General features: G+C 40.7%; 818 protein-coding genes, 16 tRNA genes, 8 pseudogenes, 1 riboswitch and 1 other annotated feature (2 of these 844 only partly in view). Of the genes and pseudogenes, 442 read left to right on the forward strand and 400 right to left on the reverse strand.

The features are described from left to right. Positions 1-708: the 5' portion of an FCD domain-containing protein gene (locus AB6N04_RS04170; protein ID WP_369310665.1), read on the reverse strand. 198 nt of this gene lie to the left of the window's left edge; the window shows 708 of its 906 coding nt (coding positions 1-708); it begins with the start codon at positions 706-708; the stop codon falls past the left edge of the window. Positions 709-851: 143 nt separating this feature from the next. On the opposite strand from AB6N04_RS04170, the gene AB6N04_RS04175 reads away from it, so the two are divergent. Then, positions 852-1,880, forward strand: a complete 1,029-nt coding sequence (locus AB6N04_RS04175; protein WP_369310666.1) for a zinc-binding alcohol dehydrogenase family protein — start codon at positions 852-854, stop codon at positions 1,878-1,880. A gap of 94 nt (positions 1,881-1,974) precedes the next feature. On the opposite strand, the gene suhB is transcribed toward AB6N04_RS04175, so the two are convergent. Beyond that, positions 1,975-2,778, reverse strand: a complete 804-nt coding sequence (gene suhB / locus AB6N04_RS04180) for an inositol-1-monophosphatase (RefSeq protein ID WP_369310667.1) — start codon at positions 2,776-2,778, stop codon at positions 1,975-1,977. Between the two features lie 123 nt (positions 2,779-2,901). On the opposite strand from suhB, the gene trmJ reads away from it, so the two are divergent. From trmJ to rluF, 22 genes are all read left to right on the forward strand, one after another. After that, complete coding sequence (gene trmJ / locus AB6N04_RS04185) at positions 2,902-3,633, forward strand: tRNA (cytosine(32)/uridine(32)-2'-O)-methyltransferase TrmJ (RefSeq protein ID WP_369310668.1); 732 nt, start codon at positions 2,902-2,904, stop codon at positions 3,631-3,633. A 119-nt stretch (positions 3,634-3,752) separates the two neighbouring features. Continuing rightward, a complete protein-coding gene (gene iscR / locus AB6N04_RS04190) occupies positions 3,753-4,250 on the forward strand; it encodes a Fe-S cluster assembly transcriptional regulator IscR (protein WP_369310669.1) in 498 nt (165 codons plus the stop codon). A gap of 124 nt (positions 4,251-4,374) precedes the next feature. Then, positions 4,375-5,589 carry an IscS subfamily cysteine desulfurase gene (locus AB6N04_RS04195; RefSeq protein ID WP_369310670.1) on the forward strand — a complete coding sequence of 405 codons (1,215 nt, stop codon included), beginning with the start codon at positions 4,375-4,377 and terminating at the stop codon, positions 5,587-5,589. 24 nt (positions 5,590-5,613) lie between these two features. Then, positions 5,614-6,000 carry a Fe-S cluster assembly scaffold IscU gene (iscU, locus tag AB6N04_RS04200; protein WP_369310671.1) on the forward strand — a complete coding sequence of 129 codons (387 nt, stop codon included), beginning with the start codon at positions 5,614-5,616 and terminating at the stop codon, positions 5,998-6,000. 210 nt (positions 6,001-6,210) lie between these two features. Continuing rightward, on the forward strand, positions 6,211-6,534 hold the full coding sequence (iscA, locus tag AB6N04_RS04205; protein ID WP_369310672.1) for an iron-sulfur cluster assembly protein IscA: 324 nt from the start codon (positions 6,211-6,213) through the stop codon (positions 6,532-6,534). Between the two features lie 94 nt (positions 6,535-6,628). Further along, positions 6,629-7,150, forward strand: coding sequence for a co-chaperone HscB (hscB, locus tag AB6N04_RS04210; RefSeq protein ID WP_369310673.1), 522 nt, complete (start codon positions 6,629-6,631; stop codon positions 7,148-7,150). Positions 7,151-7,162: 12 nt separating this feature from the next. Next, entirely contained in the window at positions 7,163-9,013 is a 1,851-nt protein-coding gene (gene hscA, locus AB6N04_RS04215; protein ID WP_369310674.1) for a Fe-S protein assembly chaperone HscA, read from the forward strand. 2 nt (positions 9,014-9,015) lie between these two features. Then, positions 9,016-9,351 carry an ISC system 2Fe-2S type ferredoxin gene (gene fdx, locus AB6N04_RS04220; RefSeq protein ID WP_369310675.1) on the forward strand — a complete coding sequence of 112 codons (336 nt, stop codon included), beginning with the start codon at positions 9,016-9,018 and terminating at the stop codon, positions 9,349-9,351. 661 nt (positions 9,352-10,012) lie between these two features. Continuing rightward, positions 10,013-10,213, forward strand: a complete 201-nt coding sequence (gene iscX / locus AB6N04_RS04225; protein WP_004912658.1) for a Fe-S cluster assembly protein IscX — start codon at positions 10,013-10,015, stop codon at positions 10,211-10,213. A 166-nt stretch (positions 10,214-10,379) separates the two neighbouring features. Beyond that, entirely contained in the window at positions 10,380-11,675 is a 1,296-nt protein-coding gene (pepB, locus tag AB6N04_RS04230) for an aminopeptidase PepB (RefSeq protein ID WP_369310676.1), read from the forward strand. Between the two features lie 140 nt (positions 11,676-11,815). After that, positions 11,816-12,268 carry an enhanced serine sensitivity protein SseB C-terminal domain-containing protein gene (locus tag AB6N04_RS04235; RefSeq protein ID WP_369310677.1) on the forward strand — a complete coding sequence of 151 codons (453 nt, stop codon included), beginning with the start codon at positions 11,816-11,818 and terminating at the stop codon, positions 12,266-12,268. Positions 12,269-12,582: 314 nt separating this feature from the next. After that, on the forward strand, positions 12,583-17,622 hold the full coding sequence (locus AB6N04_RS04240; protein WP_369310678.1) for an alpha-2-macroglobulin: 5,040 nt from the start codon (positions 12,583-12,585) through the stop codon (positions 17,620-17,622). Positions 17,623-17,694: 72 nt separating this feature from the next. Beyond that, the gene (gene pbpC / locus AB6N04_RS04245; protein ID WP_369310679.1) at positions 17,695-20,016 is read left to right on the forward strand and encodes a peptidoglycan glycosyltransferase PbpC; all 2,322 of its coding nucleotides are present in this window, start codon (positions 17,695-17,697) and stop codon (positions 20,014-20,016) included. A gap of 277 nt (positions 20,017-20,293) precedes the next feature. Beyond that, the gene (gene ndk / locus AB6N04_RS04250; RefSeq protein ID WP_206082453.1) at positions 20,294-20,719 is read left to right on the forward strand and encodes a nucleoside-diphosphate kinase; all 426 of its coding nucleotides are present in this window, start codon (positions 20,294-20,296) and stop codon (positions 20,717-20,719) included. A 158-nt stretch (positions 20,720-20,877) separates the two neighbouring features. Beyond that, entirely contained in the window at positions 20,878-22,059 is a 1,182-nt protein-coding gene (locus AB6N04_RS04255; protein ID WP_369310680.1) for a bifunctional tRNA (adenosine(37)-C2)-methyltransferase TrmG/ribosomal RNA large subunit methyltransferase RlmN, read from the forward strand. 202 nt (positions 22,060-22,261) lie between these two features. Beyond that, positions 22,262-23,212 (forward strand): cytoskeleton protein RodZ, encoded by a 951-nt coding sequence (gene rodZ / locus AB6N04_RS04260; protein ID WP_369310681.1) that lies wholly within the window; start codon positions 22,262-22,264, stop codon positions 23,210-23,212. Positions 23,213-23,368: 156 nt separating this feature from the next. After that, a complete protein-coding gene (gene ispG / locus AB6N04_RS04265) occupies positions 23,369-24,487 on the forward strand; it encodes a flavodoxin-dependent (E)-4-hydroxy-3-methylbut-2-enyl-diphosphate synthase (RefSeq protein ID WP_369310682.1) in 1,119 nt (372 codons plus the stop codon). 222 nt (positions 24,488-24,709) lie between these two features. Continuing rightward, complete coding sequence (gene hisS, locus AB6N04_RS04270; RefSeq protein WP_369310683.1) at positions 24,710-25,987, forward strand: histidine--tRNA ligase; 1,278 nt, start codon at positions 24,710-24,712, stop codon at positions 25,985-25,987. Between the two features lie 10 nt (positions 25,988-25,997). Further along, entirely contained in the window at positions 25,998-26,621 is a 624-nt protein-coding gene (locus tag AB6N04_RS04275) for a YfgM family protein (RefSeq protein ID WP_369310684.1), read from the forward strand. A gap of 20 nt (positions 26,622-26,641) precedes the next feature. Further along, positions 26,642-27,814 (forward strand): outer membrane protein assembly factor BamB, encoded by a 1,173-nt coding sequence (gene bamB, locus AB6N04_RS04280; RefSeq protein WP_369310685.1) that lies wholly within the window; start codon positions 26,642-26,644, stop codon positions 27,812-27,814. 129 nt (positions 27,815-27,943) lie between these two features. Then, positions 27,944-29,419, forward strand: coding sequence for a ribosome biogenesis GTPase Der (der, locus tag AB6N04_RS04285; RefSeq protein WP_369310686.1), 1,476 nt, complete (start codon positions 27,944-27,946; stop codon positions 29,417-29,419). Between the two features lie 172 nt (positions 29,420-29,591). Further along, entirely contained in the window at positions 29,592-30,467 is an 876-nt protein-coding gene (gene rluF / locus AB6N04_RS04290; protein ID WP_369310687.1) for a 23S rRNA pseudouridine(2604) synthase RluF, read from the forward strand. A 139-nt stretch (positions 30,468-30,606) separates the two neighbouring features. Here the strand turns inward: rluF and AB6N04_RS04295 are convergent, their stop codons facing one another. Continuing rightward, a complete protein-coding gene (locus AB6N04_RS04295) occupies positions 30,607-31,749 on the reverse strand; it encodes a M4 family metallopeptidase (protein ID WP_369310688.1) in 1,143 nt (380 codons plus the stop codon). A gap of 158 nt (positions 31,750-31,907) precedes the next feature. Beyond that, positions 31,908-32,825, reverse strand: coding sequence for an oxygen-dependent coproporphyrinogen oxidase (gene hemF, locus AB6N04_RS04300; RefSeq protein WP_369310689.1), 918 nt, complete (start codon positions 32,823-32,825; stop codon positions 31,908-31,910). A gap of 136 nt (positions 32,826-32,961) precedes the next feature. Here hemF and AB6N04_RS04305 point away from each other — a divergent pair, with 136 nt between their 5' ends. The 8 genes from AB6N04_RS04305 to cysM all read left to right on the forward strand — a co-directional run bounded on the left by AB6N04_RS04305 (position 32,962) and on the right by cysM (position 40,570). Continuing rightward, positions 32,962-33,393 carry a GNAT family acetyltransferase gene (locus AB6N04_RS04305; RefSeq protein WP_369310690.1) on the forward strand — a complete coding sequence of 144 codons (432 nt, stop codon included), beginning with the start codon at positions 32,962-32,964 and terminating at the stop codon, positions 33,391-33,393. Positions 33,394-33,483: 90 nt separating this feature from the next. Then, positions 33,484-34,089, forward strand: coding sequence for an RpoE-regulated lipoprotein (locus AB6N04_RS04310; RefSeq protein WP_369310691.1), 606 nt, complete (start codon positions 33,484-33,486; stop codon positions 34,087-34,089). A 247-nt stretch (positions 34,090-34,336) separates the two neighbouring features. Beyond that, entirely contained in the window at positions 34,337-35,236 is a 900-nt protein-coding gene (locus AB6N04_RS04315; RefSeq protein WP_369310692.1) for a Dyp-type peroxidase, read from the forward strand. A gap of 271 nt (positions 35,237-35,507) precedes the next feature. Then, complete coding sequence (locus AB6N04_RS04320; protein ID WP_369310693.1) at positions 35,508-36,530, forward strand: sulfate ABC transporter substrate-binding protein; 1,023 nt, start codon at positions 35,508-35,510, stop codon at positions 36,528-36,530. Further along, complete coding sequence (cysT, locus tag AB6N04_RS04325) at positions 36,530-37,360, forward strand: sulfate/thiosulfate ABC transporter permease CysT (protein ID WP_369310694.1); 831 nt, start codon at positions 36,530-36,532, stop codon at positions 37,358-37,360. Before AB6N04_RS04320 ends, cysT begins: the two co-directional genes overlap by 1 nt. Further along, the gene (gene cysW / locus AB6N04_RS04330) at positions 37,360-38,220 is read left to right on the forward strand and encodes a sulfate/thiosulfate ABC transporter permease CysW (RefSeq protein WP_369310695.1); all 861 of its coding nucleotides are present in this window, start codon (positions 37,360-37,362) and stop codon (positions 38,218-38,220) included. The genes cysT and cysW overlap by 1 nt, the downstream gene beginning before the upstream one ends. A 2-nt stretch (positions 38,221-38,222) precedes the next feature. Continuing rightward, complete coding sequence (cysA, locus tag AB6N04_RS04335; RefSeq protein ID WP_369310696.1) at positions 38,223-39,311, forward strand: sulfate/thiosulfate ABC transporter ATP-binding protein CysA; 1,089 nt, start codon at positions 38,223-38,225, stop codon at positions 39,309-39,311. Between the two features lie 374 nt (positions 39,312-39,685). Beyond that, positions 39,686-40,570 carry a cysteine synthase CysM gene (gene cysM, locus AB6N04_RS04340; RefSeq protein WP_369310697.1) on the forward strand — a complete coding sequence of 295 codons (885 nt, stop codon included), beginning with the start codon at positions 39,686-39,688 and terminating at the stop codon, positions 40,568-40,570. 103 nt (positions 40,571-40,673) lie between these two features. On the opposite strand, the gene crr is transcribed toward cysM, so the two are convergent. From crr to cysZ, 5 genes are all read right to left on the reverse strand, one after another. Further along, positions 40,674-41,183, reverse strand: coding sequence for a PTS glucose transporter subunit IIA (crr, locus tag AB6N04_RS04345; RefSeq protein WP_206082435.1), 510 nt, complete (start codon positions 41,181-41,183; stop codon positions 40,674-40,676). A gap of 48 nt (positions 41,184-41,231) precedes the next feature. Further along, positions 41,232-42,959, reverse strand: coding sequence for a phosphoenolpyruvate-protein phosphotransferase PtsI (gene ptsI / locus AB6N04_RS04350; RefSeq protein WP_369310698.1), 1,728 nt, complete (start codon positions 42,957-42,959; stop codon positions 41,232-41,234). Between the two features lie 150 nt (positions 42,960-43,109). Further along, positions 43,110-43,367: a phosphocarrier protein Hpr gene (gene ptsH / locus AB6N04_RS04355; protein WP_369310699.1), complete on the reverse strand. Its 258-nt coding sequence runs from the start codon at positions 43,365-43,367 to the stop codon at positions 43,110-43,112. Between the two features lie 354 nt (positions 43,368-43,721). Further along, positions 43,722-44,675, reverse strand: coding sequence for a cysteine synthase A (gene cysK / locus AB6N04_RS04360; RefSeq protein ID WP_369310700.1), 954 nt, complete (start codon positions 44,673-44,675; stop codon positions 43,722-43,724). 241 nt (positions 44,676-44,916) lie between these two features. Then, on the reverse strand, positions 44,917-45,681 hold the full coding sequence (gene cysZ, locus AB6N04_RS04365) for a sulfate transporter CysZ (RefSeq protein ID WP_369310701.1): 765 nt from the start codon (positions 45,679-45,681) through the stop codon (positions 44,917-44,919). Positions 45,682-45,899: 218 nt separating this feature from the next. On the opposite strand from cysZ, the gene zipA reads away from it, so the two are divergent. The 4 genes from zipA (at position 45,900) to AB6N04_RS04385 (ending at position 50,707) form a co-directional block, all read left to right on the forward strand. Continuing rightward, a complete protein-coding gene (zipA, locus tag AB6N04_RS04370) occupies positions 45,900-46,889 on the forward strand; it encodes a cell division protein ZipA (RefSeq protein WP_369310702.1) in 990 nt (329 codons plus the stop codon). A 57-nt stretch (positions 46,890-46,946) separates the two neighbouring features. Further along, positions 46,947-48,965: an NAD-dependent DNA ligase LigA gene (gene ligA / locus AB6N04_RS04375; protein WP_369310703.1), complete on the forward strand. Its 2,019-nt coding sequence runs from the start codon at positions 46,947-46,949 to the stop codon at positions 48,963-48,965. A 273-nt stretch (positions 48,966-49,238) separates the two neighbouring features. After that, the gene (locus AB6N04_RS04380; protein WP_369310704.1) at positions 49,239-50,423 is read left to right on the forward strand and encodes a NupC/NupG family nucleoside CNT transporter; all 1,185 of its coding nucleotides are present in this window, start codon (positions 49,239-49,241) and stop codon (positions 50,421-50,423) included. Between the two features lie 65 nt (positions 50,424-50,488). Then, positions 50,489-50,707, forward strand: coding sequence for a DUF3820 family protein (locus tag AB6N04_RS04385; RefSeq protein ID WP_369310705.1), 219 nt, complete (start codon positions 50,489-50,491; stop codon positions 50,705-50,707). Positions 50,708-50,711: 4 nt separating this feature from the next. Here AB6N04_RS04385 and AB6N04_RS04390 read toward each other — a convergent pair whose 3' ends face one another. Then, a complete protein-coding gene (locus AB6N04_RS04390) occupies positions 50,712-51,128 on the reverse strand; it encodes a MarR family winged helix-turn-helix transcriptional regulator (RefSeq protein WP_369310706.1) in 417 nt (138 codons plus the stop codon). Positions 51,129-51,250: 122 nt separating this feature from the next. Between AB6N04_RS04390 and AB6N04_RS04395 the strand changes: the two genes are divergently transcribed. Beyond that, positions 51,251-52,003, forward strand: a complete 753-nt coding sequence (locus tag AB6N04_RS04395) for an SDR family NAD(P)-dependent oxidoreductase (protein WP_369310707.1) — start codon at positions 51,251-51,253, stop codon at positions 52,001-52,003. Positions 52,004-52,183: 180 nt separating this feature from the next. Here AB6N04_RS04395 and AB6N04_RS04400 read toward each other — a convergent pair. The 3 genes from AB6N04_RS04400 to gltX form a co-directional block, all read right to left on the reverse strand. Next, positions 52,184-52,259 (reverse strand) — tRNA-Ala (locus AB6N04_RS04400). A gap of 49 nt (positions 52,260-52,308) precedes the next feature. Further along, positions 52,309-52,384: transfer RNA gene (locus tag AB6N04_RS04405), tRNA-Ala, on the reverse strand. A gap of 172 nt (positions 52,385-52,556) precedes the next feature. Further along, entirely contained in the window at positions 52,557-53,978 is a 1,422-nt protein-coding gene (gltX, locus tag AB6N04_RS04410; RefSeq protein WP_369310708.1) for a glutamate--tRNA ligase, read from the reverse strand. Between the two features lie 438 nt (positions 53,979-54,416). Between gltX and AB6N04_RS04415 the strand changes: the two genes are divergently transcribed. From AB6N04_RS04415 to AB6N04_RS04440, 6 genes are all read left to right on the forward strand, one after another. After that, a tRNA-Val gene (locus AB6N04_RS04415) sits at positions 54,417-54,492 on the forward strand. 26 nt (positions 54,493-54,518) lie between these two features. Continuing rightward, positions 54,519-54,594 (forward strand) — tRNA-Val (locus tag AB6N04_RS04420). A gap of 31 nt (positions 54,595-54,625) precedes the next feature. Beyond that, positions 54,626-54,701: transfer RNA gene (locus AB6N04_RS04425), tRNA-Val, on the forward strand. 134 nt (positions 54,702-54,835) lie between these two features. Beyond that, positions 54,836-54,911: transfer RNA gene (locus tag AB6N04_RS04430), tRNA-Lys, on the forward strand. A 39-nt stretch (positions 54,912-54,950) separates the two neighbouring features. Continuing rightward, a tRNA-Lys gene (locus AB6N04_RS04435) sits at positions 54,951-55,026 on the forward strand. Positions 55,027-56,981: 1,955 nt separating this feature from the next. After that, positions 56,982-57,275, forward strand: coding sequence for a helix-turn-helix domain-containing protein (locus AB6N04_RS04440; RefSeq protein WP_369310709.1), 294 nt, complete (start codon positions 56,982-56,984; stop codon positions 57,273-57,275). Between the two features lie 349 nt (positions 57,276-57,624). On the opposite strand, the gene AB6N04_RS04445 is transcribed toward AB6N04_RS04440, so the two are convergent. Genes AB6N04_RS04445 through AB6N04_RS04460 form a run of 4 tightly spaced genes read right to left on the reverse strand, consistent with a single transcriptional unit; the run spans position 57,625 to position 61,896 of the window. Continuing rightward, complete coding sequence (locus AB6N04_RS04445) at positions 57,625-58,293, reverse strand: methionine ABC transporter permease (protein WP_369310710.1); 669 nt, start codon at positions 58,291-58,293, stop codon at positions 57,625-57,627. Beyond that, positions 58,290-59,303 (reverse strand): methionine ABC transporter ATP-binding protein, encoded by a 1,014-nt coding sequence (locus AB6N04_RS04450; protein ID WP_369310711.1) that lies wholly within the window; start codon positions 59,301-59,303, stop codon positions 58,290-58,292. The genes AB6N04_RS04445 and AB6N04_RS04450 overlap by 4 nt, the downstream gene beginning before the upstream one ends. 3 nt (positions 59,304-59,306) lie before the next feature. Continuing rightward, complete coding sequence (locus tag AB6N04_RS04455; RefSeq protein WP_369310712.1) at positions 59,307-60,767, reverse strand: NAD(P)-binding domain-containing protein; 1,461 nt, start codon at positions 60,765-60,767, stop codon at positions 59,307-59,309. A 4-nt stretch (positions 60,768-60,771) separates the two neighbouring features. Next, positions 60,772-61,896, reverse strand: coding sequence for a CMD domain-containing protein (locus AB6N04_RS04460; RefSeq protein ID WP_369310713.1), 1,125 nt, complete (start codon positions 61,894-61,896; stop codon positions 60,772-60,774). 214 nt (positions 61,897-62,110) lie between these two features. On the opposite strand from AB6N04_RS04460, the gene AB6N04_RS04465 reads away from it, so the two are divergent. After that, entirely contained in the window at positions 62,111-62,953 is an 843-nt protein-coding gene (locus AB6N04_RS04465) for a MetQ/NlpA family ABC transporter substrate-binding protein (protein WP_369310714.1), read from the forward strand. A 209-nt stretch (positions 62,954-63,162) separates the two neighbouring features. Continuing rightward, positions 63,163-63,900: a cyclase family protein gene (locus tag AB6N04_RS04470; RefSeq protein ID WP_369310715.1), complete on the forward strand. Its 738-nt coding sequence runs from the start codon at positions 63,163-63,165 to the stop codon at positions 63,898-63,900. Positions 63,901-63,963: 63 nt separating this feature from the next. On the opposite strand, the gene AB6N04_RS04475 is transcribed toward AB6N04_RS04470, so the two are convergent. Then, a complete protein-coding gene (locus tag AB6N04_RS04475; RefSeq protein ID WP_369310716.1) occupies positions 63,964-65,196 on the reverse strand; it encodes an SLC13 family permease in 1,233 nt (410 codons plus the stop codon). A 588-nt stretch (positions 65,197-65,784) separates the two neighbouring features. Here AB6N04_RS04475 and AB6N04_RS04480 point away from each other — a divergent pair. The 4 genes from AB6N04_RS04480 (at position 65,785) to AB6N04_RS04495 (ending at position 70,080) form a co-directional block, all read left to right on the forward strand. Then, positions 65,785-67,734, forward strand: coding sequence for a PTS mannitol transporter subunit IICBA (locus tag AB6N04_RS04480; RefSeq protein ID WP_369310717.1), 1,950 nt, complete (start codon positions 65,785-65,787; stop codon positions 67,732-67,734). Positions 67,735-67,745: 11 nt separating this feature from the next. Continuing rightward, positions 67,746-68,906: a mannitol-1-phosphate 5-dehydrogenase gene (locus AB6N04_RS04485; RefSeq protein ID WP_369310718.1), complete on the forward strand. Its 1,161-nt coding sequence runs from the start codon at positions 67,746-67,748 to the stop codon at positions 68,904-68,906. Between the two features lie 96 nt (positions 68,907-69,002). After that, a complete protein-coding gene (locus AB6N04_RS04490) occupies positions 69,003-69,536 on the forward strand; it encodes an MltR family transcriptional regulator (protein WP_369311967.1) in 534 nt (177 codons plus the stop codon). 112 nt (positions 69,537-69,648) lie between these two features. Continuing rightward, positions 69,649-70,080 carry a GNAT family N-acetyltransferase gene (locus AB6N04_RS04495; RefSeq protein WP_369310719.1) on the forward strand — a complete coding sequence of 144 codons (432 nt, stop codon included), beginning with the start codon at positions 69,649-69,651 and terminating at the stop codon, positions 70,078-70,080. A 79-nt stretch (positions 70,081-70,159) separates the two neighbouring features. On the opposite strand, the gene AB6N04_RS04500 is transcribed toward AB6N04_RS04495, so the two are convergent. Beyond that, the gene (locus AB6N04_RS04500) at positions 70,160-70,588 is read right to left on the reverse strand and encodes a hypothetical protein (RefSeq protein ID WP_369310720.1); all 429 of its coding nucleotides are present in this window, start codon (positions 70,586-70,588) and stop codon (positions 70,160-70,162) included. Between the two features lie 212 nt (positions 70,589-70,800). Beyond that, positions 70,801-70,875: transfer RNA gene (locus AB6N04_RS04505), tRNA-Arg, on the reverse strand. Between the two features lie 193 nt (positions 70,876-71,068). On the opposite strand from AB6N04_RS04505, the gene AB6N04_RS04510 reads away from it, so the two are divergent. Both AB6N04_RS04510 and mlaA read left to right on the forward strand, forming a co-directional pair. Then, positions 71,069-72,244, forward strand: coding sequence for a tyrosine-type recombinase/integrase (locus AB6N04_RS04510; protein ID WP_369310721.1), 1,176 nt, complete (start codon positions 71,069-71,071; stop codon positions 72,242-72,244). Between the two features lie 1,032 nt (positions 72,245-73,276). Further along, positions 73,277-74,029 (forward strand): phospholipid-binding lipoprotein MlaA, encoded by a 753-nt coding sequence (mlaA, locus tag AB6N04_RS04515; RefSeq protein WP_369310722.1) that lies wholly within the window; start codon positions 73,277-73,279, stop codon positions 74,027-74,029. A 545-nt stretch (positions 74,030-74,574) separates the two neighbouring features. On the opposite strand, the gene fadL is transcribed toward mlaA, so the two are convergent. Beyond that, entirely contained in the window at positions 74,575-75,903 is a 1,329-nt protein-coding gene (gene fadL / locus AB6N04_RS04520) for a long-chain fatty acid transporter FadL (RefSeq protein WP_369310723.1), read from the reverse strand. A gap of 352 nt (positions 75,904-76,255) precedes the next feature. On the opposite strand from fadL, the gene AB6N04_RS04525 reads away from it, so the two are divergent. The 4 genes from AB6N04_RS04525 to sixA all read left to right on the forward strand — a co-directional run bounded on the left by AB6N04_RS04525 (position 76,256) and on the right by sixA (position 81,144). After that, positions 76,256-76,552, forward strand: a complete 297-nt coding sequence (locus AB6N04_RS04525; protein WP_369310724.1) for a YfcZ/YiiS family protein — start codon at positions 76,256-76,258, stop codon at positions 76,550-76,552. Between the two features lie 271 nt (positions 76,553-76,823). Next, on the forward strand, positions 76,824-78,143 hold the full coding sequence (gene fadI, locus AB6N04_RS04530) for an acetyl-CoA C-acyltransferase FadI (RefSeq protein ID WP_369310725.1): 1,320 nt from the start codon (positions 76,824-76,826) through the stop codon (positions 78,141-78,143). Continuing rightward, complete coding sequence (gene fadJ, locus AB6N04_RS04535; RefSeq protein WP_369310726.1) at positions 78,143-80,335, forward strand: fatty acid oxidation complex subunit alpha FadJ; 2,193 nt, start codon at positions 78,143-78,145, stop codon at positions 80,333-80,335. Before fadI ends, fadJ begins: the two co-directional genes overlap by 1 nt. A gap of 329 nt (positions 80,336-80,664) precedes the next feature. Further along, positions 80,665-81,144: a phosphohistidine phosphatase SixA gene (gene sixA, locus AB6N04_RS04540; protein ID WP_369310727.1), complete on the forward strand. Its 480-nt coding sequence runs from the start codon at positions 80,665-80,667 to the stop codon at positions 81,142-81,144. Between the two features lie 37 nt (positions 81,145-81,181). Here the strand turns inward: sixA and smrB are convergent, their stop codons facing one another. Beyond that, complete coding sequence (gene smrB, locus AB6N04_RS04545) at positions 81,182-81,724, reverse strand: endonuclease SmrB (RefSeq protein ID WP_369310728.1); 543 nt, start codon at positions 81,722-81,724, stop codon at positions 81,182-81,184. 223 nt (positions 81,725-81,947) lie between these two features. Here smrB and hutI point away from each other — a divergent pair, with 223 nt between their 5' ends. From hutI to AB6N04_RS04600, 11 genes are all read left to right on the forward strand, one after another. After that, positions 81,948-83,186 carry an imidazolonepropionase gene (gene hutI, locus AB6N04_RS04550; protein WP_369310729.1) on the forward strand — a complete coding sequence of 413 codons (1,239 nt, stop codon included), beginning with the start codon at positions 81,948-81,950 and terminating at the stop codon, positions 83,184-83,186. Positions 83,187-83,486: 300 nt separating this feature from the next. Continuing rightward, a complete protein-coding gene (hutC, locus tag AB6N04_RS04555; RefSeq protein ID WP_369310730.1) occupies positions 83,487-84,218 on the forward strand; it encodes a histidine utilization repressor in 732 nt (243 codons plus the stop codon). A gap of 326 nt (positions 84,219-84,544) precedes the next feature. Next, complete coding sequence (gene hutU, locus AB6N04_RS04560; protein WP_369310731.1) at positions 84,545-86,224, forward strand: urocanate hydratase; 1,680 nt, start codon at positions 84,545-84,547, stop codon at positions 86,222-86,224. 12 nt (positions 86,225-86,236) lie between these two features. Then, positions 86,237-87,769 carry a histidine ammonia-lyase gene (gene hutH, locus AB6N04_RS04565; RefSeq protein WP_369310732.1) on the forward strand — a complete coding sequence of 511 codons (1,533 nt, stop codon included), beginning with the start codon at positions 86,237-86,239 and terminating at the stop codon, positions 87,767-87,769. 89 nt (positions 87,770-87,858) lie between these two features. Continuing rightward, entirely contained in the window at positions 87,859-89,250 is a 1,392-nt protein-coding gene (locus AB6N04_RS04570) for an amino acid permease (RefSeq protein ID WP_369310733.1), read from the forward strand. A 211-nt stretch (positions 89,251-89,461) separates the two neighbouring features. After that, entirely contained in the window at positions 89,462-90,394 is a 933-nt protein-coding gene (prmB, locus tag AB6N04_RS04575; RefSeq protein WP_369310734.1) for a 50S ribosomal protein L3 N(5)-glutamine methyltransferase, read from the forward strand. A gap of 112 nt (positions 90,395-90,506) precedes the next feature. Further along, positions 90,507-91,595: a chorismate synthase gene (aroC, locus tag AB6N04_RS04580; protein WP_369310735.1), complete on the forward strand. Its 1,089-nt coding sequence runs from the start codon at positions 90,507-90,509 to the stop codon at positions 91,593-91,595. A gap of 170 nt (positions 91,596-91,765) precedes the next feature. Further along, the gene (locus tag AB6N04_RS04585; RefSeq protein WP_369310736.1) at positions 91,766-92,569 is read left to right on the forward strand and encodes a TSUP family transporter; all 804 of its coding nucleotides are present in this window, start codon (positions 91,766-91,768) and stop codon (positions 92,567-92,569) included. A gap of 17 nt (positions 92,570-92,586) precedes the next feature. Then, positions 92,587-93,138 carry an elongation factor P hydroxylase gene (locus AB6N04_RS04590; protein WP_369310737.1) on the forward strand — a complete coding sequence of 184 codons (552 nt, stop codon included), beginning with the start codon at positions 92,587-92,589 and terminating at the stop codon, positions 93,136-93,138. A gap of 27 nt (positions 93,139-93,165) precedes the next feature. Beyond that, positions 93,166-93,438, forward strand: a complete 273-nt coding sequence (locus tag AB6N04_RS04595) for a YfcL family protein (RefSeq protein ID WP_369310738.1) — start codon at positions 93,166-93,168, stop codon at positions 93,436-93,438. 73 nt (positions 93,439-93,511) lie between these two features. After that, a complete protein-coding gene (locus AB6N04_RS04600; RefSeq protein WP_369310739.1) occupies positions 93,512-94,027 on the forward strand; it encodes a GNAT family N-acetyltransferase in 516 nt (171 codons plus the stop codon). A 35-nt stretch (positions 94,028-94,062) separates the two neighbouring features. On the opposite strand, the gene mnmC is transcribed toward AB6N04_RS04600, so the two are convergent. Next, on the reverse strand, positions 94,063-96,102 hold the full coding sequence (gene mnmC, locus AB6N04_RS04605) for a bifunctional tRNA (5-methylaminomethyl-2-thiouridine)(34)-methyltransferase MnmD/FAD-dependent 5-carboxymethylaminomethyl-2-thiouridine(34) oxidoreductase MnmC (RefSeq protein WP_369310740.1): 2,040 nt from the start codon (positions 96,100-96,102) through the stop codon (positions 94,063-94,065). Between the two features lie 202 nt (positions 96,103-96,304). Here mnmC and fabB point away from each other — a divergent pair, with 202 nt between their 5' ends. Then, a complete protein-coding gene (gene fabB / locus AB6N04_RS04610) occupies positions 96,305-97,519 on the forward strand; it encodes a beta-ketoacyl-ACP synthase I (RefSeq protein WP_369310741.1) in 1,215 nt (404 codons plus the stop codon). 57 nt (positions 97,520-97,576) lie between these two features. Here fabB and AB6N04_RS04615 read toward each other — a convergent pair whose 3' ends face one another. Beyond that, the gene (locus AB6N04_RS04615) at positions 97,577-98,050 is read right to left on the reverse strand and encodes a hypothetical protein (RefSeq protein ID WP_369310742.1); all 474 of its coding nucleotides are present in this window, start codon (positions 98,048-98,050) and stop codon (positions 97,577-97,579) included. 179 nt (positions 98,051-98,229) lie between these two features. Between AB6N04_RS04615 and AB6N04_RS04620 the strand changes: the two genes are divergently transcribed. Further along, positions 98,230-98,466: a hypothetical protein gene (locus tag AB6N04_RS04620; RefSeq protein ID WP_369310743.1), complete on the forward strand. Its 237-nt coding sequence runs from the start codon at positions 98,230-98,232 to the stop codon at positions 98,464-98,466. Between the two features lie 78 nt (positions 98,467-98,544). Here AB6N04_RS04620 and AB6N04_RS04625 read toward each other — a convergent pair whose 3' ends face one another. The 3 genes from AB6N04_RS04625 to AB6N04_RS04635 are packed head-to-tail and all read right to left on the reverse strand — an operon-like array spanning position 98,545 to position 101,479. Next, positions 98,545-100,050, reverse strand: a complete 1,506-nt coding sequence (locus tag AB6N04_RS04625) for a tripartite tricarboxylate transporter permease (RefSeq protein WP_369310744.1) — start codon at positions 100,048-100,050, stop codon at positions 98,545-98,547. Positions 100,051-100,061: 11 nt separating this feature from the next. Next, entirely contained in the window at positions 100,062-100,493 is a 432-nt protein-coding gene (locus AB6N04_RS04630) for a tripartite tricarboxylate transporter TctB family protein (RefSeq protein ID WP_369310745.1), read from the reverse strand. Between the two features lie 11 nt (positions 100,494-100,504). Beyond that, positions 100,505-101,479: a Bug family tripartite tricarboxylate transporter substrate binding protein gene (locus AB6N04_RS04635; protein WP_369310746.1), complete on the reverse strand. Its 975-nt coding sequence runs from the start codon at positions 101,477-101,479 to the stop codon at positions 100,505-100,507. 312 nt (positions 101,480-101,791) lie between these two features. Between AB6N04_RS04635 and tctD the strand changes: the two genes are divergently transcribed. Together tctD and AB6N04_RS04645 are read left to right on the forward strand one after the other, a co-directional pair. Beyond that, entirely contained in the window at positions 101,792-102,460 is a 669-nt protein-coding gene (tctD, locus tag AB6N04_RS04640; RefSeq protein ID WP_369310747.1) for a transcriptional regulator TctD, read from the forward strand. Then, positions 102,457-103,887 (forward strand): sensor histidine kinase, encoded by a 1,431-nt coding sequence (locus AB6N04_RS04645; protein WP_369310748.1) that lies wholly within the window; start codon positions 102,457-102,459, stop codon positions 103,885-103,887. Before tctD ends, AB6N04_RS04645 begins: the two co-directional genes overlap by 4 nt. 40 nt (positions 103,888-103,927) lie before the next feature. On the opposite strand, the gene AB6N04_RS04650 is transcribed toward AB6N04_RS04645, so the two are convergent. Together AB6N04_RS04650 and AB6N04_RS04655 are read right to left on the reverse strand one after the other, a co-directional pair. After that, the gene (locus AB6N04_RS04650) at positions 103,928-108,595 is read right to left on the reverse strand and encodes a sel1 repeat family protein (RefSeq protein ID WP_369310749.1); all 4,668 of its coding nucleotides are present in this window, start codon (positions 108,593-108,595) and stop codon (positions 103,928-103,930) included. A gap of 365 nt (positions 108,596-108,960) precedes the next feature. After that, on the reverse strand, positions 108,961-109,881 hold the full coding sequence (locus tag AB6N04_RS04655; RefSeq protein ID WP_369310750.1) for a DMT family transporter: 921 nt from the start codon (positions 109,879-109,881) through the stop codon (positions 108,961-108,963). Positions 109,882-109,982: 101 nt separating this feature from the next. On the opposite strand from AB6N04_RS04655, the gene AB6N04_RS04660 reads away from it, so the two are divergent. The 12 genes from AB6N04_RS04660 to AB6N04_RS04715 all read left to right on the forward strand — a co-directional run bounded on the left by AB6N04_RS04660 (position 109,983) and on the right by AB6N04_RS04715 (position 122,556). After that, a complete protein-coding gene (locus tag AB6N04_RS04660) occupies positions 109,983-110,804 on the forward strand; it encodes a helix-turn-helix transcriptional regulator (RefSeq protein WP_369311969.1) in 822 nt (273 codons plus the stop codon). Between the two features lie 78 nt (positions 110,805-110,882). Next, positions 110,883-112,019: a 4-phosphoerythronate dehydrogenase PdxB gene (gene pdxB / locus AB6N04_RS04665; protein WP_369310751.1), complete on the forward strand. Its 1,137-nt coding sequence runs from the start codon at positions 110,883-110,885 to the stop codon at positions 112,017-112,019. 79 nt (positions 112,020-112,098) lie between these two features. Then, the gene (locus AB6N04_RS04670) at positions 112,099-113,109 is read left to right on the forward strand and encodes an aspartate-semialdehyde dehydrogenase (protein ID WP_369310752.1); all 1,011 of its coding nucleotides are present in this window, start codon (positions 112,099-112,101) and stop codon (positions 113,107-113,109) included. Continuing rightward, positions 113,109-113,924 (forward strand): tRNA pseudouridine(38-40) synthase TruA, encoded by an 816-nt coding sequence (truA, locus tag AB6N04_RS04675; RefSeq protein WP_369310753.1) that lies wholly within the window; start codon positions 113,109-113,111, stop codon positions 113,922-113,924. The genes AB6N04_RS04670 and truA overlap by 1 nt, the downstream gene beginning before the upstream one ends. Positions 113,925-113,989: 65 nt before the next feature. Next, positions 113,990-114,676, forward strand: a complete 687-nt coding sequence (locus AB6N04_RS04680; RefSeq protein WP_369310754.1) for a DedA family protein — start codon at positions 113,990-113,992, stop codon at positions 114,674-114,676. 104 nt (positions 114,677-114,780) lie between these two features. Then, on the forward strand, positions 114,781-115,752 hold the full coding sequence (gene accD, locus AB6N04_RS04685; protein WP_369310755.1) for an acetyl-CoA carboxylase, carboxyltransferase subunit beta: 972 nt from the start codon (positions 114,781-114,783) through the stop codon (positions 115,750-115,752). Next, a complete protein-coding gene (gene folC / locus AB6N04_RS04690) occupies positions 115,745-117,031 on the forward strand; it encodes a bifunctional tetrahydrofolate synthase/dihydrofolate synthase (protein ID WP_369311971.1) in 1,287 nt (428 codons plus the stop codon). Before accD ends, folC begins: the two co-directional genes overlap by 8 nt. A gap of 5 nt (positions 117,032-117,036) precedes the next feature. Continuing rightward, positions 117,037-117,690, forward strand: coding sequence for a cell division protein DedD (gene dedD / locus AB6N04_RS04695; protein ID WP_369310756.1), 654 nt, complete (start codon positions 117,037-117,039; stop codon positions 117,688-117,690). Positions 117,691-117,868: 178 nt separating this feature from the next. Then, positions 117,869-118,372 carry a colicin V production protein gene (cvpA, locus tag AB6N04_RS04700; RefSeq protein WP_206082374.1) on the forward strand — a complete coding sequence of 168 codons (504 nt, stop codon included), beginning with the start codon at positions 117,869-117,871 and terminating at the stop codon, positions 118,370-118,372. 14 nt (positions 118,373-118,386) lie between these two features. After that, positions 118,387-119,904, forward strand: coding sequence for an amidophosphoribosyltransferase (gene purF / locus AB6N04_RS04705; protein ID WP_369310757.1), 1,518 nt, complete (start codon positions 118,387-118,389; stop codon positions 119,902-119,904). A gap of 243 nt (positions 119,905-120,147) precedes the next feature. Beyond that, positions 120,148-120,972 carry a YwqG family protein gene (locus AB6N04_RS04710; RefSeq protein ID WP_369310758.1) on the forward strand — a complete coding sequence of 275 codons (825 nt, stop codon included), beginning with the start codon at positions 120,148-120,150 and terminating at the stop codon, positions 120,970-120,972. 1,011 nt (positions 120,973-121,983) lie between these two features. Next, entirely contained in the window at positions 121,984-122,556 is a 573-nt protein-coding gene (locus tag AB6N04_RS04715; RefSeq protein WP_369310759.1) for a UbiX family flavin prenyltransferase, read from the forward strand. Positions 122,557-122,643: 87 nt separating this feature from the next. Here the strand turns inward: AB6N04_RS04715 and AB6N04_RS04720 are convergent, their stop codons facing one another. After that, positions 122,644-123,558: a TIGR01777 family oxidoreductase gene (locus AB6N04_RS04720; protein ID WP_369310760.1), complete on the reverse strand. Its 915-nt coding sequence runs from the start codon at positions 123,556-123,558 to the stop codon at positions 122,644-122,646. Between the two features lie 349 nt (positions 123,559-123,907). On the opposite strand from AB6N04_RS04720, the gene yfcD reads away from it, so the two are divergent. The 4 genes from yfcD to AB6N04_RS04740 all read left to right on the forward strand — a co-directional run bounded on the left by yfcD (position 123,908) and on the right by AB6N04_RS04740 (position 127,579). After that, positions 123,908-124,450, forward strand: coding sequence for an NUDIX hydrolase YfcD (gene yfcD, locus AB6N04_RS04725; protein WP_369310761.1), 543 nt, complete (start codon positions 123,908-123,910; stop codon positions 124,448-124,450). A 237-nt stretch (positions 124,451-124,687) separates the two neighbouring features. Further along, positions 124,688-125,920: a M24 family metallopeptidase gene (locus tag AB6N04_RS04730; protein ID WP_369310762.1), complete on the forward strand. Its 1,233-nt coding sequence runs from the start codon at positions 124,688-124,690 to the stop codon at positions 125,918-125,920. 22 nt (positions 125,921-125,942) lie between these two features. Then, positions 125,943-126,140, forward strand: a complete 198-nt coding sequence (locus tag AB6N04_RS04735; RefSeq protein WP_369310763.1) for a DUF3311 domain-containing protein — start codon at positions 125,943-125,945, stop codon at positions 126,138-126,140. Then, positions 126,137-127,579, forward strand: a complete 1,443-nt coding sequence (locus AB6N04_RS04740) for a sodium:solute symporter (protein WP_369310764.1) — start codon at positions 126,137-126,139, stop codon at positions 127,577-127,579. Before AB6N04_RS04735 ends, AB6N04_RS04740 begins: the two co-directional genes overlap by 4 nt. A 55-nt stretch (positions 127,580-127,634) precedes the next feature. On the opposite strand, the gene AB6N04_RS04745 is transcribed toward AB6N04_RS04740, so the two are convergent. Then, positions 127,635-128,105, reverse strand: a complete 471-nt coding sequence (locus tag AB6N04_RS04745; RefSeq protein WP_369310765.1) for a DMT family transporter — start codon at positions 128,103-128,105, stop codon at positions 127,635-127,637. A gap of 103 nt (positions 128,106-128,208) precedes the next feature. Between AB6N04_RS04745 and AB6N04_RS04750 the strand changes: the two genes are divergently transcribed. After that, on the forward strand, positions 128,209-129,102 hold the full coding sequence (locus tag AB6N04_RS04750) for a LysR family transcriptional regulator (RefSeq protein WP_369310766.1): 894 nt from the start codon (positions 128,209-128,211) through the stop codon (positions 129,100-129,102). A 52-nt stretch (positions 129,103-129,154) separates the two neighbouring features. On the opposite strand, the gene pta is transcribed toward AB6N04_RS04750, so the two are convergent. Both pta and ackA read right to left on the reverse strand, forming a co-directional pair. Beyond that, positions 129,155-131,284, reverse strand: a complete 2,130-nt coding sequence (gene pta, locus AB6N04_RS04755) for a phosphate acetyltransferase (RefSeq protein ID WP_369311973.1) — start codon at positions 131,282-131,284, stop codon at positions 129,155-129,157. An 87-nt stretch (positions 131,285-131,371) separates the two neighbouring features. Continuing rightward, positions 131,372-132,574, reverse strand: coding sequence for an acetate kinase (ackA, locus tag AB6N04_RS04760; RefSeq protein WP_369310767.1), 1,203 nt, complete (start codon positions 132,572-132,574; stop codon positions 131,372-131,374). A 597-nt stretch (positions 132,575-133,171) separates the two neighbouring features. Here ackA and yfbV point away from each other — a divergent pair. The 5 genes from yfbV (at position 133,172) to AB6N04_RS04785 (ending at position 138,469) form a co-directional block, all read left to right on the forward strand. Further along, a complete protein-coding gene (gene yfbV / locus AB6N04_RS04765) occupies positions 133,172-133,627 on the forward strand; it encodes a terminus macrodomain insulation protein YfbV (RefSeq protein ID WP_369310768.1) in 456 nt (151 codons plus the stop codon). Between the two features lie 150 nt (positions 133,628-133,777). Continuing rightward, positions 133,778-134,272: a YfbU family protein gene (locus AB6N04_RS04770; protein ID WP_369311975.1), complete on the forward strand. Its 495-nt coding sequence runs from the start codon at positions 133,778-133,780 to the stop codon at positions 134,270-134,272. A gap of 935 nt (positions 134,273-135,207) precedes the next feature. Beyond that, positions 135,208-135,882 carry a sugar phosphatase gene (locus AB6N04_RS04775; protein ID WP_369310769.1) on the forward strand — a complete coding sequence of 225 codons (675 nt, stop codon included), beginning with the start codon at positions 135,208-135,210 and terminating at the stop codon, positions 135,880-135,882. A gap of 88 nt (positions 135,883-135,970) precedes the next feature. Beyond that, entirely contained in the window at positions 135,971-137,800 is a 1,830-nt protein-coding gene (locus AB6N04_RS04780; protein ID WP_369310770.1) for an SLC13 family permease, read from the forward strand. A 129-nt stretch (positions 137,801-137,929) separates the two neighbouring features. Next, entirely contained in the window at positions 137,930-138,469 is a 540-nt protein-coding gene (locus tag AB6N04_RS04785; protein WP_369310771.1) for a phenylacetic acid degradation protein, read from the forward strand. Positions 138,470-138,536: 67 nt separating this feature from the next. On the opposite strand, the gene yfbR is transcribed toward AB6N04_RS04785, so the two are convergent. Further along, entirely contained in the window at positions 138,537-139,118 is a 582-nt protein-coding gene (gene yfbR / locus AB6N04_RS04790; RefSeq protein ID WP_369310772.1) for a 5'-deoxynucleotidase, read from the reverse strand. A gap of 412 nt (positions 139,119-139,530) precedes the next feature. Beyond that, the gene (locus tag AB6N04_RS04795; protein ID WP_369310773.1) at positions 139,531-140,745 is read right to left on the reverse strand and encodes a pyridoxal phosphate-dependent aminotransferase; all 1,215 of its coding nucleotides are present in this window, start codon (positions 140,743-140,745) and stop codon (positions 139,531-139,533) included. An 800-nt stretch (positions 140,746-141,545) separates the two neighbouring features. On the opposite strand from AB6N04_RS04795, the gene AB6N04_RS04800 reads away from it, so the two are divergent. From AB6N04_RS04800 to nuoN, 14 genes are all read left to right on the forward strand, one after another. After that, a complete protein-coding gene (locus AB6N04_RS04800) occupies positions 141,546-142,466 on the forward strand; it encodes a LysR family transcriptional regulator (protein WP_369310774.1) in 921 nt (306 codons plus the stop codon). 1,117 nt (positions 142,467-143,583) lie between these two features. Further along, positions 143,584-144,027: an NADH-quinone oxidoreductase subunit A gene (locus tag AB6N04_RS04805; protein ID WP_369310775.1), complete on the forward strand. Its 444-nt coding sequence runs from the start codon at positions 143,584-143,586 to the stop codon at positions 144,025-144,027. 18 nt (positions 144,028-144,045) lie between these two features. Continuing rightward, the gene (locus AB6N04_RS04810) at positions 144,046-144,720 is read left to right on the forward strand and encodes an NADH-quinone oxidoreductase subunit B family protein (protein WP_004912254.1); all 675 of its coding nucleotides are present in this window, start codon (positions 144,046-144,048) and stop codon (positions 144,718-144,720) included. 77 nt (positions 144,721-144,797) lie between these two features. Then, positions 144,798-146,597, forward strand: a complete 1,800-nt coding sequence (gene nuoC / locus AB6N04_RS04815; RefSeq protein WP_369311977.1) for an NADH-quinone oxidoreductase subunit C/D — start codon at positions 144,798-144,800, stop codon at positions 146,595-146,597. A gap of 2 nt (positions 146,598-146,599) precedes the next feature. Next, positions 146,600-147,148 carry an NADH-quinone oxidoreductase subunit NuoE gene (nuoE, locus tag AB6N04_RS04820; protein ID WP_369310776.1) on the forward strand — a complete coding sequence of 183 codons (549 nt, stop codon included), beginning with the start codon at positions 146,600-146,602 and terminating at the stop codon, positions 147,146-147,148. Then, positions 147,145-148,503, forward strand: a complete 1,359-nt coding sequence (nuoF, locus tag AB6N04_RS04825) for an NADH-quinone oxidoreductase subunit NuoF (protein ID WP_369310777.1) — start codon at positions 147,145-147,147, stop codon at positions 148,501-148,503. The genes nuoE and nuoF overlap by 4 nt, the downstream gene beginning before the upstream one ends. Before the next feature lie 89 nt (positions 148,504-148,592). Next, positions 148,593-151,325, forward strand: coding sequence for an NADH-quinone oxidoreductase subunit NuoG (gene nuoG / locus AB6N04_RS04830; RefSeq protein WP_369310778.1), 2,733 nt, complete (start codon positions 148,593-148,595; stop codon positions 151,323-151,325). Further along, positions 151,325-152,302 carry an NADH-quinone oxidoreductase subunit NuoH gene (nuoH, locus tag AB6N04_RS04835; RefSeq protein ID WP_369311979.1) on the forward strand — a complete coding sequence of 326 codons (978 nt, stop codon included), beginning with the start codon at positions 151,325-151,327 and terminating at the stop codon, positions 152,300-152,302. The genes nuoG and nuoH overlap by 1 nt, the downstream gene beginning before the upstream one ends. Before the next feature lie 14 nt (positions 152,303-152,316). Further along, positions 152,317-152,859 (forward strand): NADH-quinone oxidoreductase subunit NuoI, encoded by a 543-nt coding sequence (nuoI, locus tag AB6N04_RS04840; RefSeq protein ID WP_369310779.1) that lies wholly within the window; start codon positions 152,317-152,319, stop codon positions 152,857-152,859. A 12-nt stretch (positions 152,860-152,871) separates the two neighbouring features. Further along, positions 152,872-153,414 carry an NADH-quinone oxidoreductase subunit J gene (gene nuoJ, locus AB6N04_RS04845; RefSeq protein WP_369310780.1) on the forward strand — a complete coding sequence of 181 codons (543 nt, stop codon included), beginning with the start codon at positions 152,872-152,874 and terminating at the stop codon, positions 153,412-153,414. Then, the gene (gene nuoK / locus AB6N04_RS04850) at positions 153,411-153,713 is read left to right on the forward strand and encodes an NADH-quinone oxidoreductase subunit NuoK (RefSeq protein WP_004259841.1); all 303 of its coding nucleotides are present in this window, start codon (positions 153,411-153,413) and stop codon (positions 153,711-153,713) included. The genes nuoJ and nuoK overlap by 4 nt, the downstream gene beginning before the upstream one ends. Continuing rightward, positions 153,710-155,551: an NADH-quinone oxidoreductase subunit L gene (gene nuoL, locus AB6N04_RS04855; protein ID WP_369310781.1), complete on the forward strand. Its 1,842-nt coding sequence runs from the start codon at positions 153,710-153,712 to the stop codon at positions 155,549-155,551. The genes nuoK and nuoL overlap by 4 nt, the downstream gene beginning before the upstream one ends. A gap of 18 nt (positions 155,552-155,569) precedes the next feature. Next, a complete protein-coding gene (gene nuoM / locus AB6N04_RS04860) occupies positions 155,570-157,090 on the forward strand; it encodes an NADH-quinone oxidoreductase subunit M (RefSeq protein WP_369310782.1) in 1,521 nt (506 codons plus the stop codon). A 6-nt stretch (positions 157,091-157,096) separates the two neighbouring features. Continuing rightward, positions 157,097-158,557 (forward strand): NADH-quinone oxidoreductase subunit NuoN, encoded by a 1,461-nt coding sequence (gene nuoN, locus AB6N04_RS04865; protein WP_369310783.1) that lies wholly within the window; start codon positions 157,097-157,099, stop codon positions 158,555-158,557. Between the two features lie 215 nt (positions 158,558-158,772). Here nuoN and AB6N04_RS04870 read toward each other — a convergent pair whose 3' ends face one another. Beyond that, complete coding sequence (locus AB6N04_RS04870; RefSeq protein ID WP_369310784.1) at positions 158,773-159,783, reverse strand: alpha-xenorhabdolysin family binary toxin subunit B; 1,011 nt, start codon at positions 159,781-159,783, stop codon at positions 158,773-158,775. Between the two features lie 11 nt (positions 159,784-159,794). Continuing rightward, the gene (locus AB6N04_RS04875) at positions 159,795-161,003 is read right to left on the reverse strand and encodes an alpha-xenorhabdolysin family binary toxin subunit A (RefSeq protein ID WP_369310785.1); all 1,209 of its coding nucleotides are present in this window, start codon (positions 161,001-161,003) and stop codon (positions 159,795-159,797) included. Positions 161,004-161,747: 744 nt separating this feature from the next. On the opposite strand from AB6N04_RS04875, the gene AB6N04_RS04880 reads away from it, so the two are divergent. The 6 genes from AB6N04_RS04880 to menE all read left to right on the forward strand — a co-directional run bounded on the left by AB6N04_RS04880 (position 161,748) and on the right by menE (position 168,882). Further along, positions 161,748-163,073, forward strand: coding sequence for an isochorismate synthase (locus tag AB6N04_RS04880; RefSeq protein ID WP_369310786.1), 1,326 nt, complete (start codon positions 161,748-161,750; stop codon positions 163,071-163,073). A gap of 127 nt (positions 163,074-163,200) precedes the next feature. Beyond that, positions 163,201-164,874 carry a 2-succinyl-5-enolpyruvyl-6-hydroxy-3-cyclohexene-1-carboxylic-acid synthase gene (gene menD, locus AB6N04_RS04885; RefSeq protein WP_369310787.1) on the forward strand — a complete coding sequence of 558 codons (1,674 nt, stop codon included), beginning with the start codon at positions 163,201-163,203 and terminating at the stop codon, positions 164,872-164,874. Continuing rightward, on the forward strand, positions 164,874-165,638 hold the full coding sequence (gene menH / locus AB6N04_RS04890) for a 2-succinyl-6-hydroxy-2,4-cyclohexadiene-1-carboxylate synthase (protein ID WP_369310788.1): 765 nt from the start codon (positions 164,874-164,876) through the stop codon (positions 165,636-165,638). Before menD ends, menH begins: the two co-directional genes overlap by 1 nt. Positions 165,639-165,650: 12 nt before the next feature. Further along, the gene (gene menB / locus AB6N04_RS04895; protein WP_369310789.1) at positions 165,651-166,508 is read left to right on the forward strand and encodes a 1,4-dihydroxy-2-naphthoyl-CoA synthase; all 858 of its coding nucleotides are present in this window, start codon (positions 165,651-165,653) and stop codon (positions 166,506-166,508) included. Beyond that, the gene (gene menC / locus AB6N04_RS04900) at positions 166,508-167,479 is read left to right on the forward strand and encodes an o-succinylbenzoate synthase (protein WP_369310790.1); all 972 of its coding nucleotides are present in this window, start codon (positions 166,508-166,510) and stop codon (positions 167,477-167,479) included. Before menB ends, menC begins: the two co-directional genes overlap by 1 nt. Further along, on the forward strand, positions 167,467-168,882 hold the full coding sequence (gene menE / locus AB6N04_RS04905) for an o-succinylbenzoate--CoA ligase (protein ID WP_369310791.1): 1,416 nt from the start codon (positions 167,467-167,469) through the stop codon (positions 168,880-168,882). The genes menC and menE overlap by 13 nt, the downstream gene beginning before the upstream one ends. Positions 168,883-169,107: 225 nt before the next feature. Here the strand turns inward: menE and AB6N04_RS04910 are convergent, their stop codons facing one another. Then, positions 169,108-170,550: a catalase gene (locus tag AB6N04_RS04910; RefSeq protein WP_369311981.1), complete on the reverse strand. Its 1,443-nt coding sequence runs from the start codon at positions 170,548-170,550 to the stop codon at positions 169,108-169,110. Between the two features lie 326 nt (positions 170,551-170,876). Here AB6N04_RS04910 and AB6N04_RS04915 point away from each other — a divergent pair, with 326 nt between their 5' ends. Next, positions 170,877-171,419, forward strand: coding sequence for a YfaZ family outer membrane protein (locus tag AB6N04_RS04915; RefSeq protein ID WP_353243150.1), 543 nt, complete (start codon positions 170,877-170,879; stop codon positions 171,417-171,419). Positions 171,420-171,546: 127 nt separating this feature from the next. Here the strand turns inward: AB6N04_RS04915 and AB6N04_RS04920 are convergent, their stop codons facing one another. Both AB6N04_RS04920 and tyrP (AB6N04_RS04925) read right to left on the reverse strand, forming a co-directional pair. Continuing rightward, positions 171,547-172,497: an Rpn family recombination-promoting nuclease/putative transposase gene (locus AB6N04_RS04920; RefSeq protein ID WP_369310792.1), complete on the reverse strand. Its 951-nt coding sequence runs from the start codon at positions 172,495-172,497 to the stop codon at positions 171,547-171,549. A gap of 275 nt (positions 172,498-172,772) precedes the next feature. Then, positions 172,773-173,921 carry a tyrosine transporter TyrP gene (tyrP, locus tag AB6N04_RS04925; RefSeq protein WP_369310793.1) on the reverse strand — a complete coding sequence of 383 codons (1,149 nt, stop codon included), beginning with the start codon at positions 173,919-173,921 and terminating at the stop codon, positions 172,773-172,775. Between the two features lie 479 nt (positions 173,922-174,400). Here tyrP (AB6N04_RS04925) and AB6N04_RS04930 point away from each other — a divergent pair, with 479 nt between their 5' ends. Further along, a complete protein-coding gene (locus AB6N04_RS04930; RefSeq protein WP_369310794.1) occupies positions 174,401-175,741 on the forward strand; it encodes an anaerobic C4-dicarboxylate transporter in 1,341 nt (446 codons plus the stop codon). A gap of 79 nt (positions 175,742-175,820) precedes the next feature. Here AB6N04_RS04930 and yfaE read toward each other — a convergent pair whose 3' ends face one another. The 4 genes from yfaE to ubiG form a co-directional block, all read right to left on the reverse strand. Continuing rightward, complete coding sequence (yfaE, locus tag AB6N04_RS04935) at positions 175,821-176,084, reverse strand: class I ribonucleotide reductase maintenance protein YfaE (protein ID WP_369310795.1); 264 nt, start codon at positions 176,082-176,084, stop codon at positions 175,821-175,823. 2 nt (positions 176,085-176,086) lie between these two features. Beyond that, positions 176,087-177,223, reverse strand: coding sequence for a class Ia ribonucleoside-diphosphate reductase subunit beta (gene nrdB / locus AB6N04_RS04940; RefSeq protein ID WP_369310796.1), 1,137 nt, complete (start codon positions 177,221-177,223; stop codon positions 176,087-176,089). Between the two features lie 11 nt (positions 177,224-177,234). Then, on the reverse strand, positions 177,235-179,526 hold the full coding sequence (gene nrdA / locus AB6N04_RS04945) for a class 1a ribonucleoside-diphosphate reductase subunit alpha (RefSeq protein ID WP_369310797.1): 2,292 nt from the start codon (positions 179,524-179,526) through the stop codon (positions 177,235-177,237). A 358-nt stretch (positions 179,527-179,884) separates the two neighbouring features. Next, a complete protein-coding gene (gene ubiG / locus AB6N04_RS04950) occupies positions 179,885-180,607 on the reverse strand; it encodes a bifunctional 2-polyprenyl-6-hydroxyphenol methylase/3-demethylubiquinol 3-O-methyltransferase UbiG (RefSeq protein ID WP_369310798.1) in 723 nt (240 codons plus the stop codon). Between the two features lie 287 nt (positions 180,608-180,894). Between ubiG and gyrA the strand changes: the two genes are divergently transcribed. Next, positions 180,895-183,495, forward strand: a complete 2,601-nt coding sequence (gene gyrA, locus AB6N04_RS04955) for a DNA topoisomerase (ATP-hydrolyzing) subunit A (protein WP_369310799.1) — start codon at positions 180,895-180,897, stop codon at positions 183,493-183,495. A 225-nt stretch (positions 183,496-183,720) separates the two neighbouring features. Next, positions 183,721-186,498 (forward strand): two-component system sensor histidine kinase RcsC, encoded by a 2,778-nt coding sequence (gene rcsC / locus AB6N04_RS04960; protein ID WP_369310800.1) that lies wholly within the window; start codon positions 183,721-183,723, stop codon positions 186,496-186,498. Between the two features lie 63 nt (positions 186,499-186,561). On the opposite strand, the gene rcsB is transcribed toward rcsC, so the two are convergent. Together rcsB and rcsD are read right to left on the reverse strand one after the other, a co-directional pair. Then, positions 186,562-187,212 (reverse strand): response regulator transcription factor RcsB, encoded by a 651-nt coding sequence (rcsB, locus tag AB6N04_RS04965; protein ID WP_004259923.1) that lies wholly within the window; start codon positions 187,210-187,212, stop codon positions 186,562-186,564. 1 nt (position 187,213) lies between these two features. Next, positions 187,214-189,889 (reverse strand): phosphotransferase RcsD, encoded by a 2,676-nt coding sequence (gene rcsD / locus AB6N04_RS04970; protein ID WP_369310801.1) that lies wholly within the window; start codon positions 189,887-189,889, stop codon positions 187,214-187,216. Positions 189,890-190,102: 213 nt separating this feature from the next. On the opposite strand from rcsD, the gene AB6N04_RS04975 reads away from it, so the two are divergent. Further along, positions 190,103-190,190 (forward strand) — tRNA-Ser (locus tag AB6N04_RS04975). Positions 190,191-190,195: 5 nt separating this feature from the next. Further along, positions 190,196-190,271: transfer RNA gene (locus AB6N04_RS04980), tRNA-Thr, on the forward strand. A gap of 61 nt (positions 190,272-190,332) precedes the next feature. Here the strand turns inward: AB6N04_RS04980 and AB6N04_RS04985 are convergent. Then, positions 190,333-190,527 (reverse strand): annotated as a pseudogene (locus AB6N04_RS04985) (hypothetical protein); the annotation flags it as partial. A gap of 158 nt (positions 190,528-190,685) precedes the next feature. Between AB6N04_RS04985 and umuD the strand changes: the two are divergent. Both umuD and umuC read left to right on the forward strand, forming a co-directional pair. Continuing rightward, on the forward strand, positions 190,686-191,099 hold the full coding sequence (umuD, locus tag AB6N04_RS04990) for a translesion error-prone DNA polymerase V autoproteolytic subunit (RefSeq protein WP_369310802.1): 414 nt from the start codon (positions 190,686-190,688) through the stop codon (positions 191,097-191,099). Beyond that, entirely contained in the window at positions 191,099-192,361 is a 1,263-nt protein-coding gene (umuC, locus tag AB6N04_RS04995; protein ID WP_369310803.1) for a translesion error-prone DNA polymerase V subunit UmuC, read from the forward strand. The genes umuD and umuC overlap by 1 nt, the downstream gene beginning before the upstream one ends. Positions 192,362-193,296: 935 nt before the next feature. On the opposite strand, the gene gltP is transcribed toward umuC, so the two are convergent. Both gltP and AB6N04_RS05005 read right to left on the reverse strand, forming a co-directional pair. Further along, positions 193,297-194,604, reverse strand: a complete 1,308-nt coding sequence (gene gltP, locus AB6N04_RS05000) for a glutamate/aspartate:proton symporter GltP (RefSeq protein WP_369310804.1) — start codon at positions 194,602-194,604, stop codon at positions 193,297-193,299. Between the two features lie 590 nt (positions 194,605-195,194). After that, entirely contained in the window at positions 195,195-195,857 is a 663-nt protein-coding gene (locus AB6N04_RS05005; protein WP_369310805.1) for a GntR family transcriptional regulator, read from the reverse strand. 416 nt (positions 195,858-196,273) lie between these two features. Here AB6N04_RS05005 and AB6N04_RS05010 point away from each other — a divergent pair, with 416 nt between their 5' ends. From AB6N04_RS05010 to AB6N04_RS05030, 5 genes are read left to right on the forward strand one after another with little or no spacing between them, the layout of a single operon-like run. Continuing rightward, positions 196,274-197,515, forward strand: coding sequence for an NRAMP family divalent metal transporter (locus AB6N04_RS05010; protein ID WP_369310806.1), 1,242 nt, complete (start codon positions 196,274-196,276; stop codon positions 197,513-197,515). A gap of 14 nt (positions 197,516-197,529) precedes the next feature. Continuing rightward, complete coding sequence (locus AB6N04_RS05015; RefSeq protein ID WP_369310807.1) at positions 197,530-198,309, forward strand: LamB/YcsF family protein; 780 nt, start codon at positions 197,530-197,532, stop codon at positions 198,307-198,309. Next, the gene (locus AB6N04_RS05020; protein WP_369310808.1) at positions 198,306-199,112 is read left to right on the forward strand and encodes a putative hydro-lyase; all 807 of its coding nucleotides are present in this window, start codon (positions 198,306-198,308) and stop codon (positions 199,110-199,112) included. The genes AB6N04_RS05015 and AB6N04_RS05020 overlap by 4 nt, the downstream gene beginning before the upstream one ends. Positions 199,113-199,121: 9 nt before the next feature. Continuing rightward, positions 199,122-200,726 carry a 5-oxoprolinase/urea amidolyase family protein gene (locus AB6N04_RS05025; RefSeq protein WP_369310809.1) on the forward strand — a complete coding sequence of 535 codons (1,605 nt, stop codon included), beginning with the start codon at positions 199,122-199,124 and terminating at the stop codon, positions 200,724-200,726. Next, positions 200,713-202,455, forward strand: coding sequence for a biotin carboxylase N-terminal domain-containing protein (locus tag AB6N04_RS05030; protein ID WP_369310810.1), 1,743 nt, complete (start codon positions 200,713-200,715; stop codon positions 202,453-202,455). The genes AB6N04_RS05025 and AB6N04_RS05030 overlap by 14 nt, the downstream gene beginning before the upstream one ends. Before the next feature lie 43 nt (positions 202,456-202,498). On the opposite strand, the gene AB6N04_RS05035 is transcribed toward AB6N04_RS05030, so the two are convergent. Further along, positions 202,499-202,768, reverse strand: coding sequence for a hypothetical protein (locus AB6N04_RS05035; protein WP_369310811.1), 270 nt, complete (start codon positions 202,766-202,768; stop codon positions 202,499-202,501). A gap of 418 nt (positions 202,769-203,186) precedes the next feature. On the opposite strand from AB6N04_RS05035, the gene AB6N04_RS05040 reads away from it, so the two are divergent. After that, positions 203,187-203,729: a DUF924 family protein gene (locus AB6N04_RS05040; protein ID WP_369311983.1), complete on the forward strand. Its 543-nt coding sequence runs from the start codon at positions 203,187-203,189 to the stop codon at positions 203,727-203,729. Positions 203,730-203,786: 57 nt separating this feature from the next. Here the strand turns inward: AB6N04_RS05040 and dmsD are convergent, their stop codons facing one another. The 5 genes from dmsD to AB6N04_RS05065 all read right to left on the reverse strand — a co-directional run bounded on the left by dmsD (position 203,787) and on the right by AB6N04_RS05065 (position 209,890). Then, positions 203,787-204,380 (reverse strand): Tat proofreading chaperone DmsD, encoded by a 594-nt coding sequence (dmsD, locus tag AB6N04_RS05045; protein WP_369310812.1) that lies wholly within the window; start codon positions 204,378-204,380, stop codon positions 203,787-203,789. A 122-nt stretch (positions 204,381-204,502) separates the two neighbouring features. Beyond that, on the reverse strand, positions 204,503-205,279 hold the full coding sequence (locus AB6N04_RS05050) for a dimethyl sulfoxide reductase anchor subunit family protein (protein ID WP_369310813.1): 777 nt from the start codon (positions 205,277-205,279) through the stop codon (positions 204,503-204,505). A 1-nt stretch (position 205,280) separates the two neighbouring features. Then, complete coding sequence (locus tag AB6N04_RS05055; RefSeq protein WP_206082307.1) at positions 205,281-205,898, reverse strand: DMSO/selenate family reductase complex B subunit; 618 nt, start codon at positions 205,896-205,898, stop codon at positions 205,281-205,283. A gap of 11 nt (positions 205,899-205,909) precedes the next feature. Next, positions 205,910-208,339, reverse strand: a complete 2,430-nt coding sequence (locus tag AB6N04_RS05060; protein WP_369310814.1) for a DMSO/selenate family reductase complex A subunit — start codon at positions 208,337-208,339, stop codon at positions 205,910-205,912. 282 nt (positions 208,340-208,621) lie between these two features. Beyond that, entirely contained in the window at positions 208,622-209,890 is a 1,269-nt protein-coding gene (locus tag AB6N04_RS05065) for a mechanosensitive ion channel family protein (protein WP_369310815.1), read from the reverse strand. A gap of 698 nt (positions 209,891-210,588) precedes the next feature. Here AB6N04_RS05065 and dat point away from each other — a divergent pair. Next, positions 210,589-211,440, forward strand: coding sequence for a D-amino-acid transaminase (gene dat / locus AB6N04_RS05070; RefSeq protein WP_369311985.1), 852 nt, complete (start codon positions 210,589-210,591; stop codon positions 211,438-211,440). Between the two features lie 12 nt (positions 211,441-211,452). On the opposite strand, the gene AB6N04_RS05075 is transcribed toward dat, so the two are convergent. The 3 genes from AB6N04_RS05075 to AB6N04_RS05085 form a co-directional block, all read right to left on the reverse strand. Next, positions 211,453-212,028 carry a cysteine hydrolase family protein gene (locus AB6N04_RS05075; protein WP_369310816.1) on the reverse strand — a complete coding sequence of 192 codons (576 nt, stop codon included), beginning with the start codon at positions 212,026-212,028 and terminating at the stop codon, positions 211,453-211,455. Between the two features lie 94 nt (positions 212,029-212,122). After that, positions 212,123-213,484 carry a sensor histidine kinase gene (locus tag AB6N04_RS05080; RefSeq protein WP_369310817.1) on the reverse strand — a complete coding sequence of 454 codons (1,362 nt, stop codon included), beginning with the start codon at positions 213,482-213,484 and terminating at the stop codon, positions 212,123-212,125. Between the two features lie 4 nt (positions 213,485-213,488). Further along, a complete protein-coding gene (locus tag AB6N04_RS05085) occupies positions 213,489-214,148 on the reverse strand; it encodes a response regulator (protein WP_369310818.1) in 660 nt (219 codons plus the stop codon). 171 nt (positions 214,149-214,319) lie between these two features. On the opposite strand from AB6N04_RS05085, the gene AB6N04_RS05090 reads away from it, so the two are divergent. Together AB6N04_RS05090 and AB6N04_RS05095 are read left to right on the forward strand one after the other, a co-directional pair. Further along, the gene (locus AB6N04_RS05090) at positions 214,320-214,565 is read left to right on the forward strand and encodes a hypothetical protein (RefSeq protein WP_369310819.1); all 246 of its coding nucleotides are present in this window, start codon (positions 214,320-214,322) and stop codon (positions 214,563-214,565) included. A 22-nt stretch (positions 214,566-214,587) separates the two neighbouring features. Further along, positions 214,588-215,379 (forward strand): MipA/OmpV family protein, encoded by a 792-nt coding sequence (locus AB6N04_RS05095; RefSeq protein WP_369310820.1) that lies wholly within the window; start codon positions 214,588-214,590, stop codon positions 215,377-215,379. Between the two features lie 58 nt (positions 215,380-215,437). Here the strand turns inward: AB6N04_RS05095 and AB6N04_RS05100 are convergent, their stop codons facing one another. Next, positions 215,438-215,698: a DinI-like family protein gene (locus tag AB6N04_RS05100; protein WP_369310821.1), complete on the reverse strand. Its 261-nt coding sequence runs from the start codon at positions 215,696-215,698 to the stop codon at positions 215,438-215,440. A gap of 261 nt (positions 215,699-215,959) precedes the next feature. On the opposite strand from AB6N04_RS05100, the gene AB6N04_RS05105 reads away from it, so the two are divergent. Further along, positions 215,960-216,493: a GNAT family N-acetyltransferase gene (locus AB6N04_RS05105; RefSeq protein WP_369310822.1), complete on the forward strand. Its 534-nt coding sequence runs from the start codon at positions 215,960-215,962 to the stop codon at positions 216,491-216,493. Positions 216,494-216,666: 173 nt separating this feature from the next. Here the strand turns inward: AB6N04_RS05105 and AB6N04_RS05110 are convergent, their stop codons facing one another. Next, positions 216,667-216,795: a hypothetical protein gene (locus tag AB6N04_RS05110; RefSeq protein WP_369310823.1), complete on the reverse strand. Its 129-nt coding sequence runs from the start codon at positions 216,793-216,795 to the stop codon at positions 216,667-216,669. 139 nt (positions 216,796-216,934) lie between these two features. On the opposite strand from AB6N04_RS05110, the gene AB6N04_RS05115 reads away from it, so the two are divergent. Next, positions 216,935-217,438 (forward strand): hypothetical protein, encoded by a 504-nt coding sequence (locus AB6N04_RS05115; protein WP_369310824.1) that lies wholly within the window; start codon positions 216,935-216,937, stop codon positions 217,436-217,438. A 103-nt stretch (positions 217,439-217,541) separates the two neighbouring features. On the opposite strand, the gene AB6N04_RS05120 is transcribed toward AB6N04_RS05115, so the two are convergent. The 3 genes from AB6N04_RS05120 to AB6N04_RS05130 all read right to left on the reverse strand — a co-directional run bounded on the left by AB6N04_RS05120 (position 217,542) and on the right by AB6N04_RS05130 (position 219,656). After that, positions 217,542-217,618, reverse strand: a tRNA-Pro gene (locus tag AB6N04_RS05120). Between the two features lie 73 nt (positions 217,619-217,691). Next, positions 217,692-219,407 carry an LPS biosynthesis-modulating metalloenzyme YejM gene (gene yejM / locus AB6N04_RS05125; RefSeq protein WP_369310825.1) on the reverse strand — a complete coding sequence of 572 codons (1,716 nt, stop codon included), beginning with the start codon at positions 219,405-219,407 and terminating at the stop codon, positions 217,692-217,694. A gap of 21 nt (positions 219,408-219,428) precedes the next feature. Beyond that, the gene (locus AB6N04_RS05130; RefSeq protein WP_369310826.1) at positions 219,429-219,656 is read right to left on the reverse strand and encodes a YejL family protein; all 228 of its coding nucleotides are present in this window, start codon (positions 219,654-219,656) and stop codon (positions 219,429-219,431) included. A gap of 241 nt (positions 219,657-219,897) precedes the next feature. On the opposite strand from AB6N04_RS05130, the gene yejK reads away from it, so the two are divergent. After that, the gene (yejK, locus tag AB6N04_RS05135; RefSeq protein ID WP_369310827.1) at positions 219,898-220,899 is read left to right on the forward strand and encodes a nucleoid-associated protein YejK; all 1,002 of its coding nucleotides are present in this window, start codon (positions 219,898-219,900) and stop codon (positions 220,897-220,899) included. A gap of 127 nt (positions 220,900-221,026) precedes the next feature. Here yejK and rplY read toward each other — a convergent pair whose 3' ends face one another. After that, positions 221,027-221,308: a 50S ribosomal protein L25 gene (rplY, locus tag AB6N04_RS05140; protein WP_369310828.1), complete on the reverse strand. Its 282-nt coding sequence runs from the start codon at positions 221,306-221,308 to the stop codon at positions 221,027-221,029. Positions 221,309-221,473: 165 nt separating this feature from the next. Beyond that, the gene (locus AB6N04_RS05145) at positions 221,474-223,231 is read right to left on the reverse strand and encodes a DEAD/DEAH box helicase (protein WP_369310829.1); all 1,758 of its coding nucleotides are present in this window, start codon (positions 223,229-223,231) and stop codon (positions 221,474-221,476) included. Between the two features lie 222 nt (positions 223,232-223,453). Here AB6N04_RS05145 and rsuA point away from each other — a divergent pair, with 222 nt between their 5' ends. The 3 genes from rsuA to AB6N04_RS05160 all read left to right on the forward strand — a co-directional run bounded on the left by rsuA (position 223,454) and on the right by AB6N04_RS05160 (position 226,369). Continuing rightward, positions 223,454-224,161, forward strand: coding sequence for a 16S rRNA pseudouridine(516) synthase RsuA (rsuA, locus tag AB6N04_RS05150; protein WP_369310830.1), 708 nt, complete (start codon positions 223,454-223,456; stop codon positions 224,159-224,161). 17 nt (positions 224,162-224,178) lie between these two features. Continuing rightward, a complete protein-coding gene (locus tag AB6N04_RS05155; RefSeq protein ID WP_369310831.1) occupies positions 224,179-225,363 on the forward strand; it encodes a Bcr/CflA family multidrug efflux MFS transporter in 1,185 nt (394 codons plus the stop codon). A 661-nt stretch (positions 225,364-226,024) separates the two neighbouring features. Next, a complete protein-coding gene (locus AB6N04_RS05160) occupies positions 226,025-226,369 on the forward strand; it encodes a hypothetical protein (RefSeq protein WP_369310832.1) in 345 nt (114 codons plus the stop codon). Positions 226,370-226,587: 218 nt separating this feature from the next. Here the strand turns inward: AB6N04_RS05160 and mepS are convergent, their stop codons facing one another. Both mepS and AB6N04_RS05170 read right to left on the reverse strand, forming a co-directional pair. Continuing rightward, positions 226,588-227,172, reverse strand: coding sequence for a bifunctional murein DD-endopeptidase/murein LD-carboxypeptidase (gene mepS, locus AB6N04_RS05165; RefSeq protein ID WP_369310833.1), 585 nt, complete (start codon positions 227,170-227,172; stop codon positions 226,588-226,590). A gap of 722 nt (positions 227,173-227,894) precedes the next feature. Further along, positions 227,895-228,494 (reverse strand): YrbL family protein, encoded by a 600-nt coding sequence (locus AB6N04_RS05170; protein ID WP_369310834.1) that lies wholly within the window; start codon positions 228,492-228,494, stop codon positions 227,895-227,897. A gap of 330 nt (positions 228,495-228,824) precedes the next feature. On the opposite strand from AB6N04_RS05170, the gene AB6N04_RS05175 reads away from it, so the two are divergent. Beyond that, positions 228,825-229,169: a hypothetical protein gene (locus AB6N04_RS05175; RefSeq protein WP_369310835.1), complete on the forward strand. Its 345-nt coding sequence runs from the start codon at positions 228,825-228,827 to the stop codon at positions 229,167-229,169. A gap of 122 nt (positions 229,170-229,291) precedes the next feature. On the opposite strand, the gene yeiP is transcribed toward AB6N04_RS05175, so the two are convergent. The 3 genes from yeiP to AB6N04_RS05190 form a co-directional block, all read right to left on the reverse strand. Continuing rightward, positions 229,292-229,864: an elongation factor P-like protein YeiP gene (gene yeiP / locus AB6N04_RS05180; RefSeq protein ID WP_369310836.1), complete on the reverse strand. Its 573-nt coding sequence runs from the start codon at positions 229,862-229,864 to the stop codon at positions 229,292-229,294. Between the two features lie 428 nt (positions 229,865-230,292). Next, the gene (gene mtr, locus AB6N04_RS05185) at positions 230,293-231,537 is read right to left on the reverse strand and encodes a tryptophan permease (protein ID WP_369310837.1); all 1,245 of its coding nucleotides are present in this window, start codon (positions 231,535-231,537) and stop codon (positions 230,293-230,295) included. 153 nt (positions 231,538-231,690) lie between these two features. Continuing rightward, entirely contained in the window at positions 231,691-232,128 is a 438-nt protein-coding gene (locus AB6N04_RS05190) for an NUDIX hydrolase (RefSeq protein ID WP_369310838.1), read from the reverse strand. A gap of 166 nt (positions 232,129-232,294) precedes the next feature. On the opposite strand from AB6N04_RS05190, the gene fruK reads away from it, so the two are divergent. Beyond that, a complete protein-coding gene (gene fruK, locus AB6N04_RS05195; protein WP_369310839.1) occupies positions 232,295-233,230 on the forward strand; it encodes a 1-phosphofructokinase in 936 nt (311 codons plus the stop codon). Positions 233,231-233,291: 61 nt separating this feature from the next. On the opposite strand, the gene nfo is transcribed toward fruK, so the two are convergent. Together nfo and AB6N04_RS05205 are read right to left on the reverse strand one after the other, a co-directional pair. Then, positions 233,292-234,137, reverse strand: a complete 846-nt coding sequence (gene nfo / locus AB6N04_RS05200; protein ID WP_369310840.1) for a deoxyribonuclease IV — start codon at positions 234,135-234,137, stop codon at positions 233,292-233,294. Positions 234,138-234,237: 100 nt separating this feature from the next. Further along, the gene (locus AB6N04_RS05205) at positions 234,238-235,317 is read right to left on the reverse strand and encodes a YeiH family protein (RefSeq protein ID WP_369310841.1); all 1,080 of its coding nucleotides are present in this window, start codon (positions 235,315-235,317) and stop codon (positions 234,238-234,240) included. A 190-nt stretch (positions 235,318-235,507) separates the two neighbouring features. On the opposite strand from AB6N04_RS05205, the gene yieE reads away from it, so the two are divergent. The 9 genes from yieE (at position 235,508) to dld (ending at position 247,966) form a co-directional block, all read left to right on the forward strand. After that, the gene (yieE, locus tag AB6N04_RS05210; RefSeq protein ID WP_369310842.1) at positions 235,508-236,371 is read left to right on the forward strand and encodes a DNA-binding transcriptional regulator YeiE; all 864 of its coding nucleotides are present in this window, start codon (positions 235,508-235,510) and stop codon (positions 236,369-236,371) included. 254 nt (positions 236,372-236,625) lie between these two features. Continuing rightward, entirely contained in the window at positions 236,626-238,116 is a 1,491-nt protein-coding gene (locus tag AB6N04_RS05215; protein WP_369310843.1) for an amino acid permease, read from the forward strand. Between the two features lie 250 nt (positions 238,117-238,366). After that, positions 238,367-239,503, forward strand: coding sequence for an ABC transporter substrate-binding protein (locus tag AB6N04_RS05220; protein WP_369310844.1), 1,137 nt, complete (start codon positions 238,367-238,369; stop codon positions 239,501-239,503). A 19-nt stretch (positions 239,504-239,522) separates the two neighbouring features. Continuing rightward, the gene (locus AB6N04_RS05225; protein WP_369310845.1) at positions 239,523-240,617 is read left to right on the forward strand and encodes a FecCD family ABC transporter permease; all 1,095 of its coding nucleotides are present in this window, start codon (positions 239,523-239,525) and stop codon (positions 240,615-240,617) included. Beyond that, on the forward strand, positions 240,611-241,399 hold the full coding sequence (locus AB6N04_RS05230) for an ABC transporter ATP-binding protein (RefSeq protein WP_369311987.1): 789 nt from the start codon (positions 240,611-240,613) through the stop codon (positions 241,397-241,399). The genes AB6N04_RS05225 and AB6N04_RS05230 overlap by 7 nt, the downstream gene beginning before the upstream one ends. A gap of 286 nt (positions 241,400-241,685) precedes the next feature. After that, positions 241,686-243,716 (forward strand): ligand-gated channel protein, encoded by a 2,031-nt coding sequence (locus AB6N04_RS05235; RefSeq protein WP_369310846.1) that lies wholly within the window; start codon positions 241,686-241,688, stop codon positions 243,714-243,716. A 397-nt stretch (positions 243,717-244,113) separates the two neighbouring features. Next, entirely contained in the window at positions 244,114-244,326 is a 213-nt protein-coding gene (locus AB6N04_RS05240) for a hypothetical protein (RefSeq protein WP_369311989.1), read from the forward strand. Beyond that, positions 244,316-245,698, forward strand: coding sequence for an APC family permease (locus tag AB6N04_RS05245; protein ID WP_369310847.1), 1,383 nt, complete (start codon positions 244,316-244,318; stop codon positions 245,696-245,698). The genes AB6N04_RS05240 and AB6N04_RS05245 overlap by 11 nt, the downstream gene beginning before the upstream one ends. Before the next feature lie 528 nt (positions 245,699-246,226). After that, positions 246,227-247,966 (forward strand): D-lactate dehydrogenase, encoded by a 1,740-nt coding sequence (gene dld, locus AB6N04_RS05250; RefSeq protein ID WP_369310848.1) that lies wholly within the window; start codon positions 246,227-246,229, stop codon positions 247,964-247,966. A 54-nt stretch (positions 247,967-248,020) separates the two neighbouring features. Here the strand turns inward: dld and sbcB are convergent, their stop codons facing one another. Further along, positions 248,021-249,448 (reverse strand): exodeoxyribonuclease I, encoded by a 1,428-nt coding sequence (gene sbcB, locus AB6N04_RS05255; protein ID WP_369310849.1) that lies wholly within the window; start codon positions 249,446-249,448, stop codon positions 248,021-248,023. 215 nt (positions 249,449-249,663) lie between these two features. On the opposite strand from sbcB, the gene AB6N04_RS05260 reads away from it, so the two are divergent. The 4 genes from AB6N04_RS05260 (at position 249,664) to tmaR (ending at position 252,129) form a co-directional block, all read left to right on the forward strand. Further along, complete coding sequence (locus AB6N04_RS05260) at positions 249,664-249,999, forward strand: hypothetical protein (RefSeq protein WP_369310850.1); 336 nt, start codon at positions 249,664-249,666, stop codon at positions 249,997-249,999. A gap of 55 nt (positions 250,000-250,054) precedes the next feature. Then, positions 250,055-250,231: a transposase gene (locus tag AB6N04_RS05265; protein WP_369311991.1), complete on the forward strand. Its 177-nt coding sequence runs from the start codon at positions 250,055-250,057 to the stop codon at positions 250,229-250,231. A 157-nt stretch (positions 250,232-250,388) separates the two neighbouring features. After that, on the forward strand, positions 250,389-251,672 hold the full coding sequence (locus AB6N04_RS05270; RefSeq protein WP_369310851.1) for an MFS transporter: 1,284 nt from the start codon (positions 250,389-250,391) through the stop codon (positions 251,670-251,672). Positions 251,673-251,796: 124 nt separating this feature from the next. Then, positions 251,797-252,129 carry a PTS system regulator TmaR gene (gene tmaR, locus AB6N04_RS05275; protein WP_369310852.1) on the forward strand — a complete coding sequence of 111 codons (333 nt, stop codon included), beginning with the start codon at positions 251,797-251,799 and terminating at the stop codon, positions 252,127-252,129. 217 nt (positions 252,130-252,346) lie between these two features. Here tmaR and AB6N04_RS05280 read toward each other — a convergent pair whose 3' ends face one another. Continuing rightward, complete coding sequence (locus AB6N04_RS05280) at positions 252,347-253,207, reverse strand: hypothetical protein (protein ID WP_369310853.1); 861 nt, start codon at positions 253,205-253,207, stop codon at positions 252,347-252,349. A gap of 1,809 nt (positions 253,208-255,016) precedes the next feature. Further along, positions 255,017-255,706 (reverse strand): helix-turn-helix domain-containing protein, encoded by a 690-nt coding sequence (locus AB6N04_RS05285; protein WP_369310854.1) that lies wholly within the window; start codon positions 255,704-255,706, stop codon positions 255,017-255,019. Between the two features lie 205 nt (positions 255,707-255,911). On the opposite strand from AB6N04_RS05285, the pseudogene AB6N04_RS05290 reads away from it, so the two are divergent. The 3 genes and pseudogenes from AB6N04_RS05290 (at position 255,912) to AB6N04_RS05300 (ending at position 259,610) form a co-directional block, all read left to right on the forward strand. After that, positions 255,912-258,238, forward strand: a pseudogene (locus tag AB6N04_RS05290) (molybdopterin-dependent oxidoreductase). 2 nt (positions 258,239-258,240) lie between these two features. After that, positions 258,241-258,789, forward strand: a complete 549-nt coding sequence (locus AB6N04_RS05295; RefSeq protein ID WP_369310855.1) for a 4Fe-4S dicluster domain-containing protein — start codon at positions 258,241-258,243, stop codon at positions 258,787-258,789. A gap of 2 nt (positions 258,790-258,791) precedes the next feature. Further along, positions 258,792-259,610, forward strand: a complete 819-nt coding sequence (locus AB6N04_RS05300; RefSeq protein WP_369310856.1) for a dimethyl sulfoxide reductase anchor subunit family protein — start codon at positions 258,792-258,794, stop codon at positions 259,608-259,610. 161 nt (positions 259,611-259,771) lie between these two features. Here AB6N04_RS05300 and AB6N04_RS05305 read toward each other — a convergent pair whose 3' ends face one another. Continuing rightward, positions 259,772-260,071: a putative quinol monooxygenase gene (locus AB6N04_RS05305; RefSeq protein WP_369310857.1), complete on the reverse strand. Its 300-nt coding sequence runs from the start codon at positions 260,069-260,071 to the stop codon at positions 259,772-259,774. A gap of 197 nt (positions 260,072-260,268) precedes the next feature. Continuing rightward, complete coding sequence (gene rne / locus AB6N04_RS05310; protein WP_369310858.1) at positions 260,269-263,538, reverse strand: ribonuclease E; 3,270 nt, start codon at positions 263,536-263,538, stop codon at positions 260,269-260,271. A gap of 541 nt (positions 263,539-264,079) precedes the next feature. On the opposite strand from rne, the gene rluC reads away from it, so the two are divergent. Further along, positions 264,080-265,039: a 23S rRNA pseudouridine(955/2504/2580) synthase RluC gene (gene rluC / locus AB6N04_RS05315; RefSeq protein WP_369310859.1), complete on the forward strand. Its 960-nt coding sequence runs from the start codon at positions 264,080-264,082 to the stop codon at positions 265,037-265,039. Between the two features lie 46 nt (positions 265,040-265,085). Here rluC and AB6N04_RS05320 read toward each other — a convergent pair whose 3' ends face one another. Continuing rightward, entirely contained in the window at positions 265,086-265,670 is a 585-nt protein-coding gene (locus tag AB6N04_RS05320; RefSeq protein WP_369310860.1) for a nucleoside triphosphate pyrophosphatase, read from the reverse strand. 143 nt (positions 265,671-265,813) lie between these two features. On the opposite strand from AB6N04_RS05320, the gene yceD reads away from it, so the two are divergent. The 22 genes from yceD (at position 265,814) to umoD (ending at position 287,412) form a co-directional block, all read left to right on the forward strand. Next, complete coding sequence (gene yceD, locus AB6N04_RS05325) at positions 265,814-266,338, forward strand: 23S rRNA accumulation protein YceD (protein ID WP_369310861.1); 525 nt, start codon at positions 265,814-265,816, stop codon at positions 266,336-266,338. Positions 266,339-266,350: 12 nt separating this feature from the next. After that, positions 266,351-266,521, forward strand: coding sequence for a 50S ribosomal protein L32 (gene rpmF, locus AB6N04_RS05330; protein WP_047755811.1), 171 nt, complete (start codon positions 266,351-266,353; stop codon positions 266,519-266,521). 11 nt (positions 266,522-266,532) lie between these two features. Further along, the gene (gene plsX, locus AB6N04_RS05335; protein ID WP_369310862.1) at positions 266,533-267,573 is read left to right on the forward strand and encodes a phosphate acyltransferase PlsX; all 1,041 of its coding nucleotides are present in this window, start codon (positions 266,533-266,535) and stop codon (positions 267,571-267,573) included. A 9-nt stretch (positions 267,574-267,582) separates the two neighbouring features. Then, positions 267,583-268,533, forward strand: coding sequence for a beta-ketoacyl-ACP synthase III (locus AB6N04_RS05340; RefSeq protein WP_369311993.1), 951 nt, complete (start codon positions 267,583-267,585; stop codon positions 268,531-268,533). A gap of 18 nt (positions 268,534-268,551) precedes the next feature. Then, entirely contained in the window at positions 268,552-269,484 is a 933-nt protein-coding gene (fabD, locus tag AB6N04_RS05345; RefSeq protein ID WP_369310863.1) for an ACP S-malonyltransferase, read from the forward strand. A gap of 7 nt (positions 269,485-269,491) precedes the next feature. Beyond that, a complete protein-coding gene (gene fabG, locus AB6N04_RS05350; protein WP_225818844.1) occupies positions 269,492-270,226 on the forward strand; it encodes a 3-oxoacyl-ACP reductase FabG in 735 nt (244 codons plus the stop codon). A 155-nt stretch (positions 270,227-270,381) separates the two neighbouring features. Next, positions 270,382-270,618, forward strand: a complete 237-nt coding sequence (gene acpP, locus AB6N04_RS05355) for an acyl carrier protein (RefSeq protein WP_004253236.1) — start codon at positions 270,382-270,384, stop codon at positions 270,616-270,618. Positions 270,619-270,695: 77 nt separating this feature from the next. Then, entirely contained in the window at positions 270,696-271,946 is a 1,251-nt protein-coding gene (gene fabF / locus AB6N04_RS05360; protein WP_369310864.1) for a beta-ketoacyl-ACP synthase II, read from the forward strand. Positions 271,947-272,095: 149 nt separating this feature from the next. Beyond that, positions 272,096-272,926, forward strand: a complete 831-nt coding sequence (gene pabC / locus AB6N04_RS05365; protein ID WP_369310865.1) for an aminodeoxychorismate lyase — start codon at positions 272,096-272,098, stop codon at positions 272,924-272,926. Positions 272,927-272,970: 44 nt separating this feature from the next. Beyond that, a complete protein-coding gene (mltG, locus tag AB6N04_RS05370; protein WP_369310866.1) occupies positions 272,971-273,993 on the forward strand; it encodes an endolytic transglycosylase MltG in 1,023 nt (340 codons plus the stop codon). A gap of 5 nt (positions 273,994-273,998) precedes the next feature. After that, positions 273,999-274,625: a dTMP kinase gene (gene tmk, locus AB6N04_RS05375; RefSeq protein ID WP_369310867.1), complete on the forward strand. Its 627-nt coding sequence runs from the start codon at positions 273,999-274,001 to the stop codon at positions 274,623-274,625. Between the two features lie 12 nt (positions 274,626-274,637). Further along, on the forward strand, positions 274,638-275,630 hold the full coding sequence (gene holB, locus AB6N04_RS05380; RefSeq protein WP_369310868.1) for a DNA polymerase III subunit delta': 993 nt from the start codon (positions 274,638-274,640) through the stop codon (positions 275,628-275,630). A 12-nt stretch (positions 275,631-275,642) separates the two neighbouring features. Further along, a complete protein-coding gene (locus tag AB6N04_RS05385; protein WP_369310869.1) occupies positions 275,643-276,434 on the forward strand; it encodes a metal-dependent hydrolase in 792 nt (263 codons plus the stop codon). A gap of 47 nt (positions 276,435-276,481) precedes the next feature. After that, positions 276,482-276,832: a purine nucleoside phosphoramidase gene (gene hinT, locus AB6N04_RS05390; protein ID WP_369310870.1), complete on the forward strand. Its 351-nt coding sequence runs from the start codon at positions 276,482-276,484 to the stop codon at positions 276,830-276,832. After that, positions 276,832-277,245: a YcfL family protein gene (locus AB6N04_RS05395; RefSeq protein WP_369310871.1), complete on the forward strand. Its 414-nt coding sequence runs from the start codon at positions 276,832-276,834 to the stop codon at positions 277,243-277,245. The genes hinT and AB6N04_RS05395 overlap by 1 nt, the downstream gene beginning before the upstream one ends. A 2-nt stretch (positions 277,246-277,247) precedes the next feature. Then, entirely contained in the window at positions 277,248-277,826 is a 579-nt protein-coding gene (gene lpoB, locus AB6N04_RS05400) for a penicillin-binding protein activator LpoB (protein ID WP_369310872.1), read from the forward strand. Position 277,827: 1 nt separating this feature from the next. Further along, positions 277,828-278,703 (forward strand): phosphotransferase, encoded by an 876-nt coding sequence (locus tag AB6N04_RS05405; protein ID WP_369311995.1) that lies wholly within the window; start codon positions 277,828-277,830, stop codon positions 278,701-278,703. A gap of 213 nt (positions 278,704-278,916) precedes the next feature. Further along, complete coding sequence (nagZ, locus tag AB6N04_RS05410) at positions 278,917-279,939, forward strand: beta-N-acetylhexosaminidase (RefSeq protein WP_369310873.1); 1,023 nt, start codon at positions 278,917-278,919, stop codon at positions 279,937-279,939. A 1,334-nt stretch (positions 279,940-281,273) separates the two neighbouring features. Continuing rightward, a complete protein-coding gene (locus tag AB6N04_RS05415; protein WP_369310874.1) occupies positions 281,274-282,626 on the forward strand; it encodes an OprD family outer membrane porin in 1,353 nt (450 codons plus the stop codon). Between the two features lie 39 nt (positions 282,627-282,665). Further along, positions 282,666-284,285, forward strand: coding sequence for a bifunctional UDP-sugar hydrolase/5'-nucleotidase (locus AB6N04_RS05420; RefSeq protein WP_369310875.1), 1,620 nt, complete (start codon positions 282,666-282,668; stop codon positions 284,283-284,285). Between the two features lie 662 nt (positions 284,286-284,947). Then, positions 284,948-286,252: an NAD(P)/FAD-dependent oxidoreductase gene (locus tag AB6N04_RS05425; RefSeq protein ID WP_369310876.1), complete on the forward strand. Its 1,305-nt coding sequence runs from the start codon at positions 284,948-284,950 to the stop codon at positions 286,250-286,252. A gap of 566 nt (positions 286,253-286,818) precedes the next feature. After that, complete coding sequence (gene umoD / locus AB6N04_RS05430) at positions 286,819-287,412, forward strand: UmoD family flagellar biogenesis regulator (RefSeq protein ID WP_369310877.1); 594 nt, start codon at positions 286,819-286,821, stop codon at positions 287,410-287,412. Positions 287,413-287,463: 51 nt separating this feature from the next. Here the strand turns inward: umoD and mfd are convergent, their stop codons facing one another. Continuing rightward, positions 287,464-290,907 (reverse strand): transcription-repair coupling factor, encoded by a 3,444-nt coding sequence (mfd, locus tag AB6N04_RS05435; RefSeq protein WP_369310878.1) that lies wholly within the window; start codon positions 290,905-290,907, stop codon positions 287,464-287,466. Between the two features lie 276 nt (positions 290,908-291,183). Between mfd and lolC the strand changes: the two genes are divergently transcribed. From lolC to lolE, 3 genes are read left to right on the forward strand one after another with little or no spacing between them, the layout of a single operon-like run. After that, positions 291,184-292,386, forward strand: a complete 1,203-nt coding sequence (lolC, locus tag AB6N04_RS05440) for a lipoprotein-releasing ABC transporter permease subunit LolC (RefSeq protein WP_369310879.1) — start codon at positions 291,184-291,186, stop codon at positions 292,384-292,386. Further along, entirely contained in the window at positions 292,379-293,080 is a 702-nt protein-coding gene (lolD, locus tag AB6N04_RS05445) for a lipoprotein-releasing ABC transporter ATP-binding protein LolD (RefSeq protein ID WP_369310881.1), read from the forward strand. Before lolC ends, lolD begins: the two co-directional genes overlap by 8 nt. After that, positions 293,080-294,327 carry a lipoprotein-releasing ABC transporter permease subunit LolE gene (gene lolE / locus AB6N04_RS05450; RefSeq protein WP_369310882.1) on the forward strand — a complete coding sequence of 416 codons (1,248 nt, stop codon included), beginning with the start codon at positions 293,080-293,082 and terminating at the stop codon, positions 294,325-294,327. The genes lolD and lolE overlap by 1 nt, the downstream gene beginning before the upstream one ends. A 58-nt stretch (positions 294,328-294,385) precedes the next feature. Here the strand turns inward: lolE and AB6N04_RS05455 are convergent, their stop codons facing one another. Both AB6N04_RS05455 and AB6N04_RS05460 read right to left on the reverse strand, forming a co-directional pair. After that, the gene (locus AB6N04_RS05455) at positions 294,386-294,931 is read right to left on the reverse strand and encodes a class IV adenylate cyclase (RefSeq protein ID WP_369310883.1); all 546 of its coding nucleotides are present in this window, start codon (positions 294,929-294,931) and stop codon (positions 294,386-294,388) included. A gap of 139 nt (positions 294,932-295,070) precedes the next feature. After that, complete coding sequence (locus AB6N04_RS05460; RefSeq protein ID WP_369310884.1) at positions 295,071-295,559, reverse strand: TIGR00645 family protein; 489 nt, start codon at positions 295,557-295,559, stop codon at positions 295,071-295,073. Between the two features lie 329 nt (positions 295,560-295,888). Here AB6N04_RS05460 and cobB point away from each other — a divergent pair, with 329 nt between their 5' ends. Next, complete coding sequence (cobB, locus tag AB6N04_RS05465) at positions 295,889-296,722, forward strand: Sir2 family NAD+-dependent deacetylase (protein WP_369311997.1); 834 nt, start codon at positions 295,889-295,891, stop codon at positions 296,720-296,722. A gap of 53 nt (positions 296,723-296,775) precedes the next feature. Here cobB and AB6N04_RS05470 read toward each other — a convergent pair whose 3' ends face one another. Continuing rightward, positions 296,776-297,486: an SDR family oxidoreductase gene (locus tag AB6N04_RS05470; RefSeq protein WP_369310885.1), complete on the reverse strand. Its 711-nt coding sequence runs from the start codon at positions 297,484-297,486 to the stop codon at positions 296,776-296,778. A 375-nt stretch (positions 297,487-297,861) separates the two neighbouring features. Here AB6N04_RS05470 and pepT point away from each other — a divergent pair, with 375 nt between their 5' ends. Next, entirely contained in the window at positions 297,862-299,097 is a 1,236-nt protein-coding gene (gene pepT / locus AB6N04_RS05475) for a peptidase T (protein ID WP_369310886.1), read from the forward strand. Between the two features lie 58 nt (positions 299,098-299,155). On the opposite strand, the gene AB6N04_RS05480 is transcribed toward pepT, so the two are convergent. The 9 genes and pseudogenes from AB6N04_RS05480 to rluE all read right to left on the reverse strand — a co-directional run bounded on the left by AB6N04_RS05480 (position 299,156) and on the right by rluE (position 307,943). Further along, complete coding sequence (locus tag AB6N04_RS05480; protein WP_369310887.1) at positions 299,156-299,755, reverse strand: LysE family translocator; 600 nt, start codon at positions 299,753-299,755, stop codon at positions 299,156-299,158. Between the two features lie 332 nt (positions 299,756-300,087). Continuing rightward, positions 300,088-301,212 (reverse strand): cupin domain-containing protein, encoded by a 1,125-nt coding sequence (locus AB6N04_RS05485; RefSeq protein ID WP_369310888.1) that lies wholly within the window; start codon positions 301,210-301,212, stop codon positions 300,088-300,090. Between the two features lie 86 nt (positions 301,213-301,298). Continuing rightward, positions 301,299-302,756, reverse strand: a complete 1,458-nt coding sequence (phoQ, locus tag AB6N04_RS05490) for a two-component system sensor histidine kinase PhoQ (protein WP_369310889.1) — start codon at positions 302,754-302,756, stop codon at positions 301,299-301,301. A 1-nt stretch (position 302,757) separates the two neighbouring features. Continuing rightward, positions 302,758-303,432, reverse strand: a pseudogene (phoP, locus tag AB6N04_RS05495) (two-component system response regulator PhoP). Positions 303,433-303,670: 238 nt separating this feature from the next. Then, a complete protein-coding gene (gene purB / locus AB6N04_RS05500) occupies positions 303,671-305,041 on the reverse strand; it encodes an adenylosuccinate lyase (protein WP_369310890.1) in 1,371 nt (456 codons plus the stop codon). 17 nt (positions 305,042-305,058) lie between these two features. Then, complete coding sequence (hflD, locus tag AB6N04_RS05505; protein WP_369310891.1) at positions 305,059-305,685, reverse strand: high frequency lysogenization protein HflD; 627 nt, start codon at positions 305,683-305,685, stop codon at positions 305,059-305,061. A 2-nt stretch (positions 305,686-305,687) separates the two neighbouring features. Continuing rightward, complete coding sequence (mnmA, locus tag AB6N04_RS05510) at positions 305,688-306,809, reverse strand: tRNA 2-thiouridine(34) synthase MnmA (protein WP_369310892.1); 1,122 nt, start codon at positions 306,807-306,809, stop codon at positions 305,688-305,690. A gap of 116 nt (positions 306,810-306,925) precedes the next feature. After that, positions 306,926-307,375, reverse strand: a complete 450-nt coding sequence (locus tag AB6N04_RS05515; RefSeq protein ID WP_369310893.1) for an NUDIX domain-containing protein — start codon at positions 307,373-307,375, stop codon at positions 306,926-306,928. Further along, positions 307,368-307,943: a 23S rRNA pseudouridine(2457) synthase RluE gene (gene rluE / locus AB6N04_RS05520; RefSeq protein ID WP_369311999.1), complete on the reverse strand. Its 576-nt coding sequence runs from the start codon at positions 307,941-307,943 to the stop codon at positions 307,368-307,370. Before rluE ends, AB6N04_RS05515 begins: the two co-directional genes overlap by 8 nt. A 615-nt stretch (positions 307,944-308,558) precedes the next feature. Here rluE and icd point away from each other — a divergent pair. Beyond that, positions 308,559-309,812 carry an NADP-dependent isocitrate dehydrogenase gene (icd, locus tag AB6N04_RS05525; RefSeq protein WP_369310894.1) on the forward strand — a complete coding sequence of 418 codons (1,254 nt, stop codon included), beginning with the start codon at positions 308,559-308,561 and terminating at the stop codon, positions 309,810-309,812. Between the two features lie 229 nt (positions 309,813-310,041). Here the strand turns inward: icd and aes are convergent, their stop codons facing one another. Next, on the reverse strand, positions 310,042-311,010 hold the full coding sequence (aes, locus tag AB6N04_RS05530) for an acetyl esterase (protein ID WP_369310895.1): 969 nt from the start codon (positions 311,008-311,010) through the stop codon (positions 310,042-310,044). Positions 311,011-311,548: 538 nt separating this feature from the next. Here aes and AB6N04_RS05535 point away from each other — a divergent pair. Next, on the forward strand, positions 311,549-312,007 hold the full coding sequence (locus AB6N04_RS05535; RefSeq protein ID WP_369310896.1) for an Hsp20 family protein: 459 nt from the start codon (positions 311,549-311,551) through the stop codon (positions 312,005-312,007). A gap of 283 nt (positions 312,008-312,290) precedes the next feature. Here AB6N04_RS05535 and AB6N04_RS05540 read toward each other — a convergent pair whose 3' ends face one another. Beyond that, positions 312,291-312,500: a hypothetical protein gene (locus AB6N04_RS05540; protein WP_369310897.1), complete on the reverse strand. Its 210-nt coding sequence runs from the start codon at positions 312,498-312,500 to the stop codon at positions 312,291-312,293. 979 nt (positions 312,501-313,479) lie between these two features. Here AB6N04_RS05540 and AB6N04_RS05545 point away from each other — a divergent pair. Then, positions 313,480-313,704: a YdcH family protein gene (locus tag AB6N04_RS05545; protein WP_369310898.1), complete on the forward strand. Its 225-nt coding sequence runs from the start codon at positions 313,480-313,482 to the stop codon at positions 313,702-313,704. 105 nt (positions 313,705-313,809) lie between these two features. Here the strand turns inward: AB6N04_RS05545 and AB6N04_RS05550 are convergent, their stop codons facing one another. Next, the gene (locus AB6N04_RS05550; protein WP_369310899.1) at positions 313,810-315,852 is read right to left on the reverse strand and encodes a filamentous hemagglutinin N-terminal domain-containing protein; all 2,043 of its coding nucleotides are present in this window, start codon (positions 315,850-315,852) and stop codon (positions 313,810-313,812) included. Positions 315,853-316,789: 937 nt separating this feature from the next. Here AB6N04_RS05550 and AB6N04_RS05555 point away from each other — a divergent pair. The 10 genes from AB6N04_RS05555 (at position 316,790) to AB6N04_RS05600 (ending at position 326,622) form a co-directional block, all read left to right on the forward strand. Then, a complete protein-coding gene (locus AB6N04_RS05555; RefSeq protein WP_369310900.1) occupies positions 316,790-317,353 on the forward strand; it encodes a fimbrial protein in 564 nt (187 codons plus the stop codon). 898 nt (positions 317,354-318,251) lie between these two features. Continuing rightward, positions 318,252-318,815, forward strand: coding sequence for a fimbrial protein (locus AB6N04_RS05560; protein WP_369310901.1), 564 nt, complete (start codon positions 318,252-318,254; stop codon positions 318,813-318,815). Between the two features lie 223 nt (positions 318,816-319,038). After that, on the forward strand, positions 319,039-319,752 hold the full coding sequence (locus tag AB6N04_RS05565) for a molecular chaperone (RefSeq protein ID WP_369310902.1): 714 nt from the start codon (positions 319,039-319,041) through the stop codon (positions 319,750-319,752). Continuing rightward, complete coding sequence (locus AB6N04_RS05570; protein WP_369310903.1) at positions 319,727-320,302, forward strand: fimbrial protein; 576 nt, start codon at positions 319,727-319,729, stop codon at positions 320,300-320,302. Before AB6N04_RS05565 ends, AB6N04_RS05570 begins: the two co-directional genes overlap by 26 nt. Before the next feature lie 12 nt (positions 320,303-320,314). Next, the gene (locus tag AB6N04_RS05575; protein ID WP_369310904.1) at positions 320,315-320,851 is read left to right on the forward strand and encodes a fimbrial protein; all 537 of its coding nucleotides are present in this window, start codon (positions 320,315-320,317) and stop codon (positions 320,849-320,851) included. 10 nt (positions 320,852-320,861) lie between these two features. Then, positions 320,862-321,575, forward strand: a complete 714-nt coding sequence (locus tag AB6N04_RS05580; protein WP_369310905.1) for a molecular chaperone — start codon at positions 320,862-320,864, stop codon at positions 321,573-321,575. Between the two features lie 9 nt (positions 321,576-321,584). Next, a complete protein-coding gene (locus AB6N04_RS05585; protein WP_369310906.1) occupies positions 321,585-322,328 on the forward strand; it encodes a molecular chaperone in 744 nt (247 codons plus the stop codon). Positions 322,329-322,375: 47 nt separating this feature from the next. After that, on the forward strand, positions 322,376-324,964 hold the full coding sequence (locus AB6N04_RS05590) for a fimbria/pilus outer membrane usher protein (RefSeq protein WP_369310907.1): 2,589 nt from the start codon (positions 322,376-322,378) through the stop codon (positions 324,962-324,964). Further along, positions 324,961-326,145: a hypothetical protein gene (locus AB6N04_RS05595; protein ID WP_369310908.1), complete on the forward strand. Its 1,185-nt coding sequence runs from the start codon at positions 324,961-324,963 to the stop codon at positions 326,143-326,145. Before AB6N04_RS05590 ends, AB6N04_RS05595 begins: the two co-directional genes overlap by 4 nt. 60 nt (positions 326,146-326,205) lie before the next feature. Continuing rightward, the gene (locus AB6N04_RS05600; protein ID WP_369310909.1) at positions 326,206-326,622 is read left to right on the forward strand and encodes a hypothetical protein; all 417 of its coding nucleotides are present in this window, start codon (positions 326,206-326,208) and stop codon (positions 326,620-326,622) included. A 313-nt stretch (positions 326,623-326,935) separates the two neighbouring features. Here the strand turns inward: AB6N04_RS05600 and nqrE are convergent, their stop codons facing one another. Then, positions 326,936-327,484 carry an NADH:ubiquinone reductase (Na(+)-transporting) subunit E gene (nqrE, locus tag AB6N04_RS05605; RefSeq protein WP_369312001.1) on the reverse strand — a complete coding sequence of 183 codons (549 nt, stop codon included), beginning with the start codon at positions 327,482-327,484 and terminating at the stop codon, positions 326,936-326,938. A 727-nt stretch (positions 327,485-328,211) separates the two neighbouring features. Here nqrE and AB6N04_RS05610 point away from each other — a divergent pair. Then, positions 328,212-328,604, forward strand: coding sequence for a nuclear transport factor 2 family protein (locus tag AB6N04_RS05610; RefSeq protein ID WP_369310910.1), 393 nt, complete (start codon positions 328,212-328,214; stop codon positions 328,602-328,604). A 96-nt stretch (positions 328,605-328,700) separates the two neighbouring features. Here the strand turns inward: AB6N04_RS05610 and AB6N04_RS05615 are convergent, their stop codons facing one another. Next, positions 328,701-329,543 carry an MBL fold metallo-hydrolase gene (locus AB6N04_RS05615; RefSeq protein WP_369310911.1) on the reverse strand — a complete coding sequence of 281 codons (843 nt, stop codon included), beginning with the start codon at positions 329,541-329,543 and terminating at the stop codon, positions 328,701-328,703. 177 nt (positions 329,544-329,720) lie between these two features. Further along, positions 329,721-331,367, reverse strand: a complete 1,647-nt coding sequence (locus AB6N04_RS05620) for a methyl-accepting chemotaxis protein (RefSeq protein ID WP_369310912.1) — start codon at positions 331,365-331,367, stop codon at positions 329,721-329,723. A 366-nt stretch (positions 331,368-331,733) separates the two neighbouring features. Here AB6N04_RS05620 and AB6N04_RS05625 point away from each other — a divergent pair, with 366 nt between their 5' ends. Together AB6N04_RS05625 and AB6N04_RS05630 are read left to right on the forward strand one after the other, a co-directional pair. Then, positions 331,734-332,072: a GlpM family protein gene (locus tag AB6N04_RS05625; protein ID WP_369310913.1), complete on the forward strand. Its 339-nt coding sequence runs from the start codon at positions 331,734-331,736 to the stop codon at positions 332,070-332,072. 152 nt (positions 332,073-332,224) lie between these two features. Further along, positions 332,225-332,626 carry a hypothetical protein gene (locus AB6N04_RS05630; RefSeq protein ID WP_369310914.1) on the forward strand — a complete coding sequence of 134 codons (402 nt, stop codon included), beginning with the start codon at positions 332,225-332,227 and terminating at the stop codon, positions 332,624-332,626. Between the two features lie 236 nt (positions 332,627-332,862). On the opposite strand, the gene AB6N04_RS05635 is transcribed toward AB6N04_RS05630, so the two are convergent. Further along, on the reverse strand, positions 332,863-333,354 hold the full coding sequence (locus AB6N04_RS05635; protein WP_369310915.1) for an N-acetyltransferase: 492 nt from the start codon (positions 333,352-333,354) through the stop codon (positions 332,863-332,865). 126 nt (positions 333,355-333,480) lie between these two features. Here AB6N04_RS05635 and AB6N04_RS05640 point away from each other — a divergent pair, with 126 nt between their 5' ends. Then, positions 333,481-333,825 carry a DMT family protein gene (locus tag AB6N04_RS05640; RefSeq protein ID WP_369310916.1) on the forward strand — a complete coding sequence of 115 codons (345 nt, stop codon included), beginning with the start codon at positions 333,481-333,483 and terminating at the stop codon, positions 333,823-333,825. A 107-nt stretch (positions 333,826-333,932) separates the two neighbouring features. On the opposite strand, the gene AB6N04_RS05645 is transcribed toward AB6N04_RS05640, so the two are convergent. Continuing rightward, entirely contained in the window at positions 333,933-335,084 is a 1,152-nt protein-coding gene (locus AB6N04_RS05645) for a histidinol-phosphate transaminase (RefSeq protein WP_369310917.1), read from the reverse strand. A gap of 257 nt (positions 335,085-335,341) precedes the next feature. On the opposite strand from AB6N04_RS05645, the gene AB6N04_RS05650 reads away from it, so the two are divergent. Next, complete coding sequence (locus AB6N04_RS05650; protein WP_369310918.1) at positions 335,342-335,854, forward strand: DUF1543 domain-containing protein; 513 nt, start codon at positions 335,342-335,344, stop codon at positions 335,852-335,854. 41 nt (positions 335,855-335,895) lie between these two features. Here the strand turns inward: AB6N04_RS05650 and AB6N04_RS05655 are convergent, their stop codons facing one another. Beyond that, the gene (locus tag AB6N04_RS05655; protein WP_369310919.1) at positions 335,896-336,240 is read right to left on the reverse strand and encodes a hypothetical protein; all 345 of its coding nucleotides are present in this window, start codon (positions 336,238-336,240) and stop codon (positions 335,896-335,898) included. A gap of 165 nt (positions 336,241-336,405) precedes the next feature. Next, a complete protein-coding gene (locus tag AB6N04_RS05660; RefSeq protein ID WP_219247452.1) occupies positions 336,406-336,630 on the reverse strand; it encodes a HEAT repeat domain-containing protein in 225 nt (74 codons plus the stop codon). 289 nt (positions 336,631-336,919) lie between these two features. On the opposite strand from AB6N04_RS05660, the gene AB6N04_RS05665 reads away from it, so the two are divergent. Beyond that, complete coding sequence (locus tag AB6N04_RS05665; protein WP_369310920.1) at positions 336,920-337,291, forward strand: hypothetical protein; 372 nt, start codon at positions 336,920-336,922, stop codon at positions 337,289-337,291. 223 nt (positions 337,292-337,514) lie between these two features. Here AB6N04_RS05665 and AB6N04_RS05670 read toward each other — a convergent pair whose 3' ends face one another. Further along, positions 337,515-337,886 carry a hypothetical protein gene (locus tag AB6N04_RS05670; RefSeq protein ID WP_369310921.1) on the reverse strand — a complete coding sequence of 124 codons (372 nt, stop codon included), beginning with the start codon at positions 337,884-337,886 and terminating at the stop codon, positions 337,515-337,517. Positions 337,887-338,258: 372 nt separating this feature from the next. Continuing rightward, positions 338,259-338,510, reverse strand: a complete 252-nt coding sequence (locus AB6N04_RS05675) for a penicillin-binding protein (protein ID WP_369310922.1) — start codon at positions 338,508-338,510, stop codon at positions 338,259-338,261. Between the two features lie 599 nt (positions 338,511-339,109). Here AB6N04_RS05675 and AB6N04_RS05680 point away from each other — a divergent pair. Both AB6N04_RS05680 and yddG read left to right on the forward strand, forming a co-directional pair. Further along, a complete protein-coding gene (locus tag AB6N04_RS05680) occupies positions 339,110-340,570 on the forward strand; it encodes an alanine/glycine:cation symporter family protein (RefSeq protein WP_369310923.1) in 1,461 nt (486 codons plus the stop codon). A 319-nt stretch (positions 340,571-340,889) separates the two neighbouring features. Further along, positions 340,890-341,786, forward strand: a complete 897-nt coding sequence (gene yddG / locus AB6N04_RS05685; protein ID WP_369310924.1) for an aromatic amino acid DMT transporter YddG — start codon at positions 340,890-340,892, stop codon at positions 341,784-341,786. Between the two features lie 53 nt (positions 341,787-341,839). Here yddG and yidA read toward each other — a convergent pair whose 3' ends face one another. Continuing rightward, entirely contained in the window at positions 341,840-342,652 is an 813-nt protein-coding gene (yidA, locus tag AB6N04_RS05690; protein ID WP_369310925.1) for a sugar-phosphatase, read from the reverse strand. A gap of 226 nt (positions 342,653-342,878) precedes the next feature. After that, positions 342,879-343,262 carry a helix-turn-helix domain-containing protein gene (locus AB6N04_RS05695; protein ID WP_369310926.1) on the reverse strand — a complete coding sequence of 128 codons (384 nt, stop codon included), beginning with the start codon at positions 343,260-343,262 and terminating at the stop codon, positions 342,879-342,881. 334 nt (positions 343,263-343,596) lie between these two features. Here AB6N04_RS05695 and mgrB point away from each other — a divergent pair, with 334 nt between their 5' ends. Next, complete coding sequence (mgrB, locus tag AB6N04_RS05700; protein WP_369310927.1) at positions 343,597-343,743, forward strand: PhoP/PhoQ regulator MgrB; 147 nt, start codon at positions 343,597-343,599, stop codon at positions 343,741-343,743. A gap of 230 nt (positions 343,744-343,973) precedes the next feature. Then, positions 343,974-345,347, forward strand: a complete 1,374-nt coding sequence (locus AB6N04_RS05705) for an amino acid permease (RefSeq protein ID WP_369310928.1) — start codon at positions 343,974-343,976, stop codon at positions 345,345-345,347. Between the two features lie 63 nt (positions 345,348-345,410). Here AB6N04_RS05705 and pagP read toward each other — a convergent pair whose 3' ends face one another. Further along, the gene (gene pagP / locus AB6N04_RS05710; RefSeq protein ID WP_369310929.1) at positions 345,411-345,986 is read right to left on the reverse strand and encodes a lipid IV(A) palmitoyltransferase PagP; all 576 of its coding nucleotides are present in this window, start codon (positions 345,984-345,986) and stop codon (positions 345,411-345,413) included. A 599-nt stretch (positions 345,987-346,585) separates the two neighbouring features. Between pagP and thiD the strand changes: the two genes are divergently transcribed. Then, complete coding sequence (gene thiD / locus AB6N04_RS05715) at positions 346,586-347,383, forward strand: bifunctional hydroxymethylpyrimidine kinase/phosphomethylpyrimidine kinase (protein ID WP_369310930.1); 798 nt, start codon at positions 346,586-346,588, stop codon at positions 347,381-347,383. A 50-nt stretch (positions 347,384-347,433) separates the two neighbouring features. On the opposite strand, the gene yegS is transcribed toward thiD, so the two are convergent. The 14 genes from yegS to purM form a co-directional block, all read right to left on the reverse strand. Continuing rightward, on the reverse strand, positions 347,434-348,333 hold the full coding sequence (gene yegS / locus AB6N04_RS05720) for a lipid kinase YegS (protein WP_369310931.1): 900 nt from the start codon (positions 348,331-348,333) through the stop codon (positions 347,434-347,436). A gap of 436 nt (positions 348,334-348,769) precedes the next feature. Next, positions 348,770-350,155 (reverse strand): tRNA 5-hydroxyuridine modification protein YegQ, encoded by a 1,386-nt coding sequence (gene yegQ, locus AB6N04_RS05725; protein ID WP_369310932.1) that lies wholly within the window; start codon positions 350,153-350,155, stop codon positions 348,770-348,772. A gap of 126 nt (positions 350,156-350,281) precedes the next feature. Then, positions 350,282-350,977, reverse strand: coding sequence for a two-component system response regulator BaeR (baeR, locus tag AB6N04_RS05730; protein WP_369310933.1), 696 nt, complete (start codon positions 350,975-350,977; stop codon positions 350,282-350,284). Between the two features lie 2 nt (positions 350,978-350,979). Beyond that, complete coding sequence (gene baeS, locus AB6N04_RS05735; protein ID WP_369310934.1) at positions 350,980-352,368, reverse strand: two-component system sensor histidine kinase BaeS; 1,389 nt, start codon at positions 352,366-352,368, stop codon at positions 350,980-350,982. Next, positions 352,358-355,459 (reverse strand): multidrug efflux RND transporter permease subunit MdtC, encoded by a 3,102-nt coding sequence (gene mdtC / locus AB6N04_RS05740; protein ID WP_369310935.1) that lies wholly within the window; start codon positions 355,457-355,459, stop codon positions 352,358-352,360. Before mdtC ends, baeS begins: the two co-directional genes overlap by 11 nt. Continuing rightward, complete coding sequence (locus AB6N04_RS05745; RefSeq protein WP_369310936.1) at positions 355,459-358,581, reverse strand: MdtB/MuxB family multidrug efflux RND transporter permease subunit; 3,123 nt, start codon at positions 358,579-358,581, stop codon at positions 355,459-355,461. Before AB6N04_RS05745 ends, mdtC begins: the two co-directional genes overlap by 1 nt. Further along, entirely contained in the window at positions 358,581-359,831 is a 1,251-nt protein-coding gene (locus AB6N04_RS05750; protein ID WP_369310937.1) for an MdtA/MuxA family multidrug efflux RND transporter periplasmic adaptor subunit, read from the reverse strand. Before AB6N04_RS05750 ends, AB6N04_RS05745 begins: the two co-directional genes overlap by 1 nt. Before the next feature lie 465 nt (positions 359,832-360,296). After that, complete coding sequence (locus AB6N04_RS05755; protein ID WP_369310938.1) at positions 360,297-361,652, reverse strand: MFS transporter; 1,356 nt, start codon at positions 361,650-361,652, stop codon at positions 360,297-360,299. 589 nt (positions 361,653-362,241) lie between these two features. Further along, positions 362,242-363,702 (reverse strand): magnesium transporter, encoded by a 1,461-nt coding sequence (gene mgtE, locus AB6N04_RS05760; protein WP_369310939.1) that lies wholly within the window; start codon positions 363,700-363,702, stop codon positions 362,242-362,244. Between the two features lie 185 nt (positions 363,703-363,887). Continuing rightward, on the reverse strand, positions 363,888-365,417 hold the full coding sequence (gene ppx / locus AB6N04_RS05765; protein WP_369310940.1) for an exopolyphosphatase: 1,530 nt from the start codon (positions 365,415-365,417) through the stop codon (positions 363,888-363,890). Positions 365,418-365,421: 4 nt separating this feature from the next. Beyond that, positions 365,422-367,491, reverse strand: coding sequence for a polyphosphate kinase 1 (ppk1, locus tag AB6N04_RS05770; RefSeq protein ID WP_369310941.1), 2,070 nt, complete (start codon positions 367,489-367,491; stop codon positions 365,422-365,424). Positions 367,492-367,546: 55 nt separating this feature from the next. Then, entirely contained in the window at positions 367,547-368,134 is a 588-nt protein-coding gene (gene speG / locus AB6N04_RS05775) for a spermidine N1-acetyltransferase (RefSeq protein WP_369310942.1), read from the reverse strand. Between the two features lie 402 nt (positions 368,135-368,536). Next, on the reverse strand, positions 368,537-369,178 hold the full coding sequence (gene purN, locus AB6N04_RS05780; protein ID WP_369310943.1) for a phosphoribosylglycinamide formyltransferase: 642 nt from the start codon (positions 369,176-369,178) through the stop codon (positions 368,537-368,539). Continuing rightward, positions 369,178-370,218 carry a phosphoribosylformylglycinamidine cyclo-ligase gene (purM, locus tag AB6N04_RS05785; protein WP_369310944.1) on the reverse strand — a complete coding sequence of 347 codons (1,041 nt, stop codon included), beginning with the start codon at positions 370,216-370,218 and terminating at the stop codon, positions 369,178-369,180. Before purM ends, purN begins: the two co-directional genes overlap by 1 nt. A gap of 358 nt (positions 370,219-370,576) precedes the next feature. Between purM and upp the strand changes: the two genes are divergently transcribed. From upp to hda, 3 genes are all read left to right on the forward strand, one after another. Beyond that, positions 370,577-371,203, forward strand: a complete 627-nt coding sequence (gene upp / locus AB6N04_RS05790; protein ID WP_369310945.1) for a uracil phosphoribosyltransferase — start codon at positions 370,577-370,579, stop codon at positions 371,201-371,203. A 108-nt stretch (positions 371,204-371,311) separates the two neighbouring features. After that, the gene (uraA, locus tag AB6N04_RS05795) at positions 371,312-372,607 is read left to right on the forward strand and encodes a uracil permease (protein WP_369310946.1); all 1,296 of its coding nucleotides are present in this window, start codon (positions 371,312-371,314) and stop codon (positions 372,605-372,607) included. 126 nt (positions 372,608-372,733) lie between these two features. Beyond that, positions 372,734-373,438 (forward strand): DnaA inactivator Hda, encoded by a 705-nt coding sequence (gene hda, locus AB6N04_RS05800; protein ID WP_369312003.1) that lies wholly within the window; start codon positions 372,734-372,736, stop codon positions 373,436-373,438. A gap of 46 nt (positions 373,439-373,484) precedes the next feature. Here hda and arsC read toward each other — a convergent pair whose 3' ends face one another. Both arsC and AB6N04_RS05810 read right to left on the reverse strand, forming a co-directional pair. Then, complete coding sequence (gene arsC, locus AB6N04_RS05805) at positions 373,485-373,841, reverse strand: arsenate reductase (glutaredoxin) (protein WP_369310947.1); 357 nt, start codon at positions 373,839-373,841, stop codon at positions 373,485-373,487. Between the two features lie 10 nt (positions 373,842-373,851). Next, on the reverse strand, positions 373,852-375,315 hold the full coding sequence (locus AB6N04_RS05810; RefSeq protein WP_369310948.1) for a M48 family metalloprotease: 1,464 nt from the start codon (positions 375,313-375,315) through the stop codon (positions 373,852-373,854). A 196-nt stretch (positions 375,316-375,511) separates the two neighbouring features. On the opposite strand from AB6N04_RS05810, the gene AB6N04_RS05815 reads away from it, so the two are divergent. Further along, positions 375,512-376,576, forward strand: coding sequence for an AI-2E family transporter (locus AB6N04_RS05815; protein WP_369310949.1), 1,065 nt, complete (start codon positions 375,512-375,514; stop codon positions 376,574-376,576). Between the two features lie 52 nt (positions 376,577-376,628). Here the strand turns inward: AB6N04_RS05815 and bcp are convergent, their stop codons facing one another. After that, complete coding sequence (gene bcp, locus AB6N04_RS05820; protein ID WP_369310950.1) at positions 376,629-377,099, reverse strand: thioredoxin-dependent thiol peroxidase; 471 nt, start codon at positions 377,097-377,099, stop codon at positions 376,629-376,631. Between the two features lie 14 nt (positions 377,100-377,113). Further along, the gene (locus AB6N04_RS05825) at positions 377,114-377,671 is read right to left on the reverse strand and encodes a glycine cleavage system transcriptional repressor (protein ID WP_369310951.1); all 558 of its coding nucleotides are present in this window, start codon (positions 377,669-377,671) and stop codon (positions 377,114-377,116) included. Positions 377,672-377,956: 285 nt separating this feature from the next. On the opposite strand from AB6N04_RS05825, the gene dapA (AB6N04_RS05830) reads away from it, so the two are divergent. Both dapA (AB6N04_RS05830) and bamC read left to right on the forward strand, forming a co-directional pair. Continuing rightward, positions 377,957-378,865, forward strand: coding sequence for a 4-hydroxy-tetrahydrodipicolinate synthase (gene dapA / locus AB6N04_RS05830; RefSeq protein ID WP_369310952.1), 909 nt, complete (start codon positions 377,957-377,959; stop codon positions 378,863-378,865). Between the two features lie 16 nt (positions 378,866-378,881). Beyond that, positions 378,882-379,934 carry an outer membrane protein assembly factor BamC gene (gene bamC, locus AB6N04_RS05835; RefSeq protein WP_369310953.1) on the forward strand — a complete coding sequence of 351 codons (1,053 nt, stop codon included), beginning with the start codon at positions 378,882-378,884 and terminating at the stop codon, positions 379,932-379,934. A gap of 58 nt (positions 379,935-379,992) precedes the next feature. Here bamC and AB6N04_RS05840 read toward each other — a convergent pair whose 3' ends face one another. Beyond that, positions 379,993-380,283 (reverse strand): hypothetical protein, encoded by a 291-nt coding sequence (locus AB6N04_RS05840; RefSeq protein ID WP_369310954.1) that lies wholly within the window; start codon positions 380,281-380,283, stop codon positions 379,993-379,995. Positions 380,284-380,736: 453 nt separating this feature from the next. Between AB6N04_RS05840 and purC the strand changes: the two genes are divergently transcribed. Further along, positions 380,737-381,450, forward strand: coding sequence for a phosphoribosylaminoimidazolesuccinocarboxamide synthase (gene purC / locus AB6N04_RS05845; RefSeq protein WP_369310955.1), 714 nt, complete (start codon positions 380,737-380,739; stop codon positions 381,448-381,450). 206 nt (positions 381,451-381,656) lie between these two features. On the opposite strand, the pseudogene AB6N04_RS05850 reads toward purC, so the two are convergent. From AB6N04_RS05850 to AB6N04_RS05870, 5 genes and pseudogenes are all read right to left on the reverse strand, one after another. Beyond that, positions 381,657-382,307: pseudogene (locus AB6N04_RS05850) on the reverse strand (energy-coupling factor ABC transporter ATP-binding protein); the annotation flags it as partial. Beyond that, positions 382,291-383,157 (reverse strand): energy-coupling factor ABC transporter ATP-binding protein, encoded by an 867-nt coding sequence (locus tag AB6N04_RS05855; RefSeq protein WP_369310956.1) that lies wholly within the window; start codon positions 383,155-383,157, stop codon positions 382,291-382,293. The gene AB6N04_RS05855 and the pseudogene AB6N04_RS05850, both read right to left, overlap by 17 nt. Next, a complete protein-coding gene (locus AB6N04_RS05860) occupies positions 383,148-383,852 on the reverse strand; it encodes an energy-coupling factor transporter transmembrane component T (protein ID WP_369310957.1) in 705 nt (234 codons plus the stop codon). Before AB6N04_RS05860 ends, AB6N04_RS05855 begins: the two co-directional genes overlap by 10 nt. Continuing rightward, complete coding sequence (locus AB6N04_RS05865; protein ID WP_369310958.1) at positions 383,853-384,434, reverse strand: ECF transporter S component; 582 nt, start codon at positions 384,432-384,434, stop codon at positions 383,853-383,855. Between the two features lie 31 nt (positions 384,435-384,465). After that, positions 384,466-384,891 carry a PPC domain-containing DNA-binding protein gene (locus tag AB6N04_RS05870; protein ID WP_369310959.1) on the reverse strand — a complete coding sequence of 142 codons (426 nt, stop codon included), beginning with the start codon at positions 384,889-384,891 and terminating at the stop codon, positions 384,466-384,468. A gap of 820 nt (positions 384,892-385,711) precedes the next feature. Between AB6N04_RS05870 and AB6N04_RS05875 the strand changes: the two genes are divergently transcribed. After that, complete coding sequence (locus tag AB6N04_RS05875; RefSeq protein ID WP_369310960.1) at positions 385,712-386,164, forward strand: DUF441 domain-containing protein; 453 nt, start codon at positions 385,712-385,714, stop codon at positions 386,162-386,164. A gap of 7 nt (positions 386,165-386,171) precedes the next feature. Further along, positions 386,172-388,193 carry a tRNA(Met) cytidine acetyltransferase TmcA gene (locus tag AB6N04_RS05880; RefSeq protein WP_369310961.1) on the forward strand — a complete coding sequence of 674 codons (2,022 nt, stop codon included), beginning with the start codon at positions 386,172-386,174 and terminating at the stop codon, positions 388,191-388,193. On the opposite strand, the gene AB6N04_RS05885 is transcribed toward AB6N04_RS05880, so the two are convergent. Further along, complete coding sequence (locus tag AB6N04_RS05885; protein WP_369310962.1) at positions 388,174-388,365, reverse strand: hypothetical protein; 192 nt, start codon at positions 388,363-388,365, stop codon at positions 388,174-388,176. The genes AB6N04_RS05880 and AB6N04_RS05885 overlap by 20 nt on opposite strands. A gap of 224 nt (positions 388,366-388,589) precedes the next feature. Between AB6N04_RS05885 and AB6N04_RS05890 the strand changes: the two genes are divergently transcribed. Further along, positions 388,590-388,982, forward strand: coding sequence for a DUF454 family protein (locus AB6N04_RS05890; protein ID WP_369310963.1), 393 nt, complete (start codon positions 388,590-388,592; stop codon positions 388,980-388,982). A gap of 52 nt (positions 388,983-389,034) precedes the next feature. Here the strand turns inward: AB6N04_RS05890 and AB6N04_RS05895 are convergent, their stop codons facing one another. The 4 genes from AB6N04_RS05895 to AB6N04_RS05910 form a co-directional block, all read right to left on the reverse strand. Next, on the reverse strand, positions 389,035-389,703 hold the full coding sequence (locus AB6N04_RS05895) for a M15 family metallopeptidase (RefSeq protein ID WP_369310964.1): 669 nt from the start codon (positions 389,701-389,703) through the stop codon (positions 389,035-389,037). Continuing rightward, positions 389,700-390,827: a succinyl-diaminopimelate desuccinylase gene (dapE, locus tag AB6N04_RS05900; RefSeq protein ID WP_369310965.1), complete on the reverse strand. Its 1,128-nt coding sequence runs from the start codon at positions 390,825-390,827 to the stop codon at positions 389,700-389,702. Before dapE ends, AB6N04_RS05895 begins: the two co-directional genes overlap by 4 nt. 12 nt (positions 390,828-390,839) lie before the next feature. Continuing rightward, the gene (locus AB6N04_RS05905) at positions 390,840-391,211 is read right to left on the reverse strand and encodes an ArsC family reductase (RefSeq protein ID WP_369310966.1); all 372 of its coding nucleotides are present in this window, start codon (positions 391,209-391,211) and stop codon (positions 390,840-390,842) included. A gap of 177 nt (positions 391,212-391,388) precedes the next feature. Further along, on the reverse strand, positions 391,389-392,009 hold the full coding sequence (locus tag AB6N04_RS05910) for a LuxR C-terminal-related transcriptional regulator (protein WP_369310967.1): 621 nt from the start codon (positions 392,007-392,009) through the stop codon (positions 391,389-391,391). Between the two features lie 615 nt (positions 392,010-392,624). On the opposite strand from AB6N04_RS05910, the gene maeB reads away from it, so the two are divergent. From maeB to AB6N04_RS05935, 5 genes are all read left to right on the forward strand, one after another. After that, positions 392,625-394,904, forward strand: coding sequence for an NADP-dependent oxaloacetate-decarboxylating malate dehydrogenase (maeB, locus tag AB6N04_RS05915; RefSeq protein WP_369310968.1), 2,280 nt, complete (start codon positions 392,625-392,627; stop codon positions 394,902-394,904). A gap of 286 nt (positions 394,905-395,190) precedes the next feature. Next, positions 395,191-396,063, forward strand: coding sequence for a ChaN family lipoprotein (locus tag AB6N04_RS05920; RefSeq protein WP_369310969.1), 873 nt, complete (start codon positions 395,191-395,193; stop codon positions 396,061-396,063). Between the two features lie 402 nt (positions 396,064-396,465). Continuing rightward, complete coding sequence (locus AB6N04_RS05925) at positions 396,466-397,260, forward strand: energy transducer TonB (RefSeq protein WP_369310970.1); 795 nt, start codon at positions 396,466-396,468, stop codon at positions 397,258-397,260. A 117-nt stretch (positions 397,261-397,377) separates the two neighbouring features. Continuing rightward, the gene (locus AB6N04_RS05930) at positions 397,378-399,447 is read left to right on the forward strand and encodes a S9 family peptidase (protein WP_369310971.1); all 2,070 of its coding nucleotides are present in this window, start codon (positions 397,378-397,380) and stop codon (positions 399,445-399,447) included. 160 nt (positions 399,448-399,607) lie between these two features. Then, positions 399,608-401,869 carry a TonB-dependent receptor gene (locus AB6N04_RS05935; RefSeq protein ID WP_369310972.1) on the forward strand — a complete coding sequence of 754 codons (2,262 nt, stop codon included), beginning with the start codon at positions 399,608-399,610 and terminating at the stop codon, positions 401,867-401,869. A 54-nt stretch (positions 401,870-401,923) separates the two neighbouring features. Here the strand turns inward: AB6N04_RS05935 and xseA are convergent, their stop codons facing one another. Continuing rightward, complete coding sequence (gene xseA / locus AB6N04_RS05940; protein ID WP_369310973.1) at positions 401,924-403,300, reverse strand: exodeoxyribonuclease VII large subunit; 1,377 nt, start codon at positions 403,298-403,300, stop codon at positions 401,924-401,926. Between the two features lie 171 nt (positions 403,301-403,471). Between xseA and guaB the strand changes: the two genes are divergently transcribed. The 6 genes and pseudogenes from guaB to AB6N04_RS05970 form a co-directional block, all read left to right on the forward strand. Then, positions 403,472-404,938, forward strand: a complete 1,467-nt coding sequence (gene guaB, locus AB6N04_RS05945; protein ID WP_369310974.1) for an IMP dehydrogenase — start codon at positions 403,472-403,474, stop codon at positions 404,936-404,938. An 84-nt stretch (positions 404,939-405,022) separates the two neighbouring features. Further along, complete coding sequence (guaA, locus tag AB6N04_RS05950) at positions 405,023-406,600, forward strand: glutamine-hydrolyzing GMP synthase (protein ID WP_369310975.1); 1,578 nt, start codon at positions 405,023-405,025, stop codon at positions 406,598-406,600. 301 nt (positions 406,601-406,901) lie between these two features. Further along, a complete protein-coding gene (locus AB6N04_RS05955) occupies positions 406,902-407,330 on the forward strand; it encodes a helix-turn-helix domain-containing protein (protein ID WP_369310976.1) in 429 nt (142 codons plus the stop codon). Continuing rightward, complete coding sequence (locus AB6N04_RS05960) at positions 407,327-408,199, forward strand: alpha/beta fold hydrolase (protein WP_369310977.1); 873 nt, start codon at positions 407,327-407,329, stop codon at positions 408,197-408,199. The genes AB6N04_RS05955 and AB6N04_RS05960 overlap by 4 nt, the downstream gene beginning before the upstream one ends. Continuing rightward, positions 408,196-408,573 (forward strand): DUF4180 domain-containing protein, encoded by a 378-nt coding sequence (locus AB6N04_RS05965; RefSeq protein WP_369310978.1) that lies wholly within the window; start codon positions 408,196-408,198, stop codon positions 408,571-408,573. Before AB6N04_RS05960 ends, AB6N04_RS05965 begins: the two co-directional genes overlap by 4 nt. A 313-nt stretch (positions 408,574-408,886) precedes the next feature. Next, positions 408,887-409,261, forward strand: a pseudogene (locus tag AB6N04_RS05970) (Arm DNA-binding domain-containing protein); the annotation flags it as partial. Between the two features lie 596 nt (positions 409,262-409,857). Here AB6N04_RS05970 and AB6N04_RS05975 read toward each other — a convergent pair. Then, positions 409,858-410,208, reverse strand: coding sequence for a winged helix-turn-helix transcriptional regulator (locus AB6N04_RS05975; RefSeq protein WP_369310979.1), 351 nt, complete (start codon positions 410,206-410,208; stop codon positions 409,858-409,860). Between the two features lie 103 nt (positions 410,209-410,311). Between AB6N04_RS05975 and AB6N04_RS05980 the strand changes: the two genes are divergently transcribed. From AB6N04_RS05980 to rlmA, 6 genes are all read left to right on the forward strand, one after another. Then, entirely contained in the window at positions 410,312-410,863 is a 552-nt protein-coding gene (locus AB6N04_RS05980; RefSeq protein ID WP_369310980.1) for an NAD(P)H-dependent oxidoreductase, read from the forward strand. 501 nt (positions 410,864-411,364) lie between these two features. Further along, positions 411,365-412,597 (forward strand): alanine racemase, encoded by a 1,233-nt coding sequence (gene alr, locus AB6N04_RS05985; protein WP_369310981.1) that lies wholly within the window; start codon positions 411,365-411,367, stop codon positions 412,595-412,597. 212 nt (positions 412,598-412,809) lie between these two features. Next, positions 412,810-413,547 (forward strand): phosphatase, encoded by a 738-nt coding sequence (locus AB6N04_RS05990; protein ID WP_369310982.1) that lies wholly within the window; start codon positions 412,810-412,812, stop codon positions 413,545-413,547. A gap of 648 nt (positions 413,548-414,195) precedes the next feature. Beyond that, positions 414,196-414,396 carry an acid-shock protein gene (locus AB6N04_RS05995; protein WP_369310983.1) on the forward strand — a complete coding sequence of 67 codons (201 nt, stop codon included), beginning with the start codon at positions 414,196-414,198 and terminating at the stop codon, positions 414,394-414,396. A gap of 67 nt (positions 414,397-414,463) precedes the next feature. Beyond that, on the forward strand, positions 414,464-414,664 hold the full coding sequence (locus tag AB6N04_RS06000) for an acid-shock protein (RefSeq protein ID WP_369310984.1): 201 nt from the start codon (positions 414,464-414,466) through the stop codon (positions 414,662-414,664). Between the two features lie 105 nt (positions 414,665-414,769). Further along, a complete protein-coding gene (gene rlmA / locus AB6N04_RS06005; RefSeq protein WP_369312005.1) occupies positions 414,770-415,594 on the forward strand; it encodes a 23S rRNA (guanine(745)-N(1))-methyltransferase in 825 nt (274 codons plus the stop codon). Positions 415,595-415,635: 41 nt separating this feature from the next. Here the strand turns inward: rlmA and mntP are convergent, their stop codons facing one another. The 8 genes from mntP to pabB form a co-directional block, all read right to left on the reverse strand. Then, positions 415,636-416,217, reverse strand: a complete 582-nt coding sequence (gene mntP / locus AB6N04_RS06010; RefSeq protein ID WP_369310985.1) for a manganese efflux pump MntP — start codon at positions 416,215-416,217, stop codon at positions 415,636-415,638. A gap of 3 nt (positions 416,218-416,220) precedes the next feature. Further along, a riboswitch (yybP-ykoY riboswitch) is annotated at positions 416,221-416,406 on the reverse strand. A 151-nt stretch (positions 416,407-416,557) separates the two neighbouring features. Beyond that, complete coding sequence (locus tag AB6N04_RS06015; RefSeq protein WP_369310986.1) at positions 416,558-417,016, reverse strand: DUF986 family protein; 459 nt, start codon at positions 417,014-417,016, stop codon at positions 416,558-416,560. A 90-nt stretch (positions 417,017-417,106) separates the two neighbouring features. Beyond that, on the reverse strand, positions 417,107-417,958 hold the full coding sequence (locus tag AB6N04_RS06020) for a PTS mannose transporter subunit IID (protein ID WP_369310987.1): 852 nt from the start codon (positions 417,956-417,958) through the stop codon (positions 417,107-417,109). A 13-nt stretch (positions 417,959-417,971) separates the two neighbouring features. Further along, a complete protein-coding gene (locus AB6N04_RS06025) occupies positions 417,972-418,772 on the reverse strand; it encodes a PTS mannose/fructose/sorbose transporter subunit IIC (RefSeq protein ID WP_369310988.1) in 801 nt (266 codons plus the stop codon). A gap of 83 nt (positions 418,773-418,855) precedes the next feature. Beyond that, positions 418,856-419,818, reverse strand: a complete 963-nt coding sequence (gene manX, locus AB6N04_RS06030) for a PTS mannose transporter subunit IIAB (RefSeq protein WP_369310989.1) — start codon at positions 419,816-419,818, stop codon at positions 418,856-418,858. Positions 419,819-420,467: 649 nt separating this feature from the next. Continuing rightward, complete coding sequence (locus AB6N04_RS06035) at positions 420,468-421,832, reverse strand: L-serine ammonia-lyase (RefSeq protein ID WP_369310990.1); 1,365 nt, start codon at positions 421,830-421,832, stop codon at positions 420,468-420,470. A 273-nt stretch (positions 421,833-422,105) separates the two neighbouring features. Beyond that, positions 422,106-422,672, reverse strand: a complete 567-nt coding sequence (locus AB6N04_RS06040; RefSeq protein ID WP_369310991.1) for a CoA pyrophosphatase — start codon at positions 422,670-422,672, stop codon at positions 422,106-422,108. Further along, positions 422,656-424,035 carry an aminodeoxychorismate synthase component 1 gene (pabB, locus tag AB6N04_RS06045; RefSeq protein WP_369310992.1) on the reverse strand — a complete coding sequence of 460 codons (1,380 nt, stop codon included), beginning with the start codon at positions 424,033-424,035 and terminating at the stop codon, positions 422,656-422,658. The genes AB6N04_RS06040 and pabB overlap by 17 nt, the downstream gene beginning before the upstream one ends. A 256-nt stretch (positions 424,036-424,291) precedes the next feature. Here pabB and AB6N04_RS06050 point away from each other — a divergent pair, with 256 nt between their 5' ends. Both AB6N04_RS06050 and yebF read left to right on the forward strand, forming a co-directional pair. Beyond that, a complete protein-coding gene (locus tag AB6N04_RS06050) occupies positions 424,292-424,471 on the forward strand; it encodes a YoaH family protein (RefSeq protein ID WP_369310993.1) in 180 nt (59 codons plus the stop codon). A gap of 190 nt (positions 424,472-424,661) precedes the next feature. Beyond that, positions 424,662-425,027 (forward strand): protein YebF, encoded by a 366-nt coding sequence (yebF, locus tag AB6N04_RS06055; protein WP_369310994.1) that lies wholly within the window; start codon positions 424,662-424,664, stop codon positions 425,025-425,027. A 201-nt stretch (positions 425,028-425,228) separates the two neighbouring features. On the opposite strand, the gene AB6N04_RS06060 is transcribed toward yebF, so the two are convergent. Next, positions 425,229-425,459, reverse strand: coding sequence for a DNA polymerase III subunit theta (locus AB6N04_RS06060; RefSeq protein ID WP_369310995.1), 231 nt, complete (start codon positions 425,457-425,459; stop codon positions 425,229-425,231). Between the two features lie 303 nt (positions 425,460-425,762). Between AB6N04_RS06060 and ftnA the strand changes: the two genes are divergently transcribed. From ftnA to AB6N04_RS06080, 4 genes are all read left to right on the forward strand, one after another. Then, positions 425,763-426,266: a non-heme ferritin gene (gene ftnA / locus AB6N04_RS06065; protein ID WP_369310996.1), complete on the forward strand. Its 504-nt coding sequence runs from the start codon at positions 425,763-425,765 to the stop codon at positions 426,264-426,266. A 233-nt stretch (positions 426,267-426,499) separates the two neighbouring features. Continuing rightward, the gene (copC, locus tag AB6N04_RS06070) at positions 426,500-426,886 is read left to right on the forward strand and encodes a copper homeostasis periplasmic binding protein CopC (RefSeq protein WP_369310997.1); all 387 of its coding nucleotides are present in this window, start codon (positions 426,500-426,502) and stop codon (positions 426,884-426,886) included. Between the two features lies 1 nt (position 426,887). Further along, entirely contained in the window at positions 426,888-427,784 is an 897-nt protein-coding gene (copD, locus tag AB6N04_RS06075) for a copper homeostasis membrane protein CopD (protein WP_369310998.1), read from the forward strand. A 65-nt stretch (positions 427,785-427,849) separates the two neighbouring features. Further along, positions 427,850-428,197, forward strand: a complete 348-nt coding sequence (locus AB6N04_RS06080) for a DUF2511 domain-containing protein (RefSeq protein WP_369310999.1) — start codon at positions 427,850-427,852, stop codon at positions 428,195-428,197. 426 nt (positions 428,198-428,623) lie between these two features. On the opposite strand, the gene AB6N04_RS06085 is transcribed toward AB6N04_RS06080, so the two are convergent. The 3 genes from AB6N04_RS06085 to yebS all read right to left on the reverse strand — a co-directional run bounded on the left by AB6N04_RS06085 (position 428,624) and on the right by yebS (position 432,544). Next, the gene (locus tag AB6N04_RS06085; RefSeq protein WP_369311000.1) at positions 428,624-428,857 is read right to left on the reverse strand and encodes a DUF1480 family protein; all 234 of its coding nucleotides are present in this window, start codon (positions 428,855-428,857) and stop codon (positions 428,624-428,626) included. A gap of 146 nt (positions 428,858-429,003) precedes the next feature. After that, entirely contained in the window at positions 429,004-431,343 is a 2,340-nt protein-coding gene (locus tag AB6N04_RS06090; RefSeq protein WP_369311001.1) for an MlaD family protein, read from the reverse strand. Beyond that, on the reverse strand, positions 431,318-432,544 hold the full coding sequence (yebS, locus tag AB6N04_RS06095) for a membrane integrity lipid transport subunit YebS (protein WP_369311002.1): 1,227 nt from the start codon (positions 432,542-432,544) through the stop codon (positions 431,318-431,320). Before yebS ends, AB6N04_RS06090 begins: the two co-directional genes overlap by 26 nt. Before the next feature lie 134 nt (positions 432,545-432,678). Between yebS and AB6N04_RS06100 the strand changes: the two genes are divergently transcribed. The 3 genes from AB6N04_RS06100 (at position 432,679) to prc (ending at position 436,020) form a co-directional block, all read left to right on the forward strand. Beyond that, complete coding sequence (locus tag AB6N04_RS06100; protein WP_369311003.1) at positions 432,679-433,161, forward strand: GAF domain-containing protein; 483 nt, start codon at positions 432,679-432,681, stop codon at positions 433,159-433,161. Positions 433,162-433,271: 110 nt separating this feature from the next. Further along, the gene (gene proQ / locus AB6N04_RS06105) at positions 433,272-433,961 is read left to right on the forward strand and encodes an RNA chaperone ProQ (protein ID WP_369311004.1); all 690 of its coding nucleotides are present in this window, start codon (positions 433,272-433,274) and stop codon (positions 433,959-433,961) included. A gap of 19 nt (positions 433,962-433,980) precedes the next feature. Beyond that, on the forward strand, positions 433,981-436,020 hold the full coding sequence (gene prc, locus AB6N04_RS06110) for a carboxy terminal-processing peptidase (RefSeq protein ID WP_369311005.1): 2,040 nt from the start codon (positions 433,981-433,983) through the stop codon (positions 436,018-436,020). A 223-nt stretch (positions 436,021-436,243) separates the two neighbouring features. Here the strand turns inward: prc and AB6N04_RS06115 are convergent, their stop codons facing one another. Beyond that, entirely contained in the window at positions 436,244-436,513 is a 270-nt protein-coding gene (locus tag AB6N04_RS06115) for a hypothetical protein (RefSeq protein WP_369311006.1), read from the reverse strand. A gap of 268 nt (positions 436,514-436,781) precedes the next feature. On the opposite strand from AB6N04_RS06115, the gene AB6N04_RS06120 reads away from it, so the two are divergent. The 4 genes from AB6N04_RS06120 to AB6N04_RS06135 all read left to right on the forward strand — a co-directional run bounded on the left by AB6N04_RS06120 (position 436,782) and on the right by AB6N04_RS06135 (position 439,882). Further along, the gene (locus AB6N04_RS06120) at positions 436,782-437,495 is read left to right on the forward strand and encodes a cell envelope biogenesis protein TolA (RefSeq protein WP_369311007.1); all 714 of its coding nucleotides are present in this window, start codon (positions 436,782-436,784) and stop codon (positions 437,493-437,495) included. A 422-nt stretch (positions 437,496-437,917) separates the two neighbouring features. Then, on the forward strand, positions 437,918-438,799 hold the full coding sequence (gene htpX, locus AB6N04_RS06125) for a protease HtpX (RefSeq protein WP_369311008.1): 882 nt from the start codon (positions 437,918-437,920) through the stop codon (positions 438,797-438,799). A 60-nt stretch (positions 438,800-438,859) separates the two neighbouring features. Continuing rightward, positions 438,860-439,168: a hypothetical protein gene (locus AB6N04_RS06130; RefSeq protein WP_369311009.1), complete on the forward strand. Its 309-nt coding sequence runs from the start codon at positions 438,860-438,862 to the stop codon at positions 439,166-439,168. A gap of 435 nt (positions 439,169-439,603) precedes the next feature. Continuing rightward, positions 439,604-439,882: a hypothetical protein gene (locus tag AB6N04_RS06135; RefSeq protein WP_369311010.1), complete on the forward strand. Its 279-nt coding sequence runs from the start codon at positions 439,604-439,606 to the stop codon at positions 439,880-439,882. Between the two features lie 173 nt (positions 439,883-440,055). Here AB6N04_RS06135 and AB6N04_RS06140 read toward each other — a convergent pair whose 3' ends face one another. Then, positions 440,056-440,277 carry a DUF2594 family protein gene (locus AB6N04_RS06140; protein ID WP_369311011.1) on the reverse strand — a complete coding sequence of 74 codons (222 nt, stop codon included), beginning with the start codon at positions 440,275-440,277 and terminating at the stop codon, positions 440,056-440,058. A 421-nt stretch (positions 440,278-440,698) separates the two neighbouring features. Between AB6N04_RS06140 and AB6N04_RS06145 the strand changes: the two genes are divergently transcribed. From AB6N04_RS06145 to AB6N04_RS06155, 3 genes are all read left to right on the forward strand, one after another. After that, positions 440,699-441,898 (forward strand): sugar transporter, encoded by a 1,200-nt coding sequence (locus AB6N04_RS06145; protein WP_369311012.1) that lies wholly within the window; start codon positions 440,699-440,701, stop codon positions 441,896-441,898. Between the two features lie 113 nt (positions 441,899-442,011). Beyond that, complete coding sequence (locus AB6N04_RS06150; RefSeq protein ID WP_369311013.1) at positions 442,012-442,344, forward strand: multidrug efflux SMR transporter; 333 nt, start codon at positions 442,012-442,014, stop codon at positions 442,342-442,344. A gap of 38 nt (positions 442,345-442,382) precedes the next feature. Next, positions 442,383-442,682, forward strand: a complete 300-nt coding sequence (locus AB6N04_RS06155; protein ID WP_369311014.1) for a DUF333 domain-containing protein — start codon at positions 442,383-442,385, stop codon at positions 442,680-442,682. Positions 442,683-442,918: 236 nt separating this feature from the next. Here AB6N04_RS06155 and dsbB read toward each other — a convergent pair whose 3' ends face one another. Both dsbB and nhaB read right to left on the reverse strand, forming a co-directional pair. Continuing rightward, positions 442,919-443,440: a disulfide bond formation protein DsbB gene (gene dsbB, locus AB6N04_RS06160; protein ID WP_369311015.1), complete on the reverse strand. Its 522-nt coding sequence runs from the start codon at positions 443,438-443,440 to the stop codon at positions 442,919-442,921. 157 nt (positions 443,441-443,597) lie between these two features. Then, positions 443,598-445,145, reverse strand: a complete 1,548-nt coding sequence (gene nhaB, locus AB6N04_RS06165) for a sodium/proton antiporter NhaB (protein WP_369311016.1) — start codon at positions 445,143-445,145, stop codon at positions 443,598-443,600. Between the two features lie 195 nt (positions 445,146-445,340). Between nhaB and fadR the strand changes: the two genes are divergently transcribed. From fadR to AB6N04_RS06185, 4 genes are all read left to right on the forward strand, one after another. Beyond that, a complete protein-coding gene (gene fadR, locus AB6N04_RS06170; protein WP_369311017.1) occupies positions 445,341-446,057 on the forward strand; it encodes a fatty acid metabolism transcriptional regulator FadR in 717 nt (238 codons plus the stop codon). A gap of 506 nt (positions 446,058-446,563) precedes the next feature. After that, the gene (locus tag AB6N04_RS06175) at positions 446,564-447,865 is read left to right on the forward strand and encodes a D-amino acid dehydrogenase (protein WP_369311018.1); all 1,302 of its coding nucleotides are present in this window, start codon (positions 446,564-446,566) and stop codon (positions 447,863-447,865) included. A gap of 61 nt (positions 447,866-447,926) precedes the next feature. After that, positions 447,927-449,006, forward strand: coding sequence for an alanine racemase (alr, locus tag AB6N04_RS06180; RefSeq protein WP_369311019.1), 1,080 nt, complete (start codon positions 447,927-447,929; stop codon positions 449,004-449,006). Positions 449,007-449,138: 132 nt separating this feature from the next. Then, positions 449,139-449,891 carry a MipA/OmpV family protein gene (locus AB6N04_RS06185; RefSeq protein WP_369311020.1) on the forward strand — a complete coding sequence of 251 codons (753 nt, stop codon included), beginning with the start codon at positions 449,139-449,141 and terminating at the stop codon, positions 449,889-449,891. A gap of 65 nt (positions 449,892-449,956) precedes the next feature. On the opposite strand, the gene AB6N04_RS06190 is transcribed toward AB6N04_RS06185, so the two are convergent. Together AB6N04_RS06190 and gapA are read right to left on the reverse strand one after the other, a co-directional pair. Further along, positions 449,957-450,838, reverse strand: coding sequence for a D-hexose-6-phosphate mutarotase (locus tag AB6N04_RS06190; RefSeq protein WP_369311021.1), 882 nt, complete (start codon positions 450,836-450,838; stop codon positions 449,957-449,959). A 231-nt stretch (positions 450,839-451,069) separates the two neighbouring features. Beyond that, the gene (gapA, locus tag AB6N04_RS06195) at positions 451,070-452,065 is read right to left on the reverse strand and encodes a glyceraldehyde-3-phosphate dehydrogenase (protein WP_369311022.1); all 996 of its coding nucleotides are present in this window, start codon (positions 452,063-452,065) and stop codon (positions 451,070-451,072) included. 355 nt (positions 452,066-452,420) lie between these two features. Here gapA and msrB point away from each other — a divergent pair, with 355 nt between their 5' ends. Both msrB and AB6N04_RS06205 read left to right on the forward strand, forming a co-directional pair. Beyond that, entirely contained in the window at positions 452,421-452,834 is a 414-nt protein-coding gene (gene msrB, locus AB6N04_RS06200; RefSeq protein ID WP_369311023.1) for a peptide-methionine (R)-S-oxide reductase MsrB, read from the forward strand. A gap of 178 nt (positions 452,835-453,012) precedes the next feature. Then, the gene (locus AB6N04_RS06205; RefSeq protein ID WP_369312007.1) at positions 453,013-453,267 is read left to right on the forward strand and encodes a YeaC family protein; all 255 of its coding nucleotides are present in this window, start codon (positions 453,013-453,015) and stop codon (positions 453,265-453,267) included. Between the two features lie 72 nt (positions 453,268-453,339). On the opposite strand, the gene AB6N04_RS06210 is transcribed toward AB6N04_RS06205, so the two are convergent. The 4 genes from AB6N04_RS06210 to sppA all read right to left on the reverse strand — a co-directional run bounded on the left by AB6N04_RS06210 (position 453,340) and on the right by sppA (position 457,853). After that, positions 453,340-454,086, reverse strand: coding sequence for a hypothetical protein (locus AB6N04_RS06210; protein ID WP_369311024.1), 747 nt, complete (start codon positions 454,084-454,086; stop codon positions 453,340-453,342). A 73-nt stretch (positions 454,087-454,159) separates the two neighbouring features. Further along, a complete protein-coding gene (gene pncA, locus AB6N04_RS06215) occupies positions 454,160-454,795 on the reverse strand; it encodes a bifunctional nicotinamidase/pyrazinamidase (RefSeq protein WP_369312009.1) in 636 nt (211 codons plus the stop codon). A 15-nt stretch (positions 454,796-454,810) separates the two neighbouring features. Beyond that, positions 454,811-455,830 carry an asparaginase gene (ansA, locus tag AB6N04_RS06220; protein WP_369311025.1) on the reverse strand — a complete coding sequence of 340 codons (1,020 nt, stop codon included), beginning with the start codon at positions 455,828-455,830 and terminating at the stop codon, positions 454,811-454,813. A 166-nt stretch (positions 455,831-455,996) separates the two neighbouring features. Further along, positions 455,997-457,853, reverse strand: coding sequence for a signal peptide peptidase SppA (gene sppA / locus AB6N04_RS06225; RefSeq protein WP_369311026.1), 1,857 nt, complete (start codon positions 457,851-457,853; stop codon positions 455,997-455,999). A 407-nt stretch (positions 457,854-458,260) separates the two neighbouring features. Here sppA and AB6N04_RS06230 point away from each other — a divergent pair, with 407 nt between their 5' ends. From AB6N04_RS06230 to AB6N04_RS06240, 3 genes are read left to right on the forward strand one after another with little or no spacing between them, the layout of a single operon-like run. Further along, positions 458,261-458,812, forward strand: coding sequence for an NAD(P)H nitroreductase (locus AB6N04_RS06230; protein WP_369311027.1), 552 nt, complete (start codon positions 458,261-458,263; stop codon positions 458,810-458,812). A 10-nt stretch (positions 458,813-458,822) separates the two neighbouring features. Then, complete coding sequence (selD, locus tag AB6N04_RS06235) at positions 458,823-459,866, forward strand: selenide, water dikinase SelD (RefSeq protein WP_369311028.1); 1,044 nt, start codon at positions 458,823-458,825, stop codon at positions 459,864-459,866. 3 nt (positions 459,867-459,869) lie between these two features. Then, a complete protein-coding gene (locus AB6N04_RS06240) occupies positions 459,870-461,795 on the forward strand; it encodes a DNA topoisomerase III (RefSeq protein ID WP_369311029.1) in 1,926 nt (641 codons plus the stop codon). A gap of 200 nt (positions 461,796-461,995) precedes the next feature. Here AB6N04_RS06240 and xthA read toward each other — a convergent pair whose 3' ends face one another. Further along, entirely contained in the window at positions 461,996-462,808 is an 813-nt protein-coding gene (xthA, locus tag AB6N04_RS06245) for an exodeoxyribonuclease III (RefSeq protein ID WP_369311030.1), read from the reverse strand. A 487-nt stretch (positions 462,809-463,295) separates the two neighbouring features. Here xthA and AB6N04_RS06250 point away from each other — a divergent pair, with 487 nt between their 5' ends. Further along, positions 463,296-464,171, forward strand: a complete 876-nt coding sequence (locus AB6N04_RS06250) for a LysR family transcriptional regulator (protein ID WP_369311031.1) — start codon at positions 463,296-463,298, stop codon at positions 464,169-464,171. A gap of 1 nt (position 464,172) precedes the next feature. On the opposite strand, the gene AB6N04_RS06255 is transcribed toward AB6N04_RS06250, so the two are convergent. From AB6N04_RS06255 to AB6N04_RS06265, 3 genes are all read right to left on the reverse strand, one after another. Next, positions 464,173-464,257, reverse strand: a tRNA-Tyr gene (locus tag AB6N04_RS06255). A gap of 161 nt (positions 464,258-464,418) precedes the next feature. After that, the gene (purU, locus tag AB6N04_RS06260; RefSeq protein WP_369311032.1) at positions 464,419-465,267 is read right to left on the reverse strand and encodes a formyltetrahydrofolate deformylase; all 849 of its coding nucleotides are present in this window, start codon (positions 465,265-465,267) and stop codon (positions 464,419-464,421) included. Positions 465,268-465,368: 101 nt separating this feature from the next. Beyond that, positions 465,369-465,848 carry a YchJ family protein gene (locus AB6N04_RS06265; protein ID WP_369311033.1) on the reverse strand — a complete coding sequence of 160 codons (480 nt, stop codon included), beginning with the start codon at positions 465,846-465,848 and terminating at the stop codon, positions 465,369-465,371. 125 nt (positions 465,849-465,973) lie between these two features. Between AB6N04_RS06265 and rssB the strand changes: the two genes are divergently transcribed. Together rssB and galU are read left to right on the forward strand one after the other, a co-directional pair. Beyond that, positions 465,974-466,984 (forward strand): two-component system response regulator RssB, encoded by a 1,011-nt coding sequence (rssB, locus tag AB6N04_RS06270; protein ID WP_369311034.1) that lies wholly within the window; start codon positions 465,974-465,976, stop codon positions 466,982-466,984. Between the two features lie 164 nt (positions 466,985-467,148). After that, positions 467,149-468,069 carry a UTP--glucose-1-phosphate uridylyltransferase GalU gene (gene galU, locus AB6N04_RS06275; protein WP_369311035.1) on the forward strand — a complete coding sequence of 307 codons (921 nt, stop codon included), beginning with the start codon at positions 467,149-467,151 and terminating at the stop codon, positions 468,067-468,069. 416 nt (positions 468,070-468,485) lie between these two features. On the opposite strand, the gene AB6N04_RS06280 is transcribed toward galU, so the two are convergent. Further along, entirely contained in the window at positions 468,486-468,893 is a 408-nt protein-coding gene (locus AB6N04_RS06280) for an H-NS family nucleoid-associated regulatory protein (protein WP_369311036.1), read from the reverse strand. Positions 468,894-469,421: 528 nt separating this feature from the next. Here AB6N04_RS06280 and AB6N04_RS06285 point away from each other — a divergent pair. Then, positions 469,422-470,051, forward strand: a complete 630-nt coding sequence (locus tag AB6N04_RS06285) for a thymidine kinase (RefSeq protein ID WP_369311037.1) — start codon at positions 469,422-469,424, stop codon at positions 470,049-470,051. 185 nt (positions 470,052-470,236) lie between these two features. On the opposite strand, the gene adhE is transcribed toward AB6N04_RS06285, so the two are convergent. Next, complete coding sequence (gene adhE, locus AB6N04_RS06290; RefSeq protein ID WP_369311038.1) at positions 470,237-472,945, reverse strand: bifunctional acetaldehyde-CoA/alcohol dehydrogenase; 2,709 nt, start codon at positions 472,943-472,945, stop codon at positions 470,237-470,239. A gap of 606 nt (positions 472,946-473,551) precedes the next feature. Here adhE and AB6N04_RS06295 point away from each other — a divergent pair. The 7 genes from AB6N04_RS06295 (at position 473,552) to oppF (ending at position 482,008) form a co-directional block, all read left to right on the forward strand. Continuing rightward, on the forward strand, positions 473,552-474,196 hold the full coding sequence (locus AB6N04_RS06295) for a YchE family NAAT transporter (RefSeq protein ID WP_369311039.1): 645 nt from the start codon (positions 473,552-473,554) through the stop codon (positions 474,194-474,196). Positions 474,197-474,806: 610 nt separating this feature from the next. Beyond that, a complete protein-coding gene (locus tag AB6N04_RS06300; protein WP_369312011.1) occupies positions 474,807-476,369 on the forward strand; it encodes an ABC transporter substrate-binding protein in 1,563 nt (520 codons plus the stop codon). A gap of 90 nt (positions 476,370-476,459) precedes the next feature. Next, entirely contained in the window at positions 476,460-478,100 is a 1,641-nt protein-coding gene (gene oppA / locus AB6N04_RS06305; protein WP_369311040.1) for an oligopeptide ABC transporter substrate-binding protein OppA, read from the forward strand. A gap of 67 nt (positions 478,101-478,167) precedes the next feature. Then, on the forward strand, positions 478,168-479,088 hold the full coding sequence (oppB, locus tag AB6N04_RS06310; RefSeq protein WP_369311041.1) for an oligopeptide ABC transporter permease OppB: 921 nt from the start codon (positions 478,168-478,170) through the stop codon (positions 479,086-479,088). A 12-nt stretch (positions 479,089-479,100) separates the two neighbouring features. Continuing rightward, entirely contained in the window at positions 479,101-480,009 is a 909-nt protein-coding gene (gene oppC / locus AB6N04_RS06315; RefSeq protein WP_369311042.1) for an oligopeptide ABC transporter permease OppC, read from the forward strand. Positions 480,010-480,020: 11 nt separating this feature from the next. Next, positions 480,021-481,010: an ABC transporter ATP-binding protein gene (locus AB6N04_RS06320; RefSeq protein ID WP_369311043.1), complete on the forward strand. Its 990-nt coding sequence runs from the start codon at positions 480,021-480,023 to the stop codon at positions 481,008-481,010. After that, entirely contained in the window at positions 481,007-482,008 is a 1,002-nt protein-coding gene (gene oppF, locus AB6N04_RS06325) for a murein tripeptide/oligopeptide ABC transporter ATP binding protein OppF (protein WP_369311044.1), read from the forward strand. Before AB6N04_RS06320 ends, oppF begins: the two co-directional genes overlap by 4 nt. 149 nt (positions 482,009-482,157) lie before the next feature. Here the strand turns inward: oppF and AB6N04_RS06330 are convergent, their stop codons facing one another. After that, complete coding sequence (locus tag AB6N04_RS06330) at positions 482,158-482,490, reverse strand: HI1450 family dsDNA-mimic protein (protein ID WP_369311045.1); 333 nt, start codon at positions 482,488-482,490, stop codon at positions 482,158-482,160. Positions 482,491-482,512: 22 nt separating this feature from the next. After that, on the reverse strand, positions 482,513-483,973 hold the full coding sequence (gene cls, locus AB6N04_RS06335) for a cardiolipin synthase (RefSeq protein WP_369311046.1): 1,461 nt from the start codon (positions 483,971-483,973) through the stop codon (positions 482,513-482,515). Between the two features lie 286 nt (positions 483,974-484,259). Between cls and AB6N04_RS06340 the strand changes: the two genes are divergently transcribed. Together AB6N04_RS06340 and AB6N04_RS06345 are read left to right on the forward strand one after the other, a co-directional pair. Continuing rightward, the gene (locus AB6N04_RS06340) at positions 484,260-484,433 is read left to right on the forward strand and encodes a YciY family protein (protein ID WP_369311047.1); all 174 of its coding nucleotides are present in this window, start codon (positions 484,260-484,262) and stop codon (positions 484,431-484,433) included. Positions 484,434-484,559: 126 nt separating this feature from the next. Beyond that, the gene (locus AB6N04_RS06345) at positions 484,560-485,279 is read left to right on the forward strand and encodes a TonB family protein (RefSeq protein ID WP_369311048.1); all 720 of its coding nucleotides are present in this window, start codon (positions 484,560-484,562) and stop codon (positions 485,277-485,279) included. A gap of 68 nt (positions 485,280-485,347) precedes the next feature. Here the strand turns inward: AB6N04_RS06345 and yciA are convergent, their stop codons facing one another. After that, positions 485,348-485,776 carry an acyl-CoA thioester hydrolase YciA gene (gene yciA, locus AB6N04_RS06350; RefSeq protein ID WP_369311049.1) on the reverse strand — a complete coding sequence of 143 codons (429 nt, stop codon included), beginning with the start codon at positions 485,774-485,776 and terminating at the stop codon, positions 485,348-485,350. Positions 485,777-486,067: 291 nt separating this feature from the next. On the opposite strand from yciA, the gene AB6N04_RS06355 reads away from it, so the two are divergent. Then, on the forward strand, positions 486,068-486,265 hold the full coding sequence (locus AB6N04_RS06355) for a YqaE/Pmp3 family membrane protein (protein WP_369311050.1): 198 nt from the start codon (positions 486,068-486,070) through the stop codon (positions 486,263-486,265). A gap of 55 nt (positions 486,266-486,320) precedes the next feature. Here the strand turns inward: AB6N04_RS06355 and AB6N04_RS06360 are convergent, their stop codons facing one another. Further along, positions 486,321-486,878 (reverse strand): septation protein A, encoded by a 558-nt coding sequence (locus tag AB6N04_RS06360; RefSeq protein ID WP_369311051.1) that lies wholly within the window; start codon positions 486,876-486,878, stop codon positions 486,321-486,323. Between the two features lie 225 nt (positions 486,879-487,103). Between AB6N04_RS06360 and AB6N04_RS06365 the strand changes: the two genes are divergently transcribed. After that, positions 487,104-488,894 carry a SulP family inorganic anion transporter gene (locus tag AB6N04_RS06365; protein WP_369311052.1) on the forward strand — a complete coding sequence of 597 codons (1,791 nt, stop codon included), beginning with the start codon at positions 487,104-487,106 and terminating at the stop codon, positions 488,892-488,894. 86 nt (positions 488,895-488,980) lie between these two features. Here the strand turns inward: AB6N04_RS06365 and AB6N04_RS06370 are convergent, their stop codons facing one another. Then, positions 488,981-489,736 (reverse strand): YciC family protein, encoded by a 756-nt coding sequence (locus tag AB6N04_RS06370; protein WP_369311053.1) that lies wholly within the window; start codon positions 489,734-489,736, stop codon positions 488,981-488,983. A gap of 417 nt (positions 489,737-490,153) precedes the next feature. Here AB6N04_RS06370 and ompW point away from each other — a divergent pair, with 417 nt between their 5' ends. Beyond that, complete coding sequence (ompW, locus tag AB6N04_RS06375) at positions 490,154-490,789, forward strand: outer membrane protein OmpW (RefSeq protein WP_369311054.1); 636 nt, start codon at positions 490,154-490,156, stop codon at positions 490,787-490,789. 325 nt (positions 490,790-491,114) lie between these two features. Here the strand turns inward: ompW and AB6N04_RS06380 are convergent, their stop codons facing one another. The 8 genes from AB6N04_RS06380 to AB6N04_RS06415 form a co-directional block, all read right to left on the reverse strand. Continuing rightward, positions 491,115-492,794, reverse strand: coding sequence for a ShlB/FhaC/HecB family hemolysin secretion/activation protein (locus AB6N04_RS06380; protein WP_369311055.1), 1,680 nt, complete (start codon positions 492,792-492,794; stop codon positions 491,115-491,117). Between the two features lie 548 nt (positions 492,795-493,342). Next, on the reverse strand, positions 493,343-495,496 hold the full coding sequence (locus AB6N04_RS06385) for a filamentous hemagglutinin N-terminal domain-containing protein (protein ID WP_369311056.1): 2,154 nt from the start codon (positions 495,494-495,496) through the stop codon (positions 493,343-493,345). 502 nt (positions 495,497-495,998) lie between these two features. Further along, a complete protein-coding gene (trpA, locus tag AB6N04_RS06390; protein ID WP_369311057.1) occupies positions 495,999-496,805 on the reverse strand; it encodes a tryptophan synthase subunit alpha in 807 nt (268 codons plus the stop codon). Next, on the reverse strand, positions 496,805-497,995 hold the full coding sequence (gene trpB, locus AB6N04_RS06395) for a tryptophan synthase subunit beta (RefSeq protein ID WP_369311058.1): 1,191 nt from the start codon (positions 497,993-497,995) through the stop codon (positions 496,805-496,807). Before trpB ends, trpA begins: the two co-directional genes overlap by 1 nt. Before the next feature lie 62 nt (positions 497,996-498,057). Next, complete coding sequence (gene trpCF / locus AB6N04_RS06400) at positions 498,058-499,434, reverse strand: bifunctional indole-3-glycerol-phosphate synthase TrpC/phosphoribosylanthranilate isomerase TrpF (RefSeq protein WP_369311059.1); 1,377 nt, start codon at positions 499,432-499,434, stop codon at positions 498,058-498,060. 1 nt (position 499,435) lies between these two features. After that, entirely contained in the window at positions 499,436-500,437 is a 1,002-nt protein-coding gene (trpD, locus tag AB6N04_RS06405) for an anthranilate phosphoribosyltransferase (protein ID WP_369311060.1), read from the reverse strand. A gap of 20 nt (positions 500,438-500,457) precedes the next feature. Further along, complete coding sequence (locus AB6N04_RS06410) at positions 500,458-501,069, reverse strand: gamma-glutamyl-gamma-aminobutyrate hydrolase family protein (RefSeq protein WP_369311061.1); 612 nt, start codon at positions 501,067-501,069, stop codon at positions 500,458-500,460. Continuing rightward, positions 501,069-502,643: an anthranilate synthase component 1 gene (locus tag AB6N04_RS06415; RefSeq protein WP_369311062.1), complete on the reverse strand. Its 1,575-nt coding sequence runs from the start codon at positions 502,641-502,643 to the stop codon at positions 501,069-501,071. Before AB6N04_RS06415 ends, AB6N04_RS06410 begins: the two co-directional genes overlap by 1 nt. A 26-nt stretch (positions 502,644-502,669) precedes the next feature. Beyond that, positions 502,670-502,771, reverse strand: a sequence feature (Trp leader region). A gap of 141 nt (positions 502,772-502,912) precedes the next feature. Here AB6N04_RS06415 and AB6N04_RS06420 point away from each other — a divergent pair. From AB6N04_RS06420 to aphA, 4 genes are all read left to right on the forward strand, one after another. Beyond that, entirely contained in the window at positions 502,913-503,809 is an 897-nt protein-coding gene (locus tag AB6N04_RS06420; RefSeq protein WP_369311063.1) for a PHP domain-containing protein, read from the forward strand. Between the two features lie 149 nt (positions 503,810-503,958). After that, positions 503,959-504,579 carry an L-threonylcarbamoyladenylate synthase gene (locus tag AB6N04_RS06425; protein WP_369311064.1) on the forward strand — a complete coding sequence of 207 codons (621 nt, stop codon included), beginning with the start codon at positions 503,959-503,961 and terminating at the stop codon, positions 504,577-504,579. A gap of 153 nt (positions 504,580-504,732) precedes the next feature. Continuing rightward, positions 504,733-505,650 (forward strand): 23S rRNA pseudouridine(2605) synthase RluB, encoded by a 918-nt coding sequence (gene rluB / locus AB6N04_RS06430; RefSeq protein WP_369311065.1) that lies wholly within the window; start codon positions 504,733-504,735, stop codon positions 505,648-505,650. A gap of 390 nt (positions 505,651-506,040) precedes the next feature. Then, a complete protein-coding gene (gene aphA, locus AB6N04_RS06435) occupies positions 506,041-506,754 on the forward strand; it encodes an acid phosphatase AphA (protein WP_369311066.1) in 714 nt (237 codons plus the stop codon). Positions 506,755-507,060: 306 nt separating this feature from the next. Here the strand turns inward: aphA and AB6N04_RS06440 are convergent, their stop codons facing one another. After that, positions 507,061-507,927, reverse strand: coding sequence for a hypothetical protein (locus AB6N04_RS06440; protein ID WP_369311067.1), 867 nt, complete (start codon positions 507,925-507,927; stop codon positions 507,061-507,063). Between the two features lie 327 nt (positions 507,928-508,254). Here AB6N04_RS06440 and AB6N04_RS06445 point away from each other — a divergent pair. After that, positions 508,255-508,485, forward strand: a pseudogene (locus tag AB6N04_RS06445) (transposase); the annotation flags it as partial. Between the two features lie 38 nt (positions 508,486-508,523). Here AB6N04_RS06445 and AB6N04_RS06450 read toward each other — a convergent pair. The 3 genes from AB6N04_RS06450 to AB6N04_RS06460 all read right to left on the reverse strand — a co-directional run bounded on the left by AB6N04_RS06450 (position 508,524) and on the right by AB6N04_RS06460 (position 512,491). Continuing rightward, a complete protein-coding gene (locus tag AB6N04_RS06450; protein ID WP_369311068.1) occupies positions 508,524-510,671 on the reverse strand; it encodes a filamentous hemagglutinin N-terminal domain-containing protein in 2,148 nt (715 codons plus the stop codon). Positions 510,672-511,129: 458 nt separating this feature from the next. Further along, the gene (gene cobO / locus AB6N04_RS06455; protein ID WP_369312013.1) at positions 511,130-511,720 is read right to left on the reverse strand and encodes a cob(I)yrinic acid a,c-diamide adenosyltransferase; all 591 of its coding nucleotides are present in this window, start codon (positions 511,718-511,720) and stop codon (positions 511,130-511,132) included. Positions 511,721-511,726: 6 nt separating this feature from the next. Further along, a complete protein-coding gene (locus AB6N04_RS06460; protein ID WP_369311069.1) occupies positions 511,727-512,491 on the reverse strand; it encodes a YciK family oxidoreductase in 765 nt (254 codons plus the stop codon). Positions 512,492-512,669: 178 nt separating this feature from the next. Here AB6N04_RS06460 and sohB point away from each other — a divergent pair, with 178 nt between their 5' ends. After that, positions 512,670-513,716: a protease SohB gene (gene sohB, locus AB6N04_RS06465; RefSeq protein ID WP_369311070.1), complete on the forward strand. Its 1,047-nt coding sequence runs from the start codon at positions 512,670-512,672 to the stop codon at positions 513,714-513,716. Positions 513,717-513,808: 92 nt separating this feature from the next. Here sohB and AB6N04_RS06470 read toward each other — a convergent pair whose 3' ends face one another. Further along, positions 513,809-514,066, reverse strand: a complete 258-nt coding sequence (locus AB6N04_RS06470; protein ID WP_369311071.1) for a DUF2498 family protein — start codon at positions 514,064-514,066, stop codon at positions 513,809-513,811. A 288-nt stretch (positions 514,067-514,354) separates the two neighbouring features. On the opposite strand from AB6N04_RS06470, the gene topA reads away from it, so the two are divergent. Next, positions 514,355-516,961, forward strand: a complete 2,607-nt coding sequence (gene topA, locus AB6N04_RS06475; protein ID WP_369311072.1) for a type I DNA topoisomerase — start codon at positions 514,355-514,357, stop codon at positions 516,959-516,961. Between the two features lie 116 nt (positions 516,962-517,077). On the opposite strand, the gene AB6N04_RS06480 is transcribed toward topA, so the two are convergent. Together AB6N04_RS06480 and AB6N04_RS06485 are read right to left on the reverse strand one after the other, a co-directional pair. Next, positions 517,078-517,953, reverse strand: coding sequence for a phosphatidylinositol-specific phospholipase C domain-containing protein (locus AB6N04_RS06480; protein ID WP_369311073.1), 876 nt, complete (start codon positions 517,951-517,953; stop codon positions 517,078-517,080). Between the two features lie 77 nt (positions 517,954-518,030). Continuing rightward, positions 518,031-519,383, reverse strand: coding sequence for an MFS transporter (locus AB6N04_RS06485; protein WP_369311074.1), 1,353 nt, complete (start codon positions 519,381-519,383; stop codon positions 518,031-518,033). 518 nt (positions 519,384-519,901) lie between these two features. Between AB6N04_RS06485 and sodC the strand changes: the two genes are divergently transcribed. After that, on the forward strand, positions 519,902-520,426 hold the full coding sequence (gene sodC / locus AB6N04_RS06490) for a superoxide dismutase [Cu-Zn] SodC (RefSeq protein ID WP_369311075.1): 525 nt from the start codon (positions 519,902-519,904) through the stop codon (positions 520,424-520,426). Positions 520,427-520,683: 257 nt separating this feature from the next. Here the strand turns inward: sodC and AB6N04_RS06495 are convergent, their stop codons facing one another. Beyond that, positions 520,684-522,717, reverse strand: coding sequence for a M13 family metallopeptidase (locus tag AB6N04_RS06495; RefSeq protein ID WP_369311076.1), 2,034 nt, complete (start codon positions 522,715-522,717; stop codon positions 520,684-520,686). Positions 522,718-523,026: 309 nt separating this feature from the next. Here AB6N04_RS06495 and cysB point away from each other — a divergent pair, with 309 nt between their 5' ends. From cysB to AB6N04_RS06510, 3 genes are all read left to right on the forward strand, one after another. Continuing rightward, positions 523,027-524,001 (forward strand): HTH-type transcriptional regulator CysB, encoded by a 975-nt coding sequence (gene cysB / locus AB6N04_RS06500; protein WP_369311077.1) that lies wholly within the window; start codon positions 523,027-523,029, stop codon positions 523,999-524,001. Between the two features lie 297 nt (positions 524,002-524,298). Continuing rightward, positions 524,299-526,971, forward strand: a complete 2,673-nt coding sequence (gene acnA, locus AB6N04_RS06505; RefSeq protein ID WP_369311078.1) for an aconitate hydratase AcnA — start codon at positions 524,299-524,301, stop codon at positions 526,969-526,971. 287 nt (positions 526,972-527,258) lie between these two features. Further along, positions 527,259-527,702, forward strand: coding sequence for a hypothetical protein (locus tag AB6N04_RS06510; RefSeq protein WP_369311079.1), 444 nt, complete (start codon positions 527,259-527,261; stop codon positions 527,700-527,702). Positions 527,703-527,811: 109 nt separating this feature from the next. Here the strand turns inward: AB6N04_RS06510 and hemB are convergent, their stop codons facing one another. Then, positions 527,812-528,789 carry a porphobilinogen synthase gene (hemB, locus tag AB6N04_RS06515; protein ID WP_369311080.1) on the reverse strand — a complete coding sequence of 326 codons (978 nt, stop codon included), beginning with the start codon at positions 528,787-528,789 and terminating at the stop codon, positions 527,812-527,814. A gap of 182 nt (positions 528,790-528,971) precedes the next feature. Beyond that, complete coding sequence (gene ribA, locus AB6N04_RS06520; RefSeq protein ID WP_369312015.1) at positions 528,972-529,568, reverse strand: GTP cyclohydrolase II; 597 nt, start codon at positions 529,566-529,568, stop codon at positions 528,972-528,974. A 229-nt stretch (positions 529,569-529,797) separates the two neighbouring features. Here ribA and AB6N04_RS06525 point away from each other — a divergent pair, with 229 nt between their 5' ends. The 5 genes from AB6N04_RS06525 to yciH all read left to right on the forward strand — a co-directional run bounded on the left by AB6N04_RS06525 (position 529,798) and on the right by yciH (position 533,258). Beyond that, positions 529,798-530,532 (forward strand): phosphatase PAP2 family protein, encoded by a 735-nt coding sequence (locus tag AB6N04_RS06525; RefSeq protein WP_369311081.1) that lies wholly within the window; start codon positions 529,798-529,800, stop codon positions 530,530-530,532. A 132-nt stretch (positions 530,533-530,664) separates the two neighbouring features. Beyond that, positions 530,665-530,982 carry a LapA family protein gene (locus AB6N04_RS06530; RefSeq protein ID WP_369311082.1) on the forward strand — a complete coding sequence of 106 codons (318 nt, stop codon included), beginning with the start codon at positions 530,665-530,667 and terminating at the stop codon, positions 530,980-530,982. 6 nt (positions 530,983-530,988) lie between these two features. Further along, positions 530,989-532,161 (forward strand): lipopolysaccharide assembly protein LapB, encoded by a 1,173-nt coding sequence (gene lapB, locus AB6N04_RS06535; protein ID WP_369311083.1) that lies wholly within the window; start codon positions 530,989-530,991, stop codon positions 532,159-532,161. Positions 532,162-532,206: 45 nt separating this feature from the next. After that, the gene (pyrF, locus tag AB6N04_RS06540) at positions 532,207-532,935 is read left to right on the forward strand and encodes an orotidine-5'-phosphate decarboxylase (RefSeq protein ID WP_369311084.1); all 729 of its coding nucleotides are present in this window, start codon (positions 532,207-532,209) and stop codon (positions 532,933-532,935) included. Continuing rightward, positions 532,932-533,258: a stress response translation initiation inhibitor YciH gene (gene yciH / locus AB6N04_RS06545; protein WP_369311085.1), complete on the forward strand. Its 327-nt coding sequence runs from the start codon at positions 532,932-532,934 to the stop codon at positions 533,256-533,258. Before pyrF ends, yciH begins: the two co-directional genes overlap by 4 nt. A 55-nt stretch (positions 533,259-533,313) precedes the next feature. On the opposite strand, the gene nadS is transcribed toward yciH, so the two are convergent. The 12 genes from nadS to AB6N04_RS06605 all read right to left on the reverse strand — a co-directional run bounded on the left by nadS (position 533,314) and on the right by AB6N04_RS06605 (position 543,996). Next, a complete protein-coding gene (gene nadS / locus AB6N04_RS06550) occupies positions 533,314-533,598 on the reverse strand; it encodes a NadS family protein (RefSeq protein WP_369311086.1) in 285 nt (94 codons plus the stop codon). 1 nt (position 533,599) lies between these two features. Then, complete coding sequence (locus AB6N04_RS06555; RefSeq protein ID WP_369311087.1) at positions 533,600-533,932, reverse strand: type II toxin-antitoxin system RelE/ParE family toxin; 333 nt, start codon at positions 533,930-533,932, stop codon at positions 533,600-533,602. A 155-nt stretch (positions 533,933-534,087) separates the two neighbouring features. Continuing rightward, a complete protein-coding gene (gene osmB / locus AB6N04_RS06560) occupies positions 534,088-534,306 on the reverse strand; it encodes an osmotically-inducible lipoprotein OsmB (RefSeq protein WP_369311088.1) in 219 nt (72 codons plus the stop codon). Between the two features lie 365 nt (positions 534,307-534,671). Further along, complete coding sequence (locus AB6N04_RS06565) at positions 534,672-536,615, reverse strand: exoribonuclease II (RefSeq protein ID WP_369311089.1); 1,944 nt, start codon at positions 536,613-536,615, stop codon at positions 534,672-534,674. 132 nt (positions 536,616-536,747) lie between these two features. Then, entirely contained in the window at positions 536,748-537,389 is a 642-nt protein-coding gene (nth, locus tag AB6N04_RS06570) for an endonuclease III (protein WP_369311090.1), read from the reverse strand. A gap of 20 nt (positions 537,390-537,409) precedes the next feature. Beyond that, positions 537,410-538,123, reverse strand: a complete 714-nt coding sequence (locus AB6N04_RS06575; RefSeq protein ID WP_369311091.1) for an electron transport complex subunit E — start codon at positions 538,121-538,123, stop codon at positions 537,410-537,412. Next, complete coding sequence (gene rsxG, locus AB6N04_RS06580) at positions 538,123-538,752, reverse strand: electron transport complex subunit RsxG (protein WP_369311092.1); 630 nt, start codon at positions 538,750-538,752, stop codon at positions 538,123-538,125. The genes AB6N04_RS06575 and rsxG overlap by 1 nt, the downstream gene beginning before the upstream one ends. A 9-nt stretch (positions 538,753-538,761) precedes the next feature. Then, entirely contained in the window at positions 538,762-539,841 is a 1,080-nt protein-coding gene (rsxD, locus tag AB6N04_RS06585) for an electron transport complex subunit RsxD (RefSeq protein ID WP_369311093.1), read from the reverse strand. Between the two features lie 11 nt (positions 539,842-539,852). Continuing rightward, on the reverse strand, positions 539,853-542,279 hold the full coding sequence (gene rsxC / locus AB6N04_RS06590) for an electron transport complex subunit RsxC (RefSeq protein ID WP_369311094.1): 2,427 nt from the start codon (positions 542,277-542,279) through the stop codon (positions 539,853-539,855). Then, entirely contained in the window at positions 542,272-542,886 is a 615-nt protein-coding gene (gene rsxB, locus AB6N04_RS06595) for an electron transport complex subunit RsxB (protein ID WP_369311095.1), read from the reverse strand. Before rsxB ends, rsxC begins: the two co-directional genes overlap by 8 nt. Then, positions 542,886-543,467 carry an electron transport complex subunit RsxA gene (rsxA, locus tag AB6N04_RS06600; protein ID WP_369311096.1) on the reverse strand — a complete coding sequence of 194 codons (582 nt, stop codon included), beginning with the start codon at positions 543,465-543,467 and terminating at the stop codon, positions 542,886-542,888. Before rsxA ends, rsxB begins: the two co-directional genes overlap by 1 nt. A gap of 88 nt (positions 543,468-543,555) precedes the next feature. Next, positions 543,556-543,996, reverse strand: a complete 441-nt coding sequence (locus AB6N04_RS06605) for a DUF2569 domain-containing protein (RefSeq protein WP_369311097.1) — start codon at positions 543,994-543,996, stop codon at positions 543,556-543,558. 686 nt (positions 543,997-544,682) lie between these two features. Between AB6N04_RS06605 and AB6N04_RS06610 the strand changes: the two genes are divergently transcribed. Continuing rightward, positions 544,683-545,657 (forward strand): bile acid:sodium symporter family protein, encoded by a 975-nt coding sequence (locus tag AB6N04_RS06610; protein WP_369311098.1) that lies wholly within the window; start codon positions 544,683-544,685, stop codon positions 545,655-545,657. A gap of 359 nt (positions 545,658-546,016) precedes the next feature. Here the strand turns inward: AB6N04_RS06610 and add are convergent, their stop codons facing one another. The 3 genes from add to manA all read right to left on the reverse strand — a co-directional run bounded on the left by add (position 546,017) and on the right by manA (position 550,147). Further along, complete coding sequence (gene add / locus AB6N04_RS06615) at positions 546,017-547,018, reverse strand: adenosine deaminase (RefSeq protein WP_369311099.1); 1,002 nt, start codon at positions 547,016-547,018, stop codon at positions 546,017-546,019. A gap of 196 nt (positions 547,019-547,214) precedes the next feature. Then, positions 547,215-548,861: a YdgA family protein gene (locus tag AB6N04_RS06620; RefSeq protein ID WP_369311100.1), complete on the reverse strand. Its 1,647-nt coding sequence runs from the start codon at positions 548,859-548,861 to the stop codon at positions 547,215-547,217. 110 nt (positions 548,862-548,971) lie between these two features. Beyond that, positions 548,972-550,147 carry a mannose-6-phosphate isomerase gene (gene manA, locus AB6N04_RS06625; protein ID WP_369311101.1) on the reverse strand — a complete coding sequence of 392 codons (1,176 nt, stop codon included), beginning with the start codon at positions 550,145-550,147 and terminating at the stop codon, positions 548,972-548,974. A 180-nt stretch (positions 550,148-550,327) separates the two neighbouring features. On the opposite strand from manA, the gene fumC reads away from it, so the two are divergent. Continuing rightward, on the forward strand, positions 550,328-551,725 hold the full coding sequence (gene fumC / locus AB6N04_RS06630) for a class II fumarate hydratase (protein WP_369311102.1): 1,398 nt from the start codon (positions 550,328-550,330) through the stop codon (positions 551,723-551,725). Positions 551,726-551,784: 59 nt separating this feature from the next. Here the strand turns inward: fumC and tus are convergent, their stop codons facing one another. Beyond that, positions 551,785-552,702 (reverse strand): DNA replication terminus site-binding protein, encoded by a 918-nt coding sequence (gene tus / locus AB6N04_RS06635; RefSeq protein ID WP_369311103.1) that lies wholly within the window; start codon positions 552,700-552,702, stop codon positions 551,785-551,787. Between the two features lie 256 nt (positions 552,703-552,958). On the opposite strand from tus, the gene AB6N04_RS06640 reads away from it, so the two are divergent. Further along, a complete protein-coding gene (locus tag AB6N04_RS06640) occupies positions 552,959-553,744 on the forward strand; it encodes a hypothetical protein (protein ID WP_369311104.1) in 786 nt (261 codons plus the stop codon). Positions 553,745-553,980: 236 nt separating this feature from the next. Here AB6N04_RS06640 and AB6N04_RS06645 read toward each other — a convergent pair whose 3' ends face one another. Together AB6N04_RS06645 and AB6N04_RS06650 are read right to left on the reverse strand one after the other, a co-directional pair. Beyond that, on the reverse strand, positions 553,981-554,544 hold the full coding sequence (locus AB6N04_RS06645) for a lytic polysaccharide monooxygenase (protein ID WP_369311105.1): 564 nt from the start codon (positions 554,542-554,544) through the stop codon (positions 553,981-553,983). Positions 554,545-554,626: 82 nt separating this feature from the next. Continuing rightward, complete coding sequence (locus AB6N04_RS06650; RefSeq protein ID WP_369311106.1) at positions 554,627-555,898, reverse strand: MFS transporter; 1,272 nt, start codon at positions 555,896-555,898, stop codon at positions 554,627-554,629. Between the two features lie 114 nt (positions 555,899-556,012). On the opposite strand from AB6N04_RS06650, the gene AB6N04_RS06655 reads away from it, so the two are divergent. From AB6N04_RS06655 to bioD, 3 genes are all read left to right on the forward strand, one after another. After that, positions 556,013-556,918, forward strand: coding sequence for a LysR family transcriptional regulator (locus AB6N04_RS06655; RefSeq protein WP_369312017.1), 906 nt, complete (start codon positions 556,013-556,015; stop codon positions 556,916-556,918). A 96-nt stretch (positions 556,919-557,014) separates the two neighbouring features. Further along, positions 557,015-558,229, forward strand: a complete 1,215-nt coding sequence (locus tag AB6N04_RS06660; RefSeq protein ID WP_369311107.1) for an ROK family protein — start codon at positions 557,015-557,017, stop codon at positions 558,227-558,229. Between the two features lie 142 nt (positions 558,230-558,371). Further along, positions 558,372-559,046 (forward strand): dethiobiotin synthase, encoded by a 675-nt coding sequence (bioD, locus tag AB6N04_RS06665; protein ID WP_369311108.1) that lies wholly within the window; start codon positions 558,372-558,374, stop codon positions 559,044-559,046. Between the two features lie 57 nt (positions 559,047-559,103). Here bioD and AB6N04_RS06670 read toward each other — a convergent pair whose 3' ends face one another. From AB6N04_RS06670 to AB6N04_RS06685, 4 genes are all read right to left on the reverse strand, one after another. Beyond that, on the reverse strand, positions 559,104-559,337 hold the full coding sequence (locus AB6N04_RS06670; RefSeq protein WP_369311109.1) for a DUF1161 domain-containing protein: 234 nt from the start codon (positions 559,335-559,337) through the stop codon (positions 559,104-559,106). A 43-nt stretch (positions 559,338-559,380) separates the two neighbouring features. After that, positions 559,381-559,755 (reverse strand): DUF1283 family protein, encoded by a 375-nt coding sequence (locus AB6N04_RS06675; RefSeq protein ID WP_369311110.1) that lies wholly within the window; start codon positions 559,753-559,755, stop codon positions 559,381-559,383. A gap of 81 nt (positions 559,756-559,836) precedes the next feature. Next, positions 559,837-560,586, reverse strand: coding sequence for a bifunctional NADP-dependent 3-hydroxy acid dehydrogenase/3-hydroxypropionate dehydrogenase YdfG (gene ydfG, locus AB6N04_RS06680; RefSeq protein WP_369311111.1), 750 nt, complete (start codon positions 560,584-560,586; stop codon positions 559,837-559,839). Positions 560,587-560,660: 74 nt separating this feature from the next. Continuing rightward, complete coding sequence (locus AB6N04_RS06685) at positions 560,661-562,289, reverse strand: DUF4139 domain-containing protein (protein ID WP_369311112.1); 1,629 nt, start codon at positions 562,287-562,289, stop codon at positions 560,661-560,663. Positions 562,290-562,658: 369 nt separating this feature from the next. On the opposite strand from AB6N04_RS06685, the gene AB6N04_RS06690 reads away from it, so the two are divergent. The 3 genes from AB6N04_RS06690 (at position 562,659) to AB6N04_RS06700 (ending at position 564,935) form a co-directional block, all read left to right on the forward strand. Further along, positions 562,659-563,162 (forward strand): fimbrial protein, encoded by a 504-nt coding sequence (locus tag AB6N04_RS06690; RefSeq protein ID WP_369311113.1) that lies wholly within the window; start codon positions 562,659-562,661, stop codon positions 563,160-563,162. 755 nt (positions 563,163-563,917) lie between these two features. Beyond that, positions 563,918-564,103: a hypothetical protein gene (locus tag AB6N04_RS06695; protein WP_369311114.1), complete on the forward strand. Its 186-nt coding sequence runs from the start codon at positions 563,918-563,920 to the stop codon at positions 564,101-564,103. 370 nt (positions 564,104-564,473) lie between these two features. Continuing rightward, positions 564,474-564,935, forward strand: a complete 462-nt coding sequence (locus tag AB6N04_RS06700) for a GNAT family N-acetyltransferase (protein WP_369311115.1) — start codon at positions 564,474-564,476, stop codon at positions 564,933-564,935. Between the two features lie 180 nt (positions 564,936-565,115). Here the strand turns inward: AB6N04_RS06700 and AB6N04_RS06705 are convergent, their stop codons facing one another. The 8 genes and pseudogenes from AB6N04_RS06705 to AB6N04_RS06740 form a co-directional block, all read right to left on the reverse strand. Beyond that, on the reverse strand, positions 565,116-565,985 hold the full coding sequence (locus AB6N04_RS06705) for a class I SAM-dependent methyltransferase (RefSeq protein ID WP_369311116.1): 870 nt from the start codon (positions 565,983-565,985) through the stop codon (positions 565,116-565,118). Between the two features lie 236 nt (positions 565,986-566,221). Continuing rightward, complete coding sequence (locus tag AB6N04_RS06710; RefSeq protein WP_369311117.1) at positions 566,222-566,788, reverse strand: hypothetical protein; 567 nt, start codon at positions 566,786-566,788, stop codon at positions 566,222-566,224. 255 nt (positions 566,789-567,043) lie between these two features. Continuing rightward, positions 567,044-567,163 (reverse strand): annotated as a pseudogene (locus AB6N04_RS06715) (IS5/IS1182 family transposase); the annotation flags it as partial. A 138-nt stretch (positions 567,164-567,301) separates the two neighbouring features. Continuing rightward, positions 567,302-568,111: a hypothetical protein gene (locus tag AB6N04_RS06720; protein ID WP_369311118.1), complete on the reverse strand. Its 810-nt coding sequence runs from the start codon at positions 568,109-568,111 to the stop codon at positions 567,302-567,304. Positions 568,112-568,127: 16 nt separating this feature from the next. After that, a complete protein-coding gene (locus tag AB6N04_RS06725; RefSeq protein ID WP_369311119.1) occupies positions 568,128-568,739 on the reverse strand; it encodes a fimbrial protein in 612 nt (203 codons plus the stop codon). 102 nt (positions 568,740-568,841) lie between these two features. Then, the gene (locus AB6N04_RS06730) at positions 568,842-569,585 is read right to left on the reverse strand and encodes a fimbria/pilus periplasmic chaperone (protein WP_369308949.1); all 744 of its coding nucleotides are present in this window, start codon (positions 569,583-569,585) and stop codon (positions 568,842-568,844) included. Positions 569,586-569,749: 164 nt separating this feature from the next. Beyond that, positions 569,750-570,040, reverse strand: coding sequence for a helix-turn-helix domain-containing protein (locus tag AB6N04_RS06735; protein ID WP_369311120.1), 291 nt, complete (start codon positions 570,038-570,040; stop codon positions 569,750-569,752). 1,009 nt (positions 570,041-571,049) lie between these two features. Beyond that, positions 571,050-571,580: a hypothetical protein gene (locus AB6N04_RS06740; RefSeq protein ID WP_369311121.1), complete on the reverse strand. Its 531-nt coding sequence runs from the start codon at positions 571,578-571,580 to the stop codon at positions 571,050-571,052. Between the two features lie 182 nt (positions 571,581-571,762). Between AB6N04_RS06740 and AB6N04_RS06745 the strand changes: the two genes are divergently transcribed. Then, positions 571,763-572,110 (forward strand): helix-turn-helix domain-containing protein, encoded by a 348-nt coding sequence (locus AB6N04_RS06745; RefSeq protein WP_369311122.1) that lies wholly within the window; start codon positions 571,763-571,765, stop codon positions 572,108-572,110. Then, positions 572,107-573,414, forward strand: coding sequence for a type II toxin-antitoxin system HipA family toxin (locus AB6N04_RS06750; protein WP_369311123.1), 1,308 nt, complete (start codon positions 572,107-572,109; stop codon positions 573,412-573,414). Before AB6N04_RS06745 ends, AB6N04_RS06750 begins: the two co-directional genes overlap by 4 nt. Positions 573,415-573,526: 112 nt before the next feature. Here AB6N04_RS06750 and AB6N04_RS06755 read toward each other — a convergent pair whose 3' ends face one another. Then, positions 573,527-574,627 carry an alkene reductase gene (locus AB6N04_RS06755; protein ID WP_369311124.1) on the reverse strand — a complete coding sequence of 367 codons (1,101 nt, stop codon included), beginning with the start codon at positions 574,625-574,627 and terminating at the stop codon, positions 573,527-573,529. Between the two features lie 59 nt (positions 574,628-574,686). Continuing rightward, positions 574,687-575,280, reverse strand: coding sequence for a TetR/AcrR family transcriptional regulator (locus tag AB6N04_RS06760; RefSeq protein WP_369311125.1), 594 nt, complete (start codon positions 575,278-575,280; stop codon positions 574,687-574,689). 126 nt (positions 575,281-575,406) lie between these two features. On the opposite strand from AB6N04_RS06760, the gene AB6N04_RS06765 reads away from it, so the two are divergent. Beyond that, entirely contained in the window at positions 575,407-575,826 is a 420-nt protein-coding gene (locus AB6N04_RS06765; RefSeq protein ID WP_369311126.1) for a hypothetical protein, read from the forward strand. A 55-nt stretch (positions 575,827-575,881) separates the two neighbouring features. Here the strand turns inward: AB6N04_RS06765 and AB6N04_RS06770 are convergent, their stop codons facing one another. Then, positions 575,882-576,343 carry an Lrp/AsnC family transcriptional regulator gene (locus AB6N04_RS06770; RefSeq protein ID WP_369312019.1) on the reverse strand — a complete coding sequence of 154 codons (462 nt, stop codon included), beginning with the start codon at positions 576,341-576,343 and terminating at the stop codon, positions 575,882-575,884. A gap of 199 nt (positions 576,344-576,542) precedes the next feature. On the opposite strand from AB6N04_RS06770, the gene dpaL reads away from it, so the two are divergent. The 4 genes from dpaL (at position 576,543) to AB6N04_RS06790 (ending at position 581,678) form a co-directional block, all read left to right on the forward strand. Beyond that, positions 576,543-577,745 carry a diaminopropionate ammonia-lyase gene (gene dpaL, locus AB6N04_RS06775; protein ID WP_369311127.1) on the forward strand — a complete coding sequence of 401 codons (1,203 nt, stop codon included), beginning with the start codon at positions 576,543-576,545 and terminating at the stop codon, positions 577,743-577,745. A gap of 102 nt (positions 577,746-577,847) precedes the next feature. Further along, entirely contained in the window at positions 577,848-579,236 is a 1,389-nt protein-coding gene (locus tag AB6N04_RS06780) for an alanine/glycine:cation symporter family protein (protein WP_369311128.1), read from the forward strand. Between the two features lie 26 nt (positions 579,237-579,262). Beyond that, positions 579,263-580,513: a Zn-dependent hydrolase gene (locus tag AB6N04_RS06785; RefSeq protein WP_369311129.1), complete on the forward strand. Its 1,251-nt coding sequence runs from the start codon at positions 579,263-579,265 to the stop codon at positions 580,511-580,513. Between the two features lies 1 nt (position 580,514). Then, positions 580,515-581,678 (forward strand): M20 aminoacylase family protein, encoded by a 1,164-nt coding sequence (locus tag AB6N04_RS06790; RefSeq protein WP_369311130.1) that lies wholly within the window; start codon positions 580,515-580,517, stop codon positions 581,676-581,678. A gap of 67 nt (positions 581,679-581,745) precedes the next feature. Here the strand turns inward: AB6N04_RS06790 and AB6N04_RS06795 are convergent, their stop codons facing one another. From AB6N04_RS06795 to AB6N04_RS06850, 12 genes are all read right to left on the reverse strand, one after another. Beyond that, positions 581,746-582,381, reverse strand: coding sequence for a hypothetical protein (locus AB6N04_RS06795; RefSeq protein WP_369311131.1), 636 nt, complete (start codon positions 582,379-582,381; stop codon positions 581,746-581,748). 433 nt (positions 582,382-582,814) lie between these two features. Next, on the reverse strand, positions 582,815-583,648 hold the full coding sequence (locus tag AB6N04_RS06800; RefSeq protein WP_369311132.1) for an A24 family peptidase: 834 nt from the start codon (positions 583,646-583,648) through the stop codon (positions 582,815-582,817). A gap of 1 nt (position 583,649) precedes the next feature. Next, positions 583,650-584,864, reverse strand: a complete 1,215-nt coding sequence (locus AB6N04_RS06805; RefSeq protein WP_369311133.1) for a hypothetical protein — start codon at positions 584,862-584,864, stop codon at positions 583,650-583,652. A 13-nt stretch (positions 584,865-584,877) separates the two neighbouring features. After that, the gene (locus tag AB6N04_RS06810; protein ID WP_369311134.1) at positions 584,878-585,906 is read right to left on the reverse strand and encodes a type II secretion system F family protein; all 1,029 of its coding nucleotides are present in this window, start codon (positions 585,904-585,906) and stop codon (positions 584,878-584,880) included. Further along, positions 585,890-587,263 carry an ATPase, T2SS/T4P/T4SS family gene (locus tag AB6N04_RS06815; RefSeq protein WP_369312021.1) on the reverse strand — a complete coding sequence of 458 codons (1,374 nt, stop codon included), beginning with the start codon at positions 587,261-587,263 and terminating at the stop codon, positions 585,890-585,892. The genes AB6N04_RS06810 and AB6N04_RS06815 overlap by 17 nt, the downstream gene beginning before the upstream one ends. A gap of 172 nt (positions 587,264-587,435) precedes the next feature. After that, complete coding sequence (locus AB6N04_RS06820) at positions 587,436-587,954, reverse strand: hypothetical protein (protein ID WP_369311135.1); 519 nt, start codon at positions 587,952-587,954, stop codon at positions 587,436-587,438. Then, positions 587,942-588,763: a hypothetical protein gene (locus tag AB6N04_RS06825; protein ID WP_369311136.1), complete on the reverse strand. Its 822-nt coding sequence runs from the start codon at positions 588,761-588,763 to the stop codon at positions 587,942-587,944. The genes AB6N04_RS06820 and AB6N04_RS06825 overlap by 13 nt, the downstream gene beginning before the upstream one ends. A 10-nt stretch (positions 588,764-588,773) precedes the next feature. After that, positions 588,774-589,316, reverse strand: a complete 543-nt coding sequence (locus AB6N04_RS06830; protein ID WP_369311137.1) for a hypothetical protein — start codon at positions 589,314-589,316, stop codon at positions 588,774-588,776. A gap of 3 nt (positions 589,317-589,319) precedes the next feature. Beyond that, the gene (locus tag AB6N04_RS06835) at positions 589,320-590,798 is read right to left on the reverse strand and encodes a type II and III secretion system protein (RefSeq protein ID WP_369311138.1); all 1,479 of its coding nucleotides are present in this window, start codon (positions 590,796-590,798) and stop codon (positions 589,320-589,322) included. Positions 590,799-590,809: 11 nt separating this feature from the next. Next, a complete protein-coding gene (locus AB6N04_RS06840; RefSeq protein ID WP_369311139.1) occupies positions 590,810-591,253 on the reverse strand; it encodes a TcpQ domain-containing protein in 444 nt (147 codons plus the stop codon). A gap of 28 nt (positions 591,254-591,281) precedes the next feature. After that, entirely contained in the window at positions 591,282-592,928 is a 1,647-nt protein-coding gene (locus AB6N04_RS06845) for a type II secretion system protein (protein ID WP_369311140.1), read from the reverse strand. 64 nt (positions 592,929-592,992) lie between these two features. After that, positions 592,993-593,739 carry a type IV pilus major pilin gene (locus tag AB6N04_RS06850; protein ID WP_369311141.1) on the reverse strand — a complete coding sequence of 249 codons (747 nt, stop codon included), beginning with the start codon at positions 593,737-593,739 and terminating at the stop codon, positions 592,993-592,995. Between the two features lie 599 nt (positions 593,740-594,338). On the opposite strand from AB6N04_RS06850, the gene AB6N04_RS06855 reads away from it, so the two are divergent. Then, positions 594,339-594,590: a hypothetical protein gene (locus AB6N04_RS06855; protein ID WP_369311142.1), complete on the forward strand. Its 252-nt coding sequence runs from the start codon at positions 594,339-594,341 to the stop codon at positions 594,588-594,590. A 124-nt stretch (positions 594,591-594,714) separates the two neighbouring features. Here AB6N04_RS06855 and AB6N04_RS06860 read toward each other — a convergent pair whose 3' ends face one another. Continuing rightward, a complete protein-coding gene (locus tag AB6N04_RS06860) occupies positions 594,715-594,978 on the reverse strand; it encodes a DUF3811 domain-containing protein (protein WP_369311143.1) in 264 nt (87 codons plus the stop codon). A 186-nt stretch (positions 594,979-595,164) separates the two neighbouring features. On the opposite strand from AB6N04_RS06860, the gene mnmH reads away from it, so the two are divergent. Further along, the gene (gene mnmH / locus AB6N04_RS06865; protein WP_369312023.1) at positions 595,165-596,262 is read left to right on the forward strand and encodes a tRNA 2-selenouridine(34) synthase MnmH; all 1,098 of its coding nucleotides are present in this window, start codon (positions 595,165-595,167) and stop codon (positions 596,260-596,262) included. 64 nt (positions 596,263-596,326) lie between these two features. On the opposite strand, the gene AB6N04_RS06870 is transcribed toward mnmH, so the two are convergent. From AB6N04_RS06870 to AB6N04_RS06910, 9 genes are all read right to left on the reverse strand, one after another. Continuing rightward, a complete protein-coding gene (locus AB6N04_RS06870) occupies positions 596,327-596,971 on the reverse strand; it encodes a LysE family transporter (protein WP_369311144.1) in 645 nt (214 codons plus the stop codon). A gap of 114 nt (positions 596,972-597,085) precedes the next feature. Next, complete coding sequence (locus tag AB6N04_RS06875) at positions 597,086-597,547, reverse strand: YaiI/YqxD family protein (RefSeq protein ID WP_369311145.1); 462 nt, start codon at positions 597,545-597,547, stop codon at positions 597,086-597,088. Positions 597,548-597,798: 251 nt separating this feature from the next. Beyond that, positions 597,799-598,824, reverse strand: coding sequence for a low specificity L-threonine aldolase (locus AB6N04_RS06880; RefSeq protein ID WP_369311146.1), 1,026 nt, complete (start codon positions 598,822-598,824; stop codon positions 597,799-597,801). Between the two features lie 295 nt (positions 598,825-599,119). Beyond that, the gene (gene alkB / locus AB6N04_RS06885) at positions 599,120-599,761 is read right to left on the reverse strand and encodes a DNA oxidative demethylase AlkB (RefSeq protein ID WP_369312025.1); all 642 of its coding nucleotides are present in this window, start codon (positions 599,759-599,761) and stop codon (positions 599,120-599,122) included. Positions 599,762-599,873: 112 nt separating this feature from the next. Then, positions 599,874-601,931: an SWIM zinc finger family protein gene (locus AB6N04_RS06890; RefSeq protein WP_369311147.1), complete on the reverse strand. Its 2,058-nt coding sequence runs from the start codon at positions 601,929-601,931 to the stop codon at positions 599,874-599,876. Next, positions 601,928-603,082, reverse strand: a complete 1,155-nt coding sequence (locus tag AB6N04_RS06895; RefSeq protein ID WP_369311148.1) for a VWA domain-containing protein — start codon at positions 603,080-603,082, stop codon at positions 601,928-601,930. Before AB6N04_RS06895 ends, AB6N04_RS06890 begins: the two co-directional genes overlap by 4 nt. A gap of 2 nt (positions 603,083-603,084) precedes the next feature. Further along, positions 603,085-605,631: a DUF5682 family protein gene (locus AB6N04_RS06900; RefSeq protein WP_369311149.1), complete on the reverse strand. Its 2,547-nt coding sequence runs from the start codon at positions 605,629-605,631 to the stop codon at positions 603,085-603,087. Positions 605,632-605,700: 69 nt separating this feature from the next. Then, positions 605,701-606,810: an AAA family ATPase gene (locus AB6N04_RS06905; RefSeq protein WP_369311150.1), complete on the reverse strand. Its 1,110-nt coding sequence runs from the start codon at positions 606,808-606,810 to the stop codon at positions 605,701-605,703. Positions 606,811-606,833: 23 nt separating this feature from the next. Further along, a complete protein-coding gene (locus tag AB6N04_RS06910; RefSeq protein ID WP_369311151.1) occupies positions 606,834-610,568 on the reverse strand; it encodes a DUF4132 domain-containing protein in 3,735 nt (1,244 codons plus the stop codon). A gap of 378 nt (positions 610,569-610,946) precedes the next feature. Here AB6N04_RS06910 and AB6N04_RS06915 point away from each other — a divergent pair, with 378 nt between their 5' ends. From AB6N04_RS06915 to AB6N04_RS06925, 3 genes are all read left to right on the forward strand, one after another. Then, the gene (locus tag AB6N04_RS06915) at positions 610,947-611,336 is read left to right on the forward strand and encodes a RidA family protein (RefSeq protein ID WP_369311152.1); all 390 of its coding nucleotides are present in this window, start codon (positions 610,947-610,949) and stop codon (positions 611,334-611,336) included. Positions 611,337-611,363: 27 nt separating this feature from the next. After that, positions 611,364-612,332 carry a threo-3-hydroxy-L-aspartate ammonia-lyase gene (locus AB6N04_RS06920; RefSeq protein WP_369311153.1) on the forward strand — a complete coding sequence of 323 codons (969 nt, stop codon included), beginning with the start codon at positions 611,364-611,366 and terminating at the stop codon, positions 612,330-612,332. 78 nt (positions 612,333-612,410) lie between these two features. Beyond that, on the forward strand, positions 612,411-613,034 hold the full coding sequence (locus AB6N04_RS06925; RefSeq protein WP_369311154.1) for a transcriptional regulator: 624 nt from the start codon (positions 612,411-612,413) through the stop codon (positions 613,032-613,034). A gap of 9 nt (positions 613,035-613,043) precedes the next feature. Here the strand turns inward: AB6N04_RS06925 and AB6N04_RS06930 are convergent, their stop codons facing one another. Next, entirely contained in the window at positions 613,044-613,508 is a 465-nt protein-coding gene (locus AB6N04_RS06930; RefSeq protein WP_369311155.1) for a hydrolase, read from the reverse strand. 540 nt (positions 613,509-614,048) lie between these two features. Here AB6N04_RS06930 and AB6N04_RS06935 point away from each other — a divergent pair. Then, positions 614,049-614,939, forward strand: coding sequence for an alpha/beta fold hydrolase (locus tag AB6N04_RS06935; protein ID WP_369311156.1), 891 nt, complete (start codon positions 614,049-614,051; stop codon positions 614,937-614,939). 90 nt (positions 614,940-615,029) lie between these two features. Further along, positions 615,030-615,377, forward strand: coding sequence for a hypothetical protein (locus AB6N04_RS06940; RefSeq protein WP_369311157.1), 348 nt, complete (start codon positions 615,030-615,032; stop codon positions 615,375-615,377). A gap of 120 nt (positions 615,378-615,497) precedes the next feature. On the opposite strand, the gene AB6N04_RS06945 is transcribed toward AB6N04_RS06940, so the two are convergent. Next, entirely contained in the window at positions 615,498-616,382 is an 885-nt protein-coding gene (locus tag AB6N04_RS06945) for a 4Fe-4S binding protein (RefSeq protein ID WP_369311158.1), read from the reverse strand. A gap of 489 nt (positions 616,383-616,871) precedes the next feature. On the opposite strand from AB6N04_RS06945, the gene AB6N04_RS06950 reads away from it, so the two are divergent. Then, entirely contained in the window at positions 616,872-618,029 is a 1,158-nt protein-coding gene (locus tag AB6N04_RS06950) for an iron-containing alcohol dehydrogenase (RefSeq protein WP_369311159.1), read from the forward strand. A 500-nt stretch (positions 618,030-618,529) separates the two neighbouring features. After that, entirely contained in the window at positions 618,530-619,720 is a 1,191-nt protein-coding gene (gene ydeE, locus AB6N04_RS06955) for an efflux MFS transporter YdeE (protein ID WP_369311160.1), read from the forward strand. A gap of 39 nt (positions 619,721-619,759) precedes the next feature. Here the strand turns inward: ydeE and AB6N04_RS06960 are convergent, their stop codons facing one another. The 3 genes from AB6N04_RS06960 to AB6N04_RS06970 all read right to left on the reverse strand — a co-directional run bounded on the left by AB6N04_RS06960 (position 619,760) and on the right by AB6N04_RS06970 (position 623,874). Beyond that, positions 619,760-620,905: an MFS transporter gene (locus AB6N04_RS06960; RefSeq protein ID WP_369311161.1), complete on the reverse strand. Its 1,146-nt coding sequence runs from the start codon at positions 620,903-620,905 to the stop codon at positions 619,760-619,762. A gap of 436 nt (positions 620,906-621,341) precedes the next feature. Beyond that, entirely contained in the window at positions 621,342-622,454 is a 1,113-nt protein-coding gene (gene ada / locus AB6N04_RS06965; protein ID WP_369311162.1) for a bifunctional DNA-binding transcriptional regulator/O6-methylguanine-DNA methyltransferase Ada, read from the reverse strand. Between the two features lie 241 nt (positions 622,455-622,695). Next, positions 622,696-623,874 (reverse strand): MFS transporter, encoded by a 1,179-nt coding sequence (locus tag AB6N04_RS06970; RefSeq protein WP_369311163.1) that lies wholly within the window; start codon positions 623,872-623,874, stop codon positions 622,696-622,698. Positions 623,875-623,990: 116 nt separating this feature from the next. Between AB6N04_RS06970 and AB6N04_RS06975 the strand changes: the two genes are divergently transcribed. Further along, positions 623,991-624,890: a LysR substrate-binding domain-containing protein gene (locus AB6N04_RS06975; protein WP_369311164.1), complete on the forward strand. Its 900-nt coding sequence runs from the start codon at positions 623,991-623,993 to the stop codon at positions 624,888-624,890. Here the strand turns inward: AB6N04_RS06975 and AB6N04_RS06980 are convergent. After that, positions 624,887-625,738 carry a helix-turn-helix domain-containing protein gene (locus tag AB6N04_RS06980; protein ID WP_369311165.1) on the reverse strand — a complete coding sequence of 284 codons (852 nt, stop codon included), beginning with the start codon at positions 625,736-625,738 and terminating at the stop codon, positions 624,887-624,889. The genes AB6N04_RS06975 and AB6N04_RS06980 overlap by 4 nt on opposite strands. A 144-nt stretch (positions 625,739-625,882) precedes the next feature. On the opposite strand from AB6N04_RS06980, the gene AB6N04_RS06985 reads away from it, so the two are divergent. The 3 genes from AB6N04_RS06985 to AB6N04_RS06995 all read left to right on the forward strand — a co-directional run bounded on the left by AB6N04_RS06985 (position 625,883) and on the right by AB6N04_RS06995 (position 629,026). Next, on the forward strand, positions 625,883-626,425 hold the full coding sequence (locus tag AB6N04_RS06985; RefSeq protein WP_369311166.1) for a GNAT family N-acetyltransferase: 543 nt from the start codon (positions 625,883-625,885) through the stop codon (positions 626,423-626,425). Positions 626,426-626,592: 167 nt separating this feature from the next. Then, positions 626,593-628,020 (forward strand): Na+/H+ antiporter NhaC family protein, encoded by a 1,428-nt coding sequence (locus tag AB6N04_RS06990; protein ID WP_369311167.1) that lies wholly within the window; start codon positions 626,593-626,595, stop codon positions 628,018-628,020. A 16-nt stretch (positions 628,021-628,036) separates the two neighbouring features. Beyond that, entirely contained in the window at positions 628,037-629,026 is a 990-nt protein-coding gene (locus tag AB6N04_RS06995; protein WP_369311168.1) for a D-cysteine desulfhydrase, read from the forward strand. An 83-nt stretch (positions 629,027-629,109) separates the two neighbouring features. On the opposite strand, the gene yqfB is transcribed toward AB6N04_RS06995, so the two are convergent. Further along, positions 629,110-629,433 (reverse strand): N(4)-acetylcytidine aminohydrolase, encoded by a 324-nt coding sequence (gene yqfB, locus AB6N04_RS07000; RefSeq protein ID WP_369311169.1) that lies wholly within the window; start codon positions 629,431-629,433, stop codon positions 629,110-629,112. Positions 629,434-629,605: 172 nt separating this feature from the next. Between yqfB and AB6N04_RS07005 the strand changes: the two genes are divergently transcribed. Continuing rightward, positions 629,606-630,382 (forward strand): GNAT family N-acetyltransferase, encoded by a 777-nt coding sequence (locus AB6N04_RS07005; RefSeq protein WP_369311170.1) that lies wholly within the window; start codon positions 629,606-629,608, stop codon positions 630,380-630,382. A gap of 34 nt (positions 630,383-630,416) precedes the next feature. Here AB6N04_RS07005 and AB6N04_RS07010 read toward each other — a convergent pair whose 3' ends face one another. Next, the gene (locus AB6N04_RS07010; protein ID WP_369311171.1) at positions 630,417-631,016 is read right to left on the reverse strand and encodes a LysE family translocator; all 600 of its coding nucleotides are present in this window, start codon (positions 631,014-631,016) and stop codon (positions 630,417-630,419) included. Positions 631,017-631,136: 120 nt separating this feature from the next. Beyond that, the gene (locus tag AB6N04_RS07015; protein ID WP_369311172.1) at positions 631,137-631,910 is read right to left on the reverse strand and encodes a DeoR/GlpR family DNA-binding transcription regulator; all 774 of its coding nucleotides are present in this window, start codon (positions 631,908-631,910) and stop codon (positions 631,137-631,139) included. An 88-nt stretch (positions 631,911-631,998) separates the two neighbouring features. Between AB6N04_RS07015 and AB6N04_RS07020 the strand changes: the two genes are divergently transcribed. Continuing rightward, positions 631,999-632,799, forward strand: a complete 801-nt coding sequence (locus AB6N04_RS07020) for an inositol monophosphatase family protein (RefSeq protein ID WP_369311173.1) — start codon at positions 631,999-632,001, stop codon at positions 632,797-632,799. Between the two features lie 27 nt (positions 632,800-632,826). Beyond that, positions 632,827-633,987 (forward strand): MFS transporter, encoded by a 1,161-nt coding sequence (locus tag AB6N04_RS07025; protein ID WP_369311174.1) that lies wholly within the window; start codon positions 632,827-632,829, stop codon positions 633,985-633,987. A gap of 55 nt (positions 633,988-634,042) precedes the next feature. Here the strand turns inward: AB6N04_RS07025 and AB6N04_RS07030 are convergent, their stop codons facing one another. Next, complete coding sequence (locus tag AB6N04_RS07030; protein WP_369311175.1) at positions 634,043-634,870, reverse strand: PhzF family phenazine biosynthesis protein; 828 nt, start codon at positions 634,868-634,870, stop codon at positions 634,043-634,045. A 418-nt stretch (positions 634,871-635,288) separates the two neighbouring features. Here AB6N04_RS07030 and AB6N04_RS07035 point away from each other — a divergent pair, with 418 nt between their 5' ends. The 3 genes from AB6N04_RS07035 (at position 635,289) to AB6N04_RS07045 (ending at position 636,966) form a co-directional block, all read left to right on the forward strand. Next, positions 635,289-635,477, forward strand: coding sequence for an FAD-binding oxidoreductase (locus AB6N04_RS07035; protein ID WP_369311176.1), 189 nt, complete (start codon positions 635,289-635,291; stop codon positions 635,475-635,477). A 3-nt stretch (positions 635,478-635,480) separates the two neighbouring features. After that, positions 635,481-636,254, forward strand: coding sequence for a GNAT family N-acetyltransferase (locus tag AB6N04_RS07040; protein WP_369311177.1), 774 nt, complete (start codon positions 635,481-635,483; stop codon positions 636,252-636,254). 160 nt (positions 636,255-636,414) lie between these two features. Beyond that, entirely contained in the window at positions 636,415-636,966 is a 552-nt protein-coding gene (locus AB6N04_RS07045; protein ID WP_369311178.1) for an adenylate kinase, read from the forward strand. Positions 636,967-637,039: 73 nt separating this feature from the next. On the opposite strand, the gene ddlA is transcribed toward AB6N04_RS07045, so the two are convergent. The 3 genes from ddlA to AB6N04_RS07060 form a co-directional block, all read right to left on the reverse strand. Further along, complete coding sequence (gene ddlA, locus AB6N04_RS07050; protein WP_369311179.1) at positions 637,040-638,143, reverse strand: D-alanine--D-alanine ligase; 1,104 nt, start codon at positions 638,141-638,143, stop codon at positions 637,040-637,042. A gap of 178 nt (positions 638,144-638,321) precedes the next feature. Further along, positions 638,322-638,804, reverse strand: a complete 483-nt coding sequence (locus tag AB6N04_RS07055) for an NUDIX hydrolase (protein WP_369311180.1) — start codon at positions 638,802-638,804, stop codon at positions 638,322-638,324. A 22-nt stretch (positions 638,805-638,826) separates the two neighbouring features. Next, a complete protein-coding gene (locus AB6N04_RS07060) occupies positions 638,827-639,216 on the reverse strand; it encodes a cytidine deaminase (protein WP_369311181.1) in 390 nt (129 codons plus the stop codon). A 254-nt stretch (positions 639,217-639,470) separates the two neighbouring features. On the opposite strand from AB6N04_RS07060, the gene AB6N04_RS07065 reads away from it, so the two are divergent. After that, positions 639,471-640,100: a GrpB family protein gene (locus AB6N04_RS07065; RefSeq protein WP_369311182.1), complete on the forward strand. Its 630-nt coding sequence runs from the start codon at positions 639,471-639,473 to the stop codon at positions 640,098-640,100. A gap of 4 nt (positions 640,101-640,104) precedes the next feature. After that, positions 640,105-640,563, forward strand: a complete 459-nt coding sequence (locus tag AB6N04_RS07070; RefSeq protein WP_369311183.1) for a GNAT family N-acetyltransferase — start codon at positions 640,105-640,107, stop codon at positions 640,561-640,563. Between the two features lie 71 nt (positions 640,564-640,634). Here the strand turns inward: AB6N04_RS07070 and leuE are convergent, their stop codons facing one another. Next, on the reverse strand, positions 640,635-641,276 hold the full coding sequence (gene leuE, locus AB6N04_RS07075; protein WP_369311184.1) for a leucine efflux protein LeuE: 642 nt from the start codon (positions 641,274-641,276) through the stop codon (positions 640,635-640,637). Positions 641,277-642,041: 765 nt separating this feature from the next. On the opposite strand from leuE, the gene AB6N04_RS07080 reads away from it, so the two are divergent. The 4 genes from AB6N04_RS07080 (at position 642,042) to AB6N04_RS07095 (ending at position 644,616) form a co-directional block, all read left to right on the forward strand. Further along, on the forward strand, positions 642,042-642,863 hold the full coding sequence (locus tag AB6N04_RS07080) for an AraC family ligand binding domain-containing protein (RefSeq protein WP_369311185.1): 822 nt from the start codon (positions 642,042-642,044) through the stop codon (positions 642,861-642,863). Positions 642,864-642,953: 90 nt separating this feature from the next. Then, complete coding sequence (locus AB6N04_RS07085) at positions 642,954-643,655, forward strand: AzlC family ABC transporter permease (protein ID WP_369311186.1); 702 nt, start codon at positions 642,954-642,956, stop codon at positions 643,653-643,655. Further along, positions 643,652-643,966, forward strand: a complete 315-nt coding sequence (locus AB6N04_RS07090; protein WP_369311187.1) for an AzlD domain-containing protein — start codon at positions 643,652-643,654, stop codon at positions 643,964-643,966. The genes AB6N04_RS07085 and AB6N04_RS07090 overlap by 4 nt, the downstream gene beginning before the upstream one ends. A 182-nt stretch (positions 643,967-644,148) precedes the next feature. After that, positions 644,149-644,616 carry a DUF1456 family protein gene (locus tag AB6N04_RS07095; protein WP_369311188.1) on the forward strand — a complete coding sequence of 156 codons (468 nt, stop codon included), beginning with the start codon at positions 644,149-644,151 and terminating at the stop codon, positions 644,614-644,616. 108 nt (positions 644,617-644,724) lie between these two features. Here AB6N04_RS07095 and AB6N04_RS07100 read toward each other — a convergent pair whose 3' ends face one another. From AB6N04_RS07100 to AB6N04_RS07125, 6 genes are all read right to left on the reverse strand, one after another. Then, complete coding sequence (locus tag AB6N04_RS07100; protein WP_369311189.1) at positions 644,725-645,612, reverse strand: LysR family transcriptional regulator; 888 nt, start codon at positions 645,610-645,612, stop codon at positions 644,725-644,727. Positions 645,613-645,660: 48 nt separating this feature from the next. Further along, positions 645,661-646,620: an acetyl-CoA carboxylase carboxyl transferase subunit alpha gene (gene accA / locus AB6N04_RS07105; RefSeq protein ID WP_369311190.1), complete on the reverse strand. Its 960-nt coding sequence runs from the start codon at positions 646,618-646,620 to the stop codon at positions 645,661-645,663. Between the two features lie 104 nt (positions 646,621-646,724). Continuing rightward, positions 646,725-647,120, reverse strand: coding sequence for a MerR family DNA-binding protein (locus AB6N04_RS07110; RefSeq protein WP_369311191.1), 396 nt, complete (start codon positions 647,118-647,120; stop codon positions 646,725-646,727). Positions 647,121-647,167: 47 nt separating this feature from the next. Further along, the gene (locus AB6N04_RS07115) at positions 647,168-647,707 is read right to left on the reverse strand and encodes a GNAT family N-acetyltransferase (RefSeq protein WP_369311192.1); all 540 of its coding nucleotides are present in this window, start codon (positions 647,705-647,707) and stop codon (positions 647,168-647,170) included. 16 nt (positions 647,708-647,723) lie between these two features. Further along, positions 647,724-649,190, reverse strand: a complete 1,467-nt coding sequence (locus tag AB6N04_RS07120; RefSeq protein ID WP_369311193.1) for an AMP nucleosidase — start codon at positions 649,188-649,190, stop codon at positions 647,724-647,726. A 77-nt stretch (positions 649,191-649,267) separates the two neighbouring features. Next, positions 649,268-650,176, reverse strand: a complete 909-nt coding sequence (locus tag AB6N04_RS07125) for an AEC family transporter (protein ID WP_369311194.1) — start codon at positions 650,174-650,176, stop codon at positions 649,268-649,270. 336 nt (positions 650,177-650,512) lie between these two features. Between AB6N04_RS07125 and AB6N04_RS07130 the strand changes: the two genes are divergently transcribed. From AB6N04_RS07130 to AB6N04_RS07145, 4 genes are all read left to right on the forward strand, one after another. Beyond that, a complete protein-coding gene (locus tag AB6N04_RS07130) occupies positions 650,513-651,280 on the forward strand; it encodes a basic amino acid ABC transporter substrate-binding protein (protein WP_369311195.1) in 768 nt (255 codons plus the stop codon). Positions 651,281-651,344: 64 nt separating this feature from the next. Further along, positions 651,345-652,109 (forward strand): amino acid ABC transporter permease, encoded by a 765-nt coding sequence (locus tag AB6N04_RS07135; RefSeq protein ID WP_369311196.1) that lies wholly within the window; start codon positions 651,345-651,347, stop codon positions 652,107-652,109. Next, positions 652,096-652,818 carry an amino acid ABC transporter ATP-binding protein gene (locus tag AB6N04_RS07140; protein ID WP_369311197.1) on the forward strand — a complete coding sequence of 241 codons (723 nt, stop codon included), beginning with the start codon at positions 652,096-652,098 and terminating at the stop codon, positions 652,816-652,818. Before AB6N04_RS07135 ends, AB6N04_RS07140 begins: the two co-directional genes overlap by 14 nt. A 102-nt stretch (positions 652,819-652,920) precedes the next feature. After that, positions 652,921-653,460, forward strand: a complete 540-nt coding sequence (locus tag AB6N04_RS07145) for an NADAR family protein (RefSeq protein WP_369311198.1) — start codon at positions 652,921-652,923, stop codon at positions 653,458-653,460. A 104-nt stretch (positions 653,461-653,564) separates the two neighbouring features. Here AB6N04_RS07145 and AB6N04_RS07150 read toward each other — a convergent pair whose 3' ends face one another. Continuing rightward, on the reverse strand, positions 653,565-654,023 hold the full coding sequence (locus AB6N04_RS07150) for an N-acetyltransferase family protein (protein ID WP_369311199.1): 459 nt from the start codon (positions 654,021-654,023) through the stop codon (positions 653,565-653,567). A gap of 102 nt (positions 654,024-654,125) precedes the next feature. Here AB6N04_RS07150 and AB6N04_RS07155 point away from each other — a divergent pair, with 102 nt between their 5' ends. After that, complete coding sequence (locus AB6N04_RS07155; protein ID WP_369311200.1) at positions 654,126-655,613, forward strand: PLP-dependent aminotransferase family protein; 1,488 nt, start codon at positions 654,126-654,128, stop codon at positions 655,611-655,613. 98 nt (positions 655,614-655,711) lie between these two features. Beyond that, entirely contained in the window at positions 655,712-656,290 is a 579-nt protein-coding gene (locus tag AB6N04_RS07160) for a YebB family permuted papain-like enzyme (RefSeq protein ID WP_369312027.1), read from the forward strand. A gap of 67 nt (positions 656,291-656,357) precedes the next feature. Here AB6N04_RS07160 and AB6N04_RS07165 read toward each other — a convergent pair whose 3' ends face one another. From AB6N04_RS07165 to AB6N04_RS07185, 5 genes are all read right to left on the reverse strand, one after another. Then, on the reverse strand, positions 656,358-657,023 hold the full coding sequence (locus AB6N04_RS07165; protein ID WP_369311201.1) for a CerR family C-terminal domain-containing protein: 666 nt from the start codon (positions 657,021-657,023) through the stop codon (positions 656,358-656,360). Positions 657,024-657,044: 21 nt separating this feature from the next. Further along, positions 657,045-658,310, reverse strand: coding sequence for a M24 family metallopeptidase (locus AB6N04_RS07170; RefSeq protein ID WP_369311202.1), 1,266 nt, complete (start codon positions 658,308-658,310; stop codon positions 657,045-657,047). 257 nt (positions 658,311-658,567) lie between these two features. Continuing rightward, entirely contained in the window at positions 658,568-658,915 is a 348-nt protein-coding gene (gene yajD / locus AB6N04_RS07175; protein WP_369311203.1) for an HNH nuclease YajD, read from the reverse strand. A gap of 140 nt (positions 658,916-659,055) precedes the next feature. After that, positions 659,056-660,087, reverse strand: a complete 1,032-nt coding sequence (locus AB6N04_RS07180) for a methionine synthase (protein ID WP_369311204.1) — start codon at positions 660,085-660,087, stop codon at positions 659,056-659,058. 27 nt (positions 660,088-660,114) lie between these two features. After that, positions 660,115-661,092 (reverse strand): DUF1852 domain-containing protein, encoded by a 978-nt coding sequence (locus AB6N04_RS07185; RefSeq protein WP_369311205.1) that lies wholly within the window; start codon positions 661,090-661,092, stop codon positions 660,115-660,117. A 574-nt stretch (positions 661,093-661,666) separates the two neighbouring features. On the opposite strand from AB6N04_RS07185, the gene AB6N04_RS07190 reads away from it, so the two are divergent. After that, positions 661,667-662,146, forward strand: coding sequence for an Hcp family type VI secretion system effector (locus AB6N04_RS07190; protein ID WP_369311206.1), 480 nt, complete (start codon positions 661,667-661,669; stop codon positions 662,144-662,146). Positions 662,147-662,180: 34 nt separating this feature from the next. Here AB6N04_RS07190 and AB6N04_RS07195 read toward each other — a convergent pair whose 3' ends face one another. After that, a complete protein-coding gene (locus AB6N04_RS07195; protein ID WP_369311207.1) occupies positions 662,181-662,630 on the reverse strand; it encodes a hypothetical protein in 450 nt (149 codons plus the stop codon). Positions 662,631-662,641: 11 nt separating this feature from the next. Beyond that, the gene (locus AB6N04_RS07200) at positions 662,642-663,370 is read right to left on the reverse strand and encodes a hypothetical protein (RefSeq protein WP_369311208.1); all 729 of its coding nucleotides are present in this window, start codon (positions 663,368-663,370) and stop codon (positions 662,642-662,644) included. A gap of 208 nt (positions 663,371-663,578) precedes the next feature. Here AB6N04_RS07200 and AB6N04_RS07205 point away from each other — a divergent pair. Continuing rightward, a pseudogene (locus AB6N04_RS07205) lies at positions 663,579-663,680 on the forward strand (integrase); the annotation flags it as partial. A gap of 261 nt (positions 663,681-663,941) precedes the next feature. On the opposite strand, the gene ahpF reads toward AB6N04_RS07205, so the two are convergent. From ahpF to AB6N04_RS07235, 6 genes are all read right to left on the reverse strand, one after another. After that, positions 663,942-665,516: an alkyl hydroperoxide reductase subunit F gene (ahpF, locus tag AB6N04_RS07210; protein ID WP_369311209.1), complete on the reverse strand. Its 1,575-nt coding sequence runs from the start codon at positions 665,514-665,516 to the stop codon at positions 663,942-663,944. A 127-nt stretch (positions 665,517-665,643) separates the two neighbouring features. Next, positions 665,644-666,207 (reverse strand): alkyl hydroperoxide reductase subunit C, encoded by a 564-nt coding sequence (gene ahpC / locus AB6N04_RS07215; RefSeq protein ID WP_369311210.1) that lies wholly within the window; start codon positions 666,205-666,207, stop codon positions 665,644-665,646. Positions 666,208-666,393: 186 nt separating this feature from the next. After that, positions 666,394-667,518, reverse strand: coding sequence for an ABC transporter permease (locus tag AB6N04_RS07220; RefSeq protein ID WP_369312029.1), 1,125 nt, complete (start codon positions 667,516-667,518; stop codon positions 666,394-666,396). 5 nt (positions 667,519-667,523) lie between these two features. Beyond that, a complete protein-coding gene (rbbA, locus tag AB6N04_RS07225; protein ID WP_369311211.1) occupies positions 667,524-670,280 on the reverse strand; it encodes a ribosome-associated ATPase/putative transporter RbbA in 2,757 nt (918 codons plus the stop codon). Beyond that, positions 670,277-671,347 (reverse strand): HlyD family secretion protein, encoded by a 1,071-nt coding sequence (locus tag AB6N04_RS07230; protein WP_369311212.1) that lies wholly within the window; start codon positions 671,345-671,347, stop codon positions 670,277-670,279. The genes rbbA and AB6N04_RS07230 overlap by 4 nt, the downstream gene beginning before the upstream one ends. 546 nt (positions 671,348-671,893) lie before the next feature. Beyond that, positions 671,894-672,370 carry an N-acetyltransferase family protein gene (locus AB6N04_RS07235; protein WP_369311213.1) on the reverse strand — a complete coding sequence of 159 codons (477 nt, stop codon included), beginning with the start codon at positions 672,368-672,370 and terminating at the stop codon, positions 671,894-671,896. A gap of 412 nt (positions 672,371-672,782) precedes the next feature. Here AB6N04_RS07235 and AB6N04_RS07240 point away from each other — a divergent pair, with 412 nt between their 5' ends. Further along, positions 672,783-674,519 (forward strand): ABC-F family ATP-binding cassette domain-containing protein, encoded by a 1,737-nt coding sequence (locus AB6N04_RS07240; protein ID WP_369311214.1) that lies wholly within the window; start codon positions 672,783-672,785, stop codon positions 674,517-674,519. 357 nt (positions 674,520-674,876) lie between these two features. Here AB6N04_RS07240 and AB6N04_RS07245 read toward each other — a convergent pair whose 3' ends face one another. From AB6N04_RS07245 to AB6N04_RS07265, 5 genes are all read right to left on the reverse strand, one after another. Next, entirely contained in the window at positions 674,877-675,077 is a 201-nt protein-coding gene (locus tag AB6N04_RS07245) for a DEAD/DEAH box helicase (protein WP_369311215.1), read from the reverse strand. Further along, the gene (locus tag AB6N04_RS07250; protein WP_369311216.1) at positions 675,064-675,621 is read right to left on the reverse strand and encodes a PadR family transcriptional regulator; all 558 of its coding nucleotides are present in this window, start codon (positions 675,619-675,621) and stop codon (positions 675,064-675,066) included. The genes AB6N04_RS07245 and AB6N04_RS07250 overlap by 14 nt, the downstream gene beginning before the upstream one ends. 249 nt (positions 675,622-675,870) lie before the next feature. Next, on the reverse strand, positions 675,871-677,019 hold the full coding sequence (gene tyrP, locus AB6N04_RS07255) for a tyrosine transporter TyrP (RefSeq protein ID WP_369312031.1): 1,149 nt from the start codon (positions 677,017-677,019) through the stop codon (positions 675,871-675,873). 77 nt (positions 677,020-677,096) lie between these two features. After that, positions 677,097-679,040 (reverse strand): aspartate aminotransferase family protein, encoded by a 1,944-nt coding sequence (locus AB6N04_RS07260; protein WP_369311217.1) that lies wholly within the window; start codon positions 679,038-679,040, stop codon positions 677,097-677,099. A gap of 404 nt (positions 679,041-679,444) precedes the next feature. Further along, the gene (locus AB6N04_RS07265) at positions 679,445-680,458 is read right to left on the reverse strand and encodes an NAD(P)H-quinone oxidoreductase (RefSeq protein ID WP_369311218.1); all 1,014 of its coding nucleotides are present in this window, start codon (positions 680,456-680,458) and stop codon (positions 679,445-679,447) included. 361 nt (positions 680,459-680,819) lie between these two features. Here AB6N04_RS07265 and AB6N04_RS07270 point away from each other — a divergent pair, with 361 nt between their 5' ends. Beyond that, positions 680,820-681,575, forward strand: a complete 756-nt coding sequence (locus AB6N04_RS07270) for an FNR family transcription factor (RefSeq protein ID WP_004254821.1) — start codon at positions 680,820-680,822, stop codon at positions 681,573-681,575. A gap of 125 nt (positions 681,576-681,700) precedes the next feature. Next, complete coding sequence (gene uspE / locus AB6N04_RS07275) at positions 681,701-682,648, forward strand: universal stress protein UspE (protein ID WP_369311219.1); 948 nt, start codon at positions 681,701-681,703, stop codon at positions 682,646-682,648. Between the two features lie 84 nt (positions 682,649-682,732). On the opposite strand, the gene pntB is transcribed toward uspE, so the two are convergent. Continuing rightward, complete coding sequence (gene pntB / locus AB6N04_RS07280) at positions 682,733-684,121, reverse strand: Re/Si-specific NAD(P)(+) transhydrogenase subunit beta (RefSeq protein ID WP_369312033.1); 1,389 nt, start codon at positions 684,119-684,121, stop codon at positions 682,733-682,735. Between the two features lie 13 nt (positions 684,122-684,134). Next, a complete protein-coding gene (pntA, locus tag AB6N04_RS07285) occupies positions 684,135-685,664 on the reverse strand; it encodes a Re/Si-specific NAD(P)(+) transhydrogenase subunit alpha (protein WP_369311220.1) in 1,530 nt (509 codons plus the stop codon). A 386-nt stretch (positions 685,665-686,050) separates the two neighbouring features. On the opposite strand from pntA, the gene ydgH reads away from it, so the two are divergent. Continuing rightward, positions 686,051-687,001, forward strand: coding sequence for a DUF1471 family protein YdgH (ydgH, locus tag AB6N04_RS07290; protein WP_369311221.1), 951 nt, complete (start codon positions 686,051-686,053; stop codon positions 686,999-687,001). Positions 687,002-687,309: 308 nt separating this feature from the next. After that, positions 687,310-688,701, forward strand: coding sequence for an amino acid permease (locus AB6N04_RS07295; RefSeq protein ID WP_369311222.1), 1,392 nt, complete (start codon positions 687,310-687,312; stop codon positions 688,699-688,701). A 792-nt stretch (positions 688,702-689,493) separates the two neighbouring features. Here AB6N04_RS07295 and hrpA read toward each other — a convergent pair. Continuing rightward, positions 689,494-693,393, reverse strand: coding sequence for an ATP-dependent RNA helicase HrpA (hrpA, locus tag AB6N04_RS07300; protein WP_369311223.1), 3,900 nt, complete (start codon positions 693,391-693,393; stop codon positions 689,494-689,496). Between the two features lie 214 nt (positions 693,394-693,607). Here hrpA and AB6N04_RS07305 point away from each other — a divergent pair, with 214 nt between their 5' ends. Continuing rightward, positions 693,608-694,207 (forward strand): FMN-dependent NADH-azoreductase, encoded by a 600-nt coding sequence (locus AB6N04_RS07305; protein WP_369311224.1) that lies wholly within the window; start codon positions 693,608-693,610, stop codon positions 694,205-694,207. A gap of 63 nt (positions 694,208-694,270) precedes the next feature. On the opposite strand, the gene AB6N04_RS07310 is transcribed toward AB6N04_RS07305, so the two are convergent. The 3 genes from AB6N04_RS07310 to AB6N04_RS07320 are packed head-to-tail and all read right to left on the reverse strand — an operon-like array spanning position 694,271 to position 697,421. Beyond that, the gene (locus tag AB6N04_RS07310; protein ID WP_369311225.1) at positions 694,271-694,600 is read right to left on the reverse strand and encodes a YdbL family protein; all 330 of its coding nucleotides are present in this window, start codon (positions 694,598-694,600) and stop codon (positions 694,271-694,273) included. Beyond that, complete coding sequence (locus AB6N04_RS07315; RefSeq protein ID WP_369311226.1) at positions 694,597-694,797, reverse strand: YnbE family lipoprotein; 201 nt, start codon at positions 694,795-694,797, stop codon at positions 694,597-694,599. The genes AB6N04_RS07310 and AB6N04_RS07315 overlap by 4 nt, the downstream gene beginning before the upstream one ends. Positions 694,798-694,820: 23 nt before the next feature. Beyond that, positions 694,821-697,421, reverse strand: coding sequence for a YdbH family protein (locus AB6N04_RS07320; RefSeq protein WP_369311227.1), 2,601 nt, complete (start codon positions 697,419-697,421; stop codon positions 694,821-694,823). A 232-nt stretch (positions 697,422-697,653) separates the two neighbouring features. Here AB6N04_RS07320 and AB6N04_RS07325 point away from each other — a divergent pair, with 232 nt between their 5' ends. Next, complete coding sequence (locus AB6N04_RS07325) at positions 697,654-698,652, forward strand: 2-hydroxyacid dehydrogenase (RefSeq protein ID WP_369311228.1); 999 nt, start codon at positions 697,654-697,656, stop codon at positions 698,650-698,652. Positions 698,653-698,667: 15 nt separating this feature from the next. Further along, positions 698,668-699,105: an META domain-containing protein gene (locus tag AB6N04_RS07330; RefSeq protein ID WP_369311229.1), complete on the forward strand. Its 438-nt coding sequence runs from the start codon at positions 698,668-698,670 to the stop codon at positions 699,103-699,105. A gap of 80 nt (positions 699,106-699,185) precedes the next feature. Here AB6N04_RS07330 and grxB read toward each other — a convergent pair whose 3' ends face one another. Next, positions 699,186-699,824, reverse strand: a complete 639-nt coding sequence (gene grxB, locus AB6N04_RS07335) for a glutaredoxin 2 (protein ID WP_369311230.1) — start codon at positions 699,822-699,824, stop codon at positions 699,186-699,188. Positions 699,825-700,284: 460 nt separating this feature from the next. Here grxB and AB6N04_RS07340 point away from each other — a divergent pair, with 460 nt between their 5' ends. Next, entirely contained in the window at positions 700,285-700,884 is a 600-nt protein-coding gene (locus AB6N04_RS07340; RefSeq protein ID WP_369311231.1) for a DJ-1/PfpI family protein, read from the forward strand. Positions 700,885-701,387: 503 nt separating this feature from the next. Then, entirely contained in the window at positions 701,388-701,690 is a 303-nt protein-coding gene (locus AB6N04_RS07345) for a helix-turn-helix domain-containing protein (RefSeq protein ID WP_369311232.1), read from the forward strand. Positions 701,691-701,880: 190 nt separating this feature from the next. Here the strand turns inward: AB6N04_RS07345 and AB6N04_RS07350 are convergent, their stop codons facing one another. The 7 genes from AB6N04_RS07350 to AB6N04_RS07380 form a co-directional block, all read right to left on the reverse strand. Then, positions 701,881-702,900 carry a fimbrial protein gene (locus tag AB6N04_RS07350; protein ID WP_369311233.1) on the reverse strand — a complete coding sequence of 340 codons (1,020 nt, stop codon included), beginning with the start codon at positions 702,898-702,900 and terminating at the stop codon, positions 701,881-701,883. Continuing rightward, positions 702,891-705,371: a fimbria/pilus outer membrane usher protein gene (locus AB6N04_RS07355; protein WP_369311234.1), complete on the reverse strand. Its 2,481-nt coding sequence runs from the start codon at positions 705,369-705,371 to the stop codon at positions 702,891-702,893. The genes AB6N04_RS07350 and AB6N04_RS07355 overlap by 10 nt, the downstream gene beginning before the upstream one ends. A gap of 9 nt (positions 705,372-705,380) precedes the next feature. Next, on the reverse strand, positions 705,381-706,082 hold the full coding sequence (locus tag AB6N04_RS07360) for a molecular chaperone (RefSeq protein ID WP_369311235.1): 702 nt from the start codon (positions 706,080-706,082) through the stop codon (positions 705,381-705,383). Positions 706,083-706,204: 122 nt separating this feature from the next. Then, a complete protein-coding gene (locus tag AB6N04_RS07365; RefSeq protein ID WP_369311236.1) occupies positions 706,205-706,804 on the reverse strand; it encodes a fimbrial protein in 600 nt (199 codons plus the stop codon). Positions 706,805-708,342: 1,538 nt separating this feature from the next. Continuing rightward, on the reverse strand, positions 708,343-708,573 hold the full coding sequence (locus tag AB6N04_RS07370) for a DUF333 domain-containing protein (protein ID WP_369311237.1): 231 nt from the start codon (positions 708,571-708,573) through the stop codon (positions 708,343-708,345). Positions 708,574-709,287: 714 nt separating this feature from the next. Then, entirely contained in the window at positions 709,288-709,497 is a 210-nt protein-coding gene (locus AB6N04_RS07375; protein WP_369311238.1) for a hypothetical protein, read from the reverse strand. Positions 709,498-710,099: 602 nt separating this feature from the next. Then, entirely contained in the window at positions 710,100-710,312 is a 213-nt protein-coding gene (locus tag AB6N04_RS07380) for an AAA family ATPase (RefSeq protein ID WP_369311239.1), read from the reverse strand. A 708-nt stretch (positions 710,313-711,020) separates the two neighbouring features. Between AB6N04_RS07380 and AB6N04_RS07385 the strand changes: the two genes are divergently transcribed. Then, positions 711,021-711,770, forward strand: a complete 750-nt coding sequence (locus AB6N04_RS07385) for an SDR family oxidoreductase (RefSeq protein ID WP_369311240.1) — start codon at positions 711,021-711,023, stop codon at positions 711,768-711,770. A 69-nt stretch (positions 711,771-711,839) separates the two neighbouring features. Here the strand turns inward: AB6N04_RS07385 and AB6N04_RS07390 are convergent, their stop codons facing one another. Genes AB6N04_RS07390 through AB6N04_RS07405 form a run of 4 tightly spaced genes read right to left on the reverse strand, consistent with a single transcriptional unit; the run spans position 711,840 to position 714,385 of the window. After that, a complete protein-coding gene (locus tag AB6N04_RS07390) occupies positions 711,840-712,280 on the reverse strand; it encodes a YcgN family cysteine cluster protein (RefSeq protein ID WP_369311241.1) in 441 nt (146 codons plus the stop codon). Between the two features lie 20 nt (positions 712,281-712,300). Then, complete coding sequence (locus tag AB6N04_RS07395; RefSeq protein ID WP_369311242.1) at positions 712,301-712,957, reverse strand: fumarylacetoacetate hydrolase family protein; 657 nt, start codon at positions 712,955-712,957, stop codon at positions 712,301-712,303. Positions 712,958-712,977: 20 nt separating this feature from the next. Further along, complete coding sequence (locus tag AB6N04_RS07400) at positions 712,978-714,066, reverse strand: lytic transglycosylase domain-containing protein (RefSeq protein WP_369311243.1); 1,089 nt, start codon at positions 714,064-714,066, stop codon at positions 712,978-712,980. 49 nt (positions 714,067-714,115) lie between these two features. Continuing rightward, positions 714,116-714,385 (reverse strand): YcgL domain-containing protein, encoded by a 270-nt coding sequence (locus AB6N04_RS07405; RefSeq protein ID WP_369311244.1) that lies wholly within the window; start codon positions 714,383-714,385, stop codon positions 714,116-714,118. Positions 714,386-714,514: 129 nt separating this feature from the next. On the opposite strand from AB6N04_RS07405, the gene minC reads away from it, so the two are divergent. The 3 genes from minC to minE are packed head-to-tail and all read left to right on the forward strand — an operon-like array spanning position 714,515 to position 716,343. Beyond that, on the forward strand, positions 714,515-715,216 hold the full coding sequence (gene minC / locus AB6N04_RS07410) for a septum site-determining protein MinC (protein WP_369311245.1): 702 nt from the start codon (positions 714,515-714,517) through the stop codon (positions 715,214-715,216). 23 nt (positions 715,217-715,239) lie between these two features. After that, entirely contained in the window at positions 715,240-716,055 is an 816-nt protein-coding gene (gene minD / locus AB6N04_RS07415; RefSeq protein ID WP_369311246.1) for a septum site-determining protein MinD, read from the forward strand. 3 nt (positions 716,056-716,058) lie between these two features. Beyond that, positions 716,059-716,343 carry a cell division topological specificity factor MinE gene (gene minE / locus AB6N04_RS07420; protein WP_369311247.1) on the forward strand — a complete coding sequence of 95 codons (285 nt, stop codon included), beginning with the start codon at positions 716,059-716,061 and terminating at the stop codon, positions 716,341-716,343. Between the two features lie 102 nt (positions 716,344-716,445). On the opposite strand, the gene AB6N04_RS07425 is transcribed toward minE, so the two are convergent. The 9 genes from AB6N04_RS07425 to AB6N04_RS07465 all read right to left on the reverse strand — a co-directional run bounded on the left by AB6N04_RS07425 (position 716,446) and on the right by AB6N04_RS07465 (position 730,033). Beyond that, complete coding sequence (locus AB6N04_RS07425; protein ID WP_369311248.1) at positions 716,446-717,222, reverse strand: energy transducer TonB; 777 nt, start codon at positions 717,220-717,222, stop codon at positions 716,446-716,448. Positions 717,223-717,275: 53 nt separating this feature from the next. Further along, positions 717,276-720,263: a TonB-dependent receptor gene (locus AB6N04_RS07430; protein ID WP_369311249.1), complete on the reverse strand. Its 2,988-nt coding sequence runs from the start codon at positions 720,261-720,263 to the stop codon at positions 717,276-717,278. Positions 720,264-720,281: 18 nt separating this feature from the next. Further along, on the reverse strand, positions 720,282-721,667 hold the full coding sequence (locus tag AB6N04_RS07435; RefSeq protein WP_369311250.1) for a surface lipoprotein assembly modifier: 1,386 nt from the start codon (positions 721,665-721,667) through the stop codon (positions 720,282-720,284). Between the two features lie 83 nt (positions 721,668-721,750). Beyond that, on the reverse strand, positions 721,751-722,494 hold the full coding sequence (locus AB6N04_RS07440; protein WP_369311251.1) for a Slam-dependent surface lipoprotein: 744 nt from the start codon (positions 722,492-722,494) through the stop codon (positions 721,751-721,753). Positions 722,495-722,894: 400 nt separating this feature from the next. Beyond that, positions 722,895-724,016: a ribonuclease D gene (gene rnd / locus AB6N04_RS07445; protein ID WP_369312035.1), complete on the reverse strand. Its 1,122-nt coding sequence runs from the start codon at positions 724,014-724,016 to the stop codon at positions 722,895-722,897. Positions 724,017-724,106: 90 nt separating this feature from the next. Next, complete coding sequence (gene fadD / locus AB6N04_RS07450; protein ID WP_369311252.1) at positions 724,107-725,795, reverse strand: long-chain-fatty-acid--CoA ligase FadD; 1,689 nt, start codon at positions 725,793-725,795, stop codon at positions 724,107-724,109. 710 nt (positions 725,796-726,505) lie between these two features. Further along, positions 726,506-727,102: a Slp family lipoprotein gene (locus tag AB6N04_RS07455; RefSeq protein WP_369311253.1), complete on the reverse strand. Its 597-nt coding sequence runs from the start codon at positions 727,100-727,102 to the stop codon at positions 726,506-726,508. Positions 727,103-727,321: 219 nt separating this feature from the next. Beyond that, positions 727,322-728,020 (reverse strand): tRNA (adenosine(37)-N6)-threonylcarbamoyltransferase complex dimerization subunit type 1 TsaB, encoded by a 699-nt coding sequence (gene tsaB / locus AB6N04_RS07460; protein ID WP_369311254.1) that lies wholly within the window; start codon positions 728,018-728,020, stop codon positions 727,322-727,324. Positions 728,021-728,110: 90 nt separating this feature from the next. Next, a complete protein-coding gene (locus AB6N04_RS07465) occupies positions 728,111-730,033 on the reverse strand; it encodes an ATP-dependent DNA helicase (RefSeq protein WP_369311255.1) in 1,923 nt (640 codons plus the stop codon). 151 nt (positions 730,034-730,184) lie between these two features. Here AB6N04_RS07465 and AB6N04_RS07470 point away from each other — a divergent pair, with 151 nt between their 5' ends. Further along, on the forward strand, positions 730,185-730,535 hold the full coding sequence (locus AB6N04_RS07470; protein WP_369311256.1) for a RidA family protein: 351 nt from the start codon (positions 730,185-730,187) through the stop codon (positions 730,533-730,535). 209 nt (positions 730,536-730,744) lie between these two features. Here AB6N04_RS07470 and AB6N04_RS07475 read toward each other — a convergent pair whose 3' ends face one another. After that, positions 730,745-731,056 carry an MFS transporter gene (locus AB6N04_RS07475; protein WP_369311257.1) on the reverse strand — a complete coding sequence of 104 codons (312 nt, stop codon included), beginning with the start codon at positions 731,054-731,056 and terminating at the stop codon, positions 730,745-730,747. A 66-nt stretch (positions 731,057-731,122) separates the two neighbouring features. Here AB6N04_RS07475 and AB6N04_RS07480 point away from each other — a divergent pair, with 66 nt between their 5' ends. After that, positions 731,123-731,329, forward strand: coding sequence for a hypothetical protein (locus AB6N04_RS07480; protein ID WP_369311258.1), 207 nt, complete (start codon positions 731,123-731,125; stop codon positions 731,327-731,329). Positions 731,330-731,492: 163 nt separating this feature from the next. Here AB6N04_RS07480 and AB6N04_RS07485 read toward each other — a convergent pair whose 3' ends face one another. From AB6N04_RS07485 to AB6N04_RS07505, 5 genes are all read right to left on the reverse strand, one after another. Further along, positions 731,493-731,993, reverse strand: a complete 501-nt coding sequence (locus AB6N04_RS07485; RefSeq protein WP_369311259.1) for a fimbrial protein — start codon at positions 731,991-731,993, stop codon at positions 731,493-731,495. A gap of 52 nt (positions 731,994-732,045) precedes the next feature. Next, positions 732,046-733,233 (reverse strand): fimbrial protein, encoded by a 1,188-nt coding sequence (locus AB6N04_RS07490; RefSeq protein ID WP_369311260.1) that lies wholly within the window; start codon positions 733,231-733,233, stop codon positions 732,046-732,048. Next, the gene (locus tag AB6N04_RS07495; protein ID WP_369311261.1) at positions 733,230-733,964 is read right to left on the reverse strand and encodes a molecular chaperone; all 735 of its coding nucleotides are present in this window, start codon (positions 733,962-733,964) and stop codon (positions 733,230-733,232) included. Before AB6N04_RS07495 ends, AB6N04_RS07490 begins: the two co-directional genes overlap by 4 nt. Before the next feature lie 19 nt (positions 733,965-733,983). Further along, positions 733,984-736,506 carry a fimbria/pilus outer membrane usher protein gene (locus AB6N04_RS07500; protein ID WP_369311262.1) on the reverse strand — a complete coding sequence of 841 codons (2,523 nt, stop codon included), beginning with the start codon at positions 736,504-736,506 and terminating at the stop codon, positions 733,984-733,986. A 112-nt stretch (positions 736,507-736,618) separates the two neighbouring features. Next, the gene (locus tag AB6N04_RS07505; RefSeq protein WP_369311263.1) at positions 736,619-737,179 is read right to left on the reverse strand and encodes a fimbrial protein; all 561 of its coding nucleotides are present in this window, start codon (positions 737,177-737,179) and stop codon (positions 736,619-736,621) included. 910 nt (positions 737,180-738,089) lie between these two features. Here AB6N04_RS07505 and AB6N04_RS07510 point away from each other — a divergent pair. Next, complete coding sequence (locus tag AB6N04_RS07510; RefSeq protein ID WP_369312037.1) at positions 738,090-738,287, forward strand: FGGY-family carbohydrate kinase; 198 nt, start codon at positions 738,090-738,092, stop codon at positions 738,285-738,287. A gap of 1,266 nt (positions 738,288-739,553) precedes the next feature. On the opposite strand, the gene mdtI is transcribed toward AB6N04_RS07510, so the two are convergent. Continuing rightward, complete coding sequence (gene mdtI, locus AB6N04_RS07515; RefSeq protein WP_369311264.1) at positions 739,554-739,886, reverse strand: multidrug/spermidine efflux SMR transporter subunit MdtI; 333 nt, start codon at positions 739,884-739,886, stop codon at positions 739,554-739,556. Position 739,887: 1 nt separating this feature from the next. After that, entirely contained in the window at positions 739,888-740,316 is a 429-nt protein-coding gene (gene mdtJ / locus AB6N04_RS07520) for a multidrug/spermidine efflux SMR transporter subunit MdtJ (RefSeq protein ID WP_369311265.1), read from the reverse strand. Positions 740,317-740,950: 634 nt separating this feature from the next. Between mdtJ and pdxK the strand changes: the two genes are divergently transcribed. Further along, positions 740,951-741,799 carry a pyridoxine/pyridoxal/pyridoxamine kinase gene (gene pdxK / locus AB6N04_RS07525; RefSeq protein WP_369311266.1) on the forward strand — a complete coding sequence of 283 codons (849 nt, stop codon included), beginning with the start codon at positions 740,951-740,953 and terminating at the stop codon, positions 741,797-741,799. Between the two features lie 77 nt (positions 741,800-741,876). Here pdxK and zwf read toward each other — a convergent pair whose 3' ends face one another. Further along, positions 741,877-743,352 carry a glucose-6-phosphate dehydrogenase gene (zwf, locus tag AB6N04_RS07530; RefSeq protein ID WP_369311267.1) on the reverse strand — a complete coding sequence of 492 codons (1,476 nt, stop codon included), beginning with the start codon at positions 743,350-743,352 and terminating at the stop codon, positions 741,877-741,879. A 471-nt stretch (positions 743,353-743,823) separates the two neighbouring features. On the opposite strand from zwf, the gene AB6N04_RS07535 reads away from it, so the two are divergent. From AB6N04_RS07535 to AB6N04_RS07550, 4 genes are all read left to right on the forward strand, one after another. Continuing rightward, positions 743,824-744,669: a MurR/RpiR family transcriptional regulator gene (locus AB6N04_RS07535; RefSeq protein ID WP_369311268.1), complete on the forward strand. Its 846-nt coding sequence runs from the start codon at positions 743,824-743,826 to the stop codon at positions 744,667-744,669. Positions 744,670-744,868: 199 nt separating this feature from the next. Then, entirely contained in the window at positions 744,869-746,311 is a 1,443-nt protein-coding gene (gene pyk / locus AB6N04_RS07540) for a pyruvate kinase (RefSeq protein WP_369311269.1), read from the forward strand. Between the two features lie 215 nt (positions 746,312-746,526). After that, positions 746,527-748,626, forward strand: a complete 2,100-nt coding sequence (locus AB6N04_RS07545) for a TonB-dependent receptor (RefSeq protein ID WP_369311270.1) — start codon at positions 746,527-746,529, stop codon at positions 748,624-748,626. Positions 748,627-748,637: 11 nt separating this feature from the next. Next, positions 748,638-749,498 carry a substrate-binding domain-containing protein gene (locus AB6N04_RS07550; protein WP_369311271.1) on the forward strand — a complete coding sequence of 287 codons (861 nt, stop codon included), beginning with the start codon at positions 748,638-748,640 and terminating at the stop codon, positions 749,496-749,498. A gap of 143 nt (positions 749,499-749,641) precedes the next feature. Here AB6N04_RS07550 and lpxM read toward each other — a convergent pair whose 3' ends face one another. The 3 genes from lpxM to znuA all read right to left on the reverse strand — a co-directional run bounded on the left by lpxM (position 749,642) and on the right by znuA (position 753,052). Further along, positions 749,642-750,616: a lauroyl-Kdo(2)-lipid IV(A) myristoyltransferase gene (lpxM, locus tag AB6N04_RS07555; protein WP_369311272.1), complete on the reverse strand. Its 975-nt coding sequence runs from the start codon at positions 750,614-750,616 to the stop codon at positions 749,642-749,644. A gap of 115 nt (positions 750,617-750,731) precedes the next feature. Continuing rightward, positions 750,732-752,072, reverse strand: coding sequence for a murein DD-endopeptidase MepM (gene mepM, locus AB6N04_RS07560; RefSeq protein ID WP_369311273.1), 1,341 nt, complete (start codon positions 752,070-752,072; stop codon positions 750,732-750,734). Between the two features lie 20 nt (positions 752,073-752,092). Beyond that, entirely contained in the window at positions 752,093-753,052 is a 960-nt protein-coding gene (gene znuA / locus AB6N04_RS07565; RefSeq protein WP_369311274.1) for a zinc ABC transporter substrate-binding protein ZnuA, read from the reverse strand. 76 nt (positions 753,053-753,128) lie between these two features. On the opposite strand from znuA, the gene znuC reads away from it, so the two are divergent. Together znuC and znuB are read left to right on the forward strand one after the other, a co-directional pair. Continuing rightward, positions 753,129-753,896 carry a zinc ABC transporter ATP-binding protein ZnuC gene (gene znuC, locus AB6N04_RS07570; protein WP_369311275.1) on the forward strand — a complete coding sequence of 256 codons (768 nt, stop codon included), beginning with the start codon at positions 753,129-753,131 and terminating at the stop codon, positions 753,894-753,896. Next, entirely contained in the window at positions 753,889-754,674 is a 786-nt protein-coding gene (gene znuB / locus AB6N04_RS07575) for a zinc ABC transporter permease subunit ZnuB (protein WP_369311276.1), read from the forward strand. The genes znuC and znuB overlap by 8 nt, the downstream gene beginning before the upstream one ends. A 525-nt stretch (positions 754,675-755,199) precedes the next feature. Here znuB and ruvB read toward each other — a convergent pair. The 6 genes from ruvB to aspS all read right to left on the reverse strand — a co-directional run bounded on the left by ruvB (position 755,200) and on the right by aspS (position 760,724). Further along, entirely contained in the window at positions 755,200-756,210 is a 1,011-nt protein-coding gene (gene ruvB, locus AB6N04_RS07580; RefSeq protein ID WP_369311277.1) for a Holliday junction branch migration DNA helicase RuvB, read from the reverse strand. Between the two features lie 16 nt (positions 756,211-756,226). Next, entirely contained in the window at positions 756,227-756,844 is a 618-nt protein-coding gene (ruvA, locus tag AB6N04_RS07585) for a Holliday junction branch migration protein RuvA (RefSeq protein ID WP_369311278.1), read from the reverse strand. 141 nt (positions 756,845-756,985) lie between these two features. Further along, positions 756,986-757,507: a crossover junction endodeoxyribonuclease RuvC gene (ruvC, locus tag AB6N04_RS07590; protein ID WP_369311279.1), complete on the reverse strand. Its 522-nt coding sequence runs from the start codon at positions 757,505-757,507 to the stop codon at positions 756,986-756,988. 233 nt (positions 757,508-757,740) lie between these two features. Next, complete coding sequence (locus tag AB6N04_RS07595; RefSeq protein ID WP_369311280.1) at positions 757,741-758,484, reverse strand: YebC/PmpR family DNA-binding transcriptional regulator; 744 nt, start codon at positions 758,482-758,484, stop codon at positions 757,741-757,743. A gap of 30 nt (positions 758,485-758,514) precedes the next feature. Continuing rightward, positions 758,515-758,946 carry a dihydroneopterin triphosphate diphosphatase gene (gene nudB, locus AB6N04_RS07600; protein WP_369311281.1) on the reverse strand — a complete coding sequence of 144 codons (432 nt, stop codon included), beginning with the start codon at positions 758,944-758,946 and terminating at the stop codon, positions 758,515-758,517. Positions 758,947-758,954: 8 nt separating this feature from the next. Beyond that, entirely contained in the window at positions 758,955-760,724 is a 1,770-nt protein-coding gene (gene aspS / locus AB6N04_RS07605; RefSeq protein WP_369311282.1) for an aspartate--tRNA ligase, read from the reverse strand. Positions 760,725-761,262: 538 nt separating this feature from the next. Between aspS and AB6N04_RS07610 the strand changes: the two genes are divergently transcribed. The 5 genes from AB6N04_RS07610 to cmoB all read left to right on the forward strand — a co-directional run bounded on the left by AB6N04_RS07610 (position 761,263) and on the right by cmoB (position 764,503). Then, positions 761,263-761,586, forward strand: coding sequence for a DUF4377 domain-containing protein (locus AB6N04_RS07610; protein ID WP_369311283.1), 324 nt, complete (start codon positions 761,263-761,265; stop codon positions 761,584-761,586). Between the two features lie 111 nt (positions 761,587-761,697). Beyond that, positions 761,698-762,102, forward strand: a complete 405-nt coding sequence (locus AB6N04_RS07615) for an NUDIX domain-containing protein (protein ID WP_369311284.1) — start codon at positions 761,698-761,700, stop codon at positions 762,100-762,102. A 149-nt stretch (positions 762,103-762,251) separates the two neighbouring features. Next, complete coding sequence (locus AB6N04_RS07620) at positions 762,252-762,650, forward strand: MAPEG family protein (protein ID WP_369311285.1); 399 nt, start codon at positions 762,252-762,254, stop codon at positions 762,648-762,650. A gap of 129 nt (positions 762,651-762,779) precedes the next feature. Continuing rightward, positions 762,780-763,529: a carboxy-S-adenosyl-L-methionine synthase CmoA gene (gene cmoA / locus AB6N04_RS07625; RefSeq protein ID WP_369311286.1), complete on the forward strand. Its 750-nt coding sequence runs from the start codon at positions 762,780-762,782 to the stop codon at positions 763,527-763,529. A 2-nt stretch (positions 763,530-763,531) separates the two neighbouring features. Continuing rightward, entirely contained in the window at positions 763,532-764,503 is a 972-nt protein-coding gene (gene cmoB / locus AB6N04_RS07630; RefSeq protein ID WP_369311287.1) for a tRNA 5-methoxyuridine(34)/uridine 5-oxyacetic acid(34) synthase CmoB, read from the forward strand. Between the two features lie 53 nt (positions 764,504-764,556). Here the strand turns inward: cmoB and AB6N04_RS07635 are convergent, their stop codons facing one another. The 5 genes from AB6N04_RS07635 to AB6N04_RS07655 form a co-directional block, all read right to left on the reverse strand. Beyond that, positions 764,557-765,333 (reverse strand): dimethyl sulfoxide reductase anchor subunit family protein, encoded by a 777-nt coding sequence (locus AB6N04_RS07635; protein WP_369311288.1) that lies wholly within the window; start codon positions 765,331-765,333, stop codon positions 764,557-764,559. A 1-nt stretch (position 765,334) separates the two neighbouring features. Then, positions 765,335-765,952: a DMSO/selenate family reductase complex B subunit gene (locus AB6N04_RS07640; protein WP_369311289.1), complete on the reverse strand. Its 618-nt coding sequence runs from the start codon at positions 765,950-765,952 to the stop codon at positions 765,335-765,337. A 10-nt stretch (positions 765,953-765,962) separates the two neighbouring features. After that, entirely contained in the window at positions 765,963-768,386 is a 2,424-nt protein-coding gene (locus tag AB6N04_RS07645) for a DMSO/selenate family reductase complex A subunit (RefSeq protein ID WP_369311290.1), read from the reverse strand. A gap of 334 nt (positions 768,387-768,720) precedes the next feature. Beyond that, positions 768,721-769,482 (reverse strand): copper homeostasis protein CutC, encoded by a 762-nt coding sequence (gene cutC / locus AB6N04_RS07650; RefSeq protein WP_369311291.1) that lies wholly within the window; start codon positions 769,480-769,482, stop codon positions 768,721-768,723. A 184-nt stretch (positions 769,483-769,666) separates the two neighbouring features. Beyond that, entirely contained in the window at positions 769,667-770,221 is a 555-nt protein-coding gene (locus AB6N04_RS07655; RefSeq protein ID WP_369311292.1) for a VOC family protein, read from the reverse strand. A 164-nt stretch (positions 770,222-770,385) separates the two neighbouring features. Between AB6N04_RS07655 and argS the strand changes: the two genes are divergently transcribed. Next, entirely contained in the window at positions 770,386-772,116 is a 1,731-nt protein-coding gene (argS, locus tag AB6N04_RS07660) for an arginine--tRNA ligase (RefSeq protein WP_369311293.1), read from the forward strand. Positions 772,117-772,140: 24 nt separating this feature from the next. On the opposite strand, the gene AB6N04_RS07665 is transcribed toward argS, so the two are convergent. The 4 genes from AB6N04_RS07665 to rimJ form a co-directional block, all read right to left on the reverse strand. After that, positions 772,141-772,713, reverse strand: coding sequence for a helix-turn-helix transcriptional regulator (locus tag AB6N04_RS07665; RefSeq protein ID WP_369311294.1), 573 nt, complete (start codon positions 772,711-772,713; stop codon positions 772,141-772,143). A gap of 213 nt (positions 772,714-772,926) precedes the next feature. Then, positions 772,927-773,163, reverse strand: a complete 237-nt coding sequence (locus tag AB6N04_RS07670; protein WP_369311295.1) for a hypothetical protein — start codon at positions 773,161-773,163, stop codon at positions 772,927-772,929. 322 nt (positions 773,164-773,485) lie between these two features. Further along, positions 773,486-775,024, reverse strand: coding sequence for a murein biosynthesis integral membrane protein MurJ (murJ, locus tag AB6N04_RS07675; protein WP_369311296.1), 1,539 nt, complete (start codon positions 775,022-775,024; stop codon positions 773,486-773,488). Positions 775,025-775,107: 83 nt separating this feature from the next. Then, positions 775,108-775,695, reverse strand: coding sequence for a ribosomal protein S5-alanine N-acetyltransferase (gene rimJ / locus AB6N04_RS07680; protein WP_369311297.1), 588 nt, complete (start codon positions 775,693-775,695; stop codon positions 775,108-775,110). A 394-nt stretch (positions 775,696-776,089) separates the two neighbouring features. On the opposite strand from rimJ, the gene mdtH reads away from it, so the two are divergent. Together mdtH and AB6N04_RS07690 are read left to right on the forward strand one after the other, a co-directional pair. Further along, the gene (gene mdtH / locus AB6N04_RS07685) at positions 776,090-777,295 is read left to right on the forward strand and encodes a multidrug efflux MFS transporter MdtH (protein WP_369311298.1); all 1,206 of its coding nucleotides are present in this window, start codon (positions 776,090-776,092) and stop codon (positions 777,293-777,295) included. A gap of 38 nt (positions 777,296-777,333) precedes the next feature. Continuing rightward, positions 777,334-777,894, forward strand: coding sequence for a lipoprotein (locus tag AB6N04_RS07690; protein ID WP_369311299.1), 561 nt, complete (start codon positions 777,334-777,336; stop codon positions 777,892-777,894). 131 nt (positions 777,895-778,025) lie between these two features. Here the strand turns inward: AB6N04_RS07690 and AB6N04_RS07695 are convergent, their stop codons facing one another. Next, positions 778,026-778,577, reverse strand: a complete 552-nt coding sequence (locus AB6N04_RS07695) for a molecular chaperone (RefSeq protein ID WP_369311300.1) — start codon at positions 778,575-778,577, stop codon at positions 778,026-778,028. Between the two features lie 157 nt (positions 778,578-778,734). Next, positions 778,735-779,676: a glyoxylate/hydroxypyruvate reductase GhrA gene (ghrA, locus tag AB6N04_RS07700; RefSeq protein ID WP_369311301.1), complete on the reverse strand. Its 942-nt coding sequence runs from the start codon at positions 779,674-779,676 to the stop codon at positions 778,735-778,737. A gap of 335 nt (positions 779,677-780,011) precedes the next feature. Between ghrA and AB6N04_RS07705 the strand changes: the two genes are divergently transcribed. Next, positions 780,012-780,099 (forward strand) — tRNA-Ser (locus AB6N04_RS07705). Positions 780,100-780,107: 8 nt separating this feature from the next. Here AB6N04_RS07705 and AB6N04_RS07710 read toward each other — a convergent pair. The 5 genes from AB6N04_RS07710 to AB6N04_RS07730 all read right to left on the reverse strand — a co-directional run bounded on the left by AB6N04_RS07710 (position 780,108) and on the right by AB6N04_RS07730 (position 786,301). Next, on the reverse strand, positions 780,108-781,625 hold the full coding sequence (locus AB6N04_RS07710; protein WP_369311302.1) for an alanine/glycine:cation symporter family protein: 1,518 nt from the start codon (positions 781,623-781,625) through the stop codon (positions 780,108-780,110). 87 nt (positions 781,626-781,712) lie between these two features. Beyond that, complete coding sequence (locus AB6N04_RS07715) at positions 781,713-783,197, reverse strand: aldehyde dehydrogenase (protein ID WP_369311303.1); 1,485 nt, start codon at positions 783,195-783,197, stop codon at positions 781,713-781,715. Between the two features lie 10 nt (positions 783,198-783,207). Then, a complete protein-coding gene (gene dapA, locus AB6N04_RS07720) occupies positions 783,208-784,074 on the reverse strand; it encodes a 4-hydroxy-tetrahydrodipicolinate synthase (protein ID WP_369311304.1) in 867 nt (288 codons plus the stop codon). Positions 784,075-784,091: 17 nt separating this feature from the next. Then, complete coding sequence (locus AB6N04_RS07725; protein ID WP_369311305.1) at positions 784,092-785,339, reverse strand: NAD(P)/FAD-dependent oxidoreductase; 1,248 nt, start codon at positions 785,337-785,339, stop codon at positions 784,092-784,094. An 11-nt stretch (positions 785,340-785,350) separates the two neighbouring features. Then, positions 785,351-786,301: a 4-hydroxyproline epimerase gene (locus AB6N04_RS07730; RefSeq protein ID WP_369311306.1), complete on the reverse strand. Its 951-nt coding sequence runs from the start codon at positions 786,299-786,301 to the stop codon at positions 785,351-785,353. A gap of 154 nt (positions 786,302-786,455) precedes the next feature. Between AB6N04_RS07730 and AB6N04_RS07735 the strand changes: the two genes are divergently transcribed. The 6 genes from AB6N04_RS07735 to dauA all read left to right on the forward strand — a co-directional run bounded on the left by AB6N04_RS07735 (position 786,456) and on the right by dauA (position 793,846). Further along, complete coding sequence (locus tag AB6N04_RS07735) at positions 786,456-787,259, forward strand: helix-turn-helix domain-containing protein (protein ID WP_369311307.1); 804 nt, start codon at positions 786,456-786,458, stop codon at positions 787,257-787,259. A 233-nt stretch (positions 787,260-787,492) separates the two neighbouring features. Next, complete coding sequence (locus AB6N04_RS07740) at positions 787,493-788,116, forward strand: CDP-alcohol phosphatidyltransferase family protein (RefSeq protein ID WP_369311308.1); 624 nt, start codon at positions 787,493-787,495, stop codon at positions 788,114-788,116. Positions 788,117-788,125: 9 nt separating this feature from the next. Beyond that, on the forward strand, positions 788,126-789,892 hold the full coding sequence (locus AB6N04_RS07745) for a bifunctional alpha/beta hydrolase/class I SAM-dependent methyltransferase (RefSeq protein WP_369311309.1): 1,767 nt from the start codon (positions 788,126-788,128) through the stop codon (positions 789,890-789,892). Between the two features lie 195 nt (positions 789,893-790,087). Further along, on the forward strand, positions 790,088-791,425 hold the full coding sequence (locus AB6N04_RS07750; protein ID WP_369311310.1) for a phosphatase PAP2/dual specificity phosphatase family protein: 1,338 nt from the start codon (positions 790,088-790,090) through the stop codon (positions 791,423-791,425). Further along, entirely contained in the window at positions 791,425-791,826 is a 402-nt protein-coding gene (locus tag AB6N04_RS07755; RefSeq protein ID WP_369311311.1) for a hypothetical protein, read from the forward strand. Before AB6N04_RS07750 ends, AB6N04_RS07755 begins: the two co-directional genes overlap by 1 nt. A 286-nt stretch (positions 791,827-792,112) precedes the next feature. Beyond that, on the forward strand, positions 792,113-793,846 hold the full coding sequence (gene dauA, locus AB6N04_RS07760; RefSeq protein WP_369311312.1) for a C4-dicarboxylic acid transporter DauA: 1,734 nt from the start codon (positions 792,113-792,115) through the stop codon (positions 793,844-793,846). A 173-nt stretch (positions 793,847-794,019) separates the two neighbouring features. On the opposite strand, the gene AB6N04_RS07765 is transcribed toward dauA, so the two are convergent. Genes AB6N04_RS07765 through hemA form a run of 6 tightly spaced genes read right to left on the reverse strand, consistent with a single transcriptional unit; the run spans position 794,020 to position 799,876 of the window. Then, positions 794,020-794,922 (reverse strand): TIGR01212 family radical SAM protein, encoded by a 903-nt coding sequence (locus AB6N04_RS07765; RefSeq protein WP_369311313.1) that lies wholly within the window; start codon positions 794,920-794,922, stop codon positions 794,020-794,022. Between the two features lie 11 nt (positions 794,923-794,933). Beyond that, positions 794,934-795,788, reverse strand: coding sequence for a 3-deoxy-8-phosphooctulonate synthase (gene kdsA, locus AB6N04_RS07770; protein WP_369311314.1), 855 nt, complete (start codon positions 795,786-795,788; stop codon positions 794,934-794,936). 45 nt (positions 795,789-795,833) lie between these two features. Then, complete coding sequence (gene sirB1, locus AB6N04_RS07775; RefSeq protein WP_369311315.1) at positions 795,834-796,643, reverse strand: invasion regulator SirB1; 810 nt, start codon at positions 796,641-796,643, stop codon at positions 795,834-795,836. A 23-nt stretch (positions 796,644-796,666) separates the two neighbouring features. Continuing rightward, positions 796,667-797,500 carry a peptide chain release factor N(5)-glutamine methyltransferase gene (gene prmC, locus AB6N04_RS07780; protein ID WP_369311316.1) on the reverse strand — a complete coding sequence of 278 codons (834 nt, stop codon included), beginning with the start codon at positions 797,498-797,500 and terminating at the stop codon, positions 796,667-796,669. Continuing rightward, positions 797,500-798,582 (reverse strand): peptide chain release factor 1, encoded by a 1,083-nt coding sequence (prfA, locus tag AB6N04_RS07785; RefSeq protein WP_369311317.1) that lies wholly within the window; start codon positions 798,580-798,582, stop codon positions 797,500-797,502. The genes prmC and prfA overlap by 1 nt, the downstream gene beginning before the upstream one ends. A 31-nt stretch (positions 798,583-798,613) precedes the next feature. After that, complete coding sequence (hemA, locus tag AB6N04_RS07790) at positions 798,614-799,876, reverse strand: glutamyl-tRNA reductase (RefSeq protein WP_369311318.1); 1,263 nt, start codon at positions 799,874-799,876, stop codon at positions 798,614-798,616. Positions 799,877-800,379: 503 nt separating this feature from the next. Between hemA and lolB the strand changes: the two genes are divergently transcribed. The 3 genes from lolB to prs all read left to right on the forward strand — a co-directional run bounded on the left by lolB (position 800,380) and on the right by prs (position 802,924). Next, positions 800,380-801,036, forward strand: a complete 657-nt coding sequence (gene lolB / locus AB6N04_RS07795; protein ID WP_369311319.1) for a lipoprotein insertase outer membrane protein LolB — start codon at positions 800,380-800,382, stop codon at positions 801,034-801,036. Then, on the forward strand, positions 801,033-801,908 hold the full coding sequence (gene ispE / locus AB6N04_RS07800) for a 4-(cytidine 5'-diphospho)-2-C-methyl-D-erythritol kinase (RefSeq protein ID WP_369311320.1): 876 nt from the start codon (positions 801,033-801,035) through the stop codon (positions 801,906-801,908). The genes lolB and ispE overlap by 4 nt, the downstream gene beginning before the upstream one ends. A gap of 68 nt (positions 801,909-801,976) precedes the next feature. After that, positions 801,977-802,924 (forward strand): ribose-phosphate diphosphokinase, encoded by a 948-nt coding sequence (gene prs, locus AB6N04_RS07805; RefSeq protein ID WP_004910604.1) that lies wholly within the window; start codon positions 801,977-801,979, stop codon positions 802,922-802,924. Positions 802,925-803,254: 330 nt separating this feature from the next. Here prs and ychH read toward each other — a convergent pair whose 3' ends face one another. Then, on the reverse strand, positions 803,255-803,521 hold the full coding sequence (gene ychH / locus AB6N04_RS07810) for a stress-induced protein YchH (protein WP_369311321.1): 267 nt from the start codon (positions 803,519-803,521) through the stop codon (positions 803,255-803,257). A 292-nt stretch (positions 803,522-803,813) separates the two neighbouring features. Between ychH and pth the strand changes: the two genes are divergently transcribed. From pth to AB6N04_RS07930, 24 genes are all read left to right on the forward strand, one after another. Beyond that, positions 803,814-804,404 carry an aminoacyl-tRNA hydrolase gene (pth, locus tag AB6N04_RS07815; protein WP_369311322.1) on the forward strand — a complete coding sequence of 197 codons (591 nt, stop codon included), beginning with the start codon at positions 803,814-803,816 and terminating at the stop codon, positions 804,402-804,404. A 103-nt stretch (positions 804,405-804,507) separates the two neighbouring features. Then, positions 804,508-805,599, forward strand: a complete 1,092-nt coding sequence (gene ychF, locus AB6N04_RS07820; protein WP_369311323.1) for a redox-regulated ATPase YchF — start codon at positions 804,508-804,510, stop codon at positions 805,597-805,599. A 1,090-nt stretch (positions 805,600-806,689) separates the two neighbouring features. Continuing rightward, the gene (tssB, locus tag AB6N04_RS07825) at positions 806,690-807,187 is read left to right on the forward strand and encodes a type VI secretion system contractile sheath small subunit (protein WP_369311324.1); all 498 of its coding nucleotides are present in this window, start codon (positions 806,690-806,692) and stop codon (positions 807,185-807,187) included. 20 nt (positions 807,188-807,207) lie between these two features. Then, the gene (gene tssC, locus AB6N04_RS07830; protein WP_369311325.1) at positions 807,208-808,755 is read left to right on the forward strand and encodes a type VI secretion system contractile sheath large subunit; all 1,548 of its coding nucleotides are present in this window, start codon (positions 807,208-807,210) and stop codon (positions 808,753-808,755) included. 12 nt (positions 808,756-808,767) lie between these two features. Beyond that, positions 808,768-810,105, forward strand: a complete 1,338-nt coding sequence (gene tssK / locus AB6N04_RS07835) for a type VI secretion system baseplate subunit TssK (protein WP_369311326.1) — start codon at positions 808,768-808,770, stop codon at positions 810,103-810,105. Continuing rightward, positions 810,102-810,761, forward strand: coding sequence for a type VI secretion system protein TssL, short form (gene tssL, locus AB6N04_RS07840; protein WP_369311327.1), 660 nt, complete (start codon positions 810,102-810,104; stop codon positions 810,759-810,761). The genes tssK and tssL overlap by 4 nt, the downstream gene beginning before the upstream one ends. After that, the gene (locus tag AB6N04_RS07845) at positions 810,761-812,446 is read left to right on the forward strand and encodes an OmpA family protein (protein ID WP_369311328.1); all 1,686 of its coding nucleotides are present in this window, start codon (positions 810,761-810,763) and stop codon (positions 812,444-812,446) included. The genes tssL and AB6N04_RS07845 overlap by 1 nt, the downstream gene beginning before the upstream one ends. A 54-nt stretch (positions 812,447-812,500) precedes the next feature. Next, the gene (locus AB6N04_RS07850; protein WP_369311329.1) at positions 812,501-812,992 is read left to right on the forward strand and encodes an Hcp family type VI secretion system effector; all 492 of its coding nucleotides are present in this window, start codon (positions 812,501-812,503) and stop codon (positions 812,990-812,992) included. Between the two features lie 165 nt (positions 812,993-813,157). Next, positions 813,158-815,815, forward strand: a complete 2,658-nt coding sequence (gene tssH / locus AB6N04_RS07855; protein WP_369311330.1) for a type VI secretion system ATPase TssH — start codon at positions 813,158-813,160, stop codon at positions 815,813-815,815. Further along, positions 815,812-818,205 carry a type VI secretion system Vgr family protein gene (locus AB6N04_RS07860; protein ID WP_369311331.1) on the forward strand — a complete coding sequence of 798 codons (2,394 nt, stop codon included), beginning with the start codon at positions 815,812-815,814 and terminating at the stop codon, positions 818,203-818,205. Before tssH ends, AB6N04_RS07860 begins: the two co-directional genes overlap by 4 nt. A 2-nt stretch (positions 818,206-818,207) precedes the next feature. After that, the gene (locus tag AB6N04_RS07865; RefSeq protein ID WP_369311332.1) at positions 818,208-819,050 is read left to right on the forward strand and encodes a hypothetical protein; all 843 of its coding nucleotides are present in this window, start codon (positions 818,208-818,210) and stop codon (positions 819,048-819,050) included. A gap of 8 nt (positions 819,051-819,058) precedes the next feature. Continuing rightward, positions 819,059-821,629 (forward strand): T6SS effector BTH_I2691 family protein, encoded by a 2,571-nt coding sequence (locus tag AB6N04_RS07870; protein WP_369311333.1) that lies wholly within the window; start codon positions 819,059-819,061, stop codon positions 821,627-821,629. Between the two features lie 22 nt (positions 821,630-821,651). Continuing rightward, positions 821,652-822,629 carry a DUF6708 domain-containing protein gene (locus AB6N04_RS07875; RefSeq protein ID WP_369311334.1) on the forward strand — a complete coding sequence of 326 codons (978 nt, stop codon included), beginning with the start codon at positions 821,652-821,654 and terminating at the stop codon, positions 822,627-822,629. 335 nt (positions 822,630-822,964) lie between these two features. Beyond that, complete coding sequence (locus AB6N04_RS07880; RefSeq protein WP_369311335.1) at positions 822,965-823,942, forward strand: DUF6708 domain-containing protein; 978 nt, start codon at positions 822,965-822,967, stop codon at positions 823,940-823,942. Between the two features lie 335 nt (positions 823,943-824,277). Continuing rightward, on the forward strand, positions 824,278-825,255 hold the full coding sequence (locus tag AB6N04_RS07885; protein ID WP_369311336.1) for a DUF6708 domain-containing protein: 978 nt from the start codon (positions 824,278-824,280) through the stop codon (positions 825,253-825,255). A 38-nt stretch (positions 825,256-825,293) separates the two neighbouring features. Beyond that, positions 825,294-825,551, forward strand: a complete 258-nt coding sequence (locus tag AB6N04_RS07890) for a PAAR domain-containing protein (protein WP_369311337.1) — start codon at positions 825,294-825,296, stop codon at positions 825,549-825,551. A 3-nt stretch (positions 825,552-825,554) separates the two neighbouring features. Beyond that, positions 825,555-826,694, forward strand: coding sequence for a hypothetical protein (locus tag AB6N04_RS07895; protein ID WP_369311338.1), 1,140 nt, complete (start codon positions 825,555-825,557; stop codon positions 826,692-826,694). Between the two features lie 244 nt (positions 826,695-826,938). Continuing rightward, entirely contained in the window at positions 826,939-830,061 is a 3,123-nt protein-coding gene (locus AB6N04_RS07900; RefSeq protein ID WP_369311339.1) for an ImcF-related family protein, read from the forward strand. 13 nt (positions 830,062-830,074) lie between these two features. Continuing rightward, positions 830,075-831,694, forward strand: coding sequence for a type VI secretion system protein TssA (gene tssA / locus AB6N04_RS07905; RefSeq protein ID WP_369311340.1), 1,620 nt, complete (start codon positions 830,075-830,077; stop codon positions 831,692-831,694). An 18-nt stretch (positions 831,695-831,712) separates the two neighbouring features. Then, positions 831,713-833,476 carry a type VI secretion system baseplate subunit TssF gene (tssF, locus tag AB6N04_RS07910; RefSeq protein WP_369311341.1) on the forward strand — a complete coding sequence of 588 codons (1,764 nt, stop codon included), beginning with the start codon at positions 831,713-831,715 and terminating at the stop codon, positions 833,474-833,476. After that, positions 833,440-834,522, forward strand: coding sequence for a type VI secretion system baseplate subunit TssG (gene tssG, locus AB6N04_RS07915; RefSeq protein ID WP_369311342.1), 1,083 nt, complete (start codon positions 833,440-833,442; stop codon positions 834,520-834,522). Before tssF ends, tssG begins: the two co-directional genes overlap by 37 nt. Positions 834,523-834,532: 10 nt before the next feature. After that, on the forward strand, positions 834,533-835,078 hold the full coding sequence (gene tssJ / locus AB6N04_RS07920; RefSeq protein ID WP_369311343.1) for a type VI secretion system lipoprotein TssJ: 546 nt from the start codon (positions 834,533-834,535) through the stop codon (positions 835,076-835,078). Then, positions 835,075-835,503, forward strand: coding sequence for a type VI secretion system baseplate subunit TssE (gene tssE / locus AB6N04_RS07925; RefSeq protein ID WP_369311344.1), 429 nt, complete (start codon positions 835,075-835,077; stop codon positions 835,501-835,503). The genes tssJ and tssE overlap by 4 nt, the downstream gene beginning before the upstream one ends. A gap of 30 nt (positions 835,504-835,533) precedes the next feature. Beyond that, the gene (locus AB6N04_RS07930; protein WP_369311345.1) at positions 835,534-836,907 is read left to right on the forward strand and encodes a VasL domain-containing protein; all 1,374 of its coding nucleotides are present in this window, start codon (positions 835,534-835,536) and stop codon (positions 836,905-836,907) included. A 499-nt stretch (positions 836,908-837,406) separates the two neighbouring features. Here the strand turns inward: AB6N04_RS07930 and AB6N04_RS07935 are convergent, their stop codons facing one another. Beyond that, on the reverse strand, positions 837,407-838,300 hold the full coding sequence (locus AB6N04_RS07935; protein ID WP_369311346.1) for a LysR family transcriptional regulator: 894 nt from the start codon (positions 838,298-838,300) through the stop codon (positions 837,407-837,409). 124 nt (positions 838,301-838,424) lie between these two features. Here AB6N04_RS07935 and AB6N04_RS07940 point away from each other — a divergent pair, with 124 nt between their 5' ends. Beyond that, a complete protein-coding gene (locus AB6N04_RS07940) occupies positions 838,425-840,074 on the forward strand; it encodes an alpha-keto acid decarboxylase family protein (RefSeq protein ID WP_369311347.1) in 1,650 nt (549 codons plus the stop codon). A gap of 60 nt (positions 840,075-840,134) precedes the next feature. Here the strand turns inward: AB6N04_RS07940 and AB6N04_RS07945 are convergent, their stop codons facing one another. Further along, the gene (locus AB6N04_RS07945) at positions 840,135-841,112 is read right to left on the reverse strand and encodes a Gfo/Idh/MocA family protein (protein WP_369311348.1); all 978 of its coding nucleotides are present in this window, start codon (positions 841,110-841,112) and stop codon (positions 840,135-840,137) included. Positions 841,113-841,354: 242 nt separating this feature from the next. Here AB6N04_RS07945 and AB6N04_RS07950 point away from each other — a divergent pair, with 242 nt between their 5' ends. Beyond that, positions 841,355-841,648: a DMT family transporter gene (locus tag AB6N04_RS07950; RefSeq protein WP_369311349.1), complete on the forward strand. Its 294-nt coding sequence runs from the start codon at positions 841,355-841,357 to the stop codon at positions 841,646-841,648. A gap of 150 nt (positions 841,649-841,798) precedes the next feature. On the opposite strand, the gene AB6N04_RS07955 is transcribed toward AB6N04_RS07950, so the two are convergent. The 7 genes from AB6N04_RS07955 to AB6N04_RS07985 form a co-directional block, all read right to left on the reverse strand. Next, positions 841,799-842,938 carry an ABC transporter substrate-binding protein gene (locus tag AB6N04_RS07955; protein ID WP_369311350.1) on the reverse strand — a complete coding sequence of 380 codons (1,140 nt, stop codon included), beginning with the start codon at positions 842,936-842,938 and terminating at the stop codon, positions 841,799-841,801. An 18-nt stretch (positions 842,939-842,956) separates the two neighbouring features. Beyond that, positions 842,957-845,080, reverse strand: coding sequence for a TonB-dependent receptor family protein (locus AB6N04_RS07960; protein WP_369311351.1), 2,124 nt, complete (start codon positions 845,078-845,080; stop codon positions 842,957-842,959). A 204-nt stretch (positions 845,081-845,284) separates the two neighbouring features. Continuing rightward, a complete protein-coding gene (locus tag AB6N04_RS07965) occupies positions 845,285-846,130 on the reverse strand; it encodes a dimethyl sulfoxide reductase anchor subunit family protein (RefSeq protein ID WP_369311352.1) in 846 nt (281 codons plus the stop codon). Positions 846,131-846,141: 11 nt separating this feature from the next. Then, positions 846,142-846,684, reverse strand: a complete 543-nt coding sequence (locus AB6N04_RS07970) for a DMSO/selenate family reductase complex B subunit (protein ID WP_369311353.1) — start codon at positions 846,682-846,684, stop codon at positions 846,142-846,144. Positions 846,685-846,696: 12 nt separating this feature from the next. Continuing rightward, positions 846,697-849,276: a molybdopterin-dependent oxidoreductase gene (locus tag AB6N04_RS07975; RefSeq protein ID WP_369311354.1), complete on the reverse strand. Its 2,580-nt coding sequence runs from the start codon at positions 849,274-849,276 to the stop codon at positions 846,697-846,699. 29 nt (positions 849,277-849,305) lie between these two features. Next, positions 849,306-849,989, reverse strand: coding sequence for a molecular chaperone (locus tag AB6N04_RS07980; RefSeq protein WP_369311355.1), 684 nt, complete (start codon positions 849,987-849,989; stop codon positions 849,306-849,308). Then, positions 849,982-851,343, reverse strand: coding sequence for a radical SAM protein (locus tag AB6N04_RS07985; RefSeq protein ID WP_369311356.1), 1,362 nt, complete (start codon positions 851,341-851,343; stop codon positions 849,982-849,984). Before AB6N04_RS07985 ends, AB6N04_RS07980 begins: the two co-directional genes overlap by 8 nt. Positions 851,344-852,086: 743 nt before the next feature. Here AB6N04_RS07985 and AB6N04_RS07990 point away from each other — a divergent pair. Further along, positions 852,087-852,632 carry an RNA 2'-phosphotransferase gene (locus tag AB6N04_RS07990; RefSeq protein ID WP_369311357.1) on the forward strand — a complete coding sequence of 182 codons (546 nt, stop codon included), beginning with the start codon at positions 852,087-852,089 and terminating at the stop codon, positions 852,630-852,632. On the opposite strand, the gene AB6N04_RS07995 is transcribed toward AB6N04_RS07990, so the two are convergent. After that, complete coding sequence (locus AB6N04_RS07995; RefSeq protein WP_369311358.1) at positions 852,633-853,094, reverse strand: Lrp/AsnC family transcriptional regulator; 462 nt, start codon at positions 853,092-853,094, stop codon at positions 852,633-852,635. 171 nt (positions 853,095-853,265) lie between these two features. Between AB6N04_RS07995 and AB6N04_RS08000 the strand changes: the two genes are divergently transcribed. Beyond that, positions 853,266-853,877, forward strand: coding sequence for a LysE family translocator (locus AB6N04_RS08000; protein WP_369311359.1), 612 nt, complete (start codon positions 853,266-853,268; stop codon positions 853,875-853,877). Here the strand turns inward: AB6N04_RS08000 and AB6N04_RS08005 are convergent. Both AB6N04_RS08005 and AB6N04_RS08010 read right to left on the reverse strand, forming a co-directional pair. Beyond that, positions 853,874-854,440, reverse strand: a complete 567-nt coding sequence (locus AB6N04_RS08005) for a HutD family protein (RefSeq protein ID WP_369311360.1) — start codon at positions 854,438-854,440, stop codon at positions 853,874-853,876. The genes AB6N04_RS08000 and AB6N04_RS08005 overlap by 4 nt on opposite strands. 366 nt (positions 854,441-854,806) lie before the next feature. Beyond that, entirely contained in the window at positions 854,807-856,231 is a 1,425-nt protein-coding gene (locus AB6N04_RS08010) for a PLP-dependent aminotransferase family protein (RefSeq protein WP_369311361.1), read from the reverse strand. A gap of 244 nt (positions 856,232-856,475) precedes the next feature. Between AB6N04_RS08010 and AB6N04_RS08015 the strand changes: the two genes are divergently transcribed. The 5 genes from AB6N04_RS08015 to zinT all read left to right on the forward strand — a co-directional run bounded on the left by AB6N04_RS08015 (position 856,476) and on the right by zinT (position 860,782). Continuing rightward, positions 856,476-857,813, forward strand: a complete 1,338-nt coding sequence (locus tag AB6N04_RS08015; RefSeq protein WP_369311362.1) for a cytochrome ubiquinol oxidase subunit I — start codon at positions 856,476-856,478, stop codon at positions 857,811-857,813. Next, positions 857,803-858,813: a cytochrome d ubiquinol oxidase subunit II gene (cydB, locus tag AB6N04_RS08020; protein ID WP_369311363.1), complete on the forward strand. Its 1,011-nt coding sequence runs from the start codon at positions 857,803-857,805 to the stop codon at positions 858,811-858,813. Before AB6N04_RS08015 ends, cydB begins: the two co-directional genes overlap by 11 nt. Beyond that, positions 858,770-858,949: a DUF2474 domain-containing protein gene (locus tag AB6N04_RS08025; RefSeq protein WP_369311364.1), complete on the forward strand. Its 180-nt coding sequence runs from the start codon at positions 858,770-858,772 to the stop codon at positions 858,947-858,949. The genes cydB and AB6N04_RS08025 overlap by 44 nt, the downstream gene beginning before the upstream one ends. A gap of 158 nt (positions 858,950-859,107) precedes the next feature. After that, on the forward strand, positions 859,108-859,947 hold the full coding sequence (locus AB6N04_RS08030; RefSeq protein ID WP_369311365.1) for a siderophore-interacting protein: 840 nt from the start codon (positions 859,108-859,110) through the stop codon (positions 859,945-859,947). 175 nt (positions 859,948-860,122) lie between these two features. Continuing rightward, the gene (zinT, locus tag AB6N04_RS08035) at positions 860,123-860,782 is read left to right on the forward strand and encodes a metal-binding protein ZinT (RefSeq protein WP_369311366.1); all 660 of its coding nucleotides are present in this window, start codon (positions 860,123-860,125) and stop codon (positions 860,780-860,782) included. A 189-nt stretch (positions 860,783-860,971) separates the two neighbouring features. Here the strand turns inward: zinT and phoH are convergent, their stop codons facing one another. From phoH to AB6N04_RS08055, 4 genes are all read right to left on the reverse strand, one after another. After that, the gene (gene phoH, locus AB6N04_RS08040; RefSeq protein ID WP_206084094.1) at positions 860,972-861,757 is read right to left on the reverse strand and encodes a phosphate starvation-inducible protein PhoH; all 786 of its coding nucleotides are present in this window, start codon (positions 861,755-861,757) and stop codon (positions 860,972-860,974) included. Between the two features lie 599 nt (positions 861,758-862,356). Further along, positions 862,357-863,346, reverse strand: coding sequence for an endonuclease (locus tag AB6N04_RS08045; RefSeq protein WP_369311367.1), 990 nt, complete (start codon positions 863,344-863,346; stop codon positions 862,357-862,359). Positions 863,347-863,610: 264 nt separating this feature from the next. Next, positions 863,611-864,081, reverse strand: coding sequence for a threonine/serine exporter (locus AB6N04_RS08050; RefSeq protein ID WP_369311368.1), 471 nt, complete (start codon positions 864,079-864,081; stop codon positions 863,611-863,613). Next, positions 864,072-864,884, reverse strand: coding sequence for a threonine/serine exporter ThrE family protein (locus AB6N04_RS08055; protein ID WP_369311369.1), 813 nt, complete (start codon positions 864,882-864,884; stop codon positions 864,072-864,074). Before AB6N04_RS08055 ends, AB6N04_RS08050 begins: the two co-directional genes overlap by 10 nt. A gap of 198 nt (positions 864,885-865,082) precedes the next feature. Here AB6N04_RS08055 and AB6N04_RS08060 point away from each other — a divergent pair, with 198 nt between their 5' ends. Beyond that, on the forward strand, positions 865,083-865,724 hold the full coding sequence (locus AB6N04_RS08060) for a TetR/AcrR family transcriptional regulator (protein ID WP_369311370.1): 642 nt from the start codon (positions 865,083-865,085) through the stop codon (positions 865,722-865,724). On the opposite strand, the gene AB6N04_RS08065 is transcribed toward AB6N04_RS08060, so the two are convergent. Then, complete coding sequence (locus tag AB6N04_RS08065) at positions 865,721-866,122, reverse strand: hypothetical protein (RefSeq protein WP_369311371.1); 402 nt, start codon at positions 866,120-866,122, stop codon at positions 865,721-865,723. The two genes, AB6N04_RS08060 and AB6N04_RS08065, sit on opposite strands and share 4 nt — an antisense overlap. A 235-nt stretch (positions 866,123-866,357) precedes the next feature. On the opposite strand from AB6N04_RS08065, the gene AB6N04_RS08070 reads away from it, so the two are divergent. Then, a complete protein-coding gene (locus tag AB6N04_RS08070; protein WP_369311372.1) occupies positions 866,358-866,654 on the forward strand; it encodes a DUF5339 family protein in 297 nt (98 codons plus the stop codon). A gap of 55 nt (positions 866,655-866,709) precedes the next feature. Here the strand turns inward: AB6N04_RS08070 and AB6N04_RS08075 are convergent, their stop codons facing one another. The 7 genes from AB6N04_RS08075 to sra form a co-directional block, all read right to left on the reverse strand. Next, the gene (locus AB6N04_RS08075) at positions 866,710-867,147 is read right to left on the reverse strand and encodes a universal stress protein (protein ID WP_369311373.1); all 438 of its coding nucleotides are present in this window, start codon (positions 867,145-867,147) and stop codon (positions 866,710-866,712) included. Between the two features lie 170 nt (positions 867,148-867,317). Further along, positions 867,318-867,653 carry a hypothetical protein gene (locus AB6N04_RS08080; RefSeq protein ID WP_369311374.1) on the reverse strand — a complete coding sequence of 112 codons (336 nt, stop codon included), beginning with the start codon at positions 867,651-867,653 and terminating at the stop codon, positions 867,318-867,320. Positions 867,654-868,023: 370 nt separating this feature from the next. Further along, complete coding sequence (locus tag AB6N04_RS08085; RefSeq protein WP_369311375.1) at positions 868,024-868,452, reverse strand: universal stress protein; 429 nt, start codon at positions 868,450-868,452, stop codon at positions 868,024-868,026. Between the two features lie 113 nt (positions 868,453-868,565). Beyond that, positions 868,566-869,003 (reverse strand): VOC family protein, encoded by a 438-nt coding sequence (locus AB6N04_RS08090; RefSeq protein WP_369311376.1) that lies wholly within the window; start codon positions 869,001-869,003, stop codon positions 868,566-868,568. A gap of 72 nt (positions 869,004-869,075) precedes the next feature. Next, positions 869,076-870,011 (reverse strand): Gfo/Idh/MocA family protein, encoded by a 936-nt coding sequence (locus AB6N04_RS08095; RefSeq protein ID WP_369311377.1) that lies wholly within the window; start codon positions 870,009-870,011, stop codon positions 869,076-869,078. A gap of 332 nt (positions 870,012-870,343) precedes the next feature. After that, a complete protein-coding gene (locus AB6N04_RS08100; protein ID WP_369311378.1) occupies positions 870,344-871,123 on the reverse strand; it encodes a YaeF family permuted papain-like enzyme in 780 nt (259 codons plus the stop codon). A 228-nt stretch (positions 871,124-871,351) separates the two neighbouring features. Continuing rightward, positions 871,352-871,543: a stationary-phase-induced ribosome-associated protein gene (gene sra, locus AB6N04_RS08105; protein WP_369311379.1), complete on the reverse strand. Its 192-nt coding sequence runs from the start codon at positions 871,541-871,543 to the stop codon at positions 871,352-871,354. 300 nt (positions 871,544-871,843) lie between these two features. Between sra and AB6N04_RS08110 the strand changes: the two genes are divergently transcribed. Then, on the forward strand, positions 871,844-872,488 hold the full coding sequence (locus AB6N04_RS08110) for a glutathione S-transferase family protein (RefSeq protein ID WP_369311380.1): 645 nt from the start codon (positions 871,844-871,846) through the stop codon (positions 872,486-872,488). Between the two features lie 110 nt (positions 872,489-872,598). Here AB6N04_RS08110 and AB6N04_RS08115 read toward each other — a convergent pair whose 3' ends face one another. Beyond that, positions 872,599-873,012 carry a hypothetical protein gene (locus AB6N04_RS08115; protein WP_369311381.1) on the reverse strand — a complete coding sequence of 138 codons (414 nt, stop codon included), beginning with the start codon at positions 873,010-873,012 and terminating at the stop codon, positions 872,599-872,601. A gap of 318 nt (positions 873,013-873,330) precedes the next feature. Here AB6N04_RS08115 and AB6N04_RS08120 point away from each other — a divergent pair, with 318 nt between their 5' ends. The 3 genes from AB6N04_RS08120 (at position 873,331) to catA (ending at position 875,448) form a co-directional block, all read left to right on the forward strand. After that, a complete protein-coding gene (locus AB6N04_RS08120) occupies positions 873,331-874,026 on the forward strand; it encodes an aspartate/glutamate racemase family protein (protein ID WP_369311382.1) in 696 nt (231 codons plus the stop codon). A 316-nt stretch (positions 874,027-874,342) separates the two neighbouring features. Then, positions 874,343-874,585, forward strand: coding sequence for a helix-turn-helix domain-containing protein (locus AB6N04_RS08125; protein WP_369311383.1), 243 nt, complete (start codon positions 874,343-874,345; stop codon positions 874,583-874,585). 206 nt (positions 874,586-874,791) lie between these two features. Further along, positions 874,792-875,448, forward strand: coding sequence for a type A chloramphenicol O-acetyltransferase (catA, locus tag AB6N04_RS08130; RefSeq protein WP_369311384.1), 657 nt, complete (start codon positions 874,792-874,794; stop codon positions 875,446-875,448). A 136-nt stretch (positions 875,449-875,584) separates the two neighbouring features. On the opposite strand, the gene AB6N04_RS08135 is transcribed toward catA, so the two are convergent. Continuing rightward, a complete protein-coding gene (locus AB6N04_RS08135) occupies positions 875,585-875,725 on the reverse strand; it encodes a hypothetical protein (RefSeq protein WP_369311385.1) in 141 nt (46 codons plus the stop codon). 266 nt (positions 875,726-875,991) lie between these two features. Here AB6N04_RS08135 and ttcA point away from each other — a divergent pair, with 266 nt between their 5' ends. Further along, complete coding sequence (gene ttcA, locus AB6N04_RS08140) at positions 875,992-876,906, forward strand: tRNA 2-thiocytidine(32) synthetase TtcA (protein WP_369311386.1); 915 nt, start codon at positions 875,992-875,994, stop codon at positions 876,904-876,906. Positions 876,907-877,164: 258 nt separating this feature from the next. Here the strand turns inward: ttcA and zntB are convergent, their stop codons facing one another. Both zntB and AB6N04_RS08150 read right to left on the reverse strand, forming a co-directional pair. After that, positions 877,165-878,148 (reverse strand): zinc transporter ZntB, encoded by a 984-nt coding sequence (gene zntB / locus AB6N04_RS08145; protein ID WP_369311387.1) that lies wholly within the window; start codon positions 878,146-878,148, stop codon positions 877,165-877,167. 366 nt (positions 878,149-878,514) lie between these two features. Further along, the gene (locus AB6N04_RS08150) at positions 878,515-880,137 is read right to left on the reverse strand and encodes an ABC transporter substrate-binding protein (protein WP_369311388.1); all 1,623 of its coding nucleotides are present in this window, start codon (positions 880,135-880,137) and stop codon (positions 878,515-878,517) included. Positions 880,138-880,783: 646 nt separating this feature from the next. Between AB6N04_RS08150 and tpx the strand changes: the two genes are divergently transcribed. Continuing rightward, entirely contained in the window at positions 880,784-881,287 is a 504-nt protein-coding gene (gene tpx / locus AB6N04_RS08155) for a thiol peroxidase (RefSeq protein WP_369311389.1), read from the forward strand. A 239-nt stretch (positions 881,288-881,526) separates the two neighbouring features. Here the strand turns inward: tpx and AB6N04_RS08160 are convergent, their stop codons facing one another. The 9 genes from AB6N04_RS08160 to pspA all read right to left on the reverse strand — a co-directional run bounded on the left by AB6N04_RS08160 (position 881,527) and on the right by pspA (position 888,483). Continuing rightward, a complete protein-coding gene (locus AB6N04_RS08160; RefSeq protein WP_369311390.1) occupies positions 881,527-881,901 on the reverse strand; it encodes an ATP-binding protein in 375 nt (124 codons plus the stop codon). Between the two features lie 225 nt (positions 881,902-882,126). Then, the gene (locus AB6N04_RS08165) at positions 882,127-882,558 is read right to left on the reverse strand and encodes a hypothetical protein (RefSeq protein ID WP_369311391.1); all 432 of its coding nucleotides are present in this window, start codon (positions 882,556-882,558) and stop codon (positions 882,127-882,129) included. A 5-nt stretch (positions 882,559-882,563) separates the two neighbouring features. After that, on the reverse strand, positions 882,564-884,123 hold the full coding sequence (gene tyrR / locus AB6N04_RS08170; protein WP_369311392.1) for a transcriptional regulator TyrR: 1,560 nt from the start codon (positions 884,121-884,123) through the stop codon (positions 882,564-882,566). A gap of 234 nt (positions 884,124-884,357) precedes the next feature. Further along, a complete protein-coding gene (locus AB6N04_RS08175) occupies positions 884,358-885,413 on the reverse strand; it encodes a YcjF family protein (protein ID WP_369311393.1) in 1,056 nt (351 codons plus the stop codon). Next, on the reverse strand, positions 885,410-886,807 hold the full coding sequence (locus AB6N04_RS08180; protein ID WP_369311394.1) for a YcjX family protein: 1,398 nt from the start codon (positions 886,805-886,807) through the stop codon (positions 885,410-885,412). The genes AB6N04_RS08175 and AB6N04_RS08180 overlap by 4 nt, the downstream gene beginning before the upstream one ends. A gap of 82 nt (positions 886,808-886,889) precedes the next feature. After that, positions 886,890-887,069, reverse strand: a complete 180-nt coding sequence (locus AB6N04_RS08185) for a hypothetical protein (RefSeq protein ID WP_369311395.1) — start codon at positions 887,067-887,069, stop codon at positions 886,890-886,892. A 91-nt stretch (positions 887,070-887,160) separates the two neighbouring features. Further along, the gene (locus AB6N04_RS08190) at positions 887,161-887,517 is read right to left on the reverse strand and encodes a PspC domain-containing protein (RefSeq protein ID WP_369311396.1); all 357 of its coding nucleotides are present in this window, start codon (positions 887,515-887,517) and stop codon (positions 887,161-887,163) included. After that, positions 887,517-887,747, reverse strand: coding sequence for an envelope stress response membrane protein PspB (gene pspB / locus AB6N04_RS08195; protein WP_206084065.1), 231 nt, complete (start codon positions 887,745-887,747; stop codon positions 887,517-887,519). The genes AB6N04_RS08190 and pspB overlap by 1 nt, the downstream gene beginning before the upstream one ends. A gap of 70 nt (positions 887,748-887,817) precedes the next feature. After that, a complete protein-coding gene (gene pspA, locus AB6N04_RS08200) occupies positions 887,818-888,483 on the reverse strand; it encodes a phage shock protein PspA (protein ID WP_206084064.1) in 666 nt (221 codons plus the stop codon). A 284-nt stretch (positions 888,484-888,767) separates the two neighbouring features. Here pspA and pspF point away from each other — a divergent pair, with 284 nt between their 5' ends. From pspF to sapF, 7 genes are all read left to right on the forward strand, one after another. After that, complete coding sequence (pspF, locus tag AB6N04_RS08205) at positions 888,768-889,778, forward strand: phage shock protein operon transcriptional activator (protein WP_369311397.1); 1,011 nt, start codon at positions 888,768-888,770, stop codon at positions 889,776-889,778. A 519-nt stretch (positions 889,779-890,297) separates the two neighbouring features. Next, positions 890,298-890,903 carry a hypothetical protein gene (locus AB6N04_RS08210; RefSeq protein ID WP_369311398.1) on the forward strand — a complete coding sequence of 202 codons (606 nt, stop codon included), beginning with the start codon at positions 890,298-890,300 and terminating at the stop codon, positions 890,901-890,903. 371 nt (positions 890,904-891,274) lie between these two features. Beyond that, a complete protein-coding gene (gene sapA / locus AB6N04_RS08215) occupies positions 891,275-892,960 on the forward strand; it encodes an ABC transporter substrate-binding protein SapA (protein ID WP_369311399.1) in 1,686 nt (561 codons plus the stop codon). Continuing rightward, the gene (gene sapB / locus AB6N04_RS08220) at positions 892,957-893,922 is read left to right on the forward strand and encodes a putrescine export ABC transporter permease SapB (RefSeq protein ID WP_369311400.1); all 966 of its coding nucleotides are present in this window, start codon (positions 892,957-892,959) and stop codon (positions 893,920-893,922) included. Before sapA ends, sapB begins: the two co-directional genes overlap by 4 nt. Next, a complete protein-coding gene (gene sapC, locus AB6N04_RS08225; protein WP_369311401.1) occupies positions 893,909-894,799 on the forward strand; it encodes a putrescine export ABC transporter permease SapC in 891 nt (296 codons plus the stop codon). The genes sapB and sapC overlap by 14 nt, the downstream gene beginning before the upstream one ends. Beyond that, positions 894,799-895,794, forward strand: a complete 996-nt coding sequence (gene sapD, locus AB6N04_RS08230) for a putrescine export ABC transporter ATP-binding protein SapD (protein ID WP_369311402.1) — start codon at positions 894,799-894,801, stop codon at positions 895,792-895,794. Before sapC ends, sapD begins: the two co-directional genes overlap by 1 nt. Beyond that, on the forward strand, positions 895,794-896,597 hold the full coding sequence (gene sapF / locus AB6N04_RS08235; RefSeq protein WP_369311403.1) for a putrescine export ABC transporter ATP-binding protein SapF: 804 nt from the start codon (positions 895,794-895,796) through the stop codon (positions 896,595-896,597). The genes sapD and sapF overlap by 1 nt, the downstream gene beginning before the upstream one ends. Positions 896,598-896,896: 299 nt before the next feature. Here the strand turns inward: sapF and AB6N04_RS08240 are convergent, their stop codons facing one another. The 3 genes from AB6N04_RS08240 to AB6N04_RS08250 are packed head-to-tail and all read right to left on the reverse strand — an operon-like array spanning position 896,897 to position 899,124. After that, entirely contained in the window at positions 896,897-898,054 is a 1,158-nt protein-coding gene (locus AB6N04_RS08240) for a hypothetical protein (protein ID WP_369311404.1), read from the reverse strand. A 45-nt stretch (positions 898,055-898,099) separates the two neighbouring features. Continuing rightward, a complete protein-coding gene (locus AB6N04_RS08245) occupies positions 898,100-898,234 on the reverse strand; it encodes a hypothetical protein (protein WP_369311405.1) in 135 nt (44 codons plus the stop codon). 23 nt (positions 898,235-898,257) lie between these two features. Continuing rightward, positions 898,258-899,124 carry a DUF817 domain-containing protein gene (locus AB6N04_RS08250; RefSeq protein ID WP_369311406.1) on the reverse strand — a complete coding sequence of 289 codons (867 nt, stop codon included), beginning with the start codon at positions 899,122-899,124 and terminating at the stop codon, positions 898,258-898,260. A 303-nt stretch (positions 899,125-899,427) separates the two neighbouring features. Between AB6N04_RS08250 and gstA the strand changes: the two genes are divergently transcribed. Beyond that, a complete protein-coding gene (gene gstA, locus AB6N04_RS08255) occupies positions 899,428-900,033 on the forward strand; it encodes a glutathione transferase GstA (protein ID WP_369312039.1) in 606 nt (201 codons plus the stop codon). A gap of 220 nt (positions 900,034-900,253) precedes the next feature. On the opposite strand, the gene pdxY is transcribed toward gstA, so the two are convergent. From pdxY to anmK, 4 genes are all read right to left on the reverse strand, one after another. Then, positions 900,254-901,117, reverse strand: coding sequence for a pyridoxal kinase PdxY (gene pdxY / locus AB6N04_RS08260; RefSeq protein ID WP_369311407.1), 864 nt, complete (start codon positions 901,115-901,117; stop codon positions 900,254-900,256). A 223-nt stretch (positions 901,118-901,340) separates the two neighbouring features. Further along, the gene (gene tyrS / locus AB6N04_RS08265; RefSeq protein WP_369311408.1) at positions 901,341-902,615 is read right to left on the reverse strand and encodes a tyrosine--tRNA ligase; all 1,275 of its coding nucleotides are present in this window, start codon (positions 902,613-902,615) and stop codon (positions 901,341-901,343) included. 161 nt (positions 902,616-902,776) lie between these two features. Further along, positions 902,777-903,430 (reverse strand): pyridoxamine 5'-phosphate oxidase, encoded by a 654-nt coding sequence (pdxH, locus tag AB6N04_RS08270; protein ID WP_369311409.1) that lies wholly within the window; start codon positions 903,428-903,430, stop codon positions 902,777-902,779. Between the two features lie 19 nt (positions 903,431-903,449). Then, on the reverse strand, positions 903,450-904,571 hold the full coding sequence (gene anmK, locus AB6N04_RS08275; protein WP_369312041.1) for an anhydro-N-acetylmuramic acid kinase: 1,122 nt from the start codon (positions 904,569-904,571) through the stop codon (positions 903,450-903,452). A 527-nt stretch (positions 904,572-905,098) separates the two neighbouring features. Between anmK and AB6N04_RS08280 the strand changes: the two genes are divergently transcribed. Then, positions 905,099-905,566 (forward strand): glycine zipper 2TM domain-containing protein, encoded by a 468-nt coding sequence (locus tag AB6N04_RS08280; RefSeq protein WP_369311410.1) that lies wholly within the window; start codon positions 905,099-905,101, stop codon positions 905,564-905,566. Positions 905,567-906,085: 519 nt separating this feature from the next. Here the strand turns inward: AB6N04_RS08280 and slyA are convergent. Both slyA and AB6N04_RS08290 read right to left on the reverse strand, forming a co-directional pair. Continuing rightward, a complete protein-coding gene (gene slyA, locus AB6N04_RS08285; protein WP_369312043.1) occupies positions 906,086-906,478 on the reverse strand; it encodes a transcriptional regulator SlyA in 393 nt (130 codons plus the stop codon). Positions 906,479-907,056: 578 nt separating this feature from the next. After that, positions 907,057-907,296, reverse strand: a complete 240-nt coding sequence (locus AB6N04_RS08290) for a DUF1289 domain-containing protein (protein WP_369311411.1) — start codon at positions 907,294-907,296, stop codon at positions 907,057-907,059. A 174-nt stretch (positions 907,297-907,470) separates the two neighbouring features. Between AB6N04_RS08290 and gloA the strand changes: the two genes are divergently transcribed. Both gloA and rnt read left to right on the forward strand, forming a co-directional pair. After that, positions 907,471-907,878, forward strand: coding sequence for a lactoylglutathione lyase (gene gloA / locus AB6N04_RS08295; RefSeq protein WP_369311412.1), 408 nt, complete (start codon positions 907,471-907,473; stop codon positions 907,876-907,878). Between the two features lie 128 nt (positions 907,879-908,006). Next, complete coding sequence (gene rnt / locus AB6N04_RS08300) at positions 908,007-908,651, forward strand: ribonuclease T (RefSeq protein ID WP_369311413.1); 645 nt, start codon at positions 908,007-908,009, stop codon at positions 908,649-908,651. A 76-nt stretch (positions 908,652-908,727) separates the two neighbouring features. Here the strand turns inward: rnt and AB6N04_RS08305 are convergent, their stop codons facing one another. Next, on the reverse strand, positions 908,728-909,072 hold the full coding sequence (locus AB6N04_RS08305; protein ID WP_369311414.1) for a Grx4 family monothiol glutaredoxin: 345 nt from the start codon (positions 909,070-909,072) through the stop codon (positions 908,728-908,730). A gap of 1,305 nt (positions 909,073-910,377) precedes the next feature. Here AB6N04_RS08305 and sodB point away from each other — a divergent pair. Together sodB and purR are read left to right on the forward strand one after the other, a co-directional pair. Continuing rightward, positions 910,378-910,956, forward strand: coding sequence for a superoxide dismutase [Fe] (gene sodB / locus AB6N04_RS08310; protein WP_369311415.1), 579 nt, complete (start codon positions 910,378-910,380; stop codon positions 910,954-910,956). 595 nt (positions 910,957-911,551) lie between these two features. Beyond that, entirely contained in the window at positions 911,552-912,577 is a 1,026-nt protein-coding gene (gene purR, locus AB6N04_RS08315) for an HTH-type transcriptional repressor PurR (protein ID WP_369311416.1), read from the forward strand. 157 nt (positions 912,578-912,734) lie between these two features. On the opposite strand, the gene punR is transcribed toward purR, so the two are convergent. Then, a complete protein-coding gene (punR, locus tag AB6N04_RS08320) occupies positions 912,735-913,640 on the reverse strand; it encodes a DNA-binding transcriptional activator PunR (RefSeq protein WP_369311417.1) in 906 nt (301 codons plus the stop codon). 122 nt (positions 913,641-913,762) lie between these two features. Here punR and punC point away from each other — a divergent pair, with 122 nt between their 5' ends. From punC to AB6N04_RS08335, 3 genes are all read left to right on the forward strand, one after another. Beyond that, positions 913,763-914,983 (forward strand): purine nucleoside transporter PunC, encoded by a 1,221-nt coding sequence (gene punC / locus AB6N04_RS08325; RefSeq protein ID WP_369311418.1) that lies wholly within the window; start codon positions 913,763-913,765, stop codon positions 914,981-914,983. 352 nt (positions 914,984-915,335) lie between these two features. After that, positions 915,336-916,094: a helix-turn-helix transcriptional regulator gene (locus tag AB6N04_RS08330; protein ID WP_369311419.1), complete on the forward strand. Its 759-nt coding sequence runs from the start codon at positions 915,336-915,338 to the stop codon at positions 916,092-916,094. Between the two features lie 24 nt (positions 916,095-916,118). Further along, positions 916,119-916,391: a putative quinol monooxygenase gene (locus AB6N04_RS08335; RefSeq protein ID WP_369311420.1), complete on the forward strand. Its 273-nt coding sequence runs from the start codon at positions 916,119-916,121 to the stop codon at positions 916,389-916,391. A gap of 194 nt (positions 916,392-916,585) precedes the next feature. Here AB6N04_RS08335 and AB6N04_RS08340 read toward each other — a convergent pair whose 3' ends face one another. Beyond that, a complete protein-coding gene (locus AB6N04_RS08340; protein ID WP_369311421.1) occupies positions 916,586-917,251 on the reverse strand; it encodes a riboflavin synthase subunit alpha in 666 nt (221 codons plus the stop codon). A gap of 276 nt (positions 917,252-917,527) precedes the next feature. Here AB6N04_RS08340 and AB6N04_RS08345 point away from each other — a divergent pair, with 276 nt between their 5' ends. From AB6N04_RS08345 to AB6N04_RS08370, 6 genes are all read left to right on the forward strand, one after another. After that, a complete protein-coding gene (locus AB6N04_RS08345) occupies positions 917,528-918,901 on the forward strand; it encodes an MATE family efflux transporter (protein ID WP_369311422.1) in 1,374 nt (457 codons plus the stop codon). A 156-nt stretch (positions 918,902-919,057) separates the two neighbouring features. Beyond that, positions 919,058-919,134, forward strand: a tRNA-Val gene (locus AB6N04_RS08350). Positions 919,135-919,165: 31 nt separating this feature from the next. Next, a tRNA-Val gene (locus AB6N04_RS08355) sits at positions 919,166-919,242 on the forward strand. 32 nt (positions 919,243-919,274) lie between these two features. After that, positions 919,275-919,351 (forward strand) — tRNA-Val (locus tag AB6N04_RS08360). A 403-nt stretch (positions 919,352-919,754) separates the two neighbouring features. Beyond that, positions 919,755-921,167: a pyruvate kinase PykF gene (pykF, locus tag AB6N04_RS08365; RefSeq protein ID WP_369311423.1), complete on the forward strand. Its 1,413-nt coding sequence runs from the start codon at positions 919,755-919,757 to the stop codon at positions 921,165-921,167. 415 nt (positions 921,168-921,582) lie between these two features. Then, positions 921,583-921,819 (forward strand): major outer membrane lipoprotein, encoded by a 237-nt coding sequence (locus tag AB6N04_RS08370; RefSeq protein ID WP_047756290.1) that lies wholly within the window; start codon positions 921,583-921,585, stop codon positions 921,817-921,819. Positions 921,820-921,916: 97 nt separating this feature from the next. Here the strand turns inward: AB6N04_RS08370 and AB6N04_RS08375 are convergent, their stop codons facing one another. Then, positions 921,917-922,746, reverse strand: the 3' portion of a protein-coding gene (locus AB6N04_RS08375) for a L,D-transpeptidase family protein (protein WP_369311424.1). Its footprint extends 235 nt past the window's final position; only the last 830 of its 1,065 coding nucleotides appear in the window; its start codon lies off the right edge, out of view; it ends in the stop codon at positions 921,917-921,919.

Below are 922,746 nucleotides of genomic sequence, written 5' to 3' on the forward strand. Positions count from 1 at the left end.
AATAATTTCGAGTGATTGATTAAAAAAGGGATTATTAGCTGCCGAGAGAATTAAACTGTGTAATTCATAATCAAGCTGTGAAAAATCCCGATAGTTAATAGTTACCGTTTCTCGGAGCGCGCGGTGTTTTAAAAGCAGTTCTTTCGCTAAAATCCAACGATGATCATCTGCGGGTAAATTTAGAAAATGTGTTAAGGCATTTGTTTCTAGTAACTCTCTAAACTCAAAGAGTTTTTCGGCATATTCACGTGAGAATTTCATCATGTGCCAGTTGCCACGGTGGGTATTTTTAATCAGTCCATAACGAGAAAATTCAACTAAAAACTCACGAACTACACTGGAATTAACATGGCTTTTTTTAGCTAATTGAAGCTCTGTAAAGGTGTCACCAGGCATCAGTTCTTTGGTTTTTATCATTTGATAAAAAGCTTTTTCGAATAAAACGATTTGTTGGTCGGGAAGATTAGATTCTACAGGAAAGAAATCATTTTTATTTGGGTAGCGAATAACATGGAATTCATTTCCTTGTTTTTCAATGATTTTCTTTTCTAAAAGGTAGTCAATCGTATGCCTAACAGTGGTTCGGCTGATATTAAACATCTCCGCTAAAGAGGATTGAGAAGGAAAGGGAGAAGTCAGTAGATTTTTGTGAATTGCGTCTAAAAACTCATTAATGGAGCTGTAGCGTAAGTTTTTACTTCTCACCATTACTCTGTTCCTTTTAGTGTTTTTTAAGTTTAAAAAACCGATTTAAAACCGATTTAAAATCATTTAATCACAAAAAATGGTTATTTAATATCTAGACTGTGTTTTTTAAATTAAAAAAGACAAATTAATAAATGGAGGGTGAAATGAAACAATTGATTTGTCAGGAACCAAAAAAATTAGTTTATCAGCAAGTGGAAGAGCCTACCCTTAAACAAGGACATGTAAAAATCAAAATACACGCAGTGGGGATCTGTGGGACAGATATTCATGCATGGGGAGGGAATCAACCTTTTTTTCAGTATCCGCGAGTATTAGGACATGAAATTTCGGGAACGATTTGTGCTATCGCTGATGATGTAAATCAATGGATGGTGGGACAGCGTGTTGCGGTAATGCCTTATGTATCATGTTATGAATGTGGTGCATGTAAAAGCGGGAAAACAAATTGCTGTGAAAAAATCTCAGTGATTGGTGTGCATGAAGATGGTGGATTTTGTGAATATCTTAGTGTACCTGAAAAGAATGTATTGGCTATTGAGTCAAGTGTTTCTGATATTGAGGGAGCATTGATTGAGCCTTTTGCAATCAGTGCCCACGCAGTAAGGCGTGCACAGGTAAAATCCAATGATGCCATTCTTGTGGTGGGAGCAGGACCTATAGGTCTTGGTGTTGCAGCCATTGCGAAAGAAGATGGTGCAAATGTGTTGGTGGCAGATACTAGCTTAGCAAGACGTCAACATGTTGAAAAAGCGTTAGGTGTAAAAACATGTGATCCTGCAGCAGAAAATTTTCTACCGTTTGTTGAAATGTATTTTGGCGGCATGCTAGCAGAAAAAGTCATTGATGCGACTGGTAACCCTCATGCAATGAACAATACTATCAATCTGATCCGTCATGGCGGGTTGGTTGTATTTGTGGGGCTATTTAAAGGTAACCTCTCGTTTTTTGATCCTGATTTTCATAAAAAAGAAACCACAATGATGGGAAGCCGCAATGCGACTCTTGAGGACTTTAATAAAGTCGCAAGAATGATGGCTCAAGGTAAGATCACAAGTGAGATGATGCTTACCCATCAATTTGATTTTGATACTATCGGTGAACGTTATAAACAAGATGTCATTAATAATAGTGAATTAATAAAAGGTGTAATTTTATTTAACGTTGGGCAGTAACCATAAAAAACACCCTGCCAGCATACCGCTTACAGGGTGGGGATAACCGTCTTATTAGCCCACATCTGTCGTGGGCTTTTAACAGAAATAGTGATTAACGCTTTAGCGCTTCAGATAATTCATCTTTCATCACTGACAGCATATCGCGAAGGACGCGAGGGCTACCTGCCACTAAGTTGCCTGAGGCTAAATAGTTATGGCCACCGATAAAATCAGTCATGATGCCACCTGCTTCACGCAGGATAAGCTCACCACCTAAGAAATCCCATGGTTTTAAACCGATTTCAAAGAACGCATCGACACGACCAGAAGCAACATAACATAAATCTAATGCAGCAGAGCCTGTGCGACGGAAATCGGCACATTTATCAAACATCGCAGTCATGATATTCATATACACTGCGGCGTGCTGTTTTTGCTTGAATGGAAAACCCGTTGCAACGATTGCGCCATCAAGGTCACGTTTCTCATCAATACGGATACGGTAACCGTTAAGTTGAGCCCCTTGCCCACGAACTGCGCTGAATATTTCATTACGCATTGGATCGTAAACCACGGCAACTTCTGTACGGCCTTTAACGCGAACCGCGATAGAAACAGCGAAATGAGGGAGACGTTTAGTGAAGTTGGTAGTGCCATCCAGTGGATCGATTACCCATTGAATATCATCATCTTTACCTAATAGCTCACCACTCTCTTCAGTGATGATTGTGTGGTCTGGGTAAGATTTGCGGATGATTTCAATAATTAATTGCTCAGATTCTTGGTCAACGTTAGTGACGAAATCGTTCGTCCCTTTTTGAGTGACTTTAATATTACTAGGCATTTCATAGTTTTTAGCTATGTGATTACCGGCCTTACGTGCGGCACGTATGGCGATGTTAAGCATCGGATGCATGGGCTTTTTCCACTGGAATGTTAAAGAACAAAAAACTTGAGAGCCGAAGTATATAGATGTTCGTCACAATAAGCAATTTTGTGTTAAGCTATGCCGATAATTTTTTCATTAAACGTATAAACCATGTTAGAAAACATTCGTATCGTTCTTGTTGAGACTTCACACACGGGTAATATGGGTTCTACTGCCCGCGCAATGAAAACCATGGGGCTTTCAAACCTGTATCTTGTTAATCCACTTGTCGAACCCGACTCTCATTCAATCGCGCTATCTGCTGGGGCGAGTGACGTCATTGGTAACGCCACCATTGTAAAAACCTTAGATGAAGCCCTTGAGGGGTGTAAATTGGTGATCGGCACCAGCGCACGTTCGCGGACATTGTCTTGGCCTATGGTTGAGCCTCGTGAATGTGGTGTAAAATCTGTCGAGCAATCAAAAAGCGCCCCTGTTGCGATTGTTTTTGGTCGTGAACGAGTTGGGTTAACCAATGAAGAGCTGCAAAAATGCCAATACCATTTATATATCCCAACGAACCCCGAATATGGTTCTTTGAATCTGGCGATGGCGGTACAATTGGTCAGTTATGAGATCCGTATGGCGTATTTAGCCATGGATGAAAAAAATGCCGTGACCTCAAATGATGATGAGGTAGAATATCCCCCCTCTGAAGATGTTGAACGTTTTTATGTGCACCTTGAAAGCGTATTAAACGAATCGGGCTTTATTCGCAAAGCGCATCCTGGCTTAATCATGAATAAGCTTCGTCGTTTATTTACCCGCGCACATATTGAAACTCAAGAGCTACACATTCTGCGCGGTATCTTAACGTCGATGGAAAAATGGGCGAAAAAGTGAGGCCAAATCCGTGGTGAACGTCGGTGAATAATACTTGAGTAAAATGGTCAGGTAAATAGTTGACTAAATTACTCAGGAATGTCACAATTCAGCCATATTTTATCACGGAGTAATATGTTATGAGACTCACTTCCAAAGGGCGTTACGCAGTAACTGCGATGTTAGATGTCGCATTACACTCTCAGTCAGGTCCAGTACCGTTAGCTGATATTTCTGAACGTCAGGGAATTTCCCTCTCTTATCTTGAGCAACTTTTCTCTCGTTTACGCAAAAACGAGCTAGTTTCTAGCGTTCGTGGTCCGGGCGGTGGTTATTTGCTTGGTAGAGACGCAGATCAAATTTTTGTTGCAGAGGTAATCGCTGCGGTTGATGAATCTGTTGATGCAACTCGTTGCCAAGGTAATAAAGAGGGTTGCCAAAATGGCGACCGCTGCTTAACCCATGCATTATGGCGTGACTTAAGTGATAGGATCACCAGTTTCCTTAGCAGCATCAGTCTTGATGAACTTGTAAAAAATCAAGAAGTTATGGATGTGGCAGATAGACAAGATAATGAACAGCGTAAAACTATGCCAAATGGCATCAAGCCTGAATCCATTATCAATGTACGTGCTTAAAATATTATATTAAAAGTTGCAGTCGATACCCAATGGTGAGTCCCTAGACGAAGAACTCGGTTCTGCTATCGGTATCTTTAAAAAATTAAAGGCAAGTTAATTTGCCTTTTGGAGTATGTGAGCAATGAAATTACCAATCTATCTTGATTACTCAGCAACAACACCAGTAGACCCACGTGTCGCTGAAAAAATGATGCAATGCTTAACAATGGATGGGATCTTCGGTAACCCCGCATCCCGTTCTCACCGCTTTGGCTGGCAAGCTGAAGAAGCAGTGGATATTGCACGTAATCAAATCGCCGAATTAGTGGGGGCTGACCCACGTGAAATCGTGTTTACTTCGGGCGCAACGGAGTCTGATAACTTAGCGATTAAAGGCGCAGCCAATTTCTATAAAAAGAAAGGCAATCACATTATTACTTGTAAAACGGAGCACAAAGCCGTTTTAGACACCTGTCGCCAATTAGAGCGTGAAGGCTTTGAGGTAACCTATATATCGCCACAAAGCAATGGCTTAATTGCGATGCAAGATCTGGTTGACGCTATTCGCGATGAAACCATCCTCATTTCTATTATGCACGTCAACAACGAAATTGGTGTAGTGCAAGATATCGAAGCTATCGGTGAATTATGTCGCAGTAAGGGCATTGTTTTCCATGTGGACGCAACACAAAGCGTCGGTAAATTACCTATCGACCTAAGTGCATTAAAAGTCGATTTAATGTCATTCTCCGCACACAAATTATATGGTCCGATGGGCATCGGTGCGTTATATGTTCGCCGTAAACCCCGTATTCGTCTTGAAGCACAACAACACGGTGGTGGTCATGAACGCGGTATGCGTTCAGGGACTTTACCTGTGCACCAAATCGTTGGGATGGGTGAAGCTTACCGTATTGCTAAAGAAGAGATGGCGGCGGAATCTGAGCGCCTACGCGGTCTGCGTTTACGTTTATGGAATGGCATTAAAGATATCGAAGAAGTTTACCTCAATGGTGATTTGGAACACGGTGCGCCGCACATTCTGAACGTCAGCTTCAACTATGTTGAAGGTGAATCACTGATGATGTCATTAAAAGATTTGGCGGTATCTTCAGGCTCTGCATGTACCTCAGCAAGCTTAGAACCTTCTTATGTACTGCGTGCTTTAGGGATGAATGATGAGCTAGCTCACAGCTCAATTCGTTTCTCTTTAGGTCGTTTTACGACAGAAGAAGAAATCGACTACGCAATCAAAATGATCCATGGCGCAATTGGCCACTTACGCGAGCTGTCTCCTTTATGGGAAATGTTTAAAGACGGCGTAGATCTTAACAGCATCGAATGGTCTCACCATTAATCAGACGGTTTCAGGAGTTTAAAAATGGCTTACAGTGAAAAAGTTATCGATCATTATGAAAATCCACGCAACGTTGGTTCGTTTGACAACAGCGATCCAAGTGTAGGTAGTGGTATGGTAGGCGCACCGGCTTGTGGTGACGTCATGAAGTTACAAATCAAAGTTAGCGATGACGGCATTATTGAAGATGCGCGCTTTAAAACTTACGGTTGCGGCTCAGCAATTGCATCAAGTTCACTGGTGACTGAGTGGATGAAAGGCAAAAGCTTAGACGAAGCGGAGGCAATCAAAAATACAGCGATCGCAGAAGAGTTAGAGTTGCCACCAGTGAAAATTCACTGCTCAATCTTGGCTGAAGATGCGATTAAAGCTGCTATTGCGGATTACAAAAGCAAACGCCAAAGCAAATAAGGTTTAAAATCAGTTTATAGGGCAACCCATATTAATAAATAATAAAGTGTTATCGCCCTATATCTGGTCAAAATATCGCACATCCGAAACGTTGAATATCGCTAAGTAAGTGATTACTTATCAACAGGATGAACGATATAAAAATAATTTGAAGGCGGATGCGGCAATTATGTAGCATCTGCCTTGTTTGTTTCTAAAGTGAGGTTTGCAATGTCTATTTCTCTTACAGAAAGTGCAGCGCAGCGTATCCAATCTTTCCTGAAAAATCGTGGTAAAGGTGAAGGTTTGCGCTTAGGTGTAAGAACTTCAGGTTGTTCAGGGATGGCTTATGTTCTTGAGTTCGCTGATATAATCAATGAAGAAGACACAGTTTTCGAAGATAAAGGTGTAAAAGTTATTGTCGATGGCAAAAGCATCGTTTATCTGGATGGTACCGAGCTGGATTTCGTCAAAGAAGGCTTAAACGAAGGGTTTAAATTCAACAACCCTAACGTCAATAGCGAATGCGGATGCGGTGAAAGTTTTCACGTATAATGCCTTCATAAACGCATGATTTTTGGCTAATGCCACAAATATTTTAAATAGATTATTTGTGGCATTGGTAATCGGTTCGAGACACTAAGCACTTATGGATTATTTTACTCTTTTTGGGTTAACCCAACATTACGCAATTGACAGCGAGCAGTTAACACTGCGCTTTCAAGATTTACAGCGCCAATACCATCCTGATCGTTTTGCTGCTGCTTCTGAGCAGGAAAAAATGCAAGCCCTTCAAAAAGCAGCCACGATCAACGCGGCTTATCAGTCTCTTCGTCATCCGCTAAAACGTGCGGAATATCTGCTTTCACTGCATGGTTTTGATATTAATAATGAACAACACACGATGCATGATACGGCGTTTTTGATGGAACAACTTGAGCTGCGCGAAGAGCTCGACAATATCGAAAACAGCACAAATGCACTTGATTTATTAGCTGTATTTATGAAAAACGTCAAAAAAATGCAGCAAGATAGAAGCCTGTTAATGGTGAATGAATTGGATGCGATGCAGTGGGATAAAGCCGCTGATACCGTGCGCAAACTGCGTTTTCTCGATAAGTTACAGCAACAAGCTGAGCAGCTCGAAGAACGGTTACTGGACGAATTTTAAGAGAAAACGATTATGGCCTTATTACAGATCAGTGAACCGGGTATGACCGCAGCGCCACATCAACGTAAATTGGCGGCAGGTATCGACTTAGGCACGACACACTCGTTGATAGCGACAGTACGCAGTGGTGAAGCCGCAGCGCTTGCGGATGAACAAGGGCGTTTTTTGCTGCCCTCTATTGTCAATTACCAAGCTTCCAATAAACATGTCGGCTGGGAAGCCAAGCAACGTGCAGAACAAGATCCCGTGAATACCATTATTTCCGTCAAAAGAATGATGGGGCGTTCACTCGCCGATATCCAAAAACGTTATCCGGATTTACCCTATCAACTGACTGCTAGTGAAAATGGTTTGCCATTTATCCATACCGCAGCTGGGCAAGTTGACCCTATTCAAGTGTCGTCGGATATCCTAAAAACACTGGCAAAACGAGCTGAAGATACCCTCGGCGGTGAAATGGATGGAGTGGTGATCACGGTACCAGCCTATTTTGATGATGCACAGCGTCAAGGCACAAAAGATGCAGCTCGTCTTGCTGGCTTACATGTGTTGCGTCTACTCAATGAGCCGACTGCGGCAGCAATCGCATATGGCTTGGATTCAGGTCAAGAAGGGGTCATTGCGGTTTATGATCTCGGTGGTGGCACATTTGACGTGTCTATCTTACGCTTAAGCCGTGGTGTGTTTGAAGTGTTAGCCACTGGGGGCGATACCGCACTCGGCGGTGATGATTTTGACCAAGTGCTTGCTCAGTGGATTGCCGATCAGGCGGGTATTTCTCTGCAAGGGGATCATCATTTAAATCGTCAATTATTGAATATTGCCACTGACGTAAAAATTGCGTTAAGTGATGCAGAAACTGCAACTATTGAGGTCGCCAATTGGCAGGGGAGTATTCGTCGCGAACAATTTGAAGACCTGATTGAAGTGCATATAAAACGCACATTAATGGCGTGCCGCCGCGCACTAAAAGACGCTGGCGTGGATGCAGATGATGTGTTGAATGTAGTGATGGTGGGCGGGTCAACTCGTGTGCCTTTTGTACGCCGAAAAGTCGGGGAGTTTTTTGGTAAAACGCCTCTGACCTCCATCGACCCTGATAAAGTTGTGGCTATTGGTGCTGCTATCCAAGCTGATGTCTTAGTGGGGAATAAACCTGATAGTGATATGCTGCTACTGGATGTGATCCCACTTTCTCTAGGCTTAGAAACCATGGGCGGCTTGGTGGAAAAAGTTATTCCTCGTAATACCACTATCCCCGTTGCACGAGCACAAGAATTTACCACATTTAAAGATGGTCAAACAGCCATGAGCGTTCATGTAGTGCAAGGTGAGCGTGAAATGGTGGCAGATTGCCGTTCCTTAGCGCGTTTTACACTGCGTGATATCCCTGCAATGGCAGCGGGTGGAGCACATATCCGTGTCACATTCCAAGTCGACGCCGATGGTTTGCTTAGTGTCAGCGCCATGGAAAAATCAACAGGTGTTGAAGCGTCAATCCAAGTTAAGCCATCGTATGGTTTAACGGACAATGAAATTTCAAACATGATTAAAGATTCAATGACTAACGCGCAAGATGATTTAATGGCGCGCCGCCTAGCGGAACAAAAAGTTGAAGCGGCAAGAGTGCTTGAAAGTTTAACGAGTGCATTAGAGCAAGATGCTAATTTACTGACACCAAACGAAGAGTCAGAAATTGATAATGCGGTCAATGAGTTAATTAAAGCGGTAGAGGGCACAGACCCCATCGCAATTGAAAATGCCATTAAACAATTGGATAAGCAATCGCAGGATTTTGCTGCGCGCCGAATGGATGCATCTATTCGCCAAGCGTTGTCAGGCCATTCTGTGGATGAGATATAATTATGCCTAAAATAGTTTTTTTACCTCATAGTGAACTGTGTCCAGATGGTGCGGTTGTCGACGCACAACAGGGCGAGTCAATTTTAAATGTGGCACTGCGTAGCGGTATTGAGCTTGAGCACGCCTGTGAAAAATCCTGTGCTTGTACAACCTGTCATTGCATCGTGCGCGAAGGTTTTGATTCACTGGAAGAAAGCAGTGAACTTGAAGATGACATGCTAGACAAAGCATGGGGCTTAGAGCCAGAAAGCCGTTTAAGTTGTCAGGCGTTGGTAGCGGATGAGGACTTGGTGGTAGAGATCCCGCGATATACTATTAATCACGCTCGCGAACACTAATGCTCGTCATATTTCGCGTTGTAGGGGGGTTGGCTTCTTTCAAGTCCTCGGGTCACATACTTTTGTATGCTCCCCGAGATACTTTCAATCGCCGCCTACCTACAACACGAACTATTTAGAGCATTATATGAAGTTAGTACGCTATACGAAGTTAGTACGTTACACGAAGTTAGTACATTATACGAAGTTAGTACGCTATACGAAGTTAGTACGTTATACGTAGTTAGTACGTTATACGAAGTTAGCGTATTGAATGGTTTGTGTTATTCCTTGTTGTAGGGGTGTTGGCTTCTTTCAAGTCCTCGGGTCAGATACTTTTGTATGCTCCCCGAGATACTTTCAATCGCCGTCTACCGACAACACGAACTATTTAGCGCATTATATGAGGTTAGTACGCTATACGAAGTTAGTACGTTACACGAAGTTAGTACGTTATACGAAATTAGCGTACTGAATGGTTTGTGATATTCCTTGTTGTAGGGGGGGTGGCTTCTTTCAAGTCCTCGGGTCACATACTTTTGTATGCTCCCCGAGATACTTTCAATCGCCGCCTGCCTACAACACGAACTATTTAGCGCATTACACGAAGTTAGCATAGTGAATGGTTTGAACGAGCATCAATGTTACAAAATTGATCAGATAATCAAATTGGTGAGTAAATATGAGTTTAAAATGGTCGAATAGCCGCGAAATTGGCGAAGCATTGTATGACGCATTTCCAGATGTTGATCCAAAAACCGTGCGTTTTACCGATATGCACCAATGGATTTGTGATTTAGAAGAGTTCGATGATGATCCGCAAAAATCGAACGAAAAGATCCTAGAGGCTATCTTATTAGTTTGGCTGGATGAGTTCGAATAATCAGCAATAACCCCGAATAACCGAGTGTCTATTAGAAATAGTACTCGGTTTTTTATTCAGCACTATAATGATATCCCTAACGCTATTAATCAGTTAAGGTAATAATATCTGCCGACAGATGATTGGGCTTTTGCTGTCTGCAAAAATAGACAAAGTGAGAGAAACGATGACAAAACAAATTATGCCAGTAATGATTTCGTGTGAGCCTGCCGCACCCTGTTGGGGGGAAGGTGCATTGCTGAGCTCTAGCGACAAAGGGATGACAATCCACCTGAAACACGCGGGTAAACTCTGTGCAGTGCAAAGTGCAGGCCGCAAACTCGACGGTCAAGGTATCCGTAATGTAGCGCTGACTGGCGAAGGCTGGGATTTAGAAAAAAGCTGGGCATTTTGGCAAGGGTTTCGTGCACCAAAAGGGGCGAGAACTATCGAATGGCCAGTATTGCCTGAAGAGGATCGTAAAGAATTAGAAAACCGCATACGTACCGTTGATTGGGTGCGTGACGTGATTAACGCACCAGCAGAAGAGCTCGGTCCTGAGCAATTGGCTCAACGAGCTATTGATTTACTTTGCACCGTTGGCGCACATGACATTAGTTATCGCATTGTAAAAGGTGATGATTTATTAGCACAAGGGTACGCAGGTATTCATACCGTAGGCCGTGGCTCTAGCCGCCCACCCGTATTCTTAGCCTTGGACTATAACCCTGGAGCAAACCCAGATGCGCCTGTATTCGCGGCATTAGTCGGTAAAGGGATCACATTCGACTCAGGTGGTTATAGCATCAAACCTTCTTCTTCCATGAACTCCATGAAAGCGGATATGGGGGGAGCTGCGACACTGGCAGGTTCATTAGCACTCGCCATTTCTCGTGGCTTGAAAAAACGCGTAAAAATGTTCTTATGCCTTGCTGACAACATGGTCAGCGGTAACGCCTTTAAATTAGGCGATATCATTCGCTACCGCAACGGTAAATCCGTTGAAATCATGAATACGGATGCTGAAGGTCGTCTAGTGTTAGCTGATGGCTTGATTGATGCAAGCAAAGAAAAAGCAACGCTGATCATCGATGCGGCAACCTTGACGGGTGCGGCTAAAACCGCAGTAGGCAATGACTACCACTCTGTATTGAGCTTTGATGACAATTTAGTCGCTGATTTGATGAGTGCGTCGGATGAAGAGTTTGAATTGTTCTGGCGTTTACCATTGGCTGAGTTCCATCGTCAACAATTACCGTCAGGTTTTGCTGATTTGAACAACATCGCAGCTCCATCTCATACCGCGGGGGCAAGTACAGCGGCGGCATTCTTATCTCATTTTGTTGAAAATTATCGTCAAAATTGGCTGCATATTGACTGTTCTGCCACTTACCGTAAATCGCCAGTCAGCTTATGGGCTGAAGGTGCAACGGGGATTGGTGTGAGAACGTTAGCGAATTTATTAATCAGTAAAGCAAAATAAATCGCATGTATTCATATCAGGCACGAAAGAGGGCTTTTCGTGCCTATTTTTTTATCTCGGTGATGTTCACCGCAACAATTTTTACCTCAACAAAAGTACGCGTATAATAAGCGATTATCTTTTATGGTAGGGGATGGGCGATGTCGCAACAATCGAACAATAACAGTGTTAAGCAAGAGACTGAGATCCAATTTACAGAGTTAACGGTGCCAAAAGGGGCCTCGCTGAAATTGAGTGTATTAGACGAAGAGCCTCAAGGGATCGTCGATGCGCTGAGCGAATTTTTTAAGCAACATAAAGTGGTTAGACGTGCATTTATGGTATCGGCACTGGAAGCCGATGAAGGCGAAGAAACCCCTATCTTGATGGTTGCATTAGAGTTTACCTCGGGCGCAGAAAATATTGATACGATTATTCATGAAGCAGGCACACTGGCTTGTGAGTATTTAAATGATGATGAATCAATAGATTTTTGTGTGGTTGATGAACATGAAAAAGGGATCAGTCATTTTATTACTCAACATGTTCAACCTTTTTATCAGCGTCGCTTAGGCAGTTTTTTACGTGACACCATTCCAGTAAAAAATACTTAATAAATCACCTGTTGAGTGGGGATCTCATTTTCTCACTCATAAAACGGTAATTGGTAATTAATTACACTTATATTCGACTTTCTATTTATAAAATATCCCGTAATACCTCTGTTTTCGCCGTTGATAGCTTTTTCCGTTTTGTCTGATAGGTCTTTATATAACATTCTGTTAAATTATGATAATAAATGAAACAAATCTTTTTCGTTTTCATTTATGCATAACTTAAAGCCATTCTAAATGCATAATGGGTTTTAACCTCCTGTTAAAACCTTAAAAAAACAGCAAATTTATAACTAATTAAAGGGCGGGCGGTAATGAAACAACAATCTAGTTGGGCTTCATTGGCGGGTCTAAAAACGAAAAAACGCTATATTGCAATCGCATTAGCATCTGTCGTGGCATTATCCGGTTGTGATGACACGGCGAAAGAGCCAACCACAAAAGAAAACAACGTTGCATCGACGGCAGAAAATCAAACCAAAACAGCACCAGTCGCCGAACAGAAAAAAGTGGTAGCAAAGCTTTCCACAGAAGAGTTAGTGAAAAAATATGCTGGGAAAGAGTTAACGGTATTAGATGCCTCTGAATTGCAACTTGATGGCGCAAGTGCAATGGTGATTACTTTCTCGGTGCCCTTACAAGCCAACCAAGATTTTGGGCAATATATTAACCTGATTGATGTGAAATCTGGCAAGTTAGATGGTGCTTGGGAACTGTCTGATAACCAAATGGAACTGCGCTTTCGCCATTTACCCCCATCAAAAGAGTTAAATCTTACCATTAATCCAGGTATTAAAGCGGTTAATGAACGCACCATTTCTGAAACCTTCGATAAAAAACTCACAACGGCGCAAATCGTCCCAACGGTAGGCTTTGCAAGTAAAGGTTCTTTATTACCCAGCAAAGTGGCACAAGGCTTACCAGTGATTGCTTTAAATGTTGATAAAGTTGATGTGAATTTTTTCCGTGTGGATGAAAAGCAGTTACCGCAGTTTTTAGCCCAGTGGCAATACCGTAGTAATTACGAGTATTGGTACTCTGAGGAGTTTCTTGATAAGGTCGAACTGGCCTACACTGGGCGTTTTGATTTAAACCCCGATAAAAATACGCGCCAGACTATTTTACTGCCCCTGAAAGATATTAAAGAACTGCAACAAGATGGCGTATACCTTGCCATCATGCAAAAAGCGGGATCGTACAGTTACCAATTTCCGGCGACGGTATTCACCTTAAGTGATATTGGCGTGTCGCTGCACAGCTACCAAGATCGTGTAGATATTTTCACTCAATCACTTGCCAACGGTTCCGCACTCAAAGGAGTGGAACTGCGCATTTTGGATGAAAAAGGCCAATTAGTTACCAAAGGCACGACGGATGGCGATGGTCATGCTCAACTGGATAAACTCGCTGGCGGCAAATTATTACTGGCAACGCAGAATGGGCAAACCAGCATGATTGATTTAACGCAACCTGCGTTAGATCTTTCTGAGTTTGATATTTCAGGTCCAGAAGGCTTTGCAAAACAATTCTTTACCTTTGGTCCCCGTGACTTATATCGTCCAGGTGAATTGTTGCTAGTCAATGGATTACTGCGTGATGGGGATGGTCATCCAGTCAAATCCCAACCTGTTAAAGTGGATATTTTGAAAACCGATGGACAAGTGGTGCGCAGCTTTGTTTGGCAGCCAGAGGAAAACCAAAACGGGTTATATCAATACCAATTTGAAATTCCCAAAAATGCGGAAACAGGTGGGTGGTCTTTACGCTTTGATTTAGGAGACGGCTCCCCACTGCGTTACTACAAATTCAACGTTGAAGATTTTATGCCTGAACGCATGGCACTAGAAATCGTCGGCAGTGATGTTCCACGTTTAACCGACCAATCTGTTGATTTTGATATCCAAGGCCGTTATTTGTACGGCGCGCCAGCCGCTAGCAATGAGTTGCAAGGCCAAATATTACTGAAAGCAAATCGCGAAGCTGTAGCGAAATTACCGGGCTTTGAATTCGGTTCAGCTAATGAAGAGGGATTACCCCGTAAGTTAGATGAATTTGACCTAACGCTTGATAGCAATGGTGAAACGGTGATTTCAATTCCAAATAGCAATTGGAGTGGGGTGCGCTCGCCAATTTCTGCGGTTTTGCAAGCCAGCTTATTAGAAGCCGGCGGTCGCCCTGTTACCCGTCGTGCGGAGCAAGCGATTTGGCCAGCGGAAAATTTAGTGGGGATCCGCCCATTATTTGCCAAAAAAGAAATCTATGACTATCGCACTGACCGTTATGTGAAACGCCATAATGTGGACGAAAATTCTCTGGCTGAATTTGAGCTGGTGATGGCAGATGCGGCAGGGAACAAACTGGCTGCTGACAATTTAACGGTTCGTTTAGTGTATGAGCGTCGCGATTATTACTGGAGCTGGTCTGAAAGTGGTGGCTGGACATCCAATTACGATCAAAAAGATTTAGTGATGGCGAATGAAAACATCGCTATCGCCAAAGATGGCACCACAAAAGTGTCTTTCCCTGTGGATTGGGGCGCATACCGCATTGAAGTGCTAAATCCTGAAAACCAATTAGTCTCCAGCCTGCAATTTTGGGCGGGCTATTCATGGCAAGATAATACTGGTGGAAGTGGCTCTGTACGCCCTGATCAAGTCAAATTAAGCTTGAACAAACCCGCTTACTTACCGGGGGATAAAGCAAAAGTTCGCATTGAGTCACCGAAAGCAGGTAAAGGGTATGTGTTACTAGAATCAAGCAATGGCCCATTGTGGTGGCAAGAGATTGATGTGCCTCAAAAAGGTCTAGATGTTGAAGTGCCTATCAATAAAGAGTGGGCTCGTCACGACTTATATGTCTCAGCCGTTGTAGTTCGCCCGGGTGATGACTCAAAACAAGCGACGGTAAAACGTGCTGTAGGTGTGCTACATCTGCCGATCGCAGATGAAAATCGCAAAATCGCATTAGCACTAAGCGCACCCGATAAAATGCGTCCAAACCAAGACTTAACGGTAAAAATTAAAGCAACAGCACAAGATGGCAAACCATTACCGGAAAAAGTCAATGTGTTGTTATCTGCGGTCGATACGGGCGTGTTGAATATCACGGATTTTAAAACGCCAGATCCATACGATGCCTTTTTTGGCCGTAAACGCTATGGTGTTGACCAATATGACGTTTATGGTCATCTGATTGAGGGGCAAGGTAAAGTTGCCAACCTGCGTTTTGGGGGGGACAGTGAAGAGGCGGCACTTGAACACGGTGGTATGAAGCCACTGACGGAAGTGCAAATTATCGCTGAACAAGCTAAGCCTGTTACATTGGATAAAAACGGGGAAGGGGAAATCTCCCTTGCTATTCCGGATTTCAATGGTGAATTGCGTGTGATGGCGCAAGCATGGAATGAAAAAGACTTCGGCCATGCGGATAGCAAAGTGACTGTCGCTGCGCCGTTAGTGACGCAGATGTCAATGCCACGCTTTATGGCGGGTGGTGATAAGTCCTATTTTGCCCTCGACCTGACCAACATGACCGATAATACACAAAACCTGACGGTGAATTTCACTGCATCGGGTATGGTGAAGCTGGATGGCGTGACGAGTCGCGAATTAGCGTTACCAAAAGGTAAACGTACAACAATTAACTTACCTGTCCGTGCCGATTATGGTTTTGGTCAAGGTGAAGTGTCGATGACGATTAACGGCATGAAGATCGACGGGGAGGCAAACAAAGATTATCGCAATAGTTGGAAAGTGGGCGTTCGTCCTGCACAACCAGCGGAAACTATTGCCTTTGCAACGTCGATTGAACCGGGAAGCGTCTGGTCACTGCCAACCAATCAAATTGCGGCCTTGAACCCAGAAACCCTTGAAGGGCAAGTCCTCTTAACCAGTCGTCCACCGTTAGATATTTCCCGTTATATTCGCGAGTTATTTGCTTATCCGTACGGTTGCCTTGAGCAAACTATCAGTGGTTTGTATCCGTCATTGTTCTCCACACAAGCGGAACTGAACAAGTTAGGTATTAAAACTCAAACGGATGCGGATCGCCACAAAGCGATAGAAATTGGTATTCCACACTTGCTAAGTATGCAGCGTGGTGACGGTGGTTTCTCCTTGTGGGATAGAAACGGTCGTGAAGAATACTGGTTAACGGCTTATGCTGCGGATTTCTTAAACAAAGCAAATCAGCGAGGCTTTACCGTTCCACAAGAGGCATTAAGCAACGCCAATACGCGTTTATTAAGCTACTTGCAAGATGGTAATCAAATCAATTATCCCTATACTGAGAACCTGTCGGCAGCGCGTTTTGCGACACAGGCATATGCCGGTTTAGTGTTAGCATCCCAGCAAAAAGCACCATTAGGGGCATTGCGCCAATTGTATAGCCAAAGTAACAATGCAATCAGTGGGTTACCTCTGGTTCAGTTAGGGGTGGCGCTAAATCTTATGGGCGATAAAGCTCGTGGTGAAAGTGCTATTATTGATGGATTGAAAAAGCAGCGTAATCGTTATACCTATATCGGTGATTACGGTTCAGTTATTCGCGATGATGCGATGATTATTGCGTTATTGAATGAATATAATTTGATGCCGAAATCCCGTGACCAAAAACTGCAAACCCTGTCAAATAACCTGATCTCACAGCGTTACTTCTCGACACAAGAGAGTAATGCACTGTTCTTAGCTGGGCGTTTCTACTTGAATGAGTCTGAAACACCGTGGAAAGCGACAATTAACGGGCAAGAGCCACCGATGATCTCGGACAAACCTGTCAGCGAGTTTTTAACCAAAGGTCAAATTCAAAACGGCTACAGCATTGAAAATAGTGGAACAAGTACATTGTATACACGCCTCAATGTGGTGGGTTATCCACAACGCTCACCGAAACCAATGTCGAATGTTCTCGGTATTCAGCGTAGCTACTTTGATATGAAAGGTAACCGTATTTCATTGGATAGATTAAGAAGTGGTGAGATGGTGGTGGTAAAACTGGAAGTGCAAGCGTCACAAAGCGTGCCCGATGCGCTGGTGGTCGATTTACTGCCTGCTGGCTTAGAGTTGGAAAACCAAAACTTAGCCAATAGCAGTGCGAACTTGAGCGAGTCAGCACCAAACTTGCAAGAGCTGATTGATGATATGCAGCAATCACAAATTCGTCATATGGAATACCGTGACGACCGCTTTGTGGCTGCCGTTGAAGTTCAGAAGTATCGCCCAACGACATTAGTGTACTTGGCACGTGCGGTGACACCGGGTGTGTATAGCATCCCTGTCCCACAAGTTGAGTCCATGTATGTCCCAGATTGGCGTGCAACTGGCTACTCAGAAGGCCAAGTCGAAATCGTTCGCTAATTATCACTTTAAGCCCTTATATTATGGCAGTATAAGGGCTTCTCTTTATTTATCATTTCGGTACACCCAGCAATGAAAAAATGGTTACGTCGCACAGGCTTTACGCTCGCGTTTCTAGGCATTTTGCTGCCGTTATTATTTTTAATAGCAGATAAAATTTGGCCTTTGCCAATCAAACAAATAGAAATGGCACGAACTGTGGTAGCCGCCGATGGCACGCCATTGTGGCGTTTTGCAGATAGAGACGGAATTTGGCGCTTTCCCGTCAAAATTAATGAGGTCTCCCCTGATTTTATTGATGCGCTATTAACCTATGAAGACCGCCATTTTTATCAACACCCCGGCGTGAATCCTTTTTCTTTAGTCCGTGCAGCAGGGCAGTTTGTTAGCTCAGGTCGAATTGTTTCTGGCGGTAGTACCATTTCCATGCAAGTGGCGAGGCTTATCGATCCCCATGAACGCACACTGGGGGGCAAATTAAAACAGCTGTGGCGAACCGCTCAGTTGGAATATCACTATTCAAAAGATGATATTTTAGAAATGTATTTAAACCGTGCGCCCTATGGCGGCACAATAGAAGGCATTGGCGCAGCAAGTTGGGTTTATTTGAACAAATCGCCGTCAAAGCTGACGCCCAGTGAAGCCGCGTTATTTGCCGTACTTCCCCAAGCCCCTAGCCGCTTACGACCAGATCGTTATCCTGAGCGGGCTCAAGCTGCACGAGATAAAGTCCTCGATAGGCTTGAAGCCTACCAAGTGTGGAGCCATGAAAAAGTGGCAGATATTAAGCAAGAACAAATCTGGCTTGCGCCCCGTAAAAACCCACACTCTGCCCCGTTGCTTGCGCGTCGAGTCGCCAGAGACTCTCAAGAATCGATTGTTGAAACCACCATTGATGCCAGTTTACAAAGCCAACTCGAAGATATGGCAATGAACTGGAAAAACCAACTTCCTAAGCAAACGTCTTTGGGGATTTTAGTGGTTGACCACTCAGATATGGCAGTGAAAGCTTATATCGGTTCGATTGATTTTCAAGATGATAGCCGTTTTGGTCATGTAGATATGATCAGTGCATGGCGTTCTCCCGGTTCGACCTTAAAACCCTTTTTATATGCATTAGCAATGGATGATGGTTTAATCCATGCAGAATCCTTGTTACAAGATGTGCCTCGACGCTTTAATGATTATCGACCAGGTAATTTTGATAGTGGTTTTAATGGGCCGGTGAGTGTTAGTGATGCGTTAGTTCGTTCATTAAACCTCCCGGTGGTACAGCTATTAGACGTGTATGGCAGTAAACGTTTCACTGCGCAATTACGTAATGTAGGGACGGAATTACGCTTCCCTGTTGGCAGCGAGCCTAATTTGTCGCTGATCTTAGGGGGAACCGCCACGCGGATGGAAGATTTAGTGTCAGCTTACAGTGCTTTTGCTCGGCAGGGTAATGTATCACCGCTGCGTTTTAAACCGACCGATGAAATTCGCGATAGGGCGCTGATGTCTCCGGGAGCCGCTTGGATTGTTCGCCGTATCATGGGGGGAGAAGCACGCCCAGTTCCAGAGGCAAATTTATCAGGGCAACTCAACTTGGCGTGGAAAACGGGCACCAGTTATGGTTACCGAGATGCATGGGCGATAGGTGTCAATCCGCGTTATACCATCGGAGTATGGGTAGGGCGACCTGATGCTACCCCGGTTGCAGGGCAATTAGGTGTCGCAACAGCAATTCCGATTATGAACCAAATAAATGGTATGTTGCTCAGTAGAATTTACCTCTCCCACGAAACGTTACCCAAAGACAGTAAACCCGCAAGTGTTAGCCAAGCGGTGATCTGTTGGCCGGGAGGTACTTCGCTATTGAAAGGTGATAATAATTGTCGGCAGCGGCGTTTAAGTTGGATATTAGATAACACCATTCCTCCGACATTAATGGCGCGAGATCAAGAGTCGTTATTAGGGTTAAGGCAAAAAATTTGGGTTAACGATCAAGGTTTACAAGTGGCCGCAGACTGCCCGAATGCACAAGAAAAAGAGGTGCATCTTTGGCCAATTACCCTTGAGTCTTGGTTGCCATCAAGTGAAAAGCGGGAAAACCGCCTACCAAAAGCGGATTTGAGTTGTCCCCCCTTAAAATTAGAAATGCCACCTTTGCTCATTTCTGGTGTGCGTGATGGTGAAGTTTTACAGCGTTTGCCAGGAAAAACCAGCTTGGATTTACGTTTAGTAACGCAAGGTGGACAAGGGCAGAAATGGTGGTTTTTAAATGGTGAACAAGTCAATACGACGGAACAAAATGGCGCTATTTTGCTAACTCTCGAAAAAAGCGGAAATTACCAAATATCTGTTTTAGATTTAAGCGGTCAAGTTACCGCACTAAACTTTAGCGTGAAGTAATAGAGGAAAAACGTGACGTAGCCGAAAAAATAGTATTTTTTGCTATAAAAACTTTAACAAAATGTTGTTGTGACTGTAGGAAATTGTAATAAGAGCCCCTATAATCATCGCCTTATTTTCTTTTTCCTAGGTGTGCTGATTTTAAAAGGCAAAAAACCTAATGTCTGAATTAGAAATAATATAAAAAACTAAAACATGCCCTATTTTACGTTCTTGCATCCTAATTTACAGGGAAGAGCAAAGAATAAAGGCCTAATAAATCGCTAAGAGGTTATTTATGACTGTTCAACGTACATTTTCTATTATTAAACCAAACGCTGTGAAGAAAAACGTAATTGGTGCTATTTACAACCGTTTCGAAAGCGCAGGTTTCAAAATCATCGCGGCTAAAATGATGCACTTAACCCGTGAACAAGCTGAAGGTTTCTACGCTGAACACAAAGGCCGTCCTTTCTTTGATGGTTTGGTTGAGTTTATGACGTCAGGCCCAATCATGCTGCAAGTATTAGAAGGTGAAAACGCAATTCAACGTCACCGCGACCTGATGGGGGCTACTAACCCTGACAACGCATTAGCAGGGACTTTACGTGCTGATTACGCGGACAGCTTCACTGAAAATGCAACTCACGGCTCAGACTCTGAAGAGTCAGCGGCACGTGAAATCGCGTATTTCTTCACTGCGGATGAAATCTGCCCACGTTAATTAACGTATCAACAAAGTGCATTAGCATTATTGTTATAAAGTTTGTACAATGCGACGCCCTGCTATAATTAGCGGGGCGCTTATATTTTTAAGACTACCCAAAATCTACGTCGTGCTGAACCAGCACTGCCGAAAAGTGTAACAACGAGGCAATACACATGTCCGAGATGACGACTGATGCACAATGTGCAACATCTTCCGCTATTTCTGTCGCACCAGAAAAAACGAAGCAAAAAGTTAATTTACTTGATTTAAATCGCAAGCAAATGCGTGAATTTTTCGTGCAAATGGGGGAGAAACCATTTCGCGCCGATCAGGTAATGAAATGGATTTATCATTATTGCTACGATGACTTCGAGCAAATGACAGATATTAATAAAGTGCTACGCGCCAAGTTGCAAGAAGTGGCTGAAATTCGAGCACCTGAAGTGGCTGATGAACAACGTTCATCAGATGGTACGATTAAATGGGCTATCAAAGTTGGTGACCAACTGGTTGAAACGGTGTACATCCCAGAGGCTGACCGTGCAACACTGTGTGTTTCATCCCAAGTAGGGTGTGCATTAGAGTGTAAATTCTGTTCCACAGCACAACAAGGTTTCAACCGTAATCTGCGTGTTTCTGAAATAATCGGTCAAGTTTGGCGCGCCGCAAAAATTATTGGTTCATTAAAATCCAGTGGGCGTCGCCCGATTACTAACGTTGTTATGATGGGGATGGGTGAACCACTACTCAACTTAAACAATGTCGTTCCTGCAATGGAAATCATGTTAGATGACTTTGGCTTTGGTTTATCGAAACGCCGTGTCACGATTTCAACTTCAGGTGTGGTACCTGCATTAGATAAACTGGGTGATATGATTGATGTGGCATTAGCCATTTCACTGCATGCACCAACGGATGATATTCGTGATGACATTGTCCCAATTAATAAAAAATACAATATCGAAACCTTCCTCAAGAGTGTAAATCGTTATCTGACAAAATCCAATGCGAATGCAGGGCGAGTCACCGTTGAGTATGTGATGCTCGATCATGTAAACGATAGTGTAGAGCAAGCACATCAACTGGCTGAATGCTTGAAAAATACGCCAAGTAAAATCAACTTGATCCCATGGAACCCGTTCCCCGGAGCGCCATATGGTCGAAGTTCGAACAGTCGTATCGATCGTTTTGCTAAAGTATTGATGGAATATGGGTTTACGACTATAGTTCGTAAGACTCGTGGTGATGATATCGACGCAGCTTGCGGTCAATTAGCTGGCGATGTTATCGATAGAACCAAGCGAACGTTGAAAAAACGCTTAGCTGGGGAACCTATCCAGGTAAAATCAGTCTGATTTATAGATATTATCCAATCAGTGAGTTAGGTAATGTTTCGGAGGCGTTTTTGCGTTAGGCAAAATGCCTTTGTTCACCTACAATAGTTAAAGCAATAAGATAAATTTAATTGTTGTTTGAAAACGATGATAAATTCTGACGAATAAAGCTGATCAATGTTCGCTTTATAATTTTTTAACTTGGAAATAGTGTTGCCAGCAAATGACTATCGAAAATAATACCGAACAAACTACAGTGACTGTAGGCCAATTATTAGCGCAGGCACGTGAGCGCATGGGGCTAACGCAAGATGTTGTTGCGGAACGATTATGCCTTAAAATCAGTACGGTAAAAGAGATAGAACAAGACATTGCTCCAGCCGGTGTTGAGCCGACTTTCTTACGCGGCTATATTCGTTTATATGCGCGTATGGTGGGTGTATCAGAAAGTGACATTAAAACATTCATGAAGGTGGAAGAACCTGTTCCGCTGGCTAAAGTTTCGCCAATGCAAAGCTACTCTCTTGGAAAGAGACGCAAAAAACGCGAAGGTTGGTTGATGAAATTGACGTGGCTCATTGTGATTATATTAATTGCCATGGTAGGTATTTGGTGGTGGCAAGATCATAATGCGCAAAAAGATGAATTAGTTTCGATGGCAAATCAAAGTGACTTGATTTTGTCTCAACAAGATAGCAGTTCAACGCCCGTTGAATTACCGAACTCAATCGATGAATCTTCAATAACAGCGGGAACTGTCACGCCGGAGAATAATACGCCAGAAACATTGGTGCCAGAAACACTGACACCGAATACCGCCTCTGCTGAAGCGCCTGTGAGAACTATTCCATTACCGAATGCACCACAGTCAAACGTTTCATTAGATAGAACGCAAAATGCACCAACGGAAGAAACTATCCCTGTGAGTAGCAGTGCGTTAGTCCTCAATTTTACAGGGCAGTGCTGGTTAGAAATCCGTGATGCGAACAATAAAATTTTATTTAGTGGCACGAAAAATAATGGCGATAAGCTGGAGTTAGATGGGACCGCGCCTTACCGTTTAAATATCGGTGCGCCTGCTAACGTCACCGTTCAATTTCAAGGCAATCCAGTTGATTTAAGCCGTTTTATCAAAGCGAAACGTCCTGCGAAATTAAAGCTACCTGAAGCTTAAAAACAATTTGTAAAAAAGAAGCAAACTATATCCGAAAACATCTTTTTTGATAGGTTATAGTTTGCTTTCTTGTGTATAGTGGAATGCATAGAAGCAATAGTTAACACTGTACTATGGTAACAAAGAGCACATGGACGTTCGGAGAATTAAAGAAAAATGCATAACGAATCACCGATTAAAAGACGCAAATCCACCCGTATCAATGTAGGTAGCGTGCCAATAGGCGACGGTGCTCCTATCGCCGTTCAGTCAATGACTAACACCCGCACGACCGATGTCGAAGCCACGGTTCGCCAAATCAAATCCCTTGAGCGTGTCGGGGCTGATATTGTACGTGTTTCTGTTCCAACGATGGACGCGGCGGAAGCCTTCAAACTGATTAAACAGCAAGTGAATGTGCCATTAGTGGCAGATATTCACTTCGATTATCGTATCGCACTGAAAGTGGCTGAATATGGCGTCGATTGCTTACGTATTAACCCAGGTAATATTGGTAGCGAAGAACGTATTCGCCAAGTTGTTGATTGCGCACGCCATTATGGCATTCCTATTCGTATAGGTGTGAATGGCGGTTCATTGGAAAAAGATATTCAAGAAAAATATCGCGAACCCACACCGGAAGCGCTAGTAGAATCAGCTATGCGCCATGTTGATATTTTAGATAGGTTGAACTTCGACCAATTCAAAGTCAGCGTTAAAGCTTCTGATGTATTTCTCGCCGTGGGCTCGTACCGTTTACTGGCGAATAAAATTGACCAACCGTTGCATTTAGGGATCACCGAAGCAGGGGGCGCGCGTGCAGGTTCAGTCAAGTCGGCTATTGGTCTTGGTATGTTATTGTCAGAAGGCATTGGCGATACCTTGCGTATCTCTTTAGCTGCGGATCCGGTTGAAGAAATTAAAGTTGGCTTTGATATTCTCAAATCACTGCGTATTCGTTCTCGCGGTATTAACTTTATTGCCTGTCCAACGTGTTCTCGTCAAGAATTTGATGTTATTGGCACGGTAAATGAACTTGAGCAACGTTTAGAAGATCTGATTACACCTATGGATGTCTCCATTATTGGCTGTGTGGTCAATGGCCCGGGTGAGGCTGAAGTGTCAACCCTAGGTGTTGCAGGGGCGAAAACCAAAAGTGGTTTCTACGAAGACGGTAAACGCCAAAAGGAACGTATTGATAACGATAAAATTATCGACCAGTTGGAAGCAAAAATTCGCGCTAAAGCGGCTATGATGGATGCGAACAACCGAATTGAGATTAATTTAAAGAACTAAATTGTTCAGGCAACTTCAAGCTACACGGTTATCTGCTGTAGCTTGAAATTTTTAGAGCACAATTCAAATTATTATCTGTAGTTGTTTTTAAAATCGCTCAAGTACTGTGCAAATCAACGGATAAATCTCGATTCATATCAGGATTTGGTGTTTGTTGATTGAACCTGATGATATTTCGCTCTTATAATCAAACTAATGTCATTCTGAAAATAGAGAAAGAAAGTGGGAAAAAATATCCAAGCCATTCGCGGCATGAATGATTATTTGCCAGCCGATACACGTGTATGGCAGAAAATCGAAGCAACATTAAAAAATATTTTACAGGGTTATGGTTTTAGTGAAATTCGTACCCCGATTGTAGAGCAGACCCCGCTATTTCGCAGAGCGATTGGTGAAGTGACGGATGTTGTTGAAAAAGAAATGTACACTTTCAATGACCGTAACGAAGAAAGTCTGACATTACGCCCTGAGAATACCGCTGGCTGTGTCCGTGCGGGTATTGAGCATGGCCTGCTGTACAATCAGGAACAGCGTTTATGGTACTTGGGCCCGATGTTCCGCTATGAACGCCCTCAAAAAGGCCGTTACCGCCAATTTCACCAATTAGGTGCGGAAGTATTTGGTTTAGCCGGTCCAGATATTGATGCTGAAGTCATTTTAATGACAGCCCGTTGGTGGAAAGCACTAGGCATTAGTGAACATGTGACGCTAGAACTGAACTCAATTGGTTCTTTAGAGGCGCGTGCCAATTATCGCGAAGCGCTGGTGGCATTCTTAGAGCAACATAAAGATAAGCTGGATGAAGACTGTAAACGCCGTATGTACACCAATCCACTACGGGTTTTAGATTCCAAAAATCAAGATATTCAAGCTTTATTGAATGATGCGCCGGAACTGTTTGACTACCTTGATGTCGAATCACGTGAACACTTTGATGGTTTATGCAAACTATTGGATAATACCGGGGTTAAGTACCGTATTAATCAACGTTTAGTTCGTGGTCTTGACTATTATAACCGTACCGTTTTCGAGTGGGTAACAACAGCATTAGGTTCACAAGGTACTGTGTGCGCAGGGGGACGTTATGATGGTCTCGTTGAACAGCTCGGCGGTCGTGGAACCCCTGCGGTTGGTTTTGCGATGGGCATGGAACGAATGGTGTTGTTAGTTCAGGCAGTTAATCCTGAATTTACAGCAGATACGTCAGTCGCGGATGTTTATTTGGCATCATTTGGCGATAATAGCCAACAAGCTGCATTGCAGGTTGCAGAAAAAGTGCGTGACGAATTGCCAACATTGCGGGTAATGACTAACCACGGTGGCGGAAACTTCAAGAAACAGTTAGCAAGAGCCGACAAACAAGGCGCTAAAATTGCACTGATCTTGGGGGAAGATGAAATTAATAATGGCCAAGTTACCTTAAAAGATTTACGAACTGGCGCGCAAGAAACTATTTCACAGCAACTAATGGCATCACGCATTACTGAGCTATTAGGTTAAGGAGAGACAAGTGGAAGTCTATACGAACGAAAATGATCAAATTGACGCGATTAAACGCTTTTTCGCAAATTATGGTGCGCCATTAGTCATTGGTCTGGTCATTGGTGTGGGTGGGGTGTTTGGTTGGAATTATTGGCAGTCCCATAAGGCCAATGTTCTGCAAGAAAGCGCGCAAAAATATGAAACAATCAACACTGAACTACGCTCAGGTTCAGAACAGGGCATTGCTGCTGCGCAAAAATTTGCGGCTGAAACGGATGATGTTTACAGTGCCATGATGGGGCTGGAACTTGCACAAATCGCGGTCGACAAAGGTGATTTAGCCAGTGCGCAAACGGCATTAAGCAATGCGTTGGCGAAAGCAAAAACAGTTGATATGCAAGATCTGATCAACTTACGTTTAGCGCGAGTACAACTTGCTCAAGGCAATGCTGATGGCGCAATCGCCTCTGTTGCCAATATCAAAGGTAAGTCATGGCAAGCGACGGCACAGGATGTCCGTGGTGATGCTTTACTCCATAAAGGCGACAAAGCCGGCGCAAAAGCCGCTTACGCACAGGGGTTAGAAAGTGAAGGTTCTCAATCGATTAGAGGTATTTTGACTCTGAAATTGAACAACGTATCTAATTCATAAGAAGAAAGGAAACGACAAACATGCAGTTGCGCAAAACTCTTTTGATAGGCCTAGTCGCTTCAGCTTTACTTGCCGGTTGTTCCAGCGAAACTGATTCTATCGTTATGGCGCCACTACCACAGGTTGAGAATCAATTTACTCCCTCAATTGTTTGGGATAAATCTGTTGGTAACGGTGTTGGGCAATTTTACTCTGAATTAGCGCCTGTTTGGGATGGTTCAGCAGTTTACGCGGCGGATCGTAAAGGTTTAGTGAAAGCATTTGAGCTCGATAGCGGTAAAGAGATTTGGTCGGTTGATCTTTCCAAGCGCACAGGTTTCCTTTCTGCTAACTTGTCTGCGCTGTTGTCGGGTGGTTTAACCATTGATGGTGACAAAATCTTTATTGGTACCGAACGCGGTACAGTCATCGCGTTGAATAAAGAAGATGGTCAAGTTGTTTGGGATGTTGAAGTCGCCGGTGAAGCACTATCTAAACCAACCGTTAGCAATGATTTAGTGTTAATCCATACGAGTAATGGTCAATTGCAAGCCCTTGATGTTAACAGTGGTGAAATCAAATGGACCGTGAACATGGATACACCATCACTGTCATTGCGTGGTGAGTCAGCCCCTGCGGTCGCTTTTGGTGCAGCGATTGTGGGCGGTGACAACGGTCGCGTCAGTGCAGTGTTATTGTCCCAAGGCCAGTTGATTTGGCAACAGCGCATTTCACAAGTGACCAGCTCTACCGAAATTGGTCGTTTGAATGATGTCGATATGTCACCGATTATTGATGATGGTAAAGTGTATGCAATTGCATACAATGGCACATTGGCGGCATTAGATATGCGTTCAGGGCAAATTCTATGGAAACGCGAATTAGGTTCGGTGAACAATATGGTGTTATCAGGGGAAAATTTATACTTGGTAGACCAAAATGACCGAGTTCTGTCCGTGCGTAAAAGTGACGGCGTGACCTTATGGACACAAGAAGAGCTGCTTAACCGTGGGTTATCGGCACCAGAGATGTATAATGGCTACCTTGTTGTCGGTGATAAAGAAGGCTATTTGCATTGGTTAGATATGAATACAGGTGGGTTTGTTGCGCAAAACAAACTGAATAGCTCCGGTATTCATGCACGTCCAGTTGTGGCAAGTGATAAGCTGATGGTTCAGGCAAAAAACGGAACAGTTTATCTGTTAACGCGTTAATTTTCTGACAAACTGGCATTTTACCGATAAAATAAACGGTTCCTGATAACAGGAGCCGTTTCGTTTTTTTGTTTTCTGAGTTTAAGCCTCAGAATTCCTTAGTTAATTAAAGTTGTGAGGCATCTAAGAATGATACCCGTCGTAGCGCTGGTAGGGCGTCCAAACGTAGGAAAATCCACGTTATTTAACCGTTTAACCCGTACCCGTGACGCATTAGTAGCGGACTTTCCTGGTCTGACTCGTGATCGTAAATATGGACGCGCTGAAGTGGAAGGGCATGAGTTCATTATTATTGACACGGGTGGTATCGATGGGACTGAAGAAGGTGTGGAAACACACATGGCCGCGCAATCCTTACAGGCTATTGAAGAAGCAGACATCGTACTTTTTATGGTTGATGCCCGCGCGGGTCTAATGCCTGCGGATGAAGGTATTGCTAAGCACTTACGTAGTCGCAAGAAAAAAACCTATTTAGTGGCAAATAAAACTGATGGTATTGATGTTACCACAGCAATTGGTGATTTCTATTCTCTTGGCTTAGGTGAAATCCACCCGATTGCTGCTTCCCACGGTCGTGGTGTTACACAATTGATTGAGCAATCATTAAAGCCGTTTATTGTTGAAGATGAAGAAGTTGAGTTAACGGAAGAAGAAGAAAATGCCGCCTATTGGGCTGAGTTAGAAGCGAAAGGCGAACTCGCAGAAGACGACGAAGACGATTTTGACCCAACAACGTTGCCGATTAAGCTCGCAATTGTTGGCCGCCCTAATGTGGGTAAATCAACGCTAACAAACCGTATTTTAGGCGAAGAGCGTGTGGTGGTATTCGATATGCCGGGCACGACTCGCGATAGTATCTATATCCCAATGGAACGGGATGATCGCGAGTACATTCTTATTGATACGGCAGGGGTGCGTAAACGTGGGAAAGTCACCGAAACCGTTGAAAAATTCTCTGTTATTAAAACGCTACAAGCCATTGAAGATGCTAACGTTGTTTTATTAGTTATCGATGCGCGAGAAGGCATTTCAGACCAAGATCTATCTTTACTTGGCTTTATTTTGAATGCTGGTCGTTCATTGGTGATTGCGGTGAATAAATGGGATGGTATGAAGCCTGAAGATCGTGAACACGTGAAAGATATGCTTGAATTGCGTCTTGGTTTTGTTGATTTCGCGCGTATTCACTTTATCTCTGCATTACACGGCAGCGGTGTGGGTAACTTATTTGAATCTGTTCAAGAAGCCTATGAATCCGCAACGCGCCGCGTTGGTACAGCATTACTGACCCGTATCATGAAAATGGCGGAAGATGAGCATCAACCGCCGATGATCCGCGGTCGCCGTGTGAAAATGAAATACGCGCATGCTGGCGGGCATAACCCACCGATTGTGGTGATCCACGGGAATCAAGTCTCTGATTTACCAGATAGCTATAAACGTTATCTGATGAACTATTTCCGTCGTTCATTGCAAGTCATGGGGACGCCAATTCGTATCCTATTTAAAGAGGGTGAAAACCCGTATGCGGATAAGAAAAATAAACTGACAGCAACGCAATTACGTAAACGTAAGCGTTTGATGCAGCATTTGAAAAAACGTTAATATGTCATTAAGGTACATTTAACCTTAATCGACATCAAAGCCGTAACATATCAACCTGTTACGGCTTTTTGTTATATTACCTATTGACAGTTTTAGCGACTAAAGCGCAAACCCGTTCGGCCAATAATGAATAACAATGGTGTCGACGGATCATCAATGATTGAGGGAATTTATGGATACTCGTTCTTCTACACGTTTAAATAAATATATTAGTGAAAGCGGAATTTGCTCAAGGCGTGAAGCTGACCGTTATATTGAGCAGGGAAATGTATTTATTAATGGTAAACGTGCAGGCATTGGTGATCAAGTTTTCTCCGGTGATGTGGTGAAAGTTAATGGACAATTGATTGAGCCTCGTAATGAAGAAGATTTAGTCCTTATTGCTCTCAATAAGCCTGTGGGGATAGTCAGTACGACAGAAAGCGGTGAAAAAGATAATATTGTTGATTATGTGAATCACAGTACCCGCATTTTTCCGATTGGTCGCTTAGATAAAGACTCTCAAGGCCTGATTTTTTTGACCAATCATGGGGATTTAGTCAATAAAATTTTGCGTGCGGGTAATTCTCACGAGAAAGAGTACCTTGTGACGGTGAATAAACCTATCACTGATGAGTTTATTCGTGGCATGGGGGCTGGTGTCCCTATTTTGGGCACAATGACTAAAAAGTGTAAGGTGAAAAAAGAAGCCCCGTTTGTTTTTCGCATTACCCTTGTTCAAGGACTCAATCGGCAAATTCGTCGCATGTGTGAGTACTTTGGCTTTGAAGTGACAAAGCTCGAACGCATTCGTATTATGAATGTAAAATTAACTGGAATACCGGTAGGTGAATGGCGTGATTTAACGGATGATGAGCTTATTGAATTATTTAATTTGATGGAAAAATCAGAATCCAATATTAAACCGAAAAAGTCTCAAAAGACGCAAACAACCAGTAAAAGTGGTAGCGGAGCGAAAACTAATACAGGGAATAAACCCAAGGCGAAACCTGAAAACCCTACACGTAAAAAATTTACACAACCGGGTCGTAAAAAGAAAAAGCGTTAACGTGTGGGTTTAGTTAAAAATACACTGGAATACAAGGCTGAATGATTGGGCATTAGATTTGCTTAAACATCGGCCTTTTATATCAATAACATTAAAAAAAGTGAGTGATCAACGTGTTCTTACGGCATTAGCTTGTGATTTACGATGAATGTTTATCGAATACCAATCCAACATTTTCCCAACTTTTTTGTGTCTGAAAGGCAATTTTTTCGCCAAATAGTTTGCGCGCATTATTTATGGTTGCAGTTGCAAACTGTTTGAAGTTAGAGGTGGATGTGACCTTAGGATCTGAAACCGCAGCTATCCAGATTTTCCCCGCAATATCCCACGTGTTTCCACCTAATTCTGTGGCTAATAAATAGAATGCCCGGTTGGGAATACCTGAATTGATATGAACACCACCGTTATCTACGGTATAAGGTAAATTCTGGTAGTCATCCATATGGGCAACTTGCGGATCTTTATTGTATCTTGAGAAATAATATGCGCTGCCAGGTTTAGACATTGAACGCAGGGCGGGCGCTTTTACTTTATTAATAAAAAGATTTTCCCCGAGTAACCAATTTGATGTTAAGGCACTTTCGTTGTTTACGAATTGTTTGACCATAATACCGATAACGTCAGCAACAGATTCATTAAGCGCCCCTGACTGGAAAATATAGTTAAAATTAGCTTTTGAGCTGATGTAACCGTGAGCGAGTTCGTGGGCGATTATGTCAATGTCATTGTAGAATGGACCAAAAGTTTTTCCATCTCCATCCCCAAAGAAAATAGCTTGAGAATCCCAGAAAGCATTGGCATAGTTTGTTCCATAATGAATAATCGCATTGATATTAGCAGCACAGCCAAACATTTGATCAATATTTAATTTCTCCTTAAAAAATGTACGAACAGTCCCTACAGAGTCAAAAACATGACCGGCAGGCTTTGATGGGGCTCTGGCATCTCCTTCACTCATCACAACTTTGTAGTCATCATAGAGCATGTGTTCATCGCTAGACAGTTTGTCCTGCTGGCAAATAGGAAGATCTGAGTGATTGTGGCTAGTATGGGCAACAGGTTGTTGGGCATCACGTATAACACGGTTATAGTTATTATCGGTACTCACACTACACTGGGATAACAAGTTACGCTGACGTTGGACTTCTTCATCGGTATAGACACGGCTCATCATATCATTGATATGTATTAGTGTGGATTTAAGTCCAACTGAGTCATTTTCAGTAATGAGGTTAGACACTAAACATGGGGATAGTAATGAACGGGCAAGGATGTGACTCATGATATAACTCCATTTCAATTGGGTGAAATGGAATCATAATCGGTTATGTTATTATTGTAACTATATGATATCTAAGCTATTAAATTAGTAACTGTTGTTTTTTATCAGAAAGGTAAAATATCATTTTTCTACCTTTCTATATAAGTTAATACTATTAATTATGGTGATAGCCACTCTTTACCCGATATTAAAAAGTCAGTATAGAGTTTTGCTTCGGCGCTCTGCGGTTCAGGGTGATAGTCATACTGCCAGCGAACAAGTGGGGGCATAGACATTAAGATTGATTCAGTCCGACCACCACTTTGTAAGCCAAATAATGTCCCTCTATCCCAAACAAGATTAAATTCCACATAACGACCACGACGATATAATTGAAACTGCCGTTCACGTTCACCCCATGAATAGTCCCGTCGTTTTTCAACAATGGGCACATAAGCGTGTAAAAAACCATTGCCGACCGCTTGGGTGAAGTTAAAACAGTGTTCAAACCCGCCTTGATTAAGGTCATCATAAAACAGACCGCCGACACCTCGTGGCTCATTTCTGTGTTTTAAGAAGAAATATTCATCACACCAATGCTTATATTTTGGATAGATATCCTCCCCAAAGGGAAGGCACAAATCGCGTGCGACCGTATGCCAATGGATAACATCTTCAGTAAAACCATAATAGGGCGTTAAATCAAAGCCACCACCAAACCACCAAACAGGATCTTCTCCCTCTTTTTCGGCAATAAAAAAGCGAACATTGGCGTGCGTAGTTGGGATATAAGGGTTTAGTGGGTGGATAACAAGAGAAACCCCCATCGCTTGGTAGCTACGACCTGCAAGCTCAGGACGGTGCGCAGATGCAGAAGCAGGAAGTTGTGCACCTTTAATATGCGAAAAATTGACACCCGTCTGTTCAAAAAGTGAGCCATTAGTTAAAACGCGACTACGTCCGCCGCCACCTTCAGCGCGTTCCCATGTTTGCTCTAGAAAAGTTTCCTTACCATCTAGCTCAGTGATTTTTTTGCAAATAGTTTCTTGTAAGCTTAGCAAATAAGCTTTTACACGATTAATATCTGGGTAATTCATTGTTTTCTAATAAAACCAAAGGGAAAAAATAATGAATAAAGTATACCTGTTTAAGGTAAAAAAGGCATATTGAATATTGATTGTGTTGTAAAACAAGTGATAATGACAGGAAGATTAGTTTAAACAGGCAAATGTTATGGAAATACGGATCTTCCGCCAAAGTGATTATGAGGATGTACTGACATTATGGGAGCGTTGTTCCCTAATTGAATTTTCAGGGGATCCTGAACTTGACATCGAACGTAAATTACAATGTGGTGCAGACTTGTTTTTAGTTGCAGAAGTAACTGGGGAAGTTGTTGGCACTATTATGGGCGGTTATGATGGTATTCGTGGCACCGCCGTTTATCTTGCTGTACACCCTGATTTCCGTGGGCGGGGGATCGCGAATGCGTTAGTCAGCCGACTGGAGAAAAAATTAATTGCCCGAGGGTGTGGCAGAATAGAATTATTAGTGAATGAAGAATTCGATGCTGCTATCACCATGTTTGAAAAAATGCAGTACGAAGAAGAACAACCAGAACGTTTGATTTATTCGAAAAAATTAACTCACGAAACGGATTTCTAGGTTAATTGCTATTTGTTGTTTCATTGATTTGAATGTTTCGGCAAATAGATTGTCACAATATGCATTATGCGACGAATTAAAGAGGATGATATGTCCCAACATGCAAAATTAAATAACGCTCAGTGCCTTAGCAAGACATTAAAAGTTTCCCTTTTGGGCTCAATATTCCTGTTATCGGGATGTGCTGGGTTTAAATTTTTCTCACCATCGACTTGGTTTAGTAGCCCATTGATGGTGTCGAGTTCAGGGCTTGGTGAAGTGACCCACTTTACCCCTATGCAGGTGGATACCGTTAAAAAACAATTGGATGACCGTTACTCTATTCGCAGTGGAATGCAAATGGAAAACGGTGAAGTGGTCACGATTTTTCAAGGCATTGATGACGATAAAGTGAAAGTTGAGATTATTGGTCCTGAGCATGGTTATGTTTCTCGAATTGTGGTGAGTGATCCCGATATTGTGACAGAGTGGGGCCCCAAAATTGGTACGCCATTTAGTGATATTTACGATAAAGCCTTTGGCGTATGTGGGTTGGGCGAACGCATAGATAATCTCCCAACCATTGAATGTAACTCACCACAATCTAGCCACGTGGTTTATCGCTTTACAGGTAAATGGCAAGGACCGGAAGATTTGATGCCATCAGATAACGACCTAAAAGAGTGGGAGATTTCTCAAATCCTTTGGCATAAATAAGTCGTTTTCTAAAAATACCGTAATTAATTTAATTAGTTACGGTATTTTTTATCACACCATTATTTTTCTACCGAATTTAAGAAAGAAATTTTCCCCTTTGTTAAATTTTCTTTCTTATAATAGACAGCGAAACCTATAAAGCCTTGCGTTAAAACAAGGTGAAGAACACAGCGATAAGGTACGATAACCCTATCGTTTTAGATAACAGATAGGTTAGATAACATATTTATTTTACGAGGTTTACCGCATGTCTCATTCTCAAAGTGGTATTTTGAAAGAACATAGTCGTTTCGGTATTTTTATTGAAGCATTGGTGCAAGAAGGTTCGTTGGATGAAGTCAAAGACGGTTGTAAACGTTTTGTCGATGCTTTAACAAAATTACAAGCGCAATATCCAGATGATCGTCTTGGCGCGGTGATTGCGTTTGGTTCCGATACGTGGAAGCAATTGGGACGAGCTGGCAGTGCTCCGGAATTAAAACCCTTTCGAGCATTAGGTAAAGGACTAGCCCCTGCAACGCAACGGGATATGTTTATTCATATTCAATCATTGCGCCATGATATTAACTTTTCTTTAGCACAAGCCGCGTTAAAAGCATTCGGTAAATCTATCAATGTGGTTGAAGAAATACATGGATTCCGTTGGGTTGAAGATCGCGATTTAAGTGGCTTTATTGATGGTACAGAAAACCCACAAGGGGAAGAAATTGCCGAAGTGACTTTAATTGATGAAGGAAACGATAAAGGCGGAAGCTATGTTTTAGTTCAACGCTATGAGCACGACTTAACCAAGTGGGACCGTTTCTCTGAACACGAACAAGAAAAAATGATTGGTCGCACGAAGAAAGACAGTGTTGAATTGGATGAAAATGCTCGTAATGTGACTTCTCACGTTTCACGTGTAGTGATTGAAGAAGAGGGTGAAGAGCTCGAAGTGATGCGCCACAGCTTGCCGTATGGTACAGCGAGCGGTAAGCACGGGCTATTTTTTATTGCCTACTGTGCAAGATTGCACAATATTGAACAGCAACTGTTAAGTATGTTCGGTGAAAAAGATGGTAAATATGATGATCTGTTACGCATGACTAAAGCCGTTTCAGGTAGCTATTATTACGCACCTTCCATTGAAATACTACTTGCGTTATAAATGACTCCTTGCCGCACGGATGCGGCGATTTCCTTATTTTTTAACTTCTTCCCTGTTTTTATCACCGTATCGATAAATTCACCGCTATCCTTGAACCAACTTCATAAGTTTAACTATCTGATAATAAAAAAGATTTAATTGCTTATTTCCTTCCTTTCTTTGTTATTCCAATTTGATATATTAAAATGTGATTGATAGCTACACAGTTATAACCAAAACCGCTACAGTGAACTCATTCAGATATTTTGCTTTAGTGATAAATGGGGATGACATGAAAACACATTTTTTGAAGAAAACTGCTTTAGCTAGTTTAGCTACCCTGTCTTTTTTAGGTAGCCCGCATTTATTCGCTGCTGAACTCCTTAATAGTTCATATGATATTGCCCGTGAATTATTTGTGGCCCTTAATCCCACCTTTGAAAAGCAGTGGAATGAGGCTCACCCTAATGACAAATTAACTATCAAACAGTCTCATGCGGGTTCATCAAAGCAAGCCTTGGCTATTTTGCAAGGGTTGAAAGCCGATGTCGTGACCTATAACCAAGTCACTGATGTACAAATTTTACATGATAAAGGCAATTTAATTCCTGCTGATTGGCAAGCGCGTTTACCCAATAATAGTTCCCCATATTATTCCACGATGGCTTTTTTAGTGCGTAAAGGTAACCCGAAAGGGATTAAAACGTGGGACGACCTTGTTCGTAGCGATGTAAAGTTGATTTTCCCAAACCCCAAAACATCCGGTAATGGTCGTTATACCTACCTTGCCGCGTGGGGCGCATTTGACCAAGAAAATAAAGGGGATACTACAAAAACACGTGAACAAATGAAGCAGTTCCTCAAAAATGTGGAAGTATTTGATACTGGCGGTCGTGGTGCAACAACCTCATTTATTGAACGGGGTCTTGGGGATGTATTGATCAGTTTTGAGTCTGAGGTGAACAATATCCGCTCACAATACGGGGAAACTGATTATGAAGTGATCGTGCCTCCTGTCGATATTTTAGCGGAATTCCCTGTGGCTTGGGTGGACAAAAATGTACAAAAAAACGGGACAGAAGAGGTTGCGAAAGCCTATTTAAATTATTTATACAGCCCGCAAGCGCAGGAAATTATTACGAACTTTAATTATCGAGTGAATGATAAAGCGGTGATGGAAGCAAACAAAAGCAAATTCCCAGAAACGAAATTATTTACTGTTGAATCTCAATTTGAGAGTTGGCCAAAAGTGATGGATGTCCATTTCTCAACAGGAGGGGAGTTTGATGAATTAATGGCACAAGGGCGCCGTTAATGAATCGGTCTGGAAAGCGTTTTTTGCCGGGCTTTGGCCTAACGCTGGGGAGTAGCTTGTTTTATACCTGTTTAATTTTGCTACTACCAATGAGTGCGTTAGTGATCCAGCTCTCGGAAATGACATGGCAACAGTACTGGGCGGTGATCAGTTACCCGCAGGTGGTTGCCGCTTATAAAGTGACATTATTGTCTGCGTTAGTCGCAAGCTTATTTAATGCCGTGTTTGGGTTGTTATTGGCATGGATTTTAACGCGCTATCGTTTTCCAGGTAGAACATTATTAGACGGTTTAGTGGATTTACCCTTTGCCTTGCCAACAGCAGTAGCTGGGTTAACACTGGCGACCTTGTTTGCCACGTCTGGGTGGTATGGCCAATATCTTCATCAGTTTGATATCAAAGTGGTGAATACTTGGTTAGGGATTGCGGTTGCAATGGCCTTTACCAGTATTCCTTTTGTCGTGCGGACGGTACAGCCTGTATTGGAAGAGCTAGGACCTGAATATGAAGAGGCTGCACAGACATTAGGTGCGAGCCGTTGGCAAACGTTTCGCCGAGTGATTATGCCTGAACTTTCCCCGGCATTGCTTGCGGGAACCGTTTTGTCATTCACACGTAGTCTGGGGGAATTTGGTGCAATTATCTTTATTGCAGGGAATATTGCTTGGCAAACAGAAGTGGTTTCTTTAATGATTTTTAGCCAGTTACAGCAATTTGATTACCCTGCGGCAAGTGCGGTTGCATCCGTTATATTAGCCGTCTCGTTACTGCTGTTATTCAGTGTTAATTTAGTACAAAGTCGTTTCGGCAAACGTCTAGGGGGGAAATAATGGCGCAAATTACACCGTTACAAACCGCCCAACGCACATCGGTTAACTGGGGAAAATGGCTGCTAATTGCTGCTGGTATTTTATTTTCCATCCTATTGTTGGTGATCCCTATTATTTGGATTTTTATTACGGCGTTGCAAAAAGGATTAGGTGAAGTTCTGCTTAATTTATCTAATCCGGATATGCTTCATGCTATTGGATTAACGGTATTAATTGCGTTGATCACGGTTCCCGTTAATTTGATTTTTGGCACGATGATGGCGTGGCTAGTGACGCGTTTCCAGTTTCCCGGACGGCAGCTCTTGCTTACATTAGTGGATATTCCTTTTGCCGTTTCCCCCGTTGTTGCAGGGCTGTTATATCTCCTATTTTATGGTTCAAACAGTTGGCTTGGTGGTTGGCTTGAAGGCTTTGATATCCAAGTCATGTTTTCATGGCCGGGAATGGCATTGGTCACGATTTTTGTCACTTGTCCATTTGTGGTAAGAGAGTTGGTGCCCTTGATGTTAAGCCAAGGTAGCCAAGAAGATGAGGCCGCAGTATTACTTGGCGCATCAGGTTGGAAAATGTTTTGGCGTGTCACGTTACCCAATATTCGCTGGGCGCTGTTATATGGTGTTGTGTTAACCAATGCACGGGCTATTGGCGAATTTGGTGCGGTGTCGGTAGTTTCAGGGGCGATTCGCGGTGAAACGTACACGTTACCTTTGCAAGTTGAATTATTGCATCAGGATTACAATACTGTTGGTGCTTTTACTGCGGCGGCTATTCTTGCGCTAATGGCGATTATTACGTTAATCCTTAAAAGCGCGCTGCAATGGCATTTAAGTCGTCAGCAATCTGAATCAGGAGTCCATTGAACATGAGTATTGAAATTGAAAAAATCGGTAAGTTGTTTGGGAAAACTCAAGTACTCAACGATATTTCACTGGATATTGCATCGGGTGAGATGGTGGCCTTATTAGGCCCTTCAGGTTCAGGAAAAACTACTTTACTGCGAATTATCGCAGGTCTTGAGCAGCAAAGTGGTGGGATATTGCGTTTTCATGGGCAAGACGTGAGTCGAATTCATGCGAAAGATAGGCTCGTTGGTTTTGTTTTTCAACATTATGCACTGTTTCGCCATATGACAGTGTTCGATAATGTAGCATTTGGCTTAACGGTACTACCGCGTAAACAGCGTCCTTCGTCTCAAGAAATTAAGCAAAAAGTTATGCAGTTATTGGAGATGGTGCAATTAGCGCATTTAGCCGCGCGTTTTCCTGCTCAACTTTCTGGCGGGCAAAAACAGCGTGTTGCACTGGCGCGTGCATTAGCGGTAGATCCACAAATTTTATTGTTAGATGAGCCGTTTGGCGCTTTAGATGCACAAGTGCGTATCGAACTGCGCCGCTGGTTGCGCCAGTTACATGATGAGCTTAAATTTACCAGCGTATTTGTGACACACGATCAAGAAGAAGCGATGGAAGTTGCGGATAGAATTGTAGTGATGAGCCAAGGGCATATTGAGCAGGTTGGCACACCAAAGGATATCTGGCAACGACCTGAAACCCGATTTGTGCTGGAGTTTATGGGAGAAGTTAATCAAATTTCTGCACAGATCAAAGGGTCGGTTTTAGCGATTGATGGTTATGAGTTTCCATTAAATCATACGAGTGCACACCAAGGCGAGGTGGATGTCTTTTTGCGCCCTTGGGATATTTCATTAAAATCCGAAGTCGATGAACAGCACCGCTTGCCAGTAAAAGTGACTGAATCAGGTCCAAGAGGGCACTTTTGGCAGTTGACTGTGCAGCCAATAGGCTGGGGGAATGGTCCATTATCTGTAGTTTGGCAATCGAACGCGGTCATACCTAATCGCGGTGAACACTATTTTCTTGGTAGCCAACAAGCCAAAATATATCAAGGTGATACAGAGTTAATTTTTCCGCAATTAGCCAAGAGCGCTTGAATAGCGTTCTTCTTTCTTGTTAACACCGATAAGTTAAACATTATTGGTGTTATCTTTTATTATTCCTGCTATTTTACCTCTCTTTTCTTTATCCCTATCGATGACTTGCGATGGTGAGTGTCTTATTAATTATCAATTGTAATCGCTTGATAGATAAGTACTTTATTTATTATGAATAGAAGAAATATAGCTGGTAATTCTATTAGCTTATTGTAATATAATATATCAATTAGCTATATCATTATAGGTAATAAAGATAATCTATTTTTCTAATAATATTATGAAGAGAATTCATGTCCACTCATAGGCTTATTGGAGTAATATCTTATTTCTATTAATTCTAAGTGATAAATAAAAATGATAAGGATGCGAAAGTGTCAACTCTGGAACAATTTATTGGTCACACCCCATTAGTAAAACTTCAGCGTTTGACGCAAGGGATTGATGCTGAAATTTGGGTAAAACTTGAAGGCAATAACCCTGCTGGCTCTGTAAAGGATAGGGCGGCTTTTTCTATGATCAGCGAAGCTGAAAAACGTGGCGAAATTAAGCCGGGTGACACGTTAATTGAAGCAACAAGCGGCAATACTGGCATTGCACTGGCAATGATTGCTGCACTAAAAGGCTATAAATTAAAATTATTGATGCCTGATAATATGAGCAAAGAGCGTCAGGCATCAATGCAAGCCTACGGCGCAGAGTTAATTTTAGTCAGTACAACAGTTGGTATGGAAGGGGCTCGTGATCTGGCGCAAGAGATGGAAAAAAACGGCGAAGGGAAGGTGTTAGATCAGTTTAATAACCCTGATAACCCACTTGCACACTTTAAGACAACAGGCCCGGAAATATGGCAACAAACGCACGGTAAAATTACGCATTTTGTGTCAAGTATGGGGACGACTGGTACGATCACGGGCGTGAGCCGCTATTTAAAGTCACAATCAAAAGATGTGCATATTGTCGGCTTGCAGCCTGCTGAAAAAAGCCAAATACCAGGCATTCGCCGTTGGTCTCCTGGTTACTTACCGGGGATTTTTGATGGCACATTAGTGGATAGCGTACTGGATGTTAATCAGCAAGAAGCGGAAGAGACTATGAGGGCGTTAGCGAGGCTTGAAGGTATTTTCTGTGGCGTAAGTTCAGGTGGTGCGGTATCAGGGGCTTTACGCGTTGCGAAAGAAAATCCGGGGGCTGTGATTGTGGCAATTATTTGCGACAGAGGTGATCGCTACCTATCAACGGGTGTTTTTAACGGTTAAATAATGTTTTTTTAGTAAACGTAGTATTTACACAACAGAATGACAAAACGCATAAAACCATCAGGCTATTCACCTGATGGTTTTATAATTATTATGGGCGTTATTATTTCTTAATACGCATAATGACAGTTTCGCCCACTGTCACTGAACCTGTCAGTTTATTCAATTCTTTGATTTCATCCATGTTGGAAATCACGACCGGTGTTAAAACGGATTTCGCTTTTTCTTCTAACAGGGCTAAATCAAATTCAATCACTAAATCGCCTTTTTTAACCGCTTGACCTTCTTCAGCGATACGTTTGAAACCTTCACCTTTGAGCTCAACGGTATCAATACCGAAGTGAACAAAAAGTTCAATACCATCATCTGATTCAATAGAAAACGCATGGTTGGTTTCAAAGATTTTACCGATTGTACCGTCTACTGGGGCAACAATTTTGTTACCAGCAGGTTTGATGGCGATACCATCACCCACAATTTTCTCTGCAAAAACAACGTCTGGAACATCTTCAATATTGACGATTTCGCCAGATAATGGGGCGATAATTTCAATACTGCCACTGCTACTTTTGTCTTCCGAAACGAGTGATTTCAGTTTGTCAAACAGACCCATGGACCTTCTCCTAATCGTTTTATATGGGACCGAACTAATGTGCTGTTCTTAGCATAACGTTTTTTCTTGGATAAAGGTATCTACAAGTTTCATTAATTCATCTGCTGTTGGTTGAGCAAGTGCTTGTTCAGCCAAAGCTTGGGTATCAGCAAAGTTCGCATTGCGAATGAGCTTTTTGATACGCGGAATTGAAATTGCGCTCATACTAAATTCATCCAGCCCCATGCCAAGTAGCAATAAGGTTGCACGTTCATCACCTGCTAACTCGCCACACATACCTGTCCATTTACCTTCAGCATGTGATGCATCGATCACCTGTTTGATTAGGTTAAGAACAGCTGGTGACATCGGGTTATAAAGGTGAGAAATCAGTTCATTACCACGGTCAACCGCTAAAGTGTATTGGGTGAGATCGTTCGTCCCAATACTAAAGAAATCAACTTCTTTAGCCAAATGACGGGCAATTATAGCGGCTGCTGGGGTTTCCACCATCACACCAACTTCAATTGTTTCGTCAAAGGCTTTCCCTTCTTCACGTAACTGAGCTTTTAACATTTCTAGCTCTGCTTTTAGTTCACGAACTTCTTCAACGGAAATAACCATCGGGAACATAATACGCAGTTTACCAAAATTTGATGCCCTTAAAATAGCTCTTAATTGTGAGTGTAAGATTTCTTTGCGATCAAGACAAATACGAATTGCACGCCAGCCGAGGAATGGGTTCTCTTCTTTCGGTAAATTCATATAAGGCAGGTCTTTATCGCCACCGATATCCATGGTACGAACGATAACGGCTTGGCTACCCATCGCTTCAGCAACCGCTTTGTATGCTTGGAATTGCTCTTCTTCGCTAGGGAATGCGTCTCTATCCATAAATAAGAATTCGGTACGATAGAGGCCCACGCCTTCTGCACCATTACGTTCAGCACCGGCAACATCGCGCACAGTACCAATATTGGCACAGACTTCAACTTGGTGACCATCAAGGGTAATTGCGGGTAAATCTTTTAATTTAGCCAGTTCTTCTTTTTCTTGCAGATAGTCATCACGGAATGCTTTGAGTTTATCAATTTCAGCATCTGATGGGTTTAGGTAAATAGTATTATTTACGCCATCTAAGACAATGAAATCGCCATTTTTAATTTTGCTGGTGGCATCGCTAGTCCCAACAATTGCAGGTAACTCTAAGGAGCGAGCCATGATGGACGTATGGGAAGTACGGCCACCTAAATCAGTAATAAAACCTAATACTTTATCAAGATTTAATTGCGCCGTTTCTGACGGAGTTAAGTCCGCGGCGACTAAAATAACTTCTTGGTCGATGGCACTTAAATCAACGATAGGGATATTTAAAATATTCTTCAATAAACGTTTACCGATGTCTCGTACGTCAGCCGCACGCTCTTTGAGGTACTCGTCATCAAGAGATTCAAGGGCTTGAGCTTGGTCTTCAATCACTGAATAAGCAGCGGCATCAGCCGTTTTTTTATCACTTTTGATTAAAGAAATAATTTCTTGCTCAAGTTCCTCATCTTCCAGCAGCATGATATGACCTTCAAAGATCTCAGCTTTTTCAGCGCCTAGATTTTTTTCGGCTTTTTCTTTAATCAGACTGAGTTGTTCGGCGGATTTATTTCGCCCCTCAATGAAGCGTTGAATTTCTTTTTCGACCTGATCGTCTGCGATTTTTTTGGTGCTCACAACGATAGGGTCTTCTTTAAGGATCAAAGCCTGACCAAAAGCAAAACCTGGGGATACTAAAATTCCTGAAATCATAATATTACCTTACTGCTGCTAGGGCTTAGTGCTGGGAGTTCTGATGTTGCAGAGACGATGGTGCGTTTTATTGATTATGCAAATATCCCCGAATGAAATCATTCAGGGACAAGAATGAGATCGATTAAACGCGTTCTCTAACGTGGGAAATTATTCTAATTCGCCCATCAGTTTAACTAAATGTTCAACGGCTTCTTTTTCATCTTCGCCTTCAGCGGAGATGGTCACAACAGTACCTTGCGTCAAACCTAATGTTTGTAATTTGAACAGGCTTTTTGCGCTCGCTGATTTGCCACCAGAAATCAAAGAAATATCAGAAGTGAATGCTTTTGCTTCTTTCACAAACTGTGCTGCAGGACGAGTATGTAGACCGTTTGGTGCTGTAATAGTGACTTCTTGCTGGAACATAGTATTTCCTCAATAACTTTAGTTTTTTTAATTACCCAGACAATTGTAGATGAAATAGGCTAGGTTTGCGTATAAGTTAGATTATTAACTTGCAAAAAGGTTTCCTACTTTGAGCCGTATCAACCCTTTTTCGTTTTTTCCCTCAAAATCGTGATGACATAGGTTAGTCGAAAAACATGGTAATGGGTATGTTCATTTGACTAAATTTTGATTAATTTCGAGGTGCAAAATAATTACTATGTTTAATACTAAACCCCAGATCAGAAATCATCCCCATCCGTGCTAAATTTTGATCTATGCCACAAAAAAAGCACCTTTAAGGTGCTTTTTTAACGATTATGTAACGAAAGTATGCTACTCAGCAGAGATATCCGCGAACAGTACGGTAGAGAGATAACGCTCACCGGAAGAGGGTAAAATCACCACAATGTTTTTGCCTTTATAGGCAGGATCTGCCGCAATTCTAGTTGCAGCCGCAATCGCTGCCCCTGAAGAAATGCCTGCTAAAATACCTTCTTTTTCCATTAGCTCGCGTGCGGTTTTAACCGCTTCGTCATCACTGATTTGAATCACTTTATCAAGTAGGGTTAGGTCTAAATTACCTGGAATAAAGCCTGCACCGATACCTTGGATTTTATGCGGACCAGGTTTGATTTCTTCTCCCGCTAATGCTTGGGTAATAACAGGAGAGGTTTCAGGTTCAACAGCAACGATGGTGACATCTTTGCCTTTAGTTTTCTTCAGGTATCTCGCAATCCCTGTGATGGTACCGCCTGTGCCCACACCAGCAACGATAACATCCACATTGCCGTCAGTATCTTCCCAAATTTCTGGACCCGTCGTTTTTTCATGGATTTCGGGGTTTGCAGGGTTATTAAACTGTTGCAGTAAGAGGTATTTTTTAGGATTGCTATTGACGATTTCTTCCGCTTTTGCAATTGCACCTTTCATCCCTTTAGCGCCTTCGGTTAGAACAAGGTTCGCCCCTAATGCTTTCAAAAGTTTCCGGCGCTCAATACTCATGGTTTCAGGCATAGTCAGTGTGAGCTTATAACCTCTTGCTGCTGCGACATAAGCGAGAGCAATCCCTGTATTACCACTGGTTGGCTCGACCAATTCTTTGTCTTTGTTCAGGATACCTTTTTTCTCAGCGTCCCAAATCATGTTTGCACCGATACGGCATTTAACGCTGAAGCTTGGGTTACGCGATTCCACTTTTGCTAAAATATTGCCATTACCAAAGTGCTTTAAACGAACAAGTGGGGTATGGCCAATGGTCAACGAATTATCATCATAAATTTTACTCATGGGATATCCTTAAAAAATCGGTTAGCCAGTAAAAGAGTATTCGGCGTTCATTATAAAATAGGGTGTGAGTCCAACATACGTGAAGAGCAGATTAATGCAAATATGATTTAGGACTAAGCTTATAACAAAAGGCTATTTTAGATCCAATTGTTCTAAAGCATAAATAATTAGCAAAGGATAGAGGAAATCAGAGGGAAAAAACCATAAAGTGCGCAGGTGGTCAAACCCGCGCAAAGAGAGATTAATAACGCGCGTAGCGGCTGCGGTAGCGATCTACCCACATCAAGGTTGCCCCACAGACAGCAACAGGCATGATGACTAAGTTGATAATTGGTATCATCATCAGCAAGCTGACAACGCAGCCAAATTGAACGTTTCGCACGCGCTCTTTGGCTAGGGCTTGCTTCATTTCGCTAAAACCGACACGGTGATTATCGAAAGGGTAGTCGCAATATTGGATTGACATCATCCACGCACCAAACAAAAACCATAAGATAGGTGCAATAGTTTGACCAATACCGGGTATTAAAAATAAAACTAATAGGCCAATCGCCCGCGGTAAATAGTAACCGATACGAACAAACTCGCGTTTGATCATCCGCGGAATGTCTTTTAATAATTCAGCCACCCCCGTATCCGGTGCGGGCTTACCGGTGAGTTCCGCTTCGAGTTTTTCCGATAACCAACCATTAAATGGTGCGGCAATAATATTGGCAACGGTACTGAAAAAATAGGTAAACACTAATAAAATAGAAATCAAAGCCACTGGCCAAATTAGATAATTAAGCCATTGTAGCCAGTCAGGAACATAGCTCATCACTTGGTCAATCCAACCACCAAGCTTACTGTATAACCACCAAAATGCGCCCCCTAAAAAAAGAATATTCGCGAATAGGGGCAAAATCACAAAACGTTTGATGCCAGGGCGTGTAATTAATCGCCATCCTTGTGTAAAATAATAAAAACCGGAGTGGTCTTTTTGTGGCGAAAATGTTGATTGGGTCATACTTCTCGTTTTCTCCTTTTCGGTTGACCTTGTATGATATAGATATGAATTTAGGCTGACTAGCCATTATTTGCTTAAAAAAGCAGCAAATGAAAGCGGAATATTCTCTTTCTTGTAAGAAAATCGTTCTGAGGGTTGCACTTAGAGCAATTGAGAAATAATCTTAAGGTAGTTTCCGCCGTGATGGCATTTTCATTCATCAACTAGAGATAGCAGCGATGCAGGATTTGCGTCTAATATTAGTGGTCGTAGGTGCGATAGCGATTGTCGCTTTATTACTGCATGGTTTATGGACCAGCCGTAAAGAGCGCTCAAAGTTATTTCGCGACAGACCTGTAAAACGTAGAAAAAATGACACGCAGGAGAATTCATCGGACTATGATGATTCTGCATTATTTACTGAAAATCAATCCACTCAGCAGGCACCTATTCAACCCGCTGCGACTGAGCCTGTATATCCGGTAAAAAATGAGTCTCAAGTTGAACCTAATATACAGCCATTATCGTCGGTTGAACCTGAAATTAAAATGAGTATGGCACCAGAGCCGCCAGTTCACGCTGAGCCTGTCGCTCAGCATGTTCAAGCTCCCCATGTGCCAGAACAACTGACCATCAATATGAATGATGATGTTGCTGAACCTGAAATAGGTACTCAACCAGTGCAGCATCATGCAACAGAACCGCATATTGATGGGCACAAACGACAAGAAGAGCCACAGCTTAAACACCATGAACAGACGCCGTCGCACCCTGAAACGAAAGCTGAACCACAGGAAGAGCCTGCTACAACAAATCGCAAGGAGACAGTCCTGGTACTTCATGTAGCCGCACATCAGGGGCAAGAATTACAAGGTGAAATATTACTACAAAGTATTCTTCAAGCGGGCTTCCAATTTGGTGAAATGAAAATTTTTCACCGCCACGTAAATCCGTCAGGCACTGGCCCCGTTTTGTTTAGTTTAGCGAATATGGTGAAACCAGGCTCCTTTGATCCTGAAACTATGGCTGATTTCTCTACGCCGGGTGTCTCCATATTTATGATGGTGCCATCCTATGGTGAAGCAAGCCAGAACTTTAAACTCATGTTACAAGCGGCACAGCGCATCGCATCCGATGCTGGTGGCGTGGTGCTAGATGATGAACGCAAGATGCTAACCCCACAAAAAATTGAGGTGTATCATGCGCGGATCAGAAATACACTAAATTAAACCAAGTGTTTTACAAAGCCCCCTTAACTGGGGGTTTTTTATCTTTACGAGTGGATCATGACTACCAAAAATGAAATCGATGAATTAAAAAAACAACTACGTCATCACGAATACCAGTATCATGTACTTGATGCGCCCGAAATTCCCGATGTGGAATATGACAAACTGATGCAGCGCTTGAAAGCCCTTGAAGAAGCACATCCAGAGCTTGTTACGAGTGATTCACCCACTCAGCGTGTGGGAGCTGCACCTTTATCAGCATTTGAAACGGTTCGTCATGAAATTCCGATGCTGTCTTTAGATAACGTTTTTGATGAAGAGAGTTATTTGGCTTTTGATAAACGCGTTAGAGATCGTTTAAAAAACCATGATGCGCTCACATTTTGTTGTGAATTGAAACTTGATGGTTTAGCTGTCAGCTTGTTGTATGAAAATGGCGAATTAGTGCAAGCGGCCACTCGCGGTGATGGAACAGTCGGCGAAAATATTACCGCAAATGTGCGCACTATCCGTGCAATCCCATTGCGCTTAACAGGGGACAACATTCCGGCTCGTGTGGAAATTCGTGGTGAAGTTTTTATGCCACAAAAAGGTTTTGAGGCGTTGAATGAAGAAGCGCGGCGAACGGATGGCAAAGTTTTTGCTAATCCACGTAATGCGGCGGCAGGTTCATTACGTCAGCTAGATCCTCGTATCACGGCAAAAAGGCCTCTCACATTTTATTGTTATGGGGTAGGGTTGATTGAAGGTGGCACATTACCGGACACGCATTATGACCGTTTACAACAGTTTAAAGCATGGGGGCTACCTGTTAGTCACTATGTACAACTGCGCCAAGGCCATCAAGCGGTATTGGATTTTTATCACCAAATCGAACAAGTTCGCCCAGAATTAGGGTTTGATATTGATGGTGTCGTGATTAAGGTCAACTCGATTGCCATCCAAGAAGAACTTGGTTTTGTTTCTCGCGCGCCGCGTTGGGCTATCGCATTTAAATTCCCGGCCCAAGAGCAAATCACTGTATTAAAAGATGTGGAGTTCCAAGTTGGGCGTACGGGGGCGATCACACCTGTTGCCCGTCTTGAACCAGTACAAGTGGCGGGTGTGACTGTGAGTAATGCGACATTGCATAATGCAGACGAAATTGAGCGTCTTGGCGTGCATATTGGCGATACGGTGGTCATTCGTCGTGCTGGTGATGTGATCCCCCAGATTGTTAGCGTTGTTGCAGATAAACGCCCGGCCGATAGCCGTGAAATTGTGTTCCCAATTCATTGCCCTGTTTGTGGTTCAGATATTGAACGTATTGAAGGTGAGGCAGTTGCCCGTTGTACTGGTGGGTTAATCTGTGGTGCGCAGCGCAAAGAGGCACTTAAACACTTCGTTTCTCGCCGTGCTATGGATGTTGATGGCATGGGGGATAAAATCATCGATCAGCTCGTTGAAAAAGAGTATGTAAAAACGCCCGCTGACCTTTACCAATTAAGTGCAGGCAAATTAACTGGGTTGGATAGAATGGGGCCAAAATCAGCTCAAAAGCTGATTGATGCACTTGAAAAATCTAAACAAACCACATTAGCGCGGTTTATCTACGCATTAGGTATTCGTGAGGTTGGTGAAGCGACAGCTGCTAACTTAGCGGCGCACTATGCAACGCTGGATGCGGTAATGGCAGCGGATGAAGAGTCCTTAAAAACAGTGCCAGATATCGGACATGTTGTTGCTAAACATGTGGTGAACTTCTTCCACGAAGCACATAATCAAGCGGTTATTAATGATTTAATCACCAGAGCAAATATCCATTGGCCAGAAGTAAAAGTGGTTAATAGCGCTGAAATTGATAGTCCATTTGCAGGTAAAACAGTGGTATTAACAGGTTCTATGAGCGTTCTGACCCGTGATGAGGCGAAAGATAAGCTGGTTGCTCTTGGGGCGAAGGTCGCGGGGAGTGTTTCTAAAAAAACCGATATGGTGATCGCGGGCGAAGCGGCGGGGTCGAAATTAGCAAAAGCAAATGAGCTCGGTATCCCTGTTATTGATGAGGATGAATTGATCCGTTTGCTGAATATCGAGTAGTAAACTATATTTTGAATGGCTTAGTTATCTCATATAGGTGAGGTAATTAAGCCTTGATAGGTCATTATCAGACTTAAAGTAAATTTCCAACAACATTTCTGTGCAAAAAAGGTCATTTGTCCTGTTATCGTTAATTAAAACGTGATCACCTTCTTCTTTTTGCAAAATACACCCACTTAGTTTTCAGGTTAATGTGACCGTGGTCTCATTTAAATGTTACCCATTACATAGAATATACACATAGACTGATCCTTAAATTTGTTGGAGTCGCATATGACCTCGATCCTGCATTTCATTTTATCTTTAGTAGTAATTGCTGCTCTTGCCATCTTAGCAAGTAGTAACCGTAAGGGGATCCGTCCTCGTTATGTCGTTCAACTACTGGTTATTCAAATTGCATTAGCATATCTGTTCTTGAAATCGAATATCGGTGAATCTTTTGTTCTCGCTGTAGCTGGGGTGTTTACTCACCTGTTAGGTTATGCAGCGGAAGGTACAAAATTTATCTTCGGCGGCATGATTGAAGGAAATTTAGCGTTCTTCTTCTTACAAGTTTTATGTCCAATCATCTTTATTTCTGCGTTAATCGGGATTTTACAGCACGTTAAAATTCTACCGATCGTTATTCGTGTTATCGGTACTGTATTATCTAAAGTTAATGGAATGGGGAAACTGGAATCATTCAACGCAGTAAGCTCACTGTTACTGGGTCAATCTGAAAACTTTATTGCTTATAAAGATCAGCTTAACCGTATGTCAGATCGCAGAATGTACACCATGGCAGCAACAGCAATGTCGACAGTATCGATGTCAATTGTTGGTGCATACATGACGATGCTGGAGCCACGCTTCGTCGTTGCAGCATTAGTCCTGAACATGTTTGGTACTTTCGTGGTGCTGTCTTTAATCAACCCATATCCACCCGAAGGTGAAGAAGACATTCAAATGAGCAACCTACATGAAGGTCAAAGCTTCTTTGAAATGTTAGGTGAATACATTCTTGCTGGATTTAAAGTTGCGATTATCGTTTCAGCGATGTTGATTGGTTTTATTGCCCTGATTGCTATGATTAACGGTATTTTCTCAGCAATTTTCGGTATTGATTTCCAAACTATGCTGGGGTACGTGTTCTATCCATTTGCTTGGATTTTAGGTATCCCTGCCGATGAAGCCCTACAAGTTGGCGGGATCATGGCAGTGAAGATGGTAACGAACGAATTCGTGGCAATGGATGGCTTACAAGCTATCGCTGGTGGCTTATCTGAGCGTTCAGTTGGTATTTTATCTGTGTTCTTAGTGTCATTCGCTAACTTCTCTTCAATTGGTATCATCGCAGGTGCTATCAAAGGGTTGGATGAAAAACAAGGTAATACAGTGGCACGTTTCGGCTTGAAATTACTGTACGGCTCAACCTTAGTGAGCTTCTTATCCGCAGCGGTTGTTGGATTAGTACTGTAGTTTGCAAAAAAGTGTTAAATTAATAACGGCGTTCATTAGGACGCCGTTTTTTTATGGGAGGAACAATGGAAAAGCAAGATCTTATCGATATGGCAAATACCTATATGCCATTTGGTAAATATAAAGGCTGCATTTTAATTGATTTACCAGAGGAATACCTTCTGTGGTTTTATAAAAAAGGCGAGTTCCCTTCAGGGCGTCTCGGTCAGTTAATGGAAATGGCCCTTGGTTTAAAAATTGAAGGGTTAGAAGGCTTGGTAAAGCCATTAAAACGCACCAAATGAAAAATCACTCATGATCTAAAGCATCGGTGATTTTCTTACTCAATTGAATGAAGATATCTTGTTCTTGCGGTGTTAAAGCCGCTTTGACTTTTAATGCATTTTCCGCACGACCAGCCGCTGCCCGTAGTAAAAAATGCCGTCCTTTATCCGTTAACTGAGTGATCAGCTCTCGCTTGTCATCATCTGATTTGGTTTGCTCGACAAATTGATAAGATTTTAATACTCGTAGAAATTTCGATAAATTTTGGCGAGAAATTCCAAGTGATTGGCTTAATTGGCTAGGTGTTAATCCCCCTTTTAGCCTCAATATTTCCAGTACATCGTACTGCCCCCATGTAATTTGTTCCGGCGTAAAACTGACACGACGCGCAACAAGAGTACATTGTAACAATGATAATGCATCCTCAAGGGAACTGGGCATAGTAATTCTTCCTTCTGATTTAACCGAATAAGTATACCTTGGCGTAAAGAATAAAACGATAAGTTGATTAACTTTAGTTAACTAATTATAGTTAACTAAAGTTAATTATAATTGAGGTAAATATGCGACAATTTACAAATCATATAGCATTGGTTACAGGGGCTTCTACGGGAGTTGGGTTTGCCATTGCTAAAAAATTACACTCACAGGGTGCGACGGTTATTATCACTGGACGTCATGAAGAGGCGTTGACGCAAGCTGCTGCTGAAATTACGCCAATAGGTGAGCGCATCAGTGTGATAAAAATGGATGTTGCAAGCGCAAAGGAATTTCAATCTACGATTGAGCAGATAGAACGCAAATATGGCGCACTGCACTACTTGGTCAACAATGCAGGTATTACTGGCCCACATGGGATCAACATTGAAGATTATCCGTTAGAGGCTTGGCATGATGTGATTGAAACGGATATTACAGGAACATTCCATGGCTTAAAATATGCAATACCAGCGATTCACCGCAGTGGTGGTGGGGCAATTGTCAATTTATCAGCATGTAATGGCGTGACTGGGATTGCCGGTATAGCGCCTTATACGGCGGCAAAACATGCAGTTTTAGGTCTCACAAGATCTGCCGCGTTAGAGAATGCGAAAAAAGGGGTACGGATTAATGCAGTAGGGCCTGGTTATGTTGAAACGCCCAATATTGCGATGTTACCGCAGAGTACTCAGGATTGGATGGCCTCGACGCACCCTATGGGGAGGATGGCGCAAACAGAGGAAATCGCTAATGTGGTCGCTTTTTTGCTATCAAAAGAAAGTAGTTTTATCACAGGCGCTTTTATTCCTATTGATGGTGGCTATACAGCTCAGTAATTGATTTGGTCGCTTTATATAATCAACCAGCGGATTATTTTACCCATTTTGCGACTCATGATGAGCTATCGATTCGCCGAGTATTTATATTAGCAATGTGATTGAACGGCTAGAAATGATTACATTGATGAGCTGGATAAAATTGGCAATAAAGAGTAATAATTAAAAGAAGGAAGAGAATGGTGGAGCTAAGCGGGATCGAACCGCTGACCTCTTGCATGCCATGCAAGCGCTCTCCCAGCTGAGCTATAGCCCCAATTTATAGATTTTGGTTTTTAAAACATACCATCTAACAGGGTATTAGATGGTGGAGCTAAGCGGGATCGAACCGCTGACCTCTTGCATGCCATGCAAGCGCTCTCCCAGCTGAGCTATAGCCCCAAACAAAATCTTTTGGACGGGAGGCATCATATTCAAGCTCGATAGGAGTGTCAATAAAATAATCGGTTTTTCCGTTTAATTGCTGAAATATAGAGCGTTTTACAATCAACGCAAGGAAATAACTAAAAAGGGAAAGGCTGCCCCCAAGAAATGAGGGCAGAGAAAGCAATTATTATTGTGCGGATGCTTCGCGTTCAGCAATAAATGCTAATGCTTTATCAATGCGCGCAATAGAACGAGCCTGTCCAATAGCGTGAACAGTGACATCAAGACCCGGTGATTGACCAGCACCAGTAACAGCAACACGCAAAGGCATACCCACTTTACCCATACCCACATCTAATTCAGTGGCAGTCGCTTCAATCGCATGGTGAACATTTTCAGCGGTCCAATCTGTGATCGCAGCTAATTTATCTTTAACCACTTCTAATGGTTGACGAGCAACAGGGCGCAGGTGTTTTTTCGCCGCATCTGCATCGAATGCGTCAAAGTCTTGATAGAAATAATGGCATGACTCAGCCATTTCTTTCAGCGTCTTGCAACGTTCCCCAAGTAATTTAATTAGGTCGACTAATTGCGGTCCATTGCTAGTATCAATATTTTGCTGCTCAATATGCCAAGCAAGGTATACCGCAACTTCTTCAGCAGGTAATGCATTAATGTAATGGTGGTTTAACCATTGGAGCTTTTCAGTGTTAAACGCACTTGCTGATTTACTGATCGCATCAAGGCTAAAATACGCTGTCATTTCCTCAACAGAGAATATTTCTTGGTCACCGTGAGACCAACCCAGACGGACTAAATAATTCAGTAAGGCTTGTGGCAAGTAGCCATCATCGCGGTACTGCATCACGCTTACTGCACCGTGGCGTTTAGATAGTTTTTTACCATCGTCACCTAAAATCATCGAAACGTGTGCATACACTGGCACTGGCGCACCTAATGCTTTTAGGATGTTGATTTGACGAGGTGTATTATTAATATGGTCTTCACCACGAATAACGTGAGTAATTTCCATATCCCAGTCATCAATAACAACACAGAAGTTATATGTTGGTGAACCATCAGTACGACGAATGATTAAATCGTCCAGTTCTTGGTTACTAAATTCAATTGGGCCACGAATTTTGTCATCAAAAATGACGGAACCTTCTTGTGGATTACGGAAGCGAACAACATGCGGCTCGTCAGGAGTATGGTTATGTGCGTGATCACGGCAGCAACCGTCATAGCGAGGCTTTTCATTATTCGCCATTTGCTCTTCACGTAGTGCTTCTAAGCGTTCTTTTGAACAGTAACAGCGATAAGCCGTACCCGCTTCGAGCATTTGATCAATGACTGCATTATAACGGTCAAAACGTTTAGTTTGATAATAAGGACCTTCATCCCAATTTAAATTCAACCAGTTCATACCGTCCATAATGGCATCGATAGCTTCCTGAGTTGAACGTTCTAAGTCAGTGTCCTCAATACGCAGGACAAATTCGCCCTGATTGTGGCGACTAAATAACCAGGAATACAGAGCGGTACGCGCACCACCAACGTGCAAATAGCCAGTTGGGCTTGGTGCAAAACGGGTTTTGATTTTACTCATCGAGATTGCCTTAATTGCAAAACATTGTTTTTGAAGCGCTGAAGAGTTCACAGCCGAATAGATAAATGGCTACTGTATGCAACAGATTATGATAAATCGTGATGCGGTATAAAGCGTTATACCTGTGAAGTCAGTCAGCATTGCTAAAATGTGCCTCTATTCTATCATCCTGTGGTGATTCCTCAATCAAGTTATGAAGATACAGGGAAAGAAAATAAAAAAAGTGAAGCTAAAAATAAAAATAAGTGAGAAGGGGGCGTTTATTTTCATTTTACAAAAGAATAAAAAGGAGAAATTATATAGGTAATTGATTAAAAAGGCAGCTTTTCAGGCGAATATTGAAACATCTTGATTAATTTTGCAACGAACGAAAAAAATCTATCGAAAAAGCGTTGACTCTGAACTCTGTATCCCTATAATGCACCTCCATCGACGACGGGGCGATTAGCTCAGTTGGTAGAGCACCTCCCTTACAAGGAGGGGGTCAGTGGTTCGAGCCCGCTATCGCCCACCACCGTTGACGATAAAAACTAAATGATTGGGCGATTAGCTCAGTTGGTAGAGCACCTCCCTTACAAGGAGGGGGTCAGTGGTTCGAGCCCGCTATCGCCCACCAATCATTTATAATGTGGTACAAGTCATGAAGTGGGCGATTAGCTCAGTTGGTAGAGCACCTCCCTTACAAGGAGGGGGTCAGTGGTTCGAGCCCGCTATCGCCCACCACTTCATTCATTACTCACATAAAATGCTAGTTTAGATGGGCGTTAGCTCAGTCGGTAGAATTATTGGCTTTTACAAGCTGGTTGCAGGTTCAACCCGAAGGGTAAGAAACTGTAATTAGTTAACAATATTTAGATGGGTCGTTAGCTCAGTCGGTAGAGCAGTTGACTTTTAATCAATTGGTCGCAGGTTCGAATCCTGCACGACCCACCATCTAAGACAGTTAAGACAGTAAACACAAAGATCCCAGATGGGTCGTTAGCTCAGTCGGTAGAGCAGTTGACTTTTAATCAATTGGTCGCAGGTTCGAATCCTGCACGACCCACCATCTCAAGTCTCCTTAAGTAAGCACGCAGTTGGTTAGCGATACCTCGACAAGCTGGTTGCAGGTTCGAGCCGAAGGCGAAATCCGTAGGATTGACATCCTGCACGACCCACCATCTCAAGTCTCCTTAAGTAAACACGCAGTTGGTTAGCGATACCTCGACAAGCTGGTTGCGCCTTCGAGCCGAAGGCGAAATCCGTAGGATTGACATCCTGCACGACCCACCATCTCAAGTCTCCTTAAGTAAGCACGCAGTTGGTTAGCGATACCTCGACAAGCTGGTTGCAGGTTCGAGCCGAAGGCGAAATCCGTAGGATTGACATCCTGCACGACCCACCATCTCAAGTCTCCTTAAGTAAGCACGCAGTTGGTTAGCGATACCTCGACAAGCTGGTTGCGCCTTCGAGCCGAAGGCGAAATCCGTAGGATTGACATCCTGCACGACCCACCATCTCAAGTCTCCTTAAGTAAACAAGCAGTTGGTTAGCGATACCTCGACAAGCTGGTCGCAGGTTTGAGCCGAAGGCGAAATCCGTAGGATTGACATCCTGCACGACCCTGTGTCGATAAATTGGCTTAATTAGCTAGACTGCACGTAGCGTGTGAGAAGAAAACTGTACACTGATCTGGACTGAGAAAGGAATAACGATAATTCTCATAAAAGCTTCCCAATAAAAACCAACAACAATTTATTTTTTAGTACTGACAGAAACATATGATCAAAGCTTGGGTAGTGCTTTATAGGATAGAAAGTATTTAGCTTTTGAACAAACCACAGTGGGTTAATCGATAAAATCACTACAAGTAATATTAGTGAATTTTTATTCTATAGATTGAGCTTTAATTAGTCTGTTAGCTGATGTATTTATGTAAATAACGACTAGCTAATACCAAAAATAACGTAAATATTCGATTTTTTCTTTGGTTATCGCTCCAATAGTGATTTTTTTATTACCATATTTGAGATATTAGGTGATTTATTTTAAATGCGATCAGTGTACCAATCTATATTGGAGTATCCAATAAAGATTGCTCTGTGGATTGCTGCTTAAATATACCTTGCTAGATTAATAACAGTACTAAAGTATAACAATAAGTCAGAATATCATTATAATAAACATGGGTAATTTAAAGTTTGGATTAGGGGGGAGGGTATTTCTTGAAGTAAAAGCCTGTTAATTTAAAAATTATCAATGTTAAATATTAATCATCTTCATCTGAAGATAAAATTAACAATATTAAAATTAGATAATCCAATAGGATTACTTTGTCATATTTTTGTGATGTCCATCAAGTAAAGTGAATAATAAACTTCCTTAACGTTATGTTTTTGTTATGTTGAACATTGTGAATGGGTAAATTTTTACCGTGCTACTTTAAAAATTTAGCATTTCCTCTAAAGGTAACACACTATGAGTTGTTGTATGTTATTGATATTTAATGACGCTAAAAAATAATAGAGGTAAAATTTATTTTTTTTACTATTATTTACAGATATAAATGATATTGAATCATTTTTTATTCATTAAATGATTATTTACTATTAAAATCATTAAAAATGTTACAGTGTTAAATTATTCTGTTTATTTACTTTATTTTTAGGTTATGCATCTAGAAAACACTATTTTTTTAGTGTAATATTTTATTGATTTCTTGTGACACAATTAATATGTGTAAGTGATGGGTGAGCCTTTATATCATAACACTATGATATTTATGGTATAATTTTATTATTTCTGCGAGGTAAGTGCCTCGTAATGTTCTGTTACATAGTTGTAACATCACTTTAAGACTAGTTGAAACTCATTAGATTGCTAGTATATCATTCCTATCGATATATGCGGGATCGTCAGCGCTATTATCAAAGCAATACTTATTATATAAAAGATAAAAATAAAAAATGCAGTTACGTATCTGCTAATTTTATTTCATTAATATAAATTGAAGCGAGAATGTTTATGAATACAAAATATCCTGTCGCTTGTGCAGTCGGACAAAAAATTAAAACGCTAAGAAAAGCTCAAGGTTATACTGTGTTTCAGTTAGCCAAAGAGATAGATATTAGTGAGCAACAATTATTTCGTTATGAGCGAGGTGTTAACCGTATTGACATTGATTGTTTGGTTCGCGTATTAAAAGTCTTAGGTGTTAATATGGGTGAATTTTTTAGTGAAATACTACAAGATGATGCTCAGCAAGATGAAAGAAGAGATTCAAAAGGATTTGATGACGCGATCTATTCCTTAGTATAAGGTAAATGATTATTTTGTCTCATAATGAAACGGAACTTAATTATAACTTCTAGTTGTTTCAATTAAGAACGTAAATTAAGTGTGCATGCTATATGCATTTCACCAAAGAGAATAAAAATATTGATTTTCCCTTATTCTGTGTAAAACAAAAAAATAAAAGCCTGTAATGGGCTTTTATTTTTTATTATATAAATACTTATGAAATTAACTTTAAATTAATAAGTGTAATTACTGAACAAACAATTCAATTTTAGATGTGACCATTTTAACTTAATCAAGCAGATTAAATTTTAACAGTCCAGAATATTACTATAAAGCTGATAACCTGATGTTATCAGCTTTTAAATTATCAATGAAAGCGAGCTTTTTTAGCAAGGTAATCGCCAATAAATTGCATTCCTTGGACAATAATGATTAAAGTCACCACCGTAATCGCCATTGCCACATTATCAAAGCGTTGGTAGCCATAGTTCAAGGCAAGATCGCCAACGCCCCCTCCACCGACAGCACCTGCCATTGCAGTAGCGCCAACTAACGTAATGCTTGCTGCGGTTAAACTCAAAATAAGGGAAGACTTAGCCTCAGGTAAAATGAAATGCCAAACTATTTGCCAATTTGTTGCGCCCATTGAGTCCGCAGCTTCAATAATCCCTGAATGTACACTTAACAGTGAATTTTCAACTAACCTGGCAGTATAGGGGGCAATAAAAATCACTAAAGGTACTATTGCTGCGGTTGTTCCTATGGATGTACCAACCATAAAGCGCGTTAGTGGGATCATCGCGACTAATAAAATAATAAATGGCAAGGAACGTATGATATTAATAATGGGGTTAACAATGCGGTATATACATTTATTTTCCCAAATACCTTCAGGTCGAGTGATAACAAGTAGTATGCCTAATAAAATACCAAATAGAGAACCAAGAACTAAGGCAACACTGACCATCGTAAAGGTTTCCGACATGGCGAGTAAAAATTGTTTACTGGTTAATGCTGTTTCAAATAATGCTGTCATATTGCCCCCTGACTTACTGCTACGCCACGCAAACGTAAAAACTGTATAGCTTCCTCAATTTGTCCTTTATCTCCCATGATTTGTACAAACATGCTGCCAAGAACCACTCCGCTGATTTCTTTCATATTGGCAAAGAGAATATTAATTTTGACGATCTGTTTTAAGATTAGCTCATTAACCACAGGCTCTTGGGCTGATGAACCGAGAAACTCAAGGCGATAAACATTTTGCTGGTGATCTAAATTGTGCAGAACTCGCTCAGGGATTTCCTCATTTAAAACAGTTCCAACAAATTTTTGGGTTGTTGGGTGTTTTGGCGCAGCAAAAATATCTAATACTGTTCCTTCTTCTACAATTTTGCCTGCTTCCATCACTGCAACACGGTTACATATCTGCTCTATGACTTCCATTTCATGAGTAACCAGCAGGATAGTTATATTTTGTTCTCGATTGATCTTTTTTAATAACAGTAAGATAGAGCGAGTTGTTTGTGGATCGAGTGCGGATGTCGCTTCATCACATAATAATATTTGTGGGTTATTGATAAGGGCACGAGCAATACCTACACGCTGTTTTTGGCCGCCAGATAACTGGCCTGGATATTGGTTCTTTTTATCGCTCAGCTCAACATATTCCAGAATGTTATCAACGCGGCGATTGATCTCACGTTTATCTAGCCCAAGCAAAACTAAAGGCATGGCAATGTTTTGCGCGACTGTTTTGGTCTCAAGCAAATTAAAATGCTGAAAAATCATCCCGATACTTTTTTTATGGGCACGAGTTTCAGCGGGGGTATGTTGAGCAATATTTTGCCCATCAATAATAACGGCACCACTAGATGGTTTTTCTAATTGATTGACCAAGCGAATAAGAGAGCTCTTTCCTGCTCCACTGTAGCCAATAAACCCAAAGATATCACCTTTATTGATATGCAAGTTAATGTCTTGCAACGCAACTAAAGATTGCCCATCTTTTTCATATACTTTTTGGACATTTTGAAATGTAATCATAGTCTACTCTACATGATCAGTGAGTTGCATACGTTCTGAAGGTGGAGTTGCAGGCTGCCACTCATCACCGAATAATTCAAACTCTTGGCTGGTTTTGATTAATTCAAGATGCAGCTCCCTATTGGCGAGGTATAACTGCGCTGCAATGTGGTCAGCTAAACGTTCCGCACCTGTATTCGTTCCTGGGATCAAGCCGATTACAGGTCCCATACTGAGAGACGCACTTAAATTAAAGCAATAAAGTTGTTTGAGTTTTTCACTGTCAGCATCATTTTTCCCTTGTAATTCAAAATGCGCCCCTAAATAAGGGTGTGCGGCCAGTTCACTATTTTCCTCATTGACTGGTGCTGTATAAGCATTAGCCCAAGTTTTAATTAATGGAGTGATTTGGTTAAATGCAGGATCTTTGAACCAATTAATCCGATACCCTGTCGCGAGGATCAAATAATCTAAAACGAATTGACCGGTTGTTGTCGAGATATGTAATTTTTTGTTTTTTAATTCAATATGCTTAACTTGGGTATTAAAATTAAAAAATGCATTTGAGTGGCGAGACACCCGTAAAGTACTGCCATGAGGGGCCGGGGTCTTAGCCTTAACCACATAATCCGCATAATGCCATTTTTGTGCATCTGTAAAGTAGGCATAAGCGTTTGTAAAACCCGGACTTCCTGCCACTTTCCCTCTGTTTACACGAGGCATATCGGTAGCACGGATTAAAATTTCAACCGAATTGGCCCCATTTTCTAATGCGGTGGCGGAACTATCCATTGCGCCGGCGCTGTAGCCGACAACACCAATATCTAATCCTTTGAAACGACTGTAATCAGTGCCTGCATATGAATGTTCCCAATATTGTTGTGGTATGCCATCCATAAAATTTGGGATGTTAGGTTCACTAAATGACCCCATTCCAGTTGCTAAAATCACATGTTGTGCAATGTAGTCGATAGTCCCTTCGGCAGTTTTAAAAAATAGCTGATTACCGTTATCTGTTAAATGTATGTCAATTAGTTCATATTGATTAAATACTTTGGGGGCCGTTACCGTTTTAAACCACTGCAAGTATTCTCCCCATTGCAGGCGAGGAATTTTGTCTAATGCTTCCCATTTCTCATCGCCAAACTGTGCCTTGAACCACGCTTGAAATGTCAGTGAAGGGGAGGCTAAAGCAGGGCCAACAACCTGTTTCGGGGAACGCAAGGTCTCCATTAAGGCAGGGGAACGCCAAGGGCCTTCTTCTCCTACAGGCGCTTTTTCAAAAATAATTGCATTGATCCCCCTTAATTTGAGCGCAAATGCAGCTGTTACGCCGGACATGCCCGCCCCAATGATGGCAACATCAATATGTCGCTTAGCGGCATCATTATTTGATAATGACCATGATGGGATGGGGATGTTCAGATATTGTAAATCTTGTGCAATTTGCGCTTCTAAAGCCGCTAAACCAGTGAGTCCATTCATAACATTATTCCTTATTCTCCAAGAGCTCAAACGGTTCCCCGAGAGATAGCATTAAACGGTTTGCCCATGCGAAAAATGCGCTGGACTGAATTAAATCAAGTAACTCAAGTTCTGATAATCCCAATTGACGCAATATTGCAATTTGGGATGCGGTGGCTTGAATGGGGGTTGCTGACAATGAAGCCACTAAATCAGTTATCGCTAATAAACGCTCGTCAAAGCCATCTGCAAGTATTTCACCCGCGGGTGTCGCTAATAGCTTATCGACATCACTACGGCGTTCTTTGGCATACTGGCTAGCTTTACGTGCATGAACAGATGCACAATAAATACAGCCATTTACTTTGCTAACAACTGCGGCGGCAAATTCACGCTCCCAACGTGGCAATCCACCCGTGGTATAAAAGACACCTCTGTCAATTAATGTTCGAATTTCTAAAATTTTGCTTTGATAAGCCAGTAGGAGAAAATATTCAGAGTTTAATTGGCCAAATTTTTTTAACACTTGAGCCTCTTCATCACTCAATGTTGTCGCTTTACGGGCTGTTATCCAAGCTTCCCATCCTAAATTATTTTGTGTAAAGGCTGTTGGCGATGGCTTTCCTTGGCGAGTTAAAGGCTGTTGATCCCATGTGCCAGCGACGATTTTTGCCGTGTCGAATGTGTCACTCTCTACTGTGTTTAACAGATTAATTCCTTCAACTAAACGTGCTTGGTAGGTCACAAATGTAATTAACTGAGCAAGTAAAATAATGTCGCTATTTTCCCAACCTTGAGTGACCAATTTCTCGATTAATGAGAAATCGGTATTTTTGGGGGATAACGTTAATATTTGCAAATATTCCGCAGCGGCTTGTAGGGCAGGCGAAAGATCTTCAGGTTTTAGTAATGACGATTTCTGCCAATAAAAATCGGCTAATTTTGGACTACCAGTTAATTTTGCAACCTGATGAGCAAAGTTGTAGCGAATATCAACAGGAAATTGCTGTGATGGCACAGAAAAAATTTCATTGTATGCAGCTTGGGTATTTTCAGTTGCGACTAAGCGTTCTTGACGGCTCAGTGCTAAATCGGAATCTGGTGATAAGCGTGTCAGCACATTAATTAAATCATCATTGAGAATAGTCATAGAGTAACTCACTTTTTTTAAACGTTTTTTTATCTCCTTTATTACATATCAATCACATCATTTCTCGAACGATCTATTTGTTATATCTATATATCTAAATGGAATTAAAATTGTTTTTTATATTACAAATGGATTAAGTTATAACTATCTGATCTAATAACAACGAAATTAATATGATTATACTGGCTCAAATATTTTCACAGGGTTGTTAGGTATGTTAAAACAAAAATTAATTCATCTATCGTTAGTCGCAGTAGCAGTTATTACACTCTCAGCATGTGGTGATAACAATGAAAAGGATAATCCAGATAAAAAACAGATAACGATAGGTTTTGGAGTTGGGAATTATATCGACCAAGTTGATAAAGGGATCGTCCCTATTCTAGAAAAAAAAGGCTATAAGGTGACTTTGCGTCAATTTTCACAAAATAGGCAAATTAACCCTGCATTTGAAGAAGGTTCTATTGATGCATCGGTCAACCAAAGCCGTGCATATATGGAGGCTTATAATAAAAAGAATAACATTAATATGGTTGCACTGACTGATTCACCCAGTGCACCACAAAGCTTACGTTCTAAAAAGCACAAATCAATTGATGATGTTAAAGATGGCATGATAGTTGCGCTATCCAATGACCCCGTTAATGCCGAACGTGGTGCGAGGATCCTTGAGCAATTAGGCTGGATTAAAATCAAACCGAATGTGAATACACTGAGTTTTAGTGTTAATGACATTTCACCAGGCAAATACAATTTGGATGTGCGTGAAACGGACGCAGCACAAGGATTAAGATTACTTGATGATGTTGATTTTGTTGTTGTCAATGGTAATTATGTTGCGAGTGCTGGACAACGCATTGCAGATGGACTGGTTGTGGAAAATTCGCCGTTAGAACATCGTGTTATTGTCACTGTAATGCAAAAAGATCTTGATTCTCAATGGGCGAAAGACTTAAAGGAGGCTTTTGAGTCCAAAGAATATGCAGATTATATTCGTTCACAGCCTATTTATGATGGTTTTATTGAGCCTGAAAGTTGGAGTAAATACGCTAAATAAAATCCTAGTCTAATATTTTATTTAAGTTCTGATTTAGCCACTTATTATTAACTTAATAAGTGGCTTTTTAAACTAATTTACATGAAATTTATTCTTATTAAACTTCTAGACAACATCATGTTTTTACTGCTATTTAATAGAGAAGCAACACATCAAAAAATAAAATCAAACAAACACGTTTACTAAAATCAGCCTGACAGGGGATAAGTATGAGCCATGAACTAATTGATGCATTTAATGTCATAAAAAATAAAAAATGGGTTGATTTAACACATCGCTTTGACAGTAATTCACCGCACTTTTTTATGTTTGACGCCGCAGAGTTTAAAACTTTATTTGGTTACCCAGAGGGGTTCTTTGCTCAACAATTTACCTTCCCAGGACAGTATGGTACGCACATTGATGCGCCATGCCATTTTGTGGAAGGGAGACGCTTTTTACATGAATTAGAATTAAAAGAACTTGTCCTGCCATTAATCGTGATTGATCAATCGGAACGGGCAAAACAAGATCCAAACTTTGCATTTTCGCAAAGTGATGTTCTCGCTTTTGAAGAGCAGCATGGCAAAATTGAAGCTGGAAGTTTTGTCGCCTTAAGGACGGATTGGAGTAAGCGTTGGCCATCACAAGAACTGATGGATAATAAAGATGAAGAAGGCAACAACCAAATACCAGGTTGGGGAATCGATGCTTTACAATTTTTATTTGAACAACGCGGTATTAAAGCCGTTGGGCATGAAACATTTGATACTGATGCAGCAAAAGATTTTCGCAAGAATAATGCGTTACTTGGTGAATACTATGTTTTAGACCAAGATACTTACCAAGTGGAGTTACTCGCAAACTTAGATCAGGTACCAGCTCGTGGAGCGATTATCTTTAATATTGTTGCCAAACCGAATAATGCGAGTGGGTTTCCCGTGCGCTCTTTTGCCATTTTGCCCTAACACATTGAAATAAGTCTTACCAGCCACTCACTCGATGTGGCTGGTAATAAGCAACTATTATTCTTATAGCACTAGGGCTATCCATATCGCCGCTAATATCATGCATAGTGTGGCGACGACACCACCTGATTTTGCAAACTCACTGAACGATATTTTTACGCCATAAGCAGCGGCTTGTTCAACGACAATGATGCCTGCAAGGCTACCAAACACTAATAAATTACTCGAAAATCCTGAACCAAGCACTAATGCTGCCCCAAGGGGATCCGCATTTCCGTCTGGAGTTAAAAAAGGAACAAGGAGCATCACGGAAGGGTTATTTCCTACAATGGTACTGAGTACCCCTGTTACTAAAAATAATGCTAATGGATTATTTAAATCGACGCCATAAGTACGTAAGTCATTGAGTAGTTGCTGAGGAATACCTGTTGAAGCAAACGCCGCATTGACGACAAATAATCCCATAATTAAGAGCAATAAATTACCGTCAACTAATTTTAGCATGTCACTTGATGCAATTGAGCGGTTTAATAATAAGAACCCAGCAGCAGTAAGGGCAATTAATTCCCTTGGAATATCACTCGCAATAAATGCAACAATAACGGCAAAAGTAATAACACCTGCCTTGGTCGTTTCCCATACATTAAGTGTTTCTTGCGGTGTTGGTGTTGTTGTTTGCATTTCTTCCTTAGCAATATACCAACGGTGGCGGTACAGCCAAACTAAAACTAACCACGTTATGGGTAATGAAAGTAAAGCCGGGATCGCTGAAGCCTCGAGTAAACCCACAAAGGAGATATCGAGTCCTTGAGCGGCGATCATATTTTGTGGGCTACCAATTAATGAGCCAGCAGCGCCGTTATTTGCTGCAAAGCAAAAACCTAATAAGAATGGGATAGGGTTTAAACCGCGAGATAAGCTAATAGAAACCAATAACGGTGTCATCGCAACCACAACGACATCGTTTGTTAACAAGGCAGAAAGAATGCCGCCAACACCGATTAATACAGCTAAAAGAGTTGGAGGGGAAACCTTTAACATGGCAACTCGGTTGGCCGTCCAGCTATAAAAGCCAGACACAACAAATGATGCAGACACCACCATTAAACCAAATAGCATCCCAATAGTTCGGTAATCGATGGCATCCCAAGCATGTGGTGGCGTAATACTATCTATTGCCATCATGGCTAACGCGCCAATAACTGCTGCACCTGTTCTATCGACTTTAAACCCGGGGAGTTTGCCAAAGCCCATGGCAACGTAAACCAAAAGAAAAACAATAATGGTTAATGTCATTGTATTCACATTTTAACTAAGAAATTTAATGATAATTTATCGGTGAATTTCTTCTGGATCAAGGTTAGATATCCTTTTAATAATAATAAGTTGCATTAAATCCTATTCATGATTATCGAAAAAAGATAGAAAATGGAAAAGAGGATTACCAGCCTTTTGAGCTTTCAATCTAAGGTCCATTTTATCGATAAGTGATAAGTGAAAGTTAATTACAAAATAAAACAAAATGGTAATAGAAAGGTTAATTTCGTTTTTGGAAATGTTGAAAGACCCAAAGCAATGAAAATAATTCGTGATCATTATCTCTATTTTGGAAATTAGTTCACTAAATTATAAGTGATTTATGTCACGTTTTTTTGCTTTATTGCTCAACAATTGAACGTTGTAATAAAGTTACAACTTATATTTGTGATCATGCTCAATATTTATATGGGGTGGTATAGGGGGTTTAAGTGATGTTTGTCACATAAAACCCGCGTGGTACGCATCCGCCAAAGGTCATGCTAGAGTGAAAGCGTCGAAAGATCCACTAACGTTATTTGGCGATAACGTTACAACCTTATTGTTCTCGTACCACGGGGTTCTATCATGGTAACATCAAATATCAAATTAAAGGTACAGAATTTTGGGCGTTTCCTCAGTAATATGGTTATGCCTAATATCGGTGCTTTCATTGCGTGGGGGTTAATTACCGCGCTCTTTATTCCTACAGGCTGGTGGCCAAATGCAACATTGGCCCAACTTGTTGGCCCAATGATCACGTATTTATTACCACTACTAATCGGTTATACCGGTGGACGCCTTGTTGGTGGTGAGCGTGGGGGAATTGTTGGGGCAATCACAACCATGGGCGTGATTGTCGGTGCTGATATGCCAATGTTCATGGGGGCTATGATTGCTGGCCCATTAGGCGGTTTCGCGATTAAACGCTTTGACCGTTGGATTGATGGGAAAGTGAAAACGGGCTTTGAAATGCTCGTCAATAACTTTTCATCGGGTATTATTGGCATGCTATTGGCGATACTGGCTTATCTTGCTATTGGCCCACTTGTTGCTGGCTTGTCTAAAGTGTTAGCGGCTGGCGTAAATGTGATGGTGGAAAATAATTTACTGCCGCTGACCTCAATCTTTGTTGAGCCTGCAAAAATACTTTTTCTCAATAACGCGATCAACCATGGGATTTTTTCCCCATTAGGTATTCAGCAAGCCACTGAAACAGGTGCATCTATTTTCTTCTTGATTGAAGCGAACCCGGGACCGGGACTTGGTGTGTTACTTGCGTACATGTTTTTTGGTAAAGGTAATGCAAAACAATCCGCACCAGGCGCTGCAATTATTCACTTTTTCGGTGGGATCCACGAAATTTACTTCCCATATGTCTTAATGAATCCACGTTTGATCCTTGCTGTTATTCTTGGTGGGATGACAGGGGTATTTGTGATGAACCTATTTCATGCAGGTTTAGTTTCACCTGCCTCACCGGGCTCTATTTTTGCCGTGTTACTGATGACGCCAAAATCTTCACTAGTTGGTGTTATTTTATCAGTGACGAGCGCAACGCTTGTTTCATTCTTTGTTTCTGCGATTTTAATAAAAAGAACTCGCGTAGGTGATGATGATGAATTAGATAATGCGACGAAAAAAATGCGTGAAATGAAAACGCAATCTAAATCATCAGATAAAGCAACGGTTAATAACCATTCAACCGTTAACCTTGCAAGTGTGCGTAATATTATTGTTGCCTGTGATGCTGGTATGGGTTCAAGCGCCATGGGAGCAGGGGTATTAGCAAAAAAAGTGCGTGATGCAGGGTTGCTTGATGTTAATGTCACTAATATGGCAATCAATGATCTTCCTGCTGATGTCGATATTGTGATAACCCATAGAGATCTTACTGAAAGAGCAAAAACATTTGCGCCGAATGCAATGCATATTTCTTTAGCAAATTTCTTAGATGCTCAAACGTATAATGATCTTGTGACAAATCTAATTGCAAAAAAACATCCTATTGCCGCAAATGATGGACGCTTAATTAAACAAACTATCGTTGCTGCAAATGATGAAACTTTTGATGTTGAAGATAAAGATGAAGCATTATTTACACTCAGTGCAAAACACATTTATTTAAACTTATCGGCCGAGAATAAAATACAAGCGATTCAATTTGCGGGACAAAAATTAGTCGAAGGTGGCTATGTTGAGCCTGATTATATTGACGCGATGTTAGCAAGAGAAAGCTTAACTTCAACTTATCTTGGCGAATCTATTGCAGTTCCTCATGGAACTATTGAAGCAAAAGATCGTGTTTTAAAAACAGGCATTGTTATTTGCCAATATCCTGATGGCGTTCAATTTGGCGATGAACCGGATGAAATTGCGCGTCTCGTTATTGGTATTGCAGCACAAAATAATGAGCATATTGAAGTTATTACGCGGATAACCTCAGCACTAGATGAAGATGGGGTGATCGAAAGACTGTGTAATACCCAAAATATTCAAGAAGTGCTCGAAATTTTAGCATCACAAAGTGCAGCGTGAGGATAATAACAATGAAAGTCATTCATTTTGGTGCAGGTAATATTGGTCGGGGCTTTATTGGTAAATTACTCGCCGATGCGAATTCGCAACTGACATTTACAGATGTTAATCAGCCACTAATTGATCAACTAGAGCACCAGCAGTCTTACCAAGTTCATATAGTGGGTCAAGAAAATCGTATTGAAAAAGTGCAGCATGTGCATGCAATTAATACGAATGATCCAAAAACGATTGAATATATCGCGACAGCAGATATGGTCACTACTGCGGTAGGTCCACAAGTTCTTGAAAAGATAGCGGCTACGTTAGCGCAGGGTATTGTTCTGAGGAATAAATTAAATAACCAAAGAGCACTGAACATTATTGCATGTGAAAATATGGTGAGGGGAACAAGCCAATTAAAACGTCATATTTTCAGTCTATTACCCCAAGAAATACATCAATGGGTTGAGCAGCATATTGGTTTTGTTGACTCTGCGGTTGATCGTATTGTGCCTCCAATGGATGCAGCTAATGACGATCCTCTTGCTGTAACCGTTGAATCATTTAGTGAGTGGATTGTCGACCAAACACAATTTATTGGCAATATTCCGACAATTGATGGGATGGAGTTGACGGATAATTTAATGGCATTTGTTGAGCGTAAACTATTTACGTTAAACACAGGTCATGCCATTACGGCTTATTTAGGTCAACGATATGGTCACCAAACAATCAGTGATGCCATTAATGACCCAAAAATTCACGCTATTGTCAAATGTGCGATGGAAGAAAGTGGACAAGTTTTAGTTCAACGGTATGGATTTAATGCAGATCAGCATCAGCAATATATTGAAAAAATATTAAACCGTTTTGCTAACCCTTATTTAAAGGATGATGTCAGCAGAGTAGGACGTCAACCTATCCGCAAACTCAGCCCAGAAGATAGACTTATTAAACCGTTATTAGGGACATTTGAGTATCAATTGCCTAATGATAATCTGATTATTGGTATTGCTGCGGCTCTTCACTTTAGATGTTCTAGTGACCCTCAAGCAATTGAGATGGCTGAACTGATTAAAGAAAATGGTATCTATCAAACCATAATTGAGTTGTGTGGTTTACAACAATACCCTCATATTGTCGATAAAATTTGTGCGCAATATGAGTTATTGAAGTTAAGTAACAAGTAATATTACGAGTCATAGGTTAATTACTGGGGTTCAATCACTTTATGGTTATTAGCAAACAAATAGTATGCGGATGGCCATAAAGTGGCAAAAGAAATTATTATGGAATATAAACAAGACATTGAAAATCAAATTCTTGAACGGTTAAATCAACGCCCAGAGGTACATTTATTTGTTCAAGAGGTTATTGCGTTAATTTCGCAAGCTATTGATAAGTTAATGTTAAAGGTCTTTAGAAAGGATGACTATGCTGTAAAATATGCAGTTGAACCTCTTTTAACTGGGAATGGTCCATTAGGCGAGTTATCCGTTCGGTTAAAATTGTTATTTGCGTTAGGAGCAATTACGCGTGAAACCTATGAGGATATTGAATTATTCCTCGCCTTAAATGAATCCTTATCTCAGCAAGCGTTAAAGTTAAATTATATCGATGATGAAATTATCGGCAGTATTAAAATGTTGCACTGTATGGGGCCATTACCCGAAATGATGCGTTTTGATCAACCTGAAGATATGGTTGACAAACAATTGATAGAGCTACAAAAGCAGCGTTATCAACAAATGGTAAAATCGTCATTAGTGTTATCTGTTACAGATTTAATTGCTCAAATATTAGAAACGGACGTTTTTTAATTGACCATAGCATTTATTTCTTATCGCTTAATAAATTTAACTTGCCTATTTACTTTACCTAAAAATATGCTTTAAATACAATTCATTATAATCAAAATTAATATGGTTGAATATGAATATTGTTATCACACATGAAGTAACCCAAGAAGATAGGGATGAATTATTGGCTGGGCTTCGTCGTTTTAATCTCCAGTTCTTAGATGCCTCTCGCTTTGGTCAATTAGGGGTGTATTTTAAAGATGGTGATGGTGTCATGCAGGGGGGCTTAATTGCGACAATCAAAGCCAATTGGTTGTGTATTGATTATTTATGGGTCAATGACGCTGTAAGAAAAGCCGGAGTGGGAAGCAAATTAATGCAAACTGCTGAGCTTGAGGCGGTGAAAATCGGCTGTCTTCATTCTTTGGTCGATACATTTAGTTTTCAAGCATTGCCGTTTTATCAAAAACTAGGTTATGTCCAGCAAATGTCACTACCCGATTTTCCTGAAACGGGAATGCAAGTCTACTATTTAACTAAAATGAATTTAAAAAAATACCTTTAGCAGATTGAATTTTGCCAGATAACCCAAAGTGGGAAAAACAGGTTTCATCCCACTTAAGTCTTCAACCTCAAGTGGCATCTTAGTTATTTTGATTACTTATCGCTGAAAAACAATCTCTTCCACTAGTTATCGTGCTTTTATTAGCGCTAGCGGATGGATCAACAGGTAAATTTAATTGATTTGCCCAGCATGCTAGGGTTAGTTTTGCATTTAATCTAACTGGCGTATTTATATCTTTAGCTGATCGAATATTAAATGTTGAATACTCCATTAGCTTATCTTCCATAAAGATAAACGCTTGGTCCGCTTTCTGATTAGGGGCATCCTCTAATAACTGATCTGCATAATAAAGCAGGGTATACGGGCTTTGCGTCGCCGTATTGGTTGGCTCTCCTTTAACTTGAAGCACGTCGGCTTTATCCATTCCTGCGATAATCACTGAAGTTTGCTCGTTTTTAGCACAAGCCAATAACAGTAAAGGTAAAAGTAAAAACAGGGAGTATTTCATCAATCAATTATCTCGGTAAATAACGGGGTTAAACTGATAATAGAAGGTTATAGGAATAAGCAAAATGGTTAGAGTGAAAATAGGACTTTTCTATTTAGGGATGGATGAAAATCCGCAATAAGGTGAACTTTAGGTAATATATAACGCTTTAACGTATATTAAAGGCGAATAGATAGCAGTTAAGTGGTATTAGCGAAATTGATATACATGACTGGTGTCCCCTGCAGGAATCGAACCTGCAATTAGCCCTTAGGAGGGGCTCGTTATATCCATTTAACTAAGGGGACTATGACACTATTGTTTTCAACTGTTGCTGTTGGTTTGTATAGTACCGTTTTTATTGGGTTTGAATCAAGTTATTAGTTTATCTTTGTTGGTGAATGGCTTCCTCTGCTTTATGTTTTATCGTTTACCTCACTTGCTATTGTGTACATATTGAGTACATTATCGAAATGTTCATTGTGTACATGAGATAAAGCTATGGCGTTAAGTGACACTAAACTCAGCAGCCTTTTAAACAAACCATATTCTGGAAAGCCTGAGCTTACCGATGGTGATGGACTTAGCGCTCGTATCTCTCCCAACGGAACAATTGCATTTCAATATAGATACAGATGGAATGGTAAGGCGGTAAGATTAACAATTGGCCATTTTCCAGCTATGACATTGAAAGACGCCAGAATCGTCATTGGCGATATGCGAGAATTGTACACGAAAGGCCTTGATCCTAAAATTTATTTGTCAAAAAGCGAAACAGAAGCGACATTAAAAGATTGTTTAGACTACTGGTGGGATAAGTATGCGGCACAGTTAAAGCCGAACACACAGGCACTGTATAAGTCAGTCGTGTATAACACGATGTATACGCAGTTTGGTAATACGCCCATTGCAGATATCCCTATTTCCTCTTGGATAGAATTCTTCGAAAAGCAAGAGATGTTAAATCCTAAAAAAGCTAGGGTACTACTCATGCAATTAAGGTCTGTGATTAATTGGTGTGTTAGCAGACAATTTATATCATCTTGCGAAGTATTAAAATTAAGCCCTAAAACCATAGGTCAGCGACCCGATATTGGAGATCGCGTTCTTACCTATACTGAACTCGCTAAAATATGGTTAGCTCTGGAAAATTGTAAAATTGTCACTTCAAATAAGCGACTTCATCAAATGCTGCTACTTTATGGTGCACGTCTGTCTGAGATGCGTCTAGCCAATGCTTCTGAATTTAATATGGAAGAGATGATTTGGACGACACCAAAAGCGCATTCAAAAATGGGAAATGTGATTAGACGGCCTATATTTAAGCATGTAGAGCCCTACATAGAGCGATTATTAAATAATGGTAATGCCGTATTATTTGCGGGGCAGAAAATAGATAAAGCGATAGATAGGTCGTCAGCAAACCTATTTATGCGCAAATTGAGGGAGTCTATCGATATCCCTGAATGGCGTACCCATGACTTTAGGCGTTCAATGGTAACGAACCTATCTAACGAAGGAGTCATGCCCCATATCACAGAAAAAATGCTGGGACACGAGCTTAGTGGGGCAATGGCAGCTTATAACAAGCATGATTGGATAACCGAACAAAAAACGGCTTATGAGCTGTATGCCGACAACCTGTTCTGGCATGTTAAAAAGTTGACTTCCGGTTAGTGAGCTTACTTAATCACTAGCTTACCAGTCATAAATTAAACGCTGTTTTATGCTCTATTTAATCCTCATATTTTCTTCTTGTGTACGACTTTGTAAAAATCATAATCAATAATAAATTCATTGGTTGTTAATGAGTGACGCATTCTAGCCTTATAGTTACAAGCGGTGCACTGAATAATATAAAACAAGCCCTGTGTAGAATGATACTCAGGGAACAAGTTCGAGTTCATTCTACATTTATGACACTGATATTCTTTGGTTCTTGGGTCGTCATTTTTGTCCCACTTCAGCCCACACATATCACACGACCAGTCGTCTTTATTTTTTCGAATACCATAAAAATGACAGAAAGGGCATGTTTTCGGGTTGTATGGGGTATGTTTTCCTTTATTTATATTTTTCATTTGCTTATCTATTATTTTATGGTCGAATTGCGTTATTTTAATAGCTAGGAGCTGTTTATCTTTGCTACTGATTTTTACCACTAAAGTGGAAAATGTACCCGTTGTGGCTGACTGACGACGATTTGAATCAAATATCGTCCCTAAACGCTGCCATATGAGGTGGTAATCTTAGCAAAGATAGTGATTGAGGATGTTTCAATGTATAGGCGCATTTATTCCTATTATATTAGTTATGTTTATTCATAGGGTGATGGTTAATGCGTTTTTTATCTGTCACTAAAACACGTTTTCTAAGTAGCAAACATATATTTATTCTGACAATAAGTGAAAGTTGAGCAAAAGAGAGATGTATTGAATAGCTTGGCTTTCTTTTGAGGGTGATATACTTTTATTTTTCAATAAAATACAGAGTAAAGGGTGAGTGTAAATCGCAGCGCTCAGATTTTTTGCGCCGATTAGTGATTATTCTTATAATAAGAAAATGAATAATTAAGGTATAATAGGAAGTTAATTTGTAAAATCACTCAAAACGGTTAACAAAATTAATTTTTTCATTTTAATATTATCAAATTCGTGAGCATGGTGGAAAGTACCGCAGCAGGACGGTGCAGGGAATGGAGAGGGTGTTATGAAGTTTCGCATGACTAGCGTTTTTCTAGCGGGCGTTTTAATTGCAGGTTGTGCAAGTAATATCGACCCAGATACGCAAGAACGTTCTGACCCGTTAGAGGGTTTTAACCGAGCAATGTTTAATTTCAACTATAATGTTTTAGACCCTTATGTGTTAAGACCTGTTGCTGTTGCGTGGAATGATTATGTTCCCATGCCTGCGCGTAATGGATTATCGAATTTTTTCGTTAACCTTGAAGAACCTGCAAGTATGTTAAATAGCTTCTTGCGTGGGGAAGTGACTCAAGGCTTTAAACACTTTAACCGCTTTTTCCTCAATACTGTGTTTGGTATGGGCGGCTTGATTGATGTCGCGACAATGGCAAACCCGCAATTAGCCAAAGAAGATCCTAAACGTTTTGGTAATACCTTGGGTTACTATGATGTCGGCTATGGCCCCTATGTCGTTTTACCTGGTTATGGCAGTGCGACGCCAAGGGAAGAAGGGGGAGATTTAGTGGATGGTCTTTACCCAATGTTGAGTTACCTGACATTTTGGATGTCGGCAGGAAAATGGGCGCTTGAAGGAATAGAAACTCGGGCGCGACTACTGGATTCCGATGGGTTGCTGAAAAATTCTTCAGATCCATACTTAATGATGCGTGAAGCTTATTTCCAACGTAATGATTTCTTATCAAGTGGCGGTGTATTAAAAGCTACAGAAAACCCGAATGCGGCTGTGATTGAAGGGGATCTTGATTCTATTGATTAATTTAGTGAATTGACTCAGGAAGGTTTATCACTCTCTTGTCTATCATAAAACGTGAGAGTGATAAATTAACAGCTAGTCATTGTCTCGCTTTCCTCGTTGAGTAACGGTGTCAATTAAGGCTATCACCCCTAACACCCCGATAAACCCTACCGTAAACAGTGTTCCCATAAAACCTCCTACGTTTTTGTCATTGTGGCCTCTTTTGTACTTTTACTGCAAATTTATCGCATTAATAATATAGGTTAATAAATGGATACGTTTATTTTGAATATCTGTATTTTAAAATAAGTGTAAAGCGCTTACTTGCAAATAAGAACATTCAGAGAATAAAAGGTAATATAATGAAAAATAAAGAAATTATCTTAAAAACGGTTGTAACAATAATTTTTAAGGCAAAAAACGTTGCGTTGTAAGGATAAAATCAATCAATTAACAATTAATTTACATACAAGGATGGTGTGGGTCAAGATAAATTTGTGATAGGGATGTTTTTATTTATAGGACTATCAGGGAGTCGCCTCCCTGATAGTTAAGCATTCGATTAATTAGAATGCGTAGTTAAAGTTTACGCCGTATAACCAAGCGGAGCCTTCAGATTTGAATTTATAGGCAGGAAGTATACTTTCAGGGATATCTTCACTTAACCTTTCACTGATATTTACTTTTTTACCATGCATATAAGAAATACCCACGTCAACAGAGGCGTTTTCATTGAATGCATAGGTTGTACCTGCACTTAACCAGTAGCGGTCTTGATCAGGAATAGAAATAGAACGGTATTCTGAACGTACTGGGGTTTGGTCATAGGCGATACCTGTACGGAATGTCCAGTTATCATCATAGAAATAGGTGGTTCCAAGTGCTAAACGCCATGCGTCTTTAAAGTGTTCTGGTTTATGGAATAGCTCTTTACCATCACTTTTTCTGTAGGCAGTTAACTCTTTAAATTCACTCCATCCTGTATAAGCGACACTGTAGTGTAAAGCCCATTTAGGGGCAACTTTATGGTAACCTGAGAATTCCCAGATATCAGGTAAGTTAAGGTCTAATTTACCTTTAATTTTTTCGCCACCAGTTCCATTTAATGCTGTTATTGATTTTGGAATATCGTTAGAATATTTACCATCCTCAAATTTAACTTTAACTTTTGAGCGATAGCTTAGGCTTAAACGGTTATCATCATTAATTTCATATAAGATACCCGCATTCCAACCATAGCCCCAATCATCTCCAGTTAATTTAGCCATAGTTGTACTTGCAGGAAATGCAGGAAGCTTCATTCCTGGAACCATAGGTGCCAAAGCTCCAAGGTCTCCCGCATGGCGGGTGATTTCGGCATCAGCGTAAACTGCATTTGCACCAAGACCAAAACTAAAGTTGTTATTTAAACGGTAAGCACCACTTAAATTTAAATTTACGGTTTTTAAATCGGTTTTTCCGCCAATGGGGCCTGCGGCATAACTTTTATTAAAATCAGTCGCTAAACCGAAGTTAGTGGTCATGGATGTACCAACGGCCCATTTATCATTAACGGGGAAAATAAAGTGAGCATTAGGCACAACTGCATTAGGTGCAATATCATTTGCTGTTGTATTACTTCCAAGGAGTGAGCCTCCTTTACCTTTAATATCAACACTTGGGTCAATATACACAGCACCAATAGAAAGGGATGGTCGATCAAATAGCATCATAGCAGCGGGGTTACGGCTTCCCTCACTTGCGTTGTCGCCCATCGCACCCGCACCCGAAAACGCACGTCCTAGAGCGGATGTCGAATATTCATTTAGCAAAAAACCCGCCGCGCCGGCGTTGGAAGAAACAAGTGCCACTGCTATTGCTAAAGCTGACTTAGAAAATAGGTTTTTCTGGCTCATGACCAAAACCCTCTTATGTTTATTTTAAATAAAGCGACTTCTATCGCAAGAAGCGCAGAATTGTAGGGTCCATTGTCTTCATGACAAATCAGACCAGTTACTAGAGTATAGGTCTGACCACCGGATATGTTGCAAGTTTGTTTTGTGTTTATTGTGACTTCGTTTCCAAAAATGCGATATATTTAACAAAATAGCAACATTCAATGGCTGAATAGGTGCAATAAATAACCAGATACGGGGTAAGATCAAACTTATGTTTAATTATTAGCAATAAGTTTTGATACATACTGGTTTTTACCACTTTTTCAGCGTTATGATAGGTTCTTAACAGTTTGTTTATTTGGAGAGTAAAATGACTGATGCGATTAACCGTTGTAGCGCGGATGAAACAGCAGCTTGCTGTTGTGTGGATGTAGGCACAGTGCTGGATAATAAAGACTGTACTGCGTCGTATCAGCATGTTTTTGCTACACAAGACGAAGCGGAATCCATGTTGAAGACGCTCACAGAAAAAGCAAAATCTGTTGAGTCAGAACCCTGTGTAATTAACCATACCTTTAAACAAGTTGATGGTGGTGTTGAACTGACCGCTGAATTTAGTTTTAGCTGTGAAGCAGAAAGTCTGATTTTTCAGTTAGGCCTTCGTTAATCAAACGTTTAAATTCATTAACTGAACCCTTTTATTGAAATAGTACCTTTGTGATACTCATCGATAATAAAAGGGTTTTTTTATACAGGCTCGATTCCATCCTCTTTTTTTCGCTATTTTTATGCCAACTTGCGTGCGCGCTCCCATTTTTAAGTTAATGCAATTGATCATTGTAAAAGTTATGTTAACAATCATTACAGGTCAGACCTCTTTCGGCCCATTGTGAAAAAATTAACGATAATTTTTTATTTATGCTTTTGCAGGAGCGACCATGAATCAACATTCCCACCATGGTGACAGTACATTTTCAACAAAAGAACGCATTGCCATCGTCAGTGGTTTACGCTTACCGTTTGCAAAGCAATCAACCGCATATCAAGGTATTGCTGCTGTTGATTTAGGTAAAGCTGTTGTCTCTGAATTGTTAGTGCGTAGTGATTTAGATAATCAGTTGATTGAACAGCTTGTTTTTGGCCAAGTTGTTCAAATGCCTGAGGCACCTAATATTGCACGGGAAATTGTACTTGGCACTGGCATGAGTGTTTCAACAGATGCTTACAGTGTGTCAAGGGCGTGTGCGACAAGTTTTCAAGCCATTGTGAATGTGGCTCAAAGTATGATGGTTGGGGATATTTCTATTGGGGTTGCAGGGGGGGCAGACTCCTCTTCTGTGTTACCGATCGGTGTTTCAAAAAAATTAGCCGCAACGTTACTTGCACTGAGTAAAGCAAAGTCGATTGGGCAAAAGTTATCTTTGATGACCAAATTACGTTTAAAAGACTTAATGCCAGTGGCGCCTGGTGTTGCCGAATATTCCACAGGGCTTCGCATGGGGGATACGGCGGAGCAAATGGCAAAAAGCTACCATATCACGAGAGCGCAACAAGATGAGCTAGCACATCGTTCACACCTTCTTGCAGCGAAAGCGTGGGACAGTGGTCTATTAAACGATGAAGTAATGACTGCATATATGCCGCCTTTTAAGCAAGCTTTCTCGCAAGATAACAATGTGCGAGGGAACTCGGTACTCGCTTCTTACGCTAAGTTAAAGCCAGCATTTGACCGCAAGCATGGCAGTGTCACCGCGGCAAATAGTACACCTTTAACTGATGGTGCGGCGGCTGTATTGATGATGACAGAGTCAAGGGCGAAAGCATTGGGTTATACCCCGCTAGGCTATATTCGCAGTTATGCTTTTAGCGCGATTGATGTGTGGGAAGATATGTTACTTGGGCCATCTTATGCGACCCCCATTGCCTTGAAACGGGCAGGGCTATCTTTACAGGATCTCACATTAATTGATATGCATGAAGCCTTTGCCGCCCAAACATTAGCTAACATCAAAATGTTTGGAAGTCATCAATTTGCACAAGAAAAATTAGGTTTAAAACAAGCCATTGGTGAGATAGACATGGATAAATTTAATGTCCTCGGTGGTTCTATCGCTTATGGGCACCCATTTGCGGCCACAGGGGCAAGGATGGTGACACAAACATTGAATGAGCTCCGTCGTCGTGGTGGTGGTTTTGGTTTAACAACAGCTTGTGCTGCAGGTGGTTTAGGTGCAGCAATGATTTTAGAGGTGGAATAATGACACAAAATTCTACTACGCAATTGGAAATGGATAAGGCTCCACAAGCTTTCTCATTAGAAATTTATGACGAGAACGTGGGGGTGATTTTCATTGATGTGCCAAATGAAAAGGTCAATACACTTAAAGCAGAATTTGCCGAGCAGTTTCTTGCTATTTTGCAAAAAGCACAATCCACTTCAGGTTTAAAGGGGTTAGTGATTACCTCGGGTAAAAAAGATAACTTTATTGCTGGTGCAGATATCACCATGATTGCGCATTGTGAATCGAAAGCCCAAGCCAGTGAGTTATCAAAAGCAGGGCACGTATTATTCGATAAAATCGATAATTACCCATTGCCGATTATTGCAGCTATCCATGGTGCATGCCTTGGTGGCGGTTTAGAGTTAGCATTAGCTTGCCATTCAAGGGTTTGCTCAAATGACGATAAAACGCGGTTAGGTTTACCTGAAGTTCAATTAGGGCTATTACCTGGTTCCGGTGGCACCCAACGCTTACCCCGCTTAATTGGTATCCCCCATGCGCTGGATTTAATGTTGACAGGTCGTCAGTTAAAGGCCAAACAAGCACTTAAATTAGGGCTTGTTGATGATGTTGTTCCAGAGTCAATTTTGTTGGATGTCGCCGTTAAGATGGTAAAAAAAGGGGGGGTGCAACGACCGGCTATCCATTGGCAACAGCGTTTATTGAGCAGTAAATTATTTCGTAACCAAGTGTTTAATAGCGCAAAACAAAAAGTATTGAGTAAGACCAAAGGCCATTACCCCGCCCCAGAAAAAATTATTCATACCGTAAAAACGGGGATGAACAAGGGGATGCAGGCCGGATATGCTGAAGAAGCCAAAGCTTTTGGTGAGTTAGTTATGACGCCTGAGTCAGCGGCTTTACGCAATTTATTTTTTGCTGTCACGGCACTAAAAAATGAAACAGGGGCTCAAGCTAAACCGTTAAAAGTCCACCAAGTTGGTGTGTTAGGTGGTGGGTTAATGGGGGGAGGGATCGCCTATGTGAGTGCAACGCAAGGTAAGGTCCCTGTGCGTATTAAGGATATTTCAGAAAAAGGCATTGCTCAGGCATTAAAATACAGTTGGGATCTATTAACCCAGCGTGTTATCAAACGGCGGTTATTGGCGCGTGAACGTGCTGCGACAATGGCTAAAATTTCAGGCACACTGAGTTACCAAGGGTTAGAAACGGCGGATTTGATTATTGAAGCTGTCTTTGAAGATCTTGCACTGAAAAGAAAGATGGTTTCTGATGTTGAAAAAATGACGAAAAAAGACGTTATTTTTGCGTCTAATACATCATCATTACCGATTCACCAGATAGCCGCTAATGCGAAACATCCTGAGCGTGTTATTGGTTTACATTATTTTAGCCCTGTCGATAAAATGCCATTAGTTGAAGTGATCCCGCATAAGCAGACGGATGAGGTCACGATTGCCACTGTGGTGGCATTTGCTAAGCGCCAAGGCAAAACTGCCATTGTGGTTGGAGATGATGCAGGTTTTTATGTTAACCGAATTCTGGCCCCCTTTTTATGTGAAGCTGCACAATGCCTTATTGAAGGTGAATCTATTGATCATATTGACAGTGCGTTAGTTGAATTTGGTTTCCCTGTTGGACCGTTTAATTTGCTTGATGAAGTTGGTATTGATGTAGGCACTAAAATTTTGCCCATTTTAGTCGAACGGTTTGGAGAAAGGTTTAACGCTCCGGATATATTAGACAAAGTGGTTAAAGATGACCGCAAAGGCAAGAAAAATGGTAAAGGTTTTTATGAGTATGGTCACTCTGCACCTAAGTTACTATTTTGGAGAAAATCCAGTAAGCGACAAGTGGATAAAACGATTTACTCCCTGATTGGCATTACGCCTGAAAACAAGTTAAGTAAAACGGATATTGCCCAGCGTTGCGTCATGATGATGTTAAATGAAGCAGCCCGTTGCCTCGATGAAAAAATTATTCGCAGTGCAAGGGATGGTGATGTTGGTGCGGTGTTTGGTATTGGTTTCCCGCCGTTTTTTGGTGGACCATTTAGGTATATGGATAATTTTGGCATTACGAAAACGGTTGAGACATTGAAAAGCTTAGCCGTGCGTTATGGCGATAAATTCCAACCCTGTGAGTTATTGTGTCAGATGGCTCAAAATAACCAAACGTTCTATTCCGTTGAACACCAAGGGGAATAATAAACAGTTAGGCACTATTTGGATCAGACCGTGTTTTGGCTAGATATCGATAAGCTAAGAACACCATTGAGTGTAATACAGGAGAGAGCCTGAGCTGAATATTTATTTATTCAGTTTTCAGGCTTTTTTTAATCGATCGATTTAACAAATGAGCATTGTGTTTTGGTAAAAGTACGTTAAAAATCAGCAAAAAGTCATTTAAATCATTTTAATTGTGGGTGATTTAATGCAGAATCACTTTTCGCCCCAACTGATGGTTACTTTTACAACAATTATCTAAACAAAAAGAATAGCCACTTCAAGCGAGTCGGCTACTCAGATGGTGGATTATGCAAGTTTATATTATGCGTCACGGCGATGCAGCGTTACATGCGGCAAGCGATGCCGAGAGACCATTAACACAAAAGGGAATCGATGAGTCGATATTCATGGCCGAGTGGTTGAAAAACCAAGGTATTGAGATAGACACTGTATTAGTTAGCCCCTATTTAAGAGCATTACAAACACAACAAACAGTCAGTGAACACGTTAAGTTGCCGTCACAAAGTGAAGTTTTAGCACAATTAACGCCAGGTGGTAATGCAAGCTTTGTCGCTGATCATATACGCGATTTAGCGGTGGCTGGTGCAAATGCCATACTGATTATCTCCCATTTGCCTTTAGTTGGCTATTTAGTCTCAGAACTCTGCCCACATAAAGAACCGCCGATGTTTACAACATCAACGATTGCATGTGTTGAATTGGATTTGGCTCATCAAAAAAGTGATGTTGTGTGGATGCTGAGCCCGTCTCAACTATCGGCTAAATAGATAGCACGATAAAAAGACAGCACGACAAACAGAGCACTTAACGGCGAGTGCTCTCTTCGGTTTCAATCAAAAGTAATAAAGCGGCATTTCCCCCCCATTCTTTGGGTGCTTGGTGAAATGCAATAATATCAGGGTGTTGTGCAAGCCATAGAGGTGTTTGTTGCTTTAAAATATGTTTGCCATGCCCATGCATGATGCACGCACAATACACATTTTCACGTTTACACGCTGCTATCAGTGCCCCAATTTCTTGTTTGGCTTCCAACTGAGTTAAGCCATGTAAATCAAGAAATAGCTCAGGTGTATAGTCACCCCTACGCAACTTTTTTAATTCGTAAGGATTAGAGTCAGGTTTTAAATAACGAGTTGGACCTTCATTTTCCAACTGTGGCTGAAATTCATCAGAAAAGTAAAAAGAAGCATCCACTTGTTCCTGTTTTAGCTTTTTATCAGAAGGTTGTGTCACTTTTGCTCGCACCGGAGCATGCAGGACTTGATCCTGATTAATTTCTTTCGCACCGCGGATGGCTTCTTTAAAAAGATGAATTTCATCATCTTTTAGCCCAAATTTGTTTTTCATCATTTTGCCAAGATTGTGTTTCGTCGTTTTTGCTGACCTCTAGTGTAACCTATTTTAAAGGGGGATGGAGACAAAAGCATTTTTTAGCGTGACATAACAAAATCGCCACCTTTTAAGTCACAGAGATTGACAAACGATATATAATTAGTCTAATTGTATATACATATCTATACTACTATTTTTCAAACAAATAAATCAACCTGCCACGATAATAGGAAAACCGATGTTATTTAAAACGCTACCACAAGATGTGATCTGGCGTCATGGTCGTGTTGCGACCATGGATTCAGATCGAAATGAGCCTTACGGACTCATAGAAAATCATGACCTTGTCGTTCGTAACAATCAAATTATCGCGATTTTACCCCCCGAGGATATTGAACCAAATCAGTGTCAGGTAGTTGATGTAAAAGGAAAGCTAATTACTCCCGGCTTGATTGATTGCCATACTCACTTAGTTTTTGGCGGTGATCGTGCTGCTGAATGGGAGCAGCGGATGAATGGTGTTTCCTATGAAACTATCAGTGCGCAAGGGGGAGGAATCAATTCAACTGTTCGTGCGACAAGGCAGATGAGCGAAACAGCGTTATTTGAAAAGGCACAACCAAGGTTAGATGCATTAATAAGAGAAGGCGTGACAACCATTGAAATAAAATCAGGTTATGGTCTTGACTATCAAAATGAAGAAAAACAATTACGGGTTGCAAAAAGATTGCTTGCAGAATATCCCATTTCGATTTCTTCCACACTATTATCTGCTCATACCGTTCCCCCTGAATTTAAAGACAAACCTGACGACTATATTGATCTTATCTGCCAAAAAATCATGCCTGAATTATGGAAAAAGGGGTTATTTGATGCAGTTGATGTGTTCTGTGAAAGTGTTGGTTTTTCTCTTAAGCAGAGTGAGAAACTGTTTGTTGCAGCCCAACAATTAGGGATCCCTGTTAAAGGCCATGTTGAGCAATTATCCAACCTTGGTGGAAGTGAATTGGTTGCTCGTTATCATGGTTTATCTGTTGACCATATTGAATACCTCGATCTCGCAGGAATTAAAGCGTTGAAACAGAGTGGAACAGTGGCTGTGTTGCTACCCGGTGCATTTTATTTCTTACGGGAAACTAAGTTGCCACCGATTGATTTATTACGAGAGCATCAGATCCCAATGGCGATATCTACGGATTTTAATCCGGGAACGAGTCCGTTTGCTTCATTACGATTGATTATGAATATGGCGGCAGTGTTATTTAAATTAACGCCTGAGGAAATTTGGGCGGGTGTGACTCGTCATGCAGCCAAAGCCTTAGGTAAAGAACATTCTCATGGTCAGCTAAAAGCCGGCTTTGTGGCTGATTTTGTTGTCTGGAATGCCAAAGATCCTGTCGAGATGATTTATGAGCAAGGGAGTAACCCGATGCACATGCGTGTCTATCAAGGAGAAATTACCCACCATAACTCATAATATAGATAACTGTTAGTATAAAAAAAGATATTTAAATTGGTGTGATAATCGCCATAATTAATTAATAAAGTTCTGATTGCCGTATATAGCGTAGCAGTTCACTATATACGGCAGCATTTTGTTTTCTGTTTTTATTAAGCATTATTATTTAATTACACTATTAACGTGTTTTAAATATGGTGAATTTTATTCGCGACTGTCAGGATGACAATATCCGATAGCACTAAGGCCGCGTTATGTCATGATGATTAAAATAGCATACGCACATTCAAGATATTAATAACTAATTTGGAATGAACAGTGACAGCCGAACAAAAAAATAAACAAGGAACGCCAGTTCCGCTCTATTTACAAGTTAAGCAATCGATTATTGAAAAAATACATACTGCCGAGTGGCGTGCTAATGATCGTATTCCCTCTGAGTCTGAACTTGTTACTCAATTTCAATGTAGCAGAATGACCGCTAACCGTGCTTTAAGAGAATTAACAGCAGAAGGGTTACTTGTTCGTGTACAAGGTGTCGGTACGTTTGTTGCTGAACCGAAAGGGCAATCAGCATTATTTGAAATTCACAGCATAGAAGCAGAAATTTTAGCAAGACATCACAAGTACAGTTGCCGAATTATTAAGCTTGAGGAAATTCAAGCCTCTGTGGCATTAGCGAGTGAACTCAATATTCCGCCAGAAACGCCCGTATTTCATTCGATTATTATCCATATGGAAAATGATGTTCCTGTTCAAATCGAAGATCGTTATGTGAATGCGTTGGCGGCACCGGACTACCTTAAGCAGAATTTTTTGTCAATTACACCTCATGATTATTTGTCCCAAGTTGCACCACTGACTCAAGGTGAACACATTGTTGAAGCGGTTGAAGCTGACGAACGTTCAGCAAGATTGCTGCAAATCAATACTGGCGCTTCTTGTTTATTGATCACACGCCGGACATGGTCACAAGCCTTTATTGTTACCAGTACAAAATTACTGTTCCCTGGTCATCGTTATAAACTCAAAGGCAGTTTCTCATCTTAATAATTTTACGGGTAAGCGGGATCACACCAAGAGTGTGATTTTCCGTTTTATGACCGATAAATTTTTAACCTTTCTTAGATACCTACCTTCTTTATGTAAAATTGTTGTGAAATAAATGTGATCGTGCGGGCAAATTTGGAAGAAAAAAACTGGGGCTATAAAAAGTATAAAATACCTATCTTAATGTTTTATCAAACTAAAAAACCATTTTATATCAAATTTTTTTAATTTTTATGTTAAAAAATGAATTGATCGTACATGTATATACAACTATATGTATATAACATGAATGGTATTCAATAGTTCGATAAAAAGAGGGTATACAAGTGACAGCACTGAATAATAAATACAGAAATATCGAAATTAGAGCGCCGCGTGGAAATTCGTTAACGGCAAAAAGTTGGCTGACGGAAGCACCACTACGTATGTTAATGAATAACCTTGATCCTGATGTTGCTGAAAATCCCCATGAGCTGGTGGTGTACGGCGGAATTGGTCGTGCTGCACGTAATTGGCAATGTTATGACCAAATCATTGAATCACTAAAACAGCTTGAAAATGATGAAACGTTACTTGTGCAATCAGGTAAACCTGTTGGTGTTTTTAAAACTCATACTAATGCACCGCGAGTGTTAATTGCTAACTCAAATTTAGTGCCACACTGGGCAAATTGGGAGCATTTCAATGAGCTCGACGCTAAAGGTTTAGCGATGTACGGTCAAATGACCGCGGGAAGCTGGATTTACATTGGAAGTCAAGGCATTGTGCAAGGGACATATGAGACGTTTGTAGAAGCAGCACGTCAGCATTTTGGTGGTGATTTAACGGGGCGTTGGGTATTAACCGCTGGGTTAGGTGGTATGGGTGGTGCTCAACCATTAGCTGCGACATTAGCAGGTGCATGTTCACTCAATATTGAATGCCAACAAAGCCGCATCGATTTTCGTTTAAGAACGCATTACGTTGACGAGCAAGCCACCGATCTGGATGACGCTCTTGCTCGTATCAAAAAATATACAGCAGAAGGTAAAGCCATTTCTATTGCACTGTGCGCTAATGCCGCCGAAGTATTGCCTGAATTGGTTAAACGCGGTGTGAAACCCGATATGGTGACCGATCAGACCAGTGCACATGATCCATTAAATGGGTATTTACCCATTGGAATGACGTGGAATGAATACCGTGAGCGCAGTGTAAAAGATCCGCAAGGCACAGCCCTAGCGGCAAAGAGATCCATGGTGGAACATGTGAAGGCGATGCTGGCATTTAAAAAACAAGGTATCCCAACGTTTGATTATGGCAATAATATTCGCCAAATGGCGTTGGAAATGGGCGTCGAAAATGCATTTGATTTCCCAGGTTTTGTGCCTGCTTATATTCGCCCATTATTTTGTCGGGGTATTGGCCCGTTCCGTTGGGTCGCTTTATCGGGTGATCCTGACGATATTTATAAAACCGACGCCAAAGTTAAACAATTACTGCCAGATGATAAGCATTTACACCGTTGGTTAGATATGGCGCGTGAGCGGATTAGCTTTCAAGGGTTACCTGCCCGTATTTGCTGGGTAGGGTTAGGCGATAGAGCAAAATTAGGATTAGCATTCAATGAGATGGTTAGAAGTGGAGAAGTTTCCGCACCCATCGTGATTGGTCGTGATCATCTAGATTCAGGCTCAGTTGCTAGCCCAAATCGTGAAACCGAATCCATGAAAGATGGCTCTGATGCAGTATCAGATTGGCCATTACTCAATGCATTATTGAACACTGCGAGTGGCGCAACATGGGTTTCACTGCACCATGGTGGTGGTGTTGGTATGGGCTTTTCACAGCATTCAGGCGTAGTGATTGTGTGTGATGGCACGGATGAAGCTGCTGAGCGAATTGCGCGAGTGCTTCACAATGACCCTGCAACGGGGGTGATGCGCCACGCAGATGCAGGCTATGACATTGCGATTGATTGTGCGAAAGAAAAACATCTTAATTTACCAATGATTAAAACTCGTTAAGGAGTGCCATTAATGACTAAATTAACCATCCATCCGGGAAAAATGACACTTGATGAGTTACGTACTGTCTTTCAACAACCAGTGACCGTTTCCCTTGATAAACATGCTCAAGCGGCAATTGAGAAAAGCGTTGCAACGGTCAATAAAATTATTGAAGAAGATAAAACGGCATACGGCATTAATACGGGCTTTGGTTTACTTGCTAACACCCGTATTGCAACGAAAGATTTGCAATCATTGCAACGTTCTATTGTGATGTCCCATGCCGCGGGTGTTGGCGAACCACTTGATGATGAACTTGTTCGTTTAATTATGGTGTTAAAGATTAATAGCTTAGCAAGAGGGTTCTCAGGTATTCGTCTTGAAGTTATTAATGCGCTAATCGCATTAGTTAATGCGCAGATTTATCCCTTTATTCCTGCTAAAGGTTCCGTTGGTGCATCAGGGGACTTGGCTCCTTTAGCGCATATGAGTTTAATTTTGTTAGGGGAAGGTAAAGCACGTTTTGAAGGAAAATGGATCTCTGCGAAAAAAGCACTGGAAAAAGCCGGTCTTGCGCCATTGAAATTGGAAGCCAAAGAGGGGTTAGCGTTATTAAATGGAACGCAGACCTCAACGGCATTCGCACTTAAAGGGTTATTTGAAGCCGAAAAATTACTGCTTTCAGGTATTGTCTGCGGTGCATTAAGTGTCGAAGCGACGCTCGGTTCACGCAGGCCATTTGATCCACGTGTGCAAGAAGTTCGTGGACAAAAAGGGCAAATCGATGTGGCAGCATTATTCCGTGAAGTGTTATCGCCAAGCAGTGAATTAGCGAAATCTCACGAAAACTGTATAAAAGTACAAGACCCTTATTCCCTACGTTGCCAACCTCAAGTGATGGGGGCCTGTTTGACCCAAATTCGTCAAGCAGCAGAGGTTATTTTAATTGAGTCAAATGCAGTCTCAGATAATCCCTTAGTTTTTACCGATAATGGCGACATTATTTCTGGCGGGAATTTCCATGCAGAGCCTGTGGCAATGGCGTCAGATAACATTGCGCTTGCACTGGCTGAAATTGGTGCGTTGTCAGAGCGCCGGATTGCGTTATTGATGGATACCCATATGTCTCAATTACCGCCATTTCTGGTTAATAACGGCGGGGTGAATTCAGGCTTTATGATTGCACAGGTAACTGCTGCGGCATTAGCCAGTGAAAATAAAGCACTCGCACATCCTGCTAGCGTCGATAGCTTACCCACTTCTGCGAATCAGGAAGACCATGTTTCAATGGCACCAGCGGCAGGGCGTCGTTTATGGGAAATGGCAAAAAACGTCACAGGTATTTTAGCGATTGAGTGGTTATCCGCTTGTCAGGGAATGGATTTTCGTGAAGGGTTAAAATCCAGTGAAGCGCTTGAAAAGGCACGAAAAATATTGCGCGATCACGTACCTTACTATGATAAAGATCGCTACTTTGCGCCTGATATTGAGGCAGCAATTAACCTTATTAATCAACACAAACTCTCAACACTGTTTACGGTAGGGACCGTCTTCCCTAAATAGCATATCAAGCAAATAAAAGGTGGCCGGCAATGTATCGGCTACCTGAAGTATTTATCTGCACGACAAATAAAAAATTCAAAGGATAAATCATGCAAAGCACATCACAACTTGCGCGTGGGCTTTCTGCGCGCCACATCCGCTTTATGGCTCTTGGTTCAGCGATTGGTACGGGGCTATTTTATGGTTCAGCTAAAGCAATAGAAACGGCAGGCCCGGCGGTCCTGCTAGCTTATATTATCGGCGGCGCTGCGGTATTTATGGTAATGCGAGCGCTGGGCGAAATGGCGGTACATCGGCCGCTCGCAGGGTCTTTTTCCCAATATGCGAGCCATTATTTGGGCGCGAGAGCTGGTTTTTTTGCAGGCTGGACCTATGTGTTTGAAATGCTTATTGTCTGCCTAGCAGATGTCACCGCATTCGGTGTGTATATGAAATTATGGTTCCCAGATGTTGAACAGTGGATATGGGTGCTAAGTATTATCTTTTTTATTGGGGCAATTAATTTATGCCACGTTAGAACCTTTGGTGAAATGGAGTTTTGGCTTTCTATCATCAAAGTGGTTGCTATTATAGCGATGATAGCTGGCGGTGCCGCAATTATGTTATTTGGCTTTGGCCAAGCGGCAGATCATGCTGTGGGGGTATCTAATTTATTTATTCATGATGGGTTTATGCCAAATGGGATTGGCGGGGTGATTGCGTCATTTGCGGTGGTGATGTTTGCTTTTGGTGGCATTGAGGTTATCGGTATTACAGCCAGCGAAGCGAAAAACCCAGAAACAACCATCCCAAGAGCAATTAATGCCGTTCCTGTGCGTATCTTGCTGTTTTATGTGCTGACTTTATTTGTGTTGATGTCTATTTATCCGTGGAACCAAATTGGGCAGCAAGGTAGCCCATTTGTCCAAATTTTCGATAGTTTAGGGATCCAGTCTGCCGCAAACATTTTGAATGTAGTCGTGATCACCGCTGCGGTATCGGCAATTAACAGTGATATTTTTGGTGCAGGGCGCATGATGTATGGGATGGCGCACGAAGGGCAAGCGCCGAAAGCGTTTACCAAACTGACAAAAAATGGTGTGCCATGGATGACTGTTCTTGTCATGGTGGTTGTACTGCTAGTGGGCGTTGTTTTGAACTATGTGATCCCTGATGAGGTATTTGTGGTGATAGCATCAATTGCGACATTTGCCACAATTTGGGTATGGCTGATGATTTTGTTGTCACAATGTGCAATGCGTAAAAAAATGTCACTTGAAGAAATTCGCCAATTAACATTCCCAGTGCCAATGTGGCCTGTGGCACCGATCCTCGCGATTGCATTTATGCTGTTTATTTTCGGCGTGCTGGGTTATTTCGAAAGTACGCGAATTGCGCTATATGTTGGGATTGTTTGGCTGGCACTATTGACTATCGCGTATGCGTTATGGGTTAAAAAGCCAGCAAAAGAAACGCAAGCGCTTGTCCAGAGTGAAAGTTAATCTCTCTATTTTTCACTGATGGTGTTGTTTTCTTCTGCATGCCCTTTAGTCCGATAAAGGGCATTTTTGTATTAAGTGGGTATTCAATGGCACGGTTTGATAACTTTGTTAATTATTTTATTGCATTAATCTGCTGATTTGTCTTTCACTTCGTGGCAAACTTTAGCTATTGCCATTTTCCCTTTCAAAAATCATGCTGGAGAACCCCTTCTTGGAAAAGATCTTCGTTGATGAAGCTGTCGCAGAACTTCATACCATTCAAGATATTTTACGTTGGACGATGAGCCGTTTTAATGCCGCCAATGTATATTATGGCCACGGTACTGATAATCCGTGGGATGAGGCGCTACAATTAGTGTTGCCAACGCTTTATTTGCCTTTAGATCTGCCGGATGAACTGCTTACATCGCGCTTAACCCCAACAGAGCGCCACCGCATTATTGAGCGTGTTTTACGGCGCATCAATGATCGGATCCCAGTAGCATACTTGACCAACCGTTCATGGTTCTGTGGTCATGAATTTTATGTTGATGAACGTGTGTTGATCCCGCGCTCTCCAATTGGCGAGCTGATTAATAACCACTTTGTTGGCTTATTAACAGATGAACCACGCACTATTTTAGACTTGTGTACGGGGAGTGGTTGTATTGCCATTGCCTGTGCTTACGAATTCCCTGATGCAGAAGTTGATGCGGTTGATATCTCAACAGATGTGCTTGCGGTAGCAGAGGAAAATATCGCGAATCACGGTTTAGAGCATCGTGTGGTCCCTATTCGCTCAGATTTGTTCCGTGATATGCCAGAAGTGAAATATGATCTTATCGTTACGAATCCACCGTACGTAGATGCAGAGGATATGGATGATTTACCTGAAGAGTTCCGGGTTGAGCCAGAACTGGCGCTCGCCGCAGGAAGCGACGGGTTAAAACTGGTTCGTCGTATTCTGGCAAACGCGCCACGTTTCCTCTCAGAAGAAGGCATTTTAGTTTGTGAAGTCGGTAACAGCATGGTTCACCTCATCGAACAATATCCTGAAATTCCATTTATTTGGTTGGATTTCGAATACGGCGGTGATGGTGTATTTATGCTAACGCGTGAGCAGCTTGTTGAACATCATGCACACTTTGACTTATACATCGATTAATCAAGGGTTGCACGATAGGTTAGGATCGGGTAATCAATAAGAATAACCAACGACATCATCATTATTAACTACATTCTTGGTACTCAAGAACGGCTTAAAATAGGAAACTCCGATGGCTGGAAATTCAATTGGGCAACTGTTCCGTGTGACAACATTTGGTGAGTCACACGGTGTGGCATTAGGTTGCATCGTCGATGGCGTACCCCCGGGGTTAGCACTGACAGAAGCGGATTTACAAATCGACTTAGATCGTCGTCGTCCAGGTACTTCTCGTTATACTACTGCCCGTCGTGAGCCAGATCAGGTCAAAATTCTTTCTGGTGTATTTAATGGCATTACCACAGGGACAAGCATTGGCTTATTGATTGAAAATACAGATCAACGTTCCCAAGATTATGGTGCAATCAAGGATGTGTTTAGACCGGGTCATGCGGATTACACTTATGAGCAAAAATACGGGCAGCGCGATTACCGAGGTGGTGGACGTTCATCAGCACGTGAAACTGCAATGCGTGTTGCGGCTGGTGCCATCGCGAAAAAATACCTGCAAGAAAAATTAGGTATTCAAATTCGCGGGTGTTTAACCCAAATGGGCCCAGTTACATGTGAAATCAAAGATTGGTCTATCGTTGAAGAAAACCCTTTCTTTTGCCCTGATCCAAGCAAATTAGAGGCACTTGATGAACTACTGCGTGGGTTGAAAAAACAAGGTGACTCGATTGGGGCAAAAATTACTGTTGTTGCAGAGCATGTTCCAGCAGGATTAGGTGAACCTGTCTTTGATCGTTTAGATGCCGATATCGCCCATGCATTAATGAGCATCAATGCCGTAAAAGGCGTGGAAATTGGTGATGGTTTTGGCGTTATTGGCCTTAAAGGCAGCGAAAACCGCGATGAAATCACTCGTGCAGGTTTTACCTCGAACCATGCAGGCGGGATTTTAGGGGGGATCAGTAGCAGCCAACCGATTATTGCGCATATTGCCTTAAAACCCACATCGAGCATTACGGTTTCAGGCAAAACATTAAATCGTGATGGGGAAGAAGTGGAGATGATCACCAAAGGTCGTCATGACCCTTGTGTGGGGATCCGTGCTGTGCCTATCGCAGAAGCGATGCTGGCAATTGTACTTATGGATCATTACTTGCGCCATCGTGGGCAGTGCGCTGATGTTACCCCTGCAATGCCACCGTTTGAATGATCATAAAATGAATAAAGTGATAAAGGGAGCGAAGCGATTAGTCGCTCTTTTAATATGAAGGTTTGGATGACACCTCCTTAAAAACAGCTCATCTGGGCAGTGATATTGCAGTGCAAGGTTGCGATATATTACGTATCAATATGATGATATTTCTCTTTTTGGATTAAAAAATGGATTGGCTGACCGCCGTTGCACCTGAAGTTTATGCTTTACTTTTCTTTGTTGCACTTTTCGCCGGTTTTATTGATTCCATTGCAGGTGGAGGGGGATTGCTAACTATCCCTGCCTTGTTATCTGTGGGGATCACGCCTGTCGAGGCGCTGGCAACCAATAAGCTCCAAGCGGTTGGAGGATCATTTTCTTCCAGCTTATATTTTGTTAGGCGTAAAGCAATTGACCTGCGTGAGCAAATTTTTCCATTCATTATGACAATGATTGGAGCGATGCTCGGGGCGATTGTTATTCAAATGATTGACACTGCTTTTCTAAAACAATTACTACCTATCCTTGTAATTTGCGTTGGTTTGTATTTCTTATTAACGCCATCAATAGGTGTGCAAGATAGGCAGCAACGGGTGAGTATGCCTTTTTTTGGCGTTGCTATCGGCATGACGCTGGGCTTCTATGATGGCGCATTTGGTCCAGGCACGGGTTCATTTTTGGCACTAGGGTATGTGTTGCTGCTCGGCTATAATCTGGCAAAAGCGACGGCGCATGCTAAGTTACTTAATTTCGCCTCTAATTTCGGCTCTTTAGTGTTCTTTATTATCGGAGGTCATGTTCTTTGGGTGCTCGGTTTTGTTATGCTGGCGGGCCAAATGGTTGGTGCGCGTTTAGGTGCCCGTTTGGTGTTAACTAAAGGACAAAAACTGATCAGGCCAATGATTGTGGTGATTTCGTTATTAATGAGCATTAAGTTGCTCCACGATAGCCATGGTGATGTGATTAAAGCTTGGTTCCTCTCATTATTTTAAGATGATTTAAATTATTCATGAGTAATACACATAATTATCAGGACTTGATTGATATTTTTGACAGGTGCTTTGGTGAAACGTATAACACCAAACTGGTCAAAGGGGACGACGAACCGATTTATTTACCTGCTGATGAGAGTGTTCCTTATCATCGCATTGTGTTTGCCCATGGTTTTTTTACCAGTGGGCTACATGAGATCTCTCATTGGTGTATCGCGGGGGAAGCGAGACGCCAACAGGTGGATTACGGCTATTGGTACTGTCCTGATGGTCGTGATGAAAAGACACAAAGTGAATTTGAAGTGGTTGAAATCAAACCACAGGCGCTTGATTGGTTATTTTGTGTTGCTGTGGGGATCCCTTTTAATGTCAGTTGCGATAACTTGGAAGGGGATTTTGAGCCTGATCGTATTGCATTTATGCGCAAGGTGCATGCACAAGTGATGACTTATTTGCAAAATGGCATTCCTGAGCGACCATTACGCTTTATTAATGCGTTACAATCGTTTTACAATACGCCTCCACTTTGTGCAGAAGATTTTCCGTATCCGGAAGATATTTTTGCCTAATTGACACACTAAAAGTAAGGATTAAGCATGCTTGCGGATATAGAAACACGCATACTGACAAAAATAGATGATATGGTTGAACACGCTAGCGATGATGAATTATTTGCGGGCGGTTATCTGCGTGGTCACTTAACCCTTGCTGTCGCTGAGTTGGAAGAAGAAAATGAAACCAGTTCAGACGCGTTATATCAGCGTGTTGAAGCGAGTATTCAACACGCCATTAAGGCCGGAGAGTTAACACCACCAGACCAAATTTTAGTATTAGGTATGTGGAAAAGTTTATTGGATAACGCAATCTAATTTGTGGTGTTATGTATTGAAGAGCGGGGAACCCCGCTTTTTTATTGGCTAAATTTTGTTGTGAGTAAAGGTTATGGTGCATATTCGCTTAGCGACTCCCCTTGATGCAAAATACCTTCCTGCCGTTGAGGTCTCCGCAGGGCAGGCATTTGCCAGTATTGAAAAATATAAATGGCTTGCTGATGGTGATGGACAAACAGAGCAAGCGCATCTTGATTTTATTGCTGAGCAATTAGAATGGGTGGCAGTAAATGATAACGGTGAGCCCATTGGTTTTATCAATGCGGAAAATCATCACGATAGCTTGCATATCTGTGAGGTTTCTGTCTGCCAGCAATGGCAAGGGCAGGGATTGGGTAAAAAGCTGATTAAACAGGTTTTAGATGCGGCCTTAGCGCGCAATATGAAGACAGTGACATTGACAACTTGCCGCGATGTGCCTTGGAATGCGCCTTATTACCAACGATTAGGTTTTGAAATCTTAGATGATAGTCAACTCACTGAATTACTCCGTGATATTCTACAAGATGAAGTGGATGCAGGCTTCCAAAAGCGTGATCGCTGTGCAATGGCGATTGAACTTGCGTGAAGCAGCCTTAGGGAGCTAAACCTGCGTATTAATCGTTAGTACGGTATTTTAATTGGTCGACCTGATCGTAATTTTTTTACCCAAAAACGATTAGGGTTCAATTCCGCTAAGGTTTCGTCGTCTAGTGGTAAAGGTTGCCCAAAGATCTGTGAAGCCAGAATTTCGGCGCATAGGGGGGCGGTTGATAGCCCTCTTGAGCCTAGTGCGCCAAAGATAAACAAGTTTGGGTAAACAGGGGCATCCTCAATGGGCTGTTTTTTGCCAATTTTTGTCTGTAAATCATGATAAGCCGCCAAATGTTGCTCATAATTCGGCACATTCCCTAGTAACGGAAAATGGTCACGTATCACACAGCGAATACCTTGGCGCGATTGCTGTTGTGAAATATCAATCTCTTGGGGCCATGAAACATCAGGCAAATTGTCAATTAGCTTTTGGCGGTTAGCTTGCTGCTCTTCTTCGCTATAATCCAAATCGAGACGGCTGCGTTGATAACTGGCACCTAAACAATGTTGTTTGCCAGTATGATCCGCAGGGGTGAGATACCCCTCAAAGCACAGGACATTTTTTAGCTGTTGTAGCGTGGGGGTGGTTGGAATATGACTCACTTGCCCGCGGACAGGGTTAATGGGTAAATTAATGGTTTGTGGGTATTGCCGTAGTTTATGTCCATTGGCGATGACCACTGTTGAGTGTACAGGTGTTAGCTCTTTTTGTTCAGAAGTGATTATTTGCAACTGCCAAGCGTTATCATTCTGCACTAATGCAGTAACATCATGATTGAAATAAAACTGAACGCCTTGATTTTTCAAGTAGCAATATAGGCTTTCGCACAGCTCTGCTGGGCATAACCAACCACCTGATGGGTAATGAATACCATCGTAATTGACATCAATGCCGCAAATGTCTTTAAGTTGCTGGCGAGTTTTACCTACAGCAAAATCTTCAGGCCAGTCTGTCTCTAGCATCCCTGCAATTTTGCGTGCGATTTTGTCGTTATAAGCTAATTGGGTCACACCGCACCATTGCCCATCAAATGCAATGCCAGATGCAGCTAATTGATGATAAAAACGTTTGGCGAAAGGAAATGCACTGACAAAAAAACGCTCAAGAGGGTCATTTGCTCCCGTTAATAGCGGATAGATGGCACCTTGGCGGTTCCCAGAAGCGTTTTGGGCAATACGAGGATCTTGACAATAAAGTGTGACGTTGGCACCGCGCTGGCGGAGAAAATAGGCGGCGGTTAAACTGGCGAGGCCGCCGCCAATAATGGCAATATCATTAGGATTATCAGCCGGTTGTCTTTTGTTCCATGGCGTTGCATATTGGTAGTGATTTTCGCTTAATACCCCTGTCAGCATTTCACGCTTTTGGCCAAACCCTTTGATTTTTTGCAAGCTAAACCCAGCTTGTTGTAAACCACGTTTCACAAAACCCGCAACAGTAAATGTGGCAAAAGTTGCCCCTTCACGAGCCAGTTTTGCCATCGTAGTGAACAGGTGTTCACTCCACATTTGTGGATTTTTTGATGGTGCAAAACCATCAAGAAACCAAGCATCTATCTTATTGTTTAAATTGTCTTTTAGGAGAGATATTTGCTCATTAACATCACCAAACCATAAATCTAAAATCACATTGCCATTTTCTAGAATAATGCGCTGGTTACCCGCCAATGCTGGTGGCCAGTTTTCACATAAGGCGTCTGATAATTCGCAAAGCTCGGGCCAGCAACGATGTGAGGCGATTAAGTCCGCTTTCGTCAGTGGAAATTGCTCAAAGCTAATAAAATGTAATCGTTTAAGGGGGGCTTGTGGATTTTGTGCTTTAAATTGCGCAAAAGATTGCCATAAAACGAGGAAATTCAAGCCAGTGCCAAACCCAGTTTCAGCAATGACACAGGTTTCATTTGAATGTGTCTTAAAACGCTCAGGAAAGTGATTTCCTTGTAAAAATACATGGCGAGATTCTTCTAAACCACTTTGGTTAGAAAAATAGATATCTGCAAATTGCTCAGACATGGGAGTGCCTTCATCATTCCAGCTAAGACGTGCGGTTTGTACTGCGCTCTTTTTCACAATAAAGCCTATAATCACCAAACAATCGCTAAATTTTAGCGCTGATAAGCGTGTAAGGCTACTGTCATAAAAAAGTGTTATTACTGCTGTAGAGAAAAAAATACAAAAATTTACCCTGATCGGACTTGTTCAGCTTACAAGTGTAAGCTAAAGTGACACCCTGTAATCCCGCAATCATATAATTATAGCCATGAGGTAACGAATGAAGCGTGCAGTCATTACTGGTCTAGGTATTGTTTCCAGCCTTGGTAATAACCAGGAAGAAGTACTGGCTTCTCTGAAGGAAGGTCGTTCCGGGATCACTTTCTCAGAAGAATTCAAAGAGGCAGGGCTACGTAGCCATGTCTGGGGTAATGTTAAAAATTTAGATCCCAAAGACTTGATCGACCGTAAAATTTTCCGTTTTATGAGTGATTGCTCCGCGTATGCTTACTTGTCTATGGAACAGGCGATTGCGGATTCAGGTTTAACTGACGAACAAGTTTCAAATTTACGTACAGGTATTGTTGTCGGCTCAGGTGGGGGTTCTCCACGTAACCAAGTTGCGGGCTCTGATGGCATGCGTGCTAAAGGTCTGCGCGGTGTGGGGCCATACATGGTCACCCGTGCAATGGCTTCAGGTATTTCTGCATGTTTAGCAACACCGTTTAAAATCAAAGGGGTAAACTATTCAATCAGCTCAGCGTGTTCAACATCAGCACACTGTATCGGCCATGCAGTTGAATTAATTCAACTGGGTAAACAAGATGTTGTTTTTGCAGGTGGTGGTGAAGAACTAAGCTGGGAAATGACCTGTGAGTTCGACGCGATGGGGGCATTGTCAACCAAGTACAATGAAACGCCAGCCAAAGCATCAAGAACCTACGATAAAGATCGTGATGGTTTCGTTATTGCCGGTGGTGGTGGTATTGTGGTTGTTGAAGAACTCGAGCACGCATTAGCGCGTGGCGCACATATCTATGCAGAAATCGTCGGTTACGGTGCAACGTCTGACGGTGCTGATATGGTGGCACCATCCGGTGAAGGTGCAGTGCGTTGTATGCAAATGGCAATGCAAGGCGTTGAAAAAATTGATTATATCAACACTCATGGTACCTCTACGCCAGTGGGTGACACCAAAGAGTTAGAAGCTATCCAAGAAGTATTTGGCGCTAATTCTCCTGCAATTTCTGCAACGAAAGCAATGAGCGGACATTCATTGGGTGCTGCGGGTGTGCATGAAGCCATCTATAGCTTACTGATGTTAGAGCACGGCTTTATTGCGCCAAGCATTAATGTTGAAAACTTAGATGAAAAAGCGGTTGGTTTGAATATTGTCACAAAGCCAACAGAACAAGCGTTGAACACCGTGATGTCGAACAGTTTTGGTTTTGGTGGAACTAACGCGACACTAGTGATGAGCAAATATAAAGCGTAATTTATCTTATTCACCCTGTCATAGATAAGCGGGAACTGAGGTTCTCGCTTTTTTGTTTTAATCACCACCTCCGCCATCACCACCTCCACCATCACTGCCACCTGAATCAGAGGAAGCGCAGTCTGAACTTGAATTTTCAGATGAGCAAAAATAGCGATTCGTGTGGTGATTGTCATTACTGGCTGTGTTGTCATAAGGAGGAACATAGCTTGAACCGCTGCTATTGGTATTCGTTTGTCTGTTTATCTCTTTGACATTTTTTCGGACTTCAAAAATTTGGCTTTTTCCTTTTGCCCAGCCAATTGTGACTAAACTGGTGTTTTTCCTCACACTAACATGCAGCATTTCCCCGCAGTAAATCGCCATTTTGCCAAATGATTTTATTTGGATATACCCGCTCTCTTTTTCAGTGATAATAATCGGGTTTTGGCTGTGAATGGTGTAGAGATCGCCATGGACTTCAACAGAACGAGTATGCGCTAAAGGTTTGGGGTGGATGTTAAAAAGAACAAATAGCAATCTATCAAACATAACATATCATTTTGTTATAAATGGGGTTAATAAGCTAATTTATCGATGTTATTAAACCAATCATCTTTGTCTGATTCAGTATTTAAATTAATAATGAGCAAAAAAATCACATTTTGTAATTTTAGCGCTGAAATATATGTAACTATAGATTTTAAAGGCAACTATGAGGATTAATTATTATGAGTATATCAAAGTGCAATCCCATTCTATGGAAAACAGATATTAAGCTCTTGACCAAAGCGATGGGGAAGGCGATTTATCAGTCAGTTAGTGCGGCTTTTCGAAAAGTTAAAAATACGTTTTGTCGCTTTCCTCTGAATGAGGATAGGCATTACCAAGCAAAAAGAGATAATTTACAGAAGTTTTTAGCGAAAATTGAACAGGTGGATAATTCATTCCTGCACACAAAAAATTGATGGCAAATACAAAGCAAAAAAAAGCCCCGAAAGTCAGATGGGGCAAAGTTTTACAGAGAAGGTACTCGCAGGGGCGAGTTAAGAGAGAGCCTGCTGTTTACGTTTTTGAATACGTTTAACAATTGGAGGCAGTATCAGTACTAACACTGCAAGGACTAAAAGACTTTGCGAAATTGTACTGCTCCACAGGATATCGAAATTGCCATTACTAATGGATAGTGAGCGACGTAGGTTTTGCTCTAACATTTCACCCAATACAAAGCCTAAAATTAGTGGGGACAGGGGAAAGTTCATTTTTCGCAAAATAAAGCCAAATACGCCAAGCCCCATCATTAATAGAAGGTCGAAGGTCGTGCTGTGAACGGCATACACGCCAACCGCGGAAATACAAGCGATAGCTGGGACTAAAAACCACAGTGGTACAGTTAGCATGCGGGTGAACAAACCAATTAATGGAATGTTCATGATAAGTAACACCACGTTGGCAATCAGTAGGGCTGCAATTAATCCCCACACAATATCGGGTTGTTCCGTAAACATACCGGGACCGGGTGCAATGTTATACAGGGTTAATGCCCCCATCATCACCGCCGTGGTGCCTGAACCCGGTACACCAAGGGTTAGCATCGGGATAAATGATCCACAGGCAGAGGCATTGTTGGCTGCTTCTGGTGCCGCAACGCCGCGTACATCACCTTGACCAAATTCGCCTTTTTCACCACTGATTTTTTTCTCAGTCATATAGGTGATGGCGCTAGCAATAGTCGCCCCAGCGCCTGGTAATACCCCGACAAAAAAGCCAATAAATGATGAACGTAGTGCTGGTCCCGCACAGGCTTTGGCCTCTTTACGGTTAAACAGCATACGACCTGTTTTGCGAATTAAACCTTGACCCGTTGTGGTGCTTTCTAACATTAATAGAATTTCACTGACGGAAAATAACCCGATAACGACAACAATAAATTGCACGCCATCTGATAAGTGCACACTATCAAACGTAAAACGGTATTCCCCAGAGTTAGCATCTACCCCGACAGTTGCAAGTGATAAGCCAATTAACGCGGCAAGTAGTGATTTAATCGGATTCTGGCTCATCATGCTACCAAGGCAGGCGATGGCAAATACCATCAGTGCAAAGTATTCTGCGGGGCCAAACGCCAGAGACCACTGTGCAAGTAGCGGTGCAAACAAAATGATCCCGACGATAGCAATGGTTGAACCAATAAAGGAACTGACTGCTGAAATGGACAGTGCCACACCGCCTCTGCCTTGCTTTGCCATCGGGTAACCATCGAGTGTGGTCATTATTGCGGCGGCATCACCAGGCACATTGAGTAGAATAGAGGAAATGCGCCCACCGTATTCACAACCTAAATACACGGTAGCGAGCAATATTAGCGCTGACTCCGCAGGGAGTTTCAATGCAAAGGCGAGGGGCAGTAAAATGGCTACGCCATTGATTGGTCCAAGGCCAGGTAACATGCCAACTACGGTGCCAATAAAGCAGCCAATCAAGGCAATCAAGATATTTTGAGGAACTAGGGCAACCTCAAAACCTTGCGATAGATACATCCAAGTTTCCATGCTGTTGCTCCTTAGCTCAATAGGCTGCCGATGGGCAGAGTCACATCCAATAGCTTATCAAAGGCATAAAAGAGAAAAATGCCAAGGATAGGCCCCGAAATCACTGCGGCGATAGGCGTTGCGCCAAATAGCAGGGCAACACTAATGGTTAATAAACTGGTGGCAATTGGAAAGCCAAGCCACTCAAACGCCCATGCATAAATCACTAATGATAAAATCAATAATGCGAGACGGCGCAGTACATAAGGTTTTGGCCACTCAACGGCTTCTTGCTTACCAAACAATAGGGCAAGGGCACAAATCGCCATTAAGGTGAGTATGGCAATCGGAAAAGGGCGGGGGCCCAGTGGTTCATAAGAAAACTCACTTTGGATCCCCCAGCCGATATAAATTCCGATGGCACACAATATCAGCCAGACTAGGGCAAATATGCGTTGACTCATCGTGTGCTCCGTTATTTGGCTAAGCCAAATGCGCGGGCTTGCTCACGATATTGCTCGATTTCTTTTTTCACATAGCTATCGAGTTCTTGCCCCGTTAAGTTGTATTCAAATAACCCGCGCAACTCGCGTTGTTTTTTGAACTCCTCGGTTTGTTGCAGTTTTTGGAAGGCTTCAACCCATTGGTTGTAATCTGCATCAGAGACTTTGGGGCCCATATAAAATCCGCGAATAATCGGCCAGACGATGTCATAACCTTGCTCTTTAGCCGTTGGAATATCCGATAGGCCATCACCAAGGCGTTTATCCGCATACACCGCAAGAATGCGAATTTTTCCTTCATTGATATAGGGGGTCATTTCGCTGATATCCCCTGACAAGACTTGGATATGGTTGCCGAGTAATGCCGTTAAGGTTTCCCCGCCACCTTCAAAAGCGACATAGCGCATTTTACGTGGATCCATATCAATGGCTTTAGCTAAAAGGGCCGTCTTCATCCAGTCTTGGCTACCGATTGAACCACCTGCCCCGAAAACAATACTGTTGGGATCTTTTTTAAAGGTTTCCATTAAATCTTTGAGGGATTTGTATGGGGAGTCGGCGCGTACTGCTATCATGCCGTAATCACTACCAACGCTGGCAAGCCAGCGAACATCATTTTCGTTATATCGACCAAATTTGCCTTGGGCTAGGTTGAGAAGTGAGCCGCCGGAGAACGCCACAATGGTACCTGGTTCTGCGGGGCGCTGAGCCACAATAGCGTTGTAGGCAACCGCACCAATTCCACCAGGCATATAAGTGACGCGCATGGGTTTTTCAATTTCTTTGGTTTCTAGCATGGACACTTGGACCAGCTTACAAGTTAAATCAAATCCACCACCCGGTTTAGCAGGGGCGATGCATTCAGTGCGCTCTGGGAGCGCAACTGCTGTGTTTAGACCAACTAAAAATATTGCTGTTGCTAAGGTGTTTAACGTGAACTTTTTCATTGTTGATTTCCTTACTAAGCCAATAATTAGAGGAACAATTGCAAGATTTCTTATTGTGTTTGCGAGTTTATGATTGGCTGAGGAAGCTTTCATTTACCTTTCATTAACAAATAATATTATTTTTATGTGATATATATCAGATTGCTTTATATTTTTATTTCTTTGTTATGTTAATTTAATGTTAAATTAACGCTATTAACCTAATTGCAACGTAATAGTTGTGATGCATACAGTAAAAATGATGACAACTGCTTTTCATTCATGATTGGGAATGCCAACGTATACAGATAAGTAATTATAATGAGTGTGCGTATGAGAATTTTATTGGTTGAAGATCATGATGATTTATCTTTGTGGTTGCAAAAAGCTTTAACTTCATCGGGTTTTGCCGTGGATATTGCCCGTGATGGTGCGATTGCGGATCAGCTTTTACAAACGGAAAATTACACGTTAGTCGTTCTAGATGTCTCGCTTCCACGAATGAGCGGGCTTGAAGTATTGGCCCATATGCGAAAACGCCATCAAGAAACGCCTGTTTTATTATTAACAGCGAACTCTGATGTGGCAGATCGCGTACAGGGGTTGAACGCAGGGGCGGATGACTATCTGACTAAACCGTTTGATATCGCAGAGTTAGAAGCGCGCATTCGTGCGCTTCTAAGACGTAGCCAAGGGCAGGTGAATGAGCCCCAGCGCTTTGGCTCATTGTGTTATCACGAAGAAGGTTATTTTTTATTGTGCCAAGAACCTTTAGGGCTAACACCAAGAGAATATGCAGTATTGAGTACCTTATTCCATCGGCGAGGTCGTCCTGTGTCAAAAACGCAATTATTTGAACAGGTTTTTTCGTTGTCAGATGAGGCCAATTTACAGAGTATTGAATTATATGTGCACCGCGTGAGGAAAAAATTAGCGGGCTCAGATGTTAATATCAATACGTTGCGCGGATTGGGATACCGATTAGAGCAGTGTAGTGTATGAAATTAGTCTCTCATCCACGCTCTCTCTTTCATCAGTTGCTGCTCTTTTTCGGTATCCCGCTCATATTATTGGGCAGTTTTTCAGTTTATACCCATTACTACAGTGCAAAATATGCCTCGAACTTGGCCTATGATCGCACGTTGCTTGCTTCTGCCCGAACAGTCGCAGAAAGGTTACAAGTCATCGATGGGCATTTATCTGTCAATGTGCCTTATGTGGTACTTGATAGTTTTGAATTGAATAATAATGATAGAGTTTTTTACCAAGTGATTTCTCCTGAAGGGGAAACCATTTCAGGTTATGACGACTTACCACCAATTCCCCCTTATTGGATGCGCTCCCAACATTATACCGCATTAGTTTATTTCTATGATGCGGAATATAAAGGTTTGCCTATTCGTATTGCGACATTTTTTCAGCCGATTAACGAAGGTGGGATCACGGGGATGGTGGAAATTCGCGTAGCGGAAACAGTCTACTCACGTCAAGACTTAGCTAATCAATTATTAATATCGGCATTAATGAGTCAAGGAACAGTGGTGTTTTTAACTTTGTTACTTGCCTATATATTATTAAGTAAGCTTTTGACACCGCTGAAAAAATTATCAAATTTAATGCTAGGGCGTTCAGCCAATGATTTGACACCATTACCTGACTTGTTGCCATGGTCAGATTTATCACCGTTAATTGAGGCGCTTAATCGCTATATTTCCAGATTAAAACGTATGGTCAGGCGGCAGGAACGTTTTAGCGCGGATGCTTCTCATCAATTAAAAACGCCACTAACCGTTTTAAAAACTCAAGTCTCTGTGGCTATCAACAGCACGGATGAAAGCCAGCGACAGCAAAGTTTACAAGCTATTAATCAAACACTGGATAACACAATTGTGTTGACGGATAGGCTTTTGCAATTATCGCGCTTAAAAGCCCATGAAAAATCCGCTGTTAGCCAATACAAAGCGGTTAACTTAGTGGAAATTGTTCATCAGGCCTGTTTTACTCGCCTTGGGCAAGCTGAGAGCCAACGAATTGATTTGGGCTATGAAGGCCTTGATGTGGCTTGGATTAAAGGTGAACCTATTCTATTAGCGGAGATGTGCGCTAACTTAATTGATAATGCCATTAAATACACCCCTGAAGGTGGCGTGGTGACCGTTCGTGTGGTGAATAATGAAAATACACAGCAACTTGTTTTAGAAGTAGAGGATTCAGGTCCCGGCATTCCAGATGCTAAAATTAGCCGCTCCATGGAGGCATTTACGCGGTTAAATAATGCATTAGGTAAAGAGGGCGCGGGGCTCGGTTTGGCGTTGGTCAAAGATATTGCGAGTTACCATGATTCTGAGCCGCAACTACTAAAAAGTGAATTATTGGGAGGGTTACTTGTACGGATTGCATTTACGGCTAGCCATGCGCCGAGTCGTTAAGGAAAGGGCGCTGCTGATTGAGCGCCCTTGTTGCAACAATTTATTTTTGCAGTGAACTAAAATCCCATTTTTTTAAGGCATTGATAGCGTCTTTGTCTTGGTACTTCGCCCCTAACTGAAGGTAATCATAGGCTTTTTGTAAATCTTCTTTGCTCTTGGTACCGATCCAACCGTGATAGTACATATAGGCAAGTTTGTATTTCGCCATGGCATGGTGGCTACCTTGTTCTAAATCGGTCATATCGTAATATTTTGCAGCCCGAACATAATCTTTCGGCATGCCTTGACCAAAATAGAGCATATCTCCCGCTAAGTGTGCGGTATTGCTATCATTTTGCTGAGCACCTAAATCGAAATAATACAAGGCCTTAGCAAAATCTTTTTCAATTCCACGCTCATTGTCTTTACGGTACAGGTTACCCAAAATGTTGTAGGCTCTTGAATAACCATTTTTCCCTGCCAGTTCATAGTAGTAGATCATTTTTTGTGTATCTTCAGGCACCATTTCGCCTCGTGCATAATTGATCCCTAATGAAAATGCAGCCATTTTGTCGCCCGCTTCGGCTTTCACGCGTTTGGCTTCAATTTCCGCAGCAAAACGACCGTATTTCTGGAAATCTTGCTCTTCTTTAAAGCGTTGTTCGACCGCGTGTTTATCTTCTGCTGACAACTTATTGATTAATGCAATATTGTCGGTGTCTTTTTCCAACCTTAGGGCGATATAGTACGCTTGTTTAGCATCTCCTTTTAGAACGTAGGCATCGTAAAGGCTATTGAGTGCGTAGTTGTCATTGTATTTCAAGGATATTTCAAACCACTCAATGGCTTTATCGAGATCTTGTTCAACACCACATTCCTCTTTTAGATAGAGATCACCCATGGTTCGAGTTAAGTCCTCAGGCTCTTGAATAAAGGTTCTATCGGTATTTTTGCCAAATTTACCTTTTTCCAGCCACTCTTTCAGATAAGAGCCCGCTTTATCCATATCTGTATTACGGCTATTAGCGCAGTAGCGTCCTGGAGAGTTAATTTCATATAACATTTTAATGGCCTCCATATCACCTTGTTTATGGGCTTGTTCCAGATAGCCCAAGGCTTTTTGTGGATCACTACTGGCGTAGTAACGATATAAGCGTTTGAGGGCATCAGGGCGACTTGGCGCTTCACTTTCTAGCAAAGCAAAGTACTTTTTATCATCTTTACTGCGGTTAAGGTCGTTGTTTTCGCTGCGAATGCCTTTTTGGTATAAGTTCGCGAGGGAATTAAACGCGTGTTTTGAAAGCTCGCTATCAGTGGATTTCATCCCCTCTTGCAGGTACTGGATCGCGGCGTTATATTCTGCGGACTCAAAGGTGACACCGCTATCATATAGGTATGCATCCGCGAGTTGGACTTTGGAAAATAGGTCGTTTTTCGCTACACCATCAAGGTAATTTTGCCGTTTGTCTTGCTTATCTTCTGTTACGCTATTCAACGATGGATAAACGGCGAGGTTACCCCCAGCAATCGCCTTTTTATACCACAACTGCGCAGCACTGGCATGACCTTGAGATTTATACCAATCGCCTAATTTTTCAGCGGCAGCGGCATCGCCATTTTGTGCAGCTATAACGGTGGTGTCATACAGCTTTGTGTATTCTTCAACGCGCTTCGGGTTAGAATGTTTTCTCAGGTAAACAATTGCTTCATCCCAATTTGGCTCAACGACAAGTGTTTTCTTGTCAGCAGAAAGCTCGCCCATATACAGCATTTTACTGTAAAGAATAATGGCATTATCGTTCCCTTCATCACTCGCCATTTTTAGGTATTTCATCGCTTCTTGGCGGTCTTCTTTTACACCATTACCGTATAAATAGGCACTACCCACGTTGTATTTTGCGGATGTGCTTGCATTTAGTGTTTTCATACCAATATCAAAGTCATCCATGTACTTGATGTACTGATCCCCCCAACTACCTGACTTTAGGTAGTATTCACGGGCTTTTTGGCGATTAACATCGACTAATTGGCTGCCACTTAAATATTGATGAGCCAGTTCGCGGGTATAACTTTTGTTGCCAAGAGCTGCAAGTTGGTCGTAATAACCGATTATTTTATTTTTGTTTGCACTCTGGAGTTCTGCGTTTTCATTGTAATAATCGATAAGCTCTTCAAGTGCTGTTTCGTTATTCAGTTTGGCACTTTTCTCTAAGTAGTCTAGCCATTTTTGCTTATCGACTTTTTGTCCGTAATTACCGAATTTATAGGCGTTGGCAAGACTGCGTAATGCATCGGGATCATTATTTTTTGCATTTGCTTGAAGAGTAATAAATGCAGCTCTTGCTTTTTCGATTTCGCTTTTGCGTGATTTTAAAAAACTGAAATCGGGGTCGGAAATTTTGTTGTAATATTCCATAGCGAGATCGTAGTTAGCATCTTCACCATAATCCCCTTTTTGATAGATTTCACCCAGTTCATATAAACAGCGGTTGTTGCCTAATGCCGCACAACGTTTATATTGCGGGATCAGGTCGTCAGGAGTTAACCCCGTAATGGCTTGAAAACGGTCTTTATAATAAGCTTTATCCGTGAGGTAATTTACTCTATCAAGGTTTTGTGCGATGTATAAAATTGCAGCTGTGCTGCCTAAATCCGCGGCTTTTAAAATATTGTCATAATAAGGCTTGAGCTCGTCATTGCTTAGGGCACTGACATTCTTTAAGTTTGTCAGTTGCTTAATACCATATTGATAAGTGATATCTGCATCAGTACCAATCAACGGCTCAATCAATTTTTGTGCTTCAGCATTTTTCTCAGTGACCGCTAAATCGACCAGTAATATCTTGGTATCTTCATGCTTTAATCCTACTCTAAATAAAATATCGTATGCTGTGTTGAGTTCTTCATCAGTGAGTGAGGATTTAGCTTGAGATGACCTTAATAAGTCTACGAGTATATTAGCGATGGTGTTGATTTCAGTGGGTTGATATTTAAGCAGTGCGGCAGCGTAGTAAACACGTCCGTTATAATCATACTCACTCGATTTTTCATACAATTCAAAAGCGAATTTTTTATTTTTCTCTGCGTCTTGGCGCAGTAAATAATCGGCATAAAAATGCGCTAAAGCGTCATTATTGCGTTCAACAACATCTTTTTTTAGGATGTCGACAACGGTTTTTTCATCAACAAATTCTTTAATATCATAACGATAATACAACTGTACTAACATGCGGTCTGCGGTAGACGGATAGCCACGAGTATCCAAGTTCGCTTTAAGTAGTTGCGTGGCTTTTTCGAGGTTTTTTTCCGTTCCGAAGCCATTAATATAATCGCGAGCAAGTTGCATTTGGGTATCATAGGTTGGCTGAATGCGATTTGCTTTTTCTATCGCTTCAAATGATTTTTCGGGTGAATAATAAGCACTGCCTTTGGTGCCATAGACTTGGCTAGCAAGGCGCTGGGCTTTTGCTGAATTAGGGTACTTTCGCATTAATTCAGGTAAGTATTTTTCCACTGTCGCATTAAGCTTTTTTGTAGGGAAATCATAATCAGAGATGGCGAGTTGGGTGATGGTGATCAGTGCTTCTTGATGACCCAGATCGGCGGCGGAGGTTAAGTATTTGTTGGCTAAAACGTTATTGCGCTCAACATTGTGAAAAGTGGTGCCTGAATAAACGCGATAAGCAGCATACATGGCATCAGGGTATTGTTGATTAGCGGCCTCGGTTAACGCTTGAATTTTACTTTCATCAGCAAGGTAGCTGAGGTATAAAGCTTTAGGTTTCTTTTGTTCAATCAGAGGGCGTAAATAGGCCATGGCACGGAATTGACTGCGTTTGACATCTTCACCCACGGTGTATTTGTGATACAGCGTGTAAATGGCATGCTCTTCACCTTTACTGGCTCGCTCTTCAAGGTTGGCAATAATTTGTTGTTTTTCTTCCGCTGTTAGCGAACCGTATAGGGATAATGGCGCAGGCTCCATGTCATCGCTTTCAGAAAGAAAACCTAAAGTTGATGAATATGACATGCGTTCGTATTTTTTCGCTAACGTTGGGTTTGCAGTGATCCCATTGCCACCTTCTTCATAAATAGTGGCCAATAACATAGCGGGGAGCGGAAAATCGTTGCTAACCAGTGGGGTTAAAATTTCAACGGCTTTCTTATTGTCTTTATCAAATTGATGGGCGATATAACCCAGTGCAAACTTTGCAAAGTGAGAACCTTGGTCAGCGGCTAAGGTAAAATATTGACGCGCGAGTTTGATATCTTGGGGTATTTCATCGTATCTATCTTTTATATAGACGCTTCCTACCAATTCTTGAGCTTCTTTTACACCTAAATCAGCGGCTTTGATTAAGGAAGTGAGGCCATTTCTATCTTCTTCGGTATCATCCATCTCACGGTTATAGCGGTAATAACCTAGGTTATAGAGAGCATTCTTATTATTCGCTTCAGCGGCTTTCACGAGATAACGTTGCGCGACCTCATCATCAGGCTCTACACCAATTCCGTCTTTATACATCATGGCTAAGGCATATGCAGACTGAGAGTCTTGGTCGGCATTTTTTTTAAACTGCTCAACAGCGGCATTGGCATCACCTTGTTGATATAAGTCGTACCCAGCTTGGGCTGAGTTGGATTGGTTGGATGCGTTGATAAAGTAAATGCCAATAGCGATAGCAATTATTATCAATGCAAACAAACCCACTTTAAGCTGTTTAGTCATGGTTATTCCTTGTCATGGCTTATTGCATCATTTGCCACGATCCTTTATGTCGTGCGTATTGAGAGTTAGTACGATTAAAGCGTTATTTTTATTTGGCTTAAGTCTAATTGCTGATAAAGAAAATCCAATCAGAATGTGCCTACAATGGGCAATAAGACTGCGTTGAGCTTATCAATGACAGAAAAATAATGAATGACCTAGTCATGTTAAAGTGTCACAAACTATGAACATTGACAAAAAAGAGTCAAAAAAAGTGAAGTCAGGAGAAAAAGAGATGGATTATTTTGTGAAAGGCTTTCAAACATAGCCCCACAATGTGGGGCGTATGAGTGACGACATTGCTTTATTGCTTTTGTAATTCTATTTTACTGGCAAGTATCCTCTTGAACCACCTTTTTTTCACGGCGGAACATTTGGGTGAGTGGGGTGCGTAATTGCTGCGCTAACATTACCCCTAGTAATACAACGCCTCCGCCAATTAAATGATAGCTTCTTAGTTCTTCACCCAAGGCAAAAATAGCAATAATTGCGGTAAATACGGGGGCAAGATTCATAAATATGGAGGTGGTATTAGCGCCTAAGCGTATCACCCCTTGGATCCATAAAGCCGGGGCTATAATCGAAGCGGCAATGCCTGCAAACAGTACTAGGCCAATATTATGGCTATTAAGAGCAACATCATCGGCCATCAAGAAGTTAGGTAATAATAAAATCACGCCAAAGAAAATTTGCACGTACAGTGAATCCCAACTAGAGAGTTGAATTGACCAACGTTTTGTCAGCACACCATAAAGTGCATAGGCAGCAGAAGCGACAATCATCATTAACTCCCCTTGACCTAACCCGTGCGACAGCAGGGTGCTTGGGTTACCTTGACTCACCAACCACAGTAAACCAAATAGCGATAAAGCCGAACCCAGTACAATTCCAACAGTTGGAATAACACGTAGGACAAAAATACTGATAACGACTGTTAATAATGGGATTAATGAATTCATAATTCCCATAAATGTGGCACTCACACTATGGGCGGCGTAGTAAGCCAAACTTTGGTAAAGCATCATACCAAGGGCACCTAAAATGGCTAATTGCCACCAATGTTTCATCACCACTTTGTGGTGACGTAGTACCGAGCGCAGAACAAAGGGGGTCATGACAAGTAACGCTAACGCCCAGCGGTAAAAGGATATAGCCGCAGGATCAATTGCGGTGGACGCCGCTTTGTTTACGATGGCATTGATTGACCACAATAAAACCGCAATGAGCGGAAAAAACAAATTCTTCATTAAAACATTCTCCCATATCGAATGTGATCCAGTATACATCTGACCGATTTTTTATATATACTGATAATCAGACAATCGATAACGTTTTTCAGACAGGTATGATGGGAAATTCAAAACGAGATATTTGGCAAATCAGTGAATGCAATATTATTGAGCCCGAACTTATTGCATTTCGCCACGAACAAACCGCAGCACTGACCGAGTATAAATCGCACTCACATCCATTTGGGCAGATGTTGTACGTAGTTTGCGGCATTATGGAAATGGAAGTGTCTGGCAAACATTACTTAGCACCGCCTGAATTTTGTATTTGGATCCCCGCCAATACTTCCCATGCTAGCTTTAATAAAGAAAGTGTCAAATTTCGCATCATTGATTTCTCTCATAAATATAATCAAGTGTTAGCTCAGCGTCCTTGTGTTGTTCGGTTAAGCGGGATATTTCAATCCATTATGACGGATATGTACCAGCGGGCTATTGTTCAGCCAGAAACTGAACAAGATTTGCGCCTTGCCCATGTATTGATTGATCAATTTTCCTTATCCCCTTGCCAAGATACTTACCTGCCTACGACGAAAGACAAATTTTTAGCCCCTATTTTACAAGAGCTGCAAAATGCCCCCGCAGATAACACCACACTGGCAGAATGGGCAAAGCGTTATTATACCTCGGAACGCACATTATCAAGACGTTGTCAGCAAGAGCTTGGCATGTCATTTAGTGAGTGGCGACAGCGCCTGCGTTATTTACATGCCGTCGCAGGGTTAGAGCGCGGAAAAAGCGTGCATGAAGTCGCGTTGGATGTGGGGTACAGTTCCGCTTCAGCATTTATTGCTATGTTTCAGCAAATTTCTGGGGTAACGCCTGATCGGTTTCGCCTGAAAGAGTTTACGATTAACGATAACTTTGGTCCAGCACGTTAACTCTCGTAGGCATCTAAGGGAAACCGTGGCAAAATATTGTGATACAGAGCAAAATTGCCAATAATTGGGACACACAGCGTGAAAATTTTAGTTGATGAAAATATGCCTTACGCTCAAGCACTATTTAGCGAGCTAGGTAATGTTAAGGCCGTACCGGGACGTCCGATCCCTGAACAAGAATTGATTGATGCGGATGCATTAATGGTTCGATCTATCACCAAAGTCAATGAATCGCTTTTAAACAATACGCCCGTTAAATTTGTTGGCACTGCAACTGCTGGGTTTGATCATGTGGATACAGCGTGGTTATCCACAGCCAATATTGGTTTTTCGTCTGCGCCGGGGTGTAATGCCATTGCTGTTGTGGAATATGTGATTTCATCTCTATTGCTACTTGCTGAGCGAGATCATTTTGACTTACGTGAAAAAACAGTAGGGATCATCGGTGTTGGTAATGTCGGAGGACGTTTAGCCGCACGTCTAAAAGCGTGGGGCGTGAAAACGGTTTTATGTGATCCGCCACGTGCAGCAAAAGGCGAAGAAGGGCCATTCGTCACATTTGATGAACTTCTCACACAGGCTGATGTGTTGACTTTTCATACCCCACTGAATATGGCGGGGGAAGCGCAGACTTTCCATTTGATGGATAAGACGCGTTTAGAAAACTTGCGTGAAGGCACTATTTTAATTAATGCCAGTCGTGGTGAAGTGGTTGATAACCAAGCTTTATTGTCCGTTCTTCAGCAAGGGAAAACGATAAGTGTTGTACTGGATGTGTGGGAGCCTGAGCCTGATCTAAATACAGAATTACTCGATTTAGTCGATATTGGCACGCCGCACATTGCAGGTTATACCCTTGAGGGGAAAGCGCGTGGAACAACGCAAGTGTATGAAGCCTATTGCCAATTTCTTGGCAAAACCGCGCAGGTTTCGCTCTCATCTCTGTTGCCCAAACCGGATATCAGCGAATTAACCTTCAATGGTAAATTAACGCAAAACCAGCTCAAAAGGTTAGTGCATCTAGTGTATGATGTGCGCCGTGATGATGCGGCATTAAGATCTGTTGCGGGCATTAAAGGTGAATTTGATAAACTGCGAAAAAATTATCAAGAGCGCCGTGAGTGGTCATCCCTTAATGTGATTTGCAATGACCCGCAAACCGCTGCCTTACTTACGGAGCTAGGTTTTAAGGCTCGCTTAGTTTACGCATCATAGATTCAGTAAGATGAACACCGGATTAAATGACCTCAATGATTGAGGTCGTTTAATTTTTTTATTTTTTAGAGGAAAAGCCATGACTGAAGGTTGGAATATTGCAGTATTGGGTGCAACCGGTGCTGTGGGTGAAGCGATAATTTCACTGTTACAAGAAAGAGAATTCCCAGTCGGCGAGTTGTATTTACTGGCCAGCGAACGTAGTGCGGGAGAGAGCGTACGTGTTAATGGCAAAGGTATCCAAGTCATCGATGCCAAAGACTTTGATTGGTCTCAAGCACAAATGGCTTTTTTCGCAGCGGGAGAAGCGGCGAGCCTGCAATACGCGGAATCAGCAGCTCAAGATGGCTGTATTGTGATTGATACCAGCGGCGTTTTTGCGCAAGAACCGGATGTGCCATTAATTGTTCCAGGTGTGAACCCACAGGTTTTAGCCGATTACCGTAATCGCAATATTATTTCGCTAGCCGATAGTGCGGTCAGCCAATTATTGACAGCAATTAAACCTTTAATGGATGCAGCGGGATTAAGTCGCATCACATTAACCAATATGCTATCGGTTTCAAATTATGGCAAAGCTGCCGTAGATGAGCTGGCGGGTCAAAGTGCTCGTTTATTGAACGGTATTCCTGCGGAAGAAGGGCGTTTTAGTAAGCAACTCGCATTTAATATGTTGCCATTGTTGGCGGATATAGAAGGCAGTGTTGTGCAAGAACGTCGCTTGGTTGAGCAGGTGCGTAAAGTGTTGCAAGATGATGGCTTGCCTGTTGCGGTCAGTTTTATCCAATCCCCTGTTTTCTATGGCAATGCGCAAGTTGTCCATTTAGAAACGTTGCGTCCGATCAGTGCCGAAGAAGCGAACGATGAATTTGAACGTTTTGACGATATTCAGGTCTCAGAAGAGGGGGATTACCCAACGCAAGTGACTGAAGCATCGGGGAACGACCAACTGAGTATTGGTTGTGTGCGTAATGATTACGGTATTCCTGAAATTTTACAGTTTTGGTCAGTCGCCGATAACGTGCGTTTTGGTGGGGCATTAATGGCCGTTGAAACGGCGGAGAAACTCGCTCAGGAGTTGTTCTACTGATGTCCGAGTCAACAAAGTTGCATCGTATCGCATTAGGTATTGAATACAACGGTAGTCGCTATTTTGGTTGGCAGCGTCAACAAGAAGTAAAAAGTGTGCAAGGTTGCCTTGAAGACGCCTTGTCGAAAATCGCTGCTGAGCCTATTGGCGTGTTTTGTGCGGGGCGTACAGACGCTGGCGTTCATGCGACAGGGCAAGTGGTGCACTTTGATACGTCCGTTGAGCGTAAAGAAGCGGCGTGGACGATGGGGGTGAATACCCATTTACCGCCCGATATTGCTGTGCGCTGGTGTCAAATGGTGGATGATGAGTTTCACGCCCGTTTTAGTGCAACGGCACGCCGTTATCGCTATGTGATTTTTAATCACCGCTATCGGCCCGCGATTTTATCCAGTGGTGTGACACACTTTCATTATCCACTGGATGAAAAACGGATGCACGAAGCGGCGCAGGCACTGATTGGAGAGCGTGATTTTACCTCATTCAGAGCAGTCCAGTGTCAGTCAAAAACACCTTGGCGTAATGTTATGCACGTCAATGTAAGCCGCCATGGTCACTATGTGGTGGTCGATATCAAAGCTAACGCATTTGTGCACCATATGGTGAGAAACATTGTGGGGAGTTTGCTGGAGATTGGTTGTGGCAATCAAGAGATTGATTGGATGGCCCATCTTCTGGCGTTAAAAGACCGAACTAAAGCCGCCGCGACAGCAAAAGCGGAAGGGCTCTATTTGGTCAGTGTGGATTATCCAGAGAAATTTGCGCTTCCACGTAATGTCATGGGGCCACTTTTTCTTGACGATACACTGATGTAAACCGACGTTAACTTTATCTCATAATCACTGTAAATGGCACGGATGCTATTATTAATGAGGGTTATATGGAATTTATCAGTTTTATTATCGACTTTATTTTACATATCGATGTGCACCTTGCCGAACTGGTCAGAGATTATGGCACGTGGGTATATGGTATTCTGTTCCTGATCTTATTTTGTGAAACAGGGTTAGTGGTCACACCATTCTTACCGGGAGATTCGTTATTATTTGTCGCTGGGGCTATTTCGTCATTAGACAGTAACGACCTCAATGTGCATTTAATGGTTGCCTTAATGATTACTGCGGCAATTATTGGTGATGCGGTAAACTATACGATTGGGCGTATTTTTGGTGAAAAATTATTTAAAAATCCAGACTCCAAGATTTTTCGTCGGGTATATTTAGAAAAAACCCATGCATTTTATGAGAAACACGGTGGCAAAGCGATTATACTGGCGCGTTTCGTGCCGATAGTCAGAACTTTTGCCCCTTTCGTTGCAGGAATGGGCAAAATGTCTTATCGTCATTTTGCTTTTTATAATGTGACGGGCGCATTTATTTGGGTATTATTGTTCACTTATGCAGGGTATTTCTTCGGTGAATTACCGTTCGTACAAAAGAATTTGAAATTACTGATAGTCGCGATTATCTTTGTTTCAATTTTACCGGGTGTGGTTGAAATTATTCGCCATCGCCGGATCGCCGCAAAAGAAAAGCGTGCGGCAGTGCAAAAAATTGATAACCACTAAGTGGTTTAACAAGTTTTTATCTACAGTGAGATATCATTGTGGTTTAATGGCAAAAAATTACATACTGGTGATAACCAGAGTGAATCAGACAAAAAGGTCCATTAATGAGCTGGATTGAAAAAATTTTAAAGAAAGGTAACTTGACCCAATCTCACAAAGCTAACATTCCTGAAGGGGTTTGGACGAAATGCGATAGCTGTGGTCAGGTTTTATATGGTGCTGAATTAGAACGCAATTTATCAGTGTGTCCAAAATGTGACCACCATATGCGTATCCATGCCCGTCAGCGCTTAGAAACTTTCCTTGATGAAAATTCGACAACGGAACTCGGTAGCGAGCTTGAGCCAAAAGATATTCTTAAGTTCAAGGATTCAAAAAAATACAAAGACCGTATTACCGCCGCCCAGAAAGAAACAGGCGAAAAAGATGCAATTATTGTGATGAAAGGAACCTTAAAAGGGATGCCTGTCGTCGCAGCTGCATTTGAATTCGCGTTTATGGGGGGGTCAATGGCATCAGTTGTGGGGGCGCGTTTTGTCCGTGCCGTCGAACAAGCTCTGGAAGATAACTGCCCGCTGGTGTGTTTCTCATCAAGTGGTGGTGCGCGTATGCAAGAAGCGTTGTTATCCCTGATGCAAATGGCAAAAACCAGCGCAGCTTTAGCGAAAATGCAAGAGCGCGGTTTACCGTACATCTCTGTATTGACAGACCCAACCATGGGCGGTGTTTCAGCAAGTTTAGCCATGTTAGGTGATATCAACGTTGCAGAACCTAAAGCGTTGATTGGTTTTGCAGGGCCGCGTGTTATCGAACAAACGGTTCGCGAAAAACTGCCACAAGGCTTCCAACGCAGTGAGTTCTTACTGGAAAAAGGCGCTATCGATATGATCGTTCGTCGCCCAGAAATGCGTGATCGTCTGGCTGAAATCTTGGCGATGTTAACGCATCAACCGAGTTTCAGTGATGCCCCCATCATTGCGGCCGAAACGGTAGAAATCGATTTGAATGCCATTGATGAGATCAATGCCGAAGAAGCAGAAAAGGATCCAGCAAAGCATAAAAAAGATGATGAGTAAGCTAATCATTCCTACTGCCAAGTCTCCGCTGGAGGCTTGGCTTTCTTATCTCACCGACCTGCATAGCCAAAATATCGATATGGGGTTGGAACGAGTCGGTCAAGTCGCTCGGAATATGAACTTGACGCAACCTGCTCCTAGAGTCATCACTGTCACAGGCACCAACGGAAAAGGCACCACCTGCCATACGCTAGAGTCAATTTTGATGGCGGCGGGACTAAAGGTGGGGGTTTACAGTTCTCCCCATTTAGTGCGCTACACGGAACGTGTACGTATTCAAGGTCAAGAACTTACTGATTCTGATTTTTGTGAAGCCTTTGCCACCATTGAAGCGCAGCGTGAAAATATTTCCCTTACTTACTTTGAATATGGCACGTTGGCTGCACTACAATTATTTAAGCAAGCTCAACTGGATGTTGTTATTTTAGAAGTGGGCTTGGGTGGACGTTTAGATGCGACTAACGTGGTGGACGCGGATATTGCTGCCATTACCAGTATTGCCCTTGATCATACCGATTGGTTAGGTTCTGATCGTGAACAGATTGGCTATGAAAAAGCTGGCATCTTCCGCCAAGGCCATTATGGGGTGGTGGGGGAGCCTGATATGCCGGACTCTATCGGGCAATATGCCGATAAAATCGGTGCCATTTTGTTCCGTCGTGGCGTAGATTGGCAATATAGTGAGCATTCTAATTGCTGGTCTTGGCAGAGTTCACAAGGTGAATGGCACAACCTACCTGTACCGAATGTACCATTGGCGAATGCGGCAACCGCGTTAGGTGTTATCCGTTGTTTATTACAAATTGATGGAGAGATCGCCAAAAAAGTCACCGATGCAGCTATTCATCAAGGTTTGAAATCTGCCCAATTACCGGGGCGTTTCCAAGTCATTGGTGAGAAGCCATTAATGATTTTAGATGTTGCACACAACCCCCATGCGGCAGGCTATTTAGTGAGTAAATTAGCGGCATTACCTGCGGTTGAAGGTCGTCGTATTCGTGCCGTTGTTGGGATGCTCGGCGATAAAGATATTAAAGGTACCCTAGAGTGTTTATCACAACAGGTGACGGATTGGTATCTTGCACCTTTGACTGAATTTAGAGGGGCTGATGTTACTCAGTTAAGTCAGCATATACAGCAAGCTAATGTATTTGATAGCGTAGAAAAAGCATGGCAACAAGCCTGTGTTGATGCGCAAGAACAGGATGTGATCGTGGTGTGTGGGTCATTCCATACTGTCGCTCATGTCATGATGTTATTAGAAAACCAAAAAGGATAGTGCTGGTGGCTAGTAAATTTCAAAATCGTCTTGCCGGCGTCATTGTACTGGTTGCCGCAGGGGTCATTGTGCTTCCTGCGCTTCTTGATGGCGATAAGAAATATAATGAAAACGAATTTGCAGCCATTCCTATTATCCCTAAACCGGGCGATGAAGAAGATATCGAAGCTATTGCTCCGTTAGCGCATAATTCGGCGAGTGTTCCTTCGGAAGGTGCGTCTGAGGCTATGTTATCAGAGGCAATAACCCAGCAGCAAAATGAACAAGCAGCGACAAATTCATCGGCTTCGACAAATGTGCCTGTGACGGTTGAGCCAATTAAACCTGAGCCGAAACCGGAACCAAAACCGGAACCGAAGCCCGAGCCAAAACCACAGCCGAAACCAGAACCGAAGCCAGAGGTTAAATCTGAGCCTCAAGGCAAAGCGTTTGTTGTCCAGGTCATCGCCTTAAACAATGCAAATAAGGTTGAAGAGATTGTGGCGAAGCTGCGGTTATCAGGTTACCAGGTGTATACGGTCCCAGCGAAGCCAGTGAACAATAAATTGACACGTATTTATGTCGGGCCTGAAGCGTCAAGGCAGAAGCTAGAATCCGCGCTTCCCGAACTGAATGCGATTACAGGAACTAAAGGGATAATTCAAACATTTAAACCTTAATAAATCGATCCAATAATCCCTAAAAGGTAAGGGGATTTAGTAACTTACTGCGGCGATTATGATTTTTTGTTTTCGCCGCTATTTTTTTTAATTTGATAGAAAAATGGTTACGCAAACGTTTTCGTTTTCTGTTAGAATGCACCTCGCTGATGTCGTGAGTGCAAATTTTGGATGAAATATGGTCTGGATAGATTACGCAATTATCGCCATTATTGGCTTCTCGGCACTGGTTAGCTTGATCCGTGGTTTTGTGCGTGAGGCACTATCACTAGTGACATGGGGCTGTGCTTTTTTTGTCGCAAGTACATTTTACCCTTATTTAGCGGATTACTTTACCCGCTTTGAGGATGTACTGGTACGAAATGGCATCGCCATCGCGGCATTGTTTATTGCCACATTAATTGTGGGGGCAGTCGTGAATTACGTGATTAGTTCTTTAGTGCAAAAAACGGGGTTATCAGGCACAGATCGTGTTCTGGGGATTTGCTTCGGTGCACTGCGTGGTGTGTTGATTGTATCGGCCTTGCTGTTTTTTCTCGATACCTTTACACCGCTTCCTCAAAGTGAGGATTGGCAGCGTTCCGAATTTATTCCACAGTTTAGTCATATTATCAGGTGGTTTTTTGACTACCTACAAAATGCGTCAAGTTTCCTACCGGAGAATATCTCTCCGTCTGGCTGATGAGGAAAGACCAAATGTGCGGTATTGTCGGGATCGCTGGTGTTACACCAGTTAACCAATCAATTTATGATGCTTTAACAGTGCTTCAGCACCGTGGGCAAGATGCAGCAGGTATTGCCACCATTGATGGCAAAAATAATATTCGTTTACGCAAAGCAAATGGTCTTGTGAAAGATGTATTTGAAACACGTCATATGCTTCGGTTACAAGGCTGCATGGGGTTAGGGCATGTCCGTTATCCAACCGCAGGCAGCTCCAGCGCTTCGGAAGCGCAGCCTTTTTATGTAAACTCACCGTTCGGTATCACACTTGCTCATAATGGTAATCTGACAAACGCACACGAACTTACTCGGAGTTTGTTTGAAACAGCACGTCGCCATGTCAATACGACTTCGGACTCTGAAATTTTACTCAATGTGCTGGCGTATGAACTGGACAGATTCGACCATTTTCCCCTAGAGCCAGATAACATATTCAGCGCTGTCGCTGCGATGCATAAAAAGCTGCGAGGTGCCTACGCATGTGTTGCATTGATTATCGGTCATGGCATGCTCGCGTTTCGCGATCCGCATGGTATTCGCCCGTTAGTGCTGGGGCGTCGTATCGCAGAAAATGGCAAACATGAGTATATGGTCGCCTCCGAAAGTGTCGCTCTTGATACCTTAGGTTTTGAGTTTTTACGTGATGTAGCACCGGGTGAAGCAGTGTATGTCACCGAAAAAGGTCAATTGTTTACGCGCCAATGTTCTGAACATCCGCAGTTGACACCCTGTATCTTTGAATATGTCTATTTTGCGCGTCAAGATTCCTTTATCGACAAAGTGTCGGTGTATAACGCAAGGCTGCGAATGGGGCAAAAGTTAGGTGCCAAAATTGCACGTGAGTGGGAAGATCTCAATATTGATGTGGTGATCCCTATCCCTGAAACCTCTTGTGATATTGCGTTAGAAATCGCCCATATCTTGAATAAACCGTACCGCCAAGGTTTTGTTAAAAACCGTTATGTCGGTCGTACTTTTATCATGCCTGGTCAGCAAGAACGTCGTAAATCCGTACGCCGTAAACTGAATGCAAACCGCGCTGAATTCCGTGACAAGAATGTGTTATTAATTGATGATTCTATTGTTCGTGGTACAACTTCAGAGCAAATTGTTGAGCTTGCTCGCGAAGCAGGGGCGAAGAATGTCTATTTCGCTTCAGCAGCACCCGAAGTACGCTTCCCGAACGTCTATGGTATTGATATGCCAAATGCAAACGAATTAATTGCTCACGGTCGTGAAGTGGATGAAATTCGTAAGCTCATCGGTGCGGATGGGCTGATTTTCCAAGATTTAACGGACTTAGTTGATGCTGTTCGTGAAGAAAATCCAGAAATTAGCGAGTTCGAATGCTCCGTCTTTGATGGTATTTATGTCACCAAAGATATTGACCAAAGTTATTTAGATTATCTGGAAAACTTGCGAAAAGATGATGAGTTGAAGTTAAAAGATAAGAGTGACGTTGAAGATCTCGAAATCTATAACGAAGGCTAAATTTTCGGCATAGTTTGGACCAACACTGTTGTTGGCTTCATTTCGCTACCCAAGTCTCATACGTTTGTATGCGTCTTGGGATAGCTTGATTGACCGCCCCGCGGTAACTCAATGGATTTAAAAACTCGTGGTATTTGGTTAACTATCATTTGAAATAAAAGCATAAGTTACAGTTATATCTGATTTAAAATTCCCGTAATTCGAGTAGGCTAGAGGAAACTGATTGCCTATTTGGAGCGAGATATGGTGGACTTCGATTCCCTTCCTGATGTAATAAAACCCTTTATTGATAAAATCAAAGCAACGAAAAAATCCCGTGTTGAAATGACTTTAACCCCTGTTGAAGAGTACGTTTGGTGGGAAAGTCGCATCGGGGGAATGCCATATTTGCCTTTGAATGCCTCTTACCCAACCAATAGCGAAGGAATACCGTTAAAGCTGCTCGCACAAATCAATTTTGCACAAATGCCTAAACTGGAAAACTACCCAGAAAAAGGGATATTACAATTTTTCATCGGTGGTGATGATCTGTACGGTGCTGATTTCGAAGATAGACAAAAGCAAGAGGATTTTCGTGTCATTTATCACGAAAATGTTATTGAAGACGCATCTCAATTAACGCAAGACTTTTCCGCTGTGATTGCTGCCCATTCTGATGACTATTACACCCCTATTGACCAAGTATGTGCTATCGAATTTACGCCCTCAGAGCAATATATCAGTATTGATGACTACCAATTTGGACAAAAAATATTAGGTGTTGATAACCTGTATGACTACGAAGACCAGTTTGCAGGGGAAGATTTTTACGATGAATGGGTTGAACCGTACAGTGAGGCTTTCGAGTCAGGGGCACACTGTATCGGTGGTTATCCATTCTTCACCCAATCCGATCCCAGAGAGTATGAAGAAGATATTCAGCAATATGAGTTACTCCTACAAATAAATAGTGATTACGAGGTGGGAATACTCTGGGGAGACATAGGCGTAGGGAATTTCTTTATCCATCCAGAAGATTTGAAGAAAAGGGATTTTAGTCGGGTGGTGTATAATTGGGATTGTGGCTAAATCCTCGTCATCTTTTAGGCTGTCGCGGTGTTGGCTGCGCTCAGCCACCCAAGTCACATACTTTTGTATGCTCCTTGGGCTGGCTTTGCTTGCCGCCTAGCGACAACCTAAAATCTTTAGAGGATTAGATTGGCGTCTTTTTAGGCTGTCGCGGTGTTGGCTGCGCTCAGTTCCCTAAGTCACATATTCTTGTCTGCTCCTTGGGCTGGCTTTGCTTGCCACCTAGCGACAACCTAAAATCTTTAGAGGATTAGGTTGGGCGTCTTTTAGGCTGTTGTGGTGTTGGTTTCACAAATTCGCCCTAGTCACGAAGGTTTTTACGCCCCAAGAGTGACTTTGCTTGCCGTCTAGTGACAACCTAAAATCTTTAGAGGATTAGATTGGCGTCTTTTAGGCTGTCGCGGTGTTGGCTGCGCTCAGTTCCCTAAGTCATATATTCTTGTCTGCTCCTTGGGCTGGCTTTGCTTGCCGTCTAGCGACAACCTAAAATCTTTAGAGGATTGGGTTGGGCGTCTTTTAGGCTGTCGTGGTGTTGGCTGCTCTCAGTTCCCTAAGTCACATATTCTTGTCTGCTCCTTGGGCTGGCTTTGCTTGCCGCCTAGCGACAACCTAAAATCTTTAGAGGATTAGATTGGCGTCTTTTTAGGCTGTTGTGGTGTTGGCTTCACAAATTCGCCCTAGTCACGAAGTTTTTTACGCCTCAAGAGTGACTTTGCTTGCCGCCTAGCGACAACCTAAAATCTATAGAGGATTAGGTTGGGCGTCTTTTAGGCTGTTGTGGTGTTGGCTGCACAAATTAGCCCTAGTCACGAAGTTTTTTACGCCCCAAGAGTGACTTTGCTTGCCGTCTAGCTATAGCCCAAATTATTTAGAGATTGTTCCTGCGATAGTATTTCCATACGTGTTTGTGGCGAGCTAACATCCCCAGAATGTTGATTATTCGGGTAGGGGCGAACAACTGCGTGTAATTTAGTATATAATCTGAAAAATTATTGTGGATTGGGCAGAAAAATGAAAAAACTGATCATTGGGTTAACTGGGGCAAGTGGGGCAATTTATGGCGTCAGGTTGCTTGAGGTACTCAAACCTATCAAACAGGTTGAAACCCATTTAGTGATGAGTGCAGCCGCCCGCCAAACACTCGCGTTAGAAACACAATATAGCGTGAAAGATGTGCAGCAGCTTGCTGATCATAACTACGATAGCCGTGATATTGCAGCCGCCATTTCATCCGGTTCATTTCGCACCGCAGGCATGGTGATTATGCCTTGTACAATGAAAACCCTGTCGGGTATTGTCCACAGTTATACGGATACATTAGTCACCAGAGCCGCCGACGTTGTACTCAAAGAAGGGAAAAAGCTAGTCCTTGGTGTGCGCGAAACCCCATTGCATATAGGGCATTTGAAGTTAATGGTGCAAGCCGCTGAAATGGGGGCAGTGATTATGCCACCTATGCCAGCGTTTTATCATCAACCTCATACTATTCAAGATATTGTCAATCAAACGGTGAACCGTGTTCTCGACCAATTTGATATTGAACTTGAGCAAGATCTCTTTAACCGCTGGCAAGGGGCTAAATGATCTTATCAGTTAGTTGGCGGGCATGTACGCATATCTATAACGTAAGGCGATTTACAGAAGCGCTATTTTAGTACCAATCTCAGAGCCCTAAATGACCTCTTTTGGCGTAATAAGCAAATCCTCTAAGGCGATTTTTAACTCAATAAATTCGAACTCAAAGCCAGCTTCCTCTAAACGCTTAGGTATGGCTTGTTGCCCGCCTAACACTAAGGTCGCGGACTCGCCTAAAATGGCTTTAATAACAAAGGCTGGCGTGCGGACAAAAGACGGGCGGTTGAGTACATCCCCTAAGATAGCCGCAAACTGGTCATTATGCACAGGATAAGGCGCCGTCATGTTGAAAGGGCCGGAAAGTGTTGGTTTAGTCAGTAAAAAGTAAATAGCATTGACCATATCGTTGATATGTATCCAAGGCATATATTGTTTGCCATGACCGATTGGACCACCAGCTCCCATGTTGAAAATGGGCAAAATTTTACCCAATACCCCACCATTGGGGGATAGCACCAACCCTGTGCGTAATAAACATACGCGAGTTTTTTCTGAAGCTGCATTTTCAGCAAGCGCTTCCCAATGTTGGGCTAATTGATGGGTAAATTCGTCGTGTGGCTGTTCATCTTCGGTGACAACAATTTGCCCTTGATCACCATAGTAGCCTACGGCAGAGCCCGATAAAAAGACGGAAGGCGGTGTTTCACTGGCAGCAATGAGTTCACTAAGTTGTTGAGTGATTTGCCAACGGCTATCACAAAGACGTTTTTTCTGTTCGTCAGTCCAACGTTTTTCAGCTATAGGTTCCCCCGCTAGGTTAATAACCCCATCGAAGCCATTAAGGTTGCTGACATCGTTTAAAGATGTCCAACATTCAACAGCTTTACAAAAACGGCTATACACTTTTTGCGGCGAACGGCTTAATACGGTGACCTGATGACCGAGTGAGACTAACTTTTGGACCAAAGGGGTGCCGATTAGGCCTGTGCCGCCTGTTATGAGTATTTTCATTGTCATCCCCGTCATATTTCAAACCGCAGCGTTGTCGTCTGTACCCGTTATTTAGCTGCTATCCTATTAAGTAATTCATAGCGCTAATACAATGTTACGATAGGTATTATGATCTAACTATAGCACCTGCGAGCACAAATTGTGTGATTTGCTCACGTTATCGCAAAAAAGGCGAAAGTGCTATTCGCATTGTGGCAAGAAGTCTTTATTTATGATGGCAACCGAATGCAAATTGGGCTAGGATCGACGACTAAGTGCGAGTTAAAAGCATCGTTGTATTGTCTAACATGTCGTGGCAATCAATCTATGATATAAGCTATTTTTAGCTTAATTATAAAAGGTTTACAGGATGGAACAACAAACCGAAGTCGTTGAATGGGTCGATATTGTCGATGAGGACAATACCGTTATTGCTCAGGCAACCCGCAGCCAAATGCGTGCTGAAAATTTACGGCATCGTGCGACGTATATTGTTGTGCATGATGGGATGGGGAAAATTTTAGTCCAACGGCGTACCGATACTAAAGATTTCCACCCTGGGTTTTTAGATGCCACGGCAGGTGGTGTCGTTACCCAAGGTGAAAATATTCTGGATTCTGCGAAACGCGAAGCAGAAGAAGAGCTGGGGATCGCCGGTGTACCATTTGCGGAGCATGGTCATTTTTATTTCGAAGATAAATTCTGTCGCGTGTGGGGGGGCTTATTTAGCTGTGTCAGCCATGGGCCTTTTGCTTTACAAGAGTCAGAAGTCGCCGAAGTGTGCTGGCTGACCCCCAAAGAAATCAGCGCACGTTGCGATGAGTTCACCCCTGATTCGCTAAAAGCGCTTTCCTTATGGCTTACTCGCAATAATGAGTCTGAAAAAGTCATCACTTGTGCTGAAAACTCGTAATTACTTAGGTTTTAATTGTAAAAGGGCTATTTTTTGTAGTCCTTTTAATTTTTTCGCCAAAATTCAAGTCTCTAGCAAGGTTAATTTTTGACTAATATATAACTATTGGTTATATGCAACTTGCACCTTAAACGATATATTCATTTCAACTCGCAATAGCGTGGGTGAATCGATTATTTTGCTCATCATATTGTGAAATGACTAAGCGATACAGAACGACGGACTGAGAACATAACAATGATAATGGATAAGACAGAATCACTTTTAAAACAACAACACCTCGAAAACGTAACCAATAAAGCGCGTGAAATTATGGAGCGAGAGGGGATTGAGGCCCTTATTGCCACGGTTGGGGATAATTTTTATCACTTGACGGGGTTTGCGAGCTTTTTTATGTACACCTTTAGGCAAACCGGCTCAGCTATTGCCGTTATTTTCCGTGATCCCACAGTGAAATCTCTGGTGATCATGAATGAGTTTGAAGCCGCAAACTTAACCTTACAGATGCCAAATGCGCAGATCAAAACCTTCCCAATATGGGTGGATGTTGATGATCCATATAATCCTGAGAATGGCAAAGTAGTGAAAGCAAGACCAATCAATAGCCCCATTGAAACCATTTTTAACTTATTAAAAGCGGCACTATCTGAGGCTGGCGTATATGGTAAGCCCGTTGCGATTGAACTTAATCAAATCACGTTTACAGGAAAAAACTGGTTAGACAAAGTCATTCCTGAGTTGAACTTGGTTGATTCTTCACCGCTATTTAATGAATTACGCATGATAAAAAGCGAATGGGAAATTGCTCACCTTAGAAAATCCGCGCAAATAACGGAAGCGGGCATTGAGGCGGCAAGTAAACTTATACGTGTTGGTTGTACATCTGCGGAATTAACCGCGGCTTTTAAAGCTAAAGTGATGTCATTCCCGGAAACGAATTACAGCCGTTTTCACTTAATTTCAGTGGGGAGTGATTTTTCACCCAAATTGTTGGCTGACAATGTACCAGCAAAAGAAGGGGACTTAATTAAGTTTGACTGTGGTGTTGATGTGGCTGGATACGGTGCAGATATTGCGCGAACTTTTGTGGTAGGTAAACCTAATGACAAGGTAAATGCAATTTATCAAACGATATTGAAAGGCCATCAATATATGTTAAGCCGTATTGCTCCTGGCGTTGCACTGAGCGATGTATTCAATGAAACCATGGCATTAATTCGTTCATCAGGTTTACCGTATTATAACCGTGGTCATCTAGGGCATGGTGACGGTGTGTTTGTGGGGTTAGAAGAAGCACCTTTTGTCAGCGCAGCAACCACTGAAGTTTTCCGCGCGGGGATGGTGATGAGTTTAGAAACACCTTATTACGGTATTGGTGTGGGCGGTATTATGATTGAAGACATGCTATTGATTACAGATGATGGTGTTGAAATGTTGAGCCATTTGCCTCGTGAATTGGTTTCTTTCTGATAATAAAAATAAGGTTCATTTTATGAGATGGTATCACTACCTTGTTATTTTCCCGCTCCTTGCATTAACGGTTGGGATTTATTATGCCAATGAGGTTGAACCCTTTGTAATGGGACTGCCTTTTTTGATGTTTTGGATTGTGGCATGGGTGATTGTTACTGCACTCATCATGTTATTAATTAATGTATTAGATAATAAAAATAGTAAGGAAACGTCATGAGTTCCGCATTAATTATTATTACCGCTTTTTTCCTTTTCAGTATTTATTTAGCGATTAGAGCGAAAAAAGGGAAAACCATGGATCACGAAGGGTGGTCAGTGGGCGGGCGGAGTTACGGTGCGCTGCTTGTTTTCCTTTTGAGTGCTGGGGAGATCTATACCACCTTTACGTTTCTAGGTGGAAGCGGTTGGGCATATGGCAAAGGTCCTGCGATCCTCTATACCTTGGCTGTTAATGCGTTTATGGGCATCTTTTTATATTGGGTGCATCCACGGGTTTGGCGATTTGCAAAAGACAATGACGTAAGAACTATCTCTGAATTCTTTACTCACAAATACAATAGCCCGGGGCTCGGGTTATTAGTTAGTTTAATTTCTATTGCCGCGATGGTGCCGTTATTTGTTCTACAGCTTAAAGGCCTTGGTATTATTGTTTCGCAAGCTTCCTATGGGGCGATCCCTGCGGATATGGCTATCTGGATTGGTATAATTGCGGTTACGTTATTTGTGATTATTTCAGGTATTCATGGATCAGCTTGGACATCCGCACTAAAAGATTTGATGATTTTAATTGTTGTGGTGTTTATTGGGCTCTACATCCCACTCCACTACTACGGTAGTTTTGGCGATATGTTTAAAGCGATTGATACCGCCATGCCAAGCTTCTTAACTTTTCCAAAAACAGGGTTGAATATTCCGTGGTATATTTCCACAATATTCCTATCTGTTGTGGCGTATTTTTGCTGGCCGCATTATATGGCCGCAGTATTTACCGCCAAAGATGAAAAATCGCTTAAACGAAATAGTATTTTAATCCCAGCATACAGTTTGATTATGCTGTTTGCCTTTTTTGTCGGCTATGCTGCCATATTGCAAATCCCGCATTTGGAAGGCTCTGCGGTAGATTTATCATTGTTTGAAATATCGAAAGAAACATTCTCACCTGTTGTAGTTGGCTTTATTGGTGCGGCGGGGATGTTAACTGCATTAGTACCGGGCTCGATGTTACTGTTAACCACTTCAAATATGTTAGCGGGCGTGGTGCAAAAAGCCATCGGAGCTAGCGAACAAAAACGCCAGTCCGGTGTGTATGCACGCTTTATGGTACCGCTAGTTGCGCTGGTAAGTTTATATTTTATTTTTCACAGTAATGACACATTAGTGGCAATTATGCTGCTTGGTGTAAATATTGTGGCACAATTTTTCCCGGCGTTATTAATGAGTTTTAAACAACATAATCCAATAACATCAACGGGCGCAATAAGCGGTATTATTGCGGGGGTATTATTCCTGGCAATTACCTATATTGAAAAAATATCATTGTCACAGCTTTTCCCTTGGTTAGGGGAAGGCTTAAGTTACATGAATATCGGTATTGCTGCATTTATTCTGAATATTATTGTCGCTGTGGTTGTTTCGTTATTCATTCGAAAAAAATAATATTGAGATATTGCGTTAAAAATACCCACAATTAACGTGGGTATTTTTTTATGGACTATTTACGTGCCAGTTGAACACAAAGTACACCAGCAACCACTAAACTAATACCCAGTATTTTCCCAAGAGGTATTGGGTTTTGCGGCATATTAAACCAACCAAAGTGTTCTATTAGCGCTGAAATAATTAATTGCCCTGCAATCACCATGACAAAGAACGTCGTACTGCCAATTTTCGGTACTAAAATCAAGGCGGAAGTTAGGTAGAGCATACCCGCAATTCCCCCAAACCAGATCCAAATAGGTTGGTGAAATAATTCAACACTAAAATTAGGTTTTGGTACCTTAAAGACAAATAATAATGGGATCAGGACGATGATACTGATAATTAACGAAACTGCACTTGCCCAAAGGGGATGACCTAAGTGGCGAGCTAATACCGCATTACTTGCAGCTTGAATAGGGACAACCACCCCAGCAAATAACGCGGCGAATGCTAAAAGTATCCCAGAGAATGATAAAGTGGACATATAAACCTCAGAGTTAACAGGGGATCATGATTGATTTAAGATAAGCTTAATGAGCAGGGGACTGATTGGGAAATGAACAATTTTATAAGGTACTATTCGTCAGATGAATAACTTAAGAAGATTAGATTTAAATCAATTGGTTACCTTGCTGGTTTTACTGCAAGAGCGCCATGTAAGCCGCGCTGCTGATGCATTACATAAAAGCCAACCTGCGGTTAGCCATACATTGAATCAGTTGCGCGAGCTATTTCAAGACCCACTTTTGGTACGTCAGCAGGGGCAATACCAACTAACCAGCAAAGCAGAATCACTGTATGTACCGTTATTGAAAGCGATGGAGCAATTGGATTACTTGATTGCTCAACAAAATTTTCAACCTGCGTTATGCCATCAACGGTTTAATATTGCACTGTCTGATTATGGAGCAGCCATTATTGCCGAACCACTTACACATTATGTACGCCAACATGCCCCTGATGTGGATTTGAAAATTTGGCATTGTAGTCGAGAAGAAATGCAAAATAAGTTATTAGAAGGAAGTTTAGATCTCGCTTTTGGGGTATTTAATGCACTAGATAGTACATTATGCGCTCAAGCTATTTTTCAAGACAAAATGGTCAGTGTGGCAGATAAATCAATTTGCCCCACAGGAAAAATGACATTGGATGAATGGCTGTCATATCCTCATGTCGCTGTCAGTATGAAACCCTTTGATATGAATGAAGTTGATACACAGTTAAAACGATTAAATCAAAAAAGGCGTGTGGCGGTAACAATTCCATACTGGCAAGTTGCTCCACGACTCGTTGAAGGGACAGATCTTATTTTAACAGCAGCTCAAAGGAGTTTTTCACAAGGGATAAATAAGCGTTGTGTGATGTTTGAACCCCCAGTTGAAATTCCACCACTGGATTTTCAAATGATTTGGCATGAAAGAAGTCACACAGATAATGCATTGAATTGGTTAAGAGAAACTATTGTTAACTTATTAGCATAATAAAAATGCCAGTCAGTGATACTGGCTGGCATTGGTCGCAATAATAGAGTCATTATGCGTTTTCGTTTTGCACCGCTTGGATTGCCGTTAATGCAACGGTGTAAACGATATCGTCAACTAATGCCCCACGAGACAAGTCATTGACAGGCTTGCGCATACCTTGCAGCATTGGGCCGATAGACACGAGGTCAGCCGAACGTTGTACTGCTTTATAGGTGGTGTTACCCGTGTTCAGATCTGGGAAGATAAACACGGTTGCTTTACCTGCAACTGGGGAGTTTGGCGCTTTTGATTTTGCCACGTCAGCCATCACCGCCGCATCATACTGCAATGGACCATCAATCATTAGGTCAGGGCGTTTTTCTTGTGCTAAACGGGTTGCTTCGCGTACTTTTTCAACATCACTACCTGCACCGGAATCACCTGTTGAGTAGGAGATCATGGCAACGCGAGGGTCGATACCAAAGGCTTTTGCTGAATCTGCCGATTGGATGGCGATTTCAGATAATTGCTCTGCGGTTGGATCGGGATTGATTGCACAGTCACCGTAAACAAAAACTTGCTCAGGTAACAGCATAAAGAAGACAGAAGAAACCAGAGAGCTACCCGGTGCAGTTTTGATCAACTGAAGCGGTGGGCGAATGGTATTGGCCGTGGTGTGTACTGCACCTGAAACAAGGCCATCCACTTCACCTTTTTCCAGCATCAATGTACCAAGAACCACATTATCTTCCAGTTGTTCACGTGCAACAACTTCAGTCATGCCTTTGTTCTTACGTAATTCAACAAGGCGTGCAACGTATTCTTCGCGGACTTTAACTGGGTCAACGATTTCAATACCTGTACCTAATTCAATGCCTTGAGCAGCTGCAACACGGCGAATATCTTCTGGGTTACCTAATAGAACACATGTCGCAATACCGCGCTCAGCACAGATAGAGGCTGCTTTAACGGTGCGCGGCTCATCACCTTCAGGTAGAACGATACGTTTGCCTGCTTTACGTGCTAATTCTGTTAACTGATAACGGAACGCTGGTGGAGATAAGCGGTTTGGACGCTCAGAGTCAGCCACTAAAGACTCAATCCAGTCGCTGCTAATATGGCGAGCAACATAGTTTTGAATTTTCTCTATGCGTTCATGGTCATCGGCGGGCACTTCTAAGCTGAAGCTTTGTAAGTTCAGTGAAGTTTGCCATGTGTTGCTTTTTACCATAAAGACTGGCAGACCTGTTTCAAATGCTTGTTCGCACAGTTGGCGAATAGGCGCATCGATATCGTAGCCACCCGTTAACAGGATCGCACCAATTTCAACGCCGTTCATTGCGGCTAAAGATGCGGAAACTAACACGTCAGGGCGGTCAGCTGATGTGACTAACAGTGAACCTGGGCGGAAATGCTCAAGCATGTGTGGGATGCTACGTGCGCAGAAAGTGACAGATTTAACGCGGCGAGTTTTGATTTCACCTTCATTAACAATTTCTGCACCTAAGTGTTTTGCCATATCGATTGCACGAGTGGCGATTAAATCGAAGTTCCATGGAATGGACGCCAGTACAGGGAGGTTCAACGCAGAGAGTTGATGTGTATCAAGGTTAGCGACAGTTGCTTTGGTTGAGTCATCAAAGATTTCAGATAGGTCAGGGCGAGTACGACCTTGCTCATCAACAGGGGCATTTACCTTGTTAATGATAACGCCGATAATATTCTTATTACGTTGACCGCCAAATTCATTACGAACCAGTTCTAACCGCTCTTGCATTTGTGTGATTGAGCTATTGCCCGGTGCCGTCACAAAAACAATTTCTGCGCCGAGTGTTTTGGCAATTTCATAGTTTAGTGACTGAGCAAAAGAGTGTTTGCGCGTTGGTACTAAACCTTCAATTAAAACCACTTCCGCATTTTTAGTGTGATCATGGTAGCGTGCTACGATTTCTTCCATTAAGACATCTTTTTTGGAAGAGGTCAGCAGCGATTCAACGTATTCCATCGTTAGTGGTTCAACAATAGTGGTAATACTTGAATGAGAGCGCAGGACTTCTGTAGTTTGGTCTTTACTACCAGAGACGCGGGGTTGTGCGATAGGCTTGAAAACGCTTAATTGAACGCCTTTTTGTTCCATTGAACGAACGACACCTAGACTAACACTAGTTAAGCCAACGCTGGTGCCAGTAGGTATTAACATAATTGTACGGGACACGGGAACCTCTTTATTTCGGTTACTCTAATGACAAAACGATACCGCCAGCATGTTGCTGGCGGTAGAAGTTTCTTATGCGGTTAAACGCGCAGTATCTTGGGCGATAACCAGCTCTTCATTGGTTGCGATAACCAACGCTGGGCGGCTATTATCGGTAGTAATTAAACCTTCTTTACCGAAACGTGCGGCCAAGTTACGTTCGTGATCATATTCGAAACCAAGAATAGCCAGTTTCTTCAGTGTAATTTCGCGAACTTGTGCTGAGTTTTCACCGATACCACCCGTGAAGATGATCGCATCAAGACGGCCTTCCATCAGTGCACTGTATGCCCCAACGTATTTGGCTAAACGGTGGCAGAAGACATCCATTGCACGCGTTGCATCTTCTTTGGTGCCGTAATTATCTTCAACATAGCGGCAATCGCTTGTCACGCCAGTTAAGCCTAATAAGCCGGATTCTTTGGTCAGCATTTTGTTGATTTGCTCAACGCTCATGCCTAAAGCGTCATGTAAGTGGAAAATAATTGCAGGGTCGATATCGCCACTACGTGTTCCCATGACTAAACCTTCTAATGGCGTTAATCCCATTGAAGTATCAACACATTTACCATTAACAATCGCAGTAACAGAGCCGCCGTTGCCTAAATGACAAGTGATCACGTTTAATTCTTCAACAGGTTTGTTGAGTCTTTTTGCCGCTTCACGTGAAACATAAAAATGGCTTGTGCCGTGTGCACCATAACGGCGAATGCTATGTTCAGAATACAATTCGTATGGCAGGGCATACAGATAGGCTTCTTGTGGCATTGTCTGATGGAACGCAGTGTCAAACACAGCAACGTTTTTGTTGATCAGATGAGGGAAAGATTTTCTTGCCTCTTCAATACCAATCAGGTGAGCAGGATTATGCAGCGGAGCAAATGGGATTGCCGCTTCGATGCCTTTAATCACTTCGTCAGTGATTAAAACAGAAGAGGTGAATTTCTCACCACCGTGAACAATACGGTGACCAATCGATGTGATCTGCGCTGACAACTCAGGTTTTTCAGCAAGAATGGTGTTGACAATGAAATTCAGTGCTTCGCTATGCGCCGCACCAGCACCTAAAGGAGCTTCCTTTTTAGCACCATCCATTTTCCATTTAATACGGGCTTCAGGGAGGTTGAAACACTCCGCTAAACCGGATAAAAATTCGTCGCCATTAGAAGGATCGATGATGGCGAATTTCAGTGAGGAGCTACCGCAGTTTAGAACCAGTACCAGCTTACTTGACATGGAAATACCTATCGTTAATTGTTGTTGTGAAGCCTTTAAAAAACATGAAAAAGACTCAGATATAAAAGTATGCACGCTAGAGACTAGCGTATTTATGACCTGAAACATCATGATTGATATCATGTTAAAGGCGAAAAAGTTAAAGATTTTGGTAATCTTCAAGGGATCTATAAAGCCATCGTTACCCTTTTGTGCAAAGTACGTTAAAAAAGAAAACCTTGCATCTGGTGTTGAAATAACGACCAGAACCCCAACATATAACTGTTGCCTACCTTTTTATTAAAAAGATAGAAAAAGCGCTAAAATAACAAATTCAGCAGCAATTCTAAATGTGGTAGATTCTACTAAAATTATTTTATATTTTATATGTTTTTTTTAAAAATAGGTCATTTGATTGATTAAAATCATAAGTGTCGTATAAAGTGTAGTTATAGCACGAAGTTAGATATTTATCAGAATAGCTGATTTTAAGTAAATCGGCTCAACTTAAGGTAAATTGTATAAAATAATTTGCATATCTTGAGTGTGCGTTCTGGCTCACAATGGCGTAAGCTTATCGGTAGCTAGTTAGGTTTCGAAGTGCATAGGAAATGATCCATGAGTACATTACCAAATACCCCCCCAGGGTTTTTTAAACGTTTCAGATTAGGCAATCGCTATCTGAAAATTTTTCCTATGGAGAAACAACTGTCACCGATTTTCCCTGAAATCCGGATTAACAAGGCGGTGCGTTTTGGCATTCGCTTTATGCCGCCAATTGCCATCTTCACATTGACATGGCAAATTGCCTTAGGTGGGGAGCTTGGTCCTGCCATCGCAACCGCATTATTTGCCTGTAGTTTACCCATGCAGGGGTTATGGTGGTTAGGGAAACGAGCCTCTACACCTCTACCATCTAGCTTACTGAACTGGTTTTATGAGATCCGCGACAAATTTACCGAAGCCGGGATAGCAATGGCCCCCGTTGAACAGCAACCCGATTATATGGCGTTGGCTGACCTTCTTAAGCGTGCATTTAATCAACTCGATCGCTCTTTTATGGACGATGTTTAGCAAATAACCGCCGCATAAATTTTGTTAAAAGCTAGATTTAACAATAAGTAATGCAAAAAGCGTGTTTAGATCAATAAAAGCGAAGTTTTCACTGTCTTAGAAGTGGGTTGAGTGCGAAGATAAGCCATACTTTTTAGTAGGAGAGCCATGATGGAAATGACTAACGCACAACGCCTAATTTTATCTAATCAATATAAAATGATGACAATGTTAGACCCAGATAACGCGGAACGTTATCGCCGTTTGCAAACCATAATTGAACGTGGTTTTGGGTTACAAATGCGTGAATTGGATAGGGATTTTGGTCACTTAAGTGAAGAAACCTGCCGCACTGTGATTGAAATTATGGAGATGTACCACGCACTCCAAGTCTCCTACGGTAATATGCAGGATAAACAAGATATTGATGGCCGTCGTGTACAGTTTTTAGGTTTCGATGCTGCAACAGAAGCTCGCTATTTAAGCTATGTGCGCTTTATGGTAAATACGGAAGGACGTTATACCCATTTTGATAGCGGAACCCACGGGTTTAATTCACAAACGCCAATGTGGGAGAAATATAATCGTATGTTAGCGATTTGGCACGCCTGTCCTCGTCAGTATCATCTATCAGCTGTAGAGATATCCCAAATCTTAAACGCCTAATACTCTTCACACTTTGCGGCGCAGCGTTGTTGGCTGCGCTCGGCTACTCGGGTTACATACTTATGTATACTCCCCGAGCTAAATACTCTTCACACTTTGCGCCGCAGCGTTGTTGGCTGCGCTCGGCTACTCGAGTCACATACTTATGTATGCTCCTCGAGATATCCTCTCTGGCCGCCTAGCTGCGACACAAATTGTTTTGAGTATTACGGGTATTTAGAGTGAAAAGTGGTCTCCCCTTACTCTTCACACATTGCGGCGCAGCGTTGTTGGTTGCATTCGGCTACTCGTTATGTATTTCCCTCTGAGATATCCTCTCTGGCCGCTTAGCGCCTAGCTGCGACACAAATTGTTTTGAGTATTACGGGTATTTAGAGTGAAAAGTGGTCTCCCCTTACTTTTCACACATTGCGGCGCAGCGTTGTTGGTTGCATTCGGCTGCTCGTTATGTATTTCCCTCCGAGATATCCTCTCTGGCCGCCTAGCTGCGACACAAATTGTTTTGAGTATTATGGGTATTTAGAGTGAAAAGAGGTCTCCCCTTACTCTTCACACATTGCGCCGCAGCGGTGTTGGCTGCATTCGGCTGCTCGTTATGTATTTCCCTCCGAGATATCCTCTCTGGTCGCCTAGCTGCGACACAAATTGTTTTGAGTATTACGGGTATTTAGAGTGAAAAGTGGTCTCCTCTTACTCTTCACACATTGCGCCGCAGCGTTGTTGGCTGCGCTCGGCTACTCGTTATGTATGCTCCTTGAGATATCCTTTTCGGTCGCCTCGCGACATGATTTTCGTTTTCTAGTGCATTTAAATTTACACCTAGGCTCATTTCGTCACTATTTTTAATATTGTGGTTGCGTATTGATATCTATTTAGCGTTAACTAATCATTAAATTGATTCAACTTTATAGAAATACAAAAATTAAGGGGTAGCTGTGAAATTGAAGGCAAAAGGTTTTCTGTTTGATCTGGATGGTACATTGGCGGATTCGCTGGCCGTTGTTGAGCGTTGTTGGTGTAAATTTGGTGAGCGTATTGGCAAAAGTGCTGAGGAAATCATTAGTTATATCCATGGAAAACCAGCGTTAACCAGTTTGCGTCATTTTTTGCCTGAGGCCAGTGATGAGGAGATCATGGATTATTTTCGCTGGTTAGAAAAAATGGAAAGTGAAGATATGGAGGGGGTTGTCGCTTTACCTGGAGCACTGGCGTTGTTAACTCGTTTAAATGAAATTGGCGCACCTTGGGCGATTGTCACATCAGGTACTGTACCGATTGCACATGGTCGCCAACAAGCGGCGGGTTTGCCTGAGCCGAAACACTGGGTGACATTTGAAAAAGTTTCTAAAGGTAAGCCTGATCCTGAACCTTTTATGTTAGGTGCAAAAGCACTTTCTCTTCCTGAAAAATCCTGTATTGCTTTCGAAGATGCCCAAGCAGGGATTCATTCTGCACTTAATGCTGGTTGCCAGGTGGTCGCAGTCCATGCACCAGAAAGCTTACCTCGTCGTGAAGAAATAGACGTAATAGTGAGTTCTCTGGAACAAATTTCCGTTATGGGGCCTGACAATAATGGTGATTATGAACTTTTAGTGTCAAAATTGCCTTAATCGTGATCTAATCAAAGAAATTCTCCGTAAAACATGGTTAACTAAAGAAAATCTTTAGCAATGTTTTTTTTCGTCGAAAGGGGATATTTTGAACGGAGAATTGCTGTGGGTATTAACCCTCCTGCTGATCGCAATCGTTCTTTTTACTACCAATAAAATCCGCATGGATGTCGTCGCGTTATTGGTCATTGTCGCGTTTGTGTTAAGTGATACTTTAACGTTAGAGCAAGCGACTGCAGGCTTTGCGGATCCAAACGTGTTATTAATCGCTGCATTGTTTGTGATTGGTGATGGCTTAGTCCGCACAGGGATCGCTTATCAAATGGGGGACTGGCTTGTTCGCGTTGCAGGAAGCAGTGAGAGCAAGATGCTGGTTTGTTTGATGATAACGGTTGCAGGGCTCGGTGCATTTATGAGCTCGACTGGCGTTGTCGCTATCTTTATTCCCGTTGTGCTCAGCGTTGCAGCTCGAATGAAAACCTCACCGGGTAGATTAATGATGCCGTTGGGATTTGCAGGGCTGATTAGCGGCATGATGACACTGGTTGCTACACCGCCTAATATGGTGGTAAACAGCGAGCTTGTGCGTGAAGGCATTAAAGGTTTCCAATTTTTCTCAATTACGCCTATCGGCATTCTTATTTTACTGGCTGGAATTGCCTATATGTGGCTGACGCGCCGTTGGTTGGGGAGTAATGAGCCCGATAAACTTCCTGAGCGTTATCGCCGTACCTTTCGTGATTTAATTCGTGATTATAAGCTAGCAGGACGTGCGCGTCGTTTAGCTATTCGTAAAGGTTCCCCCTTGATTGGTCATACCCTTGATGAACTTCATCTGCGTTCTCGTTATGAGGCAAACGTAGTGGGGATTGAGCGTTGGCGTAAATTCCGCCGAGTGATGGTCAGTGCAACAGGGGGAACGGAACTGCGTGAGCGCGATGTCCTACTGGTGGATATTTCGGTGACTGATGACGAATTACGGCTATTTTGCAGTGAACAATTACTTGAACCCATGATTTTACGTGGCGATTATTTCTCTGATCAGTCTCGAGATGTGGGGATGGCAGAAGTCTCTATGAACCCTGATTCTGAGCTATTGGGAAAAAGTTTACGGGATATCAAGTTCCGTACTCGCTATGGTCTTAACGTAGTCGGGATCCGCCGCGATGGTAAGGCATTGGATGGCAAATTAGTGGATGAACCGCTGCGCCTTGGCGATATTTTGCTGGTAATTGGTGATTGGAAGCTGATCCGTATTTTATCCACAAAACCGCGTAATTTTATTGTGTTGAATTTAGCCGCAGAAGTGGAAGCCGTGGCACCTGCGGCCTCACAAGCTCCTCATGCTTTGTTCTGTTTAGCATTAATGGTTGCCATGATGGTGACCAATGAAATTCCCAATTTTATCGCTGCATTAATTGCGTGTTTACTGATGGGGAAATTTCGTTGTATTGATATGGAAAGTGCCTATAAATCTATTCACTGGCCAAGCATTATATTGATTGTCGGGATGATGCCCTTTGCCCTTGCATTGCAAGAGACGGGCGGTATAGCTCTCGCTGTTGATGCACTAATGAAAATTGCGGGAGGCTTAGGCCCTCACGTCATGTTGCTGTGTTTATTTATTTTGTGTGCCACCATTGGTTTATTCATTTCCAATACAGCAACCGCAGTATTGATGGCACCTATTGCCATTGCGGCTGCACGGCAAATGGAGGTTTCCCCATTGCCGTTTGCTATGGTGGTGGGTATCGCCGCCTCTGCGGCCTTTATGACCCCCGTTTCTTCGCCAGTAAATACCTTAGTACTTGGCCCTGGTGGTTATAAGTTTTCTGATTTTTTAAAAATTGGCGTGCCGTTTACTATCATTGTTATGTTGATTAGTATTGCCGTTATTCCTATTTTATTCCCATTCTAAATCACTCGACTCGATTATTTTAAGGTCGAGTGATTTTAATTTTTCATCATAATCTGATGGGTGCTCAATATGAGTTCAATATAATAAGTTAATTATTGTAAAAATGATTTAATTTATCGAGAACTCAGTATGCATATCATTATTGCGGCAATTTCAGCCCTAGCAGCACTTGTGTGGGCGTTACATTCATTGCAAAACTCAGGTGTTGACCTTAACTCATTTAACCCATTTACTTGGGCTCGTCGAAGAAAGTGGCAGAAACAGTACGGGACAAAGCCTGTCTATAATTTATCGACCCCGATGGAAGCCGCCGCAGCTATTATTGTTGGCACATTAAAGCAAGAGGGTGAAATATCCCGTGAACAAAAGCAAACGGTCATTAATTTATTTACAACAAATTTTAACTTAGAAAATCAAGATGCATTAGATCTTTTTGCGTCATCATCGCACCTAGTTCAGGGGGAGGTCAACTTTGAACACAGTGTTCCACATATTCTGAAATTAAGTGTCAAACAATTCACTCCATCAATGATAACAACATTTCTTTCCCTATTAGAGCAAGTTGTTAACCTCGAAGGGGAACCGACAAAAGGGCAAAGCAATATTATTACTAATGTACGAAATGAATTTAAAAAAGTAAATAAAAACAACCCAAGTTGGAATAGTTAAAATTAATTTAAATAGAGCTAATAAATACCCGCTATAGCGGGTATTTATTACAATGTTTTGGCGAAAATTAATGGCTAATTTCATCGAGTGAAAGGGTAAACCCAGGAACAAACTTCTCCATAAAATAATCCATTTCAGGACTTTTTCTTTCAGCTAACATTTTTTCAAGGCGTTTTTTCGCTAATTTAAATTCACTGTTACCCGCCGATAATTCTTCCAAACATTTTAAATAAGCACATAAGGAATCAGCTTGTTTAACGATGAAATGTTCTTCTTCAGATTGTAAGTCTTCGATAATCAGGTCCCTAAAATCATCTTGCAGTTCTTCAGGCAACATATCCAATAGTTTTTGCTGAGCAAATTTTTCTATTTTTTTATATTCATGGGCAATTTGCTGGTTATGGTACTTAATGGGGGTTGGCAAATCCCCCGTAATCACTTCACTGGCATCATGATACATGGCGAGAAGGGCAATACGTGAAGCATCGACATGTCCACCAAATTTCTTGTTTTTAATGATGGCAAGCGAATGAGCGACCATAGCGACTTGCAAGCTATGTTCGGAGACGTTTTCTGTACGAACATTGCGCATGAGTGGCCAGCGGTGGATCAGTTTCATTCTAGCGAGGTGTGCGAAAAAGTAGCTCATAAGTCCCCTTACACAGAGCAGAAAATAATGAAAATTATAGCGAAAAGCGTGATGCAGTGGTATCAATTTATTGTTTTTTAATAAGTTAGTGTGTATATCTTAAAATAGAATATAAATTTTTATATTATTAATCATATTTATATAGTCAAATTAAGATTTATTTTAATTAGTATTTTAATTATATTGAATTATAAGATTTTAAAAATATAATGAGTTTTCTATTCTAAGCTTAAGAGGCAATATGAAATATTTTCCATTTATTTTATTAGGCTTTTTCCTTGTGGCAATTTATTTTATTTCTATTATTTGATTATCAGAATAATACAATCTAAATATGAGCAATTGATGCTAAATAAAAAAGCCTCCATAATTATTGGAGGCTTTAATATGAATAAATAATCTAAATAAGAGATTACTGACGATACCCTTCAAGGAAACGCGCAAATTTGTTAATCGCCATTTCAAGGTCATCAGCATAAGGGAGGGTGACGATCCTAAAATGATCAGGTTCAGGCCAGTTAAATGCGGTGCCTTGCACTAATAACACTTTTTCTTGCAGTAGCAAGTCAAGGATCATTTTTTGGTCATCATGAATATTAAAACGCTTAATATCAATTTTCGGGAACATATACAGTGCACCTTGTGGTTTAACACAAGAAACACCAGGAATTTGGTTGATTAATTCCCATGCCCGGTTGCGTTGCTCGTATAAACGTCCACCCGGTTGGATAAATTCGCTAATACTTTGGTAACCTCCCAGTGCTGTTTGTATCGCATGCTGCATGGGCACATTGGCACATAAACGCATGGAAGCCAACATTTCTAAACCTTCAATGTAGCTTTTGGCATGTTTTTTGGGACCATTTAATACCATCCAACCTTGGCGGAAACCGGCAACACGGTAAGTTTTTGATAAGCCATTAAAGGTGATGGTTAACAAATCTGGCGCTAAGGCTGCGATCGAGTGGTGAACTGCATCGTCGTAAAGAATTTTGTCGTAAATTTCATCTGCATAAATAATAAGGTTGTGTTGGCGAGCCAGCTCAACGATCTCTAATAGCAAATCTTTGCTGTAGACGGCACCCGTTGGGTTGTTTGGGTTAATGACGACAATCCCACGCGTTCTTGGGGTGATTTTGCTGCGGATATCTTCGATATCTGGCATCCAGCCTTGTTGTTCATCACACATATAGTGAACAGCTTTTCCGCCTGATAAAGAAACCGCAGCGGTCCAAAGTGGGTAGTCTGGTGCAGGGACTAGCATTTCATCGCCATTATTAAGCAGCGCTTGCATTGCTTGGACGATAAGCTCAGAGACACCGTTACCAATGTAAACATCTTCCACTGTCATTTCGTGAATACCACGAGCTTGGTAATGCTGAACGATGGCTTTACGTGCAGAATAGAGCCCTTTAGAGTCACAATAGCCTTGAGAGCTCGGTAAGTTACGTAAAACGTCTACGAGAATTTCATCAGGTGCTTCAAAGCCAAATGGTGCCGGATTACCAATATTCAGTTTGAGGACTTTATTGCCTTCCTCTTCTAGGCGCTTAGCTTCTTTTAAAACGGGCCCACGAATGTCATAGCAGACATTATCGAGCTTGCTGGATTTAGTTAAGTTATTCATTGTTCTCTCATTACCCTAACGGGGTTGCATTGGTAGGGGACCGGCTTTGTCTCCTTACTGTACTCCTCCCTCAGAAGCTTTTGAAGATGCAAGGTTATTTTTGGTGTAAAAGGTTGGTTAAAGTGTAAATGTGATGTTTGATATCTTATTATATGTGCTAGGTTGAATTTAGATTCCAATTAATTGATTTAATACAGACTAATATGCCAATAATATCGTGTGTTTTGGTGTGTAACTATGAAAAAAAGTCGGAAACGGCAGGTGAACGAAAAAATTGTATCAAAATGTAATATTGAGCCTAAATTCGTTAATTTAGACATAAATTTTGTCGCATATCGTGCGTTTTTTATATTTTTTCAGCCATTTTTGTTAGTAATATTGATAGTTTCACTCACTATTCTTTAACTTAATGTACATGTTATGCGGATAACTTATTGATATTAAAATACATTAAAAAATAGTGAAATGAATTTTATAATGTGCTTACATTAAAATAATTGTGATTACATTAAATATGTTACTATTTAATCGTATTTTATAAAGCGTTTCTCTAATTAAGTTATGTAAGAGAATGCGCTTTTTGTTAACAGTATTTTTGATTTATTGGCAGTATTCTGTTTATGCCAGCTTTGATGTTATTGATTAATAACGGGTTGGCTGTTTCAGATAGAATAATGAGAAGTCATTGCAAATCTAAGGATTAGAGATGCACTAGATGAGTAGTTGTAAATTATATCGCTGATTCTCATGGAGGAGAGCAGAACACCAGGTAACATAAATATTATATAAGAGAATGAACGATGATAAATTCCAATCGTCCCATCATGAACTTAGATCTGGACTTGCTACGTACCTTTGTTGCGGTCGCTGATCTAAATACATTTGCAGCTGCGGCTGCAGCAGTGTGTAGAACGCAATCTGCGGTAAGTCAGCAGATGCAACGTTTAGAGCAACTTGTCGGTCGTGAGCTTTTTGCTCGTCATGGGCGCAATAAACTCCTTACCGCCCATGGTTTACAATTATTGGGGTACGCACGCCAAATTTTGCGTGCTAATGATGATGCAACCGCATCATTAACCTACAATGATGCCGAAGGCGAACTGCGTATTGGTGCTTCCGATGACACCGTTGATATTCTACTGCCATTTTTGCTAAATCGTATCGCTTCAGTGTATCCACGTATTGCGGTTGAAGTTCGTATTAAGCGTGCTCAATTTATTGAATCAATGCTTGATAACCATGAAATCGATTTAGCGTTAACAACAGCACGTATTAGCCACCATCCAAAAACAGCACTTAGAACAGTGCCAGTGCTGTGGCATAGTGCGCCAGATTTTCAATTACGCCATAACGAGCCGATCCCATTGGTTGTTATGGATGAAACCAACCCCTATCGTAAGCTGTGTACGCAGGCGTTGGATGATGCAGGGTTGCAATGGCATGTTGCTTATGAAGCGGCTTCTTTACCTGCGGTACGAGCTGCGGTTACGGCTGAAGTGGGGGTTACTGCGCGTCCAATGGAAATGCAAAATGCGGATCTGCGTATTTTAAATGAAACGGATGGCCTGCCTCGTTTACCGGATATTCAGTATTGGTTATATAAGAATGCCGATGAGCAAAAAGATTTTGTATTAACAGTGTTTAGTGCTATCGAGAACAAGAAAATTCCTTATGTTGCGACATCAGCCAGTGAACTTGCTGACGGCAATGAAGGTCACTAACTAGTTAGTCGTTTTATATGATCTAACGCTGTCCAAAATAACGATATCAATATTAATAATAAACGGTAGTGCCTAAAACAGGGACTGCCGTTTTTTTTGGGGAAAATAGCTTTATTAACGTAAGGTGAAGGTTTTATATTGTAACTATCTTCCCACGAAGTAATACACAACTTAAATCGGTTTAATATGCTATCTATTATATCTTATGGCAGAATAAAGAATTGACGCACTAGGGGTAAGGAAAAGGGATTCTTTTTTGGATGGTAATATCCTTAGGGGAAGATGCTTAGTAACTGAAACGATTATTTCATATTGATGTGTTAAATTTTCAATATTGGGAAAAGGCTATAAGAAATGGTTTGAAAACCACGTAAAAATAGTGAGTAGCTATTTGTGGAAATCGTTATTCAGTTCAAATTTATTATTTTATTATCGATTTGTGTACATAAAACCCACAATTAACCACTTAATAAGTATGGTTAAATGTCGAAGAGCATGAAATAATTGTGATGTGGTCGGCAGAACCTGAATTTCATTTTTTTGGTTAACAATTTGTTACTTTATTAACAATCTTTTTTTGCTGAATTGATAAAATAGCGCTGGTTTCTCAGCGGGTTAGTGTGACTGTTGAATATAAAAGCGTTACATGTTCTTAAAGTAAAATTGAATGCCATGTAAACAAATTGAGTACTTTTTCAATAAATCTGTGCGTTAGATCAAATAAAAAGCGCAATTTTTCATCTGTTAAGACAGGTTTTTCCTGCGATAATGGTGTAGTAAAAACGAATAATCAGTTAAACTAGTTTGAGTGTTTACTTGTGTTTCATTACACTGACACGTTTTAGCAGTTTATGAGTACTTTTTGTTGTTCTAATGTTTTTTGGGTGTGAAGTTTTTGTAACAAATACGGGTTATTTTACCTCATTTGGGTAAAGTAAATTGTAATGAGAGAGGACAAACCAAACGCAGTCATCAAACTGATTTATGTTTGGTGATCTTTTAGTTGGTGATCAATGTTTGGTCTTTCTTCTCGATTAACTGGGCAATTGTGGTGCAATACTGCCGTGTTGTAAAAAAGAGCAGTTTACGCACCATAAGTAATGAGTAAGCAACGAGTATGTCTACATCAATCCTAGCGTTAGCCCATAACTGGGCGTTTGCGATATTCCTCATCGGCACTATCGGTCTTTGTGCTTTCATGTTGGCCGCAGGTCACTTCTTAGGTAGCCGCGCCAAAGCCAGAACAAAACATGTTCCTTACGAATCAGGTATTGATTCGGTCGGTAGTGCTCGTCTTCGTATGTCAGCTAAGTTCTACTTAGTCGCCATGTTCTTCGTTATCTTCGATGTTGAAGCCATGTTTTTATTTGCATGGTCAGTTGCCATCCGCGAAGCAGGTTGGGTTGGTTTCATCGAAGCCGCGATCTTTATTTTGGTATTGTTGGCGGGATTGTTTTATCTGGTTCGCGTAGGAGCATTGGATTGGACTCCAGTCCGTTCCCGCGGAAAAGTGAATCATCCTAGTGAAGTTATTAACATCAGCAATCGTCATCCGCAGTAAAAAGCGAGGCATTATACAATGGATTATACGCTCACCCGCATAGATCCGAACGGTGAGAACGACCGTTACCCACTGCAAACTCAGGAAATTGTTACTGATCCTCTGGAGCAGCAAGTTGAAAACAGTGTATACATGGGGAAACTTTCTCATGCACTTCACGATGTGGTTAACTGGGGGCGCAAAAACTCTCTATGGCCATATAACTTTGGTCTTTCATGTTGCTATGTAGAAATGGTGACTTCGTTCACGGCTGTTCATGACGTAGCCCGCTTTGGTGCAGAAGTACTTCGTGCTTCACCTCGTCAAGCCGACTTTATGGTTGTCGCAGGAACCTGTTTTACAAAAATGGCGCCTGTTATTCAACGTCTGTATGACCAAATGTTAGAACCTAAATGGGTTATCTCCATGGGGTCATGTGCCAACTCTGGTGGTATGTATGACATTTATTCTGTTGTACAAGGCGTCGATAAATTTATCCCTGTAGATGTGTATATCCCAGGTTGCCCACCACGACCAGAAGCCTATATGCAGGCTCTGCTTCTGTTGCAAGAATCTATCGGTAAAGAGCGTCGTCCGCTCTCTTGGGTCGTTGGAGACCAAGGGGTTTACCGTGCCAATATGCAATCAGAAAGAGAAAGAAAGCACGGTGAACGTATCGCAGTGACTAACCTGCGTACACCAGACGAAATTTAAGGCTTAAAGCCATACAGCGTAACAGAGCAATGTTGTTGCGAAATAATAAACCTGATCAAGCGTTATGGTGAAGAATGATGACAGATCAGATAGCGCAAGCGAGTAGTACCCAGCCAGGATGGCAGACACAGGATCATCTAAATGACCCTGTGCTTCTGGAACTGCGCAATCAATTTGGGCCGGATGCCTTTTCTGTTCAAGCGACTCGTACTGGCATGCCAGTGATTTGGGTTCGCCGTGAACAGTTACTGGAAGTTGTAGATTTCCTAAAGAAATTACCAAAACCGTATGTCATGTTATTTGACTTACATGGGGTCGATGAGCGTCAAAGAATTCACCGGCAAGGTCTGCCAGAAGCAGACTTTAGTGTTTTCTACCACATTATTTCCATCGACCGTAACCGCGATATCATGTTGAAAGTCGCTCTTAACGAGAAAGACCTCAACGTGCCTTCTCTGGTTTCGCTATTTCCAAATGCCAGTTGGTATGAGCGTGAAGTATGGGACATGTTTGGGATCACCTTCCAAGGTCACCCAAATCTACGTCGCTTACTGATGTCGCCAAGCTGGGAAGGTCACCCGCTGCGTAAGGATTACCCTGCGCGTGCGACTGAGTTCGATCCCTTTGTCCTCACTAAGCAGAAACAAGATCTGGAAATGGAAGCACTAACTTTCAAACCAGAAGAGTGGGGCATGGCGCGTGGAAATGAAAACGAAGATTTCATGTTCCTGAACTTGGGGCCAAACCACCCATCATCACACGGTGCGTTTCGTATCATACTGCAACTTGATGGTGAAGAAATTGTCGACTGTGTGCCTGATATCGGCTACCACCACCGTGGTGCTGAGAAAATGGGCGAACGTCAGTCATGGCACAGCTACATTCCTTATACTGACCGTATTGAGTACCTTGGCGGTTGTGTAAATGAAATGCCATATGTGCTAGCCGTTGAAAAACTGGCTGGCATCGAAGTGCCTGATCGCGTGAAGACCATTCGTGTCATGCTGTCTGAGTTATTCCGTATTAATAGCCACTTGCTGTATATCAGTACCTATATCCAAGACGTTGGTGCAATGACCCCCGTCTTCTTTGCGTTTACGGATCGCCAAAAAGTGTACAACGTGATTGAGGCTATCACTGGGTTCCGTATGCACCCAGCTTGGTTCCGTATCGGCGGTGTGGCACACGACTTACCACGTGGTTGGGAAAAACTGCTACGTGAACTGCTTGACTGGTTGCCAAAACGCTTAGAATCGTATGTAACGTCTGCGCTGAAAAACTCCATTTTAAAAGGCCGTTCTATTGGTACAGCAATGTACAGTAAAGAAGAAGCATTAGCATGGGGTGTGACAGGGGCTGGTTTACGTGCGACAGGCGTTGATTTTGACGTACGTAAATGGCGTCCATATTCAGGCTACGAAAACTTTGAGTTCGATATTCCTATCGCACACAACGGTGACTGTTATGACCGTGTGATGATCAAAGTGGAAGAGATGCGCCAGAGTATCCGTATTCTCGAGCAATGCTACAAGAATATGCCAGAAGGTCCATTCAAAGCCGACCATCCATTAACGACGCCACCACCAAAAGAGCGTACGTTGCAGCACATTGAAACCTTGATCAATCACTTCTTACAAGTGTCTTGGGGACCTGTGATGCCTGCGAATGAGTCATTCCAGATGGTTGAAGCCACGAAGGGGATCAACAGCTACTACCTGACCAGTGATGGTAGCACCATGAGTTACCGCACGCGTATTCGTACGCCAAGCTATGCGCACTTGCAGCAAATTCCGTCGGTGATTCGAGGTAGTTTAGTTTCAGACTTAATCGTCTATCTGGGAAGTATCGATTTTGTAATGTCGGATGTGGATCGCTAACCATGCATAATGAACATAACGAAAATGAGAAGCACAACGAGCTCAATGTCGTAAATGTGTTTGAACCGCAAGTTAATCATGGCTTTGTCTTAACAGAGAAAGAGCGTGAGGAGATTGAAGGTGAGAAACACCATTACGAAGACGCCCGTGCTGCCTCAATTGAAGCACTGAAAATTGTGCAAAAAAACCGCGGTTGGGTTGAAGATGGTGCGATCCATGCGATTGCTGAAGTCTTAGGGATCCCAGCCAGTGATGTTGAAGGTGTGGCGACATTCTATAGCCAAATTTTCCGTCAGCCAGTGGGCCGCCACATTATTCGCTATTGCGACAGTGTTGTTTGCCATATTACAGGTTATCAGGGCTTAGAAGCTGAAATTATTAAACAGCTAAATATTCGCCCAGGTCAAACAACAGCCGATGGCCGCTTTACGTTGCTGCCGACCTGTTGCTTAGGTAACTGTGACAAAGGTCCAACGATGATGATCGATGAAGACACTCACAGCTACGTACAGCCTGAAAATATTCAAAAATTACTGGAGCAGTATCCATGACAAATTCTGTTAATCCAGTGATCCGTACTGCCCAAACGCATCCACTAACATGGCGTTTGCGTGATGACAATCAGCCTGTTTGGTTAGATGAGTATCGCAGTAAAAACGGATACAAAGGTCTTGAGCGTGCTCTTAAAGGCATGGCCCCCGATGAAGTTGTGAACCTCGTAAAAGACGCTGGTCTGAAAGGACGTGGTGGTGCGGGCTTCTCAACAGGTCTGAAATGGAGCCTGATGCCGAAAGACGAAAACATGAAACTGCGTTATTTCTTATGTAATGCGGATGAAATGGAGCCGGGTACTTATAAAGACCGTCTTTTAATGGAACAACTTCCTCACCTATTAGTTGAAGGCATGATCGCGGGGGCTTATGCACTGAAAGCCTATCGTGGTTATATCTTCCTACGTGGTGAATACGTTGAAGCGGCCCATAATTTACGCCGCGCCATTGAAGAAGCAAAAGCGGCGGGTCTATTAGGGAAAAATATCCTCGGTTCTGGATTCGATTTTGAACTGTTTGTGCACACGGGAGCAGGGCGTTATATCTGCGGTGAAGAAACCGCATTAATTAACTCCTTAGAAGGTCGCCGCGCAAATCCACGTTCTAAGCCACCATTCCCTGCAACTTCTGGTGCTTGGGGTAAGCCGACTTGCGTTAATAACGTCGAAACCATCTGTAATGTGCCTGCGATATTAGAGCATGGTGACAAATGGTACATCGATTTAAGCGCAGGCAAGAGTAAAGATGCGGGCACTAAACTGATGGGCTTCTCAGGCCGCGTGAAAAACCCAGGTCTGTGGGAATTACCCTTTGGTACGACAGCGCGTGAAGTTCTTGAAGACTACGCGGGTGGCATGCGTGACGGTCTGAAACTAAAAGCATGGCAGCCGGGTGGGGCAGGGACTGACTTCCTGACCAGCGACCACCTCGACTTACCGATGGATTTCGAAAATATTGCTAAAGCAGGGAGCCGTTTAGGAACTGCATTGGCGATGGCAGTTGATCATGAAATCAACATGGTTTCATTGGTGCGTAACTTAGAAACCTTCTTTGCACGTGAATCTTGCGGTTGGTGTACACCATGTCGTGATGGGTTGCCGTGGAGCGTGAAAATTTTACAAGCACTGGAAAAAGGCGAAGGTCAACCCGGTGACATTGAAACATTAGAGCAACTTTGCCGTTTCTTAGGTCCGGGTAAAACATTCTGTGCTCACGCACCAGGTGCAGTCGAACCGCTGCAAAGTGCCATCAAATATTTCCGTGAAGAATTTGAAGCGGGTATCTCGCAAAAAGATCTGCGTAACATTGTGCAGATTGCAGGGATCCAGCCAAACCTGCTGAAACAGCGTTGGTAATAATTTAGCGATTGAGCAACCGCTAAATAGATTTTTCACGAAGAACGTATTTTTGATTAACGCCTGCTTTATGCGGGCCTTTGGGAAGCATGCTGACTATGGCTACAATATATGTAGACGGCAAAGAATATGACGTTAACGGGTCTGAAAACCTGTTACAAGCCTGTCTTTCTCTTGGGCTAGATATTCCTTATTTTTGCTGGCATCCGGCGCTGGGAAGCGTTGGCGCTTGCCGCCAGTGTGCGGTTAAGCAGTATCAGAACGCGGATGACACCCGCGGTCGCCTAGTAATGTCTTGTATGACACCGGCAACGGAAGGTACCTACATCTCTATCGATGATGAAGAAGCCAAACAATTCCGTGAAAGTGTTATAGAGTGGCTGATGACCAACCACCCTCATGACTGTCCAGTCTGTGAAGAAGGCGGTAACTGCCATCTGCAAGATATGACGGTGATGACGGGTCACAACATGCGTAAATATCGTTTTACGAAACGCACACACATTAACCAAGATCTCGGTCCTTTTATCAGTCATGAAATGAACCGCTGTATCGCGTGTTACCGTTGTGTTCGTTACTATAAAGATTACGCAGATGGTACGGACTTAGGGGTGTATGGTGCACATAATTATGTGTACTTTGGTCGTACAGAAGACGGCACGCTAGAGAGTGAATTTTCGGGTAACTTAGTGGAAGTCTGCCCGACAGGGGTATTTACCGATAAAACCCATTCCGAGCGTTATAACCGTAAATGGGATATGCAATTTGCACCGGGTATCTGCCAACAGTGCAGCATCGGTTGTAATACCAGCCCGGGTGAACGTTATGGTGAAATTCGTCGTATCGAAAACCGTTATAACGGCTCCGTAAACCACTATTTCCTGTGTGACCGTGGTCGCTTTGGCTACGGTTACGTTAACCGTAAAGATCGTCCACGTCAGGCTATTTTAAACAAAGATGGCGTGAAACAAGTTATCTCTGTCATTGAAGCAATGCAAAGTGGTGCGCAAATTATCAACCAAGCGAAGAAAGTGATTGGTATCGGCTCTCCACGTGCAAGCGTTGAAAGCAACTACGCACTGCGTGCCTTGGTGGGCGCTGAAAACTTCTATTCAGGGATCAGTGCGGGTGAACAACGTCGCTTAGCATTGATGCAAAATATCCTGCAAAATGGTGGTGTCTATACGCCAACACTGCGTGAAATTGAAAGCTATGATGCGGTACTGGTTCTGGGTGAAGATTTAACTCAGACAGGTGCGCGTATGGCACTGTCAGTTCGTCAAGCGGTGAAAGGAAAAGCACGTGAAATGGCGGCAGCGCAAAAAGTGGCTGACTGGCAAATCGCCGCGATCATGAATATTGGTCAACATGCGAAATATCCGCTGTTTATTACCAATGTTGATGATACTCGCTTAGATGACGTAGCTGCCTTCAATTACCGTGCTCCCGTTGCTGACCAAGCACGTTTCGGTTTCGCTATTGCCAATATGATCAACGGGGATGCCCCTGCGGTGAATGATTTACCCGCTGATTTGAAAGCCAAAGTTGAAACTATCGCACAAGCTCTCTCAAGTGCGAAGAAACCATTGATCATCAGTGGTAGCCACAGTGCAAGCGATGCGATGATCCAAGCGGCAGCTAACGTGGCATTTGCACTGAAAGCGAAAGGCGCACAGGTCGGGCTGTCATACTTAGCTTCTCACGCAAATAGCTTTGGTTTAGCGATGATGGATGCACAACCATTAGACAGTGCATTAGCTCGCATTGAAGCGAACGAAGCGGATGTTGCTATCGTGATTGAAAATGACCTTTATCGTCACAGCAGTGTGGATGCCGTCAATAGCGCATTAGCGAAACTGAACCACCTGATTGTTGCCGATCATCAACTGACTGATATCATGGATAAAGCAACACTTGTTCTGCCAGCAGCAAGTTTCGCAGAAGCAGACGGTACGTTGATTAACCAAGAAGGTCGCGCACAACGCTTCTTCCAAGTTTTCGACCCAACTTATTACGATAAAACTATTGTGATGAACGAAAGCTGGCGTTGGATGCATTCGCTACAAACGCAAGCGCAAGAGCGTGATGTAGATTGGTCACAACTTGATCATGTGATTGCTGATTGTGTTGCTGCACTGCCGCAATTTGCCGGTATTGTCGATTCTGCCCCGAAAGCGTCATTCCGTATCCGTGGGCAAAAATTGGCACGTGAACCTCATCGTTACAGTGGTCGTACCGCTATGCTGGCAAACCAAACTGTGCATGAGCCACGTCAACCACAAGATATTGACTCCCCATTTGCTTTCTCAATGGAAGGGAACAACAGCCCAACCGCACCACGCCAGCAAATTCCATTTGCATGGGCACCGGGTTGGAACTCACCACAAGCTTGGAATAAATTCCAAGCGGAAGTCGGTGGTCACTTATTATTTGGTGATCCAGGTGTGCGTTTGTTCAATTCAACAGAAAGTAAACTGGCATACTTCACTGATATTCCAACGGCTTACCAAGCAGCGGACGCTCAGTGGGTGGTTGCGCCGTATTACCATCTGTTCGGCAGTGATGAAATGTCACAGCGTTCAGAGGTTATTCAACAGCGTATGCCTGAGCCATATATCATGCTGAACACGCAAGACGCTGCGACACTTGGCTTGGCAGCAGGGGAAAAAGCTGAATTTAGCTATGCAGGTCAAGGGTTTAACCTAACTGTACGCCTCAGCAACCACCTGTCAACAGGTCAAATTGGCTTACCATTAGGGATGCCGGGTATCGCACCTTCAATGGCTGGCGTGTCAGTCAATAATCTGCGGAGGGGAGCATGATGGATTGGATTTCGCCTGAAGTGATGGAAGTGATTATCTCCATCCTTAAATCTGTCGTCATTTTATTGGTTGTCGTGACTTGTGGGGCCTATATGAGTCTGGGGGAGCGCCGTATTCTTGGTCTGTTCCAGAACCGTTATGGTCCAAACCGTGTTGGTCCGTTTGGGATGGGCCAACTTATTGCTGACATGTTCAAAATGCTGTTTAAAGAAGACTGGATCCCACAGTTTGCGGACAAGAAAATCTTTACGCTCGCGCCAGTTATCGCGTTTTGTTCACTGTTCCTAGCATTTGCAATCGTGCCTGTCAGCCCGACTTGGCATGTTGCTGACCTAAATATCGGGATTTTGTTCTTCCTGATGATGGCAGGTCTGGCGGTGTATGCGGTGCTATTTGCAGGTTGGTCAAGTAACAATAAATACTCATTATTAGGGGCAATGCGTGCGTCGGCACAAACCGTCAGTTACGAAGTGTTCTTAGGCTTATCTTTAATGGGCGTAGTGGCACAAGCAGGTTCATTCAACCTGATTGATATTGTGAACTCCCAAGAAGGCATGTGGAACATTATTCCTCAATTCTTTGGCTTTCTGACCTTTGCGATTGCGGGCGTTGCGGTATGTCACCGTCACCCGTTTGACCAACCAGAAGCAGAACAAGAAATTGCGGATGGTTACCATGTTGAATATTCAGGGATGAAGTTCGGTCTGTTCTTCGTCGGTGAGTATATCGGTATCGTAACAGTTTCTGCCCTGATTGTGACGCTGTTCTTTGGTGGCTGGCATGGTCCATTCTTGCCGTCATTCTTGTGGTTTGCTATCAAAACTGGCTTCTTCATGATGATGTTCATTCTGATCCGTGCCTCTTTACCGCGTCCACGTTATGACCAAGTGATGTCTTTTGGCTGGAAAATTTGTTTGCCATTGACGCTGCTTAATCTGCTGGGTACTGCAGCAGTGATTTTATACAACGCTCAGTAAGGGGTGATTGAACCATGACATTGAAAGAGTTATTGGTCGGTTTCGCCACCCAAGTACGTAGTATTTGGTTGGTCGGCCTACATGCGTTCGATAAACGCGAAACGCAAATGTATCCAGAAGAGCCGGTTTATCTGCCACCCCGCTACCGTGGTCGTATCGTATTAACCCGCGATCCCGATGGTGAAGAGCGTTGTGTTGCGTGTAACTTATGTGCGGTTGCTTGTCCAGTGGGTTGTATCTCACTGCAAAAAGCGGAGCACGAAGATGGACGCTGGTATCCGGAATTTTTCCGCGTTAACTTCTCGCGCTGCATTTTCTGTGGTCTGTGTGAAGAGGCTTGCCCAACGACGGCAATCCAATTAACACCAGACTTTGAAATGGCCGATTGGCGACGTCAGGATCTGGTTTACGAGAAAAATGACCTGTTGATTTCAGGTCCGGGTAAATATCCTGATTATAACTTTTACCGTAAATCGGGTATGGCGATTGCAGGTAAAGACAAAGGTGAAGCGGATAACGAAGCGAAACCGATTAACGTCAAAGACCTGTTGCCATAAGGAGCGATATTCATGGAATTTTCATTTTATATCGCCGGTCTGGTTGCAATACTTGCAACTTTGAGGGTGATAACTAATACCAACCCGGTACATGCTCTATTGTATTTGGTTGTTTCTCTGCTGGCGCTGTCAATGGTGTTTTTCTCCCTCGGTGCGTATTTTGCCGGTGCGTTGGAAATCATCGTTTACGCAGGCGCCATCATGGTCTTGTTCGTGTTTGTTGTCATGATGCTTAACTTGGGTCGCTCCGTGCAAGAGCAAGAGCGTGCTTGGTTAACACCGAAAAACTGGATCGGTCCTGCGGGGTTATCCGCGGTGTTACTGGCTATCCTCGTTTATGGCATCACATCTTTGTCCTATGACAAAGGGATTGACGGCACGGTGATTGGGGCGAAAGAAGTGGGTATCAGCTTATTTGGGCCATATGTCTTGGCTGTTGAGCTAGCCTCACTGCTGTTACTGGCAGGTCTAGTCGTCGCATTCCATGTTGGACGTGACCGTAAAGAAAACGGTGCTGATCTTGTTAGCATCGCGAAGGCGGAGGAGCAAAAATGATACCTCTAGAACATGGTCTGATTTTAGCGGCAATTCTATTTGTAATGGGGCTTAGCTGCCTTGTGATCCGCCGCAATCTGCTTTTCATGCTGATCGGACTGGAAATCATGATTAACTCTACTGCACTGGCGTTTGTCGTCGCAGGGAGTTTTTGGGGGCAACCAGACGGCCAAATTATGTATATTTTGGCAATCACGCTGGCTGCTGCGGAGGCGAGTATTGGATTGGCGTTGTTACTGCAACTCCATCGTCATCGTCAGAACCTGAATATTGATAAAGTCAGTGAGATGCGCGGATGAACCTACTCTATTTAACTATTCTGTTGCCTTTGCTGGGGTCGGTGCTGTTAGCCTTCTCTCGTGGACGCTGGTCAGAAAACGTTTCTGCCATTATTGGAGCGGGGTCGGTTGGTTTAGCTGCGATCGTCGCTTTCTATGCTGGCAATGAATTTTTAGCTCAAGATGCAGGTAGCGTATTCATCCAACCTCTGTGGACTTGGATGTCTGTCGGTACCTTTAATATCCCATTCACCTTGATGTTAGATGGTCTGTCACTGACCATGTTAGGTGTGGTAACGGGTGTGGGCTTCCTTATTCACGTATACGCTTCTTGGTATATGCGTGGCGAGGAAGGTTACTCACGTTTCTTCGCTTACACCAACTTGTTTATCGCGAGCATGGTGGTTTTAGTGCTTGCCGATAACATGATGCTGATGTATCTCGGTTGGGAAGGGGTAGGGCTGTGCAGTTACTTACTGATTGGCTTCTACTACACCAATCCAGACAACGGCAAGGCTGCGATGAAAGCGTTCTTTGTTACGCGCATCGGTGACGTGTTCCTTGCTATTGGTATGTTTATCCTGTGGAATGAGCTGGGCACGTTGAATTTCAGCGAAATGGCGGTGTTAGCACCGCAGAAATTTGCTGAAGGTTCTAGTGCAATTAACTGGGCAACCTTGATGTTATTAGGTGGCGCAGTGGGTAAATCAGCTCAGTTGCCACTGCAAACATGGTTGGCCGATGCGATGGCGGGTCCAACGCCAGTTTCTGCACTGATCCACGCAGCAACCATGGTTACCGCGGGTGTCTACTTAATTGCGCGTACCCATGTTCTGTTCCTGTTAGCCCCTGAAGTTTTACATTTAGTTGGTGTGGTTGGTGCAGTCACATTAGTACTGGCAGGTTTTGCAGCACTGGTACAAACAGACATCAAACGTGTACTCGCTTACTCAACCATGAGCCAAATCGGTTATATGTTCTTGGCGTTGGGCGTTCAAGCTTGGGACGCGGCGATTTTCCACCTGATGACGCACGCCTTCTTTAAAGCGTTATTATTCTTGTCAGCAGGTTCGGTGATCCTCGCTTGTCACCATGAACAAAACATCTTCAAAATGGGTGGGTTGCGTAAGCAAATTCCATTCATCTATGCTGTGATGTTAATCGGCGGAAGTGCACTGGCAGCATTGCCACTGTTTACCGCAGGTTTCTACAGTAAAGATGCCATTTTGTGGGGAGCGAAGCTTGACGGGCAAACCGTGTTGTTGTGGGCGGGGATCCTCGGTGCATTAATGACCGCAATTTATACCTTCCGTATGATTTTCATCGTGTTCCACGGTGAAGCGAAAATCAAAGCGCACAAGGTTAAAGGCATCACTCACACATTGCCACTGGGCATTCTGGCTATCCTTGCAACGTTTGTTGGTGCATTAATCCACCAACCTTTAGAAGGGGTATTCCCTGCGGAAGCTGCTGGAAGTGAAGACGGTAAAGTTTTACTTGAAGCAATTTCGGGTGGGTTTGCAATCGCAGGTCTATTGGTTGCGATATTCCTTTACCTGTTCAGACGTTCCATTGTTGATGCTATCGCGAAAACGGCGATTGGTCGCTTCTTTAGTGCTTGGTGGTACCAAGCTTGGGGATTCGACTGGCTGTATGATGTAGTCTTTGTGAAACCGTTTAAAGGTGTTGCATGGCTACTGGAGAGCGATCCGATTAACTCACTGATGAATATTCCTGCGCGCTTATCAAGTTTAGCGAACAAAGGTCTTTCTGTGAGTCAAAACGGCCAGATCCGTTGGTATATTGCCTCATTGGGGCTGGGTGCAGTGCTGATCCTTGCTCTGCTGCTTTTGGTTTAATTAAGGGACATTTGCGCCATGCTATTACCCTGGCTAATACTTATTCCCTTCATCGGTGGCCTGCTAAGTTGGCAGGCTGACCGGTTTAGTCACCGCGCACCGCGTTGGATTGCGCTGGCGACTATGGGGATCACTTTAATACTCTCCGTGCAACTGTGGTTACAAGGGAGCTACTCTCTGGTTAACCCACAAGGCATTCCACAATGGCAAGATGTCTATTTAATGCCATGGATACCAGCATTGGGGATTAATATCCATTTGGCGATTGATGGTTTATCACTGTTAATGGTCGTTCTGACGGCTATTATGGGTGCATTCTCGATTTTGAGCTCATGGAGTGAAAACCAAAAGAACCAAGGTGCCTATCACTTTAACCTTCTGTGGATTATCACAGGGGTGATGGGAATTTTCACTGCTGTTGACTTGTTTTTATTCTTTTTCTTCTGGGAGATGATGCTGATCCCAATGTACTTCCTAATTGCCAATTGGGGACACAAAGGCTCAGAAAACAGACAACACGTTAACGCAGCGACCAAGTTCTTTATCTATACGCAGGCAAGTGGTTTGATCATGCTAGTGTCTATCATTGGATTAGCACTGGCTCACTGGAATGATACCAAAATCCTGACATTCAACTATAACGCACTGCTTGGCACGCAAATGTCTAGCACAGTTTCTTTTATGTTAATGTTAGGCTTCTTCATTGCCTTTGCGGTTAAAATGCCTTTGGTGCCGTTTCATGGTTGGATGGCAGATACTCAAGAGCAATCACCTACAGCAGGTTCGGTGGATATCTCGGGTATTATGCTAAAAACCGCCGCGTATGGTCTGTTACGTTTCACGTTACCGCTGTTCCCTGAAGCTTCTATCCAGTTCACGCCAGTGGCGATGACACTGGGCGTGATCAGTATCTTCTACGGTGCATGGTTAGCGTTCAAACAAACCGACATTAAACGTTTAGCGGCGTACAGTAGCTTATCCCATATGGGGTTTGTAACTGTGGCGATTTATGCAAGCTCAGTGTTAGCGTACCAAGGTGCAGTGATCCAAATGATCACCAATGGCTTATCAGGTGCAGCACTGATTATTATCAGTGGTCAACTGTACGAACGTACACAGACTCGTGATATGCGCATGATGGGTGGATTATGGAAACGCATTAAATGGTTACCAGGAATGTCCTTGTTCTTTGCTGCGGCAACGTTAGGTATGCCAGGGACAGGTAACTTCATTGGTGAATTCATGATCCTGTTCGGTAGTTTCAGCCAATTCACATTAGTGACCTGCATTATGGTATTTGGTGTGGTGTTTGCTTCTATCTACTCTTTGTGGATGATGCAACAGACTTATTACGGCACACCAAAATCAGAAAAAGAAATGAAAGGGTTAACGGCGCGTGAATTCGGTGTGCTACTGGCTCTGGCTGCTTTACTGGTTATCATCGGTTTCTATCCACAACCAATCTTAGATACATCAATTGGTTCAATGGAAACATTGCATAACTTGTATTCTGCTTCACTAACAACATTAGGGCTGTAATTCGCCATGACAATAACTCCTCAAGAACTGATCGCAATACTACCACTGATGATCGTCGGATTGACGGCGGTGGTTGTGATGCTGTCCATTGCGTGGCGACGCGATCACCTGACCAGTGCCGCGCTGACAGTATCTGGTTTTATCATTGCGTTGCTTTCACTGATTTGGGTAGCCGATGGCTACCTGATGGATGTGACTTCGCTTATCCGCGTTGATGGTTTTGCACTGCTATACAGTGCGCTTGTCCTGATCGCAGGTATCGGTACCAGCATCTTTGCTTACCATTGGCTGGAAGGCTTTGGTGACAACAGAGACGAATTCCATCTGTTAGTGGCGATAGCCGTTGCAGGTGGTGTACTGTTATCTATGTCAAACCATATGGCATCGATGTTTATCGGTATTGAACTGATTTCATTGCCATTATTTGGCTTAGTGGCATATACCTTCGAACGCAGCCGTACCTTAGAAGCAGGGATCAAATACATGCTGCTATCCGCAGCAGCATCGTCGTTCCTACTATTTGGTATCGCATTACTGTATGCGGAATCAGGTAGTTTAAGCTTCGCCTCTGTGGGGCAAAGCCTGTCAGACAATCAAATCCATGCACCATTGGTGATGATTGGCTTTGGTATGTTAATTGTCGGCTTCGGCTTCAAACTGTCTCTGTTCCCATTCCAACTGTGGACACCAGACGTATACCAAGGCGCACCTGCACCGGTTTCGGCGTTCTTAGCAACAGGCAGTAAAATCGCTATCTTCGCCGTATTAGTGCGTATCTTTATGGAAGCGCCGATTACCAACAGCGATACGTTAGCTATTGTGATCTCAGTGATTGCTATTGCTTCTATTCTGTTTGGTAACTTACTGGCAATTACCCAAAAAAGTGCAAAACGTTTATTGGGTTACTCCTCTATCGCCCATATGGGGTATTTGCTAGTAGCTTTGGTTGCCCTGCGTATTGATCCTGTGGCCTCACAAGTGACTATCGCGATTTACTTAATCGGCTATTTATTTGCAAGCCTAGGTGCTTTTGGTGTCATCAGTATCGTCTCTAGCCCTTACCGTGGCGATGATCAGGATGATTTCAGCGCGTTCCGTGGTTTGTTCTGGCATAAACCTGTACTAGCAACCGTAATGACCGTCATGTTGTTATCATTAGCGGGGATCCCAATTACATTAGGTTTTATTGGTAAATTTTATGTGATTGTTTCCGCAGTGAATGCCCAATTGTGGTGGTTAACAGGTGCTGTAGTCGTGGGTAGTGCTATTGGTTTGTACTACTACTTACGCTTTATGGCAAGCCTATACAGTCGTGATGCAGAGCATGCAGATCGTTATACTGGTCCAGATAATGCAACACTGGGTACTGTCTTTGCTGCTATCTGTGCGATTGCTGTGATTGCCTTTGGTGTTTGGCCGCAACCGCTTATTGATATTTCAACCTTAGCGCTAGCGCTGAGCAACTAATCATTAGCGCAAAATAAAATTTCACCGGTTACTGTAAACGTAGCCGGTGAAGTTGATAACAAAGTGGAATAAAAGCGTATTTTTTCGACTTTGTGCTATCAGATAAAAATTAACATATTGATTATCTAGCTTAATTTTCAAAGCCTATCCAACCAGCCTGCAAACATTTTCTGTTTTGCAACCGTCTGACCGATTTTTGTAAAATAACCGGTTTTTTAATCGGGTAATTGCCGTTGGTATTGGTATTCAACATCATTTAAATAGGTCATTAGCATTTGGCTTGCTGTGTTTATCTGCGATAAATTAAGTTGTTGTTCTGACATTTTTTCACTAATAAATTGGCACCATGAGGCCCAGTAACTTTTAAGTAATCCAACTTTTTGTATAACTGTCTGTTTATGATCATCAATGACGGTAATTTCACTCGATAATGACATCAGTTGTGTTAGTCTAAAAATATGGGTGTCGATGGTGTTAAGTTCTTCTTTATGCTCAATAATTTGGTCACTTAAATACAATCGAACGTCAACTAATTTTGTGAATTCCAAACCATCATCTACTATAGTGAGTAAATTTCTAATATAGTTAATGGCAGATTTTAAAATGTCTTTCTTATTAGGGGGAATACTTAATGCGTCAATAAGTTCTTTTCCATTAAGGTATTTATCAAAAAAATCCGTTAACTTAGCGCGTAAGACGATATCCTCTGCGGCAGTAATAATAGAGTAACTGTTGTGTAGTTCATTGATCTTTGATTGCAAATTGTGTTTTGACGAAAAAAGTAATTCTTTTTGACTGGTATATTGAGCCAGCTTTAATTTATTCGGTTCGTTAAGGTGATAAACAAGTAAGGATTCCATTGTATAGCGAATTTTTGAAATTAATTTCTCAAGCTCTAATTTTGCCTCCATTAGATCATCTATAAACCCGGTAGTGAGAATTTGTTTTTTTAAGTCTGTATAATTGTCATCGTTGGTATTTGTATTATTAGCGTCATTAAGTTCGTTATTAAGGATATAATTCACTTTTATTCTTAGTATTGGAATGGAATTTCGAATAAGATCATTCAGTCTTTCTGTTTTTATGGCGATTTTTTGTATTCTGCCATAAATAATGTAATCATAACTCATAATATTTTTATTAAACGAGGCTATATTATTTGAAATGCATCTTAACTGATAAAGATCAATAGAGGGCAACATTGGGAGGTCAAGGTTATCATGCATATTAATACCTTTTATTGAAATGAAGTGTCATGGTTTTGTAGCTCATCAAATAGTTTAATTAAATGAACTGAATAATCTTGAATTGAACTCCAAGACATAATAATTCGTTTAAATTGGGTAATAAAACGAATAAGTTTATCTGCATTATTTATACGTTGAAATATATCAATAGATTGTGTTATTTCAGTTAAAATAACAAGCCACATATAATCTAGGTGGTCTACAGCCAGTCGTGCATCTTTGAAAAAACCTTCAATTTTATGTAAATTGACCTGAATATCAAAAATGGTTTTTTGAATGAATTTTTCATGGTTAATTTTTATGTTGAGTTCACTAATCTCTTTTAATAGCTGATTCTTTCTGGCACGAATGGCTTCGGCTTTTGGTCCGAATATGCTGCTGGTGATTGCTAATCCAATAATACCGCCAGCTAAACCTGTAAAACACAATTTGACATAGTGCGAGTATTCTTGTTCAAGTTGTACAATATCTTGCTTTTTTAGTTCAATCATCTCTTTTAGGAAGGTCCCTGAACTATCCTGATTAGCGGGTTCAAGTTGCTGATAAATCCCTTTTATATTAAATAATAATGATTCAACATGTTCATAGTTTGAAAGGTATCCACCCGTAATATACACCCTAAAGTCCGATACCGTATTTTTGATTTTTATTGTTTTAATCGATTGCTGTTTTATGTCATTTTTAATTAAATTCAGAATGCTGACAAGCTCTGTAGCGATTTGCTGGTCATCATTTTGGTAAACGATTTTACCTAAATCATATTCTGTTAATTCATCTAGGCTATCTGATATTTTTTGCAAAATAGGCATGTGGTTAATATATTCAATGATCTGATTGCCAGTTTGCATGATATTGCGACTGGTCAGAGATAAACTAACAGATTGCTCCTTAACGTGTTGTTCAACGTTATCCCAACTGTTCGCGTGAGTACGAATATCAATAATTGCACTTGCTAATGTATCAGCATTAATAGGAAGATTAGATGACTCATTAATGCCAAACCATTTTAAAATATCTGTTTTCTGTAAAGGAAGAGAAAGGGCAAAGTGAACATGTTTGTGAATATTAATTAAATCATCTAAGGTGAATATCCCTGCGGAACGTGCAGATAGTGTGTCTTGATTAGTTAACAATGCTAATGTTGCATTTCCTATATTTTCTTTTTCAATAATCCGATCGTAACTTTCTTGTATGTGCATTGTAAATTCCAACGTTATTAAGTTAATGAGTAATGAAGCGTTAACGTGATTCATTATTTGGATGCGTATATATAGTAGGTATCGTGAATAGTGCTATTTTATGGAAATTAGTCATCAGTAAAGTATAAAGTGAATGCTTTATATTGGATAACCTACTAGAAACGGATGGAAAGGGTTGATACTAAAAAATGGAAATAAGCGCTAAAAAATAACTCAATGTACGTAGTTAATCATTAAAATTAACTTTTACATAAACAAGTTAAGTAATAGAAAGTGAATTCTTATCCCATTTCATTTTCTTAGAATAGAGGTAAATACCCTAAATAGATAAAAACAATCAGCGAGATCGCATCTGGCAGTATGCAATTGATGCTAAAATTGCGGTTCATAATGAAATATACAATATCAACAGAAAGTGAGTGTAAATCATACGAATTAAAGATAATCAAGCCGTTAACAGTTGTTACTGAAGATATAAAGTGATAATAAAAGTGTCAGAACAGTGATAAAACCACAAATATCAATTAATTAAATCAATGTGTCATTATATAATTGATATAATAAACTATACTAAACGCAAGAAGATCGTCACATACCAACCTCCATTGGTATTTGTGAATAAGCAAAACAGCGCGTTACAAGGGCGTTGTCGTAGAGATAATGGCTTATCAATGTATTAATGCATAGCATTGCGTTATATAATATTTGATGTAAATCTGTGCGCTGTGGCAGTAGGAATCTAAAGTGATAAATAAAAAAATTGATAATGTAATAACTGAAATTCTGGAACATTTGTCTACACTGGCACTAGGAAATGAAGAGTACACACGACTTGTTTGGCAATTTGATGAGCAAACGGCTTTCCCTGGCTTAGCTTGGTTATCCTGCCAAACTTGTTATCCGCAATTCTACTGGTATCAACGTACAGGCGCAGAAGAGTGTAGCGCATTAGGCCGTGTAAAATCCTTTCATTCGATCGAAGATGCTGAACATTTTTTATCCCAATACCCACATACACCTGACGTTCGTTTATGGGGACTAAATGGTTGGAATGCGGTAGGGGATGGGCTGACTAATGACGAAAAACAACACGCGACATTCTGTTTTTTACCGCGTTTGGAAATTCATCGATTGCGTTCAACTATCAGTATTAGTGTGAATATTGACGGGAAAGATGACATTCAAGCAGCAATTTCATTTCTGTTGAATTTGACACCAATATCAGATGAGCCCTCACCCCTCTCAGCCTCGATTGTTGAGCAAAAGCATATTCCTTGCCATGATGAGTGGTGCCGTTTATTAAATTGTGCCATTAGCGACATGAAAGCGGGTAAAATGGAAAAAGTGGTTATGGCACGGGAGACTCAGTTAACGCTGTCCAATGCCATTTCAGTTACTGAGCTTTTATCAGCAAGCCAACAGGTTAATCATCATTGTTATCATTTTATGATGGCGTTTGATAAGCACTCTGGCTTTATCTCCTCAACGCCTGAACGCTTATATTTGAGGCAAGGGGCGCAACTCAATTCTGAAGCACTTGCAGGTACTGTAGCGAATGATCCGGATGATAATATTGCGGCAGAATATGCTAAGTGGTTGATGGAAGATAAAAAAAATCAGCATGAAAATTTAGTGGTGGTTGATGATATTTGCCAACAATTACAGGGCGCGGTGACGGGAGTTGATGTTTCTTCAGCCAAAGTGATCCGTTTAAGAAAAATTCAACATTTATATCGCTCTATTGTAGCAACGCTGATCACACCATCTGATAGTGATTGCTTGCAGCGCCTTCAACCTACCGCCGCGGTGTGTGGTCTACCCAGAAAAATAGCACGACAATTCCTCGCTAAAAATGAACCCTTTTCCCGTGGTTGGTATGCAGGGACGGGGGGATTTATCAGTTTGAATAAAAGTGAATTTGCGGTTTCTTTACGCTGTGCACAAATTAATGGTGCGCAAGTTTCACTGTATTCAGGGGCTGGTATTGTGAGTGATTCTGATCCTGAGCAGGAATGGATAGAGATCGAAAATAAAGCGGCAGGATTAAAATCACTGTTTGGAAATAACTAAAAGCCTTAGTATAAATATGGTTATTTCTTTTTATTTTCAATTAGTTCATCAAAAACTGTTCTGAGATCAAGAAATATTTTTTTATCAGTCTAAACTGATTGATAATTAATAGTTTGCTGAGCATATTATGTCGAATTCTGCATTTAATATCCGTTGGGCTGAAGTGATCATTGAAGCACTTAGCCGCCATGGTATGAAACATATCTGTATTGCGCCGGGTTCTCGTTCAACGCCATTAACGCTTGCGGCAATTAACAATGCAAACTTGCACTGTCATACCCATTTTGATGAGCGTGGATTAGGCCATCTTGCTCTTGGTCTCGCTAAGGCAAGCTGTGAGCCTGTTGGCGTGATAGTGACTTCAGGAACTGCGGTGGCGAATTTGTACCCTTCTTTGATAGAAGCCGGTCTTACTGGGGAAAAAATCATTTTTCTGACGGCGGATCGCCCACCAGAATTAATTGACTGCGGCGCAAATCAAGCTATCCGGCAAAGCCACATTTTTGCTTCGCATCCCACTCAGTCATTAATGTTACCGCGCCCAACCAGTGATATTTCAGCCAAATGGCTGGTGACAGCGGTGGATAACGGCATGAACCAACTTCATCATGGTGCTTTTCATATCAATTGCCCATTTGCTGAGCCGCTATATGGTGAAAGTGAAGGGGAATACGAATGGCAACAAACATTAGGTGATTGGTGGAATTCAAATCACCCATGGTTAAGTGAACCACTAACACATGCGGTTGCACTCGTTGCTGACTGGTATTTTTGGCGGCAAAAAAAGGGTGTTGTGATTGCGGGGAGAATGAGTGCAACGGAAGGGGGATTAGTTGCCAAATGGGCTAATGAGTTGGGGTGGCCTGTATTAGGTGATGTGTTATCTCAAACCGGGCAACCATACCCTTGTTGTGATTTATGGCTGCAAAACCCCAAAGCACAAACCTTGCTACAAGAGGCAGAATTAGTTGTGCAGTTTGGTTCAAGTCTCACCGGTAAGCGTCTATTGCAATGGCAAGCCAATTGCCAACCGAATGAATATTGGATTGTAGACCCAATCCCACAGCGCTTAGACCCTGCTAACCATAGGGGACGCAAGTTAACTTGTTCGATTAAAGGCTGGCTTGATAATCATCCTGCACAGCCACGTAGCTTATGGTGTGATGAGGTATTAGAACTGGCAAAGAAAACACAGCATTGTGTTGAAAAGCATCTTTCAGGTCAATTTTCAGAAGCCGCAGTTGCACATCAACTTCCTGAGCTACTGCCTGCACGTGGACAATTATTTGTTGGTAATAGTTTAATCGTGCGCTTGATTGATTCATTTGCACAACTCCCTGTTAGTTATCCTGTCTATAGCAATCGTGGTGCAAGTGGTATTGATGGGCTAATTTCCACTTTAGCTGGTGTACAGCGTGCAACGGCTAGGCCAACTTTGGGGATCGTGGGTGATCTTTCGGCCTTATATGATTTAAATAGCCTTGCTTTACTGCGCAAACCATCGGCACCGACCATTTTGATTATTGTCAATAACAATGGTGGGCAGATTTTCTCCATGTTACCGACACCAGATGATGCAAGGCAAAACTATTACTGTATGCCGCAAAATGTCAGCTTTGAGCCGGCTGCCAAGCTGTTTGGCTTGCAATATTGCGCGCCGACTAATTGGGAAAGCTTAAAAGATACTGTCCAGCAGTTTTGGCATAATCAGCATGGCACATTACTTGTTGAGTTAGTTGTGGATGGTGATGAAGGCGCACGAACCTTAAAACAACTGCTTAGCTTAGCTGCGGAGCTCTAATGTTAACGGCTATAGCGCATAATACAGAAAAATCAGGTCCTTGGCTCGTTTGGCTTCATGGGTTGCTAGGTAGTGCAACAGATTGGCAGCCAGTGATTGAACAGTTTAATCGTTGCCGATCATTAGCCGTTAATTTACCTGGACATGGTGATTCACAGGAAGAAACATGCCAAGGTTTTGACCATTTTAATGCGCAAATGAATACACTCCTGCAATATCATCAAATTGATGAATATTACTTGATCGGTTATTCATTAGGGGCTCGCCTTGCGATGCATTTTGCTTGCTTTTATCAACCTAACGGGTTGCTAGGCTTAGTGATAGAGGGGGGGAATGTCGGGTTAGTTGACCCGCAGGCAAGGAGTGAGCGTGAAAAGAATGATAGAGCATGGGCGCAGCGCTTTCGGACTGAACCTATGGAGAACGTGTTGAATGATTGGTACCAGCAAGCTGTTTTTGCTGATTTATCACCAACTCAGCGACAAAAACTGATCGCGGTACGCCAAGATAATAATCCACAAAGTATTGCGGACATGTTAGAGAGCACATCATTATCTTTACAACCTTTTTTAGTACCAAATTTGCACCAACTGACTTGCCCATACCGCTATTTTTGCGGAGAGCGAGATCAAAAGTTTCGAAGCGTTTCGCAACAATACACATTGCCATTAACGCTGATTGCAAATGCAGGGCATAATGCCCATCGGGAAAATCCAACGGGCTATGCAACTGCACTTCACCATTTTTTATCACACTGTGGTTAAAGGAATTTGAGAATGATTTATCCAAGCGAAGAAAAACTATACGCCCCCATTGAATGGCAAGATTGCTCTGAAGGGTTTGACGATATTCGGTATCACAAATCCCCTGAAGGGATCGCGAAAATTACCATTAATCGCCCTCAAGTGCGTAATGCATTTCGCCCGCAAACGGTCAAAGAGATGATCCAAGCATTATCAGACGCACGTTATGATGACCGTATTGGTACTATCATTTTAACGGGGGAAGGTGAAAAAGCCTTCTGCGCCGGGGGAGACCAAAAAATTCGTGGAGACTACGGTGGGTATCGTGATGAAAGCGGCACACACCATTTAAACGTTTTAGATTTTCAACGTCAAATTCGGACTTGCCCAAAACCTGTTGTTGCAATGGTTGCAGGTTTTGCTATTGGTGGCGGCCATGTTTTACACATGATGTGTGACTTAACGATTGCGGCGGACAACGCTATTTTTGGCCAAACTGGTCCTAAAGTGGGCTCCTTTGATGGTGGTTGGGGGGCGTCCTATATGGCGCGGATTGTAGGGCAGAAAAAGGCACGTGAAATCTGGTTCTTATGTCGCCAATATGATGCTAAAGAAGCGTTAGATATGGGCTTGGTTAACACTGTGGTTCCTTACGCAGAATTGGAAAAAGAAACTGTTCGCTGGTGCCGTGAAATGTTAGAGAATAGCCCAATGGCACTGCGTTGCTTGAAAGCGGCACTGAATGCGGACTGTGATGGTCAAGCGGGGCTGCAAGAGTTAGCGGGTAATGCCACCATGTTGTTCTACATGACCGATGAAGGTCAAGAAGGTCGTAACGCTTTCAACGAAAAACGTGCACCTGACTTCTCTAAATATAAGCGTAATCCGTAATGCGTAAAGCCAAAATTTATTCGTTCAGCCTGCCCATGGAGGCAGGCGTTATCCTTCGCTATCAACGTTTAAAGACGCGTGATGGGCTTTTAGTGTGCTTGCAAGAGGGGGATAACGAAGGTTGGGGGGAAATTTCGCCTCTACCTGAATTTAGTCAAGAAACACTGGAAGAAGCAACGGCTGAAACCATAATTCGACTGAATGAATGGGTCAAATACGGCAAAATTTCTGATAGTCAACTCCCGTCAGTGGCGTTTGGTTGTAGCTGTGCAGTGGCTGAATTAGCTGGCGAGTTACCTAAAGAGGCTGATTATCGTAAAGCGCCCTTGTGTAGTGGCGACCCGGATGACTTAATCTTAAGTCTCGATGCGATGGAAGGTGAAAAAGTAGCGAAAGTTAAAGTGGGTTTGTATGAAGCTGTGCGTGATGGGATGGTGGTGGATCTACTTTTAGAAGCCGTGCCTGAACTCAAACTTCGCCTTGATGCTAATCGCAGTTGGACACGCGTAAAAGCGGACGGTTTTGCTAAATACGTTAACCCAGACTATCGTGACCGCATCGCCTTCTTAGAAGAGCCCTGTAAAACCCGCGAAGACTCTTTGCAATTTGCCGCAGATACGGGGATCAATATCGCTTGGGATGAAAGTGTTAGAGAACCTGATTTTAAAGTGGAAGCACAACCAGGGGTTGTCGCGATAGTGATTAAACCGACACTTACCGGTAGCTTGGACTATTGTCGCACTTTGGTAGAAGATGCTCATCGCCTTGGTTTGCAAGCGGTGATTAGCTCGTCGATTGAAACAAGTTTTGGTTTAACGCAACTTGCGCGTGTTGCACATTGGCTAACCCCAGATACAATCCCTGGTTTAGATACGGTTTCACTTATTCAGTCACAGTTGGTACGTCCTTGGCCAAAGTGTAGTATTCCACTGCAACAGTTAGATGACTTAACCGTTATATGGCACAGTTAACACCGTTTAAAGATTGGCCTTGGCAGCACTGGGCCAACCTGCAACCTAATGCTGTCGCGTTGCATTCTGACGATGGAAGTATAACGTGGGGGGCGCTTAATCAACAGGTTAAGGATCTTGCTGCCTACTTTTCAATCCAAGGCGTGATGAAGGGGCAGTGTGTCCTTCTCCGAGGGAAAAACTCGGTTGAGTTATTATTCTGTCAACTGGCTCTTATTGTGTGTGGTGCTAGGGTTTTGCCTCTTAATCCACGAATACCAGCACGAACACTTAGCGAATTATTACCCCATCTAAATATCAGCTCAGTGATTGATTTTAATGATGAAATTGAGTTTCTTGCTGATTACCGACACCTTGATTATCAACGATATTATCATTTTATTGATGATGCTGATTTTCAACCTGCTAACTTTCAACTGCAAGTGACTCAGCCTGCTACATTAATATTAACATCGGGTTCGACGGGCTTACCTAAAGCGGCGGTTCATAGTGTTGAAGCTCATTTAAATAGTGCTGAAGGCGTCGTGAGTGCGATGAATTACCAACAGGGTGATTGTTGGTTACTTTCCTTACCGCTTTTTCATGTTTCAGGGCAAGGGATTGTTTGGCGCTGGCTACTTAGTGGTGGGGCGCTTGCATTAAAAAATAAGCCATTGGCAGATGCTTTACAGGGGGTGACTCACGCTTCGTTGGTACCAACACAATTATGGCGTTTACTTAACAATGACGTTGATATCCAACTTTCCCTTAAAGAAGTGTTATTAGGGGGAGCTTCAATCCCTGCTTCATTAACGGATCTAGCTGAAAGCAGAGGCATAGCATGCTGGAGTGGTTATGGCATGACCGAAATGGCGTCGACAGTTTGCGCTAAACGATCGGACGGGAAGCGAGGAGTGGGGCTGCCGTTAAAAGGAAAACAAGTCCGTATTGTGTCTGATGAAATTCAAATACAGTCGACGAGTCAGGCATTGGGGTATTGGTTTGATGGAAGTATTAAACCCCTAAATTGTATTGACGGCTGGTTTAAAACCAGTGATAAAGGTGCCTTTATTGATGGTGAGTATCAAATATTGGGCCGTCTTGATAATCTGTTTATCAGTGGCGGAGAGTGTGTCCAGCCTGAGGATATTGAAGCCGTAATGAATTCCCATCCGGGTGTGTCACAAAGTTTTATCATCCCTATTGATGATCTTGAATTTGGTCAACGCCCTGTGGCAGTTGTGGAATGTGATCCAGATTTGTCACTCGGTGAATTATCTGTTTGGCTAAAAGATAAACTCGCACCGTATCAATACCCAACACGTTTTTATCCGTTAGATGGGGCATTGAAAAGTGGGGGAATTAAAGTTTCTCGCCAACAAGTGAAAGAGTGGGTATTCGCAAATACGCAGAAAGCCGAATGATTTATTCGCGTAGAAGGCAGTTGTTTGAACCTATCGTATTAAGCCGCACCCTATTAGATATTGAAAAAGTGGGAAAAACGTGGTTTTCCCACTTTGGGTTATCAGACAAAAATCAATACATTGATTTTACATGTTTGTTTTCAACTGGTTATCTAACCTACTGCCAAACATGTTATGTTTGGCAACAGTCTGACGACGGGTTGATGGCCCGCCGTGGTCTCTTCCTTATTTCTTCAATGCATTTAACGCCTTTTCAACACCTGCACCGTATTCAGGGTGTACTTGTTTGAATAACTCAATTTGCCGTACTTGTGTGGTTTCCGTTGCATCAATGAGCTCGCCCGCAATTCGTTTAAACATACGTTGATGTTCGGCATCATCTAATAGTTCATATAATGCACGTGGCTGGCTGAAATAGTCTTGATCTTCGCGGTGATCCCAATGGTCAGCAGCACCTTCAATTGATAATGGTGGCTCACTAAAATCAGGTTGCTCTTGGAACAAGCCTGCTTCATTGGGTTCATAAGTCACGTGATTACCACTATTACCGTCCACACGCATTGCCCCATCACGATGATAATTATGGAATGGGCATCGAGGTGCATTGACAGGAATTTGGTGGTGATTGACTCCCAGACGATAACGATGAGCATCACCGTAAGAGAATAGACGCCCTTGCAACATTCTATCCGGTGAAAAACCAATTCCAGGCACTACGTTAGCAGGACTAAATGCGGCTTGTTCAACATCAGCAAAGTAATTATCCGGATTACGGTTTAGTTCGAAATAGCCCACATCGATTAATGGATAATCTTTATGCGGCCAAACCTTAGTCAGATCAAACGGATTGTAAGGCACCGTTGAGGCTTCTTTTTCAGGCATGATCTGTACTTGTAAATTCCAGCGTGGAAAATCCCCTTTTTCAATCGCTTCAAATAAATCGCGCTGTGAACTCTCTCTATCTTTACCCACTAATTGCTCAGCTTGTTCATCAGAAAGATTTTCGATGCCTTGCTGGCAGCGGAAGTGAAATTTCACCCAGAAACGTTCATTGTTGCTATTGATAAAACTATAGGTGTGGCTACCAAAACCGTGCATATGGCGATAGCTTCGAGGGAGACCACGATCACTTGCATCAATCGTGAGTTGATGTAACGATTCTGGCAATTGGGAAAAAAATGCCCACTTGTGTTCCATCGTACGCAAGTTTGATCGAGGGTCGCGTTTCACTACGTGGTTTAAATCTGGAAATTTTAATGGATCACGAAAATAGAACACGGGGGTATTATTACCAACCATGTCCCAGTTACCTTCTTCGGTATAAAATTTGAGTGCGAAACCACGAATATCGCGCTCAGCATCTGCGGCACCTCGTTCACCGGCAACCGTTGAAAAACGAGCAAACATTTCTGTTTTTTTACCCACTTCAGAGAAAATTTTTGCACGGGTATAAGGTGTAATATCGTGAGTGACGGTAAATGTCCCAAATGCACCAGAACCTTTTGCATGCATACGTCTTTCAGGGATCACTTCGCGGTCAAAATGAGCCAATTTTTCTAAGAACCAGACATCTTGTAACAACATTGGACCACGTTTACCTGCGGTCATGACATTATTATTATTGGCAACGGGGGCGCCAGAGGCGGTAGTAAGGCCTTTTTTCTTCATCACAATGCTCCTGATTTTGAATTTAATGACTACATAAACCTAACTAAAAAGTGATAATTTTGTAATAAAACAAAAATAGCACTACAATAAACCTGTAATTCAGTATAGTAATTATGGATATGATTATCTAATTAATATAACCAATCACTGTGATTGAATGTGATATAAGCGAGATTTCGGGTGTTCAGAAGTGAATAAGTTCTGTGTTATTGGTGGCAACTATGTGTATAGTCGCGAGTTAGACGCGTAAATCTGAGTAATAAAGGCTGAGAAACCTGTAATAATCGCGTAAAATCCATAGGTAACAACTTAAAGAGGATAAAATAATGCGCAAAGTGGTTTTATTAGTGGCGGCGATGTCTCCATTTTTTATGAATTCAGCTCAAGCTGTCTCTGTGAGCGCGCAAGCAGGTAAGCACTACACTGAATTATCTGCAGGTCTGGGAAATCAAAATGCGGGTTTGGCATTTAATGGTTCTTGGGCGCGTAGTGATCATGACGGTCAAATGGGCAGTTTAGGTGCCACGTTTGGTCTCCCTGTTGGACCTTTTGCTGCTTATGTTGGCGGTAAAGGTTTATATTTATCACCCGATAACAATAGTAGTGGTGCAGCATTAGCTGTGGGTGGTGGCTTGAATTGGCAAGCTCTGCCATCATTGAATATCTATGGTGAGGCATATGGTGCACCAGAGTCACTGACTTCAGGTAGCAAGTCTTATGTTGAAGCTAAAGCAGGCGCACGTTACACGGTGTTTAAACCATTATCTATTGATGCGGGTTATCGTGTAATTGAAATGAAAGGCTCACACAATAAGTCGAATGAGAAAATCGCAGATGGCCTTTATCTAGGCGCAGGGCTTTCATTTTAATACTATTATCTTATTCACGTCCTTAGTTGCGTACACAAGTGCGCGCCTAAGGGCGTAGTCCATAAACTGGGCCTAATTGAATCTGCTTTAAATTGATTGACTTTCTCACTTAACTATTTTACCTAACTCATTCACTTTTATTTTCATTACAATGGGATAGTGACGTCAACACCTCAGGGCTTAGTCCAGAGCTTTTCATGATAATCTCAGGGCTAACGCCATGCTTAAGCAGTTCAGTTGCCATGGCGAGTTTTGCCTCAGTGAAACCTTTTTCTCTACCTTCTTGAATACCTTGCTGGATCCCCTCTTGGCGACCTTTATTCTGTAATCGCTGCGCAATGTTCATGATAGTCTCCTTATGTTGTTCGGTTTGTTCCTCTAAGGTTTGAACAATTTGCTCAAAGTTAGTGGCGTTCAAGGTAATAAACAGGTAATTGATAATGGTCACTACATCGTTGTCATTATTATAGTGTTTGTTGAGTGCTTGCGCCAAGAGTGGAAGAACCTGTTGAAACTCATCGCGTAAATATTTATGTTTCATCGCTAACTCCATAACGGCAATTTTACGGTGGTTCACTAATTCATTGTCATCGATGACGGTCACATCCACTAAAGGGAAAGGCTGTGTGTATAACTGATTTGCGATATCAGCAAGGGGAAAACAGTCAGTCCACAATAAAGTATGTGGGTAGGGGGAGCGACCACCGTGGTAAAAAAGGATTGGTACAACAAGCGGTAACGCTGTATTCCCTTGTTGCATATGTTGATTCATAGCTAAAAATGCGTAATGCATTAAGCGCCACGCCATCAGTTTATCCGGTGTGGATTGGTGTTCAACTAATAAGTACAAATAACCTTGTCCATGGGTAGTTTGAACGGAATACAACACATCAGATAGGCGAGAACGCAGTTGTTTATCAATGAAAGATGAATTAGTCAGTTCTAATGTGTTGAAATTACATAATGATTTTATGGGTTCAGGCAAGTGGATTTCAAAAAAATCACGCGCACTATCAATGTTTGTCATAAAACCTTTAAATGCAGCATCATGGGCAGCAGTAATACTTTTTCCTTTCATTCAACCTGACCCCTTATTTTCCTTTCAACCACAATAAAGCAAAAAGCCAGGGGTGTCTTTTCGGTATTATTTTCTGAAATAAAGCGTAATTAAAGAAGTATATATTAAATAATAAGGAAATAATGAGCATTAATAGATTAAAAATAAATTTATGAATATTACGGATTTACTATCTATTAAATTGAGGGGAAATTATTGGGAATAAGGTGTATTTAATTGCAAAGATACAAAAGCCGCAATTGAAGTTATCAATTACGGCCTTATCCATCAATGGATTAACCGACGTTCGGTAGAACACCCGCGACAATTAAGAACTGGATAGCGATAACTGCAACACCGCAGAGTAATACGAGCATTAAAACAGGCATGCCGCCTTTGACTTGATACCCACCTTTAGCCTCTAATTGGCGGACTCTAAGCGTCAGCAGGGCGGGGACAATCAAAGCAAGGATAGATAATGCCACCGCAGCGTAAGTTAAAGCTTGCACGAAACTACTGAAGAACAGTGCTGCAAGTAATGGTGGGGCGAAGGTTAATACGCCAGTTTGTGTACGACCGAATAAGCTGTTACTGCGTTTAAATAAATCAGCAAGGTAATCAAACAAGCCTAAAGCAACGCCTAAAAAAGACGTCGCAAGTGCTAAGTCCATAAATAGGCTAACCGCAATATTGACTCGTGGCGTTGCTACGACATCACGAATGGCGGTCAATAAGCCATTCAAACCAGACTCTTGCGCTAAAATACCTAAAAATGTTGTTGAAGGGATTGAGCCAAGTGTCGCTACTTGCCAGAGGATATATGCAACCAATGGAATTGCGCTACCGGTAATGAAAATCATACGCAGTTTACGTACATCACCATTCATGTAGTTAACTAAGCTAGGCACGCTACCATGAAAGCCAAATGAGGTGAATATAACGGGCACAGCGGCGAGAATTAAACCTTTTTCGATCGGCATGGCATTTAAGTTTACAGCTTCTGCATGCGGCATCATGACAACTAACATAATGACTAAGAAAATGGTTTTTGCGGTAAATAAAATTCGGTTAATAAAATCCACCGAATGCGTACCAATGCAGACAACCGCTCCACCAATAACGGTGAAAGCAATAATGGCAGCCTTAGTACTTATAGTAATTCCCCACCAAGATGAAAGGCTGTCTGAAATCAACACGCCAGCGCCACCAATATAAGCGGTTGTTAGCGCATACATCAGTAGTAGCATACTTAAACCTGTGACAACTTGACCAGCTGGGCCTAGGTACTTTTTCGCTATTGTACCTAACCCCATATTGGCTGGGTTATGTTGATAAACTTCGACTAACAATAATGAGGTATAACTCATTAACATCCATAGCCCAACAAGCAAACAAACGATGCCTGTAAAACCGACACCAGCAGCGGCAAGTGGCATTGCCAACATCCCTGCACCTATTGTTGTTCCTGCAACGATTAACACGCTGCCAAGGGTACGATTCTTCACAAGTTCCTCTAATTGAATCTGAGTTATTAATCAGTGATGCAGATTATGCGATTGCGCGTATTGTGTCAAATGTAAATTACAGTGTATGTAAATATTTGTTTACAGTAATTTGAGGAAAATAATGGGGTGATAATCAATAAAAACAAGGTTAATAAATGAAAGAAAAATGCCGAATAACGCTAACCAAAGGTAAATTTAACTTTGGTTATTTGTTAAAAAAATGGAGGTAATTAATTGATTATAATGGATTATCTGATGGACTAAACAGTATGGCAGTTACTTAAAGTAAATAGTGTGATGAGGGCTCAATAAACACAACAAAAATAAAACTATATTTTTTTTAAAATTATCATAAATCAAATTAATGCTTGAAAATCATTTCGATAATAGGAGGCAAATACATATAAAAGGATGGAACTATGGACTTTATGATTCAACTTGCCATTATCCTTGTTTGCTTGTTTTATGGCGCAAAAAAAGGGGGTATGGCATTAGGGCTTCTCGGTGGGGTTGGTCTTGTTATCTTAGTATTTGGATTTGGACTACCGCCGGGAAAACCACCTGTTGATGTTATGCTTGTGATTATTGCTGTTGTTGCCGCATCAGCAACGTTACAAGCATCAGGTGGTTTGGATGTCATGTTACAAATTGCAGAACGATTACTTCGGAAAAATCCAAAATACATTTCTATTGTGGCACCTTTTGTTACCTGTATATTAACCATTTTGTGTGGTACAGGGCACGTGGTATATACCATTTTACCTATCATCTACGATGCAGCGATTAAAAATAATATACGTCCTGAAAGACCGATGGCAGCGAGTAGTATTGGCGCACAAATGGGGATCATTGCCAGCCCAGTGTCTGTCGCTGTTGTTTCGTTAGTGGCCATGCTTAACGGTGTGACGATTAATGGTAAGTCACTTGAATTTCTTGATTTATTAGCTATTACTATCCCTTCAACCTTAATTGGTATCTTAGCTATCGGTATCTTTAGCTGGTTTAGAGGGAAAGATCTGGATAAAGACCCAGTATTCCAAGAGTTTATTTCTGTCCCTGAAAACCATGACTACGTGTATGGTGACAGTGTGACACTGCTTGATAAAAAGCTACCGAAAATTAACTGGGTAGCAATGTGGATTTTCTTAGCATCTATCGTGGTTGTAGCATTGCTTGGCGCATTCTCAGAGTTAAGGCCTTCAGTGAATGGCAAGCCGCTATCAATGGTGTTAGTTATTCAGATGTTTATGTTGCTGGCGGGTGCGCTCATCATCATTATCTGTAAAACCAATCCAGGGCAAATTTCAAAAAATGAGGTATTCCGTTCAGGGATGATAGCGATCGTGGCGGTGTATGGTATCGCGTGGATGGCTGAAACCATGTTTGGCGCTCATATGGATGAGATTAAAGGTACACTTGGCTCTTTAGTGAAAGACTTCCCATGGGCATATGCGGTTATCTTATTACTGGTATCTAAGTTTGTTAACTCCCAAGCAGCAGCATTAGCCGCAGTGGTACCTATCGCCTTAGGTATTGGTGTTGATCCTGCTTATATTATCGCATCGGCACCAGCGTGTTATGGTTATTATATTTTACCCACTTACCCGAGTGATCTGGCGGCTATTCAATTTGACCGTTCCGGAACTACGCGTATTGGCAAATTTGTAATCAACCATAGCTTTATCTTACCAGGCTTAATTGGTGTCGGTGTCTCCTGTGTGTTTGGTTGGGTATTTGCGGGGCTTTATGGTTATCTATAACAGATAGATTGAACCAATGAAGCTGAAATAAGGTAGAAAAGCGATTGCATCGAAAAAACGGTGCAATCGCTCGTTATAATTAGCTAATTTCAATATCAGTCAGTGGATGACAGCAACAAGGTAAAATTTCCCCGTCCTGTACAAATGCAAGAGGTTTGCGCTTGTAACCGACTTTCCCTCGCAATAATGTCACACGGCATGAGCCGCAATAGCCTTCACGACACTGGTACTCAACAGGAACCCGACTGTCTTCAAGTGCTTCGAGTAAACACGAATGAACTTCAGTGTGGTAGGGGATTTGCACACCCTGCGTTAACCGCAGGGTGATTTTATGACTGGCCATACTTACAGTTCAAAGTCACTCAAATCATCGGTGTTGACTTCAGAGTCAATTTGACCGACTAAATAAGAACTTACTTCAACCTCTTGTGGTGCAACTTGAACGTTATCCGATACTAACCATGCATTAATCCATGGGATTGGGTTTGAACGTGCTTCAAACGGTAGTTTTAGACCAACAGCTTGCATGCGGATATTCGTGATATATTCAACATATTGGCACAGAATATCTTTATTCAGTCCAATCATAGAGCCTTCACTGAACAGGTAATCTGCCCACTCTTTTTCTTGCTCTGCGGCCTGAAGAAACAAGTCATAACATTCTTGCTCGCATTCTGCTGCAATTTCTGCCATTTCAGGATCGTCCTGCCCCGAACGTAACAGGTTCAACATATGTTGAGTACCGGTTAAATGCAGTGCTTCATCACGCGCAATCAACTTGATAATTTTTGCGTTACCTTCCATCAGCTCACGTTCAGCGAAAGCGAATGAACAGGCAAAACTGACATAAAAGCGGATCGCTTCTAGTGCGTTAACACTCATTAAGCACAGATATAACTGCTTTTTCAATGCACGCAGGGAAACGGTAATTTGCTTCCCGTTACAGTTGTGAGTGCCTTCACCAAACATATGATAGTAATTGGTCATTTCGATGAGGTCATCGTAAAAGCCTGAAATATCTTTTGCACGTTTTAAAATTTCTTGATTTTCAACGATATCATCAAAAATAATCGCCGGATCATTCACGATATTACGGATGATATGCGTATATGAACGTGAGTGAATGGTTTCAGAGAACGCCCATGTTTCGACCCATGTTTCCAGCTCAGGAATCGAAATCAGTGGCAGTAGTGCCACGTTAGGGCTGCGACCCTGAATAGAATCAAGCAGCGTTTGATATTTCAGATTACTGATAAAAATATGTTTTTCATGATCAGGCAGCCCATTGTAGTCAATACGGTCGCGAGACACGTCAACTTCTTCAGGACGCCAAAAAAACGACAACTGTTTTTCAATCAGCTTTTCGAAAATAGGGTATTTTTGCTGATCATAGCGTGCCACGTTAACAGGTTGGCCGAAAAACATCGGCTCCTGCATTTGGTCATTTTTCTTCTGTGAAAACGTTGTATATGTATGTGACATAACAATTCCTATTAAATTTTACACGCGCCGCCTTCGCAATCGGAATCTGCTGACTCAACAACTTCTTCCAGATCGCCCTGAACATCTTCCGCACCATCGCGGGTGTTGTGGTAGTAAAGTGTTTTCACACCGAACTTATAGGCGAGCAATAAATCTTTTAGCAATTGGTTCATTGGTACTTTGCCGCTTTCGAAACGAGTTGGGTCATAGTTTGTGTTAGCAGAAATCGATTGGTCGATAAATTTCTGCATAATACCAACGAGTTGCAGGTAGCCGCTATTAGATGGCATTTGCCATAATAGCTCATAAGCACCTTTCAGGTTTTCATAATCAGGTACCACTTGACGCAAGATACCATCTTTCGATGCTTTGATACTGATATAACCGCGTGGTGGTTCAATACCATTCGTTGCGTTAGAAATCTGCGAAGAGGTTTCAGAAGGCATCAAAGCAGACAGTGTTGAGTTACGCAGACCATAAGTCTGAATATCTTTACGCAGTGTTTCCCAATCGTAATGCAGCGGTTCGTTCGTTAACTTATCGAGCTCTTTTTTATAGGTATCGATAGGTAACACACCTTGAGAATAGGTGGTTTCATTGAACCATGGGCAAGCACCTTGCTCTTTCGCTAAATCATTTGACGCTTTTAACAGATAATATTGGATTGCTTCAAAGGTTTTGTGCGTTAGGTTGTTTGCGCTACCGTCAGAATAACGAACACCGTGTTTTGCTAAATAATAGGCGTAGTTAATCACACCAATACCTAATGTACGGCGACCCATAGAGCCTTGTTTTGCCGCAATGATTGGGTAATCTTGGTAGTCAAGTAAGGCATCTAATGCACGGACAGCTAAGATGGCTAACTCTTCCAATTCATCAAGGTTATCAATTGCACCTAAGTTAAATGCAGACAGTGTACATAATGCAATTTCACCTTCTTCGTCATTGATGTTATTCAATGGCTTCGTTGGTAGTGCAATTTCTAAACACAAGTTAGATTGACGGACAGGGGCAACCTGTGGGTCAAATGGGCTATGTGTATTACAGTGGTCAACGTTTTGAATATAGATACGACCAGTTGAAGCACGTTCTTGCATCATTAATGAGAATAATTCAACCGCTTTTACGCTGGATTTACGGATAGCCTCATCTTGTTCATATTGCACATACAGACGTTCAAATTCGTCTTGGTCAGCAAAGAAAGCATCATACAGACCGGGTACATCTGAAGGGCTAAATAAGGTGATGTCTTGGTTTTTAATCAAACGCTCATACATCAATCTATTTAATTGTACACCGTAGTCCATATGGCGAACCCGGTTACCTTCAACGCCGCGATTGTTTTTCAGTACTAACAGACTTTCAACTTCGAGGTGCCAAATTGGGTAGAACAATGTTGCAGCGCCACCACGAACACCACCTTGAGAGCAGGACTTAACCGCTGTTTGGAAGTGTTTGTAGAACGGGATACAACCCGTGTGGAAAGCTTCACCACCACGAATAGGGCTACCTAACGCACGAATGCGGCCCGCATTTACCCCAATTCCAGCACGCTGAGAAACGTATTTAACAATTGCACTTGATGTCGCATTGATAGAATCAAGGCTGTCACCACATTCAATCAGTACACAAGAACTGAATTGGCGAGTTGGTGTACGTACCCCCGCCATAATAGGCGTAGGTAAAGAAATTTTGAATGTTGAAACTGCATCATAGAAACGGCGAATGTAGTCTAGACGGGTTTCTTTTGGGTAATGGGAGAACAGACAAGCCGCCACTAAAATATAGAGGAACTGTGCGCTTTCGTAGATCTCACCCGTAACACGGTTTTGAACTAAATATTTCCCTTCGAGTTGTTTAACGGCTGCGTAAGAGAAATTCATATCACGCCAATGGTCAATAAAACTGTCCATTTGCTCGAACTCTGCTTGGGTGTAGTCTTCCAGCAAATGCTTATCATACTTGCCCATTTCAACAAGGCGCTTTACGTGAGTATACAGTGCTGGCGGCTCGAATTGACCGTATGCTTTTTTACGCAAGTTAAAGATAGCCAGACGCGCAGCTAGGTATTGATAGTCTGGTGTTTCACCAGTAATCAAATCCGCTGCTGCTTTGATCATCGTTTCGTGAATATCAGACGTTCTGATCCCATCATAAAACTGAATCTGAGAACGTAGCTCCACTTGTGAAACAGATACGTTACTTAGGCCTTCCGCGGCCCAGGTTATTACCTTGTGGATTTTATCGAGATCAATGCGTTCTTTATGTCCGTCACGTTTTGTGACTAACAGACTCTGGTTCATGAGTAAGTACACCTTGGTTGAACTACAAATAGTGGGCTGTAAACATAAAAAAGCACATGGTTAAATGCCATGAGACTAGTATTGTTTAGTGTAGCTTCACTACTAGATGTAGTAGTTTATTGAGTAGACAATAACAAGATAATGTTAATATGCGATTTTATCAAGTGAACAAATTCGAAGGTTCTTGTGGATAACTGGTTGGATAAGAAAAGTGATCATGTCGGTAAGCTGCATGGGAAAAGGGACTAATAAAAAAAATGCCCCCGACATGATGACTAAAATAAATTTTGTAAACTTAGATCGTTTGCTGATTTCTTAAACGTACTGCTTGCGATTTATTCTTTTCGTGATTAGTGAACTACTCACTGATTGTATGGAGCATATAGTTCACATCGACATTGGGTCCAAGCCAGAACTTGTCAGTGAGCGGGTTGTAATGTAACCCCGTGATATGCTTATCTTTTAACTGTGTTCCGTCAATCCAACCGATTAATTCAGAAGGGCGAATAAACTTATTGGCATCATGTGTGCCTTTTGGAACCATCTTCATGATGTACTCAGCAGCAACAACGGCCATTAACCACGCTTTTTTGTTACGGTTGATGGTTGAGAAAATGACATGACCTCCTGGCTTAACCAGTTTTGCGCAGGCTTTCACGACAGATTGCGGGTCAGGAACATGTTCCAACATTTCCATACAAGTGACTACATCATAAACTTGAGGATGTTTATCGGCATGTTGTTCAACGGTTTCTTGAACATATTCAACAGGAATACCGGATTCGAGAGAATGTAAACGAGCGACCATTAGTGGGTCAGCCCCCATATCAAGTCCGGTGACTTCTGCACCTTCACGGGCCATGCTTTCAGACAAAATACCGCCACCACAGCCGACATCAAGAATTTTTTTACCAAAAATACCATCGACACGTTGCATGATATAACCAAGGCGCAATGGGTTGATGCGGTGCAATGGGGCAAACTCCCCTTCGAGATCCCACCAACGTGATGCAATGGATTCAAATTTTTGAATTTCTTGTTTATCGACATTCAGGTATGTCGGTGTCTGGGTATCACTCATTGATAAAACTCCTCTTTTAACCCTATGGTCGTTAAATTGCCGTTGACGGTGATACGGATCGGGCGCGACCATAGGTGTCCGTTAACTATTGATGGTCATAATCTAAGCAATAATGCACTTAAGGCAGTTATTAATGAATAATCCCACAAGTTTCGGACACATAAACTTAATTTTCCGCTATTATACATAGCTTGAAAGACAAATACCCGTCTCTTATTTTTATTAAATTGGCGAATTGTGGTATAGTTCTACTCTTTGAATCCGAAGTTATGAGGGACAGTGGTTCCATGAGCGAGATTGCCAGAGAAATCACCCCAGTCAATATCGAAGAAGAGCTGAAAAGTTCGTATTTGGATTATGCAATGTCCGTTATCGTCGGTCGTGCACTTCCAGATGTTCGAGATGGGCTGAAGCCAGTACACCGTAGAGTACTCTTTGCGATGAATGTATTGGGAAATGATTGGAATAAACCCTATAAAAAATCTGCCCGTATAGTCGGGGACGTTATCGGTAAATACCATCCACATGGTGATAGCGCTGTTTACGAGACAATTGTTCGTCTTGCTCAGCCTTTCTCTATGCGTTATATGCTGGTAGACGGTCAGGGGAACTTTGGTTCGGTTGACGGGGACTCCGCAGCCGCAATGCGTTATACGGAAATCCGTATGGCGAAAATTGCCCATGAGTTACTGGCGGATCTTGAAAAAGAGACCGTAGATTTCGTTCCGAACTATGATGGTACAGAGCAAATTCCTGAAGTCATGCCAACGAAAATCCCTAACCTACTGGTTAACGGGTCGTCAGGTATTGCTGTCGGGATGGCAACCAATATTCCGCCTCACAACTTAGGCGAAGTCATTAATGGTTGTCTTGCCTATATAGAAGACGAAGATATTAGTATTGAAGGCTTAATGGAACACATTCCAGGGCCCGACTTTCCAACAGCGGCTATTATAAATGGTCGCCGTGGTATCATTGACGCTTATAGAACAGGCCGTGGTAAGGTGTATATCCGCGCCAGAGCTGAAGTTGAAGTCGATGAAAAAAGTGGTCGTGAAACCATTATTGTCAGCGAAATTCCTTATCAGGTAAACAAAGCACGCTTGATTGAAAAAATCGCTGAATTGGTCAAAGAGAAACGCGTTGAAGGTATCAGTGCACTGCGTGACGAGTCTGATAAAGACGGTATGCGCATTGTGATTGAAGTAAAACGTGATGCGGTGGGTGAAGTTGTATTGAACAACTTATATTCATTGACTCAACTGCAAGTGTCTTTCGGTATCAATATGGTCGCTTTACATCAAGGGCAACCAAAAATATTAAACCTGAAAGATATTATTGCGGCCTTCGTCCGTCATCGCCGTGAAGTGGTCACACGCCGTACGATTTTCGAACTGCGTAAAGCACGAGAGCGCGCACATATCCTTGAAGCGTTGGCGATTGCATTAGCGAACATTGACCCAATTATTGAATTAATCCGTAAAGCGCCAACGCCAGCTGAAGCAAAAGCTGGGCTGATAGCGCGCTCTTGGGATTTGGGTAACGTGGCTGCAATGCTTGAACGTGCAGGTGATGATGCTGCGCGTCCTGAGTGGCTTGAAGCGCAATTTGGTGTTCATGATGGGCAATACTTCCTGACGGAACAACAAGCACAAGCCATCCTTGATCTACGTCTGCAAAAATTAACGGGTCTTGAGCACGAGAAATTATTAGAAGAGTATCGTGAGCTGTTAGTGCAAATTGAAGCACTACTATTTATCTTAAGAAGCCCTGAACGCTTAATGGAAGTGATCCGCGAAGAATTAGAAATTATTCGTGACACATACAATGATAAGCGCCGCACTGAAATTACTGAAAACACGGCTGACATCAACATTGAAGATCTTATCAATCAAGAAGATGTTGTGGTTACCTTGTCCCATCAAGGCTATGTGAAATATCAGCCTCTGACGGATTACGAAGCACAACGCCGTGGCGGTAAAGGTAAATCAGCAGCACGTACGAAAGATGAAGACTTTATTGAGCGCTTATTAGTCGCCAATACCCACGACACCATTTTGTGCTTCTCAAGCCGTGGTCGTTTATATTGGATGAAAGTGTATCAATTGCCTGAAGCAAGCCGTGGTGCACGTGGTCGCCCTATTGTTAACTTACTGCCACTGGAGCAAGACGAGCGTATTACAGCTATCTTACCTGTGCGTGAGTACGAAGAGGGTTACACCGTCTTTATGGCAACCGCAAGTGGTACTGTCAAGAAAACGCCTCTGCAAGATTTCAGCCGTCCAAGAAGTGCCGGTATTATTGCTGTAAACCTCAACGATGGTGATGAACTGATTGGTGTTGATTTAACTAACGGTTCTAATGAAGTTATGCTGTTCTCAGCACAAGGTAAAGTCGTTCGTTTCTCCGAAGATGCTGTGCGTCCAATGGGGCGTACTGCAACCGGTGTGCGTGGTATTAAATTAATGGATGACGATAAAGTTGTTTCTTTAATTATTCCACGTGGTGAAGGGCACATCTTAACCGTGACTGAAAATGGTTATGGTAAGCGTACTGAAGAAGCGGAATATCCGACGAAATCTCGTGCAACTCAAGGGGTTATCTCCATTAAAGTGAGTGAGCGTAACGGGAATGTTGTTGGTGCAATTCAAGTTGATGCTACAGACCAAATCATGATGATCACGGATGCGGGGACCTTAGTGCGTACACGTGTTTCTGAGGTTAGTGTGGTTGGTCGTAATACTCAAGGTGTTACCTTGATTAGAACAGCGGAAAACGAAAAAGTGGTTGGTTTGCAGCGTGTTGCTGAAACTGAAGATGATGAAAGTGCAGATGAAAGCCAAGAAGTCAATGGTGCAGATGATGCAAACATCAATGAACAAGAATAACCAACACATTTAGTCGGCATAACGGGCAGCACATAAATGGCTGCCCGTTTTATTTCTCTTTGGTCATTCCGTTTTATTCCTTTTCATGTTTATCGTTTTTTAATATTGTAATTGAGTATAATTAGTCATTGTGATAGCGCATAATTAGGAAGGCACTTGAGATATTTACCCTCATTTAAAACATCACTAAGATGATCTCGGGATCTGTTTCGTATCCTCGGCTTGATGTTGTGGGGAATGGGTGCCTTTATTACGTTATTTTTCCTCTATACCCAATTTAACGAATACAAATCTGATATTCGTCAGCAATTCCATTCTGGTTTTGAAAGCTTACAGTCTTATATTCAACAAACGGGTGAAACGCTACAAGCGATCCAAATAATGACTGAGCAACATCGAATTAAATTGGATGCCTATAAAAAGGTACGTGGCAGTGAACCTGAATTGCTGTCATCACTAGGAGGAGCAACGTATTCTTTTTATAAGCTAACGTTGAATTCTGACTGTGATTATTTTCAATATCGTTCTGAGCGATATTTACATGCTTTTGAACAATTGAATTATTTTTGGCGGGATAGTATTGCTGCGCCTCAAGGATTAAACCATGTTTTTTTAATTGGATCTCAAAGTTATTGTTTAGTGGATTATCCTATTCGTTCAACAGTTTCTGATATTGAAGTCCTCAAAAAAGTTGGTTATGAAAGTGCGCGCTCTTACCAAAGTCTGCGGTTACAAGGTAAAGAACGTAATATCTATACGATTGTCCATGGTGCTCAGCCTGATAATGGCCAGATTTATTTGGTTCAACCGATAGAAAACTCGGGCGTTCTAACCGGGTTTATTGGTATTGAACGTGCAATAAACTTAAATCAATTTAATATCAGCAAAGAAAAATCCATCGAAATTATGGTGGTGAATTCCCATAACCAACCTGTTTTATACTCGCTAGCAGAGGCGAATCCCAAAAGTTCAGCATTGTTGACGATCACGGAACCTTCATTTTTTGGTTTTAATTCAGATTATTCAAAACTGATTTTTAAAAAACGTATATTACCTGCTCAAGTAACGGTTTTCTTTTCAATTTCGACGTCTGAGATTTTATCTAACCTTGAAAGCACGATATTTTACGGTGCAATGCTAAATATTTTTACAGCAGTCTTACTGTTTTTCTTGATTTGGTTACTTGAAAGAAAAATGTTAGAACCTGCGGCAAATACGGCTATCCGTTTGGAAGAGCATGAACAGTTTAATCATAAAATTGTGGCATCAGCACCTGTTGGGATCATTATTTTAAGGTTAACAGACGGTGGAAATATACTCAGTAATGAACTTGCACATGATTATTTTAGATTGCTAAATGATGATGATAAACAGCGAGTTTTGACGATTATTCGTCAAAAAACAGGTAATTACATTGATGTCGTCACGACGAATGGAACGCATCTACAAATTAGTTTCGTGAATTCACGTTATCAAAATGAAGATGTTGCGATTTGCGTACTGATAGATATCAGTATTCGCGTACAAATGGAAAAATCCTTACAAGATGTCGCTGATGCTGCGGAGCAAGCTAACCATGCTAAGTCCATGTTCCTCGCGACAGTAAGTCATGAATTACGAACACCATTGTATGGCATTATTGGGAATATTGAATTACTTCAGCGTTACGAGTTATCAGAAAAAGCGATGCGTTTAGTCTCCACGATGGATAATTCATCAGCCTTACTGTTACAAATTATTAGCGATATTTTAGACTTTTCAAAAATTGAGTCTAAGCAACTGAAAATTGAAAATAAGCTTTTCAACTGCCGCGAAGTTTTTGCATATGTTTTGGCAAATTACTTACCGCTGGTGGCGAAAAAAAGAATTTCATTGTACTCCTATATTGAACCCGACATACCTGACTTAATTTTGAATGATGCTGTTCGTTTACAGCAAGTCGTTTCGAATATTGTTAATAATAGTATAAAATTCACTCATTCTGGCTTCGTCTTGCTCTACGTTTGGAAAGATCATAATTATTTAAAAATTGAGATCCGTGATTCAGGAATTGGGATGACTCAAGCAGTTGTTATGCAGTTGTTTGATCCATTTTTCCAAGTTTATGACCAAAACAATATGGGGCATAAAGGGACTGGGTTAGGTTTGGCAATTTGCGAAAAGCTGATAAACCTGATGGATGGCGATATCGAAGTGAATTCTCAGCATGGTCTTGGAAGCTCTTTTGTCATACGCATTCCATTATATGGCCAAGAATATATACAAAAAAATGTACCTGAATATCGAGCGAATTACCAAATAGCGATATTGTGTAAAAACGAATTTTTGATGAATTTCTTATCACGTTTACTGAAGCATGCTGAATTTTCAGTCGTAGCGGGGAATGATGTCGACACGAACAGCGCGTATGACTTACTTATCACGGATTATACTGATAAAGATGGAGCACCGCGTAGTCGCTTTAACATCAAACTTTCTAGTTTTTACGCAGGGGAATTTTACGAGGCTCAACCAAACGAGTGGGTTTATAATACATATCAACTAGATAAATTGCCTATTTTGATCGATAAATGGCTTGTTAAAGTTGCTGAGGAAAATACAAAAGATCAAAACAATCATGAGCTTATTGAAGCCGATTGTCGGTTAAGTGAATATCATGTTTTGATTGTTGATGATCATCCTATTAATCGCATGTTACTTAGTGAGCAACTTGCTAACATTGGGTTTAGCACTGCGACAGCAGTAGATGGGATTGACGCACTTAAATATCTGAAAAACAACCATGCGGATATAGTGTTATCGGATGTTAATATGCCAAACATGGATGGTTATCAATTGGCTCGAGAGCTACGGCGCCTTGGTGAAACATTGCCTATTATTGCACTGACTGCTAATGCAATGGCGGAGGAAAAACAACGTTGTATTGATGCAGGAATGAATGATTGTCTATCCAAGCCAACAACAATCACTATTTTACGCGAAACACTTATTCGATTTTGCTAATGCAAAGAATTAAAAATAAAAACCCGTAACCGGGTTTTTATCGTTTAGGTAGGGTGATAAGCCTTACTCAGAAGGCGAATTATCAATACTCACGGATGAGAGATAATTGAGCAGTGCAATATCATTTTCTACACCTAGCTTTAGCATTGCAGATTTTTTCTGGCTACTGATTGTTTTGATGCTGCGATTCAATTTTTTAGCAATTTCAGTGACCAAAAAACCTTCTGCAAACAGGCGTAAAACCTCACTTTCTTTTGGTGATAAACGTTTATCGCCATAACCGCTAGCATTCACTTTTTCGAGTAGTTTACTGACGCTTTCAGGTGTGAATTTTTTGCCTTTTTGTAATGCTGCAAGGGCTTTTGGTAAATCTGCTGGTGCGCCTTGTTTTAAAACAATGCCCTCAATATCCAGCTCAAGAATAGCACTCAAGATAGCTGGATTATTGTTCATGGTTAGAACAATAATTGAAAGATCTGGATAGTGGCGTTTAATGTATTTGATTAGTGTAATACCATCACCATACTTATCACCAGGCATAGATAAATCAGTAACTAGAACGTCAGCATTTAAACGCGCTAAGTTATTAATCAAAGAGGTCGAATCCTCAAACTCGCCTACGATATTCACCCATTCGATCTGCTCGAGTGACTTCCGGATACCGAAAAGAACAATAGGGTGATCATCGGCAACAATGACATTTAGGTTATTCATATTATTGGTTACCTTCTGGCATTAGTTTTTTGACGGAATTATCCAGGTCTCTAATGCAATTTCTTATTTCAAGTCCGTTTTCATCTGCTATGTAACGCTCTAAGTCCTCACAAAGTTTATGAAGAACTGTAAATTCGAGCATAGCAAAAACTCCTTTTAAACGATGTGCAGTGTTTTTCAATTCGGCTAAATCCTCAACACTTTCACTATTATACAGTTTATTAATATCTATCGGTACTGTTGTGACAAACAAATCTCGATAGCCACTTTGCGCTAACGCTGATTGATATGCAGTAATCGCGTTTTCCGTGTCAGTTAAAAACTCCTCAGAGGGGGTAATAGCATCAATATTACTGTCATGAGTATTGGCATTTTCAATGAGCAATGAAATGGCAGCAATAAGTTCATCAGCGAAATTGTAGTTTGCCTCAACATAATTCTGATTAACGACATTGACTGAAGTGACGCTTCCATCAACTTTAACCGTATATTCAAACACCTCATCATCGTTATCTGTAATTAACAAATCCCAATCAGGTTGGGCTGAACTCTCACTTAAATCAAGATACTCAGCACCATAATTTGACAACGTATTTCTTACTATCCGAGAGATATCTGCGTTATGAATATTTAAGCGCACGTAGACATCTTCCAGTAACGCAGGGTATTCATGCACAATAGTTGCATTAATGGCGGGTAGTGACACTTCATAATGTGTTCCAATCGCATCACTTGAGTGAATTGAAAGTGTGCCGTTCATCTTTTTTGCCAATAATTTGCATAAATACAACGTCATTCCTGAGCGAGTGAACTGAGAGGGTTTAACCGTTTGTGCCGTAAATGGATTCTGCAAATTACTCAGTTCTTGGTTATTCAGACCTGTGCCACTGTCTCTAACATGAAGCGAGATAATATGTTTATCAGCATCATAAGATAGCGTGAAAGCGATTTTTCCAAAAGAGGTCGTGACAAGAGAATATTCCCAAATTAGTTGTAAAAGATTTTGTAAATAAATTGGGTTTGCTTCAATCAGTGACTCTGGGTTTATATTGTTATGGAAATAGAGTGACAGACCTTTGTTATTGATTTTATTTAGGTTATTTTTAAGAAAATGATTAACTAACTGACCAATAGGGATCGCTTCTGGCTTGAGTGAGACTTTTTGTGACTCTAATTGGCTAATTAGCTCAAGATTATTAAACCAAGAATGAATAGCAACTAATTGGTTTTCAATCTCTTGAAGTATAGGGCGCTCAATCGTATTAGCAGATTGTATTAACTGTGAAAATTGCTTATCAATAGCGGATAGGGCTGGCAAAATTTCTCGGCACATGTTCTCAAATACAACTTTGCGCATTTGAATATTTTTTTGGTACTCTCGTGTTGCAAGCTCTTGGCGCTTTTGTGTCAGGATCTCCTTGTCTCTATCCATAATAATAAAGAGTGCGGTATTTGGCATTGTATTGCTTTCCACTAGCACGACTTCGTAGATATTATTTTCAATAGAAACTTGAATAAAATCATGGCTATCCATGGCCATTTCTTTTATATGGACTAAATCCATTGAGGGTAACAGTTGGTTGGCAAGTTGATTACTGAGGATTTCAGTATTGGTATTAAAGTCGTAAACTAAGATCCCATAGGATATATGGCTGATGATATCGTTATTCAGCGATTCTTTAAACTGAAGTTCTTCCAGCATAGATGTGTTCGGCGAAATCAAACGTTTACGCAGGAAAATTAACGTCAATATTGCTAAGGCAATCATCACTATCATGCAACTAATTAGCCAAAAATTATAGCTGATGATATTAAAAATGATTGTTTTTAATGAAATATGGTAATAAAGCTGATAGGCGCTACCATCTATTGGTTGGGAAAATATAAGCTTTGTTCCCATCAGCTTTGTATGCCCTTCAGCGCTTATTGTGCCGGCAGGTCGTGAATTAATAGTGAAAAAATCGCCATTTAATGAAGCCGGAATTAATGAATTCATTGATATGTCAAATGAGATAACACTAGTTAACTGCCCTGGGGAATTAAACATGAGCCGATATGTATAGTAATACACATTTTCAGGGGATAATTTTTGCACATTAGAGATAATTTCGCGCCGGTCAAGTAAGGTGGATTGCGCTAACATATCTGCGCGTTTTTCTTCAGCCGTGAGTGTTAAATAGCTTTCTTTAAAACGAAGTTCAGGTTTCAAAATTGAGTGGGTAGTCACCAGCACCAAAGTATTATCTAACCCATTGAGATAATACATGGAGTTATATTCATTTCTGGCCCCCCAAACAATTTCCATATAATTTGCCAATTTAATCGCCAGCTCGTTACTGGTGCCTTTGCTTGGGCCGAATACAATAGCATCTAGCGTCTGGTTTGCGCTGGTTAACCAATAGATGTCATGCCGCATTTCCATTGCAGAGAGAGTGTTATTTGTAGGAGGAGGGGATTTATCATTAGCAAGCTTATATATATGGTTTGCTTGATAACGGTAATCTTCTATTTGATAAGCTAATCGTGAGGCCATACTGTGAAGTGCAGTTTGGCGGCTTTTTACCCATTCCTGATAGTAGTTAAAAAGTGATAATGAAAGTATCACAATCAACAATACAATAAACGTCGCAAAAATGCGTGAAAGGACATTTGGTTTTAATAATGTTTGTCTGTACATACTCGAGCACGCGATCCCATCGGCAAATTTATTATTAGATTAAAAATCATACGCCTAGAGTAATAGTAGACTCCGATTTTGCACAGATATTATCATTTTTCTTGGTAAAAAGAGAACAATTGAGTGAAGATTAGCCAAACGAATTAAAAAAAGCAATTTTTTTACTTTCAGGGGTAGACAAGGGGACGGGATTCCTCCATAATCGCGCCCCATGGAGAGATGGCCGAGCGGTCGAAGGCAGCGGTCTTGAAAACCGCCGATGGGTAACCATCCTAGAGTTCGAATCTCTATCTCTCCGCCAAATTCGCCGGCTTAGCTCAGTTGGTAGAGCAACTGACTTGTAATCAGTAGGTCACCAGTTCGACTCCGGTAGCCGGCACCAAATAAGAACCCGTTACATTTCATCGATGTAGCGGGTTTTTTCTTTTTATTTGTGCGCATAATTACAATGCTCTAAGTCGTGGTTGTGCCATGTTTGTGTCATCGTGTGACACTAGCTCGTCGATCTTCATAGCGTGTTCAGTTAGATGATTCGGTGCTAAATGAGCATACCTTCTCACCATTTCTATGGATTCCCATCCTCCCATTTCTTGACGTGTAGATAATCGAATACTGGACTGAACAAGCTTTGTACTTGAAGATTGACTCCGTAAGCAATGGATGAAAGTACGGGAAAGAAAAGGCAAAAATTAGTCATCATTGTCTATACATACCGTGTTTTGATTTTAAAAAATCATCTTTACAACTAAAACGCTTGGAATATACTGTATATAAATACAGTTATTTTTGGTGTGCTATGAAGCTAGAGTTTATCGATTCTGAGTCAATTCTTAATATTCCGTTATTTCTTGATAGGGTTCCTGCAGGTTTTCCATCGCCAGCGGCTGACTATATGGAGGAGAGGATAAACCTCAATAGTACGTTGATTAAGCACCCTGACAGCACCTATATGTTACGGGTCGAAGGCAATTCGATGGTTGATGCGAATATCAATGATGGTGATGTTGTTATTGTTGATAGCGCACTGGCAGCAAAAGATGGGGATATTGTGATCGCTAGCGTTGATGGTGAGTTTACTGTTAAGAGGCTGAAGTCTCATCCACCGATGTTGATGCCGATGAATCCTGATTTTCAGCCTATACCGATAGGTGATGCACAGGATTTGCAGATATTTGGCGTGGTCACATACATAATTCACAAGGCGCAGTAATGTTTGCCTTGGTTGATGTTAATTCGTTTTATGCAAGCTGCGAGAAAGTCTTCAGACCAGATTTGGCTGGAAAGCCAGTAATCGTCCTGAGCAACAATGATGGCTGTGTAATTGCCCGCTCAGCGGAAGCAAAAAAACTCGGTATAAAAATGGGGGAGCTCTACTATGAGCGACAAAATTATTACCGACAAAATAACATTAACATTTTTAGCTCTAACTATGCGTTATATGCTGATATGAGCAATAGAGTGATGTCCCTGCTATCGATGTATGCTCCGCGCTTAGAGATATATTCGATTGATGAAGCATTTCTTGATTTCACTGGCATGACTCATACATTTAATCTAGAAGATTACGGGCGAGAAATTCAATCAACAATATTGCAGCGAACTCATTTGCCCGCTGGGGTGGGAATAGGCTCAACAAAAACGCTAGCTAAGATTGCTAATTATGCGGCTAAGACATGGAAGAAAACTGGAGGGGTCGTTGAGCTATCCGATAGCAATAGGCAAAAAAAACTACTGTCACTTATTCCAATAGAAGAGGTTTGGGGTATAGGACAAAGAATATCTGCTAAATTAAAAATTATGGGCATTTATACCGCGCTAGATTTGGCTAATGCATCAGTACCCACAATACGTAAAATGTTTGGCGTAACGTTAGAAAGAACGCTCAGGGAATTAAACGGTGAACCTTGTATTGAGCTTGAAGAAGTTCGAAAGGTTAAGCAGCAAATATTATGCTCTCGTTCTTTCGGTAAGAAGGTTTTAGATATTGAAACCATGCGCAAGGCTGTTTGTGACTATGCAGAGCGTGCAACTGAGAAGTTACGTGAAGAAAAGCAAAGATGTCGGGTCATTGGTCTATTTATCCAAACCAGTAGGCATGCATCTGGAGAAGATTATGCTAATAGTGTCAGTATCAAGCTTGAATACCCAAGCAGCGACACGCGAGACATCATTAATGCTGCCATGCGTGGGCTAGATACTATCTGGAGGGACGGGTATCGTTACTATAAAGCAGGAATAATATTGTCCGACTTCACAAATTCAGATATTACTCAGTTCGATATGTTTTCGACTCAGAAGCCATTTAAAAACAGTGATGAACTGATGAAAACACTAGACACTATAAATAATAGTGGTCTAGGTAAAGTTTGGTTTGCTGCGAAAGGCGGCGACAGTGGATATCAAATGAAACGTGAGATGTTGTCGCCAGTGTACACGACAAATTTTGATGAGTTGCCTGTGGTGAGGCTGTAAACTGTGATCAAATTGCTAATTAAATAGCCGACCAAAGGACGGGCTTATAACCTATTAAGTAGATATCATTATATATGCATACAGTAGTTTGATGATGTTTTGTTTTTTCAATTGGCGCATTTATAACTCATTAACTTACTTTCTAGAGCAAAAGCAAACCTGTAAAGGATATCTATTTATTTAAAAAAATAGCCCCTGGTGTTGGGGCTTAAAAGGGATGGTACTACTAGGATTAACTCATGGAGTTAGTTATACGCGATTGAGCGTCATTTTTTGCAAGTAATAGTTAAAATTAAATTAAGTTTTGTAAAGTAGTGAAAGATAAAAGAAAATCTTGCTATTGTTAGCATTATTATTGACCATTACTTAGTGTTATGATTGGTAGGGCGGGAATATTGCGATATACGTATAGTGAAAATATTGTTTTATTAGGCACTAAAATAGATATTAATAATCAGATGAAACAGTTTTATTTTATGTGAATTTACTTACCTCGTATTAAATAAATAAAAGCCCCGTGGTTAACGAGGCTTTTTTGTTAGAACCAGCTGTGTAGCATAAAGTATGATAATGAAAATACAAAAATGACCATTAGGTGTTGAAGCACCTTTAAAAACAAAAGAAATCTTCTTATTTGATTCATTGTTTCCTGCTTAGACTAACAAAATAAACATAAAGCTTTATATATCTATTACAGCGTAGTTAAGATATCAAGAAACGTCCAATGGCTAAAAGTAAATTTTTATAAAATGTGAAATAGAATAAAAAATAAGTGTTTTTAACTAGTCTTTGAGAGGTGAAAATATATCAGATAAAAATGATTAAAAATAATGGCAGAAAGATAAAAATTCTGGCTGCATATTTTATTGCTATAATAAAATACCCCCTTTAAACGAATAAAGAGGGTATTAATGAGAGGGCTAATTTAATAACAATTAAAAGGTTTTTTCGTATTCACGTGCTTTTTTAATATCGTAATTATGCTCCCATTTAGCGATAATCAGCGCTGCTAATGCATTGCCAACAACATTAAGAGCTGTACGTGCCATATCTAAAATACGGTCTACACCGGCGATGAATGCGAGACCTTCTAATGGGATACCAACGCTTCCCAATGTTGCAAGTAACACCACGAACGATACGCCAGGAACACCTGCAATTCCCTTTGATGTGATCATTAGGGTAAATACTAATATCAGTTCTTGGCCAATTGAAAGTTCAATACCGTACAGTTGCGCAATAAAAATTGCGGCAATACTTTGGTATAAGGTCGAACCATCTAAGTTAAATGAATAACCGATCGGAATAACAAAACTGGTAACGGACTTGGGTGCCCCATATTTTTCCATTTTGTCCATAATACGAGGAAGTACCGTTTCAGAACTTGCTGTGGAATAAGCTAACAATAACTCATCTTTTAATATTTTCATTAAGGTAAAGATATTAATTTTACAATAGCGCGCAACAAGCCCTAATATCACTACGGCAAAGAAAATAATTGCACAGTGCACAAGAATAACAAGTTTCAGTAAAGGAACTAATGATGAGAATCCAAAATTTGCAACGGTAACTGAGATCAATGCGAATACCCCGATAGGCGCATACATCATGATCATATTAGTGACACGAAACATGGTTTCAGAGAATGTTTGCAATACGTCTAATAAGGGCTGTTTTTTCTCAGTGGGTAAGGATGACAATCCTAAACCAAAAATAACAGCAAAGAAGATCACTGGAAGCATGTCACCACTTGCCATTGCAGCAAAAATATTACTTGGCACTAAAGTGAGAATGGTATTAATGATCCCCGAGGGATGACTTTCCACTTCTTGCGTCGTTTTTTCGTATTGAGAAATATCGACTTGGGTGAGCTGAGACATATCAATACCCACACCCGGCTGAAATATATTGGCAAAAGAGATACCAACAATAATCGCAATAGTCGTAATGATTTCAAAATAGAGAATGGTTTTAAATCCGAGAGAGCCTAGCTGTTTTGTGTTCCCGACCCCCGCAATACCCACAATTAACGTCGAAATTACAATAGGAACAACGATCATCTTGATCAATTGAATAAATATTTTACCCGCTGGAGAAAGGATATTAAGAATCAGCCAATCTTTGTACTCTGTATTGTCATGCAAAAGTGCACCAGCAACAACACCTAAAATAAGAGCAACCAAAATTTGCCATCCTAAGCCAAATTTAAAGGGCTTCTTATTAGTCACTTGGTTTAATGTCATAATGTGATCTCATTTTATATTAATAATTTTTATGTATGCTTTTTTATTATCACAAATTTTATAGCGAATATTCGAGAAAACTACAACTATTAACTCGATTTATTTGAGTAATTTCAGTGGGTAATTTATATCAAATCGTTACATTTGTGAGTTTTTGTGTCAGTATGTTGCTAATTTGTAATGGCTTATGGTTTGATGTGAATTCTTATGTCGTGGGAAAGTCAATTTTTTTATTACATTAAAAAAATGATAGTGTTTTATTCTGGTGAAAATATTGTTTCAAAGGTGTTATTTTGATGGGGATAAAACTAAATTAGATAAAAAAGCAAACAAAAGTACTTTTTTTATTACTTAGCGATATAAATGAAATATTAAAATTAAAAAAAAACAATGGGTGTATTTAACAATGGTGGAGTTTCCCGCGATATAAATTTAAGTCTGCACTATGGTGAAATCAGTAAAAAATTTGATTATGGGGATAACATGATTCACTCAAATTTTTGTGATGTGAAGCTAGCTGCTACTAGCTGAGAAATTGAATATGAGTGAATAGGAGAAAAAAGAAATAGAGGGGTAAATAAAGGAGGAGGTTAAGATGGTATTTGGCTACGTTTATAAGCCGCTAATAACGTTCGTTCAGATAAATCAAGGTAACTGCGCAAAGCATTTGCAGCTTCAAGATTATGACCTTTATCCAGCAGTTCCAGTATAAATTGGTTTTTATCGATATAAGGTGCATATAAAATTTTGGGGTCATTGAGGTGCCCAAAAGCGAGCCGTAACTCAGCAGACACATTACGATATAGCCTAATTAGCCGATCGCTGTCAGATAATTCAACAATTGCCGTATGGAATTTCATATTGGCCGTACCAACACCTATCCAATTTTCGACTCTCTCATGCTTGCGCGCATCACAAACAGCATCTTTCATTTTTTGCACTGCGGGGTGTAATGGGTAGGCGTGCTCCAACGCATGACATTCAATGAGCCGCCGAACTTGATAGATGTCAATAATTGCAGCCATATCCGGGATAGAAACAAAAACGCCCTTATTTGGTGCATAAGTGAGCAAGCCTTCTTGGGTTAATACACGAAAAACCTCACGCAGTGTATTACGTGATATATCCAGTTCGTCACTTAGCGCTGCTTCAGATAAACGCTGTCCGGGAGTGATTTCTCCGACGGTAATTTTAGAACGGATAACCTCCGCAATCGTGACTGACAATGTTTGGGCCACAGGCGTTTTTTTCATAAAAAAGCGAACTTTGAATTAAGTAAAAGATAAAACCGCTATATTCACATATTCAAGTTTAAGCAGCAAGTTTCCTTTCAAAAACATCAAGGTGCACATATAAATTTGCACCTATATAGTGAAAATAGCTTGAATTGCACAGAATTAGTGCAGGCTAGTTAACGTTATTGCTTATTTTTGACTTTAATTGTTAAAAAAGTGATCACGTCTTGATTTTTAAATCACCGATAACGATTTTTATTGATTGTTTATTCGCCATCCCCTACTAATTGTTCAACAATGTGTTAAAAATGAATTAACAATCTATCTAACAAGTAGAACAATGGCACGATAATTGCCTGATGATAATTGCAATAACAACAGCGACAACGACACACATAAATAATTAAAACGATAACACATAGAGGAGTATGTATATGGCAGCTCAAGAAAGCGCACCAAGCACTGCTGAGTATGTGAAAAGCCGTCGTTCATCATTAATAGGTGCCATTTTTCTGATGGCGACTTCTGCGATTGGGCCTGGGTTTATCACCCAAACTGCAACATTTACTGTCACATTAGGCGCAGCTTTTGCTTTTGGTATTTTAGCGTCAATCGTGATTGATTTTATTGTGCAGCAAAATATTTGGCGGGTCGTGACATTAACAAAAATGCATTCATCTCAAATAGCGAATGCAACTATCCCAGGAAGTGGCTACGTGTTAGCGGTATTAGTCATTTTTGGGGGGCTAGTTTTCAATATTGGAAACATTGCTGGGGCGGGACTCGGGTTAAATGCGCTTGTCGGTCTTGATCCAAAATGGGGCGGTTTGATAAGTGCCTTACTCGCCATTTATATTTTTTCATCACGTAAAGCCAGTACCTTTATTGATAGGCTCATTATTGGACTCGGTATCGTGATGATTGGTTTAACATTGTTTGTTGCCATTGTGTCGGATCCCCCTGTTGGTGAAGCGTTACGTCAAAGTGTTTTACCCGATACTGTTGATTTTGCGATGATCACGACAATTGTTGGTGGTACGGTCGGGGGCTATATCTGTTATGCGGGCGCACACCGATTACTCGATAGAGGTACGGTAGGTATTGAGAATATTCATGTGGTATCCAGTGCGGCAACAAAAGGAATATTGGTCGTTGGTTTAATGCGTTATGTTTTATTCCTGGCGATTTTAGGCGTTGTTGCAAGTGGAGTCACAATTGATATTTCCGGGCAAGCGGCTAATCCTGCTTCACAAGCCTTCCAAGCCGCTGCGGGTAATTTTGGTTTACGTATTTTTGGATTGATCTTATGGGCTGCTGCATTAACGAGTGTTATTGGTGCGGCTTATACGTCGATGAGCTTTTTAACTGCGTTCAAAGCCACAATTTCTGAAAGGCAACGGAACATTGCAACTATCATATTTATTGCAGTTTCTCTGGTTGTGTATTTATTGATGGGAACCGCCCCTGCGGCATTACTGGTTTTTGCTGGTGGATTTAATGGCTTAATCTTACCGATTGGTTTAACACTGTTTGTTTATATTGGCTGGAAACGTGCCGATTTGATGTCAGGGTATCATTATCCACGTTGGTTATTATGGTCTGGCGTGGCGACTTGCGCATTAACTTGGTATATGGGGGCGATGTCCGTTACTGCCATCTTTAATTATCTTAAATAACCCTTGGAGTGATGATGAAAAAACAAATCGATTTAAACAGCGACCTCGGGGAAAGTTTTGGTCAATGGCAGATGGGAAATGATGAGGCTATTTTACCCGTTGTCAGTAGTGCCAATGTGGCTTGCGGTTTTCATGCAGGTTCACCGGAAGGGATATTAAAAACCTTAAAAGCCGCTAAAGAAAATGGCGTGGCGGTGGGGGCTCATGTTGGGTATCCCGATTTAGTTGGTTTTGGGCGTCGAAATATGGATATTGCCGCTAACGAATTGACTGCTGATGTCATTTACCAAATCGGTGCACTCAAAGGGTTAGCCGCTGCTGCGGGTACGCAAGTACTGTATGTGAAGCCCCATGGTGCACTTTATAACACTATTGCCCATGATAAACGCCAAGCTATGGCAGTGATTGATGCAATCAAATCTATTGATAATCAATTGATCCTTGTTGCATTAGCGGGCGCACCATTGATTGATTGGGCTCAAGAAAGTGGTCTTAAGGTTGTGGCAGAAGCTTTTGCAGATAGGGCGTACAACAGTGATGGCACATTGGTTTCCCGTAAACTGGCAGGCTCGGTATTACATGATCCGAAAATAGTGGCTGAGCGTATGCTGCAATTAGTGCAAGAAGGTGGTGTCATGTCCATTGATGGCAAATTTACCCCGATTAATGCTGGGTCAATTTGTGTTCACGGAGATAGCCCCGGTGCACTTGAAATGGCGCAACAGGTTCGCTTGACCCTTGAACAGCAAGGTATCGAAATTTATGGCTTTGCCCACAAAGGAGAGCATGAATGACACAATTAATAAAAGCGTCGATGAAAGCAATTGAAACTGCACGTATTGCTCGTGAAGCTATTCGTAATGGTTATGATAAACCAACAGCAGGTCTTGCAGCAGGGATGACGCAAGCCAATATGATTGCACTTCCTCGTGATTGGGCATTTGATTTTTTATTGTATGCGCAACGTAATCCCAAAAGTTGCCCAGTTTTAGATGTATGTGAAGCCGGGAGTTGGCAAACTATTTTAGCTGAAGGTGCGGACTTACGGACAGATATTCCACGTTATCGTGTTTGGGAAAATGGTCAGCTAACTGATGAGGTTACTGATGCGACAGCGATTTATCAACAACACCCTGATTTAGTAACATTTTTGATTGGTTGTAGTTTCACATTTGAAACACCCATGATGGAAGCAGGTATTGATGTACGGCATATCACTGATAAATCGAATGTCCCGATGTATAAGACTAATCGTTTGTGCCGCCCAGCAGGACGCCTACAAGGAGAGCTAGTGGTATCCATGCGACCTATCCCAGCAAATCGTGTTGCAGACGCTGTCAGTATCACGGGAAGGTTTCCGGCGGTTCATGGTACGCCAGTGCATATTGGTGCGCCAGAGCAATTGGGGATTGTAGATATTATGAAGCCGGATTTTGGCGATGCAGTGCGTATCGAAGAAGGGGAAATCCCAGTGTTTTGGGCCTGTGGCGTGACGCCACAAGCGGCAGTGATGAAATCAGGTGTGCCATTTGCGTTAAGTCATGCTCCCGGATATATGTTTATCACAGATGTGCCTGATATGGCTTATCACATATAGAGGTGCCCATTGAGATTTTTACCTGTCAATCTAAGTTCTTTGATGGTCGAACTCCAGAGCCTTGAACAGACGATGGCGCTGACTGATTCGTTGAATGAAATGCCCATTAAAGGGGTGGTAGAAATTACACCCGCGGCAAGAACCATTTTAGTGCGATTTAACCCAGTTATTGTTACGGCGAATGATTTGGTGCGTCAGATTTCTATCCGAGACGTTAATAAAGTCACTTCAAAAACGAGTCAATTAGTCACGATCCCGGTGCATTATAATGGGGAAGACTTAGTCGAGGTTGCTGAAATACTAGGTATTTCTGTTGATGAGGTGATCCGCCGTCATACAGAAAATGAATACCAAGTCGCGTTTAGTGGTTTTGCGCCTGGTTTTGGGTATATGGTGTCGAAAGGGGCACAACTATATGTGCCTAGGCGGCAATCTCCACGAGTACGCATTCCCGCTGGCTCTGTGGCCCTTGCGGGGGAATTTAGCAGTGTATATCCGCAAGCGAGTCCAGGAGGTTGGCAACTTATTGGTATGACAGATCTTGTCATGTGGGATATTAATCGCCCAGAGCCTGCATTAGTGAAAGCAGGATCACGGGTGAATTTTACGGATGCGGCAAAAAGTCACGTAAGCTATAGCCTGCCACAAAAGACCAAAGAAACAGTAAGATCCCAGACGTTGGCGAATGATCTCACCGTATTAGCGACAGGTTTGCAGACATTATTCCAAGATTTAGGGCGTATCGGCCAATCTGCACTTGGTATCTCTGAATCAGGGGCTATGGATAAAACAGCATTGTATAGTGCAAACCGCCTTGTAGGGAATCGTTCCGATGAAACTGCGTTAGAAATTACGCTAGGTGGTTTTAAAGCTCGCGCAAATAAAGACCTAATTATCGCTATTACAGGTGCGCCTTGTGAGATAGAAATAACGACAGAAAACAAAGAACAGTATAAGGGGCAAGTTTATCAAACTATCCACCTTGCTAAAGGGGATGTACTAACGTTGGGGCGACCAACTAAAGGCGTGCGTAGTTATTTAGCAATACGAGGGGGATTTAATATTGCCCCAGTTTTATCGAGTTGTTCATTTGATACCTTAGCACAGGTGGGGCCACAGCCATTAACGGCAGGGCAAGGGTTAGCGATAAAGAATACATCAACTTTGCACGCTATTTCTATCAATGAAACCCCTGCGTTTGATTATCCATCCGCAGATGATGTTGTGGTTTTAGATGTTGTTTTGGGACCTAGAACAGATTGGTTTACGCAGCAGGCTATTGAACTACTCACTAACCAATTATGGAAAGTGACTGCGGCATCGAACCGCATTGGTTTGCGACTACTGGGTGAACAACCGTTTGAGCGAAAAATTACACAAGAATTACCGAGCGAAGGAACCTGTATTGGTGCGATCCAAGTTCCCGCCAACGGGCAGCCTGTTTTGTTTTTAAATGATCATCCATTGACAGGTGGCTACCCCGTTATCGGTACTGTATGTGAATACCATCTGGATCTTGCCGGGCAAATTCCAGTGAATGCCCAAATACGTTTTAATCCATTAGGTGAATTTAAACAGTTACAAGGGAGTGATTGTGCTTATGAAAACGAATAACAATAATAAAAGCCATAAAGTATTGATTGCCAACCGTGGTGAAATTGCTGTACGCATCATTCGTGCCTGCCGTGATTATGGTTTCCAATCTGTTGCCGTATATGCAGACAGTGATATCGAGGCATTGCACGTTAAAATGGCCGATGAAGCTTATGGATTAGGGGGAGATTCGCCAACTGAGAGCTATTTGAATATCGAAAAGCTAATAGGTATTGCGAAAAAATCTGGGGCAACAATGGTTCATCCAGGTTATGGCTTTTTATCTGAACGTGCCGAATTTGCTCGTGCAGTGAGTGGGGCTGGTTTAATTTGGATTGGTCCGAGTGCAGACAGTATTGATATTTTAGGTGACAAAGTCCAAGCCCGACAAATTGCAATGCAGGTAGGAGCGCCTTTGGTTATTGGAACAAAAGAGCCTGTTAAGGAAGCGCAAGAAGTGGTGGAGTTTGCTCATCAATATGGCTTGCCTATTGCGATTAAAGCGGCCTTTGGTGGCGGTGGACGCGGCTTAAAAGTCGCATGGCAAATGCATGAAGTGGAAGCGCTTTATCATTCGGCGGTGCGTGAAGCGACGGCGGCATTTGGTCGCGGAGAGTGCTTTATCGAACAGTTTTTACATAACCCACGTCATATTGAAGCTCAGGTTATCGCAGATACCCATGGCAATGTACTGGTGGTGGGCACCCGAGATTGTTCATTACAACGTCGAAATCAAAAACTGGTAGAAGAGTCCCCTGCGCCGTATTTATCCCAAGAGCAATTACAGCAAATTATCACATCATCGACAGATATTTGCCGAAAGGCGGGGTATGTGGGGGCAGGCACCGTTGAGTATTTGTTAAGCCAAGATGGCACATTATCTTTCCTTGAAGTGAATACGCGATTACAAGTTGAACACCCTGTTACAGAAGAAACCGCAGGCATTGATCTGGTTATTGAGCAACTGCGTATTGCTCAAGGCTTACCGCTGAGTATCAATGAGACGCCTAAACCACGCGGTCATGCTTTTGAATTTCGAATTAATGCAGAAGATGCGGGAAATGGTTTCTTACCGACACCGGGGACAATTACCGCTTTTGATGCGCCATCTGGCCCTGGTGTGCGCGTGGACAGTGGGGTGCAGGCTGGAACGACAATCCCACGAACATTTGATTCATTAATGGCAAAACTCATTGTTATTGGAAACACGCGTGAGCAAGCTATTTCTCGGGCTCGCCGTGCGTTGGCGGAGTTTAATATTGAAGGCGTAGCCTCTGTGTTACCTTTTCATCGCGCGGTGATGGAGCATGCTGATTTTTGTGATGATTTCAATGTGCATACGCGCTGGATTGAAACGGAATTTAATGTTGATATTCCACCAGCCAAGCGACAAATTCCACAAGAAAACGAAGCAGTAACGCGTACTTTTATCGAAATCGACGGTAAGCGTTGCGAACTAGGCTTGCCTGCTCAACTTCTTTCTGGTCTGAGTGTGAATAGCACACCTACGACAACAATAATGGCTCAAAAAGTGAGTCACCCAGATGCCGTCAATGCGCCTATTTCAGGGGTATTATTTAACTGGTTGATCCCGCCAGGTGAAAAAGTCCTTGAAGGGGATGTGATTGGTGTAATGGAAGCGATGAAAATGGAAGTTCAGATAGTTGCGCACCGAGCAGGAACGTTAAAACACCGCGCTAATAAAGGGGATTTTGTTGAAGCAGATAGCCAGATAGCGGAAATAAATTAGTTTCTTATTTAATTAATATCGGCTTTTTGAATACGGTTTCAAGTTAGCGAGAGTGGCGTTGGGGGAGTGATCGTAGGGGAGGCCGCGGTGCGGGCACAGCGTGTTTTTCTTCTGCGGTCATTTCTTCGCTATCACGGTAGACTTCCCCACACAGGAAATACAGATTTGGGCGTTTGGACTCAAGATAGCTTTTTCGAGTCACACATTGTTCTTGGGTGAAAATGGTGTCAGTGACAGGAAGCGCATCACATGAATCTGTACCGCAGGGGCTAACCCATAATGCCCAACCAATAAGTACCATATGTCCTGCCATTTACATTGCCATCCTTAATAAGAGCCAATATGAAACGCTGAAGAATTATTAATGCGACGTAGTACAACCAAACGCGTTAATTATACAATTATATTATCAGTGAAATTCTAACATTAGCTTAACCAAATGTATCTATTTTCCCTTGATAAACAGATGACTTCACATTAAATAACAAAACATCAAAACTAAAAAAGTTTAAACCTATTATAGTGATAGAAACAATAATTTACCTTAGATATAAACAAGCTAATTTGTTAGATCCTAGTAAAGGATGTTGTGCAATTTTTTAGCGCTAGCTCGCAAAAAAACAAAATAAATCGCTAGTAATTCCCGTTTTTAGAGCTTAACCCTGTCAATTAATGGGATTATTAACTAGGATTACGATAACGTCTAATAAGAAAAGCGATAGGAATATATGATGAATGCCATGGAAGAAGTGCTTTCATTTTGGTTTGAAGAGTCAACGCCAAAACAGTGGTTTGAAAAAAATACAAAATTTGATTCGACAATAGCTCGTCGTTTTTCAGCCACTTGTGAGCGTGCAGCTAAGGGGGAACTCGCCTATTGGCGAGCTTCAATTCGTGGACGTTTAGCGGAAATTATTGTACTCGATCAATTTTCACGTAATTTGTGGCGTAATACGCCGCGAGCTTTTGCACAGGATCCGATGGCGTTAGCTCTCGCGCAAGAAGCAATAAAACAGCATGATTATAATTTGCTCACGTTATCGCAACGTAAATTTATTTTGATGCCTTACATGCATTCGGAGTCCAGCTTTATTCATTTACAAGCGGTGGAGTTATTTCGCATGTTAGGGGATGACAGCACGTTAGATTATGAAATGCGCCATAAAGCAATTATTGATAAGTTTGGTCGTTATCCACATCGCAACGCGATTTTAGGCCGTCCATCGACTCAAGAAGAACTGGCGTTCTTGCAAGAGCCAAACTCCTCATTTTAGTGGCGAAAACAACCAAAGAGCAGATTGCTTGCGCTTGCTCTTTGGCATTTGAATGAATTAGCGAAATAACTCTACTTGATTAGGGACTAATTCAAGCTGCTGTTGCAAATTTTTTAAGTAAATTTCAGTTACTCTGGCGAGGTTTGGGTAGAAGGTGTGTTCTGTTTGTGCTTGTTGAACCAGAGTCAAGTAGCGGTAAGCCCAAGGTAATAAGTGTTGTTCCAGTAATTCAACAATGGCCTCATCTTCCCCTTGTTCCGCCAATGCAGAAATAGCCATTAGCATCAAGCCAAACTGGTCTTCAGGCTCGCGGATGCCAGTATCAGTCACTAATCCTTTCGATTGAAGCAAGTTTCGATAAGCCATAGTTGATTCACCCATTACAGTATTATCATGTTCAAGGTACACCGATCCCCAAGGAGGGGCAGGCATGGTGCCTTGTCCTTCAAATAATACAGAGTAATCATAAGCAATAGCATCAGGGGATATTTGTGCTAACGACGCGAAAATAGTCTGTACTTGTTCTGGGTCTTCCCATGAGTACATTTGTGAAATTTCACTTAAAATAGGGTAGACGTTCTGTAAAGTTTCTGATTGTGGAGGGTAGTAAAAAAACGCACCGAGAATGCGGAGTAAGGTGGTGTCAAACATGTTTTTATCCATTATATTTTGTGCTACAGCGAGATATTCATTACAGGGGATTTTACCCCTTAAACAAAGAACTCCTTTAGGAGTTCTTTGATAAATCATTTTAACACAGCAACAACAAAGGGTTACATGGTGATCTGCCATAAGTTATAGAAAGCAATACGACCAGCAAGTTCAGCAAGTAAAACAGCCGCAGCACAGGTGGCTAATGTCGCTTTCGGTGCACGTTGTTTTAGAGCCATTCCAACAAATGCAGCTAAAGCTATTGCTAATACAACCACTTGGAATCCCCAAAAGCCCGTTTGTTCACCACTAAGAACAGGACCTGTTTCCGTTAAGAATGCTTGGTATCCTGCACGGCTGGCAAAAATGGCAAAGGTACCAATAAGGAAAGCAGCAATACCTAATCCGCGAGCACCAACCGCAATAGCAAGTGCGCCACCGCCGACTAGCATCGTCATCCACATTTGTAACGTCGTGTAGCCGGTATTCCAATTGGCAATCGTTGCGATGTTATACACTTGCGGAATTGACCATACAAAGGCTAACCCAGAAACCACTGCTGCAATATTGGCTAATTCACGTAACATGTTATTTTTGAAGAACAACGTGAAAAATAAAGTTGCCGCAGCACAGCCAACAAATACGCCACTTAAGAAGGCCTCGTTACTCATTGGTGAGCGACCAACCCCTAATAGCATATTAAAGAAGCGCAGTGGTTGACCCACGTGTAACCCACCGATGGCCAAGCCAACGATCATAATAATGAAAGCAATAATATTGGCTGTTTTTAATTGCTTATCATCAATAGCGCCCATTTTGCGACTCAAATATGCCAGCAAGAACAGTCCAGCGGCAGATTGCCCTAAGACGGTGAAAAAAACTAATGGTAACTCATGCATTTTACACCTCCGCTGGGTTTTTCAGTTCGCCGCTTTTATCGCCAAATGGCTTCGCGTCTTTATGGGGTTTGATAACAATGTTCGGATTGGTGAAACTTGGATCTGGCATCGGTGCAATCCCACATTCCGTACCATGTAATTCACGCAGAACATTAATATCATCGAAGTCTAAAGCGCGTTGCGGGCAGGACTCAACACACACTGGCTTCATGCCTTTTGCGACACGTTCATAGCAACCGTCGCATTTACTCATCAATTTTTTCTTCTCATCGAATTGCGGAGCGCCGTATGGACAACGCAATTCACAATAACGGCAACCGACGCAGATAGATTGGTCAACAACCACTAAACCGTCTTCTTCACGTTTATGCATAGCACCTGTCGGACAACCTGCAACACATGTTGGGTTTGAACAGTGGTTACAGGAAATTGACAGATAATAATTAAAAACATTTTGCTGCCAAATGCCATCTTGTTTTTGCCAGCTACCACCACCAAACTCGTATACACGGCGGAATTTAGGGCCTAAATCTAAATCTTTTTCGTCCTTACAACTGACTTGACAGGTTTTACAGCCAGTGCATTTTGTGGAGTCAAAATAAAAGCCATACTGTTTCATCATTTAACTCCTTAAGCGCGTTTGACTTCAACAAGGTTGGTATGCTGTGGTGTTCCTTTTGCCAGTGGGGAAGGAACATGTGAAGTTAAGGTATTGATACAACCACCAACATCTAAACCTTCACTATTTAGGGTACGCCATGCGCCCTGAGGAACAGCGATAACACCGGGTAGTACACGCTCAGTCACTTTTACTTTAATTTGAATACGGCCACGATCATTGAAGATTTCAGCCAAATCACCATTATTTAAGCCACGTTGTTGTGCATCAATTGGATTTAACCAGAATTGATGAGGAATAGCCTCACGCAGCATCGCAACATTATAATAAGTTGAATGCACATGGCCTTTATCGTGGAAACCAGTCATCAATAAAGTGTGTTTTTGGTCTTTAGCTTGCGCCTCAACACCTTCTTTGTTCACACAATATTCAGGAATAGCAGGGATCCTTTGACCTTCAGGTAATTCCCAGTTCTTAACACGTTCAGCAAGTTGTTCTGAATAAATTTCAATTTTTCCTGAAGGTGTTTTTAGCGGATTGTTAATTGGGTCATCACGGAATTTTTTCAGTGCAATATTTTCGCTGCTATTTAAGAAGTTACGGTCGATGATACCTGCACCGTCTGTTTCACTAAATTCAGGAAGATGAGGCATTTTTTCACGTGTTTGGTTGTAACAAAACTCAATCCACTCTGCGTAAGTGCGACCTTCAGTGAATTGATCTTTAACGCCCATTTTTTCAGCAATTTCGGCTAATACGTCATAATTAGGACGGTTTTCCCATAGTGGCTCAATCGCATTTTGCAAGCGCACAAGGTAATGATAGGCACCACTTGCATAGGAGTTATTAATTAGGTCGTTAGTTTCAACAGGGGTAACGTCCGGTAACAGCAAATCAGCATATTTGGCGGACGGTGTATCGTGGTTATCCCATACTAAAATAAACTCACACTTAGACTCATCAGCGAGGATTTCATGGGTTTTATTCAAATCGCCATGTTGGTTACCAATGACGTTACTGGAGTAACACCACATAAATTTGATGTCATTTTCCAGTTTGTCGACACCTTTAACACCGCCATTTTCCGCCGTCAATTCTTTACCGCGAACAATAGCTTCAGACCACATATAAGTTGGGATCATCGCTTTTACAGGATTTGGTAATGCAAAGCCTGCGACTGGGTAAGTGTAACTATTACCCCATAGGCCGGTATTGGTGCCAGCACGACCAATATTGCCTGACATTAATGGCAGCATCATGATAGAACGGCATGCTTGTTCACCATTTTCAGTGCGTTGTAACCCCCAGCCTTGTGAAATCCAAGCACGGTTTGCATTACCAATTTCACGGGCTAATTGGGTAATGCGAGCAACAGAAATCCCCGTCAGCTTACTTGCCCATTCAGGGGTTTTAACGATACCGTCAGGGCCATTACCTAAAATATAATCTTTGTATGAACCATTACGTGGTGCTGACGCTGGAAGTGTAGATTCATCCCAGCCCACACAATAATTTTTTAGGAATTCTTCGTCAGTTAACCCTTCTTGGATCATCACATAACCGAGCGCTGCGACTAATGCAGCATCAGTGCCAGGATAAATAGGGATCCACTCTGCGCCCAATGTGGTGACGCTGTCAGTGCGGCGTGGGTCAATAATAATGACTTTTGCTTTACTTTTATCTAAGGCATTGAGTGTTTCATAGAATTGACCACCACCGGACATCCGAGTTTCAGCGAGGTTGTGACCAAACATGACGACTAAATCAGAGTTTTGGATTTCGGATAAATAAGATTCTTCAACGCTACCATACACGTATGGTGTAATTTCCATTAATTGAGCGTATGAATAGGTACCGTAATCACCTAAAAAACCGCCCGTTAAACTGAGTAAGCGTTTGCACGCAGCACGACCATGCAGGTTTGCACCTGTTGAGCCAGTACCGTATTGGTAATAAATGGCATCACTACCATATTTATCAATAGTATACTTCAGTTTTTCAGCGATGATGGTGGTTGCTTCATCCCAAGTGATCTTTTTGAATTTACCTTCACCACGTTTACCCACTCGCACCATTGGGTATTTTAAACGATCTGGGTTGTAGGTTTTCCAACGTACAGAGCGGCCACGTAGACATGGACGAATTTGGTGTTCGCCTAAAGTCGAATCATCATACATGGTTTCGTTAGAAATGCGTGTGATAACACCGTCTTTAACATGGACCTTAAGAGGGCAGCGACTTCCACAGTTAACTAAGCATGCGCTATAACTGATTTTTTCGCTAACTTCGTCAGGCATGATTGCTGGTGCTTTTGCTTGAGCAGAAAAGGGGAGAGTGATTGAGCCAGCCACTGCGGCGACACCCGCAACGGTTGCAGAAGTCTGTATAAACTCCCTCCTGCTCAGTTCTCCAAATTGAGTATTTTTTTTAATTTTATGCATCGACATTGCCTATATGTAAATAACAACATTACTTTCTTGTTTTATATGTTAAAAAAAGTCTCTGTTGAGTTACATGACATACATCAATGTTGTTTCGGATAAATTAGATGTATTTGTATAATTTATAAGGAGTTTTTTTAAGCTATGGAGGAATTTAGTTCTGTTTTTATTAACTATCGTTATGTTTTTTATTATATAGAGATAAGTGGGGAAGTAAGGAAAAAGAGGGGGAAACCCTCTTTTAAAATACTACTTTAGTTGTAAACAAATAAGTAAACTTAACTAATCACTTGGGTTTAACGGTTTTACTGCCGATTGATTAATTAACCTAACGTCATTTCCGGTAGGCGATTGATGTGGCATCAAATTAAACTGTGGCAAGATGGAAAAAATATGGTCAAAGATATCTGATTGGATCCTTTCATATTCAACCCAAACCGTGGTATTCGTAAAGGCATAAATTTCGATTGGGATGCCGTTGGAGTCAGACTCTAACTGCCTCACCATAATCGTCATTTTTTTATGAATATCAGGATGTGCTTTTAAATAAGCGTCAATATATGCACGGAATGTCCCAATATTGGTTAAGCGGCGTTGATTTAACGGTACTGCTTTATCATTGGGTATTGCTGAGTTAAAGACATTAATTTCAGACACTTTTTTGCCCATATAAGGCTCAAGTAAATTAGCTTTTTCATAGTGTGCTATCTCTTCAGGTGTTAAAAAGTGCACACTGGTGGCATCAATACGAAAGCTACGTTTTATTCGACGTCCACCTGATTCTGTCATGCCTTTCCAGTTTTTAAAAGAATCCGAAATTAAGGCATATGTTGGAATAGTTGTGACGGTGTTATCCCAATTACGGACTTTAACTGTGGTTAAGCCAATATCAATGACGGCACCATCTGCACCATATTTGGGCATTTCTAACCAATCGCCAATATTCACCATATTATTAGCGGACAATTGTATACCAGCAACTAAGCCCATTATAGGGTCTTTAAATACCAACATCATCACTGCGGTCATAGCGCCGAGTCCACTTAAAATAATCAGTGGAGACTTACCAATAAGCAGTGCAATGATCATGATGGCGATCAGTATGGACGCAATTAACTTAATACTTTGGAAGATCCCGCGTAGGGGAAGGTGAGCGGTTTTAGCGGCACGTTGTAAAATACCTAATACAATATCAAGTATGGAATAAATGGTTAATAAGCCAAATAGCAGACACCATGCTTGTGACCCAACCTTAAGCACTGTTTGTGCTGTTGAGCCCGTAGATAGCCACAAGCTTGCTTGAATATTGACCACAACCCCTTGGATCACAAATGCGATTCGATTGAAAAGATTATGTTGGGTGAGTAGATGTGGCCAACTACCTGCGGATTTTTGCCCACGTTTTTCTAACGTAGGAAGTAATATTTTGTGTAAAAAAAAGTGTAAGACAAGGGCAACAATTAGAATGAGCCCAAGGACCATAAGTAAAGAAGCAAAGTTGGCATAGTCTTGATTAAACTGGTGTACCCAGTCGAGCAGTTGCTGCTGCATGTGTTCTCCTTCTATTACGATGTTTTAATTGCAGTTTATCTGTATCAAAAGGTTTAGTTACTAAGAAAGACTATCACGGACAGATTTTAATTTCACCATGAGAAAAATAAAACTCTGTCTTAATAATTTATGGCAGCGGTAAATATTGGAGTAATAATTAAATCACTTTGATGATAATAGTGTGATCCAATAGTTGATTTTTAGCGGAATGTGCGTGAAGTTAATGACTTAAATTTAACGAATTTACAGGGCAGTATGCATAAAAAAGCGGCTTATAATCAAAGCCGCTGTGCAAACTATTTGCAAATTAACGCTAATGATAAGGTAAATGAAAGGTTAGATTGACTAGAAAACAACACTCTTACATAAAACGTTTTGAAAGTAATTCAACAACTTCTTGCAGATTGCTGATAAATTCTTTAATGCTGCTCATGGTTAACTCCGATTGTTAAGTGTGATCTTGATCACGTATGAGCATTTTAGTCACTGGCTTGTTAATGTCAAGTTAATCCTAAAAATTATTTTAAAAATTAAACATAATTTTAATATGGCTATTCAATGTGTTTATTGCTTCCTATACTGCGTTATTCAATGTGTTGCTTTAATTCTGTAAGATAACAGCAAAGGAATCAGTGCAGATCATTGAATATGATGTATGGTTAATTGTACAAAATAAAATTAATAGACTAATTAAAAGGATGCAGCTAATGATAGTTTATGTAAATGGTCGATATGTGCATGAAGAACAAGCGAAAGTGTCTGTTTTTGACCGAGGTTTTCTGTTTGCAGATGCCGTGTATGAAGTCACGGCGATTATCAATGGTAAATTGGTGGATTTTGAGCGTCACATAGTACGTTTACAACGCTCATGCCATGAACTGCAACTTGCTTTACCCTATAGCATAGATGAAATTAAACAAATCCATAGGCAATTAATTGAACGTAATAATATCAATGAAGGTCTTATTTATCTTCAAGTCACCCGTGGGAATGCGAAACAGCGTGATTTTTTATTTCCCGATAAAGATGTACAGCCAACACTCGTAATGTTTGCACAAAAGACTAACATTATCGATAACCCTAAAGTGCAAAATGGAATTAAGGCTGTGACGGTTGAAGACATCCGTTGGGCGCGGTGTGATATTAAATCAGTTGCTTTATTAGCGGCGTCTTTAGCGAAAGAGTATGCCAAGCAGCAAGGGGCGGATGATGCAATTTTCGTTAAGGGGGATATTGTCACTGAAGGGAGCTCCAGTAATTGCTTTATTATCAACCGACACAATCAATTACAAACTCGTGAATTAGATCATGAGATCTTGCCGGGGATTACACGAAAAGCGGTTCTCTCACTGGCTAAAGAGCAAGGGATATCGATTATTGAGAAAGCATTTAGTCTTGAAGAAATGCTAATGGCGAAAGAGGTCTTTATAACCTCTGCAACAACATTAGTTTGCCCGGTCATCAATATTAATAATAAGGTCATTGGTGAAGGAAAGCCGGGAAAAAATGCTATCCGGCTACGTGAGATTTACCTAGAAAATATAAAATAAGCAAAAAGCCAGCTATTTTAATTGCAAAAATTCCTTAACGGAAGAAACTGCCACCATGCCATCTAGTGCTTGAATACTTTGCTGATGAAGCTCAAGCGTTGGTGCGGCACATAAATCCTCTAAAATAGTGACGTAATAACCTAAGTCATGGGCTTCACGAGCTGTGCTTTGAATGGTTTTTACGGTACTCACGCCACCAATAAATAATTGTGTAATGCCATTATTTGTTAGCCATTTATGGAAATGATTACCCGCAAATGCAGAGACTCCTTTTTTGATCATGACTGGGTCGCGAAATCCCACATCAAGGTCGTGTACCCAATTACAGCCACTATCACTTAATTTTAATGCCCCGATCTCTTTTGCGTGCTGAAACATGGGGGAGCCAGCGGGAATATCATGATAATTATCTGAAAAACCGACTTTTACCCAAATAACAGGGATCCGGAGCTTTCTTGCATGCTCTGCAGCTTGATTGGCTTTTTGGACAATATTGCGCTCATAGGTTTGTTGATAGCTAGAATTTGATAAGCCATTTTTACCAATTATCTCTTCAATGAGATCAATAATTACTAATGCTTTGGACATTATTGCCTCTTTTGGTATAAGTATATTAACTTAGAAAGAGTCATTCTAACTACAAACTAGCGACAATGCTGTTAACTCAATTACAGAATTCGATTTAGGGTAAATCAATAATGAAACCAATCCCTTGATTATCTAACCCATCAGTAACTCTAATTACAGCACCAATTTTCGTGGCTAAATTATGGGCGATAGATAAGCCTAATCCGCTGCCTGTTTCCATTGTGCCCGGGACTCGGTAAAAGCGAGAGAAAATGAGCTGACGGCTTTGTTCTGGAATACCTCGTCCATTGTCTTGCAATGAGATGGTCGCGCCAAAGGGGGTTAAGTCTTTAATTGAAACTTTAATTCTTCCCTTTTCAGGACAATATTTAATCGCATTTTCAATTAAATTAGTAAAAATATTGGTCAGGGCTAGCTTATCTGTCACTATATAGAAAGAATCTGGACTTTGAAGTTCAACATCAATATTTTTGTTAATGGCATAAGGAATATGGGAAGAAATAATCGTACTGATTAAGGCCGGTAAATCGATTTGTTCTTTATTTAATGAGAAATCTTCGGCTTCTAAACGCGCTAAATCAATCAGTTGGTGGGATAAAGAGGCAGCACGGTTTAGTGTTTCTTGCATATCATTGATAATTTCTTCTTTTTCTTTTGGGTTATCGATTTGCATTAATAAATGCAATTGGGCGATAACAGCAGCAATAGGCGTACGTAGTTCATGAGCAGCATCTGCCATAAAGCGTTTTTCTCGCTGATTAGCGGCATCGACACGAGCCATCAAACTATTGATCGCGTTAATAATGGGGCGAATTTCTTTATATTGTTCTTTAACTTCAATAGGTGTTAAATTGCCGGGTTGGCGACTGGAGATAAGCTTTGCAGCTTGCCTTAATGGCCTTAAACTAAAATAGGCAGTAATTAAGATAGCCAGTAGCATTATCCCTAAAATAAAAGCCAGTGGGATAGCAGTACCTTCTGCAGGGGTTCCTAATAGTGATTTTCTGTCACTATAGGATTCTGCGATGACAAGTTCGAATGTATTTGTGTTATCCCAAGCGGATGTAAAATGCCAGTCTTGATATAATCTAGTTAATTCTGAAACGGATTTTAATGAAGGAACATTTAACTTTTCACTATTACGATAAAATACGTTGCCTTCTCGGTCTCTGACTACCATAAAAGGGCGGTAGGTTATTTCATCACCATTCTCCATTGCATCTGCATAGAGTTTTTGCAGGTTATCTGCAATTTCGTTGACATATTCAGGGTGTTCGGAAACAACGCTTAATGTCTTGGCAAACCCTTGGGTAATGATCTCTTGCTGTTTATTCAATTCCTCATGAATTGACGGCCAATAGAAAAATTGAAGCCACCCTACTAATATTAGCCATAGAAAAATGACAGAGCTAATTTGTAAGCCGAAGGTATAAATAAAAAATGATTTAACTTTCACTTGGCTAAGCTTCTTTTTTTAATAAATAACCGATACCACGGATAGTAATAATACGATCTTTACCTATCTTGCGGCGCAAATTATGGATATGGACTTCTAAAGAGTTGCTTTCCACATCATCAATACCAAAGAGTCGCTGCTCTAAATCTGTTTTTCGGACAACATTATCCGCGTTCTTAATTAACTCATACAACAATAAATACTCTTTTCCAGAAAGCAGAAGGAGTTGATCATTGAGTGTGACTTGATGATTTAACGGATTTAATTGTAAATTACCTAACTGCCAAATCTCCGATGAAAATCCAGCCATTCTCCGGCTTACAGCTTTAACGCGAGAAATAAGTTCTGGCATTGCAAAGGGCTTAGTTAAAAAATCATCCGCGCCTGAGTCTAAGCTAGAAACCAAATTATCCATTTGATTTCGTGCAGTTAATATAATAATCGGAATTGATTCTCCAGATTGTCGCCATGCAATTAACTCATCATGACCATCACCATCAGGTAACCCTAAATCTAATAGCATTAAATCAAAATTGCGAGAAGCGAGCTGCGATTTAGCATCTGCGAGTAATCGCACCCAACATGGATTAAAACCTGCCAATTCAAGGCCACGGCAAAGTGCTTTCCCCAGTTGGAGATCATCTTCTACTAATAGGATATTCATATTATCACCTCTGGCAGCCAGTATAAGCAGCCAATGGGGAGCAGACAATATCTAGTCATCTCAAGTTCAGTTTAGATTTAAGTTTATCTTAAGGTTGGTTTAACCCAGTTTTAAGGTACAAAAATATAGACTGATTATTATTCTTGCATCTTACTAAGAATAAGAGCACTGATGATGAAACAAGCTTTTTATGAAGTACCAATATTTATTGTCGTTATTCTCATCGCTTTGATAATGATGGGAAAAGATTTCAATAAAACATCAAGTATTCATTTCTCAGGTATTTCTATTAATGAAATATCAACTTGTACTGATGTTAACAAGTGTATTTCACAAGCACGGCTTTCAGATGAAAGAAAAAACAAATTAAGCCCACTAAAAGAAATTAAAACCTTTTTAAGGCAAAAAATTTATTAATCAAGACGAGTGTAAATAGAAAATGAAAAAAATTGTAGCATTAATGATTAGTATTTTGCCATATAGCAGTGTTCTTGCAGGGGAAAGTACATTTGTTGTCGGCGCTGGGGGAAATATAGCACCCGTTTATGAAGGTTCAAAAAAATACCAGTTTGGACCAAACTTAGAGGCAGCCTATACTTATCTTTCTGATGATTACGGTGTATTTAGTCTCGGGATTGAAGGAGCTGCATGGGGAATAGGTTTAACCGATAATCTCAGTTTTGTCAGTTCATTGGGTTACGATTATGGTCGTGATGAAAAAATTGGTCTGCTTGGCCATAAAAATAGCGATCTAAAGGGGATGGGAGACTTAGATGGTTCCTTGCTAGTGGGTGCTGGGCTATATTATACATTAAGTGATTACGAGTTTTACCTGATGAGTGATATCGCCACAAAAAATCGGCATTATGGTGGTCGCCACATAGGTCGAGCTGTCACTGTCGAATTAGGTCTGAACACAAACTACAAAATCAATGACTCATGGGAAATGGAATATAATTTAGCAACCGTTTGGGGAAACAAAGCCTATAATCAAGCCTATTTTGGCGTTTCCAGACAGCAAGCTAGCAAATCTAAGTTTGCAGAATATGATGCGGGTAGTGGTTTTAAAGATGTTCATGGTTCAGCGATTCTAAATTATAAAGTCGATAGTAATCTCACATTATATACAGGTATTGCCGCGTATTATTTAATTGGCGATGCCGGTAAGAGCTCGTTAACAGAACAAAAATTAGGTTTTGTAGGACTAACCGGTTTTCGTTACGAGTTTTAATTTTAATAACATAAAGGAATGTTTCATTTACCTCTAACATTCCTTTTGCCCATAAAATTTACTCAGCGGTATTTTCTTCAGGGATCCACCCGTCATCTAACCAAATTTCTTCTAATATTTCTTCTATGCGAATTTTATCTTCAGACATCTTTGTGCCTGAAATATTCACACGTTGCTGAGAGCTAAAGCCTACACGAGTTACCATGTCAGGATACTGATTTTTTAGCTTACGTATAATTTCAGATTCAAGAGCATGTAAAACGTTTGTGCTTGGTTTTTGTGGGGCGTTTTTATCAAACAAAACTTCAATCCGTAACATAATAGCCTCGACTAAACACTGTGTTAATATACAGTATTTTTAGATATATATAGCAAAAAAGTCAAGATGAATATAACAATTTTTTTTAGATAAGTTGAATTCGCGCCCATATCTTGAGGGATTTGAAATAATGAACAATCAAAACAATAAATTATGGTATTTGAGTGATAAAGCCACAATGGATAAAATGATTGTCAGATTTTTTAAAATCCGTATTCTAAAAATGCAATTGTCTACACATAACGATGAGTATAAGGCTAAATGTTACAATCAATCAGAATTTCTAGGGAAAATATAAACGAGAACAATGTTGTTAATCATCTTTATGATAAGGCATTTCCACTTTATGAACAGAGAAGTTACCAAGGTCGTGAGTCAATTTTAAGCCATGAGGATTATTATCTATATTATTTTACAGATAATAACGCGTTTGTTGGTTTTATTGGCAGTTGGAAAATAAATGACTATTTTTACATTGAACATCTCGCCATTTCTGATCTTCTTAGAGGACAAGGTTATGGACAAAAAATATTAAAGCAATTTTGTCATGATGTAGGCCAAGTTATCCTAGAAATTGACCCTGTTATTGATGAAGTGAGCAGGAAGCGACTCTCTTTTTACCAGCACTGCGGTTTCCAACAAAATGAATATGCACATGCACACCCAAGCTACTACCCTGAAAATAAGCCCCATGAACTAAAGGTGTTAAGCTATCCGCGGGCAATAGATAAACAGACTTATCAGCGATTTAATCAAATGTTGCAAACAGTCGTGATGGATAAAACATTATTATAAATTTGACGATTAGGTAATTTAAATCAGCGATATAGCAGTAGATAAGCTTTGGAACTGTATCATCTAAATTTTCAAATTAGCGTAGTTATATGTATTAGATATCTAACTGGTTGATTAATTAAGATATAAAAATGCCCTTTGCAGGGATAACCTGAAAGGGCAGTTATTTAATATTACATAGCATACATAAGTCCTATCTGCTTGTCTTCAACCTCGATACTGATTTTATCACTATCAGGCATGTCGATAGTCGCCAAAGAGATGAAAAAAGCAATGACAATGATGGTATATACGAGAAACATACAAACCTCCCGTAATGCTTGGCGTTAACTATACTGCATGTAAGCGAGTCTACTCTCTGCTCTCTTTAAGAGTAAATGAGTTTTTAAAATTTGGAAATAGTGAGGATAGGTTTTTTTGAAAATTTTTTAGTTAGAAATATTGCTAGGAATAAATCTAATATATAAAAAAAACCAACCTGTTACGGTTGGTTTTTCTAAGGAATTAGAAAAAGGCAAACCTCACCCATTTGATGGACGTATTGTTGAACCAGATGAAGATGGGGACATTGTTCTATACACAATTTATCGTAAGCATGATTTACCTCAAAACATTCAATATGAGCGATTCAAGCTTTATCCTGAGTTTTTACGTGAAGCAACAGAAGATGAAGAGTCAATACCCGGATTTGATGGAAAAGTTGAATTAACACCAGGGGAGCCTTGTGATATCCCTCGTGGACACTGGGTCGACGTTCGTGTAAACATGCCGTCCAACTCTATCTACAATCTCAAGCAAGCTGAAGCTGAGAGACTCGCTAAGATAGAAGCAGAGCGATTAGCGCAAGAAGAAGCTAAACGTGCAGCAGAGGAAGCGGAAAGGGCAGAGCAGGAAGCTGCGGAACGTAAACAATATGGTCTTGGTGATAACGCAATATTACTGTAATTAGTGATTATAGTTTTACCCGAGTTTTACCTGAGTTTTACCCGCATAAAATTTAAGGCATAAAAAAAACCAACCGTAATTGGTTGGTTTTTCTAAGGAATTTTGGTCGGCATGAGAGGATTTGAACCTCCGACCCCTGACACCCCATGACAGTGCGCTACCAAGCTGCGCTACATGCCGAACTGCTGTTTATACTACCTAATTTGGCCTTAAAATCAAGAGGCGTATGTCGAGACTGGTTGATATTTAAGCACTAATTTTCATTAAAGCGTTTTAATTCGGTGAAAATCTTTAGAAGCTCAGCTAAATTAGGTTTGGCATCTTTCTCGATAATCCCTTGCTTATCATAGATATTAAACTGACCGTTATGATCCATATATAGGGTGGCATTGTCAGTAGTAATGACGACATCGTTGTTATCCCCAGTGATCACCCATGGCAATACACGTTGGCTACTAAATAAGTCTTCACCTTGGCTATAATCATCCGTTTGATTACTAACATGCAATAACCTTTGCATCAAGGTTGCCATAATGTCTTGATGGCTAGTTAGTTTACTAATTTGTTGAGCAGGGGTATTTGGCCAGTAAATCAACATCGGTACTTGCATTTTGTCCCGATTAAATTGTTTATTACTTATCCAATCATCCATTGGTTTGCCATTGTTATTATAGTTAGCAGTAATAATAACAATGGTATTTTGAAGGCGGTTATCACGTTTTAATGTTGTGATAACACGCTCAATTTGTTCATCGGTTTTAGTGCTGCCTGGGGAGCCTTTAATATTTAAGAATGAGAACCAAGGCGAGCCATGTTTGAGGTTATCTAACCAATTAGTCCATTGAGTAATCGTTAACGTATCGTTATCTGCCTTTTTAGTGGGCAGTGAGTAATCGGACAAAATGGCTTGGCGGAACAATGGTGAATTAAAGCCATCTGTCGAAAATAAGCCAAATTGATAACCTTGGTGTTGCAGCGCTTCCACTAAGGCAGAGGGATGACGACCATTAAGAATGTTATCAAAATAAGTCGCTGAAATACCATAGAAAAGGCCAAACAAAGCCGTATCATTACGTAAGCCAGACGTATAATGATTAGTAAACTGCGAACTTATCTCTTTAAAGTTATTGAGTGAACTCATGGAGGATTGTTGCGTTTTATCACCCAGATCGTCCACCACCAATAAAAGTAAATTATACCCTGAGCCTTGGTCATAATAACTTAGCGGTTTAAGAGGGTAGCTAAGCTTCAGAGCGGTTGGGCTACCTTGCTGGAACACGCGATTTTGGTGCTCAGTGAGGTCAAGCAAGCCATATCTATCCAACAATTTTCGTGCAGTCATCGGTTGTGATAGCGGGTAATTATAGCGTTGCATCGTGATTGGACGATAAAAATTCGCATCGGCCCAAGCGTACATTAAATGCGACATAATAAATGTCACAATAAAAATTCCCGCTAAAGGCTTGCCAAATGTTTGGCGATTTAAACTACGCAGTTTTTGCCAACTCCAAGTCGCAAAGAGCATTTCAACTAAGAAAATAATGGGGATGCTGATAAACATCAGTTGCCATTCGCGAGCCATTTCCCCCTTGGTTGGGTTGATGACGAGATCCCATACTTGCGGTGTTAGATGAAGACCAAATTGACTAAAAACACGAATATCAAAGATTAAGAGTGTGGTACCCGCCGTGGCGAGAGCGACACAAATTAGCCTCAGCAGTCGCTGAGACATGACAATAAAGGTCAGTGGAAAAATAATGAGTAGATAAACGGCAAAGACCGCGAAACTAAAATGACCTAACCAACTGACGAAAGCATAAATACGGCCAGCTAAGGTATCTGGCCAATCAAAAATAAACAGGTAGCTGCTACTTAACACAAGGCTAAGCAGTATATTGAATAGTGCAAACCAGTGCCCCCAACCAATCATGTTAGAGACTTTGTCACGGTAGCGCTGATGGGTGACCATACTGTTTATTTCATTAATCTGTTAGTGTGATTTATCTTCTTTTATAGAAGAAAGTAACGCATTGGCAAAGGATTCTGCAATCATTTTACGTTGTGCGGGTGCAACAGACGTATTTAGCAGATTCGTTACCATATTACCTAACACCATTAGGGAAAGGTCAACAGGGGTATGGTTTTTTTCTAACACACTTACGAGGTCAGAGAGTAAACCTTCAACTTTTTCATCACTATAACGAGATGATTGTGGCATAAATTGAGACATCCTAAATTAATGAAAGCTCCATATCATAGCGTATAGCCGCGTGTTTTTCTTCTTTCTTCGTAACAAATTTTCGTTTAAGTGATAATAATGCTTATTCAGATTAAAAAAATGCGTATTAGTTCAGCATTTGATGATGAAAAATGAGGCAAATGATAGTTTCTATTGCAGCGCTGAGATATCAGTGTTTGAATACGAGCGATAATATTTCTGCTAGGAGAAGGAGCCAACAATGAGTCTGGAAATTACCCAGATAGCTTTACATCAGTTGATTAAGCGAGATGAACAAACCTTAGAGGTGATGTTACGGGATTCATTATTGACGGCGGATGATGTCGTGCAAGACATGATGGCAGAATTGCATCGCGTTTATAGCGCAAAAAGTAAAGCTTTTGGTGAGTTCAATGAAGAAAGCGAATTAGCGGATGCATTAAAACTTTTACGTCAGGGTGAGGAGGAGTTTTTAGGCTTTAGCCGCGCCATGACGGTACGTTTAAGAGATGAGTTAGCGAAATACCCATTTGCGGAAGGTGGTGTGGTCCTTTTTTGCCAATATCGCTACCTTGCAGTTGAGTACTTATTGATTTCAGTACTTAATAGTTGTGACAGCATGTTTGTCACAGATACGTTAGATTTAGGCACAACACATTATTTAGATATTCCTCATGCGGATATTGTTGCGCGTATTGATTTAACTGAATGGGAAACTAATCCACAGTCTAAACGCTACTTAACGTTCTTAAAAGGACGGGTAGGGCGAAAAGTTTCTGATTTCTTTATGGACTTTTTAGCTGCATCGGAAGGTTTGAATGCCAAAGCGCAGAACAAAGGTTTAGTCCAAGCATTGGACGATTTTTGTGATAATGCGCAGATGGATAAAAATACCCGCCAAGCGTATCGGCAGCAAGTACATAGCTATTGTACGGAGCAACTGCAATCGGGTGAAGAAATTGAATTGCAAGCATTGGCCAAAGAATTGCCTATGGTCGAAGAACAAAGTTTTGATGATTTTGCGCGTCAAAATGACTATCAATTGGAAGAGAGTTTCCCCGCGGACAGAGGGACACTTAAACAATTGACTAAATTCTCAGGCAGTGGGGGAGGAATTACCATCAGTTTTGATGCGATGTTGATGGGAGAACGTATTTTTTGGGATCCGGTGACGGACACATTAACCATTCGTGGTACGCCACCAAACTTACGCGATCAATTACAGCGCCGCGGTAGCAAATAAGGTTAAAAGTGGTTAGTTGACTAAATTGATTGGTTGCAAAATAATCTAATAGAAATAAATAACGCCGCAATTGCGGCGTTATTTACTCGGCGTCCCGAAATTTCTAAAGCTCGGCTGTGGGCTTTAATTAAGCGCGCAGGAAGTCAATGTGCGTCACTTTTGGCTTAAATGGGTGACGTTGAACAGCCTGAACTTTTACTTTTGTTTCTTTACCATCGATAACCAGATTCAGAACTTCGTAAAATTCTGCTTTGCTTTCTTGGTTGATCACTTCATCGTGGCTCAGAGTGATAGAGATAGCCTCTTGGTTGCCACCATAAACGATAGCTGGCAGCTGGTTATCTCTGCGCAGGCGGCGGCTCGCACCCTTACCCTGCTCTTTACGTTCAATTGCATTGATAGTTAACATTACTATTTCTCTATAAAAGAAAATATAAATTCCTGCTACAGGCGACCCAGCAGCAGGTTCGAGATTTGGCCTAGGAATCACTCATATTAAGAAAGAGAAATTTAAAGGCGGGCGCATTTTATCGAAAAAACCTTCATCCAGCAATCTTTAAGATCGTTTATTGCTTCAGGAAAGGGGAGCAGCAATGCGAAACCGACCTTGATAATCAAAAATTTTCTCTCTAATTTCCCAATACCGCTCTTTTTTCCGGGCGACGATAAATTGTGGATAACGTAATAATGATTGTTGCAAAATAATGTCGTTAGCCTTATTCCACTTAAATGGTATACCGGGCGCTCGCTGGTGTTTACGCAAAAAATGGTATTCGAACGCGCGGCGTTGAGCCGGTGTTGTTAAGCGATAACGCTCTGAGACACAGGTGCCATCTTCATCGTAGTAATTGATTTTTATCCATTCGCCTTTTGAATCATTCCCGCTAATAAATTGCATCCCCCCACAGCGAATGATCAGTGCATCCTTTAACTTTAACGCTGCTTTTAACATCTCATCAGGATCCGTGAGAACTTCATGGCATTTTTGGCAGCGGCGAGCCGCAATATCGTTTTCAGCTCCACAGTGAGGGCATTGCTTAAAGCGAAAACGGAACTCACATTGCTGCTTTTGCCCCGTATCATCTTCTTCCCAGCCTTGGCAGCGACGCCCATAGTGCTCAATGATGTGCCCATCAGCGGTGCATTTACCCCAAAAAATATTGGCAAATTGACAAAGGGGACAAAAAACCTGAACAGGCACACTGGATGAATTTGGTTTACTGCTGCCAACCTCTGGGCGGTATAAGTCATGAGGATTACCTGCATAATCTAAAATTAGGCATTCGGTTTTTCCTTCGCAAAGACGCAAGCCTCGACCTACTATTTGCTGATATAAGCTGACAGATTCAGTTGGTCGCAAAATGGCAATCACATTAACATGAGGGGCATCAAAGCCAGTTGTAAGTACTGAAACATTGACAAGGTAATGCAGTTCTCTTTTTTTAAACTGATGAATAAGTGTTTGCCGATCCGCAGCTGGGGTCTCAGCAGTGACTAAGGCTGCGGATTTTTCAGGCAAATAGCTTAAAATTTCTTTTGCGTGTTCGACAGTCGCCGCAAAAATCATACAGCCTTGTAATGACGACGCATATTCAACAATTTGTGCAACAATTTTGGGTGTAATACGTTGTTGTTTTTTCAGCGAAAGGTTCAGCTCTTGCTCATTAAAAATACCTGATGAAGTCAATGATACTTGGCTAAAGTCATACTGTAGCACTGGCATATCTAACCGGTTAGGGGGAACGAGAAACTTATTTTTGATCATATAGTGCAACGGTAATTCATAAATACAATCACGGAAAAAACAATTTTCATCACCGCGAACCATACCATGGTAGTGATATTGATAGATCCAGCCACTGCCTAAACGGTAGGGCGTGGCAGTTAGGCCTAAGATGCGTAAGGCGGTGTTATTTTTTTGCAGATGCTGAATGATTTGCTGGTATTGACTTTTATCATTCAAACTAATGCGATGGCATTCATCGATAATGACTAACGAAAACTGTCCATCGAAAGCGCTAAGGTTACGTGCAACGGATTGTACACTGCCAAAAACGACCTTACTGCGGGACTCTTTTCGGTTAAGCCCAGCGGCAAAGATATCTGCCTCAAGGCCATATGCAAGGTATTTGCTATGATTTTGTTCAACCAACTCTTTAACATGGGCTAAGACCAGTACGCGTCCTCGGGCAAGACGGGCTAACTCAGCAATGACTAAACTTTTCCCCGCACCCGTTGGCAACACAATAACGGCTGGTTGTGTGTGTTTACGGAAGTAGTGGATCGTCGCATCGACGGCTTCTTGTTGGTATGGGCGTAAGGAAAAAGACATATTGCTCAATATTGGTTAAAAAAACAGGTGAATGAGATTAAATTTAATTTAAAACAATGGCTCTGTCTAAAGATACACGTTGTTCCATGGAAACTATCCCTTCACTAGGGTTATTGTTATAATGAAATATGTGATAGCAATCACAGCAACCTTTCATTCTTTATTCTGACAGTCAAGCGCTATTGTACGCTTCACTGGCATTCCATCAAGTTAAGAGAATCTATGCGACTGGATAAATTTTTGTCCCAGCAATTAGGGATAAGCCGGAGTTTGGTAGCACGTGAGCTACGTGCTGGTCTTGTAACGGTTGACGATGAAGTTGTCAAATCGGGTTCATTTCAAGTCACCCTTGACCATAAGGTCGCTTATGATGGCAATGTATTAGTCCAAGTGACAGGGCCGCGTTATTTTATGTTACATAAGCCCCAAGGCTACATCTGCTCTACAGATGACCCAACCCACCCAACAATTCTCTATTTTATTGATGAGCCTCTCGCACAAAAGCTGCATTCTGCGGGACGCTTAGATATTGATACAACCGGGCTAGTGTTACTTACAGATGACGGGCAATGGTCACATCGTATTACATCACCCAAACACCATTGTGAAAAAACATACCGCGTTCAATTAAGTGAAGATATCGCTTCTGATGTTACGAAAAAATTTGAGCAGGGCGTCATGCTCAATGGTGAAAAATACCCAACAAAACCTGCACAATTGGAAATTATCACGCCTCGCGATGTTCGCTTAACGATCAGTGAAGGTCGTTATCACCAAGTCAAACGAATGTTTGCTGCGGTAGGCAACCATGTTTGTGGTTTACACCGTGAGCGTGTCGGAGCGATCCGTTTGGATGAGACGCTGGCACCGGGGGAATATCGCCCACTAACAGATGACGAAATTAATAGTGTTAATGTACCGCGTAAATAAAAGCAGGAGTTTATAGAGTGCAACAGCAGCGTTCATCCTATTTGGGGCTGATTTTAATTTTAGGTTTACTGTCGATGCTGATGCCATTAGCCATCGACATGTATCTACCTAGCTTTCCGACGATGATGCATTATTTTAATGTAGATGAAGGGCGTATTCAGATGACGCTCAACAGCTACATTTTTGGTTTTGCCATTGGACAACTTTTTTATGGACCAATGGCTGACAGCATTGGTCGTAAACCTGTGATCTTAGGTGGGGTGGTTGTTTTTGCATTAGCCTCGGCGGCTTGTGCAATCACCGAATCAATTGATTCGCTGATTTGGTTACGGTTTTTGCATGGTTTTGCCGCAGCGGCTGCCAGTGTGGTGATCAACGCATTGATGCGTGATATGTTCACTCGTGACGAATTCTCTAGAAGTATGTCATTTGTGGTGTTGGTGATGACTATTGCGCCTTTATTAGCCCCTATTTTAGGTGGCGAACTGATGCGCTGGTTCTCTTGGCATGCGATATTCTGGAGCATTGCGATTGCGGCGGTTATTGCGGTGATCTTAGTCAGCTTTTTTGTCCGTGAAACATTGCCTGCTGCAAAGCGGCAAAAATTCCACATTGGTACGACATTGCGTCAATTCGCAACATTATTTAGGGCAAAACAGGTTTTGTTTTACATTCTTGCTAGCTCGTTTTCGTTTGCGGGTATGTTCTCATTTTTAAATGCGGGCGCATTTGTTTACATCGACCTAAACGGGGTGTCTCCTCAACATTTTGGCTACTATTTTGGTATTAATATTGTCTTTCTATTTATTATGACAACGATTAATAGTCGCTATGTTAGGCATTTTGGTGCGGAAAAAATGTTGTACTTTGGCATTATAATTCAGTTTATTATGGGAATTTGGTTATTAGCGACAACGGCATTTAGCCTTGATTTTTGGACGCTAGTTATTGGTGTTGCCATATATGTCAGTGGGATTGCGATGATCACCTCCAATGCAATGGCGGTGATCCTCGATAACTACCCGCACATTGCCGGAACCGTTTCTTCGTTAGCTGGAACTATTCGTTTCTCAATTGGTGCATTAGTGGGGACGTTACTGTCATTAGTACCAGCAAAAAATGCTTGGCCAATGGTGGGGTCGATGGTAGCTTGCGTCACATTATCAATGCTTTTCATCCTTTTGGCGAAAAAAACGAAATAGTCTATAAGTATCAGATTCATGGACGGATCTGATAGTGTATATCTTAGCGATCCCCTTCACTGGTTATTCTTATTTTTCCTTAAGTTATTTTTTAACATTCACATTAAGTAGGGTTTTACCGTTACTAATGCTCGGTAATTCCGAGTAATTTATTGGTGGTATTAAAATCCATAATGAAAATGATCTAAATCAATTAACATTATCGTACTTTTTGTTAAATTTATGTTTTAGATACTTTTCGAAATAAAGCAGCACTTGCTGATTTAAAAATAACCAACTATCAAAAAACGAAATGAACATTACTGTTTTCATTTCAAAAATGTAAAATCAGTTGAATGTTTTGTGGTGAATGTTGAAAATTGTTATAAAAAATAAAATAATGTTTGCTGATTTTGGCGTAAAAATGCATGTGCAATGATTTATGTCACAAAAATTTAACGACACATTATGTTTTTAATGTTATATTTAAGCTCTAATATTTAACATTATCGTTACTTCTGTATTGCACTAACGCTTCGGTTTGAACGAGTAATGTTTGGCAGTCAGATATTGTCTTTTAAAGGTGCATAGACGTTAGGGTAACTTACCCAGTGTTAAGTTAGTTTGCAGGGAACTTTCCTGTAATTTGGCAAAATACCAAATGTTTTAATAGGATATTTTTGTGAAAAAATTAGGTCTTTCGGTGGTGCACAGGCTACCGCAAAGCTACCGCTGGTTATCAGGAAAAATAGGGACAGATGTAGAAGTTGTACCTATGAATGATGATGCTAATAGCGATAATCTTGTGGGGCTAAAATTACTTAGTCATGACTGTGCAACAGATTGTATTGCGATGCAACAGCTGTCTGAATCGCTATCCGATATGCAGATTTCAAGCGCTATCTTAGAGTGGCAGAAAGAGATTTGTTTATTTATTCATGCCAATGATGAATTGGCGGCAATGTGTCGTTTAAAAGCAACTGGCGTGGCAATTGCTGAGTTATCCTCAGGTTATTATTGCGCTTAGTACGTCAGCTTGCGTTCGAATGAGTGCGATTGTGTAGGTTTATGTTTAGGGCATGTGGAGAAAATAGTTTCTTATATCGTGTTTTAATTACTTGATTATGAAAAATAATTATTGTGATTTTTTGTAGTACTACACTTTCAGCTAATAACCAATTACCAATAAAAAAGCTTCCGAAATTGGAAGCTTTTTTATTGGTAAAGGGAAATGTTTACTGCGGATTATGAACCATTGATAATACGGCGGCTCGCATAATACCGTTTGCTCCAATAACTGTTAGACAGTTCAGAAACAATCACGCCGCTACTGGTTGATGCATGAACAAATTTTTCATCACCAATGTAAATTCCAACATGCTTCATTGTACGACCAGTTTTAAACAGAACGATATCGCCAACTTTTAAATTATTACGTTTAACGCTCTTACCAGAGGATTCTTGTTCTGAAGTTGTTCGTGGTAATTCAACACCAAATTGTTCAAAGAAGGTACGTTGAACAAAACCAGAACAGTCGATACCACTTTTGGTTGTTCCACCAAGGCGATAAGCAACACCTTTCCAACTTGCATATTGATTCATAATTTTAGATTTAGTGTCAACACTTTGCACTAACTCTTCGAATTCATCTTGTGATGCCATTGCTAATGAGTCACCTGTGGCACCATTTAACATACGAACATCTGACTTAGCAGTATATTGTGTATTTTTTGTCGACTTCGGGTTGGTACATGCTGTGAGTGTCACGGCAATAGCCACTGCCGGAACAAGGCGCCAAGCATAGCGCTTAAATTTTTCAGAGGTTAACATTCTTATATATATCCCTTACCATTTCTTTATCGCATTATTGTGTAAAGAGACACAACAAAACTTTTCCCTGTGAAAAGCGCATTGATTAATAAGAGTGTGCTTTTCGCAGAAAGTGTTTATAACGCCGTCTAAATCTTTACTAAATTAGAGGTTTCTTATGACCTTATTGAGTATAGATGAAAACTCAACATTTGCTAATTCAGTTATTGCTTGAATTTAGTACCGTAACAGCCCGAATACCAAACCTTTAAGAGCATACATAAACAAAGGCGAAATGGCGAGTTAATAGAGTGATAATTTACAAAACATTAGATAAAAGTGCATATTCGCCATTGGCTTATGTGATTATTGTCATATATAGCGTAGTTTTGCGTATAAGAGTACGGGTTATTAATAATAAAGTATGATCTATCTCACGTTTATAAAGGCTTATTTTTAGATTATTTACTGGATAGCATGTTTTCGAACCCCGAATGTAAAGAAGTTTAAATTTATACCAAAGAGACGAGTGCTTTGGGGTAGTTAAAAATTAAAATGATGATTATTTGTCCGCTGGGAACTAAATAAAATGATATTACAGTGATAAAATCACTGTATATATATCAGTATATGGAACGTCTTCATATATTCAATTGTTCAGCTAAAAAGAAAATAGCAATAATAAGTCTATTACAAAGAACTTATTCAAATTGTTGAGTCAATATTAAAGATAAAGAAAGTACTTACAATCGGATGTGAAATTCTTTGTATAGGCGTTTTTCAAAATCTGCAAAACGACGGTCTAAAGTTGAACGTGCAATGGTCGATGAAAAATAATCGAGGGGGATTAAATTAGACGAACCAAGATTATCGATAATCAAAAATTGACCATGCGGTTTGTAGCCTAATTGATAAACAATGTTATAGGTTTTTAGTGCCATGGTTACAATTGCTTCTTTGTAAACCGATTTTTTAAACTGAGCATAAGCAATCCTCATATTTTTTTGATGTTTTAAGTACGCATTTTTATTTTTAAGATAATAATCTAAAGTATGCGATACATTCCCTGTTTTATCTTTAATTAATTGAAAAACGTAACCTAGTCCTAGATTGGTTTCTTGCGTACCAAAATAATGGGAAATGCAGGTTGCCATGGACTCTTTTTGGTAGAGGCGCTTGTAATAACGCACTTCTCTCAGTGTTTCTTTATCATCTCGGCCTTTTAGATGAATTTTGATACAAAGATCATCATAGTCTGGGTGTTGGTAGCAGGCTCGTTGCCGCCCAGATGCAATCAAGTCTGACGCTGTTAAGTTAATTTTATAGTTAAGTTTTTTTTTCATGATTAATAACACTATTTATGCCACGTTGAATACAAATAGGGAGTGTAAATGCTAATTTCGACTAATTTTTTTAAATTTTTGCCTTATTTTAATAGACTTAATTTTATATGTGTTGCAATACGTGTGGTAATTAAAAGTGTGATCAAGTCGAATAATTATATGTCGATAATTATTCGGTATGTAAAATAAAAAACTACGACTATAAGTTAAATATCTCGCTATTCATTAGGAATAAGATGTCGCCATCATTCAGTTGAACTGAATTATTCATTTTAAAAGTAAATAAATTACTAAAAATGACGATAACTTAATTTTAAGAGGAAACTTCCTATGAATAGCTTAGTGAAAAAAACGATAGTGGCATTTTTAGCGGCAACAGCATTAATCACGAGTGTTTCTGCATTCGCCTCGCAAAACAGTGATCAAAAGCGTTCTAACTCTGCGGTTATTCGCTTCACTGGTGCAATTGTTGCTGCTCCATGCATCATTGGTGCTAAGCAAAATTTTATCGAAACAACATGTTGGAGTGACTCAGGAAAGGAAAAGAGAGAATCAGTTAATATTTCTAAATTAAAAACCAGTGAACAGTTATTACCAAACTCAAAAGGCACACAACAATTTAAGTGGATTAATAAAGAAAAAACGATGGGTATTTACACCATTAAATATGATTAATATAAAATAAATAGGATAAGGAAGTGGTAGGCTAGGAGGGTAGGATGTTAAATCAAAATGTATGCCTATGAATATACTATTCGTAGGCATAAGAATATCAACGTTATTCCACCGAGATGTTATTAATCACAACGACCCATATAGCGGCGTTCAGGAATATGAATACGAATTTTTTCACCTGTGGTTAAATACTCAGGAACCTGAACCGTTAGGCCCGTCGCCATAGTTGCAGGTTTAGTGCGAGCACTGGCTGATGCGCCTTTAATACCTGGCGTTGTTTCGACAATCACCATATCAACAGTTTGTGGCAATTCTAACGCCAAAACTTGCCCATCCATCGTCAGAACTTGCATGCCGGGTAACCCTTCTTCAGGGATAAACAGGAGTTCTTCTTCAATATCCGCTTTTTTGAAAATATAGGGTGTATAATCTTCATTATCCATGAAGACATATTCATCACCATCGATATAAGAAAAACTCACACCACGACGTGTTAACGAAATCGTTTCTAAAATGTCATCGCCTTTAAAACGTTCTTCGACTTTCTGACCGGTTTTAATATCTGTAAAGCGCATTTTATATAAAGTACTCGCTCCACGAGCACTAGGTGCTTGAATATCAATATCTTTAACAAGCAGTAATTTGCCATTGTAGTTAATTGCTAAACCACGTTTGATTTCGTTGGCCTTGGCCATAAATAACCTTCTTCGGTGTTGTCAAAAAGAGTGCGACAAAATTACTCGCACAAGCGAGATTAGGCAAGATGTTGAGGTCAATTTTTGGTGAAAAATTTTAAAAAAGTCATGATGGGAGAGAATATGGCCCCGTAGGGCTATATTAAGAATAGGGGCTAGGGGCTGTTTATCTTTTCTGCTGATTTTTACCGCTAAAAAAGGTCAAAAAATAATGCCCAAAATGGCGAAATGTATCCGCCGTGCTGACTGATGACGATTTGAATCAACTATTTATCCCCAAATGCTGCCCTACGGTTCGATTAAAGCACATTTCACTCATTAGATACTGCGTTGAGAGGCTCTTGCCGAGTTCACTCGATGGCGAACCTCTCCCTTGCCTAAAATGGCTTTAATTCGAATAAAAATTGACCATCAAAGGACAACCGCCACTAGTAAACGGGCAGTAGTCCAGCCAAAGACATAATGTGTGCTACGGCGTTAATCAACCCAAATAAAATCACAAAACCGATAATAAACAGACCACCTGGTGCGCGATAACTATTGTTGGGATAGCGTTTACGGCTTGCTTTTGCCATCAATGCAGGAATGATCACTGCCCAAAGGGTTGCCGCTAACCCTGCAAAGCCGATGGCATAAATAAAACCATTAGGGAAAACCAACGCTAAAACAGTAGGTGGAACAAAAGTGACTAAAATAGATTTCAGTCGACCTTGTTTATCATCGGTAAATTTAAAGAAGTCTGCAATAAAGTCGAATAAACCTAATGACACACCTAAGAATGAACTTGCCAGTGCCATATAAGAAAACAGGTTCAAAAATTGAGAAATAAAACTACTTTGTGTGGAAATATTCATTTGAGTGAGCAACGCATCGATATTGTTGCCATTTTCTCTTATCTCAATGAATGACGAGCGTGGAATATTTCCTTGAATAGCATACTGCCATAAAATGTAGATAACCACAGTAATAATCGCACCGTAAGTTAAGCTTTTAACTACTTTACGGCTATCTTTATTATAATATTTTACAAGACCTGGTACGTTTCCATGGTAGCCAAACGAAGTTAATAAATAAGGTAATGCTGCTAATGCATAAGGCAGATATTGTGTTTCATTTTGTTCAACTTGGTTAAACAAAATGGCAGGTGAGGCCGTTGAAATCATTCCACCAATTGACATGATAAAGGTAATTACCATCCCACCAATTAAAATGGTGCTTAACCTGTCCACTGCACGGGTCGATAACCAGACAAAAAAAGCAACAATAAATGCAAAGATCAACCCAGCGAAGGCTTGTGGAATTTGGATATGATCCGCTAAGTTTGCAGTGATAATAGAACTACCCGCAGAAATATACGCGTAAGTTAAAATATATAGGACAAACGTGACAGACAAGCTGTTAATAGTGTTCCAGCCGGTACCTAATAAATCCTTTACCATGGTATGAAAACTGGCACCTGCTGGGTAATTCATATTAGCTTCTAAAATCATTAGTCCAGAAAGTAACATACAAATAAAGGTGTAAATTAGCAGGATCACTGAGCCTGAAAACCATACTCCAGAAGTCACCATAGGAATTGAAAACATGCCTGCACCAACAGCGGTACCTGCAATGATCATCGCTCCCCCTAATATAGAAGGATTTTTTTGTTGGGTTGTTCCATTAACGGCCATGGTGGCTCCTAATTGATTGCTCTAATGTACTAGCTAAATGATACGGTAATGGCAATATATTGTAAATAAGGAAAATAAAAATAAAATGAATAATTTGAAAGAGATGGCGATTAAACGTACAAATTAAACAAACTTGTACGTTATTGTGGTTGATTAAGCGCAGCGATGATAAAAGCGTTGGTTTAGCCAAAGTTCAATGGCATTACGGCTGGCCTCAAAGTGTGGTTCAGGTAACGCGTTAGGGGAGACCCACATTAAGCTTTCGCATTTATCGGGTTCCATGATCTGTGGTGGTTTATCACCGTTATATTCCACATGCAGACAAATGGAAACCGTGTGTTTACCTTCTTGCTGATAGGTTTGCAAATTATTGCTGATGCCAAATACGGTTGGGTTGGTAATATCGATACCAATTTCTTCTTTTATTTCTCGAATAGCGCAGGTTTCAAATGTTTCGCCGGGATCGACATGACCACCAAAAATAGACCAATAGGGGGCATGTTTGCTACTACGTTTACCCAGTAAAATTTGCCCATATTGATTGGTGATAATGACGCCGACACCAACGATGACGTGGGTTGGCTGAGACATATTTTCTCCTTGTTATTTTCGTTCTTAGCGCGAAGATTCTGCCACGTGATAACAGAAAAACAAGCAGCAAAAAATATAAATAGCACTGAAAACAACACGCTTTAATGTTATAACTATGCCTATACATCTAATGATATGATAATCATGATAAGGGAGATTAGTGGTTATGACTCGCCGGGTTGCTACAATTACATTAAATCCTGCTTACGACCTTGTAGGGTTGTGCTCTGCTATTGAAGTAGGTGAAGTGAATTTAGTCAAAACCGCTAGCTTAAATGCCGGAGGAAAAGGCGTCAACGTAGCTAAAGTGCTACGTGATTTGGGTATTGACATCACGGTTAGTGGTTTTATGGGGAAGGACAATCAAGAAGAATTCCAACATTTCTTTAGTGAGAACGGCATGGCTAATCGCTTTAGTATGGTGCCTGGTCGTACACGTATTAATGTGAAACTTACTGAAAATAATGGGGAATCAACTGATTTTAACTTTTCTGGTTTCGAGGTAAGCAAAGAAGATTGGAACCGCTTTTCAACAGAGTCACTAAATTGGTTAGGTCATTTCGATATGGTCGTGGTCAGTGGAAGTTTACCTAATGGTATTGACCCCGAGGACTTTACCCGTTGGATGACGCGTTTACGCCAGTTATGCCCATGTATTATTTTCGACAGTAGCCGCGAAGCATTAAAAGCGGGCTTAAAGGCATCTCCTTGGTTGGTTAAACCGAATCGTTATGAATTAGAAAGCTGGGTTGGACGTAAACTGCCTGAACTTAAAGATGTGATCGCAGCAGCCCACGAACTGCGTGATAAAGGCATCTCTCACGTAGTGATTTCATTAGGTGAAGAAGGGGCATTGTGGGTGAATGCGTCGGGTTCTTGGTTAGCTAAGCCACCCCATTGTGACGTTATTAGCACGGTCGGGGCGGGAGATTCAATGGTCGCTGGCCTTGCTTATGGCTTGCTTAATGGTGAGTCGAGCGAACATACATTGCGGATGGCAACAGCCATTTCGGCATTGTCGGTTTCACAGGCAGATGTGGGATTAAAAAACCGTAATAAGCTGGCAGATATGATGGCCAAAATTGAAATGAAGTCACTGTAAATTTTCGATTAAAGAAATAAAACCCCACATGAATAACGTGGGGTTTTTGGTCAGTAAAAATTTAGCCATGCTGTTGGGATTTTAACCAAGCTATCTCTTGCGGCCAAATATCAGGATTAATGGTTTCTAAAATCAGCGGAATACCATCAAAACGACTATCTTGCATAATATAGGTAAACGGTACGAAACCGATATTGCCTTCACCTAAACTGTGGTGGCGATCTACGCGGCTGGCAAATTCACTTTTGGCGTCATTGAGATGCATACCTTTTAAGAATTCAAATCCCACTATCTGTGCAAATTGTGTAAATGTTTTATCGCAATCTTCAATCGTCCGTAAATCATAGCCCGCAGCGAATGCGTGGCAGGTATCAATACAGACACCGACACGGCTTTTATCCTTAACGCCCTCAATGATTTTGGCGAGATGAGTAAAGTCAAAACCCAAGTTAGTGCCTTGTCCCGCAGTGTTTTCAATGACTGCGGTGACGCCTTCTGTTTCCGCTAAGGCAATATTAATCGACTCTGCGATGCGAGCTAAACAGTCATCCACCTCAATTTGTTTTAAATGGCTACCAGGGTGGAAATTCAACAAACCAATGCCGAGTTGTTCACAACGTTGCATTTCATCAATAAAAGCGACGCGTGATTTTTCTAAGGCTTCAAATTCTGGATGACCTAAATTGATCAAATAGCTGTCGTGGGGCAGGATTTGATGCTTGCCATAACCAAATTTCACACAGTTATCTTTAAATTTTTGAATGACTTCTTCACTTAATGGCGCGGCTTTCCATTGGCGTTGGTTCTTAGTGAATAAGGCGAATGCCGTCGCATTAATCTCATGGGCGCGAATAACCGCTTGATCAACCCCACCTGATGCGCTGACGTGTGCTCCAATAAATTTCATTTTTGACTCCTTTTTTATTGAAGTATGCCATTAAAAAGCGCATAAATGAAATCGACAAAAAAGCCGCTTAACAAAGCGGCTAAAGTTATCGATATGTATATTAAAAAATGTTTTGTATCAGTAGGTTAATTAATAAACCACCCACAATTAACCATACAAATAGAATTAATGCCATTAATAAAGGTTTAATACCTGCTTGTCGAATGGCACTCACATGGGTAGTTAAACCTAATGCAACCATTGCCATTGCAAGTAGAACAGTATCTAACACAATGATTTGCTGGACTAAAGCTTGTGGTAGTAAATGTAATGAATTAAAGCCAGCAACTAAAATAAAGAACACAGCAAACCAAGGAATGGTAATTTTACTTTTCTCAGTGGAATTACCCTGTTTTGCCGCCGCTTTACGGCTTAAAAAGGCAGATAAAATAATTAAGAATGGCGCAAGCATCATAACTCGGATCATTTTAGTAATTACCGACGCGTTTTCTGCATCAGAACCAATAGTGTGACCTGCTGCAACCACTTGCGCCACTTCGTGTACTGTTGAGCCAATATAAATACCAAATGTTTCTTGGTTGGCAGAGAACCAGCCAAAATGCGCATTTAATTGATAAACCCAAGGGTATATAAAGATACAAATTGTCCCAAAGATCACCACAGTAGACACGGCAACCGCCACTTTACTCGCCGATGCTTTAACGACAGGCTCTGTCGCCATTACTGCGGCTGCGCCACAGATACTACTCCCTGCGCCAATTAAAAACGTGGTTTCATCATCAAGCCTAAACACTTTTTTGCCTAACCAGTAAGCGAGTAAGAACGTAGAGGTTAGGGTTAATGCATCAATAATAACGCCCGTGGCACCTACATTGGTAATTTGTTGGAATGTGAGTCGAAAGCCATAAAGGATGATCCCCGCCCGCAAGAAATAGTGTTTGGCAAATTTGACGCCAGCATCACAGGATTTACTTGCTGTTGGATAAAAGGTATTACCCACAACAATGCCTAATAAGATAGCGAGAGTCAGTGCACCTAGACCAATAGTCATAAACCATGATTGGTCACCAAGATAGATGGCAATAGTTGTTAAAAAACCGGCCAATAGGAGCCCCGGTAATAATTTCAACACAGGGTAGATGCTATTTTGGTTCAGGGTGTGAATGTCACTTTTATCCATGTTAATGCTCTTTATTGCTGCTTATATGATTTGGTAATAAGCATATAATAAATAGAGTAATAATTTAAATCGATTGTTTGTATATAATCTATCAATAAAACAGATTATAAGTTTCTTCTGGAATATTGCTAATAAATCATTAATATTAACAATATTATTACAAATACTAAAACACGTTGGGGCGACCTTTATGCGAATAACACTTAGGCAACTTGAGGTTTTTACAGAAGTATTGAAAAGTGGCTCCACGACGCAGGCATCTCAATCATTAGCACTATCCCAATCTGCGGTCAGTGCATCGTTAACGGATTTAGAAGGTCAGCTTGGCGTTCAACTATTTGATCGTGTGGGTAAACGTCTTGTTACTAATGAGCATGGAAGGCTACTGTACCCCAAAGCATTAGCATTATTAGAGCAAGGGGCAGAAGTCGAGCAACTGTTTAAAAAAGAGATGGGCGCAGTGCGTCTGGCAGCGAGTACCACCATTGGTAATTATATGTTACCCGAGATTTTAGCCGGGTATCGCCATGATCACCCTGATATTCCCTTAGAGCTTTTTATTAGCAATACCGAAGAAGTGATTAAAGCGGTGATGGAATTTAGGGTAGACGTTGGGTTAATCGAAGGGGTTTGCCATAGCCCAGAATTAATTTCAAAAGCGTGGTTGAAAGATGAACTGGTGGTTTTTGCCTCACCACAAAACCCGTTAGCGAACAGAAAGGTGTCACTAAAAGAACTCAGAGACGCCCCTTGGATTTTACGTGAACGAGGTTCAGGAACACGTGATGTGCTTGACCAACTGCTATTTGCTCATCTACCCGGTTTTCATATTTTAATGGAATTAGGTAACTCAGAGGCAATTAAACATGCCGTTCGTTTTGGCATGGGGATTAGCTGCTTATCAAGAAGAGTCATTGCTGAGCAACTCGAAAATGGAACGTTAGTTGAGTTAGAAGTGGATGAACTTCAATTAGAAAGAACGCTATATTTGATTTATCATCGGCAAAAGCATCTTTCAAATGCGATTACTCATCTTTTAGCTTACTGTCATTAAAAATCCTCGTCATCTTTTAGCCTGTCGCGGAGTTGGCTGCAACGCCCCTAGCGACAAGCTAAAATCTTTAGGGGATTAGCTTTCGTGTTTCTTTATTAATAGCCGATACTTAGTTTTTTGCGATAACGCGTTTTACTTATAATTCTACGTGAATTATGAAGGTATCTTATAACAGTGAAGAGTTGCTTAGTTCTCACAGTCTATTTTGCTAGAATCCCCGCGATATTAGCTGAATAATAAAAAACAGGGAACAAATGTCAGAACAACATACCAATACTATCACGCAAGACCGCACACAAAAGTTGCGCCGTGAATTAAAAGCGCGCCACCTTGCGATGATTGCTATCGGTGGCTCTATCGGAACTGGTTTATTTGTGGCATCGGGTGCAACCGTTGCACAAGCAGGACCCGGAGGGGCACTACTCTCTTATGCTGTCATCGGCTTAATGGTCTATTTCTTAATGACCAGTCTGGGCGAGTTAGCTGCTTATATGCCTGTTTCGGGCTCTTTCGCCACTTATGGTGCAAAATATGTCGATGAAGGTTTTGGTTTCGCATTAGGTTGGAACTACTGGTACAACTGGGCGGTAACTATCGCTGTTGACCTCGTAGCCGCTCAATTAGTGATGACTTATTGGTTCCCAGATACCCCCGGCTGGATTTGGAGCGCCATTTTCCTTGCGGTAATCTTCTTATTAAATTTCATTTCTGTAAAAGGCTTTGGTGAAGCAGAATATTGGTTCTCACTGATTAAAGTGACGACGGTCATTATTTTTATTGTTGTTGGCGTTCTGATGATTTTTGGCATCATGAATGGTGCGGAAAATGCAGGTTGGCACAACTGGGAAATCGGTGATGCGCCATTTGCAGGGGGATTCTCTGCGATGATTGGTGTAGCAATGATCGTCGGGTTCTCTTTCCAAGGTACTGAGTTAATTGGTATTGCGGCAGGTGAGTCAAAAGATCCTGCAAAAAATATCCCTAAAGCCGTGCGTAAAGTATTTTGGCGTATCTTGTTATTCTATATCTTTGCAATTTTAATCATTAGCCTGATCATTCCTTATACTGATCCAAATTTACTCCGTAATGATGTGAAGGATATTAGTGTCAGTCCATTTACGTTAGTTTTTGAAAATGCAGGGTTACTATCTGCTGCTGCGGTGATGAATGCGGTTATCCTAACAGCGGTATTGTCCGCAGGTAACTCAGGTATGTATGCATCAACGCGTATGCTCTATACTCTAGCACGTGAAGGCAAAGCGCCGCGTATTTTTGCTCGGCTATCGAAAGGTGGCGTACCGCGTTATGCATTATTAGCCACGACGGTTATTGCAGGTTTGTGCTTCTTAAGCTCAATGTTTGGTAACCAAACAGTCTACTTATGGTTGCTGAATACTTCTGGGATGACTGGGTTTATTGCATGGTTAGGGATTGCAATTAGCCATTATCGTTTCCGCAAGGGGTATATTGCACAAGGTAAAGACCTTAATGACTTGCCATATCGTTCAGGCTTCTTCCCATTAGGCCCAATCTTTGCCTTTATTTTATGTCTGACGATAACCCTAGGACAGAACTACCAAGCTTTCTTAGAAGATAAAATTGATTGGGTTGGTGTTACCGCAACGTATATTGGCCTACCACTATTTTTAGCCATTTGGTTTGGTTATAAAATTGCTAAGAAGACAACTTTTATTCGCTATAACGAGATGAGTTTTCCAAGCTACCGTGAAAATTTAAATAAATAACCTAGCGTTATTTATGAGTTGAATAACAGCATCCTTGATAGGGTGCTGTTTTTTTTTATCTATAACGTAACAATCCCCAAACAATCGCTGTATTAATACCTCTAAATATTTTTCTTTTCGAGACAGTTCGCACAATTCCATTCGTCTAATTGATATTAAATCAATAATCGTATTGATAAGTATTCTTATTTGCTTTATTGTTACCGCATCTAAAAGCAAGTTAAAGAGAACAATTGTGGAGCTTAATACTATGTCGTCGGTAGCCAAGAAGTCTGTAGCTAGGTCGGTAGTAAAGGGAATAGGTTTAGCGTTATTAGCCAGTGCTAGTTTAAACGCATGGTCGGCAACAGTCACGGATATTGCAGGTCGAACTGTTGAAGTGCCTGATAATGTTAACCGTATTTTACTTGGTGAAGGCCGTCTATTTAGTGCGGTAGCTCTACTCGAAGGTGACAAACCGATTGAGCGCATTGTGGGGTGGCAAGGGGATCTACGTAAACTAGATCCACAAACCTATGCTGTATATAAGGCAAAATTCCCTGCGATTGATAATATTCCATTGATTGGCAATACCAGCGCGGACAGCGTTAGCGCTGAAAAAGTATTAACCTTAAATCCTGATATTGCTATTTTTGGTTTATCAGGTCATGGGCCGGGTAAAAACAGCGAATTGGTTAAGCAATTAGAAAAAGCAGGGGTGCCCGTGGTATTTGTCGATTTTAGAGACAACCCATTAAAAAATACCCTGCCGAGTATGCGTTTATTAGGTAAGGCGCTAAATCGTGAGGAAGTGGCGAAGAAATATGTAGATTTCTATGAAAGAAATCAAAAGCTTGTTACTGATATCACGTCAAATATTCCTGAAGATAAAAAGCCAAGTGTATTTATTGAGTTACGCGCAGGTGCTTTTGAGGATTGTTGTGGCACCGCAGGTGACGGCAATATGGGGAATTTTATTGATGTGGCTGGTGGTAAAAATATCGCTAAAGGGGTGTTACCCGGCGCATTAGGTACCATGAATTTAGAAAAAATCATTGCTGCTGACCCGAATATTTATATTGCAAGTGGCGCGAAAGCGCCAGGCAGTAAGGATATTGGCGTACAACTAGGTGCACAAAGTACCTTGCAAGATGCCAAAGAAAGCCTGAAAACAATTACTCACCGTAAAGGTATTAATTCATTATCGGCTATTAAAGATAAGCAAGATTACGCTATCTGGCATAATTACTATAACTCGCCTTACAACGTCATTGCGACACAAGTTTTCGCCAAGTGGTTCTATCCTGAACAATTTTCAGGTCTTGACCCACAAAAAACACTGGAAGAACTGCACAGAGAGTTTCTTGCTGTCGAACCAACTGGTGTATATTGGGTCAGCGAAAAGTAATGAGAGTGGGTAAGAATTAATGAGTATTACAAGTGAGCCAATAGGCGCAGTGGAACAAGCGGCTAAACAGGCTGACGATGGCGTTAAACAACATTATCAAAATATGTTGCGTCGTCGTTTTACATGGATTGTGGTAATTATTGCGGCAATTCTATTGTCGTTGGTCATAGATTTTACATTAGGCCCGTCAGGTTTATCGTTAGAACGCTTGTGGCAAACGCTGATGACCCCTGACGCTGTTGATGCAGGAACCCGTGTGATTGTTTGGGATATCCGTTTACCTTACGCCTTGATGGCGGTCGTTATTGGTATGTCCTTAGGTCTTGCGGGTGCAGAAATGCAGACAATTTTGAATAATCCATTAGCGAGCCCGTTTACACTTGGGGTCTCAAATGCCGCAGCATTTGGTGCAGCGTTAGCGATTGTTTCAGGGATTGCGATTCCGGGTGTGCCTGACCAGTGGGTGATTTCAGCAAACGCGTTCATTTTTGCGTTATTAGCCGCATTAATGTTGGATGCTGTGACACGTTGGACACGTGTTGCGACTTCAGGGGTGGTTCTTTTTGGTATTGCTTTAGTGTTTACCTTTAATGCACTGGTGTCGATGATGCAATTCATCGCCACAGAAGATACGTTACAAGGCCTAGTTTTCTGGACGATGGGGAGTTTATCCAAAGCAACATGGGTGAAACTAGGTGTTATGGCACTGGTATTTGCGTTGATTTTCCCAATTGCCATGATGAGCTCGTGGAAACTAACCGCATTAAGATTAGGTGAAGATAGGGCGATTAGTTTTGGTATTGATGTTCGTCGCTTAAGGCTGACAACATTATTGCGGATCAGTATTTTATCTGCATTAGCTGTGGCATTTGTTGGGCCGATAGCGTTTATTGGTCTTGTTGCCCCACATATTGCACGATTAATTTTTGGTGAAGACCACCGTTTTTATTTACCTGCAAGTGCTTTAATTGGTGCATTGATATTATCGATGGCTTCTATTGCCTCGAAGAACATTATCCCGGGTGTAATTATCCCCGTTGGGATCGTCACTTCATTAGTCGGTGTGCCGTTCTTCTTAAGTATTATTTTGCGTCATCGAGGTAACGTATCATGAGTGGCTTGATTATTAACCGATTTAATGCGGGTTATCCAAAACGGGCCGTGATTGAAAATTTAACAACCGATATGTTGCCAAGGGGGAAGATTACCGTACTACTTGGCCCAAATGGTAGCGGTAAATCGACGTTATTACGTTCGTTGGCAGGGTTAAATAAAGCGACAGGGCAGTTATTGTTAGATGGTTTGGATCTTACTCAGCAAAATTTTGCCCAGCGTGCACAAAATGTGGTGTATTTACCACAAACGCTGCCCGCAGGTGTGCATCTGTATGTTTTAGAGTCAGTGATTGTTGCCCAGCGTGCGTCTGGTGGTATGAGCAATGAACATAGCAAAGATGAAGTGATGCACTTATTACGTCAACTTGGTATTGAGCATTTGGCGTTAAGTTATTTAGACCAGCTTTCAGGTGGACAAAAACAATTAGTCGGTTTGGCTCAATCGTTAATTCGCCAACCTAACTTATTATTATTGGATGAGCCACTGAGCGCGTTGGATTTAAATTATCAATACCATGTAATGGACTTAGTGGCGAAAGAAACCAAGCGCCGAAATATTATTACGGTAGTCGTTGTTCATGATATTAATATTGCATTAAAACACGCAGAACATGTATTAATGCTAAAACAAGGTAAATTAATTGCACAAGGTGAACCTGCTGAGGTGATCACACCAGAAAGTCTTGCCGAAGTTTATGGTGTGAGAGGGCGCATAGAGCGCTGTTCGCAAGGAGTACCACAAGTGTTGATTGACGGTTTGGTGGACAAACTAGCCAGTTAATCGGCGATTAATAATATATGTGCTTGTTATCCGGCAAGCACATTTAATCAGCCTTATGGAGAATGAATATAAGATATTATAAAATTTAACTCTCAGAGTTTAATTATTAAATATTAATTACCCACAGAAAATTTAATTACACAGGAAGATGGTTTTTTTTGCCATAAATTTCCTATGGGTATTTATTACCTAAATAAAAAAATAATCATAATTAATCGGTTCAGTGAAACCAATGTTGAGCATATCAATTCATATATAAAACAGAATATCTCTTGGAGAGTTGGGAATGGTTGTTTTTAATAAAAGAAAAGTGGCAATAAGTATTATTGCCGCCCTCGCTGCGTCACCTGCATTTGCTGATGATAGTAAAGACAAAATTTACGTCACAACGGCGTCAGGTTATCAACAGCAAATTGAAGATGCGCCAGCATCCATTTCTGTTGTGACGCGAGAACAACTTGAAAATAAAGCTTACCGTGATGTGACTGATGCGCTAAAAGACCTTCCTGGGGTCCAAGTGACAGGTGGAGGAAGCAAATCAGATATTAGTATTCGTGGTATGGATGCAAAATACACTATGATTATGGTCGATGGTAAGCGTATAGATTCACGCAGTACCCGCCCAAACAGTGATGGTTCAGGGATTGAACAAGGCTGGTTACCACCACTGCCTGCCATAGAGCGTATTGAAGTAGTACGTGGACCTATGTCATCGCTGTATGGTTCGGACGCGATGGGGGGGGTAATCAATATTATCACTCGTAAAGTTGGCAAAGAATGGAATGGGACGTTACGTGCCGATACAACGATTAATGCTCACCGAGATTCAGGCAACGAAGGACAAGGCAGTTTTTATGCATCTGGTCCTTTAGTGGATGGTTTGCTGGGAATGAAGGTAAATGGAATTTATTCTAAACGTTGGGAAGATAAATTTGTTGGTGGATACAATGAGCAGAAAATTGGTGCTATTGGTACAACGCTGACACTAACACCTGATGAATTTAATACCTTTGACTTTGATTTCAAACATGATGAGCAAGAGAGAAATACAACGGCTGGAAAATCAGGCAACGTAATTTGTACTAAAAAAGTCAATGGAGTACCAACCACGTATCGTTGTGAAGACTCAAACGTAACATACCGTAAAAATAATTATGCTGTAACACATAATGGTATTTATGATTGGGGGGCAATGGAAACATTTGTGCAACGTGATGAAACAAAAAACCCTAGTCGTAAAATGGAATATAACGATACTTTAGTTAAAAACCAAACGACATTTAATCTTGGTGACCATACTTTGAGTATTGGTGGTCAATATCGTTATGAAGACCTTCGAGATAAAGGGAATCAATTAGCTTCAGCTGTGAATGTTGATAAACTAACTCGTTATAGTTGGGCATTATTTGCAGAAGACGAATGGATGATGACCAATGACTTTGCTTTAACCGGTGGTGTCCGTATGGATAAGGATGAAAACTTCGGTTCTCATTGGACTCCTCGTTTATATGGTGTTTGGCATACTTCTGATGAATGGATTATTAAGGGGGGGATCTCAACAGGATATCGTTCCCCAGAGTTAAGACAAGTTGCACCAAATTGGGGACAAGCAACAGGTGGTGGTGGCGATCCAGCGGTTATTATCGGTAATCCAGATTTAAAACCTGAAAAAAGTGTTACACAAGAGCTTGGGTTTATCTGGAATAATCAAGATAACCTGAATGTCGGTGTAACTTTCTTTAACACTGAGTTTAAAGATAAAATAATGGAAGTGCGTAGTTGTACTGACTCTACAAAAGATAAAAATGGGAATACAGGTACAATTGCTAGTGGTGAGTGTATGTATGATGGTAAACCATACAAATTTATTAGTGAAAGAGAGAACGTTGATAAAGCGAATCTTCGTGGTGCTGAGCTGACTTTTAACTGGGATATTACAACGGATCTCGCATTTACTGCTAATTATACCTATTCTGATTCTGAGCAAAAAAGTGGTAAGTTTAAAGGTAAGCCTTTAAGCCGTACTCCAAAACATATGGCGAATGGTTCTTTAACTTGGCAAACAACAGAAGATCTTCAGTTGTGGAATCGCGTTAACTTTAATGGAAAAAGTAGCTCATATCTTTCAAGAACCAGTATGAGCAAAGAAAGACCTTCGTACACATTTGTTGATATTGGCGCTAGCTATCAAGTTGACAAAAATATTAATTTAGTTGCAGGTATGTATAACATATTTGATAAACGTTTAACGGAAGAATCAAACGACAAAGTTTTAGATGGCCGCCGTTACAATATTGGCATCAACTATAATTTCTAAGATAACTATTTATCGTGATTAATCAAAACCCTTTGGTGTTTGCCAAAGGGTTTTTTGTGTCATGTAAAAAAACAGCGAATAAAATAAATAAAAACACCTTTTTTAAGTGAAAAATGGCGGGAAACACGCAGTTATTAGTTGCCCAGCCAAAATAGTGCAACTCATCAAAATTTCTCATCGAAAATAGGGTGATTTGTTAACAATTTAACTTGCTATTTGAGGTTATGGCGTGCAAAATGCGCGAACTAAAAAATAACTGATGCTCAATCAACTTAAGCATCGGTTTTTTTGTTTTTAGGAACGTTCATTTTAGCGGGGCCGGACATAGAGCCGGAGAGATAATTTTAATATTTACGTGTAGCAAATATTTTACGCTACCGATTTGAGGAATGCTTTTATGGCTTACTTTTTCGCTATCGCAGCAGGGCCAAGCGGCCGTCGTTGCCGCATCGATGATTACGGGGCTCTGCGCAGCTTCGCACATACTCTTCTGTCCTCCTCCACGTTTTTTTCTGCCTATAGGCAGATGCAAAGTCTTCCCAGTAACTGTCGATTAAGCCGAAGTAGCTTGCAATCGAAAGTTATGGGGGGGCTTAGCCATGCAAAATAATTCAATACCTTTATCCATCGGTCCAAACCAAACTGGCGCCAATAACCGCGTTCAACTTGCTAAAACCTTAACCTTGGTGCAAGTCGTGATGATCGGTCTGGCATACATCCAGCCAATGACTATCTTTGATACATTTGGCATGGTATCGGACAAAACAGGTGGACACGTCCCGACTTCATACATTATTGCCTTAGTTGCGATACTGTTTACTGCTCTGAGCTACGGTAAGCTGGTGAAACGTTTCCCATCTGCTGGCTCGGCGTATACTTATGCTCAAAAATCAATGAGCCCACACATTGGTTTCCTTGTGGGTTGGACATCGTTGTTGTCCTATATTTTTATGCCAATGATCAATATATTATTGGCTAAAATTTATTTACAAGATATTTTCCCTAATGTGGAACCGGCGATATTCGTTGTCGGCCTAGTCATACTGATGACAGCAGCTAACTTACGCGGTATCAATGTTATTGCAAACTTAAGTACTATTATCGCCATTATCCAAATTGGCGTGATGGCCGTGTTTACAGGGTTGGTGATCCACGGTGTCTCTAACGGTGAAGGTACAGGCGAAATTTGGACATTTAATCCGTTTGCCAATGAAAAAACAGAAATGATCCCGCTGATTGCAGGGGCGACCATACTCTGTTTCTCGTTCTTAGGTTTTGATGGTTTAAGCTCATTATCTGAAGAAACACCAAACGCAGGTAAAGTGATCCCCCGTGCAATATTCTTAACGGCATTAATTGGCGGAATTATCTTTATCACAGTTTCCTTCTTCTTACAGCAATACTTCCCTGATGTATCGCGCTTTAAGAACATCAATGAGACACAACCAGACATTATGCGCTTTGTTGCTGGAGCATTCTTCCAGTCAATCATTTTGGTGTTCTCATGCGTAACAGTATTGGCATCAGGAATGGCTGCTCATGCAGGTAGTGCTCGTTTAATGTACGTAATGGGGCGTGATGGCGTATTCCCAGAGAAAGTGTTTGGTTATGTCAGCCCGAAATGGCGTACTCCGGCATATAACGTATTAATGGTCGGTTTTTTAGCATTAGGTGCAATCTGGTTTGAAATGGATTTTGCAACTGCATTAATTAACTTTGGTGCACTAATCGCTTTTACCTTTGTGAATATCTCGGTGATTAGCCAGTTCTTCATTCGTGAGCGTCGAATGACAGGCTTAAAAAACATTGTTAACTATTTGATTTTACCTATTATCGGAACACTAACTGTGTGCGTTTTATGGTTGAATATCGAAGAAGACTCAATGGTTTATGGCCTGATCTGGACGGCGGTTGGTTTGATTTACATGGCTGTGCTGACGCGGATGTTTAAGCGGCCGATGCCGCAGATGAGCGACATCTAAATATATTCTTCATATTTCACGCTGTCGCTGCGTTGCGTTCTCAAAACTTCATGGGGCACATACTTATGTATGCTCCTCATGAAGTTTTGCTCCGCGCCTTGCTACAGCGCGAACTATTTTGAATATACAGGTTGTAAGAAAGATAACTGAATATACGACCTGCAAGAAAGCTAAAATCGACTCTTCCCATTCCACACTATCGGTGCGTTGCGTTCTTAAAACGACAGGGGGCACCGACTTTTATATACTCCCCATGAAGTTTTGTTCTGCACCTTGTTACAGCACGAACTATTTTGAATATACGACTTGCAAGAAAGATAAAGGATATTCTCTGTATTCCATGTAGATAAGTCGTTCTAATCAGTATGAAATTAAAAATAGTGCTCTGGGCGCTATTTTTTTGCTTGTTAAGAATTCTTTAAGATAAACCCTGTAGCCTATTAACATCTTAATATTATGTGATATTGTTGCTAGGGTTAATATTACACAACTCATAATCAACATGAATTAGAGTAAGAAGGCGCTCACATGAAAGATGCACAAAAACCTGAGAATCAACGATTATTACTCACACTCAGGAATATTGTCGGTAAGAAAAACATTCTTACTGAACCACACAAAACAGAGCGTTACCGTAAAGGATTCCGTTCAGGAACCGGTGATGCGCTTGCCGTGGTATTTCCATCCACATTGCTTGAGCAATGGCATGTGTTTAAAGCCTGCGTTGAAGCAGATAAAATTGTCTTGATGCAAGCCGCAAATACGGGATTGACCGAAGGCTCAACCCCCAGTGGTTATGATTATGACCGCGAGATCGTGATCATCAGTACGTTGCGATTAAACCAAATTCAAGTCCTTCCTGAGTTTAACCAAGTGGTTGCAATGCCGGGTAGTACTTTGTATGACTTAGAAAAAATTCTAAAGCCTCTCGGTCGTGAACCGCATTCACTGATTGGTTCATCTTGCATTGGGGCATCCGTGGTAGGAGGGATTTGTAATAGCTCCGGTGGTTCTTTAGTGCGTCGAGGTCCCGCGTATACGGAGCTTGCGTTGTATGGTCGCGTTAATGCTGACGGAAAAGTTGAACTCGTTAACCACCTAGGGATTGATTTAGGGGAGACGCCAGAAGAGATTTTAACCAACCTACAAAACCGTGGTTATAGCAGTGAGGATGTGCAAGTCACAGATAAATTGGCTTCTGACCATGAATACGCTGAACGTGTTAGAGATGTTGACGCAGACACTCCATCGCGTTTTAACGCCGATGAACGTCGTTTATTTGAAGCGTCAGGTTGTGCGGGGAAACTGGCCGTATTTGCGGTTCGCTTAGACACCTTCCCAGCCGATAAAAAAACACAGGTTTTTTATATTGGTTCAAACAATCCGGATGTGCTGGAAGATATTCGTCGCTATATTCTGAGTGAATTTAAAAATCTACCCGTTGCAGGGGAATATATGCACCGCGGTTGTTTTGATATCGCGGAAATATACGGTAAAGACACATTCTTAATGATTGATAAATTTGGCACCGATAAAATGCCAATGTTCTTTACCATAAAAGGTCGTATTGATGCTGTACTCAATAAAGTGCCATTCTTACCGTCCAATTTAATTGATCGCACATTGCAGTTACTGAGTAAATTATGGCCATCCCACCTACCACATAGAATGAAAGAATTTCGTGACCGATATGAACATCATTTAATGTTAAAAATGGCAGGGGATGGTATTGATGAAGCGAAAGTTTGGCTAAAATCTTATTTTTCCCATGCTGATGGTGGTTATTTTGAATGTACACCGGAAGAGGGGGCAAAAGCTTTCTTGCACCGCTTTGCGGCGGCAGGTTCTGCGGTACGTTATCATGCGGTTCATAATAAAGATGTAGAAGATGTATTGCCTCTTGATATCGCACTGCGCCGTAATGACAGAGATTGGTTTGAAAAACTACCGCCTGAAATTGAAGATTTATTAGTCCATAAATTATATTGTGGGCACTTTATGTGCCACGTTATGCACCAAGACTATGTATTGAAAAAAGGGGTTAACCCGAAAGACCTAAAAGAAAAAATGCTCGCTTTATTGGATGAGCGCGGTGCACAATATCCCGCAGAGCATAACGTAGGGCATCTATATAAGGCGCCGCCACAATTAAAGTCGTTTTATAAAAATGCAGATCCAACCAATACAATGAATCCCGGTTTAGGGAAAACAACGAAACGGAAGCATTGGGAAGGGGATTGTGGATGTGGGCAATCAGGCCAACACTAACCTAAATTAATTTTAATATAAAAATGGGCAGATAAGATATCCTGCCCATTTTTACTAACTAGCTAATTCCATTGCATAATTGACTAATGCTTTTAGTTGCTGACAGCGTTTTTCATCTTGCTGGTGTAGTTCTAATAAAAATTGTATTTGTTGCATATATTCCGTTAACCGAGATTCACTGAAATAATCACGGCGATGCTGTAACCAACGTTGTTGCTCCTCGAAAGATAATGTCGCTGGGTAATTACGTGCTTTATAACGGAAAAATAACTCTTTCATCCGCTTATCTTCAAAAGTTAAATCTAATGCGGGTAAATGTTGAGGTGGGGTTTCGCGAATAATATCCATAGTAGCGCGGTCTGACGGGCTAAAGAAACCATTATATATTTGTGCATCCACATCATCCGAAACTTCAAACTGTTGCGGTTCGCTAAATAATTCGATCAGCTTGTTGCGTATATCAGGTGCCTTTCGCAAAATTTCTAAGTTGCGATGACAGTGATCCCTATCTAATCCTGTACGTAAGGCGTCTTTATCACGTAATGTTTTTTCCGGTGCTAAAATAGGGCATTTATTGATATGCACTAATTTCACCGGAACAGGGGCTTCACCGTTTAACTCAGCCTTAGGTGTATATAAACGTTCACGTAATTCTTGCGTATTTAAGGTTAATAACGGCGAAATATCGGCGGATAAATCACACATGATCACCGCATTGCGGTTCTCAGGATGCCAAGCGAGAGGCGCAACCAAGCTGACATATGAACGCAGTGCACCAAACATGCCTGAAACATGCACTAAAGGTGTTATTTCTACAATATCAATAAGCTGACTAACTTTGTTCTTATTCCGCAGTTGATAAAAATAATCAAACATACGAGGCTGAGCATGCTTGAGTAACTTAGCCATGCTTATTGTCGCGAAGACGTCTGACATCGCATCATGGGCATTTTCGTGTGCAACGCCATTGGCTTTTGTTAGGTGCTCTAAGCGCATACTTGGCAGACCGTCTTCGTTTTCAGGCCATTCAATACCTTCTGGGCGTAGGGCAAAACAGGCGCGTAGTGGGTCAAGTAAATCCCAACGCGAATTATTTTGCTGCCAACTGTATGCATAGGGGTCGTAAAAATTACGGTAGAGAATATTGCGGGTAACTTCATCATCAAAACGAATATTGTTATAACCCATAATACAGGTATTTGGCACGCTGAATGCTTGGTGGATACGTTTAGTAAACTCGGCTTCATTGACCCCTTGCGCTAAAGCGAGTTGCGGGGTAATGCCGGTGATCATCACCGCTTCAGGCTGAGGAAGGTAGTCATCTGCGGGCGCACAGTAAAAAACTTCGGGTTCTTCGATAATGTTAAAATCTAAATCCGTGCGTACTCCCGCGAATTGTGCCGGTCTATCAAGTGCAGGATGTTTGCCAAAAGTTTCGTAATCATGGAAAAAGAATGAGGGTTGGTTTTTATTGTTTTGCAACGTTATCACCGTTTAAATTGTGCGCGTTTAAATCTGATAGTGGCGTATTTTCAGTTTCACTATTCCATATAGCTCAATGATACCTTATCTATGTTCAAAGCTAAACCAAGGTCATCTGGAATAGCAGGAAAATCAAAGTCAGTATCAATAAAGTATTTTAGTGTGTAACAAACAGGCTTAATGACGGAGCTAACCCCTAGGGGCTGTTGAACTTTGTGGATTTTTTGAACGGCATGGTGATGTTGTATAATTGTTTCGCCAAAAATAACCATACAGATGACCACCATGCCGCGAACAATGTTAATAGAAAAACAGTGGCCTATGCTATGCCAACAAGTGAAGAGATAGGGAAAAGCTGTGGAGGTAATTCAACTAAGATCCGTTTAGCGGTTGATAGCCATGGTTATCCCGTTAACTTTGAGCTATTCGGTGGTCATCGAAACAATATTGTTTATGCGGAAAATTGGTCGCAAACAGCCCAGCCAGTGACTTTACAATCGCAGATAAAGGATACGATAGCGAGAAATTTAGGGCTTATTTATCGGATGTAAAAGGTTCTTTCTCAATGATCCCAAGGCGAAAGTGAATCTTTTAAACAATGATCATATGGATTGGGAGCTTTATAAAATTCGACATTATGTTGAAAATGCCTTTGCAAGGATTAAACATTTTAGAGCGATATCAAGTCGATATAAAAAATTAGCAAGAAATGACTCATCGATGGTAGCCCTTTCATTAATCATGATGTGGATACCAAATTACCAATGGGTAATTTTTATATAAAGATAAACAGCCCCTAGAAAATGATATGTTTGTCACAAAAATATATTGTTAACGTTAACATTAGTGATTAACATCACAAAAAGAGGGTTTTTTTATAGGAAGCAAATAATGTTAACCTTAACATTTACCAAAGGTAAATTAATAATGGGTGACTAACATGAATAGTAGTGCAAGGAAATACTATGTCTTATTAAGCGCATTGTTGTTTTTTTTCTTTTTTACTTGGTCATCTACATTTTCCGTTGTCGCCATCTGGTTGCGTCAGTATGTTGGCCTAGAAGGGGCTGATACTGGGTTTATTTTTGCGTGTATTTCAATCGTCGCCTTATGTGCACAGCCATTGTATGGTTTTTTGCAAGATAAATTGGGATTACGCAAAAACTTATTGCTATTTATTGCCTGTTTGCTGATCGCTTCTGGACCATTTTTTATGGTGTTCGCAACTTTATTGAAATGGAATGTGGTGATAGGTAGCATCATTGGCGGGCTATTTATTGGCATGACATTCCATGCCGGGATTGGTGTTCTTGAGTCTTACACTGAACGGGTAAGTCGATTACGTAGTTTTGAATATGGTAAGGCAAGAATGTGGGGATCACTAGGGTGGGCCGCAGCAACGTTTTTTGCAGGGCGCAATATTAATATCGATCCTAACTATAATTTTATTATGGCAACGGTGTCTGGGGTGCTTTTCTTATTGATTTTATTAAATCTTAAAACTGCCAATGCAGATGCCTATAATAATTTAGAACATGGTAACCCATCTTCAATTACATTGCGTGACGCATTACAGCTTTTTGCACTTCCTCGCTTTTGGGCGTTGATATTATTTGTATTGGGTACTTGTATTTACAACGTGTATGACCAGCAATTTATGGTTTATTTTTCGCATCAATTCCCTGATGAAAAATTAGGTAATGAGATGTACGGCTATCTAAATTCATTGCAGGTATTCCTTGAAGCGGGTGGTATGTTTTTAGCGCCATTTATCGTTAATCGAATTGGCGCTAAAAACGGTTTACTGTTTGCCAGTTCAGTGATGGCTTTACGGATTATTGGCTCAGGTTTGGTGGATGGGCCGATCCTTATATCAATAATGAAGTTGCTGCACGCGGTGGAGCTGCCTATCTTGCTGGTAGCGATATTTAAGTATAATAGCCGCCATTTTGATAAGCGTTTGTCCTCAACACTTTATTTGGTTGGGTTTAGTTGTGTGAGTTCTGTCGTTGCCAGTATTTTGTCGCCATTAGCTGGGTGGGGGTATGACCAATTTGGTTTTGCGCAGACGTATTTAATTATGGGACTGTTTGTTGTGATAACAACGATATTATCTGCAATTTGCCTTAGGAATGATAAAACGGATAATGCAAAGCCTAATGTTGATGAGAACTTAGCAGAATTAAATAAAAATAACCCAAAGGCGCAGGCTGTAAAAGCATAACGAAATAATCTTTTTCAATAGAATAAATCAATAAATATGTGAAACTGACTTGTAACACAGGGCGATTAAATTGTATTGTGTAAAGAGATTATGCGTTTTGAATATTGACTAGAGGGTTTTAAACATGGACAACGCTAACAAGCCGTCTTTCCAAAATGTTCTGGAATTTGTGCGTATGTTTCGTCGCAAAAATAAAATTCGTCGTGAAATTACCGACAATGAGAAAAAAATTCGTGATAACCAGAAGCGTGTTTTATTGCTAGATAACTTGAGCGAATATATTAAACCGGGGATGTCAATTGAAGAGATCCAAGCGATTATAGCCAATATGCGCAGCGACTATGATGACCGTGTTGATGATTATATTATCAAAAATGCAGAATTGTCGAAAGAACGCCGTGAAATCTCTAAAAAGTTAAAAGAGATGGGTGACGTACCACGTATAGATGTAAAATAGCCGAGCCAACCTTGGCTTGAGGTTGCAGGTAACGTGGGAAAAAACACGCTTTTATCCTAATTTATATCAATTAGCTCTTCAGAGGGTCGCAACGTATACCGCTGCGACCTTTTTTTTGCTCTTGAGTAATACCGTTGACACCGAGTAGAAAGGATAAGATTGGGGGGAACTCCAGTATTTCATTCATTATTTGGTGTTTGATATGATGACTAACATCCTAATTAATATTGATAATTAACACTGTACTTCCCGAATAAATATTGGGGGCTATTTTTCCGGTTGCCTGGAGTGTCGAGGTAATATCTACTTTATGGTTACTACTATTGATACTCTGAGAGTCTCCTAACGATATAGATTGGCCATCTAGTTTTAGCGTTAGATTGGCCTTGAGCCCAGTGGTCAGGGAAATTTCTGGTTGCGTAATATTAAATGTTACTGAAGCATTTCTATTACAACTCAAATTGAAAAATGCAGTTGTGGATTTCGGTGTATTGGCTGAATTTAATTCGGTAGTGTTGACTATCCCATGTTCTAGGTTTAGCGCGTCACTACTGATATCACAACTAACAGGGACAATAGTAATAGGTTGACAAGAGCCGGGATAAGCCGTCATGACAGGATGACTACCAGCGACGTTATTTGCAGTAGAACTGCCAAAACAAATTTCCCATTCAATGGGACGCCAGTACCAACTCATTCGGATTGAACCGCTAGCGCCAAATGCATCTATAAATTTCTTATTTGCCTCAGCATAGGTTGTCTGACTGGTACCGTTGTTATTGATAGGAACAGTATAACAAAATGAGTCACTTTTAAGGCGAACACAAGCAACAAAAGGAATATCACCTAGGTTTCTTTTATAACGGTAAAATAAACCGTAGTTACAGTTTGGCGATGTACAAGGAATCACTGTATTAGCATGATCGGATGAATCCGGATATGATTGATATTGAGTTGTTAATATAGGTAAGGCAGCGGTTCCTGTGTCTGTTACGTTTGTCATATAAACTTGCATATCTTGGGCGCTAGCTATGTTCACCACACTCAATGCGGTGAATAATAAAATTATTTTAAACATAATTATCCTTAAGAAACATCAATGATGCATTCCTTTTGGGGTTTAATCGAACATAAGCACGCCATAGGCGTGAGGATCGCGACAGATTTCTAGGTAATTCCCTCCTCATTTTTGATACGCTGCTTCTGTATATTCCTAGGGGCTGTTTATCTTTGCTGGTCAATTTTTATTCGAATTAAAGCCATTTTAGGCAAGGCAAGAGCCTATCAACGCAGCATCAAATGAGTGAAACGAGCTTTAATCGAACCCGTAGGCTGCGTTTAGGGACAACAATTGATTCAAATCGTTGTCAGTCTGTACTATGGATACATTTAGCCATTTTTTTGGGTTGTTTTTGACCTTTTTTAGCGGTAAAAATTAGCATCAAAGATAAACAGCCCCTAGGCCCGCTAAATGATTATTTTAAGATGAACCGCTATTATGGTTGTTGAGCCAATCGCAAGCGCAGTTGTTTATTATCAAAAATGTATGACGCCTTAGATATAATATTTTTTAATAACCTAGAAAATCAAAATCGGCTTTGCCGCACTGATTAAAGGATTTTTAAACACCTAACCAGATTAATGTATTTTATACAAAACCGATTGCGTTTTATTAGTACGAAAAAAGGTATTCAGCGACTAGGTTACGCTTATAAAGACCAGATAAAATAGCCAAAAACGATGGCTATAAATCGTAACTTAGGAACAGTATACCTATTATTTTGGTTTCGCCTAAAAAAAGCTAGGTTACTCGTTTTCATAGTTAAGTTTAAATATAATAGAGACTATTTAGCCTATATAAGATAAATACAACATCATCAGTTCGTTAAACAGCCTACCTGACTTTCTAATTATTATCCTTATAACCTATTGATACTATGTGTTTTTAGCTGGCTTTCTTCGACCAGTTATATAAACCGCGTGAATTGTCCAGATAACATAATAAAAACAGGTTTATTCCGATTGAAAATAGTCACTGAATTATTTTTACCTTTTTTAATTGTGCCGATTTGATTTTTTCAAATCGGTGATATTAGAAGCGGTAACACTCAAAAATTGTTAAGTCATTATTTGTTTCTAAACTAGAATTATGAGTTTTTCATGGCATCTTTAAAATCGGTTATTAAAAGCAATTATATTAAGCAAAAACTTCAACTTGTAATCCATATTATTTGTATAATGGGTGATGTTTTAATTATGATAGCAAATAAGAGCGTAAAATTATAACTCATTTTAAAAGAATAACTCTATTTAAATATGTATTTTGTGAGCAATAATGTTGATTATCCATCAAGCATCATACAGATAATATTGGTATTCATGATAATTGTAATTGCACGCTATTTTAATCAATCGTTATTTCTTCTTTTCTGTAACTTACATAATTGCTTATCGTGTTGCATTCAATTCACAAGCAATTGAACTGATACTGGTTCCAGTCTGAATACATTCTATATAATTGGCTACAACAGAAATCATTTATAGCAACAGAACCACTAATATGCTCTCACTAATTCGCGGCGGCTTAACGTTATAACTGCCGTTTCAATTGGGTTTCGTGGGTTTTCTGCCTTTTAATCAAATGCTGATATGTCCACTCCCTATGAATTGAGACATAACAAAGTCTAGTTTTCTAGCTGGTTACGATCAGCCTTTAGAAGATGAATTCACCGTTTACGTATGTAGCTTAGGTTACAATCTTGCTGGCAATACCTCGCTAATTCTGGCAGTGGGTTTTATTAGCAAAATATCGCCAAACATTTTATGTTTGCGAGTTGCTGAGTGTGCTTAGACTTTTTTACCACGCTTATTTTACTTATGGTCAAGACTATAATGAGAGTGTTTTTACTTGCTTAATGAGTGCACTGGCTAACGACTCCATCTGCGATTTCTCAATAAAGCCCATGGTCACGGCAGCGGCGAGTAATTCACCTTCTTGGTTAAAAACAGGGCAAGCAATAGATTGTGCACCGGGGATGCCTTTTGTCGGTTCATAGCGAATAGCATAACCTTGTTGTGCCACTTTATTGATCTCATCGGGTGAGTAAGCATCGCTGGCAAATTGTTTATCAAAAGCCGTATAAATTAACCCTGCTGCACTTTTAGCAATAGGTAATGGGGTGTTCGGTAAGAAATCAATCTCAATATTTTTAAAGCTGCGGTTATATTTAACCAGCGATAATGATTTACCTGAACGCAATGCAACGCCAGTTGAAACGTTGTGCTCATCGCGAAATTGAACCAGACTATTATTAATAACCTCGACAAATGACCCTTCAGGCTCGACGAAATTAGCTAAAAAAGTGATATTTCGACCTAATCCATAACGACTGGTTTGTGTATCTTGATAGAGCATTTGTGTACGGCAAAGTGATACCAAATATTTATGCAGGCGGCTTTTGGAGATGCCACAACCTTTAGAAATATCCGCTGCACGCGCTATCCCACCATTTTGAGCAATAAAATTTAAAATGTTTACAGCGATATCAACAGAATTAACACCTTGCAGGGTAGACATACACAAGCCTCTCTTTAATCAAGTTCCTCTATTTTATCATGAGTCACTGATCCCTGCTAACAACCTGATAATGGCTACTGATTATTAGGGCGTAAAAACTTCATATCGATAAATAATCGCAAACCTTGATTCGCCTCAAGTTCACTATTTGTGACTGGAGTATATATATAGTGTACTTATAAAGGCAATGTCGAGGTTTACCATAATGAGAACAATAAATGAATTACGTCTAAAACGCCGAACGCTCTTAAAGGGGCTAGGCGTTGTTGGATTGGCGACGATAACCCCCTGTTCTTTTGCGCAGGGGAATAATAATCAGCCGCTTCCAAAGGTGCGGTTAAAATTATCTGATTACAAAACTTTCCGTTCAACGTGTGCGATGGAGTGTTTGCACTGTAACTTAACTGCATATACCTACCAAGGTAAGCTAATGAAAATACAGGCAACAGAGGGTTTTAATGTCAAATGTTGTTTGCGAGGAATGAGCAGAACGAAATGGGTGTATCACGACCAGCGTATCACAACACCATTATTACGTGTGGGGGAGAAGGGGAAAGCAGAATTTAAAGGGATTAGCTGGGAAGAGGCACTTGACCTAATAGAAAAAAATATTCGTGAAACTATCACAAAGTATGGTAACGAAGGATTATTTATTTCTACGCATGCGGGGAATATGGACTCCATCAAAAATGATATGGGTAAGGCATTTTTTGATTATTTAGGTGGCGCCACAAAACAAGCGGGGTCTTTATGCTGTTCAGCCGTTACCGCTGCGATGATCCCCATGTTGGGCTTACGCTATGCGGATACGCGAGATACTATCGCGGATAGCCGTTATATTTTATGTTGGGGAAATAACCCCGCAGTGACCATGCAGGCGTACTTTAAAAATTATAACCAAGCAAGGAAAAATGGTGCTCGGTTAGTGGTGATTGACCCGCGATTTAGTGAAACAGCGGCAAAGGCAGATGAGTGGATCCCTATTATTCCTGGGACAGATACCGCCTTAGCCCTTGGGATGATTAAAATTATCATTGAAGAAAACCGCATTGATGAGGATTTCCTGCGAGCACATACTGGGGCTGTCTACCTAGTGGATGAGGATCAGCAGCAAGTGAGGCAAGATGCAACTGATCCGGATAGTTATTTAGTGTTTGATACAATGAGCCAGCAATTAGTTCGCCATGATTGCGCAAACATTAAACCCGCATTATTCCAGCATGAATTGCCTAATCAACTGGGTTTGACCACCGTATTTGAACAAATTTATCAACAAGCAAAAGCGTGGGATACGGCGCGGGTAAGTGCAGAAACAGATGTGCCTGTCGAAACGATTGTACGTCTTGCTCGTGATTATTCGTCCATTACACCGTCGATGATTGTACAAAATATGTCAGGAGCCCAACGCACAGAACATGGCGCATATGTAGCCGCAAGCCAATTTTATCTTGCTTTGCTAACAGGAAATATCGGGAAACGCGGTGCGGGTGTCTGTGATGCCGGTGGTGTAAGGCAAATGGCTAAATTTAGTCCAATTGTGCCGCCTGCTCCTAATGCAAAAAATATCCCGTCGATCCCGGTTGCAAAAGTGGGCGACTATATCGTGAATGAAAAACCCCATCCAATTAATTTCTGGTGGATCATGACGATGGGGGTAATGACACAATTGCCGAATACCAACAAAGTACGAGAAGCCCTGAAAAAAGTCCCTTTTGTTGTTGTTGCAGATAATTTGATGAGCTCAACGGCATTGTATGCGGACTTAGTCTTGCCAGTGACGACAATTTTTGAGGATACCAGCTTGATGGCAGGGGTACGTAGCCAATATGTACAATTGATGGAGAAAGCGGTTGAGCCAGTGGGTGAGGCGAAGCCTGATTATTGGATCTTTGCTCGTTTAGCAGAGCGTTTTGGCTTTGGTGAAGTATTTAATAAGCCCATTGAACACTATATTGATGCTTGCCTTGTAGGCTCTGGGATCACACGTGAAATGCTCAAAAAAGGGCCAGTGAGACCGGTCGAAGGGGATTGGATCCCATTTAAAGATGGGGTGTTTAGAACGTCTACCAAAAAGGCCCATTTTTTTATTGAAGAGTGGCAAAAGAAAAATTTCTCACCGGTAGTGGCTTACTACCAAGTGAAGGAATCAGTCAAAGGTTCACCGGAACTTGCCAAAAAATACCCGTTAATGGCAGTGCAACGTAAGTTAGCGCGTAGTGTTCACTCAAGCCATGGAATGAATGGATCCTCGAAGTACAGCGTAATCAGCCAAATGTGTTAATTCATCCTGAAGATGCTCAAGCTCGTGGAATTGAAAATGGTGAATGGGTCGTCACGTTTAATGATAGAGGGGAACATAGAGCGATTGCAGTGGTCACGACACACATTAAGAAAGGGGTAATTTCTCTTGATAATGGCTGGTGGGAGCAACAAGGAGGAAGCAGTAGCCATGTGACAAATGACCAAGTGGAACATTTAGGTACAGGTCATTGCTGTAATAGTACGCTTGTAGATGTTAGAAGGGAGGCATGATCATGGTTAAGCAATATGGTTTTTTAATTAATACAAAAGATTGCTATGGCTGCCGCACTTGTTCAATGGCGTGTAAATCGGAGAATGTCACCCCACCAGGTGTTTTATGGCGCCGTGTTCGTGAGTTTAATGATGATTCACCGAATACACAGGCGTTTATCACAATGTCGTGTAACCACTGTGATGATCCCCAATGTTTAAAAGTTTGCCCGGCAGATACTTATACCAAACGAGCTGATGGTATCGTGGTGCAAGACCATGAGAAATGTATCGGCTGCCAAATGTGTATTATGGCATGCCCTTATCATGCTCCTGTTTTTGATCCAGCAGAAGGAAAAACCAGTAAGTGCAATATGTGTGCTGAGCGTTTAGATGAAGGGTTATTACCACGCTGTGTTGAGTCTTGCCCTACAGGTGCAATTGAGTTTGGTGACATTTCTGCACTACGTAAAAAGCATACTACGAACTGGGCGGTACTCGAGAAACGCTACAATATGCCTGATCATACAATCAGTCAGCCAAATATTGTGATTATTGGAATGGAGGACTGAGCATGAATATTCATCATATGGAACTTCCGTTGGTATTTTTCACGGTGATGAGCCAGTGGGGGATAGGTGCTGTTTTCGCATTGACGCTGTACCAAATGAAAGCCAACAAAGCGAATCTATTGTCGGGGTCTATACTACGTCGTGCAGTGTTATTGATCTGGTTGATTGAAGTTATTGGTTCATCAATGTCAATGGGGCATTTAGGGGTACCTTTTGCAGCCTATCGTTCTGTACTTGGGTTAAGTCATTCGTGGTTAAGCCGTGAAGCGGTGACATTTGTACTATTAAACGGGATGATAACGCTCTGGGCACTGTCATGTTGGATCTCCCCTCAAGTAAATAGGCGCAATCAGTTACTCGGCTGGTTGAGTGCTCTTGGTGGTATTGCGGCTATTTTTGTGACTGCACAAGTATATTATCAAATGGTTGCACATCCATTATGGCATACGCCAGCGACGCAGATTGCATTTATCGGTAGTGCGGTTGTTCTTGGTTTTAGCCTAGTAGCCTTATTCGTTATTGGACAAGGAAAACAATTACCGCCAATGAGCAAAATAGGGGTGCTGATAGGCGTCGCACTGGTATTCGTGGCACAAGTCATTCGCTTGCAGCTACCTGCTAGTCAAGGAGGGAGTTATTTACTCTGGTGGCAGGTGGTGATGAGTATGTTACTGCCTTGTATAGTGGCGATGAAAGGATATAAAGCGCAACAGCCATCAACGAGTTTAACCGTCTTGGTGATGTTAGCTATATTTAGCGGTGAGTTAGCGGGGCGTGCACTATTTTATGGTTCGGTGATGATCCAAGCGCCGTGGTTCTAAAAGTCCGCGTCATATTTAGTGCTGCGGCGGTATTGGTTAGGTTCATTTATAACGCGAACTATTTAAAGGAATACGATTAAATAGCCAATAAAATTATACCTTATTGTTTATTGGCTAAAATAGCTTTGGTGGCACATCGTTAAGCGCAAGGTACTTTAGTGCTATTTATCTGGTGCAAATGCGCTGTTCATCAGCTTAATGATGGGGTCGGATTTTTTATAACCATTGATAAGGGGAACGAGGCGCTTGAAATGCTCACTAGCACAGTGGGTATCAAGCGCTTCTTGGTTAGGCCATTCTTCGATAAAAATAAAATGTCCCGGATCTTTTTGGTCAACGTACAAATCATAACTGATGCAAAGGGGCTCTTGTTTAGTTGCTTCAACAAGTTCACGGTATAACGGTATGACTGTTTCAATTGCTTCCTTTTTAATAAAATCTTCTGCAATGACTTTTAACATAATAGATCCCTTTTCTTTTTGATTGCGCACTGTATGAAATTACAGTTATATAATCACAGGGATAACCTGAACGCAATAGTCGAATATCAGTAATCGATGAAAGTTTTCATTGAAAAATGGTTCATTTTGATACAGTCAATAATAAAAAAGCCTTGATGGTTTCCCATCAAGGCTTAGAGACTTAACGCTGTGCTGCTTTAGAAATTCTCGGGTTTTGCCATCTCTGAAGTTGCCACATTTGAAGCGACATGGCCACCCGCACCGCCTTTACCTTCAAAAGTAGAAGCTTCACGTTGGTACTCGGTAATTTCAAATGGCACACCCGCAGTTTCTGGGGCTGGTGCTTTTGTCATTGGTGAATACGCATGGCATTTATGCAAGCTTGTTACTGCTGCGGGCTCGCTCACTTTAACAGCGCCATTCACTTCAACTTCAGTGGTATCTGATACTGTTTCAACGATAACCTCAGCAGCGGACGCTTCTTCGGTGATTTCAGTGTGAACTGATACGTCTTCGATTTCGACAGGCGCTGTGGTGTCTGATTTAACGGTTTCAGTTGACGCGGCCACAACATTGGCAGTGACTTGTTCAACCACGTCATCAACCACTTCTTCAGTCAGCGTCTCAGGTTGAATTGCTTCAACGGATTCGACTTCAACTTCAATTTCAGCAGGTGCTCCCTCAACAGCTTGCTCAGCAACTGGTTGTTCAACGACAGGGGCTTGAACGTGACTCTCTACAACTTGTGCGACAACGGCTGCTGATTGAGCGACTTCAACGGGCGCAACGGTAACAACTGACGGTAAGCTATTTTGTGACGCTGTCACTTGTTCAGTTTCAGTTACTGGTACATCAGTAATACTTTGTTGTTCGAGCATTTCTTCATTCGTAATAATTGGCATGCTCTCTTGTTGAGGCTGCACAATAGGGTAATGAATAAAGACTTTACCTGAAGCAAGTTCTGGTGACGCGACTGCTGCGGTTAACGGCATTGGTGAGCTATTAAGATGACGCTCATCACGGTAACGACGGCGACGTTGACCACTTACACGTAAGTGACGAGGAGAACGGCGCGAACGACGAGGAATGATAGTGTCTTGTTTCTCTTCGCCATCTGCTTGGCTGGTTACATCACGCTGATCGCCAGTTTGCACTTGGTCTTCAACTTGATTAGCTGTAGCAACTGGGGCAGGTAATGCTGCGATTGGAGCGGATACAACAGGCTTTACAATATCATTATTCACTACTTGTTCGTTATCCGTCACGCGAATTTTTTGCGTTAATTGACGGCGTTGGCGACGAGGAGTGACAGGACGTTTCTCTTCTTCTTCCCTTGCATTTGTTGCTTCAACATTATCTTGCTGAGCATCTTGTTGAGCTTTTGCCGTTTGCTGTTGACGTTTTTCATCTTGACGACGACGGCGATCAGCACGTTGCTCACGGCGCTGTTGCTGGCTGTCACGATTGGTGTTTTCAGCGGTTTGCTCATCTTGCGGTGCCGCATTTTTATTGTGACGACCTTTGTTACGATTATTCGTTTCTTCCGATGAAGCATTACGATCATTGCGGTTGTTACGATTATCGCGATTGTCTCTGCTTTCATTTTCATCACGATCGCGGCGATTATTATTGCGACGCTCGTTATTACGACGACGATCGTTATTGCGGCGACGGTCATTATTGCGTGTTTTAGGCGCAGGCGCTTCAGCCACTTTCTCTTCTTCACCGCCAAAGAGACCTTTAAAGAATGCCGCAATTTTGCTAAATAAACCGGGTTGAGCTGGCTCATTTGCGACTGATTTTACTGGTGCCTTAGTCGGGACGGCTTCTTTCGGTTTAGCAGCAGGAAGCTCTACAGGTTCTTGCAGGGCAAATGCAGAAATTGCAGGTTGCTCTGGCGCTTTACGTTCAGCGTTTGTTTCATCACTCTGAGCAAGGGTTTCAGTTTCGTGATATTGAGCTAAGTTATAGCTCAGGGTATTGACTTCTTCGCCTTTACGGATACGGATCACATGGAAGTGAGGCGTCTGCATTTGGTCGTTTGGCACGATAACAACGCGAACGTGAGCTTGGCGTTGCTCAATATCGCTGACGGCTTTGCGTTTTTCATTCAGCAAGTAAGAGGCGATTTGTACAGGAACAATAGCATGTACTTCATGGGTATTTTCTTTCAGTGCTTCTTCTTCAATTAAACGAAGCACAGACAATGACAGTGATTCGTTATCCCGGATCGTCCCTGTGCCCATACAACGTGGACACACATGGTGGCTTGACTCACCTAATGATGGGCTCAAACGTTGACGGGACATTTCTAATAAACCGAAACGTGATATGCGGGCAATCTGAATGCGAGCACGGTCTTGGCGAACCGCTTCACGTAAGCGGTTTTCCACTTCACGTTGATGTCTAACAGGGGTCATATCGATAAAATCGATAACGATAAGGCCACCAAGATCTCGCAGGCGTAATTGGCGAGCAATTTCATCAGCAGCTTCAAGGTTAGTATTGAAGGCGGTTTCTTCGATGTCACCACCACGTGTTGAACGTGATGAGTTGATATCAATTGCGGTCAATGCTTCAGTGGTATCAATGACTAACGCGCCACCGGAAGGTAAACGCACTTCACGCTGGAATGCAGATTCAATTTGAGATTCGATTTGGTAATGACTGAATAAGGGAACATCACCACTGTAGTATTTGATTTTGCTGGCAAAATCACCACGACCGATCGCTTCGATATGGTTACGCGCCATTTCGACGACTTTCGGGTTGTCGATCAGAATTTCGCCGATATCAGGGCGTAAATAATCGCGGAATGCTCGAACGATAACGTTACTTTCCTGATGGATGAGGAAAGGCGCAGGGCGGTTTTCAGCTGCTTTTTGGATAGCTTCCCAGTGACGTAAGCGGTACAGTAAATCTTGTTGCAGAGATTCTGCGGATTTACCCACACCTGCGGTACGAACAATCAGACCCATGCCATCTGGAATTTCTAAAGAAGACAGCGCTTCTTTGAGTTCTGTACGGTCTTCCCCTTCAATACGACGAGAAATCCCCCCAGCACGTGGGTTATTTGGCATTAACACTAAATAACTACCGGCCAGACTAATAAAAGTGGTTAATGCGGCACCTTTATTACCACGCTCTTCTTTATCAACTTGTACAATAACTTCTTGGCCTTCTTTTAACACATCTTTGATGTTTGGGCGGCCTTGAGAGTGGTAGTTGCTTGGGAAGTATTCGCGAGCGATTTCTTTGATAGGAAGGAAACCGTGTCTTTCTGCACCATAATCAACAAAAGCGGCTTCAAGACTAGGTTCGATACGAGTGATTTTACCTTTGTAAATATTCGCTTTTTTTTGCTCATGACCTGGGCTTTCAATATCCAAATCATAGAGACGTTGCCCGTCAACAAGGGCAACACGCAACTCTTCCTGTTGAGTTGCGTTTATTAGCATTCTTTTCATGTTATTACTTACTCATTATTTTCTTTTAAATAAAGAGCAGCGAAAGAAAGAGCTACTGTAAACCGATGGCCTCGTGATTTTTACAGAACCGTCTGCCTCGCGGCAGTCGTTCGTATAGAGACGCGCAGTATTCGGTGAACCTGATTTTTAGATTAAAAATTCAGCGTTCTTAATCAGGATGCCGTAAATTATCATGAAAACGGAAGGTCCCAACCCAATAAGCCAAAATTCGTTGCTCGCTAATTTATTTGATATCGCTAAATGTCTTACGCCATTGCTGCATTATTACGCTATCAAATAAGAAATCCTATAAACGCCAATTTTCGTTTTTTAAACATCTCGGCAATTACATATTATTCCATTGCCATGTGCATTATAGCAAGTCGATAAGGAAGTTATATGGAAATTTTATTTAGAAATAGGATAAATCATGCAGAAAATAACCAAAATAAAAAAAAACATAAAAAAATTCGTGGAGTCGGTATGATAGAGGGAGTCAATAAGCGCATATTTTAATCAATTAGAGTTAACGCATTTTCGAATGAATACACAAAACCAAGTTCAATTTATAGACATCAGCGATGACGAGGCAGGGCAACGCATCGATAACTTTTTGCTCACTAAGCTCAAAGGTGTACCCAAGAGCATGATTTATCGCATTATCCGCAAAGGAGAAGTGCGGGTGAATAAAGGGCGGATTAAGCCTGAGTACAAACTGATTGAAGGGGATCAAGTTCGCGTGCCTCCCGTCAGAGTCGCGGAGCGCGAGACGGCGACGGTTTCGGCTAAATTAGATAAAGTGGCAGCATTAGCCGATTGTATTTTATTTGAAGACGATTCTATTCTTGTGTTGAATAAACCATCAGGCACGGCGGTACATGGTGGGAGTGGGTTGAGCTTTGGTGTTATTGAAGGGTTGAGAGCTTTGCGACCTGAAGCCCGTTTTCTCGAACTTGTTCATCGCCTTGACCGGGATACTTCCGGCATTCTATTGGTTGCCAAAAAACGTTCTGCTTTAAGAGCGTTACACGAACAACTGCGCTTAAAAACGATGCAAAAAGATTATTTAGCATTAGTGCGTGGCAATTGGCAATCTCATGTTAAAGTGGTTCAAGCTCCGCTGCTGAAAAATATTTTGCAAAGTGGTGAGCGTGTCGTCAAAGTTAGCAGTGAAGGAAAACCATCGGAAACACGGTTTAAAGTAGAAGAGCGTTTTGAGAATGCAACATTAGTGAAGGCGAGCCCTGTCACAGGGAGAACACATCAAATTCGTGTGCACACTTTGTATGCAGGTCACCCAATTGCTTTTGATAACCGTTATGGTGACGAACAATTTGATAGCCAATTAGCAGGCACTGGTCTTAATCGACTGTTCTTGCATGCCAGTGCGTTAAAATTTACTCATCCCAAAACAGGTGAGGAGATGCGCCTACAAGCCCCAATGGGGCAAGAGTTAACCCATTGTTTAAAGGTATTACGCCAACGTAAAGTGACATCTTAAGCGCCTGCTGCTGGCGGGTAAAAGCCTATTACCCGCCAATCATTCGTTAATCCAGCAACGGGTTAACACCGTGTTGCCGTAGCATGTCGAGGAGCAAAATAAGTGGCAGGCCAATCAATGTATTTGGGTCTCGTCCGTCAAGTCTATCGAATAAGGTAATGCCAAGTCCTTCAGATTTAAAACTGCCAGCACATTGGAACGGTTCTTCTTTATACAAGTAGTTGGTGATCTCTTGGTCCGTTAATTTGCGAAAATGCACATCAAACAATTCACATTGCAGATTAAATTTACCTGTCGCGGAATCTAATAGGCACAGCCCAGTATAAAATGTGATGGTATTCCCGGACGCCGCTTTCAACTGGTTGAATGCATTTTCAAAGGTATGAGGTTTCCCCACTATTTTTCCATCAATAACACAGACTTGGTCAGAACCGATAATTAAATGTTGTGGGTAGTGTTCTACGAGTGCAGCTGCCTTGGAATGGGATAAACGCATGACTAAAGCTTGAGCAGATTCGTTTAAAACAGGTGACTCATCAATATTTGGAGAAGAGGCTAAAAAAGGTAAACCTAATTTTTTTAGTAAGGCCTGTCGATAGGGTGAAGTTGACGCCAAAATAATCGATTTCATGATTTTTCTCGAAACTCGTAGCCAAAAGGGTTAACTCATTTTAAACTATAAACCGCAAAACCTGCGATTTTTTGGTGAAAAGGCGAGTTTACCCCGCCTTTTTCTTTGACTATAGCTCATTACAAAGTTAATATGCGCGCCTTATGCAAAAGGTAAAATTACCCCTGACTATCGATGCGCAGCGTGCAGCTCAGAAAAACCTCGACTATGTCGGGAGTTATACACCTGAGCAAGTTGCTCGTCTTGCAGAATCAGTAGTCAGTGTAGATAGTGATGTAGAAACCGAATTATCATTTAGCATTGATAAACAGCGTCTCACGGTTATCGAAGGGAAATCCCAAGTGGAACTCACCCTCCAATGCCAACGCTGCGGAAATAATTTCAAACATCATGTCTACGTATCGTATTGTTTTAGTCCTGTCGTCAATGACGAAAAGGCCGAAGCATTACCGGAGCACTACGAACCAATTCAAATTGATGAATTTGGTGAAATAGATTTGCTGGGAATGATAGAAGATGAAATAATTCTTTCCTTACCAGTTGTTCCGGTCCATGATTCTGAACACTGTGAAGTGTCCGAAGCGGATATGGTGTATGGTGAACTACCTCCTGAGGCAGAAAAACCAAACCCATTTGCCGTATTAGCCAGTTTAAAGAAAAGTACTTAAGGAGTAAGGTCAATGGCCGTACAACAGAATAAACCAACTCGTTCAAAACGCGGTATGCGTCGTTCACATGATGCACTGACTGCTACCCTAGTTTCTGTAGATAAAACTTCAGGTGAAACTCACCTGCGTCACCATGTGACTGCAGACGGTTTCTACCGTGGCCGTAAGGTTATCAGCAAGTAATTGTTGGTACTTTGGCTAATCTAACCATTGCGTTAGATGCTATGGGCGGGGATGTTGGTCCTCGCGTCACAGTGCCTGCTGCATTGCAGGCACTGGCATCTAATTCAGCACTCAAATTACTGCTTGTCGGTCAACCCGAAGCCATTCAACCTTTGCTTGCACACTTAAGCGCCGAGCAAATTTCGCGTGTCGAAATTATTCCTGCGGATGGCGTTATTGCTAACGATGCCAAACCATCAAATGCAATAAGACAAAGCAAAGGAACCTCGATGCGAGTGGCCTTGGAGTTAGTGAAGACAGGGCAGGCACAAGCCTGTGTGAGTGCCGGAAATACAGGCGCATTGATGGGATTAGCAAAATTGATGTTGAAGTCCATAGACGGTATTGAGCGCCCAGCGTTAATGACCATCTTACCGAATCAGCAAAAAAGCCAAACGGTGGTGCTGGATTTAGGGGCAAATGTCAATTGTAGCAGTGAAATGTTAGTGCAATTTGCCGTAATGGGTTCAGTGATGGCCGAAGAAGTGGTCAATATCACAAAGCCGAAAGTTGCGTTGCTTAATATCGGTGAAGAAGAGAGCAAAGGACTGGATAATATCCGCGAAGCCGCCGCAGTGTTAAAAGAAACGGCATCCATTAACTATATTGGTTATGTTGAAGGTAATGAATTACTAACGGGCAAAACTGATGTACTGGTGTGTGACGGCTTCGCAGGTAACGTCTCATTAAAAACAATGGAAGGGGTGATCCGCGTTATTCTTTCTTTATTAAAATCGGCAGGCGACGAAAAGAAAAAACGCAGTTGGTTAATGCAACTGGCGAAAAAGTGGCTAAAAAAACGATTGATGAAGCGTTTTGGCGATATGAACCCCGACCAGTATAACGGTGCGACTCTGTTAGGATTAAAAGGTATTGTGATCAAGAGTCATGGTGCGGCTAACGAAAATGCCTTTAAAGCTGCGATTGACCGTGCAGTGCAAGCTGTTGAAAAACAAGTGCCAGAAAGAATAACAGCGCGATTAAATATTGTTTTACCCAGGAGTGATCAATAACCTATGGCTATGTATAGTAAAATCTTAGGAACAGGCAGCTACTTGCCAGCGCAAGTTCGTACGAATGCTGATCTGGAAAAAATGGTTGATACTTCTGATGAATGGATTGTGACCCGCACTGGGATACATGAAAGAAGAATTGCTAATGAAGACGAAAATGTCTCTATGATGAGCTTTCATGCGGCACAAAAAGCCCTTGAAATGGCACAAGTTGACGCCAGCGAAATTGGTTTGATCATTGTTGCGACAACCTCTGCAACCCATGCATTTCCTAGTGCTGCCTGTCAAGTACAGCAAATGTTAGGCATTAATGATTGCGCGGCTTTTGATGTTGCCGCAGCCTGTGCAGGCTTTACCTATGCGATCAGCATTGCGGATCAATTTGTTAAAACAGGCATGACGAAAAAAGCGCTGGTCATCGGTTCGGATGCATTATCAAAAACATTAGACCCAGAAGACCGTGGTACCATTATTTTATTTGGTGATGCCGCAGGTGCTATTGTTATTGGCGAATCTAATGAGCCGGGTATTATTTCTACCCATTTACACGCTGATGGGCGTTATGGGGATTTACTTACGCTACCTAATCGCAGCCGTTGTTCAGATGACCCTGCGTATTTAACCATGACAGGTAATGAAGTATTCAAAGTTGCAGTCCGTGAGTTAGCGCACATTGTTGATGAAACGCTGGCAGAAAGTGGGATTGCAAAAGAACAACTTGATTGGTTAGTGCCACATCAAGCAAATTTAAGAATTATTTCTGCGACGGCAAAAAAACTCGATATGACGATGGATAAAGTGGTTATCACCTTAGACCGTCACGGGAATACTTCTGCGGCATCTGTCCCAACTGCTCTTGATGAGGCAGTCCGTGATGGACGTATCCAACGTGGCCAACTAGTGCTGTTAGAAGCCTTTGGCGGCGGTTTCACGTGGGGCTCTGCCTTGGTTCGTTTTTAATTTACTGAGAAAACAGACATGACACAATTTGCGATGGTATTTCCCGGACAGGGTTCTCAGTCTTTAGGAATGTTAGCCGCATTAGCTGAAGAAAATCAGTTGGTCGAGCAAACATTTGCTGAAGCATCAGAAGCATTGGGTTACGATCTTTGGGCATTAGTCCAAAATGGACCAGAAGAAGAACTAAACAAAACATGGCAGACACAGCCAGCACTGTTAGCGGCTTCTGTGGCGATTTTCCGTGTTTGGCAAGATAAAAAAGGTGCAATGCCTTCAATCATGGCAGGGCATAGCCTCGGTGAGTACTCTGCACTAGTTTGTGCAGGGGTTATCGATTTTAAAGACGCGATTAAACTTGTTGAATTGCGTGGCAAATTAATGCAAGAAGCGGTTCCTGAGGGAACGGGTGCTATGTATGCGATTATCGGCTTAGATAACGAATCTATTGAAAAAGCATGCCAAGAGGCCGCGCAAGGTCAAGTTGTTTCGCCAGTTAACTTTAACTCTCCTGGCCAAGTGGTTATTGCAGGTGAAAAAGCGGCGGTTGAACGTGCGGGGGCCGCGTGCAAAGAAGCGGGGGCTAAACGTGCTTTGCCATTATCCGTTAGCGTACCTTCTCATTGCGCATTAATGAAGCCCGCTGCTGATAAATTAGCCGAAGCGTTAGAAAAAATTGAATTTTGTGAGCCAGCCTACCCAGTTATCAACAATGTTGATGTTAAAATCGAACAATCGGCGCAAAATATTCGTGATGCTTTAGTCCGTCAACTGTATAATCCGGTACGCTGGACAGAAACGGTAGAATTAATGGCAGATCAAGGTGTTGAGCATCTTATCGAAATGGGACCGGGTAAAGTGTTGACTGGTCTTACCAAGCGAATTGTCTCTAATTTAACTGCCGTAGCAGCCAATGATCCTGTATCATTGAGCACTGCTTTAGAAAATAGCTGAGGATGACATGAGCTTTGAAGGAAAAATTGCACTAGTAACAGGGGCGAGCCGTGGGATTGGTAAAGCAATTGCTTTAACCTTAATTGCACGCGGCGCGACAGTTATTGGGACCGCAACTAGCGAAAAAGGCGCAGAAGCTATCACTGCTTACCTTGATGGTAAGGGGAAAGGTTTAGCGTTAAACGTGACTGATGCAGCATCAATCGAAGAAACTTTGACCAAGATCCGTGAAGAGTTTGGTGAAATTGATATTTTGGTTAATAATGCTGGTATCACACGTGATAACTTATTGATGCGTATGAAAGAAGAAGAGTGGCAAGATATTATTGACACCAATCTTTCATCCGTTTACCGTTTGTCTAAAGCCGTTTTGCGTGCCATGATGAAAAAACGTTGTGGGCGCATTATTTCCATCGCATCTGTCGTAGGTGTGATGGGAAATGCGGGACAAGCAAACTACGCAGCAGCGAAAGCTGGGCTGATTGGTTTTAGTAAATCACTAGCTCGTGAAGTCGCTTCTCGTGGTATCACTGTTAACGTCGTTGCTCCAGGTTTTATCGAAACGGATATGACGAAAGCATTGACAGATGAACAGCGTGCAGGCATTTTATCTCAGGTTCCTGCGGATAGACTGGGTGATGCACAAGAAATTGCCAGTGCTGTAGCGTTTTTAGCTTCTGACGAAGCTGCTTACATCACAGGTGAAACATTACATGTCAATGGTGGCATGTACATGATCTAAAGAAATGATGGAACTATTTGCATTATTAGTGTTATCCAACGCTAAATAATGCAAAATAATGGTTCCAACAGCCGGGATTGGGTTGTATCTTTTCCTGTATTTCATAAACTACGAAAACCATCGCGAAAGCGAGTTTTGATAGGAATTTTAATAGTATGAGCACTATCGAAGAACGCGTTAAGAAAATCATCGTTGAACAACTGGGTGTTAAAGAGGAAGAAGTTGTAAATACAGCTTCATTTGTTGATGACTTGGGCGCTGATTCTCTTGACACAGTTGAGCTGGTTATGGCTCTGGAAGAAGAGTTCGATTGCGAAATCCCTGACGAAGAAGCTGAAAAGATCACAACAGTACAGGCTGCGATTGACTACGTCGAGAACGCATCTAAATAATTGTACGAAAAACATGTCTAGGCGATCACTCGATCGCCTATGTTCCCTTTGTAACTTTCCCTCCTTGGAGGAAATACGTGTCTAAGCGTCGTGTAGTCGTAACCGGACTGGGCATGTTATCTCCTGTCGGCAACACAGTTGAGTCATCATGGAAAGCTGTTTGTGACGGACAGAGTGGTATCAGCCTTATTGAACATTTTGATACTACTAACCACGCAACTAAATTTGCTGGCTTAGTAAAAGATTTTAATTACGAAGATTATGACATCTCTCGCAAAGATGCGAAGAAGATGGACCCATTTATTCAATATGGTATTGCAGCAGGTTTCCAAGCCTTTAAAGATGCTGGATTGGAAGTAACAGAAGCCAATGCTACTCGTATCGGTTTAGCGATTGGTTCTGGTATTGGCGGGTTAGGTTTAATTCAAGATAACTGTGAAGCTTTGATGGTCGGTGGCCCTCGTAAAGTTAGCCCATTCTTCGTACCATCAACAATCATTAACTTAGCCGCGGGCCATTTAAGCATTATGTACGGTTTACGTGGGCCAAGTATTTCGATTGCTACAGCATGTACATCGGGTGTTCACAATATCGGCCATGCAGCACGCATGATTGCTTATGGTGATGCAGACGTCATGTTGGCGGGAGGAGCTGAAAAAGCAACAACACCATTAGGTGTGGCAGGTTTTGGTGCAGCCCGTGCTTTGTCAACCCGCAATGATAACCCGCAGGCGGCAAGTCGCCCTTGGGATAAAGACCGTGATGGTTTTGTTCTCGGTGATGGCGCAGGTATCATTATTCTTGAAGAATATGAACATGCCAAAGCGCGTGGGGCAAAAATTTATGCAGAAGTCGCTGGCTTTGGTATGAGCAGTGATGCCTATCATATGACGTCACCACCTGAGAATGGTGAAGGTGCAGCCTTATCGATGGAAAATGCGCTGAAAGATGCAGGCATTAAAGCGAGTGACGTGGGCTACATTAATGCGCACGGCACATCAACACATGCTGGCGACTTAGCGGAAGCACAAGCGGTTATGTCTGTCTTTGGTGAAGATTCAAACGTGTTAGTCAGTTCAACGAAATCCATGACGGGTCACCTATTAGGTGCAGCGGGTGCGGTTGAATCTATTTTCACAATTATGTCTCTGTGTGACCAAATCGTCCCACCAACAATCAATCTAGATAACCCTGGTGAGGGTTGTACGCTAGATTTCGTACCACATAAAGCACGTAAAGTTGAGAACATGGAGTACGCTCTGTGCAACTCGTTCGGCTTTGGTGGCACAAACGGTTCATTGATTTTCCGCCGTTATCACGCAGAATAATCCATTCGTTCCGCCATTACTTTAGCCTCAGTCGCATATGCCACTGAGGCTTTATTTTGTCTGCTGCTTTGCACAGTCACATGCTTTAGTTTATGATAGTTCTATCTGTTTACTGTCTGATTTATCAGCCTTTATTATAAGTATTATCAATGTCATATTGGGTTAATGGTCAACTTTGCCAGCAAATTAGTGTCGCTGATCGCGCCGTTGCGTTCGGGGATGGTTGTTTTACGACCGTTTATGGTATGAATCAACAAGGGCAGATGCTAAAAGCGCATATTGCTCGCTTAATGCATGACTGCCAACGGTTAAAAATTACTGCACCTGATTGGGATTGGTTAGAACAACATTTGGTGGAAATTTGTGCCGAGCAAAGGGATGACGAATTTGTAGTAAAAGTGATTGTTAGCCGAGGTGTCGGCGGGCGAGGTTACAGTTCTTTGGGATTTTCGCAGCCGACCATCATTGTTAGTGTCTCACCCTTTCCATTGCATTATGCGCAATTACAATGTCAAGGGGCTAAGCTGATAGTAAGCCAAACACCGGTTTCTCGAAATCCACTGTTAGCAGGGATGAAACATCTGAATCGTCTTGAGCAGGTATTGATCCGTCAAGAAATTGATGAGGCCCATGCGGATGAAGCAATTGTGCTCGATACCGGTGGCACAATTGTCGAATGTTGCAGTGCGAATGTGTTTTGGCGTATTGGGCAAACTGTTTATACCCCTGTGCTATCACACAGTGGGGTAAACGGATTAATGAGACAAAAGATCATAGCGTTATTAGCAGGTAGCCAGTACCATCTAGAGGAAGTCGAGCGGTTCGCTTCGGTTTTAGCTCACTGTGATGAAGTGATTATGTGCAATGCATTGATGCCTGTCCTGCCTGTTCAGAGCATTCAGCTAAGGGGACAAGAAAGCCCATTGCATTATGCTTCACGGGAGTTATTCGAATACTTATTTTTGCGCTGCAAAATCTAATTAGCATAAATTAAAGCCCTAATACGCGTTGATATGGTCAATAAATGAAATTAGCTAAAAAAATCATTCTAATTGCTGTGGTTCTTGTTACTGTTGTCGCAATTGCATTGTATTGGCAGTATCGACAAGTACTGAATTATGCTCAAACACCGATTAATCTTACACAGGAAAAGATTTTTACTGTGCCTGCGGGGACAGGGCGTGTGGCATTTGAGACATTGCTAATCAATGAAAAGTTGATTGAACAGGGAAAGGAGTTTCAGTGGTTATTGAAATTACGTCCTGAATTGGCGCAACTGAAAGCTGGCACGTATCGTTTACAGCCCAATATGGATGTAGAACAACTGCTTAAATTGATAGTTAGCGGAAAGGAAGCGCAATTTTCTATCCGGTTTATTGAAGGAAATCGCTTAGTTGATTGGAGTCATACTCTGCGTGACGCCCCTTATTTAGCACACCAATCCACAGAAATGACACCCACTGAGCTGTACAATGCAATTGGTTTTAAAGGGGAAGGGACGTTAGAGGGCTGGCTTTATCCTGATACCTATTTATATACCGCAGGCACACCAGACACCGAAATTTTGAAACGGGCTCATAAGCGTATGCAAGCTAGCCTTGAAGATGAATGGAAAGGCCGTGACAGAGATTTACCGTATAAAAATGCCTATGAAATGCTAATCATGGCGTCAATTATTGAAAAAGAAACGGGGGTGGATAGTGAGCGATCACAGGTGGCCTCCGTATTTGTAAATCGCTTGAAGCAAAAAATGCGTCTACAAACCGACCCAACTGTAATTTACGGATTGGGGGATAAATATCGTGGTAAAATTTACCGTAGTGATTTAGATAATTATACAGAATATAACACCTATAAAATTGACGGGTTACCACCAACACCCATAGCAATGCCAAGCCTTGCATCTATCAAAGCGGCTGCTCATCCAGCCAAAACAGATTATTTATATTTTGTTGCGGACGGTAAAGGGGGACACACCTTTAGCCGTAATTTGAATGATCACAACCGTGCCGTCAAAATTTACCGCCAAATTGAACAGCAAAACTGAAAAACATGAAAAATCAATTTATTGTTATTGAAGGGTTAGAAGGGGCAGGGAAAACCACCGCCATTAACACTGTGGTCGATACCCTAAATCATGTCGGTATTTACGATATCGTTTTTTCCCGGGAGCCAGGGGGCACACCGCTAGCAGAAAAGCTACGAGAACTTATCAAACAAGGCATTGAAGGGGATAAAGTGACAGATAAAGCTGAACTTTTAATGCTGTATGCTGCGCGTGTGCAATTAGTTGATACGGTGATTAAACCTGCGCTTGCTGCGGGTAAATGGGTTGTTGGCGATCGCCATGATATGTCATCACAAGCGTATCAAGGTGGTGGACGCCAAATTGATCGCCATTTAATGCAATCTTTGCGCGATTTAGTGTTAGGCGATTTTAAACCAAGCTTAACGTTATATCTTGATTTATCTCCAGAACTTGGCCTACAACGAGCGCGTTCACGGGGGGAGCTAGACAGAATTGAAAAAGAGTCGCTGGCTTTCTTTGAAAGAACGCGTGAAAGATATCTGGAACTTGCAGCGAATGATAAATCCATTGTGACAATTGATGCAAGCCAGCACATTGAACAAGTTCAACAAGATATCCGCGCTGCGTTACTTTCATGGCTAGCAAAATAAGGTATTGATGGTATGAATTGGTATCCTTGGTTAAATGAGCTTTATCGGCAAATGATCGCGGCGTACCAAAGCGGTCGTGGTCATCATGCCTTGTTGATCCATTCCATACCGGGCAATGGGGCTGATGCATTGTGTTACGGGATTAGCCGTTGGTTGATTTGTCAAAATCGCGATGGGATGAAAAGTTGTGGAGAGTGCCACAGTTGCCAGTTGATGTTAGCGGGAACACACCCTGATTACCATGTCATTAACGTGGAAAAAGGCAAAACGACAGTGAGTGTTGATGCGGTTAGAAAGCTAATTGAAACCTTGAGCAGCCATGCACAACAAGGTGGTAGTAAGGTGGTGTATATTCAGAGTACCGATGCACTGACAGATGCTGCCGCAAATGCATTACTCAAAACTCTTGAGGAACCAGCGAAAGAGACCTATTTTTTATTAGGCAGTGAAAAACAGGAAAAGGTGTTAGCGACCATTCGCAGCCGTTGCTTAAGCCACTTTTTGCCAGCGCCCGATCAAAAAATTGCGTTATATTGGTTACAAAAGCAAAAGCCAAATTTGGTTATGGACGATGCGGTTACCGCGTTAAAACTTTGCCAAGGCGCGCCAGTGGCTGCATTAGCACTACTCGACGACAGTTTGTGGCAAAAACGTGGCGCATTGTGTCAGAACATGGCGACAGCATTACAGAACCGCGATATGTTAGGCTTATTGCCGTCATTAAATATCGATGACGCGGCAATGGCTATGAATTGGTTATTAACCCTAATTGCTGATGCAATTAAAGTGCAACAAGGGGCAGCACAGTTTTGCATTAACCAAGACTATTTTGTGCACGTCATGCAATTAGCGTCAATGATGGATCGCACACGACTTGGTAACCTGTATGAACAATGGTTGCAATGCCGTCATCAATTACTAACTGTCCCTGCATTAAACCAGGAATTGCTGTTAGCCAATCAGTTATTACAATGGGAAGCCTTATTGGCGGATCCCTCATTTTAAAAAGAGTTAAATATGTTTGTTGTTGATTCACACTGCCATCTCGACTGTTTAGATTATGAAAAATTACATACTGATGTCGACGATGTTATCGCAAAAGCTGCTGCCCGTGATGTGGGGTTCATGTTAGCGGTGGCAACGACCTTACCCGGGTTTGAAAGCATGAAAGCGCTGATAGGCCAGCGTGACAATATTGCGTTTTCTTGTGGTATTCACCCCCTCAATTTGGATGAAGGGTACGATTTTGAACATTTAGCACAATTAGCGACGGGGCAAGAAGTTGTTGCCTTAGGCGAAACAGGGCTAGATTATTATTATCAGCAGGAAAATGCGGCGTTACAACAAGAATCGTTCCGCCAACATATCCGCATTGGCCGTGAGGTGAATAAGCCTGTTATTGTGCATACTCGTTCAGCGCGGGAAGATACATTAGCCATCTTGCGTGAAGAAAAAGTGATGGATTGCGGCGGTGTATTGCATTGTTTTACAGAAGATAAAGACACGGCTATCGAGTTACTCGATTTAGGCATGTACATTTCATTTTCGGGGATTGTGACATTCCGCAACGCAGAGCAGATCCGTGAAGCCGCTAGAGTTGTACCGCTAGATAGGATCCTCGTAGAAACGGATTCCCCTTACTTAGCGCCAGTCCCTCACCGTGGAAAAGAAAATCAACCCGCTTATGTGCGTGATGTTGCGGAATATATGGCAGTGCTTAAAGGCGTTAGTGTGGAAGAGATGGCTGAGATCACCACGCAGAATTTCAATCGGCTATTTCATTTAAATGTCGGTGCGAATAACGCATAATCAGCACTCGATGATTAAATCACTTTTTAATTATTAAGGAAATTGACATGGCAGAAGAAACCATTTTCAGCAAGATCATCCGTCGTGAAATCCCTGCGGATGTGATTTACCAAGATGAGCTGGTTACTGCTTTTCGGGATATTTCACCACAAGCACCCACGCATATTTTAATCATTCCTAATAAGCTGATCCCAACAGTGAATGATGTGACAGCGGATGATGAACTGGCGTTAGGTCGTTTGTTTACTGTTGCTGCAAAAATTGCGAAAGAAGAAGGTATTGCCGAAAGCGGATACCGCTTAATCATGAATTGCAATGAACACTCAGGCCAAGAAGTTTTCCATATTCATATGCACTTAGTGGGTGGTCGCCCATTGGGTCCATTATTGGCGAAATAATGACAATATGGGGAACAACAATCAACCGTATAGTGTTGCTTGCTACAGCAGCAATACTTCTGAGTGGCTGTCTCTATAAGAAGCCTCAAGAGTTGGCGCTTAATAATCAACAACGGGTGATTATGGAACCGTCCGTGTTGGCTCAGGGTATTATTGTTGAAAACCCAATTATTAATGTGGAAAATCATCAACATGTTGCTACCATCAATATTAGCAATGTGCAATCGAAAGCGGTAAATATTGCTTACCGCTTATATTGGTATGATAAGCAAGGGTTGAAAGTAGACACGTCAGTGGTAGCGCAGCGATCACTATTGCCGAATTCGATTGAGCAAATTCGTGCGACAACCTCTTCACTTCGAGCAGATAATCTGCGTATTCATGTTTTTTTATCATCTAAGGCTGGAGAATAATAATGAAACGGATCTTAATGGTTGCAGCGGCAACGCTTATCTTGGCAGGGTGCCCGTCATACCCTCCCCAAGAGCCCGTTAAGCAGCCACCGATAGTGCCTATTGAACCGCAACAACCCGAGGTGATACCACCACCTCCACCAGATAAGGTGCCAACGCCGCCTAAGCAGCAAACAACGGATTGGTCAGCAGCGATATCGCCACTTGTCTCACAAATGGCAGCCGCAGAGGGGGTGGAGCCGGGTAAAGTTTTGCTGGTAGATTCAGTGAAAAATAATACCAATGGAGCGCTCCCGGTTCAGCTTATCACATCAAATATGGTGTCGGCGGTGGAGAACACACATCGTTTTAATGTTGTTCCACAAGATGTCGTCAACGCAGCACGTAAGACACTGGGTTTATCCCAAGAAGATAGCTTGGTAACGCGCAGTAAAGCGATTGGTTTAGGTCGGTATGTGCAAGCGGATTATGTGATTTACAGTGTGATGTCAGGCTCAAACAAAGAGCGTCGTCTTGAAATGCAATTAATGGAAGTGCAAACAGGGGAAATTATTTGGACTGGAAAAAACAATATTGAGTAACATGCCGTCTTTGCTTGTTTTACTTTCAAAAAATTTCCCAGCAATATCTGCACAATGCTGGGAAATAACCCCATTGATAGGGTTATCAGGCGGCAGTTTTTTAATCGAAAGCCTGCACCCTGATCACCCATTAAAACTGCTTGCTCGAGCGGATACACATCGGCAAAATGCGTTGTATGTTTCTAGGCGTAAAGAAGCACGCATCTTAAGGCAAATCCAACACTTACCCTTTGCGCAAAGGGTTGTTGCACGTAATGCTGAGTGGTTAGTTTTAGCTTGGTGTGAAGGTCATCACCCCAGCCATAACCTGTTTTACTCAATGGATTTTCAACGGAAACTGGCTAATACCATTGCAAGGTTACATTGTTCACCGTTATTGACCTACACATTACCATTAAAGGCGGAAATTGCGCATTATGGAGAACGTATAGATCCACAGCGTTTTTCCCCGCGTTGGAAGCGACTTCATCATGATTTCCTACAAAAAAAGATGCCAAAGGCACTGAAAATCGCACCAGCGCATATGGATATTCACCCTAACAACATGATTATCAAAGACGATGGGCAGTTGGTGCTATTGGATTGGGAATATGCAGCAAATACGGACATTGCGTTTTCCCTAGAAACCTATTTTCAATTCAATAGCTTTACCAAAAATCAACGCCAGCAATTCCTTGGGCAATATTGTGATATTCAAGGGGCCTACCATGATAAATTCCAGTTAATGTATCACTGTAATTTATGGTCTCCTTGGGTAAAATACATGACATTAATGTGGTATGAAGTGCAGTGGAATGAAAGTCGACAAACCGAATTTTTGCTACACTCTCAGCCATTAAGGCAATATTTCAATTTGCACGGGGCTGTCTATCTTTGATGGTCGGTTTTTAATCTAAACCGTAGGGTCGCGTTAGGGGCAACATTGGATTCAAACCGTCGCCAGTCAACACGATGGATAATTAATCCATTTTTTGGATTGTGTTTTTGCCTTTTTTAGCGGTAAAAATCAGCAGCAAAGATAAACATCCCCTAGGCTAAATGTTTGGCACAACCTATATACAGATAATGAGTGAAATAAGTGAGGCAGGTTATGGGCCCGATAATGTTGGATGTCCAAGGATATGAATTGGACAATGAAGAACGTGAAATATTAGCTCATCCGCTGGTGGGCGGGTTAATTTTATTTACCCGTAACTTTCATGATGCAGAACAACTGCGCGAACTGGTTCGTCAAATCCGCGATGCATCAAGAAACCGTTTATTGATTGCCGTTGACCAAGAAGGCGGGCGCGTTCAACGCTTTCGCGATGGTTTTACCGCACTACCTTCGGCACAAGCATTTGCAGCACTGAACAATGAACATGACGGTGCCAAACTTGCACAAGAGGCAGGATGGCTGATGGCAGCAGAAATGATAGCGATGGATATTGATATTAGTTTTGCGCCTGTGCTCGATTTGGGGCACCAAAGTATCGCGATTGGTGAGCGCTCATTCCATGAAAACCCGGAAATGGCGATGATGATGGCTGAACGCTTTATTAAAGGCATGCATAGCGCAGGAATGAAGACGACGGGTAAGCATTTTCCTGGTCACGGTGCAGTGAAAGCGGACTCCCATAAAGAAACGCCAAGGGATGAACGTGCTTTGGATGTGATCCGCAATAAAGATATGTCGATATTTAAAGATTTTATCCAGCGTGAATTATTGGATGCTATCATGCCAGCCCATGTGATTTATACGCAGGCGGATGACCGCCCTGCAAGTGGTTCACCTTTCTGGTTAAAATCAGTTTTGCGTGAGCAGCTTGGTTTTAATGGCGTTATATTTTCGGACGATTTATCGATGGAAGGTGCTGCGATTATGGGAAGCTATCCAGAAAGGGCAAAAGCATCGTTAAGTGCAGGCTGTGATATGGTTTTGGTTTGTAATAACCGTCAAGGCGCAGTGAGTGTGCTAGATAATTTACCAAAACAGCCGGATAGCCAAGGGGCACAGTTATATCACAGTGGCCGCCAATACAGCTTGAAGGAATTACAAAATACAGCACGTTGGCAAGAAAGCAATCGTAAACTGGTGGATTTACATAATAGATGGCAAGAATTTAAACAATAATTAACAGAACGCCGATTAAGCCAGTGAGACACAGATCTGACTGGCTTTTTTTGTGTCATGATTAGCTAAAGTGTGAAGTGTTCAAATTAGCGCATTGATCGAATGTATTATTTATAATAACGTTACCCGTAACGTTGTTAAATAATATTTAATCTTCTCATATTTATTTCCATAAAATAATCATACTTATTTTTTGATGGAAATTATTTCTCTGTAAGACAAATATAATCCGCACAAACCTAACCCAATAACGGGGTAGGGGACAAATATACTCTAATATCGTAACTTTCCTAATTAATACGACTAATAAGCGTACAAAAAGTTAAGGCTAATAATTTAAGATTAAAATAATTGACGGTGGCTTTCAATTATTTTCACACAAGGTTGTATTATAGTTTGTGAATTTGGCTTATAACTAAATTTATTAAGGTGGCAATCACTTGTTATTTTGTTCTTTATTTAACGCAAATGATTTGCCTCGCCTTTATGCATATGAGTTGATTTATCTCGCAGGATGAAAAGAGCATATTGATTTGATATTCCAAAATCTAATGGGGTATTGACAGAAAGAATGGCGATATAGCCATTTTGATAAGAAAGATAGAAATGGAATACTATTGTTACTCTCGGATTTTAAAGGATTTTTTTTGACCTTTAAAGGAAATGCGGTTCGTTGGCTTTAATTCACTTAATTTAAATAAAAAGATCGTCCCTTTAAGTGTGTGATATAAATCACACTAACAAAGGTATTAAATGCAACTTATGTAACATGTTGTGACAGTGATCGTTTTAATTGACGTAAAATTACGATAGCATTCATATTATGATAGTTTTATGACAGTACGATGAAAAATACAGCGTACTGAAAAAGAACGCCATTTACCAACAAGATATTAAACCAAATAGAGCGATAAATTCAGAGATGCTTATTTCTCATAGGTTAACTTTGCCTGAAAAAAAGAGAATGAGTCACAATGAGTTTGAATACAAATTAGACTTACTATGTTGTTTAAATATTGGTTAGCTTGATTGCCACTTAACCAAAATAAAAGATGAAAATTAAGTGAGGGGATCTCGAAAATAATTAAAATTTATTAAGTTTTACCAATAAGGATAACACCTTATTAACTCAAAAAGTAAACACGTATGCGGCTAAATAGCTGTATTGAATTTTTTTATTTAAAAAATGACTTTAGTGTTTGAAAGGGATGTTTTGTTTATCGTTAAGTTAAATTGTTTTATTAAGCTAAAAATAAAAAATGGTGATTTGTTGTTCAGAGAAACATGGAACAACATAAAACTAATTCAAATAATCATGAACTAGGTTAATTCCAATGAAAGTTAAAAATCTTGCGCTATTAATGCTTTCTCCTTGCTGTTTAGCAGTTACTATGGCAAATGCGAGCAATTGGGAAAATTCAATCAAAGAAAATGCATTTATTGCAGATTCAGAGTTAGAGTTGTCTACACGTAATATGTGGAAATACTTGAAGACAGAAAACCGTTTTGATAAAGAAGAAGGGCGTTATAGAAAACAAGTCGCTAATGCTTGGGGTCAAAACTTTCAAGCTGATTTTACTTCAGGGTATTTTGCGGATGTGATTGGATTTGATGCATCTTATTACGGTGGTATTAAATTAGGCGCAAGTAAAGACTTTGCCTCCCGTGCAATTTTATATAACGATGATGGCCATGCAAAAGGATATAACAAAATAGGTCAGCGTTACGCCAAAGTTAAATTAGATTTAGATCCCGTTAAATTTAATGCAAAAGCGGGGTGGTTTACACTGAAAAATACAGGTATTTTCACTAACTCACAACGTTTATCTTTAAACAGCTACAGTGGTTATTACACCAATACGGCAATTGATGATTGGAGCTTGGATTTATTATATCTCGACAAAAAAGTGATGCGTCGCGATAGCCCAAATATTGATGCAATGTATTTTACTGATGGTAATGGTAAACGTCATAACGTAAATCACGTGATCACAGGTGGTATTAACTACAAAACTAAACCACTGCAAGTGCATTATTTCTATGGTCAAGCAGATGATTTATTCCGCCAACAAGGCCTTGAAGCTAAATATAAGCTGACGTCTGACTTAACACTCGGCACACAAATTTATAACCATGAATACGGTAGTGACGGCAAACGTACTGAAACCAACGATGCCAAAGGTAAACGTAACTTTGACAAGCGTGCGTGGCACTATGCAGGAACGGCGGAATGGCGTGTTCCTGAAACACCATGGAAGCTCAGTGGTGGCTTAACGTATACTCAAGCGAAAAAAGCGAACGGCGTTGGGCAGTTTGCTCGTAACCCAATCGGTAATACTCGCGGTCGCTTTAACTCACCAGCTTACTCAGATATCGACTATGTTCGTGATGGTGAAACCATGGTCGCTTTTGCGGCTGAGTACCGTGTCAATAAAGAGCTGTCTGTTGGTGCACGTACTAACTATTCAGAATTTAAATATGAAGGCGAAAGATTAAAACAAGGTCAATTTGGTCTGTTTAGCTATTGGAAACCAACAGAAAACTTATCGGTTTCATTAAGCGGCGGTCTGGGTTGGCACCATCGTCAAGAAAATGATTATACAACACCAAAACTGTATGACGGTCACTCACGTCGTGCGCACTCGTTGTCTGGTTCTATGACCACAACTTATCGCTTCAAAATGTAGTCGGCAGTTGAGTGCTGCTTACAATAAAAGGGTTGAAAAATGAAACATAAAATTGGATTACTCACGGTTTTGATTTCCGGTGCGCTATTGGCGGGTTGTGCAACCAAAACGACCGATACAGTTAAAGTGCAAGTTATTGGAATCAATGACTTCCACGGTGCATTACAAGCCCCTGGTGATGGTAAATTAGGGGGGATTGAATCTATCGCAACATTAGTTAATCAACTGCGTGCGCAAAACGATAAAACGATTGTTGTTGGTGCTGGTGACTTAGTTGGTGCGAGCCCATTATTGTCTTCTATGTTCTATGATGAGCCGACAATCGAAGCATTAAGTGCAATTGGTATGGAAGCCAGTGCTGTCGGTAACCATGAATTCGATAAAGGTAAAGAAGAGCTGCTGAGAAAACAAAATGGTGGCTGCCACCCAACCGCGGGTTGTATCGGTAAAGATTCGTTTGCAGGGGCTGATTTTAACTACTTAGCGGCTAACGTGATAGTGAAAGAAACAGGTGAAACCCTGTTCCCATCCTATTTTATTAAAGAGTTTGATGGTATCCCAATGGCGTTTATTGGTTTAACGTTAGAGGGGACGCCTGCTATCGTAACGCCAAGTGGCACCGCAGGTTTAGAGTTCAAAAATGAAGTAGAAACCATCAACAATCAAGTTAAACTGTTAAAAGCTCAGGGTATCAATAGCATCGGTGTGTTGATCCATGAAGGGGCAACGCAACAGGTTGATACTAAAGTTAAAGATATTAACCGTTGTGATAATATCAAAGGCCCAATTGTTGATATCGTTAATCAATTAGATGGTGCAGTTGACTTTGTGGTGAGTGGGCATACTCATCAGGCATATAATTGTGAAATCAACGGTAAAACGGTTATTTCTGCACAGTCTAACGGAACGCTACTGTCTCAGTTAAATATTGAGATTGATAGAAACACAAAAGATATTGTTAGCATCAAAGCGAAAAATATCCCCGTTGAAACTAAGCGTTATGAGAAAAATCCTGAGTTAACCACGTTCGTACAAAAATACGAAAAAATAGCACTGCCAATTTCCCAAGAAGTGATGGGATCACTGAATGCGGATTCAGACAAAAAATTGTTGTCTGGTGGAGACTCAACGCTAGGTAAAATCATTGCTGATGGTCAACTGTATGTGGCCTCTGCAAAAGATGCAGGTGGTGCTCAAATCGCCTTTATGAACAGCGGTGGTATTCGTGCTGATATGAAAGCAGGTGAACAGACTTACGGTGATATCTTTACTGTTCAGCCATTCTCTAACGTGGTGGTAACGCAGTCCTTGACGGGGGCTCAAATTAAAAAAGCGCTAGAGCAGCAATGGGATCGTGCACGTCCGCAAGTCATGCCTGTGTCTAAAGGCTTCTACTATGAGTGGGACGACAGCCGCCCAGTGGGAGACAAAGTTATCCAAAGCTCAATGAAGTTAAATGGTAAACCATTAGATATGAATAAAACATATCGTGTTGCAGCAAATGAGTTCTTAGCAACTGGTGGTAGTCGTTTCTCTGCGTTTAATGAAGGGAAAGACCGTGTTTATAGCGTGCCAGATAACGAAGCATTGATGAAATACTTCAAAGATAACTCGCCGATTTCTGTTCCAACAGACGTGCGGATTAAAAAAATCAAATAATCAGAGCTGATTTTTGAATAATTGAACCCGAGGTGATTGCCACTTCGGGTTTTTTATTATCTATCATTTAGTTTATGACTTAAACCGTTAACGGTAATCAATAATATGGTTTAAAATAAAATTATGATAATAATACTCATTATCATTATAGGCTTATTTATCTTTGCTGATGATTTTTACCGTTAAAAAAGGTCAAAAAACAATCCAAAAAGTGAAAAATGTATCCATCAGTGGCTGACTGATGACAATTTAAATCGACTATTGTCCCTAAACGCTGCCCTACGGGTTCGATTAAAGCACGTTTCACTCATTTAATGCTGCGTTGAGAGGCTCTTGCCTTGCCTAAGATGGCTTTAATTCGAATAAAAATTGACCATCAAAGATAAACAGCCCCTAGTGATAAAAGGGGAATTGGATCATTTGATTGACATTTTACGGCATCAAGCTGACTCGATTCATATCTGAGTGAAAAATGATTTGACGCAAGTTGTCTATGTCATAATAATCAACTAAATTGATGTGAATCAATATTTGGTATTACCAATAGACCAAGCGTGATATTCTTACTCTTCGTTAAGAAAGATAGCTTGTTAATTATTGTTATCTAAGATTTTTATCACTAGAAATCTTAAATAACTTTAATATATTTGTTCGAGGAATTTATGACCTTATCTCAACCCAAAATTATTGTCGTTGGTGGTGGTGCAGGGGGCTTAGAGCTCGCAACACGATTAGGCCGCAAACTTGGCCGCAAGAAACGAGCCCATATTACGCTTGTTGATCGCAACCCTAGCCATCTTTGGAAACCCTTACTTCATGAAGTGGCGACCGGTTCATTGGATGATGGGGTCGATGCTATCAGTTATCTCGCTCATGCAAGGCATAATGCATTCAATTTTCAATTGGGCTCACTAACAAATATTGATCGTGAGAATAAAAAAATTGTATTAGGTGAGCTGCGCGATAAACACGGCGAATTATTGGTGCCTTTACGTGAGTTGGAATACGATATTTTAGTGATGGCACTGGGTAGTACATCGAACGACTTTGGGACCCCCGGTGTTAAAGAACACTGTATTTTCTTGGATAACCCTCATCAAGCACATCGTTTTCACGATGAAATGCTAAATCTATTTTTGCGTTATTCCGTGCGTGATAATGCCGAAGAAAAAGTGAATATTGCAATTGTCGGTGGGGGGGCGACAGGGGTTGAGTTATCCGCTGAACTGTATAATGCGGTGGAACAATTAACCAGCTATGGGTTCAAAGGGTTAGACACGGATGCACTAAATGTGACGCTGGTTGAAGCGGGTGAGCGCATTTTACCTGCGTTACCCCCCCGAATTTCAGGGGCTGCACACCAAGAGCTGAACAAGCTTGGGGTAAAGGTATTGACGAAAACCATGGTCACTAGTGCTGATGCTGATGGGCTAAATACTAAGGACGACGGTAAAATTTATGCGGACCTTATGGTTTGGGCGGCGGGCATTAAAGCACCTGACTTTATGAAAGATATCGCGGGCTTAGAAACAAACCGTATTAATCAATTAGTCGTCAAACCAACGTTACAAACTACATTGGATGAGATGATTTTTGCTATTGGGGATTGTGCATCATGTGCAAAACCGGAAGGAGGCTTCGTTCCGCCAAGGGCGCAATCTGCACATCAAATGGCTAGCTTATGTTATGACAATATTCTAGCACTGATGAAAGCGAAACCACTCAAAGACTATATCTACAAAGATCATGGTTCTTTAGTCTCGCTTTCCCGTTTTAGTACAGTGGGTAGCCTGATGGGCAATTTGATGCGTGGTGATATGATGGTAGAAGGGCGTATTGCTCGTTTTGTTTATATTTCGCTATACCGTATGCACCAAATTGCACTGCATGGTTACATTAAAACGGGCTTAATGATGTTAGTAGGCAGCATTAACCGAATTATTAGACCAAAACTTAAATTACATTAATTTAAATTGGTAGATAAATAACGTTAAGTGTTAATGTGGTGCACTTGGTTGTGAAAATAACCAAGTGCACCAATTTTTCGTCTCACAATGAGAAGCATCTAGGCAAATATAACATATTAATTGAGTGTTTTTTCATTAGGTTAGAACTGTATTTGCATTTATTCCTATTTAGATCAAACTTCGGTATCGCTAAATCGTTTAACATTGAACAAGCATCATGAGTGATGTTTAAATAAGTGATAGAATTAGCGAAATAATTATTTTCAGAAATAAATTTTAAACAAAACATTTAATTAAAATAGAGGTGAATTTTTATATAAAGCATAAATTTATAAATAAATTCAAAGTGATAAGTGTTATTTTGGAGAGTGTTTTTATCTGTCAAGTATAGAATTGTTAATTTATTTTGTTAAACATCACATTAATAATAAATATCAAAGCAAAAAATTTAAAACTGTTATTTAACTTAGGATAATTCTAAAAAAATGTGAATTATTAGGGTAAAGATCGAATTATCCAACGTAATAGTTACAATAGATATATGGGCATTTAATAAGGGCAAGTTGATGAAGCTAAAATTTAAGTTGTTATTAGCCGCAGTAGCGATTTGCCTTGTTACATTTGCTGTTTCATTGTCCATTAGACAACCTGAGGTTAAGCTTGCTACTGTTTTATCGGTAGAACCTATAAAGGCTAATCGCCTGGTTGAGTATGAAAACTGTACATTAACCGGGGTGCTTGGCACATTTAATCAGCAATCCTTGTCGCGTTTTCATCCTGCGCAAAACGAATGCAAAATGATTTTTATGATTGAGGCCTTGCAAGGTAAAGGTGGTCCATCGCTGTTTGATAACCAAAATAAAACCTGTGTACAGACGCAGAGAATGGAGCTGGTGGTTGTCGGCTATGATGTGGTTTATCAGATAGGGAAAACGATCGGTAAGGTCAGAACCTCTTATGCTCCCTCGATTTTTATTCCGTTAAATGAAGAAGGACGCTTAGATTTATCTTCTTCTAGCGTCATTTGTGAAACGGTGCGTAGTGACGTTAAAGAGCTTTTACCCTTTTATTGCTTGCAGCAAGATGAAACGCCACTTTCAAACGCTTCTAGCGTACTGAGATTACAACCTAATAAAAATACATTAGGTTTTTTTGAATAAACTCGCTTCAAGATCAAATCGGGGCTATTCATATCATAGCCCCGAGTAGAATTAAACGATCGGATGCTCTTCAAAATGACTTAGCAACTGTTTAATAAAGTCAAGGCGGGTGATCCTGTCTGTTAAATCATGGAAAAATTTTAAACGCGCAGGACCATCTAAGCGGTAAATTTTGGGTTGGTTTTGCAATAAGCTGATCAAGAAACTCGGGTCAACTTTGTTGTTCTCGCTAAACTCAATAAAACCGCCTTTTTCATGAGCTTCAATACGTTTTATACCCAATGATTGTGCTTGTAGACGAATAGCGGCCGACGATAATAGAAATTTACCTGCATCAGGTAGGCTACCAAAACGGTCAATCAGTTCTGTACGTAACTCATCTAGCTCTTGGCTATCTTTCGCGCTTGCAATTCTCTTATAAAATGAGAGCCGCATGTTCACATCGTGGATATAGTCATCAGGCAATAAGACTGGCATGCGTAATTCAACTTCCGTTTGCTGACTGGTTAAGTCTTCTAATGAGGGTTCTCGACCTTCTTTTAATGCATCGACAGCGCTTTCCAGTAATTCCATATATAGCGTAAAGCCTATTGTGGTCATTTGCCCACTTTGATCTTCACCAAGTAATTCACCTGCGCCACGAATTTCGAGGTCATGGGTCGCGAGTGCAAAGCCTGCACCTAAATCCTCAAGGGAAGAAATTGCCTCAAGGCGTTTTTGTGCATCGGTTGTCATGGCTTTCGGGTGCGGAGTCAACAAATAAGCGTAGGCTTGGTGATGGGAACGCCCAACGCGGCCGCGTAATTGGTGCAATTGTGCTAAACCAAAGTGATCGGCCCGTTCAATAATAATGGTATTGGCTGTTGGGATATCAATACCTGTCTCAATAATAGTGGTGCAAATTAAAACATTAAAACGTTGGTGGTGGAAGTCAGTCATTACACGCTCTAACTCACGCTCACGCATTTGGCCATGACCGACTACAAAGCGAGCTTCAGGGACTAAGTTTTCAAGTCTCGCTTTGGCTTTTTCGATGTTTTCTACATCGTTATATAAATAATAAACTTGCCCTCCTCGTAGGGTTTCGCGCAATATCGCTTCGCGAACCACTAATTCATCATATTGACGAACGAACGTTTTTACTGCCAATCGGCGTGCGGGAGGCGTTGCAATAATGGATAAATCACGCATACCGCTCATGGCCATATTCAGCGTACGAGGAATTGGCGTTGCAGTTAAGGTTAAAATATCCACATCTGCACGCATGGCTTTAATGCGCTCTTTATGGCGAACGCCAAATCGGTGTTCTTCATCGACAACTAATAAGCCTAAGTTTTTCCACACAATATCACTTTGCAGTAATTTATGTGTGCCAATCAAGATATCCACTTTACCTTCAGCGGCTTCAGCGATAATTTGCTGTTGCTCCTTGGTGGTTTTAAAGCGAGACAGCATTTCGATGCGAACTGGCCAGTTTGCAAACCTATCTCTAAAGTTATCATAGTGTTGCTGAGCAAGTAGGGTGGTTGGCACTAACACTGCGACTTGCTTATTATTGTTGATAGCCAAAAATGCAGCTCGCATCGCGACTTCTGTTTTCCCAAAACCGACATCACCACAAACTAGCCTATCCATTGCTAATGGCTGGCACATATCGCTTAATACTGCGTTGATAGCCATTTCTTGGTCTGGTGTGGTTTCAAAGGGGAAACCTTGGCAAAATTCTTGGTATTGCTGTTTGTCATGTTTGAAAGCAAAGCCCGCTTTTGCTGCGCGTTGCGCATAAATATCAAGTAGCTCGGCGGCAACATCACGGACTTTTTCGGCTGCTTTTTGACGAGCACGCCCCCAGCTATCACTGCCTAGTTTATGCAGAGGAGCGTTTTCATCGGCACCACCTGCATAGCGACTAATTAAATGCAAAGAAGACACCGGAACATACAGTTTATCTTCCCCTGCATAGGTGAGAATAAGATATTCAGCTTTAATCCCGCCAGCTTCGAGGGTGATCAACCCTTGGTAGCGACCAACACCATGTTCAATATGCACGACAGGTTGACCCGGACGCAGTTCTGCTAAGTTGCGGATCAACGTGTCAGTATTAATGGTACGTCGGTTATCGGTGCGGCGACGAACAACGCGTTCGCCTAATAAGTCACTTTCACAAATTAGCGCTTTATTAACGCCTGATTGGATAAAACCGCGCTCTGCCGCACCAATAGTAATCGCAAAGCGTGAGGTGGTTGGGCTGGTATAACTTTCTATAATTTCAGGGCGAATTTTTAACCGAGCTAGTAATTCAGTCACTGTTTCGCGGCGACCTTCACTTTCCACAGAGAAAATAAGGGTTCCATCAAATTGCTCACTAAATTGGCGAAGCTTTTCTAATGGCGTTTTGCTTTGCCCTTGCGTGCTGATATCTGGAAGCGGCAGATAATCTAAATTGGTATTTGCTGCTTTTTTAGGGAGAGCTTCCGGTGAAATCTGAATACGCGGCCACTGTTTTAAATGTTGATTAAGTTGCTCCACGGTTAACCATAAATCAGCGGGAGGAAGTAATGGTCGCATTGGGTCAACACCACGGCTTTCATAACGTTGTAAAGTATCGGTTTGAAAACGTTCGGCAGCTTCTTGTAGGTTTTGCGAAACTATTAAGCTAGAAGGCGGTAAATAGTCGAACAATGATGGCAGCGGTTGCGCAAAAAACAGTGGTTGCCAATACTCGATGCCCGTGGGGAGCATATTCTTGCTGACCTGTTGGTAAATATGCTCAGGATCGCGGCGTACTTCAAAGCGTTCGCGCCACTGGCTACGAAAACGCTCGATAGCGTCTTTGTCGGTTGGAAACTCATGTGCTGGCAGTAAATTGATACTGGTGACTTCTTCTAGCGTTCTTTGTGTATCGACATCAAAGGTACGCAAGCTATCGATTTCATCATCAAAGAAATCAATACGAAATGGCAGGGAACTTCCCATTGGGAACAAATCGAGCAAAGCGCCGCGTGTCGCATATTCGCCGTGCTCTAATACTTGCTCCACATGGCGATAACCTGCTTTATCTAACTCGTCACGTAAATTGTCACGGGACAGCTTGTCACCTTTTGCCATGAGGAGGGCATGGCTGGTTAAAAAATCAGGGGGACACACTTTTTGCATCAAGGTATTAACAGGTAAAATTAATGCCCCTTTTTGCAAGGTAGGTAGACGGTAAAGTGTTGATAAACGATGAGAAATGATTTCTTGATGTGGGGAGAAATTATCATAAGGTAATGTTTCCCAATCAGAAAGTGTCTCAATAGGGTGATGTGTAAACTGTTGAATTTCATCTCGTAAGCGCAATGCATTTTGCATATCACGCGTCACAATGACAACAGGCCCTTGATGACGTTGTATCATTTCTCCACATTCAAGTGCACCAGCCGCCCCAATAAGGCAACCTAAATGGCGAACATCGCCACTACGACTAGGGAGTTCATAACGAAATTTTGAGGACATAGAAATCTTTGGTATCTCACAGCGATTAGTTAGCAGTTAAACGAACGTCAGAACAATAATAGACGGTCTTTAGATGATTGACACTTAAATAAATTAACCGATAGTTAAACTATAAAATTAACGGCAAAACAAGCCGTCTTAGCCTGTAATTTGTCTGAATTTCAGACAAAAAAGCGGTGAAAGAAGAAAAAAAACCGTTGAGTGGTTCCATTCATCAATCGTAGCCTTTATTATCGCTGAACACTTCGCTTTGGCAACAGGGGCATTCAAGATTTTATGCACCAATCTGTCTCATTATTTATAGGCCTACGCTATCTGCGTGGGCGCGCAGCGGATAAATTTGGGCGCTTTGTTTCCAGTTTATCGGCTATTGGCATCACTCTTGGTGTTACTGCCTTAATTACAGTAACATCCGTGATGAACGGTTTCGAGCGTTCGTTACAAGATAGCATACTTGCCTATATGCCGCAGGCGATTTTAACGTCGTCATCTGGCAATATTGACCCGACAAAATACCCGATGACTGACTTGCAACATTTGCAAGGTGTGAGTCGTATTGCGCCCATAGTTCAATCAGATGTGGTATTGCAAAGTCGCACTAACGTTGGCGTGGGGGTGATGGCGGGTATTGAACCGGGGGCGGATTCACTGTTATTAGATAAGCTTACTAGCGGCAATCGCAGTGATCTTACACCTGGGAGCTACCATGTTTTTCTCGGCAATAAATTAGCCGAAACATTAGGTGTAAAACGTGGTGATGATGTTCGTTTAATTATCCCCGGTGTTAGCCAATTAACCCCGATGGGGCGTATCCCAAGTCAGCGTTTATTTACCGTTGCCGGTATTTTCCAAACAAATGGTGAAGCCGATACCACTGAATTAGTTGTTTCTGCGCAAGATGCGGCAAGAATGCTGCGTTATCCCGTGGGGAATATAACCGGGTGGCGCTTGTATTTAAATGAACCATTGCAAGTTGACACACTCAGCAAGCAATCGCTGCCTGAAGGGCTTGTTTGGACAGATTGGCGTGAGCGCAAAGGGGAGTTTTTTCAAGCTGTTCGTATGGAAAAAAACATGATGGGCTTGTTACTAAGCTTAATTATTGCTGTTGCTGCATTTAATATTATCACCTCGCTGTCTTTATTGGTGATGGAAAAACAAGGGGAAGTGGCGATCTTAAAGACACTGGGCTTAAAGCGCTGGCGTATTTTGGCCATCTTTATGATCCAAGGGGCAGGAGCCGGTATTATTGGTACATTGATAGGCACGGTTTTAGGGACACTTTTGTCGAGTCAGCTCAATGTGATTATGCCGTTAATCGGGTTATTGCCAAAAGGTGTTTCTTTACCCATTGTACTTAATTATTCGGGTATTTTGATTATTGCAATTTCTGCGATGCTTATTTCACTGCTTGCGACGCTTTATCCTTCTTGGCGTGCAGCAGCAGTTCAACCTGCTGAGGCTTTACGTTATGAATAAACAACCACTTCTTGTCTGTGAACATTTAAGCAAAACCTATCAAGAAGGTTCATTGTCGACGCAAGTGTTGAAAAATGTCAGTTTCTCTATGGGAGCAGGGGAAATGATGGCGATAGTGGGCAGCTCAGGTTCAGGGAAAAGTACGTTATTGCATTTGCTGGGGGGGTTAGATACACCCACCGAAGGCAATGTCATTTTTCGTGGGCAGCATATTAACCAATTATCCTCTGACGAACGTGCTGCGATCCGTAATAAAGAGTTAGGTTTTATTTACCAGTTTCACCATCTTTTACCTGATTTTACCGCACTTGAAAATGTGGCAATGCCGCTATTAATCGGAGCTATTGCCAAAGAAACTGCGTTTACGAAAGCGAAAGCGATGTTAGAAGCGGTGGGGTTAGGGCACCGCGCAGATCACCGCCCTTCTGAATTATCAGGGGGAGAGCGACAACGTGTTGCGATAGCAAGGGCGTTGGTGAATGAGCCTGCACTTGTGTTGGCGGATGAGCCGACAGGTAACCTCGATTTACGTAATGCAGATGCTATTTTTGAGCTGCTAGGTGAGCTTAATCGTAAGCAGCGTACGGCATTTTTAGTGGTGACTCATGACATGACATTGGCGCGTCGCTTATCTCGTCAATTGGAAATGCGTGATGGTCACTTACAGCAGGAAATCACCTTGGGGGCACGGTAATGTCTAAATTACCTCTTACGCTCTTAGCGGCGCTACGCTTTAGTCGAGGGCGTCGGCGCACTGGCATGGTCTCTTTGGTGTCGATTGTTTCGACGCTGGGAATTGTGCTTGGTGTTGCGGTGCTGATCATCGGTTTGAGTGCGATGAATGGTTTTGAACGTGAACTGAATAACCGCGTATTATCTGTTGTCCCTCATGGGCAAATCTATGCCGTTAAACCGCCATATAAAGATTGGGATTTTGCAGAGCAAGTGATCCGTAAAACGCCAGGCGTTGAAGGTGTTAGTCCGTATGTGAATTTTACAGGTCTGCTTGAGCGCGGTGCAAACTTAAAAGCTATACAAGTCATGGGGGTTTCCCCGGAAACACAGTCACAAGTGAGTGCATTGCCCCAATTTGTATTGAATGATGCTTGGAAACATTTTGCGGCGGGTAACCAATCGATCATTTTAGGGCAAGGTGTCGCTGATACCTTGGATGTCAAGCAAGGGGATTGGGTGACCATCATGATCCCAAATACCGATGAAAGCTTGAAAATTCAACAGCCTAAGCGTATTCGTGTACAAGTTGCAGGTATCTTTAAACTCAGTGGCCTACTTGATCACCAATTAGCATTAGTGCCATTGGCTGATGCGCAGCAATATTTGGATTATGGTGATGGCATCAGTGGGTTTGAAATTAAAGCATCAGATCCTTTTGAAGCGGATAAAATTGTTTACGATGCAGGTCTAAAAACTATGCATCATGTTATTGTGAAAAGTTGGATTGGTGATTACGGCTACATGTACAATGATATTCAAATGGTACGGAGTATCATGTATTTAGCTATGATTTTGGTGATTGGTGTCGCCTGTTTTAATATTGTGTCAACGCTAGTTATGGCGGTTAAAGATAAAAGCAGCGACATTGCTGTGCTACGGACTCTCGGGGCAAAAGATGGGCAAATTCGTGCCATTTTCTTATGGTATGGCTTACTCGGCGGTTTAGTTGGTTCCCTGATTGGCGTAATATTAGGTGTATTAGTCTCAGTTAATTTGACAACTATCATTAAAGGCCTAGAGGTCATCTTAGGTCATCCAATCCTTTCAGGGGATGTCTATTTTATCGACTTCTTGCCGTCAGAATTACACATTATGGATGTAGTATATGTATTAATCACCACTATTATTTTGAGTCTAGTTGCTAGTTGGTATCCTGCTCGCCGTGCCAGTAAATTAGACCCAGCACGTATTTTAAGTGGTCAATAAAGCTAGAATAGACGCCAATGTATTATCTTCTTTAGGGGAATATACTTGGCGTTTTGCTTTAATTTCTTTCTAAAAACATTTGCTTATAGCTTTGTTTTTCAATCATATCTTCGGTAAAACCATAGCCGTTTGCCATCGCCATCAGCTTTTGATAATAGCCATCAAGCAGGCTTTGGTTATCGGTCATAATGGCAAATTCAGCAAACCAACCTATGCCTTCGAGGTGGTCTACGGTAATGTGGACATCGTTAAGGAAATAAATGCTACGGACTTTAGTGGTCTTCAAATGGCAATGATAACCCAAACTGACTAACATATTTTGTACGTGTTGGCTGTCATCAATATTAATAGCTTTGCATTCTGAAGAAGAAGGGCCTTTAACAATCCATAATTTTATCCCTGATGGCACCATCTCACGCACACACATACTGACATTATTGTTAGCGAGCGGTAAATTGGCATTTTCATAGAAATAATCTGTTTCCACATCATTCTCAGTGAACGGCTCAGCGAAATCAGCTTTGATTTTCAGAAGAAATGCGTCTGGATCAGCTAAACGAAATTTAATTTCTGCCTCATATTCACCCACAAAATGTTTACTCATTTTAATGTCCCTATAGTGCTGCCAAATTGTTTGGCTCGATCGTAGCACAGTAAGAAGGGGAGCGTAGGGTTAAAGATGTGATAAAAGGCAAAGGGTGCCTATTATTCATATGAAAATAGGCAGATACCCAAATGTGGCGTTACTTTTTCGTCATTTTATCTAAGTAACCCATAACAAACGCTGAGAGTACGAAGGTCAAGTGGATGATGACATACCACATCAATTTGTCATTTTCGACACTTCTTAAGTCCATAAAGATTTTCAGTAAATGGATGGATGAAATCGCCACAATTGACGCCGCTACTTTGTTTTTTAAGGAAGAGGCATCCATCTTGCCGAGCCAACCAAGTTTTTCACTGCTATCTGGAATATCCATTTGAGAAACAAAGTTTTCGTAGCCTGAAAACATCACCATCACTAATAGCCCACCGACGAGTGCCATATCAATCAATGATAGCAACGTTAAGATCAAGTCTGCTTCAGGGATGGACAAGATATTCGGTAAAATATGGTAGAGTTCTTGGAAGAACTTAATCGTTAAAGCTAATAGTGTCAGTGAAAGTCCAAAATAAATAGGCGCTAAGATCCAACGTGAAGCATACATTGCTCTTTCGAAAAACTTTTCCATGAAACCCCTTTAAGTCGTGAATGATCGTTACAGGAAATCTGCGGTGCGTATTCTAACTGTAGCGGCTGTTATCAAGAAAGGTTTTTTTATTGTTTTACAGTTGTGGGATTTTTGTGGCGTACTCATGAAGAAATAATGAAATATTTATGATAAAAAGGTGACAAAATCCATACCCTCAATATTTTTATTTGCATTCATCTGTGTGATGCGCTCTAGTATGTTAATGTTTAAATAATATAGAAAAGTCGTGCATTAACAGTGATAGATGACCAATTGAGTTGTCTAGGTTGTTAGACATGAGTTGCATGGATAAAGGGACGTTTTCGATGTTGCGATATCGTCATAGATTAAAAAAAGCCCGTAAAAATAAAGGTGTACGCCGCCAGCGACTTCGCAATCGGTCTTTTTATATAGATAACAGACTAAACCATATGAAAAAAGTGAACATTGTCGTATTAACGGGAGCCGGTATTTCGGCTGAGTCAGGTATTCAAACATTTCGTTCCGCAGATGGTTTGTGGGAAGAGCACCGTGTTGAGGATGTTGCTACACCTGAAGGTTTTGAGCGAAACCCTCAGTTAGTTCAACGTTTTTACAATGAAAGGCGCAGACAGCTTCAGCAGGATAATATTAAACCCAATGCGGCACATTTTGCGTTAGCACAACTTGAAGAGTTGCTCGGCGATCGTTTTTTATTGGTCACACAAAATATTGATAACTTGCATGAAAGGGCTGGGAGTAAACGCATTATCCATATGCATGGTGAATTATTAAAAGTGCGGTGTAATTGGTCCAATCAAGTTTTGGAATGGAAAGGGGATTTGACCCCAGAAGATCGTTGCCATTGTTGTCAGTTCCCTCAACCATTACGGCCGCATGTAGTCTGGTTTGGAGAAATGCCAATAGGTATGGATATTATTTATCAAGCCCTTGAAAGTGCGACTATTTTTATTTCTATTGGCACCTCAGGACATGTGTATCCAGCTGCGGGTTTTGTCCATGAAGCAAAATTGCATGGTGCACATACTGTTGAGCTTAACTTAGAGCCAAGCCAAGTCGAAAGTGAATTCGATGAAAAACATTACGGATTGGCTAGCCATGTCGTCGTCGAATATATCAATCAATTGATAATGGAATTACAAGTTAAAGATACTGCACCGTAAATTTTAAGGGAAACGTCTGTTTCCCTTAACCGATCACGATTAATAAAAATAAGTTAAACATTTTCATCTAACATGGCCGGCATTGTGATTTCTTTCACGCAAGTTGCCTGGCTCGTACTAAGTATGAAACGGATAGCATTCACCACATCTTGTAACGGAATTAGCTTCCCTTCACTTTGTTCAATAACATTGTCTACAGTGACTGACAAAGGGTATTCAGTGGCTAAATATCCTAAATTCAGTATTGAAATACCAATTTTATCTTTTCTTAAAGTTTCCCTTAACGACTGGACAATACCCCTTAAAGCATATTTAGTCGCAGAAAAAGTGACTTCTTTTCCTTTATGATTATCAAGCCCCCACGTCGAACCGATGAGAATAATTTTGCTATTCCGGCCTAAACGTAAGTTGGGCAATAATGACTTGAGATTGAGCAGGCAAGCGCTGATATTAGTTTGGATCAAATTCAATATCTCACTGTCATCGCTTGTTTCGAAATGGTATTTATCGGTAAATGCAAATGATTCCCAGATACCTACATTATAAATTAAGGTATTAATAGGTTTATATTGAAGGGTACTTTTAATGATGTTAGCAGACTGACTGTCACTTAAATCCGCCTGGATCCAATGAAAGTTTGATTGTTCGAATGGCGGTTTAGAACGAGAAACACCATAGATAACGTCATCAGACTGAGGAACACCCTCAACGAGTGCTTTACCGACACCTTTACTAACACCATAAATTAAATAGGTATTTGACATATTTTTATTCACCTGAAATGAGCAGAAAGAAATTATTAGCCAAAGACGAGTCAACGAATATGAATCTTGTATAGCATGGCTATTGAAAAAATGATTGGTCAATAGTGCATTTATTGGTGAATAGTTAACTTAATTTGGCGCTTTAGATAACCACTAAATAATAAGGATAATGCTATAAACGTATTGCCCTTATTAATTGTAGGTATTTTGATAGGTGAAAAGTAATCATCGAAAAAAATAACATGTGAAAATTAAATATAATTTAAGCATTATCATGAAAAAAGCGTCAGCAATAACAGCAAAGCTGATTTGAAACAATAATTGATTCTGTGATCTTTCCCATAATATAGCTATTGATATTTTAAGGGGATGGGTATGGACAAACTCTTGGAGCGGTTTTTTGAGTATACGGCTTTTGATACACAATCGAAGCTGAACGCAAAAACAATACCTAGTAGCACCGGGCAGCTAAAATTTGCCCGAGCACTAGTTAAGGAATTGAATGAATTAGGATTTGAACAGGTTACGTTAACAGACCAAGGTTGTTTGATGGCCTCTTTACCATCAAATGTTGATTGGGATGTTCCTGTTATTGGCTTTATTTCTCATTTAGATACCTCGCCAGATTTTTCGGGTAAAAATGTTTGTCCTCAAGTTTTAGAAAACTACCGTGGTGGTGATATCGCTCTAGGTATCGGTGACGAAGTGTTATCGCCAGTGATGTTCCCTGTGTTACATGAAATGATCGGTAAGACATTGATCATGACCGATGGTAAAACTTTATTAGGTGCCGATGATAAGGCAGGGATCGCTGAAATTATCACGGCTTTGGTCCGTTTAAAGGGCAATAATGTGCCACATGGGAAAATTTGCCTAGCATTTACTCCTGATGAAGAAATTGGTCGAGGGGCCCGCCATATTGATTTTAAGCAATTTGATGCGCTATGGGCTTACACGGTTGATGGCGGTGGCGTTGGTGAATTAGAGTATGAAAACTTCAACGCAGCAAATGTCGGGATTAAAATTGTGGGTAACAACACACATCCTGGTAATGCAAAAGGGGTGATGGTGAATGCGCTCAATTTAGCCAACCGTATTCATTCAATGCTCCCCGCGGATGAAGTGCCTGAACATACTGAAGGCTATGAAGGCTTTTATCATCTTACCTCTATAAAGGGGACGGTAGAGAAAGCCGAACTCAACTACATTATTCGTGATTTTGATTTCGCCAGTTTTGAAGCAAGAAAGAAAAACATTATTCGAATTGCCGAAAAGGTAGGGGAAAACCTGCATCCAAGTTGTTATATCGAACTGACATTAGACGATACCTATTACAATATGTATAGGGAGGTGATGAAGTACCCCCATGTTGTTGAATTAGCAAAACAAGCCATGATTGACTGTGGTATTGAGCCTATTGTTCAGCCGATTCGAGGGGGAACAGATGGTGCTCAACTCTCTCACCGTGGTTTACCTTGCCCAAATATTTTTACTGGCGGTTATAATTTCCATAGTAAACATGAGTTTATTACCCATGAAGGTATGGAGCAAGCAGTTAGTGTAATAATGAGAATTGCGGAGCTTACTGCTATTCACGCTAGGCAATCATAAGTTCTCAAATATTGATTAAGCTCAGTGTGCTAACACATCTGAGCTTAATTTTTTGTATTTATTGAAAAAGTACAGAAATGCCACTTAATGCAAGTAAAACCCCCATAAGTAAATTGAAATACTTTAATATGTTCGGTTGTTTCAGCTTTTCGCGTAACTGACTACCAAACATCGCCCAAATAGCGACACAAGGCCAGTTAATTAGCGCAAATATGATAGCAACCAACATCATTGAGACATAAGGGGCACTCGTCGTTGTGTACATTGCCATTCCTGATATCGCCATCATCCAAGCTTTGGGATTAATCCATTGAAAAAGTGCGGCTTCAAGTAAGGTCAATGGTTTTGTTTCTTGTGGATTAACCTGCTCAATAGAATGGCTAATGGTTGTTTTCCATGCCAGCCAAAATAGATAAATCATGCCAAGGTACTTTAATATGGAGTAAACAAGCTGTGACGATTGAATAACTGTGCCTACACCGAGGCCCACTGCGATCAACATGATGAAAAAACCAACCGAAACGCCAACAGAATGCGGCAATGTTCTTTTAAAACCAAAATTGGTTCCTGAAGCAAGCAACATAATATTATTGGGGCCTGGGGTAATAGACGTCACAAATGAAAACAGTGATAAAGCTAAAAACGTTTCTATGTTCATAAAGTCATAATTAATAAGATGGTTATTAGTTGTGTGCTTAATCGCTATCTGATTAAGTCAAAATATTTTAGAAGCGAATTTTAAAAATACTTTATCTTTGAGTGCCTATAAAGGAAGGAATAGTACGTAATTTTTGAAACGGTAGGAATGTATTATAAGTAATAAACTAAATTAGACAGTCGTTAATTGTGTTATTTTAATAAACAGATAGTTAATAGCATTAATAATATTTTTATAATGATAACGTTATACTAATTATAATAAAATGAAAAATTAAAGGCTCATGATGCTGAGCCTTTAAAAGAATACGAGTTAGATACTTATGAAATGAATTAGTCGTCAAAATACCAATAGCCGTTATTGACTAATGCAGTGATAAGTGCGATGAAATTGACATCATCAATCGCTTCCCCAAGAGTCTGGCTATTCACTGAATCATTGCGGCATAGACTGTTAACGGCTTCATAGCAGGTCGTTTCTAAACATTCTCCATTGACGAAAAACTGATCGCCAACGCGTAATGCTCTAAGACCATTAAGTTTGTATAAGGTCTCATGTTGTGTTTTTAGCAAATCATAGATTTCATCGTGCTCGTAAGGTGGTTCAGGGGGGGCAATATCTAACTCATGACGAGACTGAGAAATAAACTCCCCTAACCATTTACGGAATAAATCAGGATCGTTAAGAAGTGATCCCATCATTTCACGCAACTTGATTTGCTCACCCTGTAAAATTTCCGCAGGATTATCACGGAACGATAAATCGGGGTCGCTGTAACGATAGCTGCCTAAATCATTTGAGATTAAATAGTCGGCAAAGCTACTCATTAGCTCACGGGTATTCGGTGCTCGAAAACCAACAGAATAGTTTAATGATGGCTCTATTGCGTACCCTTCGTGTGGGAACCCAGGGGGAATATACAGGATATCACCAGGTTCCATTTCCTCATCAATAATCGCATCAAAAGGCTGTACTTGTAGGAGGTCAGGATGTGGGCAATGTTGTTTCATCGGAATTTTTTCCCCAACACGCCAACGGCGACGACCTTCTCCTTGAATAATAAACACATCGTATTGATCAAGATGAGGACCGACTCCGCCACCTGGCACTGAGTAAGAAATCATCAAGTCATCCATACGCCAATCGGAGAGCACACGAAACGGTTTCATTAAGGCTGCACTTGGATGATGCCAGTGATCCACGGCTTGCACTAAAATAGACCAATTTTCTTCACCGAGGTGGTCATAGCTTTCAAATGGGCCGTGACCTACTTGCCAAATACCCTCTTTGTGGCTGACTAAACGGCTATCAACCTCATCTTCCATTGCCAAACCTGCAAGCTCGTCTGGTGAGATAGGATCAATAAAACGCGTAAACCCTTTTTTGATAAGCAGTGGGCGCTTCTGCCAGTGACTGTCAAGGAAACTTTGCCAGTCAAGATTGAGTGTATAATCCATCTTATTGTCCCTAGTAAAAAAAACTTCTTAGATAGTATACCTGAAATGGTTAGCAAAGTAGGGGGGAAACGGACTCACATCACAGATTAGCTATCTTCAATCATGGATTGCTGCCGAAATGTGACGGCTAAACGAGCGCCACCGAGTGGGCTATCACTAATGGTGATCTCTCCCTCGTATTGATCGATGATATCCACCGCAATAGATAATCCTAAACCTTGACCGGGGCGTAGTGTATCTGCCCGTTGGCCTCGCACAAAAATTAAGCTACGTTTGCTTTCAGGCACGCCGGGTCCATCATCATCAACAAACAATGTCAGGCTATCAGTCCCAACGGCGGCGGTGACTTCAACAAATTCCAAACAATATTTGCAGGCGTTTTCCATAATATTACCCATGACTTCCATAAAGTCATTCGGTTGACCTAACCAAGTGATCTCTGGGGAAATATCGACTGTAATAGAAACGCCTTTGTGTTGATACACTTTGTGTAGCGCACTTGCTAAGCTATCGAGTATCGATGGAACTGATGAGATCTCTCGAAGCATCAGGTTTTCATCCCCTTGTGTTGACGCGCGATGCAGATAATATCCGACTTGCTGGGAGATGCGGCCAATTTGTTCCAACATGATGGGTTCTGCTTGGTCGATATTCATTTGCTTGCCAGAACGCAGCAAACGCAGGGTTGATTGTAAAACGGCAAGTGGTGTTTTGAGGCTGTGAGTTAAATCAGATAACGTGGTTCGATATTTACTATAACGTTTTCGCTCGTTAGTTAACAAAATATTCAGATTACGCACTAACCCCCTCAGCTCAGAAGGTGGATTTTCATCAAGGCTATCGCGCTCACCTTTTTCAAGGCTACTGAGTTGGGAAACCAAAGACTTAATAGGACGTAAGCTCCAATAAGCGGCAAGCCAAAGTAAAGGAATGACTAAAATCAGGTTAGCGAGCAATACATAGCCAAACCATTCCCACACTAACCCTGTATTTTGTAAATCTTGAGGCAGGGTATCGACGACGACAATAGTCAAGGGAGGAAGTTTCTCACTCGCCGCATATTGATTAACAGAAACGGAGTGGGTAAGTGGTTCATCATCACTCTCCATTTTATCCAGCTTATTGTTATATTCGGGATTGTCATCAAGGAGTTGGCGAGTTTCTCGGATATTGGTGTCAATCTCGTACAACCCCTCTTTTTTTAGCCAACTATTGCGGATTAAGCGTTCAACACTAGGCACATCCCGTTGCCGCCATAGTACTTGCCCTTGTTCATCATAAATAATGATCAGGGTAGGGTTATTTAGCGTGAAATTGGGGGGGACGCGAATGTCAATTTTGTTATTTTGCCATTGGGCGAGACTGTAAATCAGGTTACTTTGGCTGCGCAGTAGTGTGTAAGTGGTTTTATCGAAACTAATTAAATAGCCCAGTATTGCTACGATGCCATAGGACAAGGTTAATGCGAGGATCACAGCAGACGTCGCGCACAAAAAGCGTGCGCGTAACGAAAGAGGCTTAACTTTAAATTTGCTTAGCCACATATTAACCATTCACATCAAAACGGTAGCCTTGGCCACGTACAGTTACGATAACTTCATCACTATGAAATTGTTGAATTTTCTTTCTTAATCGACCCATTAGGACATCAATAGTGTGGCTTTCTCTGAGTTCTGCATCTGGATACAGTTGGCGCATTAATGAGTCTTTGCTGACGACTTTACCGTTATTGCGTAATAAGGTCTCGATAATGGTATATTCAAATGCCGTCAGTTTGACGGCTTCACCATTTACCGTAAATTCTTTGCGCGATAAGTCGATAACAAAGTTACCTAACTCTAATACTTGCGATGCTAGCCCGCTATTTCTGCGCATCAATGCTTGCATACGTGCGACTAGTTCTTCGAGTTGGAAAGGTTTTGTAACATAGTCATCAGCACCGCTATTAAGCGCTTGCACCTTTTCTTGCCAGCTTTCACGGGCAGTCAATACGAGCAGTGGAATATTGACATGATTACTACGCCAGCGTTTGATCATGGACAGGCCATCTTCATCGGGCAAGCCTAAATCGACAACCGCGATATCTGGGCAGCTTTCATGCAAAAAGTAATCTGCTTATTTTGCGTCTTCAGCTGAATCAACCTGATGACCCAGTTCTTTAAGTTGAACAGTTAAGTGGTGACGAAGTAACGCATTGTCTTCGACGATAAGAATACGCATCTGAAACCCTCATAGTAATAAAGAGATAGTGTCCGCTATGATGATAGTAGCACTAGAAGTAACATGGTAAAAAGAGTTCTCAGCTGCGACAAGGGATTAAATAAATATAAGTCAAACAAAAGAGAAAAAAAGCGTTCTTTTCGAGTCATAAAGTTGTATTAGAGCGCTTTTCGCTAATAAGGACATAGAGTAGATAAAAAAAGGCGGCGCATTGGCCGCCAAATTAAATAGGCTAAAATTATTTCAGCTCATCAATAAATGCGACTGCGTACCCAATATAGTTCGCTGGCGTCATCTCTTTTAAGCGGGCTTTTTCATGCTCAGGCAGTTCTAAACCATCAATAAACTGTTTCATTCCTTCCGCGGTAACACGTTTACCACGAGTTAATTCTTTCAGTTTTTCATACGGTTTTTCAATGCCATAGCGACGCATAACCGTTTGAATTGGCTCAGCTAACACTTCCCAGTTTTGGTCTAACTCGTCCAGTAAATGCTGCTCGTTCACTTCGAGTTTATTTAAGCCTTTCAGAGTGGATTGATAGGCAATTAATGCATAACCTAAACCAACCCCCAAGTTACGTAGCACCGTTGAGTCGGTTAAGTCACGCTGCCAGCGTGAAACAGGTAGTTTGCTCGCTAAATGGCCTAAAACAGCATTTGCTAAGCCCAAGTTGCCTTCGGAGTTTTCAAAGTCGATAGGGTTCACTTTGTGTGGCATGGTAGAAGAGCCGATTTCCCCTGCAATCGTTTTTTGCTTGAAGTGATTTAAAGCAATATATCCCCAAATATCACGGTCAAAATCTAACACAATGGTATTAAAACGTGCGACACAGTCGAAGAGTTCAGCAATATAATCATGAGGTTCAATTTGCGTAGTGAATGGATTCCATTGAATACCTAATGAAGTTACAAAAGTCTCACTGAATTCATGCCAGTTAACTTCTGGGTAAGCCACCATATGGGCATTGTAGTTACCCACTGCACCATTAATTTTGCCTAAAATTTCAACTTGTTGTAGCTGGCGGAATTGACGTTCTAAGCGGTACGCAACGTTGGCAAATTCCTTACCAATGGTTGAAGGGGTTGCTGGCTGTCCATGGGTACGGGATAACAATGGTAAATTGCGGTATTCATATGCCATTGCCTTAACTTTATCGATAATTTGACGCCATTGAGGCAAAAGAACCTCTTCCCGTGCCGTTTTGAGCATCAAGGCGTGAGATAAGTTATTGATATCTTCCGAGGTACACGCAAAATGGATAAATTCTGAAACCGCATGCAGTGCCGGAATATGTTCAACTTTTTCTTTGAGGAAGTACTCTACGGCTTTAACATCATGGTTAGTTGTGCGCTCAATCTCTTTGATCCGCATCGCGTCTTTTTCGCAGAAGTTCTCCACAATTTCATCTAAGTAAGCGATTGCGTCGGCATCAAATGAAGGAACTTCTTTAATTTGAGCGGTTGCCGCCAGTTTTTGTAGCCAGCGAACTTCAACTTGCACGCGAAATTTCAGTAAGCCAAACTCACTAAAAATAGTGCGTAAAGCGCTGACTTTATCACCGTAACGGCCGTCAATCGGGGATACAGCGGTCAGTGAGGATAATTCCATTGGTAGCAACTCCAGATTTAAAGGTGAGACAAAATTTCTTTCGCCTGATTAGCCAGACGATTGCGAGAAAACATCAGTTGGATGCGACTTCCACCCACTTGTTGCCAAAGTACGGTTGAGCGAATACCGGCAAGCAAAATTGCGCGAACTTTAGCCTGAACTAAGGTGTTTTTCAGAATGTCAGGAGAGCCCGTCACTTGGATCCGTGGGCCCGCAGGGCTAACGACATCAACGTAAATCCCAGCAAGTGCATTAAATACGCCTTCAGAAAGTGGTTCGAAATAACTTGCTTGGCGTTCAAATTGCTCAATACGTTGACCAAGCTTATTCATAGCGTCTTCATCTTTATTAAGACGACGCTCAAGTGCCATCAAGCTTAGCATGTAGCGAGTCATTTCGGCAGATAACCCACTATTACCGCCCGTTAGCATACCTAACATAGCACCTAAACCAGTTTTGAGGTTTGCGGTGTTATTTCCATAGACATCCAAGGTTGAGCTTGGATTCATATTGGTTAGGCTATTGACCATTGTTTCGGCATCGCTGTCGAGGCAGGTGCCTTCATGTGCAAGCTTTTGAACCATGGCGCTTGCTTGGCAAATACCGGCTAAGGCAAGCGTGATGTCGTAATAGTTTTTAGCCACAGCTACTCCTGAATACGGGCTTCAATAATGCCGCCACCGAGGCAGACTTCGTCAAGATAAAATACTGCGGATTGCCCAGGGGTAACCGCAGCAACAGGGTAATCAAATATGACTTCAATTCGGTCGCTATCAATAGGGGTGACCATGCAAGGGATATCCCCTTGACGGTAACGGGTTTTGACCACACAACGTAATGGTTGAGTTAGGGGTTCTCTATCAACCCAATGCAGTTGTTGTGCAATCAAACCTACTGACATCAAACGTGGATGCTCGTGACCTTGTGCAACGATAAGAATATTATTTTCAACGTCTTTATCGACAACATACCAAGGTTCTTCCGACCCATCTTTCGTACCGCCAATGCCTAACCCTTTACGTTGCCCTAATGTGTGATACATCAACCCTTCGTGCTGACCAATTGTATCCCCCTCCACTGTGACGATAGGACCCGGTTGAGCAGGGAGGTAACGGCCTAAGAAGTCACGGAATTTACGCTCACCAATAAAGCAAATGCCGGTTGAGTCCTTTTTCTTCGCCGTAATTAAGCCTATTTCTTCTGCAATACGGCGGACTTCAGGCTTTTCAAGTTCACCAACAGGGAACAGGCTTTTTGATACTTGTTCATGGCTTAAGGTGTACAGAAAATAACTTTGGTCTTTGTTGCCATCTAGCCCCCGGAGTAACTGGCTTTTCCCGTTAACATCACGGCGGCGGACATAGTGACCTGTCGCTATGTAATCTGCCCCTAAATCTTCAGCGGCAAATTCTAAAAAGGCTTTAAATTTGATTTCTTTATTACACAGAATATCAGGGTTCGGTGTACGACCCGCTTTGTATTCGGTTAAGAAATGTTCGAATACATTATCCCAATATTCCGCAGCAAAGTTGATGGTATGTAACTCGATGCCGAGTTTATCACACACAGCCTGCGCATCAGCAAGGTCAGCTGCTGCGGAGCAATATTCCGTATCATCATCCTCTTCCCAGTTCTTCATAAACAGACCAACCACCTGATACCCTTGCTGCTGGAGCAAATAGGCGGATACGGATGAGTCAACACCACCGGACATACCGACGATGACTTTTTTCAGGCTGTTATCTGATTTGGTACTGTTATTTGACATGGAAATAGTCTCACTGCGGAAAAATCAAGCCCCATACTTTAGCATGTTGACCCCTTATTGCACCAGAGTTAGAGAGAATATTATTGCTTGGCGGCGATTTCACCAAGCAAAGCGAGTTATTGATAATGAGACCCATAAGCTGAAAGAATATCCAGCGGGTAACTTACCCCGGTTTGAAAGCAACGCAAACTTTCTGCGACTAATGGAGAACGCAGGCAGTCGCTTTCTAAAATATCATTTGCCGTTACCCAATGGCAGCAGGCGATATCATTGTCTTGTGGGTGGGGTTCACAAATTGATTCAAGTTCAACAGCAAATAAAAATCGAATAAATTGTGTGTTATCGGGGGCAACCCATTGATGAATATGAATTAATTTCGTAAGTGATGCCTGTATGCCCGTTTCTTCGAGTAATTCGCGCTCAGCGGCTTGTATCAGGGTCTCGTTGGCTTCCAAATGGCCAGCGGGTTGGTTCCATGTGGGTTTACCATTGATCCATTCCTCAACAACCAGAAACTTGTCTTTTGCATGGACAATCGTTGCGACAGTAACATTAGGTTTAAACAATATTGACCTCCATCCATTCACCTACGGATAAATTTCCTAAATTAAACTCCCCCATTTGATAACGAATTAAGCGCAGTGTTGGGGCTCCAATATTTGCCGTCATCCGGCGAACTTGGCGATTACGGCCTTCGTATAAGGTAATTTTAAGCCAGCTTGTTGGAATATTTTTGCGTTCCCTAATAGGGGGATTGCGAGGCCATAACCATGCGGGTTCGTCAACTAACTCAACCTCTGCCGGTAGCGTAGGACCATCATTTAACATAAGCCCACGACGAAATTGCGCAAGGGCTTGTTCATCAGGGATCCCTTCTACTTGAGCATAGTATATTTTCCCTGTTTTTTTCTGAGGTTGAGTTAAACGAGCCTGTAACTTTCCATCATTCGTCAAGACTAATAAGCCCTCGCTATCTCTATCAAGGCGTCCCGCAGCATAAACATCGGTGATTGGAATATAGTTTTTTAAGGTATCGCGACCTTGCTCATCAGTAAATTGCGGCAGTACATCGAAGGGCTTGTTGAACAGAATGACTTTGCGAGGTGCCTGTATTACTGTTGGTTTAGCCGACATTCGTTTGTTCCGATATTTTAAATCAGTTGAGCGTTGATGTACTTTGTGTTTTTTTTGCGCTGATTTAGCGGTCGGCTTATTCATAATGATCCAATAATGAATTGTTAATACTAATTAATTTAATCGATGACGACTAGGCATAGTGTAGAAGATTTACCGATAAAATCCTAGGAACCCCGTTGCTGCGTAGCTGCAATATTTAATTAACAACTTTAAAATCATTGAAATCAATAAATTCAATTTTTCATTTAAAAATAAGCACATATGGCATAATTGTAATGACGATAGTGTGAGCAAAACGTATTTTTAATTTGCGTTATCTTGTTAATATAAATTTTACTAAAGAGGTGATTAAGTGGGACGATGACCTCAAGAAAACGCTTTTTATCAAAATAAATTTATTTATTAAAAATGAAGTAGTCAAACTAATGCATTGATTTGCAAGTGGTTATCAATGCGTTCCTTTTTAACTGATAAATTAGGTCAGTACGTTAAATGCGATCGCCATTGAAGCTTAGATGAGTAATCATTGGCGTTCGACGCAGATTGAAGTAGTATTGACACGTCTCTTACAAAAAATTAACAAGCAAAATACGCAAGTGAAAGGAGAGGTTAATGGAAAGCAAAGTAGTAGTTCCGGCAGAAGGCGCTAAAATTACCATTGATGCAAAAGGCAAACTAAACGTTCCGAACAACCCAATTATCCCTTATATTGAAGGTGACGGTATTGGTGTTGATGTCACTCCAGCAATGTTAAAAGTCGTTGATGCGGCAGTTAAAAAGGCCTACAACGGTGAGCGCAAAATTTCTTGGATGGAAATTTACACTGGCGAAAAATCTACACAAATTTATGGTAAAGACGTTTGGTTACCAGAAGAAACTCTCGATTTAATCCGTGATTACCGCGTTTCAATTAAAGGTCCTTTAACAACTCCAGTTGGTGGTGGTATTCGTTCATTGAACGTTGCACTGCGTCAACAGCTTGATTTGTACATCTGCTTACGTCCTGTACGTTACTACAAAGGTACGCCAAGTCCAGTCAAACAACCTGAACTGACAGATATGGTTATCTTCCGCGAAAACTCCGAAGATATCTACGCAGGTATTGAGTGGAAAGCAGGCTCAGCAGAAGCTGACAAAGTGATCAAATTCCTGAAAGATGAAATGGGCGTAACAAAAATCCGTTTCCCACAACAGTGTGGTATCGGTATTAAACCTTGCTCAGAAGAAGGAACAAAACGTTTAGTTCGCGCTGCAATTGAATATGCAATTGATAATGGCCGTGATTCAGTGACCCTGGTTCATAAAGGAAATATTATGAAATTCACTGAAGGTGCATTCAAAGATTGGGGCTACCAATTAGCGCAAGAAGAATTTGGCGGTGAATTATTAGATGGCGGTCCATGGGTTAAAATTAAAAATCCTAAAACGGGCAAAGATATCATTATTAAAGATGTGATTGCAGATGCATTCTTACAGCAAATTCTACTGCGTCCAGCGGAATATGATGTCATCGCGTGTATGAATCTCAATGGTGACTACATTTCTGATGCATTAGCCGCGCAAGTGGGGGGTATCGGTATTGCTCCAGGTGCTAACATTGGTTCTGAGTGCGCGTTGTTTGAAGCAACTCACGGTACTGCTCCTAAATATGCAGGTCAGGATAAAGTCAACCCAGGTTCTATCATTCTGTCCGCTGAAATGATGCTGCGTCATATGGGCTGGACTGAAGCCGCTGACCTAATCGTTAAAGGTATGGAAGGCGCAATCGAAGCGAAGACCGTAACGTATGACTTTGAACGTCTGATGGATGGCGCTAAGCTGCTGAAATGTAGCGAGTTCGGCGACGCAATTATCAAACATATGTAATTGATTATCTGATGTGATTAATAACGGGAGCTTAATAGTTCCCGTTTTTTATTACCACTTCTGAAACGGTTATCAAAAAGTTATCAAAACGAATTATCAAAACCCACCTATATTTCGACCTTTAAATAACAACTTTTACCCAATCTTTACCCCGATCATCATTATATTTATCAGTCATTTTTTGCGATTTATGACCTAGCAAATCTTTAGACGCTCTTTTTTTAAGGATCTAGCGTATAAGTTGTTCCTTAAAATACTGAGCGCCGTCTCTAATTGCTTCATCGGCAATATTCATCATGCGGCTATAATGCAAAAAAGCATGCAATGTGCCTGAGTACATTTTATATGTGCAAAGCAACTGATTGGTTTTTAATGTTTCAAATAATGCAATGCTATCATCTAAAAGGGGGTCAAACTCAGCACTAGCAATAAAACAAGGTGGAATATTATAAGTTAAATCATTATTGAATAAACAGTAGTATGGTGCTTCACGACTTCCGGAATGACCAAGATAGGCATTATCATAATATTCAAGATCTTCTCGCTCCAATCCATCCCATTTACAGCCATAAAGTCGACGACTTACGGAGTCTCGTAAACCATAAAGGCCATACCAAAGTAAAATTGCCTTAATTTCTTTATTTGCAATACAATTATCGCGAAGCCAGAGGGCGACAGCTAATGACAACATTGCCCCTGCTGAGTCACCAGCAAAACCAGTTTGCGTCATATCAATTTGATATTTTTTAGAGTTTAGTGAATAAAATTGATAAACCGCAGAGATTTCTTCAATTGCTTGAGGGTAGCGAGCTTCTGGCGATAAGGAGTAATCGACGCCAATTACAGTGCAACCAGTATATAGTGCGAGTAATCGCATTATCCTATCATGAGTATCAAGGTTACCTAAAATAAACCCGCCACCATGAAGATAAAATAGTGTCGCAGGTGTGTTGATTGTAGGTTGAAATATCCGTGTAAGAACTTCTCCATAGGCGGTGAGAACGCTAACATCAAGAGTTGAGTGCATGGTGGGCGCATCTTCGTTCCAATATTTCCTATCTTTAATATAGGCATCACGCACCGAGAATAAGTCAGTATTTTGTGGCGTATCTGACGTGTTTTCTGCATAAAAATTTATTACTTTTTTCATCTCGGGCGAAATGAGATCCAGTACGTTTATTTTATTGTTAGGGTTCATTTTTTCTCCTACTATTTTGCCTATATTGTAGAAGACATGAATTATTAATTTGTGATCATGTTATCCAATATTAAAAGCTGGGTCTTCTGTTATACATTCCTTTTTTAACCGGCGTTTTTAAGTTTGAGAGGGCTCTGTTAGTTAAAGTCAATGACCCTAAATAATGATTATTAATTGGATAATTTTTAAATTTTAGAAATATAAATTAAGTGGTGAGGTTAAATAAATATTCTAAATTTGTACTGACTTGATAGGCACTTTTTAATTAAGCACATAATGATAGAAAAGGGGGGGATCGATGACAAACAATATGCCGAAGGATTTAAACGTAAAATTTAAAGCAAGTTACTGAAAAATGTTATCATATAGACAGTGCGGGTAGTTCTTTATTTAACAGAATAAAGTTTTTCGTAAAGAAATGTAAAGCATCGCTTGAATTTCTACTTAGCGCCCTTATATAGTTAATGCACCAAAGCAAACTTAATTGTGGTGCAAGCTAATATGTTTTTAATTTGGTTTAAATATTGAAGGAGAAATTATGTCTAACATTAGATCTTTTTCATTATTCCCGACATTATCGGATAGTTTGCTTTCAAACCGCTTTGATCAGATGGATCGTTTGTTTAGTCAACTAACAGGTAATAGACCTATCACCTCAGACCACCCTTATAACTTAAAACAAATTAATGATGCGCATTATCAGCTTACGGTAAGTGTGCCAGGTTATAAGGAAAACGAGTTAACCGTCTCCTTGAAAGGTGGCAAACTTTGTATTCAAGGGGAACAAGCTGCTGAATTAGTTGATGAGTCAGAAAAGTGGATCCACCAAGGGATAACGCAAAATAAATTTTCTCTTGAGTTTAATCTAGGTAAAAATGTAAAAATCGAAAAAGCGGGATTATCCAGTGGGTTATTAACATTAGATATTGAATATGAAATTCCTGAAGAGGAAAAGCCGCAACTCATAGCTATTGAGAATAAAGAAACAAAAGCATAACGCGATTGTTTTATAGCCCGCCCCCAGTTATGGCGGGCTTTTTATTACAAAATTTTAGTGCACGAGAAATAAACGGAATAAAAAAACACAATGAGAATAATACTTTCATACTCTTTTAGATCTATTTTAGGAAAAATATGAGCTAACAAGTGGTTCACTACCTAACATTAAAAATGTTGAACAGTGTATGACTAATTACGCTAAAGGAGAGTAATATCTTTATTTAATTATAAAGCTATACAGGCATAAAATAAGTACAGTAATTTTACCAGAACTAACGTAATTAACCATTAGAGCAGTGTTCAAAATTGAGTTTGGCTTGCTTAATAGCTTGTTTTTCAATGTCTCGCAAGGTGAGGTTCATCATATCTAATCCTTTTATATCCATCTTGAAGCGATGGACAGATTTATCATCACCTGTCAGTATTATATCTAAGCCAATAGGTTTTGAGTTATCTTCTAAGATAATGATTTGAGTCAGATTAAATCGCATTGGGCACCTCAAATATCAATTGTAAAGTATTAATCTACACTAAATATCGATGTATTACTTTAATAAAAGGTTACATAATGTAACAAATAACACGTTGATACGAATGGAATTAATTAGAAGCCCTTATGTTTTTTTTTGTTAATAATACTTATTAACCGTTTAAATACCGGGGGGGAATTTTTAATTTATTTATTTCGATGGTATTAATCATGCTAATCAATTAATAGGTTAGAACAGTAATATACTTAGGCTAGACTATATAAAAAAACCCCTTACTAACAAGGGGCATCTAATGGAAATATAGCTATATTATAATTGTTATCTAGGGGCTGTTTATCTTTGATGGTCAATTTTTATTCGAGTTAAAGCCATTTTAGGCAAGGAGAGAGGTGCAACACCTAAACTAGCTAAGAACCTCTCAACACAGCATCAAATGAGTGAAACGTGCTTTAATCGAACCCATAGGTCAGCCTTTAGGAACAATAGTTGATTCAAATCGTCGTTAGTCAGCACGACGTCTCCATTGATCCTTTTTTTAGGTTGTTGGTTAACTTTTTAGCGGTAAAAATCATCAGCAAAGATAAACAGCCCCTAGGTATCTGTCATCCTGACAGATATTGAAATCATAACAGCAAAATGGCTTTAATCCAAATTAGAGTATTCATTTTTGCAGTTAGCGGAAGATTAAGAATAAAAGTTATTTTATAACATGTCGTTACTGCCGCTAGTCTCCTTGAGGGTAAAGGGTAACTGATAGAAGTGGGGAAGGCATGCTTCAGCGACCAGTGTCGACCAATATACGTAAACATGACTATAAAATACATACTCAAGTTAACATTTTAATCAGGATTGGTTCAGCGTTACATCAAATTTAATTGATGCCTTCTAGATATTTGACATAAGTTAAATGATATTTTTTTGATATTAGTGAAAATAGAAGGGATTGATATAAATTAATAAACCATTGGAGCTGTTGCATATGTTTCCTGAATACCGTGACTTAATTTCTCATCTTCGTCAGTCAGACCCGCATTTTCGCTCACTTTTTGATAAACATAACCAACTAGACCATGAAATTTCTAGATTAGAGCATCCCGATAGAAGTGGCTATAACGATGAAGTTGTTGAGCTAAAAAAACAGAAATTACGATTAAAGGAAGAAATACATCAAATTCTAAAAACATCATCAAGGGTGGAGAAATAAATCAGCATGTCCGTAGCGGATATTACAACTAATGATAGCATACACGCTATCATTAGTTCATAAAAACCACCTACAAGAGGTGGTTAAATTCTAATAATCAAATAGTTAATCAATATACTCGTCAGTATTAAGCACAATCATGTTACCCGAAATGCGGCCATTACGGTTATTAATGGTGGGGGCGGTTATTTTCGTAATTGCCTTTGAGTGAATTTTCCCTTGTTGGTTATTGATATATTCTGTCGCGTTAATTTCCACATTGCGACCAGAATTTATGCTTCCATGTTGATTATTGATATGGCCCGCATTGATAACAACATCACTAACGGTATCGATGTTACCGAGTTCATTATCAAATAGATTAGTGACATTGACCTCCAGCCCAGCGTTATTCGCTGCTTTTTCTTGCAGATTGGTTTTTATTGAAGCAAGGTAGTTAGCAGCAGATGTTCCTTTGATAGCGATCCCGCCATCGGTGGTCTCTAGTCCACCTACTTTGTTATTGAGCCCATAATTTGCGGCTACATCAGCAAAACCACTTGAATAGGAATTTATAACAAAGCCTGAATCGAGTAGCATGCTGTCTTTAGCGCGAATATAACCTTGACCATTAAAGAGTTCTTCTGTCGCTTTGATGTTTATGCTTTTTGCATCAATAAAACCTAAGAAATTAGACAAATAATTTGAATCAATCACCAATTTATCAGCTGAAATTAAACCGGATTCATTAAGAAGGCGGTCACCTTTAATGGTGGTTTCATTTTCCCCTGAAATTATTTTTCCGTAATTATTCATATAAGTAGTGTCTATTTTTACTGCCTTGCCACTATTAACTGTAGAATAGCCGTTTTTAAACTCTCTACCAAGCTTGAGGTCAATTCTTCCGTTTTTAGTCTCCATTGCAGAGTAATCATTGAGTAGATTATAAGAGTCAATTTCTATTCTACGCTTAGCGCTGAGCGTAGAATTTTGGTTAGTAATATCTTGAGCAGCGTTAATGACAAGGTCTCTTCCCGCCGTTATCGTAGAGTTTGTATTGTGGAGATTATTAACAGTAATATTGATATCGCCACCAGCAATAATTCTATCCTTAGATTGTTTGTTCGATGCAACCTGAATCAAATCACCTTTTGATTGGATGTAAACATTAGCGTCTGCTGATTTTATTAACCCTTGAGTATTATCAATATTGCTGGTGCTCTTGATATCTAAATTTTGTTTAGCCAAAATTTGCCCGTTATTACGGATTTCATTGGCGTAAATATCAATATTCCCCGTTGATTCAATACTATTTTGATTGTTCAACAACTGTCCAGCTGAATTAATAGCTAATCCATTATCACCAGCAGAAATCACACCTAAATTACGAACGCCAGCACCCTTTTCAGATGTAATTAAGGTAATTTTATTCGCATACATTCCGCCAAGAGACGAAACATCAATGCCGCTTTGTGGTGAGCTTCCTTGACCTAAAATGTTGATATAGTCATTACCGGTAGAATCGATCAAATTGCTTCCAGAAATAATTTTTAGTTCTTTAGTTTTGATTTTTCCATTAATAGCCGCGTGACGAGAAAAAATTTCTGTGGGAGAGTCGTTTGTTAAGTCAGAATTGATCTGAACATAACCTTTTTCGACGTTATAAGCGATGATATCACCGTTAGAGACAATAGGTTTACCTGTTGTGAGTGTTGTACTTTGAGTGTTAATAAATCCACAATCATTACATGTGATACCGGATGGGTTAGCAATAATAACTTTGGCGTTAGTGCCTGCAACTTCGACGATACCATTTAGTACAGAAGCGTTGTTAGAATTTACTTCATTCAAAATAACTTTCGCAGTGCCTGCTGATAAATTAGCGTTTCCATTAATTAATCCGCCTGTTTTGCTAACAATGTTATCTTTACTGTTATTTAATATGACACCTTTCTTGTCAACATTAAATTGCTGATATGTATTGTGTGAAATACCTTTATCACTAGCTTTGTTTATATGAACAATCGTTGGTCCATTAGACTGGTTCATAACGCCAGCACCATTGTTGCTAATAATCCCAGATTGTGCCGCTGCACTAAAACTAAGAATTGTAGAAATGTATAGAACAATAGGTTTAACTTTCACTTTTGGCGAATTAAATTGGTTCATAAAATGTCCCTAAATATGACTTTGATTAAATTTAAATATTTTTATGCCCTACAAAGTATGATGAAATAAAAAAATAAATAAATTTAATTTTTTTAAAAAAATATTTCTTTTCATCTGTAAGTTAAAATAATGGAAATGTAAAAATACCAGAGCAAAATCCCATGTGATTGTTTTTATTCAATTAAATCAATGGATAGTATTTACTCTGTTATAGTGTTGATGAGGAAAATTGCGTAAATAAATATACTTACTTGACTTTTCTTTTAAATTTAGATCAATAAACATATTTTATGTAAACTGTTTTTAAAAGATAATTGACACTAGACTCTCATTTACTAATAGAGATATTTCGTTCAGCCTGTTTTCAATTGATATAAGTATAGAAATAATTTTATTAGCAGAAAAAATATTCCTTTTACTGTAATAGGCTAAGTATTGCGCAAATAGCGAATAGATGCTTCAAGGGTAATAGATGTTGTCGGTAGGTAGGGTGGTATTGCAGTGTGTATTGTGATTTCACCTCAAATAAATAGTACATTCGTGAAAACAATTAGCTTGTTTTCTATATCTATATAATAAATAAAGATTATTTCACCATTAATCAACGAAAAGTACGCCAGGGATGAGTAAAAAACCTGGCTATTTCTCTCTCAAATATTACAAAACATTTCCACTCCTAAAAGGTTATCTGTTTGTATTATAAAACAAATATGACTTATGTTTAATTATTTTTGTGTAATTATTTAACATTTCACTGTTATTTTGATACACACTTAACGTGTTTTTATCGAAAGACATATTGTATCTTTATTTCATCGAAAGGCGGTGGTTAAAACGCCAAACAAGGAAAGAGGTGAAATATAAATTCAGCTTTTTCCTATTCAATCGAATTTAAAACTTTTAACTTTATCGAATTCAATTTTAAGAGGCTACACTTATGTCAATGTTCAAAAAATTAACGTCAGCTTTTATTGTTTCTAGCACTTTATTAAGCCCACTGGCAATGGCTGAAAAACAAGGGGCGACGGTAACGTTTGAAGCAACAGTACGCAACGCAAGTTGCGTTGTATCATCAACGACAGAAGGCGCAATGGTGAACTGGGGCGTTTTCACAACACAAGAGCTTGAAGGCGTTAACGCGGGCACAGCGATTGGTGATGAAAAAGAGTTCTATTTGACACTGACAGAGTGTTCCGCAGATACACAAGCAGAAGACGCGGTGGTTTCGGTGTATGCATCAGGTGCAACCTCTGCTTTTGACCCAACGTTATTTGCTAACTCAGCGTCAAAATCGATGGCGGTCAAGTTACAAGCTATTGATGCAGATAATAACGGGGTGTTATTGACACCAAACAAGTATCAAGATGTGAAGTTATCGCATAAGCTAGCTGAAAATGGTTTTGCCAATATTCCGATGAAAGCTTCATTAATTATGGTTAATAAAGCATTAACAGGTGATAGTTTAAAAGTGCCAGTCACTTTCACTGTTGCATATAATTAATCAAAATAAACAGACCTAATGCCAGCATTGAGAAAAATCTCTTTGCTGGCATTAACTTATTTTGGCTTCAGCCCGTTTAAGTCGCGCTAGCGTCTTAAACATAAAATCCCCGCTTTGCGGGGGCATTTCCCATCGTCCACGACAGAACAACCTGCCAATACTATCTGTAGATTTTCTCTATGGGATATTTTATATAAAAAGATAAACCCTATCATGCTTGGGGCTGTTGACCTTTGTTGCTGATTTGTACCGCTAAAAAAGGTCAATTCTTATTTTTGTTGAAATAGTCGTAATACGGCATGTCTATCGTGATCAAGCGCATATTGGCTTCAACGCTTTCCTTATTTATTTCCTGGTTCAACCACTCTGGATATAACTTGATTGGCTTTCTTGTTATTACTGAAGCATGTGATAAATAAGATGAGTATCTGATTTAGGTAATTATACTTATTTTTAATAGAGATATGTAACGAATGATATAGATAACATTTTATGGCAGAACACCAAAAAAATAACGATGATGGCTGAATAGCGCAACTTATCTATATGAAGCGCTATTTTTTTACCTTTAAATGATTATGGCGTTAAAGAAAAAATCATCTTTCCCCCTCTCAAATATGACAAAATATTTCTACTCCTAAAAGGTTATCTGTTTGTATTATAAAACAAATATGACTTATGTTTAATTATTTTTGTGTAATTATTTAACATTTCACTGTTATTTTGATACACACTTAACGTGTTTTTATCGAAAGACATATTGTATCTTTATTTCATCGAAACGCGGTGGTTAAAACGCTAAAAAGGGAAAGAGGTGAAATATAAATTCAGTTTTTTCCTATTCAATCGAATTTAAAACTTTTAACTTTATCGAATTCAATTTTAAGAGGCTACACTTATGTCAATGTTCAAAAAATTAACGTCAGCTTTTATTGTTTCTAGCACTTTATTAAGCCCACTGGCAATGGCTGAAAAACAAGGGGCGACGGTAACGTTTGAAGCAACAGTACGCAACGCAAGTTGCGTTGTATCATCAACGACAGAAGGCGCAATGGTGAACTGGGGCGTTTTCACAACACAAGAGCTTGAAGGCGTTAACGCGGGCACAGCGATTGGTGATGAAAAAGAGTTCTATTTGACACTAACAGAGTGTTCCGCAGATACACAAGCAGAAGACGCGGTGGTTTCGGTGTATGCATCAGGTGCAACCTCTGCTTTTGATCCAACGTTATTTGCTAACTCAGCGTCAAAATCGATGGCGGTCAAGTTACAAGCTGTTGATGCAGATAATAACGGGGTGTTATTGACACCAAACAAGTATCAAGATGTGAAGTTATCGCATAAGCTAGCTGAAAATGGTTTTGCCAATATTCCGATGAAAGCTTCACTAATTATGGTTAATAAAGCATTAACAGGTGATAGTTTAAAAGTGCCAGTCACTTTCACTGTTGCTTATAATTAATAGAACCCATAACGCAGTGCTAAACGCTCCATGCACTGCGTTAAATAATATCTAACGCCAATATCAATAACGATGAAAATATGTTGTAATACTCTTATTAGGTTATTTTTGTGTTTACAACGCAATCAGCTTTTAGCAAAAAAGACGAATATATAACTAATCGAATATACAACTAATATAATGATGAATAATCTGGAAATTTAAGTTTTTTATGAGGGCTGCTATGAAATTACACACAGTTACCGTGAAAATGCTAGTTGTATCAAGCATGTTGTTTTCTATGATGCCAGGACTTTCTGCTGCAAAAGGTGTAAGCCTTGATGCAACGCGGATTATTTACCCTCAAAATGAAAAAAGTGTTTCAGTGACAGTCAAAAATAGCGATCCTCAAGTAACCTATTTAACGCGCGCTTTTATTACAGATGAACAGAATAAAGTGAATAAACTGTTTGATGTAACGCCTCCCGTATTTAAGGTTACGCCAGGAGCTAAGCAAGAAATCAGAATTTTTGGTAAAAATAATCAATTACCAACGGATCGTGAAACGATGTTTTATTTTCATGCAACGATGATCTCAGGACAAAACGGCCAAGTAGAGGGAGACGCCTTAAACATTGGCTATGATCATGTTCTAAAATTATTCTACCGCCCTAAAAATTTGCCGATGACATCTGAACAAGCGCAAGAAAAGTTAAGATTTAAAGTAGAGGGTAACACCCTCACTGCTTATAACGACTCACCATATTATATTAATTTAGCTCAAATTAGTGTTAATAATCAGTTGGTAAATATGAGTATGGAGAAAAAAAATACAACTATTTCACCTTTTTCTTCGCTAAATTATCCCATTTCGCAAAATATGAAAAAAGGTAATCTAACATGGCGAGTGATCACTGATTTAGGTGGTACAAATGAGTTTAAAACACAACTTCAGTAAAAGCTTGGGGCGCGCGTTAATCACCTTAGTTTTTTTTCATAGCGCTGCGTTTGCCATTAGCGAACAAGAGCAGTTTGCTGATTTAATTGTGAAGGGCAAAGTTTCGAAAGGGACTTGCTCTTTTGCTTTTTCAAATAAAGTGGTTGAATTTTCAAAGCCGCTTGTTTCCGCAGATATTGGGGACATTACCGATAAAAATACGCCTTTTGAGCCATTTTCAATTCAATATATTTGTCAAGATTATAGTGATGATATTTTGCCTGAATTAGAAGTATCCATTAGAGCGGATGGAAACTCAAGTACGCTAAATTCGAAACTGTTCCCTAAAAATAATGTGACAAATGCAGCTTTCGCACTGAGTGAGTGCCATATTAATAATTCCAACTGTTCTCTAATTGATTTTCAACATAACGATGGCAATATCAGCTTTCCTGTAAAAAATGGCGAGAATGAGAAGTTTTTTGAGGCGAGAGTGGTGCGACTCAATGAAGCGCCAATACAATCAGGTAAACTCAGTGCTAGTGTTATCTTTTCCTTTGTTCAACCATAAGAAGAACATATTATGCGGTACATATTGAAATTAACACTTTTATTGTTTTTAACATCCCAATCGATCATTGCCATTGCAGATAATACAGCTGTTTTCGATTTTAATGTTAAAGTCTCAGCTCAGATGTGCAAAATTTCGATTGTAGGAACCTCATTAAATGAAGTTGATTTTGGCAATGTGTCCGCAGCAGATATTAAAGCGAATAAAGTGCAACCTATTCAAACAAATATTACACTCACCGACTGTACATCCAATAATTTCTCTGGTGCTTACGTCAAAATATCACCAAAAAATTATCTAGACGCTATCACTTTTATTGATGAGCCAATTAAAGGTTTTGGTATCAGTTTTTCAGAGCTAAATAATATTAGAAGCTCGTCTTCAACGTCTGATTTTTTTGAAAAAGAGAGTAAGGTTTGGAGTAGTATTACAGAAAATCAGCTTAATAAAACGCTGTATACCTATATTAGATGCCCATCGGGAAAAGAGTGTGATCCGCAAGTTGGGGATTTCCAATCAACCGTGACATTTTCATTTGTGGTTGATTAGTGAGGAGTCGATGAAAAAAATATTCTTGTTTATCGTTATTCAATTTTTTGCCATGCAAAATAGTGCGATGGCAGAAGGTATTCGGTTAGAACAGACGCGAGTTGTGTTTAATAGTTATGACCATAGCCAAACAGTGACGGTATCTAATGATGATAACGCCCCTTATTTGCTTCAGTCGGGGGTGACAACGAGCGTTGAAGGTGGCAAGTCTCGATTATTTGTTGTAACGCCGCCACTAGTTAGAATAAATGCAAATAGTAAATTCAGCTTGCGTATTTTTTTGAAAGATAAAAGCACACTTCCAAAAGATAGAGAGTCTATTTTTTATATAAATACTCGCGCACTCCCCGCGACTAACCCTGAAGGACGTGTAGAAAATAATGCTAAACTTGTTTTTGTAACGAATATCATTATTAAACTATTTTACCGTCCTGATGGCGTTGGCCAACCAAATGAAAGTGTCTATCAGCAAGTCTATTTAGATAGAAAACAAGGGAATTGGTCCATTTTTAACCCCACACCTTATTATATGACATTGGTAAATTTATCTTTTAATGATAAAGCCTATAAAAAAAATATACTTATTGCACCTTATAGCCATACGCGTCTTGAAGATCTTTCGGGTGACGTCAGAAATAGTCGTTGGCAAATGATAAATGATTATGGCGGAACCACTCAGCCATATCAAAATATCATTATGGGCTTTAAACATGATTCTAAATAGGATTGTATTATGCTTCGTCAGTTGAATATGCTCGTAGTCATACTTAGTGTGTTAATGTTAAACACGATTAGTGTATTTAGCATGGCTTCAACAGATGGATTAAAGTTTTCATTACAACGGCTTACCTATGTTGCTGGAGAGAAGGGCATTTCTGTTAGTTTAAGAAATACAGATAAAATGCCTTTTTTAATACAAGCAAATATGAAGTGGTTAGATGAGTCAACAGGGTTAAATATTATTGATAAAGAAGAAAAGATCCCATTTGTTGTCACTCCACCACTGTATAAAATCTCACCAAATGAATATTATAGTTGGCGCATCTTCTTTTCAGGTCAACCAGAGCAATTACCGAAAGATAGGGAGAGTGTTTTTTTAGTCCAACTGAAAGCCATTCCATCAACAACTTATTCAGAACAAGCATTACAATTTACGGTGATGCGTTCATTACTGTTTAGGGTGTACTATCGCCCCGTAAATTTAAAAAATATTATGCTAGAAGATGTTGCTAAGCAATTAGTTTTTAGCCGTGAACGGGATGACCTGATTGTTAAAAATAATACCCCAATATACGTGACGTTCAATTCATTATCTGTTGGGAATCACGCATTAAATGATGAACAATTATATGTTTCTGTTGCTCCTTACAGCGAGCAAAGATATAAACTTCCAATAACAGCTAAAGGGCAAGTCACTTGGGATATACTTGATGAAAATTTATTCCCAACCCAAAAGCATTCAGTAATATTGAAATAAAATTTCATAATAATAATTGATGTATTATTAGACCTGTTGGTAACGAAATGAGAAATAGATTTTATCATCCCTACTTATTACTCTCACTTGTGCTGCTACCGTTATCAGGTCGTGGTTATGAATATTTTGATCCCAGCTTATTAGATGAACAATTAGGTATTGACCCAAATGAGGTCGATTTAACTCACTTTTCGCAAGAGAGTAGTGTTCCAACCGGAACATATACTATGCTGGTGTATGTTAATCAGGTACTAAAAGGCGAATATTCACTAAAATTTGTGGCTGATGAAGATAATCAAGTTGTTCCTGAATTAACCCCTGAGTTTTTGTCGACGATTGGTGTCAATGTGGAAGGGCAACCTGAGCTTCGTGCGCTTGCATCTGATAGTATCATTACACACTTAAATCGCTATATTCCTGATTCATTTATTGAAACAGACCTATCAAATGTGAGTGTGAATATAAGCATTCCACAAATAGCAATGAAACAAACAGCAAATGATTATATTGATCCAACACTGCTTGATGATGGCGTCCCGGCAATCATTACAAATTATATGATTAATGCCAATCACTCCGTTAATGACAGTTCATTTTCCGCTAAGCACAAAAGTGATAATTTATTTTTAAACTTGCACATGGGGGCAAATGCGGGGGCGTGGCGACTACGATCAAATATGTCACATGCATACAGTCGCAGTAGTAGTCATGAGCAAACATACACAAGAAATGAAAATAATTTTTCAAATACTTTTGTGTCGAGAAATTTATATTCAATTCGTTCGGATCTGCAAATTGGTGAAATAACGACTAATGGTGATATTTTTAACGCCATCCCCTTTAAAGGGCTAAAGTTAAGTTCAAATGAACAGATGTTACCCGATAGTCTACGGGGGTTCGCGCCTGATGTTAATGGGATAGCTCAATCAAATGCGCAAATTACGATCCGTCAAAATGGTTATATTATTTACCAAACGTATGTTCCTCCAGGGCCGTTTAGTATTAAAGATTTGGTAACAGGCGGAAACTCAGGTGCGTTAGATGTCACGATTAAAGAAGAAAATGGGGCAGAGAGAACCTTTACCGTTGCTTTTGCTTCTTTGCCAGTGATGCAACGCCCGGGTGGATGGAAATACGAGTTGACAATGGGACGCTATGATGGAGGAATTACTGTCGGCTCGAAAAAGGCAGATTTCTTGTTAGCCAGTGGGAGCTATGGCTTACCAAAAGATATAACCCTCTATGGTGGAACATTATTGGCTGAAGATTATTGGTCTGGTGTCACGGGAATAGGCGTTTCTTTAGGTAATATTGGGGCAATATCCGCAGATGTTACTTTTGCACAAGCGAAATTAAATGAAAAAGAGGTAAATAGAGGCCAAAATTATCGAGTTCGCTATTCTAAAAATATCGATACAACCAAAACATCCATCGATCTGACAGCAATACATTACCCTACAAATAATTACTACTCTTTCAGTGAATTTAATAACTTTAATTATCGGCTGAAGGAAGATGTCGCACCCTGGTTAAATTCACGGGAAAAAAATCGATATACGCTCTCACTGTCGCAGCCTTTGAATGAATACGGCAGCATATATCTTTCAGGCAGCCAATATCAGTACTGGGATGAAAACCAGAATATGACGCAGTTATCGGCTGGGTATAATAGTAGCTATAAAGGTGTTTCTTACAGCGTAAACTACAGTATTGACCGTGTAAAAAATAAGAGCCAATGGCCAGAAAACCGACAAATTAGTTTTAATATTAGCGTCCCATTAAATGTATTTGCGAATAAACCAATTTTGAATGATATGAGCAGTACTTACTCCATGAGTCATGATAATAATGGCAAAACGAACCATCAAGCGGGTATTAATGGAAGCTTTTTATCAAATAAACTCACTTACGGTATTTCTCAAGGGTGGGGTAATCAAGGGCAAGGTAATAATGGTTCAGTGTATACCAATTACTCAGGGAATAAAGGTACGTTATCCGCAGGGTATAACTATTCAAAAGACTATTACTCGATGAATGCAGGTTATAACGGTGGCTTGGTTTTATACTCAGGCGGTGTCATTTTAGGGCGTACAATGAGCAATAGCATTGCTATAGTGGAAGCTGAAGGGGCTGAAGGGGCATCTTTAAATATCAGTAATGCCAAAATTAATAGCAATGGAAATGCCATTTACCCTTATTTAGCTGACTACTCTAAAAACACAGTTGGGTTAAACGTCAATACGTTACCAGATGATGTGACTGCCGAGCAAACTTCCGCAAATATTTACCCTACAGCGGGAGCCGTCGTTAAAGTGAAATTTAATACTCGCATTGGATATCAAGCTTTAATTGGTCTTGTGTCGAATAACAATACTGTACCGTTTGGTGCAGTCGCATCATTAATGAATAGTCACTCTTCATTAGCTGAAAATACTGGGCTGGTTGGGGATGATGGCATGCTATATATGAGTGGATTACCCGATACAGGTACAATAAAAGTCCAGTGGGGCACAAGTAATAAACAAACATGTTATGTTCATTTTTCGGGATTGAAAGAAATTACTTTAACCGAAAATAACCCAATTAGAATGTTAACCGCAAATTGTGAAACACAAGTTGAGGGTAATAACTTATGATTAAAAAATATAAGCAGCCATTGTTATCTCTTGCCTTGATTAGTGTATTAGGAGGATATGCCTCTTCATCATTGTCGGCGGTCTTCAATACAATAAATTTGAATTTAAGTGGCACTGTTGATATGACAATGTCGGAAAGAGAAACGCATCAAGTCAGTGCAGTACTGACGGGGAATAATTCATTTACAGTCAAGCCCGTTCTTGCAAATAAAGTCACGCCAAATGGATGGAATACCACGATCCCTTTAATTGGAATAAGCAGTGAACAAAATAGGTGTAATGTGGATGCCTATGTAAGTCGACCATCAAGTATTATTGGATATGGTTTACCTTTAACAAATCACACCACGCAGAAAACGGAAGTGTATATTACGCCTGAATTAAATTACGAGCTTGTAATAACAGGAGTCGGTAAACCGTTTGTTCCACTTTATAAAGGTACTTTTTATTCTGAACCGTCGTCTGATTTAGAGGGAATGCCGACTAGATTTGTGCGAAATGCGTGCTTTATCCCAAGTAATACATTTGCCAGCGTCCCCGCAGGTGGTGAGAAGCAACTTACAGTAACGTCACCTAGTCAACACACGATATACGTAAGTAAGGATTTATCGCCCGGAAGTTTTGCATACAGCGGGACTCAACCGTTATATGTTATTTCTGGAGGATGGGATCTCTCTGCTCGTGGTGCATTAGAATTAAAAATTACGGCAAACCTCGTTGTTTTACGTTATTGCGAAGTGAGTGGCGTGACCAATACAAAAATAGAACATCAGTTTAATAGCGAAATGCAAAACCTGCAAAGTTCGTCGTTATCGGTGACATGTAATGGTAGTCGACAAGATAGTTTGCGGATGGTGGCTCTCGCCAAAGAAACTACTTACGATGGGGCAGAGCCGACTAAACTTTTATTACAACCTACGGATGACTCCGTTAAATCTGAGGTATTACCATGGGTACTTGGTCTTATTCACAAAGTCGGAGACACTGAGTCATTAAGTTGCAATGATATCGGTAAAAGTAATTTGATCCATTTCGACGGCAGAGAAATGGATTTAGGGTTCAAAATAGAGCCAAATAAACCAATGGCATTAAATATAAAATGGGCATTATGTCGTACACCAGAAGTTAAGCCAGGTAGCTATCATGGAAAAACAGAGTTAAGTTTTTTTGTGAAGAGTTGACTAATAAGATAAGAAAGAATTCATGTTTTACTCGTAGAGTAAAACACATAAGGGTTGAATATGAATATAAGGTTTGGTCGTTCTTTAATCGGTAGAGCATTAATTATTCTTTCTTTGATGGTCATTTCATTTGTACTTGGTATTTCCGTTACTAAAACATTAGATTTCGACCCAATTGAGCAGTCAAAAGTGAATGTCGCAAATCTGTTAGGGCATCCAAAAGCCGCCGAGTTTAAAAACATGGCTTATTATTTTAACCGTACTACGCATGATGGTGGAGAATTAGGTTATATCTGCGGGGAAGTTTTTACGTTTAATAAGGATGACCTTCCTGATGGTTTTAAACGTTTTGTTGTTAAGGTCTACACACCTCCTAAAGGTTTAACGTTATTGTCTTTTCCGATTATAGAAGATGGCGAGGATGCGTTACTGGCGGAGCGTATTGATGATATTTGGGCGTTATTTTGTCATAGCTAATCTTAAATACACTTTCTACAAGGATGTGGTAGTTTGCTCGATTTATACTTTATTGGGTTCTACTCGCTTTTTTAGCTTTCATAAAAAGGCAGCAAAAAGATCAGGCAGCATTAAAGTATAACATTATAGGGTAGGTCGAAGGGGCATTTAGTCAAAACATCGATAATATGTGTGTTGATCATTTAACCCCTATTTTATGATAATGAAGCATTAGGAAAAATAAAAAACAAGCCTGTTATAGCATTATGTTGTTGTTAAAAATTCCATTTCCTATGACGTTTTCACATATAAAAATGTGTCTTTTTAAGATGAATTAGAGTGAAATACCTGAAAAAGACATAAACCCTAATGACATCAAGCCTACGGTAATAAAGGTTATTCCTAGGCCTCTTAGCCCTTTAGGAATATCAGAATATTTCATTTTTTCTCGCAGACCTGCTAGAGCGATAATGGCTAGCATCCAACCAATACCACAGCCAGCACCGTAAACAATCGACTCACTAAAAGTATAGTTTCTTTCGACCATAAATATCGTTGCACCAAAAATAGCACAGTGGATCGTTAATAGCGGTAGGAACACACCCAGTGAGTGATAAAGGGAAGGGATAAATTTATCTAGAAACATTTCCAAAATCTGAACTAAAGCGGCTAATACAGCAATAAATGTGACAAACGATAAAAATGATAAGTCAATATTCTCAGCTATAGCGCCATCTTTAAGAACATAGTTATAGATCAAATTGTTGATGGGGGTGGCAATGGTGAGTAATACAACTACCGTTAAGCCTAATTTAAATGAGGTTTTAACTTCTTTCGATACAGCCAGAAAAGTACACATCCCGAGGAAAAAGCTCAGTGCCATATTTTCAATGAATGCAGCCTTGATAAATATGTTTAAATGATTTTCTAGCACAACCCCTCCTTTATATGTGTTTTTTAAATTTATATTAATAAATACAATCTGTTATAGTTTAATGACATCTATATAAGTGGGTGGTTTTATATCAGTAAACTCGCTTCTCAAGAAATTATAGCTATCATTGTCATCACTTATCCCAGATTACTTAGGAAAATAGAGCACCAATCGGTGATCTAAAATAATAATCACATAGCTTAAGATTATGAATAAAAGTAGAATAATTAGCAAGATACATTATTTTAGAAATGCATGAAATTCATGAAAAATGTTACATTATCTATCAATTTTGTGATCTTAAGTTAAAAATAGTATTAATGGTGCAAAAATATAGCGTTTTCATCGTAAAAGGCTATTGTTATTGATGCAAGTTTATGAAGGGTTAATCATATATCACTATGAATTGCATGGGTATTTATTGTATTTTGTTTGTTTTTAATGGGTTTAATGTTTATAAAGAAAAAGAACTTTACATAAAACAGTAATGTGAGTTAGCCAGCTTAATTGAGGCGTTTATCAATTTTTGAGGTTGTCTTTTTAAGACCTGTTTGGGTTATCAAACTCAGCAGAAAAGATAACCAACCCCTAAGCGCTAAATAAAGATAACTCCCCCTTGAAATAGTTGATTTGCAACATATAACAAAATAACTAAGTTTAGAAAAACAGGAGATAAATGGTGGATAATATACAGTTGGTTAAACAGGCTTTAGATTCTGTGTTAGGAAAGCAAATTGGTGATATAGCGGTTATTGAGCAGTTTTTTTCTCGAGACTACATTCAGGTCGTTGATGGTAAAAAGATAGATTTTGATGAATTTGTGACGCATATGCAGGTATTAAAGGAAGCAACTGAATCAATCTCTATAACGATAAAGTCAATCGCCCAAGGCGAAAATTGTGTACATACTCAACATATAGCAAAAGCAATAAAAAAAGGCGGGGCTTGCAGTGAGTATGAGGTGTTTGCTTGCTTTACTATCCTAAACAATAAAATTGTGCGTTGTGAAGAGCTTACCAGGATGCTTCAAGGTGATAAATCTGACCATGATTTGGGGTCTAGAACTTAATTGATTAAAATGCAGCTTCTTAATTGCGTTAAAGGATAATTTATTCATTAAACCGATTAATTGCAAAAAATGCCCAGTTTAGCACTGGGCAAGCCGTTAACTTGAAAATGTAAGTTGTAAGCCAGTGCCAACCTCTTTTACAGGCGCATGCTTAGCTAAGTGTATTTTGGCGGCAAGATCAGTACAGTGGCAAGGGTGAATGTGTAATAGCTCTTGTTGAGCAAAATAGTTGCCTGTCTGTTCTAAAATGTTATCTGCTGCTTGTTGCAAGTGAAAACCGCCAATAACCGTAACAATTCGAGTTATACCTGTAACCTGCTTTGCATACTCAACAATATTGCAAATACCAGAATGAGAACAACCCGTTACAACAATGAGTCCTTCCGTAGTTGTGATTGCTAATGCGGTGTCATCAAGAACATAGTCATCAACATTATGTCGATTTTCATCAAGAGTGGTACCAATAGGTTCTTTACCTTCAAAACTATTGTTGCGTGGAATTTGGCCTAAAAATACTACATTCTCTGATAGATAGTAAGGCTTGATGGATTCAACGCAACTGAAATACGCATCAAGTACATCCTTAGAGGTATTTGCCCCAATGACTTTTGATTGAAACTTTTTAGGTTTTAACGCATCAGGATGATAAATAAGCTGTTTAGGCTGCCGAGTTTCAAGGTTACGACGGTCAAAATATTGAATTAAATGGCTTAGCCCCCAAGTGTGATCATTGTGCCCATGGGAAAGGACAAGGTCAGTAATCTTCGCAAGATCAATATTGAGCATGTGGGCGTTATTAATAAAAATATCTGAGTAGCCAGTATCAAATAAGATTTTTTTGTTACCAGCCTCAATGTAATAGCAAACACCAGGTTCGCCGCAAAAGTAACTATCGATTAGGGTATTGTTATCAACAAGAACGGTAATTTTAATTGTCATAGTAAGCTCGTCGTTATGCATAATAATCGTAACACGTTATATCAGATAATCTGTTGGGAATATTCAATGATAGGCAAATGTAAGCAAAGAAAGGTGGATATAAAGGAAATAAGATGCGGGCACAGTAAAAATGTGCCCGTTCGTCTAACAATTTAATTTAGTAACATTTTTTAGTTGTTAGATTTTTGCTTGGTTCAGTGTTGTTGGTTCTTGTGTCTCTTTAGGCTCAATATGAAAAATAGCAATAATATCTTCCAATAAATCGGATTGTGATTCGAGCGCTTTTAAAGACGATTGTAATTCACGAGTCATTGAAGCATTAGCTTGTGTTGTATTATCTAATTCATTGATAGCCAGATGGATCTGGCTGACGCCGTGCGTCTGTTCATTAGAGGCTAGGGCAATGCTTTGGATCATTTCATTAATATTCGAAGTGTCCTGTGCGATAGAGACTATATTGTCATTCGCATCCGCTGCTAGCTGGAAACAATGATTAATTTTATCATTTGAATTATTGATCAGTAATTTAATTTCTTTCGACGCTTGAGTACAACTAATTGATAATTCGCGAACTTCATTAGCAACAACGGCAAAACCTTTACCATGTTCACCGACTCGTGCTGCTTCAACGGCTGCATTGAGTGCTAACAAATTAGTTTGGAAGGCGATATTATCAATTGTCGATGTAATTTTGCTTATTTCTTTCGAAAAATCGACGATATCATCCATATTTTCCACCACATCAGAAATTAGTTCATTACTCTTATCAATAGTTACACTGGTCGCCGACATCAGTTGGCATGATTGATTCGTATGTGCGGTATTGAGTTTAAATGAAGAGTCTAATTCTTCAACACTGGCGGCTGTTTCAACAATCGCAGCTGCCTGCTGATCTGCGCGGATGGATAAATCATGATTCATTTGAGTGATATCATTTAATTCAACTTTTATATGATGCGTGTTGTCGTAAATATTTTTGACAATTTCTACAAGCTTGCTTTGCATATTAGAAACATGTTGTTTAAGCAGCTTTATTTCAAAAAGACCTTTATCATCAAAGCGATGGTAAAGAATACCCTGACTGACTTTTTCGATACCATCTATAACTTGATTAAGAGGACGGATAAAGAAAAACTGCAAAATAAAACGAATAAAGAGTGTGACGATGGTGACTATTATAATGATTGCAATAAGACCAATGATGCTTTGGTTGTAAAGTTTTTCACTGGAAGCTGCAATATCATGGTAATTAGTATTAAGCTGTTGATGATAACTCATATAATGCTTTTCAAATGCATCTTGAAATGATTGTGTTGGTTGATTTAAGAAGTCATAGGTTTTTCCTTCTACCAAGAACATCGAAAGCTCATTTAGAGCAGCATATAATGTATTGTAGGAATTCTCTAACTCGGTGAAGGGGACACTGTTTTTATACATGGAGCTTTCAGCAAAACGTTGCCAATAGGCTGTTGTTTGTGTCATTTTCTGATGATAAAACTGAATAAGGCTGTCGATATCCGTATTCGATGTTTTCATTTTATTGATAATTAATAAATGACGAGAGCTTGCACGATTTAAGGTATTGCGCGCTTGAAGTAGGGACTGCCAGGTATTATTCAGTTCAGTTTGTTCGTTATAAATCGCATCAAGGTTGTAGAGAGTTGCCTGATACTGTTTTAACGAGCTAAAGAAAAACCAGCAAGTTGACAGTAACAAAACGATTAGCAATCCAGAAATAAACCAGACCAGCGTCGTCGTTTTTAGGCCAGAGAAGGTGAATTTAGCTGAGTTAAATTTCATTTTTTTTGAAGTATCAGACATCATTGATTATTTCCTTTCATACCATCGAGCAGTATGTTTTGAATACATACAAATAACCACTTTCAAACATAACATTGTTAGCAATAAGTGAATCAACAGGATCCAATAGGCTAATGTGTTATATAGTTACGCAAAGCATCAGGTGTAGGGACTAACTCAATGTATCGGCATTCGCGCTGGATACTTTATATCCAATAATATGACTTAGTTCATAAAAATGAATGAAATCTAGGTAAAATTACTTATTTATTGGAATGGTTAGCAGCATGAAAAGAAATTTTATGAACTGTTATTTGAAGTGATAATACTGTTAACTATTTAATAGTAAGAGATCATAATCAGCTAATTTTAAAAAGGAATTCAATTCGTATGTTTTCATTATTATTAAAATGCTTAATTGGTGCTGTTGCTGTACTTATTATTGCATTGTTTTCTCGGAGTAAAGTTTACTATATTGCTGGTTTAGTACCGTTATTTCCTACCTTTGCGCTTATTGCACACGTGATTGTTGTACAAGAGCAGGGAAGGGAGGCATTAAGAAAAACGGCATTATTTGGCTTATGGTCGTTAATTCCTTATGGGATGTATTTGCTCACAGTATATTTATTTGCAACGAAAATGACAGCTTGGGGAAGTTTAAGTTTAGCAACAATCGTTTGGATAATTACAGCCGCAATTTTAGTTTATGTTTGGCAGCTTGTTCAGTAGGTAATAACAGGCAATTTTAAATTTTTAGCGAAAAAATACTTTATTTAAAGGGTTGTTATCGAAATAAAGGGTCTTATCGTCTTTTAGGTCGCAAAATAATAGGTATAAACTATAATAATATTTAATGTTTTTTCTCAGGTTATATATACAAAATGTTATTAAGAACGCTAGTTTTATTACTTGTTGCTGGGTGTGCATATATTGCTGGGCTCATGACGGAAATGACGCTTGACACAGAGTTAGACACGGAAAGTAAAGTGAGAAGTTCAGTTGAGGACTTTTTGGCGTACCCCTCTGCGGCAACGTATAAAAATGTTAAGTATTACGTATTAACAAAAAGTGATGAAGGCGAAGAAACCGGATATTACTGTGGTGAAGTTTTCGGTTTTGAAAATGAATTACCTCATGGCTATAAGCGATTCATTGTTAGGTTACATAAAAATAGAACTGGCAAAGTGATGATTTCAATTCCATTTGTTGAAAAGACGGATGATATTATCCCCTCTGAACAATTTGAATCTGTTTGGGAGCGCTATTGTCATCGTGGAGAGTAGCCTGTTTTGAGGAATTAACACTCGTTAACCAATGTATAACGAGTGTATGCTCTTTAGCGAATTTTAATAGCCAAAGTTGATAGAAATGTTGGCAAAAACTCTGCTTGTTTGCCCTATGCCATTTGATTTACAGAAAGAAAATCAGTCATAGAGTGTACTCTTTAATGCAATAATTTATTAAGTTTACTAAAAAATAAACAAATAATAATTAAAAATGTATTACTAAGTACTAAAAACTACTTACCAATCACTAAATGATAATCTATTTCATCGAAGGTAAAATTAGCGGCAACTCGCATGCCCAATTTTTGGTGAGCCGCTAGTGAACGTGGATTTTGAGTATTAATAAAGGCAATAGGCTTACCTGTGTTTAAGGCACAAATTTTGTCATATAAGGTGTTAAGTATGCCTTGTCCTCTGTAGTGATGATCAATACAAACAGGGCCATAGAGCCAATTATTTTTGGTGAGGTCAGGAAACTGTTTGAGAATAAAATGAGCAATAGGTGGTAATGCGGTAGATGCCGTGGAAAAACTAAAGACCACGCCAATAATGTCTTGGGAAGTTAATGCAATCATGGTGCCTGAGCTTCCCATAAACATACTCTTGACTTTCGGGAGAGGGAACTCACCGAGTAGTTCGCCATGGTTAGAGGGTGCGTTAGCTTGTAATAAATCGGCGACTTTGTCAGTATCGGTAAGGTTCATTAAGCGATATTGAATACACATTTAATTCTCCTTTTTCCTAAGCTTAAATAAGGCGTTGAATTCAGTGATAGGCTGATTATAGCTTATTGAGTTTATAAATTTTTCATTTCATAATAACGGTAATTATCTTTTTACTATGAAACCAACATGCTAGCAAAATTGTATCCGGTATTTTTACTTATTATTTCAAATGTTTTTATGATGTTTGCTTGGTATGGTCATTTGAAATTTACTACAAAACCCTTATATGTCGTGATATTTTTTAGTTGGCTAATTGCCTTTGTTGAATATTGCTTTGCTGTCCCCGCAAATCGATTAGGTCACCCGTTTTACAGTGCGGCAGAATTGAAAACAATGCAGGAGGTTATCACACTCTGTGTTTTTGTGCTTTTTTCGGTTTTATATTTGGGGGAAAGTATAACTATTAATCATATTATTGGCTTTTCCCTGATATTTGCAGGCGCATTTTTTATCTTTAAAGGGCCGTTTTAAAATAAAAGGAGTCGGTTTGTCCCTATTCCTTTAGACTGCTGACAAACCGATTAAGTTTGCCAGCAGGTTAGATTGATTTTGAAAATCAACAGTTTGATAGTGTAAGCCTACACCCAACCTTTTTGGTGAAATTGTTTTAGAACAATAACAAATTGCGCCATTTCTTCTGGGGTGCCTAATGTTAAGCGGTTCCAGCCAACAGCGGGTGGAAACTCTCTTCCTACCATTACGTTAGCATCTGCCATACGCTGCTTATAGGTTTTTACATCACCGTTCACTTTATGGAAGATAAAATTTGCCTGTGAAGGCGCATATTCCAATCCAATTTCATTTAATGCGGTTTCGACAATTTTGCGTGATAAATTATTGGACTTTAGACTATGTGTAATAAATGGCTTATCGTTTAATGAAGCAAGTGCGGCAACCGCCCCAGCGGTATTCGTGTTATCAATGGATAAAAATTCATCTACAGCAGCAATAACCTCTGGTATTGCAATACCGTAGCCAACCCGCAATCCTGCAAGTGCAAATATTTTTGAGAAAGTGCGAGTCACAATGAGATTTTTTTGACCTTTTTTAACTAACTCGATTGCACTGATGAAGTTTGGATCTTCAACGAATTCAGCATAAGCCTCATCAACAATAAAAAATTGGTCATCTGTAACTTTACTCATCCAGCTATCCAACTGACTATGTGGGGTGATCATCGCTGTTGGGTTATTTGGATTACAGAGGTAAATCATTGATAACCCATCAAAATCGTTTGCGATTTGTTCCATTTTGACGAGGTCGAATGACAAGTCCGCTTTTAGAGGGACTTTAGTTATTTGTACACCTAATGGAAGGGAGTACAGCTCAGCATAATTAAAGGTGGGATCAGGTGTAACAAGTTGGATTTTTACGCCTCTTTTTCTCGCTTTATTTACCAACATGGCAACTGTGGCTTGGATAGTTTCTGAGGAACCATTACCGACACTGACATGTTTGTCAGATAGGGAATAAAGCGAACCAATATTAGTCACTAACTGGGCTCGGGCATCATCAGGGTAACGAAACGAATTAGGTAAAGCTGCAATAATTGCCTGTTTAGCTTTCTCAGACATCCCTAATGAATTTTCATTAAAATTAAGTAATAACGGGTGTTTAGCATCCGGTAGTTGTACGGTTGACGTATTGGCAACAGATTGCTTTATGAAAGAATTTAGTGCTAATCCACTGGCAACTAATGATGTTGATTTTAGAAATGAACGACGATCCATAGTTATTCCCTGAAATTATTATTTTTGAATCTATTAGATTACTCAAAATAATTGCAAAGTAAATAATTATATACTAAAAGTGACTTTTTATTCATTTTTGGGGTGGGGCTATAAAGTGATAAGTGAAATTAATTTAATTTAATTAAGTAGATAGATTAAATTCTAAGCGATTTTTGTACAAAAGAATGCATTGCCAGTTGAATTTTAATCGTAATATAATAATGGGTATAACGAGAAAGATTTAACATGGAGCAAAAATGAAATTATTTATGTTTTACATTGGTGGCAATGCAGGCAGATCTAACATTGAAGTTCATGATGTTCAGTTTGTTGCCGCAGAAAAGCCAACGGATGCTTGGCCGGTATTAAGAGACGCTTGGTTTGGGGATAAAGATAAAATACATATTGATGGTTATAGCGTTATTACGTGGGCGGATGGCTTTGATGTCACATTAAGGCGAGAACCGTCGAAAAGCAGTGATAAACTTTATTTTGTCAATGTGGGCGGTTATAGCCCAAACAACTTAGCTGAGTTACATGAATTTGATCTGTTTGTTGGTAAAACAGCGAATGAAGCGAAACAAAAAGCAATTAAAACACTGCTAATTGATAGCCAGCAGCAACATAAAGATAATTTGAAAGATGTCGATGATTGTGTCTTACTACAACAAGTAGGTGAGTTTTATATTCACCTAACAGAAAATCCACAGGGTGAACATTTTATGCCACAATGGCAAGGTTATCAGCCCATTGGTTTACTGAAGGAGTAAATCAATAATCAAGGGTAGCATTTGCTACCCTGAGCGTTGAATTATTGGCCTTGAATAGGCGTATTTGGTGTAATTTCGACTACAGCAACTCTTACCATATATTGTTTGCCATTTTCACCCTTAGGAACATCTGCAATTATTTTTTTGAGTGCTTCTTCAGGCTGCGTTGTTTGTACTGATGTTGAATATTGCATCATTCCTTGATAACGACCACTGTAATTATTATTGCGGTAGTTATCACAAGGTCGGTTATTATACTGCTGGTGATTTTGGTAGCCACCACGATGCCAAGAGCCATTTCCATAACCATCACCATAATACGCAAATGTTGAGAAACTTGCTGCCATCAAACTTGCCGAAATAATTAATGGTTTTAGAATATTCATATTTCATCTCCTTTGGAATATTTATTAATTATTATATTGGCAGCTAAATTAATTAAATCAATTTAATTTACTTATATAAATGAATAAATCATATTTGATACAATATTTATTCATTATTTCTTCACAATGAAGATAAATTGTTAAAATAATAGATAAAACGTTAATCTATTGGTTTTCAGTAAAAAATTTAGCGAGCTTACTGAGCGAAGTGATTGAAGCAACAGCAATATCTTTATTGTAATCATCGCATAAATTTAATAACCGATCGATAGCGTGCTGTTGTTCAATAGAACACTTATAGTCACCTAGCGCATTGATAGCGGCGATTTTGACATCATTATTTGTACCATAGGTTAATTCAACTAAATTTTTAACGATTTTTTCTTTCATAGGTTAATTGATAATAAATAAAACGTTGGATGATGCGAGTATAAAACTTGAATAGAAAATATAAAATGTTTTTTTTATCAATGTTTAATAAAATGATATCAAAATAAATAATATTAATTGAAAATAAATAATAGCAAATGACTAACTAGCTTGGCCGTTTAATGATAGAAAATAGGTTCGAAATGGCGATAAGCACGATTTTGGACTTTAAAGGCTCATTTTGTTCACTCTTATAGCAAATATGCCTTTATACTAAACTGAGTAAATACATTGTATGAAGGATAGTCAGTTGAAACGTATCAAAACAAAACTCTTAATCGTTTTATTGTTAGCGCTGGGCGTTTTTGCCTATCATTTTTATACCACAATTGGTGATTCAGATGTTGAAAACATGGCTAAGCAATTGGTAGAAAAGAAGTTAGAACGATCTGGTGCTATTACATTTAGCAACGTCAGAATTGTTTTAAAAAATGAATACAAAGAGGGAAGTAGCTTTCGGGTTTGTGGGCAATATCAGCTTGCTCAGCAAAGTGAAATGCTGCCATTTGTTGCGAGCGTAAACGTACAGGAAGGGAAGTTTTCAGAACATAATCAATTGATTATTAGTGAAACACCGGAGTTGGAAATTTCGATAGACAATTTATGTACTCAAAAGTCTTAATACAAGCAATCAGCGCAATGTAAAATTGCGCTGAGGTTGTTGACAAAGTGGGATAAAAGCGTGGTTTTTCCCACTTTGTGTTATCAGGCGAAAATCAATATATTGATTTTCCTTGTTTATTTTCAAAACCTATCCAACTTGCCGCCAAACATGTTATGTTTGTCAGCAGTCAGCGCAATGTAAAATTGCGCTGTTTTTAGCATACTAAAAGAGTCCGTTTTAATTACGATTTATTCAAAAGCAATTCAGTTTGGATTTTACATGCTGAGATTGAATCATTTAATGATTTAATGAATTCTGCTTCATTTTTAAACTGAGATTTATTGCTGCGAATTGTCTCGATAGCGGAGGTGAGATTTTCACGAAGCTCTGCCTCAACGGTCTCAAGTTTTTTCAAATCGACATTTTCACTTTTCAATTTTGCAATAGTTTCACGGGTTAGGTCGCTACTACTCTTGTTGGTGCTGTATGCTTCACTTAGCGCTTGACCTGTTATCTCGCAATAATCCTTGGCTGTTTCACTAATATTTAATGGGGCATTGGCCGCCATGGCTAAAGCAGGTGACAGGCAAAGAGCCAATAATAAACGCTTCATAGTCATACCTCTGTTTGCACTCAATGAATAGTTATTCTAAATAGTATTCAGAAAATACTATAGCAGATTAGGACTAAAACGGGGAGGGTTGAGGGACTTTTCGCATCATTTCATAAAAAAGAGCCAGTATAAATACTGGCCGCTATAATTAGCAAAAGCAATGTAAATGAAAATTACGTTATATACTTTATCATATAACGGTAAAAGATAAAGGGGTTTTGTGGGAAAGCGTAAAAAGATGATGCTAAGTATGATCTTGATCAGAAATGGGCTTATTGAAAGTTTCAATAACGTAAGAGCGATGAGAAAAGAACGCTGAAAAAACTGGCTATTAGCTTAAAAGAATAACCAGTTAAGTCATCGCAATAGAGATCAGTTATTTTTTAACCAGTGACCATGTTTTAAAACATCTTCAACAAGTTCATGTAAAACGATGTGCGCTTCATTGTCATCATGAAAACCTTGAGTCGCGAACGTGGTTGGTCCGCTATCGTGTGTAATCAACAAGTTGCTACTTGGGTATACTTCTAATACACGTGCTTTTAGCTCAGCACAAAAAGCATCATAGGTTTTTGCTGGGAGTTGCTCAATTGAATCATCTGATAGCTTAATTTTAATATCCATGTGTTAACCTCTTGTCAATAAAGCGAATTTACGCCCAGTGTATTGTTATCGGGTTATATAATCAATCATCATTTTTCGATGATCCAGTTGCACTATTAAATGCTGTGATTGCTGCTATATAGTAAAAGGGTATTACTCAGAATTTAAATTAAACATAATTAACGAATAGGGGGAGTTTATTTAAAATAAATTTTTGTATTAAATATGATATTTTCATTTTAATTTTTTGTAATGAGTTAAGTTTAACTATTAACTCAAATGTTTAATGGATTAAAAAAAACACTAAAAATCAAACGATTGATTTTTAGTGTGGATAGATGTTTGGGTTGTTATCTAACTCATTGATTATAAGAGTTGTTTGATTATTATTGCATTTAGTGCTATTGATTTTTTTTGTATTTTTTGAATGCTAGTATTAATGGTGGCAAAAATAAATTTACATTAAAGATAAAAAAATATAATTTCAGGGAACAGCAGAATTGTATTTTAAGTATACATTTATTTGTTTTTTAGTTGTTATATTTAAATGTTTAGGTGATATGAGGCAAGTTTAATTATCAACTAGTGGTATTGTTGATTTAATAAAAAAGGAGAGTAATTTGATAGAATTTATAAATTCATTGACGAATATTATTTGGGGATCACTGCTTATATATTTATTACTTGGTGCGGGGCTGTATTTCACCCTTCGTTCAGGTTTTATTCAGATTAGGCATTTTGGGCATATGTTTTCTATTCTCAAAAATAGCAAACAGTCAGATAGCGCGGGGATTTCTTCATTTCAAGCTCTATGTACTAGCTTAGCGGCACGGGTTGGGACTGGAAACTTAACGGGGGTGGCGATTGCATTAACGGCGGGAGGGCCTGGGGCAATATTTTGGATGTGGATAGTCGCGCTGCTTGGCATGGCAACCTCATTTGTTGAGTGTACATTAGCACAACTCTATAAAACAAAAGATGACCAAGGGAATTATCGAGGAGGGCCTGCTTATTATATGCAAAAAGGTCTAAATCAGCGTTGGATGGGGGTGCTCTTTTCTATTTTTCTTATTATTGCATTTGGGTTGGTGTTTAATGCGGTTCAGGCGAACTCAATTGCTCAAGCGACCGCAGTTGCTTTTGACTTCAATCCACTTTACGTCGGTGTTGGCTTAGTTATCCTAAGTGGCGTGATTATTTTTGGCGGATTAAAATCAATAGCAAAAGTGGCCGAATTGGTTGTACCTATTATGGCGATTGCTTACTTGCTTCTCGCGTTTTGGGTTGTAGGTCACCATATCGAACGCTTACCTGATGTTTTTATGATGATTATTCGTAATGCATTTGGGTTACAAGAAGCTGCTGGAGGTGCTGTGGGCTATGGTGTTGCTCAAGCGATGACTCAAGGGATCCAGCGAGGTTTGTTCTCTAATGAAGCTGGAATGGGCTCTGCACCGAATGCAGCGGCATCAGCAGCACCGTATCCACCTCATCCGGCATCCCAAGGGTATGTGCAAATGCTGGGGGTTTTTATGGATACGATTGTTATCTGCAGTGCAACAGCAATTATTATTTTATCGTCGGGAGTATTAGATAGCGGGGCTGATAAGATTAATGGTATCGAATTAACGCAATTAGCCTTGTCATCAGCAGTCGGTAGTTGGGGAAGTACATTTATTGCTGTTGCTATCTTCTTCTTCGCTTTTACATCAATTATTGCAAACTATGCTTACGCTGAAAGCAATATGATCTTTTTAGAAAACAATCATACTGCGGGGTTATTTATCTTTCGCTTAGCTGCCCTTGGGATGGTGATGTTTGGTGCTTTAGCTGAAATGCCATTTATTTGGAAACTCGCCGATTTATCGATGGGATTGATGGCAGTGACGAACCTTATTGCGATTCTTTTATTATCGGGAATTGCATTTAAATTAGCGAAAGATTATAACCAACAATGGATTGCAGGAAAAACTCCCACATTCGATATCAATCAGCATCCGGAGTTGAAAAAACAATTCGAAGAAGGAATTTGGGAAAAAGAACCTGTTGAAAAATGGGTGGAAAAAGAAAGTTCTCGTTAATCAAAAAGGTATCTTGCTATATTTCTATAAAATTCTTAGGTGAAAACCTAACAATTGAGGTTGTTGACAAAGTGAGATAAAAGCGTGTTTTTTCCCACTTTATGTTATCAGGGAAAAATCACGATAGTGATTTAAAACCTATCTAACCTGCTGGCAAACCTAATCGGTTTGTCAGCAGTCTGAAACTCTTAGGTGAAAACCCAAGAGTTTTTTTTCAGTAAAAAAATATTTGTATTCTAATATATTGAGCTATAGGTTTTTTTAAATGAATGATACATTTTAATCGAGCATATTAGGAGATTAACTAGCAGAGAACATAATGAAACTAGGTCAATACGCGGCGACACTGTATGGTGTTATTTCTATCCTACTGTGGAGCACTATGGTTGGGCTGATCCGTAGTGTTAGCGAAAACTTCGGTCCCCTTGGTGGGGTGGCATTAGTGTATACTATTGGTTCAATAGTGTTAATTTTGGCGATGGGTTTTCCAAAGATAAATCAATACCCTAAGCGTTATTTGTTTTGGGGAACACTCTTGTTTGTCAGTTATGAAATATGTTTCGTACTCGCGTTGGGCTTAGCAAATAACCGTCAGCAAGCAATTGAGCTGGGGATGGTAAATTATTTATGGCCAAGTTTCACCATTGCCCTTGCTGTGTTTTTTAATCGCCAGCGTTTTACTATACTGCTTGCTATAGGGTTAATTCTGGCATTTATGGGGCTAGTATGGGTTATTTCGGGTGACCAACCTCTGTCTACTGAATCTATTTTATTAAATATTCAAAGTAATCCACTTTGTTATTTTCTTGCCTTTATTGGTGCCATTCTTTGGTCATTTTATAGTAATGTGACAAAGCGTATTTCAGGTGGGCACAACGGAATGGTGCTTTTTTTTATGATGACGGCAATAGGGTTGTGGGTGCTTTATTTCTTGGGCCCTCATCGTGAATTTACTATTACGCTAAATAGCCTGACTTTATTACTTATCGCCGCTATTGCGACAGGTGGTGCTAATGCTTTGTGGACTTTTGCAGTCATAAAAGGCAATGTGGCTTTTTTGGGCACGCTTTCCTATTTTACCCCTGTTATTTCAACGGCATTTGCATCGCTTTTATTAAGTACCGCATTAACGCTCGGTTTTTGGCAGGGGGTACTGATGGTGACGATTGGTTCGATTATTTGCTTTTTAGCAACCCGCCAAAAACAGAGAAAATAATGCATAAAAACAGCTTAAATCCATGGGCTGTTCTCAATTTTTTTATGTATGGACTACACATTAATAAATTTATTTATTGCGATTGCCACACCATCGGCTTCATTGCTAGTAGTCACAAATTTCGCTATTTTGCGTAGGGGTTCGACCGCATTTTCCATTGCGACGGAAACGCTCGCATATTGCAACATCTGAATATCATTATTTTGATCGCCTATGCTCATCACTTTGTCAGGTGTAAGTCCTAATTTCTCGCAGATAGTCTGAAGAGCAGCACCTTTATTTGCGGCCTTATTAGATATTTCTAGGAAATAAGGGCTAGTTCTAATTAAAGCATAATTGTCGAAGACATTTTCAGGGATATAACTGATACCCGTTTCTAATGTTTCAGGATGGTCAATCATCATAAATTTGGTGAAGGTGAGGGAATTGTCCATCTCATTCACTGGACAGTAGACTAATGGTGTATTGGTAAGATAAGCATCCATCACGGTGTAATGACTGATATGGCGATTGGCGGTAAACATTGTGTTATCCGCAAGGGCATGCATGTGGATCCCTACGTTTCTGGCTAACTCTTCAAAATATTGAAAATCGTCAAAATCTAACGGTATTTCCACTAAATGGCTACCATCACTCGCTTGATGGATCACGCTACCATTATTACTAATGCAGTAGTTATTCGCAGTATCTAAACCTAATTCTTTAAGGTAGGGAGCAATCCCTGAAAAGGGACGTCCTGATGCGAGTACCACATAAACCCCTTTTTGATTAGCTTGTATGACAGCATCTTTAACTGCTGGGGATATTTGGTGTTGGGGATTAAGTAATGTGCCATCTAAATCAATAGCAACCAGTTTGATAGACATCCACTGCCTCCTAAAATTAATGCATTACCACAGTACCTTACTCTAATTATTCGGAATGTAAATTATCTAAGCGGGTAAAAAAATGATCATTGAGCGTAAAAAGTGGGCTTGAACAGCGCATAAAGCCGCAGCTGTCCAAAAACGGTAAACTTGATGATTGATTGAAATGATAATGTGTTAGAGCATTAACACACAAATTTATGGCGTTAATGTAATTAACACATATTCACTGATAATCTCGGGTTAAGTGCAGAGGTTCTTTGACCTCAAGTTGGATCTGGTCATTTTGTCTAAAATCGAATGGCGTAATGCCATACTCTTTACGGAACATATAGGTAAAGTGAGATTGGGAACCAAAACCAAAATCAAGGGCAATATCAAAGATAGATTGGTTACTGTTACGTAACAAATTAACGGCGCCCGCTAAACGGCGCTGACGGATGTATTTCCCTAAGGAAATCCCTGTGACTTCTTTGAATATTTTTTGCATATGCCAAAGTGAGTAGCCAGAGTAAGCTGCGAGCTCTTCTAGATGTATGACTCGACCCAAATGTTCTTCTATCCATTTACTCAACGCATAGACAAGTGCTAAGTGGTTATCTTGTGGCATCTCAAATTATTTCTTGTTTTACGGTAGCAGAAGTATACACAACTTCATTTCACCATGACAAAGGCTGGTTGTGCGATATTCACTAATTTCTGAATAAAAAAAGCACAAACAGAATAAGTTAACGTGCGATAGTACTTAAAATAAGCAAAATTATTGTAAAGGTTGAGCAATTGCTTATTTTCCTCAAATTTGATGAAAACAGTTGGCGTACTATTCGCTATGGGAAAATTTACCAATAATGCAATTAAATTGCACAATCATAAAATGATAGTGCATAAGCATTGTAATCATTTGAAAAATAAAAATCATCTTTGTTATGTTGAAGGAATGCCAAGTGTTATGTCGTATTATTGTTATCACAGTGAGTGTTTTGTTGCTTTGCTTGTTTCTCTACTTACTTGCGATGGATAGCGTGTGCGATCAAGGTGGCGATAACTTTATTTTTGGGATCTGCCGTGTAACTGACTTGTTACCATTTTGAATTTGCTTTTTAATGCACAATACTTGATATTGAGCATTAAAATAATTATTCATTATCGATGCGTAATGTGCGAATAAATAAAGGTCATAAATTAAAAATACCTTTAGGCATTTAAAATAGAAAAACAGCATCATAAGAATGTGGTTTTAATAAGAAAATTCAAATAAACTTGTCCGATTATTCTAATTTTGGACGATAAAAAGCAAGTTATAGGACTAAAGGGTAAAGTTATGGCGCAAGAGCAGCAAATGCTGAAACGAGGATTGAAAAATAGGCATATCCAGTTGATTGCATTGGGGGGCGCTGTTGGTACAGGTTTGTTCCTCGGGATAGCAACAACCATACAAATGGCGGGGCCATCTGTTCTTTTAGGTTATGCATTGTGTGGCGTTATCGCTTTTCTCATTATGCGCCAGTTGGGTGAGATGATAGTTCAAGAGCCTGTTGCAGGTTCTTTTAGTCATTTCGCTTTTAAATATTGGGGTGGTTTTGCGGGGTTTTTATCCGGCTGGAACTACTGGTTTATGTTTATCCTCGTAGGAATGACGGAGTTGACCGCTGCGGGGAAATATATGCAACATTGGTGGCCTGAGCTACCAATTTGGGTATCCGCAGCGATATTTTTTATTGCCGTTAATGCCGTAAACTTAGTTAATGTCCGTTCTTACGGTGAGACAGAGTTCTGGTTTGCATTAATTAAAGTAATTGCTGTTGTCGGCATGATTATTTTTGGTTGTTATCTCTTACTGAGTGGTCATGGTGGACCACAGGCTAAAATCAGTAACTTATGGGAATATGGCGGCTTTTTTGCGAAAGACTTCCATGGTCTGCTGATGGCATTGGCGATTATCATGTTCTCGTTTGGGGGCTTAGAACTGGTGGGGATCACTGCGGCTGAAGCTGAAGATCCTGAAAGAAGTATTCCAAAAGCCATCAACCAAGTTGTTTATCGTATCCTGATTTTCTATATTGGTTCACTTGCTGTGTTATTGGCACTTTATCCATGGGTTGACCTTGATGGAAAAACCAGTCCATTTGTTTTGATTTTCCATGAGTTAGGCGATTTACTGGTTGCTAATACCTTAAACTTTGTGATCTTAGTGGCTGCACTTTCTGTTTATAACAGTGGTGCTTATGCAACAAGCCGTATGCTATTTGGTTTATCTCAACAAAACAATGCCCCTAAATTCCTCTCAAAGGTGAACAAAGGTGGGGTTCCTATCATGGCACTGCTCGTTTCTGGGTTAGCGACTTCCGGCGGAATATTGATTAGCTTCGTGATGGAAGGAAAGGCGTTTGAATTATTAATGTCATTAGTGGTGACCACATTGGTGCTGAACTGGATCATGATTTGTGTTTCAAACTTGAAATTCAGAGCTGCGATGAATAAACAAGGTGTAACAACCAAGTTTAAAAGCATTTACTACCCGTTCGGTAACTACCTTTGCTTAGCATTCTTGCTATTGATCTTAGGTATTATTTTAACCATGGATGGATTACGTGTTTCTGTTCTGATGATCCCTGTGTGGATTGGCGTACTTTGGATTGGCTATCAATTCTCCGGTGCTAAGAAACGAGATTTAGCAAAACGCCAGCAAAACTAGTCTAGAAAGCGTAAAAAAGGCCAGAGATTTCCATCTACTGGCCTTTTTTGTCTCAGTTTGCTGTTACCACTGCCAACGCAGCCATGCAAACAATACGTTTCCGTTATTATAGGTTCCGGGAATATAGGTTGCTTGGAGTGAAAGTCTATCGTATTCGACCGAAACTAAAGGTAGTGGTGCTGGGATGGGGATGTAATACATATCTTTACGTGCAGTGACACTCAATGTGAAACCCGCGCCCATACGAAAACCATCGAGGTCTCCTGGGATCCACATTTTTTGGAAAGCGTAGCCACCGATTGGCTCCCAGTCGTTATGTGAGTCTTTAAAGGCCATTGCATAAATAGCGTGCCAATCATTATCTTCATCATAACGGTATTTACCAAAACCGGCACCCCATGGGCGCTCGTTGTATTCATCGGTTTTCTTTTTGTCATACATTGCGCGGTTATGCCATGTGACCGCAGGGACATACAGTTCATACTTATCCGAGTCCCAAGTGGAACTGACATTGTTTTTGAATGTATCCCAAAGATTAGTTGATTGGTCTTGTGCTAGCGCAGGTGTTGATAGGCAGACGGTAGTGCCCATTAGTAGTGTGGCACCAATGACCCATGGTCTCTTGTTATAAACTCTCATTGAAAATCCAGTTTTTATCTCTGACATAATTGATAACTAGCTCGCTAATGATGATCAGATTAGCATCTTTATAATAATTATGAGCTTAATTATTTTAATTAAGATACGCAAAAGATGACAGTATTTATTCAATTGTAAGAAAAATAATTAAATAAAATTGCCAAAACAGGGCTAATAAAGAAAAATTGGTCAAAATACGACCATCTAAAACGTTATTTTAGTCTATTTTCACCTTATTTTAGCGTATAACTTTCCTAAAAAACGTAATGAGATGATTACACGCTGTTTTTGTTAGGATTTATGGGGAGGTTATTTTTTGTTAAAATTAATAATTGATAAAAAATAAGTAATGGTACGTAATCTGTGTTTTTGCTAAATGATAATTTCAAAGCATTTTGGGGGACACTATTGTGAATAAGCGGGCGACTCTTTTTGATGTGAAAAATCCAGTTTTATGTCACTAAGTCATTAAAATTCATTTAGTAACCACTGGCATTTGTTAAGTGTTATGAGACAATCGAAGGGGTTGATTGTTTGATTTAATACTTATCTTAAATCAATGATATTGACGTATTTTTAATCAAGAAGAGGAACCACTTATGAGGATCAACGCGTTAACCATTGCCGGAACAGACCCAACTGGTGGGGCGGGTGTCCAAGCGGATTTAAAAACTTTTTCGGCACTCGGGGCTTATGGCACAAGCGTAATGACCGCATTAGTGGCACAAAATACACGTGGAGTACAATCCGTTCAGGAATTACCCGCCCAGTTTGTTGCAGCGCAGCTGGATTCAGTGCTTAGCGATGTGCGCATTGATACGGCCAAAATTGGTATGTTGTTTAACCAAGCTAATGTGGTTGTTGTTGCCAACGCATTGAAGCAATACCCGATTCCGTTTGTGGTATTAGATACCGTGATGGTTGCAAAAAGTGGCGATCCATTATTGCTTCCTGATGCCGTAGAGGCACTGCGCCAGCAACTATTACCACTAGTTTCTTTAATTACCCCCAATTTACCTGAAGCTGCGGCATTGTTAGGTGAAGAAATGGCGCAAACAGAAGGTGAAATGTTAACCCAAGGCTATCAATTACTGGAAAAAGGTTGCCAAGCAGTCTTGATGAAAGGTGGGCATTTAACAGATGCACAAAGCCCTGATTGGCTAATTACCCCACAAGGGGAGTGGCGTTTTACTTCTGTTCGAGTCAATACAAAAAACACGCATGGTACCGGCTGTACATTGTCAGCGGCATTAGCCGCATTACGTCCCCGTCATCTTGATTGGCAATCAACGGTGAGCGAAGCGAAAGCCTATTTGCAGGCGGCATTAGAACAAGCGGATAGCTTGGAAGTGGGACAAGGTATTGGGCCTGTCCATCATTTCCACGGGTGGTGGTAGTGCAAAACACGATCAGGAAATCCGCATAAGATTTCCTGATCTTATCTCCCTTAAGCTAATAAATGACATTGTGGGGGAAGCCTGCATTGAATGACATTGGCTTGAACTTTAAAGGTAAATGAATCCCCTGATAAAGGTTCTCCATCGAGGTTTAATACCATTTGATGGGGAGATGAGATTTCTACCCAAGTTAGGCTTTTTTCAATTAAATGTTCATTTTTGTCAGTTGAAAATAGATTGCTCAATAACGCAGGTATCACGTCTCTTGAAGGCACAATCAACAAGTTAAGCTTACCATCATTGATAAGCGCGTGTGGTGTGAGTTGTTGGCCTCCACCTGCTTGTTTTCCATTGCCAATAGCAATAACCAGCGTTTCGCCTTCCCAAGTAAAATTTTCTGATCTAATACGGCAAATATCCGTTTTCAATGTGTCGGGCCGTAAAAGACCATTTATCACATAAGCGGCACCCCCGAGTGCTGACTTCAGCGCTTCTGGGGTTTCTGTGGTGATCCGTGTACCAAAACCGCCTGTCGCCATATTAATAAAATAGTATTTTTCATTAACCTGAGTGATATCAATGGGGACTGCTTTTCCTTTTACTGCAAGGGATAACGCAGACTCAATATCTAAAGGAATATTTGCACTCGTCGCAAAGTCATTGGCAGTGCCCATTGGGAGAATACCTAAAGCAGGGCGTTGTTGGGGGGAAAACTGCATCAGTGTACTGGCAATGGCATTGATTGTGCCATCACCGCCAGCAGCGATAACCGTTGCAATATTATTTTCTATTGCATCGGCAATAAAATCATGGGTGTCTTGCATTTCCCATGGAATTCGCACTGTGATTGCATAACCTTCTTGACGCAAGTGTTCTATGGCTTTTCGCAGTTCAGCGTTATTCGATTGCTTGCCGTTGAGGATAATCATAGCTGACTGATAGTTAATCATAAATACGCATCCATTTGGTTAATTACCTAAAATGAGTATAAGAGGATTAAGCTTGGGAAAGGAAATATTTTATCTTTTTTACAGAAAAGCTAATCAGGAAGTGAAAGGCTAGATAAAAGAAATGGCTAGCTCAAGGGAGATTGAGCCAGCCAAGGAGGTGGTTCCTAGTCTTATTTTATGACTTTCTAGTTCTTCATTTTCGAGTGTGACTATACGATATTGAATAACCAATTGATGTGATCTGTTGCATAAAATTGGATATTGAGTGCACTTTTTAGAGAAAATGTCAATAACGAGAATGATTCTCAAATGGGAAATGGCATTTAAAGTGAAATTTATTGAACAGTTGCCAATAAAAAAGCCAAAAATTCAAAAAATGAATGATGAATTTTTGGCTAGATGATCATGTGCTTTCTAATAAAATGCGTATTAGAAATTAACTTGCAATGTGGTTTTCTGACTGAATTTGATGAGGCGCGCGGGTTGTTGTGCCTGCAAGGTTGCGGATCAACAGGCCAAAGTTGACATCAACATCTTCAGGGATAGGTAAATACACCACATGACCATTACCTGGTGCAACATCGATGGCTTCACCTTTACGGTTAGTGAGTGTATCAAGGGTAAATACAATATTGCCCGCAGGTGTCATCATTTCTAAACTATCACCTACACTAAACTTATTTTTCACATCCACTTCAGCAAGTCCATTGACACGTTTACCGGTAAATTCACCAACAAACTGTTGGGTATCTGACACGGAATAGCCGTATTCGTACGTTTGATAGGCATCATGAGTATGGCGGCGTAAGAAACCTTCGGTATAACCACGGTGAGCTAACCCTTCTAAGGTGGTTAATAATGTTGGGTCGAACGGTTTACCTGCAACGGCATCATCAATGGCGCGACGATACACTTGCGCAGTACGAGCGCAATAATAGAATGATTTGGTACGCCCTTCAATTTTCAACGAGTGAACACCCATTTTGGTCAGGTTTTCAACATGTTCAATCGCACGAAGATCTTTAGAGTTCATGATATAAGTGCCATGTTCATCCTCGAAAGCGGTCATATATTCGCCGGGACGTTTAGCTTCCTCAATCATAAACACTTTATCAGTCGGTGCACCAGCCCCGAGTGTTGGTGCGATGTTTTGTACAGGGATTGGTTCATGAAGATGGACAATATTACCCACATCATCTTCTTTACCTTCTTCCACTTTGTATTCCCAACGGCATGCATTGGTGCAGGTGCCTTGATTCGGATCTCGCTTATTAATATAGCCAGATAGTAAGCAGCGGCCTGAGTAAGCCATACATAATGCACCGTGAACGAACACTTCCAACTCGATATCAGGTACTTGCTGGCGAATTTCTGCAATTTCTTCCAAAGACAACTCGCGGGATAAAATCACGCGAGTTAAGCCCATCTGTTTCCAGAATTTTACCGATGCCCAGTTAACAGCATTAGCTTGAACGGATAAGTGAATATCCATTTCAGGGAAAGCTTCACGCACCATCATAATCAGACCAGGATCAGACATAATCAATGCATCCGGGCCCATTTCAATAACAGGGGTTAAGTCACGAATAAAGGTTTTTAATTTGGCATTGTGTGGTGCGATATTGACTACTACATAAAATTTCTTACCCAATTCATGGGCTTCTTGAATACCTTTTGCGAGATTTTCGTGGTTAAACTCGTTATTACGGACGCGTAGGCTATAACGGGGTTGCCCTGCATAGACAGCATCTGCACCGTAAGCAAATGCGTAGCGCATATTCTTTAATGAACCGGCAGGGGATAAAAGCTCTGGTGTAAACATGGTTTGTCTCTATCTGATATCAAGTCAGCACCATCTCAGGTGAAATGGCGTATTAAGGGCGGTGATTTTAACGCTAAATCTACAAAAAACCAAATATCCCTCAATAAATGTACGTCTATTTAATGGTTAAACATCATCCCAGCGGTAACCCAAGCCATAAATTGAACGAATAAAGGTTTTTTCGTTATCTAATGATTCTAGTTTACGACGTAAATTTTTCACATGGCTGTCAATGGTACGATCAGTTACCACTCGGTGATCATCATAGAGAATGTCGAGAAGTTGATCGCGGGAGAATACAGTACCTGCATTATCAGAGAGAAATTTAAGTAAACGGAATTCCGCCGGGGTGAGTTCAAGTAATTTTGTTCCGTAGCGCACTTGGAATGCATTTTCGTCAATAATCAGTTGGGTTGAATTATTGGATTGTGTTGGTTCAATAGCAACTTGGCAACGGCGTAAAATGGTTTTGACACGAGCCACCACTTCACGAGGGCTGAAAGGTTTACAAATATAGTCATCAGCCCCAATTTCTAACCCTAATAAACGGTCGATTTCTTCAGTTTTGGCGGTCACCATTACAATCGGTACATCACTGAATTTGCGTAATTCACGGCAAACGGCTAATCCATCTAAACCGGGTAACATTAAATCTAATAAGATCAAGTCAGTGTGGTTATTTTTTACAAAGGGGATCACTTCATCGCCACGACTCAGTAAGGTTGGAAGGTAGTTCGCGGCTTGTAAGTAATCAAACAAAAGTTGGCCTAGTTTAGGCTCATCTTCCACAATCAAAACATGGGCATTATGACTTTCTGCCATGGTTAACTCCCTTTTTCCTGAGATTGCATGGGTAATATGATCGTGATTTTGATACCACCCAGTGCAGAAGGTGTTGCACTGATCGTACCATTATGCGCTTCAACGATATTATAGCAAATGGCTAACCCTAAACCCGAACCGCCACTGGCACGGTTACGGGAGCCTTCTGCGCGGTAAAAACGTTCGAAAATATGCTGACATTGCTGTGCAGACAAGCCTGGAGCGCTATCTTGCCAAACAACAGAGAATTGTTTGTGTTGCTGCGAAACGTCAATCACAATCTGCCCACCCGCATCGGTGTAACGTAGGCTATTTTCCATTAGGTTATAGAACAATTGATTAATACGGTCAGGATCAGCAAATACAAAGGCTTGTTCGATAAAGTGGCGAGAAACCGTCAATTGTTGGCTTTCAATGCGCCAGCGAGATTGACCAATCACCATATCCAGTAATGGAATCATATCAATGGGTTGTTTGCGGTAGATGAGTGAACCACGATCAGATAGTGAGAGTTGATGTAAATCATTCACTAGTTTAATAAGGGTATGTGTTTCATTGAGTAGGGAGTTGATCGTTTCTGGTGTTGCTTGGCGGACACCATCTTGCACGGCTTCTAATTCGCCCTGCAAAACGGATAACGGTGTGCGTAATTCGTGAGAAATATCTGCCATATAATCACGACGCATTTGCTCGTTTTTTTCGAGAGTGGAAGCGAGGTGATTGAAATCTTTTGCAAGTTGGCCTAATTCATCACGACCTTCTTCTGGCACACGAGTGGTAAAATCCCCACGTGCTAACTGATTAGTGCCCTCCAATAAGCGTTTGATGGGTTTTAAAAAACTCCGAGCCAGAAAAATAGTGGCAATAAGTGCGACAAACAGAGAAAGTGCGGCAATTACCCAACTGGTATAGAGTTGTTTGCTGTCAAATCGGCGGTCTAAAGCACTGCTGATACCGTCTTCATAGCTGGCAACTAGCCAACCGACAGTATGACCGTCATCGGTGACAATCGGTTCGCGGATCACTTTATTTGGTAGTGGAGTTTCTTTACCAAAAATGAGTCTGTCTTGAGTGTCATATACCCAAAAAATAGTTCGCCAGCGTTGGCGCATGGGGCCGCGGTGCTGTTGGTGTTCAACTGAGCGCAAAATGCGGAAAAAATTGCGCTCATCACCCAGCAAAAAACGCCAGTTTCCCGATTCTTGATATTGCTCCGCAAGGGCGGTAGAAATCTGCTCAACGCGTTGTTGGTCATTTTCTTTAATATAGTCAACGAAACCATGTTGAAAGCTCAAACGTACGCCTTGGTGCATGATCACCACAAGTAGCAAGCAAGTTGCAAAAATAGCCAAAAAGAGTCGGGTACTCACACTGTTAAACCTAAATTTCATGGTGTTTCTCCGTTTCAAGGCGTGACACTGATTTTCTGCGAGCCCAACGTTGTCTTAAGCTATCAAAGCTTAAATACACCACGGGTGTCGTGAATAGTGTGAGCAATTGGCTCATAATCAAGCCACCCACGATGGTGATCCCCAAAGGTTGGCGTAATTCTGCACCATCGCCACTTCCTAATGCTAAGGGAAGGGCACCGAAAATCGCGGCTAATGTAGTCATCAAGATTGGACGAAAACGCAATAAACTGGCGCGGAAAATCGCTTCTCGGGCGGTTAAACCTGCGGTTCTTTGGGCTTGAATAGCAAAGTCTACCATGATGATGGCATTTTTCTTCACGATCCCTATGAGTAACATAATGCCAATTAAGGCGATGAGACTAAATGGGGTATCAAATAGTTCTAGGGCCAAGAGCGCCCCTACACCCGCAGACGGCAATGTAGACAAAATGGTCAGCGGATGAATGTAGCTTTCATACAAAATACCGAGCACAAGGTAGACGGTGACAATGGCCGCTAAAATTAAAAACAGTTGCGATTTCAAGGTGTCTTGGAAAACCTGCGCGGTACCGGCAAAGGTGCCTCGAATGGTCGATGGCACACCAAGAGCGGTCATGGTTTTTTCGATTTCTACCATCGCATCATTCAATGTATAGCCATCAGCCACGTTAAAGCCTATTGTAGATGCCGCAGATAACCCTTGGTGATTCACACTCAATGGGGCATTGGCGGGTTGCCAACGGGCAAAGTAAGAAAGGGGGATGGCTTCCCCGGCTTTATTAATCACAAACATGTTATCAAGTGCACTGACATCTTGGGTATATTCCGGCGCGACTTCCATCACGACTTTATACTGGTTCATTGCCTCATAGATGGTGGAAATTTGCCGTTGACCAAAGGCGTTATTCAGCAAACTGTTGGCCTCACGTACGTCGATGCCTAATTGTGCCATCAGATCTCGGTCATAAGTAATAGCCATTTCTGCGCCTTTGTCTTCCTTATCCGAGTTCACATCGGTTAATTGCACAAGTTCACCTAGGGCTTTGCGGATCGCTGGTTCCCAATCTCTTAGGGCATTAAGTTCATCGGCAAGTAACGTAAATTGGTAGCTAGCATTCGCTTGGCGACCGCCGACACGGATATCTTGTACGGGCATCATAAATAAGTTTGCCCCCGGCTCATTGGCAAGTTTCATCCGCAAGCGGTTGATGACGGTGGCCGAGTTTTCAGTACGTTCCCCAAGTGGTTTAAGGGAGATATACATAAAGCCGCTATTAACACGGCTGCCGCCCGTAAAGCCAGTGACGTTATCAATAGCGGGATCTTCTTTGACTTGCTCCATAAAGCGGGTCATTTTTTCTTTCATTGATTGAAAGGAAATGCTTTGGTCGGCACGGACAAAGCCCAGTACGCGACCTGTATCTTGTTCCGGAAAAAACGTTTTAGGGATAGTGACGTATAAGTAGACATTGAGCCCAATAGTGGCAAATAAAATCGCTAATACACTACGGCGATGATTTAATATCCAATTTAACGCAACACCATAATATTCTTGGCCCCATAGAAGGACACGCCCAAAACTACGTTGCTTGACCTGATTATTTTTCCCGCGTTTTTTGAGCAAATAAGCACACATCATGGGGGTTAAGGTGAGGGAAATGACGAGTGAGATCCCAATAGATGTGGCAAGAGTGATAGCAAACTCACGGAACAGCCGACCAACTAATCCATCCATGAGCAGTAATGGGATAAACACCGCAACCAAAGAAATACTCATGGAAACTACAGTAAACCCAACCTCGTGTACCCCTTTAACGGCAGCAATAAACGGTTTTATTCCATTTTCAATATGGCGAGAAATGTTCTCCAAAACCACAATGGCGTCATCGACGACAAAACCGGTGGCAATCGTCAACGCCATCAATGATAAGTTGTTAAGGCTAAAGCCACATAAATACATAGCAGTAAAGGTACCAATTAATGAAACAGGTACGGCAATAGCCGGAATTAAAGTTGCACGACCAGAACGCAGGAACAACAGGACCACCAAAATCACCAAAGCGACGGAGATTAATAAGGCGCGTTCCACTTCCGCAAGGGAAGCTCGGATGGTTGGCGTTCTATCTTGAGCTACTTTTAAATCAATCGCAGCAGGGATCATATCCCTAAATTCAGGGATTTCAGCGCGTATACGATTGACGGTTTCAATAATATTGGCACCAGCTTCACGGCGGATCACAATCAAAATGGCGGGTTTTCCGTCCGCCATACCTGCTGCACGGACATTTTCTATGGAGTCTTTGACATTAGCGACATCGCTGAGTTTAACGGCATTGCCGTCTTTATAATGCACAATAATCGGACGATAATCGGCAGCTTTTTTTAGCTCATCGTTGGTTTGTACCTGATAACGTTTTTCATCATTGTTAATATAACCTTGTGGTTGGCGCACATTGGCACTACTGATAGCCGAACGCACGGCATCAAGGGAAACACCTTGGTTAAATAACGCGGTTGGGTTTAACTCGACACGTACCGCAGGAAGGGAACCGCCCCCGACAGATACCTCACTCACCCCTTCAATTTGTGCAATACGCTGGGCAAGACGGGTTGATGCAATATCATAAATTTCCCCCGTTCCCATAGTTTGCGATGTCATGGTTAAAATCATAATAGGCGCATCGGATGGGTTCGATTTGTAATAACGCGGTCGACTCGGCATACCACTGGGTAGCAGGTTTTGCGCGGCATTAATCGCCGCTTGGACTTCACGGGCAGCGTTATTGATGTCTTTATCGAGGTTAAATTCTAGGGTGATCGTCGTGCGACCAAGGGCACTGCTTGATGTCATCTCGCTGATCCCTGCAATGCTACCTAATGAGCGCTCAAGGGGGGTTGCGACGGAAGATGCCATCGTTTCAGGGGATGCACCAGGAAGTGACGCTGTCACATTAATCACGGGGTAGTCTACTTGGGGAAGTGGCGCAACTGGCAAAAATAAGAAACTTAATGCACCGCACAAGGTGATCGCTACACTGATAAGTGTCGTGGCAACAGGGCGACTAATAAACAAGGCGAAAAAACGTTTCATTATGACACCTGTACCTTGTTCACTTGGCGGCGTGCTTTTAGATAATGAGACAGACGGTCAAATAACAGATAAATCACAGGGGTTGTGAACAAGGTTAAGATCTGGCTCATAATTAAACCACCTACCATACAAATTCCGAGTGGTTGGCGTAATTCCGCGCCAACTCCCGTACTAAGCATTAACGGTAATGCCCCCAACAGTGCAGCCATTGTTGTCATTAATATTGGGCGAAAACGTAATAAACAAGCTTGGTAGATAGCATCATAAGGGGACATCCCTTGTTCTCGCTCGGCGGCAAGGGCAAAGTCGATCATCATGATGGCATTTTTTTTCACAATCCCAATCAATAAGATAATCCCAATTACGGCGATAACATCAAGATCCTTACCCGCCATCATTAAGGCAAGGAGCGCGCCGACACCTGCGGTGGGTAAGGTTGAGAGAATAGTAATTGGGTGGATAAAGCTTTCGTATAAAATACCCAATACGATATACATCGCGACAATGGCAGCAGCGATTAACCAAACGGTACTACTTAATGCGGCCTCAAAGGCTAACGTTGCTCCTTGGAATTGTGTGGTGATAGATTTGGGCATCGAAATTTGTGATTCTGCGTGCTTCACTGCATTGACCGCAGACTCCAAAGACGCGCCATCCGCCACATTGAACGAAAATGTCACAGCCGGGAATTGGCCAAGATGATTAATCGCCAGTGGTCCGTATCCTTCTTGAATATTGACTAAGGTATTTAACGGCACAATCGCGCCATCTGTACCTTTTAGACGGATATCATTTAGGGCCTCTAGGCCATCACGAGTCTGTGTATCATGCTCTAAAATGACGCGATATTGATTCGACTGGGTATAAATCGTCGAGATCATGCGTTGACCAAAGGCATTGTACAGCGCATTATCAATGGATGACATGGTAATACCAAAGCGGCTTGCGGTATCACGGTTAACATTGACGTAAGCAACTAACCCTTTATTTTGCCAATCGCTACTCACATCAGTTAATTCAGGCTGCTGCTCTAATTCGCTCATTAACTTTGGCACCCAGATTGATAATTCATCAAGGGTATTGGCTTGCAAGGTAAATTGGTATTGGGTACGAGCGACTTGCGTATCAATAGTTAGGTCTTGCATGGGTTGCAGATATAAATTCACACCTGCAATGTTATCGGCGGATTGTTGTAGACGGTCAATAATAGCGACCACGCGATCTTCCCGCTCATCGAGAGGCTTTAAGGTGATCTGAATACGAGCGTTGTTCAATGTTGCATTCGTACCATCAACGCCAACATAGGTTGTCACGTTATCAACGGCTGGATCAGCGAGCAGCTTGTCAGCCACTTCTTGCTGTTTTTGAGCCATGGCAGAAAAGGAAATAGACTGTCGGCTCTCAATCGAGCCTTGAATAATGCCGCTGTCTTGTAATGGGAAGAAGCCTTTTGGGATCCACATATACAGCAATACGGTAAGTACCATAGTACTTAATGCGACTGTTAGCGTAAGCCATTGGTGGTTTAAAATGCGCTTAAGCCAGATGGCATAGCCTGCGACCATACGGTCGAAAAAGCGCTCACAGGCTAGCTCAAAGCGGTTATGTTTATGCTGTGATTCTGGCTTTAATAACCGAGCGCACATCATCGGGGTTAAGGTGAGGGACACGACCGCTGAAATCAAAATGGCAACCGCTAGGGTGATCGCAAATTCACGAAATAGGCGACCAACAATATCCCCCATAAACAGCAACGGAATTAACACGGCAACAAGGGAGAAGGTCAACGAGATAATTGTAAAACCGATTTCGCCTGCACCTTTTAACGCGGCAACCAGTGGTTTATCGCCTTTTTCTAAATAACGGGAGATATTCTCGATCACCACAATGGCATCGTCGACAACGAAGCCAGTAGCGATGGTGAGTGCCATTAAAGTGAGGTTATTAATAGAAAAGCCACAAAAGTACATGACCGCAAAGGTACCGACTAATGAAAGGGGAACTGCGATCCCTGGAATTAATGTCGCAATGCCATTGCGTAAAAACAGGTAGATCACCATTACGACTAGCGCGATAGCAAGCATGAGTTCAAACTGCACATCGTTTACTGAAGCACGAATGGTACTGGTTCGGTCAGTTAAAATATCGACATTGACAGATTTAGGTAAACTTTCAATCAGTTCAGGTAATAATGTGCGGATAGTATCGGTAGTTTCAATAACATTCGCACCCGGTTGGCGTTGCACATTAATCACAATCGCTTGTTCGTTATTTGCCCATGCCCCAAGATAGGCATTTTCAGCACCTTCTTTAATCGTCGCAATATCGCCAAGGCGAACTGGCGCACCATTTTGGTATGCCACAATTAACTTACGGTAATCATCAAGGGACTTCATTTGGTCATTGGCAGAAAGGGTAACCGCCCGTGTTGGACCATCAAAACTCCCTTTAGCAGAGTTAACGTTGGCATTATTAATGGCTACGCGAATGGTTTCACTGTCTAATCCTTTAGCAGCCATCGCTTGAGGGTTAATATTGACACGTACAGCGGGGCGTTGACCGCCGGCTAAAGTGACGAGTCCGACGCCATTGACTTGGGATATTTTCTGCGCAATACGCGTTTCAATAATATCCTGCACTTGTGTTAATGGCATGGCATTGGAGGTCACCGCTAACGTCAAAACAGGCGGATCAGCAGGGTTTACTTTGTTATAAATCGGCGGATAGGGCAAATCGGATGGAAGCAAGCTGCTGGCGGAATTAATTGCCGCTTGTACTTCTTGTTCTGCAACTTCTAATGGCAGTGATAGTTGGAACATCAAGGTGATCACCGACGCGCCACCTGAACTTTGGGATGACATCTGTTTTAAGCCAGACATTTGACCAAATTGCGTTTCAAGCGGCGCAGTAACTGCGGAAGTCATCACATCAGGGCTAGCGCCAGGGTACAATGTGACCACTTGAATTGTCGGGTAATCCACTTCAGGCAAGGCGGAAACGGGTAGGAAGCGATAGCCAATGATCCCCGCCAGTAAAATCGCCACCATAAATAATGTCGTGGCAACAGGGCGCAAAATAAATAGGCGAGAAGGGCCGCCACCTTTCAACATGTCAGACCGCATTATGCTTTCTCCGCACTAGACGGTTTGCCTTTGCGGGCGTCTTTGTCTTTTTTTGCCAGACTTTCAGGGGTCACGACTTCAACGGTTGTGCCATCAGTCAGCTTATCAACACCATCTGTGATCACTTTTGTATTGGCCGCTAAACCACTTTCAATCACCACTTGTTGGCTATCTTGCATACCTACAGTAACGGCATGTTTACTGACTTTATTGTCACCACTCAAGATCCACACATAATGGCCTTCATTGCCCATTTGTAGTGCTGCCGTTGGGATAACAACCGCATCTTGCAGGGTTTCGACCTGCATCTTTACATTAACAAATTGATTGGGGAACAATTTTTGTTCTTCATTGGTGAAGCGTGCTTTAATTTTTAATGTGCCAGTCGCGGGATCAATTTGGTTATCAGTACTTAACAATTCGCCACGAGCAATCAGTGCAATATTATTGCGATCCCACGCTTCAATGAGGACGTTTTTACTGGAAGCCTGAGCTTGTTGGATCGCTGGGATATCACCTTCAGGTAGCGAAAACAGGACATCAGCAGGCTGTGTTTGGGTGATCACCACAATTGGCGTCGATGTTCCGGACGAAACAAAATTTCCTACATCCACTTGTTTTAACCCTACACGTCCAGAAATAGGGGCGGTGATCTTGCTGTAGGTTAATTGTAATTTAGCGCTATCAATAGCGGCTTGGTCAACTTTAATACTGCCTTGAGCTTGCAATACTAAAGCTCGCTGGTTATCCAGTTCTTGTTGTGAAATGACTTTTGTACCCGCTAATTTTTGGTAACGCGCCAAATCCAGTTGAGCGTTGGCGAGTGTTGCTTTATCTTTTGCTAATTGGCCTTCTGCTTGGGCTAATTGCACTTCAAATGGACGAGGATCTATCTGTGCAAGCAAATCACCAGCATTGACATACTGACCTTCAGTAAAATAAAGCTTCATTAACTCCCCTTCAACGCGGCTGGTCACAGTGACGACATTAGCCGCTTGAACCGTTCCTAAGCCTGATAAAAACCGTGGAACCACTTTTTGTTCAGCAACCGCAAATTGCACGGGGGCTAAAACACGAGGGGGGCGGCCCATCGCACTGCCCTGTGAATTGGGCTTGGCAGCGGCAGTTGAGTTAGGTGTATCTGCGGTTTGTTCTTGCGGGTAAAAATACCAAGCAGCTCCGGCTGCCACAATGATGGCAACAAAAATAGCGGAACGAGTAAAGGTTTTGCGGCGATTTTGTTTATTCATTTTTGGTCATTCGCTTAACTCAAAAGAGTGGATAAAATTAGTCAGGCTTTAAGGCAAAAAACTAACGGAAAAGAGTCAGTTAGACATACTAATAGTTTAACTTGATAGGCACAAAGAAAAATGGAGGAATTATGAATAAGTGTCAGTTTGTGTACGTCTGACGTATTAGTGTATTGACGTATTGAATTTTACTTGTCTGATGGGATTCAACGCTAAAGAATGTGAAGGCACACCAGAAGCGAAAAAAGCCTGTCTGTCACGGGAAAATTCAATGCATTAATTGGGTTTAATTTCACTGGGGCTTCGAGTTAAAAATAAGAAAAGGGGGAAAGCAAATTTACACTAACGTGATTGAGGTCTGGTTACGACAAGATTTCCTCCTCTTTTTAGCAATATAGTACAGCCTATCACAAAGACAAAAGCCACCATTATGCAGGTGGCTTTTTGACTTAAATAGGGCATAAATTACTGTGTGGCGCTGGTATTTAAAACAGGTGCCCGATCGTCAGTTTTGTTCACTTTAGCTGACCAACCTTTCCAAGACAGTGGTAAAAAGGCAACAGCAACGGCTAACAGTGACACGCCTGCGACATAATACGCCGGAGCCATATGAGATTGCTGTAACCAAGCACCCGTTAAGACTGGGGTTAAGCCACCAAAGATGGCATAAGCAACATTATAAGCGAACGACAGGCCTGAATAACGGATCTCAGGTGGAAACGCACGAGTGCTGATAATTGGGGTTGTGGCAATCGCACCAACAAAGAAGCCCATTAAACCATAGTTGAAAATTAAGGTATTTGCGGCAATATCCGTTGATAATGAGGAATAGAAGTAAATGGCGCTAACCGCTAATCCCCCCCATGACAAAGTCATGGATGCACGTGTGCCCGTTTTGTCTCCCAACCAACCCCAGAAAATGCAGCCTAAAGTCAGGGTTAATGTTGCAGCACAGTTAGCTTGCAATGCGATATTACGGTCAATGTTATAGATACCTTTTAACACCACATCCGGGGTCATCAAAATCGTTACAACAATAGCCGTTGATAATGACCAAGTCAGCGCTGCGGTGATCATGCAGGCTTGTTTGTGGGATTTAATCACTGTTTTAACAGGTAATTCTTGTGATAACGCTTTTTTTGCTGCCAACTCTTTAAAGATAGGGGTTTCTTGCAAGAAACGGCGTAAGTAAACAGAGATAAAGCCAAAAACCCCCCCTAAGATAAACGGAATACGCCATGCAAAATCATGCACTTCAGTAGTGGTATAGCTGCGCTCGATAATAATAGCGACAATCGATCCTAATAAAATCCCTCCAGTGATCCCAGAGGTAAGTGTACCGACACCTAAACCATAGCGTTGTTTTGGTGTATGTTCTGCGATAAATACCCATGCCCCTGGCATTTCACCGCCGATAGCCGCACCTTGCATGATGCGCATTAATAATAATAACAGTGGAGCCGCTGCGCCAATGGTTTCATAGGTAGGTAAGAAACCAATCACGAATGTTGGAAATGCCATCAAGAAAATGCTTAAGGTGAACATTTTTTTACGGCCAATTTTATCGCCAAAGTGAGCCATAATAATGCCGCCAAGGGGGCGAGCAAGGTAACCTGCAGCAAACAAGCCAAGTGTCGCCATTAGCGCTAGAAATTCATTATCCCCAGGGAAAAATAGCTGTGAAATGATTTTTGCGTAAAAGACGAAAATAACGAAATCATAAAATTCGAGCGTGCCACCTAAAGAGGACAAGCCTAAGGTTTTATAATCTTCTTTACCCAATGGTCGTGCCGAGGGCTGGCTAGTTGTTTGCGATGTCATAATACTATCCTTCTAAAATACCTGAAAACATCACAGTGATATAAATTCAGGGTAACAAGCATTTACTCAACATAATGAGTTAAACATATTTACTGGGTGCAGATAAGAGGTCGAAAACGTTGGATGGGGATAACGTAATTCAATACACAGTATCTTTTTGCATAGCCTATTTATAGCAGGAAATTCTATATTCTGTAAACGGCGACAGTGAAAACAAGAACAACATTCTTGTTAGTTTTCTTTGTTAGGATTTAACATCTAATGTGTTTATAAATAACCTTATATGATGTTAATAATATGCATTTTGCAGAATATCCTATAGTTACAATGACAGTTTATTTAGCTAATTAGGAGTAGTTTAATAATTTCTTACTATTTAATATCATGAAAATAAGCATTAAATATAATTAGTTGAATATTAAATTTAATAAATCTAAAAGATGAACTCGCTAATAAATTAATAAATACTTTGCAGAGTCATCAGTTTGGTAAGATTGATTTGAAAGGTTTATAAGGTTTTAACTAGGAAACTTAGCATTTTATACATCGTGCATGCTCGAAACGGCTATTGAGCATGCACGCACAAAGATTACACTAAGAATAGGGTAGCCAGACCGAGGAAAATAAAGAACCCCCCTGTATCGGTGATAGCGGTGATCATGACACTAGAACCAATGGCGGGATCTTTGCCGAGTTTGATCATAATCAGTGGAATAAGCACGCCCATTATCGCCGCCATTAGTAAGTTTAGTACCATTGCAAGGGTCATGACTAAGCCCATCGCCAGGTCGCCATAGAGGAAGTAGGTGACGACCCCCATGATCCCCCCCCAAACAATCCCGTTAATAAAGGCAACCCCAAGCTCTCTGAGCATTAAGAAAGAGAAACTGCCGCTTTGGATTTGGTGAAGTGCGATTGCGCGGACAATCATGGTAATAGTTTGGTTACCAGTATTCCCACCGATACCCGCCACAATGGGCATTAATGTGGCGAGGGCGACCAGTTGTGAGATCGTGTCTTCAAATACCCCAATTACACGGGATGCGACGAAAGCGGTACACAGGTTAATGGCCAGCCATGTCCAACGGGTTTTAACCGCTTGACCGACAGGGGCAAAGACGTCTTCTTCAGGGCTTAACCCCCCCATACGACGAATACTGTTATCGTTTTCTTCACTAATGTTGTCAACGATGTCTTCAACTGTCAGACGGCCCATCAGCAAGCCATTGCTGTCCACAACGGCAGCGGAAATTAAGTCATAACGTTCGAACGCACTCGCTGCATCTTCCCCTTTTTCATCAGGCAGGAAGGTGACGGTGTCAGTTTTCATCACATCTGCAACGATTTTATCGGGTGATTGCGTCAAAATTGTGGTTAGGGGCAATTCACCTTGCAGATAGTTGTTGCTATCAACGACGAAGATTTTATCGGTAGCTTCAGGAATTTTGCCACGTTGACGCAAGTAGCGCTGTACTGTTTTTAATGCGACATTTGGGCGAACTGTGACAAATTCAAAATCCATCATTTGGCCGACACTGTCTTTTGCGTATTGTAAAACTTCACGAATACGGCTGCGTAGGCTAGGTTCTAAATAGGTAAGCAGGCGACGCATGGTGTCGCGTGGAAGGTGTTCGGCAATATAGGCCTGTTCATCCACATGTAAGCTAGCGACTGCACGTAGCAATTCTCTATCTGACATGTCTTTGATAAGGCTATCCCATACAGACACTGATGCCTCAACAAGGACTTCACCGCGTTCATTATTGTCGACTAAACGCCATAAAGCCAGACGCTCATCGTAAGGGAGCATCTCTAAAATATCGGCGATATCGGCGGTGTGTAAATCAAGAAGTAACTCTTTAACAGTACTGATTTTTTCACTAATTGCTTTATCATCAATACTGACGTGTTGATCATGTTCAACAAGCGCATGGACGAACTCTTCGTCATCTAAAAAAAGCGTCAGGATCTGCTGGCGGATGTGTGCCAGCTTTTGTGAGTGCGGGTTAACCATTGGCCCCACATCGGTTGAGAAAGCAGATTGTGACATTTTAATCCTTAAAACAATAGCCGCGCCGAAGCGCGTTTTATTAATTCGTCTGTGGACGGACGAAATTTATTATCATTATTGTCGCCCATTTGAATAATATAGCAAATAGTGGTGTTAAATAGGCAGTGATTTCAGCGCTTAGCGTGAAAAAAATAAGAAGAAATCACCACAATAATGGCTGAAAGTTATTCATTCTCTGCACATATACTTAATGACCAACCAGGTACATCTTCCCAATAAGCACTCTCTTTTTCTAAATCCAATAGCATCAAGGCATTTTGCTCTAGATATTCCGCTGGTAAATAAAGAGTCCAGTAACCATCATCAGTTTCAATGCGTAACGACGAGGGTGTTGTAGTAGATTGTCGTTGATTATTTAATAAAATAGCGAGTCGTAAAATCTGAATCAACGGCATAAACTGTTTGCGTTTAAATAAGTTAAATTTGGGAATGTCATCGTATTTGATTGCGCGCCGATGATTTCGCACCAAAGTGGCTAATAAAAGCTGCTGCTCTTGGTTAAAGCCAGGCAAATTGGTGTTTTGTAATATATAAGCCGAGTGCCTGTGCATGCCACTATGGTTAATACTTAACCCAACCTCATGAAGCATCACCGCCCAAATGAGTATAGATTCTAACTGTGGGTTGATTTGCTTAGGGTTTTGTTGACTCCATTGATAATAGAGCTCTTCCATCGTTTTCAACACTCTTTTGGCTTGCTCTCTGTCAATATTGTAGTGTTCGGCAAGGCTTAAGGCGGTGCGCTGACGAATATCTTGATGGCGAAAACGGCCTTCCATTTCATATAAAACCCCTTCACGTAGGGCGCCATCAGATAAACGTAATTCTTTAATGTCCAATGAATCAAAAACCGCAAGCAAAATGGCTAATCCAGGCACAAAAACATGCTTACGTTCATTGGAAAGGCCCGGAATTGCTAACGAAGAAAAGGTTTTATATTTCAATGCCATATTTTTAATTTCTGCTAGACGTTCACGGGTGATAATCCCGTCTTTATAGCCTAGCTCAATTAACACGCCGTGTGTTGCTTTAATCGTACCGGATGCGCCCATTGCCACATCCCAAGTGTATTTTTTAAACAAAATGGCAGTGCTTTCGAGTTTTAAGCAAGCAGCAAGGTAGGCGCGATTAAAAAACTCAGGTGTGATGGTTTCATTGGGGAAATAGGTTTTTGCAAAACTCACGCAGCCCATGCGGCGGCTTTCAATCAATAATGGCTCAAATTTTTCACCAATAACAATTTCCGTTGAACCACCACCAATATCTAAAACCAGTTTGCGACCTTTTTCTGGTTGGGTATGTTCAACCCCCATAAAAATCAAGCGCGCTTCTTCTTGCCCTGAAATAATTTCAATGGGATAGGGCATGATTTCTTTGGCCCGTTGCAAAAAATCTTTTACATTGGTCGCGACACGCAAAGAGTGGGTGCCAACTATACAGACGTTTTCCGGCGAAAACCCTTGCAAACGTTCTGCAAAGAGGGATAAGCAAGATAACCCACGTTCTATTGCTTCTTCGCTTAATTCGTTGGTATCACTTAGCCCATCAGCAAGGTGAACACGTTTCTTTAACCGAGTAAGCACTTGCAGTGCGCCATTGACTACACGGGCAATCACCATATGAAAGCTATTTGAGCCTAGGTCAATCGCTGCGATCTCTTGGGGTCTTGGTGCTGATGTCGATGTTATTGGCATAGTATCAAGCTCGGGTATCTGGCGTTTCAAGTGATTTTAAATGTTCATAAATGGCAAGCTGGGAGCGGATCTTTCGCTTGTTGCCGCGGGGAACATAATGATTGCTTAAATCTTTGTCAACATAACGCGCTTTTACCGTATCGCTAAATTGCAATTCCAGAATATCTAAAACCCGCTGTTTTAAAAGTGGATCCACTAATCGAACGGCGACTTCAATTCGGTAGTCTATATTTCGAGTCATCCAATCCGCTGAAGAAATAAAGACTTTTTCATCACCTGCGTTAGCGAAAACGTAAACACGATCATGTTCTAAAAAGCGGTCGACAATACTTGTCACTTGAATGTTTTCACTGTACCCCGTTTGCCCCGCAACTAACGAGCACATGCCGCGGACTAATAACCGAATTTTTACGCCTGCGTTAGAAGCATCATACAGCTTATCGGTCAGCTCTTTATCAACCAAATTGTTGATTTTTAGAGTAATACCACTTGGTAAGCCTTCGAGGGCATTGGCAATTTCTTGGTCGATTAACTCAGTCAATTTTGTGCGTGTATTTTGCGGTGACACCATTAAGTTATCGAAGGTGACAGGGCGATACGGGTTTTCAATAAAGCTAAACACACGGCGCACTTCATTAGTAATTTGCTCGTTAGCGGTTAACAAAGAGTAGTCAGTGTATAGCCGTGCGGTTTTTTCGTTAAAATTCCCTGTCCCAATATGTGCGTAGCGAACAATTTGGCCTTCTTCCATACGGGAGATGATAAATAATTTGGCGTGAATTTTCAGACCGGGGGCGGAGAATATCACGTGCACACCGGCTTCCGTTAACCGCTTCGCCCAGTGGATATTCGCTGCTTCGTCAAAACGCGCTTGTAATTCAACCACTACGGTAACTTTTTTGCCGTTGTGCGCCGCGTGGATCACGGAATCAATAATGCGTGAATCTTTGGCGACACGGTAGATATTGATCTTGATGGATAATACGTTCGGATCGAATGAGGCTTGGCGCAGTAACTCCAAGGTGTGTTCAAAGGTATAATAGGGGTAATACAGCAGTACATCCCGTTCACGAATCGCATCAAAACCATTGCGGAAATTATCAAACCAGCGGTGACGTAAACGTGGTAGTGGCTTGTTTAATAAATTTTTATTCCCTTCATTGGGGAAATTAATAAAATCTTTGAAATTATGATAGCGACCGCCCGCGATCACCGAGTCATCATTGGATAACCCGAGCTTTTCTCGTAGTAATGCCACCATTTCATCTGGCATATCCCGTTGATATACAAAACGTACAGGTTCGGCAGTGAGACGCTGCTTTAATGTAGACGACATAATCTCGAGTAAGCTGGATTCCATTTCGGTGGCGATATCGTACTCTGCGTCTCGGGTCATTTTCATGGAGTAGGCGTTAAGTTCGTCGTAATCGAAAAAGCCTTTAAAAATTTCATCAAGGGTATATCGCAGAATATTATCGATTAAAATCATTGACTTACGCCGTTTTGGCATCTCGGGTGGGAGGTTGACAAAACGCGGAACTTTATCCGATGGGATTTCTAGCAGGGCATATTGTGTATCGCTGCCATTAATAATCTCAACCGCCAGATAGGTATAGTCATCTTTGAGGAACTCAACTAAGTCCGTGTCGGGATTAATTAAGATCGGTGTGATGTGTTGGCGCAGATTTTGGCGGAAATATTGCCGCAGCCAAATTTGTTGGCGTGGGGAAATTTGACGCTCATTAATCAGAAAAATTTGGTTACGGGCCATTTCAAGCAGTAAATCATTGTATAAGACGTCAAACTCTTGTTCTTGTTTGGCGACTTTTGCTTGAATGCGCTTGAGTAAATGACGAGAGCCACTGGCGGAGCCTCGCTCTTCATTAATTAAAATACGGCGCTTTACATCCGCAAAGCGCACTTTATAAAACTCATCTAAGTTATTGGAATAAATGCCCAAAAAACGCATTCGCTCAATTAGCGGGTTACGCTTATCGGCGGCTTCTTGCAAAACGCGCTCGTTAAAAGACAGCCAGCTTAGCTCTTTTTCATGATAGAGACGTTCTTGGGACATTCTGACTCCGTATTAGACGCTTGTTACTTTAATAGCTATTATATCAGCCAGTTAACTAAATGTGATGCTTAATTGCTTTATCCTGCACAATGACACTTTCAGGGTTCTCTGACTGCTGTTTCATCGCAAAATATTGATGTTGGAAAACGCACATTCGAATTGCCGTATGGTAGCGCCCATTGACGAAAAATTCGTCGATCAATTCACCTTCAGTGTGAAAACCGAGTTTATTATAAATGTGAATAGCTTTGACATTTTCTTTATCAACAATGAGATAAAGTTTATATAAATTTAGTACAGAGAAAGCATAGTCCATTGCCAGCCTTGCTGCGCGGCTCGCATAGCCATGACCTTGGTGGTGTGGGGCAATAATAATTTGGAACTCTGAGCGGCGATGAACATAATCGATTTCAACCAGCTCAACTAATCCCACTTTTTCGCTATCATTTTCAACAATAAAACGGCGCTCGGATTGGTCATGAATATGTTTGTCGTAAAGATCACTTAGCTCAACAAAGGCCTCATAAGGCTCTTCAAACCAGTAGCGCATTACACTGGCATTATTATCAAGTTGGTGAATAAACGCTAAATCTTCACGTTCAAGTGGGCGCAACCTAAACGGATGAACTTGCCCGGTAGTCATAAAACACCTCTATTGGTTATAGAAAAACATTTTTTGCTTAAATAAGGATACCACTTATTTAAGATAAAATAATGACATAACAGCGAGAGATCGTCGCCTTGTTGAAGAATAGTTCACTTTATACAGCATTAAGTGGTTAATTGCAGGAAAAATAGTCAAGCAACGGGATGCTTATTAAGCTATTTTACGTAAAAGAAAAGGGTGGAATTCCACCCTTCAGACTGCTGACAAACATAACATGTTTGGCGGCAGGTTGGATAGGTTTTGAAAATAAACAAGGAAAATCAATATATTGATTTTCGCCTAATAACACAAAGTGGGAAAAACCACGTTTTTATCCCACTTTGTCAACAACCTCAAGGGGGGAATTCCACCCTTGAGTGAACTATGTTACGTTGCAGATCACAATGTCTCAGTAACACCTTGTTGAGGAAGCACTTTACCGTCTAACACGGCTTTCCCGTCAACCATGGTTAAGCGGTCATCACTAAACCATTGTAAGACTAGAGGGTAAATTATATGTTCCTGTGTTTTTACACGTTCAACAAGTAATTCCTCGTTATCTTCAGGGAAAACTGGCACTTTAGCCTGTAATATTACAGGACCACCGTCTAACTCTTCAGTGACAAAGTGAACCGATGTCCCGTGTTCTTTATCGCCATTTTCCAACGCCTTACGGTGAGTGTGTAGGCCGGGATATTTAGGTAATAAAGATGGATGAATATTGAGTACTTTCCCCGTGAAATGCTTTACAAAGTCAGGGGAGAGAATACGCATAAATCCAGCTAATACGACTATATCCGGTTGGTATTGTTCTATAATGGCTAATAAAGCAGCATCATAAGCTTGGCGATTTGCATAGGTTTTTGCGTCAAGGTAAGCCGTTGGGATCCCTGCCTGTTGCGCTCGCACAAGCCCATAAGCCTCATTTTGGTTGCTCACGACGGCAACAATACGGCCATGGACAGCGCCAGATTGGCAACTATCAATGATCGATTGTAAGTTACTGCCACTGCCAGAAATGAGGACAACGATGTTTTTCATTAGCGGATCACAACCTGTTCTTCACCCGCAGGTAATTGACCGATTGAACCAATTTGCCATGCCTGTTCACCCAGTGAAGTTAATAGCGTTAAGGCTGCGTCGACTTCACTTTGGGGTAGGGCAATGATGATCCCTACACCACAGTTAAAGGTGCGGTACATTTCGTGGGTAGTCACATCCCCAGCTTGTTGTAACCAACTGAAAACAGAAGGCCACTGCCAACTGCTGCCATCGATAATCGCTTGGGTATTAGCAGGCAGAACACGTGGAATATTTTCCCAGAAACCGCCGCCAGTAATGTGCGCAATCGCGTGGATGTCGTTTTTTGCGATCAGTTCTAACACATTTTTTACGTAAATGCGTGTTGGTTCTAATAGATGATCAGCCAATGATTTACCCGCTAACTCGGTGGTTTCTGGGTTAGTTTTGCTGACCTCTAAAATTTTTCGCACCAATGAATAACCATTGGAATGAGGACCACTTGAGGCGAGAGCAATTAACGCATCCCCGGCACTGACTTTGCTGCCATCGATAATTTCGGAACGTTCGACCACACCAACACAAAAGCCCGCCACGTCATAGTCTTCACCGTGGTACATCCCCGGCATTTCTGCGGTTTCACCACCGACTAATGCACAGCCAGATTGTTTACAGCCTTCGGCTATACCAGTGATGACGCTTGCTGCGGTATCGACATCCAATTTCCCAGTTGCGTAGTAATCAAGGAAAAAGAGTGGCTCAGCGCCTTGAACGATAAGGTCATTTACGCACATGGCAACGAGATCAATCCCGATAGAATCGTGACGTTTTAAATCCATTGCGAGACGTAATTTAGTACCAACGCCGTCTGTGCCTGAGACTAATACAGGCTCGCGATATTTTTGTGGCAGGGAACATAATGCACCGAACCCGCCAAGCCCCCCCATCACTTCGGGACGACGAGTTTCTTTTACAACACCTTTAATACGTTCAACCAATGCGTTACCTGCATCAATATCGACACCGGCATCTTTATAGCTGAGAGAGGTTTTATCAGTCACTACGGCCCCCAAGGCAATTACATTTTTGAGAAAAATAATATCATTGGGGGCTATTCTAACAGGCTAGGCAAACGTTTGCGATAGCTTTGTGAATGAAAATTTTAATCGCGCTAAATGACAGAATGTGAGTTAGTTCGCAAGGCGAAATAAACGTCGCGTTTAATGATTGCAAAAAAATAAAATCAGTTAATCATCAACATGCAACTTAACCGATATGGGATAGACTATTTAAAAAAAATTTGCCTAATCGCTGCTGTTTTGACCAAAATCAAAGGTAATCTAGTGGCATTCACGGTTAAAAGAGTTATAATCCCGCGATTTTTTTGTCCGCCAGCGTCTAAAATAGTAGGAGAAACCCATGAAGATCGTTGAGGTAAAACACCCTCTCGTTAAACATAAACTTGGCCTGATGCGAGATCATGACATAAGCACAAAACGCTTTCGTGAACTGGCCTCAGAGGTTGGTAGCCTACTGACTTATGAAGCAACCGCTGATCTAGAAACTGAAAAAGTAACTATTGATGGTTGGTGTGGTCCTGTCGAAATAGAACAAATTAAAGGTAAGAAAATCACCGTAGTGCCAATTCTTCGTGCAGGTATTGGTATGATGAATGGTGTATTAGAAAGCATTCCTAGCGCACGTATCAGCGTTGTCGGTGTTTATCGTGATGAAGAAACGCTGCAACCTGTTCCTTATTTCCAAAAACTGACTTCAGATATCGATGAACGCATGGCGTTAGTTGTTGACCCAATGTTGGCAACTGGCGGTTCAATGATCGCCACTATCGATTTACTGAAAAAAGAAGGTTGTAAGTCGATTAAAGTTTTAGTGTTAGTGGCAGCACCGGAAGGGATCAAAGCATTAGAAAAAGTCCACCCAGATGTGGAGCTGTATACGGCATCTATTGACCAGCACCTTAATGAAGAAGGTTATATTGTTCCTGGTCTTGGTGATGCGGGCGATAAGATATTTGGTACTAAATAACAATGAGCCGACTGAGAAGTCGGCTTTTTTTTGATGTATTTAATTAGATGAATGAGTGTAAGTGTTCGGCCACTTGCCAAGACTATTGCTAAAAGGGGGTAAGCTAAAATGATACGTCGCACCATTGGTGTTGAAGAAAGACCACCATTACTACAAACCATTCCACTGAGCTTTCAGCATCTTTTTGCGATGTTTGGCGCAACCGTTGTCGTACCGATTTTATTTGGTGTAAACCCCGCAACTATCTTGTTGTTTAACGGAATTGGCACGCTATTGTACCTCTTTATCTGTAAAGGGCAGATCCCTGCTTATTTAGGATCGAGCTTTGCCTTTATTTCTCCAGTGCTAATTTTACTGCCATTAGGGTATGAACTGGCTCTTGGTGGCTTTATTATTTGTGGCGTGTTGTTCTGCCTTGTGGCATTGATTGTTAAAGTGGCGGGAAGGGGCTGGATCAACGTGATGTTCCCGCCTGCGGCGATGGGGGCGATTGTTGCGGTTATCGGACTTGAGCTTGCTCAAACGGCGGCTGGTATGGCGGGTCTATTGCCAAAAGAGGGCGCTGCGGTTGATGCAAATACGTTAATTATTTCATTAACCACATTAGCGGTAACCATCTTATGTGCGGTCATTTTCCGTGGGTTTTTATCAATTATCCCCATTTTAATTGGGTTCTTAACGGGGTATGGGTTGTCATACTTTATGGGGGTTGTGGATTTTACACCGGTGATTGAAGCGCCTTGGTTTGCTATCCCAACTTTCTATACTCCACGTTTTGAATGGTTCGCCATTCTCACCATTTTACCGGCTGCATTAGTGGTGATTGCTGAACACGTTGGGCACTTAGTGGTGACTGCAAATATTGTTGAGCGTGACTTAATGAAGTCTCCAGGCTTACATCGTTCTATGTTTGCCAACGGTTTCTCAACCGTGTTATCCGGATTCTTTGGTTCAACACCAAACACGACTTATGGTGAAAATATCGGGGTAATGGCTATCACTAAGGTTTACAGTACTTGGGTAATAGGTGGCGCGGCGGTTATCGCTATTTTGTTATCTTGCATTGGTAAATTAGCCGCAGCAATCCAATTAGTGCCTGTTCCGGTGATGGGCGGCGTTTCTTTATTGCTCTATGGCGTTATCGGTGCATCAGGTATTCGTGTTCTGATTGACTCGAAGGTTGATTATAACAAACCACAAAACCTGATTTTAACCTCAGTAATTTTAATTATTGGCGTCAGTGGTGCAGTTATTCACATTGGTCAAGCGGAACTAAAAGGAATGGCATTAGCGACGATTGTCGGTATTTTTATGGCTTTGCTGTTTCGCTTTATTACCTTTGTTCGCCCAGAAAAACAGTTTGTAAACAGCGAAGTCAAAGAGCTGGATACAAATAAGAAATAAGCGTTTTCCATATAAAATCATTGCCGCCGTGGTTAAAGCGGCGGCAATTGAACGGGATCCTGTTCATCTAATCGGGTTTTTTGTGGTAAACTGCGCAATGAAAATTGATTTGTACAGCCAGAGGCGATTCTGAATACACCATCACAGCTTTCACTACCACTTTATCTACCGGATGATGAAACCTTTGCCAGCTTTTATGCAGGGGAAAATGATGCGTTGCTGTCTGCTATTAAATCAGCAATTAACCAAGCACATGGCAGCTATATCTATTATTGGTCCCGTGAAGGTGGTGGGAAAAGCCACTTACTTCATGCCGCTTGTGCTGAGCTTTCAGAGCAAGGTATTGCTGTCGGGTATGTTCCTTTGGATAAACGCGCGTATTTTGTGCCTGATGTGCTTGAAGGGATGGAACACCTATCATTGGTGTGTCTTGATAATATTCAATGCATAGCTGGGGATGAAGAGTGGGAAATGGCAATTTTCAACTTATACAACCGCATTCTTGAAATCGGTCGTACCTGTTTGTTGATCACCGGTGATCGCCCACCACGCCAAATCGACCTTAAACTACCTGATTTAGCTTCTCGCCTTGATTGGGGGCAGATTTACAAACTGCATCCTTTAAGTGATGAAGATAAAATCTTTGCCTTACAATTGCGTGCCCGCATGCGCGGTTTTGAATTGCCAGAAGATGTGTGCCGTTTTGTACTTAAACGCCTCGACAGAAAAATGGGCACCTTGTTTGATATTCTAAACAAACTGGATCATGCATCCATTGTTGCTCAGCGTAAACTCACCATTCCGTTTGTAAAAGATATTCTGAAATTATAGTGAAGCAAAAATTGGCAGCCTATTAAGGCCGCCAATCGGTATCGAATTACAAAATTTCTAACACTTGTTCTGGGGGTCTACCTAAACGGGCTTTATCCCCATTAACCACAATAGGGCGCTCAATTAGTTTAGGGTTTTCATGCATCGCTTTGATGAGTTGATCCTGCGTTAAGCTGTCATCGCTTAAATTCAATTCTTTGTACAGTTCTTCTTTCGTGCGCATTAACTGGCGCGCATCTTTAAAACCTAACATCTTAAGGAGTTTTTTTAACTCTGCGGCTGTCGGTGGCGTTTTTAAGTATTCCACGATTGTGGGGGTGATCCCTTTATCTTCTAGAAGGCTTAGGGTTTCACGGCTTTTTGAGCAGCGGGGGTTATGGTAAATTTTAATTGAATTCGTCATTTTTGAGTCCTTACGGTTTTGCGTTTTCATCACGTAATTGCAGTTTTCTCAATGCATCAATACGCGCATCGTAACGTTGTTGTTCATAACTGCCTAAACGGCTTTGGCGGCTAGCATCACTCAAATAATTGATTGCAGTGTCATAACCACCACGAAGTGCTAGGCCTTCTGCATATGCGGCGAGTTCTTCAGGACGATTTCCTTGCTTTGCCGAAGCTTCAGCCAATAGATCCCAACCAATCGGGTCCTCAGGATAATCAAAGGTATATTTGTTAAGTAGCGTGGTTGCTTCTTTGTATTGGTGATTGTTGATTAGGGCATTCGCTAAATTCACAATAAATACCGTGTTTTTGGGGGATTTTTTTAGGGCATTTTGCAAGCGAGTGACGGCTCTTGCCGCTTGATTTTGTTCAAGATCTATATCTGTCATGCTATCGATAAACCACGGATTATCTGGCTGTTTATTTAATAATTCAGTGAGAATTTTACCCGCATCCGCATATTTTTTGTCCTGTGAAAGGATCAATGCCTTGCCATATTGAGCGGCAAGCTGCTCATTTGGTGTGCCTTTTTCATAATTTTCAATAATCTGGTCAAGGGCGTGTTTTTGCTCTGTGCTATACATAGCTAAAATACGCACACGGGCTAACATAAAATCCAATGATGAAGGCACACTGACTTTTGGTAATTGGCTCGAACGGTTACGCGCATCCGCTAAACGGCTGTCAGGAAGGGGGTGCGTTAACAATATTTCGGGGGGTTTAGACATATAACGTGTTTGGTCTGCCATGGTTTGCATAAAATCCGCCATCGCGTGAGGGTCAAAACCAGAACGACGTAATGTTTGTAAACCAATACGGTCGGCTTCTTGCTCATTCGCTTGCGTAAAGCTGATCATACCTTGTTGCACACCCGCCATGGTACCTGTCAAAGCGGCAAAACCAGCTTGTGGGTTGGCCATCACCAGCAGTAATGAGCCAATCGTCCCCGCAATCGCTAAAGGTGTAGTGCTTTTTTGATCTTCCATCATTCGCGCAAGGTGCCTTTGCGTGACGTGGGAAATTTCGTGAGCCATAACAGAGGCAAGTTGACTCTCATTTTGGCTATAGCGAAATAGGGCTGAATGCAGCACAACATTGCCGCCAAAATAGGCGTATGCATTGATGTTGGGGTTATTGACTAAATAAAACTTAAACGGGGTTTTAACTGAATCTGCATTCTTCACTAAGCGCATGCCAATCTTGTTAACATATTGCGTTAACAAAGGATCGTAAATAAGGGGGGTGCTGGCACGGATCTGTCGAGTAATCGCATCACCCATAATAATTTCTTGGTTAATACTGAGCGTACCCCCCGCAGTGGTACCTATGTCGGGTAAGGTATCTTCAATCGCACTGTAAGCAGGTAAAACTGCACCATTCATGAGTGCAGCGATCATGAAAGCTAATAATGGGTATTTCAATTTTTTTTTCATGAAACGTGAGTATCCCATACAACGTTTAAAATTTAGGGTAAGTACCGACTTTATTTCGAGTGCGTTAGTGCATGGCATTCAATAACTCGAAAAGTTTAAAACACATGATAGCAAAAGCTATCGTAAAATCTGTTATTCGGTATAATTTTCGTTAATTTAGGAACTGTCCTTCGCATTAATTCCTCAGGAGCAACACATGCTGGAATTGTTTTTACAATGGTATCGTCGGCGCTTTGCCGATCCACAAGCCGTGGCACTCTTTACATTACTTGTCTCGGGTTTTGTGATCATCTTCTTTTTCAGCAGTATACTGGCTCCGTTGCTGGTGGCAATTGCCTTGGCGTATTTACTTGAATGGCCAACAAATATTCTACAGCGTGTGGGCGTATCCCGTGTATTTGCCGTCAGTATTATTTTGACCTTGTTTGCGGGAATAAGTGCCATGGTTATTTTAATCATTGCACCAACTGCATGGCAGCAGGGGATCAATCTGATGTCCGATCTGCCAAATATGGTAAATCGCTTCAACGAATTTGCCCAACAACTCCCCGAACAATATCCTGCTTTAGTGGATGTTGGTATTATCGATATGATGGCTGATAACTTACGCAGCCGCATGTCTGGGATAGCGGACTCGGTAGTTAAAGCGTCTGTCGCATCATTAATTGGTATCTTCTCCCTTGCGGTGTATTTAGTATTAGTGCCATTAATGACCTTTTTCTTGTTAAAAGATAAAGAGCGAATTAGTCGTAGTTTCTTAAAATTACTGCCTAAAAACCGTTTGCTGGTGGGGAAAGTTTGGGTAGAAATGAATGAGCAAATCACCAACTATCTACGAGGCAAAGTCACGGAAATGGTGATAGTGGGCGTCGCGACCTATTTATGTTTTGCCTATTTTGACTTGCGCTATGCGGTATTGTTATCTGTGTTGGTCGGTGTCGCCGTGCTTATTCCCTATATTGGTGCAGTAGCCGCGACAATTCCTGTGGTCATCGTCGCTTTATTTCAGTTCGGAATTGGCAGCGAATTTTGGTATCTGATGCTAGTTTATTTAGTGATCCAAGGGCTAGATAGCAATGTTGTGGTGCCATTACTGTTTTCAGAGGCGGTTAATTTACACCCATTAGTGATTATCTTATCGGTAGTGATATTTGGTGGTTTATGGGGTTTTTGGGGGGTTTTCTTTGCTATCCCATTGGCAACGCTAATTAAAGCGGTAATCCATGTTTGGCCAGAAGAGCCAGTCGAACCTACAAATTAGGTCTGTATCATAGTGCTGTATGATATATACAGCACTATTGAATGATAAAAAATTACGCGTTTGCGTTAATGTACGCGAGAACGATTTCGTGGTGGTTTGTGGTCTTGAAATCATCAAAAACGTGTTCGACTTTCCCAGTTGGGTCGATTAAGAAACTAATACGGTGGATCCCATCGTAGGTTTTGCCCATAAATTGTTTTTCGCCCCAAACCCCAAATTGCTCACACACTTGGTGGTCTTCATCGGATAACAATGTGAAATTCAACATCTCTTTCTCAGCGAAACGTGAAAGTTTTTCTGGTTTGTCTGTGCTAATTCCTAAAACTTCGACACCTTTTGCTTTGAGCGTATCCATCTCATCACGTAAGCCGCATGCCTGAACAGTACAGCCTGGGGTCATCGCTTTTGGGTAAAAGTAAACTAATACGCGCTGACCCTGGTAATCAGAAAGGTTGATGATCTCACCATCTTGGTCAGGAAGGCTAAATTGTGGCGCCTTATCACCGGCTTTCAATGGGTTCATTACATATATCTCCGTTAACTCTGCATATTGGGGTTGTTAACAATACTGATGTTGCCTTTGGCATTTAGCATTGTACATAGTTGTTGAAATTTATTCTTTATAATTATGCCATTATCGTTCAACGGGTCATGTGCAGTAATCTGAATTTCCAGTTGAGCAGGCATATCATTATTGGCTGGTTGAGTCTTAGAAACAAGTTCTGCGATATTACATTGAGAGGTTGTAAATAAATTTGTGAATTGCTCGACAATTCGAGGCGCGTCATCGACAACGACATTCACAGTAACTGTGGATGGGTAATAGGTTGTTTGAACACTTTGAGTTCGTTTCATAACAATCAGTAAGTCGAGTTCAGCCCCCTTAGGTGGCAAGGTTGCCTCAAGCAGGGTTATTGCATTCCAACTGCCGGATAACATCATAATAAAGGTAAATTCCTTGCCAAACATCGCTAAGCGACTATCTTCAATATTACAACCACACTCACTGACAAGGCGAGTGATCGTATTCACAATGCCCGGACGATCTGTACCCAGCGCAGTAATGACAAGAAATTGCTGTTCAGTCTTAGGCAAAGTCGGTTCCTTATTTTTTGATTATGTCAGTTAAATACTTGATTAAAATATAGCCTTGAAACGGGGTCATAAAAAATGACGCCAACTGTGGGTAAGGAAACCATAAAAAGTGACATCTGCCAAGAGGTGTCATTCACTCTTGCGAGAAAAGTCAGTGAATTATTACTTCTATTTAAGTTTATAATGCCGGCATTAACAAAATTCATTAAAATCTTGCCGTTGGGTGGTTTTCTTCTTGGAAATGAAAACGTAACATGGAGGTTCAATAATTTAAGGGGTATCGCTATGGCTAATGGAAACGCAAACTACAAAGATTTTTTAACGGGAAGCATTGTCGCAGTTATCACACCAATGGACTCAGCAGGGCGTTTAGATAAAGCCAGCTTAAAAAAATTGGTGGATTACCATGTTGAAAGCGGCACAACGGCTATCGTTTCTGTTGGTACTACTGGTGAATCTGCAACCTTAACCCATAAAGAACATGTGGATGTTGTGAAAGCAACACTAGAACTTGCTGATGGGCGAATTCCGATTATTGCGGGGGCTGGTGCGAATGCAACCGCAGAAGCGATTTCACTGACAAATGATTTTGAAAACAGTGGTGTAGTTGCTTGCCTGACCGTAACACCCTATTATAATAGGCCTTCACAAGAAGGGTTATATCAACACTTTAAAGCAATTTCAGAAAACACGAACTTGCCACAGATCCTTTATAATGTACCATCACGTACAGGTTGCGATATGCTTCCAGAAACCGTGGGTCGTTTAGCAAAATTGGCGAATATTGTCGCAATTAAAGAGGCGACAGGGAACTTAGCACGTGTTCATCAAATCAAAGAGTTGGTTGATGATAATTTTGTGTTGTTAACGGGTGATGATGCAACGGCACTTGATTTCATGCAACTGGGCGGAAAGGGCGTTATTTCGGTCACAGCTAACGTTGCTGCGCCGCAGATGGTAAAAATGTGTGACTTAGCGCTTGCAGGCAAATATACTGAGGCGCGTGAATTAAATAAAAAACTGATGGGGTTACACCAGCAGTTATTTGTTGAACCGAATCCAATTCCAGCGAAATGGGGTTGTCATCGCTTAGGTCTGATTGCTGATGGTACACTACGGTTACCAATGACACCGTTAACAGCTGCAGGCCAGCAAAAAGTTGAGGACGCTTTAAAACTCGCTGGGCTACTGTAAAATTTAGGGAATTTTAATGGCAACATTATTGCAAAAATCGAAGGTTATGAAGGTTGCTGGCCTGTCACTTGTTGTGTTACTGGCAGCCTGCTCCAGCGATCAGCGCTATAAACGTCAGGTTAGTGGTGATGAGGAATATCTTAACACCGCGCCATTGAAAGCATTAAATGTGCCGCAAGGGATTACGTTGCCTGCACAAAATGGTGAGTATGATATTCCAAAAACTACCTCTACCGGTCCAGTTGGGAAAGCATTAGATATCCGCCCACCAGTACTGACGATTTCGCAATTAGCAGGGTCACGCACAGAAAATAGCGCTGATGCAAGCCGTTTGTTGCTAGAAAATACACCTGAAAATAGTGCGTTATGGTCACAGGTTACGTTGATCTTAGAACAGCGAGGTATTCCAGTTTCATCGAAAGACGACGGTAGCCATTCCATCGAAACCGATTGGGTGAAATGGGACCGTGCAGATGAAAACGTGCCAATGGAAAGCCGCCATAAAGTGACAGTCAAACCTGAAAATGGCATGATTGCGTTAACAGTGACTAACTTGGGTATGCGCCAAGGGGATGAAACTATTACTGATGTCGTTGAAATTCAGCGTTATAACAAATTGTTATTAAATGAATTAACCGACAACTTGTATGCGTTACGTGATACTTCAAATAAAAATAGCCTGCAAAATGCATATGGCATTATTGACGTGCAAACGGGTAGTGATGATACTGGTTTACCGCTGATAGTTGTTCGTGCGCCGTTTGATGCGGTTTGGGAACGCTTACCACATACGTTAGAAAGTGTTGGTATGAAAGTGGGTGATCGTACCCGTTCAACGGGCTCAGTGATGGTCACATACAAAGGTTTAAGCAGCTCTGAGTGGCAAGCACTGGGTATTGATGATCCAACGGTACCTGAAGCTGACTACAAAGTACAAGTGGGTGACTTAAACAACCGTAGTACGTTGCAATTTATTTCGACCAAAGGCGTTGCGTTAACGCAGAAACAAAATGATGAAATGGTTGCAGCATTGAAAGCGGCATTTAGTAAAGCCCCTACTAAAAAATAATCACTCAGTTTTGATGGTTAAAAAATAGAAACCGTGGCTCTGGTAGCTGCGGTTTTTTTTATGGGTAAATAGTGTGGCGAACTGTTAACTTAACGATTAAACGACCATTGGATTTACCGGAAAGGTTGTTTATTTGCTCAATACATACACTATTATGGTGACGGATAAAGAACAAACTAAAGATAGGCAACGCGTTTGAGCAAACATGATCAACTGGGCGTGTTTTAATCACTAGTTTGCTAATGCCTCTAACGGCGAAGAAGATAGCCCCCTTGCTCGCTTGGTGAACAGGGCGGATTTTGACCTTAACTGGATGAATATATACTGGGGAAAAGGCAAGGATATTCATCCAGATAAAGGAGTTGTTATCAGCTAATCATCATTGAGCCAGCCAAAATAATAAAGCTGATTATTAATCAGTACATTTATCATGATTCTTCCTTTTATTATCAACTATATAGTAAGCCAATTCGTTATTGGCTAATTAAAAGCGTAGGCATCATGAGAGAAAAACAAATGGACAAAAAATCAGTGTTTGTCGCTAAGTAATCGTTTGCGTCAGGCGTGAAATTTTATTATCATAATAAGCATACCAAGATAAAATATTGAATATCAGTAAGTTAGATAAATTACTCAGTAAACAGGCTAACTGACTGAAACAGAGCAAAAAATTAACAGTGAAACGGCGTTTTTATTTGTTTTTTATTTTCTGTTAGTTTTGTGTTCTGTCAAAACAGAGTTACAAAATCTATTCATTTATGGTTTTTCTCAATAGTTTAATCACATCTCTGGAGTGTGTAAGATGCAAAAGAAAGCTGAGTTGTATCGTGGTAAGGCAAAAACGGTCTATACCACTGAGGATCCTGATCTGTTGATTCTGGAATTCCGTAATGATACATCAGCACTCGATGGTGAGCGTATCGAGCAGTTTGACCGTAAAGGTATGGTCAATAACAAATTTAACCACTTCATCATGAGTAAGCTAGAAGAAGCTGGTATTCCAACACAGATGGAAGCACTGCTTTCTGATACTGAAGCGTTAGTTAAAAAGTTAGATATGGTGCCTGTCGAGTGCGTTATTCGTAATCGTGCAGCAGGTTCATTAGTGAAACGTTTAGGCGTTGAAGAAGGGATGGTATTAAACCCACCGTTATTTGATTTGTTCCTGAAAGATGATGCTAAACATGATCCAATGGTTAATGAGTCTTACTGTGAAACCTTTGGTTGGGTGAGCAAGGAAAACCTCGCCAAAATGCGCGAGCTGAGCTACAAAGCTAATGATGTATTAAGCAAGATTTTTGCAGATGCAGGGCTGATTTTAGTCGATTTTAAATTGGAATTTGGTTTATTCAATGGGCAAGTCGTTCTGGGTGATGAATTCTCCCCTGACGGCAGTCGCTTATGGGACAAAGAAACGTTAACTAAAATGGATAAAGACCGTTTCCGCCAAAGCCTCGGAGGGCTGATTGAAGCTTACGAAGAGGTTGCACGTCGCATTGGGGTACAACTGGATTAAGCAGTTTCTATAACATAGATTATTTTAGCCTGCATCGCAGGCTATTTTTTTTGCCATTTGTCCGGGATAAAGGTGTTAGCCCATGCATCAGGTGTAAATGAGGATGTGGGTAAGGCTAACGTTTTACTCAGGGAAATAAGTGTTGGTGCGGGGAGTTCTGAGGTTTGTTGTAGCACTGGGTGACTTAAAATATCGACCGGTGTACCATCGCCGATAAGCCGACCACTTGATAAATGTAAGACCCGCTCAAATTGACGAGCCACGAAATCAAAATCATGGCTAATGGCGATAATACTGGTGCCTTTACCGCGCTGTAAATTTAACCAGTTTTCAAAACGCTTCGTCCATAACGCATCAAAATCACGACTCGGTTCATCAAGCAATAAAAGTGGTGGTGAAACAGCTTCTAAACATGCAACGGCAACCATTCTGCGTTGTCCCGCATGGAGATCAAGGGGGTGCTTATCTGCCACATTGGCTAAATGGCAAATTTCCAGCGCACAGTGTACCCGTTCTGCGATGACCTCCTTTGCTAGTTTTTGGCGTTTTAAACCAAAAGCCACTTCACTTTTGACAGTACTGTGGAAAATTTGCTTTTCAGCTTCTTGAAATAAAATTCCCACTTGGTTGGCGCGTTGGGATGCGGGTAATTGTGCAATAACCTGGCCATTTAATAGAACGCTGCCGAATGTAGGGGATAATAAGCCTGCCAATAGGCGCAATAATGTTGACTTTCCGGCACCATTGTCTCCAACCAGTGCAACCCATTCGCCGGCATGCAAGTTGAATGATAAATCGGAAATATTATCAATATTTGAGCTTGGCCAGCGGTAACTCAAATTATTCAGTTGTAGCATATAACCTCTTAAAAGCCTCGACTAGCTGCTTTTCATCACGGGGGATTGCGCCTTGCCATTGACCAAGTTTGACTAATTCGCCAACAACACGCCATGCATCGGGCATGTTGATGGTAGCAAGCGTGTTGGGGAAAACCGTCTCTAATGAACCGCTAGACAGTATTTTCCCTGCGGCTGAAAACAGATTTCCTGAACTTAGCAAGAGAAAATCCTGACAAAAGTGGATAGCAGGTAATAAGTTACGTTCAAAGAGCATCACACAACAATTTGTTTGAACAGAATACGTTTTTAATTGGAGCAAGAGTCGTTGGGTCGCACTGGGCGTTAGCCGACTAAATGCTTCATCCAACAACAATAATTGTGGGCGCATAGCCAGCGCACTGGCTAGTACGACGCGTTGTGCTTCACCACCCGATAAGGTGGCAGGGTGACGATGGCGAAGGGCTTCACAAAAAGTTAATGTGATGGCGTGCTCTACGCGCTGGGTGATCTCATCGACGGACAGGTTTAGATTTTCAGGACCAAAGGCAATTTCTTGTTCCACCGTAAAAGTACAGCCTGAAAACTGTAATGCGGGGGATTGCTGAATAAGCTGACGAGAAACAGACGCTTGGACGACTGAATTATTGATTAGTGGCTGTTGTAATACTTCGGCTACTCCGGTTAGTTCACCGTGCAATAAATCCCCATGCCAGCCCGCAAGAAGTTGGGCTAGCGTACTCTTGCCACTTCCATTTCCTCCAAGTACACAACACCATTGTCCCGCCTTAAGCTGGATATCAATAGGCCCGAGTAAGGGCTGTTTTGCACCTTGGGGAATAAAATGCATTTGCTGTAAATTTACCACCACAGAGCCAATCCACCTTCAATAACGATTAATAATAACAGGCTATAACGCAACCCTATTTGCCAGTGAGGATCGGCGGGAGGGTTCAGTGTCGTGCGTTTGGCATAATAACGAAAGGCATGCATATCAAGGGCTGCACCGCGAATAGTCAGTTCACTTAAGGTGTTACTCACTAATGGGAACAATATGGCGGGTAATGAAATACATCGTTGCCAAAAATTACCATCAAGGGGGACGCCCCTTGCTAATTGTGCTTCACGGATGGTGTTCAACTGTTGCTTAAACTGCTCGACAAGTAAAAGGGGGCCCGCAAAGAGATACGCAAAGCTTGCGGGTAATTTGCTAGCAAATAAAGCACGAATAAAGCGCTCGGTTGGCACGTATTGTAGCCAAAGTTGTGACCCGCTGATAATAACCAACAACTTAAACCATAAGGCTAAAGCGAACTCAGGTCGGCTATTTTTCAGGGGGGCGCCGGTGAGTAATTGTGCAAGCCATCCACCATGTATTAACCATAAACCCAATCCCATTGGGAGCATAAACCAGACGACAATTTTCCAGCGGTAACGGGCAGGACGCCATAATAGCAATGTGATAAAGGTGCTACATCCTAGTAGGATCAATGGCCAGCCCAATGGTAAGAAAAATGCGCTGGCACTGAGCCAAAGCCATAGAGTCAGTGAGGTAAACGGGTGCACTTAACGTACCTTAGCCATATTGGGGTAGTTACGTTGTACACGTTCAGGCAATTGTCGAACTAATAACCAGGCGACTAAAGCGGATATGATCTTATCAGCAATATTGGCGCCTAATACAGTGATAGCCACAGATTCAAGTAAGTTATCACCCACCGCATGAAAATAGGCGACAAAGAAATCGGCTCCACTACCGGTTGTACCACCAAATAAATAAGTACGAATAGGTACCGCAACAATCATTAAGGCGAAAGTGATGAGGATACCAGAACCAATAACACGGGGTAATGTACGAAAACCACCTGCACGAGCTAAAAGTCCCGCGCTTAAACCAATCATCATTGCAACAGGTGCAAAGGCAGCAGCAATTGGGCCACTCAATAACCCCCACAGTAGATTTGTCAATAAGCCGCTCGTGAGCGCAGCCCAAGGTCCAGCGAGTAAGGCACAAATTATTGTGCCGATGGAATCAAGAAAAATAGGCAGTTTTAACATGGTACTTAATTGGCCTACAACCATGTTTATTGCAATGGAAAACACAATAAGCGTGAGTGTACGACTGGAAATAAACGCTGATTTACTCATAAGAAAACCATTCCTTGCAAAATAAAAGAAATTAACGTGGAACAACAACCAGTTCTTCGTAGCCAGACAGGGCACAGGGCTCCCTTGTAAAAGTGATATTTTCAAGTTCACCAATGATTAATTCCAATGTAGTTCTAACACTGCAACCGGGCATCATGTGCCCGCCTCGCATATGACCTTTTTCATCAGAAACAGACAAATGCAAATGTTCGCCATTGGCTTCTAACGTGCCAATTAATGAGACGATTTCGAATTTACCGCAGGTGTGATCTGTCTCTTCTTGTCCTGCAAAACGGAGCGCGACATCGGTTAAACTGCCCACACAGCCTGCGATAAAGGCGGCTTGGAAACCGTGCTGGGTGATGTGTTTTCTTAACGTTAATAAGACGTCTTCACCGGGAAGCAAACGGATCGCAATAAAACGTGCGTTTGAGTAAGGGGATAATGCTTGAGTCATATGTTTAATCCTAAGCGCTGAAATTGTATAAAGCGTTGCATAACGAGGTAACATATTAAAATTTCAACTAATCTAGGAGCATCTTTTTGGGGCGATGTTTATGCGAATTAAAGCTATTTTAGGCAAGGGAACTGTTCGCTGCTAAGTGGATTCGGCAAGAGGCTCTGAACATAGCATCATACTTCAATCAAATAAGCGACAGCTTGAACCATACTCCCATCAATTTTTCGGGTTGTTTTTTGCCCTTTATTCGCGGTAAAAATCAGTAAAAAAGATAAACCGCCTCTAGGTTATAAATTTAGTGTATTGATTACCTATGGGTATTATACGCAATATTTGAACGGTTTCTGGGGGGGAGGGCATTTGAAGCAAACTTCAGGAAATCACACTATGAGTTGGTGTTTATCGTGAGGAAAATTAAAAAAAAGGGCGGGTAAAAAAATAAAGAGTGATGAATATTCCGAGAATTTAGTTTAAGTTTTTTGACGAAATGTATAATTCCAGCGCAATCACGGTTTATTTTCACATTTTGCACCTTTACCATGGATTATGCTAAAGAGAGTCTTTGTTAAGCCATGTAAGAAAACACGTCAAATATTGGCATTACGGGCATGGGAATATAGTAACAATTGTTGTAAATATGTGCTTAAGGTGCAATTAAACGGTAAATAAAAGTCATCAACTCAATATTAAGATGGATTAATTATAAAAAGAGTTGGTGTAATTATTTGCTTCTTAACTAATGACTCAATAACATGTTTTAAAATAAGTTATTTTGCTACTCACAATAATTATTCGCCAGTTTTACAGGGAAAAATCTATGAGTCACGTTGACCCCACATTAATCATTCTTTTAGTCTTGGCTGGATTAGGGATCATTAGCCATAATATGACCGTCACACTTGCCATGTTATTTTTATTGGTTGTACGAATAACCCCACTTAATAATTACTTTCCTTGGATTGAAAAGTATGGATTAACCATCGGGATTTTGATCTTAACTATCGGGGTAATGGCACCTATTGCGAGTGGAAAAATTAGTGCAGGTGAAGTGTTGGGATCGTTTTTGAATTGGAAATCTATCCTAGCTATTGTAATTGGTATCGCGGTTTCTTGGTTAGGGAGTCGCGGCGTGACATTAATGTCAAATCAGCCTTCTACTGTTGCTGGGCTACTCGTTGGAACCGTAATAGGCGTCGCACTGTTTAGAGGGGTTCCCGTTGGGCCTTTGATTGCCGCAGGGATACTGTCGTTATTAATCGGAAAATCTTAGCTGCCCTATGAATGATTTACTGCCTGCCATTGCAGCACAACTGCGAAAATGTGGCTTGCGTCGTCTCTTAGTTTTGTCTGGTGATGATGCGTGGATATCACAACAGCTTATACAGATGCAAGAGGTACTTAGCGGGGATTGGCTCACGATTTCATCTGATTTACCCTCAGGGATCTTGCCTGAAAATGCCCACTTATTGTTAGGGCGGGAGTTCTTACATGGTATTTTTGATGCACGCAAAGGGATCCACAGTGAAGCACTTGCCATGCAAGCTGGTACGTTAAAGGCAGGAAGTTTATTGGTTTTTTGCACTGTGCCCCAAGAGGCATGGCCAAATCACCCAGATATCGATAGCCTGCGCTGGAACGAGCAGCATGGCATTATTTCAACACCGCATTTTGTTCACCATTTACAACGTCTGATGAACGCCTCTAATGATGTTATTTTTTACCAACAAGGAAAAAAAGCGAGTGCATCATTATTGGATAATAATGCTGTTTGGCAACCACCGACAGGGCAGTTGACGGATCAACAACAGCATGTTTTGAATAAATTATTAGTAGGTGAAGAAGGTGTTTGGGGGCTCATTGCCCCAAGGGGGCGCGGAAAATCAACGGTAGCCGGGCGGCTAATACGGCAATGGCAGGGGGAGTGTTGGTGCTGCGCGCCAGCTAAAGCCTCTACGGATGTGCTAGGGCAACATGCGGGGAAGCCACTTCATTTTTGGTCGCCAGATGCGTTACTAGCTTATTGCCAAGCCGGTAACATAATAAGCGCAGACTGGCTAATTATTGATGAAGCTGCGGCGATCCCCAGTTATTTGTTACGCCAATTGATTGAATATTTCCCGCGCGTACTGCTGACCACCACTGTTGATGGTTATGAAGGGACAGGGCGCGGCTTTATACTAAAGTTTTGTGCGAACTTACCCCGTTTTACGGCTTTAACTTTAGATGATCCCATCCGTTTTGCTACTAATGATCCGTTAGAACGCTGGATAAATCAGGCGTTATTGTTGCAAGAGCCAAATCCGATTTTAACTCAACATAATACAATTGAGTATCAATCAATTAGCCAAAGTGAATTGGCAACAGATGAGAGCAAACTTGCCTCGTTTTATGGCTTATTAATGAGCGCGCATTATCGAACTTCCCCATTAGATTTACGTCGTTTATTGGATGCGAAAAATCAGCATTTTATGGCTGCGTTCAGCCCCCAAAGTCATCAGCATTTTTTAGGTGCGTTATGGATGGTGGATGAAGGATCATTAGATAAACCATTAAGTTGGCAAATTTGGGCGGGATTACGCCGTCCACGTGGAAATTTAGTCGCCCAATCATTAGCCGCGCACAGTTATTTTCCGCAAGCAGCACAGTGGAAGTCGCAAAGGGTGATGCGTATTGCTGTCGATACTCATTATCGGCGACAGCAAATAGGTTTGACATTACTTGATAAACAAAAGCAGAGCCCTGATGTGCAAGGTTTGGATTTTCTTTCCGTTAGTTTTGGCTTAACACCAGACCTGCTCGCATTCTGGCAACAAGCAGGGTTTAGGCTTATTCGAGTTGGTTCGCAAAAAGAGGCCAGTAGTGGGTGCTTTACCGCGATGGCGATTTTACCTATGACTGTAAGAGCTCAGCAATTATGCGAACGTGGTGAAATATTGCTACAACGTGATATTAACATGCGAACCGATCTTAGCGAATTTGCGCTGTGTTCGAGTGATGATCAGCAACTTATGCAAGAAGATTGGCTTGAACTGATAGGCTTTAGTGAATTTAAACGACCAGTTTCCGCGAGTCAAAGTGCGATTTTACGCCTATTAGCCCACGTTCCTGACTCAGCGCCGCTGTTAAGAAACTATTTTGAACAGCGCCATTCATTGGCGCAAATATGCGAAGAATTTAAGCTGACAGGGCAAAAACAGTGGCTAAGTAGCGCCAGAAAGCAGGTTGGTATCTGGGTAAAACAATACCAGCCAGCGCTATTATCAGAAATTGTTCAAAAAGTTACTGCTTCTTATCCTTAGGCCAGTCGTCTTCATCGTCCCACAAATGATTATTGTCTTTGTGGGGGGGGATCTGCGGTTTGTCATCAAGAAATTTTTTGGGGTCGAGTTTCATCATTTCTTTAATGGAGTTCCAAATAAGCCCAACCAAGAGAAGGATAATTATCCACCAGTAGTCTGCTAACCATTGCATTTATTATCACCATTTATCATTGTTACGTTATCGCAGCGTTAGCGATGTTATGTGCATACCATTAAGACGAGTTACAACAATAAGACTAATGGGCTTAAACAGGGAAAAGCGTCTTTTCATTAAACTCGTTTACTATTACAGTATATCATTGATATAACTGAGAGTTACCACATATTTATCAGGGTTTTACCGTTACACGGGTTTGCAAGGGAGCTCAGGCAAATTTGAAAAAAATCCTTCTTATTATACTTGGTTGGTTGGCAGTGGCACTGGCTTTTGCTGGGGTAATATTGCCAGTTCTTCCCACAACGCCATTTTTATTATTAGCCGCATGGTGTTTTTCTCGCTCATCGCCGCGTTTTCACCACTGGTTATTGTATCGCTCTTGGTTTGGCGGCTATATACGTCATTGGCAAAAGCACCGAGGCTTGCCAAAAGGTGCAAAACCTAAAGCGATTGTTTTGATTTTACTCACTTTTTCATTATCAATTTGGGTTGTCAGCTATCTCTGGTTAAAAATCGGCTTATTCGCTTTGCTTTGTTGGTTGCTTATTTTTATGTACCGACTTCCGGTGGTTGATGAGCCGATACCTCGCCGCGATAAAACCACACCCTAGTTTGCAAATGTTAAACTATGATGTGGTTTATTATGTGATATTAACGGTAAAGTCACTCCGGGATTTTAATATAACGGTCAAAAACATAATCTAGGTTATTGATTAACCAGTTTTTCCCAAGAATATCTTCTTGTTCCAAAACCTGCTTGACGATCTCGGTGGTTAACAGTTGTTCCGCTTCGTGGGAAAGTGGCCAATAGCTAATATGCCAAGGTTCGTAGGCGACTCCGGCGTTTTTTGCGGTGAAAGGGCGGTAAAAATCAAAGGTAGCCATATTATCAGATAACCAATCATTTAGCGGTGCAAGATAACCACCTGTTTCGTACTCCCAAGGCTCCAATTGCAATGTTTGGCCTGCGGGAATGCGTAAAGGGTCATACACATCAATCTCGGTTCCCCAATGATGGCGGCTTGCACCCGGTAATGCCGACCAATGCAAAATCGCCTCGCAAAGTTCACCTTCTGAAAGCTGCGTAATGTCGAGTGGTTGGCTATTGTGATCAAGAACAGGGCGTTTTCCTGTAAATTTTTCATTCCAAATCACTTGCTGTCGTGCAAAATCACGAAATGCGCTTGCCGATTGCAATTTAAAGCCTGCTCTTGCAGCAGCTTGCTGCATGGCGAGGAAGGCTTTTGTCGCATTAAATTGCAAACGGTGAGCGCCACCAAGGGTGACTAAATGATCGGTTGAGCGGCCAGTCAGCATGTCAATGGTGATCATAAAAGTAGTAACTCCATAACTCGCTCATAGATCCGTGCCAGTTGCTGTAAATCGTCAACACTAACGCATTCATCAACCTTATGAATGGTGGCATTTAATGGACCTAACTCAATAACTTGGGTTCCCATTTGAGCAATGAAACGACCATCAGAAGTCCCACCGCTGGTGGACAACTCAGCGGTACGCCCCGTGACTTCTTGAATTGCTTGTAAAGTCGCTGAGACTAACTCACCCTTGTCCGTTAAAAAAGGCTGACCCGATAGCGACCATTCAATTTTATATTCCAGTCCATAGCGAGATAACATTTCCGTGACCCTGTCACGAATCATGGTGTCAGTTAATTCCGTACTAAAACGGAAGTTAAACTGTACAAATAATTCCCCGGGGATCACATTACTAGCACCCGTCCCCCCATGAATATTCGCTATCTGCATGGTGGTTGCCGGGAAAAAGGCATTGCCGTTATCCCAAGTTGTGGTCGTTAGTTCTTGTAAAAATGCAGCCGCACGATGCACAGGATTATCGGCAAGGTGTGGGTAGGCGACATGACCTTGCGTGCCGAGAACTGTTAAATCTGCCGTTATTGACCCGCGCCGTCCGTTTTTAATGATATCGCCGAGCTTCGTTTGGCTGGAGGGCTCGCCAACCAAACAATAATCAACACTCTCATTGCGCTTTATCAGGGCTTCAACAACCTTGACAGTCCCATCGTGAGCGTCAGCTTCTTCATCAGAGGTGATCAAAAATGCTAAACGACCTTGGTGCGCAGGATATTTTTCAACAAAGCGCTCAGCGGCGACAACCATCGCTGCCACAGAGCCTTTCATATCGGCTGCACCACGACCATACAAATGCTGATTAATAATTGTTGGTGTGAATGGGGGCGTTTGCCAGTTTGCACTGTTCCCCGCAGGGACAACATCAGTGTGACCGGCAAACGCTAATGTGGTGCCAGTACCTCTGTGTGCCCAAAAATTGAGTGTCTTACCAAAGTGCATGGGTTCAACGATAAAACCGATTTTTTGTAGCCTGTCGGTGAGTATTGCTTGGCACCCTTGGTCGTCAGGACTAATTGACGGACGAGAAATAAGCTCTTTTGCTAATTGAATAACAGGACAATCCATTTAATCACCTAACTACTGAATAAAAGTGTGGTACTCATCGGCACTAAAACCGACTAAATAGCGGTTATCTGTTGAAACTAAAACAGGACGTTTGATCATTGCGGGTTCAGCAAGTAATGCCTTTTTGGCGCTTGTGGCATCAATAATCGCATTCTTTTGGTCATCGCTGAGTTTACGCCAAGTTGTCCCTCGTTTATTGACAAGGATTTCCCAATCAATATGCTCAAGAAATTGGCAAAGCAACGCATCGTCCAGACCATCAACACGATAATCATGGAACTGATAGTCGACCCCATTGTCTTCTAAGTAGCGACGCGCTTTTTTGATGGTGTCACAGTTTTTAATTCCATACATAATATAAGGAGAAGAAGGGGTTTTAGACATACATTTTTCCTCTAAAGCGAATGATTTACCTTACATAATGCGGGAAAATGCATTATGGGTCTACCCCCAATAATACAAATAAAAGTAGCGATTTATTACGGTGATTATATTATTATTTAGTGCAATCATAATAACAAATATTGATTATATAATCTTTAACAAGGTTAATTACCCTTTTTATTGAGAACGCATGTAAATTAAACTGGCTTCTAAACGGGAGCGTACTTGAAGTTTTTTTAAAATATTTCGAATATGAACTTTAACGGTTTCTTCAGAAATAAAAAGTAACTTAGCTATTTCTCTATTTTTTAAACCTGCTGCGAGTTGATGTAATATTTCATATTCCCTGCGTGTTAATGTCGCCAGCGGGTCATTAGATTGGTGGCGGGTGATTAAATGTTGATAAATTTTTTCACTGAATACATGTTGCCCGGTGGAGGCTTTTTTCATGCTGTAATATAACATATCAAGTTCACTGCTTTTTAAGAGGTATCCTTGTGCACCTGCATCGATGGCACCATAAATATCCGTTTTAATGGCAGAAGCAGATAAAACTAAAAGATAGCTATTCAAGCAATGCTTTCGTAGCATTCGAATAGTTTCGAATGTTTTATTGCCATGCAGATTGGTATCGATGACGATTAGGTCGGGTTGTAAATGGGTTGCAAGGTTCAACGCCTCTGTGCAGTTACAGCTTTCAGCCGTCACAACAAAATGTTCATCGGTATTGATAAGCTGACGCAATCCAAAGCGTGTAATAGGGTGCTCATCAACAATCATTACTGTGTAATTAGACATAGAAGGTTCCTTTGTTATGCCTGAAACGTGACTAACAACTCGAGTGGGAGTAATACAAAAAACATTATTTTGCCGTTAATATAACTATGTTTATTATTTGATATTTCAATAGTTATAAATTTAATATGTGAAATATAATTTGACATTACTGAGATAAAATATATGAAGAATAATTTAAATGTGAATTAAAGATAGCGGTTGCTGATTTTTGATAATACATTAAATATAAAAAAATAATATCGGTAATTTGGCTGGGTTAAATGATATTTCAAAAATGATAAAAATAAAACTAATTGTTATATAATTAATATGTTAATTGAAGTAAGTGACTTTATGTTGGCGTTATTAATAATAAATATACAATTAGCACTATTAATAATGAATATGTGAATAGTATATTTTTTTTATAATTAAGTGCGCTAGAGATTGTTTGCAATGGTTAAGAAAAAATAAGGCTAAGGGGCAGTGAAAGATGAAGATATTTTATCCATTTTGCTGCAAATTCCTGCTTCACAAAAGATTTTTCTGGAAATTGCCAGCATGATCATGATTTGCTAGTAAGATGCGTTTATACTGTTATCGCTGTTACCTTACCTATTTTGAAAGGACTTGACGATGGATGATAAATTAAAACAAAGCGCTCTTGATTTTCATGAGTTTCCACATCCAGGGAAAATCACGATCACCCCGACAAAACCCTTAACAACTCAACGCGACCTCGCACTGGCGTATTCTCCAGGTGTTGCTGTGCCATGTCTTGAGATTGCTGATGACCCGCTTAAAGCCTATCGCTATACCGCCAAAGGTAACTTGGTTGGCGTTGTATCAAACGGGACCGCAGTGCTTGGTTTAGGGAACATTGGTGCCTTAGCAGGCAAGCCTGTCATGGAAGGGAAAGGGGTTCTATTTAAAAAGTTTTCTGGCGTTGATGTCTTTGATATTGAAGTCGATGAAACTGATCCTGATAAGCTGGTTGATATTATTGCCTCTCTTGAGCCGACCTTCGGTGGGATCAATCTAGAAGATATTAAAGCGCCAGAGTGCTTTTATATTGAACAAAAATTGCGTGAACGCATGAAAATTCCTGTGTTCCACGATGACCAGCATGGTACCGCGATTATATGTACCGCAGCGGTGATCAACGGTCTACGTATTGTGAAAAAACAGATTGGCGATGTTCGTTTAGTGGTTTCAGGGGCTGGTGCGGCATCAATTGCATGTATGAACCTGTTAGTTGCATTAGGCCTTAAACGTGAAAACATTACTGTTTGTGATTCAAAAGGTGTCATTTATAAGGGACGTGACGAACGAATGGATGTCACGAAAGCGGCTTATGCAATTGACGACAATGGCCAACGTACCCTTGCAGATGCTATCCCAGGTGCAGACATTTTCTTAGGTTGTTCTGGCCCGCGTTTATTAACACCAGAAATGGTGAAAACGATGGCGAAAGATCCACTTATTTTGGCCCTTGCGAACCCTGAACCCGAAATTTTACCGCCACTGGCGAAAGAAGTTCGCCCTGATGCGATTATTTGTACAGGTCGTTCAGATTATCCAAATCAGGTTAATAACGTATTGTGTTTCCCATTCATTTTCCGCGGAGCGTTGGATGTTGGGGCGACAACGATTAACGAAGAAATGAAACTGGCTTGTGTTTACGCCATTGCTGATTTAGCCCTTGCAGAACAAAGCGAAGAGGTAGCTTCAGCATATGGTAATCAAGACTTATTCTTTGGCCCTGAATATATCATTCCAAAACCATTCGACCCACGTTTGATTGTTAAAATTGCACCAGCTGTCGCCAAAGCCGCAATGGACTCCGGTGTGGCAACGCGCCCAATTGCTGATTTTGACGCCTATATCGAAAAACTAAACCAATTTGTTTATAAAACAAATTTATTTATGAAGCCTATTTTCTCTCAAGCGAAAACAGCCAAAAAACGCATTGTGTTAGCGGAAGGGGAAGAAGAGCGTGTATTGCATGCAACGCAGGAACTGGTTTCATTAGGGTTGGCATTCCCAATTTTAGTGGGTCGCCCAAGTGTTATTGAGATGCGAATTCAAAAGCTGGGCCTACATATCGAATTAGGCAAAGATTTTGAAGTGGTTAACAATGAAAATGACCCGCGCTATAAAGAATACTGGCAGGAATATTATCAAATCATGAAGCGCCGTGGTGTTTCTCAGGAAATGGCTCGCCGTGCAGTGATTAACAACCCCACACTTATCGGTGGCATCATGGTGTTACGTGGTGAAGCTGACGGTATGATTTGTGGTACGGTTGGCAGTTACGGTGAGCATTATGAGGTTGTCAAAGATCTCTTTGGTTTCCGTGAAGGGGTGCATACCGCAGGTGCGATGAATGCCTTATTGTTACCGACAGGTAACACCTTTATTGCGGACACTTATGTCAATGAAGACCCAACGCCTGAAGAGTTAACAGAAATTACGTTGATGGCCGCAGATACCGTACGTCGCTTTGGTATTGAGCCAAAAGTGGCTTTATTATCACGTTCAAGTTTTGGTTCTTCAAACTGTCCTTCCGCCCAAAAAATGCGTGATACTTTAGCGATGATCAAAGCGCGTGATCCACATCTTGAAATTGATGGTGAAATGCATGCGGATGCGGCTTTGGTTGAGTCTATTCGTAAAGATGTTATGCCGGATAGCCCACTAAAAGGTTCTGCTAACTTGCTAATTATGCCGACAATGGAAGCGGCACGTATCAGTTATAATTTATTGCGTGTGACCAGCTCTGATGGCGTGACCGTAGGACCGGTATTGATGGGGGTTGCTAAACCGGTGCATATCTTAACGCCAATTGCTTCTGTTCGTCGTATTGTGAACATGGTGGCACTGGCTGTGGTTGAGGCACAAACTAACCCGCTGTAATATTCAGTCAACTAGATAGCCCCTAGGGGCTATCAGACTGCTGACATACATACATGTTTGGCGGCAGTCTGAATAGGTTATTGAAAATAAATCTGGAAAATCAATTTATTGATTTTCGCCTAATAGCCCCAAGTGGGTAAATCACGCTTTTACCCCACTTTGTCAACAACCTCTTAGCCCCTAGACATAAAAGGCTTCCTTTTTCATCAGGAGGTCTTTTTTAATTGAAAATGATTATCATTATCTGTATTTTGTGTGCGTCAACAGCATAACGGGAAATAATATAATGATATCAAGACGATTTACTGCAAAAGCTACATTATTACTGGTAGGCCTAGTGTTACTGATCGGGTGTACACAGAAAGCCCCAACGAAAATACGTCTACTCGATAATAACTGGGTAGAACAAAATCAATTGATTGATTTATCCACAGGGAAGTCAATCACACCAGAGCAACTGATACAGCAACTGGCGCAAGCTTCCCATGTTATTGTCGGGGAAAAACACGATAACCGTTATCACCATCAAATAGAGCAGTGGCTCGTTCAAGAAATGCAGCAGGTTAGGCCTCAGGGTGCGGTTTTATTGGAAATGCTAACACCTTCTCAACAAAAAGATATCAATAGGGTGAAGGTCGAGTTGCAAGGAAACACCTACATTCGTGATGAGCGCTTACAAAAGGCAATCAAGTGGAATACAGGCTGGCCATGGGATCAATATGGTGAACTTATTAAGTTTTTATTAGAACAACCTTATCCAGTGTTAGCTGCAAATCTGGATAAAGACGATATTACAAAGGCTTATGCTAATCCTCAAAAATTGACGGGGGTATATTCTACTCAAGCCGTTGTCCAAGAAATTATCAGTAAAACCATTGAAACATCTCACGGTGGTGAATTGACGACAGAACAAATAGCCAAAATGACGGTTATCCAACAAATGCGTGATCGGGCAATGGCTAACGCTTTAATTAAAGCCCCGAAGCCTGCATTGCTATTTGCGGGAGGGTATCATGCAACAAGGGCAATTGGCGTGCCGTTGCATTTGCAAGATATATCGCCAGAAACTGAACTTAAGGTGTTAATTATTTCAGAAAAAGGGAGTGAGATTGATAATTTGCATGCGGATTTCGTCTGGTATACCCCAACAAGTGATTAATAGCCAAGCTAATTAAGTCAAATAAATATCCATAGAGTGAATAAATTAGCACTATTTACTATAAATGCTTTCCATTTGCATATGTAATTGATTATCATTCGCGTTACTTGCGTGATACTAAGCGCTGTTTCTCTTTGATGGTCAATTTAAATTCGAATGAAAGCCATTTTAGGTAAGGCGAGAGGTGCGCCGCCGAGTGAACTTGACTAGAGCCTCTCAACGCAGCATCAAATGGGTAAAACATGCTTTAATCGAACCTGTAGGGCGGTGTTTAGTGACAATAGTGGATTTACATCGTCGTCAGTCAGTACGGCGGATACATTATCTATTTTTTAGATTATTTCTTAACTTTTTTTAGCGGTAAAAATCAGCAGCAAAGATAAACAGCCCCTAAGGATTAAAATGTTGGCGATCACGTTAGAACATAATAGGGCGACGAAAACCAGTAGCTCATTTGCTTTGGCTATTGTCTTACACATTGCAGTTATTCTGTTTTATTTAAAAGTCACAGAGAATGATTGGCAACATTTTTTACCGCCACCTTCAGTGGTTATGGAAGTCTCTATTGACTCACAAGCAAAACAGTTAACTGAAACTAATATTGGCGAAACGCAAGAACTGGCGGTTGCGAGTGAGGCGAAAGAAGCGGTTACAGATGATATTGTCATCCCTTCTGTGCCTATTAACGAAGAGGCTGAAGAGCGATTAACAAAGGTGGAAAAAAAGAAAATTTCACCAGCACCTAAAAAAAAGCATAAGGATGTAAAAAATCAGCGAATTAGTGAAATGGAAAGCGATAACTCGAAAGCCAGCGCTGCGCCAGTGACAAGTGACGCTGCGGCTAAGCAACAAACGGAGCGTGTTGCCGCTACGTTTGATAGCCACGCTCAATCAGATGATGAACAGCGTCAGTGGGAAGCCTTAGTCCTTGGACAGCTAAATAAATTTAAACGTTATCCGGAGGATGCAAAACGGCGTAATCGTATCGGAAAACCCGTGATTAAATTTGAGGTCGATGCACAAGGTTATATTGTGAATAGTGTTCTCGTAAAAAGTTCAGGCACAAATTCATTAGATAGAGAAGCCCAGCGGGTGCTTACAAGGGCTGAGCCTTTGCCGATACCGCCTTCAGAGATGTTAAACCAAGGCAAGGTGATCGTGGAATTGCCGATAGATTTTACGATTGAAAATAAATAATCAGGGTAAAAAATGCGCATGCAGTTAAATAGATTGTCAGGCTTATTAGGCGCCGTTAAATTTTGCCTAATTGTATTATTGGGATCACAAACAAACGCAGTGTTTGCGGAGGAAAGAATGACAGCACCGTTGGCCAAAAAGCAGCCACATACGATGACAATCCACGGTGATACCCGTGTTGATAACTATTATTGGTTAAGGGATGATGAGCGTAAAGCACCCGAGGTCATTGACTATCTGATACAAGAAAATGCCTATACCCAGCAAACGCTAAAGTTAGGCGAGTCATTAAAAAAACAAATTTATGACGAGTTATTTTCGCGTATGAAACAAGATGACGAATCGGTTCCGTACGATTTTAATGGTTATACCTACCGTTCGCGGGTTGTTGCTGGAAAAAACTATGCAATCTATGAAAGGCGTCCAGTAAATAGCCGGGGAGAATGGGTTGTTTTGGTTGATGGTAACCAACGTGCCGAAGGTAGTGAATATTATCGTATGGGGGCGTTAACTATCTCACCAGATAATACCATGATGGCAATAGCCGAAGACAGGCAGGGGCGCAATGAGTTCACTGTCTCATTCCGTCAAATTGGTGAAAGCCAATGGCAAAATGAGGTACTGACAAACACATCGGGCAATATTGTTTGGGCAAACGATAATCGGACTTTATTCTATGTGAATAAAGACAAGCAAACGTTGTTACCTTATCAAGTCGTTAGCCATAAGTTAGGCACAAAGCAAGCACAAGATAAGCTGTTGTATGAAGAGAAGGATGATACGTTTTACGTGAGTTTGAGTAAATCGACATCGAAAGACCTTATTTTTATTGGCATTACCAGCACGGAGACATCAGAATATCGGTTGATTGATGCTAATGCCCCTGATAAAGCAATTGATATTTTTAAGCCTCGCCAAACAGGTGTGGAGTACTACCCTGATCATTTCAATGGGAAATTCTATATTCGTTCAAATCACGAAAATCCGTTATTTGGTCTATACACGAATAACAATGCAGAAAGACACGATGATTTTGCTGCATGGACGACATTAATCGCTCCCCGCGATGATGTGGATTTAGAAGGATTTGAGCTGTTCAACAAGTGGTTAGTACTTGAGGAACGGGCAAACGGTCTGGTGAATATCCGCCAAATTGATTGGCACACCCAACAGGAGAGTTATGTGGCATTTGATGATCCTGCATATATGGCATGGATCTCAAATAACCCAGAACCGGATACGAATAAATTGCGTTATGGCTATTCATCGATGACCACACCGTCTTCTGTGTATGAGATTAATATGCAAACGCAAGAGAAACAGCTACTAAAGCAAGAGGATGTAAAAGATTTTGATAAGGCAAATTATCAAAGTGAGCGTTTGTGGATAAGCGCAAAAGACGGTGTCAAAGTGCCTGTTTCGCTTGTTTACCGTAAAGATCTGTTTAAACAAGGTAAAAATCCATTACTTATCTATGGTTATGGCGCTTATGGTTACGGTTTAGATCCGTCATTTAGTTCATCAAGGTTATCCTTATTAGATCGCGGTTTTGTCTATGCGATAGCACATGTTCGTGGCGGTGGTGAACTCGGTAAAAAATGGTATTTGCAGGGTAAAACCGTCAATAAAATGAACACATTTACCGATTTTATTGATGTAACCAATGCACTTGTTGACCAAGGTTATGGGGAAAAAGGGCATATTTATGCCATGGGCGGTAGTGCGGGGGGATTATTAATGGGGGCGGTTGTTAATATGGCGCCCGAATTGTACGAAGGGGTTGTTTCGGCGGTGCCATTTGTCGATGTTGTGACGACAATGCTTGACCCTTCTATTCCATTGACGACTGGGGAATACGATGAATGGGGTGATCCTGCAAATGAAGAAGATTATTGGCGCATAAAATCCTATAGCCCTTATGATAATATCAAAGCGCAGCGTTATCCGCATATGCTAGTCACTACAGGGCTGCATGATTCTCAAGTGCAATATTGGGAACCCGCGAAATGGGTGGCTAAATTACGAGATATAAAACAAGGTAATTCTTTATTATTATTAGAAACCAATATGAATGCAGGACATGGCGGTAAATCAGGGCGTTTTAATGCTCTTGATGATATTGCTTTGGATTACAGTTTTCTTTTAATGCTTGAAGACAAAGCTAAATACTTTCCTTATTTAAAATAGTTTACTCAATTTAATAATAAAACCCCCTAAATAAGCTAGTACATTATTTAGGGGAAAATATTTTCTTTGATAGATTAATCATGGGAATTGAATTTATCCTTTTATTTTGGAATGCACTGTGAGCGTGAAAAGAAATATTGCGTTTACAGGAATGGTTTAAATGAAAAATAAAATAATATTATTGAGTATGAGTCTGGTTTTTACTGGTACTCAAGGAATCGCTTTTGCTGAAAATACAGGGCAAAAAGCACAAGGCAAAGAAAACATAGTTAAATTTAGCCAATTAAAAGTTTCAGGTGCACAAAAACAAACACCGTTGGTTAAAGCACTGGAAAAAGCTGGGGCTTTCAGTGCTGTCGGTACAGAGAATAAATTACAAAGCTTGGATAAAGTCATCCGCACTATGCCCGGAACATACACTCAGATGGATAGCAGCCAAGGCACCGTAAACGTGAATATCCGAGGCCTAAGCGGCTTTGGGCGCGTCAATATGATGGTTGATGGAGTGACGCAAAGCTATTATGGGATTTCCCCGAGTAAATACACACACGGAATGCAACCCAATAATGATTTCGGCTCGTTAATTGACCCTAACTTTATTGTGGCAGTGGAAGTAGAAAAAGGGCAGTTAAATGGAAGCAATAGCGTAAATGCTTTGGCGGGGAGTGCTAATTTCCGCACCATCAGTATTGATGATGTCATTTTCCACAACAGTTTATATGGGCTACGTAGCAAAGCCAGTTGGGGAGATAACGGACTCGGTTATAATGGTATGGTTGCCGTTGCAGGGAAAAGCTTATTAAGTGATGGAGACGGTTATTTAGGTGGTCTAATTGGTATTAGCGGTCATAATATCCCCGGCAGTTATAAAAATGGCGATGGTTTTGATAGTGACGGGTTTGCCACAGATCCCTCATTTAAACAAAAACCACAATCTCAATTAGCAAAGCTTAAATATAAACCGAATGACAGCCATGAATTAGAGTTTAGTGGGCGCTTTTTGCAAAATAAACTGACCAGCAGAAAAATTAATAGTGAAGATTATTATCTAAAATATAAATATACGCCATTAAATGAATTAATTGATGTGGAAATCTTGGCAAGCCATGGAAATAATAAACAGAAATTCCAAGGTGATCCTATTGGTGGTGCTTTTAGAGATGCTATATCTGAAAATAAATCCGACAGTATCAATTTGTCAAATACCAGCCATTTTTCTTATGGTGATGTGGATTATCAATGGCAAGTTGGTTCGAAATTGATGAAGACCAAATACCAAAAAACTTCCAAACCCGTTGAAGATCCTAATACCCAGATATTTAACCCTTTTTCACCGAGCGGTACGCAAGATATTACGAGTGTTTACACACAATTTGAAGGGAAATATGATATTTATACAGCCACATTTGACCTTAACTACCTTAATTATAAGGTTAAAGGCTACAAACCCGCATGTGATGAAACCGAAAAATGTTTTCCGCAAGAAGCTAGCACATTGAATATCAAGGATAGCGGTATTAACCCCGGCGTTTTATTATCAGCGCAAATTATTCCTGAATTTCAACCTTTTGTGAGTTATGCGCATTCAATGCGTGCGCCTAATTCGCAAGAAGCCTTTTTCTCCCAAAATGGCGGTCAAAGTATGAACCCATTCCTTAAAGGCGAAAAATCAAAAACATGGCAAGTTGGATTTAACAGCTTTAAACCTGATCTCGTGGTAGAAGGAGATCAATTTAATTTGAAAGCGCTGTGGTTCCATACCCATGTCAAAGACTACATTACGAGTAAATCTTTTATGTTATGTAGAGCAAACGCACAAGAAGAGTTTGATTGGTGCTTGGTTAATGATGATGCTTGGAACAAAGAAAATCCGACTTTTTTTCAACGGGCAGATATGTATGTTAATGACCCAAGAGATGTGAATTTACGTGGATATGAACTGCAAGCTAACTATGATGCAGGGGTATTTTATTCTATGATTTCGTATACTAAAGAGTCGGGGAAACAGCCCGTTTCTATTGCAAGTACTTCCATTTTTAGCGCAGGTGACTTTACACAATTGCCTGAATACTATGTCACATTAGATTCTGGCGTACGCTTACTTGATGAAAAGCTAACACTAGGCTCAACCATTACATGGACAGGTCCCTCAAAGCGCATCAGCCCACTTCCTGATAGTGATATAAATGGTGATGCCATGACAGAAAAGTACGAAAAACAACCGACGATTATTGACTTATATGCAGATTATGAAATCAATAGAAATGTCAAACTCATGATGACAGTTAACAATATCATGAATAAAAACTATACGGATGTATTAAACCGTGCAAATTCGGGGGCTGCTATGGAAGAGCGCGGTAGAAATAATGAAACAGGAAGAGGGCGCACTTATATGCTTGGTGGGCAAATTCGTTTTTAATTAGAGTGATAACTTGGGTTTCATCGAAAAATAAAGATGAAACCCATAAAACAGTTAATTTAATTTTTTAGAAGAACGTTTTGCTTTTACTTTTTCAATATGGGTAATTTCACTTTCTACCCAACCATCATTTAAGCGAGTACGTAATTGTTGCCCAAGTTTGACTTGGCTAGTTTTCTTCAATACTGCACCATCAGGCGCTTCACTTATACTAAAACCACGGGCGAGTGTTGCCAATGGGCTAACCGCTTCCATTTTTGAACAAGCGACCGCAAAACGCTGCCTGTAGTGATTCACTAATTGTGACATCATATTTTGCAAATGGTATTGCGTTTGTTGCAGATGGCGCTGCTGTTTTTGCCATTGTGCACGCAAATCGTTTTGTTGTAGCCGACGATTGACCCTATCAAATTGAAACGTGGCAGTATGTAATTGACGCGTCATTGATTGAGTCAACTTTTGCTGCAATAAATTAAGTTGGTTATGTTGCCTTGCTAAACGTAATTGCGGATGTTGCTGCTGTAGGCGATGATGCAAACGCGAAAACCTTTGTTGTTGACCCGCAATATAATAATCCATTGCCATTTCAAGGTGTTGCTGTGCTGATTTTAGTTGACGTAGCATCTCTTGCTGGTTACGGCTAACCAGTTCGGCAGCCGCAGATGGCGTTGGCGCTCTTACGTCAGCCACATAATCCGCAATAGTGACATCAGTTTCATGCCCCACGGCACTGATTATTGGTAATTGACTCGAAAATATCGCTCTTGCGACGATCTCTTCGTTAAACGCCCATAAGTCTTCTAATGAGCCACCACCGCGACCAACAATCAACACATCACATTCACGACGTAAATTAGCCAATTCAATCATACGTGCTATTTGAGCAGGCGCGAGTTCCCCTTGAACAGCGGTAGGATAGATAACAATAGGGAGTGACGGGTCGCGGCGACGGAGGATGTTTAAAATATCGTGCAAGGCGGCTCCCGTCGCAGAGGTAATAATACCGACGGACTTTGCTGGGCTAGGTAACGGCTTTTTATAGCGAGCATCGAATAATCCTTGAGCACTCAGCGTTTGTTTGAGTAACTCAAAGCGTTGCTGTAATAACCCTTCACCCGCAGGTTGCATGCTTTCGATAATTAACTGGTAATCGCCACGAGGCTCATACAAGGTGACAGTAGCACGCACTAACACCTGTTGCCCATTTTGTGGGCGAAAAGTCACTCTTGCATTTTGCCCACGGAACATTGCCGCACGAACTTGCGCACGGTCATCTTTCAGCGTCAAATACCAGTGACCTGAACTCGGTTGGGAAAAATTTGAAATTTCTGCGGTGAGCCAAATACGACCCATTTGCTGATCGAGTAATTCGCGAACGGCAAGGTTAAGCTTACTAACAGAAAAAATTGCACTATTTTGTGAAGTCGACATGTGAGCCAGATCAAATTTTAAAACAAAGACTTAATCGTCAAATACTAACCTAGCCATCGGAGTTATCAAGTATTTTTTCAAAAAAAGGCTGGAAGCAACCGATTACGGTGTGTATAATGCCGCGGCAATATTTTATACCTTTCCATAACGCTGCCTGGTGGGATATTGCCTATGTTACGCATTAAAAAAGAAGCACTAACTTTCGACGACGTATTACTCGTTCCTGCACACTCAACCGTATTACCAAATACAGCAGATCTCTCCACCCAACTGACTGCAACCATCCGCCTGAACATTCCAATGCTTTCTGCAGCAATGGACACCGTCACTGAATCTGACCTTGCAATCGCCTTGGCTCAAGAAGGTGGAATTGGCTTTATCCACAAAAACATGTCTATTGAACGCCAAGCGGAAGAAGTTCGCCGTGTGAAAAAGCATGAAAGTGGTGTTGTTACTGATCCAGTTACTGTTACCCCCGATACCACTATCCGCGAAGTGCAAGAAATGGCACAGCGCAATGGTTTCGCAGGTTACCCTGTTGTAGCTAAAGACAACTCACTAGTGGGTATTATTACGGGGCGCGACGTGCGCTTTGTAACAGATTTAGACCAACCTGTTACAGCAGTCATGACGCCAAAAGAACGTTTAGTCACAGTGAAAGAAGGCGAAGCACGCGAAATCGTATTACAGAAAATGCATGAAAAGCGCGTAGAAAAAGCCTTAGTTATTGATAATAACTTCCATCTGTTAGGGATGATCACCGTTAAAGATTTCCAGAAAGCGGAACGTAAACCAAACGCGTGTAAAGACGAGCAGGGCCGCTTACGTGTTGGGGCTGCGGTAGGCGCAGGTGCAGGTAACGAAGAGCGTGTTGATGCGTTAGTCGCAGCCGGCGTTGACGTTTTACTGATTGACTCTTCCCACGGTCACTCTGAAGGTGTATTACAGCGTATTCGTGAAACGCGTCAAAAATACCCTGATTTACAAATCATTGGTGGTAACGTAGCAACTGCTGAAGGTGCAAAAGCATTAGCAGATGCAGGTGTGAGCGCAGTAAAAGTTGGGATAGGCCCCGGCTCTATCTGTACCACTCGTATTGTCACTGGTGTTGGTGTACCACAAATTACCGCAATCGCAGAAGCTGCTGAAGCGCTTGAAGGTACCGGCATTCCTGTTATTGCTGATGGGGGGATTCGTTTCTCTGGGGACATCTCCAAAGCAATTGCAGCAGGAGCTGCCTGTGTGATGGTTGGTTCTATGTTTGCAGGTACTGAAGAATCCCCAGGGGAAACTATTTTGTTTCAAGGCCGTACCTACAAAGCATATCGTGGTATGGGGTCATTAGGCGCAATGTCTAAAGGTTCTTCAGATCGTTATTTCCAATCGGATAACGCCGCAGACAAATTAGTACCGGAAGGTATCGAAGGTCGTGTTGCTTATAAAGGGCGCTTGAAAGAAATCATTCACCAACAAATGGGTGGATTACGTTCCTGTATGGGGCTGACGGGGTGTGGTACAATTGACGCCTTGAGAACAAAAGCAGAATTTGTTCGTATCAGTGGTGCAGGTATTCAAGAAAGCCACGTACATGATGTGACTATCACAAAAGAATCACCAAACTATCGTTTGGGACAATAACCGATAACTTTACAGGGTGATGTGCTGATGTGTCGCACGTCACCAATTTTTATTTTTGACTTGAATTTTTGGAATTCTCCTCAAATGACAACTAATATCCATAAGCATCGCATCCTTATCCTTGACTTCGGTTCGCAATATACACAGCTGATTGCCCGCCGTATCCGTGAAATTGGCGTTTATTGTGAACTCTGGGCGTGGGACGTTACAGAAGAGCAAATTCGAGAATTTAATCCAAATGGTATTATTCTTTCTGGTGGCCCAGAAAGTACCACTGAAACTGATAGCCCACGCGCACCAGATTACGTCTTCAATGCGGGTGTGCCGGTATTAGGTATCTGCTACGGCATGCAAACTATGTCAATGCAATTAGGTGGTGCTGTCGAAGTTTCAGGTGAGCGCGAGTTCGGTTATGCAAACGTCGAAATTACTGAACAATGTGAGTTATTCCGTGATATCAAGGATTCTCTGAATGAAGCGGGTAAACCAGTTTTAGACGTGTGGATGAGTCACGGTGATAAAGTGACGGCGATCCCTGCTGATTTCAAAACGATCGCCAGCACACCAAGCTGCCCATATGCCATCATGGCAAATGATGAGAAAAAATTCTACGGCGTGCAGTTTCACCCAGAAGTAACCCATACACACCAAGGGCTGAATATTTTAACTCGTTTTGTTAAAGATATTTGCCAGTGTGACGCCTTATGGACACCCGCTGCAATTATTGAAGATACAGTCGCACGTTTAAAAGAGCAGATCGGTGATGACCATGTTTTACTGGCTTTATCAGGTGGCGTTGACTCTTCCGTTACTGCGTTACTGTTAAATCGTGCCATTGGTAAACGTTTAACCTGTGTATTTGTGGATAACGGTTTATTGCGTTTAAACGAAGCTGATCAAGTGATGGACATGTTTAAAGGAAAATTTGACCTGAACATTGTTCATGCAAAAGCAGAAGATCGCTTCTTAAGTGCACTGGCTGGGATCAGCGATCCAGAAGCAAAACGTAAGAAAATTGGACACGTGTTTATCGAAGTTTTCGACGAAGAATCTGCTAAATTACCCAATATCAAGTGGTTAGCACAAGGTACTATCTATCCCGATGTTATTGAGTCTGCGGCATCATCAACTGGCAAGGCACATGTGATTAAGTCTCACCACAATGTGGGTGGGTTGCCGGATGATATGAAACTTGGTTTAGTTGAACCACTAAAAGAGTTATTTAAAGACGAAGTGCGTAAAATTGGCTTAGAATTAGGCTTACCGTACGACATGTTATATCGTCATCCGTTCCCTGGCCCAGGTTTAGGCGTTCGTGTATTAGGTGAAGTGAAGAAAGAGTACTGTGACTTACTGCGCCGCGCAGATGCTATCTTTATTGAAGAACTGCATAAAGCTGATTTGTATCATAAAGTTAGCCAAGCATTCACTGTGTTCTTACCTGTGCGCTCCGTGGGGGTTATGGGGGATGGCCGTAAATACGATTGGGTTGTTTCACTGCGTGCAGTTGAAACCATCGATTTTATGACCGCACATTGGGCACACTTGCCATACGATTTCTTAGGTCGTGTATCTAACCGCATTATCAATGAAGTCGATGGTATTTCCCGCGTAGTTTATGATATCAGCGGTAAGCCACCAGCAACAATTGAGTGGGAATAATCCTGCAATAAGAATTAGCTAGCAGCGATTAGCAAAATAACGATTTAACCCCATGTAACAGTGGGGTTTTTTGTTTTTATATGGGGGGGCTCTCGGGGGCAGGCAGGGGAAGTAAGACAACGGCTCAGCAGGGAAGGAATTCCGCCGGACCAGTAACAATCCCGGAGACCGATTTTTCTGCTTTACGGTGATACGATTTTTGGGGTTGGGGTCAAATCCGGTGTACCTCAGGTAATATTGACACTCCTTAATGTTCCCGATAGTATCTAATGAAGTCGTTTATTGGTATTTTTGGGGATTTATGAGTAGTATTTTTGAGCCATTTTATACTGTTCATCAGGCGGCAGAGTATCTAAAGTTGCACCCGAAAACCGTACTCCGGTTTATTCACGAAGGGCGCCTGCAGGGAACGAAGATAGGTAAATCCTATCGAATCCAGCGCTCCAGCCTGGAGGCATTTGCTGGTACGGGGCAGGCACTGAAACCACAGATACAGTCACGAGTAACCTGTGTGGTAGAGCTGTCTGATGTCTCCCCCGAAGTATCACATCGTCTTACCGTAAACGTGCATGCGATGCTGCTATCTCAGGATCATAGCCCTGAGCGTATTCAATTAAATTCTGCCTATGATGCGGAGCGGCAGCATTTGAAGCTGATCATCATCGGTTGCGCTGCCGATACTTCCGACCTCTTACGAAGCCTGGACAGGCAACTGGAGGCGCTCAGATGACTAAGCAGGTATCGCAAACCTCAAAACTTGATGCCGTACTCCTTGATCAGTATCGAGCCGTTCTTGATCAGTGGCCGGTTCCTGCTGATCATTTGTGGGTCGATACACGAGAAGGTGACACTTTCGTTGTAGCTTGTGGCCCCAGGGATGCGCCCCCACTGGTTCTGCTACATGGTGCGTTGACCAATTCGGCGATATGGATGTTCGATGCTGAACGTTGGTCACAGTCATTTCGTGTCTATGCAGTTGATGTGGTCGGGGAGCCTGGACTTAGCTCTGCTCGGCAGCCTTCCGTATCGGGAGGCGGGTATGCGGCCTGGCTCGACGATGTGCTTAACGGGTTGAAGCTCAAAAGCACGACCTTTGTTGGCGTTTCTTTCGGAGGATGGATTGCGCTGGACTACGCAGTGCGTCGAGCTCATCGTGTCGATCGTCTCGCGCTGCTTTGTCCAGCTGGAATCGGCCGTCAGAAGCCGTTCTTCCTAAAAGCCTTGCCATTTCTGCTGCTCGGATCCTGGGGGAAGTCCAGAGTTCGAGCTATGGTCATGGGACCGCCGCCGCAAGGGTTACAGGGTCCGGCGCAATCATTGATGGAGTTCATCTCTAATATTCACGCAAAAGTCCGCCCGAAGCCGACCCGGATTCGACGTTTCTCAGATGAGGATCTTCGGCGCCTTGAAATGCCTGTTCTTATTATTATTGGGGGACGTGATGCTCTCATCGATTCTGGCGAAACCAAACGGCGGGTAGGGAGCACGATGCCAGGCGCTCAACTCCATTATCTGGAAGATGGGTTTCATTATCTTCCCAACCAGCGTGAGACGGTCTTTAATTTCCTTCAAGAAAAGAAAATTGGATGCATTCTATGAGTGACCTTATAACAACTTTGGGTAGCTTACGCGTATTGTCCTGCGACGAGAACGGCCCGCAAATTTCTACGGAAGCAGATATCAACCGCATCATCGGAACTGCTTTTGGTGAAAGGGTTGATCTGGTTGCATTACCCGATACACGATTGACAGAGGATTTCTTCGATCTGAAGACAGGGTTTGCAGGACTTCTTGTCCAAAAATTCGTTAACTACCAGCTGCGTCTGGCAATCCTTGGCGACATTTCTGGCGCTTGCGCGCGCAGTAAGGCGCTCAATGACTTTGTATATGAATCTAATCGAGGATCGGTGTGCTGGTTTCTCAAAGATCGGGAAGAGTTGGATCATAAATTGAATCAGCGAATATCTAAGTGACAATGGATGAAATCCGACGTCTGGAATAACTGTCTTTGATTATCGGGGGAGTCTTTGCCTGTTCCTGGGGGGGGCCGATAATAGAGTGGGAATAACATGGTTATTGTTGATAACAGTTTTTAGTTATCGATAAATTCGAAGGCATCAGTAACTTACTGGTGCTTTTTTGTTTTTAACAGTCTTTAATTGTTGATAGTTGCAGATAATTTTGACGGTATTATTGACGGTATTGAAAATAAAATAGACTATATGAGTGACTCAATACCGTCAGAAAAATAATAAAAATGACGGTATCACGCAAAGGAATACCGACATGTTAACCGATAAAAAATTAGAGAGCTTAAAGCCGGAAGATAAGCTTTATAAAGTAGCTGATCGTGACGGTTTGTATGTTGCTGTTACATAAACTAGTGCTATATCATTTAGATATGATTACCGCTTTAACGGGCGTAGAGAAACGATAACGTTTGGACGCTACAGCGATGACGGTATTACCCTTGCAGAAGCAAGAGAAATGCTAATCGACGCCAAAAAGACGCTGAACGCAGGTATATCACCATCTTCACAGAAGCGAGACGGTATTACAAAGCGTAAAGTGGGGTTAACCTTGAAAGACTATACCGTCAAATACCTATCAGAAACCCGTTTCGCAGACAGCACGCTAGATATGAAGAGGGCTATTGTCGATAGTGTAACGATAAGTGAAACGTTATTGAAAAATAAGCCATCTGTAACAGCAAAACAAACTACTAAAGGGGTGATTGATGCTTTTATGTCATTACCAAACGTTAAGGTCATATCTTCATCAGTTGAAAAATCAAATCCGGTAGGTTTGGATTCAGCCAGAGGTTATACGGTATTTAACAAGGGTGGTATATTTATTTATTATGATGGAATAAATGCAAATATCTACGATGAAAATAAGATGATACAGGTATCATTTATTGGGACTGCTAAAGAAGAAAATGAAGTAAAAGAAATGCAGAATTGTGTAACTGAGATTATCAACACGATTCAATATATTAAATGATCTAAAAAGCACCTCCGCATAGGTGCTTTAAATTACGCTCTCGCGGTAATTAGCCGCCTTATTATCTGTTGAAGTAGTTAATTCTGTCGAAAATATTATCTTTTTCTTTTGGGGGTATGTTTCCAACTTTTTCCAAGCTTATAAGTTATTGTTGGGTAGTTATCCCATGGAGTGGCCAGCTGCTTTTCTCTAGCAGAGCGTAGTTTTAACTGGTAATTTTTATACTCAATTTTGTGTAAAAAGTAGTAACATTTTTACGGTAACGGGACGTTCTTCTCACCCCATTTGCACATCATGTTTAAAACAGGGATTAAGGACTTACCTTTATCAGATAGCATATATTCAACCTTGGGTGGGATCTCCGGGTAGGCGATACGAATAATCAATTCATCCTTTTCCAACTCCTTTAACGTTAAGCTGAGTGTTTTGTAAGATATCGTACCAATGCAACGCTGTAATTCATTAAATCTAATCACGGGTTTATACATCGCAAACCAGTACAAAATGATCATTTTATACTTGCCATTTATTACCGAGAGAGTGTAACCAAAACCGGTTTGGTTAATGTCAATTCCAGTTGGAGTGCAACTATTTTGGGCGCTCATTTGTACTTACCTTTAGGTTAGTATGTGTCATTAGTGTGCGTATTTACTATTTATATAGTGGCTAATATACTCCAACTCACTTTGCGTTTATAGAGAGTATTTTATGAAAACATTAATAATCGTTGCGCACCCAAACCTTGGCGGATCAAAATTTAATCATTACTGGATAAACGAATTAAAAAAGTTACCTGAGCTGTATACGGTGCATGATTTACATGCAGAATATCCAGATGGAGAGTTTGACATAAATAGAGAGCAGGCTTTACTTGTCTCCCATGACACGATAATTTTTCAATTTCCAATATATTGGTTTAATTGTCCTCCGATATTAAAAAAATGGTTAGATGATGTATTAACTTATGGATGGGCCTACGGTTCTTCTAGTGGTTATAAATTACAGGGGAAGCGAATTACTGTTGCAGTTTCGGCAGGTATTGATCAGCAAGACTATTCGCAAAATGGGCGCTATAAATATACGTTAGACGAGTTGTTACGCCCATTTGAAGTGACGGTGAATTACATCAAAGGGACATGGATGCCATTTTTCGCGCATTACGGTATAGAGGCGATACCTGAAGATGAAATAAAATTAAAAGCGGAATTAGAAAAAAGCTTTTTTGCTTATCGCACTTTTCTATGCGAAACAAACAAATAGGTAATTAGTGGAGAATAATTGGTCACCTGTTGAGTGGCCGATTATTACTGTATGCCCTGTTAGAAGTTAGCTCGGTATTTTTGAGAATGCAATGAAACCAATCAGTAAAGGAGCTCACCTACCAATAAACTCAGTATTTAAATAGCATACAAGAACATGCCAAATTGTTTACTCGTTACCTCCTTATCTTGGCAAGTCACAGTAATGCCAACTCATAAGATGCACTATTTTGTGTATTACCGATTTTGCCTTACAGAGAAATAAGCGTTTATGCCCATATCATAGTGAATAACCAAATCTATAACGGTTTTTCCATGAAGGTGACATTCGTTCAGGTGTCTAGCTGAATGAGTTTTTATGCAATAAAAGTGAATTAATACTTGTTCAATTTCATCAAGTTGTTATCATTCTTAGGAGTTATACGTTTCATGTATATTTCAACGCCCCGTAATCATAAAAATAATGAGTTAGGGCGATATGACAACAGCTAAGGAAGATCTTGTGGCATTTCGTTTAAAATATCTGGCATTACTCCCTCTTTTTGTTGCGGCAACGGCTTGCCAGCAGCCAATTAACACAAACAATACCGCAATGGTTACGCCGACAACGCAAGTTCAATCGGTCATTGTGAATAATTCATGGATTGAAATTTCAAAAAGTGCACTGGACTTTAATATCAAAAAAGTTCAAGCGCTATTAGGAGATAAATCGTCAATGTGCGCGGTGCTCAAAGGGGATGCTTATGGGCACGATCTATCGTTAGTGACGCCAGTGATGGTCGCTAACAATGTCCAATGTATTGGTGTAACCAATAACCAAGAATTGAAAACGGTGAGAGATCTCGGTTTTAAAGGCCGTTTAATGCGTGTTAGAAGTGCTACTGAAAAGGAAATGGCGCAAGCAACTCAGTATGAAACAGAAGAGTTAATCGGTAATTTAGCCATGGCACAGCGCTTAAATGCGATTGCTAAACAGCAAAATAAAGTCATTCCCATCCATCTTGCGTTAAATTCCGCAGGTATGTCGCGTAATGGTTTAGAAGTGAGTACGCCAGCGGGGCTTAATGAAGCGAAGTTGATTTCACAACTACCGCAGTTAAAAATTGTCGGTATTATGTCCCATTACCCGGAAGAAGATGCCGCACAAATCCGTAAAGATCTGGCCAAATTTAACAAAGAGTCACAGCAAGTTTTGAGTGTGACAGGGCTAAAACGTGAAGATATCACACTCCATGTTGCGAATACTTATGCAACTATTACGGTACCTGAATCGTGGTTAGACATGGTGCGTGTGGGGGGGATCTTTTACGGTGATACCGTAGCAACCAATGACTACAAACGTGTGATGACATTGAAATCAAATATAGCGTCAGTAAACCATTATCCGAAAGGCAATACAGTCGGTTATGATCGCACCTATACACTTAAGCGTGACTCTATTTTAGCCAATATCCCGGTTGGTTATGCAGATGGCTATCGTCGTGTATTTAGTAATGCAGGACATGCCCTTATTAATGGTCAAAAAGTGCCGGTATTAGGAAAAACATCAATGAACACAGTAATGGTGGATGTAACCGACTTAAAACAAGTCCGTCCAGGTGATGAAGTTGTTTTCTTTGGAAAACAAGGCAATGTTGAGGTGACCGCTGAAGAAGTGGAAGACATCAGCGGTGCATTATTTACCGAGATGTCTATCTTGTGGGGAGCAACTAATAAACGTATTTTAGTTGATTAACTTTATATTTAACTCAGCCTAAGCCCGCAATCATTGCGGGTTTTTTATTCCAAAAATAGCTTAGGACGTTATGCAATCTATTTGAATAGGTTGATAATGTGCTGTTTAGGTGAATGACTATCGAAACCTTTACGCTGATATGTTAGGTTGATTGAACCTTTTCTGAGCATACAAACTCAGAAGGCAAATAGTAGAATGAGAAGGATATTATTATGTATCAAGTTGATTTACATGCGCATACGATTGCCAGCACCCATGCATACAGTACCGTTAATGAATATTTTGCTGAAGCGGCAAGTCGTGGTGTTAAGCTATTTGCAATTACCGATCATGGTCCCGAAATGCAAGATGCACCGCATGAGTGGCATTTTGGTAATATGCCAATTCTTTCGCGGATTGTTGATGGTGTTGGTTTGTTGTATGGCATTGAAGCGAATATAAAAAATAAGCAGGGTGAGACAGACTGTAATGAAAAGATAGCACGCCATTTGGATATTATATTAGCGGGTTTTCATGAGCCGGTTCTTGAACCGCAAAGTTTAGCTGATAATACTGAAGCCATGATTGCCACTATCCGTAGCGGAAAAGTGCAAATTATTACGCATCCAGGAAATCCCAAGTACCCTATTGATATTTATGCAGTTGCTCAAGCAGCAAAAGAGTGTAATGTGGCTTTAGAAATGAATAACTCATCTTTTTTACATTCAAGGGCAGGAAGTCAACAAAATTGCTTAGAGATTGCGAAAGCTGTGAAAGAAACAGGTGGCTGGGTTGCGCTTGGTTCTGATTCCCATTTTGCCGGTTATTTAGGCCGTTTTGATCATGTTGTAGAAATGCTCGAATCGATTGATTTTCCACAATCACAAATTTTAAATGTTTCGCCGCGTCGAGTATTGGATTTCCTTGAGTCTCATGGACGTAAACCCATTCCTGAATTTGCTGATTTTTAACACTATTGCTTAGGATATCTTGCAATAATAGTAAAAGCCGCTCCGTATGCTATGAGGTTACTGAAGAGTTCGGCTTTTATTTTTTGCTTAAAAAGTGTAACTCCATTTAAATGCAAGGCAGATAGGCTTTGGCAAGGAAAGAATGATAGCTGTTATGCCTAATTGAAATAACCCCGTGTTTTTGATAAAAACGTACTGCATTAGGTGAAGAATATATGGGTTATTCTCCACCATTCTTATGTAGTTTACACATCTTAATTTCATTGTTTAATCCTTGTTTATTTTTTTTATTCTATAGGACTAAAAAATAAGTTAAAAGACAGTCTAGGAATGAAATAATTTACTTATAAAAATAAAATCTGATATCAAATAAGTTGATTCAATTTGAAAAAAGATAAATAAAAAATTGATGATTGATAATTTTTTTTATTTATCTTTTTGTTTTTTAAAGGGTTGTTTCTATTTTGAGACTTGAATGAAACGCAGTAAAAAGTCAATGAAATATCAACAAACTTAAAATAAATATCACTTAAAATAACCTATAAAAAATTTATAAATCTTTAAATTTGTCCTATTGCGGTGAAATGTTTATTTGTGATTTAGTAGTGTTGCAAGAACATCCTTGCTTTAAAATTCTAAGGTACAAAAATGAAAACGTTATTAGCAATTATAACAGTTATGTCTGTTGCTGTTTCTGGTGCCGCACTGGCGAATACGACAGTGAAAACTGAACCTGCCACTCATACAGCGAAAGTTCAGCATACTGCGAAAAATCACCATGCTAATAAATTAAAAGCCGAGAAAAAAGAGGATAAAAGCAAAATTGTACAAACCAGTAAAGCAATATAGTACCAACAAGCTGTGATAAATATCTTGTATTTTAACATCTAAATTATATTAAATTTAAGGTAGAAAAATGAAAAAATTAGTCGCAATCGCAACCGTATTATCATTCGCTATTTCTGGAGCTGCACTAGCGAACACAGCAGCAAAAACTGAACCAGTTTCACCTATCGCACAGTCTCATCAAGCCGCTAAATCGTCTCATCTGAATACAAAAGTTGAGAAAAAGGCAGTTAAAGAAAAGGGCGCTGCAAAAAGCAAAGCAGCGAAATAATAGGCAATAAATTTCGCTAACGTCACAGTGCCATGGGAATTTTCCATGGCGCTGCATCATCCCTTATATGCTATACTGGTCATTATTTTGCTATCAGTGACCTTTATGAATTATCAATGCCCACTTTGTTTTACACCTCTTTTTCGAATCCACAATAGTTATCGCTGTGAAGCAAATCACCAATTTGATTGTGCTAAAGAAGGGTATGTTAATTTGCTCCCTGTACAGCATAAGCGATCGAAAGATCCTGGCGATAGTGTTGAAATGATGCAAGCACGTCGTCAATTTCTTGATGCTGGGCACTACCAACTCATGCGTGATAAAGCCGCAGAAAAACTGATCCAGTTTTTACCCCCAAGTCAGTTAACCGTTTTGGATATCGGTTGTGGTGAAGGGTATTACACCGATTTTTTGTGGCAAACTCTGCAAAATAAAGCAAAGCATGTACAAGTTTTTGGTTTGGATGTCTCAAAGGTCGCCATTCGTTATGCTGCTAAACGCTATAAATCGGTCAATTTCTGTGTGGGGACTAGCCACCGTTTACCGTTCTCTGACAAAAGTTTAGGGGGGATTATTCGCATTTATGCGCCTTGTAAAGAGGAAGAATTGAGCCGTGTATTGGTGGATAAAGGTATTTTAATCACGGTTACACCAGCGGCTGAACATCTGCAAGAATTAAAAGCGTTGATTTACGATGAAGTAAAATTGCACCCCACTAAAGATGAAAACCTTGCTAACTTTACATTACTGGATGAAAGCCGTTTAAATTATAAAATGCGATTGACAGGAACAGAAGCCTATAACTTGTTAGCTATGACCCCTTTTGCGTGGCGGGCATCTGAAAATGTGAAACAAGAACTGCGACAAGCGGAAATGCAAAATTATACGGCTGATTTTTTGATCCGTGTCTACCAATATAGCACCGTTTGATCGTCGTATTGCCCCCTCAACAAAGTAGGGGGCAGTACTCTTTAGGGGGCGTACATAAATAATTCGAGGTGCTCAAACAAGATATTAAAACCAATACCAATTAACACCAATCCGCCGATAATTTCTGCTTTTTTTCCTAATAATGGTCCCACATAACGGCCAATCATCATACCAATGGTGGCCATGATCATCGTCATCAAGCCAATAGTCATTGCAGTATGGACAATATCCACTTGTAGGAAAGCTAAACCTAAGCCAATTGCCATGGCATCTAAGCTGGTCGCAATGGCAGAAAAGATAAGATTACTTGAGCTATGACTTGACGGTTTTGAACAGCATTCATCATCCTTTGTTTTAAGGCTCTGCCAAATCATTCGAGCGCCTAAAACAAACAATAACGCAAATGCAATCCAGTGGTCCCAACGGATAACGTATTGGCTAGCGAGAATACCAATTCCCCAGCCAATGATAGGGGTAATAGCTTCAATAAAACCAAAGATGAAACCAGTGCGGAGGATCTCTCTAAAACGGGGTTTATGCAGGACGGCTCCTTTACAGATTGCAACTGCAAAAGCGTCCATTGATAGCGCAAGGGCTAAGACAAGGGTAGCGTAAAAGCTCATAACATAACCTCGGTTGGGTGTTTCCATATACACATAAACGACCCCCAACCTAAGGTGTGTTTATGTGTCTATGGTCTTGCCAACCAGATTATGGTGTCCGCACCACGTTTGAAATCAAACGAGTATGTTGATACGGACTTTCTGGAATATATATATTTCCAGAACAGGCTACTCCCCAATGACGTGGAAAGAAAGATACCACATTTTAATTTAAAGGCAACACTTTATTAGTTGTGGATATTAAACGGTAGTGAGAATTATTATCATTTGTGGCAATATAAAAAAAAAGGTTAATTGTATTTCCAATTAACCTTAGCATCTCTATGAATATAAATTGTAATTACTTATGATTTATAAGGAATTCATAAATTCTTTGTAAATCATCAAGATGTGATACTTGTATGTGAATTTTCTTTTTCTCTAAACCTATTATAAGAATACCATCTTCTGATAAATTCATTGTTTTTATTCTATCGTAAGAAATAAAGGTATTGGCAAAATAAAAACCAGATTGTTTAAATAGTAGTTTAGGCGTTCTAATAAATGCCAAATAGACTGACATAAAAATAGTAATCATTAATAAATAAGTGGTTAATAAACTACCATGTCGAACAATATTTGTATAAATAACAATACAAATTAAGACAATAAAAATAATGGTATCAACGCGATGTTTTCGTTTTAAGTTAATTTTTAATAGCGTTTTACCTTTTAGCAAATGTTGAATAAATTCATCATAAATTGCATACACAAGCATGAGCAAAATGATAATGGCGAGAATAGCATCATTTAAGGTCATTGGTGCGCCCTTGGCTAAGTAAACATATGGCAAAGCTTAAAATTAAAAAAGGGAGGCTGCAACCTCCCTTGAAAAAATATTACCAGAAAATTATGGTGCTAAGAATTTCAACCAAGCCCCTAAAATGCCCAAACCGAAGAAGCCAATAATAATCCACAGCGCATTCACTTTACGTCGTAATAACCACATACAACCGAATGTGAGCAGAAGAGGGACTAATCCTGGCATTAATTGGTCAAGGATCATCTGAACTGTCGTAATATCTTCAACACCAGTGGTTTGGTTTTGAATTCGAGAAACCTCAACAGGGATATTAACGTGAGTCCATTTATTAACAAGCGCCCCCATAACGAATAAACCGAGTATGGATGCCCCCTCCGTCAGTTTTTGTAGGAATCCACCGCCCATATCCTGAACGATATCAATCCCTTTTTTATAGCCGTATGCAACGCCGTAGTAACGAGTTAACAGACGAACTAAGTTAAACAGGACGAAGAATAAAACAGGACCCAGTAAGCTACCCGTCATTGCGATACCTGCGCCTAGTGCTGCGAATACAGGACGAACTGTTCCCCAGAATATCGGGTCACCAACACCTGCTAACGGCCCCATCAGACCGACTTTGATACCATTTATTGCACCATCATCAATATCAGCGCCATTAGCACGTTGTTCTTCCATTGCCATCGTTACACCAAGAACTGGTGCAGCAACGTATGGATGGGTATTAAAGAACTCTAAATGGCGTTTAATCGCTTGTTTTCTATCGTCGTTATTTTCAGGGTAAAGACGACGAATAACGGGCACCATTGAGAAACAGAACCCAAGGGCTTGCATCCGCTCAAAGTTCCAAGAGCCTTGGAACAAGTTGGAACGCAGGAATACACCGCGAATATCGCTCTGTGTCAGTTTTTTCTCTGTAGACTGAGTTGTATCAACCATGTTTGCGCTCCTCCTAGTCTAATTCGTTATCAAGGTTATTGTTGCTATTGCTTTGTGTGACAACAACTTGTGATTTGTTGTATTTAGGACTGAGTTGAATATACAGAACAGCCATAACAACACCAATCACACCGAGAGCAACAAGGTTGAAGTTTGTAAATGCCGCAGTTACGAAGCCTAAGTAGAAGAAAGGCATTAAGTAGCCAGCACGCATCATATTGATAACCATCGCATAACCGACGACAACAATCATACCACCTGCAATATTCAGACCGCTGGTGACAACTTCAGGAATTGAATTTAACAAGTGTTGAACTTCAGATGTACCGACAGACACGGCAACAATAAGTGCAGGGATAGCAATACGCATCGCTTGCAGTACTAGTGCACTGACGTGAATAATGCTAAGGGATGTTAGATTACCATTTGCCGCTGCACGGTCAGCGGCGTGCTGGAACGCAACGGTGATAGTACGAACAATAATGGTTAGGACTTGTCCCGCAGCGGCGAGGGGAATTGCCAAGGCAATACCTGCCCCGATGCTTTGACCACCTGCAATAACTAAAATAGTTGAAATGATGGATGCTAAAGCAGCATCTGGCGCAACAGCAGCACCGATATTCATCCAACCTAAGGCGATCATTTCCAGTGTACCACCGATGATGATCCCCGTTTTCATATCTCCCAAAACGATACCGATAAGCGTACAGGCAACGAGAGGGCGGTGAAACTGGAATTCATCGAGGATTGATCCCATACCGGCGATACATGCGACAATGAAAACCAGTACTATTTGAACAACGGTAAGTTCCATTGTTTAATCTCCTGTAACCAACAAGTTTTAAAATCTGTTTGAGTAATGGTTTAAAAAACAATCATAAAAAGGTTGATAACACATTATTTTTTGAGTTTATTAATCAAGTCCATCATGGAGACTTTGCTGTCTGATGAAACTTTACGAACTTCTAACTCAATATTTTTGTCGTTCAAATAATTAAAGGCATCAATATCAGTTTGGTTGATAGAAACGGCATTGGTTACCATGGTTTTACCTTCATGATAAGCCATACCTCCGATATTGACGGATTTAATCTCTACACCTTCCTCAACAATACGCTTTACATCCGTTGGGTTAGTAAATAACAACATGACTCGCTCCCCCGCATATTTGGGGTTGTTATAGACGCGAATACATTTTGCAACGTCCACTACGTGAGCTGTAACCCCAGGAGGCGCAACTTGTTTTAACAGTGTCGAACGGACTTGGTCTTTCGCGACTTCATCACTTACGACGATAATGCGTTTAACATGGGTCTCTTTTGTCCAGCGTGTCGCAACTTGACCGTGAATTAAACGGTCATCGATACGGGCAAGGGCGATCACCATATGTTCACCTGGTCCTGCTTTTTGCACAGGGGCTGGAGGTGTATTTTCAACAACTGGAGCAGGTTTAGTTTCAACTTCCTTAAATTTAAATGGGCGGACACCGCCACGACCTGTTTCTAATGCAACGGTGATCAGTTCATCTAAAGAGGGGTCATCATCACGGCACATAAAGGTTTCAACTAGCATTGGAACATTCACACCTGTGATAATGTCATAATTATCATGCTCATTCACAATACGGCTAGCCGCGTTAAAAGGGCTACCTCCCCATGTATCGACAAGAAATAACACGCCTTTAGAGGTATCTAAATCAGTCAGTTTTTGTGTGTATTTTTCAAACAGGGTGTCTGCGTTTTCCCCAGGGATAAAGTCAATAAACGAGACATTATCTTGCTCGCCAATTAACATTTCGGTGGTTCGGAGAAGCTGCTCAGCGGCGACTCCGTGGGTACCAATCATAATAGCTATACTCACTATTTTTCCCTCATTGATAGATAAAACGAAATATTATCTGTAGATAAATTGGACACTAAAGTTAGACTCCTTTTTATCAGTTTCCCCTGTATCATAATATTAGCTGAATAATGACAACTTACTTATGGCGGTCACGAGTCAGCAAATTGAATTATTAGTATGAAATACATTTGTAGCATATCATTTTGTTTTAACCTAAAAACTTGTTTCGCGTCAGAAAAATAAGAATATACCTAAAACCACTTAATAATTTACGATTATTAACTTTTTATTCCTTGCAAGGCAAATGATAAAGCTGTTAAATAATTATTTTACGGAGTTAATTATTGTTATCGGTAACAAAATTAGAGTTTAAAAATGTGTGCAAGTGATTTTATGGTTAAAAAATGAACGTTTTTGTATGATAAATAAAGAATGGTTAGCGCTAACAAAATCGATTTTTAGAATAAAATAGTATTGATTTTGGATTGGAATTATTAGCAAAAATCGGTGAAAACGACAATAAACCATCAATATTTTGTGGATGTTTGATTAAATAAATTTGTGGGTATTGATAGGGCGACATGAATAAAGCGAAAGATATTTTAGTACAGATAAAAAGCGCCCTACAAATAAACAGAGGGCGCTTCTAAAGATGAAACCGATTTAATTAGTCACACTGGACTTTGATGGCTAAACCACCGCGAGATGTTTCGCGGTATTTTGCATTCATGTCTTTACCCGTTTCATACATAGTTTCAATGACTTTATCCAAAGAAACACGAGGTTCACTGGTTCTGCGAATTGCCATACGAGCCGCATTCACTGCTTTAACGGAGGCAATTGCATTACGTTCAATACAGGGTACTTGAACTTGCCCAGCCACGGGATCACAAGTAAGACCTAAGTTGTGCTCCATACCAATTTCGGCGGCAATACACACTTGTTCTGGGCTACCGCCGAGTAATTCAGCAAGACCTGCTGCTGCCATTGAACAAGCAACACCCACTTCCCCTTGGCAACCAACTTCAGCACCTGAAATCGAGGCATTCATCTTATAAAGAATACCAATCGCCCCCGATGCCAAGAAATAACGGAGGTAAAGCTCTGGCGTAACAGGTTCAATGCAGTGGTTATAATAAGCCAGTACAGCAGGAACAATTCCGCATGCACCATTGGTGGGGGCGGTAACGACTCGTCCACCTGCCGCATTTTCCTCATTAACCGCAAGGGCGTACATATTAATAAGGTCAATGACATTCATTGGGTCATTTGATAGTTTACTCGAAGAGGTCACAATACGGTTTAATGCGGGGGCACGCCGAGGTACACGTAATGGCCCTGGGAGCACACCCTCGGTGTTTAAGCCGCGTTCGATACAGGCTTGCATGGTGTGCCACACATCCGCAAAGTAGGCGTCGATCTCTTCTTTTGAGTGAAGGTCGAGCTCATTTTTCATCATCAGGCTAGAAATGGAGAGACCTGATTTTTTGCAATTAAGCAGTAATTCATTTGCTGAATTGAATGGGTAGGACACAGGTTTGCTATCGACGGTTGATTCACCAAAGTGTTCTTCATCGACAATAAAGCCGCCACCAATTGAATAATAGGTTTTGGTATAAATTTCGTCATTCCCAGCAAAAGCATGTATGGTCATACCATTTTCGTGTAACGCAAGGTTATCTTGACGGAAATTCATTCCACCTTCACGTGGAAAATCAACTAGTTGGGCTCCATTAGCTAAAGGCAACTTTTCAGTGTCTTCAACCGTTTTAATAAAGGTTGGAATAGATTCAATGTCAACGGTGGCAGGTAAATTACCTGCTAGCCCCATAATAATGGCGATATCAGTATGGTGCCCTTTACCAGTAAGCGATAATGATCCATAGACGTCAACAGAAATTCGAGTGACGGTAGGCAGGAGATTTTTGCTCACTAAATCATCGACAAATTCTTTCCCAGCTTTCATTGGACCAACGGTATGAGAGCTTGACGGGCCAATGCCCACTTTAAACATGTCGAAAACGCTTATCACGCAGGACTCCTTAAAAAAAAGATGAAAATAGAGTGCTTTATTTTAAAAGGCGCTACTTTACTGTTATTTAGTAGTGTTAACCAGTAAGTTTAAAGTATTTTTTGAAATAAGGTAGTTGCTTAGGAATAATTGATTGTAAATAGCACAATCTGCTTGTGTTTTGCTTGAAATTTATACAGCCATGTTGGCGGAATTAGGAATGATAGGGAAGTAGATAAAAATAAATGTAAAATTTTTAGCTGTAAAATTGTATTTAACTGGTGAATGATGTTGTCATAATGAATCAAGCTGTAATGCTAACTGGTGAAGGATGGAGGCGGTCAATCCCCAAACCAAGTGGTCGTTATACCAATAGAAAAAAATGCGATTTTTACGCCCAGATCGTTTGATATCCACATATTTATGTTGATGCAGTGATAATGCATCAAATAGTGGAACCTCAAAAATGGATGCGACTTCACTTGGATTGGCTTGATAGCGAATATTATTAGGTAGTAAGCCAACAATCGGGGTCACTTCATAACCGCCATAACTTTGTAACGGCGCTAATTGCCCTAATACTTTGACTTTTTCTGGCGGAATAGCGACTTCTTCATAGGCTTCACGCAGCGCAGTATGGATTAAAGAACCATCTTCGGGATCTTTAGCGCCACCGGGAAAGGCGACTTGCCCGGCATGGGAGCGTAAAAATGGCGAGCGTTCGGTTAACAATAAGGTTGGCTTAGGCTTATTAATGATCGGCAGCAAAACCGCAGCCGATTTACCCGTCTGGCGCAAAGGCTGACGGGTTGTCGGTAAAGTAAACTGAAAACGGTTAATAAAGTTATTCAGCTCGGTCATCCGAATTTAATGCTCCTAATAGAGGTAGAATAAGACTGAGTTTATCAAATGTCTCTTGATATTCTTTGTCTGCTTGGCTGTCTGCTACAATACCCCCGCCTGCCCAACAGTAAATTTGCTTTTTATAAGTCAATAAAGTGCGAATGGCAATATTGGTATCCATATTGCCACAGAAACTAATATAGCCTATTGCGCCACAATATCCATGTCGGCGATGAGGTTCTAATTCCTCGATAATTTCCATCGCACGAATTTTAGGGGCTCCCGTTATCGAACCTCCAGGAAAACAAGCCCGTAATAAATCAGTGGCTTGGTAAGGACTATCTAATCGTGCAGTAATTGTGCTCACTAAGTGGTGAACCGCAGGGAATGGTTCAACCACAAATAATTCAGGGACATTGACTGTGCCAGGTTTTGCAACTCGACCAATATCATTACGCAGTAAATCGACAATCATCACGTTTTCAGCGCGATCTTTCGGGGAGTTTGCCAGTTTTTCTGCCTGTGCTAAATCCTCTTGTGCATTGTCTAAACGTGGTAATGTGCCTTTAATTGGACGGGTTTGGATATCACCATCTTGTAATAAAATGAAGCGCTCAGGGGAAATGCTGATCACGGCATTTTCAGGCAGACGTATAAAGGACGAGAATGGCGCGCCGTTGCGTTCGAGCAACGCAAGGAACGCATTCCATTCATCACCTTTATATTTGGCTTTAAAACGCTGCGCTAGATTGATTTGATAACAATCCCCGTTACGTAAATACTCATGGATACGAGCAATATTTTGCTGGTATTCACTTTCTGTCATGTTGGATTGCCACGGTGAGCTGAGTTTAAATTTATTTTTACGGGGTACTTTTTGGCTTTGAAGCCAAGTCAGCCGCGCCTCTGCATCATCATGGCTAATTAATGTGACGGTTTTGTCTTGGTGATCAACAATGAGTGCCCATAAATAGATACCCACTGCCATATCGGGGAACTTTAATTCAGTTTTTGCAAGTTCTGGGATTTTTTCAATACGGCGACCGAGATCATAACTCCAAATGCCTAAAGCGCCGCCATTAAACGGCAAGGTATTATCCAATATTTGACTGGCATGGTGTTTATCAAGCTGAGCTTGGAGCAGGGTAAAGGGTGAGGCGTCTGAAATAATAGGCTCTTGATTTAATTCTGTGATTATTGTTTGTGTTTGATTAGATGTCAGTGTAGCAACGGGATCAGCAACAATAATATCAAAACGGTTATGTGAATGTTCGGCACGACCTGAATGCAGTAACATCGCCCAAGGTTGGTGTGCGAGAGGCGTAAAATAATCGATTGCCGCATTTGGGCTATAAGGTAACTGAATTTTATTAATAATCATGGTGATATGTATATTTCTTTGCAAGTGATCCGAGAGGCTGTTTATTTTCCCTGCTGATTTTTACCGTTAAAAGGTCAAAAAACAATGCCAAAAAGTTGCTGAATGTGTCAATCACGCAGATTGACGATTATTTGAATGAAGCATGATATTAAAAAGCTGCCCCTAACCAGACTAACAGATATTCTTATCTTAATATTCGAAGAGATGTTAAAATCTTATTTAGTGATTTTAGTCTTTTATTAATGAGGTTTAAACCATGTTATCAGGAATTCCTGCACTTAATCATGAAGAACAGCAAGACGCGGTGGAGAAAATTCATCAATTAATGGCTAATGGAATGAGCAGTGGAGAAGCAATCGCATTGGTGGCCCAAGAGATCCGTGAAAAACATCAAGATAAAGAACAAGTTCACGTGCGTTTTGAGGATGAAAATTAATAATAAGCAAACATACTATTAACATTAATGTACAAATCTGGTAGATTAATATTAGTTAAGTCATTCTGTATATCAATGTCGTTAGAGAATAACTCACAGATAACTGGCAAATTTAACACCTTCTTATAGGCTTAAATGAGCAACTAAACTAATCAAAATCTTCACCTAACAATAGGTACCGGAGGAGAGTATGGAAGCGAATAAAAAAATGGCTATAGCAGTAGGGGCTTGTGCGCTTGTTTTTAGTTCGTTCGCATTAAGTGTTAACAAGGAAGAAGGTAAAGCTGCACCGTTTGTAAGTTGTGGTGCGTTAACGGAATCGCAAATTGCAGCTCAGGTCAAAAATGATTTTATGCATAATCGGTTACCTCGCTGGACGGAAGAAAAAGCCGCATTAGGTAAAAAGGCGGTTGCTTGGGTCAATGATAATGAGGTAACGAAGACAGATACAGGGTATACCGTACCGTTAGTCGTCAGAGGGGCTAAATCGGATTTACATTACGCTGTATCGGTGGATTGCCAAAATAGCACTATAACCTACAACACGACTAAATAGTTTTATCACTGTCAATCAGACTGGTTAGGTTATTGAAGATAAACAAGGAAAATCAATATGTTGATTTTCCTTGATAACACAAAGTGGGGAAAACTACGTATTATCCCACTTTGCCGACAACCTCAACCCCATTTACTGGGGTTTTTTGTTGCTCATAAATTGGTTTAGGATCGAAAAAGAGTGCTTTTCACTGCTTTGTTTTTAACGATTTTTGGGCTCGTAAGGTAACCGAGAGAAATTTTGCGATAACTGGCGGTAATAAACTAGCCGCTCTCTAAAGTATTCCCTTAAATGCTCAGGTTGTTCCCGTTCAACAGCTTCGGCAATGATGGCAATGTTATAGCGTTCTTTAAACGCGACACCAGATGCCAATAAGTCAACATTCACCTTGTCCATTTCATCTTTGGGTAATAAAGCAAGATTGTGGCTCATTTTAATTCTCTATCACTAAATATCACTAAATGGGACTTAGGGATATTGTAGCGATTAAATGAGAAAAAGTCTCAATTCTTTGTATAAAAGCGCGTGAAAATAACATCAAAATAATATAGCTTTATATTTAATTACAGACTTTAAAAACAGTGAAAGATAATGAGATTGATTATTATTGTTTTTAACAAAAGTTATTAATAATCAGTAAATTGGATTTTTTTGTGTTCAGAATGTTTTGGGGTTTTAATTATTGTAATACTGTGCATAATAGCCTCAGGAATATTTAAACATTAAGGTAAAAATATGTTAACTACTGATATGGTCAAAAAATTAAACGAACAATTAAATCTTGAGTTTTATTCTGCAAATCTTTATTTGCAAATGAGCGCTTGGTGTAGCGACAAAGGTTATGAAGGCGCAGCGGCCTTTCTAAAAGCGCATTCTCAAGAAGAAATGGAACATATGCAGCGTTTGTTTGATTACCTTAGCGATACAGGGGCTCTGCCATTATTGGGCCAAATTGCAGCTCCACCTGTTGATTTTAAATCCATTTCCGATGTGTTCACTCAAACATATGAACATGAACAATTAATTACACGTGAAATTAACAAGTTAGCGCATTTAGCAATGTCCACGCAAGATTATTCAACGTTTAACTTCCTGCAATGGTATGTTGCAGAGCAGCACGAAGAAGAGAAATTATTTAAATCTGTATTGGATAAGCTGGATATGGTGGGTGAGTCTGGTAAAGCGTTATTCTTACTGGATAAAGATTTAAAAAATCTGTCTGCAACTACGCACGTTTAATTTTTCGTTGCGCTTAGGGGAACAACGCGCGTTCTCTCTATTTTACGTATAAAACCTTGTTAGGCTTATGGACACAAGCGATTAATTTCAATGTTCATAAGCCTTTTTCTTTTCATTTTGTGTGAAAACTCACAGGATAAGGGGCAAATCCTGTTTTTAAGCGGCATAAAATGTTTTTTTCCGTATAATGATTGGCAAATATTCTAAATTCACCTGCAAATTAAGAGGTTACTATGCCAATTACCCATATTAAATCTTCATGGCGTAAACTGAGTGCGGTTGCTGTGTTATTTTTAGGGATGTCTTTCCAGCAAGCGTTCGCTCATGCACATTTAAAAGATCAACTTCCTGCGGAAGGTGCCGCGGTTGAACAAACACCTGAATCAATCACCTTAAGTTTTTCGGAAGGGATTGAAGTTAATTTTACCAAAGTCTCTATTATTGGCCCTGAAAAAAACATGATCAAAACCGGGAAGGCCGCATTAGATCCAACTAACGACACCAAAGTGATCGTCCCCGTAGAAGACAAACTTACTTCAGGTAAGTACGATGTAAACTGGAGCGTTGTTTCAGTTGATGGTCATAAAACAAAAGGGACCTATAGCTTTACAGTGAAATAGTATGTCACTTGAAGCATTTTATACCTTAATTCGATTTATTCATTTTATCGCTGCAATATTGATGTGTGGAATGTCAATATTTGCGGCTTTGCTAAGTTGTGGGCAATTCAGTTACCTGATTAGCCGTTATTTGAATAAAGGCATTCATTTCTGCGCGGTTATCACTGTTGTGACCGTTTGGGCCTGGATGTTATCGCAAGCCGGATTAATGGGAGAAGGTTGGGAGGATGCGACTGACTGGGATATCTGGCAAGGCGTGTTAGGGACTTCGTTTGGTCAAATTTGGCGCTGGGAATTAATATTGTCGGTTATTTTACTGGTAGTTTTATTTATTAAACCAATAAAATTGCGTCTGCATTTGGTCTTAATTCTTTCTATTCTTATCCTTGGATCACATGCCCTTATCGGCCATGCGGCAATGCATGATGGAGCCATTGGTGCTTTTTATCGTTTTAATCAATTTGTTCATCTGATGAGTGCAGCCTATTGGTTTGGTGGTTTATGGCCATTCTTAATCTGTATACAGTTTTTGCGTAACAAACGTGAACTTGCCGCTGGAATGGATGGGCAAATTATTAACACCATGAAACGCTTCTCGGGTTATGGACACATTGCGGTGGTTTTGGTGATCCTGACCGGTGTGGTTAGTGCGATAACAATTTTACCACAATGGCCGATGGTGTATTCAGGCTCGGAATACCAATCATTGTTATGGTTTAAGGTTATATTGGTTATAGGAATGATATTGCTAGCATCTATTAATCGTTATTATATCGTGCCACGGGTTAAGCAAAAAGGGCTCGTTAATTACTTGATTATTAATAGCTGGGTTGAATTACTGCTTGGCACTATGGCAATTTTAGCGGTAGCCATTTTTGCTACTTATCAACCTGTGTAGTCAACCCTCTCTATTTATCTGATAATATCCCACTATTATCGCACTCGTTGAACAAGGTTATTCTGATGAAATCTAAACTTATTATTTGCTTATTATTGGTTGGCGGGGCAATTGGTACTGCTTTTGCAGCCCCTTTAACATCAGTTAGTAAAAAACAATTCGGTGACGATTGGCCATTTACCCGTGAAGAGGTGATGTTGGAATGCCGGAGTAATGGTGCGCTGGTGGTGATCAATCCTGCCACATTAATGCAGTACCCATTGAATGATATAGCCGCAACACAAATGGAGAGAAAAGAAATCAAAGGCCAGCCGGTTGAGGTACTACTTAAACCAATTGAGACTACAAAAAGTGTTGAAGAGCGAGTTTTGCCCTTGAAAGAAGCTGCGGCTAAATTATGTGGTACTCACTAGATGTGTTGAAGACAATTTTTCTATCGCAAAAGATGAGAAGGGATAAATGGATGCTTGCTGAAATATTTTTATATATCAACAGGTTAGGTTATTGAAAGGTTTTATATATTACTGGCATAGATGTAACCAATTGAACAAATAGTTCAATATTAGAAAATTAAGCAATAAATTGTGTTAATAATATGTAAAATAATTGATAATTAATGTGGTAAGAACGTGCATTGAAAGCTAGTATTAAGGTGTACTTTGTTACGTCTCAATGGCAATTTTAGCGCACGGCTCTGCCAGAGCCATTTCCCAAGGCCCGGTAATCGGAATCTACCAGGCCTCTTTTTTTGCCTATTGTTTTTCATCGACGCATATTGACCTATCAATAGTAAGCCAATCACCTGTGCATTCATGATTTTCTTATTGCCCAATAAAGTACTAAGCAACTTTCATAACCCAATGGTGATTTTCTTTGTCATAGCGATGGCGATAAAGCAAAACCGGTTTTTCATCAATCGTAGCTGGGATACTGGTGTGCTCGTCCCAACCATCCAATTGCATACAGAAATCCGTGTCAGAATCGCAGGGAATGCTGATTGTATCGCTTTTGTGGGAGTCCATAACAGCATCATTAATTTCATAGGAAGATATTTTCAATTTAACTAAACACATAATTTCACCTCATTGATAGATTTTAGCTGCATAAATTCAGCCTAACGAGATTAAGCATAGTATAAATGGAATCTATTTCCAAAATATTTTTTTAAGCCTAAAAAAGAAAAGGTGCATTGTTGGGATGACAAGCACCTTTACAGAGGTTATTTTTGTGGAATAGCGGTTCCCCATTCCAGATAGTCCCGTGGTGGCTCTAATTTTAGAATGAAATGCTGTTCGGGTTTAGCATTTGGCGCTAATGGCACTGTTGGTGGGGTGGCAAATACAATACCTCCACGAACAAATTGTTTAAATGTGCCACTTTTAACCACTCCACCAGTTAAACCAAAGGAAAAATTGAAGCCGGAAGATAACCAAAATTGGGTATTATCACGCACTAGATATTGGTATTCTTTACCGATGCGAGTGGCGACATAAACCCGATCGGAAAGCTCTCCCAAATATAATCCCGTAACAACACCGACCTCGATACCTCTAAAAAGAATTGGTGTTCCGACTTGGATGGAACCGACATCGGTTGCATCAAGGTAAAGCGTCAGGCCATCTAAATAACGAGAGTCAGTGATATTGGCGGCTTGCAGTTCAAATTGATAACGACTTTTATGACTTCTACCGGGTTCGGCACTGATATAAGGTTGCAGTAAACTGTCTAAATTGTTGAGACCAGCAGGGGACAGTTCAGGTGTGACGACAGCAAAACGACTGCCTAATTTTGTAAAAGCGCTCACATATTCAGGGTAGAGGATGGCTTTCGCCTGAACTTCACGTTTATCCGCAGACAGTTTTAATGATTCAATTTGACCGATATTAATGCCTAAATAGCGAATTGGCATGCCTTCAGAAAGCTTCGAGGCGTCAAAGGTGGCTAAAGTGACAACACTACCAATCGCTTTTGCAGAAGCTTCGTTAGGGTATAGCGTATGTCGACGCGCTTTATTCACGGTAGCATTATCAAAGTTATCAAAGCTAATTGCGCCGCTAATGGCACGGCTTAATGGTGCAGCTTGCACGGTCAACCCGTGACTATTTAACGCAACTTTTGCACCACCTTCCGCCCAGAACACACTGTTGTCAGTGAGTAAATGACGATATTCACTGGAAATATTAACATCGATAGCAAATCCTGATTTTGTTGGCTTGATAGCAATGATCTTCCCAACGGCGAATTGACGATAAAGAACGACTGAACCGGCTTGGATATCAGGTAAACTTGAAGCGTTAAGTGTGATTGTCGTTGGTGGTAAAGCACCGAGAATACCCGCTTTGGCATTTTCATCGCTGCGATACAGTGGAAAAGTGTCAGGAAGCTTGTCTTGGCTGTTACCGACAAGTAGATGTAGTCCCCCTTCGAGCCACTCTTGAGGGGTAGCTCCTTGAAATTGAAGCCCATTTAACCCGAGTTGAATATCAACGCGACTATTCGCCACAAATTTGCTGTCTGCTCGCACAAGGTGGCGATATTCATCATAAATTGCGATAGTAAAGTCAACTTTATCGGTCGTTAAGTGACGTTGTAACACTTCACCAATTTGTATACCGCGATAGACAACGGGCTGCCCTTGATCCACGCCAAAAGTATCATCGGCCCATAAGGTTAAATTAAGGGGGGATTGGCTAGTTTGCTTGACTTTGTTTGCCGCAGTTGCACTGCTTTGTAAGACAAATGATTGGCCTTCTTCTGCTTGTGGGCTGCCTTCAGGGGAATCAAATGCAACTGCACCATTAATTACCGCAGAAAGGCTTTCCATTTTGACATTCGCACCTGACTTTAGGTCAAAACTGCCTTGTAAACCTGAGACATTCCAAAACTGACTGTCTTTACGGACAAGACTCGCATAGCGTTTTTGTACAATCCCTGAGATAGATACGCCTTGGTTATCAGGTAAAATGGTGTAATCAGCAATATGCCCCACCGGTACTTTACGATAATAGATAGGCGAGTTTTCATTCAATGAACCTAAATCGGGGGCCGTAAGGTGAATAAGTAGCTCTCCTTGGTCAATATTTTGCTGTGGGGGTGTGTCTTGTGCGACAAAAGAAAATTGCTCTGAGCCCGTACTTGGCAGCATGCCAATATAATTCCCTCCGACAAGGGCATCGAGCCCAGAGACTCCTGCAAGTGAAGCTTTTGGCGTTACCAACCAAAACTTAGTCCCAGAATTTAATGCTGAACGCATGTCTTTGTTAATACTGGCGGTCACAATAATATTTTTCATGTCCTTACTAATAGACACGGACTGCACCAAGCCGACTTCAACACCTTGGTAACGAATAGGGGTACGATTGGCGACGACACCAGGGGCGGAGGTAAATTCAATGGTAATCTCGGTGCCGCGTTCAAGCCAATGTTGGAAGAGTAACCACCCTGCGATAAAGATAGCGACCAGAGGTAGCAACCAAAAAGGTGAAATGCGGGTGCGTCTGCGTTGTATTACTTCTGCGATATCATCAGAAGGTTCATTTTGTGGGTTTTGTTTTTCCATAAGAATCCCAAATTAAACGACTGTCTAAACACTCAACGGCTAAAATTGTTAGGATCACGGCGATGCCGAAATAGAGAGCAGCAGGCCCCATAGTAAAGGACATCAATTGTTCTCGGTTAACCAGTGTCATCATCAGCGCGATGACAAACAAATCCAACATTGACCATCGACCAATCCATGAAACAAACTTCAGTAATTTCATGCGTAAGACGGGGTCTGTTTTGCTATTAATATGAATCGAAAAAAGCAACAAAATCATAATAATAATTTTAATAAACGGAACTAAGATACTGGCAATAAAAACAATAATAGCAATTGGCCAATTACCTGAGTTGATAAGCGATACCACACCGGAATAAATGGTGTCTTCCAATCGCTGACCGTTTAAATAAAAAATGGAGATGGGCATTAGGTTAGCAGGTAACAATAACACCATGGCGGCAATCAGTGCTGCCCATGCTTTTTGTAAACTATAGGGATCTCGATATTGCACAGGACGATGACAACGTTGGCATTTCCCTTGTTTATTGCTGGGACCAGTATAATGACAAGCTGTACAGGTGACAGCATGCGCCTGTGAAGCTTTTTCTTCTATGGGATAAAAATTTTTCCATAGTACATCAAGATTGATGTGGATGAGTATTAGCAAGCTCAAAAGAGACATGGTAATAAAGGCAATTAACCCATGACCGATAAATACACTGGCATAATCTTGCATTTTGATAGCAGCAATGCCGAGGGCAATTAAGTAAACATCCAACATAACCCATTCTTTGATATGGCTCAGGATCAATAAAATGGGACGAAGGTTTAAGCCTATTTTTTGGCCAATTAATAGGGACAAAATTAAAACAGGTAACAGTAAAGGGGCGGCAATCGCACAAAAAGCCACTATACTGGCAGTGAAGGGATCGCCTTGTTGGTTAATTAAGCGAATACCTTCTATGACATTGGCATTGATTTGGCTACCCAATAAATGAATCGATATCAATGGTTGCCAAAATGCAATAGGCGCTAGCATCAGTAGTGTGATGGCTAGTATCGAAAGCCGACTTAAAGACCAAGACCGCCCGTCGTTGAGTTCAGAGGCGCAACGTGGGCAAATAATCACTTGCCGCGGATTAAATGGCGGCATAAGAATTTTTTGATTGCAGTGGCTACAACATTGCAAAATCAAGTCAGTATGATTAATGTGGTTCATATTTGCTCATTTTTTGAGTTTAGCCCAGATGTAATCTAGTGTAAAAAAATTTACCTCAAAGTGACAACTTGGTAACCTTAGCATTACTCTTGGATATGTGTATTTTAATCACTTGATGATTACTAGAAATAATTATGGATAAAAAGAAGTATTATCTCGAACTTTCAGATAATCTCTCTGCTTTACTGGCGGGAGAATATGATTTAATTGCCACCTTGGCAAATACCAGTGCGTTATTATATGAGCGTTTAGATGGTGTTAACTGGGTTGGCTTTTACCTGAGTAATGGGCACGAGCTGGTTTTAGGTCCATTCCAAGGGAAAGTGGCATGTGTTCGCATTCCATTCGGTAAAGGGGTCTGTGGTACGGCATTTAATGATATCCAAGTTCAGCGTGTTGAAGATGTTCATGCTTTCCCTGGTCATATCGCTTGTGACGCCGCAAGTAATGCTGAAATTGTCTTTCCACTGGTGGTAAATGGTCAAAATATAGGGGTTTTAGATATTGATAGCCCAAATATTAACCAATTCGACCAAGAAGATGAAAAAGGGTTACAACACCTTGTAAACCAGTTGTGTCAGCATCTTGCAATGTGTTCTATGCCAAAATATTACTAAATATTGGGCTGTAAAATTAATAGTAACGTGGCAATTGTTAGCAACACGATTATAATGTCGGCTTGTTCATGCCCGTGAGGTTGGCAAAATCGTTGTTATCAGGAAATTTCATGGAAAATCAACCTAAGTTGAATAGTAGTAAAGAAGTTATCGCATTTCTAGCAGAGCGTTTTCCTCGCTGTTTTATCGCTGAAGGCGAAGCACGTCCGTTAAAAGTCGGAATTTTTCAAGATATCGTAGGGTGCTTAACTGAAGAAGATGGTATTAGCAAAACGCAACTGCGTTCAGCATTACGCATGTATACTTCGAGTTGGCGCTACCTTTACGGTGTTAAAGAAGGCGCAAAACGCGTTGGCCTAAATGGCGAAGATTGTGGTGAATTAGATGCTGAGCATATTGCTCATGCGCGTCAACAATTAACAGAGGCAAAAGCGCGCGTTCAGGCACAACGTGCTGAGCAAAAAGCGCAAAAACGCCCTGTAGCGAGAAAAACGGGTGAAAAACCGACTCGCAAGACAGACGCTACTAATGATAAAGCCCCACGTCGTCGCCCATCAGACAATAAAGAACGCCCGCAAAGTACATCAACCAAAACACCTCGTCGTAACAATCCAGCTCCTGAGCAAAATCTGCAATCAGTGACTGATATCAACGCACTTAAAATAGGTCAAACTGTGAAAGTGAAAGTCGGTAGCAGCTTGATGGACGCTTCCGTTCTGGAAATTGCGAAAGATGGTGTTAGAGTTCAATTGCCAACTGGACTGGCAATGATTGTACGCGCGGAACATTTAAAGTTCTGATACGGAGGTCAACCAGGTCATGAACAAATTTCTTAAAGTTGCACTAGTCGTTAGTTTAGCGACTTTCGGCAGTGCAATGGCTAATACTCAAGCAGTGGCTCCGGTCACTGCTGCTCAGTTACCTGTCTTAAAACAGAGCGCACAGCACGGCACCGTCAGTGAAAGGGTAACCTCACGGTTTACGCGTTCACATTATCGCCAATTTGATTTAGACAAGGCGTTTTCTGGGAAAATATTTGATCGTTATCTCAATATGCTAGATTTCGGTCACAATGTTTTACTTCAATCCGATGTTGACCAATACGCTAAAGATAAAGGAAAAGTCGGTCAATGGCTTGAGGATGGCAAATTAGATACGTTTTATGATCTGTATAATCTGTCTCAGGAAAGACGTTTCGAACGTTTTAAGTATGCATTAGCACGTTTAGAACAACCGATTGATTTGAATGCGACGGATTCGATTGAAGTTGACCGTTCAAAATCACCTTGGCCAAAAGATAAGCAAGAGCTTGACCGTCTTTGGGATCAAAAAGTCCGTTATGATTGGTTAAACTTAAAACTTTCAGGCAAAGATGACAAAGAAATCAAAGAAAAACTCACTAAGCGTTATAACTTTGCGTTGCGTCGCTTAACCCAAGCGCAAAGTGAAGATGTTTTTCAGTTAATTGTGAACGCATTTGCCCGTGAAATCGATCCGCACACCAGTTATCTTTCTCCTCGTAATACAGAGCAATTTAATTCTGAAATGAGTCTTTCATTAGAAGGGATCGGCGCTGTTTTGCAGCAGGATGATGAAAATACGGTGATTAACTCCCTCGTTGCAGGGGGGCCTGCGGCTAAGAGCAAAGAACTGAAAGTCGGTGACAAAATTATCGGCGTTGGTCAAATGGGTAAACCGATTGTTGATGTTGTGGGTTGGCGTCTGGATGATGTTGTTGCATTAATCAAAGGGCCTAAAGGAAGTCAGGTTCGTTTGGAAGTCGTTTCTGATACTAAAGGTGCGAAACCACATATCGTTACTTTAGTGCGGGAGCAGATCCGACTTGAAGACCGTGCCGTAAAACTGACGATCAAACAAGAAGGTAAAGATAAAGTTGCTGTGTTGGATATTCCAGGCTTTTATGTTGGTTTAACCAATGACGTAAAAACACAACTGCAAAATATGTCAAAAGATAATGTTTCTGCGTTAATTATTGACCTTCGTGGCAATGGTGGTGGAGCATTAACGGAAGCTGTTTCGTTATCAGGTTTGTTTATTCCGAAAGGGCCAATTGTTCAAGTGCGAGATAACAATGGTCAAGTTCGTCAAGATGTTGATGATGATGATGTTATTTACTATAAAGGGCCATTGGTTGTTTTAGTTGACCGTTTTAGTGCATCAGCTTCTGAAATTTTTGCCGCAGCAATGCAAGATTATGGTCGTGCGTTAATTGTCGGTGAACCTACATTTGGTAAAGGCACTGTTCAGCAGCACCGGAGTTTAAGCCGTGTTTATGACCAGATGTTGAAACCGGAATGGCCATCATTGGGATCTGTGCAATATACCATCCAGAAGTTTTATCGTGTCAATGGTGGTAGTACGCAACGTGAAGGGGTTACTCCAGATGTGGTGATGCCAACGGGGCAAGATCCTGCTGAAACGGGGGAAAGCTTTGAAGATAATGCGTTGCCATGGGATAGTATTCCTGCTGCGAACTACAGTAAAGTTGGTGATATTTCATCGGATTTATCTGCCATTAAAACCAAGCACCTCGCTAGAATTAGTCAGGATCGTGAATTCAATTATATCGATGAAGATATTGCGCGCTATAAAGTGAATAAAGAAAGTAAAAATCTGATTTCATTAAATTACGCACAGCGTAAGAAAGAAGATGATGAAATCGAGGCGACGAAGTTAAAACGCATAAATGAACGTAATGCGAAAGAAGGTAAGCCATTACTGAAAAAACTGGAAGACTTACCAAAAGATTACGAAGCGCCAGATCCTTATTTGGACGAAACGGTGAAGATGGCGGTTGATTTGGCTAAGCAAAATACCAAAATGCTATCCAGTAATTAGTCGTTCTAAATATCTTATTAAAGCCAGCTTACGCTGGCTTGAGGTTGTTGACAAAGTGGGATAAAAGCGTGGTTTTTCCCACTTTGTGTTATCAAGCGAAAATCAATATATTGATTTTCCTTGTTTATTTTCAAAATCTATCCAACCTGCTGCCAAACATGTTATGTTTGGCAGCCGTCTGAAGCCAGCTTATGCTGGCTTTTTTTGTTATGGTGGGTTGACCTTATTTAATAGCACTTTTATCCGCACTCACACTGTTTATTTGGGCGAGCCATTGCACTTCGTGAACCGTCAGTTTTAATGGTTTGGCTATAAAAGGGCGGTGTAATGTATAAGTTTGATTGGCAATTTTAATCATAGGTATTTCAGCTAACTTTTTGATTATCGTGTTTTCCTGTTGGGAAAATTTCGCCTGAGCATAATCTTGTAACAAGTCCCTATGTTTTTTTGTTGGATGACAGTTTTTAGAGTGAAAAGGTAAATGTATTGGCATATTTTTCTCGAGTAAGTGTATGTGTAGATTTATTTATACAGGGTATTTCTTTCCCTATCTTGTAAATTAAGTGGTAGGAAGGGTTATTTTGCTGCAGCTTTATTTAGGGGGGCGGAGTTTTTGATAGGTGAATGCTGGAATAATTGAGTTGGATTATTTATTTCATGAGTGTGATTAACTAAATTAATGTTCTGATGGTGGATTGCTTTACCTTTACTTAATTTATCCTAAACTTTTGGTGTAGCTCCCATAAACATGAGGCAATACCATGCGTAAAATACTTTTAGGATCGATAGTCGTTAGTATCATGATGGTTTCAGCGGTTAATACAGCGAATGCGAGGAATTATCCTTGCTCAGGCAGTAAAGGTGGAATAGAGCGCTGTGAAGATGGCAAATTTATTTGTAACGATGGCTCGACAAGTCGTTCAGAGCAAGTGTGTACGATTGAATTAAAAAACGATATCAATAGCAAGGCGGGCATTGTTGGGGGAGGGATTGGAGCAGGCGTCGCGAAACAATCCAGTAAAGCCTCTGATAAGGCGAAAACAGTGAAAGATAACGTGTCTAAAGAAGTGGAGAAAGAGACGAAAGAAAAGGCAAATAAAGTTGCGGACAAAGACGTGACTAAAGAGACAAAAGAAAAAGCGTCAAAAGCGGCAGACAAGAAAGAGACAGTGAAAGAAACAAAAGAAAAAGCAAATAAAGTTGCGGACAAAGACGTGACTAAAGAGACAAAAGAAAAAGCGTCAAAAGCGGCAGACAAGAAAGAGACAGTGAAAGAAACAAAAGAAAAGGCAAATAAAGCTGCGGACAAAGACGTGACTAAAGAGACAAAAGAAAAAGCGGCTAAAGCAGCTGATAAAAAAGCCGCAGTGAAAGAGACAAAAGAAAAGGCAAGTAAAACGGCGGATAAAGAAAAGTCAAAAGTAGTGAAAGAAAAAGCGACTAAAGCAACTGATAAGGAAAAGGCAAATAATTAAAGTCCCCATTTTTCTGTTTCGCTAACATTGTCATGATAATGCCACCTTCGGGTGGCATTATTTTTGGTGTATAATTTTCATTAAAAGTTGACTATTGCTTATTAGGCTAGGAAAGTCAGCAAAAGCTCTGATAAATACATTATTCAGCGCTATTTTGCGCAAAAATTAGCTTTCTCTATTCAATTAAAAACAAGTTGAAATTGAACGGGTTAAAAAGTGAACCTTTTAAAACAAATAGTTAAAATTCGAATGCGTATCGCCAAAAGCGTGTACTGGAGACTTTTACCCTTTTTTAGTTTTGCTATGTAAAGTTATGTTGTTTTTTGCTGTTTTCGTGTTAATTGACTTGAAATAGTGTGAAAAAACCTTATTTATAAAGTAAATTCTACGTGATCTTAGTTTTTACCAAGGAATACAAAAAAATGATGAGAATTGCTTTATTCTTGCTCACAAACTTAGCGGTTATGTTTGTGTTTGGAATAATATTAAGTTTAACGGGTATTCGCGGCAGCAGTGTTCAAGGCTTGCTCATTATGGCGGGTCTGTTTGGGTTTGGTGGTGCTTTTATTTCATTGTTAATGTCAAAGTGGATGGCACTGAAATCGGTGGGCGGTGAGGTTATTGAAAATCCACGTAATCAAACTGAACAATGGTTAATGACAACGGTTGCGCGTCAAGCACAGCAAGTCGGCATTAAAATGCCTCAGGTCGCTATTTACCATGCACCAGATATCAACGCGTTTGCAACAGGGGCGCGTCGCGATGATTCATTAGTTGCAGTGAGTACAGGGCTACTTGAAAATATGAGCCGCGATGAAGCAGAAGCCGTTATCGCCCATGAAATCAGCCATATTGCTAATGGCGATATGGTTACAATGACCTTGCTGCAAGGTGTTGTAAACACCTTCGTCATCTTTATTTCTCGTATTATTGCCCAATTAGCAGCTGGCTTTATGTCAAATAATGATAACGAAAGCGAAAGTAGTAACGGTAATCCGATGGTTTACTTTGCGGTTTCCATGGTATTGGAAATTGTGTTTGGTATCTTAGCGAGCATTATTACCATGTGGTTCTCTCGCTATCGTGAGTTCCATGCTGATGCAGGTTCGGCAAAATTAGTTGGGCGTGAAAAAATGATCGCAGCCCTGCAAAGATTGAAAACCAGTTATGAGCCGCAAGAGGAAGGGCGTTTGATGGCATTTTGCATCAATGGCCGTGGTAAGGCATTTAGTGAATTATTCCTATCACATCCACCGTTAGACAAACGCATTGAAGCGCTTCGCTCCGGTGAATATTTAAAATAGTACAAAAGGCCACTTCTAATGAAGTGGCTTTTTTAATGTATATTAATAGGAATAAAAAAAATGAAACTTTCAAATAGTGTTAGCGGTGCCTTGAGAACTTTCGCTTATTTTATGACCAGTGGTAGCCACTACATGCTCAATGGTATTGATTATGTTGAATTATGTGCAGATGATCCTAGTTTAGTCGAGCAAGTGTATGCCATTTTAATCAATACATTAGAACTTGATGAAAATGGCGATGTTATTAACTTCACATACGCCCAAAAACGCGCGACTGACTATATTCGTTGGTATGATGATCACTCTTATGTCGTTGATCCACCCTATGAGGATTGGGAAATTGCGCTACATAGTATTCCAACAAGCTAAATCCAAATTAAGGGTTTATAAAAAAGCCTATAGGACACAGCTAGCCTTATAAGTAAAAAATATCTATTTATTTAATAATGCATCTTCAACATAGATATCCATAATAAGCTATATTAATTCTAGTGATAGCGTATTTCGCTAGGAGATATGTAGGCTTTGATGGTCAATTTTTATTTGAATTACAGCGATTTTAGGCAAGGGGAGAGGTTCCCCGCTTAGTGAAATCGACAAGTGCCCCTAACATCAAACGGGTAATGTGCTTTGATGGAACTCGCAGAACAGCGTTTAGAGACAATATCTGATTCACGTCGTCGTCAGTCAACATGACGGAGCCATTCATCCATTTATTGGGTTGTTTTTTGGCCGTTTTTAACGGTAAAAATCAGCAACCAAGATAAACAGACCCTAGTGTTTAATTTTCAAAAGGATAGCCATATGGACGTACTGGTTAAAACAATGCTTTTCGGTAATTCATTTCAAACAGTCGCTAACCCCGCACGACTTGTCCCCATTAAATTTGAAATTTACCAATCAGACCAAGGGTTTTACCATCGAATTTATAAAGAAGTGGGGATGTCTGGGGCAAATTTAGGACAGGTATTTCGTGTGTGGGCATTTGAAGAACAAACAAGTTGGGATAAGCAAACGAAGAATACAACACTTGATGAATATGTGAGTTATTGCAAGAGCTTGTATACGCAAGCAGAACAATAAATAAGATAAAAAAAACCCCCTTCATAGGGTTTGAAGGGGGAGCTAAATGAATAAAGAATGGTTTAATTCGTTAATAAAGATAGATGATTTCGGTAACAAAAACTTAGTTATTTGTGCAGTTAATCCATTCTTTGCTATTTTTATGCTTTAAATAGCATTTATCGCTAAATAATCTATTGGCGATAACCAGTTTTAATTTGTTCTAAGATACTGGTATAGGTTTCTGCTTGTTTTTGGTCTTCCATTTGAGCAACTTCGCGTTGCATTTTGATCAAAATCTTACCTGCATCAGCTTGACCAATAGCTTTAAGCATATGGGTGACCAAATTTTTTAAGCATGTTACTTCATCGGCAAGTGCGTTGACATCAGGTTCAGTAGGAAAATGGGTTTTCATTAAATCAATCCTTTAAGAAAAAAGTAATTTTATCAAAAGTAATTTTATCGATTGTAGCATAGAAAAAATAATATGTGCTTTCAGATAAATAAGATGTATGTAATCAGAAAATAAAGCAGCTAAATAAGCATCTATTAGTTGAATTTTTCAGCATGAGCTTAGCTGAATTTTGCAGCATTATATTTTTGATAGAGGGCTAACAGTAAGTACAACTCTTTTTTGTTCATGATCAACACCGAGAGCAAGCTTTAAAATAGCCAAATAGTTGTGATACAATTCACATAATTCGGTGAGTAGCGCAATAAAACACCGTTTAATCGTTCAGTTTAGTTCTAAACAAATATTTTCCTATGTGCCATCGTCATAAATCGGCAATCGATTTGTGTAATTAGCTTATGGAAAACTGAAGGCAAAATAAATAATGACACAAGTATCGAGAAAAACCGCTTGGATCCGCGTTTTAGCGTTAGCGGTTGCTGCATTTGTTTTTAATACAACAGAGTTTGTCCCTGTTGCATTATTAAGTGATATTGCAGCCAGTTTTGACATGACGGTGGCGCATACAGGATTGATGATCACCATATATGCGTGGGTGGTGGCGTTAATGTCGTTACCGTTAATGTTATTAACCAGTAAAATCGAACGCCGTAAGCTACTGGGCTTCTTATTTGTTATTTTTATTATTAGCCATATTGTTTCAGGTTTTGCGTGGAACTTTAACATGTTAATAGTGGGGCGTGTTGGTGTTGCTTTATCTCATGCGGTGTTTTGGTCGATCACGGCATCATTAGCTATTCGTGTGGCGCCAGCGGGTAAAAAAGCACAAGCGTTAGGTTTGCTGGCAACGGGGACGGCGTTAGCCACTGTTTTAGGTTTGCCAATCGGTCGTATCATCGGGCAGTTTTTAGGCTGGCGAGTGACGTTCTTGGGTATTGGTGTCGTGGCATTACTCACTATGATTGCGCTGCTTCGCTTCTTACCGCGCTTACCAAGTGAACATTCTGGTTCGTTGAAAAGTCTTCCCGTGATATTTAAACGTCCTGCGTTAGTGGGCATGTTTGCACTTACCGTGTTAGTGGTAACCGCACACTTTGCTGCATATAGCTATATTGAGCCATTTGTCCGTGATGTGGCGCATCAAAGTCAAAACTTTGCTACGGTATTACTGTTGATTTTTGGCGCATCAGGGATCATCGGTAGTGTCATTTTTAGTCGCTATAGCACTAAGCTCTCCTTAATATTCTTACCCTCAGCGATAGCTTTAATGACGCTGTGCCTGCTATTGCTGTTACCTATGGGGGCAAATGCATGGTCACTGGTTCTATTGTCGATATTCTGGGGAATTGCGATGATGTGCATTGGCCTAGGGATGCAGGTCAAAGTGATTGATTTAGCACCGGATGCCACAGACTTGGCCATGGCTATCTTCTCTGGGATCTTTAATATCGGGATCGGCGGTGGCGCATTACTGGGTAATCAAGTGATTGTACATCTGGGGATGACGCAAATTGGTTATGTAGGGGGGGCGATTGGTGCAATATCCCTTGTCTGGTGTCTCTATTTGTTTAGGCGTTATAGCCAAATCTTAAGTGATAAGCAGGTCCTTGCTGCACAACATTAACAATCTAGCTTGATGTAATATTAAAATAAGCTCTGTACCGCTTTTAACGGCTACAGAGTTTTTTCTGTTTTCTGTGCTATTTGTTTCTTTTAATACAACACTAAGGATCACCGATGAAAGGTCTAAGTTTTCTCTTAATGTCTATTCTTGCCGAAGTCATTGCAACAACCACACTAAAAGCCTCTGAGGGGTTTAGCCGTTTTTGGCCGTCATTAATTGTGATTATTGGCTATGGCGTCTCTTTCTGGGGGTTATCACAGGTCGTGAAAGTGATGCCATTAGGGATTGCTTATGCCATCTGGTCTGGCTTAGGAATTGTGCTTGTTTCGGTCGCTGCAATTTTTATTTATAACCAAAAACTCGATTTACCTGCAATTATTGGTATGCTATTAATTATAGTTGGTGTTTTAGTAATCAATTTATTTTCAAAAAGTAGCGCACATTAGTGCAAGGGATGACAACGGTTTAACGGGAGATAAAGCGCATGGGGCGTAAGGTCAGTCAGTTATTAAAATCGGTGATGGCAGTGGTGGTTGCCGGAATAATGTCAGTGATGTTATCGGCTTGTGGAAACTCAGAAGTGAATAAAACCGTTGATAATTCTGCAACTCAATATGCGAAGCAAGTGGTTAATTTGGGCCCAGGCGCTCAAGAAGCTTGCGTTTCAGCAGGGGGATTACCTGCATTAACGTTTGAGCTGAATGGCGATAAAACTGCGGTCTGCCAATTTGCAAATGGCAAACGTTGCGCTGCAAATGTGATCCAAAGTGGTGCTTGTATTTAATCTTTATTCAAGCTTTACAAAAGAAAGCCCCCTTTAATTGGGGGCTTTGAGGTTGTTGACAAAGTGGGATAAAAGCGTGGTTTTTCCCACTTTGTGTTATCAGCCGAAAATCAATATATTGATTTTCCTTATTTTTTCAAAACCTATCCAACCTGCTGGCAAACCTAATCGGTTTGTCAGCAGTCTGAAAGCCCCCTTTAATTGGGGGCTTTTTACATGTTTCAGTTCAGATATGACTAACGTGATTTTTTACTAGGGAAAAATTGACTAATGAGTACAATAACCGCAACTAAAATATAAGCTGCAAAAATACCAATTAACCACTGCGGCATATCAAGACCGATAAATACCCACTGCCTTACAGCGCAGTCACCCGTTGCTTCAAACATGGCAGGAACCCACTCTTGCAGAGGTAGCCAGTCAGGGAAGTTGACAAAGAAATCGCAAGAAGCAAATGGTGAAGGATAAAGTTGCAGCATGGTGTGTTCCCATGCGAGGCTTAAACCACGCCAAGCGGCGTAAATCCAGATAACAATCGCAACCCAGCGAACGATAACATTCCGTGGTGCGATGGCACCAATTAAGCCTGCGAACATCACGCCTAACAATGCAACACGCTCATAAATACACATTACACAGGGTTGTAATTTCATGACATGTTGAAAATACAGTGCGGCACACTCTAACATAAAGGCGGTAAAGGCCATTAATAGCCACGCGCCTCGTCCTTGTGAGCAGTAGTTAAAAAATCGAAACATACGTGAGATATCCTAATTGAGTGATGCGCACATTTTGCCCCTATCTGACTGATAAAAAAAGCGCTTAAAGCAAAATAAATACCGTTTCTAGTTAGGTTTTACCAAACATTACAATCAGGCGCTAGGAAAAACGCCTGATTGATATTACACATCATCACTACCCAAAAGATATTAAACCAATGGCGCCCATCCAATGTGTTATTGGCACCAACCAATACTCAATGCCTAATAAGCCAACAATGGTCATGACAATGGTATAAGGAAGAGCCATCCATACCATTCGACCATAAGATAAACGAATTAATGGGGAGAGGGCTGAGGTTAATAAAAATAAAAATGCGGCTTGTCCATTAGGTGTTGCCACCGATGGGAGGTTTGTCCCTGTGTTGATGGCTACGGCTAAGAATTGGTATTGTTCCGCTGAAATAAGCCCTTCATTTGCGGCCTTCATGGCTTCTGTAATGTACACTGTACCGACAAAAACATTGTCTGATACGGCAGATAGCAAGCCATTAAACAGATAAAATAAGGACAGTTGAGAGGACTCGGATGATTGTAATACGAACTGAATAAACGGTGTGAATAGCTGTTGGTCAATAATAACAGCAACGATGCTGAAAAATACGGTTAATAATGCGGTGAAAGGGAGGGCTTCTTCGAACGCTTTACCCAGTGCATGTTCGTCAGTGATGCCACAAAATGCAGTCGTTAACACAATCACGGATAAACCGATAAGCCCGACTTCGGCAAAATGGAATGCTAAAGCGACAATAAGCCATATGCCAATTAAGCCTTGCACCCACAATTGTGCTTGTTCCCTTTTTGTCCGTTTGGCACTCATTTTTTTATCGTGGTCGGTTAAAATTTGGCGCACACTAGTTGGTAGTTCTGCCCCATAACCAAAGAGTTTGAATCTTTCAACTAAAAAACAAACGACTAACCCACAGAGGAAAACTGGGATAGTGACAGGTGCCATGCGAATATAAAAAGTAATAAAATCCCAATCAACGTGTTTGGCGATGATTAAATTTTGGGGTTCACCGACCATGGTCATTACACCACCCAAGGCCGTACCAATCCCAGCATGCATCATTAAACTACGTAAAAACGCGCGAAATTGCTCCAAGGTTTGTTTTTGTTCGCTGCTATTGATGAATTTATCATTTTGCAGGTCAATATCACTGTGTTGATTTGATGCATATTGGTGATAAATAGAATAGAAACCAATTGAAACGCTGATCACGACAGCAATGACGGTTAAAGCATCTAAAAAAGCAGATAGAAACGCACTTGCTAAGCAAAAAGCTAATGACAGAATTCGTTTAGAACGGACGTTTATCAGTAATTTGGTAAATACAAATAACAAAAGCTGCTTCATAAAATAGATACCAGCTACCATGAAGATCAGCAGTAAAACGACTTCAAGATTGTTACTGATTTCATGGGAAATCTGCGCAGGGCTTGTCATACCAATGAGCACGGCCTCGATTGCGAGTAGGCCACCGGGTTGTAATGGATAGCATTTTAATGCCATTGCTAATGTGAATATAAATTCAATCACTAATAGCCATCCAGCAATAAACGGGCTGGCAAAATAGAAAACAATAGGGTTAATGATGAGAAAAGTAATTATCGCAAGCTTGTACCAATCAGGTGAATTCCCAAGAAAGTTTTTCAAAAATGCACTTTTTAAACTAAAATCCATTATGATCCGTTATCCTCTTATTGGATGTCATGTGACATCACATACTACTCTTATCTTTTACGGATTTTAAGTCTATTTGCTAATTGATACTGTATGAATTATATGGGAATTCTATGATTTGCTAACTATATCAGAGGACGACAATCTGGTATGATTTCCCCAATATCCGTTTAAAAGGTTTGGAATAATAAAAATATGGTTATTAAAGCTCAAAGCCCGGCAGGTTTTGCGGAAGAGTATATTATTGAAAGTATATGGAACAACCGTTTTCCACCAGGTTCAATCTTGCCTGCTGAGCGCGAACTTTCTGAGTTAATTGGTGTGACCCGCACCACATTGCGTGAAGTATTACAGCGGCTAGCTCGTGATGGTTGGTTAACCATACAGCATGGTAAACCGACTAAGGTGAATAACTATTGGGAGACATCAGGCTTAAATATTTTAGAAACATTAGCTCGATTAGATCACGATAGGGTTCCACAACTTATTGATAATTTACTGGCAGTACGAACAAATATTGCCTCGATTTTTATCCGAACGGCATTTCGGAATAACCCAGAAAAGTCCTTAGAAGTGTTAGCGGGCAGAGAAAAAGTCGAAGATAACTCAGATGCATTTAGTGATTTGGATTACAATATTTTTCGCGGCTTAGCTTTTGCATCAGGAAACCCCATTTATGGTTTAATTATCAATGGGTTAAAGGGGTTGTATACCCGTGTTGGGCGATACTATTTTTCGAATCCAGAGGCAAGGCGCTTAGCATTAAGCTTTTATCAGCAGTTAAGTCACCTGTGCCGTGAACAAGCGTATGATCGCATTATGGAATGTGTACGTAATTACGGTAAAGAAAGTGGCATAATTTGGCATTCCATGCAAGGCAATATGCCATCTGATTTAGCGCATATTCGCTAACACGGTGAAAACCTGTTTTGTCAAGCCAGCATTCAGTGATGATTGCTGGCTTTTTGCTATTCATTGACACGGAGTTTCCTTTTTACTGCCCTTAACCAAAAATACGCAAGGGAGCTGCCGCTATCTTGGCGTGAAATTGCCATATTCAAACAATAATCTGCTTATAGTAAATTTGTTGGGATATAAGTTTGTTGGTTGTGCTTTTTTGGGTATGTGTGATTAAAGCATTATCAATAGCCATTTTTTGCTTATTGATAGATTCTACTAAAAAAGATATCAGTAGTTTCGCTATTTTTTATTAATTTATGTGTAACTTACTGATAATAAAGCATCGTATAAGAAAGCGTTATTCTGGGTCTTAGCATTAAAATCTATTTTGTAAATATAATGTGACAATAATTGAATTTTTTATCTGAATTGTTAAAAGTGTTAATCCACTGCATTGGCAAAAGAATACTAGAATATTATTCTAATGAATAAGTCATCATTTTGCGGCTGAGGATCCTATGAAAATTCTAGTGTTAGGTGCAGGTGTTATTGGTGTGACAACAGCATGGTATTTGGCGCAAGAAGGCCATGAAGTCATTGTTGTGGATAGGCAGCACGATGCTGCGGAAGAAACCAGTGCAGGTAATGCAGGGCAAGTTTCCCCGGGGTATGCAACGCCATGGGGCGCGCCGGGTATTCCACTGAAAGCAGTGAAATGGATGTTTGAAAAACACGCGCCATTAGCAATTCGACCAGATGGGTCATTGTTTCAACTGCGTTGGATGTGGCAAATGCTGAAAAATTGCGATATTCAACACTATACGATGAATAAAAGCCGTATGGTGCGTATCGCTGAGTATAGTCGCGATTGCATGCGTGAGCTTAGAAAGGATACGGGTATTCATTACGAGGAGCGGCAAGGGGGAACATTGCAGCTATTTCGTACAGCCAAACAATTTGATAATGCTGCTAACGATATCGCTGTACTGCAACAAGAGGGCGTACCGTACGAGCTATTAACGTCTGATGAATTAGTCAATGCAGAGCCTGCACTTGAATATGTGAAGCATAAGCTGACGGGGGGCTTACGTTTACCGAATGATGAAACTGGCGATTGTCAGCAATTTACGAAAAAACTCGCTAAAATGGCGAGTGATGCGGGGGTTAAATTCCAATTTGGCATGCAGGTTGAACAGATATTAACCCAAGGGCAACGTGTTAGCGGCGTCCGTATTGATGGGCAAATTATGCAGGCGGATCGCTATGTTGTTGCTATGGGTTCATACTCTACGGCGATATTACAAAAATTGGTTAAAATCCCCGTCTATCCATTAAAAGGCTATTCGTTGACGATGCCAATTATTGATCCTCAAAGAGCACCAACTTCAACCATTTTAGATGAAACCTATAAAATTGCAGTCACGCGTTTTGATGAGCGCATTCGTGTTGGTGGCATGGCGGAAGTGGTTGGGTTTAATTTAACTATCCTGAAAAAACGCTGTGAAACGTTGAAAATGGTGGTACAAGATTTATATCAAGGTGGGGGGGATATCGCTCAAGCTCAATTTTGGACAGGGCTAAGGCCGATGACGCCAGATGGTACCCCCATCGTTGGGCCAACCGCGTATAGCAATTTATATCTTAACACGGGACACGGTACGCTGGGTTGGACAATGGCATGTGGTGCAGGGAAGTTGCTGGCGGATTTAATTTCAGGTAACACACCCGCCATTGCTTCTGATGACTTATCGGTATCACGGTATCTCGATGGGTTTAATACAAAATTAGTGGCAAGTGGGCATCTTAACCCCGCACGTTAATTTGATGAACTATGTGACCGATGTGTTGATATAACAATAGACATATATTTAAGGAATTAAGATGCCACGCCCAATTAGTGCTGTTATCCATCTAGACAATCTGCAACATAATTTATCAGTTGTGCGTCAGCACACCGGTCAGGCGAAAATTTGGTCAGTTATGAAGGCGGATGGCTATGGCCACGGGATCAAGCATATTTGGTCATCACTGAGTGATACAGACGGTTTTGCCGTGTTAGATCTTCAAGAGGCGATATTACTGCGCGAAGAAGGTTGGGCCGGCCCTATTTTACTCCTTGAAGGTTTTTTTCAACCTCAAGATTTGGGGATGATTGATCAGTACCATCTAACGACGAGTGTACACAGTGAATGGCAACTTTATGCTATTGAAAATGCGCAGCTTTCCGCACCAATTTCGGTATACGTGAAACTCAATAGCGGTATGAACCGCTTAGGTTTTTCCGTAGGTGAATATCAAAAAGTGGTGGAACGATTGGTAAAAATGCCCAATGTCAGTAGCGTTACTTTGATGAGCCACTTTGCAAACTCAGATAGGTGCAATGGGATTGCTGAACCATTCGAGAAAATCAAACAGTTTGGTCATTTGTCTTTACAAACCTGTATTGCCAATTCTGGTGCAACACTTTGGCACAAAGAAACACATTATGATTGGGTACGAACGGGAATATTACTGTATGGTGCATCCCCAAGTGGCAGATCAGCGGATATTCAACAATATTCGCTAAGAGCAGCGATGACGTTGCAGTCAGAGGTGATAGCAATACATGACATCGCTGCTGGGGAGTCGATAGGTTATGGGAGTCGATTTACTTCATCCAAACCGATGCGTATTGCGACAGTGGCTTGTGGTTATGCTGATGGCTATCCACGTCATGCACCGAATGGAACTCCCGTTTGGTGCAATGGAAAACGCTGTGCGCTATTAGGTGCAGTTTCTATGGATATGTTGAGTATTGATATTACTGATTGTAGTGATGTGAAATTAGGGGCGAAAGTGGAGTTGTGGGGGCAGAATTTACCTGTGGATGATGTGGCACAAGCTTCAGGGACGATAGGCTATGAATTACTGTGTGCCCTTGCAAAAAGAGTTCCTATTCGTTACGAAAAAAGCGTAGAATAATTGTTCACCAATGTTGTTGAACCCGCATATATTTAACTTTAAGTGTGATTTTGATTTTGAAGATTGGGGATCTTTGCATATTGATATAACATATAACTTTGATCCGTTTCTCATTCTTTTTAGGTTTAATTTATGTCTAAAACAATTAAGTTAACCACACTTGCTGTGGCGTTAAGTGTATTATCTAGCGCGGCATTAGCTGGAACATGGTCTGTTGGTGGTTCGGTATTGGCGCAGTCTACGCCGTATAAAGGCATTAAGTCTCGTGACTATCTTACACCAGTTCCCATTGTGAATTATGATAGCGAGAATTTTTACTTTCATACATTAGCGGCGGGTTACTATTTGTGGAATGATACGCAAGATCAGTTATCTTTAGATGCATTCTATTATCCACAATTCTTTAAACCTAAAGACAATGATGACAAAGCCATGCGTGAATTAGACCGTCGTCGTGATACTGTCATGACAGGTTTAACATACCGCCATAAAGCTGACTGGGGAACATTGCGTACCAATATTTCAGGTGACATCCTTGGGATCAGCAATGGTATTCGTGGTGAGTTTGCTTATCTATACGGTTTCAACGGTGATAAATGGTCTATCACACCCGGCCTAGGAATTAAATGGGATAGCAAAAACCAAAACCGTTATGAATACGGCGTTTCGTCAAAAGAGTCCCGTAATAGTGGTTTAAAACGGTATAATCCAGGCTCAAGTTGGACGCCATATATGGAAGTCACGGGTAACTACCGTTTCGACGAAAATTGGACTGTGTTTGCACTGGGGCGTATTGACCGCCTGCCAAGTGAAGTTAAAGATAGCCCTATGGTTAATAAATCTGTTTCTGCCATTATGTGGACAGGTGTCACTTACACATTCTAATGGGTAGTGAAAAATAACTAAACCCCAGTGAGATGTGCTTACTGGGGTTTTATTTTGCTTCAGGATTAATCTTGTGGCTTATTATCCCGGCTCACCATGACCAACGACAGGCGGGCAGGGTGCTGGGCATCACTTTTCATTGGCACATTGATACTGGCCGTTTCAACACATACCATCTGTTTGTAACCATTATTTGGCATATCTTGCATACTGCATGACAATTCTGCCCAAGGGTTCCAACATACCACATCACTGTTATGGTAGTGGTGTAGCTCAATGGTACGGTTCCAACCATCATCACGCAGTAAGCTGTATTCTTCGGGCTCAGAATAGATGCGATCAGTGTGTTTGTTAAATTTTAACGGTTCAGACTCATATACTTCTTTATCGGTGACTTTGTCAAAATAGTGACCACCAAGACCATAAACCGTCGCTTTGTGAATGTCACTGATATTAAAGTAGGAGTGTAATGCGGCGGTGGCTTCAAAATCACCGTAGCTTTCGAGCTCAAGCTCACAAGTTTCACCGAGTTTCATTCGTAAAATCAAGGTGAACTCATGAGGCCATAATTTACGGGTATATTCGGTATCAGTAAGTGTGAAAGTAAGGATCACACCATCATCATGCTCATTATGTGCGGTAAACTGCCAAGGCAAAATACGGGCAAAACCGTGGCTTGGGCTAGCAACAGGGCCAAACCATGGCCAACAAATCGGAACGCCTCCACGGATTGCTACACCTTCTTTAAACGCACTTTCTGAACTTAACCAGAGGCAAGGTTTTTGCCCTGAAGGCTGCCAATCAATCAGATGTGCGCCTTGTAAACTCACTGCACCACGAACTTTTGGGTGAGAAACCACGATCAGAGGGAGCTCACCTAATTGGCGTTGAGTGATATAAGCGGAAAGTTGTTTGATGACAGGTAAAGCAAAAATTTTGTCGTGCATAGTATCGGCCTGTGTTGATAGAGACAGCGTTAATACGCATTATACGTTTTGCGTGTAGCGGATTTGTGCGGTGTATGGCACTTATCTTTAATTTTACAGAAAGTGGTTTTATACGGTATCGAATAATGGATTAAAGATAAATAACGTAAGAGAAAATTTTAATGCAGCATTCGAGACGATACAAAAGAGCCGCCAAATGGCGGCTCAGTCAGACTGGTTGCTTTACAGCTCTTATTTAGAGATGTGAGCGATCAGGTCTAATACTTTGTTTGAATAACCCGTTTCGTTGTCATACCAAGAAACTAATTTAACAAAGTTGTCATTCAGTGCGATACCTGCTTTAGCATCAAACACAGAAGTCAGTTTTTCGCCGTTGAAGTCAGTTGATACAACGTCATCTTCAGTATAACCCAGAACACCTTTCAGCTCGCCTGCCGCTGCTTCTTTGATTGCGTCACAGATTTGAGTGTAAGTTGCTGGTTTTTCCAGACGAACAGTTAAGTCAACAACAGAAACGTTTGGTGTTGGAACACGGAAAGACATACCAGTCAGTTTGCCGTTCAGCTCAGGAATAACTTTACCTACTGCTTTAGCAGCACCTGTTGAAGATGGGATGATATTTTGGGCCGCACCACGACCACCACGCCAGTCTTTGTGAGAAGGGCCATCAACAGTTTTTTGAGTTGCAGTTGTTGCGTGAACAGTGGTCATCAGACCTTCAACAATGCCGAATTTGTCGTTGATAACTTTAGCCAGTGGAGCTAAGCAGTTAGTTGTGCAAGATGCGTTAGATACGATTTCTTGACCTGCGTAAGCTTTATGGTTAACGCCCATAACGAACATTGGGGTATCGTCTTTAGAAGGACCAGTCAGAACAACTTTTTTCGCGCCTGCTTGGATGTGTTTACGCGCAGTTTCGTCAGTCAGGAAGATACCTGTTGCTTCAGCAACAACATCAACACCGACTTCGTTCCATTTCAGGTTTGCAGGATCTTTTTCTGCAGTAACACGGATTTTTTTACCGTTTACAATCAGGTGACCATCTTTAACTTCAACGGTACCGTTGAAACGACCGTGAGTTGAGTCGTATTTCAGCATGTAAGCCATGTATTCTGCATCGAGCAGGTCGTTGATTGCAACGATTTCGATATCAGAACGCTCTTGTGCAGCACGGAAAACGATACGGCCAATACGACCAAAACCATTAATACCTACTTTGATAGTCATAGTATTTCCACCAGCTATTTATTCGTGAATTAAGTTGTAGTTAAAGTTACCAAAACCTTGCCAGCCGTCAAGCGGAATCGTGTCAATTATTGAAAAAAATCAATTCTGATACCACCAACTGCTTATTTGTCAGCCACTTCAGCGGCAAATACAGCCGCACGTATTATCGGGATTGTGCAGCATAATGAAACCATCTATCAGTGATATATGTGATACGGTTCACAAATCAAAACGGAAAGTAAGATGCTTCTTAGTTTAGAATAGTTTTACAAAAAATGTTGTTAATTTTTTGTTGCTCGAAATTGCAGTATGATAGTCATCAACCGAATAAACTATTTAAATACGTGGGTAAGTCATGTCACATAAAGATAAGCAACACGTTGATATTTCAGGTTTAAATGAAATGCAGCGCTATGTTACACAGCAAGCGGGCACGGAGCCGCCATTCAGCGGTCAATTATTGCATAACCGTAAAGAAGGTGTGTACGAATGTCTGTGTTGTGGTACACCTTTATTTATGTCTGAAACCAAATTTGACGCAGGTTGTGGGTGGCCAAGCTTTTATGAACCAGTGAACGAGCATGCGATTAAATACATCGAAGATTTCTCCCATGGCATGCATCGCATTGAGGTTCGCTGCCAACATTGTAATGCTCATTTAGGGCATGTATTTCCAGATGGTCCCATGCCAACGGGTCAACGTTACTGTATTAATTCAGCATCCTTAAGCTTTTTGGACAAAGCATCAGGCGAAAAGACACGAGGTTAGGCTGCTGAAGGCTGCTGAAGGCTGCTGAAGTCTATAATTTTATATCAACAATACTGAGCGGTAACGATTCAGCTAAAGGTTAGAACAGTTTAGTCAAAAAACAATTTTTATTTTTTAAAGGAGCAGTGCCGTGAGCGTAGACATCGACCCTAAACATATTGAGCAATTACTGGCTGTGATGACGCCAGAAATTTATGAGCGCCTCGTTACGGCTGTTGAATTAGGAAAATGGCCTGATGGTATCCCTTTAACGGCAGAGCAGAAAGAACATAGTTTGCAAATGGTGATGCTGTGGCAATCGCGCAATAATCATAACCCTGAACACATGACTGTCGGCACAAACGGTGAGATCACCATGAAGAGCAAGCAAGAGCTTAAAGCGATGTTCCAAGGGGATCGTCTCGCGACATTAAAACCACAAAATGATAATTAGCACTGCGAGATTAACGGCAAAATGGGTGGTTATTAAAGGGGATACTTGCCTTTATCCCCTTTAAAGCCGTGGTTATTCAGGCTTATTGAGTTGTGAAAAAATTGCTGTCAATGTTGTTTGGAAATCAGCTTGTTCAATCATTCCTTTGCGAAATACGCATTTACGGTCTATGCCTTCAGATTGAATATGCAATTTAAACATAGCTCGATTTTCTTTAATGAGCGAAACATCTTTCAGTGGGACTAGGTAGGTATCCGAGAATTGGCTAGGTGTTAAAATAAGCTTATCTTGAGATATACCAATCATGGTGCGGTCTTTTAAATGTGCAGCGATATAGAAGGATAAGATAGCAATACCGACAATCAGCGAGCCGATACTTGCACCGATAACTAGCATAATCCCCCCTAATATGATGTAAATCACACCTAATAAATTAAATCGAGATGATTTAAATTTCAATGTGATATCTGTGGGTTGTGGAGAAAAACGGGGCAATTTTTTGTTGATCCAGTTTTCATAGCTAATGGAGTAGCCCGTGATAAACACCAATGAAAGTGGCAGAAAACAAATCGAACCCAGCACAGCAAAGGTTAAGCCGAGTTTGGGAATTTTAAATAAAATAGGTAAGCTAATGATTTGTAAGATTAAACTAATCGCCATCGGCATATATAAATAGGATAATACTGTTGCAAGTTGGCGGTCTGAATAGTCTAACGCATCTTGGTAGTCATTTAATGTGGTAGTGATCCACCAAATACAACCTAACAAAACCAAATCTAAGATTAACCCAACCCAAACAGCGAGGCTCAATTTTTTCATGCTTACATCATCCTTTTGTTCATAAGCTATTAAGGGTATTATCAATTATTAATATATAGGAGAGTTAACCAGTTTAGCTTAACCGCTCAATATCTTCTAAAGTCACTATATTGGCACCTTGTTGCTGCATTTCCTGGATCGCACGTTCACTATCGTTCGGTAATAAATTAACACCACGGCAACCATCAACCAGCACATCGACACGGTAGCCAAGGTTTAAGGCATCAAGCACAGTAAATTTAACGCAATAATCGGTGGCTATCCCCATGACAACCAACTGATTGATATTCTGAGCTTGTAGCCATGCATGTAAGCGTGTTTGGCTGACTTTATCGTTATCAAAAAAAGCACTGTAACTATCGACTTGCGGGTTTTCACCTTTCGTAAACGTCTCTTGGATAGCGTGTACATTCAATTGAGGATGAAAATTGGCTCCCTGCTGATTTTGCACGCAATGCACGGGCCACCATACTTGAGGCAACCCGTTGAGCTCACCAATATCACCAACTTGCGTGCCTGAATTTGAGGCAAAACTTAAATGATTGGCGGGATGCCAATCTTGACTCGCAATAATGGCAATCCCTTTTTGTTGGCAAACCGCGATTGCTTTATTGGCTACGGCTATAACGTGCTCACTTTCATTCACGGCGAGAGCGCCGCCTGTACAGAAATCATTTTGCAAATCGACTAGCAATAAGGCCGTTTTCATCATTTCCTCATCTATTTATTCATCAGCATAGCTCAATTCACCGCGTAAATTGTTTTGCATTAATTCGCGGATCAGCGCAGGTGTATAATCTTGGCTCAGTAAATAATGTAATTTACTTAACGCCGCTTCAAAAGTCATGTCATAACCGCTGATCACGCCCGATTCGGCAAGGGCATGGCCCGTCGCGTAACCATCCATATTAACACGTCCTGAAATGCACTGTGTCAGGTTAACAACAATGATCCCACGTTGAGTGGCTTCGCGTAGAATGCGCAGCAGTTCCGGTTGCTGAGGCGCATTCCCAATACCATAAGAACGTAAGATCAATGCCTTGACCGGTTGCTGGAGAATATTGCGAACAATATCGATAGATAACCCCGGATAGAGTGTCACAACGCCAATAGGCTGAGGGGTTATGCGATGCGTTTTAAATTCGCCTACGCCAATCGGTGCAGGGCAAGTACTAAATGTGCGAATATGAATTCCTGCTTCCATCAATGGTGAACAATTGGGTGAACTAAATGCATCGAAACCATCTGCATGGGCTTTAACCGTGCGGTTTCCTCGGAATAGTTTATTATTGAAAAATAAACCCACTTCATTAATCGGATAATTCGCGGCTAAATATAATGCATTCAATAGATTCGTCTGCCCATCAGAACGTAAGGCTTCTAATGGAATTTGTGACCCTGTCACGATTACAGGTTTCTTTAAGTTTTCAAACATAAAAGAAAGAGCCGACGCGGTGAATGCCATTGTATCGGTACCATGCAAAATCACGAAACCATCATATTGGTCATAGTGTTGCCGAATATCATCCGCAATTACTTGCCAATCTTCCGGTGTGATGTCAGATGAGTCTATTAACGGTTGGTGCTCTCGAATGGTAAATTCAGGCATTTCCGGGCGATGGAATTCAGGCATCTGCGTTAATTGTGCTTGTAAATGGCCCGAGACAGGAATGTAGCCTTGTGGGGAGTGTTGCATACCGATAGTGCCGCCAGTATAGACGACATAAATGGATTTCTTCTGCATTTGATTACCTAATTTATAAGTGCATAAAGAAGTGAAAATAATTATCTGAATTTTGACGTAATTACTGGTGCATTACTATCGTTAAATTGCTAATTTGCAGATTTAAATGAGGTGATTTTAGTCTATTGTGAGCGAAATCCCCTCCCGTAAACGGAAGGGGAGAAAATTAGTTAATTTCAGCGCAGTTTAAGCAAAATGCATAACGGTTTTGTGGATCATTCATTTTTAAGAAAAATTGAGCCTGTTGACGAATATCCGTCGCCACCGCAGGGGGTAAAAATAGTTGTAGCGCATCTGGCATCGCAACTTGTACATTACTGGTTAACTCAAGTAGCAACTGATCCATAAAGGATAGCTCCGGTTTCATCCAGTTTAACTGCACATCAGATAGTTTAGCCAATTCTGCGGCTTTATCCACAGCATCATCAAAATCACCAAGCTGGTCGACAAGGCCATTTTTTAGTGCATCCTGGCCGATCCAAACACGACCCTGGGCAATTTTATCGATTTGTTCAGGGGTTTTGTTCCGTGATTTTGCCACAAGATTAATAAAGGTGTCATAGCCGTTTTCAATCGTGATTTGCATCATATCGGCAAATTGTGGGTTAATCCCTTTGGTGATGGAAATATCTGCAAGTGGGGAGGTGGCTACACCGTCAGTGTACACCCCAATTGAATCTAACGATTTTTCAAACGTATTGATCACACCAAAAATACCAATGGAACCCGTAAGTGTGTTCGGGCTCGCAATGATATAGTCCGCCGGTGTTGAAACCCAGTAACCTCCTGACGCTGCCATTCCTCCCATCGAAACAACAACGGGCTTACCTGCGGCATGGGCTGAGGCTAATTCACTGCGGATCAGGTCAGACGCACTGACGCTACCCCCAGGGCTATTCACACGTAACACTATGGCTTTGATGTTATCATCGAGGCGCGCATCGCGTATTTGTGAGGCAATAGTGTCACCTCCAGCAATGCCCGGCGTTTGAGGACCATCCATAATAGCGCCTTGCACCACGATCACCGCGATGTTACCACCTTGGTTTGCCGTAGTGTCTGCGATCTTCGCAGAGTAATCATAGATACTAATATTATTGAATTGTTTGGCCTCTTTATTCCAACCAAAGTGCTTACTGAGAATATCTTCAACTTGCTGGTTGGTATAAATTTTATCCACTAATTTTTGCTTTAATGCATATTGCGCACTATCCCCCTTCACGGCGCGTAATTGGCTAATAATCGCCTCAGCGCCAGGGAAAATTTGTGCTGTGGTCATTTTACGGTTGGTCGCTAAAGCCTCCAAATAGTTATTCCACAACGCATTTAACCATTGTTGGTTAGCGATACGTGCTTCAGGGGACATATCATCACGCATCATGGGCTCAACGGCGGATTTATATGTGCCAACGCGGAAAATATGACTACTAATTTTCAGTTTTTCTAACAGCGACTTATAGTAAATACTGTTTGTTGCAAAACCATTTAAGCCAACTGAACCTTGCGGGGTGAGATAAATATCATCTGCAAAGCTGGCAAGATAATATTGGGGTTGGGTAAAATGGCTGCCTACGGCGTAGACTTGCTTGCCTTTGCGCTTAAATTGCGCAATGGCTTTACCGATATAAGCGAGGGACGGTTGATCTGCACTGACCAAGTTATCAAGGCGTAAAACCATACCTGTAATACGGTCATCATCCGCAGCAGTACGAATGGTATCAACAATATCGAATAGCGAGTTTTCTTGCATACGGTTATTTGACGTACCTAATAACTCGCGGCTCATGCGCCCAAATGGGTCGGGTGCAGAAACTTGGTCAACCACCACACCTTGCAAATCCACATACAACGCACCATAGTAGTTTTTCTCAGGCTCAGATCCTGATTGATAAAGGGCAAAAGAGCCAATAACAATTAAGATCAGCACAAGGAAAATCGCGTTAAAAACGAATTCCCGAATAAAGTTAAGTGCCTTCCAACTGATTTTAAAGATGGTGGCGAGGATGTCCCATATTTGACGCATTTTTTCTCCTATCCGGCATATTTTGCACTACAGGTTGGTCGCACGCATTCGCCCTAATCACAAACGGGTGTCTGTGGATAGGGACCAAACGCTTACTGCCTACTTGTCGCACAAGCTATATTGGATACAGCTTTCAATTATATTCGTTAACAATACAGTTCGTTGCTAATGGATCATTGTTTATACATAACAAATCGGTTATGCGTGATATACACTGTTACAGTGATATTTTTCACTGACGACAAATGATATAATTCAATGAATTAATGATCTAATTAATTCAACCCGCATTAATCGTTTAGCTTAGCCATTGTTTACCAATAAGCTTACTATAACAATAGGTTGTGTGGGTATAATTACCTGATTGAATGATTATCAAATCAGTCTACTCTTAATCGGAGACAAATATGGATGCTTTAACCCTTTTGTTGAACCGTCGTTCAGCTTCTCGCCTCACCACGCCAGCGCCAGAAGGTGAAGCGCTTGATAATATCCTCGTCGCGGGTATGAGAGCACCAGACCACGGTGCGCTGCGACCATGGCATTTTGTTATTATGCAAGATGAGGGGCTTAAACGTTTTAGTCAATTGCTTGAAAAAGCAGCAATTGAAGGCAAGTTGGGGGCAGAAGTGGAAGAAAAAGCACGTAATGCTCCTTTTCGCGCACCATTAATTATTACGGTGATCGCGAAAATGAAAGATCATCCAAAAGTACCACAATGGGAGCAGTTGGTTGCCGCAAGCTGTACTGTTCAAGCAATGCAAATGGCTGCGGTAGCTCAAGGCTTTGGGGGAATTTGGCGCTCAGGTTCATGGACGGAAGATGCGGTTGTGCGTGCAGGGTTAGGTTGTGGTGAAAATGACCGTATTGTCGGTTTCCTTTACTTAGGCACTCCTGAACTAAAAGCACCAACTAAAGTTCAACGTCCTGATATGGATGGCTTTATCACGCATTTTTAAGAGAAAAATAATGACTGAGAAAATTAGATTAACCCAATACAGTCACGGTGCAGGTTGTGGCTGTAAAATTGCCCCAAAAGTACTAGAACAAATTTTACACACAGAACAAGCTAAATTTCATGATCCTCATTTGTTAGTTGGTAATGAAACCAAGGATGATGCTGCGGTTTATGATTTAGGTAATGGTATTGGGATCATCAGTACCACTGACTTTTTTATGCCAATTGTAGACTCCCCATTCGATTTTGGGCGTATTGCAGCAACCAATGCCATCAGCGATATCTTCGCGATGGGGGGGAAGCCAATTATGGCTATTGCTATTTTAGGATGGCCGATCGCCAAATTACCACCAGAGATTGCGCGTGAGGTTATTGAAGGTGGGCGTGCAGCTTGTGCGGATGCCGGGATCTCCCTTGCGGGGGGGCACTCTATTGATGCCCCTGAGCCAATTTTTGGTTTGGCAGTGACTGGGGTGGTTAACACTGAGTATGTGAAGAAAAACAGTGCAGCAACAGCTGATTGCGAACTGTTTTTAACAAAACCGCTTGGTATTGGCGTATTAACAACAGCCGAGAAAAAAGGCTTACTCAAAGCGGAGCACCAACACCTTGCCGCTGAAACCATGTGTCAGTTAAATAAACTCGGCGCGGTTATTGCACCCATCGAAGGTGTTATGGCGATGACAGATGTCACAGGCTTTGGTTTACTTGGTCATTTAAGCGAGATATGTGAAGGGTCGGGTGTCCGTGCTCAGGTTTCTTTTGGCAAAGTCCCGAAATTAGCGGATGTTGAAAAATATATCGCGGCGGGCTGTGTGCCAGGGGGGACATCACGTAACTTTGACAGTTATGGTCATCTGATAGGGCCTATGAGTGATATGCAGTGCCAGCTATTGTGTGATCCGCAGACCTCTGGGGGGTTACTTATCGCAGTAAAACCAACAGAAGTTGCTAAAATTAAAGAGATTGCACAGCAGCAAGGTGTTTTGTTACAGTCTATCGGAAAATTACTCCCCCATCAGGACAATGTCCCATTAGTTGAAGTGATAGATTAATTCATGCGTTTGTTTATTGCGGAAAAACCGAGTCTCGCTAGGGCGATTGCCGATGTATTGCCAAAACCTCATCAGCGAGGGGATGGCTTTATTAAATGTGGTGATGGTCAAACGGTCACATGGTGCATAGGTCACCTTCTTGAACAGGCTGAGCCCGATGCTTATGAGCCTCGCTATGCGCGTTGGAATTTACAAGACTTGCCAATTATCCCTGAAAAATGGCAGTTAAAACCACGCCCCGCAGTTACCAAACAACTGAAAACAATCGAAACATTGCTCAAACAAGCAACGGTTGTGATCCATGCAGGAGACCCTGATAGAGAAGGACAGTTGCTGGTGGACGAAGTGCTCGATTTTCTAAAACTCGATGCTGAAAAACGCAAAACGGTTAAACGTTGTTTGATCAATGATCTTAATCCTCAAGCGGTGGAGCGTGCTATCGAACGGCTAAGGGAAAACCGTGAGTTTATCCCGCTGTGCGTTTCCGCCCTTGCTAGAGCAAGAGCAGATTGGTTGTACGGTATCAATATGACTCGTGCTTACACATTGCTTGGGCAGCGTGCGGGTTATCAAGGGGTGCTTTCTGTTGGTCGTGTACAAACCCCAGTTTTAGGGCTTGTCGTTAGGCGTGATGAAGAGATCGAGCACTTTGTACCAAAGGATTATTTTGAAGTAAAAGCACATATTGTAACGCCAAAAGATGAACGTTTTGTTGCGACTTGGCAACCGAGCGAGTCTTGTATTGATTTTCAAGACGAAGAAGGGCGCTTATTTCATCGGCCGTTGGCTGAGCATGTGGTTTCGCGTATTGAAGGTAAACCCGCGATTGTCACTATGTATCAAGATAAGCGCGAGTCTGAAGTTGCGCCGTTGCCTTTTTCGTTATCTGCATTACAGATTGAAGCCGCTAAAAAGTATGCGTTAAGTGCACAAGAAGTTTTGGATATTTGCCAGCGCTTATATGAAACCCACAAATTGATCACGTACCCGCGTTCGGATAGCCGTTATTTACCTGATGAGCACTTTGCGGGGCGTCACAGTGTATTGAATGCGATTGCTGTTCATCAGCCCGATTTAACCGAGTTTGAATTATCGGAATTAGATAAAAAAAATCGCTGCTGGGATGATAAAAAAGTGGATGCGCACCATGCGATAATTCCTACGGCGAAAGCAACAGCAGTAAAATTAACGGAAAATGAAAGCAATATTTACCAATTAATTGCCCGTCAATATATTATCCAATTTATGTCTGATGCGGTGTTTCGTAAATGCACAATTGAGTTGGAAATCGAAAAAGGCAAATTTATTGCTAAAGCTCGATTCCTCGCTGAAGCTGGCTGGCGAGTTGTTTTAGGTGGTAAAGAACGAGACGCCGAAAATGATGGCATGCCGTTGCCTGTGGTGAGCAAAGATGATGAGCTTTTGTGTGAAAAAGGGGAGGTGGTTGAAAGGCAAACTCAGCCACCGAGGCCTTTTACTGACGCGACTTTGTTATCTGCCATGACAGGTATTGCGCGATTTGTACAAGATAAAGCATTAAAAAAAGTATTGCGAGAAACTGACGGCCTTGGCACAGAGGCGACTCGAGCAGGTATTATTGATTTATTATTTAAGCGCCAATTTCTGTATAAAAAAGGGCGTTATATCCATTCATCACCAGCGGGCAGAGCGCTAATACATGTATTACCTGATATGGCCACGCTGCCGGATATGACCGCCCATTGGGAGTCGGTATTAACCCAAATCAGTGAAAAACAATCCCGTTATGATGATTTTATGCAGCCATTAAGTGAAACATTGATACAGCTTATTCATCATGCACGTCAGTTTACCAATCTACGCGCTTTTAGAGAGTTACCCCCTCCGCCGAGTAAGAGTGGTAAGAAACCAACAAAAACAACTAAGAAGAGCAAAAGCAACGAGGAGTAATGATAAAAAGGCGCTCAATTGAGCGCTTCAGACTGCTGACAAACATAACATGTTTGGCGGCAGGTTGGATAGGTTTTGAAAATAAACAAGGAAAATCAATACATTGATTTTCGCCTGATAACACAAAGTGGGAAAAACCACGCTTTTTCCCGCTTTGTCAACAACCTCAGGTGCTCAATTGAGCACCTTTTTATCAACCATTATTTGCTTAAATCAAATTCAGACCACACAGGGGCATGATCAGAAGGTTTTTCCATGCCACGGATCTCATAGTCAATCCCGGTTGCAATACAGCGCTCAGCGAGTTTATTAGAAGCTAATAGTAAATCAATGCGTAAGCCTCGGTTATCATCGAAACCTTTCGAACGGTAATCAAACCATGAATAGCAATCATCAACATCAGGATTTTTCGCGCGGTATGTATCGACTAAGCCCCAGTCGAGAAGGGTATTGAGCCATTCACGTTCTTCAGGTAAAAATGAACATTTTCCCGTTTTTAACCAACGTTGGCGATTAACATCACCAATGCCAATATCCAAGTCTGTCGGGCTGATATTCATATCTCCCATAATTAATAATTGGGAGTCCGCAGTTTGTGTAGAGGTCACATAGTTTTGTAAGTCACGATAGAACTTCGCTTTCGCGGGAAATTTTGTTGGGTGGTCGCGGCTTTCACCTTGTGGGAAATAACCATTAACGACCGTGAGCAGGCCCCGTTCCGTTTGAATATCCGCCATAATAATTCGGCGCTGAGCGTCTTCATCATCTGTCGGGAAACCTTTACGGACAGCAATAGGCTCGTTTTTTGTTAGCAGGGCAACACCGTAATGGGCTTTTTGACCGTGATAAAAAACATGATAACCGAGTTTGCTCACCTCATCATAAGGAAACATATCATCATGAACTTTGGTTTCTTGTAAGCCGATGACTTCTGGTTGATGTTTCTCGACAATAGCGGCGAGTTGGTGCGGGCGAGCACGAAGACCATTAATGTTAAACGATATGAATTTCATGGATTTTTTATCACCTATTTTTAGTATTCTTACTGTTAATTCTAACAGATGGAATCGGTACTGTAACCCATCGGATGTAAATGATAGATTAGTCCCTATTAAAAATAAATAAAGGAATATTTAATTACTTATAATTTATTAGCAGTGTTTAAATTATCTGTAATATAGCGTTATGATTTATGATTGAAAAATTTGTTTGTCAATTAAAATAACCGCTGTTAATTTCATTTAAAGTCAATTGGTTATTTTTATTTTAATGTGATTTAATAATGGTGGAATAAAAAATAATCAAAATAAACAGTATAATATATTGCTTTGCTATGTTGGAAATTATAAAAATACTTTTATGAAATATTGTTACTTATTCAATAAAAAATTGGATTTTATTTTTTATTGAATAATTTTAGTTATGGGCTAATCAATATATTATCTTATAGATAATAATTTTGTTGATTAACATATTAATAAATGGAATGGGGTCATAGATATGTTCTTTTCAAGAAAATTAGAGGCGTTTATGGCGGTTGTTGAAAATGGCTCGTTAAGTAAAGCGGCTAGAGTGATGAATCGAACGACGCCTCCTATCGCGAAGTCTATCAAGGACTTCGAAACCAGCCTAGGTAAACGGCTTTTTAAACGAGAAAAATTTGGAATGACATTAACTAAGGATGGCCAAGAACTTTATAATGATCTTAGAGATCTGTACTTGCAGGAGAAGGAAATCACTAAAAAACATTTTTCAGGTTATATTGTCAATGAGGCAAATATTTATTATGACTGGGGGAAAGAAAATCATTTAATTAATCTTTACCAAGCTGCTCATCAGAATAATGTACAAGTAAACATATTAAGGTTTAATTATGATGAAGTAGATGAAATTGTGGATTATGATGGCAACACGCTAATTTTAAGTTCTGAACAAGTGGTGAGTGAACGATTTTCATTACAAAAAGTAATAGAAAATTCACCGCTTGGTATTTATTGTCGCAAAGAACTTTATGAAAAATTTCATTATGATCTTGTTGCATTATTACAAGAAAGCACATGGCTTTGTGATCCTGCATTTTATAAAAGCTCACTAATGAGTGAGTTATTAGAAAAAATCGAAACAGTCGATAATAAAGTGAGTGTGCGGCAAATGGATAATATTGGTTGTTGCCAGAGTTTTATTCAAGATGGTGATTTTATTGGCATTATTGATCACTATCCCGAAGAAGAATTAATTGATAAGTCATTAATATATATATCATTGAATAAATTATTGGGACAGAGTGAATGCTATGTCTATAAGTCAAAAGCACATTCAAGTGTATTAAATCGCTTTATGGGAGTGGTTGATAAACTTGGAATTGAGTGCCTTTAGATGGTGGTGGGAGAAGGATTCGAACCTTCGAAGTCTGTGACGGCAGATTTACAGTCTGCTCCCTTTGGCCGCTTGGGTATCCCACCAGATTTTGAGTTGCTGTAATCGTTCACAGCGGGCGGCATCATATCAAATGACGCGCCGCTGTAAAGTATTAATTTTCAATAAAACATTTGTTTGCTGCTTTTTTGTTCTTGATGCTTGTAAAAAAAGCAATTATCACAAACAAAGGGTTGTTTGCATGAGTTTATAAAATGATTGTGCGGTTGCCATAGACAAATACACGTTGTGCTAAGACCCAATACAGTGCGTGGCTTAAGACATTTTTTTCAACATCACGACCCGCACGCATCATATCATCCGCAGTAAAAGTGTGGTCAACGTTAATCACGTTTTGGGTAATGATAGGACCTTCGTCTAAATTATCATTTACAAAGTGCGCAGTGGCACCGATTATCTTCACACCACGCTCATAGGCTTGGTGATAAGGGCGGGCACCAATAAAAGCAGGTAAAAATGAATGATGAATATTAATAATTTGGTTTGGATAGTGTTGAACAAATTCCGGGGTTAGAACACGCATGTATTTTGCTAATACCACATAATCAGGCTGATACTGGTCAATTTGCGCAGTCATTTTTTCATCGTGTTGCTCACGAGTTAAACCTTCATGGCTAATATGATGGAATGGGATACCAAATTGCTCAACTAGGTCTTTCAGCGTGTCGTGGTTACCGATAACGGCTGCGATTTCAACATCTAACCCGTCGTAAGCACTCTTCATTAGTAAATCGCCCAAGCAATGTGCTTCTTTAGTCACCATGATGACAATTCGGCGGCGGCCGGACGCATTCAGTTCACGTTTTGAACCAGCGGGTAGTGCATCATCAAGATCAGCAAGGAGAGTTTCATCATTAAAAATTCCCTCAAGCTCCGTTCTCATAAAAAAACGACCAGTGTGGTGATCGACAAATTCATTATTTTGCACAATATTGAGTTGGTGCTTGTAACAAATATTGGTGATTTTAGCGATTAATCCTTTCGCATCAGGGCAAATGGTCCTGAGGATTTTTTTTTGTACAATTTTGTGTTGCATGAAACTGTTTAATCCTTAACTAACAAAGCCTATTTTTAGGCCAATAACAGACAGTACAATGAACCCGCGTAGATAGAGCGATGGTGTTTTAACGAAATAGACTAATATTGGTCACAGCATTTTTTATATTTTTTGCCAGAACCACAAGGACACAAATCGTTTCGCCCAACTTTAGGGCTTATACCATCCAGGTAATACCAACGCGAATTCAAACGAATAAAGCGGGAACGTTCATGAATAAGCTGTTTATGATCAGCTTTTTCATCAATAAAGCAAGCCGAAAATTCGACATAACCCTCATCAGGATTTTTGGCATAAGAAGAACTAATAACACGAAGCCCTAGCCATTGTGTTTGCTCGAAGCTCTTTGTGATTTCTTGTCGCCAGATTTCTGCATTGCAATCAGGGTGCCATGTATCAATTAGATAATTAGCGTCATGTTGGACATAAGCGCTATAACGTGAGCGCATTAGCTGTTCTGGGGTTTCTGGTGTGGCTTCATGGCGTAAAAAGGGAGCACAACAATGTTCAAATTGTGCTTTATTACCGCAATAGCACTTACTTTCTTCTCGTTGATACATAATACTCTCGATAAAAATAAGTAGAAGGTTAAAAAATCACTATACTCAAAAGATAGGTTAGAAATAATTTTATAATATGAATAATAGTATTGTTAATTAAACAGGGTCATTGCGGTAGGTATCACATGAAAAATAGAAAAATATTGATAATAGAAGATGAAGTTACCTTCTGTACTATCTTGAAAACCTATTTAGAAAGTTTAGAGATAGAGATCTATACCGCAAGCCATGGTCAACAAGCCATTGAGATGCTGACCGTTGAGAAAATTAACCCTGATATTATTCTTTGTGATCTTAATATGCCAGTGATGAATGGGGAAGACTTTATGCGTGAATTAGTTGCTAGAAACATAACCACGCCTGTGATTGTTATTTCTGCAACGACAGATTTTACCCAACTCGATCGCATGTTTCGCCTTGGCGCTAAGGATGCATTACTTAAACCGATAAAAAATTTAGATGAAGTCAAAATCACTATTTTGTCTGCGTTATATCCCGAAAAAGATGATATTGCTGCGCAATTGGGTGATGAAATACACCACATGGCCACGCTAATGCAAAGTAATACGCAAGATATGTTAGCGGTTTTAAAGCAATTGCAGCCACCTGTTCATCAAATGATTAATGGTTATCGTATTAACTATCGTCAACTGAACGAAGTGAACCGATTCGGATTGTTATTAGATTTAGCACCAATTTCAGACAGTCAAATCGGTTTTTACTGTATTGATACAGAACGCTCTCCACAAGAGGGGATTATGGCTGCATTTTTGATCCGCGTTGTTTTTAATGATCTACTGAAAAATGCGGTGAGCTATCCAGATAAAAAATTACCCAATATTAATAAAATCATTAATCAAATAAATCACTTACTCGAAGATTCAGGCTTTAACGGTCAATTTCCATTACTTCTTGGCTATTTTAATACCGAAAATAAAGCCATTATTATGGCAAGTGCAGGTTTAGAAGCAGAAGTGACGACAGAAGAATCTCATTTTAAATTGAACAGAAGCATCCCTTTGGGCGCGCTAAAATTTTACCATCCAAACCATTTAGATATCAAAGGGACGGCTTGGCAGTGTTTAATTCGCAATAATAGCCAGAAAATAAAACTTATGTTTAATCCTGAGAATTAACACTATCTTAAAAAGCGTCACAGTAACGGATTAAATAAAACCAATCAGACTCATCGCTATTTATTCATTAACAATTCCTGATATACTGCTGCGCACTTAAAATGCCTCATTCACATTTTGGATAAATGAGGTATAGATATGTAGAAAATTTCTGGAGTGATAAAATGACACAACGTAAGGTGCGTAAAGCGGTGATCCCTGTTGCGGGATTAGGAACAAGGATGCTGCCTGCAACTAAAGCGATCCCTAAAGAGATGCTGCCAATCGTTGATAAACCGTTGATCCAATACGTTGTGAATGAGTGTATTGCTGCGGGTATTAATGAGATAGTCCTTGTTACACACTCTTCTAAAAATTCAATTGAAAACCATTTTGATACTAGCTTTGAATTAGAGGCTATTTTAGAAGCTCGTGTTAAGCGTCAACTCTTGGATGAAGTACAATCTATTTGCCCTAGCCATGTTACGATTATGCAAACACGTCAGGGTATTGCAAAAGGGTTGGGGCATGCCATTTTATGTGCTAAGCCACTGGTTGGTGAAGAACCCTTTGCTGTAATTTTACCTGACGTAATTTTAGATCGTTACAGTACAGATTTAACTAAATTTAATTTGCGTGAGATGCTTGAACACTTTGAGGAAACAGGAGCCAGCCAAATTCTGGTTGAACCCGTACCACAAGAGGAAGTTTCTAATTATGGTATCGTAGACTGTAATGGCGAAACATTACAGCCAGGTGATAGCAAAAAAATTATACGTATGGTTGAAAAACCAAAACAAGATGAAGCCCCTTCTAATTTATCTATCGTAGGGCGTTATGTATTATCCGAGAAAATTTGGGATGCATTAGCCAAAACGGCTCCCGGTGCTGGCGATGAAATCCAATTAACAGATGCTATTGCTTTAATGATGGAAAATAATGAACCCGTTGAGGCCTACCACTTATGTGGTAAAAGCCATGACTGCGGAAATAAATTAGGTTACATGAAAGCTTTTGTTGAATACGGAATGCAGCACGACACATTAGGCAGCGATTTTACCCAATGGGTGAAAGAATTAGCAGCAACATTAAATAAATCTAAATAGTTTCAATTCATCAACTTTTATTAAAGGCTAACTTTTGGGGTTAGCCTTTTTTATGCAGACAAATAGGCAGTATTAATAGGAGCGGCTAAGTGTTAAGTAGTATATATGACACTACAGATGCAACAATCAGGGCATTAGGTTTTTTGAGACTTACGTATTAAAAATAGGAGCCTGACCTGGCCAATAACCACTTGTCTATACACCTAATTATTTTTAATTAAGATTACATTTCTTTACTATCGGATATTTAAGAGTGTAGTTATTTGAACACTGTAGAATACGCATGTTAAGAAACCACAATGTGTGTTTTATATGGGAGAGGGTATTGTTAGCGAAAGGATAATATAAAGTATTATATAGGGCTTCAAATAAAAACACCCTTTTAAAAAGGGTGTTTAGAATAAGGCTTCAGGCGATTAGATTAAGAAATCGTCTAAAGATTTACCTGCATCAATAGCAGCTTTGATTACAGCAGGTGTACGGCCTTGGCCAGTCCACGTTTTAGTTTCGCCGTTCTCATCAACATATTTATATTTAGCAGGGCGCGCAGCACGTTTAGCGCGTGTGCCTGTCGCTTTACCAGAATCCATTGTTTGCAGAAGGTCATTTAAATCGACACCTTGCTCAAGGATCATTTCACGAACTTTTTCCAATTTACGGTTACGTTCTTCTAATTCAGCACGAGCTTGGTTTTCTTCACTACGACGTTCTTCAACAACGACCGTTAATTTTTCCAGCATTTCTTCTAAAGATTCTAAAGTCACTTCGCGAGCTTGAGCACGAAGAGTACGGATGTTATTTAACGCTTTTAATGGTTCGCTCATTTTCCTGGTCTCAAATTATTTGTTGGCATGTGTACAGTAATAATAGAATGCTATTTTAAATTCTGCAATAGCTAATTACGCCCCTAGTTTAAAAGTAATCTTTAGCGAATGCAATTTTTTTACAGAAGAAATATAAAATTTTCGTAGATATATATCCACTATTATCAATAACTGAACTAATGAAAAAATAGCAATATGGAAAAACTGACTAACTTAATATTCTGTAAAACGAGTGAAAAATTTTTTTTTTACTTTTACTCAAAATGAACTGATGTTGAGGATTAACTTAAATTTTCTTTTTTTGATGAGATTTTTTGTCGTAACGTGCTTTAGCAAACTGTTTATCGTTAATACCAAATAGGTTTTTATTGCATATAAGATAATCATTATAAGTATAAAATACAGATATATTTACGTAAAAAGAGTTAAATTTTCAATAAGTAAAGTAACACAGGGTAGTTATTGTTAATCTAAGGATATGTTTTATGATAAAATTATTTTGAATATAATTTTTGAGGAAACAGCTAGATGGCTCAGCTTTATTTTTATTATTCAGCGATGAATGCGGGTAAATCAACGTCTTTGTTACAGTCGTCGTATAACTACAACGAAAGAGGGATGCGCACGTTGATATTCACAGCAGAAATTGATAATCGCTTTGCTCAGGGGAAGGTCTCTTCGCGTATTGGGCTATCAGCTGAAGCTTTGTTATTCTCGCCATCAACGAATATGGCAGAGGTTATTAGACGCGAAAATAGCGAACAAAAAGTACATTGTGTTCTTATTGATGAGTGTCAATTTTTAACGAAACAACAAGTAGAACAATTATGCGATATCGTAGATAACTGTGATATTCCTGTTTTATGTTATGGATTGCGCACCGATTTTGCAGGTCAGTTATTTGAGGGGAGCCAATATTTGCTTGCTTGGGCTGATAAATTGGTTGAACTAAAAACGGTCTGTTACTGTGGTCGTAAGGCGAATAAGGTATTACGTATAGGGAGTGATGGTATCCCCGTTTATGAAGGAGCTCAGGTGGATATCGGGGGGAATGAGAAGTACATCTCTGTGTGTCGTAAGCATTATTCAGATGCAATAGAACAAGCTAAATTAATGAATGCAGGGACTATTCCTAAAAAAGCGATTCACTTCAATTAACAGAAAATAATATGGGGAGTGAAAGGAAAACTATTTTAACAATAGGTGTATGCCTACTAATGAGGGGAACGGCGTTTAAACTATCGAATATACGACGGTATTTATCATTATTTATCATTATTTAGCATATGAAACAATAAAGGCACTGCATTGGCAGTGCCTTTATATTTAATAACCGCTAACAATTACTTTTTAGAAGTATTTTTCGCAGTGGCTTTCTTAGCTGCTGCTTTTTTTTCAACAACTTTCTTTTCAGTTTTTACTTCAGCTACAGGTGTACTTGTCTGTTCAACAAAATCACGACCATAATAGGAATCTAGCAATAACTGTTTAATTTCAGAGATTAATGGATAACGTGGGTTAGCACCAGTACATTGGTCATCAAAGGCATCTTCAGAAAGTTTATCCACGCGAGCCAAGAAATCAGCTTCGGAAACGCCTGTTTCACGGATAGATTTAGGGATACCTAAGTCGGCTTTAATTTCATCCAACCACGCTAACAGCTTCTCAATTTTAACCCCTGTACGGTCACCTGCATTTGTCAGCCCTAGATGGTCGGCTATTTCAGCATATTGACGGCGTGCATGAGGGCGGTCGTATTGGCTAAATGCGGTTTGTTTTGTTGGATTGTCATTCGCATTGAAACGAATAACGTTACAAATTAACAAGGCATTCGCTAAGCCATGAGGAATGTGGAACTCAGAGCCCAGTTTATGAGCCATTGAGTGACATACCCCTAAGAAGGCGTTAGCAAAGGCAATACCAGCTAAGGTGGCACCATTATGCACACGCTCTCTTGCTACAGGGTTTTTGGCACCTTCATGATAACTTGCAGGTAAATAATCTTTTAGTAAGCTTAATGCTTTCAATGCTTGACCATCAGTAAATTCGTTGGCCAATACCGACACATAAGCCTCTAATGCGTGCGTGACTGCATCTAAACCACCAAATGCCGTTAACGATTTTGGCATGTTCATGACAAGATTGGCATCAACAATTGCCATATTCGGCGTTAACGCATAGTCAGCTAATGGGTATTTTTGCCCGGTTTTATCATCGGTGACAACCGCGAATGGGGTGACTTCAGAACCTGTGCCGGATGTAGTAGTGATCGCGACTAATTTGGCTTTTACACCCATTTTCGGGAAACGGTGAATACGTTTACGAATATCCATAAAGCGTAATGCGAGTTCTTCAAAATGGGTTTCTGGGTGTTCGTACATGACCCACATGATTTTCGCCGCATCCATAGGGGAACCGCCCCCTAATGCGATGATGACATCCGGTTGGAAAGCTTGCATTTGTGCTGCACCTTTACGGACAACCGTTAAGGTTGGGTCAGCTTCCACTTCAAAGAAAACATCCGTTTCAATATGGTGTTTTTTAAGGACATTAACTACTTCATCCACATAGCCATTATTGAATAAGTAGCCATCGGTGACGATAAATGCACGTTTTGCACCATCAGTCGCAATCTCTTCAAGGGCAATAGGTAAACAGCCACGGCGGAAGTAGATTGAGTTTGGAAGTTTATGCCACAACATATTTTCAGCTCTCTTCGCCACAGTTTTGGTATTAATCAGATGTTTAGGACCCACGTTTTCAGAGATAGAGTTCCCCCCCCAAGAACCGCAGCCCAGCGTGAGCGATGGTGCTAATTTGAAGTTGTATAGATCGCCAATACCACCTTGTGAAGCTGGCGTATTGATCAAAATACGTGCCGTCTTCATTTTTTGGCCAAAATAGTTAACACGTGCATGTTCATTATCTTGGTCTGTATATAAACATGATGTGTGACCAATACCGCCCATTTCAACGAGTTGCTCAGCTTTGGCTACCGCATCTTCGAAATTTTTACCGCGATACATGGCTAACAACGGAGAGAGTTTTTCATGAGCAAATGGTTCTGACTCATCGATCAGCTTGACTTCACCGATCAAAATCTTGGTGGTGGTTGGAACAGTAATCCCTGCCATTTCCGCAATCTTGTAAGCAGGTTGACCGACGATAGCCGCGTTTAAATTACCATTTTTCAAGATGATATCTTGAACAGCTTTCAACTCTTTACCTTGCAGTAAATAGCCACCATGGTTTGCGAAGCGCTCACGAACTTGGTTGTAAATTTCATCCACGACAACGACTGATTGCTCTGATGCACAGATAACGCCATTATCGAAGGTTTTGGACATTAAAATAGAGGCAACCGCACGTTTAATATCCGCAGTTTCATCGATAACCACTGGCGTATTACCGGCACCGACACCAATGGCAGGTTTGCCTGAGCTGTATGCCGCTTTTACCATACCTGGACCACCTGTCGCTAAGATCAGGTTGATATCCGGGTGATGCATTAAAGCATTAGAGAGTTCAACAGAAGGGGCATCAATCCAACCGATAATATCTTTTGGTGCACCAGCTGCAATAGCGGCGTTGAGAACGATCTCAGCCGCACGATTTGTTGCCACTTTTGCGCGGGGGTGTGGCGAGAAAATAATGGCATTTCGGGTTTTTAAACTAATCAGTGATTTAAAGATAGCCGTTGATGTTGGGTTAGTGGTTGGCACAATACCACAGATAATGCCAATAGGTTCTGCGATTGTTATAGTACCAAAGGTTGGATCTTCAGATAAAACACCACAGGTCTTTTCATCTTTATAGGCATTATAGATATACTCAGAAGCAAAGTGGTTTTTAATCACTTTATCTTCAACAATACCCATTCCAGACTCTTCAACAGCGAGTTTTGCTAGAGGGATACGAGCATCAGCGGCAGCGAGGGCAGCAGCACGGAATATTTCATCTACTTTTTCTTGTGAAAAACTAGCGAATTCGCGTTGAGCTTTTTTGACACGAGCAACGAGTTCATTGAGTTCGGTAACGTTAGTTACGGACATATAGATTACTCCTGATAAATGTTAAACTTTTTAAGCCAATGAGCAATGTATCCATAAATCGGTTTAAAAAGACCGCTTAAAAAAGAAAGTATAGATAATATTAATAATAACGTAGCTCATCATCGCCTATTGGCTTAAAAACCTTGTAAAAAGGTGAATTACTGATGAATTGTTCATCGTTAACTCGGTCTATCAGTTAAGGATAGATTAACAAAACAGGAATTAAATAAAGTGATCTAAGTCACGAAAATAGCAAGCTGACACCTTTCAGCACGGCTATTTTTGTACAGTTTGAAAAAGTGTTGGGGCGGTATTAATTAATTTTTGCATAAGTAAGCTAAATACGTCGAAATTGAAAATAAAGATAACAAAAAAAGAGGTAAAAAGAGACATTTAAAGAAAATAGTACCTTGCGCAAGGAAATCCGTGATATCGGTGATAAAATTAGATTAGACATCAATTAATCGCTAGGGGCTGTTTATTTTTGATGGTCAATTTTTATTCGAGTTAAAGCTATTTTTGGATTATTTATTGACTTTTTTAGCGGTCAAAAATAGCCGCAAAGATAAACAGCCCTTGGCAAGAGTTATTTAAGGAAATGAATGGGTGAGTGCTGCATTACTTGATTTATCGGGCTACATTAAATTTTTTATCGGTCTATTTGCGTTGGTAAACCCTGTCGGTATTTTACCTGTGTTTATCAGTATGACTAACTACCAAAGTAATGCAGGGAGAAATAAAACTAATACGATTGCTAATACATCCGTTGCCATTATTTTATGTATTTCATTATTAATTGGCGATTCAATCTTGCAGTTGTTTGGGATTTCTATTGACTCGTTCCGAATTGCCGGAGGGATTTTGATAGTCACTATTGCGATGTCGATGATCAGTGGGAAAATTGGTGAAGATAAGCAGAACAAACAAGAAAAAACGGAAACGGCTATTCGGGATAGTATTGGTGTTGTGCCTTTAGCACTACCACTGATGGCTGGGCCAGGGGCGATAAGCTCTTGTATTGTTTGGTCATCAAGGTGGCACGGTTGGCAGAATTTTTTAGGTCTAGCCTTAACCAGTATTTTCTTTGCTTTTTGTTGTTGGTTATTATTCCGCTCTGCATCATTATTAGTGCGTTATTTAGGGCAAACGGGGATCAACGTTGTCACTCGTATTATGGGGCTTTTGTTGATGTCGTTAGGTATTGAATTTATCGTTACAGGCGTAAAAGCACTTTTCCCCGGTTTACTCTAAGCCATTTCTTTCCAATGTCGCTGTTATGCATTTTGCTGGCAGCGACGCTGAGATTAAATTCTCGTTTCCCATCGACAGTATTATTGTATTTAACAGTAGAATATTTCGTCTATTCACCGCGTTTTCAAAAAACAATCTCCAATAGCAATAATGATATCTGTAATTAAATGTCGCATTTTTTTCTAAATTAGGAATAAAAAGTAAGGAATTGTGAGCTACATAAATTTATTCACTATTTTAATTGGTGTTTGTTAATGATATGTTTGGAGGGAAGGAACAGCTCTGTGCTATATCATATAACGAGGCTGTTTGTAATTGATTGAATTATAATGGGTTAAATATAGATTCACTGAGTTATTTTAGGGTTAATAGTCATTTTTCAGCTAATTAATGTTAATTAATTGTTTAAATTATTTGTGTTCAAAAGATAAGTTAGCCAAGTTTAGATAACCAAGTTTAGATAACCAAGTTTAGATAACTAAGTTTAGATAACTAAGGGTGTGATCAATCACTGAGAAGGTTGCTAAAGATGTTATAGCACCATCTGCTAATCATGAGGGATAAAATGATAAGAACGGCAATGGGTTTTGGGGCACTGTCATTATTTTTTATGGCATTATCGGTAAGCGCCGATGATGCCAAGCCAATACAGTCAATTGTGATTAATAACGGTTCAGAAGTCGCTTCCCTTGATCCTCACAAAGTGGAAGGTGTGCCCGAAAGTAATATTATCTTGAATTTATTAGAAGGTCTCGTTTATACGGATGTTGATGGCAAAATCACACCAGGTGTTGCAACGAGTTGGACAAACGATAATTATATCACTTGGGTTTTTACACTTAGAGATGATGCAAAATGGAGCGATGGAACGCCAGTCACGGCAGCGGATTTTGTTTACAGTTGGCAAAGGCTCGCTGATCCAACAACAGGCTCACCTTATTCAAGCTACTTGCAGAATGCTTATGTCGCAAATGCGAATGAAATTTTAGCAGGTAAAAAGCCTGTCAATGAATTAGGTGTTAAAGCTTTAGATCCCCATCATTTACAGGTCACATTAAGCCATCCAGTACCTTATTTTGTTGATATGCTTGCCCACACAGCAATGAAGCCGGTGAATAAACATACGGTGGAAAAATATGGGGATAAATGGACTCAACCTCAGAATTTTGTCGGTAATGGTGCGTATTTACTGGATAAGTGGGTCGTTAACGAGCGCATTGTTGTAAAACGCAATCCCTTATATTGGAATAACAAACAAAGTCAGATAGACCAAGCAACTTTCCTCTCCATTTCTTCAGAAGTCAGTGATATTAACCGTTATCGCAGTGGAGAAACGGATATCACTAACTCAGCTATTCCGCCCGTACTTTATCAAAAAATGAAGCAAGAAAGGCCCAATGAGCTTTATGTTCGTCCTTATTTGTGCACGTTTTATTATGAAATCAATAATAAACGACCACCATTTAATGACCCACGTGTCAGGGAGGCCATTAAATTAGGATTAGATAGGGAAACTATTACGAATAAAATTATTAATCAAGGGCAAACGGTGGCTTATGGGTTTACCCCGACGTTTATTAATAATGGCAACTTTCTTAAACCGGAATGGGCGAGTTTATCGGCTGAGCAACGTTATCAAAGGGCGAGGTCACTACTGGCAGAAGCAGGCTATAATAAAGAAAACCCGCTGAAATTCTCTTTGTTATACAACACATCCGATCAAAATAAGCAGCAAGCTATTGTTGCCGCTTCTATGTGGCAAAAAAATATAGGTGCCCAGGTCACTTTGCAAAATCAGGAATGGAAAACGTCGCTGCAAAGTCGCCATGAAGGGCAATATGATGTGGCAAGGGCGACATGGTGTGCTGATTATAACGAACCCACCGCATTTTTAAATATGATGCTAACGGATAACAGCAATAATACAGGTTTCTATTCAAATGCAGCATTCGATGCATTACTCGAGCAAGCCTTGACTGCACCAACTGACCAAGCGCGTCATCAGATTTATCAGCAAGCTGAAGCCTTGCTAGACAAGGACTCGGCGTTAGTTCCTGTCTATTATCGCGTCAGCGCACGTATGATAAAACCCACCGTTGGTGGATTTAAAGGTAAAGACCCCCTTGATTATACGGATATTAAGCGGTTATATATAAGTGAACCTAATAAATAATATCCAAATAATTATAAAAAGTGTTTACCTTTAAGGTAAACATGCATCGACACACAATCATAATAAATATGTATGGGAGTAACCGATCAGATGAGTAAATTAATCAATAAATCGATTATTGCGCTTAGCGTCACTGCTGGGTTAGCTATGGGGTCAATCGCAACCAGTTTTGCTGCGACTGTTCCTGCGGGTGTTGAACTTGCTGAAAAACAAGTGATGGTGCGAAACAATGGTTCAGAGCCACAGTCTTTGGATCCACACAAAATCGAGGGGGTACCAGAATCGGCGTTAGCAAGAGATCTGTTTGAAGGTATCACCATCGTGGGGCCAGATGGTGAAATTTTGCCTGGCTCAGCAACCAGTTGGGAAAACAAAGACTTCACCGAATGGACTTTTAAAATTCGGGATGGCGCAAAATGGTCAAATGGTGACCCTGTCACGGCTGAAGACTTTGTTTATAGCTGGCAACGCTTAGCCGATCCGGATACCGCTTCTCCATATGCAAGCTATCTACAATATGCACATATCAAAAATGTTGACGACATTATTGCAGGTAAGAAAAAACCACAAGAGCTTGGCGTTAAAGCCCTTGATGATAAAACGCTAGTGATTTCCCTCAGTGAAGCGGTACCTTATATTCCGAAGTTATTAGCTCACTCATCCATGTCACCTGTGAATAAAAAAGTGATCGAAAAAAATGGTGCTAAATGGACACAACCACAAAACTTTGTTGGCAATGGTGCCTATAAATTGAAAGATTGGACTGTTAATGAACGCATTGTGTTAGAGCGCAGCCCGACATATTGGGATAATGCAAACACCATCATTGACCAAGTCACTTTCTTACCTATTTCATCTGAGGTGACCGATGTAAATCGCTATCGTAGTGGCGAAATTGATATGACATACAGTAACTTACCGATTGAGCAATTTAAAAGCTTACAACAAAATATGCCAAATGAGTTACGTGTGAATCCTTATCTGTGTATTTATTATTATGAGATTAATAACGAAAAACCGCCATTTAATGATCCACGGGTGCGTGAAGCGTTAAAACTATCCATGGACAGAGATACCATCACCTATAAAGTGAAAGCACAGGGTGATATTCCCGCTTATGGTTTTACTCCGCCATTCACCAGCGGTATGAAAACTGAAAAGCCCGATTGGTACGCCAATATGACCCAAGAACAGCGAAATGAAAAAGCGAAACAGTTGCTGGAAGAAGCAGGTTATAACAAAGCAAATCCACTAAAATTCAATTTATTGTATAACACGTCAGATCTGCATAAACGTATTGCAATCGCAGCCTCTTCGATGTGGAAGAAAAATATCGGTGCTGACGTTAAATTAGAAAACCAAGAATGGAAGACCTTCTTGGATAGCCGACATCAAGGTAACTACGATGTGGCTCGTGCGGGGTGGTGTGCGGACTATAATGAACCGTCTTCCTTCCTAAACATGTTACTTTCCTACAGCAGTAACAATACCGTTCACTATAAAAACACAGATTTCGACGCAGTGATGAAGAAAACATTACAAGTCAAAACGGATGAAGAGCGTGCGGCGCTATACCAGCAAGCTGAGCAATTACTTGATAAAGACTCAGGAATTGTGCCGCTTTACTACTATGTTAACACCCGTTTGGTGAAACCATATGTTGGTGGTTATAGCGGTAAAGACCCATTAGATAACTTGCATACTAAAGACTTGTATATTATCAAACACTAATAACAATGCTCTGGCTCCGTAAGGAGCCAGATATTAGCCTAATGGGCAATAGAAGTAGGAACGAGCAATGCTGAAATTTATTTTGCGTCGAGTGCTTGAGGCGATCCCGACTCTTTTAATTCTCATTACCATCTCATTTTTTATGATGCGCTTAGCGCCGGGTAGCCCATTTACAGGGGAACGTAAGCTACCCCCAGAAGTCATGGCAAATATTGAAGCCAAATATCATTTAAATGACCCGATGTATAAGCAGTATTTCAACTATCTGCTCCAACTCTCACAAGGCGACTTTGGGCCTTCATTTAAGTATAAAGATTACAGCGTGAATGATTTGGTGGCTAAAGCGTTTCCCGTTTCGGCCAAATTAGGCGCAACGGCTTTTGTGGTCGCCGTACTATTTGGCGTCACCGCAGGGGTTATTGCTGCTCTTAACCAAAATACAAAATGGGATTTTACCGTTATGGGGTTTGCCATGACGGGGGTTGTTATCCCAAGCTTTGTGGTGGCACCACTTTTGGTGCTGATATTTGCCATTCATTTAAAATGGCTTCCCGGCGGGGGGTGGGACGGCGGCAATCTTAAACACATGATATTACCGATGGTGGCATTATCCTTAGCTTATATCGCCAGTATTTCCCGAATTACGCGCGGCTCAATGATAGAAATTATGCATTCAAACTTTATTCGTACTGCACGGGCTAAAGGCTTGCCGTTAAGAACTATTATTCTGCGTCATGCCTTAAAACCTGCGTTACTCCCAGTGCTTTCCTATATGGGACCAGCATTTGTCGGGATCATTACTGGGTCTATGGTGATTGAGACCATCTTTGGCTTACCGGGGATTGGTCAATTATTCGTTAATGGTGCCCTAAATCGTGATTACTCTTTAGTATTGAGTTTAACTATTTTAGTTGGGGTACTAACGATTACGTTTAATGCCATCGTTGACGTGCTGTATGCCGTCATTGATCCGAAAATTCGCTATTAAAAGGAGAACACTATGATTTCGAATCAAAAAAATAGTGAAGCTCTGGCGAATTTTTCAGAGCAACTGGATATTGAAGGGCGCAGTTTATGGCAGGATGCGCGCCGGCGTTTTATGCATAATCGGGCGGCGATTTTTAGCCTATTTATCTTATTCTTAATCACTTTATTTGTGATTTTTGCACCGATGCTATCGCCATTTTTGTACGACGATACCGATTGGGAGATGATGTCCATGCCACCTGATATGGCAACGGGGCACTATTTTGGTACAGATGCTTCTGGGCGTGATTTATTGGTCCGAGTTGCTATTGGAGGACGTATCTCGCTTATGGTCGGTGTCGCAGCGGCGTTGGTGGCGGTGATCGTGGGGACATTATATGGTTCACTGGCAGGCTATGTCGGGGGAAAAGTCGACTCTGTCATGATGCGCTTATTGGAAATTCTTAATTCATTTCCATTTATGTTCTTTGTGATCTTATTAGTCACCCTTTTTGGTACCAATATCTTATTGATTTTCGTCGCGATTGGTATGGTATCTTGGCTTGATATGGCACGTATTGTACGGGGACAAACGTTGGGCTTAAAGCGCAAAGAGTTTATTGAAGCGGCGCTAGTCTGTGGTGTGAGCACACGCCATATTATTTTGCGCCATATTGTGCCAAATGTACTGGGTGTGGTGGTAGTTTATGCATCACTATTAGTGCCAAGTATGATTTTATTTGAATCGTTTTTAAGCTTTCTTGGGTTAGGGACGCAAGAGCCACTGAGTAGTTGGGGCGCTTTACTGAGTGATGGGGCAAACTCCATGGAAGTGACGCCTTGGTTGTTATTGATCCCCGCAGGTTTCCTAGTTATCACGTTGTTTTGTTTTAATTTTATCGGCGATGGCTTACGTGATGCTCTCGACCCGAAAGACCGCTAGAGGGAAATGTTATGTCAATGAATTCATCTAAAAGCCCTCTGTTATCGGTTAAAGATTTGAGTGTGATCTTTTCCACCCAAGATGGCGATGTTACCGCAGTCAATAAACTTAATTTCGATCTGCGAGCAGGGGAAACCTTAGGTATTGTGGGGGAGTCTGGTTCAGGGAAATCACAAACGGCGTTCGCTTTAATGGGGTTGCTGGCAAAAAATGGTCGGATTAATGGCTCAGCGATGTTTAATGGTCGCGAAATTCTTAATCTAAAAGAAAAAGAATTAAACCGGATGCGGGCTGAAGAAATTGCGATGATCTTCCAAGACCCGATGACCTCCCTTAACCCTTATTTGAAAATTGGTACGCAGTTATCTGAAGTACTGATGTTACATAAAGGCATGGGGAAAAGTGAAGCATTTGAAGCGTCAGTGAAAATGCTGGACGCGGTAAAAATGCCAGAAGCACGTAAACGTATGAATATGTATCCCCATGAGTTTTCAGGAGGGATGCGCCAACGCGTCATGATTGCGATGGCATTGTTGTGCCAACCAAAATTGCTGATCGCGGATGAACCTACCACTGCGTTAGATGTGACGGTACAAGCTCAAATCATGACATTACTGAATGAACTGAAAGATGAGTTTGATACGGCAATTATTTTGATCACCCATGACCTTGGGGTTGTTGCCGGCGTGTGTGATAAAGTGTTGGTTATGTATGCAGGGCGTACCATGGAGTATGGTACAGCAAACGATATTTTCTACCAGCCATCTCATCCTTATTCACTTGGCTTACTCGCGGCAGTGCCTCGTCTTGATGGGGACGATCAAAGCCTTGCGACGATCCCTGGCAACCCGCCAAATTTACTGAGATTACCCAAAGGTTGCCCATTCTCACCGCGCTGCCAATATGCAACGCAGCAGTGTGTGGAAAGCGAACCCGCTTTATCATCATTTGCGCAAACTCGTCTGCGTGCCTGCTTTAAGCCTATGGAGGAATTGGTATGACGAACCATGAAAATAGGCCTGTCTTATTAGAAGTGAATGATCTAAAAGTTCATTTTTCCATTAGGGATAAAAAACAATGGTTTTGGCAACCAGACAAAAGCTTAAAAGCGGTGGATGGTGTCACACTTCGATTATACGAAGGGGAAACGCTGGGTGTCGTGGGTGAATCTGGTTGTGGAAAATCCACGTTTGCCCGAGCATTGATTGGCTTAGTTAAAGCGACAGATGGTACCGTTAGTTGGTTAGGGCAAAATTTATTAGGTAAAACGGATAAAGAGTGGCGGAATGTACGTAGCGATATTCAAATGATTTTCCAAGATCCACTGGCATCATTGAATCCGCGAATGACTATTGGTGACATCATTGCTGAGCCGCTAAAAACCTATCACCCTAAAATGCCACAATCGCAAATTACTGAAAAAGTAAAAGGGATGATGATGCGTGTGGGGTTATTGCCAAACTTGATTAACCGTTATCCACACGAATTTTCTGGGGGGCAATGCCAACGGATTGGGATTGCAAGGGCGTTGATATTAGAGCCCAAATTGGTAATTTGTGATGAACCTGTCTCAGCGTTGGATGTATCCATTCAGGCTCAGGTGGTGAATTTACTGCAAGAATTACAACGTGAAATGAAATTATCGCTGATATTTATTGCCCATGATTTGGCGGTAGTAAAGCATATTTCCGATCGTGTTTTAGTGATGTATCTCGGGCATGCTGTGGAGTTGGGGACTTATGACGAGGTCTATAATAACCCCTTGCACCCTTATACACGGGCACTTATGTCAGCGGTTCCTGTGCCTGATCCTAACAAGGAAAAAAATAAAACGATTGAATTATTGGAAGGGGAATTGCCGTCGCCAATTAACCCACCTTCAGGTTGTGTGTTCAGAACGCGTTGCCCATTGGCGGATGAAGGGTGTGCAAAAACACGTCCATTACTAGAAGGTAGCTTTAAACATGCGGTATCTTGTTTGAAAATTGATCCACTTTAATGTTGGTCAATCATAATTAATGCTAAAAGCAGAGTTGATAAGCTCTGCTTTTTTATTACTCACTGTAAAAATCACTTTTTTGACTGGTTAAAAAGGACAACACAGGGGGAATTTATATCGTAATGGGATCGGGCCCCTCAAAATAATAACTATTTTTTCCACAAAATATGGTGGAAAGGTTTAGTGGGGTGACGACTAATTAAGATGCGGGCAAATATATCGTCAAGTTCGTCTTCTGGGGTTTTAGCTAGCCCAATGATCACTTCACTTAACTGCGATAAGTCAGATTTTTCAGGTAGAATACCGTGCCAACTATCGGTTAAGTCGATGATTTCTGCTGCGCCTGACTCTTCAAATTGTAACGCAAAAATAAGTTGATCAGCGGGCTCAAGGTTATCCATTGCACCTTCGAGGAAAAGGTCATAAGCCATTTCAATGATATCGTCTTCATCGATTAAATGTATATTGTGCTGCTCAGTCATGACCTTTCCTAGATTATTCAAATTATAACAGTGGGCTAAAGAAATAACAAACGCGCTCAACCACACGGTTCCAGAATGGACGTTGTTCCCATTCATCAATTTCTAATCGTGTTGAGCGAGCCATATAATCATACTGAACTAGCGTTAGATCGCTACCAAAACTTTTATCGTCGATAACAACGGTGATTTCAAAATTAAGCCATAAGCTACGCATATCAAGGTTAACGGAACCGACTAAACTGAGTTCACCATCCACGAGTACACTTTTGGTGTGCAATAAGCCATCTTCGAACTGGTAAATTTTCACACCCGCTTCGAGTAATTCACTGTAAAATGAGCGGCTTGCCCAGCGAACGAGGAATGAGTCATTTTGCCTTGGCATAATAATACTTACATCCACACCACGCATTGCGGCGGTGCAGATGGCATGCAGCAAGTCATCGCTAGGGACAAAATAGGGGGTTGTCATGATCAGCTGCTTGCGAGCAGAAAACATGGCGGTCATTAGCGATTGTTGGATCAGTTCATCGGGGAAGCCGGGACCAGAAGCGATAGTTTGAGTTGTATGCCCATTAGCTTGTTCAAATGGCATGATATTGCTGTCTGGTGGAGGTGGTAAAATACGTTGCCCGGTTTCCATTTCCCAATCAAATGCATAGACAATCCCTAATGTGGTACTTACAGGACCTTCCATACGTACCAAGATATCAATCCATTCACCGACACCAGAGTCCTGTTTAAAATAGCGAGGGTCAACCATATTCATACTTCCAGTGTATGAAATGTAGTTATCGATAATTACGATTTTACGATGTTGACGTAAATCCATGCGTCGTAAGAAAAAACGCATTAAATTCACTTTAAGGGATTCAACAAATTCAATACCCGCAGCACGCATTTTGTCTGGGTAGTCACTACGGAAAAAATGCCAACTGCCTGCGGAGTCGACCATAATACGGCATTTCACACCACGCTTAGCGGCATTTAATAATGCCTCTGTCACACCATCGACCAAACCACCGGGCTGCCAAATATAGAACACCATTTCGATAGAATGTTGTGCATTATTAATATCATTCACAATGGCTTTTAAGGAGTCTTCGCAAGTGGTTAATAGCTGAATACGATTACCTTTCACCCCTGCGATACCTTGGCGTTTTTCAACTAATTGAAAAAGGGGTTCTGCGACTGAGCTATTTTCATTGGCAAAAATATGTTTTGAATGGCGCAAGTTTTCAAGCCATGTGGCAACAGATGGCCACATATGGTGGGCTTTATCGACACGGCGTTTCCCTAAATGCAGTTCACCAAAAGCGACATAAGCTATGATCCCGACTAGGGGGAGGATATAGATAATTAATAGCCATGTCATGGCAGAGGTAACAGGTCTTCTTTTGACTAAAACGCGAACAGTAACCGCGGCAATGATTAGCCAGTAAATGAAAAATAGAAGCCAACTCATAAGGGTATAAACAGTTGCCATAATGGATTAAATGCCTCTCGCAATAGGAAAATATCATCAAAAAAAGACGTTTTACCTGAAAAAACAGTGAACAATATATTAATTTAATAGAATTTAGCAAAGTTTTGCAGTAAAAGCTTTGGGTAATGGATGATTCATTAGAAATTAGTGGTTTTTATTATAAATAGTTGGCATCGGATATGACATTGCGAGCATAAAATGGCGTCTACAAGATCTACTTGGCTCTTTTTTTCAAAGGAATATAATACTTTCTCACAAAAATTTTTTCACAAAAAAGGGCAGGAAAATGAGACGCAGTAGGCACGAAGTCGGTCGTTGGAGAATGTTAAGACAAGTACAACGCCGCCGTCGACGCTGGTTAGAAGGGCATTCTCGGCGCAATATGCACATCTACGCAATGCGCAAAATCGATATTTATCGCCGTCGTCACTCACTGCTGTTTACCCAATGGCTTGAGTAGGGTTATTAGAGCGCGTATTCACATTTTTTACTTTGTATGACAAACGTTATTGAATATGATTGCTATTTGCATTTAAACTAGTCACTATATTCTTTTAGGTAGACAGGTGTAGGGTAGAAATTGCATATGCGTTGGATCCGTTGGACTTTAATTATCGTCATCTCATTATCTATTCATGCTGGGCTTGCAATGGCATGGATTTTTAATCAACCTAAACTGGCTAAAAATCCGGAACCTATGACGATAGCAATGGTTGCGTTTGCTGAACCTGAGGCTGCTGCTGAACCTGTTCAAGAGGTTGAAACACCTGTTGAACCAGAGCCTGAACCCATTATCGAACCTGAACCAGAACCTGTGGTTGAGCCGGCAATTGTATTACCCAAGAAAAAACCAGAAGTGAAGAAAAAGCCAAAACCAAAACAGGAAGAAAAGAAAAAAATTAAAGAAGATGTAAAGCCAGTTGAAAAACAACTTGCGATGAATAACATCAAATCAGATGCAACAGCAGCGCAAACAAACAACACGCCTATTACGACAGCGAAAACCACAGGGGCGAGTAATAGCCAATCTACTGCGAAAAGAGGCCCAAGAGCACTGCACAAACAAGCGCCAGTTTATCCTGAACGCGCACGTCGCTTAGGGAAAGAAGGGTATGTTAAGGTACGTTATGATATCGATGATGGTGGTCGAGTTACCAACATTGAGTTTGTTGAAGTATCACCTAAAGGTTTGTTTGAAAGAGATGTGAAGCGTGCGATGAACCGTTGGACATTTGAAAAGCAACCCGCTAAAGGCTATGTTACAGAGATCTACTTTAAACTCGATGGCACTGTTAGTCAGGTATAATGCATTGATTAATTGAAAAAAAGCACCTTTAACGGGTGCTTTTTTAATTTAAGTACTAACAAAAATGATTATTCAGCGAGTTGCTCTGAACTTGCCAATTGGAAATGTTGCTTTTCTGTGGGTAACTCACGGGGGGTATTATCATCATTTACCGCGACATAGGTAAAAATGGCATCCGTTGCACGGTAGCGTTGGCCAACAGGTTCTGAAGCAACTTTTTTTACCCACACTTCGATATTAATGGTAATTGAGCTTTTACCCGTTTTTAAGCAACGTGCATAGCAACAGACCACATCACCGACAGCAACAGGCTTTTGAAATTTTATGCCATTCACGGCGACGGTAACAACACGACCAAGTGCGATTTCTTTTGCAAGAATAGCGCCGCCAATATCCATTTGTGACATCAGCCAGCCACCAAAAATATCACCATTGGCGTTTGTGTCCGCAGGCATGGCTAAGGTTCTTAAAACCAATTCACCGTTTGGTAATTGCATATTTAACTCTTATTAAAAAAGGGAATAAAAACGTCTAGTTAGCATTTATAGCAAATTACTGATGCCCAAGTAAACTCTAACAATGTACTTATTACATTGGAATGAATTTTAAAATGTATTTATCTCAAAGAATGGACGAAAATGAACAGAATATCGGCGTACTGTGGTTAAATTAGACTAAAAATTAGAGTTATGCAAAGAAAGCCCAAGAAATGTTTTTTATATTTAGTCGGTTGATTAAATTACCTATACTTAATAATAAACCGTTGATGATGATTTGGAGGTGATTTTATGAGACTGATTTTGGCAATATTGTTACCTTGGTTTCAGTTTTTCACTATCGGGCGACCATTTGCAGGAATAATGTGTTTGATATTACAATTGACTTTAATTGGTTGGCTACCTGCGGCAATCTGGTCGGTGTATGCATTATCACAATACAATACCGATAAGAAGATTGAAAAAGCGTTTGGGCAAAGTCGCAATTAGTCAAAAAAAAACCTGCTCGATTTATCAGCAGGTTTTTTATAGTGCAGCTTAATGATTATTCGTCGTGCTTTTCTGCCACTTCTTTGGTCATATTTTTGAAAATATAGACTATGCTTAATACGGTAAAAATCAGTGTTCCAGCCGTCAGCCCAAATACCTTGAAATTGACCCAGGTATCTTGCGCCATCCAAAATGCCACATAGATATTTAACACCGCACAAAATACAAAGAAGATAGCCCAAGCACTATTCAGTTTCATCCAATAGCTATCCGCTAATTTAATCTCTTGGTTACTTCCCAGCATGCGCTGGATTAACGGTTTTTCTGTAAACCACTGGCTAAATAATAACGCGATGGCGAAAGCACCATAAATAATAGTCACTTTCCATTTAATAAAAGCATCACTGTGGAAAATCAGTGTTAATGCAGCAAATCCCATGACAATGGCACACGTGATCTTTGCGACTTTTTCAACTTTTTTGTAGATAAGGTAAGTGGCTAACAGTGCGAGCGGTGTTGTAACCATTAAGGCACCACTTGCGTAAAAAATATCATATCGTTTATACACGATAAAAAAGATAATCAGAGGGATAAAATCAATAAGTTGTTTCATAACAGTGAATACAGTGCCTCAACGTCAAGATAATAGAGTAGTTTAACCGATATTGGCATTAATTGTTAAAAATTTGCACCTTTTTACCAATAAACCCCCCTTGTTTCCAATCATATTTGCACAATTTTACTATTATTTGACTTACTTCTAGATAAACTTTATTAGTTCAGATATAACTAAGCTTTCATATATTTTAACTTACTAATTTATAGGTGTTTTTCCTCAATGATAAAGGCAAAGCTTTTTGTCTGGATGCCCGGCTTACAAGCGCTGTGTAACTATCAACTTTCAGACTTAGGTCCTGATGTGAAAGCAGGATTGTCTGTTGCAGCGGTTGCCCTCCCTGTTGCGATTGCTTACGCTGAATTGATGGGCGTTAACGCCATTGTGGGTCTGTATGCCTGTATTCTTCCGATGTTTTTTTATGCGTTATTTGGCACATCTAAGCAATTGATCATTGGTCCGGATGCCGCGACTTGTGCGGTGATTGCCGCCGCTGTTGCACCCCTTGCAATGGGGGATGACAATGTCCGCTGGCAGTTGATCATCGTAATGAGCTTAATGACCGGCGTTTGGTGTTTGATGGCTGCGCGATTTCGTTTAGGAACCTTTGCTGATTTTCTCTCTCGCCCGATATTGCAAGGGTTACTCAATGGGGTGGCCTTGACCATTATCGTCAGCCAACTCGGTAAAATATTTGGGATCACCACGCTGCCCGCTGGGTTTATTGAGCGTCTCATCGCGTTCCCACAATTAATCACACAGACACATTTACCAACTTTATTTGTTGCACTCGCCACATTGGCCATTACATTAGCAATTAAGCGGGTGCGCAGTAAGTGGCCATCATTATTGATTGCAATGGTACTGGCTACCTTTGCCAGTATTGTGTTTAATCTTGAGCAATATGGTATCAGTACAGTTGGCAATTTAGGTGAAGGATTGCCTTCTATTCCAATGCCTGATTTCCCACCTGGATTATTAAGAGATTTAGTGATCCCTTCAATGAACTTAGCGGTGATTAGCTTCGTCAGTTTTATGATGACGGCACGCAGTTTTGCCAGTAAAAACGGTTATGCCATCGATGCAGATCAGGAGTTGAGGGCATTAGGGATAGCCAATATTGCGTCCGCCTTATCCCAAGGGTTTGCCGTGAGCGCAGCCAGTAGCCGTACTGCGGTTAACGATATGATGGGGGGAAAAACACAGTTAGTTTCTATTGTCGCGGCATTGGCGATTTTAGCGGTCCTATTATTTTCAATGAATTTATTGGAATTTATCCCAATGCCTGCATTAGGCATGGTACTGGTGGTCTCGACATTTTCTCTCATTAGCTTTCGCAGTATTTTATCTATGCGAAAACGTAATAGAGAAGCTTTTTTCTTATGTGTTTTTACATTAATTGCGGTACTACTGGTTGGGCTGATTAGTGGTGTGGGATTAGCCGTGTTATTGGGTTTATTGCAGTTTATCCGAATCATATTTAGACCAACGGATCAACAACTTGGTGTGGATGAACAAGGCATGTTACATTCGATAACTTCCGATAATGATATTCAGCCTATAGAGGGCGTATTAATTTATCGATTTAATTCTCCGCTAACGTATTTTAACGTGAATTACTTTAAAGAACGTTTGAATAAACATTTAGATAATCAACTAAAAAGGCCTGCTTGGGTTATCGTTGATGCTGCGGTGAGTTTTACTCACAACGATGTGAGTGTATTCTCAACCCTGAATGACATTGTCACCGCCTTAAAAGCCAAAGGCGTGACACTGGTTCTTGCTGGGCGTCGTACATCGATTAAACGTTGGCTAGCACAAAATAAAATTACACGTTCTGATGATGACTTATTAGTGGTACCTGATATTTACTTTGCGATCCGCTTAATTCAAAGTAAACAGCAAATCAAAATGAAATGCGTTGAAGATAAAAAGGCAGAAGAAGAGAAACGGACATTAACGCAGCAACAACCAGAAGGTGCATGTCAGAATGAGGGGAGCGATGAGAAATAACGAAGAGGTCAGGTTTTTCTGGTCATCTACTTCTGGTAACGCATTGAAGAAAAAGGGAGACATAGTCTCCCTTTTTCAAATAAACACTAGGCGTTTTTATTGATTAACATATATAAACGATAGAAATAAATTAACGCAAAAGCTGCAACGATATTATTGAGTAAAAATGAAATACCATTTAGTACGATATGATTCAACTGTAAGCTACTTAATAACACACTGACTAGCATTTGTGCTGCCATCCAAATCAATATCATCGGTAGGGCGACACGCCAATTCGCGTAAGCCATTTTCCAGCTTTTACCCATCGCACTAAACGGGTTTGTCTTTTCGCTAATTAAGATAGCTGGCGCTAACGAAAAACCAATTGCTAGAACAACACCCGGTATCACCATAATGGTAATACCGAGTTGAATAAGAATTGAACAAACCACGAGTAATAGAAACATTGAAGGGGCTTTACTTAATGATGCACTGAGGGCTTGCATTGCATTTATTGATTCACCTCGAGACATCCCAGCAATATAGGATAAAGTGCCACAAATTAGCACTAGGCTACCTAGCGTAACAGACAAAATTAACCCAAAAGAAACCCGTAGGATACTGCTTTTATCTTGTTCAGAAAGACCTAATATCCAATCTTGTAAACCAGCGTTACCCGATTCAATCATTTGATTTTGTGCTTGAGCAAGCACGGTAATCATCTGTTCGCTTGGGATCATCATTGCGTATATCACTAGGCTGACCGCAGTGGCTAATACAACAATGGTGAAAAGGCCACTCAGTTGATTTTTGAAAAAATTAACACTGTCACTGATGAGTGAGTTGGCCGAAATGGACATTTTACTGCTCCTATCTACAAACGGGATCAAAATTTTAATGTAATTGTAACCGAGTATCAGACTTAGAGGTAGAGAAAGATAAGAAAATTCGGGAAGTTAACTTGGCTATGTAGAGAGAATCATTACCAATGTTTCGATGAATAAATCAAAAACACTAATTGTATTCACTTAAGTTGTATTTTTAATATGTGTTTGATGTGTGGGAAAAATATATAAAATTAAAAAACAATTTTTTATTTTATTAGTTATTTTCCAAAAATTGATTTAAATCAAAATTAAAAAAATAATAGATGGAATAATAAAACAATATTTATTGGGTTACCTATAAATTGCTAAAAGATGTGATCTTGATTTGAACATCAATTTATATAATACGGTATATTTTACTAGAATAAAAACACAGGAATGGGATTGATAATGAAAAAACTCACTGCGCTTGTATTAGCGGCTGCAACTTTAGCTCCAGCTGCTTCAATTGCTCATGAAGCTGGCGATTTTCTATTTCGCGCCGGTACTGCAACAGTAAGACCTAATGCGGGATCTGAAGACGTATTAGGTTTAGGTAAATTTAATGCCAATAATAATACGCAATTAGGTTTAACCTTTGGATATATGATCACTGATAATATTGGTGTGGAATTATTAGCTGCCACGCCGTTTGAACATAAAGTTAGCTTAGGTGATTATGGAAATATTGCGTCAGTTAAACATTTACCACCAACCTTAATGGCACAATACTATTTTGGTAGTAAGGAAGATAAATTACGCCCTTACTTAGGGGCAGGTGTGAACTATACTTTCTTCTTTGATGAGAAATTTAACTCTACAGGTAAATCTATGCAGCTAACAGATCTTGATTTATCAAGTTCTTGGGGCTTTGCTGCACAAGCAGGTATGGACTATATGCTTACAGATAACTGGATGTTAAACGCCTCAGTTTGGTGGATGGATATTGATACTGAAGTTAAATTCAAAGCTGGGGGAGAGCAGGCTAAGATTGATACTCGCTTAGACCCATTTGTATTTATGTTTGGAGCAGGTTACCGCTTCTAATAAATTTGATAGGATGCAATACAGGTTAATACCTGAATTCTGATGGATTAGAGTGTAGTAGGAAATCCGAGAATATTTATATTCTCGGATTTTTTGTTCTAAAGAAAATAAACCTTGATATCACATTAGAATAACAATTCTATTACACTATAAATTATAGAAAATAATATTGATTATGAATTACGAAAATATTTTATAAATGTGATTGTTAAAGAGCAAAATAATCACTTATCTCACACTATGAGTGATTAAGCCAATAGCGAAAAAAGCCAAATACAGATTAAATATATTTGGCTTCAAGTGTTGCTTAATTAAGGGGGCGGTATTACCAAAACCATTGAACATTTAAACCTGCATTAACACTGCTGGTCTCATATTCATCAGGTTTATACAGTGGCACCCCTAAAAATAAATCGTAACTGAAAATATTGGCATTTCCACGCACACCTACAGCCGTGCCTAAAAGTTGATCGTCGGAATACAGACCAAGAGGGTATACGCCACCGAAAACCCGTCCATAGTCAATGGCATAATAAGGATAAAAGGAAAAACCAGGGATATAAAAATTGAATTCATTTCTCAAATAGAAACCTTTGTCCCCAATGAGTGAAAACTCCTCATCAAAACCACGAACCGTCCACCGATTTCCCAATGAAAATTGGTCTTGAATAGTTAATCGATCCTTGGTGTATTGAATAAACAGTTGAGGATTATAACTCATGATAAAATCATCAAAAGGAATGGGGATCATACCCGTAACATCCAGTGTAAAGACGCGGGCCATATGGCTGACATCGCCGTATTTCATATCCCAGCTTTGCTCAGCCCCAAACCACGGGACATTACGCTGGTAATTGATGGATGCATTTACGGTCGAATTATCAATATTTTGCCGGTGATCTACGCCCACTTTGAGCGTGGTTAAATTACGCTCTTGTGCCAAAAATTTGATATCTTCCAGTTTATATTCTGATTTTCGCCTGATTATCTGGATTGATGCAGTATCTTTAAATGTTTGTCCACGTAAAAATACATTACTGGCGGTCGCATTATAGTACTTACTGTCACCATAATATTTATAGCTGACGATGTCTTTAATTGTTTGTTTATAATCACTTTTACTGGCGTAGATAGAGAAAAGCCAATAATTATAGGGTACAGCGTAATATATTGCGGCATTACTTGTGCTGTATCGTTCTTGATTCTTTAGGTTTTTTCCTGCTGATATATAAACAGTATCATTGAGGCTGGTAAGGTTATTACCATATAGTGTAACACCGACTTGGTCTTTTCCTGTCTGGCGACTGCCTGAGTTATTGTAATAACCCCCGACATTAACATGGGGGGACTTTTCTCGTTGAATTGTGATATCGGATGTTGAAAATTCTTTGCCGGGCGATAATTCAATATTTGCTTTAGCACCAGGAATACGTTCTAAGTTTTCTAAACCTTGCTCAATATCCCTAATATTCAGAATGTCGCCTTCTTTTGCAGGCATAATTGCACCAAGAGTAATATAAGTATCACTGTCTTCGGATAACGTTACATTGGCGACTTTGCCGGGAATAATTTCCAGTGTCAAAATACCATCACTGATATTTTGTTCGGGGATATTGACTCGAGTTGTGACATAACCTGATCTAATGATGTTATCTTGTAATCCCTTAGCTAATGTTTCGACACCTTTGATACCGATACAGACTCCAACAACTTGGTTTGCGTAGGTTTCAAGAGGGCGCATGGAGGGTAATTTAGGTTCAGACACTAAAATAACCTTCTTCATATCAAAGCAATGCTCTTCTTCGTCAAAGATCAAAATATTGTTAGCGCGTTCCTGCGTTTTCCCTAAGACATCTTTAGCCTCTAATTGTGTCTGTTGTTGCCGAGATTTATCTTGACTAATTTGGTTATTGATTTGTTGGTCAACGACCTGAGATGGATTTCCCGATACGTATAATGGAAAAGCTAAAATAGTTGCTGATAAACAAATAAAACGAAAATTCATGTTCACCACTTTTATTCTGAAATGAAACCTAAAAAATATAACTAAGAATATTTTGTGATGACGGTATATTCTTTATTATATGAGACAATTCTTATTTTTAATAATTAATTACCAAGGTGATTTTCATACACATCCTTATGAAGTTTTATCCTATAAATAATCAGGAAAAGGTGGTCTATAAACTTTTAAATTATGCGATAAAATGAAAACTAATAAAAATTAATTATCCTAATTAAGCAGTGGATTAAAAAGAAAGAGGTTAGTGTGGAGCAAGAAGAAACAACAGAATAATCTATAGGTATTGGATTGTTAGATAATAAAATCAACACCTTAAAATAAACTCCAATATGGAGTTATCTAGGGTTTTTACTTATTTTATTGTGGTTTAAATAACACATCATAATCGGTGATATAAAATAATCTTAACTAATCTGGCATTAAATAAGCGATAATAACTAAATCTATAAATGTATATTAAAAAAACATTACATTAAAAGTACGTAAAAAAGGAGACTGTTAGGTCTCCTTTTATCATTACTTAGAATTGATTAATAATAGTTAGATGTATTTAATTTAACTATAGTACCTAAAATTTGTCCATATGGACTGTTATAAATGACAGGACTGGTAATGGTAGTGGTCCCTAAAGAAATTAAACGCCCATTGTTATTATCAACACGGGTAAATGCATCAATAGTTAAATCTTTACCTGCATTTACTAAGCCATAAATATTATTTAAACTATTTACGTTTAGTTTAATGGTGTTATCACCTTGGATTTTACCAAATCGATTGTCTAAATTATTTCTTATTGTAATATCAACATTACCTTTAGTACCTGCTTTTTGAGCAACATTGGCGACGATATTACTGGAATAGTTATTTAGGCTATTTGCTTTGATAGTTATGGCTCCATCCTCTGCATAAACGCCACCGGTTTTACCCGCTACGCCTAATCTGCTCGCAGAACTATTAAATCCTACTGCGTCGCTATTATCAAAAGTCGATGTATTAATGACAACGTTACTATCCGCTACAATCAGACCACGATAGTTAGTGACATTATTGGCTTTAATATCAATATTATTGCCTTTGATATAACCATATTGGTTGATTAAACTGTTAACATCAAATTTAGATTTGCCTGCTCCTGAGCTCAAAGAACCCTTATTATAAATTGTATTTGCATTAATATTCAATGCCTTACCGCTACTGATGGCGGCATAACTGTCATTAACTAAGTTATAAGATAAGTTAATATTTGTTTGGCCATTAGTTGTTTTGATTAATGAAGCATAGTTTTGTAATGCTTCAGAGTCAATATCAATTCTTCTTTTGGCTACAATTTGTCCATTATTTTCATTGGACACAATATAACGAGCATTTGCAGTGATATCGCGGCCAGAAATTGTGGAATTATTATTAACAAGTTTATTTGTATTGATGGTTAAGTCGTTATTTGCTCTGATCCCTCGCTCATCTTCATTTATCACGTTATTACGTAATGTGTAATAGTTTTCAACCGTGCCAGTGGCGCGAATAGCAATATCACCACGATTAGCTTTGATTGAACCATTAGAATTATGTAGATGGACAGAAGATGTTTCAATATTTTGGCCTGCATTGATAATGCCACTGGTGTTATCAATATTCGAATTGGTCGTCAATTTAATGTTGCCACTGGTCGATTTTATCTGGCCATTCGCATTATTTAATACTGTGTTATTGGTATTAATATCAATATCGTTATTACTCATGATCACAGAGTTATTGTATAAACCTGAGAGGGTATTAATATTTATCTTACCGTTAGCACTCATTTTGGTATTCTGGTTATAAACGAGCCCTGTAGAATCGATGTTGATCCCACCTGAACCTGCAACCATGCTACCGTAATTTGACACACCAATTCCACTTTCAGTTGAAACGAGGGTAATTTTATCCGCGTACATGCCACCCAGTGAGGATGCGTCAATACCTACACGAGCGGCGGAACCGACACCTTGAACATTCGTAATATAATTGCCATCTTTATCAACAAAGTTATTACCTGCCACAATGTTAATTTCTTTTGCGTTAATATCACCACGGATAACTGCAGAGCGGGCAATAATGTCGGTAGGTGAGTCTGTTTTCAGACGACTATTAATGATGATTTGGCCTTTCTCAACATTGTAACCTAAGATATCGCCACCCGCAGTAATTGGCTTACCAGTTGTTAAAGTCACACGATCTGTGTTGATAAAACCGCAATTATTACAAGTGATCCCAGATGCGTTAGCGACGATAACCTGCGCTTTTTGACCCGCCACTTCAACCATACCGTTGAGTGTGCTCGCTTTTGTGGAGTTAACTTCATTTAAAATAACTTTTGCTGGACCATTACCATTCTTTAGGTTGAGGTTACCTTGGACCTGTGTGCCAAGGGGAGAGTTTGTATCTACGAGACTATTATTTAGAATAACGCCTTTTTGGTCTACATCAAATTGGTTATAGATGTTATGAGAAACACCTTTATTGCTTGCGCCGTTGATATGAACAATCGTTGGTGCATTATTTTGGTTCATAACACCCGCACCATTCGTACTAATAATAGCGCCTTGTGCAACAGAAACAGAGCCTAAAATAATGGAGACACTTAAAAAAAGAGGGTTGATTTTTAGCACCGGATAGCTAATCGATTTATTTCTAATGTGTTTCATAAATATCCCTAAAATTGACTATAGATAAAATTAAAAATAGCAAATTAATATTCCATTAAAGCTTAAGGATTATGCGTGATATTTATTTGTAATAAAATTTAATTGTACTTAAGTTGGTTTTAAAAAACAGGAATAGAACAAAGTAACTCTCAGTGATTTATAGCAGGGTTTTATATGGAGGTAGATATAAATATAATTTAATTCAAGTGGTTATATTTACTCAGCAATGGATATTGTAAGGGTTAATACGAAAGTGGTAATACGTAAATGCAATATTAAATAATAAACAAACTATTTAATGTTATTTATGTTTTTTGATAGAGCTGAAAAATATCTATTTAAAATTATAATATTGATGATATACAAAATTTATTTATTTAGAAAGGTCGCGTTAAATAAAAATTATTTAGTTAAATAATTGAAAAATTAATCCAGATAATGCGTATTTTTTAATTAAAAAATAGCCACCCGGTAAAATTGGATGGCTAATTCTTTACATACTTTATTTTTGTGTCGCAGCTTTCATTTTCACGACAAACTCGGTTAATGCTTTTAGCATTACATCTGGTTTATCAAGGTTATTTTCAATTATCTTGACGACAGCAGAACCTGAGATTGCGCCAGCTGCGCCGTTTTTAATTGCATCCGCTACTTGTGCTGGTTCAGAAATGCCAAAACCTTGAAGTGCAGGGGCGGCTTGGTACTGTTTAAGTTTCTCGACCAAGTGCGTTAATGGCATCTGAGCGCGTTGTTCTGTTCCAGTTACACCGGCTCTGGATAGTAAATAGGTATACCCACGGCTATGTTCACCAATTTGTTGCAATAAAGCGTCATCGCTATTAGGCGGGCAAATAAAAATAGGTGCTATATTATGCGCTAGAGCTGCATCACGAAAAGGTTTAGATTCACTCATCGGAACGTCTGCAACCAATACGGAATCAACGCCTGCTTTTTGACAGCGAATATAAAAATTATCTATGCCATTTGTGAACACAAGGTTTGCATACACTAATAAGCCAATTGGCACCGTTGGGTGTTTTGCCCGAATACGGCCTAATAATTCAAAGCAAATTGTTGGGGTAATTTCGCTTTTAAATGCCCGTAAGTTTGCATTTTGGATGGTAGGACCATCTGCCAGTGGATCGGAAAATGGGATACCTATCTCTAATGCATCAGCACCACCTTCAATTAGTGCATCCACAATTTTTAATGATAATTCTGCATCAGGATCGCCTAATGTTACAAAGGGAACAAATGCGCCTTGGTTGAGGCTATTCAAGCGTTCAAAGAGTTGGCTATAACGTTCCATTAGATTTCTCCTTTGCTAACTAGGATATCATGTACAGTAAAAATATCTTTGTCGCCACGACCGGATAAATTAACAATTAATAATTGCTCTTTATTGGGGGCTTGTTCTGCCATTTTTAACGCATATGCCAACGCGTGTGAAGATTCCAATGCAGGAATAATGCCTTCTTTGCGTGATAGAAGCTTAAAGGCATTTAACGCTTCATCATCCGTAATTGAGACATATTCAGCACGGCCAATGCTGTTTAAGTGTGCATGTTGCGGCCCGACAGAAGGGAAGTCTAAACCTGCTGATATGGAGTAAGATTCTTCGATTTGCCCCTCGCTAGTTTGCATCATCGGTGACTTCATTCCAAAGTAGATACCGACACGACCGTGTTTTAATGGTGCGCCGTGTTGTCCTGACTCAATACCTAGACCAGCTGGCTCTACACCAATTAGGTTAACGCTTTCTTCAGGAATAAAAGAAGCGAACATCCCAATAGCATTAGAACCACCACCAATACATGCGATCACCGCATCAGGTAAACGTCCTTCTTTTTCAAGGATTTGCTGCTTTGCTTCATCCCCAATCATGCGTTGAAATTCACGTACAATGGTTGGATAAGGGTGCGGACCTGCCGCAGTCCCTAGTAGATAGTGAGCTTTGTCATAACTGCCAGACCAATCTCTTAGAGCTTCGTTACATGCATCTTTAAGAGTGGCAGAACCACTGTGTACAGGGATAACCTCTGCCCCCATTAATTTCATACGAAATACGTTAGGAGATTGGCGCTCAACATCTTTGGCACCCATATAAATACGGCACTTCATGTTGAGAAGCGCACAGGCTAAGGCAGTAGCAACACCATGCTGACCTGCACCGGTTTCAGCGATGATCTCTGTTTTGCCCATGCGCTTGGCGAGTAGTGCTTGGCCTAACACTTGGTTAGTTTTGTGGGCACCACCATGAAGTAAATCCTCACGCTTTAAATACAGCTTCGTTTTGGTTCCTGCTGTGAGGTTCTTACATAAGGTCAACGCCGTAGGGCGGCCTGCGTAATTTTTAAGTAGGTCGTGGAACTCGGCAATAAATTCTGCATCGTCTTGTGCGGCAATAAAGGCATCTTCCAATTGATTAAGCGCAGGGATCAAGATCTCTGGTACATATTGCCCACCAAACTCACCGAAATAAGGATCTAATTTACTCATTATTGATTATCCATTTTATCAGTTAAAATATAATTTAAAGGTCTAGCGCTACCCGTTCAGGTCTACTGTATTGTCGATTCAGCCAGTAAAGCCGATAGCACGAAATTGATTTTTTGTGCGCTTTTAATTCCTGGCTCAATTTCAACTCCCGAGTTAAAATCTAACCCATTGCACAGCAGTCTAGCTGCCTGAAGGCAGTTTTGGGGGGTTAGCCCACCTGCGACCATCAGTTTTTGTTTTGTTGTTGCTGGGATTGTTGACCAATCAAAGCTTTTCCCTGTACCACCTTGTCCATTATCAAGCAAGAGAACATCAATGTCTGGGTTTTCAAAGTTACAGTCATGGGGATGAGACATATCCAACGCTTTCCAAACCTCACAATAACTTGGTAGTAGGGCGCGAAGCGCCTGAATATATTGCTTATCTTCATTACCATGCAATTGCACTGCGAAAAGAGCAAGCTGCTTGGCGATATGCACAACAAAATCCACCGATTGATTACGGAAAACGCCCACATATTTTAATGGCGCAGCATTAACGATACGTTGAGCTTGTGACAGCGTCACTTTTCGCGGGGAGGATTCAGCAAAGATTAATCCGCCGAAACAAACCCCTGAATTGAAAGCCACTTTGGCATCTTGCTCACGGGTTAAGCCGCAAACCTTATGTTCACCTACTAATAATCTGTGTAATGCATTGGCCAGATCCGCTTGTTCCATCAACGCGCTGCCAATTAAGAAACCATTAGCATACTCTCTAAGAGATTGAATATGCTGATGTAAATGAATTCCTGATTCACTGATCACAATGGTTTCTGCTGCTAAACGTGGTGCTAATTCGCGAGTACGGTTTAAATCGATGGATAAATCACGTAAGTCACGGTTATTAATGCCTACCACTTTAGACTTGAGTTTGATCGCGCGTTCTAATTCTTCTTCGTTACTGACTTCCGTTAAAACACCCATATTTAATTGGTGGGCGACGTCAGCTAAAGCAACATATTCTTCGTCATTTAAAACAGATAACATTAATAAGATGGCATCTGCTTGGTAATGGCGAGCGAGGTAAATTTGGTATGGGTCGATAATAAAATCTTTACACAAAACGGGTTGCTTAACGGCGTTGCTGACAATCGTTAGGTACGCCATATTACCTTGAAAATACTTTTCATCCGTTAAAACGGAAATTGCAGATGCGTAAGGTGCGTAAGTTTTGGCAATCAATTCAGGGTCGAAATCTTTGCGGATCAGCCCTTTTGAAGGAGAGGCTTTCTTACACTCCAAAATAAATACTGGACGTTTGGCACTAAGTGCATTGTAGAAACTGCGTTGACTGGGTTGCACTGCACCAATAAAGCTATCTAATGGCTGTTTAGCCTTACGTTCAACAAGGTAATCTACTTTGTCATCAACAATTTTCTGTAATACTGTCGCTTTCATTTTATGGGTTCCTTGCCGCGAGCGCCGTGACTCGGTTGAATGATTTACCGCTGCGAATGATCGCAAGAGCGTGTTCGCTATTTTGTTTTAAATCCTCATGACCATTAATCCGCATTAACATCGCCACATTGGCAGCAACAGCAGCTTCATGGGCAGCCTTACCATGACCTTGTAATAAGTTGGTCAGTAAAACGCGGTTTTCATCAGGCGTGCCGCCTTCTAAGTCATGTAATTGATACGGTGTTAAGCCAAAATCGTCTGCCGTTAGCTGGTAATGATGTAAAACACCGTCTTTTAATTCTGCAACGTGGGTTGTGGCATGAAGTGACACTTCATCCATACCGCCACTATGTACCACAGCTGCACGGGTAAAACCAAGCATATCTAATGTCTCTGCCACTGGTTTAACTAAGGCTTCTTGGTACACACCAATTAAGGCAATTGGTGGGCGTGCTGGGTTGATTAATGGGCCAAGAACATTAAATAGAGTGCGTGTTTTCAACTGAGAGCGCACAGGTGCCGCATGACGAAAACCACTATGATATTGAGGGGCAAACAAAAAGCACACCCCTAAGTCATCAAGTGTGTCCCGGGCAGTTTGGGCGCTTAAATCAAGTGCGATGCCAAAGGCAGCTAATAAATCTGACGATCCTGAACGGCTCGATACGCTACGGTTGCCATGCTTAGCCACTTTAATACCTGCCTCGGCAGCGACAAATGCGCTGGCGGTGGAGATATTAATACTGTTCGCACCATCACCCCCCGTACCGACGATATCACTGAATTGATAATCTGGACGAGGGAACGGCTGTGCATTCTCTAAGCAAGCAAGAGCCGCACCTGCAATTTCTTGAGGTTGTTCACCACGCATTTTCATGCTGATAAGCACTGCTGCTAATTGCGGTTCAGTGAGTTCCCCTTGAATAATGGCATTAAATAAATACTGGCTTTCTTGTTGTGTCAGGGGCTGCGCTTTGAATAATTTATCATAAATATTTTGCATAATTGGCTCTCTATTTCCCGTTAGTGCGAATGAGTAGTGGTGCTTGCATTGGGTGAAGAAAGAGCCCACGCCACGGTGTTTTCTAACAACTGTTTACCTTGCGTTGTTAAAATGGATTCAGGGTGGAATTGAAATCCACACACTTTATCTTGTTCGTTTCGCACGGCCATCACCATTCCGTTGGATTGGGCACTGATTGTTAGTGTTGCAGGTATTTGGCTACCGACCAAAGAGTGGTAACGTGCGACTGGTAGTGGATTTTCAAGGTTAGAAAACATCCCTTGTTCATCGTGGGTGGCAAGGGAGGCTTTACCATGCAAAATCTCACCAGCGGAAGAAACAACACCACCGTAAGCTTCGACAATCGCTTGATGACCTAAACAAATGCCAATGACAGGGATTTTGCCAATAACCTGTCTCAAAACTTCAGGCATTGAACCTGCTTCGCTAGGTGTGCCTGGGCCGGGTGATAACACTAAAATTGGCGAAACCATGAGATCTAATACAGACAAAATATGTTCGGCACTTACTGTATTTCGGTAAATAATCACGTGATGACCACTGGAACGCAGCTGATCGACCAAGTTGTAAGTGAAAGAATCGACATTATCGAGCAATAAGATGTTCGCCATTAGAATAACTCCTTCACTTGGTGAGCTTGAGCAATAGCACGGATCACAGCACGTGCTTTATTGCGTGTTTCATCAGCCTCTGCTTGAGGTGTTGAATCTAAAACCACGCCACCACCGGCTTGTACAGTCGCAATGCCATTTTCCACATAAGCAGAGCGGATCACGATACAGGTATCAAAATCGCCTTTGCCGTTGAAATATCCGACTGCACCGCCATAGGAGCCACGACGCTGTTGTTCATATTGCGCAATTAATTGCATGGCTTTCACTTTGGGCGCTCCTGTTAATGTGCCCATATTCATACAGGCTTGATAAGCATGAAAAACATCTAAATCGTGGCGTAATGTCCCCACAACATGGGAAACCAGATGCATCACAAAGGAGTAGCGATCGACTTTGGTTAAATCTGCAATATAACGACTGCCTGCTTCACAGATACGTGCGAGATCATTACGGGCAAGATCAACAAGCATGATGTGTTCAGCCAATTCTTTTGCATCTGTACGCATTGAAAGTTCAATACGGCTGTCTAAATCAAGGTCAATATTGCCCTCGGCGTTACGACCACGTGGGCGAGTGCCAGCAATAGGGTAAATTTCCACTTTTCGGTCACTGGTAGCATATTTCAATGCACTTTCCGGTGATGCACCAAACAGCGTAAAATCTTGATCTTGCATATAAAACATATATGGGCTTGGGTTTTGCGCTTTGAGTTTTTGATACGCTATCAGCGGATATGGGCAAGGCATGGTGAACTTGCGTGATGGCACGACTTGGAAAATATCACCACGATAAATCGCCTCTTTTAGGGATGTTACAATAGCGCCATATTCTTGGTCATTTTGACTTAGCGTAACTTGAAAGTTAGCGACATTTTGCAAAGGTAAGGCAGGTAAAAATGGACGACATGAAACAATAATTTCATCATGACGCTGTTTAACCGTATCTATTATTTGGTGATCTTGGCTAAATACACAGCTTTTAATGCGAGCGGCTTGGTTTTGATGGTCGATCACTAAATAATGTTCTGCCACGAAAAAACAGTAATCAGGGCACAGATTGACCGCTTTAACATCAGGGATAGATTCAAAGCTCGCGACGAGATCATAGGCAAATAAGCCACCCACAAAAACCGTTTCAGGTTTGGTCGAATAGGTTTGCGCCAGTGCGGGTAATGCGCGCAGCACATCTAAGCACGATGCGGCTTTTAATCGACTATCTTCATCTAAAGCCGGGCTTGGTTGTTCAAAAGTGACAACCAATAATGTGGGCTCAATAGTATGTGTTGAAATTAGTCCTGCAAGCTGCGCTAACAACAATGGCAGAAGTGCTTGGCCGTTTAATGTTAACGCTTCAATTTCTACGCGTAGGCCAAAAGCGCGAATACGCAGGGCACTGTTAACTATCAATAAACTTTGCAGGTTGGCTTTATTATTAATTTCGGCTGATTCCAGCAACATGGTTGAAGGAACTGCATGGCATAAGTGGTTGAATAACAGCGTTGGATCTGGCTGATAGTTAATTGGGCTATCCAGATACGTAAAATGTGCTAATGTGGTGTTTTGTTTGTTCATTTTGCAGCCTTAAGCTAATTTTAGACATAAAAAAACCCGCCAGTGAAGGGCGGGTTTGGCACTGAGGCATGGGTTAACTATGCGCGTGCGGCTTCCGCCCAATTTGGGAAGTCACGCCACCAACGATTGACTAAGTTAATTAAAGCCATAATGTGCCTCACTGGATAAACAGAATATGTTTGGTTATAAGCCATCTTGCGTACTAGTAAACTGGATCGCAGTTAAAGTGTCAAGCACTTTGTTAATTTATTAGGAAAAAATAGCTATCTATGGAAATTGGAGACGATATCACCTTGCAACCCATATCAACACCTTTACTGACTCGCTATGACTTACATAGCCATACGACCGCCTCTGATGGGGATTTAACGCCAGAGGATTTAATCGAACGTGCGATTGAAAAGGGGATTAATGTATTAGCCATTACGGATCACGATACTTGTGATGGCTTAATGCAAGGGAGGCAATATTTGCGAGACAACGATAAACCGATTGAGTTAATTAACGGTGTTGAGATTTCAACTTTATGGGAAAATATTGAAATTCATATCGTCGGTTTAAATTTTTTCCCTGAACACCCAGCAATGGTCGCGTTACTTGCAGAACAATCGGCACGGCGCGAAGCGCGAGGCATTGAAATAGGCAGGCGTTTGCAAAAAGCGGGTATTGAAGACGCATGGGAGAATGCCCAAAATTTGTCTGGTGGTGGGCAGGTCACTCGAGCCCATTTTGCGCAATATATTGTAAAAATCGGCAAAGAAAAATCCATTAATAATGTATTTAAACGTTATTTGTCCAAAGGAAAAACGGGTTATGTCCCCGCGACTTGGTGCACCATTGAAGCTGCCATCGACGCAATACATGCCGCTGGTGGTGTGGCTGTTTTAGCGCACCCATCTAAGTACCAGCTTTCAAATAAATGGTTAAAACGGGTTATTACCTATTTCAAGGCGCATGGTGGGGATGGGATGGAAATTTCCCATTGTCAGCAACCGGCTAATGAAAAACAATATTTAGCTGAACTGGCGAAAATGGCCGATCTGCGAACGTCTGTTGGTTCCGATTTTCATCGTCCTTGTTCATGGATTGAATTGGGGCGTAACCTGTGGTTGCCAGATGATGAACAAGCAATTTGGACATCATGGGGTGATGTAAAAAACCGCTAATTCGTTGATGTATTGGCAGGTCGGTGTAAAATAAGACTATACAGAGGGTGATTAGGTGAAAAGCCAATCTCCCTATTGAGCAAATAGATAGTGCCATTTTTAGGTGTTTTACCGGGTGATGCTGTCGATACCAAATTGTTGAGGTATATATGAGTCAGTTTTTTTATGTCCATCCGGATAACCCGCAAGCTCGGTTAATCAGTCAAAGTGTTGAAATTCTTAATAAAGGTGGGGTGGTTGTTTATCCTACTGATTCTGGATACGCCATTGGGTGTCGTTTAGAAGAAAAAGAGGCTTTGCAGCGTATTTGCCGTATTCGTCAGTTAGATACAAACCACAATTTCACGTTAATGTGCCGTGACCTCTCTGAGTTATCAAATTATGCTCATGTAGATAACACCGTCTTTCGTTTAATTAAAAATAATACGCCGGGCAACTATACATTTATCTTAAAAGCCACGAAGGAAGTGCCTCGCCGTTTGATGAATGAGAAACGTAAAACAATAGGTTTGCGTGTGCCTTCAAACCCTATTGCGAGGGATTTACTTGAAGCCGTTGGCGAGCCGCTAATGTCAACGAGTTTAATTTTACCGGGGGATGATTTTACCCAATCTGATCCGGAAGAAATTCGTGATTTATTAGACAAACAAGTGGATTTAGTGATCCACGGTGGCTACATTGGGCAAAAACCAACTACAGTGATTGATTTCACTGGTGATACGCCAGTTGTCGCCCGTGTTGGCACGGGAGATCCATCGCCCTTTGAATAAAATCGGTCGTTAGGGCATCGAAAGTGCGATAATGTGATAAATAATAGGGGTTCAGGGGAAACCTGTGTATAATGCGCGGGTTTTCAAATTCATGACTTTTTGCACAAAGCGGAAAGTTATTTGACGCCTGTGAAGGCGACAGTAGAGGATTACATGAGCGCTAAATCGCAAAATACAGAGAAACTACAAAAAGTCCTTGCTCGTTCTGGGCATGGTTCACGTCGTGAAATCGAAACTTTCCTGCAAGCAGGTCGGATCAGCGTAGACGGCAAAATTGCAACATTAGGCGATCGCGTTGAAGTTAAAGCATCAACCAAAATTCGTTTAGATGGTCGTTTATTGGCTATCAAAGAAGCTGAAAAAGACATTTGCCGTGTAATGGCCTATTACAAACCTGAAGGTGAATTGTGTACCCGTCACGACCCTGAAGGTCGCCCAACGGTATTTACACGTTTGCCAAAACTGACAGGGGCAAGGTGGATTGCCGTAGGTCGTCTTGATGTGAATACCAGTGGGTTACTGTTATTTACAACAGATGGTGAATTAGCAAACCGATTAATGCACCCAAGTCGTGAAGTTGAGCGTGAATATGCCGTGCGTGTTTTTGGGGAGGTTAACGATGCAAAAATTCGCCAATTGACAATGGGTGTTCAACTCGAAGATGGTCCTGCATCGTTTAAAACCGTGTCTTATCGTGGTGGTGAAGGGATGAACCAATGGTTTAATGTCACTTTAACAGAAGGGCGTAACCGTGAAGTTCGTCGTTTATGGGAATCAGTTGGTGTGCAAGTGAGCCGCTTGATCCGTGTACGCTACGGCGATATCGATTTACCGAAAGGATTACCGCGTGGCGGTTGGACTGAATTAGGTTTAGAGCAAACCAACTATCTGCGTGAATTAGTGGGGCTGCCTGCTGAGACAGAAAGTAAAGTGGCGGTAGAACGTGACCAACGTAGGATCAAAGCGAACCAAATCCGTCGAGCGGTGAAACGTCATACGCAAGTGGCCTCACGTGCCACATCTAAGCGTCAATCGTCAGGGCCAACGGCGAAACGTCGTACACGCATCTAATTTATCGCCTAATAATACCAAGTGGGAAAAACGAGGTTTTTATCCCATTTTGTCAACAGCCCCTAGCGATGGTGTCAATACCATCGCTTTTTTTATCGTTAAACATAATGAATCACCGCCTGTATTAATGTGAAAATTGCGGGTTTAGCTCACAGAATCATGATGCGCATCGATAATAGATAATTAATATGAGACGTATATCTCATTTTAATGTAACAAAAAAACTTAACATCCAGTCCTGTGTGAGATTTAACTCACATAATTGCTGCTAAGTGTACTTATAAACGGTTGATGATAAGCAGCAACGTCTATTACGTACATGTATAAATGTGGTTTATCCAAAGGAATAAAGAATGGTTTTACATGGATAAACGCGAATAAGGATAAAAGATGAAAAAAATAACACTGACGCTGAGTGCGGTTGCATTAGCTTTAACGTTTACGGCAACGTCTCAAGCCAAAATTCCAATGCCAGAAACTGTCAGCCCTGGAGTTACCGTTGTTGAATTAGCACAACAACAACCTATTCATTGGGTCTCTATTGAACAAATTAAGCAAAGCCTAGAAGGCAAAGCGCCAATGGCAGTTGGCTTTGATATTGACGATACAGTGTTATTTTCTAGCCCAGGCTTTTATCGCGGTAAATTGGAATTTTCCCCAAATGATTTTAGCTATCTAAAAAATCAGCAATTTTGGGAAAAAATGAACAATGAGTGGGACAAATTCAGTATGCCAAAACAAGTGGGTATTGACTTAGTCAAAATGCACTTAGATCGTGGTGATACGGTTTATTTCATCACTGGTCGTACGAAAACCAAGACAGAAACTGTGACCAAGTATGTGCAAGAAGGCTTAGCGATCCCCGCAGACAAAATGCAACCTGTTATTTTTGCTGGTGATGAGCCAGGCCAGAACAACAAAGTAAGCTGGATGCGCGACCATAAACTGACGATTTATTATGGGGATGCCGATGCAGATATCGCAGCGGCTCATGAACTGGGTATTCGTGGTATCCGTATTTTACGTGCAGCTAACTCATCATACCAACCACTGCCAAAAGCAGGGCGTTTTGGTGAAGAAGTGGTTATTAATTCAGAGTTCTAATGGTATTTTGCATGTGATTAAAAAGGCGACCATCTAGTCGCCTCAGACTGCTGACAAAGTCCTCGCTTTTTAGTTAGGACTTTGATCTAATGAGGTTAGTACAAATAATGAGCTAACCACAATGTTAAAAGAACCTTTTCCTCAACAATATCAATTCGAAACCATCACACTAGAAGAGTTGGTATCTGAAGACCATCTTGTTCGTTATTTTCAAAACCTATCCAACCTGCCGCCAAACATGTTATGTTTGTCAGCAGTCTGACCTTGTCTTCAGACAGGTTTTTTTGTCTTAACTTCTGGAATTAATTAATAAACGAAATCAAATTCAATCTCAGCTTGATTTGTGCGTTTTTCATCTTTTTGCCCATGTACACCTTTGAAAAAGGTGGTTGCATTTTTTTCTGCTTTGGTGCACCGGCCTGAGTCATTCCAACTTCTACATGTCGTAATGCTAGTTTCTGTTGTAAAAAGTTTTTGAACAGACTTGATGCTTAGTTCTCTGCCCATTTCGTCGTATGAAAACTCTTCAGTGGTCAATTCAGTTTGACTCTTTATCAGGCGACCATTTTCATCATAAAAATATTTTTTGGTTGAATTATCGGTTTCAAGCGTACCTAATCGAATTGATTCGGACAACTTCCCGTATTCATTAATCTTATATTTTGTTTCCGATGTCCCTTTCGTTTCCTCACCACTGACAACAACATTTGAGTTTTCAATGGATTTGTGTATCTTTCCTTCCTCGTTAGTTAAATACTTTCCTTTAGATTTTTGTTGTACAAGGTCTATTTCTGTACCGTCTTTATCAACAATGAACATTTTAAACCCAAATTCATAATCCCAGCCTTTTCCTATTTTATTCATATTGATTTGTGAGGTGCTAATCAACACATGATCATTATTCTTGAATTTTTTTGTTTGATTACCTTGCAACGAGAGCAGTGCGCCGCAATCATCAAACTTTACTGTAGAATCCTCATTTAGGTAATCGTCACTTCCTTTTGTCCGTATCCTCATTTCCTTTAAGGAGTCGTAAGGGCTAGTTTCTTCAAATAAAATGAAATTATTCAACTCATTAATTTGAATCGAATCTTTCAGGCAATTAGTCTCACTCGCGAATGAACTACAGCTAGCAGATAATAAAAATAGGTATATCAAATGTGTTTTTTTCATAAGGTCCTCTCTCCAAAAAATTCCTAAATATCACTTTTATAAAATTATTAACGAATTATGCATTAACGAATCATTTGTTTACCAGTTAAAAGATCTTTCTCTAATTCACAGCGCATTGTCTATACCGTTCCTCACACCAAGGAAGTAAACAAAACGAACGTAGCGAACGATTCAGAACAAAACCAGTAACTATTATGAAGAAGTTCTCAAACGTATTGATGATGCACGTAAGAACCTAGCTATCTCTTATGCAGGCTTGCTTCCCGTTATGGTGGTGAAGTGAAGTGCCAAGAATACTTCCAACATTAATGCAATCCCTGCCACACCTACAGTACAACTGACCGTAATGGTTATAAACATTACAAATTCAATATGGCTCAATGCCAATTATGCGAACATCGCCAATCGTGTACTCAACATAAGAAAGGTAAAAAACAATCACTCGGCATGTATGGGAAGAAGCGAAAGAGTGGTCAAATGCGTTACGGCTAAACAAGTGGGGTAAAAAACTACGCAAGGCGAAAAGAGATGGTAGAAAGAAGTTTTGCCGATGCAAAGGCGACCATCTAGTCGCCTTTTTAGTGTGAGAATAAGCGTTAGTTATTTACAATGGCATCAATAACCACACGATTACCCGTAATAGTCCCTGTCGTACCACTTGAGACTATTGGGCTAGTGACTTTAGTAGTATTGTTAGAGCTAATGGTGCCATATTGGTTATTGACACGATTTTTTGAATCGATGGTCAAATTTTTACCTGCAACCATTTTTCCTGCATAGTTTTCTAGCGTACCCACATCCACTTTTTGGTTATTGATAGCTGATATTTGTCCATAGTTATTGTTCAGTGATGCTTTTAATTTAATATCAACATCATTACGTGCAGTTACATTGTTATCTACATTAGCAACTATTGCACCATGTAGGTTATAAAGGTTGTCACCTTTGACCTTGATTGTCCCTTCATTGGTTTGCAAGCCTCCATTTTGGTCCGTTAAACCAAATTGGGCATTGACTTGTTTAAATTCGGCACTGTAATTATTGTTTAAAAGGCTAGTTTCAATATCAAGGTTGTTTTCTGCATTAATCAATCCCGATTGGTTATCAAGATTAAATGCAGTTAAAGTCAAGTTTTTACCTTTGATGTAACCAGACCGATTGCTAAGCATATTGGATTTGATTTCAGTTTTACCGTTGTCAGAGATAATAGCCCCTGAGTTGGTCAACTGATTAGCATTGATATTCATTAATTTACCACTGTGGATCTTCGACAATGCATCATTGGTTAAAGAAACGGATGCATCAAGATCTAAACGGCCATTAACCGCATTCAGTTCCGAATTAGATTGTGTTAAATACATGGTATTCACATTAGCGCGGCGCTGCGCCACGATTGTGCTTTTTGCCATGTTTTCGATAGAGTTTTGTACATTTAAGGTAATATCACGACCCGCAGTGATATTTGAGTTTTCACTCACAATTCGAACCGCATCAATGTTCACATCTTGTCCTGCAATAAAACCTTTATCTGGATCATTTGGAGTGACCATGTTATCGCGGTTATAAACGATATTGGTTGAGTGAGTATTGATACTGCCTTGTTTTGCTCTAAATGCGCCATTATCATTAATAATAGTGTCAGATAAAGTGGTTAAATTTTGTTGAGCTTCGATGGCTCCATTGTTATTCGACAATGAGCCTAATGTGGTTAAATTCACATTATTATTAAGGGATGAAATATAACCACTGTCGTTATTAATAGCACTAGTGCCTGTCGTCTGGATATCCACGTTTTTTGTTGCAAAAATGGTGCCGCTATTGGTTAGCCCAGCAGAATTAACCGTGAGGGTATTTGCTGATTTAAGATTACCATTATTATTATTAACAGAGCCTGCGGTATCAATGGTGATCGCTCCATTATGGGAAACGATATCACCCGCGTTAGAAACCCCGACACCCGTTTCGGTTGCCATCAAAGAAATCTTATTTGCATACATACCGCCTAATGCAGAAACATCAATGCCGATAGCGGGTTTTGTACCAATGGCAGTTGTGCTACCAACAACATCGCCAGTTGCATTAACACGGTTATTTCCGGCGACAACGTTTAAGCGTTGAGCCGAGACGGTACCATTGATAGCGACGGAGCGAGCAATTATGTCAGTGGGTGAGTTCGAATCGAAGCTATCATTGATGGTAATTTTCCCTTGCTGCACATTGTAGTCATTGACTAACCCATTACCGTCTAAGGAAACTTTACCTGTCGTTAATGTACTACGATTGGTATTAATAAAACCGCAGTTATTGCAGGTGATACCAGATGCATTTGCAATAATAACTTGCGCTTTGCCGCCAGCAACTTCAATCATGCCGTTTAATGTTGAAGCTGTATTAGAATTGACTTCATTTAGGATCACCTTTGCACGATTGCCTGCAACGTTGCCATTTCCGCCAATTTTACCCCCAAGTGTGGTGTTAGAAAGGCCTGCGCTATTGTTTAAAATAACCCCTTTTTGGTCCACATCAAACTGACTATAAATATTGTGAGAAACGCCACTTTGAGAGGGTTTATTAATATAAACAACGGTTGGGCCATTACCTTGAACCATAATACCCGCGCCGTTTGTTGGCGTAATTGCTGCTTGAGCAATGGTCGTTGAACCAACAATCATTGATACACAGAGAAATAAAGGTTTAAATTTCAATTTTGAAACATTGAAATTATTTATTGAAACATTTTGCATATATATCCCTTAATTTAAATAGACAATATCTAAGATAATTAACAATCCATTATTGCGACTTAATTATGCAGAAATATAAAATTATATAAAATTAATAATACTAACATGGTGTAAATTGTTATTGCCTGTTGAATAATAACCAAGCGTGAATAAAGTTGGAATAAACGCATTTTAATATCATTAACTTCATTTAATTCAATTGGTTGTATTTATTTGGAAAAGTATGATTTTAGGGTATTTACTCAAGGGATAATACGTAGTTGCTTATATTAAGTAGAGAGAACATAGATTTAAATATTAGCAAAAATTACGAGTTTGTTTGTGTTATAAAAAATGTTGATAGAATTTAACACTGAATCTGTAATAAATTTGATTTGTTTTTTTAATATAACTTTATTTTAAAGAAAACTTAGTAATAGTCTTATTTTAATATACTATTACTAAGTTGATTTAAAAATTTACCAGTCAATGCCTTTTTGCGCTTTAATGCCAACATCAAATGCATGTTTAACAGGGCGCATTTCAGTGACTGTATCGGCTAAGTCAATTAAATCACGGTGGCATCCTCTTCCTGTAATGATCACTGATTGATTAGCAGGGCGGTTTTGTAAGGCGTGAATAACCTCGTCTAGCTTAAGGTAACGGTAGCTGATCATATACGTTATCTCATCTAATACGACTAAATCATATTGTGGGTCACTTAACAGCTGTTTGGCATGATGCCAAGTTTCAAGGCAAGCAAGGGTATCTGTTTCTTTATTTTGTGTTTCCCATGTAAAACCTGTGGACATAACAAAAAACGGCGCGCCGAGAGGCTCTAAGAGTTCCCGCTCGCCGTTATCCCAACTTCCTTTAATAAACTGAACGATAGCGGCTTTTTTTCCATGACCGATTGCACGACATACTGTACCGAATGCCGCTGTTGTTTTACCTTTACCATTTCCCGTGAAGATCATAATAATCCCACGTTCAATTTGAGCGGCTTCGATACGTGCGTCCACTTTTTCTTTTAACCGTTGTTGACGTTCTTCATGCCGACTTTGTGACATCATCAATTACTCCGCAGCGCCCGGTTTTCGTCCGGGTTGGGCATCATAGCTGTTACCCGTTTTGCGAATGCTATCATCCCCCATCAAGTAAACGTAAATAGGCATAATATCGGCTGGTGTTTTTAGTTTTTGTGGGTCTTCATCAGGGAATGCACTGGCACGCATACTGGTGCGGGTTCCTCCTGGGTTAATGCAATTTACGCGCAAATGGCTATTCTTATACTCTTCGGCAAGCACTTGCATTAAGCCTTCTGTTGCGAATTTTGAAACGGCGTAAGCGCCCCAGCCCGCACGACCTTGCTTGCCGACACTTGAGCTGGTGAAAACCAATGAGGCATTTGGCGCTTGCAATAATAAAGGGAGTAGTGATTGCGTTAGCATAAAAGTGGCGTTGACGTTAATTTGCATAACATCATGCCAAAGCTGTACGGGTTGTTCTGCAATTGGCGCGATAACGCCAAGGATCCCCGCGTTGTGTAACACACCGTCTAAATAGGGCACTGTCTTAGATATTTGCTTAGCTAATAATTGGCAATCTTCATTAGTTATTGTTAATAAATCTAAAACATAACAGGGAGATTTTTTACCTGAAATCGCCGTGATTTCGTGGCTAACAGATTCTAACTTATGTTGTGTTCTGCCAACGAGGATCAATGATGCGCCAAATCGGGCATAGGTAAGGGCGGCTTCACGACCGATGCCATCGCCTGCGCCAGTGATGAGAATGGTTTTACCTTTCAATAAGTCTTGTCTAGGCTGATATTGAAGCATATTCTTTCCTATAATTGTGAATTAAATGTAACACTATCATCGCACTGATTAGTCTTTTTGGCTAATCTAGCATAGATATCGACATCGTTTATGGCACTAAGCACGATTTTTTCTGGTTGTTTATCCATAATCGTGAGATTATTTTTGTGTTGAAGATAAATATCAGAAGGATCACGTTGTGGAGTATTTCGCTTTGTATGGACTATTTTTAGCAAAAGTTGTCACTATTGTGGTGGCGATTATTTTGCTGGCGGTGTTTGTCTTTGGTGCAGGTATGCGTCGGCAACATGCTAAAGGGTCACTGAAAATCACTGATTTAGGTGAAAATTATCGCGAACGTCAGCGCCAAATGCAGCAAGTGAAAATGAATGAGTCTGAGCATAAAGCTTGGCTCAAGGCATTCAAAAAACAGCAAAAAGCAAAATTAAAAAGTGAAAAATCAGGGGCAAAACTAGGACAAACTTCGGTTAAAAAACCCTGTTTATATGTCTTAGACTTTAAAGGTAGCATGGATGCCCGTGAAGTCGCGTCTTTAAGAGAAGAAATCAGTGCGGTTCTAGCCGTTGCTGATACTCAAGATGAAGTTTTGCTTCGTTTGGAAAGTCCAGGGGGAATGGTACATGGCTATGGTCTTGCCGCATCGCAATTACGGCGTTTAAAAGAAAAAAATATTCCGCTAACTATTGCCGTTGATAAAGTGGCGGCGAGTGGTGGCTATATGATGGCTTGTATTGCCGATAAAATTATTGCTGCACCGTTCGCCATTATCGGTTCGATCGGCGTGGTAGCACAAATTCCAAATATTCACCGCTTATTAAAAAAACATGATGTTGATGTTGAGCTTCATACTGCGGGTGAATATAAAAGAACACTGACACTACTAGGTGAAAATACTGAGCAAGGGCGTAAGAAGTTTGTTGAGGATTTAAATTCGACTCACGATCTGTTTAAACAATTTGTGCATCAAAATCGCCCTTCATTAGATATTGATAAGGTTGCGACAGGGGAATACTGGTATGGTTCTCAGGCGCTTGAAAAAGGGCTAGTCGATAGCATTGGGGTCAGTGATGACATTATTATCGATGCCATTGACACAAAAGAGATCGTCAGTATTCGTTATGTTCTAAGTAAAAAAATGGTGGATAAACTGATGGGCAGTGCGGCAAACAGCGTCGATAACCTTTTGTTACGTTGGTGGCAGCGTGGCCAAAAACCAATGTTATAAATGAATAGTTGCCTCGCAAATATTCTGTTTTAATTCTACTATTAATTACCGGCACTACAGCCGGTAATTTTTTATCGATTATTGTGTGTTAATTAATCATTTTTACGCAGTTGGTATTGTTCAGAGAGCACATGCGCGAGGTGTTTGTACATATTAAAAGCAGCGGTACTTTTTAATGTTGGGATGCCATTTTCATCGAGAAAAAATTCCCCTTTGAAAACCAGCGTACCACGATGTTGCTCAACGGTGTCTACAAACATACCATGAATATAATCGTCATGTTTCTTTATGATATCGTTAGCTTTTTCAAGTAACTCTGTTTTTGTGATGTACTGTAGATTGTCTTGCATAATCGGGCTCCCTTGAAAAAATAATTGGTTGCTTCTAGCATTTTATCAGGTAGAGTGTGTGGTTTTCAATTATGGCTTAACGCCTTTATATGGTTAAAATCAGTCAGCTAGAAGACAATCATCCCTTGTAGAATAACGTGACTGAGATTATAAGTTTTGTTTCAACACAAATAATTGTTTGAAAATATATTGATATATTGTAATTGTGTCGCAATATAAAAACAGATTCTCATTTTGCGCATTTTTATGTAAAAGTGCGTCATAGTTGATATTTAGGTAAAGGTAAATATGGGTAAAGCTCTTGTTATCGTGGAGTCCCCGGCAAAAGCCAAGACGATTAATAAGTATCTTGGCAGTGGCTACGTTGTGAAGAGCAGCGTCGGCCATATTCGTGATCTGCCGAAAAGCGGCTCTGGTTCACAAACCGGCTCACAAAAGAGTACAGGCTCATCTACCGAGAAAACAAAGAAGGTTAAAAAAGACCCACGCGAGGCACTAGTGAATCGTATGGGGGTCGATCCTTATCATGGTTGGAAGGCGAACTATCAAATTTTGCCGGGTAAGGAAAAGGTTGTTTCTGAACTGAAATCTCTGGCTGCGGATGCCGATCATATCTACCTCGCAACGGACTTGGACCGTGAGGGGGAAGCGATTGCCTGGCATTTACGCGAAGTGATTGGCGGTGATGATTCGCGTTTTAGTCGTGTTGTGTTTAACGAAATAACGAAAAACGCCATCACTCAAGCATTTGATAGCCCGGGTGAGCTAAATATTGATAGGGTTAACGCCCAGCAAGCTCGTCGCTTTATGGATCGCGTTGTGGGGTACATGGTATCTCCATTATTGTGGAAAAAAGTGGCGCGTGGCTTATCGGCGGGGCGTGTTCAATCTGTCGCCGTGAAACTGATTGTTGAGCGTGAGCGTGAAATCAAAGCGTTTGTTCCGCAAGAATATTGGGAATTACACGCTGATTTAGCGGACAAAGACATTGCGAATTTACGCATGGAGGTCACGTCCCAAGCAGGCAAAGCGTTTAAACCTGTTAATAAAGCGCAAACAACAGCGGCGATAAAGCTACTTGAAAAAGCGCGCTTTGAGGTCATTGACCGAGAAGATAGGCCGACATCAAGTAAACCGAGTGCTCCTTATATCACTTCAACCTTGCAACAAGCCGCTAGTACGCGCTTGGGCTTTGGGGTGAAAAAAACCATGATGATGGCACAACGCTTGTATGAAGCGGGTTACATCACGTATATGCGTACTGACTCAACCAATTTGAGTCAAGATGCGTTAGAGATGGTTCGCGGCTACATTCTTGACAACTTTGGCGCGAAATATTTGCCTAAAGATGCCAATGTGTATAGCAGCAAAGATAATTCTCAAGAGGCACACGAAGCTATCCGTCCTTCTAGTGTTGATGTGTTACCTGATTCACTAAAAGATATGGAGAATGACGCAAAAAGGTTATACCAATTAATTTGGAACCAATTTGTTGCTTGCCAAATGACGCCAGCAAAATATGACTCTACGACCTTAACAGTGAAAGCGGGAGACTTTGAACTAAAAGCCAAAGGGCGTACGTTACGTTTTGATGGTTGGACAAAAGTGATGCCTGCGCTGCGCAAAAATGATGAAGATAAAACCTTGCCAGCGGTTCAAGTTGGCACGGAATTATCTTTAATTGAATTATTGCCAAGTCAGCACTTTACTAAACCGCCAGCGCGCTTTAGTGAAGCTTCATTGGTTAAAGAGCTTGAAAAACGTGGCATTGGTCGCCCTTCAACTTATGCAGCGATTATCTCGACTATTCAAGATAGAGGGTATGTCAAAGTTGAAAACCGCCGTTTCTATGCGGAAAAGATGGGAGAAATCGTTACTGATCGTCTAGAAGAAAACTTCAACGACTTGATGAACTACGATTTTACGGCCCGTATGGAAAACCAACTCGACCATGTGGCTAATCATAATGCCGAGTGGAAAGAAGTTCTTGATGAGTTTTTCTCTGACTTTAGTACGCAGCTTGATATTGCTGAAAAAGATCCAGAAGAAGGGGGAATGCGCACCAATCCGATGGTTATTACATCAATAACCTGCCCTGATTGTGAGCGCCATATGGGGATCCGTACAGCATCAACAGGGGTATTCCTTGGTTGTAGCGGCTATGCATTGCCACCGAAAGAACGTTGCAAGAAAACCATTAATTTAATCCCTGAGGATGAAGTGCTTAACGTACTTGAAGGGGATGATGCAGAAACCAATGCATTAAGGGCGAAACGTCGTTGCCCGAAATGTGGTACTGCAATGGACAGCTACTTGATTGATAATCAACGTAAATTACATGTATGCGGTAATAACCCTGCGTGTGAAGGTTATGAAATCGAAGAAGGCGAATTCCGTATCAAAGGTTATGATGGTCCGGTGATTGAATGTGACAAATGTGGCTCTGAAATGCATCTGAAAATGGGGCGTTTTGGTAAATACATGGGTTGCACCAATGAAGAGTGTAAAAACACACGGAAGATCTTAAGAAGTGGTGAAGTTGCGCCTCCGAAGGAAGATCCTGTTCCACTGCCTGAATTACCGTGTGAAAAATCAGACGCTTACTTTGTCTTACGTGATGGTGCAGCAGGTGTGTTCCTCGCAGCGAATACGTTCCCTAAATCGCGGGAAACACGCGCACCGTTAGTGGCTGAACTCCAACGTTTTAAAGATAGACTTCCTGAAAAACTCGCTTATTTGGCTGAAGCGCCAGCAAAAGATGGGGAAGGGAATCCAACTGTAGTGCGTTTTAGCCGTAAAACCAAGCAACAATATGTTTCTTCGGAAAAAGACGGTAAAGCGACGGGCTGGAGCGCTTTCTATGTTGACGGTAAGTGGGAAGTAAAAGAGAAGTAATTTATTTAAATTATTTTTCGGCTGATAACACAAAGTGGGAAAAACTGCGCCTTTATCCCACTTTGTCAACACACTCAAATGCCAATCAGTAATGATTGGCATTTTTTGTTCGGCGTTTATGAAGTGAATTTCAACGTATTCACTTCAATTGTTTTTTGGGCTAAGTCTTCATCAATAAAGTCAAAAATCAAGATACCTTTATGTGGCGTTTCTGCTTGCTGATCCTTACGAGCATTATGATTTAGCATCGCTAACTCATCGCGAATAATTGGGTTGATTATATTTGCATAGGCTATAGGGCTACCAAGTTCACCATTCGTCGCACTGATATGATTGAGTACTAACTGCTGCTGTTGAATATCATCACTGCCATGGAGCAATGTCATTATGCTATCAATTTTTCCGTGAATATCGGGACCATCCCAATTATCTTGTAACATAATTAAGGCATTTTGATGCCAATTATGCGCCCAACGTGTGCCATTTTCTAAGGACGAAACTTGCCATTTTGGCGGCGCACATTCAATCGCCAATATTTTTCCTCTTAGCTGTTTCACACAGGGCCAAGGGTAAAGGTTTTCATTGGTTTTTTCTGGAAGTAAAAAGTGTTTAAGATAAGGCTTAATAAATGAAACGAGTGCCTGTTTATAGGGCTCAAAGTCATCTTTTTTCTCATTGGCATTTTGAATACGCAAAATAATAAATTCAGTTGGGTGTGTATTAAGAAATGAAATAAAACATTGAAAAAGTGCTTCAGCGGTAATATTACTCTGCCACTGCCGATGAGCTATATTAAGATGACGAGTTAGCCTTAAGTCAAAAAAACGGACGCCGCAGTTGAGTTGCTCTGAAAGTGATAATGTCTGGGTTTGGTAATAGGGCTGATCACAAGTTGACGTAATGGCATCATGGGTGCCTGGGATCAATAAATCCGTCACAAAGAGATCATCCGCGATATATTTCAGCCAATCAATGTATTTATTATTTTGCATAGAGCTTACCGTGTCCATTTTCTAATTTGATAATAAGCCGCTATTGAAACGGCTTGTCACATTATAATATCAAGGGATTATTGAGATTTTTTCATCTTGATAACTGTCCAAGACAGTAAAGCTGCGATTAACGTTAAGATAGCTAATCCAATAAAAACGTTACCAATAATATAGGTTGGTGTGAGAATTTCTTTAATGACTTTCCCTTGTTCATTTAGTTGTGGACTAAAAATAATTTTGCCTAAAATAAGTGGGGCTAACAGTGCAGGGAGATAACCAATCGTGATTGCCAAGGACATTGCAGCAGAAGCGTGTTTTTTATCAATACCAAACTCACCAATTGGTGCGTAGTACACCCCACGTATCATAAAGCAGCAGGCAGAAGCGCACAACATCAGTATCATAATAGTATTACGCACAGCGGGGCTAACGATATTGTCTGGGGCTGATCCTGCCATAAATTCAGTGATAGCAGCTGGATTCATATAGAACAAGATACCGATAGAAGCGAGTAAAATCACCAAAACAAACGACATAAAGCGCATAAAATGAGCCGTCGAATTAAATGCTAATGTGACGAGCAATGTTGACAGTAACGGTAACATCCTTAGTGCAATGACGACTGAGGCAAATACAGCTGCGACGGTTGCTGATGCGCCATAACCAGCTTGTAAGAAACGTGCAAAGTAGGTGCCTGCGGCAACAAAGGTGCCGTAAATACAAAAAACGTTGAGACCTGTCACCCAAACAATTGGCAGTTTGATAACTTTCAATACGCCAAGCAAGGCTTCTTTTACGGAGCTTACTGTATCTGCATCTTCACTGACTCGCACATCTTTCGGAACTGCAAAGAAAATTAATATCGCTGTGGTGAGTACAATAATAGAAGAGGTGAGCATCATTGTGCGGCTGCTTGCTTCGTAGTAAACCATGGCAGCCCATAATAAACTCATCAAAAATGCTAACAAGCCGCGTCCAAATTCAAACATACCAAACGCAACACCTTGATGTTCCTTGGTGGTTGATAAGCTTACCGCTTTAAAGTTAGCGGGTTTAAATAGTACTTCACTAAGTAATAACATGGAGAAAAAGCACAACAGCAAAGTTGGCATGCTTAAACCCGGTGAGTTTAATGCGATAAATAAAGAGATACAGCCAACGCCGAGTGTAGTGATTAACATAATCACGCGGACTTTAAATCGGTCACCGACCCATCCGAGTGCCAGTGTACCAAGCAAAATAACTAATCCTTGCATTGAATATAATTGACCAGCTTGTGCGTCAGTGATCCCCATTGCGACAGGAAAACCCAGTGGTAAAGAATTCCGTAAATCCCAAAAAGCATATAATAGCTGTGCATTTGCGGTAATAAAAATAAGTTGAATAATGGTGTGTGCTGAAAAACCAAACTTTTTGGCAAGAGTATTCATAATCTATTTTCCACTTATTATAAAAATTAAAGAAAACATAGTGTTATATTTTGATAGCTCGTTTTATTTGTAAGGTATAACTATTTTATTTTTACTAACGGTACTTTAATTGGGTAGGTTGTTGGAATGTTTATTTCCTATTTGCATTTTGTGGAATGGGTGATCTGGATTGTGGGCGATATAAAAATAATATACTGTGATCATTTTCACACCGTGTTAACATATTTTTATGGAATAGTTATTTATACGTAAACGTATCGAAATGAAATTTTTATTATAAAGCTATATTGGTATAGCCATTTTTACTCAAACGATTTTTGCGACGCAAAATGACCATTTTGACTGTGATGTCACTATCATTTCTTAACTAAAACTCAATACGGCACCAATGCAATAACAAATTTATGTTAGTTTAATTACAGTTATTGATACTGATGATTAAACAGTAACAGTTCTTACCTTGTTAACATTAGGTAACTCGATGGAATGATTAGTAAATGTTATTCACTGGAGGCAATATGAAGTTAAAAATGAGTTTATTCGCCGCATTACTGACCGCAAGCACTGCCTATGCAGCACAATCCACTGTAATTTTAAAAGAAGCGACACCAACGGGTGAAGGAAAAGCTATCGGTGAGGTTGTTATCTCAGAAACTGAATATGGACTGCTGTTCTCACCAAAACTTTCAGGCTTACATGCGGGGATCCATGGTTTCCATATCCACGAAAACCCAAGCTGTGAACCTGGAGAAAAAGACGGTAAACCTGTTCCTGCATTAAAAGCTGGTGGGCATTTAGATCCAGCCAAAACCGGCGTCCATAAAGGCCCTTATGATAATACAGGGCACCTAGGTGATTTACCGGGCTTAGTTGTCGATAGCCAAGGTAACGCGAATTATGCAGTTTTAGCTCCCCGTTTAACATCCTTAAAAGATGTACAAAACCGTGCATTGATGGTGCATGTGGGGGGCGATAATTATTCAGACTCTCCAGAAGCGTTAGGTGGGGGGGGGGGGCGGATGGCCTGCGGCGTCATCCAATAATGCGCGTCATATTTCGCACTGCATTCGGCAACCCTAGTCACATACTAGTGTATGCTCCTAGGGCTTGGCTCATTTTGCCGCCTAGCGACAGCACGAACTATTTAGCGCATTAAGGCATTAAGGTATTAAGGTATTAAGGACTAAGCTACTAAAGTACTAAAGTAGTAAAGTAGTAAGCGCGTTATATTTTGTGTTGTCGTCTATCAAAATTAAAGCTCGGAAAGATACCGAGCTTTTTTTACCTATTTATCCCCTCATTACCATATACGAATGCGTTTTTCGGGTTCTAAATAGAGGGCATTGTCTTTATCGACGCCAAATGTTTGATACCAATCATCAATATTACGTACGACACCATTTGCGCGGAATGGGTTTGGACTGTGTGGATCAGTCATAATCTTATTACGTTCAGACTCCTTATTAGACAGCTCTTGCCAAGTGCGCGCCCAAGCAATGAAGAAACGTTGTAAGCCAGTTGTGCCGTCAATAATAGGTGGTTCGCCATTTGGGTAATTTTCTTTAGCAAATTGTTTGTATGCACTGAGTGCGATATTTAACCCGCCTAAATCACCAATATTTTCCCCTAATGTTAATTGACCATTAACGTTCAATCCATCTACTTCAAAGCTATTGTATTGCTCAACCAACTTCTCAGTTTTTTGTTTGAAGTGGGTTTTGGCACTTTCACTCCACCAATTGCGTAATTGCCCAGTCCCATCGTATAAACTGCCTTGGTCATCAAAGCCGTGCCCCATTTCATGACCAATAACGGCACCGATAGCTCCGTAGTTATAGGCAGGGTCAACATTTGGGTCGAAGAACGGGGCTTGTAAAATTGCCGCTGGGAAGACAATTTCATTTTGCACTGGATTGAAATAGGCATTCACCGTTTGTGGTGTCATTCCCCATTCCCATTTGCGTACCGGCTGACCCATTTTGCTGAGCATATCATTATAAGACCAGGCGACGACTTGTTTGTAGTTGTCTAATAGTGAATCTGGTTTTAAATTAATGCGACTAAAATCGTTCCATTGATCTGGATAACCCACTTTAACCGTAAACTGTTCCAATTTCTTTAGGGCTTCTTGGCGAGTGCTTTCATCCATCCAATCGTTATCTTTCAAACGTGAATTAAACGTATTTCTAACATAACTCACTAAGTCTTTGATTTTCTCTTTGGATTGCGGGTCGAAATATTTTTCGACATAAATTTGCCCTAAGGGTTCGCCTTGCAAGGCGTTTACTGTTTGTAAAGCACGTTCTTGGCGAGTACGTTGTTTCTCGACACCATTAAGTTTTTTTGAATAAAAATCAAAATTTGCATCAGAAACGGCTTTGTTTAAATAACGTGCGTGATCGCTAAGATAGTGGAACGTTAAGTAATCTTTCAAGGTTGAAATGGGGGTTTGCGCGAAAATTTTTGCAGTTTGCTCAACGGCACTGTCTGTTTCTACCACCACTTTTTCAAGTTGTTTGTCGGTAAGTTTATTTTCACTGATAAACGCATCCCAACCAAAGCCTTGAGTATAATTTTTCATTTCCACTAATGACATAGCATGGTAATTTTTGATGGTATCTCGGCGTGCCTCTGGGCTCCAATGCACCGTTGCGAGCGCTTTTTCTAAATCGAAAATTTTTTGTGCTTTTTGCTCAACGTCTTCTTCACCCCCGAGCTTTAACATGGTAGCAATATAGGCGATATAACTTTTTCGTATATCTTGCATTTGGGGCGTGTCATCAAGGTAATAAGTGCGATTTGGTAACCCTAAACCACCTTGACCGATATACAGAACATATGTCTCAGGAGCCTTGGCGTCTAAATCCACCCAATAGGAAATGAGGGAACTGTAATTGGGATCAGTCATTAATTGGCTAATATCCTGATGATTTTTCGCCTGTGTAATTGCGGCTAAATCTTGCTTGATAGGGGAAAGGCCCGCTTTCTCAATGGCTTCTTCATTGAGGAAACTTTGGTATAAATTTCGGATATTGCGTTGGTTATGGTTTAGCTCGTTTTCCGGCTTTTTCTGTAATTCATCAATAATTGCTTGAGTCTGCTTTTCGGTATTTAAATATAAATCAACAAAAGAGTTAATTCGGGGCATGCCCGTAGGGATTTTTGCCTTGCTTATCCAGTCCTCGTTTACGTAGCGGTAGAAATCATTACCTGGCTTAATCGTATCGGATAAAATGATTTTTTGTTGGCCATAAGTCACTTCTTTGGCGATTAACTGAGATGCAAAGGTAACGGTAGACATACCAATAAGCAGTGCTAACACATTTATACGCATGTAAAAACCTCTCTTCGTTGAGAATATATTACTCCACTTTTTTAAGCTTACTCTGAAGTGGAAATCCTTCAAATTACGTTTTATTTATTGAAACATATCATTAATTAAAGATAACCCATCTTTGCAATACATTACGCCATATAAAACAAATAGCGTTCCTTAGATGAAATTTTATCATCATACTGTTTATTCTTATTTGAATAATGTTATATTGGTTATATCGAATGAGGTGCATATAATTTTTGGTTATAACTAATGTTTTTTAGCTATAGCGACTATATCGTGATCCAGTAAGGGGTAGGCAGAAATATGAAATTGCAGCAATTACGTTATATTGTTGAAGTCGTTAATCATGATTTAAATGTCTCCTCAACCGCGGAGGGGCTGTTTACTTCGCAACCGGGTATTAGTAAGCAAGTGCGGATGCTGGAAGATGAACTAGGTATTCAAATTTTTGCACGCAGTGGCAAACATTTAACTCATGTGACACCTGCGGGTGAAGAAGTTATACGTATTTCAAGAGAAGTGCTGTCGAAAATAGAAGCAATACGTTCAGTTGCGGGGGAGCACACCTATCCTGATCGTGGTACGTTAAACATTGCCACTACTCACACGCAAGCTCGCTATGCGCTACCGCCAGTGATCAAAGGCTTTATTGAACGTTATCCTCATGTGTCTTTACATATGCAACAAGGTACGCCAACTCAAATAGCGGAAGAAGTATGCAAAGGTAACAGTGATTTTGCAATCGCCACAGAAGCGCTTCACTTGTATAGCGATCTGATCATGTTGCCATGCTACCACTGGAACCGCTGTGTGGTGGTGCCGAAAGACCACCCATTGGCAGCGAAAAAGAATGTGACAATCGAAGATATTGCAGAATATCAAATTGTGACTTATACCCATGGGTTTACAGGGCGTTCTGAGCTGGATGTTGCTTTCCAAAAAATAGGTCTTGAGCCGAAGATTATTTTTACGGCAACTGATGCGGATGTCATTAAAACTTACGTTAGGTTGGGGCTTGGTATTGGTATTATCGCTAGCATGGCGGTTGATGCAGTAAATGATACTGACCTTGTTGTTATTGATATGCGTGATAAATTTAGCTATAGCACCACCAAAATAGGCTTTAAACGGACCAGTTTCCTACGCAGCTATATGTATGATTTTCTATGGCGTTTTGCGCCACACCTCACTCGGGATGTGGTAGATAAGGCGATTGCAATCCGTAATAATGATGAAATTGAAGCGTTTTTTAAAGATATTCAGTTACCTATCATTTAAATTACTTATTTTCGCTATGTGGTAGCCATATCATTCTGAATGGCTACCAGCGATGATGGCAGCTTCTTGCACATCTAAACTTCAAAATCAGTTCAGTATCTAAGTTTTTTATTATCATTCGCGCTTATTCTTTCCCTTCTTATCTTAAATTTCCTATGATGAATAGGTGGAAATTTCAAATTTGGCACAAAATCTATAAATCAATTTTTTAAAGCAACTATGATTACAATTGGTTAACAAAAAATAATGGCGGTAAATAAACATTATTGCCATAGCCATAAAAACCAAGGAGGAGTTATGTCGTTGAGTCTAAAAACATCGAGTGCCTCAACACTCGCTGTCGGAAACAAGCAGTATAATTACTTCAGTTTGGCACTTGCCGCGAAAAAAATCGGTGATGGTTCAAAGCTGCCAAAATCACTCAAAGTGCTACTCGAAAACCTCTTACGTCATATGGATGGCACTTCAGTTGTTGAACAAGACCTACAAGCAATTATTGATTGGCAAAAAAATGCGCATGCAGATAGGGAAATCGCCTATCGTCCCGCCCGTGTATTAATGCAGGATTTTACCGGGGTTCCCGCCGTTGTTGATCTTGCCGCAATGCGTGAAGCCGTAAAATCGTTAGGGGGGAATGTCAATCAAGTCAACCCATTGTCACCGGTTGATCTGGTGATTGACCATTCGGTAATGGTTGATGAATTTGCGACACAATCTGCGTTTGACGAAAACGTGGAAATTGAAATGGAACGTAACCACGAGCGCTATTTATTTCTGCGTTGGGGACAAAAAGCGTTTAATCGATTCCAAGTAGTGCCGCCAGGAACAGGGATTTGCCATCAGGTTAACTTAGAATACCTCGGAAAAGCCGTTTGGTATGAAGAGGTTGACGGCAAATTATATGCTTACCCAGATACACTCGTGGGGACTGATTCCCATACTACGATGATCAACGGCTTAGGTGTGCTGGGTTGGGGAGTTGGTGGCATAGAGGCTGAAGCGGCAATGTTAGGTCAGCCTGTATCTATGTTGATCCCTGATGTGGTTGGCTTCAAATTAACGGGTAAATTATCTGAAGGTATTACGGCAACCGACCTTGTTTTAACTGTCACACAAATGCTGCGTAAGCACGGTGTTGTGGGGAAATTTGTCGAATTTTATGGTGATGGTCTGGCGGACTTACCTCTAGCTGACCGAGCAACCATTGCCAACATGTCACCTGAATATGGTGCCACCTGTGGTTTCTTTCCAATAGATGATATTACGTTATCCTATTTGCGACTAACAGGGCGTAGTGATGAGGAAGTGGCGCTGGTGGAAGCTTATAGTAAAGCGCAGGGTTTATGGCGTCATACGGGTGATGAGCCTATCTTTACCAGTACCTTAGAATTAGATATGTCGACAGTTGAGTCTAGTCTTGCAGGGCCAAAACGACCACAAGATAGGGTTGAACTGAGTCAAGTTCCTAAGGCGTTCCGTAGCGCAGTTGAACTTGAGGTAAATAAACAAGATAAAAATGCGCACCTTGAGGTGAAATATCAAAATAAAACCTTTGAGCTCACTGATGGTGCCGTTGTGATTGCGGCGATCACCTCATGTACCAATACTTCAAACCCAAGTGTCTTGATGGCAGCTGGGTTATTGGCGAAAAACGCAGTTGAAAAAGGCTTATCTCGTCAACCATGGGTTAAAACATCGCTTGCACCTGGCTCGAAAGTGGTTACCGACTATCTCGCAGTTGCAGGGTTAACACCGTACTTAGATAAACTGGGCTTTAATCTAGTTGGTTATGGGTGCACAACCTGTATCGGTAACTCAGGTCCATTACCTGAACCGATAGAAGCCGCGATTAAAAAAGCTGACTTAACTGTGGGGGCCGTGCTTTCTGGTAACCGAAATTTTGAAGGACGAATTCATCCTCTGGTAAAAACTAACTGGCTGGCATCTCCACCACTGGTTGTTGCGTATGCCCTTGCGGGAAATATGAATATTAACCTAAAAAATGAACCACTAGGTGTGGATAAACAAGGTAATGATGTTTATCTCAAAGATATTTGGCCAACAAGTGCTGAAATCGCCCAAGCAGTGCAACAAGTTAAAACGGACATGTTCCGCAAGGAATACAATGCCGTGTTTGAAGGTAATGAGGCGTGGCGTGCCCTTGAGGTTGAAAGCTCACCAACTTATCAATGGCAAGGCGATTCAACCTATATTCGTCATCCACCTTTCTTTGAAGGTATGAAAGCACAGCCTGCGCCTGTTGAAGATATTCATGGTGCCAATATTTTGGCTATCCTTGGGGATTCCGTCACCACTGATCACATTTCCCCAGCGGGGAATATCAAAAAAGATAGCCCCGCAGGGCGTTACCTTCAAGAGCATGGCGTTGCTGTTGCGGATTTTAACTCTTACGGTTCTCGCCGTGGTAACCACGAAGTGATGATGCGAGGTACTTTTGCGAATATTCGTATTCGTAATGAAATGGTGCCAGGCGTTGAAGGTGGTTATACCTTGCATATTCCAACGGGGCAGCAAATGGCAATTTATGACGCTGCAATGTTATATCAGCAAGAAAAACGCCCATTAGCGATTATTGCTGGTAAGGAATACGGTTCAGGTTCGAGCCGCGATTGGGCTGCAAAGGGAACCAATCTCTTAGGTGTTCGCGTTGTTATTGCTGAATCTTATGAGCGCATACACCGTTCAAACTTAATTGGTATGGGGGTTGTACCTTTAGAGTTTAAACCGGGAATGACACGTAAAACCTTGGGATTAAAAGGGGATGAGCGTATTGATGTGGTTGGTCTACAATCATTAACACCCGGGCAAGATTTGAAGGTAACAATCACCTATGGAAACGGTGAGGTCAAAGAGATAACCACTCGCTGTCGTATTGATACAGGTACGGAAATGGAGTACTACCGCCATGGTGGTATCTTGCATTATGTCATCCGACAGATGCTTCATTAAGTTGCGTTAACTATAAAAACGTCTGTTTGGTTGCCCAGCAGACGTTTTTTTTATAATTGTTATCTTATTTCTTAATCTTGTTTTTTCTCAATATTTTAGATGTAGATCTACGTTATGGTATCAGGTAGATGGTTAAATATAGGAGATAAAACCATTCTTTATCCTGTTTTATTTAGGGTGAAGTTCGCCATAAATCAGTTTCTTTGTTTGAATTAAAATTCATGTAATGAATTTGGGACCCGCTAAGTTTTAGTTAATTTACCGAAAACAACGTAAAGGAAATATATATGGCAGATATCAATGAAACCGATTTTTATAAAGGGGCATTGTGGGCAGCAGATATCTTATTAACAACATCTCATTTTGATGGCTCAAATGAAGAAGTTCGCGATATTTTAGAGCATATTCCTAATTTGTATTCCATTGTAATGAGAACACCTGAAACGGAAGTTCACGATCTACGTCTTTATGCAGACAAAGAATTCCCACTTGGCTTAAATGCGGATTACACCGCGATCACCATTGCACCATTAAAAGATTATTTTGATATTGTGCCCATGCCGGATCAAAACCCAGAGAGTATTACTTTTGAGGTTGAATTTTGGGGGGTTGTGGCAAAAACAACAGCGGGTAAAGACGATTTATTAATTGCAGGACTCCCTTCCGCAGAAGTCGCGCAACATTATGCGAAAACATTAACGCAACAACTTGAAATTCAGCGTGGAAAATAACCTATCGATTCATTTTAGGACTTTTCGAGTTTATTAATTAAGCAAAATGCCAAAAAACCGCGATACTGTATTTATATCCAGTATTGCGGTTTGTTTTTGATGTAAAAAATTATAGAACCTTATTTTCAGCCAGTTGTAAGGCAAAATAAGTAAAGATAAGATCAGCCCCTGCGCGTTTAATTGAACCTAACGTTTCTAGTGCAACGCGAGTTTCATCAATCGCACCTGCTTGTGCCGCAAATTTAATCTGTGCATATTCACCGCTGACTTGATACGCCCCAATAGGTAATTGCGTGTGTTCACGTAAATCACGAATTATATCGAGATAAGCGCCAGCGGGTTTGATCATTAGCGCATCCGCACCTTCACGTTCGTCAATTAGTGACTCATGAAGGGCTTCGCGGCGATTCATCGGGTTCATTTGGTAAGTTTTTCGGTCACCTTTTAAACATGAACCCGCGGCATCACGAAATGGGCCATACAGCGCAGAAGCAAATTTTGTTGAATACGACATGATAGCGGTGTCAGTGAATCCGGCTTCATCAAGCGCGTGACGAATGGCCGCAACTTGACCATCCATTGCCGCAGATGGTGCAATAAAATCTGCTCCAGCACGGGCGGCAGCAACAGCTTGTAAGCCTAAATTGTGAATAGTGGCATCATTATCAACGACATGGTTATGTAACACACCGCAATGACCATGGGAAGTGTACTCACAAAAACAGGTATCTGACATCACAATCATTTCAGGCACGGTGTCTTTACAGATGCGTGACATACGAGCCACTAGACCGTTTTCTTGCCATGCATCGCTACCATTATCATCAAGGTGATGGGAAACACCAAACGTCATGACCGACTTAATCCCTGCGTTCGCAATACGTTCAATCTCATAGGCTAAACGCTTTTCAGGAATACGCATAACACCTGGCATGCTATTGATTGGCATATAATCGTCGAGTTCTTCTTCAACAAAAATGGGCAAGCAAAGGTCATTAATCGACAGATGAGTTTCTTGGAATAAAGTGCGGAGTTTTTCAGTTTTACGCAGTCTTCTCATGCGTTGAATAGAATGCAGGTTGTTCACAATATCTCCTTGTAGTTTGATGAATAAACAAAAGATATAGGTTATTCACCAAAGTCATAATATTGGCAACAGTATAAACCTTATAGAAAGAAAGTGAATATAACCATCAAGAAATGGCACACATTGAATGGCGATTAAAAAGAAAAGGGAAGAGCGCAGGCACTCTTCCTTAGTGGCACAGCTTACTGATGTTTAAACAGCATGTGACCCATTTTCTGTGCTTTAATATCCAAATAATGCGCATTACTTGGATTTCGTCCCACAATTAGAGGTACACGCTCAACAACATTGATGCCTGCTTCGCGCATAATATCGATTTTTTTCGGGTTATTCGTCAGTAAGCGTACTTCGTTGACCCCCAATAATTTGTACATATCAGAGCACAGGGTAAAATCACGCTCATCCGCTTTAAAACCAAGTTTAAGATTAGCTTCAACAGTATCTAAACCTTGGTCTTGCAACGCATATGCACGAATTTTATTTAACAAGCCAATATTGCGACCTTCTTGACGATGGTAAAGCAATACCCCGCGGCCCTCTTTACTAATTTGAGAAAGTGCGGCTTCTAATTGGAAACCGCAATCGCAACGTAGGCTAAATAGCGCATCACCAGTTAAACATTCGGAGTGAATACGACTGAGAACGGGGGTATCCCCAGAAATGTCGCCAAAAATTAACGCGACATGGTCATGACCCGTTGCAATTTCCTCAAAACCCACCATCAGAAACTCACCAAAAGGTGTTGGGAGTTTTGCTTGAGCAACACGTTTTAGCTGCATATTTTCATTCATTAGTTAAAGTAACTCTGCTTAATGTAATAACGTAAATCGATATAATGAACGCTAAGTAATAATATATCGATACTATATGACGTTTTGCATATAGAGGCTGATAATCTTTGCACACGACCAGCGCTGTATTACTATAACAGAGTTAACCGTGAGTGAATGGAATATTTCTTTATAAGGCGCAATATAGGGCGCAATTAATATTTATGGAATATATTGAATGAGAAAGACTATTTTAGTCGTCAGCTTGTTTGCTATTTTATTAGTACTGCCACCGATGGCTATACTCATTTCTGGGTGGCAATGGGCACCTGAAAACCAGTTTAACTCAATGAAATGGTTATTATGGCTGACAAATACAGCTGGTGCACCATACAGTATTATAACCTCATTAGTACTCATTGGTATTATTCTATTCAGATTGCGTGCAGAAAAAAGCGTTGCATTGAAGGTAACAATTGTTGTTATTTGCGCTTTGCTACTGCAACAAGGGACTAAAACATTGCTTAAAAGTCACTTTCAAGAACCGCGACCTTATGTGGTTTGGCTCGAAGAGCAATACGATGTGACGCATTCGGATTTTTATGAATTAACACGGGCTGCTCGCGCCAAGCTAATTAAAACGGTGGTTAAATACCATGAAGATATTGCTAAGTGGCAACGAAAACACTGGCAAGCAGAAACGGGGTATTCATTCCCTTCAGGGCATATGCTCTTTGCCGCAGGCTGGGCACTGCTGTTTATTGCCTTTTTTTGGCAAAGAGGCTCTTACGTTCTTTGTATTGGTTTAGCACTTTGGGCGGAAGGGATTGCATTTAGTCGAATGTTGCTAGGCATGCATTGGCCAATAGATGTCATTACGTCGGTATTGATTAGTGCAATTTTTGCCATTTTAGCGTATGGACTATTTTTGTGTTTTGTGCGGCACAAAAGTCGGTTGATCTTTCGTCAATAGAGTGATTGTTACGGCAAATCGTGTGAATTTTCTGATTTGTATAAAATAAATTGCTTTGTCTGGATGCGCTGGAAATGCTACCTTATCAGGTAGATATTATTGAATGGATAAGAACTGATAACGGGAACAAATGTGAAATATTTTCTGATTTTATTACTGGCGGTCGCATTTTTTATTATTTCGATTACGCTGGGTTCAAGCAATGATCAGGTTATTACATTTAACTACCTGATTGCAAAAGGGGAGTTCTCTTTATCAACCCTTCTTGCATCACTTTTTGGTGTCGGTTTTGTGCTGGGTTGGCTTGTTTGTGCGGCATTTTATTTACGCACGTTTGTCAGCCTGAAAAATGCACGTCGTAAAATTAGACGTTTAGAATCACAATTAGGTGCTGGAGAAAGTAATATTTCTGACTCAACCTCATTAGTGACGACTCAGAACAAGGAATAATCCTGTATGTTCGAGTTGCTGTTTCTGTTGCTTCCAGTTGCTGCCGCTTATGGGTGGTATATGGGGCGCAGAAGTGCTCAACAAGATAAGCAGCAGCACGCCAATCGCTTGTCCCGTGATTATGTGACAGGCGTGAATTTCCTTTTGTCAAATCAACAAGATAAAGCGGTTGATTTGTTTTTAGATATGCTTAAAAACTATGATAGTTCTGCATTTGAAGCACATCTTACTCTAGGTAATCTGTTTCGTTCTCGTGGTGAAGTCGAACGTGCTATTCGTATCCACCAATCGCTGGTGGAAAGTGCCTCACTGTCCTTCGAACAACGTCTACTCGCAACTCAACAACTCGGTCGTGATTATATGGCCGCAGGGGTGTACGATCGCGCCGAAAATATGTTCCAACAACTGACTGATGAAGTCGACTTCAAACAAAGTGCATTGCAGTCCTTGTTGAATATTTATCAGCTAACCAGTGAGTGGACAAAAGCTATCGATGTGGCAGGTAAATTGGTTAAGCTAGGGCATAATGAGCTTCGTGAGCAAATTGCTCATTTTTATTGTGAGTTAGCCACACAACAGTTGGCGAGCGATGACCTCGATGACGCACAAAACTTATTAAATAAAGCGGAACAAGCAGATAAAAATTGTGCGCGTGTTTCGATTATGAAAGGTCGTATTTTTATTGAGCAAGGCGCTGATGAGAAAGCCATTCAAGTTTTAAAGCAAGTGTATGAGCAAGATAGAGAATTGGTCACTGAAACGCTACCACTGCTTCATGATTGCTATCAACGTACAGGTCAATTGGATGCATGGGAAGATTACTTGCGCCAATGTGTGGCGGGTAATTCAGGGGCCATTGCAGAACTTTATCTGGCAGATATTATTGTTGAAAAACAAAACCATGAGGCGGCTGCAAGTTATATTAATGACCAAATTCAGCGCCACCCAACCATGCGGTTGTTTTACCGTTTAATGGATTACCATCTTGAAGAAGCTGAAGAAGGTCGTGCTAAAGAGAGCTTAATTTTGCTCCGTAAAATGGTAGGGGAGCAAATTCGCACGAAGCCTGATTATCGTTGCCACAAATGTGGTTTTACTTCTCGTTCGTTATATTGGCACTGCCCATCTTGTCGCTCTTGGGATACGATCAAACCCATTCGTGGCTTAGATGGTCAGTGACAGCGTCACTTTTTTACCTTATAACTACTCATTAAAGGCTATAAAATGATTTCCTCAACTGAGAACCAGACACTTTCGCCAATCATTGTGGCACTCGACTATGAAGATGCCAATGCCGCACTGGCGTTTGTTGACAGCATTCCCCCTAATAGCTGCCGTCTTAAAGTGGGCAAAGAAATGTTCACATTTAATGGTCCTCAATTTGTCAAATCACTCCATGATCGTGGTTTTGATATTTTTCTCGATTTAAAATTTCATGATATCCCAAATACGGTTGCCCGTGCAGTAGCCGCTTCAGCTGAAATGGGCGTTTGGATGGTGAATGTTCACGCGGGCGGTGGTGCTCGTATGATGACAGCAGCTCGCCAAGCCCTTGACGTTTATGGTAAAGATGCGCCTTTATTAACCGCAGTTACAGTTCTAACTAGCATGGACAAGGCAGACTTAGAAGGCGTGGGTATTCAAGATTCACCGGCCGTACACGCGGAGAGACTGGCACGGCTAGCCAAACAATGTGGTCTTGATGGCGTTGTCTGTTCGGCTCATGAAGCGCAGCATTTAAAAAGCGTTTGTGGTGCTGATTTTAAATTGGTGACACCGGGTATTCGTCCTGAAGGTAGTGATGTGGGTGACCAGCGCCGTATTATGACACCACAAAATGCACTCAAAGCAGGGGTTGATTATATGGTGATTGGGCGTCCTATCACGCGCAGTGAAAATCCAGCATTAACATTACAGCAAATTAACCAATCTATTCAGGGTATTGTTGTATGAGTAATTCAAACAGCCGCCTAGTCTATAGCACGGATGTTGGGCGCATTGATGAAGAAAAACCAACGATAGAAAGACCAAAAGGTGATGGCATTGTCAGAATTCGCCGTGAAACCTCAGGTCGTAAAGGTAAGGGCGTGAGTGTTGTCACAGGGCTCGACCTTGATGATACCGAACTCACTAAGCTTGCCGCAGAATTGAAAAAGAAATGTGGTTGTGGTGGTGCTGTAAAGGATGGAAATATTGAAATTCAAGGAGATAAGCGAGATATTATCAAACAACTCCTTGAAGCAAAAGGTATGCAAGTTAAATTAGCGGGTGGCTGATAGCTGCAATTCAAGAGAAAGCGGTGACAATAGAATTAATCACCGCTTTTTATGCTTAAATCGCAGCGAGCTCTTTGAACAGCTCAGGGTTTCTTTTAATTGCCACTAACACTTTGGCGGCTAACCCGGTTGGGTTACGCCTTTTTAACTCCCAACTTTTAATCGTATCAACGCTGGTACCTAATGCGTTAGCCAGTTCACTCTGTGAGACATTAAGTTGCTCTCGGATCGCTTTCACATCTGCCACTTCATAGCGGGTGACTTTTGCGGCTTTTTTAATGCCGTTTTTGATTTCAATCGCTTCTTCTAAAGAGGCTTTTAATTCATTGAACATACTCATTTTATACCTCTCCTTTAAGTATTTTTGTTAGTTTCTTTAACGCGGCTTTTTCTTCATCAGTGAGTGTGTCTTTTTCATTTTTAGAATAAGCCATTATAAAATAGATGATTTCTTTAGTAGCTAAAAAATAAATCACCCTTACACTGCCACTTTTCCCCTGATTACCTACAGCCACTCTAATCTTACGTAGCCCACCCGTTCCCTGGATGAGGTCACCTTTATCTGGCCATGCGATCAGTTGATTCTGTAGTACTCTAAGTTCTTCAGCTGTTGCAATGGTTTGTATCTGTTTGGTGAAAAAAGTGGTTTCAATAAATTCAATGGCATGACTCATCGGGCTCCCTCCCTAAAATTGACCTTTAGAGTGTACTTTGTACACTAAAAAAGTCAATAGCTGTTTGCGATAAGATTACGATGAGGGCATTGAAAATAAATAGCGCCAAGGAACTGGCACTATTTATAGAAATAGAGGGGGTGAAAAATAGTGGGCTACTTACCGATTTGGTGACCAATGATCCCGCCAACGGCTGCACCGCCCACGGTACCGATTGAGCTACCTCCTGTAAGTACAGCACCACCTACTGCACCTACACCTGCACCAATCGCCGTGTTCTTATCGCGCTTAGACATATTGGAACACGCACTCACGCTAATAGCGACGGTTGTGATAACGATAAATGACAAAATGCGTTTGTTAACAGTATTCATTTTTTAATCCTTAGCACGTATTAAACAAATTATAAGCTACCATGGTAGGTAAATTTACGAATAAGAATAATCAGGAAAAAATAACGAATAGCGGGTAAAACTTAACGTTAAATGCGAATTAATCACTGCTTAATAGATTATAGGCGAAGAAAAGAGCATAGGCATAGGTTTATGAATTCAGATGACTGACCAACATAAAAAATTTGGTGGTAGGTTGGATAGGTTTTGAAAATAAACAAGGAAAATCAAAGAATTAATTTTTGCCTAATAATACAAAGTGGGAAAAACAGGTTTTTATCCCACGTTGTCAACAACCTAAGACCATAAGCATAAGCTAATGGTCTTATAAGGGGAGTATAACAATATTATTCTGCGGGGCGAGCGACAATATTACGTGTTTCCATGCGAACCTCTGCAATGGTAACGTTAATAATATCATTGAGCTGATAAGCTTTCTCACCTTTAATCAGAACGCTACCCGTCTCTTGGCTACACTGAATTTCATCACGAACACTGTGAAAGAATGGGGCAGGAACAAATGCTACTGCGCCGTTATCCACGAGGCGCACACGCACTCCGCCACGGGTGATATCAATAATTTCCGCTGGGAATTTCGTATCAGTGCCTTCGAAGGGTTTTAAATAGCGTGAATAGAGCCAGTCACTCACATCGCGCTCAGCCATACGGTTTGCACGGCGGCGTTCTGCCAATTTAATGGAAAGCGCTTCAGTAGGTTTATTCGTTGAAGGTTTACCCGCAATGATGGATTTCAACAGTCGATGATTAACGATATCGGTGTATTTACGAATTGGCGATGTCCATGTTGCGTAAGCATCAAAGCCAAGACCATAATGAGGCCCTGGATCCGCTTTAACTTCCGCAAAAGTTTGGTAACGACGAATTCGGCTATCTAAAAATTGGGTTGGTTGCGCATCAAGTTTGCGGCGCAATTGACGGAAACCTTCTAAGGTTAATAGCGATTCTGCTGTCGTTTCAATACCATTATCCTTTAAGGTTTGAACAACTTGGTCAATTTGCAACGGCTCAAACCCCATATGCACATTGAAAACGCCAAAGCCTAATTTTTCTTTGAGTACACTGGCCGCACAAAGATTAGCCGTGATCATCGCTTCTTCAACAATGCGGTTAGAACTGCGGCGACTCTCGGAAACGATATCAATAACATCGCCTTTATCATCTAGTACAAAACGGTAATCAGGACGATCTTTAAACACTAATGCATTGGCTTCACGCCACTGTAGGCGTTTATCAGCCATTTCTTTTAACAGTAAAATTTGTTGCTTATCCGTTTCATTTGCCGGTTGCCAATTACCAGTTTCCTCAAGCCAATCAGAGACTTCATCATAAACTAATTTGGTTTTCGACTCGACCCACGCACTGAAAAATTCAATTTTACTATCAAGACTACCATCCCCATTAATTTGCGTTACACAAACTATCGCAGGGCGGCGTTCATTTGGTCGCAGGGAACAGAGGTCATCTGATAATTTACGCGGTAACATTGGAATGTTGAAGCCGGGCAAATAGTTAGTATAAGAGCGAGCAAGAGCTAATTTATCTAACTCGCTACCTTCACGGATATAACTGGTTGGGTCAGCGATAGCGATAAATAATTTGAGGTTACCTTCTGCGGTTCTTTCAATATACAGTGCATCGTCCATGTCTTCTGTACTTGCACTATCTATGGTTACAAAATGTAAACCAGTTAAATCAACGCGTTCAACACCTTGATCATCACGTTCACTTTCAACCATTTGGGGTTCATCACGGTCTAATTGGTGACGGCGTAACGTTACCCACCATGGTGCGAAATGGTCGTCGCCTTCTGTGATGTATTCGGTGATATCGGCATAAAAATTTTTATCACCTTTTAAGGGATGGCGACGCATCTGAGCAACAACCCAATCGTCTTGCTTAAATTCGTGGGTAATACCATTCACGGGGCGACATAAAATCATGTCTTTTAATAAAGGGTGGTCAGGAATGACAAATAAACGATTATCGTTTTCTTTTTTTTGAATTTGGCCGACAAATCTATCTAAAAAGGGCTCAACAAGTTCTTCAGGCTCTGCAAATTCACGGTCTTTATCCGTGTGTAGCGCGGCGATAATACGGTCACCGTGCATCACTTTTTTCATTTGCGGAGGCGGGATAAAATAACTTTTTTGTCCATCGACCTCTAAAAAGCCAAAGCCTTTTTCAGTACTTTTTACCAACCCTTCAACACGTGGTGTTTGGGCATGTAATGTTTGTTTAAGTTGTGCGAGCAGGGGGTTGTCTTGAAACATACTTACCGTTTTATTAAGTTTGAGTTTGCTCTATTGTTACGTAAGACAAAGTCTTAGAGCAAGGAAAAAATGCGTTGTGCTTATGATCAGTACGATGACCTATCTTTTTTGTCATCAAAAGCACGATATAAATTAATCTTCTGGGTAGACTTTGTCTTTAAATTCACAGAGATCCTCAATAATACAGGAACCACAACGCGGTTTACGTGCAATGCAAGTATAACGGCCATGGAGGATAAACCAATGATGGCAATCAACTTTAAATTCAGCAGGGACGACTTTCAGTAGTTTTTCTTCGACGGCAACAACGTCTTTTCCTGGGGCGAAATTGGTGCGGTTGCAGACGCGAAATATATGGGTATCAACGGCGATGGTTGGCCAACCAAAAGCAGTATTGAGAACGACATTAGCGGTTTTACGACCGACACCAGGCAGTGCTTCGAGGGCTTCACGGTTTTCTGGAACCTGACTATTGTGTTTTTCTATCAGTATCTTGCAGGTTTTATAAATGCTTTCTGCTTTGGTATTAAATAAGCCAATAGTTTTGATGTACTCTTTGATGCCATCTACGCCCAATGCCATGATTGTTTCTGGTGTGTTTGCCACAGGATAAAGCTTTGCTGTGGCTTTATTCACACTGACATCCGTTGCTTGAGCCGATAATAATACCGAGATTAACAGCTCAAACGGGGAGCTAAATTCTAGCTCCGTCGTTGGGTGAGGGTTGTTATCGCGTAGGCGAGTTAAAATTTCTATACGTTTTGATTTATTCATTGCTTACATTAATGGGTTTATTAAGAAAGATGACCGCCACAACCTTGTTGTTTTTCATATTCACGAACGGGATGATGCTCGCTTTTTAGGGCTGCTCTTTTTTTCATTTTTTCATCAATTAAATATTTTGCTGCTAATAACAAGGCAAGGCCAATAAAGGCACCTGGTGGTAGCATAGCGAGTAAAAATGGAGAATCAAGGTGAATAACTTCAATACGTAATGAGGTTGCCCATGAGCCTAACAGTAAATCAGCACCATCAAATAAGGTACCGTTACCGAGAATTTCACGGATTGAGCCTAAAACAAATAATGTTGCAGTTGCCCCTAAGCCCATCGCTAAGCCATCTAATGCAGATAACGAAACGGGATTACGAGATGCGTAAGCCTCGGCACGACCGATTACAATGCAGTTAGTCACAATCAAGGGGATAAAAATCCCAAGTGACTCATATAAACCAAAGGCATAAGCGTTGATCAACATTTGTACCGCACTGACTACGGATGCAATGATCATTACGTAAATGGGAATACGTATTTCGGATGGCACCCAACGGCGGAGGGCAGAAACAGCAACATTGGTACAAATCAACACCAACGTTGTTGCGAGGCCGAGTCCGAGCGCATTGGTTGCTGTTGAAGAAACAGCCAGTAGGGGGCAGAGCCCGAGCAGTTGTACCAAGGCAGAGTTATTTTTCCATAACCCTTGTACTAAGAGATCTTTAGATTCACTCATTATTCTTCCCCACAGCTTGGGTAATTTACTAATTGTTGCGGAACAGTTTGCATAAAAATTGCCGTGCGTTTTGTTGCATTGACCACGGCTCTTGGGGTGATAGTCGCCCCCGTGAACTGGTCAAACTCCCCACCATCTTTTTTTACGGCCCATTTCGGATCATTTGGCGATTCAATTTTCTTCCCGCTTAAATGGGTGATCCAATCTGAAATACGTGTTTCAATTTTATCCCCAAGTCCAGGGGTTTCATGGTGTTCAGTAACACGGACACCTAAAACCGTGCCATTAAAATCGGCCCCTACTAACAAGTGGATTGCACCTGAGTAGCCATCGAGTGCGGTAGTTTCCAAAGCGGCAGCAACGGGATTACCATTTTTGCGGGCAATATATAAACGCCGAGGTTGTTTATTGCCTAAAATAGCTTCGTTAGTGACCAGATAACATTCTTTGGTTAAGTCGTTATCATAGAGGGTATTGGGTATAACTTGGTCAAGCAATTTTTTCTGCACAATGGCCGCTTGTTCAGCAATAATATCTTTCGTTAAAGTATAGACCACCGCACTTAGTGCAGTCGTTCCCGCAGCAAAAATGGCAAGGATAGTCCCATGGCGTCGCATCGTTTTTAACATGTTGGCTCCTTATTTATGCCCATATGCACGCGGTTGAGTGTAATAATCAATGAGCGGCACAGTAATATTTGCCAGCAACACGGCGAAGGCAACAGCATCAGGATAACCGCCATAAACGCGGATCACCCACACTAAGAAACCAATAATGACACCAAAAATAATACGACCTTTTGGTGTGGTTGAAGCGGTAACAGGGTCGGTTGCAATAAAGAATGCACCTAACATCGTTGCACCTGACAATAAATGAACTAACGGCGGTGCATAGCGGCTATCATCAATTAAGTAACTGAGTATGGCGAAAACAGCCAATGTACCGATGAAAGACAACGGAATGTGCCAGCTAATAATACGGCGGTTAATCATAATTAACCCCCCAATAAGATAGGCGATATTCACCCATTGCCAGCCAATTCCAGCCAATGCACCTTGCAAAATAGGTTGTTGTAACACATCTGAAATAGGGTGAGTCAATAAGCCCGTTTTAAAGCTATCTAGGGGGGTGGCTTGGCTCATACCATCGATGCCTGTCCGTAGCTGATCGAGCGTCACCCCAGAAGAAGTATGCCCACTAAAGATCACTGACAAACTATCGATAGCAGAAATCGGCATATTTTGCAGTTCTTGTGGTGGCAACCAGTTTGTCATATGCACAGGAAATGATATCAGTAATACAACATAACCAACCATTGCTGGGTTAAATGGGTTTTGACCCAATCCACCATAACATTGTTTCGCAATGGTAATGGCGAAGAATGTTCCTAATACAATTAGCCACCAGGGTGATAATGGTGGCAGACTGATCCCAAGCAATAGGGCGGTGACAATAGCGGAGTTATCCTTAAGCACGGGGACAACAGGTAGCTTACGTAGGCGTATGGAAACCGCTTCGGTCACAACGGCAGTGATCATTGCTAAAGCAATTTGATAAAGTGTACCAATACCGAAAAAATAAGTTTGTGCGGTAATACCAGGGATAGCAGCAAGAAGTACCCAAAACATCACTAAACTGGTGCTTTGTTTATTATGAGTAAATGGTGCACTGGCAATTTTTAGTCGGCGATTTTTCGTATCAATTGGCCTAAATTTCATTTCGTTATCACTTACTCAGTTGTCGTTTGTTCATTGAGCTTTTCAGCTTGTTTTGCTTTGACTCGGGCAATGGCTGCGGCGACGGCAATTTTACGAGGATCGGTTTCCTCTTCAATTGGTTGTTCAGCCGCTGGCGATAGCTCGTCTAGTGCAGCTTGCGCTTGCGCGGCTTTTTTGGCTTTTGCTCGGGCGATAGCGGCCGCGACAGCCGCTTTGCGCGGGTCGATTTGCGCTTCAGGTTGGGCTTCAACCACAGGTTCTGTTGGCGCTTGCGCGGCTTTTTTGGCTTTTGCACGAGCAATAGCGGCCGCAACAGCCGCTTTGCGCGGGTCGATTTGCGCTTCAGTTTGGGCTTTAGCCACAGACTCTATTGGCGCTTGCGTGGCTTTTTTGGCTTTTGCACGAGCAATAGCGGCCGCGACAGCTGCTTTGCGCGGGTCGATTTGCGCTTCAGGTTGGGCTTCAACCACAGGTTCTGTTGACGCTTGTGCGGCTTTTTTGGCTTTTGCACGAGCGATAGCGGCCGCGACAGCCGCTTTGCGCGGGTCGATTTGCGCTTCAGGTTGGGCTTCAACCACAGGCTCTATTGGCGCTTGTGCGGCTTTTTTGGCTTTTGCTCGGGCGATAGCGGCCGCAACAGCTGCTTTGCGCGGGTCGATTTGCGCTTCAGGTTGGGCTTCAGCCACAGGTTCTGTTGGCGCTTGCGCGGCTTTTTTGGCTTTTGCGCGAGCAATAGCGGCCGCGACAGCTGCTTTGCGAGGATCCTCATCAGCATCGCTAATAGTTGGACTAACCTGCTGATTAGCCAGTTTTTCAGCTTGTTTGGCGCGTGCTTGTGCTTTGCGTGCTTCACGAGCGGCGATAACGGCACTGTTATCAGGCAGCTCGCCAGAAATAATTTTAATTGGTTGCTGGTTTGCTGCTTGTTTTGCTTTCACGCGGGCTAATGCGGCATTCACAGTATCTTTATCCGCACTTTCAACCTGAACAGCGGCTTTCTTATGGCGTTCTTCACGTGCAAGCTTCTCACGTTCCATCCGCTGCTGTTTCGCTTCAAAACGCAGCTTCGCTTCTGCTGCGCGGCGCTCTTCTTGCGCGATTTGACGAATTTCTGCTTTTTCTTGGCGATAATATTGCACCAAAGGAATGTTACTTGGGCACACATAGGCACAGGCCCCACATTCGATACAATCGAACAAATTGTGTTTCTGCGCTTTTTCGTGCTCATCACCTTTACTGAACCAATAAAGTTGTTGTGGCAATAAGCCTGCCGGACAGGCATCAACACATAACCCACAGCGAATACAAGCTTCTTCAAGCGTTTTTGGTCCCATCTCTTCTATTGTTGGTACCAAAAGGCAATTACAAATTTTAACGACGGGCACATTAAGATCGGGTAGGGTAAAGCCCATCAATGGCCCGCCCATAATCACCATTTGTTCAGGCTCAGGATTAAAACCTGACAGTTGTAATAAGTGTTTTACTGGGGTGCCTAAACGTGTCCAGAAATTACCCGGTTGGGAAATGGCCTCTCCGGTTACAGTCACAACACGCTCAATCAGCGGTTGTCCATCAATCACTGCGCGTTTAATTGCAACAACAGTACCTACGTTTTGCATCAACACACCAATTTGCGATGAACGCGCCCCAGAAGGCACTTCTTTACCAGTTAAAATTTTCGTCAGTTGCTTTGCCCCACCAGAAGGGTATTTGGTTGGGATCACTCTGACGATAATTTTTGAGTCTTGTTTGGTTAACGCGTTATTCAAGGCTTGGATAGCTTCTGGTTTGTTATCTTCAATGCCTATCAATACTTGATCTGGGTTTAATAAATGTTGTAATACTCGGCAGCCTTCAATCACTTCTTGGGCATGCTCTTGCATTAACCTATCATCAGCGGTGATATACGGTTCACATTCAGCTGCATTAATAATTAGCGTTTTAATCGCATCTCTACCACCGGCTAATTTAGAGGCAGTTGGAAAACCTGCGCCACCTAAACCGGCAATTCCAGCCTGCTCAATTTTGTGTAGTAATTCAGGTTTGGTTAGCTGTTGATAATCAGGAACCGGCGCTAATGGGCACCAAGTATCTTTACCATCAGATTGAATACGGACACATAATTCTTTTAAACCAGACGGGTGTGCGGTCACCATAGGTTCAATAGCAATAATTGTGCCCGAAGTAGATGCGTGAACAGGCACCGTTCGGCCAAGACCGCGGGTTAATGGTTGCCCTTTAAGAACAGGATCACCAACTTGAACAATAAGCTCCCCTTCAGGGCCTAAATGTTGTTGTAATGGGATGATCAGTTCGTCAGGCACCGTTGCTGTTCGCATTGGTGTGCGGCTAGATTGTAATTTCATTTCAGGTGGATGAATACCACCATCAAAATCCCAGATATTGTCTTTTTTCAACCAGTTAAATAGCTTAAGCATGGGAGTTCTCCCTTACTTTCATCACAGGTTGTTCAATCGTTTCTATAGAAATATTTTTAACAGGGATCGTATTTAAATCCCATTTCCAATTGGCAGTTGTCGTTTTCACTGGCACAAGTTCAATACAGTCAGTTGGGCAAGGGGCAACACACAAGTCGCATCCGGTGCATAAATCTTCAATCACGGTATGCATTGCCCGTGTCGCTCCCACAATAGCGTCAACAGGGCAAGCTTGGATGCACTTTGTGCAGCCAATACAATTCTCTTCATCGATAATTGCGACCTTACGTACAGGGTTTTGTGCCGCCTCATCCCCATCAATCGGTTGTGGGTCGACATTAAGCAGTTCAGCTATTTTTAGCATAACCTGTTCGCCACCTGGCGCACATTTGTTGATCATCTCCCCATTATTGGCAACAGCTTCAGCATAAGGGCGACAGCCCGGGTAACTACATTGACCACATTGGCTTTGCGGTAAAATAGCTTCAACTTGCTCGACGATAGGGTCAGCTTCTACTTTAAAACGTAACGAGGCGTAGCCTAAGATCAGGCCAAAAATTAAGCCAAAGACGGCTAAGATACCGATGGCAATCCATACAGACATCATTAGAATTTCACCAAACCACTAAAGCCCATAAATGCGAGGGACATCAGCCCCGCAGTGATCAGGCCAATTGAAGAACCACGAAAAGGGGCAGGGACATTAGCAACAGCAAGTCGTTCACGAATAGCTGCAAATAGTACCATGACAAGGGAGAAGCCAATTGCCGCACCAAAGCCATATACAGCGGATTGTAGGAATGAATGAGACATATTAATGTTCAGCAATGCCACACCTAATACCGCACAGTTTGTTGTAATAAGAGGTAAAAAAATACCTAATAATCGATATAGGGTAGGGCTTGTTTTTCTCACAACCATTTCTGTAAATTGCACGACCACCGCGATCGCAAGAATAAAACTGAGTGTGCGCAAATAAAGCAGGTCAAGGGGAACAAGGATCAACGTATCAATTAGCCATGAAGCGATAGAGGCCAATGTCATTACAAATGTAGTCGCTAATCCCATGCCTATGGCGGGTTCGAGTTTTTTCGACACCCCCATAAATGGGCATAAACCGAGGAATTTAACAAGCACGAAGTTGTTAACCAGCACCGTACCAATAAAGAGTAATAGATAATCAGTCATGCTATTGCCTGAAATGGAAATATAAAGAACAAAAACTGGCCGAAGCCAGCTAAACAACCAGTATGATATCAAGCAATTTTTGTGATGCTTATCGATCTTGTGTGAAAGTCATTTTCACACGTTTAGAACGCTTTAAATAAGGGACAAAGAACCCAGCACCTAGCAGGGGCCAAGCGAGAACTTGCAAAGCGGTATTGTCATCAATAGGTGAAAAAGCAAACGTTTTTAGTCCTAATAACAATAAAATAAGTAGCCAAATCGTAAAACGCCGAGGGAAATGTTTCGAACGAGAAAACATCAACTGAAGCACATGAACACTAAATAGGGTCATCGCAATCGAGATTGCAAATGATAGATACCAAGCAGCAGGAATAAAAGCTGTCCAATCTTCAACAGTCGTGATGATTTCATACAGTTTGAGGCAATACATGACAGTCATGCTACAAACAGCCAAAAACGTGAGCAGTAAATAGATTGCAGGAACCAAAAGCCAACCTGTTAGACGGTTAGCATCATAAACAGAACTCATAAATAAACATCCATTTCTTATCGAACTCAATAAATCCCACAATACTATCATAGATTTATTTGCCAACTCATTCCTTCTAATGCTACTTTTCGATGCTTTATTTTTCCTTAGGGGCTGTTTATCTTTGATGGTCAATTTTTATTCGAATTAAAGCCAGTTTAGGCAAGCGAGAGGTTCACCGCCGAGTGAACTCGGCAAGAGCCTGTCAACGCAGCATTAAATGAGTGAGACGTGCGTTAATCGAACCCGTAGGGCAGCGTTTAGGAACAATAGTTGATTCAAATCGTCGTCAGTTAGCACGCTGGATACATGTAACTATTTTTTTTGGTTGTTTCTTAACCTTTTGGGGCTGTAAAAATCAGCAGCAAAGATAAACAGCCCCGAGAGTGATTGGATAAAAACAAGCCATCCGAATAATACACTGATGATCACCTAAGATCGAGTGACGATCACCATAAAAAGGCACCATTTTTCACTGTTATTTCTTCTCTTAGGGGAATTAAGCAAATTGCAACTTATTGCGGTTACACAGTTTTGTGACGCGGTCACTTTCAATGAATGCTGATTAAAGAAATGCTGGAATACTGAGGTTTTTTCCATTGAAAAATGAATTATTATGGTTATCTTTTAAGGTTAAAACTAATTTAAAGTCAGCATAATAAGCCGACTTTGTAATGGAAAAGCAAATGAACTTACTTGCAAAATTAAGAATTGACCCTTTTTTACTGATCATGATCTGTGTTGTGGTCATTGCCAGTCTTTTTCCTTGTGAAGGTGATATCAAGACAGGTTTCCAGTACCTTACTACAGCGGCGATAGCCTTATTATTTTTTATGCATGGCGCTAAATTATCACGTGAATCAATAATGGCAGGGATAGGGCACTGGCGTTTACATTTATTGGTTTTTGCAAGTACGTTTATATTGTTTCCTATTATCGGTCTTGGCTTAGCTGTTATTGTGCCAGCGTGGATGTCGCCAACAGTTTATATGGGCTTTCTTTATCTATGTGCCTTACCTGCCACAGTTCAATCTGCCATAGCGTTCACTTCAGTTGCAGGGGGTAATATCGCCGCTGCAATTTGTAGCGCTTCTGCCTCAAGTATTTTGGGGGTATTCCTTTCACCTATTTTGGTGGGATTCTTGATGGATGCCGATGGAAGCCAAGCAGTTGATACACTCAATGCAATTGGTTCAATTCTTATGCAACTCATGTTGCCTTTCGTCGTGGGGCATTTATCGCGTCCATTACTGGCAAACTGGATCAATCGTCATCGTAAGTTAGTGAATATGACTGACCGATCTTCCATATTACTTGTCGTGTATGTTGCCTTTAGTGAGGCGGTTGTCGAAGGGATTTGGCAGAAAATTGATGCATACTCGTTGCTGATGATTGTCGTGGTAACATGCGTGATTCTATTTGTTGTGATAGCAGTTAATATGTTAGCGGCTCGCTTATTTGGTTTTAGCAAAGAAGACGAAATTACGATTGTTTTTTGCGGCTCAAAGAAAAGTTTAGCGAATGGTGTTCCTATGGCTAATGTGTTATTTCCTGCCGCCACAGTAGGGGTAATTTTGCTGCCACTAATGATTTTTCATCAAATTCAATTAATGGTTTGTGCGGTATTAGCCCAGCGTTACGCAAAACGTTTATCTAAGTAAATATTGGTTTATCGGCTACTTGGACGAAAAGCGTATTCAAGTAGCGTTTTACATTACTATTTATTGATAAACCCTTTTTTAGTTACAACATACTAGAGAGTTTAATCAGTTCCTCCACATTGGCATTAGGCGTTGATATAAGTTAGCTAAGACTAAGACGAGATGCAGCTATTCGATAGTGATAACGGAGTAAAAGGGCACCAAATGATGCCCTGCGGTGGTTGATAACGCGGGAAACGCGAGTCTTTTCCCGCGCTATCAGGCAAAAATCAATGCATTGGTTTTCCTAGTTTACCTTCAAAACTGATACAACTTGTGTTTGACAGCATTCTGAGGACACCAAATGGAACCCTGATTATTTAGCGATTTGCTGCTTTTTGCACTAACGCTGCTTTTTCACTGTCGGACAAATATGCCATTGTTAAGCCGTTACGTTGTGCTTGCTCAATCTGTTCAACAGTTAAACCTGCTTGCGGGGCAGCGACTTCATATTCATGGCGTAGCTCAATGCCTTGAACCGCTGGATCGTCGGTATTGATTGAAGCTAATACACCGTGCTGTAAAAATGTTTTGAGTGGATGCTGCGCTAATGTCGCCACTGTACTGGTTTGGATATTCGAGGTTAGACAACTCTCAACCCCTATTTGATGTTTAACTAAATATTCTATTAAAGCAGGGTCTTCAATGGCTTTTACACCATGGCCAATACGTTGTGCCCCTAATTGTTTGATGGCATGCCAAATACTGGCAGCACCAGCTGCTTCGCCAGCATGTACAGTAATATTTAGCCCCGTATTTCGTGCTTGGATGAAGTGGTCTTCAAACAATTCACCGGGGAAACCAAGCTCATCACCAGCAAGGTCTAAAGCACATAAGTGGTTACGATGTGCTAGCAGACCTTGTAACTCAGCAGTACAAGCTTTTTGCCCAAATGTCCGGCTTAAAATACCAATTAGGTTGATTTTAATATCATATTGGCGACATCCTGCATGAACGCCATCAATTATGGCTTCAACCACACCCTCAACAGGCAATTGATGTTTCATGGACATGTAATAAGGTGAAAAACGTAACTCTGCATAGTCAATACCTGCATTAAAGGCATCTTCTACGTTTTCAAATGCAACACGGCGACATGCCTCTAAATCAGCGAGTACAGCGACTCCCCAGTCTAATTTTGTTAAGAAGCTTATTAAGTCGGCTTCTTGGTCTATAATTTGTACGTGAGGGCGTAATGTTTCAAGCTCAGTGGCAGGTAACTGAATATTATGTTCTTTAGCCAAGGAAAGTATTGTTTCTGGGCGGATGTTACCATCTAGATGGCGATGTAAATCGGTTAAAGGGAGGTTTGTTTTTATCACGGAATGATCCTTTATCTATTTTCTTACTTTATTTTGGCTGTCATAACATCAAAATCAACCTTAAATCACGAAAAATGAGAATCGCGTACATTTATTACATTTAATATGTGATATGTATCACATTTAAGTCTAAAGATTAAAAAAACGCCAATCAAATTGACTGGCGTTTTTAAACTTTTCAGATGAAAGAAATTAATTAGTTCGCTGGTGCTTCTTGCGGAGCAGGTGCTAATTCTGGTGTATCCATCTCTGGTGCTGGTTCCGCATCAGGTGCTGGTACATCTTCATACTCTAAAGCATCTTCTGGATTAGACATGACTTTCATCTTAGTCAGGAATTCAGCTAAAGTGTATTTATCGTTGTTGAATGTCAGGTCATTTCCCGCAAACTTGATAGTCATTGTTAAATCATTTTCGCTATCAATCATCCAAGGCGATTTTTTCTGTTTGGCTTTTTCAGCACGTTGTTCGTCTGTCATGAACATTTCTTCGAAAGGCGAAGAGAACATGTCAGAAGTTAACATTTGTTGAACACCTTCAAACTCTGAGGTTACCATACCTTTCATTTCTTTTTTGGTATCAGCATCAACAGGGGTACCTTGGTCGATGATCATGGCTTGTGTCATGGATTCAATCAACATTGGCTTATTCAGCTTAAGATTAAAATCGAAAGATGTAATCAGTTGTTTAATGGCTTCATCGACTTTATTAGACATTGCTAATGCTGTCATTTCATCCTGGTTCCATTTGTTAAACGTAATGCTTAAATCAACAGAACTTTGGCCTGCTTCGTTTTTCCAGTAGAATGGGCTAACAGTGAAAACAGGTTTGCTTTTCATCAGCTCAGGTAATGTGGTAGACATCATTTCCATCGCTAAACGTTCAGTTGCTTCAGTCGGATCGCCATTCGCTAGGCCTTGGGCTATTGCTTCATTGTATTGTTCAACGAATTTACCTAATGCTTTTGCGTCTAATTTTTCAATGGCAACTGTTAATTCACCTGAACCTAAATTTTGCTCTAACGCTTTTAAGTCACCGATGCTGTAGGAGATATTCCCTTTAACATCTTCACCTGTGATAGCAGTGTCACTTGAGATTTTTAAATCTTTAAACGAGAACTTAGTATCCGGGATATTAAAGTCTGAATCAGCAATCACAAACTGTTGTTTACCAGTATAGAAACCGTATTGAGATTTCGTCACATTAGAGACTAATTTTAAGCCTTTTAATGTGATGGATTCTGTTTTGTCTTTTTTACCAATCACTAAGTTATCAGTAACTAAAGACGCATCAACCGCAGCAAGATCTGCCGTTGTTGAAACATCAAATTTAGAGCCACTGAACGAAATGGTAGCATCATCCTTAGTGTAATCAATAGGGATTAACTCTAAACTAGTATCAATGCTTTTGCTGTAACCAATAACGGCGTTACCATGAATAAATGGCTTGCCTTTGGTGGCTTCAAATAATTCTTTAGTTGTTGCATTGTTAGCTAACTCAACTTGGGTCGCTGCTAATTTAGGGATTAAATTAAATTTAGCAACCTGAGAAACAGGGAATGGACCGTGGTCGATATTTGCTTTAAATACGATTGACTCATCAGGTGTTGTAGAGTCAGCAGACGTAATCACGATATCCGCTTGAGAGGAGAAAACACCTTTTGTGTAGTTTTCTACTTTAAAATTCACACCTGCTTCAGGTACATTTACAGCAAAAAAATCGTTGGTTTTCAGGATGACTCTATCAAGTTCATCTTTAACTTTAGAACCTGTATACCAAGATGCACCTGTCCAAACGGCACCCAGAGCAACGATAACACCAACCGCGACTAATGACTTTTTCATTATAAACATCCATCCTTTCAGTACGTTTTTAACGTACTTATAAATTTGTATAGGTTTTATATAACCGTCTTAATGCTGCGTAAAAAAGACGGTTAATACAGAATATGACACTAAAGATTGAATACTCGGGCAAGTTTACCATGACCTTTGATGGAAACTCTTTCCTCATATGCAGGCAGAAAAACAGACTCACCAGAATCAATGCTAATTTCTTTATTGCCTGAATTTAAAACTAACTCACCTTCAATACAGAATAAAATTGAGGCTGTATGGTTAGTTAGGGTAATCCCCGAGTCGCTAATAGAATATATATTAAATGAAAAATCTTCTACTGGAATATGATATTTCCAGATATTTCCAGATTTTTCGGGGATATTTAACAAGTCGTGGGCCGCAGTTGGGTTAAAATCGATATTAGCAATTAACTCAGGTACATCGATATGCTTATTTGTCAGACCTGCACGTAACACATTATCAGAGTTGGCCATAACTTCTAAACCAACACCTTCAAGGTATGCATGTGGAGTTCTTGCATACAAAAACATAGCTTCACCAGGTTGTAATTCAATCACATTCAAAAGCAGTGGAGTAAATAAACCATTATCTTCAGGATACAAACTGACCATTTGCTTAATTGAATCCCAAGGCTCGCCTTGACGGCTATTTAAAGCGGCTTTTAATACCCCTAAAGCCAACTCTTTCTGGGCACCAGTTAGATTCAGAATTTGTGCAAATAATCGAGAAAGCTTTTCTTCTGTCGGTGCCTGTACAAATAATTGAATATCGGGATGAGCAGCAGAAATAAAATCAAGTAAAGCGGCTATCTCATCCAAAGGGCGGAATGCATTCATGGCCTTAAAAGGTGTCAAGGCATAAATTAACTCGGGTTTATGATTGTCGTCTTTGTAATTACGCTGCGGAGAATCAAGCGGAATACCCGCAGCATTCTCTTTCGCAAAACCGACTTCTGCATATGTTTTATTTGGATGCACCTGAACTGAAAGCGGTTGAGCCGCACAAAGTACTTTGAAAAGATAGGGCAAGCGATGGTAGGTTTGGGCAACTTTTTTTCCTAAATACTTTTGCGGATCGCTGTCAATCAGTATGTTTAATGGAGTCACTTGATTATTTTGACTATTGATAACTTCGGAGCTTGCCTTAGGGTGTGCTCCCATCCAAAGCTCTGCCATTGGTAAATTCTCTGGATTTGCTATTCCATAGAGCTGCGTTAGGGCGGTTTTACTTCCCCAATCATAATTTTGGACTTTGTTTATCATTTTAAGCATAGCAAAATTCTCTTATTTGAAAAAAATCAACTCATTTCCTCAACATCAGGGCACAATAAGCTCGACCAAGTCTCATAAATGAAATTCAATTTGTGGCATTATAGTGCTTGGTTATTTGCTTACCTGCAAGCAGATGATTCTAAAATCAATTATTCTGTGTATGTACCTAAGGAGATAGTAATGGCAGCCACTCGCATTGAAAAAGACTCAATGGGACCTATTGAAGTACCTGCTGACCAATTGTGGGGCGCACAAACGCAGCGTTCTTTAGAACATTTCCGTATATCAGTAGAAAAAATGCCTGTCGCACTGATCCACGCACTTGCGATTACTAAAAAAGCGGCAGCAAGTGTCAATATGGATTTGGGGTTACTGGCTAAAGATCGCGGTGAGGCAATTATTGCAGCAGCTGACGAAGTATTAGCGGGTAAACACCCAACAGAATTTCCGTTGGCTATTTGGCAAACGGGTTCTGGCACACAAAGTAATATGAACATGAACGAAGTGTTAGCGAATCGAGGGAGTGAGATTTTAGGTGGTCAAAGAGGGAGTGACCGTCTAATCCACCCAAATGATGATGTTAACAAAAGTCAAAGTTCAAATGATGTTTTCCCAACCGCAATGCACGTTGCTGCCGTTATTGCTATTCGCGAACATCTGTTACCTGAATTGAAAGTTTTGCATAAGACGCTTGATGCAAAAGCTAAAGAATTTAAAGACATCGTTAAAATCGGTCGTACTCACCTACAAGATGCAACTCCGCTGACGTTAGGCCAAGAAATTTCTGGCTGGGCGGCAATGTTAGCACATAATGAAAAACACATTGAAAACGCGGTTCCTCATGTTTGTGAATTAGCATTAGGGGGCACAGCGGTAGGTACAGGTCTAAATACTCACCCTGAGTATGCTGTTCGTGTTGCAAAAAAAATCGCAGAACTAACTGGGCAGCCATTTATCACGGCCCCTAATAAATTCGAAGCATTGGCAACTTGCGATAGCCTAGTTCATGCTCATGGTGCATTAAAAGGCTTAGCAGCATCATTAATGAAAATTGCTAACGACGTTAGATGGTTAGCCTCCGGTCCACGTTGTGGTATTGGTGAAATTTCAATCCCAGAAAATGAGCCAGGAAGTTCAATCATGCCAGGCAAAGTCAATCCAACACAGTGTGAAGCATTGACTATGCTGTGCGCACAAGTGATGGGTAATGATGTCGCTGTCAATATTGGTGGCGCATCTGGTAACTTTGAATTAAACGTTTTCCGTCCAATGTTAATCGACAATTTCTTACAATCTGTTCGTTTATTAGCGGATGGCATGCGTAGTTTTAATGAACATTGTGCGGTAGGTATTGAGCCTAATCGTGAACGTATTGAAAAATTACTGCATGAATCGCTGATGCTCGTGACCGCACTGAATACCCATATTGGCTATGATAAAGCAGCTGAAATTGCGAAGAAAGCGCATAAAGAAGGTTTAACGCTGAAAGAATCCGCCTTAAAACTGAACTACTTAACAGAAGAACAGTTTAATGATTGGGTTCGTCCTGAAGATATGGTTGGCAGTATGAAATCGTAATCATCGATTTTAGATGAAAGCTGAAACACCCGCTTGGTTTTAAACTGGCGGGTGTTTTTTTATCTCTCAATATAGAGATTTAATCGCGGGATCAATAACTCAACGGGTTTTGCACGAGGTCGATTCCGTATTGCAATATTATCAGCATGGTAATCAGGTAAATGATTAATTTTGATCTCGTCTATTGATTTCTCAACAGCAAACACAAATAAAGGTGTCGCGCAGGCAAATTGCGTTTGTTTTTGCTGAGCTTTATCCCAAACACGGGCGATTGGTTGTACTTTAACAGGGCGCTGTGTTTTTAAAATGGCGTCATAGGGGAGGGAATTGATCAATCGAATTTCATTTTCTAGTTGCAATTGCCAATGGTCTCTTGGGATGTGCAATGGGCAACGTCCACTATCTAAGCTAGCTTGTAAACGTTCTAAAATAGTTTCTTTTGTGACTTTATTAATCACTTTTTTATTCGCCCAGCCAAAATTAATGGTATCAACATCCACTAAGAAGGTAAGGGTGCGGTAGGTGTTCAGTGTTAATAGCCCATGCAAACTTTCCCTTATGAATTCAAATCGTTGAGTTTCATTGAAATGAGTAACAATGGTTTTAATTTGTACTTTTAATTCATTGATTTTAGATATATGCAGGCTAAACTCTCGATATTTTTTAATATCGGTTTGAATACAGACAGCTCCGGGTAAACGGATAGCGGATTTATTACTAGTGACTTCGGATTTGTCGTGAATAAACAGCAGATTAATTAACTTTATCGTTTCATTTATGGCTTCATAGCTTGTTAATCTATGTACGCTAATACTTGATATTTCATTGTGTTCCTCACCTTTATAAATATCGGGTAGAGTAAATACACTCGCCAAAAAAGGAGCTTGTCGAGTCTGCTCTAACAATAAATGGCTAAGCTGTTGAATTTCAAATTCAAGTTGATTAAAAGCAGTGATAAGGTTTTGTTTATGGTTCATCTTTAGTTACAACATCCTAATGCATTTAAATAAAAATCTAACATTAACTCCTGAGAATAACAACTAGTAGCTAACCAGTATGTATAGTGGCGGGGCAAACGTTAATAAAAGAACCCAATACGGTCAAATAAAAAAACGCTGATTAGCGTAATTATTCATTAGTTTATAACTAAAAACGAAAGAAATAATTCTTTATTCTATCAATATAAAAGGCCAAATGACTTAATGTTTTTCTCCATCATAATAAGGTAATAATATGCATATTATTCAATCTCTCACACAACCCATTACCGACTACTTCCAAAATAACGATACTCCACAATGCAATAGACAATATCTTGGTACTATTCACTCTATTCAAGATGCGTTACCTGAAAATGCAACCCCCAGTCATCTCCGGTGCGCTCTACAGGGAGAAGGGGTGTTATCGCGTTACTCGACAGATGAGATGAATAACTATTTATGTTCTGTCAATGCGCAGACTTGCGTGGTCGCAACATTATACAATAAAGAAAATCAGACGGGGGCCGTGATACATTTTGACCACAATATCTCAAACTTGATAGATCAAGCAATCAGTGAAACGTTATCACAACTGCAATGTACAAATAGTCATAATATTACATCAACGCTCACTGGCGGGATCTGGCTTATGGCAGGGGATAGTATTGGGGAACCAGTAAAAACGGCATTAAGCAAACATGGTATAAATGCGCAATGGGATCAATGGGCACTCTCTCCGTGTATTCCTCATAATTATGGTGTTGTATTAAATTTAGAAGATGGAAGTACCAAAAGTTTTGAACAACCCGATCATGCAGTACGCCAATTTTTGCATCCACTGCTCTGTAAAGCGAATAATAGTAGTGACCTTGCTAATGAGCCCCCAGAAGTACAGCGGGCACATGATTTTATGACGCGGTTTATGTCTCCCGCGATAAGTGAAAGAGGAGGCCAGTTTATATTTACAGATTCTAATATTAAACATACGATCACAGCGGATGATATCAATAAGTTTCGTTTCAATATACATAACATATAAAAGGGTGCTAGGGGCTGTTGATTTTTACTGCTAGAAAGGTCAAAAAAAATCCGAAAAATGAATAAGTGTATCCATCGTGCTGACTAACGACGATTTGAATAAAAAATTGAGTCTAAACGCCGCCCTACAGATTCGATTAAAAATTAACCATCAAAAATAAACAGCCCCTAGTAATGACTGAAACCGAATCATTATTGAAAAGGTAAGAGAAACAATATTGTCTCTTACCTAATGAGTTAATTCAGTTCTAAATCAATCACTTGATAGAATGCATTTGGCGTGTCATCGATTGTCCAAACAGCAAGAATAGTATGATATCCTTGATGGGATAACGGAAGGCGACAATGATGTTGGACGACTTCTGGAGGCATTTCAATGCGTTCAAATTTACAAAAAGGAATTAAATCAAATTGGGCACGAGATAATGGTGCATCTGGGTTCCAATTTTGTTTAGTTATAAAATATTCCCATTTCGTTGTTTTATGTCTTGCTGTGAGTTGCCATTTAAAATTAATTTCAGGGGATGTGTGCACCGAACGCTGCCAGCGCTGGGATGTCTGTTCATCAAGTTGCTTAAACTGGGGAAGACCGGCGCTGGCAATCTTTCCATCAATTGGCCCTCTTTCTGGAAAGCCCTTAAGTCCTTCAACGGATTGAGGTTCATACTGAACGGGACCACAATTTTTATTATTTTGTGTTTTACAAAAATAAGCTCGACTTCCAGGGGATTCTACATATCCATGAGACCAGACTAAAAAGCTGCAACAAAAAAGAGTGGGAGCAAGTAACAATCGTTTCATCTTATTTCCTCGTTATTAAAAGAAACCATATCATCCAGTAATAACGAGGAATCGAAAATTTTAACCTTTGTTAGCGATTAAGTTAATGGTCGTAACACCCTGATTTTAAAAGATAAGCAATGCCTGTACCTACTAATAATATCCCAGCAATGAATAACGCAACGCCGTTCCAACCATAATTTGCCCAAAAAAGCCCACCGATAGTACCTGCAATACTTGAACCTGCATAATAGCTAAATAAATAGAGTGATGATGCTTGGCCGCGAGCTCGTTTAGCTCGACGTCCAACCCAGCTACTTGCAACGGAGTGCGCAGCAAAAAAACCAGTGGTTAATAGTGTCATGCCCAATAAAACAACCCAGACATTTGAATGTAAGGTGACTAAAATGCCAAATAACATCATCGCAATCGCCGCGATTAAGATATTGCCTAAGCCATATTTTTGGGTCAGGCTACCTGTTTTCGTAGCGCTATAAGTGCCTGTTAAGTAAATAATAGATAAGAACCCCACCGTTGATTGCGAAAAATAGTATGGTGCTTCTAATAAACGGTAACCAATGTAGTTATACATGGTGACAAAACCGCCCATTAATACAAAACCTTCAACAAATAACCAAGGTAAGCCTTTATCTCTAAAATGCAGATGTAAATTGATCCATAAATTTTTGGGTTTTAACGAACTGGCACGGAAGTGTTGTGAAGGGGGTAATAAACGCCAAAAACCAATGGCTGCAATCAGAGCTAAAGTCCCTAAAATCACCACCGCGACACGCCAAGAGAAAAAATCAGCAACAACCCCTGTCATGAGGCGACCACTCATCCCACCAATGGAGTTACCACTAATATAAAGCCCCATTGAAAGAGCTACATAACTTGGGTGAATTTCTTCACTAAGATAAGTCATAGCAACCGCAGCAACACCACTAAGTGATAGACCAACTAAGGCTCTAGCGACCAATATACCTTGCCAACTTTGCATCACCGAACTTAATAAAGTAAATAATGCCGCACATGTTAGCGCTATTACCATCACGTTTTTGCGGCCGATAGCATCAGATATTGGCCCCGTGATTAATAATCCTAAAGCCATCAAGCCTGTGCTTAATGAAAGGGCGAGACTCGCTGTTGCCGGGGAGACATTAAAATCTGCGGATAATAAAGGCAGAATAGGTTGCACAAAATAGAGCAACGCAAATGTGGCAAATCCCACGGTAAAGAAGGAGAGTGTTACGCGCAGATATAATGCGTCATCTCTTTGAATGTAATGCTTTTTAGGTGAGTTATGTACGGTAGGAACCGCTCTTTCCTTATCATTAGATTGCTCAGTAGTTAGACTATTTGATGAGTGTTCCATGTGTATTCCTTTTCATACCAACTCGTTTGATTTCGATCAAAGGATAGAAATTTCCAACTTTTTTGTCTAATATATTAATTATCTAGAATGATACTTTAAACATATTAATAAATGATGAGTATAGAACTTAGGCATTTGCGTTATTTTATTGCGGTTGCAGAAGAACTTCACTTTGGCCGAGCCGCTGAACGCTTACACATTTCTCAACCTCCATTAAGTCAACAGATACAAGCACTTGAAGAACAAATTAATGCGAAATTGTTAGAGCGAAATAATCGAAATGTCGCCTTAACACCGGCTGGAGCCATGTTTTTAAAAGAAGCCTATCAGATCCTTTCCCAAGTAGACGCCGCAGCGACTAAAGCCGCAAGAATGGAGAAAGGGGAATTAGGGGAGCTTTCTATTGGCTTTACTTCAACTACGCCATTTATGCATAAAGTCACGATGAGTTTACGGCAATACCGCGAAGCTTATCCTGAAGTTTCGATTCATATGCATCAAATGAACACTAAACAACAAATTGCACCGTTGATTACTGGTCGTATTGATATGGGGATCATGCGAAATACGGTTTTACCAGAGCAACTTGATTACCAATTGTTATTCAGAGAGTCATTCATGGTTGCGGTTTATGAAGGTCACCCGTTACTTGAGTTTGAAGAACAAGGTGTCGATATTCAGCAACTTGCTAATTATCCGTTAATCTTTTTTGAACGTGAAGTAGGCACCGCACTTTACGATGAAATTAGTCGTTTATTGAGCTCAGCGGGTGTTATTCCCAAAATTTCCCAAGAAGCGGGTGAGGCGATGACAATACTCGGGCTTGTTTCCGCAGGTATGGGAATATCCATAATTACGGAATCGTTCACACGCATGAAAATTGATGGTGTAAGATATATAAAACTCTCTAATATTGAGGCATCATCTGAAGTATGGTTAGTTTACAATACACGCAGAACCTTACCAGCAGTAGCCAAAAAGCTCACACATCTATTGATTTCTAATATTGTGGGTAAATAACCGTGATGTTGTTCACAATTAATATGTATACGAAACCATTAATTTTCATAATAAGGCATAATAACTAATTGCTTTATAAAGGATTTGACAATAACCATGCTGAATCAAACAGGTCATATTGACCAAATCAAACAATTAAACACGGGTATCGTGTATCGAATTATTGATCAACATGGTCCAATATCACGTATCGCCTTATCTAAACAAGCTTCACTCGCCCCTGCAAGTATTACAAAAATCACGCGAGAATTAATGGATGCTCATTTAATCAAAGAGTTAGAATTTCCAGTGCTCGGCTTACGGGGACGCCCTGCGGTAGGGCTTGTGATTGAAAGTGAAGGGTGGCAATTTCTTTCAATCGTTATTGAATCACGCAAAAGCATCACTGTTTCTTTGAAAGAAATTAACGGAACGACGTTAGCTCAAAACGAATATCCATTTGATGTAAGTGGTAACGATGCTTTTATTCATCAATTACTTGAGCTAATTAGCCAGTTTTTTGCTGATCACCAAACGTCAATAGAACGTCTTACTGCTATCAGTATTCTAGCGGAAGGAATTTTAGATCCTTATCAAGGTACTATTCATCAATTGCCTAGTTTTGATATTAATGCATTACCAATAGCTCAACACCTGACTACACAAACGGGGTTATCTGTTTACTTACACCCAACGGTTGATGCACTAGCGTTAATGGATCATTTTGCTTTTTCTGCTAAACGACAGGCAAAAAACATTATTTACCTGCAACTTCATGATGCTGTTAATGTCACGATCTTAAATCAAGGTGTGACGTTAGATGCTAGCACGCACAAACCGCTTCTTTTTGGTCATACTCAGCTTAATGAGTCTCATCCTATTGCGTGTTATTGTGGCGGTGAAGGGTGCTTAGAAAGGCACGTTTCTATTGCTGCCATCTTACAAAAAGCCCGTATTTTACGCTGTAATTACCCACATACCGCTTTACTGCAAAATGAACTGTCGGTCGATAATATTTGCGCTGGCGCAATATTAGGTGATGAACTTTGTGTTTATCTAATAGAGGATGTTGCAAAACAGCTCGCAAAACCATTGGCACTTATGACGAATTTACTTGGTACAGAATTAATTCTGATAAATTCACCATTGAATGGAGCAGCCGAGGTGTTATTTGAACGATTGCGTCATTACATGAAACAAAGTGCATCTCATCTATACAGTTCTAATTTACTGATAGAAAAATCTAATTTTTCTATCAAAGAGAGTGAATCTACGTTAATTCAGCGCGCGCTGTATGATGGTTCACTGTTGCTACAATTGCTACAAGGCTAAAACAATTCGATAAACTTTTGACTATCGACCACAAAATTGAGCTAACGCAAATTTATCATTTTCCCATTCCCATAAACTGAATCCATATCATTTTTGCAGCTTAATGCTGTGCGAGTCTGTCACTTCAGGATAGAAAAAGACCATGACCAATCTATTTATTACCGGGACAGATACAGATGTCGGGAAGACAGTATCGACGCTTGCGATCTTGCAAGCACTTAATGGGCAAGGAATTAAAGCTGTAGGTTATAAACCAATTGCCGACCAATGCATTGATACCCCTGAAGGAGTCAGGAATAAAGACGCATTATTGATCCACAGTGTATCTAAGGATTTTGTTTCTTATGATGAAGTTAATCCTGTGCGTATCACTGACAACTACAGCCATGAGAACAGTATTGATTTTAGTAAAATTAAACAAGGTTTAGACCATTTACATGAACAATGCGACATGGTCGTTATTGAAGGGAATGGTGGTTGGCGCTATTTGCTTGATGACAATACCTTTTATACGGATTGGCTAAAAGGGCAAACTGTTGGCGTAATCTTAGTGGTGGGGATACAGCACGGTTGTGTGAATCATGCGTTATTAACGGCGGATGCGATTAGGGCAGATGGCTTACCCTTAATTGGCTGGATGGCAAACCGAATAAACCCAGGACTTGCTCATTATGCGCAAATTATTGACCGCTTGCAGCACCATATTAAAGCCCCATTGATCGGTGAGATCCCCTATTTATTGCGACCAGAAGAACGTGATTTAGGGCACTATCTGCATATCGAAAAATTACTAGACTTTATTAATGTACCTGCGTAATTGATTGATAATTAGCAGTAAAAAGGGCGACATGGTCGCCCTAAAGTATATTAACGCCTAGTGGCGGGTATAGATAATTTTGTATGAATCATTTTGGCAATGACCGACAACTTGCCCTTTAGCGGGGTCAACCTCATCATTAGGGACAGCAACTAAACTAAAATTATCAGCAGGTACACCATTATTGATAATTTTTTGTTTAATCTCCTCTATCACGCTTTCACATGAAGCTTGAGCAAAAGCCGGTGCTAACATGACTAAAAATAATGGAACTAATAATTTCTTTTGCATCGATCCTCCTTGGTACATGATCCCATGAAGAACAACTTAATGCTTATGGGTTAATTGGACGGCCAATACCGACATCTAAGCAACGCTTTGTACTGGGTTCCCAATACGCATTCAGATTTAAGCTTTTTTCACATTTGTCTTTTGCATCAAATGCGGCATCAATCTTATCAAACTCTTTTTCAGTACGTGTATTGATCTTATTACGTAGCATACGAGTGTTATCCCATTGCTCTTTTTCTTGGCGAGCTTGCTCTTTGTTTAACGAGTCATCACCTTTGCCAACAGAAACGCAAGTACTACCTGCTGTGCATGAAGTTGTGGTATTTCCTTGAGCAGCGGGGGCAGTTGTTGCCCAAAATAATGGTAAACAGACACAAACTGCGGCTAAACTTTTTTTCAACATATTCTGTGTACTCATATAAATTCCTTACTAAACAGGGTCTATAAACGGAGTATAGCCAAAAATAAACCGTTTCGTCTGTAGAGAATAGGACGAAAATTAAAGTTGTTTATGAACAGTTAACCCAGCAAAGGTTTGGCAGACTGGCATTAATTCCAGTGTATTTACGTTCATATGAGCTGGGAGCGTTGCAACCCAAAATACAGTTTCAGCGATATCTTCTGGGGTGAGTGCATCTGCGCCTTTATAGGTATTTGATGCTTTATCATTGTCCCCTTTAAAGCGAACATTAGAAAACTCGGTTCCACCAACCAAACCAGGCTCAATATCGGTGACTCGAATTTTTTTACCCTGTAAATCTGCGCGTAAACCTAATGAAAATTGTTTAACAAAAGCTTTTGTCGCACCATACACATTACCACCTTTATAAGGCCAACTTGCTGCTGTTGAGCCGATATTAATAATATGACCATGATCTTTTGCCACCATGCCTTGTAGCACTTCATAAGTCATATTGACCAAACCTTTGGTATTAGTGTCAATCATAATTTCCCAATCATCAGGGTTCGCATCAAAAGCAGGCTCTAAGCCTAATGCCAAGCCGGCATTATTGACGAGAACATCAATGTTTTTCAAAGAAGAGGGTAAATTAGCAACGGCGGCTTGAATGGCTTTTCTATCTTGAACATCCAATGTTAACGGGTGAAAATTATTACCTAATTCATTTTGTAGCGCAATCAAACGCTCAGTTCTGCGTCCAGTGCCAATAACGGTATGACCTTGTTGAATAAATCTACGCGCGATGGATTCGCCGAACCCTGATGATGCACCTGTTACTAATATAATCATGTAAACCTCTATACTGTTATTGTTGTATTGCGTAAATTTATTCTAACGCCTTCCCAAGGGAACTACAAAAGTTACTATTCAAGACCAACGATATGCTTATCTTTTGGGTAGCTCAACGTATAATTAAACGGAATTTCAATCTGTTGATTTGGCTCTAGGGTGACCTCCCAAGTTAATTCGCCTGTTGTTTTATTAACATTAGCCTGTTTATTATCAATTTCAGATACTTTGATTTCGCTATCTTGGCTAATTGGCAATTGGTCAATAATAGTCAAATTAATTGGTTTTTTATGCCTATTTTGGGCTTTAATCAAATATCCTTCTTTTTGCTCAATGGTTGAACCAATAAAACTCGGTTTTTTCTTCATCTTTTCGTTGCTTTCACGAGAAATCTGAATGTTTTTATCAATGCCAAATGGGATAAAAAGAGTATCACTTAGTTGATTGGTATCAATATTGAATTGGCCAATATAAGTATTGCCATAGTAAATATTGGCGTTGCCATTGAGTAAGTTCAGCGCCTGCCAATTATCAATACCTGCTTGTAAAAACACCTCTTCCGCTAATTTCGGGGTTGTAGTGTATAGATATTTCCCTGTGACATCCTGTTGTTTAATCGTCAGCGAGTTAGGCTTTGTACTGCTTTTTAAACTATAGGGTAATGAGATATCATAACTTAAATTGATGCCATTGCTCGATGCTGTGACAAAGCTTGAAATCCCCGTATTAGCACGTGCTCTTTTTGCAGGCGCGCTCATTTCTACCATTGCAGTCGGTGCAGGGACCGACTGCGTTAACGCTTGAGAGTCATATTGCGCGCTATCATCATATATTGCTAAGCGCCAAGGTTGCAGATTAAACGGTGTAATGTTTTTAGACGGATTAATAGAGGACAATGTTAAGTTCACGTTTTGCCAATCAATCCCAGTATTTTGCACAACATTGGCTTTGTAGGTAAGAACGATAGGGGATTCAATATCTTGGCTACGAAAGTCATAACTAGGAGACCAAGCAGCATCAGGGGTAAGATAAGAAAGCTGCATTTGTGCTGTAGTCGCATTTTTCGCATCAATAACCATGACTATCTGGGTTTGTTGATCAACGATAGTAGGCAAGTTTTCATCAATTTGAGCTTGCAACAACGCATTTTTTTCTTCGAGCACATTAATTGATGTTTGATTTTGCTGTTGTTCTTGAAGTATTTGTGTCATTTGCTGACGGATAAAACTCAGTTTTTGTGATGACTGTTCAATGGTTTGGTTATTATTTTCGCCAAAAAAGCGCTGATCTTTCAATAACGATAATTGTTCTTCACCGACTTTAATTGCAATATTCAAGTTCTCAATTTGTTGGTTATTCTGTTTTTGTTGCTCTTGAAGCGCAGTGATTTCAGGGGAATAAATAGGGGGAATGGCAACTTGACGGACATTGATTGAACGAATGATCACATCCTTATTTGGCAGACTAACAGACAAGGTTCGCGGGTCGATATTCGCTGCGATATTGGTCAATACAACATCATTTTGACCTGGTTTAAGTGACAACGTCACATGGTTATCTAACTCAGCACCACGCAAAAATACTGTTGCATGCTTTAGTTTAACATTTTGATTTAAAAAACTTTCTGATTCAGCAATAGCGTGGGTGGCGGCAAGAAGTGATGTAAAAAGTAAGCCACTTACAATACGAATGGAAACTGTCATCGTTTAACTCCAAAGGTTAAGGATAATGAGCAAAATTTGGTGTTTTATTCATCATATTTTATCTGCTTGCCATTTGATAACAGATAAAGCCTAAAAAGTCAGCGAATAACAGCGTAACTAAGTAATACTAAATCAGGTAAATTTTTCATACCTGAAGCGAACATATGATCAATTTTATATTTTAACTCATTAAAAAATCAGTGTAGGGTTGGCCCCTAAAACCTCTGATTTTTATCTTTCTCTTCTTTTTGTCATTTTCAAACATAAAAACCATATTATTATCAAGGTCTGTGTGTTTATAAATACAACATTTTGTCTGTTTTTATATAAGGTATTAACTTAACTTAAATTAAATAAATGGACATAAATATGAAACTATTTAGCTTCAAATCTTTCGTTGCAATTGCTCTCGCTGCGAGCTCTTTTACGAGTTTCGCTGAACAGCACACCTTACACTTTAGAATATCTGGAACATTCGATGAAATCGTACCGCCATGTGGTATTGATGGAGATCAAACTTTTAATTTCCAATTTGGTTCAATTTCACCAGCAATGGCTATCGGAGCAGAAACAGAGGCGAAAATCGCAAATATTAAACTTAGGTGCCTAGAAAAGGCAAAAGTATCTTTTTATTTTGATAATCCACAGTCTGATATTTCGAGTAGTGTATATAAAACGCAAGCAAGCCATATAGGAGTTAAAGTCAAATTAGATAATGGTGAAATTAGGCCTGGTGAAAAGGTAAGTAGGGAAGCTCTTGGGGATCAAAATTTTCCATTGAGAGTCAGCTTATACAAATTAGCTCATATGGAAGGTAAAGGGGGGAATTTTAATTTTACGCTAACAGGTATTATTGAAACAGATTATTTGTAGTGATTCTATGTAGTAAAAAACCCCCGTGCCGTAAAACGGGGGTAATCACAAGATAACAGACTTCTGGTATCATGGTGCTCCTCCGTGCAGGTGCAATTGTTGGATATGGATAATGCACTATCACAGAATTAGTAGGTAAGTAACATGACCGATTTTATTAGAGCAATGCTAAATTTGATACTTTTGGAAATTCGGCCTGTTAGGCGGTATCAGCTCACTTTGCGAGCGGGGGGCTAATACCGACTGACAGGGTTTTGATTGCATATTGCATAAGTGAAATTTATACTATTTCACAACTAAATTTATTTGGTAGTGTTTATGGAACAATAGATAGAATGTCAATGTCTACCAATGAACTTTAAATAATGTATTGAAAGGGATTGGGAAATGAATTTTATTTTTGACATTATTAAGCAGCTTTTTGATGACTTTGCTATTATCATTTTATTAATTGTATGTGCTGCTTTATCTTATTTCACTGTCAACTTATTGAATAAAATAGGTTTTCATCATGAAAATTTATTTTTATTTTCATTTTTAATTTACTTTATCATAGGAATGATATTACGAAGTAAAAAATGAAAAGTTGATAAAAACCTAGCTTATAGTAATTATTTTAGTAAATACTATATCCTGATGTTCCAGCAGTTATATGATTATAAGTGATGTCTCGATATATGATTGTTATAGACTCTTCAGGTTGCAGGTGATTATGGTTTACGGAATGAGGGAACATAACGTTTCGATTGATTTGAATGACGGACCGATTAAATAATCGAGGGCGTTTGAAAGAAAACTGGCTAGGTGCAATATTTGAAGCAGGTTTTGCGGTTGTTCCAGTGCTCACGTATAAAGGCATTTTTGCATATTATCAGATGTTTTTTGAGAAAGACGATTTACCGCAAAAGTATCAAAGCCGCTGGATAGACATTATTTTCTGATTTTAGTACCTAAACGAACCAACACGGTTAAGGTTAACCAGCCAGAACCCTGGATTTCTTCATTTCACACCTAGGTTCGCATAATACATATTATGTTAAATAGGATATAAGACCAATAACTTCACGTGAGATACTCCCTTCGATGATTTAACGCATCAAAGCCCTATTGTCTCTGAGCCGTGTAATCCCAGAGCCTTCCCAATGTCAGCCGGTTCAAATTCATCAGTCCCCCCAGAGTTGGCCCAACAAGTAGCCTAAGAGTGCTCACAGATTCCTTCTCTGATTTGATTTGGTTATAATATGCAGCATTATCTTTTCATTAGCCCCATATTCCCATTCCCACTTGGAGCCATAACAAGGACTTAATGATATGCCGATTAGTATTAATATGGCTCATAGCTCTGAAGCAAAAGAACTTACAGCAATAGCTCTGGAATCCAAACAATACTGGGGATATAGTGATGACTTTATTGAGATGTGCCGTGATGAGCTAACACTAAAAGAAGCCGATTTTATTAACTCTTTAATTTTTGTAGCAAAAAATAATGAAAGATGTTGTGGTTTTATTCAACTTAGATTGAATGGAAATACAGGACAAGGTGAACTAGAAAAGCTATTTGTTGCCCCTTCTTTTATTGGTCAAGGCATTGGTAAAACCTTGTATGATCTAGCCATAGAACATGCACGAAAGATGAATTTAAAAGAGTTATTACTTGATGCAGATCCTAATGCTGAACGTTTTTATAAAAAAATGGGCGCAATAACAATGTACAACACACCTTCAGAGTCAATCCCTGAACGACTTATACCAAAAATGAAAATTACTTTATAACCAATTGGTTACGTAATAATAACTTGTATTAATTTAATACCTAATCTGACAGTTACCTGTTATGTATACAGGTGTCTGTCAGATTATAGCTTGTTCTTAATAAACCTAGAGACTTGGGGTTTATATTGTTACCCTGCCCGCCCATTCAATTAAAATGCTATTGGGTAACTAATATGTTCATTACTCAATAAATGCAGAGATCAGCCTCAACCCTCCACCTGTTGTCTGCAATCCATCTTTTCTTCTAGCAAAATAACGCTCATTTAATGTTGTTGTATCAAAGTGTTCAACTTGGCTAAACCCCATTTCTAATAAATTGATACGAAGGTCGTCAGGTATAAATTCAGATAACCAGGGTTCACCAAATTTAGCGACTTGTGCGGCAACCATTTTATCCATCATTTGCTCAATCGGGTTTAATAAATGGCTTTGCACTCGATAATCAAAGTGAATAGATGAACCTTTAGGCAATTTCAGTACTTGTTCCATCATGTTATATATCACCTCATTTGACAGATAAGGTGTAACCCCCATAAATGAAATTATTACAGGTTCATTTTTATTAAACCCAACAGCAGATAACGCTTCGAATGCATTTTGATGATTAAAATCACAATTAACATTATGGACGTTTTCAGGCAGCGAAATATGATGTTCATTTAATCTATCCGCTCTCCATGCCATCATTTTAGGGGTATCTACATCATAAAATTGAATATCCTTAAATATAGAAGCTTGATTCAAAGAAAATGCATCAAGACCACAGCCTAACATAACAAACTGTTTAAGATTGTGATTTTCTTTTTTCGCTTTAATTAACGCATCTCTGACGACACAATTTCTGGCAACCATTGCCGCACGCATGGTTCTGGCCATCGGGTCATTAAACTCATAAGGGTTATCATGCAGCTTCAAGCGCATATCTTCATCAAGTAAAAATTCAGCGATTGGATCCTGTAATACGATGGGCTCATCAAGTAGCTGATGTACTGCTCTGGCTAGCGCCATTGTAATTGCTGTTCGGCTAGGACTGAAATGATTAGTATGCATGATTTTATCTCCGTAATGTAAATAACGGTTGTAATATCACGCCTTACGTTACGTGAGAGTCAATACAATTTTTCATGATGTGTTGTAAAAATATGAGATAGCTATTTTTAATCGCTATCATACCGTATTAATACAGATGATATGTTGGGCCTAGATTTGGCAAGCCCATTCTAATAAGATAAAAATCGGTAGTACTGATTAATACAGTGCTACCATTTTAATTTAGGTTTAACTGTTCACCCTTTATATTTTTTATAAAAATCTTTACCGCACATGGTTTTTGTAAACTCTTCATTTACGGTGCCAAGAGATATCGGTTTATCTTTCGCGACATAGATAAAATCGTTTCGTATTTTATCGTTGTCTTCTACAAGTTTACCATTTATGACCCTGTCAAAACCATAATTTACACAATAACCGATAACATCAGAAGACGTTTTATCTTTAACAACCACAATTTCATTGTATGTGAATTGGTAGCCTCGGTTTGAATCTGCTAATTCTTGTTTTGACTTAGAACTCAGCGCAAATGGACTAGCAAAGCGGTTTACTGCATCTGGGTACTCATTATCCATCCTTTTACTGACATATTGCTTATCAGCGTTGGTTGATTTGCTGTAAACAACACCCTGCTGCGTTGCTTTAATACTATAGGCTTCCCATTCTTCCGATTCTTTAACAAATGGCATTGCACCATCTAATATGTTGGCAAACTTTTCCCATGCATTATTAGTAGAACTACAGCCTGATATAAATAACGTTGAAGCACCCAACAGACTAAATAAAAGGATCGTTTTTTTCATTGCTATTCCTACTATAAATATAAGTCAACAAAACACCGTATACGCGTAAAATTAAGTATAAGTAGAAAGTTCACTATTTTCAAATAAGGCAAGCATGAAACTATTTGATATTATTAGTATATTTACTTAACCTAGCACAGAGGTTTCTCCATTTATTTTATTAAAAATCTATTTTAGATTGCCTGAATCAACCTTTATTCTGATTGAATAAATATAATTTCCACTATTTAATTTTGTGTAAAATAGCGAAGAGTAACCTGTTTTCATGGGATATAAAATGCCTTCAAACGTCATTCGATGTTCGTACTTATTATAGACACGCCCCGTATTTCTCATGAGTTGGCATAGCGTAGCCCACTATTTTTCTGTTAACATTGTCGCGGCATGGTGGTTATCTGTATGGTTATTTTTGGCGAAACGATTATACAGTTTCACCATGCCTTTAAAAAAATCCACAAAGGTCAACAGCCCCTAGAAAAGCTATAATGTGTAGCGCATCACATGCTCTAATATCTATTCAATATTAAAAATAAGGACAGTGCTATTAGTGTGTAATCCAGAAGTTATCTCACTCGTAGCAGAGAGTCTCGATTGAAATTTTAAGTTTATTGAAGGAGACTCAGTATTGATTAAGCCTGTATTGCCATATCCTTCTATACTTAATTGTGAGCTCACACCACCTCCCAAGTCAAGGTTAGGCCTAGCGATAGTGAAACGAACAGTGGCTGGATTTGAACAACTTAGCTGTATCATTTTCTCTGCAATATTACCATTTACAGATCTTGAGCTTACCACATAGTGATCAATATCAATATCGCCAACTATTTGGCAAGAATTATTAGTCGGAGGCAAACTGGTACACCCTGCATCTTGAAGGGTTATAACGTCACTATAATAACCACTAGAGAATTTAGTTACCAACCCCGTACATATTTCTAAGATTTTAACTATAACTTGGGTCCTCACTTCTTTGGTCCCACTTGCAGGCCTGCTTTTCAGATATTCCTCATAAATTTCTTTCCATGTCATTGGTTTTGCAATGGTCATCGACTTACATGAGACGCAGTAGAAAGTTACCATACCTGGACCACTGGCCCCCTTATACGTCCCTCTCAAAAAAATACCATAATAACAATAAGTTGATTGTGGGCAAGTTACCTGTACATCATCGTTTGCACTTGATCCCGAAACCCACGATACCTCATAGAGTCTTTCTGATGAGACAGGCCAAGAAAGCTCCTTTGCAGAAGTACCAAATAACGTGTCGCTATTTACAGAAAAGGAAATAACAAGCAATAGCAAGGCATACATTTTTTTTTGCATAACAAATTCTCTGGTTTTAATTAAAATTGATAAGTAACGTTGCCGTTGAGTGAACTGTTCCCCCCTTTAATGCTCTTTTATTTCCAACCTTGGGAGTCATCGTTAAATAGGGTTTTTGATTATAAAAAAAGTTAATTTTTTCACCGAGTTTTATCGGGGCTCCGTCCGCTTTTAGAACCAAGCCAAGCTCTTTTTCGCTAGTCGCCAATAGATCTGAATCAAATTCAGCTGAAGCGCCGTTTATTGAAATGTTTAAAGAAGGGTTACTCGTTGCATTAGAACATTCAAGTATATAAGGTATTGACATTTCATACATACTTCCATCAACTTTTGTAGCAACAATATCTTTAAAATCAATAATAATTGGTTGATTTGCCCCATCTTGGCTATATAGATCACATGTTTCTTCAGTTGTTATGACACTCACCTTAATCGTTGCAGTGGCAGCGTAACTAAGTTTCAGTGTCAGAAAACAAATAAGTATTACTTTTATAAATCTGAACCAGAACAGTTTTAAGTCTTGGCTTTCCATCACCAGTCGGCACGGGCTGTCTGTTAGCGATCCGCGAACCCGTAAAATGCTGTGCTGACCATCAACGTTCCAATTATTCACAACACGATAGTCCACTGGCGACGCCTCTCCACATCCCAAAGCAATGTTACCACTAAGCACAACTGCCAGTATGCTGCGTTATTCCATGCTCTCATCGCCTTCCCCTGATTTCGTACGTTACGATTTTTCACTCGCCACATGACACGCGCTACCTTGGCATGTAAAGCTTAATTCTGGTCGGCCACCGTAATCATTAATCGTGATCAGTGTTGGATTGTTCCCTAACTGCGCACTACTTACCCCGAGACTTTCCTGACCAAACGGCGCTATCATCACCGGTGCAAAGCTGTTTGCATCGCCCTTTAAAGTTGGCGAAAATGCATTAATCACCGTCACGTAATACGGCGTCGGATTTTTCACCACCGCTTGCGATCCCGATTTATCCAGCGTCAGCTGGTTGATTGCCGGTTCACTATTATCAGCGGGAATGATCGCTTTCGGGCGATAAAACAGTTTAACTCGCGTTTGCAACGCCACCTGCAACACATTCGCTTTATCACTTTTCGGTGGAATTTCTCGCAAATTAAAGTAGAACAAGCTCTCTCTATCTTGCGGTAAGCTACTGGCCGTAACCGGTAATGCTTCAATTTTAATTTGACTCGTCTTACCCGGCTCTAATCGCTGTACTGGGGGCAACACCACCAATGGGCTATTCACTTTTTTGCCTTCGGAGTTTTCTAACCACCCTTGCGCTAAATAGGGTAAGCTCTGATTGTTATTACCAATATTTAACGTCATGGAAGTTTTATCTCCTTCAAAAATAATACGGGTGCGGTCCATCGTAATCCCCGCGGTGGCCAACTGACTGACCATCAAACCACACATCAGTAACCCGCTACGGGTCGTCTTATTCAACATCATACGTTTACCTTTTTTGATTCGGTCTGTTTCTGATTTAGGTACAGCGACAACCCACTGTCAAAATCAAATGATTATTAACACTCACAATAAACCCATACTTATTAAATAAGCATTAGCAGAGTACTTATATTTTTATATTTAAAAATATAAGTTATAAAAACCAATTAAAATTTATGAGAAAACTTATTCGAAATGACTGAATGAAAATAATCAGACCAATCCTTATTTAACACTTGCAAATAATTATTTAGCATGTCAACAGAAATCTTACATAATCCATTTTCATAACGGGAAATTTGTTGCTGACTCAAATCCAATAATTTCCCTAATTCTGCTCCTGTTAATGATTTTTCTATTCTTGCTGATTTCAAAAAATGACTTGTTTCTGTAGTAATATCGGGTGTAACTTTATGCCCTTCATAATCTTCTATCTTATCTATATTAGCTAAAAGCATAGATAAGCCTCCTAAAAATTTAACATTACAAAAGCCCATTCCTCTTTGGATTTTATAATCTACTGACTACACTTAGACTAGATTTAAAATCCGGATATTTTGTTATTCTATTTTCTATCTCAAACAACAAACAAGATGCTTTAATTTAAAAGTAGACATAATACAGAAATAATAAATATTAATTAAACCGTATTCTTATTCTTTTTTCTCACTCAACATCTTTGATAGGCATACTATAGGTTCATCCCCTATTAGAGTAAAAATGTTTTAAACAATGAAAACCACAACGCATCATAGGTGTGGGCTATCAAAAAATATAAAAACACATATTATAACCTATTAAAAATGAATTATAATTTCTTATATCTATATATATCAACAGATTAAGTTAGGTTGAGTAGCAAGCTTATAAAAATTAACATTATTAACATAGTTAAATTAACCTTTTTTTATACACAATAAAGGGGTTTTTATTTTCATTTTGTTACAATCAGACCATGTTAGACATATGATTATTTTACTAATCCCCTCTACATTGCTTATCAAAAATATATCTTACTTATCAATCAAAAAAATATTCTTACCAATAAAATATGTATTTTCCTGAAGTCGTCCACCAGAAAAACATAATCATCGGTTCATTTCATCAAGGATGATAGTAAGCATTATAGTTCGCATATTTCTTCAATTTTTTCTTCATCTTCAGGGAAAACGGGATATAAAGTTGATTTAAGGCTCGTTCATCAAAAATATAATAGCGGTTATAGAAAATTAGCTGGAGCCATTACGTCTGATAAAACCTATTTCGTCAATCGCGTTATCCTCTATACAAATTCAATCATTGATGCGGTTGGTAATTTAAAAACTGAAATTTGACTACACGATATCAATTTATCAAGAAATGTTTAATTAGTGGAGTGAGAATAAAATGCGTAATTTTAAAACATTGGTTGAAAAGTTTACAAAGACATTAACCCAATTTGCCTCCCCTTAAGTAAAGGGGATTTACTCAAATTGGTCTATCAATTTTATTAGCCGCTTTTTCTAATAATTTATCTAAACTGGAATGCAGCAGACGATTTTTTACCGTTTTGCTTTCAATTTCTAATTTAGAACCGATTTTCTTATCCATAGTATAAATATTCACTTTATCAGCGACATGCTCATACAGCAGTAAGCCGTCAACACCGTAACCTTGTTTATCGTGAAAATCCGTTAATACGGTTTGCATACGAATTTTCGCTTGTTTATCCCCCTGCACTGCTTTGCGTAAATCCTCCGTTAATAACCCAACGGGTGCAGAATAAACATAAAGCACTTCGACAGAATGACCTTCACACATAAAGCAATCGCGATTTTGCACGTCAGGCAGTTGATCCATTGCGCGTAATTCAATCAATAATTTTTGCCCATCTTTATACGGTGCTTGAGAAATATCGAGAAAAACTAAGCGGTATGGTCCCGGATCACCCGCCAAAGCACTTGTCATACTACAGAGTGAGATAAAGCTCGCTGTGATTAATGGAATGATTTGTTTCATAAATAACTCAATGCGAAAGTATAAAACTTTACTATATGTGTTTTTCCGATAAAAAGAAAATAGCGAACTATCTTATTCATTACGCTAGCAAGTAGTTCTTTAGTAAGCTCTTGTAACGTATATATTGCAAATCACCTATAAAAAGGCTAAATTGTAATATATACATTACAAAAAGGCACTATATGAAGATTTCAATGGCAATGTCAGACTTAGCAATCACACAAGAACTCTACAACCGCCTTGAATACTATAGGCAGTCTAAAGGGCTGTCGCAGGAAGAACTTGTTGAAAACTTAGGCATTAGTCGCCCAACCTATGCGAGGATCCAAAAAGGAACTTGCAGCCTTAGCACATTTATTAGCGTATTACGCGAGCTCAACTTACTTGAGGGGTTCGATACATTGGTGCCTCCACCATCGTTACGCCCTTCTGAAATCGTCAAACAACAAAACCTTAAGCGTAACCAAATACAATCAAAACTCTCTGTCAAAGAAATGCTCGCTAACCGAAAAAATAAGGGCTCCCTATGATCGCCAAATCTTGTACCGTTTTTTTTGATAATATCCCAACGGGCTATTTGGCTTATACTGATGATAGTGGATTTGCGACATTTGAATATACCAAAGAATGGCAAAAAGAGGGGTTTAGCCTTTCCCCACTGCATTTACCCTTAAGTTCACAAACCTATACTTTTCGTCATTTGCCTGTCGATACCTATCGCGGCTTACCTGCCGTATTTGCCGATTCATTACCTGATGATTTTGGTAACGCGTTAATCAATGCGTGGCTTGCACGCCAAGGTAAAGACAAGTCACAATTTTCAGCCTTAGATCGTTTGCTTTATACCGGGAGCCGTGGAATGGGCGCGCTGGAATACCAGCCCACAAATTACCCAAGCGCTGAGGAAGATGTCCCTATTTTGATCGAAGAGCTAGTCAATATCGCCCAAAAAGTGCTCGATGCGAGAGATGAATTGCACTTAACCGATAGCGAAGAGTCATCGATGTCTAAACTATTGCAAATCGGAACATCCGCCGGAGGAGCGCGTGCTAAAGCGGTTATTGCTGTTAATAAAGACCGCACAGAAATACGTTCCGGGCAGGTAGAGGTCCCTGAAGGTTTTGAACATTTCTTACTTAAATTTGATGGTGTTGTAGAGCATCAAACCAATAAAGAAACCTTTGGTGACCCGAAAGGATTTGGGATAATGGAATATGTTTATTACCTTATGGCCACACAATTAGGGATTGAAATGTCAGAATGCGAGTTATTACGGGGATCGCAAAGTGGTCTTGCACATTTCATGACTAAACGTTTTGATAGAGTCGGTAATTTGAAATATCACGTCCTCAGTTTATGCGGGCTCGCACATGCCGATTTTAGAAAACCGGGCGCATTTAGTTACGAAGAGTTACTATTAACTGCGCGGCAGCTTGGCCTATCGAATAAGGAACAAGAGCAAATTTATCGCCGAATGGTTTTTAATATTATTGCCCGTAACCATGATGATCATACTAAAAATTGGTCATTTATGGTGAATGACCAATATGAATGGCAGTTGGCTCCCGCTTATGACCTCGCGTGGAGTTATAAAAAAGATTCAATGTGGGTACAATCTCACCAATTATCCTTAGCGGGTAAACGCGATAATTTTACTCTGCAGGATTTGCTATCAATCACGGAACAAATTACACACCTTCGCCGCAATAAAGCACAAAAAATTATTGATGAAACCATTGCCGTAGTGTCAACTTGGCGAGAACTTGCTGAGCATCATGGTGTGCCCACATCATTGAGGGAGAGTGTTTGGAGTACGCTCAGACTAAATTGGTAACGTATAGATTACAAAAAAGGGTAAAAAGACATTAATTGTAATGTTTACATTACAAAAAATTAGGCGCAAGTAACCTCAGGATCATAATAACTTGCGCCCTTCTATTAGCAATTTATTTCATAAATGGGTAATCGGTATACCCTTTCGCACCACCACCATAAAATGTTTCAGGATGTTGAGGGTTAAGTGGTGCATTTTGCTGCAAGCGGGCAACTAAATCGGGATTCGCAATAAAATCACGACCAAAAGCCACAGCATCAATCAAGCCCTTTTCGATTAAATCTTCTGCTTTTTCCGGGGTATAAGCACCTGCACCAATAATTACACCGTTAAAACGCTGGCGAACTTTCAGGCGGAATGCTTCGGTGTAAGGTTGTCCACCAGCCCAGTCAGGCTCAGACAGATGTAAATAGCCGATGCCACGCTGATTTAGCGCTTCAATCACATATAACGCATCCGACTCTTCATTTGGGCCATTTCCTGTATTTTGGAAACTACCAATTGGCGACAAACGAATACCAATACGCTCTGGTGCCCATTGCTCACACACGGCATCAATCACCTCAAGCAGAAAACGTGCACGATTTTCAATGCTGCCGCCATATTGATCATGACGTTGGTTCGCATCGGGTGATAAAAATTGATGCAATAAATAACCATGGGCGCCATGTAATTCAACCATATCAAACCCAGCTTGGCGTGCATTTTCGACTGCTTGACGAAAATCATCAACAATTTGCGGGATCTCCTGTAATTCCAGTGCTCTGGGCATAGATGTATCGACGCGTATCGGCTGGCCTTGTGCATCACGTAATGATGTGCGTGTGTTGGCACTGAGTGCAGAAGGTGCGACAGGCGCTTGCTGGTTAGGCTGCAAAGTATTGTGGGAAATTCGCCCTGTATGCCACAATTGAACAGTCATATGTCCACCCGCATCATGTACCGCAGCAGTGATCGCCTTCCACGCAGCAATCTGTTCAGGACTATGCAAGCCAGGAGCCCCTGCATAGCCTTTTGCCTGCGCTGAGATTTGTGTCGCTTCAGAGATAATTAACCCAGCGCTCGCACGCTGACGATAATACTCCCCCATTAATGGTGTAGGGACATCACCGGGCTCGATACTACGTAAACGGGTTAATGGTGCCATAAATACTCTATTTTTTGCTGTGAAAGCTCCAACTTTAAGCGGGGTAAATAATTTTTTTTGCGACATAATGATTCCTATATTAGACCGGTCGACTAGTTATTGGAGAAATAAAAATGCCAATCAAATCATGGCACTTGCAATACCGTTTTAACATGTTCCAATGCTTTTTCTAATGGAACTGTACTACGTGTAATTTTTGATTGTAGATTGGCTCCCAACCAAAGTGCATAGAAGACTTGCGCATTGGATAAAGGCTCACCAGTGAAGCAAAGGGATTTTTCTTGGCGACCTTTTTCTAGGGTATCGGCAAGTAAACTAATAATTTGCCGTACGCCATCATCCATCGCTTTGTTCATATCTTCAGATAAATCACACACCTCAGCAGACAGTTTTACTGTAAGGCAACCATTAATATGGCTACGTTGGCAAACTTGTGGCAGCATTTCGCCATAATACGCGAAGAAACGATCAGCATAATTCCCCGCGCCTTGTTCGAAGTGCGTTGTCAGTCGTTGCAAATAATCTGCGTAATAACGCTCTAACATCGCAACACCAAACGCCTCTTTGGAGCGAAAATAGTGATAGAACGATCCTTTAGGCACTTGTGCGGTTTTTAACAGCTCACTAAGCCCCATCCTCGTAAAACCGAGATGTAAACAAAGTCGCTCACCTGTGGCTAAAAGATGTTCGCGTGTATCATGTTCAGTATGTTTGTTCATGGCATTACTGTAATGGACCGACTGGTCTAGTACAAGTTATTTTTTGATCGATAGCACAAAAATAACATATTCAGGTAACGAAAGTTCAGGCAAGATCAACCATAACTTGCTGAAGTGGGAACAAATATGTCGAGCGCAACTGAAAAACAAAATGATAACGCGTTTAAGCACCTCTTTAACGAAAAACTGTTGCTGCAACTCGCTGAACTTATTGGTCTTGAATACCCTGAATTTAAAGGGGAAGCTCTGCATCATTTGACCCATGAGTTCCCTCAACTTGAAATGAAAGCCCGTGTTCGTGCAATCCGCGATGTATTGATAAAACAATTACCGGCAGATTACCCTGTTGCACTTAACATCATTGTCTCAGTGCTTGAACAAAATAGCTTACAGGGATTTGCCGTTTGGCCATTTGCCGAGTTTATTCAATCACAAGGCTTAGCGTATCCTGAAATATCCTTACTTGCCTTAAAATTGCTCACCACTTATTTAACCGCATCATTGATTGGTGTTGAGTTATCCTCCACACTACGGTTAATAAGCTAAATTTCCTAGTAGAACACTCTGATAAACAGACAGTTAGTGAATTTTACTTATCAAATTAGTTCAGAATAACGGTTAATTCTTGTTTGGCATTTTGCATAGACACAATCGTTCTAAAACTTTGAATGTTTTCTGAATTGAAAAAAAGCTCATGGGTGAGTCGTTCATACTCTTCCATATCCGCAACATTAATAATCAATAAAAAATCAAAATCCCCTGTCACATAGTAAACCTGCTGGACTTGTGGGCACTGAGTGAAATTCTTTTTTAGTTTTTCTAACAAGTCTAAACGCTCGTTAATTAAACTCACCTGCGTAATGATGGTAATTGGTCGCCCGACCTTATGTGCATTCACAATAGTCACACTGTTTTTGATGATCCCTGCTTTCTCCATTGCTGCAATACGCCGATTAATCGCAGATGCCGACAAACTAATTTCAGACGACAACTCTCGTTGCGAAATTCTATTATCTCTTTGTAATATAGATAAAATTTTTTTATCAAATGCATCTAGCTTCATCATTACCCTCTTTCATTAGCAGGAAAGAATGCAACATTGTTGCGTATTTTTTCAATATTAACGTGATTTTTGCGTTTTGCCTGCAAAAACAAGTCAATTATTAGCGCTGGTTATCAATATGATTAATGCATCATTAATTGGGATGGTCATGATTATTGCCATAAAGCGATTGTATTGTGTTAATTAACAAGGACTTTTTATGTTAGAGAAAATTGCCTATCAATTTAATTTACAAAAAAAATCACGCCAACAAGCTGCGGATTTGTCGTTTCTAAATCAACTTGTCGGAGATGAAGTTAGGCATTTCCATAGTAAGTTTCACGATTACCAGCCAACACCACTTAGGGAATTGCGCCACTTAAGCCATACACTTGGATTAGGTGCTATCCACGTTAAAGATGAATCAAAACGCTTTGGTTTAAATGCCTTCAAAGGGCTTGGCGGCTCGTACGCCATTGGTAAGTTTTTAGCGAAAAAATTAAATCGAGACATCAATACATTAAGTTTTGAAATGCTGTCGTCACCTGAGATAAAAGCACGAATTGGCGATATCACTTTTGTGACTGCGACGGATGGCAACCATGGTCGTGGCGTGGCGTGGGCCACAGAACAGTTAGGAATGAAAGCAGTTGTTTATATGCCAAAGGGATCTTCACAAATCCGAGCACAAAACATCCGCAATCATGGGGCCGAGTGCACTATCACCGAATTAAACTATGATGACACCGTGCAACTCGCTAGCCAAATGGCTGAGCAAAACGGCTGGATTTTACTGCAAGATACGGCATGGGATGGATATGAAGAAATCCCAACATGGATCATGCAAGGTTATATGACTCTTGCTTTAGAAGCTGTTGAACAATTAAAACAGCCACCAACACACCTTATTTTGCAAGCGGGAGTTGGTTCATTTGCTGCCGCTATCATGGGCTATTTTGTTGAGTTAATGAAAGACAATCCGCCGATTTTAATGGTTGTTGAACCTCATAAAGCAAATTGCCTCTATCAATCTGCCGTTGCCAACGACACCTTACCACACAGTGTCGGCGGCGCAATGGATACCGTTATGGCTGGTTTAGCCTGTGGCGTGCCAAATACCATCAGTTGGCCGGTGTTACGTGACTATAGTGATATTTTCATCTCTGCACACGATAGCCTTGCCGCAAACGGTGTTCGCATTGCTGCGGCACCTCGCCCTGATACGGATACGCCTTTTATTTCAGGGGAATCAGGTGCAATTGGTCTTGGTCTCTTATACGAACTAATGAAAAACCCAACTCATCATGTTTTGCGCCAACAACTCAAACTTGATGACCACTCACGCATATTACTCATCAGCACTGAAGGAGATACTTCACCAGATATTTACGAAGACATTGTTTGGTTAGGCAGAAATGAATAATTAAAAAACAGGCCGCATTGTTGTTATCTATTACCCTACTCTATTGATGCAACGCATCGAGGTAACGGCAGTGCAGGTAATAAACACTGTAAGAGGCGAACCATGGAATTTTTACAATCAATAAATAATATCTTCTGGGGATGGCTCGTTGCCGGTTTGCTATTAGGCACAGGCATTTTTTTTGCTTTTCGATTTTCCTTTCCTCAAATCCGTTACTTTACTCAGCTATTTAATGTTTTTACAAACAAAAAGAAATCTACGGATGGGAAAAGTGTCTCTGGTTTCGGTGCGCTTTGTGCTGCATTAAGCAGCCAAGTCGGTACAGGGAGTTTAGTCGGTGTAGCCACTGCGTTAGCATCCGGGGGACCCGGTGCGATTTTTTGGATGTGGGTTACCGCTATTTTAGGGATGGGGATCAGCTTTAGTGAGGCTATTTTAGCGATTTTATTTCGTGAAAGTAATGGTGATGGAACCTACCGAGGGGGGCCTGCTTATTATATTTCAAAAGGCCTTAATTGTAAGCCATTAGCCATTGCTTTCTCGATCAGCATGATCATCGGAATGGGCTTTTTCTACACCATGGTACAAGGCAACTCTGTCATTTTAGCCACAACAGGTGTTATTGATGTTCACCCTGCTTTGGTTGGTCTTATCTTAGTGTTGTTGGTTTCCATTATTATCTTTGGTGGCGTAAAACGGATCAGCGATTTTGCCTCTTTCTTTGTCCCTTTTTTATCTATTGGCTATATCCTGCTATCACTTTTTATCATTGCTCTGAATGTCACTGAGTTGCCAGCTATTTTAGCGCTCATTATTAAATCTGCGTTTAATTTTGACTCGGCGGCAGGTGGTGCAGCAGGCTATACCATCTATATGGCTTTTCGATATGGTGTTGCGCGCGGCTTGTTCTCCAATGACGCAGGTAATGGGACAACGCCGAGTATGCACGCCACCGCTACGGTAAACCATCCGGTGACACAAGGATTCACCGCCATGTTCGGCACCTTTTTTACCACGATTATCGTCTGTAGCTGCACCGCATTTACCATTTTACTAACAGGCGCACTGGGTAGTGGACACACAGGGGTTGAGCTCACTCAACACGCTTTCACATTAGGCGTCGGTGATTGGGGGAAACATGTGGTGTTTGTGGCGATGGTGTTATTCGGTTTTAAATCTGTCATTGCAGATATTTATTACGGTGAAGTGAATCTACGTTGGATTGTTGATAATAAAATGGTAACGCAATTCTATCGCTTACTGTGCTGTGCTTTAGTGGTATTTTGCGGAATGATCCCCGTTTCCACAATTTGGGAACTGGTTGATTTTGCAGCAGCTATGCTGATTATTTTCAACGTGCCAGCTCTCTTACTCCTTTCAAAGTATGTCATTTTTGTCTTACGAGACTACATACAGCAAAAAAATAACGGCATCAGCGATCCTCTGTGGGATTACACAAACGATGTCAAAATTCGAATTAAAAATAAATAATTAAAGATTAAAAACAAGGAGTTAAAATGAAAGATAAACTCTGCATCAATTCAGAGCGCCTGATGAGTTCTCTGTTTGAACTCGGAAAACTCGGTGCATTACCTGAAGGGGGATGTTGCCGTATCGCAGGTACCCCACAAGATAAGCTCGGTCGAGATTTCGTCGTCGCCAAAATGCAATCTTTAGACCTGCAAATCCGAATAGATGAAATTGGCAATGTAACAGGAATTTATCCAGGTCTTCATGATTTACCTCCTGTCATGATGGGATCTCATATTGATACCGTAGGAACTGGCGGACTATATGATGGCAATTACGGTGTATTAGCGGGGCTTGAAGTCATTAATAGCTTAAAAGATGCCAATATTCGACCTTATCGTCCAATTGCAGTTACTTTTTTTACTAATGAAGAAGGTGTGCGTTTTCAACCTGATATGATGGGAAGTGTTGTTTTTGCTGAGCAGTTTCCACTAAAAGATGCCCTAGCAGCAAAAGATCTTAACGGTATCAGTGTAGAACAAGCTTTACTTGATATGGGTTATAAAGGCGAAGCAAAAATTGGCAGCTTCCCTGTTGATAGCTATTTTGAACTGCATATCGAGCAAGGTCCTATCCTAGATAAAGAAAAAATAAATATTGGCGTCGTCACGGGGGTTCAAGGCATTTCATGGACCGAATACGTGATTGAAGGCGTTTCAAATCATGCAGGTACGACACCAATGTCAATGCGCCATGATGCAGGTCTTGTCGCCTTAAAAATGGGGACATTTGCGAGGGAAATAACCGAAACGCTTGGCGGGAACCAAGTCGCAACCGTCGGTTTTATATCTTTCAAACCAAACCTGATCAATGTGATCCCTAACCATGCAACACTCACTATCGACCTGCGTAACACCGATAATAACCAACTCATAAAAGCGGAAAAAATGATGCAAGACTACGCACAGAAAGTGGCCGCAGAAGAAGGTGTTTTACTTAGTAGCCGTACATTAGCCCGTTTTGACCCGGTCATTTTCTCCAATACGATAATTGATGCAATTGAAAATGAAGTGAAGCGGCAAAACCTGAGCTATCGCAAAATGCCAAGTGGTGCAGGACATGATGCACAGTTTATGGCAAGCATCTGCCCTTCCGGCATGATATTCGTCCCTTGCGCCGGAGGAATAAGCCATAACATCAACGAGTTTAGTGAGCCTGAAGATTTAGTTCGTGGCGCCAATATTCTCCTCAATGTCGTTTTACAAAGAGCCCAATCTCCCTATTCAAAGGACAAATAAAATGGATAAAAATCAATTAAAACAACAAATGATCGAATGGCGTCATCATTTACATCAACATCCAGAAAGTGCATTTGAAGAAGCAAATACCGCGGATTTTGTTGCTGAACAACTAACAAAAATGGGGTTAGAAGTTCATCGGAATATAGGTAAAACAGGTTTAGTCGCCCTATTAAAATGTGGTGATGGTAAGGATGTGATCGGCTTACGTGCGGATATGGATTGTATTCAATTAACGGAGAAAACAGGTCTACCTTATGCTTCAAAGACCCCTAATAGGATGCATGCGTGCGGTCATGATGGACACACCTCAGTAATGTTAGGTACCGCACGACTCTTAGCGGAACGGAAAAATTTTAATGGCACTGTCTGTTTTGTTTTTCAGCCCGCAGAAGAACCCGGTTGGGGCGCGAAAGCGATGATTGATGATGGCGTGATTGAACGTTTCAACATCAAGGAGATTTACGGCATGCACAATATGCCGGGGATCAAACAAGGACAAATTGCCACCCGTGTTGGTGGGATCATGGGAAGCGAAGATAATTTTGTAATTCGAATCAAAGGCTTTGGTAGCCATGCATCACGCCCTCATATGGGGAAAGATCCGCTTGTCATTGCCGCAGAAATTATCCTCTGTTTACAAACTATCGTATCACGTAATATCGACCCGAGTATTCCTATCGTCATTTCCTGCACCGAAATTCACACCGACGGTATTCGTAATGCTATCCCTACTCATGTTGAAATTAAAGGAGACACGCGCAGTTATGATCCTCAAGCGCAAAAATTAATTGAAACGCGTATGCGTTCAATTTGCGAACATATTTGCGCAATGCATGATGCTGAATGTGAGTTTGAATACACCCATGAATTCGCCCCAACCGTTAATTGGGCTGAATGTGTCGATGTGGCTATTAAAGCGGCGAATAATACAGTCGGGGCCCAAAATGTGGATGCTAATGTACAAGCTATGATGACTTCAGAGGATTTTGGGGCATTCTTACAAAAAATCCCCGGTTGTTTTGTCTTTATCGGTAATGGTAATGAGGAAGATGGTGTTGGCCACGTTCCTCTGCATAATGCCTTGTATAATTTTAACGATGATATTTTATTAGTTGGTGCCGAGTTCTTCGCTGAGATAATTCGTTTACAACTGCCTAAATAAATAACTATTCTCAACCTTTCACTTAATTGTGAAAGGTTGAGGTTACTTCTGCTTTATTTTATGTTTGTCACCAAGAAACCCATTCATTTGTCACCTTGCATTGCACAATAGCCCTTGGCGAGTTTTCGGTATAAAAATTTTTTTTTGCCGAAGACACCAATGCATCTAAATTTTCAGGTTCAAGGGCTCCTTGCCATAAGTCAACCACAGTCGATCCCAACTTAAATTCATTTCGCCAATCCACTTTATCTCCGCTTCTATAATCATTAGTAGAGACCAAGGTAATGGTGTGATTATAATCAGGCAACTGTATGGTATAAGTTGAAAACCCATACTTAGGCGCTATCTCACAAATTTCTACCGCAGATAAACTGGCCATTTCGGCACACTGCCCTGGTTGACCATGAGTGGCCCTCACTCTTGCCGCTAATTCAAAAACGAAACGATTATCAAAAGGTGCATCTGACAAAGTTAAGTCAAACTTTCTCGCTGTATCGACTCTACGTTGTCGTATACTTTGATGGTTTTCATCGTAATTATACTGCGTCAGACCATTTTGATTATGCGTGGGACGATCACAAATAGTGACATCTAGTCTAATAGGCTGTAGCTTCTGTGCTATTTCACTCCTCAACTGAAGTTGATCTAAAACGCTTTCATGTTGCACATTACAGCTCAATATTTCCTTTATTCGACTCAACATAAAATCTCTTTTCTCTAACAAAACTATTCTTAATTAGGTTAAGTAGAACAAATTAAACAAATATCTCCTTTCAATTATGTGTAATGTTTTACATAAATGATCTTATAGGTCGACATATTTTATTGTTTGGATATTCCCCTAGTTATTGGTAAATTAATTTATAAGGAATTTTGATAATAATACAGGAGAGAAATGGAAATAAAAAAATAGGGAGTAAAGCAACAACTCCCCTAAATAGCGAATCATGAAAATGAAAGTAAATACTACTTACCCAAAAAATATAACCTAATAACTTAAATCAGACAACAGTTAAATTTAAATTATTATCATAACCTTGCATTTAATTGAGTCATTCTATAATGGCACATGTAAAACATATTAAATTAATATTAAATAAATAAGCATAGGAATCATTCAACAAAAAATAGTCTTATCAGTAAATAATTTGCTGATATAAATATAAAAGCATAATGCTTATACAGATTGCTGGGCCAAATGGCACATGATATTTATCATCGATATCATAATAAATGGCGTATTCCCCCCTATCTGGCTTATAATGATAATATCTCATGGCTAGATATATCCCGCCACCAATTAAAGAAGAAAATAAAATTAACCAATGTAACTGTGATATCCCAACAAAAGTTGCGCCCGCCGCAAATAATTTTGCATCACCATCTCCAATTCCTTCTTTGCCTGTCATCCGTTGAAACAATATCATAATGCATTTGATCAGCATCCATATCATGATGCAACCCAAAACAGCTTGTAATGGGGAGACCGAAGTCCACTTCATAACAGCGCTTAGTAACCCTAACCAAATTAAAAAATAATTTAACTCATCAGGAATAATAAACCATTTTAAGTCGATAAATATGATCGCATAGCAAACTGTGAAAATACCTAAGAAAACGAATAATGTGCTTATTTCCTTATCTGACGAATAACAGAAAAAAAACAAACCGAATACCAAACCAAAAACCAATTCTGATATTGGATATATCTTAGGTATCGAACAACCACAATGTCGACATTGCCCTTTTAACAGTAACCAACTAAGTACTGGAATGTTATCTCGCTTATATACTTTACTCTCACAAACTGGGCAGTGAGAGGATGGGAAACTCAAGGATAGAGTTTCCGCTTCCCCTCGGGTGAATATCATAATAGGTAATCGATATATAACGACATTAATAAAACTACCAATACAACAGCCAATAATCATAGCCAGTATACTGTAAAAGTGATGAATAAATTGTTCCATATTAATCACAAGTCTTTAATACCGAGCCGTTCTTTTTATACTCATCATAATCTATATACACATTATTATACGCATTTATACTTCCACGAAAATAGGTTACTCTATATTTCCCGCCATGCCCCATATGGAAATCAATATCTTTGGCGTCAATATTGGCATAAATAAAATCTAATTTTTTAAGATTCATATCATATTCACTTAATTTTTGATTACCAGCAGCAGAAACTAATTCACCAAAGCTTAGATTTCCATTTCGAAATGCATCCCGCTCCCTTAAAAACTGCGCAGAGTAAAGTTCGCTTGTTGCAAGCTCTCTAATGACAGGACTACGGTTCCATTTCATATCCAAAGTGTATGTTTCTCCTAACGTTATACTGCTATGTACACTGACGTTACCATGCGCTTGTTGACCAGTCTCTTCATCTCTTTCATAAGAGGTTCCCCACTTACTATTGCCTTTCCCAGAATAAGTGACTTTTTTTAATTCTAATATAGGTGGTGTTGCTGTCTTCGGATTATAGCCAGCTTTCGCTTCCCAAATAAATGTAACTTCGCCAGGGGGTAGGCCTTCATACCCTGGTGGTATTTTAGGTTGTTCTAAATCTTTAATCTGTATAGTTAAGGTTTTTATCGAGCGACTTGGGAGCCAAATAATATCATCTGGCCGGCGTATTACCTCCTTAGTCTTAGTGCCTGCCATTTGTCCTTTCGGCTTATATGTTGCCGTATATCTTCCTTGTTCTTTTGTATAAACAATTTGGCTATAGTAAGGTTCAAACTTACGTTTCTGATGCGTCTTAGTTGGCAGGCCTATCCCAGCATCTGCGACTGACATATTGGGATATTCTCTCGCACTCATAGGCAAAGGAGATACTGGCATAACATCTTTTGATTGCCCAAATGTCGGTTTTTGGCCATTTGGCTTATAAACAGTATCCATTGAGAAAAAACTCGATGATTTTATTGGTATCCCCCTTTCCTTTTCAGACCAATAATCCGCCGTAACTTTAATTTCCAGTCGATTACTATACTTTGATCCCGACCCAAAATCACGTAACGTAGCAATGAAAATAGGCAATGGGGTCGAAGTATTAGCGCACGCAGATAACAGTGGACTAGAACTAGAGCCTTCGACATAACTAATTCCCTGTGTCGGAGCAGCTAAAACGACTGAGGGGGATAATAATAGTGCTGCACAGTATATTTTTTTCATCATAATTAACTTACCTTTACATTTGAGACATTTTTGATAATTGATCTGAAAGCGAAAACAGTGCAATAAAAACCCAAATGACACATCCTCCGAGAATTAATGTTGAAAACGACTTTAATAACCCAGCTAATTTATCCATCTTGTCATTAATATTATCTTTTGATTTTTCAGATACTGAAGTTAATACTTCATGAAACGACGGCAAAGCAGAATACAAACTTATATTTAGTAACTCATCAATATTGAGCAGCCCGGTATTCAATGCTTCTCCATAATTCATACCTTTAGCCATATTGTTCTGCATAATACGAATGTGGCTTTTCAACCAACGATTTGTATTCAAATTTAAAATGGTTAATGCATCATGAATTGGAATTCTATTTTTTAACATGCCAGATAGGCTATTTAAAACAATAGATGCATTCAATTGCTTAAAGGTAGAAAATGGTATTATTTTATCAACGATATTATCCCTAATAGTCCCTGTCAGGTTAGCCATAACAATTCTAGTAGCTATGGAAAATAATATAATTGCGATGAGTATATAAACCCATAAACCATGATATAACGCTAATCCAAATTCGTATAGTGAGCTTGTTACTGCAGGCCAGCGATTTACCGGTAATACTTTTTCGAAAGCAGGAAAAACCTTTATTGAGTAACCCGCTATGACGACCATTGATAAAGCAATCATAATGAGAGGGAAAGTAATTGCCTTAATAATTTTCGACATTAATTGGTCTTTGTATTTTATTATTTCAACGATACTGGTAAAACCATTAGCTAACGCTCCACTTTTTTCGGCAGAATAAATTAAGCTGAGTTCGTTTTTGGGAACCATACCATCAAAAACAGAAGCAATAGATTCTTTGTTTGCCATTTTATCCAATAGGTAATTTAATTTTTTAACAAAACCTTTACCTATAACAGAAGCCCCTTCTTTTTTTAGCTTTATAATTGAATCATAGAGTGGAAGATTGGAATTAATCATATCGGCACAAAATTGATATAAATATACCCGTTGCGACTTACTGAATTTTTTCAAAAATTACCTCCATATCTTCTGATGGGACAACGCCAAATTCATGTGTAAACCAGTGATAGCAAACTTTATTTTCAATAACGAGCAGCATTGTTTTTTCTTTTATTTGAAACCCTTCGCCTATTCCTTTACCTATAAATCGTTTTTTCCGCCAATACATATAAGCCTCTAGCCAATTACTTTTTGCCATCGCTGAAAGCTCATCTATTGATGGAAGCATATATTCAACAACCAATTTCCGCCCTGCTATCCCTGTAAATTTGCAATGTTGACAACCGTGGCTATTTAAAGTTGAAACCTCCATTTGCCGCTGGCCAAACATCGCGACCTCTGGTTTTTTACAGTGAGGGCATAATATAGGCATGAGTTTTTGGCATTGTAGCCCCGCAATAAAACCTGGTGTACAAAGCTTATCGCCTGTAATACCCAGAGCAGATAATCGTTGTAATAACGTTACAATGCTCCCTGCATGAACCGTCGTAAAACAATAATGACCACTTTCAACCGCGCCAGATAATGCATTTGCCGAAATTTGGTCACGTATTTCACCAATCATCAGCACATCAGGATCTCGGCGTAAGGCAGACTTTATGGCAGAATGAAAACCGCCACCATCAACATCAAGTACTGAACTTTGTTTTGTCCCGTAGATGTAATATTCAACGGGGTCTTCAACTGTCAAAAAACACCCTTTATTGTTATAGCGATTAATTTGCAACCACTCAATGACTGTCTTTAATGTTGTTGACTTACCTGAACCCGTCGTACCTGCAATAAAATAAGCGCCATACGGATTACTCAAAATTGTTTTTATATCTTCAATTTCAACGGGTGATAACCCTGTATTCTCCAACCTAGGATTAGGGTTAGTATCCATAGTCGCAGGAATAATCCTTAATACACAGTGATAACAGTCACTGGTTTCTCCAAATATCGGGAAATGAGCATAACGAAACCGGTATTTTTTCCCTTTTAAGTCATAGAGAATATTAGCACTTTGAGGCTGTTGCCTATTCCATGTGGTTTCTTTCGTTGTTGCCTCAACGTTATACAAAACAAAGACAAGTTCATCACAACTGGCCGATGTTAATTGTGAATATAAAATTAAAGAACCGTTAACCCTAAATTCAATTTTAGAAATAACATCCCCACGGGTAATGTGTAAATCACTTGCTCCTGTGTCTACTGCCACCTGCAACAAACTTTCTAGCTCTTTTTGAACTTCACTCGTTTCATATAAAAGGTTATTGTTATTAGATTGAGTTGCTTTCTCAATAATTTGATAATATTGAGCTTCTGTACTTAACATAAACCCAGATATATTTTTTTTATAAACTGACCTTGCATAATGAAGATCCATATAGACAGAAGCCAGTTTATCTATTTCAAACTTATTGATGATCAAATATTTCTTTTGGTTGTAGTCAACCGTAATTAACTTCTTTTCAAGTAACTCAAACCGGCATTTCTCCAATGCCTTTAGCCCATGCTCAATACTGTTTAATTCAATGAAATTAATAGGTTGTCCCATTTCACTCAACAACTCTATATTGGTTATTCTTTAGCACTACGCGATAGCGCATCCCATTCATTCTAAAAGGTGTGTTTTCAGTAACAAAAGAAACAGCATTATTTTCGCTATTCATTACCCCAATTTTTTTAACGCCAGCAACATGAGAAACCATAACGACCTTAGGTTTTTCTGCTGCTCGAATAGGGGCATCCATCAGTTCAGTAATTTTCTGATCGTAAGCGTCATTTTCTGGCTCATCATTCACTTTTTGTTCTGGCATTGAAGACTCATTCAGCAGTGCATTGACTTCCTGTAACTCTTTTTTTAATTTTGCTAAGGTGATCTGATTTTCAATGTTCAATTTTTCAGATTCAAACTTGAGATTATTTTGCATCAAATTGATTATATTTTTTTGTTCGACAGATATGACTTCTGCCTCTTCTTGTGGATTTTCTATTGTTTCTGTTTGCGTATCATCAGCATAGGCAAATTGCGTGCTCATCATCAACGCTAAAATAGAAAACATTATCTTTTGCATGCAAAAACTCCTGTTACTTTAATATTGTTGGTGCTTAGTTTTTCTATCGATTTGAAAACATAAGAATCAAGATAAGGCTGTTTATCAAGTGAATACTTGACTTCTAATGGATTCGCACTAAGCACCATTTCAAATTTTGAAAAAAGTAATTGGTGACTATCTGCAAAATCCCTGTATTTATTTTCTAAGTTAGCAACGGATGAAGATGGTAACTCATTCAATTTTATTTTATCTTCCTCTTTGCTTTTCGATGAGTTATAAGCATATATGTAGTTTATATAGTCATTACAATATGGAATAAATGAGTTATTAGGTCTGTTAATAATTTTGTCTTCTAATGCCTTATCTGCATATTTCAACGCTAAACCAGAAAAATCTATACTATCTGAGCTAATTATGCCCTCGTAACTTTGATTAAAAAATACTTTATCTTGAACATTGAAAATGGCACCTTTTTTTAATTTATAAGAAAAATCACAGCTATCTTCATTGCAAGTAAAGATATCCTCAGTAAACCCGCTGTAAGTAAATATATAGCTACTGCTCAAGATCTGCCCTAATATAGTAATAAGGTCTTGGTATTGATAGCCATGGAATTGAGTTGAATAAAAATTTCTTATTTTATTTTTTTCATTTATGATGGTTTGTTGTTGTTTTCTCTCTAACTCCTCTTTTTCGGATTTTTTACTGTGCAAATAATAAGCTATTCCAGATGTGATAATAACGAATACAGTTAATATGCTAATAACCAATATATGCTTACTTTTTATCAAGCCATGTTCACGCCAGCCAGAAAGAATGTCTTTCATACTAATAACCTTAATATAAGGATAGAATATATATAACAATAAAAAAAAGAACTATACCAAACGCAATTGCCAGAGATAACTTCATTAGTTTATTTTTGTATTTTCTTTCCTGATTTAAATACTCTTCATATATTGTGCTAAATATCTCATCAGTAATAACCGTTACATCTAGTGAACGATATACTGAAGATTCCTTATGACTTAGAATATAGTTAAGCATACTTTCACTAATTATTGTATCTATGGGTGATATTACACTGTCATCTTTGATACAAATTAAGTAATAATTTATGACATCTCCATCAATAATCGGTGCATAGAAAAAACCATCACCATACAGCTCCTTTATGTAAAGTGCTAAAGTCTCATGTAATTTAACATGCTTTGGAAGTAGCACCTCCTTCATACCATGCTGTGTTTTGTAACGTATTTTTTTATATTTTTTCTTTTTTGATTCTAACCAGAAAAGATGTCGATGTTCGATAACTTGGCTTGGGTCAATCCATATCGCATTGATAGCAAGATTACTCTTTAACAATTCAGTTAATGTCATAGCTTACTCATTAATTGAAAAATAGTTATCTATTCCTACAATCATAATAACCGTTGTATTAGAGTCACGACTCTCTAGAAGCCCAGAAAGTATCCCTAATTTATCTTCATCGGATTCATTACTTTCATCATATTTACCCACAATGAGTAGATCTCCAGGTTTAATTACTGAAGTATTAAACATTTCTGTTGTGGTATAGTTTGGCAACTGAACATTGTCATATTTTTCAATATTAATTAAATTTTTCCGTGTAAAGCCACTCGCAACTTCAATTTTACCGTCAGAAAGTGCTCGAGGTGTAATAATGAAGCTGCTTCCCGTCACGATTTTGTCTGTGGTTATTTGGCTCTCTGTAATATCCATATTACTACTTTTAGTCGCCGTCCTTCCTGAAATATAGTGCTGTGTTCTTGTCAGGTTTAGTGGGATGGGCGTATTATTACGAGTGATAAACGAACCACTTTGCAGGATCTTACTACCTGTTAGATTATAAACAGCATCAAGTTGCGCAGCTAAACGGAACTTAGCATCTTCACCACCATGAAAATTTGAATTTGCATTAAGCTTCCCAGTTAGGTTTGTTAATAACCCTTGATTGAATCCAATTTGAGTTCCGCCACTATTATAGGAAAAACCCAGTTCCGCTTCTAAATTTTTAGATTTTGTTTTATCTAACAAGTAAATTTTGTAACTAACAACAAATTGACGACTGTTAGCCTGCTTGTATTGCTCTAAAACTCTACTAAGGTGATTATATTCCGATTGTCGACCAACAAAGGTTAAAATAGATGAATCTTGAAAAATATTATAAACCCCTGAAGATACATATTTTTCCATCATATCTTTGACATCGTCCCAAAAAGTAGATTTAAAGGATGTTCCTGAATTTCCTTTCAAACCACTGGAAGATACCGCTTCATTACCTGATATATCTAAACTTGCTTCATAACTACTATCTGCTCCATAGTAATCTAAATTAATGGCATAATTTGTGTATAAATTTAACTCAAGCAGATTACTTTTATTAAGTTGAATATTCACATCATACAAGTTAGATAAATAACTAATAAACTCTTTTAAATCACCATTAAAATTAATTGCATATGCTGTATTTTTTAGTATATCCTCACCCGATACTGTATCATTTTGCGATTCTACAGGTAAACTTGTGTTAATTTTATAGGTTATCTCCATCTGTTCATTTAACATTTCAAGCACAGTGTAAATGTTTATGGGAGAATAGCTGTTTATACTTATTTCCTTATCAAGCAATTTCTTTTGCTGCCGATCATAGCTAACTTCTTGCCCTAAGTATGAAGTATCTAACGACAAAAATGACTCTTGCTTACTATTGTCTATGTCTTGAAGTTCAGGTATTTTATCAAACAACTCTTTATCATTATACTTATCTTCAAAAAAGCTTGTACAACCTTGAAGTAATACAGGCAATAAAATAAGGGCTAATCTATTCAATTTCATCATATTTCAACTTATTAGTTATCAATTACAAGAACATTGTTTTTTTCATAAAATTTAAGGTAGAAACCTGCTTTTTGGTAAGAGAGTTGTTTACCTAACTTTTCTAAAACTTGGATCTTATCTTTTCCATTAATTTTAATTTCGTTAAAAATAACAATGTCTTTTTTGCTATTCCATATAAAATCAATGCCGTTAAATTTTGCCCAATCTTCAATACTTTGACTGAGTAATTCATTCTTTTTTAGGATTAATTGATTAATATTATCCATTTCAGCTTTGATCCCTTCTTGTTCAACGCCGATATTTAAATGTTGTTGATCAGGTTGGGATGCATCAGGCAATACCTTGATTTCTTTCATTGGTTTTAAGTTACCCCATTCTTGTTGCTCCATTGCTGTATTAGCCAATGAGGGTAGAGCCATGCTACATAATAGAATAGTGATGGTTTTATATTTCATTAATTTTAATACCTTATGATTATTCGAGCTACGGCGCGACTCCATAATCTCCTTTAATTGAGCTACACCATTCAACCGCCATTATTGATAATGATTTTGGGTTAACATAAGTACTACTATCAGCTTTGCTTGGATCGTTAACACCCAATGAGGCACTAATAACCCATGTTAGTTTCATTGGTGTATTGGCTGTTCCTGGGGCAGTTCCTATTCTAGGTTGTAATACTACCCCACTGGATATTCCTGTATTTTTAATTGCTTTGCCTCTGGTATGATATTCTTTGCTTAAATCAATATCTAAGCCGCCTTTGTTCTCATCAAAAATGACTGGCATCATTGATGAAACTGCCAGTGTTATTCTTGGCCATAACCTAACATTACCAACTACAGGACATAATTTTCTAGGAATAACAATCGTACCTTTTTCTTTTTCATCGTCGCCTTGATATTCCTCCTTAACGATCATCCCTTTCTCATTACCTGTAAAATTATGGTAACTCACTTCTGGAACTGTCCGATATTCCTTAACTAATTTACCACCTTCGTAGTGACTGTCCTCAATAACAACATTTGCTACTATAGTTGCCGACTTTTCATTCCCTTTATCATCATTCTTTGTTAACATAAAATTGCTATCGTCAAGATACTGAAAATTTGCATCAATATTTATATTTTGTTGTTTTCTGAGTTCTAAACAGACTCCTTCCTTATTATTTTGCAGATCCCAACATAATGCTGGCTTTTTATTATCCTTGTCTACATCACCGCTAGTTAGTACTAATTTATTTTTATCATCATTTTTAGTTGATAAACAAGGACCATATTGTGTTGTTTTGGTATTCCAACATAATTTATCAGCATGTACTGATCCATCAGATTTAAGATACTTCCCTGCTTTTATGTTAAAACTAAAACGAATTCCGTAGTCCAAATTATTATTGAAAGCGTCTATATTTGAAACTAAATTACCAAAGTCAATATTCTTATTATTGTTTTTCGCTAATTTCCAGTGATTATTTTTATTGCTTTTTTCTTTAGTTACAATATCTGCTTGATTTAAGTAAAGATATTTATCCTTAAATGATTGCATAAAATTACTGTAAAAACTGTCCAGATATAAACGATCTTCTTCCGATTCTGGATGATATAAAACAATAAAATCAGCTCGTTCAATAGTTTTCTTTTTTTGATCACCGACAAGATCAACTCGCTCTATAGAAAGCATCGGATTTTCACTAATTATCGGGTCTAGTTTACATTTTAGGAATTCTTTTTTCAGAAATAATCCAAGAGAGCTTCCTTGGCAGCTTTCATCTATAAAAAACTTTCTATGACTATTGTTCCCTTCCGGCCAATTAAAATACATCTCGTTATAAGTGAGTTCATCTTCTATTTTATAGTTATCTACACGATAACCATATTCTGGAATCTTGTTATCTATTTGAAATAATGGATTGTATTTTAAGCTGCCATCAGGTAATTCCAGCTCATCATTATTGATAAAATCAATAAACCGATACATCTCATCTACTATTGCATCTGATATCTGTTGACGATGGTTATTTTCAATTTTGTTAATAATAAACCGGCTTAATGGGATCATAATAACACCAATGAGCCCAAGCACGACAATGATTTCAAGTAATGAATAACCAGCTATTCTATTATTTCTCATATTTTGTCTCTCGAACCTCCCTAATTATAGGGAGGTTCTTTAGCAAGTTATTATTGCTTATGAATTAACGGCTACCTAAAATAACTGAGTTTTCAGGGCTGTCGATACATACAAGAGCTACTTTGTCTGGTGTAATGTTGACATTACCAGTCGAATTTAATGAACGCAAAATAGCATCTGATGTTGCTTCACCGCCTTCACCTGTAGGGGCAACGGACATATCTACAGCACTTGTCACCTTGTATGTTCCTGCTGGAGCAGTTGTGACAGATACATAATCCCACTGATTACCGACCTGTGAAATAATATTACGGCACTGATCTTGGTTTAACCCATTTATCTCAACGACAAAGCCTTTAAGTCCAGTATCAGTTTGGCCTGCTGCTGTTTTCGCACCACCAATATTGACAAAGTCATTCGAAATACCGTTACGCGCTTCATCAATCGATAATTTACCTAATTGAACAAGACGTGCTACGGCTTCTTTTGCCTCTCCCGTCTTCCTGATGTTATCGACGGTATATCCACTCGCGGCACCTGTTGATACTGGGTATCCAGAAGCGCGCTGATAAGCATCTTTCATTGCAACACGAATGGTGTTGGTATTGCTAACAACATCAGATACTGCACGGCTATCAAAGGCACGTTGTGCCAGTACTACAACCCCCGCAGCAATTGTCCCAATAATACCAAGAACAATGATAATTTCTAATAATGTCATTCCTCTTTGTTTTTTGGCTTCATGGTGTTTACGGACTTTTTGTAGCAGTTTCATTTTTAAATTTTGTGTCTGTTGATAGACTTTAAACATAGGTATTCCTCAAGAATTTAATCTGATTTGATTTATTTTATTTATTTCAAACTTTACATTACACGTTACAACTATAATAACTAAACTAATAACTCTATTGACTAATTAAGTTCCTTATAACTTCCTTTCGTTGAAGTAATTATTAATTTAAATTATTTTCCAGTCAACACGGTTTTATTATTGTAATTATTTTTCACGTAAACAAATCGTAATTATCATTAACTTTATTTTAATATTTCATACAACGACTATATCGCACACATATATATTTAATACATCAGCCGTATGTATTACCTCGCCAATTAGGATTATTCCTAATGTTATTTTTAATTAAAGAAACATTCTCTTACATTATTTATTCTAAATCACTCATTGCAACCATATACAAATAAGTAATATTAATATATTTTACACTATATTCGACTAAATACCCTTATTTGGGGTAATAAATGCTTGTCAAATACAATTTATTAAGCTTACTTGAAGTTGTAAGCAAAATTGTAAGCTAGAATTTAGTCGAACTACTACTTTTACTAATTAATATCGCTATAGCTATACTAAGGTTTGTAGGCAAATAGCACTGATATGAGATTATAAATATGGCATACTCTAAATTAGCATTTACTGGCACATCGTTTACATCTAACCATGAATCCACACTTACTTCTAAAAAAGAGAGAGCAATTAAACCTGATTTAAAAAAAGCAAAGTTAATACAAGTTCCAATGATATATATTGATGCGTTTGAAAATATCAAAAGTGAAGGCTACACATCGTTATCATTCTCTTCTTATCTTATAGAGGCATTGAAGGAAAAAATTATTTGTGATGTTTCTCGATTAGATTCATAAGCTATATTGACTTACAGAGTATAACATAAAAAGATCGCGTATCTCATATTTAATGAAATACGCGATTTTTTTTATTCTTCAATTACAATAACAATTAAACTAAATAAGTTACAGTTCTTTTAATTTAACGATAGCCTCGACGATGATTTGCTGATGACCAACTGTATGTTGTATCACTAGGTGCTAATTTATCTTTTTTTTGCTGAGCCCTTAGTTTCTTTGCTTCTTTATCCACTTCTTTGGATATTTCAGAAATAATTTCCTTTTTGACTTTAGCTTGTTCAGCATTGGTTAATTCACGCTCTAGCTTTTTACGTTCTTGCGCCAACCGTGTTCGAACGCGGTTTTTTTGTGTTTCTGTCATTTCTTGGATAGTTAACATTTTCATTGACCGCCCCTTACTCATGTTTCATTACCATAATTCAATATATCACCACTGATAACCCTATAACATAAAAAACTGAGCTTCTTTGCAATATCATCACCTTAATTGATTTAGCATTGGCTGCAAAAATGCAGAATTAAGCGTATAGTGTTGCCCATTGCCTACTTAAATGAACCTATTGTCATCATTATGGAATTAATCCCTTCACATCAAAATATTTGCCAGATACTTATTTCTGACACGCCCCTCATCGATGTTCGTGCCCCCATAGAATTTCAGCAAGGGGCAATGCCCACAGCGATAAATCTCCCATTGATGAATAATGAAGAACGCGCCGCAGTGGGTACTTGTTATAAGCAACATGGATCACATAAAGCCGTTGAACTTGGTCATCAATTAGTGAGTGGTGAAATAAAAGCGAGTCGGATTGCTGCCTGGCAAGCGGCATGCCAGCAATTTCCAAATGGCTTTATTTGTTGTGCCCGTGGTGGCATGCGTTCTCATATTGTACAAGCATGGCTCAAAGAAAGCGGTATTGACTACCCGTTAATTAGCGGAGGATATAAGGCTCTTCGGCAAACAACCATTGATGCCATTAATCAGTTATCCCAACGCCCAACTATTTTAATTGGTGGATGTACAGGAAACGGCAAAACAGCGCTTGTCCACAACCTAGCGAATGGTATTGATTTAGAGGGGCTAGCCCACCACCGCGGTTCTTCGTTTGGACGTACATTGCAAGAACAATTTCCTCAGGCGACCTTCGAAAATCATCTCGCGATCGAAATGCTGAAAAAAGCCCCAAACCATACGCGCTGGGTTCTGGAGGATGAGGGCCGAACCATTGGGACCAACAGCCTTCCTGTCACATTACGGGCTCAAATGGAAAAAGCCACTATCGCCGTGATTGATGACCCTTTTGAGTTGCGTCTTGAACGGCTTAAACATGAATATTTTGACCAAATGACCGATAACTTTATTGGCGCATATGGTGAAGAGATGGGATGGCATCACTACAGTGAATACTTGCACCACGGTTTATTTGCTATTCGCAAGCGCTTAGGATCTCGTCGTGCCTCAGAACTCACGGCGCTATTAGATGCCGCTTTAGTTCATCAACGCGCTACGGGTGAAACTCGAGCACATTTTTCATGGTTGTGCCCATTACTGAATGAATATTATGACCCTATGTACCGCTATCAACTGAGTCATAAACAAAACCGTATTGTTTTTCAGGGGACTTATCAAGAGGTTGAACAATGGCTAAATACGGTTAATCAATGTTAAAAAGTCCATCTGTAAAGTCAGCGAAAAAAGCAGCCGTATTGATAAAAGTAAAGTCAAATACCCGTTATTTTTTAATGACTAATTCTGTAACACCTTGATAGATAAGCCTTGTTGACAATGTGCCTAATATTAACCCGACGACTTTCCCCACGACTTTATGTATTCGTGAGTAGGTTCTTCTGACGGATAAAAGAGAAAATGTTTGGCAAAGAATAATTCGCCATATCAATGAAGCTAACACTATGCCTAGCCAGATCACTAATTTTGTCCATAAGGGCGTCGAAGGGGAAATTGTGGTTGAGAAAATACTCATAAAAAACAGCACAGTTTGCGGGTTTGACAGATCGGAAATTAAGCCACGCCGAAAATATACACCTTTCGGAAACCGCTCCGTGATATTTTCCGTGGATAAATTAAGTTGAGTTTTATTTTTAAAAACACTAATCGCGTAATAAAGTAAATATAATCCACCCACTATTTTCATTAACGCAAACAAAGCCCCAAATTCAGACATTAAGGTCACAAGCCCAAATAAGCCTAATCCTGAATATATCGCATTCCCTAAAACAACCCCATAACCGCAGGTCAGCCCAGCCTTTTTCCCTGAGCTGAGTGTCGTTTGTACAACGATAAATAAATTTGCACCTGGATTAAAAAACGTCAATATAAATAAAAATAGAGTGATAATTATGCTGTGTAACGGATCCATAATTTTGTCTGCGAAAATTTAGGGTTTTCCATTATAAGCACGAAATTATCAGCAACTCTATTTAAAAATGCCGATTTACTGCGCAGGATCAGGGTGATTATTCGATATTAGAGGCTATTGACTTAATGTTTTTTTCCGTTGCAACAGCCATTTGTCTAATTCATTCGCAAATTGCTGACGATCTCGCTGATTTAAACTTGCAGGGCCGCCAGTTTGCACACCACTTGCTCGCATGGTATCCATAAAATCACGAATATTCAGACGCTCTCGAATGGTAGCATTGCTGTAACGCTCACCTCGAGGGTTTAATGCAGCAGCGCCCTTTTCCATGACCTCTGCAGCAAGAGGAATATCCGCCGTGATCACTAAATCCCCATTTTGCGCACGGCGAACGATTTCGTTATCCGCAACATCAAAACCAGCGGAAACTTGCAATGTCTTTAAAAAACGCGATGGCGGAACCGATAAGCGTTGGTTGGCAACAAATGTAATTTGCACATTTTCTCTATCTGCTGCACGGTATAAAACCTCTTTGATAACTTTAGGACACGCATCCGCATCAACCCATATTTCCATTATTTTATCCAAAAAATTAGCGATATATTATGGGTATATCATAACATGATAATAGCTAGAAAAAGTACCGAAGTGATTTGAGGAGAGTTTGATTACAAGTTACATCAACCAAGCTTACTATTGATAATATTAACAATTAATCTGAATAGATATAGTGATAATACAGGCTGATTAAGCAAGGTAATATCCGAGAAATTGGAAAAATTAGAGTATTGCCCACAAATCAATGCGAGCAATTTTTTGCAAAAAAATCAGATTAATGAATTGAATGTTTGCTTCAGTTTTTCAATATCTTGCTCGGTTGTTGACCAAGATGTACAAAAACGTAAACACGTGGTATCTGCCGTTGGCTGGCAAATCTTACTAACTACATAGTGACTTAATATTTTATCACTTAAAGCGTTAGGTAGGATCACAAACACTTGGTTTGACTCGACTGGCGCTAAAAAGCCGAAACCCTTTTCAATAAACACGTCCGCAAGTTGGCTAGCAGCACGGTTAATTTGCTGCCCTAATTGAAAATAAAGGTCATTATTAAATAGCGCTTCAAACTGCGCTGCTAATAACCACCCTTTAGCTTGTAGACCGCCTTTTTGCTTAATGCTGTAACGAAAATCTGATTTTACCGCCGAGTTTAAGATAACTAAGATTTCCCCTGTAAACGCGCCAATTTTTGTTCCGCCGATATAAAAAACATCCGTTAACTGCGCGATGTCTTCAATTGTTAAATCACTGAATGAGGACATTAACCCAGATGCTAAACGTGCTCCGTCCATAAATAACAGTAACCCATTAGCATCACAAATTTCACGCAACGCGACTAATTCTGCTTTGCGATATACAGTGCCGATTTCAGTGGAGTTGCTGATATAGACCACTTTAGGTTGAACCGAATGTTCATCAGGATGTTCAGATAATACTTTTTGAATATGGGCTGGAGTCAGTTTACCCGATGCAGATGCAACCGTAATCACTTTATGGCCAGATGCTTCAATTGCCCCCGTTTCATGCGTATCAATATGACCACCCACAACCGAGATCACCCCTTGATGAGGACGTAAAATATGGGCGAGGGTCGTTAAATTGGTGATCGTTCCTCCATTAAAGAAATGAATATCCGCACTAGGCTGCCCAATACGACGTTTAATTTGCTCTGCCACTTGCTTGCACAGGTTATCTGTGCCGTAACCCGTAAAACGTTTCCCGGTTAAATCATTCAATGCTTTCATCACTTCAGGATGCGCAATTTCATTATAATCATTGGTAAAGCTGTACATTAATTCACCTTCCCGTACCCTGTCATATAAATTCTCAGGCAGTAGTTATAGGTGTATCCCTTTCTTTATTCAATACTATTTTTTCTTCATCTAGATACTTTTTAGGCTAATTAATTTTTTATTATCTAAAATTTCATTCCCTCGTTATTAAGTTTTTATTTAACACAAACAGCTTAGATTTATCTCAGCCATGTCACCAAAATATGCATAAAATAGATCATCACATTCGTGATGCCATTTAATCATTTTTTTACTATTCAAGGAGCGAAATTAGCGCATGTTAGCTAACAAGTGATTATTGTGAACGACGAAATGTCAGGTTAAAACGATATGGCCCCAGTCGTGGGTGTTCTCCTGCTTTTATCGCGCGAATACCGTGATAATTTAAACGCGATTTCCCCCCCCAAACCAGAACATCCCCATGCTCCAGTGTAAGCCCTATTTTAGCCGCTTCACGTGTGGCACCGCCAAAATCAAACACCGCGGGTAATCCCAGTGAAAATGACACAATAGGTTGTGAAAAATCAACTTCATCTTTATCTTGATGCAGGGATAGTTTAGTCCCAATTGCGTAGCGATTAATCAGACACGCATCGGGTTCAAAATTCAAAAAACCTGCCCTTTCTGCTGCTTGTTGGGCTAGGTCGCGAAAGATTGTCGGCATGGGTTGCCATGGCTTATTTGTGACAGGGTCACTTTTAACGTAACGATACCCTTTTTTATCAGTCACCCACCCCCAGTCACCACAATTACTCATCGCAACTGACATTCGATACCCACCGGGTGTTTCCATATTTCGCAATGGTGTCAGTGAAAGAATGTCAGTTAAGGATTGTATTAACCCATCACTTTGCCCCAACAAAAAACCCTTTAAGAGGTATGCATCAGGTGCAATTTCAATGGTGTTTTCATCATCAGAAAATAGCATAGGCAACATTACACTCATTAATTTCGGCTGCGATTGTGCATAATACGCGGTCTAAAGTCATTTTACCGCGCTTTATATGCCAACTTTACGAATGTTTATCTTACCCCTTAAATTTTCAGCCCTATTGTGTAAATTGGAACGGCAAAGGCATTTGCAAACGCTCAAACTTGTCACATAAATAGACCAGTCGCAATAGGCTCTCTGGGGGAATATCCCCCGCAGCCGTTAATACTTTAATCTGGTTTGCCAGCCATAGTGTTCCGAGATCCTCAAGGGTTCTGACAACACCGTTTATCTCCCCTTGTTGCGCAGCAGAAAGTTGTTGTCTTCCCGTGCAGGCTTGGGTCTCTAAAACCGACAAAATGGGGCGAACCAGTTGGCTAGCAAGGGGGATTTCAGGCACAAATGTGTTGCTCGTTTGCTGTTTTTTCTCCATGTACTCGATGATTTTATTGACAAATCCTGAGCGTTGTTTTTTGCGTGGAGTAGATTCAAAATCAAGGTAAAATAACTCAATATTTTGCCCTTTATTCAACCACAATGTCTTAGGGACCAACTGAATACCTTGTACCGCGTGGTTGACCATAACACTCACCGCGGCAATGGGCCATTTTTCCTTGGTGATAAACCGTAACTCGTCAATTTTATGGTTTTGGTTTCCTTCCCAGTTTAACCGCAAAAATGCCCTGTTTTTTTCGCTATCCGATACCGCCCATACAATACATTGTTCAACCTCATCCCAGTATAACTGTTCATAGTCCGCAATATGTAAAATAAGAGGGTGATAACTATTTTCATTAGATAAGTTTGAAAGATAATCGCTAGCCCCTTGCCAATGGGTAAACCCCATCTCTGCTTGAAGCCGTTGGTAATCCTCATTCGTTAACATTTTTTGACCGTCATTTTGCGCAAAACTGTCGCCATTTGCCGATAATTTGCCTTCATCCGAAAGCCGAGGAGCATGCAATTTAAACGGGGCCCGCATCAAATTATCTGCCGTCTGCTTCCAAATGGACAACGTTTGCCAGACATTAGCGCGACTGAACATCGGGTCAAGACGATTTGCACGCCCTTGTGTGCATTGAATAATTTTCTTTTCTTGTTTATCCCAAAAGCTAAATGTTGCGCCAATCGCGCCGCTTTGTGTTTGCCACCAATTTGCATCAATTGGAATTAAATCGAGTACTGATGCTTGGTCGGTATATTGTCGACGCTGTATCCCTTTCAAAATCACGAAGCGTGTTTCATCAGCCGTTAAAAGTTGCTGTAAATAAGCAGAAATTTCGGCGATTAACCGCAAAACTTGCCCTTCATCCATCGTGAAGTGCTTGTCGGCGAGCAACTTAACCTGTTGGCTGAGCGTTTTCAAATAATTGGCTAACCGTGGCAAACCTTCTGCTTTTGCCGACATATTCAATAAATGCAATTGAGTGGCACTGCTTTGACTAATATGTGACAAGCCTTGGCGTAGCAAGTCTTGGATAAACTGCGCTATTGTGGTGATAACTGATTTATCATCATCCGTTAATGACAGTGCCGCATCAGGCGTAGGTGCTAAATCCTCTGGCCACTGCCAAGAAAGCCCATGTTGTGTCAGTAATTTTGCAATTACCGCAAGGTGCATCGCTTTTTGCTGTTTTTCAGGAATAGATGAGAGCATTCCTTGAAAACCACTGCCTTTAAGGTAAATGATGGGTTCATCATATTCAGTTAATGTGATCTTTAACTGGTGACACTGGTCATCAAAAGCCAAGTCACGCCCTTGCCATTCCTCTAGCAGGCGGATCGCTAAACGACAATCTGACTTTGCGACCTGTTTAATCACTGAGGCAGGCTCTAACGCTAGCAATTCAGGCAATAATGGTTCAGGTTCATAAAGCTTGGATTCACTTTCTATCTCCTGAATATTGGCATTTAATGAATTATGTTGCAGCCAAAGCACCGCCGCCAAAATATGCTTACAGCAACTTGATGCACTGCAATTACAGGTTGCTTTTTGCACACCTTGGGCATCTAGCAATACGATTTGCCCATCACTGTTAAATTGCCCCGTCGACAAATCTATCGGCTTAACTTTTTGGTTTTCCAAATCTTTTCTTGCACGGCGTAATAACCCTACATTTGCAAATACCGCTAATGCATCATCGTCATATTGGTGATAGATGGTTTGCCAGCTCATTGCATAACCTCCGCTAACCATTCGGCGAAGTGCTCAGGTGTCAAAGCAGCAATATGCATGCCTCTATCTGCCAATTTTTGCGCAATTTCAGGATCATATACAGGCAATGCATCATCATCTAATGCCGCTAAACCGAGTAATTTTACTTGTTGGCTATGTAGGCGCTGCGTGCAACTCAGTAGATGGTTTAATGCCCCACCTTCTTCAAAGTCACTGATCAAACTGATAATCGTACGTTTAGGATTGCGGATCAAACTTTCACAGTAGTGCATCGCTTTGGCTATATCGGTTCCGCCCCCTAATTGCACTGTCATTAAGACTTCCACGGGATCCTGAGCTAAGTGGCTTAAATCAACAACTTGTGTATCAAAAACCACTAATGAAACTCGGACTGTCGGCAGTGCAGCTAAAATACTGGCACACACCGCCGCATACATAATGGAGCTTGCCATTGAGCCACTTTGGTCAACACAGAGAATAACATCCCACGGCAAATGCTGTTGCTGACGCGAGTTGAAATACGGTGTTTTGATAACCAACCGTTGATTTTGCACATCATAATTTTTTAAATTTGCCGCAATGGTTGCACGCCAATCAAAATTACGGCTATTTGGAATTAACGAACGACGAAAACGGTTTTTACGACCAGTCAAGGCTTGGCGAAACTGATTGCGCATTTGACTGAGAATGTCATCCACCACTTTGCGAATAATATTTTTCACCGCATCTCGAGTATCTTCATTCATTTTTCCACGTAAGCTCATTAGCGTTTTCGCTAATGCCTTTGTCGGCTCCATCGCATTTAGCGCATCGGGGTTTTTAAGCAAGCTATTGATTTCATAACGCTCTAACGCCTGTGATTGCATACGCTCAAACGTACTATTGGGAAACAGTTTTCGTGCTTGGTTTAACCAATTAACAGCGGTAAGCTGCGAGGCATCCAACGAACCATGACGCCCACTTTCTTGTCGTAATCCACGTCGCTGGTATTCACGGCGATATAGAAAATCCAAGGAACGTTCAATTTTTAGTTCCTCAGCGCTAAATGGGGCTTGCCCTAATGCATTGTCAGCATATTGCCCTAAAACCAAACGCCAACGTTTGGCAAGTTGCAGTTGTTCTGGTGTCAATGGCGGCTGTTTTTTGCTCATGGTTATTTCGCCTCCGACGTGTGTATAAACCAACTCTGTAGCCCAAGCTCAGCAAGTTGCTTCTGCAAGCGTTGTTCTAATTGCAAGGCTTGTAGCATGTGTTTCTCGTTAAATTCACTTTGCTGTAGCGTCAGAGCATGTGCGTCAATTGATAACTTTTGCGCCACATGCTGTGCCGTTTGCGCATTTTGTTTTGGTGTCAGTTGGCTAAATGCAAAACGCAAATCGGGCAGCACTTGAATAAACCGACTTTCATCCCACTCACTGAGTAAATTATTCAGTAACTCAATTAACAGCGGAATACGTAAAACCAGTTCAGGCGCAGTTCGCATAACACCAATAAAATACCCAATCGCAATCTCAGGATCGCTTCCTGCACTAAATGCATTTTGGACCTCATTGACTAACGTATCTTCATCCGCTTTTGCCCCCAAATACCGCAATGCATCGACTGCCCCTTTTAATAACGGTACATGCGCCAGTTTACCTTCACAGCGTGCCAATTGATGGTAAAAATCGTTAAAATAATCATGAGATTGATTAATTTCAGGCATAAATGTAATGAGTTCACGACATGAAAGTAGCGCATTAAAATGGGTTTCTTGCTGTTGCTCATCCCCTTGAGTGAGTTGCTCAAAGCAATAAAATAGTTGCTGCAATAAAGTATCTAAACGCGCTTCTATCGCAAAATTTTCTTCGATATCAAAAAATTGCCGACCGCGCCATAAATGTACTAGTTTATGACCGCAGGCAACTAATGATGCGAAATTTGCATCTTGCTGAATGTAGTTATCTAATAATGAAAATAACGCGGGGAGCCGTTGGTGTAAGCCAATAAGCGCCGCTTGCATCAGTAACGTTGCTGCCCCCTGGCTCGAGCGACTCCCTCCCTGCTGTTGAAGGGTTTTTTCCATCTCAAAGAGACGGTTCAATGCTATCGCTTTAAGTTGCGTGCCTTTTTCGGATAATGCGATCAATTCGACTTCTACATTAGGCGTCCACGCATATTGCCACTCTTCAAATAACACTTCCATTTGGTTCCCAGACAAAAAGTTAGGGCCAGAAAGGTGTTTTGCAAAGTGGATATCTAAGAACGCCAGCAAGTGTAGAAAGCGGCTACGCAGGCGATGTTGTTTATTACGATAAACATCTAACCGACTGATTTTATTTAATGTATCATCGAGTTTAAAGCGAAACCCTTTTGCCATTTGGTAGGTTTCTGCAACCAATGGCGGCGTTGTTGTTCCTTTCGGAATGTGTCCCAAACGAAAACCTGAAAAACAGATTTTGATTTCATGCCACAGCGCAATTTGGCTTTCATCCAAACTGCCTTTGATAAATGCACTTTGTAGCCCATCAAGTAAATCATAACGCCCTGTGCCTGCATGCCCGCGAAAAGCGGCCAAGCGAATACTTTGCTCCGCAGCGAGTTTTACAGATAAAAAACCGGGTGCAGCATCAAATTGCTTTTCACGTAAAATAGTCGCCACTTTTGCCAAATACGCAATGCCCAGCGCGTTTCGATAAGCTTGTGTTGGGCGCTGTTTACCGCTTTCAAGATCTTGACGCTGTTGTAATAACATCTCCCACACTTGTTGATAAAACGCAGGGGATGGCATGCCTGATGCGTAACCGTTTAACGCATCGAGCTTATCATCACTATAACGGATCAACCATGCCTTATCGTTTTCAGCGTTTTTTTGTTGTTTAGTAAACTGTTTTTGTGCTGTCGCCGTTAACGCGAATTGCTGTGTGATCCGTTCAGACAAACCTTCAATTAACGCGAGTGTATGAAACCCGCCTGTCACAACAACAATTTTAGCGTTTGGTTGCTGCGCTTTAATAGTTTGAATATGAGCTTGCATATGGGCTTCACGCTGTGTTGACCCTTCTAATTCAAGAACCTCAGGCTCATAATCTAAACGAGCTAACCCACACCAGATAAACGTGTCTTTAAAAAATGCTGACCAATCAGTAAGCTGCTCAAGTGTACGTAATTCAAATAGTTGCTCCCAAAGCTCATCATGGTCACGACAACCACTCTTTTTCGCTAATTGCGCAATAAACAAACTGTGCGCTAAATAGCGCTCTTTTTGTAGGCTTTGGCTTTGTCCTTCATCATTTTCATCAATATGAACCTGCGCAGACCAAGGTAAATCAATAAACTGTAATTGCGCATTGTGCAGAGATCCTTGCTTCAGAGCCTGCCATTCAGGGGAATATTCACAAAATGGAAAATAAGCCGAACGCGTGACAGCGTCACTTTCACCATTCAAAGATTCTCTTTTAACATCCGTTTGCGCCATGATGGCAACCGGTGGTTGCGTCTCTTGGTGCAACAATCCTGAAATTAACCCATTAAAACTGTCCGGCCCTTCAATTAGCACATAATCGGGCTTAATCTGCTCAATTAATGTGCGCGTACTGTAGGCACAAGCTGGGCTATGATGACGAATAGGCGCAAAATAAATATTTTTTGATCCAAGCCGTTGCCAGCTAACCAATGCGGTTTCGAGTCGTTCGGGTAAAGAGATAGAAGGCAAACTCACCGTGATATTCCCTAGTTGATAAAAATAGGCGAAGCCAGCGGCCCCGCCATGTATGACACGTCAGTAAGCTTATTGCCAAAATTGGCGGGAAGCTTCAAAAAACGCTTTCCACTCTGGACTGTGTTTGGCTCTCTCTCGAGCGATATTATCAATGTAATAACGCATACGCTTGATATCATCTGCATTATCTTTGAGAACAACGCCGATTAACTGACGAGCGACAGCACCAGCGCTTAAGATCCCCTCACCCAAATAATGAGCTTCTAGTGCACATGCATAGGCGATATTCACGGCTTCCGCTGTCGACATTACCGCATCTGGGGTTTTGATATTCCCACCGTCTTTAGTATTGCCTGAGCGTAATTCTTGGAATGTGGTCACTAATAATTCAATGACATTTGCAGGCACCGTCACCAAACCGTTCAGTTCACCTAATTCGCTTGTCAGTTGTTTGTTAATCAACTCAATTTCAAATGCAGGATCTTGGATTGGCCTAACCGTCTCAAAATTAAAACGGCGCTTTAATGCTGACGACATTTCATGCACACCACGATCGCGTAAGTTGGCTGTACCAATCAAGTTAAAGCCTTGTTTGGCACATACGCGTGCATTATCTTTCATTTCAGGGATCATCATCTGTTTTTCAGACATTAAACTGACTAATACATCCTGTATTTCAGGTGGACAGCGAGTGATCTCTTCAAAACGAACGATTTTGCCTTCCATCATACCTTGGTAAAGTGGTGAACTGACTAACGCTTTTTCTGTTGGCCCTTCGGCTAATAACAGCGCATAATTCCATGAGTATTTAATATGATCTTCTGTTGTCCCTGCGGTTCCCTGAATAGTTAAGCCGGAATCACCACTAATGGCTGCGGCTAATAACTCGGATAGCATGGATTTTGCTGTTCCTGGCTCACCAACGAGCATTAATCCTTGCTTACCTAATAATGTCACGATGGCACGATCAACTAACGCGTCATCGCCAAAAAATTTCGGTGTAATAGCCAGCGCGTCATCACCTAAAATAAACTGCCTAACCGCACGTGGGGAGCGCAGCCAACCTTGAGGTTTTGGGTTATGGCTATCCGCCTGTGTGAGTCTTTCCAACTCATCGGCAAAGCGAACTTCTGCGCTTTCGCGCAGAATATGTCCCTTCATTGTTTCTTTCTTATTCATTGCATTATCCTATTGAACCCTGATCACCAAGGTGTTTTCTTTTCCCACTCAGGGTCAAATCCGGCACATGCATCAGCCACTTTTAAGTAGTCTGCATAGCTTTCGGCTAACAAAATCGGCGGAATGTCCTTTAGCGCAACATAACTGCGATCCCATGAGCTTTGTTGTCCACTTTCAAAACTTAAGGAGTACAAAACAGCAGGGATATTTTCTTCCGGTACATAACTGCCGCTAAACTCAATGTAGACATTAAAACCGAGGCTTGCGTAGTGCTTGGAGTAATGCATAAAGCTACCACCATCTTCCGCTTGACCACGTTGATAACCCATTTTAGTGAGTACGCCACGTAACGTATAAGTGTCTGTCAGCCAACCTTTGCGATCTTCAATTTCGGTTAGCTCAGGATCGAATTGCGGGATTTTGTGTTCCATTTGAGAGAACAAAAACTTCATTTTGTAATCTTTGAAATGCGTAATCCACGCTTTTCGTTCCTCTTCCGAGAGCAACGCGGCATGGGCTAATTTAATGGAGGAGCCTGCGGTCAACTCGATTTCATCATCTTCAAGGTTAAGCAAACTACCATCATCTGAAGGACGAAATACATTCACAACGCGACCATTATCGATTTCCATCCATACGAGTCGTTCAATTAACCCGCGCATAATAGGATGAGCTTGGATATATTCTTGCCAGTCTTGTGTGGCCCACAAACGTTCCGCACACATCGCTTCATACAAACGTGCAGTTTGCAATTCAATGACTTGCTTAAGTTCTTTTTTACTCGAACTCAGTAATTTCTTCGATTCTTTAATCAACTCTTCATTGTCAGTTTTACGCGCAGCTGGTAACGCTTTGATTTCTTTGCCTTCCGGGTTGAACAATACCAGTTTTAGCTGTGCATCCAGTTTTGCAGTGAAAGTACGATCGCCATACTCAAGGGCAAGCACGCCCGTTTCATCCATACCTGCGGTAGGGATCGTTCTGTCAGCGAGTTCATCCGCACTCCAGCCATTACGTTCAGCGATCTGTGCCACTAAATAACGGGCTTTTTCTTGCACAGAAGCCGTCCGGTAACGGCGTGATAATGAAAGCAATAACTGAATAATTAGCGGATCATTACTGGTTGCGACTGCATCGATCATCGCTTCAATTTGCGCACGACGTTGGTAATGATCACGCATATAATTGCGTAATGCAGTTACCGCAATATGCCCTTCAATACCGCAAATAAGTGCCAACATGCCTTTATCGCTAATCGCAGAGCCTAAATAGCGACGAAGTACCTCATTTTTAATTTCATTAACACACTGCTCAAGGGTGTAGTTTTCATACTGACTGTAATATTCAGGCCAGCGTTTAACCCACTCTTTATAATTACTTAAACGCTGTGGCGCATCACGCTCTGCTTCTGCCATCGCCGTTTCTAACGATGGACCTGCGGTATCTTGGGCAATAAAGCTGTTTAAAATAAAACTGCCGAGTTTACGCTGGCTATCCACTGACAACAGGCTAATATAACGCTGTAATAAGCCATTTCCTGCTGGCATTTTTAATTTTACGGCTAAAATAACCCACCAGCGGATAATGTCTTCCTCTACTGGCTTGTTATTCTGCCAAGTTAATGCAGGTAACGTGTCTAAATTAAACCAAGACATACTCGCTGGTGCTTTAGCGTTAAGCCCTTTTTGTGCTTCTGCTAATAAGACTTTTGGTGATAAGTAGCTAGAAATATCTTCACCAAATTGCTCTAGCGCTGTTAATAATGCAGCGCGCACAATTTCACGCTTTTCTTTTTTCAATAACGCATACAGTGGTTTTACGGAATCAGGGTGTTTTAAGCGAGCCAGCCACTCAATGGCGGTAACACGAATTTCCTGTTTACCCGAATCTAAACCTTCCGCCGCATTAATATGAATATTCGGTAATGTTTCGAGCAGTTTTTGTGCACTGACGCGATGAGTTTTATTTTCCCCTAACGCTAATTCCATAATTCGTGGAATAAAGCGTGCTGGGATGCTAGGTAACATTGCTAGAACTTCAATCGCATTTGATGCATCGTATTCTTGGTAATAACGTTGGTTCGCTTGCTGTGGAATTAACCCTAACGCTTCAGCAATAAAATCAGGGTATTGCGTAAAGAATGGCCACACTTGCTGCGGCTGATTAAACAGTGTTAAACCATTATTGTATGGGCGCAAACATAAGTCAGCAATGAGGCGATCAGCCTGTAAATAATGACAACGGGTTAAAACTTGCTCTAACTGGCGTAGTTCAATTTGAGTAAGAATGCGCGCTGGCACTTCCCGAGTCAGATAATAATGGGAAAAATGATCCATCCCCGTACGATTATGGCTCATCAGACGCAATGCATGAAATAACGTAAATTCCGGTAGATTAATAATGCGTTCTTTAAATTTTACCACACTGTATTCGTGGTCAGTGATCTCCCCTTTACCTGAATTTAGCTTATCAATGATGTTTGCACAGGTAGCAGCATTCAGTTTTTGAAATTCTTTATAATGGCGCTGAGCCCAGTTATAAGTGTGTTTTTGTTTTTTATTCTCTTCAATTTCATTTTCTGCATTTTCTTTGGCTTTTTGCAGCATCTCATTGAAGTTGCCTATTAAAATATCTTTTGCACTTTCCGGTAATGGGTTATCTTCCAATTCAATTAACGGCGGCAATTGGGTTTCTTTAATTTCACTGGCTGTATCCATCACTGAGAAGCGTGAAATCGCACTTTCGATGCTTTTTAAAACTGTTTTATTGGTTTCAGTTTGTAATGCCGCTTCTAGGACTTCTCTATCTTTACCGACGCGAGCAATTAAATCAGCGGCTTGTGTACGTTGTTTTGGTGTTCCCTCTGTAAGTACTTTGGACAAATATAATTTAACTGACTCATCAGGTAAAATGGATAACGTGGGCTCCGCGGCACTACGGACGGTTTTTAATGAGCTTGTTGCAAATGACACCAAACAATCCGCAAATACAGAATACAATGTTTGGTCTTTTTTCAAGATATTGATTAACTGTACCTGCCCTGCGGCTGATAAATTAGTCACCAATGTCTGCTTAATAAAATCTTGCTGAGCGATTAAATATTCTTTAAAACCAGGCAGGACAAACAGACGACTTAAATTCTCATAGTGATAGTCAGACAGATGTTGCCTATCGAAAATGACATATAAAACTGTGTTGGCGGGTTTATCGGTTTCTTTGCCAATAATTTCAGCCAGCAATTCCATATTCCAATGCTTACGATGGTCTAGTTTTGTATCTCTAGCGTTATCAAAGGTTTTGGAGAATACATCACCAATTAAGTAACTCACCCATGACGGCAATTCGGGGGTGAGTACTTTAATATTAATATCTTGGCACGCGGCGGCTAACACTTTAGCAAAACGCGCAATTTGTTCTGGGCTGACGCCATCGCCGACTTTAGAATACAATTTATGGCGGGCATTGCAGCCTTGGCGGATCACTTTATTATATTGACCTGTATTGAAGTTATTACCGCCCCACCACCAATCTATGGTTCCAGGTTTGTCTAATAAAATGGCCGCTTTTTCACTGTCCAATTGACTTAATTTCACCAATACTTCAGGCGACTTTCCTTCCAATACATACTCAATCACAGCTTTTGGAACAGAGTCGTCTAGTGCTGATAACGGTAAAATCGCTTCTTGAATATATTGTTCTACCACTTTTGTGCTTTTTTTCCCAAAAATAGAAAGTATATCAAACGTGAACTTTGCCATGTCATATCCCTAAAAGTTTTTATATAACAACTTCTTACCATTTAATTTTTATCGTCACAATTTGATTATTCTTAATCACTTTTATTTAAGATAACTTATCCTAAACGCAAATAACTTTTAATTTTACTTTTAAGTGATTTGATGAATGTTTTCACCTGTAAATCGGGTTTGGCTAAATAAATCTTTGGAAAATAACGCAATAAAAATAATTAATTCACAACACAATCTATTTTTACACAAATTATCCATTACAAAGCTTGTATTAACTTGCCCCCAATAAGCACGCCACTGTTTTTCTTCAAAATCGATTGACTATACATATAGTATAATATTAGACTAAAAATCTAATTGCTAGATTTTGCGAATATTGAGGTTGTTATGAGCCAAGTAATTCAATACATCAATGCCCCGACGCTTATTCCACCACGAGGTCATTACTCCCATTGTGTTAACAGTAATGGGTTTGTGTTTATTTCGGGTCAATTACCCATCGACTCCACAGGACAGGCGAAAACTAAAGATCCATTTAAAACACAGACCGAATTAGTTTTGCAAAATATCGATGCTTGCTTATCCGCCGCTAATATTACCAAAGCGAATTTAGTGCAAGTACGCGTTTATATTGCGGATATGAATGATTGGCAGGAATTTAATCAAATTTATGCAGCATGGATTGGTGATTTTCGACCTGCACGCGCTGTTGCTGGTGTAGCAGAACTCCATTTTAACGCAGCGCTCGAAATTGAAGCGACCGCTGTTCTAGGCTAATGCAATCTATTTCTAAGAGGTATGATCATGACTGGTTTAACGTTGCCAACTTACCATGATGTTGAAGCCGCAGCTAAACGTATTACTGGCTTTGCACATAAAACGCCCGTTCACACATCAACGACAGCGGACAAAGAATTTGGCGGTAAGCTCTTTTTCAAATGTGAAAACTTTCAACGTATGGGAGCGTTTAAGTTCCGTGGGGCACTCAACGCTCTCGCTCAATTTACCCCTGAACAGAAAAAAGCTGGTGTCATCGCCTTTTCATCCGGTAATCACGCTCAAGGCATTGCACTTGCCGCGCAATTACTCAATATACCTGCAACAATTTTAATGCCAAATGATGCACCCGCCGTTAAAGTGGCGGCAACAAAAGGTTATGGTGCCAATGTGGTGCACTTCGATAGATATTCACAAGACCGAGAAGCATTGTGCCAACAGCTTGCAAAGCAGCAAGGTTTAACCATCATTCCCCCTTATGATCATCCTCATATTATTGCTGGGCAAGGTACCTGCGCCATGGAGTTGTTTCAAGAAGTGGGTGAATTAGATGCCTTATTTGTCTGCTTGGGCGGCGGTGGCTTACTCTCTGGCTGTGCCCTTGCCGCGCGTCACCTTTCCCCTAACTGTAAAGTTTACGGCGTAGAGCCGTTAGCGGGTAACGATGCTCAGCAGTCTTTCCGACAAGGTAAAATTGTCCATATCGATACACCGAAAACCATTGCTGATGGTGCTCAAACGCAACACTTAGGACAATATACCTTTGAGATTATCAAAAATAATGTTGATGATATTTTTACCGTTACCGATGAGCAACTGATCGACCGAATGAAATTCTATGCCGAACGCATGAAAATGGTTGTCGAACCAACTGGCTGCCTCTCTTTTGCCGCCGCGTTAGCGCAAAAACAACAATTCCAAGGTAAACGCGTGGGTATTATCGTCAGTGGTGGGAATGTTGATATCAATCGCTTTGCTGAATTAGTTTTGCAATGACGCGCCCCCCTTCATCTATTAGCTTGATAAAAAATAGGTTAAAATTAAGGTATTAGCGCTTTTAGATGAGGGGATTTTATGTCTAACCACAACGAAAACACATTACTGGCACAAATTGAAACGATTGCAAAAGGCCTCAGCGAAACGTTCGCCCCATTTTGTGAAGTTGTTGTTCATGACTTAAAAAACCCGGATCATTCAATTTTATCAATTCACAACAATTTGTCTGGTCGCCAAGTCGGAGAGCCCACGACAGAACTCGGTTTAGCCCGTATTGAATCCGCTGATTTCCCCAGTATTGTTGCCAATTACACCAATCAATTTTCTGATGGTCGTCCGGTTAAAAGCACATCCATCGGTATTAAAGATGAAAGCGGTAAATACGTGGCCGCTTTATGCCTAAACTTAGATATGACTTTGTTTCGTGGTATGCAAAGTATGTTGTCACAGTTTATTGAGGTGGGAAATAGCCCAATTAAAGAACATATTGAACCTAATGGGTCTGAAGCTATTCGTCTTAGAATTGATCAGTTCGCTGCGACACTCGCCGCAACACCACGGACATTAAAAGCGGAAGAGCGGAAAACGCTTATTGAAATTTTACGTAGCGAAGGCTTACTCGACGTAAAAAAATCCATGGAAACTGTCGCTCAGCACTTAGGAGTGTCTCGTGCATCGGTCTATCTGTACGCTAAAAAATAAAATGGCTTATTATCCCATTCCGTTACCATTTGCACGCTTTAAGATGGTTTTAATGCTAATCGGGAAGAAATCATTAACATCAACGCCAACATTTATCGCTCGTGGTCCTAATATAGCTAAGCGTTTGCGTTGTTCTGGATCTTTTCCTGAATTATGCACATGCCCATATAAATGAATAGCATCGCGGAAAAAACCTTGCCATTCTAAGATAGGATAATGAAATAAAACAATTTTTTGTTTTTGATAATCCAACTCGTAATAGCTCCTCACCCATTCAAAAAGGGAAGTGTCAAACTCTGGATCATCTAAAAATTTGTCATGGCTACCACGAATAAGGTATTTTTTGCCTGACAATCTGCGCAAAATTTTATTCGCATCTGCCCCACTGCCTTTATATAAAAAATCACCCAATATGTATATCTCATCATGCTCTGTCACATAAGCGTTCCAGTTATGAATCAACGTATCATTCATATGGCTAGTGCTTTTGAATGGGCGATCACAGAGGTTGATAATATTTGAGTGGCAAAAATGGGTATCTGAAATAAAGTAAATCATATAAAACCTAAAAATATATTATTAAAAATTATTTTTAAGCAATCGAGTTGCTCAGATGTCATCATATCCTAATGATTTTTAATTGCTTTACAGAATAGGCTGAAAAATCATCTTTTGATTGTTATTTTCCACCCAAACCGCACGCCCTTGCCAATACGCATCAAACCGCTGTTAAAATTCACACACTTAAGGTGGTATACCCTGTTTAGTTGCCTGTGCGAAATTTCTGGCTCGCTGATAAATGGGTGATCGATTATCAGATTGGTTTGACTTGTTTTTTCACTTATTGTGCTGATGTTTAGCCAATAGACATTGGGAAGATAAAAAACTGTGTTATTTTCTGCGTAATTAGTCTTATACCTTTATTTGTTGGTAATCTTTATGCTTTTTTAAGGCTCGTATTTGTTACACTGAGGCGGCATAAATAGCACAACATTCAATTCAATGGAAAAAAAAATGACAACCGAGCAACCTATTTCACTTTTTTATGATGCATTTGGCACCCCAGAGAACCCTGCCGTTGTATTAGTGCCTGGCTTAGGTGGACACAACATTAGTTGGACAACCGATTTTTGCCAACAAATTGCCGACGCAGGGTTTTATCTTATCCGGATTGATAACCGTGATGCGGGCTTATCCCCTCATGTAGACCATTTCCCCTCCATTAATCTAGGGGAATTAATCGAAAAAATGCAAACGGGTCAATCATTTGATATTGCCTATACGCTATTCGATATGGTGGATGATATTGTGCGTTTATTAGATAGCTTATCAATTGATAAAACACACATTATTGGTCGTTCGATGGGTGGAATGATTGCGCAGTTATTTGCAGCCAAATACCCTGAGCGTACATTAAGCTTATGCCCAATTATGTCCTCCACAGGCAACCCCAATTTACCGCAAAGCGCCCCTGATGTGATGCAAATGTTGATGAGTTCAGGGGCCAATCCTCATGAAGATTTCGACGGTTATCTGGCTGGGCAACTTGCATTTTATCGGCGTATTAGCTCAAATTGTTGCCCATTTGATGAAGATTACTACCGTGATTATGTACAGCAAGCGCTTGCCCGAAATTATTCCCCCGAAGGGACTAAACGCCAAATTGTTGCCATTGCTGTCACAGGGGATATGCGACCACACCTAAGTAACATTACTGCGCCAACATTGGTTATTCACGGCTCAATTGACCCTCTATTCCCTCTAGAGGCGGGTCAAGATATTGCAAATAACATCTTAGGGGCAGAAATAGCGATTATTGAAGGGATGGGCCACGAAACGCCCCCGGCACTTAATCCTCAAATTGCAAAGCGGTTGATTAAACACCTAATTTCAACTAATCACTAATGACACTGGCAAAATGGTGTGATTAACGGTGATCGCGATTAATTGCCGATATGCTCAACATCGTAGGATATTATTAGCCGAGTAATTGAAATGATAGACAAAAGCACGCTCGAAAATTTAACATTTTTTGAAAACGAACCACTGGTTCACCCTTTGAACTACGCCCTCTCTGAGGTCGAAGAAAAAAATATACTACGAGGTTGGCGACCTTTGTGCATGGAAGATAAGTGGCTTTCCTACAGTGATAATGGCTGGGTTTTTGTTCACAGAAGCTGGACTGGGCATTTGATGTACAAGTTCACGATCCGTGATCGGGTAATACAAAGCGTGGAAATTACCATGGATGATTTTGTCAATATGACGAATGAACGGAAAATTGAGATTTTTTTATCGCTTTTACCGTATTTAGCAGAAGAACATGCACACTATTGCGAGTAGCTTCATGATGTATCTGTGTAAGGCGGAATACCACAAATAATCAATTCAAGACGACGCATGGCATTGGTTTTTATCCCACCTTGACAACAGTCTAAAGGTGCATTTAATTGCACCTTTGCTCTATAACCACCCTTGCTTTTTATGCTGCAAACAAATTGGGCAAGTTTGTGCATTCTCTTCCCAAGAAAAAAACGGCAAATGGCAAGTGCGGCAAGTCGCATCATAGTAATGAAACACCACTGGCTCACTATTTTTTGCGGTGTACTCATTAACCTGAATTGACTGCGGAAAACACACCACTTGGCAGCTCATACAGCCCGTACAACGTTTTTCATCTACAATGAACTGGTTATTGTCAATTTGAATTGCATGTTCATCGCAAACTTTCGCGCATGCGCCACACAGAATGCAGCTTTCACTATCAAGTGCTATCTGAAACCAGCTATCTTCTGGGTAAAACTGTTTCCGCGCGTTTAATCCTGTTTTCACCTGCCCTTTATCTAATGGCTTTTGATCGAGCTTTTGACGAAACAACATCATACGCCGACCACTATCAACCGTAGACGGTTTTTCAATCCGTAGCTGCCAAACTGGCTCTTGCAATGTTTTTAATTTGAGATTAAGCGCTGCTATGGTGGGCAACCATTTATCCACCAATGGTTCAGAAATTTGTATCCCTCTGATCCCATATTGTTTATGCCACACAATGAGTTCTTCTGTCGCCGCAATGGGTTCATCGTGATTAATCACTAGATAATCTTGTTGGTATGTGCGCTCATGTGGTGCAATATTTTCAATAGCGTCAACCGGACAGGAAAAAAGGCAATTACCGCACTGATAACAGCGTTCATTATCAATTTTCGCATCCATATGGCTAAAGGAAATCGCATCAACGGGACAACTGACCGCACAGTTATCACAAATGCTATTTTTAAGACGCTTTCTCACACATTGACTATTAATGAACGGTTCGGGAGGAAGCTCTAGACTTATAAAACGTTTCATCAATTAGCTCCCCTTTAACACAGCAAAAATGATCTTAAGAAAAACTGTATGCATTATATCCATAGACAAATGTTAGCATTAAACTGAACTTAAGTTTACTGCAACTTACTGTCTACAATGATGATTTGAACCAAACAATTTGCTTAAAAGCGTAAAATGTTGATATGCAGAAATGTGAATAAAATTATGCTGTAAGATTAACCCACTGAAACTTAATTGGTATTCTCATCGTTGAGCTATCGCTTTTAAATAATAGCGGTATTCCCTAGGGGCTGTTTATACGTGAACATTGAACGTGCATTTCAAAATATAATAATCAATCTTATTAATTACGTTGAGCTAAAACATATAACCCATTATTCAAACGCCAAAACCACCAAAGTGGTAAACATTAACATTTTTAGAAGCTATACTGTTTTGTGTTGAAACGTTCTAGCACAACAGTTCGTTGCCACTCATCCAAGTTCATTTATCTATAAAGGCTGACATATGAATAATTTTGAGTTTTACAATCCGACACGTATTGTTTTTGGTGATGGTAAAATTAGTGAACTAGACCGACTGATCCCTGAAAATGCGAAAGTTCTTATCTTATTTGGCGGTGAAAGTGCCCGTAAAACCGGTACACTCGATGAAGTAGAGCAAGCCTTAGGCTCACGACAGTTTTCACTTTTTGGCGGAATCGAAGCCAATCCACGTTATGAAACATTGATCAAAGCCGTTGATAAGATAGAAAAAGAAAACTTCGATTTTTTACTCGCTGTAGGGGGTGGCTCTGTTATTGATGGTGTTAAGTTTGTTGCAGCTGCGGTTAATTACCCTGGTGATAAATGGGATATCTTCACAAAAAGAGACGCGACAATTCAGAACGCGTTACCGTTTGGAACGGTATTAACCTTACCGGCAACAGGTTCTGAAATGAACAAAGTTTCAGTGATCACACGTGAAGAACTGCATTCCAAGCTCTCCTTTATGAGTGATAAAATCTTCCCGCAATTCTCGATCCTTGACCCAGTTAAAACCTATACACTGCCACCTCGCCAAATTAGCAATGGTGTGGTTGATTCTTTCGTTCATGTTATTGAACAGTATTTAACCTATCCAGTTAATGCTTATGTACAAGATGCATTTGCAGAAGGCCTATTAAAAACCCTTATTGAACTTGGTCCTAAAGCACTCGAAACACCCAAAGATTATGACATTCGTGCCAACCTAATGTGGACTGCCACCCTCGCGTTCAATGGTTTAATTGGCGCTGGCGTACCACAAGATTGGTCAACGCATATGTTAGGTCATGAAATTACCGGACTGTATGGTTTAGATCACGCGCAAACATTAGCCATAGTCCTGCCGTCGATGCTGATTGAGAAACTACCACAAAAACAAGCCAAATTAGTGCAATATGCGGAACGTGTGTGGGGGATCACTCATGGAAACGACCACGAAAAAGCATTAAGATCCATTGAGTTAACTCGTGAGTTTTTCGAATCGATGAATATAGGAACACGTTTTAGTGATTATCAACTTTCATCTGATGTTATTGAACCCCTAGTAAAAAGTTTAGAAGCACACAATATGGTTAAATTAGGTGAGCACCAAGATGTCACGCTTGATGTTAGCCGCCGAGTCTATACTGCCGCATTGTAGATTTAATCCAGTTTATTACCGATAGTAAGGTGTAACCTAGGGGCTGTTTATCTTTGTTGCTGATTTTTACAGCTAAAAAAGATTAAGAAATAATCTAAAAAATGGATAAATGGTTCCGTCGTGTTGAGAGGCGTTTGCCGAGTTTACTAGGCTGCGAACCTCTCCCCTTACCTAATTGGCTTTAATTCGAATGAAAATTGACCATCAAAAATCAACTGCCCCTAACTACTTTCTATATTACCCTCGCCTATTATTGACCTGTTTTCTTAACGATATCAGTTGCGATTTATTCTCAGCATATAACGTTTAATACAATTCAACTGGTTTCAGATTGCCATATATTCAATCGATAATGGCGGATTGATCTGCGCAAAATATTGTTTTCTATTTAGCGCATGATTACCCATTCCTCACCACGCTAAATTTATGTATTTTATTACAATATCATTTGCTTGAAACAAATAATTAACAACAATAATAAAAATTCTAGGTCGTGTGTTATGTCTGCAAAATTTAGTATATCTAACAGTGCATTACTTGCATCGTCGTTACTCTTAACCATTGGTCGTGGGGCAACATTGCCCTTCATGGCGATTTATCTCACCCGCGAGTATCAAATGGCAATTGATATTGTTGGGGTTGCGATGTCTCTGGCGATGGTTGTTGGTGTGCTGTTTAGCATGGGTTTTGGCATGCTTGCGGATAGAGTAGATAAAAAACGGTGTATGTTACTTGCTGTATTGGCTTTTATTGGTGGGTTTATCGCTATTCCGCTAGTCAACAATGCCATATTAGTGATCATATTCTTCTCGTTAATTAATTGCTCATATTCTGTCTTTTCCACCGTTCTAAAAGCTTATTTTGCAGATACGTTAACTGTATCGTTAAAAGCTAAAGTGTTTTCCTTAAATTACACATTTATTAATATTGGATGGACGATTGGACCACCGATTGGCACTTGGTTGTTAATGTATAGCATCAACTTGCCATTCTACTTAGCGGCTATTTCCGCTGCCTTCCCGATATTTTTTATTCAACGGTTTGTGCAAAGTATAAAACCTGCACAACATCTAGAGGGGAAAAAGCAGCCATGGAACCCAGCCGCAATGTTACGCGACCGAGTACTGGCTTGGTTTATTTTATCTACATTTTTGGGGTCGTTAGTTTTTGGGACATTTACAACTTGGATTTCGCAATATGTTATTACGGTGGCAAACAGTGATTTCGCACAAGTGGTTATTGGTGTGATACTCCCCGTCAATGCGATTGTGGTTGTCACATTGCAATATACGGTTGGTAAACGCATCACTCCAGAGAATTTAAAAAAGCTAATGACATTGGGTAGCTTATTTTTCTTGTTAGGTTTAGCCACCTTTATGTTTGCCGCAGAAAACCTGTATATCTGGGCGTTTGGTGCTTTTCTGTTCACTCTTGGAGAGCTTATTTATGCCCCAGGTGAATATATGCTAATAGATAGCATCGCCCCTGAAGGTATGAAGGCGAGCTATTTTTCCGCGCAATCGTTAGGTTTATTAGGCGGTGCATTCAACCCAATGATGACCGGAGTCATTTTAACTGAGTTGCCAGCCTACTTTATTTTTATCATCTTGATGATAATTACGTTCTTAGCATGGTTATCAATGTTGAACGGTATGAGACTGCGACAAAATCAACTGCGTGAAAGTGTGTAGTACGTTTCCCCTTGCTGGTATTAACCAGCAAGGGCACGGCTATTTATTGGCTGTTTTTGTTAAATTAACCAGCAAAATTGCCACACTAAATAACACACCAATCGATATAACTAACACTGAGATCTTTCCATTTGCAATCAAAAATGAAAACAGTGGGATGGCTAACAGCAAAACCAAATTATTCACGCTTTCTGAAATTGATAGCACAAAACCTTTATTATCTGTATTGAGTCTGGCGAGGAGTGACGTGCTAATAGGTGAAATTAAACCTAATAACACACCAAGCCCAAATAGGCTAAAACAGTCACCGATTAATGTTAGCAGCTCGCTGAGAAACAAGAGAATAATCACAAACAAAACAACCAACATTACGAGCAATTGTGATGATTCAGAAATTCGCGGTGAAACCACTTTGCCGACAGCACTATTGCCTATAATGAGCCCTGCACCAAATAGCCCCATCACGCTGCCAATAACAGCGCTATTAAGTTGATAGCGACTTCGTAAAATTTCACCAGCCAACAAAAATAGGCTGACAGTAATGCCATTCCAAATTCCTTTAGCAATAATAAACTGACTTATCACTCTTAACTTTACAATATGATGTGGGCCTTGCTTTACAGTTGGCGATTTCGTGCATGGCAAAGTGTTCATCGATATTAGCAATACCAAAAAACCACCAAGAGCCATAAAGATAAATGGCGTTTGCCATGAAAAATAGTGAACCAATCCGCCGGCTACAACCGGTCCTGTGATGATCCCGAGCGTCATACCCAACATAGCGTATCCCATAGCCATCGCCTGCTTTTTCTCTTCAATGACATCAGAAATAAAAGCAAATGTGATCGGTATTAAGGCCGCAGATGCAACCCCACCAAATACGCGTAAAACCAGTGCTATTTGTAAGTTAGCCGCAAATATTATCGCTAAGCTATCAATTGAGATAAACAAAATTGCCGCAAGCAATATCTTGCGTTTATCCATTTTGTCCGAAAAAAAACCAATAATCGGTGCTGCAAATGCATATGACAATGCATAAGCGGAGACTAACCAAGAAATTTGCTGGGTTTGCGTTTTAAACGCATTGGCTAACGGAGCCATAATCGCAGATAGCATAAATTCAGTTGCACCAACTAAATATACCGCCATTGCGAGTACAAATAATAAAAAACGATGTGACGTCATAACACACTCTTTAGGATTTAGTTAAGCATTAAGTCGCCCCCATAACGGAGGCATAGAACAGTTGTGATTACGAAAGCTAAAAACAGCAAAAGGAGAATTTGAACAGTACGTTGAATAACAGCAGACTGATATTAGGAGATGTAAAGGCACTTAAAGGGATATCTTATGGGATAGGTAATCGGATACTACGGAAGTGTGCAGTCATTAAACACTAAAATACGCTCTCACGCAACGACAATTGACTAGAAAACAGGTTAAGCGGCATTGATAGTATCTCTAGCATGTCTGTTATATCACCCAATATTTCAGACAACACAATCAGTTAATCACCCTTAGTTTATATTAAGCTAATATCATAGGGGTATTATGAAAAAACACACCAAATTAATAAATAAAAAATATGGATTAACATTTATTGAGATAAACTTTTTAAAATTCATTTAATCGTTTTAAACCTTAACCCGCTTTGCTCACTGGATTTGATTGAGTTACTTTGTGCCTCTTTTAATAATAAGGCCTGTTTACGATCGATTCCCCAGCGATAACCAGATAGATCCCCATTATTTCTCACTACACGGTGGCAAGGGATGGCCACTGCTAACATATTTGCACCACAAGCACTCGCTACCGCCCTAACTGCTTTCGGGTTACCTATTTTTTCTGCTATATCACTGTAGCTGACCGTTTGTCCAACAGGTATATCACGCAAGGCTTGCCATACACGCTGTTGGAATGCCGTTCCTTGAATATCTAATGGCAAATTAAAACCAATTTCAGGTGCTTCAATAAAACCAACAACATCGGCAATAACTTGCTCAAAATGCTCATCGCCGCCAATCAATTCCGCTTTTGGGAATTTATCTTGTAAATCATTCAGTAACTGTTCAGGATCATCACCAAGTAAAATAGCACAGACCCCTATCGTACTCTGTGCAACTAATACGGTTCCTAATGAACATAAAGCGAGTGCAAAATAAATTTTGCCCCCATTTCCACCTGATTTCCAAGCACTAGGCGTCATGCCTAATCGCTGTGTCGATGTTTCATAAAAACGGCTATTTGATTGATAGCCTGCATCATAAATTGCATCAGTAATACGTTTTTGCTCTTGTAATTGTGTTTGTAATTTTTGATGACGAAACGCATTAGCATATGCTTTTGGCGTTAAACCCGTATGTGTCTTAAACAAGCGATGAAAATGATAACGGCTGATCCCAACGTAATCAGACAATTCGGCGAGTGTTACCGTTTGACTATTTTGTTCAATATAGCGGCAGGCTTTTTCTATTTTCTGCTTATAGAATTGTGTTAATTGCGTTGCTTCTGTCCGATGTCGTTTTCCTTGACGATAACCTTGGGCTATCGCTTGCGCTTCATTATCAAAAAACACCACATTTTCTCGTTTAGGTAAGCGTCCAGCTGCTGATGGATGATTATAAATGAGCGAGGTTTTTACACCATACACGAAATGACCATCAGCTGTTTTATCTCTTTCCACAATAGCTTGCCAGCGCTGCTCCGGTGTTTTCCATACGTTTTTCGTCGTCATGATATTGCCCTTTTTTAATTTAATAACCTGATTATGACGAATAACCTACGCAAAAAATCTCCGCAGATTGCTTTTTAATTATGTCGCCAATTGCTTATTGCAGTGCTAATTTTTAATACCCGAGCTGGTGGCTAGCTAAAAATTTTAGCTGAATTCAGATAAGGCCTGTCTGGTTTGTTGTAACTTGGCGCCAACATTAAGAAAGGCCTGCTAGTTTGACTTTTCCTGTAGTGTTTTTCAATTAGCCACAAGCAATTTCAACGGCTACTTTTGCATCGGATTTTTTGCGAAAAATAATGATGATGACGGCTATTCCTAACACAGCTACAAAGGTTCCCATAAAACTAATCATAGAATAACTATAACCATAGGATAATACGGCTCCCCCTATAGCTGCACCAATTGCATTACCTAAATTAAAAGCGCCAATATTGACAGAAGAAGCCAACGCCTGTGCGCCTGTCGCTGCATTCATGACTAAAATTTGTATCGGCGGGACAATACCAAAGCTAAAAATACTCCAGAATAATAACCCTACCCCTGCACCAATAGCATTAACCGCTATGAATGGGAATACAGCCATACTTAACGCTAGCATTAAGAAAAAGATGATTAACGTGCCATACAATGATTTATCTGCAAACAAACCGCCGATATAGTTACCAATTGTAAAACCAATTCCAATAATAACTAACATGAGCGTGATCATTTCATCCGATGCATTGATGAAGTTCATCAGCATGGGCGTAATATAGGTATACAGGGTAAACATCGCACTTGCCCCTAATACCGTTGATAACATACTTAGCATGACTTGTGGCTGGCGTAAAATGCGTAATTCATTTTTAACATTAACTTCTTGTCCTTGAAGATTGTTAGGTAAACTGAGAATTAAACTCCCAATGGTTAATAATCCAAGTGCAGCGATTAAATAAAAAGCCTCGCGCCACCCCATCACTTGAGTTAATTTGGTCATAAGTGGAACACCACCAATATTGGCAATTGTTAATCCCATAAACATGGCCGCAATCGCGCTTGCTTGCTTACCTGGTGGAACAACACTCGCTGCCACAATAGCCCCCAAACCGAAAAATGCCCCATGGTTTAGGCTGGTAATAAAACGTGAAATTGAGAGTGTCACTAAGTCAGGTGACATTGCTGAAAGTAAATTACCTACCGTAAAAATAGACATTAAGAACACCAAAGCGACTTTCGGTTTTCTCTTCACCAATAATAATGTCATGATCGGCGCACCAACCATCACTCCCAGTGCATAAATCACGACTATTGATCCTACTGATGGAATATCAACCTGAATATTATCAGCAATATACGGTAACATTCCCATTGGGGAAAATTCAGTTGCTCCAATGGCAAAAGCGCCTATCGCTAATGCTAGCAACGCGGTGTTAATCCTCATGTTATCTGCCTTATTGCAATAAAATATTAACATTTACTCATGGGCTGAATTTTTCCACATTGAAAGTTAATGAAAAAGACGTTAAGGTGAGAATAACTTTTGCTGGAAATGCAATAATGAAAATAACTTTTGAAGAACTGCAAGCCTTTATCAGTGTCGTTGACTGCGGCTCTATTACCGCAGCAGCTGAGCAATTAAACATAACTATTTCAACGGTAAGCCGTGCATTGCTTAGGCTCGAAGAGAAAATAGACACAACCTTACTTTACCGCACAACACGCTCAATCAAGCTCAGTGATGAAGGCATTGCATTTTTGCAAAAAGCGCGAGAGATTGTTGATCTTGCTCACGAAGCAGAAGAAATGTTATCTGTGCGTCAAGCGATCCCTTCAGGTAAGTTACGTATTGATGCTTCAACCCCTTTTTTGACCCATGTTATTGCCCCACTGATCCCGTTATTTCATGAACGTTATCCGCAAGTTGAACTTGAAATTCATAACTATGAAGGGATCACTAATTTATTAGAACATCGAATTGACGTGGCATTTCGCATTGGCGTGCTGAAAGATTCCTCACTCAATGCCACTTTATTAGGCTTTAGCCAAAAACGTTTAGTAGCCAGCCCGGCCTACTTAGAGAAATACGGTGTCCCACAAAATATTCAGGAATTAAAGAAACACTGTTTGTTGGGTTTTACTCAGCCCGATTCTCTCAATGTTTGGCCAATAAAAAATGCGGATAATGATTTACTTAAAATCACCCCAAATATTGCAGGAACAAGTGGTGAAGTTTTATTCCATCTTGCAGTGCAAGGCGCGGGGATTTTATGCTCAGCCGATTTTGTCACCATGGATGCCTTTACCAGTGGCCAGTTAGTACAGGTTTTAGCAAAAGAAACCTCAGTGATTCGGCAGCCAATTAATGCTGTGTATTATCGCAATCAAGCTGTTTCACCTCGCCTACGGTGCTTTATTGATTTTATAAAAAAATATTCAACCAAAATAGAGCCTCTCTAAATTTTCCCTATTTTCAATTTCACGCCCTTTTTAAATTCTGTGAGAGTGACTCCCGTATGCCGTTTAAAATAACGGCATAAATATGAGGTGTCCTCAAAATTAACCTCATCTGCAATTTCCTTAATTGATAATTTACCCATTTCTAACAATGCTTTTATTTCTAAAATAACTTGCCTATCAATCAATGCCTTTGGTGGATCATTAAAGAAATTCTGACTAATTTTTGATAAATAAAATGGTGTGATCGATAGCTGCTCTGCGTAAAATTTAACCTCTTTGTGCTGTTTACAATGCCGCGTAATTAACTCCCAAAAACGCCAACAAAGTTGTTCTTGTCTATTGCGTTTTTCCGGTTTGGCTAAAATCATTTTTGCATCATTACTGATTTCAAGAAATAAATTTTGCAAATGGTTTTTCAATTGTAATTGCCAGTGTTCACCCGATTCGGTGACGATGAAAAGCATAATTTTTTTCCAGCAATCAAATAAATTGTTTTTTTCTACAGGGATTTGAATAACCGGATAATCATTAAAAAAGGCAAATAACTGTTGCGGCAACGAATAGGCAATCGACGTGGCTAATTTTTTATCAATTAACAAATATTCGAGGCTAAAGCATCGTGATTTGGCTTGCAACATGACAAAGGTATCATCATATAAAACAATAAGGTCATTTTTTTGAACCCGATACTGCCTAAAATTGATATTAAAAACCGCACAGCCTTGCATACAAATACATACAGTGACATAGGATGAAGTAAGTTGTTTTTTCTGCATTTTATCCATATTTGTCACCCCAAAGCGGATTGCATCAGGAATATCAATTAAATGATTTTGTAAGCTTAGCATCACGATTCTCCTTATTTACCAACAATGCCACTTCATATAAAAGTTGTCATAAGTACCTAAAATGGACAATTTTCGCGCTTATATATTATTCATTAATACCTAAAATAGACAGATTAATCCCTTCTATCATAAAAGGAAAAATTGATGGTACTTTATACTGAACGTTTAATTTTACGCCCATGGCAAGAAACGGATGCTGAAGATTTATATTTTTATGCAAAGGATGAGAGAATTGGCCCGATTGCAGGTTGGCCTGCTCACCAAAGCGTCGAGGAAAGTCGCACAATTATTAAACAAATTTTCATGCGTGACGAGGTTTATGCTGTTACCTTAAAAGAAGATAACCGTGCGATTGGTTTAATCGGGCTATCTTTAAGCCATGAAAGTCATTTCCCGATTGGCGATAACGATGCGGAAGTCAGCTATTGGATCGGTGTGCCATTTTGGGGTAAGGGATTAATTCCTGAATCGATTAAAGAGATTGTTCACCACGGATTTGTCGACCTAAAATTAGATAATTTATGGTGTGGTTACTTTCAAGATAATGTACAGTCAAAAATTGCACAGGAAAAATGTGGCTTTAAGTATTATAAAACCTTAGAACCTCAATTTATTGAGCTAATTGGTGAAATAAAAACCGAAGAAATAAGCCGACTTACTAAGCAAGAATGGCTTTCATTACCCTAGTTTTGAACACATTGAGGCTATCACATTGATGGCCTATCTCATTTTATTGTCACAACACATTTCTAAACACACAAACATATTCTACCACTTACCAATTAATGCTATGATTTTTCGATAACAATAAAGTCAAAAAATCAAATTTTTATATAGGATTAACAGGTAAACACATGCACGACTATGGTATTTGGACAATAATCACCCCAATTGTAACGATTATATTAGCAATACTTACTCGCCAAGTAATGCTTTCTTTAATGTTGGGAATACTCGTTGGCTTTACTGTTATTAATGACCACAATATTCTACTGGGTGTTAAAGGTACGGTAGATGGCATTATTAATACATTTTCATCCGCTGGAAATACGCGCACCATTGTCTTTATGGTGATGATTGGCGGGATTATGCGGTTGGTTGTTGTTACCGGGGGCGTTAGAGCGCTAGTCCAATTATTGACGAATAAAACGCGATTGATTAAAAACCGCACGGCAACACAATTACTGGCTATCGTGATCACGTCACTCATTTTTATTGAAAGTTCAATTAATCAATTAGTCGCGGGGGCTTCCACTAAGAACTTAGCACGGCAATATGGTGTTGCCCCCGAAAAAATGTCCTATTTGATCCAAACTGCATGCGTTTCTGTTTGTTCTTCTGCCATTATTAATGGTTGGGGAGCCGTCATCATGGGGTTAATTGGCGTGCAAATATCTCGAGGGTTAATTACTGGTGAGCCTTTCGATATTTTAATTTCCTCTATCGGTTATAACCTTATGGCTTGGTTATCACTTGCGACAATTTTATTTTATGTATTTACCAATTTTTCATGGGGTCCGATGAAAAAAGCAGAGGATAAGTACCAACAACAATTTGTTGCTGGGAACATTTCAGCCTCCAATGCGCAAGACAATAATGACGAAATTATTGATCACCCTAATGCCCATTCTTCATTAAATTTCTTTATTCCTATTTTATCAACGGTATTAATGGTACCAATCGCCCTTTATATCACAGGGGATGGTGACTTTAGCAAAGGGAGTGGTTCTACCTCTGTTTATTGGGGGGTTATGTTCGGTACTGCTGTGTCATTTTGCTGGTTTATTGGTCGCCGCTTATTAAATATTGATAGCTTTTTTAAAGAGTTATTTATCGGTTATGCCGATATGCTAAAAATAAGCTCCATTATGATTTTAGCATTTTTAATGGGAAATGTGTCTGCTGAGCTCAATACTGGCGCTTATATTGCCGAAGTGACTCAAGGGGTTATGGCACCGGGTTTTTCCATTGGCTTTATCTTTATTATTAGTGCCATTATGTCTTTAGCAACAGGCACTTCCTGGGGAACCTTCGCAATTATGATCCCCATAGGTGTTCAATTAGGTTTATCCGTAGGAATGCCTGTAGAGTATATGATTGGTGCAGCAATTTCAGGTTCAATATTTGGTGATATGACCTCACCGATATCAGCGGATGCTATTGTGGCCTCGATGGCTACAGACTGTGAACACATTGAACATATTCGCACGCAAATGCCTTATGCATTAGTCACTGCCAGTGGCGTACTTGCTATTTACCTTTATCTTGGTTTTACCCACTAATTAGATGAGAATTTAGATGTCAATTCAACTAACACTACGCCAATTTGAAAAAGTTGATTTATTAAAAACTGCAACACAACTCCATCGTCTTAATAACTTGTCAAAAAAATTTGGCCGTGAAATTTATATTAAACGTGATGATATGACACCTCTGGCGATGGGGGGAAATAAATTACGTAAGCTCGAATTTCTAATTGCTGATGCTCTAGCAAAAAATGCAAAGATTATTGTGACTGCGGGCGCAATCCAATCAAATCATGTTAGGCAAACCGCGGCTGTAGCGGCGATGTATGGCTTAGAATGTGTCGCATTATTAGAAAACCCAATCCAAAGCAATAATGCAAACTTTTTGCACAATGGCAATAAGTTATTAACCGATTTATTTGGCGCACGTTGTGTTATGTGCGATGAATTGACGGATCCACACGCTCAAATGGAAGCACTAATTGAGTCATTATCACTCAGTGACGCTTATGTCGTCCCCGTGGGCGGTTCAAATGCTTTAGGTGCATTGGGTTATGTTCAATGTGCGGTGGAAATTGCTGAACAAAAACCCGACGCCATTGAGTTCGATAAGGTTATCGTGGCTTCAGGTAGTGCAGGTACCCATGCAGGCCTCGCTATTGGACTACAAGAATTATTACCCAAAAGCCAAGTTATCGGTGTAACCGTATCTAGAAAGCAGCCAGATCAGGTGCCAAAAGTTACAAAACTACAAGATGAATTAGCGCAGCTATTAAAATTACGCAGTGTACCTGAAGTGACATTGTGGGATAACTTTTTTGCTCCTATGTATGGAATGCCAAACCAACAAGGCTTAGCGGCGATTAGGCTACTTGCTCAACAAGAAGGCGTATTGCTAGATCCAGTTTATACAGGAAAAGCGATGGCAGGTTTAATTGATTATTTAGAAAACTCCACAGAAAAAACACCTATTTTATTTATTCATACCGGTGGCGCACAAGCCTTGTTCGCTTATTCAGATATTAGCCAAACAATCGGATAAACCATACTTATTATCTATAAAGGGCATTTTGCCCTTTTCTTTTATAGTTTATATTTTATCTTCACTATAGCTAAGAAAATATCTTATTGATTTAATAACCGATAAGTAATCACATATAACGATTGCTCAGTGGGGTAAATTTCTTTGATTAGCTTTTTCAATGTCTCTAACGTCATTGCTTCTTGTTCTGCATGGTATTCGGAAATATCATCATAGAAAATAGGCTCAACAGAAAGTATTTCAATTTCGGTGTAATATTTCCCTGTTTCAAGGGCATACACCTTAACCTTAGTTCCCGGTACATAGTGGCTTTCACTTTTATCGCGGATCGTAATCATTTTTTTACCTGATACCACCAAAGGTAGTAGCCGTTCAAAAAAAGTTATACTGTCTGGTGCATTGCTCATAATTGGTCCCTAGTTTCTATTAAAATAGCAATATATGTATTTTCTTATAACTTCGTCAAATTGCAATAAAATGGTTGTTTTCGTGCTATTGCTTGTCTCTATTCTACTGTTGTAGCACTGTTTTCTATACAATCAGTTATACACACGATTAAAAATAGAGTGGATATCGATAATGAATCATAATGAGACCTTGTTTTATCAACAAGAAGAGTATTTTTGGTCTGCGATTTGTTCAAATACGCTTAAAATTAGCGAAAACACTATTGCCTATTTTTCTGAACTCAATTTGCCTATTTTCAATTTTATTTATCTTCATCAGGGAGCCACTCTCGGTGAATTTGAACAAGCAGAAAATGCATTTAAGCAGCAGTCTAAGCCTTATGCATTAGTTGTTCATCAACACGAACTAAGCCAATTTGAACAAGAAATTGCCAAGCGTAGTTTAATTGCCGATGGTGAATCTACAGCAATGATTTTACCAAAGTCCGCATTGTCTTTATTTAATGAGCCATCACCACTTGGGACTGGCTACCGAATTGAGCAGTGTAATGAACGGTTGTATGACTGGGCACAACCGTTGATTACCGCATTTCCTGTTGATTCAGACGAAGACGACGATACCGTCATTAATGAATATATCTGTTATCACCAAAGAGCTTTAGACAAGCAAGTCAATATGATGCATTTTGTCTTATTTGTGGATAAACAACCCGTATCGACGCTAACACTGACGTTAAATGGTAAAACTGCACGTCTGGATGATATTGGCACTGATATTCAATTTCAGGGAAAAGGATTTGCGACAAAGCTTATCAAATACGCATTAGCAATTTGCAACCAACAAGATATTGAACAGTGCGTATTAGAAGCTTCATCCGATGGGCTTTCCATCTATAAAAAACTAGGTTTTGAACCTATTTTTAATTATTTAAGTTTTATTGCTGAATAAATTTTAAACCTGTCTCTTTTTATCAAGGTACAGGTTACTTAAATAAATAAGGCGTTAAAGTGATCACCAGCAACAATATACCGCCCCCAATATTAATATATTTTCTCAGCGCATTAATTTGAATTGATGACGAGAAGAAAACCAGCGTACCGCATGATACGACCAACCATGCAGCCATCATGAAAACATGAATACTGGATAAGATAAGAAAATGGGCTAAAGAAGGGTCGTTACCAACAAAATTAGAGACGACCACTAAATATAAAACAATTGCTTTGGGATTGAGTAGATTGGCTAAATACGCATCTTTAACCGTAACCGTTCTTATCAGATTATTTGCTGAACTTTTTCCTGCTTTTAAGCCCGTTCTAATCAATGTTATCGACAAATAAACTAAATATAATGTTCCTAAAACACCGATTGAGCGCATTACCCATGGGTAAGAGGCTAGAATTTTTGACAGGCCAATACCCACCAATAAGCCATGAGTCAATATCCCTAACCCAGTCCCAGCAATTGGAATAATGAGCCCTCTCATTCCCTCGGTTAATGTACTATTCAGAGCAATTGCAAAGCTTGCCCCTGGCGATACAATAATCGGAAACAGTGTAACTATAAAACCCAATATATCCACAAGTACAAACCTTATCGCAAATTGCCTATTTTATCCCGGCTTTGTTGTACCCATCCGTTGTATTTTTTCGCCATTATATTAAACAAGGCGATTAAATTGGTGCTTTTAATGCCCTCTTTATTAACTGGCCATGACTATTTTTAGGGGCATATCTGCAAATAATTCAGCGGCTTTCGGCGCTATGCTTTTATCCATCACCACAATCGATATTTGATCACAACTTGCAATGGTATAACGTGCGACACCCAGTAACTTATCTGCTGTAACGCCCATAATAACTTGATTACTTCGCTCAATAAGGACTTTTTTAAATTCAGCTTCTTCATAATCAAAAATAGTCACCCCCATTTGAGGATCTAATGCGCAACCACCAATAAAACATTGATCAAAATGAATGTGATTAATTTGTTTCACCGCTGATGGGTCAAGAGTCGCGCCAATTTGCCGATTTAATTTCCCACCAATTAAAATCACTTCACAAAGGGGAGATTTCATTGACTCCATGGCAATTGACGGAGAGTTAGTGACTACTGTGAAAGGGATTTGAGTCGGCAAGTTGCGTGCTATTTCTAAATTGGTTGAGCCGCTATCAATAAACACGCACGCACCTCGCTTAATTAATAAGCTACAAGCCTGTGCAATTTTTATTTTTTCTGCTTGATTTTGCTCGATTCTTTGCTCGAATGTTCCTGCCACCTCTAGCATACTTACCGCCCCGCCATGCACTCGGCGACATACCCCATCCTGCGCTAATTCGTTCAAATCCCTACGAATTGTATGCTCAGAAACTTGCATATCTCGGGCTAAAATTGTACAAACCACGCGCCCCTGTTCGCGTAACAGTTGACGAATTTTATTTTGTCTTTGCTCTGGAAAAGCGGCATAATCGAGCATACAGTTCCTCATGATTATTTTTAAATGATCATAATCGAGCAGCACATTATGTCAAATACTATCTGCACAACATAAAAAGGAAGAAAATATGAATAACAGCCCTCTCCCTGATAGTGCCTTTTTACACGAACTTGCAAATATAGCAGGGAAAATCTCTCTCGAGTACTACCGTACTAATGAACTAAACGTGGTTGAAAGTAAGCCAAAAGCGCATTACCGTTTTGACCCCGTTACACAAGCTGACAAGCTTGCTGAAAAAGCCATGCGCGAACACATCACGCAACTCTATCCAAATCATTCTATTATGGGTGAAGAATATGGCATTACAGGGGAAGGCGACCTGCAATGGGTACTCGACCCAATAGATGGCACTCGTCCGTTTTTATGTGGGATCCCCCTGTGGGCGAATTTAATTGGTCTAACTGAACACGGAAAAGCCGTGATGGGGATGATGAGTCAACCGTTTATTGGCGAACGCTTTTGGGCTGACCAACACGGCAGTTGGACAAGCAGTGCACACGGACATTTCCGTTTATCCACACGAAAAAATGTCAAATTAGAACACGCCATTTTGCATACTACCTCCCCAGAGCCTATTCCAGCTCGACCTGACATCCACTTTATGGCACTGAATGAGCGCGTGCTAATGACCCGTTATGGGGGAGAATGTTATGGAATGGCGATGCTTGCAGCAGGAAGAATTGATATTTGTGTCGAATTCGCACTGGAGCCTTATGATATTGTCCCATTGATCCCTATTATAGAGCGTGCAGGTGGCGTAGTCACCACTGTGGAAGGAAAACGCGCAGAAGCTGGGGGCGCTGTCGTCGCAACAGGTTGCCCAATCCTTCATGAACGCGTTCTGGCTATCTTAAACTCAGATAGTTAATTTACCATTTAAAAAGTATTATAAAAAATGCAATTTACTCAACAACTCAATAAAAATGCGCATTTCGTGCCTGCGAAAAAAGAGCGAATTTCCACACGCATTATCTTTTTTATTGCAGGGTTTGTTACCGCAGCTTGGGCGGCTATCGTCCCCTATGTGAAAGTCAATACAGGTGCCAATGATGCAACACTCGGCATGTTACTGCTTTGTTTTGGGGGCGGAGCCTTAATTGCGATGCCAGTGACGGGGGCATTAGCCGCTCAGTATGGATGTCGCCGTTTGATGGTGACCGCAACCATCAGTTTTTGCTTACTTTTTCCTGTCTTATCATCACTTTCTAGCATCAGTTTTCTCGTTGCCGGTTTATTACTATTCGGTATTTTTATTGCCCTGACTGACTGTGCAATGAATGTGCAAGCGGTGATTGTAGAAAAGTCATCAGATAAGCCAGTTATGTCAGGCTTTCATGGGTTTTACAGTGTGGGAGGGATCGTTGGTGCAGGCACCATGAGCCTTATTTTGCTCTTAGGGGCATCTGCCACTTTAGCGTCTATTTTTATTTCAGTCATTGCATTGATTTTATTAATCATCAGTTATAGCGGCTTAATTACTTATGCAAACGCACCGACAGGCCCACTCATTGCTATTCCTAAAGGTATTGTGCTGGTCATTGGGATTGTTTGCTTTGCTGTTTTCCTTGCAGAAGGTGCTGTGCTTGACTGGGGAGCGGTATTCTTAATCGAACATCATCGACTAAAAGAAACTCTCGGTGGGTTAGGTTTCGCGGCATTCGCGACCACGATGACAATTGGCCGATTATTAGGTGATAAGATAGTCATCAAAGTTGGCTCTGCTCGAGTGGTCTTTTTAGGCGCAATACTGGCTTGCCTTGGTTTTGTGATTGCCGTTCTCTCCCCTTATTTGGCCCTTGCTATCGTTGGTTTTGCTTTAGTTGGCGCAGGTTCAGCGAATATCGTCCCTGTGATGTTTTCTGCCGTTGGTAAACAAAATACCATGCCTGAAGCTTTAGCTGTACCGGCAATATCAACATTAGGTTATTTAGGCATTTTAGCGGGTCCCGCTGCCATTGGTTTTGTGGCCTTCCAATTCACCTTAGCGACGGCACTTTTAATGATCTCTGCATTATTACTGGTTATTGCCTTTGTTACCCGTTTTATTCGCGTTTAATTTCAGCCTGTACATAAGGTTGCCATTTATTAGCAACCTTATGGTAATTCAGCAATTAGAGTTCGATAGTGCCACTAATACAGTTGATTACATCTCCGGCAATCCAGACTCCCTCTTCATCAGCCGTCACATACACTCGCCCTTCGCCATAAACGCACTGCCCTTGGCCAACGATATAGTGTTTTGGTAATTTCCCTTTCGCAATCAACCATTGAGCCACACCTGCGTTAAAGCTCCCTGTAACAGGGTCTTCCACTGAACTGGTGCCACAAAAAACTCTAACTTCAAGTTGCTTATCTTTACCATCAGGATAAATCGCACATAAACCAATATCAAAACCCTTCAGTTGAAAATAATCGGGTTTAATACTCAATAGCTTATCAACCGATTTAAGTTGGATCCCCATCCAACCAGGACCGTTATCAACCCAATTGCTATCAACAATATCATCCTCTGTGATCCCCAAGCCTTTCAATACCTTTGTTTTTTCATTTTGACCAATTTCGCCACTACGGATAAGCGGTGGAGCCTTAAATGCCAATCTGTTATCCACCATCTTGATGGTAATTAACCCTGCTTTACACTCTTGAGTTATCGTTGTTTTCTGTTGCTGCCCATAGGTTTGCTGCCAAACAAAACAACTCCCTAAAGTTGGGTGCCCCGCGAAAGGCAGTTCTCCTTCCACAGTAAAAATCCGCACTCGGTAATCCGCTTCTGGGGTTGTTGGCTGTAATAAAAAGACGGTTTCACTTAAGTTGGTCCATTTTGCGAACTTATTCATTTGTTCGTCTGTCAGGTTATCAGCCCCAACAACAACGGCTAAGGGATTACCATCCAGTTTACTGGCTGAAAAAACATTCACTTGCTCAAAAATATACTTCATTTTCCCTCTGACTTTGTGACTACATATATTCGCTATAGGAATAATAATGCTCTAAATAACAATATTTGTGTATATAAATGCAATAAAACATTAATATAGTGATTGTAAACGATACTCTTCACAGGTAACTCATGGATCCTACAGCAAAAAAGACCATTGTTATCGTGGCTCTGGCTTTGTTGTAGCAACTTAGTAGAGTATTTATCAAAAACAATTGTTTCATCACATTATTTCAACACCTAAAATGAAGCTACATTCTGTTTCTGTGAGTAAAATACTGTGCGCTGAAGATTACTTAAGTGACCGCCCAGAGCATAGCCTCATATGTATCGCACAAAACGCCCTAACAGTTATCAAAAATTCATTTATAGGTAGTCATAGGTTAAATCTTGAAAAAGCTTTCATCGGAATGAGACCTATGCCTAAAGATGAGATGCCAATTGTCGGAAAAGTTGCTGATTTCGAAGGTTTATATATTATCAGTATGCACGCTGCGATCACGCTAGCGCCGCTGATATGCCAATTGGCTCAAGATGAAATTTTGCATGGATCAGAACAAGCTGCCCTTGGCCCATATCGATTAACTCGTTTTGCATCAGGTAACTGACAAATGAATATTCCTTTGTACTACTTAAGACATTATCAATCGATTGAAAAAACGTTTTGGACATCTATTTGTGAACATAGTATCCAGATTGCACAACACACAATTTGCTATCTAACTCCCCTTAATTCACCCGCATTTAACTTCATTTATTTGCAGCCTGACTCAACCAGTCATGCTTTTATGCAGGCTCACAACCTATTTGTTTCGCAGAAGAAAAATCACACCTTAGTGATCCCTGAAGAAATGCTTCAACAGGTAGTGACTGAAGCCGAATCATTAGGGTATAAACGTGACAGCGTCACGACAGCAATGGCTCTGACCTTAGCAAAACAAAATAATGTTAAACTGCCTGATAACCAAGTCGATATCGTATTAGCGAATCACGATTTGTCTTTATGGGCAAAACCGCTTGTTTCCGCCTTTTACCTATCTGAAGAGCACGATCAGGTTATTAAGGAATATGTACGTTATCATGAAGATGCATTGCAACAAGGTGCACCACAATTTCACCTTGTATTACTTGTCAACGGCGAACCTGCGACTTCAATGACAGTAACAATTGAAGGTACTCTCGCCCGCTTTGATGATATTGGTACCGAACCAAGGTATCAAGGCAATGGCTACGCCTCTCAACTGATTGCTTATGCGTTAGCATTTTGCCGCCAGCAAGGAGTGGAACACTGTTTCCTAGATGCCTCAGAGGCAGGGTTTGACCTGTATAAAAAATTTGGTTTTGAGCCATTATTCCGTTATATCAACTATGTCTGGTGTAAATAATCTACGTTTCTGGCGTTATTTACGCGATACTCCTGAATTGGAACCTTTGATCGTACTGTGGTTCCTTCAGGGGTGGCCTTCCCAATATGGCTCGGATTATCATTAGCATTAAGCCAACTTTTCCATCTATTTATCGCAAATATATCTGACGTCTACATGTATGAAAATTAATATTATTGGTACCAGCGGCAGCGGTAAAAGCACCCTTTGCCAACAACTTGCATCATTATTAGATGTTCCCGCTATCGAATTGGATAGCCTGTATTGGTTAGCTGACTGGCAAGGCTCTTCAGATGATGCACTTAACCGTAAGCTTAGCGCTGCATTGGAACAGGCGACATCGGGGTGGGTGCTTGATGGGAACTACACTCGAACTCAACCCATTAAATGGAAAGATGTCGATATGGTGATTTGGCTTGACTACTCCTTACCCCGAACGCTTTACCAGTCTATCAGACGCACAGTATCACGTATTCGTTCAGGGGAAGAACTGTGGAAAAATACAGGTAATAAAGAGTGTTGGAAAAATGCTTTTTTCAGCCGGGACTCGATTATTTTGTGGCTTTTAAAAACATACTACCCAAATAAGGCAAGAAACCTAAAACATATGGCAAATATCAACTTACGCCATATTCAGTTTGTTCGGCTTACATCACCAAAGGAAACCACCTTGTTTTTACAACAGATGAAGGCACAAATTCAAGGTGGCTAAATAGGCTTGCTCGAGTGCAAGGAATCATCTCGGTAGTCATAATAACAACTACCGAGATAGAATAACGGCATGATTAAATTTCATCACATGCCGTTTTCAACATCGCTGTTTGTTGGAATTTTTCAATGCCTAACTCAATTAAGCGGCTAATTAACTGCTGATAGGTCATGCCACCTTGCTGCCACAGTTTCGGGTACATACTGATATTGGTAAAACCTGGCAATGTGTTGATTTCATTGATAATGACATCATTAGTTTCCGTTAAAAAAACATCCACACGGGACATACCGCTACAATTTAATGCACGATATGCTGATAATGCAATCCCACGAATTTTATCACTCACAGCTTCATCTAACTGAGCAGGAACGACCACAGAAGCTCCATTTTCATCAATATACTTGGTGTGATACGCATAAAAACTATCGTGTAAAACAATTTCACCACAAGGACTGGCTAGCGGTTCTTCATTACCTAAGACGGCACACTCGATTTCACGCCCTTTTACTGCACTTTCAATAAGTACTTTGGTATCAAATAAAAATGCAAAATCCAGCGCTGCTTCAAACTCTGCTACACTATTGACTTTGTTGATCCCTACTGATGAACCTTGATTTGCAGGCTTGATGAACAAGGGCAGACCTAACTGTGCGACTGTCCCTTGATATTCGATTGTTGCACGTTCATTTTTGAGCACGGTAATAAAGGGGGCAATATTTAAACCCGCATCTCTGAGTAATCTTTTAGTCACGTCTTTATCCATACAGGCGGACGAACCTAATACACCCGGTCCGACAAATGGCAAATTCGCCATGCGTAACAGCCCCTGTAATGACCCATCCTCTCCTAAGTTACCGTGAACAATAGGGAAAATAACATCAATTTGCGGTAGTGGCTTTGCATCTTCAAGGGAGATAAATTGCTCACGAGTTCTTCCTGGAACCAGTGCGATGCTGCGTTTGGGTGTATTTAATGCGATGCGAGATGGATCATTACCATGGAGAAGAAAATCGGCTTCATTGTATTCATGCCATTGACCTTCTTTATTGATCCCTAAAAGGCACACATCAAATTTATCACGATCGAGACCATTAATAATATTTTTAGCAGATTGCAGAGAAACTTCATGCTCTGTCGATTTTCCACCAAAAATTACACCTACCCGTATTTTGCTCATTTATCTGCTCCAACATAAGACACCAAACCTAGCAGAGAAATATAGCACGCACGGGAAAAGTTATGGCATAAATTCTTTGTTTTACAGTGAAGTTCGCTGCATTAATGAGCAATTATTCGTTTTTTGATGGAATGGCTGTCAGTAATTAATACTATCAATACTAATTCAATAAACCAATTCACAATTGACCCTGATTAACCTCCCGATAATATTCATTTGCCATCTTTGCCAGTTCAATAACATCTTTGGGGATATTTAAGTTCACCAACTGTTGAAAAGTTACCCAGTAAAATGGCGAAAAAGGCGGCTTTTCTGGTGAAGTTAATTCACATAAATACACCATATCAATATGCCAATGGTCACCCTTTTTCTTATCCACAATAAACTCTTTAAGAATGGCCATTGGCAACGGCAAAGATTGTGTATGAGAGGAGTCAGAGACCTGAGCTTTAAAAGGATATCCACAACTGATAATTTTACAATCTAACCCTGTTTCCTCTAACACTTCACGGTACAATGCCTCTTGTGGCTCTTCATTTTCTTCAATATGCCCCCCAGGCGGTAACCAAAAACCAAGCTTAGGGTGCTCATGGAGTAAGAACTCGCCCTTTGCGTTACGGATCATTGCCGTGGCTGTAAAATGTTTAACCTCTTCATTCATTTAATAGCAACCTTTTTAATGCTTAACAACGTGGGGCTTTCCAATCATATGGCATAAGTTCAGCAAGAGTCACTTGGGTATTGTCATCAACGCCAACAACGGTTGCTTTATTTTTATCAGATAGTTGGCTAAGTAGCTCACGGCAGCGACCACAAGGTGGTACAACACAACCTGATGCATCAACCGCAACAATCGCCTTTATCACTGAACGCCCTTCTTTAAGCATATCTGCAACGGCTGCATGTTCTGCGCAAAAACCCAATGAGCAAGCCGAGTCGATGCTCACACCACTATAAATTTTACCATCAACGGTTTCTAATGCGGCAGCAACATGCCCACTCTCTATATAGCCATTAAAAGTCGCTGGTTTTGCATATTGTTTCGCAACGTCGATAAGGTGTTTTAACATCATTCTTCTCTCTTCATTTTAAATGAATCATTTAGCGCTATTACAGCCCGTTATTGCTTTGCTACTTTCAGTTTGGCTGCTCAATGAAACCGTTAATGCCTTTATGATTGCATCAACCTGTGGCATTTTTCTAAGTTGCAGTTTCAAAAAAATTTATCCATAAGCATTAACGATACTCCATAGGCACGCAAAGCGCGATCACGATAATTATTTACTTTATTATTAATCGTCATATATAAATTGAATAGGAGCAGTCGATGCGCTTTTCTTTCGAAGATCACAAACAACAGGTTATGTACTTTAATGAAGGTGATCCACTTGAAAATCCTTGGGTAAAAGGAAAGCCCACGCCTTGCCAAATTCAGGTTGTACCTTATGATCGGCGATGGGAAACAGTTTATCAACAGCAACAAAAACAAATTTATGAGGCCCTACAAGATAACGCACTAAACATTGTCCATGTTGGCTCGACAGCCATTCCAGACTTAGCAGCTAAGCCTGTTATTGATATTGACCTTATCGTGGTCGATCCCGCGGATGAAAAAAGTTATGTACCCGCCCTCGAAAAGCTTGGGTTTGAACTGACTGTACGAGAACCCTCTTGGTATCAGCATCGCATGCTGAAATTACAGAATCCTAATGTTAACTTGCACATCTTTGCACCAAATTGTCCTGAGCATCTACGCCATTTACTATTTCGTAACTGGTTAATTGCCCATCCCGAAGATAGAGCAAGATATGCCAGCGCTAAATTCGCTGCGGTAGTCAATGCCAACTATGTCAAAGAGTATAATGATAATAAAAATGCTGTTATCAGAGATATTTATCGTCGAATTTTCACGCAACTAGATACACTTCTACCTAATTTACTTTTATGTGAGAACTAAAAATATGCGTTTTGTGATTGTAACTGAGCAAGACACGCTATTAATTGATCAAATTAGCCATGCATTAAACCAAGAATGGGCTAACTTATCCCCATGGGCAGACACTGTACAGATCAAACAAAGGTTGCTAAAGCGAAGCCAAGCGGCTAATCCGCAAATTCTGTCTTGTTTTGTGGATAATAATGAGCAGCTACTGGCAACCGCCAGCACGATTTTTCATGAACTTCCTGATGTTCAACAGGCAACTTGGTGGCTCGGTGAGGTTTTAACTGTGCCATCAGCCCGAGGAAAAAGGATTGGCAGCCAGCTTATTGAGGCGCTTTATCAGTACTATAGGCAATTCACAAACGAAAGTCTTTACCTATACACCCCTGATATGCAAGCACTTTATCGAAAAATGGGGTGGCAAGATGTGGAGCAGCGAGAAGTGAATGATGAGCTTGTTACGGTTATGAAGCGTTAAAATGGTATTATTAATAGATAAAAAAATAGCCAGCAATTCACTGGCTATTTCATGTTTAATTCCGTTATCTTTTAGGCTGTTAACGCTAATTTAGCGCCAAACATTAAGAATACAGCCCCAATACAACTATTGGAGAACTTTGATAGTTTCTTATTGTGTTTTACCATATTTGTCACGGCAACGGCACCGAAGATCAGTAGTGATAAATAAATCATACTGCAGGTTTCTAAAATCACACCAAGAATAAAAAATGGCACCCCTGCACTGGGATAAGCAGGATCGATAAACTGTATAAAAAATGACACATAGAAAATAATCATTTTAGGATTTAGTAGGCTTAAAAACACCGCTTTTTTATAGGTTCCTTTCGTTTCTAAAATAATAGTTTCAACATCATGGGCTCCCTCTTTTTTGTGTAATACGCTATAAAGCGTTTTTATTCCTAAATAAAATAAATAAGCTGCACCCGCGTATTTAATCACACTAAAAAAGATTGGCGATGTTTTGACTAATGAAGCAACACCTAAAAAAGACAGGAATATCAATATCGCATCTCCTGTAAATACACCTAGCGCTGCTTTATAACCATTTTTCACACCATATTTTGCACTACTAGTTAAAACAAATAAAGAATTAGGGCCTGGTACCAATGTAATAAAAATCACACCGATAAGATAAGTCCATAAGTTTGTAATACCGAGATTTTCAAGCATAGGAAACCCGCTAACTCAATAAAAGTTATAACAAAAAATTCACATTACTTTCTGATAGTGATTATGATACAGGTTTTATTTTTTTATAAAAGATATCACTAGACACAATGCCAATATACAGATGAAACAACCAATAATTAATCAAAAGATAGGATATATAACAACTTGATAGTTAGCATTCTGGAATTTTAATTCAACTACCATCATCAAATTAGAACCAAACCATAAACACATTAATTGTTAGCATTATATGCTGATAAATACATTTTAAATAGACTTATATGAATGTTTACCCTTTATGATGTTGCTAGGGGCTGTTTATCTTTGCTGCTGATTTTTACTGCTAAAAAAGGTTGAGAGATAACTAAAAAAATAGGGAAATATATCCGTCGTGCTAACTGACAACGATTTGAATCAAATATTGTCCCTAAACGCGGCCCTACGGGTTCGATTAAAGCACGTTTCACTCATTTAACGCTGTGTTGAGAGGCTCTTGCCGAGTTCACAAGGCGGCGAACCTCTCACCTTGCCTAAAATGGCTTTAATTCGAATTAAAATTGACCATCAAAGATAAACAGCCCTAGTGATCTGATTCTCATTTCGCGCTATAACATCGGAATGATTAATTTCAGCAACAATTCAATCAAGAGTCATCGTAATTTTTTTTAAACAATATTAGAAATGGTTTAAACTCACATTTAATTAACAAATCTTGGGTAATTAAAACTGTGAATATTTTATATTTAATCAGTTTTTAGGGATCTTATGGAAAGTGCTCACTATTTTCATTTACAAGAGCTCAATGGCCTTGAAATGATAAAAGCTCGGTATCACCAACAAAAATTCTCTCGTCATAGCCACGAAGGGTTCTGTATTGGTGTGATTGAAGAAGGTGCCCAGCAATTCTTTCGCACAGGCGAAAACCATTATGCACCAAAAGGTGATATTATTTTAGTCAATGCCGATGAAATCCATACAGGATCCTCTGCAATGGAAAATGGTTGGTCATACCAAGCAATCTATCCGACCCCGGACATATTCTCTCAACTCACCACTGGCTTGAAACTGGAAAATCAAGGGGTAGTCCCTTGGTTTCCTGTCGCAGTGGTGCATGATCCTGGGCTTGCTGCTCAACTACGGTTATTATTCAGCCTGCTGTTACAACCTAGTAATCTATTACTCAAAGAAACTTTATTGCTCTCCACATTAAGTTGGTTAACACTACGTTATAACCGGACTAAAACTGAGTTAACTAAAATTCCCCCCGCCAAACAGCGTATAGAACAAATTTGCGAATTAATGATAGAGACTTGTGAGCAAGACCACTCATTAGCTGAACTTGCCCAAATCGCGGGAGTCAGCCAATGGCATTTTTTACGGCAATTTAAACTCCACACGGGCGCAACGCCTCATGTTTTTTTGGTTCAAGCTCGCTTGCATAAAGCCAAAAAACTGTTGTTAGCAGGAAATTCCCCTGCCGATGTTTCAAACTTATGTGGTTTTTCTGACCAAAGCCATTTTACGCGGCACTTTAAGCAATCATTAGGTGTCACTCCAGGTAATTTTGTTCGCCATCAAATAATATAAAGAGCAATTTTATTCTATCTGCCGCCAATTCATATCCTTAATATGATTTAACAGATTACAGGCTCATGATTTAAATAGGTATTCGTTAACATGGATTCAAAGCAAAATCGCCACTGGCAAAAAGCCATGATGGATGGCGCCGTTCATTCAGCCCCCCTTAATCTCGCGGTGATCCCTTGGGGAGTATTAGCAGGTTCAATGGCCGTAGAGACCGGATTAGATTTTTGGCAAAGTGTTGCAATGTCTGCCATGGTTTTTGCTGGTGCGGCACAATTAGTTACCCTTGGCCTACTCAATTCAGGCACAGGTTTTATCACGATAGTTATTTCTGTATTCTTTATCACATCGCAACATTTACTGTATGGACTTACATTACGTCCCCAAGTTAAGGATTTCACGACACCTCAGCGACTCAGCATTGGCTTTCTTCTAACCGATGAACTCTTTGCCATCAGTGCAGCAAAACGCCAAAGCTTAAGTTTTCCATACTTATTTGGTGCGGGGTTCAGCTTTTACCTTGTTTGGCTGATTACCAGCCTATGTGGCATTGCGATGGCAAATATTGTGGGTGATTTAAGCCGCTTACACCTCGATTTCTCCGTTGTCGCGACTTTGCTGGCCATCGTTGTGCCTTTAACGAAAAAGATCAGCACCTTGTGTGGTGTGATTTTCTCTCTTGTCGTCGCCATTGCCCTATCTATGTACGCCATCAGTAGTGCTATCGTCATTGCTGGCGTGGGGGGAATGTTTGTATCTGTTATCGTTTCACGTGTACTAAAGGAAGAAAAATGATTTGGCTTTTAATTATCACGTTAACTGCGGTTATCTTTACCCTGCGTTATGTCTTTTTAATTCCTCAACTACCGATCAGGCTACCGTTGATTATCCGTCAAGCATTAGGCTATTCCGCTCCTTGCTTATTAACCGCCATTTGTGCACCTGTTATTTTATTAGAAAATCATGAGGTTAGAAATTTTCCTGATAACCCCTATTTGTGGGGGGCGCTATTCTGTGTCGTCGTCGCATCGATACTTAAAAACATGCTATTAACCGTAGGTCTAACCCTAGTATTTTTTTATTCATTGATTTATTTTATGGGCTAATGTTATACAACTCGGATAAAGTCAAGTTGCAACACTTTGCTTTATCCCGCGAATCCCGCATAATAGGTTACTTCGTCGCAATACAATCCTATTCAATTACTCCCTTTCTTAATGGAAGTCAGTGATCCATTGGCTTTTTGATTGCGCCAAATAATTTTGTAAATAATGGATAACACCAAATCATGCTTAATAATTATGTTTTACGCAGTGTTCGCTATATGTTGGACTTGAGCGATGCTCAAATGGTTAAAATCGTAAAACTGGCAGATTTAGCAGTGACGAAAGAAGAAATGGTGTGCTGGCTAAAAAAAGAGAGTGAACCTGAATATGTTGAATGCAACGATAATGTAACCGCACACTTTCTAAACGGCTTAATTTACCATCGCCGTGGTAAAGATGAAAATCGCCCTGCACCACAAATTGAAAGCCGCCTCAATAACAATATTATTCTCAAAAAATTGCGTGTGGCTTTTGAATTAAAAGATACTGACATGATTGAGATCTACCAATTAGCCGATTTCCGGGTTTCAAAACCTGAACTCAATGCGATTTTCCGCAAACCGGGACATAAAAACTACCGTGAATGTGGGGATCAGCTCCTGCGTTATTTCCTCAAAGGGTTAACTACCCGATTTCGTGGTGATAAATAACCTGTCATTTTTACTCAATTCTGGCATTTATCGAAAAAGCGCTAACTGCCAGATAATCCTTTGTTATTTTTTTGTATTCACCTTAATCAACCCCCGCTCATTTCTCCGCTAAATATTTTGCAGTAAGTAGTTTAAAAAAAGCTCAATTTTCGGTGATAACGCACTTCGACTCGCGTACACCGCTCTTAGTTCTATCGGTGCAGGTTTTACATCCGTCAACTGGATAACGTCAAGCTCACCTGAGGTAATTTGTTTATGGCAAGCTTCTAACGACAAAATAGCAAAACCAACACCATTAACCGCAGCTGCGTGAGCAAGTACCCCGCTATTTACCCGATATGGGCTATTTATCATCACATTACGTTGCTTACCTTGATGATCAATAAAAATCCATGGTTGCCCCTGCAAAGCACTAAGACTTGAAATACAAGGTCGTTTTGCTAAATCAGCCGCTGTTTGAGGTCGACCAACTTCATCAATAAGCTTAGGAGATGCCACAACCACACTTTGCCATGATTTAACTAGTCGTGAATGATAACTACTGTCCTCTTGCATACCTCGTTGAAAAGTAAGTAATAAATCAATTTCATCACTGATAACATCAAGAGGCATTAATTGAGTATCGCAATGGATATGCAGTTGTGGATGTAATAAAGCAAACTTTGCTAATAAGTCGGCTAATAATACGCTACCCGCTTCACTTGGAATGGTCAGACGTAACGTGCCTGTTACCGCCTGAGGATAACTGATTTGCTGAACAAGATCATCCAGTTCTCGGATCAACGTTTGGCTTTGTTCAAACAGAATATTACCCGATTCCGTTAAACGCATTTGCCTTGTAGTCCGTTCAATTAAACGACAATTTAACTGTTCTTCTAATTGTTTAATTTGGCGACTAACATTGGATGATGGCATTGAAAGCTGCTTTGCCGCATTAATAAAGTTCCCTTGCGTTGCGACCGCAATAAAAACCTTTAATAAATTTAGGTCAACCACCCTGCACACTTCCTTTTCATTCAACATGATTGACCTAAACTAATAACATTAGCAGTAACCAAATGCCATGATTTTTTGGTAACGTTCTGATAATAAAGTCTCTGTATCGAGTTGGGTTAGCGTAGCTAAGTCGACTAACAACTGCTGTTTTATATTTTTAGCTGCTAACTGATAGTCCCGATGCGCCCCCCCGAGTGGTTCAGGTATAATCGTATCGATAATACCTAACTCTTTAAGTCTAGATGCTGTCATTCCCATAACTTCAGCGGCAACTTGTGCTTTTTGCGCGTCTTTCCATAAAATGGATGCACATCCTTCAGGGGAAATCGCAGCATACGTGCTATATTCAAGCATATTAATGCGATCACCGACACCGATCCCAAGTGCACCGCCAGAACAACCTTCACCGGTGACAACACAAATAATGGGTGTTTTTAAGCGGGACATTTCTAACACGTTTTTTGCGATAGCTTCAGCCTGCCCTCGCTCTTCTGCTCCCACACCTGGGTATGCTCCTGCTGAATCAATCAAGGCAATGACAGGTAACCGAAAACGTTCAGCCATTTGCATTAAACGCAGGGCTTTACGATAGCCTTCAGGGGATGGCATGCCAAAGTTACGCATCACTTTTTCTTGTGTTGTTCGCCCTTTTTGTTGCCCTACAACCATGACAGGTCGCCCCGCAATACGCGCTAAACCTCCAACCATCGCTTTATCGTCAGCATAGGCACGATCCCCCGCTAGCTCCTGAAACTCTGTAAAAATTAACGGAATATAATCAAGAGGATAAGGCCTTTGTGGGTGCCTTGCCAACTGGACAATTTCCCATGCGCCAAGGGAAGCAAAAATTGTTTTCGTCAATGAGTAGCACTTGTTTTCTAAGAGCTTAATTTCTTCTTCAAGGTTAATTTCACTGGGATGCCCCTTTTGCTTAAACGCCACTAATGCGGCAATTTTTTCATTCAGTTCAACAATGGGTTTTTCAAAAGCAAGAAAATGAGTAGACATACAAACCTTAAAATTATTCAGTCAATTTTAAGAGTGTAACTGGCAGTGTTATCCCACTCTATAATTGAAAATGGGATTTATTAATATCAAAATTGGGATAATAGTCAGAATTGTTTATTTTTAATGCGCTTTAACTTTAAGCTAGTATGCATAATCTTTTGAAAATTAGGGCATAAAATATGATTTTTCTCTGGGCAATTAGCGATATGAATAATGCCATCTTTTGATGCCGCTAAATTTTGAGTCGTTGTCTCAATCTGTTCCGCTTTTGCTATCAAACTCGCCCATTCAATATTTGGTCCATCTTGATGATTAAGCATGGTTGTAATTTCATCAAGTGAAAATTTGACCTGCTGCCCTAAACTTATCCATAACAAACGGGTTATCACATCTTTACCATGATAAATACGCTTTAAGTCTTTGCGCCCGATGGGCTTAATTAGCCCCTTTTCTTCATAATAGCGTCGTGTCGAGGTCACTAAACCTGATAATTGACTCACTTACGAAATATCTAATTCATCATGCATAGAAGGATAACCCGTTGAGATTATGACGCTGTAGGCGTTAGTTTCTGCTTTAACAGAACAGTAATATTTCCGTTCATAAAGATCTCACGATCAACAACATAACCTAACTTTTCAGCAACCCGTAATGACGGTAAATTTCTCGGTTCAATAAAACAGATGGTTTGCTGAAACTTGTCTTGTGATTTTAGCCAAGCTAGCCCCCCTTGCATCGCTTCTGTGGCATAGCCTTGACCTTGGAATTCAGGCGCAATTACCCAGCCCGCTTCAGGTATCCCCTTGACTTTTGGCTCAACCATACGATGAAAATCTGCAAACCCCAGATCACCGATATACTGCCCAGTCACTTTTTCCCTTACAGCCCAATAACCAAAACCCAGTAGTGGCCACAATCCACCATAGGCTAACATTCTCATCCATGATTCGCGTTCTGTCGACGGCACGCCACCAATATGACGCACCACGGATTCTGTTGCCCATAATTTGGTTAACGCAGGAAAATCACTGGCTTGGTGTTTCGATAAAATCAGTCTTTCTGTTTCGATTTCAGGTATTAAATCCATAGATTGCTTCTCCTTGCTATCTAAATGGGGGTTCATCAAAGGTTCTTAACTTGCGAGAATGGAGTTTATCACCCTCTTGACGTAGTAAATCAATAGCGCGAATACCGATTTGTAGGTGTTCTGAAATAGCCCCTTCATAAAAACTGTTCGCTTGGCCAGGTAATTTTATTTCCCCATGTAACGGTTTATCCGACACACACAAAAGCGTGCCATAAGGGACTCTAAACCGATAACCTTGCGCCGCAATGGTCGCGCTTTCCATATCCACGGCAACGGCACGACTTAAGCTAAAGCGCCTTGCAGTAGCAAAGAAACGCAATTCCCAGTTTCTATCATCTGTGGTCACCACCGTTCCAGTACGTAAACGCTGCTTAACCAATTCGCCCGGCATATTACTCACTTGTTTGGTCGCATCATAAAGTGCCCGTTGCACTTCTGCGATACTTGGAATAGGAATATCTGGTGGTAATACATCATCCAAAATATGATCATCGCGCAAATATGCATGAGCCAAAACGTAATCGCCAATTTTCTGGCTTTCCCTTAAACCACCGCAATGACCGATCATTAACCATGTATGAGGCCTTAAAACCGCTAAATGATCACAGATGTTTTTGGCATTTGATGGGCCAACACCAATATTCACTAATGTTATTCCGGCGCCATCTCGTGCTATCAGATGATAGGCAGGCATTTGGAATTTTTTCCATGTCATATCTGAAATGGCAATTTGCGGATCCGCATTTTCATCCGTGAGATAGTTATAACCTACACATGACAGCGCAATATAACGGCTGTCAGGGTCGCGAATTTGTTCGCAAGCCCAACTAACAAACTCATCCACATAGCGATTATAATTGGTGAATAAAACATAGGGTTGCACATGTTCAGGCGGCGTACCAGTATAATGTTTAAGGCGCGCAAGTGAAAAGTCTACTCGTAATGCATCGAAATGTGATAATGGCATTTCATCGGAAACAGTATATAAACCATCCGTAATATCATCACTAATATGCGACAAATCTGTAATAGGAAAATGAGCCGCAAGACTGCTACTCATACTCCTATCAAGCACTAAATCAGAGCCGTCAATCACAAATGGATACGGAATTTCCGTTTTAGATGGGCGAACGCTAAAAGAGACCTCATAGTCTTGTTGTAAAATAGAAAGTTGTTCCGTTAAATAGCTGCGAAATAACTCTGGTTGAGTCACTGTGATGGAATAATCCCCTTTTTTTACAAAACGCGCATAGGCACGCGTTTTTTCACAATGATCAATTTTCCCTTCCCATGTGACACAAAGTTCAGGATACGCAAACAACCCATTTTCTCGTTGGTCTGCATCTGGTATCTGCCCTTCTGTAACATAAATCGCAATGGCATCTCTTAATGATTGAATGGCATTTGAATATAACAACGAAAGTTTATCCAAAACAGCTTCAATAGATAAGTTTTCATTTTTCTGACATTTTTCCAAAGACACACACAGCTCCTAATCAGATGAAGTAATCCCCCCGATAACATAGAGTATCAATGTGACAGTTGCAAAACATATCACCATTAATGCATCACGAATGATAAAACAATAGGCAAGGTAAATACGGCAATAATGGTTTGTAATGTGATAATCCCAGCCATTAATTGGCTATCACCATTAAGTTGGCGCGTTAAGATATAAGCCGTTGGCGCGGTTGGTATAGCAAAAAATATCACTAATAACACCGCCTCTAAATCAGGTAGCGAAAATAACTTTGCTGTAAGCACCGCTAATATTGGCATGGCAAGCAAGCGTAATAAAGTTGACAACATTATAGGCTTAAACTCTTTACGCAGTGTCGCTGTTTGTAAAGCAGCACCAATACAAATCAACCCTAAAGGTAGACTTGCTGCGGCTAATAACTTCAATAATTGTTCAGAACCAAAAGGTAGTCCTACTGGCGATATATTTAATAAAACTCCGACAACACAAGAAATAATGAGGGGATTTTTAACGATGGGTAATAAAAGTTGTTTTACTGAAACTTTTTTACCTGAAGATAATGCGAGCACTGCAATCACATTACAACTTGGCACTAAAATAGCCATAATCACGGCAGCAATAGCAATCCCCTCTTTGCCAAATAAATCGGCTACAATTGCCAAACCTAAGTAGGTATTAAAACGCGTGATCCCTTGAATATGCGCCCCAAATCTCGGGATGGTTATTTTGAATAAATATTTACTTAGCAGCACCAACAATGAACTTACTAATAAAATGCAGAGGATCGCACTACCTAAATAAGGTAACTTGGGATTATCTAATGGCGCGTTCCCTAAGCTATTAATTAATAATGCAGGAAATAAAATAAAATAGTTTAATTTTTCCGCACCAGGCCAAAAGTCTGCTGATAATAATGTCGTTCGCCGTAATACAAACCCCATCGCAATAAGCGCAAATAATGGCCACAAAACCAGTAAAATCTTATCCATGGTATTTTAGTTTTTTATCAATACATTAGAAGTCGATAACAAAACAGTCTAACGTTAATTTTTTGTAGCAGATAGGTAAAAAAAGCTCTCGCAGCGATAGCGTATGCGTTTTATGATTGGTTTAACAAAAAGCGAACTAAAATAGACTTTTAATCTGTTATTTTTGGTTATTTTTTAATCCCATTTAGCTGTGAAAATCAGCAATAAGGATAAACAGCCCGACCAACAATAGCAGAAAGTTAAATTATCTCGCCTTAATGTTTAAATATCATTTGCCTGCTTTAATAATTTTATGTATTTTTATTCACTATAAATGCATAATTAAAGAGGTTTAAAATGTTTAAGAAACTTGTTTTTGCTGGTTGTTTAACACTGGCGGCTCTCTCAGGGAATGTTTACGCAAAAGACAGTTATACTGTGGGTGCCGGTGGAACATACCGTCCGTTTGAATTTGAAAATAGTCAAAAACAACTCGAAGGTTTTGATATTGATATTATTAAAGCCATCGCAGATGCGGAAGGTTTTGATGTCAAACTGGTTAACACTCCATGGGAAGGTATTTTTGCCACTTTATCCTCAGGAGATAGGGATATTTTGATTTCCGGTATCACCATTACCGATAAACGTAAAAATATGGTCGACTTTTCAACCCCCTATTTCCCTGCTGAACAAGCGATTGTGATCAGTGAATCATCAACAGTGACCGATTTAAATAGCTTAAAAGATTTGAATGTTGGCGTCGTAAATTCCAGCACAGGGGATATTGTGGTATCCGATGTTATGGGTAAAAACAGCACATCGATTAAACGTTTCGATAACACCCCGCTGTTATTACAAGAACTGTATGAAGACGGTATTGATGCCGCCGTAGGTGATGTTGGTGTTATTAAATACTACATTAAGACTCACCCAGAGAAAAAATTTAAGTTAATTTATGACAACCATTTTGAAAAACAATATTTCGGTATTGCGGTTGCTAAAGGTAATAGTGAATTACAACAAAAAATCAATAATGGCCTTAATACTATCATTGAAAACGGTACTTATAATCAAATCTACCAAAAATGGTTTGATGAAAATGTTCCTCAATTACCAAAACAATAGTTTTATTTAATTTAAAGCCATCTTTAGATGGCTTTTTCTCGTTATAAATCAGGGTGAAATTAAGATGTCTGCGTTTCGTTGGGAAATAATTGAAGAATACGCCCCGCTATTTGCTGAAGGCGCATTAATGACCATCAAGGCCACCATTATTTGCGTTATTTTAGGTTCTTTATGGGGACTCACGCTTGGCTTGGGGAGAACGGCCAAAGCGGAACAAGGGATTTGGAAACCCATTTTACATTATTTTGTGCAATGGCCTGTTCGTTTCTACGTCAGTGCCTTTCGTGGTACGCCACTATTTGTTCAAATAATGGTTGTCCATTTTGCATTAGTGCCATTGTTTATTAACCCACGGGATGGATTGCTTGTCACATCTGGGTTGATGTCCATTGATACGGCCAAAATGCTTCGTTCAGACTATGGCGCATTTTTATCCTGCATTATTGCTATTACTTTAAATTCAGGTGCTTATGTTTCGGAAATTTTCCGTGCTGGTATACAATCCATTGATAAAGGCCAAATGGAAGCCTCTCGTGCACTTGGAATGAGCTGGGCGAAAACAATGCGCAAAGTTATCCTTCCTCAAGCCTTCCGTCGAATTTTACCACCCTTAGGTAATAACGCGATTGCCATTGTCAAAGATTCATCACTTGCCTCAGCCATTGGTTTAGCCGATCTAGCCTATGCGGCGCGGACAGTTTCTGGCGCTTACGCGACATACTGGGAACCCTACTTAACAATATCAATTATTTATTGGATGCTGACATTTATACTGGCTCAGTTAGTACAATATATGGAAAGAAGGTTGGGCAGAAGTGATTTACGTTAATGATTTACAAAAGAAATTTGGTGAAACCCATGTATTACGTGGCATTTCGTGTGAAATTCAGCCACAAGAGGTTATCTGTGTTATTGGCCCTTCCGGTTCAGGTAAAAGTACATTTTTACGTTGCTTAAATGCACTAGAACGCCCTGATGGTGGTGAAATCAGGGTTAACGGTTTTGATGTTCATGACCCCAAAACCGATTTAAATAAAATGCGTGAAAACGTTGGAATGGTTTTTCAGCGTTTTAATTTATTTCCACATATGACGGTGCTTGAAAACTTAATGATGGCCCCTACCTTAGTTAAGGGACTCAAAAAAGAACAAGCACTAAAGCAAGCTGAACAGCTTTTAATCAAAGTCGGTTTATTAGATAAAATTGATGCATGGCCAGCAAGCCTCTCTGGTGGTCAGCAACAACGGGTTGCTATTGCACGCGCCTTAGCGATGCAACCTTCCATTTTATTATTTGATGAACCCACGTCGGCGCTGGATCCTGAGTTAGTTGGCGAAGTATTGTCTGTGATGAAAACACTGGCAACAGAAGGTATGACCATGGTTATCGTAACCCATGAAATGGGCTTTGCCCGTGAAGTTGCTGATCGCGTTATGTTTATCGACCAAGGTATTATTCAAGAAGAAGGCACGCCTGAACAGCTTTTTTCCGCACCGAAAAATCCACGTACGGCAGCGTTTTTAAGTAAAGTCCTCTAGTTAATTAGCCTGCTTATCACCATAAGCAGGCTATTCTGATAGTCTCATTGCATTTTACTTCGTATGCTACTAATTAAATTATTATTTAATTAAGCTTAATGTATGGATATTAAAAGCCTTTGTAAGCAATATCGTTCTGGGAAAAAATTCAAATATGTTTTTTTCTGGGGGCATCAAACCAAACAAAATCAAATCACTAAAAGCTGCTTTAGCCAATGGTACCCTTCCCCTTTTATTGTTGATGGGCACCGCTTTGCAAGTGCAGAGCATTTTATGATGGCGGAAAAAGCGCGCTTATTTGGTGATATTGAAACGCTAGAAAAAATAATTCATGCGCCAAACCCTGGTGCTGCAAAAGCCTTTGGCCGAGAAGTACGTGGATTTAAACAAGATATTTGGGATGAAAACCGATTTTCCATCGTTGTTGCGGCAAATTTAGCTAAATTTAGCCAAAATGAACAACTTAAAGCCTTTTTGTTGGCCACCAATGAGCGCATATTAGTTGAAGCCAGTCCAGTAGATAAAATATGGGGAATTGGTCTTGCTGAAGATACAGAAAATATTGAGAACCCTTTAACTTGGAAAGGTTTGAACCTTTTAGGCTTTGCGCTAATGGACGTTCGTTGCCAACTGGCAAATTAATGCTATTTTCCTTGCATTTAATCCCATGAAGATAAAAACCCGTTGTTGCTTAACAACGGGCCAGCCAGTCATTCACTGAAATGTAGGATATGCTACTGCTTTTATTACAATGGCATTCTATATTCAATCACCCCCGGTTTTTCTGCTACCCAATTATACAATTTTTGACCACGTAAATTGGTTTCTTGTGTGTGCCAATATAAGCGACCACATTGTTTATCTTGTGCCTGACCCTGAACAAACTCAATGAGTTGCTTCCCCACATGTCGCCCTCTCATTTCAGGCGTAACATATAAATCTTCTAAATAGCAAAAGTCATTTTTAGCCCATGTTGAACGGTGGAATACATAATTAACAAAGCCAACCACTTTGCCACCGTCAAGTGCGACCGCACAATACATGGGCTCATTCACATCAAAAAAACGTTCCCATGCTTTTTGTGTTACTTCTTCGCTTAATTCAACCTGATAAAATTTTTGGTATTCCAACCAATAAGCCAGCCATTCTGGATAATGTTCTGGCGCAGCAAATTTAATCGATACTGGTAATGTATTTTGATTCATAATAACCCTTCTAATTGTAGACATATTACACAATGGGGTTATAGTACAGTCCTATTTGGTGCTGTATAAGATACACTTTTGCTATTTATTTAGGATCCACTTATGCGACGTAAACAACAAACCCAGTTTCCATTGCTTTTACTTGATGAGGGGTATATCAAAGAGAATGTTTACCATACGATCCGCAGTGCCATCCTAGATGGCCGTATTGCATCGGGTGTAAAACTACCCTCTTCTCGTGCACTGGCTGAGATGATGTCTATTTCGCGTAACTCCGTCATTGCAGGCTTTGAGCGCTTAATTGATGAAGGTTATCTATATTCCAAAAAAGGGTCTGGTACTTATGTTTCAGCCAATATTCCTGATGAATTAGTCCGTACTGCATCCCCGTCACAACATACTGAGCAACCAGAATATAGCGCACTTAATCTTAACCCCAAGATCGCAACATTAACTAACTTATGGAACCAATCACGGCCGAATACACAGTCTTACCAAATGTTTAATATAGGGATTGGTTGTGTTGACCAGTTTCCTCACGAACTTTGGGGGAGATTATTAGGTCGTGTTTGGCGCAGATCTCAACAAGCAATCCCCTGCTTCAATCACCCTGATGGCTTTATGCCACTAAAAAAATTACTCGTAGATTATGTGTATTCAACTCGTGGGGTTCAATGCGAAGAAAAGCAGATTATCATTGTCAATGGAACCCAACAAGCGATTAATCTGGCTGCAAAAGTACTATTAAAACAAGGCGATAAGGTATGGCTAGATGACCCTGGCTATGACAGTGCTCGCGCTATTTTAACGGCAACAGGTGCCGAAATAGCGCCAATTCCCTCTGATCATGAAGGTATGGATATCGCTTATGGCGCAAAACACCATGGGGATGCAAAATTAGTCTACACCGCACCTTCTCACCAATTTCCGCTCGGCACAACCCTAAGCCTATCACGTCGTTTAGCATTGCTGGATTGGGCGCAGCAGAATAATGCATGGATATTTGAAGACGACTATAACAGTGAATTCCGCTTTTTATCCAAACCCATTCAAGCGTTGCAAGGTTTAGATAACCACCAGCGAGTAATTTACGCAGGCACCTTTTCAAAAATGATGTATCCTGGATTTCGTTTAGGATTTTTGATCGTGCCAACAATTCTGAGTGATGCGTTTACCATGATGAAATATTACAGTGATAGTCATTGTGGTTATTTAGAACAAGCGGCATTAGCACAGTTTATTCAAGAGGGTCACTATGCTCGTCATGTGCGAAAAGTACGAAAAATATGCCATGATAGACAAAATACCTTTTTCAATGCCATTAATCTGTACCTTCCCCATCTATTTGATGTGCAAATGACAGACTCAGGGATCCACACTGTATGTTGGCTAAAAGCTGGCTATGATATTAATCTGGTGCTGGAGCAGTGCCGTTTATTAGGTTTCGGTGCACAACCTTTATCGCGATATTGCATAAACAGCACCAATCGTAATGCTATCTTATTTGGTTATGCGGCACATACTGAAAACGATATTGTGTATCATGTAAAGCGACTGAGCGAACAAATAAGCAAGATATACCCTAGCTAAACAAAATGGATTTTATCCTTTTATCTGATAGTCAACTTTGAGTTAAGCTTTATAACTATACCTTAATGATATTCCTTTATATTGAGGTGTTTTTTATGATGAAAACAGACTATCCCTATGAATATGAGGTGGGTGATATTGTTTTTACCAGTATCGGCACTGAATTATTTCGCCAAATTGCTTCAGCCTCTTTATGTTGGAGCAACCATGTCGGTATGATTATTGGTCACGATGGTAATGATTATTTAATCGCAGAAAGCCGTGTACCTTTATCGACAACCACCACGCTTTCGCGTTTTATTGCACGCTCTTCAGATAAACGCTATAGCGTACGCCGCTTTGCACCAACATTAACAGAAGATCAAAAAAATGCACTGGTAGCCCAAGTTCCTGCTCGTCTAAATAAATTTTACCATACTGGGTTTAACTACGACTCACCAAGGCAGTTTTGTTCTAAATTTGTGTTTGATATCTACCAATCAGCTTTATCCGTAAAAATAGGTGAGCTTGAAACGTTTGAAGAACTATTAGCAAAAAATCCGAATGCAAAATTAAACTTTTGGAAGCTGTGGTTTATTGGGCAAATTCCGTGGGAACGAACCACTGTGACCCCGGCCAGTCTGTGGACTCACCCTAAACTATCACTGGTATATCGTAGCCATGACGATATACATTAATAACTGAAAAATCGAGACGTAAAATAGCCACTCCATTCATCTAACAAGTGGCTATTTTATTAAGCAATTATTGTTCAATGAGTAAGGATTGCGTCGCGATTAAACAAATTTGCTGTAATATATTATTTAGTAATTCTTCGTTTATTTGCTGTATATTCAATTGCTTAAGGAGCGGTTTTCGTGCAACGACAAACCCCAGCACCTGTCCAATTAAGGTATGAGCTCGGATAATAGCCGTTTGCTGTTCAATCGCATTTACCGCTTGGATTAGCCCTGACAAACGACTATGAAATGGTTCGATAAAATCCCGATAAATAATGTCATAATTTTCTGTAGGCTCAAGTTGTTCACGAAGAATAAGCACCGAGTAATATTCATGTTTGGGTGATAGAAGTGCATTACCCAACCCAGTGATCAGTAAAGTTATTAATTGATTTGCTTGTTCTTGTTTAATGGGCGTTTGTTGCTTAGCTATTGCAAACTGAGCATCAAACGCCTGAACATTACTTGCCCGAGATAAATCTGTTGCAATTTTCTGAATAACCGCAGAATAAACACCCAACTTCCCCCCCAAATGGTATGGGATCGCAGACTGGTTAACACCTGCACTTTCAGCCAATTGACGGGTTCTCACACCATTAATACCATGAAGTGCAAATTGTTTAATCCCTTCATTAATTAACTTTTCTTTTGTTAATTCTGAGGAAAGCGTATTTTTATTCGTGTCATTCATACTTTACTATTATTCCTAAAATTATATGTCTGCACGCATAAGATAAGTGGAATTATGGTTCAATTCAATGCCACCATCTTTACCGACAACCACTGTTCCACCAAGATTGCACAAATGATAGCCAAACGCACAGTTAGGTTCAAAGGCAAATGTCATTCCTTCTTGTAAAACCAATTCACGACCTGGATTGGGTAAGCGTTCTAATCGACGGTATTTTTGGGCAATGGGTAATGATTCAATACCAGGTGCGCTACCAAAACCAATAGGACCATAAGGATTGATGCTATGGATCAACGGATGCACATGCCAACCTTTTGACTTTAATAATGGTTTCTCCATTTTATCAACCACTTCACCAAAGGTGATACCCGCTTTAAGGCATTCAACACCAATCTCATAACACTCTCTTGCTACCGCAGCGGCTTTCTCAATATTTGGATGAATTTTCCCCACAGCAACCGCAGCTTGATGCTGTGTTTCATACATGCCATACAGGGCGAAAATCTCTGTTAGCACAATATCACCTTGCTGTATTTTTCGTGGTGCTTGCGAGCGATATTGCCACGCAGGCTGTCCCCAACCAATATATTCGGCGCCAGAACCCATCAAAATTTCTGCCGTAAATCCCCCCATCGACAAACATTTTGCCGTGACGGCGGCAGCTATATCCGCTTCTGAATTCCCCACAATAGCCGTAGCGCGCATCGCTTCACTCATCGCCTCACCTATCATTGCAGCATATTTCACATGCTCAAGCTCTTCGGCACTCTTCACTGACGCTAATTGGAAAAATGAGTGATATACCGGAATAAAGTTAAGTTGTGGTAAACGTGCTTTTATGCCTGCCAATGTGTTATAAGGCATTGCTCCATCGAAATAAAATGGCGGATATGGCTCTAAACCAATAACCCCAATATTCGCATTCGCCGACACACCTAAATCCACAAATAGCTGTGCTATGTTTCGCCCGGTTTTTCCGACAACAATTTGCTCAGGTGAGATCCACTGTCTATCGCCTCGCATTTGCGCTTGCATATGGTCGGCAACCATCATCGGTGCAAATGTCACCACGAGAGGGGCTTTATCTTGATGAAATATCACCACTGATCCTAAGCGATCATTGGTAAAGTAGTGATCAATGCAAAAAGGCGCCGGCGCTGCGGATTCCCTATCCCCATAAACCATCAGCACTTCAAGATCATGCATTTTCATGATTTTCCTGGCATTGCCCCACCTTCTGTCACGTTCTTCAAACGAAAATGGGCTTGGTATCGTCAGACTGTTCATAATCACCTCTTTTGTTAATATTTAATTCATTTGAATGAATTAAATATAGCTTGTATTTGGCGATCAAGTCAAACCTCTGCTTAACCATTTTGTGCTAATTCACCAACAAGGTTTAGGGCTCTAGATATGATATTAAAGGCGTTAAGTTGCTAATATACTTTATGATCACCATAAAACAGGCCTCTGAGGATAGAGGCCTGTTTGCTATATTTTCTAGAAAAAATGCGTTTAACTTCAATGCGCTAGCTTTAGCACTATTATTTTTTCTTATCTAACATCGATTTCAAATTAGCAAATGGGTTATAGGTTGCGGCTTCAACATCATTTTGTGCATCTTCCCCTGCCACAACATTCGTCCCATACATGTCAGCTTCTGTGTATTTTGAATGTTCATGATCATGACAAAACAAACACAATAATTCCCAATTGCTACCATCTTCAGGGTTATTGGTATGATCATGGTCGATATGGTGCACCGTTAGCTCACGTAAATTTGAATACACAAACTCGCGACTGCAACGCCCACACACCCAAGGGTAAATTTTGAGTGCTTTTTCGCGATAGCCACTTTCTAATCGCGCATAGTTTTTAGGGATCAACGCCATTGCCGATATTCCTATTTCAATATAATTTTAAGATATTATGTCTAATATACCTCAAGTTAGAGTGAAAGCAGAAATTCAAGGCAACAAAAAACCCAGAGAACGACTCTGAGTTTCTTGTTACTGGTCAATTTTGGCTGATATTACTTATTTAACAGTTCGTTGCGGATTATTTTCGCCCCTGCACTTAACGCATTGAGTTTCCCTTTCGCGACCTGACGGGATAGCGGTGCCATACCACAGTTAGTCGACGGATAGAGCTTATCAGCATCCACAAATTGAAGCGCTTTACGTAACGTGTTGGCGACTTCTTCTGGCGTTTCGATAACATTGCTGGCAACATCAATCGCGCCCACCATCACTTTTTTGCCGCGAATAAGCTCAATCAAATCCATTGGAACATGAGAGTTATGGCATTCCAATGAAATAATATCGATATTCGATGTTTGCAATTTTGGGAAAGCTTCCTCATATTGCCGCCACTCAGAACCCAACGTCTTTTTCCAATCTGTATTGGCTTTAATGCCATACCCATAACAGATATGAACAGCTGTTTCACATTTCAGACCTTCAATGGCCCGTTCGAGAGCCGCCACGCCCCAGTCATTGACTTCATCAAAAAATACATTAAACGCTGGCTCATCAAACTGAATAATATCCACACCTGCGGCTTCCAACTCTTTTGCTTCTTGATTCAGGATTTTGGCAAACTCCCACGCCAGTTTTTCGCGACTTTTGTAATGGTTATCATACAAGGTATCAATCATCGTCATCGGGCCCGGCAATGCCCATTTGATTGGCTGTTTCGTTAACTTACGTAAAAATTTAGCATCTTCCACAAAAACAGGTTGTTGACGTTCAACGGCGCCAACGACTGTGGGTACACTCGCATCATAACGATTGCGGATTTTAACCACTTCACGTTTTTCAAAATCAACACCACTAAGATGTTCAATAAATGTGGTGACAAAGTGCTGACGTGTCTGTTCACCGTCACTCACAATATCAATCCCTGCACGCAGTTGATCTTCCAGAGATAAACGCAATGCGTCTTGTTTTCCCTCAATGAGCTCTTCATTTTGTAGCTTCCAAGGAGACCAAAGCGTCTCAGGTTGAGCAAGCCATGAAGGCTTTGGTAAGCTGCCAGCGGTAGATGTTGGTAATAATATTTTCATGACAATTGACCTTAAATTTTTAATTAATCAAAGCGCGTAGTTAGCAGACCATTGCTCTAGAATATGCTGATAGGGTTTAATAAAGTGTTTTTCTGTATATTTCCCCTGCTCAATAGCCAATCGGCTACGTTCTTCACGGTCATAAACAATTTTTGTTAATGAATAATCTTGGTTCGTCAAACTCGGTTGATAGCATTGCCCTGCGACTGAATTCGCATTGTAAATCTCTGGTCGATAAATCTTCTGAAATGTTTCCATCGTACTAATCGTACTTATCAATTCAATATTGCTGTAATCACTCAGCAGATCTCCCGTAAAATAAAAAGCCAATGGCGCAACACTATTTTGTGGCATAAAATAACGAACCTGCAAACCCATCTTTTTAAAGTATTGATCGGTTAATGAAGCCCCATTTTGCTGATATTCGATGCCTAATACAGGGTGGTGATTTCCCGTACGATAGTAAATGTCTTTATTTGAGACACTTAAACAGATCACGGGTGCCTTATTAAAATGGGCTTTATATTCATTTGAGTTAACAAAATATTTAAAGATATTCCCATGCAAGTCACCAAAGTTTTCTGGAACAGTAAAGTTGGTTTGGTCTTTATTATGCTCTAGCAATAAAACACTGAAGTCATAGTCACGCACATATGAAGAAAAATTATTGCCAACAATCCCCTCTGTCCTTTCACCTGTTTTGTTATCAACAATATTGGTTTTTAATATTTCAATAACAGGGAATGCATTCCCATTATTTTCAACACTCATTTCCACAGAAATAATTTCAAGCTCAATTGAATAGCGATCACTCTTAGGATTGTCCCAATAAGCCAACGAGTTGAAACGATTGTTTATCATTACCAGCGTGTTACGCAGATTTTCTTGGCGGTTTTTCCCTCTGGCCAAATTAGCAAAGTTAGTTGTTATACGTGTATTTTCAGAAGGATTATAATTTTCATCAAAAAGACTACTTTTGATCGTAAATGTAAAATTATTGTTCATTGTTTCGTCGCACCCTAAATTCCAAGATAAAAACTAGACTGACTTATTGATTTTATAGAATTTTTTATTTCTCACTCATCAATCATTATGTTGTCAATAAGTTAATTTGTTAGCGTTATCTCATTTATGCCAGAGCTATTAGCTGAGTGAAAGCGACTTAATTTCACGACAATATGAATGAAATTCATGATCAGTGATATGACTGGTTTTGTGTGATATTTAGATCTTATTCTGCATGAAGTAACTAGGCGTTTTTCTTACCTAATACTCTTCATACTCTACTGGTGTAATGACAAGATAAACCTGAAGGACTCGTTCAGTGATGGCTGTATATATTATGCACTTTTTATACAGTTATTAGACGAGATAATCAAATTATGATTATCTCGTCTAATATTGGAAATTAATGTTACGGATTAGTTTTTTAAAAGACCACGCTAGATGTGTATAATTTGATTTTATTAAGTTTCCTCTGCATCTTTATCAAAGCAAGAAATAAATTAATATTGTTTTTATATTAATTTGTATTTTAATACTTTTCTATTAATTTAACTTAAACCTCAAAAGGTAAATAATGGCAAATTTAATTTATTTAAAACTATCAGGAAAAAACCAAGGGTTGATTTCAGGTGGTTGCTCCACACGCGATTCAATTGGCAACAAATATCAAGATAGGCATAAAGATGAAATCCTTATTTATTCTTTAGATCATGACATTTTTAGAACGCAAAATGTGAGCCACTCTCCTGTAACTATTACCAAACCAGTTGATAAGTCATCACCTTTATTAGGTGTAAGTATATCAAATAATGAGCTGATGGAATGTGATTTTATCTTTTACAGAACAAGCGAAAGTGGTAATCAAGAAAAGTTTTACACTATAAAACTAACAAATGCGAGCATCAAAAATGTATCCCTTCATTTTCCCAATTCATTAACTCATGAAGATGCACAACCCTATGAAAGTATTACAATCGATTATGAAAGTATTACATGGGCGCATGTTATAGCAGGTACATCCGGTTATAGTATAAAAAGTGATAGTAACATTTAAAGAAAATCAATTAAGGTGCCTAGCACCTTAATGACTAATCAACAAGCATAGGTTCTGTATCCTCAGAAAAAAAAATGCATTTTACACCTTTATTTTCATATACACTGATAACAAATGTTTTTTTAGTGTTTTTTACAGACCGATAACGATAAATTCCTTCTTCTTCATACGATTCAGATGGAACTCTCTTCACTTTCAAAGAGGACATTAAATAAGACTCCAACCCATTTTTAACCAGATCAACTTCAGATAAAGGAATATCAGTGTAAGTTATTCCAGAGCCTCCTTCAGTAAATCTATCAAATGAATGATAACTATAGGAAGATGCATACTCTTTAAAGGGCGCATTTCTGATTAGCTTATCAACTAATACATAGGAATAGATATAATTATTCAACCCAATTGTTCGGCTTGGGGACAATAAGATAAAAAAATAGCAAAATGCAAATAATATTAAAAAATAACAAATTTTTCTTTTTTTCATAATAACCCTACTTACTTAAACGGGATAAAGCGGCTTAGATGGTAAGAATGTATGTATTGCGTAGGTGAAAATGGCTCAACTTCTCCATTATTTAAGCGTAAATTAATTGGCGTTATTGTTTTTAAAAAGTAAGGTAACGCTTTTTTATAGGGTTTAGAATTTGGGAAGACTAAAGGATCTGGAAACATCCAAGGTCGTAGCTCTCTGTTTTTAAAATTCCCGATTGAACCATAGTGATGCCATATTCTGAGGGCTTTATCTTTTGACGCAATTTTTAGTAGAGGTTCATAATTTCTTGGTTCATATATTTTATAAAACCCAAATAGATTAGAGATAATATCCTCACCACTAAATCCACTATCATTCCTTAAAATTCCACCATAAAACCAATTGCTCTGCAATGCTTCAAACTGTATTGTCATATCCAACATGATAGCTAAAGCAATAGATTTTTTATCTTCTGAATTTAATCCTCGCCTAACCAGCCATTGCGCTTTTTTAGCAGCAGTATACCCAAACTTGGACATTTTCTGCCTATATTCAACAATGAAATGTGTTTTAAATAATGGGGTTGACATTAGCGAAGGGTATTGATTAAAAAGTTCATGGGAAACATTCTCACTTTCCATCTGAGATTTTAAGGCAATAGCATCAGCCCCCTGTGCGTGATTTTCATCAATCCATCCAATTTCATCTGAATAGCGTAATTTACCCTTCTCTATATCACCTCTACTCGCCACTTTAATTTCCTTATACTGATGGCTAAAAAATGATATTAACATACGCCAAATGTTAAAAGCGACATTGTGAGTAATACTATGATTCGTCAGTTTCTACTGAAATTTGGAAATAGAGTTGTCGGGGTTAACCTTTAGCGATTTCAGCTACAGTGCCCGCCTTTTGTCTCTCTTCAATCAGGCTCGGCATTATAAATACGTTCAAGCGTGTTCAACATTACAGCAAACACTGACCTACGCACACTTTGCACCGGACTTTCTTCAAGATGCGATTACGTATAATCCACTAAAAGGAGGAACGGAGTTAGCTTAAATAATTGTTCGTTTTAAGATGATTTTGATGACGAAAAACGATGTAAATTTAACTTTTGCATGTCTACAAATTATCTACACGGGGACGCATTTCTCCGCTGTAAGTACCACCAAATCAGCGTTTAGTGTGTCTACAAGTTGTCCACACTTGAACACTTTTAGGCACTTTTGAGCCTTTATTGTACAAATTGCGTGCAAAAAAAAGGCACTCGCCCCCGATTGCCTTTTGACTACAACTCACTGAATATAAGGTAAATTACACCTATTCAGCGGTTCTGGTACTTGTGCGGATAAGGTAATCAAAGGCGCTAAGTGCGGCTTTTGCCCCTTCTCCGGCAGAGATAATAATTTGTTTATATGGCACTGTCGTACAGTCACCCGCAGCAAATATGCCTTTTACACTGGTTTCATTGCGTGCATCGATCTCAATTTCACCCATACGGTTTTTTGTGACAGCGTCACCTAACCAATGTGTATTGGGCAATAAACCAATTTGTACGAAAGCACCGGCAACCTCTAAAGAGTGCACACTTTCATCTGTGCGGTCTTTATACTCAAGGCTGGTCATTTTGCTGCCATCACCTTTTACTTCAAGGGTTTGAGCATTCAAAATAATATCGACGTTTTTCAGGCTGCGGGCTTTTTGTTGTAAAACGGAGTCCGCTTTTAACTCTGGTGCAAACTCAAGTACAGTGACATGGTCAACCACGCCAGCTAAGTCAATGGCAGCTTCAATACCCGAGTTACCACCGCCAATAACTGCAACGCGCTTACCTTTAAACAATGGACCATCACAGTGTGGGCAGAACGTCACCCCTTTAGTGCGATATTCTTGCTCCCCTGGCACACCCATGTTTCGCCAACGTGCACCTGTTGCAATAATAATGCTGCGCGATTTTAAAACACCACCAGAAACCGTTTCAATTTGGTGTAAGCCACCTTCTTCTGTCGCTGGGATCAATTTTGCAACGGATTGACCATCAATTACATCGACATCATAGCTGTCGACATGGTTTTTCAATGCACCAGCAAAAATGGCACCTTCTGTTTTGATAACTGAAATATAGTTTTCAATATCAACTGTATCCATTACTTGGCCACCAAAACGCTCACCGATGACGCCTGTGCGAATACCTTTACGCGCCGTATAAATTGCTGCTGATGCGCCTGCTGGGCCACTACCAATCACCAGAACTTCAAAAGGCTCACGTTCGCTCAATGACTTAGCAGCACGAGCATCTGCATTAGTATCCACTTTGCTGACGATTTCACTCAATGTCATGCGGCCTTGACCAAATTCTTTGCCATTTAAGTAAACAGCGGGAACCCCCATTACATTACGCTCATCAATTTCATGTTGGAAAAGCGCACCATCAATCGCGGTATGACTGATATTTGGGTTTAAAACCGCCATTAAATTCAATGCTTGAACGACATCTGGGCAGTTGTGGCAAGATAATGAATAATACGTTTCGAATTGGAACTCGCCTTCTAGGCCTTTCACTTGCTCTAATAGCTCTTGTGCTTCTTTTGATGGGTGACCGCCAATTTGTAATAATGCCAGCACAAGAGAGGTAAATTCGTGTCCCAATGGTGAACCGGCAAAACGTAAGCCACTGTCAACACCTGGGTTAGTAATTAAAAATGATGGCGTTCTTAACGCGCTGTTACGCTCTTCACGTACACTCACTTTGTCAGACAGCGAGGCAATTTGGTTGAGCAATTGCTTAATTTCGTTTGATTTTTGGCTGTCGTCTAAATTAGCAACTAATTCAACGGGTTTAGTTAAACGTTCTAAATAGGCTTTTAATTGGGCCTGTAAATTGTTGTCGAGCATGTAATCCCCTTTAATTTTTATCATAAAATCGGGTACATATACCCGTCATACTGCAAGTTACAGGCATGGTATTATTGCACTTAGCGCCTGTAACTTGAGTCATCTAAAATTAATCAATCAAAATGAATTAGATTTTGCCGACTAAATCTAAAGATGGGGACAGTGTTGCGTCACCTTCTTGCCATTTTGCAGGGCAAACTTCACCTGGGTGGCTAGCAACATATTGAGCCGCTTTCACTTTACGCAGTAAGTCAGCTGCGTCACGACCAATACCTTCAGCAGTGATTTCGATGGCTTGAATAATACCTTGAGGGTCAACCACAAATGTTCCGCGATCTGCTAAGCCTTCAGCTTCACGCATATTTTCAAAGTTACGTGTCAGTGCGCCCGTTGGGTCACCGATCATTGCATATTTGATTTTACCAATGGTGTCTGAGCTTGCATGCCATGCTTTATGGGTAAAATGTGTATCAGTAGAAACAGAGAAAATTTCAACACCTAATTTTTGGAATTCTTCGTAATGATCTGCAAGGTCGCCGAGTTCAGTTGGGCAAACAAAAGTAAAGTCCGCTGGATAAAAGAAGAAAACACTCCATTTACCTGCTACGTCTTTTTCAGATACTTCGATAAATTTACCGTCTTTAAATGCTTGGTTAGTAAATGGTTTGATTTGAGTATTAATTAATGACATATGATGTTCTCCTGTTTGGTTGCCTATTAAGTTACTGTTTTGCAGTGACTTAATCCAATCAGTACGTACTATCGATTTGATAGGTATAATCTAGTCATTTATAATAATTGATAGGCAATGCATTAAAACGCTTACTGAAGCCTTCAGCAAGCGTTTTATTGTTAGCTAAGCAATTTAAGTCGGTTATTAGGCCATTGTTGCAATGGTTTTACGAAAACGAATTAAGGCGAAAGTGAAGAAGACACTGCCGATAACCAGTAAAATGGCAAACTGTGACCAAACGATTGGGAAACCGGCACCGCGGTATAAAATCGCCTGAGCTAAACTCACAAAGTGGGTGGTTGGCATAGTTAACATAATATCCTGCACTAATTGTGGCATACTTTCCCTTGCCGTCATCCCACCTGAAAGCATATTCAATGGCAATAATACTAAGATCATTAATAACCCAAACTGGGGCATCGAACGCGCAATAGTCCCCATAAAAATGCCAATAGAAGTGGTCGCAAAAAGGCTTAGTGCAACGCCACACATAAACAGCAAAATTGAGCCTTCGATAGGTACTTGGAGTAGCGTCTTAACCACCAACATCAATGACACACCTGAAGCTATTAGCACCACTAATCCCATAGACCATATTTTAGACATCATGATCTCAAAAGGGGTTAATGGCATCACCATTAAGTGCTCAACCGTGCCATGTTCCCTTTCACGGATCAACGCAGCCCCTGTCAAAACAATCGATAACATAGTGATATTGTTGATAATGGCCATTACCGAACCGAACCACGATTGCGTTAAGTTTGGGTTAAAACGCATGCGAACTTCTAGGTCAACGGGTAAACTCGCATTACTCCGATATTTCGCTAAAAACTCATTAACCTCACCAAGGGTGATATTTTGAATATAGCTGTTCCCTAAAAAGGCTTGGCTCATACGTGTAGCATCAATATTCACCTGAATTTCAGGGTGCCTACCCGCTAAAACATCCCGTTGAAAATTAGGTGGAATATCTAACGCGAAGGTGTATGAACCGCGATTAAGCAAACCATCGATTTGGTCTGATGTAATATCCGCAGGCGGTAAAAAATACGGCGCATAGAAGCTATTAATAATCCGATTAGATAACTGTGATTTGTCTTGGTCTGCAATGGCAATCGGTGCATTGTGCAATGAGCCGGGTGTCACTGTTGCTGACGAATAAATCGAAACCGTAAACGCGAACACAATCAAAGCCAGCATCGCTTTATCACGCCCTAAACTTCGTAACTCCTTAATACCTAAATTAAAAATATTTTGAATTTTACGTATCATCATTAGGACTCCTGCTTTTTCAGGAATAACACGCTTAGCCCGATGACCAGTGGAACGGTGATCAATAACGGGATAAATGATGCCTGTAAATCGAATAAATTAAGGCCTTTGGAAAACGTCCCTCGCGTAATAGTGAGGAAGTGCGAAGTCGGATAAACCATCCCAACCCAGCGGCCAATCCCCTCTAACGAAGAAACGGGGTCAATCATTCCAGAAAACTGTGTCGCAGGTATTAATGTGATGATGGAAGTACCAAAAATGGCCGCGATTTGGCTTTTCATAAAGCAAGAAATTAATAAGCCAATCCCCGTTGCTATGCTTACATACAAGAATGCAGCAAGCGTCAGCGTTAAAAAACTGCCTTTGAATTCCACGCCAAAAATATACACCGATAAAATACAGAGCAGTACAAAGTTAAACATGCCTAATAAAATATAGGGAAGTTGTTTACCCAGCAAAAACTCTAATTTGGTGATCGGGGTGACATAAAGATTAATAATGGAACCTAGTTCTTTTTCCCTTACCACACTTAACGCACTTAGCATGGCCGGGATCATCATTAATAATAATGGAATAACCGCAGGGACGATAGCCGGTAAGCTGCGGACATCCGGGTTATAACGATAGCGTGTTTCTATATCAATAGCCGGTATACCTGCTACTCCCACGGGTTGTTTTGCTGCCATGGTACTTAACCATGCAAGGTGCATAGCTTGCACATAACCACGAACCGTCTCTGCACGGTTTGGCATTGCACCGTCTATCCAAACACCGATTTTTACATTGTTACCACGAGCAACATCACGTGCAAAATTCGGTGGTATTTCAATGGCAACAGTGATTTGCCCGCTACGCATACCGTCTTCGAGTGCGTCATAATCTTGAAGCGGTGGCTGTTCAATAAAATAACGGGACCCCGCTAGGTTTAACGTATAACCTTGACTAAGACCAGTTTGATCGCGATCTAGCACCGAAAAACGTAAGTTTTCAACGTCCATGCTGATCCCATATCCCATAATAAACATCAAGATCACGGTGCCAAGCAAAGCAAGGGTAGAACGTACCGGATCTCGCCGCAGTTCCATTCCTTCCCGAATGGAATAGCTAAATAAGCGACGTAAGCTAAACCGTTTTTTCAATGCTTCTGTCGCTTGTTCTTTTAGCGCTGAATCAACATGGAATTCAGGTACGGCTTCAGTTTCTCGTCCTGCATCACCGACAGCATCTTGTAAATAAGCAATAAAAGTTTCTTCAAGTGTAGCCAAACCGCGCTTTTTAGTCAGATTTGCTGGGGTATCACAATCCAGTACCTTACCGGCGTGCATCAAGGAGATCCGGTCACAACGCTCCGCCTCATTCATAAAGTGTGTGGAGATAAAAATTGTGACGCCGTCACGTCTTGATAGATCAACCATTAGCGCCCAGAACATATCTCTGGCGACGGGGTCAACGCCGGATGTAGGTTCATCCAGGATCAGCATTTCAGGTTCATGAATAACAGCAACAGCCAGTGACAAACGCTGACGTATCCCCAACGGTAAATCGTCAGGCATGGTATTCCTAACCTCATTCAATTCAAATCGTTGGCACATGTCATCAACACGGCGTTCAATTTTCTCTTCTGGGATATGGAATAGTTTTGCGTGTAAAACTAAGTTTTGCTCTACACTCAGTTCGCTATACAGCGAAAACGCTTGGGACATATACCCTACACGTTTACGCGTTTCGATATCTTTTGGGTCGATCTCCTGCCCAAATAACCAAGCTCGCCCTTCACTGGCTTGCAAAAGCCCTGTCAGCATTTTCATGGTCGTTGATTTACCACAACCATTGGAGCCTAAGAATCCAAAAATCTCCCCTTTTGGGATCTTAAAATTGACGTGATCAACGGCAACAAAGTCGCCAAATCGCATAGTTAAATCTTGCGCTTCAATCGCGATAACATCATCCTTTGAGGTGTCTCTCGGTGGTATAACAACTCGTTTGTGACCACTGCGTTTTTCTTCAGGTAATAGTTTAATAAACGCAGCTTCGAGATCTTCACATTGTGTTTGGGCTTTTAATTCCGAAGCATGGCCGGTCGCTAACACTTTTCCATCATCCATTGCCACCAGCCAATCGAACCGTTCCGCTTCTTCCATGTAAGCGGTTGCCACCAACACACTCATATTGGTTTGGCGTAAACGAATACGATCAATTAAGTCCCAAAATTGGGCACGTGACAAGGGGTCAACCCCTGTGGTAGGTTCATCAAGAATTAACAAGTCAGGATCGTGGATAAGTGCGCAGCATAAACCGAGTTTCTGTTTCATACCACCCGATAATTTACCTGCTGGGCGGTCTTTAAAAGGCGCTAAACCTGTGCTTTCTAACAAGTCTTGAATACGGTATTCCCTTTCTGCTTTTGATTGCCCAAATAAACGACCAAAAAAGTCCACATTTTCATACACTGATAATGTATGGTAGAGGTTTTTTCCGAGTCCTTGCGGCATATAAGCGATACGCGGGCATACTGCGCGACGATGATCAACATCATTCATATCACCATCAAGTACAATTACATTTCCTTGTTGAATAGCCCGCGCCCCAGCAATCAGAGACATTAAGCTCGATTTCCCGACACCATCAGGACCAATCAAACCAACCATCTTGCGAGCGGGGATCGTAAGGACAATGTCATCCAATGCACAATTTTCACCGTAATGCTGGCTGACATGCTGTATATCAATGATCACATCATCCATCAGTTTATTGGTCATTGTGGTAATCTCACCTCGAGTTCAGTCGGCCAAGATGTTTTGGAGTCTAAACGGACATAAGCTTTACCCGGCAATCCTGTTTTCACATATTCAAGGTGTTTTTCGAGCAATTCAGGGGAGATGCGAGCGCGAACGCGAAACATCAGTTTTAAGCGTTCATTTTGTGTTTCAACGGTTTTTGGTGTGAACTGCGCAACACTGGCAACAAAAGTGGTTTTAGCGGGAATAACAATATTCGGAGCTGCATCCAAAATAATATGAACATCACTGCCTAATGCCACTTTCCCTGCTTCTTCCGTTGGTAAGAAAAACGTCATGTATACATCACTTAAATCCACCATATTCAGTACACGCCCCCCCGCACCGAGGACTTCCCCGGGTTCAGCTACGCGATATTGAATACGTCCATTGCGGGGCGCTTTTAATATGCTGTCATCTAAATCCGCCATAATGCGGCGTTCAGTTGCAGTCGCAGCATCCACACGGTTTTTAGCTTGCACTATGCCTGCATTTGCAGAGTCAATCGCCGATGTCGCGGCGGCAACTTGTGCTTTTGACGCTTCTAAAGCAGCACGTGATCCTTGCATTTGGGCGGTATCATCATCTACCTGTTGTTGAGAAACTGCTTTCGTTCTGACCAATGCTCGTGAGCGGTTCAGTCGCTTTTGTGCTGCATCGAGCTCTGCTTCACGTTGACGCACAACAGCTTGAGCGGCCACTTTTTCACTTTGACGTTGAGCAAGCGCTGATTCAGCAGTGGTCACAGCACTAATGGCTTGGCGTAATTGAGCTTGTACTTCATGAAGCTGTTCTTGAAGCGCTCGAGTATCCATCCGAGCTAATTCTTGCCCTTCTTTAACAAAATCGCCTTCTCTCACATTAATGGTGTCGATTCGACCGGCAGTTTTCGTCGCAATATCAATTTCTGTTGCTTCGATGCGACCATTACTTTGCGCAAAACCCTCTGGTAACCCTCCGGAATTGACGCTCCAGTAATAGAAACCACCAGCAGCAATAATTAATATTAAAATGATGTAAAAAGATATTTTCTGCTTATTTATTTTCATACCATCCCTTTTCCATTAAATGAGAAAACAGTGAACAACAATTATTTTAATTATTAACCTGGTGAAATTAATAAAGGCACATAACTGTTAATATGCGAAATAAATACAGCCAAATACGAAACAAGAAAATTATAGGTTTAAAATAGGCAATGCCCGTGTAATCGCTGTTCAGTCATCAGCTATCTATCTAATTTAATGAAAGTTTATCAAAATTCGAATTAGGTAGAATTGCCTTGCATCACAAAAAAACAGAATAAATTAACAAAATTCATAAGAAGGCATTAATTGTATAACTTTAGATGAAATATTAAAAAAGCAAAGCCAGTAAATAAATTTACTGCCTCAGACAGCTGACAAACATAAAATAGTTGGCAGCTGGTTGGATGGGTTTTGAAAATAAAATGAAAAATCAATGCATTGATTTTCGCCTGATAGCACAAAGTGGAAAAAAACACGCTTTTCTCTCACTTTGTCAACAAACTCCGCCAGTAAATCAGTTTACTGGCATTTTCAATGCAAACGTTATACTCGTTTAATTATTGACAATTAACGGGCAAACTCCGCAATGGTTTTTTCATCCATACGGTAACGAACCCACTCATCTTGTGGCTGTGCACCAATACTTTGATAAAAATCGATAGCAGGCTGATTCCAATCTAGCACACTCCATTCTAATCGTTGGCACTTCCTTTCCACGGCTAATCCTGCGATATATTTTAATAGTTTTTTTCCTGCACCTGCACCACGAAAATCGGGAGAGATATACAGATCTTCTAAATAGATACCGTTATTTCCTAACCAAGTTGAATAGCTGGTAAAGAAAACAGCATACCCCGCGGGTTTACCATCAACATAGCAAATAAGGGCTTCCGTTTTAGAATCTGCCCCAAATAGGGAGTTCTCGATATCAGCAACACTGGCTTTAACTTCATGGCGAGCTTTTTCATACTCCGCCAACTCAATAATCATCTCTAAAATCAATCTAGCATCATCAATTGTTGCGGGTTTTATTTCTACGTTCATTTCAGGCTCTCTTATTATTTGAACTGCAATTTTATGCTTTGCACCTAAAACCCCCAATACTTAGCAGTTTTATTCATATGAACGCACAGGATATAAGCGAGGTTTATATCTGTAGTAATACCTTTTACTGCAATTATTATCAAATAGCGCATTTCTGATGCTTGCTCTCACTCTTCTGTTTGGTATGATGCGCACATTGTTCAACCCAACAAAAAATAAGGAGGCTAATTTATGCTGTTGTGTGATCTCATTGAATATTCACACTTCTTTGGTAATCGCCAAGGCTCAGGCTTTCACAGTTTTATACTGCGATAACCCTGCCTGAGCGAAGCCGTAAAGAAACCTTCCTCAGCTTACTGGGTTGTCGTTATGACTATCCATGGCATTGCTATGCCTAAAATTCGAGTAAGCTATGAGCACTTTATTATCTGTAAAATCATTAAATTATGACATTTCTACCCACTCGCTTTTAAATGATGTTTCATTCACCTTACAACAAGGTGACCGCATCGGTTTAATTGGACACAATGGCAGTGGAAAAAGTACCTTATTGAAGCTACTTACCCAGCAACTTGTCCCTAACAGTGGTCACATTATTTACGCAAACCACTGCGTGACTGCGTATATTGAACAGCATTTACCTGAAGACGTTGCCCAACTGACACTCATTGATACCCTTGTGCAAAAAATCCCAGAGCAAGATCGACTCACTGAGCGCTGGCGGGCGGAAGTATTATTGTCTGAATTAGGTTTTATCCCCCAACAGTGGGAACAAAAAGCCAATGAATTGAGTGGCGGCCAACACACTCGGCTACTTTTAGGGCGTGCTTTAATTGAACAACCTGATCTGTTGCTGTTAGATGAGCCCAGTAACCATCTGGATTTGCCTACCCTAATTTGGTTAGGGAATTTCCTTCAGTCTTGGAAAGGTAGCTTTGTTCTCGTTTCTCACGATCAAGCGTTACTGGATAAAGTGACTAACTGTACGTGGGTTTTACGTGATAAGTCGTTACTTTTCTATCGGTTACCCTGTAGTGAAGCACGCCTTGCCATAGCCGAAAAAGACAAAACAGATGAAAAACGTAATCAAGTGGAACAAAAAGAGATTGACCGAATTGCTTCCAGTGCAAAACGCTTAGCAATTTGGGGCCACGTTTATGATAACGAAGGCCTTTCTCGTAAAGCTAAACAAATGGAAAAACACATTGATAGGCTCAAAGAGTCTCAAACTGAATTAACTGAAGGCTATCAATGGACATTAGCCCTAAATGGTAAATCCATTCAGGCTGATCGTGTTTTAGAACTCGACGGAACCGAAGTTTCAACACCAACGGGTGAACGTTTGTTTACCACCAAGTTCCATCAGGTAAAAAGCGGTGACCGCATCGCCATTATGGGCGCAAATGGTTGTGGTAAATCAACTTTATTGCGCCTTCTTTGGCAGCATTATCAACATGATTTACGCAACACCAAACAGCTAAAGTTTCACCCAACCATTCGTGCTGGATATTATGATCAGCAACTAGAACAGTTAAACGACAACGATAGCTTGTTGGATGCGCTCCGCCCTTTTGCATCTATCACGGATGAACAACGTAAAATGGCTCTTATCGGTGCTGGGTTCGCTTATACGCGTCACCAACAAACCGTTGCAACACTCAGTGGTGGTGAACGTGCGCGACTGCTGTTTATTGGTCTGAGTCTGGCTCAATATGAGCTCATCTTATTAGATGAACCAACAAACCACCTTGATCTTGAAGGAAAAGAAGCGCTTAGTGAGCAAATTAGCCAGTTTTCTGGTGCATTACTGGTGGTCAGCCACGATAGGTGGCTAATTGAAAACAGTTGCCAACGTTTTTGGTTTATTGATGAGAATCGATTAGAGGAATACCACAATATTGATGATATTTATCATAAAATTGAAGGAGTAGCGCAATCTAACAGTTATACCGAGACTGTTGCTGACGACAATGCCGTTGAAGCTCACCCTCCGGTCATTTCACATGAAGATGAATTGTTGGAGAAATTATTGGTTTTAGAGGAAAAATTACAGGCTGATAAGCAACGTAAATTAAGTCATCAAAAACCACAATTACAGCAACAATGGAGTGATGAAATCGCACAGATACACGCGCAACTGGGATTATAAGTTTACCCCCTGATGACTTAGGTAACAGTAGGTTGGATAGGTTTTGAAAACAAACTAGGAAAATCAACTCATTGATTTTCGCCTAATAACACAAAGTGGGAAAAAACACGTTTTTTTCCCACTTGATTAATAACCTCATCCCCTGATAACGACTGTGTTTAAGGGATTTTTTATGTTTATTTAACTTAATATCAAGCCAAGAATATGTAAAGTTTACAAAATCATTATATTTGCTGTTAAAACCATTTGAAGCACCGTCAAAAAATGGGTTTATTTTAAATATGCTTGTTGCCTTATAATAAGACTTAGCAGCCAATTCAATCTGTTATTGAATAAAAATTTTGTAAACCATCTATCTTAATATTTGATTTTCTGTTTTTTCGCACGCTTAAAATAAGACGTTGGTACATTTGGGCAAACGACTTCTTTAAATTTTGCATCCTGCTTACCATTTTCTTCAATTTCATCTTGTGGCAAGGTTTTATCCTGTGCTGTTTTATGATTATCTGTCATATATAAGTGCTCTTTTACTTGAATAATATCGTTAGTTTTTGCCATTTAATTTTCCTTCCATCACTAATGCTGCGTTAACTTCCTCTATCCGTTCAACCGCTCTATTAATGATTTCAACGACTTTCGCCGATTCCTCTTTGCTTAATTGCTGTAAAACAATTTTATGTCTTAACAGGGATTTAAATTTATCCACTGCACACTCAATTTCATTAGCAAATTGATTACCCGCCTTAAGTTCTTGTGCATAGTTTAACTTTAGTCTAACTTCAGCCAAAATATCTGCTTTTGATAGTAAAAAACACCGACCTTCAGGTGTAATAGTAAAACACTTACGCCCTTTATCGTTTTCTTTTCCCGCAATAATAAAGCCTAGCTCTTCTAATAACGTTAACGTGGGGTAAATAACACCCGGGCTTGGGCAGTAAAAACCTGCTGTTTCCTCAGAAATTCTTTTGATCAGCTCATAGCCGTAATTTATTCCCCCGGTCAGTAAGTGCAGAATGTATATTCTTAACTGCTTAGGGTTAAACATTCGACTCAAGCCCTTGCCGTTACATAAACAAGGATCAGGTTGTTGCGCGTTTGCCATTCAAATTCTCAGTGGTTGTTTTGATATCAAAACCGATATATCGAATATAATAGTCACTTTTACGAAAAACACCAGCTTTAGATATATCTGTTTTTGTGCATAATGTGCTAATGATAATCATTCTTAGTTGGATTATACGCATTGAAAAAACAGAAATCAGTGATTATTGTGCTGTAAATTATCTGAATCACTTGATTCTGAACATAAAAAAACCAGTCAGTTAGACTGGTTTATCTTACAAGGTCGTTATTAACCGATATCAGGCAAGATGTTAAAAACAATACCAAGTTGAACACCAATCACGATAATTCCACATAAAAAGACGATCAGTAGACCAATGGAACCACCTAATACTTGATAGCGGCGTTGATTCAGTGCGCGGGACTTAAATGCCATAGCACTTGGCAATAATAACGCAAGAATTGATAAGGCTATGGCTGCATACCCCAGTGCCATAACAAAACCTTTCGGGTAAAATAATGCAAATATTAATGGCGGGCCAAACGTCAATAACCCCGTTTGCAGTCGCCCTGCCGCATTATCCTGTCGTTTAAATAAATCGGCTAAAAAGTCAAATAAGCCTAATGCAACGCCTAAAAATGAGGTAGCTAGTGCCAAACTCATAAACATTTGAGCGACTAATTCAGTACGACCTGATTGTGCAACATCTTTAATCGCATCTAATAAGCCATTAAGCCCTGCATTTTCCGCCAAAATCCCGACAAACGTTGTGGTACCAATACTCCCCAATGTAGCAATCTGCCATAAAATATAAGCAATAAGAGGAATAGCACTACCAATAATAAAGATAATTCGCAGTCTTTTAACGTCTCCCCCCATATATTTCACAATACTCGGCACACTACCGTGAAAACCAAACGACGTAAAAAATACAGGGATCGCAGATAAAATCAGGACTTTCTCAGTTGGCTCAGACAATAAATTTTGTTGTTCTACGTGTGGCATCATTAATGCCAAAATAATAACCAAGAAAATGATTTTTGCAGTGAATAGTATGCGGTTAATAAAATCTACTGATGAAGTACCAAAACACACGACACCACCACCAATAATTGTAAAGAGTATAATGCCCATCCAATCCGCCATTTCAACTGCAAAACTGCTTTTTAGATTTGACGTAATAATTTCACCAGCCCCACTCACATAAGCCGCAGTTAACGCATACATAAGGAACATCATGCTAAAACCAGTAATAAATTTACCGCCGGCCCCTAAATAGCGTTGTGCCACACTGCCAATCCCGTCCTCATGGGACTCATGCTGGTAAACTTCCACCAAGAGCAGCGCGGTATAGCACATCAACGCCCACAGCGCTAAGAGCATCGCTAAACTAACTAAAAAACCGTTACCTGCCGCAGCAATTGGCATTGCTAGCATCCCAGCACCAATTGTCGTACCTGCAACAATAAAAACACTACCCAATGTGCGATTTTTCATATTGAGATCCTAACAAATTAATAAGAGGATAATTTATAATTGGAATGCGTAATTTTGTTTTCTTCATCAATGAGTTGTTGTAGTTTTTCTTCGAAAATAGCGGTTAATGCGTCCCAATAATTTTCAAAGTACAGCTTGTCACGCAGGCAATGAGTCATAACCGCGGCGCGTAAAATATACACAGACCGAACCTTATGCCACTCACTATCAGCAAAGTTAGCATCTCGACACAAACTCAATGGATTATCACCGTATTCCTCATAGGTTAATGACGTCGATGAGGTTAAAAAGTTATTTGAATATGTTCGACCCGCCGCATAGGAACACATTTCATACAGGCGTTTATTTAAACGATTTTGTTTTTCTAAGGAAGGATTACCTAATTCGCGGAACATAAAGTTAATCATGTGAAAATCAGGTGAAGGCATCGCTATCATTGTAAATTTGCGCCCATCAATATGGAATGGCTGACATTGATTTATCTTTTCAATCATCCAATTCGCGGTTGTGATCCCCGCGGCGAGCACTTTGCCATACCCTAAAAAGTTCAATGGCACTAACCGATGTGCAGCCCAAACAGCAGCTGCCGTTGCGCCCGCTTTTGAGCCCTCCATTATCGATGAGCCTAAAACCACATTTTGCAGTTTGTCTGATTTGCGATGTTTTTCCTGAACTTCTTCAAACACATATGCTGCATGATATGAGATCAAATCAACAATGCGCTTATCTTTCATGCAAATGGCACCAGCTGCATAGGGGATAAAACCTACTTTGTGAGGGTCAACCGTAATGGAATCAACTTGGTTTAGCGCTTTAAAGCTTTCATAAACGTCAGCTTTTGGCCAGATAACATCTTTCGGAAAAATACCTTCATCGTGATAACGTTGAACAAGGGCATCATATTCCATAAACTGATTGTTCTCATCACGGAACATTGCGCAAGCGTAACCGGCATAGGCCGCATCAACATGCACATAAAAAGATACGCCGTATCGCTCCTCACAATCACGACGCAAATCAATAACCGCTTTCACATTATCAATGGCACCCGTTTCTGTGGTACCGACAACCGCAACCACCGCTAAAATTGGTTCACCTTGTTCTATAAGGGAAAATACGGTTTCACGCATTTTTTGTACATCAGTACGGTAACTAGCATCTACAGGTAGCTGCACAATATTTTGTTGCCCAAGCCCCAAAATATCCATCGCCTTCATCCAAGAGTAGTGTTTAGATTGCGGTACTAATAACTTACCCAGTTTATGCTGTGGTATTCCAACACCACGAGCAGTTAATGCCCTAATCTCCTCAAAGATATTTAGTTTTTTTAGTTCATCAATAAGTTCTAAAACGACAACCACGGGTAAATTAAGCAATTCTTGCTCTGATTTGCCAATCAGTAAATGCTTGGATTTTTCATGTTGGGCAATGGCTAGCGGTAAACTTTTCAGGTTTCTTGCAACCCATAACCCTTCATAATTAGCAACCGTTCCTCCCGATGTGATATGACCCCATGATTGCCCCACATCAAAACCAAACATACTACACAAATCTAAACCTGCCTCTATTTCTAAGGTGGTAGTCGTCGGTGATGCTTCTTGGGTACAATTATTAGGGTTGTACATCATCGCCATCACATAGGCGAGATTTGAAACCATGAGTGTATCCGCGTTCATATGACCCATATAACGTGGAGAGAACCAGGGTACAGACGTACTTTTTAACTTTGAAGATAGTTGATTGAGGATACTTTCGGTTCGATACAGCGTATCTCTGTATTCTGGCTCATAGCGGTCAACAGCGGTAATATGCTCAGGATCTTCCGGATGATAGCTTGAACGCCAATGCATATGTTCTGTAACAGAATATTCCATCATCTCTTTAAAAAAAACTGCATTTTCAGATTTTGGACCTAAAAAAAGTGCATCCACATTCATTTTTGAATTGTTAAAATTATTCATTTTACCACACCTTCAAATTACAATTAATTAACATTAATTGTACTTAAGTTTATTCACTTAATATCATTGGAAAGTGCATAACGGATTGTGTTTATATAAAAGATATCAATATATTAATGATGTACATTTAAAAATATCATTTAAGTATTATTTATTGATAAACAAGCCGTTAATGGCCAACTTGCTTATAGGTATAATCCATTTTTATTTAATTATTAACAAACTAATCATAATTTTGTTTGGAATTGTGGGCGGGCACAAAAAATCAAAATTTAGTTAGCTGTAAAGAGATATTTACGCTAAAAAGACTTGATAATGTAAATTTTTTGTTATAGAGAAGTGTGTTTTCACTACCCTCTTAAGAGGAATAGAAGGTAGTGATTTTTATACAAATAAATCTTCAATTATTTGTTTGTTAGTACTATTTTCCCGATAAGCTCACCAGATTCCATATATTCATGAGCCTCTTTCACTTTTGATAATGCATAGCATTTGTTAATTATTGGTTTAATTTTACCATTTTGCAACATTGGCCAAACTTGCGATTGAAGCTCTCTGGTTATCTGTGCTTTTTCCTCAATAGAGCGCGAGCGCATAGTTGACCCCGTATGTGTTAATCGTTTGACCATTAGAGGCATCATGTTAAGTTGCTCTGGGTTTCCTTTCATCATGCCAATTTGAATGATTCGAGCAAATTTTGCTGCGACTAAGTAATTTTTCGCCACATAATCCCCACCAATAATATCAATCACCATATCCACGCCACGTGATAATGTGAAGGTTTTTGTCGCTTCGACAAAATCATCAGTTCGGTAGTTAATAATACAATCTGCACCTAGCGCTTTCGCTACACTTGCCTTTTCTTCTGAACCGACAGTCGTGATCACGGTAGCACCGATAGCCTTAGCAAGTTGGATAGCCACACTACCTATTCCCGATGTTCCACCATGGATAAGGACGGTTTCATCTTCTTTCAGTTGCCCTATTTGGCACATATTTGCCCAAACTGTAAAAAGGTTTTCAGGAATAGCAGCACCTTCAATAAACGATAAATTACCAAGTGGCAATGCAATATCTTTATGTACTAAACAATATTCGGCATAACCTCCTCCAGCCACCAAAGCACAAAGCCTGTCACCTAATTGCCAATTATCAACATCGTCCGCTTTTGCGACAACCGTTCCAGCAATCTCCAATCCCATAATTGGGGAGGCATCAGGCGGTGGAGGGTAAGAGCCTTTTCGCTGAAAGATATCCGGACGATTAACCCCCGCCGCTTCTACTTTTACAAGTAAATATCCTGCAGAAATTCTGGGTAACGGTTTTTCAATTAATTGCAATTTTTCAGGGCCGCCCGGTTCTATAATATTGACAACCGTCATTGCGGTTGGTAAAGGCTGCTGAACATGAGTCATCATGGTCTCCTTTTTGAGGCTAATTTGAAAAATTGATATTCATAAATTTATTTTTGTGTTAAATTAATGCTAATTAGTTTAATAAATCGTGCGTTAAAAATGCATTTTTAAGTATTAATTCTGATGATGATGTAAGTCATCTTTTTATTGTTTAGGTAGCAATATTTAATCTATATCAAACATAATATTTAATAATCTGCATTAATTTAGCATTTATGTCTAAAATAACTAACTTGATGCTCCCTACACATCTGGCTATTTTGTCTAATTAGCCAACTCTGTCATATATTACTACTTACCAGCCGCCTTATCTTATGTTAAAATTGACTCATATCAATAATTTTAACTTGATTGAGCATTTAATATGATCCCAGAAAAAAGAGTTGTTCGTCGCATCCAGTCTGGTGGTTGTGCAATTCATTGTCAGGACTGCAGTATTAGTCAACTTTGCATTCCTTTCACACTGAATGAACATGAACTGGATCAACTTGATAATATCATTGAACGTAAAAAACCCATTCAAAAAGGCCAAGCGCTATTTAAGGCTGGGGACGAATTACGTTCTTTATATGCTATCCGCTCAGGCACCATTAAAAGCTACACTATAACTGAAGAAGGTGATGAGCAAATCACAGGTTTCCATTTAGCCGGTGATCTTGTTGGTTTTGATGCCATTATTCATACACAGCACCCAAGTTTCGCACAAGCACTTGAAACATCAATGGTTTGTGAAATTCCATTTGAAACGTTAGATGATTTATCTGGCAAAATGCCTAATCTGCGTCAACAAATTATGCGTTTAATGAGTGGCGAGATTAAAGGTGATCAAGAAATGATCCTTTTATTATCCAAGAAAAACGCAGAAGAGCGATTAGCGGCATTTATTCTTAATCTATCTCATCGTTTCGCTGAACGTGGTTTTTCACCAAGAGAATTTAGATTAACCATGACCCGTGGTGATATCGGTAATTATCTCGGTTTAACGGTTGAAACCATCAGCCGTCTATTAGGTCGATTCCAAAAAAGTGGTATGCTTAGCGTTAAAGGTAAGTACATCACAATTGAAGATATGGCTAAACTGACTGATATTGCAGGTAAAGTTTCAGCTATCACTTGCTAACATCCCCAAACGGATCACATTAATCGTGATCCGTTTTCGTTTTTTTTTCCAGATTTCTTGCCTATTTAACGCCAATATCTTAGTTTATCTATATGGAAATATCCGTGTATCGAGAGGATTTCAATATGGCAAACTATAAAAACCTGCTAGTTGCAATTGACCCAAATCAGGATGATCAACCTGCATTAAGACGTGCTGTCTACATCGTGCAGCGTAATGGTGGACGGATAAAAGCATTTTTACCCATCTATGATTTATCTTATGACATGACAACGTTACTCTCCCCCGAAGAGCGTAACGCCATGCGTAAAGGTGTAATCAGCCAAAAAGCGGCGTGGATTAAACAGCAAGCCCATTTTTACCTCGAAGCAGGTATTGATATCGAAATTAAAGTCATTTGGCATAACAAGCCTTATGAGGCCATTATTCAAGAAGTTATTAGTGGTGAACACGATTTGCTGTTAAAAATGGCGCACCAAACAGATAATTTCGAATCCATTATCTTCACCCCTCTAGATTGGCATTTACTCCGAAAATGCCCTTGCCCAGTTTGGATGGTAAAAGATAAAGTCTGGCCCGATCACGGTTCTGTCGTGGTGGCCGTTAACTTATCAAATGAAGAATCCTACCATGACGACTTAAATATTAAGTTAGTCGAAAAAACACGCGATTTGGCCACGCGCATTATTAAGGAACAAGAAATCCATCTTGTCAGTGCCTACCCTGTCGCGCCAATGAATATTGCCATTGAGCTCCCTGATTTTGACCCAAGCCTATACAATAATGCCCTGCGCGGTCAGCATTTGATTGCGATGAAAGAGTTAAGGCAACGATTCAGCATCGATGAAAAATATACTCACGTGCGTGAAGGGTTGCCGGAAAAAATTATCCCCGAAATGTGTGAGGAATTACATGCAGGTGTAGTTGTGCTCGGTATTTTAGGCCGTACAGGTTTATCCGCCGCATTCTTAGGAAACACTGCTGAACATGTGATTGATAAACTCAAATGTGACTTGCTAGCAATCAAACCTGATGGATTTGTTTGTCCTGTTAATGCCGCTGATGATGATTAATCTGTCATCTAAACTATGAATAATGAAAAATGGGGTTACTGGCATAAGCCAATAACCCCATAATGCGTTCTAAATACTCATCAATTACAATGCGCGTAAAATAGCATCAACGCTGTCTTTAGCATCACCAAACAACATTTGGGTGTTTTCTTTAAAGAATAATGGGTTTTGCACACCTGCATATCCCGTATTCATCGAACGTTTGAACACCACCACATTATTGGCTTTCCAAACTTCCAGCACTGGCATACCCGCAATTGGGCTGTTTGGATCTTCTTGTGCTGCTGGGTTAACCGTATCGTTCGCCCCAATCACCAATACAGTATCAGTATCAGAGAAATCGTCATTAATTTCATCCATTTCCAACACAATATCATAAGGGACTTTTGCTTCTGCTAATAATACGTTCATATGGCCGGGTAAACGCCCTGCAACCGGATGAATACCAAAACGCACATTAATACCGCGTTCGCGCAGTTTGGTAGTAATATCAGCAACGGGATATTGGGCTTGTGCAACCGCCATACCATAGCCCGGCGTGATGATCACCGATGTCGAATTTTTCAACATTTCGGCGACTTCTTCAGCGGTACTTTCTCGGTATTCACCGACTTCCTCTTCTGCACCTGTTGAAGAACCATCTGTACCAAAGCCCCCGGCTATCACACTGAGAAATGAACGGTTCATCGCCTTACACATAATGTAAGACAGAATAGCACCAGATGAGCCGACTAACGCCCCTGTGACAATCAGCAAGTCATTGCTTAACATGAAACCTGCTGCTGCCGCTGCCCAACCTGAATAGGAGTTCAGCATCGAAACGACCACTGGCATATCTGCACCACCGATAGAGGCCACTAAGTGCCAACCAAAGGCTAATGCAATTACCGTCATGATTAACATTAAGAAAACCTGCAAACCAACGCTCTGCGTCTTAACGAAAATCACTAATAGAATAAATGAAATAGCCAGCGCAGCTAGGTTTAATTTATGGCGGTTTGGCAGCATCATCGGTTTAGATGACATTTTTCCTGACAATTTACCATAAGCCACAACTGACCCTGTAAAGGTGACCGCACCGATGAAGATACCAAGGAAAACTTCTGTTAAATGAATATTTTCCATCACAACATCAGTGTAAGTCTCACTTGCGATAAAACTATTGAAACCAACTAATACTGCCGCTAAACCGACGAAGCTATGTAAAATAGCAACCAGCTCTGGCATTTCGGTCATTTCAACTTTTTTCGCTAAACGAATACCAATAACAGCGCCAATAACCATCGCAATGATCATCCAGCCCACATTGGCACTGTGAGGCCCTAAAATGGTGGCAATAAGCGCAATTGCCATACCAATCACGCCATAAGTGTTCCCACGTTGAGAACTTTCATGACGTGATAGCCCTGCTAGGCTGAAAATAAATAGGATAGCAGCAACAATATACGCTGCTGTCACAATTCCACTCGACAACATAAGTTACCCCTTATCCTTTACGAAACATTTTTAACATACGTTGGGTTACTGTAAACCCACCGAAAATATTGATACTTGCGATCAATATGGCAATAAAGGATAAGAAGCTTACCCAGCCGCCACTGCCGATTTGCAGTAGCGCACCAACAACAATGATCCCTGAAATCGCATTGGTGACGGACATCAGTGGTGTATGCAACGCGTGGGTTACATTCCAAACCACGTAGTAGCCGACAACACAAGCGAGGGCAAATACCGTAAAGTGCGATAAAAACTCTTTCGGTGCAGAGTTAGCAAACCAGCCGAAAAGAATAATGGCTAATGCCATCAAACCGTATTTCAATGCTGGCGACATTTTCTTCTCAGGCGCTTTAACTTTTTCCTCCGCTTTCGGTTTCGCCTGCGGCTGAGCAGATACCTGAATTGGTGGGGCTGGCCAAGTAATTTCACCCTGTTTGATGACCGTTACGCCACGAATAACAAGGTCATCGAAATCAATATTAATTTCACCATCTTTTTCTTTACACAATAATTTCATCAAATTAACAAGGTTAGTACCATATAATTGCGAAGATTGTGTGGGTAAGCGACTTGGCAAATCGGTGTAACCAATAATTTTAACACCATTATCAGTCACCACTAATTTATCCGCTTGTGTTAGTTCGCAGTTACCCCCCGTTTGGGCCGCTAAATCCACAATAACACTACCCGGTTTCATTGATTCAACCATCTCTTTGGTGATCAATCTTGGTGCCGGTTTCCCAGGGATCAACGCTGTCGTGACAATGATGTCTACATCTTTTGCTTGGGCTGCAAACAATTCCATCTCCGCCTTAATAAAGGCCTCAGACATCACTTTTGCATAACCATCACCGCTACCTGCTTCTTCTTTGAAATCTAATTCAAGGAATTCAGCGCCCATACTTTGGACTTGCTCTTTTACCTCTGGACGAGTGTCGAATGCACGCACAATCGCGCCGAGGCTACCTGCTGCACCTATTGCGGCAAGCCCTGCAACCCCTGCGCCAATAATCATGACTTTCGCTGGCGGAACTTTACCGGCCGCAGTTATTTGCCCAGTAAAGAAACGTCCAAATTCATGTGCCGCTTCCACAATAGCACGATACCCTGCAATATTTGCCATTGAACTAAGCGCATCCAGTGATTGTGCACGTGAAATGCGAGGCACAGCATCCATTGCCATCACGTTAATATTACGTGCTTTTAAAGCCTCCATTAGCTCAGCATTCTGTGCTGGCCAAATAAAACTCACCAATGTTGCCCCTTCTTTTAACAGCGGAATTTCATCTGCAAGTGGTGCGTTGACTTTAAAAACAATATCTGCGGCAAAGGCCGTGTCACGATCGACAATTTCGGCCCCTGCTTGCTCATAAGCGATATCATCAAAACTTGCTAAATGCCCCGCGTTGTTTTCGACACAAACAGAAAAACCCAACTTCAGGAGTTGAGTGACTGTCGAAGGTGTAGCAGCAACGCGCGCTTCATTGGCAAGTCGTTCTCTTGGTATACCAATACGCATAATGTTCCCTTTTTAAAGCCTAGTGTAATGTTGTTTATAGGGTGTTTGCTAAAATAATGACCATCATCACAGAGAAAAGTCTTATTTTGTGCATAAAACAGATTTTAAATGTTCTAATAACCTACTGAAAATATGCTTCTTGATCCATAATTGATCACGATTCTTAGACAGTAAATGGAATTCGCAGTGAAAATCTTAGTTTTAGGTCAATAAAATACTGGATACTTTTAAAAATCTGGTAAATTTGACTAGTCAATAATTATTTATTTCTTATAAAAAGAAAATCATGAGACAACAGGCTCAGTTACGTGTAATAATCACGTACATGTGATACAACTAAGATTCAGCACGTTTATAATAAATTGCGCAAGGCGGAAGGATTTTGTATGAAGCTGAAAACTACGGCCATCGCAGCCGCGATGTTATCATTAACTAGTATAACTGCTACTCAGGCGGCTGTTGAATTGACGCCAAAACAGGCTACTGAATTAAAACCTTATGAGCGTATAACAGTCACCGGGCGCTTTAATGCTATCTATGAAGCATCCGATGCCGTCTCCCGTAGGGCTGATAAAATGGGGGCGTATGCCTTTTTCATTCAAAGCCTTGACGATATAGGCGATAGCGGCAACATGCGTGTTGTTGCTGATGTCTATGCCAAAGATGCACCAAGTGTCGATGAGCCAAAACGCCGTGTATTCGGTGGTGTGGAAGAAATGTCTAAAACCGACGCCGCACAGTACGAACCATTTGATACTGTCACTATAAGTGGTTTTTACCCTTCTCAACCTGATTTATATGAAGCTATCGCGAAAAAAGCACTCGAAAAGAATGCGGCTTCATTCTATGTCGTTCGCAACATCGCAATGAATGATGGCGGAAATACATTAGCAACAGCTTATATCTATAAGAAAGACGCGCCAAAACGCCAAGTTCTTAATGAAGACGCTGTTGTGCCAGCCGATTCAGATGCTGGGCGTGCCATGTTAGCTGAAGGTGGTGAAGCCGCTAAAAAAGTCCGCATCCCTGGAGTGGCATCCTCGGAAGAACCAACAGTTGCTGTTGGGCGTTTCTTTGAAACATCAAGCAGCCAACCAGGACGTACTAGCGTCACTTTACCAAGTGGCTATGTGATTGAAGAAGTCAATAAAACCGCTGCTGCGCAGATGGTGCCATTTGACTCCATCACCTTCTCTGGTTACTACACCAATACGCCTGAAGTACGTTACCAAATCGCAAAACGTGCAGAAGCTAAAGGTGCAAAATATTTCCATATCACGAGAGAATGGCAGTCTAATGGTGGAAGCGTTACGATCAGTGCCGACCTATTTAAATAATAAATAGCCCACTCATCTAAAAACCAGTCTAGTTCCCTAGGCTGGTTTTTTTCGATCAAATGATGGCAGATGGCTTTTTTATCCCATTTCTTATCTCCCTTTTCTACACATTATACAAAAGTGAATAAATCACTCAAAAAAATGCATATTTTCCCATTGCATATCGAGCATTTCATTCGTAGAATCCACCACTCAAATTATGGCAGTTAAAGTCACTAAATTATTTAACCTTGCCAGTTAAACCCATTACAACAATGACAGTTTTAACGTCATTTTAACTTTTGATTGCTGAACACTCAGGATTTACTTTGAAAAATACGTTAAGCCTCACTGCGTTAACCGCCCTTGTTCTTAGTTCAATGGTTGGTGCAGGTGTATTTAGTCTTCCTCAGAATATGGCAGAAGTGGCTAGCCCGCTGGCTTTAATCATAGGATGGTCTATTACAGGCATTGGTATCTTATTTCTCGCTTTTGCACTTTTACTGCTATCACGCATCCGTCCTGATTTGGATGGCGGTATTTTTACCTATGCGAAAGTCGGCTTTGGCGAACTGGTGGGTTTTTGTTCCGCATGGGGTTACTGGCTTTGTGCCGTTGTAGCAAACGTCTCTTACTTGGTTATCGTATTTGCGGCGATCAGTTTTTTCACCGATTCCCCTGATAACATCATTTTTGGTGACGGGAATACTTGGCAAGCCTTAATTGGTGAGTCTGTTCTACTTTGGTTTGTTCACTATTTAGTGCTACGTGGCGTACAAACTGCTGCGGGCATTAATAAGTTAGCCACAATGGCGAAACTGGTGCCCCTAGGATTATTTATCATCTTAGCATTTTTTGCGTTTAAATTAGATGTTTTTAATGCTGATTTCAGTGGCATAGAACTCAAAATACCTGTTTGGCAACAGGTAAAAGACACCATGTTAATTACGCTTTGGGTATTTATTGGTATTGAGGGGGCGGTAGTTGTTTCTGCACGCGCCAGAAACCGCCGTGACGTTGGTTTAGCAACAATATTTGCTGTTAGCTCTGCCCTTATCATTTATATACTTGTCACGTTATTGTCACTTGGCATCATGCCTCGCGCTGAGCTGGCTGAAATCAAGAACCCATCGATGGCCACATTAATGGTTGATTTAATTGGTTCCAGTGGTGACATTATCATCGCAGCGGGGTTAATTATCTCTGTTTGTGGGGCGTACCTAAGCTGGACGATTATGGCGGCTGAGGTACCGTATATTGCAGCGCAGTACCAATCTTTCCCTAAAGTTTTCAATAAACTAAATAAAAATGATGCCCCTTCTTCATCCTTGTGGTTAACAAATGGTGCAGTACAGCTCTCGCTGGTTCTAATTTGGCTCAGTGGCAGCAATTATAATACACTTCTCACTATTGCCTCTGAAATGATCCTTGTGCCCTATTTCTTGGTTGGTGCATTCTTAATGAAAGTGGCATTTGAGAGGCACAGCAAAGCGTTATTACTGGTTGGGCTCATTGCCAGCCTGTATGGCCTATGGCTACTCTATGCCTCTGGGTTAATCAATCTGATGTTGTCTGTTGTATTATACGCGCCGGGGATATTGGTATTTTTCTATGCACGGCAACAACAAAACAGTAAAGCGCCATTAAAATTCATTGAGACTGCCATGGCATTTGCCATCATGGTTACAGCTTTCCCGGCACTCTATTATTTAGTCTCTTAACCCCTCAAAAGAGGGCGAATTAAGCCCTCGTTGTCAGTGTTAACAAAGTGGGATAAAAACGTAATGCATGTCAATTAAGCAATAAAAAATCCGTAACCTAGGGATGATTACGGATTTTTGCAGTACTGTAGGATCGTTCAACTCATTATTTAGTTCTTAACTGATCGGCATTAGGATAAAAACGTGTTTTTCCCACTTTGTGTGATTAGCCGAAAATTCATCCGGTGATTTGTGAGTCTCATTTCCAATCCTATCTAACCTGCTGCCAAGCATATGATGTTTATTCTCTGTCTAATAGCGCATTATTAACATCATTGCCCCAAACCTGTGTCACTGAGTAAAGTTTACAACCCTACAGATGAGATGCACTTTATTGCATGTCATGACGCAATTGTTCAAATAACACCTCTACCGGCCTATTCAATAGCGAATTTATAAGAATTAATTTTGTACCCATCAGTTCGTCATAAGTGCCAATGGTTTTGCAGCACCTTCTATTCGATAAACACCAAGTTCAAATTTTACTGAGGCTTACCCACCCTACACAACAAGCATTCCCCTCTAGCTATCCCCTTTTTTACACTGGTTAGCCAACAGGCTGTTGTACTAACTCAAGTGCTATTATTATTTATTAAACCTAACAGTATGTTGTAACTAAACCGACCACATTTAAAGCTAGTGGTTTTATGTTTAAGACGCTAACGCGACTTAAACTGGCTAATGCCATAATAAAAAACCGCTTCTCACCAGCTAGTAAGAAGCGGTTTTACCCAACGAAATCCCAAAATTTTGTCAAAGTTTTTGTGACAAACTTTCCATTGTTTGAATAATCCGTTTATCCGAAATAGGATATGGGGTTCCTAATTGTTGAGCAAAAAGGCTAATTCGTAGCTCTTCAATCATCCAACGGATTTCCAGTACTTCTGGCATATTCTTTTGAATAGGCGTGAGTTTGGCTAACCACTGTTGCCACATATTTTGCACATGCTCAACCTTACTCATTTGCGCCCGATCACGATTTGGGTCCGTCGCCAATTTCTCAAGACGCCGTTCAATACCATTTAAATAACGCAATACATCCGGTAAACGCTTCCAGCCATGAGCAGTAACAAAGCCTTTAAAGACTAAATTCCCCATCTGGGCTTTTAGATCAGATAGTGCTAACGCCATGGAAAAATCAACCCGCCCTTTTAAACGTTTGTTAATGGCAAACACCGCACTGAGGATTTGTTCAACTTGTTTGGCAATATTCACCACGACATCATTTAACTCCGCACGAGCAAACTCTTTGAGTTTTTCAAATTGGACTTCATCCCACACTGTGCCACCAAAGTTAGCAATCAACTGGTCAACCCCACAAGCGATGCAGTCATCAATAAGATCTAGTACTTTACCGTAGGGATTAAAATACAAACCTAATTTTGATTTATTCGGTAATTTTTCATGTAAGTATTTAATCGGCGAAGGAATATTAAGCAACAATAACCGACGAACACCACGCCACATGGCTTGTTGCTGTTCAAACTCCGTTTCAAATACCCGAATGCCGACACTATTTTTCTCATCGACCAAAGCAGGATACGCTTTGACTGAATACCCACCTCGCTTTTGCTCATAACGCTGAGGGAGTTCACCAAAGCTCCAAATATGTAAACCTGACTGCTCAATGCCATCATCAACAACCTCGGAAAGCGTTTCTTGCACTTTTTCCTTTAAATTGTTTTTCAGAATATCGAGATCTTGCCCTTCTGCGATGGTTTTATTCTTATCGCCAATAACACGATAAGTCATTTTTAAATGCACGGGAAGTTGGTCAAGTTGCCACGCTTCACGCTCAACTGTGACTCCCGTCATCCGGCGCAATTCTTTTTCCAGTTTATCTAATACGTTTCCGTCTGGCTCTGGTACTCGTTCAAGAAAAGCAGAGGCATAATTAGGTGCTGGCACAAAATTTCGTCTGATCGGTTTCGGTAATGATTTAATTAATGCCACAATCAATTCGTGACGTAAACCGGGCACCTGCCAGTCAAACCCTATATTTTGTACTTGATTTAATATGGCGAGTGGGATGTGTACTGTCACCCCATCTGCATCAGTTCCAGGTTCAAATTGGTAGCTTAAGCGGAACTTTAAATCTCCCTGATACCAATAATTTGGATAATCAAGTGCTGACACATGACCTGCATCTTCCTTGATTAACATACTTTTTTCAAAATTCAACAAGTCAGCTTGCTGCTTTGATGCCGTTTTCCACCAATGGTCAAAATGACGAGATGAAATAACATCATTAGGAATGCGTTGGTCATAAAAAGCAAACAACGTATCATCATCAACAAGTATGTCACGACGGCGTGATTTATGTTCTAAATCCTCGACTTCTGATAACAGTTTACGATTTTCTTTAAAGAACGCATGACGCGTTGACCAATCCCCTTCAACCAAAGCGTGACGAATAAATAATTCACGACAAAGTAAAGGATCAATATTGCCATAATTGATTTGTCGTGAAGCCACGATCGGCAAACCATACAGTGTCACTTTTTCAGAAGCCATAACCGCACCTTCTGATTTAGACCAATGTGGTTCACTATAGTGATGTTTTGTTAGATGGGTTGCGAGTGGTTCAACCCACTCAACATCAATAGCGGCCGCAATACGCCCCCACAGTTTGGATGTTTCAACCAGTTCGGCTACCATAGTCCATTTAGGGGGTTTCTTGAATAAACCAGACCCCGGAAACAGAGTAAAACGTGCATTTCTTGCTCCGGTAAATTCATGTTTATCAGCATCTTTTTGCCCAATATGTGAGAGTAAACCAGACAATAGTGAAACATGGATCCCACGAAAATCTGCATCAGCGCTGTTAATCGCAAACCCCAGTTCTTTCACCACCTGACGTAACTGCGTATAAAGATCCTGCCATTCACGAATGCGCAAGTAATTGAGAAAGTCTTGGCGACACATTTTTCTAAACTGGGCATTCGAAAGCTGTGTTTGTTGCTCTTTGAGATAATCCCAAAGATTTAAAAACGCCATAAAATCCGATTGTTTATCATGGAAACGGCGGTGCTTTTCATCAGCAGCTTGCTGCTTGTCTAGCGGTCGTTCTCTCGGATCTTGAATCGATAGCGCCGACACAATCACCATTGTTTCACGCACCGCTGCGTGTTTTCGTGCTTCAATGACCATACGCGCCAACCTTGGGTCGACGGGTAATTGAGCGAGTTGCCGCCCCATATCGGTAAGCTGATAACCTTTATCCACTTGTTTATGTGGCTTAATACCACCTAACTCTTCAAGTAATTTCACGCCATCTTGAATATTGCGCTTATCTGGTGCTTCAACAAATGGAAATGCGGTAATATCCCCCAACCCTATGGAGGTCATTTGTAAAATAACAGAGGCTAAATTGGTTCTTAGAATTTCAGGATCGGTAAATTCAGGACGCGAAAGAAAATCTTCCTCTGAATACAATCGAATACAAATACCGTCAGAAACACGCCCACAACGCCCTTTACGCTGGTTTGCTGACGCTTGGGAAATTGCTTCAACGGGTAAACGTTGAACTTTAGTTCGGTAACTGTAGCGACTAATTCGAGCATACCCCGTATCAATAACATATTTAATACCTGGTACGGTTAATGATGTTTCTGCAACGTTGGTTGCTAAAATAATGCGACGTCCACCGTGGGGATGGAAAATTCGGTTTTGCTCACTATTGGACAACCTTGCGAATAATGGCAGAATTTCGGTATGGCGCAACGATAATTTAGATAATGCTTCGGCAGTATCACGGATCTCACGCTCACCACTCATAAATATCAAAATATCGCCATTACCTTCCGTTGATAGCTCATTGACTGCATCAATAATCCCATCAATTTGGTCACGATCGCTATCATTATCATCCCCCATAATCGGGCGATAGCGAACTTCTACAGGATAAGTTCGCCCGGAAACCTCAACAATAGGGGCATGATTAAAATGGTTAGAAAAACGTTCGGGATCGATCGTTGCAGAGGTAATGATGACTTTTAAATCCGGTCGCTTTGGCAATAACTGGCGCAGATAACCTAAAATGAAATCAATATTTAAGCTTCTTTCATGGGCTTCATCGATGATGATGGTATCGTATTGCAGCAGCAATTTGTCATTTTGCAATTCCGCCAGCAAAATCCCATCGGTCATTAATTTCACTTGGGTTGTTTCGCTAACTTGGTCGCTAAAACGTACCTTATACCCCACGGTTGTGCCAAGCTCGCACTCTAATTCGTGTGCAAGGCGCGTTGCAACTGAGCGAGCTGCCAGTCGTCTTGGTTGAGTATGACCAATAAAACCTCGAATACCACGTCCAAGTTCAAGGCAAATTTTCGGAATTTGGGTTGTTTTCCCAGAACCTGTTTCACCTGCAATAATCACCACTTGGTGGTTTTTAATTGCCGTCAAAATAGCCTCTTTCTTTTGGCTAACAGGGAGATTGTCTGGGTAGATAATTTTAGGTGGATTCAGTTTTTTAATGGCAACTTTCTGTTTTGCTGCCTCAATATCTGCTTTAATCACATCCAATACCGCATTGCGTGATTTTTCATCACGAATTTTTGCAATACCTTGAATTCTTTTTTTCAGTAACCACTGGTCACGTAGTGAAGTTTGTCCTATTTCAGCATCTAATGCCGCTAGTATGGATTTCACGCTTTAAATCCTTATTTTTAATCAATTATAATGCACAACGGCCTTTCAATTCGTCGTTTAGCAACAATATCTTGTTTTCGTTTTTAGTTATTGTTATTACATAGATAATACCATCAATTTTTTTGAAGAAGGCTGTCTAATTTTCTTTCTATCAATCAGTTAGCTATCACGTATGATTATACGAAAAGCGATATAAATAAATTTGAGGACCACAATGAGTCACGTATTATTATTGAAATCAAGTATTCTGGCAGATTACTCTCAAAGCAATAAAATGGCCGATTACTTTATTCAACAATGGCAAAAAAAGAATCCTGAGGATACGGTAACGGTTCGAGATCTTGTCAATACGCCTATCCCTGCCATTGATGGAGAAATTTTAGCAGCTTTTGGCCCAGGAGACACGAAAACTGAGCAACAACAAGCACATTTGGACCTGTCCAATACATTAATTGAAGAAATAAAAGCCCATGATGTCATTGTCATCGCTGCACCAATGTATAACTTTACGATTTCTTCACACTTAAAGCATTATTTTGATTTTATTGCGAGATCAGGTCATACATTTAAATATACCGAACAAGGTTCTGTCGGTTTATTGGAAAACAAACGTGCGTTTGTCTTGACCAGTCGCGGAGGAATTTATAAAGATACTCCAGCGGATACCATGGTGCCTTATATGACATTATTTTTAAATTTTCTGGGCATTAAAGATGTTGAATTTATTTTTGCAGAAGGTACAGCTTTGGGCGCAGATTCAGTTGAAAAAGCCCACCAACAAGCTCAACAACACATTGATAACCTTGTTGGCTAAATCAATCATCAAATCAACCTAAACTACCTTTGTTTTACTTTGCGCACGACTTTGTGCGCATTTTTATTTTTTCTTAAGCCACTGCCCATTAATACCTCGGACATATTCGCCAGTGCTTGCCCTCTCGACTAATTTTTGCCCGGCAATTCGCGCGACATCATGTGTTTTAAGGTTATTTTTGGCCGCAATTTCATGGTATTTCTTTTCACGTTCTCGGTTAATTTGCTCGGCTAATTTGGCAGCTTCCGCATTATCGGTATTCACTACTGCTAAGTAGCCTGATAGCGTCTCCCCCACTGCCCCTTGTTCTTTTGCCTCATCCACCGTGAGGGCAAAGACAGAAAATGCACTAAACAATGAACACGCTACTATTGTTTTTATTATTCGGTTCATTTATCGTTGACCTCCCCGAATAAATCACTGTTCTCTTTTAGCAACTCTTCAACTTGCCTGTCTGCTTTTATCTGTATTTCATGCTCTATTTTCACATTCATATTAATATTAATTGGCTTATCTGGCGTAGCAACTTCCACTCGTAAGCATGCCACTAAGAAAAAGGCCATGATAATGACTGCGCTTGTTTTTAACATATCCACGTTATTCCTTAGAACCTTCATAGGTTCTTTTCTAGCCATTCTTCTAAAGAACTACCGAATCGTAAACTACGCCACAATTGAAAAATATTTTCTTCATGTTGATAGTTTAAATGTACTTCCCGTTTTTTCTTTTCTTGAGCATTAAACCCTTCAAGGATCGTTTTCATGGTTAGCTGCCCTAAGTTGGTAATATTCACATCTGTGCGACTACGCTTTATTTCTAAATACTGTAACCAGCCAATCGCCGAGCCAGCAGAAATATTATCTTTCTGAATAGATTCTACAAATTGTGTATCTAATCGTAATGTTAACGGCCCGCTATTTTCTAACCACCCGTGTTTCACTATCCATTCTGGATTATTCAAATAGAATGGAAGTTCACCATTGACTTTGCCTGAAACCGCAAATTGAGACACTTTTAAAATGGTAAATAATTGGCTTAGTTCAATTTGCTGCAACCGGATCGTGGATGCATCTGTTTGTGGCCAGCGTAATAATTCCATCGAAACATCACCCCCTAACATTTTAAATCCAACATTAGTGAGTTTGAGTGGTTTCGCTTCCGTTGGTGGATAGGTTCCAGCTAAGTCTGCTTTGATATCAGTGAGTTCAAATAAATTATTGAGTTTTTTAATTCGCAGTTCTACAGGCGTTTTTCCACCAAGTGTCCACGTACTTTGTTTCAAACGCCAAGGCAACACAAAATTCAAACCTGACAGTTCTCCGTCCTTTAACCAAAGGCTTGTATTTTCAACACGCCAATGCCCACCTGCAATAAACCCATCTTCAGGGGTCATTGAAAAGGCCGCTTGGGAAAATAACTTTCCTTGCCTTAGTTCAAGTCCAAGATCTGCCGGAATTAAGGTTTGAAATGCAGTGACAGACTGTTCAGGCCAACGCGCTTCCCCTCTTAAGCGCTCACCATCCCAACGCCCAAAAATAACAATGGGACCAACCTCTTTTGTACTTAAATCCCCTTTGAGTTGAAACTCAGCGGGTGACTTTCCTTTAATATCTGCATTTATCGTTATTTTTGGTAAGTAACTTTCGGCACCAAATTGCATTCGATTGCTGGTTAGCTGCAATGCACCATTAAAGCTCGCTTTTGTCCTTTCCCTTTGCCACTGTAATGGCTTAGTTAATTGTAAGCGAGGCGCACTCATCGATAATAAGCCATATTTAATTTGGTCAAAGCCAGTCGTCAGATTATTTAACGTAATTAATGTATCTTGCCAACTGCCATTGCCTTTAATATCCCAACGCGCAGCGAGTGAAGGTAATTTGGCACTTCCCCAATAGTTCCAAAACCATTTTCCATTATCAAAAGTAAACTTATTTGCTTTACCATCAAGGTGGATATCAAAATCCCCCCAATACTGTTCTTGGACTTTTAATATTGCTTGTAGCCGGCCCGATATCCCCTCGTCACTTAATGAAGTCCCCGCCAGAGGTAAACGAATTTCCTTTAATAAAATTGTCGGCGATACACGGCCATAAGCCCTTAATAACGATCCTGATAAAAAAGAAATTTTAGCTGATGATAATTGCCCCGAAACCTGCGCGGGTAAATTAATATCAAGGATCATATCGTCATATTTAACTTGCCCGTTTAACTTAAAATTGACGTCAATATTTAATAAATCAAGATGCGTTTCAGGTAGTGTTAATACAATATTTCCTTTGCCTTTCTTCCCTTGCGTTAACATGTTTAAACGCCCCGAAAAAACCATGTCACCTAATGGTTGCTGCCAATTTTTAATTTGAAAGCTCACCCCACCTTCCACGGGTAACCCTGCATCCTCCCATTGCCACTTACCTTGAGAAACGCTAAATGTTGATGAAGACAACGCCCATGGCAAATTAAGCAGTGTTTTTTGCGTATCGGCATCTGTAACAATTAATGCCCCTTTTTCATCTAGCCAAGCTAATTTTGCTTGTAGATATTTTTCAGGGTTTAATAGTTTGAAATTTGCCTCCAACATCCCTTTTTGAGGAAATTGACTCGCAATGAGTGGTAGCTGAACATCGCCTGATAACGTGATTGTTTGCTGCTGTTCAGGTAAAAATGCAGAGAACTCACTGATCAGCAGCTGTTTATCTTTAGTAATTAATGAAGACAACCTTAAATTATCACCTTGGAAGTCAAACATCAGTGGCCTATTTTTATCTGTCTGGCGTAGCCAAATACTGCCTTGATAATCATCCCATGGTTGAACGTTCATTTGCTTAATGACTAAAGAGAACGCCGGAATATTGTCTATTAACTCAGCAATATTGAGCGGTTCCCCTGGTTGCGAGTCATCTAATTCAAGTGTACTCACGCATTCAGTAGCAACATTCGCCTTATCTACAATCAAATGAAGGGGAAAAATGGAAAAACGAATTCCTTGCAAATCAATAAGTTTGCAATTTTTTGCCGTTAAGTTGAGCTCAGAAATATGCAGCTGTCTGTGGATTATTCGTGGATCCGAAAATGCTAATTGAAGTGGCTTTGGTAAGTAATGAGAGGCAATAATAGGAACCCAGCGAGCAGCGGTTATCCATAATATGGCTAAGAGAAGCGCGCTTCCTCCGAAACCCCAGAGTAAAATTTTGCCTGCGCGTTTAAATACCTGCATCAACTGCGTCCTTGTGCGATTTGCTTTGCACCATTATGGTGAAATTTTAATTCAATTTTCATGATATCTGGTTGTCTAAAGAGCATAAACCATATCCAGATGTAAACAGATAGCTATTTTCTTAATTTCTAGGTGATTTACAAACTTAATTGTCTTATTCTGGGTTTATCTTTTGTAGGTACACCATTTTACCTACTATTTTTATTGGTTCCGAATAATTGGAGTCTCTTCAATGAAAATTGTTTCTTATAGTACCAAACAGTATGATCGCAAGCACATGGAGCAAGTTAATCAAGGCTCAGGATTTAATTTTAGTATTGAATATTTTGATTTTCCATTAACGGTTCAAACGGCAAAAAATGCCGTGGGCGCAGACGCTGTTTGTATTTTTGTTAATGATGAAGCAAACCGTGCTGTTTTAGAAGAACTTGCTGCCTTAAATATCCGCATTTTAGCTTTACGCTGCGCTGGATTTAATAATGTTGACCTTGAAGCTGCTAAACAACTCGGCATTGAAGTTGTTCGTGTTCCTGCTTATTCACCTGAAGCCGTTGCAGAACATACTGTTGGGATGATGTTGTGCCTAAATCGTAGGATCCACCGAGCTTACCAACGTACTCGTGATGCAAACTTTTCGCTTGAGGGTTTAACCGGCTTTAACATGCACAATCGCACTGCTGGGATCATCGGAACAGGCAAAATTGGGCAAGCGACTTTGCGCATACTGAAAGGTTTTGGTATGCGTTTACTTGCCCATGACCCCTACCCGAATCAAGCTGTTTTAGATCTTGGGGCGGAATATGTCGACTTAGATACTTTGTATAAACAATCAGATGTTATCTCTCTTCATTGCCCTTTAACCCCTGAAAATCATCATTTACTTGATGAAATTGCGTTCAATAAGATGAAAAAAGGCGTTATGATCATCAATACAAGTCGTGGTGCTTTAATTGATTCTGTCGCTGCAATTAATGCTTTAAAATCACAAAAAATCGGTTCTCTCGGTATGGATGTTTATGAAAACGAACGTGATTTATTTTTTGAAGATAAATCAAATGACGTGATCCAAGATGATGTGTTCCGCCGCCTTTCATCCTGCCACAATGTGTTATTTACCGGCCATCAAGCATTTTTAACAGAGGAAGCACTAACCAGTATTAGTCAAACAACACTGAGTAACATTGACCAGGTTGGTCATGGCAAAGCCTGCCCGAATATTGTCAGTGCTTAATTGGGCGTTGGAACAATGAAACGTTTAATTCCACTGACTCTTTTAGGTTTATTATTAGCCGCTTGCCAAACCCATCAAGTTAATGCAAAGAATGATGACAAAGCAATTCAAAATGCATTAGTTCATCATCGATTTGTTTTAACTGAAGTGGATGGTAAACCGATTAAATCGAAACAAACTGTTCCATACATCGCTTTTGGCGAAAAAATGTTTGTTTCCGCTTCAATGTGCAACGACTTTAATGGATTCGGCAATATAAGTAACGCCAAAATTACCGTTAAAGAGCTAACGAAAACTGAGCTTGAATGTGTTGATGAAGATTTGTCTAAATGGGATACCATGTTGAAACGCATGCTTGCAGAAGGTGCAACGGTTAATATTAAAAATAACCAACTTGTTTTAATTCAGGGACATTACAAATTAGTGTATTCCCTACGTGACTACGTTAATTAGCCGCATTATTTGACTACAAAACCGTACACACTAATCTGCTTTAAAATGGGTACGGTTTTATCAATATATTTCTTCCAATATTATTTTGCTTGATCAAACAATAAACCAACTTTCGTTAATTGAGACATTTTTTCCATATAATTACGGATATTAGTACTGAATGCTAAATCAGCAACAATGCTCAAGCTACGTAACGTAGGAAAGATATAAAAATCATTTATATCAATAACGTCTCTACGCTTTTCTAACCACATGTCTAATAACGACATTTGTGGAGCAAGTTCGATGAGTAAAGTGTGAGTTTCTTTTCGCAATTCAGCAAGGTCACCATAATTTTTTGTTGTTCTCTCAATATAAGCCTCTCTAGCTGCATTTGTGCTTATTTCAGGGAAATCAGTTTCTACAAAACGGGGAGTGACTAATTTATATACGGTACTAGAGACCGCTTTCGACCATGTTTCAATTTCCGAGGAGAGTACACCTGAGGCGTATTTTTCCTCACTTAATTGGTCAATATAATGAACAATATCCAAGCTTTCAGGTAAATAGCTACCATCATCCTTTTCTAAGATTGGTAGCATTTTTTTGCCAATCATTCGAATCGGTGTCTCATGGTCATTATCCAAAAGGACGATTTGTTCTACTGCAATATTTTTTAAACCCAAAATCATTCTTGCTCTTACGCAAAATGGGCAGTGGTCATAAATATATAATTTCATTTTTCGCCTCACTAATAGTGATGATCATCAGCTAGGGGCTGTTTATCTTTGCTGGTCAATTTTCATTCGAATTAAAGCCATTTTAGACAAGGCGAGAAGTGCGCCGCCGAGTAAACTCGGCAAGAGCGTCTCAATGCACCATCGAATAAGTGAAACGTGCTTTAACCGAACCCTAGTGCTACGTTTAGGGACAATATTTGATTCAAATCGTCGTCAGTCAGCATGACGAATACATTTATCCATTTTTTAGATTATCTATTAACCTTTTTTAGCGGTGAAAATCAGCAGCAAAGATAAACCGCCCCTAGATCGAATAATAGTATATGTTAATACATACCGTTTGTGATTAACTTTTGTTCTTTTTTGTGTGGTATACGTTAATATAAGGTGAACAAAATCCCAATCGAAGAGATAAGATTATGGCAAAATAGCCAGTCTTAATATGAGAAACCGACGACCTATGTCTCTAAATAACATTGCTATTATCCTATTTGATCAGTTTGAAACCCTTGATGTTATGGGGCCTGTTGAAGTTTTTGGTCGATTAGGACACTGCCAGATAGATTTTATTTCACCGAATGGTGCTATGATGACCAGCTCGCAGGGCGTTTCTATCAATACTCAAGCAATAACAACCCCTACTTATCAGCACATTTTAATTCCAGGCGGTCAAGGTACTCGCCCTCTTTCTGTAAACGAAGATTATATCCAATGGGTAAAAACACAGTTTGAGTTTGCTGACACCGGGATTTCCGTCTGTACAGGCTCAGCCTTACTTGCCAAAACTTTACTGTTAAATGGTGTAAAAGCAACAACGAACAAGCTTGCTTATGATTGGGTAACCAGCCTTAATCCCTTAGTATTTTGGCAACCGCAGGCTCGCTGGGTTCATGATGGTAAGTTCTATACTTCCTCTGGCATTAGTGCTGGTATTGATATGTCTTTACAAATTGTGAGTGACTTTTACGACGTTGAAACAGCTAAAAATATTGCATTAAGAATGGAATATTTATGGGATCAAGACCCTAACCATGATCCCTTTGCAAAAGTCATCATATAAGATGCCATTTATTTTTTTAAATGGTACTTTTACTTTACTCTACATTGCTTAAATACGGTTATTTACTAATAAATAGCGTTAATATCAACTTATCTAGATTAGATATTAACGATCAGATTATTAACAGTGAATTATCCATCTATTAACTTCTTTAAAGAATAGTAAATAGTTATATTTATAATAAAAATAGTAATGCTTTGATTTTAATAAATTATTTTGAATATAGTTTCACACTGGAACATTTATTTGAATTATAATGAATTGATATTAAACATGTTATTAATTCCCTTAACGCATCAACAATTATAACCAACACTCCCGTTTAATATCATCGACAATCCCATACTAAAAATAATGACATTAACTTTTTATTATAAAGAAAAATTTTTATCATATTTATGGCTATTAAAACTTTTAAATTATGTTGTTTTTTAATATACTCTTATACGTAAATTAACAACAATTATCAAATAATAACCCTTCATGCAAATTGAGGATGTCATATGGACATTCATAGTATCATCGGTATAAAAATAAAAAACCGGAGAAAAGAGCTTGGTCTTTCTGGTGCTAATTTAGCTGATAAATTAAATTTAAGCCAACAACAAATATCACGTTATGAGAATGGAATTAATAAAATACCGCTTAATCATTTAGTTGATATTGCTGAAGCACTCGGTTGCCCTATTGAGTGGTTTTTCCAAGATTATACTAGCGAATACAAAAGAAATGGAAACCAAGAAGATAATCTAACGGAAAGAGAAATGCAATATACTGCTGAAAGTGTAATTTTCAACAAAAAATAATTTTCCTCTAAGCCCTCCCCAAAAAAACAAAAAAGGCATCATATAGCCAAAATGGTTGTATTTGCCTTTTTTATGTTAGAGTTTAAATATTATTATAAGCAGTAAAGCCAATCTGTTAAGTAGATTGGCTTAATTAATCTTTAGTATCTAACTTAAATTAATGTTAAGTTTAGGGTACAAATTATTTAATTTAATCGTAATTGATATTAAATACCATCTGAGAATGCACTTCCCCGGCAGATATTTTTTTCTCATACTGATAATATCTTGCTGTATAATTTAGTGTGATGTCTTTTTCTTGATTATCATGCAAACGCCCTAACCCATATTTTGTATTGAATTGTAACTCCCTTTGACTATCCCTTTCTAAAACTTGGATGCCAATACCATTTGCAGGACTTGAAGTACTTAAATTTACAAGAACACCTTTATTTGAGACACCTACAGGTTCTTTACCATCATAACTTATTGAGATATTTGTGTAGCCTTGTACACTGACCCCGCCATTACAAACGAGAGTTATATCAAAATCTTTTCCACCAGCAGTGCTCCCAACTCCCGTAAACTGTGTACGGTTAACAGGGCTTAACTCGACATTTTTCTCTCTTTCACCACGTACTTTGCATGAAGCTGAAGAGATTGTTATCGCATTAGCGTTTAAGTAACTGACTAATACAGGATTACTTTTGTCGAAGCCATAACGAGTATATTTTCCTGACGCGATACTACCTGCACCTGTTTTATTGGCCGTTTTTACGAGTTGTAGTGTAAATACAGAGTTTGCTAAATACACTTTTGTTCCACCCGTCCATGTATTACCACTTCCCCTAATGCCATATTTATCAGGATATGTAAAACGAACAGAGCCGCCACCACGTTCAAACCTCATCCCGATACCTGGCACATTGGTTTGGAAAATTTTATCTGATCCAGGGATCTGCGTTAGTCCAGGCATAATAACTTCTGCATCAAAATAGGTAACACCTGAATAGCAGGTTGCATAAATTGTTTGCCGAGGATCAACCATTGTGTAGGTCTTTTCAGCAATTACAGCCCCTTTAGGGAGATCAGGGTCAACCACAATTTGCCCCATTTCCATATTAAATTCATACGTTGGCGCATTGCTACGTACACAATATGCTGCTGCATATGTTGATGAAAGTAAAATTCCCATGCCTAAATACCAACGATATTGCTTAATTATTGACATAGCTTATCCTTACTTTCAGAATCTAATGAGAATGAACATTCACCACTATCCCATTTGATAATGGCCTGAGTAGCTTCATCATTGCTGATAAACACAGAACCACCTTGCCCCACAATTCCAATAGATTCCCCTGTATGGTCAACAACATTGGCACCAAAAGGTAATGGCTTATTGCCTTGTCTTATAACGCTATAAACAATATTTTTTTCTACTTTTGTACCGAATATTACCTTCACAACACTACCTTCATAAGGCACAACTTGTGATGAGGTATTTTCAAATACAATGTCTTCAGAGCTACCTTTAGCATCGATTTCAACGTTATTAATACGGTATGCACGCACATAAGGTGCGACTGCATATCCATTACCGTCAATTTTACTGCCTTGCGCTCCCATTACAGAGGCACCTTCTGCACCTTTAGCTTCAATCAAGGCAATTGTTGTTGAAATATTTGGCGTCAGTGTAATGCCACCGGAATGAACCACGACAGATCCGTTCGCCGCTAAACCATATTGCCTGTACTCTTTTCCTTGGCTGTAGTTAGCACTGGTATTCACCTTTGACGTTCTATAGCCCGTATTTAAACCAACATTTTTCTCGCCGCCATTTGCAACTGAGGTGTTTACACCATAGGTCCAATTATTTTCGCGATCAAAAGAACCATTTGCACCTAATTGGCTCGAACCAAATGTTTCATTATTAAATGTGGTATAAGACGTAATTGTGGTGCTGTTTTGCTCTCCAAAGTACAGTGGGAAGCTTAGGTTCAGACTAATACGGTCATCTTTCTTATTCCCATTGCTTTGTGTGTAAACTCTCATCAAAGAAACGCCATAATTAAAACGATCAAAATGATTGTTATAACTTAATTGATATTGCTTTTCTGTTCCTGATTTATCCCAATAGCTCGAAATACGACCTGTAAAATAAAGACCTCCATAGCCATCCGGTAAATTTTGGTTAATCGTGTAACTGAAACCATTTTTTTCACGGCCTAAAGTATTCGCAATTCCACGTTTGTCATCATCAATCGCACGTACCGCATTGTTAACACTATAGTAATCTTTTGTAGAGTAGCGATATGCAGCTAAAACAAGGTTTGTATCTGTTTGCGTGAACAATCGGTTAAAGGTAAAGCGATAGCTTTGACCAAGATAAGTGTCATGGCTAAAGACTGTTCTTGATTGTGTCAAATCTACCGCAACCGCCCCAAACCCAGTGTTGATCCCTGAACCAATAAGATAAGCTTGATAATCATCGAATGCCGTCACACCACCATAAATCGTGAATGTATTATTTAAACCATGTTGTACTGTTCCTTGCATAACAAACGGTTTGTTTTTCAAACCATCAGTATCAACTTTACCCCCAGAAACTTGATAGCGCGTGAATCCTGGGCGCAATAATTGCGCAAGTGACGAGTACGGCACACTAAAAGAGCTTTCGCTACCATCCGCTTCTTTAACAGTAACAACCAGATCATTACCATAGCCTGATGGATAAACGTCCGTTAAGTTAAATGGCCCTGGCGCTACGGTTGTTTGATAAATAATAGAATCGTTTTGTTTCACAGTGACAAGCGCATTACTTTGTGCAACGCCCCTAATTTCTGGGGCGTAACTTGTCATACCATCAGGATACATACCATCATCGGTTGACAGTCTTGCACCTCGTAAACCGATGCTATCGAATAAATCTCCGTCTGTATAAAACTGCCCTGCTGTTGCTTTTGATTTTATTGATGCAATGGGTTTTTGCAGATAAGTTTGGTTACTATTCCAATCAGTGCCATTCCTACGCTGCCAGTTTAAATTCCCTTGATGTTTAAGTAGCCATCCGCCATAGCTTAACCCTGCATTTAACCCTATATAGGCACTTGAGTTATTACTCTTATGTGATCCACTGGTATGTGTATCATAATAGTTCGCCATATAACCTAAATTAAGTGCAGGTATTCCTTCATCCCAAAATTGTGGTGATACATAACCTCTAGACATTCTTTGTTCATAAATCTGTGGAACAGAAATATCTAGACGTAATGTGGATGTTTGGAATGCATCAGAAATATCTTTCTGATTATTCCACTGCATTAACGATAAACACTCTAAGCTATCTGCTTTAATATTTGGATTTAATTTATCTACGTTAATACCAAAATCAGATAGCATTTTGGCTGTATAACATACTCCGAGTTGCCCATTCTCTTTTTGAATAAAATCAAGATCGTAACGCCCTTTCCAATTATTATTGGTATAGACATCAACAGAATATGTACCTGGTTCAATACCAGATTGATTAAAGCGTTTTAAGTCAATATTTTCTTTACTACCAATAATAAAACCACTGTTAAATTCGTAATCAGTTTCTTCTTCGCCCAGAGCGTTAAAAGAGGAAAGCATGCAAATTGTGACAATGCAGGTCACAGAGAGTGTATTGCTATATTTATTGTTAAACTCTCGCCGTTTCATTATATATTCCTATTTTGCAGTTAATGTGACTGCAACATCTGAACCGTAATCATTAATGTTATTAATTACAACGTTACTACCAACCCTAACAGTTTGCGATAATTCAACTGAAGTTTGGTTTTTAGGTTCTAATAAAATCGTTTTTGAATTTAAAGCCGTTTTTCCATCTGTTGATATTTTAGTAATAGTAATAAAATAAGGAGTTGGATTTTCAATAACGATATTCTTACCCTGCGATTTTATAATTAATTCTTCTGGTGCTGTCTGACGATTACTTAAACCTGTTGGGCGATACATGAATTTAAATCTAGAGCGAATCGCTAATTGCAATATGTTTTGACTTTCACCATTTTTCGCTTTAGCCATTGGAGGAATATCTAAGATATTTAGCCACCAAAGACTTTCTCTATCCTGAGGGATACTTGCTTTATCCATTAATTTAATGCGGAGAGTTTGCCCGCCTTTAGCTTCAACACGAGAAATCGGTGGTGTAATTTGAAAAGGCGTTTTAATTGTATCTGGTGTTTCTGAGGCATCACCATTATCAAGCCAAGCTTGAGCAACCGCAGGACGATCAGATGTATTATTTAATTGAACAGTGATTTCTTTTTCATCACCGGGATAAATAAAACGAGTACCATTTACAATAATGTTATTGGCAAACGAAGACACACTGAAAATCAGGCTGCATATCAGAACTAAAGCTTTCATTGGAACCTCTAAAAATAAAAGCGGCAGTATGGCTACCGCTTATCTAGTCATGCTATTTAACATTAGAATGATCGAACCATGCTAAATTAATTAGCACTTATATAAATCAAAACCGATGATTTTTATTGATATGTTATTTCGTAAGTTGCGTAACTTTTCACTTCACCTGCAGTTACTGTGGTTGGTGTAGATGTTGCATAACCAACGTAGTATTGGAAGCGAGCACCATTATCTAAAATAGAAGTTGGTTTAGAAGGCGCGGTTACGCCTGGGATAATTTTGGTATTTTGCATATCAGCATCATTAGAACTTGCTAATGCTAACTGAATGTTTTTTGCACCTGTCGTTTCTGTATTAGCTAAGTAACCTACATTGTTACCATTGGCATTTTGCAGCATGTTACCGCCAACCCAAGTAACTGCCAGTTTGTCACCTTTAACAAAGTCGCCATTAGTTGCTGCTTCACAGTTAGTGACATCAATAACAAATGGTTTCGCTTTTAATAATTTATCTGCGCCACCCGCACGAACTTCTTCAACTGAAATAGGTGCTAAATAAACATTTGCATCACTGCCTTGTCCATCAACAGAAACAGTACAAGAAACATCTGTCACTTTGCCATGAAAATTAACTAAACCCCCACCTACTTTTGGTGTTGCAGCATTAGCAGTTGATAAACCAATAATTGTTGTTGCGATAGCACTCAGTAGTACTTTCTTCATTTTCATTTCCTAATATGAGATTTTTATTTTTACATTTAAAAGAACTCATTAAGCTTTTTTATTTAGCGGTAAAAAGAAAACAAAAACCCTATCGCATAATATATGCGACCTTGTGGATTTTCGTTTCATTTTGAAACCGTTGCATTAATACAAATAAATACGCTTCTTAATCAGTCCTACTTAGAATTTTTAATCATATGCACTATATGATTTCGCAGAGAGGATACATAATAACTTAAGTTTTATTAAATCGTTTTTATCATTCCTTAATAACATTTTAATAGCTATCTCCTATCAAAATACCCTTATCGATTGAGATATTCAAGATATCCACCTCACTGCTTTACTCGTTAAAAGCTCAATTTTTAGATAAAAAAACGATAAATTATCTAAATTATGAATTTTATAAACCGTATTTGCATTAATAAAGATTTTTATAAAAACTTATATTTTGGTTTTTATGGTTTAAATTATCAACGTGCTTACATTTTGATACTTTTTGTTATCAAATATTATGAAATCACATTGTTTTATATGAACAAAAAATAGATTATTCATAAGTATTATTTATGCGTTTTTAGTGGAAAAATAATCTTGATTTAAACTATCTGAGAACTCACAATAGCGAATTATTATGCTTAATATCGATTAAACACTCAATGCGTGTATTTATGGATTATTGCACCAGTAATTTGCTTTGGTCGATAAAGGAATTAAAGAATATAATTTAGGAAGGGTGTTTTTGCTAATTTAATCTAAATAAAGATATATAATGTAACAGATGAAAAGAGAGATTTAAGGAAATAATAATAAAATCGCAATATTATTCTTTATTCATTCAACTGCACTTTTAAATAAATAATCAAAATTAGAGTATCAACATTAGGATCAATGTAAAAAAAAATTATCATTGTTTTTGATATAAGACAAAAAACTGAATCCATTGGCTCAAAAAACAAGCTGCTCTAAGTCAATTTTTTCATTTTATAACTATATGAAAATAAAAATAATTTCCTAAAACGAACAGCTAAAAAAAATAGGATATTGACTGTCATTTTTCGCATTAGGAATATTCCTAATTTACGCATAGTGTGTGTAAGATTGTGATCTCTCCTCTGTAATAGCCGTTAAAACGACTATTTTACGAGCAAATTTAATGTTCGATACTCATCTTATCGCTTTTTCACAAATCTAATTAGAGTAATAACCATCATTTATCCTCCAATTTCAAAAACGATAAAATACAACACATTCTAATGACAAATTAGATGACAATATGAATAACTAGCTATTTCAATTCATTATGCATAGTCAGCCGCGATCTCAACCTAACGTAATGCAATATAAAGACAATATCATCAACGGGTCTCTTATAGTGAACACGGATATCTGATTATATTTTGCTGTTTCATTCAGTGGTGAGAGGTGCTCTAGTGAGATATGTTATCGGCGGCTAACAAGAAAAGATGAGGAAAAATTTATTTATATTGCAGACCCAATGCAAAATCTATTTTGCTTTGGGTCGAAAGATTGGTCATTTATTGATGATCTCTACGGTACAAAGCCCACTCTTCTATTTTCTCACCGGAAGGCAGTGTGCAAATGCCAACTTGCCCTTCGGGGGTATCAGTAATTTCAGACTTACCGCCTAATTTCTCACAGTAGACTGAAGCCGGATTAGCCAGCCCAACAGAATTTACTGTGTTTGTGCCTTTAGCTGAGCACCCCACAATTAAAAGTAAGGTTGAAAACACAAGAAGCTTTTTCATACACATCCTTATTTAGGTTAAGACAATTGATTCTATTGCAGTCCCATAATCTGAGCAATACCAAACTCTACCTATTCAATACTACAATCGTTTATAGTGTTGAGTATCACCCTGGCTATGTTTTATTGTTTTATATGGATAAAACCGAGATTTGCATTCCATAACTGATTAGCGCTCGTGAAAAAAAAGCGACAGATATGTTACAAAGATACAGTCGCCGTAGACGTAACTAAAGTACACAAACGACTTTAACAGATTGTTTTTATTGAAAATAAATAAAATAGTTAACCGACATAGCGTTACTCAAAACGAAATATGACAAAAAGTAGTAAAATTGCACCACTTTTTTACAGAATGTCATTGTTTTATTGGTTATGATGGATGCGAATAACAAATCATGTAAGTTAAGCCCATTTCGCGATGGGCTATTTTTTTAGCTCAATAAAGCTAGAGTTAGCTTCCATTATCCAGCCATTAAATTTATCTTTGTGTTATTTTACTGCATATCTAATTGTTATTATTATATTAATTTTATTCTTGGTATATTGATGTCTATCTGCGCTATTTCCTTGCTCAACCTGATTAGTTTATCTAAGTTACTAATAATAACATCAGTAGGTGTCGCGCTGATTGTCATAAATAGTTGGTGGGTCTTGGTGATTTTAACTAAAATACTGTAAACCGCTTATATTCTTGATGCATTAGATAATGATGTTATTTTTTCTTACGATTATCAAAAATAACAATTAAAATTCCCAAAAAAGCGATAACTAAACTCCCAATAATATAATTTTGCCTATCAAACACTAAGCCTGCATCTTTGATACTCTCACCGTATACGATTGGAATAGTCACATCCATATTGTATGCAAGAAAAGCAGTAATGAGCCCAATGATCGTTAAAACGACACCAAACGTTTTCATCCTGTTCACCTTAAATCACATTAATTTAGGATATGGTAACTAACTGCCTAAATAAAAGCAAAGCTTATACGTATTATTACGGTGTATTTTTTAACAAAAAATGCGCAACAAATTAACAACGCACAGCGCAATTTTCAACTAAATATTACAATTAAAATTTTATTTGAAAACTGCTTTGCTGATTTAACAATAACTACAAGTGATTTATTAAAAAGCATAATTAATCATTAATACATAATGACTTAATCTTTCTAATAAAGGGAACTGTGATAATGAAAATAAAATATCCAATAAGGTAATTAGATCAAGTTGAGGTAAAGATGCTTCCATTGTCGTTCCTGTGATCAAAGAATAAACTCACTTTGCTTTTATATTAAATATGATAATGTAACCATTGATATTCCATTTACACTAGGTTGCAGTCTATTTTTTTGATAACCAACCTCGGCGATCATTTTGCCTTCGAAATCAATAAAGGAAAGGGTAAAACGTTTTTCCTTCTTTATCTTTGCAACTTGGATAGTGCATTTTTTGTACTGATGGCGCATTCTTCCTTTAAATGTATGGTGTATAAGCTACGAGATATAACCACCAGTAATCGATTAATAGCGTTCAAAAACACCGTAGTCCGGTCTTTCACCTCTCATAACGGCTCGTTGTTGCTCATGAACAGCTTCTCTATCTAGCCGTTTTTGCTCCGATGTCCGTAAATCTTTATGTGCCTTAGGCCAAGGTGATTCATTCGGTTCAAAAGTCGGGGCTGAAGAACATCCAGTGATAATGCTTAGGCAAAACAGTGAACATAGTAGTTTCATATTATTTCATTACGCCAGCAAAAATGGACGTAAAATCTAGCAAATTTGGCAAATAATAACAATAAATTAAGTATATATAACTACAGAAGTTAAATTAAATTATTATTTGAAGCAGTATTGTAATAGATGTAGATATTTGTTAGCTTGTTTAACTGTATATTTAACTTTAAATTAACTAAGTATACACACCTATGCAAAATAAAGGGGGTAATGCCCATGCTAACAAAATACACTCTATTTATCGGATTTTGGTCAATTCTAGCACTGAGTGTTGGAATTATTTATTCCCATATTTAATACACTAGCAAACAATAGATTTATTTATCTAGAATAGATATTTAATAAACCGCGTGCCTACTTTGTTATCAAAAAAGTGGCACGCATATCCCCTTCCATATTTGTTGTGCAGAAACTATTCTTAATACGGTTATAAGGCTAGCAAAGATAACTTAAAAACCAAAAATGGATCGACCGCTCCTGCTGCAATAACCGCTGTAAGTGCCAAAATAAAAATCATACTGCTCCTTCTTATTAGATTACGTTTTTCACCTAAATATCACCGAAAAATCCTTTATAGCTTTATCCCAGATAATCCTACTTGAGATTGTGCGTACATTTATACTGTTATCACTAAATTATAAAGCAAGAAACAGGAATTATTGTGCCATCCATTACGTTATGGTTTGTACACATAAGCAAAGAGGCATAATGATGTTATTAAAAAACAAAGTTGCAATTATTACAGGAGCATCCTCCGGTATTGGTCAATCTACAGCACTTCTATTTGCTCAGCATGGGGCATCCGTTTGCTTAACCGCGAGACGTGAAGAAAACCTTAAGCGAATTGCGAGTGAAATAAAGGCATTTGGTGGTAAGGTGATATATCACGCGGGGGACATCTGCTCGGAAGAAACGCATAATCATGTTATTGATAAAACGCTTAATGAATTTGGGCAACTTGATATTGCAATCAATAATGCAGGTACTGTTGGCGCTACAAAACCTCTAGCGGATATAACATTAAAAGAATGGTTTGAAGTACAAAATACAAATATTACCGCTGCATTTATGGGGGCTAAAAGCCAAATTCCTGCAATGCTCCAAGCCGGTGGTGGCTCATTAGTATTTACATCTAGCTTTGTTGGCACTAGCTCCGCGTTACCGGGTATGACAGCCTATGGTGTCGCAAAAACCGCTTTAATTGCATTAGCTAAAGGGATCACCGCAGATTATGCGACAAGCAATATCAGAGCAAATGCTTTACTGCCAGGTGGTGTAAACACCGATATGGCGGGCGATCAGCAACAAAAAGATTGGGCTGCAAACTTGCATGCAATGAAAAGATTGGCTGATCCTAAAGAATTAGCGTCAGTGGCATTATTTTTAGCAAGTTCAATGTCAAGCTTTGTGACAGGAACCGCCCTATTTGCTGACGGTGGTAATTCTGCTATTAAATAAAAATTCGATTATTAGACTTAATTTTAAAATGTAGGATCAACGCAAGCTTTAAGCGATAAAGTTGAGTCGTTAACCCCTACCTTTTGGCCTATTCATGATGTGGTCTTCCCAATCTACCACATCAATTTCCCTGACGGCAATGTGACGAACAGACACCCCCGCATTATGCATTGCCGCTTTTGAACCTGTTTTTAACGGGTGCCAAGCCGGCAAGCTTTTCCCTTCAAGCAATAACCGGTAGGCACACGTGTTTGGCAGCCACTCAAAGGTTTCTAGGTTATAGCGGTTAAGCTTGATACAATCCGCTTCATATTCGAAGCGGTTTTCATAATGCTTACACTGGCAGGTTTTTAAGTTTAATTGGTTGCAAGCCACATTAGTGAAATAGATTTCATCTGTATCTTCATCCATTAATTTATGCAAGCAACACTGCCCACATCCATCACACAAAGATTCCCATTCATCATCTGTCATTTCATCTAATGTCTTAACCTGCCAGAACTGCGACATAATACTTATCTATCCTATACTTAAATAACTCGAGTAGTCAGCGAGTGATCATTAATCGATAGCTTTAACATATCACCAGAAGCCAATGGACCGACACCTTCTGGCGTTCCCGTTAAAATAATATCTCCTGCACGTAACGTGAAGAAACGGGACATATAGCTAATAAGCGGTAAAATCGGCGTGATCATATCACGCGTCGAACCTTCTTGGCGAATTTCCCCGTTAATTTCCAGTGATAGCTGAACATTTTGCAATTCACTTGGATTATTAACTGGAATGAAACCTGAGATTGGACATGAGCCATCAAATGCCTTACTTTTTTCCCATGGTTGCCCAGCTTTCTTAAATTTAGCTTGTAAATCACGCAGTGTTAAATCAAGAGCAACCGCGTAGCCAGCGATCGCACGAGAAGCTCGGTCTTCATCGGCATTTTTTAATGGCATACCAATCAAAATGGCCATTTCCACTTCGTGATGAACTTCACCCAAATCTTTAGGGATCACTATCGATTGAGTGATATCACAAAGTGCAGTTTCAGGTTTGATAAAAATAACAGGCTCTTCAGGAACAGCTGAACCCATCTCTTTAATATGTTTGGCATAGTTGCTACCAACACAAACAACTTTGTTTGCGGGAAAATCAAGTAAAGCACCTTGCCAGTCACGATGTTGATACATAAGGGTAACTCCTATTATCGTTATTGTATTTTTTTAGCGATGCCATCGGCCATCAAGCACACACTCAATGCAAAATAATATGAGCGGTTCCAATGCATAATGGTACGAAAGTTTTCAGTCACTAAAAATGTTCTACCTTCTGGATCATCCGGAATAACAACCCATGTTTTTACATCCGGCGATAATTGTGCAAATGCAGGTAATTTAACCCCTAATTGCTGCCAGTCACTGACGCTTTTCCCTTGTTCTGGTTTTACACCTTCCAAGACTCGGTTAAAGTCCGCAGGTAAACTGACTTGGTAACCCCACGGTAATTGGGATTGCCAACCTTCTGTCGATAAATAATTGGCAATTGACGCGAAAACATCCGCTTTATTGTTCCAAATATCCATCTTACCATCGCCATCACCATCTGCCGCATAGGACAAATAAGACGTTGGCATAAACTGGCTTTGCCCCATAGCACCAGCCCATGAACCCTTTAATTGCTGCTCTTCTGGGATATAGCCTTTATCCATTATCTCAAGTGCTGCCAATAATTGCTTACTAAAAAGCGCTTCACGACGTCCTTCAAAAGAGAGTGTAGCTAGCGCAGAAATGACATCTTCCTTGCCTTGTGAGCGACCAAATCCACTTTCAAGCCCCCAAAGAGAGACAATAAATTGCGGGGGAACGCCATACTTTTGGCTGGTTGAATCAAGCAATGCTTGATTTTCAATATACTTATCATATCCCGCATTAATACGTGATTGAGGTAATACGTTCTTAAGATAGCTCGCGAGTGTCACCGTCGCTCTTTTTTCTGGTTGTCCTTTATCCGCTTTTACCACACGTTCGATAAAATGAATATTGGCAAAAGCACGTTCAATCGTTGCAGGTTTGATCCCTTGAGCAATAGCATGTTCTTTCAATAATTCCACATAAGCTGGAAATTGGGATGGTTCACGCTGTTCGATAGGGAACGCCTTATCAAGGGCGGCGACTTCTTGAACAATCGCCGCGTTTTGTTCTTCAGTAATCGGTTGAGTGACAACCGTTTCATGGTTTTTTGCTGAGCAACTTGCTAAAAGCAAACCAGCGACTAATGTATATAATAACGTTGGTTTCATTCGCATCCTCCAGAACGCACAAAGCTTTTCAGGTTTTTCTTAAATTGCTTTAAAGATTAAGCTGTTTATGTTCTGAAAGCAGATCCTCCACTGGTGGTGGGAATTGCAGGTAATAACCAACTTCTTGTAAGTCTGCCTTAACTCGCGCCAAATCAGCATTAGCAAGCTTTTCGCGCTTATCTAATGCAACAACCATAGCGAATTGAGGTGTTCCAAATTGGGCTAATAACTCTTCAGGAACGCGTGAAAAATCATCTTTCTTTTCAATATAAAGGTAGGTTTGTTCACGCTTAGGGCTTCTATAAATTGCACAAATCATTATATTTAACTCTTTTTCTTAGCTCATTAGCTTGCTTGAAGAATACAGTAACTATAACATGCTATTGTTTTACAGAATATCTTCACCCGAGGATTGTTTCGGAAATTTTAATTTGCTGAGTCTGGATAGATGCCACAATCGCCAATAGAACTTAAAGGCAGCAGTTTTACTCTTTCAGTTATTCACTTATACAGTGAAGAGCCTAAACTCATCAAAAAAGCGCTGCAAGATAAAGTAAACCAAGCCCCTGATTTCTTTAAAAATGCCCCTGTTGTAATCAATATTGCGGAATTGACTGCAAATGCAGATTTATACAGCATTCATAAATCTGTAGTGTCCGCAGGTTTGCGTATTGTTGGTGTCAGTGGGTGTACCGACCCTTTGTTGCGCCAAAAAGCGAATGAGGCTGGCTTACCGATATTAAGTGAAGGTAAAAGCCAAAAACCTGTTGAAATTCATACTGAGGCAAATAGTGCCGCAGCACAAACTGAGCCGGTTTATCGTAAGACTCGAATTATCAATACCCCTGTTCGTTCTGGGCAACGCATTTACGCGCCAAATAGTGATCTCATCGTCACAAGTAACGTGAGTGCCGGGGCAGAGCTATTAGCAGATGGTAATATTCATATCTATGGTGTGATGCGGGGTCGTGCCTTAGCGGGCGCTTCTGGTGATATTGAAAGTCAGATTTATTGTACCCATTTGCAAGCGGAGTTAGTCTCTATTGCAGGTGAATATTGGCTGAGCGATCAAATCCCTGCTGAATTTCTCGCCAAAGCAGCTAAACTTTGTTTAGTTGATAACAAACTTAACATCGAATATTTAAATTAGACCTTATTTACAAGGAATTATTCATGGCACGCATAATTGTAGTGACTTCAGGTAAAGGTGGCGTTGGTAAAACCACTTCAAGCGCGGCCATAGCAACTGGCTTAGCACAAAAAGGGAAAAAAACCGTTGTAATCGATTTCGATATCGGTCTACGTAACCTTGACCTCATCATGGGGTGTGAACGTCGTGTTGTTTATGACTTCGTCAACGTTATCCAAGGTGATGCAACACTTAACCAAGCGTTAATCAAAGATAAACGTACCGAGAATTTGTTTATTTTACCTGCTTCACAAACTCGTGACAAAGACGCGTTAACCCGCGACGGCGTTGAAAAAATTCTTGATGAACTTAGTCAAGATCTTGGCTTTGAGTTTATCGTTTGTGATTCACCCGCAGGGATCGAAAGTGGCGCATTGATGGCGCTGTACTTTGCTGATGAAGCGATTATCACAACCAACCCAGAAGTATCTTCAGTTCGTGACTCTGACCGCATTTTAGGCATTTTAGCCTCTAAATCACGTCGTGCAGAAAAAGGTCAAGACCCAATAAAAGAGCATCTTTTACTCACTCGTTATAATCCAGGTCGGGTAACGCGTGGTGATATGTTAAGTATGGAAGACGTGCTAGAGATCCTTTGTATTCCATTAATTGGGGTTATTCCCGAAGATCAATCTGTCTTGCGCTCATCTAACCAAGGTGAACCAGTTATTTTAGATAAAGAGTCCGAAGCAGGCCAAGCTTACGATGACTGTGTCGCGCGTATTTTAGGTGAAGATCGCCCTATCCGTTTCATTGAAGAAGAGAAGAAAGGCTTCTTAAAACGCCTATTTGGGGGGTAAATAATGGCTTTATTGGATTTCTTTCTGTCGAGAAAAAAAACGACAGCGAATATTGCAAAAGAGCGATTACAGATCATCGTTGCGGAGCGCCGCCGTGGTGATAGCGAACCCGCCTATCTTGCTGATATGAAACGCGATATCCTGCAAGTTATTTGTAAATATGTGCAAATTGACCCTGAGATGTTATCCGTTCAATTTGAACAAAAAGACGATGATATTTCTGTTCTTGAATTAAACGTCACACTCCCAGAAGGCGACGAAATCAAAACAACAACAGCAGAAAAATAATTCGCAAAGAAGCCGCTGTACATGATGGCGGCTTGCTTTTCACCCTATTTTATTAGCCATTATGGCTAATACCCCGTTATTGCCTTTTCGTTTTCTCTTTTATTATTTATCCAATAAGAAATGAATTTGTATCTGATTTAATGCCTTAACACTTTCAGGTTTTGGGCCTACTGAGCGGTAACGTTTTACTGCATTTAGTACAGCTTTATTAAATATTTCGTTATGCTCTGAACTAACAATAGAGACATTGATTAATTCTCCCTGAGAAGTAAGTTGGAAATGTAATACTACTGAGCCTTCAATACCCATCGTTCTCGCACGTCTTGGATACTTCTTATGGCGCTCAAGCTCATTTCGCACTTTCGCCAAGTAGCTTAACCGGATATCTTCAAGCTGTTCTCCTACAGCAACCGTTTGTTGGTTCCCTTGTACACCACTGGCTTGGGATGTTATTTCACTTTCCCCCGCTTTAGAGGGTTGTTCAACTTCATCGCTATTTGGCTTTTTAACCACTTCTTTAGATTCCACTTTTTTCTTTGGTTGTTTCTTCACTTGCTCCTTTGGCTTACTAACTGCAGGTGTTGTTTTTGCTGAACGGTCTTCGTTATCGGTTTCATTTTGCTCTTTTGCCACTTCAATAATAGCCTGCTCTAGCTCAATGGGTGAGCTAATCTGTCCACCTGAATCACTAATCACTTCATCAACCGTGGAAACGTGTTTTTCAAGCAGGAATTGCGTCATTGCCAACGTCATTACCGTGGCATTAACTGGTACTGCGATTTTTGCCAACGCAGTACCGACATGCTGGCTGTAATAAATGAGTCCGCAGTGTAATGCTAATGAAGCCACCATTGCTGTTATAAAACGAGAATGTGTCATTTATCATCCCAAAACAAACCCCCTTATGCCGTCAAAACATAAGGGGGTAATGGCTAGAATTTGCTTGTCATGCTAAAACGTAAGGTTCGACCGGGAGCCGGCATCATGCTACGTGTTAACGGGTCAATATAATATTCATCTAGTAAATTTGTTGCTAACAATTCGAATGAAAGGTCTTTGTTCACTTGGTAATTGATGTAAGCATCGGTGGTGAAAATGGCATTCCAACGCATCGGGCTGTTATTTAATGGCGCATAATGATGAGGATACGTGTCTATCATTTCAGCTTCATCTTCATTTTTAGCCGTACTGTGATAGCGCATACGACTACCTATTTCAAAGCGTTCATCAAGGAAACGCAATCCTAGATTAGCATGAATGCTATATTTGGGTTGCAATTGCGTACGCAAATACCCCCCTGGAAACCCTGCCGTTGTACACTCTGATCCACCAAATTTGTTATAAGGATCCATTGACATTAAAAACGCTTCATCACACACTTCATTTTTTAATCGATAATCTAGGCCTATATCACCAAACAACCAGCCATCATCATAACGGGCTAACAACTCTACCCCTGAGGTTATATGTTTATCTACCTGCGTGAAAACTAAGTTCATGTCTCTTTCAAAGGCGTTGCTTACCACCGTATGATAATAATTAACACGCAAATCCGCATGGTTTTCTGCATTCAATCGTTCTTGGAAATTGCTGACATAACCGAGTTCTACCGTATGGCTACGCTCTGGTAAAAAGGTGGGCGGCACATAATTGAGTCCCTTACTACTGGAAAAACCAACAGTATCCTCAAAAATGCTAGGCATCCTTACCGTTTCTATATAACGTGCAAATATTCGGTCATTTTCGGTTAGATGGATGGTTGTCCCTACGGCAGGTGCCCATGCTGAGTCTTCATTTCTTTTCGCAGACACGAACCGCTCATCTCCCGTAAACTTAATTTCATCTCTGGCTAACTCTGCTACCGTCAATTTTTTAGTCATTATGCCTGTAACAGGGTCAACGTCTTCTGCCTTTAAATCCACCTCACCATTATAAAAAGGATTATTTACACGCATAAAGCGATGGTTTTCATCGGCTAACCACTTTACAGTGTGGTTTTTTTCGGTGATCCTAAACTCTCCACTTATTCGTTGATATCTCGCATCATTTAACGCTCCGTTGGATAAGCCGAGTGCCTCCTCAATAAATAGCTTTATAACATAGGGTTTATTTTTTACATCTGCATATGTTTGCCCCTTTCTATCTTCAAAACGCTGAATTTTGTTAAATTCCTCAGCGGTTAATACACGAGATAATCGATAGTTTTTCGCCGCTATACGACTGTGCCTAGCAAATATTTCATCTTTGGCTGCTATGCGTCTTTCTTTAAGAATATCCCTTGACCAATAGTTTATATATTGGGCGCTGGCGTTCAGGCTAAACCAGTCAGAGGGGTGCCAATCTAGCCTTATTCCGCCATTGTATTCCCGACGTTTACCTTCCCGTGGAATTGCTCTGAACAGAACTGATTTTGGCGTTGAATTAGAGCCATAAATATCGTCTCGGCTACCAATATTTTCATCAATTAAATTCCCCATCAGTGTAATGTTAAATTCAGGGGTTAATTGAAATTTATTCGATAACGAAATGCCATAGCGATCGTTGAGTTGGTTTAGCTTAATACCATTAACTAATGAGCCGTCAATATTCAAATTTTTCGGCGTATTTGTGCTTTCAATTTCATAATACCAGTCCCGCTGAATTGGCTCCCTTGGCAATCCCCCAGCTGTATTAGAATTTAAATCCGTTTTGGTTAACCAAGCACCGAAACGAAGATCTACCCAATTTAGTAACTCCGGTTTAAAAGCGTAATTGGCATAGAGGGTGTTTAAGGTTAGATTAGCCAGTTCCCACTGGGGAATTTGCCCCTCTAAATCATGGTAGCGAATTTGTGAGGGCATAATTTCGCCATAATGGCTTACCGTTTGCATATAACCGAAGGAGATATCTTGGTTATTCGGTAACATGACATTCAATTTGGCTAACCAAGTGGACATCTCATTGGAGGTGTTACCCACCTCTTTATTTGGACCATAAATTTTGGCAACAAATGGCATATACGGGTCGATAGCCTTCTGGGGATTTTGAGGGTCATAAGTAATTATGTCGTCATAATATTGCCCAGCACCTCGGCGGCCCGCAAAATAATTACCTTGGTTGCGGTAGCTGTAGGCTAACATCAGATCAAATTTCCCCTGCCGTGTTCCCATAGCTATCCTTGCCGCATTACTTTGTAAATTAAAAAAGTTAGCATTTCCCCGTGAATGAGGGCTGACTAACACCTCTTTATCTTGAAAATAGATCCCACGGAAGTTTTTCATGTTTAAATATTCAAATAAGTTTTTATCATCCCGATAATCCCCCCCGTAACTAAGGCGATTAATTCTTGGTTTAGTCGCATTGCTACTGGTTTCCAACTTTATATCAAACCCAAATTTCTCATCGGAACTGACCACATCATCAATACCAAGCGTAGCTATGGTAATTCCGCCCCCAGTAGAAGTGCGAACATCGCGGTCAAGTGTGGCACTTTTCATCACCATAATGCTACTGATCATATTTGGATCGATATAATTACGGTTATTAGCGCCATTGTAACCTCGCCAAACAGTGATAGCCTGCTCTGTTCCATCGACAGTCACGGGAACCCGCCCTTGCCCTTGTATGCCACGAACATTAGGGTCTAATGCGCCACTATTACGCGCATCCCCGCTATACACCCCAACGGCATGGTTAATGGCATCTGCGGGATTGGTTCCCTTATAACGTTCAATTTCCTCTTTGCTAATATAAATATTCGATTCGTCTTTATCATATTGGTTATCTGCACCTTTTCTATCACGTTCTTTGATAGTTGTAGCTTTATCATTAATCAAAATAGCACCGATATTTTCCCGCTCTTGTGCATTCAGTAAGCTTGGAGTACACAACAAGGACAACCCTGTCGCGATATTGATTGCTATCACTGTTTTTACTTTCATTATTCCTTCCGGTGAAAATTAAAATGCTTTGCTAAAATTGACACCGAACTCACTTTGCTTATAAGAATAAATAACATCTGCACTACTATTATTGATTTGATAATTAAAATAAATTGATGGTGAAAATTGCAATATCTTAAAATTGGTTTTATTGAATTGTGTTTTAAAATACCAGTAATGATCTACCCGTTGGGTATCCAATGACCAATCATAGCGATTAAATTTTGTTTTCCGGTAGCCTATGGTATTAGCGATCTCAGTTTTATGAATGTAATTAAATGCGCTAACAGACAGTTCATATTGACGATAACTATCACTTTCTAATTGTTTATTGTAACTGACATTGCTGCCTCGAATAATTAACTTACGATGAGTGTTAAGGATATAAACCAACCCTAATGAATAAATCCTTTCATTACCATCATGTGCCGCATATCTTTTATTATACTGATATTCATTAACATCAACACTGGCGTAAATAGAAAGAATCTGTGATGGATAAACCTCTAATAGCCCTTTCCCACTTATCTTATAGTAATGAAATTGATTATTTTGCCATGCCACTAAACCACTTGGTATTAAAGCTAACTTTTTATTATTATCTGCAAATTGATAACCACCATTAGCTTGCACGGTTACCTTTCTTTTACTGTCATCCCGTAAATAGTCTACCCCTGAAAAAGTGAGTCCTTGCATCCATGTATGTTGCCCTCGTAGAGGAACCATTGTCGTGCTGCTTAGATAGAAATTATTTACCATGCTAGCACGCGTCGGTTGCCCAGTGATACACGTTCCTTTAGCGCAATATTGTTTGTCACCACCTTGAGCTTGGTCAATATTCGAATTATAGGCCATACTGAAGTTAATATTTTTATGCCATTTATAACGATTTTCTATATTTTTAATACTGTTATCAACTATGTTTTTCTGTTTATCGGTTAATTTACCATGAAATTTCACGCTGATAGCTTGATACTGTTTTAATGCATCAACATAATTTTTAACCACTAAGTAAGCTTTAGCTAATTTTAAATTCGTCGAAATAACATTAGGTTCATCATCTAGTACTTTAAGGTAACTCTCTATTGCTTGATTATATTTACCTTCATAAATAAAACGTTCAGCACGAATATAGTTAACCAATGTTTTATCATATTCAGGTTCATTTAAGTAATCTACTAATAAGCTATCAACTTTCTCAAATTGTTTTCCTTGTGTTAAATCATAAAGAATAAAACTTATTTCGTCGATATTTTTATTATATTTTTTTGCTGAATTAACACCTTTCTTATCAGTTTTATTTAAAAGGGAATGGATGCTCCCAGACATATACTGACCATTAGATATCCCATGAAAACCAAATAAAAAAATAACAATTAAAATACTAATTTTTTTCATATTCATATAGTTTCAACTTTATACAAAATAAAAAATAGACGAAAAAATTCGCCTATTTTTATAAGAAGTTGTTTATGAGTAAAAACTAATTAGTCTTTTTTACCCGAAAACGCGGTGTCTAATTCCTCGTGACCTGCAAATGAAGTTATACCTGCCATATGCTCTGCGTTATCACCAAAGAACTGCCCGCTACTTGTGCCATCGATAGAACCATTGGCAACCGCAATACCACTGAATTTCCCTTGATCTTCAATTGAACCCGTCATCGTATAGCTATTGCTTACCCCTTGCAGCGAGCCGTTATAGGTTTTGTCACCAAAGTCAGCTTCAAACGCCCCTGCTAATTTAGCTTCGCCATCGAACTGATTAACCCCTTCAAGGGTATATGTGGCTTTACCGTTAGTTGGCACTGCTGTGCTGGCATTTTCCCCTGAGAAATATGCCGTGTGTCTTTTGTCCCCCTCTTCCCCTGTTTGTGACCAATCGCCATAATAAATTTCTACATCAGCAACTTGGCTAAATTGGAATTTCCCCATGCCACCATGTGGGCCCCCGCCACTTTCTAACACATAAACATTATCAGGTTTATGACTTACCATGTTTTTTAAACCAGAGAATGATATTCTCATGCCATCTTTCATATATCGGTAACCAATCCCAGGAGCACCTATAACTCCACCATGTGTCCCTCTTACTGACTGTGTTCCACCAACAATAATGTCTGTTTTTTCTCCATCATAGCTTTGGCTTTGGCCTGAAACTGCTTCAGCCATTACACCGCTAGAAAATACAGAGAAAGAAACAACTAAGGTAATTAAAGAAAGTTTTCTCATTTGTGCTATCCTTTTCATCTGAAATTAACTTATATTGATAAATTAAGATACGCATTAAAAAAAGGTATTAACCATTCTTTTAATGTTCGCAAATCAGTATATGAAAATGATTTTTATTTACAAATGTAGAGTGTATTATTCAACTCATTATTGTTAGCTTTTGGTGTTAAATAAGTTATTTTATTTCAATTAGTTAGATAATCCAGAGTAATATGCTTTTATTACCCCTTCCCTTTATCCATTTAATTAGTAATTTTTAAGAGTAATTACAAATACCGATACACTATATTTAATTAAAATAAAATTAATTAATTACTTATTAACTCTTAATTATTCAATAATAAATAAATTAAAATTAAATATGTATTTAGGCACAGAAATGTTCATGTGCCTAAATAGATTATGCATTGGCTAATAACTTAGAAAGAGGCTCTGCAAGTAATTTCCCTCGCCAGCCAGCAAGGAGTTCAGGTGGGGTGGTAGATGATTTTAGCCCCCAATGAATAGCGAGTAATTGGTTGATTTGCCGCCTAGACGCCAGTAACTCTGCATTAAATTTTTCGTTTTCGGCAATATCTTTCACTACCGATTTAATTTCTTTAAACAAGCTTTTATATTGGCCTTGCTCAGTAATATTCGATACAGGAGCGGGATATTGGCTTGCATCCAGTTTTTTAGCTTGCTCAACAATACTGAGCAGGCGCTTGCCATGGCAGCGAATTTCTTGCCCTGTTAGACCAAGGCTATCAAGCTCCCCAAGAGAGGTTGGTAGGTAACGAGCCACTTTCCATAAATGCTCTTCTTTCACCACAAAATTAATCGCCATATCCCGCGCTTTAGCTTGGTTTAAGCGCCACTGTGCAAGTAATTGCAAACACGCCAGTTGTTCATCACGTAACTGCCACGCATTGTGGATATTTAAATATGCTTTTTCTGGCTTAAGCGCTTTTTGGCGGCGCACTACCACACGTTGGCATTCATCCTTTGCATCATCTAAATAGCCTGCTTCTGTCACTTTCTTCATGAGAATTTCAGCGAGTGGTAGCAAGTACAACACGTCTGCGGTGGCATAGTCACATTGTTTTTCGCTCAAGGGGCGCGCTAGCCAGTCTGTTCGCGATTCACTTTTGTCTAATTCAATACCGAGATGCTCAGAAACCAGTGATGCAAAACCGCAAGAGATAGGGTATCCCAAAAAGGCGGCGACTACTTGAGTGTCAATCATGGGCTCAGGCACACAATCAAAATCATGCATAAACACTTCAAGATCTTCACTTCCTGCATGCAAAAATTTAAGCTGATTTGGATTGGTTAACAGCATTTTAAACGGGCTGAAATCCGTTATTGATAGCGGGTCAATCAATGAAACTTGCTTTCCATCATACAGCTGTAGCAAACCTAATTGAGGATAATATGTTCTTGTACGAACAAACTCAGTATCCAGAGCAAGCCAATGTGCTTTACTGGCCTCTTGGCATACCTGGGCTAATTCGCTATCTGTGGTCACTAAACGATAATTCAAAACAAGTTTCTCTTTTTCTATTTTCATCACAGTGACGCCGGTATATACCGGCGTCACTTATTTGTTATCTTGATATATTCTAAATCACTTTTAAGCAGGTGACTTATCTCTTTTCAATTTTTCTTCATCACGTAAATCTTTACGCAGAATCTTTCCAACATTCGATTTAGGAAGTTCTTCACGAAATTCAAATAGTTTAGGTACTTTATACGCAGTTAATGAGCGGCGACAAAATGTTTTTAGCTCATCCCCAGTTAAATTCGCATTTTTCGTAACAACAAAGACTTTAACAGCTTCCCCTGTGCTTTCACTTGGTACGCCAATGGCAGCACATTCAACCACATCAGGGTGAGTCGCTATGACATCTTCAATTTCATTAGGATAAACATTAAATCCAGAGACGATGATCATGTCTTTTTTACGATCAACAATGCGGATATAACCTTCGCTATCCATTTCTGCAATATCACCTGTGGCTATCCAACCATCAACAATAGCCTCAGCTGTCGAATCTGGGCGGTTCCAGTAGCCTTTCATCACTTGCGGGCCTTTAACCCACATTTCACCCGGTTCCCCCAATGGCACTTCTTGACCTTCATCATTGAGAAACTTTACATCCGTTGAGGGAACAGGTAGACCGATACTACCACTATATTCGGTGAGATTATATGGATTCCCTGTAACCAACGGTGAACACTCCGTAAGGCCATATCCCTCCAGTAAGTGTTTGCCTGTCAATTTCTGCCATTTTTCAGCAACCGCTTTTTGCACGGGCATTCCCCCGCCTACCGATAATCTTAAGCGCGAAAAATCCAGTTTGTGGAATTCTTCATTATGTATCCATGCATTAAATAACGTATTGACGCCAGTAATTGAGGTGATGGGATAACGCCCCAACTGTTTAACCGTATCAGGCACATCGCGAGGATTGGTAATTAACAGGTTAACCCCTCCTACGTTAATGAAAAGTAAGCAGTTTACAGTAAGAGCAAAAACATGATACAGCGGTAACGCCGTCACGACAAACTCGGCACCGAATTTTAATACTGGACCGTATGCGGCTCTTGCTTGCTCTAAGTTCGCTAACATATTGCGGTGGGTTAACATCGCTCCTTTCGCGACGCCTGTCGTGCCTCCGGTATATTGCAAAAACGCTAAGTCGCCCCCTGTTATATTGGGTTTAATGTATTGCATGCGATAACCAAAGTGCATAGCACGACGGAACGAAATAGCATCGGGTAAATTATATTTTGGCACCAAGCGTTTGATGTATTTAACGACAAAATCAACAATCGTCGCTTTAGGACGTGAAAGCTGATCCCCCATGCGGGTTAAAATAACGTGTTTAACTTTGGTGTTATAGACAATTTTTTCCAATGTAGAGGCGAAATTCGACACGATCACAATGGCAGTTGTACCACTGTCATTAAGTTGATGCTCTAACTCCCTTGGGGTATAGAGGGGGTTTACGTTCACAACAACCATTCCCGCACGCAATATTCCAAACAAAGCGATTGGATACTGTAATAGGTTAGGCATCATTAAAGCGACTCGGTCCCCTTTTTTAAGTCCAAGTCCATTTTGTAAGTAGGCAGCGAAAGCTCGGCTTCTTTCTTCTAATTTCCGATACGTCATTACCGCGCCCATATTAATGAAAGCAGGTTGATCGGCATATTGGGAAACGGCATTTTCCAGTAACTCTGCTAAAGAAGCGAAGCGATCAGGATCGATTTCTTCCGGCACATCAGCAGGGTAATTTTTTAGCCAGATTTTTTCCAAAATGTTGCTCCTGAATTTAGTGAAATTATTATACCCAACATCTCTTTTAACAAATTATTAACTCAGCGTACCAGTTTGAAAAACAGACAATGTCAAGGTTGAGAGGTCTATCACTAAATAAATTCTATTCCTTCAAGAAAAAATAAGGCGGCATACGCCACCCAGTTTTCTGAAATTTGGTTAATCAGATGTTAATTCGCATAAATTACGCCTAATTATACACGGATCTTAGTTAATTTTGGAGATGTTATCAGAAAATTCCGCAACCATTTCAACTTATAAGGGAATTGTTCATAAATAAAGAAAGAAGAAAATATCTTCCGGGGATGAATTTAAGTACTTACACTTAGGTTTATTTATCTTTGCTGCTTTTTTACCGCTAAAAAAGATCAAAATCCATCCAAAAAATGGATACATGTATAGTCAGCACACTGACGACGATTTGAATCAAATATTATCCCTAAATGCTGCCCTACGGGGTCGATTAAAACACATTTCACTCATTTGATGCTGCGTTGAGAGGCTCTCGCCTTGCCTAACATGGCTTTAATTAGAATAAAAATTGACCATCAAAGATAATCAGCCCCTAGTACTAGGTAATCGCCATAACTAAGGGTTTTGCTCTTCAACTTTTACAGGTAATTGAATTTGGAAAGATAGATTAAGCTGGCATAGGGTATCACTATGCCAGCTTTGAGAAATATTGATGGTTATTCAGTTAGGTATGTATGGACTTGTGCGGGCCCTCCCGGGTAACCGTAATAACCATACCCCCAAGGGTGGTTAAAGTACGGATCGCCATAATAACCATAGCCCCATGGACCAGTTGGCGGGATCATTACGCTTTGTGCAACATTCCAACGTTGAAAACCAGTGACATCTAGAGTTACATATTTATAGGGAACTTGCCCAACTTTACCCTGCTGTTCTCCGGTAATTTTCCCAACCACCGTCACATAGCGGTTCGTAAAATCACTTGGCTCACGGAAGCCATTGATATACGCATAAATACGGCCAATCGATGGCGCATTAAGCTCAGGGGCGGCATCGTATTTACTAAGTGCCATCACCGCAATTTCTAAACGTGTCCGTGTCGGTTCATTACTCACCGCAAGCACTTTTCCGCCAAAACGCGCTTCCTGACCAATATACATTTCAGGGGCATTTTGTACAGATGTTAAATTGTCAGTGGGGTTTTGAACCGTTCCTTGAATTGATGCAGGTATTGAAACGCACCCAGTAAGTGCTAATGCGCTTGCAAAAAAAAGGCCTTTCAGTGCATCACGGCAGTTCAATTTAATATTCATAGACTACCTCCGATTAGCAACAGTATAAATTCAGGTCATACGGTTTAAAATAGTCTGTAGCAAAGAAGACACGATATGTTAAATGCGATATAAATAAGTAGGATACCTATTAATCATATCCTAAATTTCAGCGGGATTCGATGTGTTTTTTTCTACATCAAAAAAAGGCTATTTTTCAAAAAAAAACAGCCTATAGATTAAAATTATTATTTTCTAAATTTATTCACGACCCGGTAGTTTTTTCCACGTCACTTCATTACGTAAATATGTGGGTTCAACATTTTCAACTGCAACAGTTTTACCTTGTAACCATAGCTGTAAGGCAATAGGTAACATATCTTGCGCATCTGGCAACGTGATTTGACTATTATGAAGCGAACCATCACCGCTTAATAATGAAGGATACGCATCCCACCCTGTTCCTGCATAGCTCCATTGACCTGAAATACCCGCAAATCGAGTTTTAAAGTCATCAGGACATAAAACGGCTTCCGTTTCTTCACCTTGCCAAAAACCTTCAGCCGCACGTTGATATTGCGCACAATAAATTTCTGACATACGAGCGTCTATTGCCACCAGCACATTTGTCTGAGAGGTTGTGCGAAACACACCTTGTGCCAATGTCATCAAAGATGACACACCTATCATCGGTAAATCAGCCCCTAACGCTAAGCCTTGAGCGATGCCAACACCAATACGTACACCAGTAAAACTGCCCGGCCCTCGACCGAAAGCCAAAGCATCCAGTTGATTTAGCGTAACACCCGCCTCGGCTAATACGTCTTCAACCATCGGTAAAACTTTTTGTGTGTGTTCACGTGGCGAAATTGCAAAACGTGAGATAATGTCGTCACCACACAATAGTGCGACAGAACAGGCTTCAGTTGCTGTATCAACAGCAAGAATACGACTCGACATGCCTAAACTCCGGCAAATTAACAGGTTTCAATTGAAAGATGCGGATTATAGTAGCATAAACCGCCGACCGGGTTGCAGAAAAACCTACTGTTATTTGGTTGTTGTCTGCGCCCTTTTTTCAGCTAAAAAATGGATTGCTTTAGTTAAGCTGCGTGTGCGTGGTGATGGCGGTAAGCTGCGTAAGAAGATTTCACCATAAGGACGTGTGACCAAGCGATTATCACAAATCACAATCACACCGTAATCACTGGTATCTCGAATTAATCGTCCTACCCCCTGTTTTAGCGTGATCACTGCATCAGGTAACTGCACATCAGTAAACGGGTCGCCACCACGTAACTCACAATCTTCAATCCGTGCTCTTAATAGTGGGTCATCGGGGGCAGTAAATGGCAATTTGTCAATAATCACACACGTTAGTTCATCGCCTCGCACATCCACACCTTCCCAAAAGCTACTCGTCGCCACTAACACCGCATTCCCCGCCGCAATAAACTGCGCTAATAACTTATTTTTGCTACTTTCACCTTGCACCATAACGGGTAATGTCAACGATGCTTTAAACTCTTCAGCCAATTCTCGCATCATTAAATGTGACGTACAAAGGAAGAAACAGCGCCCCTGATTTTTTTCAATCAGCGGCTTCAACATAGCGGCTAGTTTCTGTGCACAACCCCGTTGATTCGGCTCAGGCAGAAAACGCGGAACACACAATAATGTTTGGCTTTCGTAATCAAATGGACTGGCTAATAGTAATGTTTTCGCGTTAGCTAACCCTAATCGATCGGTAAAATGACTCAGTTTTTCATTTACAGACAAAGTGGCAGAAGTAAATACCCAACTCGCTGGGGTGTCCGCTATCATTTCACTGAATTTATCCGCCACAGTAAGCGGTGTTAAAGCCAATAGAAAATGTCGCCCGTAACTTTCAAACCAATAACTGTAGCCAGGAATAGTAACATCTTTTAAGCGGTTCAAACGGTTACGGTAGACAGTAACGCGCTCAAATATAGAATCCAAACTTTGGGAGCGCCCTAGCGAAGTTTTAATGACTTCATAACAAAGTTCCAGAGAATCATCGAGTAATGTCAAGGCTCGCTGGACTTCATTGCGTTTTAATAAATCACGTAAATTTCCACGGAAGCTGTTTTCCCCAAGATTCAAGCGAAAATCTAAAGTACTTTGTGTAAGCCTATCGGCACTTTTTTGCAACTGAATTTGGTCTTTTAATTCAGTGCGGTAAGTCATTATCATATCGCGAGCAAGATCGAGTAATTGCCTGCTACTTAGTTGTTGACCAAAATATTGGCTGGCAATATCCGGAATTTGATGAGCCTCATCGAAGATCATTACATCAGCTTGAGGGATCAATTCCCCAAAACCAGTGTCTTTAACAACGCGATCAGCCATAAAGAGGTGATGGTTAACGACCACAATATCTGCCTCTAAAGCCTTACGGCGTGCTTTTAACACAAAACATTCTTGATAACGCGGACAATCGCTGCCAAGGCAATTATCATTGGTGCTAGTCACTAAAGGCCAAACAGGGCTATCCTCGGCAATATCATGGCAAGTACTGGTATCGCCCAATTCAGATTCAATAGACCAACTGCGTAACCGAACCACAGCCGATAACATTTCGGGTTCTAAACTCCCACCTCCTAATGATTGTTGGTCTAACCGTTCTAAACACAAATAGTTTGACCGCCCTTTTAGTAAAGCGGTACGCCCCGTGTAATTCATGGCATTAATAATGGTTGGAAGGTCACGGTGATAAAGTTGGTCTTGCAGTGCTTTTGAGCCCGTAGAAACAATCACTTTTTTGCCGCTTCGCAGCGCAGGTACTAAATAAGCGTAGGTTTTTCCCGTTCCTGTTCCTGCTTCTGCAACTAAAACATGCTGCTGCTCTATGGCTTCTGTGACCGCATTAGACATCGTCACCTGCGCGGCGCGAGGTTGGAAACCTGAGATTGTTTTAGCCAAAAAGCCATCAGCAGAAAAGTCGTCGTGCACTACAAAAACCTATTCGTTAGCAAAAATAAGACGCTCACTTTACCATGAGTTATTACTTCGTGCTGTTCTAATTATGGTTTCATGGATCAAGCGATTTTCATACCGCCCGCAAGCTGTTATCCTTGGACAGAACAGATAATAAGGAACAATTATGACTATTAAACGTATTGATCCCGATAGCCGTTGGTCTGAAGCGGTTATTCACAATAATGTGGTTTATTACACCAGCGTACCTGAAAATTTGGATGCCGGCATTGTCGCTCAGACCGCCAATACACTTGCAGCAATTGACATAATGTTAGAGCGCGTCGGCTCTGATAAAAGCAAAATTCTTGATGCCACTATTTTCCTTGCGGATAAGGCCGATTTTGCAGGTATGAACCAAGCTTGGGATGCTTGGGTTGTCCCAGGTAGCGCCCCTGTGCGGTGTACGGTTCAAGCACTGTTGATGAAGCCGGAATATAAAGTTGAAATCAAAGTTGTTGCTGCGATTGATGATTAAAAAGGCAACTCGACTGTTGCCTTGAGGTTGCTAACAAAGTGGAATAAAAGCGCGTTTTTTCCACTTTGTGTTATCGGTCAAAAATCAACACATTGATTTTTCGAGTCTATTTTCAAGACCTAACCAAGCAGTAGCCAAACATTTTATGTTTGGCTACAGTTTGAAGGCAACTTAATCCTTGCCTTCAAACTGCGTAAACACGTTTAAATTTATTCATTAATCAGTATATCATTATCAACTAGTTGAACATGTTGTTTGGTCGGTTCATCAAGGAAATTGGTAATTAATGCGCCAAAGAAATATAAGCCAGCGACTAGCCAAGTCACGCCGCCAGGACCTATTAAGTGAATAAATAAGCCAACGATTGCAGGACCAATCACCACAGAAAGACCAGTTCCTAAATTCAATACTGACATAATGGCTCCTTTGTCTTTCTCAACCATATTTGCTGACATAGCGTCTAATGGAATGTACCCCGCTACCCCGGCCCCCCATACCATTGATAACAGCAGAACGATCATATAATTTGCGCCAACAAATTGTGGGGCATATAATAAAAAATACCAGAGAATGAAGAAGCTTCAAGTTTGGGAGCTGCCATAATCGCAGCTGTTGATGAGGGCTATTTTGCCTCTTTTGAAGACGCTATCTCACAATGTGTGAAGATAAAGGCACGATATTTGCCAGAAAACAGCGCTGAATCTGCGGCGACTTATCAGGTTTTTGATGCGTTATACAGCGCATTGCAACCTGTATATCAACTCGATAGTCATTTAAGAAAATCAGTAAGTTAAATATCTCAATGCCTAGTCATATACCACGACATATGACTAGGGTTAACGAATGAAGCCAACAACGTGACAGAGCCAATTTTATCAGCTCGGAGGGAAAACCCCGTCCTGACGTTCACTTTAGGACGGGTATAATGTCAAAATTTTTAATTTAAAACTATGTACTTTATTCGTATTTAATACTGTAATGTAAAACACGAGAAAAGCGACCAGCTTGTATTTGCCCTGTTTTTACAAGAAAAACCGAAAAGTGCAGAGCATTATTTCCCTCTTGAATTTTTTGTCCGATAGAATAGCTATTAAAAGTAATTGGGTTCCCGCCGCCATCCTGTAAGCTTAGTCCAACTCCAGTCATACCATCAACAGGAATGACAGTTCCACTGGCACCAGTGCCAGTTTGGTCAAATAATGTTTTCGCGATTTTATCTGACTCACTACAGCCATATAAACGAATAGTAAAAGGAACCGACCTAGAACGTCCTCTTGTTTCTAATTCGGTTGAAGATATCTCCCCCATATCCACAGTCTGGGCATCATCTCCAACAACAATATTGCACGTTGCTACAGTAATTAAACCTTTAAATGTTGTTCGACTAGTTGCCACATTAGCCTGCGCTGCATGTACTAATATTAAATATATAGCTAAACAGTAAAATATGCTTTTCATTATTATCTCCAGATAATGAAATATAATTTACAATCAAATCGTAATTAAATTATTAAAGTAATCTAACTTCAAAAGTTATAACCTGACTATATTCTCCAGCCTGGATTTTTTTTATATCTTCTGTAGTGGCAGCAATCTCAGCTCGAAATCTTTTGGTTTCACTGCTTGTATTTATATCTCTAATAAACGAAGAGTATGTACTATTAAACTTCATATAGTATTGATTATCCAAATCATATATTTTTAAACCAATTCCTTGGGCCGTGCCATCGTATGCATTTATTCCCCAGAATGAGTCATTAACCATATATCCACCCTCAGGTTTCAATATCCCCGGGATATTATATGGCGTACCAATGCATGCACTCGATTGAGAAGGTCCTTTAGTTGCTACTAATGTAAAATCAGTCATTCGAACCCGATTACGGCTTAAATCATCTGAGGTTATTGGCTGAAATTCGACGGTATTAGGGGTACTAATTTGTACTGTACAGACAGGCGGTGGCGGTGGTGGATTAACGCTACCATTACCACCATCATTTCCGCCCACATACTGTACACATTGACCTGATGTATTTTCTAGGCCAATACAAAGTGGTATATCCCGATATATGGTTTGAGGGCTAAAAACCCGAAAACCTATGCTAAGATTTCCAACATAGTCCATGCTATCCCATTGTAGATCGCTTCTAACATATGAGCGTGTTTTGATTGCGACTGCTGAAATCGTTAATGGAATGACTTGTTTTATTTGTGGAAATCCGCCCATTATCGATCCACAGTTAGTTTGGCAAGGCTCTAATATAAAATCTTTTTGGTCGATCCACTCAACTCGCTGTGTTGTTGTATTGCCTAACCAAGCGAATGCACCATTAGGTGCTGCAATCTTAATATCTTTAAAGTTCTTCTCTGCCCTCTTATTTACACGATACAAATAAAGCGTTAAATTTCCAGGTTCATCACCATTATTAATACAGGTTACAGTATTGACAGCTTGTATAGTGTAAATACTTTGTGGTAATTCATAATAAGTTCGGCTACATGTCTGTGAACCATTTTCCCCACAAGCATAATATTCTTTTTTAGTTTGAATAGAGTCATTAATATATTTTTTAAATCCTTGGGGAATCAAAGGGTAATAATTAGATTGTTCCCACTGGCAATTTGCAATTTGATATGCAAATGCATTGCTTGAAATAAACCCTAATATTAGGGTTACTAAAATAAAAAAAGTCTTCACTTTGTTTTATCCTTTGTGCAAACCGTTACCGTACAGGTATAGTCCAATTTCACATAAGCACCGTAATCATTAATGTATTGAACTTGTATTTTTTGTGATTTTGGTTTTATGTTAGGCAACAATTCATCAGATTTCGGCTTTAATGTAACTGACTCATCCTCAGCCAATAAACTAGTTTTATCTGATATGATTACTGGTATAACAATATAAAAAGGCGTAGGGTTAACTAATTTTAAACCTTGAGCTGAAGGAATAAGTTCTAATTTCTCTTGCCATACATTCTCTGCTAAAGCTTTTAATTCGGTAGGGCGATAAAACAATTTTATTTTTAACCGTAATGCAAATTGAATTGCATTCTGCTTATCTGATTTTGGTGGTATCTCTTGCAAGTTAAAATAGAATAGCGACTCCCTATCTTGTGGTAATTTAGCAGCCTCAGGTAACGGTACGATTCTAACTTGTACAGTTGTATCTTTTTCTACTCGTTGTAATGGGGGTAAAGCAGTAAGAGGTGAGTTAATTTTTTCCTCTTTTTCATTTTCTAACCATGTTTGTACTAAATAAGGTAATTTTTTACTATGGTTTATCACATTTACGGGAGATGAGTTATCATCAGCATATACGATTACTCTAGTTCGGTCGATAGATACTGCTGCTTCAGCAGTACTATTTATCATCGCGAATAGAAATAAGTAGATAAAACGTTTAATTGGGCGAACATTTTCGATCATTGTTTGTTTCCTGAAAAAATTAATTTTGGTTACAAGTTACTGATATAAAGGATGATAATGAAGAATTAGTATTTGTCAGAGAAAAATTACACTTCTTCTTTTCACTATCTAGAGTGGTTAGAATAGATTTCGGACTAACCCCAGATAAATAAACCTCCCCTTTTTCACCTACTACTGCAACTTGTCGTTTTTCTTGTTCATCATAAATAATGGAACCAAAAGGAATTACATTTCCTTGAGAGTCAGTAAGCTTTATAAACATTTTAATACCGCGATAAAGGTTTAGTTTACGATAACCAATAGCACCTTGAGTAAAAACCATTTGAATATTCGGGTTATTACTTTCAATATCGTTAGGTAATTTATTCGTATCTATTGTAAAGTCTGTACGGTAGTAATCTGGGATGTCATTTAATACTGCAATACCTTGGCTATTTGTAACCACATTTTGAGCATTATTGCTACCTTGGCTACCGATATATACCCCTTCAATTCCATCAGTATCGATAACTAAGCGTGTATTCCCACTATAGCCATCACGATGTATACCAACGCCATGCATAGTTGCAGTAATACCTGATTTAATACTACCAGCAAGATAATAGCTATTTGGACCAACAGAACCATTAACAGATGCATTATAGGCATTACGATTCATCTGTATATTCCCATTAAAGTTACTACTGTCATAAAAATTAGGCGTAGCAGAACTCGCACCGATTGACCAAATATTATTCCAATCTTTATTATTGCTATACGTGATACTAGGTGATAGATCACCATTACTTATTTGAGATCCTGCATTAATATACTCACTTGTAGAGAGTGGTATACTAAAGCTTAAATAAATGGAATTATTTGCTTTTTGTTTTTGCGATGTCATATTAGATATGTATTCTGTTCTATTAATGGATAAATAAGCATTAATATTTTTTAATTTATCAATATCAAAAGACTTCGATATACTCAGGCCATAAGTATTACTATCAGAGATACCTTGCCAAAAGGTTTGTTTATTATATATAGCATTGATAGAAAAACCTAAATCACGAAAGCTTTTACTGGCAACAATATTATAACTTTCTTTATTTGTAATTGTTGATGTTGGGCTAGAAAGCATGTTAGCCATATTATTTAACGATAGATAATGCTCATCAGAAAAACGATATCCAGCAAATGTTATTTGGCTATCGATACTATCGAAAACTTTAGAATAATTTAGTCTATAGCTTTGACCTGTCCAACGATCTCTTTGTATTAGTGCATTCGCATGTGTAATGTCAACTGACAATGCTCCAAATAATCCCATATCATAACCAATACCGGTATTTATTGCATGATAATTTCTGTCAGTAACAGTAGCACCGCCAAATAAGGATATTTTTGATAAAATACCAAGAGAGACTTCGGAGATAATTAACTTTATTTTTTCACCACCATAATTACCCTCCATTTTACCCATCATCGTTTTATAGCGAATATGACCGCTTCGGGTTAAGAAAGGAATATTTGATGTTTCAATCGTTGAAACTTCTTCTTGTCCATTCTCCTCTCTGACGATCATTTTTAATACACCAGAGGTTGTGTCATTAAGATCTTCTATGACAAATGGACCTGGTGGAACATTTTTTTCATAAATAATACTGCCAGCTCGAGTAACAATGACCTTAGCATTTGTCTTTGCCACACCGCTTAAACGAGGGGCATACCCCCTTAAAGCTGGAGGAAGCATTCGATTATCGCTTATAATTTCAAAACCTTGGTAATCAATCGAGTCAAAAACATCCGATAAAAAATATTTTTTACCAATGGCTAAGTTTGCACCTATCGTTTTAAGTGCTCTAGTGATATAGACAGCAGAGGTATTAATTTCATGCTTATCACTTCTATCATCACTAGTATACAATGATGCATTATAATTGGTTCTGAATCGCCAAGCACCGTAGTTTATTCCCGCAGTTCCATAACTAGAAATATCTTTAGTACTACTACCATCACGGCTATTAAATAAATTACCATTCAATGTATAATCCAGTAAAACTCCTGCTATACCATCATCCCATTGACTTGGTGGTGGCCAATCTGGATCACTATATTTTAATAAGAGCTGTGGAACAGTGACAAGTAAAATACTTTTTTCCCTATCTACTCGAGCGGAAATTCCCTCATAGCCATTTATTAAAATACAGTTTGGATTTTCATTGGCTGTATTTAAAATTATCTTCTTAAAATAAGATTCTTTTAACTCAAATTTTTCTATGGTTGATTTTTTAAAGCAAATTTGGGAGTTATCTTTATCTTCAATTATATCAAAATTTTCACTTTCAATTTCACGATTATTTAACTCTAATGTTAAGGCATAAACCCCACTTGGAAGATAGTCAGAGCGAGTAAAATTACTTAAATTTATATTTGTTTTATCACCAAGCTCAAGAGCCCGAGTTTCAAATTCAATGTTCCCTACATCTGCGCTAGCAAAATCAGACATAAATAAACTAAGAATAATAGTGGAGATAAATGAATATTTCTTTTTACCACTCATGATAATGCAGTCTCATTAAGGTATTACGCAGGGGAGGATAATCAGTTTATTATTTAAATAGTCGTTGCTGTAGTGCGCTAGTTTATATTAACTGGCGCACTACTAATTACTATTATAAGTAAGTTAAAGAAAAGTTAGTTAATCCGGTATAACTACCTGCAACAATTTCTTGACCATCTAATCTAACTACTTGCGCTGAGAATAGTAATGAGTTATCGCCTGAACGCAGAGTATAGTTTTCAGAGGCGGTTCCGATTTTCACTTGTTTAGAAGACGAGTCAGTTATTTTGACTGCTAAACCTTTAGCTTCCCCTGTTACACCGAGGAAACCATTTGTTCCACCGACAGAAACACCATCAAAACGTATATTAGCTTTTGTATTTGCTACATTACCTTCATCATCTGCTTCAAAAACACATCCAATAAGGTTAATTTTAAAGTCTTTTTGTTTTCCCCAACCAACAGTTCTTAATTGAGCATCCGATATTTGCCCCAAATCGACGTGCTGGTTATCACCATCTTCCCCCGGAGCTAAACCACAAGGTGCTTTGATGACTGAACCTTTGAAGGTAATTTCACCAGAACCTTGTGAACCTGGCGGTACTGCTGCTAAGGAGTACCCGGAAAGAGTTGTTGATGCTAAAGCTGCTAATACAAGTAAACGAAGTTTCATATTAATTCCTTGATTAAGTATGGGCTATAGGTGTGAAAATTATCAACTTCCTAATATGAATTAGGCAGGAACACACTTAAGTTCACATATATAAATATATTAATTTAAGTATATTCCAATGTTATTTTTTAATTCTGAAATTGTTAGTTTCATTTTTATTAACATTCGACACCTAATAGATGTAAGTATCCCTATAATTTAGGATGTCCCATGCGAAAATTTATATTTTTTTATTTTAGTAAATTAATTTATTTTTATAAGATTTTTTCTTTTTAATTTTATATCCGTAAGTTCATCTGAGTAATGAACCATAACTGAAAAAAAATTAGAAAAATTTCCTCTAAAATATTTAACATAAAATCAATGGAGGCAATTTTCAATATTAATACCCGTTTAACCTGGGTCATAATGAGATATTTGTTGTTGGCTAACTTTTATTATCCTCCCTAAATTATATTCTGTTAGCGACTGATTTACTCTAGCTTCTTCAAGAAATAATATCTTGCCGTAACATCCTTTTATTTTTCATAATAAAAGCCAATGATAGATATTTTCCCCACTTGTTTAAATAGGGTAGAATTTATTAAATTTAAATTAAGATAATATATAATTGAATACTGATAAACTCTTTACTGGGTCGTAATATAGAATTGGGCGACTTTCGAGTAAATATGTTTTTGGCAATCAATAATAGTAACTTCAATAGATTATATCTATTAAATAAAATTATTGTTTAATTTATTCTTTTTTTTTTATTTATTAACCCATAAATATCAATAAATTAATCATATAACTCATACCTTAAGTACCCCTTAAATGGATGAAAAAGTGTTATTTTTAATAATAATATTGACAATTAATTAACTATACTTTCATTTTGTTACAACTTTAATTTGGTTTTTAGGTCTGAATCCCAGATGATTCTTTATTAAGTGTTGAAGTCACAAAAATTATTTCTATTGGTGGTGGTAGAAAATCTTCATTTTGGACACAGCTAAAATCTAATTTTGCTAATCAACCGATAGAAATACCAGAGAATGAGGAAGCTTCAAGTTTGGGAGCTGCCATAATCGCAGCTGTTGATGAGGGTTATTTTGCCTCTTTTTGAAGACGCTATCTCACAATGTGTGAAGATAAAGGCACGATATTTGCCAGAAAACAGCGCTGAATCTGCGGCGACTTATCAGGTTTTTGATGCGTTATACAGCGCATTGCAACCTGTATATCAACTCGATAGTCATTTAAGAAAATCAGTAAGTTAAATATCTCAATGCCTAGTCATATACCTCGGTATATGACTAGGGTTAACGAATGAAGCCAACAACGCGACAGGGCAAAATAGGCTGCTTATTTAATGCTCTAAATAGTTTGTGATGTCGCTAGGCGGCAAGTGAGTTAATCCCTAGGAGCATACATCAGTATGTGACTAGGGTTAACGAATGAAGCCAACAACGCGACAGTGCAAAATAGGCTGCTTATTTAATGCGCTAAATAGTTTGTGATGTCGCTGGGCGGCAAGTGAGTTAATCCCTAGGAGCATACATCAGTATGTGACTAGGGTTAACGAACGAAGCCAGCAACACGACAGGGCAAAATAGGCTGCTTATTTAATGCGCTAAATAGTTTGTGATGTCGCTGGGCGGCAAGTGAGTTAATCCCTAGGAGCATACATCAGTATGTGACTAGGGTTAACGAATGAAGCCAACAACGCGACAGGGCAAAATAGGCTGCTTACTTAATGCGCTAAATAGTTTGTGATGTCGCTGGGCGGCAAGTGAGTTAATCCCTAGGAGCATACATCAGTATGTGATTAGGGTTAACGAATGAAGCCAACAACACGACAGGGCAAAATAGGCTGCTTATTTAATGCGCTAAATAGTTTGTGATGTCGCTAGGCGGCAAGTGAGTTAATCCCTAGGAGCATACATCAGTATGTGACTAGGGTTAACGAATGAAGCCAACAACACGACAGGGCAAAATAGGCTGCTTATTTAATGCGCTAAATAGTTTGTGATGTCGCTAGGCGGCAAGTGAGTTAATCCCTAGGAGCATACATCAGTATGTGACTAGGGTTAACGAATGAAGCCAACAACACGACAGGGCAAAATAGGCTGCTTATTTAATGCTCTAAATAGTTTGTGATGTCGCTAGGCGGCAAGTGAGTTAATCCCTAGGAGCATACATCAGTATGTGACTAGGGTTAACGAATGAAGCCAACAACGCGACAGTGCAAAATAGGCTGCTTATTTAATGCTCTAAATAGTTTGTGATGTCGCTAGGCGGCAAGTGAGTTAATCCCTAGGAGCATACATCAGTATGTGACTAGGGTTAACGAATGAAGCCAACAACGCGACAGTGCAAAATATGACGAGCATTACGACATCTTAATTAACACCATACCAAGCAACAATAACACAATCCCCCCCCACCCCTTATAATTCAGGCGTTGGTTGAACAGTATCCACCCTGCTGCCACTGTCGCGATGATACCAAAAGCCCCCCAAAGCGCATAAGCAATAGATAACTCGATACCTTTTACCGCTTGCGCTAAAGAGCTAAATGCCCCGAGTACTGCCATTAACGAAAGGATCCCAAGCCAATATCGTTTAAAACCGTTCGACATTTTTAACAAAATATTGGCGATGATTTCCAGCACAACTGCTAGGATCAAAAACGCAGCATGCCACCATTCAAAATGACTGGCCATATTACGCCTCCGATTTAGCTTCGCGTCCAACTAAAGCACTTGATTTGGCTGCGTTGACCGCATGTTGAGTTGCTTGTTTCACTTTTTGAGCCGATTGACGCACTGTCGCTTTTTTGGTGCCTGACTTAATCAGACCAATACCTGTGATCAGTAATACTAATCCACCTATTTTCATCGGCGATAATGTTTCATCAAACCACATCACACTGAAAGTGGTAATGAATAGAATACCGATACCTTCCCATAGTGCGTAGGCTACACCTAATGCGACTTTTTTTACTGCAACGGCGAGAAGAATGTAAGATGTGGCTATCATGACGTACATCACCACCATACCCGTGAAATCACCACTGACACTGGCGTGTTTCATTGATAAGGTGCCAATTACTTCAGTTACGATAGCTAATATTAAAAATATCCAGTAAATCATTATAATATCCCTCTACATACATCTGCGTAATCGCCTATTTTTTACACAAGATAAGTGAACAAAAAGCGCTAACGCAGTTGTTGAAAATTCAAATAAAAACAATACGATGCTGAATTTATTCAGCGAAATGAATAATCGAGAGAGACGCTATAATGCACCACACCAGTAGTGTTCACTGGAAAGGATAGCTGAAAGGAAAAGCCTGTGTGTCGTTCTTTTTTGGGACTTGCTGATCTTGCCGCTAGTTGAGCTAAGCATGATATCTTATTCTTTTCATCAGGCAGACATCCGCCCAATTTACTCCGAACCCTCATGTTGATAGTTGATTACAGGGTATATTTAGCATGCCTTTTTTATTAAGTCAATGAATACAAACATCTTTTATATTGCATAAAAACATGCATATTTATTCATTAATATGCTAACCAACCCTAAAACCACCAAGCCTCAAGCGAATAATCAACCGTAATTTCGCCATTTCCTTTTTAGTATTTTTCAATAAAAAAAATTATTTTTACCCTTTTTTTACCTATACCAACTCAACGCGTGCGCTGTTTGATCTTTCACATTGACAAGCCAGATGAACAAGCTTCTTATAGTAGCCATATGATTGATTTTTCCCAAAGAGAGAGACATGAACACCTTTAGCCTAACCTCCAATAGCTTTCAAAATGCCGCAGATGCAACGCCACTCCCCTATGATGTCGTATCCATTCAATCCCAAGTAATTTACGGTAGCGTAGGAAACAGTATTGCTGTCCCAGCACTCACTAAGCAAGGCTTACGAGTCGCCGCAATTCCTACTGTGGTATTAAGTAATACCCCTCATTATCCAACATGTTATGGGGGGGAATTACCCGGCGAATGGTTCCGTGGCTATTTAAACGGCTTTGTTGAGCGTGGCAGCTTAGATTCCGTTAGGTCTATTTTAACGGGTTATTTGGGATCACCAGATAAAGCTCGCGATCTTGCTGATTGGCTTACAAAAGTGCGTGAACGGTTTCCTACACTCCCCGTTATTGTTGACCCTGTGATGGGGGATGAAGATAGCGGTTTTTACATTCCACCGGAAATTGCGGATGTCTATCGTGACAAAGTGATCCCATTGGCAACCGGAATTATTCCAAACAAATTTGAGTTGATAACTTTAAGTGGGCAACAAGTTAATAATCTAAATGAAGCGATTACCGCCGCTCGCCGCTTATTAAACGGCCATACGCAATGGGTGATTATTACCAGTGCTTTCCAGCCTGATGACGATAATATTGAAGTCGTATGCGTAACGAAAGACGATGTCGCGGTGATCCGGCATAAACGTTACCCTGTCACGCCAAAAGGAACCGGTGATTTATTTGGGGCAGAACTCACAGCACAACTGCTTGCAGGCTTATCCGTGCCTGACGCCGCTAAAATGGCGTGTTTACGTATCGAGCAAGGGATTATTCATATGGCCGCAACTGGTCGCAGCGAATTAGTCATTTAACCTATCTCAAAGTTTCATACAAAAGCCAAACATTGCGTTTGGCTTTTATACAATGAGCTAATTATCGGTTATTGTTATTATTCAAATTCGTTCCATGAACGACCATCACGGGCAATCATTGCTACAGAGGCAATTGGTCCCCATGTGCCTGCTTGGTATGGTTTTGGTGCATCATTATCCATCGCCCATGCGTCCATGATCGAATCAACAAATTTCCATGCTTCCTCAACTTCATCACGACGCACGAATAACGCTTGAATACCGCGCATAGCCTCAAGCAACAAACGCTCATAGGCATCAGCCAAATGAGTTTGGTTAAAGGTTTCAGAGAAACTTAAATCCAGTTTAGTGGTTTGTAAGCGGTGTTTATGATCAAGCCCTGGTGCCTTGTTCATAATTTCGATATCAATCCCTTCATCTGGCTGTAAACGGATGGTCAATTTGTTTTGTGGTAAATCTTGGTAGCTTTCTGAGAAAATATTCAGAGCCGGCTTTTTAAAATACACCACCACTTCAGAACATTTCGCCGGCAAGCGTTTACCCGTACGTAAATAGAAAGGTACACCAGCCCAGCGCCAATCGTCGATATCCACGCGCAGTGCAACAAATGACTCAGTCATACTTTGCTTGTTCGCCCCCTCTTCTTCGAGGTAGCCAGGCACTTTTTTACCTTGAACAAAACCTGATGTATATTGCCCCCGCACTGCTTTTTCGCGCACATTAGTATGGTCAATACGACGTAACGAACGCAGCACTTTTACTTTTTCGTCACGAATACGGTCAGTGGTTAAATCTGCCGGTGGTGACATCGCGATCATCGTCAGGATTTGCAGTAAGTGGTTTTGAACCATATCGCGCATTTGACCTGCTTGATCGAAATATCCCCAGCGACCTTCAATTCCAACCTCTTCAGCAACAGTAATCTGCACGTGGTCAATTGTTCGATTATCCCAGTTATTAATAAATAACGAGTTTGCAAAACGCAGGGCTAACAGGTTTAAAACCGTCTCTTTACCCAGATAGTGGTCAATACGATAAACTTGGCTTTCATCAAAATATTTAGCCACTTCATTATTGATCTCTTGGGATGATGCCAAATCGGTGCCTAAAGGTTTTTCCATCACGACACGGTTTGGTTTTTTGTTTAATTTTGCATGACCAAGACCTTGGCACATTGCGCCAAACGTGCTTGGTGGCATGGCAAAATAATGGATAGCAGGTTGCGAGTCTTGTTTTAGCATATCCGCTAAACGAACAAAACTTTCGGTTTCATTGACGTCTAAATTACAGAAATCCAAACGGGCACTGAGTTTTTCCCACAATGCTGAATCGAGTTCTTCTTTTAAGAATTTATTTAACGCTTCTTTAACAAATTCGACATAATCAGCTTGCGTCCAGTCTGCACGACCTACACCGATAATTCGGGTATCAGGATGGATGTAACCTGCTTTTTCTAATTGATATAAAGAAGGAAGCAATTTACGACGCGCAAGGTCACCCTTGGTGCCGAAAATGATTAAGTCACAAGCTTGAGCAGCATTATGTACCGCCATATTGGTTCTCCTCAATTTGCGGAATCTACGACCTAACTAGGGTAGGTCCTATTGTAATTTTGTTAAAATTAGCCCTAATTCCGCTAATGTACCCTGTTGCTAGTGCTCAGTAAATCTCCATGACACTGATCACAGTTTTTATGCTGAAAAAAGCAGCATATCATTGTTCTTTGTTACCGTTATATACTTTATGCTATCCCTGCAATAAAACCTACTCGAAAACTGAAAGGAGCCAGCTTTAGTAATTAAATGACAAAAAAAGTCGCCAACTTACTGAGATGAAAATTAGATACGCTTCAAAGTTTCACAAAAAAGCTGCCATTTATCATCTGCATTCAGATAGCCTACTTATCATACTTAGTATATTTTCACTCTATATGAATGCCACACGACAAAAAGCTTATAACGAAACATAACATAGCGTGATGGTAGAAAAATTTCTCCTTTTGATGAAATAGGCGCTTTTGCGATATGAATATTTTAGAACAAATGAAGACCAGCCTCGATTTTTTAAGTAAATCGGAGAAAAAAGTGGCTGAAGTGATTTTAGGGATGCCACAGAGCGCCATTCATCTGAGTATCGCAGCCTTAGCCCAATTAGCGGATGTGAGTGAACCGACGGTTAACCGGTTTTGCCGCAAAATGGATACCAAAGGCTTTCCTGATTTCAAACTGCGCCTTGCCCAAAACCTCGCCAATGGTACACCCTATGTAAATCGTCATATCGACGAAACAGATTCTGTAAACACTTATACACACAAAATTTTTGAGTCTGCAATGGCGGGTCTTGATCATGTGAAACACACGCTAGACATCAGTGTCATTAACCGTGCTGTTGACTTGCTTACCCAAGCACGAAAGATCAGTTTCTTTGGGTTTGGTGCGTCGGCCGCTGTGGCTCATGATGCGATGAATAAGTTCTTCCGCTTTAATATTCCTGTCATGTATTTTGATGATATTGTCATGCAACGCATGAGTTGCATGAATAGTACTGAAGGGGATGTGATTGTGTTAATTTCCCATACTGGAAGAACCAAAGCCCTTGTTGATATGGCGCAACTGGCTCGGCAAAATGATGCCACCGTTATTGCTATTACCTCAGAAAACTCCCCACTGGCGCAAGCCGTTTCCTTATCGATTATTATTGATGTCCCTGAAGATACTGACATGTATATGCCCATGGTCTCTCGTATGGCACAACTTGCTGTTATTGATGTGTTAACAACTGGGTTTACGTTAAGAAGAGGTGAAAAATTTAGGGATAACTTGAAGCGCGTCAAAGAAGCCTTACGCGATTCGCGGTTTGATAACATCTAAAGCTAAAACTGACAGGATAAAATGTCTTTCTATGCTTATTGGGCTTTAATAGTTTTACAGACCTGATAGCATTAAGAAATTCGCAGTATATAATAGCTGTGCTCGTGTCAGCATCCCTATTTGCAGTAAACAGGTTTCGAAATGGGGTGAAATGGTTTCACCCTTTTATCAACGCCATTACAGGTCAACGGAGTAATACATGTCTAGACGGCTTAGAAGAACTAAAATTGTTACAACCCTTGGTCCCGCTACCGATCGCGATAATAACCTTGAAAAAATTATTAATGCAGGGGCCAACGTTGTTCGCCTTAACTTCTCCCACGGAACTCCAGAAGACCATCAATTACGTGCTAATAAAGTACGTGAAATTGCCGCTCGTTTAGGTCGTCATGTGGCGATCCTCGGTGATTTACAAGGTCCCAAAATTCGTGTTTCTACGTTTAAAGACGGTAAAGTTTTCTTAAATATCGGCGATAAATTCATCCTTGATGCCAACTTAGGTAAAGGTGAAGGTGACCAACAAAAAGTCGGTATCGACTATAAAGGGTTACCTGCTGATGTCGTTCCTGGTGATATCCTGTTGTTAGACGATGGACGCGTTCAATTAAAAGTGCGTGAAGTCCAAGGTTTGCAAGTTTTTACTGAAGTCACTGTTGGCGGTCAGTTATCGAATAACAAAGGGATTAACAAGTTAGGCGGTGGTCTTTCCGCTGAAGCGTTAACCGACAAAGACAAAGAGGACATCAAAACTGCGGCGAAAATCAATGTCGACTATCTTGCAGTTTCCTTCCCGCGCTCCGGTGAAGATTTAGATTATGCACGTCGATTAGCGCGCGACGCCGGTTGTGAGTGCCAAATCGTCGCAAAAGTTGAGCGTGCTGAAGCCGTAGCAAACGACCAAGTGATGGATGAGGTTATTCTTGCCTCTGACGTCGTCATGGTAGCTCGTGGTGACTTAGGTGTTGAAATTGGTGATCCTGAACTCGTTGCTGTCCAGAAAAAATTGATCCGCCGTTCACGTCAATTAAACCGTGTGGTTATCACTGCAACCCAAATGATGGAATCAATGATAACTAACCCAATGCCGACTCGTGCAGAAGTGATGGATGTAGCAAACGCGGTGTTAGATGGGACTGATGCTGTAATGTTATCCGCAGAAACAGCCGCAGGCCAATACCCAGCAGAAACGGTTGCTGCAATGGCACAAGTCTGTTTTGGCGCAGAAAAAATGCCAGGGTTAAACGTGTCTAAGCACCGTTTAGATGCTGAGTTTAGCAGCCCCGAAGAAGCGATTGCGATGTCAACCATGTACGCCGCCAACCATCTAAAAGGCGTTAAAGCGATTATCGCGATGACAGAGTCAGGTCGTACCGCCCGTATGATGTCCCGCATCAGCTCTGGCTTACCTATTTTTGCTATGTCTCGCCACGAAAAAACATTGAATCAATGTTCACTGTATCGTGGTGTTACCCCTGTTTTCTGTAGCACGCACACAGATGGCATTCAAGCGGCAGCTGAAGCTGTCGCACGCTTACGTGATAACGGCTATTTAATGAGTGGTGATATTGTCCTTGTGACCCAAGGTGACCTGATGGGCACAGTGGGCAGTACTAACACCTGCCGTATTTTAGAAGTCGAATAACCTCTCCCTCCCCCCGTTCAATCCGCGGGGGGATCTCACCCTTTCGTTAGTTTCATATTTCCCCCTTAGGTCACATTGAAATCATACTATTTTGCTGTTTTTCGATATATTAAAGCTTATACAACGATGCATTGATCGGTATCATCTGCTTCTTCCTTAATTTTCGCTGTAATGACAACAATTTTTACTATTAAAACAATAAAGGAAACATGGCAATGCATCGTCGGTCTTCATTAGCGTTACTTATTTTTTCACCTTTTTCGATGGCATCTTTAGGTAACGTGTCTAACGTGTCTGATGTCATCGTAGTTAATTCTACTATGCCAAACCAACAAGCAATGACCTCCTCATCAATATCTATCAATAAGGAAATGATGGAGTCACAAGGTAGCTTAAACTTAGCGGATGTTTTGCAAAATACCCCTGGCATTCAGCTACGTTATGGTGGTCAAGGTGTTCCACAATTAGATATTCGTGGATATAAATCACGCCATATCACATTCTTAATTAATGGTGTCCCGCAAAATAATGCGTGGAACAGTCAGTTTGACCCTCAGTTGATCCCAATAGAACAAATTGAACGAGTTGATATTGTCAAGGGTGGAGCTGGTTCCTTGTTGTATGGCGCAGGCGGTTTTGGCGGTGTGATCAATGTGATTACCCATGGGCAATACATCCCCAAAACTAGAGGATCGTTAGGTGCAGGTAATGGTGAACATTATAATTTAAGTGGAAGTACCTCAGGTGTAACAGAGAGCTTTGGATATAGAGCTAGTTACGTTTTAGATAGCCGTAATGGTTTCCCTATGTCTAGCCACTTTGAGCCCACCAGCCAACAAGGAAAAGGATTAAGAGAAAATAGTGATAATAAAAGCCATTCAATATCTACATCGTTAAGTTGGCAAGCGACTGAACTCACTCAGCTTGGGCTTAATATCAATTACCATCGTGACACTTGGGGTGTCCCAGATAAATTAAATCGTGGCGGTAACGGCAGTGGAAATGGCAGTGGAAACGGCAGTGGAAACGGCAGTGGAAACGGCAGTGGAAACGGCAGTGGAAACGGCAGTGGAAACGGCAGTGGAAACGGCAGTGGAAACGGTAATGGAAACGGTAATGGAAACGGCAATAGCGGTGGGAAAAACACTGGAAGTAAAGTGGTAAGTAAAACCCCAACCGCAACCAATAATACTGCTAAACAAAGTGATAAATATCAGCGTGTTCACCCTTCTGAACATTATGATATTCAAACCACATTTGATACACAATTAACCGATACCAACACATTACGTGGTTATACGTGGTACTCACGAGAAGCCCGAGATACCCATTATAAACATAACAGGTTTTCTGAAGATCAACATACTGTTAGCCAAAGTTATGGTGGTAATTTGCAGTGGGTGTATTCACAAGAAAGTCATACTGTTACCAATGGAGTACGTATTTTTCAAGACAGTTGGCGCTGTAATGGCGAATGCGGTACAGAAAACCAACGCCGTACAATTGATCAGCAAGAATGGGTTATGGAATATCAATATCAGCCCGTAAACACGAGTGGGATAGCCGTTGGCGGTGGCCTATATCATAATAACCCTGCTAAAAGTGTTGATTATGCAGGGCAAATTTCGGCTTTTTGGTATCCAACTGAAAACACACGATTATACAGCTCAGCATCACATCGTGTCCGTTATCCTGATCTGCGACAATTATACGAAACGGAGTTTGGCTATTCATCCTTAAAACCTGAGACCGCCAATTACTATGAAATTGGTCTAGAACAGCTGATCTTAACCGATTTGCAATTTCACTTAAGTTTATATTCCAGTGATATCTATGACTATATAGAGAAAGCGACCACCCCATCGGGTGAACGTTACGAAAACTTTGACCACTACCGCTTTCAAGGGATGGAAACGGAGGTGAGCTATTTCATCACTGAAGGTATTGATTTGAACTTTGGCTATTCTTGGTTAAAAGCGCAAAATAAAGGGAATGATAACTCAAAATCTGCATTGCAAGGCCGTCCCAAACACAGTGCTTTCATAGGATTAAATGCGGATTTACCACTCAATATGCATGCCTCTGTCCAAGCCCAATCATTTTGGGATAGCGTACAATACCAAGGCAAAACACAAACTCCCGTCAAGTTAGATAACTACCAATTAGTGGATTTCAGCTTATCCGGTATTTCACCGTGGAAACCTGTAACTTGGCAAATTACGGTCAAAAATCTCTTTGATAAAGATTACGAACAAGCTCTGTACTTCCCACGACCAGGCAGAGAATGGTTTTTCCAAGTCAAAACTGAATTTTAATGGAAATGCTCATGTTAAGAAAAATTCAATACCCCCTATTGTTGCTGTTTTTGTTCCTATTTCTATCGCCATTAAACAGCATTGCTCAAGCAGTAAATAATAAAACAGTTCGTGTCGCAGTGATCGGTGGAATGGTTTACGCTGATTTATGGCGTGAAATAGCGCAGCGTTTTGAAAACGAAACGGGTTACCATGTTGAAGTCGTGGTGTCCGGTGAACGGCCTGAACTTAAAGAAGCGATGGTGCTTGGTCAGGTTGATTTACTCACTATGCACTCAGGTGATATTACGACCGATTTAGTTGCTGATGGTCATGGGATCAACATGCGCCCATGGACGCGTAACGATCTGGTTATTTGGGGACCAAGTTCCGATCCAGCTGGGATCAGAGGCATGAAAGATGGTGCTGCAGCTTTAGCCAAAATAGCCCATACTCAATCAGCATGGATAGACTTTCAAGGTATCGGCCCGCGTGAAATGGCACACAATTTGTGGCGCAAAGCAGGTATTAAACCTGTTGGTGATTGGGTGTTAAAAGATGATTTACGTGGTGGACGTGATTTACTACAACAAGTAGCTGATCGTAATGCGTACATTATTACCGGACGCATGCCTGTCTATGTTGGAAAATGGCAGGCTACCGATAAAATGGCCATTCTTGTCGACCAAGACCCATTAATGCGTAGACCGTATATTGTCATGGAAACCAATCCAATACGTCACCCTAATGTGAATTACCATGGGGCAAAAGCCCTTGCAGATTTTTTATTAAGTGAAAAAATTCAAACTTTTTTAGCACACTATGATGGTGTTGTGAAAGATGGCAGACCGCTATTCTACCCTGTGTGGCCTTATGATGTGGCAAATAACTAAATGAGATATAAAGGCAGCTATCATTTGCTGCCTTTATCACACCCACACACTGACTTTCGTTGCCATTTTGCGTAAACATCACTGTTTAGCCCGAAAAACCACCACCTTAACGTAATGGTCTCAATTGCAACTTATATATCGAATTATCGATACAGATCCTTACGTTGGTAAGGCTCTATCTCCCCTTCTTTGCGGGTTTTCAATAACTTTAAAATCCATGTGTATTGCTCTAGGTTTGGTGAGACGAGGTATTCAAGCTCTTCATTCATCCTACGAGCAATATATTCGTCATCTTTTCCATCAATATCATCCATTGGCTGACGAATATAAATGTGTAACTGGTGTGTTTTATGATCATATACAGGAAATAGTGGCACAATTTTGGCTTTGCATACTTTCATCAAACGCCCAATCGCTGGGAGCGTTGCTTTGTAAGTTGCAAAGAAATCGACAAACTCACTGTGTTCCTCACCATGATCTTGGTCTGGAAGATAAAACCCCCAATAGCCTTGCCTAACTGACGCGATAAACGGCTTAATTCCCGCTTCCCTAGAGTGCAAACGCCCGCCAAAATGGTAGCGAGCTTTATTCCACAAATAATCTGCAACCGGGTTCTTCTGATGGTGGAACATCGCCGCCATTTGCTGACCTTTGGCAGCTAACAGCATGGCAGGGGCATCCACAGCCCACCCATGTGGTACCATAAAAATGACATTTTCTTGCTGTTCTGCTAAGCGCTGAATAATTTCTTCATTATGCCAATGTGTACGCGATAACGTTTTATTTGCTCCTCGTAAGCACAACTCCGCCAACATGACAAAAGATTGTGGTGCTGTTTCAAACATTCGGTCAACTAAATCTTCTCTTTGTTCCTCGGTATATTCAGGGAAACAATAAAGTAAGTTAATTTTCGCACGGCGACGAGCGCTTTTTGCTATTCGACCAACCCATTTTCCTATCTTTGCCAACATGGGATCGCGAACTTTAACGGGCACATAGGCAAGCCCTGCAAATACAGCCGCACCCAACCAAACACCCCAATATTTTGGCAATAGATATGAACGATGAAATGTCGGCACATAGCCTTTTTTATTATCTGTATCTCTATCTTTATTCATACTGCACTCAAGTGAATAATGACTAATTTTCTATAGCTTAGCATAATGATTAATGAAAGCATTTCAAAAAAAATGGCAGATACAAGTACCTGCCACTGATGAAAAAAGAAAAAAATTATTGCAACTTCAGTTGAGGTTTAGTTTCTTTGACTAGCGCTAAGTATTCTTTACGCTCTTTCCCTGTTAACCCACCTGAACTTGGTAATTTCGCTGTCAACGGGTTGACGGCTTGCTGATTGACCCACATTTCAAAATGCAAGTGCGGCCCAGTAGAACGCCCTGTATTCCCCGATAATGCAATGCGGTCACCACGCTTAACTTTCTGACCCGGCTTAACCAATAATTGGCGTAAATGCATATATCGAGTCGTATATTGGCGACCATGACGAATGGCGATAAAATTCCCTGCCGCACCACTGTATTTCGCCACAATGACTTCACCGTCACCGACAGCTAAAACAGGGGTGCCAACTGGCATCGCAAAATCAACACCTTTATGTGGTGCAACACGTCCCGTCACCGGGTTGACACGACGCGGATTAAATTGGGAGGAGACTCTAAATTGTTTAGCAGTAGGAAAACGTAAGAAACCGCGCTCTAAACCATTACCTTCACTGTCATAATAGCGGCCATCTTCTGCACGAAACGCATAATAACTTTTACCATTAGTTTGTAGACGGACCCCAATAAGCTGGCTTTGCTCACTTCGTCCATTAAGCATCTCACGACTCATCAATACACTAAACTTATCGCCTTTTTTCAATTTACGAAAATCAACCTGCCATTGTAAGGCTTTAATCACTTCACGACCTTCGCTACGCGTTAAGCCCGCTTTGCTGGTACTTTGAGCAAAAGAACCATCAACGGTGCCTTTTAAAACACTGTTGGTCCATTCGCCCGTACGAATTTGCTTAACCTCTTCGAATTTATTTGTTGTGCCTACACGGTTAAATACCCGAGTTTCACGGCGATTGACTTCCCAAGTTAACGATTCTAACTCGCCATGCTCAGTCAATGACCAATTTAGCGTTTGGCCAATTTTTAAGTTTCTTAATGACTTATGTTGATTAGAGAGTGTCGCAACATCCCCAGCGTCAATACCAAACTGAGTTAAAATCGACGTTAAATTATCACCACTTGCTACAACGTATTCATGGGCTAACGGTGTTGTTTCTCCACCTGCATCATCCGCTTCGGCTTCGGTATCAGCAACACCTTCATCAGGTAGTTGGTCACTACTGTCTTGAATAATATCGTCAGTTGCATCCGTTGGGGTTAATAACGCGAGGGGGATGATGGTATCAGGCATACCATCATTTTCAGACGTGGTTGGAACATGGACTGGCCGCCAAATTGCGACGGCCACGGTAGCAACTGTCAGTGTACTTAACACGATTCTGTGAGTTCTAGACAGGCTACCATATACCTGAGCCAGACCTTTGGCCATTTGCTGCACTTAAACAATTCCTTCTATTTTTAATTCAGGCAGCTGGCGTATTGTTCCGACAATTGAGTCAAAAACTGCATGTAGCTATCTGGTCCAAGAGCCAGCCCAATTCCGAGTGGGTCGAGAGTCCCCATTTTGACTCCCGTATTTCGCGCTACACTTTCAATCACAGCAGGCCTGAATTGTGGCTCAGCAAAAACACATTGTGCTTTATGCTCAACCAGTTGTGTTCGTATTTGATGTAATTTCTGCGCACCAGGCTGTATTTCTGGGTTTATCGTAAAATGCCCCAAAGGAGCGAGTTGATAGTGTTTTTCAAAGTAGCCGTAAGCGTCGTGAAAAACAAAATAGCCCTTGTTTCTAGCTGGCTGTAAAATATTAGCAATTTTTTGATCATTTTGCGTCATATTTTCTCTGAATTTACGAAGGTTTACGTCTAGCTTATCTTTTTGGTCAGGATAAAGCTCTACTAAACGATCATGAATGTCCTGTGCAGCGAAATTTGCAATTTCTGGGGATAACCAGATGTGCATATTATACTCACCATGATGATGATGTTCGTGATCCCCGTCATGATTAGCTTCATCAGCATGTTCGTGGTCATCTTCATCTTCGTGAGACTCTGCCATAAGCAATGCTTTGATGTTTGCCTGCTCAGCGAGCGCCAGACGTTTATTCTGAGGTAACGTATTGATAGGCTTCTGTAAAAACATTTCTAAATCAGGTCCAACCCACACAAATAAATCTGCTTGTTTAATTTTTTTCAAATCAGAGGGCTTTAATGCATAATCATGGGGTGAAGCGCCATCTGGCAGTAAAACTTGTGTGTCTGTCACACCATCAGCAATACCCGAGGCAATAAACGCCAATGGGCGAATTGATGTTACCACATCTGCACTTGATGTAGATACCAATGTTGCACTTAAAACGGAGGTTGCCAGTGCCCCGAAAAGAAATTTGCGGGCAATGTATTTTGATTTATGTATCATAGCGGTCTTTTTCCGTGATTTTAATTTTGAAATGTTATAATATAACACAACATGTTTTCTGCAAGATGTTTTTCATATGCAACCATTACTCGCTTTAAATAAAATCGCTGTTTCATTTGGTGATAAACAAGTCCTCAAAGATGTCTCCTTTGAACTTAATAAAGGCGATATTGTGACGCTTTTGGGCCCAAATGGCGCAGGAAAATCAACCATAGTTCGGGTTGTTCTGGGGCTCCTTACTCCAACGTCTGGCTCAATTTATCGTGACTCGTCCCTTGCCATTGGTTATGTCCCGCAAAAACTGCATTTAGACACTACCCTCCCCTTGACCGTAAAGCGTTTTATGTTACTCAAGTTGGGTGTTCGGCAAGAACATTTATTACCCGCTCTTGAGCGGGTCAATGCAACCCATCTTCTAGAGCAGCCGATGCAAAAGCTTTCCGGCGGTGAAACTCAACGTGTCTTACTTGCTCGCGCGTTACTCAATAAGCCTGACCTTCTTGTTCTTGATGAGCCTGCCCAAGGCGTTGATATTACTGGGCAAGTTGCTTTGTATGATTTAATTAACCAATTAAGAACCGAGCTTGGTTGTGCCGTACTTATGGTTTCCCACGACTTACATTTAGTCATGGCAAAAACCGATAAGGTACTGTGTATTAATGGCCATATCTGTTGCTCTGGGGCACCTGATGTGGTCTCCAACCACCCAGAATTTGTGGCGATGTTTGGCCACCGAGGTGCAGAGCAGCTCGGAGTATATCGCCACCAACATAACCACCAACATGATTTAGAAGGTAATGTGATTACTGCCCACCAACACAGCAAGGACTGCAAACATGATTGAGTTATTGTTGCCGGGTTGGATAGCCGGTATGTTACTGGCCATCGCCGCGGGACCACTCGGTTCTTTCGTTGTTTGGCGTCGTATGTCCTATTTTGGCGATACCTTAGCCCATGCCTCTTTATTAGGGGTTGCCTTTGGCTTGTTGCTGAATATTAACCCTTTTTATGCTGTTATTGCCGTTACCCTTTTACTGGCTCTAATTTTAGTTTGGCTAGAAAAACGCCCTCAACTGGCTGTTGATACCTTACTGGGGATTATGGCTCACAGCGCATTATCACTAGGATTAGTGGTCGTAAGTTTAATGGCAAACGTCCGCGTTGACCTTATGGCTTATTTGTTTGGTGATCTGCTTTCCGTTAGTTATGAAGATATTATCACAATCTTTATTGGTGTCGTTGTCGTTTGCGGGTTACTTTTTTATCGTTGGCGAGCGCTTTTATCCATTACCGTTAGTCCTGAGCTTGCCTTTGTGGATGGCATTAATATTCAACGATTACGTTTATTATTAATGTTAGTGACAGCACTAACCATTGGTATTGCCATGAAGTTTGTTGGTGCATTAATTATTACGTCACTACTGATTATTCCGGCAGCGACTGCGCGTCGTTTTGCACGTACCCCTGAACAGATGGCATTTGTTGCAATATTAATTGGTATGATTTCTGTTACTGGCGGCTTGGCTTTCTCCGCGTTTTATGACACGCCTGCTGGCCCTTCGGTTGTATTAGTTTCTGCTATTCTATTTGTGCTTAGCTTAACGGTTAAAGCAAAGAATTAATAATTGTAACGTTAACTGGTAAGTTTATTTCACGCCGTTGTTGATTTTAAGCAGCGGCGTTTTTTATTTAATGATTTAATCGCGAATGGACTTTACCCTACTCAGATTTGAGCTGATACCCAGTGATGTAAAAGCAAAACATATCTTACCCCTATACCCCAATAGGTATTACGATTAAAACAGTAGATTAATCAATCATGAGTTGCTTGCTATTACACGGCAATGTTTCTCTTTCACACTGCTGGTTTTTAATGCAAACAAAGGCAATAAAACACCCCGAAAATTGATAAATGCGTTAATAAAACTGATTGACGCTTATTTGAATAAAATATGATGCTTAGACGCTGCCTTACAGGTTCGATTAAAGCGCGTTTCACTCTTTTGCTTGGACTAAATTAAGTTGTATTTCAGCAATCGAGCCTGCTCGTTTAATTCTACTCCTCGCAGCGAGAGGATACAGATATAATGGCTAAGCTTTGGCTTAATAGCACCGAACCCTTCACTTTTTATAGTACGGGTTAACGGCTAGATCTCTTTGGGCGTTAACCCAAAATGATGATACGCATGCGCCGTTGCCATTCGCCCTCTCGGCGTTCGCTGGATAAAACCTTGTTGGATTAAGTAAGGCTCTAAAACATCTTCGATTGTTTCACGCTCCTCACCTATTGCGGCGGCTAAATTATCCACACCAACAGGTCCTCCCATAAATTTATCAATAATTGCCACAAGTAACTTGCGGTCTAAATAGTCAAACCCCGCCGCATCCACATTCAGCATATCCAGCGCTTGGCTTGCAATAAGCCCATTAATAGAGCCATCCCCCTTCACTTGGGCAAAATCGCGTACACGACGTAATAAGCGATTAGTAATACGTGGTGTGCCACGAGAGCGCATCGCGACTTGCATTGCGCCATCTTCCGTAATGTTGAGCCCCATATATTGGGCACTGCGTTTGACAATATGCTGTAAGTCCGCCACTTGATAAAACTCGAGCCGCTGCACGATCCCAAAGCGGTCACGCAGTGGTGAAGTAAGGGATCCTGCCCGCGTTGTTGCCCCAATTAAGGTAAATGGAGGGAGGTCAATTTTGATTGAACGCGCAGCCGGTCCTTCACCAATCATGATATCCAATTGGTAATCTTCCATTGCGGGATAAAGAATTTCTTCAACAACAGGTGAAAGACGGTGGATCTCATCAATAAAGAGCACATCATGAGGCTCTAAATTGGTTAGCATTGCAGCTAAATCCCCCGCTTTCTCCAGCACTGGACCAGAAGTTGTCCGCAAATTTACGCCTAATTCGTTGGCGACAATCCCTGCTAATGTTGTTTTACCGAGCCCTGGCGGACCAAAAATCAGCAGATGGTCGAGAGCGTCACCACGCATTTTTGCTGCTTGGATAAAAATCTCCATTTGATCTTTAACCTGTGGCTGCCCAATATATTCGCTCAGCAGTTTCGGTCTGATCGCGCGATCAATGGCTTCTTCATCCGACTGTAAAACTTCAGCGGTAATTAGGCGGTCTGCTTCAATCATCTGTATGACCTCTTAATCAGAGTGCTGCACGTAGGGCATCACGGATCAATGTTTCAGAATCACTACCCGGCTTCGCCACTTTGCTCACCATACGGCTGGCTTCTTGTGGTTTGTAACCTAGTGCAATTAATGCTGCGGCTGCTTCAGCTTCGATATCAGCAGTGCTTGGCAGTTTGCTATTTACATCAGGTAAATTGATATCACTAGTTTGATTAAATAAATCGCCATTCAACCCTTTGAAACGGTCTTTCATTTCAACGACTAAACGTTCTGCTGTCTTTTTACCGATCCCCGGTAACTTAACCAATGATGCGATAGCTTCTTGTTCAATCGCGGAAACAAATTGTTGTGCAGACATACCCGATAAGATTGCTAATGCAAGCTTTGGCCCTACACCGTTAACTTTGATTAATTCCTTAAATAGCGCTCTTTCTTGCTTATCATTAAAACCATAGAGTAATTGAGCGTCCTCGCGAACGACAAAGTGAGTAAAAACAATTGCTTCTTGGCCAATATCAGGTAGTTCATAGAAACAAGTCATCGGCATATGAACTTCATAACCTACCCCTTGAAGTTCTAACAGAACTATTGGAGGTTGCTTTTCTAATACGATACCACGTAAACGACCAATCACATTAAATTCCTCTATAATGACTTAAACCGAAACCTGTTCAGCCAAATGTTATTAATAGTGTTGTTTATACCACAAAAAAGGCTGGATGCATATCCAGTTACAAGCTATTTGTTACCACATCATTCGCTTTCAGACAGACTTCTACCTTAAGCGTCCTCGGGTTACGACCAATCGCGGATCACCTACTTTTAATAGGTTTTGATTAAAATGACAATGAGTAATCGCTATTGCCAACGCATCCGCAGCATCTGATTGTGGATTGGCTGACAATTTAAGTATTGACTTAACCATATGTTGTACTTGGCTTTTTTCAGCTGCACCAGTGCCAACAACCGTTTGTTTCACTTGGCGAGCCGCATATTCAAACACGGGAATATTTAGGTTTGCCGCAGCCACTATTGCGACACCACGCGCTTGACCTAACTTAAGTGCTGAATCTGGGTTTTTTGCCATAAAAACTTGTTCTATTGAAAGAACATCCGGCTGGTATTGGGTGATAATTTCCGAGATCCCCGCATAAATTCGTTGCAGGCGGCTTGGTAAATCATCAACTTGTGTACGAATACAGCCACTGCCCAGATACAGTAATTGCCTGCCTTGTTGGCGAATAACGCCGTAGCCGGTGACTCGAGAACCGGGGTCAATGCCTAAGATAATTGCCATAAAGAATCGATTTGTGCCTCTTAATATTTATTGCTATTTATTCATTATTTTACTTAGCAGCATAATACTCTCTATTTCAATTAAATAGCTATTTGATTCTTAATGTTAATCATAGACTAGAAAAAGTATAGAAAATGGAAAGAAAAACAAAGGCGTTAGAGAAAACAGGCTGCGCCAGCCGGCTTTCTCTACGCGGAGGGATTATATTACTGATGTAATATAATGCGCACTAATTACAGTGTCGCTGCGACCTCGTCAGAAATATCACCATTATGGTAAACTTCTTGCACGTCGTCAGAATCTTCCAACATATCAATCAAGCGTAACAATTTTGGTGCTGTTTCAGCATCCAATTCTGCTTTGGTTGATGGGATCATGGAAACTTCAGCCGCTTCACTGGTAAAACCAGCAGCATCCAGTGCATCTTTAACATCACCGAACGTTTCAGGTGTAGTATACACATCGATTGCGCCATCATCGTATGTTTCAACGTCATCAGCACCCGCTTCTAATGCCGCTTCCATCAGAGCATCTTCATCTACACCCGGTGCATAAGTGATCACACCACGCTTAGTAAACAGATAGGCAACTGAGCCATCCGTCCCTAAGTTACCACCTGTTTTAGTGAAAGCATGGCGAACTTCAGATACAGTACGGTTACGGTTATCGCTTAAGCATTCAACCATAACGGCTGTACCGCCAGGACCATAACCTTCATAAATGATGGTTTCCATATTGTCATTTTCATCATTACCCACACCACGTGCAATTGCACGGTTTAAGGTGTCACGAGTCATGTTGTTAGATAACGCTTTATCTACCGCTGCACGTAAACGTGGGTTTGTTGCGGGATCACCACCACCTAAACGAGCTGCCGTGACTAATTCGCGGATAATTTTAGTAAAAATCTTACCGCGCTTAGCATCTTGGGCTGCTTTACGATGTTTGGTATTGGCCCATTTACTATGACCTGCCATGAAATATCTCCAAAAACGTCAATACAATAATTAATTAGCAAATTCTAAAATAGCCTGACTGTTACTCCATGATTTTGTGAGTTTTGCCGCTTCAATTGGGCTTAACCAACAAAATTCTGTATGTTCAGTCAGTAATGGCATTTTTTCTTCATCAAGCACCATTTTAAACCAATGCTCTTTACAATGAGTGACATCAGGTGCATAACGATGCCTGAAATGCGGGAAGATTTCAAAGATGATACTGTGTGACAAGTCTTGCACACCATTTTGCTCGGCATCAAAACCAGTCTCCTCTTTGATTTCACGACACGCAGTTTCATACGGTTTTTCGTTAGATTCCAGACTTCCGGTTACTGACTGCCAAAAGTCTGGATCATCTTTACGTCGTAGCATTAGCACCCGACCACTTGTTTTAGCCACGATAATGACTAGTACCGATTCGGGGCGCTTAAATGCCGTCATTCGCCGTTTTACTCTTCGTCTTTCGCAACAACCGCAATCGCCAGCTCACTGAGTGAGTCAGGGTTTGCATGGCTTGGCGCATTGGTCATCAAGCAAGCCGCAGCGGTTGTTTTCGGGAAAGCAATAACATCACGAATGTTATCAGTTCCAGTTAATAACATCACTAAGCGGTCAAGGCCAAATGCTAAACCTGCGTGTGGCGGTGTACCGTATTTCAGTGCATCTAATAAGAAGCCAAATTTTTCACGTTGGTCTTCCTCATTAATACCTAAAATACTAAACACGGTTTGTTGCATTTCATTACGGTGAATACGCACTGATCCACCACCGACTTCATAACCGTTGATAACCATATCGTAAGCATTGGCGACCGCGTCTTCCGGTTTACTAGCCAATTCTTCTGGTGAGAAATCTTTCGGCGATGTGAATGGGTGATGCATTGCGGTTAATCCACCTTCCCCGTCATCTTCAAACATAGGGAAGTCGATAACCCACAACGGCTGCCAGCTATTTAGGTCTGTCAGGTTTAAATCACGGCCAACTTTCAAACGCAGTGCGCCCATGGAGTCAGTTACAATGTTTTTCGCACCTGCACCAAACAGGATGATATCGCCATCCGCTGCACCAGTACGGTCTAACAGCTGATTAATCACCTCTTCATTCAGGAATTTTGCCACCGGGCTTTGAATACCGTCTAAGCCTTTCGCTCGCTCGTTGACTTTCATCCAAGCCAACCCTTTCGCGCCATAAATACCGACAAATTGGCCATATTCATCAATTTGTTTACGGGTCATTGCTGCGCCACCGGGCACTTTTAATGCCACAACACGACCTTTCGGATCGTTCGCTGGACCAGAGAATACGGCAAACTCAACATCTTTAACGATATCAGCCACATCCACCAGTTCCATTGGATTACGAAGATCGGGTTTATCTGAACCATAACGACGCATTGCTTCAGCAAACGTCATAATTGGGAAGTCACCTAAATCAACATTTTTCACTTCTAACCATAAGTTGCGGATCATGCGTTCCATGATTTCGCGCACTTGTTCTGCGGTCATAAATGAGGTTTCAACGTCGATTTGGGTAAATTCAGGTTGACGATCAGCTCGTAGGTCTTCATCGCGGAAGCATTTTACGATTTGATAATAGCGATCAAAGCCAGACATCATTAGCAACTGTTTGAACAACTGCGGAGATTGTGGCAACGCGTAAAATTTACCTTTATGAACACGGCTTGGTACTAAGTAGTCACGAGCACCTTCCGGTGTCGCTTTGGTTAACATAGGGGTTTCAACGTCAACGAAACCTTCTTTGTCCATAAAGTTACGGACAAAGCTCGTGATTTTCGCACGAGTACGTAAGCGCTCAGACATCTCTGGGCGGCGTAAATCTAAGTAACGGTATTTTAAGCGGCGCTCTTCTGTATTCGTTTGGTTGCTATCGAGTGGCAACGGTTCTGATTTATTGAATACGTTAAGCTCTTCTGCGAAAATTTCAATTTCCCCAGTCGCCATATCGTTATTTTTTTGGCTATCTGGACGCGCACGTACTGTCCCTGTGATTTGGATACAGAACTCATTACGCAGCTCTGACGCTTTTTCAAATATGTCTTTACGCGCTGGATCGAAGAAAACCTGAACGATACCTTCACGGTCACGCATATCGATAAAAATCAAACCACCTAAGTCGCGACGGCGGTTTACCCATCCACAAAGAGTGACCTGTTGGCCTTCGTGAGCGATGTTTAACTGCCCACAATAATTAGTACGCATACAATATCCTTTTACTCAGCTTGTTGTGCTTTTGCTTGCTGCGGGATTTTGGCATTTTGCTGAACCCTATTTGCGAAACACGGGGCTGAAAATTCAGAATGTCAAAAAGGCAGACATTATACAGGAAATTCTGTTAGACAAATAGTTGCGAATACCGCTTATCGCCTAAACCATTTTGTTTTTAATCATATTTTCATCAATTTTATGATAGTTCTTCAATTACATTGAAATTATCAACCCAAGATAGGATTAAATGAAGAATATGGTTAAGTTGATTTTAAGGGACTAAAGACGCCATGTATATATTGAGAGAAAGGTTTATTTGTATGTTCACTTGTTGCTGTTTAAAAAACACCCCAAGTTTACTTCGTCAGTTTTTTATTATTTTTTCGCTTAACCGCCTTTTAGCCGGGTAAAAATGTTTGCGCTTTTCACTGGTTAAGCCGATTTAGGAATTGTTACCGTTTTCTGTTTGCTATAATCCACTCAACTAAGTAATAAATTTAATAAATTATCGCCAACCGTTTAAGGATTGCACATGAAAAAACTGTTACTCGCGTCATCAATGCTAATGTTACTTGTTGGATGCCAAACCGTGAAAACCACAGATATTGATAACAATAAAACATTTTATGTTGACTCCACACTCGCTGACTGTATGGGTGTTGCGCCAATGAAATGCATGAAAGTGAAAGAAAATCCCAATGATGACTGGCAATTATTCTATAATTCTATCCAAGGTTTCGAATACCAGCCAGGCTTTTCATATATCTTGCAAGTTAAACAATTTGATGTACCAAACCCACCCGCTGATGCACCTAGCATCCGCTATGAGCTTGTAAAAATCGTTGAAAAGAAATAAATTTTAAGTCTTAAAAGCCATTCTGTAGGTCTATTGGCCTACTTAATGGCTTGATACTGTCCTAACGAAATGAATCAAGTCACCATCGAAAACAACAAGAGTCGTAAAATCATGAGTGCTAAAATTATTGATAAGCTTGGGTTACTCACTGTATCTGAAGGCAAGGTTGCCATGGTGCGCTCTCACAACAAAGATTTGTTTTACATCCCAGGCGGGAAACGTGAACAAGGAGAAACAGATGAGCAAGCACTATGCCGGGAGATTCAAGAAGAATTAACGTTACAGTTAGATGCTGCCACCATTGTTTTTTATGGTGAATTCTTAGGGGCAGCTGATGGTAAACAAGATGGTACGCAAGTGCGTATTCGTTGTTACTTCGCTGATTTTCAAGGTGAACCACAGCCTGCCGCTGAAATTGCTGAGTTAGCTTGGTTCACCAGTGACGATTTGCCACGTTGCTCGACAACCGCCGCCACGATCCTATCCCAATTAATGCAAGATGGTATCATTAAATAACCCTACGTGATTACCCAAAAAAGTAGTGAATTTATTTGTCGAACGCGATTTTAGGATTTACAATTTAGAAAATATCGTTAATACCCATTACTATAACTTATATTTTTAGGTGTTTTCATAATTTGGCTCGTTTTATAGTGGAGTAAAAAATGGTCAGCTCTTTATACGCTGTACTGGGTGCCTTACTGCTGCTTAGATTGTCCTTAAATGTTGTAAAGCTGCGTAACCAATACCGTATAGCTTATGGCGATGGCGGTTTTTATGAATTACAGACTGCAATTCGTGTTCATGGCAATGCTATCGAATACATTCCTATCTCCCTTATTTTATTGCTTTTAATGGAGATGAATGGTGCACAAGTTTGGATGATCCACCTTTGTGGGTTAATTTTAATTGCTGGTCGACTACTTCACTCCTACGGTTTAAAAAATCACGATTATTCATACCGTCGCTCAGGTATGGCCGCTACTTATCTTTCGATGGCATTAATGGTTATCGCCAATACTTATTACCTACCATGGCTACAGATCGTTTCATTTAATCTGTAACCTGCCAGTTATTACGGCACAACATAATGTGCCGCCTTATAATTTCATTCTTAATGGATAGATTTTCACTACGCTGCCTTTCTGATACAATCTTCCACTACTTTTGTTTGCTTACTTAATACAGAACTTATGTCAAGTCAGGATCCCAACCACAAAGACCGCCTTTTTTCCGCACCGATTGCTAACCTTGGTGATTGGAAATTTGATGAAAAAGTCGCCGAAGTTTTCCCCGATATGATCCAGCGCTCTGTGCCAGGCTATTCCAATATTATTACCATGATTGGTATGCTTGCGGGCCGTTTTGTGAAATCCAACAGCCATGTTTATGATTTAGGCTGCTCATTAGGCGCAGCAACGCTCTCTATTCGACGCAACATTACGGTTGAGAATAGCAAAATTATTGCTATCGATAACTCCCCTGCAATGGTAGAACGATGCCGTCGCCATATCGATGCGTACCGTGCAGAGACCCCCGTTGAAGTCATTGAGGGGGATATTCGGGATGTGAATATTGAAAATGCATCAATGGTTGTGCTCAATTTCACCTTGCAGTTTCTTAACCCAAATGATCGCCTTCTATTACTTGAAAAAATATACCGTGGCTTACAACCCGGGGGCATTTTGGTTCTCTCTGAAAAGTTTAATTTTGAGGATGGTGAAATCGGTGATTTGCTGTTTAATATGCACCACGACTTCAAACGCGCAAATGGTTACAGTGAGCTAGAAATTAGCCAAAAACGTAGCATGTTAGAAAATGTGATGTTGACCGATTCAGTCGAAACGCACAAAGCGCGCTTAAAACAAGTTGGGTTTAACCACTGTGAAGTTTGGTTCCAATGTTTTAATTTCGGCTCACTGTTAGCGCTTAAAGAGGCCTAAAGATGATTGATTTTGGTCGTTTTTACCAACAAATTGCGGTTGGCCCATTAAGCCATTGGCTGGAAACGTTACCCGCACAATTAGCTGAGTGGAAAAAGCAAGGTTTACATGGCGGCTTTTCTTCATGGGAAAAAATGCTCGATAACTTGCCGGTAATGCACCCAACCCATTTAGATTTAGTAAATAGCGTAACAGCTACGCGTACCCCTGAGCTCACCGCTGGTGAAACACGCCGTTTAAATAATATTCTTGAGCAATTAATGCCATGGCGTAAAGGCCCTTTTTCCCTTTATGGCGTCAACATCGATACTGAATGGCGTTCAGATTGGAAATGGGATCGCGTTTTACCGCATATTTCCTCACTAAAAGATAGATATGTGTTAGATGTTGGGTGTGGTAGTGGTTACCATATGTGGCGCATGCTGGGACAAGAAGCCAAATTTGTGGTTGGTATTGATCCTACAGAACTTTTCTTATGTCAATTTGAGGCGGTGAGAAAACTATTGGGTGATGACCAACGCGCTCATTTATTACCCCTTGGTATTGAGCAACTCCCAGCGTTAAAAGCCTTTGATACCGTGTTTTCCATGGGCGTACTGTATCATCGTCGTTCTCCCCTTGACCATTTATGGCAATTGAAAAACCAATTAGTCAGTGAAGGTGAATTAGTACTCGAAAGTTTAGTGATTGAAGGTGATGAATTCCAATGCCTTATCCCCGGTGATCGCTATGCGCAAATGCGCAATGTCTATTTTATCCCTTCCGCCAAGATGCTGAAAGTGTGGTTAGAAAAATGCGGTTTTGTTGATGTACGTATTGTTGATCACGCAGTGACGTCATTAGACGAACAGCGCAGAACACAGTGGATGAGAACGGACTCACTGGCTGAATTTTTAGACCCGAACGATCAAAGTAAAACGATTGAGGGTTACCCCGCCCCCCTGCGTGCAATTTTAGTCGCACGTAAGCCTTAAGTAATCATGTGCCTATTGGTTTAACCCGATAGGCACATCTATTCACCTTATCATTACATGCTTATCTGCCATAAGTTATAAAAAGCAATTCGCCCTGACAATTCGGCCATTATCACGGCAAGTGCACAAATACTCAGAACAAAAGTAGAATTTCGACCTCGATATAACAATGCAGGATAAATAAACAACATGAGCGCTATCACCACTAATTGAAACGCCCAAAAACCTGCTTGTTCCGCGCTAAGTGCGGGCCCCGTTTCGCCGAGAAATGCAACATAAGCGGCTCTTGTTGCAAAAATAATAATCGCACCGAGCAAAAAGCCGATTGAACCGAGTCGCTGTGCCCCCATTAGGATCGCTAACGCTCCACCGCCAACAAACAGTGTCATCCACATTTGCAACGTTGTGAAAACCGTAAACCAATTGGCTACTGTTTCAATGTTATACACCTGTGGTATTGACCATGTGAATGCCAGCCCAAAAACAGCGGCTCCAATATTACATACCTCTCGTAATAGGGCGTGTTTGACAACGAAGGTAAAAAATAGGATCCCGGCACCAAAAGCGAAAAAGATCCCGCTCAATAAGGCTTCATTACTCATTGGTGAGCGCCCCACGCCCAATAGCATATTAAAGAAGCGCAGTGGTTGCCCGACATGCAAGCTTCCAATCACTAAAGCGATAAGCATTAAGACAAACGCAAGCATATTTGCGCGAGATAACTGTTCGTGACTTGACCAACCCACTCGTTTGCTCAAATAAGCAAACAAGTAGAGCCCCGCAGCGGATTGACCAAAAACGGTAAAAAAAACAAGTGGAAGTTCGTGCATGTTAGACCTCCCTAGGGTTCTGTAGTGTTCCGCTTTTATCCCCCGATGGCTTAGCATCTTTGTGCGGTTTAATCACAATATTAGGATGCGTTAAGCTTGGATCTGGCATTGGAGCAATCCCACTGATTTGTCCGTGACGCTCACGTAACAGGTCTATATCGTCAAAATCAAGGGCGCGTTGAGGACAGGACTCGACACAAACTGGCTTCATGCCTTTTTCTACCCGTTCATAACAGCCATCACATTTACTCATCAGCTTTTTCTTTTCATCATATTGTGGCGCTCCATAAGGACAGCGCAACGCACAATATCGACAGCCAACACAAATAGTTTGATCAACAACGACAAGACCATCTTGTTCGCGTTTATGCATCGCACCCGTAGGGCACCCCTCAACGCATGTTGGGTTCGAACAGTGATTGCATGAAATTGATAAATAATAGCTATATACATTTTGTTGCCAGATACCGTCTTGTTGCTGCCAACTGCCGCCGCCAAATTCATAAACCCGTCTAAATTTTGGGCCAAGATCTAAATCTTTCTCATCTTTGCAACTCACCTGACACGTTTTACATCCTGTGCATTTGGTCGAGTCAAAATAAAAACCATACTGTTTCATTTGCCGCTCCTTATGCACGTTTGACTTCAACGAGGTTAGTATGTTGAGGGTTACCTTTTACTAGGGCAGATGGCTGCTGGGTGGTTAGCGTGTTAATACAACCACCAATATCAACTCCCTCACTATCGAGTTCACGCCATGCCCCTTGAGGAACTGCAATGACCCCAGGTAACACTCGCGCTGTTACTTTTGCCTTAATTTTTATACGCCCTCTATCATTAAAGATTTCAGTAATATTGCCATCTTGAATGCCACGAGCGGATGCATCAATTGGGTTTATCCAATATTGATGTGGTACAGCTTCACGCAATACCGCGACATTAAAATAGGATGAGTGCGCATGGCCTTTATCATGAAAGCCCGTCATTTGTAGCGGGTATTTTTCCCTCGCTTGCGTATTTTCAACCCCTTCAGTGTTCACACAATACTCAGGCACTGCAGGAATACGTTGATCATCAGGGTATTCCCACTCTTGAGCTATTTTTGCCAATCGCGCTGAGTAAATTTCGATTTTTCCTGATGGTGTTGGTAACGGGTTTTCTGTTGGTGAATCACGATAAGACTTCAAGGCAATATAATTTGCGCTATTGGCCAGTTTTCTATCCACAATCCCCATGCCATCAGTTTCTTCAAAGGTTGGTAACTGTGGATTTTTTTCACGCATTTGGTTGTAGCAATGCTCTATCCACTGCTCATGCGTCCTTCCTTCTGTAAATTGGTCTTTAATCCCCAATTTTTCAGCGATATCCGTTAACACATCGTAAGATTGACGGCATTCCCATAATGGTGTGATGGCATTTTGCAAACGTATTGCATAGTGATACGCGCCACTTGCATAGGAGTTATTAATTAAGTCATTCGACTCAACACTGCTCACATCAGGTAAAATTAAATCGGCGTATTTAGTGGAGGGCGTCATGTGAATATCCCAAACAAGAATAAATTCACAGAGGGATTCATCGACCAAAATTTTATGGGTTTTATTGAGATCCGAATGCTGATTTCCCGTCACATTACTCGCGTAATGCCAGAGAAATTTTACGTTGGTTTCGAGCCTTTCTTTACCTAATAGTGTGGCATTTTCTGCCGTCATTTCGGTGCCACGAACAATAGCATCCGTCCACATAAAGCATGGGATTTTCGTTTTCACTGGATTGGGAATAGCAAATCCGGGGACTGGATAAGCCACATTACCTCCCCAACCCCCTGCATTGGTGCCTGCTCGACCAATATTGCCTGTCACAACAGGCAGCATCATGACGGCACGTGCAGCTTGTTCCCCTGAAGCGGTTCTTTGTAAACCCCAACCCTGTGAGATCCAAGCCGCTTTAGCATTACCTATCTCACGCGCTAGTTGAATAATCCGTGTTGGTGAAACCCCTGTGATCTTACTTGCCCATACCGGCGTTTTTTCAATTCCATCATCACCGAGTCCTAAAATATAATCTTTATATGATGCATTATCAGGAGCCGAGTCAGGTAATGTTTGCCTATCCCACCCAACACAATATTGCGCAAGAAAGGCTTCATCCGTTAAATTTTCTTTAATTAAAGTATGAATAATCGCAGCAACTAATGCCCCATCCGTTCCGGGATAAATGGGGATCCACTCTGCTCCTAGCGTCGTTACACTGTCTGTGCGGCGCGGGTCAATAATAATCACCTTCGCTTTGCTTTTCTCAAGAGCATGTAAAGTTTCATAAAATTGCCCGCCACCAGACATGCGTGTTTCTGCAATATTGTGCCCAAACATAACAACGAGATCGCTATTTGCAATTTCAGATAAAAGGGAATCCTCAAGTTTGCCATACACATAGGGGATCACACCGTTTATCTGCGCAGTTGAATACGTTCCGTGTTGGTCAAGGAAGCCACCTAATTGACTTAACAAACGTTTACACGCATTTCGCCCTTGTAAATTAGCCCCTGTGGAGCCCGAGCCATATTGGTAATAAATCGCTTCATTACCATATTTACTGATCGTCTCTTTTAATTTTTCAGCAACGATAGTGGTCGCTTCATCCCAACTAATACGTTTAAATTTACCTTCTCCCCGTTTTCCAACCCGTACCATTGGGTATTTTATTCTGTCTGGATTATAGGTTTTCCAACGTACAGAGCGTCCTCTTAGACATGGACGTATTTGATGTAAGCCAAATTGGCTATCGTCATACATTGTTTCATTGGAGATACGGGTGATCACATCATCTTTGACATGTACTTTTAATGGACAACGGCTACCACAATTTACTAGGCAAGCGCTATATTTGATTTTTTCATCAATTTCATCTGGCAGGCTTTTAACCATTGGTGCGGCTTGGCTGGTAAAAGGAAGTGAGATAGAACTGGCAACAGCACTCACCGTTGCAACGGAAGCCGAGGCTTGGATAAATTGCCTCCGACTTAACATTTTCTTTCCATAGTGATTAATCATTACATTGCTACCTTCTAATTATTATTAAACTAACTAAAAAATATTTTTTTATAATAACTAGATAGTAGGCATGTCTTTTGTATGATTAATTGATGTGCATCAACCAAGGTAATATTGTGAATATGTCGACTACTTAAACCAAATAATTCACCAATTTCAGTCGGTATTTAACGAATAATTATCTGTTTAGTGACGCATTTTTAATAGGGAATATTTATAGAAATTATAGATTTACTTATCTGATGTGTAACTAACTTGTTTGTATTTTTCAATAACCACTGACGTCACGAAGAAGAAACCCATAATAGGTTTCTCCTTTAATACGTCAATTACGTTAAACTAAAACCTTTTCTGTGATTGAAATAAAGTCTTTCATTGCTTCCACCGTAGGTCCATCAACACAATAATGTGTAAATTCATCCGTTTCACTGTTCGAAGCCATTGTTACGCCAACTTTACGGTAACTCATGGTTGAAGGGACGGTTTTCCCTGCCGAGCTATGCACTTCCGATAAGCCGATTTCCATAAATTTGCTTAAATTAGCTAATCGAACCCCCGCGCCAGCCATAATCTTCGGACCATTGATTTCTTGGCTTTTATCGTGTAGTTCTTTCAATAATGGCAGGCCCAACTCAGCACTTTGCTGTTGGCCTGATGTGAGAATTCGCGCCACGCCTAATTCACTTAATTGCTCTAACGCAATTAATGGGTTGATACACATATCAAATGCGCGATGGAAGGTAATATTCATTCCTTTAGCAATATCCATTAATCCATGCATACGGTCAATATCGATACGCCCTTCGCTATCAAGAATGCCGATAACAGCACCCGGGAACCCCATTTCCTTAATCATGATTAAATCTTCACGAATAACGTCAAACTCACTGACGTTATAGCAAAAATCACCACCACGAGGACGAATTATAGGATGAACTGGAATGTGAAGTTTTTCTCTTGCTAATTTCAGATAGCCATAGCTGGGTGTTAGGCCGCCATCCGCAGCGCCAGAGCACAATTCTATACGGTCAGCACCGTATTCTTGTGCCACTTGTGCACATTCAATTCCGAAACAGCAAATTTCCAGTTTTGCCATGATTACCTCCAACTGTGGTAATAAAGCCAATACGTTAAACGCCCCTATTACAAATTGCTAGGGGCAGAATGTTAATGAGTAATATCGATTCGAATAATGCCACTTATTAAAAAATGTTATCGGATGGATATCACACCCCGTAAAAAACACAGGCACTATTGATCAATAACGTTAATTGCATCACTTATTTTTCACTTTCAATTATCTTTTTTAGCGAAAATGGATGGTATTTGATGGTTATAATACCATTTGATACTGCCAATGTTGGATTGGGTAGCCGTTCTTGCTGAGATTTAGGCTGACTCACTTTTATACTAAATCCTATTGGTAGTGTTTTCGGCAACAAAGCTCGCGCTGCTTTTTCTAAGTCAATTGGGGAAACCTCCATTACCATTTCAATGTGTTCCCAGCTTTCTTGCGGGTATTTTTTATCTTTTGGGTACGGCAGTTCAATGATAAACACATCTTGACCTGCAATGTGCAGAGGTTGATTAAGTTCATACAGGCGGATCGGTCTGCCATTGATGATATTATCGGAAATAAGCTGCCCACATTGCAGTAAGCCGTTATGCCAACGCTGAGCAGTTTCAAGGTGATGACAACGCACTGAAATGTGATCTATAAGGTAAGTTTTTAATGACAAGTTAAGTTCACGTGCCATGGATTGCAACTGGTTAGTAAATTTGGGTAAGTCTTCCCATAAATCATTTAATTGTGGAACTTCACTGAATGACAGCACAACAACCTCTTTATTATTTACTTATCATCTAAACAATTGCGCTGACTGTAGCATGAGTCCCCCAAAATGTGGTATAAAACCTGCCGATTTTTCTCTTCCACCTTTTAGTTCTTCCCATGTGATGGCACAATGTGGTAACTATGTTGGTAATTTAAGGTAATTCAGTGAATATTCAGGCGATTCTTTCAGATAAAATTAGTGCTGCAATGCTTGCAGCGGGTGCTCCCGCAGACAGTGATGCACTCGTGCGTCAATCCGCTAAAGCCCAATTTGGTGACTATCAAGCCAACGGTGTCATGGGCGCGGCTAAAAAACTGGGGATGCCGCCACGACAACTCGCTGAACAAATTGTTAATCACTTAGATTTAGACGGCATTGCCCGCAAAGTAGAAATTGCAGGGCCCGGTTTTATTAATATCTTTCTTGAACCTTCTTGGATTGAGAAACACGTTGAAGAAGCGCTAGCCTGCCAACGTTTGGGCATTGCCCCTGTAAAAGCCGAAACCATCGTTATTGACTACTCCGCACCGAATGTGGCCAAGCAAATGCATGTAGGTCACCTACGCTCCACCATTATTGGTGACGCTGCTGCGCGTACTCAAGAATTTATTGGTCACCGCGTGATCCGCGCTAACCACGTTGGCGACTGGGGAACCCAGTTCGGGATGTTAATTGCCTATCTTGAAAAAGTGCAAAATGAACATGCCAATGATATGGCACTGGCTGATTTGGAAGAGTTCTATCGCGAAGCCAAAAAACACTATGACGAAGACGAAGAATTCGCAGCACGTGCTCGTGGCTATGTTGTAAAATTACAATCGGGTGATGAATACTGCCTTCAGATGTGGCGCAAGCTAGTCGATATCACCATGAAACAAAACCAAGAAACCTATCAACGCCTAAACGTGACGTTGACGGAAGATGATGTCATGGGCGAAAGCTTATATAACAGCATGTTGCCAGGCATTGTTGCAGATTTAAAAGCCAAAGGTTTAGCTGTTGAAAGTGAAGGTGCCACCGTCGTTTTCCTTGATGAATTTAAAAATAAAGAAGGCGAGCCCATGGGCGTGATTGTCCAGAAGAAAGATGGCGGCTTCTTATACACGACCACTGACATCGCTTGTGCAAAATACCGTTACGAAACGCTTCACGCCGATCGTTCGTTATATTACATCGATTCACGTCAGCACCAACATTTAATGCAAGCTTGGACTATTGTCCGTAAAGCGGGCTACATCCCGGAATCAATGGCCCTTGAACACCATATGTTTGGCATGATGCTCGGCAAAGACGGTAAACCTTTTAAAACTCGTACAGGCGGTACCGTGCGCTTATCTGATTTACTCGATGAAGCGGTTGAACGTGCACAAGCGCTGATCCGTGAGAAAAACCCAGACATGCCGGAGGATGAGTTACAAAATGTCGCAAATGTTGTCGGTATCGGTGCAGTAAAATACGCTGATCTGTCTAAAAATAGAACGACAGACTATATTTTCGATTGGGATAATATGTTAGCTTTTGAAGGTAACACCGCGCCCTATATGCAATATGCGTACACCCGCGTTGCCTCCATCTTCAAAAAAGCAAATTTAACCGAAGCTGACCTTACTTTACCAATTTCACTCCAAGACCCACGTGAAATTGCGCTGGCAACTCGCTTATTACAGTTTGAAGAAACCATTCTAACCGTTGCTCGTGATGGTACCCCACATGTCATGTGTGCTTACCTGTATGAGCTGGCTGGTTTATTCTCAAGTTTCTATGAACATTGCCCAATTTTATCCGCAGACGATGACGCTGTACGCCAAAGCCGCTTAAAACTGGCTGCATTAACGCAAAAAACGTTAAAAACAGGCTTAGATACTTTAGGTATCGAAACGGTGGAAAGAATGTAATTGCATTGCTTTCGCTCTATTCCCTTAACAGCTCACTTTCGTGGGCTGTTTTTCTTTACGCAGTGCAATTAGTTTTCGCGTCAAGGCCTGTACTTCTTCCACATCTTCATTAGCACAATTTTGTAAGACTAAATTCCACTTACATAATATTTTCGCACTTTCACAACATTCAAATGCATGGTCTAACCGGTTGTTGTCTTTCAACCATACAGCGACACTCGCCCAATCCCATAACGGGGAATTGCCACTTAATCGTTGTACTGGTGCAGGGAAATCGCCTTTTCCTCTCGCCCCATCTTTTAATAACGCCACCGCCTGACGTGTTAACCCTGTTAACTTGGCAATATCACTTAAACCAACTAGCGTATTGTCTACCGATGCGACTCGCATTGGAATTTGTGCGCTCTCAATGTCCATAATTGCCGTCTCAATGGCACAATCTAGCGAATTCGCCTCTCTATCAAACATTAAATAAACCGACTTACCGTAATAGCAAATCAATGCATCATCACACCCCGCAGCAAATAAAGCATCTTCTAAACCCTTGGTATCTGCCGTTACGCCAGAAAGTGTTAACGTAAATACGTGTGACTTCATCACCGCTCCTTAATGAATTTTCTTTATTGACTGACAAGCGGCCAAAGCCCCTTGAGGTTGTTGACAAAGTGGGAGAAAAGCGTGGTTTTTCCCACTTTGTGTTATCAGGCGAAAATCAATATCTTGATTTTCCTTATTTTTTCAAAACCTATCCAACCTGCTGCCAACCTAATCGGTTTGTCAGCAGTCTGAAGCGGCCTAAGCCGCTTTAACTTATTTTGCAAGTTCAATGCAATGATTAACTTTTCGGATGATTTGCTTAGCATGGGTTTCCATCACTCTTGGTGTAGACCAAACACTGATCATATGTGCTTTATGCCCATCGACAGTGTTACCACAACGTAATTTACAAAAAGTATGTGACGAATTCCCCGCAGCCACCCAAGACCAGCCGTTCGCAATTGCATATTCAATGGCTGCTTGAATATGCTTATTCGGATGTTTTTTCATCGCCCTCCGACAATCACAATATAACTAAAATGTTGACATCGGTCAACACTCATATATGTCATTTCCCAATGTCTCCTGTGCCTTACTGATAAGAGTAAGCACCCCCTAAATATACCGCAAAAACAAACAAAAACATCTTTTTTATCAATGAAAACAATTGCTTGAATAGCAATAGAATAAATAGAGCATTATTGATTTATAGATCATTGAATTAGACTAGAAGGTTGAAATGGGCACAAAGCACAATGGAATTTTGGTTAGGCGAGGTAAAAAAAAGCCCAACTCTGTGGGCTTTTTTGAAAATCATTTAATATTCATAGCGTTATACAATACTTTTCTTCATAAAATCGCGAGGACGAAAACCTAATGCATATAAAGCAGCAAAATAGCTACCCGCCCCAACAATCACCACCCCAATTAAACGCAGCATACGCATTAGCATATTGCCTTCTTGCCAAGATGGCATAAAGTGCAACAGACCGAATAACACCGCCCCCATTACTACTAATGCAATCAGTAACTTAAATAAGAAACCTTGCCAGCCCGCGAGGGGCTGAAAAATATCTTGTTTGCGCAATTGCCAATACAGAACACCCGCATTGAAACACGCGGCTAAGCCAATCGATAATGCTAATCCTGCATGCTGCAATGGTCCGATAAATGCTAAGTTCATAAGTTGGGTCAGAATTAATGTTACGATCGCAATTTTGACGGGGGTGCGAATATCTTGGCGAGAATAAAAACCTGGCGCTAAGATTTTCACTAAAATCATGCCTGTTAACCCGACACAATAGGCAATCAATGCATATTGCGTCATTAACGAGTCATGAGCCGTAAAATTACCATATTGGAATAAGGAAACGGTCAACGCTTCCGATAAGATAGCCAAACCCAGAGCACAGGGTAGTGCCAATAACAGGCAAAGACGCAGCCCCCAGTCCATTAATTGGCGATATTCCCCTTGGTTACCACTGGTAAAACTTTTTGCGAGGGATGGCAGTAAAATTGTCCCCAATGCCACACCCAGCACCCCAGAAGGCAGTTCCATCAGTCTATCCGCATAATACATCCATGAAACAGAGCCTGATTGCAAAAATGAAGCAAATATGGTGTTAATAATTAAAGAAATTTGTGCAACCGACACCCCAATAATTGCGGGGCCCATCATTTTCATTACCCGCCAAACACCACTATCACGAAACGAAAGCCGCGGTAAAACTAACATGCCGACTTTCTTTAAATGGGGGAGTTGATACACCAATTGCAATACACCACCAACTAATACCGCCCATGCTAACGACATAATTGGCGGCTCAAAATATGGGGCAGCAAACGCGGCAAAAATAATCATGCTCACATTCAGTAATGTGGGCGCAAAGGCAGGCACAGAGAAACGATTCCAAGTATTGAGAATTGCCCCAACAAGAGAGGCTAATGAAATAAGAAAAATATAAGGAAACGTGACTCGAAGCAGATCGGTTGTTAAGGCAAATTTATCCGCATCATCAGTAAAACCTGGCGCTGTGACATAAATTATCCACGGCGCAGCAATCATACCCAACGCAGTCACTAATGCTAAGGCAAGCGTTAGCATCCCTGCAATATAAGCGACAAAGGTGCGAGTGGCCTCTTCGCCTTGTTGGTTTTTATATTCTGCTAAGATAGGAACGAATGCTTGAGAGAATGCCCCTTCTGCAAAAATTCGTCGTAACAAGTTTGGCAGTTTAAACGCGACAAAAAAAGCATCCGCCGCGGCACCTGCACCAAACACCCGAGCAATAATGGCATCGCGAATAAAGCCAAGAACCCGTGACATCATGGTCATAGAGCTGACTGCCGCCAGCGATTTTAATAAATTCATGATTGATTGACTAAAAGTAAACAATCGTATCAGTTTAACAGCGCAAGCTGCGACTGACTACGCTTGAAAAGTAAATTAGGCGTTTACGCTTTATTGGTTGCCCACGCATCATTCGTCAGCGCCATGAGTACATGATCACGCCACTCACCATTAATTTGCAAATATTGCCTTGCGTAGCCTTCACGTTCAAAGCCAAGTTTGGCTAATAGATTGCCACTACGTATATTATGAGGCATATAGTTCGCCATGATACGATGCATTTTTTGCTGTTGTTGCATATAGCGGATCGCTTGGGTTAACGCTTCGAACATCAGCCCTTGCCCTTGCCATTTTTCGCCCAGTGAATACCCTAAGTAACACGCATGAAACGAACCGCGTAGGACATTACTGAAATTTGCTACGCCTATAACATCATTTTCCTCTTTATCTAATAATAGGAAATGAAAAGCACTGCCGTCGCGATGCATTTCATTCATCACTTGCAAACGATTTAGCCACCCAGCAGGCTGATAATGTGAGTTATCCCGAGTCGGCTCCCAAGGGGTCAGAAAGTCTTTATTTAAGCTGTAATAATCAGCCAGTCGATAATTATCTCGCTCATAAGCCAAACGAATAATCATTCTGTCAGTGATCAGGCGTACCTTCGGTACATTTGAGCGATAACCAAACATCGTTAACCCTTTATTAATTAAAAATAGCTAGATTTTCCAGCTGTATCGTTATTCGTTAGTTAGACAACAAAGTGTAGCACTCTCTGTTATCAATAAGCATTAAAATCAGTTGCCTTTCAAATAGCTTATTAATGCTCAAGTCGTTTCCATGACTACAAAGTGGCGAATACGGTTATCCCTATGAAGAACCCAAAGGATATGATTAGGTCACTAAGTGTAGCCAGCTATGCTGAGGTGTAACATCGGGTAACCATCATATCGATAAAAATAAATCATCGATCGGTGACGACAACCTCGATAAAAAAATATCATCTATTACCCGCTATTATACTGATATTATTGACAAGTAACATTATAGAACATTCCTCTCTTAGCGATTTTTTAATGGTGTGTCATGGCACAGGTGTCACGGGCAAGAAGCCTTGGTAAATATTTTCTTTTACTCGACAACATGCTCGTTGTCCTCGGCTTTTTTGTCGTTTTTCCTTTGATTTCAATTCGATTTGTTGACCAATTAGGTTGGGCTGCTGTTGTCGTCGGTTTTGCTTTAGGTCTACGGCAATTTGTTCAACAAGGCTTAGGGATTTTCGGCGGTGCTATTGCTGACCGATTTGGCGCTAAACCAATGATTGTTATTGGAATGCTTTTACGTGCCAGCGGCTTTGCGATTATGGCGGTTGCCTATGACCCTTGGGTACTGTGGCTATCTTGCGTCCTTTCAGCTTTGGGGGGCACGCTGTTTGATCCCCCAAGAACAGCGCTTGTTATCAAACTCACTCGCCCCTATGAACGCGGACGCTTTTACTCGCTGTTATTAATGCAAGATAGTGCGGGTGCCGTTATTGGAGCGTTAATTGGTAGCTGGTTACTTCAATATGATTTTCATTATGTGTGCTGGGTGGGCGCTGCGGTGTTTATCATTGCGGCCATCTGTAATGCATGGCTGTTACCTGCTTACCGGATCTCAACCATTAGAACCCCCATTAAAGAAGGCATGAGTCGCGTCTTAAAAGACAAACGCTTTGTCACTTATGTCGTGACCTTAGCAGGCTACTTTATGCTTTCAGTACAAGTAATGTTAATGTTCCCGATTGTTGTCAATGAGTTAGCAGGGACACCAACCGCTGTAAAATGGATGTATGCTATTGAAGCTGCGATTTCACTTACCTTGCTATACCCCATTGCACGCTGGAGTGAAAAACATTTTCGCCTTGAACAACGGTTAATGGCGGGGCTTTTTTTAATGAGTTTAAGCATGTTCCCGATTGGTATGACGACTTCGTTGAATGTGTTATTTGCGCTAATTTGCTTATTCTATTTGGGTACCGTCACCGCCGATCCTGCTCGTGAAACCTTAAGTGCTTCACTTGCCGATCCTCGCGCACGTGGCAGTTATATGGGCTTTAGCCGTCTTGGTCTTGCTTTAGGTGGTGCTGTCGGCTATACAGGTGGTGGCTGGATGTACGATATTGGTCACCAATGGAATATGCCACAATTGCCGTGGTTTTTATTGGGTATTATCGGTTTTATCACTCTGTGGGCGCTGCACAAGCAATTTAATCGTAAAAAAATTGAAACAGTCATGTTGAGTGGTCAGTAATGCGCTAAACTAGCGGTATTACTGTAAAAGGAGTCATTATGAAAAGGTTTTTTTTGGCGGCAATGGTGGGTTTTATCACTCTCGTTACTGGCTGTAGTCAATTATCTGAATTCAGTATTAGTGAGTCTCAAATTAATAGTTACCTTGCTAATAAAGTGAAATATGACCACAAAGTGGGAATTTCTGGGCTTGCGGATGCGGATATCCAACTGGCGAATTTAAAATCTGAAATTGGTCGCCGTGAGCCGGGAAAAATTGCGTTAAATGGGGACGCCACCGTTAAGTTAGACTCTTTAATTGGCAAAGCTGAAGCACAAATTAGTCTAACTTTAACCGCACGTCCTATTTTTGACGCGAAAACAGGTGCTATCTACTTAAAAGAATTGAATATTAGCAACTATAAAGTGATGCCAGAGAATATGGATACTGCTATGTCAGCGGTGATCCCTTACTTAAATAGTTCCCTTGAAACTTTCTTTGAAACACAACCCGTGTATGTCCTCAATCCAGATAATGGCGCTGCGGAAGCAACCGCAAAAAAACTGGCTAAAGGGCTAGAAATTAAACCGGGTAAACTGGTCATTCCATTAGTGGATTGATTTTGACCATAAATTATTTCGATTGATAAAAGCATTAAAGGCAACAAGTAAACCTGTTGCCTTTTTAATTCAATCAAAAATATTAATCAATACTATTTATTAACGCCTTCAAAAAAGTGACAGCGTCACAATCATTCTATTTCTGAATCTAATTCATCCCGTAACGCAATCACCGCATCACGGGCGATTTGCGCTAATGTTCGATAAAATGCCGTGGAAGCATGGGCTTCAACTTTGCCTAAAAACGCGCCGTACCAACTGAGAATATAGCTATCAAACAACTCTTCTTGTGCGGCAGTTTCATCTTCTGCGGCTTGGTCTTCTAACCAAGATGCAGCAAGTAATAACGCGCCAAATGTGCTTACTGGTGCGTCCGTGAGGGTCATACCTCTAACCGTTAAAAACTCACGGATTTCAGCTTCAGTCACCTCTCCATCATAATCATTGGCTAACATTGACACTGCGGGTTTTTCACCCGCAAATAGAGCTTGGTAATCAGCACTAACCGCCTTGATATCCATCCCTTTTGCCATGCGCGACCATAATTCATCTTGCTCTAGCGGCCAAGAGGCTTTCAATTTATCCTGCGCGATCAACTCTATCAGGGGTTTGACGAGGTCATCATTAGCGCTGCGCTGAAATAATGTCCCTAAAATACGGCAGACAATTGAAAATTCGTTCATACGGGTTTCCTATTAAAATATCAGTAGCCACATGACTGTGACTCAAACCATTAAGTTAAGTATACCGAAAAAATAGAAAACCTATTAGTGAAGAAAAACAGAAGAGAGTTTGAAGCGGCTAAGTCACAAGCCGCTTGCCGTTTTCTCAAAGAAATAATTAATAACCACGTTCCATATCAACGACACCAACAGGTGCCTCACCAGCTTCGATACGCCTGATATTACTGACAATCATGTCCATGGCTTCTTTAGGTTGAGTGAATGCGGCCACATGGGGTGTAATCGAAATACGAGGATGCGTCCAGAATGGGTGCATTTGGGATAGAGGCTCACTGGCAAATACATCTAATGCCGCCCCTGCAACCTGCCCAGTATCCAATGCAGAAAGTAAATCTTGCTCAATTAAATGTGCACCGCGGGCTAAGTTAATCACATAAGCCCCTTGCTGCAATTGGCTAAATAGCGACTGATTTAAAATCCCAACCGTTTCTGGTGTGCTTGGTAATAAGTTAATCACCACACGAGTCCCCGAAAGAAACGCTGAAAGTTGGTCGTTACCATAATAGCTTTTAATATTAGGGAACTGTTTTGCAGAACGGCTCCACGTTCTTACATGAAAACCAAAGCTTACTAAGCGTTTCGCAACAGCTTGCCCCAAAGCCCCTGCCCCCATCACACCAATCACAAACTCATCGTGTTGATATGCAGGAAGTTGCTTCCATTGGCGCTGTGATTGTAATTGGCGATATTCATCCATACGGCGAAAGTATGCCAAGACTTTTGCACAGGCATATTCTTCCATTTGAATAGCCATACCGGTATCTTCAAGGCGCATAACCGGTACACCTGCGGGCAAAGTCCCCGGCGCATCTTGTTCTTGTTTTAAGATTGCATCCACACCCGCACCTAACGCAAAAATGCCTTTCAGATCCTTACGCCCAGCAAGACATTCATAGGGTGGCAGCCACACCATCGCATAATCGGCATGTTGGTTATCCCCTTTTTCCCATTGGCGAATATTCGCTTGTGGTAATCTAGCACGCATACCTTCAATCCATTGTGCTGAATTAAAGAATGGGTGGTAAAATAAAATATTCATGGCAACTCCTCTTAGGTTTCTAACAGAGTGTGCGCAATGGCGTTTATTTTCAAGTCCATACCGCCGTCGAGAACACTTTCATTAAGGATTTTGTTAACTCGATAACGAATTTTATGATTAATCCTTGCTGTTTTAATTAACTTAAAAAAAATGATTCACCTTAACAAGCCACAATTAAGATTAGATATTAATCAAATTGATTTTTATTTAGCTAAACAGCCATAAAAGTAAGAAAAAGAATAAATAGGGAGTTGACGCAAGGCGCTATTTTCCCTATAGTAGCGCCCCGTTGCACAGCAGGATTTATCTCTGGTTTGCAGCAAGTTAAAAAAAACGGTGAGGTGTCCGAGAGGCTGAAGGAGCACGCCTGGAAAGTGTGTATACGGCAACGTATCGAGGGTTCGAATCCCTCCCTCACCGCCATTTTTCTTCTAATTTTCCTCTTCTTTTATCTGTAATTTTCTTTTATTTTGATTACTCTTTTGCTTAATACCAATGCCTTGTTCGTGATATTCACGGCTAATGTCCTCCCATAATTCTGCATTTTCTACTCCAGCAACTGTTGGGTTAAACACAGGGTCAACGCCTAGTTTTTCCTGTCTTTCATAATCTCGTAGTGCTCTGAGTGCAGGTTTAGAGAGAAAAACTATCGCAATTAAATTTAGGTAACTCATACTGCCAAACCCAATATCACCTAAGCTCCACATCAAACTTACTGATTGCACGCTTCCCATAAAAACAATAATCAAGAACACAAATTTAAGTATCAGCTTTAATACGGGATATGCCAGCTTGCGGTCAAGGTAAACAATTGTGGTTTCAGCGATATAGTAATAAGCCATCAATGTGGTGAATGCGAACAAAAATACCGCTATCGACACAAACCCTGAACCTGCGGAAGTAAACACTGTCGAAACGGCCATTTGTGTCCATGCCGTTCCCGCAGCAACTCCTGGTATATATTCCACTAGCGCTGTCGCTGAACCATCGGGGAAGACATTGTACATATTAGTGACAAGGATCATTAAACCTGATGCCGTGCAAACCACGACGGTATCAATATAAATTGAGAATGCTTGAATAAGTCCTTGTTTAACGGGATGGCTCACCTCTGCGGCCGCCGAGCTAAACGTCGCTTCCCCCGCTCCCGCAACATTGGAAAATACCGCACGACGAACTCCCCAAGATACGGCAGTCCCTACAATCCCCCCAAACACTGCATCCATGCCCAATGCACTTTGGAAAATTAAATTAAACATTGCTGGTACTTTTTCATAGTGGCTAGTCAAAATAATCACCATCATCACTAAATAGGCTATCGCCATTAAAGGAACGATTTTATCCGCCGCACTCGCGATACGTTTTACGCCACCAAAGATTAACCATGCCATTAATACCGTAACAATTGCCCCGGTTATCAATGGAGGAAGGTTAAACGAAGCTTGGAAAGAATCAGCAATGGTATTTGCCTGAATACCGGGTACTAATACACCGTAAGATAAGCAAATTACCGCCGCAACAATAATGGCAAATGGCTTAAGCTTTAACCCTTTTTCAATATAATAAGGAGAACCGCCGCGATACTGATCATCTGAACGCTGTTTATAAATTTGGGCAAGCGTGGACTCAATAAATGCACTTGCGCCACCTAATAGTCCCATCACCACCATCCAAAAAATAGCGCCTGGGCCTCCCGCTGCAATCGCCGTTGCTACACCAGCAATATTACCTACTCCAACACGACCTGATAATGCTAGGCAAAAGGCTTGAAAGGATGAAATCCCCTCTTTGGATGCTTTATTTTCCTTTAATAAACAAATCATTTTAATGAGGTAGCGAAACTGTACGCCGCGTGTCGCTAAAGTGAAGTAGAGTCCCACCCCCAGTGATAAGAACACCAGTGCGTTACCCCAGATGTAACCAACGATAGTATTAACGATGGCTTCCATTTTTGTACTCCTTCGTTATTGTAATTGTTTATTGCGTGTTTGCAGGGTAAAAAAAACCTGAGCGTTGTAAGCTCAGGTCAACGTGATTTATTGATGAACAAACCAAATAACTTTTGTTTGGCAATACTGTTCAAAAGCCTCTAACCCATTGTCTTTGCCGCCAAAACCAGATTGGCGAAAACCACCAAATGGTGTAGTGATATTGCCTTCACTAAAACCGTTAACTGACACTGTTCCCGCGTTAATTTGGCGAGCAACACGCATGGCTCGGTGTACGTTTTGGCTATAAAATGAGGCAGCCAAACCATACTGTGTCGCATTTGCTAATGCGATTGCTTCCTCTTCGGTTTTAAATGATGTTACCGCTAAAATAGGCCCAAAGACTTCATGTTTAAACAGTGCCATATCCGGCGTCACATTATCGAAAATAGTTGGTTCGATGTACCATCCAGAACCAATTTCGTGATGAATTTGACCACCAGTAACAAGCTTCCCTCCCTCTTGCTTTGTGATATCTAAAAATGCTTTCACTTTATCAAAATGCGCTTTTTCGACCATTGGCCCAATTGACACATCCGATCGTCTCGGATCACCGATTTTCCACTCTTTTGCGGCAACCGCCAGCTTAGCCAATAATGTTTCTTTAATACTTTCATGCACAATTAAGCGAGAACCACAGCTACAGTTTTCACTCATATTCCAAAAAGCTGCAGCCATAATATGAGGAACTGCACTATCAAGATTGGCATCTTCAAATACAACCTGTGGGCTTTTCCCCCCACATTCGAGAACAATCTCTTTTAAATTACTTTGTGCAGAATAGGTTAGAAATAAACGCCCTACCTCCGTTGAGCCAGTGAACGACACGATATCCACATCAGGGTGGCGCCCAAGCGCTTCACCAACTTTTTCGCCTAATCCACAAACTAAACTTAATGCTCCCTTTGGTACACCCGCCTCATATGCCAATTCAACCATTCTGTAAGCGCTGAGTGACGTTTGTTCCGCGGGTTTAACAATCACGGAATTACCAATAGCAAGGGCGGGAGCAACTTTCCATGCAAACATTTGTGCAGGGAAGTTCCATGGAAGAACAGCGCCAACAACACCAATGGGCTCCCTAACAATTAGCCCTAATTCTTGCTGGCTTGTAGGTGCGATTTTGCCAAAGAGTTTATCAATCGCTTCGGCATACCAATAAAAAGTCTCAAGGGTCGCAGGCATATCGGTATTGAGACATTCGGTGATTGGCTTTCCCGCATCAATACAATCAAGTGCGGCGAGTTCTTCACTGTGTTCGGCAATTAAATCCGCCCATTTGAGCATTATCCCTTTACGCTCTTGAGGCGATAGTGCACTCCACGAGCCATTCTTAAAGGTATCGCGCGCCACCTTCACCGCCGCATCAATATCCGTTGCTTCACCGTCTGCAATATACCCAATGATACTATTGTCAATCGGTGTGCGATTTTCTAATTTAGACTGATTAGCATTCACTCCATCGATTAAATGGCCTGCCCACAATTTCCCTTGCTTAGCGAGCTCAAATACCTGCTGTTGATTTAGTCCCATTGTTATACCCTTACCGTTTGATTAATTTAATAAATTGTTCTCTAGCTTCAGTTGCTAAGTTCGTTAATGGCAAACGCACAGGGCCTGCGTTAAACGTGCCATTTAAACAACCTGCTTTCGCTTTTTGGTTATAATCACCGGATTCCATGGAATAAATTGCTGGGTATATTTCATTCATTATTTTCTTCGCTTCTTGCCAATCCCCTGTTTGCGAAGCTTTGTAAATAGCGACTTGCTCTGCTGGGAACACATTCCCTGCGCCTGCTATCCAACTTTTTGCACCCCAAAAAAAGAAATCAACTGGTTGGTCATCACAGCCGCAAATCACTTCAAAGTTATTAAACGGTGTCTGTAATAGACGTAATGCACGGCTAAAATCCCCACTGCTTTCTTTGATTGCGACGATATTATCGATTTCAGCCAGCTTAACGACCGTTTCATATTCAATTTCGATACCAATACGCGCTGGGAAGTTATACATAATGATCGGGAGTGTCGTCGCCTCTGCCACTTTCTTATAATGGCCATATACCCCTTGCTGATCAGGCAAACTATACGGTGGAGGTGATAGCATTAAACCTTCATATCCAAGCTCTTTTGCTTGTTTTGCGCGGGCAATCGCACCTTCTGTTGATAAATCATTAATACCTGCTATCAAGGTTACGCGCCCCTTCGCTATTTTGCTTACCGTTGCTAAAACCGTTTTGCGCTCATCTTCATTTAACGCGTAATATTCCCCTGTGGTGCCGCAAACCACTAACCCTGTGACACCTCGGTTAATAAGTTGCTCTGCCAAGTCAGCTAATGCACTGATATTTAATGAGTAATCACAGTGAAAAGGTGTCACTAATGGAACAAGAATGCCATGAAAATTCATTTGAATTCTCCTTAAAATTAAACAAATCGCTTAATGGAAAAAGGGGGGCAATCGATAGTCATCGGCTGCTCATGAATAAAGCAATTAACAATCTCTGCCGTAATTGCTGCCTGTGTTACCCCTAAGTGTTGGTGCCCAAATGCAAAAATATAAGGACCTTTATTGTCGATGACTGGCAATGAGTCGGATGTAGATGGTCGAAAACCCATCCATTGTGTTGATTGCGCATCATTTAATGGTTCCTTTAGCATAGGCGTAGCAAGTGGTAAAAAATGGCGTGCTCGCTGCATATTGGCTGGGCGCTTTAACCCTGCATATTCAATGGTACCCGCTAAGCGCAAACCGCCTGCCATTGGCGTCATAATGAAGCGCCTATCCATACTGGATACAGGGATACTCAAACGCCCTTGCTCTTGCGGTAGCATTAAATGGTAGCCCCGTTCCGTTTCGAGCGGCACATTTATGCGGCTAACCATTTTGACTAATGATTTGGAAAATGCGCCAGCTGCAATAACCACTTTTTGTGCAGTAAATTTGCCTTGTGTTGTTGTAACTGTGGCTTCTTTATTCGATGTAGAAGATATCGCGGTGACTTCACAGTGGGTGAGTGTATTTCCACCTAATTCAACAAATGATCGTGTGAGCTTTGTATGTAACTCACTTAAATCAACAACGTGTCCAGTTTTTGGGAAAAATAACCCTCCAAGTTGATTAGTTGCGAGTGCGGGCTCGCGGTTAAGTAACGCTGATTGATTGAGAACCGAATTATGCACGCCAATGTTTTGCAAATACTCGCCATGCAGATGAAGCTTTTCTAACGTTTCCTTTTTTTCAGCCACTAACAATGAACCTTGTATTTTAACCAGATCATTGAGTTGCCATTTTTGAATAAACGTTTGCCACGAATCAAAAGCGGCACTATTTAATCTCATTAAGGTGTGGTGGATGTGAGTAAACGGCTTATGTCTCATGTTAGCTAATAGCTTTAACATCCAAGGTGTTAGCGGTAATAAATAACGCCAATCCAAACGTAATGGACCGAGTGGGTCGAGAAGCATTTTCGGGATTGATTTTAAAACAGAAGGATCTGCAATGGGGAAAACTTGCTCTGTCGCAATATGACCCGCATTACCCAAAGATGCCCCTGAACCAATTTCATTTTTATCAATCAGTAAAACATCGGTGCCATTCGCTTGTATGGTAAGCGCTATACTTAAACCGATAATTCCGCCGCCAACAACAATGACTGAATATTGATGCTTCATCCCCTTCCCCCTTACGCTACCGAAATACCGAAACGAAATGGGTCATACTTATCAATCAGCAATGTATTTCGCCCACTAATGTAGGCATTTCCTCGGATTGTAGGGATTATTCCGCCTCCATCCGCTTGCTGGAAACTGGCTTGAAACTGACTACCAATCACACTGACCTGATGCCAAATTTCCCCTGCGACGAGTTTTTTATCTGCGGCTAAACAGGCTAATTTAGCACTGGTACCTGTGCCACAAGGCGAGCGATCATAAGCACCGCCAGGACATAACACAAAGCTTTGACTGTCTGCTGTCGGATGTGAGCCAAATAATTCAATATGGTCAATTTCTTGCCCGTTTTCACCGAAAATATTTTGGTCAATAAGGGCTTGTTTGATTTTTAAACACATTTCTGTTAACGATTTAACGTGTTTAACATCAATCGAAACTGGTGAGTTTTCTACAAGAAAAAACCAATTCCCCCCCCACGCGATGTCACCGATGATAGTACCGATGCCCGGCACATTCACTTGCACAGCCTTACGATAACGATATGAATACACATTTTGGATACTCACACTGCCATCGTTGTGCAGTTCTGCCATGACATCCCCAACAGGAGTTTCAATTAGGTGCTTTCCGTATGAAATGTTGCCAAGAAAATGCAAAGAAGCGACTAATCCTATCGTCCCGTGCCCACACATCCCAAGGTAGCCTTCATTATTAAAAAACAACACCCCCGCAGTTGCCTTTGGGTTTTGTGGTTTACACAAAAGAGCACCAACTAAGATGTCATTACCACGCGGTTCAAGGATTGTCGTTCTACGCCATTCATCATGCCTATCACGCAGTATTGCCAAGCGCTCAGCCATACTTCCGTCACCTAAATGCGGAAATCCATCAATCACTAAGCGTGTTGGCTCCCCTGCCGTATGGGAATCAATTACTTCAATTTTTGAATATTCAGATTGCATCGATTAGCACCCTATTAACTTTGACTTGTTAATAGATTGCTTGATTTGTGTTAATAGATCTTAATATCTTTTCATCGAACTTATGCGTTTTTCTGCACAATCTAAAAATATTTAAGAAAATTAGTAACAATAATTTAATATTTGGGGGCGCAGCATGATTAATTTAAATAAGTTATTATTAATCAGTCAGGAAAATATGCTTTTCCCTGTTGATAACATTGATGTTTTACTTAATCATCTCGGTTTAGTCATGCCTCTAATTAATACACTCCCCAATGTGACTTTTTTTGTGAAAGACCATAATGCACGCTATTTGCTTGCTAATGATAATTTGGCGATTCGATGCAAAAAGAGTGGTGTTAATGAAGTGATTGGTAAAAGTGCAGAAGAGTTATTCCATACTGAATTAGGGCAAAGCTATAGCTCACAAGACTATCTGGTCATGGAAAAGAAAATCAGTGTAATTAATAAACTTGAACTGCATCTCTATAAAGCAGGTTTGCTCGGCTGGTGTTTAACCACGAAAGTGCCGATATTTAACACACGTAATCAAGTAATTGGGGTAGCCGGAATATCGGTAGACTTACAAGATATTAAATCAGTGAGTCCAAAACTTAATAATCAACTTAGCCTTGTCGAACGCTATATCAGTGAGCACTTTAATACTGCAATTAAAATAACCGAGCTTGCTAATATTTCAGGGCTTTCACTCTCACAATTAAATCGTCAATTTAAAGCGATCTTTTTAATTACTCCTCAGCAATATATTCAAAAAAAACGCCTCGAACATGCTATTGAGTTATTGGAAGATGACTTTTCAATTACCGATATTTCAATAAAATGCGCTTACACCGATCACAGTGCTTTTTGTCGTAAATTTAAAGAAATGACCACCATGACACCCAGTCAGTTTAAACGTATGCGTTCGACGCTTGATAAGCAAAAAATAATGATGTGATCGAGCATCATATTGTTTTTATTTAATCTAAAACAAACTTTGTTTAAGTTCCGTTTATAATTTATTTTTCCTAATATTTCAAACAATTAGCCCAATCAAACACCTTACTCCCTCATCTATATTCCTAAGTAACAGGTTATAACTTAAGATAGCTCTTATTGCGGCTGTTGATGAATAGCGTATTGATATATCACAAAGCAAAACACTATTGTACGTCATAAAAAGGATAGAAAATGACCATTTATGATCTGAAACCGAAATTTCAAGATCTGCTTCGCCCAATAGTCGGTAAATTATTTGATGCAGGGATCACCGCAAACCAAGTGACCTTGGCGGCATTATTGCTATCCGTTATTGTCGGATTAGTTTTGTTTTTCTTCCCAAACCCACATCTGTTTATTTTGCTCCCTTTTGTGTTGTTTATCCGTATGGCGCTTAATGCTATTGATGGCATGTTAGCGCGGGAATACCAGCAAAAAAGCCACCTAGGAGCAATACTTAATGAGCTTGGTGATGTCGTTTCTGATGTCGCGCTATATCTCCCGTTCGCCATTATTTTTCCCCACTCAATTTGGTTAATCCTACTTATTTTACTGCTCTCAGTATTGACTGAGTTTATTGGTGTCACCGCTCAAGGAATTGGTGCATCTCGGCGCTACGACGGCCCTATTGGCAAAAGTGACCGCGCTTTTATTTTTGGCGCTCTTGGGCTGTTTATCGCGATTTTTCCTCAGCTACAGTTTGCAGGCTGGATAAATTATCTGTTTGTTCTTCTTTCGTTGTTGTTATTGTATACCTGCTATAACCGTATCCATCGTGCATTGGATGAGCTTCGCACGTCTTCGGATAATAATTAAGGAATAATTATGAACGCTCAGACAGACTATCTGACGCAACGTCCTATGTTAGGATCGCAATTTACCACCAGCGATCAAACTCCACTGTTTTATCGCCATTGGCCAACCGAAACGCCAACAGATAAAGCCATCATTCTATTCCATCGAGGTCATGAGCACTCAGGGCGTGTAGCCCACCTCGTTGATGAATTAAATCTCCCTGACTACGCTATGTTTGCGTGGGATGCTCGAGGTCATGGACGCAATGAAGGCCCAAGAGGTTATAGCCCATCCCTTGGCACATCAATTCATGATGTTGATGAATTTGTTCGATATGTATCAACGCAATACCAAATTCCCTTAGAGAATATCATTGTTATTGGGCAAAGCGTGGGGGCAGTGTTGGTATCTGCCTGGGTACATGACTATGCGCCCAAAATTCGCGGGATGGTGCTTGCTTCGCCGGCTTTTAAAGTCAAGCTGTATGTTCCCTTTGCTCGCTCAGGTTTAGCTCTTATGCAAAAAATGCGTGGGCTGTTTTATGTAAATTCCTATGTAAAAGCGAAATTCCTCACCCATGATGAACAACGTATTCATTCATTTAACCACGACCCATTAATCACTCGCCCTATTGCCGTCAATATTCTACTTGAATTATATAAAACGGCAGATAGAGTCGTCGCTGATGCAGGTGCGATAACCCTACCTACCCAATTATTTATATCAGGAAGTGACCATGTCGTTCACCACCGCCCACAGCATCAGTTTTTTGAGCGATTAAATACCCCCATTAAGGAAAAGCACGTCTTACCCGGGTTTTATCACGATACTTTAGGTGAAAAAGAACGTCATATTCCTATCGAAAAAATACGTGATTTTATTGGTAAATTGTTTAGCCTCCCTGTCTATCAACACGATTATCAATATGAAGATACGTGGAGCACTAGTGCAGAAAATTATCGTAAACTCGCTACCCCACTCCCAAAATGGTGTCCCAAAAATCTTGCCTTTAAGATTATGAGCAAATCAATGAGTACCTTAGGTAAAGCCTCTGAAGGTATTCGTATCGGTTATGATAAAGGCTTTGATTCTGGTTCGACATTAGATTATGTCTACCGTGATAAAGCCGAGGGCAAAGGCCTATTCGGTCGTATAATTGACAGGCAATACCTCAACAGTATTGGCTGGCAAGGGATCCGCCAGCGTAAAGTCAATATTGAAAATACCTTACGCCAAGCCATTCGCGAGTTAACCGATAACAATATACCCGTGAGAATTATGGATATTGCTGCTGGTCAAGGTCGCTATATCTTTGATGCAATTAACGATTATGGTAAAGTTGAATCTGTTCTGCTACGCGATTACAGCCCTGTTAATGTGGAGCAAGGCCGTTTACACATTAAAGAACGCTTCCTTGAAGATAAAATCCATTTTGTAGAAGGGAATGCCTTCGATGCCGATGATTTAGCTTCAGTGACGCCAGCCCCTACTTTAGGTATCGTAAGCGGTTTGTACGAATTATTTCCTAGCAACCAATTGATTAAAGCTTCGTTAGATGGGTTATCCCGTGCGATCCCATCCGGCGGGTTGCTTATTTATACTTGCCAGCCATGGCACCCGCAAGTGGAAATGATCGCCCGTGTGTTACCAAGTCACCAAGGGGGCCAAGCGTGGGTGATGCGTTGTCGTAGCCAAGGTGAAATGGATGCGTTAGTCGATGAAGCTGGTTTCGAAAAATTAAACCAATCGATTGATAACTGGGGGATCTTCAGTGTATCAATAGCGAGACGCCGTTAATTTTCTAATCGGTTCCTTGTGGTTGGTCGCCGTTAATGCCGCCAGCCACAATTCAACCAATGTTACTCGTCTCTATTGCTTCTGATACATAAAGCCCTATGTTGTCAGTGTAATATTCTGCCTACAAATAGGCATTGCTGTACCGACGATTTTCCCTAATAACGTTTAGGACACTAAGGAATACTGTAAAGGACGATGACTGCCTTCCAACAACTCGCTAAGCCATCATCTAAACGACAAATTGTGTTGTTTGGTCTACTGTGGCTGATTTTTTTAGCCCCCTTTTTCTTTCTCACTTATGGGCAGGTCAACAACTACACGGCCACCTTAGCCGATGTGCCTTCTGTTGTTTATTCTTGGGAAAAACATATCCCTTTTCTTCCATGGACGATTATTCCCTATTGGAGCATTGACCTATTCTATGGTTTATCATTATTTATTTGCACCACACTGCGTGAGCAAACAATCCATGGGTTAAGGCTTATTTTAGCTTCCCTGTTCGCTTGCGTTGGATTTTTGTTATTTCCGCTTAAATTCAGTTTTCCGCGCCCCTCCACGGATGGTGCGTTTGGTTGGATGTTTGATAGCCTAGAACTTTTCGACCTGCCGTTTAACCAAGCTCCCTCGTTACATATCATTTTGCTCTGGCTCCTCTGGTTACGTTTTCGTGCTCATACACCAATACAATGGCGTTGGCTACTTCATGGATGGTCCGTGTTGATCTTAGTGTCTGTCCTCACAACCTGGCAGCACCATTTTATTGATGTTATTACCGGCTTTGCGGTTGGCTTGCTTGTCAGTTATTTATTACCTATCAACACTCGCTGGCAATGGAATTACACTGGCTCGCCTCGTAGTTTTAAAATGAGCAAAAATTATGGTCTTGGATCAATCACCTGCTTTGTTCTCGCATTTGTTTTCCAAGGCGCTGCTTGGGTCTTATTGTGGCCTGCAGTCGCCTTATTATTTATTACCCTCGGCTACTTAGGTGCAGGGGCAACTGTTTTTCAAAAAACCCCTGAAGGGAAGATTTCTCCGTCCGCTGCTATCTTATTATTGCCTTATCGCCTTATCGCTTGGGGAACCTATCATTACTATGCAAAGCACTGCAGGCAACCTAGCATGGTTAACCAACATATCGTTTTGGGAGGCCGCCCGCTTTATGCGTTGCAAACCGCAGCAGTTTTAGACATGACTTGCGAATGGTCACGCAATTCTTTTAGCAACGGGCTAAAATATTGTAGCCAACCGCAAATCGATTTGTTACCACTGAGCGCAAAAGACATTGAGCAAGCTGTCCACAAAATGGATAACCTAGCCCAACAGGGTGCTGTTTATATTCATTGCAAGCTGGGCTATTCACGCAGTGCCACTGTAGCTGTTGCCTGGTTAGTTCATCATGGTGATGCACAATCCATTGATAGCGCTGTCAAAATAGTTGAACATGCTAGGCCGCAAGTGGTTTTAAATGCAGCCACTAAGGAGCAATTAAATGATTGGTTTATACACTATCATATCAATAGGAACCGTTGATGAGCCAACTTACTGATAAAAATTGTGGGGAAGTCATCCTTATATTGACTAAAAGTTGGTCCTACTTAGCCATCGCCTCGGTGCTAGGATTAATTTGCCAACTAAGCCTTTTTATCGGCATAAGCAGCGAAAAGTATTCTCTATTTATTTGTATTATTTTATTTGTTATTAACCACTATTATATTTATCGCTTATGGCTTGATAACCATTTTTTTAACATCATTTATCAGCAAGGAACGACAGAAGCCTTTGATTATTCACTGCGTATTTTGATACCTAAAAAAACTATCAATCGAACAATGGTACAACGCTGGCAAGGTACTAAGACCTTGTTTAATCGTGCTGTGTTGTCGGTTGTTATTCTTTGGGCATGGCTATTAGTTACTGTAATAACCTTATAAAGGATTAGATTAATCTTTATTTTGTCACCTATAATTTATCGCTGTTATAAACTTAAAATATTATTAACTTAATATTTATTTACCGAATATATTTCGGTCATTATTTTAATACTCGTAAAATATAATGACATTCACCTTATAAATTAGATGGTTTTTACTTTTCTTACTGAAAACGTTATGATAATTGGCGTATCATTGATACATAACAGATTTTTTGAGCTTAGCTAAGTGTATCCTAATAGGTACATTTTCGTTTATTTTTCACCCTGTTATTTGGTAGGGTATAATGAGTACAAAAAATATTAATAGGTTGCGCCCTTTTAGCGCATTAATAGATTCCTGCTGGAAAGAAAAATACACCGCTGCACGTTTTGTGAAAGACTTAATTGCGGGTATAACTGTTGGGATCATCGCCATTCCATTAGCGATGGCTTTAGCAATTGCCAGTGGTGTTCCCCCTCAATATGGCCTCTATACCGCAGCTATCGCGGGCATAATTATCGCCATTACTGGCGGTTCTCGTTATAGCGTTTCAGGGCCTACTGCCGCCTTTGTTGTTATTTTATATCCCGTTTCACAGCAGTTTGGACTTAGTGGGTTATTGGTTGCCACACTAATGTCTGGCATAATTTTACTTGCTATGGGCTTCGCCCGCTTTGGCAAATTTATTGAATATATCCCTGTGTCAGTAACGTTAGGCTTTACCTCGGGAATTGCCATTACTATTGCGACCATGCAAATCAAAGATTTCTTTGGCTTGCACATGGATCATGTTCCAGAGAACTATGTTGATAAACTGATTGCCATCGGTAATACGTTTCCAACGTTTCAATACAGTGACACCCTAATTGGTTTATCCACACTGCTTGTCTTAATTTTTTGGCCAAAGTTAAAGTTAAAATTTCCAGGGCACTTACCCGCCCTTATTGTTGGCACATTCGTTATGTGGGTGCTTTCACTATTTGGTATGGAAGTCGCAACCATCGGTTCTGAATTCAGTTATTTTCTTCCTGATGGTACTGAAGGGAGTGGTATTCCCCCTATTTTGCCGCAATTTATTTTACCTTGGGAACTTCCTGGCAGTGCGCCAATTAGCTGGGCAATGATCACCGCACTTATGCCGGCTGCATTTTCAATGGCTGTGCTTGGTGCTATTGAATCACTACTTTGTGCTGTTGTACTCGATAACATGACGGGTAAAAAACACCATTCCAATAGTGAATTGATTGGACAAGGGGTAGGTAACATTGCTGCACCATTTTTTGGTGGGATCACCGCAACGGCGGCAATTGCTCGTTCCGCGGCTAACGTCCGTGCGGGAGCGACATCACCAATTTCTGCAGTGATCCACTCAATATTAGTCTTACTGACTTTATTGGTGTTAGCACCGATGCTCTCTTATTTACCACTGGCAGCAATGTCTGCATTATTGTTAATTGTGGCATGGAATATGAGTGCAGCTGGCAAAGTCGTATATTTAATTAAACGTGCACCTAAAGACGACATTATTGTTCTCGTTTTATGTATGTCTTTAACTGTTCTGTTTGATATGGTGATTGCAATTACTGTTGGTATCGTGTTGGCATCGCTGTTATTTATGCGCCGTATCGCCAATATGACACGTTCAACCCAACTTTCTGACACTGATGAAGAAAATAGCCGTTTAGTAGTACGCATTAATGGTCCACTATTTTTTGCCGCAGCAGAACGTATTTTCGATGAATTGCGGGTGAAAAGTGCAGGATATGCAACCATCATTATGCAATGGGATGCAGTACCAGTCCTGGATGCCGGGGGATTAGAAGCCTTTGAAAAATTCATTGATGCAGTGCGAAAAGATACCCATGTGATGGTTTGTGATATCCCATTCCAACCACTTAAAACCTTAGCTCGCGCTAAAGTGACGCCTATCGATGGTGTGCTAAGCTTCCACAACTCCATCGATAATGCGCTAGAAACGGTTAAATCTATTGAACAAGCTAAACAATTAAATGCTAACCAAGGTGAAAAAATCGCATAATTGAGATAATCACCCCACCACCACTGAGCAACGTGGTGGTGGTTTACCCTCTATTTTCCTGTATTGTTCATCAATAATTGCTCATTTATACAAACAGTTTCTTACTGACTTAGCAGCCTTTTCACAGGCCAACAGCCACACGTTAGCTTTATACTCGCTTTTAATTTAAGCGATTACAATGCAGATCCCTGCCCGCCATTGTGTAAAAAATACTGATATAAATTATTCATGCCAACCCAGTGGTTTTCACACCATTGCGGCGCTAGCAGTGTTGGCTTCCTCGCACTCGCACTAATGCGATGATAAACAATTTCTTTCGGCGTATGACGAACCATTTCCCCTGCGATGGCGGTATATTCATCTAAGGATAATGTTGATAAACGCCCTGCTCGCCAACTTTTCGCCATTACGCTACCCTCTACAATATGTAAAGGGTGTAACTTGATACCATCAGTTCCACATTCCAACACTTTCTCTAAGGTTTGCATATTCATCTGCGCATTCTCTCCGGGTAAGCCACAGATTAAATGGGTACACACTTTTAAACCAAGCTGACGCGCCTTTTGCGTTGTTTGCTGATAAGCATCAAACCCATGACCACGGTTAATGCGATGCAATATTTTGTCATGGGCAGTTTGTAGGCCAAGTTCTAACCAAATTTCATAACCTTGCTGCTGGTATTCACTGAGTAGCGACAAAACAACATCAGGTACGCAATCCGGACGGGTGCCAACACATAAACCAATGATATCGGCTTGTTGCAATGCTTCTTCATACAGTTGTTTAAGTAAGTGAACTTCTGCATAAGTACTGGTATAGGCTTGGAAATAAGCAAGGTAACGTTTTGCGCGGGAAATACGGGTAATTTGGTGAGAGATCTGCTCACTAATTGTCTGGTTGGATTGACGCTCATCTGAAAAAGAGGCCACATTACAAAAGGTACACCCCCCTCGACCAAGGGTACCATCGCGGTTTGGGCAACTAAAGCCCCCATGCAATGTAATTTTATAAATTTTTTCGCCATATCGGCGCTGGAGATCAGCGCCGAACATGGAAACGACTTCAGTAAGTTGCATTTACGCCAAACTTAACGGCTAGTGTCTAACTCAGGGAAAGCTTTCACCAGATCATCAATCGCTTTCATTTGCTTTAAGAAAGGTTCTAATTTATCTAACGGTAAGGCAGATGGGCCGTCACAACGGGCGTTATCTGGATCTGGATGCGCTTCAAGGAATAACCCAGCGATCCCCACGGCCATACCCGCTCTGGCTAACTCAGCCACTTGAGCTCGGCGACCACCTGATGCTGCACCAAATGGGTCACGACATTGCAAAGCATGGGTCACATCGAAAATGACAGGACAACCTTTCGATGATTGCACCATCACATTAAAGCCCAACATATCAACGACTAAATTGTCATAACCAAAGTTTGCGCCTCGGTCACACAAAATAATTTTATCATTGCCGCCTTCGATAAACTTCTCAACGATATTTCCCATTTGCCCCGGGCTGATAAACTGTGGCTTTTTAATATTAATTACGGCGCCTGTTTTTGCCATTGCCGCCACTAAATCGGTTTGACGCGCTAAAAAGGCAGGTAATTGGATCACATCAACCACTTCAGCGACGGGGGCAGCTTGTGCAGGTTCGTGCACATCGGTAATAATTTTTACACCAAAAGTTTCCTTCAACTCTTGGAAGATTTTCATCCCTTCATCAAGGCCTGGACCACGGTAAGAGTGGATAGATGAGCGATTCGCTTTATCAAATGACGCTTTAAAAACATAGGGAATACCTAATTTTTGCGTTACCGTCACATAGTGCTCGCACACTTTCATTGCCATATCACGAGATTCAAGGACGTTCATTCCACCAAACAACACAAACGGCAAGTTGTTCGCGACATTGATATCACCAATATTGACTACTTTCTGTTGCATTCTCTTACCCTTAAAGTTAAGACAGGCTATCTGTCTATACGTTAATTAATGTAATACGATTGGATGGTCATCCAATGAATAAATTTGAATTTTGATCATTTCAGATACAGGATCTTCAGGGCAATGCTCAATAAAATAATTGAGGTCACTTAATGCCACATGATTGCAATCTAAGTGTGCCAATATCAGCCCACGATCACGGATTTCATACGGGTCTTCAGGATCTAGTGTCAGTAACGTTTCACACACTTTCAACGCCATTTCCATTTTCTTTTCTTCCATCAATGCCGCTTTTAGCGTATCGAAGATTTTACGAATAACGACGCTGTTTTCTGCGACATCGAGCTGGTCTTGGAAAAACTCAGAAAAGGGGTCGACTGTTCCTTTTAACCACATATTTAGGGTGTGAATAGATAGAGACTCGCCATTGGCTGGGTTAATAAACCACGGTTTTCCATCCTGCTTTTCAGTCATAATTAATAACTGAGTTGGGAAAATGGCAGGTCGGATATCAATATCTAAGTGCTGTGCAATATATAATAAAATGGCACCGAGAGTGACAGGCGTACCTTGCTTAGAGGCGACTACCTTGTCAAGCCACAGCATATCCGATAATGCATAGATACCTTGCGCTGGCCCAAATGACCATTGTTGATAAAATAAGGAAATCAGTTGTTCCACTTTGGTTTCATGATCAGCGTGTAAATCAATAGCCGCTTTCGCAGATAAAACAAGGTTATCTAATTGCGCTTGGACTTTCATCAACGGGAAATCATGACGGATACATTGAGAAACGGTCATAATCCCTTCGCTTAAGGGGAGTTGATTAAATTCAATATTCGCTATGGTTTTCATTACATTCCCACTACTGTGCCCACTTAACCATTCCATTGACCGAGTGAAACTCTTTCTTGCCCACCATAATCGAGACACGTCTCAATTTGGATGTACCCATGTTTTGCAAATAAATCACGCACCGCTGAACCTTGTGTCCAGCCATGTTCAACAAGCACCCAGCCTTGATTTTTAAGATAATTTTTTGACTCAGCAATAATATGTGCTAAATCGGCCAGCCCTTCATTTTTTGCAATTAATGCGCTTGCTGGTTCAAAACGCACATCACCTTCACCTAGGTGATTATCATTTTCATCAATATAAGGCGGGTTACTTATAATCATATCAAATTGTCGAAATGATAGGGAAGTAAACCAATCACTTTGTATAAATTGGACGTTAGCAATATTCAAACGTTGTTGATTTCGCTGGGCTAATGCCACCGCTTCAGGATTGAAATCAACACCAATGACCTGGCTATGAGGTAATTCAGAGGCTAAAGCCAACGCAATCGCCCCTGTACCTGTGCCTAAATCCAATAAGTGACAAGGATGATTCGTTAAACGTGCCAATGCTTGTTCGACCAAACATTCAGTGTCAGGTCTTGGAATGAGTGTCGCAGGTGAAACATAAAGGGGTAACGACCAGAACTCACGCTCCCCAACAATATACGCAATTGGCTCGCCCTTTTCTCGGCGTTGCAACAACTGTTCAGCTTGTTGCTGTTCTAACGCAGTAAGTTCTGTTTCACTAAACGCAATAAGATAAGTACGACTGCGCCCCGTCGCCTGTTCGAGTAGGATTTCAGCATCTCGCTTAGCGCTATCACTTGCAGACAGTCGGCTGACTGCCTGCTTTAGCCATTCACGATATTGCATTATTCCTGCTCAGAGAGTGCAGAAAGTTGGTCTGCTTGGTATTCATTGATGATAGGTTGGATTAACGCATCCAATTTCCCTTCCATTACTTCATCCAGACGATATAGCGTCAAGTTAATGCGGTGATCCGTAACACGCCCTTGCGGGAAATTATAGGTGCGGATACGGTCAGAACGATCCCCCGAACCCAGCAAGTTACGGCGCTCAGATGCTTCCGCGGCATGGCGCTTATCTATTTCTGCTTGACGAATACGAGCACCTAACACCGACATCGCTTTTGCTTTGTTTTTGTGTTGTGAACGTTCGTCTTGGCATTCCACCACGATCCCTGTTGGGAGGTGGGTAATACGAATTGCAGAATCCGTGGTGTTAACGTGCTGCCCCCCCGCCCCAGATGAACGGAAAGTATCAATACGTAAATCTGCTGGGCTGATTTCAGGTAATTCAGCTTCTGGCAATTCAGGTAAAATCGCAATAGTACAAGCAGAGGTGTGAATACGCCCCTGTGATTCGGTTTCGGGAACACGCTGAACACGATGCCCACCGGATTCAAATTTTAAACGCCCGTATACATTATCCCCCGAAATCTTAGCGATAACTTCTTTATAACCACCGTGTTCACCATCACTGGTGCTCATTAGCTCAACACGCCAACGGTTATTTTCTGCATAACGGCTGTACATGCGGAATAAGTCGCCAGCAAAAATAGCGGCTTCGTCTCCGCCAGCACCCGCGCGAATTTCCACGAAACAGTTATATTCATCATCAGGATCTTTGGGGAGTAACAACAATTGCAGTTGCTGTTCAAGCTCTTCATTGCGCGCTTTTGCTTCTTTTAACTCTTCTTGAGCCATTTCTTTCATTTCAGGATCGTCTAACAGCATTTCGGCTGTTTCAATATCTTCCTGCACTGTGCGCCATGCGCTAAAACATTTGGCCACATCCGATAATTGCGCATATTCTTTTGATAAAGCACGAAAACGGTCTTGATCGGCAATCACACCTGCATCAGCAAGGTGCGCTTCAATTTCTTCGTAGCGTTCTTGTAATGCTTCTAATTTTGCGACAATAGAAGGCTTCATTCGTTATATAAGACCTATGATTAAAAAGTGGTTATTGATGGTCCAGCCCTAAGCTGTCCCTAAGTAGATTTAGACGCTCAACATCACCATTTCCTGCTGCTTGTTGCAGCGATTTGGTCGGAGCGTGAATAAGGCGGTTGGTAAGTTGTTGCGATAACTGCATAATCACTTGCTCAGGGTCAGCGCCTTGACGAACAGCCGCTAAAGCTTTTTCGGCCATATTAGCGCGAATTGCTTCAGCTTGCTCTCGGTAATCGCGAATTGTAGACACTGCGGCTTGTGAACGCAACCAATCCATAAAATGGCTACTTTCTTGTTCAACAATAAACTCCGCTTCTACTGCCGCCGCTTTACGTTGAGCTAAGTTTTGCGCAATGATGGACTCAAGATCATCAACGGTATACAGATACACATCGCGAAGCTTATCAACATCTTGTTCAATATCTCGCGGTACCGCAATATCAATCAACAGCATTGGCTTACTGCGCCGGACTTTCATTGCGCGCTCAACCATACCCTTCCCAATGATGGGTAGTGGGCTCGCCGTTGAGCTGATCACTATATCCGCTTCAGCCAAGCGGCTATCGATATCGGATAATGAAATCACTTGTGCATTGACCTCATTAGCTAACAGTTCAGCACGTTCGCGGGTTCGGTTGGCTATCATCATCTTTTTCACGCCATGTTCACGCAAATGACGTGCGACTAACTCAATCGTTTCCCCTGCACCGACTAATAAGATATTCAAATGTTTGAGTGATTCAAAAATTTGACGAGCCAGAGTACAAGCTGCAAAAGCGACAGAAACTGCATTAGCACCAATATCTGTTTCTGTTCGAACGCGTTTTGCGACAGAAAACGATTTTTGGAACAGACGCTCTAATTCACGGGATAATGAATGGCTATCTTGCGAAAGGGCAAACGCTTTTTTGACTTGACCTAAAATTTGCGGCTCACCTAACACCAAAGAATCGAGACCACTTGCCACTCGCATAAGATGACTCACGGCATGTGAGTCTTGGTGCCAATACAGGCTCGGTTGCAAATCCTTTGGTTTAATTCCGTGAAAATCACACAACCATTTAATAAGCTGTTCTTGGGCTCTGTCTTGGGACTCGAGGCTCAAATACAGCTCGGTTCTATTACATGTAGACAGCACAACGCCGCCATTTACTTGGGGTTGTTTAAGAAGATCCTCAAGTGCATGGTCGATTTTTTCAGGACCAAAAGCGACCCGCTCACGCAGGGCAACAGGTGCTGTTTTATGATTGATGCCTAAGGCTAATAAGGTCATTGTGCTTTACGACTTGCTCACATTGCTTTCTTTGCTAATTATATTTTCAGTAACGCTGCATTCATTAATGAATTAAGCATTACTGTTATTTATATTCATCTATTGTAGATGATCCTCGCGACGCTTTCTACGCCTTGCAAGATTCTATTATTCAGAAAGATGACCAAGCCCAAAAAATACACGGAAAAAATAGTTTAAACGATTATTTTTCATGAATAACACGGCCATCATTTCGTTTTTTACTTTTTGTTAATGCGTAAATTATTAATCACAACACTAACGACTACAATAACATGTAGAAAGAATGCAATTATTTCGCACAGAAAGCAAATGGAGATACCCAATTGCTTCGATTACCTTTCGGTGAAATAACCCTATTCTGATTGATCCAATCACCAGATTAGCGCACAATTTTATTTATCAATGCGCTATATTATGTGTAATGTCACATAATCCGCTTAAATTCATGATGTTATCAGTGCACTAAAACGTTGAGATTAACTATGCAATTAACCCAAGTTTTGTCGTTCACTCCCCCTATAAAAGGCTTTTTGCGGCTTTTACCCCTCTCCTGCCTTCTATTAACCGCTTGTGTCACCACATCACAAAATACCACGAAAGGCACGGGGTCAGCCTCTGATACGCAATGGAAAACCCATCAGCAAGAATTGAATCAGCTACGTGATTATCAAACACGCGGGTCATTCGTTTATAATGGTGGTGAAACCAAAACTTACGCAAAATTTTTCTGGCAGCAATATACACCTGAAAAATACCGTTTATTACTGACTAATCCACTTGGTAGCCGTGAATTAGAGCTCACCGTTGAGCCGGATTTGGCGCGTTTAACCACCAAAGATGGGCAAACCCATATGAGTGATGTACCTAATGAGTTAATTTACCAACTTACGGGTATGGAAATTCCACTGGACGATTTAACAGCATGGTTAGTAGGTTCGCCGGGTAGGGCCACCGATTTCACCCTAGATGAAAACCATTTATTAAAAAATATCACTTTTGAAAAAAATGGGGAAAAATGGGTGTTAAATTATATCTCCTATGACACAAAAACCTCACCTATGTTGCCAAATTACCTTGAACTGCGCCAAGGTGATCGATTAATCAAACTAAAAATGGATAGCTGGACACTGAAAAAATGACGTTAACTTGGCCTTCCCCCGCAAAATTAAATTTGTTTTTGTATATTACGGGCCAGCGCCCTGATGGTTATCATGAATTACAAACGTTATTCCAGTTTTTGGATTATGGCGATAACATCACAATCACAACACGCCATGATGATCAATTGAATCTACTCACTGACATGGCCGGTGTTCCCCCTGAAAAAAACTTAATTTTGCGGGCAGCCACATTATTACAGCGCTATTGCCGTGAAACACTCAAACACACTCAGCCCCTTGGTGCGGATATCGCTATTGATAAAATTTTACCCATGGGCGGAGGCATAGGCGGCGGTTCTTCTAATGCAGCCACCACTTTGATTGCGCTTAATGAACACTGGAACACCAAGGTCTCTGATGAGGTTTTGGCTGAACTGGGCAAAACACTCGGTGCAGATGTCCCGGTCTTTGTTCGAGGTCATGCTGCCTTCGCTGAAGGGATTGGTGAAATATTAACCAAAGCTTCCCCTAAAGAGAAATGGTATCTCGTCGCTCACCCCGGAATTGAAATATCAACCCCGACGATCTTCACAGATCCGCAATTAAATCGAAATTCTCCAAAACGCTCCCTAGCCGCATTATTACTGGCTCCGTACGCTAATGACTGTGAACCAATCGCAAGAAAACGTTTTCGTGAGGTTGAACAGCTTGTTTCTTGGCTGTTAGAATATGCTCCGTCTCGCCTAACAGGAACAGGCGCATGTGTTTTTTCTGAATTTGAAACACAAGCAAATGCCCTTAAGGTGTTAAATAAAGCCCCATCGTGGGTGCAAGGGTTCGTCGCCCAAGGCGTTAACGTATCCCCACTGCACAAATTCCGCGCTGGGATAACCCGTGTATTGCACCAATAAGTAATGAAACAACGCTCATTGCTATTGGTCAACAATATCTCTCTGGACGCAAGCCTGAGGTTTTTCTCGTGCCCGATATGAAGCTTTTTGCTGGTAACGCTACACCGGAACTAGCACAACGTGTTGCTAACCGCCTTTACACTAATCTTGGAGACGCGGCTGTTGGTCGTTTTAGCGACGGCGAAGTCAGTGTTCAAATTAATGAAAATGTTCGCGGTGGTGATATTTTTATCATCCAGTCAACTTGTGCACCAACTAATGACAACTTAATGGAACTGGTTGTTATGGTCGATGCCCTGCGCCGTGCATCTGCTGGTCGTATTACCGCTGTTATCCCTTACTTCGGTTATGCAAGACAGGATCGTCGCGTACGTTCTGCCCGTGTACCAATCACCGCTAAAGTTGTTGCCGATTTTCTGTCCAGTGTTGGTGTTGACCGTGTTCTCACTGTTGACCTTCACGCAGAGCAGATCCAGGGCTTCTTTGATGTTCCTGTTGATAATGTATTCGGTAGCCCAATTCTTCTGGAAGATATGCTTCAGAAGAACTTGGAAAACCCAATTGTTGTATCTCCAGACATCGGCGGCGTGGTACGTGCTAGAGCTATCGCAAAACTCCTGAATGACACCGACATGGCAATCATTGATAAACGTCGTCCTCGTGCAAACGTTTCTCAAGTTATGCACATTATTGGTGATGTTTCAGGTCGTGACTGCATCTTAGTTGACGATATGATTGATACCGGTGGTACTCTGTGTAAAGCGGCTGAAGCGCTGAAAGAACGTGGTGCTAAACGTGTGTTCGCATACGCAACTCACCCGATTTTCTCAGGCAATGCTGTAGACAACATCAAAAATTCAGTTATTGATGAAGTCATTGTTTGTGACACTATTCCACTGTCTCCTGAAATCAAGGCGTTGAGCAACGTTCGCACCTTGACACTGTCAGGCATGCTGGCTGAAGCTATTCGTCGCATTAGCAACGAAGAGTCAATCTCAGCAATGTTTGAGCATTAATCCCCTTTAGGTGATTAATGTTACTACGGTGATGGAATATCACAGCCAAAAATTAAGCCCCTACAGATATCTGTAGGGGCTTTATGATTTAGACGGATTATAACAACTAATATCTATTTCTATCGCTGCTCACTGACGATTATCTGAAGGAAGTATGATGCGTTTCACCCATTTGCTACTACCTTGGGAAGCTATTGCCTAACATGGCATTAATTCAAATAAAATCGCGCATCAACGATCAACATCCCCTAGCGACCTTCGCGGAAAACATCGACTACCACCCAGCTATCTATCGCCTATAATCATCACTGTATTGAATACGTAGAGTAATTATGGATAACGGTGATTATCTTTACGTGGATAATGTTTTAATACCCAGTAACGATCCGCGACTTTTTCACGTCCCCCTACTCTCGCGCCCACTAACCACACTATGGCACCAACGAAAATGCCGAACAATGAACCGTTTGTCACAAGCTCTGACAGGCTAAAGTTGATCACATGGGCAAATAGGTTAACCCCAATGCTCCCAATCATCATGATCATCCCTAACCCCATAAGGACATTACCAATTAAATGAGCACTTTTCCGTTTCATATCTACCTCCAGTATCAGTAAACTGATAAGCAAGCATCTGTAAATAAATTCGGTGTTTTTTTATATTTATGTAAGGATTATAGTGCATTAAGTAAAATTTAATGCGATAGCCATCACAAGGTACCAAGTTACCCATAAAATCTATACATAAAGTGTTTTTTATCAAAAAAAACGAATAGTTTTCATGGCAACTATAATTAGCCTGATGTTTTTTATCTGATTTTTGTACTTCCTCCCCATCACAGGGTAAACTATGTGCCTCATTCCATAATCTGACAGTGAAGTAGTCGCCGTGAGCAAAATTAAATTAATTGTTGGCCTTGCAAACCCGGGGGCTGAATACGCACAAACCCGCCACAATGCCGGGGCATGGTATGTTGATTTACTGGCGCAGCGCCATAATCAACACTTAAAAGAAGAAGCCAAATTTTTCGGCTATACCGCACGCATTAACCTGAGTGGTAATGATATTCGCTTATTAGTACCAACCACCTTTATGAACCTCAGTGGTAAAGCGGTAGCGGCAATGGCTAATTTTTATCGTATTAATCTTGATGAAATTTTAGTCGCCCATGATGAACTTGATATTCCGCCGGGTGTGGCAAAAATGAAGCTTGGTGGCAGTAATGGTGGTCATAATGGGCTTAAAGATATTCAGAGTAAATTTGCGAATGACCCCAATTTTTACCGTTTACGTATTGGCATTGGCCACCCAGGCGATAAAAACAAAGTGGTTGGTTTTGTGTTAGGTAAGCCGCCACTGTCTGAGCAAAAACTGATTGATGAAGCGATTGATGAAGCAGTTAGGTGCACCGACATTCTATTATCTGATGGAATGGACAAAGCAATAAACCGTTTACATAGTTTTAAAGCGACTGCATAAGAGTTCATTTCATCCAAATCGACTTTTTGTGTATAATTAGCGCCAATTTCTAAACATTGGGTGCAGCACTCCCCTGCACCTCGTTATTTAAGGTGAGAAACATATGGGTTTTAAATGCGGTATCGTTGGTCTGCCAAACGTGGGTAAGTCCACATTATTTAATGCGTTGACCAAAGCCGGCATCGAAGCAGCCAACTTCCCTTTCTGTACAATTGAACCAAACACGGGTGTTGTGCCAATGCCAGACCCACGTCTTGAACAATTAGCTGAAATTGTGAAGCCACAGCGTATTTTACCAACCACCATGGAATTCGTCGATATCGCGGGCTTGGTTAAAGGCGCTTCTAAAGGTGAAGGTCTGGGTAATCAATTTTTAACTAATATCCGTGAAACCGAAGCTATCGGTCATGTCGTGCGTTGTTTTGAAAATGACAACATCATCCACGTTGCGGGCCAAGTTGACCCAGCAGCAGATATTGAAGTTATCAACACCGAATTAGCGTTAGCAGATCTAGATACCTGTGAACGTGCTATCCATCGCGTACAAAAACGCGCTAAAGGTGGCGACAAAGACGCTAAAGCCGAATTAGAAGCCTTAGAAAAATGTCTGCCGCATTTAGAGCAAGCTGGCATGCTACGTACATTAGATTTAACGCCTGAAGACAAAGCCGCCATCCGTTACTTAAGCTTTTTAACGTTAAAACCAACGATGTATATCGCTAACGTTAATGAAGATGGATTTGAAAATAACCCATTCTTAGACAAAGTGTATGAGATAGCCAAAGCCGAAGGCTCCGTTGTTGTACCTGTTTGTGCTGCTATCGAATCTGATATTGCTGAGTTAGATGATGAAGAACGTGACGAATTTATGGCGGATTTAGGCATCGAAGAGCCAGGTTTAAACCGTGTTATTCGTGCAGGTTATGAATTATTAAACCTGCAAACCTACTTCACCGCAGGTGTTAAGGAAGTTCGTGCATGGACAATCCCTGTGGGAGCCACTGCGCCACAAGCTGCGGGTAAAATCCACACGGATTTCGAAAAAGGCTTTATTCGCGCTCAAACCATCTCTTTTGATGATTTCATTCAGTACCGTGGTGAACAAGGCGCTAAAGAAGCAGGCAAAATGCGCGCCGAAGGAAAAGACTACATCGTTAAAGATGGCGATGTTCTGAATTTCCTGTTTAATGTGTAAGACTATACTTTAGTTTCACATTGTTCCATTAAGTCGCAATCAATAATAAAACAGCATAAAGTTCATGGTATTAACTGGGTTTTATGCTGTTTTTTTTCATACTAATACTCACACAATCTCCACTGGATTAACTTGGTTCACAAAATTTGACCACCATTTTAGCACTTTCCCAATATAATCGCTCTGCTCCATTGAGTGTTAACTCACCATGATATTTATAAGGTCTGAATTGACTGTAATACCCAATGATATATGGAGTTATTTGATATTCAGCTTTAGCAAAGCTTCGATAACCTACTTTGGGTGGCCATCCTGTCTTAAGCTTTTAACAAAGCGCTCCATTGAGGCCTTGGTTACAATAATTACCTCGTCGGGATAGACTCTGTTTTATCTGATAACACCGTCAATAAACTCATAATACATTTAAAAACTAGAACTTGTCGCTTGTGTATTGTTTTATTAACGCAAACAAACAATATAAATAATTAGCTAAAATCATAATTATGTATATTTTAATCATATTCTTTTAGGTTAAAATTTCACAAATATTCTAATAAAGAGTAATAACCTTTTTTCTTCCTCATTATCTGCACAAGAATTCAACAAAAAATCGATATTATTTATTCCTTTTTATTACCCGAAAAAATAATACGTAAGATTATTACATTACTACTTACACGTAATACTAATAGATTTACAGCCACCAAAAGATAGTTGCTAACTTGTTCTATTTTAGTTTTAAAAAAGACATCAAAACCCCTAATACGAGTAACATTGTTAATCTATCTAGTATAAGAAAACCTTGAAACCTAATGTTACAAATTAATGTGAAAATTAATTTTATTGTTTTTATGCATACATAAAAACAATTAACCCACTGTTAAATAAAGATATTTACACTCTAATAAAAGCCATTAATCTGAAAAAAAAACTTTTAAGTCTTATCCGATTATTGATAAGAAAAGTTGATTTATTATTTTAATCGCTATATAAGTACAAAACACATTAAGTTAAATTTACATGATTTAAACTCAATCATTTACCAATATTAGACAGATAATATACGTGAATCAGTAAAGGAATATTTCTCATGTCAGACAGCTTCCAAAATGAAGTGCCAAAAGCAAGGGTCAATATAAAATTAGATTTACACACGGGTGGTGCACAAAAAAAAGTCGAATTGCCTCTGAAACTATTAGCGGTAGGCGATTATAGCCACGGCCAAGATACACGGGCTTTATCTGAACGTGAAAAGGTGGATATCAATAAAAATAACTTTGATAGCGTGTTAGCTGAATATAATCCAACCGTCAATCTTACTGTTAAAAATACACTGGCTGGTGATGGTTCAGAAGATAATATCGCTTTATCATTCAAAAATATGAAAGATTTTGAGCCCGAACAAGTGGCTCGCCAAATTCCACAACTTCGCGCCATGCTGGCCATGCGTAACCTGTTACGTGATCTCAAATCCAATCTCCTTGATAACGTCACTTTCCGCCGTGAACTCGAAAACATCCTAAAAGATCCAACTTTAAGCGATGAATTACGTGAAGAATTGGCTCAACTGGCCCCGAAAAAAGACTAATTTGGATACAATACAGGATTATGCTGATGTCAGTGAATAACGAAACAACCTCAAATAACACCACAACTGTACTGGATGATACGACTAACCACGGTATCTATGCTTCTCTATTTGAAAAAATCAATCTCACTCCAGTGACGCAAATTAGTGATATCAATGCGTTTCAAGATAATGCTGCACTGGCAGATACCACCGCCGATGAGCGCGTCACTATCGCCGTTCAAGTATTCCTTGACCGATTAAAATCATCAGGTCAACAGGTTGAACGTCTAGACCGTAATCTACTTGATCACCATATTGCTGAGCTCGATAAACAAATCAGTCAACAACTTGATGAAGTTATGCACCATGCTGAATTTCAACAAGTTGAATCCGCATGGCGTGGCTTAAAGTTCTTAGTTGACCGCACTGATTTTCGTCAAAATGTCAAGATTGAGCTCCTTGATGTATCAAAAGACGACTTACGACAAGATTTTGAAGACAGCCCTGAAGTCATTCAAAGTGGTCTGTATCAACACACTTACATTGCGGAATATGATACCCCAGGTGGTGAGCCAATCGCCGCGATAATTTCAAATTACGAGTTTGACAGAAGTCCTCAAGATATCGCGTTATTACGCAGTATTTCAAAAGTTTCTGCTTCTGCACATATGCCATTTATCGGTTCCGTGGGTCCGAAATTCTTTGGCAAGGAAACGATGGAAGAAGTTGCTGCCATCAAAGATATTGGTAACTATTTTGACCGTGCAGAGTACCTAAAATGGAAAGCTTTCCGTGACTCTGATGACGCACGTTATATCGGCTTAACCATGCCTCGCGTATTAGGTCGTCTGCCTTATGGTCCTGATACAGTACCTGTTCGTAGTTTTAACTACGTAGAAGAAGTCAAAGGTCCTGATCACGAAAAATATTTATGGACAAACGCGACTTTTGCTTTCGCAGCGAATATGGTCAAAAGCTTTGTTAACAACGGTTGGTGTGTACAAATTCGCGGTCCACAAGCAGGTGGGGCTGTCAAAGATCTCCCTATTCATCTGTTTGATTTAGGCACAGGCAGTCAAGTAAAAATTCCATCTGAAGTGATGATCCCTGAAACCCGTGAATTCGAGTTCTCTAACCTCGGTTTTATTCCGCTGTCTTATTACAAAAACCGTGATTACTCATGCTTCTTTTCCGCAAACTCAGCGCAAAAGCCAGCACTTTACGATACTGCAGATGCCACAGCCAATAGCCGTATTAACTCGCGCTTACCTTACATTTTCCTATTATCTCGTATCGCTCATTATTTAAAATTAATTCAACGAGAAAATATTGGTACCACCAAAGACCGCCGTTTACTTGAACTTGAATTAAACAACTGGGTACGCGGACTCGTCACTGAAATGACAGATCCAAGTGATGATTTGCAAGCCTCTCACCCACTGCGCGATGCAAAAGTGGTCGTAGAAGACATTGAAGATAATCCAGGCTTCTTCCGTGTGAAACTATACGCAGTTCCGCATTTCCAAGTTGAAGGCATGGATGTTGATCTCTCTTTAGTTTCACAAATGCCAAAAGCAAAAGCGTAAGAGGACTTTCTGGTGAAAATCTACCGTCCTCTGTGGACTGATGGTGCATTTTTAACACCTCAACAATTCCAGCAACAAGCACGCTGGGATAGCCACATTTCTGATGTTGTTGCCGGTATGACGATCGCCTCCCCTTGGGGGGTGATCAGCACTGAGTTCGATGAAAGTGCATTAACCATTTCAAGACTTAGTGCGCAGAAAATGGTAGTGCGTTTGCCAGATGGTACGCTAATTGATAGCACACTTTCTGATAACCTCCCGCCTGTCGTAGACCTCAGTGAACATGCTGATAAACAAGTTTTAGATGTTGTTATTGCCTTACCACTGTTACTGGCCAATGGCGGAAATTTATTATCGGAAAGCAACGCGGATCGCCCTCGCCGCTTTGCTCAGGAGTGGGTTAATGTTCAGGATTTAGTTGGTCATGAGCAAACGGACATTGCTGTATTACGCCATGCAGTTAGTTTACGTTTTGCCCATGATGAAAACAGCCACTATATCACCTGCCCAGTCGCGAGATTAGTTCGAAATGTCCAAGGTGGATGGGCGTTTGACACCACCTTCATTCCGCCGCTGTTAAGTTGCCAAGGTAGCCAAGAGCTCGTCGCTTTACTAACTGAATTTATGCATCGCTTAGTAGCAAAACGCCGTCGTTTAATGACATTACGTCGCGAAAGTAATGAAAAAATGGCAGATTTTGCGGTTGCTGATGTATCACTGTTTTGGCTACTGAATGCCTTAAATAGCTCAGAGCCTGTGCTCAATGAACTGCGTTCTTCATTAACTCGCCACCCTGAAATGTTATATCGAGAGCTCGTGCGTTTGGCGGGTGGGTTACTCACGTTTTCCCTAGACCATCACATTGAAAGTATTCCTGAGTATCAACATGCAAAACCTGAGGCGGTTTTCCCGCCATTGTTTATGTTGCTCAATACCCTGCTAGAAGCCAGCTTACCATCACGAATTGTTACCATTGACCTCGTCAAAGAAGAACCATTCTGGAAAGGCAAACTACACGATGGCCGCTTACGGGATAGTGCGGATTTCTATTTATCTGTTCGCTCATCGCTACCAACTCACGTATTAGCCACACAATTTCCATTGTTATGTAAGGCTGGAAGCGCTGATGACGTTGCCGATGTCGTAAATGTTGCCCTAAATGGTATTCCGCTGCGTGCATTAAGCCATGTTCCCACAGCCTTGCCACTGCGGCTCGAGAATCAGTATTTTTCCCTTGATTTATCAAGCCCAGCAGGTATTGCCATGTTGGAGTCAGGAAATTGTTCATTTTATGTCCCAAGTACACTCGGGGATATCCAGCTTGAATTATTCGCGGTGGTTCATTCATGAGTAAAGATACAACAGCGCAAACTATCGATAATATATTTGCAGACACATGGCTAATGGCATGCCAATTACAGCAAGGTGTACACATTGCTGATGGTGATAAGCTTTATCGCCATGCCTGCCAACTTATTGATCATACACGCCAATTACTCACTCAACATGGTTATAACGAGCACACCATTGAGCATATGTTGTATGCGCAATGCGCTTTGCTTGATGAAAGTGTGATGAAACGCGCCAAAGGTGATTTAGCGTACCAAGTGTGGGTGCAATCTCCGCTACAAGCACGTTATTTCAATACGTTAGATGCAGGTGAACAAATTTGGGATCGGTTGCGTGGGTTACTGGCTGAGGCCAGCCCCAATGAAGCCGCCCTTACCTGTTTTTACCGTATTTTAACGTTAGGTTTTGTCGGGAAATTTCGGCGTCTCGATCACCCTGAGCGTGAGCAAATTGTCGTTCAGTTAAATTCGCTGCTCCCTCGTTTTCAGTCTATATCTGAATTGCCTTTGGTCGTAAAACCTAAATTACGTTTTAGCCGTCGCCGCTTATATTGGCTCAGCTGGTTAACAGGTGTAATAGTGATTTTCGCTATGTGGTGGGGGTTCTCAACCTCGCTTGAGCATTTATTACAACAATGGATGACGCAAGGACAGTAATGCAAAACTCGATTAAATTCGTGGTCATCCTATTGGCAACCCTGCTTTTTTTATGGTTAGTCTGGGGATTTTGGCCGTTAGGAAACACCGTTTCATTGTTTCTCACCGCGTTGGTGGTCATCATTGCAGGTGTTGCATTGTATTGGCGTTTTAAGCAACAGCAACGCTCTAAAAGCCTTGAAAAGCAAGTGAGTACAATATTACCCCCTGCATCGTACCAAGAAGCCATCGTGCTGGTGTGTGGTCAATCAGAGGCATTGTTTCCCAATGGGCTAACCCACCGCGAAACATCCCAAGCATGGTATGTATCTATTACATCTCCCGCTATGTTACTTGACGTGACTCAAACTGTCGTTGAGACCGCACCAGTCCAACTTGGGCAACTTTCATTGCTATTTGCCGTATTGCCGGAACAACTAACTTTACAAGAAACACTAACCCAAGAAATGCTTAACTGGCGGCGTGCCATTAGCGAAAGCCGTAGCAAAGCAGGCGTGTATCTACCATTTTGGGTTTCGCTGTATCTATCCCCCATGCAGCAAACAGACCCTTATGCAAAATATCGTCACGAAGAGCGCCCTTGGTTGACCCTACTCAACCACCAGCGCGAATTTCAAGTCGAGCAAAATGGCAGTTTAGTTCAGCCATTATCCGCTTGGGCTCCACAATTTTTTAGCGATGATCGGCAACAACTACACACCATGTTGGGTTTTGACTATTTACTAAACTGGTTACAAGAGGTGTTTACCCCGCAATTAACTGTTGAACAAGCAGGTGTACGTAAATTGGTGCCTTCAGCTTGGGCGATACAATTCATTCCAATTACCAGTGTGGAGGACAATTCATGGCAGCAATTTGTTACCCGCAGAACAGGCTTAGCACCTCTGAAAACCACGCAATATGCACCGCTATTACCACTGCCTGATATCCTGCTAGCACGTTTGCGCCATGATATCAGCCTTAACCGCTATGAACGTGCAATGGGAGCAGTTGGGATTATTTGTGGGCTATTTTTAGTGGGTGCTCTAAGCGGTAGCTACCACAATAACCGCCAATTAGTACGCCACATTGGGGAAGATACCGTGCGCTTTATTCAGCAACCTGATACACCATTAGCCCCCAAATTAGTCACCTATGAACAACTGCAGGCCGATGCGACGCAGTTATCCTACTGGCAACGAGAAGGGATCCCCACTGGCTATTCACTAGCGCTATATCAGGGAGGATATTTACTACCACACCTACACACTTTACTTAGCAGTTGGGCCCCACCCACCCCACCTGCGCCAGTCATTGTGCAAGAAGCTCCAGAGATGGTGACACTCGACAGCCTATCGCTGTTCGATGTCGGTCAGTACACCTTAAAACCGAGCGCAACTAAAGTGTTGATTGACGCACTGATTAACATTCGTGCGAAATCAGGTTGGTTGATTGTGATCTCAGGTTATACCGACAACACAGGAAACCCAGTAAACAACCAAAAACTATCACTTCAGCGCGCCGAATCTGTGCGTGATTGGATGATACAAACTAGCGATATCGCGCCTTCGTGTTTTGCGGTGCAAGGCAACGGGCAAGCCAACCCCATTGCCAGTAACAACACCGCTGAAGGACGCGCTAAAAATCGCCGGGTCGAAATTCGTTTAATGCCCCAAGTGGATGCTTGTCAGGCATCGAATGAGTAAAACGTGTCACTGAAGGACGGCGGCACACATTTCACTATTATGGAGAAGTAATTTATGGCTATTCCTATTTACCTATGGCTTAAAGATGACGGCGGTGCGGACATCAAAGGTTCTGTCAATGTACAAGACCGTGAAGGCAGCATCGAAATCGTTGCTCAAGACCATAATTTGTATATCCCTACGGATAACAACACTGGTAAGTTAACAGGCACGCGTATTCATACGCCTTTCATTTTCGTTAAAGAAATTGATTCTTCTACACCTTACTTATACAAAGCGGTTACCACTGGCCAGACGCTGAAAAAAGCTGAGTTCAAATGGTATCGTATTGATGATGCAGGTCAAGAAGTTGAATATTTCAACACCACGCTTGAAAACGTCAAAGTCGTAAAAGTCGCGCCAAAAATGCACGACATCAAAGAGCCAAGTAAAGAGAAACATAATCACCTCGAAGAAATCGAGCTGCGTTATGAAAAAATTACGTGGACCTTTAAAGACGGCAACATTATTCATTCCGATTCTTGGAATGAAAGATCGACCGCTTAACTTTTATATTGCAGGCGCCCGTCGCCTGCTTTTTTATTTTCCCTCACACGCAAACCCAATAACACAAATGCTTATGCTCCTATGCGAAAGGTGATGGGCGGTAGCGTACTCAAAATCCCCATTCACGCTAAATATCGGATAGTCAATTTGTAGGAAAAAGAGAACATGGAAAACTCCCCCGTTATGCTATTACGTCGTTTAAACCCTTTTTGTGCCAGCGCATTAGAAGCTGCAGCTTCCTTATGTCAAACCCGTGCGCATGCAGAAATAACGATCGAGCATTGGTTACTTAAACTCCTCGAACTCGGCGAAAGCGATATTATGGTGTTAGCCCGCCGTTATGAGTGGGACATGACCGCATTATGGCAAAGTTTATTGGATAGTATCGAACATCTGCCGCGCTCAGTACATAGTCGCCCTCAGCTTGCCAAACCTTTATTAGCCTTGATCCAACAAGCGTGGATTAATGCATCTTTAGATGAAGATGTGGAACATATTCGCAGTGTTCATTTGTTAGCTGCCATCATCAAACAACCCGCTTTATTGCCCAACGAAAACTTATGGCCGCTGATGACCTTAAGTGCCACTCAGCTACAGCGATTACGCCCTTTGCTAGATGCTCAATCCGATGAGCGACCAGAAGTTCAGCAATTAGCAGCACACAACAGCCCAACTCATACTGAACCAGCTAACCAAGCGGACAATAAACCGCAGGATGCATCAGGTGTGACAGGTACCCCCCTCAATGAAGCCCTACTCGCCGTTTTAAATAAATTTACTCTTGATGTTACTGAAAAAGCCCGAGAAGGGGCCATCGACCCAGTGTTTGGTCGTGATGATGAAATTCGCCAAATGGTGGATATCCTCTCCCGCCGCCGTAAAAACAACCCCATTTTAGTTGGCGAACCAGGCGTGGGAAAAACCGCTTTAGTCGAAGGGCTGGCTTTACGGATTGTACAGGGTAACGTGCCTGTTAGCTTGCAAACCACCTCATTGCGCACCTTAGATTTAGGATTATTGCAAGCAGGTGCAGGGGTTAAAGGGGAGTTTGAACAACGACTCAAAAATGTCATTGAAGCCGTACAACAATCTCCAACCCCTATTTTGCTGTTTATTGATGAAGCTCACACCATAATTGGGGCTGGCAACCAAGCGGGGGGAGCAGATGCGGCGAATTTGCTTAAACCTGCTCTTGCTCGTGGTGAATTGCGTACTATCGCTGCCACAACATGGTCTGAATATAAACAATATTTCGAACGCGATGCCGCTTTAGAGCGTCGCTTCCAAGTGGTCAAAGTAGATGAGCCAGATGATGATAAAGCCTGCTTAATGTTGCGTGGCTTAAAATCTCGCTACACCAAATACCATGGCGTACATATCACGGATCACGCCGTCAAAGCGGCAGTGACGTTATCACGTCGCTACCTCACCGGTCGTCAACTGCCTGATAAAGCAGTCGATTTGCTGGATACTGCCAGTGCTCGTATTCGCATGAGTTTAGACACTTTGCCTGAGGAACTTACTCGCTTAACATCACGCCAGCAAGCATTGACGTTGGAACAGCAAGCCATTAATGACGATATCGCCATTGGCAATACAGTCAGTCAGCCCTTGCTTGATAAACTTGCTGCTGAAGAACAAGCCATTGAACAACAAATTGCAAATATCAAGCAGCGCTTTGAGCAAGAAAAAAGCTTAATAAACCAATTAATGGTCTTGCGAAGTGAAGAAAAAGACGTTACCGAGGTACAAGCCCAATTAGACCATTTACAACAAGGTAAGCCTCTGATTTGCCCAGATGTTGATGTACGAACTGTCGCAACTGTCATTGCTGACTGGACCGGTGTACCGCTCTCAAGTTTACTTAAGGATGAACAAACTGGCTTACTTGAGCTTGAAGACAATTTAGCTCAACGTGTTGTCGGTCAAGACAGCGCTCTTATTTCTCTGGGGCAGCGGCTTCGTGCCGCCCGCACTGGCTTAGCCTCTGAAAATGGACCACAAGGTGTGTTCTTACTCGTAGGCCCAAGTGGTGTTGGGAAAACAGAAACCGCCTTAGCGCTAGCGGACCAACTATTTGGCGGCGAAAAATCTCTCGTCACCATCAATATGTCAGAATATCAAGAAGCCCACACCGTTAGTCAGCTAAAAGGCTCACCTCCAGGTTACGTGGGATACGGGCAAGGGGGCGTACTAACAGAAGCTGTGCGTAAGCGCCCTTACAGTGTAGTGTTGTTAGACGAAGTGGAAAAAGCTCACCGTGATGTGATAAACCTATTTTACCAAGTTTTTGATCGCGGTTTTATGCGTGATGGCGAAGGACGTGAAATCGACTTTCGCAACACAGTAATTTTAATGACTGCCAATTTAGGCAGTGACTTATTGATGCAACAGCTTGAAGAATTCCCGGATTCCAGCGACAGCGAATTGCATGAATTACTGCGCCCAACACTGCGCGACCATTTCCAGCCTGCCTTATTAGCCCGTTTCCAAACCCTTATTTACCGCCCATTAGGGCCAACCGCCCTGCGCACCATTGTTGAAATGAAGCTAGGCAGCGTCATCAAACGTCTGCAACTGCATTACGGTTTAGCAGGACATGTTGAAGAGGCTCTCTATGACACATTAGTCAGCGCCTGCCTGCTGCCCGATACCGGGGCCCGTAATATAGATAGCCTGCTCAATCAGCAAATTTTGCCCGTCCTTAGCCAGCAGTTACTGATGCGCCAATCCACACAACAGCACGCTCAATCCATAACTCTTGGTTATGATGAGGAAGAAGGTATAACCTTGAGTTTTGACGATCGAGGAGTCACATTATGAGAATAACTGAGATTGCTGAAGCCCTCTTACCCGGGCAAAACCGCTACCAACTTGATGTTCAAGGCTATCAAGGCCTGTTGGATGTGGAACATTTTTCAGGGGATGAAGCCGTTAGTGACACCTACCGCTACCAAATCACCTTTACCTGCACTGATAAAGACCTGCAACCCCAGCAACTGCTGCGCCGCAATGCCACATTGACCTTTAACGCCCCCGCCACCACCGTTTTAGGCGTCCCGACGCGCACCGTAACCAAACGCGTGCACGGGACCGTCACCGATTTCCAGCGATTATCTGGCTCCGCCGACGAAGCGCGTTACCAACTGGTTATCGAGCCGTTTTTTGCCCTATTGCGCCACCAAATTCGCACCCACCGCTTTTTTATCAACCAATCGGTGCCTCAAGTCGTGGAGCAAATTCTGCGTGAACACGATTTTAAAGGCTGGCAGTTTGAGTTTACTCTACAAAAAAAATACCCCAAACGCCTGCAAATCAACCAAATCAATGAAAGTGATAAGCAGTTTATTGAGCGTTTACTCAGTGAAGTGGGGATTTTTTACCACTTTACCCTGCAAGTAGATACCCAAACTGAGGTGATTAACTTTACCGACAGTCAGCGCGGGTATATTTATGGTAAATCCTTGCCATTAAACAGCCCATCGGGGCTCAGTGATAACCATGCCGACAGCGTGTGGGGTTTGGCGTTACGTCACCAAGTGGTTGAAAACAGTGTCTTTACCAAGGACTATAACCCTCTGCTGGCTGAAGACACTATGATTTCAGCGGTGGCGGATAGAAGCTACGGGGAGTATGAAACGCTCAGTTACGGTGATGTCTACCATTACAAGGCACGCCACCTCACTCGCGGCGACAAAATTCAACCTGAGCCGGAAACCGCTAACTTTTGGGCGCGATTAGACCACGAGCGCTTTCTCGCTCGCCAAACCTTACTGAACGGAAAAACCACCGCACCCGATGTGGTGCCGTTAATGGTGCTAAAAATCACTGATGACTCGCCAATATCTACCCTGCCCTCCATTTTTCAATCCCCAGTGCTGCTAACCCGCTTGCACTTTGCCGCCAGCCGCGCCAATGCGTTAATCGTGACATTTGATGCCGTGCCGTACACCGAATCCATCTGTTGGCGTCCTGAGCTCAAACCGCGCCCAGTGATTTCCGGTACCTTGATGGCCCGTGTCACCAGCCCAATAAACAATGATATTTATGCCAACCAAAACGAACATGGCTACTATTGGGTCAAATTTGATGCCGACCGTGATACCAAACCTCAAGGGTTTGAAAGTATGCCTGTGCGTCTTGCCAAACCCTACGCAGGGGACACGTATGGCATGCATTTTCCGTTAATTCAAGGCACGGAAGTGGCGATTGCCTTCCACGAAGGCGACCCCGACAGGCCGTATATCGCCCATGCCCTGCACGATTCGTCTCACCCTGACCATATCACCGAGCGCAATCGGACCCGCAATGTGATACGCACCCCGGCAAATAACAAACTGCGCATGGAAGACCTGCGCGGGGAAGAACACATTAAAATCAGCACCGAATACGGCGGTAAAACCCAGCTCAATTTGGGGCATTTGGTGGACAGTGACAAGCAAAAACGCGGCGATGGTTTTGAATTACGCACCGACAGTTGGGGGGCAATAAGAGCAGGTAAAGGGTTGTTTATCTCCACCGATAAGCAAGAAAAAGCTGGCGGTGATGTGTTGGCGATGGAGTCTACAATTAATCAGCTAAGTAGTGCGCTTGATTTAGCACAAACAATAATGAACTTGGCTAAAAACTCCCAAGTCGTAACATCTGATCATAATAGCCACTCAAATCAAATCGATAATAACTTTGATAAATTATCTCAATCTGCATTAGTTATGTCTTCCCCAGACGGTATTGCATTTAGTACAACTGGCTATATGCAACAAAGCTCTGATAAAGACTATGTTCTGACCTCTTCAGAGAATGCCTCTATTTCAGCATTTAGGAGGATCACGATTGCAGCCAAAAAAGGTATTTCAATGTTTGCACACGAGCTAGGTGCAAAAATAGTTGCTGCTTTTGGAAAAGTGGAGATTGAAGCCCAAGATGATGAAATGGCATTAACCGCTCAAAAAGCGATCAACATCACCAGCAATGAGGACGAAATAACCATCACTGCCAATAAAAAGATCACAGTGCAATGTAATGGCTCTTCTATCATTTTGGAAAATGGCAAAATAACATTCGTCACTTCTGGGGACATTGATTTCAAATCTGCTAACGTAAATATGTTATCGCCTGAAAGTATCTCTGTGCCTTTCAAAGGATTTTCGCTTTGTGAAGCCAAAACACTCAGTGATACATTTAATAACGAAGCTATTGTTAAAATGGACTAAATATGGACGTTTCACTACACTTTCAGGATGCCTATCCAATCCACTTTCATACCCATGTAATTATTGACAGAGTGATTTACCCCAACTTGCCTATTGCATGGAATGCAAGTCCGATTATTACTGAGATTACAGCACCACAGGCTCACTTATATCCTTTTCTTGTCGACTTATGTCATCTAAACACTGAACAAATACCGATACTAGAAAAAATGATATTAGATTCAAAAAAAAGCGGTGGTGTAATGTTAATTAAAAGCCATTATGACCATGATACGCTCATCTATCTACTCGCTAATGCTTTAATCTACACGCCAAGCACAGGTGATAATTATTTACTACGTTATTATGACCATAATGTTATTCTACAATTAATAAGAATAATCCCGCATAATCAACTTTATAATAAAGTAAAATCTCTGGGAATAGAATTTTTTACATTCCATAGCCAATTTGGCCATATAACCTATACACTTGATTTTGAACAAACAACAAATAATAACAAAGTCGAGTTATTAACTCACCTTGCAAATATCGGTATAATAAATATAGCCATTAGAAAAATAAATAATGATATGGATATCGATACATATTTTAAAGTCAGCCAAACACTTGAAGATAAAATCAATATTGCACGCAATACATTTTCTCTAACGGATATTAATGATATCGTTTCTTTTATTACACAATGTATACTTATTCATGATATTTATTATCAATCACCTCTGATCATCAATATATTAAAAGAAACAAGTCAATATCCAGGTTGCTTCCATGAAAGTCTTTCTTTATTAAAAACTAACGACTGGAATAGCATTCTCACGTATTGTGAAAACACATATAATTAAGGAATATTATGTCTTGTAATTTTTGCGAAAGAAGAGGCGTGGCTATCCTCCCTGTCCGTTCAGCTATCAACAAAAAAAATTCGGGGGCACCAGAATTGCCACCTGAATTTTCGGTTAGTGTTAGTGCCCGTGGTGAGATTAAATATACTGCTCGTCTTCTTAGAAAAGGCTATCTTCACGTATTCGATGAAAACAGAGAGATATGGACTGATTATATAATTACGGAAGATGGCTATTACTGGAAAATAACATCGGATACACCCTCAATTATTCCTAAATTAGGTCAAAAACCTTGTGCTTCAAACCCAAATGAAGTTGCAAGGGCCTCATTTATCTCTTTACCGCTTGCATTAAACCCAAATGATAATGGCCGTTTTTGGTTTGCATGGTCACAATATGCATGGACCGATGCTGTTCGCGAAATGCATCACCAAACAGAAGTTCGTGAAAAAAACATGCAATGCTTTGATTTAAAACTGTGGTTGTCAGCGAAAAAAGCAGATCAGACTGTGCCATTAACTCAACTTCGCCAAGTTGTTGCTGAATATTGTGACACAAAAATCCCAGAATCTTCTTTTGAGTTTTATTCATCCCCATGGTTAATAAAAACAAAGTCGGATGGTGACTTTTTATTAAATACGGCCACAAATTTAGCCTGCTCACCACTAAAACCCGATTCATCTCGCGCAGCAATTATCCACCTTCAAGACCCTATCGCAATTTCAGAAGATTTATCTCAGTTAATGCTACAATCACACGATAACTTTCAAACCGTATGTAAAAACAATCCTAAATTAAGTGATTTTGAAAGAAAACTCGCTTCATTTTCAAACATGACCTTAGCAGAATATAACGTCAAGGAAAATAACAAACGCCAGCAATTCTTAGCCACTGAAGAGCTTGAAAACAAAGCCTATTTTGGTGATGGCGAAACATTTATCTGGCCAAGCATTGCAGAAAAGAATGCAAAAAAAATACGAGATTATACAAATGAAAATTACGAGTCGTGGGCTGATAATGAATGGGACCGCTATTTAGCTCATACGAATAAAAACAATATTGAACAATTCAAACACGATTTCGATACACAAAAAAAGGAATATGAATCTAACTACGAACACCCTCTTTTTGATATGTACCTCGCAACACTAAAACATTCTTTTTTTATAAATTACTTTATTTATAATTTTGACAAGAATAATAAAACAAGTGGAGGAAATTATATAGACACCTTAAGTTCTTGCTTAATTGGTAGCCAGCTCAGTTCTGAATGTGCAGATTATATTGAAACACAATTAAATGGTAATTTTCTTGATACAAAAAATATTTTTATGCGAGCCTATATTTTTAATCAAAATGATACGACGCAATTTTATAAAGAACATATCCCAAAATCCATTGATAATTTACAACTAAAATCATTACCATGGGGAAACTTATTCTCTTTCCACAGTGAAATTATAAGCAAGTTAGCCGACAATATTAACTTTCATGATAAACTTAATACATTAAATTATGTGTTAGCTGCCCCCATCATTCGAGTATTAAAAAATGCCTCGCTTTATAAAACTTCAAGCTTTCCCGTATTGCTTGCTATCAATGAAAATAGCCCATTGATTAGTATGTTAGAGAAAAACACACGAAATAAACTATCCAAAAAGCTGACGGAAGTAATTGTTCGTGAAACCTTTAATGGTCATGGAATGAAACCAATGGAAAAAAACAATGCTAGAAAGATTTTTAGCAACGCAATTGAAAGCCAGATAAAACAACAAGGTATTGCAGACACAGTACTCACAGAAATGGGAATAAAAAATGCTCATGGGGGAAACTTAACCGGAGATGGAGTACTGCGTAGCAATGTATTATTAACCGAAAATATGCACTTTGAATTTAAAGGAAAAACGCCTACTCAAATCTTAGAGATAGCCAAGGATATTACTAATAACATTACAACCTCTGAACAAGCTCATAATTTTTACTTAAAACAGAAATTGTCCGTCACTGCGGCCACTGGAGGGATTGCTTCTATTCTTTTTCAACTTGCTGCGATTGCCTCCATGGTAGAACAAGAAAGTGCCTGGTATGGCGGCATAAAAACTCACAGTGCACAACGGCTATCCGCAAGTTGGATTGGCGTTACAGGTGCGACTCTTGAATTTGCATTTGCCTCACTAAATGCAGGAGCTAAAGGGGCACTAACGGAGGTTCGCTGGTTTAGAGTACTTTCTAGAGCTGCTAAAGGTGTATCTATCGTGGGTATTGCTATACTTGCTTATTTAGACCTATTAGACGCAAATAAAGAAGAATTAAAAGGAAATATAATATTAACGAGATTATATTATTTTTCTAGTTTCCTAGGTTTTTTATTAATAGTTTGTATTCTAGGTAAAATTCCTGTTTTGGGAGTCATTATCTCACTTATCTATGTCGCAACTGCTTTTTATATTGAATACTATAAGCCAAATGATTTAATGATATGGATGAATAAATGCATGTATTTTGGCAAAAACAATGAAGGATTATTTACATTAGCTAAAGATGAAGATGAAGCCTTTGCTAAACTTTGGGATAATTAACTTAAATTGAGATGGAACATAAATGAAAAAAATTAAAGAAATATTGATTAATTTTCCCATTAATCGCTACTTAGATGCAAAAGATTTAGACAATCACTTACGCCAAGGCCAGCGACTTGACAATATTATACAGCAAGATTTAATGAGTGATTTATCACTCATTAAATTAAACTCAACCTTTTTAGAAGTCACGGATGCTCACTATAAAGATAGGGGTTTTTTTTCTTTTGCAATTTTATTTTTTATAACATTAGCAGTCTCTTTCACGGTTATAACAGCTTTTTCTCCGTTTGGACTCGATTGGTTTAAGATTTCAGTTTCAGCCTCATCTATATTATTTATGCTTTATTTTCTAAAAATTGAATGCTTTATTTATACCCACTACCCTATTCGCTTTAATCGCAAAAAGCAGCTTGTTCATCTTTTCCGTATCAATGGTAAAGTACAAACTATTCCATGGAAAAATATCTATTTTACGCTACGGCAAGAAAGACCCGATGGGCTCAGCCCGAAAACATGGTACCTGTGTGGCCATATCCTTGATGATGAAGGGCTGCGAGTAATTGATACATTCACCGTCAGCATGTGCTCACTCTATAAAGATGAAGTGTTGCGCTTTTGGGAGTTTGTTCGCCGGTATATGGAAGATAAGAAAGGGGTGAAAGAGGTTGCTGAGATTTCCCACTGGTTTTTACCCATCAACGAGCAAAAAGAGCCGTTAGGGCTTGGTTTTCGCATGCTCAATATGCGCGTGGGTCGCATTGGGTCGATTCTGCTTTTTCCGCTGCATATACTGCAAGCCCCTGCCCGCTGGTTCTCTTTTCAAACCAGTAAAATTCCCCAATGGACACCCGAGGTGGAAGCTGACTGCCAGATTGAGGACAATGACCCATATCAATTGGATTGCCACAGTGTTGATATGAAATGGCATTGGCGGTATTTACTTTTTTGGCGTTACGCGAAAAGCACTGCGGTAGCAAGTAAACGTTGGAAAAAATAACGCATCTCTCTTTAATATTTGGTATGCCTGTATAAAAACGCGAGGTGCTCAGCGGCTACATCTAATTTATATTTCGTTTCTGGCTCGCTAGGTATAGCGTTAATACTTTGCCTATTATTTTTGCGTCGAATTCCCATTGTAGGTTTTTTCATATCAATCCTTTACCTTGGTGTTACATTTTATATAGAAAACTATAAGCCAAATGATTTAATGTTATGGATAAATAAATGCATGTACTTTGGCAAAAATAATGAAGGGTTATTTGCATTAGCCAAAGATGAAGACGAAGCATTTGCCAAATTGTGGGAAAAATAAATTAACGTATTGAAATAGTTATGACAAAAATCCAAGAGAAGTTAATACAATTTACCATTGATCGCTTTTTAGATAGTGATGATTTGTGGAACCATGTACGCCAAGGCCAGCGACTTGACAATATTACACAACGAGACTTAATGAGTGATTTATCACTCATTAAGTTAAACTCAACCTTTTTAGAAGTCACGGATGCTCACTATAAAGATAGAGGATTCCTTTCTTTTGCAGTTCTATTATTTTCTGCATTATTATTATATTTTATAGTCGATATTATTTTTTTTTCATCACATATAAATTTGTTCGCTGTTACTATAGTGACTCTTACCCTGTTATTTACACTTTATTTTCTGAAAGTTGAATGCTTTATTTATACCCACTACCCTATTCGCTTTAATCGCAAAAAGCAACTTGTTCACCTTTTCCGTACCAATGGCAAGGTACAAACTATTCCATGGGAAAATATCTATTTTACGCTACGGCAAGAAAGACCCGATGGCCTCAGCATGAAAACGTGGTACCTGTGTGGCCATATCCTTGATGATGAAGGGCTGCGAGTAATTGATACATTCACCGTCAGCATGTGCTCACTCTATAAAGATGAAGTGTTGCGCTTTTGGGAGTTTGTTCGCCGGTATATGGAAGATAAGAAAGGGGTGAAAGAGGTCGCTGAGATTTCCCACTGGTTTTTACCCATCAACGAGCAAAAAGAGCCGTTAGGGCTTGGTTTTCGCATGCTCAATATGCGCGTAGGTCGCATTGGGTCGATTCTGCTTTTTCCGCTGCATATACTGCAAGCTCCTGCCCGCTGGTTCTCTTTTCAAACCAGTAAAATTCCCCAATGGACACCCGAGGTGGAAGCTGACTGCCAGATTGAGGACAATGACCCATATCAATTAGATTGCCACAGTGTCGATATGAAATGGCATTGGCGGTATTTACTTTTTTGGCGTTATGCAGAAAGCACTGCGGTAGCAAGTAAACGTTGGAAAAAATAACGCATCTCTCTTTAATATTTGGTATGCCTATATAAAAACGCGAGGTGCTCAGCGGCTACATCTAATTTAAATTTCGTTTCTGGCTCGCTAGGTATAGCATTAATACTTTGCCTATTATTTTTGCGTCGAATTCCCATTGTAGGTTTTTTCATATCAATCCTTTATCTTGGCATTACATTTTATATAGAAAACTATAAGCCAAATGATTTAATGATATGGATAAATAAATGCATGTACTTTGGCAAAAATAATGAAGGGTTATTTGCATTAGCCAAAGATGAAGACGAAGCATTTGCCAAATTGTGGGGAAAATAAATTAGGACATTAAACCTATCATGAAAAAAATTAAAGAAATATTAGTTCGCTTTCCGATTAATCGTTTTTTAGACAACGATGACTTGGGGAACCATTTACCACAAAGTCAACGAATTGATCGTATTTCACAACGAGACTTAGTGAGTGATTTATCAGTCATCAAATTAAACTCCACTTTTTTAGAAGTGACTGATGTTCACTATAAAGATAGGGTTTTTTTGACTTTTACTATTTTACTATTTTCTACTTTAATACTTTATTTTTTAGTCGATACACTTTTTTCTCCTTTTGAATTTAATTGGTTTCCAGTCACGATTTTCTCTCTGGGTTTGTTATTTATGCTTTATTTTTTAAAAATTGAATGCTTTATTTATACCCACTACCCTATTCGCTTTAATCGAAAAAAACAGCTTATTCACCTTTTTCGCACTAATGGCATGGTGCAAACTATCCCTTGGCAAGATATCTATTTTACGCTACGACAAGAAAGACCCGATGGGCTCAGCCCGAAAACATGGTACCTGTGTGGCCATATCCTTGATGATGAACGGTTGCGAGTGATTGATACATTTACCGTCAGCATGTGCTCACTCTATAAAGATGAAGTCTTGCGCTTTTGGGAGTTTGTTCGCCGGTATATGGAAGATAAGAAAGGGGTGAAAGAGGTCGCTGAGATTTCCCACTGGTTTTTACCCATCAACGAGCAAAAAGAGCCGTTAGGGCTTGGTTTTCGCATGCTCAATATGCGCGTGGGTCGCATTGGGTCGATTCTGCTTTTTCCGCTGCATATACTGCAAGCCCCTGCCCGCTGGTTCTCTTTTCAAACCAGTAAAATTCCCCAATGGACACCCGAGGTGGAAGCTGACTGCCAGATTGAGGACAATGACCCATATCAATTAGATTGCCACAGTGTCGATATAACATGGCATTGGCGGTATTTACTTTTTTGGCGTTACGCGAAAAGCGCTGCAGTCGCAAAAAATCGATGGAATCGATAGCCCCCTCAGCATACACACATAACCAAGAGAAAATATTTATGAAAGGAATTATTCGATTAGGTGACAAAACATCATCCAATGGTCGCGTTTTATCCGCCTCAAGCAGAATACATATACATGGGAAAGGTGTCGCACGAGTCGGCGATACCGCATCATGTCCCAAACATGGTACTAATCAAATCGCCGAAGGAAGTACCAAAGTTAATGACCAAGGACAGGCTATTGCTTTTCATGGACATCGGCTCTCATGTGGGTGTTTCTTGATTACTTCTCTACCGAATATTTCAGCTGGATAAAAAATGATGCGGCCAGATGCAACCTTACCCTCTGCTAAACGAATCCCAAACAAATTCAATTTATTTCACAATATAGTATTTTCTTTATCTGTTGGATTAATTTCATTTGTGATTTTATTTTATTTACCTATTTTAAAAAATAGCCATAGGTTAATTGCTATTACTTTTTTTTCTTTCATCATCTCTCTTAGCATTTTTTTATTCTGTTATTTACTATACATCCAAAAACTCAGTTATATCAACCAATGGAATTTAGAACGCGAGCAACTCATAAAAGAGAAAATAGATTTAAAAAAAAGAAAAATCACTGGAAATTTGATTTTCACAATGACAGCTCTGGGTGATTACGGAAATAGTCTCTTTGCGTTAACCAATAACTCTCTTTTAAAACAAATAGAAAAAGCAGACAAATCTATAACAAAAATTTCAAACATCCCCATATTAACCACACAGAATAATATGGAAAGATTCTCTGGTATTTTTGACCATTTTTTAATACGCAATAGCGCATCAATATCAAGGATAGCGTCAGAAAAGCAAAAAAGACTAGTAATTATAGATAACATCAATGAATCATATAAAGAAATTATAATTGAAAAGGTAAATAAAATTTTAAGTAAAAATATATCAGATCAAATTCAATTTTTACCTCCCAATAAATTAAATGCATTTATAAATAAACAAGCTAACCTTCAAGCTACCCCTTCTATTTTTTTATTAGGCATACAGATTAATACTGAAACAAGTTACTTTTCAGAAGCCATTATATTAATTGAGCTTTTATCTAACTCAAAAGAGCATGAACCCAAAATACATCAATCCCCCGAAAACAATCTAGATCTCTGTATCGAAAACGTTTTATCTTTCGGTGGAAATATACCTTATGCAATAGAGAATATTTGGTACTGTAATATAGATGAGTTTGAGATTACTCAAATATTAGATAAATTAACCACACTAGGAATATCCCCACCACCTAACTTAGTTAATGTTAACAAAATATTTGGAGATACTAATGAATTGTCAGATTTATTATTAATAAGCTTAGCATTAGAGCAAACCAAAAAAAATAATTTACCACAGTTAATTATAAATACAGAAAGCATGCATAACGCTAGAATTATTTCTAATAATCATCGTTAATTCATTCTTCATTTCAAACACAGAGAACATTAGAATGTTATTTTATGTCACTATCGCCCTTACACTTGTGTCTTTATTGTTCACTTGGTTTTGGAATGGCGCTTATGCTATAGAACCAAGTCAAAAAAACAACATTTCTTTATATATTATTTCATTATCTATAATATTTATTGGATTAATTAAATTAATAACAAAATTTAGAAATAAAATTATCAGTATTAAAATTAGAAAAGCTACTGATAATTTGAATGAAGAGCAATTTGAAAAAGATCTATCTAAAAGATACCAAACAGAACTTCCGTCATTGATAATAAAAGAATACCTCCACAACCAACATGGCCTTTTTTGGCGTAAAAAAGTCTCTATCCAACTGCTTATCGGCTCCCCCACTGCCATTGACAAACTGGCACCACGGTTATCTCAAGAAATCTGGCAGGAAAACAATGGCACCGTGTTGATTTATGGTGGTGATGTCACCGCCGCAGTGAGTGAAGACAACGCCTTGATGCTCAAACAATTACGCCGTCGTCGGCCTGTAGATGCGCTGATTTGGGTGACCGAAAGCACCGTCACTAACCAATTGATGCACAGTACGCTCACCTTTAATCACCTCAATGCCCCCACCGCCGATATGGCCAGCCGCTTTATCTATGGGCTGTTTAAAGCGCTAAAATGGCAAGCCCCTGTTTGGGTGTGGAATGTCAGTGATAATCCCGAGCTTTGCGCTGCGGATGCTCCTGCGGTGTTGTGTTTAACCGAACCTCACGCCCAACCTGAGCAACTCACCCCTGCGCTACGTGAGCTGGTTCCTGCACTCTCTCGGCACGGCAGCCAAGCCCTGTTTCTCAATCGTTCGTACACTTATTGGCTAATTTTAGCGCAGTTTTTACGTGATAACGGCAGCGAAGCGTTAGCCGTAAGATTAGCCCCTCTAACCTCTGGCATCCGCGGATTGCCCTTTGCAGGGCTGGCGTTTAGCACCCCAGTAACCCAAACCAGTAATACCCTATTACCCCACACATGGTTAGAAGATAACCGCTGGAAAAGCCTGCTTACCGCCCAAGCCGACATTGCGCCAGCGCTGCAACCGTCACCCCTTGGCATCAACCCGCAACGCGTGATGCAATATGCCGTTGCCACCGCCATGACCTTGTGGGGAGTGGGGTTGGTGGTATCCTATTTTGCCAATCGCCAATTGATTAATGACAGCCAGCAACTGGCGTTTGCCGCCGTTGATAGCCAACGCAATGGGACCGAACGCCTTAATGCCCAGTTCGCTTTCCAACAAATGTTAGGGAAAATCGACCACCACGCCGCCACCTTTATCCCCGTTTGGCAGCGCTTTGGCTTAAACCAACATGATGCCCTACTCGCCCAGTTATGGCCCACTTACACCCAGACTATGTTGCCCCTGTTGCGCGACAACATGCGCCAGCAATTGGAAGCCAAATTGCAACAGTATGCCGAGCTTCCCCCTGATAGCCCGGCCCGTGCCGAAGCCACCCCCGCCACCTACGCTCTGTTAAAAGCCTATTTAATGATGAGCACCCCCGAGCGTATGGAGCCCAAATTTTTCACTCGAACCGTGTTAGACAACCTTACCGCCATTGAGGGGGTCAATAGCGGTGAGTGGCAGACATTAGGCCGTGAAGGGTTGTCGTTTTATGCCACCCAATTGCCGCAACACGCCGAGTGGGCCATCAACACAAATCGCTCGCTGGTTAGCAGCAGCCGTAATTTATTGGTACGCCAAATTGGTCAGCGCAATGGCGAGTCCGCTCTGTATCAAAAAATCCTTCTGCAAGCCAAAAATAGTTATGCGGACATGACACTCGATGACATGACCGGAGACACCGATGCCCATTTCTTGTTCACCACGGATGAATTTATCCCCGGAGTGTTTACCCGCCGTGCGTGGGAAACCACCATTGAGCCCGCCATTAACCGCGCCGCGGACACGCGCCGCGAGGAGATTGACTGGGTGTTGAGCGATAACCAACAGCCCGTCGACCGTGATATGTCCCCTGAGCAACTCAAACTGCGCCTCACCGAGCGCTATTTCGCCGATTTTGCAGGCAGTTGGCTAAACTTTATGAACAGTTTGCAATGGCGTCACACCGAAAACTTGTCCGATGCCATCGACCAGTTAACCCTAATGGGGGACGTGCGCCAATCGCCGATGATCGCCTTGATGAATACCCTCGCTTACCAAGGCAAAACGGGACGTCAGCAAGAGAAACTCACCGATTCGTTTATCAACTCCACCAAGGAATTGCTCAATAAAGATAAAACGCCGGTCATTAGCCAAAAAACCGAGTTTAGCGGCCCCTTAGAAGCCACCTTTGGACCCGTATTAAACTTGACCGATCCGCAAGCCAGTAATAATAGCGATAACCTCAGTTTGCAAGCCTACCTCACCCGCGTGACTCGTGTGCGATTAAAGCTGCAACAAATCGCCAACGCCCCAGATCCGCAGGCCATGTCCCAAGCCCTTGCCCAGAGTATTTTCGCCGGTAAAACCGTCGATTTATCTGAAACCCGGGATTACGGCAGCCTGATCGCCGCCAGCCTTGGGCAAGAGTGGAGCGGCTTTGGTGAAACCCTGTTAGTCCAACCGATGACCCAAGCGTGGGAGCAGTTGCTGGCCCCCACAGCTGAGGGGATCAACGCCGAATGGCAAAATGCCATCGTCAACGAATGGAACACCGCATTTGGTGGTCGTTACCCCCTAAAAAACACCCAGAGCGAGGTGTCACTGCCGTTGATGGCGCAATATTTACGCCCAGATGACGGTCGCATTCAACGCTTTTTAGAAACGCGCCTTCAAGGAGTATTACGCAAAGAAGGTAACCACTGGGTGACCAACAGCACCACCGCACAAGGGCTGCGTTTTAACCCTGCGTTCCTCAAGGCGTTAGACACCTTGAGTTATTTGGGGGATGTGGCCTTCGCCAATGGGGAAGCGCGCCTGTACTTTGAAATTCGCCCATCCACCAGCCGCGATGTGATGCAAACAGTTCTGGTGATTGATAAACAAACCCTGACCTATGACAACCAGTTCCCTGAATGGCAGCGGTTTGTCTGGCCGGGGGACACCATCGCATCGGGTGCATCCCTGCGCTGGATGAGCAATACGTCCGGCACGCGTTTACTGGCAGATCACCGTGGGGTGTGGGGCGTGATCCGCCTATTGGAAAGTGCCCAAGTCACCCCTTACGCTGGCACTACCAGCAGTTACACCCTGTCGTGGCAAACCAAAAACGGCAATACCCTGCCCTTTATGTTGCGTACCGAGATGGGGGAAGGCCCCCTCGCGCTGTTAAAACTGCGCGATTTTGTGTTACCGGAAAAAATCTTTTTGGATTAGTTAGGAATATACCATGCCACTACTCACTTCGTTACGTGCGACCTGCTTTGCTGATGATCTTGAAAAAGCTAAACAGCTTGAGCAACAACAAATCGCACTTTGGGAACGCTGGTTGTTACCAATCAGCCCTGATGCCCCGGTTGGGGAAGATCCCGGCTACAATGACGACTTTGAAATTATGCGTGAGGAGGTGAATAAACTTTCTGGCGCAGATACAGAACTGATTTGTACCCTAGCTGAGAAGCTGTTGACTACCGTCTGTAAAGACCTACGCGTCGTGACTTACTATGTTTGGGCTCGCTTGCACAAAGAAGGTGAATCCGGTTTTGCAGATGCATTAGGCCTGATGGCTGGGCTAGTTTCGCGCTATCAAGATACCTTGCTTCCTGCACGGCCTAATAGCCGTAAATCGGCAATTGAATGGCTAGCAGGGCAACGCGTTCTGGATAGCTTATCCCTTTACCCTGAAGTCGACCAACAAGAATTCACGCGTATTATCGCCTTGTTAAGTGCATTAGTTAACGCGTTTTCCACATGGGATGAAGCTAATCGACCACAATTGGCTTCATTATTAAAAGCATTGGAAAAACGACTCGCTCAATCAGGGGGGGCGAACAGTGTGGTACCACAAAATATTCGTAGCTCAGATGCCTCACGCAGTCCCCATACTACGACAGTCAACGCATCGAGTAGTGCTTTAGCCCCTGTGCAATCAGGGCGTGAATTGCTCGACCAGTCAAAAGTATTGGCAGCTTACCTACGGGGTCAACCGAATGGCTGGCTATCCGGGCATCGGCTGATGAAAGCGGTTCGCTGGGATACGTTACATCAGGCCCCACCACAAAATCAGCAAGGATGTACCCGTTTAGCTCCACCGCGTTCCGATGCCAGAGCCCAATTAAAACGCCTGTACCTACAACAAAACTGGATTGAATTAGCAGAGCAAGCTGACCGCTTATTTAGCGAAGGAGTTAACCATTTTTGGTTAGATTTGCAATGGTACCTTTACCAAGCTTTGAGCAAATCCCCCGCTCCTTGGGATAGCTGGGCAGATGTGATTGTTGCAGACCTCAAACTCTTTTTAACACGTTTACCTGGGTTAGAAACCCTTGCGTGGGAGGATGGTACCCCGTTTGCAGATGACGTCACCCTCAATTGGATTAAACAGCAGGTGTTTGAAGAAAACATTCACTCATTGCATACCATGCCCGCTGAACATACGCCACAAGCTGACCAAGAGTCTATTTTAGCCCTTGAACAAGAAGCCTTGACCCAAGCCGATAACCAAGGCATTGAAAAAGCCATAGGGTGGCTGATGAACCGCTCAGATATTCGCACACCTCGGCAAAAATGGTTATTACAATTAGTGATGGCCCGAGTGGCAGAGCAATTTTCCCGCCATGACCTTGCACTTAATGTATTGCAGGAGCTTGACCAACAAGCTGAGCATATGCCATTAGCCAACTGGGAACCGCAATATATTTTTGAGATCAAAGCTCGCCAATTGCAGCTATTACGCAGCAAAACCCAACGAAATAACGCTGATAAACTGGCCTTGAACCAGCAAATGAGTCAATTATTAGCCGAACTGACTCGCCTTGATCCAGTTCGCGCGCTGGTTTTGTATCCCTAATAAATAAGAGATTGAAAAATGGATGATTTGACCCTGCGTTATTACGATGCAGAAATGCGCTACCTACGTGAAGCCGCCAAAGAGTTTGCGCAAGCACACCCAGACAGAGCGGCAATGCTCGATTTAGACAAAGTGGGCACCCCTGACCCGTTTGTTGAAAGGTTGTTTGAAGGCTTTGCCTTCTCTATGGGGCAACTGCGCCAAAAAATTGATGATGACCTGCCAGAGCTTACCGAAGGGCTAGTAAGCTTATTATGGCCCCATTATCTTAAAACAGTTCCTTCACTCTCCATTGTTGAACTTGCTCCAAGTATTGATAACATCAAAATAAACAGTCACGTCCCTGCACATTTTGAAGTACTTTCACGCCCTATTGGTCCACAAAGAACTGTATGCCGCTATCGCACAACAAGAGAACTAAAATTAACCCCGATCAACCTAACCAATGTTAGTTTAGGTACTGAGCCAAACGGTCTTTCAGTGATCCATCTGAAATTTAAGTGCAGCGAATTGGTTGATTGGCGTCAAATAGATCTAAGTGCACTCTCATTTTACCTTGCTGGTGATATTCCTACTGCTTATGCCCTGCATCTTGCATTTACCAAGCAAATTAGTGCTACTTACTTAAAACTTCCTCAAACAACTAACCGCATCTCCTTGCCATTATGGTTTTCGCCAGGGGGGTTTGCACAAGACGACCACTTATGGCCAAAAGGCGGAACCACCTTTAGCGGTTATCAGCTGTTGTTGGAATATTTTACCTTTCGCCAAAAATTTTTATTTGTGGATTTACATGGCCTTGGCGAGGTGAAATTTCCGGCAGGCACCACTGAGTTCGAGTTGGATATTGTGCTGGATTCGAAATGGGACAATGATTTAACTTTAACCACTGACAATATCAAAATGCACTGCGTCCCAGTGATTAATCTGTTTAATATTGAAGCAGATCCTTTAACGGTCAATGGGTTAGAAAACGAATACCTTTTACAGCCTAAACGATTACAGGACGGTTATACCGAAATCTATTCTGTTGATACTGTACAGGGTATTCTCAGTAATAAAGTCGTTCATTATGTGCCTTTTACTAGTTTCCGTCACCGTGGTGGCATGCTACGCCACAGCGCTCCTACGCATTATTTTCACACCCGTGTGAAACGCGGCGTCACAGGACTGCACAACACATGGCTAATTTTAGGAGGGGAAGATAACGATGTAGAAAAGCTGCATGAAAACCAAACCCTTTCCCTACAAATAACTGGCACTAATGGCCAGTTACCGCGCAAATCATTACAAAGTACATTGTTAGATAGAACCGAAGAAACTATGCAAGTACCCCTTCGGGTGCGTAACCTCTGCAAACCTACATTACCTTGCTATCCGCCTGTTGAAGACCGTTTCCACTGGCGCGTACTCAGCCATCTTGGGGCAAGCTTCTTAAATATGATGGATAACGCAGAAGTGCTACGCGGCACCCTTGCCCTATATGATTGGAGTGATGATGATATGAATAAGCGCCAATTAGACGCTATTGTTCAGGTTGAACATCAGCTTATTGAGCGCTTCGAAAAAGGTTTTTTACAACGTGGAATCGCCATCAATATTACCCTTGATAGCAACGGGTTCAATGGTGAAGGTGATATTCACTTATTTGGTGAATTACTCAATCGGTTTTTTGAATTGTATACTGATGTACATTTATTTAACCAACTGACTCTCCACATTTTACCGACAGGACAACGCTTACAATGGACAGAAAACCAAGCGCCTCAGCAACTGCGGTAATCGAGGCATTAGGCGAAAAGCTACCCGCCATCAATTTTTACCGTTTTTGCCAATTAGTTGCACCTTCTTCGTTAGGCAGTACGCAAGATCCGAAAACTGACCCTGTGCGCTTTCGCCCGCACCGTGGTATGGGTTTCCCCGTTACGGAAATTAAGGGGGTTGACAAGGACGATAGCTATCGAAATAGCAACACCCCCAGTATTCGCACCACATTTTTAGGCTTGTATGGCGTGACCTCACCATTGCCAACTGCCTATTTGGATGATATCGCCCAACATCGTGATGGTACCCAAGCACTCACTGATTTTTTAGATATTTTTAACCATCGCCTTACCACACAGTTTTATCGTATTTGGCGCAAATACTCCTACCCTGCAACCTATGAAGCTGGCGGAAAAGATGAAACTTCACAATATCTATACGGGTTGATTGGGCTGGGGATCCCCGGTTGCGCCGAACACGTGCAAACGCCATTATCTCGCTTTTTAGCCTTATTAGGTACGATGCGTTTACCCAATCGTACTGCTGAAGGTGTGATTTCGTTGGTTCAATTGCTCGCGCCGCATACACAAGTGCAAATCAAGCCTCACGACCCTCGTAGGATTGAGTTAGCCTCAAGCACCTCGCTTTGTTGCCGGCAACCGATTTCATTACGTAATAAACCCGTGTTAGGTCAATATGCTTTTGATGTTAATAGCCAAATACTGATCCACCTATATACCCAAGATCTTGACGAAGCGCGAAATTGGTTACCAGATGGCAATTTGCACCAAGATCTGATGGCATTACTGCATGTCTACCTTGGCGCACGTGTAAATGCACGGTTGAGTTTGACGTTGCCCCGGCACTTATTGCCTGATGCGAAATTAAATACCGAGCCACAGCATGGTGCCCAATTGGGGCGTACCGCCGTCATGAAAAAACACGCATCAAACCAAAGTACCGCACCCGATATTACCATCGGTTTAGGCATTTATCAGCGCCTACAACCGTGCAGTTCAAACCAACAGCATCATGAATACGCCAATTATCGATTTCAACAATAAGAGTAATGTAATGAAAAATAATCTTTTTTTAAACTCTACCGCTATTTCGCTTTTATTAGCTACAGCCTTAGGTTTAACAGGATGTGGGTTAACCCAAATGGTCAGTGATGGCACAAGTAACGTTGCAAAATCTATTTTTTATAAGCAAATCAAAGTCGTTCATTTAGATTTTGTGGCGCGTGATGCGTTGAATACAGATGACAATGGAACCCCGTTATCCACGGTTATCCGTATTTACCAATTAAAAAATGCCGATAGCTTTAATAACAGTGACTATGAAACGTTGTTTGATAAAGACAGCGAAGTTTTAAAAGGCGTGCTTGTAGCACAAAAAGACATCCGTATTCGTCCCGGTGAGTCCATCGCTGTCAATATGCCTATGGAAGAAGGTGCCGAATTCGTTGCCATCGCAGCCATGTTTAATAACCCAGATAAGATAACCGATGACTGGCGAGTGGTGATCCCGAAAAAACATCTACTACCTGATGACCCACGCAGATTAGTACTTACTGAGCAAAGTATGACCTTAAACCCATTGGGAGATTATAAACTATGAGCCAGCCGTCGCTATATGAAATGCTGACGGGATATTTTTCGGGTGGGCTACCCATTGATACAGTGGATGCCAATGAACAAGTTATTATTTCTGTCATGGAAAATATTCGGCGCATTTTAAATTCACGAGCCGGCAGTATCAAGCATTTACCCGATTATGGCTTGCCCGATATGAGTAAGATGATCCAAGGCCTCCCTGGTACTGCGCATAATATTATGGAGGTTTTATCCACCACGTTACTTAAGTATGAACCGCGTATTAAAACGCTTTCACTCGTACTATTGCCACAAGAAACCTTTGGTTCATTGCGTTATACCCTGAATGTAGAACTGCATCAGCAGGGGCTGATACGTTATGGCACTGAGTTTGTTCCTGACGGCCGTATTGTACTTCATCACTTAAAAAAACAATTTAGCCAAATTTAATTTTATTGAAGACAAATTTTTGGGGTGAATATGAATTCTGATTTAACAACCATAAATGTGGGGGGAGACCCGCGAACATTAAGCGATTTTTCCGCCTTAAAAGACGAACTAAACAAACGTTTCCACCCTGCTCGGCCAGATATTGATTGGGCAAGAGCTCATGGATTATGCCTTTCGTTATTTAGCCAAAACGGTGCCGACCTACAAACCGCCTCATGGTTTACACTAATCCGTCAGCACCAAATAGGCATGGCGGGACTCAGTGAGGGGTTAGTGTTATTACAACGATTACTAGCTCAACACTGGCAGACCTTATGGCCGCTACAAACCCATGCACGCGTCGAAATTTTATCGGTTTTAAGCCAACAGTTAATTACTGGGTTACGGGGAAATTCCCCTGTTTACACCGATTTACCCGCGTTATACCAAGCAGAAGCCGCCTTAAGTAAGATTGAGCAACAGTTGCAAACATTAGAGTTAAAGCATCTTACTCAACTCGATAGGCTACACGATTTACTCACCAACCAAGCTCGCAATTTAGAGAGTACCGATGCTCCCGAAAGCGGCTTTATGCCGTCCACGCCGTTACATATCCCAAAAACAGCGCCTTCAACATTCCACGCACGTACCGCAGCAGCGCCCATTGCGATAAAAGCAAATGCGACCTTATCACCAAAGGTTGAACCTACGGGTAAATCGAAGCCCCTCTCATTTCGCCGTGGTGTTGGTATCGGTTTTCTTGCCGGTATACTAATAACGGGTATTTCATCCTCTGCTATTTTTTACTCCTTTTCGCCATGGGATGGCTCACACGAAATGACGAAAATTTTCCCCCACTATGCCGAATTTACCCCCGAGATTGCCACATTGTTGGATCAACAACTGCAACCAAGTTCCGCCCAGTCCACTGAGGTTTCTAACGAAAAACTCAGTGTACTTGATAACTATCTGGTGGAGTTAGGGGCACTTTCCCCTATTTGGGCGCAGCAGTACGGCTTAAATATGGTAAATTACTTAGCGGATCAATATAGTGGGCAAGCCAATGTCAGCTCTTTCAATGACAAATGGCAACAGACGATTCAGACTAACGCTTTGTCCCAAAATCAATTAAATCAATGGGCTCAAGGAATGGATCAACTCAATAAGTTGAGTGTTCGCCTCGATAGCTTAGACGGTAAACCACGCAGCTACATTACGGGCTCTGAGCTCAAAACAATTATTTTTAACGCAAGGCAGTATTTTAACCAAGGTATACCTTTAGAAGAGGAGTTACGGCGTTTAGAGGCGTTACAAGCTCAAGGTACTGTGGCAGAGTCTGAGTATCAACGTATTGATAATCATTTCAAACAATTACTTAATCGCTACGCGCTTTTGCGCCACCCGCAAGAGGGGCAAACAAAGTAAGTTTTGCTTAGATATCTCTCGGGCTTTTATTTTATTAAAAGCCCAATTGTTTTTAACAATAAGGCAACTGTTTAGCTTTAGGATAACCTTGCTCTTGCAGCCAACTCTAACCCGCTTCAATCGTTGAGGTTTGAACGATTAAAGACAAACAACAAACCAATTCCTCCCGCCAATTATCAAACCGCCTAAAAATCCACCGATATAAATGCAAACGCTATTAAAACACTCCCGAAAGCAATACACCGTAGTACCACTAACCCATTTAAATACCAATATATTTTACCAAGACAGTTTTTTCCCTCTTTCAAGCATCGTTTAAACAACGTTTTTGTTCTTTGCTTTCTAAGCCTTTTAGCTCGGGCAGGCTATCTGCCGTCTAATAGGCCATCTGCACATCTTTCATAATATAACGTGTTATTTTCAATGTATTTTATACGAAAAGTATGCGCAAAAATGCGAAGATAGCGCTGGGATCTGTCAGATTTAACAACATACGCTGCTATGATTTGCTGATATTTAGCATGGTTATAGCTAGGTTATGCCAAGCTTGCGCACGACGACTTTTTTGATGACACTTCAAGGTCGCTAGTGCTAAATCATATGTCAGGGTCGGTTCAACAACGGGAATAATAGCTAAACCATCTGAGCTGGTGTTATGCCACATACTATCTGGGAGCAACGTGATCCCGACCCCCGCCCTAACCAGCCCCGTAACTAAATCCAAATGGCTGCTACGCCCTGAGATCACGGGTTTATAGCCATAAATTCCACAAGCACTTACCACAAGCTCATTAATAAGAAAATCATCAGAAAAGAAGATAAATGGCTGTTTAACTAATTCAATAAACTTCACGTGATCTCGTTTTGCTAAAGGATGTTGCTCATTGACCAATAACATCAGCCGATCGGTCGAAAACACGTGTAAGTCAAAACGTTCGTCATCAAAAGGAAGCATAACTGCTGCGGTTTCTACCTCACCGTTTAACATAGCATCGCGCATTTTACGTGTGCCCAACTCAAGGATTTTTAACTCCACTTGGGGGTAACGCTGGCTAAACGCCATGATGATATCGGCAAAATAGGTCGACGCAATCACTGGGGGTAAGCCAACGGGTAAAACCCCCGTTAATGCCCCAGATTTTTCTTTTAATGCTTGTTCCATGCTCTTAAATTGAGCCAGAATTTGTTTAGCATGGGTTAACAAAATGATCCCTTCATCGGTCAGTCTAACCCCTTCCTTCTCCCTGATTAACACGCTATAGCCCAATTCATCTTCTAGTTTTTTAATACTGCGGCTAATCGCAGGCTGGGTGACAAACAGTTGTTCAGCGGCGCGACTAAACCCATTGAGTTGAACAACCTCAACAAAATAGCGTAACGAACGAATATCCATGCCCCACCTATAAATTTTAGTTATAGCTAGAATGATTATAAATGATTTCACATTAAGAAAAATATACGCTAAAAATAAGATAAAGCAACATTATCATCTGCTGTATTGCATAGGAGTCAATATAATGAACCTCACCGTTATTGAATATGTTTTGAGTCGTCTACAAGAAATCGGTATCAACGATGTTTTTGGCGTTGCAGGGGATTATGCCTTTCCGATTGAAGATGCGGTCTGTGAAAATAAGTCGATGCGCTGGATTGGTAATTGTAATGAACTTAATGCCGCCTATGCCGCCGATGGTTACGCTCGCATAAAAGGTGCAGCCGCACTCTCTACCACTTTTGGGGTTGGCGAACTAAGTGCCTTAAATGGGATCGCTGGCGCTTATGCTGAACACTTACCTATTTTCCACTTAGTGGGCATGCCACCCAGTGGAGTACAGAAAAATCATCGATTAGTTCACCATACATTAGGCAATGGTGATTTTGATGTGTTTTACCAAATGGGCCAACATTTAAGCTGTGCTCACGGGATTTTTACCCCTGAGAACTGTATTGCGGAAACCGAGCGTTTGATCACAGCCGCCTTACAAGAACGTCGCCCTGTCTATTTGGGTTTCCCTTCAGATTATGCCGTTATGCCTGTTACCGCAGATAAAAATTCTAGCAAGCCAATTATTCCTCAAAGTAATAGTAAATCACTATCCGCTGCGCTAGCCGCTATCTTAGCGAAGTTAAATTCCTCAACACAAACCTGTTTTGTTCCGGGGATACTCGCTGCCCGTTTAGGTCTTGCACAACAAGTCCAAACCCTGATTGATAAAACAGGCTCCCCCTACACAACAATGTTTATGGATAAGGGCGTCTTGAGCGAATCTAATCCAACTTATATTGGGCTGTATAATGGGCACTTAATGAACCCTAAAGTCGCCGAGTTTGTCGAAAGTTGTGATTGCTTAATTGGTATTGGCGCAGTATTAACAGACTTTAACTCTGGCAGTTTTACCGCCAAAATAAACAGTGAAAACTGTATTAACATTCTGTCAGACCGTGTTATTGTCGGCTCCGCTGTGTATCCCCAAGTGTATATGAAAGACGTGCTTAATCAGTTGGTTGCTCATGTGCCAGCGTTAAATCATCCGACCATCCGAGCCGAAGGGCTAGGCTCTCCCATTCAAGGCGAGCAGGATAGCATTACTGCCGAATACCTTTATCCACGCCTCGAAAACATGTTCCGTGAAGATGATATCATCATTGCGGAGACGGGGACGGCATCAATGGGATTAGGTTTTGCTTTATTACCCAAAAACGCCCAGTTTCATAACCAAACTTTGTGGGGAGCAATTGGCTGGGCGACCCCTGCGGCTTTTGGTGCGGCAATTGCTGCCCCCAATCGCCGCGTCATCCTCGTGACGGGTGAAGGTTCACACCAATTAACAGCGCAAGAAATCAGCCAATTTGCTCGATTTGGCTTAAAACCGATTATTTTTGTCCTTAATAATGATGGTTATTTAATCGAAAGGTTACTTTGCAAAAATCCTGAAGCCTATTTCAACGATATACCTCAGTGGAATTACGCTCAGTTACCCCACGCATTAGGCTGCGAAAATTGGTATTGCCAGCGAGTCAGTCGTTGTGATGAACTTGATACCGCAATTAATATCGCACAGTCATCTGATCGTGCGGCTTATATTGAGGTGGTCATGGACAGATATGCATCATCTGAATTGGCGAGAAAATTGGGTGAGTCTGTGAGTTCATTATATTCATTTTAGCCGGACTAAATTGGCAGCTTGCTATTTTATTATTAGTAAGCTGCTAATTTATTATGCTTATTATTCAAAAACTAGCCCTACATTTTCTCGACCTTGAGTGAGTACTTGAGACACATTTAACGCAAGTTCTAATAATTCACTACTTTGCTGATGTTTTTGCGAAGCAATTTGATCGCGAAAATAGGCAAATTCATACACCATATGGTTGATAGACTCATCACGGATCACCGTGGAGGTTTTCCCGTCAATACACACTTCGACTTTTTGGCAAAGGCTTGGTGCGCCATGCACTTGAATATAACCTTTTGTTCCTTGAATAATAAAGAAACCGGGGCTGGCGGAATCTTTTGCCCCCATGCAAGAGGCTGTTGCAGTCGCATACTGAGCGGTGAATATCCCTGAAGTATCAATGCCATTGAACCCTTTATTACATATATACTGGCTATTTTCAGGTTTCCCCATTAATGCAACCAATAAATAAATGTTATAGAGGTTAATATCGTATAGCGCTCCCCCCGCCTGTTTTGGATCAAACGCACCATGAACGCGCCCTTGCAAGTAATCATTATAGCGACTTGAATATTGCGAATAGTTACCTTGGATGGCTTTTATTTCACCAATTTTGTCGATATTCTGCTGAATGATTGCAAATTCAGGTGTATGAATTGATGTAATTGCTTCAAATAAAAAAAGATTCCTTTTTTGTGATAAGGCAATTAATTTTTGCAGTTGCGCCCAATGTGGCGTAAACGGTTTTTCGCAAATAACGTGTTTATCGGCCATCAATGCTTGCTGGGTATACTGATAATGCAAATGATTTGGCAGCCCAATATAGACTGTGTCAACTTCATCATCCTGCAATAATGTTTGATAATCCGTGTAAAGTTTCGCAATAGCAAATTGCTGGCAAAGTGCTGCACCTTTTTCTTCACTTTCTGGCCTGACACACAGTGCAACTAACTCAATCCCTTGGATTGTTTTCAATGCATCGAGAGCCATCATAATTATTTTGCCTGAACCAATGAGTGCAAGTTTCATTTACTTTACCTGTCGCGAATAAAATCAGTGTTAGTTGGCTCATTAATAGCAATACCTGAGCAGACAAGCAATAGATAATCCCTTGATACAAGTCTAACCTTTAACTCGTTGCTGGTATTCACCGCCCACGGCAAACTGAGTTTGTAAAAAATCAATAAATGCCTTGAGCTTGCAGGGTAAATACATCTTTTCAGGAAAAACCGCGTAAATATTATGCTCGGGTAATTGATAATTCGTTAATAATGGATGTCGTTGTATTCGCCCTAAATCAATATCAATTTAATATTGAAGAAATACCTATAATTGCGTTTGTTGGAGGGATAATGGGGGCATTTTTTGTCGTCATCAACAGCTACATTTTACCATCATTAGGGGTAATGCTAACGTCTGTATTCACAATTTGCGGTCAAATGGTATCAAGCTTAATAATTGATGTGTTCAATGGGATGCAAAACCAAAATACTTTTTTGCAATTAATCGCTGTTGTTTTAATTATTTTAGGTGTGGTAATAAACTTTAATCAAAAGGTTAAATAAAGCTAATACCTTATTGAGGTTGTTGAAAAAGTGGGATAAAAGCGTAGTTTTTCCCACTTGGTGTTATCAGACAAAAACCAATACATTTATGTTCAATAATCTACCCAACTGCTGCCAAACAGAATATGTTTAGCAGCAGTTGAATAACCACTATTCCGCTTTCACCCAAAATACACCATCCCCCTCTAATGCGGTGAAGGTCTTATGCAGATAATCGCTATCCGCTTGTGGGTCAAGTTCCGTAAATAAATTTGGATGAAGGAATTTGGCGATCGCTTCTACCGCAATAATATTGAACGGAGTATCGTAATATTGCTGGTATAGTGCTAAAACCTGCTTATTTTTATATGCGGTTAATGAATGCAGTTTTGGGCGCGCCATCAACTTTGCTAACCTTGCTTGCGATTTAGTTTTATCGCCCGTATAGCCTAAAGGTACTGATGCGCTGCCTTTTCGCGTACTATCCCAATCGGCAGCTGTCATCAAATAGTAGTCAGGATCGCTGTGAATTAGCTGCTCTTCGTTAATTTCACCGCCCATTCCGCTACTGAACCACTGTGAACCAAGGTTATTGCCCCCTGCTGCTTCAACAAACTCACCAAAGTTACCGTTTCCAAAGGTTTTACAGCAGTAATCTTCCCCCGAAATCCCTGCGGCTCTTTCGATAAATACGCTCGGGCGCTGGCTTTTATCAAGGGTAGCCACCTTACTGCGGATCAAATCCAGTTTTTGTTGATAAAACTGATTAAAGGCTTCAGCTTGTTGCTCTTCACCAAACACTTTACCTAATAACGCCATACTCGGCATGGTGTTTTTTAACGGGTATTGGCGAAAATCGATAAAAATAACGGGTAGACCACTTTTTTCCAATAACGATAACGTGCCACTTTCCGAAAGTTTACTTTTTAAACCGATATCAAAAATCAATAAGTCTGGTTGAGCCACCAAGGCTTTTTCGACACTGAAATCCGTTGTGTAAGGGTTTGGAAAAACTGGAATTTTGCTCAGTTCAGGAAACTTTTTGCTGTATGCCGCACTTAAATCAGGTGCTTTTTTAATCAGCGCGTCATCCCAAGCAATGATGCCTTTTAATGGACTTTGTGGATGTAAAATATTTAATGCCACCAGCACACGGCTGTCGGCTAGCATCACCCGTGAAACCGGCGCATTGACGGTGACTTCACGGCCTGCAATATCGGTCACTGTGATGGGAGCAGCGAAACTTGCCGCTGCACAGAACATACTGAATAACCCCAATAAGCAATATTTATTGATAAATCGACCTATCATTATCCTGCCTTTTCTTAATTAGAATTTCACTGATGCTTGAACATAATATGTTCTCGGCTGCCCTACATAGATCCCATAATTGTTATCCGTCGAGCGAGTAAAATAGGTTTGATCAAATAAATTCTTAATACCAGCGGATAGCGTTAAATCAGACAAACTTTTTCCAAAGTGGTATTCTCCCCGCGCATCCCACACCATATAACCCGGTATTGTGCCATAACGCCCATCAGCACTTGGTGCTGTGACATAATGACTTGTTGTGCCAGGTGATTCCTGTGTAGATTGCGCATAGGTGTTCAAATTCCATACCCAATTGCCTGTTTCATAGCGCCCCCCGGCAGTAAGCACTTGGCGCGAATAGAACGGTAAGTCTTTATGGGCAAAGTCCCCTTTCTTGCTTACCGCCTTGGTATAGGTATAGGTGCTGTACACACTAACCCCGTCCAGTGCATCCGTAAGATCGGCTAAATTGTACCTTGCCGCAAGTTCGACACCTTGATGAGTCGTCGCACCTAAGTTAGTCCAACCTGTGGTGTTTTCGACATAAAGTAGTTGATCATCAAAATCGATATAAAATAATGTCGCTTCTAAAGATAGCGCCGTATTATCGTATTTCGTCCCAACTTCATAGTTATGGGCTTTTTCGGCACTTAACCCGTTTGCGGGAGAGTTACCAACCCCTTTGGTATTCAGTTGGAAGTACTGCAAGCTGCCAAATGAGGTGCTGGCATTGGCAAATAATTTCCATTCATCATCAATATGATAAATTACCGCTAGCGCTGGAAGTGGCTCGCTGTAACGCTTGCTACGGTCTTGGTGTTTAAAACTGTCGTTTAAATGAATATTGATGTTTTCGTAGCGAATACCCGGGATGATAGTCCAGTTGCCCACATCAATGGTATCATCAAGGTAGATAGCATGTGCTTGTGTCCCACCTGAAGTGTGTTGATAATATTCATTGGTGCTAGGGCGTGTATTTTGCGTACCCGCTTGGTACCAATTTGAGCGGTATGCTTTCTCATCCGCCGTTTCATTTAAGTAACGGTAACCCACGGTCACTTCGTGTGACATATTATCGAAACGGAACAGTTGTGAATAACTCGGCTCAATGGCATACGCGGTATAGTGGCGCGGGTAAGAAACCAAACGCCTTTCATTCGCTTTGTCTTTATGGTCACTTTCAATATAACTGCCGCGATAACTTTTACTGAACCACGTCATTAATTCAAATTGCTTGTCATCTTCTTCATGTTTATATTTCAATGACATATCTTGGCGATTGCCTTCAAAACGGTCATATGGTCGTGTTGATTGGAATGGATCTGCATTATATTGGGCTTGGGTTAACCCGCCTGGCATTCCCGACATTGCATGATAGTAGTGAAAATTGGCTAATAGTTCATCGTTATCCGTGATGGCGTAGCGAGTTTTCAACATAAAGTCATCAATATCGGTATTATCGTTACTTTTACGATAACCCTGTCCATGTAAGCCAGAATACAAGATCATCGCTCCCGCAGAATCATCGGCTTTAGAGCCACCTAAAGAGGCATCCACTAACGTCTTTAACCCGCCAGTTTTTGCCCCTTGGGTTTGCAGCGCAACCCCACCACCAAACGCTTTTGGAATTGGCTTGGTCACAAAGTTAATCACCCCACCCACGTTTTGCGGTCCATAACGCACTGAGGCACCACCGCGGATCACATCAATGGACTCAATGCTGCCTAATGAGAGTGGCGACATGGAAAGTTGTGGCTGTCCATAAGGCGCTGCCGCTAGGGGCATTCCATCAAGTAAAATGGTAGAACGTGGTGACAAACGAGAGGTTAAACCCCGTACACCAACGTTTAATGACACGTCACTTCCCCCAGTTCCGTTACTTTCACGGACTTGAACACCGGGGATCCCCTTTAATGCATCAGCAATAGTTTCACTGCCTGTTTCTTTAATTTGTTGTTGCGTTTTAACGGTGCGTGCACCGGGATGGTTAAACACCACTTCGCTGTCTTCGGTATTTTCGAGCCAGTTACCTGTGACGGTTATTTGGTCATTTTTAGCGGTATCCGCAGCGAAGGTGTGGTGAGAAATCAATGCAGTAGAAATTGCCAATGGCAAGAGTAATTTGCGCGTTTTAAAGTTCATAAAGGACGAGTTGAATAAGAAGATTAAGATAGATAATGATAATTATAATCATTAGTAATAATCAATAAATTTTACTCGATTTTTTTATAATAAAAATATCTAACTGGTTAAATAACTCGTCATTATTTTTTTAGGCTAAAAAAATCCGAAGGTAAAGCCTTCGGATAGTTTTAGTTTCGGTTTTAAGACGACGTAAAGACGAGCTTAGCCACCAAGGGAGAAAAACACTACGCGCCCCACGCCTTCACCAAAGAATATACATAATGCAGCGAATGACATTACCAGCGTTGCATTGATTGACTCACTTGATTTTTGACAGACTAGACGCCCAACAAAAAGGACGCCTACCGCGATTAACGCTATACGTACAATGCTCAGGCTAAGCAATCCCTCTGGTAATTCACGGGGTGTCATCCCCATATAAATCGGCTCACCGATATTGCTCAATAATGATAATGCACCCAGTAACATCAACAGGATACCAATCACACCCACGCCCAATGAGGTTTTCACGACACGTTTAAGCTGCTCTTCTTTACCTAACGCACGCAAGTTACCCACCAGTAGTGCAGCCGCAATCACGCCCCCCAGCAGTAAGACAGCCCCAAAGAAACTGGCGTAGGTAAATAAGCCCCCCCACAAGTTAAACAAGGTGTTAGCATATAGTGCTGACATTGCATACATGTATATCAAGCCGGCGCCAGCACTGAGAAGCAATAACCCATTGTTCGCTTTATTTTTAAGTAATAACAACGCCGTACTCAGGAACAACAGTGCCATATAAATCGCAGTTGCCCAGACTTCACGGCTCATCCAAGAGCTAGAAACATGCACCATAGTGTAAAACATGTGTAATGGATTACCCATATGGAACAACGAGCCCAATAACCCCACGCAACCCAAAATAAAACTGACAGCAACAGGTTTCTTAAGAAGCTGGGCTTTCTCGTTTCCTTCCAGTATGCGGCAGTAGCACAATAGTGACACCGCTAAGCAGCCGACTGACGCCTGCATAAATAAGGTGAAAATCACCAATGGAAATTCATGCATGATAATTCTCCTTATCCTTTTGTGCCAACAACGAGGTTGGGTTTAGTGATACTTGAACTTGGCAGTCCCTCAATATCTGCATTCGTACCGTATTTTTTGCGCAGTTCACTAATAAGACCAAATTCAATGGCGCGCATTGGGCAAGAATCAACACACATAGGATTCCCCCCTTGCTCGCGTAAATCGATACAGGTATCACACTTGGTCATCATGCCGATGCTAGCGTCAAATTGTGGTGCTTCATATGGACAAGCCCATGTGCAATAACGGCAACCTACGCATTTAGTATGATCGACCAACACCACGCCATCTTCTTCACGTTTATGCATCGCCGTTGTAGGACAGTGACTGACACATTGCGGATCATCACAGTGATTACAGGCAATAGATAAGTGCCAACGACGTGGTCGCGGGTACTCACCTACCTCAATATCGTACACACGGCGAAAATTCCGCCCAACCTCAAGGTCATTTTTATCTTTACACGCCACAACGCAGGTTTTACAACCAATACAGGTGGCAACATTAATATAAAATCCGACTTGTTTATCCATTATTATCGCCCCTTAAAAAATAATACGCTGTGGAATTGCAACATCAGGCACCAATTGTTCACCGTTCCATTTTTCAATATTGCATAACATGGTGTTCCAACCTGATGTTCCTAATCCTGTTGGCACTTGTATTGTCAGCGTATTATCTGCACCAGCCATATCTATTCCTGTTTTTTCATCTACATCCGTCCAACTACCATGTGGTAACGCCACTACCCCCGGTTTCATGGTTTGTGTGACGAGTGCTGGGCGAACGATTTTCCCTTGGGGGCTGGTAATCAATACCGTTTCACCGTGCTTAATACCTAAACGTTTAGCATCAGAAGCATTGATATAAATTGGGCTTGGCCACTGCTCACGCAGCCATGGCACATTATCTAATGTACTGTGTGAACGGCGTAAATAGTGCGGGTTATAGATTTGGAATGGGTAATCCCCTTTCTCTTTTTTGGCGAAGTCTTTAAAGCTGGCTTCATAACCACTGGCAGCAGGGATGTATTCTGGAATTGGCGGTAATTTCGTCCAACCACATTCATCGGCTTTTTCGACCAATGTTTGGCAATAAATTTCAAATTTACCACTTGGCGTTGGACGTGGGTTCGCTTGGGGGTCACGAACGAAATCTTCATAAGCGATATAACCGTAATTATCCCCGGGTGTACGTTGTACTTGGTATTTCCCTACAGTTAAGAACTCATTTAACGTCAAGCGACCTTGCTGTGGCTTCCCTGTGACTTGCCATTCATCAATATCCGCTTGAGTAATGGTCAGTAACGGTTCTTTAGTCTGCCCATCTTCCCCAATAATCGTTGCTCCATTAAGTTTATTGAAAAACTGCTGTTTTTCTGAAATAGGGAAAACTTCATCTACATTAATTCCAAGACGTTTCCCCAGTTCTTTGGCAATCCATTGGTCACTTTTCGCTTCATAAAGGGGGGGAGTCACATTCACCGCAGCAATAATAACTTCTCGGTTACTTGGGTTTAAAATCGTACCTTCACGTTCCCATTCTGTGGTGACGGGTAAGACAATATCAGAATATTTTGCACAGGTGTGAGGCACATACGCTGCGGTCACCACAAGTTCAACATCTTTTCTATAGGCTTCAATACTCTGTGTGATATTCGCACGAGTTTGCAATGTCGCATTGAACGGGTGAATGATCATTTGGATATTGGCATCCACATCCCCCACACCACGCTGACGGAATTTTTTCTCTAACAATGCACGATTAAGCTCATTATGATTGATTTTTAAGCTTACTGGGTTGGGTATTGATGGTAATCCACTCGCTCCCGCCATCACTAATCGTGTTCCGTTATTGCCCGCAGCAAAGTGGCAGCTTACTCCAGTCATTCGCCCTGGACGCCCCATATGCCCTGTCATAAAGCCCAAGGTGGAGAATGCTTGAACCCACCCCTCTCCGTTATGAATACGTGCAGGTGCCCAACCCGTCAGCAAAGCAACACGGTTTGTGCCGCCAATTTCACGGGCTAATGTTCGAATATCTGTCGCGGATAACCCGCAAATATTCGCTGCCCATTCCGGCGTTTTTGGCTCCCCAGAATATGTCCCCAATAAGTAATCTTTAAAATTGCCTTTCGGATCCGCACCTGCTGGCATATTATTTTTATCGAAGCCAACTGTACAACGCCGTAAAAATTCCCAATCAATTAATGGGTTATCAGGGCTATCCATTTCCAGCAACGCATACATGATCCCCAACGCAAGGGCATGATCGGTACCTGGGTTGATGGGATACCAATCTGCATCCATTAATTCAGCAGTCGTGGTATAACTCGGGTCGATGCTAATAAAACGCGCACCCGCTTTTTTCGCTTGATAGTAATTATAGGTCGGGCTTCCCGGGCTACTCCACGCTGGGTTAGCCCCCCACATCACAATTAGCTGTGAGTTACGCAGATCAAAACGGTCATTGGTACCGAACGTGTAGAACCCTTCCAATAAACCGAGGTGTGCAGGCGTTTCAAACCAAGCCCCCCATGAGGTGGTTCCCCAATCCCCGACAAAACCTCCAGCTTTGGCATATACATTTTGAATATCAACGCCATTTCCACCCGTGATCCAAATAGATTCTGTGCCGTATTTTTCTTTTATACGTTTTGATTCAGAGGCAACGATATCAAGGGCTTCATCCCAACTGATCCGCACCCATTGGTCACGCCCACGTAAGCTTTTGTCACCACCGCCGGGGGCCCATCCTTTGCGTTTCATTGGGTATTTTAAGCGATCCGCACCAAAAACTTGCTTACGCTGAGACCGCCCACGCAAGCAACCTCGTTGTTGTGGAAAATCGGGGGAGTCAGCAACCACATCATCCGTTTTTTGCCTCACCACGACACCGTCCACCACTAGTGCTTTATTCACGCAGCGTCCGCCACAGTTATGCCAACACGCCACAGGTTTCCACTTTCCTTTCGTGGCAGCATCAGTAGCTTGTATAATCGCCTTTTCTTCTGGTGTGGATGCATAAAGCCGTTTGCTCATGGGTAATGTGGCCATTACCGATGCCGCCGACGTCCATGCAATAAATGAACGACGACTTAAGGCTATTTTCTGTCTTTCTGACATTGCTCTTACCTCTTCCTTTCGTTTTATTATTATAAATTGACTAATTCTTTGATTTGTTTTTGATCATTACGTAAAAATGGTTCTAAAAGCAGACTCAGTTGACGATAAAATGGCGTGTTTGCGTGATTATGCAGTTCACGACAAAATGACGTAATAAAAGCCAAAAGGTGGTCATTTAAGAAGGTGTATGACGCCTGCAATAGGGCTTTTGTCTCATCCGTTAGCTCGGGTGTTAATATTGCCCGTTCAACGATCTGCTGACTGAGGTTCCACATAAAATCCAATTCATAGCCAATATGATCTGCTGCTTCTAGCTCTTTTTGTGTTAACTCAAAGCCGTATTTTTTATAGAAGGATTTCACTGCCAAAGTGCATTCTTGAAAAAGCAGTTTGTCTCGAGAAACATAGGTTGATTCCCATGGCGGCGCTGGGGGCGCATCGGGGCCAATAAATAACCGAGTAAAATCCCAATGTAATGCTTCAAAATCATCAGTCCCTACCTGCAAGTTTCTTGCCTGCAGATCTTTTTGCATCGCGGTAATTGCCTCTGCCATCACGGGAAAATGGTCTTCACAGGGAAATAAGGCCAATCCCGCTTCACGTAAATATTTCAATAGTTCAGGTGTGGGCTCTTCGATGAGTAAGCGACGTAATACGTCATAAGCAAATTGCCTTGCAGACAAAAATGCTAACGTTGGGTTTTCATTATTCACAGGAACCTCCCTGTATATCGGTCAATAAAAATTCAGTGGGTGTCGTTAATTCAATTCGCACTTCTTTGATAAGCGGTTCGCCGTTTTCATCGGGTTCAACGATATGAGAAGTCAGTGCAATAGCTAGGGTTGGTAACGCTTTTAGGCATAAAATCGCTTCAGGATTAAACTGTAAGAAACCGTGAAGTAGCTCTTGCTGATAAGGTACATTGGCTTGGTTTAAGTATTGCGCCACTTTCTCGCAATCATCCCCAAACACTTTGGCACTCTTAAAAAAATAATCCTTTGTGGAGAAAAGATAATGCGGCCCCATCACTGACTCATCGTGCTGGAAAAATGCATTGCTTTGATACACTTGCCCCGTATGTTTATTTTCTAGGGAACAATAATGCACACCAATGGATAAGCGTTTTTCAAGTGCAAATTTTAGTACTCGTAAGCAAGCTAACTCGCTACCAGCAACAGCAAGACCGCCAGCATACCAATAGTTGTAATACACCTCATAAGGCGGGTTTTTTAGGCGAAAACCGCGGGTTTTATATTCATGGCTATTAGTAAGAGGAAAGCAAAATTCCAATAGATTAATGCCATCAATTCCCATCTCATCCAACTGCGTTACTAACTGATACATTTGCGGTTCGGTATAAGGGATCACGGGCATTTCTACCATCACAGTGGGAAAAATTTCACGGGCTAGGGCTATACGGTGTAACACTTTATCAATGCGTTCTTTCGGGTCATCAATTTTGATACTAAAACGCACTTCTTTAAGCCCTGCTTTTGCCAAAGACAACGCTGTATTACGGTCAAGGGGATCACCTGCGGTATATAACCGAGTATGGACATGGGGTAATTTTTGTTGCACACGTTGAAAGAATTGAATGCTTTCTTCGCGAAATAACAAGGGTTCTCCCCCCGTTAATGCAATATGAGATAACGGATAACCTTGCTCTGCAATAGTGTCAACTTCCCCTATCGCATCGCGCATCTCACGCTGAAAGCCCGCGTAATTCTCTTGGTTAGGGTTAAAACAAAAATAACAATCACGATGGCATTGTAAAGACAAAAATGTGGTGTGGCTCCCCTCCCCCGTACGACATTGCACACAAGCGCTGGAGAGCCAACCACTGTGAATACTTTTACCATTATTTGCAAAAATTGCTCCACAGGCTTTTAATTCCGTTTTCAATTGCTGGATTTCAATTTGCTGAGAAAAAGGTGTTTCAAAACCTAAGCCATATTCTGAAATAGCCGATTGCGTCTGTTCCTCAATCGCTAAATAGCGCATAGCATAACGTATAAATTTATCATTTTTGATTGTGGACAACGTGCTATCTGTCATCGGATAGATCATTAACTTACCTTTTATAAGGGCTGGGTTTTATTTGCTTACTTTGTTATAGAATTTAGCAATACAATCGTGGCCTAATCAGGCAATGAGTTTCGACTGGTGCTGTTCGCCGGAATTATGACTATATACCAAGCCTTCAGTGTGATTGACTTTGTTTCAACTGAAAATTAAAACCTTCTATTATTGGCTATTTTAATAAAACCAGTATAAATAATTAACGCAAAATGAAATTGCGCAGGATCAACAAAATTTTCTATTTCATCCTATTTTCTTCACAATTATTAACCCAAAAATTCTTTATATACTCAAAGTGTTACAATTAACCCATCATTTAATCCAATTAAGAATGGTTATATTTTTATTTATATTTCGGATTTTAGAGGGTTTAAAAACATCAGTAAAAATAATATTTATCATGGTGCTTTAAAATAACTGTTTTATTTTATATATAAAAGATAATCAGTCTCATTAACGCTTTTTATAAACTTTCTATTTATCGTTTAAATTGAATAGAAAATAAAATCTAACTAATCTTGAAATGTGGTTCTCTGTATAAGCCAATATACGTCTTTAACTGATTAACAAAAATTAATTTTTCTATGTACTTTATTTTTTATACCAATAATATTTTAGGATTATTTACATCGTTTTTGTTGTATGGCTTGGCTATGATTTCGCGAATTAATCACATTCAGTCATTAATTATATTAAACTTAAAGGAAATCAATAGTAATAGTAGGCAGTATATGCAAGACAAATTCATTCAATTTAGTCAATTTTTAAGCTACGTTTTACGGCACAAACCCGAGTCCATTTCGCTCACACTCAACACAGAGGGTTGGGTATCTGTTGATAATTTATTATTACAAGCTAACCGTCACGGTAAAAAATTAACTCGTGAAATACTAGAATATGTGGTTGAAAATAATAATAAAAAAAGGTTTACTTTTAATGACGACCACTCGCAGATCCGTGCCGCACAAGGGCATTCAACCCAGCAAGTTCGCCTAAATCACGTTTCGCAAACACCCCCTAAGTTTCTTTACCATGGAACCGCAACACGTTTTGTTGATTCGATTAGGCAGCAAGGGTTATTAGCTGGCAACCGCCATCATGTACACTTATCCGATAACATTGACACGGCAACCCGTGTTGGCGCTAGACATGGCAACCCCATAGTTCTGGTGATTGAAGCACAGAAGATGGTGGAGCTAGGTTATCTATTTTATCTATCAGATAACCATGTTTGGCTGACTGAGCATGTTCCGGCGCAATTTATCCAACAATCATAACTAAAGTGGCAACGCATAAGTGACTTTGACCGTTTCCATAGGTACTTCGGTCTTAATGCTTTGAATACTGTTAATTTGCGTTAAATGATCAGCATGAAAACGGCGATACGATGCAAGATCTTCGGTAACAATACGAATTAGCGCATCACATTCCCCTGCCATCAGATGACATTCCACCACTTCTGGCATCTGTTTAATATCTTCTACAAACTGATTAATCGTCTTCGCGTCTTGTGTTTTAAACCAAATGCGGGCAAAAAGCGATAACCCTGCGCCTATTTTTGCGCCATCAAGCACTGCCACATAACGCTTTATCACACCAGCTTCCTCCAGCAACTTTACGCGGCGCAAGCATGGAGATGGTGACAGGCCAACTTCTTTAGCGAGTTCAATATTCTGTATTTTTCCATCCCGCTGTAGAACCTGTAAAATACGTCTATCTATGGCATCCAGTTTTATCATTTATAACCCCATTGAAATTTGACACTCATTTTCAATTAAAAATTAATATTGAATGCTAATTAATAATCATTTTTAAGCAAGAAAACAACCCTATTCTACCGCATTATCGCTATAATTTTTACGCAACTGGCCAGTTGCCTCATTAACAATAAAAACCAAAGAGGTCATCAAATGGAGTTACAAACATTGCTATTATTCAGTGCTACCGTGATCCCGCTGGTTTGCACCCCTGGTCCAGATATTTTATTTATTTCAGCACAAGGGATCTCGGGGGGAACGAGTGCAGCTTGGAAAGCCAATTTCGGCATTATTTTAGGTTATGTCGCCCATGCAATACTGGCCGCACTTGGACTGGCCGCGATTGTCGCAGCCTCACCGATAATATTTCATACCATAAAATGGGTAGGCGTTGCCTATGTGGCATACCTTGCTGTACGAATGTTAATATCTGCAATGAAGGTCAGTGAGGCCAAAATTCAAAAAGTGTCTAACCACGCGGTGATCGGTAAGGCATTTTTGACCAGTTTCCTTAATCCGAAAGGCCTATTGGTCTATTTTGCAATTTTACCTAACTTCATTCAGTTAGGTGAAAGTGTTGCTCTGCAATCCCTCATGCTTTCCGCCACCTTTATTTTATCTTGTGTGATAATTTATGGGGTGATTGGGATGTTATTTGCGTCCATGCATAAAAAACAGTGTTATAACGACAATAAACGACGCGTCACAGAAGGCGTTGCAGGTGGTCTATTAACCTTTGCGGCTATTGGTTTAGCGACTAGCTAACGGGGAAACAGTTCAATCCAAATCAACTGGCTATCGGCACTCAGAGGAGTCACCTCACCCTCGCCGATATCCGGTAACCACCAGCCACCTTGCCCAGCGGCCATTCGCTTACAACTTCCACCAGATACAGCCCACTCGCCACTCAGTACAAAAACTAAGCCTGCTTGATTGGTCGGTAATTTATCGCTGTCTGTGATCAAAGTGCTTGTTGCTGACCATCTGTCTGCGCGAAAAATAAAATTTAATAACCGTGTATTTGGTTGACTCACATTAACCGCGGCATATTGCTGCGCCGAAAACTGGGCATGATCCCCGATATGCTTTAACTGCTGAGTGAAGTTTTTATTATCGGTTAATGTTATTTTTTGATCATTGAGCAAAACAACCAACCTTTCACCTTCTGCGTAGCGTTTAAGGTAACTATCTTGGTTGATCGTGGCAATACTTGCACGTAATGAATAATCCGAGGCAACCGGCCAGCAAAAAACTTCTTGGCTGGCTCCCCCGCCATCATTCCATTCAAGATTAGGCAACTCAGTGATATCAAAACATTTAATTTTCACATTACCTCCCAAAACGTTGTCATTCACTGTTTTAGACTTGTACTTAGAGTCGCAAAGTTAGTCTCCTCAGGCAATGAATTTGCAACGATAATGTGACTAGGGACTGTTTATCTTTGATGGTCAATTTTTATTCGAATTAAAGCCATTTTAGCCAAGGGGAGAGGTTCGCCGTCGAGTGAACCTCTCAACGCAGCATTAAATGAGTGAAACGTGCGTTAATCACCCCCGTAGAGCAGCGTTTAGTGTTTAGGGGCAATGGTTTATTCAAATTGTCTTCAGTCTGTACGATGGCTACATTTAGTCATTTTTGGGATTATTTATTAACCCCTTTTAGCGGTTAAAATCAGCAGAAAAGATAAACAGCACCTAGTCACGCTTCTCTTTAATTAAATAGTGACATAAACGCCCTAACGTTTTCATCGCCTCTTCAATACGCTCAGTCCATGTAAAAGAGACATTCAAACGAAATGCATGGTTAAACTGTTCACTTGTGGAAAACATGCTACCCGGCGCAATACTAATACCTTCTTTTAATGCGAGTTGATATAAGCGTAGTGCATTAAACGGCGGTTCAAATTCTAGCCACAAAAAGTACCCACCTTTGGGCATATTCACTTTTACTGAAGAGGGCATATATTTGGCTATTGCCCCTAACATCAAGTGCTGCCTTTGTTCCATCGTGACCCGTAACTTACGGAGGTGGCTATCATAGCCTCCTAAAGAGAGGTATTCTGCAATAGCAAGTTGTGTTGGAACGCTAGCTGAAACAGTACTCATCATCTGCAGATGCTGAATTTTTGTTGCATGATGGCCAGCAGCAACCCATCCCACACGATATCCAGGTGCTAAACACTTCGAAAACGACGAACAGTGAAAAAAGTGTCCTTTGGTATCTAAGGCCTTTGCAGGAATAGGCTGCTTACTACCAAAATAGAGTTCGCCATAAACATCATCCTCAATTAACGCAATTTGCTGTTTATTTAAAATATCAACTAATCGCTTTTTATTGGCTTGCGGCATTGTACCGCCGAGTGGGTTTTGATAATGAGTCATTAACCAACAGGCTTTGATGGGGTATTTATCGACAACCTCGTCTAAAGCATCAAGATCAATACCAAACAAAGGATCGGTTTTAATGGCGATAGCTTTGAGTTTTAACCGCTCAATGGCCTGTAATGAGCCATAAAATGCAGGGGATTCAATCACAACCCAATCCCCAGGTTGAGTGACCGACTGTAAACTTAACACCAATGATTCCATCGCGCCTGCGGTGATCACAATTTCATCGGGGGCGACATGGATACCTTGCGTTGCATAACGTTGGGCAATATTGCGACGTAACTGCTCATTTCCGGGGGGCAAATTAGCAGGGGTATTAAATTTGGATAAACGCCTTGCTACCGATGCTAATGATTTGGCCAGCTTCGGGTCATCCAATAACGCAGGTTCTGGAAATGCGGAGCCAAATGGGATAATATCAGGATCCTTACAAGCCTGTAATACCCCAAATATCGAGGCGTTAATCTCTACATTTTCATTTAAATGTAGTCCTTTTCCCCCTTTTGCTGCCGCAAAAGCGTTATTTCGGTTGGCGACATAATATCCAGACTGTGGACGTGCGGCGACCCATCCTTGGCTTTCAAGTAATTGGTACGCTTGTACTACCGTCATTAGACTCAGACCTGATTGTTTAACACTTTCCCTCAGTGAAGGCAATCTGTCACCCACTTGCCAGATATTGTCTTCAATTTGTTGACGAATTTGTGCTGCTAATTGTTCATATCTCGTCATAGCCGCCTCAACTGTTATAGTTAATATCTCTTTAATTGTTACTATTATAGTTTATCGTCTCATGTTCTACTTATCCACACATTCACCTGACTTTTTTTAACTATAAGCACAAACCATTTTTAGTCGGATTGCGACATTTTGCATATCGGTGTGAGCAATTTTTTTAGCTAGGGATAAGCGCCTTAATTGTCACCACCAAGGCTTTAAATGCGGCGTGCACTTACATATCCACTCAGGGGTTAATATGTTTGGACTAACTGCGCTGGAACTTGCCCGTATACAATTCGCGTTTACGGTCTCGTTCCATATTATTTTCCCGGCCATTACCATTGGGCTAGCAAGTTATCTTGCCGTGCTACAAGGTTTATGGCTAAAAACACGTGACGAAGACTATATAAAACTGTTCCATTTCTGGGCTAAGGTTTTTGCGGTTAATTTTGGTATGGGCGTCGTATCAGGATTGGTAATGGCATACCAATTTGGCACCAACTGGAGCTTTTTTTCAGACTTTGCAGGCGGGATCACAGGACCGCTACTCACTTATGAAGTGTTAACTGCCTTTTTCCTTGAAGCCGGTTTCCTTGGCGTAATGCTGTTTGGTATGAACCGTGTGGGTGAAAAGCTACACTTTTTTGCCACTTGTATGGTGGCACTTGGCACCATTATTTCTACTTTCTGGATTTTGGCTTCCAACAGCTTTATGCAGACGCCACAAGGTTTTGAAATCATCGATGGTCGCATTGTTCCCGTTGATTGGCTGGCCGTCATTTTCAACCCATCATTCCCGTACCGTTTATTACACATGACCACTGCGGCCTTCTTAGCTGCGGCATTCTTTATTGGTGCCTCTGCAGCATGGCATTTGCTCAAAGGTAACCAATCCAGCGCGATGAAGAAAATGTTTTCCATGTCGCTGTGGCTGATTTTAGTTTTAGCTCCTCTCCAAGCGTTAATTGGTGATGCCCATGGCTTAAATACGTTGAAACATCAGCCTGTTAAAGTAGCTGCGATGGAAGGCCACTGGGAAAACAAACCGGGTGAAGCAACACCGCTTATCTTATTTGGTATTCCTAACCAAGAGAAAGAAAAAACCGAGTATGCCATTGAAATTCCTTATCTCGCGAGCCTGATTTTAACCCATAGCATTGATAAACAAGTGCCCGCGTTAAAAGAGTACGCGCCAGAAGACCGCCCTAATGTCTTTATGGTGTTCTGGTCGTTCCGTGTGATGGTCGGCTTAGGTTTATTAATGATAGCGGCTGGGGTTTGGGGTTTATGGTTACGTTACCGTAAAAACCTCTACCGCTCTAAGACATTCCTGCGCTTTATGTTTTTGATGGCCCCATCCGGCCTGATCGCTATTTTGGCAGGGTGGTTTACCACAGAAATAGGTCGTCAGCCATGGGTCGTGTATGGATTACAACGCACCTCAGACGCGGTTAGTGCGCATGGTGAAATACACATGAGTATCAGTTTAATCACCTTTTTTGTGGTTTACGGCGGCGTATTCGGCATCGGCTACATGTACATGATGAAATTAATTCGTAAAGGTATCGCGGAGGACGCAGCACATGGGCATTGATTTACCTCTCATTTGGTTTGTCATCATCGTATTTAGTATGCTGATGTATATCGTAATGGATGGCTTCGATTTGGGGATCGGTATTCTTTACCCTGCCCTAAAAGATAGCCAAGACCGCGACTTAATGATGAACAGCGTTGCCCCTGTGTGGGATGGGAACGAAACGTGGCTAGTACTTGGTGGTGCCGCTTTATTTGGAGCTTTCCCCCTCGCCTACGCGATAGTGTTAGATGCGTTATCAATTCCACTAACTTTTATGTTATTAGCTTTGATTTTCCGGGGTGTGGCGTTTGAATTTCGCTTTAGAGCCGATGAATCTCACCGCCGTCATTGGGATCACGCATTTATCTGGGGATCTATTTTCGCCACCTTTGTGCAAGGTGTTGTAGTCGGTGCCTTTATCCAAGGTTTCCACGTGGAAAACAGAACCTTTATCGGGGGATACTTCGATTGGTTTGCCCCCTTCCCACTGTTTTGTGGTTTTGGTTTAGTTGTCGCTTATGCCTTATTGGCTTGCGGCTGGCTAATCATGAAAACACAGGGCCACTTGCGTCGTACAATGTACCGCCTTCTACGTCCTTTAACTTTACTGATGGTTACGGTTATTGCCGTGATCAGCCTATGGACCCCCATGTTAAATGAAGCCATTTTTGACCGCTGGTTCACGCTGCCAAATCTGTTCTTTTTCTTACCTGTCCCATTATTGGTGTTGGGTTGCACAGGGGTGATCTTTAAAAGTGCGAAGCGCCAACAACATGATAGTGTTCCATTTTTGTCTGCATTAATGTTGATATTCCTTGGCTTTACTGGTCTTGGGATCAGCATCTGGCCGACGCTTATTCCACCTGCAATCAGTTTCCGTGACGCGGCGGGCCCATCAGAAAGTTTAGGCTTTATGCTAGTGGGTGCGTTATTTATTATTCCTGTTATTTTGGTTTATACCTATTGGAGTTACTATGTCTTCAGAGGAAAAATTACCCCAGACCAAGGCTACCACTGATAACGCAGTGGCATCCCCTTGGTGGAAAAAACTCGGTTGGATGGCACTCATCTGGCTGGGAAGCGTGTTAGCACTGTTTGCTTTTTCTTCCGTATTTAAGTTGATGATGACTGCTGCCGGGATGAAAGTGAAATAGATTATACCAGTGCCTTATGGTGACTCATAAGGCACTTTTTTATTGGTTTGTGTGAAGCAGATTGAATAAATATAAATGGGTATATAATTAATATTCATGATATGATAATGATAATAATTACCAAATAATAAAATTATCATTAATGAAGGAGAACGTCCGTGGCTACTGAACAATCCGTTGAAAAAAATATCTACCGCCCGGCGCCACCGCAGCTTATTCAAGTTAAATCCATTACTGATGTCAGCCCTTCTATTCGTAGTATTACTTTCACCGGTGAGAAGCTCGCCGACTACCCAACAGAGTGCGAAGGTGGACACTTAAAAATCTTTTTAGCACCTGATTTAGCCAGCCCACCTGCTTTGCCTATCCTTAGTAAAGAGGGGCGCAGTTGGCCTGAAGGTAAACCTCGCCCATTTGTACGCACTTATACAGTTAGAGCGATCCGCCCTGAAGTCAGGGAAATTGATATTGAATTTGCTATGCATGATGGGGCAACAGGACCGGCGTATTTATTTGCTCGCGATGCAAAACCGGGGCATTGGATGGGGATCACCAATCCGGGGGGGCCAGATCCACTGTTACCAATCAGAAAACACTATTTTATGGCAGGAGATGCCAGTTCGCTGCCAGCCATTGCCGCATTATTAGAAAAAATGCCCGCAGATGCACAAGGGAAAGTGGTTTTACGCTTAGATAAGCACGCAGATATACGTCCACTTAACAAACCCGAGCAGGTTGAAATTATCTGGATTTGTGGCGATATCAATAAAACAGCTGAATTAATTAGTACATTTAAATCTTGGCAGATCCCTGCCACAGATTGCGCATTCTGGATTGCAGGTGAAGACCAAATTATTCGTGATTTACGTCGTTTTATTCGTCGTGAAAAAGGATTTGGCCGCGATGATATCTATGCAATCCCATACTGGCGCTTTGGTTACGATGAAGAAGGTTATCACCATGAACGCCATGCTGTGATGGATAACCCTGACGATTAATTCGCCCTCATTTACCCTCAACGCTTATCAGTGGCTCCATCGCTGATAAGCGCCTCTTAAACATTCGTCTCTCTTTTTTAGTCTCTATTTCATTTGCTTGATTAGGTTTATTTTTTTATTGCATGAAATGTTATGTTATAACATAATAAAAATATGTTTTTTATCTCAATAGGAAATGATCGTGCATAAATATACCTTTCTCAACGCAGCAGTTAGCGCCATTTTTGCCATTAGCAGCTTTTCTGCTATTGCGCACGGTTCACACAGCCACACACATCCACAATCCGAAAAAGCCCTTCAAGCCGCAAAAGGTATTTTTGACGATAGTGATGTCAAAGACCGCACATTAACTGATTGGCAAGGGATATGGGTTTCTGTGAATCCGTTATTGTTAAATGGCAAGCTTGATCCTGTTTTAGAAAGCAAGGCTCAGAAAAACAAAGACAAAACGGTTGAAGAATACCGTGCTTACTATAAAAAAGGCTACGCAACAGATGTTGATACTATTGGTATTGAAAATAATGTGATTGAATTTACCCAAAACGGCGTCGTCAATAGCTGCCAATATGCGTATTCAGGCTTTAAAATTTTACATTACGCTTCAGGTAAAAAAGGGGTTCGTTACTTGTTTGAGTGCCAAGATGCCAAATCAAAAGCACCGAAATACATTCAATTTAGTGACCACATTATCGAACCGCAAGCCTCAGGACATTTCCATTTATATATGGGTAATGGATCGCAAGAAAAGCTCTTAGAGCAGTTAGAAAACTGGCCAACCTATTACCCCTATTCATTAACCGATGAACAAGTCATCCACGAAATGTTGCACCATTAATTATAAGTGACAGACAAAAAAATCTGCCCCGATAATCACTTACGGGGCAGATTTTTAGCATTTTCTAGGGGCTGTTGAATGTTGCTGGTGAATTTGCATCCGAACTAAAGCCATTTTACGGATGGTATTTAACCTTTTGTAGCTGCACTCATCCGTTGTGTTAAAGATAAACAGCCCTAGACAAAACTATTAGTCGTTATAGGCTAATAGTGCTTTATGGCATAGCTGAGATCTCACGCAATCATCAATGGTAAAATTCACCATAGAGACCATTTCATCACTACTGAAACGTTGTAAAGCATCCGCAAGGCCAGATTGCACACCATCGGGTAAGTCACATTGGGTGACATCCCCATTAACAATAACCGTGACGTTCTCACCCAAGCGCGTTAAAAACATCTTCATTTGGGTAACAGTGACATTTTGCGCTTCATCCAAAATCACAATCGCATTTTCAAAGGTTCGGCCGCGCATATAAGCAAATGGGGCAATTTCCACCTTCGCAATTTCAGGGCGCAAGCAATATTGCAGAAACGAGCTACCCAGCCTTTTCGCTAAAACGTCATATACCGGACGAAAATAGGGAGCAAATTTCTCTGACATATCCCCCGGTAAAAAGCCAAGATCTTCTTCTGCCTGAAGAACAGGCCTTGTCACGATGATTTTACTGATATCTTTATTAAATAATGCATCAGCGGCTAGCGCAGTACTGATGAAGGTTTTACCACAACCCGCTTCACCATTGGCAAAAATTAATTGCTTGTGTTTAATCGAATTAATATAGAGCTTTTGAGCTTCATTTCGTGGCAGGATTGGGGAGCCATCACGACGTTCTTTTGCCATACCGATAGGCTCGATGCCTGTCAATTCGGCAAAGGATGCAACGTTATTCATGTCAAATCGACCGGAACGTTCTTTACGTGATGAGCGTTTCATTTCACGACGTGCTTTTGTTGCGGCTTTCTGTCTACTCATAGTATTAACCCTTCCAGGTATCAGTGATGTCAATTTCAGATGACGAACTATTCAGAACAGAGAGGAGCTCCCTTCAAGCTCTTAGTTAATGGTAAAACGGTGTAATACGGTTTAATCCTCTTTTTCAACTGGACATAAAAAAACCGGTTAGTCATCTCACCATGACAATTTCATGATGGAAGCTAACCGGTCTTGTGTTTGTGTTAACAAATACTTACTTCCCATTAGTTTCTCCTGTGACAGCGATACCGTTAAACTAATGAATCTGTATGACACTAATATGACAAACTGCAATATTTTTTAGGGCTCAATGACCTACTGTTTTTATTGCAGTTTTTACTTACCTTAAATATAGCGCTAATTTTTTTCAGAAAGCAACATTTATTTAACACATTTTTATGTTTTACCTGCCACATCAAATTTTCATACTTAAAAAAGCTAAAACAATCCATTTATTATTAGGGTCTTAACCTTTAATAGCCCTATTTTATCCGATGGGCCATAAAACTCCGTCCTTCAGGGCGGGGAGGATGTCAATCAACCCCTAGCCTGTAAAAATCAGCAGCAAAGATAAACAGCTACGAGGGTTCAAATAACCATTAACGTGCTTTACAGTTACCAGCTAGCTGATACCCCGCATCTTGAGCGGCTTTTTCAGTTATAAACATCACCGCATTTTTATCAGATAATGTTTTAAAGCCTGAGCAATGAGGGAAATGGTATTTTTTAGAATTTTTATTGCCTTTAATTTCAACTGAAATTGGCAAGTTAACGCCTGTTTCAAGCCGTTTAAGGGGAATTTTATTGGAGGATGGGGAAACTTTCACACCTTCTCCACCATTTTTATGGTTTAAGTTCCACTGTTTTTGCCCTGTCACAAATGGATTATGATGCCCCATCACTTTTGCAATACGTTCGTCACGGGTACGTTCCCACTGGCTTGGCGGGTATTGTTTATCCCATGCCATTAATAATTGTTGTTGCTGACGTGACATGGATAAATTATAGCGGTCATGCATATAAAAATAGACACGAGCCACCTGCCCTTTGACTTCATCACGGGGTTCAAACACTTTTTGTTTAAAATCAACGCGGCTACGGCACATTCCATAAGGGTAAGGTGTATTTTTCGGTAATTGGCCAAAGCTAAAATTACTTCTATCCCCATTCACTTCACCAATGGATGGTGCCAGATTGTGTAAATCCGCCTCCATTTGACTAAAAATTGGATCAGTTGAAACGCAATTTTTCCGCCCGCCATTTTGCCAACATTGGCGCTGATGACCAAATACCCATGCTGGTACAATATGCTCCCACTCAATACGTTCCGCACGGCTTTGTTGCTTACGAGCTTGATAGCCACATGATGCTAAATCCACTTGCCCACCACTTTTCCCCGTCCATTCCCACTGGCAACCACAATAAATCGTTCCTTCCCCTTGTTTGTTTTGATCGGAATAGACATGCGTTTTACTAAGCACTTTGGCGTCAGTAAATGAGCTTGGCGCTGCAAAAGAAAAGGAAATTGGAAAATATAAAAAGAGGCACAGGATAAAACGGAAGAAAGACACAAAGCTGAGTTGTTTCAAAATAACACCACTAATCAGAATATACGCGAAAAATTAATATAGACATGTTAGTGTTATTGCTAACACCCTAATGTATATAGAAAATATCGTATATTCTAATCAAATTAAAACATTTATGATATCAGTGATTGTCTTTTTTTATTCAATAAGTACACCATCAGATTTCCTGCAAACTTAGTCGTTCGTGTTAGTTTTAATCAAAGTTAAAAATCAAGTGATCCCCCCGCTTTAAATGCAAGAAGCGCCCCTTGATGTTACTGCATATCAAACACTTGGTCGTTTACGATATAACCACAAGCCCGGTAATGAAATACCGATGGATAATGCCCCAACAATAAAAGAGGCTTTCAAAAAGTTTGTCACTAAGACTTCAACTAATTCAGGGCTATAACCAAACTGGGATAGTTTTACAACCGAGATCATCGCCACATATGCACTGATACCGGGGAACATCGGGATCACCGCCGCTACAGTAAACACTTTCGGATGTGCTAACCACCAACGTGACCATTGAATACCGATAATGCCAATTAAAATCGCCGCAAGGAAACTTGCCCATTCAATTTGCAGCCCTAAGGCCATCAATATCATCCGAAAACCATAACCAATCGCACCGAGTAAAGCACAGTATTTGAGCGCTCGCGCAGGAACATTGAACACCATGGCAAAACCAATTGCTGGAATGGCGGCCAACACCATTTTTTCGATTAATGTTAATACAAACTCTATGCCCATTCTTTTAAATTCCAGATAGTCATTGCCAGTACGACACCAATACAAGTTGCCAGTGTTAATAGACTCGCCATCGTCCAACGTGCTAGGCCGGTATTCACATGGCCTTTAAACATATCTGCAACCGCATTAATCAACGGAAAACCGGGAACAAGTAACAAGACACTTGCCGCCATAGAGATGGTTTCTGTGACTGCCAAATAAGGTATTTTGAGTAATAACCCCGAAACGGAGGTTGCAACAAAAGCGGTAATGCAAAAATTGATCAATGGGTTCATTTGGTGAGACGTTAAAACCTGCCTAATATACATCGCACAACCACTGGCTAAGAAGGTAATTAAGGCACTTTCCCAACCTCCCCCATTAAGCTTACTAAAGCACGCACAGGACAAAGCAACCATTAATACCATCAACCAACGTGGATAACGCAATGGTTTTATCAAAGACAGTTTCTTTTGTAGCTGTTTTCTGTCTAATAAGTGGTGTTCAACTAATATCACTGCATGTTGAACTTCAGTCACCACATGCATATTAATGCCACGATCTATAATTCGCCGTGTTGACGTTAAACAGCGGTTATCGATAATGGTCGTTAACACTAAAGAGTTAGACGAAATCGCACTATCCACTTGACTAGCACCAAGTGCAATACCTAATCGTGTCGTTAATTGTTCAACTAACATGCTCTCAGCACCATGCTGTAGCAATAACAAGCCACATTCAATACACAGTCGTGTGATCTCCCGTTGTATTTCAACAGGATCTCCCTCTGTTAAACTTTGTTCATTTAACGTACAACCTACCATTTTGCCCCCAAGATTGTGACAAGCATTCAGAAATTCACTTAAACATGTTAATCTTTACCAATATCATAGAGCTATCTACCAGCTTAAATCATGATCTCTTTCAGGTAAATCTGTGATCCAAAGCAACTGATTTAAACTTTTTAGGCAAAATGACTACTTTATTTCTCTGTTCAAACATAATGCTAGGGTCAATCATTTATGAATAGCTCACCGACTGCCAAAACACCAAAAGGTCGACGCCGTCATCAAGCAATTATTGCGGCGGCAGTGGAAGTGTTTCTTCAATATGGCTTTGAAGGGGCAACATTGGACATGGTGATTGAACGCGCAGGTGGATCGCGCTCTACGCTATACAAAAATTTTGGGGATAAGGAAGGGTTATTTGCGGCTGTTATTGCCGATATGATTGATGATATTTTTTCAGAACCCAATGAAAAAGTGCCAGATTTTAATACCATTGAATCCGTATTGGCCTTTTATGGTTCACGGTTTTTGCTTAATGTTCTTAAACCTAAGTCCATCAGTTTATATCGATTGATCCTTGGCGAGTACAATCGTTTCCCAGAGATCAGCCAAGCATTTTTTGAACAAGGACCTGTAAAAAACTACCGCTTGTTGACACAGCAACTCCTTGCATTACCTGAAGTTAATATTGATGAACAAACGTTGTTAAGTATTTCATCGCGATTTTTGGAGATGCTTAAAGCCGATATCTTCATCACCACATTTTGTGTTGAAAACTTCAAACCTAGCGATGAATTTATCAACCAACAAATTGCACTTTCTGTTGATATCATCGCCAGTTATATTCGAAAAATAAGTGCCGAGCTTAATCCTTAGGCTAAAGCTGCTTGAGCTTGCACTTTAGCTGATTGAATATCTTTAGCCAATAACACCTCAGTACCATAGAGCGCAGATAACATCGGCGCTAAACGTTCTTTTTCTTCCTTATCACTGCCATCAGGCTGTAATGTCACCACTATCGCGCGGCAATATTGCTCCATTGGCTGTTTTGCATGTTTTAACCAACCGCGTACATACTTCATGCTTTCAATATCTTCTGCCGACGGCTTTTCTTTTGTCTCCATTGGTGGGTACACCAAGGTAAACAGCTCTCTTCTTGCTAATAAGAGATCCATCTCTTCTAACCATAACCGTGTTTCGTCCATTGAAGAAGGGAATGCATTCATAACACAAACAGGCCAACTATTTGTATCCACCATAATTTTATTCTGCATGATATTCTCACTGTGCCGTATAAAAGTGTACTAGAATGTACACTTTTTAATTAAGCTCAGTCAAGAATGATTATCATTTATATTTTGCAAAATATGCTATCCCATGGATCGGGCATAGGAATAACCTTAATGTGAGTAAAATTATTCTCCCTAAAAATATTAATAAAGGTTGAGTGATGCGTTTTTTAATATGGAATGTTATCCTGATCATATTGTGACTTTTAAAAGCGAAAATATGATGAAAAAAACTCTTCTGATTGCGTATGGGTTATTTATGGCTGTTCCTGCCTTTAATGCAAATGCAGGGGCAACATGTGATGCCTACTTTAAAGAAATGAATGAGCTCGTTAAACAGGCTGAAGAACAATATAAAGATGAAGCCAATGCGGGAGAGCAAATTGCGCTAATGAAATCCCAACTAGAAGAAGCGAAAAAAGTATTATCCAGTTACCCAGATGATGCTCAAGAACAAGCTTGTAGCCAAGCATTAAAAGCGATCGAACAAGCGAAAGAAGCGGTTAAAACGAAATAACGCTCTCTTGCCTATATTCTAGAAAACAGCCTGAATATCAGGCTGTTTTTTTATATTAACGTACCACTAGCACCGATATTTTTGCATAAGAAACAATACCTGATGCATTCGAACCTAATAAATGTGTCGTAATACTTGGATTTCGAGAACCAATCACAATTAAATCAGCATTAACATTTTCAGCTTCTGCTAGAACTTTATCTCTTGGTGAACCAAACTCAACTTTGTAAGTGATTTTATCTGATGGGTAATCAATTTTTTCGATAATTTCTTTGATTTGTTCTTCAGAACGTTCAATCGCTTTTTTCGCAAATGAAGACAGTAAATCATAGTGATAACTGTAGCTCATCGAAAATCTTGAAACATCCGGCACAGAGTGAAATAAGTGAATTGTTGCATTAGAAACTTTTGCCAAGTAGACCGCATGTTTTAATGCATTATCTGTTAAAACATCTTCAGATATGTCCACAGGAACCAAAATAGTTTTATACATACGATGCCCCTTATTAATTGTGTTTATTCATTTTTCAAATCGTATTGTTGTTCATTTTCACGATTTGGTTATTAGGTATTGCGGGTGAATAGTTATCATTAAGCCTTTAAAAGTATAGCCCTACCCTACTTAAAAAGCTGTGAAGTTCCCTACCTTTACAGCAAAAAAGTTTATTGTTCTAAATGCCATTTATGCAAAATACGATGAATAAATGGGGTTACAATCAACCCAATACTAATAATAAAAACACTTTGCAAAAATAAACCATAAATCGCAATAAAAAAACGCCCACCTTGGGTGATTGGAGAGGGTTCGATAGCCTGCCCACTCAGCATTGAGAGCGCATTGAGCATCGATTCAACAATGGAGTGCCCTTCAATAAAATAAAAACCAATAATACCCGGCAATAACCCAAGGAAAAAAACCAACAGGGCCAATAAATAAAAACGCACTACCCTGAGGACAAAATGCTCAATACGCACTAATTCCTTCGAAAATTTTTCCATATACACCTAGAAGCTGTTTATCTTTGCTGCTGATTTTTACCGCTAAAAAGGTCAAAAACAATCCAAAAAATGAATAAATATATCCGTCGTGCTGACTGACGACAATTTGAATCAACTATTGTCCCTAAACACGACCCTACGGGGTCGATTAAAGCACGTTTCACTTATTTGATACTGTGTTAAGAGGCTTTTGCCTTGCTTAAAATGGCTTTCAAGCAAATAAAAATGACCATCGAAGATCAACAGCCCCTAGTAAAGCCTTATTACTGGTTAAATTGATTAAATATAAAATTAATCTCATTAAGTCTATACGTTAATCAATAAAAAATAAAAAAGAGCCTACCCTACAATGTAGACTCTTTTTCTATTATTAACGAACAACAAGTACTGACGTTTCAGCATAGCGAACAATACCCGCTGCTGTTGAACCTAGCAAATGAGTCGTGATATTAGGACGGCGAGAACCAATCACAATAATATCGGCATTAATATCTTTAGCAGTATTAATCACTTCATCACGTGGTGAGCCAAAGGTAATTGTATAGCTGACATCATCAAGCGGTAAGTTAATCGAATCCATCAACATTTTCATGTCTTCTTCCGCTTTAACCGTCGCACGATCTTTTATTTCCATATAACCTAACGCATAGGCGTTAATAATTGCAGACGAAATAGGCAAAACATGGATTAAGTGAATTTTTGCACCTGATTGTTTTGCCAGATTTACCGCATGGTGAACCGCTTTACTGGTTAATTCGTCTTCAGTTAAATCAATAGGGACCAGAATCGTTTTATACATAACCCCTCCTAAATAAACGTTAAAATTAAGTTCTACTATAAATTATAAACAATTACTCATAAATGTCTCTTATCCTCAAAGATAAATGCGATCTCTAGCGACAAATTGAAATACTATTCCCTTAACCAAGGTGTTACTGTTAACCCCACTAACATACCTTCAGGGCTTAATAGGCGAGTGACGGTCTGTCCCCATGGCTCCATTCGGTTACTGATCAGCAATTGGTAACCATGTTCTTGGCAAGTCTGAGTCATTTTTTCAATATCAACAACTTCAAACTCCATCCAACTTTGCGGAATCGGAATATGGGCTGGCCACTGTTGTTTATTAAAACACGATTGTGCTGCGTGACTTAAAGGCCAAAGTGCAAAATGTTTCACGCCATCAAGATGTTCAGGCTCGCAGATTAAATATTGGCTTCCCTCTTCTATCGGTTTCAGTGGCAATCCTAAAACGTTTAAATAAAAATGACGACTTTTTTCAAAATCAGCCACAATTGGCCCAAATCCTGCGACAAATAATATATCGGAGCTATCTTGTAGATTTAACATGATATGACCTCAGCAAAGCTAATGGCTAAATATTATACGGAATAACAAACCATTACATCTCGATATCGCAAACTAGTTGTGATGTCTGTTATTTTTTAACTGCAAAATCATGGCTTCAACCACGCGTTGAGCAATAATACCCTGCTCTGCACTCATTAACGGTTGCGTCTGATTTGCTACTGAATCAATAAAATGACGAACTGCACCATCAAAACCGCGCTGTAGCAGAATTGAACTCCAGCTCGCGGGCTGCTTCTCACAGATCCCAACTGCGCTCTCTTGACGCCAGTGATTCATATTGGTGATTTGATACAGTGTATCTTCCGTGACAGCCATAACCTGCTCTTGCTGGCTACCAGCCTTACGGTGCATGGCCGTTGTTAACCAGCAATTTCCCGCCTGTAAATGGTGTTCGGCGTAGAATAATTCACCATGACTAGTCTGCTGAATATCCCCACTTCGTAAAACAGCTTTCGTGCCAGCCAGCCAAAGTACCGTATCAACCACATGTAGATAATCATCATACAGTGTAAAAGCAGTATCTCTTGGCCCAACACTATTAGTACGGTGTTTGTCCATGCGGATAGAAAAGAAATGTTGCGTGTTTTGTTTTAATTCTAAATAGAAAGGAGCAAACCGGCGATTAAAGCCGACCATTAACGTTTTTTTCTGTTGATGAGCCAATTCAATCAATTGTTCAGATTGCCCAATTTGTTCAGCCAGTGGTTTATCCACATACACATGGACATTGGCGTGTAATAAACGTTGTACTACCTCGAAATGACTTGATGTTGCGCTATGGACAAATACAGCGTCACATTGAGCCGCTAGTGCATCAATACAACTAAATAAGGGGATGCGATAGCTATCACACACTAATTTTGCTTTTACTTGATTTGGCGAAAAAGCACCAACTAACTGCCAATTATCTTCTTTGGTTAAAATCGGTAAATAGGCTTTTTGCGCAATTCCCCCTAACCCCACAACCCCAATCTTTAATTTGCCCATTCAATTTGGCTCTTTCCTAGTTTACCTAAACTGGAATAGTCTCATTATTATGTTTTTTTTGAAATATTTTTTTATCCAACAACACACAGCCAAAGGGTAAAATTACAACATGCTGTTTTTAATAGAATTAATGGCATTTAAACCCCCAAAAAACAATCAGTAACAATACAAAAAAAGGGGTTGATTTATTAAATGAGAATGGTTATCTTTTACCTTGTGAATACTTGAGTGAATCACTCAAGTTTGTCACAAACGACATTGCTCACATTGCTTCCAGTTTAGCAGGCCAACTTCACCGTTGGCCTTTTTTTTATTTACTTTATAGTACATTATCATTGCTTTCGTATTGCACGACTAAAACTCCATGACTTTAAGTGCCCGACATACGCTAAGCGCTGAGTTGGCATAAATGTCGGGACATCCCCTGTACGCATATGCAATATATCTGCTGGCGTTATCCAAGATGAATTTCCTTCAAACAACGGAATGCCTGCATACTTATAAGCATCTAGGACAAACTGCGAGCAAAAGAAACCATTCGCTTGGTCAATATCATCACCTAATTGGACTTTCGCTAATGTGCTAAGGCAGAAATTCCGTATCGTTTCACCAATTAAAGGTAATTCACAGACCCGCTTTGTGATCATCCACGGCGCTATCATCACAATACCTTTATAATTGTATTTATTCCCATTATTACGTACTGAAAACTCACGTAGCTTATCCGCATGTAATGAGGTTAACCCTGTTTGCCTTAACACCACCATATTATTCGAATCTTTAACCGCCTGTTGCAATGTAATAATTCTCACCCCACTACCAACAGATTCCGCCACTTCACCAAGCCCTAAATAAATAGAGGCATGGCTTACACCGCTAATACTAAATAACCGAATTCCCCAAGAATTTAGCCCAGTAGCAGAAGACAATAAAATATCACCAGGCAGCATATCTGTAACGGCAAGAGGCTCCACGCTATCTTTTATGGGTACCGTATTGGCATGTTGAAAACTAAATTTTAAACGATTAGTTTCTTCATCGGATTTGAATTGAGTTGAGCAACCGGAAAGAAAAACACAAAATACAAACCAAAGCAAAAAATAAGACTTCATCCAAGAGCACCTAACATTCCATTTTTACATTTTTAATTGAATACTAATCTTATCGCTTAAAGGTATTGATGACTATCAATTATTATTGGGGAGATTAAAATTAAAAGGCGAGGTCACAAAATTTAAATAAGAGAATTTAAGACAATAATAAGGGACAAAGAAATATTATATGCAGGATTTAATCATATTTAACCCTCTAGATAGTCCTAGAGGGTCACATATTCTCAGTTAACTCACCACATATTCAGGGTAAAATACGGTCACTGAGTGATATGTTTTCTTTTCTGTCGCTTTATTTTTTTGAATCGCTACAGTTTTATTATCTTGTAAACCAATTGATACACGAATATTTTTTTTCGAACGGCTCTGCTTATAAGGCATTCCTAATAAACGACGTGCACTATTATTACTAACCATCATCGACTCCTTATACTAGTCAATTTAAATTCATTAATTTAATGAATATCAAATAGATAGTCTTCGTTGACCACAAGGGTATTTTTATGTTTTACATCAAATGCAAAACCATATGTAACCTGTCCAGTATAGCACTAAATTTAGGTTATTTAATGTAATTAAACTTATTAATTTCAAATTGAAATCAATAAGTTATTTTGTCAAATGTCTTAATTAGTTAACTAGAAACTGTAAAAATACAAATTGCAACATAAAGATACTTGTGTTAATTGAATAGAAAAAATCATCCATTCAGAGGTGTCAATGTTAAAAATATTAGGTCGTACCTCATCAATCAATGTACGTAAGGTTCTTTGGACAGCCCATGAACTTAACCTTCCGTTTATTCATGAAGAACATTGGGGGAGTACCGCTGACTTAAAACAGGCCGAATTTATCAATTTAAATCCGAATGCACTTATCCCGGTTTTAGTTCATGAAAAAGGTGCACTGTGGGAAAGTAACACGATTTGCCGTTACTTAGCGGCGATATCGACTCAACAGGAGATATACCCCAACGAGGCGTTAGAAAAAGCCGAGGTTGAAAAATGGATGGATTGGCAAGCCAGCGAATTAAACCCTTCTTGGCGCGCCGCTTTTATGGCTTTAGTAAGGCAAGATCCTTTTTTTAAACAAAATAGCGAGCTCGTTGAAAAAAGTATAACGAGTTGGAATGAAAAAATGTCCATGTTGAATTCTGTCTTAGCACAAAACAAAACAAGACAGAAACAGTATAATTATATCTGTGGAGAGCAATTTACATTAGCGGATATTGTTCTTGGTTTATCTATTCAACGTTGGTTATTAACACCGATTGAACGCCCTAACACACCTTTTATACTAGACTATTATCATCGAATTATTAATCGCCCAGCTGCCTTAAAGTGTATCGACCAGAATATTGTATAAAACATGAACATTTACGCTGTGTGCTAATCAATAATAGAGGCTGTTTATCGTTAATAGTGAATTTTCAAATTAAAGTCACTTTAGCTAAGCGCCTCTTAGTACGCATTTAATTACTCTAATGGTGACGCTGGGCTAGAACATTTTTCTTTCCAAATTTGGTTAACTTGTTCGGGTAATAGAATTTCATGACCGCCTTCAACAAAGGGAATTGAAATATCCATCCGTGCGTCATCATCATGAGTATATGCTTTTACAATGAAGCGCTTATATCCATCGGGTTTGTCATTTTTATACCGAAACACTTCACCACAAACATAGCCTACCTTGCCATTATCTGCGGTATAGCGTGAAAAATGATATTCAATATTCTTAAATTTTGCAGCTTGAGGGTAAGCTAGGACATCATTTACATTTTTTTTTACTTGCTCAACTAAACTTAGTTGGGTTGGCTTCATATACAATGCACCAAGTAAAAATGCAGCCCCAAAAATAAGTATCGCAATGATTATTTTAAAAAAATTCATTTCATTGTCGCCATTAATTGCAAATATGAGGTTATTTATTATTCATGATAATAACCTTATATCATCTAAAATCCATCATAAAAGCGTAAATAATATTATTTTTACCTCTACGCGGGATAATAACCATACGTTTATTAATGTTAAATGCCTAAATAAATACTCCCTAAGCTAAGCTTTAAAATAACACCAACTCATACCTCACTATTAACCCCATTTATCCCCTTATTTTTCACTCGCATACATGCATTCGTTGTGCTTGTATAAGAATTATCAGTATAGTGAGTGTATGAGTTTAATCCTTTATTCGGGGGGCTTTACATGAAAACAATCGGCTTAATTGGTGGAATGAGTTGGGAGTCCACATTGTTGTATTACCAACAAATCAATGAATCAGTCAAACAACATTTAGGAGGGTTACACTCGGCTAAAATCGTACTTTATAGTGTTGATTTTGCAGAAATAGAACAGTATCAAGCACATGGGCAATGGGATCTTGCGGCTCACTGTTTGGCCGATGCGGGAAAGCGCTTAAAACTGGCTGGCGCAGACTTTCTTGTACTCTGTACTAATACGATGCATAAGGTTGCGAATGAAATTGGCTCTCAAGCTCAGCTTCCATTATTGCATATCGCCGATGCGACAGGCGAACGTATCGTCCAATCTGGATTAAAAAGAATTGGTTTATTAGGCACCGCATTCACCATGGAACAACCTTTTTATAAAGAGAGATTAGTGGATCAATTTGAATTAGAAGTACTCACGCCAAATAGCCATGACAGAAAAATTATTCACGACATCATTTATAATGAGTTGTGCCTAGGGAAAATTAACAATTCATCTAAGAAAGAATATCAACGGATTATGGCATCACTTGTTCAGCAAGGCGCTGAAGGCATCATCTTAGGTTGTACCGAAATTACATTACTGGTTGGCCCTGATGATACAACCGCAAAGGTTTTTGATACAACCGCGATCCACGCTGAAAAAGCAGTCGAAATCGCACTATCGATTTAATATTAGAATGTGGAGATACTATCTTAAAAATAAAAAAACAAGATAGTATCTATCTGTAATTTGCTTACCCCATCATAATTTGATTAATCAAATAAAACTTAACTTAGAATAAAAAACTATATTTATATACTTTGCCTTGATTAAATAATTTAAATTAAAATTTTACAACCAACAATTCATAAATTTTATTAGCTAAAAATTTTTTCTTATTAATTATCAAAATTTAATAGACTATTTAATTTACAGACTTTTTCCCATTGAATATTCATTTTTAATCATGATAATCGGATAAAGTTTAACTTTAGACAAAATCATCATGACAAATAAGAAATCAGGCAATATCGCTTTAGGCCAATTTATTAAGAAAAAACGCTTAGCAAGCCAAATAACATCACAAGAAATGGCGAAAAAAATCGCCATTTCTGAGACTGCTTATCAAAAGTATGAAGATGGCTCATTATCCATATACGTTGACCATCTTGTTATGTTCTCTAAGATATTTAACATTGATTTAAACTTACTATTTGAAATTTATCTTGGTTCAGAGATAGATAGCTAACTTATGTGAATTAAAACTTGGCGTTAGCGTCAAATGTGCTCTTTTATTGATATAACAAAATTGTTCTCGACAACATTCATAGGGTCATTAATATAGTCTTAACCATCAATGACTACCACGAGGCAATAGCATGTTGTTTTCAACAGCAGAAAAGCTACCCTTCTAATAAGTAAGGTTATTATTTTTATTATTAGAAGGGAAAAACAATGAATTACAGCCGTTTTAACGTTGAAGCATGGCAACGGAAAGAGCACTACCATGTTTATAACACACAAATTAACTGTGGGTTTAGCCTAACAGCAAAAATCGACATAACCTCATTGCTCACTTTTATAAAACTTCGTGGTTATCGTTTTTACCCTACGATGATTTATTTATTATCATCACTGGTGAATAAGCACGATGAGTTTAAATTATCTAAAAAAGATAATGAGCTGATTTTATGGGATAAGGTGAATCCCAGTTTTACGACTTTCCATAATGAAACCGAAACCTTTTCATCTTTATGGTGTGAATATTCTGATAACATCCAGATTTTTATGGAAAATTATGAGGAACAGATCAGGTTGTATAAAGGTAATTATGACCTAGCGCCACAACCTGAGCAGGCAGAAAATATTTTTTATATATCATCATTACCGTGGGTGTCGTTCGATAGTTTTAATTTAAATATTGCCAATATTGCTAGCAATTTCATGCCTATTTTCACAATGGGTAAATTTTACGCAGACGGCGATAACATCTTGCTACCCCTTGCTATTCAGGTACATCATGCCGTTTGTGATGGGTTTCATGTGGGGCGGTTTATCAATGAATTACAAAAGCTGTGTTATAACCCAATGAATGAATCCGTTTTAGCGTGAAGCCACTATGTGGCTAAAGGAAATCAATTTATTGCGGTTTTCATGGTAAATCAATAGCTTATTCCTGTTACTTAACAACCTAAAGGGAAGCGCTTGCTTCCCTTTAGGTCACTCTTCGGCAATCATTTTTCTATCGTTAGTTAAGAAAAAACCAACTAAGATAAAATAAGTCACCAATTGCCCCACTTTGGAAAACGTAATCCATTGGGGTAACCACCATTTTAATAGTATTGGCGAGTGTCAAAGCAATAAGATCGATAGGGTTTGTTGCTGGCATATTTTCTCCTTTTACCTAAGACTAAATGGCAATACTCAATTATTCAATCAGATAAACACGATAAATGTACTTTATAACGCTCAGCGATTAACTATTCATGATGTCTTTTTACTAACCAGTACCACTCCCCCCCATGCTTCTGTTATTATGTGCCTCTTTTCACAGATTTTGCTGATAGCGATTTATAAACAAATAATAACAACTACATCTTATAAAACCACTATCTATCAGTAATATAAATAATAACCGTAATAGAACCGTATAGAATGACAACCAATAAAGAGCAGTACAATTTAAACAAATTACAAAAACGGCTCCGCCGTGATGTTGGGCAAGCTATCGCTGACTTCAATATGATTGAAGATGGCGATCGCATCATGGTCTGTTTATCTGGCGGAAAAGACAGCTACACTTTACTTTCCATTTTGCAAAATTTGCAAAAAAGTGCACCAATCCAATTTTCGTTAGTTGCAGTTAACCTTGACCAGAAACAACCGGGTTTTCCTGAGCATATTTTACCTGCCTACCTCGATAATTTAGGGGTTGAATATAAAATCGTAGAAGAAAATACTTACGGTATTGTAAAAGAAAAAATACCCGAAGGAAAAACAACCTGTTCTCTATGCTCACGTTTGCGCCGTGGTATTCTTTATCGCACAGCGACAGAATTAGGCGCAACAAAAATTGCGCTGGGTCATCATCGTGATGATATTTTGCAAACACTGTTTTTGAATATGTTTTATGGCGGTAAATTAAAAGGCATGCCTCCTAAATTGATGAGCGATGATGGAAAACATATTGTTATTCGCCCATTAGCTTATTGCCGTGAGAAAGATATAGAGCGTTATGCACAAGCAAAAGAATTTCCAATCATTCCTTGTAACCTTTGTGGTTCGCAACCCAATTTACAGCGTCAAGTGATCAAAGAAATGCTACGTGACTGGGATAAACGTTATCCTGGTCGTATTGAAACCATGTTCCGAGCAACCCAAAACGTTATCCCTTCTCACTTGTGTGATACTGAACTTTTTGATTTCAAAAATATTGCTCATGGTGATGATATCGTTGATGGCGGGGATCTCGCATTTGATAGAGAAGAGATGCCAACACAATCTTTTCTTGACGAAGATGATATGCCCGATTTTACCGCGCAACGCTTAGATATTGTTGAAGTAAAATAACCTGCTAGATAACCTTCTGATTGGAGGTTATTTTTTTATCAGATTTTAAGCAAAAAAAAGCCGATGTAAATTACATCGGCATTACAGTGGTCAATTATTCTGTATAAGAACTCAATATGAGAAAAACTACAATTATGGAGCACAACGTTCATCGCTCAACGTTGCATTCACCTGCGGAAGTAATATTGCCCTAAAACTCTATTAGTTTTATTGATTTATCTCAAACTAGGTCTGGTTATACAAAATAAGTCATCAAATTTAGAGCCAACGGCTTCTTCTTAGCCACCAGAGTACTATCCCAATTAAGACGGCGAGTAATACGCAAAATACACTGAAGGCAAAACGAAATTCATTTCCGGGGATCCCGCCTAGATTGACGCCAAATAAGCCTGTCAAAAAAGTGGTTGGTAAAAAAATCATCGCCATCAGTGACATCGTATAAATACGGCGGTTCATCATTTCTGTCATCATATTCGTAATTTCATCAGAAATAATCGCAGTTCGCGCAATAAAACCATCTAAATCTTCGATACAACGACCTAATCTGTCTGAGATTTCTTGGATCCTACGACGATCAGTATCATCTAACCAAAGTAACTTTTCAGCCGTTAAACGAGATAACATATCTCTTTGTGGTGCCATATAACGGCGCACAACAATAATTTGCTTACGTAATAGTGCTAATTCACCACGCTCAGGAATTTCGCCATTTAATATAATATCCTCAAGTCCAATTAGCCGTTCATGTAAAGAGTCGGTGAAGTCACTAATTTCATCTGTAATAGCATCAGCCACTTCGACAAGCCAATCTCCTGTACTTTGAGCACCAACCCCCTGCTGCAAATCATCAATGACAGTGTCCAAAGAATTCACTTTGCGATGACGACTCGAAATAATAATGCGGTTATTGATAAACACACGAAACGCAACCAGTTGCTCTGGACGTTGCCCTGCATTGGTATTTAGTGTTTGTAATGTCAATAAGATACCATCGCCAACGCGAATCAACCGCCAGCGCCCTGACTGCCCTGATAATGCAGATTTAACTTGATCATTAAACAACTCTGACCGTTGGATCCAATTAAAACTTTGCGGGTCTTTATAATCATAATGAAGCCAAAACGGAGATTGTTGCGTCGCACTGGCATTAATATCAATAGGGAGTAGTCCCCCATCCCCATTTAATTGAAATGCATGTACCGGATTTGAGTTTTCAAATAACGAACCATAAACCAACGCCATGCAATATCTCCCTTTTATAAATAATAAGTTATTTTTAATAGAAGAGAGGAAATAATGCAATAATTTCAACGAAATGTTTGATAGTGCTATTTACGGAGCTGTTTGCAGCTAGCAAATGAGATCAATAAGATACAAACTATAATCATATGTTTGCTATTTAAAAAAATATCGCCATTTTTGCTAAAACTCATATACAAATTTGACACAAACGAGCAATAAACTCGCCTATAAATTTTTTATGATTAAAAGGTAGTGTTTATTCCTTTTTGGTCCTCCTTCCCGTTCTCCAGAGGAAGGAGTTTTTTTTCAAAACATCACAATATAAATAGCCCATACAAGGTACAGGCCATTAAATCACATCAAATATTAGTGCTTAATAATATAGAAGCTATGGCTATAAGCTACGTCCTCAGGGTTTTCAATAGGATACCCCTTAAGCCAAGGTTTAATCAGCCGAGCATTGGTGTATTGATAAATAGGCGCGATAGGGGCTTCTTTCGCTAAAATAGCTTCTGCACTGTTATAATAACGGTTCCGTAACTGTGCATTAGTTTCAATACTTGCAGAACTCATCACTTGGTCATATTGCTGGTTATTGAATTTCGGAATATTGCCACTGTGTGTCGATGTCAAAAGGGATAAAAATGTAGAAGGCTCATTAAAGTCACCAATCCAAGATGCGCGAATAACATCAAAATCTCCCGTATTACGGCTATCAATGTATGTTTTCCATTCTTGATTGACTAATTTGACATCAACGCCTAATTTTTTCTTCCACATTGATGCAATTGCGATGGCTATTTTTTGATGGTTTTCTGAACTGTTATATAGCAACGTCAGCTCTAATGGATGATGAGGCCCAAAACCAGCTTCTTTTAATAACGCTTTCGCTTGTTGATCTAATTCTTTTTGCGAATAGCTATTATAAAGCCCTTTTTCAGGTTTAAAGCCATCCGTGACATCAGGTGTAAAATAATAGGCAGGCTTCTCACCTGTGCCTAACACCTTACTCGCAATTAATTGGCGATCAATCGCCATTGACAAGGCCTTTCTCACTCTCACATCGTTTGTCGGTGCACGTTGTGTATTAAAAGCATAATAATAAGTCCCTAATTGATCTGGGGTGAAAACTTCATTAGGAATATCTTTGAGCAGTTTTTGATATCGTTGTTTCGGGAATGATTCAGTAATGTCTAGATCTCCCGCTAAATAACGATTTGTCGCATGGGACTCTTGATTAATCGGGACAAATACCACTTGCGTAATAACCGTATTTTTATGATCCCAATAATATGGATTGGGTGTTAGAACTATTTTTTCATTGACAACACGATCCGCTAACGTAAAAGCACCGTTACCCACTAAGTTACCCACTTTAATCCAGTCAGTCCCTAATTTTTCAACCGTCCCACGATGGACAGGATATAAACTAAAATTGGCAGCTAAAGAAGGAAAATAAGGCACGGGTTTATTAAGAACCACTTTCAACGTGTGTTGGTCAACTGCCTCTACACCTAACTGATCAGCGGCTAATTTACCATCAATAATAGCTTGTGCATTGTTAATCCCCGCCAGTGCGGCAAACCATGCAAATGGGGATGTGTTTTCTGGCGTGACTAAACGCTGCCAACTATAAACAAAATCATCAGCGGTCACAGGCTCACCGTTTGACCAACGGGCATCTGGTCTAAGCGTAAATGTCCAAATGCGGTTATCTTCCGTATTCCACTTGAGAGCAACACCGGGAACTGGCTTGCCATGGCTATCTTGATTAACCAAGCCTTCAAATAAATCACGCATGACTTGCGCTTCGGTCAATCCCACGGATTTAATCGGATCTAATGATGCTGGTTCATCTTTCAAATGGCGAGTCACAGTTTGGTTATCTGCTAACACTGTCCCCGCAGGAACAACTGCACTGAAAGCTGATGTAGTAAAAAATAGTGAAGCAAATAATACGGCTAAAGGAGAAAATGAAGGTTTATCCATGTTATTTTCTATCTTGTTAAGATGATTAAAATCAACGGAATATTTCGCTGACACAGTATCAAAAAGAGACTAACGCATAACTGCACTACTGAATTTAACACGAAGACTTCAACACTTCGTAGAAAACTTTTGTTTTCGCATCATATGCTTTCATGTTTTAAAAATCCATACATCCTGTTTATTTTGTGAGTATAACGGTTTAATAACAAATTTATCTTTTGTGCACAGTTTCAGTCGATGATTAACTTTAATTGTTATTTTTCTCTAAAGGGCACTTCTATCCCTTATATTTCATCTGGTAAATTAATGATTATTAAAGAAACCGATACTTATAGACGCACTTTTGTTACACTCAATAAGATATTTTAAAAGACGATATAATAAAAAACATAAACTCTAATGGCGCTTATCCCCTATATAATCGCTAACCGTGAGAGACTAATTGTCCATACTTGTAACTGCCTTGCGCCACTTATGCGTTAAGGTATACAGTTAGCTTTTCGATATGCAGTTTATTTTGGTCATTAATAGAATGTAAAACTCAAAGGGCCTAGCTTAATCTGAATGAAAACCTTTAATCGCCAAGATTTTCCTGAAAAACAGATTAAATTAGTGCTTATTCAACTTATAAACGGGAGAAAAATTCATGTCGCAAACAGTTAAATTAAAAGGCAATGAAATTGCCGTTAATGGCGTTTTCTTGCAATCAGGTACAAAAGCAAAACCTTTTACTTTAGTCGCAAAAGATCTTAGTGAAGCCACACTGGAAACTTATGTAGGTAAACGCAAAGTACTCAATATTTTCCCAAGTGTTGACACTGGCGTTTGTGCTGCCTCTGTTCGTAAATTCAACCAACTAGCAAACGACCTTGATAACACCGTTGTCCTGTGCATTTCTGCTGATTTACCTTTTGCTCAAGCACGTTTTTGTGGCGCTGAAGGGCTGGATAATGTCGTGACACTATCGACTTTCCGTAGCCCTTCTTTTGCAGATGATTATGGTGTTGCAATTGCAAGTGGCCCACTAAAAGGTTTAACTGCTCGTTCAGTCATTGTCTTAGATGAAAACGACAACGTAATTTATAGCCAGTTAGTCCCTGAGATCACCGAAGAGCCTGACTACGATAGCGCACTAAACAGCCTGAAATAAGCTTATTAAATTATCGAGTTTCTCATATAAAAAAGCGGGATATCATCCCGCTTGAGGTTGTTGACAAAGTGGGATAAAAGCGTGGTTTTTCCCACTTTGTGTTATCAGGCGAAAATCAATATATTGATTTTCCTTGTTTATTTTCAAAACCTATCCAACCTGCCGCCAAACATGTTATGTTTGTCAGCAGTCTGAAGCGGGATATTATCCCGCTTTTTTAACTTTTAATCGTCATTAAATTAGTCAACATAAGCCCAATAGAGGGGATGATGATTTTTAGCATTAACAACATTCACAAATAATTGATTACCTTTCATGTAACTCACTAATGTATGTGATAAGGTACTTAAAATTTTGAATGCCTGATCCTGCGTAACAGGGCAACAGGAGGTTAGAATGTCAATAATGAAATCGCGAGGTTTATGACCATTTTTGACTAACGCTTCCCACGTAAAACGGTTTTTCTTCGTTAGGTATTTAACTGCTGCTTTGTTCATTAAATACAGTTCTGCCGCTGACGCCGCTGACTCAAACATATCATTTTTATAATGACACTGATCCATATACTCGCGTAGCTTACGATTGATAACAAAATTAATAGTGAATTGATCCATGGCAACTCCTTATAGGCTTAAACCCATTAAAAAGATGAGTACCCAATACAGCTGCTGTCTATGTTATATAGCAGGAAAAACCGCCAATACGCAAGGGAGTTGGTCAATATTTACTCTCCCTAAACAATAAGAATAGGTAAACGGCAAGCAATAAGCCGAAAAGAGTTAAAACATGGTCCCTTGCCTTTCTCAGCTAGCTTGCCGTTATCTAATTGAAATTTTAGGTTAATCTATATGTTGGGTTATGTCTAACGCAGTACCTTTGCTCTCTTGCACAAATTGTAAGTGCGTTTCACCCCCCTCAAATTCCTGCACGATATTTAGTTTTTTATCTCCATCCCAACGATAACGAATGGCTATACAACCTTCTACTGGGCAAGGCATTTCACTATTTTTTTGAATGACTAACTTCTCAACTAAGAATAACGGCCCATCTTCAAGTAACCCACTACGGTATTGTTTGTACGCCTGTAATAAAGTGCTTCCAGTAAAATAACATTTAGTGAGAGCTCCATTTTCATAGATCTCATCCATGGTTTGTTCTTCATCTTGGCAATATTTATTTAACCCATCATTTGGGATAGTTGTATTAGCCAAGCTAAAAAAGCTAACACCAAAAAGGATGACCGCGAGTGCAAACAGGTTGTTTTTATTCATTTTAGTTAATCTTGTTCTTTTTTGGTATTCAGACCATATTCTCGAAGTTTATTGGCAATTGCTGTATGAGAGATCTCCAAACGTTTAGCTAATTTACGAGTGCTCGGATAATCACGATATAAACGCGATAGTACCGAAGCTTCATAGCGTTTGGTTATTTCATCCAAAGAGCCATTCAGTGAATCTAGCGCAAGGGTAGGCGTATTGACCACATCCGGTAATTGGATATCATCTGCCTCTAAAGTATTACCTTCGAGCTGTGTTAGGCCTTGATACAAAGCGTTCCTTAATTGACGGACATTGCCAGGCCAATAATAACCACTTAAATATTCAATTAATGAAGGCGCTAATTTAGGCTCTGGGATATGTAACTCTTTTGAGAAGCTGGCAACAAAGGTTTTTGTTAATGGTAAGAGGTCTTCTTTACGTTCACGCAGTGGCGGGATAGTTAGTGTTAATACATTTAAGCGATAATACAGGTCTTCTCTGAATTTTTTTTCTGCAACAAGTGCAGGGAGGTTTTTCTGTGTGGCACAAATCACGCGTACATTGACTTTTACCTCATGTTCTTCGCCGACACGCCTAAAGGTTCCATCATTTAAAAAACGCAGTAACTTAATCTGCATTTGTGGAGACATCTCGGCAATTTCATCCAGTAAAACTGTTCCGCCATTCGCTTGTTCGAAAAAGCCTTTCTTCCCTTCAACCGCATTAGGGTATGCCCCAGCGGCATAGCCAAATAACTCACTTTCAACCACATCATCAGGCATGGAAGCACAGTTTAAACCTAAAAATGGCTCTTTACCTCTTGCACTGTGTAAATGGCAAGCTTTGGCTAACAGATCTTTTCCTGTTCCCGTTTCCCCCACCAGTAACAACGGTTCATCCAACATTGCCATCCGTTTTGCACGCTCAACAACATTTGACATAACAGGGCTGACAGCAATAATTTGCTCAAACCCGCTGTTATCCACTTCTGTCACTTGTTGACGCTGCTTATCTAAAACAGCCGCTGATTTAAGTAATAAAACAGCCCCCGTACAATGGGATTTGCCCTCTTCGTCCGCCAAAATAATTGGGGTTACCTGCATCAGATAGTCTTGACCTTTGATGGTGATTTTTTCCGAGTATGGCTCAGGAGATCCACGCTCAAACCAGCGCGCTAAGCTATGACTTCCAACCAACTGAGAAAAAGTCTTTTCCCGAATTTTTGTTTCATCATAGCCAAACAGTTGCAGAGTCATTGGGTTAACTAATTCAATATTTAGCTTATTATCGATGGATAAAACAGCTTCAGGAAATGAATTAAGTAATGCCCACACCGCTTTGTGTTCACGTTCTGATGGCATGAAATAAATACGTCGAACATCAATCACCCCATTAATTCGGCGAATTTCAGCCATCAAAGAGCTAAATACCTGAAAATCAACAGGGGTAAAGTTAAGGTATATGCGGCGCTGAGGCGATATTTCAATGCCTTTAAGATCAATATTTTGCAGAACTAAAAGATCAAGTAATTCACGCGTTAACCCTATTCGGTCTTGGCAAGTCACTTCGAGGCGCATGGAAAGGAACCTTATTAAAGACGTTGATTAAATGCGTTTATTTTAACGTTAATCACGGTGAGAAGACAGGGTTTGTGTCACATATTGTTGACACGTTGTAATTGAATGACCTCCTGCCGAATAAAATGGTATTTTGGCCTATTTTTCATTCATATTGGAAAGAATTAACCATCATGACAACAAAAAATGCTGCAAGGTGAGCCTAAACTGTCAACTCACCCTGACAATGAAAACTTATTTTTTGTCCTTTTTATTTGGAATTACGTTTTTTAACTGCCCAATTAACTGATGACGAAAATCCGCCAGCCGCGGCTTATTATCAATCCAAGGTAATGGGCGGCACAGTTCCATGGCCTTAATCCCCAAGCGTGCGGTTAATAAACCCGCCCCAATTCCTTGCGCAGCTCGCGTGGACAATCGAGCCGTAATATCTTGTGATAACCAATCCATTCCAACTTCACGGATCAGCTCTGACGCACCAGCAAATGCAATGTTTATCAATACCATACGGAACAATCGAATACGGCTATAATAGCCTAGTTCAATTCCATAAATGGCCGCGATTCGGTTAATCAAACGAATATTTCGCCAAGCAATAAACGCCATATCTACGATAGCTAACGGGCTAGCGGCAATCATAATGGCCGATTCCGCACTGCAACGGCTAATTTCTTTTCGTGCCTGCTCATCAAGAATTGGTTGAACTATTTGACTATATAATTCAACAACTTCACGGTCATTATGCGAGTCATGCAACAGGCTTTGCCAACGTTGTACTGCCGGGTGCTGCGCAGATAATGCTGACTGTTTAGCCAATTTCTCACAGAAGTCTTTCCCCTGTCCCATACCATGGCTATGCAGTAATTCGCGCGCAAAATCTCGCTCTTCAGCACGTTCACGTAGTCGGTATAAACGACGCCACTCCCCCACAATCGAACCAACACCGGCAATAACAATTAAGCCTCCCGCAGATGCCGTGCCTAATGCGGTCCAATCTTGCGTTACCCATGATTGATGGGCCCAAATACCTAGCTGTGCAACAACACTCACCACGAAAATTCCCGTGGCTGTTCCGATAAGCTTACGCCAAAAAGAGCGCTTCGGTTTTAACGCTTCATTAATCAGGCTTTCAATTTCCCCATCTTGCGCTCCTTGCTCCGTCTCTAATGCCACTGGCGTGAAATTTTCAAACTCGTGATCATCAAATACATGTGCTTGCCTTAATTTTTCAGTATTTTCATCGGAAATCTCATCGGCAAAATCAAGGCGTTGCTTTATTGGTTCATTCATTTTAATTTATCCCCCAACAAAAATTCTAACGCGCTATCCATACGTATATGGGGTAATGGTTGGTCAATCGGCGTCGGCTGTGGCCTAAAGTTTTCAAACTGAAAGCCTTGTTGTTGCCAAAATTGCTCAGAAGGTAAACGTTTAGGCACTTCCCCTGGGTAAAAAGTTAACGGTTGCCCATCACTTAAACGCTCCCCTTTCAAGGCAGGCAGCTTTTCCCCTTTATAATCTACAATGCCACTTTTTGTCGCTTGAATGGATGCCAACCCCATGCAGTCCATACTGATACCTTCAAACGCAGCATTTTGCCAAGCTTCTTGCACCAATTGTTGCAGTAAAGAGACTAAATTCCCATGTTGATCTGGCGTAACATGGTCAGATTTACTGGCGGCAAATAACAGTTTATCAATGCATGGAGAGAATAAACGTCTAAGTAATGTGCGTTTTCCATAATGAAAACTACGCATTAATTGAGTCAACGCCATACGCATATCATTAAATGCTTCAGGACCACTATTTAATGGTTGCAAACAATCTACAAGCACAATTTGACGGTCAAATCGTTGAAAATAGTCACGATAAAACCCTTTCACCACATGTTCACAATAATATTGATAGCGTTGCTGTAATGCGCCAAAATTCGTGTTCTTCCCCGCTTGTGCCAAGGCTTTTGCCCCATATTTCGCCACATTTGGCCAAGGAAAAAATTGCAAAGCCGGTGCGCCATCCAGTTCCGCGGGTAAAACAAAACGTCCAGGTTGAATAAAGTGTTGCCCTTGCGCCTTACATTCAATTAAATATTGTGTATAGCTTTTCGCAATCTCCGCCAGTAAATTTTCGTCTACCGGAGCGAATGGGTCGCACTTTTCACATAAGGCTAACCAAGGTTGGGCTAAATGTGCTCGTTCACCTTTGATCAGTGTATTCATTTGCTCTGACCAATCGATATAACTGAGATCTAACATTGGTAAATCCAGCAACCATTCCCCTGGGTAATCGACAATTTCTAAATATAAAGATGAGTTATCAACAAAATGACGCAAAAAGGAATCATTTGAACGATAATGTAGTTTCAAGCGAATTTCACTGACACCACGGGTTGGCGTTGGCCACGCTGGTGGCTGCCCATACAACGATGCAATACCTTCATCATAAGCAAAGCGCGGAACGGATAAATCACGATGAGGGATGCGTTTCACCCCGAGTAGCCGTTTATCCCTTGCTGCGGAAAATAAAGGCAAACGAGCGCCTGTATTCACGTTCAATAGTTGATTAACTAATGAAGTAATGAATGCCGTTTTACCACTACGGCTAAGCCCTGTTACGGCTAATTTGACATGACGATCAACACTTCGGTTCATCAAATCCGTCAATTCATTTTGCAGGCGTTTCATGCTCCTCCCGAGTTGCTCCATCGTAATTGATAATTCTCTTACTCATTATTTTGCGCAATAATTTGGCATAAAACAAACAGTATTAGCTTAACCGTTTGATCAACAAATTAATTATCCATTTACTGCTCAACAATTTAATCACTCTTGCGACAATACCTGCAGGTCCATAGTTGAGTAAGAACACCAAAAAAATCTTAAATGCTTTTGCTAAAAGAAGTTGTTTTGCATATTTTTTGATGTGTTGATGAAGCACTTTCGACATATTACGTACTCCTACTCCCAATACACAAAAATAAGAGATAAAAGGGATATGGTGGAAACCTAATCCCTTTGTTGTGATGGCTATGCAATTTTTATAAATCGCGGAATTTACTGTTGACGGTATAGGTGTCTGAAGTGACATAACGCTCGATTTGGCGAAGTTTCATTTCACCTGATTTCAGTTGCATATCGATTTGATTTATCAAGCTACTGACTTCAGGCCCGATATCTTGCTCACCTCGATAACCACTTGGTGCGGTTTCCACCACAAAACACATCACAATATATAAAATTAATGTGATCCCAAAGCTCATAAATAAAGCCAATACGGCTAATGCTCTGACCAATGCAACAGGTAATTCTAAATATTCCGCAATACCAGAACATACACCACCAAACACACGTCTGTCTGACAAACGGTAAAGTTTACGGTTGCGAAATTGAGTCATTATTTTTGCCTCCAATTCGGGTGCTCTGCATCCAAAATATCTTCAAGCGTCTTAATGCGTTGCTGCATACGCGAAGCCTGCTCCGCTAATTGCATTAAACGCTGTACTTCATTTTCAGTTAGCTGGCTCCCCTGCCCGTTATTTTTTTTGCTGTAGTGCAGCCATAACCAAACAGGCAGAACAAAAATAACAAAAATGATTAATACGAGAGACAGTAAAACGTAGCCCATCACATTTCCTTATTAATATGGTTAGTCTATTTGCCACTCTGACACGAAATACCAAAGTGGCAAAATAAAATTACTGATCTTTATTAATTTTAGCTTTAAGTGCCGCTAACTGCGCGCTAATTTCATCATCTGCTTTAAGTTCAGCAAATTGCTGATCCAGCGATTTTTGTTTGCCAATACCATAACTTTGAGCTTCACCTTCCATATGATCAATACGGCGTTCAAACTGTTCAAAACGCGCCATTGCTTCATCCATTTTTCCACTGTCTAATTGGCGGCGAACATTGCGGCTCGACTGTGCCGCTTCCATACGAACCACCATAGATTGCTGCTTGGCACGAGTTTCTTGCAATTTGTTTTCTAATTCTGAAATTTCACCTTTTAAGCGGGTCAATGTTTCATCAACAATAATCAGCTCATGTTTTAAAGTATCAACCATCGCGCTGACTTTTTGTTTTTCAATTAAAGCCGCACGCGCTAAATCTTCTTTATCTTTGACCAATGCTAATTCCGCTTTTTCTTGCCAATCAGCAACTTGCTTTTCACCCATTTCAATACGGCGCTCTAAGCCTTTTTTCTCTGCTAAGGTGCGTGCAGACGTTGAGCGGATCTCAACTAACATATCTTCCATTTCCTGAATCATCAGGCGGATCATTTTTTGCGGATCTTCAGCTTTATCTAACAGTGAAGCAATATTTGCATTAATGATGTCGGCAAAACGTGAAAAAATACCCATTATTCATTTCCTCTTGATGGATTTATCATTTCTGTCGCGCCTGACTTGATTTAGCTTCCAGCCAATCTGACGCGCTATAAATAAAACAATTTACTTTAATTACACTCAATCATTGGTAAAACGGTCTACCTTTTCTCTCTAACATATAGCAAACTGCGTGCCAAAAGTTTAAAAAATTACTATCAGATTGATTTTATTAATATTAATTATTTTCTTTACATCCAATCTGTTTAGTTTATAGTTAACACATCGGTCATTAAAACCAATTTTTGGTAAATTTAACCATGAAAAATGCAAACGATACGATCCTCGGTGTCTCCAGCAATTTTTTAGATGTCCTTGAGCAAGCCTCCGAACTTGCCCAATTAAATAAGCCCATTCTGGTCATAGGAGAACGCGGAACAGGTAAGGAACTGATTGCAGATCGTTTGCACTACCTTTCCCCCCGTTGGCAAGAAGCCTTTATCTCTCTCAATTGCAGTGGACTCAATGAGAATTTACTGGATTCTGAACTATTTGGGCACGAAGCGGGGTCATTTACTGGTGCACAAAAACGCCACCAAGGGCGCTTTGAACGCGCAGATAAAGGTTCGTTATTTCTTGATGAACTCGCTACCGCACCAATGTCAGTACAAGAGAAGCTATTAAGAGTCATCGAATATGGCGAACTCGAACGTGTTGGGGGCAGCCAATCTTTACGGGTGGACGTGCGTTTAATATGTGCAACCAATGCGAATTTACCTGAGCTCGCTAAACAAGGCAGATTTCGTGCAGATTTACTGGATAGGCTTGCATTTGATGTGATCCGCATTCCTCCCCTACGGGAGCGTCAGCCTGATATTTTATTACTGGCTGAACATTTTGCCATTTTAATGTGCGGAGAATTAAAACGTTCTCATTTTACAGGGTTTACACCTGAAGCAGAGCAAGCTTTATTACAATACCCTTGGCCGGGAAATGTGCGTGAGCTAAAAAATGTGATTGAGCGTTCAGTTTATCGCCATGGTGATCAAGCCAATCCAGTGAATACCATTATTTTTAATCCCTTTGGGGAAAAGCTGGCGGAGTTACATGAGACACTCCCCAGTAAAGGGGTCGCCACATCCTCGAATAGCAGGCTACCTACACTGCCTTGTGACTTACGGCAATGGCAGCAACAGACTGAAAAACAGCTACTTGAACAGGCAATTATCGCTAATCACTATAATCAACGAAAAGCCGCTCAATCCTTATCCCTAAGCTATGATCAGTTACGTGGGTTAGTGAAAAAACATCAAATTAAAACTGAAAATTAAAATGCTATCCAAGTAATACTCTCTTTATTACTTGGATATCGACCCACTTTTTAATCTGCCCCCTTTATATGAAAGATTTTTTTTACTAAATATTTCAAAATTATTAAATCCCTCATTAAAATAATTACGTATTTTCTTCTAAGAACAATTTGTTATCCATTTCTTGTTTTTGTTTTTGCCTCTTTTTCTAATTTTAAACTTATTTAAAAATATCATAAGCATATAGTTCAATAAGTAAAATTGATTGACTCAACTCGTATTTGTCATAAAAATCAACATCAAGAGTGAACGTTATATTAAATATCATTTTAAATTAAGATATTCTCTGCAAACGACTTATGTTTTTATTTTTTCTATTTTTATTTTACATTAAGCTAAAAATACAATGGTAGATAAATTATTAGTTAAACCTATTATTTTTATTTCTAATTTTTACAGATTGTCATAATTAACCACAACGAAAAATATATTTATGTGATATTTATATTAGTGCGACTTCTATAGCACAAGGAGCTTATTATGAAAAAAGTAAACATATTGGCTATCCCTTTGTTGCTCTTAGGGGTATCAACTATGCCTCACTCTGAATCATTAATGCGAACCTTTAGCTATTGTGATGCCTCTTTTTTTAATAAGATGAATGACTATCCCGTGCTTCGGGATATCTCTAACACCTTAAAAAATACCAAGTTTGATGATGGTATACCATTTTCTGTTGACCTCAATTTTTCGCCAACGGGTGTTGTTACTTTTAACCGTTTTTTTGTCAGCCATAGTGACTTTAATAAATACGACGATTTCTCCTATATGGGCATACGCGGCCACTATTATTTTTGGGGTTTCGAAACAACACAGAGTCTTGATGAGGTTATCCGCTATACCTCCTCAAAAATTAGTATCTTAAAGATAGGCAATAGCTATATTTATGCCCCAATGATTAGGCATAATTTAAACGGAAAATGGGTCTTTAATGAATATGTGGCTCAAGATTATGGTTTAGATCCTTATGCCGCTGAAAAAATGATGGTTATTGAGAAGGATGAACAGCGTGGTGTTGTCCGCTTTATATGTACACTGCAAGGTAATGTCACGGAAGATGATTTAAAATTTGTCGGTTTGAAGTAACTCGCTTAACTAAGCAGCAATACGACCGCAAGGGCTCCACTTTACACATAAAAAAAAGCCAGCACCCAAGCTGGCTATCAAATAAAACACTGGAAGCAATGTGAGCAATGTCATGCCTGTCGACATAAGTACACACTTAAGCGACAAAGCGAATGATAATAGTTATCAGTGCTATTTGTAAAGCTTTTTAATGAGATTTTTTCTCATTAAGACATACTTCAATGATAGACCACATAATTTTATCAATAACCATAATATTTCAATGTTATTTAGTGTGTTTTTTGTTCGGTTTTAACGCCCGATTTTGCTTATACCCTGTTCGCCCTTTTTTACGCTACAATAGGTCAATTCAGGTTAACGATATCAGTGTTATGGGCCGACTAACTCTTTGGTTTTTATTTCTCATTTTTGCCTCTGTGAATGCGTTCAGTAGCCAAGAGCGTTATACAGACATTGTAGCGAATGAAGTCCCTGCGGATATTCGACATAAGGGTTTCATCTACTGTGTTAATGGCATTGTTACCACATTTAATCCACAACTTGTCAGTAGTGGCTTGATCGTTGATCCGCTTGGCGCACAAATTTATGATCGCCTGCTGGATGTAGACCCATTTACTTACCGTCTCATTCCAGAGTTAGCCGAGCGTTGGGAAGTGTTTGATAACGGTGCAACCTATCGCCTTTACCTCAGAAAAGACGTTCAATTCCAAGAGACCCCCTGGTTTACGCCCTCACGAAACATGAATGCGGATGACGTCGTTTTTAGCTTTGCGCGAATGTTTGAAGTCAACCATCCTTACCATTATATAAATGGTGGTCGTTACCCCTATTTCGATAGCCTACAATTTGCCAGTAGTGTGCAAAGTATTCGTAAAATCAATCAGTACACCGTCGAATTTCGCTTAAACTCACCAGATGCTTCATTTTTATGGCATTTAGCAACTCACTATGCCCCTATTCTCTCCGCCCAATATGCTGATTCGCTATCACGCGTTAATCGCCAAGAGTTGATTGATTGGCGTCCTGTCGGTACAGGTCCATTTAAGTTAGATGACTATCAAGCAGGCCAATTTGTACGCTTACTCAGAAACGACCATTATTGGAAAGGTCAACCACGTATGGAAGAAGTCGTTGTCGATATGGGGGCTGGTGGCACAGGACGTATTTCTAAGCTCCTCACGGGGGAATGTGATGTATTGGCTTACCCTGCCGCGAGTCAATTGAAAGTCCTACGTGATGACCCACGTTTACGTATTTCAATGCGCTCAGGAATGAATATTGCCTATTTGGCGTTTAATACCAGCAAGCCGCCACTGGATCAACTGAAAGTGCGCCAAGCGATTGCTTACGCCATTAATAATGAACGATTAATGCAGTCAATCTACTATGGCACCGCAGAGACAGCGGCATCTATCCTGCCTCGTGCATCTTGGGCTTATGATAACCAAGCGAAAATAACCGATTATAATCCTGAACTTTCCAAACAAATGCTGCGGGATATGGGATTAGAGGATCTTAAATTGGATTTATGGGTACCTATCGCTTCACAGTCTTACAATCCCAGTCCATTGAAAATGGCAGAACTTATTCAAGCGGATTTAGCTCAAGTCGGGATCACCATGAATATCCGTTCCGTAGAGGGGCGTTTCCAAGAAAATCAGCTAATGGATAGAACCCATGATATGACGTTAGCGGGCTGGACGACAGATAGCAATGATCCTGATAGCTTTTTCCGTCCATTACTAAGTTGCGCAGCAATTAGCTCACAAACCAACTTGAGCCATTGGTGTAATCCCGCATTTGATGACATTTTACATAAGGCACTGTTGACTCAACAACTCGCCTCGCGGATCGATTACTATCATCAAGCTCAGCAAATTTTAGGCGAAGAGCTACCCATTTTGCCGCTCGCTTATTCGTTACGATTACAAGCTTATCGCTATGATATGAAGGGGCTCGTAATAAGTGCTTTTGGTAATACTTCATTTGCGGGAGTTTATCGTGAAATGGAGCAAAAACCGCAAGCTGCACCGAAAAAACAAGAGGTGCAACCATGATTATTTACTCATTACGCCGCTTTTTACTATTGCTGGTTACCGTTTTCTTTTTATCATTAGTCAGTTTTAGCCTGTGCTACTTTACACCAAATGCCCCCCTTGGCGGTGCCTCCATAATAGACGCCTATATTTTTTACTTTAATGGTTTATTGCACTTTGATTTTGGTGTGTCCAGTATTAATGGTGAGCCAATAACTGAACAGCTAAAAGACACTTTTCCCGCCACCATGGAATTGTGTATTTTGGCATTTATTTTTGCTCTCACAACGGGGATCCCCCTAGGTATTATCGCGGCATTTTGGCGTAACAAACCCGCTGATATCGCCATCAGTGTTTTTGCTTTATTAGGCTTTTCCGTTCCTGTGTTTGTTTTAGCCTTAGTGCTCACGCTGTTTTTCTCATTACACCTTGGCTGGCTTCCGGTTTCAGGTCGTATTGACCTATTATATAATTTGAAACCTGTTACAGGCTTTGCCTTGATCGATGCGTGGCTTTCTGATTCTCCTTACCGTAAAGAGATGATAATCAATGTATTAGAACATATGATTTTACCTGTACTCACGCTCGCGCTCGCACCCACGACGGAAGTCATTCGCTTAGTGAGAAACAGCACTGAAGAGATCGCGAGTGAGAACTACATTAAAGCTGCTGCAATCCGTGGACTTTCTCGCCTTAAAATCATTCGCCGTCATATTTTTCATAATGCCATTCCGCCCATTATTCCAAAGCTTGGTCTGCAATTTTCCACTATGCTTACTCTCACTATGGTCACTGAATTGGTGTTTAACTGGCCGGGACTTGGGCGCTGGTTGGTGACTGCTATCCGTCAGGAAGATTATTCGGCGATTTCCGCCGGTGTGATGTTAATTGGCGCATTAGTCATTACTGTCAACGTGCTATCCGATATTTTAGGTGCGATGATGGACCCGTTAAAACATAAGGATTGGTATGTCCTCAGATAATTTTTATCGCGAACAGAAAATGCCATCCCCTACACGGGTGGTGTGGAATTTATTTTCATCTGACATCGTTTCGATGGTGGGTTTTTTTGGTGTTCTATTTTTGCTTACTCTGTGTTTTATCGGGTCTTATCTCGCGCCTTATGCTTTAGATCAACAATTTTTAGGGTATCAATTAACGCCACCATCTTGGTCACATTACGGTGAGGTCGCTTTTTTCTTCGGCACCGATGACCTTGGACGAGATATTTTAAGCCGCTTACTAATCGGGACTAAATCCACTTTTGGCTCGGCTATTTTTGTCACCTTTATAGCCACGATTATTGGTTTAATTTTAGGTTGCCTTGCTGGAATGACAAAAGGGTTAAAGTCTGCTGTCTTTAACCATATTCTCGACACACTACTTTCCATCCCATCATTACTATTGGCGATTATTGTCGTTGCATTTATGGGTGCAAGCCTTGAAAATGCCATGCTGGCCATCTGCCTTGCATTAATACCACGAATGGTAAGGACCATTTACGTTGCCGTACATGATGAATTAGATAAAGAATATATTGTGGCTGCTCGCCTTGATGGCGCGTCAAATATCTTTATTCTGTGGTATACCGTATTACCAAATATTACCCCTATTTTGGTCACTGAACTGACTCGTGCCTTATCTATCGCTATTCTCGATATTGCCGCACTGGGCTTTTTGGATTTAGGCGCTCAGTTACCGTCTTCTGAATGGGGAGCGATGTTAGGTGATACCTTAGAACTGATTTACGTTGCACCTTGGACTGTGATCTTGCCCGGTATCGCTATCATGATAAGTGTGTTATTCGTGAATTTACTGGGTGACGGTTTACACAGAGCCATCAATGCGGGAGTTGAATAATGCCACTCTTAGACATCCGCAATTTAACCATTGAATTTATGACCGCCAACGGTCCTGTCAAAGCAGTAGACCGTGTATCTATGACACTTTCTGAAGGTGAAGTACGCGGTTTAGTCGGCGAGTCAGGTTCAGGAAAAAGTTTAATCGCAAAAGCCATTTGCGGCGTAACAAAAGATAATATCCGGGTAACTGCCGATCGCTTTCGCTTCCAAGACATTGATTTATTAAAACTTAGCCCTCGCAAACGCCGCAAGTTAATTGGTCACAACATATCAATGATCTTCCAAGAGCCACAATCGTGCCTCGACCCTGCGGCAAATATTGGTAAACAGTTGATCCAATCCATTCCTGGTTGGACATATAAAGGTCGCTGGTGGCAACGTTTCAATTGGCGAAAACGCCGTGCTATTGAGTTGTTACACCGGGTTGGTATTAAAGATCATAAAGATATCATGCATAGTTATCCTTATGAATTGACGGATGGTGAATGCCAAAAAGTGATGATAGCCATCGCTATCGCTAATCAACCTCGTTTGTTAATTGCAGATGAACCCACCAATGCCATGGAGTCAACAACACAGGCGCAAATTTTCCGCCTGCTCGATAAACTAAATCAAAACAATAACATGGGGATTTTGTTAATCAGTCATGATATGGAAATGATGTCAAAATTAGTTGATCGTATTAATGTTTTGTACTGTGGGCAAACAGTAGAAAGTGCCACGCCTGAAGATATTTTACAGCGACCGCGCCACCCTTATACCCAAGCTCTGATCCGTTCTATACCAGATTTTGAAAGCCCGATCCCTCATAAAGGGAGATTAAATACCTTACCCGGAGCAATTCCATCATTAGAGCATTTGCCTATTGGTTGCCGCCTTGGGCCCCGTTGTCCTTATGCACAACGCACCTGCATTGAAGCTCCACAGCTACGTAATATCAAAAACCATTTAGTGGCTTGCCATTATCCACTGAATACGGAGGAGCAACCCTGATGGAAACGTTACTAGAAGTGCGCAATTTAACAAAAACCTTTCGCTTTCGCGAAGGCTTGTTCCATCGTCATGAGCTGCAAGCCGTTAAGCCGATTAGTTTTAATTTACAAGCAGGCCAAACTTTGGCAATAATTGGCGCGAATGGTTCAGGAAAATCCACGCTCGCACGCATGCTTTCAGGCGTGGTAGAGCCCACCAGCGGAGATATTATGATCCGCGGTCAGCGCCTAAACTTTGGCGATTATAGTTATCGCAGCCAACGCATCCGCATGATATTCCAAGATCCGAGTACATCACTAAACCCTCGGCAGCGTATTGGGCAGACCCTTGAACTACCACTAAAATTAAACACAGATTTGACCGGTATCGAGCGAGAAAGGCGGATTATTCAAACATTGCGCCAAGTCGGTTTGCTGGCTGATCATGCTGAATATTACCCACATATGTTAGCCTCAGGGCAAAAGCAGCGTATCGCCCTTGCTCGTGCCCTTATTTTACAACCAGAAATTATCGTCGCTGATGAAGCACTTGCCTCACTTGATATGTCTATGCGCTCACAGATCATTAACTTGATGCTAGATTTGCAAGCCAAACAGGATATTGCTTATATCTACGTAACCCAACATCTCGGAATGATGAAGCATATTAGTGATAAAATGCTAGTGATGGATAAAGGGGAGGTCGTAGAGCGAGGCAATACTGCTGAGGTACTCGCAGCCCCACTTCACGATGTCACTCGCCGTTTGATTGAAAGCCATTTTGGCGAACCCTTGTCGATTGATGCATGGCGGCAGGACTTGTAATTATTGATGCAGAGGCGGTTTATCTTTGCTGCTGATTTTTTACCGCTAAGTAAAGCAAAAAAACATCCCAAAATTGATAAATATATCCGTCGTGCTGACTAACGACGATTTGAATCATTACAAGCTATTTTTTATGCTTATATATCAGTAGATAACAAAATCATGTAGATATCCGTAGTCCAGTAACTAGCTTATTGATGGGTAAAGAAACTAGCGTTCAAATTAAACAAGTCGCCTTATTTGAACGCTTAATTTAACAGATTGTTCTCTTGCTAGTTATAGAGCTTACTCTCTAACTATTATTTAATGCCGCATAACTCTCGGTCATCTTTGTTTATTGTTGTGTAAAATTTAGCCTCTTTCTTGAACCAATAACAATATTCTTTATTATTTTTATCTTCGCGTGCCTTATCGATCATTTCACGTATTGCCTCACGATTTCCACTTTCAGCTACATCTTTAAAAAGTGCGTATGCCTTAGCATTATCTATCGGTAAATAACTACCTGATTTATATAATTTTGCTAAGCTAAACTTAGCTTCAACATCTTTTCTTTTTAGCAATGTATTGATTTGTGATTTTGGATTATTCTCACCATAAATTTTACATTCCCCACCTTTCCTGTTAATTATCGCACCATTAGGCGGTAATAACTCCTCATCACTAGAACTAAAGTAAATAGTTCCATCAGGGTACGTTATAGTACAGCTATACCGATCCCGTGACGTTGAGTCTTGATAATGGGTTGATTGAAATAATATATTTTTTGGTGTAATTATGGGTGAGTTTAATTTTATTAAAATATTCTGAGGCTGATTTATATTGACTGTTTCTCCACTATGATTGGTGTAGTTCAAGCCCACTCCTACTGAACTCACCTCCTTATATAATGCCTGCTTCTTTTTCTCTACCATGCCTGAATCATCATTTGTCACATCTATAATATAGAGTTCTGGGGTAATACTATATGATTCCTCTACCGGCTGTTTACTGGCTAAATAGAAAACAACTTTATATTCGATAGGGTTTTGTTGTTTCCCATCCGAAAAATACCCATAATAAGTATATGTGCTTTTCACTTTCTCTAATTTCCATTCGCACTTATTATCAATTGTTAGAGGTAGCACTGTTTTTATTTTTTGCTCATCATTGGATGCTAAATATATTTTTTCATCGAATCCTCGATGGTATCTTTCTTTAAAAGTAGGATTGGTAAAGTCTCCTGAGGGAAAAACCAATTCAGTATCGCTACAGTGTGATGAAGAATAACGTGCATCAAACTCTAGTTGTGTATTCTTAGGAATATCAACTTCAAATATTATTGATTGGTTCTTACTTATAAACTTAGAATTGTCAAATGCTTTAATTGGCTTGTAGAGGGAAGGTGATATTGAACATGCAGACAAAAACAATAAAGGAGTAAGCAAAACACATTGGGTATATTTTAATATTTTCATTTAACGCCAGTTTAAGTTAAGTATCAATATACTGAATATATCAACCTAACTAACTTTAGGAAACTTATTTTCCATTCGATGTTTAACACTGTTATACCAATTGCGAATTGTGCCGCGCTCAAAAGAAAATGGCACTCTCGCCTTACCTAAAATGGCTTTCATTCGCATAAAAGCCGACATCAAAGATCCCCATACCCGTAATATTAACGAGCGACAATAACGTTCGCCTTAATATGTTTAAGGTGAACGATAATCGTGAAGGTGACGATCACTAATAAAGACCAGGCCCCCCATTTCCCCGCATGTACCATTGACCAAGCGCCAATTTGGTTGGGGTATTGCCAAACCCCAAAAAACGTCCCCATATTTTCTGCGAGCCAGATAAAAAAACCAATTAACATAAACGCAAGTAAAAGTGGCATTTTGCGCTCTTTATCCAGTGGTGTATAAAACACCACACTGCGCGCATACAAACCAAAAATAAAAGCCGTTAAGTACCAGCGATAATCATCAATATAATGGTGACTAAAAAAGTTAATATAAATTGCTAACGCTACACAGGTTGCCATCCAATAAGGGGGATAGTGTTCGATTCTAACCTTAAAAAAACGCCATGATTGAATCAGATAGCTTCCTACTGCGGCGTACATAAAGCCAGTAAAAAGTGGAACCCCCCAGAGTTTAGTAAAAGCCTCGTCTGGATATTGCCACGAGCTAATCGTCGCTGACGTCTTAAATAACTCCATCATAAAGCCGACTAAATGGAAGAGACAAATCGCTTTTAGTTCATCCAACGTCTCCAATTTTGACCATACTAATATGACCTGAAATGTGACAGCAAAAATGAGTAAAGCATCATAACGAGGTAACCCTAAGATACCTTGTGTGGGAATTAAGAACAGGGTTAAAAAGAAAAAGCCGGCGAATAAGCAAGAGCGTGCATTAATCACACCAAAAAACCAAAACTCTAAAATAAAGCGCTTAATACCGTGGCTATTATTGGGTGTGTGTGCCATCAGTTTTTGATCTAGCTGCCCTAAAAAATTGAGTTTATGACTCACCCTTCCCATTTACTCACTCACTTATTATTTAAATTGATTATTGGTTTTTATGCTTTAGTCCGCGGAGCATTTTATCAAATCCGTTTGTGATCCAATAAGGCAACTGTCTTAAATCTGTATGGTTTCCATTTTCAGTGTAAATGTCTAAATTTACACCATGCGGTATTATTCTCTCCCTTTTTCATTTAAATTCACTTTTTATCGTGCAACTCGCACCCATTGGCAATTTACTAACAAAAAGTAGTGATATACTTAACAAGAGAAGTATTTATTTGCTCGCTGTTGCCCATTTTATAACTTAGGAGTTCTATGATGAAATTGTATTACGCTCCCGGTGCTTGTTCTCTTTCTCCGCATATTATTTTACGTGAAACTGGGTTGGATTTTTCGATTGAACGCGTGAATATCAAAGAGAAAAAAACTGAGAAAGGCGAAGACTTTTTAGCAATAAATCCGAAAGGCCAAGTACCAACTTTAGTGTTAGATAATGGAGAGCAACTTACTGAAGGTGCTGTTATTGTTCAGTATCTTGCAGACCAAAAACCCGATAGAAACCTGATTGCGCTTGCGGGTTCAATGAAACGCTACCACCAAATGGAAGCGTTAAATTTTATTTCGACAGAGCTTCATAAAAATTTCTCACCTTTATTTACCCCTGGAACGCCTGAAGATTATAAAGAAACAGTTCGTCATACATTATTGAGTAAGTTCAAATACGTTGACTCCGTATTAGCAAAACATGCGTTCTTTGCTGGTGATAGCTTTAGCGTAGCTGATGCCTATTTATTTACCGTAACTGGCTGGGCAAAACATGTTGGTTTAGATTTATCAAGCTTAACGCATTTACAAGACTACCTTGCTAAGATAGCAAAACGTCCGACTGTCCAAGAGGCATTAAAAGCGGAAGGTTTAATCTAAAATTTCAATAATAACGCCCTAAATTTAGGGCGTTGAGATTGTTGACAAAGTGGGAGAAAAGCGTAGTTTTTCCCACTTAGTGTTATTAGGCGAAAACCAATCAATTGATTTTTCAGGCTTATTTTCAAAACCTATTCAACCTGCCGCCAAACATGTTATGCTTGTCAGCAGTCTGATGTGCCCTAAGTTTAGGCCGCTACGGCTATTTAAGACAGATCAATCAGTCTACTTGAGTAGCGCAGAACTTATGTTGTGGATTAACCATTTTGTCTTGAGCTGCAACCAATTGTAGTTCGTACTCACCCATTTCTTTTGTTTTAATCATCACTTCATATACCGCAGCAGCAACATGTTCTAGTCCTTTATCTAAAGGTTCCCCTTTTAATAAATTCACTAACATTAAACCACTCGTCAAGTCTCCTACCCCCACTGGTTGTTTTTCACCAAAATCAACTAATGGACGGCTAACATGCCAGCTATGCTCCGCAGTAACCAAGATCATCTCAAAGCGGTCAGCTCGATAAGCCGCACGGCTAAGATGCTTCACGAGAACAATTTTCGGCCCCTTGTGACAAAGCTCTCTAGCCGCATCAATAGCTTCTTCCACTGTGTTGATTGTTCTATCTGCAAGTGTTTCTAATTCAAGGAGGTTGGGGGCAATGACATCACTTGCGGCTAACGCCCTTTCACACAAGAACTCAGCAACACCTGGTGCAACAATACAACCTTTTTCAGGATGTCCCATAACTGGATCACAAAAATATAGAGCTTGTGGGTTTGCTACTTTAATTTTTTTCACAATCGCAAGTATATCGTCGCCCTGCTCCGCTGAGCCAATATAGCCACTTAACACAGCATCACATATTTCAAGTTTATGTATCTTAGCCAAGCCTTCAACAATATCTGTTAAGTGCTGAGCGGGGAACACACTCCCTGTCCATTGTGGGTATTGTGTATGATTAGAAAATTGTACGGTATTGAGTGGCCACACATCTACGCCCATGCGGCACATAGGGAATGCAGCAGCACTGTTTCCTGCATGGCCGAAAACAACATGGGATTGAATTGATAATACGCTTTTCATTAAGAACCCGGGTATTGTTATATCGAATGAAGGGAAATCAGTGATCAGCCGTTGCTAATATGAATATGCTCCAAATAATTCTAGTTGCAGGCAGGTGACAGCACGGTGAGTCCAGTTAAACATACATAAGTATGTCAAGTGCAATCAACATCCATGCAACTTGAAGTATAACGAGCATAGCCCGGAAAACACTCCGGGCTGATATTACCAAGGTTAGTCAGAGCTATTTCCAATTAATTAAGCAGTCGTTTTTCTTACCACGACGGATCAAGGTGTAACGCCCAAACAAGCGATCTGCATCGGTAAAGACATACATTGGCTCAGTTTGTTTTTGACCATTGATAGAAACCGCGTTAGAGCTAATCGCTGTTCTTGCTTGCCCACGTGATGGTGTTAACTCTGAATCAACTAAAGCTTGTTGCAAGTCAGCACCGTCTTCTAAAGTGATACATGGCATACCATCTTGGGCTAATTGTTCAAAGTCTGCTTCTGTTAAATCTGAAACAGCCCCTGAGAATAAACTTTCCGTAATACGTTTCGCTGCCGCTAAGCCCGCTTCACCGTGAACTAATTTAGTCACTTGCTCCGCTAAAACATATTGTGCGCGTGGTGCTTTACCGCTGTTTTTATCTTCTTCTTCCAACGCATTAATTTCGTCTAGCTCCATAAAGGTGAAGAATTTTAGGAAGCGATAAACGTCTGCATCCGCCGTATTAATCCAGAATTGGTAGAATTTGTATTGGCTGGTTTTATGCGGATCTAACCAAACTGCACCGCCTTCAGTTTTACCGAATTTCGTACCATCAGCTTTAGTGATTAATGGCACAGTCAACCCAAATACTTGGTTCTGATGAAGACGACGTGTTAAATCGATACCTGAAGTGATATTACCCCATTGGTCAGAGCCACCAATTTGTAGTTCTACCCCCATCTCTTTATTCATGTTGGCGAAGTCATAACCTTGTAAGAGGTTATAAGCAAACTCAGTAAAAGAGATACCAACATCATCACGGTTAAGGCGTTGTTTGACTGACTCGCGGTTAATCATTTGGTTAACAGAGAAATGTTTACCAATATCACGTAAAAATGTCAGCACATCCATTTTGCCAAACCAATCATAGTTATTAGCAAGACGCGCACTGTTTTCACCACAATCAAAGCTTAAAAATGGCGAAACTTGATTACGGATTTTCTCTACCCACTCTTGAACGGTTTCTGCGGTATTTAATTTACGTTCAGTAGCTTTAAAGCTCGGATCACCAATAAGGCCCGTTGCGCCACCTACCAACGCCACAGGCTTATGCCCGGCTAGTTGGAATCGTTTTAAACACAGCAAGGGAACCAGATGTCCCAAATGCAAGCTGTCAGCGGTAGGATCGAAGCCACAATAGAGAGAGATAGGGCCCTGCGCCAGTCTCTCTGCTAACGCATCCTCATCCGTTACCTGGGCAACGAGGCCCCGCTCTTGCAATTGTTTAATCAGGTTATTGCTAGACATCAATGACTCCATCTGTTGTATTTTGTCTATCTATTTTGGTTTGAATGACCAACGCGTTTTTGATTCGCATCCCAAACTTGTCAGTACAATTTGTCAATTTTCTTAAATGAGTCTATAGCATAAAGCGCATATCAATTAAGTGCCAGCTAAAAAACATGATCCTAAGGGGCTAATCTATCAATTTTCCAGCCATCGCCTTCTCGCTGGTATAAAAAACGGTCGTGTAAGCGGTGTGCACCACCTTGCCAAAATTCGACACTATCAAATACCACACGAAAGCCTCCCCAAAAACTCGGTAAAGGGACTTCACCATTTTTAAATTTTTGTTTTAATTCTAAAAATTTACCTTCTAAGATACCTCTGGCCGATATTTTAGATGATTGTGCGGATGCCCAAGCAGCAATTTGGCTATCTTTAGGCCGACTGTGGAAATATTTGACTACCTCAATTGGGTTTAAACGTTCAGCAACCCCAGTAAAATTAACTTGGCGTTCAAGGGGATACCATGGGAAATGCAAACTAATTTTGTTGTTTTTTGCAAGGTGTTGAGCTTTGCGGCTACCCATATTGGTATAAAATACCAAGCCATTGTCATCAAAATGCTTTAACAGCACGATACGCTGATACGGTTGCCCAGTCTCATCCACCGTCGCCACTGACATTGCCGTTGGGTCACTTAATCGAGCTTCACAGGCTTGTTTCATCCATAATTCAAACAGCGTTAGTGGATTAGGGGTTAAATCATGGCGTCGTAACCCACCTTTTGTGTACTCACGACGAACAGATGCGAGATCGAGTTCACTTATCTCATTCATGTTATTTCCTTTGATAGGGTTACTTTTTATCATTATTTTTAGGGTACACTGCGCCTAATACTGTTTCCCTTGTTGCTCCTGTCACAGAGGCAAGGTTACCCGTTAGACCTGCAACTGTACGCGCAGCCAGCCAAGCGAATGCTAATGCTTCCATATCATCACCACTTAGGCCAAATTTATCACTGGTAGCGACTTCAATACCCGGTAGTAAAGCCGCTAACCGTTGCATTAAAAATGCATTTTGAGCGCCACCGCCACACACAATTAAACGCTCACTCCCTCCACATAATAAAACTTGTTCAGCAATAGACGCAGCCGTTAATTCACACAATGTCGCTTGGACATCTTGGGGTGAAATATGAGGAAAGTGGGCTAAATGCTGATCTAACCATTGTGCATTAAAATATTCACGCCCAGTACTTTTCGGTGCTGAGCGCTTGAAATACGGATCATTCATCATGGATTTGAGTAATGTTTTATCGACACAACCGCGACTGGCCCACGCACCATCTTGATCAAACGCTTTTTGCTGATGACGCCAAATCCAAGTATCCATCAGCATATTACCAGGCCCCGTGTCATATCCTTTTACATAGGCCCCTGGAAATAACGCAGTAATATTCGCAATTCCACCAATATTTAAAACAATGCGTTTTTCAGTCGGGTGACCTAAAACAGCTAGGTGAAAGGCTGGCACCAATGGTGCTCCCTGCCCACCATAAGCCATATCTCGACGCCTAAAGTCCCCCACTGTCGTGATCCCTGTTAACGCTGCAATACGGTTATTATCGCCAAGTTGCATGGTAAATGGCTGCTCTGAATCTGGTTCATGCCAAACAGTTTGACCATGACACCCTATTGCAATGATATCTGCCGCAACTAACCCGGCTTTCGCTAACAATTGGTTAATCGCGTCTGCATAAAGTGAACCTAATTCACGATCTATTTTACCAATTTCAGATAATGTGGTTTCCTGCCCTTGGCAAATATTTAAAATTCTTTTTTTCAATTCAATTGGAAATGCGACACTCAAATTAGATTGCTCTGCGACAAACTTATCGCTAATTGCAGCGAGAACCACATCAATCCCATCTAGACTGGTACCTGACATAACCCCTATGTAACGACCTGACTTAATCATCATTCTTGTTCCTTCAGAGTGCACATTCGCTTTCAATTTCAGTTATAAAGATTGTGCTTTGATGGAGAATTTTGTCAACAATTCGATGTCATTTCTCGGGCTGCTTCGCAGGAATAATAAATATTTCTTTTTAGAGCAAAAATTTCTTTACAACCTAAATAAAAATGGCGTTTTTTAATATATCGATTTAAAATTCTAAATATAATGTTTCGCAAGAAAATTATCAGCTAAACATAAAAAATGTTTTCTTTTTAAGCTGGCACGAGCGATCGCATTTTAGCTATCAATGCGAAACGAGGTTCATAAAATGACGGCGAAAGGGATATATTTAACAAAGCGTGCCCTACCCGATGAAATGTTGCTAAATTTGAGATATTTTACCTAGTGTTTACGCTCTATTTAAATCAGAATCGGTAATCTAACCATCGCTTTAAATACCATTATTTTGATACTTGTTGTGTTTATGGTGAAAACAAATATACGATGCTATGTTAGTGCCACAGACAGCAAATCTCATAGGAGTTATTATGCTTAAGAAAGTTTTTGTAGGTGTTGTTGCAGTTGCAGCGTTATCAGGCTGTGTCAATACCAGTACACTTTCTGGTGATACTATTTCAGCCAATGACGCGAAACAGGTTCAAACTGTGACCTATGGTACTGTTTTGAACGCTCGCCCTGTGACTATTCAAGCTGGTGAAGATGGTAATGTCATCGGTGCAATTGGTGGTGCCGTTCTGGGTGGCTTATTAGGTAATACCATTGGTGGTGGTTCAGGAAATACCCTTGCTACCGCAGCAGGGGCTATCGCTGGTGGTTTAGCTGGACAGCAAGCTCAGGGGGCTTTAAATAGGAGCCAAGGTGTTCAATTAGAGATCCGTTTAGACAGCGGTAAAAACATTGTTGTTGTCCAAAAACAAGATCCTAGCACATTTCGTAATGGCCAACGCGTCATGATTGCGAATAGCGGAAACACAGTCACAGTATCCCCGCGTTAATGCGATTTATTAATGGTTAAAGCATGCTCATCGATTTTGTTGTCGGTGAGCATGCTTATAATTTGCCATTTACGACGGTTTAACGCTCAATGACATCATTCCCCCTCAACACAGTTTTTATTAAATAACTCATGATATTTACATCAATCCTTAGTTTTTATATATAAACCTAGGCATACTGACTTGCTTAATCTATACAGCATGAATATATGTTATTACCTTAATACACATTTTTCCATCCAGAATACTATATTAGCGATTAGAGAAATTATTTGTGTATTTCGTAATAAATATTATTAAGATTAATTCTCCCTTAGTACGGTGATAGCACATCAAAGTCACTCCATTAGTATGCTATATCTACTATTATTTATGATGAGAAAAACAGAATTATCTATCCTTTAGATATTCTACATCTATACTGTTTTCATGCTAATTTAAGCCAATTATCATTAATTAAAATAATCACTGCATTGAATAATTACCAATCCATTTATTGGATTTGAAATTATATAAAGCTCATGAGTCATTCTGTAGACGAATAATATTTCTTTCAAGTTTTAATAGAAGTTGAGATAACTGGTCAAGTTCCTCTTGGCTAATGTTACTTAAAATTTCAACCCGTGTATTATTAATCACTTGATCAACTGTCTTGATAAATGGTTCAGATTCCTCAGTTAGTTTGATTCTTTTTGCACGTCTATCATTTGCACAAGTGTGCCTTGAAATGAGTTTTTTTTCCTCTAATTGGTCTAATGTTCTTACCAATGAAGGTTGCTCAATGCCTATCGCTTTCGCGAGTTGGATCTGCGATTGCTCAGGCGGTAATTGGCTTATATTATGTAGCGTAACCCAATGAGTTTGCGTTAGTTTTAGTGGTTTTAATCGATGATCAATTAATGCTCTCCACATACGAACTACACGTGATAGTTCTGTCCCTATTTGTGATTCCAATTTACCCTCCTTTTATATAATTATAATGTCTAAAAAATATACTCTACTGATATTATTTTCTAAATTATATATTAATTTCCTTTTATGTTTACAACTTTTTATTGATATCAAAGCTGATAAATACCTATTTGTAGTGATCTTTCTTCCCATTCTAAGTGACATATATCAGATTAATATATATCTATTTGAGGTTGTAAATTACGCCATGTAAATGTGGCATCTATCAAATCCCTTACTAATAAGAATAGCTGGACTCTTCTTTCGGATCTATCTATTTTAGTCTCTATTGCCATAGCTAATAACAATAGTAAATATAATTCAAAATAAATCGTTAAAAAACAAAATAATATAGTTGGTCTTAAAAATATTTGATTTGAAATTCATTTTTGTTTACGTATATTGAATTTTAATAAATAAAATTTAATTGAAATGTAACTAAAGTAATTAATGAAAACAAAATAATTCGAAACAAACTAATTAAATCTGAATGCAAAACATATGTTTAAAATCAGACATTATCCCCTTTGTTTTATTAATTAGAAAAGTGATTGTTGATAATCGATAGCTTCATCTTGCGTTATTTTTTTATTTGTCGCTCTTAGCAGACGCTGACGACACAAACGAATAATATTGCGCTTTTCTGCATTCGAAAACTTTAGCCAATTAAATCGCTCGTCACGTGTTCGATAACAACCACGGCAATAACCTTGCTCATTTGTTTGACAGATCCCACGACAAGGGCTAGGTATGTCAAAAAACTCCAGTTGCTCAGCCATCACTCCCCCTTCAAATGCAAAAACTATCATAAAGATATGATATACTCTTGAAAAATGAGTATTACCACTATTTGGCCAAAAAATAAACTGCTATTACTGTATTTAACAATTTAAGCACGTTATATTAATAGCTAAATAGATTCAGAATTATTGAGTAAAATTCAAGAGGTTTATATGCGCTTACTTCATACCATGTTACGTGTTACTGATATGCAACGTTCTATTGATTTTTATACCAAAGTATTAGGAATGCGTTTACTTAGAACCAGTGAAAATACGGAGTATAAATATTCTTTAGCTTTTGTTGGTTATAGCGATGAAAGTGAAGGGGCTGTTATTGAACTAACATACAATTGGGGCGTTGATAGCTATGAAATGGGCAATGCCTATGGACACATCGCTCTTGGTGTTGATGATGTTGCTAAAACTTGTGATGATATCCGTCATGCAGGCGGCAACGTAACCCGAGAAGCCGGTCCGGTAAAAGGCGGCTCAACCATCATTGCCTTCGTTGAAGATCCTGATGGCTATAAAATTGAGTTGATCGAAAACAAAAGTGCCAGCCAAGGTTTAGGTCACTAATTTAATACACCATTTAAAGTTTAAGCGGCGCGGTTTGGCGGCTTAAACTTTCTTTTTAGCTTATCTGACAATTTTTCTGATTTAGGCATAATATAAGCCAATCAGAAACTTAATAATCGAAAGTCCTAATGTCTGAAAAAAATAATCCGAACGCCCTAGTAAACCGTTTCCGGGGATATTACCCTGTTGTTATTGATGTCGAAACGGGTGGGTTCAACGCAAAAACTGATGGGCTGCTTGAGATAGCCGCAATTACATTAAAAATGGATAAAGATGGCTGGCTTTCTATAGATGAGACCCTGCATTTTCATATCGAACCATTTGAAGGGGCTAATCTAGAGCCATCTGCACTGGCTTTTACGGGAATTGACCCAACAAATCCACTGCGTGGTGCAGTCAGTGAATACGACGCTCTGCATGCCATATTCAAAGTCGTTCGCAAAGGGATGAAAAACACGGATTGCAACCGTGCAATTATTGTTGCCCATAATGCAAATTTTGATCATAGTTTTGTGATGAATGCGGCGGAACGTGCGGGTTTAAAACGTAACCCATTCCATCCTTTTGCCACGTTTGATACGGCCGCACTAAGTGGTTTAGTGTTTGGGCAAACCATTCTGGCTAAAGCCTGTGCCAGTGCGGGGATCCCATTCGATGGTAAACAAGCGCATGGCGCACTGTATGATACTGACCGTACCGCACATTTATTTTGCGAAATTGTAAATAAATTCAAAAAGCTTGGTGGCTGGCCAATCATTGAAGACGAAAAATAAACAGATAAACAAAAACCGCAGTAGATAAATAGCATTTCACTTTTATCCACTGCGGTTTTTTGTTGAATGTCAGTGATTACGCGTTAGCTTCATCTTCTGGACGGTATTTATCTGCTGTTTCTTTAATGAGTGATTGCAGCTCACCACGTTGGAACATTTCCATAATAATGTCACACCCGCCAACGAGTTCACCATCTACCCATAATTGTGGAAAAGTCGGCCAGTTTGCATATTTTGGCAATTCAGCGCGAATATCTGGGTTTTGCAAAATATCAACATAAGCAAAGCGCTCACCACATGAAGACAGCGCTTGAACTGCTTGAGCAGAAAAGCCACAGCTCGGAAGTTTTGGCGAGCCTTTCATGTATAATAAAATTGGATTTTCTTTGATTTGGCGCTCAATTCTTTCAATTGTTGTCATTTTTACTTCCTTAACATTAAACATGATGAGTATATTTTTATTTATCAACTAGATAAGTGATTTTTAGCCCTAAAATATACTGCGCAAGACGATATTTCGTTCTGAATATATTAACGACTATTTTGTATGAAAAAAGAGGGGGGATCCCCCTCCTTTAATTTGCTTCTATTGTGACTTATTTATGATTCAAGTCAAATAAATCTACGCCTCCCTTTACAGCAGGAGATCATTTCGACTCAAGGCATATTGTTAAAGTTCAGCATCTACCTATCTGCCATTTTGCTTATTCGGCAACATGTTCAGCCTATTTTTTTGCTAATCACCTTACTTCTATCTATAAGCGTTACAATAAATCAACTCAATTAAGTTAACCTCTACTTTAACAATGAAAGCTCTCCTCCTTCATTGAATAGCCTCCCCTTCACTCTTTTACAAGCTAGAGGTTATCAATTGGGGGAACTATTTATTATCCGCAGCCAAAAAGTTGTCAGAAACAATCCAAACGTATCGTAATAAGAGCTACACCATAAATTATAACCGATTGATTAAATTGAGATTAATAGAATATTCGTATTATTTTTATCAAGTAGCGACCTCTTCGATTACCCGTTTGTCCCTCTTAGCGTACTTGCACAACTTGGCAATAAGGATAAAATTATATTTTTCTAATATTAAAATCCTATGTACAGCAGCCTTATTATAACTATTTTTATAATCGTCCTATTCTTTGTTTTCATTGCATTTTTTATGATTAAAGATCAGGTTCAACCCGACATAACCCCCCTTTTTTTTAAGGCTTATATCTACCTGCTTGCAGCTATCACCTTTTTTAATGTCATTTTTTTAATAAGAACCTTCATTGGCTGGAACTAGAGGCTGTTTATCTTTACTGCTGATTCTCACCGCTAAAAAGGTCAAAAAACAGCTAAATGTATTCATCGTGCTGACTGACGACTATTTAAATAAAATATTGAGCCTAAACGCTGCCCTACGGGTTCGATTAAAACACGTTTCACTTATTTGATGCTGCCTTGAGAGGCTCCTGCCCGGCTCACTCGGCGGCGAACTTCGTGCCTTGCCTAACTGGCATTAATTAGAATAAAAATTGACCAACAAAGATCAATCCCCCTTACTAATACGATTACATTTACCCTTTATAGGGTTAATCGTGTTACTATTAATATATTAAGGATCATACAGGCCATTTGGCAAAAAACTGTAGATAAACAATGAAGCACAATATTTCGCTCACTTTACGAGCAAACACCCGTATGTTTTGATACAAAAGCAATCAAGGAGTACATCATGTCATTTGAACTTCCCGCTCTACCGTATGCAAAAGATGCTTTAGAACCTTATATTTCATCTGAAACTTTAGAATACCACTATGGTAAGCACCACAATACCTACGTTGTTAACTTAAACAACTTAATCAAAGGGACTAACTTTGAAGGTAAATCTTTAGAAGAAATTATTAAAACGTCTGACGCTGGTGTGTTTAATAACGCAGCTCAAGTATGGAACCACACTTTCTATTGGAACTGCTTAGCACCAAATGCCGGTGGTGAGCCAACCGGTAAAGTTGCAGATGCTATCAATAAAGCCTTTGGTTCTTTTGCGGAGTTTAAAGCGCAGTTTACCGACGCAGCAACCAAAAACTTTGGTGCTGGCTGGACTTGGTTAGTTAAAAAAACCGATGGTAGTTTAGCTATCGTTAATACGTCTAACGCAGCAACACCAATTTCTGGTGATGATAAACCTGTGTTAACTGTTGATATTTGGGAGCACGCTTATTACATCGATTATCGTAATGCGCGCCCTAAATACTTAGAAAATTTCTGGGCACTGGTAAACTGGAAATTCGTAGAAGAAAACTTAGCATAATATTAATACGTTTTCTAAATAGAGTAAGGGCGAGTGAATACTCGCCCTCAGACTGCTGACAAACATAACATGTTTGGCGGCAGGTTGGATAGGTTTTGAAAATAAACAAGGAAAATCAATATATTGATTTTCACCTGATAACACAAAGTGGGAAAAACCACGCTTTTATCCCACTTTGTCAACAACATAAGGGCGAGTGAATACTCGCCCTTATGCAATTCATCCGATGAAGATGAAACTATAACTAGAAGATATGTGCACCAATAAAGATAATCATCACCAGTGTACCCAGTGCAGCTAGAATTCCATACTTAAAATCTGTATCCATGAGTTCCTCTCATCCTAACAAAATTGAGCCAATAATAACCGTACAAACAGTAAGGCTATTAAGTATACACATCCAAAAAAGCAAAACCAGTGTCTATATCACATGTTATAACATCAATTATTTCTTTCGTTTTTGCGCTAGATCAGACAAAATCGACAACAAATCGCTAAATTATTGCCAGCAAAGGATCTATGCATCAATATGCAGGTAATTTTTTAACTAGAATTCTTAGAGAGACCTATAGTTGGTCAGGAGTTTTATTCCCCCATGGCAACGATTAAAGATGTGGCAAAACGCGCTGGCGTCTCCACCACGACCGTATCCCATGTTATTAATAAAACGCGCTTTGTGGCTGATGACACTAAAGCGGCAGTTTGGGCTGCAATCAAAGCGCTCAATTATTCACCTAGTGCGGTTGCCCGTAGTTTAAAAGTAAATCACACCAAATCGATTGGTTTGCTGGCAACATCCAGCGAGGCACCTTATTTTGCTGAGGTTATTGAGTCCGTTGAAAATAGCTGCTATGAAAAAGGCTACACACTGATCCTCTGTAACTCTCACAATAATTTAGGTAAACAAAAAGCCTACTTACAGATGTTGGCACAAAAACGTGTCGATGGCCTATTGGTGATGTGTTCCGAATATCCAGACACACTCATTGGCATGCTTGAAGATTACCGCAATATTCCTATGGTTGTGATGGATTGGGGAACATCCCGAGGGGATTTCACTGATAGCATCATTGATAACTCCTTCCACGGTGGTTACCTCGCAGGACGTTATCTGATTGATAGAGGTCATCGTGATATTGGCGTGATCCCAGGTTCCCTTGAGCGAAATACAGGGATCGGCCGTTTAACTGGTTTCCAAAAAGCCATGGAAGAAGCTAAAATTACCTTAAAGAAAGAGTGGATTGTCCAAGGGGATTTTGAGCCTGAGTCAGGTTATAAAGCGATGATGCAGATTTTAAGCCACAAACAGCGCCCTACCGCCGTTTTTTGTGGTGGTGATATTATGGCTATGGGCGCAATTTGTGCTGCTGATGAAATGGGCTTACGTGTTCCACAAGATATATCAATCATTGGCTACGACAATGTACGAAATGCGCGTTATTTCACCCCTGCATTGACAACAATCCACCAGCCTAAAGAACGTTTGGGGCAAATGGCGTTCGCAATGTTACTAGACCGCATCGTGAATAAACGCGAAGACGCTCAAACTATCGAAGTTCATCCTCGCCTTGTTGAGCGCCGTTCGGTCGCTGATGGGCCATTTATCGACTATCGTCGCTAATTGAGGTTGTTGACAAAGTGGGATAAAAACACGGTTTTTCCCACTTTGTATTATTAGGTGAAAATCAACACATTAACTTGCAAAACCAATCTAACCTATCGCCAAACAGCTTGTGTTTATCCACGTCTGAATAATCGACCATCGTCGATTGCGAAGCTTAAATGGATAACCATTCCGCATTGAGTGTTTCACTATCACCAAGATAATCCAATAACCAACTTAGCGCGGGAGAGGTGTTTTTTTCTACCCACGTTAAACAGCATGGACTTGATGGAAATGGCTGCGCCAATGTCAACTCCACCAATTTACCTTCTGCACATAGAGGCGCAGCCCGATGCTCGGGCACCATACCCACACAAAGTCCATTCGCTAAACACGCCAACCCATTTTCCCAATAGGGAACCACTAAACGTCGTTGGTTATCTAACGCCCAAGTATCACGTTTGGGTAAGCTACGGGAAGTATCTTCTAAGCAGAGGCTTGGGTACTCTCGCATTTGATCATCCGTCAAATTATGGCCTATTTTTGCTAAAGGATGATCTGGGCTTGCAACACACATCCATGACATAAACCCCATATCACGAAAGCTGTATCGCTCGCCAATCGGTGAAGCGCGGGTTGCCCCAATAGCGACATCTACCCGCCCATCGGCTAATGCATCCCAAACACCATTAAACACCTCGGAATGTATATACAATTCGATATCAGGAAAGTGTCGATAAAAATCGAGAATAAGTTGCTCAGTCCGCTGTGGCTTAACAATACAGTCAACCGCAATGCTAAACTGCCCTCGCCAACCATTCGCCGCTTGCTGGCATTGATGACGTGTCTGTGTCATTTTTTTGATAACAGAACGGCTTTCTTTAATAAAAATAAGTCCAGCCTCGGTTAAGACGACATCTCGATGCCGACGCTCAAACAAGGGAACCGCTAACCATTCTTCAACTTGTTTAACCGTATAGCTGATTGCTGAAGGCACGCGGTGCAACTCATCTGCGGCACCACTAAAACTCCCCGTCCGAGCAACCGCATCAATCACTTCTAGTGCATGAGCTGACCACATAGTATCTCCTTTCAAATATTTTGATAGCAAGATCCAAATATTACCGTTTCACAATACAAAAAAATAGCCTATACAATGGCGTCACCGTTAACATTTTTTTAATATCAAATAAGTAAATAATTATGACGACTGTGAAAAAAAACTCCCCTGGGTTTATGATTTACCTTGCCGGATTAAGTATGTTGGGGTTTTTAGCCATTGATATGTACCTGCCTGCTTTTGGTGCAATGCAAACCTCTTTGCACACAACAGAAGGGGCTATCAGTGCTTCTCTCAGTATCTTTTTAGCGGGCTTTGCATTTGCTCAACTTCTTTGGGGACCGCTTTCAGATAAATTGGGCCGCAAACCCGTATTAATTGTTGGCCTAACTCTCTTTATTGTGAGCAGTTTAGCTATCTTTTGGGTCACAACAGCGACACAATTGTTAACTTTGCGTTTTTTACAAGCTGTTGGCGTATGCTCCGCTGCCGTTTTATGGCAAGCTCTTGTAATTGACCGTTATGATGAAGCTAACACGCAAAAAGTTTTCGCCTCAATTATGCCATTGGTCGCGCTCTCTCCTGCTCTTGCCCCTTTATTAGGCGCATGGGTGCTTGAGCACCAAACTTGGGAAGTTATCTTTTTAATTTTAATGGCTGTCGGCGTTTTATTACTGCTACCGACATGTTTCCTCAAAAATGTTTCTGTTAAAAAACACGAAGATGATAGCCAGCCTCAAACCAAAATCTCATTTGCTAAATTGCTCAGTTCCCCTATTTTCAGTGGTAACGTGTTAATTTATGCTTCTTGCAGTGCTGGTTTTTTTGCTTGGTTAACAGGCTCACCTTTTATTCTACGCAATATGGGCTTTAACCCTGCGGATATTGGATTGAGCTATATTCCTCAAACGCTCGCATTCATCGTGGGTGGTTATGGTTGCCGTCTTGTTTTAGCCAAAATACGTGCTGAAACCTTGTTCCCTCTGCTATTAATTGGCTATGGGGTCAGCATGTCTCTCTTATTCGTCATGGCAATTTATACCACACCGTCATTAACCATGATTTTAATTCCATTTTGCTTTATGGCGGCCATGAACGGCGCATCATATCCGATAGCAGTTTCAAAAGCCTTAAACGCATTCCCAACTGCAAGTGGTAAAGCGGCAGCCTTACAAAATGCCTTACAACTCGGGTTATGCTTCTTAGCAAGTTTATTGGTTTCTGCTTTAACCTTTGACCCACTGCTTGCAACAACAGGGGTTATGGCATTTACCATTCTCCCAATGACAATCGGTTATTTTATGCAGCGTTGCGCAGTCAAATCTGAAAAGGCACTACAGCAGGCTGATTGCCAAGCAAATTAATATTATTATATTGTTAGTCTAAGAACCATGTCGCTAGCTACGGCATGGTTTCTATTATCTCACCTACCCGTTTCCTTTTGACCTTTTCTCACGGTAAAAATCAGCAGAATGGCTCCCCCTTAATACTAATAACACGCATGTTCTGTGCTGCTGTTACATTCAGTAATAGGGATGTATTGACTTAAAAATACGATTTAATACATTATCCATTGACTACTATCCGCTAATTAAAGCGCATTACACTACCAAAAAGAGATTTTATTTTTTTTTCTTCTAATACTCTTGCTTTAAATGGTTATTTTTCTTGTCAAAAAACGCTATCATTACTATATCTAATAATGAGTGCTCAAGTATGATGTTGAAACAATATTATCCACCCGATGAACTAAAAGACTTTGTGAGTTCAATTTTGATTATCAAAGAGTTCACCAGTGCGATTAAAATTTTCCCAGGAACAGGCGCTGAAATTTGGGTTTCATCGGATCCCATATGCATGTCTGCGGACGGGCACAGCGTCACAAATCCGTTTCAACTTATCATACCGAGAGTCAATACGTTTACCGCCAATCCAAACCAGACAAAAACCATGGTATTGCGTATTCGCCACGACGCATTACGTTTTTTATTACCACAACGTACATTTAATTATACCGATAGACCCATCGCCTTGGGGGAAATTTGGCAAGATAATTGGTTTGAAGCGCTCGCGAGTTCATCCTTTAAAGAATTATTAGATTGCTTTATACAAACAAAAGCAAGCAAAAAACCCCATTTTACCGATGAAATTATCGAATTACTCTATCGTAATCCGACAAAAAAAATCACAGAAATAGCCGATGAGACAGGTTTACATCTGCGCGTCATTCAAAAAGAGTTTCTAAAAGAGTACGGTATTACACCAAAACGCTACCAGATCAATTGCCGTTTAGAACATGTTTTAAAAAGTATGGTGATAGAGCAAGATACTTATCGTTGGTTTGAAACGGGCTATTATGATCAATCTCATTTCTACCGAGATTTCAAAAGATACTTTACTATGACCCCGTCGGCCTTTTTAAAATCAGATTATTCGCTTTTTTACAATACAAAAACCAAGTACCCATTAAGATAGTTCTTAATACATAAGGAGAACGGAATGAGTATTGTTGTGTATGCCCAAATTACAACTGAAAGAACGGATGGGTATTTAACGAGAGAAATCGTTCGTGACTTAGCAAGACTAAGTCGCCGTGAGAAAGGATGCATTCAATATGATCTTATGGCTAAAGAAAATGGCTATATTGTTTTCGAAGAGTGGGAAAACACTCAGGCATTAGAGATGCATAAAAACAGTCCACATTTCAGGCGCTTAGTTGAAGCTATTGAACGTGATAATGCCAGTTTTTCTGTTAATTTAAGTGAAAAATAGCCGAAAAAAATAGAAGGTTTTAATCAAATTGGCTGTTTTAACAGCCAGTGGCGTTATTGATTTGATATTTCTAATAATGTTGCTGTTGATTATCCTTTTAGCCCCCTACCAACTTAAATTTTACTTTTTATTCAGGCTATAGCACCAACCTAGTGCTATAGCCTGATTATTGTCTAATTGATATTGCCTGTTACTTACTTGCCCTGTGCCTCTTCGACAACGTCGTTCCCTTGTTGTAAAAGTTTTTCTTGTTCTTTTTGATTCAGCACTCGCTCAACGGTATCTACGATCGCTTGAGTTTGTGGGTCTATCTCAATATTCACTTTATCCCCTAAGCGCTTTTGGCCTAGCGTAGTTCTTTCTAACGTTTCAGGGATTAAGTGCACACAGAAACGGTTATTGATGACATCACCAACGGTAAGGCTAATACCGTCAATAGCCACAAACCCTTTATGCAAAATATATTTCATCAAGGTTTTATCATAAATAGATAGCCAAATTTGATGATTATCCTCAGACGTGAAAATTTTACTGATTTCAGCAGTTGTCATGATGTGACCGGACACCACATGACCACCTATTTCATCACCATATTTTGCAGCACGTTCAATATTGACAACGTCACCTTCATGCAAGTCACCCAGGTTCGTCAGGCGCAATGTTTCTTTAATCAAATCAAAGCTAACTCTTTCACCATCAATTTTAGTGACGGTTAAACAGCAACCATTATGGGCAACAGAGGCACCCGTTTCTAAACCAACCAGTAATTCAGGGGTGAATTTCATGACATGAGTACGAAAATTTGCTCTTTCCGTAATTTCAATAATTGGCGCAGTCGCTTGAACAATACCTGTAAACATAATGACTCTCTGTGTCGTGAATGAATTAACTCAGTTTACCTAAGTTTTTTTTGAGATCTATCTTATTTGAGTGGTCAGTAACAGACGCTTTAACTCCCCGTAATCAAATAGACTAAGTAACAAAAGTGCTCTTTCATTAATAAGCAGAATATCTTTATTGGAATACCGGGGCAAACAAGATAGAATGAAGGGTTTTAACAACACTTTGATTTACGACTAAATCATTTATTTTTCTCGTTTTTTCTTCTTCATTATTTTTATTATAAAGGTGTATGCGTGCAGAAATATTTTACAGAAGCGCGTAGCTTGTTGGCTCTCGGGATCCCTATCGTTTTAGCTCAATTTTCACAAACCGCCATGGGATTTGTCGATACCGTTATGGCAGGTAGTGTCAGCGAAATCGAGATGTCCGCAGTTGCAGTTGGTTTTTCCATCTGGCTGCCAGCTATTCTCTTTGGTCAGGGGCTACTAATGGCCTTGACACCTATCGTTGCTCAAATGAATGGCTCAGGTCGCCGTAATTTAATTGGCGATCAAATTCAGCAAGGTCTATGGTTAGCCCTATTTTTAGCCTTAGGTATTATGTGTTTGCTTTATAATAGCAAGCTAATTATCAGCAACATGCCACACATTGATCCCGAACTTGCCGATAAATCGGTACGTTTCTTACATGCCATTATGTGGGGGGCTCCAGGGTATTTATTCTACCAAGTATACCGTAGTCAATGTGAAGGACTTTCAAAAACCAAACCGGGGATGGTTATCGGTTTTCTGGGCTTAATGGTTAATATCCCCATTAACTATATTTTTATCTATGGTCATTTCGGTGCCCCTGCGCTTGGTGGTGTCGGTTGTGGCGTTGCCACAGCATCCGTGTATTGGGCCATGTGTATGATGATGAGATGGTATGTGAGGCGTGCTTCCGCACAGCGCGATATTCGCCCTACTGTTCCTTTTACATCGCCAAACCCATTGATTTTAAAACGTATTATTGTGTTAGGAACACCTATTGGCTTAGCGCTATTCTTTGAGGTCACGTTATTTGCTGTTGTCGCACTGCTAGTTGCACCATTAGGTGTCGTTGCCGTTGCGGGTCACCAAGTTGCGCTGAACTTTAGTTCAGTGATGTTTATGTTCCCATTATCATTGGGGATCGCCGCAACAATTCGTGTAGGTTATAACTTAGGTCAACAATCCACTGATGCGGCTAAAGTGTCTTCTTATACTGGTCTTGCTGTTGGCTTAATGATCGCAACAGTGACCGCGATTTTTACCGCTGTTTTTCGCGAACCTATCGCAATGATGTATAATAAGAACCCTGAAGTGGTTGTTTTATCAACAAGTTTAATGCTATATGCCGCTATCTATCAATTATCAGATTCAGTGCAAGTAATTGGCGCAGGTATTTTGCGGGGCTATAAAGATACCCGTTCAATCTTCTTTATAACATTCACTGCATATTGGTTATTAGGTTTACCAACAGGCTATATTTTAGCCCTGACTGACTATATTGCACCTGCAATGGGACCAAAAGGTTTCTGGATAGGCTTTATTGTTGGGTTAAGTGCTGCTGCGGTTGGTATGGCAACACGAATTATGTGGATCCATAAACAACCTGAGCAAGTTGTGTTATTGCGTTCAACACGCTAGTCGTCGGTTTTTTAAGCAATTTATTGTGGGGGAAGATGTATTTCGCACCAGATAGTTTTAAATACGAGCAAACTGTCGCGAAATTACATTTTCCCCTTGCCAGATTCACAGCATAACGTTAATATTCGTCCCCGTTGTCAGTTAGAAGTTTTCAATGCGTCCGTAGCTCAGTTGGTTAGAGCACCACCTTGACATGGTGGGGGTCGGTAGTTCGAGTCTACTCGGACGCACCATTTCTAGTTAGCACAACAAGTTAATTTCAGTGCGTCCGTAGCTCAGTTGGTTAGAGCACCACCTTGACATGGTGGGGGTCGGTAGTTCGAGTCTACTCGGACGCACCATTTCAAGTTAACACAATACGTTAATTCTCAGTGCGTCCGTAGCTCAGTTGGTTAGAGCACCACCTTGACATGGTGGGGGTCGGTAGTTCGAGTCTACTCGGACGCACCATTTCCTAACTGCTTCATTTTTATTCTAATATTTTTCTTGATTGTCATTCAAACATGCCTTATTTTGTTGCGCAACAAAAGAACTCGCATAAAATCAACCGAATTATTGATCTTAGCTATCTCTTCATTGAATTTAGTAAAATTTGATTTGTCTCACAGTTTTTTGTTGTTTATAATAGCGATGTTGGCTGAAAGGTTTCACCAACAATAAATCAGTACGTTAGCTTTAATGAAGTTTGTCTACTACACTATAATAAGAATCAATTTATGACAAATTTCATCATATTATTGAATTTAACACCAGACTGTCGCCTATTCTTATATGAGTTGCGCAACACGTTTTATCCTGCACACTCAGTATCGGCGGCAATATCGATTTCCTTTATAACCTTAGATAGACTGCCATGAAAAAAACCAAAATTGTTTGTACTATCGGTCCAAAAACCGAATCTGAAGAAAAACTGACCCAACTATTAGACGCAGGCATGAACGTCATGCGCCTAAACTTCTCCCACGGTGACTATGAAGAACACGGTCAACGTATCAAAAATCTTCGTTCTGTTTGTGCAAAAACTGGTAAACAAGCAGCTATCCTGCTCGACACTAAAGGCCCTGAAATCCGCACGATGAAATTAGAAGGCGGTAACGATGTTTCTCTCGTTGCAGGTCAAACTTTCACGTTTACCACTGATACCTCGGTGATCGGCAATAAAGACAGAGTGGCTGTCACCTACGCAGGCTTAACGGAAGATCTGAAAGTAGGCAACACCGTTTTAGTCGATGATGGCCTTATTGGCATGAAAGTTACCAACATCACCGCGACTGAAGTCATTTGTGAAGTATTAAACAACGGCGACCTTGGTGAGAAAAAAGGTGTTAACCTACCCGGCGTTTCAATTGGTCTGCCTGCTTTAGCCGAAAAAGACAAAGAAGATTTGGTGTTTGGCTGCGAGCAAGGCGTTGATTTTGTTGCGGCTTCTTTCATCCGTAAACGTTCTGATGTTGAAGAGATCCGTGCTCACCTGAAAAAACACGGTGGAGAAAACATCCAAATCATCTCTAAAATTGAAAACCAAGAAGGTTTAAATAATTTTGATGAGATCTTAGAAGCCTCTGATGGCATCATGGTGGCTCGTGGTGACTTGGGTGTTGAGATCCCTGTCGAAGAAGTTATTTTTGCGCAAAAAATGATGATTGAAAAATGTGTTAAGGCGCGTAAAGTCGTTATCACTGCAACACAAATGTTAGATTCAATGATCAAAAACCCGCGCCCTACTCGTGCAGAAGCAGGCGATGTGGCTAACGCGATTTTAGATGGTACCGATGCCGTTATGTTATCTGGCGAAAGTGCGAAAGGTAAATATCCAATAGAAGCCGTCACTATCATGGCGACTATCTGTGAACGTACTGATCGCGTGATGCCAACTCGTATCGATAATCAAAAACCAAGTCAGCGCTTACGTGTTACCGAAGCTGTATGCCGTGGTGCAGTTGAAATGTCTGAAAAATTAGACGTACCACTGATTGTTGTCGCAACTTATGGCGGTAAATCAGCGAAGTCTGTCCGTAAATACTTCCCAACCGCACCAATCCTTGCATTAACCACTAATGAAGAAACGGCACGTCAGTTGTTATTAGTGAAAGGCGTGATCCCAATGATCGTTGACGGTTTCACGTCGACAGATGATTTCTACCGTGAAGGTAAGCGCGCTGCGTTAGAAAGTGGTTTAGCGGTTGAAGGTGATGCTGTTGTGATGGTTTCTGGCGCATTAGTCCAAAGCGGTACAACCAATACTTCTTCTGTTCATATTCTGTAATTACTATTTTATAGAATGCTAAAAGGCCGTTTGCTGTTAATTCAGCTAGCGGCCTTTTTTATTTTCCTTTAACATTTAATGCTATCCTGACTTAACTATTTACCCATTTAAATTTCTATAGTAAATATCTTATCTCTTTTTGAGGGCATTATGACAAAACACCTTTTAATTGTTCAAATAATAACCTGCATTGATCTTAATTTAAATTTTTCTTCTTTTTCCTATGACTAAATGTAAAGTATTTCTAGCAAATCTTTAAATTAAGTACTAGCATAAGACTTAGTAAGTGCCATACCCTAATTTTCATTAGGTTGTTTTAAAGGGACATAGCAAGCTTAAAGATAATCGTCTTGGCTCTATTATTTGGTGACTTGCTCTTTATATTTTCAAGATAATCAATCTAGAGGGTAAAATAATGATTCGTACTAAAATTCTACTGGGCTCTATCGTATTAGCTTCAGCATTACTAGCGGGTTGTTCTAACAGCACTGAAGTGCAAAAACTCTCTTCAGACGTACAAACTCTGAATGGTAAAGTTGATCAGCTGAGCAACGATGTTCAGTCACTGCGTTCTGATGTTCAGACAGCTCAAGAAGAAGCAGCACGTGCTAACCAACGTCTGGACAACCAAGTTCGTACTTACAAAAAATAAGTCCGATTTGGTCGTTATCTAATTGAAACGACGCTTCTTAGAAGCTGATAGTATTTATGAGGGCCTATGAAAATAGGCCCTTGTTTTTTGGTGCAGATTATTGAGCGGCTACAGAGGAACGGTATTTAACAGGTAATAACGCGCCGATTTTTCCGTCATAAATCGGGCCAGGCTGTGAAATAGTGAATGGCTCAATCGGTATTAGCTGTTCATGTTGGTTTTCATACTCAGGCTCAGTCGTGCCCTGATCATTATTTACACGTACTGGCATCCCAGAGCGTCTAGCTAGCTCTTTTTGCACTAAAGCCTTATCAATACCTTCATTTTCAAGAAAACGCTTGAAATCGTCTGAGAGCTTGATTGGCATGGTTTGTGGATCATCTGTACTTGAACGGGATAACGGTTGATGTACTTCAATATAATAACTGCCATCGGCTTCTTTGGAATATTTCACCGCTTGGTCGATGACTTGGACGCGCGTTCCTTTTGGAACAGTATGAAATAGTGCCTCTATATCATCCGGGCGTAAACGAATACAACCTGAACTCACACGCATTCCAATTCCGAAGTTAGCGTTAGTACCATGAATTAAATATTCACCACGACCATAAGCCAAGCGCAATGCATACAAGCCCATTGGGTTTTCAGGACCTGCGGGCACAACTGCGGGTAATGTAATCCCTTCTTTTGCATAGTTTTTACGAATATTCGCCGTTGGTGTCCATGTTGGGTCTTTAATTGACTGGCTAACTGATGTCACCATTTCTGGTGTATCACGACCTAGCTGACCAATACCAATTGGGTAAACCACAACATTATCGCTGTTAGCTGGGTAATAATATAAACGCAGTTCCGCTAAGTTGATCACGATCCCTGTTCTAGGTGTTGGTGGCAATAGCATTTGCGCAGGAATAATCAATTCTTTAC

Origin of the sequence: Providencia rettgeri (assembly GCF_041075285.1) — a bacterium.
Lineage (GTDB): Bacteria > Pseudomonadota > Gammaproteobacteria > Enterobacterales > Enterobacteriaceae > Providencia > Providencia rettgeri_G.

Bases quoted from the DNA above. Each gene is read 5' to 3' on its own strand.
- AB6N04_RS04175 (WP_369310666.1), top strand. From the start codon at position 852: ATGAAACAATTGATTTGTCAGGAACCAAAAAAATTAGTTTATCAGCAA.
- suhB (WP_369310667.1), bottom strand. From the start codon at position 2,778: ATGCATCCGATGCTTAACATCGCCATACGTGCCGCACGTAAGGCCGGT.
- trmJ (WP_369310668.1), top strand. From the start codon at position 2,902: ATGTTAGAAAACATTCGTATCGTTCTTGTTGAGACTTCACACACGGGT.
- iscR (WP_369310669.1), top strand. From the start codon at position 3,753: ATGAGACTCACTTCCAAAGGGCGTTACGCAGTAACTGCGATGTTAGAT.
- AB6N04_RS04195 (WP_369310670.1), top strand. From the start codon at position 4,375: ATGAAATTACCAATCTATCTTGATTACTCAGCAACAACACCAGTAGAC.
- iscU (WP_369310671.1), top strand. From the start codon at position 5,614: ATGGCTTACAGTGAAAAAGTTATCGATCATTATGAAAATCCACGCAAC.
- iscA (WP_369310672.1), top strand. From the start codon at position 6,211: ATGTCTATTTCTCTTACAGAAAGTGCAGCGCAGCGTATCCAATCTTTC.
- hscB (WP_369310673.1), top strand. From the start codon at position 6,629: ATGGATTATTTTACTCTTTTTGGGTTAACCCAACATTACGCAATTGAC.
- hscA (WP_369310674.1), top strand. From the start codon at position 7,163: ATGGCCTTATTACAGATCAGTGAACCGGGTATGACCGCAGCGCCACAT.
- fdx (WP_369310675.1), top strand. From the start codon at position 9,016: ATGCCTAAAATAGTTTTTTTACCTCATAGTGAACTGTGTCCAGATGGT.
- iscX (WP_004912658.1), top strand. From the start codon at position 10,013: ATGAGTTTAAAATGGTCGAATAGCCGCGAAATTGGCGAAGCATTGTAT.
- pepB (WP_369310676.1), top strand. From the start codon at position 10,380: ATGACAAAACAAATTATGCCAGTAATGATTTCGTGTGAGCCTGCCGCA.
- AB6N04_RS04235 (WP_369310677.1), top strand. From the start codon at position 11,816: ATGTCGCAACAATCGAACAATAACAGTGTTAAGCAAGAGACTGAGATC.
- AB6N04_RS04240 (WP_369310678.1), top strand. From the start codon at position 12,583: ATGAAACAACAATCTAGTTGGGCTTCATTGGCGGGTCTAAAAACGAAA.
- pbpC (WP_369310679.1), top strand. From the start codon at position 17,695: ATGAAAAAATGGTTACGTCGCACAGGCTTTACGCTCGCGTTTCTAGGC.
- ndk (WP_206082453.1), top strand. From the start codon at position 20,294: ATGACTGTTCAACGTACATTTTCTATTATTAAACCAAACGCTGTGAAG.
- AB6N04_RS04255 (WP_369310680.1), top strand. From the start codon at position 20,878: ATGTCCGAGATGACGACTGATGCACAATGTGCAACATCTTCCGCTATT.
- rodZ (WP_369310681.1), top strand. From the start codon at position 22,262: ATGACTATCGAAAATAATACCGAACAAACTACAGTGACTGTAGGCCAA.
- ispG (WP_369310682.1), top strand. From the start codon at position 23,369: ATGCATAACGAATCACCGATTAAAAGACGCAAATCCACCCGTATCAAT.
- bamB (WP_369310685.1), top strand. From the start codon at position 26,642: ATGCAGTTGCGCAAAACTCTTTTGATAGGCCTAGTCGCTTCAGCTTTA.
- der (WP_369310686.1), top strand. From the start codon at position 27,944: ATGATACCCGTCGTAGCGCTGGTAGGGCGTCCAAACGTAGGAAAATCC.
- rluF (WP_369310687.1), top strand. From the start codon at position 29,592: ATGGATACTCGTTCTTCTACACGTTTAAATAAATATATTAGTGAAAGC.
- AB6N04_RS04295 (WP_369310688.1), bottom strand. From the start codon at position 31,749: ATGAGTCACATCCTTGCCCGTTCATTACTATCCCCATGTTTAGTGTCT.
- hemF (WP_369310689.1), bottom strand. From the start codon at position 32,825: ATGAATTACCCAGATATTAATCGTGTAAAAGCTTATTTGCTAAGCTTA.
- AB6N04_RS04305 (WP_369310690.1), top strand. From the start codon at position 32,962: ATGGAAATACGGATCTTCCGCCAAAGTGATTATGAGGATGTACTGACA.
- AB6N04_RS04310 (WP_369310691.1), top strand. From the start codon at position 33,484: ATGTCCCAACATGCAAAATTAAATAACGCTCAGTGCCTTAGCAAGACA.
- AB6N04_RS04315 (WP_369310692.1), top strand. From the start codon at position 34,337: ATGTCTCATTCTCAAAGTGGTATTTTGAAAGAACATAGTCGTTTCGGT.
- AB6N04_RS04320 (WP_369310693.1), top strand. From the start codon at position 35,508: ATGAAAACACATTTTTTGAAGAAAACTGCTTTAGCTAGTTTAGCTACC.
- cysT (WP_369310694.1), top strand. From the start codon at position 36,530: ATGAATCGGTCTGGAAAGCGTTTTTTGCCGGGCTTTGGCCTAACGCTG.
- cysW (WP_369310695.1), top strand. From the start codon at position 37,360: ATGGCGCAAATTACACCGTTACAAACCGCCCAACGCACATCGGTTAAC.
- cysA (WP_369310696.1), top strand. From the start codon at position 38,223: ATGAGTATTGAAATTGAAAAAATCGGTAAGTTGTTTGGGAAAACTCAA.
- crr (WP_206082435.1), bottom strand. From the start codon at position 41,183: ATGGGTCTGTTTGACAAACTGAAATCACTCGTTTCGGAAGACAAAAGT.
- ptsI (WP_369310698.1), bottom strand. From the start codon at position 42,959: ATGATTTCAGGAATTTTAGTATCCCCAGGTTTTGCTTTTGGTCAGGCT.
- ptsH (WP_369310699.1), bottom strand. From the start codon at position 43,367: ATGTTCCAGCAAGAAGTCACTATTACAGCACCAAACGGTCTACATACT.
- cysK (WP_369310700.1), bottom strand. From the start codon at position 44,675: ATGAGTAAAATTTATGATGATAATTCGTTGACCATTGGCCATACCCCA.
- cysZ (WP_369310701.1), bottom strand. From the start codon at position 45,681: ATGACCCAATCAACATTTTCGCCACAAAAAGACCACTCCGGTTTTTAT.
- zipA (WP_369310702.1), top strand. From the start codon at position 45,900: ATGCAGGATTTGCGTCTAATATTAGTGGTCGTAGGTGCGATAGCGATT.
- ligA (WP_369310703.1), top strand. From the start codon at position 46,947: ATGACTACCAAAAATGAAATCGATGAATTAAAAAAACAACTACGTCAT.
- AB6N04_RS04380 (WP_369310704.1), top strand. From the start codon at position 49,239: ATGACCTCGATCCTGCATTTCATTTTATCTTTAGTAGTAATTGCTGCT.
- AB6N04_RS04385 (WP_369310705.1), top strand. From the start codon at position 50,489: ATGGAAAAGCAAGATCTTATCGATATGGCAAATACCTATATGCCATTT.
- AB6N04_RS04390 (WP_369310706.1), bottom strand. From the start codon at position 51,128: ATGCCCAGTTCCCTTGAGGATGCATTATCATTGTTACAATGTACTCTT.
- AB6N04_RS04395 (WP_369310707.1), top strand. From the start codon at position 51,251: ATGCGACAATTTACAAATCATATAGCATTGGTTACAGGGGCTTCTACG.
- gltX (WP_369310708.1), bottom strand. From the start codon at position 53,978: ATGAGTAAAATCAAAACCCGTTTTGCACCAAGCCCAACTGGCTATTTG.
- AB6N04_RS04440 (WP_369310709.1), top strand. From the start codon at position 56,982: ATGAATACAAAATATCCTGTCGCTTGTGCAGTCGGACAAAAAATTAAA.
- AB6N04_RS04445 (WP_369310710.1), bottom strand. From the start codon at position 58,293: ATGACAGCATTATTTGAAACAGCATTAACCAGTAAACAATTTTTACTC.
- AB6N04_RS04450 (WP_369310711.1), bottom strand. From the start codon at position 59,303: ATGATTACATTTCAAAATGTCCAAAAAGTATATGAAAAAGATGGGCAA.
- AB6N04_RS04455 (WP_369310712.1), bottom strand. From the start codon at position 60,767: ATGAATGGACTCACTGGTTTAGCGGCTTTAGAAGCGCAAATTGCACAA.
- AB6N04_RS04460 (WP_369310713.1), bottom strand. From the start codon at position 61,896: ATGACTATTCTCAATGATGATTTAATTAATGTGCTGACACGCTTATCA.
- AB6N04_RS04465 (WP_369310714.1), top strand. From the start codon at position 62,111: ATGTTAAAACAAAAATTAATTCATCTATCGTTAGTCGCAGTAGCAGTT.
- AB6N04_RS04470 (WP_369310715.1), top strand. From the start codon at position 63,163: ATGAGCCATGAACTAATTGATGCATTTAATGTCATAAAAAATAAAAAA.
- AB6N04_RS04475 (WP_369310716.1), bottom strand. From the start codon at position 65,196: ATGACATTAACCATTATTGTTTTTCTTTTGGTTTACGTTGCCATGGGC.
- AB6N04_RS04480 (WP_369310717.1), top strand. From the start codon at position 65,785: ATGGTAACATCAAATATCAAATTAAAGGTACAGAATTTTGGGCGTTTC.
- AB6N04_RS04485 (WP_369310718.1), top strand. From the start codon at position 67,746: ATGAAAGTCATTCATTTTGGTGCAGGTAATATTGGTCGGGGCTTTATT.
- AB6N04_RS04495 (WP_369310719.1), top strand. From the start codon at position 69,649: ATGAATATTGTTATCACACATGAAGTAACCCAAGAAGATAGGGATGAA.
- AB6N04_RS04500 (WP_369310720.1), bottom strand. From the start codon at position 70,588: ATGAAATACTCCCTGTTTTTACTTTTACCTTTACTGTTATTGGCTTGT.
- AB6N04_RS04510 (WP_369310721.1), top strand. From the start codon at position 71,069: ATGGCGTTAAGTGACACTAAACTCAGCAGCCTTTTAAACAAACCATAT.
- mlaA (WP_369310722.1), top strand. From the start codon at position 73,277: ATGAAGTTTCGCATGACTAGCGTTTTTCTAGCGGGCGTTTTAATTGCA.
- fadL (WP_369310723.1), bottom strand. From the start codon at position 75,903: ATGAGCCAGAAAAACCTATTTTCTAAGTCAGCTTTAGCAATAGCAGTG.
- AB6N04_RS04525 (WP_369310724.1), top strand. From the start codon at position 76,256: ATGACTGATGCGATTAACCGTTGTAGCGCGGATGAAACAGCAGCTTGC.
- fadI (WP_369310725.1), top strand. From the start codon at position 76,824: ATGAATCAACATTCCCACCATGGTGACAGTACATTTTCAACAAAAGAA.
- fadJ (WP_369310726.1), top strand. From the start codon at position 78,143: ATGACACAAAATTCTACTACGCAATTGGAAATGGATAAGGCTCCACAA.
- sixA (WP_369310727.1), top strand. From the start codon at position 80,665: ATGCAAGTTTATATTATGCGTCACGGCGATGCAGCGTTACATGCGGCA.
- smrB (WP_369310728.1), bottom strand. From the start codon at position 81,724: ATGAAAAACAAATTTGGGCTAAAAGATGATGAAATTCATCTTTTTAAA.
- hutI (WP_369310729.1), top strand. From the start codon at position 81,948: ATGTTATTTAAAACGCTACCACAAGATGTGATCTGGCGTCATGGTCGT.
- hutH (WP_369310732.1), top strand. From the start codon at position 86,237: ATGACTAAATTAACCATCCATCCGGGAAAAATGACACTTGATGAGTTA.
- AB6N04_RS04570 (WP_369310733.1), top strand. From the start codon at position 87,859: ATGCAAAGCACATCACAACTTGCGCGTGGGCTTTCTGCGCGCCACATC.
- aroC (WP_369310735.1), top strand. From the start codon at position 90,507: ATGGCTGGAAATTCAATTGGGCAACTGTTCCGTGTGACAACATTTGGT.
- AB6N04_RS04585 (WP_369310736.1), top strand. From the start codon at position 91,766: ATGGATTGGCTGACCGCCGTTGCACCTGAAGTTTATGCTTTACTTTTC.
- AB6N04_RS04590 (WP_369310737.1), top strand. From the start codon at position 92,587: ATGAGTAATACACATAATTATCAGGACTTGATTGATATTTTTGACAGG.
- AB6N04_RS04595 (WP_369310738.1), top strand. From the start codon at position 93,166: ATGCTTGCGGATATAGAAACACGCATACTGACAAAAATAGATGATATG.
- AB6N04_RS04600 (WP_369310739.1), top strand. From the start codon at position 93,512: ATGGTGCATATTCGCTTAGCGACTCCCCTTGATGCAAAATACCTTCCT.
- fabB (WP_369310741.1), top strand. From the start codon at position 96,305: ATGAAGCGTGCAGTCATTACTGGTCTAGGTATTGTTTCCAGCCTTGGT.
- AB6N04_RS04615 (WP_369310742.1), bottom strand. From the start codon at position 98,050: ATGTTTGATAGATTGCTATTTGTTCTTTTTAACATCCACCCCAAACCT.
- AB6N04_RS04620 (WP_369310743.1), top strand. From the start codon at position 98,230: ATGAGTATATCAAAGTGCAATCCCATTCTATGGAAAACAGATATTAAG.
- AB6N04_RS04625 (WP_369310744.1), bottom strand. From the start codon at position 100,050: ATGGAAACTTGGATGTATCTATCGCAAGGTTTTGAGGTTGCCCTAGTT.
- AB6N04_RS04630 (WP_369310745.1), bottom strand. From the start codon at position 100,493: ATGAGTCAACGCATATTTGCCCTAGTCTGGCTGATATTGTGTGCCATC.
- AB6N04_RS04635 (WP_369310746.1), bottom strand. From the start codon at position 101,479: ATGAAAAAGTTCACGTTAAACACCTTAGCAACAGCAATATTTTTAGTT.
- tctD (WP_369310747.1), top strand. From the start codon at position 101,792: ATGAGAATTTTATTGGTTGAAGATCATGATGATTTATCTTTGTGGTTG.
- AB6N04_RS04645 (WP_369310748.1), top strand. From the start codon at position 102,457: ATGAAATTAGTCTCTCATCCACGCTCTCTCTTTCATCAGTTGCTGCTC.
- AB6N04_RS04650 (WP_369310749.1), bottom strand. From the start codon at position 108,595: ATGACTAAACAGCTTAAAGTGGGTTTGTTTGCATTGATAATAATTGCT.
- AB6N04_RS04655 (WP_369310750.1), bottom strand. From the start codon at position 109,881: ATGAAGAATTTGTTTTTTCCGCTCATTGCGGTTTTATTGTGGTCAATC.
- AB6N04_RS04660 (WP_369311969.1), top strand. From the start codon at position 109,983: ATGGGAAATTCAAAACGAGATATTTGGCAAATCAGTGAATGCAATATT.
- AB6N04_RS04670 (WP_369310752.1), top strand. From the start codon at position 112,099: ATGACTGAAGGTTGGAATATTGCAGTATTGGGTGCAACCGGTGCTGTG.
- truA (WP_369310753.1), top strand. From the start codon at position 113,109: ATGTCCGAGTCAACAAAGTTGCATCGTATCGCATTAGGTATTGAATAC.
- AB6N04_RS04680 (WP_369310754.1), top strand. From the start codon at position 113,990: ATGGAATTTATCAGTTTTATTATCGACTTTATTTTACATATCGATGTG.
- accD (WP_369310755.1), top strand. From the start codon at position 114,781: ATGAGCTGGATTGAAAAAATTTTAAAGAAAGGTAACTTGACCCAATCT.
- folC (WP_369311971.1), top strand. From the start codon at position 115,745: ATGAGTAAGCTAATCATTCCTACTGCCAAGTCTCCGCTGGAGGCTTGG.
- cvpA (WP_206082374.1), top strand. From the start codon at position 117,869: ATGGTCTGGATAGATTACGCAATTATCGCCATTATTGGCTTCTCGGCA.
- purF (WP_369310757.1), top strand. From the start codon at position 118,387: ATGTGCGGTATTGTCGGGATCGCTGGTGTTACACCAGTTAACCAATCA.
- AB6N04_RS04710 (WP_369310758.1), top strand. From the start codon at position 120,148: ATGGTGGACTTCGATTCCCTTCCTGATGTAATAAAACCCTTTATTGAT.
- AB6N04_RS04715 (WP_369310759.1), top strand. From the start codon at position 121,984: ATGAAAAAACTGATCATTGGGTTAACTGGGGCAAGTGGGGCAATTTAT.
- AB6N04_RS04720 (WP_369310760.1), bottom strand. From the start codon at position 123,558: ATGAAAATACTCATAACAGGCGGCACAGGCCTAATCGGCACCCCTTTG.
- yfcD (WP_369310761.1), top strand. From the start codon at position 123,908: ATGGAACAACAAACCGAAGTCGTTGAATGGGTCGATATTGTCGATGAG.
- AB6N04_RS04730 (WP_369310762.1), top strand. From the start codon at position 124,688: ATGATAATGGATAAGACAGAATCACTTTTAAAACAACAACACCTCGAA.
- AB6N04_RS04735 (WP_369310763.1), top strand. From the start codon at position 125,943: ATGAGATGGTATCACTACCTTGTTATTTTCCCGCTCCTTGCATTAACG.
- AB6N04_RS04740 (WP_369310764.1), top strand. From the start codon at position 126,137: ATGAGTTCCGCATTAATTATTATTACCGCTTTTTTCCTTTTCAGTATT.
- AB6N04_RS04745 (WP_369310765.1), bottom strand. From the start codon at position 128,105: ATGTCCACTTTATCATTCTCTGGGATACTTTTAGCATTCGCCGCGTTA.
- AB6N04_RS04750 (WP_369310766.1), top strand. From the start codon at position 128,209: ATGAATAACTTAAGAAGATTAGATTTAAATCAATTGGTTACCTTGCTG.
- pta (WP_369311973.1), bottom strand. From the start codon at position 131,284: ATGTTAATACCTACTGGCACCAGCGTTGGCTTAACTAGTGTTAGTCTA.
- ackA (WP_369310767.1), bottom strand. From the start codon at position 132,574: ATGTCAAGTAAGCTGGTACTGGTTCTAAACTGCGGTAGCTCCTCACTG.
- yfbV (WP_369310768.1), top strand. From the start codon at position 133,172: ATGAGTACATTACCAAATACCCCCCCAGGGTTTTTTAAACGTTTCAGA.
- AB6N04_RS04770 (WP_369311975.1), top strand. From the start codon at position 133,778: ATGGAAATGACTAACGCACAACGCCTAATTTTATCTAATCAATATAAA.
- AB6N04_RS04785 (WP_369310771.1), top strand. From the start codon at position 137,930: ATGCATATCATTATTGCGGCAATTTCAGCCCTAGCAGCACTTGTGTGG.
- yfbR (WP_369310772.1), bottom strand. From the start codon at position 139,118: ATGAGCTACTTTTTCGCACACCTCGCTAGAATGAAACTGATCCACCGC.
- AB6N04_RS04795 (WP_369310773.1), bottom strand. From the start codon at position 140,745: ATGAATAACTTAACTAAATCCAGCAAGCTCGATAATGTCTGCTATGAC.
- AB6N04_RS04800 (WP_369310774.1), top strand. From the start codon at position 141,546: ATGATAAATTCCAATCGTCCCATCATGAACTTAGATCTGGACTTGCTA.
- AB6N04_RS04805 (WP_369310775.1), top strand. From the start codon at position 143,584: ATGTCTACATCAATCCTAGCGTTAGCCCATAACTGGGCGTTTGCGATA.
- AB6N04_RS04810 (WP_004912254.1), top strand. From the start codon at position 144,046: ATGGATTATACGCTCACCCGCATAGATCCGAACGGTGAGAACGACCGT.
- nuoC (WP_369311977.1), top strand. From the start codon at position 144,798: ATGACAGATCAGATAGCGCAAGCGAGTAGTACCCAGCCAGGATGGCAG.
- nuoE (WP_369310776.1), top strand. From the start codon at position 146,600: ATGCATAATGAACATAACGAAAATGAGAAGCACAACGAGCTCAATGTC.
- nuoF (WP_369310777.1), top strand. From the start codon at position 147,145: ATGACAAATTCTGTTAATCCAGTGATCCGTACTGCCCAAACGCATCCA.
- nuoG (WP_369310778.1), top strand. From the start codon at position 148,593: ATGCTGACTATGGCTACAATATATGTAGACGGCAAAGAATATGACGTT.
- nuoH (WP_369311979.1), top strand. From the start codon at position 151,325: ATGGATTGGATTTCGCCTGAAGTGATGGAAGTGATTATCTCCATCCTT.
- nuoI (WP_369310779.1), top strand. From the start codon at position 152,317: ATGACATTGAAAGAGTTATTGGTCGGTTTCGCCACCCAAGTACGTAGT.
- nuoJ (WP_369310780.1), top strand. From the start codon at position 152,872: ATGGAATTTTCATTTTATATCGCCGGTCTGGTTGCAATACTTGCAACT.
- nuoK (WP_004259841.1), top strand. From the start codon at position 153,411: ATGATACCTCTAGAACATGGTCTGATTTTAGCGGCAATTCTATTTGTA.
- nuoL (WP_369310781.1), top strand. From the start codon at position 153,710: ATGAACCTACTCTATTTAACTATTCTGTTGCCTTTGCTGGGGTCGGTG.
- nuoM (WP_369310782.1), top strand. From the start codon at position 155,570: ATGCTATTACCCTGGCTAATACTTATTCCCTTCATCGGTGGCCTGCTA.
- nuoN (WP_369310783.1), top strand. From the start codon at position 157,097: ATGACAATAACTCCTCAAGAACTGATCGCAATACTACCACTGATGATC.
- AB6N04_RS04870 (WP_369310784.1), bottom strand. From the start codon at position 159,783: ATGCATGATAACCTTGACCTCCCAATGTTGCCCTCTATTGATCTTTAT.
- AB6N04_RS04875 (WP_369310785.1), bottom strand. From the start codon at position 161,003: ATGCACATACAAGAAAGTTACGATCGGATTATTGAAAAAGAAAATATA.
- menD (WP_369310787.1), top strand. From the start codon at position 163,201: ATGTCGAATTCTGCATTTAATATCCGTTGGGCTGAAGTGATCATTGAA.
- menH (WP_369310788.1), top strand. From the start codon at position 164,874: ATGTTAACGGCTATAGCGCATAATACAGAAAAATCAGGTCCTTGGCTC.
- menB (WP_369310789.1), top strand. From the start codon at position 165,651: ATGATTTATCCAAGCGAAGAAAAACTATACGCCCCCATTGAATGGCAA.
- menC (WP_369310790.1), top strand. From the start codon at position 166,508: ATGCGTAAAGCCAAAATTTATTCGTTCAGCCTGCCCATGGAGGCAGGC.
- menE (WP_369310791.1), top strand. From the start codon at position 167,467: ATGGCACAGTTAACACCGTTTAAAGATTGGCCTTGGCAGCACTGGGCC.
- AB6N04_RS04910 (WP_369311981.1), bottom strand. From the start codon at position 170,550: ATGAAGAAAAAAGGCCTTACTACCGCCTCTGGCGCCCCCGTTGCCAAT.
- AB6N04_RS04915 (WP_353243150.1), top strand. From the start codon at position 170,877: ATGCGCAAAGTGGTTTTATTAGTGGCGGCGATGTCTCCATTTTTTATG.
- AB6N04_RS04920 (WP_369310792.1), bottom strand. From the start codon at position 172,497: ATGAAAGGAAAAAGTATTACTGCTGCCCATGATGCTGCATTTAAAGGT.
- tyrP (WP_369310793.1), bottom strand. From the start codon at position 173,921: ATGTTGGCAATGCCACTTGCCGCTGCTGGTGTCGGTTTTACAGGCATC.
- AB6N04_RS04930 (WP_369310794.1), top strand. From the start codon at position 174,401: ATGGACTTTATGATTCAACTTGCCATTATCCTTGTTTGCTTGTTTTAT.
- yfaE (WP_369310795.1), bottom strand. From the start codon at position 176,084: ATGGCCAGTCATAAAATCACCCTGCGGTTAACGCAGGGTGTGCAAATC.
- nrdB (WP_369310796.1), bottom strand. From the start codon at position 177,223: ATGTCACATACATATACAACGTTTTCACAGAAGAAAAATGACCAAATG.
- nrdA (WP_369310797.1), bottom strand. From the start codon at position 179,526: ATGAACCAGAGTCTGTTAGTCACAAAACGTGACGGACATAAAGAACGC.
- ubiG (WP_369310798.1), bottom strand. From the start codon at position 180,607: ATGAGTGATACCCAGACACCGACATACCTGAATGTCGATAAACAAGAA.
- gyrA (WP_369310799.1), top strand. From the start codon at position 180,895: ATGAGCGAGATTGCCAGAGAAATCACCCCAGTCAATATCGAAGAAGAG.
- rcsC (WP_369310800.1), top strand. From the start codon at position 183,721: ATGTTGTGGGGAATGGGTGCCTTTATTACGTTATTTTTCCTCTATACC.
- rcsB (WP_004259923.1), bottom strand. From the start codon at position 187,212: ATGAATAACCTAAATGTCATTGTTGCCGATGATCACCCTATTGTTCTT.
- rcsD (WP_369310801.1), bottom strand. From the start codon at position 189,889: ATGTACAGACAAACATTATTAAAACCAAATGTCCTTTCACGCATTTTT.
- umuD (WP_369310802.1), top strand. From the start codon at position 190,686: ATGAAGCTAGAGTTTATCGATTCTGAGTCAATTCTTAATATTCCGTTA.
- umuC (WP_369310803.1), top strand. From the start codon at position 191,099: ATGTTTGCCTTGGTTGATGTTAATTCGTTTTATGCAAGCTGCGAGAAA.
- gltP (WP_369310804.1), bottom strand. From the start codon at position 194,604: ATGACATTAAACCAAGTGACTAATAAGAAGCCCTTTAAATTTGGCTTA.
- AB6N04_RS05005 (WP_369310805.1), bottom strand. From the start codon at position 195,857: ATGAAAAAAACGCCTGTGGCCCAAACATTGTCAGTCACGATTGCGGAG.
- AB6N04_RS05010 (WP_369310806.1), top strand. From the start codon at position 196,274: ATGGCAGCTCAAGAAAGCGCACCAAGCACTGCTGAGTATGTGAAAAGC.
- AB6N04_RS05015 (WP_369310807.1), top strand. From the start codon at position 197,530: ATGAAAAAACAAATCGATTTAAACAGCGACCTCGGGGAAAGTTTTGGT.
- AB6N04_RS05020 (WP_369310808.1), top strand. From the start codon at position 198,306: ATGACACAATTAATAAAAGCGTCGATGAAAGCAATTGAAACTGCACGT.
- AB6N04_RS05030 (WP_369310810.1), top strand. From the start codon at position 200,713: ATGAAAACGAATAACAATAATAAAAGCCATAAAGTATTGATTGCCAAC.
- AB6N04_RS05035 (WP_369310811.1), bottom strand. From the start codon at position 202,768: ATGGCAGGACATATGGTACTTATTGGTTGGGCATTATGGGTTAGCCCC.
- AB6N04_RS05040 (WP_369311983.1), top strand. From the start codon at position 203,187: ATGAATGCCATGGAAGAAGTGCTTTCATTTTGGTTTGAAGAGTCAACG.
- dmsD (WP_369310812.1), bottom strand. From the start codon at position 204,380: ATGTTTGACACCACCTTACTCCGCATTCTCGGTGCGTTTTTTTACTAC.
- AB6N04_RS05050 (WP_369310813.1), bottom strand. From the start codon at position 205,279: ATGCATGAGTTACCATTAGTTTTTTTCACCGTCTTAGGGCAATCTGCC.
- AB6N04_RS05055 (WP_206082307.1), bottom strand. From the start codon at position 205,898: ATGAAACAGTATGGCTTTTATTTTGACTCCACAAAATGCACTGGCTGT.
- AB6N04_RS05060 (WP_369310814.1), bottom strand. From the start codon at position 208,339: ATGCATAAAATTAAAAAAAATACTCAATTTGGAGAACTGAGCAGGAGG.
- AB6N04_RS05065 (WP_369310815.1), bottom strand. From the start codon at position 209,890: ATGCAGCAGCAACTGCTCGACTGGGTACACCAGTTTAATCAAGACTAT.
- dat (WP_369311985.1), top strand. From the start codon at position 210,589: ATGCAGCTAATGATAGTTTATGTAAATGGTCGATATGTGCATGAAGAA.
- AB6N04_RS05075 (WP_369310816.1), bottom strand. From the start codon at position 212,028: ATGTCCAAAGCATTAGTAATTATTGATCTCATTGAAGAGATAATTGGT.
- AB6N04_RS05085 (WP_369310818.1), bottom strand. From the start codon at position 214,148: ATGAATATCCTATTAGTAGAAGATGATCTCCAACTGGGGAAAGCACTT.
- AB6N04_RS05090 (WP_369310819.1), top strand. From the start codon at position 214,320: ATGATGAAACAAGCTTTTTATGAAGTACCAATATTTATTGTCGTTATT.
- AB6N04_RS05095 (WP_369310820.1), top strand. From the start codon at position 214,588: ATGAAAAAAATTGTAGCATTAATGATTAGTATTTTGCCATATAGCAGT.
- AB6N04_RS05100 (WP_369310821.1), bottom strand. From the start codon at position 215,698: ATGTTACGGATTGAAGTTTTGTTTGATAAAAACGCCCCACAAAAACCA.
- AB6N04_RS05105 (WP_369310822.1), top strand. From the start codon at position 215,960: ATGTTACAATCAATCAGAATTTCTAGGGAAAATATAAACGAGAACAAT.
- AB6N04_RS05110 (WP_369310823.1), bottom strand. From the start codon at position 216,795: ATGTTTCTCGTATATACCATCATTGTCATTGCTTTTTTCATCTCTTTG.
- yejM (WP_369310825.1), bottom strand. From the start codon at position 219,407: ATGGTCACCCATCAGCGCTACCGTGACAAAGTCTCTAACATGATTGGT.
- AB6N04_RS05130 (WP_369310826.1), bottom strand. From the start codon at position 219,656: ATGCCACAATCATCTCGTTATAGTGATGAAAAAGTTGAAGGTTTACTC.
- yejK (WP_369310827.1), top strand. From the start codon at position 219,898: ATGAGTCTGGAAATTACCCAGATAGCTTTACATCAGTTGATTAAGCGA.
- rplY (WP_369310828.1), bottom strand. From the start codon at position 221,308: ATGTTAACTATCAATGCAATTGAACGTAAAGAGCAGGGTAAGGGTGCG.
- AB6N04_RS05145 (WP_369310829.1), bottom strand. From the start codon at position 223,231: ATGTCTTTTTCCTTACGCCCATACCAACAAGAAGCCGTCGATGCGACG.
- rsuA (WP_369310830.1), top strand. From the start codon at position 223,454: ATGCGACTGGATAAATTTTTGTCCCAGCAATTAGGGATAAGCCGGAGT.
- mepS (WP_369310833.1), bottom strand. From the start codon at position 227,172: ATGTTAACCTCTGAAAAATTTAAGCGCTATGCTTGGCGCCTTGTTCCG.
- AB6N04_RS05170 (WP_369310834.1), bottom strand. From the start codon at position 228,494: ATGAAAAAAAAACTTAACTATAAAATTAACTTAACAGCGTCAGACTTG.
- AB6N04_RS05175 (WP_369310835.1), top strand. From the start codon at position 228,825: ATGAATAGCTTAGTGAAAAAAACGATAGTGGCATTTTTAGCGGCAACA.
- yeiP (WP_369310836.1), bottom strand. From the start codon at position 229,864: ATGGCCAAGGCCAACGAAATCAAACGTGGTTTAGCAATTAACTACAAT.
- mtr (WP_369310837.1), bottom strand. From the start codon at position 231,537: ATGGCCGTTAATGGAACAACCCAACAAAAAAATCCTTCTATATTAGGG.
- AB6N04_RS05190 (WP_369310838.1), bottom strand. From the start codon at position 232,128: ATGTCTCAGCCAACCCACGTCATCGTTGGTGTCGGCGTCATTATCACC.
- fruK (WP_369310839.1), top strand. From the start codon at position 232,295: ATGACTCGCCGGGTTGCTACAATTACATTAAATCCTGCTTACGACCTT.
- nfo (WP_369310840.1), bottom strand. From the start codon at position 234,137: ATGAAATTTATTGGAGCACACGTCAGCGCATCAGGTGGGGTTGATCAA.
- AB6N04_RS05205 (WP_369310841.1), bottom strand. From the start codon at position 235,317: ATGGATAAAAGTGACATTCACACCCTGAACCAAAATAGCATCTACCCT.
- yieE (WP_369310842.1), top strand. From the start codon at position 235,508: ATGCGAATAACACTTAGGCAACTTGAGGTTTTTACAGAAGTATTGAAA.
- AB6N04_RS05215 (WP_369310843.1), top strand. From the start codon at position 236,626: ATGTCAGAACAACATACCAATACTATCACGCAAGACCGCACACAAAAG.
- AB6N04_RS05220 (WP_369310844.1), top strand. From the start codon at position 238,367: ATGTCGTCGGTAGCCAAGAAGTCTGTAGCTAGGTCGGTAGTAAAGGGA.
- AB6N04_RS05225 (WP_369310845.1), top strand. From the start codon at position 239,523: ATGAGTATTACAAGTGAGCCAATAGGCGCAGTGGAACAAGCGGCTAAA.
- AB6N04_RS05235 (WP_369310846.1), top strand. From the start codon at position 241,686: ATGGTTGTTTTTAATAAAAGAAAAGTGGCAATAAGTATTATTGCCGCC.
- AB6N04_RS05240 (WP_369311989.1), top strand. From the start codon at position 244,114: ATGGCTTACTTTTTCGCTATCGCAGCAGGGCCAAGCGGCCGTCGTTGC.
- AB6N04_RS05245 (WP_369310847.1), top strand. From the start codon at position 244,316: ATGCAAAATAATTCAATACCTTTATCCATCGGTCCAAACCAAACTGGC.
- dld (WP_369310848.1), top strand. From the start codon at position 246,227: ATGAAAGATGCACAAAAACCTGAGAATCAACGATTATTACTCACACTC.
- AB6N04_RS05265 (WP_369311991.1), top strand. From the start codon at position 250,055: ATGGATTGGGAGCTTTATAAAATTCGACATTATGTTGAAAATGCCTTT.
- AB6N04_RS05270 (WP_369310851.1), top strand. From the start codon at position 250,389: ATGAATAGTAGTGCAAGGAAATACTATGTCTTATTAAGCGCATTGTTG.
- tmaR (WP_369310852.1), top strand. From the start codon at position 251,797: ATGGACAACGCTAACAAGCCGTCTTTCCAAAATGTTCTGGAATTTGTG.
- AB6N04_RS05280 (WP_369310853.1), bottom strand. From the start codon at position 253,207: ATGTTTAAAATAATTTTATTATTCACCGCATTGAGTGTGGTGAACATA.
- AB6N04_RS05285 (WP_369310854.1), bottom strand. From the start codon at position 255,706: ATGTCTACCCTGCAAGGTGTTAATTCTGTTGATATCGCTGTAAACATT.
- AB6N04_RS05295 (WP_369310855.1), top strand. From the start codon at position 258,241: ATGGTTAAGCAATATGGTTTTTTAATTAATACAAAAGATTGCTATGGC.
- AB6N04_RS05300 (WP_369310856.1), top strand. From the start codon at position 258,792: ATGAATATTCATCATATGGAACTTCCGTTGGTATTTTTCACGGTGATG.
- AB6N04_RS05305 (WP_369310857.1), bottom strand. From the start codon at position 260,071: ATGTTAAAAGTCATTGCAGAAGATTTTATTAAAAAGGAAGCAATTGAA.
- rne (WP_369310858.1), bottom strand. From the start codon at position 263,538: ATGAAAAGAATGCTAATAAACGCAACTCAACAGGAAGAGTTGCGTGTT.
- rluC (WP_369310859.1), top strand. From the start codon at position 264,080: ATGAATACACAAAACCAAGTTCAATTTATAGACATCAGCGATGACGAG.
- AB6N04_RS05320 (WP_369310860.1), bottom strand. From the start codon at position 265,670: ATGAAATCGATTATTTTGGCGTCAACTTCACCCTATCGACAGGCCTTA.
- yceD (WP_369310861.1), top strand. From the start codon at position 265,814: ATGCAAAAGGTAAAATTACCCCTGACTATCGATGCGCAGCGTGCAGCT.
- rpmF (WP_047755811.1), top strand. From the start codon at position 266,351: ATGGCCGTACAACAGAATAAACCAACTCGTTCAAAACGCGGTATGCGT.
- AB6N04_RS05340 (WP_369311993.1), top strand. From the start codon at position 267,583: ATGTATAGTAAAATCTTAGGAACAGGCAGCTACTTGCCAGCGCAAGTT.
- fabD (WP_369310863.1), top strand. From the start codon at position 268,552: ATGACACAATTTGCGATGGTATTTCCCGGACAGGGTTCTCAGTCTTTA.
- fabG (WP_225818844.1), top strand. From the start codon at position 269,492: ATGAGCTTTGAAGGAAAAATTGCACTAGTAACAGGGGCGAGCCGTGGG.
- acpP (WP_004253236.1), top strand. From the start codon at position 270,382: ATGAGCACTATCGAAGAACGCGTTAAGAAAATCATCGTTGAACAACTG.
- pabC (WP_369310865.1), top strand. From the start codon at position 272,096: ATGTCATATTGGGTTAATGGTCAACTTTGCCAGCAAATTAGTGTCGCT.
- mltG (WP_369310866.1), top strand. From the start codon at position 272,971: ATGAAATTAGCTAAAAAAATCATTCTAATTGCTGTGGTTCTTGTTACT.
- tmk (WP_369310867.1), top strand. From the start codon at position 273,999: ATGAAAAATCAATTTATTGTTATTGAAGGGTTAGAAGGGGCAGGGAAA.
- holB (WP_369310868.1), top strand. From the start codon at position 274,638: ATGAATTGGTATCCTTGGTTAAATGAGCTTTATCGGCAAATGATCGCG.
- AB6N04_RS05385 (WP_369310869.1), top strand. From the start codon at position 275,643: ATGTTTGTTGTTGATTCACACTGCCATCTCGACTGTTTAGATTATGAA.
- hinT (WP_369310870.1), top strand. From the start codon at position 276,482: ATGGCAGAAGAAACCATTTTCAGCAAGATCATCCGTCGTGAAATCCCT.
- AB6N04_RS05395 (WP_369310871.1), top strand. From the start codon at position 276,832: ATGACAATATGGGGAACAACAATCAACCGTATAGTGTTGCTTGCTACA.
- lpoB (WP_369310872.1), top strand. From the start codon at position 277,248: ATGAAACGGATCTTAATGGTTGCAGCGGCAACGCTTATCTTGGCAGGG.
- AB6N04_RS05405 (WP_369311995.1), top strand. From the start codon at position 277,828: ATGCCGTCTTTGCTTGTTTTACTTTCAAAAAATTTCCCAGCAATATCT.
- nagZ (WP_369310873.1), top strand. From the start codon at position 278,917: ATGGGCCCGATAATGTTGGATGTCCAAGGATATGAATTGGACAATGAA.
- AB6N04_RS05415 (WP_369310874.1), top strand. From the start codon at position 281,274: ATGAAAGTTAAAAATCTTGCGCTATTAATGCTTTCTCCTTGCTGTTTA.
- AB6N04_RS05420 (WP_369310875.1), top strand. From the start codon at position 282,666: ATGAAACATAAAATTGGATTACTCACGGTTTTGATTTCCGGTGCGCTA.
- AB6N04_RS05425 (WP_369310876.1), top strand. From the start codon at position 284,948: ATGACCTTATCTCAACCCAAAATTATTGTCGTTGGTGGTGGTGCAGGG.
- umoD (WP_369310877.1), top strand. From the start codon at position 286,819: ATGAAGCTAAAATTTAAGTTGTTATTAGCCGCAGTAGCGATTTGCCTT.
- mfd (WP_369310878.1), bottom strand. From the start codon at position 290,907: ATGTCCTCAAAATTTCGTTATGAACTCCCTAGTCGTAGTGGCGATGTT.
- lolC (WP_369310879.1), top strand. From the start codon at position 291,184: ATGCACCAATCTGTCTCATTATTTATAGGCCTACGCTATCTGCGTGGG.
- lolD (WP_369310881.1), top strand. From the start codon at position 292,379: ATGAATAAACAACCACTTCTTGTCTGTGAACATTTAAGCAAAACCTAT.
- lolE (WP_369310882.1), top strand. From the start codon at position 293,080: ATGTCTAAATTACCTCTTACGCTCTTAGCGGCGCTACGCTTTAGTCGA.
- AB6N04_RS05455 (WP_369310883.1), bottom strand. From the start codon at position 294,931: ATGAGTAAACATTTTGTGGGTGAATATGAGGCAGAAATTAAATTTCGT.
- AB6N04_RS05460 (WP_369310884.1), bottom strand. From the start codon at position 295,559: ATGGAAAAGTTTTTCGAAAGAGCAATGTATGCTTCACGTTGGATCTTA.
- AB6N04_RS05470 (WP_369310885.1), bottom strand. From the start codon at position 297,486: ATGTCAAATACCTATTTAATTTATGGTGTTAGTAAAGGTGTCGGTAAA.
- pepT (WP_369310886.1), top strand. From the start codon at position 297,862: ATGGACAAACTCTTGGAGCGGTTTTTTGAGTATACGGCTTTTGATACA.
- AB6N04_RS05480 (WP_369310887.1), bottom strand. From the start codon at position 299,755: ATGAACATAGAAACGTTTTTAGCTTTATCACTGTTTTCATTTGTGACG.
- AB6N04_RS05485 (WP_369310888.1), bottom strand. From the start codon at position 301,212: ATGGATTATACACTCAATCTTGACTGGCAAAGTTTCCTTGACAGTCAC.
- phoQ (WP_369310889.1), bottom strand. From the start codon at position 302,756: ATGTGGCTAAGCAAATTTAAAGTTAAGCCTCTTTCGTTACGCGCACGC.
- purB (WP_369310890.1), bottom strand. From the start codon at position 305,041: ATGGAATTATCCTCACTGACCGCTGTATCCCCGATTGACGGCCGTTAC.
- mnmA (WP_369310892.1), bottom strand. From the start codon at position 306,809: ATGTCAAATAACAGTACCAAATCAGATAACAGCCTGAAAAAAGTCATC.
- rluE (WP_369311999.1), bottom strand. From the start codon at position 307,943: ATGTCGGCTAAACCAACAGTAATACAGGCACCTCGCAAAGTCATTCTG.
- icd (WP_369310894.1), top strand. From the start codon at position 308,559: ATGGAAAGCAAAGTAGTAGTTCCGGCAGAAGGCGCTAAAATTACCATT.
- aes (WP_369310895.1), bottom strand. From the start codon at position 311,010: ATGAACCCTAACAATAAAATAAACGTACTGGATCTCATTTCGCCCGAG.
- AB6N04_RS05535 (WP_369310896.1), top strand. From the start codon at position 311,549: ATGTCTAACATTAGATCTTTTTCATTATTCCCGACATTATCGGATAGT.
- AB6N04_RS05540 (WP_369310897.1), bottom strand. From the start codon at position 312,500: ATGCGATTTAATCTGACTCAAATCATTATCTTAGAAGATAACTCAAAA.
- AB6N04_RS05545 (WP_369310898.1), top strand. From the start codon at position 313,480: ATGTTTCCTGAATACCGTGACTTAATTTCTCATCTTCGTCAGTCAGAC.
- AB6N04_RS05550 (WP_369310899.1), bottom strand. From the start codon at position 315,852: ATGAACCAATTTAATTCGCCAAAAGTGAAAGTTAAACCTATTGTTCTA.
- AB6N04_RS05555 (WP_369310900.1), top strand. From the start codon at position 316,790: ATGTCAATGTTCAAAAAATTAACGTCAGCTTTTATTGTTTCTAGCACT.
- AB6N04_RS05560 (WP_369310901.1), top strand. From the start codon at position 318,252: ATGTCAATGTTCAAAAAATTAACGTCAGCTTTTATTGTTTCTAGCACT.
- AB6N04_RS05565 (WP_369310902.1), top strand. From the start codon at position 319,039: ATGAAATTACACACAGTTACCGTGAAAATGCTAGTTGTATCAAGCATG.
- AB6N04_RS05570 (WP_369310903.1), top strand. From the start codon at position 319,727: ATGAGTTTAAAACACAACTTCAGTAAAAGCTTGGGGCGCGCGTTAATC.
- AB6N04_RS05575 (WP_369310904.1), top strand. From the start codon at position 320,315: ATGCGGTACATATTGAAATTAACACTTTTATTGTTTTTAACATCCCAA.
- AB6N04_RS05580 (WP_369310905.1), top strand. From the start codon at position 320,862: ATGAAAAAAATATTCTTGTTTATCGTTATTCAATTTTTTGCCATGCAA.
- AB6N04_RS05585 (WP_369310906.1), top strand. From the start codon at position 321,585: ATGCTTCGTCAGTTGAATATGCTCGTAGTCATACTTAGTGTGTTAATG.
- AB6N04_RS05590 (WP_369310907.1), top strand. From the start codon at position 322,376: ATGAGAAATAGATTTTATCATCCCTACTTATTACTCTCACTTGTGCTG.
- AB6N04_RS05595 (WP_369310908.1), top strand. From the start codon at position 324,961: ATGATTAAAAAATATAAGCAGCCATTGTTATCTCTTGCCTTGATTAGT.
- AB6N04_RS05600 (WP_369310909.1), top strand. From the start codon at position 326,206: ATGAATATAAGGTTTGGTCGTTCTTTAATCGGTAGAGCATTAATTATT.
- nqrE (WP_369312001.1), bottom strand. From the start codon at position 327,484: ATGGCACTGAGCTTTTTCCTCGGGATGTGTACTTTTCTGGCTGTATCG.
- AB6N04_RS05610 (WP_369310910.1), top strand. From the start codon at position 328,212: ATGGTGGATAATATACAGTTGGTTAAACAGGCTTTAGATTCTGTGTTA.
- AB6N04_RS05615 (WP_369310911.1), bottom strand. From the start codon at position 329,543: ATGACAATTAAAATTACCGTTCTTGTTGATAACAATACCCTAATCGAT.
- AB6N04_RS05620 (WP_369310912.1), bottom strand. From the start codon at position 331,367: ATGATGTCTGATACTTCAAAAAAAATGAAATTTAACTCAGCTAAATTC.
- AB6N04_RS05625 (WP_369310913.1), top strand. From the start codon at position 331,734: ATGTTTTCATTATTATTAAAATGCTTAATTGGTGCTGTTGCTGTACTT.
- AB6N04_RS05630 (WP_369310914.1), top strand. From the start codon at position 332,225: ATGTTATTAAGAACGCTAGTTTTATTACTTGTTGCTGGGTGTGCATAT.
- AB6N04_RS05635 (WP_369310915.1), bottom strand. From the start codon at position 333,354: ATGTGTATTCAATATCGCTTAATGAACCTTACCGATACTGACAAAGTC.
- AB6N04_RS05640 (WP_369310916.1), top strand. From the start codon at position 333,481: ATGCTAGCAAAATTGTATCCGGTATTTTTACTTATTATTTCAAATGTT.
- AB6N04_RS05645 (WP_369310917.1), bottom strand. From the start codon at position 335,084: ATGGATCGTCGTTCATTTCTAAAATCAACATCATTAGTTGCCAGTGGA.
- AB6N04_RS05650 (WP_369310918.1), top strand. From the start codon at position 335,342: ATGAAATTATTTATGTTTTACATTGGTGGCAATGCAGGCAGATCTAAC.
- AB6N04_RS05655 (WP_369310919.1), bottom strand. From the start codon at position 336,240: ATGAATATTCTAAAACCATTAATTATTTCGGCAAGTTTGATGGCAGCA.
- AB6N04_RS05660 (WP_219247452.1), bottom strand. From the start codon at position 336,630: ATGAAAGAAAAAATCGTTAAAAATTTAGTTGAATTAACCTATGGTACA.
- AB6N04_RS05670 (WP_369310921.1), bottom strand. From the start codon at position 337,886: ATGAAGCGTTTATTATTGGCTCTTTGCCTGTCACCTGCTTTAGCCATG.
- AB6N04_RS05675 (WP_369310922.1), bottom strand. From the start codon at position 338,510: ATGGATATTAAAATTAAGCTATCAGATGATTCAATTGAGCAACTCCCA.
- yddG (WP_369310924.1), top strand. From the start codon at position 340,890: ATGAAACTAGGTCAATACGCGGCGACACTGTATGGTGTTATTTCTATC.
- yidA (WP_369310925.1), bottom strand. From the start codon at position 342,652: ATGTCTATCAAACTGGTTGCTATTGATTTAGATGGCACATTACTTAAT.
- AB6N04_RS05695 (WP_369310926.1), bottom strand. From the start codon at position 343,262: ATGCCACAAGATAACCACTTAGCACTTGTCTATGCGTTGAGTAAATGG.
- AB6N04_RS05705 (WP_369310928.1), top strand. From the start codon at position 343,974: ATGGCGCAAGAGCAGCAAATGCTGAAACGAGGATTGAAAAATAGGCAT.
- pagP (WP_369310929.1), bottom strand. From the start codon at position 345,986: ATGAGAGTTTATAACAAGAGACCATGGGTCATTGGTGCCACACTACTA.
- thiD (WP_369310930.1), top strand. From the start codon at position 346,586: ATGAGGATCAACGCGTTAACCATTGCCGGAACAGACCCAACTGGTGGG.
- yegS (WP_369310931.1), bottom strand. From the start codon at position 348,333: ATGATTAACTATCAGTCAGCTATGATTATCCTCAACGGCAAGCAATCG.
- yegQ (WP_369310932.1), bottom strand. From the start codon at position 350,155: ATGTTTACACCAGAGCTTTTATCCCCTGCCGGTTCATTAAAGAATATG.
- baeR (WP_369310933.1), bottom strand. From the start codon at position 350,977: ATGGCAGAAAGTCATAATGCCCATGTTTTGATTGTGGAAGATGAGCCT.
- baeS (WP_369310934.1), bottom strand. From the start codon at position 352,368: ATGAAATTTAGGTTTAACAGTGTGAGTACCCGACTCTTTTTGGCTATT.
- mdtC (WP_369310935.1), bottom strand. From the start codon at position 355,459: ATGAAACGTTTTTTCGCCTTGTTTATTAGTCGCCCTGTTGCCACGACA.
- AB6N04_RS05745 (WP_369310936.1), bottom strand. From the start codon at position 358,581: ATGCGGTCTGACATGTTGAAAGGTGGCGGCCCTTCTCGCCTATTTATT.
- AB6N04_RS05750 (WP_369310937.1), bottom strand. From the start codon at position 359,831: ATGAATAAACAAAATCGCCGCAAAACCTTTACTCGTTCCGCTATTTTT.
- AB6N04_RS05755 (WP_369310938.1), bottom strand. From the start codon at position 361,652: ATGACATCGCAAACAACTAGCCAGCCCTCGGCACGACCATTGGGTAAA.
- mgtE (WP_369310939.1), bottom strand. From the start codon at position 363,702: ATGTCACAATCTGCTTTCTCAACCGATGTGGGGCCAATGGTTAACCCG.
- ppx (WP_369310940.1), bottom strand. From the start codon at position 365,417: ATGCCAATAACATCGACATCAGCACCAAGACCCCAAGAGATCGCAGCG.
- ppk1 (WP_369310941.1), bottom strand. From the start codon at position 367,491: ATGTCCCAAGAACGTCTCTATCATGAAAAAGAGCTAAGCTGGCTGTCT.
- speG (WP_369310942.1), bottom strand. From the start codon at position 368,134: ATGACTACCGGGCAAGTTCATCCGTTTAGGTTGCGCCCACTTGAACGT.
- purN (WP_369310943.1), bottom strand. From the start codon at position 369,178: ATGAAAAACATCGTTGTCCTCATTTCTGGCAGTGGCAGTAACTTACAA.
- upp (WP_369310945.1), top strand. From the start codon at position 370,577: ATGAAGATCGTTGAGGTAAAACACCCTCTCGTTAAACATAAACTTGGC.
- uraA (WP_369310946.1), top strand. From the start codon at position 371,312: ATGATACGTCGCACCATTGGTGTTGAAGAAAGACCACCATTACTACAA.
- arsC (WP_369310947.1), bottom strand. From the start codon at position 373,841: ATGACGAATTCAATTAAAATTTACCATAACCCCCGCTGCTCAAAAAGC.
- AB6N04_RS05810 (WP_369310948.1), bottom strand. From the start codon at position 375,315: ATGAAAAAAAAATTGAAATACCCATTATTAGCTTTCATGATCGCTGCA.
- AB6N04_RS05815 (WP_369310949.1), top strand. From the start codon at position 375,512: ATGCTGGAATTGTTTTTACAATGGTATCGTCGGCGCTTTGCCGATCCA.
- bcp (WP_369310950.1), bottom strand. From the start codon at position 377,099: ATGAACCCATTGAAAGCCGGTGATAAGGCGCCACAATTTAGCCTTCCT.
- dapA (WP_369310952.1), top strand. From the start codon at position 377,957: ATGGCTAATGGAAACGCAAACTACAAAGATTTTTTAACGGGAAGCATT.
- bamC (WP_369310953.1), top strand. From the start codon at position 378,882: ATGGCAACATTATTGCAAAAATCGAAGGTTATGAAGGTTGCTGGCCTG.
- AB6N04_RS05840 (WP_369310954.1), bottom strand. From the start codon at position 380,283: ATGAATATCCTTGCCTTTTCCCCAGTATATATTCATCCAGTTAAGGTC.
- purC (WP_369310955.1), top strand. From the start codon at position 380,737: ATGCAAAAGAAAGCTGAGTTGTATCGTGGTAAGGCAAAAACGGTCTAT.
- AB6N04_RS05865 (WP_369310958.1), bottom strand. From the start codon at position 384,434: ATGAGTAAATCAGCGTTTATTTCCAGTCGTACACTCACGCTTATTGTG.
- AB6N04_RS05870 (WP_369310959.1), bottom strand. From the start codon at position 384,891: ATGACTCAAGCATTATCCCCTTACTCAAACGCACGTTTTATTGCGATC.
- AB6N04_RS05875 (WP_369310960.1), top strand. From the start codon at position 385,712: ATGAGTCACGTTGACCCCACATTAATCATTCTTTTAGTCTTGGCTGGA.
- AB6N04_RS05880 (WP_369310961.1), top strand. From the start codon at position 386,172: ATGAATGATTTACTGCCTGCCATTGCAGCACAACTGCGAAAATGTGGC.
- AB6N04_RS05885 (WP_369310962.1), bottom strand. From the start codon at position 388,365: ATGCAATGGTTAGCAGACTACTGGTGGATAATTATCCTTCTCTTGGTT.
- AB6N04_RS05895 (WP_369310964.1), bottom strand. From the start codon at position 389,703: ATGATCACCATTGACATGCTGACTGGCCGCTCAACCGATCATTTAGTC.
- dapE (WP_369310965.1), bottom strand. From the start codon at position 390,827: ATGGATTGTCCTGTTATTCAATTAGCAAAAGAGCTTATTTCTCGTCCG.
- AB6N04_RS05905 (WP_369310966.1), bottom strand. From the start codon at position 391,211: ATGTCTAAAACCCCTTCTTCTCCTTATATTATGTATGGAATTAAAAAC.
- AB6N04_RS05910 (WP_369310967.1), bottom strand. From the start codon at position 392,009: ATGTCTAATTACACAGTAATGATTGTTGATGAGCACCCTATTACACGC.
- maeB (WP_369310968.1), top strand. From the start codon at position 392,625: ATGGATGATAAATTAAAACAAAGCGCTCTTGATTTTCATGAGTTTCCA.
- AB6N04_RS05920 (WP_369310969.1), top strand. From the start codon at position 395,191: ATGATATCAAGACGATTTACTGCAAAAGCTACATTATTACTGGTAGGC.
- AB6N04_RS05925 (WP_369310970.1), top strand. From the start codon at position 396,466: ATGTTGGCGATCACGTTAGAACATAATAGGGCGACGAAAACCAGTAGC.
- AB6N04_RS05930 (WP_369310971.1), top strand. From the start codon at position 397,378: ATGACAGCACCGTTGGCCAAAAAGCAGCCACATACGATGACAATCCAC.
- AB6N04_RS05935 (WP_369310972.1), top strand. From the start codon at position 399,608: ATGAAAAATAAAATAATATTATTGAGTATGAGTCTGGTTTTTACTGGT.
- xseA (WP_369310973.1), bottom strand. From the start codon at position 403,300: ATGTCGACTTCACAAAATAGTGCAATTTTTTCTGTTAGTAAGCTTAAC.
- guaB (WP_369310974.1), top strand. From the start codon at position 403,472: ATGTTACGCATTAAAAAAGAAGCACTAACTTTCGACGACGTATTACTC.
- guaA (WP_369310975.1), top strand. From the start codon at position 405,023: ATGACAACTAATATCCATAAGCATCGCATCCTTATCCTTGACTTCGGT.
- AB6N04_RS05955 (WP_369310976.1), top strand. From the start codon at position 406,902: ATGAGTAGTATTTTTGAGCCATTTTATACTGTTCATCAGGCGGCAGAG.
- AB6N04_RS05960 (WP_369310977.1), top strand. From the start codon at position 407,327: ATGACTAAGCAGGTATCGCAAACCTCAAAACTTGATGCCGTACTCCTT.
- AB6N04_RS05965 (WP_369310978.1), top strand. From the start codon at position 408,196: ATGAGTGACCTTATAACAACTTTGGGTAGCTTACGCGTATTGTCCTGC.
- AB6N04_RS05975 (WP_369310979.1), bottom strand. From the start codon at position 410,208: ATGAGCGCCCAAAATAGTTGCACTCCAACTGGAATTGACATTAACCAA.
- AB6N04_RS05980 (WP_369310980.1), top strand. From the start codon at position 410,312: ATGAAAACATTAATAATCGTTGCGCACCCAAACCTTGGCGGATCAAAA.
- AB6N04_RS05990 (WP_369310982.1), top strand. From the start codon at position 412,810: ATGTATCAAGTTGATTTACATGCGCATACGATTGCCAGCACCCATGCA.
- AB6N04_RS05995 (WP_369310983.1), top strand. From the start codon at position 414,196: ATGAAAACGTTATTAGCAATTATAACAGTTATGTCTGTTGCTGTTTCT.
- AB6N04_RS06000 (WP_369310984.1), top strand. From the start codon at position 414,464: ATGAAAAAATTAGTCGCAATCGCAACCGTATTATCATTCGCTATTTCT.
- rlmA (WP_369312005.1), top strand. From the start codon at position 414,770: ATGAATTATCAATGCCCACTTTGTTTTACACCTCTTTTTCGAATCCAC.
- mntP (WP_369310985.1), bottom strand. From the start codon at position 416,217: ATGAGCTTTTACGCTACCCTTGTCTTAGCCCTTGCGCTATCAATGGAC.
- AB6N04_RS06015 (WP_369310986.1), bottom strand. From the start codon at position 417,016: ATGACCTTAAATGATGCTATTCTCGCCATTATCATTTTGCTCATGCTT.
- AB6N04_RS06020 (WP_369310987.1), bottom strand. From the start codon at position 417,958: ATGGTTGATACAACTCAGTCTACAGAGAAAAAACTGACACAGAGCGAT.
- AB6N04_RS06025 (WP_369310988.1), bottom strand. From the start codon at position 418,772: ATGGAACTTACCGTTGTTCAAATAGTACTGGTTTTCATTGTCGCATGT.
- AB6N04_RS06040 (WP_369310991.1), bottom strand. From the start codon at position 422,672: ATGACCGAGCTGAATAACTTTATTAACCGTTTTCAGTTTACTTTACCG.
- pabB (WP_369310992.1), bottom strand. From the start codon at position 424,035: ATGATTATTAATAAAATTCAGTTACCTTATAGCCCAAATGCGGCAATC.
- AB6N04_RS06050 (WP_369310993.1), top strand. From the start codon at position 424,292: ATGTTATCAGGAATTCCTGCACTTAATCATGAAGAACAGCAAGACGCG.
- yebF (WP_369310994.1), top strand. From the start codon at position 424,662: ATGGAAGCGAATAAAAAAATGGCTATAGCAGTAGGGGCTTGTGCGCTT.
- AB6N04_RS06060 (WP_369310995.1), bottom strand. From the start codon at position 425,459: ATGAGCCACAATCTTGCTTTATTACCCAAAGATGAAATGGACAAGGTG.
- ftnA (WP_369310996.1), top strand. From the start codon at position 425,763: ATGTTAACTACTGATATGGTCAAAAAATTAAACGAACAATTAAATCTT.
- copC (WP_369310997.1), top strand. From the start codon at position 426,500: ATGCCAATTACCCATATTAAATCTTCATGGCGTAAACTGAGTGCGGTT.
- copD (WP_369310998.1), top strand. From the start codon at position 426,888: ATGTCACTTGAAGCATTTTATACCTTAATTCGATTTATTCATTTTATC.
- AB6N04_RS06080 (WP_369310999.1), top strand. From the start codon at position 427,850: ATGAAATCTAAACTTATTATTTGCTTATTATTGGTTGGCGGGGCAATT.
- AB6N04_RS06085 (WP_369311000.1), bottom strand. From the start codon at position 428,857: ATGTGTTTAGTTAAATTGAAAATATCTTCCTATGAAATTAATGATGCT.
- AB6N04_RS06090 (WP_369311001.1), bottom strand. From the start codon at position 431,343: ATGGAAAAACAAAACCCACAAAATGAACCTTCTGATGATATCGCAGAA.
- yebS (WP_369311002.1), bottom strand. From the start codon at position 432,544: ATGAACCACATTAATCATACTGACTTGATTTTGCAATGTTGTAGCCAC.
- AB6N04_RS06100 (WP_369311003.1), top strand. From the start codon at position 432,679: ATGGATAAAAAGAAGTATTATCTCGAACTTTCAGATAATCTCTCTGCT.
- proQ (WP_369311004.1), top strand. From the start codon at position 433,272: ATGGAAAATCAACCTAAGTTGAATAGTAGTAAAGAAGTTATCGCATTT.
- prc (WP_369311005.1), top strand. From the start codon at position 433,981: ATGAACAAATTTCTTAAAGTTGCACTAGTCGTTAGTTTAGCGACTTTC.
- AB6N04_RS06115 (WP_369311006.1), bottom strand. From the start codon at position 436,513: ATGCCAATACATTTACCTTTTCACTCTAAAAACTGTCATCCAACAAAA.
- AB6N04_RS06120 (WP_369311007.1), top strand. From the start codon at position 436,782: ATGCGTAAAATACTTTTAGGATCGATAGTCGTTAGTATCATGATGGTT.
- htpX (WP_369311008.1), top strand. From the start codon at position 437,918: ATGATGAGAATTGCTTTATTCTTGCTCACAAACTTAGCGGTTATGTTT.
- AB6N04_RS06130 (WP_369311009.1), top strand. From the start codon at position 438,860: ATGAAACTTTCAAATAGTGTTAGCGGTGCCTTGAGAACTTTCGCTTAT.
- AB6N04_RS06135 (WP_369311010.1), top strand. From the start codon at position 439,604: ATGGACGTACTGGTTAAAACAATGCTTTTCGGTAATTCATTTCAAACA.
- AB6N04_RS06140 (WP_369311011.1), bottom strand. From the start codon at position 440,277: ATGAAAACCCATTTTCCTACTGAACCTGATGTCAACGCACTTGCCGAT.
- AB6N04_RS06145 (WP_369311012.1), top strand. From the start codon at position 440,699: ATGACACAAGTATCGAGAAAAACCGCTTGGATCCGCGTTTTAGCGTTA.
- AB6N04_RS06150 (WP_369311013.1), top strand. From the start codon at position 442,012: ATGAAAGGTCTAAGTTTTCTCTTAATGTCTATTCTTGCCGAAGTCATT.
- AB6N04_RS06155 (WP_369311014.1), top strand. From the start codon at position 442,383: ATGGGGCGTAAGGTCAGTCAGTTATTAAAATCGGTGATGGCAGTGGTG.
- dsbB (WP_369311015.1), bottom strand. From the start codon at position 443,440: ATGTTTCGATTTTTTAACTACTGCTCACAAGGACGAGGCGCGTGGCTA.
- nhaB (WP_369311016.1), bottom strand. From the start codon at position 445,145: ATGGATTTTAGTTTAAAAAGTGCATTTTTGAAAAACTTTCTTGGGAAT.
- fadR (WP_369311017.1), top strand. From the start codon at position 445,341: ATGGTTATTAAAGCTCAAAGCCCGGCAGGTTTTGCGGAAGAGTATATT.
- AB6N04_RS06175 (WP_369311018.1), top strand. From the start codon at position 446,564: ATGAAAATTCTAGTGTTAGGTGCAGGTGTTATTGGTGTGACAACAGCA.
- alr (WP_369311019.1), top strand. From the start codon at position 447,927: ATGCCACGCCCAATTAGTGCTGTTATCCATCTAGACAATCTGCAACAT.
- AB6N04_RS06185 (WP_369311020.1), top strand. From the start codon at position 449,139: ATGTCTAAAACAATTAAGTTAACCACACTTGCTGTGGCGTTAAGTGTA.
- AB6N04_RS06190 (WP_369311021.1), bottom strand. From the start codon at position 450,838: ATGCACGACAAAATTTTTGCTTTACCTGTCATCAAACAACTTTCCGCT.
- gapA (WP_369311022.1), bottom strand. From the start codon at position 452,065: ATGACTATCAAAGTAGGTATTAATGGTTTTGGTCGTATTGGCCGTATC.
- msrB (WP_369311023.1), top strand. From the start codon at position 452,421: ATGTCACATAAAGATAAGCAACACGTTGATATTTCAGGTTTAAATGAA.
- AB6N04_RS06205 (WP_369312007.1), top strand. From the start codon at position 453,013: ATGACGCCAGAAATTTATGAGCGCCTCGTTACGGCTGTTGAATTAGGA.
- AB6N04_RS06210 (WP_369311024.1), bottom strand. From the start codon at position 454,086: ATGAAAAAATTGAGCCTCGCTGTTTGGGTTGGGTTAATCTTAGATTTG.
- pncA (WP_369312009.1), bottom strand. From the start codon at position 454,795: ATGAAAACGGCCTTATTGCTAGTCGATTTGCAAAATGATTTCTGTACA.
- ansA (WP_369311025.1), bottom strand. From the start codon at position 455,830: ATGCAGAAGAAATCCATTTATGTCGTCTATACTGGCGGCACTATCGGT.
- sppA (WP_369311026.1), bottom strand. From the start codon at position 457,853: ATGCGTCAAATATGGGACATCCTCGCCACCATCTTTAAAATCAGTTGG.
- AB6N04_RS06230 (WP_369311027.1), top strand. From the start codon at position 458,261: ATGGATGCTTTAACCCTTTTGTTGAACCGTCGTTCAGCTTCTCGCCTC.
- selD (WP_369311028.1), top strand. From the start codon at position 458,823: ATGACTGAGAAAATTAGATTAACCCAATACAGTCACGGTGCAGGTTGT.
- AB6N04_RS06240 (WP_369311029.1), top strand. From the start codon at position 459,870: ATGCGTTTGTTTATTGCGGAAAAACCGAGTCTCGCTAGGGCGATTGCC.
- xthA (WP_369311030.1), bottom strand. From the start codon at position 462,808: ATGAAATTCATATCGTTTAACATTAATGGTCTTCGTGCTCGCCCGCAC.
- AB6N04_RS06250 (WP_369311031.1), top strand. From the start codon at position 463,296: ATGTTCTTTTCAAGAAAATTAGAGGCGTTTATGGCGGTTGTTGAAAAT.
- purU (WP_369311032.1), bottom strand. From the start codon at position 465,267: ATGCAACACAAAATTGTACAAAAAAAAATCCTCAGGACCATTTGCCCT.
- AB6N04_RS06265 (WP_369311033.1), bottom strand. From the start codon at position 465,848: ATGTATCAACGAGAAGAAAGTAAGTGCTATTGCGGTAATAAAGCACAA.
- rssB (WP_369311034.1), top strand. From the start codon at position 465,974: ATGAAAAATAGAAAAATATTGATAATAGAAGATGAAGTTACCTTCTGT.
- galU (WP_369311035.1), top strand. From the start codon at position 467,149: ATGACACAACGTAAGGTGCGTAAAGCGGTGATCCCTGTTGCGGGATTA.
- AB6N04_RS06280 (WP_369311036.1), bottom strand. From the start codon at position 468,893: ATGAGCGAACCATTAAAAGCGTTAAATAACATCCGTACTCTTCGTGCT.
- AB6N04_RS06285 (WP_369311037.1), top strand. From the start codon at position 469,422: ATGGCTCAGCTTTATTTTTATTATTCAGCGATGAATGCGGGTAAATCA.
- adhE (WP_369311038.1), bottom strand. From the start codon at position 472,945: ATGTCCGTAACTAACGTTACCGAACTCAATGAACTCGTTGCTCGTGTC.
- AB6N04_RS06300 (WP_369312011.1), top strand. From the start codon at position 474,807: ATGGCATTATCGGTAAGCGCCGATGATGCCAAGCCAATACAGTCAATT.
- oppA (WP_369311040.1), top strand. From the start codon at position 476,460: ATGAGTAAATTAATCAATAAATCGATTATTGCGCTTAGCGTCACTGCT.
- oppB (WP_369311041.1), top strand. From the start codon at position 478,168: ATGCTGAAATTTATTTTGCGTCGAGTGCTTGAGGCGATCCCGACTCTT.
- oppC (WP_369311042.1), top strand. From the start codon at position 479,101: ATGATTTCGAATCAAAAAAATAGTGAAGCTCTGGCGAATTTTTCAGAG.
- AB6N04_RS06320 (WP_369311043.1), top strand. From the start codon at position 480,021: ATGTCAATGAATTCATCTAAAAGCCCTCTGTTATCGGTTAAAGATTTG.
- oppF (WP_369311044.1), top strand. From the start codon at position 481,007: ATGACGAACCATGAAAATAGGCCTGTCTTATTAGAAGTGAATGATCTA.
- AB6N04_RS06330 (WP_369311045.1), bottom strand. From the start codon at position 482,490: ATGACTGAGCAGCACAATATACATTTAATCGATGAAGACGATATCATT.
- cls (WP_369311046.1), bottom strand. From the start codon at position 483,973: ATGGCAACTGTTTATACCCTTATGAGTTGGCTTCTATTTTTCATTTAC.
- AB6N04_RS06340 (WP_369311047.1), top strand. From the start codon at position 484,260: ATGAGACGCAGTAGGCACGAAGTCGGTCGTTGGAGAATGTTAAGACAA.
- AB6N04_RS06345 (WP_369311048.1), top strand. From the start codon at position 484,560: ATGCGTTGGATCCGTTGGACTTTAATTATCGTCATCTCATTATCTATT.
- yciA (WP_369311049.1), bottom strand. From the start codon at position 485,776: ATGCAATTACCAAACGGTGAATTGGTTTTAAGAACCTTAGCCATGCCT.
- AB6N04_RS06355 (WP_369311050.1), top strand. From the start codon at position 486,068: ATGAGACTGATTTTGGCAATATTGTTACCTTGGTTTCAGTTTTTCACT.
- AB6N04_RS06360 (WP_369311051.1), bottom strand. From the start codon at position 486,878: ATGAAACAACTTATTGATTTTATCCCTCTGATTATCTTTTTTATCGTG.
- AB6N04_RS06365 (WP_369311052.1), top strand. From the start codon at position 487,104: ATGATAAAGGCAAAGCTTTTTGTCTGGATGCCCGGCTTACAAGCGCTG.
- AB6N04_RS06370 (WP_369311053.1), bottom strand. From the start codon at position 489,736: ATGTCCATTTCGGCCAACTCACTCATCAGTGACAGTGTTAATTTTTTC.
- ompW (WP_369311054.1), top strand. From the start codon at position 490,154: ATGAAAAAACTCACTGCGCTTGTATTAGCGGCTGCAACTTTAGCTCCA.
- AB6N04_RS06380 (WP_369311055.1), bottom strand. From the start codon at position 492,794: ATGAATTTTCGTTTTATTTGTTTATCAGCAACTATTTTAGCTTTTCCA.
- AB6N04_RS06385 (WP_369311056.1), bottom strand. From the start codon at position 495,496: ATGAAACACATTAGAAATAAATCGATTAGCTATCCGGTGCTAAAAATC.
- trpA (WP_369311057.1), bottom strand. From the start codon at position 496,805: ATGGAACGTTATAGCCAACTCTTTGAACGCTTGAATAGCCTCAACCAA.
- trpB (WP_369311058.1), bottom strand. From the start codon at position 497,995: ATGAGTAAATTAGATCCTTATTTCGGTGAGTTTGGTGGGCAATATGTA.
- trpCF (WP_369311059.1), bottom strand. From the start codon at position 499,434: ATGAAAGCGACAGTATTACAGAAAATTGTTGATGACAAAGTAGATTAC.
- trpD (WP_369311060.1), bottom strand. From the start codon at position 500,437: ATGCAAAATATTTATGATAAATTATTCAAAGCGCAGCCCCTGACACAA.
- AB6N04_RS06410 (WP_369311061.1), bottom strand. From the start codon at position 501,069: ATGGCGAACATCTTATTGCTCGATAATGTCGATTCTTTCACTTACAAC.
- AB6N04_RS06415 (WP_369311062.1), bottom strand. From the start codon at position 502,643: ATGAACAAACAAAACACCACATTAGCACATTTTACGTATCTGGATAGC.
- AB6N04_RS06420 (WP_369311063.1), top strand. From the start codon at position 502,913: ATGGAAATTGGAGACGATATCACCTTGCAACCCATATCAACACCTTTA.
- AB6N04_RS06425 (WP_369311064.1), top strand. From the start codon at position 503,959: ATGAGTCAGTTTTTTTATGTCCATCCGGATAACCCGCAAGCTCGGTTA.
- rluB (WP_369311065.1), top strand. From the start codon at position 504,733: ATGAGCGCTAAATCGCAAAATACAGAGAAACTACAAAAAGTCCTTGCT.
- aphA (WP_369311066.1), top strand. From the start codon at position 506,041: ATGAAAAAAATAACACTGACGCTGAGTGCGGTTGCATTAGCTTTAACG.
- AB6N04_RS06440 (WP_369311067.1), bottom strand. From the start codon at position 507,927: ATGAAAAAAACACATTTGATATACCTATTTTTATTATCTGCTAGCTGT.
- AB6N04_RS06450 (WP_369311068.1), bottom strand. From the start codon at position 510,671: ATGCAAAATGTTTCAATAAATAATTTCAATGTTTCAAAATTGAAATTT.
- cobO (WP_369312013.1), bottom strand. From the start codon at position 511,720: ATGTCACAAAGTCGGCATGAAGAACGTCAACAACGGTTAAAAGAAAAA.
- AB6N04_RS06460 (WP_369311069.1), bottom strand. From the start codon at position 512,491: ATGCTTCAATATCAGCCTAGACAAGACTTATTGAAAGGTAAAACCATT.
- AB6N04_RS06470 (WP_369311071.1), bottom strand. From the start codon at position 514,066: ATGCAAGACAATCTACAGTACATCACAAAAACAGAGTTACTTGAAAAA.
- topA (WP_369311072.1), top strand. From the start codon at position 514,355: ATGGGTAAAGCTCTTGTTATCGTGGAGTCCCCGGCAAAAGCCAAGACG.
- AB6N04_RS06480 (WP_369311073.1), bottom strand. From the start codon at position 517,953: ATGCAAAATAATAAATACATTGATTGGCTGAAATATATCGCGGATGAT.
- AB6N04_RS06485 (WP_369311074.1), bottom strand. From the start codon at position 519,383: ATGAATACTCTTGCCAAAAAGTTTGGTTTTTCAGCACACACCATTATT.
- sodC (WP_369311075.1), top strand. From the start codon at position 519,902: ATGAAGTTAAAAATGAGTTTATTCGCCGCATTACTGACCGCAAGCACT.
- AB6N04_RS06495 (WP_369311076.1), bottom strand. From the start codon at position 522,717: ATGCGTATAAATGTGTTAGCACTGCTTATTGGTATGTCTACCGTTACC.
- cysB (WP_369311077.1), top strand. From the start codon at position 523,027: ATGAAATTGCAGCAATTACGTTATATTGTTGAAGTCGTTAATCATGAT.
- acnA (WP_369311078.1), top strand. From the start codon at position 524,299: ATGTCGTTGAGTCTAAAAACATCGAGTGCCTCAACACTCGCTGTCGGA.
- AB6N04_RS06510 (WP_369311079.1), top strand. From the start codon at position 527,259: ATGGCAGATATCAATGAAACCGATTTTTATAAAGGGGCATTGTGGGCA.
- ribA (WP_369312015.1), bottom strand. From the start codon at position 529,568: ATGCAGCTAAAACGTGTTGCTCAAGCAAAACTCCCAACACCTTTTGGT.
- AB6N04_RS06525 (WP_369311081.1), top strand. From the start codon at position 529,798: ATGAGAAAGACTATTTTAGTCGTCAGCTTGTTTGCTATTTTATTAGTA.
- lapB (WP_369311083.1), top strand. From the start codon at position 530,989: ATGTTCGAGTTGCTGTTTCTGTTGCTTCCAGTTGCTGCCGCTTATGGG.
- pyrF (WP_369311084.1), top strand. From the start codon at position 532,207: ATGATTTCCTCAACTGAGAACCAGACACTTTCGCCAATCATTGTGGCA.
- yciH (WP_369311085.1), top strand. From the start codon at position 532,932: ATGAGTAATTCAAACAGCCGCCTAGTCTATAGCACGGATGTTGGGCGC.
- nadS (WP_369311086.1), bottom strand. From the start codon at position 533,598: ATGAGTATGTTCAATGAATTAAAAGCCTCTTTAGAAGAAGCGATTGAA.
- AB6N04_RS06555 (WP_369311087.1), bottom strand. From the start codon at position 533,932: ATGAGTCATGCCATTGAATTTATTGAAACCACTTTTTTCACCAAACAG.
- osmB (WP_369311088.1), bottom strand. From the start codon at position 534,306: ATGAATACTGTTAACAAACGCATTTTGTCATTTATCGTTATCACAACC.
- AB6N04_RS06565 (WP_369311089.1), bottom strand. From the start codon at position 536,615: ATGTTTCAAGACAACCCCCTGCTCGCACAACTTAAACAAACATTACAT.
- nth (WP_369311090.1), bottom strand. From the start codon at position 537,389: ATGAATAAATCAAAACGTATAGAAATTTTAACTCGCCTACGCGATAAC.
- AB6N04_RS06575 (WP_369311091.1), bottom strand. From the start codon at position 538,123: ATGAGTGAATCTAAAGATCTCTTAGTACAAGGGTTATGGAAAAATAAC.
- rsxG (WP_369311092.1), bottom strand. From the start codon at position 538,752: ATGTTAAAAACGATGCGACGCCATGGGACTATCCTTGCCATTTTTGCT.
- rsxD (WP_369311093.1), bottom strand. From the start codon at position 539,841: ATGAAATTTAGGCCAATTGATACGAAAAATCGCCGACTAAAAATTGCC.
- rsxC (WP_369311094.1), bottom strand. From the start codon at position 542,279: ATGCTTAAGCTATTTAACTGGTTGAAAAAAGACAATATCTGGGATTTT.
- rsxB (WP_369311095.1), bottom strand. From the start codon at position 542,886: ATGATGTCTGTATGGATTGCCATCGGTATCTTAGCCGTCTTTGGCTTA.
- rsxA (WP_369311096.1), bottom strand. From the start codon at position 543,467: ATGACTGATTATCTATTACTCTTTATTGGTACGGTGCTGGTTAACAAC.
- AB6N04_RS06605 (WP_369311097.1), bottom strand. From the start codon at position 543,996: ATGAGTTCTGTTTATGATGCTAACCGTCTAACAGGTTGGCTTTTGGTT.
- AB6N04_RS06610 (WP_369311098.1), top strand. From the start codon at position 544,683: ATGAACTTACTTGCAAAATTAAGAATTGACCCTTTTTTACTGATCATG.
- AB6N04_RS06620 (WP_369311100.1), bottom strand. From the start codon at position 548,861: ATGAAAAAGTCATTAGTCGCGGTTGGTGTTATCGTTGCTCTGGGTGCC.
- manA (WP_369311101.1), bottom strand. From the start codon at position 550,147: ATGCTTAAAATGATAAACAAAGTCCAAAATTATGATTGGGGAAGTAAA.
- fumC (WP_369311102.1), top strand. From the start codon at position 550,328: ATGGCAGCCACTCGCATTGAAAAAGACTCAATGGGACCTATTGAAGTA.
- tus (WP_369311103.1), bottom strand. From the start codon at position 552,702: ATGAACCATAAACAAAACCTTATCACTGCTTTTAATCAACTTGAATTT.
- AB6N04_RS06640 (WP_369311104.1), top strand. From the start codon at position 552,959: ATGCATATTATTCAATCTCTCACACAACCCATTACCGACTACTTCCAA.
- AB6N04_RS06645 (WP_369311105.1), bottom strand. From the start codon at position 554,544: ATGAAACGATTGTTACTTGCTCCCACTCTTTTTTGTTGCAGCTTTTTA.
- AB6N04_RS06650 (WP_369311106.1), bottom strand. From the start codon at position 555,898: ATGGAACACTCATCAAATAGTCTAACTACTGAGCAATCTAATGATAAG.
- AB6N04_RS06655 (WP_369312017.1), top strand. From the start codon at position 556,013: ATGAGTATAGAACTTAGGCATTTGCGTTATTTTATTGCGGTTGCAGAA.
- AB6N04_RS06660 (WP_369311107.1), top strand. From the start codon at position 557,015: ATGCTGAATCAAACAGGTCATATTGACCAAATCAAACAATTAAACACG.
- bioD (WP_369311108.1), top strand. From the start codon at position 558,372: ATGACCAATCTATTTATTACCGGGACAGATACAGATGTCGGGAAGACA.
- AB6N04_RS06670 (WP_369311109.1), bottom strand. From the start codon at position 559,337: ATGCAAAAGAAATTATTAGTTCCATTATTTTTAGTCATGTTAGCACCG.
- AB6N04_RS06675 (WP_369311110.1), bottom strand. From the start codon at position 559,755: ATGAGTACACAGAATATGTTGAAAAAAAGTTTAGCCGCAGTTTGTGTC.
- ydfG (WP_369311111.1), bottom strand. From the start codon at position 560,586: ATGATTATATTAGTAACAGGTGCATCATCAGGGTTCGGCGAATCCATC.
- AB6N04_RS06685 (WP_369311112.1), bottom strand. From the start codon at position 562,289: ATGACAGTTTCCATTCGTATTGTAAGTGGCTTACTTTTTACATCACTT.
- AB6N04_RS06690 (WP_369311113.1), top strand. From the start codon at position 562,659: ATGAAACTATTTAGCTTCAAATCTTTCGTTGCAATTGCTCTCGCTGCG.
- AB6N04_RS06695 (WP_369311114.1), top strand. From the start codon at position 563,918: ATGACGGACCGATTAAATAATCGAGGGCGTTTGAAAGAAAACTGGCTA.
- AB6N04_RS06700 (WP_369311115.1), top strand. From the start codon at position 564,474: ATGCCGATTAGTATTAATATGGCTCATAGCTCTGAAGCAAAAGAACTT.
- AB6N04_RS06705 (WP_369311116.1), bottom strand. From the start codon at position 565,985: ATGCATACTAATCATTTCAGTCCTAGCCGAACAGCAATTACAATGGCG.
- AB6N04_RS06710 (WP_369311117.1), bottom strand. From the start codon at position 566,788: ATGAAAAAAACGATCCTTTTATTTAGTCTGTTGGGTGCTTCAACGTTA.
- AB6N04_RS06720 (WP_369311118.1), bottom strand. From the start codon at position 568,111: ATGCAAAAAAAAATGTATGCCTTGCTATTGCTTGTTATTTCCTTTTCT.
- AB6N04_RS06730 (WP_369308949.1), bottom strand. From the start codon at position 569,585: ATGATGTTGAATAAGACGACCCGTAGCGGGTTACTGATGTGTGGTTTG.
- AB6N04_RS06735 (WP_369311120.1), bottom strand. From the start codon at position 570,040: ATGCTTTTAGCTAATATAGATAAGATAGAAGATTATGAAGGGCATAAA.
- AB6N04_RS06740 (WP_369311121.1), bottom strand. From the start codon at position 571,580: ATGAAACAAATCATTCCATTAATCACAGCGAGCTTTATCTCACTCTGT.
- AB6N04_RS06745 (WP_369311122.1), top strand. From the start codon at position 571,763: ATGAAGATTTCAATGGCAATGTCAGACTTAGCAATCACACAAGAACTC.
- AB6N04_RS06750 (WP_369311123.1), top strand. From the start codon at position 572,107: ATGATCGCCAAATCTTGTACCGTTTTTTTTGATAATATCCCAACGGGC.
- AB6N04_RS06755 (WP_369311124.1), bottom strand. From the start codon at position 574,627: ATGTCGCAAAAAAAATTATTTACCCCGCTTAAAGTTGGAGCTTTCACA.
- AB6N04_RS06760 (WP_369311125.1), bottom strand. From the start codon at position 575,280: ATGAACAAACATACTGAACATGATACACGCGAACATCTTTTAGCCACA.
- AB6N04_RS06765 (WP_369311126.1), top strand. From the start codon at position 575,407: ATGTCGAGCGCAACTGAAAAACAAAATGATAACGCGTTTAAGCACCTC.
- AB6N04_RS06770 (WP_369312019.1), bottom strand. From the start codon at position 576,343: ATGAAGCTAGATGCATTTGATAAAAAAATTTTATCTATATTACAAAGA.
- dpaL (WP_369311127.1), top strand. From the start codon at position 576,543: ATGTTAGAGAAAATTGCCTATCAATTTAATTTACAAAAAAAATCACGC.
- AB6N04_RS06780 (WP_369311128.1), top strand. From the start codon at position 577,848: ATGGAATTTTTACAATCAATAAATAATATCTTCTGGGGATGGCTCGTT.
- AB6N04_RS06785 (WP_369311129.1), top strand. From the start codon at position 579,263: ATGAAAGATAAACTCTGCATCAATTCAGAGCGCCTGATGAGTTCTCTG.
- AB6N04_RS06790 (WP_369311130.1), top strand. From the start codon at position 580,515: ATGGATAAAAATCAATTAAAACAACAAATGATCGAATGGCGTCATCAT.
- AB6N04_RS06795 (WP_369311131.1), bottom strand. From the start codon at position 582,381: ATGTTGAGTCGAATAAAGGAAATATTGAGCTGTAATGTGCAACATGAA.
- AB6N04_RS06800 (WP_369311132.1), bottom strand. From the start codon at position 583,648: ATGGAACAATTTATTCATCACTTTTACAGTATACTGGCTATGATTATT.
- AB6N04_RS06805 (WP_369311133.1), bottom strand. From the start codon at position 584,864: ATGATGAAAAAAATATACTGTGCAGCACTATTATTATCCCCCTCAGTC.
- AB6N04_RS06815 (WP_369312021.1), bottom strand. From the start codon at position 587,263: ATGGATCTTCATTATGCAAGGTCAGTTTATAAAAAAAATATATCTGGG.
- AB6N04_RS06820 (WP_369311135.1), bottom strand. From the start codon at position 587,954: ATGCAAAAGATAATGTTTTCTATTTTAGCGTTGATGATGAGCACGCAA.
- AB6N04_RS06825 (WP_369311136.1), bottom strand. From the start codon at position 588,763: ATGAAAGACATTCTTTCTGGCTGGCGTGAACATGGCTTGATAAAAAGT.
- AB6N04_RS06830 (WP_369311137.1), bottom strand. From the start codon at position 589,316: ATGACATTAACTGAATTGTTAAAGAGTAATCTTGCTATCAATGCGATA.
- AB6N04_RS06835 (WP_369311138.1), bottom strand. From the start codon at position 590,798: ATGATGAAATTGAATAGATTAGCCCTTATTTTATTGCCTGTATTACTT.
- AB6N04_RS06840 (WP_369311139.1), bottom strand. From the start codon at position 591,253: ATGAAATATAAAACCATCACTATTCTATTATGTAGCATGGCTCTACCC.
- AB6N04_RS06845 (WP_369311140.1), bottom strand. From the start codon at position 592,928: ATGAGAAATAATAGAATAGCTGGTTATTCATTACTTGAAATCATTGTC.
- AB6N04_RS06850 (WP_369311141.1), bottom strand. From the start codon at position 593,739: ATGTTTAAAGTCTATCAACAGACACAAAATTTAAAAATGAAACTGCTA.
- AB6N04_RS06855 (WP_369311142.1), top strand. From the start codon at position 594,339: ATGGCATACTCTAAATTAGCATTTACTGGCACATCGTTTACATCTAAC.
- AB6N04_RS06860 (WP_369311143.1), bottom strand. From the start codon at position 594,978: ATGAAAATGTTAACTATCCAAGAAATGACAGAAACACAAAAAAACCGC.
- mnmH (WP_369312023.1), top strand. From the start codon at position 595,165: ATGGAATTAATCCCTTCACATCAAAATATTTGCCAGATACTTATTTCT.
- AB6N04_RS06870 (WP_369311144.1), bottom strand. From the start codon at position 596,971: ATGGATCCGTTACACAGCATAATTATCACTCTATTTTTATTTATATTG.
- AB6N04_RS06875 (WP_369311145.1), bottom strand. From the start codon at position 597,547: ATGGAAATATGGGTTGATGCGGATGCGTGTCCTAAAGTTATCAAAGAG.
- AB6N04_RS06880 (WP_369311146.1), bottom strand. From the start codon at position 598,824: ATGTACAGCTTTACCAATGATTATAATGAAATTGCGCATCCTGAAGTG.
- alkB (WP_369312025.1), bottom strand. From the start codon at position 599,761: ATGTTGCCTATGCTATTTTCTGATGATGAAAACACCATTGAAATTGCA.
- AB6N04_RS06890 (WP_369311147.1), bottom strand. From the start codon at position 601,931: ATGAGCTGGCAAACCATCTATCACCAATATGACGATGATGCATTAGCG.
- AB6N04_RS06895 (WP_369311148.1), bottom strand. From the start codon at position 603,082: ATGAGCAAAAAACAGCCGCCATTGACACCAGAACAACTGCAACTTGCC.
- AB6N04_RS06905 (WP_369311150.1), bottom strand. From the start codon at position 606,810: ATGAATAAGAAAGAAACAATGAAGGGACATATTCTGCGCGAAAGCGCA.
- AB6N04_RS06910 (WP_369311151.1), bottom strand. From the start codon at position 610,568: ATGGCAAAGTTCACGTTTGATATACTTTCTATTTTTGGGAAAAAAAGC.
- AB6N04_RS06915 (WP_369311152.1), top strand. From the start codon at position 610,947: ATGAGCCAAGTAATTCAATACATCAATGCCCCGACGCTTATTCCACCA.
- AB6N04_RS06920 (WP_369311153.1), top strand. From the start codon at position 611,364: ATGACTGGTTTAACGTTGCCAACTTACCATGATGTTGAAGCCGCAGCT.
- AB6N04_RS06925 (WP_369311154.1), top strand. From the start codon at position 612,411: ATGTCTAACCACAACGAAAACACATTACTGGCACAAATTGAAACGATT.
- AB6N04_RS06930 (WP_369311155.1), bottom strand. From the start codon at position 613,508: ATGAATGATACGTTGATTCATAACTGGAACGCTTATGTGACAGAGCAT.
- AB6N04_RS06935 (WP_369311156.1), top strand. From the start codon at position 614,049: ATGACAACCGAGCAACCTATTTCACTTTTTTATGATGCATTTGGCACC.
- AB6N04_RS06940 (WP_369311157.1), top strand. From the start codon at position 615,030: ATGATAGACAAAAGCACGCTCGAAAATTTAACATTTTTTGAAAACGAA.
- AB6N04_RS06945 (WP_369311158.1), bottom strand. From the start codon at position 616,382: ATGAAACGTTTTATAAGTCTAGAGCTTCCTCCCGAACCGTTCATTAAT.
- AB6N04_RS06950 (WP_369311159.1), top strand. From the start codon at position 616,872: ATGAATAATTTTGAGTTTTACAATCCGACACGTATTGTTTTTGGTGAT.
- ydeE (WP_369311160.1), top strand. From the start codon at position 618,530: ATGTCTGCAAAATTTAGTATATCTAACAGTGCATTACTTGCATCGTCG.
- AB6N04_RS06960 (WP_369311161.1), bottom strand. From the start codon at position 620,905: ATGACGTCACATCGTTTTTTATTATTTGTACTCGCAATGGCGGTATAT.
- ada (WP_369311162.1), bottom strand. From the start codon at position 622,454: ATGACGACGAAAAACGTATGGAAAACACCGGAGCAGCGCTGGCAAGCT.
- AB6N04_RS06970 (WP_369311163.1), bottom strand. From the start codon at position 623,874: ATGAGGATTAACACCGCGTTGCTAGCATTAGCGATAGGCGCTTTTGCC.
- AB6N04_RS06975 (WP_369311164.1), top strand. From the start codon at position 623,991: ATGAAAATAACTTTTGAAGAACTGCAAGCCTTTATCAGTGTCGTTGAC.
- AB6N04_RS06980 (WP_369311165.1), bottom strand. From the start codon at position 625,738: ATGCTAAGCTTACAAAATCATTTAATTGATATTCCTGATGCAATCCGC.
- AB6N04_RS06985 (WP_369311166.1), top strand. From the start codon at position 625,883: ATGGTACTTTATACTGAACGTTTAATTTTACGCCCATGGCAAGAAACG.
- AB6N04_RS06990 (WP_369311167.1), top strand. From the start codon at position 626,593: ATGCACGACTATGGTATTTGGACAATAATCACCCCAATTGTAACGATT.
- AB6N04_RS06995 (WP_369311168.1), top strand. From the start codon at position 628,037: ATGTCAATTCAACTAACACTACGCCAATTTGAAAAAGTTGATTTATTA.
- yqfB (WP_369311169.1), bottom strand. From the start codon at position 629,433: ATGAGCAATGCACCAGACAGTATAACTTTTTTTGAACGGCTACTACCT.
- AB6N04_RS07005 (WP_369311170.1), top strand. From the start codon at position 629,606: ATGAATCATAATGAGACCTTGTTTTATCAACAAGAAGAGTATTTTTGG.
- AB6N04_RS07015 (WP_369311172.1), bottom strand. From the start codon at position 631,910: ATGCTCGATTATGCCGCTTTTCCAGAGCAAAGACAAAATAAAATTCGT.
- AB6N04_RS07020 (WP_369311173.1), top strand. From the start codon at position 631,999: ATGAATAACAGCCCTCTCCCTGATAGTGCCTTTTTACACGAACTTGCA.
- AB6N04_RS07025 (WP_369311174.1), top strand. From the start codon at position 632,827: ATGCAATTTACTCAACAACTCAATAAAAATGCGCATTTCGTGCCTGCG.
- AB6N04_RS07030 (WP_369311175.1), bottom strand. From the start codon at position 634,870: ATGAAGTATATTTTTGAGCAAGTGAATGTTTTTTCAGCCAGTAAACTG.
- AB6N04_RS07035 (WP_369311176.1), top strand. From the start codon at position 635,289: ATGCCTAAAGATGAGATGCCAATTGTCGGAAAAGTTGCTGATTTCGAA.
- AB6N04_RS07040 (WP_369311177.1), top strand. From the start codon at position 635,481: ATGAATATTCCTTTGTACTACTTAAGACATTATCAATCGATTGAAAAA.
- AB6N04_RS07045 (WP_369311178.1), top strand. From the start codon at position 636,415: ATGAAAATTAATATTATTGGTACCAGCGGCAGCGGTAAAAGCACCCTT.
- ddlA (WP_369311179.1), bottom strand. From the start codon at position 638,143: ATGAGCAAAATACGGGTAGGTGTAATTTTTGGTGGAAAATCGACAGAG.
- AB6N04_RS07055 (WP_369311180.1), bottom strand. From the start codon at position 638,804: ATGAATGAAGAGGTTAAACATTTTACAGCCACGGCAATGATCCGTAAC.
- AB6N04_RS07060 (WP_369311181.1), bottom strand. From the start codon at position 639,216: ATGATGTTAAAACACCTTATCGACGTTGCGAAACAATATGCAAAACCA.
- AB6N04_RS07065 (WP_369311182.1), top strand. From the start codon at position 639,471: ATGCGCTTTTCTTTCGAAGATCACAAACAACAGGTTATGTACTTTAAT.
- AB6N04_RS07070 (WP_369311183.1), top strand. From the start codon at position 640,105: ATGCGTTTTGTGATTGTAACTGAGCAAGACACGCTATTAATTGATCAA.
- leuE (WP_369311184.1), bottom strand. From the start codon at position 641,276: ATGCTTGAAAATCTCGGTATTACAAACTTATGGACTTATCTTATCGGT.
- AB6N04_RS07080 (WP_369311185.1), top strand. From the start codon at position 642,042: ATGGAAAGTGCTCACTATTTTCATTTACAAGAGCTCAATGGCCTTGAA.
- AB6N04_RS07085 (WP_369311186.1), top strand. From the start codon at position 642,954: ATGGATTCAAAGCAAAATCGCCACTGGCAAAAAGCCATGATGGATGGC.
- AB6N04_RS07090 (WP_369311187.1), top strand. From the start codon at position 643,652: ATGATTTGGCTTTTAATTATCACGTTAACTGCGGTTATCTTTACCCTG.
- AB6N04_RS07095 (WP_369311188.1), top strand. From the start codon at position 644,149: ATGCTTAATAATTATGTTTTACGCAGTGTTCGCTATATGTTGGACTTG.
- accA (WP_369311190.1), bottom strand. From the start codon at position 646,620: ATGTCTACTCATTTTCTTGCTTTTGAAAAACCCATTGTTGAACTGAAT.
- AB6N04_RS07115 (WP_369311192.1), bottom strand. From the start codon at position 647,707: ATGGATTTAATACCTGAAATCGAAACAGAAAGACTGATTTTATCGAAA.
- AB6N04_RS07125 (WP_369311194.1), bottom strand. From the start codon at position 650,176: ATGGATAAGATTTTACTGGTTTTGTGGCCATTATTTGCGCTTATTGCG.
- AB6N04_RS07130 (WP_369311195.1), top strand. From the start codon at position 650,513: ATGTTTAAGAAACTTGTTTTTGCTGGTTGTTTAACACTGGCGGCTCTC.
- AB6N04_RS07135 (WP_369311196.1), top strand. From the start codon at position 651,345: ATGTCTGCGTTTCGTTGGGAAATAATTGAAGAATACGCCCCGCTATTT.
- AB6N04_RS07145 (WP_369311198.1), top strand. From the start codon at position 652,921: ATGGATATTAAAAGCCTTTGTAAGCAATATCGTTCTGGGAAAAAATTC.
- AB6N04_RS07150 (WP_369311199.1), bottom strand. From the start codon at position 654,023: ATGAATCAAAATACATTACCAGTATCGATTAAATTTGCTGCGCCAGAA.
- AB6N04_RS07155 (WP_369311200.1), top strand. From the start codon at position 654,126: ATGCGACGTAAACAACAAACCCAGTTTCCATTGCTTTTACTTGATGAG.
- AB6N04_RS07160 (WP_369312027.1), top strand. From the start codon at position 655,712: ATGAAAACAGACTATCCCTATGAATATGAGGTGGGTGATATTGTTTTT.
- AB6N04_RS07165 (WP_369311201.1), bottom strand. From the start codon at position 657,023: ATGAATGACACGAATAAAAATACGCTTTCCTCAGAATTAACAAAAGAA.
- AB6N04_RS07170 (WP_369311202.1), bottom strand. From the start codon at position 658,310: ATGAACAGTCTGACGATACCAAGCCCATTTTCGTTTGAAGAACGTGAC.
- yajD (WP_369311203.1), bottom strand. From the start codon at position 658,915: ATGGCGTTGATCCCTAAAAACTATGCGCGATTAGAAAGTGGCTATCGC.
- AB6N04_RS07180 (WP_369311204.1), bottom strand. From the start codon at position 660,087: ATGAAAATATTATTACCAACATCTACCGCTGGCAGCTTACCAAAGCCT.
- AB6N04_RS07185 (WP_369311205.1), bottom strand. From the start codon at position 661,092: ATGAACAATAATTTTACATTTACGATCAAAAGTAGTCTTTTTGATGAA.
- AB6N04_RS07190 (WP_369311206.1), top strand. From the start codon at position 661,667: ATGGCAAATTTAATTTATTTAAAACTATCAGGAAAAAACCAAGGGTTG.
- AB6N04_RS07195 (WP_369311207.1), bottom strand. From the start codon at position 662,630: ATGAAAAAAAGAAAAATTTGTTATTTTTTAATATTATTTGCATTTTGC.
- ahpF (WP_369311209.1), bottom strand. From the start codon at position 665,516: ATGCTCGACAACAATTTACAGGCCCAATTAAAAGCCTATTTAGAACGT.
- ahpC (WP_369311210.1), bottom strand. From the start codon at position 666,207: ATGTCATTAATTAATACTCAAATCAAACCATTTACTAACCAAGCATTT.
- rbbA (WP_369311211.1), bottom strand. From the start codon at position 670,280: ATGACCAATAAACTGATGGATGATGTGATCATTGATATACAGCATGTC.
- AB6N04_RS07230 (WP_369311212.1), bottom strand. From the start codon at position 671,347: ATGAAAATAAATAAGCAGAAAATATCTTTTTACATCATTTTAATATTA.
- AB6N04_RS07235 (WP_369311213.1), bottom strand. From the start codon at position 672,370: ATGAACGTAGAAATAAAACCCGCAACAATTGATGATGCTAGATTGATT.
- AB6N04_RS07240 (WP_369311214.1), top strand. From the start codon at position 672,783: ATGAGCACTTTATTATCTGTAAAATCATTAAATTATGACATTTCTACC.
- AB6N04_RS07245 (WP_369311215.1), bottom strand. From the start codon at position 675,077: ATGGCAAAAACTAACGATATTATTCAAGTAAAAGAGCACTTATATATG.
- AB6N04_RS07250 (WP_369311216.1), bottom strand. From the start codon at position 675,621: ATGGCAAACGCGCAACAACCTGATCCTTGTTTATGTAACGGCAAGGGC.
- tyrP (WP_369312031.1), bottom strand. From the start codon at position 677,019: ATGCTAGCAATGCCAATTGCTGCGGCAGGTAACGGTTTTTTAGTTAGT.
- AB6N04_RS07260 (WP_369311217.1), bottom strand. From the start codon at position 679,040: ATGAATAATTTTAACAATTCAAAAATGAATGTGGATGCACTTTTTTTA.
- AB6N04_RS07265 (WP_369311218.1), bottom strand. From the start codon at position 680,458: ATGATGACTCATGTTCAGCAGCCTTTACCAACCGCAATGACGGTTGTC.
- AB6N04_RS07270 (WP_004254821.1), top strand. From the start codon at position 680,820: ATGATCCCAGAAAAAAGAGTTGTTCGTCGCATCCAGTCTGGTGGTTGT.
- uspE (WP_369311219.1), top strand. From the start codon at position 681,701: ATGGCAAACTATAAAAACCTGCTAGTTGCAATTGACCCAAATCAGGAT.
- pntA (WP_369311220.1), bottom strand. From the start codon at position 685,664: ATGCGTATTGGTATACCAAGAGAACGACTTGCCAATGAAGCGCGCGTT.
- ydgH (WP_369311221.1), top strand. From the start codon at position 686,051: ATGAAGCTGAAAACTACGGCCATCGCAGCCGCGATGTTATCATTAACT.
- AB6N04_RS07305 (WP_369311224.1), top strand. From the start codon at position 693,608: ATGAGTCACGTATTATTATTGAAATCAAGTATTCTGGCAGATTACTCT.
- AB6N04_RS07310 (WP_369311225.1), bottom strand. From the start codon at position 694,600: ATGAACCGAATAATAAAAACAATAGTAGCGTGTTCATTGTTTAGTGCA.
- AB6N04_RS07315 (WP_369311226.1), bottom strand. From the start codon at position 694,797: ATGTTAAAAACAAGCGCAGTCATTATCATGGCCTTTTTCTTAGTGGCA.
- AB6N04_RS07320 (WP_369311227.1), bottom strand. From the start codon at position 697,421: ATGCAGGTATTTAAACGCGCAGGCAAAATTTTACTCTGGGGTTTCGGA.
- AB6N04_RS07325 (WP_369311228.1), top strand. From the start codon at position 697,654: ATGAAAATTGTTTCTTATAGTACCAAACAGTATGATCGCAAGCACATG.
- AB6N04_RS07330 (WP_369311229.1), top strand. From the start codon at position 698,668: ATGAAACGTTTAATTCCACTGACTCTTTTAGGTTTATTATTAGCCGCT.
- grxB (WP_369311230.1), bottom strand. From the start codon at position 699,824: ATGAAATTATATATTTATGACCACTGCCCATTTTGCGTAAGAGCAAGA.
- AB6N04_RS07340 (WP_369311231.1), top strand. From the start codon at position 700,285: ATGTCTCTAAATAACATTGCTATTATCCTATTTGATCAGTTTGAAACC.
- AB6N04_RS07345 (WP_369311232.1), top strand. From the start codon at position 701,388: ATGGACATTCATAGTATCATCGGTATAAAAATAAAAAACCGGAGAAAA.
- AB6N04_RS07350 (WP_369311233.1), bottom strand. From the start codon at position 702,900: ATGTCAATAATTAAGCAATATCGTTGGTATTTAGGCATGGGAATTTTA.
- AB6N04_RS07355 (WP_369311234.1), bottom strand. From the start codon at position 705,371: ATGAAACGGCGAGAGTTTAACAATAAATATAGCAATACACTCTCTGTG.
- AB6N04_RS07360 (WP_369311235.1), bottom strand. From the start codon at position 706,082: ATGAAAGCTTTAGTTCTGATATGCAGCCTGATTTTCAGTGTGTCTTCG.
- AB6N04_RS07365 (WP_369311236.1), bottom strand. From the start codon at position 706,804: ATGAAGAAAGTACTACTGAGTGCTATCGCAACAACAATTATTGGTTTA.
- AB6N04_RS07370 (WP_369311237.1), bottom strand. From the start codon at position 708,573: ATGAAAAAGCTTCTTGTGTTTTCAACCTTACTTTTAATTGTGGGGTGC.
- AB6N04_RS07375 (WP_369311238.1), bottom strand. From the start codon at position 709,497: ATGAAAACGTTTGGTGTCGTTTTAACGATCATTGGGCTCATTACTGCT.
- AB6N04_RS07380 (WP_369311239.1), bottom strand. From the start codon at position 710,312: ATGAAACTACTATGTTCACTGTTTTGCCTAAGCATTATCACTGGATGT.
- AB6N04_RS07385 (WP_369311240.1), top strand. From the start codon at position 711,021: ATGATGTTATTAAAAAACAAAGTTGCAATTATTACAGGAGCATCCTCC.
- AB6N04_RS07390 (WP_369311241.1), bottom strand. From the start codon at position 712,280: ATGTCGCAGTTCTGGCAGGTTAAGACATTAGATGAAATGACAGATGAT.
- AB6N04_RS07395 (WP_369311242.1), bottom strand. From the start codon at position 712,957: ATGTATCAACATCGTGACTGGCAAGGTGCTTTACTTGATTTTCCCGCA.
- AB6N04_RS07400 (WP_369311243.1), bottom strand. From the start codon at position 714,066: ATGAAACCAACGTTATTATATACATTAGTCGCTGGTTTGCTTTTAGCA.
- AB6N04_RS07405 (WP_369311244.1), bottom strand. From the start codon at position 714,385: ATGATTTGTGCAATTTATAGAAGCCCTAAGCGTGAACAAACCTACCTT.
- minC (WP_369311245.1), top strand. From the start codon at position 714,515: ATGCCACAATCGCCAATAGAACTTAAAGGCAGCAGTTTTACTCTTTCA.
- minD (WP_369311246.1), top strand. From the start codon at position 715,240: ATGGCACGCATAATTGTAGTGACTTCAGGTAAAGGTGGCGTTGGTAAA.
- minE (WP_369311247.1), top strand. From the start codon at position 716,059: ATGGCTTTATTGGATTTCTTTCTGTCGAGAAAAAAAACGACAGCGAAT.
- AB6N04_RS07425 (WP_369311248.1), bottom strand. From the start codon at position 717,222: ATGACACATTCTCGTTTTATAACAGCAATGGTGGCTTCATTAGCATTA.
- AB6N04_RS07430 (WP_369311249.1), bottom strand. From the start codon at position 720,263: ATGAAAGTAAAAACAGTGATAGCAATCAATATCGCGACAGGGTTGTCC.
- AB6N04_RS07435 (WP_369311250.1), bottom strand. From the start codon at position 721,667: ATGAATATGAAAAAAATTAGTATTTTAATTGTTATTTTTTTATTTGGT.
- AB6N04_RS07440 (WP_369311251.1), bottom strand. From the start codon at position 722,494: ATGAGAAAACTTTCTTTAATTACCTTAGTTGTTTCTTTCTCTGTATTT.
- AB6N04_RS07455 (WP_369311253.1), bottom strand. From the start codon at position 727,102: ATGAATATTAAATTGAACTGCCGTGATGCACTGAAAGGCCTTTTTTTT.
- tsaB (WP_369311254.1), bottom strand. From the start codon at position 728,020: ATGTCGAGTCGTATTCTTGCTGTTGATACAGCAACTGAAGCCTGTTCT.
- AB6N04_RS07470 (WP_369311256.1), top strand. From the start codon at position 730,185: ATGACTATTAAACGTATTGATCCCGATAGCCGTTGGTCTGAAGCGGTT.
- AB6N04_RS07475 (WP_369311257.1), bottom strand. From the start codon at position 731,056: ATGATCGTTCTGCTGTTATCAATGGTATGGGGGGCCGGGGTAGCGGGG.
- AB6N04_RS07485 (WP_369311259.1), bottom strand. From the start codon at position 731,993: ATGAAAAGCATATTTTACTGTTTAGCTATATATTTAATATTAGTACAT.
- AB6N04_RS07495 (WP_369311261.1), bottom strand. From the start codon at position 733,964: ATGATCGAAAATGTTCGCCCAATTAAACGTTTTATCTACTTATTTCTA.
- AB6N04_RS07500 (WP_369311262.1), bottom strand. From the start codon at position 736,506: ATGAGTGGTAAAAAGAAATATTCATTTATCTCCACTATTATTCTTAGT.
- AB6N04_RS07505 (WP_369311263.1), bottom strand. From the start codon at position 737,179: ATGAAACTTCGTTTACTTGTATTAGCAGCTTTAGCATCAACAACTCTT.
- mdtI (WP_369311264.1), bottom strand. From the start codon at position 739,886: ATGGCCAGTCATTTTGAATGGTGGCATGCTGCGTTTTTGATCCTAGCA.
- mdtJ (WP_369311265.1), bottom strand. From the start codon at position 740,316: ATGATTTACTGGATATTTTTAATATTAGCTATCGTAACTGAAGTAATT.
- pdxK (WP_369311266.1), top strand. From the start codon at position 740,951: ATGAACACCTTTAGCCTAACCTCCAATAGCTTTCAAAATGCCGCAGAT.
- zwf (WP_369311267.1), bottom strand. From the start codon at position 743,352: ATGGCGGTACATAATGCTGCTCAAGCTTGTGACTTAATCATTTTCGGC.
- AB6N04_RS07535 (WP_369311268.1), top strand. From the start codon at position 743,824: ATGAATATTTTAGAACAAATGAAGACCAGCCTCGATTTTTTAAGTAAA.
- pyk (WP_369311269.1), top strand. From the start codon at position 744,869: ATGTCTAGACGGCTTAGAAGAACTAAAATTGTTACAACCCTTGGTCCC.
- AB6N04_RS07545 (WP_369311270.1), top strand. From the start codon at position 746,527: ATGCATCGTCGGTCTTCATTAGCGTTACTTATTTTTTCACCTTTTTCG.
- AB6N04_RS07550 (WP_369311271.1), top strand. From the start codon at position 748,638: ATGTTAAGAAAAATTCAATACCCCCTATTGTTGCTGTTTTTGTTCCTA.
- lpxM (WP_369311272.1), bottom strand. From the start codon at position 750,616: ATGAATAAAGATAGAGATACAGATAATAAAAAAGGCTATGTGCCGACA.
- znuA (WP_369311274.1), bottom strand. From the start codon at position 753,052: ATGATACATAAATCAAAATACATTGCCCGCAAATTTCTTTTCGGGGCA.
- znuC (WP_369311275.1), top strand. From the start codon at position 753,129: ATGCAACCATTACTCGCTTTAAATAAAATCGCTGTTTCATTTGGTGAT.
- znuB (WP_369311276.1), top strand. From the start codon at position 753,889: ATGATTGAGTTATTGTTGCCGGGTTGGATAGCCGGTATGTTACTGGCC.
- ruvB (WP_369311277.1), bottom strand. From the start codon at position 756,210: ATGATTGAAGCAGACCGCCTAATTACCGCTGAAGTTTTACAGTCGGAT.
- ruvC (WP_369311279.1), bottom strand. From the start codon at position 757,507: ATGGCAATTATCTTAGGCATTGACCCCGGTTCTCGAGTCACCGGCTAC.
- AB6N04_RS07595 (WP_369311280.1), bottom strand. From the start codon at position 758,484: ATGGCAGGTCATAGTAAATGGGCCAATACCAAACATCGTAAAGCAGCC.
- nudB (WP_369311281.1), bottom strand. From the start codon at position 758,946: ATGACGGCATTTAAGCGCCCCGAATCGGTACTAGTCATTATCGTGGCT.
- aspS (WP_369311282.1), bottom strand. From the start codon at position 760,724: ATGCGTACTAATTATTGTGGGCAGTTAAACATCGCTCACGAAGGCCAA.
- AB6N04_RS07610 (WP_369311283.1), top strand. From the start codon at position 761,263: ATGAAAAAACTGTTACTCGCGTCATCAATGCTAATGTTACTTGTTGGA.
- AB6N04_RS07615 (WP_369311284.1), top strand. From the start codon at position 761,698: ATGAGTGCTAAAATTATTGATAAGCTTGGGTTACTCACTGTATCTGAA.
- AB6N04_RS07620 (WP_369311285.1), top strand. From the start codon at position 762,252: ATGGTCAGCTCTTTATACGCTGTACTGGGTGCCTTACTGCTGCTTAGA.
- cmoA (WP_369311286.1), top strand. From the start codon at position 762,780: ATGTCAAGTCAGGATCCCAACCACAAAGACCGCCTTTTTTCCGCACCG.
- cmoB (WP_369311287.1), top strand. From the start codon at position 763,532: ATGATTGATTTTGGTCGTTTTTACCAACAAATTGCGGTTGGCCCATTA.
- AB6N04_RS07635 (WP_369311288.1), bottom strand. From the start codon at position 765,333: ATGCACGAACTTCCACTTGTTTTTTTTACCGTTTTTGGTCAATCCGCT.
- AB6N04_RS07640 (WP_369311289.1), bottom strand. From the start codon at position 765,952: ATGAAACAGTATGGTTTTTATTTTGACTCGACCAAATGCACAGGATGT.
- AB6N04_RS07645 (WP_369311290.1), bottom strand. From the start codon at position 768,386: ATGATTAATCACTATGGAAAGAAAATGTTAAGTCGGAGGCAATTTATC.
- cutC (WP_369311291.1), bottom strand. From the start codon at position 769,482: ATGGCAAAACTGGAAATTTGCTGTTTCGGAATTGAATGTGCACAAGTG.
- AB6N04_RS07665 (WP_369311294.1), bottom strand. From the start codon at position 772,713: ATGAAGTCACACGTATTTACGTTAACACTTTCTGGCGTAACGGCAGAT.
- AB6N04_RS07670 (WP_369311295.1), bottom strand. From the start codon at position 773,163: ATGAAAAAACATCCGAATAAGCATATTCAAGCAGCCATTGAATATGCA.
- murJ (WP_369311296.1), bottom strand. From the start codon at position 775,024: ATGAATTTATTAAAATCGCTGGCGGCAGTCAGCTCTATGACCATGATG.
- rimJ (WP_369311297.1), bottom strand. From the start codon at position 775,695: ATGTTTGGTTATCGCTCAAATGTACCGAAGGTACGCCTGATCACTGAC.
- mdtH (WP_369311298.1), top strand. From the start codon at position 776,090: ATGGCACAGGTGTCACGGGCAAGAAGCCTTGGTAAATATTTTCTTTTA.
- AB6N04_RS07690 (WP_369311299.1), top strand. From the start codon at position 777,334: ATGAAAAGGTTTTTTTTGGCGGCAATGGTGGGTTTTATCACTCTCGTT.
- AB6N04_RS07695 (WP_369311300.1), bottom strand. From the start codon at position 778,577: ATGAACGAATTTTCAATTGTCTGCCGTATTTTAGGGACATTATTTCAG.
- ghrA (WP_369311301.1), bottom strand. From the start codon at position 779,676: ATGAATATTTTATTTTACCACCCATTCTTTAATTCAGCACAATGGATT.
- AB6N04_RS07710 (WP_369311302.1), bottom strand. From the start codon at position 781,625: ATGGAAGCCATCGTTAATACTATCGTTGGTTACATCTGGGGTAACGCA.
- AB6N04_RS07715 (WP_369311303.1), bottom strand. From the start codon at position 783,197: ATGGGACTAAATCAACAGCAGGTATTTGAGCTCGCTAAGCAAGGGAAA.
- dapA (WP_369311304.1), bottom strand. From the start codon at position 784,074: ATGAATTTTCATGGCATTCTTGTTCCATTAGTGACACCTTTTCACTGT.
- AB6N04_RS07725 (WP_369311305.1), bottom strand. From the start codon at position 785,339: ATGAAGCATCAATATTCAGTCATTGTTGTTGGCGGCGGAATTATCGGT.
- AB6N04_RS07730 (WP_369311306.1), bottom strand. From the start codon at position 786,301: ATGCAATCTGAATATTCAAAAATTGAAGTAATTGATTCCCATACGGCA.
- AB6N04_RS07735 (WP_369311307.1), top strand. From the start codon at position 786,456: ATGATTAATTTAAATAAGTTATTATTAATCAGTCAGGAAAATATGCTT.
- AB6N04_RS07740 (WP_369311308.1), top strand. From the start codon at position 787,493: ATGACCATTTATGATCTGAAACCGAAATTTCAAGATCTGCTTCGCCCA.
- AB6N04_RS07745 (WP_369311309.1), top strand. From the start codon at position 788,126: ATGAACGCTCAGACAGACTATCTGACGCAACGTCCTATGTTAGGATCG.
- AB6N04_RS07750 (WP_369311310.1), top strand. From the start codon at position 790,088: ATGACTGCCTTCCAACAACTCGCTAAGCCATCATCTAAACGACAAATT.
- AB6N04_RS07755 (WP_369311311.1), top strand. From the start codon at position 791,425: ATGAGCCAACTTACTGATAAAAATTGTGGGGAAGTCATCCTTATATTG.
- dauA (WP_369311312.1), top strand. From the start codon at position 792,113: ATGAGTACAAAAAATATTAATAGGTTGCGCCCTTTTAGCGCATTAATA.
- AB6N04_RS07765 (WP_369311313.1), bottom strand. From the start codon at position 794,922: ATGCAACTTACTGAAGTCGTTTCCATGTTCGGCGCTGATCTCCAGCGC.
- kdsA (WP_369311314.1), bottom strand. From the start codon at position 795,788: ATGCAACAGAAAGTAGTCAATATTGGTGATATCAATGTCGCGAACAAC.
- sirB1 (WP_369311315.1), bottom strand. From the start codon at position 796,643: ATGAAAACCATAGCGAATATTGAATTTAATCAACTCCCCTTAAGCGAA.
- prmC (WP_369311316.1), bottom strand. From the start codon at position 797,500: ATGCAATATCGTGAATGGCTAAAGCAGGCAGTCAGCCGACTGTCTGCA.
- prfA (WP_369311317.1), bottom strand. From the start codon at position 798,582: ATGAAGCCTTCTATTGTCGCAAAATTAGAAGCATTACAAGAACGCTAC.
- hemA (WP_369311318.1), bottom strand. From the start codon at position 799,876: ATGACCTTATTAGCCTTAGGCATCAATCATAAAACAGCACCTGTTGCC.
- lolB (WP_369311319.1), top strand. From the start codon at position 800,380: ATGCAATTAACCCAAGTTTTGTCGTTCACTCCCCCTATAAAAGGCTTT.
- ispE (WP_369311320.1), top strand. From the start codon at position 801,033: ATGACGTTAACTTGGCCTTCCCCCGCAAAATTAAATTTGTTTTTGTAT.
- ychH (WP_369311321.1), bottom strand. From the start codon at position 803,521: ATGAAACGGAAAAGTGCTCATTTAATTGGTAATGTCCTTATGGGGTTA.
- ychF (WP_369311323.1), top strand. From the start codon at position 804,508: ATGGGTTTTAAATGCGGTATCGTTGGTCTGCCAAACGTGGGTAAGTCC.
- tssB (WP_369311324.1), top strand. From the start codon at position 806,690: ATGTCAGACAGCTTCCAAAATGAAGTGCCAAAAGCAAGGGTCAATATA.
- tssC (WP_369311325.1), top strand. From the start codon at position 807,208: ATGCTGATGTCAGTGAATAACGAAACAACCTCAAATAACACCACAACT.
- tssL (WP_369311327.1), top strand. From the start codon at position 810,102: ATGAGTAAAGATACAACAGCGCAAACTATCGATAATATATTTGCAGAC.
- AB6N04_RS07845 (WP_369311328.1), top strand. From the start codon at position 810,761: ATGCAAAACTCGATTAAATTCGTGGTCATCCTATTGGCAACCCTGCTT.
- AB6N04_RS07850 (WP_369311329.1), top strand. From the start codon at position 812,501: ATGGCTATTCCTATTTACCTATGGCTTAAAGATGACGGCGGTGCGGAC.
- tssH (WP_369311330.1), top strand. From the start codon at position 813,158: ATGGAAAACTCCCCCGTTATGCTATTACGTCGTTTAAACCCTTTTTGT.
- AB6N04_RS07860 (WP_369311331.1), top strand. From the start codon at position 815,812: ATGAGAATAACTGAGATTGCTGAAGCCCTCTTACCCGGGCAAAACCGC.
- AB6N04_RS07865 (WP_369311332.1), top strand. From the start codon at position 818,208: ATGGACGTTTCACTACACTTTCAGGATGCCTATCCAATCCACTTTCAT.
- AB6N04_RS07870 (WP_369311333.1), top strand. From the start codon at position 819,059: ATGTCTTGTAATTTTTGCGAAAGAAGAGGCGTGGCTATCCTCCCTGTC.
- AB6N04_RS07875 (WP_369311334.1), top strand. From the start codon at position 821,652: ATGAAAAAAATTAAAGAAATATTGATTAATTTTCCCATTAATCGCTAC.
- AB6N04_RS07880 (WP_369311335.1), top strand. From the start codon at position 822,965: ATGACAAAAATCCAAGAGAAGTTAATACAATTTACCATTGATCGCTTT.
- AB6N04_RS07885 (WP_369311336.1), top strand. From the start codon at position 824,278: ATGAAAAAAATTAAAGAAATATTAGTTCGCTTTCCGATTAATCGTTTT.
- AB6N04_RS07890 (WP_369311337.1), top strand. From the start codon at position 825,294: ATGAAAGGAATTATTCGATTAGGTGACAAAACATCATCCAATGGTCGC.
- AB6N04_RS07895 (WP_369311338.1), top strand. From the start codon at position 825,555: ATGATGCGGCCAGATGCAACCTTACCCTCTGCTAAACGAATCCCAAAC.
- tssA (WP_369311340.1), top strand. From the start codon at position 830,075: ATGCCACTACTCACTTCGTTACGTGCGACCTGCTTTGCTGATGATCTT.
- tssF (WP_369311341.1), top strand. From the start codon at position 831,713: ATGGATGATTTGACCCTGCGTTATTACGATGCAGAAATGCGCTACCTA.
- tssG (WP_369311342.1), top strand. From the start codon at position 833,440: ATGGACAGAAAACCAAGCGCCTCAGCAACTGCGGTAATCGAGGCATTA.
- tssJ (WP_369311343.1), top strand. From the start codon at position 834,533: ATGAAAAATAATCTTTTTTTAAACTCTACCGCTATTTCGCTTTTATTA.
- tssE (WP_369311344.1), top strand. From the start codon at position 835,075: ATGAGCCAGCCGTCGCTATATGAAATGCTGACGGGATATTTTTCGGGT.
- AB6N04_RS07930 (WP_369311345.1), top strand. From the start codon at position 835,534: ATGAATTCTGATTTAACAACCATAAATGTGGGGGGAGACCCGCGAACA.
- AB6N04_RS07935 (WP_369311346.1), bottom strand. From the start codon at position 838,300: ATGGATATTCGTTCGTTACGCTATTTTGTTGAGGTTGTTCAACTCAAT.
- AB6N04_RS07940 (WP_369311347.1), top strand. From the start codon at position 838,425: ATGAACCTCACCGTTATTGAATATGTTTTGAGTCGTCTACAAGAAATC.
- AB6N04_RS07945 (WP_369311348.1), bottom strand. From the start codon at position 841,112: ATGAAACTTGCACTCATTGGTTCAGGCAAAATAATTATGATGGCTCTC.
- AB6N04_RS07950 (WP_369311349.1), top strand. From the start codon at position 841,355: ATGGATGTCGTTGTATTCGCCCTAAATCAATATCAATTTAATATTGAA.
- AB6N04_RS07955 (WP_369311350.1), bottom strand. From the start codon at position 842,938: ATGATAGGTCGATTTATCAATAAATATTGCTTATTGGGGTTATTCAGT.
- AB6N04_RS07960 (WP_369311351.1), bottom strand. From the start codon at position 845,080: ATGAACTTTAAAACGCGCAAATTACTCTTGCCATTGGCAATTTCTACT.
- AB6N04_RS07965 (WP_369311352.1), bottom strand. From the start codon at position 846,130: ATGCATGAATTTCCATTGGTGATTTTCACCTTATTTATGCAGGCGTCA.
- AB6N04_RS07970 (WP_369311353.1), bottom strand. From the start codon at position 846,684: ATGGATAAACAAGTCGGATTTTATATTAATGTTGCCACCTGTATTGGT.
- AB6N04_RS07975 (WP_369311354.1), bottom strand. From the start codon at position 849,276: ATGTCAGAAAGACAGAAAATAGCCTTAAGTCGTCGTTCATTTATTGCA.
- AB6N04_RS07985 (WP_369311356.1), bottom strand. From the start codon at position 851,343: ATGATCTATCCGATGACAGATAGCACGTTGTCCACAATCAAAAATGAT.
- AB6N04_RS07990 (WP_369311357.1), top strand. From the start codon at position 852,087: ATGCAAGACAAATTCATTCAATTTAGTCAATTTTTAAGCTACGTTTTA.
- AB6N04_RS07995 (WP_369311358.1), bottom strand. From the start codon at position 853,094: ATGATAAAACTGGATGCCATAGATAGACGTATTTTACAGGTTCTACAG.
- AB6N04_RS08000 (WP_369311359.1), top strand. From the start codon at position 853,266: ATGGAGTTACAAACATTGCTATTATTCAGTGCTACCGTGATCCCGCTG.
- AB6N04_RS08010 (WP_369311361.1), bottom strand. From the start codon at position 856,231: ATGACGAGATATGAACAATTAGCAGCACAAATTCGTCAACAAATTGAA.
- AB6N04_RS08015 (WP_369311362.1), top strand. From the start codon at position 856,476: ATGTTTGGACTAACTGCGCTGGAACTTGCCCGTATACAATTCGCGTTT.
- cydB (WP_369311363.1), top strand. From the start codon at position 857,803: ATGGGCATTGATTTACCTCTCATTTGGTTTGTCATCATCGTATTTAGT.
- AB6N04_RS08025 (WP_369311364.1), top strand. From the start codon at position 858,770: ATGTCTTCAGAGGAAAAATTACCCCAGACCAAGGCTACCACTGATAAC.
- zinT (WP_369311366.1), top strand. From the start codon at position 860,123: ATGATCGTGCATAAATATACCTTTCTCAACGCAGCAGTTAGCGCCATT.
- phoH (WP_206084094.1), bottom strand. From the start codon at position 861,757: ATGAGTAGACAGAAAGCCGCAACAAAAGCACGTCGTGAAATGAAACGC.
- AB6N04_RS08050 (WP_369311368.1), bottom strand. From the start codon at position 864,081: ATGGGCATAGAGTTTGTATTAACATTAATCGAAAAAATGGTGTTGGCC.
- AB6N04_RS08055 (WP_369311369.1), bottom strand. From the start codon at position 864,884: ATGGTAGGTTGTACGTTAAATGAACAAAGTTTAACAGAGGGAGATCCT.
- AB6N04_RS08060 (WP_369311370.1), top strand. From the start codon at position 865,083: ATGAATAGCTCACCGACTGCCAAAACACCAAAAGGTCGACGCCGTCAT.
- AB6N04_RS08065 (WP_369311371.1), bottom strand. From the start codon at position 866,122: ATGCAGAATAAAATTATGGTGGATACAAATAGTTGGCCTGTTTGTGTT.
- AB6N04_RS08070 (WP_369311372.1), top strand. From the start codon at position 866,358: ATGATGAAAAAAACTCTTCTGATTGCGTATGGGTTATTTATGGCTGTT.
- AB6N04_RS08075 (WP_369311373.1), bottom strand. From the start codon at position 867,147: ATGTATAAAACTATTTTGGTTCCTGTGGACATATCTGAAGATGTTTTA.
- AB6N04_RS08080 (WP_369311374.1), bottom strand. From the start codon at position 867,653: ATGGAAAAATTTTCGAAGGAATTAGTGCGTATTGAGCATTTTGTCCTC.
- AB6N04_RS08085 (WP_369311375.1), bottom strand. From the start codon at position 868,452: ATGTATAAAACGATTCTGGTCCCTATTGATTTAACTGAAGACGAATTA.
- AB6N04_RS08090 (WP_369311376.1), bottom strand. From the start codon at position 869,003: ATGTTAAATCTACAAGATAGCTCCGATATATTATTTGTCGCAGGATTT.
- AB6N04_RS08095 (WP_369311377.1), bottom strand. From the start codon at position 870,011: ATGGGCAAATTAAAGATTGGGGTTGTGGGGTTAGGGGGAATTGCGCAA.
- AB6N04_RS08100 (WP_369311378.1), bottom strand. From the start codon at position 871,123: ATGAAGTCTTATTTTTTGCTTTGGTTTGTATTTTGTGTTTTTCTTTCC.
- sra (WP_369311379.1), bottom strand. From the start codon at position 871,543: ATGATGGTTAGTAATAATAGTGCACGTCGTTTATTAGGAATGCCTTAT.
- AB6N04_RS08110 (WP_369311380.1), top strand. From the start codon at position 871,844: ATGTTAAAAATATTAGGTCGTACCTCATCAATCAATGTACGTAAGGTT.
- AB6N04_RS08115 (WP_369311381.1), bottom strand. From the start codon at position 873,012: ATGAATTTTTTTAAAATAATCATTGCGATACTTATTTTTGGGGCTGCA.
- AB6N04_RS08120 (WP_369311382.1), top strand. From the start codon at position 873,331: ATGAAAACAATCGGCTTAATTGGTGGAATGAGTTGGGAGTCCACATTG.
- AB6N04_RS08125 (WP_369311383.1), top strand. From the start codon at position 874,343: ATGACAAATAAGAAATCAGGCAATATCGCTTTAGGCCAATTTATTAAG.
- catA (WP_369311384.1), top strand. From the start codon at position 874,792: ATGAATTACAGCCGTTTTAACGTTGAAGCATGGCAACGGAAAGAGCAC.
- AB6N04_RS08135 (WP_369311385.1), bottom strand. From the start codon at position 875,725: ATGCCAGCAACAAACCCTATCGATCTTATTGCTTTGACACTCGCCAAT.
- ttcA (WP_369311386.1), top strand. From the start codon at position 875,992: ATGACAACCAATAAAGAGCAGTACAATTTAAACAAATTACAAAAACGG.
- zntB (WP_369311387.1), bottom strand. From the start codon at position 878,148: ATGGCGTTGGTTTATGGTTCGTTATTTGAAAACTCAAATCCGGTACAT.
- AB6N04_RS08150 (WP_369311388.1), bottom strand. From the start codon at position 880,137: ATGGATAAACCTTCATTTTCTCCTTTAGCCGTATTATTTGCTTCACTA.
- tpx (WP_369311389.1), top strand. From the start codon at position 880,784: ATGTCGCAAACAGTTAAATTAAAAGGCAATGAAATTGCCGTTAATGGC.
- AB6N04_RS08160 (WP_369311390.1), bottom strand. From the start codon at position 881,901: ATGGATCAATTCACTATTAATTTTGTTATCAATCGTAAGCTACGCGAG.
- AB6N04_RS08165 (WP_369311391.1), bottom strand. From the start codon at position 882,558: ATGAATAAAAACAACCTGTTTGCACTCGCGGTCATCCTTTTTGGTGTT.
- tyrR (WP_369311392.1), bottom strand. From the start codon at position 884,123: ATGCGCCTCGAAGTGACTTGCCAAGACCGAATAGGGTTAACGCGTGAA.
- AB6N04_RS08175 (WP_369311393.1), bottom strand. From the start codon at position 885,413: ATGAATGAACCAATAAAGCAACGCCTTGATTTTGCCGATGAGATTTCC.
- AB6N04_RS08180 (WP_369311394.1), bottom strand. From the start codon at position 886,807: ATGAAACGCCTGCAAAATGAATTGACGGATTTGATGAACCGAAGTGTT.
- AB6N04_RS08185 (WP_369311395.1), bottom strand. From the start codon at position 887,069: ATGTCGAAAGTGCTTCATCAACACATCAAAAAATATGCAAAACAACTT.
- AB6N04_RS08190 (WP_369311396.1), bottom strand. From the start codon at position 887,517: ATGACTCAATTTCGCAACCGTAAACTTTACCGTTTGTCAGACAGACGT.
- pspB (WP_206084065.1), bottom strand. From the start codon at position 887,747: ATGGGCTACGTTTTACTGTCTCTCGTATTAATCATTTTTGTTATTTTT.
- pspA (WP_206084064.1), bottom strand. From the start codon at position 888,483: ATGGGTATTTTTTCACGTTTTGCCGACATCATTAATGCAAATATTGCT.
- pspF (WP_369311397.1), top strand. From the start codon at position 888,768: ATGAAAAATGCAAACGATACGATCCTCGGTGTCTCCAGCAATTTTTTA.
- AB6N04_RS08210 (WP_369311398.1), top strand. From the start codon at position 890,298: ATGAAAAAAGTAAACATATTGGCTATCCCTTTGTTGCTCTTAGGGGTA.
- sapA (WP_369311399.1), top strand. From the start codon at position 891,275: ATGGGCCGACTAACTCTTTGGTTTTTATTTCTCATTTTTGCCTCTGTG.
- sapB (WP_369311400.1), top strand. From the start codon at position 892,957: ATGATTATTTACTCATTACGCCGCTTTTTACTATTGCTGGTTACCGTT.
- sapC (WP_369311401.1), top strand. From the start codon at position 893,909: ATGTCCTCAGATAATTTTTATCGCGAACAGAAAATGCCATCCCCTACA.
- sapD (WP_369311402.1), top strand. From the start codon at position 894,799: ATGCCACTCTTAGACATCCGCAATTTAACCATTGAATTTATGACCGCC.
- sapF (WP_369311403.1), top strand. From the start codon at position 895,794: ATGGAAACGTTACTAGAAGTGCGCAATTTAACAAAAACCTTTCGCTTT.
- AB6N04_RS08240 (WP_369311404.1), bottom strand. From the start codon at position 898,054: ATGAAAATATTAAAATATACCCAATGTGTTTTGCTTACTCCTTTATTG.
- AB6N04_RS08245 (WP_369311405.1), bottom strand. From the start codon at position 898,234: ATGTCGGCTTTTATGCGAATGAAAGCCATTTTAGGTAAGGCGAGAGTG.
- AB6N04_RS08250 (WP_369311406.1), bottom strand. From the start codon at position 899,124: ATGGGAAGGGTGAGTCATAAACTCAATTTTTTAGGGCAGCTAGATCAA.
- gstA (WP_369312039.1), top strand. From the start codon at position 899,428: ATGAAATTGTATTACGCTCCCGGTGCTTGTTCTCTTTCTCCGCATATT.
- pdxY (WP_369311407.1), bottom strand. From the start codon at position 901,117: ATGAAAAGCGTATTATCAATTCAATCCCATGTTGTTTTCGGCCATGCA.
- tyrS (WP_369311408.1), bottom strand. From the start codon at position 902,615: ATGTCTAGCAATAACCTGATTAAACAATTGCAAGAGCGGGGCCTCGTT.
- pdxH (WP_369311409.1), bottom strand. From the start codon at position 903,430: ATGAATGAGATAAGTGAACTCGATCTCGCATCTGTTCGTCGTGAGTAC.
- anmK (WP_369312041.1), bottom strand. From the start codon at position 904,571: ATGATTAAGTCAGGTCGTTACATAGGGGTTATGTCAGGTACCAGTCTA.
- AB6N04_RS08280 (WP_369311410.1), top strand. From the start codon at position 905,099: ATGCTTAAGAAAGTTTTTGTAGGTGTTGTTGCAGTTGCAGCGTTATCA.
- slyA (WP_369312043.1), bottom strand. From the start codon at position 906,478: ATGTGGAGAGCATTAATTGATCATCGATTAAAACCACTAAAACTAACG.
- AB6N04_RS08290 (WP_369311411.1), bottom strand. From the start codon at position 907,296: ATGGCTGAGCAACTGGAGTTTTTTGACATACCTAGCCCTTGTCGTGGG.
- gloA (WP_369311412.1), top strand. From the start codon at position 907,471: ATGCGCTTACTTCATACCATGTTACGTGTTACTGATATGCAACGTTCT.
- rnt (WP_369311413.1), top strand. From the start codon at position 908,007: ATGTCTGAAAAAAATAATCCGAACGCCCTAGTAAACCGTTTCCGGGGA.
- AB6N04_RS08305 (WP_369311414.1), bottom strand. From the start codon at position 909,072: ATGACAACAATTGAAAGAATTGAGCGCCAAATCAAAGAAAATCCAATT.
- sodB (WP_369311415.1), top strand. From the start codon at position 910,378: ATGTCATTTGAACTTCCCGCTCTACCGTATGCAAAAGATGCTTTAGAA.
- purR (WP_369311416.1), top strand. From the start codon at position 911,552: ATGGCAACGATTAAAGATGTGGCAAAACGCGCTGGCGTCTCCACCACG.
- punR (WP_369311417.1), bottom strand. From the start codon at position 913,640: ATGTGGTCAGCTCATGCACTAGAAGTGATTGATGCGGTTGCTCGGACG.
- punC (WP_369311418.1), top strand. From the start codon at position 913,763: ATGACGACTGTGAAAAAAAACTCCCCTGGGTTTATGATTTACCTTGCC.
- AB6N04_RS08330 (WP_369311419.1), top strand. From the start codon at position 915,336: ATGATGTTGAAACAATATTATCCACCCGATGAACTAAAAGACTTTGTG.
- AB6N04_RS08335 (WP_369311420.1), top strand. From the start codon at position 916,119: ATGAGTATTGTTGTGTATGCCCAAATTACAACTGAAAGAACGGATGGG.
- AB6N04_RS08340 (WP_369311421.1), bottom strand. From the start codon at position 917,251: ATGTTTACAGGTATTGTTCAAGCGACTGCGCCAATTATTGAAATTACG.
- pykF (WP_369311423.1), top strand. From the start codon at position 919,755: ATGAAAAAAACCAAAATTGTTTGTACTATCGGTCCAAAAACCGAATCT.
- AB6N04_RS08370 (WP_047756290.1), top strand. From the start codon at position 921,583: ATGATTCGTACTAAAATTCTACTGGGCTCTATCGTATTAGCTTCAGCA.